Source organism: Streptomyces thermoviolaceus (genome assembly GCF_045209695.1).
Taxonomy (GTDB): Bacteria; Actinomycetota; Actinomycetes; order Streptomycetales; family Streptomycetaceae; genus Streptomyces; species Streptomyces thermoviolaceus.
Map to the genome: position 1 here is coordinate 113209 of NZ_CP109280.1, position 920520 is coordinate 1033728.

General features: G+C 72.9%; 781 protein-coding genes, 3 tRNA genes, 27 pseudogenes and 1 riboswitch (2 of these 812 cut by a window edge). Of the genes and pseudogenes, 373 read left to right on the forward strand and 438 right to left on the reverse strand.

Features of this window, described 5'->3' with window-relative positions:
• Positions 1 to 734, forward strand: the 3' portion of a protein-coding gene (locus OG899_RS00555) for an RNA polymerase sigma-70 factor (RefSeq protein ID WP_168132137.1). 208 nt of this gene lie to the left of the window's left edge; the window shows 734 of its 942 coding nt (coding positions 209-942); the start codon falls outside the window, past its left edge; it ends in the stop codon at positions 732 to 734.
• Positions 735 to 881: 147 nt separating this feature from the next.
• Positions 882 to 2078 carry an NAD(P)/FAD-dependent oxidoreductase gene (locus tag OG899_RS00560; RefSeq protein ID WP_125497275.1) on the forward strand — a complete coding sequence of 399 codons (1197 nt, stop codon included), beginning with the start codon at positions 882 to 884 and terminating at the stop codon, positions 2076 to 2078.
• A gap of 166 nt (positions 2079 to 2244) precedes the next feature.
• Here OG899_RS00560 and OG899_RS00565 read toward each other — a convergent pair whose 3' ends face one another.
• A complete protein-coding gene (locus OG899_RS00565; protein ID WP_168132136.1) occupies positions 2245 to 3093 on the reverse strand; it encodes a TetR/AcrR family transcriptional regulator in 849 nt (282 codons plus the stop codon).
• A 303-nt stretch (positions 3094 to 3396) separates the two neighbouring features.
• Between OG899_RS00565 and OG899_RS00570 the strand changes: the two genes are divergently transcribed.
• Positions 3397 to 5109, forward strand: coding sequence for an MFS transporter (locus OG899_RS00570; RefSeq protein WP_168132135.1), 1713 nt, complete (start codon positions 3397 to 3399; stop codon positions 5107 to 5109).
• 48 nt (positions 5110 to 5157) lie between these two features.
• Here the strand turns inward: OG899_RS00570 and OG899_RS00575 are convergent, their stop codons facing one another.
• Positions 5158 to 7620, reverse strand: a complete 2463-nt coding sequence (locus OG899_RS00575) for a SpoIIE family protein phosphatase (protein ID WP_168132134.1) — start codon at positions 7618 to 7620, stop codon at positions 5158 to 5160.
• The gene (locus OG899_RS00580; protein ID WP_229814428.1) at positions 7610 to 8398 is read right to left on the reverse strand and encodes a TetR/AcrR family transcriptional regulator; all 789 of its coding nucleotides are present in this window, start codon (positions 8396 to 8398) and stop codon (positions 7610 to 7612) included. The genes OG899_RS00575 and OG899_RS00580 overlap by 11 nt, the downstream gene beginning before the upstream one ends.
• A gap of 454 nt (positions 8399 to 8852) precedes the next feature.
• Here OG899_RS00580 and OG899_RS00585 point away from each other — a divergent pair, with 454 nt between their 5' ends.
• On the forward strand, positions 8853 to 9425 hold the full coding sequence (locus tag OG899_RS00585; protein ID WP_229814309.1) for a hypothetical protein: 573 nt from the start codon (positions 8853 to 8855) through the stop codon (positions 9423 to 9425).
• A gap of 171 nt (positions 9426 to 9596) precedes the next feature.
• Complete coding sequence (locus OG899_RS00590; protein ID WP_125497292.1) at positions 9597 to 10244, forward strand: HAD family phosphatase; 648 nt, start codon at positions 9597 to 9599, stop codon at positions 10242 to 10244.
• A gap of 51 nt (positions 10245 to 10295) precedes the next feature.
• Here the strand turns inward: OG899_RS00590 and OG899_RS00595 are convergent, their stop codons facing one another.
• The gene (locus OG899_RS00595) at positions 10296 to 13220 is read right to left on the reverse strand and encodes an ABC transporter substrate-binding protein (protein WP_125497293.1); all 2925 of its coding nucleotides are present in this window, start codon (positions 13218 to 13220) and stop codon (positions 10296 to 10298) included.
• Positions 13221 to 13346: 126 nt separating this feature from the next.
• Entirely contained in the window at positions 13347 to 13859 is a 513-nt protein-coding gene (gene msrA, locus OG899_RS00600; RefSeq protein ID WP_125497294.1) for a peptide-methionine (S)-S-oxide reductase MsrA, read from the reverse strand.
• 346 nt (positions 13860 to 14205) lie between these two features.
• Here msrA and OG899_RS00605 point away from each other — a divergent pair, with 346 nt between their 5' ends.
• Positions 14206 to 14664 carry a nuclear transport factor 2 family protein gene (locus tag OG899_RS00605; protein WP_125497295.1) on the forward strand — a complete coding sequence of 153 codons (459 nt, stop codon included), beginning with the start codon at positions 14206 to 14208 and terminating at the stop codon, positions 14662 to 14664.
• 118 nt (positions 14665 to 14782) lie between these two features.
• Here the strand turns inward: OG899_RS00605 and OG899_RS00610 are convergent, their stop codons facing one another.
• Positions 14783 to 15211, reverse strand: coding sequence for a hypothetical protein (locus tag OG899_RS00610; protein WP_206345787.1), 429 nt, complete (start codon positions 15209 to 15211; stop codon positions 14783 to 14785).
• A 64-nt stretch (positions 15212 to 15275) separates the two neighbouring features.
• Here OG899_RS00610 and OG899_RS00615 point away from each other — a divergent pair, with 64 nt between their 5' ends.
• The 6 genes from OG899_RS00615 (at position 15276) to OG899_RS00640 (ending at position 25573) form a co-directional block, all read left to right on the forward strand.
• The gene (locus OG899_RS00615) at positions 15276 to 15770 is read left to right on the forward strand and encodes a nucleotide exchange factor GrpE (protein ID WP_229814311.1); all 495 of its coding nucleotides are present in this window, start codon (positions 15276 to 15278) and stop codon (positions 15768 to 15770) included.
• A 65-nt stretch (positions 15771 to 15835) separates the two neighbouring features.
• The gene (locus OG899_RS00620; protein WP_125497297.1) at positions 15836 to 17407 is read left to right on the forward strand and encodes an Hsp70 family protein; all 1572 of its coding nucleotides are present in this window, start codon (positions 15836 to 15838) and stop codon (positions 17405 to 17407) included.
• Positions 17408 to 17479: 72 nt separating this feature from the next.
• Complete coding sequence (locus OG899_RS00625) at positions 17480 to 20152, forward strand: hypothetical protein (RefSeq protein ID WP_189428325.1); 2673 nt, start codon at positions 17480 to 17482, stop codon at positions 20150 to 20152.
• Between the two features lie 61 nt (positions 20153 to 20213).
• Positions 20214 to 21308 carry a TRAFAC clade GTPase domain-containing protein gene (locus tag OG899_RS00630; RefSeq protein ID WP_229814429.1) on the forward strand — a complete coding sequence of 365 codons (1095 nt, stop codon included), beginning with the start codon at positions 20214 to 20216 and terminating at the stop codon, positions 21306 to 21308.
• Positions 21309 to 21498: 190 nt separating this feature from the next.
• Complete coding sequence (locus OG899_RS00635) at positions 21499 to 23295, forward strand: hypothetical protein (RefSeq protein WP_168132131.1); 1797 nt, start codon at positions 21499 to 21501, stop codon at positions 23293 to 23295.
• Positions 23296 to 23299: 4 nt separating this feature from the next.
• A complete protein-coding gene (locus OG899_RS00640) occupies positions 23300 to 25573 on the forward strand; it encodes a hypothetical protein (protein ID WP_406310856.1) in 2274 nt (757 codons plus the stop codon).
• Between the two features lie 34 nt (positions 25574 to 25607).
• Here OG899_RS00640 and OG899_RS00645 read toward each other — a convergent pair whose 3' ends face one another.
• Positions 25608 to 28322: an NACHT domain-containing protein gene (locus OG899_RS00645; protein WP_406310857.1), complete on the reverse strand. Its 2715-nt coding sequence runs from the start codon at positions 28320 to 28322 to the stop codon at positions 25608 to 25610.
• A 332-nt stretch (positions 28323 to 28654) separates the two neighbouring features.
• Between OG899_RS00645 and OG899_RS00650 the strand changes: the two genes are divergently transcribed.
• The 6 genes from OG899_RS00650 to OG899_RS00675 all read left to right on the forward strand — a co-directional run bounded on the left by OG899_RS00650 (position 28655) and on the right by OG899_RS00675 (position 35159).
• Positions 28655 to 29083, forward strand: a complete 429-nt coding sequence (locus tag OG899_RS00650; RefSeq protein WP_125497302.1) for a MarR family winged helix-turn-helix transcriptional regulator — start codon at positions 28655 to 28657, stop codon at positions 29081 to 29083.
• Positions 29080 to 30534 (forward strand): MFS transporter, encoded by a 1455-nt coding sequence (locus OG899_RS00655; protein ID WP_406310858.1) that lies wholly within the window; start codon positions 29080 to 29082, stop codon positions 30532 to 30534. The genes OG899_RS00650 and OG899_RS00655 overlap by 4 nt, the downstream gene beginning before the upstream one ends.
• A gap of 221 nt (positions 30535 to 30755) precedes the next feature.
• Positions 30756 to 31163, forward strand: coding sequence for a MarR family winged helix-turn-helix transcriptional regulator (locus tag OG899_RS00660; protein ID WP_229814431.1), 408 nt, complete (start codon positions 30756 to 30758; stop codon positions 31161 to 31163).
• 167 nt (positions 31164 to 31330) lie between these two features.
• Positions 31331 to 32587: an MFS transporter gene (locus OG899_RS00665; RefSeq protein ID WP_229814443.1), complete on the forward strand. Its 1257-nt coding sequence runs from the start codon at positions 31331 to 31333 to the stop codon at positions 32585 to 32587.
• Between the two features lie 480 nt (positions 32588 to 33067).
• A complete protein-coding gene (locus OG899_RS00670) occupies positions 33068 to 33604 on the forward strand; it encodes a hypothetical protein (RefSeq protein WP_229814432.1) in 537 nt (178 codons plus the stop codon).
• A gap of 319 nt (positions 33605 to 33923) precedes the next feature.
• On the forward strand, positions 33924 to 35159 hold the full coding sequence (locus OG899_RS00675) for an MFS transporter (protein WP_229814433.1): 1236 nt from the start codon (positions 33924 to 33926) through the stop codon (positions 35157 to 35159).
• Positions 35160 to 35692: 533 nt separating this feature from the next.
• On the opposite strand, the pseudogene OG899_RS00680 reads toward OG899_RS00675, so the two are convergent.
• Positions 35693 to 36511 (reverse strand): annotated as a pseudogene (locus OG899_RS00680) (glycoside hydrolase family 64 protein); the annotation flags it as partial.
• A 575-nt stretch (positions 36512 to 37086) separates the two neighbouring features.
• Between OG899_RS00680 and OG899_RS00685 the strand changes: the two are divergent.
• The 4 genes from OG899_RS00685 (at position 37087) to OG899_RS00700 (ending at position 40689) form a co-directional block, all read left to right on the forward strand.
• Positions 37087 to 38220: a lectin gene (locus OG899_RS00685; protein WP_168132418.1), complete on the forward strand. Its 1134-nt coding sequence runs from the start codon at positions 37087 to 37089 to the stop codon at positions 38218 to 38220.
• Between the two features lie 584 nt (positions 38221 to 38804).
• The gene (locus OG899_RS00690; protein WP_125497312.1) at positions 38805 to 38990 is read left to right on the forward strand and encodes a hypothetical protein; all 186 of its coding nucleotides are present in this window, start codon (positions 38805 to 38807) and stop codon (positions 38988 to 38990) included.
• Positions 38991 to 39208: 218 nt separating this feature from the next.
• The gene (locus tag OG899_RS00695) at positions 39209 to 39922 is read left to right on the forward strand and encodes a chitinase (RefSeq protein WP_125497347.1); all 714 of its coding nucleotides are present in this window, start codon (positions 39209 to 39211) and stop codon (positions 39920 to 39922) included.
• A 296-nt stretch (positions 39923 to 40218) separates the two neighbouring features.
• Entirely contained in the window at positions 40219 to 40689 is a 471-nt protein-coding gene (locus tag OG899_RS00700; RefSeq protein WP_206345965.1) for a GNAT family N-acetyltransferase, read from the forward strand.
• Positions 40690 to 40885: 196 nt separating this feature from the next.
• On the opposite strand, the gene OG899_RS00705 is transcribed toward OG899_RS00700, so the two are convergent.
• Entirely contained in the window at positions 40886 to 44104 is a 3219-nt protein-coding gene (locus OG899_RS00705) for a TIM-barrel domain-containing protein (RefSeq protein WP_125497349.1), read from the reverse strand.
• A gap of 286 nt (positions 44105 to 44390) precedes the next feature.
• Positions 44391 to 44999, reverse strand: coding sequence for a TetR/AcrR family transcriptional regulator (locus tag OG899_RS00710; protein ID WP_168132419.1), 609 nt, complete (start codon positions 44997 to 44999; stop codon positions 44391 to 44393).
• 179 nt (positions 45000 to 45178) lie between these two features.
• Here OG899_RS00710 and OG899_RS00715 point away from each other — a divergent pair, with 179 nt between their 5' ends.
• From OG899_RS00715 to OG899_RS00735, 5 genes and pseudogenes are all read left to right on the forward strand, one after another.
• Entirely contained in the window at positions 45179 to 45889 is a 711-nt protein-coding gene (locus OG899_RS00715) for an SDR family oxidoreductase (RefSeq protein WP_125497314.1), read from the forward strand.
• Positions 45890 to 46112: 223 nt separating this feature from the next.
• Complete coding sequence (locus tag OG899_RS00720) at positions 46113 to 47690, forward strand: APC family permease (RefSeq protein ID WP_125497350.1); 1578 nt, start codon at positions 46113 to 46115, stop codon at positions 47688 to 47690.
• 372 nt (positions 47691 to 48062) lie between these two features.
• A complete protein-coding gene (locus OG899_RS00725) occupies positions 48063 to 48653 on the forward strand; it encodes a hypothetical protein (protein ID WP_189343404.1) in 591 nt (196 codons plus the stop codon).
• A gap of 286 nt (positions 48654 to 48939) precedes the next feature.
• Positions 48940 to 49677: a PepSY domain-containing protein gene (locus OG899_RS00730; protein ID WP_406310859.1), complete on the forward strand. Its 738-nt coding sequence runs from the start codon at positions 48940 to 48942 to the stop codon at positions 49675 to 49677.
• 96 nt (positions 49678 to 49773) lie between these two features.
• Positions 49774 to 50348: pseudogene (locus OG899_RS00735) on the forward strand (hypothetical protein).
• Positions 50349 to 50403: 55 nt separating this feature from the next.
• On the opposite strand, the gene OG899_RS00740 reads toward OG899_RS00735, so the two are convergent.
• Positions 50404 to 53571 (reverse strand): glycoside hydrolase family 2 TIM barrel-domain containing protein, encoded by a 3168-nt coding sequence (locus OG899_RS00740; RefSeq protein ID WP_406310860.1) that lies wholly within the window; start codon positions 53569 to 53571, stop codon positions 50404 to 50406.
• 390 nt (positions 53572 to 53961) lie between these two features.
• Between OG899_RS00740 and OG899_RS00745 the strand changes: the two genes are divergently transcribed.
• The 3 genes from OG899_RS00745 to OG899_RS00755 all read left to right on the forward strand — a co-directional run bounded on the left by OG899_RS00745 (position 53962) and on the right by OG899_RS00755 (position 58705).
• The gene (locus OG899_RS00745; RefSeq protein WP_125497317.1) at positions 53962 to 55851 is read left to right on the forward strand and encodes an ATP-binding cassette domain-containing protein; all 1890 of its coding nucleotides are present in this window, start codon (positions 53962 to 53964) and stop codon (positions 55849 to 55851) included.
• Positions 55852 to 56128: 277 nt separating this feature from the next.
• Positions 56129 to 57139 carry a bile acid:sodium symporter family protein gene (locus OG899_RS00750; protein ID WP_125497318.1) on the forward strand — a complete coding sequence of 337 codons (1011 nt, stop codon included), beginning with the start codon at positions 56129 to 56131 and terminating at the stop codon, positions 57137 to 57139.
• A gap of 360 nt (positions 57140 to 57499) precedes the next feature.
• Positions 57500 to 58705, forward strand: coding sequence for a cytochrome P450 (locus tag OG899_RS00755; RefSeq protein WP_125497319.1), 1206 nt, complete (start codon positions 57500 to 57502; stop codon positions 58703 to 58705).
• Positions 58706 to 58796: 91 nt separating this feature from the next.
• Here OG899_RS00755 and OG899_RS00760 read toward each other — a convergent pair whose 3' ends face one another.
• The gene (locus tag OG899_RS00760) at positions 58797 to 59999 is read right to left on the reverse strand and encodes a CapA family protein (protein WP_168132427.1); all 1203 of its coding nucleotides are present in this window, start codon (positions 59997 to 59999) and stop codon (positions 58797 to 58799) included.
• A gap of 492 nt (positions 60000 to 60491) precedes the next feature.
• On the opposite strand from OG899_RS00760, the gene OG899_RS00765 reads away from it, so the two are divergent.
• Positions 60492 to 61118, forward strand: a complete 627-nt coding sequence (locus OG899_RS00765) for a CAP domain-containing protein (RefSeq protein WP_189427649.1) — start codon at positions 60492 to 60494, stop codon at positions 61116 to 61118.
• Positions 61119 to 61301: 183 nt separating this feature from the next.
• Here the strand turns inward: OG899_RS00765 and OG899_RS00770 are convergent, their stop codons facing one another.
• Entirely contained in the window at positions 61302 to 62249 is a 948-nt protein-coding gene (locus OG899_RS00770) for a MurR/RpiR family transcriptional regulator (RefSeq protein ID WP_168132421.1), read from the reverse strand.
• 282 nt (positions 62250 to 62531) lie between these two features.
• Between OG899_RS00770 and OG899_RS00775 the strand changes: the two genes are divergently transcribed.
• From OG899_RS00775 to OG899_RS00785, 3 genes are all read left to right on the forward strand, one after another.
• Positions 62532 to 64091: a sodium:solute symporter gene (locus tag OG899_RS00775; protein ID WP_125497322.1), complete on the forward strand. Its 1560-nt coding sequence runs from the start codon at positions 62532 to 62534 to the stop codon at positions 64089 to 64091.
• 78 nt (positions 64092 to 64169) lie between these two features.
• Complete coding sequence (locus tag OG899_RS00780) at positions 64170 to 65348, forward strand: anhydro-N-acetylmuramic acid kinase (RefSeq protein ID WP_168132422.1); 1179 nt, start codon at positions 64170 to 64172, stop codon at positions 65346 to 65348.
• A 100-nt stretch (positions 65349 to 65448) separates the two neighbouring features.
• Entirely contained in the window at positions 65449 to 66336 is an 888-nt protein-coding gene (locus OG899_RS00785; protein WP_168132423.1) for an endonuclease/exonuclease/phosphatase family protein, read from the forward strand.
• Between the two features lie 78 nt (positions 66337 to 66414).
• Here OG899_RS00785 and OG899_RS00790 read toward each other — a convergent pair whose 3' ends face one another.
• Together OG899_RS00790 and OG899_RS00795 are read right to left on the reverse strand one after the other, a co-directional pair.
• Entirely contained in the window at positions 66415 to 67200 is a 786-nt protein-coding gene (locus OG899_RS00790) for a class F sortase (protein ID WP_168132424.1), read from the reverse strand.
• Between the two features lie 161 nt (positions 67201 to 67361).
• Complete coding sequence (locus OG899_RS00795; protein ID WP_125497326.1) at positions 67362 to 68027, reverse strand: hypothetical protein; 666 nt, start codon at positions 68025 to 68027, stop codon at positions 67362 to 67364.
• 576 nt (positions 68028 to 68603) lie between these two features.
• On the opposite strand from OG899_RS00795, the gene OG899_RS00800 reads away from it, so the two are divergent.
• Positions 68604 to 69065: a hypothetical protein gene (locus OG899_RS00800; RefSeq protein WP_125497327.1), complete on the forward strand. Its 462-nt coding sequence runs from the start codon at positions 68604 to 68606 to the stop codon at positions 69063 to 69065.
• A 564-nt stretch (positions 69066 to 69629) separates the two neighbouring features.
• On the opposite strand, the gene grpE is transcribed toward OG899_RS00800, so the two are convergent.
• The 3 genes from grpE to OG899_RS00815 form a co-directional block, all read right to left on the reverse strand.
• Positions 69630 to 70217, reverse strand: coding sequence for a nucleotide exchange factor GrpE (gene grpE / locus OG899_RS00805; protein ID WP_125497328.1), 588 nt, complete (start codon positions 70215 to 70217; stop codon positions 69630 to 69632).
• A gap of 2 nt (positions 70218 to 70219) precedes the next feature.
• A complete protein-coding gene (dnaK, locus tag OG899_RS00810; protein WP_189343405.1) occupies positions 70220 to 72094 on the reverse strand; it encodes a molecular chaperone DnaK in 1875 nt (624 codons plus the stop codon).
• Positions 72095 to 72529: 435 nt separating this feature from the next.
• Positions 72530 to 73315, reverse strand: a complete 786-nt coding sequence (locus OG899_RS00815; RefSeq protein WP_125497330.1) for a polysaccharide lyase family 7 protein — start codon at positions 73313 to 73315, stop codon at positions 72530 to 72532.
• 501 nt (positions 73316 to 73816) lie between these two features.
• On the opposite strand from OG899_RS00815, the gene OG899_RS00820 reads away from it, so the two are divergent.
• From OG899_RS00820 to OG899_RS00855, 8 genes are all read left to right on the forward strand, one after another.
• A complete protein-coding gene (locus OG899_RS00820) occupies positions 73817 to 73945 on the forward strand; it encodes a hypothetical protein (protein ID WP_268249200.1) in 129 nt (42 codons plus the stop codon).
• A gap of 101 nt (positions 73946 to 74046) precedes the next feature.
• Positions 74047 to 75384 carry a dicarboxylate/amino acid:cation symporter gene (locus tag OG899_RS00825; protein ID WP_125497331.1) on the forward strand — a complete coding sequence of 446 codons (1338 nt, stop codon included), beginning with the start codon at positions 74047 to 74049 and terminating at the stop codon, positions 75382 to 75384.
• A 160-nt stretch (positions 75385 to 75544) separates the two neighbouring features.
• The gene (locus tag OG899_RS00830; RefSeq protein WP_406311187.1) at positions 75545 to 76237 is read left to right on the forward strand and encodes a TetR/AcrR family transcriptional regulator; all 693 of its coding nucleotides are present in this window, start codon (positions 75545 to 75547) and stop codon (positions 76235 to 76237) included.
• 178 nt (positions 76238 to 76415) lie between these two features.
• Positions 76416 to 77969: an MDR family MFS transporter gene (locus tag OG899_RS00835; RefSeq protein WP_356850132.1), complete on the forward strand. Its 1554-nt coding sequence runs from the start codon at positions 76416 to 76418 to the stop codon at positions 77967 to 77969.
• A gap of 379 nt (positions 77970 to 78348) precedes the next feature.
• A complete protein-coding gene (locus OG899_RS00840) occupies positions 78349 to 79323 on the forward strand; it encodes a thiopeptide-type bacteriocin biosynthesis protein (protein WP_206346003.1) in 975 nt (324 codons plus the stop codon).
• Between the two features lie 2 nt (positions 79324 to 79325).
• Positions 79326 to 81962, forward strand: a complete 2637-nt coding sequence (locus OG899_RS00845; RefSeq protein WP_356850124.1) for a lantibiotic dehydratase — start codon at positions 79326 to 79328, stop codon at positions 81960 to 81962.
• A 22-nt stretch (positions 81963 to 81984) separates the two neighbouring features.
• A complete protein-coding gene (locus OG899_RS00850) occupies positions 81985 to 82137 on the forward strand; it encodes a hypothetical protein (RefSeq protein ID WP_168132482.1) in 153 nt (50 codons plus the stop codon).
• Positions 82138 to 82210: 73 nt separating this feature from the next.
• Positions 82211 to 83410: a lanthionine synthetase LanC family protein gene (locus OG899_RS00855; RefSeq protein WP_406310861.1), complete on the forward strand. Its 1200-nt coding sequence runs from the start codon at positions 82211 to 82213 to the stop codon at positions 83408 to 83410.
• 13 nt (positions 83411 to 83423) lie between these two features.
• Here the strand turns inward: OG899_RS00855 and OG899_RS00860 are convergent, their stop codons facing one another.
• From OG899_RS00860 to OG899_RS00880, 5 genes are all read right to left on the reverse strand, one after another.
• A complete protein-coding gene (locus OG899_RS00860; RefSeq protein WP_125497335.1) occupies positions 83424 to 84029 on the reverse strand; it encodes a TetR/AcrR family transcriptional regulator in 606 nt (201 codons plus the stop codon).
• 106 nt (positions 84030 to 84135) lie between these two features.
• A complete protein-coding gene (locus OG899_RS00865; RefSeq protein WP_125497336.1) occupies positions 84136 to 84414 on the reverse strand; it encodes a ferredoxin in 279 nt (92 codons plus the stop codon).
• A complete protein-coding gene (locus OG899_RS00870; RefSeq protein WP_406310862.1) occupies positions 84411 to 85616 on the reverse strand; it encodes a cytochrome P450 in 1206 nt (401 codons plus the stop codon). Before OG899_RS00870 ends, OG899_RS00865 begins: the two co-directional genes overlap by 4 nt.
• A 261-nt stretch (positions 85617 to 85877) precedes the next feature.
• Entirely contained in the window at positions 85878 to 87344 is a 1467-nt protein-coding gene (locus tag OG899_RS00875; protein WP_229813792.1) for an MFS transporter, read from the reverse strand.
• A gap of 546 nt (positions 87345 to 87890) precedes the next feature.
• Positions 87891 to 88442: a LysM peptidoglycan-binding domain-containing protein gene (locus OG899_RS00880; RefSeq protein WP_168131016.1), complete on the reverse strand. Its 552-nt coding sequence runs from the start codon at positions 88440 to 88442 to the stop codon at positions 87891 to 87893.
• Positions 88443 to 88751: 309 nt separating this feature from the next.
• On the opposite strand from OG899_RS00880, the gene OG899_RS00885 reads away from it, so the two are divergent.
• Together OG899_RS00885 and OG899_RS00890 are read left to right on the forward strand one after the other, a co-directional pair.
• Positions 88752 to 91079 (forward strand): GH92 family glycosyl hydrolase, encoded by a 2328-nt coding sequence (locus OG899_RS00885; RefSeq protein WP_168131015.1) that lies wholly within the window; start codon positions 88752 to 88754, stop codon positions 91077 to 91079.
• A gap of 74 nt (positions 91080 to 91153) precedes the next feature.
• Entirely contained in the window at positions 91154 to 91369 is a 216-nt protein-coding gene (locus OG899_RS00890; protein WP_125497341.1) for a hypothetical protein, read from the forward strand.
• Between the two features lie 100 nt (positions 91370 to 91469).
• On the opposite strand, the gene OG899_RS00895 is transcribed toward OG899_RS00890, so the two are convergent.
• Both OG899_RS00895 and OG899_RS00900 read right to left on the reverse strand, forming a co-directional pair.
• Entirely contained in the window at positions 91470 to 91763 is a 294-nt protein-coding gene (locus OG899_RS00895) for a hypothetical protein (protein ID WP_406311202.1), read from the reverse strand.
• 199 nt (positions 91764 to 91962) lie between these two features.
• Positions 91963 to 92373, reverse strand: a pseudogene (locus OG899_RS00900) (hypothetical protein); the annotation flags it as partial.
• Positions 92374 to 92718: 345 nt separating this feature from the next.
• Between OG899_RS00900 and OG899_RS00905 the strand changes: the two are divergent.
• On the forward strand, positions 92719 to 93303 hold the full coding sequence (locus OG899_RS00905) for a TerD family protein (protein ID WP_189427657.1): 585 nt from the start codon (positions 92719 to 92721) through the stop codon (positions 93301 to 93303).
• A gap of 254 nt (positions 93304 to 93557) precedes the next feature.
• Here OG899_RS00905 and snpA read toward each other — a convergent pair whose 3' ends face one another.
• On the reverse strand, positions 93558 to 94226 hold the full coding sequence (gene snpA, locus OG899_RS00910; RefSeq protein ID WP_125497344.1) for a snapalysin: 669 nt from the start codon (positions 94224 to 94226) through the stop codon (positions 93558 to 93560).
• Positions 94227 to 94492: 266 nt separating this feature from the next.
• Between snpA and OG899_RS00915 the strand changes: the two are divergent.
• Positions 94493 to 95476 (forward strand): annotated as a pseudogene (locus OG899_RS00915) (LysR substrate-binding domain-containing protein); the annotation flags it as partial.
• A 359-nt stretch (positions 95477 to 95835) separates the two neighbouring features.
• On the opposite strand, the gene OG899_RS00920 reads toward OG899_RS00915, so the two are convergent.
• On the reverse strand, positions 95836 to 96918 hold the full coding sequence (locus OG899_RS00920) for an ABC transporter permease (RefSeq protein WP_229813747.1): 1083 nt from the start codon (positions 96916 to 96918) through the stop codon (positions 95836 to 95838).
• A gap of 239 nt (positions 96919 to 97157) precedes the next feature.
• Here OG899_RS00920 and OG899_RS00925 point away from each other — a divergent pair, with 239 nt between their 5' ends.
• Positions 97158 to 98588, forward strand: a complete 1431-nt coding sequence (locus tag OG899_RS00925) for an amino acid permease (RefSeq protein ID WP_189427659.1) — start codon at positions 97158 to 97160, stop codon at positions 98586 to 98588.
• A 25-nt stretch (positions 98589 to 98613) separates the two neighbouring features.
• Here the strand turns inward: OG899_RS00925 and OG899_RS00930 are convergent, their stop codons facing one another.
• Both OG899_RS00930 and OG899_RS00935 read right to left on the reverse strand, forming a co-directional pair.
• Positions 98614 to 99441 (reverse strand): alpha/beta fold hydrolase, encoded by an 828-nt coding sequence (locus tag OG899_RS00930; RefSeq protein ID WP_125498287.1) that lies wholly within the window; start codon positions 99439 to 99441, stop codon positions 98614 to 98616.
• Positions 99442 to 99615: 174 nt separating this feature from the next.
• Positions 99616 to 102990, reverse strand: a complete 3375-nt coding sequence (locus OG899_RS00935; RefSeq protein WP_125498286.1) for a pyruvate carboxylase — start codon at positions 102988 to 102990, stop codon at positions 99616 to 99618.
• A 275-nt stretch (positions 102991 to 103265) separates the two neighbouring features.
• On the opposite strand from OG899_RS00935, the gene OG899_RS00940 reads away from it, so the two are divergent.
• From OG899_RS00940 to OG899_RS00955, 4 genes are all read left to right on the forward strand, one after another.
• Entirely contained in the window at positions 103266 to 104060 is a 795-nt protein-coding gene (locus OG899_RS00940) for a polysaccharide deacetylase family protein (protein ID WP_189427660.1), read from the forward strand.
• 82 nt (positions 104061 to 104142) lie between these two features.
• Entirely contained in the window at positions 104143 to 104298 is a 156-nt protein-coding gene (locus OG899_RS00945; protein WP_168131010.1) for a DUF6131 family protein, read from the forward strand.
• A gap of 209 nt (positions 104299 to 104507) precedes the next feature.
• Positions 104508 to 104996: an ATP-binding protein gene (locus OG899_RS00950; protein WP_125498284.1), complete on the forward strand. Its 489-nt coding sequence runs from the start codon at positions 104508 to 104510 to the stop codon at positions 104994 to 104996.
• Positions 104997 to 105106: 110 nt separating this feature from the next.
• A complete protein-coding gene (locus OG899_RS00955) occupies positions 105107 to 105301 on the forward strand; it encodes an antitoxin (protein WP_125498283.1) in 195 nt (64 codons plus the stop codon).
• A gap of 117 nt (positions 105302 to 105418) precedes the next feature.
• Here OG899_RS00955 and OG899_RS00960 read toward each other — a convergent pair whose 3' ends face one another.
• Positions 105419 to 106213, reverse strand: coding sequence for an SAM-dependent methyltransferase (locus OG899_RS00960; protein ID WP_125498282.1), 795 nt, complete (start codon positions 106211 to 106213; stop codon positions 105419 to 105421).
• Positions 106214 to 106991: 778 nt separating this feature from the next.
• Here OG899_RS00960 and OG899_RS00965 point away from each other — a divergent pair.
• From OG899_RS00965 to OG899_RS00975, 3 genes are all read left to right on the forward strand, one after another.
• Positions 106992 to 107471 (forward strand): SPW repeat protein, encoded by a 480-nt coding sequence (locus OG899_RS00965; RefSeq protein WP_185867857.1) that lies wholly within the window; start codon positions 106992 to 106994, stop codon positions 107469 to 107471.
• Positions 107472 to 107998: 527 nt separating this feature from the next.
• Entirely contained in the window at positions 107999 to 108787 is a 789-nt protein-coding gene (locus OG899_RS00970) for a ribonuclease BN (protein WP_189427704.1), read from the forward strand.
• Between the two features lie 240 nt (positions 108788 to 109027).
• A complete protein-coding gene (locus OG899_RS00975) occupies positions 109028 to 109960 on the forward strand; it encodes a DMT family transporter (RefSeq protein ID WP_125498281.1) in 933 nt (310 codons plus the stop codon).
• A 39-nt stretch (positions 109961 to 109999) separates the two neighbouring features.
• Here OG899_RS00975 and OG899_RS00980 read toward each other — a convergent pair whose 3' ends face one another.
• The 5 genes from OG899_RS00980 to OG899_RS01000 all read right to left on the reverse strand — a co-directional run bounded on the left by OG899_RS00980 (position 110000) and on the right by OG899_RS01000 (position 113069).
• The gene (locus tag OG899_RS00980) at positions 110000 to 110575 is read right to left on the reverse strand and encodes a hypothetical protein (RefSeq protein WP_189427661.1); all 576 of its coding nucleotides are present in this window, start codon (positions 110573 to 110575) and stop codon (positions 110000 to 110002) included.
• Between the two features lie 170 nt (positions 110576 to 110745).
• Positions 110746 to 110934 (reverse strand): hypothetical protein, encoded by a 189-nt coding sequence (locus OG899_RS00985; protein ID WP_125498279.1) that lies wholly within the window; start codon positions 110932 to 110934, stop codon positions 110746 to 110748.
• A 233-nt stretch (positions 110935 to 111167) separates the two neighbouring features.
• The gene (locus OG899_RS00990) at positions 111168 to 111374 is read right to left on the reverse strand and encodes a hypothetical protein (RefSeq protein WP_125498278.1); all 207 of its coding nucleotides are present in this window, start codon (positions 111372 to 111374) and stop codon (positions 111168 to 111170) included.
• Between the two features lie 67 nt (positions 111375 to 111441).
• A complete protein-coding gene (locus OG899_RS00995) occupies positions 111442 to 112527 on the reverse strand; it encodes a hydrogenase expression protein HypE (protein WP_125498277.1) in 1086 nt (361 codons plus the stop codon).
• A complete protein-coding gene (locus OG899_RS01000; protein WP_125498276.1) occupies positions 112524 to 113069 on the reverse strand; it encodes a hemerythrin domain-containing protein in 546 nt (181 codons plus the stop codon). Before OG899_RS01000 ends, OG899_RS00995 begins: the two co-directional genes overlap by 4 nt.
• A 382-nt stretch (positions 113070 to 113451) precedes the next feature.
• Here OG899_RS01000 and OG899_RS01005 point away from each other — a divergent pair, with 382 nt between their 5' ends.
• The 4 genes from OG899_RS01005 (at position 113452) to OG899_RS01020 (ending at position 120214) form a co-directional block, all read left to right on the forward strand.
• Positions 113452 to 113892, forward strand: coding sequence for an SPW repeat protein (locus OG899_RS01005; RefSeq protein ID WP_125498275.1), 441 nt, complete (start codon positions 113452 to 113454; stop codon positions 113890 to 113892).
• A gap of 196 nt (positions 113893 to 114088) precedes the next feature.
• Positions 114089 to 115543 (forward strand): glyceraldehyde-3-phosphate dehydrogenase, encoded by a 1455-nt coding sequence (locus tag OG899_RS01010; protein WP_125498274.1) that lies wholly within the window; start codon positions 114089 to 114091, stop codon positions 115541 to 115543.
• A 266-nt stretch (positions 115544 to 115809) separates the two neighbouring features.
• Positions 115810 to 118593 carry a SpoIIE family protein phosphatase/ATP-binding protein gene (locus OG899_RS01015; protein ID WP_168131009.1) on the forward strand — a complete coding sequence of 928 codons (2784 nt, stop codon included), beginning with the start codon at positions 115810 to 115812 and terminating at the stop codon, positions 118591 to 118593.
• Positions 118594 to 118879: 286 nt separating this feature from the next.
• Complete coding sequence (locus tag OG899_RS01020) at positions 118880 to 120214, forward strand: lipase family protein (RefSeq protein WP_125498272.1); 1335 nt, start codon at positions 118880 to 118882, stop codon at positions 120212 to 120214.
• A 132-nt stretch (positions 120215 to 120346) separates the two neighbouring features.
• Here the strand turns inward: OG899_RS01020 and OG899_RS01025 are convergent, their stop codons facing one another.
• The 3 genes from OG899_RS01025 to OG899_RS01035 all read right to left on the reverse strand — a co-directional run bounded on the left by OG899_RS01025 (position 120347) and on the right by OG899_RS01035 (position 124888).
• A complete protein-coding gene (locus OG899_RS01025; RefSeq protein WP_125498271.1) occupies positions 120347 to 122188 on the reverse strand; it encodes a phospholipase C in 1842 nt (613 codons plus the stop codon).
• 169 nt (positions 122189 to 122357) lie between these two features.
• Positions 122358 to 123674: an iron uptake transporter deferrochelatase/peroxidase subunit gene (gene efeB, locus OG899_RS01030; RefSeq protein ID WP_268245734.1), complete on the reverse strand. Its 1317-nt coding sequence runs from the start codon at positions 123672 to 123674 to the stop codon at positions 122358 to 122360.
• Complete coding sequence (locus OG899_RS01035; RefSeq protein WP_168131008.1) at positions 123671 to 124888, reverse strand: EfeM/EfeO family lipoprotein; 1218 nt, start codon at positions 124886 to 124888, stop codon at positions 123671 to 123673. Before OG899_RS01035 ends, efeB begins: the two co-directional genes overlap by 4 nt.
• 360 nt (positions 124889 to 125248) lie before the next feature.
• On the opposite strand from OG899_RS01035, the gene OG899_RS01040 reads away from it, so the two are divergent.
• The 6 genes from OG899_RS01040 to OG899_RS01065 are packed head-to-tail and all read left to right on the forward strand — an operon-like array spanning position 125249 to position 130678.
• The gene (locus tag OG899_RS01040; protein WP_125498268.1) at positions 125249 to 126850 is read left to right on the forward strand and encodes an ATP-binding protein; all 1602 of its coding nucleotides are present in this window, start codon (positions 125249 to 125251) and stop codon (positions 126848 to 126850) included.
• Complete coding sequence (locus OG899_RS01045) at positions 126847 to 127254, forward strand: roadblock/LC7 domain-containing protein (protein WP_125498267.1); 408 nt, start codon at positions 126847 to 126849, stop codon at positions 127252 to 127254. Before OG899_RS01040 ends, OG899_RS01045 begins: the two co-directional genes overlap by 4 nt.
• On the forward strand, positions 127251 to 127598 hold the full coding sequence (locus OG899_RS01050) for a DUF742 domain-containing protein (protein ID WP_125498266.1): 348 nt from the start codon (positions 127251 to 127253) through the stop codon (positions 127596 to 127598). The genes OG899_RS01045 and OG899_RS01050 overlap by 4 nt, the downstream gene beginning before the upstream one ends.
• Complete coding sequence (locus OG899_RS01055; protein ID WP_373296023.1) at positions 127579 to 128205, forward strand: ATP/GTP-binding protein; 627 nt, start codon at positions 127579 to 127581, stop codon at positions 128203 to 128205. The genes OG899_RS01050 and OG899_RS01055 overlap by 20 nt, the downstream gene beginning before the upstream one ends.
• Positions 128202 to 129419 carry a cytochrome P450 gene (locus OG899_RS01060; RefSeq protein ID WP_125498265.1) on the forward strand — a complete coding sequence of 406 codons (1218 nt, stop codon included), beginning with the start codon at positions 128202 to 128204 and terminating at the stop codon, positions 129417 to 129419. The genes OG899_RS01055 and OG899_RS01060 overlap by 4 nt, the downstream gene beginning before the upstream one ends.
• Positions 129420 to 129421: 2 nt before the next feature.
• Positions 129422 to 130678: a cytochrome P450 gene (locus tag OG899_RS01065; protein WP_168131007.1), complete on the forward strand. Its 1257-nt coding sequence runs from the start codon at positions 129422 to 129424 to the stop codon at positions 130676 to 130678.
• A gap of 234 nt (positions 130679 to 130912) precedes the next feature.
• Here OG899_RS01065 and OG899_RS01070 read toward each other — a convergent pair whose 3' ends face one another.
• Positions 130913 to 131134 (reverse strand): hypothetical protein, encoded by a 222-nt coding sequence (locus OG899_RS01070; protein ID WP_125498263.1) that lies wholly within the window; start codon positions 131132 to 131134, stop codon positions 130913 to 130915.
• A 362-nt stretch (positions 131135 to 131496) separates the two neighbouring features.
• Here OG899_RS01070 and OG899_RS01075 point away from each other — a divergent pair, with 362 nt between their 5' ends.
• From OG899_RS01075 to OG899_RS01085, 3 genes are all read left to right on the forward strand, one after another.
• Positions 131497 to 133272: an FUSC family protein gene (locus OG899_RS01075; protein ID WP_125498262.1), complete on the forward strand. Its 1776-nt coding sequence runs from the start codon at positions 131497 to 131499 to the stop codon at positions 133270 to 133272.
• Positions 133273 to 133279: 7 nt separating this feature from the next.
• Entirely contained in the window at positions 133280 to 134185 is a 906-nt protein-coding gene (locus OG899_RS01080; RefSeq protein WP_168131006.1) for a LysR family transcriptional regulator, read from the forward strand.
• A 414-nt stretch (positions 134186 to 134599) separates the two neighbouring features.
• A complete protein-coding gene (locus OG899_RS01085) occupies positions 134600 to 135700 on the forward strand; it encodes a PP2C family protein-serine/threonine phosphatase (protein WP_185867856.1) in 1101 nt (366 codons plus the stop codon).
• A gap of 37 nt (positions 135701 to 135737) precedes the next feature.
• Here OG899_RS01085 and OG899_RS01090 read toward each other — a convergent pair whose 3' ends face one another.
• The 3 genes from OG899_RS01090 to OG899_RS01100 all read right to left on the reverse strand — a co-directional run bounded on the left by OG899_RS01090 (position 135738) and on the right by OG899_RS01100 (position 139054).
• On the reverse strand, positions 135738 to 137360 hold the full coding sequence (locus tag OG899_RS01090) for an NAD(P)/FAD-dependent oxidoreductase (protein ID WP_168131005.1): 1623 nt from the start codon (positions 137358 to 137360) through the stop codon (positions 135738 to 135740).
• Positions 137353 to 137853, reverse strand: coding sequence for an SRPBCC family protein (locus tag OG899_RS01095; protein ID WP_125498259.1), 501 nt, complete (start codon positions 137851 to 137853; stop codon positions 137353 to 137355). Before OG899_RS01095 ends, OG899_RS01090 begins: the two co-directional genes overlap by 8 nt.
• A gap of 115 nt (positions 137854 to 137968) precedes the next feature.
• Positions 137969 to 139054, reverse strand: a complete 1086-nt coding sequence (locus OG899_RS01100; protein ID WP_125498291.1) for an NAD(+)/NADH kinase — start codon at positions 139052 to 139054, stop codon at positions 137969 to 137971.
• Positions 139055 to 139306: 252 nt separating this feature from the next.
• Between OG899_RS01100 and OG899_RS01105 the strand changes: the two genes are divergently transcribed.
• Positions 139307 to 140518, forward strand: coding sequence for a carbohydrate-binding protein (locus OG899_RS01105; protein ID WP_189343407.1), 1212 nt, complete (start codon positions 139307 to 139309; stop codon positions 140516 to 140518).
• A 269-nt stretch (positions 140519 to 140787) separates the two neighbouring features.
• Positions 140788 to 142161 carry a PP2C family protein-serine/threonine phosphatase gene (locus OG899_RS01110; RefSeq protein ID WP_125498257.1) on the forward strand — a complete coding sequence of 458 codons (1374 nt, stop codon included), beginning with the start codon at positions 140788 to 140790 and terminating at the stop codon, positions 142159 to 142161.
• A gap of 78 nt (positions 142162 to 142239) precedes the next feature.
• On the opposite strand, the gene OG899_RS01115 is transcribed toward OG899_RS01110, so the two are convergent.
• Together OG899_RS01115 and OG899_RS01120 are read right to left on the reverse strand one after the other, a co-directional pair.
• Complete coding sequence (locus OG899_RS01115; RefSeq protein ID WP_168131004.1) at positions 142240 to 143136, reverse strand: MBL fold metallo-hydrolase; 897 nt, start codon at positions 143134 to 143136, stop codon at positions 142240 to 142242.
• A gap of 155 nt (positions 143137 to 143291) precedes the next feature.
• On the reverse strand, positions 143292 to 144236 hold the full coding sequence (locus tag OG899_RS01120; protein ID WP_168131003.1) for an NmrA family NAD(P)-binding protein: 945 nt from the start codon (positions 144234 to 144236) through the stop codon (positions 143292 to 143294).
• A 164-nt stretch (positions 144237 to 144400) separates the two neighbouring features.
• Between OG899_RS01120 and OG899_RS01125 the strand changes: the two genes are divergently transcribed.
• Positions 144401 to 145246, forward strand: coding sequence for a helix-turn-helix transcriptional regulator (locus tag OG899_RS01125; protein WP_229813749.1), 846 nt, complete (start codon positions 144401 to 144403; stop codon positions 145244 to 145246).
• 94 nt (positions 145247 to 145340) lie between these two features.
• Here OG899_RS01125 and OG899_RS01130 read toward each other — a convergent pair whose 3' ends face one another.
• The gene (locus OG899_RS01130) at positions 145341 to 146435 is read right to left on the reverse strand and encodes a YihY/virulence factor BrkB family protein (protein WP_406310863.1); all 1095 of its coding nucleotides are present in this window, start codon (positions 146433 to 146435) and stop codon (positions 145341 to 145343) included.
• A 113-nt stretch (positions 146436 to 146548) separates the two neighbouring features.
• Entirely contained in the window at positions 146549 to 147037 is a 489-nt protein-coding gene (locus tag OG899_RS01135) for an MSMEG_6728 family protein (RefSeq protein ID WP_125498252.1), read from the reverse strand.
• A 250-nt stretch (positions 147038 to 147287) separates the two neighbouring features.
• Between OG899_RS01135 and OG899_RS01140 the strand changes: the two genes are divergently transcribed.
• Genes OG899_RS01140 through hypA form a run of 5 tightly spaced genes read left to right on the forward strand, consistent with a single transcriptional unit; the run spans position 147288 to position 152234 of the window.
• The gene (locus OG899_RS01140; protein ID WP_229813751.1) at positions 147288 to 148865 is read left to right on the forward strand and encodes a hypothetical protein; all 1578 of its coding nucleotides are present in this window, start codon (positions 147288 to 147290) and stop codon (positions 148863 to 148865) included.
• Between the two features lie 13 nt (positions 148866 to 148878).
• Positions 148879 to 150675, forward strand: coding sequence for a nickel-dependent hydrogenase large subunit (locus tag OG899_RS01145; protein ID WP_125498251.1), 1797 nt, complete (start codon positions 148879 to 148881; stop codon positions 150673 to 150675).
• Positions 150665 to 151261: a NifU family protein gene (locus OG899_RS01150; RefSeq protein WP_168131002.1), complete on the forward strand. Its 597-nt coding sequence runs from the start codon at positions 150665 to 150667 to the stop codon at positions 151259 to 151261. Before OG899_RS01145 ends, OG899_RS01150 begins: the two co-directional genes overlap by 11 nt.
• Positions 151258 to 151854: a DUF5947 family protein gene (locus OG899_RS01155; protein ID WP_125498249.1), complete on the forward strand. Its 597-nt coding sequence runs from the start codon at positions 151258 to 151260 to the stop codon at positions 151852 to 151854. The genes OG899_RS01150 and OG899_RS01155 overlap by 4 nt, the downstream gene beginning before the upstream one ends.
• A gap of 26 nt (positions 151855 to 151880) precedes the next feature.
• Positions 151881 to 152234: a hydrogenase maturation nickel metallochaperone HypA gene (hypA, locus tag OG899_RS01160; RefSeq protein ID WP_125498248.1), complete on the forward strand. Its 354-nt coding sequence runs from the start codon at positions 151881 to 151883 to the stop codon at positions 152232 to 152234.
• Between the two features lie 65 nt (positions 152235 to 152299).
• On the opposite strand, the gene hypE is transcribed toward hypA, so the two are convergent.
• From hypE to OG899_RS01200, 8 genes are all read right to left on the reverse strand, one after another.
• On the reverse strand, positions 152300 to 153382 hold the full coding sequence (gene hypE / locus OG899_RS01165) for a hydrogenase expression/formation protein HypE (protein WP_308427027.1): 1083 nt from the start codon (positions 153380 to 153382) through the stop codon (positions 152300 to 152302).
• Complete coding sequence (gene hypD / locus OG899_RS01170; RefSeq protein ID WP_125498246.1) at positions 153375 to 154553, reverse strand: hydrogenase formation protein HypD; 1179 nt, start codon at positions 154551 to 154553, stop codon at positions 153375 to 153377. The genes hypE and hypD overlap by 8 nt, the downstream gene beginning before the upstream one ends.
• Entirely contained in the window at positions 154550 to 154840 is a 291-nt protein-coding gene (locus OG899_RS01175) for a HypC/HybG/HupF family hydrogenase formation chaperone (RefSeq protein ID WP_125498245.1), read from the reverse strand. The genes hypD and OG899_RS01175 overlap by 4 nt, the downstream gene beginning before the upstream one ends.
• A gap of 3 nt (positions 154841 to 154843) precedes the next feature.
• Entirely contained in the window at positions 154844 to 157240 is a 2397-nt protein-coding gene (gene hypF, locus OG899_RS01180) for a carbamoyltransferase HypF (RefSeq protein ID WP_168131000.1), read from the reverse strand.
• Entirely contained in the window at positions 157237 to 158034 is a 798-nt protein-coding gene (gene hypB, locus OG899_RS01185) for a hydrogenase nickel incorporation protein HypB (protein WP_168130999.1), read from the reverse strand. Before hypB ends, hypF begins: the two co-directional genes overlap by 4 nt.
• An 8-nt stretch (positions 158035 to 158042) precedes the next feature.
• Complete coding sequence (locus tag OG899_RS01190) at positions 158043 to 158702, reverse strand: hydrogenase maturation protease (RefSeq protein WP_125500555.1); 660 nt, start codon at positions 158700 to 158702, stop codon at positions 158043 to 158045.
• Positions 158699 to 159079, reverse strand: coding sequence for a hypothetical protein (locus OG899_RS01195; protein WP_125500556.1), 381 nt, complete (start codon positions 159077 to 159079; stop codon positions 158699 to 158701). Before OG899_RS01195 ends, OG899_RS01190 begins: the two co-directional genes overlap by 4 nt.
• Positions 159080 to 159146: 67 nt before the next feature.
• Positions 159147 to 159515, reverse strand: coding sequence for a low affinity iron permease family protein (locus OG899_RS01200; protein WP_125500557.1), 369 nt, complete (start codon positions 159513 to 159515; stop codon positions 159147 to 159149).
• Positions 159516 to 159592: 77 nt separating this feature from the next.
• Here OG899_RS01200 and OG899_RS01205 point away from each other — a divergent pair, with 77 nt between their 5' ends.
• On the forward strand, positions 159593 to 159982 hold the full coding sequence (locus OG899_RS01205) for a transglycosylase family protein (RefSeq protein WP_168130998.1): 390 nt from the start codon (positions 159593 to 159595) through the stop codon (positions 159980 to 159982).
• 28 nt (positions 159983 to 160010) lie between these two features.
• Here the strand turns inward: OG899_RS01205 and OG899_RS01210 are convergent, their stop codons facing one another.
• The 3 genes from OG899_RS01210 to OG899_RS01220 all read right to left on the reverse strand — a co-directional run bounded on the left by OG899_RS01210 (position 160011) and on the right by OG899_RS01220 (position 164193).
• Complete coding sequence (locus OG899_RS01210; protein ID WP_125500559.1) at positions 160011 to 160892, reverse strand: diacylglycerol kinase family protein; 882 nt, start codon at positions 160890 to 160892, stop codon at positions 160011 to 160013.
• A 277-nt stretch (positions 160893 to 161169) separates the two neighbouring features.
• On the reverse strand, positions 161170 to 161694 hold the full coding sequence (locus tag OG899_RS01215) for a hypothetical protein (RefSeq protein WP_125500560.1): 525 nt from the start codon (positions 161692 to 161694) through the stop codon (positions 161170 to 161172).
• A gap of 222 nt (positions 161695 to 161916) precedes the next feature.
• Entirely contained in the window at positions 161917 to 164193 is a 2277-nt protein-coding gene (locus tag OG899_RS01220; protein ID WP_125500561.1) for a catalase, read from the reverse strand.
• A 410-nt stretch (positions 164194 to 164603) separates the two neighbouring features.
• On the opposite strand from OG899_RS01220, the gene OG899_RS01225 reads away from it, so the two are divergent.
• From OG899_RS01225 to OG899_RS01235, 3 genes and pseudogenes are all read left to right on the forward strand, one after another.
• The gene (locus OG899_RS01225; protein WP_125500562.1) at positions 164604 to 165068 is read left to right on the forward strand and encodes a low molecular weight protein-tyrosine-phosphatase; all 465 of its coding nucleotides are present in this window, start codon (positions 164604 to 164606) and stop codon (positions 165066 to 165068) included.
• Complete coding sequence (locus OG899_RS01230; protein WP_189427663.1) at positions 165065 to 165952, forward strand: fructosamine kinase family protein; 888 nt, start codon at positions 165065 to 165067, stop codon at positions 165950 to 165952. Before OG899_RS01225 ends, OG899_RS01230 begins: the two co-directional genes overlap by 4 nt.
• A gap of 95 nt (positions 165953 to 166047) precedes the next feature.
• Positions 166048 to 166420 (forward strand): annotated as a pseudogene (locus tag OG899_RS01235) (histidine kinase); the annotation flags it as partial.
• Positions 166421 to 166637: 217 nt separating this feature from the next.
• Here OG899_RS01235 and OG899_RS01240 read toward each other — a convergent pair.
• Together OG899_RS01240 and OG899_RS01245 are read right to left on the reverse strand one after the other, a co-directional pair.
• Positions 166638 to 166874, reverse strand: coding sequence for a hypothetical protein (locus OG899_RS01240; RefSeq protein WP_125500564.1), 237 nt, complete (start codon positions 166872 to 166874; stop codon positions 166638 to 166640).
• A 78-nt stretch (positions 166875 to 166952) separates the two neighbouring features.
• Positions 166953 to 168794 carry a glycoside hydrolase family 15 protein gene (locus OG899_RS01245; protein ID WP_168130995.1) on the reverse strand — a complete coding sequence of 614 codons (1842 nt, stop codon included), beginning with the start codon at positions 168792 to 168794 and terminating at the stop codon, positions 166953 to 166955.
• A 256-nt stretch (positions 168795 to 169050) separates the two neighbouring features.
• Between OG899_RS01245 and OG899_RS01250 the strand changes: the two genes are divergently transcribed.
• Positions 169051 to 169254: a hypothetical protein gene (locus OG899_RS01250; protein ID WP_125500566.1), complete on the forward strand. Its 204-nt coding sequence runs from the start codon at positions 169051 to 169053 to the stop codon at positions 169252 to 169254.
• Between the two features lie 168 nt (positions 169255 to 169422).
• Here the strand turns inward: OG899_RS01250 and OG899_RS01255 are convergent, their stop codons facing one another.
• The 3 genes from OG899_RS01255 to OG899_RS01265 form a co-directional block, all read right to left on the reverse strand.
• Entirely contained in the window at positions 169423 to 169932 is a 510-nt protein-coding gene (locus OG899_RS01255) for a DUF5709 domain-containing protein (RefSeq protein ID WP_168130994.1), read from the reverse strand.
• A gap of 194 nt (positions 169933 to 170126) precedes the next feature.
• Complete coding sequence (locus OG899_RS01260) at positions 170127 to 171083, reverse strand: lysylphosphatidylglycerol synthase domain-containing protein (RefSeq protein WP_125498296.1); 957 nt, start codon at positions 171081 to 171083, stop codon at positions 170127 to 170129.
• Positions 171080 to 172651, reverse strand: coding sequence for a hypothetical protein (locus OG899_RS01265; protein ID WP_229813756.1), 1572 nt, complete (start codon positions 172649 to 172651; stop codon positions 171080 to 171082). The genes OG899_RS01260 and OG899_RS01265 overlap by 4 nt, the downstream gene beginning before the upstream one ends.
• Before the next feature lie 222 nt (positions 172652 to 172873).
• Between OG899_RS01265 and OG899_RS01270 the strand changes: the two genes are divergently transcribed.
• The gene (locus tag OG899_RS01270; protein WP_125498297.1) at positions 172874 to 173257 is read left to right on the forward strand and encodes a BlaI/MecI/CopY family transcriptional regulator; all 384 of its coding nucleotides are present in this window, start codon (positions 172874 to 172876) and stop codon (positions 173255 to 173257) included.
• 159 nt (positions 173258 to 173416) lie between these two features.
• On the opposite strand, the gene OG899_RS01275 is transcribed toward OG899_RS01270, so the two are convergent.
• Positions 173417 to 175774: a glycoside hydrolase family 65 protein gene (locus tag OG899_RS01275; RefSeq protein ID WP_189427664.1), complete on the reverse strand. Its 2358-nt coding sequence runs from the start codon at positions 175772 to 175774 to the stop codon at positions 173417 to 173419.
• Positions 175771 to 176523 carry an HAD family phosphatase gene (locus tag OG899_RS01280; protein ID WP_125498299.1) on the reverse strand — a complete coding sequence of 251 codons (753 nt, stop codon included), beginning with the start codon at positions 176521 to 176523 and terminating at the stop codon, positions 175771 to 175773. Before OG899_RS01280 ends, OG899_RS01275 begins: the two co-directional genes overlap by 4 nt.
• A 199-nt stretch (positions 176524 to 176722) precedes the next feature.
• Here OG899_RS01280 and OG899_RS01285 point away from each other — a divergent pair, with 199 nt between their 5' ends.
• The 4 genes from OG899_RS01285 to OG899_RS01300 all read left to right on the forward strand — a co-directional run bounded on the left by OG899_RS01285 (position 176723) and on the right by OG899_RS01300 (position 181804).
• Complete coding sequence (locus OG899_RS01285) at positions 176723 to 177445, forward strand: nucleoside/nucleotide kinase family protein (RefSeq protein ID WP_125498300.1); 723 nt, start codon at positions 176723 to 176725, stop codon at positions 177443 to 177445.
• 152 nt (positions 177446 to 177597) lie between these two features.
• Positions 177598 to 178521, forward strand: a complete 924-nt coding sequence (locus OG899_RS01290; protein ID WP_168131031.1) for a MurR/RpiR family transcriptional regulator — start codon at positions 177598 to 177600, stop codon at positions 178519 to 178521.
• Positions 178522 to 178898: 377 nt separating this feature from the next.
• Positions 178899 to 179273, forward strand: a complete 375-nt coding sequence (locus OG899_RS01295; RefSeq protein ID WP_168130993.1) for a hypothetical protein — start codon at positions 178899 to 178901, stop codon at positions 179271 to 179273.
• Between the two features lie 95 nt (positions 179274 to 179368).
• Positions 179369 to 181804 (forward strand): SpoIIE family protein phosphatase, encoded by a 2436-nt coding sequence (locus OG899_RS01300; protein ID WP_373296024.1) that lies wholly within the window; start codon positions 179369 to 179371, stop codon positions 181802 to 181804.
• Positions 181805 to 181938: 134 nt separating this feature from the next.
• Here OG899_RS01300 and OG899_RS01305 read toward each other — a convergent pair whose 3' ends face one another.
• From OG899_RS01305 to OG899_RS01315, 3 genes are all read right to left on the reverse strand, one after another.
• A complete protein-coding gene (locus OG899_RS01305) occupies positions 181939 to 183333 on the reverse strand; it encodes an MFS transporter (RefSeq protein ID WP_229814436.1) in 1395 nt (464 codons plus the stop codon).
• Between the two features lie 77 nt (positions 183334 to 183410).
• A complete protein-coding gene (locus OG899_RS01310; protein WP_125498303.1) occupies positions 183411 to 183872 on the reverse strand; it encodes a hotdog fold thioesterase in 462 nt (153 codons plus the stop codon).
• Complete coding sequence (locus OG899_RS01315) at positions 183869 to 184264, reverse strand: hypothetical protein (RefSeq protein ID WP_185867859.1); 396 nt, start codon at positions 184262 to 184264, stop codon at positions 183869 to 183871. The genes OG899_RS01310 and OG899_RS01315 overlap by 4 nt, the downstream gene beginning before the upstream one ends.
• Positions 184265 to 184367: 103 nt before the next feature.
• Here OG899_RS01315 and OG899_RS01320 point away from each other — a divergent pair, with 103 nt between their 5' ends.
• The 6 genes from OG899_RS01320 (at position 184368) to OG899_RS01345 (ending at position 188080) form a co-directional block, all read left to right on the forward strand.
• Entirely contained in the window at positions 184368 to 184883 is a 516-nt protein-coding gene (locus OG899_RS01320) for a hypothetical protein (protein ID WP_125498304.1), read from the forward strand.
• Between the two features lie 87 nt (positions 184884 to 184970).
• A complete protein-coding gene (locus tag OG899_RS01325; protein WP_168130989.1) occupies positions 184971 to 185282 on the forward strand; it encodes an acyl carrier protein in 312 nt (103 codons plus the stop codon).
• On the forward strand, positions 185179 to 186174 hold the full coding sequence (locus tag OG899_RS01330; RefSeq protein ID WP_189427665.1) for an AMP-binding protein: 996 nt from the start codon (positions 185179 to 185181) through the stop codon (positions 186172 to 186174). The genes OG899_RS01325 and OG899_RS01330 overlap by 104 nt, the downstream gene beginning before the upstream one ends.
• 63 nt (positions 186175 to 186237) lie before the next feature.
• Positions 186238 to 186765 carry a SigE family RNA polymerase sigma factor gene (locus OG899_RS01335; protein ID WP_229813758.1) on the forward strand — a complete coding sequence of 176 codons (528 nt, stop codon included), beginning with the start codon at positions 186238 to 186240 and terminating at the stop codon, positions 186763 to 186765.
• The gene (locus tag OG899_RS01340; RefSeq protein ID WP_406310864.1) at positions 186762 to 187046 is read left to right on the forward strand and encodes a hypothetical protein; all 285 of its coding nucleotides are present in this window, start codon (positions 186762 to 186764) and stop codon (positions 187044 to 187046) included. Before OG899_RS01335 ends, OG899_RS01340 begins: the two co-directional genes overlap by 4 nt.
• A gap of 620 nt (positions 187047 to 187666) precedes the next feature.
• A complete protein-coding gene (locus OG899_RS01345; RefSeq protein ID WP_125498307.1) occupies positions 187667 to 188080 on the forward strand; it encodes a Zn-ribbon domain-containing OB-fold protein in 414 nt (137 codons plus the stop codon).
• Positions 188081 to 188148: 68 nt separating this feature from the next.
• Here OG899_RS01345 and OG899_RS01350 read toward each other — a convergent pair whose 3' ends face one another.
• The 5 genes from OG899_RS01350 to OG899_RS01370 all read right to left on the reverse strand — a co-directional run bounded on the left by OG899_RS01350 (position 188149) and on the right by OG899_RS01370 (position 193351).
• Positions 188149 to 189450, reverse strand: coding sequence for a glycosyltransferase 87 family protein (locus OG899_RS01350; protein WP_229813760.1), 1302 nt, complete (start codon positions 189448 to 189450; stop codon positions 188149 to 188151).
• Positions 189451 to 189982: 532 nt separating this feature from the next.
• The gene (locus tag OG899_RS01355; protein ID WP_125498309.1) at positions 189983 to 190168 is read right to left on the reverse strand and encodes a hypothetical protein; all 186 of its coding nucleotides are present in this window, start codon (positions 190166 to 190168) and stop codon (positions 189983 to 189985) included.
• Between the two features lie 449 nt (positions 190169 to 190617).
• Positions 190618 to 191247, reverse strand: a complete 630-nt coding sequence (locus OG899_RS01360; protein WP_125498310.1) for an MBL fold metallo-hydrolase — start codon at positions 191245 to 191247, stop codon at positions 190618 to 190620.
• Positions 191247 to 192332, reverse strand: coding sequence for an S-(hydroxymethyl)mycothiol dehydrogenase (locus OG899_RS01365; RefSeq protein WP_125498311.1), 1086 nt, complete (start codon positions 192330 to 192332; stop codon positions 191247 to 191249). The genes OG899_RS01360 and OG899_RS01365 overlap by 1 nt, the downstream gene beginning before the upstream one ends.
• 110 nt (positions 192333 to 192442) lie before the next feature.
• Positions 192443 to 193351, reverse strand: coding sequence for an AraC family transcriptional regulator (locus tag OG899_RS01370; protein WP_125498312.1), 909 nt, complete (start codon positions 193349 to 193351; stop codon positions 192443 to 192445).
• A 117-nt stretch (positions 193352 to 193468) separates the two neighbouring features.
• On the opposite strand from OG899_RS01370, the gene OG899_RS01375 reads away from it, so the two are divergent.
• The 4 genes from OG899_RS01375 (at position 193469) to OG899_RS01390 (ending at position 196527) form a co-directional block, all read left to right on the forward strand.
• Positions 193469 to 194059 carry a non-oxidative hydroxyarylic acid decarboxylases subunit B gene (locus tag OG899_RS01375; RefSeq protein ID WP_125498313.1) on the forward strand — a complete coding sequence of 197 codons (591 nt, stop codon included), beginning with the start codon at positions 193469 to 193471 and terminating at the stop codon, positions 194057 to 194059.
• Between the two features lie 105 nt (positions 194060 to 194164).
• Positions 194165 to 195589, forward strand: coding sequence for a non-oxidative hydroxyarylic acid decarboxylases subunit C (locus OG899_RS01380; RefSeq protein ID WP_125498314.1), 1425 nt, complete (start codon positions 194165 to 194167; stop codon positions 195587 to 195589).
• Positions 195590 to 195629: 40 nt separating this feature from the next.
• Positions 195630 to 195875, forward strand: coding sequence for a non-oxidative hydroxyarylic acid decarboxylases subunit D (locus OG899_RS01385; protein ID WP_125498315.1), 246 nt, complete (start codon positions 195630 to 195632; stop codon positions 195873 to 195875).
• 382 nt (positions 195876 to 196257) lie between these two features.
• The gene (locus OG899_RS01390) at positions 196258 to 196527 is read left to right on the forward strand and encodes a hypothetical protein (RefSeq protein ID WP_125498316.1); all 270 of its coding nucleotides are present in this window, start codon (positions 196258 to 196260) and stop codon (positions 196525 to 196527) included.
• A gap of 130 nt (positions 196528 to 196657) precedes the next feature.
• Here OG899_RS01390 and OG899_RS01395 read toward each other — a convergent pair whose 3' ends face one another.
• A complete protein-coding gene (locus tag OG899_RS01395) occupies positions 196658 to 198172 on the reverse strand; it encodes a sodium:solute symporter family protein (protein WP_168130984.1) in 1515 nt (504 codons plus the stop codon).
• Between the two features lie 479 nt (positions 198173 to 198651).
• On the opposite strand from OG899_RS01395, the gene OG899_RS01400 reads away from it, so the two are divergent.
• The 7 genes from OG899_RS01400 to OG899_RS01430 are packed head-to-tail and all read left to right on the forward strand — an operon-like array spanning position 198652 to position 206370.
• Positions 198652 to 199155: a (2Fe-2S)-binding protein gene (locus tag OG899_RS01400; protein WP_125498318.1), complete on the forward strand. Its 504-nt coding sequence runs from the start codon at positions 198652 to 198654 to the stop codon at positions 199153 to 199155.
• Positions 199152 to 201527, forward strand: a complete 2376-nt coding sequence (locus OG899_RS01405) for a xanthine dehydrogenase family protein molybdopterin-binding subunit (protein ID WP_406310865.1) — start codon at positions 199152 to 199154, stop codon at positions 201525 to 201527. Before OG899_RS01400 ends, OG899_RS01405 begins: the two co-directional genes overlap by 4 nt.
• The gene (locus OG899_RS01410; RefSeq protein WP_168130982.1) at positions 201524 to 202378 is read left to right on the forward strand and encodes a xanthine dehydrogenase family protein subunit M; all 855 of its coding nucleotides are present in this window, start codon (positions 201524 to 201526) and stop codon (positions 202376 to 202378) included. The genes OG899_RS01405 and OG899_RS01410 overlap by 4 nt, the downstream gene beginning before the upstream one ends.
• A 33-nt stretch (positions 202379 to 202411) precedes the next feature.
• Positions 202412 to 203269 carry a MoxR family ATPase gene (locus OG899_RS01415; RefSeq protein WP_125498342.1) on the forward strand — a complete coding sequence of 286 codons (858 nt, stop codon included), beginning with the start codon at positions 202412 to 202414 and terminating at the stop codon, positions 203267 to 203269.
• Positions 203266 to 204474 carry a vWA domain-containing protein gene (locus OG899_RS01420; protein WP_406310866.1) on the forward strand — a complete coding sequence of 403 codons (1209 nt, stop codon included), beginning with the start codon at positions 203266 to 203268 and terminating at the stop codon, positions 204472 to 204474. The genes OG899_RS01415 and OG899_RS01420 overlap by 4 nt, the downstream gene beginning before the upstream one ends.
• The gene (locus tag OG899_RS01425; RefSeq protein WP_125498322.1) at positions 204467 to 205573 is read left to right on the forward strand and encodes an XdhC family protein; all 1107 of its coding nucleotides are present in this window, start codon (positions 204467 to 204469) and stop codon (positions 205571 to 205573) included. Before OG899_RS01420 ends, OG899_RS01425 begins: the two co-directional genes overlap by 8 nt.
• Positions 205574 to 205617: 44 nt before the next feature.
• Positions 205618 to 206370 (forward strand): SRPBCC family protein, encoded by a 753-nt coding sequence (locus tag OG899_RS01430; protein WP_125498323.1) that lies wholly within the window; start codon positions 205618 to 205620, stop codon positions 206368 to 206370.
• Between the two features lie 345 nt (positions 206371 to 206715).
• Here the strand turns inward: OG899_RS01430 and OG899_RS01435 are convergent, their stop codons facing one another.
• From OG899_RS01435 to sigJ, 4 genes are all read right to left on the reverse strand, one after another.
• Entirely contained in the window at positions 206716 to 207225 is a 510-nt protein-coding gene (locus OG899_RS01435) for a metallophosphoesterase (RefSeq protein ID WP_125498343.1), read from the reverse strand.
• A 147-nt stretch (positions 207226 to 207372) separates the two neighbouring features.
• A complete protein-coding gene (locus OG899_RS01440) occupies positions 207373 to 207840 on the reverse strand; it encodes a cupin domain-containing protein (RefSeq protein WP_229813762.1) in 468 nt (155 codons plus the stop codon).
• Entirely contained in the window at positions 207837 to 208769 is a 933-nt protein-coding gene (locus OG899_RS01445; protein WP_185867861.1) for an NADP-dependent oxidoreductase, read from the reverse strand. Before OG899_RS01445 ends, OG899_RS01440 begins: the two co-directional genes overlap by 4 nt.
• Positions 208770 to 208972: 203 nt before the next feature.
• On the reverse strand, positions 208973 to 209869 hold the full coding sequence (gene sigJ / locus OG899_RS01450) for an RNA polymerase sigma factor SigJ (RefSeq protein ID WP_406310867.1): 897 nt from the start codon (positions 209867 to 209869) through the stop codon (positions 208973 to 208975).
• A 133-nt stretch (positions 209870 to 210002) separates the two neighbouring features.
• Here sigJ and OG899_RS01455 point away from each other — a divergent pair, with 133 nt between their 5' ends.
• Positions 210003 to 210464 carry a MarR family winged helix-turn-helix transcriptional regulator gene (locus OG899_RS01455; protein WP_125498325.1) on the forward strand — a complete coding sequence of 154 codons (462 nt, stop codon included), beginning with the start codon at positions 210003 to 210005 and terminating at the stop codon, positions 210462 to 210464.
• A 56-nt stretch (positions 210465 to 210520) separates the two neighbouring features.
• Positions 210521 to 211105, forward strand: a complete 585-nt coding sequence (locus OG899_RS01460) for a hydrolase (RefSeq protein WP_189427669.1) — start codon at positions 210521 to 210523, stop codon at positions 211103 to 211105.
• Between the two features lie 224 nt (positions 211106 to 211329).
• Here OG899_RS01460 and OG899_RS01465 read toward each other — a convergent pair whose 3' ends face one another.
• Positions 211330 to 211695 carry a DUF6479 family protein gene (locus OG899_RS01465; protein WP_125498327.1) on the reverse strand — a complete coding sequence of 122 codons (366 nt, stop codon included), beginning with the start codon at positions 211693 to 211695 and terminating at the stop codon, positions 211330 to 211332.
• A gap of 119 nt (positions 211696 to 211814) precedes the next feature.
• Positions 211815 to 212150, reverse strand: coding sequence for a hypothetical protein (locus OG899_RS01470; RefSeq protein ID WP_125498328.1), 336 nt, complete (start codon positions 212148 to 212150; stop codon positions 211815 to 211817).
• 789 nt (positions 212151 to 212939) lie between these two features.
• Here OG899_RS01470 and OG899_RS01475 point away from each other — a divergent pair.
• From OG899_RS01475 to OG899_RS01505, 7 genes are all read left to right on the forward strand, one after another.
• Complete coding sequence (locus OG899_RS01475; RefSeq protein ID WP_125498329.1) at positions 212940 to 213155, forward strand: type A2 lantipeptide; 216 nt, start codon at positions 212940 to 212942, stop codon at positions 213153 to 213155.
• A 132-nt stretch (positions 213156 to 213287) separates the two neighbouring features.
• Complete coding sequence (locus OG899_RS01480; protein ID WP_406310868.1) at positions 213288 to 214094, forward strand: HlyD family efflux transporter periplasmic adaptor subunit; 807 nt, start codon at positions 213288 to 213290, stop codon at positions 214092 to 214094.
• 22 nt (positions 214095 to 214116) lie between these two features.
• Positions 214117 to 216351, forward strand: coding sequence for an NHLP family bacteriocin export ABC transporter peptidase/permease/ATPase subunit (locus OG899_RS01485; protein WP_125498331.1), 2235 nt, complete (start codon positions 214117 to 214119; stop codon positions 216349 to 216351).
• Position 216352: 1 nt separating this feature from the next.
• The gene (locus OG899_RS01490) at positions 216353 to 219169 is read left to right on the forward strand and encodes an NHLP bacteriocin export ABC transporter permease/ATPase subunit (RefSeq protein WP_168130979.1); all 2817 of its coding nucleotides are present in this window, start codon (positions 216353 to 216355) and stop codon (positions 219167 to 219169) included.
• A 70-nt stretch (positions 219170 to 219239) separates the two neighbouring features.
• Complete coding sequence (locus tag OG899_RS01495) at positions 219240 to 220262, forward strand: iron-containing redox enzyme family protein (protein WP_125498333.1); 1023 nt, start codon at positions 219240 to 219242, stop codon at positions 220260 to 220262.
• Between the two features lie 54 nt (positions 220263 to 220316).
• Entirely contained in the window at positions 220317 to 220967 is a 651-nt protein-coding gene (locus tag OG899_RS01500) for a HemK2/MTQ2 family protein methyltransferase (protein ID WP_229813764.1), read from the forward strand.
• Positions 220948 to 221184, forward strand: a complete 237-nt coding sequence (locus OG899_RS01505; protein ID WP_125498334.1) for a CDGSH iron-sulfur domain-containing protein — start codon at positions 220948 to 220950, stop codon at positions 221182 to 221184. Before OG899_RS01500 ends, OG899_RS01505 begins: the two co-directional genes overlap by 20 nt.
• Before the next feature lie 283 nt (positions 221185 to 221467).
• Here the strand turns inward: OG899_RS01505 and OG899_RS01510 are convergent, their stop codons facing one another.
• Positions 221468 to 221890, reverse strand: a complete 423-nt coding sequence (locus OG899_RS01510; RefSeq protein ID WP_168130978.1) for a subtilase-type protease inhibitor — start codon at positions 221888 to 221890, stop codon at positions 221468 to 221470.
• A gap of 342 nt (positions 221891 to 222232) precedes the next feature.
• Between OG899_RS01510 and OG899_RS01515 the strand changes: the two genes are divergently transcribed.
• Entirely contained in the window at positions 222233 to 223402 is a 1170-nt protein-coding gene (locus OG899_RS01515) for a lactate 2-monooxygenase (RefSeq protein WP_125498336.1), read from the forward strand.
• A gap of 154 nt (positions 223403 to 223556) precedes the next feature.
• Here the strand turns inward: OG899_RS01515 and OG899_RS01520 are convergent, their stop codons facing one another.
• From OG899_RS01520 to OG899_RS01530, 3 genes are all read right to left on the reverse strand, one after another.
• Positions 223557 to 223934, reverse strand: coding sequence for a toxin Doc (locus OG899_RS01520; protein WP_125498337.1), 378 nt, complete (start codon positions 223932 to 223934; stop codon positions 223557 to 223559).
• Between the two features lie 3 nt (positions 223935 to 223937).
• Entirely contained in the window at positions 223938 to 224183 is a 246-nt protein-coding gene (locus tag OG899_RS01525; RefSeq protein ID WP_125498338.1) for a hypothetical protein, read from the reverse strand.
• Positions 224184 to 224391: 208 nt separating this feature from the next.
• Positions 224392 to 227493, reverse strand: a complete 3102-nt coding sequence (locus tag OG899_RS01530) for a glycoside hydrolase family 2 TIM barrel-domain containing protein (protein WP_125498339.1) — start codon at positions 227491 to 227493, stop codon at positions 224392 to 224394.
• A gap of 262 nt (positions 227494 to 227755) precedes the next feature.
• On the opposite strand from OG899_RS01530, the gene OG899_RS01535 reads away from it, so the two are divergent.
• Positions 227756 to 230134, forward strand: a complete 2379-nt coding sequence (locus OG899_RS01535; protein WP_168130977.1) for a SpoIIE family protein phosphatase — start codon at positions 227756 to 227758, stop codon at positions 230132 to 230134.
• 8 nt (positions 230135 to 230142) lie between these two features.
• Here OG899_RS01535 and OG899_RS01540 read toward each other — a convergent pair whose 3' ends face one another.
• A complete protein-coding gene (locus OG899_RS01540; RefSeq protein WP_125497682.1) occupies positions 230143 to 230739 on the reverse strand; it encodes an RNA polymerase sigma factor in 597 nt (198 codons plus the stop codon).
• Here OG899_RS01540 and OG899_RS01545 point away from each other — a divergent pair.
• The 3 genes from OG899_RS01545 to OG899_RS01555 all read left to right on the forward strand — a co-directional run bounded on the left by OG899_RS01545 (position 230738) and on the right by OG899_RS01555 (position 234381).
• Positions 230738 to 232108, forward strand: a complete 1371-nt coding sequence (locus OG899_RS01545) for a serine/threonine-protein kinase (protein ID WP_125497683.1) — start codon at positions 230738 to 230740, stop codon at positions 232106 to 232108. The two genes, OG899_RS01540 and OG899_RS01545, sit on opposite strands and share 2 nt — an antisense overlap.
• A gap of 195 nt (positions 232109 to 232303) precedes the next feature.
• Entirely contained in the window at positions 232304 to 233038 is a 735-nt protein-coding gene (locus OG899_RS01550) for a DUF4232 domain-containing protein (RefSeq protein WP_125497684.1), read from the forward strand.
• A gap of 92 nt (positions 233039 to 233130) precedes the next feature.
• A complete protein-coding gene (locus tag OG899_RS01555) occupies positions 233131 to 234381 on the forward strand; it encodes an SLC13 family permease (RefSeq protein ID WP_125497685.1) in 1251 nt (416 codons plus the stop codon).
• A gap of 90 nt (positions 234382 to 234471) precedes the next feature.
• On the opposite strand, the gene OG899_RS01560 is transcribed toward OG899_RS01555, so the two are convergent.
• A complete protein-coding gene (locus OG899_RS01560) occupies positions 234472 to 234729 on the reverse strand; it encodes a hypothetical protein (RefSeq protein WP_168130976.1) in 258 nt (85 codons plus the stop codon).
• A gap of 446 nt (positions 234730 to 235175) precedes the next feature.
• Between OG899_RS01560 and OG899_RS01565 the strand changes: the two genes are divergently transcribed.
• Positions 235176 to 235778, forward strand: coding sequence for a universal stress protein (locus OG899_RS01565; protein ID WP_189427673.1), 603 nt, complete (start codon positions 235176 to 235178; stop codon positions 235776 to 235778).
• Positions 235779 to 235852: 74 nt separating this feature from the next.
• On the opposite strand, the gene OG899_RS01570 is transcribed toward OG899_RS01565, so the two are convergent.
• Positions 235853 to 236821, reverse strand: a complete 969-nt coding sequence (locus tag OG899_RS01570; RefSeq protein ID WP_125497688.1) for an aldo/keto reductase — start codon at positions 236819 to 236821, stop codon at positions 235853 to 235855.
• Between the two features lie 112 nt (positions 236822 to 236933).
• A complete protein-coding gene (locus OG899_RS01575) occupies positions 236934 to 237614 on the reverse strand; it encodes an FMN-dependent NADH-azoreductase (protein ID WP_406311188.1) in 681 nt (226 codons plus the stop codon).
• A gap of 70 nt (positions 237615 to 237684) precedes the next feature.
• Between OG899_RS01575 and OG899_RS01580 the strand changes: the two genes are divergently transcribed.
• Positions 237685 to 238587, forward strand: a complete 903-nt coding sequence (locus OG899_RS01580; RefSeq protein ID WP_185867835.1) for a sigma-70 family RNA polymerase sigma factor — start codon at positions 237685 to 237687, stop codon at positions 238585 to 238587.
• A gap of 16 nt (positions 238588 to 238603) precedes the next feature.
• On the opposite strand, the gene OG899_RS01585 is transcribed toward OG899_RS01580, so the two are convergent.
• Together OG899_RS01585 and OG899_RS01590 are read right to left on the reverse strand one after the other, a co-directional pair.
• On the reverse strand, positions 238604 to 238801 hold the full coding sequence (locus tag OG899_RS01585) for a ferredoxin (protein ID WP_125497689.1): 198 nt from the start codon (positions 238799 to 238801) through the stop codon (positions 238604 to 238606).
• A 13-nt stretch (positions 238802 to 238814) separates the two neighbouring features.
• The gene (locus OG899_RS01590) at positions 238815 to 240074 is read right to left on the reverse strand and encodes a cytochrome P450 (RefSeq protein WP_406310869.1); all 1260 of its coding nucleotides are present in this window, start codon (positions 240072 to 240074) and stop codon (positions 238815 to 238817) included.
• Positions 240075 to 240455: 381 nt separating this feature from the next.
• Between OG899_RS01590 and OG899_RS01595 the strand changes: the two genes are divergently transcribed.
• The 6 genes from OG899_RS01595 to OG899_RS01620 all read left to right on the forward strand — a co-directional run bounded on the left by OG899_RS01595 (position 240456) and on the right by OG899_RS01620 (position 245968).
• Positions 240456 to 240908 carry a nitroreductase family deazaflavin-dependent oxidoreductase gene (locus OG899_RS01595; protein ID WP_125497691.1) on the forward strand — a complete coding sequence of 151 codons (453 nt, stop codon included), beginning with the start codon at positions 240456 to 240458 and terminating at the stop codon, positions 240906 to 240908.
• Between the two features lie 412 nt (positions 240909 to 241320).
• Positions 241321 to 242340 (forward strand): glutathione S-transferase family protein, encoded by a 1020-nt coding sequence (locus tag OG899_RS01600; RefSeq protein WP_125497692.1) that lies wholly within the window; start codon positions 241321 to 241323, stop codon positions 242338 to 242340.
• A 97-nt stretch (positions 242341 to 242437) separates the two neighbouring features.
• A complete protein-coding gene (locus OG899_RS01605) occupies positions 242438 to 242737 on the forward strand; it encodes a DUF4235 domain-containing protein (protein ID WP_125497693.1) in 300 nt (99 codons plus the stop codon).
• A 179-nt stretch (positions 242738 to 242916) separates the two neighbouring features.
• On the forward strand, positions 242917 to 243867 hold the full coding sequence (locus OG899_RS01610) for an NADP-dependent oxidoreductase (protein WP_125497694.1): 951 nt from the start codon (positions 242917 to 242919) through the stop codon (positions 243865 to 243867).
• Between the two features lie 182 nt (positions 243868 to 244049).
• On the forward strand, positions 244050 to 244430 hold the full coding sequence (locus tag OG899_RS01615) for an STAS domain-containing protein (RefSeq protein WP_125497695.1): 381 nt from the start codon (positions 244050 to 244052) through the stop codon (positions 244428 to 244430).
• 284 nt (positions 244431 to 244714) lie between these two features.
• Positions 244715 to 245968, forward strand: coding sequence for a lectin (locus OG899_RS01620; RefSeq protein WP_406310870.1), 1254 nt, complete (start codon positions 244715 to 244717; stop codon positions 245966 to 245968).
• A 168-nt stretch (positions 245969 to 246136) separates the two neighbouring features.
• Here OG899_RS01620 and OG899_RS01625 read toward each other — a convergent pair whose 3' ends face one another.
• Positions 246137 to 246376: a hypothetical protein gene (locus OG899_RS01625; protein ID WP_125497697.1), complete on the reverse strand. Its 240-nt coding sequence runs from the start codon at positions 246374 to 246376 to the stop codon at positions 246137 to 246139.
• Between the two features lie 473 nt (positions 246377 to 246849).
• Between OG899_RS01625 and OG899_RS01630 the strand changes: the two genes are divergently transcribed.
• The 3 genes from OG899_RS01630 (at position 246850) to OG899_RS01640 (ending at position 250042) form a co-directional block, all read left to right on the forward strand.
• On the forward strand, positions 246850 to 247887 hold the full coding sequence (locus OG899_RS01630) for a PHP domain-containing protein (RefSeq protein WP_406310871.1): 1038 nt from the start codon (positions 246850 to 246852) through the stop codon (positions 247885 to 247887).
• A gap of 232 nt (positions 247888 to 248119) precedes the next feature.
• The gene (locus OG899_RS01635) at positions 248120 to 248776 is read left to right on the forward strand and encodes an HAD family hydrolase (RefSeq protein ID WP_125497698.1); all 657 of its coding nucleotides are present in this window, start codon (positions 248120 to 248122) and stop codon (positions 248774 to 248776) included.
• Positions 248777 to 249010: 234 nt separating this feature from the next.
• Positions 249011 to 250042: an SDR family oxidoreductase gene (locus OG899_RS01640; protein ID WP_168130973.1), complete on the forward strand. Its 1032-nt coding sequence runs from the start codon at positions 249011 to 249013 to the stop codon at positions 250040 to 250042.
• Between the two features lie 147 nt (positions 250043 to 250189).
• Here the strand turns inward: OG899_RS01640 and OG899_RS01645 are convergent, their stop codons facing one another.
• The 3 genes from OG899_RS01645 to OG899_RS01655 all read right to left on the reverse strand — a co-directional run bounded on the left by OG899_RS01645 (position 250190) and on the right by OG899_RS01655 (position 251899).
• Positions 250190 to 250477: a hypothetical protein gene (locus OG899_RS01645; RefSeq protein ID WP_125497700.1), complete on the reverse strand. Its 288-nt coding sequence runs from the start codon at positions 250475 to 250477 to the stop codon at positions 250190 to 250192.
• Positions 250478 to 250613: 136 nt separating this feature from the next.
• Positions 250614 to 251366, reverse strand: coding sequence for a DUF6624 domain-containing protein (locus tag OG899_RS01650; protein ID WP_308431431.1), 753 nt, complete (start codon positions 251364 to 251366; stop codon positions 250614 to 250616).
• Positions 251363 to 251899: an ATP-binding protein gene (locus OG899_RS01655; protein ID WP_168130972.1), complete on the reverse strand. Its 537-nt coding sequence runs from the start codon at positions 251897 to 251899 to the stop codon at positions 251363 to 251365. Before OG899_RS01655 ends, OG899_RS01650 begins: the two co-directional genes overlap by 4 nt.
• 250 nt (positions 251900 to 252149) lie before the next feature.
• Between OG899_RS01655 and OG899_RS01660 the strand changes: the two genes are divergently transcribed.
• From OG899_RS01660 to OG899_RS01670, 3 genes are all read left to right on the forward strand, one after another.
• Positions 252150 to 253016, forward strand: a complete 867-nt coding sequence (locus OG899_RS01660; protein WP_229813768.1) for a helix-turn-helix transcriptional regulator — start codon at positions 252150 to 252152, stop codon at positions 253014 to 253016.
• 3 nt (positions 253017 to 253019) lie between these two features.
• On the forward strand, positions 253020 to 253274 hold the full coding sequence (locus OG899_RS01665; RefSeq protein ID WP_125497702.1) for a DUF397 domain-containing protein: 255 nt from the start codon (positions 253020 to 253022) through the stop codon (positions 253272 to 253274).
• Between the two features lie 315 nt (positions 253275 to 253589).
• Positions 253590 to 254399 carry an SAM-dependent methyltransferase gene (locus OG899_RS01670; RefSeq protein WP_125497703.1) on the forward strand — a complete coding sequence of 270 codons (810 nt, stop codon included), beginning with the start codon at positions 253590 to 253592 and terminating at the stop codon, positions 254397 to 254399.
• An 18-nt stretch (positions 254400 to 254417) separates the two neighbouring features.
• Here OG899_RS01670 and OG899_RS01675 read toward each other — a convergent pair whose 3' ends face one another.
• On the reverse strand, positions 254418 to 255725 hold the full coding sequence (locus OG899_RS01675) for an ROK family transcriptional regulator (RefSeq protein ID WP_125497704.1): 1308 nt from the start codon (positions 255723 to 255725) through the stop codon (positions 254418 to 254420).
• A gap of 340 nt (positions 255726 to 256065) precedes the next feature.
• Between OG899_RS01675 and OG899_RS01680 the strand changes: the two genes are divergently transcribed.
• On the forward strand, positions 256066 to 256560 hold the full coding sequence (locus OG899_RS01680; RefSeq protein ID WP_125497705.1) for an FBP domain-containing protein: 495 nt from the start codon (positions 256066 to 256068) through the stop codon (positions 256558 to 256560).
• A 116-nt stretch (positions 256561 to 256676) separates the two neighbouring features.
• Positions 256677 to 257900, forward strand: a complete 1224-nt coding sequence (locus OG899_RS01685; RefSeq protein WP_168130971.1) for an aromatic acid exporter family protein — start codon at positions 256677 to 256679, stop codon at positions 257898 to 257900.
• Positions 257901 to 257966: 66 nt separating this feature from the next.
• Here OG899_RS01685 and OG899_RS01690 read toward each other — a convergent pair whose 3' ends face one another.
• Together OG899_RS01690 and OG899_RS01695 are read right to left on the reverse strand one after the other, a co-directional pair.
• The gene (locus tag OG899_RS01690) at positions 257967 to 258692 is read right to left on the reverse strand and encodes a DUF2470 domain-containing protein (protein WP_168130970.1); all 726 of its coding nucleotides are present in this window, start codon (positions 258690 to 258692) and stop codon (positions 257967 to 257969) included.
• A gap of 452 nt (positions 258693 to 259144) precedes the next feature.
• Entirely contained in the window at positions 259145 to 260446 is a 1302-nt protein-coding gene (locus OG899_RS01695) for an alpha/beta fold hydrolase (protein WP_125497708.1), read from the reverse strand.
• A 427-nt stretch (positions 260447 to 260873) separates the two neighbouring features.
• On the opposite strand from OG899_RS01695, the gene OG899_RS01700 reads away from it, so the two are divergent.
• Genes OG899_RS01700 through OG899_RS01710 form a run of 3 tightly spaced genes read left to right on the forward strand, consistent with a single transcriptional unit; the run spans position 260874 to position 263793 of the window.
• A complete protein-coding gene (locus tag OG899_RS01700) occupies positions 260874 to 261629 on the forward strand; it encodes a (Fe-S)-binding protein (RefSeq protein WP_125497710.1) in 756 nt (251 codons plus the stop codon).
• A complete protein-coding gene (locus tag OG899_RS01705; RefSeq protein WP_373296671.1) occupies positions 261626 to 263137 on the forward strand; it encodes a LutB/LldF family L-lactate oxidation iron-sulfur protein in 1512 nt (503 codons plus the stop codon). Before OG899_RS01700 ends, OG899_RS01705 begins: the two co-directional genes overlap by 4 nt.
• Positions 263134 to 263793: a lactate utilization protein C gene (locus tag OG899_RS01710; RefSeq protein WP_125497711.1), complete on the forward strand. Its 660-nt coding sequence runs from the start codon at positions 263134 to 263136 to the stop codon at positions 263791 to 263793. The genes OG899_RS01705 and OG899_RS01710 overlap by 4 nt, the downstream gene beginning before the upstream one ends.
• A 137-nt stretch (positions 263794 to 263930) precedes the next feature.
• On the opposite strand, the gene OG899_RS01715 is transcribed toward OG899_RS01710, so the two are convergent.
• The 3 genes from OG899_RS01715 to OG899_RS01725 form a co-directional block, all read right to left on the reverse strand.
• Positions 263931 to 264293, reverse strand: coding sequence for a cupin domain-containing protein (locus OG899_RS01715; RefSeq protein ID WP_125497712.1), 363 nt, complete (start codon positions 264291 to 264293; stop codon positions 263931 to 263933).
• Between the two features lie 457 nt (positions 264294 to 264750).
• The gene (locus tag OG899_RS01720) at positions 264751 to 265773 is read right to left on the reverse strand and encodes an SDR family oxidoreductase (RefSeq protein ID WP_125497713.1); all 1023 of its coding nucleotides are present in this window, start codon (positions 265771 to 265773) and stop codon (positions 264751 to 264753) included.
• A gap of 84 nt (positions 265774 to 265857) precedes the next feature.
• On the reverse strand, positions 265858 to 267681 hold the full coding sequence (locus OG899_RS01725) for a thiamine pyrophosphate-requiring protein (RefSeq protein ID WP_125497714.1): 1824 nt from the start codon (positions 267679 to 267681) through the stop codon (positions 265858 to 265860).
• A 313-nt stretch (positions 267682 to 267994) separates the two neighbouring features.
• Here OG899_RS01725 and OG899_RS01730 point away from each other — a divergent pair, with 313 nt between their 5' ends.
• Entirely contained in the window at positions 267995 to 268954 is a 960-nt protein-coding gene (locus OG899_RS01730; RefSeq protein ID WP_189343408.1) for a Rieske (2Fe-2S) protein, read from the forward strand.
• A gap of 754 nt (positions 268955 to 269708) precedes the next feature.
• Positions 269709 to 270017 carry a hypothetical protein gene (locus tag OG899_RS01735; protein WP_125497752.1) on the forward strand — a complete coding sequence of 103 codons (309 nt, stop codon included), beginning with the start codon at positions 269709 to 269711 and terminating at the stop codon, positions 270015 to 270017.
• Between the two features lie 209 nt (positions 270018 to 270226).
• On the opposite strand, the gene OG899_RS01740 is transcribed toward OG899_RS01735, so the two are convergent.
• The 6 genes from OG899_RS01740 to OG899_RS01765 form a co-directional block, all read right to left on the reverse strand.
• Positions 270227 to 270583 carry a zf-HC2 domain-containing protein gene (locus OG899_RS01740; protein ID WP_125497715.1) on the reverse strand — a complete coding sequence of 119 codons (357 nt, stop codon included), beginning with the start codon at positions 270581 to 270583 and terminating at the stop codon, positions 270227 to 270229.
• A gap of 484 nt (positions 270584 to 271067) precedes the next feature.
• A complete protein-coding gene (locus OG899_RS01745) occupies positions 271068 to 271763 on the reverse strand; it encodes a response regulator transcription factor (RefSeq protein WP_125497716.1) in 696 nt (231 codons plus the stop codon).
• Positions 271735 to 273003: a sensor histidine kinase gene (locus OG899_RS01750; RefSeq protein WP_125497717.1), complete on the reverse strand. Its 1269-nt coding sequence runs from the start codon at positions 273001 to 273003 to the stop codon at positions 271735 to 271737. The genes OG899_RS01745 and OG899_RS01750 overlap by 29 nt, the downstream gene beginning before the upstream one ends.
• 121 nt (positions 273004 to 273124) lie before the next feature.
• Positions 273125 to 273847: an FAD binding domain-containing protein gene (locus OG899_RS01755; protein ID WP_168130969.1), complete on the reverse strand. Its 723-nt coding sequence runs from the start codon at positions 273845 to 273847 to the stop codon at positions 273125 to 273127.
• A gap of 232 nt (positions 273848 to 274079) precedes the next feature.
• Positions 274080 to 275033 carry a serine hydrolase gene (locus tag OG899_RS01760; RefSeq protein WP_168130968.1) on the reverse strand — a complete coding sequence of 318 codons (954 nt, stop codon included), beginning with the start codon at positions 275031 to 275033 and terminating at the stop codon, positions 274080 to 274082.
• Positions 275030 to 275995: a LysR family transcriptional regulator gene (locus OG899_RS01765; RefSeq protein WP_125497720.1), complete on the reverse strand. Its 966-nt coding sequence runs from the start codon at positions 275993 to 275995 to the stop codon at positions 275030 to 275032. Before OG899_RS01765 ends, OG899_RS01760 begins: the two co-directional genes overlap by 4 nt.
• A gap of 140 nt (positions 275996 to 276135) precedes the next feature.
• On the opposite strand from OG899_RS01765, the gene bla reads away from it, so the two are divergent.
• Entirely contained in the window at positions 276136 to 277050 is a 915-nt protein-coding gene (gene bla, locus OG899_RS01770; RefSeq protein ID WP_168130967.1) for a class A beta-lactamase, read from the forward strand.
• A 569-nt stretch (positions 277051 to 277619) separates the two neighbouring features.
• Complete coding sequence (locus OG899_RS01775) at positions 277620 to 277829, forward strand: type A2 lantipeptide (RefSeq protein ID WP_185867837.1); 210 nt, start codon at positions 277620 to 277622, stop codon at positions 277827 to 277829.
• On the opposite strand, the gene OG899_RS01780 is transcribed toward OG899_RS01775, so the two are convergent.
• Together OG899_RS01780 and OG899_RS01785 are read right to left on the reverse strand one after the other, a co-directional pair.
• Positions 277799 to 278254: a 5-carboxymethyl-2-hydroxymuconate Delta-isomerase gene (locus OG899_RS01780; protein ID WP_125497722.1), complete on the reverse strand. Its 456-nt coding sequence runs from the start codon at positions 278252 to 278254 to the stop codon at positions 277799 to 277801. The genes OG899_RS01775 and OG899_RS01780 overlap by 31 nt on opposite strands.
• A 287-nt stretch (positions 278255 to 278541) precedes the next feature.
• Complete coding sequence (locus OG899_RS01785) at positions 278542 to 279972, reverse strand: NAD(P)/FAD-dependent oxidoreductase (RefSeq protein WP_168130966.1); 1431 nt, start codon at positions 279970 to 279972, stop codon at positions 278542 to 278544.
• 143 nt (positions 279973 to 280115) lie between these two features.
• Between OG899_RS01785 and trxA the strand changes: the two genes are divergently transcribed.
• Complete coding sequence (gene trxA, locus OG899_RS01790; RefSeq protein ID WP_125497724.1) at positions 280116 to 280508, forward strand: thioredoxin; 393 nt, start codon at positions 280116 to 280118, stop codon at positions 280506 to 280508.
• Between the two features lie 267 nt (positions 280509 to 280775).
• Here trxA and OG899_RS01795 read toward each other — a convergent pair whose 3' ends face one another.
• On the reverse strand, positions 280776 to 281441 hold the full coding sequence (locus tag OG899_RS01795; protein WP_229813770.1) for a TetR/AcrR family transcriptional regulator: 666 nt from the start codon (positions 281439 to 281441) through the stop codon (positions 280776 to 280778).
• A 118-nt stretch (positions 281442 to 281559) separates the two neighbouring features.
• Between OG899_RS01795 and OG899_RS01800 the strand changes: the two genes are divergently transcribed.
• A complete protein-coding gene (locus OG899_RS01800; RefSeq protein ID WP_125497726.1) occupies positions 281560 to 282123 on the forward strand; it encodes an NAD(P)H-dependent oxidoreductase in 564 nt (187 codons plus the stop codon).
• 161 nt (positions 282124 to 282284) lie between these two features.
• Here OG899_RS01800 and OG899_RS01805 read toward each other — a convergent pair whose 3' ends face one another.
• On the reverse strand, positions 282285 to 282722 hold the full coding sequence (locus OG899_RS01805; protein ID WP_168130965.1) for a hypothetical protein: 438 nt from the start codon (positions 282720 to 282722) through the stop codon (positions 282285 to 282287).
• A gap of 231 nt (positions 282723 to 282953) precedes the next feature.
• Between OG899_RS01805 and OG899_RS01810 the strand changes: the two genes are divergently transcribed.
• The 7 genes from OG899_RS01810 (at position 282954) to OG899_RS01840 (ending at position 289269) form a co-directional block, all read left to right on the forward strand.
• Positions 282954 to 283370 carry a hypothetical protein gene (locus OG899_RS01810; RefSeq protein ID WP_125497728.1) on the forward strand — a complete coding sequence of 139 codons (417 nt, stop codon included), beginning with the start codon at positions 282954 to 282956 and terminating at the stop codon, positions 283368 to 283370.
• A 98-nt stretch (positions 283371 to 283468) separates the two neighbouring features.
• On the forward strand, positions 283469 to 283915 hold the full coding sequence (locus OG899_RS01815; RefSeq protein ID WP_168130964.1) for a type II toxin-antitoxin system PemK/MazF family toxin: 447 nt from the start codon (positions 283469 to 283471) through the stop codon (positions 283913 to 283915).
• A 346-nt stretch (positions 283916 to 284261) separates the two neighbouring features.
• Positions 284262 to 285656 (forward strand): ergothioneine biosynthesis glutamate--cysteine ligase EgtA, encoded by a 1395-nt coding sequence (gene egtA, locus OG899_RS01820; RefSeq protein WP_125497730.1) that lies wholly within the window; start codon positions 284262 to 284264, stop codon positions 285654 to 285656.
• Positions 285653 to 286984, forward strand: a complete 1332-nt coding sequence (gene egtB / locus OG899_RS01825; protein WP_125497731.1) for an ergothioneine biosynthesis protein EgtB — start codon at positions 285653 to 285655, stop codon at positions 286982 to 286984. The genes egtA and egtB overlap by 4 nt, the downstream gene beginning before the upstream one ends.
• 129 nt (positions 286985 to 287113) lie before the next feature.
• Entirely contained in the window at positions 287114 to 287902 is a 789-nt protein-coding gene (gene egtC, locus OG899_RS01830; protein WP_406310872.1) for an ergothioneine biosynthesis protein EgtC, read from the forward strand.
• Entirely contained in the window at positions 287899 to 288861 is a 963-nt protein-coding gene (gene egtD / locus OG899_RS01835; protein ID WP_125497733.1) for an L-histidine N(alpha)-methyltransferase, read from the forward strand. The genes egtC and egtD overlap by 4 nt, the downstream gene beginning before the upstream one ends.
• Positions 288862 to 289053: 192 nt before the next feature.
• Complete coding sequence (locus OG899_RS01840; RefSeq protein WP_125497734.1) at positions 289054 to 289269, forward strand: dodecin; 216 nt, start codon at positions 289054 to 289056, stop codon at positions 289267 to 289269.
• 70 nt (positions 289270 to 289339) lie between these two features.
• Here the strand turns inward: OG899_RS01840 and OG899_RS01845 are convergent, their stop codons facing one another.
• Complete coding sequence (locus tag OG899_RS01845; RefSeq protein WP_125497735.1) at positions 289340 to 289831, reverse strand: hypothetical protein; 492 nt, start codon at positions 289829 to 289831, stop codon at positions 289340 to 289342.
• A 136-nt stretch (positions 289832 to 289967) separates the two neighbouring features.
• Between OG899_RS01845 and OG899_RS01850 the strand changes: the two genes are divergently transcribed.
• A complete protein-coding gene (locus OG899_RS01850; protein WP_125497736.1) occupies positions 289968 to 290201 on the forward strand; it encodes a hypothetical protein in 234 nt (77 codons plus the stop codon).
• Positions 290202 to 290356: 155 nt separating this feature from the next.
• Here the strand turns inward: OG899_RS01850 and OG899_RS01855 are convergent, their stop codons facing one another.
• Positions 290357 to 290983 (reverse strand): TetR/AcrR family transcriptional regulator, encoded by a 627-nt coding sequence (locus OG899_RS01855; protein ID WP_125497737.1) that lies wholly within the window; start codon positions 290981 to 290983, stop codon positions 290357 to 290359.
• 217 nt (positions 290984 to 291200) lie between these two features.
• On the opposite strand from OG899_RS01855, the gene OG899_RS01860 reads away from it, so the two are divergent.
• The gene (locus OG899_RS01860; protein WP_168130963.1) at positions 291201 to 292337 is read left to right on the forward strand and encodes an NAD(P)/FAD-dependent oxidoreductase; all 1137 of its coding nucleotides are present in this window, start codon (positions 291201 to 291203) and stop codon (positions 292335 to 292337) included.
• 126 nt (positions 292338 to 292463) lie between these two features.
• Here OG899_RS01860 and OG899_RS01865 read toward each other — a convergent pair whose 3' ends face one another.
• The 4 genes from OG899_RS01865 to OG899_RS01880 form a co-directional block, all read right to left on the reverse strand.
• Positions 292464 to 293708: a ThuA domain-containing protein gene (locus tag OG899_RS01865; RefSeq protein WP_125497739.1), complete on the reverse strand. Its 1245-nt coding sequence runs from the start codon at positions 293706 to 293708 to the stop codon at positions 292464 to 292466.
• Between the two features lie 365 nt (positions 293709 to 294073).
• Positions 294074 to 294823, reverse strand: coding sequence for a succinate dehydrogenase/fumarate reductase iron-sulfur subunit (locus OG899_RS01870; RefSeq protein WP_125497740.1), 750 nt, complete (start codon positions 294821 to 294823; stop codon positions 294074 to 294076).
• Positions 294820 to 296769: a fumarate reductase/succinate dehydrogenase flavoprotein subunit gene (locus tag OG899_RS01875; protein ID WP_125497741.1), complete on the reverse strand. Its 1950-nt coding sequence runs from the start codon at positions 296767 to 296769 to the stop codon at positions 294820 to 294822. The genes OG899_RS01870 and OG899_RS01875 overlap by 4 nt, the downstream gene beginning before the upstream one ends.
• Before the next feature lies 1 nt (position 296770).
• The gene (locus OG899_RS01880) at positions 296771 to 297442 is read right to left on the reverse strand and encodes a succinate dehydrogenase (RefSeq protein ID WP_125497753.1); all 672 of its coding nucleotides are present in this window, start codon (positions 297440 to 297442) and stop codon (positions 296771 to 296773) included.
• A 130-nt stretch (positions 297443 to 297572) separates the two neighbouring features.
• Between OG899_RS01880 and OG899_RS01885 the strand changes: the two genes are divergently transcribed.
• A complete protein-coding gene (locus OG899_RS01885; RefSeq protein WP_125497742.1) occupies positions 297573 to 298460 on the forward strand; it encodes a LysR family transcriptional regulator in 888 nt (295 codons plus the stop codon).
• A 24-nt stretch (positions 298461 to 298484) separates the two neighbouring features.
• On the opposite strand, the gene OG899_RS01890 is transcribed toward OG899_RS01885, so the two are convergent.
• Together OG899_RS01890 and OG899_RS01895 are read right to left on the reverse strand one after the other, a co-directional pair.
• Positions 298485 to 300623, reverse strand: coding sequence for a bifunctional diguanylate cyclase/phosphodiesterase (locus OG899_RS01890; protein WP_125497743.1), 2139 nt, complete (start codon positions 300621 to 300623; stop codon positions 298485 to 298487).
• Positions 300624 to 300712: 89 nt separating this feature from the next.
• A pseudogene (locus OG899_RS01895) lies at positions 300713 to 301516 on the reverse strand (SAM-dependent methyltransferase); the annotation flags it as partial.
• 925 nt (positions 301517 to 302441) lie between these two features.
• Between OG899_RS01895 and OG899_RS01900 the strand changes: the two are divergent.
• From OG899_RS01900 to OG899_RS01910, 3 genes are all read left to right on the forward strand, one after another.
• A complete protein-coding gene (locus tag OG899_RS01900) occupies positions 302442 to 302570 on the forward strand; it encodes a hypothetical protein (RefSeq protein WP_268245737.1) in 129 nt (42 codons plus the stop codon).
• 16 nt (positions 302571 to 302586) lie between these two features.
• Positions 302587 to 303351 carry a DUF4239 domain-containing protein gene (locus OG899_RS01905; RefSeq protein ID WP_168130961.1) on the forward strand — a complete coding sequence of 255 codons (765 nt, stop codon included), beginning with the start codon at positions 302587 to 302589 and terminating at the stop codon, positions 303349 to 303351.
• A gap of 218 nt (positions 303352 to 303569) precedes the next feature.
• Positions 303570 to 303941, forward strand: a complete 372-nt coding sequence (locus OG899_RS01910; RefSeq protein ID WP_125500329.1) for a hypothetical protein — start codon at positions 303570 to 303572, stop codon at positions 303939 to 303941.
• Between the two features lie 247 nt (positions 303942 to 304188).
• Here OG899_RS01910 and OG899_RS01915 read toward each other — a convergent pair whose 3' ends face one another.
• Positions 304189 to 304449, reverse strand: a complete 261-nt coding sequence (locus OG899_RS01915; RefSeq protein WP_229813772.1) for a hypothetical protein — start codon at positions 304447 to 304449, stop codon at positions 304189 to 304191.
• A 270-nt stretch (positions 304450 to 304719) separates the two neighbouring features.
• Between OG899_RS01915 and OG899_RS01920 the strand changes: the two genes are divergently transcribed.
• From OG899_RS01920 to OG899_RS01930, 3 genes are all read left to right on the forward strand, one after another.
• Positions 304720 to 305403 carry a class F sortase gene (locus OG899_RS01920; protein WP_125500328.1) on the forward strand — a complete coding sequence of 228 codons (684 nt, stop codon included), beginning with the start codon at positions 304720 to 304722 and terminating at the stop codon, positions 305401 to 305403.
• 116 nt (positions 305404 to 305519) lie between these two features.
• A complete protein-coding gene (locus OG899_RS01925; protein ID WP_125500327.1) occupies positions 305520 to 305999 on the forward strand; it encodes a universal stress protein in 480 nt (159 codons plus the stop codon).
• A 140-nt stretch (positions 306000 to 306139) separates the two neighbouring features.
• A complete protein-coding gene (locus OG899_RS01930; protein WP_168130960.1) occupies positions 306140 to 307567 on the forward strand; it encodes an amino acid permease in 1428 nt (475 codons plus the stop codon).
• 12 nt (positions 307568 to 307579) lie between these two features.
• Here OG899_RS01930 and OG899_RS01935 read toward each other — a convergent pair whose 3' ends face one another.
• Positions 307580 to 307822 carry a hypothetical protein gene (locus OG899_RS01935; RefSeq protein WP_125500325.1) on the reverse strand — a complete coding sequence of 81 codons (243 nt, stop codon included), beginning with the start codon at positions 307820 to 307822 and terminating at the stop codon, positions 307580 to 307582.
• 252 nt (positions 307823 to 308074) lie between these two features.
• Between OG899_RS01935 and OG899_RS01940 the strand changes: the two genes are divergently transcribed.
• The 4 genes and pseudogenes from OG899_RS01940 to OG899_RS01955 form a co-directional block, all read left to right on the forward strand.
• Positions 308075 to 308623, forward strand: a complete 549-nt coding sequence (locus tag OG899_RS01940; protein WP_125500324.1) for a sigma-70 family RNA polymerase sigma factor — start codon at positions 308075 to 308077, stop codon at positions 308621 to 308623.
• Between the two features lie 146 nt (positions 308624 to 308769).
• A complete protein-coding gene (locus OG899_RS01945) occupies positions 308770 to 309285 on the forward strand; it encodes a hypothetical protein (RefSeq protein WP_125500323.1) in 516 nt (171 codons plus the stop codon).
• 159 nt (positions 309286 to 309444) lie between these two features.
• Positions 309445 to 310092 (forward strand): zf-HC2 domain-containing protein, encoded by a 648-nt coding sequence (locus OG899_RS01950; RefSeq protein ID WP_168130959.1) that lies wholly within the window; start codon positions 309445 to 309447, stop codon positions 310090 to 310092.
• A gap of 132 nt (positions 310093 to 310224) precedes the next feature.
• Positions 310225 to 310314, forward strand: a pseudogene (locus OG899_RS01955) (diadenosine tetraphosphate hydrolase); the annotation flags it as partial.
• A gap of 135 nt (positions 310315 to 310449) precedes the next feature.
• Here OG899_RS01955 and OG899_RS01960 read toward each other — a convergent pair.
• Positions 310450 to 311313: an Fpg/Nei family DNA glycosylase gene (locus OG899_RS01960; protein WP_168130958.1), complete on the reverse strand. Its 864-nt coding sequence runs from the start codon at positions 311311 to 311313 to the stop codon at positions 310450 to 310452.
• 184 nt (positions 311314 to 311497) lie between these two features.
• Positions 311498 to 313594, reverse strand: a complete 2097-nt coding sequence (locus OG899_RS01965; protein ID WP_189427679.1) for a SpoIIE family protein phosphatase — start codon at positions 313592 to 313594, stop codon at positions 311498 to 311500.
• 61 nt (positions 313595 to 313655) lie between these two features.
• On the opposite strand from OG899_RS01965, the gene OG899_RS01970 reads away from it, so the two are divergent.
• The gene (locus OG899_RS01970; RefSeq protein WP_168130957.1) at positions 313656 to 315077 is read left to right on the forward strand and encodes a lipase maturation factor family protein; all 1422 of its coding nucleotides are present in this window, start codon (positions 313656 to 313658) and stop codon (positions 315075 to 315077) included.
• A 76-nt stretch (positions 315078 to 315153) separates the two neighbouring features.
• Here the strand turns inward: OG899_RS01970 and OG899_RS01975 are convergent, their stop codons facing one another.
• The 7 genes from OG899_RS01975 to OG899_RS02005 all read right to left on the reverse strand — a co-directional run bounded on the left by OG899_RS01975 (position 315154) and on the right by OG899_RS02005 (position 325351).
• Positions 315154 to 315534, reverse strand: coding sequence for an SH3 domain-containing protein (locus tag OG899_RS01975; protein WP_125500318.1), 381 nt, complete (start codon positions 315532 to 315534; stop codon positions 315154 to 315156).
• 286 nt (positions 315535 to 315820) lie between these two features.
• Positions 315821 to 318841 (reverse strand): glycoside hydrolase family 38 C-terminal domain-containing protein, encoded by a 3021-nt coding sequence (locus OG899_RS01980; RefSeq protein ID WP_168130956.1) that lies wholly within the window; start codon positions 318839 to 318841, stop codon positions 315821 to 315823.
• Between the two features lie 61 nt (positions 318842 to 318902).
• Positions 318903 to 320924, reverse strand: a complete 2022-nt coding sequence (locus tag OG899_RS01985) for an endo-beta-N-acetylglucosaminidase (protein ID WP_168130955.1) — start codon at positions 320922 to 320924, stop codon at positions 318903 to 318905.
• Positions 320921 to 322177, reverse strand: a complete 1257-nt coding sequence (locus tag OG899_RS01990) for a cellulase family glycosylhydrolase (protein WP_125500476.1) — start codon at positions 322175 to 322177, stop codon at positions 320921 to 320923. Before OG899_RS01990 ends, OG899_RS01985 begins: the two co-directional genes overlap by 4 nt.
• A 31-nt stretch (positions 322178 to 322208) precedes the next feature.
• The gene (locus OG899_RS01995) at positions 322209 to 323111 is read right to left on the reverse strand and encodes a carbohydrate ABC transporter permease (RefSeq protein ID WP_125500477.1); all 903 of its coding nucleotides are present in this window, start codon (positions 323109 to 323111) and stop codon (positions 322209 to 322211) included.
• Positions 323108 to 324052, reverse strand: a complete 945-nt coding sequence (locus tag OG899_RS02000; protein ID WP_125500478.1) for a carbohydrate ABC transporter permease — start codon at positions 324050 to 324052, stop codon at positions 323108 to 323110. The genes OG899_RS01995 and OG899_RS02000 overlap by 4 nt, the downstream gene beginning before the upstream one ends.
• Before the next feature lie 6 nt (positions 324053 to 324058).
• A complete protein-coding gene (locus OG899_RS02005; protein ID WP_189343409.1) occupies positions 324059 to 325351 on the reverse strand; it encodes an ABC transporter substrate-binding protein in 1293 nt (430 codons plus the stop codon).
• A 216-nt stretch (positions 325352 to 325567) separates the two neighbouring features.
• On the opposite strand from OG899_RS02005, the gene OG899_RS02010 reads away from it, so the two are divergent.
• Complete coding sequence (locus OG899_RS02010; protein WP_125500480.1) at positions 325568 to 326614, forward strand: LacI family DNA-binding transcriptional regulator; 1047 nt, start codon at positions 325568 to 325570, stop codon at positions 326612 to 326614.
• A 69-nt stretch (positions 326615 to 326683) separates the two neighbouring features.
• Here the strand turns inward: OG899_RS02010 and OG899_RS02015 are convergent, their stop codons facing one another.
• Positions 326684 to 327277, reverse strand: coding sequence for a TetR/AcrR family transcriptional regulator (locus OG899_RS02015; protein WP_168130953.1), 594 nt, complete (start codon positions 327275 to 327277; stop codon positions 326684 to 326686).
• 378 nt (positions 327278 to 327655) lie between these two features.
• On the opposite strand from OG899_RS02015, the gene OG899_RS02020 reads away from it, so the two are divergent.
• Positions 327656 to 328012 carry a DoxX family protein gene (locus OG899_RS02020; protein ID WP_168130952.1) on the forward strand — a complete coding sequence of 119 codons (357 nt, stop codon included), beginning with the start codon at positions 327656 to 327658 and terminating at the stop codon, positions 328010 to 328012.
• 40 nt (positions 328013 to 328052) lie between these two features.
• Here OG899_RS02020 and OG899_RS02025 read toward each other — a convergent pair whose 3' ends face one another.
• From OG899_RS02025 to OG899_RS02060, 8 genes are all read right to left on the reverse strand, one after another.
• Positions 328053 to 328538: a GNAT family N-acetyltransferase gene (locus tag OG899_RS02025; RefSeq protein ID WP_125500488.1), complete on the reverse strand. Its 486-nt coding sequence runs from the start codon at positions 328536 to 328538 to the stop codon at positions 328053 to 328055.
• A gap of 66 nt (positions 328539 to 328604) precedes the next feature.
• Positions 328605 to 328778 (reverse strand): hypothetical protein, encoded by a 174-nt coding sequence (locus OG899_RS02030; RefSeq protein WP_125500483.1) that lies wholly within the window; start codon positions 328776 to 328778, stop codon positions 328605 to 328607.
• Between the two features lie 503 nt (positions 328779 to 329281).
• On the reverse strand, positions 329282 to 330757 hold the full coding sequence (locus OG899_RS02035; protein WP_125500484.1) for an SDR family NAD(P)-dependent oxidoreductase: 1476 nt from the start codon (positions 330755 to 330757) through the stop codon (positions 329282 to 329284).
• A gap of 130 nt (positions 330758 to 330887) precedes the next feature.
• The gene (locus tag OG899_RS02040) at positions 330888 to 332249 is read right to left on the reverse strand and encodes a wax ester/triacylglycerol synthase family O-acyltransferase (RefSeq protein WP_125500485.1); all 1362 of its coding nucleotides are present in this window, start codon (positions 332247 to 332249) and stop codon (positions 330888 to 330890) included.
• 431 nt (positions 332250 to 332680) lie between these two features.
• Positions 332681 to 335296, reverse strand: a complete 2616-nt coding sequence (locus OG899_RS02045) for a PA14 domain-containing protein (RefSeq protein ID WP_168130951.1) — start codon at positions 335294 to 335296, stop codon at positions 332681 to 332683.
• Between the two features lie 279 nt (positions 335297 to 335575).
• The gene (locus tag OG899_RS02050) at positions 335576 to 336352 is read right to left on the reverse strand and encodes a (2Fe-2S)-binding protein (protein WP_125500487.1); all 777 of its coding nucleotides are present in this window, start codon (positions 336350 to 336352) and stop codon (positions 335576 to 335578) included.
• Between the two features lie 305 nt (positions 336353 to 336657).
• On the reverse strand, positions 336658 to 337779 hold the full coding sequence (locus tag OG899_RS02055) for an epoxide hydrolase family protein (protein ID WP_189427682.1): 1122 nt from the start codon (positions 337777 to 337779) through the stop codon (positions 336658 to 336660).
• 363 nt (positions 337780 to 338142) lie between these two features.
• The gene (locus OG899_RS02060) at positions 338143 to 339411 is read right to left on the reverse strand and encodes a transglycosylase family protein (RefSeq protein WP_168130949.1); all 1269 of its coding nucleotides are present in this window, start codon (positions 339409 to 339411) and stop codon (positions 338143 to 338145) included.
• A gap of 568 nt (positions 339412 to 339979) precedes the next feature.
• Here OG899_RS02060 and gndA point away from each other — a divergent pair.
• Both gndA and OG899_RS02070 read left to right on the forward strand, forming a co-directional pair.
• Positions 339980 to 341419 (forward strand): NADP-dependent phosphogluconate dehydrogenase, encoded by a 1440-nt coding sequence (gene gndA, locus OG899_RS02065; protein ID WP_125499012.1) that lies wholly within the window; start codon positions 339980 to 339982, stop codon positions 341417 to 341419.
• Between the two features lie 1124 nt (positions 341420 to 342543).
• Complete coding sequence (locus tag OG899_RS02070; protein ID WP_125499010.1) at positions 342544 to 343275, forward strand: response regulator transcription factor; 732 nt, start codon at positions 342544 to 342546, stop codon at positions 343273 to 343275.
• On the opposite strand, the gene OG899_RS02075 is transcribed toward OG899_RS02070, so the two are convergent.
• Genes OG899_RS02075 through OG899_RS02085 form a run of 3 tightly spaced genes read right to left on the reverse strand, consistent with a single transcriptional unit; the run spans position 343268 to position 345934 of the window.
• On the reverse strand, positions 343268 to 344455 hold the full coding sequence (locus tag OG899_RS02075; RefSeq protein WP_125499009.1) for a beta-ketoacyl synthase N-terminal-like domain-containing protein: 1188 nt from the start codon (positions 344453 to 344455) through the stop codon (positions 343268 to 343270). The two genes, OG899_RS02070 and OG899_RS02075, sit on opposite strands and share 8 nt — an antisense overlap.
• Positions 344452 to 345675, reverse strand: coding sequence for a beta-ketoacyl-[acyl-carrier-protein] synthase family protein (locus OG899_RS02080; RefSeq protein ID WP_406310873.1), 1224 nt, complete (start codon positions 345673 to 345675; stop codon positions 344452 to 344454). The genes OG899_RS02075 and OG899_RS02080 overlap by 4 nt, the downstream gene beginning before the upstream one ends.
• Complete coding sequence (locus tag OG899_RS02085; protein WP_125499007.1) at positions 345668 to 345934, reverse strand: acyl carrier protein; 267 nt, start codon at positions 345932 to 345934, stop codon at positions 345668 to 345670. The genes OG899_RS02080 and OG899_RS02085 overlap by 8 nt, the downstream gene beginning before the upstream one ends.
• Positions 345935 to 346270: 336 nt before the next feature.
• Here OG899_RS02085 and OG899_RS02090 point away from each other — a divergent pair, with 336 nt between their 5' ends.
• The 5 genes from OG899_RS02090 (at position 346271) to OG899_RS02110 (ending at position 350761) form a co-directional block, all read left to right on the forward strand.
• Positions 346271 to 347308, forward strand: coding sequence for a ketoacyl-ACP synthase III family protein (locus tag OG899_RS02090; RefSeq protein WP_125499006.1), 1038 nt, complete (start codon positions 346271 to 346273; stop codon positions 347306 to 347308).
• Positions 347309 to 347717: 409 nt separating this feature from the next.
• The gene (locus tag OG899_RS02095) at positions 347718 to 348746 is read left to right on the forward strand and encodes an AfsA-related hotdog domain-containing protein (RefSeq protein ID WP_125499005.1); all 1029 of its coding nucleotides are present in this window, start codon (positions 347718 to 347720) and stop codon (positions 348744 to 348746) included.
• Complete coding sequence (locus tag OG899_RS02100) at positions 348743 to 349399, forward strand: HAD family phosphatase (RefSeq protein ID WP_125499004.1); 657 nt, start codon at positions 348743 to 348745, stop codon at positions 349397 to 349399. The genes OG899_RS02095 and OG899_RS02100 overlap by 4 nt, the downstream gene beginning before the upstream one ends.
• Positions 349400 to 349459: 60 nt before the next feature.
• Positions 349460 to 350164 carry a 3-oxoacyl-ACP reductase FabG gene (gene fabG, locus OG899_RS02105; RefSeq protein WP_125499003.1) on the forward strand — a complete coding sequence of 235 codons (705 nt, stop codon included), beginning with the start codon at positions 349460 to 349462 and terminating at the stop codon, positions 350162 to 350164.
• A gap of 132 nt (positions 350165 to 350296) precedes the next feature.
• Positions 350297 to 350761, forward strand: a complete 465-nt coding sequence (locus OG899_RS02110) for an ester cyclase (RefSeq protein ID WP_206345049.1) — start codon at positions 350297 to 350299, stop codon at positions 350759 to 350761.
• A gap of 165 nt (positions 350762 to 350926) precedes the next feature.
• On the opposite strand, the gene OG899_RS02115 is transcribed toward OG899_RS02110, so the two are convergent.
• On the reverse strand, positions 350927 to 351511 hold the full coding sequence (locus OG899_RS02115; RefSeq protein ID WP_125499002.1) for a TetR family transcriptional regulator: 585 nt from the start codon (positions 351509 to 351511) through the stop codon (positions 350927 to 350929).
• A gap of 166 nt (positions 351512 to 351677) precedes the next feature.
• Between OG899_RS02115 and OG899_RS02120 the strand changes: the two genes are divergently transcribed.
• The 8 genes from OG899_RS02120 (at position 351678) to OG899_RS02155 (ending at position 361005) form a co-directional block, all read left to right on the forward strand.
• Positions 351678 to 352961, forward strand: a complete 1284-nt coding sequence (locus OG899_RS02120; protein WP_356848628.1) for an alpha/beta hydrolase — start codon at positions 351678 to 351680, stop codon at positions 352959 to 352961.
• A gap of 94 nt (positions 352962 to 353055) precedes the next feature.
• Complete coding sequence (locus OG899_RS02125; protein WP_406310874.1) at positions 353056 to 354639, forward strand: MFS transporter; 1584 nt, start codon at positions 353056 to 353058, stop codon at positions 354637 to 354639.
• 370 nt (positions 354640 to 355009) lie between these two features.
• A complete protein-coding gene (locus OG899_RS02130; RefSeq protein ID WP_168130945.1) occupies positions 355010 to 355846 on the forward strand; it encodes an AfsR/SARP family transcriptional regulator in 837 nt (278 codons plus the stop codon).
• 146 nt (positions 355847 to 355992) lie between these two features.
• Positions 355993 to 357066 carry an SMP-30/gluconolactonase/LRE family protein gene (locus OG899_RS02135; RefSeq protein ID WP_185867901.1) on the forward strand — a complete coding sequence of 358 codons (1074 nt, stop codon included), beginning with the start codon at positions 355993 to 355995 and terminating at the stop codon, positions 357064 to 357066.
• Positions 357067 to 357141: 75 nt separating this feature from the next.
• On the forward strand, positions 357142 to 358122 hold the full coding sequence (locus OG899_RS02140) for an aldo/keto reductase (protein WP_168130943.1): 981 nt from the start codon (positions 357142 to 357144) through the stop codon (positions 358120 to 358122).
• Between the two features lie 23 nt (positions 358123 to 358145).
• On the forward strand, positions 358146 to 358790 hold the full coding sequence (locus OG899_RS02145) for an NAD(P)H-binding protein (RefSeq protein WP_125498996.1): 645 nt from the start codon (positions 358146 to 358148) through the stop codon (positions 358788 to 358790).
• 227 nt (positions 358791 to 359017) lie between these two features.
• A complete protein-coding gene (locus OG899_RS02150; RefSeq protein ID WP_168131023.1) occupies positions 359018 to 359683 on the forward strand; it encodes a response regulator transcription factor in 666 nt (221 codons plus the stop codon).
• The gene (locus OG899_RS02155) at positions 359680 to 361005 is read left to right on the forward strand and encodes a sensor histidine kinase KdpD (RefSeq protein WP_229813778.1); all 1326 of its coding nucleotides are present in this window, start codon (positions 359680 to 359682) and stop codon (positions 361003 to 361005) included. Before OG899_RS02150 ends, OG899_RS02155 begins: the two co-directional genes overlap by 4 nt.
• Here OG899_RS02155 and hutH read toward each other — a convergent pair.
• Positions 360911 to 362422 carry a histidine ammonia-lyase gene (gene hutH, locus OG899_RS02160; protein ID WP_168130942.1) on the reverse strand — a complete coding sequence of 504 codons (1512 nt, stop codon included), beginning with the start codon at positions 362420 to 362422 and terminating at the stop codon, positions 360911 to 360913. The genes OG899_RS02155 and hutH overlap by 95 nt on opposite strands.
• Before the next feature lie 62 nt (positions 362423 to 362484).
• On the opposite strand from hutH, the gene OG899_RS02165 reads away from it, so the two are divergent.
• The 4 genes from OG899_RS02165 to OG899_RS02180 are packed head-to-tail and all read left to right on the forward strand — an operon-like array spanning position 362485 to position 367755.
• Positions 362485 to 364059: an FAD-dependent oxidoreductase gene (locus OG899_RS02165; RefSeq protein WP_168130941.1), complete on the forward strand. Its 1575-nt coding sequence runs from the start codon at positions 362485 to 362487 to the stop codon at positions 364057 to 364059.
• Positions 364056 to 365129 carry an alpha-hydroxy acid oxidase gene (locus OG899_RS02170; RefSeq protein WP_168130940.1) on the forward strand — a complete coding sequence of 358 codons (1074 nt, stop codon included), beginning with the start codon at positions 364056 to 364058 and terminating at the stop codon, positions 365127 to 365129. The genes OG899_RS02165 and OG899_RS02170 overlap by 4 nt, the downstream gene beginning before the upstream one ends.
• The gene (locus OG899_RS02175) at positions 365123 to 366490 is read left to right on the forward strand and encodes a cytochrome P450 (RefSeq protein ID WP_168130939.1); all 1368 of its coding nucleotides are present in this window, start codon (positions 365123 to 365125) and stop codon (positions 366488 to 366490) included. Before OG899_RS02170 ends, OG899_RS02175 begins: the two co-directional genes overlap by 7 nt.
• Positions 366487 to 367755: a cation:proton antiporter gene (locus OG899_RS02180; RefSeq protein WP_168130938.1), complete on the forward strand. Its 1269-nt coding sequence runs from the start codon at positions 366487 to 366489 to the stop codon at positions 367753 to 367755. The genes OG899_RS02175 and OG899_RS02180 overlap by 4 nt, the downstream gene beginning before the upstream one ends.
• An 81-nt stretch (positions 367756 to 367836) precedes the next feature.
• On the opposite strand, the gene OG899_RS02185 is transcribed toward OG899_RS02180, so the two are convergent.
• A complete protein-coding gene (locus OG899_RS02185) occupies positions 367837 to 369288 on the reverse strand; it encodes a class I adenylate-forming enzyme family protein (protein ID WP_168130937.1) in 1452 nt (483 codons plus the stop codon).
• Entirely contained in the window at positions 369281 to 370825 is a 1545-nt protein-coding gene (locus OG899_RS02190) for an NAD(P)-binding domain-containing protein (protein ID WP_168130936.1), read from the reverse strand. Before OG899_RS02190 ends, OG899_RS02185 begins: the two co-directional genes overlap by 8 nt.
• A 143-nt stretch (positions 370826 to 370968) precedes the next feature.
• Between OG899_RS02190 and OG899_RS02195 the strand changes: the two genes are divergently transcribed.
• The 6 genes and pseudogenes from OG899_RS02195 to OG899_RS02220 all read left to right on the forward strand — a co-directional run bounded on the left by OG899_RS02195 (position 370969) and on the right by OG899_RS02220 (position 377005).
• A complete protein-coding gene (locus OG899_RS02195; protein WP_229813782.1) occupies positions 370969 to 371427 on the forward strand; it encodes a MarR family winged helix-turn-helix transcriptional regulator in 459 nt (152 codons plus the stop codon).
• A 127-nt stretch (positions 371428 to 371554) separates the two neighbouring features.
• Positions 371555 to 372751 (forward strand): annotated as a pseudogene (locus OG899_RS02200) (MFS transporter); the annotation flags it as partial.
• A gap of 210 nt (positions 372752 to 372961) precedes the next feature.
• Positions 372962 to 373984 (forward strand): RNA polymerase sigma factor RpoD/SigA, encoded by a 1023-nt coding sequence (locus OG899_RS02205; RefSeq protein ID WP_125498994.1) that lies wholly within the window; start codon positions 372962 to 372964, stop codon positions 373982 to 373984.
• Positions 373985 to 374491: 507 nt separating this feature from the next.
• Positions 374492 to 375619, forward strand: coding sequence for an ABC transporter permease (locus OG899_RS02210; RefSeq protein WP_168130935.1), 1128 nt, complete (start codon positions 374492 to 374494; stop codon positions 375617 to 375619).
• Positions 375616 to 376332, forward strand: coding sequence for an ABC transporter ATP-binding protein (locus OG899_RS02215; RefSeq protein WP_125498992.1), 717 nt, complete (start codon positions 375616 to 375618; stop codon positions 376330 to 376332). The genes OG899_RS02210 and OG899_RS02215 overlap by 4 nt, the downstream gene beginning before the upstream one ends.
• A gap of 61 nt (positions 376333 to 376393) precedes the next feature.
• A complete protein-coding gene (locus OG899_RS02220) occupies positions 376394 to 377005 on the forward strand; it encodes a TetR/AcrR family transcriptional regulator (protein WP_125498991.1) in 612 nt (203 codons plus the stop codon).
• A 134-nt stretch (positions 377006 to 377139) separates the two neighbouring features.
• Here the strand turns inward: OG899_RS02220 and OG899_RS02225 are convergent, their stop codons facing one another.
• On the reverse strand, positions 377140 to 378369 hold the full coding sequence (locus OG899_RS02225; RefSeq protein ID WP_168130934.1) for a hypothetical protein: 1230 nt from the start codon (positions 378367 to 378369) through the stop codon (positions 377140 to 377142).
• A 1031-nt stretch (positions 378370 to 379400) separates the two neighbouring features.
• On the opposite strand from OG899_RS02225, the gene OG899_RS02230 reads away from it, so the two are divergent.
• A complete protein-coding gene (locus tag OG899_RS02230; protein WP_168130933.1) occupies positions 379401 to 380405 on the forward strand; it encodes a Gfo/Idh/MocA family oxidoreductase in 1005 nt (334 codons plus the stop codon).
• A gap of 146 nt (positions 380406 to 380551) precedes the next feature.
• Here the strand turns inward: OG899_RS02230 and OG899_RS02235 are convergent, their stop codons facing one another.
• The 4 genes from OG899_RS02235 to OG899_RS02250 are packed head-to-tail and all read right to left on the reverse strand — an operon-like array spanning position 380552 to position 384461.
• Positions 380552 to 381454, reverse strand: a complete 903-nt coding sequence (locus OG899_RS02235) for a sugar phosphate isomerase/epimerase (protein ID WP_125498988.1) — start codon at positions 381452 to 381454, stop codon at positions 380552 to 380554.
• 1 nt (position 381455) lies between these two features.
• Positions 381456 to 382364: an ATP-binding cassette domain-containing protein gene (locus OG899_RS02240; RefSeq protein WP_125498987.1), complete on the reverse strand. Its 909-nt coding sequence runs from the start codon at positions 382362 to 382364 to the stop codon at positions 381456 to 381458.
• Between the two features lie 7 nt (positions 382365 to 382371).
• On the reverse strand, positions 382372 to 383448 hold the full coding sequence (locus tag OG899_RS02245; RefSeq protein ID WP_373296674.1) for an ABC transporter permease: 1077 nt from the start codon (positions 383446 to 383448) through the stop codon (positions 382372 to 382374).
• Positions 383448 to 384461 carry a sugar ABC transporter substrate-binding protein gene (locus tag OG899_RS02250; RefSeq protein ID WP_168130932.1) on the reverse strand — a complete coding sequence of 338 codons (1014 nt, stop codon included), beginning with the start codon at positions 384459 to 384461 and terminating at the stop codon, positions 383448 to 383450. Before OG899_RS02250 ends, OG899_RS02245 begins: the two co-directional genes overlap by 1 nt.
• A gap of 249 nt (positions 384462 to 384710) precedes the next feature.
• Here OG899_RS02250 and iolC point away from each other — a divergent pair, with 249 nt between their 5' ends.
• The 4 genes from iolC to iolD all read left to right on the forward strand — a co-directional run bounded on the left by iolC (position 384711) and on the right by iolD (position 389476).
• A complete protein-coding gene (gene iolC / locus OG899_RS02255) occupies positions 384711 to 385673 on the forward strand; it encodes a 5-dehydro-2-deoxygluconokinase (RefSeq protein ID WP_168130931.1) in 963 nt (320 codons plus the stop codon).
• 51 nt (positions 385674 to 385724) lie between these two features.
• Positions 385725 to 386603, forward strand: coding sequence for a deoxyribose-phosphate aldolase (locus OG899_RS02260; RefSeq protein ID WP_168130930.1), 879 nt, complete (start codon positions 385725 to 385727; stop codon positions 386601 to 386603).
• Positions 386604 to 386682: 79 nt separating this feature from the next.
• Positions 386683 to 387576, forward strand: a complete 894-nt coding sequence (iolB, locus tag OG899_RS02265; protein ID WP_168130929.1) for a 5-deoxy-glucuronate isomerase — start codon at positions 386683 to 386685, stop codon at positions 387574 to 387576.
• A 7-nt stretch (positions 387577 to 387583) separates the two neighbouring features.
• Complete coding sequence (iolD, locus tag OG899_RS02270; RefSeq protein WP_168130928.1) at positions 387584 to 389476, forward strand: 3D-(3,5/4)-trihydroxycyclohexane-1,2-dione acylhydrolase (decyclizing); 1893 nt, start codon at positions 387584 to 387586, stop codon at positions 389474 to 389476.
• Positions 389477 to 389793: 317 nt separating this feature from the next.
• Here iolD and OG899_RS02275 read toward each other — a convergent pair.
• Positions 389794 to 389867, reverse strand: a tRNA-Pro gene (locus tag OG899_RS02275).
• Positions 389868 to 389970: 103 nt separating this feature from the next.
• Between OG899_RS02275 and OG899_RS02280 the strand changes: the two genes are divergently transcribed.
• Both OG899_RS02280 and cobF read left to right on the forward strand, forming a co-directional pair.
• Positions 389971 to 390624 (forward strand): DUF309 domain-containing protein, encoded by a 654-nt coding sequence (locus tag OG899_RS02280; RefSeq protein WP_168130927.1) that lies wholly within the window; start codon positions 389971 to 389973, stop codon positions 390622 to 390624.
• A gap of 141 nt (positions 390625 to 390765) precedes the next feature.
• Entirely contained in the window at positions 390766 to 391539 is a 774-nt protein-coding gene (gene cobF, locus OG899_RS02285; protein ID WP_125498979.1) for a precorrin-6A synthase (deacetylating), read from the forward strand.
• Between the two features lie 94 nt (positions 391540 to 391633).
• On the opposite strand, the gene OG899_RS02290 is transcribed toward cobF, so the two are convergent.
• The 3 genes from OG899_RS02290 to OG899_RS02300 form a co-directional block, all read right to left on the reverse strand.
• On the reverse strand, positions 391634 to 392380 hold the full coding sequence (locus tag OG899_RS02290) for a cobalt-precorrin-6A reductase (RefSeq protein WP_168130926.1): 747 nt from the start codon (positions 392378 to 392380) through the stop codon (positions 391634 to 391636).
• 150 nt (positions 392381 to 392530) lie between these two features.
• A complete protein-coding gene (locus OG899_RS02295) occupies positions 392531 to 393352 on the reverse strand; it encodes a polysaccharide deacetylase family protein (protein WP_168131020.1) in 822 nt (273 codons plus the stop codon).
• Between the two features lie 450 nt (positions 393353 to 393802).
• Positions 393803 to 394651 carry an SDR family oxidoreductase gene (locus OG899_RS02300; protein ID WP_125499738.1) on the reverse strand — a complete coding sequence of 283 codons (849 nt, stop codon included), beginning with the start codon at positions 394649 to 394651 and terminating at the stop codon, positions 393803 to 393805.
• A 219-nt stretch (positions 394652 to 394870) separates the two neighbouring features.
• Here OG899_RS02300 and OG899_RS02305 point away from each other — a divergent pair, with 219 nt between their 5' ends.
• Positions 394871 to 396112 (forward strand): MGDG synthase family glycosyltransferase, encoded by a 1242-nt coding sequence (locus tag OG899_RS02305; protein WP_406310875.1) that lies wholly within the window; start codon positions 394871 to 394873, stop codon positions 396110 to 396112.
• Between the two features lie 45 nt (positions 396113 to 396157).
• Here the strand turns inward: OG899_RS02305 and OG899_RS02310 are convergent, their stop codons facing one another.
• Positions 396158 to 396640, reverse strand: coding sequence for an RpiB/LacA/LacB family sugar-phosphate isomerase (locus OG899_RS02310; RefSeq protein ID WP_168130924.1), 483 nt, complete (start codon positions 396638 to 396640; stop codon positions 396158 to 396160).
• A gap of 99 nt (positions 396641 to 396739) precedes the next feature.
• Complete coding sequence (locus OG899_RS02315) at positions 396740 to 397846, reverse strand: serine/threonine-protein kinase (RefSeq protein ID WP_189427692.1); 1107 nt, start codon at positions 397844 to 397846, stop codon at positions 396740 to 396742.
• Between the two features lie 252 nt (positions 397847 to 398098).
• On the opposite strand from OG899_RS02315, the gene OG899_RS02320 reads away from it, so the two are divergent.
• Complete coding sequence (locus OG899_RS02320; protein WP_168130922.1) at positions 398099 to 398275, forward strand: hypothetical protein; 177 nt, start codon at positions 398099 to 398101, stop codon at positions 398273 to 398275.
• Between the two features lie 317 nt (positions 398276 to 398592).
• On the opposite strand, the gene OG899_RS02325 is transcribed toward OG899_RS02320, so the two are convergent.
• From OG899_RS02325 to OG899_RS02340, 4 genes and pseudogenes are all read right to left on the reverse strand, one after another.
• Positions 398593 to 399462 (reverse strand): AraC family transcriptional regulator, encoded by an 870-nt coding sequence (locus tag OG899_RS02325; protein ID WP_125499742.1) that lies wholly within the window; start codon positions 399460 to 399462, stop codon positions 398593 to 398595.
• A 175-nt stretch (positions 399463 to 399637) separates the two neighbouring features.
• Positions 399638 to 400534: pseudogene (locus OG899_RS02330) on the reverse strand (sulfite exporter TauE/SafE family protein); the annotation flags it as partial.
• A 146-nt stretch (positions 400535 to 400680) separates the two neighbouring features.
• Positions 400681 to 402192, reverse strand: coding sequence for a long-chain fatty acid--CoA ligase (locus OG899_RS02335; protein WP_125499743.1), 1512 nt, complete (start codon positions 402190 to 402192; stop codon positions 400681 to 400683).
• Positions 402193 to 402321: 129 nt separating this feature from the next.
• The gene (locus tag OG899_RS02340) at positions 402322 to 403509 is read right to left on the reverse strand and encodes an acetyl-CoA C-acyltransferase (RefSeq protein WP_125499744.1); all 1188 of its coding nucleotides are present in this window, start codon (positions 403507 to 403509) and stop codon (positions 402322 to 402324) included.
• 137 nt (positions 403510 to 403646) lie between these two features.
• On the opposite strand from OG899_RS02340, the gene OG899_RS02345 reads away from it, so the two are divergent.
• Positions 403647 to 404465, forward strand: coding sequence for an alpha/beta fold hydrolase (locus OG899_RS02345; protein ID WP_125499745.1), 819 nt, complete (start codon positions 403647 to 403649; stop codon positions 404463 to 404465).
• A gap of 432 nt (positions 404466 to 404897) precedes the next feature.
• Positions 404898 to 405380, forward strand: coding sequence for a Dps family protein (locus OG899_RS02350; RefSeq protein ID WP_125499746.1), 483 nt, complete (start codon positions 404898 to 404900; stop codon positions 405378 to 405380).
• Positions 405381 to 405385: 5 nt separating this feature from the next.
• On the opposite strand, the gene OG899_RS02355 is transcribed toward OG899_RS02350, so the two are convergent.
• Positions 405386 to 406267, reverse strand: a complete 882-nt coding sequence (locus OG899_RS02355) for a Cof-type HAD-IIB family hydrolase (RefSeq protein WP_189427693.1) — start codon at positions 406265 to 406267, stop codon at positions 405386 to 405388.
• A 382-nt stretch (positions 406268 to 406649) separates the two neighbouring features.
• On the opposite strand from OG899_RS02355, the gene OG899_RS02360 reads away from it, so the two are divergent.
• From OG899_RS02360 to OG899_RS02375, 4 genes are all read left to right on the forward strand, one after another.
• On the forward strand, positions 406650 to 407465 hold the full coding sequence (locus OG899_RS02360) for an SAM-dependent methyltransferase (RefSeq protein ID WP_229813786.1): 816 nt from the start codon (positions 406650 to 406652) through the stop codon (positions 407463 to 407465).
• 146 nt (positions 407466 to 407611) lie between these two features.
• Positions 407612 to 409012 carry a glutamine synthetase family protein gene (locus tag OG899_RS02365; protein WP_125499749.1) on the forward strand — a complete coding sequence of 467 codons (1401 nt, stop codon included), beginning with the start codon at positions 407612 to 407614 and terminating at the stop codon, positions 409010 to 409012.
• Entirely contained in the window at positions 409012 to 410214 is a 1203-nt protein-coding gene (locus OG899_RS02370; RefSeq protein ID WP_125499750.1) for an amidohydrolase family protein, read from the forward strand. Before OG899_RS02365 ends, OG899_RS02370 begins: the two co-directional genes overlap by 1 nt.
• A gap of 63 nt (positions 410215 to 410277) precedes the next feature.
• Positions 410278 to 410805 (forward strand): NUDIX hydrolase family protein, encoded by a 528-nt coding sequence (locus tag OG899_RS02375; protein ID WP_168131019.1) that lies wholly within the window; start codon positions 410278 to 410280, stop codon positions 410803 to 410805.
• 76 nt (positions 410806 to 410881) lie between these two features.
• Here the strand turns inward: OG899_RS02375 and OG899_RS02380 are convergent, their stop codons facing one another.
• Positions 410882 to 412669, reverse strand: a complete 1788-nt coding sequence (locus OG899_RS02380; RefSeq protein WP_189427695.1) for an L-lactate permease — start codon at positions 412667 to 412669, stop codon at positions 410882 to 410884.
• A gap of 823 nt (positions 412670 to 413492) precedes the next feature.
• Positions 413493 to 413566 (reverse strand) — tRNA-Pro (locus OG899_RS02385).
• Positions 413567 to 413739: 173 nt separating this feature from the next.
• Here OG899_RS02385 and OG899_RS02390 point away from each other — a divergent pair.
• Positions 413740 to 414456, forward strand: a complete 717-nt coding sequence (locus OG899_RS02390; RefSeq protein ID WP_125499753.1) for a transketolase — start codon at positions 413740 to 413742, stop codon at positions 414454 to 414456.
• Between the two features lie 92 nt (positions 414457 to 414548).
• Positions 414549 to 415463 (forward strand): transketolase family protein, encoded by a 915-nt coding sequence (locus OG899_RS02395; protein WP_125499754.1) that lies wholly within the window; start codon positions 414549 to 414551, stop codon positions 415461 to 415463.
• Here OG899_RS02395 and OG899_RS02400 read toward each other — a convergent pair.
• The 9 genes from OG899_RS02400 to OG899_RS02440 all read right to left on the reverse strand — a co-directional run bounded on the left by OG899_RS02400 (position 415428) and on the right by OG899_RS02440 (position 425032).
• Positions 415428 to 416789 carry an MFS transporter gene (locus OG899_RS02400; protein ID WP_168130916.1) on the reverse strand — a complete coding sequence of 454 codons (1362 nt, stop codon included), beginning with the start codon at positions 416787 to 416789 and terminating at the stop codon, positions 415428 to 415430. The two genes, OG899_RS02395 and OG899_RS02400, sit on opposite strands and share 36 nt — an antisense overlap.
• 209 nt (positions 416790 to 416998) lie before the next feature.
• A complete protein-coding gene (locus tag OG899_RS02405; protein ID WP_168130915.1) occupies positions 416999 to 417904 on the reverse strand; it encodes a LysR family transcriptional regulator in 906 nt (301 codons plus the stop codon).
• 102 nt (positions 417905 to 418006) lie between these two features.
• Entirely contained in the window at positions 418007 to 419200 is a 1194-nt protein-coding gene (locus OG899_RS02410; RefSeq protein ID WP_125499756.1) for a glycine C-acetyltransferase, read from the reverse strand.
• 50 nt (positions 419201 to 419250) lie between these two features.
• Positions 419251 to 420279 (reverse strand): L-threonine 3-dehydrogenase, encoded by a 1029-nt coding sequence (tdh, locus tag OG899_RS02415; protein WP_125499757.1) that lies wholly within the window; start codon positions 420277 to 420279, stop codon positions 419251 to 419253.
• A gap of 199 nt (positions 420280 to 420478) precedes the next feature.
• Positions 420479 to 421081 carry a GAF domain-containing protein gene (locus OG899_RS02420; RefSeq protein ID WP_125499758.1) on the reverse strand — a complete coding sequence of 201 codons (603 nt, stop codon included), beginning with the start codon at positions 421079 to 421081 and terminating at the stop codon, positions 420479 to 420481.
• Between the two features lie 114 nt (positions 421082 to 421195).
• Positions 421196 to 421825, reverse strand: coding sequence for an ATP/GTP-binding protein (locus OG899_RS02425; protein ID WP_168130914.1), 630 nt, complete (start codon positions 421823 to 421825; stop codon positions 421196 to 421198).
• Positions 421803 to 422180: a DUF742 domain-containing protein gene (locus OG899_RS02430; protein ID WP_125499760.1), complete on the reverse strand. Its 378-nt coding sequence runs from the start codon at positions 422178 to 422180 to the stop codon at positions 421803 to 421805. Before OG899_RS02430 ends, OG899_RS02425 begins: the two co-directional genes overlap by 23 nt.
• On the reverse strand, positions 422177 to 422608 hold the full coding sequence (locus OG899_RS02435; protein ID WP_125499761.1) for a roadblock/LC7 domain-containing protein: 432 nt from the start codon (positions 422606 to 422608) through the stop codon (positions 422177 to 422179). Before OG899_RS02435 ends, OG899_RS02430 begins: the two co-directional genes overlap by 4 nt.
• Before the next feature lie 96 nt (positions 422609 to 422704).
• Positions 422705 to 425032 (reverse strand): ATP-binding protein, encoded by a 2328-nt coding sequence (locus tag OG899_RS02440; RefSeq protein WP_168130913.1) that lies wholly within the window; start codon positions 425030 to 425032, stop codon positions 422705 to 422707.
• A 357-nt stretch (positions 425033 to 425389) separates the two neighbouring features.
• On the opposite strand from OG899_RS02440, the gene OG899_RS02445 reads away from it, so the two are divergent.
• The gene (locus OG899_RS02445) at positions 425390 to 425746 is read left to right on the forward strand and encodes a PRC-barrel domain-containing protein (RefSeq protein WP_125500244.1); all 357 of its coding nucleotides are present in this window, start codon (positions 425390 to 425392) and stop codon (positions 425744 to 425746) included.
• Between the two features lie 87 nt (positions 425747 to 425833).
• Here OG899_RS02445 and OG899_RS02450 read toward each other — a convergent pair whose 3' ends face one another.
• A complete protein-coding gene (locus tag OG899_RS02450; protein ID WP_125500243.1) occupies positions 425834 to 426391 on the reverse strand; it encodes a DoxX family protein in 558 nt (185 codons plus the stop codon).
• Positions 426392 to 426770: 379 nt separating this feature from the next.
• On the opposite strand from OG899_RS02450, the gene OG899_RS02455 reads away from it, so the two are divergent.
• Positions 426771 to 427229, forward strand: a complete 459-nt coding sequence (locus OG899_RS02455) for a GreA/GreB family elongation factor (protein WP_125500242.1) — start codon at positions 426771 to 426773, stop codon at positions 427227 to 427229.
• A gap of 47 nt (positions 427230 to 427276) precedes the next feature.
• On the opposite strand, the gene OG899_RS02460 is transcribed toward OG899_RS02455, so the two are convergent.
• Together OG899_RS02460 and OG899_RS02465 are read right to left on the reverse strand one after the other, a co-directional pair.
• Positions 427277 to 428038, reverse strand: coding sequence for an IclR family transcriptional regulator (locus OG899_RS02460; protein ID WP_229813788.1), 762 nt, complete (start codon positions 428036 to 428038; stop codon positions 427277 to 427279).
• 151 nt (positions 428039 to 428189) lie between these two features.
• Entirely contained in the window at positions 428190 to 429509 is a 1320-nt protein-coding gene (locus tag OG899_RS02465) for an MFS transporter (protein ID WP_125500241.1), read from the reverse strand.
• A 74-nt stretch (positions 429510 to 429583) separates the two neighbouring features.
• Between OG899_RS02465 and OG899_RS02470 the strand changes: the two genes are divergently transcribed.
• Entirely contained in the window at positions 429584 to 430534 is a 951-nt protein-coding gene (locus OG899_RS02470) for a 2-hydroxyacid dehydrogenase (RefSeq protein WP_125500240.1), read from the forward strand.
• A gap of 577 nt (positions 430535 to 431111) precedes the next feature.
• Here the strand turns inward: OG899_RS02470 and OG899_RS02475 are convergent.
• On the reverse strand, positions 431112 to 432299 hold the full coding sequence (locus tag OG899_RS02475) for an MBL fold metallo-hydrolase (protein ID WP_373296026.1): 1188 nt from the start codon (positions 432297 to 432299) through the stop codon (positions 431112 to 431114).
• A 122-nt stretch (positions 432300 to 432421) separates the two neighbouring features.
• Positions 432422 to 433207 (reverse strand): SGNH/GDSL hydrolase family protein, encoded by a 786-nt coding sequence (locus OG899_RS02480; RefSeq protein ID WP_125500728.1) that lies wholly within the window; start codon positions 433205 to 433207, stop codon positions 432422 to 432424.
• Positions 433208 to 433445: 238 nt separating this feature from the next.
• On the opposite strand from OG899_RS02480, the gene OG899_RS02485 reads away from it, so the two are divergent.
• Positions 433446 to 434243: a tyrosine-protein phosphatase gene (locus OG899_RS02485; RefSeq protein WP_125500727.1), complete on the forward strand. Its 798-nt coding sequence runs from the start codon at positions 433446 to 433448 to the stop codon at positions 434241 to 434243.
• Positions 434244 to 434268: 25 nt separating this feature from the next.
• Here the strand turns inward: OG899_RS02485 and OG899_RS02490 are convergent, their stop codons facing one another.
• From OG899_RS02490 to OG899_RS02580, 19 genes are all read right to left on the reverse strand, one after another.
• Complete coding sequence (locus OG899_RS02490) at positions 434269 to 434388, reverse strand: DUF6126 family protein (protein WP_125500726.1); 120 nt, start codon at positions 434386 to 434388, stop codon at positions 434269 to 434271.
• Complete coding sequence (locus tag OG899_RS02495; protein WP_406310876.1) at positions 434385 to 435008, reverse strand: helix-turn-helix domain-containing protein; 624 nt, start codon at positions 435006 to 435008, stop codon at positions 434385 to 434387. Before OG899_RS02495 ends, OG899_RS02490 begins: the two co-directional genes overlap by 4 nt.
• A gap of 85 nt (positions 435009 to 435093) precedes the next feature.
• A complete protein-coding gene (locus tag OG899_RS02500; protein ID WP_168130911.1) occupies positions 435094 to 436476 on the reverse strand; it encodes an aspartate aminotransferase family protein in 1383 nt (460 codons plus the stop codon).
• Complete coding sequence (gene dxs, locus OG899_RS02505) at positions 436473 to 438425, reverse strand: 1-deoxy-D-xylulose-5-phosphate synthase (RefSeq protein WP_168130910.1); 1953 nt, start codon at positions 438423 to 438425, stop codon at positions 436473 to 436475. Before dxs ends, OG899_RS02500 begins: the two co-directional genes overlap by 4 nt.
• A gap of 30 nt (positions 438426 to 438455) precedes the next feature.
• Positions 438456 to 439625 carry a flavodoxin-dependent (E)-4-hydroxy-3-methylbut-2-enyl-diphosphate synthase gene (ispG, locus tag OG899_RS02510; protein WP_406310877.1) on the reverse strand — a complete coding sequence of 390 codons (1170 nt, stop codon included), beginning with the start codon at positions 439623 to 439625 and terminating at the stop codon, positions 438456 to 438458.
• Between the two features lie 4 nt (positions 439626 to 439629).
• Positions 439630 to 440652: an adenosyl-hopene transferase HpnH gene (hpnH, locus tag OG899_RS02515; protein ID WP_125497496.1), complete on the reverse strand. Its 1023-nt coding sequence runs from the start codon at positions 440650 to 440652 to the stop codon at positions 439630 to 439632.
• Between the two features lie 5 nt (positions 440653 to 440657).
• A complete protein-coding gene (locus OG899_RS02520; protein WP_125497497.1) occupies positions 440658 to 441299 on the reverse strand; it encodes a 1-hydroxy-2-methyl-2-butenyl 4-diphosphate reductase in 642 nt (213 codons plus the stop codon).
• Complete coding sequence (gene shc, locus OG899_RS02525) at positions 441299 to 443326, reverse strand: squalene--hopene cyclase (RefSeq protein ID WP_125497498.1); 2028 nt, start codon at positions 443324 to 443326, stop codon at positions 441299 to 441301. Before shc ends, OG899_RS02520 begins: the two co-directional genes overlap by 1 nt.
• Positions 443327 to 443440: 114 nt before the next feature.
• Positions 443441 to 444577: a polyprenyl synthetase family protein gene (locus OG899_RS02530; RefSeq protein WP_125497499.1), complete on the reverse strand. Its 1137-nt coding sequence runs from the start codon at positions 444575 to 444577 to the stop codon at positions 443441 to 443443.
• Positions 444577 to 446088, reverse strand: coding sequence for a hydroxysqualene dehydroxylase HpnE (gene hpnE, locus OG899_RS02535; RefSeq protein WP_168132095.1), 1512 nt, complete (start codon positions 446086 to 446088; stop codon positions 444577 to 444579). Before hpnE ends, OG899_RS02530 begins: the two co-directional genes overlap by 1 nt.
• A gap of 136 nt (positions 446089 to 446224) precedes the next feature.
• Positions 446225 to 447178, reverse strand: coding sequence for a presqualene diphosphate synthase HpnD (gene hpnD, locus OG899_RS02540; RefSeq protein ID WP_168132096.1), 954 nt, complete (start codon positions 447176 to 447178; stop codon positions 446225 to 446227).
• Positions 447175 to 448071, reverse strand: coding sequence for a squalene synthase HpnC (gene hpnC, locus OG899_RS02545; RefSeq protein ID WP_125497502.1), 897 nt, complete (start codon positions 448069 to 448071; stop codon positions 447175 to 447177). Before hpnC ends, hpnD begins: the two co-directional genes overlap by 4 nt.
• Before the next feature lie 390 nt (positions 448072 to 448461).
• A complete protein-coding gene (locus tag OG899_RS02550; protein WP_168132097.1) occupies positions 448462 to 449265 on the reverse strand; it encodes an ABC transporter ATP-binding protein in 804 nt (267 codons plus the stop codon).
• Positions 449258 to 450187 (reverse strand): ABC transporter permease, encoded by a 930-nt coding sequence (locus OG899_RS02555; RefSeq protein ID WP_125497504.1) that lies wholly within the window; start codon positions 450185 to 450187, stop codon positions 449258 to 449260. Before OG899_RS02555 ends, OG899_RS02550 begins: the two co-directional genes overlap by 8 nt.
• Before the next feature lie 96 nt (positions 450188 to 450283).
• Positions 450284 to 451156, reverse strand: a complete 873-nt coding sequence (locus OG899_RS02560; RefSeq protein ID WP_125497554.1) for a glycosyltransferase family 2 protein — start codon at positions 451154 to 451156, stop codon at positions 450284 to 450286.
• Positions 451157 to 451164: 8 nt separating this feature from the next.
• The gene (locus OG899_RS02565) at positions 451165 to 451944 is read right to left on the reverse strand and encodes a CDP-alcohol phosphatidyltransferase family protein (protein ID WP_125497505.1); all 780 of its coding nucleotides are present in this window, start codon (positions 451942 to 451944) and stop codon (positions 451165 to 451167) included.
• Positions 451922 to 452983, reverse strand: coding sequence for an iron-containing alcohol dehydrogenase family protein (locus OG899_RS02570; protein ID WP_125497506.1), 1062 nt, complete (start codon positions 452981 to 452983; stop codon positions 451922 to 451924). The genes OG899_RS02565 and OG899_RS02570 overlap by 23 nt, the downstream gene beginning before the upstream one ends.
• Positions 452971 to 453723 carry a sugar phosphate nucleotidyltransferase gene (locus OG899_RS02575; RefSeq protein ID WP_125497507.1) on the reverse strand — a complete coding sequence of 251 codons (753 nt, stop codon included), beginning with the start codon at positions 453721 to 453723 and terminating at the stop codon, positions 452971 to 452973. The genes OG899_RS02570 and OG899_RS02575 overlap by 13 nt, the downstream gene beginning before the upstream one ends.
• The gene (locus OG899_RS02580) at positions 453720 to 455570 is read right to left on the reverse strand and encodes a DUF5941 domain-containing protein (RefSeq protein ID WP_125497508.1); all 1851 of its coding nucleotides are present in this window, start codon (positions 455568 to 455570) and stop codon (positions 453720 to 453722) included. The genes OG899_RS02575 and OG899_RS02580 overlap by 4 nt, the downstream gene beginning before the upstream one ends.
• 468 nt (positions 455571 to 456038) lie before the next feature.
• Between OG899_RS02580 and OG899_RS02585 the strand changes: the two genes are divergently transcribed.
• The gene (locus OG899_RS02585; protein WP_125497509.1) at positions 456039 to 456971 is read left to right on the forward strand and encodes a cation diffusion facilitator family transporter; all 933 of its coding nucleotides are present in this window, start codon (positions 456039 to 456041) and stop codon (positions 456969 to 456971) included.
• A 223-nt stretch (positions 456972 to 457194) separates the two neighbouring features.
• Complete coding sequence (idi, locus tag OG899_RS02590) at positions 457195 to 457788, forward strand: isopentenyl-diphosphate Delta-isomerase (protein ID WP_125497510.1); 594 nt, start codon at positions 457195 to 457197, stop codon at positions 457786 to 457788.
• A gap of 104 nt (positions 457789 to 457892) precedes the next feature.
• Here the strand turns inward: idi and OG899_RS02595 are convergent, their stop codons facing one another.
• The 8 genes from OG899_RS02595 to OG899_RS02630 all read right to left on the reverse strand — a co-directional run bounded on the left by OG899_RS02595 (position 457893) and on the right by OG899_RS02630 (position 466128).
• Positions 457893 to 458396, reverse strand: coding sequence for an ATP-binding protein (locus OG899_RS02595; RefSeq protein ID WP_125497555.1), 504 nt, complete (start codon positions 458394 to 458396; stop codon positions 457893 to 457895).
• A 308-nt stretch (positions 458397 to 458704) separates the two neighbouring features.
• Positions 458705 to 459346 (reverse strand): HD domain-containing protein, encoded by a 642-nt coding sequence (locus OG899_RS02600; protein WP_168132098.1) that lies wholly within the window; start codon positions 459344 to 459346, stop codon positions 458705 to 458707.
• A gap of 228 nt (positions 459347 to 459574) precedes the next feature.
• Complete coding sequence (locus OG899_RS02605) at positions 459575 to 460876, reverse strand: MFS transporter (protein ID WP_125497511.1); 1302 nt, start codon at positions 460874 to 460876, stop codon at positions 459575 to 459577.
• A 39-nt stretch (positions 460877 to 460915) separates the two neighbouring features.
• Positions 460916 to 462379 (reverse strand): MmgE/PrpD family protein, encoded by a 1464-nt coding sequence (locus OG899_RS02610; RefSeq protein WP_168132099.1) that lies wholly within the window; start codon positions 462377 to 462379, stop codon positions 460916 to 460918.
• Positions 462379 to 463206 (reverse strand): cyclase family protein, encoded by an 828-nt coding sequence (locus tag OG899_RS02615; protein WP_125497513.1) that lies wholly within the window; start codon positions 463204 to 463206, stop codon positions 462379 to 462381. Before OG899_RS02615 ends, OG899_RS02610 begins: the two co-directional genes overlap by 1 nt.
• A 50-nt stretch (positions 463207 to 463256) precedes the next feature.
• On the reverse strand, positions 463257 to 464087 hold the full coding sequence (locus tag OG899_RS02620) for a CoA ester lyase (RefSeq protein ID WP_168132100.1): 831 nt from the start codon (positions 464085 to 464087) through the stop codon (positions 463257 to 463259).
• Positions 464084 to 465301, reverse strand: a complete 1218-nt coding sequence (locus OG899_RS02625) for a CaiB/BaiF CoA-transferase family protein (RefSeq protein WP_125497515.1) — start codon at positions 465299 to 465301, stop codon at positions 464084 to 464086. Before OG899_RS02625 ends, OG899_RS02620 begins: the two co-directional genes overlap by 4 nt.
• Positions 465298 to 466128: an IclR family transcriptional regulator gene (locus tag OG899_RS02630; RefSeq protein WP_125497516.1), complete on the reverse strand. Its 831-nt coding sequence runs from the start codon at positions 466126 to 466128 to the stop codon at positions 465298 to 465300. The genes OG899_RS02625 and OG899_RS02630 overlap by 4 nt, the downstream gene beginning before the upstream one ends.
• 245 nt (positions 466129 to 466373) lie before the next feature.
• Here OG899_RS02630 and OG899_RS02635 point away from each other — a divergent pair, with 245 nt between their 5' ends.
• From OG899_RS02635 to OG899_RS02660, 6 genes are all read left to right on the forward strand, one after another.
• Entirely contained in the window at positions 466374 to 467819 is a 1446-nt protein-coding gene (locus tag OG899_RS02635; RefSeq protein WP_125497517.1) for an MmgE/PrpD family protein, read from the forward strand.
• On the forward strand, positions 467816 to 468451 hold the full coding sequence (locus tag OG899_RS02640) for an aspartate/glutamate racemase family protein (protein ID WP_168132101.1): 636 nt from the start codon (positions 467816 to 467818) through the stop codon (positions 468449 to 468451). Before OG899_RS02635 ends, OG899_RS02640 begins: the two co-directional genes overlap by 4 nt.
• On the forward strand, positions 468448 to 469857 hold the full coding sequence (locus OG899_RS02645) for an FAD-binding protein (RefSeq protein ID WP_168132102.1): 1410 nt from the start codon (positions 468448 to 468450) through the stop codon (positions 469855 to 469857). Before OG899_RS02640 ends, OG899_RS02645 begins: the two co-directional genes overlap by 4 nt.
• A complete protein-coding gene (locus OG899_RS02650; protein ID WP_125497520.1) occupies positions 469854 to 471320 on the forward strand; it encodes a dihydroorotase family protein in 1467 nt (488 codons plus the stop codon). The genes OG899_RS02645 and OG899_RS02650 overlap by 4 nt, the downstream gene beginning before the upstream one ends.
• A gap of 323 nt (positions 471321 to 471643) precedes the next feature.
• Entirely contained in the window at positions 471644 to 473794 is a 2151-nt protein-coding gene (locus OG899_RS02655) for a SpoIIE family protein phosphatase (RefSeq protein ID WP_406310878.1), read from the forward strand.
• Positions 473795 to 474116: 322 nt separating this feature from the next.
• Positions 474117 to 474404 carry a hypothetical protein gene (locus OG899_RS02660; protein WP_125497521.1) on the forward strand — a complete coding sequence of 96 codons (288 nt, stop codon included), beginning with the start codon at positions 474117 to 474119 and terminating at the stop codon, positions 474402 to 474404.
• 131 nt (positions 474405 to 474535) lie between these two features.
• Here OG899_RS02660 and OG899_RS02665 read toward each other — a convergent pair whose 3' ends face one another.
• Positions 474536 to 475177 (reverse strand): hypothetical protein, encoded by a 642-nt coding sequence (locus OG899_RS02665; protein ID WP_229814353.1) that lies wholly within the window; start codon positions 475175 to 475177, stop codon positions 474536 to 474538.
• Positions 475178 to 475370: 193 nt separating this feature from the next.
• Here OG899_RS02665 and OG899_RS02670 point away from each other — a divergent pair, with 193 nt between their 5' ends.
• A complete protein-coding gene (locus tag OG899_RS02670; protein WP_406310879.1) occupies positions 475371 to 475919 on the forward strand; it encodes a DUF1214 domain-containing protein in 549 nt (182 codons plus the stop codon).
• A 67-nt stretch (positions 475920 to 475986) separates the two neighbouring features.
• Here the strand turns inward: OG899_RS02670 and OG899_RS02675 are convergent, their stop codons facing one another.
• Positions 475987 to 476694 carry a FadR/GntR family transcriptional regulator gene (locus OG899_RS02675; protein ID WP_125497523.1) on the reverse strand — a complete coding sequence of 236 codons (708 nt, stop codon included), beginning with the start codon at positions 476692 to 476694 and terminating at the stop codon, positions 475987 to 475989.
• 148 nt (positions 476695 to 476842) lie between these two features.
• Here OG899_RS02675 and OG899_RS02680 point away from each other — a divergent pair, with 148 nt between their 5' ends.
• The 5 genes from OG899_RS02680 (at position 476843) to OG899_RS02700 (ending at position 483073) form a co-directional block, all read left to right on the forward strand.
• On the forward strand, positions 476843 to 478072 hold the full coding sequence (locus tag OG899_RS02680) for a CaiB/BaiF CoA-transferase family protein (protein WP_125497524.1): 1230 nt from the start codon (positions 476843 to 476845) through the stop codon (positions 478070 to 478072).
• On the forward strand, positions 478069 to 478839 hold the full coding sequence (locus OG899_RS02685) for an enoyl-CoA hydratase/isomerase family protein (protein ID WP_251505777.1): 771 nt from the start codon (positions 478069 to 478071) through the stop codon (positions 478837 to 478839). The genes OG899_RS02680 and OG899_RS02685 overlap by 4 nt, the downstream gene beginning before the upstream one ends.
• A gap of 124 nt (positions 478840 to 478963) precedes the next feature.
• The gene (locus OG899_RS02690) at positions 478964 to 480274 is read left to right on the forward strand and encodes an MFS transporter (protein ID WP_125497526.1); all 1311 of its coding nucleotides are present in this window, start codon (positions 478964 to 478966) and stop codon (positions 480272 to 480274) included.
• Between the two features lie 9 nt (positions 480275 to 480283).
• A complete protein-coding gene (locus OG899_RS02695) occupies positions 480284 to 480472 on the forward strand; it encodes a hypothetical protein (RefSeq protein WP_125497527.1) in 189 nt (62 codons plus the stop codon).
• A gap of 237 nt (positions 480473 to 480709) precedes the next feature.
• Positions 480710 to 483073: a Tex family protein gene (locus OG899_RS02700; RefSeq protein ID WP_406310880.1), complete on the forward strand. Its 2364-nt coding sequence runs from the start codon at positions 480710 to 480712 to the stop codon at positions 483071 to 483073.
• A gap of 271 nt (positions 483074 to 483344) precedes the next feature.
• On the opposite strand, the gene OG899_RS02705 is transcribed toward OG899_RS02700, so the two are convergent.
• Both OG899_RS02705 and OG899_RS02710 read right to left on the reverse strand, forming a co-directional pair.
• The gene (locus tag OG899_RS02705; protein ID WP_125497529.1) at positions 483345 to 483557 is read right to left on the reverse strand and encodes a hypothetical protein; all 213 of its coding nucleotides are present in this window, start codon (positions 483555 to 483557) and stop codon (positions 483345 to 483347) included.
• 291 nt (positions 483558 to 483848) lie between these two features.
• A complete protein-coding gene (locus OG899_RS02710) occupies positions 483849 to 485732 on the reverse strand; it encodes a Xaa-Pro dipeptidyl-peptidase (RefSeq protein ID WP_356850103.1) in 1884 nt (627 codons plus the stop codon).
• 202 nt (positions 485733 to 485934) lie between these two features.
• Between OG899_RS02710 and OG899_RS02715 the strand changes: the two genes are divergently transcribed.
• Positions 485935 to 487428: a M1 family metallopeptidase gene (locus OG899_RS02715; protein WP_189428392.1), complete on the forward strand. Its 1494-nt coding sequence runs from the start codon at positions 485935 to 485937 to the stop codon at positions 487426 to 487428.
• A gap of 91 nt (positions 487429 to 487519) precedes the next feature.
• Here the strand turns inward: OG899_RS02715 and OG899_RS02720 are convergent, their stop codons facing one another.
• Entirely contained in the window at positions 487520 to 488983 is a 1464-nt protein-coding gene (locus tag OG899_RS02720) for an amino acid permease (protein ID WP_125497532.1), read from the reverse strand.
• Positions 488984 to 489198: 215 nt separating this feature from the next.
• Here OG899_RS02720 and OG899_RS02725 point away from each other — a divergent pair, with 215 nt between their 5' ends.
• Positions 489199 to 489981, forward strand: a complete 783-nt coding sequence (locus tag OG899_RS02725) for a MerR family transcriptional regulator (RefSeq protein WP_125497533.1) — start codon at positions 489199 to 489201, stop codon at positions 489979 to 489981.
• A 27-nt stretch (positions 489982 to 490008) separates the two neighbouring features.
• On the opposite strand, the gene OG899_RS02730 is transcribed toward OG899_RS02725, so the two are convergent.
• The 5 genes and pseudogenes from OG899_RS02730 to OG899_RS02750 all read right to left on the reverse strand — a co-directional run bounded on the left by OG899_RS02730 (position 490009) and on the right by OG899_RS02750 (position 496373).
• Positions 490009 to 492189: a 3-hydroxyacyl-CoA dehydrogenase NAD-binding domain-containing protein gene (locus tag OG899_RS02730; protein ID WP_406310881.1), complete on the reverse strand. Its 2181-nt coding sequence runs from the start codon at positions 492187 to 492189 to the stop codon at positions 490009 to 490011.
• 46 nt (positions 492190 to 492235) lie between these two features.
• Positions 492236 to 493450 carry an acetyl-CoA C-acetyltransferase gene (locus tag OG899_RS02735; protein WP_125497535.1) on the reverse strand — a complete coding sequence of 405 codons (1215 nt, stop codon included), beginning with the start codon at positions 493448 to 493450 and terminating at the stop codon, positions 492236 to 492238.
• Positions 493451 to 493535: 85 nt separating this feature from the next.
• Complete coding sequence (locus OG899_RS02740) at positions 493536 to 494675, reverse strand: CaiB/BaiF CoA-transferase family protein (RefSeq protein WP_168132112.1); 1140 nt, start codon at positions 494673 to 494675, stop codon at positions 493536 to 493538.
• 512 nt (positions 494676 to 495187) lie between these two features.
• Complete coding sequence (locus tag OG899_RS02745; protein ID WP_125497537.1) at positions 495188 to 495898, reverse strand: endonuclease V; 711 nt, start codon at positions 495896 to 495898, stop codon at positions 495188 to 495190.
• A 140-nt stretch (positions 495899 to 496038) separates the two neighbouring features.
• Positions 496039 to 496373: pseudogene (locus tag OG899_RS02750) on the reverse strand (plasmid stabilization protein).
• Between the two features lie 275 nt (positions 496374 to 496648).
• Here OG899_RS02750 and OG899_RS02755 point away from each other — a divergent pair.
• The gene (locus OG899_RS02755; RefSeq protein WP_406310882.1) at positions 496649 to 497083 is read left to right on the forward strand and encodes an SsgA family sporulation/cell division regulator; all 435 of its coding nucleotides are present in this window, start codon (positions 496649 to 496651) and stop codon (positions 497081 to 497083) included.
• Between the two features lie 366 nt (positions 497084 to 497449).
• Here the strand turns inward: OG899_RS02755 and OG899_RS02760 are convergent, their stop codons facing one another.
• From OG899_RS02760 to OG899_RS02770, 3 genes are all read right to left on the reverse strand, one after another.
• Entirely contained in the window at positions 497450 to 497701 is a 252-nt protein-coding gene (locus OG899_RS02760; protein ID WP_125497539.1) for a WhiB family transcriptional regulator, read from the reverse strand.
• 534 nt (positions 497702 to 498235) lie between these two features.
• The gene (locus OG899_RS02765) at positions 498236 to 499276 is read right to left on the reverse strand and encodes a LacI family DNA-binding transcriptional regulator (protein ID WP_125497540.1); all 1041 of its coding nucleotides are present in this window, start codon (positions 499274 to 499276) and stop codon (positions 498236 to 498238) included.
• Positions 499277 to 499363: 87 nt separating this feature from the next.
• Positions 499364 to 500329 carry a multicopper oxidase domain-containing protein gene (locus OG899_RS02770; protein WP_125497541.1) on the reverse strand — a complete coding sequence of 322 codons (966 nt, stop codon included), beginning with the start codon at positions 500327 to 500329 and terminating at the stop codon, positions 499364 to 499366.
• A gap of 199 nt (positions 500330 to 500528) precedes the next feature.
• On the opposite strand from OG899_RS02770, the gene OG899_RS02775 reads away from it, so the two are divergent.
• A complete protein-coding gene (locus OG899_RS02775; protein WP_125497542.1) occupies positions 500529 to 503015 on the forward strand; it encodes a ThuA domain-containing protein in 2487 nt (828 codons plus the stop codon).
• Positions 503012 to 505210 carry an OmpL47-type beta-barrel domain-containing protein gene (locus OG899_RS02780; RefSeq protein WP_406310883.1) on the forward strand — a complete coding sequence of 733 codons (2199 nt, stop codon included), beginning with the start codon at positions 503012 to 503014 and terminating at the stop codon, positions 505208 to 505210. Before OG899_RS02775 ends, OG899_RS02780 begins: the two co-directional genes overlap by 4 nt.
• 34 nt (positions 505211 to 505244) lie before the next feature.
• Here OG899_RS02780 and ligD read toward each other — a convergent pair whose 3' ends face one another.
• Complete coding sequence (ligD, locus tag OG899_RS02785) at positions 505245 to 506276, reverse strand: non-homologous end-joining DNA ligase (RefSeq protein ID WP_125497543.1); 1032 nt, start codon at positions 506274 to 506276, stop codon at positions 505245 to 505247.
• 74 nt (positions 506277 to 506350) lie between these two features.
• Between ligD and OG899_RS02790 the strand changes: the two genes are divergently transcribed.
• Positions 506351 to 507424 (forward strand): ATP-dependent DNA ligase, encoded by a 1074-nt coding sequence (locus tag OG899_RS02790; protein ID WP_406310884.1) that lies wholly within the window; start codon positions 506351 to 506353, stop codon positions 507422 to 507424.
• 16 nt (positions 507425 to 507440) lie between these two features.
• Here OG899_RS02790 and OG899_RS02795 read toward each other — a convergent pair whose 3' ends face one another.
• Positions 507441 to 508631 carry a zinc-dependent alcohol dehydrogenase gene (locus OG899_RS02795; RefSeq protein ID WP_406310885.1) on the reverse strand — a complete coding sequence of 397 codons (1191 nt, stop codon included), beginning with the start codon at positions 508629 to 508631 and terminating at the stop codon, positions 507441 to 507443.
• A 100-nt stretch (positions 508632 to 508731) separates the two neighbouring features.
• Positions 508732 to 509196, reverse strand: a complete 465-nt coding sequence (locus tag OG899_RS02800) for a MarR family winged helix-turn-helix transcriptional regulator (RefSeq protein WP_125497546.1) — start codon at positions 509194 to 509196, stop codon at positions 508732 to 508734.
• A gap of 239 nt (positions 509197 to 509435) precedes the next feature.
• Between OG899_RS02800 and OG899_RS02805 the strand changes: the two genes are divergently transcribed.
• From OG899_RS02805 to pcaD, 7 genes are read left to right on the forward strand one after another with little or no spacing between them, the layout of a single operon-like run.
• Positions 509436 to 510218, forward strand: a complete 783-nt coding sequence (locus tag OG899_RS02805) for a CoA transferase subunit A (RefSeq protein WP_125497558.1) — start codon at positions 509436 to 509438, stop codon at positions 510216 to 510218.
• Positions 510218 to 510865, forward strand: a complete 648-nt coding sequence (locus OG899_RS02810) for a CoA transferase subunit B (protein WP_125497547.1) — start codon at positions 510218 to 510220, stop codon at positions 510863 to 510865. Before OG899_RS02805 ends, OG899_RS02810 begins: the two co-directional genes overlap by 1 nt.
• The gene (locus OG899_RS02815; protein ID WP_125497548.1) at positions 510862 to 512064 is read left to right on the forward strand and encodes a thiolase family protein; all 1203 of its coding nucleotides are present in this window, start codon (positions 510862 to 510864) and stop codon (positions 512062 to 512064) included. Before OG899_RS02810 ends, OG899_RS02815 begins: the two co-directional genes overlap by 4 nt.
• A gap of 20 nt (positions 512065 to 512084) precedes the next feature.
• The gene (gene pcaH, locus OG899_RS02820; protein WP_406310886.1) at positions 512085 to 512858 is read left to right on the forward strand and encodes a protocatechuate 3,4-dioxygenase subunit beta; all 774 of its coding nucleotides are present in this window, start codon (positions 512085 to 512087) and stop codon (positions 512856 to 512858) included.
• 6 nt (positions 512859 to 512864) lie between these two features.
• Positions 512865 to 513470: a protocatechuate 3,4-dioxygenase subunit alpha gene (gene pcaG / locus OG899_RS02825; protein ID WP_125497550.1), complete on the forward strand. Its 606-nt coding sequence runs from the start codon at positions 512865 to 512867 to the stop codon at positions 513468 to 513470.
• Positions 513467 to 514816, forward strand: a complete 1350-nt coding sequence (gene pcaB / locus OG899_RS02830) for a 3-carboxy-cis,cis-muconate cycloisomerase (protein ID WP_125497551.1) — start codon at positions 513467 to 513469, stop codon at positions 514814 to 514816. Before pcaG ends, pcaB begins: the two co-directional genes overlap by 4 nt.
• Complete coding sequence (gene pcaD / locus OG899_RS02835) at positions 514813 to 515928, forward strand: 3-oxoadipate enol-lactonase (protein WP_189428386.1); 1116 nt, start codon at positions 514813 to 514815, stop codon at positions 515926 to 515928. Before pcaB ends, pcaD begins: the two co-directional genes overlap by 4 nt.
• A gap of 76 nt (positions 515929 to 516004) precedes the next feature.
• Here the strand turns inward: pcaD and OG899_RS02840 are convergent, their stop codons facing one another.
• Positions 516005 to 518674: an AAA family ATPase gene (locus OG899_RS02840; protein WP_125497553.1), complete on the reverse strand. Its 2670-nt coding sequence runs from the start codon at positions 518672 to 518674 to the stop codon at positions 516005 to 516007.
• 248 nt (positions 518675 to 518922) lie between these two features.
• On the opposite strand from OG899_RS02840, the pseudogene OG899_RS02845 reads away from it, so the two are divergent.
• Positions 518923 to 519084: pseudogene (locus OG899_RS02845) on the forward strand (DUF2510 domain-containing protein); the annotation flags it as partial.
• Between the two features lie 1472 nt (positions 519085 to 520556).
• On the opposite strand, the gene OG899_RS02850 reads toward OG899_RS02845, so the two are convergent.
• The gene (locus OG899_RS02850) at positions 520557 to 521174 is read right to left on the reverse strand and encodes a TetR/AcrR family transcriptional regulator (RefSeq protein ID WP_168132118.1); all 618 of its coding nucleotides are present in this window, start codon (positions 521172 to 521174) and stop codon (positions 520557 to 520559) included.
• A 223-nt stretch (positions 521175 to 521397) separates the two neighbouring features.
• Here OG899_RS02850 and OG899_RS02855 point away from each other — a divergent pair, with 223 nt between their 5' ends.
• Entirely contained in the window at positions 521398 to 522195 is a 798-nt protein-coding gene (locus tag OG899_RS02855) for a phosphatase PAP2 family protein (RefSeq protein ID WP_125500030.1), read from the forward strand.
• A complete protein-coding gene (locus tag OG899_RS02860; RefSeq protein ID WP_229814349.1) occupies positions 522192 to 523274 on the forward strand; it encodes a hypothetical protein in 1083 nt (360 codons plus the stop codon). The genes OG899_RS02855 and OG899_RS02860 overlap by 4 nt, the downstream gene beginning before the upstream one ends.
• A 95-nt stretch (positions 523275 to 523369) precedes the next feature.
• Here the strand turns inward: OG899_RS02860 and OG899_RS02865 are convergent, their stop codons facing one another.
• A complete protein-coding gene (locus tag OG899_RS02865) occupies positions 523370 to 524344 on the reverse strand; it encodes a phospholipid scramblase-related protein (RefSeq protein WP_168132119.1) in 975 nt (324 codons plus the stop codon).
• Between the two features lie 53 nt (positions 524345 to 524397).
• Entirely contained in the window at positions 524398 to 526455 is a 2058-nt protein-coding gene (locus OG899_RS02870; RefSeq protein ID WP_406310887.1) for a phosphocholine-specific phospholipase C, read from the reverse strand.
• Positions 526456 to 526625: 170 nt separating this feature from the next.
• Here OG899_RS02870 and OG899_RS02875 point away from each other — a divergent pair, with 170 nt between their 5' ends.
• Positions 526626 to 527912, forward strand: coding sequence for an MFS transporter (locus OG899_RS02875; protein ID WP_125500028.1), 1287 nt, complete (start codon positions 526626 to 526628; stop codon positions 527910 to 527912).
• A 51-nt stretch (positions 527913 to 527963) separates the two neighbouring features.
• On the opposite strand, the gene OG899_RS02880 is transcribed toward OG899_RS02875, so the two are convergent.
• The 10 genes from OG899_RS02880 to OG899_RS02925 form a co-directional block, all read right to left on the reverse strand.
• Positions 527964 to 530153: a discoidin domain-containing protein gene (locus tag OG899_RS02880; protein WP_189428382.1), complete on the reverse strand. Its 2190-nt coding sequence runs from the start codon at positions 530151 to 530153 to the stop codon at positions 527964 to 527966.
• Positions 530154 to 530223: 70 nt separating this feature from the next.
• Positions 530224 to 531822, reverse strand: a complete 1599-nt coding sequence (locus tag OG899_RS02885) for an alpha-amylase family glycosyl hydrolase (RefSeq protein WP_168132122.1) — start codon at positions 531820 to 531822, stop codon at positions 530224 to 530226.
• Between the two features lie 68 nt (positions 531823 to 531890).
• Positions 531891 to 532766 (reverse strand): carbohydrate ABC transporter permease, encoded by an 876-nt coding sequence (locus tag OG899_RS02890; protein WP_125500025.1) that lies wholly within the window; start codon positions 532764 to 532766, stop codon positions 531891 to 531893.
• Positions 532763 to 533725, reverse strand: a complete 963-nt coding sequence (locus OG899_RS02895) for a carbohydrate ABC transporter permease (protein ID WP_406310888.1) — start codon at positions 533723 to 533725, stop codon at positions 532763 to 532765. Before OG899_RS02895 ends, OG899_RS02890 begins: the two co-directional genes overlap by 4 nt.
• A 5-nt stretch (positions 533726 to 533730) precedes the next feature.
• On the reverse strand, positions 533731 to 535080 hold the full coding sequence (locus tag OG899_RS02900) for an ABC transporter substrate-binding protein (protein ID WP_125500023.1): 1350 nt from the start codon (positions 535078 to 535080) through the stop codon (positions 533731 to 533733).
• A gap of 131 nt (positions 535081 to 535211) precedes the next feature.
• Entirely contained in the window at positions 535212 to 536213 is a 1002-nt protein-coding gene (locus tag OG899_RS02905; RefSeq protein WP_185867950.1) for a LacI family DNA-binding transcriptional regulator, read from the reverse strand.
• A 57-nt stretch (positions 536214 to 536270) separates the two neighbouring features.
• Complete coding sequence (locus OG899_RS02910; protein ID WP_125500022.1) at positions 536271 to 537089, reverse strand: ABC transporter permease; 819 nt, start codon at positions 537087 to 537089, stop codon at positions 536271 to 536273.
• Positions 537090 to 537129: 40 nt separating this feature from the next.
• Positions 537130 to 537975 carry an ABC transporter permease gene (locus OG899_RS02915; RefSeq protein WP_206345783.1) on the reverse strand — a complete coding sequence of 282 codons (846 nt, stop codon included), beginning with the start codon at positions 537973 to 537975 and terminating at the stop codon, positions 537130 to 537132.
• Between the two features lie 75 nt (positions 537976 to 538050).
• Entirely contained in the window at positions 538051 to 539250 is a 1200-nt protein-coding gene (locus OG899_RS02920) for an ABC transporter substrate-binding protein (protein ID WP_125500020.1), read from the reverse strand.
• Positions 539251 to 539278: 28 nt separating this feature from the next.
• Positions 539279 to 540313 carry an ABC transporter ATP-binding protein gene (locus OG899_RS02925; protein ID WP_168132124.1) on the reverse strand — a complete coding sequence of 345 codons (1035 nt, stop codon included), beginning with the start codon at positions 540311 to 540313 and terminating at the stop codon, positions 539279 to 539281.
• A 245-nt stretch (positions 540314 to 540558) separates the two neighbouring features.
• Between OG899_RS02925 and OG899_RS02930 the strand changes: the two genes are divergently transcribed.
• Positions 540559 to 541041: a hypothetical protein gene (locus OG899_RS02930; RefSeq protein WP_168132125.1), complete on the forward strand. Its 483-nt coding sequence runs from the start codon at positions 540559 to 540561 to the stop codon at positions 541039 to 541041.
• A 17-nt stretch (positions 541042 to 541058) separates the two neighbouring features.
• On the opposite strand, the gene OG899_RS02935 is transcribed toward OG899_RS02930, so the two are convergent.
• Entirely contained in the window at positions 541059 to 541733 is a 675-nt protein-coding gene (locus OG899_RS02935) for a hypothetical protein (protein WP_185867949.1), read from the reverse strand.
• Positions 541734 to 541958: 225 nt separating this feature from the next.
• Between OG899_RS02935 and OG899_RS02940 the strand changes: the two genes are divergently transcribed.
• The 3 genes from OG899_RS02940 to OG899_RS02950 all read left to right on the forward strand — a co-directional run bounded on the left by OG899_RS02940 (position 541959) and on the right by OG899_RS02950 (position 543581).
• Positions 541959 to 542609: a helix-turn-helix transcriptional regulator gene (locus tag OG899_RS02940; protein ID WP_125500016.1), complete on the forward strand. Its 651-nt coding sequence runs from the start codon at positions 541959 to 541961 to the stop codon at positions 542607 to 542609.
• A 40-nt stretch (positions 542610 to 542649) separates the two neighbouring features.
• Positions 542650 to 543219: a toxin-antitoxin system, toxin component gene (locus tag OG899_RS02945; RefSeq protein WP_125500032.1), complete on the forward strand. Its 570-nt coding sequence runs from the start codon at positions 542650 to 542652 to the stop codon at positions 543217 to 543219.
• Positions 543220 to 543350: 131 nt separating this feature from the next.
• Complete coding sequence (locus OG899_RS02950; RefSeq protein ID WP_406310889.1) at positions 543351 to 543581, forward strand: hypothetical protein; 231 nt, start codon at positions 543351 to 543353, stop codon at positions 543579 to 543581.
• Between the two features lie 44 nt (positions 543582 to 543625).
• On the opposite strand, the gene OG899_RS02955 is transcribed toward OG899_RS02950, so the two are convergent.
• The 3 genes from OG899_RS02955 to OG899_RS02965 form a co-directional block, all read right to left on the reverse strand.
• A complete protein-coding gene (locus OG899_RS02955; protein WP_125500014.1) occupies positions 543626 to 544306 on the reverse strand; it encodes a 4'-phosphopantetheinyl transferase in 681 nt (226 codons plus the stop codon).
• Entirely contained in the window at positions 544296 to 545162 is an 867-nt protein-coding gene (locus tag OG899_RS02960; protein WP_125500013.1) for a metallophosphoesterase, read from the reverse strand. The genes OG899_RS02955 and OG899_RS02960 overlap by 11 nt, the downstream gene beginning before the upstream one ends.
• 602 nt (positions 545163 to 545764) lie before the next feature.
• Positions 545765 to 547108, reverse strand: a complete 1344-nt coding sequence (locus OG899_RS02965) for a 6-phospho-beta-glucosidase (protein ID WP_168132261.1) — start codon at positions 547106 to 547108, stop codon at positions 545765 to 545767.
• Between the two features lie 395 nt (positions 547109 to 547503).
• Here OG899_RS02965 and OG899_RS02970 point away from each other — a divergent pair, with 395 nt between their 5' ends.
• Both OG899_RS02970 and OG899_RS02975 read left to right on the forward strand, forming a co-directional pair.
• Positions 547504 to 548346: a hypothetical protein gene (locus tag OG899_RS02970; RefSeq protein ID WP_356847476.1), complete on the forward strand. Its 843-nt coding sequence runs from the start codon at positions 547504 to 547506 to the stop codon at positions 548344 to 548346.
• 273 nt (positions 548347 to 548619) lie between these two features.
• The gene (locus OG899_RS02975; RefSeq protein ID WP_125498433.1) at positions 548620 to 550029 is read left to right on the forward strand and encodes a glycoside hydrolase family 16 protein; all 1410 of its coding nucleotides are present in this window, start codon (positions 548620 to 548622) and stop codon (positions 550027 to 550029) included.
• A 198-nt stretch (positions 550030 to 550227) separates the two neighbouring features.
• On the opposite strand, the gene OG899_RS02980 is transcribed toward OG899_RS02975, so the two are convergent.
• Positions 550228 to 551145: a helix-turn-helix domain-containing protein gene (locus OG899_RS02980; protein ID WP_406310890.1), complete on the reverse strand. Its 918-nt coding sequence runs from the start codon at positions 551143 to 551145 to the stop codon at positions 550228 to 550230.
• A 166-nt stretch (positions 551146 to 551311) separates the two neighbouring features.
• Here OG899_RS02980 and tkt point away from each other — a divergent pair, with 166 nt between their 5' ends.
• The 7 genes from tkt (at position 551312) to OG899_RS03015 (ending at position 560329) form a co-directional block, all read left to right on the forward strand.
• Positions 551312 to 553387, forward strand: coding sequence for a transketolase (gene tkt, locus OG899_RS02985; RefSeq protein WP_406310891.1), 2076 nt, complete (start codon positions 551312 to 551314; stop codon positions 553385 to 553387).
• Between the two features lie 19 nt (positions 553388 to 553406).
• Positions 553407 to 554576 carry a transaldolase gene (gene tal / locus OG899_RS02990; RefSeq protein ID WP_125498436.1) on the forward strand — a complete coding sequence of 390 codons (1170 nt, stop codon included), beginning with the start codon at positions 553407 to 553409 and terminating at the stop codon, positions 554574 to 554576.
• Between the two features lie 89 nt (positions 554577 to 554665).
• Positions 554666 to 556270 carry a glucose-6-phosphate dehydrogenase gene (zwf, locus tag OG899_RS02995; protein ID WP_125498468.1) on the forward strand — a complete coding sequence of 535 codons (1605 nt, stop codon included), beginning with the start codon at positions 554666 to 554668 and terminating at the stop codon, positions 556268 to 556270.
• The gene (gene opcA, locus OG899_RS03000; RefSeq protein WP_125498437.1) at positions 556267 to 557193 is read left to right on the forward strand and encodes a glucose-6-phosphate dehydrogenase assembly protein OpcA; all 927 of its coding nucleotides are present in this window, start codon (positions 556267 to 556269) and stop codon (positions 557191 to 557193) included. The genes zwf and opcA overlap by 4 nt, the downstream gene beginning before the upstream one ends.
• Position 557194: 1 nt before the next feature.
• On the forward strand, positions 557195 to 558835 hold the full coding sequence (gene pgi, locus OG899_RS03005; protein ID WP_125498438.1) for a glucose-6-phosphate isomerase: 1641 nt from the start codon (positions 557195 to 557197) through the stop codon (positions 558833 to 558835).
• Between the two features lie 15 nt (positions 558836 to 558850).
• Positions 558851 to 559729, forward strand: a complete 879-nt coding sequence (gene gnd / locus OG899_RS03010; protein ID WP_125498469.1) for a phosphogluconate dehydrogenase (NAD(+)-dependent, decarboxylating) — start codon at positions 558851 to 558853, stop codon at positions 559727 to 559729.
• Between the two features lie 6 nt (positions 559730 to 559735).
• Positions 559736 to 560329, forward strand: coding sequence for a histidine phosphatase family protein (locus tag OG899_RS03015; protein ID WP_125498439.1), 594 nt, complete (start codon positions 559736 to 559738; stop codon positions 560327 to 560329).
• Between the two features lie 112 nt (positions 560330 to 560441).
• Here the strand turns inward: OG899_RS03015 and OG899_RS03020 are convergent, their stop codons facing one another.
• The gene (locus OG899_RS03020) at positions 560442 to 560909 is read right to left on the reverse strand and encodes a PPOX class F420-dependent oxidoreductase (RefSeq protein ID WP_125498440.1); all 468 of its coding nucleotides are present in this window, start codon (positions 560907 to 560909) and stop codon (positions 560442 to 560444) included.
• Positions 560910 to 561275: 366 nt separating this feature from the next.
• On the opposite strand from OG899_RS03020, the gene OG899_RS03025 reads away from it, so the two are divergent.
• The gene (locus tag OG899_RS03025) at positions 561276 to 562097 is read left to right on the forward strand and encodes an SAM-dependent methyltransferase (protein ID WP_125498441.1); all 822 of its coding nucleotides are present in this window, start codon (positions 561276 to 561278) and stop codon (positions 562095 to 562097) included.
• Between the two features lie 63 nt (positions 562098 to 562160).
• Here OG899_RS03025 and OG899_RS03030 read toward each other — a convergent pair whose 3' ends face one another.
• From OG899_RS03030 to OG899_RS03045, 4 genes are read right to left on the reverse strand one after another with little or no spacing between them, the layout of a single operon-like run.
• A complete protein-coding gene (locus OG899_RS03030) occupies positions 562161 to 563519 on the reverse strand; it encodes a GH1 family beta-glucosidase (RefSeq protein ID WP_125498442.1) in 1359 nt (452 codons plus the stop codon).
• A gap of 44 nt (positions 563520 to 563563) precedes the next feature.
• A complete protein-coding gene (locus OG899_RS03035; RefSeq protein WP_125498443.1) occupies positions 563564 to 564427 on the reverse strand; it encodes a carbohydrate ABC transporter permease in 864 nt (287 codons plus the stop codon).
• Positions 564420 to 565418, reverse strand: a complete 999-nt coding sequence (locus tag OG899_RS03040; RefSeq protein ID WP_406310892.1) for a carbohydrate ABC transporter permease — start codon at positions 565416 to 565418, stop codon at positions 564420 to 564422. The genes OG899_RS03035 and OG899_RS03040 overlap by 8 nt, the downstream gene beginning before the upstream one ends.
• Before the next feature lie 5 nt (positions 565419 to 565423).
• Complete coding sequence (locus tag OG899_RS03045) at positions 565424 to 566740, reverse strand: ABC transporter substrate-binding protein (RefSeq protein ID WP_168132257.1); 1317 nt, start codon at positions 566738 to 566740, stop codon at positions 565424 to 565426.
• Between the two features lie 479 nt (positions 566741 to 567219).
• Here OG899_RS03045 and OG899_RS03050 point away from each other — a divergent pair, with 479 nt between their 5' ends.
• Positions 567220 to 569070, forward strand: a complete 1851-nt coding sequence (locus OG899_RS03050; RefSeq protein ID WP_406310893.1) for a coagulation factor 5/8 type domain-containing protein — start codon at positions 567220 to 567222, stop codon at positions 569068 to 569070.
• 54 nt (positions 569071 to 569124) lie between these two features.
• Here OG899_RS03050 and OG899_RS03055 read toward each other — a convergent pair whose 3' ends face one another.
• A complete protein-coding gene (locus OG899_RS03055) occupies positions 569125 to 569652 on the reverse strand; it encodes a hypothetical protein (protein ID WP_406310894.1) in 528 nt (175 codons plus the stop codon).
• A 134-nt stretch (positions 569653 to 569786) separates the two neighbouring features.
• Positions 569787 to 571013, reverse strand: a complete 1227-nt coding sequence (locus tag OG899_RS03060; RefSeq protein WP_189428093.1) for a DNA sulfur modification protein DndB — start codon at positions 571011 to 571013, stop codon at positions 569787 to 569789.
• 274 nt (positions 571014 to 571287) lie between these two features.
• On the opposite strand from OG899_RS03060, the gene OG899_RS03065 reads away from it, so the two are divergent.
• The 4 genes from OG899_RS03065 to OG899_RS03080 all read left to right on the forward strand — a co-directional run bounded on the left by OG899_RS03065 (position 571288) and on the right by OG899_RS03080 (position 580020).
• Positions 571288 to 573483 carry an N-6 DNA methylase gene (locus tag OG899_RS03065; protein WP_189428094.1) on the forward strand — a complete coding sequence of 732 codons (2196 nt, stop codon included), beginning with the start codon at positions 571288 to 571290 and terminating at the stop codon, positions 573481 to 573483.
• A gap of 104 nt (positions 573484 to 573587) precedes the next feature.
• Positions 573588 to 575579 carry a class I SAM-dependent DNA methyltransferase gene (locus OG899_RS03070; protein ID WP_251506232.1) on the forward strand — a complete coding sequence of 664 codons (1992 nt, stop codon included), beginning with the start codon at positions 573588 to 573590 and terminating at the stop codon, positions 575577 to 575579.
• Between the two features lie 80 nt (positions 575580 to 575659).
• Entirely contained in the window at positions 575660 to 576844 is a 1185-nt protein-coding gene (locus OG899_RS03075; protein ID WP_406310895.1) for a restriction endonuclease subunit S, read from the forward strand.
• Positions 576841 to 580020, forward strand: coding sequence for a type I restriction endonuclease subunit R (locus OG899_RS03080; RefSeq protein WP_406310896.1), 3180 nt, complete (start codon positions 576841 to 576843; stop codon positions 580018 to 580020). The genes OG899_RS03075 and OG899_RS03080 overlap by 4 nt, the downstream gene beginning before the upstream one ends.
• A gap of 61 nt (positions 580021 to 580081) precedes the next feature.
• Here the strand turns inward: OG899_RS03080 and OG899_RS03085 are convergent, their stop codons facing one another.
• The 3 genes from OG899_RS03085 to OG899_RS03095 are packed head-to-tail and all read right to left on the reverse strand — an operon-like array spanning position 580082 to position 581379.
• Complete coding sequence (locus OG899_RS03085; RefSeq protein WP_373296064.1) at positions 580082 to 580312, reverse strand: DUF397 domain-containing protein; 231 nt, start codon at positions 580310 to 580312, stop codon at positions 580082 to 580084.
• Between the two features lie 9 nt (positions 580313 to 580321).
• Positions 580322 to 580528: a DUF397 domain-containing protein gene (locus OG899_RS03090; RefSeq protein ID WP_189428099.1), complete on the reverse strand. Its 207-nt coding sequence runs from the start codon at positions 580526 to 580528 to the stop codon at positions 580322 to 580324.
• Entirely contained in the window at positions 580525 to 581379 is an 855-nt protein-coding gene (locus tag OG899_RS03095; protein WP_189428100.1) for a helix-turn-helix transcriptional regulator, read from the reverse strand. Before OG899_RS03095 ends, OG899_RS03090 begins: the two co-directional genes overlap by 4 nt.
• Positions 581380 to 581498: 119 nt before the next feature.
• Here OG899_RS03095 and OG899_RS03100 point away from each other — a divergent pair, with 119 nt between their 5' ends.
• Complete coding sequence (locus OG899_RS03100) at positions 581499 to 581942, forward strand: ATP-binding protein (RefSeq protein ID WP_229814166.1); 444 nt, start codon at positions 581499 to 581501, stop codon at positions 581940 to 581942.
• Positions 581943 to 581967: 25 nt separating this feature from the next.
• Here OG899_RS03100 and OG899_RS03105 read toward each other — a convergent pair whose 3' ends face one another.
• Positions 581968 to 583773: an adenylyl cyclase gene (locus tag OG899_RS03105; RefSeq protein ID WP_229814168.1), complete on the reverse strand. Its 1806-nt coding sequence runs from the start codon at positions 583771 to 583773 to the stop codon at positions 581968 to 581970.
• A gap of 374 nt (positions 583774 to 584147) precedes the next feature.
• On the opposite strand from OG899_RS03105, the gene OG899_RS03110 reads away from it, so the two are divergent.
• The 4 genes from OG899_RS03110 to OG899_RS03125 all read left to right on the forward strand — a co-directional run bounded on the left by OG899_RS03110 (position 584148) and on the right by OG899_RS03125 (position 591609).
• Positions 584148 to 585767, forward strand: a complete 1620-nt coding sequence (locus OG899_RS03110; RefSeq protein WP_189428101.1) for a serine/threonine-protein kinase — start codon at positions 584148 to 584150, stop codon at positions 585765 to 585767.
• Positions 585768 to 585907: 140 nt separating this feature from the next.
• Complete coding sequence (locus OG899_RS03115; protein WP_229814170.1) at positions 585908 to 588031, forward strand: AIPR family protein; 2124 nt, start codon at positions 585908 to 585910, stop codon at positions 588029 to 588031.
• A gap of 82 nt (positions 588032 to 588113) precedes the next feature.
• Positions 588114 to 590261 carry a UvrD-helicase domain-containing protein gene (locus OG899_RS03120; RefSeq protein ID WP_189428103.1) on the forward strand — a complete coding sequence of 716 codons (2148 nt, stop codon included), beginning with the start codon at positions 588114 to 588116 and terminating at the stop codon, positions 590259 to 590261.
• 433 nt (positions 590262 to 590694) lie between these two features.
• Positions 590695 to 591609 (forward strand): YceI family protein, encoded by a 915-nt coding sequence (locus tag OG899_RS03125; protein ID WP_125498447.1) that lies wholly within the window; start codon positions 590695 to 590697, stop codon positions 591607 to 591609.
• 147 nt (positions 591610 to 591756) lie between these two features.
• On the opposite strand, the gene OG899_RS03130 is transcribed toward OG899_RS03125, so the two are convergent.
• Both OG899_RS03130 and OG899_RS03135 read right to left on the reverse strand, forming a co-directional pair.
• The gene (locus tag OG899_RS03130; RefSeq protein ID WP_125498448.1) at positions 591757 to 592089 is read right to left on the reverse strand and encodes a helix-turn-helix transcriptional regulator; all 333 of its coding nucleotides are present in this window, start codon (positions 592087 to 592089) and stop codon (positions 591757 to 591759) included.
• A gap of 70 nt (positions 592090 to 592159) precedes the next feature.
• Positions 592160 to 592576 (reverse strand): annotated as a pseudogene (locus OG899_RS03135) (MFS transporter); the annotation flags it as partial.
• Between the two features lie 647 nt (positions 592577 to 593223).
• Between OG899_RS03135 and OG899_RS03140 the strand changes: the two are divergent.
• Together OG899_RS03140 and OG899_RS03145 are read left to right on the forward strand one after the other, a co-directional pair.
• Positions 593224 to 594420: a cytochrome P450 gene (locus OG899_RS03140; protein WP_125498449.1), complete on the forward strand. Its 1197-nt coding sequence runs from the start codon at positions 593224 to 593226 to the stop codon at positions 594418 to 594420.
• A gap of 660 nt (positions 594421 to 595080) precedes the next feature.
• Entirely contained in the window at positions 595081 to 597123 is a 2043-nt protein-coding gene (locus tag OG899_RS03145; protein ID WP_406310897.1) for an alkaline phosphatase family protein, read from the forward strand.
• Between the two features lie 84 nt (positions 597124 to 597207).
• Here OG899_RS03145 and OG899_RS03150 read toward each other — a convergent pair whose 3' ends face one another.
• Both OG899_RS03150 and OG899_RS03155 read right to left on the reverse strand, forming a co-directional pair.
• Positions 597208 to 599592, reverse strand: coding sequence for a glycoside hydrolase family 65 protein (locus OG899_RS03150; protein WP_168132255.1), 2385 nt, complete (start codon positions 599590 to 599592; stop codon positions 597208 to 597210).
• 8 nt (positions 599593 to 599600) lie between these two features.
• Positions 599601 to 600467 carry a universal stress protein gene (locus OG899_RS03155; protein ID WP_189428104.1) on the reverse strand — a complete coding sequence of 289 codons (867 nt, stop codon included), beginning with the start codon at positions 600465 to 600467 and terminating at the stop codon, positions 599601 to 599603.
• A 232-nt stretch (positions 600468 to 600699) separates the two neighbouring features.
• Here OG899_RS03155 and OG899_RS03160 point away from each other — a divergent pair, with 232 nt between their 5' ends.
• Both OG899_RS03160 and OG899_RS03165 read left to right on the forward strand, forming a co-directional pair.
• A complete protein-coding gene (locus OG899_RS03160; RefSeq protein ID WP_189428105.1) occupies positions 600700 to 603387 on the forward strand; it encodes a GNAT family N-acetyltransferase in 2688 nt (895 codons plus the stop codon).
• Positions 603388 to 603570: 183 nt separating this feature from the next.
• Entirely contained in the window at positions 603571 to 604038 is a 468-nt protein-coding gene (locus OG899_RS03165) for a Crp/Fnr family transcriptional regulator (protein ID WP_251506209.1), read from the forward strand.
• Positions 604039 to 604161: 123 nt separating this feature from the next.
• Here OG899_RS03165 and OG899_RS03170 read toward each other — a convergent pair whose 3' ends face one another.
• Both OG899_RS03170 and OG899_RS03175 read right to left on the reverse strand, forming a co-directional pair.
• Positions 604162 to 604590 carry a pyridoxamine 5'-phosphate oxidase family protein gene (locus OG899_RS03170; protein WP_125498455.1) on the reverse strand — a complete coding sequence of 143 codons (429 nt, stop codon included), beginning with the start codon at positions 604588 to 604590 and terminating at the stop codon, positions 604162 to 604164.
• Between the two features lie 228 nt (positions 604591 to 604818).
• Positions 604819 to 604968 (reverse strand): hypothetical protein, encoded by a 150-nt coding sequence (locus tag OG899_RS03175; RefSeq protein WP_168132253.1) that lies wholly within the window; start codon positions 604966 to 604968, stop codon positions 604819 to 604821.
• Between the two features lie 328 nt (positions 604969 to 605296).
• Here OG899_RS03175 and OG899_RS03180 point away from each other — a divergent pair, with 328 nt between their 5' ends.
• The gene (locus OG899_RS03180; RefSeq protein ID WP_125498470.1) at positions 605297 to 605968 is read left to right on the forward strand and encodes a CBS domain-containing protein; all 672 of its coding nucleotides are present in this window, start codon (positions 605297 to 605299) and stop codon (positions 605966 to 605968) included.
• A gap of 47 nt (positions 605969 to 606015) precedes the next feature.
• On the opposite strand, the gene OG899_RS03185 is transcribed toward OG899_RS03180, so the two are convergent.
• Positions 606016 to 606744: a CBS domain-containing protein gene (locus tag OG899_RS03185; protein WP_125498456.1), complete on the reverse strand. Its 729-nt coding sequence runs from the start codon at positions 606742 to 606744 to the stop codon at positions 606016 to 606018.
• Positions 606745 to 607239: 495 nt separating this feature from the next.
• Between OG899_RS03185 and OG899_RS03190 the strand changes: the two genes are divergently transcribed.
• Positions 607240 to 607695, forward strand: coding sequence for a universal stress protein (locus OG899_RS03190; protein WP_406310898.1), 456 nt, complete (start codon positions 607240 to 607242; stop codon positions 607693 to 607695).
• Between the two features lie 112 nt (positions 607696 to 607807).
• On the opposite strand, the gene OG899_RS03195 is transcribed toward OG899_RS03190, so the two are convergent.
• The 7 genes from OG899_RS03195 to OG899_RS03225 all read right to left on the reverse strand — a co-directional run bounded on the left by OG899_RS03195 (position 607808) and on the right by OG899_RS03225 (position 615547).
• A complete protein-coding gene (locus tag OG899_RS03195; RefSeq protein WP_125498458.1) occupies positions 607808 to 608695 on the reverse strand; it encodes a pyridoxamine 5'-phosphate oxidase family protein in 888 nt (295 codons plus the stop codon).
• Between the two features lie 114 nt (positions 608696 to 608809).
• Positions 608810 to 610576 carry a GAF domain-containing sensor histidine kinase gene (locus OG899_RS03200; RefSeq protein ID WP_125498459.1) on the reverse strand — a complete coding sequence of 589 codons (1767 nt, stop codon included), beginning with the start codon at positions 610574 to 610576 and terminating at the stop codon, positions 608810 to 608812.
• Positions 610577 to 610830: 254 nt separating this feature from the next.
• Positions 610831 to 611484 (reverse strand): response regulator transcription factor, encoded by a 654-nt coding sequence (locus tag OG899_RS03205; RefSeq protein ID WP_125498471.1) that lies wholly within the window; start codon positions 611482 to 611484, stop codon positions 610831 to 610833.
• A gap of 248 nt (positions 611485 to 611732) precedes the next feature.
• On the reverse strand, positions 611733 to 612386 hold the full coding sequence (locus OG899_RS03210) for a CBS domain-containing protein (protein WP_125498460.1): 654 nt from the start codon (positions 612384 to 612386) through the stop codon (positions 611733 to 611735).
• Positions 612387 to 612539: 153 nt separating this feature from the next.
• Positions 612540 to 612962, reverse strand: coding sequence for an Hsp20/alpha crystallin family protein (locus OG899_RS03215; protein ID WP_406310899.1), 423 nt, complete (start codon positions 612960 to 612962; stop codon positions 612540 to 612542).
• A gap of 208 nt (positions 612963 to 613170) precedes the next feature.
• Positions 613171 to 614505 carry a PP2C family protein-serine/threonine phosphatase gene (locus tag OG899_RS03220; RefSeq protein WP_168132251.1) on the reverse strand — a complete coding sequence of 445 codons (1335 nt, stop codon included), beginning with the start codon at positions 614503 to 614505 and terminating at the stop codon, positions 613171 to 613173.
• A gap of 166 nt (positions 614506 to 614671) precedes the next feature.
• Positions 614672 to 615547, reverse strand: coding sequence for an SDR family NAD(P)-dependent oxidoreductase (locus OG899_RS03225; RefSeq protein ID WP_125498462.1), 876 nt, complete (start codon positions 615545 to 615547; stop codon positions 614672 to 614674).
• A 70-nt stretch (positions 615548 to 615617) separates the two neighbouring features.
• Here OG899_RS03225 and OG899_RS03230 point away from each other — a divergent pair, with 70 nt between their 5' ends.
• Entirely contained in the window at positions 615618 to 616361 is a 744-nt protein-coding gene (locus OG899_RS03230; protein WP_125498463.1) for a TetR/AcrR family transcriptional regulator, read from the forward strand.
• A 164-nt stretch (positions 616362 to 616525) separates the two neighbouring features.
• Positions 616526 to 616840 carry a hypothetical protein gene (locus tag OG899_RS03235; RefSeq protein WP_125498464.1) on the forward strand — a complete coding sequence of 105 codons (315 nt, stop codon included), beginning with the start codon at positions 616526 to 616528 and terminating at the stop codon, positions 616838 to 616840.
• Positions 616841 to 616885: 45 nt separating this feature from the next.
• Here the strand turns inward: OG899_RS03235 and OG899_RS03240 are convergent, their stop codons facing one another.
• Positions 616886 to 617677 (reverse strand): sugar isomerase domain-containing protein, encoded by a 792-nt coding sequence (locus tag OG899_RS03240; protein ID WP_125498465.1) that lies wholly within the window; start codon positions 617675 to 617677, stop codon positions 616886 to 616888.
• Between the two features lie 184 nt (positions 617678 to 617861).
• Here OG899_RS03240 and OG899_RS03245 point away from each other — a divergent pair, with 184 nt between their 5' ends.
• Positions 617862 to 618902 carry an N-acetylglucosamine kinase gene (locus tag OG899_RS03245; protein ID WP_168132248.1) on the forward strand — a complete coding sequence of 347 codons (1041 nt, stop codon included), beginning with the start codon at positions 617862 to 617864 and terminating at the stop codon, positions 618900 to 618902.
• A 28-nt stretch (positions 618903 to 618930) separates the two neighbouring features.
• Here the strand turns inward: OG899_RS03245 and OG899_RS03250 are convergent, their stop codons facing one another.
• The 3 genes from OG899_RS03250 to OG899_RS03260 form a co-directional block, all read right to left on the reverse strand.
• Positions 618931 to 619326: an SDR family NAD(P)-dependent oxidoreductase gene (locus OG899_RS03250; RefSeq protein WP_308431470.1), complete on the reverse strand. Its 396-nt coding sequence runs from the start codon at positions 619324 to 619326 to the stop codon at positions 618931 to 618933.
• A 124-nt stretch (positions 619327 to 619450) separates the two neighbouring features.
• Entirely contained in the window at positions 619451 to 620812 is a 1362-nt protein-coding gene (locus OG899_RS03255; protein ID WP_168132247.1) for an amidohydrolase family protein, read from the reverse strand.
• Positions 620813 to 620869: 57 nt separating this feature from the next.
• On the reverse strand, positions 620870 to 621751 hold the full coding sequence (locus OG899_RS03260) for an oxaloacetate decarboxylase (RefSeq protein WP_168132246.1): 882 nt from the start codon (positions 621749 to 621751) through the stop codon (positions 620870 to 620872).
• A gap of 265 nt (positions 621752 to 622016) precedes the next feature.
• Here OG899_RS03260 and OG899_RS03265 point away from each other — a divergent pair, with 265 nt between their 5' ends.
• Entirely contained in the window at positions 622017 to 622487 is a 471-nt protein-coding gene (locus OG899_RS03265; protein ID WP_125500760.1) for a helix-turn-helix domain-containing protein, read from the forward strand.
• Between the two features lie 252 nt (positions 622488 to 622739).
• On the opposite strand, the gene OG899_RS03270 is transcribed toward OG899_RS03265, so the two are convergent.
• From OG899_RS03270 to OG899_RS03280, 3 genes are all read right to left on the reverse strand, one after another.
• Entirely contained in the window at positions 622740 to 623198 is a 459-nt protein-coding gene (locus tag OG899_RS03270) for an aconitase X swivel domain-containing protein (RefSeq protein ID WP_206345869.1), read from the reverse strand.
• Between the two features lie 202 nt (positions 623199 to 623400).
• Entirely contained in the window at positions 623401 to 624075 is a 675-nt protein-coding gene (locus OG899_RS03275; protein ID WP_229814171.1) for a hypothetical protein, read from the reverse strand.
• Complete coding sequence (locus OG899_RS03280) at positions 624075 to 624416, reverse strand: LysR family transcriptional regulator (protein WP_229814172.1); 342 nt, start codon at positions 624414 to 624416, stop codon at positions 624075 to 624077. The genes OG899_RS03275 and OG899_RS03280 overlap by 1 nt, the downstream gene beginning before the upstream one ends.
• 770 nt (positions 624417 to 625186) lie before the next feature.
• Between OG899_RS03280 and OG899_RS03285 the strand changes: the two genes are divergently transcribed.
• Positions 625187 to 626506 carry an MFS transporter gene (locus OG899_RS03285; protein ID WP_125500759.1) on the forward strand — a complete coding sequence of 440 codons (1320 nt, stop codon included), beginning with the start codon at positions 625187 to 625189 and terminating at the stop codon, positions 626504 to 626506.
• 66 nt (positions 626507 to 626572) lie between these two features.
• Here the strand turns inward: OG899_RS03285 and OG899_RS03290 are convergent, their stop codons facing one another.
• Complete coding sequence (locus tag OG899_RS03290) at positions 626573 to 626764, reverse strand: hypothetical protein (RefSeq protein WP_194548402.1); 192 nt, start codon at positions 626762 to 626764, stop codon at positions 626573 to 626575.
• Positions 626765 to 626830: 66 nt separating this feature from the next.
• Between OG899_RS03290 and OG899_RS03295 the strand changes: the two genes are divergently transcribed.
• Positions 626831 to 627409: an AraC family transcriptional regulator gene (locus OG899_RS03295; protein ID WP_373296066.1), complete on the forward strand. Its 579-nt coding sequence runs from the start codon at positions 626831 to 626833 to the stop codon at positions 627407 to 627409.
• A 72-nt stretch (positions 627410 to 627481) separates the two neighbouring features.
• Here the strand turns inward: OG899_RS03295 and panD are convergent, their stop codons facing one another.
• Positions 627482 to 627901 (reverse strand): aspartate 1-decarboxylase, encoded by a 420-nt coding sequence (panD, locus tag OG899_RS03300; RefSeq protein ID WP_125500758.1) that lies wholly within the window; start codon positions 627899 to 627901, stop codon positions 627482 to 627484.
• Between the two features lie 324 nt (positions 627902 to 628225).
• Here panD and OG899_RS03305 point away from each other — a divergent pair, with 324 nt between their 5' ends.
• The 5 genes from OG899_RS03305 (at position 628226) to OG899_RS03325 (ending at position 631524) form a co-directional block, all read left to right on the forward strand.
• A complete protein-coding gene (locus OG899_RS03305; protein ID WP_229814174.1) occupies positions 628226 to 628489 on the forward strand; it encodes a hypothetical protein in 264 nt (87 codons plus the stop codon).
• Between the two features lie 502 nt (positions 628490 to 628991).
• Entirely contained in the window at positions 628992 to 629282 is a 291-nt protein-coding gene (locus tag OG899_RS03310) for a hypothetical protein (protein ID WP_229814178.1), read from the forward strand.
• A gap of 397 nt (positions 629283 to 629679) precedes the next feature.
• Positions 629680 to 629910, forward strand: a complete 231-nt coding sequence (locus OG899_RS03315; protein ID WP_125500348.1) for a hypothetical protein — start codon at positions 629680 to 629682, stop codon at positions 629908 to 629910.
• A gap of 115 nt (positions 629911 to 630025) precedes the next feature.
• On the forward strand, positions 630026 to 631255 hold the full coding sequence (locus OG899_RS03320) for a cytochrome P450 (protein ID WP_125500349.1): 1230 nt from the start codon (positions 630026 to 630028) through the stop codon (positions 631253 to 631255).
• 74 nt (positions 631256 to 631329) lie between these two features.
• The gene (locus OG899_RS03325) at positions 631330 to 631524 is read left to right on the forward strand and encodes a ferredoxin (RefSeq protein WP_125500350.1); all 195 of its coding nucleotides are present in this window, start codon (positions 631330 to 631332) and stop codon (positions 631522 to 631524) included.
• Between the two features lie 294 nt (positions 631525 to 631818).
• On the opposite strand, the gene OG899_RS03330 is transcribed toward OG899_RS03325, so the two are convergent.
• Both OG899_RS03330 and OG899_RS03335 read right to left on the reverse strand, forming a co-directional pair.
• Positions 631819 to 633231 (reverse strand): sugar porter family MFS transporter, encoded by a 1413-nt coding sequence (locus tag OG899_RS03330; protein ID WP_189428107.1) that lies wholly within the window; start codon positions 633229 to 633231, stop codon positions 631819 to 631821.
• Positions 633224 to 634075: a phytanoyl-CoA dioxygenase family protein gene (locus OG899_RS03335; protein WP_168132328.1), complete on the reverse strand. Its 852-nt coding sequence runs from the start codon at positions 634073 to 634075 to the stop codon at positions 633224 to 633226. The genes OG899_RS03330 and OG899_RS03335 overlap by 8 nt, the downstream gene beginning before the upstream one ends.
• 126 nt (positions 634076 to 634201) lie before the next feature.
• Between OG899_RS03335 and OG899_RS03340 the strand changes: the two genes are divergently transcribed.
• On the forward strand, positions 634202 to 635218 hold the full coding sequence (locus OG899_RS03340) for a LacI family DNA-binding transcriptional regulator (protein ID WP_125500352.1): 1017 nt from the start codon (positions 634202 to 634204) through the stop codon (positions 635216 to 635218).
• A gap of 270 nt (positions 635219 to 635488) precedes the next feature.
• Here the strand turns inward: OG899_RS03340 and OG899_RS03345 are convergent, their stop codons facing one another.
• From OG899_RS03345 to OG899_RS03370, 6 genes are all read right to left on the reverse strand, one after another.
• Positions 635489 to 635932 (reverse strand): hypothetical protein, encoded by a 444-nt coding sequence (locus OG899_RS03345; RefSeq protein WP_125500353.1) that lies wholly within the window; start codon positions 635930 to 635932, stop codon positions 635489 to 635491.
• An 11-nt stretch (positions 635933 to 635943) separates the two neighbouring features.
• Positions 635944 to 636231 (reverse strand): hypothetical protein, encoded by a 288-nt coding sequence (locus OG899_RS03350; protein ID WP_125500354.1) that lies wholly within the window; start codon positions 636229 to 636231, stop codon positions 635944 to 635946.
• 35 nt (positions 636232 to 636266) lie between these two features.
• Positions 636267 to 637862, reverse strand: coding sequence for a caspase, EACC1-associated type (locus OG899_RS03355; protein ID WP_168132313.1), 1596 nt, complete (start codon positions 637860 to 637862; stop codon positions 636267 to 636269).
• Entirely contained in the window at positions 637855 to 638193 is a 339-nt protein-coding gene (locus OG899_RS03360; RefSeq protein ID WP_229814180.1) for an effector-associated constant component EACC1, read from the reverse strand. The genes OG899_RS03355 and OG899_RS03360 overlap by 8 nt, the downstream gene beginning before the upstream one ends.
• A gap of 353 nt (positions 638194 to 638546) precedes the next feature.
• Complete coding sequence (locus OG899_RS03365) at positions 638547 to 638753, reverse strand: hypothetical protein (RefSeq protein ID WP_125500356.1); 207 nt, start codon at positions 638751 to 638753, stop codon at positions 638547 to 638549.
• A 406-nt stretch (positions 638754 to 639159) separates the two neighbouring features.
• Positions 639160 to 639243 (reverse strand) — tRNA-Leu (locus tag OG899_RS03370).
• A gap of 465 nt (positions 639244 to 639708) precedes the next feature.
• On the opposite strand from OG899_RS03370, the pseudogene OG899_RS03375 reads away from it, so the two are divergent.
• Positions 639709 to 640239 (forward strand): annotated as a pseudogene (locus tag OG899_RS03375) (thiamine pyrophosphate-binding protein); the annotation flags it as partial.
• 76 nt (positions 640240 to 640315) lie between these two features.
• Here OG899_RS03375 and OG899_RS03380 read toward each other — a convergent pair.
• The 16 genes from OG899_RS03380 to OG899_RS03455 all read right to left on the reverse strand — a co-directional run bounded on the left by OG899_RS03380 (position 640316) and on the right by OG899_RS03455 (position 660336).
• On the reverse strand, positions 640316 to 641467 hold the full coding sequence (locus tag OG899_RS03380) for a sugar phosphate isomerase/epimerase (RefSeq protein WP_125500357.1): 1152 nt from the start codon (positions 641465 to 641467) through the stop codon (positions 640316 to 640318).
• Positions 641464 to 642873, reverse strand: a complete 1410-nt coding sequence (locus OG899_RS03385; protein ID WP_125500358.1) for a nucleotide pyrophosphatase/phosphodiesterase family protein — start codon at positions 642871 to 642873, stop codon at positions 641464 to 641466. Before OG899_RS03385 ends, OG899_RS03380 begins: the two co-directional genes overlap by 4 nt.
• Entirely contained in the window at positions 642870 to 644039 is a 1170-nt protein-coding gene (gene eboE, locus OG899_RS03390) for a metabolite traffic protein EboE (protein WP_168132314.1), read from the reverse strand. Before eboE ends, OG899_RS03385 begins: the two co-directional genes overlap by 4 nt.
• Positions 644040 to 644042: 3 nt before the next feature.
• Entirely contained in the window at positions 644043 to 644891 is an 849-nt protein-coding gene (locus OG899_RS03395) for a TatD family hydrolase (RefSeq protein ID WP_125500360.1), read from the reverse strand.
• Positions 644891 to 645661: an EboA domain-containing protein gene (locus tag OG899_RS03400; protein WP_168132315.1), complete on the reverse strand. Its 771-nt coding sequence runs from the start codon at positions 645659 to 645661 to the stop codon at positions 644891 to 644893. The genes OG899_RS03395 and OG899_RS03400 overlap by 1 nt, the downstream gene beginning before the upstream one ends.
• Positions 645658 to 646653 carry a sugar phosphate isomerase/epimerase gene (locus OG899_RS03405; protein ID WP_168132316.1) on the reverse strand — a complete coding sequence of 332 codons (996 nt, stop codon included), beginning with the start codon at positions 646651 to 646653 and terminating at the stop codon, positions 645658 to 645660. The genes OG899_RS03400 and OG899_RS03405 overlap by 4 nt, the downstream gene beginning before the upstream one ends.
• Complete coding sequence (locus OG899_RS03410) at positions 646650 to 647594, reverse strand: SCO3242 family prenyltransferase (protein WP_168132317.1); 945 nt, start codon at positions 647592 to 647594, stop codon at positions 646650 to 646652. The genes OG899_RS03405 and OG899_RS03410 overlap by 4 nt, the downstream gene beginning before the upstream one ends.
• Positions 647594 to 648739 (reverse strand): inositol-3-phosphate synthase, encoded by a 1146-nt coding sequence (locus OG899_RS03415; protein WP_125498561.1) that lies wholly within the window; start codon positions 648737 to 648739, stop codon positions 647594 to 647596. Before OG899_RS03415 ends, OG899_RS03410 begins: the two co-directional genes overlap by 1 nt.
• 135 nt (positions 648740 to 648874) lie before the next feature.
• Positions 648875 to 650224: a ThuA domain-containing protein gene (locus OG899_RS03420; RefSeq protein ID WP_229814182.1), complete on the reverse strand. Its 1350-nt coding sequence runs from the start codon at positions 650222 to 650224 to the stop codon at positions 648875 to 648877.
• Between the two features lie 13 nt (positions 650225 to 650237).
• Positions 650238 to 652754, reverse strand: a complete 2517-nt coding sequence (locus OG899_RS03425; RefSeq protein WP_373296067.1) for a PQQ-dependent sugar dehydrogenase — start codon at positions 652752 to 652754, stop codon at positions 650238 to 650240.
• 111 nt (positions 652755 to 652865) lie between these two features.
• A complete protein-coding gene (locus OG899_RS03430) occupies positions 652866 to 653864 on the reverse strand; it encodes a sugar phosphate isomerase/epimerase (RefSeq protein WP_125498563.1) in 999 nt (332 codons plus the stop codon).
• Positions 653865 to 653879: 15 nt separating this feature from the next.
• The gene (locus tag OG899_RS03435; RefSeq protein ID WP_125498564.1) at positions 653880 to 655097 is read right to left on the reverse strand and encodes a Gfo/Idh/MocA family protein; all 1218 of its coding nucleotides are present in this window, start codon (positions 655095 to 655097) and stop codon (positions 653880 to 653882) included.
• A gap of 91 nt (positions 655098 to 655188) precedes the next feature.
• Positions 655189 to 656229, reverse strand: coding sequence for a substrate-binding domain-containing protein (locus tag OG899_RS03440; protein ID WP_125498565.1), 1041 nt, complete (start codon positions 656227 to 656229; stop codon positions 655189 to 655191).
• Between the two features lie 17 nt (positions 656230 to 656246).
• A complete protein-coding gene (locus OG899_RS03445) occupies positions 656247 to 657266 on the reverse strand; it encodes an ABC transporter permease (protein WP_125498566.1) in 1020 nt (339 codons plus the stop codon).
• Positions 657263 to 658807 carry a sugar ABC transporter ATP-binding protein gene (locus OG899_RS03450; RefSeq protein WP_125498567.1) on the reverse strand — a complete coding sequence of 515 codons (1545 nt, stop codon included), beginning with the start codon at positions 658805 to 658807 and terminating at the stop codon, positions 657263 to 657265. Before OG899_RS03450 ends, OG899_RS03445 begins: the two co-directional genes overlap by 4 nt.
• Before the next feature lie 347 nt (positions 658808 to 659154).
• Positions 659155 to 660336, reverse strand: coding sequence for an ROK family transcriptional regulator (locus OG899_RS03455; RefSeq protein WP_168132320.1), 1182 nt, complete (start codon positions 660334 to 660336; stop codon positions 659155 to 659157).
• 404 nt (positions 660337 to 660740) lie between these two features.
• On the opposite strand from OG899_RS03455, the gene OG899_RS03460 reads away from it, so the two are divergent.
• Positions 660741 to 661169 (forward strand): nucleotidyltransferase domain-containing protein, encoded by a 429-nt coding sequence (locus tag OG899_RS03460; RefSeq protein WP_189428109.1) that lies wholly within the window; start codon positions 660741 to 660743, stop codon positions 661167 to 661169.
• 133 nt (positions 661170 to 661302) lie between these two features.
• On the opposite strand, the pseudogene OG899_RS03465 reads toward OG899_RS03460, so the two are convergent.
• The 3 genes and pseudogenes from OG899_RS03465 to OG899_RS03475 form a co-directional block, all read right to left on the reverse strand.
• Positions 661303 to 661982: pseudogene (locus OG899_RS03465) on the reverse strand (GntR family transcriptional regulator).
• A 352-nt stretch (positions 661983 to 662334) separates the two neighbouring features.
• The gene (locus OG899_RS03470; RefSeq protein WP_260604120.1) at positions 662335 to 662463 is read right to left on the reverse strand and encodes a hypothetical protein; all 129 of its coding nucleotides are present in this window, start codon (positions 662461 to 662463) and stop codon (positions 662335 to 662337) included.
• Complete coding sequence (locus OG899_RS03475) at positions 662438 to 663763, reverse strand: OFA family MFS transporter (protein ID WP_125498572.1); 1326 nt, start codon at positions 663761 to 663763, stop codon at positions 662438 to 662440. The genes OG899_RS03470 and OG899_RS03475 overlap by 26 nt, the downstream gene beginning before the upstream one ends.
• A 101-nt stretch (positions 663764 to 663864) precedes the next feature.
• Between OG899_RS03475 and OG899_RS03480 the strand changes: the two are divergent.
• The 3 genes and pseudogenes from OG899_RS03480 to OG899_RS03490 all read left to right on the forward strand — a co-directional run.
• Positions 663865 to 664077 (forward strand): annotated as a pseudogene (locus OG899_RS03480) (Fe-S-binding domain-containing protein); the annotation flags it as partial.
• A 7-nt stretch (positions 664078 to 664084) separates the two neighbouring features.
• Positions 664085 to 664930: a formate dehydrogenase accessory sulfurtransferase FdhD gene (gene fdhD / locus OG899_RS03485; protein WP_125498573.1), complete on the forward strand. Its 846-nt coding sequence runs from the start codon at positions 664085 to 664087 to the stop codon at positions 664928 to 664930.
• 165 nt (positions 664931 to 665095) lie between these two features.
• A pseudogene (locus OG899_RS03490) lies at positions 665096 to 666014 on the forward strand (zinc-binding alcohol dehydrogenase family protein).
• A gap of 31 nt (positions 666015 to 666045) precedes the next feature.
• Here the strand turns inward: OG899_RS03490 and OG899_RS03495 are convergent.
• Entirely contained in the window at positions 666046 to 667053 is a 1008-nt protein-coding gene (locus OG899_RS03495; protein ID WP_189428139.1) for a bile acid:sodium symporter family protein, read from the reverse strand.
• A gap of 192 nt (positions 667054 to 667245) precedes the next feature.
• Here OG899_RS03495 and OG899_RS03500 point away from each other — a divergent pair, with 192 nt between their 5' ends.
• From OG899_RS03500 to OG899_RS03515, 4 genes are all read left to right on the forward strand, one after another.
• Positions 667246 to 668154 (forward strand): LysR substrate-binding domain-containing protein, encoded by a 909-nt coding sequence (locus OG899_RS03500; RefSeq protein ID WP_125498598.1) that lies wholly within the window; start codon positions 667246 to 667248, stop codon positions 668152 to 668154.
• A gap of 255 nt (positions 668155 to 668409) precedes the next feature.
• Positions 668410 to 670236 (forward strand): long-chain fatty acid--CoA ligase, encoded by a 1827-nt coding sequence (locus tag OG899_RS03505; protein WP_189428111.1) that lies wholly within the window; start codon positions 668410 to 668412, stop codon positions 670234 to 670236.
• A 178-nt stretch (positions 670237 to 670414) separates the two neighbouring features.
• The gene (locus OG899_RS03510) at positions 670415 to 671206 is read left to right on the forward strand and encodes an aldo/keto reductase (protein ID WP_185867879.1); all 792 of its coding nucleotides are present in this window, start codon (positions 670415 to 670417) and stop codon (positions 671204 to 671206) included.
• Positions 671207 to 671329: 123 nt separating this feature from the next.
• Positions 671330 to 672010, forward strand: coding sequence for a glycoside hydrolase family 75 protein (locus OG899_RS03515; protein ID WP_168132323.1), 681 nt, complete (start codon positions 671330 to 671332; stop codon positions 672008 to 672010).
• A 64-nt stretch (positions 672011 to 672074) separates the two neighbouring features.
• Here OG899_RS03515 and OG899_RS03520 read toward each other — a convergent pair whose 3' ends face one another.
• Positions 672075 to 673034: a class I SAM-dependent methyltransferase gene (locus OG899_RS03520; protein ID WP_168132324.1), complete on the reverse strand. Its 960-nt coding sequence runs from the start codon at positions 673032 to 673034 to the stop codon at positions 672075 to 672077.
• A 347-nt stretch (positions 673035 to 673381) separates the two neighbouring features.
• Positions 673382 to 674722, reverse strand: a complete 1341-nt coding sequence (locus tag OG899_RS03525) for a glycoside hydrolase family 6 protein (RefSeq protein WP_373296069.1) — start codon at positions 674720 to 674722, stop codon at positions 673382 to 673384.
• A 600-nt stretch (positions 674723 to 675322) separates the two neighbouring features.
• Here OG899_RS03525 and OG899_RS03530 point away from each other — a divergent pair.
• A complete protein-coding gene (locus OG899_RS03530) occupies positions 675323 to 678244 on the forward strand; it encodes a glycoside hydrolase family 48 protein (RefSeq protein WP_189428112.1) in 2922 nt (973 codons plus the stop codon).
• A gap of 74 nt (positions 678245 to 678318) precedes the next feature.
• On the opposite strand, the gene OG899_RS03535 is transcribed toward OG899_RS03530, so the two are convergent.
• From OG899_RS03535 to OG899_RS03545, 3 genes are all read right to left on the reverse strand, one after another.
• Entirely contained in the window at positions 678319 to 679068 is a 750-nt protein-coding gene (locus OG899_RS03535) for a class I SAM-dependent methyltransferase (protein WP_356848998.1), read from the reverse strand.
• A 28-nt stretch (positions 679069 to 679096) separates the two neighbouring features.
• On the reverse strand, positions 679097 to 679402 hold the full coding sequence (locus OG899_RS03540; protein ID WP_125498580.1) for a 4a-hydroxytetrahydrobiopterin dehydratase: 306 nt from the start codon (positions 679400 to 679402) through the stop codon (positions 679097 to 679099).
• A gap of 116 nt (positions 679403 to 679518) precedes the next feature.
• Complete coding sequence (locus OG899_RS03545) at positions 679519 to 680619, reverse strand: ADP-ribosylglycohydrolase family protein (protein ID WP_125498581.1); 1101 nt, start codon at positions 680617 to 680619, stop codon at positions 679519 to 679521.
• Positions 680620 to 680804: 185 nt separating this feature from the next.
• Here OG899_RS03545 and OG899_RS03550 point away from each other — a divergent pair, with 185 nt between their 5' ends.
• Positions 680805 to 681668: a DUF5753 domain-containing protein gene (locus tag OG899_RS03550; protein WP_125498582.1), complete on the forward strand. Its 864-nt coding sequence runs from the start codon at positions 680805 to 680807 to the stop codon at positions 681666 to 681668.
• Positions 681669 to 681711: 43 nt separating this feature from the next.
• On the opposite strand, the gene dnaK (OG899_RS03555) is transcribed toward OG899_RS03550, so the two are convergent.
• The 4 genes from dnaK (OG899_RS03555) to OG899_RS03570 all read right to left on the reverse strand — a co-directional run bounded on the left by dnaK (OG899_RS03555) (position 681712) and on the right by OG899_RS03570 (position 687091).
• On the reverse strand, positions 681712 to 683613 hold the full coding sequence (gene dnaK, locus OG899_RS03555) for a molecular chaperone DnaK (RefSeq protein ID WP_406310900.1): 1902 nt from the start codon (positions 683611 to 683613) through the stop codon (positions 681712 to 681714).
• Between the two features lie 182 nt (positions 683614 to 683795).
• Positions 683796 to 684221, reverse strand: coding sequence for an OsmC family protein (locus OG899_RS03560; RefSeq protein ID WP_125498584.1), 426 nt, complete (start codon positions 684219 to 684221; stop codon positions 683796 to 683798).
• A 190-nt stretch (positions 684222 to 684411) separates the two neighbouring features.
• Positions 684412 to 686487 (reverse strand): alkaline phosphatase family protein, encoded by a 2076-nt coding sequence (locus OG899_RS03565; protein ID WP_189343467.1) that lies wholly within the window; start codon positions 686485 to 686487, stop codon positions 684412 to 684414.
• Positions 686488 to 686653: 166 nt separating this feature from the next.
• Complete coding sequence (locus tag OG899_RS03570) at positions 686654 to 687091, reverse strand: hypothetical protein (RefSeq protein ID WP_125498586.1); 438 nt, start codon at positions 687089 to 687091, stop codon at positions 686654 to 686656.
• A 162-nt stretch (positions 687092 to 687253) separates the two neighbouring features.
• On the opposite strand from OG899_RS03570, the gene OG899_RS03575 reads away from it, so the two are divergent.
• Together OG899_RS03575 and OG899_RS03580 are read left to right on the forward strand one after the other, a co-directional pair.
• Positions 687254 to 688024 carry an MBL fold metallo-hydrolase gene (locus OG899_RS03575; RefSeq protein WP_185867876.1) on the forward strand — a complete coding sequence of 257 codons (771 nt, stop codon included), beginning with the start codon at positions 687254 to 687256 and terminating at the stop codon, positions 688022 to 688024.
• A complete protein-coding gene (locus OG899_RS03580; RefSeq protein ID WP_168131802.1) occupies positions 688021 to 688662 on the forward strand; it encodes a DedA family protein in 642 nt (213 codons plus the stop codon). The genes OG899_RS03575 and OG899_RS03580 overlap by 4 nt, the downstream gene beginning before the upstream one ends.
• A 118-nt stretch (positions 688663 to 688780) precedes the next feature.
• On the opposite strand, the gene OG899_RS03585 is transcribed toward OG899_RS03580, so the two are convergent.
• The 3 genes from OG899_RS03585 to OG899_RS03595 form a co-directional block, all read right to left on the reverse strand.
• Positions 688781 to 689851, reverse strand: coding sequence for an MBL fold metallo-hydrolase (locus tag OG899_RS03585; RefSeq protein ID WP_125498587.1), 1071 nt, complete (start codon positions 689849 to 689851; stop codon positions 688781 to 688783).
• Positions 689848 to 691122 carry an aminotransferase class I/II-fold pyridoxal phosphate-dependent enzyme gene (locus OG899_RS03590; protein WP_189428114.1) on the reverse strand — a complete coding sequence of 425 codons (1275 nt, stop codon included), beginning with the start codon at positions 691120 to 691122 and terminating at the stop codon, positions 689848 to 689850. Before OG899_RS03590 ends, OG899_RS03585 begins: the two co-directional genes overlap by 4 nt.
• A 149-nt stretch (positions 691123 to 691271) precedes the next feature.
• Positions 691272 to 692159: a hypothetical protein gene (locus tag OG899_RS03595; RefSeq protein ID WP_189428115.1), complete on the reverse strand. Its 888-nt coding sequence runs from the start codon at positions 692157 to 692159 to the stop codon at positions 691272 to 691274.
• A gap of 289 nt (positions 692160 to 692448) precedes the next feature.
• On the opposite strand from OG899_RS03595, the gene OG899_RS03600 reads away from it, so the two are divergent.
• Positions 692449 to 692862 (forward strand): DUF2795 domain-containing protein, encoded by a 414-nt coding sequence (locus tag OG899_RS03600; protein ID WP_125498590.1) that lies wholly within the window; start codon positions 692449 to 692451, stop codon positions 692860 to 692862.
• A 76-nt stretch (positions 692863 to 692938) separates the two neighbouring features.
• On the forward strand, positions 692939 to 693478 hold the full coding sequence (locus OG899_RS03605) for a type 1 glutamine amidotransferase domain-containing protein (RefSeq protein ID WP_125498591.1): 540 nt from the start codon (positions 692939 to 692941) through the stop codon (positions 693476 to 693478).
• 41 nt (positions 693479 to 693519) lie between these two features.
• Here OG899_RS03605 and OG899_RS03610 read toward each other — a convergent pair whose 3' ends face one another.
• The 3 genes and pseudogenes from OG899_RS03610 to OG899_RS03620 all read right to left on the reverse strand — a co-directional run.
• Complete coding sequence (locus OG899_RS03610) at positions 693520 to 693798, reverse strand: DUF6158 family protein (protein ID WP_125498592.1); 279 nt, start codon at positions 693796 to 693798, stop codon at positions 693520 to 693522.
• A 143-nt stretch (positions 693799 to 693941) separates the two neighbouring features.
• The gene (locus OG899_RS03615) at positions 693942 to 694307 is read right to left on the reverse strand and encodes a histidine phosphatase family protein (RefSeq protein WP_373296068.1); all 366 of its coding nucleotides are present in this window, start codon (positions 694305 to 694307) and stop codon (positions 693942 to 693944) included.
• Positions 694301 to 694540: pseudogene (locus OG899_RS03620) on the reverse strand (histidine phosphatase family protein); the annotation flags it as partial. The pseudogene OG899_RS03620 and the gene OG899_RS03615, both read right to left, overlap by 7 nt.
• Before the next feature lie 209 nt (positions 694541 to 694749).
• Here OG899_RS03620 and OG899_RS03625 point away from each other — a divergent pair.
• Both OG899_RS03625 and OG899_RS03630 read left to right on the forward strand, forming a co-directional pair.
• The gene (locus OG899_RS03625; protein ID WP_189428116.1) at positions 694750 to 696240 is read left to right on the forward strand and encodes a bifunctional phosphatase PAP2/diacylglycerol kinase family protein; all 1491 of its coding nucleotides are present in this window, start codon (positions 694750 to 694752) and stop codon (positions 696238 to 696240) included.
• A gap of 142 nt (positions 696241 to 696382) precedes the next feature.
• Entirely contained in the window at positions 696383 to 697204 is an 822-nt protein-coding gene (locus tag OG899_RS03630) for a class I SAM-dependent methyltransferase (protein ID WP_125498594.1), read from the forward strand.
• Positions 697205 to 697310: 106 nt separating this feature from the next.
• Here OG899_RS03630 and OG899_RS03635 read toward each other — a convergent pair whose 3' ends face one another.
• The 13 genes and pseudogenes from OG899_RS03635 to OG899_RS03695 form a co-directional block, all read right to left on the reverse strand.
• Positions 697311 to 697598, reverse strand: coding sequence for a gas vesicle protein K (locus tag OG899_RS03635; protein WP_125498595.1), 288 nt, complete (start codon positions 697596 to 697598; stop codon positions 697311 to 697313).
• A 74-nt stretch (positions 697599 to 697672) separates the two neighbouring features.
• Positions 697673 to 697849 (reverse strand): annotated as a pseudogene (locus OG899_RS03640) (gas vesicle protein); the annotation flags it as partial.
• Positions 697846 to 698622, reverse strand: coding sequence for a GvpL/GvpF family gas vesicle protein (locus OG899_RS03645; protein ID WP_125498825.1), 777 nt, complete (start codon positions 698620 to 698622; stop codon positions 697846 to 697848). The gene OG899_RS03645 and the pseudogene OG899_RS03640, both read right to left, overlap by 4 nt.
• Complete coding sequence (locus tag OG899_RS03650; protein WP_125498824.1) at positions 698619 to 698987, reverse strand: gas vesicle protein; 369 nt, start codon at positions 698985 to 698987, stop codon at positions 698619 to 698621. The genes OG899_RS03645 and OG899_RS03650 overlap by 4 nt, the downstream gene beginning before the upstream one ends.
• Entirely contained in the window at positions 698984 to 700279 is a 1296-nt protein-coding gene (locus OG899_RS03655) for an SRPBCC family protein (RefSeq protein ID WP_125498823.1), read from the reverse strand. The genes OG899_RS03650 and OG899_RS03655 overlap by 4 nt, the downstream gene beginning before the upstream one ends.
• Positions 700276 to 701013, reverse strand: coding sequence for a hypothetical protein (locus tag OG899_RS03660; protein WP_125498822.1), 738 nt, complete (start codon positions 701011 to 701013; stop codon positions 700276 to 700278). The genes OG899_RS03655 and OG899_RS03660 overlap by 4 nt, the downstream gene beginning before the upstream one ends.
• Positions 701010 to 701273: a gas vesicle protein GvpG gene (locus OG899_RS03665; RefSeq protein WP_125498821.1), complete on the reverse strand. Its 264-nt coding sequence runs from the start codon at positions 701271 to 701273 to the stop codon at positions 701010 to 701012. The genes OG899_RS03660 and OG899_RS03665 overlap by 4 nt, the downstream gene beginning before the upstream one ends.
• Positions 701274 to 701276: 3 nt before the next feature.
• Positions 701277 to 702047, reverse strand: a complete 771-nt coding sequence (locus OG899_RS03670; protein WP_125498820.1) for a GvpL/GvpF family gas vesicle protein — start codon at positions 702045 to 702047, stop codon at positions 701277 to 701279.
• Positions 702044 to 702475 (reverse strand): gas vesicle structural protein GvpA, encoded by a 432-nt coding sequence (locus OG899_RS03675; protein WP_168131798.1) that lies wholly within the window; start codon positions 702473 to 702475, stop codon positions 702044 to 702046. The genes OG899_RS03670 and OG899_RS03675 overlap by 4 nt, the downstream gene beginning before the upstream one ends.
• A gap of 140 nt (positions 702476 to 702615) precedes the next feature.
• A complete protein-coding gene (locus OG899_RS03680; protein WP_125498818.1) occupies positions 702616 to 702990 on the reverse strand; it encodes a gas vesicle protein in 375 nt (124 codons plus the stop codon).
• A 118-nt stretch (positions 702991 to 703108) separates the two neighbouring features.
• Positions 703109 to 705997: a SpoIIE family protein phosphatase gene (locus OG899_RS03685; RefSeq protein WP_189428117.1), complete on the reverse strand. Its 2889-nt coding sequence runs from the start codon at positions 705995 to 705997 to the stop codon at positions 703109 to 703111.
• Positions 705998 to 706139: 142 nt separating this feature from the next.
• The gene (locus OG899_RS03690) at positions 706140 to 707987 is read right to left on the reverse strand and encodes a transketolase (protein ID WP_189428118.1); all 1848 of its coding nucleotides are present in this window, start codon (positions 707985 to 707987) and stop codon (positions 706140 to 706142) included.
• Positions 707984 to 709429, reverse strand: a complete 1446-nt coding sequence (locus tag OG899_RS03695; protein WP_189428119.1) for an NAD(P)/FAD-dependent oxidoreductase — start codon at positions 709427 to 709429, stop codon at positions 707984 to 707986. The genes OG899_RS03690 and OG899_RS03695 overlap by 4 nt, the downstream gene beginning before the upstream one ends.
• Positions 709430 to 710401: 972 nt before the next feature.
• On the opposite strand from OG899_RS03695, the gene OG899_RS03700 reads away from it, so the two are divergent.
• Entirely contained in the window at positions 710402 to 710962 is a 561-nt protein-coding gene (locus tag OG899_RS03700; RefSeq protein WP_168131795.1) for a hypothetical protein, read from the forward strand.
• Between the two features lie 169 nt (positions 710963 to 711131).
• Here OG899_RS03700 and OG899_RS03705 read toward each other — a convergent pair whose 3' ends face one another.
• The 11 genes from OG899_RS03705 to OG899_RS03755 form a co-directional block, all read right to left on the reverse strand.
• Positions 711132 to 711722: a GNAT family N-acetyltransferase gene (locus OG899_RS03705; RefSeq protein WP_189428120.1), complete on the reverse strand. Its 591-nt coding sequence runs from the start codon at positions 711720 to 711722 to the stop codon at positions 711132 to 711134.
• Positions 711723 to 711855: 133 nt separating this feature from the next.
• Positions 711856 to 713646, reverse strand: coding sequence for a CocE/NonD family hydrolase (locus OG899_RS03710; RefSeq protein WP_125498812.1), 1791 nt, complete (start codon positions 713644 to 713646; stop codon positions 711856 to 711858).
• Positions 713647 to 713834: 188 nt separating this feature from the next.
• Positions 713835 to 714761 (reverse strand): LD-carboxypeptidase, encoded by a 927-nt coding sequence (locus tag OG899_RS03715; protein WP_189428121.1) that lies wholly within the window; start codon positions 714759 to 714761, stop codon positions 713835 to 713837.
• Positions 714758 to 716719: an LpqB family beta-propeller domain-containing protein gene (locus OG899_RS03720; protein WP_168131792.1), complete on the reverse strand. Its 1962-nt coding sequence runs from the start codon at positions 716717 to 716719 to the stop codon at positions 714758 to 714760. Before OG899_RS03720 ends, OG899_RS03715 begins: the two co-directional genes overlap by 4 nt.
• Positions 716720 to 716742: 23 nt before the next feature.
• Positions 716743 to 718047 (reverse strand): M20/M25/M40 family metallo-hydrolase, encoded by a 1305-nt coding sequence (locus OG899_RS03725; RefSeq protein ID WP_168131791.1) that lies wholly within the window; start codon positions 718045 to 718047, stop codon positions 716743 to 716745.
• Positions 718040 to 718873: a M55 family metallopeptidase gene (locus tag OG899_RS03730; protein WP_125498808.1), complete on the reverse strand. Its 834-nt coding sequence runs from the start codon at positions 718871 to 718873 to the stop codon at positions 718040 to 718042. Before OG899_RS03730 ends, OG899_RS03725 begins: the two co-directional genes overlap by 8 nt.
• A 69-nt stretch (positions 718874 to 718942) precedes the next feature.
• Positions 718943 to 720373 carry a glutamate decarboxylase gene (locus OG899_RS03735; protein WP_168131790.1) on the reverse strand — a complete coding sequence of 477 codons (1431 nt, stop codon included), beginning with the start codon at positions 720371 to 720373 and terminating at the stop codon, positions 718943 to 718945.
• A 128-nt stretch (positions 720374 to 720501) separates the two neighbouring features.
• Entirely contained in the window at positions 720502 to 721635 is a 1134-nt protein-coding gene (locus OG899_RS03740) for a glycosyltransferase (protein ID WP_168131789.1), read from the reverse strand.
• On the reverse strand, positions 721632 to 724505 hold the full coding sequence (locus tag OG899_RS03745; RefSeq protein ID WP_125498805.1) for a bifunctional glycosyltransferase family 2 protein/CDP-glycerol:glycerophosphate glycerophosphotransferase: 2874 nt from the start codon (positions 724503 to 724505) through the stop codon (positions 721632 to 721634). Before OG899_RS03745 ends, OG899_RS03740 begins: the two co-directional genes overlap by 4 nt.
• Before the next feature lie 293 nt (positions 724506 to 724798).
• A complete protein-coding gene (locus OG899_RS03750; protein WP_125498804.1) occupies positions 724799 to 727219 on the reverse strand; it encodes an MFS transporter in 2421 nt (806 codons plus the stop codon).
• Positions 727220 to 727395: 176 nt separating this feature from the next.
• Positions 727396 to 727839: an SRPBCC family protein gene (locus OG899_RS03755; RefSeq protein ID WP_189428124.1), complete on the reverse strand. Its 444-nt coding sequence runs from the start codon at positions 727837 to 727839 to the stop codon at positions 727396 to 727398.
• A 168-nt stretch (positions 727840 to 728007) separates the two neighbouring features.
• On the opposite strand from OG899_RS03755, the pseudogene OG899_RS03760 reads away from it, so the two are divergent.
• A pseudogene (locus OG899_RS03760) lies at positions 728008 to 728311 on the forward strand (hypothetical protein); the annotation flags it as partial.
• A gap of 393 nt (positions 728312 to 728704) precedes the next feature.
• Complete coding sequence (locus OG899_RS03765; protein ID WP_189428125.1) at positions 728705 to 730345, forward strand: alpha/beta hydrolase; 1641 nt, start codon at positions 728705 to 728707, stop codon at positions 730343 to 730345.
• Between the two features lie 686 nt (positions 730346 to 731031).
• On the opposite strand, the gene OG899_RS03770 is transcribed toward OG899_RS03765, so the two are convergent.
• Positions 731032 to 731667 (reverse strand): hypothetical protein, encoded by a 636-nt coding sequence (locus tag OG899_RS03770; protein WP_125498801.1) that lies wholly within the window; start codon positions 731665 to 731667, stop codon positions 731032 to 731034.
• A gap of 92 nt (positions 731668 to 731759) precedes the next feature.
• A complete protein-coding gene (locus OG899_RS03775) occupies positions 731760 to 732335 on the reverse strand; it encodes an adenylosuccinate lyase (protein ID WP_406310901.1) in 576 nt (191 codons plus the stop codon).
• A 402-nt stretch (positions 732336 to 732737) separates the two neighbouring features.
• Between OG899_RS03775 and OG899_RS03780 the strand changes: the two genes are divergently transcribed.
• The 9 genes from OG899_RS03780 (at position 732738) to pssA (ending at position 743927) form a co-directional block, all read left to right on the forward strand.
• Positions 732738 to 734543, forward strand: a complete 1806-nt coding sequence (locus tag OG899_RS03780; protein WP_125498799.1) for a 3-hydroxyacyl-CoA dehydrogenase family protein — start codon at positions 732738 to 732740, stop codon at positions 734541 to 734543.
• A 169-nt stretch (positions 734544 to 734712) separates the two neighbouring features.
• Positions 734713 to 735624, forward strand: a complete 912-nt coding sequence (locus OG899_RS03785; RefSeq protein WP_229814184.1) for a TetR family transcriptional regulator — start codon at positions 734713 to 734715, stop codon at positions 735622 to 735624.
• A gap of 494 nt (positions 735625 to 736118) precedes the next feature.
• Positions 736119 to 737456, forward strand: a complete 1338-nt coding sequence (gene ccrA, locus OG899_RS03790; RefSeq protein ID WP_185867889.1) for a crotonyl-CoA carboxylase/reductase — start codon at positions 736119 to 736121, stop codon at positions 737454 to 737456.
• A gap of 9 nt (positions 737457 to 737465) precedes the next feature.
• Positions 737466 to 739514, forward strand: coding sequence for a protein meaA (locus tag OG899_RS03795; RefSeq protein ID WP_125498796.1), 2049 nt, complete (start codon positions 737466 to 737468; stop codon positions 739512 to 739514).
• Positions 739511 to 740530, forward strand: a complete 1020-nt coding sequence (locus OG899_RS03800) for a CoA ester lyase (RefSeq protein WP_229814186.1) — start codon at positions 739511 to 739513, stop codon at positions 740528 to 740530. Before OG899_RS03795 ends, OG899_RS03800 begins: the two co-directional genes overlap by 4 nt.
• A 6-nt stretch (positions 740531 to 740536) precedes the next feature.
• Entirely contained in the window at positions 740537 to 741049 is a 513-nt protein-coding gene (locus OG899_RS03805) for a MaoC family dehydratase (RefSeq protein ID WP_125498793.1), read from the forward strand.
• Between the two features lie 3 nt (positions 741050 to 741052).
• Positions 741053 to 742258: an acyl-CoA dehydrogenase family protein gene (locus tag OG899_RS03810; RefSeq protein ID WP_125498791.1), complete on the forward strand. Its 1206-nt coding sequence runs from the start codon at positions 741053 to 741055 to the stop codon at positions 742256 to 742258.
• Positions 742259 to 742429: 171 nt separating this feature from the next.
• Positions 742430 to 743086, forward strand: a complete 657-nt coding sequence (locus OG899_RS03815; protein WP_125498790.1) for a phosphatidylserine decarboxylase — start codon at positions 742430 to 742432, stop codon at positions 743084 to 743086.
• Positions 743087 to 743108: 22 nt separating this feature from the next.
• Positions 743109 to 743927 (forward strand): CDP-diacylglycerol--serine O-phosphatidyltransferase, encoded by an 819-nt coding sequence (pssA, locus tag OG899_RS03820; protein WP_125498826.1) that lies wholly within the window; start codon positions 743109 to 743111, stop codon positions 743925 to 743927.
• A gap of 119 nt (positions 743928 to 744046) precedes the next feature.
• On the opposite strand, the gene OG899_RS03825 is transcribed toward pssA, so the two are convergent.
• Positions 744047 to 745210, reverse strand: coding sequence for a glycerate kinase (locus tag OG899_RS03825; protein ID WP_168131785.1), 1164 nt, complete (start codon positions 745208 to 745210; stop codon positions 744047 to 744049).
• Between the two features lie 238 nt (positions 745211 to 745448).
• Between OG899_RS03825 and OG899_RS03830 the strand changes: the two genes are divergently transcribed.
• From OG899_RS03830 to OG899_RS03860, 7 genes are all read left to right on the forward strand, one after another.
• Positions 745449 to 746552 carry an ADP-ribosylglycohydrolase family protein gene (locus tag OG899_RS03830; protein ID WP_168131784.1) on the forward strand — a complete coding sequence of 368 codons (1104 nt, stop codon included), beginning with the start codon at positions 745449 to 745451 and terminating at the stop codon, positions 746550 to 746552.
• On the forward strand, positions 746549 to 747049 hold the full coding sequence (locus OG899_RS03835) for an NUDIX hydrolase (RefSeq protein ID WP_125498786.1): 501 nt from the start codon (positions 746549 to 746551) through the stop codon (positions 747047 to 747049). Before OG899_RS03830 ends, OG899_RS03835 begins: the two co-directional genes overlap by 4 nt.
• A gap of 297 nt (positions 747050 to 747346) precedes the next feature.
• Positions 747347 to 748315 carry a hypothetical protein gene (locus OG899_RS03840; protein WP_125500719.1) on the forward strand — a complete coding sequence of 323 codons (969 nt, stop codon included), beginning with the start codon at positions 747347 to 747349 and terminating at the stop codon, positions 748313 to 748315.
• 107 nt (positions 748316 to 748422) lie between these two features.
• On the forward strand, positions 748423 to 750390 hold the full coding sequence (locus tag OG899_RS03845) for a hypothetical protein (protein WP_168131783.1): 1968 nt from the start codon (positions 748423 to 748425) through the stop codon (positions 750388 to 750390).
• 2 nt (positions 750391 to 750392) lie between these two features.
• Positions 750393 to 751379 carry a MoxR family ATPase gene (locus tag OG899_RS03850; RefSeq protein ID WP_125500721.1) on the forward strand — a complete coding sequence of 329 codons (987 nt, stop codon included), beginning with the start codon at positions 750393 to 750395 and terminating at the stop codon, positions 751377 to 751379.
• Positions 751372 to 753177: an SAV_2336 N-terminal domain-related protein gene (locus tag OG899_RS03855; RefSeq protein ID WP_229814502.1), complete on the forward strand. Its 1806-nt coding sequence runs from the start codon at positions 751372 to 751374 to the stop codon at positions 753175 to 753177. The genes OG899_RS03850 and OG899_RS03855 overlap by 8 nt, the downstream gene beginning before the upstream one ends.
• Before the next feature lie 11 nt (positions 753178 to 753188).
• Positions 753189 to 753689 (forward strand): tetratricopeptide repeat protein, encoded by a 501-nt coding sequence (locus OG899_RS03860; RefSeq protein WP_373296698.1) that lies wholly within the window; start codon positions 753189 to 753191, stop codon positions 753687 to 753689.
• Between the two features lie 553 nt (positions 753690 to 754242).
• Here OG899_RS03860 and OG899_RS03865 read toward each other — a convergent pair.
• From OG899_RS03865 to OG899_RS03885, 5 genes and pseudogenes are all read right to left on the reverse strand, one after another.
• Positions 754243 to 754684 (reverse strand): annotated as a pseudogene (locus OG899_RS03865) (methylated-DNA--[protein]-cysteine S-methyltransferase); the annotation flags it as partial.
• Between the two features lie 22 nt (positions 754685 to 754706).
• Positions 754707 to 756215 carry an AlkA N-terminal domain-containing protein gene (locus OG899_RS03870; RefSeq protein ID WP_406310902.1) on the reverse strand — a complete coding sequence of 503 codons (1509 nt, stop codon included), beginning with the start codon at positions 756213 to 756215 and terminating at the stop codon, positions 754707 to 754709.
• A gap of 192 nt (positions 756216 to 756407) precedes the next feature.
• The gene (locus tag OG899_RS03875) at positions 756408 to 756950 is read right to left on the reverse strand and encodes an O-acetyl-ADP-ribose deacetylase (protein ID WP_125498556.1); all 543 of its coding nucleotides are present in this window, start codon (positions 756948 to 756950) and stop codon (positions 756408 to 756410) included.
• Complete coding sequence (locus OG899_RS03880; RefSeq protein WP_406310903.1) at positions 756947 to 758356, reverse strand: phytoene desaturase family protein; 1410 nt, start codon at positions 758354 to 758356, stop codon at positions 756947 to 756949. The genes OG899_RS03875 and OG899_RS03880 overlap by 4 nt, the downstream gene beginning before the upstream one ends.
• A 324-nt stretch (positions 758357 to 758680) precedes the next feature.
• Positions 758681 to 760507: a gamma-glutamyltransferase family protein gene (locus OG899_RS03885; RefSeq protein WP_125498554.1), complete on the reverse strand. Its 1827-nt coding sequence runs from the start codon at positions 760505 to 760507 to the stop codon at positions 758681 to 758683.
• A 509-nt stretch (positions 760508 to 761016) separates the two neighbouring features.
• Here OG899_RS03885 and OG899_RS03890 point away from each other — a divergent pair.
• From OG899_RS03890 to OG899_RS03900, 3 genes are all read left to right on the forward strand, one after another.
• Positions 761017 to 761946 (forward strand): alpha/beta fold hydrolase, encoded by a 930-nt coding sequence (locus OG899_RS03890; RefSeq protein ID WP_189428448.1) that lies wholly within the window; start codon positions 761017 to 761019, stop codon positions 761944 to 761946.
• Positions 761947 to 762049: 103 nt separating this feature from the next.
• Positions 762050 to 763114, forward strand: a complete 1065-nt coding sequence (locus OG899_RS03895; protein ID WP_125498552.1) for a biotin/lipoate A/B protein ligase family protein — start codon at positions 762050 to 762052, stop codon at positions 763112 to 763114.
• Between the two features lie 234 nt (positions 763115 to 763348).
• Complete coding sequence (locus tag OG899_RS03900; protein ID WP_125498551.1) at positions 763349 to 764053, forward strand: DUF3558 domain-containing protein; 705 nt, start codon at positions 763349 to 763351, stop codon at positions 764051 to 764053.
• A gap of 29 nt (positions 764054 to 764082) precedes the next feature.
• Here OG899_RS03900 and OG899_RS03905 read toward each other — a convergent pair whose 3' ends face one another.
• The 7 genes from OG899_RS03905 to OG899_RS03935 form a co-directional block, all read right to left on the reverse strand.
• Positions 764083 to 765630 (reverse strand): NCS1 family nucleobase:cation symporter-1, encoded by a 1548-nt coding sequence (locus OG899_RS03905; RefSeq protein ID WP_189428449.1) that lies wholly within the window; start codon positions 765628 to 765630, stop codon positions 764083 to 764085.
• A 25-nt stretch (positions 765631 to 765655) separates the two neighbouring features.
• A complete protein-coding gene (locus OG899_RS03910; RefSeq protein WP_189428450.1) occupies positions 765656 to 766681 on the reverse strand; it encodes a TIGR03842 family LLM class F420-dependent oxidoreductase in 1026 nt (341 codons plus the stop codon).
• An 11-nt stretch (positions 766682 to 766692) separates the two neighbouring features.
• Complete coding sequence (hydA, locus tag OG899_RS03915; RefSeq protein ID WP_189428451.1) at positions 766693 to 768096, reverse strand: dihydropyrimidinase; 1404 nt, start codon at positions 768094 to 768096, stop codon at positions 766693 to 766695.
• Positions 768097 to 768145: 49 nt separating this feature from the next.
• A complete protein-coding gene (locus tag OG899_RS03920) occupies positions 768146 to 768988 on the reverse strand; it encodes a nitrilase-related carbon-nitrogen hydrolase (protein ID WP_125498547.1) in 843 nt (280 codons plus the stop codon).
• Positions 768989 to 769110: 122 nt separating this feature from the next.
• Complete coding sequence (locus OG899_RS03925; protein WP_125498546.1) at positions 769111 to 770850, reverse strand: PucR family transcriptional regulator; 1740 nt, start codon at positions 770848 to 770850, stop codon at positions 769111 to 769113.
• Between the two features lie 45 nt (positions 770851 to 770895).
• The gene (locus tag OG899_RS03930) at positions 770896 to 772179 is read right to left on the reverse strand and encodes an aspartate aminotransferase family protein (protein WP_125498545.1); all 1284 of its coding nucleotides are present in this window, start codon (positions 772177 to 772179) and stop codon (positions 770896 to 770898) included.
• A 155-nt stretch (positions 772180 to 772334) separates the two neighbouring features.
• On the reverse strand, positions 772335 to 772586 hold the full coding sequence (locus tag OG899_RS03935; RefSeq protein WP_125498544.1) for a helix-turn-helix domain-containing protein: 252 nt from the start codon (positions 772584 to 772586) through the stop codon (positions 772335 to 772337).
• Between the two features lie 52 nt (positions 772587 to 772638).
• Between OG899_RS03935 and map the strand changes: the two genes are divergently transcribed.
• Both map and OG899_RS03945 read left to right on the forward strand, forming a co-directional pair.
• Complete coding sequence (gene map / locus OG899_RS03940) at positions 772639 to 773406, forward strand: type I methionyl aminopeptidase (protein WP_125498543.1); 768 nt, start codon at positions 772639 to 772641, stop codon at positions 773404 to 773406.
• A gap of 210 nt (positions 773407 to 773616) precedes the next feature.
• Positions 773617 to 776166 (forward strand): ATP-dependent Clp protease ATP-binding subunit, encoded by a 2550-nt coding sequence (locus OG899_RS03945; protein WP_125498542.1) that lies wholly within the window; start codon positions 773617 to 773619, stop codon positions 776164 to 776166.
• A gap of 87 nt (positions 776167 to 776253) precedes the next feature.
• Here OG899_RS03945 and ggt read toward each other — a convergent pair whose 3' ends face one another.
• From ggt to OG899_RS03975, 6 genes and pseudogenes are all read right to left on the reverse strand, one after another.
• Complete coding sequence (ggt, locus tag OG899_RS03950; protein WP_168131781.1) at positions 776254 to 778065, reverse strand: gamma-glutamyltransferase; 1812 nt, start codon at positions 778063 to 778065, stop codon at positions 776254 to 776256.
• Between the two features lie 818 nt (positions 778066 to 778883).
• Complete coding sequence (locus OG899_RS03955) at positions 778884 to 779663, reverse strand: exodeoxyribonuclease III (protein ID WP_125498540.1); 780 nt, start codon at positions 779661 to 779663, stop codon at positions 778884 to 778886.
• A gap of 97 nt (positions 779664 to 779760) precedes the next feature.
• Positions 779761 to 780396, reverse strand: a complete 636-nt coding sequence (locus tag OG899_RS03960; protein ID WP_125498539.1) for an MBL fold metallo-hydrolase — start codon at positions 780394 to 780396, stop codon at positions 779761 to 779763.
• A 220-nt stretch (positions 780397 to 780616) separates the two neighbouring features.
• Complete coding sequence (locus OG899_RS03965) at positions 780617 to 781939, reverse strand: alpha/beta fold hydrolase (protein ID WP_125498538.1); 1323 nt, start codon at positions 781937 to 781939, stop codon at positions 780617 to 780619.
• Positions 781940 to 782632: 693 nt separating this feature from the next.
• Positions 782633 to 783733, reverse strand: a complete 1101-nt coding sequence (locus tag OG899_RS03970; protein ID WP_125498536.1) for an IS110 family transposase — start codon at positions 783731 to 783733, stop codon at positions 782633 to 782635.
• A gap of 550 nt (positions 783734 to 784283) precedes the next feature.
• Positions 784284 to 784451, reverse strand: a pseudogene (locus tag OG899_RS03975) (MerR family transcriptional regulator); the annotation flags it as partial.
• A gap of 46 nt (positions 784452 to 784497) precedes the next feature.
• On the opposite strand from OG899_RS03975, the gene OG899_RS03980 reads away from it, so the two are divergent.
• Entirely contained in the window at positions 784498 to 784935 is a 438-nt protein-coding gene (locus tag OG899_RS03980; RefSeq protein ID WP_206345580.1) for a hypothetical protein, read from the forward strand.
• Positions 784936 to 784987: 52 nt separating this feature from the next.
• Here the strand turns inward: OG899_RS03980 and OG899_RS03985 are convergent, their stop codons facing one another.
• The 5 genes from OG899_RS03985 to OG899_RS04005 all read right to left on the reverse strand — a co-directional run bounded on the left by OG899_RS03985 (position 784988) and on the right by OG899_RS04005 (position 789089).
• A complete protein-coding gene (locus OG899_RS03985; RefSeq protein WP_125498535.1) occupies positions 784988 to 785677 on the reverse strand; it encodes a (2Fe-2S)-binding protein in 690 nt (229 codons plus the stop codon).
• On the reverse strand, positions 785674 to 786504 hold the full coding sequence (locus OG899_RS03990; protein ID WP_125498534.1) for an ABC transporter ATP-binding protein: 831 nt from the start codon (positions 786502 to 786504) through the stop codon (positions 785674 to 785676). Before OG899_RS03990 ends, OG899_RS03985 begins: the two co-directional genes overlap by 4 nt.
• Positions 786501 to 787535, reverse strand: coding sequence for an iron ABC transporter permease (locus OG899_RS03995; protein ID WP_125498559.1), 1035 nt, complete (start codon positions 787533 to 787535; stop codon positions 786501 to 786503). Before OG899_RS03995 ends, OG899_RS03990 begins: the two co-directional genes overlap by 4 nt.
• A 131-nt stretch (positions 787536 to 787666) precedes the next feature.
• Positions 787667 to 788656: an ABC transporter substrate-binding protein gene (locus OG899_RS04000; protein ID WP_125498533.1), complete on the reverse strand. Its 990-nt coding sequence runs from the start codon at positions 788654 to 788656 to the stop codon at positions 787667 to 787669.
• Between the two features lie 91 nt (positions 788657 to 788747).
• On the reverse strand, positions 788748 to 789089 hold the full coding sequence (locus tag OG899_RS04005) for a (2Fe-2S) ferredoxin domain-containing protein (RefSeq protein WP_185867873.1): 342 nt from the start codon (positions 789087 to 789089) through the stop codon (positions 788748 to 788750).
• A gap of 136 nt (positions 789090 to 789225) precedes the next feature.
• A riboswitch (cobalamin riboswitch) is annotated at positions 789226 to 789353 on the reverse strand.
• Between the two features lie 165 nt (positions 789354 to 789518).
• Here OG899_RS04005 and OG899_RS04010 point away from each other — a divergent pair.
• The 4 genes from OG899_RS04010 (at position 789519) to OG899_RS04025 (ending at position 794833) form a co-directional block, all read left to right on the forward strand.
• Positions 789519 to 790055, forward strand: coding sequence for a GNAT family N-acetyltransferase (locus OG899_RS04010; protein ID WP_125498532.1), 537 nt, complete (start codon positions 789519 to 789521; stop codon positions 790053 to 790055).
• Between the two features lie 88 nt (positions 790056 to 790143).
• Entirely contained in the window at positions 790144 to 791652 is a 1509-nt protein-coding gene (locus OG899_RS04015; RefSeq protein ID WP_125498531.1) for an ABC transporter substrate-binding protein, read from the forward strand.
• A 5-nt stretch (positions 791653 to 791657) separates the two neighbouring features.
• Entirely contained in the window at positions 791658 to 793538 is a 1881-nt protein-coding gene (locus OG899_RS04020; protein ID WP_168131777.1) for an ABC transporter permease subunit, read from the forward strand.
• Positions 793535 to 794833 (forward strand): MFS transporter, encoded by a 1299-nt coding sequence (locus tag OG899_RS04025; RefSeq protein ID WP_125498529.1) that lies wholly within the window; start codon positions 793535 to 793537, stop codon positions 794831 to 794833. The genes OG899_RS04020 and OG899_RS04025 overlap by 4 nt, the downstream gene beginning before the upstream one ends.
• A gap of 229 nt (positions 794834 to 795062) precedes the next feature.
• Here the strand turns inward: OG899_RS04025 and OG899_RS04030 are convergent, their stop codons facing one another.
• The 4 genes from OG899_RS04030 to OG899_RS04045 form a co-directional block, all read right to left on the reverse strand.
• Positions 795063 to 795815: a DUF1775 domain-containing protein gene (locus tag OG899_RS04030; RefSeq protein ID WP_189428453.1), complete on the reverse strand. Its 753-nt coding sequence runs from the start codon at positions 795813 to 795815 to the stop codon at positions 795063 to 795065.
• Positions 795816 to 795902: 87 nt separating this feature from the next.
• Entirely contained in the window at positions 795903 to 796127 is a 225-nt protein-coding gene (locus OG899_RS04035) for a heavy-metal-associated domain-containing protein (RefSeq protein ID WP_125498527.1), read from the reverse strand.
• Between the two features lie 143 nt (positions 796128 to 796270).
• A complete protein-coding gene (locus OG899_RS04040; RefSeq protein WP_168131775.1) occupies positions 796271 to 796888 on the reverse strand; it encodes a sigma-70 family RNA polymerase sigma factor in 618 nt (205 codons plus the stop codon).
• 197 nt (positions 796889 to 797085) lie between these two features.
• Entirely contained in the window at positions 797086 to 797820 is a 735-nt protein-coding gene (locus OG899_RS04045; RefSeq protein ID WP_125498525.1) for a hypothetical protein, read from the reverse strand.
• Positions 797821 to 798080: 260 nt separating this feature from the next.
• Here OG899_RS04045 and OG899_RS04050 point away from each other — a divergent pair, with 260 nt between their 5' ends.
• Together OG899_RS04050 and OG899_RS04055 are read left to right on the forward strand one after the other, a co-directional pair.
• A complete protein-coding gene (locus OG899_RS04050) occupies positions 798081 to 799223 on the forward strand; it encodes an MFS transporter (protein WP_229814399.1) in 1143 nt (380 codons plus the stop codon).
• Positions 799220 to 800137: a sugar ABC transporter permease gene (locus tag OG899_RS04055; RefSeq protein ID WP_308427082.1), complete on the forward strand. Its 918-nt coding sequence runs from the start codon at positions 799220 to 799222 to the stop codon at positions 800135 to 800137. Before OG899_RS04050 ends, OG899_RS04055 begins: the two co-directional genes overlap by 4 nt.
• Before the next feature lie 313 nt (positions 800138 to 800450).
• Here OG899_RS04055 and OG899_RS04060 read toward each other — a convergent pair whose 3' ends face one another.
• Positions 800451 to 801623 carry an acyl-CoA dehydrogenase family protein gene (locus tag OG899_RS04060; protein ID WP_125498523.1) on the reverse strand — a complete coding sequence of 391 codons (1173 nt, stop codon included), beginning with the start codon at positions 801621 to 801623 and terminating at the stop codon, positions 800451 to 800453.
• A gap of 124 nt (positions 801624 to 801747) precedes the next feature.
• Here OG899_RS04060 and OG899_RS04065 point away from each other — a divergent pair, with 124 nt between their 5' ends.
• Together OG899_RS04065 and OG899_RS04070 are read left to right on the forward strand one after the other, a co-directional pair.
• Positions 801748 to 803490 carry a CoA transferase gene (locus tag OG899_RS04065; protein WP_168131774.1) on the forward strand — a complete coding sequence of 581 codons (1743 nt, stop codon included), beginning with the start codon at positions 801748 to 801750 and terminating at the stop codon, positions 803488 to 803490.
• Entirely contained in the window at positions 803487 to 805154 is a 1668-nt protein-coding gene (locus tag OG899_RS04070) for a class I adenylate-forming enzyme family protein (protein ID WP_125498521.1), read from the forward strand. Before OG899_RS04065 ends, OG899_RS04070 begins: the two co-directional genes overlap by 4 nt.
• Before the next feature lie 74 nt (positions 805155 to 805228).
• On the opposite strand, the gene OG899_RS04075 is transcribed toward OG899_RS04070, so the two are convergent.
• The 9 genes from OG899_RS04075 to OG899_RS04115 all read right to left on the reverse strand — a co-directional run bounded on the left by OG899_RS04075 (position 805229) and on the right by OG899_RS04115 (position 814279).
• On the reverse strand, positions 805229 to 806062 hold the full coding sequence (locus OG899_RS04075; RefSeq protein WP_125498520.1) for a metal ABC transporter solute-binding protein, Zn/Mn family: 834 nt from the start codon (positions 806060 to 806062) through the stop codon (positions 805229 to 805231).
• Complete coding sequence (locus OG899_RS04080) at positions 806011 to 806889, reverse strand: metal ABC transporter permease (RefSeq protein WP_125498519.1); 879 nt, start codon at positions 806887 to 806889, stop codon at positions 806011 to 806013. Before OG899_RS04080 ends, OG899_RS04075 begins: the two co-directional genes overlap by 52 nt.
• Positions 806886 to 807521: an ATP-binding cassette domain-containing protein gene (locus OG899_RS04085; RefSeq protein WP_168131773.1), complete on the reverse strand. Its 636-nt coding sequence runs from the start codon at positions 807519 to 807521 to the stop codon at positions 806886 to 806888. The genes OG899_RS04080 and OG899_RS04085 overlap by 4 nt, the downstream gene beginning before the upstream one ends.
• Positions 807522 to 808179: 658 nt before the next feature.
• On the reverse strand, positions 808180 to 808395 hold the full coding sequence (locus OG899_RS04090; protein WP_125498518.1) for a hypothetical protein: 216 nt from the start codon (positions 808393 to 808395) through the stop codon (positions 808180 to 808182).
• A 506-nt stretch (positions 808396 to 808901) separates the two neighbouring features.
• Positions 808902 to 809486, reverse strand: coding sequence for a copper chaperone PCu(A)C (locus OG899_RS04095; protein WP_168131772.1), 585 nt, complete (start codon positions 809484 to 809486; stop codon positions 808902 to 808904).
• A complete protein-coding gene (locus OG899_RS04100) occupies positions 809483 to 811756 on the reverse strand; it encodes a cation-translocating P-type ATPase (protein WP_125500395.1) in 2274 nt (757 codons plus the stop codon). Before OG899_RS04100 ends, OG899_RS04095 begins: the two co-directional genes overlap by 4 nt.
• Entirely contained in the window at positions 811756 to 812019 is a 264-nt protein-coding gene (locus OG899_RS04105) for a hypothetical protein (protein ID WP_125500396.1), read from the reverse strand. Before OG899_RS04105 ends, OG899_RS04100 begins: the two co-directional genes overlap by 1 nt.
• A gap of 143 nt (positions 812020 to 812162) precedes the next feature.
• Positions 812163 to 812954 carry a TauD/TfdA family dioxygenase gene (locus tag OG899_RS04110; RefSeq protein ID WP_168131771.1) on the reverse strand — a complete coding sequence of 264 codons (792 nt, stop codon included), beginning with the start codon at positions 812952 to 812954 and terminating at the stop codon, positions 812163 to 812165.
• 17 nt (positions 812955 to 812971) lie between these two features.
• Positions 812972 to 814279, reverse strand: a complete 1308-nt coding sequence (locus OG899_RS04115) for an MFS transporter (protein ID WP_125500398.1) — start codon at positions 814277 to 814279, stop codon at positions 812972 to 812974.
• A 313-nt stretch (positions 814280 to 814592) separates the two neighbouring features.
• Between OG899_RS04115 and OG899_RS04120 the strand changes: the two genes are divergently transcribed.
• From OG899_RS04120 to OG899_RS04135, 4 genes and pseudogenes are all read left to right on the forward strand, one after another.
• Positions 814593 to 815612 carry an ABC transporter substrate-binding protein gene (locus OG899_RS04120; RefSeq protein WP_168131770.1) on the forward strand — a complete coding sequence of 340 codons (1020 nt, stop codon included), beginning with the start codon at positions 814593 to 814595 and terminating at the stop codon, positions 815610 to 815612.
• Between the two features lie 109 nt (positions 815613 to 815721).
• Positions 815722 to 816741, forward strand: coding sequence for an iron ABC transporter permease (locus tag OG899_RS04125; RefSeq protein ID WP_229814401.1), 1020 nt, complete (start codon positions 815722 to 815724; stop codon positions 816739 to 816741).
• Entirely contained in the window at positions 816738 to 817565 is an 828-nt protein-coding gene (locus OG899_RS04130; protein WP_125500401.1) for an ABC transporter ATP-binding protein, read from the forward strand. Before OG899_RS04125 ends, OG899_RS04130 begins: the two co-directional genes overlap by 4 nt.
• Before the next feature lie 89 nt (positions 817566 to 817654).
• Positions 817655 to 817940: pseudogene (locus OG899_RS04135) on the forward strand (transposase); the annotation flags it as partial.
• A 211-nt stretch (positions 817941 to 818151) separates the two neighbouring features.
• Here OG899_RS04135 and OG899_RS04140 read toward each other — a convergent pair.
• The 3 genes and pseudogenes from OG899_RS04140 to OG899_RS04150 form a co-directional block, all read right to left on the reverse strand.
• Positions 818152 to 819009 (reverse strand): class I SAM-dependent methyltransferase, encoded by an 858-nt coding sequence (locus OG899_RS04140; protein WP_189343464.1) that lies wholly within the window; start codon positions 819007 to 819009, stop codon positions 818152 to 818154.
• A gap of 68 nt (positions 819010 to 819077) precedes the next feature.
• On the reverse strand, positions 819078 to 819371 hold the full coding sequence (locus OG899_RS04145; RefSeq protein ID WP_125500403.1) for a hypothetical protein: 294 nt from the start codon (positions 819369 to 819371) through the stop codon (positions 819078 to 819080).
• Positions 819372 to 821439: 2068 nt separating this feature from the next.
• Positions 821440 to 821924 (reverse strand): annotated as a pseudogene (locus tag OG899_RS04150) (PaaI family thioesterase); the annotation flags it as partial.
• A gap of 87 nt (positions 821925 to 822011) precedes the next feature.
• Here OG899_RS04150 and OG899_RS04155 point away from each other — a divergent pair.
• The gene (locus tag OG899_RS04155) at positions 822012 to 822638 is read left to right on the forward strand and encodes a helix-turn-helix domain-containing protein (protein ID WP_168131769.1); all 627 of its coding nucleotides are present in this window, start codon (positions 822012 to 822014) and stop codon (positions 822636 to 822638) included.
• 100 nt (positions 822639 to 822738) lie between these two features.
• On the opposite strand, the pseudogene OG899_RS04160 reads toward OG899_RS04155, so the two are convergent.
• The 9 genes and pseudogenes from OG899_RS04160 to OG899_RS04200 form a co-directional block, all read right to left on the reverse strand.
• A pseudogene (locus tag OG899_RS04160) lies at positions 822739 to 822861 on the reverse strand (transposase); the annotation flags it as partial.
• A gap of 52 nt (positions 822862 to 822913) precedes the next feature.
• Positions 822914 to 823498 (reverse strand): NADPH-dependent FMN reductase, encoded by a 585-nt coding sequence (locus OG899_RS04165; RefSeq protein WP_125500404.1) that lies wholly within the window; start codon positions 823496 to 823498, stop codon positions 822914 to 822916.
• Between the two features lie 166 nt (positions 823499 to 823664).
• Complete coding sequence (locus tag OG899_RS04170; RefSeq protein WP_125500405.1) at positions 823665 to 825125, reverse strand: aldehyde dehydrogenase family protein; 1461 nt, start codon at positions 825123 to 825125, stop codon at positions 823665 to 823667.
• Between the two features lie 82 nt (positions 825126 to 825207).
• A complete protein-coding gene (locus OG899_RS04175) occupies positions 825208 to 826179 on the reverse strand; it encodes a zinc-binding alcohol dehydrogenase family protein (RefSeq protein ID WP_168131768.1) in 972 nt (323 codons plus the stop codon).
• A gap of 87 nt (positions 826180 to 826266) precedes the next feature.
• The gene (locus tag OG899_RS04180) at positions 826267 to 826908 is read right to left on the reverse strand and encodes a nuclear transport factor 2 family protein (RefSeq protein WP_125500856.1); all 642 of its coding nucleotides are present in this window, start codon (positions 826906 to 826908) and stop codon (positions 826267 to 826269) included.
• 35 nt (positions 826909 to 826943) lie between these two features.
• Positions 826944 to 828011 carry an MBL fold metallo-hydrolase gene (locus tag OG899_RS04185; RefSeq protein ID WP_125500857.1) on the reverse strand — a complete coding sequence of 356 codons (1068 nt, stop codon included), beginning with the start codon at positions 828009 to 828011 and terminating at the stop codon, positions 826944 to 826946.
• 317 nt (positions 828012 to 828328) lie between these two features.
• Positions 828329 to 829435 carry an NAD(P)-dependent alcohol dehydrogenase gene (locus tag OG899_RS04190; RefSeq protein WP_277348360.1) on the reverse strand — a complete coding sequence of 369 codons (1107 nt, stop codon included), beginning with the start codon at positions 829433 to 829435 and terminating at the stop codon, positions 828329 to 828331.
• 1814 nt (positions 829436 to 831249) lie between these two features.
• Complete coding sequence (locus tag OG899_RS04195; RefSeq protein ID WP_168131767.1) at positions 831250 to 832032, reverse strand: FadR/GntR family transcriptional regulator; 783 nt, start codon at positions 832030 to 832032, stop codon at positions 831250 to 831252.
• A 639-nt stretch (positions 832033 to 832671) separates the two neighbouring features.
• On the reverse strand, positions 832672 to 833163 hold the full coding sequence (locus OG899_RS04200) for a helix-turn-helix domain-containing protein (RefSeq protein WP_125500792.1): 492 nt from the start codon (positions 833161 to 833163) through the stop codon (positions 832672 to 832674).
• A 72-nt stretch (positions 833164 to 833235) separates the two neighbouring features.
• On the opposite strand from OG899_RS04200, the gene OG899_RS04205 reads away from it, so the two are divergent.
• Complete coding sequence (locus tag OG899_RS04205; RefSeq protein WP_168131766.1) at positions 833236 to 833922, forward strand: MFS transporter; 687 nt, start codon at positions 833236 to 833238, stop codon at positions 833920 to 833922.
• Between the two features lie 211 nt (positions 833923 to 834133).
• The gene (locus OG899_RS04210; RefSeq protein WP_125500790.1) at positions 834134 to 834337 is read left to right on the forward strand and encodes a hypothetical protein; all 204 of its coding nucleotides are present in this window, start codon (positions 834134 to 834136) and stop codon (positions 834335 to 834337) included.
• Here OG899_RS04210 and OG899_RS04215 read toward each other — a convergent pair.
• The 14 genes from OG899_RS04215 to OG899_RS04280 all read right to left on the reverse strand — a co-directional run bounded on the left by OG899_RS04215 (position 834330) and on the right by OG899_RS04280 (position 849363).
• Positions 834330 to 835397: an MBL fold metallo-hydrolase gene (locus OG899_RS04215; RefSeq protein WP_406310904.1), complete on the reverse strand. Its 1068-nt coding sequence runs from the start codon at positions 835395 to 835397 to the stop codon at positions 834330 to 834332. The genes OG899_RS04210 and OG899_RS04215 overlap by 8 nt on opposite strands.
• 67 nt (positions 835398 to 835464) lie before the next feature.
• Positions 835465 to 836565 (reverse strand): phosphoenolpyruvate carboxylase, encoded by a 1101-nt coding sequence (locus OG899_RS04220; protein ID WP_406310905.1) that lies wholly within the window; start codon positions 836563 to 836565, stop codon positions 835465 to 835467.
• A gap of 23 nt (positions 836566 to 836588) precedes the next feature.
• Positions 836589 to 837446 carry a DUF6282 family protein gene (locus OG899_RS04225; RefSeq protein ID WP_168132279.1) on the reverse strand — a complete coding sequence of 286 codons (858 nt, stop codon included), beginning with the start codon at positions 837444 to 837446 and terminating at the stop codon, positions 836589 to 836591.
• Positions 837439 to 839289 carry an isocitrate/isopropylmalate family dehydrogenase gene (locus OG899_RS04230; RefSeq protein WP_206345877.1) on the reverse strand — a complete coding sequence of 617 codons (1851 nt, stop codon included), beginning with the start codon at positions 839287 to 839289 and terminating at the stop codon, positions 837439 to 837441. The genes OG899_RS04225 and OG899_RS04230 overlap by 8 nt, the downstream gene beginning before the upstream one ends.
• Positions 839286 to 840065: an alpha/beta hydrolase gene (locus tag OG899_RS04235; RefSeq protein WP_125499943.1), complete on the reverse strand. Its 780-nt coding sequence runs from the start codon at positions 840063 to 840065 to the stop codon at positions 839286 to 839288. The genes OG899_RS04230 and OG899_RS04235 overlap by 4 nt, the downstream gene beginning before the upstream one ends.
• Positions 840062 to 840994: a 3-hydroxy-3-methylglutaryl-CoA lyase gene (locus OG899_RS04240; RefSeq protein ID WP_125499942.1), complete on the reverse strand. Its 933-nt coding sequence runs from the start codon at positions 840992 to 840994 to the stop codon at positions 840062 to 840064. The genes OG899_RS04235 and OG899_RS04240 overlap by 4 nt, the downstream gene beginning before the upstream one ends.
• Before the next feature lie 32 nt (positions 840995 to 841026).
• Complete coding sequence (locus tag OG899_RS04245) at positions 841027 to 842463, reverse strand: FAD-binding protein (RefSeq protein WP_168132278.1); 1437 nt, start codon at positions 842461 to 842463, stop codon at positions 841027 to 841029.
• A gap of 28 nt (positions 842464 to 842491) precedes the next feature.
• On the reverse strand, positions 842492 to 843082 hold the full coding sequence (locus OG899_RS04250) for a YciI family protein (protein WP_125499940.1): 591 nt from the start codon (positions 843080 to 843082) through the stop codon (positions 842492 to 842494).
• 102 nt (positions 843083 to 843184) lie between these two features.
• A complete protein-coding gene (locus tag OG899_RS04255; RefSeq protein WP_206345876.1) occupies positions 843185 to 844165 on the reverse strand; it encodes a nitronate monooxygenase family protein in 981 nt (326 codons plus the stop codon).
• A gap of 381 nt (positions 844166 to 844546) precedes the next feature.
• Complete coding sequence (locus OG899_RS04260) at positions 844547 to 845515, reverse strand: LysR family transcriptional regulator (protein ID WP_168132277.1); 969 nt, start codon at positions 845513 to 845515, stop codon at positions 844547 to 844549.
• A gap of 181 nt (positions 845516 to 845696) precedes the next feature.
• Positions 845697 to 846317 (reverse strand): TetR/AcrR family transcriptional regulator, encoded by a 621-nt coding sequence (locus OG899_RS04265; RefSeq protein ID WP_168132276.1) that lies wholly within the window; start codon positions 846315 to 846317, stop codon positions 845697 to 845699.
• Between the two features lie 80 nt (positions 846318 to 846397).
• Positions 846398 to 847117: an HAD family phosphatase gene (locus OG899_RS04270; protein ID WP_125499936.1), complete on the reverse strand. Its 720-nt coding sequence runs from the start codon at positions 847115 to 847117 to the stop codon at positions 846398 to 846400.
• A 3-nt stretch (positions 847118 to 847120) separates the two neighbouring features.
• On the reverse strand, positions 847121 to 848230 hold the full coding sequence (locus tag OG899_RS04275; RefSeq protein WP_125499935.1) for an oxidoreductase: 1110 nt from the start codon (positions 848228 to 848230) through the stop codon (positions 847121 to 847123).
• Entirely contained in the window at positions 848224 to 849363 is a 1140-nt protein-coding gene (locus tag OG899_RS04280; RefSeq protein WP_240955946.1) for a ScbA/BarX family gamma-butyrolactone biosynthesis protein, read from the reverse strand. Before OG899_RS04280 ends, OG899_RS04275 begins: the two co-directional genes overlap by 7 nt.
• An 80-nt stretch (positions 849364 to 849443) precedes the next feature.
• Between OG899_RS04280 and OG899_RS04285 the strand changes: the two genes are divergently transcribed.
• A complete protein-coding gene (locus OG899_RS04285) occupies positions 849444 to 850097 on the forward strand; it encodes a ScbR family autoregulator-binding transcription factor (protein ID WP_125499933.1) in 654 nt (217 codons plus the stop codon).
• A gap of 115 nt (positions 850098 to 850212) precedes the next feature.
• On the opposite strand, the gene OG899_RS04290 is transcribed toward OG899_RS04285, so the two are convergent.
• Entirely contained in the window at positions 850213 to 851469 is a 1257-nt protein-coding gene (locus OG899_RS04290) for an MFS transporter (RefSeq protein ID WP_125499932.1), read from the reverse strand.
• A 101-nt stretch (positions 851470 to 851570) separates the two neighbouring features.
• Here OG899_RS04290 and OG899_RS04295 point away from each other — a divergent pair, with 101 nt between their 5' ends.
• The 9 genes from OG899_RS04295 (at position 851571) to OG899_RS04335 (ending at position 861798) form a co-directional block, all read left to right on the forward strand.
• Positions 851571 to 851990 (forward strand): helix-turn-helix transcriptional regulator, encoded by a 420-nt coding sequence (locus tag OG899_RS04295; RefSeq protein ID WP_125499931.1) that lies wholly within the window; start codon positions 851571 to 851573, stop codon positions 851988 to 851990.
• 392 nt (positions 851991 to 852382) lie between these two features.
• The gene (locus OG899_RS04300) at positions 852383 to 852847 is read left to right on the forward strand and encodes a MarR family winged helix-turn-helix transcriptional regulator (RefSeq protein ID WP_125499930.1); all 465 of its coding nucleotides are present in this window, start codon (positions 852383 to 852385) and stop codon (positions 852845 to 852847) included.
• A gap of 485 nt (positions 852848 to 853332) precedes the next feature.
• A complete protein-coding gene (locus OG899_RS04305; RefSeq protein WP_125499929.1) occupies positions 853333 to 853518 on the forward strand; it encodes a hypothetical protein in 186 nt (61 codons plus the stop codon).
• 101 nt (positions 853519 to 853619) lie between these two features.
• A complete protein-coding gene (locus OG899_RS04310) occupies positions 853620 to 854363 on the forward strand; it encodes a hypothetical protein (RefSeq protein ID WP_125499928.1) in 744 nt (247 codons plus the stop codon).
• On the forward strand, positions 854360 to 855259 hold the full coding sequence (locus OG899_RS04315) for a DUF692 family multinuclear iron-containing protein (RefSeq protein ID WP_125499927.1): 900 nt from the start codon (positions 854360 to 854362) through the stop codon (positions 855257 to 855259). Before OG899_RS04310 ends, OG899_RS04315 begins: the two co-directional genes overlap by 4 nt.
• Positions 855256 to 858399, forward strand: coding sequence for a carbamoyltransferase C-terminal domain-containing protein (locus OG899_RS04320; RefSeq protein WP_168132274.1), 3144 nt, complete (start codon positions 855256 to 855258; stop codon positions 858397 to 858399). Before OG899_RS04315 ends, OG899_RS04320 begins: the two co-directional genes overlap by 4 nt.
• Positions 858392 to 859669: a YcaO-like family protein gene (locus tag OG899_RS04325; RefSeq protein WP_406310906.1), complete on the forward strand. Its 1278-nt coding sequence runs from the start codon at positions 858392 to 858394 to the stop codon at positions 859667 to 859669. The genes OG899_RS04320 and OG899_RS04325 overlap by 8 nt, the downstream gene beginning before the upstream one ends.
• On the forward strand, positions 859641 to 860423 hold the full coding sequence (locus tag OG899_RS04330; protein WP_168132272.1) for a TfuA-like protein: 783 nt from the start codon (positions 859641 to 859643) through the stop codon (positions 860421 to 860423). Before OG899_RS04325 ends, OG899_RS04330 begins: the two co-directional genes overlap by 29 nt.
• Positions 860424 to 860478: 55 nt before the next feature.
• The gene (locus OG899_RS04335) at positions 860479 to 861798 is read left to right on the forward strand and encodes an MFS transporter (protein ID WP_125499923.1); all 1320 of its coding nucleotides are present in this window, start codon (positions 860479 to 860481) and stop codon (positions 861796 to 861798) included.
• On the opposite strand, the gene OG899_RS04340 is transcribed toward OG899_RS04335, so the two are convergent.
• From OG899_RS04340 to OG899_RS04385, 10 genes are all read right to left on the reverse strand, one after another.
• On the reverse strand, positions 861731 to 862291 hold the full coding sequence (locus tag OG899_RS04340) for a GNAT family N-acetyltransferase (RefSeq protein WP_406310907.1): 561 nt from the start codon (positions 862289 to 862291) through the stop codon (positions 861731 to 861733). The genes OG899_RS04335 and OG899_RS04340 overlap by 68 nt on opposite strands.
• A 4-nt stretch (positions 862292 to 862295) precedes the next feature.
• Positions 862296 to 863669 (reverse strand): JmjC domain-containing protein, encoded by a 1374-nt coding sequence (locus tag OG899_RS04345; protein WP_406310908.1) that lies wholly within the window; start codon positions 863667 to 863669, stop codon positions 862296 to 862298.
• 168 nt (positions 863670 to 863837) lie between these two features.
• Positions 863838 to 866183 (reverse strand): SWIM zinc finger family protein, encoded by a 2346-nt coding sequence (locus OG899_RS04350; RefSeq protein ID WP_406310909.1) that lies wholly within the window; start codon positions 866181 to 866183, stop codon positions 863838 to 863840.
• Positions 866183 to 869095, reverse strand: a complete 2913-nt coding sequence (locus tag OG899_RS04355) for a DEAD/DEAH box helicase (RefSeq protein WP_189427910.1) — start codon at positions 869093 to 869095, stop codon at positions 866183 to 866185. The genes OG899_RS04350 and OG899_RS04355 overlap by 1 nt, the downstream gene beginning before the upstream one ends.
• A 192-nt stretch (positions 869096 to 869287) precedes the next feature.
• Positions 869288 to 869872, reverse strand: a complete 585-nt coding sequence (locus OG899_RS04360; RefSeq protein ID WP_125496010.1) for a sugar kinase — start codon at positions 869870 to 869872, stop codon at positions 869288 to 869290.
• The gene (locus OG899_RS04365; RefSeq protein WP_125496009.1) at positions 869869 to 871017 is read right to left on the reverse strand and encodes an ROK family glucokinase; all 1149 of its coding nucleotides are present in this window, start codon (positions 871015 to 871017) and stop codon (positions 869869 to 869871) included. The genes OG899_RS04360 and OG899_RS04365 overlap by 4 nt, the downstream gene beginning before the upstream one ends.
• A gap of 290 nt (positions 871018 to 871307) precedes the next feature.
• Positions 871308 to 872075 carry an ATP-binding cassette domain-containing protein gene (locus OG899_RS04370; protein ID WP_125496027.1) on the reverse strand — a complete coding sequence of 256 codons (768 nt, stop codon included), beginning with the start codon at positions 872073 to 872075 and terminating at the stop codon, positions 871308 to 871310.
• A gap of 95 nt (positions 872076 to 872170) precedes the next feature.
• Positions 872171 to 873238 (reverse strand): ABC transporter permease, encoded by a 1068-nt coding sequence (locus OG899_RS04375; protein WP_125496008.1) that lies wholly within the window; start codon positions 873236 to 873238, stop codon positions 872171 to 872173.
• Positions 873235 to 874239: a sugar ABC transporter substrate-binding protein gene (locus tag OG899_RS04380; RefSeq protein ID WP_125496007.1), complete on the reverse strand. Its 1005-nt coding sequence runs from the start codon at positions 874237 to 874239 to the stop codon at positions 873235 to 873237. The genes OG899_RS04375 and OG899_RS04380 overlap by 4 nt, the downstream gene beginning before the upstream one ends.
• A 385-nt stretch (positions 874240 to 874624) precedes the next feature.
• Positions 874625 to 875362 carry a GntR family transcriptional regulator gene (locus tag OG899_RS04385; RefSeq protein ID WP_185867764.1) on the reverse strand — a complete coding sequence of 246 codons (738 nt, stop codon included), beginning with the start codon at positions 875360 to 875362 and terminating at the stop codon, positions 874625 to 874627.
• A gap of 128 nt (positions 875363 to 875490) precedes the next feature.
• Between OG899_RS04385 and OG899_RS04390 the strand changes: the two genes are divergently transcribed.
• Together OG899_RS04390 and OG899_RS04395 are read left to right on the forward strand one after the other, a co-directional pair.
• Positions 875491 to 876513 carry a Gfo/Idh/MocA family oxidoreductase gene (locus OG899_RS04390; RefSeq protein ID WP_125496006.1) on the forward strand — a complete coding sequence of 341 codons (1023 nt, stop codon included), beginning with the start codon at positions 875491 to 875493 and terminating at the stop codon, positions 876511 to 876513.
• Between the two features lie 101 nt (positions 876514 to 876614).
• Positions 876615 to 877580, forward strand: coding sequence for an NADPH:quinone reductase (locus OG899_RS04395; RefSeq protein WP_406310910.1), 966 nt, complete (start codon positions 876615 to 876617; stop codon positions 877578 to 877580).
• Positions 877581 to 877704: 124 nt separating this feature from the next.
• On the opposite strand, the gene OG899_RS04400 is transcribed toward OG899_RS04395, so the two are convergent.
• The 4 genes and pseudogenes from OG899_RS04400 to allB all read right to left on the reverse strand — a co-directional run bounded on the left by OG899_RS04400 (position 877705) and on the right by allB (position 881649).
• On the reverse strand, positions 877705 to 878100 hold the full coding sequence (locus OG899_RS04400) for a ribonuclease domain-containing protein (protein WP_125496004.1): 396 nt from the start codon (positions 878098 to 878100) through the stop codon (positions 877705 to 877707).
• 125 nt (positions 878101 to 878225) lie between these two features.
• Positions 878226 to 879045 (reverse strand): annotated as a pseudogene (locus tag OG899_RS04405) (AIM24 family protein).
• Positions 879046 to 879124: 79 nt separating this feature from the next.
• Positions 879125 to 880240, reverse strand: a complete 1116-nt coding sequence (gene alc / locus OG899_RS04410; RefSeq protein WP_125496003.1) for an allantoicase — start codon at positions 880238 to 880240, stop codon at positions 879125 to 879127.
• Positions 880241 to 880245: 5 nt separating this feature from the next.
• Positions 880246 to 881649, reverse strand: coding sequence for an allantoinase AllB (allB, locus tag OG899_RS04415; protein ID WP_125496002.1), 1404 nt, complete (start codon positions 881647 to 881649; stop codon positions 880246 to 880248).
• Between the two features lie 329 nt (positions 881650 to 881978).
• Between allB and OG899_RS04420 the strand changes: the two genes are divergently transcribed.
• Positions 881979 to 882779 carry an IclR family transcriptional regulator gene (locus OG899_RS04420; protein WP_125496001.1) on the forward strand — a complete coding sequence of 267 codons (801 nt, stop codon included), beginning with the start codon at positions 881979 to 881981 and terminating at the stop codon, positions 882777 to 882779.
• 30 nt (positions 882780 to 882809) lie between these two features.
• Here OG899_RS04420 and OG899_RS04425 read toward each other — a convergent pair whose 3' ends face one another.
• On the reverse strand, positions 882810 to 883124 hold the full coding sequence (locus OG899_RS04425) for a DUF5955 family protein (protein ID WP_125496000.1): 315 nt from the start codon (positions 883122 to 883124) through the stop codon (positions 882810 to 882812).
• 144 nt (positions 883125 to 883268) lie between these two features.
• Between OG899_RS04425 and OG899_RS04430 the strand changes: the two genes are divergently transcribed.
• Positions 883269 to 883907 carry an NTP transferase domain-containing protein gene (locus OG899_RS04430; RefSeq protein WP_168132268.1) on the forward strand — a complete coding sequence of 213 codons (639 nt, stop codon included), beginning with the start codon at positions 883269 to 883271 and terminating at the stop codon, positions 883905 to 883907.
• A 266-nt stretch (positions 883908 to 884173) separates the two neighbouring features.
• Positions 884174 to 885799, forward strand: a complete 1626-nt coding sequence (aceB, locus tag OG899_RS04435) for a malate synthase A (RefSeq protein WP_168132267.1) — start codon at positions 884174 to 884176, stop codon at positions 885797 to 885799.
• A gap of 38 nt (positions 885800 to 885837) precedes the next feature.
• Here aceB and OG899_RS04440 read toward each other — a convergent pair whose 3' ends face one another.
• Positions 885838 to 886752 carry a HipA family kinase gene (locus OG899_RS04440; RefSeq protein WP_168132266.1) on the reverse strand — a complete coding sequence of 305 codons (915 nt, stop codon included), beginning with the start codon at positions 886750 to 886752 and terminating at the stop codon, positions 885838 to 885840.
• A 318-nt stretch (positions 886753 to 887070) separates the two neighbouring features.
• Positions 887071 to 887499 (reverse strand): ester cyclase, encoded by a 429-nt coding sequence (locus OG899_RS04445; RefSeq protein ID WP_168132265.1) that lies wholly within the window; start codon positions 887497 to 887499, stop codon positions 887071 to 887073.
• A 102-nt stretch (positions 887500 to 887601) separates the two neighbouring features.
• Between OG899_RS04445 and OG899_RS04450 the strand changes: the two genes are divergently transcribed.
• On the forward strand, positions 887602 to 888219 hold the full coding sequence (locus OG899_RS04450; RefSeq protein WP_125495995.1) for a TetR/AcrR family transcriptional regulator: 618 nt from the start codon (positions 887602 to 887604) through the stop codon (positions 888217 to 888219).
• 49 nt (positions 888220 to 888268) lie between these two features.
• On the opposite strand, the gene OG899_RS04455 is transcribed toward OG899_RS04450, so the two are convergent.
• Together OG899_RS04455 and OG899_RS04460 are read right to left on the reverse strand one after the other, a co-directional pair.
• Entirely contained in the window at positions 888269 to 889258 is a 990-nt protein-coding gene (locus OG899_RS04455) for a DMT family transporter (RefSeq protein WP_125495994.1), read from the reverse strand.
• Positions 889259 to 889933: 675 nt separating this feature from the next.
• Complete coding sequence (locus OG899_RS04460; protein WP_125496025.1) at positions 889934 to 891418, reverse strand: IucA/IucC family siderophore biosynthesis protein; 1485 nt, start codon at positions 891416 to 891418, stop codon at positions 889934 to 889936.
• 135 nt (positions 891419 to 891553) lie between these two features.
• Here OG899_RS04460 and OG899_RS04465 point away from each other — a divergent pair, with 135 nt between their 5' ends.
• From OG899_RS04465 to OG899_RS04475, 3 genes are read left to right on the forward strand one after another with little or no spacing between them, the layout of a single operon-like run.
• Positions 891554 to 893095 (forward strand): IucA/IucC family protein, encoded by a 1542-nt coding sequence (locus OG899_RS04465; protein WP_125495993.1) that lies wholly within the window; start codon positions 891554 to 891556, stop codon positions 893093 to 893095.
• Between the two features lie 9 nt (positions 893096 to 893104).
• Entirely contained in the window at positions 893105 to 894373 is a 1269-nt protein-coding gene (locus tag OG899_RS04470; RefSeq protein WP_168132264.1) for a VWA domain-containing protein, read from the forward strand.
• Positions 894373 to 895167, forward strand: a complete 795-nt coding sequence (locus OG899_RS04475) for a hypothetical protein (protein ID WP_125495991.1) — start codon at positions 894373 to 894375, stop codon at positions 895165 to 895167. Before OG899_RS04470 ends, OG899_RS04475 begins: the two co-directional genes overlap by 1 nt.
• Before the next feature lie 64 nt (positions 895168 to 895231).
• On the opposite strand, the gene OG899_RS04480 is transcribed toward OG899_RS04475, so the two are convergent.
• Positions 895232 to 895873: a winged helix-turn-helix transcriptional regulator gene (locus tag OG899_RS04480; RefSeq protein ID WP_125495990.1), complete on the reverse strand. Its 642-nt coding sequence runs from the start codon at positions 895871 to 895873 to the stop codon at positions 895232 to 895234.
• Between the two features lie 82 nt (positions 895874 to 895955).
• On the opposite strand from OG899_RS04480, the gene OG899_RS04485 reads away from it, so the two are divergent.
• From OG899_RS04485 to OG899_RS04500, 4 genes are all read left to right on the forward strand, one after another.
• The gene (locus OG899_RS04485) at positions 895956 to 897164 is read left to right on the forward strand and encodes a pyridoxal phosphate-dependent aminotransferase (protein WP_168132263.1); all 1209 of its coding nucleotides are present in this window, start codon (positions 895956 to 895958) and stop codon (positions 897162 to 897164) included.
• A 290-nt stretch (positions 897165 to 897454) separates the two neighbouring features.
• Positions 897455 to 898060 carry a histidine phosphatase family protein gene (locus tag OG899_RS04490; protein ID WP_125495988.1) on the forward strand — a complete coding sequence of 202 codons (606 nt, stop codon included), beginning with the start codon at positions 897455 to 897457 and terminating at the stop codon, positions 898058 to 898060.
• Positions 898061 to 898175: 115 nt separating this feature from the next.
• Complete coding sequence (locus tag OG899_RS04495) at positions 898176 to 898802, forward strand: hypothetical protein (RefSeq protein WP_125495987.1); 627 nt, start codon at positions 898176 to 898178, stop codon at positions 898800 to 898802.
• 59 nt (positions 898803 to 898861) lie between these two features.
• On the forward strand, positions 898862 to 899293 hold the full coding sequence (locus OG899_RS04500; RefSeq protein ID WP_125495986.1) for a thioesterase family protein: 432 nt from the start codon (positions 898862 to 898864) through the stop codon (positions 899291 to 899293).
• 78 nt (positions 899294 to 899371) lie between these two features.
• Here the strand turns inward: OG899_RS04500 and OG899_RS04505 are convergent, their stop codons facing one another.
• The 4 genes and pseudogenes from OG899_RS04505 to OG899_RS04520 form a co-directional block, all read right to left on the reverse strand.
• Positions 899372 to 900757: an 8-oxoguanine deaminase gene (locus tag OG899_RS04505; RefSeq protein WP_125495985.1), complete on the reverse strand. Its 1386-nt coding sequence runs from the start codon at positions 900755 to 900757 to the stop codon at positions 899372 to 899374.
• A 104-nt stretch (positions 900758 to 900861) separates the two neighbouring features.
• Complete coding sequence (pucL, locus tag OG899_RS04510; RefSeq protein ID WP_125495984.1) at positions 900862 to 901779, reverse strand: factor-independent urate hydroxylase; 918 nt, start codon at positions 901777 to 901779, stop codon at positions 900862 to 900864.
• An 8-nt stretch (positions 901780 to 901787) separates the two neighbouring features.
• Positions 901788 to 902696: a 2-oxo-4-hydroxy-4-carboxy-5-ureidoimidazoline decarboxylase gene (gene uraD, locus OG899_RS04515; RefSeq protein WP_125495983.1), complete on the reverse strand. Its 909-nt coding sequence runs from the start codon at positions 902694 to 902696 to the stop codon at positions 901788 to 901790.
• A gap of 196 nt (positions 902697 to 902892) precedes the next feature.
• Positions 902893 to 903060, reverse strand: a pseudogene (locus OG899_RS04520) (helix-turn-helix domain-containing protein); the annotation flags it as partial.
• A gap of 245 nt (positions 903061 to 903305) precedes the next feature.
• On the opposite strand from OG899_RS04520, the gene OG899_RS04525 reads away from it, so the two are divergent.
• The 3 genes from OG899_RS04525 to OG899_RS04535 all read left to right on the forward strand — a co-directional run bounded on the left by OG899_RS04525 (position 903306) and on the right by OG899_RS04535 (position 904936).
• Entirely contained in the window at positions 903306 to 903533 is a 228-nt protein-coding gene (locus OG899_RS04525; protein ID WP_125495981.1) for a hypothetical protein, read from the forward strand.
• Between the two features lie 354 nt (positions 903534 to 903887).
• Positions 903888 to 904298, forward strand: coding sequence for a VOC family protein (locus OG899_RS04530; protein ID WP_125495980.1), 411 nt, complete (start codon positions 903888 to 903890; stop codon positions 904296 to 904298).
• Positions 904299 to 904330: 32 nt separating this feature from the next.
• Entirely contained in the window at positions 904331 to 904936 is a 606-nt protein-coding gene (locus OG899_RS04535; RefSeq protein ID WP_168130897.1) for a helix-turn-helix transcriptional regulator, read from the forward strand.
• 506 nt (positions 904937 to 905442) lie between these two features.
• On the opposite strand, the gene OG899_RS04540 is transcribed toward OG899_RS04535, so the two are convergent.
• The 3 genes from OG899_RS04540 to OG899_RS04550 form a co-directional block, all read right to left on the reverse strand.
• Positions 905443 to 905637, reverse strand: coding sequence for a LysR family transcriptional regulator (locus tag OG899_RS04540; protein ID WP_168130896.1), 195 nt, complete (start codon positions 905635 to 905637; stop codon positions 905443 to 905445).
• A 288-nt stretch (positions 905638 to 905925) separates the two neighbouring features.
• Positions 905926 to 907563, reverse strand: coding sequence for an AMP-binding protein (locus OG899_RS04545; RefSeq protein ID WP_308431445.1), 1638 nt, complete (start codon positions 907561 to 907563; stop codon positions 905926 to 905928).
• A complete protein-coding gene (locus OG899_RS04550; RefSeq protein WP_168130895.1) occupies positions 907560 to 909236 on the reverse strand; it encodes an AMP-binding protein in 1677 nt (558 codons plus the stop codon). Before OG899_RS04550 ends, OG899_RS04545 begins: the two co-directional genes overlap by 4 nt.
• A 131-nt stretch (positions 909237 to 909367) precedes the next feature.
• Between OG899_RS04550 and OG899_RS04555 the strand changes: the two genes are divergently transcribed.
• The 3 genes from OG899_RS04555 to OG899_RS04565 all read left to right on the forward strand — a co-directional run bounded on the left by OG899_RS04555 (position 909368) and on the right by OG899_RS04565 (position 914394).
• Positions 909368 to 910204, forward strand: coding sequence for a LuxR C-terminal-related transcriptional regulator (locus tag OG899_RS04555; protein ID WP_125495976.1), 837 nt, complete (start codon positions 909368 to 909370; stop codon positions 910202 to 910204).
• A gap of 228 nt (positions 910205 to 910432) precedes the next feature.
• Positions 910433 to 913261, forward strand: coding sequence for an AAA family ATPase (locus OG899_RS04560; RefSeq protein ID WP_125495975.1), 2829 nt, complete (start codon positions 910433 to 910435; stop codon positions 913259 to 913261).
• A gap of 314 nt (positions 913262 to 913575) precedes the next feature.
• The gene (locus tag OG899_RS04565) at positions 913576 to 914394 is read left to right on the forward strand and encodes a trypsin-like serine protease (RefSeq protein WP_125495974.1); all 819 of its coding nucleotides are present in this window, start codon (positions 913576 to 913578) and stop codon (positions 914392 to 914394) included.
• 94 nt (positions 914395 to 914488) lie between these two features.
• Here the strand turns inward: OG899_RS04565 and OG899_RS04570 are convergent, their stop codons facing one another.
• Together OG899_RS04570 and OG899_RS04575 are read right to left on the reverse strand one after the other, a co-directional pair.
• Positions 914489 to 914914 carry a CBS domain-containing protein gene (locus tag OG899_RS04570; RefSeq protein WP_125495973.1) on the reverse strand — a complete coding sequence of 142 codons (426 nt, stop codon included), beginning with the start codon at positions 914912 to 914914 and terminating at the stop codon, positions 914489 to 914491.
• Between the two features lie 206 nt (positions 914915 to 915120).
• Entirely contained in the window at positions 915121 to 915582 is a 462-nt protein-coding gene (locus tag OG899_RS04575) for a TIGR03668 family PPOX class F420-dependent oxidoreductase (protein ID WP_125496023.1), read from the reverse strand.
• 305 nt (positions 915583 to 915887) lie between these two features.
• Here OG899_RS04575 and OG899_RS04580 point away from each other — a divergent pair, with 305 nt between their 5' ends.
• The 3 genes and pseudogenes from OG899_RS04580 (at position 915888) to OG899_RS04590 (ending at position 918061) form a co-directional block, all read left to right on the forward strand.
• Positions 915888 to 916628, forward strand: coding sequence for an MgtC/SapB family protein (locus OG899_RS04580; RefSeq protein WP_125495972.1), 741 nt, complete (start codon positions 915888 to 915890; stop codon positions 916626 to 916628).
• 118 nt (positions 916629 to 916746) lie between these two features.
• Positions 916747 to 917646, forward strand: a pseudogene (locus OG899_RS04585) (polysaccharide pyruvyl transferase family protein); the annotation flags it as partial.
• Positions 917647 to 917746: 100 nt separating this feature from the next.
• Positions 917747 to 918061, forward strand: a complete 315-nt coding sequence (locus OG899_RS04590; protein ID WP_125495970.1) for a DUF3040 domain-containing protein — start codon at positions 917747 to 917749, stop codon at positions 918059 to 918061.
• Positions 918062 to 918140: 79 nt separating this feature from the next.
• Here the strand turns inward: OG899_RS04590 and OG899_RS04595 are convergent, their stop codons facing one another.
• The 3 genes in view from OG899_RS04595 to OG899_RS04605 are tightly spaced (at most 19 nt apart) and all read right to left on the reverse strand, a layout consistent with a single transcriptional unit that may run on beyond the window.
• Positions 918141 to 919037, reverse strand: coding sequence for a glycosyltransferase family 2 protein (locus tag OG899_RS04595; protein ID WP_125495969.1), 897 nt, complete (start codon positions 919035 to 919037; stop codon positions 918141 to 918143).
• Complete coding sequence (locus OG899_RS04600) at positions 919034 to 919939, reverse strand: glycosyltransferase family 2 protein (protein ID WP_125495968.1); 906 nt, start codon at positions 919937 to 919939, stop codon at positions 919034 to 919036. Before OG899_RS04600 ends, OG899_RS04595 begins: the two co-directional genes overlap by 4 nt.
• A gap of 19 nt (positions 919940 to 919958) precedes the next feature.
• Positions 919959 to 920520 carry the 3' portion of a glycosyltransferase family 9 protein gene (locus tag OG899_RS04605; RefSeq protein WP_168130893.1) on the reverse strand. It continues 452 nt past the right edge of the window, so 562 of the gene's 1014 nt are visible here — the last part of the coding sequence; its start codon lies off the right edge, out of view — the gene reads right to left on this strand; it ends in the stop codon at positions 919959 to 919961.

Genomic DNA, 920520 nt, shown 5'->3' on the forward strand with positions numbered 1-920520 from the left:
TCGCCTCGGCCCGGGCACGACGCGAGACGTATGTGGGCCAGTGGCTGCCGGAACCGCTGCTCGCCGGTGACCCGCTGCTCGGCCCGGCCGAGACCGCCGAGCAGCGCGAATCGGTCTCGTACGCGGTGCTCGCCCTGCTGGAGCGGCTGTCCCCCAACGAGCGGGCGGTGTATGTGCTGCGGGAGGCCTTCGGCTGTCCGCACCGCGAGATCGCCGAGATCCTCGGCATCACCGAGGCCGCCTGCCAGCAGATCTTTCACCGGGCCAAGAAGCACGTCGCCGACGGCAGGGCCCGCGTGGAGGTCGACGAGGCCGCCGCCCGGCGGATCGTCGAGGAGTTCCTCGAGGCCGCCGCCGGCGGCCGGACCGAGCCGTTGGTGCGGTTGCTCACCCAGGACGCGGTGTCCGTGGCTGACGGAGGCGGGAAGGTCCCGGCGCGCGCCAAGGCGGTCGAGGGGGCCCTGGCGGTCGCGAAGTTCCTGCGGGGCCTGTTCAGGCCCAGCGCCGCCAAGCGTGCCCTGGCCGGCGGGTCGCCGCGGATCCACGCCGCGATCGCGAACGGCGGCCCGGCGGTGGTGGCGGTCCTCGACGGGCGGGTCGTGGGGGTGCTCTGCCTGGAGGTCACCGCCGACGGCATCGCCGGGCTCCGCACTCAGTTCAACCCCGACAAGCTCGGGCGTGCGTCCCGGCAGTGGGCGGTCACCGGCCACGGCGAGCCACTGCTCACCCTCTAGCGACCCCGACCCGATGTGCCCCACCCGTCCACTGCCGCAATGTGACCTGATGCACACTCCACTGCTGTCAGGAAACGGTCCGTCATCCGGTTCAAGGGGCGAACCAGTTCGCAGAGCAGTCACACCGTGCGAGACGGGAGTCAGCACATGCAGCACCGCATCGTCGTTCTCGGTGCCGGATACGCCGGGGCCCTCGCTGCCGGACATCTGGCCGGGCGTCTGCGCCCCGAGGACGTGTCCGTCACCCTCGTCGACGCCGAACCGGACTTCGTCGAGCGGATCCGGCTGCACGAGGTGGCGGCGGGCCGGCCGCTCCGGCCGCGGCCGTATCAGGAGATGTTCGCGGGCACGGGCGTCGATCTGCGCACCGCCCGGGTCACCGGCGTGGACGTGGACCGCAGGAGCGTCACCGTCGACACGGCCGACGGAACCGAGGAACTGGGGTACGACACCCTGGTGTACGCGCTCGGCAGCGGCTGGGACGACCAGGGCGTGCCCGGAGTCGCCGAGCACGCCCATCAGATCGCCGACCGTGCCGGCGCGCTCCGGCTTCGCGACCGCCTGGCCCGTGCGGAGGCGGGCCTTCCCGTGGTCGTGGTCGGCGCCGGCCTCTCCGGCCTGGAGTGCGCGGCCGAGATCGCCGAGGCCCGCCCCGATCTGCGGGTGGCTCTCGCCACCCGCGGGGGTCTCGGCCACTGGCTGTCGGACAAGGGCCGCAGGCATCTGCGGCAGGTCTTCGACCGGCTCGGCGTCACCGTGCACGAGCACACCGATGTCACCGGCGTCGAGGCCGACCGCGTCCTCACCGCCGACGGCACGTCCATCGCGGCCGCGGTCACCGTGTGGGCCACCGGCTTCGCCGTCCACCCGATCGCGAAGGCCACCCCCCTCGAGGTCGCCGACACCGGGCAGATCGTCGTCGACCGGACCATGCGCTCGGTGTCGCACCCGGAGGTGTACGCGGTCGGCGACGCGGCCTGGGCGCCGGGGCCCGGCGACAAGCCGCTGCGCATGTCCTGCGCCTCCGGTCTGCCCACCGCGTGGCAGGCCGCCGAGGCCATCGCGGCCCGCCTGACCGGTGCGACGCCCCCGAAGGTGCCGCTGCGCTATGTCCAGCAGTGCGTCTCGCTGGGCCGCACGGACGGTCTGATCCAGTTCGTCACCGCCGACGACCGTGCCGTTCCGGCGGTGCTGACCGGACGGCTCGCCGCCGGCTACAAGGAGCTGATCTGCAAGAGCGCCGCCTGGGCCGTGACCCACCCGCGGATGCTGCGCCGGCGTCGTCGGCCCGCCGTGCGGGAGCTGCGGCACCGGGCGGAGCCGACGGGCTCGTCGGCGCTCTGAGATCGGGCGAGCCGGGGGCTCCGGCACCTCGCGGACGGGGTACCGGTCGCAGAAAGGCCCTCGGCTCCCTTCGGACACCCTGCCCCGGGGCGCGGGGCGCCCGTCGTCGCGTACGGGTTCTTCCCTCGGCCTCGGCGGGCCCGCGGACGAGATGCGTGCGGGCCCGTCAGGCCGTGTCGTTCCGGTCGTCCTCTCCCCTGCCGTTCTCTCCGCCCTTGATGCCCTTTCCGCCCTTGCTGCGCTCGTCCGGCAGATAGCTCGCCAGGCCGCGCAGGATGATCTCCAGGCCGATGTCGAATCTCTCGTCGGAGGAGTCGGTGATCATCAGCCCGGCCAGGGAGCGCAGATGGGGGAAGTCCTCGGCGGGCAGGGACGCCAGGTAGTTCCGCATCCGTTCGGCCATGTCGCGCCCGTCGCCGGACGCGCCCCCGGCGGAACCGTCGCCGCCGTGGGCGGTCATCCGGTCCTGCCACAGGCTCTCCTCCAGGACGAACCCGTCGATGTAGGTGCAGATGATGTCGCCGGCCTCGGCCGCGATGCGGTCGGGAAGTCCGGCGGCGCGGAAAATGGCGAGGACGCCCTCCACGTGCGGCAGCAGTTCGGCGGTGAACGGGGCGTGGGCCATGGAGATCCTGGCCATGTCCCGGTGCTCCCTCAGGCGCCGGCGCCCGAAGTGCGCGTACTCCCGGACCTGCTCCTGCCAGCGCTCCGGGTCGGGTGCCGGCATCGTGAAGCCGTCGAAGAGCCGCGTGTACATCAGCTCCACCAGTTCGTCCTTGGAACTGACGTGGGCGTACAGGGCGGAGACGGTGACCTGCAGAACGGACGCGACCCGGCGCATCGTCAGCCCGTCGTAGCCCTCCCGGTCCAGCACGGTGAAGGCGGCGTCGACGATCCGGTCCCGGGTCAGCGCCGGCCGCGCAGCAGCGCCGGAGGTACGCGCCGGGCGGGTGCGGTTCCAGGGGGACGGCGGAGGGACGGGCGGGGTGTCGGGGTCGGCGGCCGCATCGGTCATGGGCTCAGTCTAGGGCGCGGGAGAACAGTGTTCACCGCTGGCCGGGGAGCCGACGGGAACGCGATACGCGATATAGCTTGATGCGACCCCCACCCTTACGCTATATCTTGATGAACAGCGTTCTCCAGCTGAGCAGCGTTCTGTTACGGTGAACACCGTTCTCCCGGTGTCGTGGGCCACCCGTGCCCATCGGATCGCCGTGTCCGCAACCGGGGAGCGGGCGCGTCACCAGGCCCGTCCGTCCCGTCGTGCCCGCGGTTCACGACCGCGGCGACGCGACCTTCGACGCATCAGGAGTTGCCGATGTCCACCACCGGTGTCGCGTCCGTCGAGGCGCCCACCGACGCCCCGGCGCCGTATCGCTGGCGCTGGCCCGCGCTCTTCGTGATCCTCGCCGCCGAGGTGATGGATCTGCTCGACGCGATGGTCACGACCATCGCCGGCCCGTCCATGCGGGCCGACCTCGGCGGCGGCGCCGCCACTCTGCAGTGGCTCACCGCCGCGTACACCCTGTCCATGGCCGTCGGACTGGTCACCGGCGGCCGGCTCGGGGACATCCACGGCCGCCGCACCATGTTCCTGGTCGGCGCCGCGGGCTTCACCGTCGGTTCGCTGCTGTGCGCGGTGTCCGTCACGCCCGGGATGCTGATCACCGCCCGCGTCCTGCAGGGAGTGTTCGGCGCGGTGATGCTGCCTCAGGGCCTCGGCATGATCAAGGAGATGTTCCCGCCGCAGGAGTCGCAGAAGGCCTTCGGCATGTTCGGCCCGGTCATGGGGCTGTCCGCGGTGTGCGGCCCGGTCCTGGCCGGCTGGCTCGTCGACGCCGACTTCTTCGGCACCGGCTGGCGCATGATCTTCCTGATCAACCTGCCGCTGGGCGCCGCGGCCGTGCTCGGTGCGCTGCGCTTCCTGCCGAGGACCCGTTCCGGCAGCGCTCCCCGCCTGGACATCCCCGGCATGCTGCTGGTCTCGCTGGCCGCGCTGCTCGTCATCTTCCCGCTGGTCCAGGGCCGCGAGTACGACTGGCCCTGGTGGACGTTCGCGATGATGGCCGCCTCGCTCGTCGTCTTCGTGCTCTTCGGCCGGTACGAGTCGCGCCGCAGTGCGGCCGGCCACGACCCGCTGGTCGTGCCGAGCCTGTTCCGCAAGCGCGGCTTCGTCGGCGGTCTGGTCCTCGGGCTGGTCTTCTTCTCGACCATGCAGGGCTTCATGCTGGTCTTCACCCTCTACACCCAGATCGGCCTCGGCTACGCGCCGCTGAAGGCGGGGCTGGTCATGGTGCCCTGGTCGGGCGGCATGATCGTCGGCTTCGGGATCGCGCAGGGCGTGGCCCGGTTCGGACGGGCCGTGCTGCAGGCGGGCACGCTCGTCATGGCGCTCGGCGTGTTCGGGGTGTGGCTGACCCTCCAGACGGCCGGCAGCGGCGTCGGCCCGTGGCACTTCGTGCCGTCGCTGCTCGTCGCCGGCATCGGGATGGGCCTGCTCATGGCCCCGTTCTTCGACATCGTGCTCGCCGCCGTCGATCCGCACGAGACCGGGTCGGCGTCCGGCACCATGACGGCGATCCAGCAGCTCGGCGGCGCGTTCGGCGTGGCCCTGCTCGGCACCGTGTTCTTCGGTCTGCTGGGCGGCGGCATCGCCACCGCCGTCGACCACCGTGCGGACGATCTGCGGGCCCAGCTGTCCGCCGCGCACGTGGCCCCGGCCGTCCAGGACCGTGTGATCGCCGATCTGCGTGCCTGCGCCTCGGACCGGGCGACGGCCAAGGACCCCGCGGCGACCGTGCCGTCCTGCGCGCGCCTGCAGCGGGACACGCGGTCCGCCGTGACGTCCCCTGAGGCCGCCGCGCGGATACCCGGTGCGCTGGAGGCCACCGTGTCATCCGCCTTCCGCGGCGGTTTCGGGTCCGTGATGAAGACGGTGCTGTGGATCGTCGACGGCATGCTCGTGGTGACCTTCCTGCTGGCGTTCCTCCTGCCGCGCCACGCACGTCCCGAGGAGACGCCCGGGCACTGAGGCAGGGCCCAAGGGCCCGGGCCGCCGGCGGGCCGGGCGGCGCGGGCCTCAGGCCTGTGCAGGGGTCAGCTCCTGCTCGGCCCAGACGACCTTGCCCTCGGCCGTGGTGCGGGTGCCGTGACGGCGCGACAGCCGGGCGACGAGGAACAGTCCCCGGCCGCCCTCGTCGGTGGCACGGGCGTGCCGCAGACGCGGGATGCTGTCGCTGGCGTCGAAGACCTCGCAGGCCAGGACACGGTGACGGATCAGCCGCAGGGTGATCGGTCCCGCACCGTGCCGGACGGCGTTGGTGACCAGTTCGCTGACGATGAGTTCGGTGGTGGGCGCCAGGTGCTCCAGACCCCAGCCGGCCAGCAGGCTCTGGGTGAGCGCCCGGGCTTGGCCGACGACGGCCGGGTCCCGGGCCAGACTCCAGGTGGCGACCTCGCCCGGGTCGAGGGCGTGCGTCCGGGCCAGCAGCAGCGTGGCGTCGTCGGACGGCGCCGGGGCCGGCACGGTGTCGAACACGGAGGCGCACAGCGCGTCCACGGAGCAGCCCGGCTGCGCCACCGCATCTCCCAGGCGGCGCATCCCTTCCTCGATGTCCGCGCCGCGTTCCTCGACGAGCCCGTCGGTGTACAGGGCGAGGACGCTGCCCTCGGGCAGTTCCAGCTGCACGGCCTCGTAGCTGGCCATGCCCACGCCGAGCGGCAGGCCGGTGGGCAGCCGGGGGATGGTGACGTCGCCGTCCGGTGAGACGATCACGGGCGGAGGATGCCCGGCCGTCGCCATGGTGCAGCTCCGGTTCACCGGGTCGTAGACGGCGTACAGGCAGGTGGCGCCGAGGACGCTTCCGGTCAGGGCGTTCGCCTCGAGGTCCTCGTCGCTGAGGCGGGAGATCGTCTCGTCGAGCCTGGTCAGCAGCTCGTCGGGGGGCAGGTCCATGGTGGCGAGCGTGTGCACCGCGGTACGGAGTCTGCCCATCGCCGCCGCCGCGTGGATGCCGTGTCCGACCACGTCGCCGACGACCAGGGCGACCCGGGCGGCCGACAGCGGGACGACGTCGTACCAGTCACCGCCGACCCCGTCCTCCCGGTCCGCCGGCAGATATCGGCACGCCACGTCGACGGCGGCTCCGCCCTGGAGACGATGCGGCAGCAGATCGCGCTGGAGCGCCAGGGCCGTGGCACGTTCCCGGACGTACTGGCGGGCGTTGTCCAGGGCCAGCGCGGCGCGGGAGACGAGTTCCTGGGCGAAGAGCAGATCGTCCGCCTCGAACGGCGTGGGGTCGGCGCTGCGCACGAAGACGGCCACGCCCAGGACGGCGCCGCGGGCGTGGATCGGCACGACCATCAGGGAGTGCATCCCGTGGCGGCGGACCTTCTCCGCCCGCTTCGCGTCCTGGGCGAGCCATCCCCCGGGCGAGGTGTCCAGCACGGGTTCCAGATAGGGGGTGCCGGTGGTGAGGACAGCGCTGAACGGTGAGGACTCACGGACGAAGACATGTTCCCCGCGGGCCCACAGGGACTCCGGTGCACCGTCGTGGACCGACGCGAGACCGGCGCGCCGGAAGGCCGGTGTGCTCCCGCCCGCCGCGCCGAAGGGCACCGGGAGTTCCTCGCCGAGCCGTATCTCCTCGGCCAGGTCGACGGTGACGTAGTCCGCGAGCGACGGCACGGCGAAGTCGGCCAGTTCCTGCCCGGTCCGCATCACGTCCAGGGTGCTGCCGATCCTCGTGCTGGACTCGGTGAGGACGGCCAGCCGCTCCCGCGCCCGTTCACGGTCCGTCACGTCCAGACTCATGGTGCACACGCCCGAGGGACGGCCCTCGCCGTCGTCGAGGCGGAAGAACGAGATCGAGTAGGTGCGTTCCCGGTGCGGGTGACCCGGGTCGCTGCGCCGGAACTCGTGGTCGACCACCGGGACACCGTGGGCGAGGACCTGCCGCTGCGCGGCCTCGACCCGCTCGCCCTGCTCACCGGGCAGCACCTCGGAGACGCGGCGGCCGAGCCGCTGCTCCCGGGAGATGCCGTCGTGCACGGCCAGGGCGTCGTTCGCCCAGATGCAGCGCAGCTGCGCGTCGCGAAGACAGATGCCGATGGGGGCGCCCGACAGCAGCGACTCCACGTCCAGGCCGCCCACCGGTGAGGGCCGGGCTCCTGCGGGGGCCGCGCAGACGAGCCACTGTCGCTTTCCGTCGGCACGGGCCAGCGGCCGTACGCACAGGGTCAGGTCCACCGGGTCACGGTCACGGCGGCGGACCCCCGCGACGCCCGACCAGCCGTTCTCGGTGCGGCAGCGCCGGGCCTGTGCCGCCGCCCGCCGGCCCGCCTGCGCCGGCACCAGCATCTCCACGGCTCCCCTGCCGACCACGTCCTGGGCGGTGAATCCTGTGAGGCTCTGGGCGGCGCCGGTCCAGCCGATCACCGTGCCCTCGTCGTCGAGGACGGCGACGGCCGCACCGGCCGACCGGCCCGCTCCGTCGTCGTCCGCGACCGCCGCACCGGGCGTCGTCCTGTCGTCATGCGTCATCACGGCCGTCCCTTTCCACCGGATGGTCCGTTCTGCGGTCCGTCGCGGCCGCCGTGCCGGCCGAGTCGGCGTCGTCCGCGTCGGCGAGGCGATCGAGCCAGTCGGTCAGCAGCGTGCTCTCCGACCGGGTCAGCACCGTGGTGCCGCTGATGCGCAGGGCCTCGCGCAGGGCCGCGGCCCGGCCCGCCACGCCGGATCGTGCGTCGGCCGCGTCGTCGCCGTCGACGGTGAGGGTGAGGGTGCGCAGCACATGCTCGAAGGCCGCCGCCGGCAGGTCCGGATCCCGCTCGTGCGGCGGCAGGGCGATCAGCGACAGCACGGCTCCGACGCCGTTGGCGTGCAGCAGCCATGTCGCGCGGTCCACGCTCATCCGCAGTCGGCCGGCGGCCGCGATGCGGGCGACGTTCCGGCGCAGCATGCCCATGGTCTCCGCCCCTGCCTCGGCGAACCCGCGGCGCCGGCCCTCCCCGAACATCAGGATGTAGCAGGCCGGACGGGACAGGCCGAAGCCGACGTGGAGATCCCAGGAGCGGCGCAGGTCGGCGACGGGGTCGTCGGTCTCCTCGAGCGCCTGTTTGCCGGCGAGGTACTGCGCGAAGCCGTGGGCGGCGAGTGCGTCGAGCAGACCGGCCTTGTCGCCGAACAGGCGGTAGAGCGTCGGCGGCTGGATTCCTGCGGCAGCGCTGACGGCCCGCGTGGACAGCGCCGTACGTCCCTCGCGGTTCAGCAGCTCCGCCGCGGCGTCCAGGACGCGCTCCCGCGTGCGTACAGCTCGCACCACATCGACACATTAGCACTGTTAGCTGAATGTTCTATATCAATGATTGCATCGATGGATTTCTCCGGACGAAAGGGGCTCGACCACAGGCAGGCGCCGACCTGTACGGCCGAGGCGCACCAAGGTGGCAACGAAGCACATGGCGAGCCATTCAGCAAGCACCGACACGCCGAATTCGGGCGGACCCTCACGACCGCGAAGAGTGACGCGACACGAAAAGATCACTATTCCGGACTAATAGTCATTCAATCATCCTGACTGTTGCCTCACTTGACGTGTCATCAGGTCGGCCGACGGGCCGCGAACGGCACCCTTCTGTACCCCGTTCGGCCCCGTACACCTTCTGACCGTTTCCGCTCGATATGACAGCAATTGCGGTGATCAGTACGTTCGATCATGCGTCGGCCGACACAGCCGATCACTCTCTGAGTCCGAGACAGGAGCAGAAGCGACCATGATCATGAAGCGTTCCCACGCGATCACCGCGGGTATCGCGGCCGCCGCGGCGCTGACCGCGACCGGCATCACCTACGCCACGGCCGCCCCCGTCCCCGAGGCGGCCCCGGCCGTGCAGGCGGCCCCGGCCCCCGCGCCCGCCCAGGCCCCCGCGCCCGCGCAGGCCCCCATGGGCGGTGACAACGGCAACAACAGCAAGGGCAACGAGGGCAACGACCACGACGACTACGACCACGACAAGGGTGGCCACCACCGCGACAAGAAGCACGACGAGGGGTGGATCCACATCAACGAGCGGTCGTACTCGGCGCACCCGACCGGCTGCGTCACCGTCGTGAGCGGACTGGGGTCGAAGACCTTCAACATCCGCAACGACAGCCGCAAGACCGTCGAGGTGTTCCGCGGCGCCACCTGCGACAACGGTGCCCCCATCGCCACCGTCGGCCCGCACAGCACCAGCAACGGCGTCGACCCCGGCTGCTTCAAGGGCGTCAAGGTCAAGGACGGCGTGGTGGCCAGCTTCCGGATCGTCCACCGTCACGACCACGGGGGTGGCAAGGGCGACTACTGAGCCGTCCACGACACCTGGGCACCGCCCCGGGTGACGCAGGACCCCGGCCAGCCGTAATCGGGCCGGGGCTCCACCCCGAGGCAAGGCACCGGACCCCGGCCCTGTACCAGCGGGCCGGGGTCCGGTGTACTGTGCGCCGACACATGGGAGCGGACGAGCACCGGAGGGCACGTGGGCGAGGCCTGCGTCGTACTGGACGTCGGAGGCGTGCTGGAGATCACGGCGCCGACGGGGTGGGAGGCACGCTGGGAGAAGCGGCTCGGCCTGCCGCCGGGCACCGTGGACGAGCGGCTGGACGACGTGTGGCGCGCCGGCGCCGTCGGCCGCATGGGCGAGCAGGAGGTCCGCGAGCAGGTGGCCGCCCGCCTGGGGCTGGACGCACCCCAGGCCGAGGCGTTCCTGGACGATCTGTGGACCGAGTACCTGGGTACGGCGAACGAGGAGCTCATCGCCTACGTGCGCGGCCTGCGGGGACGGTGCGGGCTGGGCATCCTCAGCAACAGCTTCGTCGGTGCGCGGGAGCGGGAGGCGGCGGCGTACGGCTTCGACCAGCTGGTCGATCATGTCGACCACATCGTCTACTCGCACGAGATCGGGGTCGGCAAACCGGACCCGCGCGCGTTCCGGGCGGCGTGCGACGCGCTGGGCGCGGCCCCTGAGGACTGTCTGTTCATCGACGACGCCGCCCCCAACGTGGAGGCCGCCCGGGCACTGGGCATGCAGGCGCATCTGTTCCGGGACAACGCCGCCACGATCGCCCGGATCGCCGCGCATCTGGACGCCGGGCCCGTGCCCGAGGGGCCTGTCCCGGTCGGCTGACGCAGCGTCCGCCCGCCCGCGCCCGCGGCCGGGAACCGGCGGGCGGACACCTCAGTCCAGGCGGCACACCGTGTGCGGGTCGGCCCCCTTCGGCCCGGGCGGTGCGGTGAGCCGTTCCTCGCTGCCGGCCGGACGGCCGCACACGCTCTCCGACCGCACCGTGCCGTCCCGGTAGGTCACCCGCGTGATCTCGTAGCCGTGGCCGCGCTGGTCGGCGTACGGGCGGCTGCCGGCGAAGCTGACCGTCCCGACCGGCAGGTTGGGGTTGGGGCGCCAGCGCAGGTCGGCCCAGGTCTCCGCGGCGGACTGCGGCCGGTCCCCGTTCTTCGCGGCGCGGTAGAGCACCGCCGTGGCGCTGTAGGACATCGCCGTCTGCCCGCTGGAGAACATCGGGTCGCTCCAGGGGCGGGCCGGGTCGGTGAACGCCGGGGTCGGTGAGCCGACGGGCAGCAGAGCGGTGAGCGTGCGCTGCGCGTCCTCGTAGAAGCCGCGGGTCGCGGCGAGGTCCATCGGTGCGAGCGAGAAGTGATAGAGGGTCAGCTGCTCGGGGATCCGCAGGGTCTCCCCCTCGTCGTAGGCGCCCTTGGTGAGGTCGTCGCCGGTGAACACCGTGATGGGACGGCCGGAGCAGCCGGGCGTGGAGCCGAGCTGGGCCATGAGGTTGGGCACGTCGTCGACCCGGCCCGCGAAGTACACCGCCCGGGGCACCGGCTCGCTGGAGCAGATGGTGCCGACGGGCTCGGTGAGTTCCGGTTCCCCCTGTGCGCTGAGCCGGTAGCTGCGGGCCGGGGCGAGGGTGAAGCCCGCCTCGGCGAGCATGCGCCGACCGACCCTGGCCTGCTCGGTGGTGTACAGGTCCTTCTCGCTGCCGACGGACCGGGACAGCACCACCGCGTGCGCACCGGGCTCGCGGGCGGCCAGCTGCCGGGCCAGGACCAGCAGCGCGTCCGCCTCCTCCTCGTCGGTGGCGGCCAGGCCGAACCAGTTCGACAGCCGGCGCGCCAGATGGCTGCCGGAGTTCGTGGTGCTCACCACGGGCAGACCGGCCCTCTTGAGGATCCGGGCCGCCTGCTCGGTCTCCGTGGTGTCCCGGCCCATGCCGACCACCCCCACCACCGACCGGTCGTGCCGGGCCAGGTCGGCGATGTGCCGGGCCATGGGCAGCACGTGCAGCATGTTCTCACCGGCGTTCGCGATCACCACTTTTATCTTGGTGGGCTGGTCGGTGATCACGTTGGTGTAGTGCTGGTAGAGATACACGCCCGTGATCTCCTCCAGCCCCTTGCGGGTGCCGGCCGGGTCGGCCGCGGTGACGGGGCCGGCGTAGACGATCGTGACGTGCGGGTCCTGCGGTCCGATCGCCGCGTTCTCCGCCCTGATGGCCTCCTCGACGGTCTCGAAGGTGACGTCCTTGCCGATGCCGAACAGGCTCAGCCGGTTGCCCTTCGCCAGCCGGACGTCGCCGGTGGCCACCCCGATGCACTCGCCGTCCAGGCGCTCGGAGTCGGTGTTGACGCCCAGCAGCCGGCCCTGGCAGTACTCCTGGGCCAGCCGGTGGTTGCCGAGGAAGCCGGCGCCCAGGACGAGGGCCAGGATCACGATCAGGCAGGGCCGGGACCACAGCAGCCAGGCGGCCGTGCGGCGGATCCGGGTGGTGGTGTGCTGCACGGAGTGACGGTGCAGCAGTTCCTCGGTGGACAGCGGTATGCGCAGGATCCACGGCGAGGAGGCGGCCCGGCCCGGGGACTGGCCGATGTTCAGGCCGGTCACCCAGCGCTGGTACCGGGCGTCCGCGTTGGGGTTCTGCTCCTCGTCACCGGGGGCGATGCCCGGATCCGTCCCGGTTCCCCGGGGGCGCAGGCGCTCATGGGCCGGGACGGCGGCCAGGACCAGCAGCGGGTCGACCTCGCTGCGCCGGCTGCGCACGTCGCTGATGGCGCGGAGCAGCAGCAGGCCGCCGTTGTCCTCGGTGGCGCGCGGCAGGTACACCACGGGCGGCACGGTGCGTTTGCGCCGGCGCATGTCGAGGGTGTGCGGCCGGAAGTTCTGCCGCAGGTCCTCCAGGAGCGCCAGCACCCGCAGTTCCACGTGGAACTGGCGGGCCGTCGGGTCGCCCGCCTGTGCGGCGGCCACCTGCTGGGCCACCGCGAAGGCCCGGCCGCGGATGGTCTCCCAGGACTTCGCCGGCCGCCAGCGGGACCAGTCCGCGGCCTCCGGGCGCTCGCTGAGCGGAGCCAGGAAGGTCGTGGTGGCGAACCACCGGCTGGCCCGGCGCAGCCACAGCAGCGGCGGCGCGCTCCGCGCCAGCAGATGCCCCACACCGAACGCCACCAGGGCGAGGACGCCTCCCCACACGGCCGTGCGCCAGCCGCCCTCGCCCAGCAGCACGCTCAGGCAGGCGATGAACACCGCCCCGGCGAAACCGGAGGGGTTCATCACGGCCCCTGCCGTGTCCAGCAGGGCCGAGGTGCGCCGGCCGCCGGTGCCGTCCGTGCCGCCGGCGGGCCGCCAGCGCAGTTCGGCCAGCCGGCGCATCAGCCGCTCCCGGCGCTGCGGGGCCGTCCAGACCGTCGGCTCCTCCGGCCCGACCTCCGGGGCGGCCTGCTCGATGGCCCGCAGCAGCCGCGAGCACGGGAAGGAGAAGGGCTTGTACTGCGACTGCCGGTGGTTGTCCCAGGGGTGCTCGCACAGCTGGCGCACCATGCCGATCGCCGAGGAGTAGGCGTCCGGTCCGTCGCCGCCGTCGAGCCGCATGGCGAGCAGTCCGCGGGGCAGCTGGCTCTGGCGGACGAAGTCCACCACCCTGGCCACATGGCTGTCCAGCACGCCCGAGGGGTCCTGCTCCTCGGCCTGGAGCACCACCAGCGGGGTCACCGGCGGATTGCGGCGGAATCCGTCGATGAGCCGCCTCATCAGATCGAAGACCGTGTCCGCCGCCTCCAGCCCGGCGCTTCCGGTCCACACCTGTCTGCCCATCCGCTCCGCCCCCCGTGGCATCCGCCGGATCGAACCTGCCGCGCTCGATGGGGATACCCATACAGGAGCGGCGCCGCACCACGGAAGTGATGTGCACTTCCGCGGCGGACGCCGCCGCTGCCGGGGTCAGGACGCCGCGCGCTTGGGCAGCACCCAGTTCGGACGCGGGAAGTGGCAGGTGTACCCGTCCGGGTAACGCTGCAGGTAGTCCTGGTGCTCGGGCTCGGCCTCCCAGAACGGTCCGGCCGGCACGACCTCGGTGACCACCGGTCCCGGCCACAGGCCCGACGCGTTCACGTCGGCGATGGTGTCCTCGGCGATGCGCCGCTGCTCCTCGTCGAGGTAGAAGATCGCCGAGCGGTAGCTGGAGCCGATGTCGTTGCCCTGACGGTTCTTCGTCGTGGGGTCGTGGATCTGGAAGAAGAACTCCAGGATGGTGCGGTAGTCGGTCACGGCGGGGTCGTAGACGATCTCGACCGACTCGGCGTGCCCGTCGTGCCGCAGGTAGGTGGGGTGGGAGATCTCCCCACCGCTGTAGCCGACGCGGGTGGACACCACGCCGGGCAGCTTCCTGATCAGCTCCTGCATTCCCCAGAAGCATCCGCCCGCCAGCAGGGCCTTGCGTACGTCGTTGGTCATCTGCCTCACCTTCTCTGCGAGCCAGCCAACGTTCTCCACGGCCGTTCTGTTCCCGGGGCCCCGGCCGGTACTCCCGGTGGCGCTCCGCGGCGGCCCGCGCACCGGCGGGAACCGGTCACGCTCCTCCGGCCCGGCAGGCCGTGTCCGCCCTCGGCCCGGGGCATCGAGACGGTCCGCGGCCCCGGCCCGGGGCGAGGCCCCGGGCCGCGGGTGAGCCGGCGCCGTCGCCGCCGCGTCCCGCTCGGGTGCGCCGGGGGATGCCGTCGCCTACCGTGGCCCACGGCACCGCCGTCCCCTCACGTCTCTTCTTCTGTTCTTCCGTTCTTCTCCTGTCGAGGAGGCCACCGTGACCGACCGGCCGCCCCTGCCCCCGTTCACCCGTGACACCGCCGCGCAGAAGGTCCAGGCCGCCGAGGACGCCTGGAACACACGGGATCCCGAGAAGGTCGCGCTCGCCTACTCGGAGGACTCCGTCTGGCGCAACCGTGACCTGTTCCTCACCGGCCGCGCCGAGATCGTCGCCTTCCTCACCGACAAGTGGCGGCGCGAGCTGGACTACGCGCTGCGCAAGGAGCTGTGGGCCTTCGACGACGACCGCATCGCGGTGCGGTTCCAGTACGAGTGGCACGACACCGACGGGCAGTGGTGGCGGTCGTACGGCAACGAGCTGTGGGAGTTCGACCGCCACGGCCTGATGACGCGGCGCGAGGCGAGCATCAACGACGTGCCCATCGCCGAGCACGAGCGCCGCATCCACGGCCCGCGCCCCGCCGGCGAACGGGGCCGTCCCCTCCCGCTGCGCTGAGGTACGGCGGGGCTGCCACGAGGCCCGTCCGGGCGGAGAGCACGGTGCGCGACGCCGTGCCCCACCGGGCGCGGCGCGGCCGCGTCCCGCGCTTTCGGCCTCTCGGCCTTTCCGCCTGCTAGCCGCCGAAGTTGAGGGAGCCGTGGATGTCCCGTGCCTGGACGACGTTCGTCTGGGTGCCGCCGGAGACGGTGTTGTGCACGTCGCCCCGGCCGGTGGTCTCCTCGCGGGCGGCCTCCGCCTGCCGGCGCCACAGCTGGAGGGCCTCGGCGAACGCCGGGTCCTGCCGGGCACGCCGGGCCAGCACCTCGGCCAGCTCACGGGCCCGCCGCGCGTCGTCGCTCGCCTCGTCCAGCGCCCGCCACTGCTCCTCGCCCTCGGGCGTGAGGTCCTCGCCGTCCGCGGCGGCAGCCCGGGAGCGGCGGCGCACCAGGTCCCGCAGGGACGTCCACAGCTGCTGGCCCGCGGCGCTCGCGGCACCGCCGGCCAGCGTCATGAGCAGTTCGGGTGCGATCGGGTCCACGGCCACCCCCGTGTGTCGGCGCATGCGTCGGAACCCGAGAGTAACGCTTCGCTGACGCGGAGCACCCGACTGGGCTAGTGTGATTCTCGTGACGGATCGTGCCGAAGCCTGCGCGCTGGCCAACGAGTTCACGGCGGCCCTCGCCCGCCAGCAGGAGCTCGCCCTGCGCCGCGAGGAGATCGTCACCCGGCTGCACGAGGAGGTCGAGCGGCTGCGGCGGGGCGAGACGCAGACGGCGCTGGACCTCGTGCGCCACTCGCTGATCCGGCTGCACGACCGGATCCTGCGTCAGGCCGAGCAGGTGAACGGGCCGTTGGAGGCCGAGCAGGTGCGGGAGCTGCTGACCGCGCTGGCCGACGAGGCGGCGGACGCCGTGGCCGGGACGGGCGTGGAGCGGGAGGTGCCGGAGCCGGGCGAGCGGTTCGACCGGGAGCGGCACCGTCCGGTGGGCCGGGTCCGTGCCGCGGCGCCGGAGGAGGACCTGACGGTGGCCCAGGTGGTGGCGGCCGGGTTCGTGCAGGGGGACCGGGTGGTGCGCAAGGCCGAGGTGGTGGTCGCCCGGTGGGACGCGGAGGCGGGCTGAGGCCTCGGCGCGCGCCCGCGGACGGCGCGGGGCGAGCGGACGACGACGGACGGGGGTGAGGCCGCATGGCCGTGTACGGAATCGATCTCGGGACCACCTACTCGTGCATCGCACGGCTCGACGAGGTGGGGCGGCCGACGGTGCTGCGCAATCTCGAAGGGGAGGACACCACGCCGTCGGTCGTCTACTTCGAGAGCGCCGACAGCGTCGTCGTCGGGCAGAGCGCCAAGGACGCCACCGTCCTCGATCCCGACCACGTGGTGCAGCTGATCAAACGGGACATGGGCGAGTCGGTGCCGCGGGACTTCCACGGGCGCAGCTACACCCCGGAGGAGATCTCCGCCCGGATCCTGCGCAAGCTGGCCGACGACGCGCAGATCACCGGCGGCGAGCCCGTGCGGGACGTGGTGATCACGGTACCCGCGTACTTCGGGCTGGCCGAACGCGACGCCACCAGGAAGGCCGGGGAGATCGCCGGACTGCGCGTGCTGGACGTGGTGGCCGAGCCCATCGCGGCGGCCCTGGACTACGGGGCCCTGGACGGCGGAGAGGACCGTCCCGACCGGGCGCTGCTCGTCTACGACCTGGGAGGCGGCACCTTCGACACCACCGTGCTGACCCTGCGCGGGCGCGACCTGAGCGTGCTGTGCACCGACGGCGCCAAGGAGCTGGGCGGCAGCGACATCGACGACCGGGTGGTGCTCCACCTGGTGGAGCGGTTCCGGCAGCGTTTTCCCGACGCCGGTGACCCGCTGTCCGACCCGCAGTCGGAGACCCAGCTGCGCAAGGACGCCGAGGAGGCGAAGAAGGCGCTGTCCTTCCGGGAGCGCTACACGGTGCGGGTCATGCACCAGGGCCTGGTGGAGCCGGTGGAGCTGACCCGCTCGCTGCTGACGGACCTCTCCCGCGATCTGCTCGACCGCACCCTGGACATCACCCGCCGCACCCTCGACCTCGCGGCGGAACGCGGCGTGACCCGTTTCGACGACGTGCTGCTGGTGGGCGGCGCGACCAAGATGCCGGCCGTCGCGGAGGCCCTGCGCAGCGAGTTCGGGTTCGCGCCGCGGCTGCACAACCCGGACCTGGCGGTGGCCCGCGGTGCCGCGCTGTACGCCCGGGACCGGGCCGCCCGGCTCGTCGCCGACGGCGAACTGCCCGCCGATCAGGTCCCTCAGCTGCCCGACGGTCTGACCCACCGGCCCTACGAGATCACCACGGTCGCCTCCCGCGGCTACGGCATCAAGGTCACCGACCCGGACACCGAGCGGATGTACGTCACCCATCTCGTGCACGCCAACGACGTGCTGCCCGCCTCCGTGACCGACGACTTCCACACGCTGCGCGCCGGGCAGCGGCGGGTGCTGATCGAGGTGATGGAGCAGGCGGGCGCGGTGGAGTCGGAGGAGGTGGAGCACAACACGGTCGTGGCCCACGGCACGCTGCGGATCCCGCCGGACAAGCCGGCCCGCTGGCCGTTCCAGTGCGTGTTCACCCTCGACACCTCCGGGCTGCTCACGGTCGTGGCCACCGAACGGGAGACCGGCGAGCAGATCGAGATCTCCGTGCAGATCGGCGGTCTCACCCAGGAGGCGGTCGACGAGGCACGGGTCGCCATGACACGCCAGCGCATCAGCTGACCGGGGCACCGGCGGGCACGGGGGACACGGGCGACCGACGGACGACGGACAGGGAACGGGGGTGAGCGGGCCGTGGCGTTCGACGAGGCGCGCTACCGACGCGAGGTGCTCGACGCCGGCCTGCCCGTGCCGGAGGACCTCCGCATCCGCTACCAGCTGCCGCCGGACCTGGACCCGGACGGGATCGCCGACGTCGTGACGGCGGTGCGCGCCTGCTGGCGCCGCCACCGTACCCGGCTGAAGTACCGCCCGGTCGTCGAGGAACTCGAGGCCGGGTACCTGCTGCACGCCCCCCTGCTCAGGGCCGCCGCCGACGGCGACACCGCACCGCTGCGGGAGGCCCTCGGCACCCAGGAGCAGCGCTCCCGCGCGGAGCGGGAACGGCTGCACGACGCGCTGCTGGAGGCGGCGGGCGGACTCGGTCTGCTCGCCGAGACCACCGCCTGGGACCTGGCCACCGCCCACGGGGTCGGCCCGGAGCAGGTGCGGCGGATGCTGCCGGACCTCGGGCTGCGCATCGCCGACCCCGACCGGCTGCCGCGCACCCCGCCGCATCCCGCCTACGGCCGCTGCGCCGGCCATCTCCAGGTGCTGCGGCTGCGCCACCTCGCCGACTTCCTCGCCACCGGCACGCCCGGCGGCCGTGCCGACGGGCCGGTCCGGGTTTTCGGCGGCCCCGGCGGCGGTCCTGCCGCCCCGGCGGACGAGGCCGGCGTCCAGGCGGCCGCCCGCCGCTGGGCCCGGCTGCCGCACGGTGCCGCGCACACCGCCGCGCAGGCCGTGGTCGCCGCCGTCCGTGTCGTGCTGTCCGAGCAGGGTGAGGCGGGGCTCGCCCAGGCGCTGCTGTACGACCTGGCCGAGCCGTTGCGGCGCCGCCGCGCCGCCCGCGCCACGCCCGCCACGCTGCTCGACCATGCGCTCAGGGAGCTGTCGGTGGCCGAGGAGGACGCCCGCCGGCTGGTGTTCGCGGTGCTGCACGAGACGGACGAGGACCCGGCGGTGCGGCGGCTGCGGCAGCTGGCCGCGGACGGCCGGCTGGCGGAGGCGGCGTCCGTCGCGGACCGGGTGCCCGAGGACATGCTGCCCGAGGAGGCACGCGAGCTGGCCGGGCATGTCCGCGCCCGGCTGGCCGAGGCCCGTGCGCTGGTGGAGCAGGCCCGTCGGCTGCCGTCGGCGGCCTCCGACCGGGCGTGGGAGCTGCTGGAGCGGGCCGAGGAGACGGTCCGCGACCTGCCGGAGGCGGACGCGGTGCGCCGCGCGCTGCCCGTGCCGCCCGCCACCGGCGTCACCGCCGACGCGGACGGCACCGGCGTCACCGTCCGCTGGCAGCCCTCCCCGGCCACCACGGGCAGCCCCGAGCACATCCTGCTGCGCACCGCGTCACGTCCGCCGCGCGACGCCGGCGACGCCGCCGCGACCCGGATCGCGCTGCCGTCGGCGCACGCCACCTCGTGCACGGATCCGACGCCGCCGCCGTGCGTCCCGCTGTACTACGCCGTCGTGGTCCGCCGGGCCGCGGAACCCGGCAGTCCGTACTCCCCGCCGGCGGTGTGCGGACCCGTCGTGCACCTGCCGGAGGTGTCCGCGGTGCGCGTGACCGCCGGGGACGGCGAGGTCCGGGCCGGCTGGACCTGTCCCGCGCCGGCCCGCACGGTGGAGGTCCACCGGGTGGGGCCCGACGGCACCGAGACCCCGGTCCCGGCCCGCCGCGACGGGTTCACCGAGCGCGGGCTCGACAACGGCACGGCCTACCGGTACCGCATCCGCGCCGTGTACGACGCCGTGGCCGGCACCGGCGGCGACGGCCCGGTGCGCACCGCGGGCGTGTGGCACACCGTCACGCCGCTGACCGCGCCGGAACCCGTGGCGCGGCTGGAGCTCGAACCGGTGCCCGGGGCACCGGGCACCCTGCGCGCCCGCTGCCCCGAGCCGGCCTTGGGGGTGGTGCGGCTGTACGGCTTCGACGGCCCGCCTCCGTGGCCGGCCGGCACCCGGCTGCGCCTCGCCGAGCTGCCCGCGCGGCCGCTGCCGACCCGCCGGGAACCCGACGGCCGGCGGGTGGGCCCGCTGTCCCGGCCCACGGTGGTGCTCGCCGTCACCCAGGCCGGAGAGCACTGCGTGGTCGGCGCACACGCGCTCGCCTGTCCGCACCCCCTGGGGCCGCTGGTGCTCTCCCGGCACGGCGGGCCCGGGGCGACCGCCGTGTTCGACTGGCCGTCGGGTGCCGGGGAGGAGGCCGAGGTGGTCTGGCGTGTTCCCGGCACCGACGGCACCGGGCGCCGCGTGATCACCCGGGCGGGCTACCGCGCCGAGGGAGGGGTGCGGCTGCCGGTGCCGGACGGCGCCGCGGTCGAGGCGGAGGTACGGCCGGTGGTGACGGTGGGCGGGCTGCGCGCCCACGGCCCGGTGGCACGTGCCGCGCTGCCCGCCCGTGCCGAGGCCGCCTACCGGATCGTCCGGAGCGGGCTGCCCGGCCGGCGCACGGTCACCGCCGTGTTCACCGCGCCCGCGGACACGCACGCCCGGCGGCTGCTGCTGGTGCGCTCGCACGGACCGGTGTGGCCGCTGGAACCGGGCGACGGGGAGATCCTCGCGCAGGCCGCCGACGTCACCCTCGGACCCGGCCACGACGTGCGGCTGTCCGTACGGCTGGGACGCGGACCGGGCCGGTGGCTGCGGTGTTTCGCCGAGGGCGACGGCCTGGTGCTGCGCGACCCGCCGCACTCGACGCTCCTGGCCCGCTGAGATCGGCGGGTCACCGGGGCGGCACATCGACGCTGGACGACGGGGAAGGGAGGGCGATGCGGTGAGACGGCCCGGGCGGCGCACCTGGGTGTGCCCGCACTGTTTCCGGCGCATCGGCCGTGACCGGCTCGCCTTTCGATGCCCGACTCCGGGCTGCGACGGCCGCGGCCTGTCCCGGGCCGACCCGCTCGCCGCCACCGCGGTGTGCGCCGGCTGCGGCCGCGCCACGACCCGGGTGTGCTGCACCGTGTGCGGCGACCGCCTGCCCGAGGGGTATCTGCGCACGCCGGGCCGGTTCGTCGCGCTGGCCGGACCGGTCGGGTCGGGCAAGAGCACCTACATCGGGGTCCTGGTGCACGAGTTGCTGCACACCCTGGGCGCCGAGCTGGGCGCCGCCCTGGTGCCCTGCGACGACGACACCATGGCGGACTACCACGAACGCTACGAGCGGCATCTGTACGGGGCGCAGCGCACCGTGCCCAAGACCGCCGAGCACGACGGCGGGCGGCCCCTGGTCCACCGGCTGTCCCGGACCCGGCGCGGCCGCTGGGGGCGGCGCCGGGACGAGGTGCTGACGCTGGTGTTCCTCGACACCGCGGGCGAGCACTTCGCCTCCCAGGAGCGGCTGGAGACCGAGCTGCGCTATCTCGCCGCCGCCGATGCGGTGATCGTCCTGGTGGATCCGCTGGACCTGCCGGGCGCCCCGGTGCACGGCCCGGGCGGTGCCCCCGGCCGCTCGGGCGAGGTGCTGGTCCGGGTCCTGAACCATCTGCGCAGCGTCCACGGCATCGGCGGCGCGGACCGGCTGCGTCTTCCGGTGGCGGTCGCGGTGACCAAGGCCGATCTGCTGTGGCCGCACCTGCCGGACACCTCGGCGCTGCACCGCACCCGGCGGCCCGGTCCGGTGTTCGACGCGGAGGACCGTCTCGCGGTCCACACCGAGCTGCGGGCGCTGTTGCGGCGTTGGCAGGAGGACCAGCTCGCCCTGCGGCTGGAGCAGCTGTGCGCCGATCACCAGTTGTTCGCGGTGTCCACGCTCGGCACCGCGCCGCAGGCGGGCGGCGCCCTCGGCCACGGCGGTCTGGTGCGACCGCACCGCGTGGAGGACCCGCTGCTGTGGCTGCTGCACCGGTTCGGGGCCTTGGACCGGGGGTGAAGGCCGCCCGGACACACTGCATGTCGGTCCGCTGCCGCGGCGACCGGCGCCCGACGCCCCTGCTGCGGACGGCACCGCGGCCGGACGGCCCGAGCCCACGGCACAGGCCCGCCCCACGGCACAGGCCCGGTCCACGGCCCGGAGGAGACGGCACAGAAGAGACGGCACAGAGGAGAAAGGACGCAGCGGTATGGCCGGACAGGCCCACTACACCTCGGCCCCGCCGGGCGTCAGCGGCCGGTACGGCGGGTTCCGGTTCACTGCCGTCTCCCCGGCGGCCCGGCCCGCCCTGGAGATGCTGCGCCCGCTGACCGCCGGCACCGCACCGCCCGGCGCCGAGGGGCCCGGCGACTTCCCCGCCGTCCTCGCCTACGACCGGCCCACCGAGGACCGGGCGGTGTGGACCCTGACCCGGTTCACCGGGCGGGACTACAGCGGCCGTTCCGGCAACCGCTTCTGCCATGTCCTGGTCGCCGCCCCCGCCGAGCTGACCGGGCTGCGCCCCGTCGACCTGTGGGACAGTCCCCACTGGGCCGCCGTGCCCGCCGCCGACGACGGCCACGACCTGCCCGACCTCGCCCGGCTCGAGCCCGGCCGGACCGTCGGACCGGACCGGGTGAGCCGCCTGCTGCAGGTCTCGGGCGAGCCCGGCGCACGGCTGCTGGAGCGGCTGCTGGCCGAGACGCTGCGGGCGCTGGCCGGGGAGGGCCCCGGCGTCACCCTGGTCTCCGAGGACCCGTCGCGGGTCCTCGACTGGATCACCGCCGTCTGCTACGCCCTGCCCGCCGGGCTCGCCGCCCGTCTGACGTTCACGACGTACACGGCCCGCCCCCAGGACGAGCGGCGGCACCTGGCCGGCACCCTGCCGCAGACCGCCGGCCGTGCCCGCGGCCCCGTCCTGCCCCTCGGCCCGGCCTGTGGCACCGCCCGGGCCGGCGGTCTCCCGCCTGCCGCCGTCGCGCCGGCGTGTCCCGCTGCCCGCTTCCTCGCCCGGGCCTGGGCGGACGGCGACCTCGACGCGCTGGACACGGCCGCCGACCTGTGGGAGGCGGCGCCCCGCGACGGGACCTCGGCCGAGGCCGCCGCGGAGGGGGTGCGCGGGCTGCGGGCCGCCTGCGCGCTGCTCGACGCCGGCCCTGCGCGGGAACCGGAGGACCGTCCGGCCGGCCCGGACGGCACCGCAGACGATGCCGACTGCCGTGCCGGTGGTGAGGTGCCGTCCTGGCTGGACCGTTTCGCGGCGGCGGGCCGCACGCTGCCGGAGTCCGCGCAGCGACGGCTGGCCGGCCGCGCCGTCCCGTTCGGTCTGCCGGTCGCCGTGCGGCTCGCCTCGCTCGCCCCGGCGGTGCGGGAGCAGGTGCGGCAGGAGGTCGAGGCGGCCCTGGCGGACGGAGCCGTCACGTCCGCCGCGCCCGGCGACGGCGAGCCGGGCGGGAAGGACGGACGGCTGACCGGGTTCGTCCGGGCGTTGACGGGCTTGCGGCTGCCGGACGTGCGGGTGCGTCCCGAGGCGGTGCGGGACGCTGCGGCCCGGCACCTGCTCCGGCCCGCCGGCCACGGGGCACCGGCTCCCCTCGGTGACGTGCGGGCCGCGCTCGACGCGCTGCCCGAGCCGTACCGGGGGGCTGTTGTCGCCGGTCTGCTGGCCGCCCTGGAGGACTCGCCGGACCTGCGGGCCGCCGCGCTCGACGCGCAGCTGTGCGCCTTCCTCGCGGACGAGGGGCTCGATCCGTTGCGCGAGGACGGCGACACGCGGCGGGAGGCGGACCCGCTCGCGGCCGCCCCGCGCACGGCCCTGCACGTGCTGCGCCGTGCCGCCGGACCGGACCCCGCCCGCGCCGCCCGGCGCGTCCTGCGCCTGTACCGGGCGGGCCTGCTGACGGAGACCGAGACGTACGACGCGGTGCGCGAACTGGCGTGCGCCGACGTGCCGCAGCGGGCCTCGCGCCTGCCGTGGCGGCGCGGCGGGGCACGCGGGAAGGAGTGAGGCCGTGGGCAACCCCGTCGTTGCGCTCCTGCAGGCCGCCCTGTTGTCGGTGACGGTCGCCGGGTACAGCCTGGCGGTCACCCTGCCCCGCATGCTGGCGGCCGGTGCGCGAGGGGTGTGGCGGGTCTTCGGTGCGGCACCGGCCGCCCGGGCCCCGGGCGGCGAACCGGCCCGTCCCGTGTACGCGGTGGTCACCGCGCCGCGTGACCTCGCCTCCGCCTGGCGCGAGACGCTGGCCGAGCAGAGCCGGCTGCTGGAGGAGCCGGAGCGGTTCCTGATCGGCCGGCTGCGCCGGGCGAACGGTGCCACGGACAGGCGCGACGGCCTCGGCCCGGCGGGCGTGGTGCTGTATCCGGTGCTGGTCGCCTCCCTGGTCGTCGTCATCCTGGTCACGGCGGCGCTGTGCCTGGTCCCGGTGCTGTCCGCGCTGCTGGTGTGGGGGCTGGGCTGCGCGGTGTGGGTGCCGTGGTGGGCGCTGTGGGCGACCGTGGCACGGGTGGAGCAGGCCCTGTTCCGGCGGCCGGCGCCGTGCCCGTATCCCGACTGCGGCCGTACCGTCCGCCGTCCGGTGGTGCTCTGCCCGTCCTGTGGCGCCCGGCACCGCCGTCTGCTGCCCGGCCGCCACGGCGCCCTCGTCCACCGCTGCCGGTGCGGCGCGCGCCTGCCGGCCGTGGGCCGGCCGAGGCACGGGACGGTGTGCTGCCCGTCCTGCTCGCGCGCCGTGCCCGCCGGGTACGACAGGGCGCGGGTGGTGGTCGTGGCCGGTGGTGCGGACGGCGTACGGGAGGCGGTGCACCGGCGGGTGCTGACCGCCCTGGGCGCGCCGGACGACGCCCAGCCGCCGCTGGTGCGGGGCACGGACCGGCCCCTGCTGCTCTTCGCCCCGCCGCACGACGCCTACGACAGCCAGGAGGCCGTGGGCCGTCTGGACGTGCTGCGCCATGCCGACGGGCTGCTGCTCGTGGTGGGGGATCCAGCCGTCCACCACGCCGACGTCCGGGCCGTGCAGCGGGTCCTGAACGCGCTGGCGGCCCTGCCCGCCCGCCGCCGACCGCGGCGTGCGGCCCTGCTGTACCCGTCGGCGCCGCCCGGCGAGGACAGCGCCGTGCGCCGACGGCTCGCGCAGGACGGGGGCGGCCATCTGCTGCGGGCCGTCGAGGCGAGCGGTGCCCGGGTGCGGTGCGTCGGCGGTGCGGACGACGCGGCGGGCCTGGCCGGCACGGTGCGGTGGCTGGCCGGGGCCGACCGGGGGCCGGCGCCGGACGGGCATCTGACCGCTCCCGTGCCCGCCCGTGAGCCCGGCCGGCCTGCCGGGTGGCGGCACCGGCTCGGCCGCGGGGTGCTGCTGAGCGTGCACGCCGGCGGCGCACTGGTGCTGCCGATGCTCCTGGTGGCGCTGGAGGCACGCGTGCTGCCGCCGCACGCGCTGTTCGGCGCCGCCGGCGCCTACGACGCCTGGCGTCACCCGTTGACCGCCACCGTGCACCAGGTGGACATCCTCGCCACCACCACGCGGGACTGGCCCCGGCTGATGGCCAGTCATTCCGCTCCCGGACATCCGCCGTCGTCGGTCCTGCCCGGACACGACGGGTACTGGTCCGTCGAGGGCGCGCCCGGTCCGGACAACTGGCTGCGCATCGATCTCGGCCTTCCGCTGCCCCTGAGCGAGGTCTCCTACGACTTCGTGCCGGACAGTGTGCCGGCGCCGCACGGGTCGCTGCTGTGGTCGCCCGGCTCTCTCACCGCGCAGCGCGGCAGCCGTGTCTACCACCCTCCCGTCTCCCCGGAGGAGCGCACACGGCGCGTCGGCGACGGCTTCTTCCCCGAGGCGTACGGCTGGGACGTCCCCATCCCCGACAGCGCCGGCCCGCTCGACGCCCTCCGGATCGGCCTGGGCGGTTTTGCCACGGACACGGCCTACGAGGAGCAGTTGCGGCTGCGCGAGGTCCACGTCCGGTGGACCACCTCCGACGCGCTGCGGCTGCACCCGGAGGACCGGGGCCGGCTGCGCGTCGAGAACACCACCGGCCGCGACCTCGCCCTCGACGTCCAGCCGCTCACGCTCCCCGAGGGCGTGCGCGCCGGCCTGGTGGATCCTCCGCCCCGCGTCCTGCCGGCGCGGAGCTCGACGGTGATCCGCTGGCGTCTGACCGGGGTGCCGTCCACCGGACGTGTTCCGGTGGCCTACGCGGTCGCCGCCAGCGAGGACGGGCACACGGTCACCGCCCGCTGTCTGGGACTGGTCGACGGGGCCGGCCGGACGCAGTCGCTGTGCTGAGCCGGCCGCCGCGGGGACGGGGTGCGGCGGGGGCTCAGCCGGTGCCGGCGGGCCGCCAGCGCTCTTGGGCGAAGTCGGCGAGGGCGGCGGCGAGCTGCGGGTCCACGTCGTCCGTCAGCCCCAGCGCCAGCACGTGGTACCAGCCGCCGCCCAGCCGGAGACGGCGGCCGGGCACCGGCGCCCCGTCGCGCAGGCGCACCTGCAGGGAGTAGGTGGGGGTCTGCAGGCCGTGCAGGGAGACCCGGCGTACCGCGATCTGTGTCACGTCCGTCCAGGCGTAGTGGGCGTGCAACCGTCCGAAGCGGCCGCGCACGGCCTGACGGGTGAGTTCGAGCTCCCACCGCCGGCTCGGCATCGCCAGGCCCAGCAGGCAGAGCAGGATCCCGAGGACGGGGAAGAACAGCAGGGAGACCCAGCCGGTGGCTTCGCGCCACTGCCCGGTCACGGAGAACCGGACGGCGGTCATCACGGTCAGGCTGGCGATCACCGGCCAGTGGGCCATGGGCACCCGCCGTGAGCGGCCCCGCACCAGGAAGCGGTCGGCGGTGCGCTCGACGTGCATGCCGCGGAAGACCGAGGGCTCCTGACGGGTGCTCAGGACCGTCTCACCGCTTCTGCGGTCCGTGCCGTCCGCGCTCTGTGGCCGCCCTCGCCCGCCGGAGGTCTGCGCACGGGCGGCGGCCGGAGCCGGCTGCGGCGGACGGCCCTCGTCCACGGCAGAGGGCGAGCGGCCCGCGAGGTGGTCCTGGAGCCGGCGGTTGCGGAACCGGTAGGTGCCGCCGGAGCGCTGCAGCAGACCGGCCGTGCGGGCGTCCTCCAGGAACGTCATCAGCGACCACGGCACCCGTCCGGTCGTCGCGAGCGTCGCCTTGGCCAGCAGCCAGCGGCTCGACGGGCTGACCAGGAACAGGGCCGCCGACGCCCCCAGCCAGGCGATGAAACCCGGCCACAGGCCGTCCCCGCCGCTCAGCTCGTAGAACGCCGCGGTCCCCAGGCCGATGAGCGGGGCCACCAGGGTGACGGTGGCCAGCAGCGCCGACCGTTCGCCGCGCAGCAGCTCCGTGGGGGTGGCCGCGTCCAGGGCGTCGGCGGGAGCGGCGACCACCACCATCATGACGGCGGGCAGCAGCATGCCCACCGCCAGCAGCACCAGCACGGCATCGTGGCCGCCGAACGCGTACAGCGCCAGCAGCAGCACGGCCACCGCCGGGACGCCGTTGAGCACGGCCAGACGGGCCAGCGGGCCGACGCGGGAGTGCCGTTCGGCGGCGCGCAGCGCCGCGATGAACAGCAGCGGGTTGGCGGTGCGGCGCGGCTGGGCGAGCCGGTGGCCGAAGTAGTGTTCGGCCGCCCATCGGGCCACGGTCGCGTAGACGACCCCGCCCAGCACCGTCGACCGCACGCTCATCTCCCCGAGAAGGCTGTCGGCCGCGTATCCGGCCGACACCAGGTCGATCAGCAGGGACACGACGATGCCGGCGGCGATCAGCGCGGGCAGCGCCAGCAGGCGCGGCAGCGGCGCCTGCGACAGGCGCCACCAGGCCAGTTCGGACTCGCCTCGGCGGCTCAGCTGCCGGGCCAGGAAGGCCAGCCAGACCCTGGCCCGCTGCGGGTCCCAGGGGCGCGGCGGGTGCAGCCGGCCGTCGTCGGGAGGCAGGCGGGGGAACGCCGCGGGCACGATCCGGTCCAGCAGATGCGTCTCGACGGATCTGCGGTCGGGGAAACGGCCGTCCACCAGTTCGCGCGGGTCGGCGGGGGCGGCGGCGTACGTCTGCCGGACCAGCCACACCATCAGTGGGCTGCTCAGCGCCTGGGCCAGGGGCCCGGACGGCTCGTCGGTCAGCGCACGGACCAGCGGTGCCCAGGCGTCCGCGCGGCCCGTGTGCCGGGCCACCTGATCCAGGTAGCGGGCCACGTCCCGGGGCCGCAGCGGCAGCGACTCGATCACCGTGGCGTTCTCCAGGGCGTGGCCGGACGCGCTCAGTGCCTCGTAGGCGTCGGTGCGGGAGACGAGCACGGCGTCGCCGTCCGTGCCGAGCCCCTCGGCCAGGGCGTCGAGGACCTCCGCGCGGCGTGGTGCGGGCAGTTCGTCCAGTCCGTCCAGGACCGGCAGCACCCGACGCCGCCGCACCAGCAGCCCGGCCGGGTGTTCTCCGTCGACGAACGGCAGCCCGGGGTGGTCGAGCCGCAGCCTCTCCTCCAGCCAGGCGGCCAGCGACAGCCGCCGGGTGTCCCAGGACTCCAAGGACAGCAGCAGCGGAACGGGCGTGTCCGGCTGCGCCGGGTTCCGCGGCTCGGTGCCGTGGCCCTGCCGTGACGCGATGCCGAGTTTGCGGGCGAGGAGGTCCAGGGTGAGCAGCACGGCGAGGACCGTCTTGCCGGAGCCGCCGCTGCCGAGGACCACGAGCCGGCGATGCGGCAGGCCGAGGAAGGTGTCCGCCAGGGAGCTGCCGGTGTCCGCCCACAGGGACTGCCCCGTCGAGGGCACCCGAGCGCTCGGCGTCCACCGCACCGGCAGCGGCGCCGGACGGGCCATCCGCCAGGCGTCCGCCTCGGCCCGCCACTGGCCGAGCAGGCTGAGCGCCAGCCGCCGTTCGGCGGCCGCCTGCGGGTCCTCCGGCTCCGGCGCACGCAGCGTCAGGTTCAGGTCGCCGTGCAGCACCCCGACCTGGATCAGATGATCCGCCGTGCTGTTGACGACGGTGTTGCTGATGGACGGCTGCGCACCGCCCGCGTCCCGATCGCTCATACCCCGAGCCCCCCGTGCCGACCGGCCCCACTGTACTGAGCTGACGCCCCGTTGGTTCCCCGTTCGGCGGACACGGACACCGCGGGCCGTGCGCGTTCTCCGGGCGGACGGGGCCCGGTCCCGGCGGCCGGCCCGACGAGGGCACCGGTCGGCACGGCGGGGTCACCGATCGACCCGACCGGCTCACCGGCTCTCCGGGCCGGGACGACCGGCACACCGGCGGGCACGACCGGCACACCGGCCGGTCCGGCCGTCTCGGCCGACTGTCCTTGCCGAGGCAGAATCGACAGGCAAACTTGGCAGTTTTCCTGTCGAACTCCTAGGCTGGAGGCATGGACACACCCGATCGTTCACGGTCGGCGGAGGAGCTGATGGCCGTGGTGTCCCAGCTCAACCGCCGGATGCGGGCCGCCTCCCCGCAGGGCTCCCTGTCTCCGTCGCAGCGCATCGTGCTGGGCCGTCTGCACGACGGTCCCGCCACGACCGCGGCGCTCGCCCGCGCCGAGCAGGTGCGCCCGCAGTCGATGCGGGTGACCCTGGCCGCGCTGGAGGAGTCCGGCCTGGTCGAGCGCAGCCCGCATCCGACCGACGGCCGTCAGGTCGTCTTCTCGCTCACCGAGTCCGGGCGACGGCGGCTGACGGAGCTGCGGCAGGCCAAGGAGACCTGGCTGGCGGACGCCATCGCGACCCGGCTGGACACCGACGAGCAGCGTGTTCTGGCGCAGGCGGTCGAGCTGATGAAGCGGCTGGTGCAGTCGTGACCCGGACCGGTTCCGCCTCCTCCGTCACACCCGCCGGGGCGCCGCGGCGCGGGCGGGCGCCGGCCGGTGCCGCGCGCGAGGACGGGTTCGGGCCGCGACTGATCACCCCGTTGCTGCTCGGTTCGGTCCTCAATCCGGTCAACTCCACGATGATCGCCACCGCGCTGGCGTCCATCGGTGCCGATCTGCACGTCGGCGCGGCGCAGACGGCGTGGCTGGTGGCCTGTCTGTATCTGGCGAGCGCCGTCGGCCAGCCCGCCATGGGACGGATGGTCGATCTGTTCGGGCCGCGACGGGTCTTCCTGGCCGGGCTGGTGCTGGTCTGCGCGGCGGGCCTGGTCGGCACGCTCCTGCCGTCCCTGGGCTGGCTGATCGTCTCCCGGGTGCTGCTGGGCCTCGGCACCTCGGCCGCGTATCCGGCGGCGATGGCGCTGCTGCGGGCGGAGTCCCGGCGTCTGGGACGGGAGACTCCGCGTCCCGTGCTCGGCCTGCTGTCGCTGGCCGGGCTGTCCAGCGCGGCGGTCGGGCCGGTGCTCGGCGGACTGCTGTCGTCCACCCTGGGCTGGCGGGCCATCTTCGCGGTGAACGTCCCCCTGGCGTCGGCCGCGCTGGTCCTGGCGGTGCGGTGGCTGCCGGCCGACGACCGGAGGCACGACGGCGACGACGCGCACCGGGAGACGGCGAGGAGCACGGACGGGCACGGGGAACACCGGACGAGCCGGGCCGCGTCGCTCGACCCGCTGGGCCTCGTGCTGTTCACCGCGACCCTGGTGACGCTGATGCTGTTCCTGATGCACCTGGACCGGCCCGAGTGGTGGCTGCTGCCGCCGGCCGCCGTCCTGGGCGGGGCACTGGTGTGGTGGGAACGGCACCGCCGAGCCCCCTTCATCGACGTGCGCATGCTGATGCGCAACCGCGCGCTCGCGACCACGTATCTCCGGCACGGCATGACCTACCTGGTCATCTACTGCGTGATGTACGGCTATGCGCAGTGGCTGGAGGACGCGCACGGCCTGTCGTCCTTCACCGCGGGACTCGTGATGCTGCCGATGTCGGTGGCGGCGGCCGTCTGCTCGCTGCTGGGGGCGCGGACGAAGGGCGTACGGGCGCCGCTGACCGTGGCCGCCGTGCTGCTCGCCGCGGGCAGCGGGCTGCTGCTGCTCACCGGTCACCGCACCCCGATGGCCGTGCTGCTGCCGGCCGCCGTGCTGTTCGGGCTGCCGCAGGGACTGGCGTCCACCGGCAACCAGGCCGCCGTCTACGCCCAGGCGCCCCACGGCGGCATGGGCGCCGCGGCCGGCCTGCAGCGGACCTCGCAGTATCTCGGCGCCATCACCGCCGCCGGCCTGCACCGCCTGGCCGCCGTCACCGCCGTACTGGGCGTGGGCCTGATCCTGCTGACCGTCGCGGACCCCGCTCTGCGGAGCAGGACCGCACACCGCCGCCGCTGAACGCCCCGCGCCTGCCGAACCCGGGCATTCGTGACAGTGCTTGTACAAGCACTTGTACAAGTGCTGTTACGATTTCGGGATGACCGATCGCCAGGATCACCCCGATCTCATCGATCAACCGGATCGACCCGATCGCACCGGAGCCGCCGACCCCACGCAGGAGAGCCTCTGGCGGCCGCTGCGGCTGCTCCAGGCGGCCATGGACGCCGACATCGCCCGGCTTGTACGCCGAGCGGCAGATCGAGGGCCTCAAACCCAGCTGGGTCATGGAGCTGCTGCGCTTGCACGCCCGCGGCCCCATGACCATCCGGGAACTGGCCGAGTCGGTCCAGCGCACGCACTCGGCCCTCAGTCAGAAGGTGGCGGCGATACGCGCGGCCGGCTGGGTGGAGACCGTCCCCGGTGACGACGCACGCACCAAGCAGGTGCGGCTCACCGACAAGGCCCGCCGGGTGGCCGGACGGCTGGCGGCGGAGTGGCGGGCGACCGAGGCGGCCCTGGCCGACCTCGAGGCGGAACTCCCCTACCCGCTGACCCGGGTCGTCGCCGACATCGAGCAGGCACTCGCACGCAAGAGCTTCCACGACCGGATCGCCGAGAAGCTGGCGCACGATCAGACATGGCAGTGAACGGGCAGACCGGGCCCGGCGCCCCGGACGGAGGCGAGCGCACGGACGCCCAACCGACGGGCACCCGGCCGGAAGGCGTACGGCCGACGGACACCCGGCCGGAGAGCGCCCGGCCGAAGGACGCACGACGGACGGAGCCGGAAAGCACCTGGCCGAAGGGCGTCCGGCTGCGCAACGCCCTGCTCGACGTGACACCGCTGCGGTCGTCGCCGGTGTTCCGGCGGCTGTGGATCGGGACGTCCCTGTCGGGGGTGGGCGGCCGGCTGACCCTGGTGGCCGTGACGTTCCAGGTGTGGGAGAGCACCGGAAGCCCCGTGTGGGCCGGCGCGGTCGGCCTGGCGCAGGCGGTGCCGCTCGTCGTGCTCGGGCTGTTCGCCGGGGTGCTCGCGGACCGTGCGGAGCGGCGGCGACTCGCGCTCGTCACCACCGCCGGGCAGGCCGGGTGCGTGCTGCTGCTCGCCGTGCAGGCGTCGGTGCTGCCGCTGCCCGCCGCCGGAGTGCTCGTGCTGGTCTTCGTCCAGTCCTGCTTCGTCGCCGCCGGCGGGCCGGTCCTGCGCACCCTCGTCCCGCGCCTGTTGCCCCCGGATCAGCGGGCGGCCGGACTCGCCCTGCAACAAGTCTCCTTCCAGGGCTCGATGCTGGCCGGACCCGCCCTCGGCGGGCTGATCTGCGGGTGGCTGGGGGCCGGCGGTTGCTACCTGATCGACGCCGTCACGTTCGCCGCGGCCCTGTACGGCCTGCGCGGCCTGCCGCGTATGCAGCCCGGGCAGGAGCCCGCACGCCCCGGCCTGCGCGGAGTGCGCGACGGCCTTGCGTTCCTGGTGCGGACACCGGTGATCCGCGGAGCGCTGCTGACCGACCTGGCCGCCACCGTCCTGACCATGCCGGTCGGCCTGTTCCCCGTGGTCAACGCGGAGCGGTTCGGCGGCGATCCGCGCACGCTCGGCCTGTTCCTCACCTCCCTCGCCGTCGGCGGTGTGGCCGCGTCGGCACTGTCGGGCACCTTCACGCGACGCGCCCGCCCGGGCACGGCCATGCTCACGGGGGCCGCCGTCTGGGGCGCCGCCATGGTGCTGTTCGGCCTGACCTCCGGCCGGTGGACGTCGCTGGCCTGCCTCGTCCTCGCCGGCGCCGCGGACACCGTCTCGGTCGTCTCCCGCGGCGCCCTCGTCCAGACGCACACCCCCGACGACCTGCTGGGCCGGGTCGGCGCCGCCGACCAGATCGTCGGGCGGGCCGGTCCCGACCTCGGCAACCTGCGCGCCGGGCTCGTCGCCGACACCACCTCCACGGCCGTGGCCCTGGTGACCGGTGGCCTGCTCTGCCTCGGCGCGGTGGCGCTGGTGGGCGCCACCACCGCGGACCTGCGCCGGTCCCCCGGCCGGTCCCCCGCCGCGCGGACCGACGCACCGGCCGGCCCCTGAGGAGGGACTCCCGGGCGCCCCGGGGGCCCGCGCCCATCTCCTCCGCACTTCTCCCGCCGCAGCTCTCCCACGCCCTCGGCGGACGCGCGCACCGCCCCGCCCGCCCCGGCCACCGGCACACACGCACCCGTCTCGATCCCCTTCGACCACCCGCCTCGTGACCCCTTGATCGACGAATGTCAAGCAGCGACGCGCCGTCGGTTCTGCACCAGCTGACGGTGCATGGGGTGAACGCATGTCAGGAGATCACCTTGTCAGGCTAATTGTCGGTCAATCACACGGCGAACAGACATTTTTGACGGTTCATCAGATCAGCGCTCGACGGCAGTTCCGGCCCACACATCCCCCGATCGGCCCCCGCCGACAGCCCTTCCGATTCGCCCGAAATGACAGCTTCGAAGCGGTGTGAGTACGTTCATCACGCGTCGGCTGCGACAGCCGAGCTCTCCGACTCGAGACAGGAGACACAGTGCCATGATCATGACCCGTTCCCACGCGATCACCGCGGGCATCGCGGCCGCCGCGGCACTGACCGCGACCGGCATCACCTACGCGACGGCCGCCCCCTCGCCCCAGTCGGCCCCGGCTGCCGCCGCCCAGCAGGCGCCCGTCCAGGCCCCCCTGGGTGGTGACAACGGCAACAGCAACAACAACAGCAAGGGCAACGAGGGCAGGGACCACGACGACCACGACAAGGGTCACAAGAAGCACCGCAAGCACCACGACGAGGGCTGGATCCACATCAACGAGCGGTCCTACTCCGCTCACCCGAGCGGCTGCGTCACCGTCATCAGCGGACTGGGGTCGAAGACCTTCAACATCCGCAACGACAGCCGCAGGACCGTCGAGGTGTTCCGCGGCGCCACCTGCGACAACGGCGCCCCCATCGCCACCGTCGGCCCGCACAGCACCAGCAACGGCGTCGAGCCCGGCAAGTCCCACTCCGTCAAGGTCAAGGACGGCGTCATCGCCAGCTTCCGCGTCGTCCACCACCACCACGGCAAGGACGACCACTGATCGCAGCAGCCGAGTTCGCCGTCGCACTACGAGAGACACGGTGTCCCCGGCCCGCCGTAATCGGGCCGGGGCACCGCGGACAGACGCAGAACACGGAATCCCGGCCCGCCGTAATCGGGCCGGGCTTCTGTGCTGACCCCGGCCGGCGGCGCCCCTGCCGGGGGGCTCGCGTCCGGCCACGGGCCGCAGCGCCCGTGCGCCTGCGTTGCCATGGTAGAACCGGACACCCGACGCGGCGAGCCTGCCTGGAACCGTCCGTATCGCGGACGGACTGCGTACACCCGGAAGAGTGACGGGTCCGGGGCGCTTATAGACAGGTGTGACGCACTTCCAGGACACCGATACCTCTTCCTCGGCGCTGGACAGCGCCGACACGGCGCCCGGTGGGGGCCCGTCGGGCCGGCTGGTCGGCCTGCTCGCGGCCGCCTGCGGCCTCACCGTCGCCAATCTGTACTACGCGCAGCCCCTGCTGTCCTCGCTGCGCGGCTCCTTCGGCATCGACGCGGTCACCGCGGGAGCCCTGATCACCATCACCCAGCTGGGGTACGCGGCCGGCATGGTGCTGCTGGTCCCGCTCGGCGACCGGATGGGCAAACGCCGGCTGGTCGCCGTCCTGCTGGCCGTGACCACGGCGGCGCTGGCGGTGTCCGCCACCGCCCCGGTCTTCCCCGTGCTGCTGGGGGCGGCGCTGGTGGTCGGGCTGACCTCGGTGGTGGCGCAGATACTCGTGCCGCTCGCGGCCGACCTCGCACCCGAGCAGGCGCGGGGCCGGATCGTCGGGCGGGTGATGAGCGGACTGCTGGTCGGCATCCTGCTGTCGCGGACCGTGGGCAGCCTGGTCGCCGAGGCCGCCGGCTGGCGGGTGGTGTATCTGGCCTCCGCGGCGCTCATGGCCGTTCTGGCCGTGGTGCTGCGTCTCGCCCTGCCCGAGCGCGCCCCCACCACCGACATCCCCTACGGCAGACTGCTGGCCTCCACCGCGCGGCTGCTGCGGGAACACGCCGCGCTGCGCCGCCGGGCGCTGTACCAGGCGGCGATGTTCGGCGCGTTCAGCGCCTTCTGGACCACGGTGTCGTATCTGCTGACCGGCCCCGGCTACCACTACTCGGAGCTGGGCATCGGTCTGTTCGCGCTGGTCGGGGCGGCCGGCGCGGCCGTCGCACCGCTCGCCGGGCGCTGGGCCGACCACGGCTGGGGCCGGGCGGCCACGGGGGCCGCGTTCGCCGTGGGCGCCGCCGCGTTCGCGGTGGGGGGATTCGGCCGGCACAGCGTGCTGCTGCTCGGTGCGGCGGCCGTACTGCTGGACATGGCCGTGCAGACCAGCATGATCGTCGGCCAGCACACCATCTACCGGCTCGACGCCGCCGCCCGCTCCCGGCTCAACAGCGCCTACATCGCGGTCTTCTTCATCGGCGGCGCCCTCGGCTCCCAGCTCGGCTCCTTCGCCTATCACGCGGGCGGCTGGACGGCCCTGTCCGTGCTCGGTGCCGCGCTGCCCGTCCTGGGCCTGCTGGGCTGGCTCACGGAGCGCAGGTCCACGGCACCGGCCGTGTGAGCTTCCCGTGCCCGTCGGTAAGCACCACCCGGGTGCGGGCCGGCGGCACGCTTTCGTCCGGTGCACTCTTGTCCAGGTGACGGCGCCCCGGGATGCGGCGCCGCCCAGGGTGCGCGGACACACCTGCGGCGACCGGCACACCGTCGCCGCCGCCCCCGCGCCATCGCCCTGAGCGGAAGCGCCGGCCCTGGTCACCGGCGTGTTCCGGCAGAGCCGCTTCCCGGCCCGGGCGCGTACCCGGTGCTCCGCTCACCGTTCGGCACACCTGGCGGCCAGGTGTGCACTGGACACCCGGCCGACGCGGCGCACGTGTGCACCTCCCGCACCACAGCGGGGGACGGCAGGCCGCTCATGTGACACACGTGGTGACCGGCGCACGGCCGGCTCCGGCGGGGCGTGTGCACACCTGACCGGCCGCCGTCGCCGGGCGTCTCCCGGCACACGGCAGCGGGGCGAGCCCGGACGGATGCGTCCGGGCTCGCCCCGCTCGTCGCCATGGCCGTGCACCGGCAGCCGGGCACGGCCGGAAGGCATCAGAAGCCGACAGCGACCAGCAGCCACTCCGGGTTGTCGTGCGACACGTAGGAGGACTGGTCCGCCACGTCGTCGTAGGGGAAGCCGTAGGCGAGGCCGTTCAGGGCGTTGTCGTGCCAGAACTTGGCGTAGTGGTTCGCCGGCTCGGCCGAGTAGAACTGCGCCGGGTCGTGCTGCTGGTCCGCCGGCAGCGTCGCCACGTGCCGGTTCAGGGCCGCGCACCGCTCGGCGTCACCGGCCAGCGAGCCGGCGCAGCTGAAGATGTCGGCGGTCGACGCGTTCACGCCGACGGACTGGGCGTAGGCCGTGAAGTAGTCGGCGTTGGCACCGCCGGGGCGGAAGCTCGGGTCAGCGGCCGGCGCGATGATCCGGTAGGGCGCCTGCGACTGGGCCAGCACCTTGAACGGCTCCGGCACGGAGTCGACGAAACGCTGGAAGGTGGTGGCGCGGTCCTCGGTGAACAGCTGACGGCTGTCGCCCACCTCCACGTCGTAGCCGTCCCTGGTGTGCAGACGCATCGCGAGCGGCAGGCCGTAGGCGTCCACCCGCGTGGTGTTCCCGTTGAACCGGTTGTCGCCGACGGTGAACTCGATGAAGTCGTAGTACGGGCCGTCGGGGGACCCGAGGTGGAAGTACATGCGGCCCGAGGAGTTCACCGGCATGTCGAGGTAGGGCTGCTCCGCGATGGAGTGCGTCTCCCCGTTGAACGTCCAGTACACCTGGTCGTCGGGGTACGCACCGTTCGTGCGGTTGAGCACCTTCACCTGCAGCACGTTCTGCGCGGGCGGGATGTCGGAGGTGTCGCCCCAGAAGTCGTCGGTGATGAGTCCGCCGCTCGCCGCCGGGCCGTCGGCCCGTGCGGGTGCCTGCGTCAGGGTGAAGAGGCAGGCGGCGAGTGCGAGCACCAGGGCGAGAGCGGTGCGGGTGCGGACGGTGCCGGTCGGGTGTGCAGGCGCCGACATGTGGGGGGTGGTCGCCATGCGGTCTCCAGTACGAAAGGCCCGTGAGGGACGCGGAAAGGCGGGAAAACCGGGGGTCGGAGAGCGCTCTCAGGACGTTTGTACCGCCACCTCACGCACCCGTCAACAACTGAACACATTCTCAAGGGAGTTGCACGCCTTTCGTCGCCTCGCTTCCCGCCACGTACGGGACATGCGGCACATGTCGTGCCACATCCGGCGGTTCACGGTCGGTGCACCCCTTCGGCTCCTGCACGGGGCGGGACGTCAGAAAGCTTTGATCTTTTACGTCTTGACGCTGCTGGTCCAGACCTTTTGGTTCCGGGACGGCAGCGCGCCCTCCCCCAGCCAGCGACCTGGTCGCCGTTGTCGCGCGGGCGCGCCGTCATCCCGTCAACCCTTTTCCATACCTGAAAGAGTGTGAACCTCCAGCCATGGTCGGACACTCTCCGCACCGCTCGACCCTCGTGAAGAGCGGTCTGGCGGCGACCGTGCTCGCCCTGTCGGCGGCCCTGATGACCGCCGCTCCGGCTCAGGCCGCCACCGGCTCCATCACCGGCCTGGACGGCAAGTGCCTCGATGTCGCGGGCGCCGACTCCGCCAACGGCACCCCCGTGCAGATCTACGACTGCAACGGCACCAACGCCCAGCAGTGGACCGTCGGCTCCGACGGCACCATCCGCGCCCTCGGCAAGTGCCTCGACATCGTCGACCGCTCCACCGCCGACGGCGCCAAGGTGCAATTGTGGGACTGCACCGGCGGCGCCAACCAGAAGTGGGTCGTCACCGCGGCCCACGACATCGTCAACCCCGCCGCCGACAAGTGCCTCGACGTCACCGACCGCAACAGCGCCAACGGCACCCGCGTGCAGATCTGGACCTGCACCGGCGGCTCCAACCAGAAGTGGAACGCACCGGCCACCGGCGGCGGCAGCACTCCGGCACCCTCGGGCTTCGTGGTCTCCGAGGCCCAGTTCAACCAGATGTTCCCGAACCGGAACCCGTTCTACACCTACCAGGGTCTGGTCCAGGCGCTGAGCGCGTTCCCGGGCTTCGCCAACACCGGCGACGACACGACGAAGAAGCAGGAGGCCGCCGCCTTCCTGGCCAACGTCAACCACGAGACCGGCGGCCTGCAGTACGTGGTCGAGCTGAACACCGCCAACTACCCGACCTACTGCGACTGGGGTCAGTCGTACGGCTGCCCGGCGGGTCAGGCCGCCTACTACGGCCGCGGCCCCATCCAGCTGAGCTGGAACTACAACTACAAGGCCGCGGGTGACGCGATCGGCGTGGACCTGCTGAACAACCCCTGGCTGGTCGAGAACGACCCGGCGATCGCCTGGAAGACCGGCCTGTGGTTCTGGAACACCCAGTCCGGCGCCGGCACCATGACCCCGCACAACGCCATGGTGAACCACGTCGGCTTCGGCGAGACCATCCGCTCCATCAACGGCTCGCTGGAGTGCAACGGCCGGAACCAGGCACAGGTGCAGAGCCGCGTCGACGCCTACCAGCGCTTCACCTCCATCCTCGGGGTGAGCCCGGGCGGCAACCTGTACTGCTGATCCGCTTCTGAACAGCGACACCGCGTGTGCCCATGGCGGACAACGCCGTGGGCGCACGTGCTGTTTCCGTCGCCGGCGCCGGGGACGCATCACCGGGCTGTGTCCCCTCGCGCGGACAGCCGCCCTGGTGCGAGCGACGCCGGACAAGGGTTCCGGCGCCGGCCTGTGGGGGGAGGTCGGCATGAGGTCTCCAGTACCGGAAGGGCCTGTGGGGGACAGGGTGCACAACGGCTGAGAGCGCTCTCACGTTGTTCTACCGCCACCGCCCGCAGCCGTCAACAACTGAACGCGGACATGCACCGCGCCCTCATCTCTCGTCACCCATCGGCCCGCCGTAAACGTGAGGAAGCGCACATGTGTGCCGCTTCCCGGTGATCGACGGCCGGCACCGCCCCTTCATCCAGTGCACCGGATGCCGCGTCAAATCCCGGGCTGAATTCATCCCTTGACGCCAGTGGTGCAGACCTTTAGGTTCCCAACCGACAGCGCCACCTGCCTCAGTCGCGGCTTCGTCGCCGTCGTCCGGTGGGCGCGCCGTCGTCCTTGCCCCCCACCCCCCACTGAAAGAGTGTGAACCCCCCACCATGGCAGGACACTCTTCGACCCGCTCGGCCACCGTGACGAGTGGTTTAGCAGCGACCGTGCTCGCCATACCCGCGACCCTGACGACCGCCTCCCCCGTTCAGGGCGTCCGTGGCGGCATCACCGGCCTCGCCGAGGAGTGCCCCGGCATCACGGGGATCACCAGTGCCGACGGCACTTCTGTGTAGTCCCGGACCGACATCGATCCGGACGACGGCCACGACGCCGTGGCCGCGCCGGAGTTGGGCCGACCCAGGCACCAGGCCGGTGATGTCCTCCGGCCTGCTCTTCCTCTCATCAAGGAGCGATCGTGACTGCTTCCACCACCCGTCAGCGGATCTCCGCCCGACGCCTCGGTCTGCGCCGGGCGACGCTCGGTGTCGCGACGGCCGGTCTTGTCGCCGCCATGTTCACCGCCGCGCCGGCCCAGGCCGCCACCGGCCCCGTCGCCGGCAGCACGCACGTGAGCGCGTCGGCCGCCGGCAGCGACACGATCCAGGCCAACTTCGTGGTCTCCGAAGCCCAGTTCAACCAGATGTTCCCGAACCGGAACCCGTTCTACACCTACCAGGGTCTGGTCGACGCGCTCAGCGCCTTCCCGGGCTTCGCCAACACCGGTGACGACACGACGAAGAAGCAGGAGGCCGCCGCCTTCCTGGCCAACGTCAACCACGAGACCGGCGGCCTGCAGTACGTGGTCGAGCAGAACACCGCCAACTACCCGGCGTACTGCGACTGGAGCCAGCCGTACGGCTGCCCGGCCGGCCAGGACGCCTACTACGGCCGCGGCCCCATCCAGCTGAGCTGGAACTTCAACTACAAGGCCGCGGGTGACGCGATCGGCGTGGACCTGCTGAACAACCCCTGGCTGGTCGAGAACGACCCGGCGATCGCCTGGAAGACCGGCCTGTGGTACTGGAACACCCAGTCCGGCCCGGGCACCATGACGCCCCACGACGCCATGGTGAACCACGCCGGTTTCGGCCAGACCATCCGCTCCATCAACGGTTCCCTGGAGTGCGACGGCCGGAACCCGGCGCAGGTGCAGAGCCGCGTCGACGCCTACCAGCGCTTCACCTCCATCCTCGGGGTGGCCCCGGGCGACAACCTGTACTGCTGAGGTCTCTCGGCATCCGGTACCACGTGTGCCCACGGCGGGAGGAGGCCGTGGGCACACGTGCTGACGCGTGTCCCGCGCCGGCACACCCACGTGACCGCGGGACACGCAACGGCGGTGTGCACCCTTCCGCACGGTGCCCGGCGGGCGGCGACGCCCCGGACGAGCCCGCAATCCGGCGGTCGCCGCACCCCGGCGGATACGCTGAGGCACCGTCCGCTCCGGCGTCCGCGGACGCATGCGCCCGCACCCGCACGGGCCGGCGTCCGCACGGCGCCCGGCGGAGGAGGAGGTGTGGCATGAGTTCTCCAGGCGTGCACCTGCGCGAGGTCACGGCCGGCAACCGGGACGCCGTGCGCGCCCTCCGTGTCCGGCGCGACCAGCGGCGGTTCGTCGCCTCCGTGTCCGAGTCGCTCGAGGACGCCGCCGAGCAGCCCCAGGCCCGTCCCTGGTACCGCGCCGTGTATCAGGGCGAGGAGCCGGTCGGCTTCGTGATGCTGATGTGGCGTCCCCCCGACGGCCCGTTCCGGGAACGGCATTTCTTGTGGCGCTTCCTGATCGACCGGCGGTACCAGAGACGCGGGATCGGCCGTCAGGCCCTCACCCGGGTCGCCGACCTGGTGCGGGCGGACGGCGCCACGGAGCTGCTGACCAGTTACGAGCCCGGTGACGGCGAGCCGTTGCCGTTCTACCGTGCGCTCGGCTTCGAGGCCACCGGGCAGATCTGGGACGGGGAGATCGTGCTGCGACTGGCTCTGCCCGCTCGGTGAATCCCCCGGCACCCCTCCGCGGCACCGCGCCGGCCCCTCCCCCGGCCGGCTCTCCGGCCGCGTCCGCGACGCATCCGATGACGGCCGCACGCTGCCGCCGCGCCCTGTGCCACGGCACGGCAGCGGCCGTCCGCGCGCCGGGCGTCCGACACGCCGGTGCGCGGACGGCCGCCCGAGGTGCGGCCGCTGCACCCGCCTACCGCCAGGTGACGGTGACCGGCCGGTGCACGGTGTGCCGGGGCAGGCTGATCGTGAGGGTTCTGCTCGCCCGGTCCCAGTGCCAGTCGGCCCGGGTGAGCCGGACGCCGGTGGCGGACACCTCGGTCGGGGCGTGGTCCGTGCCCAGCAGGGACAACGTCCACCGGCGGTCCTTCACCTGGCCGGGGAAGGAGCCGTGCACCGCGTCGACGGTCACCGTGTGGCGGGAGCCGTCGCGGGTGTGGCGGACGGTCGTCGTGGCGCTGTGGCCCGGCCCCGTGCCGGTGCCGTCGTCCTCGTAGAGCCGGTACGAGCCGGACGCCCCGGTGGCCACGGTCAGGGTGACGTCGGTCAGCGGCGCCTTGTCGTGGGCCGCGACGTCATGGGTGCGGGTGGGCAGGATGCCGCCGTCCTTGACGAACACGGGCATGGTGTCCAGTCCGGTGGTGACTTCCCGGGTGGTGCCGCCCTGGTAGGTCGTGCCGGTGAACCAGTCGGTCCACCGGCCGGGCGGGAACCACACCGTGGTGGTCGCGGTCGTCCCCGGTGAGGTGACCGGGGCGACCAGGACGTCGGGCCCGTACAGGTACTCGCTGTCGGCGGTGGCGTAGGCCTGCTCCTCCTCCGGGTACTCCAGGTAGGTGGCACGGACGATCGGCACACCGGTGCGGTGCGCCTCCTCGGCCAGGGTGTAGGTGTAGGGCACCAGGTTCTCGCGGAGGTTGAGGAAGCGGTCCGCCGAGGCTCGGGCCTCGGTGCCGTACTGCCAGGGCAGCCGGTCGCTGTGGTTGCTGTGCAGGCGGTCGATCGGCTGGAAGGTGCCGAACTGCACCCAGCGGGCGTACAGGTCGTCGGGCAGCTTGTACGTGGTGCGGGTCTGTCCGCCGTCGGTCCAGGTCTCCGAACCGGGCAGTCCCGTCGTGTCGTTGTGGCCGCCGATGTCGTGCGTGACGGCGACCATCCCGGTCGCCGCGGACTCACCCGGCGTGTAGCCGACCTCCAGCTTCAGGGTGCCCCAGGTGGAGGAGGTGTCGCCGGTGAAGTGCACGGTGGTGCGTTTGTCCGCCCACGGCCCGGTCGGCACCGCCTGCTGGCCGCTGTAGCCGCCCGCCTGGAGCGAGCCGTAGGCGCGGGAGAGGACGAAGCCGCGGCCGAGGCGCCGGCCGGTCATCGTGGCGTACTGCTGGTTGATCCACGCGTCCGGGGTGACCCCGGGCAGGGACGACTGCGAGGAGTCGCAGCACCAGTCCAGCCACCAGAAGTCGTTGCCCTGGTCGTCCATGGTCCGGTGCAGGTCCAGGTAGGCCCTGAGCTGGTCGGGGTCGCCGAAGTCGAAGGTGTGGCAGTTGTCCTCCACCGAGGCGCCGGGCGCGCACCCGCCCTTGGTGAGCTTGCCCTTGGCCGTGGCCTGGGCCCGGGGGAACTGGGGGTCGGAGGCGAGGATGCTGGGGTGCACGTTGAGCGTGTTGTGCAGTCCCTGAGCGGCCGACCAGTCGAAGAAGCCCTTCGGGTCGGGGAACCGGTTCCGGTCGATCTCCCAGCCGCTCCAGTTGTTGACGGCCTTGTAGTCGGTGTCGGTCACCAGCACGTCCAGCGGGACGCCTTCGGCGCGGAAGGCCGGGAGGACGGTGTCGCGGTAGTCGGCCGCGGTGCGGTCGATGTACTCCGAGTACCACACGCCGTACGCCCAGGGCGGCAGCAGCGCCGGGGGCCCGGTGAGGGTGGCCAGGTCGGCGAGGGCCTGTTCGTAGTCGTGTCCGTAGGCGAAGACATAGCCGTCCTGGTAGGGCTCGCCGCCGTGCGCGGGGCGCGGTGTCACCTGCTGCGTCGCGGGGTCGTAGAGCGCGGACGGGGTGTCGTCCAGCAGATACCAGCCGTCCTTGTGGAGCAGGCCGGGGGTGGTCACCGGGGCGGGTCCGGTGCCGGTGACGCCGTCCAGGCCGCGGCGGTAGCCGCCGAGGGCGAGGTGCGGCTGCGGGGCCGGGGCTCCGGTGGCGGTGACGGACACGGTGTCGAGGTTGACGTGGCAGCTCGTCTCCTCGGGGCAGCCGAGGGTGATGTCGTCGTCTCCTGCGGTCAGCGTCACCGGCACGGCGGCGGTCCGCCAGTCGTCCCAGTTCTCGGTCGCCGGCAGGGTGAGGGTCGTGGTGCCGGCACCGGTGGACACCGAGGCGGTGCGGGTCCGGTGCAGGCCGTCGCCGCCGGTGCCGTTGGCGTAGCGCACCCGCAGGGTGTAGACGCCGTCGGCCGGCACCCCGACCAGGTGGGTGGTCACGCTCGATCCCTGGTTCAGCTCGGCGACGAAGCCGTCACCGGCGTAGCCGGTGTGGTCGGTGGCGCTGCTCGCGGTGCCGGTGATCCGTCCGTCCTCCGCCTCGCAGCTCGTGCCGACGGCACAGCCGGTGATCGCGGCGGTGTCGGCCGGCGGGTACGGGTCGCCGGGGTGCACCAGGGCGAGGCTGTCGAGGTTGACGTTGCCGCTGTCCGAGGCGGTGCGGGTGAGCGTGAGCGTGTGGGGGCCCGCGCCGAGCCGGACGGGTGCGGTGGCGAGTTTCCAGGTGTCCCAGCTTCCCGTGGCCGGCAGGGTCAGCGTCGTGGGCTCCGCACCGTCGACCGTCAGGGTCAGGGTGCGGGTCTCGTTCCTGCCGTCCCCGCCGAGGGCATTGGCGTACCGCACGGCGACGTCGTAGGCGCCGTCGTGGGTGACATCGATGTCAGCGGAGACGGAGCTGCCGGTGCCCGTGAAGCCGGCGGCGAATCCGGTGCCGGTGTGGCCGGTGTGGTCGGCGGCCGCGGACACGCCGTCGAGCCGGAGCTTCTCCGCCTCGCACAGGGTGCCGGGCCGGCAGATCAGCCGGTGCCAGGGCGCGGCGGTGACCGGGGCGTCGCCCGCGGTGAGCTTCACCGAGAGGTTGCCGGCGTCGAACGGTCCGGAGCCGACCCGGTAGCGCAGGGTCATCGCGCTCGTCGTGATGGTGAGCCAGCCCCCGCTGGTGCGGGCGGTGTAGGGGGTCGGGGCGAAGTCGTCGCGGCCGATCGCGTTGAAGGTAGGGGCGTCGGTGAAGGCGCGGTCGCCCGCGTACTCGGTGCGGACGAGGGTCGGGGAGAGGATCTGGAAGCGGGCGTCACCGGAGGTGACAACAGGGATGCGGGGGTGTCGGCCCTCGTCGTGGGCCGATGCGGGCGGCGCGCCGGGCGACACGGCGGTGACGGCCATGCCCAGGGCGGCAGTGACCGACCACCGCCGCAGGAGCCGCCACCGTCGTCTGGAAGTGCGTCTCACGACCAACTCCGTTCCGGGTCTGCCGACGCGGTCCGGTCGCGCCGGCGGGGACAGGACCCTGTGCAGCGTGGTGAGTTGAGCGTGAGCATCACAACACGGCGATGACCGCTGTGTACATGACCATGACGACGGCCGGTGCGGCACGGCCGTCCTGCCGGCGGTGACCGGACCGCGGCGGAACGCTCGGCACGGCAACCGCCGCCCGGTGCCGGCCGGCCGGCTACCGGCCCGCGCAGGCCGCGTCGATGAGCGCGGCCGCGGTGCTGAGGGCCAGCCCGTCCAGGCGGTCGACGCCCGTGCCGGCCCGGGTCGCGGCGCCGTCGAAGACCAGGGCGAGCCGACGGGCGAGAAGCTCCGGGTCCGCGGCACCGGCGCGTTCCGCCTCGGCGCGGAGGAACGCCAGCGTCTCGGCCTTGTACCGCAACGCCACGACACTGGCCGGATGCCCGAGGTCCTTGAGCTCCACGAGCGTCGACACATGGGGGCAGCCGCAGTACCCGGGGTCCTGGGCGGCCTCCTCGAGGCGCCGGAACACGTACAGCATCCGCTCGCGCGGCGAGCCGGGGGCGTCCGGCGGCGGGAGCAGGAACGCGCTCACCGCCCGTGCCCGGCGTTCCAGCGCGGCGGCGATGATCGCGTCCTTGCTGTCGAACAGCTGGTACATGGACCGCTTCGAGACACCGGCCGCCCGGCAGAGGGCGTCCGTGCCGACCCCGACGCCTTCCCGCTCGAACAGCTCGGCCGCCGCGTCGAGCAGCCGTTCGCGTGGCGACGCCTTGGCGGACGCCACCTCGGATGCGCTGCCGGACACGGCCTTCACTGTCGTCATGGGTGGAGCATAGCGCGCCGACTCGACACGGGAAACCGATCGGTTTACGCTCGCAGCACGAGGAAACCGATCGGTTTCCATCCTGTGCGGCATGCCCTCATGCCGCTCCCGGGCCGGTGCCGCACGCCGGACCGGCGCTGCGGCGCGATTCCCGCCCGTTCCACGGAAGAAGGCAACTCATGAACATCAACGGCTCCGTCGCCCTGGTCACCGGCGCCAACCGAGGTCTCGGCGACCGGTTCGTCCGCGCCCTGCTCCAGGCGGGTGCGCGCAAGGTCTACGCGGCGGCCCGTGACCCCCGCCGCATCCGCGTCCGGGCAGAAGGAGTGGTGCCGATCGCACTGGACATCACCGATCCGGCCGCCGTGCGCTCCGCGGCCGAGCAGGCCCCGGACGTCACCCTGCTCGTCAACAACGCGGGCTCGTTCTCCGGCGGCCCGGTGCTCGACGGGGACCTCGACGCCTTCCGCACCGACTTCGAGACCCATGTGCTCGGCACCCTCGCCGTCAGCCGCGCCTTCGCACCCGTGCTCGCCCGCAACGGCGGCGGCGCGATCCTCAATGTGCTCTCCGTGCTGTCCTGGTTGACGCTGCCTCACGCCGCCGCGTACTGCGCGGCCAAGTCCGCCGCATGGTCCGTCACCAATGCGCTGCGCCTGCGCCTGGCCGATCAGGGCACCCAGGTCAGCGCGCTCCATGTCGGCTACATGGACACCGACATGACCGCCGAGCTCGACCAGCCGAAGTCGGACCCCGCCGACATCGCCCGGATCGCCCTGGAGGGCCTCGACCAGGGGCTGTACGAGATCGTCGCCGACGCCGGCAGCCGACGGGTGCTCGGCGACCTGTCCGCGGGTGTGGAGGCGCTGTATCCGCAGCTGGCGCACTGACCGCCGCCGGCGCCGGCCGGTCCGCCTTTCGGGGGGCCGCGGGTTCATCCTGCGACCCTCGCCGTCCCACACTTCGGCGCACACGCCGTCCTCTCATCGCTCCTCGCTACCCTCTTCGGGCGCGCGTTCGACACGGTCCGCCGGACGGTGGGCGCGCGCCCGAGCCCGAGCACGAGTACGAGGAGGCGGCACGGTGCCGCAGGGGCAGACAGCCGACCCGGAGATGATTCCGTCGGCACGGACACAGGAACGCCGGCTCCGCCGCGACCTGGGCTTCTGGGGACTGACGGCGATCGCCTTCTCCAACATCGTCGGCTCGGGATGGCTGTTCGCCGCGATGTACGCCGCTCGAACGGCGGGCCCGGCCTCGCTGCTGTCCTGGGTGGGCGCGGGGCTGCTGTGCATGCTGGTGGCCCTGGTGATGATCGAGCTGGGTGCGTCCCGGCCGGAGGGCGGCGGCACGGTGCGCTGGCCGCTGTACGCCTCGGGACGCCTGGTCGGCACGGTGATCGGCTGGTCGGTGCTGCTGTCGGTGGGCGGCACCGCGGCGGAGATCAGCGCGATCATGCAGTATGCCGCGCACTACCTGCCCGGCCTGTACCGGGACGGCTCGCTGACGATCAGCGGCCTGGGGGTGGCGGCGACGCTGAGCATCGTGCTGACGGCGCTGAACTGGTTCGCGGTACGGCTGTTCGCGCGGCTGAACAACCTGCTGACCGTGTTCAAGATCGCGGTGCCGCTGCTCACGGTGGTGGCGCTGCTGGTGTCCGGGTGGGACAGCAGCCGGCTGACCGACCACGGCGGGTTCGCCCCCTACGGATACGCGGCCTGCCTGTCGGCGCTGGCCGGCGGCGGCATCGTGTACTCGGTGAACGGGTTCCAGGCACCGCTGGACTTCTCCGGCGAGACGAGGAACCCGCGGCGCACCGTGCCCGCCGCGGTGCTGGTCGGGATCGGTCTGGCCGTCTTGATGTACCTGGCGCTGCAGGTGGCGTTCCTGTTCGCGGTGCCCGACAGTGCACTGACGCACGGCTGGCAGGGCGTGAACTTCGACTCGCCGTTCGGGCAGCTGGCCCTGGTGCTCAACCTGCACTGGCTGTCGACGCTGCTGTACGCGGACGCCGTCGTCTCGCCGGGCGGCTCGGCCTACGTCGGGGTCGCGCTGGACGCCCGGCACACCTACGCGCTGGCGAAGAACGGCACGCTGCCGCGCTTCTTCATGGCGGTGGAGCAGCGCTCGGGCATTCCGCGCCGGGCCCTGGTGCTGAACCTCGCGGTGATCCTGGTGTTCCTGCTGCCCTTCGGCGGCTGGCAGGACATCGTGAGTGTCATGGGGGACATGTATCTGCTCACCTACGCGGCCTGCGCGGTTGCGGCCGCGGTGTTCCTGACGGCCCCGGGCGGCCGCACCGCCGGGTGGGTGCCGGGCCTGCGCTGGACGGCTCCCGTGGCGTTCGTGGTGTCCGCCGAGTTCGTGTACTGGTCGGGGTGGCGCGACCTGCGGCTGGCGCTGCCGCTGGTCCTGGCGGGCCTGCTGGTGTTCCTCGCCATGCACCGCAGCACCGGGACGGGCCGGCCGCTCACCGCGGAACTGGCCACGGGCGCATGGCTGGTGGTGTTCCTCGCGGTGCTCACGCTGCTGTCCTGGCTCGGCTCCTTCGGCGGCTCGGGACGGCTCCCGGCGCCCTGGGACTCCCTGACGGTGGCGGTCTTCGGGATCGCGGTCTACTTCTGGGCGGTACGCTCGGGCGTCCGCGTCCAGGCGGTGAGGACACACACGGACAGCCTCGCCCAGGGCTGAGGTCCTGCTCCGCCGGGCCGCGCACACACGCAGCCGAGGACGTGTGCGCGGCCCGGCCGCGTCTGCGCGCTGACAGCGCATCAGCCGCCGCACGGATGCGAGAACACATCCGCGAGCGGACGAGCCGAGCGGCCGTCCGCCGTCACCCTGCCGAACCAAAACACCCTCAGGTTTGCGTGCGCGGCGCACACCTGATGTCTCATCAGCGATTTCATGGGTGCCGTACGGCGCAGAGTGCCCCGATCGGCCCGCCGGGGCAGCCCGTCCAGATCCGCCCGGAATGACAGGTGTGGGGGGTCTGAGTACGTTCGGTCACACGCCGGCCGTCACCGCCGGCACCGCACCGACTCCGGGAGCAGGTAAGGCAGCGCCATGTTCACGAACCGTTCCTATGTGTTCAACACGAGCGTCGCGACGGCGGCGGCCCTGACCGCGGCCGGCATCACCTTCGCCGCGACCACCCCCGCCCACGACGCCCGGATGACCCCGACCGCCGTCCGCCGGGCTCCCGCGCAGGCACCCCAGGGCGGAGACTCCGCCTCGAGGAACGACCCCGGCGAGGACGGCGGCCGGGACGGCGACGGCGACGCCCACCACGGCGGGGACGGCCGGCGGGACCGGCACGACGACCACGACGAGGGCTGGGTCCACATCAACGAGCGGTCCTACTACGCCCACCCCGCCGGCTGCATCACCGTGATCAGCGGCCTGGGGGCCACGAGCCTGAACATCACCAACGACAGCCGCCGCACCGTCGAGATCTACCGCGGCGTGACCTGCGACGGCGGCGCCCCGATCGCCACCGTCGGCCCCCGCAGCTCCACCAACGGCATCGTCCCCGGGCCCACCGACGGCATCTACGTCAAGGACGGCATCGCGGGCAGCTTCCGCGTCGTCGACGACGAGTACGACGCCTACGACTACCACCACGACGGCACGGACCGGGGCGACGACGACCTCTGACCGCCGCACCCCGTGACCGCCACGACCCGCGAACCACCACGCACCGCGCGCCGACCGCGCACCCCGTGGAGACATGCCCCGGCCCGCCGTAATCCGGCCGGCGCCCCTCCCGTTCGTGCACGCCCGGCACCGTACCCGGCGGCTCACCGGCCCGGCGGACGGCGCGACCGCGTGCCGACCACGGCCGCCCCGGAACCGCCGCCGGTCTCGGCGCACTCCTCACATGGCCGAAGACACCGGCCCGCCGCGACGGGCTGCGGGCATTGCGGTGACTTACTGTATGCGCATGACCACAAGGAGACACCAATCCGTCAGGTGGCGCAGCCGTCCGTCGGTCTCCCGAGCCCTCGGCGCGTTGTGCGCCGTGGCCGCGGCGGGCGGACTGCTCACCGGCTGCGGCGGAAACGACACGGGCGACTCCACCACGGCGTCCCCCTCGGCCGAGCCCGCGCAGGCCCAGGCGACCTCCCCGTCGCCGACCGATGCCTCGCCCGCCTCCCCCACGGCCGCCTCGCCCTCGCCGAGCGAGAGCCGGCTCACCGAGGACCAGGCCGAGCGCAAGGAGATCGTGCCCAAGGTCAAGGTCGGCTGGGACAAGGCCCTGGACACCACCGTGCAGAAGGTGCCCGACGCCAAGCCGGTCGCCGTCGAACTGGACGGGCCGGCCGACAAGCCCGCCTGGAAGGTCGAGGTGGCGGACGCCGACGGCACCGCCCGCACCGTCCGGGTCGACGCGGTCACCGGCACGGCCGACGAGGCCCGCACCGACAGCGACCAGGACCCCGACGACAAGCGGGAGCTGGCCGACCTGCTGAAGAAGGCCACCGTCACCCCGCAGCAGGCGGTGCAGACCGCCACCGACAGGACCAAGGGCACCGTCACGGCCGTCGAACTCGGCGACACCGACCAGGGCTCACCCAAGTGGTCCGTCGACGTGGTCACGACCGACAACTGGAACAAGACCACGTACGACATCGACGCCACCAACCGGAAGATCCTCAGGGAACACGTGGACCGGGACTGAGGACCGAGGACCAGGGCCGAGGCCCTGGACGAGTCCGGCCGGTCCTACGTCCTTCGCCCGTTGCGTCGCTGGGGCGGCCTCTCTGCCGTGCCCGTCGTGGATACGACAGGCACCCTCGACGAGGCGCTCCAGCGACTCCACCGCTGCGGCCCCGAGCGGCTCGGCCGGCTGAGCAACCACGCCCCGACGGCCGTGGAAGCCCTCGTCACCCATGGGCACGCGCGCTCCGTCCACCGCTGGATCGACCGGTGCGCCCCCGAACTGGAGGAGTTCCCGTCCGGCACGCGGCCGGTCACGGCCGCCGACTGGCGCGAGGTGCTGGGGGACGAGCGCCGGGTGGCGGCCACGGCGAGGCGATCACGCTGGTCCACGCGGCCACCACGCCCAACGCCGTGCTGCGCACCCTGCCCGCGCTCCCCCGGACCCTGTGGATGCCGAGCCTGCGGGCCGCGTGGACGGCGTCCGCCGCGGTGACCGCGACGTACGCGCCCGATGCCCCGGTCGCCTGCCGCGCACCGGTCGGCCTGTCCGCCGACGAGGTCTTCGCACGGGCCCTGCGCCACGGCGCCGAGCACGTCCAGAAGTTCACCGACACCGCCCTCGACGTCGGCGACGGGCAGGCGCCGGCGGCGGCACTGCGCTGCATGGAGCTGAGCGAACCGCTGACCTGAGCCGTCCGGCCCCGGACGCCTTCCCCGGGACCGGACGGCTTCCCGTGGCTCCCGGTCAGGCGGACGCCGGGCGCAGCCGGTAGGCGTAGGTGTAGGTCCGGCCGGAGTGCAGCAGGTACGGCTCCAGCGGGGCCGCTCCCCAGGAGTTGATCCCGCCGACCCCCGTCTGACGGTGGTTGACCAGCAGGATCGTCTCGTCGCGCCGGGTGAGCTGGTGCGGGTGCCGGGGGCCGTCCAGGTCGAACGGCGTGTAGTGCAGGACGCTGGTCTCCAGCAGCTCCTCGCCGTCGGCGGGATCGGCGATCACCGTCAGGCCCTGTCCGGACCGGTCCGTCACCGACAGGCGCCGCACGTCCGTCTGGTTGCCGGTCTGCTGGGGACGCACATAGGGCGCGACCTGCTGGTCGACGGTGGAGCGCCAGCGTCCCACGAAGGCGGAGGCCTTGCGGTCCTGGTAGTTCTCGTGCGGGCCGCGGCCGAACCAGTCGAGCCGTTCGTGTCCCGACGGCACGGTCAGCAGTGCGCCGACCATCGGCAGATCGGGCAGCCCGGCCGGGGCGTCGAGGGTGTGCCGTACCCGTATCTCGCCGTCGGCCCGGACCCGGAACACCGTGTGCCACGTGGCGGTCGCCGGCGCGGTGGGCAGGGTGCAGGCGACCTCGATCACCACCTCGCCGGCCGCCGGCTGTGCGGTGCGCACGGACGTCACCGTCCGCCGGGATCCCGCGTCGCGCCAGGTGGCGGCCGTCTTTAGGACATCGCGGCCGATGTCGTTGTCGGTGGGTCCGCGCCAGAAGTTCGGCACCGGCCCCTCGGCGAGCACCTGCTGTCCCTTGACGGTGTAGGTGGTGAGCGTGCCGGTGGTCTTGGACAGCACCACCTCCACGTCCCGGCCGCTCACCTGTACCTCGGTGTCCGTCTCGGTCAGGTGCAGGCTGCCGCGGACGGGGGTGTCCACGGGTGCCGGGGTGTGCCAGTCGAGCGGCAGTTGCTCGGCGGCGACCTCGTGTCCGGCGTCCGCCCAGGAGGTGTCCTCGCGCAGCCGGAAGGACAGATTCAGGAAGTACTCGGCACCGGGCTCGAGGGACGCGGGCCGGCGGTAGGGGATGCGCAGCGTGCCGTCCTCGCCGGGTGCCACCGACGGGGACGGCAGGGTGCCGTGCTGGATCTCCTCGCCGTCCCGGGTCAGCGTCCAGTGGACCGTGTAGGCGTCCAGGCCGCTGAACATGTGCTTGTTGCGGACCGTGACGGTGCCGCCCGAGGCGCCGGTGAGGTCGCCGGCCGTGACACCCACCGGCTGGTAGCACTTCTTGACCTCGATCAGTCCGGGGTGGACCGAGCGGTCCGCGGCGACCAGGCCGTTGCAGCAGAAGTTGCCGTCGGTGGGGTAGCCGTCGTGCCAGTCGCCGCCGTAGGAGAGATACGTGTGCCGCGCGTCGCCCGGCACCGGCAGCCGGACGGCCTGGTCGGCCCAGTCCCAGACGAAGGCGCCGTGCAGGTTGGGGTACTTCTCGAAGACGTCCCAGTACTCCTTGAGGTTGCCGCCGCTGTTGCCCATGGAGTGGTTGTACTCGCACAGCATGAACGGGGTCGGTGCGCCCGACCTGCCGTAGGCCTCCACACCGGCCGGGCTGGTGTACATCTCGCTGTGCAGGTCGGCGACGGCGTTCATGCCCTCGTAGTGCACGGGCCGGGAGGCGTCACGGGCGTGCACCCAGTCCGCCATGGCCTGGAAGTTGCTGCCCTGGCCCGCCTCGTTGCCCAGCGACCAGACGACGACGCACGGGTGGTTCTTGTCCCGCTCGACCATCGAGCGCAGCCGGTCCACACAGGCGTCGGTCCACTCCGGCAGCGACCCGGGCACGGTGTCGCGGACGCCGTGCGTCTCCAGGTTGGTCTCGTCGATGACGTACAGCCCGTACTCGTCGCACAGCTCCAGCCAGCGCGGGTGGTTGGGGTAGTGCGAGGTGCGCACGGCGTTGATGTTGTGCTGCTTCATCAGGCGGATGTCCTGGATCATCCGCTGCTCGTCGAGGGCCTGGCCGCGTTCGGGGTCGGTCTCGTGGCGGTTGGTGCCGCGGAACATCACCGGCCGGCCGTTGACGGTGAACTTCCCCGGCCCGTACTCGACCTGACGGAAGCCGACCCGTGTGCTGTGCAGATCGGTGGTCCGGCCGTGTGCGTCGGTGAGGGCCAGCACAAGGGTGTACAGAGCGGGGTCCTCGGCGGACCACAGGGCGGGGCGGCGCACAGCGCCGCGGAGCGTCACCGAACCGTCGCCGGCGTCGTCCGACAGGTGCAGCACCCGGTGGCCGCGGGCGTCGAACAGCTCCGCGGTGACACGGTGACCGGCGGTGCCCGCGCCGGCCCGGTCCCGCAGGGTGACGTCGACGGCGAGGACGGCGTCGCGGTAGGCGTCGTCCAGCTCGGTGTGCACGAACAGGTCGTGCACATGCACCTGCGGCACGGAGTACAGATAGACGTCCCGGAAGATCCCGGACAGGTCGATCATGTCCTGGTCCTCCAGCCAGCTGCCGTCGGACCAGCGGTGCACCTCCACGGCCAGGGTGTTGGTGCCCGGCCGCAGGTGGGGCGTGATGTCGAACTCGGCGGGGGTGTAGCTGTCCTCGCTGTAGCCGACCTGCTCGCCGTTGACCCAGACGAAGAACGCCGACTTCACGCCCTGGAACGACAGCAGCGTGCGCCGTCCCGCCCAGCCGGCGGGCACGGTGAAGGTGCGGCGGTAGCTGCCGACGGGATTGAAGTCGTGCGGCACCTCGGGCGGATCGGGTGTCTCGTAGCCGATCCACGGATAGGAGATGTTCAGGTAGATCGGCTCCGGGTAGCCCTCGATCTCCCAGTTGGACGGCACCGGGATGCGGTCCCATCCGCTGTCGTCGTAGTCCGGTCGCTCGAAGCCGACGGGCCGCTGGTCGGCGTTGCGGGACCAGTGGAAGCGCCAGCTGCCGTCGAGACTGCGGTAGTAGGGCGAGTCCTGGAACCGGTGCCGCAGAGCCTGTTCCCGGTTTCCGTAGGGCACCAGCCGGGCCCGGGCCGGCTCGCGCCCCACCTGGAAGACGCGCGGAGCGGCGTCCCAGGGCTCGCCCTGCGCGGCCGCGAACGCCCGCTTCCGGGCGCAGAAGGCAGCCCAGCCGGCCAGTGCGCCGGCGGTCAGCACCGTACGACGGCGCGGTCGGTGAGGAAGGGTTCTCTCTGCACTCATACGCGGCTCCGAACGTAAGGCATCAAGAACCGTCAGCATCGAACGAAGTCCCCCACACCACAAGGGCGCTGACCGTGCATCGTGTCGCGGCCGCCTCTTGACACCGGCGGTTGCGGGCGGATTTCGCACGCGCCTTCGGTGTGCGCCGAGGCGCGCACCGCACCGCGCCGTTCGCCCCACCTCCTCCGCCACCTCCGCATCGACCAGCGGCGTTTCGGACACCGGCCGTTCCGTCACCGGGGCCTGAGCACGGGCTCGTCTCGCCGGACCCCTTGGAACCGCGGGCTTCCGGCACGTCCGGAATCGAGCGCGTTCGATTCCCCGGCCGGGTCGTTGAGCCGTGCACCGCCGAGCCGTTCCGGCACGGCCCGACCCCAGGGAGGAACCCGGATGACCGTCACCGACACCCCGTCCACACACGGCGCCACGCCACCCCCTCCACCGCCCGCCACCATCTCCTACGAGGGCGAGTTCGGCAGGAACCCGCTGGCCGAGGCCGGTTTCGGCGCGATGTGCCGACGGCTGCCGGGCGTGCTCGGGCACACCCTGCGGATGGCCTGGGCGGTGGACCGGACCGCTGTGGTCCTGCTGCTGGTCTGCCAGCTGCTGACCGGCGCCGCGGCCGCCGTCGTGCTCGCCTTCACCGCACGCGCCCTGCACCACGTGCTCGGCACGGGGAGCGTGACCGAACGCCTGCACGGCGCCTTGCCGGCGCTGGTCGTGGTGGCGGTCGCGGCCGGCACGGGCCGGGTCGGCGGCGCCCTGGCCGCGTACGCCGACGGCCGGATCACGCCACGGCTGATGACCGAGGCCGACATCGCGCTGGTGACCGCGGTGTGCCGGGTGGAGTCCGCCGCGTACGGCGAGGCCGGGTTCGCCGACCGGCAGGAGGCGGCGGAGGTCGGTGCCACCCGGACCCGGTTCATGGTGCAGGACGCGCAGCGGTTCCTGGCCGCCGCGATCCGGATGGTCACCGCCGGCGGTGTGATCACGGCACTGCACTGGACGATGCTGCCGCTGCTCCTGCTGGCGGTGCTCCCGGCCGGCGTGGGCGCGGTGCTGAGCGCGCGCGTCGACTACGAGACCCACTACCTGACCATCGCCGACCGCAACGTCCGCTCCATGATGCGCTGGTGGGCGACGTACTCACGGTTCGGGGACGAGGTGCGCGCCAACGGCATGACCGGGTACCTCGTCTACTGGTACCGCGCCCTGTCCGACCGCATCGACCGGCGTGCGCTGAGCGCCGCACCACGGGTGCTGCGCATCTCCCTGGCCACCAGCGCCCTGGGCGGGCTGTTCCTGCTGGGCACCTGGGGGCTGCTGGCGTGGCTGGCCGCCACGGGCCGGGTCGCGCTGCCGGTGGCGGCGACCGCCGTGGTCGCCGTGCAGACCACGCTGGCGGCGCTGGGGCAGTTCGTCCTGCACGGCGCCGCCCTGTTCCACACCTCGCTGTATCTGGCGGACATGCGGTCCTTCCTCGACCAGGCCGCCGAGCGCGCACCCCGGCGGGGCCCCGCGACCGTGCCGGAACGGGTCGACGAGATCCGGCTCGAGGACGTGGTCTACCGGTACCCGGGCAGGGAGCAGCCGGCGGTCGACGGGGTCTCGCTGACCCTGCGCCGCGGCGAGATCCTGGCCGTCGTCGGGGAGAACGGCTCGGGCAAGTCGACCCTGGTCAAGCTGATCACGGGGATCCTGCTCGCGGACCGGGGCCGGGTGCTGTGGGACGGGATCGATCTGGCCGGCGCCGATCCCGACGCGGTGTGGAAACGCACCGCGCTGGTGCCGCAGAACTACGCCCGCTGGCCGCTGCGCGCCCGGGAGAACGTCACCCTGGGACAGCCGAGGACGTTCGACGACGCACCGGTGTGGCAGGCCGTGGACGCGGTCGGTCTGCGGGAGACGATCGAGGGGCTGCCGAAGCAGCTCGACACCCTGCTGGCCAAGGAGTGGTGGGGCGGTGCCGAGCTGTCCGGCGGCCAGTGGCAGCGCCTGGCGTGCGCCCGCGCACTGTACCGTCGCACTCCGCTGCTCGTCCTCGACGAGCCGACCTCGCAGATGGACCCGCGGGGCGAGCACCGGATCCTGTTGGAGATCAAACGCATCGCCGCCGAGCGCATGACGATCGTGATCACCCACCAGCTGCAGAACACCAGGCTGGCCGACCGGATCGTCGTCCTGCGCAACGGCCGGGTGGCCGAGCAGGGCACGTACGAGGAACTGGCCGCCGCCGGCGGTCTGTTCGCGGAGCTGCTCTCCCTGTCCGAGGACCGGTGAGGACCGTGCACCGCGGCGGTCGGCGGTGTGGCGTGCGCTGACACGGCGTGGCAGCGCGCCGTCCTGACACCCGGGCGCAGGGCGGCGCGCCACCGGCCGCGGACGGGAGGTGTCGGCGGTGCGGGTGGCTGCCCGAGGGCGTCGTCCGGCGACCTTTCCCATCGAATGCCCGAATCACTCACATATGCGGAAGAAGCGGGAAACCCCCAGGTGAGTCGCGGACCGGATCGCGAGACGGTTTTGCCCCGGCCACTTACCTGTTATTTACATGCTGCTCATGCAGAACTCCGACACCCCGACCCGGACCGGCGGCACGACCGCGCCCGCCGGCGGCCCCACCCCCGCGGACCGTGCCGCCCGCCGCGCGGTCACGGTCTTCCCCGTCCTCGTCATCGCCGCCGGCCTCATCGGGCTGCTCTCCCCCACCACCTTCTCCGGGTACGGCCCCGACGTCCCCTACCTGCTGGGGGTGGTCATGTTCTGCATGGGGCTCACCATGTCCCTGGAGGACTTCAGGGGCGTGGCCCGCCGGCCCTGGGTGGTGCTGCTCGGCCTGGCGGCACACTATGTGATCATGCCGGGGCTCGGGTGGCTGATCGCCCATGTGCTGCACCTGTCCCCCGCGCTCGCGGCCGGTGTCATCCTGGTGGGCTGCGCGCCGAGCGGTACGGCGTCCAACGTCGTCACCTACCTCGCGCGCGGTGACGTCGCGCTGAGCGTGTCCGTCGCCACCGTCTCCACCGTCCTCGCTCCGCTGCTGACCCCGCCGCTGACGCTGCTGCTGGCGGGCGAGTATCTGCCCGTCGACGCCGGTTCGATGGTGACCGACATCCTCAAGACCGTGCTGCTGCCGGTCGCCGCGGGGCTCGTGGTGCGCCTGGTCGCGGGACGCTGGGTGTCCCGGGTGCTGGGCGCGATGCCGTGGCTGTCGTCGCTGGCGATCGCCGCGATCGTCGCCGTGGTCGTCGCGGGCAGCGCGGACGCCCTGAAGTCCGCCGCGCTCACCGTGCTGGCGGCGGTGGTGCTGCACAACGGCTGCGGGCTGGCCCTCGGCTACGGCTGCGGCCGGCTCAGCCGGCTGGGGCGGCCCGCCTCCCGCGCGATGGCCTTCGAGGTCGGCATGCAGAACTCGGGGCTGGCCGCCTCGCTCGCCACCGCGCACTTCAGCCCGATGGCCGCCCTGCCCGCCGCCGTGTTCTCCGTGTGGCACAACATCTCCGGTGCGCTCGTCGCCGCGTGGATGGCACGGCGCCCGGCCGCCCCGTCGGGCACCGTCGCAGGACGGTGACCCCGGGCCCCGGTGCGGCCGGGGCCGCACATCCGGCGCCGGCCGTCGGCCGGGCTCCCCGTTCGTCCGCAGCTTGTAGCCCAGTCGGCTGGCGGTGACGGTGCCGCTCACCGGTTCGCGCGGCCGTCCGTGCTTCCATCGCGGCAGGAGGCGGGAAGGACCGGGCGGAGCCGCGACGACTCGTGCGCTCCGCGCAACGCCTCCCGGCGGCGTGTGCCGCCCGCCACGTCCGTGGTGGGCGCTCGCGCCGTGTTCTTCGTCCACTGCCGGGCCGTCGGCGCTGTCGTCGGGCCGGCGCGGAGCCTTCCGCCGGGCTCCGGACGCCACCCATGCCGTAGCGATGGCCCGAGGAGTCGGCTGATGACCGGGAACGACGAGGCGATCACCTGTCCGTTCGACTTCAGCGATGCCCTGGAGTTCGATCCCGTGCTCGCGGATCTGATGGAGCGCGACGGGCCCGTCCGCATCCGTCTGCCCTACGGTGACGCCGATGCCTGGCTGTTCACCGGTTTCGACGCCGTCAAGCAGGTCACCACCGACCAGCGGCTGAGCCGGGCGGCCATCGTGGGTCACGACTACCCGCGGATGACGGCGGAGCCCATCGTCTCCCGCGAGTCGATCAATGTGATGGACCCGCCGCACAGCACCCGGGTGCGGCACCTGGCCTCGCAGGCCTTCACCCAGCAGCATGTCGACGCCCTGCGGCCGCGCATCGTCCGTCTCGCGGACCGGTTGCTGGACGAGATGGACCAGCAGGGCCCGCCCGCCGACCTCGTGCGGCATCTGTCGGACCCGCTGCCCCAGCACACCGTCCTCGACCTGCTCGGCATCGAGCGGCAGGAGTGGCCCCGCATCCAGGAGTCGGTGCGGCAGCTGCTGGTCGTCGACCCCGGTCACCAGCAGACCGCGGCGACGGCGAAGGCCGATCTGACGGCGTACTTCGGCAAGCTGGTCGAGCAGCGCCGGCACTCCCCCGGCGACGACCTGATCAGCACGATGGCCGCGGCCCGCGACGGCAAGGAGCAGCTCGACGACAGGGAACTCGCGGTCATGGCGCTGACGGTGGCGCTCAGCGGCCAGGACACCGCCACCTGCCAGATCAGCAACATCGCCTATCTGCTGCTGACCCGGCCGGAGCTGCTGGAGCACGTGCGCAGCCGGCCGGAGTCGCTGACCGAGGTGCTGCACGAGCTGCTGCGCTGGATCCCGTTCCGCAAGGGCGTCGGCATCCCCCGGCTGGCGCTCGAAGACCTGGAACTGGACGGCGTGCACATCCGGAAGGGCGACTTCGTGCACGTGTCCTACCTGGCGGCCAACCGGGACCCGGAACGCTACCCGAACCCGCACGCCGTCGACCTGGAGCGGCCCGTCAGCCCGCACATGACGTTCGGCTGGGGCGGTCATCGGTGCATCGCGATGCCGTTGGCGATGGCGGAGCTGGAAGTGGCCATCGGACGACTGGTGGAGCGGTTCCCCGGCCTGCGGCTGGCCGTGCCGGCGCAGGACATCCGCTGGGACACGAAGACCATCCGGCGCTTCCCTCTTCAGCTGCCGGTGACCTGGTGATCCGGCGCGGCGGCGGGTCCGCTCGTCCACGGTGAGGTCCTGCGCCGGGCAGCCCGTCGGCCCACCCGTCGTTTTCCCGCTCATGGTGCGCTCAGCGCGGGCTGCGGCGCGGTGCGGCCGTGGCCCGCTGGTCCGCCCGCCGCCCGGGGCGCCGGTCCCGGTCGTGCTGCGGGTCGCCCGGCTCACGGGCCGCGGGCACGGCGAGCATCTCACCGTCGGGCCCGGTCGTCAGGGTCAGGCCCTTGCCGGTCCGGTCGAGCAGCGCACCGAGCCAGGCACGGTCCGCCCCGCCGGCCGGCTCCAGCCGCATGCGGCGGGCCCGCAGTGTCTCCACCCGCAGCCGCAGCAGCCGCCCGGTGCCGGCCCGAAGCGTGGGGAACCAGGCCGGGCGCAGGTCGTCGCGGAACTCCTCGTAGCCCGAGATGCCCTCGTAGTCGTCGACGAAGTCGCCGCAGCCGTACAGGATCAGGCGGTCCCGGTACACCTCGACGGGGCGGGGGTGGTGCGAGGAGTGCCCGTGGACGAGGTCGACGCCGCCGTCGACGAGCCGGCGGGCGAACCGGGTCTGCTCGGCGGGCACGCCGAAGCCCCAGTTGGTGCCCCAGTGGACGGACACGGCCACCAGGTCTCCGGGGCGTCGGGTCCGTCGTACGCGCTCGAGGAGTGCGGCAGCCGCCTCGGGGGTGAGTGCGGGGACACGCGCGACACCGGGCCGGTCCGGCGTCGCCGCCCAGCTCGGCGGTATGCCGCTGGAGGCCGTACCGACGGCGAACACCAGCAGGCGGGCGCCGTCCGGCAGCGGGCACACCGCGGGGGCGTGGGCCTCGTCGGCGGTGCGGCCCGCCCCCGCGGTGCGCAGACCGGCGGCGTGCAGCACGTCGAGCGTCTCCAGCAGCCCGGGGCGGCCGAAGTCCAGCACATGGTTGTTGGCGAGGACGCACACGTCGGGCCGGACGGCGGTGAGGGCGGGCAGGTTGTCCGGGTGCATCCGGTAGTGGATCCCCTTGCCCGGGGCGAAGGTGTCGCACCGGGTCACGGAGGTCTCCAGGTTCACGATGCGCGTCTGCGGGGCGACGTCGTCCAGGACGCGCAGAGCGTCTCCCCAGGGATACGACGGCGGTACGGGTGCCGGTATCGGGCCGCTCGCCGCCTCCGCGAGCGCGACGTACCGACGTGCGTCGCGCACCCAGCCCTCCCGCAGCGCCGGGTCACCGGGGTGGCCGAGGATCTGGTCCACGCCGCGCCCGAGCATCACGTCGCCGCACAGGAACAGGGTGACCTCGTCACCGGTCATGGTGTCACCGTAGTACGCGCCGACGTCGCCCGGCGGCGTCCGCTCGGGGCCGCCGAGGCGGAACGTGCCCAGCCGGGCGACTTCCGGGCTGCGTGACATCCGTCACACCTGGCGTACGTCTACGAGTGCGGGTAGTAGGCGCCGCTCCGCTGACATACGCGATTTTGTCCGGCTTGACACGGGGATCCGGGATGCCCGATGTCGTCGGGCATCGCCCGTCCCGCCGCGGTCCCGCATTGTCCCTGTACGGCCGGGTGCTGACGGGACAACAGCAGCGGCGGGTTCCGCACCGGCCGCTCCGGGGTGACGACGTGCCGACGGCCCGGGCCCGGCAGGCCTACGGCCGCGGGTAGTACGAAGGTGTGTTGCCAGGTGTGGCAGGGCCTTCACACAATGAGGCACCGCATCACATTTCCGCAGCTCAGGGGCGATGTGTGCGTGAAGGACGCCCGTGCGACGGGCGCTCGGCGGCCACCTAGTGAGGTCTTGTACATGGCAACGCACCGAAAGAACCGGCAGCACCGGCGGGTGGCCATCGCGGTACTCGCGATGGCCGGCGTGGGCATACCCTCCGCCGCCATGGCCTGTGTCGACGGGCCGGACGGCGGCACATCTGCGAAGCACCGTGCGGCGGCACACATGTGGGCGGACGACGCCCGCACCCGGGACGGCTCCGGCGGCGCCGCACCCGCCGCGGACACCTCCGCCGCCCCCGCCGCCACGACGACTCCCGCGCCCCCGGAGGACGACGCGATCGCCCAGGTCGTGGACCTGGTCAACGCCGAGCGCGCCAAGGCCGGGTGCTCGCCGGTGACCCTGGAGGCGCGGCTGACCCGGGCGGCGCAGGCGCACAGCGAGGACATGGCGGCCCATCAGAACATGTCGCACACCGGCTCCGACGGCTCCTCCCCGGGCGACCGGATCACCCGGGCCGGCTACGACTGGCGGGCCTACGGCGAGAACGTCGCCTACGGCTACGCCACGCCCGAGCAGGTCATGGACGGCTGGATGAACAGCCCCGGCCACCGGGCGAACATTCTCGACTGCGACTACCAGGAGATCGGTGTCGGGCACGCGCAGCCCGGCGACTACTGGACGCAGGACTTCGCCGCCCGCTGACGTCCTGCCTGCGTCACGGCACCCTCCTGCCGGGCCCGGGTCCGCGTGGACGTACGCCGCATGTCACCGGTGTGCGCCTGCCGCGCGGCCCGGGCCCGCGCCGTGTCCGGCCGGCGCACTCGAAGCCCCGCCCCGTGTCCCGGGTGTGTGACAGGTGTCCGTCCCGGCGCGGACGACCGGTGCTCAGGTGCCCGTGGGGGGCGCCGAGGGCAGGCGGCGGGTGCCCCGGCCGTGGATCGCGCCCCAGGTGCCGTTGATGGCCTCGGTGGCGTGGTCGTAGGAACGCTGCGCCACCCCGACGAACAGGCAGTCCACGACGGCGAGTTGGGCGATGCGGCTGGCGGTGGCGCCGGAGCGGTAGGGGGTTTCGTGCGCGGCGGTGGTCAGCAGCAGATCGGCGCACTCGGCGATCGGGGACCGCGCGAAGTTGGTCAGGGCGATCGTCGTCGCGCCGCGCCCGGCGGCGACCTGGAGGGGCTCGACGGTGTCGGCGGTGGCACCCGAGTGGGAGATGCCTATCGCCACGTCCGCGGAACCGAGCAGCGCGGCGGCGGTGAGCGCGGCGTGCACATCGGTCCAGATGAACGCCATCAGGCCGATGCGGTGCAGTTTCTGGTGCAGGTCCTGGCCGACGAAACCGCTCGCGCCCATGCCGAAGATGTCGATCCTGCGGGCCCCGGCCACCGCGTCCACGGCACGGCGCAGGGTGGCGACGTCGAGCCCGGCGCCGGTGTCCTGCAGCGACCGGGTCTCGTTGTAGACGATCTTCTCGACCACCTGCTCCAGCGAATCGGTGGCGCTGATGTCGGTGCTGATCGGGGGCCGGTCGCCGCGCAGGGCGTGCTCGCGGGCGGCGGCTCCGGCCAGGGCCAGCCTGAGCTGCGGGTAGTTGGTCAGTCCGACGGTGCGGCAGAACCGCATCACGGTGGTCACCGACGTACGGGCGCGGGCGGCCAGCGCGCTGATGGACAGCAGCGCGGCCTGCGCGGGGTCGCCCAGCACGGCCTCGGCCACGCGCCGCTCGGCGGGCGCCAGGGAGGGCAGCGCGGTACGGATGTCCCCCAGGAGGTCGGCCGGTGCGGGGGCGTCGGCCGGCTCCGCCGGGTCGGGGGAGGTGCTCGTGCGGGCCATGGCGGGTCCTCCGTGCGGGGCGGGGTGATGTGCGGTCCGGGTGGTGCGACGGGCGGTCGTGCGTCGCGCCCACGACGACGCGTCAAAAAATAACGCACAACAATGGTGGTCCGTTACTTATTGACATCCCCGGTCGGCTGTTTCGATACTCGACCCGCACCTGAACCACCGTTCACCGCGACACCGCTTCCTTCTGCGGCGTCGCGGTCCTCTCCCGTGGTGTCCGTGTCACCTGCCCCGGCGTCCTCGTCGTCGCAGCCGTCCGTCTAGGAGCAAGCCCCCGTGCGCCATCTCGACCTCGTAGTGATCCTCCTCTATCTGATCGGGACGGCCTGGCTCGGCCTGCGCCTGTCCGGACGGCAGAGATCGGCCAAGGAGTACTTCGTCGGCGAAGGGCAGATGCCCTGGTGGACGGTGTGCTTCTCGGTCGTGGCCACCGAGACCAGCGTGCTCACCGTGATCAGCGTGCCCGGCGGCGCCTACGGTTCGCAGGCGTTCGGCAACGTCGAGCTGGCGCTGGGCTATGTGATCGGCCGTGTGGTGGTGGCCGCGCTGCTCATCCCGTTGTACAAGCGCGGCGGGTTCGTCAGCGCCTACGAGTACCTCGGCGACCGGTTCGGGCTGCGGCTGCAGGGCCTGGCGTCCGTCACGTTCGTCGTCACCCGGCTGCTCGCCGAGGGTGTGCGGCTGTTCGCCTCCGCCATCCCGATCAAGCTGCTGCTGGACGAGCTGGGCGTGGACGCGAGCTACCGCACGATCATCGTGGTGATCACCGCCGTGACGGTGCTGTACACCTACCTCGGCGGCATCAAGGCGGTCATCTGGACCGACGCCCTGCAGATGCTGCTCTACCTCGGCGGCGCGGTGCTGGCCATCGCGGTGCTGTCCGGACACGTGGGCACCCAGGGCTTCAGCGACGCCCTGCACAGCGGCCACTTCAAGGTCTTCGACACCGACTTCTCCCTCAGCCACGTGCTGACCAGCTCCTTCGCGATGCCCACCGCGATCCTCGGCGGCGCGGTCTTCGCGATGGCCAGCCACGGCTCCGACCAGCTGATCGTCCAGCGGATCCTGTCCACCCGCAGCCTGCGCGACAGCCAGAAGGCGATGATCGGCTCGGGCGTCTTCATCACCGTGCAGTTCGCCGCCTTCTCGCTGGTGGGTGTGCTGCTGTGGGCGTACAACAACGGCCGGTCCTTCAGCGACCTGGGGCTGCACAGCAGCGACGACCTCTACCCGGACTTCATCCTGCACGGCCTGCCCGTCGGCATCTCCGGCCTGCTGGTGGCCGGCATCCTCGGCGCCGCGATGGGCTCGCTGTCCTCGGCGCTGAACTCCATGTCCAACTCCACCGTCTCCGACCTGATGCGCAGCTTCTTCAAGCGCACTCCCGGCGAGGAGACCATGCTGAAACTGGCCCGGGCGACGACGCTGGTGTGGGCGGTGCTGATGGCGGTCTTCGCCTGTGCCTTCAGCAGCAGCACCGGCAATGTGTACCTCACCGGTCTGGCGATCGCCGGCTACACCTACGGCGCCCTGCTCGGCGCGTTCCTGCTGGGCCGTGTCGTCAAGCGGGCCAACGAGACGGACGCGCTGGTGTCCTTCGTGGTGACCGTGGCGGTGATGACGTACATCGTCCGCGGGGTGAAGATCGACACGGTGGTCGCGGGCTCGACGGTGCAGGCCGGCATCGCCGCGCAGTGGCTGGTGCCGATCGGGGTGGTCCTCACCCTGGTGGTGGGCGGTGTGATGAGCCTGTTCCACCGGCCGCCGCAGCGGGACGGCGACGGTGTGCGGGACGCGGTCGAGAAGGCGGCGACGCCCAGTGCTCCGTCCCTGTGAGCCCGCGGGGGCCGGGATCGCACCCCGGCCCCTTCGTCGCCGTCCGTCCTCCACTCCGTCCGCCCTCGGGGAGCGAGCATGCGTGTGATCGGCCTGATGTCCGGCACGTCCTACGACGCCATCGAAGCCGCGGCAGCCGACCTGGTCCTGGACGGCGAGGAGCTGGTGATGACCCCGCTCGGTGCCCGCAGCCTGCCCTGGTCCGAGGAGCTGCGCGGGGCCATCGGTGCGGTCCTGCCGCCCGCCGCCACGACCACCGAGGCGCTGTGCCGGCTGGACACCCGCATCGGCCAGGCCTTCGCCGACGCCGCGGTACGGGCCGTCGAGGAGCTGGGCGGCGGCACCGCCGACCTGGTGGTCTCGCACGGGCAGACCGTGCACCACTGGGCGGAGGACGGGCAGGTCCACGGCACCCTGCAGATCGGGCAGCCGGCCTGGATCGCCGAGGCGACCGGCCTGCCCGTGGTGAGCGACCTGCGCAGCCGTGACGTGGCCGCGGGCGGCCAGGGCGCCCCGCTGGTCAGCATCGTGGACACGCTGCTGCTGCACGGGCGGCCGGGGGTGAGCGCCGCGCTGAACCTCGGCGGCATCGCCAACGTCACCGTCGTCCCGCCCGGCGGCGATCCCGTCGCCTTCGACACCGGCCCCGCCAACGCGCTCGTCGACGCCGCGGTACGGCACTTCAGCGGGGGCGCCCGCCACTTCGACGAGGACGGGCGCGCAGCGGCCCGCGGACGCGTCCACCAGGGCCTGCTGGACCGGCTCCTGGCCGAGCCGTACTACGCGCGGCCGGCGCCGAAGACCACCGGCAAGGAGCTGTTCCGCCTGGACCACGTGCTGGACGCACTGGCCGTGGTGCCGGTGCCCGACCCCGACGACGTGCTGGCCACACTGACCCGGTTGACCGCCGTGACCGTCGCCGACGCCTGCCGGGCGTACGGCGTGACCGAGCTGGTCGCCTCCGGCGGCGGCACCCGCAATCCGGTGATGATGCGGATGATCGGCGAGGAACTGCCGGGCGTCCGTGTCGTGCCGAGCGACCGCCTGGGTCTGTTGTCCGCGGCGAAGGAGGCCCTGGCGTTCGCCGTGCTGGGCTTCCTGACGGTGCACGGGCTGCCCGCGACGGTGCCGTCGTGCACCGGGGCGCGCCGTGCCGCAGTGCTGGGCAGCATCACGCCCGGCGCCGGCCCGCTGCGGCTGCCGGAGCCGGCGGCCGTCGCCCCGGCACGGCTGCGCATCGCCTCCGGGCAGGGCTGACCGTCCACCGGCCCGGCACACCGCACGTCCCGCCCGACCGGTCCGGGCCCGCCTCACCTGTCCTGCCCGGACCGCACCGCCCCGTTGTGAGGAGGACCGTGTGACACGCAGGACAAGCAGGTCTGTGTTCCGGGCCGTGGCCGCCGGCGTGCTGGCCGCGGCGGCCGCGCTCGGTGCCGTGAGGCCCGCCGTCGCCCAGGACGGCTCCCCGGCCGGTGGCCCGGCGGGGGCACCCGCGGTGCCGCTGCGGGTGGCCACCTACAACATCCGTGCCGGAGCCGGCGAGGACGGCGTGTTCGACCTGGACCGCACCGCGCGGGCCATCCGGAGCCTGGACGCCGATGTGGTCGGCCTGCAGGAGGTCGATGCGCACTGGGCGGAGCGCAGCGGCTTCGCCGACGAGGCCCGCGAGCTGGCCGCGCGCCTGCACATGCGGTACTTCTTCGCGCCGATCTACGATCTGCCGCCGGATGCGGGGCACACCGAGCGGCGGCAGTTCGGGGTGGCGGTGCTCAGCCGTCTGCCGGTGCTCGGCGCCGAGAACCATGAGATCACCCGGCTGTCCACCCAGGAGCCCGACCCGGTGCCCGCGCCGGCGCCGGGTTTCGCCGAGGTGACGGTCAGGGCCCGGGGGACGGTGGTGCACGTCTACTCGACCCACCTGGACTACCGCTCCGATCCGTCCGTGCGGCGGGCGCAGGTCGACGACATGCTGGGCGTCCTGGCCGCCGACCGGGGCCCGAAGGTGCTGCTCGGGGACTTCAACGCCGAGCCGGGCGCCCCGGAGCTGGCGAAACTGTGGGGGCCGCTCGCCGACGCCGCCCCGAAGGCCGGTCCGACCTATCCGGCGTCCGCCCCGGTCACACGGATCGACGTCGTCGCCGTCTCCCCCGATGTGCGCGTCGCCTCGGCCCGCGTGGCCGACGTCACCGCCTCGGACCACCGTCCGGTCGTGGCCGACCTGCGGCTGCGCCACCGGGCCGGGTGACACCACCCGCCCGGCCGCGGGGAGAGCCGGCCGACCGCCCGGGGCGGCGCCGCGGCGCCGCCCGGGACGGGGGCGGTCTCAGGCCCGGGCGGTCGAGTCCAGGTGTGCGAAGACGACGATGTTGTCCCGGTAGTCCTGGCGGGCCTTGTCGAAGGTGCCGCCGCAGGTGATCAGGCGCAGCTCGGGCGACGGTGTGTCGCCGTAGACGAGGTCGTCGGGGAAGTCGGACTTGCTGAACACTTCCACGGCGTCGACCTCGAACCGGGCCACGACACCGTCGGCGCGGGCGATGTCCACCTCGTCGCCCGGTTTGAGCGTGGGCAGTTCGACGAACACCGCGGGGCCGGTCTTGGTGTCGATGTGGCCCACGACGACGGAGGCGCCGCGCTCGCCGGGTGCGGGCCCGCCCTGGTACCAGCCGACCAGGTTCTTGTCGTTCTCCGGCGGCGGGTTCAGCCGGCCGGTGGTGTCGAGGGAGAGCTTGGTGAACGGCGCGTCCACGCCGATCTTCGGGATCGAGATGCGTGTCGGCTCGGACCGGGGCAGCGCATCGTCGTCGGGTGCGGCGCCGGTGGCCGGCGCGGGCCGGCCGGGGCCGGCGGTGGCGGACGGAGCCGCGGACGGCGCGGATGGTGCGGACGGTGCGGTGGCCTGCTCGGTGGGCGTCGGCGCCTGCCGGGAGGCGAGGGACGCCGGCCTGCCCGACGGGTGCACCTGGGTCACCGGGCTGCTGTCCAGCGAGTTGTGGATGAGGACGATCCCCAGTCCGACCGCGGCCGCGGGGAACAGCAGGCGCAGCCTGCCGCGACGCCGGCCGGACACGGTCCCGCGCTGTTCCGTCTGGGGCGGACGGTGGGAGGCCATGGACGGTGCCTTTCGTGAGAGGTGGTGCGTGCCCCCGCTCGGCGGGGGCCGGAGCGCCGCTGCCGCGGCCGGCCGACCGCCCGGCACGGGTCCGCTCGGGGCGGACCGTCCCGGCGCGGGGCGCACACCGCGGCAGCGAGGCGACGGCTGCTGAGACCGGCTCAGGCGGCAGGGGCGCCCGACGCCCGGCGGCGCCGCAGCATCCAGGCCCCGGTGCCGAGACCGCCGGCCACCAGCGCGGCGCCCAGCGCCATGGTGTCGCGGGACTGGGCGAGTCCGCCGCCGCCGGCGTGGACGCCGCCGTGCGGCTTGCCGCCGTGACGCCCACCGCCGTGGTCGTCGTCGCCCTTCGACCAGCCGCCGTCGTCGTGGCCGCCTCGGCCGCCCCGGTCGCTGTCGCCGTGGCCGCCGCGGCCGCCCCGGCCGCCGTCCTCGTCGCCGTAGCTCGTGGCCTTCAGCGCGAGGAATCCGCCGCCGGCGTGGACGCCGCCGTGCGGCTTGCCGCCGTGACGGCCGCCGTGGCCGTGGTCGCCGTGACGGCCACCGCCGTAGCCGCCGCGACCGCCGTCGTCGTCACGATCGCCGTAGTCGTCGCCACCGCGACCACCGCGGCCGCCCTCGTCGTCACCACGGCCGTAGCCACCGCGACCGCCGTGGTCGCCGTGGCCGCCGTAGTCGTCCGAGTGGTCGCCGTGGGAGGCGGCGGCCTGCGGGGCCGCCTGGGACGTCCAGGGTGAGGTCAGGTCCGCGGCACCGGCAGCGGGTGCGGCGAACGCCACGGCGGCCGCCACCGCCGCGGACGTGAAGAGAGTACGGGTGAAACGCATGGGTGTTCCTTCCGTCGCGACTACGAGAGCCGACACCGCGTCCCGGTGTCCGAGGACACGGGGCCGACGTGATCACCATCAGCGCGTTGCGGGGCCCGCACCATCGGAGCGTCGCAAACGGATGAACTGACGCCGTTTTCGTACCTCCGGGCGGGGGACACCGAGGGCGTGGCGCGCGACCGGATGCCGGGGAGCGATCCGGCGGTGTGCTAAAGACGCCGGGCGTCGCCGGCGGGTGTGGGCGACGGCAGGTCCGGCACCCCGGCGGCGCGGCCCGCGAGCCGGGCGGTCCACCGCAGAGCCCGGACCTGGCGGCACGCCAAGTGATGCGTGTTGCGGGCGCTTTGACACCGAGAAGGTGCCTCGGGGCGGGCCGTCGGGCCGTGCGGTTCCTCCGACGCGTGGCTCCGGCGGGCCGCGGGGCCGACACCCCGTCAGTCCTGACAGGGTGTCGAGGGGCGGCCGGTCACCTGAACGGCAGTGACGGGTGTGCGCGGCCCGCCGGGCGGGGGTGTGCTGGAGGAGACACCTCGCTCCCCCCGTACGCCGCAGCCGTCTGAGGGTCCCATGGCACGTATGCGTATCACCGCGGACCGGCTCGTCGTCCGCCTGAGCTGGTGGGAGAAGGCTGCCGCACGGCGGTGGCGGGTGAGTGTGCCGCTGAGCGCGGTGCGCCGGGTGGTGGTGGAACCGGACTGGTGGCGCGCCCTGCGCGGGTGCCGTGCGGGCGGGGTGGAGATCCCCGGTGTGGCGTGTGCCGGCGAGCGGAGGCACCAGGCCGGGCGGGACTTCGTGGCAGTGCGGCCGGGCCGGCCCGTGGTGTGCGCCGAACTGTGGCAGGGCTCGGCGTTCCTGCTCCTCGCCGTCTCCGCCCGTGACGTCCGCCGGGCCGAGGGCGTGGCCGCCGCGCTGCGCCGGGCCGCCCCGAGGCTCGACACCTCCACACCGTGCCGGCAACCGCTGCCCGTGCCGGAGGAGTCCGAGCAGCCGGTGGAACCGCAGGGCTCGGAGGGGCCGCCGTCGCCGGACGCGCCCTGACGGATCGCCACACCGGCACACGGACGACGGCGGCCCGGTCGCTCCCGGGCGGCCCGGGCGCTGTGCGCCGCGTCGTGGGCCGACGCAGCCTGGCACGGTCTGCATCTCTCGCACGGTGGGAGCCGGGCACGGCCTGAACCGGGCCGTCCCGGTGCCGGGCCCGGGACGTCGGACCCGGGCGGGTGGGTGTCACCGCGCGCACCCGACGTCCAGCACCTCGACCACGTCACCGTGCGCGCTGTGGACCAGCCGACACCATGGGCCGAGGGCGGCGGACGGATCCGTGGGGACGTCGGGATCCTTCGTCACGGCGTCGACGAGCCCGATGATCTCTCGTGCACGGTGCCCGGACCGTGCAGGGTGTCCGGGACGTCGAACGACACCGGGGCGGCCCGTGGGCACGGTCCGATGCCCACGGCACCCCCGGGGGCGGTCGGAGCGCACCGGCGAGGCCGTCGTCGCCACGCCGGGTCCGGGCTCGTCCGGCGGGACCACGGCCGCCGGTGCGCCGGGCGACCCGCAGGCGCACGGTCGGCCCGTGGGCCGCCCGCGTCCGAGGTGCGGCTACGGCAGCATCCGGCGGTCGTCGCCGCCGCCCACCAGCCCGGTGGGCTCCTCCACCGGGGCCGGCGGGCGGCCGTCGTCCGCGGTCTGGGGACGGCCGTCGTCCGACACCCCGGGCGGGCTGCCCTCCTCCGGCGGCGGCCCGGTGACCTCGACGTGGGCCGGGCGCAGCAGCTGGTCGCCGAGCCGGTAGCCGCGGCGCAGGATCCGCGTGCACACCAGCCGGCCGGCGTCCGGGCTGATGTGCTGGGTGACCGCGTCGTGGCGGGCCGGGTCGAAGGGTTCGCCCTGCTCGCCCACCGGTTGCAGCCCCAGGGCGCCGAGCTGGGTGTGCAGAGTGTCTTTGATGTCCTTCAGACCCGGCGTCAGGGGCTCGTGTGCGCAGGTGCGGTCGACGGCGTCGAGGACGGGCAGCAGCGTGCGCAGGACGTTGGCCACCGCGATCTCGCGCACGGCCAGACGGTCGCGGCGCACACGTTTGCGGTAGTTGTCGTACTCGGCCTTCACCCGCTGCAGATCGGCCGTGCGCTCCTTCAGCAGCCGCTCCAGCCGGGCCGGGTCCGTCGTCCGCTGCCGGTCGTCGTCCATGATCAGCCCGCCTCCGGCTTGTCGTCGTCGACGATCTCCGCGTCCACCACCTCGTCGTCGCCCGCGCCGCCGGTCTTGCCGCCGCCCGTCGAGGACCCGGCCGTGCCGCCCGCGGGCTGCTGCTCGGCGCGTGCCCGGTCGTACAGGGCGGTGCCGATCTTCTGCGCCGCCTGCGCCGCCCGGGTCATGGCCTGCTGGACGGCGGCGGTGTCCTCGCCCTTGAGCTTCTCCTTCAGTTCGGCCAGCGCGCTCTCGGTCTCGTTCTTGGCGTCGGCCGGGATCTTGTCGGCGTTGTCCTGGATGAGCTTCTCCGTCTGGTAGACGAGCTGTTCGGCCTGGTTGCGGGTCTCGGCAGCCTCGCGGCGCCTGCGGTCCTCCTCGGCGTGCTGCTCGGCCTCCCGGATCATCCGGTCGATGTCCTCCTTGGGCAGTGCCGAGCCGCCGGTGACCGTCATCTTCTGTTCCTTGCCGGTGCCGAGGTCCTTGGCGGAGACGTGCATGATGCCGTTGGCGTCGATGTCGAAGGTGACCTCGATCTGCGGCACCCCGCGCGGCGCGGGCGGAATACCCGTCAACTCGAAGCTGCCGAGCTTCTTGTTGTACGCCGCGATCTCGCGTTCGCCCTGGTAGACCTGCACGGTCACGGACGGCTGGTTGTCGGCCGCGGTGCTGAAGATCTCCGAGCGTTTCGTCGGGATCGTGGTGTTGCGCTCGATCAGCTTGGTCATGATGCCGCCCTTGGTCTCGATGCCCAGGGACAGCGGGGTGACGTCCAGCAGCAGCACGTCCTTGACCTCGCCCTTGAGGACACCGGCCTGCAGGGCGGCGCCGACGGCGACCACCTCGTCGGGGTTGACGCCCTTGTGCGGGTCCTTGCCGGTCAGCTCGCGCACCAGGTCGGTGACCGCGGGCATCCGGGTCGAGCCGCCGACGAGGATCACATGGTCGATGTCCTTCAGCTCGACCCCGGCGTCCTCGACCGCCTGGTGGAACGGCTTCTTGCACCGCTCCAGCAGATCCGCGGTCAGCTGCTGGAACTGGGCCCGGGTGAGCTTCTCGTCCAGGTGCAGCGGTCCCTCGCTGGAGGCGGTGATGTACGGCAGGTTGATCGAGGTCTCGGTGGCCGAGGACAGCTCGATCTTGGCCTTCTCCGCGGCCTCGCGCAGACGCTGCACGGCCATCTTGTCCTTCGACAGGTCCACCCCGTAGTGGTTCTTGAACTGCTTCACGAGGTGGTCGACGATCCGCTGGTCCCAGTCGTCGCCGCCGAGGTGGGTGTCGCCGTTGGTGGCCTTGACCTCGATGACGCCCTCGCCCATCTCCAGCAGGGACACATCGAAGGTGCCGCCGCCGAGGTCGAAGACGAGGACGGTCTGGTCGTTCTCCTTGTCCAGGCCGTAGGCGAGCGCGGCGGCCGTGGGCTCGTTGATGATCCGCAGCACGTTCAGGCCCGCGATCTCGCCGGCCTCCTTGGTCGCCTGCCGCTGGGTGTCGTCGAAGTACGCGGGCACGGTGATCACGGCGTCGGTGACGTCCTCGCCGAGATAGGCCTCCGCGTCCCGCTTCAGCTTCTGCAGCACCCGGGCGGAGATCTCCTGGGGCCGGTACCGCTTGCCGTCGATGTCGCCGTGCTCGGGGAAGCGCCAGTCGTGGTCGCCCATGTGGCGTTTGACGGAGCGGGCGGTGCGCTCGACGTTCGTCACGGCCTGCCGTTTGGCGACCTCGCCGACCAGCACCTCGCCGTTCTTGGAGAAGGCCACCACCGACGGGGTGGTCCGCGCGCCCTCCGTGTTGGTGATGACGGTGGGTTCTCCGCCTTCGAGTACCGATACCACCGAGTTCGTCGTACCGAGATCGATGCCGACCGCACGCGCCATCTGGGCTCCTCCTCGTCTTCTCCACCGCGTCTCACCGGCCGAGCTGCGGTTTTCGACCAGGTTGCCTACAAGCCTGAATAAAACTTGAGTGCCCTCTTGTCAAGTATGGTCCGAGGGCGGGCGGGAACGACGGGTCCGTCGGGGCACACGGAGAGGCGGGGGTCGTCATGACGCCGGGGGGCGAGCTGCGCGGAGAGGCGAGCGCACGGTCGGGCGCACGCCGGACACACGAGACGGCGAGCAGGCCGGGCGGCACCCCGCAGGGGATACACCGTCGGACCTGCTCGCCGTGTCTCGTCCAGGCGGGCGCACCGCGGGGCACTGCGCCGCGCGACCGCCGCACGGGCCGTCCGGCCGCCCGGCACCGGAGGTGCGCCCACGCCGGGCGCCGCCCCGCCGACTCCGGCTCGTCCGGCCGGCGCGGGCGGCGTCCCGTCAGGAGGAGTGCGAGACGGTCAGGCCGTAGAAGGCCACCCGGGCACCGTTGGTGGTGCTGTCCGAGGAGGACTGGTTGTAGGAACCGGCCTTGAAGTACTGCTTGTACTGCTTGAAGGAGTCGGCGATCGGGTAGTGCGTGGTGCTGCCGTTGACGGTGATGTCCAGGGTGTTGCCGTTCGAGACGGCGATGGTGTAGCTCCAGGTCTTGCCCTTGGAGACATGTCCGACCGTGTGCAGCGTCTGGCCGCCCGCCGGGGAGTTCTCGGTGCCGACGACGATGTCGCCGTTGGCGTGGTAGTACAGCTCCACCAGCGGCTTGGTGGAGGTGCCGCCGGAGCCGAGGTGGATCTGCCCCACGCACACGTTGGAGGTCACGGAGACCACCCGCAGGGTGGCGCTGAGCCGGTGGTTGCCGGACAGCGACCAGTCGGCGGCACTGCCGTCGCGGTTCATCTCCCGCAGCTCCGAGCGCGCGTACTTGGAGTTGGGGGTGGTCACGCCCTTCTCCGGCGCCCAGAACGTCATCGCACCGTCCCGGGTGTCGGTGTAGAAGTAGTCGTCCTGGTAGCCGTTGGGGCCCTGCAGACGGGACGACGGGATGGTGGTCGGGTGGCCGGGAGAGCCGACCGGCTCCTGCAGCTCCCAGACGGACAGGTCGAAGTTGCCGCCCGGGGCGACGTGCGGGTCCGCCGCCTGTGCGGTGCCCGCACCGAAGAGGGCCAGCGTGCCGGCGAGCGCCAGGGCCGCGGTCGCGGACGTCCGGAATCGCTGGACAGGCGTCATGGGGAGGTCCTTCCACTGAGAACATGAGCATGACTCGGACCGCCGGACCGCATGCCCCCGTGTTCAGCATGCTGAACGATAGACATCCACTTGGACCCGTCGGCGATCCGTGAACTTAAAGGTCTGAACCAAGCACGTCAAGACCGGGCCGGGCAGGGCACGCGGCACCCCGACCCTCAGGGTCCGCGACCGAATGTTTTCGGCCATCCCTGCGGCGCACTCCGGCGGGCACGACCGAAGCGATCGGGCCGCCGTCGCATCGCATCCCGGCGCACCCGGAGCCCGGTTCACGACGCCGCACCGTCCCGCATCGGCGCACGTCGCACATGCGCCCCACCGTGCACGCCCGAGCGGCGCCCGCAGCTCACCGGCCCGCCGGACGGCCGCACCCGTGGGCACGCGGACTCCGGTGCACGGCCGGAGCGGCGTCCGGCGGGCGGCCGGAGAAAGGCCAAACCTTCGCTTTGATGTTCTCAAAGTACAAGTGTTAACGTTTCCGCCATGAAGACAGCAGATGCGAACCGCGTCGGCGCGCTGTGTCGCGCCCGCCGCGACGCCACGGGTGTGCAGCTCGTGGCACGCCTGCATGTCGATCTCTGCCGCTGCATGTCCGCGGCTTGTCACGTCTGAGTGCGCATTCCTCGATGCAGCGGCGCCGTTGACTCCTCACGGTCGCCGCTCTGGTATGTCCCGCCTCACCTCTTCCCGCGCTTCCCACTGGAGTTGCGTCCGTGTCCTCGAACACCACTGAGTCCAAGCCCGCCACGGCAAGACGCCGGATACCCGTGCCCTTTTGGGCCCAGGTCCTGCTGGGCCTCGTCGTCGGCCTGGTGCTCGGCTTCGTCGCCCGCACCTACGACGTCTCCTGGCTCGCCACCACGCTCGACAAGGTCGGCGGCATCTTCGTCCAGCTGCTGAAGCTGGCCGTGGCCCCGCTGGTCTTCTTCGCGATCATGGTGTCCATCACCAATCTGCGGAAGGTCAACAACGCGGCGCGCCTGGCCGGCCGCACCCTGATGTGGTTCATGATCACCTCGCTGATCGCGGTGGTCATCGGCCTCGTCATCGGCCTGGTGTCGAACCCGGGTTCGGGCTCCGACCTCACCCCGGCCGACGGCGCCAAGCCGGAGCACGCCGGCAGCTGGCTGGACTTCCTCACCGGGATCATCCCGACCGACGTCGTCACGCCGTTCACCGAGCTGAACGTGCTGCAGATCGTCTTCATGGCCGTCGTCGCCGGCGTCGCCGTGCTGAAGATCGGCCCGAAGGCCCAGCCGCTGCTGTCCCTGTCCGAGACCGTCCTGGAGCTGCTGCAGAAGGCCCTGTGGTGGGTGATCCTGCTCGCGCCGATCGGCTCGGCGGGCCTGATCGGCCGGGCCATCGTGCAGTACGGCTGGGACCTGCTCGGCAACTACGCCACGTTCACCGTCGACATCTACGTCGGCTGCCTGCTGGTCCTGTTCGGCGTCTACCCGCTGCTGCTGGCCACCGTCGGCAAGCTGAACCCGCTGCAGTTCTTCAAGGGCGCCTGGCCGGCGATCCAGCTGGCCTTCGTCTCCCGCTCCTCGGTGGGCACCATGCCGGTCACCCAGCAGTCCGCGATCCGCCTGGGCGTCCCGCTCGACTACGCCTCCTTCGCGGTGCCGTTCGGCGCGACCACGAAGATGGACGGCTGCGCCGCGATCTACCCGGCCATCTCCGCGATCTTCGTCAGCCAGATCTTCGACGTGCCTCTCGGCGTGAAGGAGTACGTGCTCATCGCCTTCGTCTCGGTCATCGGCTCGGCCGCCACCGCCGGCCTGACCGGCGCGACCGTGATGCTGACGCTGACCCTGTCCACGCTGGGCCTGCCCATGGAGGGCGTGGGTCTGCTGCTGGCGATCGACCCGATCCTGGACATGATGCGCACCGCCACCAACGTGGCGGGCCAGGCCCTCGTCCCGGTCATCGTCTCCGCCCGGGAGAAGATCCTGGACCGCACGAAGTACGACACCGTCACGGCCTCCCCCGTCGAGGAGGACGAGACCGTCCGCAGCGAGCCGCAGCCGGCCGCGACCGTCGCCGGCTGACCACCGCCGCACCGCACCCCCGCACCGCCCCGCCGGTCGCTCTCCGGCGGGGCGGTGCGCTGTGCGGGGACGGTACCGCGCGCTTGCGGGCACCGGCCGGGGCCGCCCCCGGCACCGGACGAAGACCCCGATTTTTGCACACCGTGCATGTTTGCATAAGATGCGCGTCATGTCGGAGAGGGAATCCGCTCGGGGTGGGCTGCGTGAGCGGAAGAAGCAGGCGACCCGTGCCGCTCTGGCCGAGGCCGCGGTGCGGCTGGCCGCCAAGCACGGAGTGGAGAAGGTGACCGTCGAGGCCATCAGCGCCGAGGCGGGCGTGTCGCCCCGAACCTTCTTCAACTACTTCGCGTCGCGGGACGACGCGTTCCTGATCCTGGACGCGGACGCGGCCGAGCGGATCAGGCTCGCGGTGCTCGACGCACCCGCCGAACTCACTCCGCTCCACGCCGTGCGGGACGCCCTCGCCGACGAGCTGGCGGAGGCCGAGCAGCAGCACGAGCTGTGGGCGCTGCACGCCAAGGTGCTGCGTACCGCCCCGGACCTGCTGGTGCGCAGTCTCGCGGCCCATGTCGCGGACGAGACCCGGCTCGCCGAGGCCGTCGCCCGGCGGCTGTCCCCCGGATCCGGCGGCCCCGAGGCGGCCGCGGGGACCGGGGCGGGCCCGAAGGACGCCGAGGAACGGCGCAAGGCACTGGACCTCTACCCCCGTCTGGTGGCCGCGGTCGCGACCACCGCGGTGCGGGTCAGCGTCGAGCACTGGTCCTCCCGTCCCGAAGAGGGATCCTTCGCCGACGTCTTCCGGCGGGTGTTCGACCTCCTCGCTGCGGGGCTGCCGGCTCCGGCGCACGTCTGATGCCCGTCCGCCCCTCCTGCCCTGCCGACCAGGCCGCCCGTGTCACGGGCGGCCCACCGACCTTCCTGACCTGTCGACCTTCCGTGACTTGGCCGAGAGAGCTGCCGTGACCTCACCACCTGCGCCCGAGCAGGCGCCCTCCTCCATACCGCCGGCGTCCGAGCAGGCGCCCACCTCCATGTCCGACCGCCAGATCATCCAGGCGATGTCCGGTCTGATGGCCGGCATGTTCGTGGCGATCCTCGCGGGCACCGTGGTGTCCAACGCCCTGCCCACGATCATCGCCGACCTGGGTGCCAGCCAGTCCGCCTACACCTGGGTGGTCACCGCGGAGCTGCTCGCCATGACGGCGACGGTGCCGCTGTGGGGCAAGCTGTCGGACCTGTACAACAAGAAGCTGCTGCTGCAGCTGTCGCTCAGCATGTTCGTCGTCGGCTCGCTGCTGGCGGGCTTTTCGCACGGCGTCGGGCTGCTGATCTTCAGCCGGGTCGTGCAGGGCATCGGCGCGGGCGGTCTGACCGCGCTCGCCCAGGTCGTCATGGCCGCGGTCATCCCGCCGCGCCGGCTGGGCAAGTACGCCGGCATGTTCGGTGCCGTCTTCGCGGTCGGCACGGTGGCCGGTCCGCTGGTCGGCGGTGTCCTCGTCGACACCTCCTGGCTGGGCTGGCGCTGGTGCTTCTTCATCGGCGTGCCGTTCGCGCTGCTGGCCATCGTGCTGCTGCAGCGCACGCTGCGGCTGCCCACCGTCCGGCGCGAGGTGCACATCGACTTCCTCGGTGCCTTCCTCATCGTGGCGGGCGTGTGCGCGCTGCTGATCTGGGTGTCGCTGGCCGGCAACCAGTTCGACTGGGCGTCCTGGCAGACCGCCGCGCTCACCGTGGCCGGTGTGCTGCTGCTCGCCGCCGCCGTGGTCGTGGAGTCCCGCACCCCCGAACCGGTCATCCCGCTGGACATCTTCCGCAACCGGACCGTCACCCTGACCACCGTCGCCAGCCTCCTGGTCGGTGTGGCCATGTTCGGCGGCACGGTGTTCCTCTCCCAGTACTTCCAGATCTCGCTGGGCAAGTCGCCGACCGTGGCGGGTCTGATGAGCCTGCCGATGATCCTCGGCCTGCTGGTGTCCTCCACCGTCGTCGGCCAGGTGATCAGCAGGACCGGCACGTGGAAGGTCTACCTGGTGGCGGGCGCCGTCGTCATGACCGCGGGTCTGGCGCTGCTGTCCACCATCGACGCCGACACCTCCTTCGGCCTGCTGAGCGTGTTCATGGCGGTGCTCGGCGTCGGCGTCGGCATGCTGATGCAGAACCTGGTCCTGGCGGCGCAGAACGACGTCCCCGCCGCCGAGCTGGGTGCCGCCACCTCCGTGCTGTCCTTCTTCCGCAGCATGGGCGGCACCATCGGCACCAGCGTCCTGGGCGCCATCCTCGCCCACCGGGTCACCACCGAGATGACCAAGGGCCTGAAGGCGGCGGGCATCCCCACGTCCACCCAGGCGGGCTCGGGCGACGGGGGCGGTGTGCCCGACGTCAAGTCGCTGCCCGCGCCGCTCCGGGCGATCGTGGAGCACGCCTACGGCATCGCCACGGCCGACCTGTTCCTCATCGCCACGCCCTTCGCACTGCTCGCCCTCGTGGCGGTGGTGTTCATCAAGGAGAAGCCGCTGAAGACCACCAGCGGCATGGAGCGGCTGGCCCAGGAGGCCGACGCGGCTCCGCCCGCTCCGACGGGCTGACCGGAGGAGCGGGACGACGGTTCCCCGGCGAAGGGGCGGTGCGACGGCACCGCCCCTTTCGCATGCGCGCCGTCCCTGTCGCGCGTGCTCCGTCCGGAACGGTCGTGTGCGGCGGGGGCGTGCGTGCGTTCCGCCCGGGCCGGTCGTGTGCGGCGGGGGTGTGCACGTGCCCGTCCGGACGGCCCCGGCGACAGGCGGCACGCGGGTGCCACCGGCGTACCGTCAAAGGACCGGCGCGTGGACCGGCGGTGCGCCCGGCGCGGCATACCGTCCGCGCACACCTGCCGATCATATGACCATTGCGTCGGGCGCTTTGGGAGCCGCGCGCCGAGGACATCACAGGGGTGTTCCCCCATGTCCCCGGCGAGGAGGCCCCCTGATGCGGGTCGAGCGCTTACTGGCCGACTGTCTGGACGACGCACGCACCGAGCCGCTCGGCAGTGTCCCCCTGACGGCACAGGACGACGGCTACCCGGCGGCTCGCCGGCTCTTCCTGGCGGCCGGTCTGGAGGCGCTGCGCGCCCACGCCCGGCAGGACGGCTGGGTCCAGCTCGACGTGCCCTGCCCGGCCCCCCGCCCGGAACGCCGACTCTACGAGCGACTCCTCGGCACGGCGGAGGAGTTGCTGGCGTCCGGGCGGGCCGGTGACTTCTTCTTCATGCACAAGCCCCCGGGGCTGCGCATCCGCTTCCGCGCGGCGGATCGCTCCCGTGTTCCGGAGCTGTGCGAGGTGCTGCTCGGCCGGCTGGCTCCCCCGCGGCACGGGCCCGCCTGGGAGCGGCCCGTGCCGCGGGTGTACGAGCCGGAGACGTATCTGTTCGGCGGCCCGCGCGCGATGTCTTTCGTGCACACGCTGTTCACCGCCGACTCCCTCGCCTGGCTGCGGGTGCACACCGCCGCGGCCGGTGAACCGGCGCCGCCCGCCTGGCGGGTGTCGCTGATGCTGCTGCGCGCGGTGTGCGACGCGCTGGGCGTCGTCGGCTGGGAGCACCGCGGTGTCTGGCAGGCGGTACGGGAGGAGACCGGACGCGGGCTGTCGCGCGGACTGCACTCACCGGACCTGCGGCGGGCCGCCGCCGGCATCCGCCGCTACTGGGAGTCCGGCCGCGAGGACCGGCTCGACGCGCTGCCGAAGGCCTGGCGGGACGTCATGGAGGAGCACCTGCGGGCGGTGGAGTCGGCCGCCCGGCAGTGGCACACCGGCTGCTTCGCCTCCGGCGAGGCCACGTTGGGCCCGCGCCGGGCCGCCGCCCGCCATGCGGTCTTCCACTGGAACCGGGGCGGGCTGTCCACGGCACGCCAGTGCCTGCTCACCGAGGCGCTCGCCGCCGACGGTCACCAGGAGGTGGGCTGAGCATGGCGCACCTGCCGGCACAGACACGTGTCTGGTCGGAGACGGCGCTGGGTGCCACGGCACTGCTGCGGGTCGGCGGGCTGCCCGCGACGGCCTGGACCGCCGGCGGCGCCGTCCAGCTGTTCGACGCCGCCGCCCGGCTCGCCGACGACACCGGACGGCTGGCCGCGCGGGCGCGGGCACTGGCCGCCCGGCTGGGCACCGAGGTGGTGCCGGACCCGCGGCTGGACGCCGCCGGCCGCGGCGCCGTGCTCGCCCTGCGGCGCCGGCTGCACGCGGGCGCTCCGCCCCGGGACGCGGACTGTGCGCTGCTGCGGAACTCTGCCGCCGTGCCCCGGGATCTCGTGGCGCAGGCCCATGCCCTGCGGCGGGAGGCCGGGGCGGTGCGGGCCGCCGAGGACGACCTGCGGGAGGCGCTCGCCGCCGAACGGCACCGGGTGGCCGAGCAGGTGTGGCGCACGGCCCGCTCCAGCCCCGTGCTGCGCGCGTTCCTGGACAGCGCCGCTCCCGGTCTGGCCGAGGACGTCGCGCGGCGGCTCGCCTCGGGCGCGTCCTGGTCGGACAAGAGCCTGCGCAAACGGGCCGCGTTCCTGTGGCGGATCGTGGGCCGGGCCGCGGCGAAGACGACACCGCGCGGCTGGGCGGGCCAGATCGCCGCGGTCCCGGTGGTCTGCGAGCCGGGCGGGTGTCCGTCGCTGCTCGCACCCGGCACGGCCCTGGGGGCGCTCGCCGCCCTGACGGTGGAGAACGTGCACCTGGTCAGGGCGCGGACGGCCCTGCCCGACCTGCGCACCGCCGCCCCGGAGACCGTGCTGGCGCCGGCGCCCCTGCACTTCACCGAACCCCCCGGGGAGCGGACCGGCGACGCACCCGGGCAGCTGCGCTGCTATGCCGTCGACCCCCGGGTCCCCAACCGGCTCCGGCAGGTGGTCCTGCGCCGCACCGCCGTGCTGGAGGCGGTGCTGGCCGAGCTCGCGGACGGCCCGCGCTCCCTCGGTGACCTGGAACAGGCGCTGCCGGCCCGCACCGCGCGGACCGGTCGGCCCGTGCCGACGCCCGCCGTGGTGCGGGGGTTCCTGCAGCACCTGCACTCGCTGGGCGTGGTGCAGATCTGCCGGGCGCCCCGGCAGCACCGCAGCGGCTGGCTCCCGGCCGACGCGGTCGCCCGCACCGGCCCACTGCCGCGGGAGCCCGAGGACGCCGGGGCGGGCCTGTGGTTCCTGGACTCCTACCGCCGTGCCGGCCGCGACGCGGCCGTGTCCGGGCGGGCCGTCGACCGGGTCGCCCGCGGACTGCGGATCGCGGCCCGCGTCGCCGCCCTGCGCGCCACCGACGACGTGACCGGATCCCCGTGGACGCAACCGGAGTTCGCGGAGGTGACGGACCGTCCCCGTCCCGTCGGGGAGATCCTCGCCGCCCGGCTCGCCGCCGGTGCCCCGCCGCCCGCGCGGCGCCGCTACACCGGCTGGGCGCCCGCCCGGGACCCTGCCGGGGGATACGCGCGGCTGCTGGACCATCTGGACGCGGCCGCCCGGGCCGGCGCGGCGAGCGTCGATCTCGACGACGATCTGCTGGACGCGCTGGGCGCACCGCGCGCCGGTGTGCTGCCGCCCTGGCCGCTCGACTGCCTGCTGCGCCCGCTGCCCTGCCCCGGCGGACGCGGCCCGGTGGCGGTGCTGGAGACCGCCTCGCCGGCCGGGGTGCTCGACGCACGGTTCGCCGACGGGCTGCGCACGCTGTACGGCGGGTACGGCAACAGCGACGCCTACCGCGCCTTCCTCGCCGCCGTCGAGCGCCGCACCGGGGTCCGCTTCGTCGACCTGCTGGTGCCGCCGCTGACCGAGCGGTCCGCCAACGCGGTGCGCCGTCCGGTGACCACCGGCTGGTGGACCGGTGACCCGGATCCGACGCCGTACTACGGCAGTTCCGGCCGGCAGGCGCGTCATCTGCCGCTGGACCGCATCACGCTGCGGCGCGGCAACGGCCGGATCGTCGCGGAGGCCGACGGCCGGCGCATCGTGCCCGTCCATCACGCCACCCGCTCCCCCGTCCCGCCCTACGACACCCTGGTCCGGCTGCTGCTCGCCGCGAGCCATCCGGCGGCCTCCTGGGTCGTCCGGCTGGACGCGCTGGACGGGGCGCTGCCCGAGCGGGACCGGCTGCCGCGGCTGACCGCGGGCGGCGAGCTGGTCCTCGCCCCGGCCACCTGGCGCATCGGCCGCGACCGGCTGTGGCGGCCGGACGACGACCTGCTCGCCAAGGTGCGCACCCTGGCCGTGCTGCGCCGCGCGACCGACCTGCCCCGGTACGTCTTCGCCCGGACCGCGCCCGGCGGCAAACCGGTTCCGGTGGACCTGGCCTCGGTGACCGCGATCCCCCTGATCGAGCGGCTGTGCGCCCGGGAGGCGGGCGGGGCGCTGCTGGTGGAGGAGATGCTGCCGGCCCCCGAGGACCTGCTGGTGCGCGACCCGCTGCACGGCGGCGCGGCGGTCGCCGCCCAACTGCTGCTCCGGCTCCCGCACGACGTCGGCGCGGACCGTCTCGCCGCGGCCGCCGCCGACGCCCTGATGCGGGACGGCCGGATCGACGTCCCCGGCCCGCCCGCGGGGCGGCCCGCCGGGGCGGCCCACACCCGATGACCGGAAGGGAAAGGGAGACGAGATGCCCACCAACGAACTGACCGAACTGGACACCCTGATCAGCGACCTGGAGGAGCGGATCACGGACGAGGACCTGCCGTCGGCCTCCGCCTACAGCGAGGGCTGCAGCGGCCTGTGCACGATCATCATCTGCAACACGGTCATCGTCTGCTGACCGCCGCTCAGGAGCCGCCCGCGCCCGCGGGCGGCTCCGCCGCCTCCCGTCACGCTCTTCGTGAGGAACCCCCATGGTCCAGGAACCGGCCGCACCGGCCTCCCCGCTCGCCGGCGTGCACGGCCTCGCCGTACGGTACTTGCGTCAGTGGACGGTGTCCCCCGCGGACCGGGGGCACCTGTGCGACCCGGGGATCCCCGTCCTGGCCCACGTGGTGGCCGACGACCGGGCGGCGCCCGCCGCCGTGGCCGCGTGGGCCCGCACCGCAGGCCGCGGACCGTCCCGTCCCGCCCTGTACGACGGGGGTCTGGCCGGCACCCTGGTCGGCCTGCGCCTCGGCACCCGCGTCCACCCCGCGCTGCGGCCGGTGGCGGACCGGCTCCGGGCCCTTCTGGCCGGACGCGCCCCTCGGTACCGCACACGGGCCGTCACCTTTCCCGACTACGACCTGATCTGCGGTCCTGCCGGGACGCTGCTCGCTTTGTGCACCGGAGAGCCTGCGGACCGGTCGGTGGCCGCCCGGCTGCGCCCGCTGGCCGCGCATCTGGCGCTGCTGTGCGACGAGGACGAGCTGCCCCGGCTGCGGACGGGGCACTACCAGGACCACCCCTATCTGGCGTGGGTGCACGGGCGCGTCAACACCGGGATGGGACACGGCGTGGCCGGTGTCGTCGCCGCGCTCACCGCCGCCGTGCGCCGTTGCGGCGCGGACCCGGAACTCGCCGGCGAGCTGGCCGCCGCGCTGGACCGTGCCCGGTACTGGCTGGTGCGCCAGGCCTACGACGACGCACGGGGCATCCGCACCTGGCCCGGCGCCTGCCTGGACGGTGCGCCGCCGCCGCAGGCCCATCCCCGTCAGGCCTGGTGCTACGGCACCCCGGGCGTGGCCTGGGCGCTGTGGGACGCCGCCGACGCCCTCGGTGACGCGGCCGGTGCGCGCTGGGCCGCGTCCGCCTTCACCACGCTCGCCGAGCACTACGACGTGGACTTCCATCTGTACGGCGACTCCCCCGCCGACCGGCTCGGCCTGTGTCACGGTGCCGCGGGGGTGCTGGCCGTCGCCGACGCCTTCGACCGGCATGCGCATCTGCCGGCCGCCGCGGCGCTGAAACGGCGCCTGGTCAGGTATCTGACGGCCCGACTGCCCCGGCCGGAGGACGAGGAGGGCTGGACGGCGGATCTGCTGACGGGACTGCCGGGGGTGTTCGCCGCGCTGCTGACCGCCGTGCACGGCGGGCCGCGCACCTGGCTGCCGTGTCTGGGGCTGCGCTGACCCTGACGCGGTGTCAGCGCGAGGTGCGGTGCCGGGCGGCGTCGACCAGGGCGCGCAGGCAGTCCATGAACGGGGCGTGCAGGGCGGCGGCGTTCTCCTGGCACAGGACGGCCGCGAAGTACTGGCTGAGCGCGGCGCCGACGGCGGCGCCGACCACGGCGTTGAGCGGGTGGCCGGCGGGCAGGCCGGTGGCCGCGGCGAGGGCGGGGCCGGTGACCCGCACGGACTCCTCGATCTGGCTGCTGCCGTGCGCCTTCAGCGCGGGGTTGGCGTCGTACATGGCGGTGAGCAGCGCGAGCAGTTCCGGGTCCAGGGCCTCGGCCTCGCCGCGCAGCCAGGTGTCGACGCAGTCGAGGAACCCGGCCCCGGGACGGCTGCGGAAGACGGCGGTGAGCCGGGAGGCGATCTCGTCGGGCACGGACAGCGCGATGTCGTGCTTGGACGGGAAGTACAGCGAGACGGTCCGGGGGGCGACATCGGCCGCGGCGGCGATGTCGGCGATGGTGGTGCCGTCGTAGCCGCGTTCGGCGAACAGCCGCATGCCGGCCCGTCGGATGGCCTCCCGGCGTCTGGCCTTGCTGCGTTCGCGGTGGCTCGTGCTCGTCGTCTGGCCGGTCATGGCCGTAGCGTAGTGGGGGCCGCCGCGGGCGGGACCCACGGTGCCGGACCGGCGAGGGGAGGGCGGAGCGTCTCCCCTCGCACGGTCCGTGCCGCGCGTCACGCCGTCATGCCTCGGGAGCGATCAGGGCGCCGGTGTCGCGGTGGGTGACCCGGATGGCTTCCAGGGGGCAGGACTCGGCGGCGTCCACCACACGGTCCTCGGGCGGGACGTACTCGGCCGTGGGGTGCGAGACGCCGTCGCGGACCTGGAAGCGGTCGGGCGCGACGCCGGCGCAGATGCCGGTTCCCATGCAGGTCCCGGTGTCGACCCGCACCCGCCAGATCTCCGTCCGCGTGCCGGGGGCGGGCACGGCCCCGGCAGTCTCCCGGTCCGCGCCGCTCATGCCGCCGCCTCCCAGGTGATGAGCATCTTCTCCAGGCCCCGCACACCGGAGCCCGCCTTCCACACCAGGTCCTCCTCGGTGCCCGCCAGACGCAGTCCGGGCAGGCGGCGCAGCAGGGTGCTCAGCGCCACCTGCAGTTCCATCCGGGCGAGCTGGGCGCCCAGGCAGTGGTGCGGGCCGTGCCCGAATCCGACGTGCGCGGCCTCCTTGCGGGTCAGGTCCAGCCGCTCGGGGCAGGTGAACACGGCGGTGTCGCGGTTGGCCGCGGCGGTGGAGACGACGACCGGTTCGCCGGCGTGCACCACTCCGCCGCTCAGCTCGACGTCCTCGACGGCGTAGCGGGCGGTGGAGGCGCTGCCCAGCGGCACGAACCGCATGAGTTCCTCCACGGCCTGCGGGACGAGTCCCAGGTCGGCGCGGAGCCGGGCGAGTTCCTCGGGGTGCTCCAGCAGCGTGTGGACGAAGTTGGGGATCTGGCTGGCGGTGGTCTCGTGGCCGGCGACCAGCACGCCGACGCCCATGGCCACCAGTTCGTCCTCGGTGAGCCGGTCCTGTTCGTCGCGCGCGGCGACCATCACGCCGAGCAGGTCGTCCTGCGGGTGCTTGCGGCGTTCGGCGACGAGGCCCGCCATGTAGCGGGACAGCTCGTCGGCGCAGCGGTCGATCTCCTCGGGGCTGAAGCGGGTGGTCGACAGCAGCGCGTCCGACCAGTGGCGGAAGCGCGCCCGGTCCTCGAACGGCACCCCGAGCAGCTCGCAGATCACCGTCACCGGCAGCGGCAGGGCGAAGGCGCTCACCAGGTCCGCGGGCGGCCCCTGGGCGATCATCTCGTCGACGAGCCGGTCGGCGATCTCCTGGGCGCGGACCCTGAGCTGCTCCACGCGGCGGGCGGTGAACGCCTTGGCGACCACGCGGCGCAGCCGGGTGTGCTCGGGCGGGTCGAACTCCATGATGTTGCCCGGAAGTCCCCGGTGGTACCGGGTGCGCGGCTCGTCCCGGCGCACGGCCTCGGCCCGGCTGAACCGGGGGTCGCCGAGCACGGTCTTGACGTCCTCGTACCGGGTGACCAGCCAGCCCGGCTCGCCGTGCGGCAGCTTGACCGGGCACAGCGGCTCCTTCTCCCGGACCTGCTCGAGCCGCGGATCGATGCGCAGTTCGTCGGGCTCGCTGAACGGGAAGGGGTGAGGGTCGGTGATGGTCATGAGGGGCTGCCTCTCGTGGGGGAACCATCTGCTCTCAGGGCCGTCGCGCCGATCGACCCGGAGTGACCGGCTGCCACCCGGATCATCATGTTTCGTCCGTGTTCGTCGTCCCTGCTTGCCACCGTAAGCAATCTTGCAGTCGGCTGCAATATTGCTTTCGGCCGCATGGAATCGGTGGTTGCGCGCCATTCCGCGCCTGGGAGTCGGGGCGTCGCATCCCGAGGGACGCGCCCCCCGTGACGGCATGGCACACCTGTCCGGCTACCCCGTCCGGCCCGTCTTGACGGTGGCCCGGTACAGCGCCTCGGCGGTCGTCAGGAACTCGCGCCGTTCCTCCGCGGACCCCACCATCGGCCGGGAGCCGCGCAGCGGCACCTGTGCGCTCTCCGGCAGGAACTTCACGGTCACCAGCCCGATCAGCCCGGCCGCCATGAGGTAGAAGGCGGGCATCAGGTCGTTGCCGGTCGCCTCCACCAGTGCGGCGGTGGCCAGCGGGGTGGTGCCGCCGAAGGCGGCGACCGAGATGTTGAAGCCGATCCCCATGGCGGCGTACCGCACGGCGGTGGGGAAGAGCGCGGGCAGGGTGGCGGCGCTGGGGGCCGCGAAGCAGGCCAGCAGCGTGGACAGGAGCAGCACACCGGCCACCGGCGCCCAGAAGCCGGGCGTCTTGATCAGTTCGAACGCCGGCACGGACAGCACGATCATCGCGGCCGCCGCGACCCCGTAGACGGAGCGTCGGCCGACGCGGTCGCTGAGGCGGCCGATGAACGTGATCAGCAGCACGATCCACACCATGCCCAGCAGCACCAGCAGGTCGGCGAAGTCGCTGGAGCGGTGCAGGGTCTCCGTCTGGTACGTGGGCAGGTAGCCGGTGACCATGTAGTTGGTGACGTTGTACAGCAGCACGATGCCCATGCAGATGAGCAGCTCCGGCCAGTGGCCCCGGACGATGGTCCGGAACTCGCTGCCCACGGACTTCTGGGCCAGGCTCTTCTCGTGCTCGTCGAGCTGCTGCTGGAAGGCGGGCGACTCCTCCAGTTTCAGGCGCATGTACAGGCCGATGACGCCGAGGGGGCCGGCGATCAGGAACGGCACACGCCAGCCCCAGGCGAGCATCTGGTCGTCGCCGAGCAGCACATGGAGCAGTGTGACCAGGGCGGAGCCCAGCGCGTAGCCGACGAACGTGCCGAAGTCCAGCCAGCTGGACAGAAAGCCGCGGCGGCGGTCGGGCGAGTACTCGGCGACGAAGGTGGTGGCACCCCCGTACTCACCGCCGGTGGAGAAGCCCTGCACCATGCGGGCCAGCAGCAGCAGAAGCGGCGCGGCGATGCCGATGGTGCCATAGCCGGGGATGACGCCGATGGCGAAGGTGCCCAGGGCCATCATGATCATCGTGGTGGCGAGCACCTTCTGCCGGCCGATGCGGTCGCCGAGCGGGCCGAAGACCAGCCCGCCCAGGGGCCGCACCACGAACGCCGCGGCGAAGGTGGCGAAGGAGGAGATCACCTGCACACCGGGGGAGGCACCGGGGAAGAACACCTTGCCGATGACGGCGGCGAGGTAGCTGTAGACGCCGAAGTCGAACCACTCCATGCAGTTGCCCAGCGCCGAGGCGCCGACCGCGCGCTTGAGCAGCGGGGGCTCGACGACATGCACGTCCTCCGTGCGCAGGACGCTCTTGCGGCGCCGCAGGCGCAGGGTCAGCTCCTCGCGGACCTGTCGCGGCATGCGGGCCAATGCGTCCCGCAGCCGTTCCGCGCCGGAGCCGGCCGGACCCTCAGGTGTCACGTCCACGAGCGCCACCCTGTCTCGCGTGTCCGACTTGTACGATGTCGCCGCCGGAGCGGACATACGTCCTGCTGCCGGAGCGGCGGCCGCCCCGTGGTGCGCCCGCGGAACACCGGCAGGTGTGCCGGCCCGGGGCCGGGGCGGGACACCGGGTACCCGATGCTGCGGTGTTTCCGCCCGCCGGGGAGGCGAGGCCACGGGACCGCGGCCGCGGCGGCCGCGACCGCGGTCCGGCCGGCGCGCGCGGTGCCGGTGCGGCGGGTCCGCCGGTGCGGTGTGCCCGCCGGCACGGACCGCCGGCGCCTGTGGCCGCCGCGCGGACCGTTCCGCACTCCCCGCCCCGCCGGGCCGGCCGTCCTTGTCTCTGGCCTGCCGCTGCCCGTTCGCACGGTTGCCGGTTCGTCCCGCCGCCGGTTGCGCCTCCGGTGGCACCTCCGCCAGGCCCGGCGGACGGCCTGCGCCGGGGCGGATCCGGGTCCGCCGCCGTCAGGTGCAGGCGCCGGGGATCCGCAGGCGCACGTCCGGGAACACCAGCTGTCCGCCGTCGCTCGCGGCGAGACCGTGGGCGCGGGCCGCCGCCTCGATCGCCGCACGGTTCGCCTCGTACAGCTCGCGCCACCGGCCGCCGTCGCCCAGCAGCCGGTCGGCGAGGTCCCAGAGGGTGTCCCCCGCCGCGACCCGGCTGTCGCACGCCCGCTCCTGCGGGGGCTCGGCCGGCGGCTGCACCAGCGGGGGCACCGGTGAGCCGGTCGACGGCGGTTCGCTCGACTGCGGAGCGGGTGGTGCGACCGGCGCGGCGGACGAGGCGGATGCCGTGGGCGTGGCGTGCGAAGACGGCGGGAGGACGGAGGTGACCGGAGGGTAGGGCGGTTGCACCAGCGGGGGCACCGGGCCGCTGGGGGCGGCCGGCGGTTCCACGAGCGGCGGGACGGACGGCGGTGAGGAGTCGGCGCGATCCGGCGCCGCCGCGAGCGCGGGGACGCTCGTCACCAGAACCAGGGAACCGGTGGCCAGTCCGGCGGCCACCGCCGTGGCCACACGTGCTCCCGGGCGCACCACCCGGGTGCCCGGACGTATGCGGGACGGCCGCGCCTTGCGCGAGGGGATCCGGCGCACATTCCACCTCCGGCGGTGTCGCAGCGAGACGAGTCACTCACTGGTGACGCTACGTGCCCCTGTCGGGTGACGTCCCCCGGGCGTAGCCCGATCGGGCGCCTCGCCCGCACCGGAGGACCGCCCGCGTCCCCGGTCTTGACGAGTACACGCTCAGGCTCGAAGAATGGCCCGCGGCCGCTTTCTGACAACGTTGTCCGAATCGCATCTGTCCTCGGGGAGGGGCTGACGCCCATGAGATGGACCCCACGCCTGCGGAGCGGAGGGACGGTCGCCGCGGCCGTCGCCCTGCTCGCCGCCGCTCTCGCCGCGCCCGCCGCCCACGCGGCCGACGCCCGGGAGGACAGGCTCACCGATCTCGTCAATCCGTTCATCGGCACGCAGAACGAAGGCAACACCTACCCCGGTGCGGCGGTGCCGTTCGGCATGGTGCAGTTCTCCCCGGACACCGGGCACAACACCGGGTACGACTACTCCCAGGACCACATCCGTGGTTTCTCCCTCGTCCATCTGTCCGGTGTGGGCTGCGGACTGGGCGGCGACCTGCCCGTCCTGCCGACCACCGGCGACGTCACGGAGACGGACTACGCCCGGTACGCCGCCGCCTTCAGCCACGACGACGAGCAGGCGAGCCCCGGCTACTACGCGGTGGGACTCGACAGCGGCATCAAGGCCGAGCTGACCGCGACCGCCCGCACCGGTGTGCAGCGCTACACCTTCCCCGCCACCGACAAGGCCAACGTGCTGCTGAACGCCGCGCAGTCACTGCACCGGACGGTGTCCTCCGAGGTGGAGGTGCTCGACGACCGCACGGTGCGCACCGCCGTCACCGGCCGCGGTTTCTGCCAGGACACCGAGCCGTACACCGTGTACACGATCACCCGGTTCGACCGGCCGTTCACCGCCTACGGCACCTGGAGCGGCTCCACCGTCACGCCGGGCGCGAAGACCGGCACGGGCGGCGCCTACCTCCGCTTCGAAACCACCGAGGACCGTACCGTCGAGGCGACGACGGCCCTGTCGTACGTGGACGCGCACGGCGCGGCCGTCAACCTGCGTGCGGAGGGCGGCCGTTCCTTCGACGCGGTGCGCGAGGCGGCCCGGCGCGCCTGGGAGGACCGTCTCGACGACGTCCGGGTGCAGGGCGGCAGCGAGACCCTGCGCCGCACCTTCTACTCCTCGCTGTACCGCTCGTTCCTGGCGCCGAACATCGGCAGCGACGCCGACGGCCGCTACACCGGCTGGGACCAGAAGATCCACCACGCCCAGGGCTTCACGTACTACCAGAACTGGTCGCTGTGGGACACCTACCGCACCCAGTCGCAGTTGCTGTCGCTGCTCGCGCCGCGCGAGGCCCGCGACATGGCCATCTCGGTCGTCAAGATCTCCGAGGAGAGCGGCTGGCTGCCCAAGTGGGGCTACGGCACGGTCGAGACGAACATCATGACCGGTGACCCGGTCACCCCGTTCCTGACCAACGCCTACCAGCAGGGGCTGCTCAAGGGCTGGGAGGAGCGGGCCTACCGGGCCCTGAAGAAGAACGCCGACGGTGTGCCGCCCGCCGACTCCCCGGCCGTGGGCCGCGAGGCCAACAAGGAGTACCTCGCGAACGGCTACGCGCCCTACATCAAGGGCCGTCCGCACGCCAAGCCCGGCGACTCCGACTACGACCACGGCGCCTCCGCGACCCTGGAGTACGCCCTGGCGGACGCCATGCTGGCCCAGATGGCCCGCGACCTGGGCCACGACGAGGACGCGGCACGCTACGCGGCCCGCGCGCAGAACTACCGCAGCGTCTTCGACGCCTCCACCGGCTTCTTCCGGGCACGTGACGCCTCGGGCGCCTTCACCGGACCGGCCGACCCGGCGCAGAGCGAGGGCTTCCACGAGGGCACGGCCTGGCAGTACCAGTGGCTGGTGCCGCAGGACCTGCCCGGCATGATCTCCCTGATCGGCGGCACACAGGCGGCCAACGACCGCCTGGACTCCTTCTTCGCCTACGACCAGCTGCTGCGGGACCCGGCGAGGACGGCCCGCGAGGTGTGGGTGAACGGCCCGTACGACTACTACAACGCCGACAAGTACAACCCGCAGAACGAACCGGACCTGATCGCCCCGTACACCTATCTGTCCACCGGGCAGCCGTGGAAGACCACGGACGTGGTGCACGCCGCGCTCACCCTGTTCACGGACACCCCGACCGGCATGACCGGCAACGACGACCTGGGCACGATGTCCGCCTGGAACGTGCTGTCGTCGATCGGGATCTTCCCGGTGCAGCCCGGCTACGCCACCTGGGGTCTGTCCACCCCGGTCTTCGACCGGGTCGACCTCCGGCTCGACCGGCGCCACTACCCGCGCGGCTCGCTGACGATCACGGCGCCCGGCACCTCGGACGCCCGCCGCTACATCCAGTCGGCGTCGGTCGACGGCACCGCGTACGGCCGCACCTATCTGACCACGGACGATCTGCGCCGGACGCGGACGCTGGCGTTCACCGTCGGCACCGAGCCGTCCGACTGGGGCACCGGCCCGCAGGCCGCTCCCCCGGCGCTGCGCTGACCCGGGACGGTCGGCGCGCGGCAGGGAGGGTACCCGTCGGGGACCGTCGTCGCCGTGCGACCGAGGAGGCGAAGATGCCCATCGACACCGTCGAACGGTTCCTGGCGGCCCTCCCCCCGCCCGACCGGGAACGCATCCGGAAGCTGCCGCACGCCGAGCAGCAAGGGCTCGCCGAGGCGTGGGAAGCGGAGCTGCGGGAGGACATCGACCTGGACGTGCTCAGCGAACTGTCCCCGCCCGCGGCCGAGCACGAGGCGGCCGCACGGGTGCTGCACCGCCGGCCGGTCTAGGGTCGGCCCTCTCCCGGACGGGCCGGGCGGCGTCGTACGGCTGTCTGCCGTCGGCGCCGCCCGGCCCGTTCTCGCGCCGCGGGCGGTGAGCACCGCCCGGTCATGCGCGGGCGGCCGAGGCGACGGCCGCCCGCGCCGTCCGCTCCACCGCCGCGACGCCCTCGTCCATCGTGGCGCTGCCGTCCGACAGGACGGCGACCAGGTAGCGGTGCCCGCCCGCGGTGACGCGTCCGACGCTGTTGACGTCCCACAGACCGGTGGTGCTGCGTCGCAGCCAGCCGTTCTTCAAGGCCGTCGCGGAGCCCGGCAGCGCCGTCGCGGAGCCCGGCAGCGCCGTCGCCGAGCCCGACGCCGCCGAGACGCCCCAGGTCTGCTCCGGTGCGACCCGGCTCATCAGGGTCCGGATGTAGCGGCGGGAGCCGGGGTGCAGGGCGGGGGCGCCGCCGCCCGGCGCCCGGTCGTCGAAGACGGCGCGCAGCAGGCGGATCTGGTCGGACGCCGTGGTGCGTCAGCCCCCACCTGCGCCCGGGTCCGCCCTCGGTGGCGCGCAGGCCCAGACGCCGGTTGGCCGCCTCCAGGCCCGGGGCACCGCCGATGCGGCGCCACAGGACGTTCGCGGCGGCGTTGTCGCTGTGCTCGATCATGGGCTCGGCCAGGGACCGTTCCCGCGCGGTGAGCGGGCGTCCGGCGTCCTGGGCGCGCAGCAGCAACGCCGCGAGGATGTCGAGCTTGACGATGCTGGCGGTGTCGTAGGGGGTGTCGTCGCCACGGACGAGGGGTTCCCGCGTGTCGCCGTCGAGATCGAGGACGGCCGCGGTGACCCGGGGTGTGCCGTGCGGGTGCGCGGTCGCGGCGGCGGCCCGGGGTGTGCCCGGGTCGGCGGCCGCCGGCGGGGCCTGCAGCGCGCCGAGGAGGACGAGGGCGGCGGTCAGCAGTACGCCGGCGCAGGCGGCGGGGCGCCGCGCCACGGACTGCACGGGCGCCGGGGTGGACGGATACGGCATGGCGGACAGCCCTCGCGGGGGGGGGGAGACGTCACGGGCAGTGGAGATGAACGTAGACAAACCATGCGCAGCGCGATGTGACGTCCGTCATGGAAAGCTCGTGTCCGCCGGGATTGTGACGAGTGCAACAGCACCGGGCGGTGTGCACCCGGAGCCGCTCGGGCGCGCCCGCGTGCCGGGCCGTTGCGCGGGCGGCGGCGCGGTGAGGGCACCGCCGACCGCCGGCACCCGTCGTCGAGGTCCCTGTCGCCGGGCGGGTTCCCGCACGGCTCCCGGCCCGCGGCGAAGTCGCCCGCATCGCGGCGCACTTTGCCTACCGGGGCCGCTCACCCCGATGATCGAGCCATGATTGTGCTCACGAAGGAAGACGGCCCCGCCGACCTGGACGGTGTCACCCACATGTCGATCGGGGTCGCCTGGGACCCCACCTCCGGGGCCAGCGGCGGAGTGATGGGGCTGCTCCGCCGGAAGGCCGGTACGGACCTCGACCTCATCGCGATCGCCCTGCGGGACTCGGAGCCGGTGCGGCTGGCCGGCCTGGACTCGCTGGACCCGATGGGCAACGGCTCGCTGGTGCACAGCGGTGACAACCAGACGGGCCGGGGCGACGGCGACGACGAGACCGTGACGGTCGAATTCGCCCGCATCCCGCCGCAGATCACCTCGATCGTGTTCATCGCCGCCGCCTTCAAGAAGGGAAGTTCCTTCCAGAAGGCACGCAACATCAGCTTCAAGGTGTACGACGCGACGGGGGGCGAGGCCGAGCAGGTCGCCGAGATCTGGCCCAGCATGCTCACCCAGGACAACGCCTGCGCCGTGGCCAAGGCCGTGCGGGTGGGCGACAGTTGGAAGCTTCAGGTGATCAACGAGACGGGGAAGGTCAAGCAGGGCGACGAACGGGCCCTGATGCGGTTCGCCGTCAGCATGTGATCCCCCGCGGATCACCGTGGCGGCCGGTGCTCCCCGCGTGACAGCGGCGCCACGGTGATCCGCTCCGGGCGTGTCCGCCGGAGTGCGGTGCGGCGGGACGGCCGGGCGATGCCGGCTCCCGTCGCGGTCCTGCCACGGGCGCGGCCCGGTCCGCCGGCCAGGCCGCATGCCCGCGTCCGCGTGCCGCCGCAGCCGTCACGGAGGGGTCGAGCCCCGCCCGTGCGGCTTCAGCGGCATGCGTTCACCCGGCTCGGTCAGCGCACGTGGTTGACCTTCTGCAGGGCCTTGGCGAAGCCGTTGGCCCACAGCTGCTCGACCTTGGCCCGCTCGGTGGCGTTCGGGTAGCGGTTGGTGCAGGACGGGCCGGGGCCGCCGCCCGACATCAGCTCGCTGCACGGACCCTCGTAGTGGTCGGGCAGGCCGAGCACGTGACCGGTCTCGTGGGCGACGACGCGGATGGAGTCGTACTGCTGGTTCTGCGCGTAGTCCAGGAAGATGTAGCCGCGGCCGTGGCCGTCGGTCGACGCGTAGGAGCCGCGCGAGTCGCTGCCCTCGTAGTAGGCGAAGTCCCCGGTGCCCGAGGTGGCCTGGAGCTTGACGTTGGAGACGGAGCTGTTCCAGATGGAGGCGGCGCTCGCTATCTGCGAGGCGAAGCTCGGCGCCTGGGAGGCGTTGTAGTAGACGGTCACCGACTTCAGGCTCGGGTTCGCGGCCTGCTTCTCGGCGACCGACTTCAGCACGGCCTCGAAGAAGGCGTTGTTCCCGGTGACGCTCTCACCGGTGCCGGCGTGGGGGGCGTAGGCGGCACGGGTGGTGTCGGGGGCGGCGGCTGCCGGGGTCGCGGTGCCCAGTGCGGCACTCGCCAGACCGAGACCGAGCGCAAGGGCGAGAAGTCTCTTGGCGCTCGTGCGGGAGGACTGCATGGATTCTCCTACTCGTCCTAGGGCCTGTCGTCCGGGTCGTGCCGGGCGCGCGGGCACTCGGGCACCGCGTGCCGCTCCGGCCGGTCCGCACGAAGAACCCCAGTGGGGGTCGAACGATCGGTCAGGGACGAGTCTGGATCAGGTGCAGCCCCCGGCGGATGATGGCACCTGGGGACAGCATCGTGCTATCACCCGTCAACCGGTGGGGCTCATGGTGAGAATGAGCATCTGGTGCACCGCACCGGGCGCCGCCTACCCTCCCCACCATGGAGCTGGAGGTCAGACACCTTCGGGTGCTGTGCGCAATCGCCGACTCCGGCAGCCTGCACCGGGCGGCTCGCCAGCTGGGCCTGGCGCAGCCGTCGTTGAGCGCGCAGCTGCGGCGCATCGAGCATCTGCTCGGCGCCGAGCTGTTCGTGCGTTCGCGCACCGGCTGCCGTCCCACCCCGCTGGGTCACGCGGTCCTCAGTCGCGCCCGGCCGCTGGTCACGGAGTTCGCCGCGATCGTCTCCGAGACCCGGGCGGCCGCCGCACGTGCCGCCGGCGGCTGTCATCCGCGCATCGGTGCCACCGCGAGCCGGGCCATCCCGGGCTGGCTGCGCCGGCTGCGGGCCGCGGCGCCCGGCAGCGAACCCACGCTCCAGATGGACGTCTCCGCCAACGCCCTGCTGCGCATGGTCGCCGAGGGCCGGATCGACCTGGCGTTCGTGCACGAGGTCGAGGGCAGTCCGCTGCGGGTGCCGCCCGGCCTGCGCCTGCGGGTGCTCGTCGAGCGGGAACCGCAGTTCGTCACGCTCGCCGCGGACCATCCGGCCGCCGCGCGGCGCGAGATACGGCTGGCCGACCTGGCCGGTGAGCGGTGGATGATCGACTCCACGGTCGACGGCGAATGGGACGCGCTGTCCCGGGCACTGCGGTCGGCGGGGGTGGAGCCGGAGATGCTGCACGGCGACTATCTGACCGCGTATTCGCTGGCCGCGATGGGTGAGGTGGTGACGGTCAGCCAACCCACCGCGCAGCCGCGGCCCGATCTGGCCGTCCGGCCGCTGCACGGCGATCCGATCGGGGTGCGGCTGCTGCTCGCGGCCCGCACGGAGGTCGAACTCGACCGCGCCTTCGGCCCGTTGGAGGAGGCCTACTGGGAAGTGGCCCGCCAGTCCCCGGTCTACCAGCAGTGGCTCGAGGACCGGCGGACGGAACCGGACCCGGAACGGGAGCGGGACGGTGCCCGGGCGGACGAGGCCGGCCCGGTCCCGGAGGACGGGGCGCTGCGGAGAGCCGGCCGCGCGGGGGCGGCCCGGGGATCCGGCCCCCTGCGTCAGGCCGTCCGCCGTGCGGGCCCCGCGGCGGTGCCGGCGGCGGTTCCGGCCGACGGGCCCGGTGGAGTGCCTCGGAAGACGGCCGCGGTGCCGGGTGCCGGATCGGGCCGTGCGGCGCCCGCGCTGCCGGCGGCCCGTCGGGCGTCGTGAGCGTCGGCGGGGCCGACGGTACGTCCGGTCCCGCCGGTGTCCGTCACCCGGCCGCCGTCTTGGACCGCCGTGCGGTGCTGTCGGCGGGCGCGGTCCGCCGGCCCGGAGGGTGCGGTCCGCCGGCCCGGAGGGTGCGGTGGTCACGCCGGGGACTGCGGCGCCGATTCGGTGCGGCCGCCGGGGTGGCGGTGCCGCCAGATCCAGAAGACGGCGCAGGAGACGACCGTCCAGCCCGCCAGGACCAGGAACGGGAAGGCATGCTGATGGCCGGCGAAGTACACGGCGGTGTGCTGGGCGTTCACCGAGGCGCCCGGCGGCAGCCAGCGGCCGATCGTGCCGAGGGGGGAGGGCAGCAGCGGCCAGGAGACGGCACCGCCGGAGGAGGGGTTGCCGAGCAGCACCATCAGGCCCCACGTGGGCAGCATGGCCCAGCGCCCGATGAGGGTGTTGAACATGGTGAAGACCATGCCGGAGGTGAACATGGTCAGCGCCAGGATCAGCCAGGACTCCACGAACGGCAGCCGGAGCGCGCCCAGCAGCCAGTCCACCACCGCCGCGATCACGAAGCCGCCGAGCAGGGAGTAGGCGAGGGTGAAGGCGATGCGTTCGGCCGGGTTCAGGTCCCGGGCGTGCACGCTGAGCTGGATGGCGCCGACGAATCCGACGACCACCGCGGCGAGCGAGATGTAGAAGATCGCCAGTCCGCGGGGGTCGCCACGCTGCAGCGGCTTGAGATCGCGGACGGTGACGCGCACCCCGGCAGCCGGGCCGACCTGCTGCGCCGCTTCCTGGAGCACCTGCGCGACGGAAGCGCCCGAGGCACTGGAGAGGTGGAGCGTGATCGTGTTCCCCGTGGCCTCCACGTCCAGGACGGCGAAGATCCGCTGCTCGTCCACGGCGGCCTCGGCCGCGCGGAGACTGTCGTAGGGGTGCAGCTTGAGGGAGGCGTCCAGCGCCTTCTCCATGCCGGCGACGAAGCGCCGCGCCGGCTCGCGGTCCCAGGCGCCGACGACCGCGGTGGGGACGGAGCGCGGGGTGGGGTCGGCCATGGCGTAGGTGTAGGAGCCGGCGAAGACTCCGGCCGCGGCGGAGATGATCAGCAGCAGCACGGCCGCCGGCAGGAAGGGCGACTGCCGGAAGGCGTTCCAGCACGTGGAGAGGGTGCGCGGGCGACGGCGTTCCTTCGCGGACGGCACCGGCTTCCCGGTCGGCATGTCGGACATGTCGCTCACGCTAGATCATCCGGCGGGCCTTTCCCCGGGCGAAACTCCCCCGGCGGCACCCCGCACGGCGGCTCCGCAGAATTCCCGGCCGGGACCGTGCGGCGGCGCACTTTTTACGGATCGCCGCACCCCCCGGCGGACGATTCCAGGCGAGTTGCCGCGCCCTTCGGCGATGCCGGACCATGGGGCACGGTCCGGCGATCCCGGGCATCAGTTCGAAGAGAGGCAGCACCACCCCCATGCACGTCCCCGGAACCGCCCCGCAGTCGGCTCCGGCCCCGCAGGAGACCTCCCCCTCCGGCTCCCCGGCCGCTTCCCCGGACCACCCCGCCCCGGCCGCCCCCGACAGTCGGCACGCCCGCCGTTTCGGGCTGCCCGTCGCGACCGCGCTGGTCATGGGCAACATCATCGGCGGCGGCATCTTCCTGCTTCCGGCCTCCGTCGCACCGTACGGCACGGTCAGCCTGCTCGCCTTCGGTGTGCTGACCGTCGGCGCCATCGCCCTCGCCCTGGTGTTCGGCCGGCTCGCCGAGCGCACCCCGCTCACCGGCGGCCCGTACGTGTACGCGCGTGAGGCCTTCGGCGACTTCGCGGGCTTCCTCGCCGCCTGGGCGTACTGGATCACCACCTGGGTGTCCAACGCCGCGCTGGCCGTCGCCGCCGTCGGATATCTGGACGTGCTGATCCCGGTGAACCAGCACTGGTGGACGGCGTGCCTGGCCGCGCTGGTCCTGGGGTGGCTGCCCGCGCTCGCCAACTTCGCCGGCACCCGGTACGTCGGCGCCGTGCAGCTGGTGTCCACGGTGCTGAAGTTCCTGCCGCTGCTGCTGGTCGCCGTCGGCGGGCTGTTCTTCTTCGACGCGCGCAACCTGGGCCCGTTCAACCCCGGCGGCGGCAGTCCCGTCGGCGCGGTGTCCGCCTCCGCCGCCATCCTGCTCTTCTCCTACCTGGGCGTGGAGTCCGCCGCGGTCAGCGCCGGAGAGGTGAAGAACCCGCGCCGCAACGTCGGCCGCGCCACCGTGATCGGCACCGCCGGTGCGGCCCTGGTGTACCTGCTGGGCACGGTGTCGGTGTTCGGTACGGTGGCCCACGACCGGCTGGTGGAGTCGACCGCGCCGTTCTCCGACGCCGTGAACGCCATGTTCGGCGGCAGCTGGGGCGGCTGGGCCGTCGCGCTGGCCGCGCTGATCTCGATGACCGGGTGCCTCAACGGCTGGACCCTGCTGAGCGCGCAGACCCCCTACGCGGCCGCGCAGGACGGTCTGTTCCCGGCGGTGTTCGCCCGCAAGAGGCGCGGTGTGCCGACCGTCGGGGTCGCCGTCACCGTCGTCCTGGCCTCCCTGCTGACCGTGTACAACTACGCCTCCGGCTCGGGGAAGGTCTTCGAGGTGCTGGTGCTGATCACCACGTTCACCGCGACCGTGCCGTATCTGCTGGCCACCGCCGCGCAGATCTTCCACCTGGTCTCCGGGCGCCGTGACCGGGTGGACGGGCGGCGGCTGGTCCGCGACGCCGTGGTCGCGGTGATCGCCGCCGCGTTCTCGCTGTGGCTGGTCGCGGGCGCCGGTTATGCGGCGGTGTACCAGGGTGTGCTGTTCCTGTTCGCGGGTGTGCTGGTGTACGCGGTGATGGCGGCCCGGAAGCGGGCGTCGGCCCCGGCCGGCGACTGAGCGGCCCCGTCGGCGGCTCCGCGGGTCACCGGCGGAGGAACTCCAGCAGGTCGGCGGTGAAGCGCTGCTTGTGGCCGTCGACCAGGGCGAGGCCGTGGCTGCCGCCCTCGTACACCGTCAGCTCCGCGCCGGCGATCAGCTCCACGGCCTTGCGGGCGGTGGCGTCGATCGGCACCACCTGGTCGTCGTCGCCGTGCACGATCAGGGTGGGCACGTCGAACTTGCTCAGGTCGTCGTGGAAGCGGGTGGCGGCGAAGGCGTCCACGCAGGCGACGCCGCCCTCGATGGTCTCCTGCATGGCCATGGCCCAGAAGGCGTCCTTGTTGCCCTGGGTGACCGGGCTGCCGGGGCGGCCGGCGGAGAAGAAGGTCTCGGCGATGTCCTTCCAGAACTGCGAGCGCTCCCGCAGGATGCCCGCCTTGATGTCGTCGAAGACGCTCTGCGGCACCCCTTCGGGGTTGTCCGGGCCCTGCAGCATCAGCGGGGTGATGGCGGACAGCAGCACGACCGAGCGGACCCGTCCGGTGCCGTGCCGGCCGATGTACCGGGCGACCTCGCCACCGCCCATGGAGTGCGCCACCAGGGTGACGTCCCGCAGGTCGAGGTGGTCGAGCAGGTCGGCGAGATCGTCGGCGAAGGTGTCGAAGTCGTAGCCGTCCCAGACCGGGGCGGAGCGGCCGTGCCCGCGCCGGTCGTGGGCGATGGCCCGGTGTCCGGCGTCCGCCACCGCCTTGAGCTGGTCCTGCCAGGCGTCGCCGTTGAGGGGCCAGCCGTGGGAGAACACGACGGGCCTGCCCCGCCCCCAGTCCTTGTAGAAGATCTCCACTCCGTCGCGGGTGGTGCACACGGGCATGGTCGTCACCTCTCGTCCAGCCGGGGAAGTCACCCGTCCGGCCCTGCGGCACGGCGGCGGACACCGCGCACCGGCGGGCACGTCCGCGCCCGACCGGGCCTTCATCCATCGTCTCCGCCGCGCCGCGTCCCGCAATCCGGCCGCCCGCGCCGGCACCGTCCCCGGGCGACCGGGTCAGGACACCTCGACGAGCAGATCGCCGCCCTCCACCTGCTGGACGGGGCCGATGGCGAGCCGGGTCACCCGGCCGGCCCTGGGGGCGGTGATGGCGGCCTCCATCTTCATCGCCTCGATGGTGGCCACGGTCGCCCCGGCCTCCACCTCGTCGCCCTCGGCGACGGCGAGCGTCACCACGCCCGAGAAGGGCGCCGCCACATGCCTCGGGTCGGACCGGTCGGCCTTCTCGGTGACAGGGACGTCGCGGGCGGCGGCCCGGTCCCGCACCTGGATCGGGCGCAGCTGCCCGTTCAGGGTGGCCATCACGGTGCGCATGCCGCGCTCGTCGGCCTCGCCGACGGCCTGCAGCTCGATCAGCAGCCGCACGCCCGGTTCCAGGTCGACGGCGTACTCCGTGGCCGGGCGCAGCCCGTAGAAGAAGGACTTCGTGTCCAGCACGCCGGTGTCGCCGAAGGTGCGGCGGTGTTCCTCGAACTCGCGGGTCGGCCCGGGGAACAGCAGCCGGTTCAGGGTGGCGCGGCGGGACTTCTCCAGTCCCCTGCGGTCCTCCTCGCTCAGCTGCCGCACCGGCTTGGCGGGGGCGCGGCCCTCGAGCGCCTTGGTGCGGAACGGTTCGGGCCAGCCGCCGGGCGGGGTGCCCAGCTCGCCGCGCAGGAAGCCGACGACGGAGTCGGGGATGTCGAACCGGCCGGGGTCCTGTTCGAACTCCGCGGGGTCCACGCCGGCGCCGACCAGGTGCAGCGCCAGGTCGCCGACCACCTTGGAGGTCGGGGTGACCTTGATCAGCCGGCCGAGGATGCGGTCGGCGGCGGCGTACATCGCCTCGATCTCCTCGAACCGGTCGCCGAGGCCGAGGGCGACGGCCTGGGTGCGCAGATTGGACAGCTGGCCGCCGGGGATCTCGTGGTGGTAGACGCGTCCGGTGGGCGAGGCCAGGCCGGCCTCGAACGGGGCGTAGATCTTGCGGACGGCCTCCCAGTACGGTTCCAGGTCGCCGACGGCCGTCAGGTCCAGGCCGGTGGGCCGCTCGCCGTGGTCGGTGGCGGCGACCAGCGCGGACAGGGACGGCTGGGAGGTGGTTCCGGCCATGGAGGCGACCGCGCCGTCCACGGCGTCCACGCCCGCCTGGGCGGCGGCGAGGCAGGTGGCGAGCTGGCCGCCCGCGGTGTCGTGGGTGTGCAGGTGGACGGGCAGGTCGAACTCGCGGCGCAGCGCGGAGACCAGTCGGACCGCGGCGGGGGCGCGCAGCAGGCCCGCCATGTCCTTGACGGCCAGGACGTGGGCGCCGGCGGTGACGATCCGTTCGGCCAGGCGCAGGTAGTAGTCCAGGGTGTAGAGGCGTTCGCCGGGGTCGGACAGGTCGCCGGTGTAGCACAGGGCGACCTCGGCGACCGCGGTGCCGGTGGCGAGCACGGCGTCGATGGCGGGGCGCATCTGCTCGACGTCGTTGAGCGCGTCGAAGATGCGGAAGATGTCGATGCCGGTGGCCGCGGCCTCCTGCACGAAGGCGTCGGTGACCTCGGTGGGGTACGGGGTGTAGCCGACGGTGTTGCGGCCGCGCAGCAGCATCTGCAGGCAGATGTTGGGCACCGCCTCGCGCAGCGCGGCGAGCCGTTCCCAGGGGTCCTCGGCGAGGAAGCGCAGGGCGACGTCGTAGGTGGCGCCGCCCCAGCACTCCAGGGACAGCAGCTGGGGCAGGGTACGGGCGACGAGCGGGGCGACGGTCAGCAGGTCCTTGGTGCGCACCCGGGTGGCCAGCAGCGACTGGTGGGCGTCGCGGAAGGTGGTGTCGGTCACGGCCAGCGAGGTCGACTCCCGCAGGTGGCGCGCGAAGGCCTCGGGGCCGTCGGCGAGCAGGCGGGTGCGGGAGCCGGCGGGGATCTCCCCGTCGGGCAGCGGGGGCAGCTTGGTGACGGGGTCGGCGGTCGTGGGGCGTTCGCCGTACGGCTTGTTGACGGTGACGTCGGCCAGGTAGGTGAGCAGCTTGGTGCCGCGGTCGGCGGAGGAGCGGGCGGTCAGCAGGTGCGGGCGCTGCTCGATGAACGACGTCGTCACCCGCCCGGCCTGGAAGTCGGGGTCGTCGAGGACGGCCTGCAGGAACGGGATGTTGGTGGCCACGCCCCGGATGCGGAACTCGGCGACCGCGCGGCGGGCCCGGCGGATCACGGTCGGGAAGTCCCGGCCGCGGCAGGTGAGTTTGACGAGCAGGGAGTCGAAGTGCGCGCTGATCTCGGTGCCCGCGTGGGTGGTGCCGCCGTCCAGGCGGATGCCGGAGCCGCCCGGTGAGCGGTAGGCGCTGATCCGGCCGGTGTCGGGGCGGAAGCCGTTGGCGGGGTCCTCGGTGGTGATACGGCACTGCAGGGCCGCGCCGCGCAGCCGTACCGTGTCCTGGGACAGTCCGAGGTCGGCCAGTGACTCCCCGGCGGCGATGCGGAGCTGAGCCTGCACCAGGTCGACGTCGGTGACCTCCTCGGTCACGGTGTGCTCGACCTGGATGCGCGGGTTCATCTCGATGAAGACGTGGTGGCCGTCGCGGTCGACCAGGAACTCCACCGTGCCGGCGTTGCGGTAGCCGATGGCGCGGGCGAAGCGCACCGCGTCCGCGCAGATCCGCTCCCGCAGCGCCGGGTCGAGGTGGGGCGCCGGGGCCATCTCGACGACCTTCTGATGGCGGCGCTGCACCGAGCAGTCCCGTTCGAACAGGTGGATGACGTCGCCGTGGTGGTCGGCGAGGATCTGCACCTCGATGTGGCGCGGCTCGACCACCGCCTTCTCCAGGAAGACGGTGGGGTCGCCGAAGGCGGAGGCCGCTTCCCGGGAGGCGGCCTCGACGGCCTCCGGCAGCTGGGCGGGGTCCTCCACCCGCCGCATGCCGCGGCCGCCTCCCCCGGCCACGGCCTTGACGAACACCGGGAAGCCGATCTCCTCGGCGGCCCGCACCAGTTCCGCGACGTCGGTGGAGGGCGCCGAGGAGCCCAGCACCGGCACCCCCGCCTCCCTGGCGGCCGCCACCGCGCGGGCCTTGTTGCCCGTCAGTTCCAGCACGGAGGCGTCCGGGCCGACGAAGGTGATGCCCTCCCGGGCGCAGGCGCGCGCCAGCCGAGGGTTCTCCGACAGAAAGCCGTAGCCCGGGTAGACGGCGTCGGCACCGGCTCTGAGCGCGGCGCGGACGATCTCGTCCACGGACAGATAGGCCCGTACCGGATGCCCGGGCTCGCCGATCTCGTAGGCCTCGTCGGCCTTGAGCCTGTGCAGGGAGTTGCGGTCCTCGTAGGGGAAGACGGCAACGGTGCGCGCGCCCAGTTCGTAGCCGGCACGGAATGCGCGGATCGCGATCTCGCCGCGGTTGGCGACCAGTACCTTGCGGAACATCGTGGATCCCTTCGGCCTGCCCGGTGACGGAAGACCATGGTGTCGGCGTCGCCGACGCGACGCCAGGTGAGCGCGCCGCCCGTCCGGCCGTGTCCCGGCCGCCCGTGGCCAGGTGAACCGGGCCACTCGTCCCGGTGACCACCGGCGAGCCCCGCTGCCGCGTGGTCGTCCGTCCCCTCGAAATGTCCCTGATTGGTAACAGCCGGATCCCGGACGGCTGTTCGATCGTCTTGCTCTGTGCAAGATCCACACGAACGACGAGGAGCAGTGCGGACATGGTGCGGCATGGGGGCGGACGCGGCTGGCGCGGCCGGGTGCTCGCGGCGACCCTGGGGGTGGCGGTGCTGGCGACCACGGCCTCGGTGTGGACCGCACAGGCGCATCCGGGGCGTCAAGTGCACGCGGAGCCGACAGCCCGGCCTTCCTCGACGGCAGCGGGGGCGCCGGGGGCGGCGCCCGCCGCCGTGCCGAGGAGCATCGTGCACGCCTCCGACCAGGGCGCCCGCGGTGTCAACATCACCATCGACGACGGGCCGGACCCGGTGTGGACCCCGCAGGTGCTGCAGGTGCTGCGGGACAACGGCGTCAAGGCCACGTTCTGCATGGTGGGCCCGCAGGCGCAGGCGCACCCGGACCTGGTGAAGGCGGTCGTGGCGGACGGGCACCGGCTGTGCGACCACAGCGTCGCGCACGACACGGGCATGGACCACAAGGCGGAGTCGTATCAGCGGCAGCAGATCCTGGACGCCGAGCAGATGATCATCGAAGCGTCCGGGGGTGTGCGCCCCGTGTACTACCGGGCGCCGGGCGGCGCGTTCACCCCGTACAGCCGCGAGGTGGCCGCCTCCCACGGCATGCGGCCGCTGGGCTGGAACGTGGACTCCAAGGATTTCGAACGTCCGGGCACGGCCGCCATCGTCGCCACGGTGAAGCAGGAGGTGGCCAACGGGCCGACGATCCTGTTCCACGACGCGGGGGGCGACCGCTCGCAGACCGTCGAGGCGCTGCGCCAGGTCCTGCCCTGGCTGAAGCAGCAGGGGTACACGTTCGGTTTCCCCGTGGTGCGCTGAGCGTGACCGGCGCGGCGCCGGGGGTTTCACCGGGGCCGATCAGGTGACCCGGAGGGTGCACCATCCCGAACCGGAGGCGGTCATGATCCTCCTTGGCGTCATCCTTCTCGTCGTCGGTCTCGTCACCGGCATCTCCATTCTGTGGACGATCGGCATCATCCTGGCGGTGATCGGCGCCATCCTGTGGCTGCTGGGCGCCACGGGACATGCGGTGGCCGGCCACCGGCACTTCTGGTGACCGGCTGCTTCGGCGGCCGGTCGGCACCCGATACCGGGCCGTGAGGCCCGACGGCACCGAGCCCCGTGCACCCTCGTGGTGCGCGGGGCTCGCCCGTGTGCCGACCCGGTGTGCTCCGTACGGGCGCCCGCGGTGCCTGCTGTTCTCCGGGACGGGTAGCCGCAGCAACGGAAGACACATGAGGCACCGTGACTCATCGAGGCGATCACATGTCCGTCCCGCTCAGGTGTCCGGGGCCGGACGGGTGGGACCGGCACGGCAGGACGCCCGCCGCGCTGCGCTGGGACGCCCGCTGGCGCAGTGGCGGGATCAGTGCCGCCGAGGCCCGCGCGGCGGTCGGCCGCTTCCTGGAACGGGTCCGCGCCACCGGCCGCGTCGCCGTGCCCGAGCGCCTGGCGCAGGACGCGCAGCTGGTGGTCGGCGAACTGATCACGAACGTGGTGCAGCACGCCCCCGGCCTGTGCGGCCTGGGGGTGGAGGTGCGGCCGGACAGCGGCCAGGTGGAGATCAGCGTGTGGGACACCTCGCCGGTGCCGCCGACCCGGCGGCCGCCCGACGGCCGGCGGGTCGGCGGTCACGGCATGGAGATCGTCGGGGCGGTCTGCCGGGCGGTCACGGTGACGGCTCTGCCCTCGTCCGGCAAGCGGGTCACGGCCTGCCTGGCGCCGCGGGCGCCCGGTCCGACGGACGCCGGCTGACCGGTCGGGCCCGCGCCGGCCCTGCCCCGACGGGGCCGGACGGGCTGCGGATGCGGCGCCCGCGAGGGTCGGAGATGCTGAGAGGGAACCACGCCGCGAAGGAGTGCGCGATGAGCATGATGGACAGGCTCAAGAGCATGCTGCGGGGGCACGAGCAACAGACCGACAAGGCCGTCGACAAGGGCGGTGACTACATCGACGACCGCACCCAGGGCAAGTACGGCAGCCAGGTCGACAAGGGCCAGGAGCGCATGCGTCAGGAGCTGCGCGACCAGGACCGCGGACCCGACCAGCCCCCGCGGTGACGGCGCGGCCCGCGGCACGTTCCGCGGGCCGCAACCGGTCCCCGGCACGCACCACGGGCCGCGGTGGCGCATCAGGGGCACGTGTCGCACATGGTCCGACGCGCCCCGGGGCACGCGTCAGGGAACGCGGGCGACGCCGGCGTAGACGCCGCAGTCCTCGCTGCGCGGCGCGGGCTCGGACTTGGCCCACTCGGTGGCCGTGACCAGGCCGGGTTCGACCAGTTCCAGTCCCTCGAAGAACCGCGCGACCTCCTCGCGGGACCGGAAGGCCAGCGGGATGCCGCCCTTGGCGTATTCGTCGGCGACCTGCTGCGACAGCTCCGGGTACAGGTCGCTGGAGGCGTGCGACAGCACCAGGTGGCTGCCCGACGGCAGCACACTCACCAGCTCGCGGACGATGCCGTGGGCGTTCTGCTCGTCGGTGATGAAGTGCATCAGCGCGATCAGGGACAGCGCGACGGGACGGGAGAAGTCGAGCACCTTCCGGGCGTGCTCGACGATCTCCTCCGGGCGCCGCACATCGGCCTGGATGTAGTCCGTGGCGCCCTCGGGGTGGCTCACCAGCAGCGCCTCGGCGTGGCGCAGCACGATCGGGTCGTTGTCCGTGTAGACCACCCGGGCCGTGGGCACGATGCGCTGGACGATCTGGTGCAGGTTCGGCTCGGTCGGGATGCCGGTGCCGATGTCCAGGAACTGGTCGATGCCCTGGGAGGCGAGCCAGGCCACCGCACGGTGCATGAAGTCGCGGTTCTGCCGTGCGCCGTCGCGCGCCTCGGGCGGCAGTTTGCGGCCGACCGCCTCGTCCACGGGATAGTTGTCCTTGCCCCCGAGCAGCCAGTCGTAGACGCGAGCCGGATGGGCACGGCTGGTGTCGATGGGCGTGGACGAAAGGTCGGGTGTGCCGGTCGCCATGGCGTACTCCAACGTACGAGTGCATCGAGTGGATCGAGCAAGGCAAATCGATCTCTGCAGTCTCGCACATCATCTGCCGTTCCAGTAAGCACAGTTGGCGATCTCCACAGCACGTCGGGGACGTGATCCGGCCGATCCGGGCCGGCGCGTGCGCGGTCGCCCGCGATGCCGGTGCACCTGGCCGCCGGGCCGCTCCGTACGCACTCCCCCGCCGGGCGGGCCGGCGGGTCCGGTCCGGCGCCGGCATGCGGGCCGGGTCACCCGTGAGACGGACCGTGCGCACCAGCCGGGAAGCCGGCATGAAGCGGGACGCGAGCCCGCGGCCGCCCCGGGGACTGCTCGTTCCGCTCGGCCCGGACGTTCCGCGGGTGCGGCTGCCGCACGGCGAGTCCGCAGGCGACGGCCGACGAACCGGCCGGCACCGCCGAACCGGACGTCTGCATCGTCGACATCGTCGACGACGTCGCGCTTCCGGCCGGAGCACGGTGACGCCGTCGCCGCCGGGCTGGAACGCCGCCGGGGGCGCAGGCGGCACAACCCGCAGACCCGTGCGGATGTGCTGCTGCGTCACACCGAGGTTTCGCGCGGTGGACGCTGCTGGGGCTGCGGTACCTGTCCCTCGGCACGGAGGCGCTGGACGCCGGGGGCCTGGATCCGTTCCGCAAGGAGTGCATACCGGAAGGAACTCGGAAGAACCCACATAAAGAGCGCATAAGTCACCCACGTGGGGGAATCCTGGAGGTGCAAAGCAACCCCTTGCGGAGAGGAGACGACAGCAATGTCGTATCCACATCGCTCCAACGACGTGGGCACTGGCACCCAGCATCCGGACATGATGGGTTCGCACCCCGAGATGACGGAGATGCGGGACCGTCTCGAGCGGACCGCCTCCAGCGGGCCGGCGGTCGTCCTCGAGGGCCTGATCCTGCTGACCGGCCTCTACGCCGCGATCTCCCCCTGGGTGGTGCACTTCGCGGGCCAGCCCTTCATCACCGTCAACAACCTGATCGTCGGTATCACCGTCGGCCTGATCGGCCTCGGTCTCGCCCTGGCTCCGGAGCGCATGTTCCGGCTGGCATGGATGCTCGTCCCCCTCGGCATCTGGCTGTTCATCTCGCCGTGGGTGGTGACCGCGACGCACAGCGCACGGGCAGGCATCGTCTGGAACAACTGCTGGGTGGGTGCAGTGACCGCGCTGCTGGGCCTGGCGGCCATGGGTATGACCATCGGCAGGTCGCACAAGGGCCAGCGGCGGTGACCCGTCGCGGCGTCCCCCGCTGAGCACCCCGGCGGCACACCGCGCACCTGTCCCGGTGTCCGCCGCCCGGTGCCCCCGTTCAGGTGTTCTCCCGAGGAGGTCGTGATTCCTTCCGCGACCCGGTCCCGGCGCCGCCGGCGACCGGGTCCGCCTCTGTCCTGCGGCCGGTGGCGTCCGTAGCGGCGCCGCGCGGCCCACGGCCGGCGGCCTCCGCCGTCCCGCCCGGCACGTCCTGTGCACCGCGCCAGATCCTGTGCACCGTGCCCGTCTCCTCTCCCACGGCCCGGAGCAGCGTGCGTGCCGCGACGCCGCCGGCCGTGCGGTGATCGCGGGGCGTGCGGCGGCGCCGGAGTCGGCGCAAGCTGGATTGCGGAAGAGCGAACGGCCGGGCGGGTCGCCGAGCACCAGGATCCGAGGAGCGGCGGGATGACCGGTGAGGCCACCAGGATGCCTCCCGCGGGCCGTGTCGGGCGCCCGGGTGCGGGACGGCGGACGTGAGACGGCACCTGCCGCGCCTCGGACAGCGGATGCGCCGCCTGGAGCGCCGACTGGCCGCGCTCGTCCTCGTCCGGCGCGGCCGTGACCTGGAGCTGATGCACCGGGCCTTGGGGTTCGCCACGCTGTCCCTGGTCACCCTTGCGCCGCTGCTGATCGTGGTGGCCGCCGTCGCCCCGCTCGGCGAGGGCGGCTTCGCCTACTGGCTGGTGGACGGCATGGGGTTGTCGGGACGGTCCGCCCAGGTGCTCACCGACATCATCAGTCCCCCGGTGCGGGTGGTCAGCACCACCAGCGCATGGGGCGGTGTCCTGGTCGCCGTGTTCGGGGTGTCCTTCGCGGGCAGCGTCCAGAACGGCTACGAGCGGATCTGGGGACTGCCGCCCGGTCCGTGGCACCGGGTGTGGCGGCAGGCGACCTGGCTGGCCGGGCTGACGGCCTACCTGTACCAGGAGGTGATCAGCCGCTACCAGTTCGACGGCTGGGAACGGGTCACGGTGTCCGCGGGCACCGGTGTGCTGTTCTTCTGGTGGGGTCAGCACTTCCTGCTGGGCGGGCAGATCCGCTGGCGTCATCTGCTGCCGGGTGCGATCGCCACCATGGTCGGGCTGGGCGGCCTGCGGGTGTTCTCCACCCTGGTGTTCACCCCGCTCATCGTGGACAACGCGCTGAGCTACGGGGCGGTCGGGATCGTGCTCGTGGTGGAGTCCTGGCTCACCGGGGTCGGTTTCGTCGTCTACGGAGGCGCGATGTTCGGACGCTGGTTCTGCGAGCATCACTGGATCCCCCATGTACCTCATCACGTACCTCATCGGCGCTGACACCGGCGCACACGGTGCGGCGTGGGCGTGTGGCGGCAGTGCAGCGGGGATACTCCGAAACGTCCCGTCCGTCCGGACCCGGGGACCGGCCGCGCCGCCGGCCGCCTCGCCCCGGGGTTCCCCGTCGCCGCCGAGGTCACCGACCGTGTCAACTGCGCGCTCCGGCTTCTGCTCCCTCGACGCACGACCGGCCGCGACGCCGTCCGCCGGCAGCGCGGCCTCGTGCCGGGGCGTGCCCAGGTGAACGCCCCGACCGTCGTCCTGGCCCTGCTCGCGGCGCTGAGCAACGCCGCGGCCTCCGTGCTGCAGCGGCGGGCCGCCGCCGACGAGACCGGTGGTGAGGAGGGCACCCGGGTGCGGCAGGCGGTGCGGTGGCTGGTCCATGTGCTGCGGCGGCCCTACTGGCTGGCCGGTGCGGCGATGCTGGCACTGTCCACCGTGCTGCAGGCGGCCGCACTGGCGGTGGGCAGCCTGGCGCTGGTGCAGCCGCTGATGGCCAGCGAGCTGCTGTTCACCCTGGCGGTGGGCAGCCTGGTCTTCCGGCGCCGCCCGGACGGCCGTACCTGGGCGGCGTTCGCCTCCCTCGCCGTGGGTCTGTCCCTCTTCCTGGGCGCGGCCGCTCCGTCCGAGGGCACGGACACCGCCGAGCCGGAGGTGTGGCTCGCAGTGGGTGTGGCGCTGCTGGTGCTGGTGACGGCGGTGCTGATGGCGTCCCGGCTGGTGCGGGGCGCTCCGCGGGCGGGGCTGCTGGGGCTGGCGTCCGCGGTGTCGTTCGCCGCGACGGCGGCGCTGATGAAGGAGAGCGTGGGACGCCTGGAGCAGGGCGTCACCGTGCTGCTGTCCGACTGGCCGCTGTACGCGACCCTGGCGGCCGGGGGGCTGGCGTTCCTGCTGCTGCAGCTGGCGCTGCTCGCGGGCAGCCTGACCGCCTCGCAGCCGGCCCTGACCCTGGGCGACGCGCTCACCAGCGTGGCGCTGGGCTGGGTGCTGTACCAGGAGTACATCGGGCTGGGCGTACGGCTGCTGCCCGAGGCGATCGGCGTGGCCCTCATCGGTGCCGGCAGCATCGGTCTGGCGGCGGCCACGAGCGCCGACGGCTCCTGGGACAGCGCCCCGGGGCGGCGCGGCGGTTCGGGACCCGGGGCCGAGCGCTCCGCCTCGCAGCGGTCCTGATCGCTGCGGCCTCGGCGCCTGCCGGGCCTCGGCGGGCCGTCAGTCGCCGGGCGAGGTGCCCGCGGCCGCCGTTCCGGTGTCCCGGTGGTCCGGGTCCCGGTCACGGGACGGACCGGGAGGATGCGCGGGAACGGGGTGCACCGGATCGAGGGCGGCCGGGCCCCAGAAATCCGCGGTCCCGTCGGCATCCGAGGCCCCGTCGGTGTCGGGGTCGGCGTCCGGCGTGGTGCGGTCGTCGGCGTCCTGGTCCGCGGCTGGTGCCGGGGCCCGGTCGCCGGCGTCCTGATCCACGAAAGGTGCCGGGGTAGCGGTGTCCCCGGTCAGGGTCAGGACGAGTCCGCCGCTGCACCGGGAGGTGAGGTTGAACAGGGCGGCGCACAGCGTCGCGGCCACCGGGACGGCGACGACCGCGCAGGTCGCCAGCGGCGGCACCCACTCCGGGGACGGCCAGAGTTCCTTGTGCAGCAGGCCCTGCAGCGCCCACAGGGGCGGCAGGGTGACGGCGACGCAGATCAGCATGCCCAGCGTCGCCGCGAAACTCACCGCCAGCACCGACCACGTACCGGTCCGGGTCATGCGTATGCGGGCGTCCGCTTGCTCCCCGCTCGGGGCCATGTTCTCTCCCTGCGCTCGGTCCTGCGCTCGGCCCTCCCCCTGGGCGGCCGGTGCCGTGCCGTCCGCACCACGGCTCGGAGGCGGACGGCACGGCGGGGGCCTCGCCGCCACGGATGCGGTCGTGCGGTGAAGGCCGTGTCGTGACGACGGCCGTGCCGTGACGACGGTCCTCAGGTCCGGCGGCGGGGACCGGGGCCCAGGCCGACCATCCGCCAGATGCGCACCTCGCGCACGATCCCGGGGATCTCCTTCGCCAGCAGGGCGAGCACCGCCCCGCCGGTCACGGCGAGCTGTGCCGCCAGCACACGCCGGGCCGTGACACCCGTTCCTTCCCTCTTCCTGCGTCTCGTCGCCCTCATCGCTCGCTCCACCCGCTCGTGCCGCTGCTCGTGGTCTCGGACTCGTGCCGCTCGTGCTCGTCGTCGTGTTCGCCGCGGTCGCGGTCGTTGCTGTCGCCGTCGCCACGGTCATCACCGTCGCCACGGTCGCCGCCGTCACCGCCGTCGCGTTCGTCGCCGTCGGCGCCGTGGCGTTCGTCGCCGTCGGCGCCGTCACGGTCGTTGCCGTCGCCGCCGGTGCCCCGGCGGGTCGGTCACCCCGGGGAGATGTTCGGCATGATCTTCGAGATCGCGTCGTGCTTCTTCCAGTGGATGCCCGTGGACCTGCGGGCGTCGGCCGTGCCGTCCGGGTGGTGTCCCGGCTGGGCCGTGCGGGGACCGGCGTTGCCCTGGGTCTGTCCGGGGACGTGGCTCGGGGTGTCGGGCCTGACGTGCGCCCTGCCGACTCTGATCCTGCTCATGATCCGCTCCTTGCCGTGGCGGGCCCCGGGGCGTGTCGGCGGGCACGGCCCGGGACCGGCCGCTGGGTCAGGGACGCCAGTGCGGGTCGTAGCCGGTGGTCAGCTCCGGCCCGTTGTGGTGCCACTTGGGTTCCTTGTTGACGGCCATGCTGGTGATGCCGCGCAGGCGCCGGATGACGGCGCCGTACGGCTTGATGAGCGTGGTCGACACGCTGCCGCCCGTCGGCTCGTCCATGAACGGCATGAAGGCGTCGGGGAAGCTCGGCATGGTGCAGCCGATGCAGATCCCGCCGACGTTCGGGCAGCCGCCGATACCGGCCATCCAGCCGCGCTTGGGCACGTTGCAGTTGACCACCGGCCCCCAGCAGCCCACCTTCACCAGGCACTTCGGAGAGTTGTAGTCCTTGGCGAAGTCGGCCTGCTCGTAGTAGGCGGCCCGGTCGCACCCCTCGTGCACCGTCTTCCCGAACAGCCACTGCGGGCGCAGCATGTCGTCCAGCGGCGGCGGGGGCGCCGAACCCGCGGCGTGGTACAGCAGCCAGGTGAGGGTCTCCATGAAGTTCTCGGGCTGGATCGGGCAGCCGGGCACGTTGATCACCGGCAGGGCGGCCTGGGACCGGAAGTCCCAGCCGAGGTAGTCGGCCAGGCCCATGCAGCCGGTGGGGTTGCCGGCCATCGCGTGGATGCCGCCGTAGGTGGCGCAGGTGCCGACCGCGACCACCGCCCACGCCTTCGGCGCGAGACGATCGATCCACCAGTTGAGGGTGAGCGGTTCGCCGGTGTCCGGGTCGTTGCCGAACGAGGTCCAGTAGCCGCCGTCCTCGATGATGTTCTGGTTGGGCACGGAACCCTCGATGACGAGGACGAACGGGGACAGCTCGCCGCGGGCCGCCGCCCGGAAGGGGACGAGGTAGTCCTCGCCGCCCAGGCTGGGCGAGAGCACCTTGTTGTACAGGTGCACCTTGGGCAGTCCGGGGACCAGCCCCTGCACGACGTCCTCGATGGCCGGCTGGCCCGAGGCCGTCATGGACACCGTGTCGCCGTCGCAGCTCATGCCCTCGGAGATCCAGAGGATGTGGATCTCGTCGAAGCCGGCTCTGTCCTCGGCCGCCGAGGCCTCCTGGGTCGCTTCGAGGGTGCTGTCCACGCTCATGTGCTCGGCCTCCCCTGGAGACGGTCGCGGAGTCGGTCGTAGGCGGCGGCCACCGGGCCGAGCAGGGTCAGCCCGGGGGGACGGTCCGGGGCTCCCGGGTGCGGCCGGGTCGGTGCCGACTGCTTCGCCTGTGTCAGCAGCCGCCCGAGCCGGTCCAGGTCCTCCTGGCGGACGTGGTCGCGCACCTCGGGCACCAGCTCGTCCTCGTCCCTGCGGATGTGCTGCTCGACGGCGCCCCTGAGCCGGCGGACGAGGTCGGCCTCGCGGGTCGCGCCGGCGGGCAGCTTGTCGAGGTCGTGCAGCAGCTTCTTGACGGCCGTGTGCCCGGCGAGATGCTCGTCGGCCCGCCGGGCGCCGTCCGGAAGGGCCTTGCGGACCATCGGGTAGAACATCATCTCCTCGAGCGCGGCGTGCCGGGACAGCTCGCGGATCATCAGCTCGACCACACCGCGACGCTGTGTGTCGCTGGCCGCGGCGTGGTAGTCGCGGAACAGTTGCTCCACCATCCGGTGGTCGTGCTGCAACAGCTCGATGGCGTCCATCGCACCTTTCCTCGAGGAGGGTGGGTCCGCCCCCGCACCAGGCTGGCACCGCCCGCCGGGGAGCGCGCGCCGAGCGGGACAGTGGGGTGAACGGCCCGGTGGCGGGCGCGACGGACATGCCGGGCGTCGTCCGCGGCGGCCCTGCCGCGTTTGCCGCTCCCCCGCGGTGGCACCCGGTTCGGCGGCGCGCCCCGGCCGCCCGCCCGGCGGGAACGTCGGCACCGACGGGGACGCGAACGACACCACGGGCGAGGGACCACCGCACAGGCGATGCGGGACACCGGGTCACAGCGGGGAACCCGGGACGCGCCCCCGGAAGAACCGCGGGCGCGAGACCGGCGCAGTGGACACCACACTTTTCGACCGAGAGGAGACGGCGGCGATGTCGTATTCGCAGCACTCCACCGACATGGGCACCCATCCCGAGATGCACGAGATGCGCGAGCGTCTGGAACGCGCGGGGTCCAGCGGACAGGGAATAGCACTGGAAGGCCTGACCGCGCTGACCGGCCTCTACGCCGCGATCTCACCCTGGGTCGTGCACTTCTCCGGACAGCCGAACATCACGGTGAACAACCTGATCATCGGGGTCACCATCGGCCTGCTCGGGCTCGGCATGGCCCTGGCACCGCAGCGGATGATGCGCTTGGGCTGGCTGCTCGTGCCGCTCGGCATCTGGCTGATCATCTCGCCCTGGGTCGTGACCGTCACGCACTCGGCGCGCGCGGGGATCATCTGGAACAACGTCGTGCTCGGCCTGATCGTGACCGCGATGGGACTCGCCGCCATGGGGCTGACGGTCGCCCGGCGCCCGCGCCACTGAGCAGGCAGGCCGCCGCACACAGGCGGCGTCCCCGGCGCCGGCTTGAGCGCGGCGCCGGCCGACGGCGGGCCGTCACCGCGCAAGCCGCGCGGTGACGGCCCGCCGTCGTGTCCGGGGCGATCTTCGACACAGTCCGGATCGATCGACAGGGCGCGTGCTTATCATATGAGCGCCCCCTAGCTCGAAAGATGGATCCGTGACTGTCAACGACGACTCGTTCACCAACTGGAAGCACCGCGAGGAGATCGCGGAGTCGATGATCCCGATGATCGGGAAGCTGCACCGGGAGCGGGACGTGACCGTCCTGCTGCACAGCCGCTCCCTGGTGAACAAGTCGGTGGTGAGCATCCTCAAGACCCATCGCTTCGCCCGGCAGATCGCGGGCGAGGAGCTGTCGGTCACCGAGACCCTGCCCTTCCTCCAGGCCCTCACCACCCTCGATCTGGGCCCGTCCCAGATCGACATCGGCATGCTGGCGGCGATGTACAAGACCGACGACCGCGGCCTGTCCGTGGCGGACTTCACCGCCGAGGCCGTCGCGGGAGCCACCGGCGCCAACAAGATCGAGGGCCGTCAGGGGCGCGACGTCGTCCTGTACGGTTTCGGCCGCATCGGCCGGCTCCTGGCCCGCCTGCTCATCGAGAAGGCCGGCTCGGGCAACGGCCTGCGGCTGCGCGCCATCGTCGTCCGCGGCGGCGGCGACCGGGCCGGCGCAGACCTCGTCAAGCGCGCCTCGCTGCTGCGCCGCGACTCCATCCACGGCCAGTTCCAGGGCACGATCACCGTCGACGAGGCGAACAGCACGATCGTCGCCAACGGCAACGCGATCAAGGTGATCTACGCCGACGACCCGTCCCAGGTCGACTACACGGCGTACGGCATCGAGGACGCCATCCTCATCGACAACACCGGCAAGTGGCGGGACCGCGCGGGCCTGTCGCAGCACCTGCGCCCCGGCATCGACAAGGTGGTGCTGACCGCGCCGGGCAAGGGCGACGTGCCGAACATCGTGCACGGCGTCAACCACGACACGATCAAGCCGGAGGAGCGGATCCTGTCCTGCGCCTCGTGCACCACCAACGCCATCGTCCCGCCGCTGAAGGCGATGGACGACGAGTTCGGCGTCCGGCGCGGCCATGTGGAGACCGTCCACTCGTTCACCAACGACCAGAACCTGCTGGACAACTACCACAAGTCCGACCGCCGCGGCCGCAGCGCGCCGCTGAACATGGTCATCACCGAGACCGGTGCGGCCTCCGCGGTCGCCAAGGCGCTGCCCGGCCTGAAGGCGCGGATCACCGGCAGCTCGATCCGCGTGCCCGTGCCGGACGTGTCGATCGCGATCCTCAATCTGCAGCTGGCACGGGAGACCACCCGCGAAGAGGTGCTCGACCACCTCCGCCAGGTCTCGCTGACCTCGCCGCTGAAGCGGCAGATCGACTTCATCAGCGCGCCCGACGCGGTCTCCAGCGACTTCATCGGCTCGCGCCACGCCTCGATCGTGGACGCCGGGGCCACCAAGGTGGACGGCGACAACGCGATCCTCTACCTGTGGTACGACAACGAGTTCGGCTACTCGTGCCAGGTCATCCGTGTCGTCCAGTACGTCTCGGGGGTGGAGTACCCGACGTTCCCGGCACCGGCGGCCTGACCGCAGCGCCCTGGACGGCCGGTTCCGCGACGGGCGGAGCCGGCCGTTCGGCGTGCTGCCCGGACGCACCCCGGGACACCGGCCCGCCGCGGCCCGCGCGGAGCAAGCCGCTGCCGCCCGGCTTCGGGCTGCGCCGCTGTCCGGCGCCGCCACGGCCGGTGCGGCACGCCGGCGCCGGATAGCGGCGCAGCCGGGCGGGTACCCGAGCCGTGCAGTCGGTCCCATCGGTCGCCCGTCCTCGGCGGGCCGTGTGCAGAACTGGGAGCATGCTCGGACGATTCCGCGGATCCCGGTCCCAGGCGGCGCCGCCGCCCGGAGACCGGCGGTCGGCCGGTCCGTCCACCGCCGCGCGGACACGGCGGCACGCCGGACACCGCCGCCGCACGCTCCCGGGCCCCGGCACGCTGGCCGCACAGGTGTTCCTGCTGCAGGTGGTCGTGATCCTGCTGCTGGTGGCCGCGGCGACCAGCGCTCTGGTGCTGCAGGCCCGGCACGACGCCGAGACCAACGCGCGGCAGCGGTCCCTGGCCACCGCGCAGACGCTCGCGCACGCCCCCGGTACGGCGGCGGCCCTGCGCTCGTCCGATCCGACACCGCTGCTGCAGGCGGCGACGGTGCGCGCCAAGGACGGCGCGGACCTCGACTTCGTCGCCGTGCTGAACACCGCGGGGACACGGGTGGCCGACAGCGCGCCGGACCGCGTCGGCACCCGGGCCCGGGACGTCGGCCGGGCCCTGGCGGGCGAGACCTTCACCGACCTCCACCGCGGCGAGCCGACCGAGGCGGTGCGTGCGGTGGTGCCCGTCACGGACCGGAACGGGCGGGTGGTCGGCGTCGTCCAGGCCGGCATCCGGGTGGGCACCCTCGGGCATCTGCTGGACCGGCAGGTGCCCATGATGGTGGGCGGGGCGACACTCGCTCTGGCGCTGGCGACCGGCGGCACCGCCCTGGTCAGCCGGCGGCTGCGGCGTCAGACCCACGGCCTGGACCCGGCCGAGATGACCCGGATGTACGAGCACCACGACGCGGTGCTGCACGCGGTCCGCGAGGGCGTGCTGATCGTCGGCGCCGACGGGCGGCTGCTGCTCGCCAACGACGAGGCGCGCCGGCTGCTGGATCTGCCGCCGGACGCCGACCGGCGGCACGTCACCGAACTCGACCTGGGGCCCCGGCTGACCCGGCTGCTGGTGGCCGGCGAGATCGCCTCCGACCAGGTGTGCCCGGCCAAGGACCGGCTGCTGGCGGTCAACACCCGGCGGACCGCGCCGTACCGGGGCGCGCCGGGCCTGGTGGCCAGCTTCCGGGACACCACCGAGCTGCAGCGGCTCTCCGGCCGGGCGGAGGTGGCCCGGGGCCGGCTGACCCTGCTGTACGAGGCCGGGGTGCGCATCGGCACCTCGCTGGACGTGCGGCACACCGCCGAGGAGCTCGCCGAGGTGGCGGTGCCCCGGCTGGCGGACGTGGTGACCGTGGAGTTGCTGGAGGCCGTGCTGGAGGGCGAGGAGCCCACGGGGGCCGTGCACCGGATGCGGCGCACGGCCGTGCGCGGAGCCCTGCCGGACACCCCGCTGCAGCCGGTCGGCGAACAGATCCGGTTCGTGGTGGCCGACACGCCGATGGCGGCGGCGCTGCGGCGCGGCAAGGCCGTGCTGGTGCCGGATCTGCACCGGGCGGAGGACTGGCGGGCGCACGACCCCGAAGGGGCGCGCCGGGTGCTTCGGTCGGGGATCCATTCGCTGATCACGGTGCCGCTGCGGGCGCGCGGCGTGGTGCTCGGCATGGTCAGCTTCTGGCGGGGCGGCGGCACGCCGCGGTTCGAGGAGGAGGACGTCGCGGTCGCCGAGGAACTGGGGGCGCGGGCGGCCGTCGCGATCGACAACGCGCGCCGGTACGCCCGGGAGCACGAGATGGCGGTGACGCTGCAGCGCAGTCTGCTGCCGCAGGACCTCCCGGAGCAGGACGCGCTTGAGGTGGCCTGGCGGTATCTGCCGGCCCAGTCGGGGGTGGGCGGGGACTGGTTCGACGTGATCCCGCTGCCCGGGTTCCGGGTGGCGCTGGTCGTGGGCGACGTGGTGGGGCACGGGCTGCACGCCGCGGTCACCATGGGCCGGCTGCGCACGGCCGTGCTGAACTTCTCCTCGCTGGACCTGCCGCCGGAGGAGCTGCTGGGGCACCTGGACGAGATGGTGGGGCGCATGGACGTCCTCGGCGGCGGGGACGTCGAGGGCTCCCTGGTGACGGGGGCGACCTGCCTGTACGCGATCTACGACCCGGTGAGCGGCTGCTGCACCGTGGCGCGGGCCGGGCATGTGGCGCCGGTGGTGGTGGATCCCGAGGGCCAGGTGGCCCTCCCCGATCTTCCGCTGTCGCCGCCGCTCGGCGTGGGCGGGCAGCCGTTCGAGGCGGGCGAGCTGACCCTTCAGGAGGGCAGCCGGCTGGTGCTGTTCACCGACGGCCTGGTCGAGGACCGCAGACGGGACATCGACGAGGGACTGCGGATGCTCGCCGACGCGGTGGCGGGCTCCGACCGCACGCCGGAGGAGACCTGCCGGGCGCTGATGGAGACGTTGCTGCCGGGCCGGCCCAGCGACGACGTGGCCCTGCTGGTCGCGCGGACCCGGCTGCTGGCGGCGGACCATGTCGCGTCGTGGGACGTGCCGTTCGACGCGGCGGCGGTCTCCCGGGTGCGCGCGGAGGTGAACCGGCGGCTGGAGCAATGGCAGCTGCAGGACTCCCTGTTCGCCGCCGAACTGATCCTCAGCGAGCTGCTGACCAACGCCATCCGCTACGGCGCGCCGCCGGTGCGGGTGCGGCTGCTGCTGGGCCGCACCCTGGTGTGCGAGGTGTCCGACGGCAGCAACACCTCGCCGCGGCCACGGCAGGCGACGACCACCGACGAGGGCGGGCGCGGCCTGTTCCTGGTGTCGCAGTTCGCCGAACGGTGGGGCACCCGGTACGCGGCCCACGACAAGGTGATCTGGGCGGAGCTGAACCCTGGCGGGGTCACGGAGCCCGATCCGACGGCGCTGCTGGACCAGCTGGCCTGGTGAGCCGCGCCTCCCGAAGGCACCCCGGTCCGGGGCGCAGGGGCTGGACCACATCCCCCACCTGACGCACACTCATATTACCGAATCGTAACCTCCTGGATACTTACCGGCGGTAACAGGGGCTGGGTACGGTCTCTTCCGTCATGGCCCACCGGCACGAGGCAGCCGGTGGACGCACCTGCCGCCCCGTGCCCTTCTGTCCTGTCCTCGTGCCCGGACCGGCCCGAACGCCGCCCGAGGGCGACGAGGGCTTCGTCACTCCTGTCCCGCCGATCCAGGAGGTCCCGCCATGCCCGTGCGCAGACGTCTGCTCGCCGCAGCGCTCACCGCCCTGTCGTGTCTCGGCGTCCAGGCGCTCGCGGCGACCGCCGCCGAGGCGTCCACCGCCTCCGCGTCCGTGGTCTCCCGAGGCGTCACCATCCCGGAGTTCTACGATCCGCCCGCCGAACTCCCCGCCGCCGACGGCACCCTGATCCGCAGTGAGCCGCTGCGGCTCGCGCTGTGGCTGCCCTCGCTCCACGGCCCGCTGCCGGGCCGCGCCACCCGGCTGATGTACAAGTCGACCGACGCGAACGGCGAACCCGTCGCGGTCACCGGCGCCTACATCGAGCCGACCGCCCGCTGGAAGGGATCCGGGCCGCGTCCCCTGGTCGTCGTGGCACCGGGCACCATGGGCCAGGGCGACCAGTGCGCGGCCTCCCTGGGCCTGGAACATCCGATCACCCTCAACGGGAAGACGGTGTCGGTGGGGTACGAGGACCTGTCGATCTACCGGCTGCTGGCCCGGGGCACCGCGGTCGTGGTCACCGACTACGTGGGCCTGGGCGCCACGGACCGGCTGCACACCTACGTCAACCGCGTCGACGAGGCCCATGCCGTCCTCGACGCGGCCCGCGCCGCCCGCTCCGTCGAGGGTGCCTCGGTCACCGCCGACTCGCCGGTGGGGCTGTTCGGCTACAGCCAGGGCGGCGGCGCCACCGCGGCGGCCGCCGAACTGCAGCCCCAGTACGCCCCGGACGTCCGCCTCGCCGGCACCTACGCGGGCGCACCGCCCGCCGACCTCACGAAGGTCACCGAGGGCATCGACGGCACCGAGCTGACGGGTGCGCTGGGCTGGTCGCTCAACGGCTTCCTGCAGAGCGACCCGGAGCTGCGGCCCATCGCCGAGGCCCACCTGAACGCCGCCGGGAAGGACGCCCTGGCCGACCTGTCGACCATGTGCGTGGGCGACGCGATCCTGCGCTACGGCTACGCCAAGAGCAGCAAGTGGACGACCGACGGGCAGACCCTGAGCGAGATCATCGGCTCCACCCCGCAGCTGCAGGAGTTCCTGGACACCCAGCGCATCGGCCGGCTCCGCCCGGCCGGTCCGGTCCGGGTCGCCACCGGTACCCAGGACGACCTCGTACCGCACGGGCAGGCCCGGCAGCTCGCCGTCGACTGGTGCGCCCAGGGGGCCGACGTGGTCTACGAACCCGTCGTCCTGCCGGACGTGATCAGCCCGCTGCTCAACCACTTCGGGCCGCTGCTGACCGACCAGGGCGCGGCCGTCGACTGGCTCACCGACCGCCTGGCCGGCAAGCCGGCCGCCTCCACCTGCGCGACGCTGCCGTCGCGGCCCTGACGGCGCCCCCGCACGACGAGGGGCCGCCCCGCTCCGGGCGGGACGGCCCCTTGTGTCCTCCCTCTCCTCCCCCGGCGTCCGCCGGCCGGGACCGGACAGCGCGTCAGGAGGAGCGAGCCGTGTGATGGGAACTCAGGCGGTGCCCCGGGCGCGGCGCCGCAGGGTCAGGTACGTGCCGGTGGCCCCGACGGCCAGCACTCCGCCCACGGCGAGTCCGACCGGCACGGCCGGGAAGGCGGAGGACTCGGTGACGGCGGCCGTGTTCCGCATGTCCGGGCCCGGGGTGATGCTGGTGGCCACCGGGCGCACCGGCCGGATCGGGCCCACGGACTTGACCGATCCGTCCATGTTGAGCAGCACCTGCTTGTTGTTGGGGTGCCGGAAGTCGAACAGCCCGGTCAGCGGTCCCGCGGTGGCGTCGAAGGAGTGGTCGCCGATGCGGCCGGTGTGCCAGTTGTCCTCGATGAAACGCAGGATCGAGGCCTGGTCGGTCTGCGTGTGGTCGACCTTGTTGACCTTGCTGTACGGGGAGATGACCAGCAGCGGCTGGCGGGTGCCGGGTCCGCAGCGGTCCAGGTAGCCGCCGGCCGGCTTCGGTCCCTGCCGGCAGGCCGGGCTGTCGGTGGCCTTGCCGTTGGAGCCGATCGAGGTGTCGGTCGAGCCGTTGCGCACCTTCGCGTAGGCGTGGTCGTACCAGCCGTCGGAGTCGTCGTAGGCGATGACGATCGCGGTGGACTTCCACTGCGGCGAGCTCTGGATCGCGTTGATCTGCTCGACCAGGAAGTGCTGTTCGTCGATCGGGTCGGAGTAGCCGGCGTGGCCGTCCTGGTAGGCGGGCGCCTTGACGAAGCTGACGGCCGGGAGCTTGCCCGCCTTGAGCGCCGCGTGGAAGTCGGTCAGGTCGTAGTTGTGGTTGGCCTGCCCGTCGTGGCCGATCTCGTCGACGCTCTTCGGCGGCAGGTGGTGCGGGTTGGCCGTCGACTTGTAGTAGGCGAACGGGTTGTGGTGCGGGCTGTAGTCGACGACCTCGGCGCCGCCGACATTGGCGTGGGCGGTCTCGCACTTGGCGTACTCGCCCTTCTTGCCGCTCCACGCGGTGGAGGGCCGGAAGCCGCCCTGGAACCAGCCCCAGCTGACGTGCTTGGCGTTGAGCAGGTCACCGATGTTGCGGCCGGTCATCACGGCCAGCGCGCTGCCGCTGGTGTGGTTGTTGCCGGAGCAGTCGTCGAAGGCCGGGTCCGGGTCGTTGATCATCGTCCCCACACCGTGCTCGTCGGGGGACTGGACCACGTACGGGTCGGGGGTCGCGGTCTGCTTCGGGTTCTCGGTGCCGGAGTCCGGGTCGACGGAGATGATGCCGTGCGTCTGACCGGAGATCAGGTTGATGGCACCGGGGGTGGACGGGCCGTAGTTGGAGCTGAAGGAACGGTCGCTCATCGCGTAGTGCTGAGCGTAGTTCCACATGGCGGTGACGGTGTTGCCGTCGTAGTAGTCCATCACCAGGCCCGGCTCGCCGAACAGGCCGCCGCTGCACTTGTCGACCTCGGTGTTCTGCACGAACCGGTCGGCCTTGCCCCCGTTGTAGGCGTACTGCTCGGGGCCGTAGGAGTGGTTCTGGTCGCAGGTGACGGCCTGGTCCGGGCCGAGGCGCTTGGGCGGGTACTGGTTCGGGTTGTTCTCCAGCAGCCCGGCGTTGGCGAGGGTGTCGATGTCCTTCGGAGTGTTCTTCGCCGCGGTGAAGGGTGTGCCGTCGGTGTTCGCGGCCTTCGGGTAGGTGGCGAAGTAGTGGTCGAAGGAGATGTTCTCGTCGAACAGGACGACGAGGTGCTCGATCGGTGTGGCCGTGCGCGGCTGTCCCTCTCCGGCGGACGCGGCGGCCCAGCCGGGCGCGCTGCCGCCCAGCACGGCGAGTGCCGCGGCGCCGGCCAGCGCCCCGAGACTCCGTATCGTTGCTCGTCTTCTCCTGCTGGCCATGTCTGTCACCCTCCGGGCAGGATCGTTGCGAACGGACCGGGACGCTCCGCCGGTTCGGCGGTGCGACGGCTGAGCCATGATGACGTGCGGGTGAACGCCGGGGAAAGAGGACGCGCGACAAAGTCCGATCTTGTAGTGACCACATGGGTCACCTCCGTGCCCGTCTCGGTCAGCTCAGCAGCGCGCGCCCGTACCAGTCGGTCTCGTCCCGGACTCCGGGCAGGGCGAAGAAGTAGCCGCCGCCGAACGGCGAGATGTAGTCGGTGAGCGGCTCGCCCTCCAGCCGCCGCTGCACGGTCTCGAACTGGCGCGCGAGGTCCTGCTGATAGCAGCAGAACAGCAGCCCCATGTCGAGGTTGCCGTTGGCGTCCAGCCCCCGGTCGTAGTTGTAGGCGCGGCGCAGGATGCGCTGGTCGTCGGTGGCGGCGGTGCGCGGGTTGGCCAGGCGGATGTGCGCGTCCAGCGGGATCACGTCGCCCTTGGGGTCGGCGGCGTAGTGCGGGGTGTCCTCCTCGAGGTTCCCGTCCAGCGGGGCGCCGGACTCCCGGGCGCGGCCGATCATCCGTTCCTGCTCGGTGAGCGAGACCCGGTCCCAGAACTCCACCAGCATGCGGATCACCCGGACGACCTGGTAGCTGCCGCCGGCCGTCCACTGCGGCTCGTCCGCGCCGGCGCCCACCCACACCAGGCGGTTCATCTCGCGGACGTTTCCCGGGTCCGGGTTGGCGGTGCCGTCCTTGAAGCCGAGCAGGTTGCGCGGGGTGCCCGAGGGCCTCGGCGGGCTGGTGAAGCCGTCCAGGCGCCAGCGGACCTGGGCGGCACCGCGGGTGTGCCGGGCGATGTCGCGCAGCGCGTGCAGCACCGTGTCCTGCTCGTCGGCGTGCAGCTGCAGGCTGAGGTCGCCGTGGCACCACTCGGGCCGCAGATCGTCGTCGGGGAAGGACGGCATGGTCGTCAGGCGGCGCGGCCGGCGTGGAGCCAGCCCGTACCGCTCGTCGAACAGGGAGGCGCCGACGCCCACCGTCACGGCCAGCGCCCCGGAGGGCAGCCGGCCGCCGAGCAGGCCGGAGTCGGGGGGCGGCCCGGTGATGCCGACCGGTTCGGGCGTGCCTCCCGAGGTGAGGAAGCGTGCCCGGTCGGTGAGCGTGCGCATCAGGTCGGTCAGTTCGGCCCGGGTGTCCACGGTGACGTCCAGGGCGACGAACGCGCAGGTGCGGCGCGGGAGCGCGGTGATCGACCACTGGTGGGGGCCGTGGAAGGGAGGCAGAGGCGCGCCGGCCGCGCCGAAGGTGCCCGCGGCCCGTGCGGTGGCCCCGTCGGCGGGGGCGGCGGCCCCGCCCGCGGCGACGGAGGCTCCCGCGAGGGCGGCGCCGCGCAGGAAGCGCCGCCGTCCCAGTGCCGCCGCATCCTGCCGCGTGCCGCCGGGTGTCCGCCGCCGCCCGTTCGGTCGCCCGGTGTCCTCCGGTTCCCGTCCCGGCGCCTTCACGCCACCCTCCTCGGGTCGCACAGCGTGGCCACGGAGGCCAGGCGTTCCACCAGGTCCCCGAAGACGGCGTCGACCTTCTCGCGCTGGGCACGGGTCAGCCGGCCGAGCGGGGTCCACCGGTCACCGTGGTGGAAGCCGTCCACGACGTGCTCGGCCCGGTCCAGTTGCCGCTGCAGGTCCGCGTGACCGGCGTAGCGGGTGGTGAGCAGCGGGCGCAGCCGGGACAGCACGGCACGGGTGCCGTCGAGGTTGGCGCGGGCGGTGGCGAGACTGGTGCCGCTGCCGTAGTCGGTGCGTCCGGTCAGCTCGAACTGCACGGTGTTCTCCAGGATCTCGTGGGCGCGCAGGCCCAGTTGGGCCGGGTCCATCCGGGCCTGGGCCCAGTCGTCGCGCAGGGTGGTCAGGGCGGTGACGAGCGCGGCGGCCGGGGCCTTCAGGCTCCGGGTGCTCTCGCCGTGCCACAGCCCGTACTCGATGCGGTGGAAGCCGGTGAAGTCCGGATCGTGCACGCCGCCGGGCAGTCCGGCGTCGGTGCCGTTGATCACGCCGTCCGCGTCGCCGAAGGCGTCGTAGGCCGCTCCCAGCCGCTCGTACTGCAGGTGGGCCGGCAGCCAGGCGGCACGGGCCGCGTCCGCGTCGCCGCGGTCGACGGCCTGCTGGAGCCGGACGGCCCGTGCCACCGCCTCGTCGAGTCCGTCGGCCACCCAGCGCTGGTAGTCGAGGGCGGGCGGGATCAGGTCGTGGGCGGTGACGGGCGGGGCGGCCGGCCCGCTCCGGCCGCGGTCGATGCGGACCGTGGGGCCGGTGGCCGCGTCGACGTCCTCCGGCAGGCAGCGGAAGCGGTAGGTGCCCTTGCCCAGGCGGACGGTGAGCGGGCGGGTGGTGCCGGGGCCGATGTCCTCCACCTCGCCGTAGACCGCGCCGCTCGCGGCGTCCTCCAGGAACACCTCGGCGGCCCGGTGGAAGGTGTTGTGCAGGTCGAAGACCTGCAGGCCGGGCTCGGGCGCGTCCCAGCCGCGGCCGCACCGGCCCGGCGAGACCTCGACGGTGGTGTGCGGCAGCCCGTCGGCGCCCACGTCCGCCGTCCCCGGGGTGCGCGCGGTGCGGCCGTGGGCGAGCCCCAGTGCCAGTGCCCCGGCCAGGACCAGGACCACCGCCAGCGCGAGCACGGCCCGCCCCCTCGGCGAGCGCAGCCCCCGGCCGGTCGACTGCATGCGGATTCCTCCCCCGGTAGGGCACCGATGATCACGACATGGTAGGCAACAGCCCTGCCCGTGGACAGAGATGAGCGAACCGAGAGACCGCGGACCCCGCCGAAGCCGGGCAGGCGGGGACCACCGGCCGTCGGAACGGGGCCTGTCGACCGCTGAGGACGACGCCCGTCGACCGCCGAGATCGACAGATTGCGAACAGATCTTTACCAATAAGATCGCCAAGGCTCGTATAGTGACCGACAGTTGACCACCACCTACGCATCCATAGCCACACCTATCGCACACCCCAGCCAGGACCTGCCCACGGACAGACCGAGGGCCGCCCTCCCGCGAGCGGCGGCCCGCCCGAGGACCCGATTGATGACCGCCCCCACGCCTCGCGGCGAGCGCCCAGCCCTCCGTACGCTGCTCCCCCTGCCCTTCCTGACGGCCGTCGTGGCCTTCGCCGCGGCCGCGGTGCTGGTCACCACGGCACCGGAAGCCGCCCGCACCCGGCTCGCCTGGGGCACCGGCTGCGGAGCCGTGGTGCTGGTGATCGCCGTGTTCGCGGCGGTACGGGCGGCACGGACCGCGCGGATCGCCCGGCAGCGGCTGGAGTCGACGCGTCAGGAGACCGACCGCCTGCGCCAGGAGAACGCGCGGCTGACCACCCAGACGCACCGCGAGCGGCAGCAGCTGACGGACGAACTCGCCCGGCAGCGCGCCGAGTACGCCCAGTCGCTGGCCCAGGACAAGGCCCGGCTGGAGGAGGAGAGCGCCCGCGAGCTGCGCCACCTCACCGAGGAGAACGCCCGTCTGACCGAGGAGCTGAAGCAGGCCCGGCGGGCCCGTGACGCCGCGGTCTCCGCGACCGCCAGCGTGGCCGGCCGGATGCAGGCGCTGACCACCGCCATGCTCGCCGACCTGCGGGCCATGGAGGAGCGCCACTCCGACGAGCAGGTCCTGGCGGACCTGCTGCACCTGGACCACCGCACCGCGCAGGCCGGCCGGCTGGCCGACTCCATCGCGGTGCTCACCGGCGCCCGTTCGGGCCGCCGCTGGGCGCGGCCGATCCCGATGGAGTCGATCCTGCGCGGCGCCATGGGCCGGATCGGCGCCTACCGCCGGGTGCGGGTGCACGCCACCAGCGAGGCCGCCGTGGCCGGGCACGCCGCCGAGGGCGTGATGCACGCGCTGGCCGAGATCCTCGACAACGCCACGAACTTCTCGCCGCCGACCTCCGAGGTGCACGTCTACGTCGAGGAGGTCCCCGCCGGCGTCATCGTGTCCGTGGAGGACAGCGGCCTGGTCATGGGCGAGGTCCAGCTGCGCCGTGCCGAACGGGCCGTCTCCGGCGAGATCGACAGCATCGGCGGTCTGACCGGCACCCGGCTCGGACTCGCCGTCGTGGGCCGTCTGGCCCGCAGGTACGGCCTGAAGGTGTCCTTCCGGCCGTCCGCACGGGGCGGCACCGGGGTGCTGGTCCTGCTCCCGCAGGAGATTCTCACCTCGCCCGCCTCCCCCTCCTCCGTGCCGGCGCAGCCGTCCCGTACGACCCCCAAGGAGGAGCAGCGGGACACCCGCGCCGCCGAGGCTCCGCGGCAGGAACGGTCGGCTCCCGCTCCCGCTCCGGAGCCGGTGCACGAGAGCCCGCCGGACGACTCCGACGCCGACACGACCGAGCGCGTGGCGGGCCTGCCGCGGCGGCGCCGCGGCCGCACGCTGGCCGAGGCCGAACGCGCCCGCGCCGCCGCCCGCTCCTCCGCGCCGCGCCCGGCGTCCGGCCCCCAGGACGCGAAGACCCGCGTCGCGCGCTTCAGCAGCTTCCGCAAGGCCGTGCGCGCGAGCGACCCCGAGCAGCCGGCACCGCCCGGCGCGCCCGACGGACGGTCGGCGCCCGAGAGCGACGCCGCTCCCCCGGCCGACGCGGCCCCCACCACCTCCCACCCCAACGCGCATCCGGAAGGCGACACCACTTCATGACCGGCCAGACCACCGCCGACGACAAGCTCACCTGGCTCCTGCAGGGCCTGTTGGAGCGGACCCCGGGGACCCGGCACGCGCTCGTGCTGTCCCGCGACGGACTGAAGCTGTGCCGCACCCCCGAGCTGACGGTCGACCAGGCCGACCAGCTCGCCGCGATCGCCGCCGGCATCCAGTCGCTGTCCCACGGCGCCTCCGCCGAGTTCGGCGACGGCAGCGGCGGCGTGCGCTCGGCGATGACCGAGTTCTACGGCGGCGTGCTGTTCATCGTGGAGGCCGGTGAGGGCGCGCACCTCGCCGTGATCACCGACGAGGACGCGGACGCCGGACTCGTGGGGCACAACATGAGCGAGTTGGTCGAGCAGCTGGGCGAGCACCTGACCGCTCAGCCCCGGACGTCATGAGCCGGCCGGGCAGGGACGACGCCCCGGATCGTCTGTACACGATCACCGGCGGGCGTACCAGCACGGGCCCCGACGACCCCTTCGACCTGGTGACCCTGGTCGTCGCGGAGTCGGACCCGGTGCCGGGCATGCAGTCCGAGCACGCCGCGATCCTGCGCATGACCCGTTTCCCCACGGCCGTGGTGGAGATCTCCGCCGAGCTGCGTCTGCCGGTGAGCATCACCAAGGTGCTGCTGTGCGACCTGCTGGCGGCGGGCCGGGTCAGTGCCCGGCATCCGCGTGCGGCAGCCGTTTACGACCCCGACATCCTGGAGCAGGTGCTCGTTGGACTCCGCAATCTCTGAGACGCGCACCCCACTGGGTGCCCAGGCAGACAACGGCCTGAAGATCGTGGTCGTGGGCGGCTTCGGCGTCGGCAAGACCACGATGGTCCGCTCGGTCAGCGAGATCCGTCCCCTCAACACCGAGGAGACGATGACGCAGGCGGGCGAGCATGTGGACGACCTCACCGGTGTCCGCGGCAAGACCGCCACGACCGTGGCCTTCGACTTCGGCCGTATCACGCTGGACGCGCACAATGTGCTGTATCTGTTCGGCGCGCCCGGCCAGGAACGGTTCTGGTTCCTGTGGGACCGGCTGTTCTCCGGCACGCTCGGCGCGGTCGTGCTGGTGGACACGCGTCGCATCGACGACTCGTGGTACGCCATCGACCGCCTGGAGCACCACGGCACGCCGTTCATCGTGGCCTGCAACGACTTCGGCGGCCCCCGGTACAGCCACGACGAGGTCCGCGAGGCCCTCGATCTCGACCCCCGGGTGCCGCTGGTGGACTGCGACGCACGCTCACGCGAGTCCTGCAAGCAGGTCCTCATCACGCTCGTCGAGCACCTGAAGAACCAGTACACCGGTCAGGCCGCGCAGTCGGCCCTGCCCCCACAGGAGTTGGTGTGATCCCTGACGCCGTTCCGCTCAGCGGCCCGGAGTTCCAGAGCGATCCCGGCCGCGTGTACCGCGAGATGCGGCGTACGCACGGCCCGGTCGTCCCGGTGCTGCTCGACGGCGGCATCCCGGCCTGGCTGGTGCTGGGCTACCGCGAACTGCACCAGGTCTCCGGTGACCCGGTGCTGTTCAGCCGCGATTCCGACCTGTGGAACCAATGGGAGAACATCCCCGAGGACTGGCCGCTGCTGCCGATGATCGGCCACAAGCAGCCGTCCATCCTGTACACGGTCGGCGAGCGGCACCGGGAGCGCGCGGCGATGCTCTCCGAGGCGCTGGAGGCGGTGGACCCGACCGAACTGCGGTGGCACGCCGAGCGGTTCGCCGACGAGCTGATCGACGCGGTGTGCTCCCGGGGCGAGGCCGACCTGATCGGCGAGTACGCGATGCTGCTGCCGGTGCGGGTGCTGGCCCGGCTGTACGGGTTCTCCGACGAGGAGGGCCCGGCTCTGGTCACCGCCCTGAACGACATGATCGACGGCCGTGAACGGGCGCTGGACGGCCAGGCGTACCTGGCCAGATCCATGGCGGAGCTGATCGCCGCGCGCACGGCGCAGCCGGAGGACGACGTGGCCTCGCGGCTGGTCGCCGGCAACCGCGGGTTCACCGACCGGGAGCTGGCCGAGGACCTGATGGTGATGATGGCGGCCGGCCATCAGCCCACCGCGGACTGGATCGGCAACTCGCTGCGCCTGATGCTCACCGACGACCGTTTCGCCGCGTCCATGTTCGGCGGCCGCAACAGCATCGCCGAGGCCATGAACGAGGTGCTGTGGGAGGACACCCCCACGCAGAACGTCGCCGGGCGCTGGGCGTCCCGGGACACCCAGCTCGGCGGCCGGCACATCCACGCCGGCGACATGCTGGTGCTCGGCCTGCAGGGCGCCAATTCCGACCCGCAGGTGCGCACCCACGGTTCGGCGCTGACCGGTGGCAACAGCGCCCACTTCTCCTTCGGCCACGGCGAGCACCGCTGCCCCTTCCCCGCTCAGGAGATCGCCGAGGTGATCGCGCGGAAGGGCATCGAGGTGGTGCTGGACCGGCTGCCGGACATCGATCTGGCGGTGCCCGCCGAAGCCCTCACCCGCCGTCCCTCGCCCTGGCTGCGAGGGCTGACCGAGTTGCCCGTACGGTTCACCGCGACCCCTGCCCTGAAAGGCGGCTGACGATGACAACCGGCACCACAGGCACCACCGGCACGACCATCAGCGACGACACCTCCCGCATCGTCCTCGATCCCTTCGTGACCGATCTGAACGGCGAGAGCGCCCGGCTGCGCGCGGCCGGTCCGCTCGCCGCGGTCGAACTGCCGGGCGGTGTCCCGGTGTGGGCGGTCACCCATCACGCCGAGGCCAAGGCGCTGCTGACCGACCCCCGGCTCGTGAAGGACATCAACGTCTGGACGGCGTGGCAGCGCGGCGAGATACCGGGCGACTGGCCGCTGATCGGTCTGGCCAACCCGGGCCCGTCGATGCTCACCGTGGACGGCGCCGAGCACCGTCGGCTGCGCACACTGGTCGCGCAGGCGCTCACCCCGCGCCGGGTCGAGCACATGCGCGGACGGATCGAGCAGCTCACCGCCGAGCTGCTGGACGCCCTGCCGCTGGATCAGGACGTGGTCGATCTGAAGGCGGAGTTCGCCTATCCGCTGCCGATGTACGTCATCGCGGATCTGATGGGCATCGACACGTCGCTGCTGCCCCGGCTGAAGGTGCTGTTCGACAAGTTCTTCTCCACCCAGACGCCGCCGGAGGAGGTCGGCGCGACGCTGGAGGAGCTGGCACAGCTGATGAGCGACACGGTCGCCGCGAAGCGGCGGTCGCCTGGTGACGATCTTACCAGCGCACTGATCGCGGCCTCCGAGAACGGCGACCAGCTCACCGACGAGGAGATCGTCTCCACGCTGCAGCTGCTGGTCGCGGCCGGCCACGAGACGACCATCTCGCTGATCGTCAACGCGGTGGTCAATCTCTCCACGCACCCCGAGCAGCGTGCGCTGGTGCTCTCCGGACAGGCCGAGTGGTCCGCGGTGATCGAGGAGACGCTGCGGTGGTCCGCGCCCACCTCGCACGTGCTGTTCCGGTTCGCGACCGAGGACGTCCCGGTCGGCGACCGCGTCATCCCGAAGGGCGACGCGCTGATCGTCTCCTACGGGGCGATCGGCCGCGACGAGCAGGCGCACGGACCGTCCGCGGGCGTCTTCGACATCACCCGGGAGACGAAGAACCGTCACATCTCCTTCGGCCACGGGCCGCACGTCTGCCCGGGCGCCGCGCTGTCCCGTCTGGAGGCCGGTGTCGCGCTGCCCGCGCTGTACGCCCGCTTCCCGCAGCTCGACCTGGCGGTGCCCGCGAGCGAGCTGCGCAACAAGCCGGTGGTCACCCAGAACGACCTGTACGAGCTGCCGGTGCGCCTGCGGCCGTAGGGCCGCCGTGCGGAGCCGTGCTCCTGTGGCCGCAGCACCGCCTCGGGGAGCGGTGAGACTGCGGTCGTAGCACCGCGTCACGACACGGTGCGCCTGGAGCGGCAGCGCCATTTCCCCGGACGACACGCGGTGCCCGGTGTCCCGTTGCCTTGCGGGCGCCGGGCACCGCGTGTGCGTGGGGGCGTCGGGCAGGGGCCGAGCCGTGCGCGCCCCCGGTCGCCGTATCGCTCCTGCTCAGCCTCGGCCGCGGGACAGGCCGTGCGGGGGGACCACGGTGGGTGCGGCGTCGTCGTGGGCCGGGCCGGTGGCGGTGGTCGCCGGGTTGTTGTCCCCCGCCGCCGTGCCGCCGTCCTCCGCCGCCCGGGACGGCTGCAGCGGGCCGAGCAGCAGACCTCCGCCCAGGGCCAGCACGGCCACCACCTGCCGCCCGCCGATACGTCCCACATGACCGGACAAACGTCCACCTCCCTGTCGCGTCGCACCGGGCGGTCGTGCCCGGCACAGGGAGGCTGACAGATCCGGCGTCCGGGCATCCGCAGGTCGTCCACGACCCCCACGGACGGGGGACTGACGTGCATCCGGTTGACGAACAGGTGTGCCGTTCCCGATGCACCGCACCGGGCGAATCACCGCGTTCCGGCCATCCCGTGCGCTCCGCCGCATCCGGTGGAGCGCGCGAAGCAGCAGGTCAGGGCCCACTCATGCACCGTATGCATGGAAACGTTCCCCATCCGGCATTGGACGCATGCGTCGGATTGATCAACCCTGGAAGGGAACGCAACTTCCCCGTTCCCTCACCCAAGGAGTCCGATCCGTCGATGAAGGCATCGCGTGGTCCTCTGGCGGCAGTGAGCGGCATCGCGCCGAGCCCGGCGTCGTGCGCCGCTGCCGCGCGGGGAGCCGTCGCCCTGGCCGTCCCTCTCCTGCTCGGTGTGTGGACCGGGGCCGTGGTGCCCTCCGTGGTCGCGGGCATCGGTGCCCTGTGGGGCGTCGGCCAGGACGGCTTCGATCCCTACCACCACCGGGTGCGGCGGCTGGGCGGCATGGGTCTGTGCGCCGCGGCCGGTCTGCTCGCCGGTGAGCTGGCACTGCGCAGCGGGCACCCGGCGGCCGTGACCGTCTGTCTGGTCGCCGCCGCCCTGGTGGCCGGGGCCGTCGGCCTGCGCGGCCGCATCGGCGCCGTGTGCGGCATGCATCTGCTGCTCGGCGTCACCGTCGGCGGCGGCATCCCGATGCCGGGCCCGTGGTGGCACGCCCCGCTCGCGCTGCTCGCCGGAGTGCTCCTGGTCGTCGTGCTGTCCGCGGCCCCGTGGCTGTGGCGGCGCCACGACGTCGAGCGGGCCGCCGTGCTCGCCGTGTACCGGGCGGCCGCCGCGGCCCTGTCGGCGGCCGGAACCCCGGCGGCCGAGGACGCCCGGCGCCGCCTGACCGCGGCGCTCGACCACGCCCACCACGTGATGGACCGGCATCTGACCCACGACGGCCGGGAGCAGCCGGAGCGGGCGGCCCTGCGCGAGGCCTTCGACACGGCCGTCCGGCTGGGCGAGGTGACCTCGGCCCTGCTGTGGGAGGGCCGGCCGCTGCCGGCGCGCGCGATTGAGGTGCCCGCGCTGCTGGCCGCGCGGCTGCTGCCGGCCGCGGGACGCCGGGCCGGACGCGCCGACGCCGGCCTGCCCGCGCCGGCCGACGCGCGGGCGGTGCCGGGCCCCGAACCGGACACCCCGGGCCTGCGGGCGCTCGCCGCCCTGGCGGCCCGGGCCGACCGGGCACCGTCGCCCGCGCTGCCCGCCCGGCTGCCGACGGCTCCCCGGCACGGCCGCGCCGCCCGGGTGCGCTACTCCCTGCTGCTCGCGCTGTGCGTCCTGCTCGCCCAGGTGTGCGCCGAGGTGCTGCACGAGCCGCGCGGCTACTGGCTGCCGATGACGGTGGCCTTCGTCTACCAGCCGGACTTCGGGCCCGTGGCCCGGCGGGCGCTGCACCGCGTGGTCGGCACGGTCGTCGGGGTGGCCGCTCTGGGCACGGTGGCCCTGCTGACCCAGAACACCTACGCGCTGATCGGCGCGGTGGCCGCCTTCGCCGCGCTGATGGCCGTCGGCGTCCGCCGGCACTACGCGCTGGCCACGACCGGCCTGACCGCGATCGTGCTGGTCCTGGTGGATCTGCTCGGCGACCACCGGCAGCTGTACGGGCCGCGGATCCTGGACACCGCGCTGGCCTGTGCGATCGTCCTGGTGGCGCATCTCGTGCTGTGGCCCCGGTCCGCGGCGCAGCGGGCCGTCGCGCTCACCGAGGCCGCGGTGGGCGCCGCGCAGCGCTACGGCCGGCTGGCCGACGAGGTTCCGCCGGCCCAGCGGCACGCGCTGCGCCGCACCGCCTACCACCTGCTCGCCGAGGCACGGCGGGCGGTGGACCACGCCCGGGGCGAACCGGGCCGCCGCGGACGCGACCTTCCGTCGCTGCAGGAGCTGGCGGAGGCCGTGACCACGGCGGAACGGCTGTGCGACGCCGTCAGCGCCCGCACCGTCGCGGCCCGGCCCGTCGTCCGCCCTCACCCGGTCCCCCGGTGCGCGCCGTTCGGGCCGGTGGCAGGATGATCCGGCGATGGATCTTCAGGTGCTGCGTTCCTTCCAGGCGGTGGCCGAGGGCCTGACGGTCACCGAGGCCGCCGCCGAGGCCCGTGTCACCCAGCCCGCTCTGTCCCGGGCGCTGCGCCGGCTGGAGCAGGAGGTCGGCGCGGAACTGCTGCAGCGCGTCGGCCGGGTGCTGTGCCTGACCCCGGCGGGGCGGGTGTTCAAGGAGTACGTCGACGCCGCCCTGGACAGCTACGACCGGGGGCGTCGGGCGGTGGCCGAGGCCGTCCACCCGGACACGGGCCTGGTGTCCCTGGCCTTTCTGCACACCCTGGGCACCTGGCTGGTGCCCCGGCTGGTGACCGGGTTCCGCGAGGAGTTCCCCGGCGTCCGTTTCGAGCTGTACCAGCACGGCGAGCAGGGCCTGGTCCGGCATCTGCTGGACGGCACCGCGGAACTGATGATCACCAGCGGTGACCCGGAGCACCCGCTGATCACCTGGCGGCGGCTGCTGGTCGAACCGCTGTGGCTGGCCGTGCCGGTCCGGCACCGTCTGGCCCGGCGCGACCGGGTCCGTCTGGCCGAGGTCGCCGACGAGCCGTTCATCCTGCTCAAATCGGGCTACGGGCTGCGCAGCATCACCGAGTCGCTGTGCCGTGAGGCGGGATTCGGGCCGCGGGTCGCCTTCGAGGGCGAGGAGGTGCAGACCCTGCGCGGCCTGGTCGCGGCGGGGCTGGGCGTGTCGCTGATCCCCTCGTCGCCGGACACGGCCGCCACCCCGGACTTCCCGATCCGCTATCTGGAGCTGACCGATGTGCGCGGCGCCCGGGACATCGGGATCGCCTGGCTGACCGGGCGTGCCCTGCCGCCGGCGTCCCGCAGGTTCATCGGCCACGCGCTGCGGGCCACGGCAAAGGTGGCGGACGGCCGGCGGTGAGCGGGGCGGGCCGCGCGCCGCGCCGGGGTCGGGGCGGCCGGCGACACGGGCGCCCGGGCCCGTCGGCCGTGACCGGACGTGTGTCACCCGTTCGGCCCCACCGCCTCGCCGTGCGGGCTGACATGCCGTTGCCTGGAGCAATGGGGCACTGCACGCGGCCGGGCGCCGCAGGCTGGTGGTCTTGACCAAGCCGTCGGGAGCTGTTGTGAACAGGCCGCCTGAGTCTTTCCCGCCCGAGTCCTTCCGTGACGACGCCCGACCGGGCCCGGGCCGTACACCCGGGGTCCGGCCGGGACCGCCCGTGCCCGCCGCCCGGCCGCGACGCCTGCGGCCCGGACCGTGCCGGAGCGTGCGGTGAGGCTGCCCGGGCGGGGCGGCGCCGGCCGGGCACGGGCGCGCGACGACCGGCATGCGATGCCCGCACCTCCGGCCCGGCTGCGCTGGCTGCCGTTCGCGTATCTGGTCGCGGTGCTCGCCCTGGAACCGCTCACCCCGGTGGACTGGCCGGTGAGCTTTCTGCTGATCGCCCTGCCGCTGGTCGCCGCCTACGCCTACGGTCCGCTCGGCGTCGCCGTCCTGACGGCGCTGGCGATCGTCTTCGAGGGGGTGCTGGCGGGGACGCCGTGCTGCGCGGGGCGTCCGGTGGCGTATCTGTGGGACCGGCACTATGTGGCCAACTACCTGTGCACCGGGCTCGTGGGTGTGCTCGGCGGTCTCCTGGCCGTGCACCGGCTGCGCCGGGAGCGCACCCTCGCCACGGTCCGCAGCGTCGCCGAGACCGCGCAGCGGGTGCTGCTGCGTCCGGTGCCGCGCCGGCTGCGGCAGGTGTCCGTGGAGACGCTGTACGTGTCCGCGGCGGCCGAGGCCCGCATCGGCGGCGACCTGTACGAGGTGATGTCCACGGAGTACGGCGTGCGGCTGCTCGTCGGGGACGTGCGCGGCAAGGGCCTGGTCGCCGTGGAGACCGCCGCGGCGATGCTGGGCTCCTTCCGGGAGGCGGCGTACGAGGAGCCCGACCTGATCGCCCTGGCCCGGCGCATGGAGCGCAGCATGAGCCGCCACGCCGCCCAGCTGCCCAGCGACGAGGCGGCCGAACGCTTCGTCACCGCGGTCTTCGCCGAGATCCCCGACCAGGAGCCGGTGGTGCGCCTGGTCAACTGCGGGCATCCTCCGCCGCTGCTGATCCGCAAGGGCGGGGCGACCGAGCCGCTGCACGGCGACCCGGCACCGCCCATCAATCTGGGCTCCCTGACCGGCGACGGCTACGAGCTGCAGGTCGAGCCCTTCCACCCGGGCGACCAGCTGCTGCTGTACACCGACGGGGTCACCGAGACCCGTGACGCCGACGGCTGCTTCTACCCGCTGGCCGAGCGGGTCGCGCCGTGGGCCGGGCTGCCGCCCCGGCAGCTGCTGGACCGTCTGCACGAGGACCTCGTCGCCTACAGCGCCGGGCGGCTCGACGACGACATCGCGGCGCTCGTCGCCCACCGGCTGCCCGGGCCGGGCCACGTCTGAGGCCCGTGCTCCGCCGTCCTCCCCCGGCTCGGCGTGATCAGCCGGCCTGCCGTCCGTCCCGGCGGTCGCGGCTGCGCGCGCACCCCGCGCCGGTCCAGGTCCGGCGCATCCGGTGCCGCAGGGCGGCGCGGGCGGCGTTGGCGCCCGGCGCGCCGTGCACGCCGCCGCCCGGGTGCGCCCCGGCGGACGCCAGGAACAGGCCGGCCACGGGCGTCGCGGGGCGCCCGGTGCCGGGCATCGGGCGGAACACGGCCTGCTGGTGCAGGGCGGTGGTGCCGCCGTTGACGGCACCGGCGTCCAGGTTGCGGTCGAGCGACTGCAGCGTGGGCGGGGCGAGGACCCGGCGGGCGCGGACGACGGCGCGGAAGCCGGGGGCGAACCGCTCGACCTGGCGTTCCACCCGGTCCGCCATGATCTCCTGTTCCCGGGTGTCCCAGACGCCGGTCAGCCCTTGCCCGCCCGCGTCGTCGGTGACCTCGCGCGGTACGTGAGTGTAGGCCCAGGCGGACTCGGTGCCGAGCGGGGAGCGGGTGGCGTCGGTGGTGGTCATCTGGCCGAACAGCGCGAACGGCCGGTCGGGCACCTGCCGCATCGCGATCTGGGCGGCGAACCGGGTCAGCTCGTCCACACCGTCGGCCAGGTGGACGGTGCCCGCGCCCACGACGCTCTCGGCGGCCCAGGGGACCGGCCCGTCCAGCGCCCAGTCCACCTTGAAGGTGGCGAAGTCCCACTGGAAGCGGTGCAGGTCGGAAAGCAGCCGGGCGGGCAGGTGCTCGGCGCCGACGAGCCGGCCGTACAGCACCGGCACGGCGACGTCGGCGAGGACGGCGTGCCGCGCGGGGACCTCCTCGCCGTCGGCGGTCAGCACGCCCACGGCGCGGCCGGAGCGGACGAGGATGCGTGTCACGGGCCGTCGGCAGCGCAGCACACCGCCGCGGGCCCGCAGCCGTGCGGCGAGGGCGGCGGTGAGGGCGCCGGCCCCGCCGACCGGGACGGGGAAACCGCAGGTCTGGCCGAGCATGGACATCAGCCAGCCGAATCCGCCGCTGATCGCGGACTCCGGGGCCAGGTCGGCGTGGAGCGCGTTGCCGGCCAGCAGCAGCCTGCCGCCCTCGCCGCGGAACTCCTCCTCGCCCAGCCGGCGCACCGGCAGCAGCAGGGTGCGGGCCAGCCGCAGCCCGCCCGCGGCGCGCACACGGGCGGCGAGCCGCAGGGCGGGCCCCACCGGCGGGAACGGGCCGAGCAGCGCGTCGGTCAGCTCGGTGCCCACGTGCTGCCACATCCGGTGCAGGCGCCGCCAGGCGTCGCCGTCGCCGGCGGCGAAGGCGTCCAGCGAGGCGGCGGTGACGTCGACGCTCCGGTCGAGGACGGCGCACCGGCCGTCGGTCAGCGGGTGCGCCAGCACGTGCGGGGCGTGGGTCCAGCGCAGGCCGTGCTCCGCCAGGTTCAGGCGGGCGATGACCGGGGAGGCGGCCGCGAACGGGTAGAAGGAGCTGAACAGGTCGTTGACGAAGGCGGGATCCACGCCGCGGTCGTGGCGGACCGCGCCGCCCGGCTCGGGCTGCTCCTCCAGGACCTCCACGGTCCAGCCCGCGTCGGCCAGCAGGTTCGCGGCGACCAGGCCGTTGGGGCCGGCCCCGACGACCACCGCGTCAGGCATGCGCCGCCCCCGGCCCGGTGGGCGGTGCGGATCCGGAGCCGGCCGCCGGGTCCTGGGCTCCGGCGTCCCGCTCGCAGCAGCGGGCGAGCCGGGCGAGCATGGCGCGGTGCCGGAGCTGGATCAGTGCCTCGACGCCCGCGTTGTGCAGCAGGCCGCCGGCACCCTGCAGCGGGTGTTCGTCGACGAGCACCAGGCAGTGCTCGCCCCACGAGCGCAGTTCCAGCGCGATCCGTGCCGTGCCGAGGAAACCCGCCTTGGCCTCCAGTTCGAGCACGGAGCCCGCCACGCAGCGGCGGACGACGGTCCGGTCGGTCAGGCTCACCGGGCCCAGGCGCACCTGGAACTCGAGTGTCGCGCCCACGGCGGGCCACTGTCCGCGCACCGGTGTGGTGGAGGAGGTGCCCACGACCCACTCCCCGTAGCGGGTGCCGTCCGCGAGGACGTTCCACACCGTCTCGGGAGAGGCCTTGATCAGGCGGTGCCGGACTGCCACTCGTGCCTCCGCGGGGTCGCTGCCGACGTGTGCCGTCGCCGAGTGCCCCGCCCGGCACCCCGCCAACCGTGCACGCCCGGCACGCCGTCCCGCCGGCGGGTGGGCGTGGGGCGGGTCAGGGGCTCTGGTCCGTGCGGGACTGCGGCGGGGCGGTCGGCATCGGCGGCAGGGCGAGGTGGGCGAGGTCGTGCGGCGGCGGGGTGGACACCGGCCACAGGGGTGCCTGGGTGCCGTCGGCGACCGCGGCCGGGGCGTCGGTGAGGTTCATGCGGTCGCGCAGACGGCCGTAGAAGTCCATCGGGCCGAGCCGGACGGCGCGCAGCCGGCGCGGCGCGGCGTACACGCCGATCCAGTCGCCCGGGTCGAGCACGCCGCGCAGCTGGCCGTCGATGCTGACGGCGGCCTGTCCGGAGTGCTGCAGGACGCGCAGGGCGACGGGTTCGTCGGGGGCGGTCACGACCGAGCGGTCGAAGGTCATGTGCGGGGCGACGGGGGTGAAGACAAGGGCGTCGGCGCGCGGGGAGACCACGGGGCCGCCGGCGGCGAAGCTGTAGGCGGTCGAGCCTGTCGGGGTGGCGACCAGCAGCGCGTCGGCGGAGTAGGAGGCCAGCAGCCGTCCGGCGATGTAGACCGCGGCCGACACCTGCCGGTCGCGGGCGAGTTTCTCCACGACGACGTCGTTGAGGGCGGTGACGTTCAGGGCGACGCCCCAGTCCCCGCCGGCGGTGCAGTCGGTGCGCACCCGGGGCGGGGGCAGCATGGGCCGGCGGCCGTAGCGCATGAGTTCCCCGACGTCGGGGGGCACGTCCAGGCGGCGGGAGGCGCGCAGGGTGAGCAGCATGCGGCTCTCGATGTGCATCCGGTCCTCGGCGACGGCGTCCAGCGCGGTGCGCACCGCGGCGGCGGGCACCTCGGTGAGGAACCCGACCCGGCCCAGGTCGACGCCGAGGACCAGGGCGTCGTGTTCGGCGGCCAGCCGGGCGCCGCGCAGGAAGGTTCCGTCGCCGCCGAGGGTGACGATGAGGTCGGGGTCGCCGGCGGCCTCGACCTCCGCGTGGGCGTGGCGGCGACCGTCCCGCCACACGTCGATGTCGGCGCAGGGCACGTCGTGCCCGGCGGCCCATGCACGCACCACGTCCGCGGCGGCCACGGCCGCGCTCCGTCCCTCGTGCACGACCAGGCCGATACGGCGCACCGTCACATCCGTCTCCGAGTCGGCTCGCAGTGTCAAACGGACCCGGCGACATCCTCGCCGCACCGTCCGTCCGGGGCGGGCAACGCCACGCCGCCGCCTGGGACGCGACGCCGCCGTGTCCGCCGGGCACGGACCCACCGGGTGAAGAACTCGTATGGTCCAGTCCAAAAAGACGCCTCTGGTCCAGACCACTCTATTGACGTGCACTCATCACGATCGGGAGGCTGGGTCTCTCCCCGACCCCACTGGAGGCACGCAGTGAGACGTCTTCGCGCCTGGCTGGGCGCGGCCGCCGCCGTCGGACTGACCGCCGCCGCGACCACCGCCCTGACCGCCCCGAGCGCCTCGGGCGCCACCGCCCGGCTGAGCGACCGCTGGTACGCCGCCGCCCCGTATCTGATGCCGCTGGACAACGACCCGCCGGACGCCGCCGCCCTCATGGACGCCACCGGCCTGAAATCCTTCCAGCTCGCCTTCGTGCTGGCACCCGACGGCGGGGGCTGCACCCCGACCTGGGGCGGCAAGAACCCCGTCTCCTCCGACACGGCCGTCGCGTCCGTCATCGACACCGTCCGTGCCAAGGGCGGCGACGTCTCGGTCTCCATCGGCGGCTACGGCGGCACCAAGCTCGGCCAGGCCTGCGCCGACCCGGCCGCCACGGCCGCCGCCTACCAGCAGGTCATCACCAAGTACGACCTGCACGCCATCGACTTCGACCTGGAGGAGCCGGAGTACGAGGACGCGGCGGCCGTCCACAACGAGATCGGCGCCGCGAAGATCCTGCAGCAGAACAACCCGGACCTGTACGTGTCGGTCACCACGGCCGGCACGGCCGACGGCACCGGCTGGTTCGACAAGCAGATGCTGCTGGAGGCGAAGTCCCAGGGCTTCACCCCGGACAACTTCTCCATCATGCCGTTCGACGGCGGCTTCGACGGCGGTGCGGCCTCCCAGATCGACGCGCTGACCGACTTCCACCAGATCCTGCAGTCCACCTTCGGCTGGGACGAGGCCACCGCCTGGGCCCACGAGGGCTTCTCCGGGATGAACGGTCGCAGCGACACCGGGGAGTACTTCACCCAGGACGACTTCCGCACCGTGCTGGACTTCGCCACCGGCCACCACATGGACCGCTTCACCTTCTGGTCGCTCAACCGCGACCGCCAGTGCTCCCCGCCGGACAACGGCGGCCGCACCTCCGGCACCTGCTCCAGCGTTCCGCAGGACTCCTGGGACTTCGCGACGTTCTCGGTGACCTTCGCCGGGGCCACCCCGCCCAGCACGACGCCCACCGACCCCACACCGCCCGCCGGCACCGAGTGCAAGCCGGCCTGGGACCCGGCCACCGCCTGCACCGGCGGCAGCGAGGTGTCCTACGACGGGCACAACTGGAAGGCCAAGTGGTGGACCCAGAACGAGACCCCCGGTGCCTCGCAGTGGGGTCCGTGGGAGGACGAGGGCGCCTGCTGAGGCGCCTGCCCGGTCCCCTCGCGACCGGGCCCTGACACCGGCCGGGGCAGGCATCGGTGCGCCCCGGCCGGACGGCTCGGAGCCGGTTCCGCCAGGGACCAGTGCGGAACGGAACCGGCCATGATCAGTCTTGGCCGCCTCGCCCCGCTGCCGCAAGCGGCCGATCGTGTTGTCCGGCGGGGAGCCGGCCCCGTCCGGACCGCTTAGGGTGACCCTGTGGGGGGTGCGGCGGTACGCCGGGTTTTCCGAGCCGGCGGGAGGTGCCTGGCATGTCGGACGAACCGCGGGGGCCGGGGCCGCACGAGACGGCGACGGACCGGCACGAGACGACGAGGGACACGCACGGCACACCCCCACCGAACGTGTCCCTGGAGCAGCTCAGCGCCCAGGTCGAGCATCTGGCCCGGGGGCAGCGCAGGCTGCACCGCCTGCTGGACGCGGTGCTGGCCATCACCGCGGACATGGACACCCCGACCGTGCTGCGGCACATCGTGAACGCGGCGCACGATCTGCTGGCCACCCGCTACAGCGCCCTCGCGGTGCTCGGGGAGGACGGACAGATCACCGACCTGCACACGGTGGGCGTGGACGAGGAGCGGCTGCTGGCCGCCACCGGGCTGCCCCAGCGGCACGGGCTGCTGGCCGCCCTGCTGGCTGCCACCGGGCCGGTACGGATCCCCGACATCCTCTCCGACCCGCGCTCGGTCGGTTTCCCGGACGAACATCCGGTGATGACCACGCTGCTCGGGGTGCCCCTGACGGTGCGCGGCACCGTGTACGGCACGCTGTACGTCGCCGACAAGGAGGACGGAACGCCGTTCACCTCCGACGACGAGACCCTGCTGGCCGCCCTGGCCAGCGCGGCCGGTGTGAGCATCGAGAACTCCCGGCTGTACGAACGGCTCACACGGGCCACCGAGCAGTTCCAGCGCCGACTGCTCCCCGCGCTGCCCGACCTGAGGCCGCTCGAGGTGCAGGCCCGCTACCAGCCGGCCTCGGAGCTGCCCCGGCTCGGCGGGGACTGGTACGACGTGGTGCCGCTGCCGGACGGGGCCGTCTTCGTGGTCGTCGGCGACGTCACCGGCCACGACGTGGAGGCGGCCCCGTTGATGGGGCAGATCCGCAACATGCTGCGGGCCCTGGCCATCGACCGGTGCGGGCCGCCCGGCCGGCTCGTGGACCGGCTGGACCGGGCCCTGACGCCGTCAGACGTCACCATGGCGGCCACGCTGGTGGCGGGCCGCATCGAGCGGAGCCCGGACGGCGGGTACGGCCTGTGCTGGACGAACGCCGGGCACCCTCCTCCGCTGCTTCTCACCGAGGACGGCACCGCCCGCAGCCTCTCCGTCGCCCCGCACGGCATCCCGGTCGGCGTGGACCCCGCTTTCTCCCGCCCCGACCACACCCACCCGCTGCCCCCGGCGAGCACCCTGCTGCTGTTCACCGACGGCCTGATCGAGCGCCGCGGCCAGGACATCGACGCCGGGCTGGAGAAGCTGGCCGCGTGCGCCGCCCCGCTCGCCACGGCCCCGTTGGAGGAGCTGTGCGACGCGCTGATGCCCCGGCAGCAGACGTACGACGACGACGTCGTCCTGCTGGCGCTGCGCGTCCCGGGCACCCCCGGTGCCGGCAGGACACCCTGATCGGCCGGGACGGCCGACGGACCGGGGCGGCGCACCCCGGCTCGGTCTCGCACACGACGGGGCCCGGTCCGTTCGAGCTCAGTCGGGCAGGTTAAGGGGCTTGAAGTGGACGGGTGCCCATCCGTAGCCCTCCCCGGTGCGCCGCAGGCGGCCCAGACCGGGGAAGGGCAGATGGGAAGCGGCGACCCACCATCCGCCGGCGGCGGCATCACGGAGAAGCCTGGCACGTGCCTCCACCGCGCGAGGCTCGTCGCTGTCGATGGCGATCGACACGTGCGGGCACGGCAGTTGGACGGTGTGACTGTGGACGGTGTCCCCCCAGAACAGGACCGGCCGGCCGTCCCCGGTGAAGAGGTAACCGCTGTGACCGGCGGTGTGACCCTGCTGATCGAGGGCGCGCACGCCCGGCACCGCGTCGAGGGTGTCGAACGCGTCGAGCCGGCCCGAGGTCCGGTAGGGCTTCACAGCGGCCGCCGCGGCCTCGTGGATCTGCTTCTGCACGCCTTCCGCCTGCGCCGTCAGCTTCTCGTCGAGCCAGTGGTCGACTTCGGCACGTGCGACGTGGACGGTGGCCCGGGGGTAGACGGGCTCGCCGTCGTCGGTGACCAGACCGCCGCTGTGGTCGGGGTGGAGATGGGTGATCAGGATGTGCTCGCTGTCCTCCGCCGCGACCCCGGCGGCGGACAGCGCCTCGGGCAGGTGACCGGTGTGGGGGCCGAGCGTGCTGCCGCTGCCGGCGTCGACGAGGACGCGCCGACCGCCGTCCTCGACGAGGAAGGCGATGACGGCCGTATGGAGGTCGCCCTCCTCCGGGAGGCAGGCGTCGGCCAGGCGGCGGCGGATCTCGCTCTGCGGTGCACCGTGCAGGTCCTCGGCGAGGACGGGGACGAATCCGTCGTACAGGGCGGTGATCAGGAGGCCTCCGAGGCGGAACCTCTGGAAACCGGGAGCCTGACCGGGTGACGTGCCGGACAAAATGGATCGTTTCCCTTCGTGGGGTACGGATGAGCGTGGGGTACGGATGAGATCGGGTCGGACGGGCGAGGACGGTGCGTGACGCGGTCACGTCCGCCGACGCGGTGACGCCGAGGGCATGTGCCGTCCGTCCGCTCTCGACAGCGGGTGGACGATCAGGCGGTGGCGGTGTCGAGGAACTCCTCGAGGGTGGTCGAGGTGGTGATCGCCCGGTCGGCGTCCAGCAGCCTGATGCGCCCCTGCGCCACGTCCAGCGTCATGTCGACGATCCCGTCGGCCATGTGGTGGCTGAAGCCCGCCTCGAGCAACGAGGCCCGCACGGCCTCGGGAGAGCGGAGAACGTACCGGGCGTCGTCGACTCCGACCGCGGCCCCGATCAACCGGGTGGCCTCCTGCAGGGTCCGGTGTGCGGGCCCGGCCACCTCCACCGGGCCGGGGGTGAACTCACGGTCACCGCGCAGGAATTCCGCCGCGACCCGCCCGATGTCCGCGGTGGCGATCATCGGCAGCGGAAGATCGGGGGGAACGAGGCCGCCGGTGGTGCCGGTGGCCTTGATGGACGCGATGTCGGGGCGCAGGTTCTCCATGAACGATCCCGCCCGCAGATGGACCGCCGGGACGCCGGTGGAGTCGATGGTCTCCTCCAGCCTCCTCAGCCCCCACACCGGCCCTCGAGCACCGGAGTAGTTGGCTCCCCAGCCGCTGAGGGTCACCACACGGCGCAGCGAGCCCTGCCGGTGGGCGGCCCGCACCGCCCGCGCCTGCGCGGCGCTCACGGCCCGCTGGTAGGCGGGGAAGTCCGTGCTGCCCGGCATGACGCCCGGCGCCATCATGACGAACGCGCCGGTGGCCCCTTCCATGGCCTCGGTGAGCCCCTCCGCGTCGTCGAGGGGGCTGACGTGCGTGCGGGCGCCGAGGTCGGCCCAGGGCCGGAGCCGCTCGCGGTCGCGCCCGACGGCCACGACCGCCGATCCGCTCTCCAGCAGGGCCCGGACCACGGCGGAGCCGGTGTCGCTGGTGGCCGCGGTGACGACGAAGAGGTCCGAGCCGGCCCCGACGGGCCGAGCGGAGGTGTCGCGGGACGAGTATCTGGTGTGCATACCCCCACGGTCGGACAGGACCCGTCGGCCGACCAGACCATGCCGTGGACACCCGACGGCGGCCGGCGGTGCTCGGACCGCCTCGGCAGGCCGCTGGTCCGGTGACGCCTGGGGGGCCATGCCGTGGACAGGCACCGCGGCACAGGAGCTGGAACACTCGAGGTGTGAAGAGCACCTGGTCGTCATCGACGGAACTCGGGGCGTTCCTGCGCAGCCGACGCGCAGCGCTCAGCCCCGAGGAGACAGGCATGTCCTCCTGCGGGCAGCGCAGAGTACCCGGCCTGAGACGAGAGGAACTGGCTTTTCTCGCCGGTATCAGCGTCACCTACTACACGCGCCTGGAGCGTGGCGAGAGCCACCAGGTGTCCGACTCGGTCCTCGACTCGCTGGCGAGCGTCTTCAAACTGACCCCGGACGAGCGGGCCTACCTGGTCCGGCTGGCCCGGCCGACCCGGACAGGCAGCCGCGAGGGCGAGCCGGAACAGCTGCGGCCCGCGGTACAGGCACTCATCGACTCCGCCGGCGGCCAGGCGGCGATCGTCGTCGGCCGGCGTGCGGACGTCCTGGGCGGCAACCGGCTCGGCTTCGCCCTGTGGGGTCTGCGGGCGCCGGATTCCGCCTCGGACGAGCCCCGGCCGAACATCGCCCTCATCACGTTCCTCGATCCGTCGGCTCGGGACCTCTTCCCGGACTGGGAGTCACAGGCCAGGGACATCTCCGCCTACCTGCGCCATGCCGCCGCCCATCACCCCGACGACCAGGAACTGCACGCACTGATCGGTGAGCTGAGCGTGCACAGCCCCGAGTTCGCGACGATCTGGTCCGATCACCCGGTGAGCGACTGCCTGTCCTCACAGCGCGAGTACCGCCATCCCCGCGTCGGCACCATGGTCCTGAACGAGGAGGTGGTGCGCCTGACCGACTCCCCCGGGGTGCGCATCATCTTCAGCGGTGCCGATGAGGGCACCCCGTCCGCCGAGCGGCTGCGCCTGCTGGCCACGCTCACCTGAGCACGCCGCTGCCCGGGACCGCCCGACGCGACGACCGGCTCGGCCTCCTCGCTCGCCGGCGCCGGGCTCCTTCGGCGCCCCGTGCATGATCACCCTAGGCTCTGCCGTCCCCGTCGGGGTGTTCCCCGGTGTCCTCGTGCGGGTGCTCGCCGGCGTCGGCGTGCGGGTGCTCCCGGGTGTCGGCGTGCGGGTGCTCCCGGGTGTCGGCGTGCGGCGGCGGGTCGAAGTGGACGGTGATCTTCTCGAAGCCCTTGAAGGACTCCGTGGTCGCGTACGACCGGTAGGCCCGCTGGTCGCCCGCGCTGAGGTGGACCCGGTCCGTGAACGGGCTGAGCAGGCTGCGCGGCCACAGCCTCATCCAGCGCACCGCGGTGATCTCCGCGGTGACCAGGTAGATCAGCGCGCCGAGGTACAGCCAGGCCAGCAGGCCGAGCACGATGCCGAACAGGCCGTAGGTGGCCGTGGCACCGCGCAGCACATGGCCGACGTAGTACGTGCCGCCCCACAGCACCAGCTGCCAGGCGCACGCCCCGGCCAGGGCCGCCCCGTACGTCGTGCGCAGCGGCAGCCTGCGGCGGATCAGCACCCGGTAGCTGGCCATCAGCAGGGCGGCGTTGATCAGCACGGCCCCGATCACTGCGGCCACGCGCACCCCGACGGCCAGCCGGGCGCCGAACAGCCCGACCGCCGACTCCGCCGCCGTGGACAGCACCGTGGTGACGCACAGGCCCAGCGCCAGCAGCGAAAGGAACTTCAGTCCCTTGACACGTGAGCGCAGCGGGTCCGGGCGGGCGTGCCGGGGCACGGCGAAGATCTTGTTCAGCGCGTGCTGGGCTGCCTGGGCGACGTTCAGCGCACCGTACAGGCTGCCGGCCACACCCACCGCCACGGCGAAGGGGCTGCCGTGGAAGGAACGGATGTTGTGCACGATCTGGTCGCCGATCACCGGGAACTCCCGCAACGCCGAGTTCAGCAGCGCCTGCTGCACCTCGGGGTTGCCGTTGAGCACCGAGCTGAGCACCGCGACCAGGAAGAGCAGCAACGGGAACAGTGCGAGGAAGCCGTAGTAGGTCAGCAGGGCGGCCAGGTAGGCGGCCTGGTCGTCGTAGAACTTGTAGGCCACGGCCAGCGGGAGCCCGGCCCAGCGGTGCCGTCGCTGGTACGTGTCCAGCCGGGCCAGCACGTCCATGCGCTCTCCCACACCATCGGCGGTGACGCGGCCCGCACCCGCCGTCACCCTTTTCCAGGTGCCCTGACCGGGGGCATGCATGCGACGCGGGAGGTGTCACGGGCCGGTGGGGGTCATGCGCCCTCCGGGGGCGGCTCCGGGTCGCGGTCGGACCGGGGCCAGACGTAGGGCAGGTCGTCCGGCACGTCCGGGAACAGCGGGCGGTACCGCTCGGGGTCCTTGCGCACCAGCGCCGAGCGGTGGCTGAGGTGCACGGCGTCGTCGCCCAGCCAGGGCGGCAGCTCTCCGGCGGCGGCCAGCTGCTGCTGGTCGCGGACGGGGTGGCCGGGGCGGTGCGCGGCGAGACCGGCGACGAGCGAGGCCGCGCAGGTGTCCTGGTGGCCCTGGTCCCGCCACACCCGGCACACCTCCAGCCCGTAGCGCACCAGCGCCTCCTCGTAGCCGATCCACATGCGGACCGCCGGGTGCCGGCGCCAGCCGTAGCCGGGCACCGTCAGACCGCGCAGCACCTGCAACGCCTCGACCCGCTGTTTGCCGAGTCTGCGGCGGTCGAGCACCTGCGCGCACTCGGTGAAGCCGGGGTAGGGCAGGAAGGTCTGCATGACACCGTCCGCGCGTTCGCCGGGGCGGGCCGGGCGCGTGTGCCGCCGGCCTGCTCGCAGGTGTGCCGGGCCGGCCGCCGTGTCCGCGGCGCCGGTCCGGGTGTTCTTACCTCAGTCTGCCGCCGGCCGGCATCCCGCGCGTGCGGAACGTGCCCCGGACGGTCGACAACTGCGCGCCGCTCGGGGGCGGCGGCGCGTGGAAGACACGCCGGGGTGGAAGGGATGGCGCACACCCAACCGAGGAGGCCGGATGCCCGATGCCGTGGCCGCGCGGAGCGCTGCCCGCGCCGTCGCCGTGGACGCCCCCGAGCCGCCCGCCGACGGCCCGTCCCCCGGGCCGCTCGCCGACCGGCTGAGCGCGGTGGCGGACGCCGTCCTGTACGAGGGCTATCTGCTCTATCCCTATCGCCGCTCCTCGCCGAAGAACCGGGTGCGGTGGCAGTTCGGGGTGCTGCTGCCCCGGGCCTGGGTGGAACGCGACGGTCCCGTCGCACCGGGTGTGTCCGGCTCCGCGGACTCCTGGTACCAGCGCACCGAGTGCCTGCTGCGGGCCGGCCGGGACGACGCCGTCGTGACGGTCCGGGTGCGCTACCTGCAGATGCAGCACAAGCAGGTGGAGCAGGCCCTGCCCGGCGGCTTCCGCCCGGTCGACTCGCTGCACACCGCGGACGGGGTCCGTCATCTCACCTTCGACGAGGCGGTGCCGCGCGAGACCCGGCTCACCGTCGCGTTGGGCGACCTGCTGCGCCGGGAGCTGACGGCGGAGGCGGGCGCGGCGGCCGGGGAGGAGACCGAGGACCTGCCGGCGGGCGCCGGGCGTGTGGTGCGCAGCCGCCTGCAGGTCCACGCCCGTGTCACGCTGACGGCACAGCGGCTCGGCACGGACCTGGTCCGGCTGCGGGTGCGGACCGAGAACACCGGGCGGTGCCCCGATCCGTCGGTTCCGCGCGACCGGGCGCTGCGGCAGGCGCTGATCGCCACGCACACCCTGATCACCGGCAGCGCTGTGCGGTTCGTGTCGCTGATCGACCCGCCGGCCGGGCTGGCGAAGGCGGCGGCCGGCTGCCGCAACGAGTTCACCTTCCCGGTCCTGGGCGGCGACCCGGACGTGGGCCCGGGCGGTGACGGGCAGGCCGCTCCGGCCGTGCTGTCCGCGCCGATCCTGCTGCCGGACCATCCGCAGGTGGCGCCGGAGAGCCCCGGCGATCTGCACGACGCCGCGGAGATCGACGAGATCCTGACTCTGCGCACCATGCTGCTGACCGACGAGGAGAAGGCCGAGGCCCGGGCCACGGACCCGCGGGCCGCCGAGATCCTGGACCGGGTGGACACCATGCCCGCCGAGGTCCTGGCCCGGCTGCACGGTGCCATCCGCTCGCTCGCACCCGCCGCGGGCGAGACCCCCGGCACCTCGCGCGATGCCGCCCCTGCCGGCCCACCCGAGCGGCCCGCCTGGTGGCAGGAGGACGCCGCCGGGCCGTCCCCCGCGACGGACACCGTGCTCGTCGACGGGGTGCGGGTGGGCCGCGGCAGCCGGGTCCGGCTGCGTCCCCGGCGGGGCGCGGACGCCCAGGACATGTTCCTGGCCGGCCGCACCGCCCACGTCGCCGGAGTGTTCCGCGACGTGGACGACGGCGTGCAGGTGGCCGTCACGGTGGACGACGACCCGGCGGCGGAGCTGCACACCTGGTACGGCCGGTTCCACTACTTCCGCCCGGACGAGCTGGAGCCCGCCGAGCCGTCTCCGTCGCCGGCCCCGACCCCGGACGGCGACGCACCCACCCGCACGACGACTCCCCCGACCCCATTCCCGGACCACGGACAGTGAGGCAGTACCGACCATGACCGCCACCGAAGCACGCCCGGCCGCACGCAAACCTCCGCAGATCGTGGACATGTCCTGGGACCCGATCACGCGGATCATCGGCAACCTGGGCATCTACACCAAGATCGACTTCGCCAACCGGGAAGTGATCGACTGCCGTTCCACGTCGTCCCTCTTCCGCGGCTACTCGGTGTTCATGAAGGGCAAGGACCCGCGGGACGCCGGGTTCATCACCTCCCGGATCTGCGGGATCTGCGGCGACAACCACACCACGTGCTCGCACTACGCCCAGCAGATGGCGTACGGCATCAAACCCCCGCCGCTGGCCGAGCTGATCACCAACCTCGGCGAGGCCGCGGAGTACATGTTCGACCACACGATCTTCCAGGACAACCTGGTGTTCGTGGACTTCTGCGAGGCCATGGTCAAGGCCACCAACCCGGGGGTGCTGGCCCGCGCCGAGCGCACCGAGGCCTCCCGCGGCCACATCCACGGCTATCGGACGATCGCCGACATCATGCGCGCCTTCAACCCGTTCGAGGGCGAGGTCTACAAGCAGGCGCTGAAGGTCTCGCGGGTGACCCGGGAGATGTTCTGCCTGATGGAGGGCCGCCATGTGCATCCCTCCACGCTGTATCCGGGCGGCGTGGGCACCATGCCGCAGCCCACCACGTTCACCGACTACCTCTCCCGCATGCTGCGCGTGCTGGACTTCATCAAGCAGGCCGTGGCGCTCAACGACGACGTCTTCGATTTCTTCTACGAGGCGCTGCCCGGGTACGAGGAGGTCGGCCGCCGCCGGATCCTGCTGGGCTGCTGGGGCTCCTTCCAGAACCAGAACACCTGCGACTACCGGTACGAGACGATGAACGAGTGGGGCAAGGACATGTATGTCACCCCCGGCATCGTCGTCGACGGCGAACTGGTCACCAACAACCTGGTCGACATCAACCTCGGGCTGCGGATCCTGCTGGGCTCGTCCTTCTACGAGGACTGGGTGAACGAGGAGCCGTTCGTCACCCACGACCCGCTGGGCAACCCGGTCGACATGCGGCACCCGTGGAACCAGACCACCCTGCCGGTGCCGCAGAAACGCGACTTCGAGGGCAACTACAGCTGGGTGATGAGCCCCCGCTGGTACGACGCGCGCACCGGCGACCACCTCGCCCTGGACACCGGCGGCGGCCCCCTCGCCCGGCTGTGGACCACCGCGCTGAGCAACCTGGTCGACACCCCGTACGTCAAGGCCACCGGCCGCAGTGTGCGCATCATGCTGCCCAAGAGCGAGAAGCTGCCGGAGATGACCCTGGAGTGGCACATCCCCCGGTGGTCCAACACCCTCGAACGCGACCGGGCCCGGCCGTACTTCGTCGCCTACGCGGCGGCGATGGCCTTCCAGTTCCTCGAGGAGGCCATGCAGCTGGTGCGGGCCGGGGACACCCGGGTGTTCGAGAACTTCGAGGTGCCGGAGGAGGCGATCGGCTGCGGCTTCCACGAGGCCGTCCGCGGGGTGCTCTCGCACCACCTGGTGATCAAGGACAAGAAGATCGCCAACTACCACCCGTACCCGCCGACCCCGTGGAACGCCAGCCCCCGCGACCACTACGGCACCCCCGGTCCCTACGAGGACGCCGTCCAGGGCCAGCCGATCTTCGAGGAGAACGGGCCCGACGACTTCAAGGGCGTCGACATCATGCGCACCGTCCGCAGCTTCGACCCCTGTCTGCCGTGCGGCGTGCACATGTACATGGGCAACGGCCGGACGCTCACCACCACCCACTCCCCCACCTACGGAGCGGGCCATGGCGGCTGAGACCGCGCCGGCCCCGGTGCGGCTGGCGGACGCCGACGTGGAGGCGCGGCTCGCCCGCATCGACGACCTGCTGGAGACGCTCGAGTCGGCGCCGGGCCCGACGGTGCGCGGCGCCGTGGAGGCGGTGCGGCTGCTGACCGAGGTCTACGGCGAGGCGCTGGCCCGGGTGCTCGAGTACGCGGACGCGCCGATGCGGCGGCGTATGGCGGAGGACGAGCTGCTGGAGCATCTGCTGGTGCTGCACGCCGTGCACCCGGACCCGGTCGAGGTGCGGGCGGCCCGCGCGGTCGAACGGCTGCGTCCCGCGGTGCGGGCGAGCGGCGGCGACGTGGAGCTCGCCGCCGTGGACGGCGAGGTGGCGCGGGTGCGGGTGCGCTCGGGCGGCGGGTGCGGGGCCGGCTGCGGCGGCGGTGGGGCGGATGTGGCGGGCGCGGTGCGCGAGGCCGTGCTGGCCGCCGCGCCCGAGCTGGCGGACGTCGAGACGGTGCCCGAGCAGCCGGCCGGGCGGGCGGCGCCCGCCTTCGTGCCGCTGGAGGCCCTGGCGCGGCGCGGCCCGGACGTTTTGGGTGTGCGGGAGGCGGGGTGAGCGCGCAGGGGGCGCTGGCCCGGCTGATCCGTTCCTCGGCCGCCCGGTCGGCGCCGGCCGCGCGGGAGGTGTGCGAGCTGTGCGCGGCCCCGGTGCCCGAGGAGCACCGGCACCTGTACGAGCTGAGCGAGCGCCAGGTGCGGTGCGCCTGTGATGCCTGCGCGGTGCTGTTCGCCGGTGACGGTGCGGGCGGCGGGGCGTTCCGGCTGGTGCCCCGGCGCCGGGTGCGGCTCGGCCGGGTGGACACCGCACCGCTCGGGGTGCCGGTCGGTCTGGCGTTCTTCGTGCCGCACACCGACGGCACGGTCACCGCTCAGGGGCCGAGCCCGGCCGGGGCCATGCGCTGGGAGGTGGACGCGCGGGTCTGGCGGCAAGCGGCCGAGCGGTGTCCGGAACTGGCCACGCTGCAACCGGAGGTGGAGGCGCTGCTGGTGAACACCGTACGGGGCATGGACCACCACTGGATCGTCCCCGTGGACGACTGCTTCCGGCTGGTGGCGCTGGTCCGGCGGGAGTGGCGCGGGCTGTCCGGCGGCGGCCGGGTGTGGCCGGCCGTGGAGGAGTTCTTCGCCGGCCTCACCGAACGCAGCTGACGATCCGAGGAGAGGACGGGCCGCAGGTGCACGAGTTGTCGGTCGCGACCGCGATCGTGGAGCGGGCCGGGGAACTCGCCCGGGCCCAGGGCACGGACGCCGTCGGGGAGGTGCGGGTCCGGGTGGGCGAGCTGTCCGGGGTCGTGCCCGAGGCGCTGGACTTCGCCTTCGAGGTGGCCCGGCAGGGCACCGTCCTGGACAGGGCCCGGCTCGTGGTCGAGCACGTGACCGCTCGGGCGTGGTGCGGGCCGTGCGGGGAGACGTTCCCGGTGGGCATGCCGCCGTTCTTCTGGTGCCCGCGCTGCGACCGGCCCTCGCAGGAGCTGCGCTGCGGGCGGGAGTTGGAGATCGTCGCGGTCGAAGCGGGGGCGCCTGGCTGAGCCCTGCCGCGAGTGCGCCGGCGGCCCCGCGGGAGGCGTGTGCCGCGCGGGGCCGTCGAGGCGGGTCAGCAGATGCGCGGCAGCTGCTCCCCGAGCGGCAGGTCCACCACCCGGGTGCCGCCCAGGCCGGTGGCCACGACCACCATGCCGGGGTGCTCGGCGACGCACTCGCCGACGATCGCGGCGCCGCTGCCCTGCGGGTGGGCCCGCATCGCCGCGAGCACGGCGTCGGCGTGGGCGGGCGGCACGAAGGCGACGAGCCGGCCCTCGTTGGCCACGTACAGCGGGTCGAGGCCCAGGAATCCGCAGGCGCTCGCGACGGCCTCCGGGACGGGCAGCGACCGCTCCCACAGCTTGACCCCGGTGCCGGAGGCGCGGGCGATCTCGTTCAGGGAGGCGGCGAGCCCGCCCCGGGTCGGGTCGCGCAGCACATGGATGTCCCGGGTGACGGCGAGCATGGCGGCCACCAGGTCGGCCAGCGGCGCGGTGTCGCTGGTGACCTCGGCGCCGAACTCCAGGCCCTCGCGCACGCTCAGCACGGCGATGCCGTGCAGTCCGATGGGTCCGCTGACGATGACGGCGTCGCCGGGGCGGGCCCGCTGCGGGCGGATGTCGACGCCCTCGGGGACGAGGCCGATGCCGGCGGTGGTGACGTACACGCCGTCGCCGTGCCCGGACTCCACGACCTTGGTGTCGCCGGTGACGACGGTGACCCCGGCGGCCTCGGCGGCGGCGCCCATGGCCTGGGCGACGCGGTCCACCACGGCCAGTTCGGTGCCCTCCTCCAGGACGAAGGCGGCCGACAGGAAGGCGGGCCGCGCGCCGCTCATGGCGAGGTCGTTGACGGTGCCGTTGACCGCGAGGTCGCCGAGGCTGCCGCCGGGGAAGAACAGCGGCCGCACGACGTGGGAGTCGGTGGAGAAGGCCAGGCGGGCACCGCCGAGGTGGAGCACCGCCGAGTCGCCCATGCCGGCCAGGACGGGGTTGCCGTAGGCCGCCGCGAACACGTCGTGGACCAGCTCGGCGGACAGGGCGCCGCCTCCGCCGTGTCCCATGACCACGACCGGCTGGTCGCGGATCGGGGCGGGGCAGGTCCAGTTCGCCGGGTCGACGGGGGTGCCGGTCTGCGGAGATGCGAGATCAGCCAACGGGGTTCATCTCCTCCTGCGCGGTGCGCGCGCCCTGCGGGACGGGGGTGTCCGCGGGCGCCGGGGCGCCCTGCGGGGGCCGGCCGTTCATCCGGCGGTACAGGTAGTAGGCCGCGCAGGCTCCCTCGCTGGAGACCATGGTGGCGCCGAGCGGGGTGCGCGGGGTGCAGGTGGTGCCGAACGCGGCGCACTCGGTGGGTTTGATCATGCCTTGGAGCACCTCGCCGGCCCGGCAGACGGCGGGTTCCTCGGTGCGGATGCCGTCGACGTCGAAGCGGTGCGCGGCGTCGAACGCCCGGTACTCCTCGGTCAGTCGCCAGCCGCTGGCGGGGATGGGGCCGATGCCGCGCCAGGTGCGGTCGGCGACCTCGAAGACCTCCTCGATCATGCGGCGGGCGGCGGGGTTGCCCTGCTCGCGCACGGCCCGGGCGTAGGCGTTCTCCACCCGGTGCTCGCCGCGTTCCAGCTGGTGCACGGCGCGGCGGATGCCCTCCAGGACGTCGAGCGGTTCGAAACCGGTGACGACGATGGGCACCCGGTGCCGCTCGGCCAGCTCCGGGTACTCGGCGGTGCCCATCACGCTGCACACGTGGCCTGCGGCGAGGAACCCCTGCACCCGGCAGCCGGGGGCGGTCATGATGGCCTCGATCGCCGGAGGCACCCGCACATGGGACACCAGCAGGCTGAAGTTGGTCAGGCCCAGGCGGCGGGCCTGGTGCACGGCCATGGCGTTGGCCGGGGCGGTGGTCTCGAAGCCGATGGCGAAGAACACCACCTGACGGTCCGGGTGTCTGCGGGCGAGGTCGAGGGCGTCGAGCGGCGAGTACACCACGCGGACGTCGCCGCCCTCGCTCTTGACCCGGAACAGGTCGCGGCCCGTGCCGGGCACCCGCAGCATGTCGCCGAAGGAGCAGAAGATCACCTCGGGGCGGGAGGCGATCTCCAGGGCCTTGTCGATGACCTCCAGCGGTGTCACGCACACCGGGCACCCCGGGCCGTGGATCAACTCCACCTCGTCGGGAAGGAGTTGGTCGATGCCGTGGCGGATGATGGAGTGGGTCTGGCCGCCGCACACCTCCATCAGCGCCCAGGGCCGGGTGACGGTGGCGCGGATCTCGTCGAGCAGCCGACGGGCCAGCTTCGGGTCGTTGAACTCGTCGATGTACTTCACCGGGCCTCACTTCCGCTCTCCTGCCGAGCCGCCTGCTGCCATGCGTCGCCGAACTCCTCCTGGAGCAGACCGAGTTGCTCGAACAGTTCCAGGGACGCCCGCGCCGAGGCCTCGTCCAGGCGCTGCAGGGCGAAGCCGACGTGGACGATGACGTACTCGCCCACCCGGACGTCGGGCAGGTATTCCAGGCACGCCTGTTTGCGCACCCCGCCGAAGTCGATCAGGCCGGTGAGCGGGTCGGCACGGTGGTCGATGGACACGACCTTGCCGGGCACTGCCAAGCACATGGGTCACTCCGTTGCGTCGCTGTCGGGAACCGTCCTCGGGCCGCGGGGCCGGTCGGGGGCGAACCGGTGGGCCGCCACCATGAGCTGTCCCAGCGCCAGTCCGCCGTCGTTCGGCGGCACCTCGCCGTGGCACAGGACGACGAAGCCGTCCCGGGCCAGCAGGGCGGTGCACTCCTGTTCCAGCAGGCCGTTGGCGAAGACCCCGCCGGTGAGGGCGACCGTGGTCAGGCCGGTCGCGGTGCGGGCACGCCGGCAGATCTCGGCGACGGCCCGGGCCACGCCCCGGTGGAAGCGGGCGGCGAGGACGGGCGCGGGGACGCCGCGCCGCAGGTCGGTCTGCAGGGCGCACAGCACGGGTGCGGGGTCGCAGTCCAGCAGGCCCGCCCGGTCGGTGATGGCGAAGGGGTACGCCGCCGAGTCCGCCTGCCACGCCTGTGCGGCCGCCGCCTGGAGTTCCAGCGCGGCCTGCGCCTCGTAGCCCGCCCGGTGGCACACCCCGGCGAGGGAGGCCACGGCGTCGAAGAGCCTGCCCATGCTGGAGGTGGGCACGCAGGCCACGTCGCGTTCCAGCTGGCGCCTCAGCAGGGACAGTTCGCCTGTCGTGCAGGCGGCGACGCTGGGCAGGTCCTCCGCCCAGGGCAGGTGTGCGGCCCACAGCCGGGCCAGGGCGAGGCGGCAGGGGTTGGCCACGCCGGCGTCGCCGCCGGGCAGCGGGGCCGGGGCGAGGCGGGCGAAGCGCCGGTGGCCGGTGTAGTCGGCGATGAGCACCTCGCCGCCCCAGACGGTGCCGTCGTCGCCGTATCCGGTGCCGTCGAAGGCGACACCGATGACCGGTGCGGTGCCGTCCAGGCCGTGTTCGGCCATCGCGGAGGCGATGTGTGCGTGGTGGTGCTGGACCAGCACGGGGGTCCGCGCGGGCAGGCCGGCCGCGCGGCGGCGCGCCCAGCGGGCCGAGTGGTAGCCGGGGTGCCGGTCGGCGGCGACGGTCTCGGGGGCCACACGGGTGAGGGTCAGCAGGTGCTGTTCGGCCCGTCGGGCGGCGTCCAGGCCGCCGAGGTCGGCCAGGTCGCCGATGTGCGGGCCGAACCAGGCCCGGTCGCCGTCGGCGGCGCACAGGGCGTGCTTCAGGTCGCCGCCGACCGCGAGAGTCGGCCGCACCGGCACGGGCAGGGTGAGCGGGCGGGGCACGAAGCCGCGGGAGCGGCGCAGCACCTGGGTGGTGCCGTCGGGGCGGACACGGAGCACCGAGTCGTCGCAGGGGCAGGCGATGGGCCGGTCGTGGGCGAGGAAGGCGTCGGCGATGCCGGACAGCCGGGTCAGGGCCTCCTCGTCGTCGGTGACGATGGGTTCGCCGGAGCGGTTGCCGCTGGTCATCACGAGCAGCCGGGGGCCGGGCGGGTCGCCGGGCAGCCCGAACAGCAAGGTGTGCACGGGGGTGTAGGGCAGCAGGACGCCCACGTGCGGGCTGCCGGGGCACACCGCGTCGGCGGGGCGGGGGCCGGCGCCCGGGGTGCGCGGGCTCAGCAGGACGATGGGCCGCACCGGTGAGGTGAGGGCGGCGCGTTCGTGCGCGGTGAGGTGGGCGATCGACTCGACGGTGGCCAGGTCCGGGCACATCACGGCGAAGGCCTTGCCACCGCGTTCCTTGCGGGCGCGCAGCCTGGTGACGGCGCGGTCGTCGGTGGCGTCGCAGGCCAGGTGGTAGCCGCCCAGGCCCTTGACGGCGACGATCCGTCCGGCGGCCAGCAGGGCACGGGCCGCCGCGAGGGCGTCCGCGTCCCGGGCGGGGCGGACGTCGCTGCCGGGGGCGGGGACCAGGCGCAGCCGGGGCCCGCAGTCGGGGCAGGCGACGGGCTGGGCGTGGAAGCGGCGGTCGGCGGGGTCGGTGTACTCGCGGGCGCAGGCCGGGCAGAGGGGGAAGCCGGCCATGGTGGTGGCCGCGCGGTCGTAGGGCAGGGCGGTGGCGATGGTGAACCGGGGCCCGCAGTGGGTGCAGGTGATGAAGGGGTGCCGGTGGCGGCGGTTGCCGGGATCGGCCAGCTCGCGCAGGCAGTCGGCGCAGGTCGCGGTGTCCGGCGGCAGCTGGGTGCGGCCGGCGGAGGAGGTGCTGGGCCGGATGGTGAACGGCTCCGGGGTGCCGGTGGGGGGCAGGTCCTCGGTGCCGATCGCGGTGAGGGTGGCCAGCGGCGGCGGCTGCCGGGCCAGCAGCTCGCAGAACCGGTCGACGTCGTCCGCCGGTCCCTCGACCTCGATGAGCACGCCGTCGGCGGTGTTGCCGACGAAACCGGCCAGGGCGAGGTCGGCGGCGAGCCGGTGCACGTACGGCCGGAAGCCGACACCCTGCACCGTGCCGCGCACGGTGAGCCGGCGGCGCACACGTCCGGTGGCGGGGGCGGTCACGGGGCGGAGGCCGGCTGCGGACGGGTGTGCGGGGCGTGGTCGGGTGTGCCGGCCGGGGCGTCGGCGGCCGACGGCTCGGGGGCATGGCCGTGGTTGTGGCTGTGGGGGTGCGGGGCGAGGGGCGGGCGGTGGGCCGGGCCCGACGCGCGGGCGGCGAGGACGCGGTCCAGGAGGGTGTCGACGCCGTCGCCGGTGCGGGCGCAGGTGCGGACGGTCTCCACCCCCGGATTGACCCGCTGCACGTTGGCCCGGAACGTGTCCTCGTCGAAGCCGGCCGCGGCGGCGAGGTCGGTCTTGGTGGCGACGACGAGGTGGGCCGAGCCGAAGGCGGTGGGGTACTTCAGAGGTTTGTCCTCGCCCTCGGTGACCGCCATGAGCACGATGCGCAGGGTTTCGCCGAGGTCGTAGGAGGCGGGGCAGACCAGGTTGCCGACGTTCTCCACGAACAGCACGGCGGTGTCCTCGGGCAGCCATCCGGTGAGGTGGCCGCGCAGCTGGCGGGCCTCCAGGTGGCACAGTCCGTCGGTGAGCACCTGGCGCACGGGTGCGCCGGAGCGGGCCAGCCGGGTCGCGTCGTTCTCGGTGGCCAGGTCGGCGGTGAGCGCGGCCACCGGCACACCCCGTTCGACCGCGCGGGCCAGGACGCGGCCGAGGAGTTCGGTCTTGCCGCTGCCCGGGCTGGACAGCAGGTTGACCACGGCCACGCCGCGGCCGTCGAGTTCGGCGCGCAGGGCGCGGGCGAGATCGTCGTTGTGGGCGAGCACCGCCTGCTTGACGTCGGCGGACCGGCACATGGCTCTCCTCAGGGCGGGTTCGGCACGCTGGAGCGCGGCGGGCGGGCACGGCCCGCCGGGGGATGTGCTGCGGGCGGGGTGTCCCGTCGATCCTGCGCCCGGCCCGCGACCGGGGGCGGCAGCGCAGCCGTGCCGGGCGGCCCGGATTCGTCCGGGCGGCCCAACGACGGGGTGGCGGCGGGGTCGGCGAGCAGGACGGGGACCAGGGTGTGCAGCGCCTCGACGGCGTGGCCGACGGCCCGGCGGACCGGGGCGCTCAGTTCGGGCGCGATGTCCTCGTCGCCGCGCGGCAGGGTGTGGGGTTCGCAGGCGAGGACGAGAACCCGGGGCAGCGGGCCGTCACCGAGGTGGGCGGCCAGGGCGAGCACCCGGGCCGGGTCCATGCCGTGGGCCTCGGGCGGCACCGCGTGGGTGTCGTCGGGGGGTTCGGCCTCGATCAGGGACAGGGTGCCGGGCCGGTGGCCGCGCGGGGCGGCGTCGACGAGGACGGCGGTGTCGTAGCCGTCCAGCAGGGTGTAGGCGAGGTCGAGGCCGCGGATGCCGAAGTCCTCCGTGCGCACCTCGGGCGGCAGCGGGCGGGCGGCCAGGGCCTTGAGCACTTCGGGGCCGAAGGCGTCGTCGCCGAGGAAGATGTTGCCGACGCCCGCGACCAGCAGCCGGGCGGTCACCGGGTGCTCCCGGCGAGCGGGGCGGGGGCCGGGGGGCGGGCCGGACCGCAGCTGCCGGAGAGACCGGCCGACCGGCGCAAGGTCTCGGCGGTGAACGACCGGGCGCGGACCGGCAGGAGACGGTCCACCAGGCCGAGGGTCTGCGCGGTGGCGGCACCGACCGGCAGGGCCTCGGTGGTGCGCGGCACGGCCTCGACGCTCTGCGGCCGGGGTGTGAAGTCTCCCGCGGCGTGCCGCTCGACGGCCAGCGAGGCGGCGGTGACGTCGGTGCCGTGCGGGGCGCGGGCGACGTCCACCCGGTGCCCGCGGTCGGGGAGTTCGGCGTACCCACGCCGGGTGGGGCTGTTGAACGCGCTCGCGACGAGCAGGATGTCCATGACGCGGCATGCTGTCCCGCTTCCCGGGACAGGCGAAGGACGCCCGGCCGGGGGTCGCCCGCCGGTGTCAGGTCTCCTCCTCCATCCGGATCGAACGGCGCAGGTCCTCGAAGGCGGGGCTGTGGTCGTCCTTGTTCATCTCCGCCAGCGCCCGGGCGAGGGCGTCGAGTTTGCGCTGGACGGCATGCTCGGCGCGCATCTCGGAGTTCTTCAGCAGCGCGAGCAGCAGCAGGGTCACGGCGCTCATGGACCCTCCTGCCGCCAGCCCCAGCTCCACGCCCAGGTGTGCCACGTGGGCGGCGACGAAGAAGCCGACGACCAGCAGGCACAGCAGGAAGAACACCGGGGAGCTGGTGAAGTTCGAGGCGTACTCGGCGAACTGCTCGAACCGGCCGCGTCGGGGGCCGCCGCGGTGTGCGGGGCTCTTGAACGTCATGCACGAGCTGTACCCGGTGTGCGGCGCACGGCGCGCCGCAGCCTCACTTTGCGTTCATATGATGTAACAGTCTGCTCATGATTCAGCAGCAGAGCATCGACAGCGCCTCCGTCGGTCGTGACGGGGCATCGGACCACCACCTGCGCCGTCGTGGCCTGCGGGGAGCCCTGCTGGCCGCGGCGACCACCGCCGTGCTGGCCGGCGGGCCCACGGCCGCGGCCGCGCAGCCGTCCGCCGCCCATGAACCCGACTGGGACGCCATCGCCGCCTGCGAGTCCAGCGGCAACTGGCACGCGAACACCGGCAACGGCTACTACGGCGGGCTGCAGTTCCGTCAGTCCAGCTGGGTCCTGGCCGGCGGCCTGAAGTACGCGGCGCGCGCGGACCTGGCCACCCGACGGCAGCAGATCGCCATCGCCCGCAACCTGGCCCGCATCCAGGGCATGTCCGCCTGGGCCTGCGCCTGACGGCCGGCCAGGTCGCCGCGGACGGACGTCAGTAGAGCATCCGCAGCGCACCCGGCAGCACCCGGGCCGTGACCGGCAGGACGGCGTCGACCTCGCCGTCGGCGCCCCAGGGCACGGCCCGGTCGGCCTCGATCCGGACCGTGCGGCCGCGCAGCACCCGCACCTCGGGCCGCGCCAGGTGCCGGCCGGTCTTCAGCTCGTTCATCAGCGCGAAGAACAGCCGGCGCGGCGCGGCGGCGATCAGCACCACGTCGAGCATCCCGTCGTCGACGCGGGCGCCGGGGGCGATCATCCGGCCGGATCCGTAGTAGGCGGAGTTGGCGGCCACGACGGTGTATCCGCGGTGACGGTGCACGGTGCCGTCGACGGTGATCCGGTAGGCGGCGTGCCGCCAGCCGGCCACCGCCCGCAGCCCGCCCGCGTAGTACGAGGCCGCGCCGCGCAGCAGCCGGGCGCGGTTGGCGTACCGGTTGGCGAGCGCGTCGACGCCCGCGTAGACGCTGCCCAGGACCACGGTCCGGGGCGTGCCGTCGCGCCGCACCTCGATGGTGTCCACCGCTTTCGGCTCGTGCCGCAGCAGGATGCGGGCCAGCGCGGACGGCTCGGCGGGCAGTCCCAGGGCGCGGGCGAGGTCGTTGCCGCGCCCGGCGGGGACGAGCCCGAGGACGGTGCCGGTGCCGCTGAGCGCCCCGCCGATCCCGCCGGCGATGCCGTCCCCGCCCACGGCCAGGACGATGCGGCCGCGGTCGCCGGCCCGGCGGGCGAGGTCCTGGGCGTGGGCGAGGCTGCGGCTGTGCACGGTCTCCAGCGCGGCGCCCGCCTGCCGCAGCAGGCGGCCCACCCGCTGCAGCGCGCCGGCCCCCGTGGCCGCGCCCGCCGTGGGATTGACGATGGCGGTGAACTGTCGCAACGGCGCGTCTCCCGGGCGGCACGGACGTGGGCGGGCAGCGGTAGGCCGGGCGGGCGCAGGCTGGGTGCACGAAGAGGACGCGCCCTGGCCGCACGGCCGTTGCACTGTCGCAGACGAGAGCGGTTCACCACAAGATCGCGGGAAGATCGGACCGTGCGGTGTTCCGTACGGTGACCGCTCCGGCGCTCCCCTGCGGCCCGGGGCACCCGGGCGCCACGGAGGGCCACGGAGGTGTGTCCTCGTGCCGGCCGGGGGTGCCGGTGTCCCGGCCTCGCGCTCAGGCCGCCAGGGAGGTGCCCGGGGTGAGGTGCTCGAGCAGCTCGGCGCGGTGCAGGGAGGCGACGGGCGCCGTCAGGTCGGGGTGGCGCAGCAGGGCTGCGGCACGGGCCTCGCGCTCGTCCGGGCCGAGCAGACGCCGGAACTCGACGAACCGGGCGGCCGGGTGGCCGCTGTCGGTGAGCGCGGCCACCGCCCGCTCGGCCAGGTCGGGCTCGGTGAGCAGGCAGACCGCCCAGCTGGCGACGGTCTCGTCCACCCAGGTGCGCCAGGCGTACGCCTGAGGGTCCTGCTCGATGCCGTCGGCGCCGGTGATCCAGTCGAGCCGGGCGGATCCGCCGGCGCCCGCCATGCCGACCAGGGCGGCGTCCATGGCCGTCGGGTAGCGCAGCCAGGCCGCGGCCGTCACCGCCTGGCGGGCCTGGACCTCGCACAGCGCGGACGCGAGCGCCCCGCCGGTGGCGGGGTACGCGCCGGTCAGCCATCGGGTGGTCGCGGCGATCAGGGGAGAGAGGTCTTCGAGCACTGCCGAGCCGTTCGGACGGTCCCCGCGTTCCCCGGTCCGCGGCGGTGCGGACACCCGGGTGCGGGGCGACGGATTCACAAGGACGTCCGCCACGGTAGTCCGCACCCCGGGCTCGGCAGTGTGGCCCGGACCTCTTCCGGAAGGTGGCTTTTGCCACATGCGCCCCGAAGGTCGCTTCGGGGGGCGTCGGCGAGAGGTCCGGGAGGAGGGGCGGGGCGCCGGTCAGACCCCGGCGGGGAAGCGGTCCCAGACGCGGTGGGCCGCCAGCAGCCCCACGACCTGCTCCAGGGTGGCGGTGCCGCTGTCCCCGACGATCACTCCGGGGGCGTCGACGGGGACACCGGCCGCCTCCAGCGCGGCCTCGGCACCCTTCCAGGCGCCGATGGCCTTGCCGTGCCGGAAGGCCTCCGACAGCAGCAGGCTCACCCTCGGGTCCTGGCTCGCCTGCCCGACGGACGGCAGCGGCGACTTCGCGTCCCGGGCACCGTAGGCGTCGGCGCCCACGCCCGGTGCGCCGGCGAGCAGGACGGCGTCGAACTCCACCGACCGCGCGGTGGCGTAGGTGCGCTGCACGGTCAGTGCGTCGGCGCCGTCGCCGAGGGTGCCGCCGGCGGGCGAGACGACGAGGGGCACCATGCCGCCCGCGAGCACCGCCTCCCGGACCGCCCGCACCCCGTCCAGGTCGCCGTCCGGCCCGGTGACGATGCCGATGACCCGCCCGTCGGTGGGCCAGGTCCGGCCGACCTGCGACAGGGCCGGACTGGGCTGGACGTCGGCGAGCGGCACAGTGGGATCGGGCGCCGGCAGGCCGAGGCCCTCGGCGACCCGCGCGCACAGCTCGCCGTCGATGTTGGCGAGCACCTGCAGGGCGCGTTCCTTGACGGCCTGCTCGTAGCACTTGCCGAGTTCGAAGGTGTAGGCGCCGATGATGTGCTCGCGCTCCACCGGGCTCATGCTGAGCCAGAACCGGCGGGGCTGGCTGAAGTGGTCCTGGAAGGACTCCGGGGCCGCGCGGACCTTGGTGGCCTCCGGCACCCGTACCGGCGTCTCGACGAAGGCGCCGTGCGCCCCGTCCGCGGTGAACGGGCAGCCGCCGTCCAGGGAGTTGGGACGGTAGGGCGCCACCCCGCGGTGCACCGCGGTCTGATGGAAGCTGTCCCGCAGCATGTCGTTGACCGGCGCGTGCGGGCGGTTGATGGGGATCTGCGGGAAGTTGGGGCCGCCCAGGCGGGTGATCTGGGTGTCCAGGTAGGAGAACAGGCGCCCGGCGAGCAGCGGGTCGTCGGTGATGTCGATGCCGGGGACGAGATGGCCGACGTGGAAGGCGACCTGCTCGGTCTCGGCGAAGAAGTTCGACGGGTTGCGGTCGAGGACGAGGCGCCCGACGGGCTGCACGGGGGCCAGTTCCTCGGGGACGATGTTGGTCGGGTCCAGCAGGTCGATGCCCTCGAAGGTCTGCTCGGGGGTGTCGGGGAAGGTCTGGATGCCCAGCTCCCACTCGGGATACGCGCCGGCCTCGATGGCGTCGGCCAGGTCCCGGCGGTGGAAGTCGGGGTCGACGCCGCTGAGGATCTGTGCCTCCTCCCACACCAGGGAGTGCACGCCCAGCTTCGGCTTCCAGTGGAACTTCACCAGGGTGGTGCCGCCCTCGGCGTCGACCAGCCGGAAGGTGTGCACGCCGAAGCCCTCCATGGTCCGGAAGGAGCGCGGGATGCCCCGGTCGGACATGTTCCACAGGGTGTGGTGGGTGGCCTCGGTGTGCAGGGTGACGAAGTCCCAGAACGTGTCGTGGGCGCTCTGCGCCTGCGGGATCTCCCGGTCGGGATGGGGTTTGCCCGCGTGGATCACGTCGGGGAACTTGATGGCGTCCTGGATGAAGAAGACCGGGATGTTGTTGCCGACCAGGTCGAAGACGCCCTCGCTGGTGTAGAACTTCGTCGCGAACCCCCGGGTGTCGCGCACGGTGTCGGCCGAGCCGCGCGATCCCAGCACCGTGGAGAACCGCACGAAGACCGGTGTCTCGACGTCCTTGGCGAGGAAGGCCGCCTTGGTGATCGAGGCCGCCGTGCCGTAGCTCGTGAAGACGCCGTGCGCCGCGGCGCCGCGGGCGTGGACCACGCGCTCGGGGATGCGCTCGTGGTCGAAGTGCATGACCTTCTCGCGCAGGTGGTGGTCCTGCAGCAGGACGGGTCCACGAGGGCCTGCCTTGAGGGAGTGGTCGGTGTCGTACAGCCGTGTCCCCTGCGCGGTGGTCAGGTACTCCCCGCCCTGGGCCACCGCCGCCCGGTCCGCTCCCGTTTCCTGCCCGGTGGGCGAGACGGTGGCCGGGCCGGACTGGTCCGGCTTCGGCGGCCACGGCTGCGTGGGCTCCGTCGGCTCGGCGACGGACGGCGAGCGGGACCCCGGCTTGCCCGGGATGCCGTCCTCCGGCCCGTTGCCGCCGTGCGGCGCGCCGTCGGCTCGCTGGGCTGCCTGCTCGATGCGGTCGGTGTCGCTCATCGCTGCTGCTCCTCGGCTGATGGCCGCGTGCGGTGCGCCGCGCCACGGCCTCGTGCTGTCCGGTTGCGGTCGTGTTCCGTCCGCCGCCCGCCGTCCGGCCCGCGGCCGGGCGTGCTCCATGGGCACGTGCGCGGGGCCGGTCGGGGCGGCTCTCGGCGCCGAGTGCCCCGCGGTGCCGGTACCGATGCGGGCGGAACCCGGGGGTGTCGTCGCTCTCGTACGGGGTCCGCGGGGGCGCGTGGCCGTCGTGTGCGCCGACGCGAACGCGACCGCGGCCGACGCGCTGCCCGGGAAGCCGGCTCGCCGCCGCCGAGCCGAACTCCCCGCCGTGGATCCGGCTCGCCGTCGAGGAGCCGTCGGCCGCTCGGGGTCCGGTGTCCGGGCGGTGGCGCACCCCCTACCCTGGGGCCGTGCACATCTGTTTCGTCTGCAGCGGGAACATCTGCCGGTCGCCGTCCGCGGCCCTGGTCTTCGGCGCGCATCTGCGCCGGGCGGGGCTGGCGGAGGAGGTACGGGTCACCAGCGCCGGGATCGGCCCCTGGCACGTCGGGGAGCCCATCGACGAGCGGGCCGCCGAGGTGCTGGCCCGGCACGGCTACCCCGTCGAGCACGTCGCCGCGCAGGTGGGCGACGACCATCTGGACGCCGACCTGCTCCTGGCCATGGACCGCGGTCACGAGAAGGCCCTGCGCCGCCTCGTCGACGACCCGTCCCGGGTGCGGATGCTGCGCTCCTTCGACCCGGAGGCCACCGGCGACCTGGACGTGCCCGACCCTTACTACGGCGGTCCCGAGGGGTTCGAGGAGGTACTGGGCATGATCGAGGCCGCGGTGCCCGGCCTGCTCGCCTGGGTCCGCGAGCAGCTGCCGTCGTGAGCGCGGGCCGGTCCGGCGACGCCCCGGCCGTCCCGTCCACCCCGCAGGCCGCGGCCTCCCGCTTCACCGGGCGGACCGTGACCGCGTCGCGCCCGCTGACCGGGACGCTCACCGAGGTGTCCCTGGACGACGGCCGCGTGGTCGTGGTCAAGCGCGGCGACCGGCCGGACGCCCTGCGCGCGGAGGCCGCGGGCCTGCGCTGGCTGGCCGACGCCGGAACGGTGCGCGTCCCCCGGGTCCACGGGCACGACGGGCGCTGGCTGGTGACCGACCGCGTCCCGGACGGCCGTCCGGGCGAGCGGGCCGCGCTGCGGTTCGGCCGTGACCTCGCCGCGCTGCACCTGTCCGGGGCGCCCGCCTTCGGTTCTCCGCCTCCGGGCGGATGCGAGGACGCGTACATCGGGCTCGCCCCGATGCGCAACGCCACCGGCGACGACTGGCCCCGCTGGTACGCGGAGCACCGGGTGCTGCCCTATCTGCGCCGCGCCGTCGACGACGGTGTGCTGCGCCCCGGCGAGGCGGCCGTGATCGAGGACGTCCTGGAGCGGCTGCCCGAGCTGGCCGGGCCCGCCGAACCGCCCGCGCGGCTGCACGGCGACCTGTGGAACGGCAACGTCCTGTGGGGTGCGGACGGGCAGGTCCACTTGATCGATCCGGCCGCGCACGGCGGTCACCGGGAGACCGACCTGGCCATGCTCCGTCTCTTCGGCTGCCCGCATCTCCAGCGGGTGCTGGACGGCTACCGGGAGGTCTCGCCCCTGGCCGACGGCTGGCAGGAGCGGATCGGACTGCACCAGCTGTTCCCGCTGCTGGTGCACGCGGTGCTGTTCGGACGCGGGTACGCCGAGCAGGCGCTCGCGGCGGCCCGCACCGCCCTGCGCTGACCGCCGGCCGCCCGGGGCGACCCGCTGGGACCCGCGGCCGTGCCGCCGGGCGGATGCGGCCGCCCTCGCCGTACCGACCCGGGCGGGGCGGACAGGGCGGCCTGGCCGAGCGGCAGCTGCCCGTCGTCCTGACGGCGGACGGCGCCGGACCGGCGCCGGCCACGGCGGGCACCGCGCTGGTCGGCAGACGGCTGATGCGCCGGACCCACGGGCTGGGCCGGGCGAGATGACCCGCAGGGACGAGCACCACGACGCGGTGCAGCACTCGGTGCGGGAGGTGTGATCATCGTCGGCGCCGACGGCGAACCCGTCCTCGCCGACGACGAGGCGCACCGCCTGCTCGGCCTGCCCCAGGACGCCGAACGGCGCCGGGTGTCCGCCCTCGGACTGGATCCGGAGATCGCCGGTCTGCCGGTCTCGGGACGCATCGCGACGGACGAGGTCCATCTGGTCGGCGACCGGCTGCTGGGCGGCCCACCGAGACGGAGCTTCCCCTGCCGTGACATGCAAGCGGGCGGCCGGCACGTACATGGCACGTGTGCGGGCGGCCGGTATCCGCGTGACCCGTGCGCGGGCAGCGACACGTGTCCGCGTACGGGCGGCCGGGCGGGAGAAGGCCCGGGACCTGTGCTCTGTGGCGGGTCCCGGGCCTCGGACTGCGGCTGTCAGGTGTGCGGGTGAGCCGTCAGGCTGCGCCCAGCCGGGTGCTCAGCAGCGCCTTGCCGAGTTCGGCACCCTTGCGGCTGTCGGCCTGGGCCTTGAGGAACAGCTCCGTCAGTTCGTTGTCGCCGTCCCGTTCCGCGTCCTGGATGTACTGCTCGAGGCGGAGCGCGTTGCTCAGACAGGACTCCACGTACCAGATGAGGTTGTAGTCCTTGTCCCGTGTGCCGGTGACGTCACCGGTCTCGGCACTGATCGTCATACGGGCCTCCTGCTCGCTGTGGGCCTGCGTCGTGGACCGCCCGCCGGGTACCCCGGGCCCGCGTCGGCACACGCCGCCTCAGCCCAGGGCGCGGTCGAGGTTGTAGGCGGCGCTGATCAGGGACAGGTGGGTGAAGGCCTGCGGGAAGTTGCCCTGCTGTTCGCCGGTGCGGCCGATCTCCTCGGCGTACAGGCCGAGATGGTTGGCGTAGGTGAGCATCTTCTCGAAGGCGAGCCGCGCCTCGTCGAGACGGCCGGCCCGGGTGAGGGCCTCCACGTACCAGAACGAGCAGATGGAGAACGTCCCCTCGTCGCCGTGCAGCCCGTCGGGGCTGGCGCTCGGGTCGTAGCGGTAGACGAGGGAGTCGGAGACCAGGTCCTCGGTGAGCGCGTCGAGGGTGGACAGCCACTTGGGGTCGGTGGGGGCGATGAACTTCGCCAGCGGCATCATCAGCACGGCGGCGTCCAGCACCTCCCCGCCCTCGTACTGCACGAACGCCTGCCGCCGCTCCGACCAGCCGCGTTCCATGATGCGGCAGTAGATCGCGTCCCGGGTCTGTCGCCAGTACGGCAGGTCGGCGGGCAGTCCCCGGTGGTTGGCGAGCCGGATGGCACGTTCGATGGCGACCCAGCACATCAGCCGTGAGTACAGAAAGTTCTTCCGGCCGCCTCGGGTCTCCCACACCCCTTCGTCGGGCTGGTCCCAGTTCTCGCACACCCAGCGCACCAGCCGGGACACGTCGTTCCACTCGTCGCTGGAGATCGGGTGCGCCCACTTGTCGTAGAGGTAGATGGAGTCGATGAGGGCGCCGTAGATGTCGAGCTGGAGCTGGTCGGCGGCGGCGTTGCCGACGCGGACGGGGGCCGAACCGTGGTGGCCGGTCAGGTGGGTCAGTTCCCGCTCGGGCAGGTCGGTGCGGCCGTCGATGCCGTACATGATCTGCAAGGGGCCGTCGGCCTTGCCGTCGCCCGGGCTGATGTGCTCGGTGACGAAACGCATGAACGCCTCGGCCTCTCCGCTGAAGCCGAGCCGCAGCAGCGCGTAGACGGCGAACGCGGCGTCCCGCACCCACACGTAGCGGTAGTCCCAGTTGCGCTCGCCGCCGATGCGTTCCGGCAGGCTGGTGGTGGGGGCGGCGACGATGGCGCCGGTGGGTGCGTAGGTCAGCAGCTTCAGGGTCAGCGCGGATCGGTGCACCATCTCCCGCCACCGGCCCCGGTAACGGGACTGTGCGAGCCACCGCCGCCAGTAGGCCACGGTGGCGTTGAACTGGGCCTCGGCCTCCAGGTGGGGGCACCGGCGCGGCGCCACGTCGCCGCCGACCTGGTCCAGGGCGAAGACGGCCGAGTCCCCCTCGGACAGTTTGAAGTCCGTGCGCACGTCCGGCCCTTCGATCTCCAGGGGGACGGTGGACGTGAGAGCGAGGGACAGCGAGGGCGACTCGAACAGGACCCCGCAGCCGTCGCCGCGGACGGTGTGCGCATCGGCGGCGTAGTGGAACCGGGGGGCGATCCTCGCCCGGAAGGACAGGGTGCCGCGCACGCACAGCACCCGGCGGATGAGCCGGTGCCGGTCGGCCTCCCCCGGGATGCCCGTGGCGCCGGCCACCGGCATGAAGTCCTGCACCTCCCCGGCGCCTTCCTCGGTGTAGAACCGGGTGATCAGCACATTGGTGTCGGGGAAGTAGAACTGCTTGGTGCGCAATGTGTCGGTCGCGGCGAGTTCGAAGCAGCCTCCGTGGTCGGCGTCCAGGATGGACGCGAAGACGCTCGGGGCGTCGAAGGCCGGGGGGCAGTACCAGTCGATCGTGCCGTCGCTGCCGACCAGGGCGACGGTGCGCAGGTCGCCGATGAGGCCGTGTTCGGCGATCGGCACATGCCGGCCGCCGTGGAAGGGCGGCGGGGTCGGGGATCCGGCCATCGTGGCCTCCCTGTGCGTCGGGTTCCTCCAGCTTATGACGCCGGGCATCCACGCGGCCGTGGTCGCGCGGGCCTGCGGGGGCAGGCTCGAAAGCCCGCGGCGACGCGGGGTGCGGGCGGCCGGTGGGGGCTTTGCCGGCCGTTCCGGATGCAGTCGGCGGCGCGGCGGGCAATGGTGGGAGAAGGTTCCGGTCCCGCGACACGGTCGGCGCAGTCCGGAACCGGGCGGGGACCCGGCCCCGGAGCGAGGAGGACACATGTCGACATCACGACCCGAAGCATCCCGCAGGTCCGGGGGGTGCACCCCGGACGAGGTGCTCCACGCCCGCACCGGCGACGACGTCTCACCCGAGGACGTCGTGCTGGCCGCGGGCCGGGACGTCACGCCGCAGAACCTGGAGTGGGCCAAGCGCAAGATCGAGAAAGAGGGTCCGGCTGCCCTGGACAAGCTGCTGCCGTAGATCAGGCCCGCACACCTGCGGGCGCCGAACGCCCTAGGGGCGGGCCCGGGTCGTCGACCGGCACCCGCCCCTCCTGCTCGTCCGCCGTGTCTTTCCCCTCCTGTCGCGCCTGTGTTCTTCTGCCGGGGCTCTGTCCGTCCTGCGTTCTGGCGGGGTCGTCCTGCGCCGTCACCGCTCGCCCGGTTCCTCCGGCATCTCGCCCGGTTCCTCCGGGAGCGTGCCGTCGTCCTCCACGATGTGCACGGCGGCCTCCTCCGCTCCGGCCGCCCCCGCGTCGATGCCGGCGTCCGACGCCACCTCCTCGGCGGTGATGTCGGCATGCGTGCCCTCGTCCGGTGCGACCAGCCGACCGGCCCGCGGTCCGCCGGCCTGGGGGTCGACCGGCTCGCCCTCGCCGCCGGGCAGGTCGCCGACCGCGTCGCCCTCCGGTTCCGTCACCTCGGGCTGTTCCCGGGCCAGGCGCCGGTCCAGGCTCTCGCCCGTGTGCTGTTCGGCGGCGGTGGTGCCGTAGTCGTCGACGCCGAGCGGTCTCTCCGGCGGGGAGTACCCCTCGTCGAGGATGTCGTCCAGGGTCGGCTCGTCCACCGCGTCCTGCAGGTCCAGCGGCGATGCGTCCTCCTGCTCCTCGTTGCTCCCGGTGGGCTGGTAGGCGTCGTCCGCCATCGGATCGGTGCTCACGGGTGCCTCCCTCTCGGCGGCGTGCGTGCGGGTCGTGATCCGCGTTTCCCGCAGGGACCGCCCCAATCCCCCCGCCGCCCGATCCCCCCGCCGGGATCCGGCTTCCCCGCCGGCCGCCGCATGCGGTCCGGCCGACGGGCGGGCGCGGATCCGTGCGGGCCGGCCGGGCGCGGATCCGTGCGGGGCCGGCCGTCTCACACCGCTCTGCGGCGGATCAGGAAGCCGAGGACGACGAGGCCGGGCAGGAGCGGGGCCCACACGGTCAGCAGACGGTAGCCCAGGACGGCCGAGGCGGCGGCCGAGCCGGGGGCGCCCGCGGTGGTGAGGGCGAAGGCGAGCGCGGCGTCCAGGGAGCCGAGACCGCCGGGGGTGGGCAGCAGGGCGGCGGCACTGCTCGCGGCGAGGTAGAGGAGCGCCACCCGCAGCGGGGGCACCGGCAGCCCGACCGCCTGCCCGACGGCGACCACCACCAGCGCGTGCGCCGTGGCGAAGGCCAGCGACCCGCCCCACAGAGCGGCCGCGCGGCACGGCCGGGTGTGCACGGCCCGGATGTCGGCGAGCACCGAGCCCAGCGCACGCCCGCACCGTGCCCGCAGCGGTCCGCGCAGCAGCACCGTCGCGAGCAGGACGAGGACCGGCAGCGCGGCCAGGGCGGCCAGGGCCGGTGTGGACACGGGCGGGAGGCGGAGCAGGCCGGGGCAGGCGACGGCGAGCGCGGCGATCAGGATGGTGCGGGTGAGGGCGCCGGCGGCGGCCTTGACCGCCAGTGCGCTCGCCGAACGGGCCGCGGACAGTCCGCACCGCATCAGGAACCGGAGGTTGACCGCGCCCGCACCGAGACCCGCGGGCAGGACATGGTTGGCGGCCGAGGCGGCGAACTGGGCCGCGATCAGCCGGCCACGGGGCAGCCGCTCGGCCACCGCACCCTGCTGGGCGAGCGCCGCGCACATCCAGGTGGCGACGGCGGCCGCGGCCCCGGCCAGCAGCCACCTCTGATCGGCGCCGGCGAGCTGGCCGGCGCCGTCCTGCAGCACCGGCCAGTGCCGCCGGCCGAGCCAGGCGGCACACAGCAGCACCACGCACAGGGCCGCGGTCTGCCACCGGTTCCGGCGGCGCAGGACGGTGGCGGCGGCCGCCAGCGGCGAGGTCATGTGTCACGGTCCTTCGGCACCGGGACGGCTCCGGCGGCGCCGGTGACCGGGGTGCCCGGACGCTCCGCGGAGGCGGACGCGGCGCCCGGTGCGGCCGAGGGGGCGACGTACAGGCGCAGATCGCCGAACCGGTGGACGGCCCAGGTGCGGGCGTACGCCGGCGGCGAGCCGTGGCCGGCGACGAGGGCCGCGGTCGGCATGCGCCGGGCGGCCTGCGCGATGCCCGCCGCGGTGGCGTTGGTGTTGGGGCCGGCGGTGGCGGCGGAACGGCAGCCGGCGTAGAACGCGATCGGCAGGGCGTTGTCACCGGTGAGCAGGCAGGGCGGGCGTACCCCGAGCCGGTGCAGCCGATCCGCGGTGCGATCCCATTCCCGGTGGGCGGCGGTGGTGCGGGAGACGGTGTGCGCGAGGACCGCGTACTGGACCACGAGGTGGGCGGCGACGGCGAGGACGACCAGGCTCGGCACGACGGGGCGCCACCGTCCGCGGGGCGTGCGCACCAGGTGCAGCAGCGCGTCGGCGACCGGGAGGACCAGCAGCGCGTAGGCGGGCAGCAGGAAGCGGGGCGCGGCGTAGCCGATGAGGAACAGGTAGGGGAAGGCAGCGGTGACGGCGCAGGCCGCCGCGAGCGCGCTGGGCGTGGTGCGCCGCTCGCGCCGGGCGACGACGAGGCCCAGCAGGGCGAGCAGCGGCAGCGCGAACCACCAGACGGTGACCGCGGGGTGGGGCGGGGCGCCGGTGCAGGGCCGGCACAGGGTCCGGCCGCCGAGGCTGCGCAGCTGGTCCGCCACGGCGAGGTTCCAGCCCAGTCCGCCCTGGACGGCCGAGCCGTCGGACAGCCGGCGCAGCAGCCCGCCGTAGCCGACATAGGCCTCGATCACCCACTCGGCACTGCCGGCGGCCAGGCCGGCGAGGAGGGCGACGAGGAGCGGGTGCCGACGGCGCGGCAGGGCGAGCACGAGCAGCGGCAGCACCACCCACACCGCGTCCATGGGCCGCATCAGGGCCATGAAGGCGGCCGTGCCGGCCAGGCCGTACCGTGCGGCCCGGTCGTGCCGGTCCGCGCGGGCGCGCAGGAAGCAGCCGGCGCAGGCCAGGGCGCCGACGGCGACCCAGTAGTTGGGCATGGCCTGAGGGCCGTAGAACAGCGTCACCCACAAAGTGGCGAACAGGACGCCGGCGAAGGCGAGGACGCGGACGGGGAAGAAGGCCCGCCACACGCGCAGCGCCAGGTACAGGGCGAGGCCGGAGAGCACCGCGAGGTAGACGCGCAGCAGGGCGGTCGAGGAGGACCAGGAGGCGACGGGGGCCACCAGCAGCGAGATGCCGCGGGCGCGGGGGGCGCTGAAGTAGGCGGCGGGTGCGTGGGCGGAGACCTGGCTGACGTAGACGGTCTCGTCCCAGCCGAGGCCCATCCCGGGGCGGACGAGCAGCAGTTGGGCGAGGGTGAAGGCGGCGGCCACCGCCGCGAGGGGGATGTCGTCGCGTCGCCGGAGCACACGGCCGGCTCGCGGCACGGGTCCGGGCCGCCGGCTCCCGGCGAGTACGGCGTGCGCACCGTCGGCCATCTCCACCCCTCCCCTACGCACTGTAGGGTATCCGGCTGCTCGGTCCGCGGACCGGCACAGGAGCCGGGCACGGCACCAGCGGGTCGCCGGGAGGGCATCCGGGCAGGGCCTGCCGGTGCTCGCCCCGGGACGAACCAGGCACAACGTACCCCGCGTCGGGGTGCGGTGCCGAGTGGGCTGCGCCGGACGCCGGACTGTTCACGCACGGCAAAGGGTGAGGGCATGGCTGGTGGAGAGCCACATGACAGACCGGGACGGCGCGGCCCGGGTGAGCTGGAGAACGACATCCTCGCGACGCTGTGGGCGGCCCGGCGGCCGCTGACCCCGGCCGAGGTCCAGGTGCGGCTCGGCGGCGGACTGGCCTACAACACCGTGCACACCGTTCTCGGCCGGCTGTGCGGCAAGGGGCTGGTGCTGCGCGAGGCGGACGGGCGGCGCGGCGCGTACCGCCCCGCGAAGAACGCGGCCGAGGTGACCGCCCAGGCCATGCACGACGCCCTGGGACGCGGTCCCGATCCGGTGGCCGCGCTGCGGCAGTTCGTCGTCCGCCTGACCCCCGAACAGGAACGCGTGCTGCGCGACCTGCTCACCGGCGACGCGGCGTGACGGCGAGCGCGGCGCCGGTGCGTGCACCGCGCCGCCCGGCACGGTACCGGTGCGTGTCGGCGAGCGCGGCGCCGGTGGGTGACGGCGGCACGGCACGCCGGTGCCTGAGGGCAGGCAGAGGAGGCGGCACGTCCACGCGTGCGGGGGCGGCCCGGCCGGTCAGCGTTTCCGGCCGCGGTCGGCCTGGGGGCGGCGGTGCAGCGGCTGTTCCAGGGGCGGCAGATGCGGCTGCGACGGCACCGGGCGGGACACGGGTGCACCGGGTTTCAGCTCGGCCTCCTCGCCGTGGTGACGGACCGTCATCGGCGCCCCGGACAGCAGCGTGTAGGAGGCCTGTTCCTGGGTGATCTCCACGGCCAGCCGGCGTCCGCGGAACAGCAGACGGAAGGCGAGGCGGCTGAACCGCTCCGGCAGCCGCGGGGAGAACTCCAGCACGGTCCCCGAGCGCCGGGCACCGCCGAACCCGGCCACCAGTGCCAGCCAGGTCCCGGCCAGCGAGGCGATGTGCAGCCCGTCGCGGGTGTTGTGCTCCAGGTCCTCCAGGTCCATCAGGGCCGCCTCGGCCGTGTAGTCGTAGGCGAGCCGCAGATGGCCGGTCTGCGCGGCGATCACCGCCTGGATGCACGCCGACAGGGAGGAGTCCCGCACCGTCAGCGCCTCGTAGTAGGCGAAGTTCCGGGCGATCTGCTCCTCGTCGAACTCGTGACCGCAGGTGTACAGGGCCAGCACCAGGTCGGCCTGTTTGACCACCTGTTTGCGGTACAGGTCGAAGTAGGGGAAGTGCAGCAGCAGCGGGTACTGGTCGGCGCGGGTGCGGGCGAAGTCCCAGCGCTGGTAGCGGGTGAAGCCCTCGCTCTGCTCGTGCACCTTCAGTTCGGGGTTGTACGGGATGTTCATGGCCTCTGCGGCGTCCCGCCAGGAGGCGCTCTCCTCGTCGTCGGCGCCGAATCGCTTCGCCTCCTCCGGGTACCGCTCGACGGCCTCGGCGGCGGCCAGCAGGTTCCCGCGGGCCATCAGGTTGGTGTACACGTTGTCGTCCGCGATGGCGCTGTACTCGTCGGGGCCGGTGACACCGTCGATGTGGAAGGTGCCGCGGTGGTCGTGGTGGCCGAGCGAGCGCCACAGCCGGGCCGTCTCCACCAGCACCTCGAGCCCGGTGTCGCGGGCGAACTCCTCGTCCCCGGTGGCGGCGACATAGCGCACCAGGGCGTGCGCGATGTCGGCGTCGACGTGGAAGGCCGCCGTGCCGGCGGGCCAGTACGCCGAGCCCTCCCGGCCGTCGATGGTGCGCCAGGGGAAGGCGGCGCCGCGCAGCCCCAGCTGGGCGGCGCGTTCCCGGGCCGCGGGCAGCGTGTTCTGCCGCCAGCGCAGCGCCTCGGCCACGGCCTCGGGCGCCGTATAGGTCAGGACGGGCAGCACGAACATCTCGGTGTCCCAGAAGGCGTGCCCGTCGTAGCCGGAGCCGGTCAGTCCCTTGGCCGGGATCGCCCGTTCCTCGGCGCGGGCGCCGGCCTGCAGCACATGGAACAGGCCGAACCGGACGGCCTGCTGGATCTCCTCGTCGCCGTCCACCTCGACGTCCGCGCGCGCCCAGAAGTCGTCCAGGCACGCGCGCTGTTCCTGCGCCAGGCCCTCCCAGCCGTCCAGCGCGGCGGCCGCCAGGGCGGCGTCCACCTGGTCGCTCATCGCCGGCAGCGAGCGGGTGCCGGACCAGCCGTGCGCGACGAGCTTCTCCACCCGCAGCACCTGTCCCGACCGCAGCACGGAGGCGACGGTCAGCCGGGCCAGGTCGGGGTGGCTCTCGCTCGCGGTGGTGATGTGCTGCGGGCCGGTGACGACATGGTCGGCGGCGACCGCGACCCGCAGGCCGCTGCGGCGGGTGCGGTGCACCAGACGCAGCCGGTGACCTGAGGCGAAGTTCTCCTCCGGCTCCAGCGGGGACTGCAGGGCGAGCGCGGCGCGCGGGTCGCCGCCGGACTCGGGCAGCTGCTCGTTGGCGACGAGTTCGGACTGCACGACGATGCGGACGTGGCAGCCGACGGGCTCCACCTCGTAGGCCACCGCGCCGATGGACCGCTGGGTGAGGGAGATCATCCGGGTGGAGCGGACCTTGACCCGGGTCCCTGCGGGCGAGCACCACTCGCAGGTCCGCTCCAGCACCCCGCGGCGCAGGTCGAGGACGCGCTCGTGGGACAGCAGCCGCCCGTAGCGCAGGTCGAACGGCTCGTCGTCGACCAGCAGCCGCAGCACCTTGCCGTTGGTGACGTTGATGACGGTCTGCCCGGACTCCGGGTAGCCGTAGCCGGCCTCGGCGTACGGCAGGGGGTGCAGCTCGTACACCCCGTTGAGGTAGGAGCCCGGCAGGCCGTGCGGTTCACCCTCGTCGAGGTTGCCGCGCCAGCCCACGTGGCCGTTGGACAGCGCGAACACCGACTCGCTCTGGGCGAGCACGTCCAGGCTCAGCTCGGTCTCGCGCACGCTCCACGGATCGACGGCGTACGAGCGGTGGGTGATCATGCTGTGCCTCCCTGGTCGCCGAGGAGTTCTGCGAGGTCGTCGACGACGATGTCGGCGCCGTGCCGGTACAGGGCGTCGCGCTGCCCGGTGCGGTCCACTCCGACGACGTATCCGAACCGGCCCGAGCGGCCGGCCTCCATCCCGGCCAGCGCGTCCTCGAACACCGCCGCCCGGTCCGCGTCGACGCCGAGGTCGTGCGCGGCGGCCAGGAACGTGTCCGGGTGCGGCTTGCCGGGCAGCCCGCGCTCGCGGGCGACGACACCGTCGACGCGGACGTCGAAGAGGTGCTCGGCGCCGATCGAGCGGAGCACCTCGACGGTGTTGGCGCTGGAGGAGACGATCGCCGTCCTCAGCCCCGCCGCGCGCACCGCGTCGATGAAGCGCAGGGTGCCCTCGTAGGCCTCCACGCCGCCGGCGCGGATCTTCCGCAGGACCAGCTCGTTCTTCCGGTTGCCCACCCCGGCCACCGTCGCGGCGTCCGGCGGGTCGTCGGGGGTGCCCTCGGGCAGCTCGATGCCGCGGGAGGCGAGGAAGGTGCGCACCCCGTCGGCGCGGGGCCGGCCGTCGACGTACCGGTCGTAGTCCGCGACCTGGTCGAAGGGGCGGTATCCCGGGCCTTCCCGCTCCCGCAGGAAGGCGTCGAAGGTCTCCTTCCAGGCGGCCGCGTGCACGGCGGCCGTCTTGGTGACCACCCCGTCGAGGTCGAAGAGGCAGGCGAGGATCTTGCCGGGCAGACCGAGTCGTGTCATACAGGCCGCGTTTCCCGGATCGCGGAGTTCACCGGCATCGTGACGGAGTTCCCCGGGATCGTCGGCGTCTCCGGGCGTCCTCCCGGCGTCCTCCCGGCGTCCTCCCGGCGTTCCTCCCGGCGTCCTCCCGGCCCCTCCACCGCTTCCGTCGCCGCGGAACCGGTTCGGCCGGGTGACCGAGGGTGACACACTGGGGCGCGTGCCGCTGACCTTCGACGATCTTCTCCGCCGTGCCCGGTCCCTCGTCCGCGACGGCCACCGCGCCGTGCTCGGCGTCGCGGGCAGCCCCGGCGCGGGCAAGTCCACCCTGGCCGAACAGCTCGTACGGGCCCTGAACGGCGACGGGGAGCCGTGGGCCGCCCATGTCCCGATGGACGGCTTCCACCTGGCCGACGCCGAACTGGCCCGCCTGGGGCGACTGGACCGCAAGGGGGCGCCGGACACCTTCGACGCGGCGGGCTACGCGGCGCTGCTGCGGCGTCTGCACGAGGAGTACCGGGCGGACGGCAGCGGCGAGACCGTCTACGCGCCCGGGTTCGAGCGCGTGCTGGAACAGCCGCTGGCGGGCGCCGTGCCCGTGCCGCCGGCGATCCGGCTGGTGGTGACGGAGGGCAACTACCTGCTGCTCGGCACCGGCGCCTGGGCCCGGGTGCGCCCGCAGCTGGACGAGGTGTGGTTCTGCGAGCTGGACGAGGACGAGCGGATCCGCCGGCTGATCGCCCGGCACGAGCGGTTCGGCAAGGACCACGAGGCGGCCGTCGCCTGGGTCCTGGGGCCCGACCAGCGCAACGCGGAGCTGGTGGCGGCGACCCGCGGCCGCGCCGACCTGGTCGTCCCCGCCTCGGCGTTGCCGTCCCGCCCCACCGAGGAGCACCTCGCCTCGAACCGCCCCGCCTCGGGCCACCCCGCCGGCGCGGGCTGAGACCTGCGCCGGGAACGTGCGGCCGGTCGGGCGAGGGGGTGCCACCGGCGCCGGCCGGGGCCTGCGACCGGCTGGAAGACGTCGCATGCGCCCTGGCGGCGACGGCCGGTGAGCTATGTTGAAACGCTGTGGGAGACAAGTCAGGCGCCTCGGTGCCCTCGCCGCAGCAGGCTCGCGCGCAGGCGTCCGCCATCACCGCGCACCGGCCTGCCGCACCGGCCGAGCCCGCCCCCGCGTCCCAGCTGAGAGCGCTCTTCGACCGGCCCCGGCTGTCTCCCGGGCACCGCCGCATCGCCCAGTACCTGATCGAGAACATCACCGAGGCGGCCTTTTTGTCGATCACCGAGCTGGCCGACCGGGTCGGGGTCAGCCAGCCGTCGGTGACCCGGTTCGCCGGCGCGGTCGGCTTCAGCGGCTACCCCGCCCTGCGGGAGAAGTTGCAGTCCATCGCCCTGCGCACCCTCGCGGGCGACACCGAGGCGGCCGAGGCGGAGCGGGTCAACGAGCTGCAGGCGGCGGTCGACGCCGAGATCGAGAACCTGGAGAACCTGCGCCGCGACTTCGCCGACCCGCAGCGGGTGATCACCGTCGGGCGCGAGCTGTCCCGCTCGGCGCCGCTCACCGTGCTCGGGCTGCGCATCTCGGTGTCGCTGGCCGAGTACTTCGCCTACGCGGCGCGGCGCATCCACCCGGACGTGCGGCTGGTGACCCGCGGCGGCAGTGTCGCCTACGACGCGCTGCTGCAGGCCCGCGAGGCCGGCGGCACCTGGGTGCTGGCCTTCTCCATGCCCCGGCACGCTCAGGAGACGCTGTCCGCCCTCCGGGTCGCCCGCAGTGCCGGGCTCAAGGTCGCGCTGATCACCGATCTGGCCCTGGGCCCCGTGGCCGACGAGGCCGAGGTGACCTTCGCGACCGGCACCGGGTCCCGCCTGGTCTTCGACTCCTACGCCGCACCCGGCGTGGTGTGCGCCGCCCTGCTGCAGGCCATGACCGACGCCGACCCGGAGCGGACCCAGGCCCGGCTGGAGGAGTACGAGCAGCTCGCCGAACGGCACCAGTTCTTCCTGAAGGACTGAGCGGGCACCGCGACGGTTTCCGTCGTCGAACGCCTTCCGTCGTCCCGCCGGGCAGGGCGTCCCAGCGCACCGCTCGGCACGGTGGTACACCCTGCACGCACCCTGCGCACCCGGATCGGACCGGGCCGGAGCGCGACCGACGTGCCCCACCTCTCACCGGATCCGCACATGAAAGTTTTCATGCACCTTGCCAAGTGAACGGCATATATAAATACTGCTCTCGGATCTCGGCCCCGACCCCTCAGGGCCGGCTCCACGGGGCGTTCCGGCCGGGCAGCACCCGCGCCGACGCTCCCCGGCGGACCCGGCCGCCCCCTGGGCCGGGGCCGCCGCCTGGCCGGACGGCCACGCCAGGACGCACACCGGAAGCGACGATCATGCCTGTGACCACCCCGCGCCTCAGCCCGGACTGGCCCTGCCAGGTCAAGCCGCCGGGCAGCTACGACTGGCAGCGTTCGGCGACCAGGTGGCTGCGCGAACTGGTGCCCGCACGCTACGGCGGCTACCCCGCACTGGTGCGCCACCCCGTGCTGCTGGCCCGCCACGCCCAGCTGCAGGTCCAGCAGGAGATCCGTGTGGCCCGCACGGCTCTGCAGACCGCGCGCACGGACCTGCCCGGCCTGGGCATGCCCGAGTCCGTCATCGAGCACACGATCAAGCTGTACGCGGCGGAACTGGCTCAGCTGCAGCACATCGCCCGCAGCGTGCGGGCGGTCACCCGGGCCCTGGTGGAGCACGGCACCACCCGCTGAGACCCACCGCGCACCGGACCCCGGCGCGTCCCCGTTTCGCATATTCGCTCCGCCATTGGTGTGATCTGACCGCCCGTGTGTGCGATGCTCGTCCCGTGACGAGCGAACGGAGTTCCTCCTCGGCGTCGGGCGACACGGTCCCCGATCTGGCGGAGCTGGCCGGGGTGGTGGCCAGACAGCGGGCCGAGATGGACCGGCTGCAGGAGCAGGCGGCCACCTCCACCGTGGTGGAACGCGCCAAGGGCGCTCTGATGGCGCTCACCGGCTGCACCCCCGAGGCCGCCCACGAGGAACTGGTCCAGCGGGCCAAGACCGCGCGTCACACCCTGGTGGAGGAGTGCTGGATCACCCTCGGCAACCTGGTCCCGCCGCCGGAGCGGTCCCCCTCCCCGGCGACCGCCGCACCGGCCTCCGGCCCGGACGGCACCGGTACGGTCGGTCACCGGCCGGCTCCCGGCGCGGCACCGGCACCGGCGTCCGACGGGGACGACAACGGCGATGCGGCCGCCCTGGCCCTGCTCGGGCGGGCACTGGTCCATGTCGGCAGCCCTCAGGATCTGGCCCGCTGTGTGCAGGAGCACCTGGCGGGACCTGTCGGAGCGGACGCGGTGCTGCTGTACCAGCTGCTGCCGGGCGGAGGACTGGACCTGATCGGCCATGCCGGCATCGACGAGACACTCGCGCACCAGTGGCATCACATACCGCCGCTCAGCGATGTCGCCGCGTTCGAGGCCCTGGAGTCCCACGAGCCGCGCTGGCTGGAGGGTCTCGTCCGGGACGGCAAGCGGTACCTGCTGATGAACTCCCCCGGACGGCACTGGTCGTCCCGGGCCTGGCTGCCCATGCTCGGCGACGGCCGGAGCGACGTGGCCATGGGGGTGCTGCGCACCCGCGGCGGGCCGTTCGACCGGCGCTCCCGCGCACTGCTGCGCGGCGCCGCACGCTTGTGCGCCGGCCGGCTGCGCGCCCTGGACACGCGTCCCGAGCGGGTCACGGGCGCGCCGGAGGAGGTCCGTACGCTGTTCTCCGGTCTGCCCGTGCCCACCGCGCTACTGACCCCGCTGCGCTCCCCCGCGGGCGAGGTGGACGACTACCGCGTCGACGCCGCCACCCCGCAGACCGTCGACGTGCTGGGGCGCAGCGGCCCCGACCTGGTCGGGCGGCGCGCCCTGGAATGCTGGCCCACGCTGGCGGAGGAGCCGCTGTGGCAGGGCCTGCAGGGCACCCTCGACGAGGGCGTTCCGTTCGAGAGCGAGCCGTACGCGCAGCAGGAGGTCGCCGCCGGCGGCCGGGAGCTGTCCCTGTACTCGGTGCGGGCCTCGCGAGCCGGCGAGGGGCTGCTGGTGACCTGGCTGCGCCAGGAGTCCTCGGACCGCCAGGTGCAGCGTCTGGCGGACGTGCAGCGCCTCGGGCGCCTCGGCTGGGCCACCTGGAACCTGGTCACCCATGAGGCCGCCTGGTCCTCGCAGGTGTACGAGCTGTGCGACCGCTCCCCCGAGCAGGGCCCGATGCGTGTCGAGGAGCTGGCCCGCCTCCCCGTGTCCGACGACGCGCCGGCGCTGGCCCGCGCGGTGCGCGCACTGCTCGACCACGGCGAGCCCTTCAGCGTGCTGTTCCGCAAGAAGTCCGCCTCCGGCCTGCGGCATCTGCGCATCGTCGCGGAAGCCGTCCGCGACGCCGACGGCACCCCGGTGCAGGTCCACGGCTTCGTGCAGGACCTGACCGCGCAGCGCAACGCGGAACTGGCCCTGCGGGAGAGCGAGCGGGCGATCGCGGCGCAGCAGGGCGTCCTGCACGTCGAGCGGATGCTGGCGGGACGGCTGCAGCACGCGCTGCTGCCGATGCCGCGCCGGCCGTTGCGGCTGGCCGGGCTGCGGGTCGACCTCGCCTACCTGCCCGCCCAGTCGGGCGTCCACGTCGGCGGTGACTGGTTCAGCGCGATCGACCTGCCGAACGGCGACGCCCTGTTCGTGGTCGGCGACGTCGCCGGGCACGGTCTGGACGCGGTGGCCACGATGGCCCAGCTCCGGTTCACCGCCAAGGGCATGATCCTCACCGGTTCCTCGCTGACCGACGCGCTGGACCGGCTGAACACGCTGCTGCTGCACTCCCTGGACACCAGGGGCACGGCCACCCTCGTCCTGGCTCATCACCAGCCCGCCGAACGGCGGCTGGTCTGGGCGCAGGCGGGACACCTGCCGCCGCTGTTGCTGAGAGAAGGCCGTCCCCGCTATCTGAAGCGTCCGCTGGGCATGCTGCTGGGCGCGACCGAGGAGCCGCTGTACGAGGAGGCGGAGTGCCGGCTGGAGCCCGGTGACCGGCTGCTGCTGTTCACCGACGGGCTGGTGGAACGGCCCGGCGAGGGCATCGAGACGGGCCTGGCACGGCTGGCCGAGACCGTGGCCGAGCACCACCGCACGGACGCGGCCGGCTCCCTCGACCCCCTGCTCACCGCCATGCTGCGCGGCGAACGCCGTGACGACGTGTGCGTGCTGGACATCCGGGTGCCGCGGGAGACGGCTTGCCTGTGATACACGGCGGATACGCGATCGTCACCGCGCACGGGCCACCGTGATCACCCGGTGCCGGCAGCACGGGGAGAACGACACGGTGGCCCGGCGGGTTCATATACGAACAGGCGAACGAACGGACGGAGAATCCCGTCTCACGCCTCGGCGGTCTTCTCCTGAGCGGCGATCCGCCGGAAGACCCCCATCATGCCCATCACGACCAGCACCATCGCCAGGCACACGGAGGTGGCCGCCACCATCGCGGCCGGGTAGCCGGTACCCGGCCGCTCGTCCCCCGCGACGGCGAAGAACACCGCGCCGACGGCCGCGACTCCGGCCGAACTCGCGAACTGCTGCGCCGTGGTCAGCGCACCCGACGCCATGCCCGCCTTCTGCGGCGGCACGCGCAGCAGGGCCGCGCCGATCAGCGAGGGCAGGACGACACCGTTGCCGAGGCCGACCAGGCACAGGCAGCCACAGATCCAGGCGACCTCGGTGTCCGCGCCGGCCGCCTGCACCCGCAGCAGCAGCGCCAGCAGCCCCAGGGCGATCACCGCCGAGCCCCCGATCAGAGCGTTCATGCCGTAACGGGCCGTCAGGCGCTTGCCCACCATCGACGACACCATGTAGCTCGCCCCCATCGGCGTGAACGTCAGACCGGCTCCGACGGGGCCGAGCGAAAGGCCGCCCTGGAGCAGCAGCGTCAGCGTGAAGATGAAGCTGCCGAAGTAGATGTAGAAGGCCGCGCTCGCGATGATGCCGGCCCGGAACGACGAACCGTGGAACAGCGTCAGGTCGAGCACGGGGGAGCCGCCGCGCGTCCCCAGCGCCCGTTCCCACCACAGGGTCAGCGCGCCGAACAGCACACCACCCGCCATGGACAGCCAGGTCCACACCGGCCAGCTTGAGGAGTGACCGAGCGCCAGCGGCACCAGGAGCAGGGCGAGGGCGGCACTGAGGCCGACCGCGCCCACCGGGTCGAGGCCGGCGCCCCGGCCGGAGTGCGCCGGGGGCAGCACCCGCGGGGCGCACAGCGCGACCAGCGTGCACACCGGCACGTTCACCAGAAAGATGACGCGCCAGCCCAGTCCCGCGATGTCGGCGTCGAGCAGCAGCCCGCCGAAGAGCTGCCCGGCGATCGAGCCGATGCCCGCCGTCACGCCGTAGGCGGCGATGGCCCGGGGCCGCTCCGCCGGGGCGAACGTCGCCGTGATGGTCGCCAGCACCTGGGGCGCCATCAGCGCCGCGGTCAGCCCCTGGAGCAGCCGGGCCGCGATGAGCTGCCCCGGGCTCACGGCGATGCCGCACAGCAGCGAGGCGAGGCCGAACCCGGCCATACCGATCGTGAACAGCCGCCGGTGGCCGTACAGGTCACCGAGCCGGCCGCCGGTGACCATGCCGCTGGCGAGGGCGAACGCATATCCGCCTACGATGAGTTCCAGGGCCGTGGCACCGGCCCCGAGGTCGCTCCGTAACGACGGTGCCGCCACGTTCACGACGAAGAAGTCGAACTGGGTGACGAAGGTGCCTGCCAGCAGAACGGTGAGCATGGCCGCGGTGGAGGCCCTGCGCGGTGACGTCCCGTCGCCCGAGTGGGTGTGCGCGCGGGTGGATGGAGCCGCTTCGGTCATCTTTTCCCTCGTTGCCTGCGCTGAGCGGTGTTGGGGGCGACGGTGATCCGCGCGGTGCACGTACGCCGGCCCGCCTCATCGGTGATCACCAGATCGTACGAGGCAAGGGTCGGCCCGAGGGCCAAAGCGGTCGCCACCGCGGTCACCACACCGCTGCGCACCGGCCGGTGGTGCGTGGCGTTGACGTCGCCCCCGAGGGCGATGTGGCCACCGCCCGCGTGCATGGCCGCGCCGATGGACCCGAGGGTCTCGGCGAGCACCACGGACGCGCCCCCGTGCAGCATGCCGTACAACTGCTTGTTGCCGTTCACCGGCATGGTGGCGACGAGCCGTTCGGGCGACGCCTCGATCAGCTCGATGCCCATGCGCGCGGCGAGGGTCTCGGGGCCGCCGGGCCGGGTGATCCACGCCGACAGGTCGGCGCTCTCGTCCGGCCCGGCGGCAAAGGACCGGGTCATCGGGCCGCCGCTGCCTTCGTCTCGGTGGCGAACCGGCCGGTGGCCTCGGCCGTGTACGCGTCGAGGTCCGCGTACCTCTCCCGCAGCTTCCGCTTGAGCACCTTGCCGGTAGGTCCGGTCGGGATGGCGGCCTCGTCGAGGGCCGTCTCCAGCAGCGCCAGCGGCGGCTGGCCGGCTTCGCGCAGCGCCGCGTTGGCCCGTGCCAGCAGCTCCGCCGGGTCCGCGTCGGCAGGCGCCCGGACCACCGCCACCGGCACCTGGACCCCCGCACGCCCTCCCGCGGCCACCGCGCAGTCCGCCGCCTCCGGCAGGGCGAGCAGCAGGATCTCCTCCATCAGCACCGAGTAGCCGGGGCCCTCGGGGGTGTGGATCGTGTCCACCGCGCGGTCCACATGGAAGAAGTCCTCGCCCTTCCGATAGGCGAGATCGCCCGACAGCCAGTAACCGGCCAGCTTGCTGCGGTAGTACGTGTCGGCGTCGTTCCAGTACCCAGGGATGACGGACTTGCTGCGCAGCCCGAACAGGCCGACCTCGCCGTCGGCGGCGCCCGTTGACGAGCAGCGGTATCGCGCCGATCCGGGCCAGCGCCGCCAGATGGACCTGGTCGTCGAAGGAGTCCTCGATGCAGACCGCGACCCGGTCGCTGCGCCGCACTCCGCGGTCCCAGGAGAACGACGCCCGGGACTCGGCCAGTTCGTCGAGCTGCCGCAGATTGAATTCCGACTGCGCCACACCGTCGACATTCATGACCGGGCGATCGGCCACAAGGCAGGTCAGATCCGGATGCGGACTGAATTCGAGCGCCTTTCTCCACGCATTCCCGCCGCCCACGGACGTGTCTTCGTAAGTACGCCGGCGGGCGTCCTGATCGAGCATGGATCGCGTCGTGAGCGGCATGTTCACCTGACCTTGGTCGGGTGCAGGGATACGCGCGGCGAGGGGGCGCGCCACGTCGGTGACGACGGTAGACGCCGACACGTGACGGACGTAACTACTCGAACGAGCAGGTGAGTCGACGGGCTGCCTACTCGTTCGCGCGGTGTGCGGGCACCACATGCCGGGCTAGCTTCTCGGACATCGGCAGAAGGGAATGTGCCAGTGACCGCGCAGAGGAACCTCGCAAGCGAAAAGCTACGCGAGATCGTGGCGACAGTTCTGGAACTGGAACCGTCCGAAGTGGGCGAGTCCGACCCCTGGGTGGATGAACTCGGCATGACGTCCCTGGAAAAGCTCGAGGCCATCACGCGCATCCAGGAGGCCTTCGGTACCCCCCCTGACACCGCAGCAGGCGGCGGCGATCGGCTCGGTGGCCGACGCGCTCGCCGTCCTCGCCCCGGCGGACCCCGCGGCCGGGCAGGTCGACCTGGCCGGGCGTCTGGTGCGGAACCGGATCGACGCCGGAGAGGGTGACCGGACGGCCTACATCGACCCTGACGTGGGCCGGGTGTCCTACACCGGGCTGTACGCGGCGACCCGTGACTACGCCGCCGCGCTGCGTGCGACGGGCGTCCGGCCCGGGGAGCGCGGCGTGGTGATCGCCGGGGACTCCGTGGCCACGGTGGCGGCGGTCCTCGGTCACTGGTGGCTCGGTTCCGTGCCGGTCGTGGTGAGCCCGCTCCTCGACGACGCGGACATCGCCTTCGCGGTCGAGGACTGCGGGGCCCGCGTGGTGCACGTCGACGGCTCCGACGCCAAGCGCGCCGCCCTGCATGGAACGCTCGCGCACCTCATGCGCCTCGACGGCGAGGACACCCGCCGCAGGATGTCGGAAGGCCGCGCGCCCGCCGACGACGTTCCGCCGCCGCACACCGGGCCCGCCGACGCCGAGGCCCTCGTGCAGTACACCTCCGGCAGCACCGGCACCCCCAAGGGCGTACGGCACTCGGCGGCCGGTCTGCTGGCCATGGTCGACGGCTTCGGCGGCGTCCTGGGACTGCGCCCCGACGACACGCTGCTGACCACCGCCCGTCTCTCCTTCGGCTACGGCTTCGGCAACGCGGTGCTCCGCGTCCTCGCACGCCACCGGGCGGCCAGCCAGTGGCACCCTGCTGACCGTCGTGGACGGCTTCGACTCCGTGGTGACCCTCGGTTCCGGAACCGGGCGGCTCTCGCTCTACACCGCCCTGGTCGCACTCGCCCTCAACCTGGCCGTGGCCGTGCTCCTCACCCCGGTCCTGGACCGCCTGGGCGTGGTCCGCGGCCCCGACGCGCTCGCACCCGGCGACCCCGTGGCGCGGCGCGGCTCCCGCTTCGCCTTTCGCATCGACTGACCCTTCGAGCCGCGGTGAATCAGGAGGAGTAGCGGATGAACCCCACCGGACCACTCACCCGAGCCGATCACCGCGGGGAAGCGGAGGAGGAGGCGGTGTCCGCGCACACCGCCGCGGTCGCGCCGGACACCGACCGGGACACCGCGGTCGCCGCCCTGTTCGAGACCCACCACGCCGGTCTGCTCCGCGTGGCCGTCCTGCTCGGCGCCGGGCCCGACGCGGAGGATGTGGTGGCCGAGGCCTTCTACCAGCTCCAGCGCCGCTGGGGACGGATACGGGACAAGGACGCCGCCGTCGGCTACCTGCGCGGGGTGATCCTCAACCTGACCCGGATGCGTTTCCGCCATCTGCGCGTGGTGCGCCGGCACGCCCAGCAGAACGTGGAGTTCGCCGAGGACTCGGCCGAACAACACGCCTTACTGCGCGACGAACACCGGCACGTGGTCAGCGCGTTGCGTACTCTGCCGACCCGGCAGCACCAGGTGCTCGTGCTGCGATACTGGCTGGATCTCAGCGAAGCGGAGATCGCCCGGACCATGGGCATCTCCCAAGGTGCCGTGAAATCCCACGCATCCAGAGGCATGGCGAAACTCAGCAGCATCCTGAAGGGAGCCGAGACATGAACGGGGGTACGGAAGAACGGTTGCGGTCGGCTCTCGCCAGGCTCGCGGACACGGTCCAGGAGTCACCGGACGCCTACCAACGGGCGCGCCGGCAGTGGCGCCGCCGGGACCTGCGGCGCCGCGCCCTCACCGCGGCGATCGTGCTGGTCATGGTCGTCATCGCGTGCGGCGTCGGCATCTGGGCCCTGCCCGGCGCCTCCCCGGCCCGGCACGTCATCTTCGACGGCGACCCGCGGGACCCCGCGCAGGACCGCAGCATCTACCCGCCCGGGTCCCCCTGAGGGCACCCGCGCCCAGCCGCGTCGGCCCGTCGCGACACCGGTGGGCCGACGACCAGGTCGGCGGCTCAGGTGAGCGAGGCCGTCGCGTGAACGTGTGCTCTTCCGGCTCAGCCGCGCCGCCCCCCCTCGAACGATCACCGCCATGCCTCCACAGCGCGGTCCGACACCCGCGTCCGACAGCCGGTTCGTCACCCGATCGGGAGCCCTGCACACCTGCCCGCCCTGTGGGTGCCGCGCCCATAGCCCCTGCCGTCGCACACCGCATCGCCCGATCACCTGCCCGCCACCCACATCCCTGCCACCGCTCCCCCGCCCCGTGCCCACCTCCCTCCCGGTGCGCTGCCGGTGAGGTGCACGCGACGGGCGGCCCCCCGGTCGCCCGTCCCCTTCCTGCTCGACGGCCGTGCGGGCCGGGGCCGCCCCATGCCCGCTCGACGGCCGTGCCCGGCCCGGGGGCGCCCCCGGGCCGGGCACGCCGGAGGGTACGCAGTGCCTTTACCGGCGGCACTCAGTGCCATAATCTGATGGTGTGCACGGTGGCGCCGTCGTACCGCGCACACCCGTACGCGGGTGCTCCGCCGCGTGCGGGATCTCCGGCTCAGCGCAGGGAGTTGACCAGCGTGTACCACCTGTCAGGAAATGTCGCTCGTCCGGCGGCCGGCTCCGCGACCGGCCTGCTGGAGTCCGAGGCCCGCGACACGGAGGCCTTGTACTTCCAGCGCTGCACCTGGTGCGGTACGGCCATGTACCACCGGCTGCTGTGTCCGGTGTGCCGGGGCAGCGACCTGCGTACCGAGCGCAGCGAGGGCCTCGGCACGGTCCGCCACTCCACCGTGGTGCACCGCAACTCCCCGGCCGCGCGCAATGTGTCCCTGATCGAGATGAACGAGGGCTTCGTGGTCCGCGGCCGGGTCATGGGCCCGCCCATCGGCATCCACGGCGGTGACCGGGTGCGGCTGACCACGGCGAAGGACCCGGTGCGGGGCGAGCCGGTCTTCCAGCTCGTCGACGACCCGTCCCCGGCCCGGAACTGACCCGGGCCGCCCTGCCCGGCCGGCGCGGGTCAGGGCAGCGGCGAACGGTCCGGTGCACGGTGCGGGCGTCAGGCGGCGGGGACGGCGAGGCGTCGCCGGCCGCCGGCGGCGCGGGCCAGCGCCAGGAGGGTGAGCACGGCGCAGACGGCGTAGACCGTGCCGGGCCAGGCGAGCAGCGCCGGATAGGGATCGTGCCGCGACAAGCCGTCCTCGACCCCGGTCAGCCGCGGCACCAGGCGGGTCACGGTGACCAGGGCCCACAGGGCGAGGGTGACACGGCTGAGCGTGTACCCCCGACCCGGCCCGTGGGCCAGCCAGATCATGGCGGGCACACACCAGATCCAGTGGTGCCCCCAGGAGATGGGGCACATCAGCAGCCCGTACAGCTCCACGGCGACCAGGGCACCGAGCGCATCGCTCCGACGTACACAGGAGCACAACGCCCAGGCAGCGGCGAGCGTCACCCCGGCGAGCGCCGCCCACCACAGCGGTGAGGCGATGACGTCCGGGCCGAGCAGCCGGGTCAGGGCCCCGCGCAGGGACTGGTTGCGCATCGTCCAGACCGGACCCACGCGGTGCGTGTCGACGACCAGCTCCGTCCAGTAGCGCACCGACTCGTGCGGGGCGACGCACCAGGCCAGCACCACGGTCGCGATCCCCGTGCCGACGGCCCACACCGCCGCCCGCCACTGCCGGGTGACCAGCAGATACAGACCGGCGACGGCCGGGGTCAGTTTGACCGAGGACGCCAGTCCCACCGCCGTACCCCGCGCCGCCGCGCCGCGGCACAGCGCGAGACCGCCCAGGACGGCCGCGCCCAGCAGCAGATTGACCTGCCCCTGGTCGAGGGTGTGGCGCACGGGCGCCGTCCACAGCCCGGCGGCGGCCCACAGCAGGGCCAGGTCCCGGGTGCGCCCGCCGGGGCGCGGGGTGAGCAGCCCGAGGGCGCCCGCCGCGAGGACGACCAGGGCGGCGATCGACAGCATCTGCCACAGGGCGAGCAGCACCGTCCAGGGCAGCGGGGACAGCGGCAGGAACAGCAGGGCCGCGAACGGCGGATAGGTGAACGGCAGGACGGGGATCGGCGGCTTGGTGTGGAGCGCGTAGTCGTACAGTCCGCCGGTGAGCACATGCGGTGCGCCCTCACGGTAGACCCGCAGGTCCAGGGGCGTCGGCGGGTGGACGGCGAGGACGAGGACGTGCAGCGCCAGAGAGCCGGCGAAGACCCAGCCGGCGTGCCCGGTGAGCCACGCGACGCACCGGCGCCCTCGATCCAGGGCCGCTCCGACCGGATCGGCCCCACTCGCGGCACCGGTCCCTTGCTCGACTCGTCGGCGCTCGTCCGCGGCGCCCGCTCCCTCCGCCCTCACGCGCCCGCAGCCTAGCCCGCCGGACGCGGCCCCGGGGTCCGTCGAACGGGCGATACAGAAGAGCCGGGCCTTGACGGAAACGGGCGGCGGGACCCGAGACGGCGCACGGTGGACGTGCCATCGCGTGTGGGGAGTGCCGTCGCGAGAGGCGGACGCCCGCGGGAGAAGTGGCGCCCCGGAGAGGCGCACACCCGCGGGAGAAGTGGCGCCCCGGAGAGGCGGACGCCTGCGCCGCGGCGGGCGACCGGGCGACGGTCCGGCCATGGACGGACGACGCGACGAACGGAACGAGCGGCGGATGCCGTGCGAGAACGGCAACAGCCCCCGCCAGGCCGCAGGAGCGGGCCTCGCCCGGGGGTGGTGCGGGCGGACGACGTGGACCGCGTCCGCTACGGGGCCCGGCCGGGCCGTCGCGCGGGCCGGGCCGGTGTGTCGGAGCACGGGCAGGCCAGGGGCCCGGTGCGAGCCGACCTGAGACCGGTGCGGGCCGGCCGCGTGCACGACGGAGACGCGACGGGCCCCTCGGCGGGACCTACGCGGCCCGGCCCGAGTGCCATGCGGCCGCGGCCCACTCCATGACCAGGCGCTGGTACTGCTCACGCTGCTCGGTGGTGAGCCTTCCGCCCGCCCGGCGCCACAGGGCGCGGATCTCCTCGTTGACCTCCGCGGCCGATCGCTCGGAGGCGGGTTCAACAGTGATGGACATGCTGTGAAGCATATGCCGGTCGGCGTGAAGACGGCGTGAGTAAGTAGGAGTGATTCGGGCATATCGGACCGTGGTGCTCATCACGTCAACGCCGCGCCGCCTACGGGCAGTTGGCGACCGACCACGGGGGCGGGGCGGAGGAGGGCAGTGCGGTGACAAGCATCACGTGGGACGGCCCGGTGGCGGCAGCGGGCCGTCCCGGCCCGCTACGGCCGGCGCACGGCGGCCGACAGCCGGCGGCGGCAGCTGTGCCCGTGGACCGGTCGCCCACGAGGCCGCACCCCGTCCACCAGCGTCACCGTGCGCCAGGGCCGCCCTCCACCGGGGCCACGAACCGCCCTGGGCCCTCGCCACCCCTGGTGCCGCCACGGGCCGGCCCTCGGCCGCCGAACCGAAGGGCACCGACCACCGCGGGCGGGCAGCGCCGCGCCGCCCGCCTGCGGTGGTCGCGGGCGTTCCGCTCAGTGCCCGCGGGCGATCCACTCGTCGAGGTGGGGTGCCTCGTCACCGATGGTGGTGGAGTCGCCGTGGCCGGTGAGCACCCGTGTCTCGGGCGGCAGCGTCAGCAGGCGCTCGCGCACGGACTCGATGATCGTCGGGAAGTGGGAGTAGGAGCGGCCGGTGGCGCCGGGGCCGCCCTGGAAGAGGGTGTCGCCGGTGAAGACGGCGCCGAGAGCGGGGTCGTACAGGCACACCGCGCCCGGGGCGTGCCCCGGGGTGTGGATCACCCGCAGGTCGGCACCCGCCGCCTCGATGACCTGACCGTCGGTCAGATGCTCGTCCGGATCCCGGTGCGGGTGGGTCATCTTCCACAGCGGCAGGTCGTCGGGGTGCAGCCAGATGCGCGCACCGGTCCGGTCGGCGAGCGCGGGTGCGGCGTTGACGTGGTCGTTGTGGGCGTGGGTGCACACGATCGCGGTGAGCCGGCGGTCGCCGACCGCGGCGGCGATCGCGTCGGCGTCATGGGCGGCGTCGATGACGATCACCTCGTGGTCGTCGCCGACGAGCCACACGTTGTTGTCCACGTCCCAGGTGCCGCCGTCGAGGGTGAACTGCCCGGAGGTGACGAGGCGTTCGATGCGGGCGGTCATCACAGCACCACCACCGAGCGCAGCACGTCGCCGCGGTGCATCCGCTCGAACGCCTTTTCCACCTCGTCCAGCTGGATGGTCTCGGTGACGAACTTCTCCAGCGGCAGCCGTCCCTGCCGGTGCAGGTCGATGAGCATCGGGAAGTCGCGGGAGGGCAGGCAGTCGCCGTACCAGGAGGACTTGAGCGCGCCGCCGCGTCCGAAGACGTCCAGCAGGGGCAGCTCCAGTGTCATCTCCGGGGTCGGCACGCCCACCAGGACGACGGTGCCGGCCAGGTCGCGGGCGTAGAAGGCCTGCTTGTAGGTCTCGGGGCGGCCCACGGCCTCGATGACCACGTCGGCGCCGAAACCGCCGGTCAGTTCGCGGACGGCCTCGACCGGGTCGGTGGTGCGGGAGTTGACGGTGTGGGTGGCGCCCATGGTGCGGGCGATGTCGAGTTTCCGGTCGTCGACGTCGACCGCGATGATCTTGGCGGCGCCGGCCAGGCGGGCACCGGCGATCGCCGCGTCCCCGACGCCGCCGCAGCCGATCACGGCGACCGAGTCGCCGCGGGTGACGTTGCCGGTGTTGATGGCGGCGCCGATGCCGGCCATCACGCCGCATCCCAGCAGCCCGGCCACGGCCGGGGAGACGGACGGGTCGACCTTGGTGCACTGCCCGGCGGCGACCAGGGTCTTCTCGGCGAACGCGCCGATACCGAGGGCGGCCGACAGTTCGGTGCCGTCGGTGAGGGTCATCTTCTGCCGGGCGTTGTGGGTGTCGAAGCAGTACCAGGGCCGGCCCCGCAGACAGGCGCGGCACTGGCCGCACACCGCACGCCAGTTGAGGATCACGAAGTCGCCGGGGGCGACGTCGGTGACCCCGTCCCCGACCGACTCCACCACGCCGGCGGCCTCATGGCCCAGCAGGAAGGGGAACTCGTCGGTGATGCCGCCCTGTTTGTAGTGCAGGTCGGTGTGGCAGACCCCGCAGGCCTGGACCCGCACCACGGCTTCTCCCGGCCCGGGGTCCGGCACCACGATCGTCTCGACCCGCACGGGCTCGTTCTTGCCGGGTGCGATCACGCCGCGCACGTTCTGCGCCATGAGGAGGTCCTTTCCCTCGGCCGTTGTCCGTTCCCGACACTACGCCGCAACTGATCGGTAAGGGGACGGATCGGCACGCAAAGATCGCGGAAGGAGCGCGGCGGCCGGTCTCAGCGGGTCGTGCCGCGGGCCCGGGCCCGGAACGCCGCCGGGGTCTCGCCGGTGCGGCGGCGGAAGAAGCGTGCGAACACGGTGGCGTCCGGGAAGCCGAGCCGGTCGCCGACGGCCGCGGCGGGCAGGTCGGTGTGCCACAGCAGCCTGCGGGCCTCCAGCAGGACGCGGTCGTCGATGAAGCTCTTGGCGCCGGTGCCGACGGCCGCGCGGGTGGCCCGGGTGAGGGTGCGCACGCTGTAGCCGAGGGCGCGGGCGTAGTCCTCGACGCGGTGGGTGCGGGTGAAGTCCCGCTCCACGGCGCGCTGGAAACGGCGGAACGCCTCGCTTCCGCTGCCGGCGGCGCGCTCCGCGCCCCGGGCGTGGGTCAGGCGCAGCACCAGGACGGACAGCAGGTGCCGTACGACGTCGATGTGCACGGTCAGCGGCAGGCCGGTCAGCTGCCGGTACTCGGCCTCCAGCAGGTCCAGCGCCCTGCGCAGGGCCTGCGCGTCCGGCCCGGTGGGGGTCAGCGGAGCCCGCCACACCGGCTGGTCGACCCGTGCCGCCTCGGCGGTGGCGGGGGTGAGGAAGCCGGGGGTGAACAGCACGACGGTGGCCTCGGCGGCGTTCAGGTCGGAGTCGTACTGGTGGACCTGTCCGGGGCGCACCCACAGCCAGTCGCCCGCCCGCAGTTCGTGGGCGCTGAAGTCGAGCGAGCAGCGCAGGGTGCCGCGGCGGACGGCGATCAGCTCGTGGAAGGCGGGCCGTTTGGCCGCGTACACATCGAGTCCGTGGCTGCGGGCCCGTGCCTGCAGTCCGGGCAGGTCGAGCACCTCGGCCCCGGGCGGGGCTCCGGCGGCGGCACGGTAGGGGATCCGGGTGACGTCGGCCCGCTCCGCACGGCCCCGGTGTCCGTTTCTGTCCATGGCGTGTCTCCACGATACGCCGTTGCGCTCCGGATTCGCTCCTAACGTCGGATGGGTAAGGGCACGGGTGACCGAAACGGTCGGCACGTGCCGCTTCCGGCGGAAGGATGACCAACCGTGCGACTCATCGTGGGCATGACCGGCGCGACAGGCGCCGTGTTCGGTGTCCGGCTGCTGCAGATGCTGGCCGAGCTGCCGGAGGTGGAGACCCACCTGGTGCTCAGCCGGTGGGCGCGCGCCACGATCGAGCTGGAGACCGGCCTGTCGGTCGCGGACGTCACCGCGCTCGCCGATGTCTCCTACGCCCCCGAGGACCAGGGGGCGGCCATCTCCTCGGGTTCGTTCCGCACGGACGGCATGGTGATCGTGCCCTGCTCGATGAAGACCCTGGCGGGCATCCGCGCCGGGTACGCCGACGGGCTGGTGGGACGGGCCGCCGACGTGGTGCTCAAGGAGCGGCGCCGGCTGGTCCTGGTGCCGCGCGAGACACCGCTGAGCGAGATCCACCTGGAGAACATGCTGTCCCTGACCCGCATGGGCGTGCAGGTGGTGCCGCCGATGCCCGCGTTCTACAACCACCCGCAGTCGGTGGACGACCTCGTCGACCACATCGTGACCCGGATCCTGGACCAGTTCGACCTGCCGGCCCCGGCGGCCCGCCGCTGGGAGGGCATGCGCGCCGCCCGCACGCTGCGGCCCGCGGGCTGATCCCCGCCCCCGCCGCACCGCCGACCACCGGGATCGGGCGGTCGCCCACCGCCCTTCCCCCGGCCCGTACCACGAGACATCACTCGGCACCGAAAGGCAGACCCCATGCCGTACGACGATCTGCGCGGCTTCCTCACCGCGCTCGAGGACGCCGGTCAACTGCTGCGCATCACCGACGAGGTGCAGCCCGAGCCGGACATCGCGGCCGCCGCGAACGCCGCGCCGCGACTCGGGGACGCGGCGCCCGCGCTGTACTTCGACAACGTGCGCGGCTTCACCAGCGCCCGTATCGCCATGAACGTGCACGGTTCCTGGGCCAACCACGCCCTGGCCCTCGGTCTGCCCAAGGAGACGCCGGCCAAGGAGCAGGTGGCCGAGTTCATCCGCCGCTGGGACGACTTCCCGGTCGCCCCCGAGTGGCGCGAGGACCCGCCGTGGGCACAGAACACCCTGGAGGGCGACGACGTCGACATCTTCGAGGTGCTGCCGCTGATCCGGCTCAACGACGGAGACGGCGGCTTCTACATCGACAAGGCCGCGGTCGTCTCCAAGGACCCCGACGACCCGGAGAACTCCGGCAAGCAGAACGTCGGCGTCTACCGCATCGAGGTCAAGGGCAAGCGCAAGCTCGCCCTGCAGCCGGTGCCCATGCACGACATCGCCCTGCATCTGCGCACCGCCGAGGAGCGCGGCGAGGACCTGCCGGTCGCGATCACGCTCGGCAACGACCCGGTGATCAGCATCGCCGCGTCCACGCCGATGAAGTACGAGGAGAACGAGTACGAACTGGCCGGTGCGCTGCGCGGCGCGCCCGCCCCGATCAGCCGGGCCCCGCTGACCGGCCTGCCGGTGCCGTGGGGTGCGGAGGTCGTGATCGAGGGTGTGATCGAGGGCCGCAAACGGGAGATCGAGGGTCCCTTCGGCGAGTTCACCGGCCATTACTCCGGCGGCCGCAGCATGCCGGTGATCCGCATCGACCGGATCTCCTACCGCACCGACCCCGTCTTCGAGCACCTCTACCTCGGCATGCCGTGGACGGAGTGCGACTACCTGATCGCCGCGAACACCGCGGTGCCGCTGTACAAGCAGCTCAAGGCCGACTTCCCGGAGGTGCAGGCGGTCAACGCCTCCTACACCCACGGCCTGGTGGTCATCGTGTCCACGAAGAAGCGGTACGGCGGCTTCGCCAAGGCGGTCGGGCTGCGGGTGCTGACCACGCCGCACGGACTGGGCTACGCCACCACGGTGATCGTGGTGGACGAGGACGTGGACCCGTTCAACCTGCCGCAGGTGATGTGGGCGCTGTCCACCAAGATGAACCCGGCCGGCGACCTGATCCGGATCCCGAACCTGCCCGTGGTCGAGCTGGCTCCGCAGGCCCAGACCCCCGGTGTGGTCGACAAGCTGGTCATCGACGCGACGACCCCGGTCGGAGCCGACCGACGCGGCAACTACGGCACCCCGGTGCACGACCTGCCGGAGACGGCCGAGTGGCTCGCCCGGCTGCAGGCCCTGGCCGCGCGCCGCTGACCGCCGACGCCCCGACGAGCCACGCTTCAAGGAGATCACCATGTCCGCTGCCCCGACCGTCTGCCCGCGCTGCGCCCACGACGGCATCGAGCACGTGCACTCCTCGCCCGTGCCCGGTGTGTGGGAGGTGCTGCAGTGCGGGCGCTGCCTGTACATGTGGCGCACCAGCGAGCCCGCCCGGCGCACCGACCGCGACGCCTACCCTGCCGGTTTCCGGATGACCGCGGAGGACATCGCCGCGGCCACCGAGGTGCCCGCGGTGCCGCCGCTGCGGCCCACCGCCTGACCGGCAGGTCCGCCGCTCCCCTCGCGGTGCCCGTCCGCCCTTCGTGGTGACGCCCGCAGCCGGACGCCCCCATCCCTGACACCCCGTGCCGGCGACCGGTGCGGGGGCGTCCGGCTGCTGCGTTTGCCGGGGCCGCCGCGGCGCCGCACGCTCGGAGGAGCTGGTGAGGCACGTTCCGCCGGCGGGTCCGCTCGGCCGGGCCGCCGGCCGGTGAGGAGGCGCCCATGGGAACCGCGACGGGTTTCGTCGCCGGCCCCGGCACGCGCGCCCCGCTGCGGGGTGCCGGGGAGCGCGCGGCGTCCGCCCTGCCACCGCCGTCGCCGCCGTCGGCACGGGCTTGTGGAGCCCGCCGGGACCGCGCCGGGACGATCACGGTCCGGGCATGGCACGCGTAGGCAGACGGGGCGCGCGGTTCCAGGTCAGCTCCCGGCTCACCTGGACCTTCTCCGCGCGTGCCGGGGTGGGCGGGGCGCACTCGGCCGGGCCGCGCCGCGCACAGGCCGCCGGTGCCGTGCTCCGTCCGTCGGCCGCGGCCGTGGTGCGCGCGCTGCTGCGGGCGGCCCTGCCGCACCGACGTGTCCCGGTCGCGGGGTTCCGCGGCGGGCGGCGGGCCGGGGTGGTCCGTGCGGTCCGGGGGCGCGCCCGGCGCTGAGCCCGCCGGGCCCGGGCCCGCCGGCCGTCACCGTGCGGCGCCCGCACAGGGTCGCTGGTCGCTCTCGTGCCGGTGGTTCTCCATGCGGCCTGCGCCGTCGGCGCTCTGCGCGGCCCGTGCCGCCGGCGTCCTAGGCGGGCCGTTCGGTCACCGGGAGTGCCGCCGTGCCGGGCGCCGGGTCCGGGCGGGAGACGGCCCGGACCACCGCGTCGGCGCGCTCGTCCGCCTCCGGCCACAGCAGGCCGAGGCCGGCGTAGACCACGAGCGAGGTGACCAGCGGGGTGACGACGACGGCGGTCTGGGAGGCGCCGTCGATGCCGTACGTGACGAGGAAGTACCCGGCGAGGCCGAGCGCCCAGGACGTGAGGGCGGCCCGGGGCCCGCAGCGCCGGAAGGCGGGCAGCAGCCCGAGCAGCATGGGGATGGAGATCGGACCCATCACGGCCGCGACCATGCCGACGATGATCCCGAGGACGCCGCCGAAGTGGTCGGCCTCGATGGCGACGATCATGGACACGGTGATGAACAGGACCGTGAACACGCGGGCCGCCCGCAGGCCGCGCTCGGTGCCGGCGTCACGGAAGGAGGGCAGCACCGCGGGCAGGATGTCCCGGGTGACCACGGCCGAGATGGCGTTGGCGTCCGAGGAGGCCATGGCCATGGTGTGGGAGAACATGCCGGCCAGGGTGAGGCCGACCAGACCGGCGGGCAGATAGGACTGCGCCATCAGCGCATAGGTCTGCTCCGGATCGGCGATGTGCGGCATGAGCACGGGCGCGGCGACCGCGGGCAGCAGCAGCACGGCCGGCCAGACCAGGTACAGCCCGGCCGACAGCGCCGCCGAGCGGCGGGCGGCGCGCGGGGAGTCCGTGGCCATGTAGCGCTGGGCCAGGTTCCACATGCCGCCGTTGTACTCGAAGAGCTTCGCCACGATGTACGCGGTGAGAAAGCCTGCCGTGTAGGGGCCGACGAGCGGGTCGGTGTGCCCGGAGGGCAGCCGGTGCCACAGGGTGCCGAGGGAGGAGATCCCGCCGAGCCGGTCGAGGACGACCCACATCATGGACAGCGCCGCCAGGCCCTGGATGACGAACTGGCCGAACTCCGTCAGGGCGTCCGCCCACAGGCCGCCGACCGTGCAGTACAGCAGGGTGACGATGCCGGTCAGCAGGATGCCGTGGGTCATCGACATGCCGGTGAAGACCTTCAGCAGCACGGCCACCGAGGCCCACTTCGCGGCGACGTCGAACACCTTCAGCAGGGCGCCGCTCCACGCGAGGGCCTGCTGGGTGGGGACGTTGTAGCGGCGGGCGAGGTACTCCAGCGGGGAGGCGACCTCGAAGCGCCGGCGCAACCGGTTCCAGCGGGGCGCGAACAGCCAGGCGCCGACAGCGGTGCCCAGGGCGAGCGGCAGGAACGCCCAGACGTAGACGGTGATGCCGTAGGTGTAGGCGACCGCGGCGTAGGCGACGAAGACGGCGGCGCTGTAGCCGGACATGTGGTGCGAGATGCCGGTCAGCCACCAGGGCATCGTGCCGCCGCCGGTGAAGTAGTCGGAGACGTCGGCGACGCGCCGGTGCGACCACAGGCCGATGAGCAGCATGATCAGGAAGTAGGCGCCGACGGCGGCCCAGTCGAGCCAGTGCATGGGGGACCTTCTTCTCGCGGAGCGGGGAGGCGAGTCGACAGATCCGCCGGCCAGACCGAAAGTTTCGATTCCGTGATCCGCCGAGCGCGACGACCGCACCCCCAAGGTGATCACATACATGAACATGCATCAGAAATACGAATGATGCGTGGGAATCTAAGGGCGCGCGCTCACCAGGGTCAAGGGGTGCGCACCCAGGAAGACGCCGAGTCGCACCAGGGCGCGAACACACCCGCCCCCCGTCGACACCGACACCGAAACTTTCGGAAGGCCACCGCGCCGGTCACGCTGCTGGACGCGGCGCCGCCTCCGACGGACCGTCACCGGCGCCCCGTCCGGACCGCCCTACGCACCACGGAGGAATCCCGGACAGTTCCCGTCGCACCACTCGCCCTGCCCGGGGCCCGGCCATAGAGTGACGTACACCACGCTGGTCGCTGAACTCCCTCACACATGCCGATACGGTCCCTGGAGGGCACATGACCCATATCTCGGTCACGGTGGACGGCACGACGTACGAGGACGACGTGGAACCACGCCTGCTGCTGGTCCACTACCTGCGGGATCGGCTCGGCCTGACCGGCACCCCGGTCGGCTGCGACACCTCCAACTGCGGGGCGTGCACGGTCGAGATGGACGGCGCGAGCGTCAAGAGCTGCACGGTGCTGGCCGTCCAGGCCGACGGGAGCGAGGTGACCACGGTGCAGGGGCTGGCACGCGACGGCGTGTGGACACCGTTGCAGCGGGCCTTCCACGAGCACCACGCGCTGCAGTGCGGCTACTGCACCCCCGGGATGATCATGGCCGCCCGTGACCTGCTGCGGGAGAACCCGCACCCCACCGCCGAGGAGGTGCGCGCCGGACTGGAGGGCAACCTGTGCCGCTGCACGGGCTACCAGAACATCGTCCGGGCCGTCCTCGCCGCCGCGGAGGAGTCCGCGGCCCCGGCTCCGGCCGCACCGGCCCGGGAGGTGACGGCATGACCGACCAGGCCGTCGAGCGCGAGGTCGGCCGGGCCCGGCTGCGCAAGGAGGACGCCCGGCTGGTCACCGGCCAGACGCTGTGGACGGACAACATCACCGTCCCCGGACTGCTGCACCTGGCGTTCCTGCGCAGCCCCATGGCGCACGCCCGCATCGAGCGCATCGACGTCTCCCCCGCCCTGAGGCGGCCCGGCGTGGTCGCCGCGTTCAGCGGCCGCGACCTCGCCGACGGACTCGGCTCGCTGCCGTGCGCCTGGCCGGTCACCGAGGACATGGTGCTGCCCGACCACCCGCCGCTCGCCGTCGACGAGGTGCGGCACGCGGGCGACCCGGTGGCGGTCGTGGTGGCCCGCGACCGCTACGCCGCCGCGGACGCGCTGGAGGCGATCGAGGTCGACTACGAGCCGCTGCCGCCGGTGATGGACCTCGAGGCGGCCCTCGCCGAGGACGCCCCGCTCGTCCACGCCGCCGAGGGCACCAACCGCGCCTATGTGTGGCCGTTCACGGCCGGCGAGGACTACGAGACGGTCCGGCAGCGGGCGGACGTCGTCCTCACCCGCCGCTACGAGCAGCAGCGGCTCATCCCGAACGCGATGGAGCCCCGCGCGGTCGTCGTCACCCCGCTGGCCGCCTCCGGGGAGTACACGGTGTACTCGGCGACGCAGATCCCGCACATCCTGCGGGTGATGCTGTCGACGGTCACCGGTGTGCCCGAGCACAAGCTGCGGGTGGTGGCCCCGGACGTGGGCGGCGGTTTCGGCTCCAAGCTCCAGGTGTACGGCGAGGAGGCCGTCGCCCTGGCCGTGGCGCGGAAGCTGGGCCGCCCGGTGAAGTGGACCGAGTCCCGCTCCGAGGGGTATCTGGCCACCCACCACGGCCGCGGCATGATCCAGGACATCGAGATCGCCGCGACCCGCGAGGGAAGGCTGCTCGGCCTGAAGGTGGACCTGCTCGCCGACATGGGCGCCTATCTGATGCTGGTCACGCCGGGTGTGCCGATCCTGGGGGCGTTCATGTACCCGGCGATCTACAAGATGGACTCCTACGCCTTCACCTGCACCGGCGTGTTCACCACGAAGACCCCCACCGACGCCTACCGCGGCGCCGGGCGCCCGGAGGCCACCTACGCCATCGAGCGGATCATGGACGAGCTGGCCGCGGAACTCGGGCTCGACCCGGTGGAGCTGCGGCGCCGCAACTGGATCCGGCACGAGGAGTTCCCCTACACCTCGATCGCGGGCCTGACCTACGACAGCGGCAACTACGAGGCGGCCACCGACAAGGCGCTCGCCCTGTTCAACTACGACGAGCTGCGCGCCGAGCAACACAAGCGGATCGAGCGCGGCGACCGGGTGCTGCTCGGCATCGGCGTGTCGACGTACACCGAGATGTGCGGACTCGCCCCGAGCCGGGTGCTGCGGGACCTGCGGTACTCGGCCGGCGGCTGGGAGGCGGCGAGCATCCGCATGCTGCCCACCGGGAAGGTCGAGGTGGTCACCGGCACCAGCCCGCACGGGCAGGGGCATGTGACCTGCTGGAGCCAGATCGCCGCGGATGTGCTCGGGGTGCCGTTCGAGGACGTCGAGGTGGTGCACGGCGACACCCAGGCGGCCCCGCAGGGCATGGACACCTACGGTTCGCGGTCGCTGGTCGTCGGCGGCGCGGCGGTGCACCGGGCGGCGCAGAAGGTGGTGGACAAGGCGCGCAAGGTCGCCGCCCATCTGCTGGAGGCGAGCGAGGACGACCTGGAGTTCAAGGGCGGCGTGTTCTCGGTGAAGGGCTCCCCGGAGGCCCGCAAGACCATCCAGGAGGTCGCCTTCGCCACCTTCACCTCGCACGACGTGCCCGACGGCATGGAACCCACCCTGAACGCCGAACACGTGCTGGACCCGGAGAACTTCTCCTACCCGCACGGCACCCATCTGTGCGCGGTGGAGGTGGACACCGAGACCGGTCACACCCGGATCCGTTCCTATGTGTGCGTCGACGACGTGGGCCGGGTGGTCAACCCGATGATCGTGGAGGGGCAGGTGCACGGCGGACTCGCCCAGGGCATCGCGCAGGCCCTGTACGAGGAGGCGGTGTACGACGCCGAGGGCAACCTGGTGTCCGGCACGATGGCGGACTATCTGGTGCCGTCGGCCGCCGACCTGCCCGAGTTCGTCACCGACCGCACGGAGACCCCCGCGACGTCCAACCCGCTGGGCGTCAAGGGCGTCGGGGAGGCCGGCACCATCGCCTCCACCCCGGCGGTCGTCAACGCGATCGTCGACGCGCTGCGCCCGCTCGGGGTGCACGACGTGCGGATGCCGTGCACACCGGAACGGGTCTGGCAGGCGATCCGCGCCGCGCGGAAGGAGGCCGCGGCATGATTCCCCCCGCGTTCGACTACGTACGTCCAGCCGGCCTGGACGAGGCCGTGCGCGCCCTCGCCGACGCCGGGGAGGACGCCAAGGTGCTGGCCGGCGGGCAGAGCCTGCTGCCGCTGCTCAGGCTGCGGCTGGCCTTCCCGGACGTGGTGGTGGACATCGGCCGGATCCCCGGGCTGCGCGGGGTGCGCGAGGAGGACGACTGCCTCGTCATCGGCGCGCTGACCACCCATCACGAGGTGATGCGCGACCCGCTGGTGCGGCGGCACGCCGGTCTGCTGGCGCAGGCCACCGCCACCGTCGCGGACCCCGCCGTCCGGCACCGGGGCACCCTCGGCGGCTCCCTGGTGCACGCCGACCCGGCCGGCGACCTGCCCGCGGTGGCCCTGGCGCTGGACGCTCAGATGGTGGCCGTGGGGCCGGGCGGACGGCGCACCGTCCCGGCCGACGCGTTCTTCGCGGACTATCTGCAGTCCACCCTCGCCCCGGACGAGCTGCTGGTGGAGATCCGGGTGCCGAAACGGGAGGGCTGGGGCTTCCGGTACGAGAAGTTCCACCGGGTCGCCCAGTCCTGGGCGATGGTCGGGGTGGCGGCGCTGGTGCGGCGGGAGAACGGGCAGGTCGCCGAGGCGCGGATCGGGCTGACCAACATGGGCGCGACACCGCTGCGGGCCACGGCCGCGCAGGAGGCGCTCGGCGGCGCCGGGGACGCGGAGGCGGTGGCGCGTGCGGCCCGGCTCGCGGCCGAGGGGACCCGGCCGTCGCAGGACGCCTCCGCCTCGCCCGAGTACCGGGCGCATCTGGCGCGGGTGCTGACCGAGCGGGCGGTGCTCGCCGCCGCCGGAATGGGGTGAGCGCCGATCATCGGTGTGGACAGCCCCGCACAGATGCGGGCCCGCCTGGAGGAGACCGGTTACCTCGTCGACGACGGGCTGGCGGTGGCGTGCTTCCTGGCGCTGAAGCTGCACCGGCCGGTGTTCTGCGAGGGCGACGCGGGCGTGGGCAAGACCGCGCTCGCCTCCGCCCTCGCCGAGGCGCTCGGCGCCCCGCTGATCCGGCTGCAGTGCCACGAGGGCATCGACGCCTCCCAGGCCCTGTACGAGTGGGACTTCCCGCGGCAGCTGCTGCATCTGCGGGCCGCCGAGGCGGCCGGGGTGCGGGACGCCGACCGCCTGGAGCAGGAACTGTACGACCGCAGGTTCCTGCTCGCCCGGCCGCTGCTGCGGGCGCTGCAGACCTGGCCGTCGGTGCTGCTGGTGGACGAGATCGACCGTGCCGACGACGAGTTCGAGGCGTTCCTGCTGGAGGTGCTGTCGGAGTTCCAGGTGACCGTGCCCGAGCTGGGCACGCTGCGGGCCGAGGAGCCGCCGGTGGTGGTGCTCACCTCCAACCGCACCCGGGAGGTGCACGACGCGCTGAAGCGGCGCTGCCTGTACCACTGGTTCGACCATCCGGACTTCGCCCGGGAGCTGGCCATCGTGCGGCGCCGACTGCCCGAGGTGTCGGCACGGCTGGCCGAGCAGGTCACCACGCTGGTGCAGGCGCTGCGCGGCCAGGGCCTGCTCAAGCCGCCGGGCGTGGCCGAGACCCTCGACTGGGCCCGTGCCCTCGACGCGCTGGGCGCGAGCGAGGTGGACGCCGAGCTGGCGGTGGCCACGCTGGGCGCGGTGCTGAAGTACCGGGAGGACACCGACCGGGCACGGGCGCTCGATTTCGCGGCCGTCCTCGCGGGGCGGGCGACATGAGCGGCGCGGCGGCCCCCGGTGGTACGGCGGGCGCGGACGGACAGCTCCGTGCCGATGCGGTGCTGCTCGGGTTCGCGCGGGCGCTGCGCGCGGCCGGGGTGGACGCCGGAGCCGAGCGGACGCAGGCGTTCCTGCGGGCGGTGGACGCGCTGCGGCCCGGCGTGCGCGGCGACGTGTACTGGGCGGGACGGCTGACGCTGTGCGGGGACCGGGACGATCTGGACCGCTACGAGCGGGTGTTCGCCGCGTACTTCGACGCCGCCGCCCCGCCGCGCCGCCCGCCGCGCCGGCCCGCTCCCCCGGCCCGGCTGCGGCCCGTGGTGCGCGAGGTGCCCGCCGGGGCGCGTCCGGGCGAGGCGGACCGTGAGCGGCAGGGGCCGCCCGTCGCCTCGCTCGCCAGCTCCGCGGAGGTGCTGCGGCACCGCGACGTGGCGACGCTGGACGCCGCCGAACGTGCGCGGCTGAACCGGCTGCTGGCGGCGTTCTCCCTGCGCGGCTGCTCACGGCGCAGCGCACGCCGGCGGCCGGCCCGGCGCGGCGCCGTCGATCCGCACCGCACGGTACGGGAGATGCTGCGCCACGGCGGCGAGTCGGCCCTGCTGCGGCGGCACGCCCGGGTGGACCGGCCCCGGCGGGTGGTGCTCCTCGTCGACGTCAGCGGCTCCATGGGGCCGTACGCGGACGCGCTGCTGCGGTTCGCGCACGCGGCGGTCAGGGGGCGGCGCACCGAGGTGTTCACCATCGGCACCCGGCTGACCCGGGTGACCCGGGAGCTGTCCCACCGGGACCCGGACCTGGCGATGGCCGCCGTCGCCGAGGCGGTGCCGGACTGGCGGGGCGGCACCCGGTTGGGCGAGCTGCTGCGCGCGTTCCTCGACCGGTTCGGGCAGCGCGGCATGGCGCGGGGCGCGGTGGTGGTGCTGCTGTCGGACGGCTGGGAGCGGGGCGACCCGGCGCTGCTGGCCGAGCAGATGCGCCGCCTGCACCGGCTGGCGCACCGGGTGGTGTGGGCCAACCCGCGCAAGGCGCGGCCCGGTTACGCGCCGCTGGTCGCGGGCATGGCGGCGGCGCTGCCGAGCGTGGACGCCTTCGTCGAGGGTCACAGTCTGGCGGCGCTGGAGCGTCTGGCGGCGGTGGTGCGGGGCGCGGACGCCGGGCCGCCCCCGGCCCGCACGGCCGACGGGAAAGGAGCGGAGTGTGCGTGACATCCTCCCGGTGCTGGAGCGCTGGTACGCCGCGCGTGTGCCGTTCGGTCTGGCCACCGTCGTCTCGGTGAGCCGCAGCGCCCCGCGCGATCCCGGTGCGGCGATGGCGGTCGGCCCGGACGACGAGGTGGTGGGCAGTGTCTCCGGGGGATGCGTGGAAGGAGCCGTGTTCGAGCTGGCCCGGCAGGTGGTGGCCGACGGCGAGGCACGGGTGGAGACCTTCGGCTACAGCGACGAGGACGCGTTCGCGGTGGGGCTGACCTGCGGCGGCGAGATCTCTGTGCTGGTACGGCCGGTGACACCGGAGTCGGATCCCGCCCTCGGTGCGGTGGCGGCGTCGGTGGCCTCCGGGGAGCCGGTGACCGTGGCCACCGTCGTCGACGGGCCCGCACCGCGCGGGGCGGTGCTGGCGGTGTGGCCGCGGACGGTGGCGGGCAGCCTCGGCACCACCGGGCTGGACGCGGCGGTCACCGCGGACGCCCGCGGCGAGCTGGCGCTCGGCTCGACGGGGCTGCGGCACTACGGGCCGCGCGGTGAGCGCCGCGAGGACTCCGTCACCGTGTTCGTGCAGTCCTTCGCCCCGCCGCCGCGCATGCTGGTCTTCGGCGCGATCGACTACGCCGCCGCGGTGGCGCGGATCGGGTCGTTCCTCGGCTACCGGGTCACGGTGTGCGACGCCCGTGGGGTGTTCGCCACCCCGAAGCGGTTTCCGGACGGGGTGGAGGTGGTGGTCGACTGGCCGCACCGCTATCTGCACGGCACGGACACCGACGAACGCACCGTGATCTGCGTGCTCACCCACGATCCGAAGTTCGACGTACCGCTGCTGCAGGAGGCGCTCGGCCGGCCGGCCGCCTACATCGGGGCGATGGGCAGCCGGCGCACCCACCACGAGAGGCTGGAGCGGCTGCGGGAGGCCGGGGTGCCCGAGGAGGAGCTGGCCCGGCTGCGGTCCCCGATCGGCCTCGATCTGGGGGCCCGGACCCCTCAGGAGGTGGCCGTGTCCATCGCGGCGGAGATCATCGCGCTGCGCTGGGGCGGCACCGGGGCGCCCCTGACCGCGACCACCGGGACCATCCACGCAGGCGGTTCGGCCTGAGCATTCCGCCACCACCGGTTCCGCCCGAGTGCCAGGAGGAAGTCATGGAGCTGCGCCACGAGTTCACCGTTCCCGTCCCGGTCGACGAGGCCTGGCGGGCCCTGCTCGACATCGAGGGCATCGCGCCATGTCTGCCGGGTGCCACCGTGGAGGAGTACGACGGCAAGACCGTGACCGGTTCGGTGAAGGTGAAACTGGGCCCGGTCACCGTCTCCTACAAGGGCACGGCGGTCTTCGAGGAGCTGGACGAGGCGGCGCACCGGCTGGTGCTGACGGCCGGCGGCCGGGAGACCCGCGGTCAGGGCACGGCACGGGCCACGGTCACCGGCACGCTGACGGAGCGCGGGACGGGCACCGCGGTGACGGTCGTGACGGATCTGACCGTCACCGGCCGTCCCGCGCAGTTCGGGCGGGGTGTGCTGGCCGAGGTCGGCGACCGGCTGGTGGGGCAGTTCGCCGACTGCCTGGCCCGGCGGCTGGCCGGTCCGCCCGCGCAGGCCCCGCAGCAGACCGGTGGCGAGGAGACCGGCCCCGAGGAGCCAGGTCGCGAAGAGCCCGGTCACGCGCCGGAGCCCGTGGCCGACCGCCCGGAGAAGCCCGCCGGGCAGCCGGCGTCGGGCGCGGACGCCGCCGCGCGCACCCCGGCGGGCACCGGAGGGACGTACGAGGAGACCGAACCGCTGGATCTTCTCGGTGCCGCCGGCGTCCCGGTGGCCAAACGTGCCGCGGTGGCGGCCGGGGCCGTCGTGGCGGTGGCGCTGCTGGTGGTGTGGGTGCGTCGGCTTCGGCGCAGGTGAGGCGGACCATGGCCCGCACATTCGGCTCATCCGGAATTCGGGCGATTCAGGTGCATAAGGTCGTGCATCAGGGGTAAGCGAGCAGCGACGGACGAGGCGGCACGTACGCCTCAGCCCGCACATGTGCGGCACATTCCTGAGCGGAAGGAGGTCCGTGACAGCGCACAGTCGCAGTCACCGGGCCGATTCCGCTGACGGAGCGGCCCGGTTCTCGCCGAGAAGTCGCACACGAGAAAGGGAAGAGTGACCCCGGGGCGGCCCTGAGAGAGCGGGCCGCCCCCCCCGTATGTGTGCCGCACCGGTTCTCGCGGCGGGCCTCGGCCCGCAGAGGGGTGACGGGGGCCGTCAGCGCGCGGATCGTGGCGGCAGCCGGTGCAGTTCGACCTCGGTGAGACGGCCGTCGGCGACGGTTGCGGTCATGTAGGTGCAGTACGGCTGGCGGCGGCGGTCGGTGGGCGAGCCGGGGTTGAGCAGTCGCAGCCCGCCGGGAGCGACGCTGTCCCACGGGATGTGGCTGTGCCCGAACACCAGGACGTCCAGGTCCGGGAAGCGGGTCCCGCAGCGCGCCTCGCGGCCCCGGGCGGGCCCGGTCTCGTGGACGACCCCGAAGTGCAGCCCGCCGAGTTCCGCGCGGGCGACCTCGGGCAGCCGGGCGCGCAGCTCGGGACCGTCGTTGTTGCCGTGGACGCCGATCAGTCTGCGGCTGCGCTGCTCGAGCAGATCGAGCGTGGCCACGTCCACCCAGTCGCCGGCGTGGACGACGACATCGGCCCGCGGCAGTTCGGCCAGCAGCTGCGCGGGCAGCTGCTGGGCACGCTTGGGCAGATGGGTGTCGGACATCAGCAGCAGCGAGATACCCATGGCTTCACGCTAGGGGTGCGGGCCCGGGACGTCCCGCCGACCGCCCGCGCGCCCGGCACACCCGTCGCCGCACCCGGCCGGCGTCCGCCGGACCGCGCACGGGGATCGTGCCGGACCGCGGCCGCCGGCTGCGAGGCGTCGTCAGGGCTGCGGGTCGTCGGTCTTGAGCGGGGCACCGGTGTCGGAGACGAAGACGACCAGGAGCCTGGCCGGCTCGGTCCGGCTGGTGTTCTCCGTCAGGACGTGGTGGGCGCCCGGTTTCTCGACCCAGTTCTGCCCCTGGTGGTACGTGCGCACGGACTCGCCCTCGAGCCCGCTGCGCACGGTGCCGTGCAGGACGTAGGCGTAGACGAACGCCGTGCCGTGGCGGTGCGGCTTCGCACGCGCCCCGGGCGGGAAGTCGACGACCGCCGAGGTGAACGTCTTGCCCTCCACGTTCGGCAGGGCCTGCTGGAGCAGGGGCTCGAGGGTTTCGCTGGGCTGCTGCGTCGCCTCGGCCGCGGTGAGCGTCTGGGCGTGGGCCGGCTGCTCAGGGGCGGAGCAGCCGGTCGTGGCCGCGCTCAGAGCGGCGACGGCCAGCAGGCCGCCGGCGATCCGCACTCCGATCACGATCGGTCTCCGGTTCGGTCTTCCGCGATGCGGATGATCGTCTTGCCGGGGGTGCGCTCGGTGAAGGCGACGGGCGCCTCGGCGAGCGGCCGGACGGCACCGACGACGGGTGTGAGCCGACCGTCCCTGACCCGCTGGGCGAGGTCGGCGAGCCGGGCGCGGTCGGGTTCCACGACGAAGAAGACGGCCCGGCCGTCCTCGGGCCGGACCCTGGGCGGCTCGGCGATGGTGACGAGGGTGCCGCCGGCCCGTACCAGGGCCGCGGAACGGTCGAGGATCTCCCCGCCGATCACGTCGAACACGAGGTCGACCTCGCCGGTGTCCTGGAGCTTCTCGGTCTCCAGGTCGAGGAAGGTGTGCACACCGAGGGCGAGCGCCCGCTCCCGGTCCTTGGCCCGGCCGGTGCCGATGACGCGGGCGCCGGCCTCACGGGCGAGCTGGACCGCGAGCGAGCCGACGCCGCCGGCGGCACCGTGGATCAGGACGGTCTGGCCGGCGGTGAGACGACCGTGGTCGAACAGCCCCTGCCAGGCGGTCAGCCCGGAGATCGGCAGTGCGGCGGCCACGGTGTGGTCGATGTCCGCCGGGAGCGGCGCGAGGTTGCGGGCCTCCACCGCGACGTATTCGGCGAGTGTGCCGTTGCGGGCCCAGTCGGTCAGGCCGAACACCCGCTGTCCGATGCTCAGGCCGGTGGTCCCGTAGCCCAGCCCGACGACGACACCCGACACTTCGTGGCCGGGCACGCTCGGCGTCCGGTCACGGCCGGCCCGGTCGGTCCAGGTACCGGGCCAGTCCAGCTCGCCCGGGGTGAAGCCCGCGGCGTGCACCCGCACGACGACGTCGTTCTCGGCCGCGTGGGGGTAGGGCAGGTCGGTCAGGGACAGTCCGGCCGTGCCGGCGTCACGGTCGTGCACCGTGATGGCTTGCATGACAGCTCCTCACTGAGCAGGCGGCGGCGACGTACGCTCATCCCGCGCACCGCCGCAGATACAGCGTTGCGTGACCGGGAGCACACAGCAAGTGAGGTATGCCGTCCGGGCATGACCGGTCCCACCTGCCGGCACGCGTTCCCCCGCCGCCCTCCTTCGGGTTCTCACCAGGGAGACGAGGCAGCCCCGGCAGGTGTGACAGCTCAGAGGTGCTGAAGTTTCTCCGGGTTGACGACCCTGCGGTACGCGGTGATCAGACCCTCGGTGATCTGCACCGTGTCGACGGAGTAGACCCGGCCCTCCCGGTGGAAGACGAGGGCGAGTTCGCCGCCGACCTCGGCGAGGTCGATCCGGTCCGGGCGCCACTGGCGTCCCACGCGCACCATGACCTCGGCGACCCGCTCGCCGCCGTGGATGAGCTTGCGGGCCGCGGGGATCCGGCCGCCGCCGTCGGTGACATAGACGACGTCCGGATGCAGCAGCCGGACCAGGCCGGCCAGGTCGCCGGCCTCGTAGGCGGCGCGGAAGGCGGCCAGCACCCGTTCGCGCTCGGCCTTGGGTGCCTGCGGTGCGGACTGCTTCGCCCGGGCCACCCGCCGCCGCGCCCGGGAGGCGAGCTGCCGGGCCGCCGGCGCCGACACGCCCAGCACCTGCGCGATCCGCGCGAACTGCAGGCCGAAGACGTCGTGCAGCACGAAGGCCACCCGCTCCGGCGGGCTCAGCTCCTCCATGATCAGCAGCATGGCCGAGGTGACGGACTCGTCCACGAGCACCGGCTCGGCGGCGTCCGGGCCCGTCAGCAGCGGCTCCGGCAGCCACGGCCCGACGTAGGCCTCCCGGCGGACACGGGCGCTGCGGAGGATGTCGTAGCACCGCCGCGCCGCCACCGTGAGCCAGGCCCGCAGATCATCGATCTGTCGCAGATCCGCGCCGGCCGCGCGCAGCCACACGTCCTGGGTGACGTCCTCGGCGTCCGCCACGCTGCCCAGCAGCCGGTAGGCCGCACCGAAGACCGCCGGGCGGTAGGTCTCCCACCCGGCCCCGAGCCTGTCCTGCTGCCCCGACGGCCCGGGCGGCCCGGACGTGTGACCGTTGTCCATCCCGACGCACACTCCTCCTTCGTGCGGGCCCAGCGTAACCACCTGGACACGTGCATCGGCCACCGGGAAAAGAACAGGCAAACTGTTCAGTCGCACCTGGACAGTCTCTCTTCACATCCCTAGGGTGGCGGGCATGGACCGGAAGCCCGAGGAGGTGTCCGGAGACATCTCCGTCTCCGCCGCGCAGGCCGCCCGCGACCTGCGGGTGACCGTCAGCCGGCTGCGCCGCCGGATCCGTGAGGTCGCCCGCGATGACGACCTCACCCCGCCGCAGGTGTCGGCGCTCACCCTGGTCGGCAAGCACGGAGCGGCCACGGCCAGCGCCCTGGCCTCGGCGGAGGGGGTCCGCCCGCAGTCGATGGCCGCCACGCTCGCGGCCCTGGAACAGCAGGGACTCGTCCGGCGGAGCCCCGACCCGAGCGACGGACGGCGTCAGCTGGTGACGCTCACCGACAGCGGCCGCCGGCGTCTGGAGGGCGACCGGCAGGTCCGTGAGGAGTGGCTGGCCCGCACCCTGCAGGACCGGTACACCGAGGCGGAGCGGCGCACCCTGCTGGAGGCGTTCGCCCTGCTCGAACGGCTCACGCGGCCCTGACACCCGAGGCACCTTCCGCGTCCGCACCCGCACATCTTCGAAAGGCCCGAACGTCCATGGCACTGACCACCCTCGACCCGCGTACCGCTCTCGTCGTGATCGACCTGCAGGCGGGCATCGTCGGCGCCCCCACCGCCCCCTACCCGGGGTCGGACGTGGTCGCCCGCACGGTGGAGCTGGCCGACGCCTTCCGCGCCCGCGACCTGCCCGTGGTGCTGGTCCGGGTGTCCTTCTCCCCCGACTTCTCGGACGTGCCACCGGGCCGCACCGAGGCGGCCACCTCCGGCGGCAGCCGCCCCGAGGGCTGGGACGTCATCGTGCCCGAGCTGGCCGGGCACCCGGAGGACATCGTCGTCACCAAGCACAACTGGGGTGCCTTCCACGGCACCGACCTCGATGTGCAGCTGCGCCGGCGCGGGGTGACGCAGATCGTGCTGACCGGCATCGCCACCAGCATCGGTGTGGAGTCCACCGCCCGGGCGGCGTACGAGCACGGCTACCACGTCACGCTGGCCACCGACGCCATGACCGACCTGGACGGGGACGCGCACGCCAACAGCCTGACGTGGATCTTCCCGCGCCTGGGCGAGACCGGCACCACCCAGGAGATCCTGCAGCTGCTGGCCAAGACCCACGGCTGACCGGCGGACACACGACGAGCCGGGGCCCGGCGCGCTCTGCGCCGGGCCCCGGTCGTTCCGTCGTCCTCGACGGTGCCCGTCCGATCCGACTCCGAGGACGGCCGCCCGGTCACCGCCTTCCGGGCCCGTCCCGTCCGTGCACGCCTTGGCGTGCACGCCCTCCGTGCACGTCGTCCGGGTGTCGTTCGCCCCGGTCCTTGGACATCGAGACGTGCGACGGGCGGTCACCCGCCGCCGGAGCCGCCGCTGCCGAAGGAGCCGCTGGAGCCGGAGTCCCAGCGCGGGCGGCTCTGGTCGTCGCTGCGCCGGGTGCCGGAGGAGAGTTCGTGCGGCGTCAGACGCCGGCCGGTCTCCTCGGCGTCGGGCACCTCGTTCGGTTCGCGCTGCTGCCGGGTCTCACGGACCGGACCGGAGGGGGGCGTCTTCGGCTGCCCGCTGTGCCGCGGGGTGACCGATTCGCGCTGCATCACGGTGATGCCGAAGCGGAAGGCCCAGATCAGCAGACCGACGACGACGAGGCCGCCGATCACGACCAGAGCGATCCCGGCGCCCGATCCGGCGGCGACTGTCTGATATCCGGTGGTGTCCATGCGCGCCGGGTACCCGCCGGGCGGCCACGGATGCCACCCGGTCTCCTCCGGTCTCCGGCCCGCGGGACGGGACGGCCGGCGGGCCGGGCCGGTCCGGTTCCTCGCACCGGCGGTGCCGTTCAGTCTCCTGCCCGGTCCGCGGCAGCACCGCCCTCCGTGCCCGCACCACCGTCCGCACCCTCGCCGGGACCGGCGGACCGGGCGGCCCGTGCCACCTCCTCCTCGACCTCGGTGCGGGGCCGTCGCTCGGCGCTCGCGTACTCGCCGAGCGCCGCCTGGAGATCGCGGGCGAGGTCGCGCCAGGCCCGCCAGGCCGTCTCGTACGTCTCGCTCTGCAGCCCGGTCCACCGCTCCTGCGCGGGCGGACCGTAGGTACGCCGGAGCTGCTCGACCCGGGTGTGCGCCTCGTCCGCCGCTCGTTGCAACGCCACCAGCTCTTCGAAGGTGTGTGACACAGCCAAGGACCCTAAGCACCGCGGCACGCACGGCCTCCGCGACCTGCCGTGACCGCCGCCCGGCACACACCCGTGTGGGGCAGTGCGACGGGGGCCGTGTGCAGGCGGGCCCGCCACCTCCGGCCGCGGCGACGGGCCCGGCCCAACCGACAGCGACCGCCGTGGCCAGCACCCCGCGCCCCTGGGTGGGCACGAGACACCGTTCCTGTGCCCGTCGTGTGCAGATCGCGCACACCCGGCACGGATGCCGTGCCGCGCCGCACGGGCCGGCACGCCCCGCACGAGCCGGGCACCGAGAGCCCCGCCCCGGAACACCACCGAACGGACACGGACGGTGATCGTCCAGATACCGATCGCTCCTCTTCCCCGGGTTTCACGAAGCGGAAATCCGGCTCCAGTGAATCTGCACAGCGGCCACCCAACCGACCCACCTCCGTCGGGGGATCTGCACATCCGAAGCGGCTCACGCATGTTACCGGCGCGTCACTTCGACCGGCACACGCCCCGGCAAGAGTGCGGGCGCGCACATGCGGTGACGCATGTGAAGAAGTGGCCGACGAGTCGTGCCCAGGTGTGCACGCACAACGCTGCAGTGTCTGCAAGTTCCCTGGCAGGAGGCGTCGTTGGGTGGAAGTGACGGGCCGTTGCGTGCTTACATCCATCGCACCGCGGGGCCCGCCGGCCATCCGGTCCAACGGGTGTCCGGGCCCGTGGGTCACGGCCGTACCCGCCTTTCGGGCGAGGGCCGTTCCCTCTTGTTGTCAGTCCAATAGGAAGGGAAGTTCTGCCATGAACTCCACCCCCCAGGTCGAGACCGCTGAGATCTCCGACGCCGAGCTCGACAACGTGGCCGGCGGCCTGACCGTGGACGCCCTGGGCACCGTCACCCAGCTGGTGGACGGCGTCGCCCCGGTCACCGGCCTGGTCGACGGCGTCGTCGACACCGTCGAGGGCGTGACCGGCCTGAACACCGCCCCGGTCACCAACCTGGTCGCCGGTCTCTGACGGCACCACGTACGCGTGAGTCCCGGAGCCGCTCGCCGGTTCCGGGACTCACCGGTGCCGTGACACACCCCCGACATGCCGTGGCCGCACCCGCGGCCGCGCACCCCTTCTTCCGCAGGTGAGACAAGTTCCGTGCAGTTCCGTCAGCAGGCCCTCGCCAAGCTGAACGCACCCGAGGAGCTGGACCTTCCGGTGCGGCTCGCCCGGCCGCAGGGCTGGCTGGTGCTGTGTGTGACGCTGGTCGCCGTGGCCGCCGCCTGTGTGTGGGCCGTGGCCGGCTCGGTCACCTCCACCGTCACCGCGCAGGCCGTCCTCACCCACAGGCAGGGCAGCTATGTGCTGCAGAGCCCGGTGGCCGGTCAGGTCACCGCCGTCCACGCCGAAACGGGCCGGCGGCTGCCCGCGGACGCACCCGTCATCACGGTGCGCACCGCACAGGGCGAGTCGGTCGTCAGGACCGTGGCCGCGGGCCGGATCACCGCGCTCGCCGCCACCATCGGGCAGATCGTCTCCGTCGGTGCGAACGTGGCCGCGGTGGAGAAGGTCGCCCACACCTCCGACCCGCTGTACGCGACCGTGTACGTCCCCGCGCAGCAGGCCGCCGGCATCACCGAGGGCAGCGCCGTGGACCTGACCGTCTCCTCGGTGCCGGCCGACCGGTACGGCGTGCTGCGCGGCCATGTGAAGTCGGTCGACCGGTCCGCCCAGTCGGCCCAGCAGATCGCCGCCTTCCTCGGGGACAGCCAGCTGGGTGAGCAGTTCACCCGACGGGGCCGCCCGGTGGCCGTCCTCGTCCGGCTGGACACCGCGCGCGACACCGAGAGCGGCTACCGCTGGTCCACCGACGGCGGCCCGCCGTTCCGGCTTCAGTCCATGACCCTGGCCACGGCCTCGATCCGCCTGGCCGACCAGCATCCCGTCGACTGGCTGCTGCCCTGAGCACGGAGCAGAACACACCCGCATGACCACCACTGAGGACACCCGCGGCCGCCGCGCCGCCCGGTCCCGGCGCCCGGTGCGCCCGGCCAAGGGCCTCCCGGGCCGCCGCCGCACCGTGCGCACCCCCACGGTGCTGCAGATGGAGGCCGTGGAATGCGGCGCCGCCTCGCTCGCGATGGTCCTCGGCCACTACGGCCGGCACGTCCCGCTGGAGGAGCTGCGCATCGCCTGCGGCGTCTCCCGGGACGGCTCGCGCGCGAGCAACCTGCTGAAGGCGGCCCGCAGTTACGGGCTGACCGCCAAGGGCATGCAGATGGACACCGCCGCCCTCGCCGAGGTGCGGGCGCCGGCCATCCTGTTCTGGGAGTTCAACCACTACGTCGTCTACGACGGCATGGGCCGCCGGCTGGGCCGGCGCGGGGTGTACGTCAACGACCCGGGCAAGGGCCGCCGTTTCGTGCCCATGGAGGAGTTCGACACCTCGTTCACCGGTGTGGTGCTGGTGATGGAACCGGGCGAGAACTTCACCCGGGGCGGGCGCAGGCCGGGCGTCCTCGGTGCCCTGCCGGCCCGGCTGCGCGGCACCGCCGGGGCGTTGCCGGCCGCGGTGCTGGCGAGCCTGCTGCTGGTGGCGGTGGGCGCGGCGGTGCCGGCGCTGAGCCGCACCTGGATCGACACATATCTCATCGGCGGGCAGACCTCGCTGCTGGGTGTGCTGTTCGCGTCCATGGCCGCGTGTGTGGTGCTGACGGTCGTGCTGACCTGGCTTCAGCAGGCGAATCTGCTGCACGGCCGGATCGTGTCCTCCACCTTGGGCAGCGCCCGTTTCCTGCGGCATCTGCTGCGGCTGCCGGTGACGTTCTTCGCCCAGCGCAGCCCGGCCGACCTGGTGCAGCGACTGCAGTCCAACGACCAGGTGGCGGAGACGCTGGCCCGCGACGTGGCGGCGGCCGGGGTGGACGCGGTGGTCGTGGTGCTGTACGCGGTGCTGCTGTACGCCTACGACCCTCAGCTGACGTTCGTCGGCATCGGTGTCGCGCTGCTGAACGTGGTGGCGATGCGAGTCGTGGTGCGGCTGCGGGCGAACCGGACGGCGAAGCTGCGGGCGGACACCGCGCGGCTGACCAACACCGCCTACACCGGGCTGCAGTCGATCGAGACGCTGAAGGCCACCGGCGGCGAGGACGGCTACTTCCGCACCTGGGCCGGGCAGCACGCCATCACCCTGGAGGAGCAGCAGCGGCTCGGGGTGCCCGGCGCCTGGCTGGGCGTGGTCGCGCCGACGCTGGCCACGGTCAACAACGCGCTGATCCTGTGGATCGGCGGGATGCGGGCGGTGGAAGGACACATCTCGGTGGGCCTGCTGGTGGCCTTCCAGGCGCTGGTGGCCCGGTTCACCGCGCCGCTGACCCGGCTCAACGGTGTCGCGGGCCGCATCCAGGACTTCGCGGCGGACGTGGCCCGGCTGAAGGACGTGGAGAACTTCGGTGCCGACCCGCTGTACACCCGGCCCGCCACCGGCGAGTCCACCCGGCGGCTGCACGGCCATGTGGAGCTGCGGAACATCAGCTTCGGCTACAGCCCCCTGGACAAACCGCTGCTGAGCGGGTTCGACCTGCGGGTGGGTCCGGGGCAGCAGGTGGCGCTGGTGGGCGGCTCGGGCAGCGGCAAGTCGACGGTGTCGCGGCTGATCTCCGGGCTGTACACCCCGTGGGACGGTGTGATCCGCATCGACGGTCAGCGGCTGGAGGACATCCCGCGGGGCACGCTGGCCGCCTCGGTGTCCTTCGTGGACCAGGAGGTGTTCCTCTTCGAGGGCACGGTCCGCGACAACGTGGCGCTGTGGGATCCGTCGATCCCGGACGACGCCGTGGTGGAGGCGCTGCGCGACGCCGCCCTGTACGACGTGGTGATGCGCCGTCCCGGCGGCATCCACAGCCGGGTCGAGCAGGACGGCCGGAACTTCTCCGGCGGGCAGCGGCAGCGGCTGGAGATCGCGCGGGCGCTGGTGCGCCGGCCGAGCGTGCTCGTCCTGGACGAGGTGACCAGCGCGCTGGACGCGGAGACGGAGCAGGTCGTCATGGACAACCTGCGGCGGCGGGGCTGCGCCTGTGTGGTGATCGCACACCGGCTGTCCACGGTACGCGACAGCGACGAGATCGTGGTGCTGCAGCACGGCACGGTCGTCGAACGCGGACGGCACGAGGAGCTGCTGGCGCTCGGCGGCGCCTACGCGGCGCTGGTCAGGGAGCGGTGAGATGACGACCGTGGAAGACGGCGACCTGGTTCTCGGTGCGCTCGCGTCGGTGGGCACCCCGGTGGACTGCGCCGGCCTGAACCGGCTGGACCTGGAGGGCCCGCAGGTGCTGTGGCTGGTCGCGGCGGGCGCGGTGGACCTGTTCGCGGTGGACGCGGCCGAGCAGGGGCACTGGCACCACCTGGGCCGCCTGCAGGCGGGCTCGTTGCTGCTCGGCCCGGTCTCCGGCCCCCGGCACACCCTGGTGGCGCGTCCGCTGCGCGACAGCGTGGTGCACCGGATCGGGCTGCGGGAGCTGTACCAGCCGGCGACCACGCAGACCTGGTCGTACGACGAGTGGGGCAACCCGCAGTACGTGCCGCCCGCGAGCAGTCCGCTGGAGCACGCGCTGGCGCTGGGCGTGGGCCGCAGCATGTCCGTGCTGTTCCAGGCGCCCACCGCGCAGGACCGCACCACCCCGCCCGGCGACGACGACGTGTTCTGGATGCAGGTGCCGCCCGGCAGTGTGCAGTACGGGGCGCTGTACGGCGCCGACACGGCCGGGGACCTGCTGATGGACCCGGGTGTCTGGCAGGGCATGGTCGACCAGCAGTACCGGCTGCTGACCGCGCTGGACCGGTGGATCGAGGAGCTGGAGCGGGCCCACGAGACCCGGGCGGCGGCCGGTGTCAAGGCCGGTGAGGCGGTCCGCGCCGAGGCCGACCGGACGCTGCTGGCCTCCATCGGGCGGTCCTCCGGCCGGCGGATCACGGCCGCGGACGCCGACGCCACGTACGCGGCCTGCGTCCGGGTGGCCCGGGCCGCCGGGATCACCCTGGCGGACCCGCCGCAGACGGGCACGGTGAGCGACCGGCTGGACCCGGTGGAGCGCATCGCCCTGGCCTCCCGGGTGCGCACCCGGGCCGTGCGGCTGCGGGGCCGCTGGTGGCGGGAGAACGCCGGCCCGCTGGTGGGTCGGAGGGCGCTGTCGGGGGCGCCGGTGGCGCTGCTGTGGCGGCGCGGCGGCTACATCGCCGTCCATCCGGCGACCGGGCGGGAGACCCCGGTGGGCAAGGGGAACGCCGGGGAGTTCGAGGACCGGGCGGTGATGTTCTACCGCCCGCTGCCCGACCGGCCCCTGTCCCGCCTGGGGCTGTTGCGTTTCTCGCTGCGCGGCAGCACCAGCGACCTGGTGAACCTGCTGATCGCCGGGCTGGTGACGGTGGTGGTCGGGGCGCTGGTGCCGGTCGCGACGGGCAAGGTGCTCGGCCAGTACGTGCAGCGGGCGCAGACCGGGCCGATCACCCAGGTGTGTGTGGCGGTGATGGCCGGCGGCGTGGTGGCGGCGGCGTTCATGCTGTTGCAGAACCTGACGGTGCTGCGGGTCGAGGGACGGATCGAGGCGGCGCTGCAACCGGCCGTATGGGACAGGTTGCTGCGGCTGCCGACGGCGTTCTTCGCCCGGCGGTCCACCGGTGAGCTGGCGAGCGCCGCCATGGGCATCAGCGCAATCCGCCGGCTGCTGGCGGGGCTGGCCCCGACGGTCGCGCAGTCGGTGACCGTGGGCGTGGTGAACCTGGTGCTGCTGTTCTGGTACAGCGCCTCCATGGCGCTGGCGGCGCTCGGCATGCTGACGGTGATCGCGGCGGTGTTCCTGGCGCTCGGGCTGTGGCAGGTGCGCTGGCAGCGCCGTCTGGTGGTGCTCACCAACAAGCTGAACAACCAGGCGTTCCAGACGCTGCGCGGGCTGCCGAAGCTGCGGGTGGCGGCCGCCGAGAACTACGCGTACGCGGCGTGGGCCGAGCAGTTCGCCCGCAGCCGTGAACTGCAGCAGAAGGTGGGCCGGATCAAGAACCTGACCGCGGTGCTCGGCGCGGTGTACCTGCCGGTGTGCACGCTGGTGATGTTCATGCTGCTGGCCGGGCCGGCCCGCGGCACGATGTCGGCGGCGGCGTTCCTGACCTTCAACACGTCGGTGACGATGCTGCTGACCTCGGTGACGCAGCTGACCGGTGCGTTCGTCTCGGCGGTGGCGGCGCTGCCGCTGTTCGAGCAGATCCGGCCGGTGCTCGACGCCAGACCGGAGGTGCGCACGGGCAGCACCCTGCCGGGTCCGCTGTCCGGGGCGATCGAGGCGCGGCGGCTGTCGTTCCGGTACACCGACGACGGACCGCTGGTCCTCGACGACGTGTCGTTCCAGGTGAAGCCGGGCGAGTTCGTGGCGATCGTCGGGCCCAGCGGCTGCGGCAAGTCGACGCTGCTGCGTCTGCTGATCGGGTTCGACCGGCCGTTGTCGGGGAGCGTGCTGTACGACGGCCAGGACCTGGCGGCGCTGGACCAGTCGGCGGTGCGCCGGCAGTGCGGGGTGGTGCTGCAGCACGCCCAGCCGCTGAACGGGTCGATCCTGGACGTCATCCGCGGCACCGAGCCGTGCTCGCCGGAGGAGGCGATGGCCGCGGCCGAGATGGCGGGGCTCGCGGAGGACATCCGGCGCATGCCGATGGGCCTGCACACCATCGTCTCCGGCGGGTCGTCGATCTCCGGCGGTCAGCGTCAGCGGCTGATGATCGCGCAGGCGCTGGTGCGCCGGCCACGCATCCTGTTCCTGGACGAGGCGACCAGCGCCCTGGACAACGACACCCAGCGCACGGTCATCGACAGCACCCGCAAGCTGAACGCCACCCGCATCGTCATCGCGCACCGTCTGTCGACGGTGCTGGACGCCGACCGGGTGATCGTGATGGAGGAGGGGCGGATCACCGAGCAGGGCACCCCGGCCGAGCTGCTGGCGGACACCGGCGGCAGGCTGCACGAGCTGGTCCGCCGCCAGATGGCCTGAGCACGCCCCGGGCGGCCCGGTGGCGGCACGCCGGAGGATCGGGGCGGCGGTGTGCGGGTACCCGCAGGCCATGACCGACGAGTGCCGAGGACCCGAACTGCCCGCGGCCCGGGGGCCGCTGTCCGCCGCCGTCCTGGCGTATCTGCGCGACGGCGGTGCGCTGCCGCCCGCCGAGGCCGCCGCCCAGGCCCCGCCGTACGGCGACGACCTGCAGCTCGCCCTCTACCTGTGCTACGAGCTGCACTACCGCGGCTTCGCCGGTGTCCCCGCCGACCGGGAGTGGGACCCCGGGCTGCTGCGGCTGCGGGCCGCGCTGGAGCAGCGTTTCCTCGCCGCCCTGCGCGCCGACGCACCCGTGCACGGCAGCCTGGACGACGCGCTCGCCGCGCTGCTGGTGGAGCCGGTGCACGGCACCGGTGTGTCGCACTGGCTGCGGGACGAGGGCGAGCTGTGGCATCTGCGCGAGTACGCCGCCCAGCGCTCCCTGTACCACCTGAAGGAGGCCGACCCGCACGCCTGGGTGCTGCCCCGGTTGTGGGGCCGGGCGAAGGCGGCGATGGCGGCGGTGGAGTTCGACGAGTTCGGCGGCGGGCGCGGCGACCGGGTCCACGCCCGGCTGTTCGCCGACCTGATGGCCGACCTCGGCCTGGACACCACCTACGGCCGCTATCTGGACGCGGCCTGCGCCGAGGCGCTGGCGGTGGTGAACATGATGTCGCTGTTCGGGCTGCACCGGGCCCTGCGCGGCGCGCTGGTGGGCCATTTCGCCGCGGTGGAGATCACCTCCTCCCCCGGCTCGCGTCGGCTGGCGGAGGCGATGCGCCGCACGGGCGCGGGCGCGGCCGCGGAGTTCTTCTACGACGAGCACGTGGAGGCCGACGCGGTGCACGAGCAGGTGGTGCGCCACGAGGTGATCGCCGGGCTGCTGCAGCAGGAGCCGCACCTGGCGGCGGACGTGACGTTCGGCATCGACGCGACGGGGCATCTGGAGGACCGGTTCGGCGAACGGCTGCTCGAGGCCTGGCGCGCGGGCCGCTCGTCGTTGCGCACACCGTACGGCCCGCCCGCGCCGGCACCGGCGGCGGTGTCCTGAGTGCCGTCGTCGCCGTCCCGGGTAGTGCGCCGGATCGGGGGTACTCGCGAGGGGGTGAGCCAACTGTTGCTTCCCGGTGTGTACGCACCGCAGGACGACACCGCGCTGCTGGCGCAGGTGCTGGCGGGCGAGACGCTGCGGCCCGGTGCGCGGGTGCTCGACGTGGGCACCGGCAGCGGAGCCCTGGCGCTGGCCGCCGCGCGGCGCGGTGCCCAGGTGACGGCCGTCGACGTCTCCCGCCGGGCGGTGTGGACCACCCGGCTGAACGCCTGGCGGGAGCGGGTGCCCGTGCACGCCGTGCGCGGGAACCTGTTCGACCCGGTGCGGGACCTGTCCTTCGAGCTGATCCTGGCCAATCCGCCGTACGTCCCGGCGCCCGGCACCGGCTCCGGGCACGGCCGCTCCCGCGCCTGGGACGCCGGGTGCGACGGCAGACACGTGCTGGACCGGATCTGCCGGCAGGCACCGGGGCTGCTGCGCCCCGGGGGTGTGCTGCTCCTGGTGCACTCCGTGCTCAGCGGCCCGGACCGCACCCTGGAGCTGCTGCGCGCCTCGGGTGCGAAGGCGAGCGTGGTGCGGCGCCGGTGGATCGGTTTCGGTCCGGTGCTGCGCGCCCGGCAGGAGTGGTTGCGCGAGCGGGGCCTGCTGGATGCGTCCGACGACAAGGAAGAGCTGGTGGTCGTCCGTGCCGAACGTCCCTGCTGACCCGCCGTGTCACACCCGTGCCGGCCCGCCCTGCCGGCTGCGGGTGCAGCGCCGCGGGCCGCTGCTCGTCGACGGCCCCGTCGAGGTGGAGCTGGAGGACGGCACCACCGTCCGCTCCGACCGGTTCCGGGTCGCGCTGTGCACGTGCCGGCGCAGCCGGCGCTACCCCTGGTGCGACACCAGCCACCGCGAGCGGGTCCGGGACCCTTCGCCGTGAGGGCACACGTGTCCCGGGATGCATAGGTGTCCCTGGATGCACGCATGTTCCGACATGCACAGGTGTCCCCGAGGTGCACGCGTGTGCGCGGCGCGCCCGTGTGACGGACACCTCCAGGTGGTGGACCAGGGGCGCCGGGCGGCCCCACTCCGCCCGGCTCGCCCCTGGTGAGGGATCGTCACCCGTTCCCGGACCGGACCCCGCGCTCCCCAGCCGCGGGTCCCTGCCGTGCCCGTGCCGCGGTGGCACGGGGCACGCCGGGACGGCGCACGATCCCGGCTCGTCAGAACGCGAGGACGCCGTGTGCGGCCGCGTTCTTCAGGCATGCGTTGGCGAAGGTGCGCTCCTGGGCGACGCGTTCGCCCTGCCAGACACCCTGCGCGGTGACCACCACCGGGCGGTAGTCCTTGGCGCACACCACGTCGCGCCCTGTGGCCAGAGCCGTCAGGTCGCCGTCGACGGCGCGCAGTTCCCGGCACGCCCGCGCCGCGTCGGGGTGGGTGCCGAAGGGCTTCGGTGCGCAGACCAGGGTGACGGCGCGCTCGGGAGCGGTGGTGGCCGCGCGCTCGCCGTGGCCGACGGTGAGCACCAGCGCCGAGGGCGCGTACAGAGAGGCGGGGGCGGCGAGTGCGGGCCCGGCGAGAGGTCCGCAGACGGCGGTGGCCGTCAGGCCGAGAGCTGCCGCCCGGCGCGTGCTGGTCCGCATCGGGTGTGCTTCCTTCCGCAGGTCGTGACGGAAACGGCCGGCTCCGGCAGAGGTGGTGCCGGAGGGGCGAGCGGGAGTCTGCCGACTCCGCCGCGGAAACTCACGTCGCACCCACAGGTTTCAGTAACCTTGCGTATTGAACCAGTGGCGTGATGTCACATCGGGCGGGCGCCGTCATCACCGGATCTTGAACCTGCGGGGCGCCGGATCCGGCCGGATGTATGCGTTCTCCCCGCTCGGCAATCGGCCTGAAACATTCCGCTTCCCGGCGGGCCGCTCTCCCCCTACTGGCCAGTATGGTTCGGGGCGGCACTGCAACGGCGAGCGTCGGGAGACACCTGCATGGGCAAGCACTGGGCGGACTTCCAGTACGAGATCTACCTGAACGGCATGACGGGTGCGGTGCCGCGGCTGCCCACGGACCTGTCCCGGCTGGAGGAACTGACCGAGCGGCGGCTCGGCCCCGGTCCGGTGGGATACGTCGCGGGCAGCGCCGGCGACGGCAGCACGGCGCGTGCCAACCGGGCGGCCCTGGACCGCCGTCGCATCGTGCCGCGCATGCTCCGGGACGTGCACGACCGCGATCTGTCGGTCACGGTGCTGGGCCGTGCGCTGCCCGCGCCGCTGGCGCTCGCGCCGGTCGGTGTGCTGTCGATCCTGCACCCGGACGCGGAGTGCGCCGCCGCACGGGCCGCGGCGGCGCAGGGGGTGCCGTACGTGCTGTCCTCGGCGTCCAGCACGCCGATGGAGCAGGTGGCCGAGGCCATGGGCGACGCCGAACGCTGGTTCCAGCTGTACTGGGCGAAGGACCGCGAGGTGACCCGCAGTTTTCTGCAGCGGGCGAAGGCGGCCGGGTTCTCCGTCCTCGTGGTCACCCTGGACACGCCGCTGCTGGCGTGGCGGCCGCGCGATCTGGACCAGGCGTATCTGCCGTTCCTGCACGGAGTGGGCACCGCCAACTACTTCACCGACCCGGCCTTCCGGGCGGGCCTGGCCAAGCCGGTGCACGAGGACCTGAACGCGGCCGTGCTGCACTTCGTCGGCATGTTCGCCGATCCCGGCAAGACGTGGCCGGACCTGGCGTTCCTGCGCGAGCAGTGGGACGGCCCGATCGTGCTGAAGGGCGTGCTGCACCCGGACGACGCCCGCCTGGCCGCCGACGCCGGGGTGGACGGCGTGGTGGTGTCCAACCACGGCGGCCGCCAGGTCGCCGGGGCCGTCGGCGCCGCCGACGCCCTGCCGGGGGTGGTGGAGGCGGTCGGTGACCGGCTGACCGTGCTGTTCGACAGCGGGGTGCGCACCGGCGACGACGTGTTCAAGGCGCTGGCCCTGGGCGCGCGGGCGGTGCTGCTGGGCCGGCCGTACGCCTACGGGCTCGCCCTGGACGGGCAGGCGGGTGTCGAGCACGTCATCCGCTGTCTGCTGGCGGAGTTCGACCTGACCATGGCGCTCGCCGGTCACGCCACCCCGGCCACGCCGAGCCCCGGCGATCTCGTCGAGGACCCGGCCTGACCGATACCACGCCTGCCGCGGCCCGTCCCGTGCGCGCACCGCACGGCGAGCGGGTCGCGGCGGCCCGACCCGGCGGTCGGTCCCGGCGGTCCAGCGGACGCGGACACCGGCGCGGCAGGGCGCGCCGGTGCGTACCGGCGGCGGACGGCGCGGGTCAGATCTGCCAGGACCGCAGCCGGTCGGCGGCGCCGTAGACGTCGATCTTGCCGTTCATCAGATCGCGGGCCAGGTCGACCAGGGCGCCGTAGGGCGGGTCGATCCCGGCGTCGCTGATGAACATGTACGCCACGGCCGTGGCGCAGGCGAACCGGGCGTTGGCGAAGGGCAACGGTCGCAGCGCGACCAGGGTGTGCAGCAGGGCGGCGGCGCGCCAGGCGGGGTCGGAGTCCACGCCCAGGCGCGGCGGGTCCACGCGGTGCCGCGCGACGGCGGCCACCAGCGCGGAGAAGTCGTCGATCGCGGGCTGCTCCGGCAGAACCTCCTCGTGGCGCTGGAGCAGCCAGGGCACGTCGATGTGGATGACGGCGGTCATCGGTCAGGCGGCTCGTCCCTCGCCCCGGGTGGGCGGCTCGTCGTCGGGGAACGCTGCGGCGAATTCGTCGGCGTGCGCCCGGAAGAACCGGCGGAAGACCTCCGCCCCCTCCTGCAGCGCGCGGTGCCGGGCTATGTCCGCCGCGGCCGCCTCCCGCACGAGCGCCTTCATCGACGTACCGCGCTCCTTGGCGATCTGCCGCAGATCCTCCAGTTCGCGGTCACTGAACTCCACATTGAGCGCCGGCATGCGGCACACCGTAGCGCCTGCGGTACTCGCCCGTAAATGCCCGCAGGTCAGCGGGGGCGTGCGGCGGTACCGACCGGGGCGGGCAAAGCCCGTGTCCCCACCTGGCACGGCGGCGGCACGAGCCATGCCCCAGCACGGCACAGGCACGGGGCGGTCGCCGTCCGGGAGGATGCGGCCGCCCGGACGGCGGACGGCGCAGTGGCGGCCCTCAGACCTCCAGTCTGCTGATGCGCACCGCTCCCTCGGGCCGGCCCGGGGCGCTGCTGGTGAGGGTGAGGCGGATCCGGGAGCCGCGCACCGGGTGAAAGGTGATCACGGTCGGGTCGTCGGAGGCGGTGGCCCAGTCCGTTCTCGCCCCCGTGACCGGTGTCCAGCGGTGGCCGTTCCACACCGTGACCTCGACGGCGGCGGGCCGCGTGTGCGTGGCGTCGACGGTGAAGGAGACGGCCACCCGGTCCAGGGTGCGCGTCCGGCCGAAGTCGAGCGAGACCCAGTCCTCGGCCCGGGCTCCGTCGAAGGCCGGCAGCAGGGCGGTGGCCGCCTTGACGAAGGCGTTGGACCAGCCGGTGGCCGGGTCGCCGTCGATCATGGCGGCGGGCAGGGTGTCGGGGCGGCCGGAGTAGCCGGCGTCCGCGCGGGGGTAGGCGGGCGGCTCGGGGTGGTCCGGCCGGAACGTCGGGGCGGGGGTGCTCACGAGCGTGGGGGCGTCGGTGGTGTGCACGGTGACCGTGCCGGTGCGCAGCCCGGCGCTCCGCGCGGTCACCTTCAAGGTGCCCGCCCGGGTGCCGGCGCGGACGACGGCGAGCGCCTTGCCGTGGAAGGCGGTGCGGGTGCTCGCCTGGTAGCGTTCGGCGCTCTCCTGGCGGCCGTTGTCGACGCCGGCCAGGGAACCACCGGTGACGTCGAAGCGGAGCAGGTGGTCGGCGTCCGGGACGACCGTGCCGCGGTCGTCGACCACCTCGGCGGTGACGAACAGCAGCGAGTGGCCGTCCGCGGGCAGCGAGGTCCGGTCGGCGGTGAGCCGTACGGCGTGCGGCTCGCCCGCGGTGCGCAGCACGTCGGTGGCCACGATCTTCCCGTCGCGCCGTGCCACCGCCTTCAGTTCGCCCGGCCGGTACGGAACCTTCCAGGTCAGGTGGAGCCGGCCGGCGCTGCCGTTGGGGCTGGTGTAGCTGCCGGGCCAGGGGCCGCCGGTGACGGTCTTGTCGTCGCCGGTGGCCTCGGTGGTCTCCAGGTAGGTGCGGCCGTCGAGAGTCCGCTTGACGTCGAACGTCCTGGTGCCGAGGGAGCGGCCGTCGAGGAAAAGCTCCACGGACTCGACGTTGGAGTACGCCCGGACCTCGACGACGTCGCCCTCGGTGTGGTTCCAGGTCATGGGGACCAGATGGACCATGGGCTCGCTGGTCCACTGGCTCCGGAACAGGTAGTAGGTGTCCTTGGGGAAGCCGGCCGTGTCGACGGCGCCGAAGAAGGACGCCTTGACCGGGAACACGTCGTACGGGGTGGGTTCGCCGATGTAGTCGATGCCGGACCACAGGAACTGCCCGGCGAACCACCTGCGGTCGCGGTCCTTCTTCAGGCTGTACTCGCCGCTCATGGTCCAGGAGGCGAGGTTGTTGTCGTAGGAGGAGGTGGCCCGCCGGCCCGGGGTGTGGTTCTCGCCGGTGTTGAGGTGCTCCGGCTCCTGGTAGGTGCCGCGGGTGGAGGTCGCCGAGGACGACTCGGACTCGAAGAGGAACAGGTGCGGGTAGGCGGCGTGCAGGGCGTCGACCGAGGCGGCGGTGTTGTAGTTCAATCCCAGTCCGTCGAGCTTGGCGAGCATCAGGTCGGCCGGGGAGCCCTTGGCCGGCAGACTGCGGTACTTGTCGGAGCCGATGACGACCGGCCGGGTGTCGTCCGCCGCCCTGACGGCCGCGATGATCCGGTCGGCCATGGCCAGGCCCTCGGTGCTGGTGGAGTCGGGTATCTCGTTGCCGATGGACCACAGCACGACGGCGGGCGAGTTGCGGGCCGCGCGGACCATCTCGGTGGCGTCCCGCTCGCACCACTCGTCGAAGAAACGGCCGTAGTCGTAGGGGTTCTTGCCGGTGCGCCAGCAGTCGAAGGCCTCGACCATCATCACGATGCCGAGTTCCTCGCACAGCTCGACGAGCTGCGGGGCGGGCGGGTTGTGGGCGGTGCGCAGGGCGTTGACGCCCATGGACTTCATCAGGGTCAGCTGCCGGCGCAGCGCGTCGGTGTGGACGGCGGCGCCGAGCGGCCCCTGGTCGTGGTGGAGGTTGACACCCTTGATCTTGGTGGGCACGCCGTTGAGGAAGAAGCCCTCGTCCGGGTCGAAGCGGACGGTGCGGATGCCGAAGACGGTGTCCACGGTGTCGGTGGTGCGGCCGTCGGCGCGCAGGTCGGTGCGGAGGGTGTAGCGGTGCGGGGCGTCGGTGTCCCACCGGCGGGGGCGGGGGACGGTCACCTCGTGCTCCTCAGCGGCCTGGCCGTGGGCGCCGACCGTGACGGTGGACGTGGTCCGGGCGACCGTACGACCGTCCGGGCCGAGCACGGTGGAGGCGACCTCGACCCGGGCCGGGGTGCCGGAGTCGTTGGCGACCTCGGTGCGCACGCGGACCACGGCCCGCTCCTCGGTGACCTGCGGGGTGGTGACGTACGTGCCCCAGCGGGCCACGTGCACCGGGTCGGTGACGATCAGGCGGGCCTCGCGGTGGATGCCGCTGCCCGAGTACCAGCGGCTGCTGGGCAGCTGGTTGCGGACCTCGATGGCGAGCACGTTCTCGGTGGAGCCGTCGGTGTGCACCAGGTCGGTCAGGTCGACGGCGAAGCCGGTGTAGCCGTAGGGGTGGCGGCCCGCCTCGGTGCCGTTGCAGTGGACGCGGCAGTCCATGTAGACGCCGTCGAACTCCACCGAGATCCGCTTGCCGGCGCAGGAGGGCGGCAGGGTGAAGGAGAGCCGGTACCAGCCGAGACCGCCGGGCAGGAAGCCCGTGCCGCCACTGGTGCCGTGCTCGGTGGTGGGGGTCTGCTCGATGCTCCAGTCGTGCGGGACGGCCACCTGCCGCCATCCGGAGTCGTCAAGGGCGGGGTCGGCGGCGTCGGAGTACGCACCGGCGGGGTCGGAGATGCCGCCGGGGTCGACCAGCGCGAAGCGCCAGCCGTCGCGCAGCGGGACCGTGCGGCGGCCGGGGAGGCGGCCCGTGGTGTCGGCGGCCTCGGCGGCCAGGGCCGAGGGACCGCCGAGCAGCACGCCCGCCGCCGGGGTCGCCGTACCCGCGATCAGGACCGATCTGCGCGTGATCGCCATGCCGGTGCTCCTTCGTTCCCCCCAGGGGATCGGAAACGATCAGAATGCATCGAGACCGGACAGAGTCTGACGTGTGCACGCCGGAAATCGTCAAGAGTGCCGCGCGGTGTTCCCCCTGGAACGCCGGGCCACGACGGCGGCCGGCCGGGATCCGGGACCGCACGGGTCCGGCGCCGCACCACGCCTCCAGCCACTACGCTGGAGGACGGGTGACCCACCTGATCGCCGTGATCACGGTGAGTGTGCACGATGGAGCGGCCACATGAGACCGGCGTATCCGTTCGACGAGGGGGCCACGGCGCGTGCGGTCGTCGACGAGCACGGAGTCCTCGTCGAGTGGAACGAGGGCGCCCGTCGGCTGCTCGGCTGGGCGCCGGAGGAGGTCGTCTCCCGGCCCGCCGCACAGCTCCTGGCGGACGGGACCCGGGCGGAGCCGCCCGGCGGGCGGCGCTGGTCCGGCACACTCCCCCTGCGCCACCGCGACGGACACGCCGTGCCGGTGTGGCTGCTGGCCCACCGGCAGGACGCCGGGGACCGGGCCGGTGACTGGTTCGTCGTCTCCCCGCTGCGCGAGGACGACACCCGCACCGACGACGACCCGCTCGCCCGGGCCGAGCTGGTGCAGGCCCCGTGCGCGATCGCGATCTGCGACGACCGCCTGCGTCTGCACACCGTCAACGACGCCATGGCCCGGATCCTCGGCGCCCCGGGCGAACAGCTGCGCGGTCTGCGCCTGCCCGAGATCGGCGGACGGCCGGACGCCACCGACGACATCGAGCGGCACATGCTCCAGGTGCTGCACACCGGCCGCGGCACGGACGTGCACACCGACCGGCGGGGCGCCGACGGCAGGACGGTCTCCTGGCTGGTCCGCCTGTCCCCGGTCACCGACGACGCCGGACGGGTGCGCGGGGTGTGCGTCGCCGTCCACGACTTCACCGACCAGTACCGGGCCCGGCAGCGGCTGCAACTGGTCAACGAGGCCAGCGTGCGCATCGGCACCACGCTGGACGTGACCCGCACGGCCCAGGAACTCGCCGACGTCTGCGTGCCCGCCCTCGCCGACTTCGTCAGCGTGCAGCTGGTGGACCCGCCCGAGCCCGGTGGCGAGCTGCCCATCGGACCGCCGCACACGCCGGTCACGCTGCGCCGGGTCGCCCACCGCTCGGTCCGGCCCTACGCACCCGAGACCCTGGTCGACATCGGCGACAGCGAGGTCTACCCGGCCGCCTCGCCGCAGGCGGTGGCCCTGCTGACCGGTCAGGCGATCGTGGTGGCCAGAACGTCCGACGAGATGGAGAAGTGGTACGCCTGGGACCCGGAACGCCTGGAGCGGATCCGGCAGCTGGGCATCCACTCCACGATGTCGGTGCCGATCCGGGCCCGCGGTGTCGTGCTCGGCGTGGCCGTCTTCACCCGGTACGAGCAGGCCGCCGCCTTCACCGCCGACGACGTGCTGCTCGCCGAGGACGTCACGGCCCGCGCCGCCGTCTGCATCGACAACGCCCGCCGCTACTCCCGCGAGCGGGAGACCGCCCTCGCCCTGCAGCGCAGCCTGCTGCCGCGCACCCTGCCGCGCACGGCCGCCGTGGAGGCGGCCTCCCGGTACCTGCCGGCCGCCCGTTCCCGGATGGGCGGCGACTGGTTCGACGTGATCCCGCTGTCCGGGATGCGGGTCGCCCTCGTCGTCGGCGACGTCCTCGGCCACGGAGTGCAGGCCTCGGCGACCATGGGCCGGCTGCGCACCGCCGTGCGCACCCTCGCCGACATCGACCTCGCCCCGGAGGAACTGCTCACCCACCTCGACGACGTGGTCATGCGGATGTCGGCGGAGGCGGGCGGCGAGGGCCGGCCCGGCGAGGTCGGCGCGACCTGCCTGTACGCGGTGTACGACCCGGTCTCGCGCCGCTGCTCGCTCGCCCGCGCCGGCCACCCCTCCCCCGTGCTCGTCCCGCCCGACGGCCCCCCGCGCGTGATCGACCTGCCCGCCGGTCCCCCGCTGGGCCTGGGCGGGCTGCCGTTCGAGGCGGTGGAGATGCACCTGCCGGAGGGCAGCGTGCTGTCCTTCTACACCGACGGCCTGATCGAGAACCGCGGCCGCACCGCCGAGACCGGACGCCGGCTGCTGTGCACGGCGCTGGCCGAACCGACGTCGGGGCTGGAAGAGACCTGCGACCGGGTGCTGCAGACCCTGCTGCCGGCGGTCGGCTCCAGCGACGACGCCGCCCTGCTGCTGGCCCGCACCCGGGGCCTGGCCGCCTCCCAGGTGGCGACCTGGGACATCCCCTCCGACCCCGCGCTGGTCGCCCCGGTCCGCGGCCAGGCCCTGGACCAGCTGGACGCCTGGGGGCTCAGCTCGGTGGCGTCCACCGCCGAACTGGTGGTCAGCGAGCTGGTCACCAACGCCATCCGCTACGGCACCCCGCCGATCCGGCTGCGCCTCATCCACGACGACACCCACCTGATCTGCGAGGTGTCCGACACCAGCAGCACCGCCCCGCACCTGCGGCGGGCCAAGACCTGGGACGAGGGCGGCCGCGGGCTGCTGCTGGTCGCCCAGCTCACCCAGCGCTGGGGCAGCCGGCACACCGCGGACGGCAAGACCATCTGGGCGGAGCTGAACCTGTGGGAGGGAGACTGACCCCGCCCTCAGGCACCCGCCAGCCAGGGCCTGACCTGACGCCGGGCCTGGTGCAGCCGCGACTTGAAGGTGCCCAGCGGGACCCCCGCCCGTTCGGCGGCCTCGGCGTACTCCAGCTGGCAGATGTCCCGGTACACCAGCGGCGCCACCAGATGCGGATGCTCCCGCTCCAGCCGCTCCAGCGCCTCCAGCAGATCCACCCGGGAGCCCGCGATGACACTGGTGGTGCGCGGGTCGATGTGCTGGGCGGGCTCGATCGTGGCGGGCTGCTCGGCGGCGCGCCGGCGCAGCTCCCGGTACTTCTGCCGGCAGCAGTTGGCGACGACCGTGTACAGCCAGGTGGAGAAGCGGCTGCGGCCCTGGAAGCCGGTGATGTTCCGGGAGAGCGCCAGCAGCACGTCCTGCGCGGCCTCCTCGGCGTCCTCCCGGCACGGCAGGAAACGTCCGCAGCGCCGCACCACCTCGGGGCGGATCAGGGTGAGCAGTTCCGCCAGCGCGGCACCGTCACCGGCGGCGGACCGCCGGGCCAGGTCCTCGGTCAGCACCGCATCCGGCACGGCAGGCCCCCTCGGGAGTAGATCTCTGAGCAGGCATGATAGTCCCATGCACTCAGCCCAGCGGATCGGCCGCTACCGGATCGAGCGGTGCCTCGGCACCGGTGCCTTCGGCACGGTCTGGCTGGCCCGGGACGACGACCTCGACGCCCAGGTGGCCGTGAAGGTCCTCGCCGAGAACTGGGCGCACCGCCTGGACGTGCGGGAACGGTTCCTGTCCGAGGCGCGGATGCTGCGCAGGGCCGGCTCCCCCCGGGTGGTGCAGGTGTACGACATCGGGGAGCTGCCCGACGGCCGGCCGTACTTCGTCATGGAGTACGCCGACGCCGGCACCCTCGCCGACCTGGTCGCCGACGGTCCGCTGCCGGTGCCGGAGGCGCTGCGGCTGACCGCGCTGGCGGCGCGCGGCGCCCACGCCCTGCACGAGGCGGGCATCGTGCACCGCGACGTCAAGCCGAGCAACGTCCTGCTGAGCACCGCGCCGGACGGCACCCGGCGGGTGCTGCTCGCCGACCTGGGGCTCGCCAAGAGCCTGGCCGAGGCCTCCGGGCTGACCCTGGCGGCGGGATCGGCCGGGTACCGGCCGCCGGAGCAGGCGAGCCCGGGCAGCGGCATCGACGCCCGGGCCGACGTCTACAGCCTGGGCGCGGTCGGGTACGAGCTGATCACCGGTGTGGTGCCGGCCGAGCCGGGCGACGTGGTGCCGCCCCGGCGGCTGCGGCCCGGCCTGGACGCCGCCGTGGAGCGGGCGCTGCTGCGCGCGCTCGAGGCCGACCGGGCGAAACGCTGGCCGGACGCCGGGGCGTTCGCGGACGCACTGGAGCAGCTGGCCGGGGCCGATTCGGGCCGGCCGCGGCGCCGCGGCCGGGTCCGGCTGCTCGCCGCGGCGGCCGCGGTGACGGTGCTCGGCGTCGGTGGGACGGGGCTGGCGCTGGCGCTGCGGCCCGGTCCGGCTCCGCAGGTGCGGGTCGCGGACGCCAGCGGGCGGATCACGGTGCACGTCCCGGCCGACTGGGCGCGGCAGCTGCGGGACTCCGGCTGGGACCCGGGGGTGCTGGGCCTGCCCGCCGGGCACGAGCCGGCGCTCGCCGTCGCCGACGACCTGTCCCGCTGGCAGGATCCCTCGTCCGACGTGGACGGGGTCTTCGTCGGGCTGAGCGCGAGGGGCGACGTCAGGGCGCGGGTGGACGCCGTCTCCCACACCGGCTGCCACTACGACGGCGAGCGTTCCTGGACCGGCGAGCGGTTCAGGGGCGTCGTCCGGTCCTGGAGCCGCTGCACCGGCGGCGGCAGGATCACCGAGTCCGCGCTGGTCCCGGCGGCCGCCTCGGCGAGCCGGGACCAGGTGTACGTGCAGATCCGCAGGCACGGCGGTGCCGACGCGACCGACCGTGTGCTCGCCGCCCTGCGGGTGAGCTGACCCCGTACGGGTGACCTGCGTCGGGCCCGGAAACGGGAAGAGATGCCCGTGACAGGCCGCGGACGGAGCGGGCGAGAAAAAATCCCGCGCGAGCCGCGAACTTCCCGCCCGGTGCGCGCATCAGAACCCGGTGACGGCGCCACCGGGCGCCGGACGCACGCACCGCGTGCGACGAACTCTGCAGGAGCGTGGAACATGGCATACACCTTCCCGTCCCGTCACCGCACCCTCGCGCTGGCGAGCGCGGGCGCACTGACCGTGCTGGGCCTGCTGTCGGCCTGCGGCACCGGCAGCGACACCGTCAGCTCGCCGCAGAAGGTGCCGGGCGCCGCCGCGCCCGCGACCGGTGACGCGACGAACGGCGACACCCCGCCCGGCGCGGCCTCCGGGGCGAGCACCCCGGCCGACGACAGCGCCGCGCGCCCGGACGGGAGCAGCGGGAGCACCGGCTCCGCCCCGTCCGCGCACTCCTCCGGCACCAGGGCCGCCCCCCAGGGCACGTCCGCGGGCAGCACCCGCTGCCACACCTCCGAGCTGCGGGCCACGGTCGGCCGGAACGACCCGGGCGCCGGGCAGGAGAACTTCCCGCTGGTCCTCACCAACGTCTCCAGCCGCACCTGCACGGTGCGCGGCTACCCGGGTGCCGCGTTCGTGGACGCCTCCGGCAAGCAGCTCGGGCCGGACCCGAAGCGTTCCCCGGGGTCGCCCTCGACCGTGACGCTGCAACCGCACGAGAGCGCCTGGGCGGGCCTGACCTTCGCCAACCCCGAGGTCAGCGAGGCGCGGGCGGCGACCCCGGCCACGCTGGTGGTGACCCCGCCGGACGAGCGGGACCCGCTGCGGGTGCGCTGGACGGCCGGGCCGGTCCCGGTCGGCGGCAACGCCTCCTCGGTGTATGTGACGGTCCTGCGCCCCGGCACCGGTCCGTGACGGACCCCGGTGCCCGGCCACCGGCGCGGACCTGGTACGTCCGTCTGCTTTGATGATCGGGCACCGTCGACCGTGTCCGAAGGATCCGAGCCCTGAACAGCCCTTACCCGCAGACTCTGTCCGTCGTCCTGCTCGTCGCGGTCCTGGTGTGGGCCGTGGTGCGGCCCTTCGGCCTGCCGGAGGCCGTCATGGCGGTTCCGGCGGCCGCCGTGGCCGTGGCGACCGGGGTGGTCTCGCCGGAGCACGCACGAGCCGAGGCCGAACGGCTCGGGCCGGTGGTCGGGTTTCTGGCCGCCGTGCTGGTCATCGCGCACTTCTGCGCCGAGGAAGGGCTGTTCCGGGCCTGCGGGGCGTGGACGGCCCGGTGGGCGCGCGGGCGGCCGTCACGGCTGCTGACCGCGGTGTTCGCGCTCGCCTCGGTGATCACGGCGGTGCTCAGCCTGGACGCCACGGTCGTGCTGCTCACGCCGGTGGTGTTCGCCACTGCCGCACACTCCGGCGTGCGCCCCAAGCCACATGTGTACGCCTGCACCCACCTGTCGAACACCGCGTCGCTGCTGCTGCCCGTGTCCAATCTGACGAATCTGCTGGCGTTCACGGCGAGCGGCCTGAGCTTCACCCGGTTCGCGGCGCTGATGGCGCTGCCCTGGCTGGTGGCGATCGGCGCGGAGTACCTGGTCTTCCGGCGTTTCTTCGCGCACGATCTCGCGGTGGCGGCGCCCGCTCCGGCCACCGGCGAGCCGCCCGCGCTGCCGCTGTTCGCGCTGGTCACGGTGGTGTGCACACTGGCCGGGTTCGTGGTCGCCTCGCTGGTGGGGGTGGACCCGGCGTGGGCGGCGCTGGCCGGGGCCCTGGCGCTGGCGGGGCGGGCGCTGGTGCGTCGGCGGGCCACGCCGCTGACGGTGGTGCGGGCGGCGGCGCCCGCGTTCCTGGTGTTCGTCCTGGCGCTCGGGATCGTGGTGCGCGCGGTGGTCGACCACGGGCTCGGCGACGCCCTCGGCCACGTCCTGCCCGGCGGCACGTCGCCCGCGGCGCTGCTGGCGACCGCCGCGATCGCCGCCGTCCTGGCCAACCTGATCAACAACCTGCCCGCGGTGCTGGTCCTGCTGCCGCTGGCCGCCCCGGCCGGTCCGGGCGCCGTGCTCGCGGTGCTGCTGGGCGTCAACATCGGCCCGAACCTGACCTACGCCGGGTCGTTGGCGACCCTGCTGTGGCGCAGGATCGTCCACCAGCACGAGCACCGGGTGGACCTGAGGGAGTTCACCCGTCTGGGTCTGCTGGCCGTGCCGGCGGCGCTCGTGCCCGCGGTGTTGGCCCTGTGGGGGTCGCTGCACATTTTCTGATCGTGCTGTTCTTCGGTGCTCCTGCCGCGGATCGTGATCTTGCCGATGGGGGGTGCCCCGTTTCGGTGCGCGCGTCTGTGTGAGCGGTGGTCAGCGCGGCAGGTCGTGGCTCAGGAGCGAGTGACCGCAGGATCCGCGCCGACACCTCCCTTCGTGGCCCCCTTGCAGGAAGTGGGGGCACGGGCACGCCAGGCAGTGGAAATCTCCCTGATCGTTCCATCCGCTCCTGGTCAGCCGTTCCCGAGCCGTGGCCTGCCGGGTGCGAACCTGGTCCTCGATCGAGCTGAAGTCGGCCTCGTTCGCTTCGAAGGCTCGCCTTAGGGCATCGGTGATCTCCTGCTGCTTCATGACGTCTCCTCGTGACACGGCAGATGCCTTCTCCCCCCTGCCTCCACCCTGGCGCGGTCCCGCAGCCCTCGCACATCAGCCACCGAACGCGGGCCGGCACGGATCGGCCACGCACACGACCGGGTGGACATGGCGGGTGGACATGGGCGGGTCGCTCAGCAGCTGCTGCATGATGAAGCAGCCGTCACCGCACGGCAGGACGTCCTCAGCGATGCCCGGATGCCGCGGTCCGCGCGGAGATCGCCCGCCGCACGAGAACCGTGGTGCACGGGACCGCGCACCGGTCGGAGCCGCAAGCGTTCCCCGCGAGGTCGTACGACACCGGAGAGCCGGCCCGGCGCCCCGGCACACGCTCGGGGCGGACGACGGGACGTCACGGACGCGGTCTCGCCGCGGCCGCGCCGCCCACGGGTGTGCGCGGTGAGGGTCGTGAAGGGAGCCGCCGTATGCGGGTGATCGCCTGGCTCGTCGAGGGCACCTGGCCGGCCTGTGTGGACGCCGTGCGCGCCCATGCCCCGCGGTCCGCGGAGGTGGTGCTGCTGCACGTCAGCGAGGAGGAGATGCCGGCGCTGGCGCACGGGGCGTTCGCCGGGCTGCTCGGCCGCGGGCATCCCCGCCGGCCGCGCCCGCCCGGGGACTGGGGCTGCGACCCGGGTGAGCAGGTGGCGGCCCTGGGCGGTGCCTCGGCGGGCGAGCTGCTGGAGGCGGCCGCCGCCCGGCTGGGGCGCCCGTGCACCCGGGTGGAGCAAACCGGGCGGCCCGAGCGGGAGGTGGTGGCGGCCGCCGAGGGCGCCGGTCTGCTGGTGCTGGCCCGCGACGGGGACCGCGCCCGGCTGGGGCCGCGCAGTCTCGGGCCGGCGGCGCGTTTCGTCGTCGACCATGCGCCGTGCCCGGTACTGCTGGTGTGGCCGGCGACGGCCCCCGGCCTGACGACGCTGCCCCCGCCCCCGCCGGAGGGGCCGCCGCCGGACGGACCGCCTCCGGTCGGGCCGCCGTTCGGCGGGCCCCGGCCGCCGGGCCCGCCCCCGCCGCCTCCGGGACGGCGGTGAGACGGCCCGCGCGCCGGGGCCGCCGGCGGTTCACGAGCCGGCCCGCGCGGTGCCGGCGGTCCGGGCGGGCGTCATCAGTGGCCGCTGACCGCGTGCGGCACGTAGGGCTCCTCCAGCTGCTCGATCTCCTCGTCGGTGAGCCGCAGCTCCAGCGCCGCCACCGCGTCCTCGAGATGGCCGGGCTTGGACGCGCCGACGATCGGGGCGGTCACCGTGTCCTGGTGCAGCAGCCAGGCCAGGGCCACCTGGGCCCGCGGGACGCCGCGCTCCTGGGCGATACGGGAGACCGCCTCGACGATGACACGGTCGCTGTCCTGGTAGAGCCGGCTGCCGAACTCGTCCGTGGTGCTGCGGCCGGTCTCGGTCCCCCAGTCACGGGTGAGGCGGCCACGCGCCAGCGGGCTCCAGGGCAGCACACCGACCCCCTGGTCCTCGCACAGCGGGAGCATCTCCCGCTCCTCCTCGCGGTAGAGCAGGTTGTAGTGGTTCTGCATGGACACGAACCGGGTCCAGCCGCCCAGCTCCGCGGTGTACTGCGCCTTGGAGAACTGCCAGGCGTACATGGAGCTGGCCCCGATGTAGCGCGCCTTGCCCGCCTTGACGACGTCGTGCAGCGCCTCCATCGTCTCCTCGATCGGCGTGTGCGGGTCCCAGCGGTGGATCTGGTACAGGTCGACGTAGTCGGTGCCGAGGCGGCGCAGGCTGTTGTCGATCTCGGTCATGATCGCCTTGCGGGACAGGCCGCCGCCGTTGGGCCCGGGCCGCATCCGGCCGTGCACCTTGGTGGCGAGAACGATCTCGTCGCGGCGGGCGAAGTCGCGCAGCGCCCGGCCGACGATCTCCTCGCTGGTGCCGTCGGAGTAGACGTTGGCCGTGTCGAAGAAGTTGATCCCGGCCTCCAACGCCTGCCGGATCAGCGGCCGGGAGGCATCCTCGTCCAAGGTCCACTCGTGCGCGCCGCGGTCGGGGACGCCGTAGGTCATGCAGCCCAGGCAGATCCGCGACACGTCCAGGCCGGTCGAACCGAGTTTCACATACTGCATCGATGGTGCTCCTGCCTCGAAGTGGTTGCCCGGCCGAGCGTATTCCCTCACGGATCGTCATGGACGGCCGCAACGGTGCCGGATGCGTGCGCCGCACCGCCGGCAGGCCGGGTCACTCGGCGGCGGCCAGGGCGGTCACCTGGGCGCGGGCCCGGTCGAGCGAGCGGGCCGCTCGCTCCTCGAGCCCGGCGAGGTGCGGCAGGACGTCGGCGCGGGTCAGTTCGGCGGCGACGACGTGCAGGCGCTCCGGTGCCACCCCCAGGTTGCCGAAGTACGCCTTCAGGTACGGCGTCTGGAAGTCGAAGGACGCGCGCGGGGTGCCGGGCCCGTAGGCCCCGCCGCGGGCCATGACCAGGACGACGCGGGTCGCGCGCAGCACGCTCTGACCGGTGTCCGGGTCGGTGAACGCCCCGGGGAACGTCACCCGGTCGATCCACGCCTTCAGCGCGGCGGGCACCGAGAAGTTGTACATCGGCACGCCGAGCAGCACGGTGTGGGCGGAGCGCAGCTCCTCGATCAGCGGCAGCGTCAGCTCCCATTCGCGCCGCTCGGCGGGACCGTCCAGGAGAGCGGGGACCTTCTCCGGGGGCACGAGTCCTTCGCGTTCCACGCGGCGTCCCAGAGCGGTGTAGGCCGCCGTCAGCGGCGGCACCGGGTCGGCGGCGAGGTCGCGGTGGCGGCAGACGGCCGTGCCGTCGTGCACGGCGCGCCAGGCGGTGACGAAACGCCGGGTGAGCCGGCGGCTCACCGAGTCGGCCACCGGGTCGGCACTGGAGTCGATGTGCAGCAGCATCATCACGGGTCACCTCGCTCGTACGAATTCCGACGAAAGGGTGACGGAGCACGGAACGGAAAGGTGACCGATGGGTGCGGTGACGGACGAGGAGGAGCTGGCCCGGCGGTTCGAGGAGCGGCGCGGCCGGCTGCGGGCGATCGCGTACCGGATGCTGGGCTCGGCGGGCGAGGCCGAGGACGCGGTGCAGGAGACCTGGCTGCGGCTCGGCCGCACCGGGGGCGACGGCATCGGCCGTCTCGACGGCTGGCTGACCACGGTGGTCTCCCGGGTCTGCCTGGACATGCTGCGGGCACGTGCCGCGCGCCGGGAGGAGACCTACGGACACGACGTGCCGCAGCGGGCGGACGAGGGTGCGGGGGCCGTGCCCGAGGAGGAGGTGCTGCTCGCCGACTCGGTGGGGGTGGCGCTGCTGGTCGTCCTGGACCGGCTCAGCCCGCCGGAGCGGGTGGCCTTCGTGCTGCACGACCTGTTCGCGGTGCCCTTCGACCGGATCGCCGCCGTCCTGGACCGCTCGCTGCCGGCCGCGAAGAAGCTGGCCAGCCGGGCCCGGGGCAAGGTGCGCGGGGCGCCCGCGGTGCCGGGCGCCGAGCTGGGGCGGCAGCGTGCGGTGGTCGAGGCGTTCCTGACCGCCGCGCGCGGTGGCGACCTGTCCGCGCTGCTGGACGTCCTGGCCCCCGATGTGGTGCGCCGGGCCGATCCGGTGGTGCTGCCGCCCGGGGTGCCGGCGGAGCTGCGCGGTGCCCGGGACGTGGCCCGCGGCACGGTCGCCCTGCGAGAGCGGGCGCGGTTCGCCGCGCCCGCGCTGGTCGACGGGGGTGTCGGGGCCGTGGTGGCGCCGGCCGGCCGGCTGCTGTGCGTGCTGCGGATCGCCGTGCACGACGGCCGGGTGCAGTCCTACGAGGTGGTCGCGGATCCCAAGCGGCTGCGGGGCCTGCACCTGGCGGTGCTCGACCTTCCGGCGGGCGCCTGAGGCACTGGCGCGGACCTCACCGGTCCGCCGGGGTCACCGTGATCGCGCCGACGGGGCAGGCCCGCGCGGCCTCGCGGACCAGGGGCCCGTCGTCGTTCCCGTGTCCGGGCAGCAGGGTGCTGAGGCCGTCGTCGTCCTGGGTGAACACCTGCGGGGCGGTCAGCGCGCACTGGCCGGCGCCGATGCAGCGGTCCTTGTCGATGTCGATGGGCATGGCGGCGTGCCTCTCACCAGGTCACGGGGAGTTCCAGCATCCCCTGGATGGTGTCTCCGGGTTTGAAGGGGATCGTCTCGGGCTCGGCGGCGAGCCGGAGCGCGGGCAGCCGGCGGAAGAGGGTGCTCAGGGCGATCTCCAGCTCGGTGCGGGCGAGGTTCTGGCCCAGGCACTGGTGGATGCCGAAACCGAAGGCGAGATGGTGGCGGGCAGGACGGTGGAAGTCGAGGGAGTCGGGGTCCTCGTAGACCGTCTCGTCGCGGTTGACGACCGAGGTGGAGACGAGCACGCCCTCGCCGGCCCGGATGACCGTCCCGTCCACCTCGATGTCCTCGGTGGCCACCCGCAGCAGCCCGTCCGCGATGGACAGCATGCGCATCAGCTCCTCCACGGCCGCCGGCCACAGCGCGGGGTCGGCGCGCAGCTCGGCCAGCCGGTCGGGATGCTGCAGCAGGGTGAAGGTGCCCAGCGAGATCATGTTGGCGGTCGTCTCGTGCCCGGCGACGAGCAGGATGAGGGCGAGCCCGATCAGCTCCTTGCGGTCGAGTTCGCCGGCGCGCAGCTGGTTGCGCACCAGCTCGTCCAGGACGCCGTCGCCGCTCTCCCCGTTCTGCTTGCGGTCGATCAGGTCGCCCAGGTAGGCCTCCAGGTGTTCGCGGGCGGCCTGGGTGTCGGCGGCGGTCGGGCCGCGCAGCAGCATCCGGGACTGTGCCTCGAAGAACTCGTGGTCGGCGTAGGGGACGCCGAGCAGCGCGCAGATCACCATGGAGGGCACGGGCAGCGCGAACGCTGGGACGAGGTCCGCGGGGGCACCGCGGTCGGTCATCCGGTCCAGCAGGCCGTCGACGATGCGCTGGATGTCGGGCCGGAGCGCGACGGCGCGTTTGAGGGTGAAGCTGGGGACCAGCATGCGCCGCTGGGTGCGGTGCTGCGGGTCGTCGACGCCGAGCAGGGCGGTGGTGCGGTCCCGTACGGCCGCGAATCGCGGCGTGGTCATCGGGAAGCCCTCGCGGGTGCGGTCGGTGGACAGGCGCGGGTCGGCGAGCAGGGCGCGGGCGGCGGTGTGCCCGGTGACCATCCAGACCGGCCGGCCGTCGTAGAGGGTGACACGGGTGAGCGGGCGGGCGGTGCGCAGGGGGTCGTAGCCGGTGGGCGGGTGGTACGGACAGGTGCGGTCCTGCGGGAACGCGACCGGCTCCACCGGTGCCGCGCCGGAGGGTGCGCCGGCCGGCGAGGATGCGCTGGTGGGCGGTGCGGTGGTGGAGTCCGGCATGTCAGACCTCGCAGACGTCAGGGTGCGTCGAGCCGGTGTTCATGAGATGCCCCGGGGCATCCATCGTGCGACGCGGCATCCGGCCAGAACCGGCGCTGGAGGAGATATGGCTAGGAATCGACTCTTCCGCATCGTAGTCCGGCTGCTCCGGCGCGGCTCGGGACGACGGGATCCGGCCAGGTCCCCGGCACGGCAGGCGGTCGGCGCCGTTCCGCCCGCCGCTGTGCGGCGCTCGCCCGGGCGGCACTCGCCGTGCGACGGACGGCGGTCCACGGGGCGCACCGGTGGCGCTCCGAGCGAGGGCAGAGGTGAAATCGACAGGGCACCGCTGTTGTCGCCGGCGCACCGTCGGTGAGGCACCACGACGAGAGGACGGACGCCATGCCCCTCGAAGGCGAGTACGAACCCAGCCCGCAGGAATGGGTCCGCAAGCACGTGGAGGTGTACGAGGGTTCGGGCGGCACCAAGGGCACCACGCTGCCGGACACCGACTATCCGGTCGTCGTGCTGACCACGCGGGGTGCGCGCAGCGGGAAGCTGCGCAAGACGCCGGTGATGCGCGTGGAGCACGACGGGCGGTACGCGGTGGTGGCGTCCCTGGGCGGTGCGCCCCAGCACCCGCTGTGGTATTTCAACCTCAAGGCCGACCCCCGGGCCGAGCTGCAGGACGGTCCGGTCAAGCAGGACGTGCGGGCCCGTGAGGTGACCGGCGAGGAGAAGGCCGAGTGGTGGGAGCGGGCGGTGGCCGCCTACCCGCCGTACGCCGAGTACCAGCAGAAGACGTCGCGGGAGATCCCGGTGCTGGTGCTGGACCCGGTGCCGGAGGGGCACTGAAGCGGCCGTGCGGCCGTCAGCGGCAGGGCGCTGACGGCCGTCGGCGGGCGACGGTCCGCCGGGCGACGGTCCGCCACCGTGACGGCGTCCGCCCCGGCCGCCCCCGGCCCGGCGGCCCGGCCGCACCGGTCCCCCGGCGCATCCGTCCGGGTCCTTCGCGACCTCCGTCCGGGGACGATCCGGGCCGGACAGGCATGGGATGCCCGCAGTCGGGGCACGCACAGGTCAGGCCCCGCCGCGCTCCCCCGTCGCGGCGGGGCTTCACCCTGCCGCCCGGGTTGCCGGCGCCGTCCGGGCCGCGGCTGCCACCGCGTCCGCGGCCGGCCGGGCCTGTGACCGTGTCGGTACGCCGTGCGGACGGCGGGATTCGGGGAACGTGTCCCCGCAGGACCCTACGGCGGAAGGACGAGGCATGAGCGACGGCGCCGACGGCAACCGCTCCCTGGGGCACACACCGTTCAAGCGGTCCCGCAGCCACTTCGCGGACCGGATCACCGCCGACGGCCGGGACGGCTGGCCGGTGGAACCCGGCCGGTACCGGCTGGTGGTGAGCCGTGCCTGTCCGTGGGCGAGCCGGTCGCTGATCTCGCGGCGGCTGCTCGGGCTGGAGGACGCCCTGTCGCTGGCCGTGGCCGACCCGATCCAGGACGACCGCAGCTGGCGTTTCACCCTGGACCCCGGCGGACGCGACCCGGTGCTCGGGATCCGCTACCTCAGCGAGGCCTACGACCGGCGGGAGACGGGCTACCCCGGCGGAGTGAGCGTGCCGGCGATCGTGGACATCCCCAGCGGTGCCCTGGTGACCAACGACTACCAGCAGATCACGCTGGACTTCGCCACCGAGTGGACGGCCCTGCACCGGCCCGGCGCCCCCGACCTCTACCCGCAGCAGCGCCGCGACGAGATCGACACGGTGATGGCCGAGGTGTACGAGGACGTCAACAACGGGGTGTACCGGGCGGGGTTCGCCACCGGTCAGAAGGAGTACGAGGAGGCGTGCGAGGGCGTGTTCCGGCGGCTGGAGCTGCTGGCGGACCGGCTCGCCCGGCAGCGCTACCTGGTCGGCGACACCATCACCGAGGCGGACATCCGGCTGTTCACGACACTGGTCCGTTTCGACGCCGTGTATCACGGACACTTCAAGTGCAACAAGTGGAAACTCGCGGAGCACCCGGTGCTGTGGGCGTACGCCCGGGATCTGTACCAGACACCCGGTTTCGGCGACACGGTCGACTTCGACCACATCAAGCGCCACTACTACCAGGTGCACACCGGCATCAACCCGACCGGCATCGTGCCGCTGGGCCCCGACCTGACCGGCTGGCTGGCGCCGCACCACCGGGAGGAGCTGGGCGGCCGTCCCTTCGGCGACGGGACACCTCCGGGCCCGGTGCGTCCCGAGGAGGAGGTGCCGCCGCAGGGCAGGCCCTGAGAAACCGGACGCCGCAGGGCAGGCCCTGATCCGACGGCGCTCCTGGCTCGTCCCGGCCCGCTGACGCGCCCGACGCGTGACGCGCAAGGAGACACAGGTGGCCAAGAAGAAGCGCAAGTTCCCCGTCGCCTACCAGCCGATCGGCTATGCGCTGGGCTGGGCCGGCGGAACACTGGCCGGGAAGGCGTTCCGGACCACGTGGAAGGTCCTCAGGCACGAGGACGACGCGCCGGACGCCCTGGACCGGGACCGCCGCTGGGGTGAGATCCTGCTGGCCTCGGCGGTGCAGGGGGCGATCTTCGCCGTGGTGCGCAGTGCCGTGGACCGGGCGGGCGCCCGGGCCGTCGAGCGGACGACCGGGGTGTGGCCGGCCAAGGCACGAGGCGGCCGTGCCTGAACGGCCGGGGCCCCGAACATGCGGGGCGATCCGTGCCGCAGCCGACCGGGCTGCGGCACGGCACCGTCCTGCCCGGTCGGCCGGTCCTTCCTGCCGGTCGCCCCGGCGGTCACCCCAGGGGACACCGGACGGGCGGGCCGCCGTTGTCGCCGTGAGTGCAGGCAGGCAGGCTTGATCACATGAGTGAGATCACGACGATGCGGGCCGTCGGGCAGGACGTGCTCGGCGGTCCCGAGGTGCTCCGGCTGATCGAGGTGGAGCGGCCGGTGCCGCGGCCCAACGAGGTGCTGGTGCGGGTGCGGGCGGCCGGGGTCAACCCCACCGACTGGAAGCACCGCGCCACCGGAGCCTTCCTCGGCGAGCCGCCGTTCGTGCTGGGCTGGGACGTCTCCGGCGTGGTCGAGGAGACCGGGCTCGGTGTGGCCCTGTTCCAGCCCGGCGACGAGGTCTTCGGCATGCTGCCGTATCCGTTCGGCCACGGCTCGCACGCCGAGTACGTGATCGCACCGGCGCGAGCCCTGGTGCCCAAGCCGGCCGCGCTCGACCATGTCCAGGCGGGCGCGCTGCCGCTGGTCTCGCTGACCGCCTGGCAGGCCCTGGTCGAGCACGCGGACCTGCGCGCCGGGCAGCGGGTGCTCATCCACGCGGCGGCCGGCGGGGTGGGCCATGCGGCCGTGCAGATCGCCACGGCGCGCGGTGCGTACGTCATCGGCACCGCGAGCGCCGGCAAGCACGACTTCCTGCGCGGCATCGGTGTGGACGAGCCCGTCGACTACCGCACGACCGATGTCACCGAGGCCGTGCGGGACGTGGACGTGGTGCTGGACACCCTGGGCGGCGACACCTCGGTGCGTTCGCTGCGCACGCTGCGGCCGGGCGGCGTGCTGGTGTCGATCCTGCCGGTGGGTGACAGGACGCTGGACGAGGAGGCCGACCGGCTGGGGGTCCGGGTGGTGCGGATGCTCGTCGACGCCGATCAGTACGGGATGCGGGCGATCGCCGAGCTGGTGGAGTCGGGCAAGCTGCGGCCCACGATCGCCGGAACGTTCCCGCTGGCCGAGGCCGCCAAGGCGCACGAACTGGGCGAGACCGGCCGTACCACCGGCAAACTGGTGCTCGTCATGGACTGACCGGTGGAGTGACCGGCGGGGTGTCCGATGGAGTGACCGGAACTGACAGCAACCCGATGACATATGTCAATCGAAGATGCTGCAATTCACTCCAACGGGGGTAGGTTGCCGGGCAAGGGCAGGGGGCGCTCACCGGGGTCCTCCGCCCTCCCCGACCCGACCCGGTGGGAGGCGATGCCGTCGTGCCGCAGGATTCCGCGCCGCTCACCCGGCACGTACGGGTCCACCGGGACCGCGGCTGCACCGTACTGACGCTGAGCGGCGAGATCGACATCGCCGCGGCGGAGGAGATCGGTCCGTGCCTGGACCGCGCGACCGACCGGTCCGGGGCACGGGTGGTGATCGACCTGAGCGAGGTCGACTTCTTCGACTGCTCCGGACTGCGCCTGCTCTACCGGGCCCGCGGCCGGCTGCTGGAGCGGGGCGGCGAGCTGCGCCTGGTGTGCACGGACCCGCTGACGCTGCGCATCCTGAAGGCCACCGGTCTGGCTCGGCTGACCCCTGTGCAGCCGACGCTTCAGGCCGCACTGTCCCAGCCCGGCACGGGTACCGACCCCGGGTGACCTCGCAGGATGTGTCACCGGCGGATTGTCCCGCCGGTCGCCCCCTGCGCACCGGGCAGCACCTCCCCCGCCCCGCCGTCCCGGCGGCTCCCGGGTGGGCGCCGCTCACGCCCGTCGGCACGAGCGGCGCCGATCGCCGTTCCGCACAGCCGCTTCTCCCGCTGCGGTCTGGACCAAGGACTTGACGGGCCCTTACTTCACTTCTTAAATCAAGAACCGTCACATCCACCCCCCATCATGGTTTGGCGTGCCCCTGTCAGGGCCGCCGTACGGAAGGGAACGCCGTGGCCGGCCCACGCCTTCTCCGCAGATGTCTGCTCACCGCCCTGTCCGCCGTCCTCGCCGGGTCGGCTCTGGCCGCACCCGCCCAGGCGGCGGCACCGACGAGCAGCACCTCCTCCGCCGCCGCGGAGGTGACAACGTTCTCCGACACCTTCGACGGGCCCGCGGGCTCGCCCGTCGACAGCTCCAAGTGGCAGATGGAGACCGGGGACAACGTCAACAACCACGAGCGGCAGTACTACACCTCGGGCACGAACAACGCGGCCCTGGACGGCCAGGGGCACCTGGTCATCACCGCCAAGCGCGAGAACCCCGGCAACTACCAGTGCTGGTACGGCACGTGCCAGTACACCTCGGCCCGGCTGAACACCTCCGGGAAGTTCGCCGCGCAGTACGGCCACGTCGAGGCCCGGATGAAGGTTCCGCGGGGCCAGGGCATGTGGCCGGCGTTCTGGATGCTGGGCACCGACATCGGTGACGTCGGCTGGCCGAACTCCGGCGAGATCGACATCATGGAGAACGTCGGCTACGAGCCGTCCACGGTGCACGGCACCATCCACGGCCCGGGCTACTCCGGCTCCGGCGGCATCGGCGCCCCCTACTCCCTGCCGGGCGGTCAGGCGTTCGCCGACGACTTCCACACCTTCGCCGTCGACTGGGCCCCGGACTCCATCACCTGGTCGGTGGACGGCAACGTCTACCAGCGCCGCACCCCGGCCGACCTGGGCGGCAAGACCTGGGTGTTCAACAAGCCGTTCTTCCTCATCCTGAACCTCGCGGTGGGCGGCGACTGGCCCGGCGACCCGGACGGCTCCACCTCCTTCCCGCAGCAGCTGGTGGTCGACTCGGTCTCCGTCACCACGAGCAACACGGCCACCGGCACGGCGATCCGCGGCCTGGCCGGCAAGTGTGTGGACGTGGCCGCGGCGAACTCCGCCAACGGCACCCAGGTCCAGCTCTACGACTGCAACGGCACCGCCGCCCAGCAGTGGACGGTCGGCTCCGACGGCACCATCCGCGCCCTGGGCAAGTGCCTGGACGTGGAGGACAACGGCACCGCGGACGGCACCCCCGTCCAGCTGTGGGACTGCACCGGCGGCCCGAACCAGAAGTGGGTCGTCACCGACGCGCACGACATCGTCAACCCGCAGGCGGACAAGTGCCTCGACGTGAAGGACAACGACTCCGCCAACGGCACTCCGCTGCAGATCTGGAGCTGCAGCGGCAACGCCAACCAGAAGTGGACGGTCGGCTGAGCCTTCCGTCCGGGACACGGCACGGCCTCGGGGACCCGGCGCTCACGGTTCCCGAGGCCGTGCTCGTGCATGCGCCGCCCGGCGGCGTCCGGCCCTCCCGCCGCGACACCGCCTCGGCGTGCCGGCCACGGACGCAGGCGCTGCGCACACGCGCGAGCGACGGCGCACCTACCGGCGAGGCGTCCAGGTGAACTTGTCGCCGCCCACCCAGCGCACGGTGTCCGGGTCGTCCAGGTCGTGCACCGGGACACCGAACGCGGCGGCGACCTCCAGAACGTCGGTGACGGTCCTGGCCTCCCCCACCACCTGACCGTCGATCTCCACGATGCGGAACGGCGGATCGCCCGGATACACCCCGGACACCTTGATCCGCGGCCGGGAGATGCGAGGGCTGGCGCTTTCGGTCATGTCTTCCACCCTAGGACGTTTTGTCCGATACCTCCGGTCCGAGGTGCGGTGCCGGCGCCGGTCCGGGGTACCGCGCCGGCACCGACGGGAGCGGCGGGCGGCGGCAGGCCCGGCCGGGCCCTCGCCACCGGGGACCGGGCGAGTGTGTTCACGGACGCCGCCACTCGTCGCCGGTCAGGTCCACGTCCGGCGCCCGGCGCACCTCGGCGAGGCCGAGGTCGAGGAAGGGCGCCGACGTCCGTGCCCGCCGCGGCCGGCCGGACGGCGGTGGCGCGGCCGATGCCGGCGTCGGAGCCGGTGACGACGGCCATGGTGACGGCCGGGGGTGAGGTGCCGGACATGCTGGTCGCCTCCTCACAGCGGGCGGTGCTCCGGACGGGGCACCGCAGTACCCGGGGGTGTGCCGGACAAACCCGTGCCGCCGTGCGGTGCGCCCCGCCCGGACCGGGGCCACCCTGGTGGTGGAGGTGGCCATGGACCCCGTCGAGGCACTGGACCGGATCGCGTTCCTGCTGGAGCGGTGCCAGGCGCCGACGTATCGCGTGCGGGCCTTCCGCACGGCCTCGCGGGTGCTGTCCGCGCTGCCCGCCGGCGAGGTCGCCGAGCGTGCCGCGGCCGGGACCCTTCAGTCCCTGAAGGGTGTCGGACCGCGGACCGCCGAGGTGGTGCGGGAGGCGGTGGCCGGACAGGTGCCGGGGTACCTGCGCAGGCTCCAGGACGAGGCGGGCGGCCCGGCGACCGGCGCCGGGGCACGGCTGCGGGCGCTGCTGCGCGGCGACTGTCATCTGCACTCCGACTGGTCCGACGGCGGCAGCCCGATCGAGGAGATGGGCCGGGCCGCCGCGGACCTCGGCCACGAGTGGGCGGTGCTGACCGACCACTCGCCCCGGCTGACCGTGGCCCACGGGCTGTCCCCCGACCGGCTGCGCGAGCAGCTGCGGACGGTGGCGGAGCTGAACGAGACCTGGGCGCCGTTCCGGCTGCTGACCGGCATCGAGTGCGACATCCTTCCCGACGGTTCCCTCGACCAGGAACCGGAGCTGCTGGAGCGCCTCGACGTCGTCGTGGTGTCGGTGCACTCCCAGCTCCGCATGGACGCCCGGTCGATGACCCGTCGCATGGTGGCCGCCGTGCGCAACCCGCACGCGGACGTGCTGGGCCACTGCACCGGTCGGCTGCTGACCGGGCGGGGACGGCCGGAGTCCGTCTTCGACGCGGACGAGGTGTTCGCCGCGTGCGCCGAGACCGGCACCGCCTTGGAGATCAACAGTCGTCCCGAGCGCCTCGACCCGCCCCGGCGGCTGCTGCGGCGCGCCGTGGAGGCGGGGGTGCTGTTGGCCGTGGACACCGACGCGCACGCACCCGGCCAGCTGGACTGGCAGATGGGCGGTTGCGCCCGCGCCGAGGAGTGCGGGGTGCCGCCCGCCCGGGTGGTGACCACGTGGTCCGTGGACGACCTGCTGGCCTGGGCCGCCGAGCGCCGTCTGCCGGCCGGCGTGGCCGGCACCTGACGTGGTACCCGGCCGCACACCCCCGGGCGAACGGCGGCGGGTGACGGGCTGTGCGGACGGAGTCGCCGGACGTGCAGGTCCGCGCAGTGTCGCCGGACAGTTCGCCGGGCTCGCGGGTGCGGACGGTGTCGCCGGGCTCGCAGCGTGCCGGACAGCAGGAACCCGGCGTGCGGGTCGCCGGGCAGCAGGAACCCTACGTGTGGGTCGCCGGGCAGCAGAGAGGACGACGCCGATGGACCGTGCCGCCGTGTTCGACGTCGACGGAACCCTCGTCGACACCAACCACCTCCACGTGGTCACCTGGTGGGAGGCCTTCCGGCAGGCGGGCCACCGGGTGCCGATGCACGCCATCCACCGGGCCGTCGGCCTGGGCTCGGCCGATCTGATCGCCCGTCTGCTCGGCGAGGACCGCGACACCGGTGAGGACGCCCGGATCGGTGCGGCCCACACCACGCTGTACGCGCAGTACTTCGACCGGCTGCCCGCCTTCGCCGGCGCGGGGCGGCTGCTGCGCCGTCTGCACCAGGAGGGCTGGACGGTGGTCCTGGCCACCTCGGCGAGCGGTCCGGAGCTGCGCGCGCTGCGCCGCGCCCTCGACGCCGACGACGCCGTGGACGCCACCGCCTCCTCCGACGACGTGCGGCAGGGCAAGCCGGCGCCGGAACCGGTGGAACGCGCCCTGGAGTTGGCCGGGGTGCCTGCCGCGCGTGCGGTGTTCGTGGGCGACACGGTGTGGGACATGCGGGCCGGCGCCGCGGCCGGCGTGCGCTGTGTGGGGCTGCTGTGCGGCGGCATCCCGCGGGCCGATCTGACGGCGGCGGGCGCGGAAGAGGTGTACGACGATCCCGCGCACCTGCTGGCCGAGCTGGCGGACAGCGCGCTCGCCTGAACAGGGCCGTCGCCCCTCTGCGCGGTACGCGGCCGGGGACACCCTTCGGTACGCGGCCGCGCTCGCCGACGGCGGCTTCGCCCACAGGGCTCCGGTCGCGGTCCGCGCCGCCGCATCCCTCGGTGGCGCGGGCGGAAGCGTCCGCGGGGTGCGGCGGTCATGCGGCCGGGTGGATCCGGCGGTGCGGGGGTACTCGGGGGTGCGTCCGTCCGCCCTGCCGAGAGGAGACCCAAGGTGAGCAGTGCACCGGGCAACAGGGTCGTCGTCACGGGTGCCACCGGCAACGTCGGGACCAGTGTCGTCCGCCTCCTGTCCGAGGACCCGGACATCGGCACCGTCCGGGGCCTGGCCCGCCGGGTCCCCGACTGGTCGCCGCCCAAGACGGAGTGGTCCGCGGTCGACATCGCCTCGGAGGAGACCTCGCTCGCCGGTCAGTTCGCGGGCGCCGACGCCGTGATCCATCTGGCCTGGGCCTTCCAGCCCACGCACGATCCGGCGGCGACCTGGCGCACCAATGTCCTCGGCAGCATCCGGGTGTTCGAGGCGGTGGCCGCCGCCCGGGTGCCGACGTTGGTGCACGCCTCGTCCATCGGTGCCTACTCGCCGGGACCGAAGGACCGTCCGGTGGACGAGTCCTGGCCGACCCACGGCTGGCCGGACGCCGCCTACACCCGGGAGAAGGCCTACCTGGAGCGGGCCCTGGACATCTTCGAGCGGGACCACCCGGACATCAGGGTGGTGCGGTTGCGTCCCGGGTTCCTGTTCAAACGGGAGGCCGCGAGCGAGCAGCGGCGCATCTTCGGCGGCCGCCTCCTGCCGGGGCCGCTGGCGCGGCCCGAGCTGCTGCCGTTCCTGCCCGACATCCCCGGACTGCGGGTGCAGGCCCTGCACACCGACGACGGGGCCCGGGCCGTTCAGCTGGCGCTGCGGCACGAGGTGCACGGTGCCTTCAACCTGGCCGCCGACCCGCCGCTGGACGCCCGGGTGCTCGGCGAGCTGCTGGGCGTCCAGCGCCGGGTCCACCTGCCGCGCGGTGCCGCGCGCGGGGCGATCGCCGCCGCATGGGGGCTGCATCTGCTGCCCGCGTCGCCGCATCTGTTCGACGCGCTGCTGCGCCTCCCGCTGCTGGACTGCACCCGGGCGCACACGGAGCTGGGCTGGCAACCACGGCACACGGCGATCGAAGCCGTTCAGGAACTCCTCGACGGTCTGCACCACGGCGACGGTGCGGCCACCGAGCCGCTGCGCGGCCGCAAGGTCGGTTGACCCGGATCGCGGCGGCCACCGGGGAGCCGCCCGGAAGCACCGCCCGCCCCGGGGCGGCCGTCCGGACCGGGTGCGGGAGCACGACGACACCCGCCCGTTGCTCGATGCTCCGAGGCACCGGGCCGCCGTCGCTCGGTGCCGCCGTCGTCAGCCGGGCGACTCGTCCGGTGCCGGGTGGTCGGGGTTGACCGTGGCGGCCCGCGGTGCGCCGCGGCGCCCGGCGCCCGCCTCGTCCGTGTCGGGCAGCGACTCGTCCGGGACGGGTCCGCCCCGGTCGCCCGGGCGGCCTGACGTGGCTTCGGTGCCGCCCGCTCGGCGCGTGCGCGCCTCGGCGGCGTCCCAGGGGTCCTCGTCCGGGCGGGCCTGCTGGTCGGGCATGTCCCGGGGGACGGGCGCGCGCCTCGTTCCGGGTGTGTCCCGGGGGTGCTCGGGCATGGCCTGCTCCCTTCCCGCCGCACGGCGTGCTGGGCCGAGGCGCGGGTACCGCCCCGGTGACCGGCGACGAGGCGCGGGTACCGCCCCGGTGACCGGCGAAACCAGCCGTCCGGCCGCGCCCGGCCGGGCCGGGTGCTCAGCGGTGCAGCCGCAGCGCCCGCATCTGCTCCTCGAGCGGGCCGAGTCCCACGTCCTGGCGCCGCTCGTCGACCGTCTCCGGGCATCGGATCGGGTAGGGGCGCAGGGTGACGGGGTCGACGCGGGTCCCGTAGTACTGCGGTTCGCCCAGGTCCACGGCGCAGTGGTCGGCGATGTAGGCGAAGTGGACGGCGGGGACGCGGCCGTCCGCGGTGGCCTGTTCGATCAGATCCCGGCAGTGCAGCCGGAACGTCAGGTCGGGGGCGTGCAGCAGGATCATCAGCGCCGCGGTCGACGCGGCCGGACCCACGACGTCGACGGCGGGCCAGCCGTACCGCCGCACGATCGCCTCCAGGGCCGCGGCGTTGTCCCGGCGGCACTCGGCGAGGCGGCGGCGGAATGCGGGGGTGGGGCGGGTGCCGGCCGCGCGCGTCGCCTGCCGGTCCAGCCGGGCCCGGCGCATCAGCTCGTCCGCCACGGCGGGGCCGGACCTCTCGCCGGGGCCGGCGGCCTGTGCCGGTCCGGGGGACCACACCTGTCCAGGGGACTCCTCGTCGTCGTCCGGGCGCACGGCACCGGTCGGCCGGTCGCCGGTGTCCGACTGCTCGGCCTCCGTGGCACGGCTCCGGGGTGCCGGGGCGGCCGCGGAGGCCGTCGTCGGCCGCCGCCCGGTGAGCGTGCCCTGTGCGGCGGCCCGGGTTCCGGTTGCTGGGTTCGGGCAGGCCAGGGCCGGTCCGGGGAGCGCGGTCATCGCGTCCTCCCTTCCCGCAGCACGAACCACACCCTCTTCCCGCGGCAGCCGGCCTCGGGCGGGGACATGCCCCAGTCGTCGGCGAGCGCGTCCACGATGGCCAGTCCCCGTCCGCTCTCCGCGGCGGTGCCGGCGGTGCGGCGCTGCGGCAGGACGGGCGAGGAGTCCGCCACCGTCACCCTCAGGGTGCCGTCGCTCCATTCCACCGTGAGGGTGATGCTGTCGCGCGGACCGTCACTGGCGTGGGTGACAGCGTTGGCGAACAGTTCGTCCATGGCCAGCACCGCGGTGTCGCACCGGTCCGCCGACAACGGCAGCCGGACCAGCTGCGCGGTGACGAGCCGCCTGAGGGCCGACGCCCAGGAGGGGTCCGCAGGCACCGTGATCCGAAGACGCACCGGCTCGGGCGTCGCTCTGGCCGTACCGACGACCGTGTCGTATCCGTGGGGCTCGGGCGGCCCGATCAGAACGGCCGGCGCTCGGCCGGCCGGGCCGCCCTCGGCGTTCGGCTGTCCAGCGGTCACGGTGGTCATCCAGATATCGCCTCGCAGTCCCGTGCATGCGGTGGGAACACCGCAAGCGGCGGGCCGTCGGTTCCCCGCCGGTGCCCGCGGTGAGCCCGGAGACAGGGCCCGTGCGGCGGCCCCCCGGATCACTATGATGTGATACACACTCAGCTCGCAACTGGCGTTCTGATAATTTCAGGAAGACTCACATCACCCTGCCGTTGTCGCCGGGAGCATGGCACACTGCCGCTGTGGCAGCCGTTCCGGGAGGTCAGGAGTGAGCGAGAACCGCTCTGGCGGCACCGCGCCCACCGTCCTGCGGATGGTCCTCGGCAAACGCCTGCGGCAGCTGCGGGAACAGGCCGGACTGTCGTTCGAGGAAGCGGCGCGGGCCCTGGGCGTGACGTCGCTGACCGTCCGCCGCATGGAGAAGGCCGAGGTCGGCCTGCGCATCGCGTATGTGAAGGAACTGCTGCGCACCTACGGAGCGGCGGCCGAGGAGATCGACGACTTCGTCGACATGGCCCGCGAGGCCAACAAGCCCGGCTGGTGGTACTCGTACCGGGATGTGCTGCCCGAGTGGTTCAAGGCGTACGTGAGCCTGGAGAGCGAGGCCAGCGTCATCCGCCTGTACGAACCGCATTATGTGCCCGGCCTGTTGCAGACCCGGGAGTACGCCGCCGCGCTGTTCCGGATCGGTTTCCCCAACGAGTCCGAGGAGGAGATCGCCCGCCGCGTGGATCTGCGGATGCGGCGTCAGGACCTGCTGAGCAAACCGAACGCCCCGGTGATGTGGGCCATCGTGGACGAGACGGTGCTGCGCCGTCCCGTCGGCGGCGCCGAGGTGATGCGGGCGCAGATGGACCGCATGATCGAGGCGCTGGAGATACCGACGGTGCGGATCCAGGTCATGCGGTTCTCCGCGGGTGCCCACCCGGGAGCGTACGGCCCCTTCCACCATTTCCGGTTCGGCTTCTCCGAACTGCCCGACATCGTCTACACGGAGAACCTGGCGGGCTCGGTCTACTACGACCGGCCCGAGGACGTCGTCACCTACCTGGAGGTCCTGGACCGGATGTCCGTGCAGGCGGAGCCGGTCAGCCGGACCAAGGACATCCTGGACGAGCTGCGTAAGGAGTTGTGATCCATGGCCACTGCGTCCTTCGACGACACCGTCCGCAACGGCATGCCGGCCGGTGGACTCGGCACCGAGGGCTGGCACAAGCCCTGGAGCGGGACCAACGGCGGCTCCTGCGTGGAGGCGAAGCGGCTGCCCGACGGCAGGGTGGCGGTGCGTCAGTCCACGGACCCGGACGGCCCGGCGCTGATCTTCACCCGTGAGGAGATGGCGACGTTCCTCAGGGGCGCCAAGGCGGGTCTGGCGGACTTCCTGGTCGACTGACCGCCGCAGGAACACCGGGTGCCCGTCCGGCGGGCCGGGCGCCCGCGGCGCACGCCGCCGGGGACGGCCGGGCCGTCGCCCGCACCGACCAGGGCCGGACCGCTTCCGGGCCGCGACCGAACCGTGCCCGGGCCGCGGACCGGCCCGACCCCGCGGGACCGTCCGCGCGCACCTCCCGCCGCGCGGACGGTCCCGCCCCCCGTCCCGGCCGCCGGACACCGCCGCTCCGCCCGCCGTCGTCAACTCACCTTTCGCAGCCACGCGTTGACGGTAAGTTGCCTTCCGACCGCGTGATGCACGGCAGAGAGGTCCACCATGGCAGAAGGCCAGCTCACCCCACACCAGGAAGCGCTGTCCAAGATCGACACAACGGTGCCGCACTCGGCCCGCATCTGGAACTACTGGATGGGCGGCAAGGACAACTACGAGGTCGACCGGATCGCGGGCGACGCCTACCGCGCGCACGCCCCCGCCATCGAGACGATGGCCCGCACCTCCCGCCAGTACCTGATCCGTGCCGTGACCTTCGTCGCCCGCGATCTCGGCATCCGCCAGTTCCTCGACATCGGCACCGGGCTGCCCACCTACGACAACACCCACCAGGTCGCCCAGCGCATCGCCCCCGAGTCCCGCATCGTCTACGTCGACAACGATCCGCTGGTGCTCCGTCACGCCCAGGCGCTGCTGACCAGCACGCCCGAGGGCGTCACCGAGTACATCGACGCGGACCTGCACGAGCCCGAACGCATCCTGGAGCAGGCCTCCGCGACGCTGGACTTCGGCCGGCCGGTGGCGCTGATGCTCATGGGCATCCTCGGGCACATCCAGGACTACGAGGAGGCGAGGTCGATCGTCCGCCGCCTCCGGGCCGCCCTGCCGCCGGGCAGCTGCTTCGTCCACTACGACGGCACGGACACCGACGAGGCGCTCAAGCAGGCCCAGCAGGGCTACGACGACACCGGCGCCGTGCCGTACGTGCTGCGCAGCCCCGAGCAGCTGGCCGCCTTCTACGAAGGTCTGGAGCTGGTCGAGCCGGGCATCGTCTCCTGCCCGCTGTGGCGCCCGGAGCCCGGCACCACGCCCGAGCCCACCCACATCCACGGCGGTGTGGCCCTCAAGCGGTGACCGGCCCCCACCCCGTGGCTATGCCCGGCGTTCGGCCAGCGCCTCCTGCCAGGCCGGGCGGCGCGCGGGCGGTTCCGGTTCGGGCCGGCGGCCGCCGCGGGCGAAGAAGTCGGCCAGCGGCAGGATCGCGGCGCCCACGGTGACGGCGTCCGGGCCGAGCCGGCCGAGGTCCACGGTCACCTTGCGCACGGGGTGGCGCAGCGCGTACGCGGCGGTGTGCCGGCGGACCGCGGGCAGGAAGCGGGCTCCGAGCTGCAGGCCGGCCCAGCCGCCGATGAGGATCCGCTCCGGCTGGAAGAGATTGATCAGGTCGGACAGCCCGGCCCCCAGGTACTCGGCGGTCTCCTCCAGCACCCCGAGGGCCACCGGGTCGGCCGGGGTGCCGTCCGGCGGGCAGGCCGCGGACAGCAGGGCGGACAGCGCGGTCTCCTCGTCGGCGTCCGCCGGCGGCCGTCCGCCCGCCTCCCGCCAGCGGGCCAGCAGCGACTCCGCTCCTGCGTAGGCCTCCAGGCAGCCGAGGGCTCCGCACCGGCAGCGGCGCCCGCGGACCCGTACCGTCAGGTGTCCCCACTCCACGGCCCGGCCGCGGTCCACCTCCGGGGTGACCACGCAGGCGCCGACACCGGAGCCGAGGAGCACCACGACCGCGTTGCCCGCCCCGCGCCCGGCACCGAACCACATCTCGGCCTGGCCCAGCGTCCGGGCGCCGTTGTCGATGAAGTACGGCACGCTGCCGGGCAGCGGGGACGCCTCGCGCAGCAGGCTCTCCAGGGGTACCGCGTCCCAGCCGATGGTCTGCCCGTGCACGACCGCACCCCGGTCCTCGGTGCACTCGACGATGCCGGGGACGCCGATGCCGACGCCGAGCAGCCGCTCGGGCTCCAGGCCTGCCTCGGACAGCACCTCGGCGATGCCGTCCCGGATGTGCCCGGCGATCACCTCGACGTCGTAGCGCTGGGCGGCGTGCCCCGGCCGCTGAGGCGCCAGCGGACGGTCGGCACGGGCCAGCTCGGTCAGCGTGAGGTCGAACAGTTCGACACGGACCCGTGTCTCGCCGACGTCCACGCCGATCATGTGCCCGCTTCCCGGGGCGACCCGCAGCAGGGTGCGCGGCCGGCCGCCGTCCGAGCCGACGCTGCCGGCCTCCTCGACCAGCCCGTCGGCGATCAGTTCGGCCACGACATTGCTGACCGAGCCGGAGCTGAGGCCGGTCGCCGGGCCGAGCTCGAAGCGGCTGAGGGGTCCGTCGAAGTACAGCCGTTGCAGCACGGCCGTCCGGTTGCCCCGCCTGAGATCGCGCACCGTGCGCCCGTTCCGCCCCGCCATGTGGCCCCCTTTGTCCAGAACTCGGCCCGAGCTGCAACATACCGCCACGAGACACCGCGACGCGACTTTCTCTTCCTCTTATTCAACGTAATGAATTAAGTCTCTTTCTCTCCTCGCCTCTCCTCCCGTTTCCGCCCCGCCCCTGCGCACCGGAGCCCGGCGCACCGCGGCCCGGCACCGCGGCCCGGCACCGCGGCCCGGCACCGCGCTCGACACCGGGCCCGCGCCGGTCACGGAAATCCGGTGGAGACCGCACCTCCTGCCCTGCCTATCCTAGGGAAGCACCTAAAACCTTTAGGCATCGTGCCGTGCGCACGGGCCACGACGTCGGGAGCCACCCATGAGGCCACTCGCCGAGGCGGAGATCCGCAGCTCGTTCGTCAACTGTTCCAAGGGCGAGGCCAAGCGGCTGTTCGTCCCCCGGGACCTGTCCGAGCGCCCGTGGGACGACCTGGACTTCCTCGGCTGGCGGGACCCGGGCGCCCCGGACCGCAGCTATGTGGTCACCGAGCGGGACGGCCGCCTGGTGGGCGTGGCCCTGCGGCTGCCGTCCTCCCAGCGCGGTGTGCTGCACAGCAGCATGTGCTCGGTGTGCCTGACCACCCACCGCGGCGACGGCGTCGCGCTGATGACCGCCCGCAAGGCGGGCGCGGCCGGACGCGAGGGCCATTCGGTCGGCGCGTACCTCTGCGCCGACCTGGCCTGTTCGCTGTACGTCCGCGGCCGGAAGCTGCCCGTGGGGGGCGGCCGCCTGCAGGAGAGCCTGACCCTGCAGGAGCAGATCGACCGGACGCGCGGCAACCTGGCGGCATTCCTCGACAAGCTGTCCGCGTGACGGCAGCCCGCCGGCCACCCGGGCCCGGCCGGCCTCGCCACGGCGGCACGGCCCAGAGTCCGGCCTGAAGGGCGACAGGACGTTCGGCTCCTCCTCGAACGGGGAAGATCGCACCAATGCGAGATCTACGGCAGTGGCCGGCGTCGTTGGTACGACTGCTGCGCCGCCACCGCGATCCCGTCGTCGTCCAGGCACTGCGGTCGACGGTCGCGGCGACGGTGGCGTATGTGATCGCCAAGCGGCTCAGCCCGGAGCCGGCACCGCTGACCGCGCCGCTGACGGCGCTGCTGGTCGTCCAGGTCACTCTCTTCGCCACGCTGAAGACGAGCATCCGCCGGGTGAACTCGGTGCTGGCGGGCGTGCTCGTGGCGATCGCCTTCTCGCAACTGGTGGGTCTGACGTGGTGGAGCCTGGCCCTGGTGATCCTGGCCGGACTCGGCGTCGGGCATCTGGTGCGGGTGGACGAGTTCGTGGCGGAGGTGGCGATCAGCGCCATGCTGGTGCTGGGGGTCACCAGCGTCGGCAGCACGGCCTGGGCGCGCATCGTGGAGACGGTGATCGGCGCGGTGGTCGGCATGGGCTGCAATCTGCTGCTGGCTCCCCCGGTGTGGACCGAGGAGGCCGGTGAGTCGATCGAGGGGCTGGCGCGCCGGATGCGCCGGCTGATGCTGCACATGGGCGAGGAGGCCGCCGAGGGCGTCTCGGTGGCGCGCGCGGCGGCCCGGCTGCACGAGGCACGCCGGCTGGACCACGCCATCGCCGACGTGGACGCGGCCCTGCGGCAGGCCGAGGACAGCCTGCGGCTGAACCCGCGGGTGCGCGAGGGGCTGCTGACCCGGGTGGTGCTGCGCACCGGGCTGGACACCCTGGAGATCTGCACGGTCGTGCTGCGGGTGCTGTCGCGCACCTTCACCGATCTGGCCAAGCAGCGCGCGCCGCAGCCGCTGTTCTCCCCGCAGACCGCGCCGCTGGTCCGGCAGTTGCTGTCGGAGATCTCCGACGCCGTGGTCAGCTACGCGGTGCTGGTGACCACCGACGTACGGCTGAGCGCCGAGTCGGCCGAGGAGCGGCTGGCCGCCGAGCTGCGGCAGGCCTCGGCCACCCGGGACAAGCTGGCCCGGCTGCTGTGGCAGGAGGCGCAGCAGGACACCGGCCACTGGCAGCTGCTGGGGGCGGTGCTGACCGAGGTGAACCGCATTCTGGACGAGATGGACATCGAGCACCGGTCCAACCGGCTGCTGGAGGAGCTGGACCGGCTCACCCGGCAGCGCCGCGAGCGGATGCCGCGCCTGGCCCGGATCGCGGAACGGCTGGGGGTGCCGGCGCGCGGCCCCCGGTGAGACGCGCCGTGCGGTGGGCCGCCCCGCCGTGCACCGGAGCCGGTGCACGGCGGGGCGGCACCGTCGTCACCCCTCGCCGTCCGGCTGCTGCCGCCGCAGGGCGCGCGGGCAGGTCTCGGCGCTCGCCTGGGACAGCAGCACGTGCATGCGTTCGGCGAGTGCGGAGACGTCGTCGGCGGGTGCGTGGAAGGGGAGGCGTACGTCGCCGTCGGTGCGGGGCCGCTCGATGCGCAGGGTCAGGCCGTGCCGGTCCACCGCGAGGGGACGGACACGGACCGCGCCGTGCAGGCTGTCGGCGCGGACGAGCCGGGTGAGGCGGTCCACCGCGTCCTGGTGGCAGTCGGCGAGGTGGGTGAGCAGCCGGGCCTCCGCACCGGCCAGCGGGTCGGGTGCGGCGCCGGCGAACTCGTCGGGGTCGACCACGACCGTGCCCGAGGGCCGGCGCAGCACGACGCGCAGCGGCCGGAAGACGAGATGGTCCTCCCCCGGCGCGAACCGTCCGGCGAGCCACAACCGGGCGCGGATGCGTCGGCGCACGGGGACGGGTGCCACGTCGGCGAACTCCAGCACGGCGGGCAGCTCGCCCCGTGGCGCGCAGGTCACGGTGGCGTTCAGCCGGCCGTCCTCGGGCACCCGCAGGAGCACCCGTCCGTCCTCGGCCACGGTGTGCGCTCCGACGACGTCCTCCCGGCCGCCGGCGGCGGTCACGGCACAGGAGAAGGCGGTGGCGAGCACCGATCGCGCCTGCTGTGCCACGGACGGCATCGCGGCCCACGACTGGCTGTCATCCATCCCGGAACCTCCTCTAAGGTAAGGCTTGCCTAAGCTACCCGGGATCGCGGCGGGCGCCAACCGGCGGGGGCCGTCGTCCGGGGGCATACCGGGGGCGTACGGATGCGGGCGGGCGGGCCGGACCGCGGTGCGCGGCACCGTCGCTCGAGTCCGGCACGTCGGCAGAGCACGGGCGCACGGGGCACCGCCTGTCTCGCGGCCCGGGGCACGGCCCCGCACACGGGCCGCCGGGGCGCGCCGCGGTGGACCGGGCCGCGCCCCGGTCCCAGGGCACCGGCCGGCGGGACGGCGGGCGGACGGCGATCCGTGACGGTCAGGTCTCGTCGCGACCGGAAAGCGGCCCCGGACCGGACAGGGGCCAGGTCCCGGAGCAGGGGTCGTGCCCCGTCCCAGGGGCCAGGTCCCGGAGCAGGGTCGGATCCCGGCCCGGCAGTCGACCCCGGCGGACGGAGTCAGACCTCGTCGCGCACCAGGGCGAGCAGTCGGTCCAGCACACGGGGACCGCCGGCCCGGACGCCGTCGTGCTCGAACTCGTCGGTGACCCAGGTGCGCAGGCCGCGGATCGCGCGGGCGGTCCGCAGCGCGTGGGCGGTGTCGACGTACATGTCGTCGTGGTAGACGGCCGCGGCGGCCGGGACCTCGTTGGCGGCGAGCCGGTCCCGGTCGTACAGGGGCCGCCAGTCGGTGCGGGCGGCGAGCAGCTCGGCCGTCTCGCGCAGCGGGCGCAGCGCCGGGTCGCAGTCGAACATCCACGGGTGCACCGACTCGCCGGTGAACAGCACCGGCTCGTCGCCCGCCAGCGCCTTCGCGGCGTCGAACCGGGGGAACTCCGCGCGCACCCGTTCGGCCGACCAGGCGGTGGGCCGGGCGTCCTGGGCGTAGATGGCCTCGTGGACCAGGGCGTACAGGGGGTGGGCGGCGTACGACAGCTGGCCGAGGACCTGTTCCTGGAAGGCGTCGGACAGGGCGGGGCCCGCCGGGGTGTGCACGAAGGCGTTCTCCAGCAGGAAGTGCAGGCGGTGGCTGCCGTCGCCGGTGCCCAGCATGATGCCGAGGGACTGGAAGGCCTCGACGGTCAGGCGGTAGCCGTTGGGCAGGACGACGTCATGGGTGAGCAGGTGGTCGGCGATGCGGCGGACGCGTTCGACGTCCTGCGGGTAGCGGGCGTAGTGGGCGGCGACCTTGCGTTCGATGCGCGGGTAGGCGGCGCGGTAGACGTCGTCGGCGTGGGCGTCGAGGGAGGGCAGCCCGCCGGTGATCAGCGCGGCGGCGAGTCCCTCGGGGTGGACGGAGAGGTAGTGCACCGTGCAGAAGCCGCCGAAGCTCTGGCCGAGGACCGTCCAGGGGGCGCCGCCGGTCAGGCGGGGGCGGATGGCCTCGCAGTCGCGGACGATGGAATCGGCGCGGAAGTGCGTGAGGTAGTCGGCCTGTTCGGCCGGTCCTCCGCGCAGCGGGAGGGTCTGGCGGTTGGCGGGGGTGGAGCGGCCGGTGCCGCGCTGGTCCAGCAGCAGCACCCGGAACTCCTGCAGGGCCCGGCCGAGCCAGGCCTGTCTGCCGATGAAACGGTTCGCCCCGAAGCCGGGCCCGCCCTGCAGGTACAGCAGCCACGGCAGGTCCTGGTCCGCCTTGTCGCTCGCGACGACCTCCCGGGCGTACAGCTCGATGGTCTCCCCCGCCGGGTCGTCGTGGTCGAGCGGCACGGTGAAGGTGTGATCGGTGAGGACGACGCCGGGCTGGCGGTAGGTGACAGTCAAGGGATCTCCCCGGGGCGCAGGTTCTACGGCCGCGACCCAGTTCAGCACACATTCCTGCGGCGACGGACCGAAGGGGGCCGCCTTCTTCCCGTGCGCCCTCGGGTCAGCGGCCCGCGCACCCTCGGGGCAGCGCCCGGCAGGGTGGAACCGCGCACCACCGGCTCCGGCTGGAGCACCACGCGGCGGTGCTCGTGCCGGCCCGCGGTGCCCGTGGGCGCCTCGGTCTCCTCCAGCAGCCGGGTCCCGTCCACGGCCGTTCGAGCGGTACGCGCCGCGCGGGGACACCGCCGTGTGGCGGCGGCCGAGGACCGGCTCGCCGCCCGGCAGGGGTGGGTGAGCGCCCGCCACGCCGTGCCGCGCATTCTGCCGGTGCCTTCCGTGCCTGGCTAGGCTTCCCGTATTCGACGAGCGAGAACAAGGAGCCGCGATGCGTGTCGCGCTTTTTCTGACGTGCGTCAACGACACGCTGTACCCGGACACCGGGCGCGCCGTGGTGAAGTTGCTGACCAGGCTGGGTGTGGAGGTGGACTTCCCGCTGGGCCAGACGTGCTGCGGGCAGGCGCACTACAACACCGGGTACCGGCACGAGGCCGAGCCGCTGGCCCGGCGGTTCGCCGAGGTGTTCCGGGACTACGAGGCGATCGTGACGCCGTCCGGGTCGTGCGGGGCGATGGTGCGGGAGTTGTATCCCCGCATGGGTGAACGGGCGCGCTCCGAGGGCCGGGGCGACACCCTGACGCGGACGCTGGCGCCGGTGGTGCCGAAGACGTACGAGCTGACGGAGTTCCTGATCGATGTGCTGGGGGTGACGGACGTCGGGGCGTACTACCCGCACCGGGTGACCTATCACCCCACCTGCCACGGGTTGCGCTCGCTGGGCCTCGGGGACCGGCCGCGGCGGCTGCTCGAGGCGGTGAAGGGGCTGGAGCTGGTGGAGCTTCCGGGTGCGGAGGAGTGCTGCGGGTTCGGCGGCACCTTCTCGGTGAAGAACCCGGACGTCTCGACGGCGATGGGTGTGGACAAGGTGCGCAACGCGGCGTCGACCGGTGCCGAGGTGCTGTGCGCGGCCGACAACTCCTGTCTGATGCACATCGGCGGAACGATGACCCGGCTGGGCACCGGCATGCGGCCGGTGCACATCGCGGAGATCCTGGCGAGCACCGAGGAGGACCCGGCCGCATGAGCACCACCGATCTGGGCATGCCCGCACTGCCGCGGCCCGGCGACCCGGCGTTCCCGTCGTTCCCTCGAGCGGCGCACGCGGCGGTGCGCGACACGACGCTGCGCGGCAACCTGCGGTACGCCACGCACACCATCCGCGCCAAGCGGGCCAAGGCGGTCACGGAGGTGTCCGACTGGGCGGAGCTGCGCGAGGCGGGACGGCGGATCAAGGATCACACGTTGCGCCATCTGGACCGCTATCTGGTGCGGGTGGAGGAGGCGGTGACGGCGGCGGGCGGCACCGTGCACTGGGCGGCGGACGCCGCCGAGGCCAACCGGATCGTGGCCGACCTGGTGAAGGCGACCGGCGAGCGGGAGGTCGTCAAGGTCAAGTCGATGGCCACGCAGGAGATCGGGCTGAACGAGGCGCTCGAGGCCGAGGGCATCCGGGCGTACGAGACCGATCTGGCCGAGCTGATCGTGCAGTTGGGCAAGGACCGGCCCTCGCACATCCTGGTCCCGGCGATCCACCGCAACCGCGGGGAGATCCGGGACATCTTCCGCTCCGAGATGGGTGCGTGGGGCCGCCCTGCCCCCGAGGGGCTGACCGACACACCCGCGGAACTCGCCGAGGCGGCCCGGCTGCATCTGCGGGAGAAGTTCCTGCGCGCCAAGGTCGGCATCTCGGGTGCCAACTTCGTGGTCGCCGAGACCGGCACGCTGGTGGTCGTGGAGTCCGAGGGCAACGGGCGCATGTGCCTGACCCTGCCGGAGACGCTGATCTCGGTGGTCGGCATCGAGAAGATCGTGCCGACCTGGCGGGACCTCGAGGTGTTCCTGCAGACCCTGCCCCGTTCCTCCACGGCCGAGCGGATGAACCCGTACACCTCGATGTGGACGGGCACCGCCGACGACGACGGCCCCCGCACCTTCCACCTGGTGCTCCTGGACAACGGCCGCACCGACACCCTCGCCGACCAGGTGGGCCGTCAGGCGCTGCGCTGCATCCGCTGCTCGGCCTGTCTGAACGTGTGCCCGGTGTACGAGCGGGCCGGCGGGCACGCCTACGGCTCGGTGTATCCCGGCCCGATCGGCGCGATCCTCAGCCCGCAGCTGCGGGGCACGGCCTCGGCCATCGACGCCTCGCTGCCGTACGCGTCGTCGCTGTGCGGCGCGTGCTACGAGGTGTGCCCGGTCGCCATCGACATCCCCGAGGTGCTGGTGCATCTGCGGGAGCGGGTCGCCGAGGGCGGAACGGCGACCCGCGGCGGCAACAAGGTGGTGCTGCGCCCCGCGAAGGGCCATGTGGCCGAGCGGGCGGCGATGCGGGCGGCGCGCTGGGCGTTCGCCCATCCGGGTGCGCTGGCCGCCGGGCAGCGGCTCGCCTCGCGCACCCGGCGGTTCCATCCCCGTGCCCTGCCGGGTCCCGGCCGGGCCTGGAGCGCGGGCCGGGATCTGCCCGCGGTGCCCGCGGAGTCGTTCCGTGACTGGTGGCAGCGCACCCGCGGCGGAAAGGACGAGGCGAAGTGAGCAGCAGGGAGCGGATCCTGGGCCGGGTGCGGCGCGCGCTGGCGGACGTGCCGCCGGACGACACCCCGTACGAGGAGGCCGTGCCCCGCCCCTATCTGCGGCGGCACGGGGACCGCGACGTCGCCGCGACGGTGGACCTGCTGGCGGCCAACCTGGCGGACTACCGTGCCGTCGTGCACCGCAGCGACACCGCCGGGCTGCCCGCGCTGATCGCCCGTCTGCTGGCGCATCGGGGGTCGGCGAGCGTGCTCGTCCCGACCGGGCTCGACCCGGCGTGGCTGGCGGACACGGACCCGGGCATCACACGGGTGGAGGACCGGGCGGAGAGCACGCCGGGCGAACTCGACCGTGTCGACAGCGTGGTCACCGGCTGCGCGGTGGCGATCGCCGAGACCGGCACGATCGTCCTGGACGGTTCCCCCGACCAGGGCCGCCGTCGCATCACCCTGATCCCCGACCACCACGTCTGCGTGGTGCGCGTACCGGACCAGGTGGTGTCCTCCGTGCCGGAGGCCCTGGAACGCCTGATCCCGACCCGTCCGCTGACCTGGATCTCCGGCCCGTCCGCGACCAGCGACATCGAGCTGGACCGCGTGGAGGGCGTCCACGGGCCGCGCACCCTCGAGGTCGTGCTGGCCGAGGACGGCACCGGCTGACCCGCGAAAACGGAAGGTGACGTCACTCCGGCCGGGCCGCGCAGGGTGGAGCGCGGCACACCCACCCTGTTCTGCCCGAGGTCCAGCACCGCGGTGTCCCCGGCCGAAGTGCGCGCGTCCGTGCCGTGCTCCGCTCCTCACTCACGGGGTCGTGCGTACTCGTTGGCCATGGTCCCGGCGAAGTCGTACACGACGACCTGTTCGTCGCCCACGACCCAGGCGTCGTGTCCGGGCGAGCAGACGAAGACGTCGCCGGGGCCGATCTCCGCCTCCGCGCCGTCCTCCATGGCGAGGCGCATCCGCCCCTGGACGACGAACCCGGTGTGGTGGACCCGGCAGTTCGGGGTGCCGGCGATCGACGCGACCGACTCCGACCAGCGCCAGCCCGGTTCGAACGTGCCGATCGCGAAGTCCAGTCCGCTCAGGTGCACCGCTTCGAGGTGGCCGCGGGGGAAGTCGCGCCGCTCGTCCGGCTTGTCGACCGTCTTGACTTCCAGCATGACGGTGTTCTCCTTCCGGCCGTGATGGCTGCGGCCGGGACCGGGTCTCCGTCTGCGGGCGGGTGGCACGCGAAGCGGCGGGGGCCTGGCCCCGCTCCTTCATGGTCTCCCCGGGTACCTGCGGCGGCCATTCGGGCGTGTCGCTTCGGCCGGTGTGCACGGCTGGCAGGAGCCGGCCTCGGACGCCCGGCCGGCCGATCCGCACGGGCCGGAGGCCGGGCACCGGTCGGCCCGATCCCCACGGGCCGGATCCAGGCGGGCCGGACGTACGACGAGGTGCCCCACCGTGCCGGGAACCGGGCTGCCGGACCGCCGGCGCTGCGCGCGCCGGGCCCCGGCGCGCCGGTGGGGGTCCGGGTCCACTCGCCGCGGGACTTTGTGTGCGGGCGACCACGGTGCGGGTCGCGCGGCCGCCGGTGGTGCCCAGCGGCGTCCCGGCGCCGGTCGGGTGTGTCCCTCAGGCGCCGGACGTGCGGCTGCGCCGGCCCAGGACGGCCTTGGCCGTCGCGGCGGCGCCTGCGGCCGCGGCGAGCGCGGAGGACACACCCAGGGGGTGGCGGGCCAGGGCCGCCTCCAGGGAACGGTCGTGTGCCCGGTCGTCGAAGATCCCGTGGGCCCCGTGATCGGCGCCCTCCGCCCGGTCCGCCGGTTCGAACAGGTTGCTGACCCCGCTGGGCGGCCTGAGATCGGTCTGCTGGGAGTCGTAGCCGCTACGGGCCAGGTAGCGGTCGAGCAGGGCCGGGAAGAACCGGTTGGCCCAGATGGTGGCCGCCGTGCTACCGCCGAGGTAGTACTGCTTGCGCCGGGGGTGGTCGGCGGCGTGCACGACGCCGCGAGCGGCGACCTCCGGCTGGTAGACCGGCGGCACGGGCTGCGGGTGCCGGGGCAGGCGCGAGCGTACCCAGGAGAACTGCGGCGTGTTGACGGCGGGCATCTGGACCACCGTCACCCGCACATGGCTGCCGCGGTGCAGCAACTCGGTGCGCAGCGCGGAGGTGAAGCCGTTGATGGCGTGCTTGGCACCGCAGTACGCCGATTGCAAGGGGACGGACCGCTCGCCGAGCGCCGAACCCACCTGGACGACGGTGCCCCGGTCGCGCGGCAGCATCCGCCGCAGCGCCGCCCGGGTGCCGTTGACGAAGCCGAGATACGTCACCTGTGTGACCCGGTCGTACTCCTCGGCGGTGATCTCGTCGAAGGGTGCGAAAACGCTGCTGAAGGCGCAGTTGATCCACACGTCGATCGGTCCGAAGACCTGCTCGGCAGCGTCCGCGGCGGCCTCGACCTGCCCGGCGTCGGCGGTGTCGGTGATCCGGACCAGGGGGCGTCCGCCGAGGGCCCGGACCTCCTGCGCGGCGGCCTCCAGTCCGGCCCGGCCTCGGGCGAGCAGGACGACGTCCGCGCCGCGTCCGCCGTACAGGCGGGCGGTCGCGCGGCCGATGCCGGCGCTGGCGCCGGTGATGACGACGGTCTCGGCCATGACGGTGGGCTCCTCACTCGGTGGCGCCGGCCACCGGGTCCGGACTGACGAGGAGGACGGCGCTCGCCTGCGGCAGCGGGTGGTTCACCGGCCGCCTGCCTCTCGGCGGTGGTCCGCGCGGTGGCGGCTGCCGGGCAGGAATTCCTGCACCTTGGCCTTGAATCCCTGGCGGACCATGGCGGCCCGGTCGCTGTCGCCCTTGAGGACGGATGTGGCCGCGGCCTCGATCTGGCCGAGGGTGGCGTGCGGCGGGACGGGCGGCACCGCCGGGTCGGTGACGAAATCCAGCACGCAGGGTGTGTCGCTGCTCAGCGCCGTCTCCCAGGCTCCGCGCACGTCCTGCGGATCGTCGATCCTCAGGCCGTTCAGACCGAGGGAGCGGGCGAAGCCGGCGTAGTCGACGTCGGGGAGGGACTGGGAGGGCAGGAACTGCGGGGCACCGGTCATGGCGCGCATCTCCCAGGTGACCTGGTTGAGGTCCCGGTTGTTCAGGACGGCCACGACCATCCGCGGGTCCTGCCACTCACGCCAGTACTTGTGGACGGTGATCAGCTCGGCCAGGCCGTTCATCTGCATCGCGCCGTCGCCGACCAGTGCGATCACCGGCCGGCCGGGGTGGGCGAACTTGGCGCCGATCACGTACGGGACACCGGGTCCCATGGTGGCGAGGGTGCCGGACAGCGAGCCCCGCATGGCGCCGCGCAGTCTCAGGTGGCGGGCGTACCAGTTGGCCGCGGAGCCGGAGTCGGCGGCGATGACGACGTTCTCGGGCAGCAGGTCGTTCAGGGCGTGCACCACGTGCTCGGGGTTGACCGGGTCGGCGTCGACGGCGGCGCGCCGTTCCATGACCTCCCACCAGCGCGAGACACCCTGCTCGATCTTCTGCCGCCAGCCGCGGTCCGTGACCGGTGTCAGCAGCGGCAGCAGCCGCCGGAGGGTCTCGCGGGCGTCGCCGACGAGATTGACCTCGAACGGATACCGCAGGCCGACCATGTGCGGGTCGATGTCGATCTGCACCGCCCGTGCGCTGCCGAACTCCGGCAGGAACTGCGTGTACGGGAAGGAGGAGCCGACGACGAGGAGGGTGTCGCAGCCGGTCATCAGCTCGTAGGAGGGCCGGGTGCCGAGCAGGCCGATGGCACCCGTGACATAGGGCAGGTCGTCGTCGAGGGCGTCCTTGCCGAGCAGTGCCTTGGCGACACCCGCGCCGAGCCGTTCGGCGACCTCCATGACCTCCTCGCGGGCCCCGCGGGCACCCTGTCCGACGAGGATCGCGACCTTCTCTCCGGCATTGAGCACCTCGGCGGCGCGGGCGAGTTCCTCGTCGGCGGGCACCGGCGCGTAGTGCGGCATGCCCAGGCTGGAGGGAACCATCTTGAAGGCGTGCCCGGGCGGCGTGTAGTCGAGTTCCTGCACATCGGCGGGGATGATCACGGCGCACACCGTGCGGCGGGCCAGGGCGGTGCGCAGGGCGCGGTCCAGCACATTGGGGAGCTGTTCGGGGACGGTGACCATCTCGACGAAGTCGGAGGCGACGTCCTTGTACAGGCTCAGCAGGTCGACCTCCTGCTGGTAGGAGCCGCCCATGGCGCTGCGGTCGGTCTGCCCGACGATCGCGACGACCGGCACATGGTCGAGCTTGGCGTCGTACAGCCCGTTGAGCAGGTGGATGGCGCCGGGCCCGGAGGTCGCGGTGCACACACCCACCCGGCCGGAGAACTTGGCGTAGCCGACCGCTTCGAAGGCGGCCATCTCCTCGTGCCGCGCCTGGACGAACCGGGGGTCGTCGCCGGCCCGTCCCCAGGCGGCGAGCAACCCGTTGATGCCGTCGCCGGGGTAGCCGAAGACATGCTCCACCCCCCAGGTGCGCAGCCGTTCGAGGACATGGTCGGAAACCTTCGTGGACATGGTCGCTGCACCTTCCGGGACCGGTGGGATCAACGGGGTCGGCGGGTCGGCTGGGCGGGTGTGATGCCGGCCGCCCGGGTCGCTCACCGGGGCAGGTTCCCGTCGAGGCCGGGGGCAAGCACTGCGGACGGCCGCACGGTGCGGCGGCAGGTGCCGCGCACGGCTCGTCGGCCGGTGCTGCGCGGGGGTTTTGGTTCCGTGTGCGGGGCCGTCTGTTCCGTGTGCGGGGCCGTCTGTTCCGTGTGCGCCGTCTGTTCCATGTGCGAGGCCGTCTGTCCGTTTGCCGTGCGCCCGGCTGGGGACTCAGCCGACCATGAGGACCACACCGAGCCGCCCCCTCGTGCGGCAGAACCGCATCGTGTGGCTGCTGGACCGTCTGGAGCGCGAGCCGCGGGCCGACGCGGTGATCGAGGCGCTCCGCAAGGGGATCCGGCGCCTGCCGCTGGGCGACAGGCGGGACCTGTTGCACGGCAGGTGGCTGGGACACCCGGTGCATCCGCTGATGGTGCAGGTGCCGGTCGGCAGCTGGCTGTCGGCAGCGGTACTGGACCTGTACCCGGGGCGTTCCCGTGGCGCGGGTGTGCTGGTCGGCGTCGGCCTGGCCTCCGCCGCTCCGGCCGCGCTCACGGGCTGGGTCGACTGGGCGGACCTGCACCGGGAACAGCAGCGGGTCGGACTGGTGCACGCCCTGGCCAACTCGGCCGCCGTCGGCCTGTACGCCGCCTCGCTGACCTGCCGTGTCCGGGGACGGCGTGCGGCGGGACGCGCCTACGGTTTCCTCGGGCTGACGGCGGTCGCGGCCGGCGGGTTGCTGGGCGGTCATCTGGCCTACCGCCAGGCGTCCGGGGCGAACCACGCCGAGGAGGTCCCGCACGTCGTCACCGAGGGCTGGCACCGGGTCGGACCCATGGCGGACTTCCCGGTCGGCGAGCCCGTGCGGCGCAGCGTGAACGACCTCCCGGTCCTGATCGTCCGGGAGTCCGGCGGGGCCGTGCACGCCCTCGCCGAGCGATGCAGCCACCTCGCCGGCCCCCTCGCCGAAGGCACGGTGAGCGACGGATGTGTCCGGTGCCCCTGGCACGGCAGTGTCTTCCGGCTCTCCGACGGCTGGAACGTCCGCGGCCCGGCCACCGCACCCCAGCCGGCCTTCGACACCCGAGTCACCGACGACGGGCAGGTCGAGATACGTCTGCGCCGGCCGCACAGCAACGGGCAGGCGTCGCACGGCCGACACGCGCGGCCCGCGGCGAGGTCCGGCCACGGCCGTCCGTGAGCGGGAAGCGGCGAAGGCCGGGCACGGGGATCCGCAGAGGTCCCTGCCGGTGTCCGCGAGGTGCCGAAGGGCGCGCGTGGAGGGCGTGCGACCGTACGGCCCGCGCACCGTGCCACCGCCGGCACACGTGTGCGTGCCGGCCGTGGGGTGCGGGTGAGTGTCGGCCGTGGCGGGTACCCGACGCACCATGTTCACACGTGCACTGTGGCAGGGACTGCTCGCCGGGATTGCCGGAGGAGTCGTGATGGTGCTCAGCGAGAAGATCGAGCAGGCCGTCACCGGCCGGCCCGATTCGCATGTGCCCGCGCGGGTGCTCCAGCGGCTGACCGGCCTGCCCGAGCACCCCGGTGCCCAGCCGACGGCGGTCAACTGGGCCATGCACTACGGCCAGGGCGCCCTGCTCGGCGTCCTGCGGTCCGTGATGGCCCACTCCGGGCTGCGCGGACCGATCGCCTCGGCCGCGTTCACCGTCGTCCGCGTCACCAACGACCAGATCCTGGAGAACGCGACCGGCGTCGGTGCCCCGCCCGGCACCTGGCCGCGTCGGGACCTCGTCGTGGATCTGCTGCACAAGAGCGTGTACGCCTTCACCACCGGTGCGGTGGCCGACGCGTTGGCGGCCCGCGGCGGTTTCGGCCCCGGGCAGCGGCACGCCGCCGTCCGCCCCGGCCGTCACGCCGATGCCGCTCCCTGCCCCGCTCCCAGGCGGAGGGAAGGGGGAACCGACGGTGACCGGTACGGCTGGTGCCGCGCCATGACGCGCGGCAAGCGGTACGCGGTGGCCTCCTCCGGGCAGTGGACCGACGAGGAGGACGGTCGGCGGCGGCTGCCGGCCGGTGAGGTCCATGCCTGGGAACCCGGCCGGAACGAGACCGTGTGCGGGCTGTCGCTCAGCCGCTCGCAGCTCGGACGGTTCCCGCACGTCGGCTGGCCCGACGTGCTCCCGGAGTCCGGTGGCGCGGCCGACCGTGTGCGCCGGGTGTGCCGGCGTTGTGCCGTTGTGGCCGGGCGACGCGGAGCGGACGCGCGCCCGCGATGGCACCGGGTCGACCCCCGGCCGTGAGCCGTTCCGGGCCGCGCGCCGACGCTCCCCACGCCTGTGCCGACGGCGACGCCGCGTGACCGCCCGCCGTTGCGTCGGGAGCGACTTCGGCGGGCGGTACGGCGGGCGCGGTGTGCGGTGGTGGGCGGTGCGTGCGGGGCGGTGGATGCCACCGCACACCGCGGTACCGGGCCGGGCGCTGCTGCACTCCGCGCTGTGGGGCGGTGTGGTCACCGGACGTACGCGAGCCTGCTGACCCACTGGGAGAGCGTGAGGGAGGAGACCAGGCTGCCGCCCCGGCCCGCACCGTTCCCGCAGTGTCGCCGACGGGGGATGCGGGGGCGTGCGACCGGGCCGGAGTGCCGTCCGTTCGTCTCGCCGGCCAGCGCGGCGCGCAGCGTGGACAGGTGGGCCGCCACGGCGGCGAGGCAGTCGTGCTCGTCGCGGCAGGCGGCGCACAGGGCGAGGTGGGCGCTGACCGGGGCGGCCTCCTCCGGCGCGAGCACGTTCAGCGCGTGTCCCGCCAGCAGGTCGTGGACCGTGCGGCACTCCGTGGTGGTCTGCAGGGGGGTGACGGAGGTGGTCATGTCGGCGTCCCTTCTGCGCGGGGCCACCGCCCGGAGCGGGCGAGAGCCGGCGACGCACGTGTGCCACGCCGCGTCGTCCGCAGCCGTGGACCGGTCTGTGCGGGCGGGGCCCGGCACCGGATCCGGTGCGAGGCTCCGACCGTGCTCCCAGCTTGGCCCAGGACGGGGGCGTCGCGCGTCGTCCCCGCGCAGCGTTCCCGGGCTACTGCGGTCGTGGTACCCGGCGCCGTGCGCTACGACCGGGACGGGCCCCGCCGGGTACACCCGGACAGGACCGCGCGTGCGGCTGGACGGGGGCCGCGCGTCCGCGCAGACGGGCGGGACCGCACGTGCACACGGACGGATGACCGCGCGCGTGCGCACGAACGGGCGGCGACCTGCCGTGTCCCGGCACACCGGCGGCCGTCGGACCGACCGACGGCTGATCGCTCAGGGTGTTCGGGTCGAGGTGCGCACGTCAGGGTGTTCCGGTCGAGGTGTGCGGTCAGGGTGTGCGGGACGGTGTGACCGGTTCCTGCGCCGCGCTGACCAGGCCGCACTGGTAGGCGATGACCACGAGCTGGGCCCTGTCCCGGGCGCCGAGTTTGGCCATGGCGCGGTTGACGTGGGTCTTCGCGGTCAGCGGACTGACGAAGAGCCGTTCGGCGATCTCGTCGTTGGACAGGCCCAGCGCGACCAGGCGCATCACGTCGCGTTCCCTCGGGGTCAGGCACTCGAGCCGTTCGTGCACGGCGGCCGTGCACGGCTCGGGCTGGGCGAGGAAGCGGGTGATCAGCGCCCGGGTGGCGCGCGGGGACAGCAGCGCCTCGCCCTCGGCGACCGTCCGCACCGCGTCCAGCAGCTCCCCGGGGCTGGCGCCCTTGCCGAGGAAGCCGCTCGCCCCGGCCCGCAGCGCCTCGGCGACGTACTCGTCGTCCTCGAAGGTGGTCAGGATGAGCACCTTCACCCCGGCGAGGTCCTCGTCCTCGCTGATCATCCGGGTGGCGGCGAGCCCGTCCAGCTCCGGCATCCGGATGTCCATCAGGATGACGTCCGGGTGGCGTTCCTTCGCCAGTTCCACCGCCTCGCGGCCGTCGGACGCCTCGCCCACGGTCTCCATGCCCTCGGTGGAGTCGAACAGCATCTTGAACGTGCCCCGGAGCAGGGCCTGGTCATCGGCGAGCAGCACGCGCACGGTCATGGTCGTCCTCTTTCGGCGATGTGCGGGACTCGGGGCCGTGCCACTGCGGCTCGTCCGGGCCGGTGCCGGGCCGCAGCGGCAGCTCGGCGGTCACCGTGAAACCGCCGCCGGGGCGGGCCCGCGTGGTGAGCCGTCCGCCGACGCTGGCGGCCCGCTCGCGCATGCCGATCAGCCCGTGCCCGGTGCCCGGCTGCGGCTCGTGCCGCTCGGCCCGCCCGTCGTCCTCCACGGTGATCGTCAGCCACTCGGGGCGATAGTGCAGGGTCAGCCGGGCGTGGTCCGCGCCGGCGTGTTTGCGCACGTTGGTCAGGGCCTCCTGGATGATGCGGTACGCGGCCAGGCCCACGGCCGGGGTCGGTGTCCGTTCGGTTCCGTGCACCGTGTGGGTCACGACCAGTCCGACCCGTTCGAACGAGGTCAGCAGGGCCGGTACCTGGGCCAGCCCCGGGATGGGGTCCCGGGGCGCCTCCGGGTCGTCGGACTGCCGCAACAGCCCGACGGTGACCCGGAGTTCGTCCAGCGCCGACCGGCTCGTCTCCCGGATGTCCTTCAGCGCGGCGAGGATCTGCTCGGGCCGCTGGTCCACCAGGTGGACGGCGACCCCGGCCTGAGCGTTGATCAGGGCGATGTGGTGGGCGACCACGTCGTGCAGTTCGCGGGCGATGCGCACCCGTTCGGCGGCGACCCGCTGCCGGGCCTCCTCCTCCCGGGTGCGTTCGGCGTGCTCCGCGCGTTCCTCGACGGCGGCCACATAGGCCCGGCGGGAGCGCACGCCGTCGCCGACGGCGGCGGGCAGTGCCGTCCAGGCGAGCATCGCCGCGTTGTCCGGGGACAGCCAGGAGCCGGAGTCGAAGGCCACGGCGGCCCCGACGAGCACGGCGGCCGATCCGGCGGCCGCGGTCCAGGCGGTGCGCCGGTCGGTCGCCGCGGCCACGGTGTAGACGGACACGATGACGGGGCTGGTCACCAGGGGGCTCTCGCGGACTCCGAGCGCCTGGAACATCACCCCGCAGCCGACGGCGACCAGCAGGACGCCGCACGGGTGCCGGCGGCGCCACAGCAGGGACGCGCAGCCGATCCCGGCGACGACGACCGCGGCCCACCGCACCTCGAAGCGGTGCTCGTGCGGGACCACCGAGGCGGCCAGGACGGACAGGACGAAGAGCACGAGCGAACTCAGCACGTCCCGGCGGCCGGCCCGTGCCCGCGCCGCGCGCCGCGAACCGCTGATCACTGCCATGGGACCACCGTAGGGTCCGGAGCCGATCCGCGCCGTCCAGCGACGGCGGCGGCGGTTCCTCCGGGTGACCGCGGCGCGCCTGGCCCGGTGACCCGCACTGCGCCCGGCCGGCCCGTGCGGGTCAGCGGTCGCCGGGGCGGCCGAGCAGCCCGGCGATCTGGTCTCCGGCGATCCGCCAGGCCTCGACGGGGGCGTCGCGGAGTTCGGTGGCCCGCAGCGCGTCGAGGGTGTGGAGGACGTCGGGGCCGCACCGGACGCTCGTGCTGATGACGTCGTAGCCGTCGCGGACGGCGATGCGCAGCCGCAGCCGCCCCTCGTCCTCGGCGTGCAGGGCGGAGGCGACGACCAGCGGCGGCGGGCCGCCCGGGTCGCCGGGCAGTTTGCGGTAGGCGCTGGCGACGGGGGCGGGCCAGCGCAGGGAGAGCAGCAGCGGCCCCTTGGCCACGACCTCGGCCAGGTCGGTTGCGTGCACGCCGTCCGTGCCGAGGACGGTCGCACGGGCGTCGAGGACGAGTGCCGCGGGCAGCAGGCAGCGCAGGGCGCTGCCGACGAGGTTGCCGCCGACGGTCGCGGCCCGGCGCACCGCCCCGGTGCCGACGCCGGCCGCGGCGAGGCGCAGCACCTGCGGCACCCGCTCGTCGACCCGGTGCAGCACGACGGCCGCGCCCAGTTCCTGCGGGCCCAGGACGTTGGCCTCGGGCACATGGCGCAGCGACATCGCCTGGTCGGGGAAGCCGTCCCGCAGCCAGGTGCCCCACACCAGGGTGGCGCCGCCGACCGGGACGGCTCCCTCGAGGAGGCACTGCCGGGCTTCGGACACGGACGTGGGCAGACGCAGCAGCACGGCAACCGACCTTTCCTCGCAGGAAGTCCGGGCGGTGGGCAGGGCGTGGTGCGCCGTCTGCCCGCCGGCACGGCGCATTCTGCTCGCACACCGGGGGGCGCATGGAGGGCGCATGCCGGCTCGTGCGGGGGGCCGCGCCGTCTGTCCGCTCCGGCGTGTGCCCGTGCGTGAGCGGCCGGCCAGGACCGTGGCGCGCCGGTGCGCGACGCGCCCCCGGTGCCGCGGCCGGCCGTCACCGGCCGCGCAGCACCGTGAACGCCTGCCGGGCGGCGGCCGCGATGGCGGCGTCGATGTCCGGGGCGAGCGCGGCGCGGCGGTCGGAGCGGGTGAGCGCGGCCATGGCCACCCGGTGGCCGGAGTCGGCCTCGACGACGCCGATGTCGTGCCGCAGATGCAGGAACGTGCCGGTCTTGCCGCTCACCCGGATCGTGTCCGTGCGCAGGTCGCCGGCCAGGCGGTGGGTGAAGACCTGTGCGGCCATCAGCCGGCGCAGCTCGGCGGTCGCGGCGGGCCGGGCGATCTCGTCCTGCCACACCCGCTGCAGCAGGTCGACGAGGCCCCGGGCGGTTCCCGCGTTGGCGTGGGCGGGGTCCAGGGTCTCCACGGTGTGCCGGCCCGACGCCTCGTCGCGGACGGCGAGTTCGAGGGCGAGGGTGAAGTCGTCGCCGGACACGCCGGCGGCGCACTCGTACATGCGCTGCATCCGGTGCCGCACCCGGATGTCCGTGCAGCCCCATTCCCGCAGCCGGGCGTCGGTCTCCTCGGGCGGGACGAGGTCGAACAGCGCGTCGGCGGCGGCGTTGTCGCTCACCGCGAGCATCAGGGCGAGCAGGTCGCCGACGGCCACGGTCGCCGGGTGCCGGAACGCCGCGAGCCCGGTGGAGCCGACGCTGCTGGTGGCGGGGTCGACGGTCACCGGCTGTGCCGCGTCGAGCAGGCCGGCCGCGATCCGGTCGAGGACGACGAGGGCGAACGGAACCTTGACCACCGAGGCCAGGGGCACCGGGTCGTCGATGTCGAAGCCGAGCTGTTCGCCGGTGTCGAGGCGGCGGGCGAGGAAGGAGCCGCGCATGCCGAGCGCCGCCCAGTCGGCGGCGATGGCCTCGGCGGTGCGCAGCAGGGTGCCGTCACCGGCGACGAGGCGGGGGCGCGGGGCCTCGGGTCGGCCGGTGTGCTGTGCGGTCATCCCAGGGCCGCCAGCCGTGCGCGGGGGTCCTCGGGCGGGTTCGCCGCCCCTGGGGTGTGCGGCACGGCCCCGACGGACGCGGCCAGCGCGCCGGACAGCCAGCCGGGAACGGGCGCGACGGCGGCCTGCCCGCGGGCCGCGCGGACGGCGTAGCCGCGGTGCAGCGTCTCGTCGAACAGCGGCGCCCAGACGGCTCCGTGGCGTGCGGCGAACGGTTCGGTGCACAGCAGCAGGGTCCGCCCGGCGAGGGTCTCCGCGAGGGCCTGGGCCGTCGAGGCGGCCGGGCGGAACAGGCTCTCGGGGAGTCCGGCCCGTGCCGCCGTTCGGGCCAGGCGGTCCTGGGTGGCGGGGAGTTGGTCCTCGGGCAGGGTGAGCACGGGCCGGGCGTGCCGCGGGGCGCGGCTGCCGCGGCGGGGGCGCAGGTCCTCCAGGTGGACCGGGACGCCGGCCGGGGTGGGGGTGTCCGGTGGCGCGGGTGGTGCACCGGCCAGGCCGAGCGGGGTGCGCAGCGGGGCGTTCTCCGGTTCGCACCGCACCAGTGCGCAGGCGAGCGAGCCGTCGTCCAGGCCGGCCGCCCGCTCCCGGGGCGGCAGTTCGCGCACGGCGAGGGTGATGCCGTGCTCGGCGCCGGTCCGGATGGCCCGGGCCAGCGCCGCGGGGTCGCAGTCCGCGGGGACGCCGACGGTCCGCGCCGCCGAGCGCTGTGCGGCACCCGCGGCCCGCCGCAGCCGCTGGACGCCGTCCAGCACGTCCTGTGCGTACGGCAGCAGGGACAGACCGAACGCGGTGGTGGTCACCTGTCGGCGGGAGCGGTCGAAGAGCTGGCCACCGAGATGGTGTTCGAGCGTCTTGATGCGCCGGCTGAGCAGCGGCTGGGCGATGCCGAGCCGGTCGGCCGCGCGGGAGAAGTTCGCCTCGTCGACGACCGCGACGTAGGCCTCCAGGTGTGCCAGCAGGTCCATCCCGCACTCATATCAATGTGTTATGGGACGGTCAATGTTTCCTCTTGGACATCGGGGCGCCGGGGCTGGTTCTCTGTCTGCCGTCGCAGCCGGCCCGACACGACCGATTCCCGTCCCACGGACCCTGGGAGCCCTCTGTCATGACCAGCCCTGTTTCCCCGGCCCGGCGCCGCCTGCTCAAGGCGGGCCTCGTCGCCTCGGCCGCCGTGCTCGCCCCGGTCGTCTCCTCCTCCGCGGCGTCGGGGGCGCCCGGCCGGCGGCAGGAGGCCGCGGACCGGCTCGGCGCCCTGGAGGACCGCTACGGCGCCCGGCTCGGTGTGCACGCCCGCAACGTCCGCACCGGGCAGGTCGTCGCGCACCGGGCCGACGAGGTGTTCGCGATGTGCTCGGTCTTCAAGACGTTCGCCGCCGCGGCCGTCCTGGCCGACCAGGACCGCTGCACCCCGCTGGACCGGCTCGTCGCCTACCCGCCGGCGGATCTGCTGCCGAACTCGCCGCGCACCGAGGAGCACGTCGACACCGGGATGACGGTGGACGACCTGTGCGCGGCGGCCATCCGATACAGCGACAACACCGCCGGCAATCTGCTGCTGCGTCAGATCGGCGGCCCGGCGGGGCTGACGCGGTTCTTCCGTTCGCTCGGCGACCGGGTGAGCCGGCTCGACCGCTGGGAGCCCGACCTGAACACCGCCGTGCCCGGCGACCCGCGCGACACCACCACCCCGCAGGCCCTGGGCCGTCTGCTGGAGCGGCTGACCCTCGGTGACGCGCTGGCCGCCGCGGACCGTGCCCGGCTGGTGGACTGGATGAAGGGCAACACGACCGGCGACGGGCGGATCCGGGCCGGAGTGCCGGAGGGCTGGACCGTCGCGGACAAGACCGGCACCGGCTCCTACGCCAGCGCCCACGACGTGGGCGTCGCCTGGACCACCCGGAGCACGCCTGTCGTCCTGGTGGTGCTGTCGTCCAAGGAGACCGCCGACGCGCCGGTGGACGAGGCGCTGCTCGCCGACGCGGCACGTGTCGTCGCCGACGTCCTGGCACCGGGCGAATGACCGGCCCGGCGGCCCCGCGCCCCGGGCGGTGCGGGGCCGCCGGCCGGCGGGCACGTCGGGCGGCCGTGAGCCGGTACGTCGGGCGGGGCACCTCAGGCGGCGGGCAGCTGCGGGACGGCCGCGCGGCTGTGACCTGCATCCCCGGCAGGCGCCTGTGGGATATCTGCACAACGCATACGCATTCGGTGCTCTGCATACGCGAGTTCACCACCGAACAGCGCCCGCGGCGGCACATCCGGCGGGCGTCGGGCCGCACACCCGGGTCGACGGCGGCCGGGTTATGAAGAAGCTGCCACCGACGCGTGATCGTTTCCGCACGGATGCGCACACGGTGACCACTCGGCCACCGTGCGGCAGTCGTCCCGTGGTTGGAAGCCCGTGGCGCACCGTGTTTTGATCACAGGCACCGCCCGAGCATCCGACCGGCCCGCAAGGGCCCGGTCACGCCTGCGGCGGCCGCGGTCCCGCAGGTCTGCGCCCGACGGGTCCGCCCGGTGCGACCGGTGACGGGTCACCGCCCCACCACGGGTCCGCCTTCTGTGATCCACGATGTGAAGGGAAGTCTCCTCATGAACTCCGCCTCCCGGATCGAGACCGCCGAGCTCTCGGACGCCGAGCTGGACAACGTCGCCGGCGGCCTGGACGTGCAGGCCGGCATCGGCGTCAACGTGATCGCCGACATCGAGATCGACCGCACCGGCATCCACATCCAGGCGGGCGCCGGCGCGTACGCCGGTGTGAACGTCGGTCAGCTCCCGCAGACCGGCGTCGGCCTCTGATCCGACCCGGCACACCTGGTGCGGCCGCCGTCCTGCCCGGCGCGCGGCCGCCCGTCGGGCAGCAAGGACCGTGCCGTCGGGGTCAGCCGGTAGGAGTCGGCCAGATCCCGTACCTCCACGGAGACGAACGCCCTCTCGGCCCGGTCGGCCGGCAGGTGTCTGCGGATCAGCGCCATGACCCCGTCGGACAGGCGGGCCTTCAACGCCTCGGACCGGCCCGGCATGAGGCCGATCTCCGCATGCACGAACACGGCCGCCTCGTCGGGATCGTTGCCGATGTAGGTCTCGGCCGGCCGGAAGAAGGTCTTGCACACTCCCGTCGAACCGGTCTCCGACAGCACCAGCGGGTGAAGTTCTTTGATCAGGGCATCCCGGTCGAAAGCATCGGCCAGCTGCGCGGAGTAGTCGATGGTGAGGTGCGGCATGAGAAACCTTTCGGGGATCTAGTTTTCTCAGGCAACTATTCTCACCCCGAGGCGCCCGGGCACCGGCCCGGGGTCGACCGCCCCCTGCACCGCGCGAGCACGGACCCGACGGCCGCCTCCCACGGCGCGGCAGGACACCCTCTCCCCGCACACCCTGCGCACACACTCCGCACCTCCGCGTGCCGCTTCCGCACACCCCCGTACGGCCGCACAAGACGACGGCCGCTGCTCCCGTCGCTCCGCACACTCACCCGCCGGCCCGCCGGCCCGTCGGCCCGCCCGGCCCGTCACCCCCGGTACGCCTCCAGCAGCCGCAGCCACACCTCGCTGATCGTCGGGAACGACGGGACCGCGTGCCACAGCCGGTCCACGGGAACCCGGCCGGCCACGGCGACGGTCGCCGAGTGCAGCAGCTCGCCCACCCCCGGTCCGACGAAGGTGACGCCGCGCAGGATGCCCTCGTCCAGATCGACGACCATGCGGGCCCGGCCGCGGTAGCCGTCGCCGTACAGCTGGGCACCGGCGACCGAGGTCAGATCCACGTCGACGGCACGCACCCGGTGGCCGGCGCGTTCGGCCTCCGCGAGGGACAGGCCGACGGACGCGGCCTCCGGGTCGGTGAAGACGACCTGCGGGACGGCGTGGTGGTCGGCGGTGGCCGTGTGCGGCCCCCAGGGGTCGGACGGCGGCAGGGCGCGGCCCGCCGCGCGCGCCCCGATGACGTCGCCGGCGATCCGGGCCTGGTACTTGCCCTGGTGGGTGAGCAGGGCACGGTGGTTGACGTCACCACAGGCGTACAGCCAGTCGGTGCCGTCGACCCGCAGGGTGTCGTCCACCGTCAGCCAGGAGCCCGGTTCCAGTCCGACGGTCTCCAGGCCGATGTCGTCGGTGCGCGGGGCGCGCCCGGTGGCGAAGAGGATCTCGTCGGCCTCCAGGCGGTCGCCCGCATCGGTGACGGCCACGACGGTGCCGTTCTCCCGGCCGACCGACGTCACCGAGGTGCCGGTGCGGATGTCGGCGCCCGCCTCGGTGAGCGCCTCGGCGACCAGTTCCCCGGCGAAGGGTTCCATGCGAGGCAGCAGTCCGGTGCCGCGCACCAGGACGGTGACCCGGGAGCCGAGGGCCTGGAAGACGGTGGCCATCTCGGCGGCGACCACGCCTCCGCCGACCACGAGCAGCCGGCCGGGCACCTCCTGGGCGCTGGTGGCCTCGCGGCTGGTCCACGGCCCAACGTCGTCCAGGCCGGGCAGCTCGGGCAGCCGGGCCCGGGTGCCGGTGCACACGGCGACCGCGTGCCGTGCGGTCAGGGTGGTGACCGTGCCGTCCGCCGCGGTGACCGTGACCGAGCGCTCGCCGGCCAGCCGTCCGTGACCGCGGTACAGGTCGGCGCCGATGCTCTCCACCCAGGCGACCTGGCCGTCGTCGTGCCAGTGGGAGGCGTACTCGTCACGGCGGGCGAGGACCGCGGCGGCGTCCAGCGGTCCGCGCACCGCCTGGCCCAGCCCGGGCACGCGACGCGCCTCGGCACGTGCGACGACGGGGCGCAGCAGCGCCTTGCTGGGCATGCACGCCCAGTAGGAGCACTCGCCCCCGACCCGCTCGCTCTCCACGAGCGCGGTGGACAGCCCGGCCGCGCGGGTGCGGTCCGCCACGTTCTCCCCCACGGGTCCGGCGCCCAGCACCACGACGTCGTACGCGATGGTTTCCGATTCCGTCATGGGGTCAGTCTGGTGCGAGGTGTGCGCGGTGGCCACACGGGGCACGCGCACGGAATAGCCGTGCCGCCGGCCGTGTTGCCGCCCACGGCTTCGTCATTCCGACAGGCCCCGGATGGCCCCGGACAGAAATGAGGGAACGCGCCATGACCAGCACCGTGGAGCTCACGAAGGAGAACTTCGACCGGACGGTCACGGAGAACGACTTCGTGCTCATCGACTTCTGGGCGTCCTGGTGCGGTCCGTGCCGTTCCTTCGCCCCGGTGTACGAGAAGGCGGCTCAGGACAACCCGGATCTGGTGTTCGGCAAGGTGGACACCGAGGCACAGCCGGAACTGGCGGCCGCCTTCGGCATCCAGTCCATCCCCACGCTGATGATCGTCCGTGACCGGGTGGCCGTGTTCGCGCAGCCGGGCGCGCTGCCCGAGGCCGCGCTCGCCGATGTGATCGCGCAGGCACGCAACTTGGACATGGACGAGGTGCGCAAGGCGGTCGCCGAGCAGCAGGCGCAGGCCGAGCAGCAGGGTCAGGACCGGTAGGGCCGTCTCCTCCGGCGCGTCTTCGCCGCGCGAAGCCGCCGCGCACCGGCCGTACGGCGCAGGGGCCCCTTTCGTCCCACGGAGGGGGCCCGTCGTGCGTCCGGGCACGCGCTCGGGCCCGTGCGGGCGGCAGCCGCTCCCACGGCGGGCGAGCGGCGGGGAGACGCCGGGACGTACGGCGCAGGGACGGGACGGCTGCGTCGCACGGACGGACCGGCCTGTCGCTCGCCGGGCGCCTCGGGCGGGCCTGAGCCGCCCGGGTCGTCGTCAGGCGGGCTGCCGAGCGGCGGTCACGCGGGCGACCAGGTCGTACCACCCGTCCTGGATCCGTTGCATCGGCATCTTGCGCTGCCGGGTCAAGTGGTGGATGAGCGCGGGGTCCAGATAGCTCATCAGCGTCTGGGCGAGGAGTTCGCAGTCCGCGTCCGGGACCGCCTGGCGCAGCAGCATGAGCACATGGCCGTAGCGGACCCGGCGAGGGGGGATGAGGAAGCGGCGGTCGGGATACGGCTCGGCCGCGAGCTGCAGGTCGAGGTCGTCGGCGGCCCGGCGCAGCGCGGCACAGCCGAAGGCCCGCAGCCGCTCCACCGGCGGGGCGCCGGGCCCGAGCGGTGGGGGACCGCTCAGGAAGGCGGCCTGGAACTTCTTCTCCTCGTGATCCAGCAGTGCCATCAGCAGGCCGGTGCGGTCGCCGAACCGGCGGAAGACGGTGCCCTTGCCCACCTTCGCGGCCGCCGCGACGGCCTCCATGGTGACCCCGGCCGCACCGTGCTCCGCGACCAGGCGGGCGGCCGCCTCGAGCAATCGGGCACGATTGCGAGCGGCGTCCGCACGCAGGCAGGGCCCGTCGGCTCCGGCGCCGAACGGGACCAGCACCTGCGTTCCGTCCAGCGGTTCCTCGGGCTGGGGGCCAGGCGGCAGCGCTGTGGACATGTCCACAGCGTAAAGCATCCCGGGCCGAACTGGACCGTGGTCCGCTTCATCTGGTAGAAAATTAAACGGACCTCGGTCCGGATCGTAACGGCACTGTTTCAGCCTCTGGGAGTTCCTCATGTCTGTTCGCATTCTTGCGCTCGTCGGCAGCCTGCGCTCCGGCTCGCACAACCGCCAGCTGGCCGAGGCCGCCGGCAAGCTCGCCCCCGAGGGTGTCGAGGTGGACGTGTACGAGGGCCTGGGCGAGGTTCCCTTCTACAACGAGGACATCGACGTCGAGGGCAGCGTGCCGGCCGCCGCCGCCCAGCTGCGTGACCACGCCGGCCGGGCCGACGCCCTGCTGCTGTTCTCCCCGGAGTACAACGGCACCATCCCGGCCGTGCTGAAGAACGCCATCGACTGGCTGTCCCGCCCGTACGGCGCGGGTGCCATCGCGGGCAAGCCCGTCGCCGTCATCGGCACCGCGGCCGGCCAGTACGGCGGCGTGTGGGCGCAGGACGACACCCGCAAGGCCGCGGGCATCGCCGGCGGCAAGGTGATCGAGGACGTCAAGCTGGCCATCCCGGGCTCCGTGACCCGCTTCGCCGAGACCCACCCGGCCGACGACGCCGAGGTCGCCGCCCAGCTGACCGAGGTCGTCGCCTGTCTGCAGGGCTACGCCACCGGGGCCGCGGCCGCCTGAGCCGCTCCTGCCGCCCGGTCCGGCCGGGCCCTTGGAGCGACCGGCCAGGGGCCGGAGCCGTCGACGTACGGCTCCGGCCCCTGCCGCTGTCCGGCGGCCGGAGAGACGTGCACGGCGGCCACCCGGACGAGCGGGCCGCGCACCCCCCGCGCGGCGCCGGGTCAGACCGTGAGCAGGCAGACCCCCAGGGCGATGAGCACGGCCGCCTTGGCCACCTCCAGGGCCACGTACACCAGATGCGCCCGCGAGCGCGGGCCCTCGCCGCCGTCCTGACCGGTCAGGACGCGGTCGGAGCGCCGGTTGAGCCAGGGACGGACCGCGGCGAGCTGGGCCAGCAGCACGGCGACCGCGCCCGCCGTCGGGCCGAGCACGCGGGCCGGTGCGTCGCCGACCGCGACCGCGACGACCACCACGCAGGCCAGGACCGCCTCCACCGCGTTCAGCGCCCGGAAGACCAGGCGGCCGATGCCCAGGCCGATCGGCACGGTCACCCCCGGGGCGCGGAACTTCAGCGGGGCCTCCAGGAAGGAGATGCCCAGGACCATGCCGAGCCAGACGAAGGTGACCGCGCCCGCCGTCGCGGCCGCCGCGGCGCTCATCGCCGCACCGCCTCGCCACCGGACGCCTCAGGACCGTGTGCGGCGAGCCGGCCGCACAGGACGGGCACCTGCGACCGCACCGAGTGCCGACGAGCCCTGCCTCGCATGGGGACCACGCCCCTTCACCCCTTCCCGCCTGCGGTGACGGTGCGCACCTCGCGCATGGAACAATCGCCCAGAAGCATAAAGACCGCGAAGACCCTTCAGGGACGAGAAGACGAGGTGTGCCCCATGACGTCGCCCGCCGCAGGCGGCACCGGGCAGGCCGGGTCCGGGCCGGCACGACCGCGCGTCCTGTGCGACGCCCACGCGCTCGCCGGCGACCCGCCGGTGCCGGCCGGTGTGCTGTGGAAACTCCAGGAGGAGGGGCGTCAGCTCGACGCCAACCTCGTGCGGATCGCACCGGGCGGGCGCATCGCGACGCACTGCGAGCCGGACCTCGACGTGCTGCTGTACGTCGTCGCGGGCGGTGGCGTCCTCGGCGCCGGCACGCAGGGCGAGCCGCACCGGCTCACCGAGGGCGCGACGGTGTGGCTGCCGCACGGCTCCACGCGCAGCATCAGCGCGGGCGAGGACGGACTGACGTGTCTGACGGTGCACCGGCGCCGGCCCGGCATGCAGATCCGCCCGCGGGGCGTCACCCCCTGACCTGCGACGCACCCTGCTGTGAACCACCGTGCGTTAAGCGCCAGTTGACGCCACGCCCGGCGTCCGCGCGGAAGATCGCACACCGTAGGGTGTCCCCCGTGACTGCCTTCGACGACGACGCGATACCGGGCCGTTACGGCCCCACCGCCACCACCGAGGCCGACCCCCGTCAGGTGGGCCGCGTGCGCACCGAGTACGCGCCCGCGCACGACGGCGACCCCGACCCCGGGGAGATCGTCTGGACGTGGGTGCCGTTCGAGGAGAACGACGGGCGGGGCAAGGACCGCCCCGTGCTGGTGGTGGCCCGGGAGGCCGAGGGGACGCTGCTGGCCGTCCAGCTGTCCAGCAAGGCCCACAACGGGGACCGTGCGTGGGTGCCGCTCGGCAGCGGCCCGTGGGACCGGTCGGGCCGCGACTCGTGGGTGAACGTCGACCGGGTGCTGCGGCTGCACGAGGAGGGCATGCGGAGCGAGGCGTGCGCGCTGGACCGGATGCGGTTCAACTCGGTGGTCCACCGGCTGCGGGAACGCTACGGCTGGACCTGACTCCTGCATGCGGGTGCACGGCGCCTCCCCCGTGGGGCGCCGTGCACGTGACAGGACCGGCCGGAGTCGTGCACCCGGACGCGCACCCGCCCACGGCCGTGCACGCATCGTGAGTCACGCCGCACACTTCGTGCAACCTTTTTCCGGTCCCGACCGCACCGGCGAAGCCGCAGGTGAGAGCCGTGCGATCTCGGCACACATCGCGCATCCGCGAATTTCGGGGCACGATGTTCCCGTTGCGCACCCTTGTGCGAATCGACCCCAGGGGTTTGGGTGGGACGGAGCGCCCGTCGCTGCCCGCTCCCCGCGGGGCCGGCGACATGGGGAATACCGAAAGGATCCCGACATGTCCGATGCGCGAGACGTGGGGGCGGGCGGGTGCAGCCCGCCCTTCACCGCCCTGACCGAGCCCGAGGTCGAGGCGCTGGTCCGGGGCATCTGCTTCAAGACCGGCCCGCCGCGCACCGTCGGGGTCGAAGTGGAGTGGCTGGTCCACGAGGCGCACACCCCGTGGCTCCCGGTCACCCGGGAACGTCTCGAGGCGGCCTACGCCGCCCTGCGATGCGTGCCGCTGGCGTCGGCGCTCACCGTCGAACCGGGCGGGCAGCTGGAGCTGAGTTCGCCGCCCGCCGGCAGCCTGATGGAGTGTCTCTCCGTCGTCCGTGCCGATCTCGCCGCGGTCCGCGCCGTCCTGGCCGGCCAGGATCTGTGCCTCGTCGGCCTGGGGCACGATCCCTGGCACACCCCGCGCCGGTTTCTCAGGGAGCGCCGGTACAACGCCCTGGAGGCCTGCCTGGACCGCAGCGGACCGGCCGGCCGGCACATGATGTGCACCTCCGCCTCGGTGCAGGTGTGCCTGGACGCCGGCCACGAGGAACCCGGCCCGCTGGGACATGTGCGGCGTTGGTGGCTCGCGCACCAGCTCGGCCCGGTCCTGGTGGCCGCGTTCGCCAACTCCCCGCTGCTCGGGCACCGGCCCACCGGCTGGCTGTCCACGCGGCAGCTGCTGTGGGCACAGATAGGCCCCGGCCGGGCGGGCGCTCCCCCGCTCGGCGACGACCCCCGCGCCGCCTGGGCCCGGCATGTGCTGGACGCCCCGGTGATGTGCGTACGACGCGACGACGGGCCGTGGGAGGTGCCCGAGGCCCTGCACTTCCGGCACTGGGTCCGCTCCGGCCTGCCGCGGCCGCCCACCCGGGAGGACCTCGACTACCACCTCACCACGCTGTTCCCGCCGGTCAGGCCGCGCGGCCACCTGGAGCTGCGGATGATCGACGCGCAGCCCGGTGACGACGGGTGGATGGTGCCGCTCGCGGTGACGACGGCCCTGTTCGACGACCCGCAGGCGGCGGAGACCGCGTACCGGGCCGTCGCGCCGCTCACCGAGCGCAGCCTGGGCCTGCCCGCCCCGCACAATCCGCTGTGGACGGCGGCCGCCCGCTCCGGGCTCGCCGACCCCGGGCTGCGGGAGGCGGCCGTCACCTGCTTCGCCGCCGCCCTTCGGGCGCTGCCCCGCCTGGGGGCGGACACCGAGGTGACGGACGCCGTCGCCGGCTTCCAGGACCGCTATGTGCGGCGCGGCCGCTCTCCCGCCCACGACCTGCTCGACCGGATCCACGGCGGCACGGAACCGGCCCGCATCGCACCCGGCCCCGCCCGGCCGGGCGGTCGCCGGCTCCGCACACCCCTGACGTCCGCCGGGCGGACACCCACCGTGCACGGGAAGGACGAGACGGCATGACCGAGACCGCACCCGACACCCTGACCGACGCCGAAGCGCTGCGTGAGAGGGCGTGGAGTGCGCTGACCGCGGCTCGTGCCCGGACCACGCTGCTGACCACCTGCGTGGACGAGCCGGACCTGGTCGCGCAGCACTCGCCGTTGATGTCCCCGCTGGTGTGGGACCTGGCCCACATCGGCAACCAGGAGGAGCAGTGGCTGCTGCGTGCGGCCGGCGGCCAGGACCCCCTCCGTCCGGAGATCGACAGCCTCTACGACGCCTTCGAACACCCCCGGGCCGAACGCCCGAAACTCCCGCTCCTGTCGCCCGTCGAGGCCCGCCGCTACACCGCCGAGGTCCGCGCCCGCGCCACCGGCGTCCTGGAGACCGCCGACCTGACCGGCCCCCGTCTGACCCGCGCCGCCTTCGCCTTCGGCATGATCGCCCAGCACGAACAGCAGCACGACGAGACCATGCTCGTCACCCACCAGCTGCGCAGCGGCCCGCCCGCCCTGTCCGCACCCGACCCCGCCCCCGCACCCCCGTACCGCGGGCCCGCCGAAGTCCTCGTCCCCGGCGGGGAGTTCACCATGGGCACGTCCACCGAACCCTGGGCCCTGGACAACGAACGCCCCGCCCACACCCGCCACGTCCCCGCCTTCTTCCTCGACACCACGCCCGTCACCAACGCCGCCTACCAGGCCTTCATCGACGACGGCGGCTACCGGGACCCCCGCTGGTGGACCCCCGAAGGCTGGGCCCACATCCAGCGCCACGCCATCACCGCCCCGCTCTTCTGGCACCGCGAGGGCCGGCAGTGGCTGCGCCGCCGCTTCGGCGTCACCGAACCCGTGCCCCCCGACGAACCCGTCCTGCACGTGTGCTGGTACGAAGCCGACGCCTACGCCCGCTGGGCCGGACGCCGACTGCCCACCGAAGCCGAATGGGAGAAGGCCGCCCGCCACGACCCCTCGACCGGCCGCTCCCGCCGCTACCCCTGGGGTGACGCCGACCCCACACCCGCCCACGCCAACCTCGGCCAGCGGCATCTGCGCCCCGCCCCCGCCGGCAGCCACCCCGCCGGCCAGTCCCCTCTCGGCATCCACCAGCTCATCGGCGACGTATGGGAGTGGACCGCCAGCGACTTCCTGCCCTACCCCGGCTTCCGGGCCTACCCCTACAGGGAGTACTCCGAGGTGTTCTTCGGCCCGGAATACAAGGTGCTGCGCGGTGGTTCCTTCGCCGTGGACCCGGTGGCCTGCCGAGGCACCTTCCGCAACTGGGACTACCCCGTCCGGCGGCAGATCTTCTGCGGATTCCGCACCGCCCGCACGGCGGAGGACTCCTGATGCCGACGCCCCCGGCGGGCCGCGGTCGGCGGCGTCACCGCACGTCCCGCCCGGCGGCGCGCCTGCGCCCCGGGCGCTGCCGCCGCCCGCGGCGGGTGGTACCCGTGTCATGAGAGGCAGGATGGTCCGATGTGCCGTCACCTCGCTCACCTAGGGCCCGAGGCGCCGCTCGGCCGGCTGCTGGTGGACCCGCCGCACAGCCTGTACCGGCAGTCCTGGGCGCCCCGCCACCAGCGGTACGGGACGGTCAACGCCGACGGCTTCGGAATCGGCTGGTACGCCGCCGGCGACCCGGTGCCGGCCCGCTACTGCCGGGCCGGGCCGATCTGGGCCGACCTGTCGTTCGCCGACCTGGCACGGGTGGTGCGCACCACGGCGCTGCTCGCCGCGGTGCGCGACGCCACCATGGCCGGGGCGGACGCCGAGGCCGCGGCGGCACCGTTCGCCGCGGACCGGTGGCTGTTCAGCCACAACGGCGCCGTCCCCGGCTGGCCCGCCTCGCTGGCCGGCCCGGCCCGCACCCTGCCGCCCGAGGATGTGCTGTCCCTGCAGGCCACGACCGACTCGGCGCTGGTGTGGGCACTGGTGCTGGCCCGGCTGCGCGGCGGCGACACCGGTGCGCAGGCCCTCGCCGACACCGTGCTGGAGGTGGCCGCGGCCGCCCCGGGTGCCCGGCTCAATCTGCTGCTCACCGACGGCGACACCATCACGGCGACCGCCTGGGGCGACAGTCTGTGGTACCACGCCGCACCGGGCCGTGTGACCGTGGCCTCCGAACCGTACGACGACGATCCGCTGTGGCGTCAGGTCCCCGACGGCACCCTGGTCGTGGCGAACCGCGCGGACGTCCTGCTCACCCCTTTGAAGGACCTCACCGAGGACCTGGCCCCCCGCACGTCAGAGGAGCCCCGCAGTTGAGCCCGTTCCGCATCACCCGCACCCTGCCCGAGGACGCCGTGGCCGCCGCCCTCCGCTCCGACGTCCGCGACGGCCTGACCCGCACCCCCAAGACGCTCCCGCCCAAGTGGTTCTACGACGCCCACGGCAGCGAGCTGTTCGAGCGGATCACCGAGCTGCCCGAGTACTACCCGACCCGTGCCGAACGCGAGATCCTTCAGGACCGTGCCGGTGAGATCGCCACACTTCTGCCCGCCCGCACCCTGGTGGAACTGGGCTCGGGGTCCTCGGAGAAGACCCGCCTGCTGCTGGACGCGCTGACCGGCCTGCACACGTATGTCCCCGTCGACGTCAGCGAGAGCGCGCTGCGCCAGGCCGGGCAGGCACTCGCCGTCGAGCGGCCCTCCCTGCGGGTGCACGCACTGATCGCCGACTTCACCGCCGGTCTGGTGCTGCCGGACACCCCCGGCCCGCGGTTGCTGGCGTTCCTCGGCGGCACCATCGGCAACCTGCTGCCCGACGAGCGAGCCCGGTTCCTCACCGCCATGCGCTCCCTGCTCACCGCCGGGGACGCGCTGCTGCTCGGCACCGACCTGGTCAAGGACCCGGAGGTACTGGTGCGCGCCTACGACGACGCGGCGGGGGTGACCGCCGCGTTCGACAAGAACGTCCTGACCGTCATCGACCGCGAGCTGGGCGCCGACTTCGACCCGGACGCCTTCGACCATGTGGCGCTGTGGGACGCCGACGAGGAACGGATCGAGATGCGGCTGCGCTCGCGCACCACACAGACGGTGAAGGTGCCCGCCCTGGACCTGACGGTGGACTTCGCCGCCGGCGAGGAGCTGCGCACCGAGGTGTCCGCGAAGTTCCGGCGGGAGAAGGTCACCGGCGAGCTGACCGCGGCCGGTTTCGCGCCGGTGGGGTGGTGGACGGACGCGGCGGGACGCTTCGCGGTGTCGCTGAGCGTGGTGCGGTGAACCGTCCGGCGCGGGCCGCCACCGGCGGCCGGAACCACGGCCCGCGCCGGGGCACACCCGACCAGGGCGGAACTCCGCTCACGGTGCGCACATCTCGCGCTCCGGCCCGTCGTGCGGCACGGTGGAGTGACGTGGGCCACACCCGCGTGCGCCCCGCATGTGTTCGATGTGTCGTCCGCGAGAGGAGCACCCATGAGCAACCATGTGTACCGGGTCACCGAGATCGTCGGCAGTTCGCACCAGGGTGTCGACGACGCCATCCGCAACGCCATCGCCCGCGCCTCGCAGACGTTGCGCAACCTGGACTGGTTCGAGGTGACCCAGGTCAGAGGCCAGATCGAGAACGGGCAGATCGAGCACTACCAGGTGGGCCTGAAGGTCGGTTTCCGGATCGAGGACGCCGGCTGAGCGAGGGCCTCGGGCTCCACGCACCCGCGGGCCGGACCGGCACCCGGAGCGATCCGCTGCCGCGCCCGCCTCAGGTCCGGCCCCGCCGCTCCTGGGCGTCCCGCAGTTCCGAGGACGCGGTGACCCACCGGGCGCGCAGCACACGGAACCCCGCGCGTTCGGCGTCGTCGCACACCAGCTCGTCGTCGTCCACCAGAACACGTATCTCCCGGGTGCGGGCCAGTCGGCGCAGGATGTCCAGCTTGGTGCGACGGGCGGGCCTGCGGTCGTGGTCGGGACGCATGTGCAGGGCACCATCGGGCAGGCCGTGGGCGGCGAGCCAGTCGAGGGTGTCGCGGCGGCAGCGTTCGGGGCGCCCGGTGAGGTAGACGATCGCGCACTCGCGCGCGCTGTCCCGGGCCAGCCGCACCCCCTCGGGCACCGGCGGGTCCGCGGGTGCGGCGGCGAAGAAGCCGTCCCAGTCCCGGGGCCGCCGCTGCAGGAAGTGCTGCCGGTGGGCGGTGTCGGCGAGGGTGTTGTCCAGGTCGAACACGGCCAGGGGCCGCCGGTCGGTGTCGTTCACGGCGCCCACCCTAGGGCCTTCCGCCCGGATCGGCCCGGCCGCGAGGTGCGGTGCCCGGACCACAGGCCCCGGAGTCCTTCGCTTGCTCGTGCGGTGTCCGGATGCGTATGCGGCCCTGGCGCCCGATGCTGGGTACATGTCCGGAACACTGCCGGTGACCGTGCATCCGCCGTCTCCGACGGGCGGCCGACGCGTGCGGGTCAACGGCGAGATCCTGGGGCTGGCCTACAGCCTCGCGGACGTCGCCGAGTTCCTGCGCCGGGCCGGACTGGAGGTGGACAGCACGGAGGTGGCGGTCTCCCCGCTCATCGACTGGCGCGGGGTCGGGCCGGAGTACTGGGGACCCGAGCCGGAGGACACCGGGCCGTGAGCCGCCTCCGGCACCTCGGCACCTGACAGCTCCGGCGCCACTCCCCCCGCAGGATGTCCGCGGCGTCCGGCAGTTCGACGACTTGAGCCGGGGCACCTCGCGTCCATGACGGCCTGCTCCATGGCGCCGACCGGACCCGGTGCCCTCGCCGGCACTCAGGTGTTCTTCCCCGTGAGCGCCTCCCACCCCTGTTCCAGCAGGTCGAAGGCCCGGGTCACGGCCTCGCGGGGGTTGTCGTGCCCGTGCACGGCACGAGGGGCCTCCAGGGCGAAGTGCGCCAGGGCCCGGCAGGCGGGGTCGTCCGCGGGCAGGCCGCTCACCTCGGCGATCACCTCGGCGAGGGCGTCGGTGTGGCGCAGCCACATCTTCTGGCCGTAGTCCCGCAACGCGGGCGTGGTGGCCACCAGCTCGGCGAAGGCGGCGAAGCGGTCGTCCCCGCCGGCAGCGACCAGACGGCTGGACAGGGCGTGGTCGCGCAGCGCGGCCGGGACGGACTGCCCCGCCGGGCGGTTGCGGACGGCGTCCAGCAGACGCTGCTCCTGGTCGGCGTCCTCGTCGAAGACGAGGGCCTCCTTGACCGGGAAGTGCTTGAACAACGTGGTGGTGGACACGTCGGCGGCATCGGCGATCTCCCGGATGCCGACGGCGTCGTAGCCGCGCTCCAGGAACAGACGCAGGGCGGCGTCGGCGATGGCACGGCGGGTGGCGGCCTTCTTGCGTTCGCGGCGCCCCACCGGCGCGGCAGCGGAGTCCGGCGAGGTGCCGGGGGTCGTTGCGGTCATGCCCCTCACTCTAAGCCCAGGTTGACCGACTAAAAAAGTTGAGCTGTTGCACTTATTGAGTCGGTGTGCTTTTCTGGGGCCGCGGCCCGGGCACTCCCGCCCGGTCGGCCGCCGTGAGGTTGTTTCCTTCTCGTCTCTTCCGGCCGGTTCCTGTCACCGCCGCCGGTTTCGACGCCCACGCCATCGACCCCTGACACCGCACGGACGGAGCCCTGTCATGCCCCTCTCTTCTTCGCCCCGTATCGCGATCGTCGGCGCCGGTCCCGGCGGTCTGACCTGTGCCCGCATCCTCCAGCGGCACGGCATCGCCGCCACCGTCTACGACCGCGACGCCGGCCCCCACACCCGCAACCAGGGCGGCACCCTCGACCTGCACGCCGACAACGGCCAGATCGCGCTGCGCGAGGCCGGGCTCCTCGAGGAGTTCTTCGAACTGGCCCGCCCCGAGGGGCAGGAGATGCGCCAGCTGAACGCGTCCGGCGCCGTGCTGTTCCACCACGTTCCCGAGCCCGGCGAGCAGTTCAAGCCGGAGATCGACCGCGGCCGGCTGCGCGATCTGCTGCTCGGCTCGCTGAAACCGGGAACCGTCCGCTGGGGACACACCCTCACGGCCGTGACCGGCCCGTCCGAAGGTCCTCGTCGGCTGCACTTCTCCGACGGCACCAGCGTCGAGTGCGACCTCGTCATCGGTGCCGACGGCGCCTGGTCCCGGGTCCGCCGCGCCCTGACCGACACCGCACCCCGCTACACCGGCATCACGTTTCTGGAGGCCTGGTTCCACGACGTCACCGCCCGCCACCCCGAGGTCGCCGACCTCGTCGGCCAGGGCAGCGCCGCCGCGGCCGACGGCCGACGCGGCATGTTCGCCCAGCGCAACGGCGGCGACCACATCCGCGTCTACCTCATCCAGCGCGCCCCCGCCGACTGGATCACGGCGGCGGGCCTCGCCCCTGAGGACACCGACCGGATCCGCGCCCTTCTGCTGGAGCGCTACCGCGACTGGTCACCCCGTCTGCGGCAGCTGATCACCGACAACGACGGCCCCTACCACGACCGTCCGATCTTCGCCCTGCCCGCCGGTCACACCTGGCAGCACAGCCCCAGCGTCACCCTGCTCGGCGACGCCGCCCACCTCATGCCCCCGCTCGGCGTCGGCGTCAACCTCGCCCTGCTCGACGCCTGCGACCTCGCTCTCGCCCTCGCCCGCCACGACGGCGTCGACAAGGCCGTCCGCGCCTACGAGGACACCATGCTGCCCCGCTCGACCGAACTGGCCCTCCGCCTCGACGGCGCCGCCGACGATCTGATCTCCACCGACCTGCCCGACTTCGCCACCAGCGGGCAGCAGTCCTGAGCACCTGAGGGGGCTCACCGCGTACGGCGGTGAGCCCCCTCAGGTGCCGCGAAACGACCCGTGCCCGGTGACAGCGGTCCTTCCCAGGGCAACTGTCACCACAGCACCCGGCCGGACGGGACACGTTCAGGACGGCAGCGTCCAGCTCTGGTTGGCGGCTCCGGTGCAGGACCAGATCTGCAGACGGGTGCCGTTGGCCGAGCTCGGGCCGGTGGCGTCCAGGCACTTGCCCGACTGCGGGTTGACCAGTGAGCCGTTCGGTCCGGGCTGCCAGACCTGCGAGCCGGTGCCGTTGCAGGTGTAGAGCTGCACCTCGGTGCCGTCGGCGGTGCCGGCGCCCGTCACGTCCATGCACTTGCCGAGCGCGGTGAGGGTTCCGGTGCTGCCCACGGTCCAGTTCTGCGCATCGGTGCCGTTGCAGTCGTACAGCTGGACGGCCGTGCCGTCGGCGGTGCCGGCGCCGGCGACGTCGACGCACTTGCCGCCGTAGCCGCGGATGGGACCGGTGCGGGTCTCGGGCGGGGTGACCGAGCCGGGCTGCCCGGCGGCCCACTTGATCTCCTGCAGCAGCAGCCTGTTCTGCTCGGCGCCGGCGAAGGTGGAGGACAGGGCGGTGTTCGTGGAGTAGTCCATCGCGTTGTGCCCGAAGTTGTTGTAGACCATCCGGTAGTTCCGGTTGGACCACACGATCGGGTAGTAGCCGCCGTACCACGTCTGGTACGGATCGGTGCCGACCGGGAAGGTGGACGGGTCGAGCGAGGCCAGGATGTCGATGTCCGGGTTCTGCCGCAGGTCGTTCTGCCAGCTGTACCACTCGCTGACCGAGGACGTGAAAGTGGCGGGCAGGTCGGCGGTCGCCGGGTGGCCGGCGTCCTCGACGCGCAGGGTCTCGGCGGTCGGCCCCCAGGTGTTGCTCTTGAACGTGCCGGTGCCGAGGAAGGTGTTGTGGTACCAGGGCCAGTCGCTCGAGTCGTCGTTGAAGGCCGAGACGTGGAAGCCGACGAAGCCTCCGCCGTTGTCCATGTACGTCCGGAAGGCGGACTGCTGGGCGGCGGTGTGCGGGTAGTCGTCGAGGAACATCACGACCTGGTAGTCGGCCAGGTCCGCCGCGTTGAGCTTGTTCCAGTCGGTGGTGGCGGTGTAGGTGAAGCCGTTCTCGGCGCCCGCCTGCGGGAACCACGCGTTGGCCTCGTGGTCGAAGCTGATGTGCGCCGCGTCGTAGGTGCCGTTGTAGAAGGCGATCACCTTGAACGGCGCGGCGGCCCGGGCCGACTGGGCGGGGACGACCCCGGCGACACCCAGGACCACGGCCACCAGGGCGAGCAGTCTGAACAGGACGCGACGACGGGGGACATGCGTGGGACGGGACATCACGGCAGGGACCTTCCTCGGTGCAGCCGTGCCCTGCCGCACTGCAGCACAGGGCGATGCCCGGGAGCGTACATGTCAGGCTTGGTCTAGGCCAACCCGTCGGTGGACGCCCATCGCCGCCCTGTCGACCCGGAGGCAGGAATCGCGCACGGAGTCCACCTCCCTTGCCTGCGAGAGTCGTTGCAGTATTGCGGCGGCAACCGGGAGCACGAAGAACGCCGGGACGGTGTGCGGCGTGTCCGCATCCGCACGCACCGGGGTACGGCGGCGATCCTGCCGCGGACAAGCGAAGCGGGACCGGGTCATGAGCACCACATCCCGGTCCCGCCCGTCCGCCCCCTCGGCGAACGACTTGTCGGCCGCGCCTACCGCTTGGCGACCTTCCGGGTCGCGCGCAGCCACTCCTTGTTCATCTGGGTGATGGAGGTGAGCGGAATGCCCTTGGGGCAGGCGGTGGCGCACTCTCCGGTCAGGGTGCAGCCGCCGAAGCCCTCGGCGTCCATCTGGGCCACCATGTCCAGCACGCGGGTCTCGCGCTCGGGCGCGCCCTGCGGCAGGACGTTGAGGTGGTTGATCTTGGCGGAGGTGAACAGCATCGCCGCGCCGTTGGGGCAGGCGGCGACGCAGGCGCCGCAGCCGATGCACTCGGCGTGCTCGAAGGCGTAGTCGGCGTCCGCCTTGGGCACGGGCGTGGCGTGCGCCTCGGGCGCGGATCCGGTGGGGGCGGTGATGTAGCCGCCGGCCTGGATGATCCGGTCGAAGGCCGAGCGGTCCACCACCAGGTCCTTCACCACCGGGAACGCCGCGGCGCGCCACGGTTCGATGTCGATGGTGTCGCCGTCCTTGAAGGAGCGCATGTGCAACTGGCAGGTGGTGGTGCGCTCCGGGCCGTGCGGCTCGCCGTTGATGACGAGCGAGCACGCGCCGCAGATGCCCTCGCGGCAGTCGTGGTCGAAGGCGACGGGTTCCTCGCCGGAGAGGATGAGCTGTTCGTTGAGGACGTCCAGCATCTCCAGGAAGGACATGTCGGGCGAGATGCCGTCCACCTCGTAGGTGGACATGGCGCCGTCGGCGTCGGCGTTCTTCTGGCGCCAGACGCGCAGGGTGAGCTTCATGCGTAGCTCCGCTGGGTGGGGTGGACGTACTCGAAGACCAGGTCTTCCTTGTGCAGGACGGGGGCCCGGCCGGTGCCGGTGAACTCCCAGGCCGCCGCGTAGGAGAACTCGTCGTCCTTGCGGGCGGCCTCGCCGTCGGGGGTCTGGGACTCCTCGCGGAAGTGACCGCCGCAGGACTCGGTGCGGTGCAGGGCGTCCAGGCACATCAGCTCGGCCAGTTCCAGGTAGTCGACGATGCGGTTGGCCTTCTCCAGGGACTGGTTCAGCTCCTCGCCGCTGCCGGGCACCTTGATGCGCTGCCAGAACTCCTCGCGGATCTGCGGGATGCGCTCCAGGGCCTTGCGCAGGCCCTGTTCGTTGCGGGCCATGCCGCAGTACTCCCACATCAGTTCGCCGAGTTCGCGGTGGAAGGAGTCGGGTGTGCGGTCGCCGTCGGCCGCCAGCAGCCGGGCGAGCCGGTCCTCGGTCTCGGCGAGCACCTCCCGCACCACCGGGTGGTCGGGGCGGACCTCCTCGTTGTGCGGGTGGCGGGCGAGGTAGTCGTTGATGGTGGCCGGCAGGACGAAGTAGCCGTCGGCCAGGCCCTGCATCAGCGCGGAGGCGCCGAGCCGGTTGGCGCCGTGATCGGAGAAGTTGGCCTCGCCGATCGCGAACAGGCCGGGGATGGTGGTCTGCAGGTCGTAGTCGACCCACAGACCGCCCATCGTGTAGTGCACGGCCGGGTAGATCCGCATGGGAACCTCGTAGGGGTTCTCCGCGGTGATCCGCTCGTACATGTCGAAGAGGTTGCCGTACTTCTCCTCGACCTTCTTGCGGCCCATGCGCTTGATGGCGTCCGCGAAGTCCAGGTACACGCCCTGGCCGCCGGGTCCGACGCCGCGGCCCTCGTCGCACACGTTCTTCGCGGCGCGGGAGGCGATGTCGCGGGGCACCAGGTTGCCGAAGGACGGGTAGATGCGTTCGAGGTAGTAGTCGCGCTCGTCCTCGGGGATCTCGTTCGGCGGGCGGGTGTCGCCCTTGGCCTTGGGCACCCAGATCCGGCCGTCGTTGCGCAGCGACTCGCTCATCAGCGTCAGCTTGGACTGGTGGTCGCCGGTGCGCGGGATGCAGGTCGGGTGGATCTGTGTGAAGCAGGGGTTGGCGAAGTACGCGCCGCGCCGGTGCGCCCGCCAGATGGCGGTCGCGTTGGAGTTCATCGCGTTGGTCGACAGGTAGAAGACGTTGCCGTAGCCGCCGGAGGCGAGGACCACGGCGTCCGCGAAGTACGTGGAGATCTTCCCGGTGATCAGGTCACGGGCGACGATGCCGCGGGCCCGCCCGTCGACGACGATCAGGTCGAGCATCTCGGTGCGCGGGTGCATCTCGACGTTGCCGGCGGCGATCTGCCGGGACAGCGCCTGGTAGGCGCCGAGCAGGAGCTGCTGGCCCGTCTGGCCGCGGGCGTAGAAGGTACGGGAGACCTGGACGCCGCCGAAGGAACGGGTGTCGAGCAGGCCGCCGTACTCGCGGGCGAAGGGCACGCCCTGGGCCACGCACTGGTCGATGATCTCCACGGAGATCTGGGCGAGGCGGTGGACGTTGGACTCCCGGGAGCGGAAGTCGCCGCCCTTGACGGTGTCGTAGAACAGCCGGTGGATCGAGTCGCCGTCGTTGCGGTAGTTCTTGGCGGCGTTGATGCCGCCCTGCGCGGCGATGGAGTGGGCACGGCGCGGGGAGTCCTGGTAGCAGAACTGGATGACGTGGTAGCCCTGCTCGGCCAGGGTGGCTCCGGCGGAGCCGCCGGCCAGACCGGTGCCGACGATGATCACGGTCTTCTTGCGCCGGTTGGCGGGGTTGACCAGCTTGGCCTCGAAGCGGCGCTTGTCCCAGCGCTCGTGGATGGGCCCGGAGGGCGCCTTGGTGTCGGCGATCGGCTCGCCGGTCGTGTAGTCGGCGTAGGAGGTCATGTCAGCTCACCACTCCGGTCATCACGCCCACGGGGACGGCGATGAAACCGACCGTGAGCAGCAGTGCGAGGACGTTGGCGACGGTCTTCAGGGCGACGTCGCGCCTGCGGCTGCCGACGCCGAGGGTCTGGGCGGCGCTCCAGAAGCCGTGCCGGATGTGCAGGCCGAGCGCCAGCATGGCGACGATGTAGATGACGTTGCCGTACCAGGTGGAGAAGGTGTCCACGACGTTCTGGTACGGGTGGCCCTCCTGGAAACCGCCGGAGTGCACGGTGCCGGTGGTCAGGTCGAGAATGTGCCAGACGATGAACAGCCCGAGGATGACCCCGCCCCACCGCATGGTGCGGGTGGCGTAGCTGGCACGCGGCCGGGAGTGCACGTACTTGGCCGGGCGGGCCTTGATGTCGCGGCGGCTGAGCTGGTAGGCGGAGACGGCGTGGGCGACCACGGCGACGACCAGCACCACGCGGATGACCCACAGCGTCCACTCGTAGTGCATGAACGGCTCGCCGATGGTGCGCAGCCAGTGGGCGTAGTGGTTGAAGTCGCCGGCCCCGAAGAAGATCTTCAGGTTCCCGTACATGTGGACGATCAGGTACAGCAGCATGATCAGTCCACTGACCGCCATCACGGTCTTCTTGCCGACGGTCGAATGCCACACGGTCCGTGCCATGGACGGCCGTCGGTCCGTCCGCGTTGCCAGAGCCATGGCATGACGTTAGGACCGCCACCGCTCATCGGTCCAAGACATGGTGCAGCTCGATTCGATAGGCATCGCCTATGCGAGGAGGTACCGTGGCGGTGTGCAGTTCCAGCAGCTCCAGTACTTCGTGGCGGTGGCCGAGACCCGGCACTTCACCCGGGCCGCGGAACGGGTCCATGTCGCGCAGCCGTCGCTGTCGCAGCAGATCAAGGCGCTGGAGCGGGAGCTGGGCGCGGACCTGTTCCTGCGTGCCCGGGGCAACATCACGCTCACCGACGCCGGGGAGGCGCTGCTGCCGCTGGCCCGGCGGATCCTGGCCGACGCGGACACCGCCCGGCACGAGGTGCAGGAGCTGGTGCAGCTGCGCCGGGGCCGGGTGCGGCTGGGTGCCACCCCGAGCCTGTGCACCGGTCTGCTGCCGGACGTGCTGCGCGCCTTCCACGACCGCTATCCCGGCATCCGGCTGCTCGTCGAGGAGGGCGGCTCGCACGACCTGGTGCGGGAGCTGGCCCGCGGTGCCCTGGACCTGGCCCTGGTGGTGCTGCCGCTGCCCAGCCCCTCCCCCGCGCTGACCACGGTGGAGCTGCTGCGCGAGGACCTGGTGGTGGTCTCCTCGCCGGAGGCTCCCGTACCCGGCGGGCCGGGGCGGCGCTCGGTGCGCATCGCCGATCTGAAGGGCGAGCGGCTGGTGATGTTCCGGCACGGCTACGACCTGCGGGAGCTGACGGTGGCCGCGTGCCGCGCCGAGGGCTTCGAACCGGAGTTCGCGGTGGAGGGCGGCGAGATGGACGCCGTGCTGGGGTTCGTCCGGGCGGGGCTGGGCGTGGCGGTCGTGCCGCGCATGGTGGCCACCCGCTCCGGGGCCGGGCTGCGGGTCACCCCGTTGGCCCGCCCGGGTCTGCACCGGACGATCGCGCTCGCCCACCGCAGCGACGTGGACCCGCCACGCGCCGCCCGGGAGCTGCAGCGGATGCTGCTGGAGCGGTGAGCCGGGCGGGGCGCGGCCGGGCGGTCAGCGCCTGGTGTCCGCGAGGGCCAGTTCGTGCAGGCGGTCCGGCGGGCCGGGGCGGGCGTAGTACCAGCCCTGGGCGGTGTCGCAACCGAGCAGGCGCAGCTGTTCTGCCTGGGCGCCGGTCTCCACGCCCTCGACGGTGACCGCGAGATCCAGGCTGTGGGCGAGCGCGACGATCCCCTCGACGATCTTCAGATCCACCGGGTCGGCGGGAAAGCGCTGCATGCTCTGGGTGAAGGAGCGGTCCAGCTTGAGCGCGCTCACCGGCAGCCTGCGCAGATTGGCCAGGTTGGAGTAGCCGGTGCCGAAGTCGTCCAGGGCGATGTCCACACCCATCTCGGCCAGCCGGTGCAGGGGTTCGAGCACCTCGTCCTCCGCGCCGATCAGCGCCGACTCGGTGACCTCCAGGCACAGCGCGTCCGGCGCCACGCCCGCGTGCTCCAGGATCTCGACGGTGTCCTGCACCAGGCCGGGGTGGCGCAGCTGGCAGGGCGAGAGGTTGACGTTGATGCGCAGCGGCGTCGCCGTGTCCCCGCCGTGCCTCTCCCGCCACTCGCGGGCCTGCCGCACCGACTGCTCCAGCACCCAGCGTCCCAGCGGCACGATCAGCCCGGTGTGCTCGGCGAGCGGGATGAACCGGTCGGGTCCGAGCACCCCGTGCTGCGGGTGCAGCCAGCGCACCAGCGCCTCCGCGCCGCGCACGCTGCCGTCGCCGAGGTGGACCAGCGGCTGGTACTCGATGAAGAACTCGCCTCGGTCCAGGGCGGCCGGCAGCGCCGTGGTCAGGCCGTGCCGGGTGATGACGCGGGCGTCGGCCTCCGGGTCGGCCCGCTCGAACCGGTTGCCGCCGGCCGACTTGGCCCGGTACATGGTGATGTCCGCGCTGCGCAGCACCTCCGCCGCGCTGCGCTCGCCGACCTTGCCCTCGACCACGCCGATGCTGCCCCGCACGGTCAGCTCCCGCCCGTCGATGCGGACGGGTGTGCCGAGCGCGTTCATGATGCGCAGGGCGAGGTCCTCGACCTGGCGCCGGCTGTCGGCGGCGGTGGTCAGCGCCACGAACTCGTCGCCGCCGAGCCGGGCGACCATCTCGCCGGGCGCGGTCACACAGGACTGCAGCCGGTCGGCGACCTCCACCAGCAGCCGGTCGCCGGCCGCGTGGCCGAGGCTGTCGTTGATGGTCTTGAAGCCGTCCAGGTCCAGATAGCACAGGCCGAAGCGATGGCCCTCGCCGGCGTTCAGCGCCTTGTCCAGGCGTTCGAAGAACAGGGTGCGGTTGGGCAGCCCGGTCAGCGCGTCGTGGGTGGCCTCGTAGCGCAGCCGCAGGTTCAGCAGCCGCCGCTCGGTGGTGTCCTCCATCAGCGCCAGCTGGTACTGGGGGGTGCCGTCGGCGTCGCGCAGCAGCGAGACGGTGAGGTTGGTCCACAGCACGGTGCCGTCGGGCCGGGAGAAGGCCTTCTCCACGCGGTAGTGGTCGCGTTCGCCGCGCACCAGCTCCTCGTACAGCCGCCAGATGTGCGGGGCGTCCTCGGGGTGCACCCACTCCCTGACGTTGCGTCCGCGCAGGTTCTGCTCGCTGCCGAACATGCGCAGCAGCGCCCCGTTGTACTGCAGGACGTTGCCGTCCAGGTCGGCGATGCCGATGCCTATGGCCGCGCCCTCGAACACCGCACGGAACCGGGCCTCGCTGGCGTGCAGGGCCTGGGCGACCACGCCCTGGGCGCGCAGCGCGGCCTGCGCGATGGCCTCCTGCTCGGCGAGGGTGCGCCGGCGCAGCGCCCGCGCGAACCCGGCGGCCATGGCGTGCTGCAGCCGCGCGCAGCGGGCGCGCAGGGTCTCCTGGTCACCGCCCTCGCCGCAGTAGAGCACCAGGTAGGCGTCGAGGCAGTCCAGGGAACGGCTGAGCACCTCGGGCGCGGTGCAGTGGGCCTCGACCAGTGCGGCACCGACCGCCTCGCCCTCGGTCGCGTCGAACCTCCCGGCCCGCAGGGCCTCGCTCAGCCGGCGTGCCAGCGGCAGGAGTTGCTCCTCGAACTCGGCGCGGGTCAGCGACGTGGAGGTCACCGGGAACACCGCACGGCTCCAGATCGTCGCCAGCCGGCGCAGCCTGTCCTCCGCCCCCTGAGGCTGTGCCGTCACGCTGTGCGCCCGTTCCGCCGGGTGCGGGGCATCGGTGTCCCGGCCGCCCCCGCCGCGTGCCGCCGGCCGGCCGTCGCGCGGGCGCCGAGGCGCCCCACGCCGGCGAACCCCGCGAAGGCGTACGGATCCTCGTCCTCCGGCGCGGTCTCCGGGCGCCACAGCGCCATCGGCACCAGTCCGGGTTCCACCATGTCGTACCCCTCGAAGAACCGCGCGATCTCCTCGCGCGTACGCATGATCAGCGGGTTGCGGATGTCGTGGTAGACGTCGACCGCGCCCAGGCTGCGCTCCTGCGGCAGCGGGATCCCCTCGTAGGAGGCGTGCGTGAGGATCAGCAGGCTGCCGGGCGCGAGCGCGTCGCGCAGCTCGGCCACCGCACCCTGGGGGTCGTCCGAGTCGTCCACGAAGTGCAGTATGGCAACCAGAAGCAGCGCCACTGGGCGATTCAGGTCGAGCAGCCGTTGCACCTGGGGGCTCGCGAGGATTTCACGGGGCTCGCGCAGATCGGCTGCGACGACGTCCGCGTCCTCGTTGCCGGCCAGGACGGCCTGGCTGTGGGTGACCGCCACCGGATCGTGGTCGACGTAGACGACGCGGCTGCCGGGGCGGGCCCCCTGCGCGACCTCGTGGACGTTGCCGAAGGTGGGGATGCCGGAGCCGATGTCCAGGAACTGGGTGATGCCCTCGGCCAGGGCGAAGCGCACGGCACGCCGCATGAACGCCCTGTTCGCCTGCATGATCTTCGGCAGTCCCGGCAGGAACTCCATGGCCCTGCGGGCGGCTTGCCGGTCGACCTCGAAGTTGTGCGAACCGCCCAGATAGTAGTCGTAGATCCGAGCGACGCTCGGCACCGAGATGTCGATGCTGCGCGGCGCCCAGGCGGGACGCTCCATCTGCTCTCCACAACGTAGGCGATTCGGTGTTCGAGCCGAGGCTACTGACCGAGTGCTCAACGGGCGAGACCAAACCGGAAATTGACCATCCGTTATCGGTTGCCACCTGCGAGCACGCGCCGTGGACGCCGTCCGCATCGCGGCGGATTGCGCCGATGTGCGGCCCGCGGGCGCGCCCGTGAAGGCCGCGGGCCGCACCCGGATCCGACCCTCCCGCCACGGCGTCCTCGAGGCGCCCGTCTCCGCTCCCGCGCGCGCCGCCCGCGGCCACCGGCCTGCACCACCCGGCCGGGACGCGGGCACGCGCGCACGGGTCACCGTCCGGCCTCCCGGCCGCCGGGCAAACCTGCGCGGCCGGTGTTTCGCTCCTTCGGGCCAATCGCCGTCCGGCGCGGCGTGCGGAAACGGGGCCCTGCCGAGGATCTCGCTCGTGCAACGACCGAAACTCACCCGGCGACGCCTTCTGCTGCGGGTGGCCGCCCCCACGGCCCTGGCGTGGGCCTGCGCAGGTGCCGGGGCGGCACCGGCCGCGGCGGACGCCTGCGCCTGGGCCCGGACGGGGCCGGACGGCGCGGCGGCGGTGTCGGTGGCCGGCAGCGGCCGGTGGCCGTCCCTCCCGCCGTGCGGGGAGGCGACGCCGACGTCTCGACCGCCGAGTCCGACCCCCACTCCGGCACCGACGCCGCCTCCCGTCCCGACCCCCACGCCCACGCCGGAGCCTCCCGCGCCGCCTCCGCCTCCGCCGTCTCCGTCGCCCCGGCCCACCGCGCGGCCCGAGCCGCCGGAGCCGAGGCCCACGCCCACGCCCGTGCGGCCGAGGCCGGCCCCGCCGGCCCGGGTGACCGCCGCTGCCCCACCCGCTCCGGAGCCGCCCGCCGAACCGGCGCCGTCCCCCACGCCGCGCCCTGGTCCCTCGGTGCGGCCGGTGGCCTACCCGCGTCACCATGCGGCGCCGCACCGCCGCGCACCGCACCGGGCGCTGTCCCCGGTCACCTACGTCCTGCTGGTCGCGGTGCCCGCGCTGGCCGCCGTGGCCGCGCTGCGCCCGCGCTGATCCTTCGGAGGAATTCGTGCCCGAATGGCTGGTTCTCGTCCTTGCGATGGTCGCCGCCTGTGCCGTGGTGGTGGTCATCACCCTGGTACGGCACCGCACGGCCTCCGCGAACGACGACCCCAGTGAAACCCCCGATGTCATCGAGTACATGACGATGTGGATCGGGGTGGTGTACGCCATCGTGCTCGGCCTGGCCATCGCGGGCGTCTGGGAGGCCCGCGTCGCCGCCCAGGACCATGTCCAGGCGGAGGCGCAGGCCCTGCACGAGATCTCCGAACGCGTCCGGGTCTACCCGCCCGCCGTCCGCGACCGTGTCCGGGCCGATGTCGACGCCTATGCCGGACACGTCGTCGGCACCGAGTGGAGAACGATGACGGAGCACGGCCGGGTCACCGAGGAGGGCGACCGGCTCCTGCGGCGTGTCCGCGCCGACGTCACCGACTACCAGCCGGCGTCCGACTTCGAGGCCCAGGCCTACCAGCCGCTGCTCGATCAGGTGACCGCGGCGGACCAGGCCCGCGCGGCGCGTGCGGACTCCACCGGGCCGACCATGCCGGGCGTGGTGTGGTTCGGCCTGATCACCGGAGCCGTCGTCACCATCGGGATGGTGTTCGCCCTGCAGATCAGGCGCACGACACGGGAACTGGTGCTGGCCGGCCTGTTCTCGGCGCTGATCGCGTTCCTGCTCTTCCTCATCTGGGACTTCGACGTGCCCTACGCCAGGGGGATGTCGGAGCCGACGGGTCCCTTCCTGGACCTCTTCCCGCACCTGAAGAGCTGACGTCCCGCCGGATCCGGTGCAGGAAGCCGACACCTGCTCAGGTCCGTCCCCCGCCCGCACGCACGCGTCCCCTGTGCGGCCCACACCGTTGCCCCGTTCGCCCGGCAGCGATCGCGTGATCCGGCGCGCCTTCCTAGCGTTTCGATCATCGAGGTGCATGTCCGGCGCACGCGGAAGAAGTCCGCAGCTGCGCCTCGGGGACCCGGAGGATATTCGTCATGCGCGTCATACACGTCGTTTCCGCCGCACTGCTGAGCATCGGCGCCCTCACCCTCTCCGCACCCACCGCCGTCGCGAGCGGGGGCGCGGTCCAGGCCTACGGCGGCGGAGATCATTACGGCGGCGGATACGACGGCGGGGGCGGCCGCTCCCACGGCGGCGGAGGCTACGGAGACGACGAAGGGGGCCGGGGCGGTCACGGCTCGGGCCGGCCGGAGCACTACCGGCACGGCGTCCACGCGGGCGGGGGCGGCACCGTGGGCGGCTTCGATCTGAAGGAGGTCGGCCTGGGCAGCGCGCTCATCGCGGGCTCGCTCGGTGCCGCCTACCGCCTCGCACGCCGCCGCCCCGGCGAGGAGGGCGTCGCCTGAGCGGCCCGGCCGGCGGACAGGCACACGCGTCGCCCCGGGCTTTCCCGGTCCGGGGCGACGCGTGTGTCCGGGGCGACGTGTGGGTCCGGTGACCGTGAGTCCGACAGCGCCACGTGTGTCCGCCCGCCGGTGCCCGGGGCTTCCCCGGCGGCGCATGTGTCTCCGCCTCCGGCGGTCTCCCCTCCGGCGGCACGCATCCTCCCGACCGCGCGCGTCCGTGCCCCGGCACGTGTGACCTCCCCGGCCGTCAGGTGCGCCGGCCGGAACGGCCCCGCCACCAGAGCAGGCCGCCCGAGACGACGCCCGCCGCGAGCAACCCGCCGCCGATGGCCAGGTCCGCGTCGGTGGCGCCACCGGTTCTCGCGCCGTCGGCCGCGAGGGCCGGCGCGAGCACGGGCCGGTGGACGGGCGAGGAGCCGGTGACCTGTGCGGCGGCCGCCGGGGCGGCCGGGCCGAGCACGGCGACGACGGCGATCAGGACCGCCGCGGGAGTGGGTGCAGTACGCATGCGTGTGCCTCCGTGGAAGGTGCCCCGGGGCCCCGTCCCCGGTCGGTCGGCGAGAAAGCACCTCCCGGACACACCCTCGGACGTCCCGCCCGCCGGCGCATGCCGGACCTCGCCGTTCGGGGCTCGTCCTGCCCGGTGAGCCCGTCGCCCACCGGGCAGGACACCGCCACCCGTTCGTCCGCCGCCCCGTCGCCGGTGCGGTCCGCGGACCCTAGCGTGAACCGTGTGCACGTCGGCGGGGCGGGGTCCCGCCGCGAGAGGGGATGGCGGATGGCTGCGAGCGAGCGGACCGGCCGTGCCGGGCAGGAGGCAGGGGGGCGAAGCGGCAGGCGCACCCCGTGGGGCGTGATCGCGCTGGTCCTGCTGGCCGGGCTCGCCCTCGTCCGAGGCGGCTCGGGGCAGTACGACACCGGCCCGCCGCAGCCCGCGCGGGCGGCCGCGCCGGGAGCCGCGCACGGCAGCACACCGAGCGCACCGGCCGCACGGCAGGGGCCGCTGCCGCGTTCGGTGCCCGTGCGGGTGACGATCCCCGCGATCCTGGTGGACGCGCCCGTGATCCCCGTCGGGGTGGACGAGGACGGCGCGGTGGCGGCACCGCCGCCGCAGGACGCGAACCTCGCCGGCTGGTTCGAGCGCGCGGTCACCCCCGGGGAACAGGGCACCGCGGTGGTCGTCGGCCACGTGGACAACTCCCGCGGGCCGGCGGTGTTCTACGCACTCGGCGCGCTCGAGCCGGGCAACCACGTCGAGATCCGCCGCGAGGACGGCCGCACGGCCGTCTTCGAGGTGTACGACGTGCAGGTGGTCGCCAAGAAGAACTTCCCCGGCGAACGGGTCTACGGTGCCACGGGCAGCCCCGAGCTGCGGGTCATCACCTGCGGCGGCCGGTACACCGAGCAGTCCGGGTACGAGAGCAACGTGGTGGTCTTCGCCCGTCTGACCGATGTGCGGTGATCCGACCGGCAGCCGGCGGGCGTCCGGCGCCCGGACCGCCGGTCCGGGCCGGTCAGGGCCGGTCAGGGCCGGTCCGGGGGGTGGCGCCGCGCCGGTGTTTCGATAGCCTCGCGAGTGTGACGGAACAGCACCAGGAGCACGAGCGGCAGGAGCACCGGTTCGAGCGGGGAACCGACGGGCCGAAGGTCATCGTGGCCGGTGTGGACGGCTCGGACTCCTCCATGCGGGCCGCCGCCTACGCGGCCGGCCTGGCACGGCGGCAGGGTGCTCTGCTGGCGCTGGTGTACGTCCAGCCGGTCATGGCGGCGGGCGCGGCGCTCGGTGCCCCGGTGGCCGGGACGACCGACGAGATCGCCGAGGAGCTGGTGCGGTACGTCCGGCAGGCCGCCGAGCGGGTGAAGGGCATCTTCGACGTCCGCTGGGAGTTCCACACCTTCCAGGGCGACCCGTACAACGGGTTGGTGCAGGCCGCCTGCGAGCTGACGGCGGACGCGGTGGTGGTGGGTGCCTCGGAGCGGGCCGGCCACCGGATCATCGGCTCGGTGGCGGTCCGCCTGGTGAAGTCGGGGCGCTGGCCGGTGACGGTGGTGCCGTAGCCGCTGCCGCCGGGGCCGGGCGGCCGTGGGTTCGTGGCGGCCGGTGCGGAGCCGGGCGTGCGTGGTGTCTTCCGTCCCCGGTGACGGTGGGTCATGATGATCCGCCGTCAGCCGTTGCCGTCGGCGAAGAGGTGAGGCGCATGGCCGGGCTCCGCATGGGTGAGGGCATTCTCCGCCGGAAGCCCATCGAGCACATCGAGGAGACGGAAGCCGCCGAGGGGCCACGGCTGGAGCGGTCGCTCGGGTTGTGGCAACTCACGGCGATCGGTGTGGGCGGCATCATCGGCGCGGGCATCTTCACGCTCGCCGGCACGGTGGCCAACGGCACCGCGGGCCCGGCCGTGCTCGTGTCGTTCCTGATCGCGGGGGTGGCCAGTGCCGCCGCCGCGCTGTCGTACGCGGAGTTCGCGGGGCTGATCCCGAAGGCGGGTTCGGCCTACACCTACGGCTATGCGGTGCTCGGCGAGTTCGCGGGCTGGTTCATCGGCTGGGACCTGCTGCTGGAGTACACGGCGATCGTCGCGGTGGTGGCGATCGGCATCTCCGGGTACTTCGGCTTCCTGATCGAGGACATGGGCGCGCACCTGCCCGCTTGGATGCTGGGCGCGCCGGGGACCGGGTCCGGGCACACGGTGGATCTGTTCGCGGCGCTGCTCTGTCTGCTGATCGCCTGGCTGCTGAATTTGGGCATCCGCAACGCGGCCCGGTTCGAGACGGCGGTGGTGGCCCTGAAGGTCCTGCTGGTGCTGGTGGTGATCGGGGTGGGTGTGTTCCACATCGACACCGCCCACTACCACCCGTTCTTCCCCTACGGGGTGGGCGGGGCGTTCACCGGCGCGGCCACCGTGTTCTTCGCCGTCTTCGGCTACGACGCGATGTCGACGGCGGCCGAGGAGTCCAAGGACGCACAGCGGCACATGCCGAAGGCGATCGTGTACTCGCTGGCGATCGCGATGGTGCTCTACGCGGCGGCCTGCCTGGTGCTGACCGGGATGCAGAAGTACCAGGACATCGACAAGGAGAGCGGGTTCTCGACCGCGTTCAAGTCGGTGGGGCTGGACCGGCTGGCGGACGTGATCGCGGTGGGTGCGATCATCGGCATCCTCACCGTGATGTTCACCTTCATGCTGGGCGTGACCCGGGTGTGGTTCGCCATGTCGCGGGACGGGCTGCTGCCGAGGTGGTTCGCCAAGACGCATCCCACGCGGCACGTGCCGACGCGGGTCACCTCGATCGTCGGGGTGGCCTCGGCGCTCATCGCGGGGTTCCTGCCGATCGGGGAGGCGGCCGAGCTGACCAACATCGGCATTCTGCTGGCTTTCGTGGTGGTGTGCACGGCGGTGATCGTGCTGCGCTACCGGCAGCCGGACCTGCCGCGGAGTTTCCGCACGCCGTTGATGCCGTTCGTGCCCGCGCTGGGCGTGGTCTTCTCCCTGTGGCTGATCACGTTCCTGCGGTGGCAGACATGGGTGCGGTTCGCCGTGTGGTTCCTCATCGGGTGCGTGATCTACTTCGGCTACTCGTACAAGCGGTCGGTGCTGGCCCGGCAGGAGCGGAAGGGCGACTGACCCGGCGGGGCGTCAGGCTGCGCCGGAGAGACCGGTGTCCACCCGCCGCGGTGCCGGGTCCGCTGCCGCCCGCTGCGGTGCCGGAGGCTCCGCCTCCCGGTGCACACCTGCCGGTGCCGCTCCCGGCCGGACCGTGGCCGGCGACGACGGTGCGGGGGCGGTGTGCTGCTGTTCACGGTGCGCGGCCTGGCAGGCGGCGGCCGCGGCGAGCAGGCCGGTGAGGACCAGGGACACCAGGTGTCTGCGTGCGAACATCGGTTCACCCCACTGCGATCGAGCGCCCGAGCGGTCATATCGACAGACAAGATCCGTCAGATGCATGGGTACGAAGTCGGCCGCCGTCGCAAACGGACCCGGCGCCGCCGTTGACCCGGCCGGGTGAGGCACCGGGTCCGCAGCGGGTCCGGAACCGTTCGTCGCACCGTTCACCGTTCACCATCGACCGTCCGTCGCACAGCGGCGTGCGCACCCTGTCCCTGCGGCGGCCCGCTGCGCTGCCATACAGCCATGACGGCCGGAACCGTACTGCCCAGCTCGACCACCACCGCGGAAGACGAACTCGCCGCCCTGCAGCGCGAGCACGGCCGCCCGCTGTTCGCCCTGCTGCTCCGCCTGTGCGACGGCGACCGGCAGCGCGCCGAGGATCTGCTCCAGGAGACCCTCGTGCGGGCCTGGCAGCATCCCGAGGCTCTGCGCGCCGACTCCTTCTCCTCCGTCAGACCCTGGCTGCTGACGGTGGCGCGCCGGCTCGCCATCGACGCGCGCCGGGCCCGGCAGGCCCGCCCGCCGGAGGTCGGCGACGCGGCCCTGGAGAGCGCCCGGGTGATCGCCGACCACGCCGAGCGGTCCGCCGCGACGCTCGATGTGCGCCGCGCTGTGCAGACCCTCACACCGCAGCACCGTGACGTCCTGGTGCTGGTGTACTTCCACGGTGCCAGTGTGGCGGAAGCCGCCGAAACCCTGGGCATTCCGCCCGGTACCGTGAAGTCCCGCGCGTACTACGCGCTGCGCGCGCTGCGCCGCGTGCTCCCGGGCTACGCGCCCGACGTGCGATGAAACCAGCCGCACGGCAAAGTCCTGGCAAAGCGCCTTGCCGCGAAGGGCCGTCGAGTAATCGGCTGTTCTCGTCCGTGTGCCGGGGGGACCCGTCCCGGGAGCCGGGACCGGGTGCGCGCGCACGCACCGGAGGAAGGCAGAAAGGGATGCTGCACAGAGGTCACGAGAGCACCGGCGACGGGGACGGTGGCGAACCGGCCGTTCCCATGGCCTGGTTCTGCGCCGAGTACATCGCCGACGAGCTGCTGCGCACCGGCGATCTGATGCCGCCGTCGTCCGTGGAGTACCGCGCGGGCCGGGACGCGCTGGCACTGACCGTCTTCCTGTCCGGCACCGGCGAGGAGCTGTCGGGTCTTCAGATGGTCTCCCGGTTGCCGACCTGGCTCTCCCTGACCGCGTACGACCAGGGGTGGCAGGACTGGGTGCGCGAGCGGCTGGACAGCCTCACGGCCGACGCGGAGGCGAGCGGCGTCCGCTCGCCGGATCTGGCGCTCGCCCGGGCCGCCTGGCGGTGGCTGGAGGAGACCGAGCTGCTGGCGGCCGACCTGGACGCGGTGCCGGGCCACGCCGGCACGGCGGACGAGGACGACGGCCCGAAGGTCTGGACGCCGGCCTGGCAGCTGGGGCTTCCGCTGGGGCATCTCGCCATCCACCTGTTCTAGCCGTCCCTCTGTTCCACAGGCTCCTCTTCGCGGTCACCTCCTTGCGGTCACCGTCTCCTCGTGGGCGCCGTCTGTCCTGGGCGCCGCCCTGAGTGATCCGATCCCGCACTGCGTACCGGTGGGTGCAGAAGGCACCCCCACCCCTGACGAGGACGCGGCATGAGGTCCCTGGAACGGCATCACGACGCCGGCGCGTACGCACTCGGCCTGCTGGACGCGGCGGACACCTTCCGCTTCGAGGACCACCTCGGGCGTTGTCCCCGCTGCGCGGCCGCCGTGACCGGGTTCCGGCCCACCACCCGGCAGCTGCTGCTCTACCGCCGGGCCACACCGCACGGGGTCGACCCGGTGACCCGGCCCGGTCCCCCGCTGCTGGAGCGCCTGGCGGCGGAGGTGACGCGGCACCGGAAGGCCGGGCGGCGCCGGGCGCTGTACGGCCTGGGCGCAGCCGTGGTGCTCGCCGTGGGCGCACCCGCGGGCGCCGTCGCCGGGCACCACAGCCGGGCCGTGGTCGTCACGGCGCACGGTGCCGGAGGGGGCCTGCGGGCCGAGGTCCGGGCCGCCCCCGCACGCTGGGGCAGCGAGGTGCGCCTGCGGCTGCGCGACACGGCGGGACCGTACACGTGCCGACTGGTCGCGGTGGGCCGCGACGGCTCCCGGCAGACGGTGGCCGGCTGGCGGGTGCCCGCGCACGGCACCCGGCCCCTCGGCGTCACGGGTGCCACGGCCCTGCACCCCGCCCAGATCGCCCGCTTCGAGGTGCGCACCGCCGCCGGCCGACGCCTGCTCGCACTCGTCCCGCGCTGAGCGCCGCCCGCGATCGCCGCGGACGGACGGCTGCCGGGCCCTGCCGGGGGCCGGCCTCGCGGCGGCCGGGAGCCGGTCGTGACCGCGCCCGGACGCGCTCCGGAGCCATGACCTGACCGGCGGACGGACCGGATCGGGGCTGCGCTGCGGGGCGGGAACCCGACCGTGCTGCGGCGGCTCGCGTCGGCCTTCGCGGTGATCGGCGACGTGCGGTTCCTGCCGGTCGCGTCCCGCAGCGCGTCGTGCCGCGGACCGCGCCGGTACGACGAGGCGCCCCGCCTGGACGGCTCCTGGGCGGGACGGAGTGACGGTCCGGGCGGACGGTCCCGCGTCACGGCCGCCGCCCGGGCCCCACCGTCACTTCAGCAGGCGTGACAGTCTGCGGTCCGCCAGCGGTCTGCCGCCCGTCTGGCAGGTCGGGCAGTACTGCAGCGAGGAGTCGCTGAACGACACCTCACGGATGGTGTCGCCGCACACCGGGCAGGGCTCGCCGGTGCGGCCGTGCACCCTCAGACCGCTCTTCTTCTCCGCCTTCAGCCGGCCCGCCGCCACCCCGCGGGCCCGTTCGACCGCCTCGGTGAGCGTGCCGCGCAGCGCCGTGTACAGCCGTTCGACCTCGTCGCGCGTCAGGGAGGCCGTCGGCTTGAACGGGGACATGCGCGCCGCGTGCAGGATCTCGTCGCTGTAGGCGTTGCCCACGCCCGCGATCAGGCTCTGGTCGCGCAGCGCCCCCTTGAGCTGCCGGCGCTGCCCGGACAGCAGGCCGGCCAGGCGCTCGGCGTCGAAGTCGGCGGCCAGCGGGTCGGGGCCGAGGCGGGCCACGCCCGGGACCTCCTGCGGGTCGTGCACGACGTACACCGCCAGACGCCTCTGGGTGCCGGCCTCGGTCAGGTCGAACCCCGCGCCGGTCGCCAGGGCGACGCGCAGCGCCAGCGGGCCCCGGCCCGGGCGGGGCACGCCGTCGGGCAGCCGGTCCCGCCACTGCAGCCAGCCCGCCCGGGCGAGGTGGACCACCAGACGGGGGCCGCCGTCGGTGGCCAGGTCCAGGAACTTGCCGTACCGGTGCACCGCGCTCACGCCGCGGCCCTCGAGCGCGGTGACGGGCGGGTCGTAGGTCTTCAGGACGCTGACCGCGACGGGCAGCACCCGCACGATCTCCTGTCCGGTCAGGTTCTCGCTCAGGAAGTCCTTGAGCGCTTCCACCTCGGGCAGCTCCGGCATGCCTCCAGGGTGCCACCGGGCACCGGCAGTGCCGGGCGGCGCGCGGGCGGCGCTCCCTCGCGCTCCGAGCGGTCCCTCGCACCCCGAGCGGTCCCTCGCACTCCGAGCGGTCCCTCGCGCTCCGGGGACCGCGCGGCGGGCCGGGCACCTGCGGTCCGACGCGGCTGCTCGGGCTCCGGGCGCCTCACCCGGGCTCGGGCACCACGAACTCGCTCCACAGGCACTTGCCGCTGCCCCGCGCCTGCACGCCCCAGCCGTCGGCGAGGTGGTCCACCAGCAGCAGGCCGCGCCCGGACACGCCCTGCTCCCCCGCCGGTCGGTCCGCACGGCGGCGCGGCAGGGCGCTGGAGGGGTCCTCGACCTCCACCCGCAGCCGCCGGCCGGGCCCGCTGAGCATCCGCAGGGTGACCACGGCGGGTCCCTCGGTGTGCTGGAGAGCGTTGGTGATCAGTTCATCGGCGACGAGTTCGATGTCGTCGGCGCGCATGCCGGCGCCCAGGGAACGGGCCCCGGCGCGGATCGCGTGACGGGCCAGGACCAGCGCCTCGGGGTCGTTCGGGGGCACGTGCTGCCGGACCAGTGCCACGGGCTGCCGCTCGGCCAGGGCGCGGCGGCGCAGGATCAGCAGGGCCACGTCGTCGTCCCCGCCGCGCAGCTCGGACATGCCGATCAGCTCGTCCGCGAGCGCCTCGACGTCGTCGGGGCCGGACGCCACGGACGCGCACACCGAGGACACGCCGTCGTCGAGATCGGCGCCGGGCCGCTCGACCAGGCCGTCGGTGCACAGGATCAGCGTCTGCCCGGGGTCCAGCTCCATGGTGCACACCGGATAGTTCAGGCCGCCGAACTCCGCGGACAGCCCGAGCGGCAGGCCGCCGTCGACGGCGACACGGCGGCAGCCGGCGTCGTCGCGCACCAGCGGGTCGATGTGCCCGGCGCGGACCATCTGCACGACGCCGGTGGACAGGTCGGCCTCGGCGTACAGGCAGGTCGCGAAGCGGTCGGTGTCGAGTTCGTGCAGGAAGACGGAGGCGCGGGCCATCACGGTGGCCGGGGTGTGGCCCTCTGCGGCGTAGGCGCGCAGCACGATGCGCAGCTGGCCCATGACGGTGGCGGCGTGCGTGTCGTGGCCCTGGACGTCGCCGATGACGGCGCCGACCCGGGTGCCGGATCCGCCGCCGGGCAACGGCACCAGGTCGTACCAGTCGCCGCCGACGTCCCGGCCGGATGTGCCGCCGTCGTATCCGGAGCGGTAGCGCACGGCGACGTCGGCGCCGGGCAGGCCGGGGATGGTGCGCGGCAGCATGGCCCGCTGCAGGCTCCGCGCGAGGTCCTTGTCCTGCTCGTAGAGCACGGCCCGCTGCAGGCTCTGCGCGATGCTGCTGCCCAGGGCGACGAGGATGTCGCGTTCCTCGGGGGGGAAGCCGCGTCGGTCGCTGTAGAGCAGGCCCATGGCACCGATCGGGCGGGCCTGGGCGATCAGCGGCAGATAGGCGGCCGAGGTGATGTCCAGGTCCGCGAGGTGCGGCCACAGCACGGGGTAGCGTGCGGCGAACTCCTCCGGTGACTCGATGAAGCACGGGCTGAGGGTGCGCACCGCCTCGCTCATCGGGTACGGCTCGTCGATGCGGGTGAGGCGGGTGCCGGGCACCGAGGCGCCCTCGGGGCCCTCGGCGACCAGCCGGATGCGGCCGGCCTCCACCAGTCCGAGGATCAGGCTGGTGGAGCCGAAGCGGGTCAGGCCGTGGGTGTCGCGGACGATGTCGATGACGTCCTGCACGGTGCGCGCGTGGGCGAGGGCGGCGGTGGTCGACTGCACGACGTTGGTCTGTTCGCGGCGCACGGCCCGCTCGCGCAGACTCGCGCTGTCGTCGAGTTCGTCGGTGGCGTCGCGGACGATGCCGAGGATCCTGCGGGGGCGGCCGTCGGCGTCACGGGCGATGTGTCCCTGGGCACGGATCCAGGTCAGGGAGCCGTCACGGCGGCGTATGCGCAGGTAGGTGCCGTAGTGCTCGCTGGTGCCCTTCACGGCCTGGGCGACCAGGGCGTCCAGGCGGGTGCTCTCGCTGCCGGGGACGCGGGCGGCCAGGCTCTCGGGGCGGCCGTCGTACTCCTGCGGGGTGAGGTCGAAGATCCGGTGGGCCTGGGCGTCCATGGTGAGCAGACCGGTGTCCAGGTCCCAGTCGAAGCTGCCCATGCCGTTGAGCGCGAGGATCGGATCGGGGTGGGCGGGCCGGCCCTCCGGGAGTGCCCGAGCGCGTGCCGCCCCCTGTTCGGCCATGGGGCCACCTTGCCAGGGTTTGCCCGATTCTTCGAGTGGACAGCCGGGTAGCCGGAGGTCCGTGGACTGGTTCACCGTGCCCGATTACGCGATGAGCCGGCTGGTCTTCCAGCGGGGGCTGGCCGCACTGTATCTGGTGGCGTTCCTGACGGCGGCCCTGCAGTTCCGGGCGCTGCTGGGAGAGCGGGGGATGCTGCCGGCCGCCCGGTTCGTGCGGCGGGTGCCGTTCCGGCGGGCGCCGAGCCTGTTCCACCTGCACTGCTCGGACCGTTTCTTCGCGGCGGTCGCCTGGGGCGGGTGCGCGGTGTCGGCGGCGCTGCTGGCCGGGCTGCACGACCTGCTGCCGCTGTGGGGCTCCCTGCTGCTGTGGCTGGTGCCCTGGGCGCTGTACCTGTCGATCGTCAACGTCGGGCAGACCTGGTACGGCTTCGGCTGGGAGTCGCTGCTGCTGGAGACCGGGTTTCTCGCCGTGTTCCTCGGCAACGACGAGGTGGCGCCGCCGGTGCTGGTGCTGTTCCCGCTGCGCTGGATCCTGTTCCGGGTGGAGTTCGGCGCGGGCCTGATCAAGATCCGCGGGGACGCGTGCTGGCGGAAGCTGACCTGCCTGCACCACCACCACGAGACCCAGCCGATGCCGGGGCCGCTGAGCTGGTTCTTCCACCGTCTGCCGGGCCCGCTGCACAAGGTCGAGGTGGCCGCCAACCACGTCACCCAGCTCGTCGTGCCGTTCCTGCTGTTCACGCCGCAGCCCGTCGCCACGGCCGCGGCCTCACTGATGATCCTCACCCAGCTGTGGCTGGTGCTGTCGGGGAACTTCGCCTGGCTGAACTGGCTCACCGTCGTGCTCGCGCTGTCGGCGGTGCGCTTCCCCGGGCCCGCGTCGTCCGCGGCTCCGGCACCGCTGTGGTACGTGGTGGTGGTGTCGGCGGTCGCGCTGCTGATCGTAGTCCTCAGCTGTCGGCCGGTGCTGAACCTGGTCTCCCGCCGCCAGGTGATGAACCGCTCCTTCGACCCGCTGCACCTGGTGAACACCTACGGTGCCTTCGGCAGCGTCAGCCGGGTGCGCTACGAGGTGGTCGTCGAGGGCACCTGGGACGACAGCCCGGGTGAGGACGCCGACTGGCGGGCGTACGAGTTCCGCGGCAAGCCGGGTGATCCCCGGCGCTGGCCTCGCCAGTTCGCGCCCTACCATCTGCGGCTGGACTGGCTGATGTGGTTCGTCGCGCTGTCCCCGGCGTACGCGGGTGCCTGGTTCGGCGTGCTGATCGAACGCCTGTTGGAGGGTGATCGTGCCACGTTGCGGCTGCTGCGGCGCTCCCCGTTCCCGCCGGAGCGGCCACCGCGCTGGGTGCGCGCCCGTCTGTTCCGCTACCGCTACACCACCTGGCGGGAGCTGCGGCGGACCGGCGCCTGCTGGCATCGCACCTACGTACGGGACTTTCTGCCGCCGGTCCGGCTGGAGGAGGCCTCCCGCAGCGTCTGACCGGGCCGGTGCGCAGCCCGGTCGGACGCTGCGGGAGGCCGGGCCACGGCGCGTCTCGTGGCCCGGCCGGCGCGGGTCAGCAGCGGGGCACGTAGTTCTGGACGCGCCCGGTGCTCAGGTAGTAGTCGCTGACGTAGCGGGGGCCCGACGCCGTGTAGAGGCCGGCCCAGATGTTGTAGCCGTTGACGGAGGTGCCGGTCGTCCAGCAGTCCACCTCCACCTTCGTCCCGTTGGGCAGGACGTACAGGGTGGTGGAGCTGGTGCTGGGCTTGGTGTGGACCTTCAGCCCGCTGGGTGCCTTCTGCACGTAGGCGCACCAGGCCTGCGGGTCGCTGCCGAAGGATCCGCAGCGGAAGGCGTCCGCGGAGGCGGTCGGCGCCATCACCATCCCGGTGGCGAACAGCGCGGCGGCGCTCGCGGCGACGACGGACGCGGACGTCCAGCGCGTACGTCTCATGTGGTTCCCCCTGTGGTCTGCAGACCGTCCGCCGCCCCCCGGCGACGTACGGCGCGGTCATGAACACTTAAAAGGTAGGTAATCTCCGCCGGACGGCGCCTCCTCCCGAAGTAGGACACGCCGGTAAACCTGCGCGGTACTCCCCCATACGGCCCAACCGGGGGCACGCCGGCCGTCGCAGGGCCCGGCGGGGTACGGCCGCGGCACCGGTCGGCAGGGGCGGCGTGCCGCCGCCTGCCGTCCGTCCCCGGCGCCGAACGGCCGCACCCGTGCCGCAGGGCGCCTGTCAGGCGCGCCGCAGCCGCAGGGTCGTCAGCTCGAACGGCCGCAGGGCGAGAGCGATCCGGTCGCCGTCGCGGGACGGTGCCGGCGCGTCGGCGAGGGGACGCTCCAGCAGATCGGTCACCGTGACGTCGGCGACGTCGAAGCCGGCGGTCAGTGTCGCGCGGACCCGCCCGCCGTGGGCCTCGTGGAAGCGGACCACCACGTCGCCGCTGCCGTCGTCGGCGAGTTTGACGGCGGTGACGACGACGGCGTCGTGGTCGACGGCGACCAGCGGCGCCACCTCGCCCGCGCCGGTGGTGTGCCGCTCGGGCAGGTTGATCCGCCATCCCTCGCGCACCGCGTCGCCGATGCCCGCGCCCGGCACCAGGGCGTGCCGGAAGCGGTGGACGCCCTGGTCGGTCTCGGGGTCGGGGAACCGCGGGGCGCGCAGCAGGGACACCCGCACGGTCGTGGTGGTGCCGCGGTCGCCGTCGGTGCGGACGGTCCGTGTCACGTCGTGGCCGTAGGTGGAGTCGTTGACCACGGCCACGCCCCAGCCGGGCTCCTCCAGGTGCACGAAGCGGTGGTTGCACGCCTCGAACTTGGCCGCCTCCCAGGAGGTGTTGGTGTGGGTGGGCCGGAACACGTGCCCGAACTGGGTTTCGGAGGCGTATCGTTCGGCGTGCACGTCCAGCGGGAAGGCCAGCTTGAGGAACTTCTCCGTCTCGTGCCAGTCGACCTCGGTGTCCAGCACCAGCCGCCGCTCGCCCGCCGGCAGGGTGAGCACCTGGGTGACCCGGGAGGCGCCGAAGGCCCTGACGACCCGCACCGAGGCGCCGTCCTCGCCGGGGGTGACGGACTCGGCGTCGGTGAGGTCGGTGACCGTGTGACGGTAGAACGCGTCGACGTCCCAGGCGTCCCACTGGTTGGGGAAGTCCTGGTGCAGCTGGAGGAGGTTGGCGGCCCGGCCGGGGGCGATGGTCTCGCGGTCGGCCTTCAGGTCGTAGGCGGAGACCACCAGGCCGCGGTCGTCGATCTCGACGCGCAGCAGGCCGTTGTCGAGGACGTGCCCGCCGCCCTCGCGCGCGGTCAGCGTCGTGGTGCCCTCGGTGCGCGGGGTGGCCGCGCCGCCGGCCGGCACACCCGACCGCTGGTGCGGGGCCGCGTTGAACAGCAGCGGTGTGGTGCCCTCGCCGGCGAGCGCCCGCTGGGCGGCCTCGATGATCCCGTTCAGCTCCTCGGCGATGCGCCGGTAGGTCGCCCTGGCCTCGCGGTGCACCCAGGCGATGGAGGAGCCGGGCAGGATGTCGTGGAACTGGTGCAGCAGCACGGTCTTCCAGATGCGGTCCAGTTCCTGGTACGGGTAGGGGAAGCCGGTGCGCACGGCGGCCGTGGCCGCCCACAGTTCGGCCTCGCGCAGCAGGTGTTCGCTGCGCCGGTTGCCCTGCTTGGTCTGGGCCTGGCTGGTCAGGGTGGCGCGGTGCAGCTCCAGGTACAGCTCGCCCACCCACACCGACGGCTCGGGGTATTCCGCCTCGGCCTTGTCGAAGAACGCGGCCGGGGTCTCCCACGCCACCCGTGCGGAGCCCTCCAGGTCGCGCAGCCGGGCGGCCTTGGCGACCATCTCGCGGGTGGTGCCGCCGCCGCCGTCGCCCCAGCCGGTGGGTGCCAGGGAGTGCCGGGCGACGCCCTTGTCCTTGAAGTTGCGGACCGCGTGGGCGATCTCGCTGCCCTTCATGGAGCAGTTGTAGGTGTCGACGGGCGGGAAGTGCGTGAAGATCCGGGTGCCGTCGATGCCTTCCCACAGGAATGTGTGGTGGGGGAAGGTGTTGGTCTGCGACCAGGAGATCTTCTGGGTGAGCAGCCGCTTGGAGCCGGCCGCTTTGATGATCTGCGGCAGGCCGGCGGCGAAACCGAAGGTGTCCGGCAGCCAGGCCTCGTCGTTCTCGATGCCGAACTCGTCGAGGAAGAAGCGTTTGCCGTGCACGAACTGCCGGGCCATCGCCTCCGAGCCGGGCATGTTGGTGTCGGACTCCACCCACATCCCGCCGGCCGGGACGAACCGACCGTCCGCGACGGCCTTCTTCACCTTCGTCCACACCTCGGGCCGGTGCTCCTTGATCCATGCCCACTGCTGCGCCTGCGACATGGCGAAGACGAACTCCGGTTCGTCCTCCAGCAGCGCGGTCATGTTCGAGGCGGTCCTGGCCACCTTGCGCACCGTCTCCCGCAGCGGCCACAGCCAGGCGGAGTCGATGTGCGCGTGTCCGACGGCGCTGATGCGGTGGGCGGAGGGCTCGGCGGGTGCGGCCAGCACCCGGGTGAGGCAGGAACGCGCCCGCGCGGCGGTGCCGTTCACGTCCTGCAGGTCCACGGCGTCCAGGGCCCGGTCCACCGCGCGCAGGATCTCGTGGCGGCGCGGGGAGTCGGCGGGCAGCTCGGCCATCAGCTCGCCGAGCACCTCCAGGTCCATCACCAGCTGCCACACGGTCTCGTCGAACACCGCGAGATCCATGCGGGTGAGCGTGTACTGGGGCTCGCTGCCGGCGGTCTCCTTGTCGCCGAGCCGGGTGGGCAGGAAGGGGTGGTAGTCGAGGATGACGGGGTTGGAGGCGGCCTCGATGTGCAGGCGCACCTCCTCCCCGCCGGCGACGGGCGACCCGATCCGCACCCACTGGTTGCGCGGGTTGAGGCCCTTCACGGGTGTGCCGTCGGGGCGGTAGACGAGGCCCTCGCACTGGAAGCCGGGCATGTTCTCGTCGAAACCGAGGTCGAGCAGGGCCTCCACGGTCCTGCCGGCCCACTCCTTCGGCACGGTGCCGGTCACCCGGAACCAGCTGGTGCCCCAGGGGGCGCCCCAGCGGGCTCCCACCTCGATCGGTTCCGGTGCGGCGGCCAGCCCTTCGGCCACCGGCACGGGTTCGCCGGGCGCGTGCCACACCGCGACCTCGAGCGGGACGGATGCGGGATATACGGCGGGACGGATGCGCTCGTCGAGGACGCGCTTGAGGCGGGCTTCGACCAGGCGGCGGTCGTCATGCATGCGGGGTGCTCCGTAGGTGGTGCGTCAGCAGGTCGGGACGGTGGTTCAGGTCGGTGGTCGGTCACCAGGGGTGGGTGACGGCCGCGGGGGCCGACGAGGTGTACGACTCCCCCACCGCGCGGACTTCGAACCGTACGCCCCGCTCGCCCGGTGCGGGTGTCAGGCCGGTGACGAAGAACGCGCGCTGGCAGGTGCCGCCGAGGAAGCGGCGGGTGCCGTCGGGCAGCACCCGGTGCAGGGTGTAGTGGCGTACGGCGCCCGGTGCCCGGTTCCAGGCGAGCCGCAGATCACCGCCGTCGGCGGCGGTGACCCGCAGCCCGGTGGGGGCGGCCGGGCGGGTGGGGCGGTCGTGGACGGCGAGGCCCCCGAGCCGCCAGCGCACCGGTGTGCCGTCGCCGGTGGCGGTGAGCCGGATCCCGAGGGCGTGCACGGTCGCTCCCGCCAGGTCCGCGAGGCGGACGGTGGAGGTGTGCCAGCCGTCCCCGGTGACGGCCGGCACCGGCAGATACGTGTAGGGCGGTGCCGCCCCGGCCGCCGCGGGCTCGGCGGTGGCCACGGCCAGCTCGACGCGGACGGCGCCCGCGTCCGTGCGGTGGGTCAGTTCGACCACGGTGTCCGGGCCGACCGGCAGCCGGGGCGCGTACAGGTCCACCTCGGCCGGCCGGTCGAGGGCGCCGGCCACGAGGAGGCTGCTGCCGCCGTGCCAGGCGTCGGCGAAGTCGAAACCGACCGCGGGCCGCGCACCGTCGGTGCGAACCGTCCAGCGGCGCGAGGGCATCCGGTCCTGCAGGCCGAGGTGGTGCCACGGGCTGTCGGAGGTGACCTCGCCTTGCTCGTACCAGCGCAGGCCGTGCCCGGTGTTGAACACGGTGGCGAACGGCAGTGCGGTGACCGTGGACCGGTCCGCCACCGACACCGCGGGCGCCCGCCAGCCGTCGCTCGTGTCCGGGCGGGAGGGGTCGAGGGAGCGGCCGGTCCAGAACCGGTCGTCGGCGGCGTGGAACTCCTCGGGGGTGTGGCCGTCGGGCAGATGACTGCGGGTCCACTCGGGCCGGTACAGGCCGATGGAGGTGGTGTGCGGACGGTCGGCGGGCACGATCGCGTCCCAGTCCACGGGGGTGTTCCAGCCGCCGGACTCCACGTCGACGCCGGCCCACAGCTCGTAGCGGCTGCGGCCCAGGCGTTCGGCCAGGTCCCCGGAGGAGGCGAGCGTGTCCGCGGTCCAGCGGAAGTCGACGAACATGTCGTCGGCGGCCTCGAACAGCGCCTGGTTGTGCTCGTCCAGGGCGCCCTGCCAGCCGACCGTTCCGTTCACGGTCATCGCGTCGTACCAGGTCACCCGCTGTCCGCGGGCGGCGGCGAGCCGGCGCAGCTCGCGCACGAAGCTCAGCATGGCGGCGCCGAGGGCGCTGTCGCCGCCGCCGGTCTCGGCGTTGACGAACCAGCCGTCGAAGCCGTACGCGGTCGCCACGGCGACCAGTTGCGCGGCGAGCGGGTGGTGCCCGGAGGCGTCCTGCCGCACCAGGTCCCACGTCCACCGCAGCTGTCCGCCGTAGGCGGCGGGCGGCAGGAAGACGGTGCCGAGGACGGGGACGCCGTGCCGGTGCGCGGCGTCCACGACGGGCGCGTTCGGGGCGAGGACGAGGCCCTCGCCCGAGGAGCCGCCCCAGAACACCAGCTCGTCGAGGTAGGCCCAGTGGGTCAGGGCGTAGAAGTCGGCGGTGGGGGCGCCCTGGGAGGGGTTGCCGGAGGTGGGGGCGAAGGAGACCAGGGCCTGGATGCGGGCCTGTCCGGCGCGGGCGGTGGGGTTGACCGGGGTGGGGGTGAAGCGGCGGGCGAGGGGGACCGTGGCGGCGTTGAAGGGGAGGTCGGGGTCGGTGTCCGGGCTCCAGGACGCCAGCGACCGCCAGGTGACGCCGGGTGCGGGATCGCCGTCGGGCAGGGAGTCGGGGAACCAGTAGGAGGCGTACGGCTGGAGGGCGGCCGTCGCTCTCGGGGCGGCGGTGGCCGGGCGGGTGGTCAGGGCGGGCAGCAGCGCGGCCGCGGTGCCGGCGCGCAGGACGGTGCGGCGGGTGGGTTTCACGCGCGGGTGCCTCCTGACGGTGTGCCGAGTACCTGGTCGGGGGTGACGACGTCGGTGAGGCCGCGGGCGGCGAGGTGGCCGGGGTCGTCGGCCCGGGTGTCGAGGACGGTGGTGGGGCGGGCGCCGTCGGCGGTCAGCCGGAAGAACGCCTCGAAGACGTCGCCGCCGGGCGCACAGCGGGAACGGGATGCCGGGTCGGCGGGGACGACGAGGGCCGTGGTGCGCGGGGCCGGGTCGTAGGTGTGGTCGCGGGCCAGGGCGGCCAGGGTGTGCGCGATGTCCTTGGGGCGGCGGTCGTTGGTGAGCAGGCCGAGGGTGTACTCCAGCTCGGGGAAGTCGGCCAGGTCGCGGGAGACGTCGTGGGAACACCACCAGGTGATGCCCCACAGGTCCGGGCAGTCCAGGGCGGCCGCGACGGTGGCCGAGGCGAACGCGGGGGCGTGCTCGGCGGGGATCAGGGGTGCGGGGGCGCCGACCTCCTGCAGCCAGACGGGGCGGTGCGGGTCGTCCGCCCAGGCCTTGCTCAGCTCGATCAGGTAGGCGGCGTGGTGCTCGGTGGGCACGGAGGCGCGTCCGTGGCGCTGGGCGGTGCCGTTGAACACCCAGGAGTGCACGGCGGTCAGGGCGCCGTGGCGGGCGGCCTGGGCGGGGGTGAACGGCATGTCGTCCTGGTACCAGGTGGCGTCGTACTCGGCGTGCAGGTGTGTCCGGCCGGGTGCGCCCTGCTCGCAGGCGGCGAGCATGCGCTCCAGCCAGGCGTCGATCTGGTCGGAGGTGGCCCGGTCGGGGTCGGGGTGGGGGCCGGCGGAGAACTGGTTGATCTCGTTGCCGAGGGTCATGCCGAGGAAGTTGGGCCGGTCGGCGAGGGCGGCGGCGAGGGTGTGCAGATAGGCGGCCTGCCCGTCGAGGATCTCCGGGTCGGTGAACAGGTTGCGCCGGTGCCAGGTGCGGGTCCAGGCGGGCAGGTAGTCGAAGCTGGACAGGTGTCCTTGCAGGCCGTCGACGTTGACGTCGAGGCCGCGTTCGGCGGCGGCGTCGACGAGCTGCACGAGCTGGTCGACGGCGCGGGGGCGGATCAGGGCGCGGTCGGGCTGGAAGTACGGCCACAGCGCGAAGACCCGGACGTGGTCCAGGCCGAGCGCGGCGATGGAGTCGAGGTCGGCGCGCACGGCGTCGAGGTCGAAGTCGAGCCAGTGGTGGAACCACCCGTGGCTCGGGGTGTAGTTGGCGCCGAAGCGCACGGTGGAAGGCATGGGCGAGGTCCTCGGTGTCGGGTGGTGGGGGTCAGCCCTTGACGGCGCCTTCGCCCACGCCGCGGAAGAAGTACCGCTGCAGGCAGGCGAACAGGACGATGAGCGGCGCGACGGCGATGATCGTTCCGGCGGCGACGAGGCGTTCGTCGTTCGCGAAGGTGCCGTGGAGGTAGTTCAGGCCGATGGTCAGGGTGAACTCGGACGGGTCGCTGAGCACGATGAGCGGCCACAGGAAGTCGTCCCAGGCGCCCATGAAGGCGAAGATCGCGACGACGGCGAGGGTGCCCTTGACCGACGGCAGGGCGATCCTGAGGAAGCGCTGCCAGACGTTGGCGCCGTCGACCCAGGCGGCCTCCTCGATCTCGTAGGGCAGGTTGCGGAAGGCGTTGCGCATCAGCAGCACGTTCATGGCGGCGACGCTGCCGGGCAGGACGACCCCGACGAGCGTGTTGTTCAGGCCGAGTTCGCGCATGGTGGTGAACTGGGCGATGATGATCGACTCGGCGGGCACCAGCATCGCCAGGACGAAGACCAGGGTGGCGGCCCGCCGTCCGCGGTAGCGCGGCCGGGCCAGGGCGTAGCCGGCGAGAGCGGAACCGACGCAGTTGGTGACGACGTTGGCGGCGGCCACCTTCAGCGAGTTCAGGGCGTAGTCCCACACGGGGATGGTGTCGGCGACCCGTGCGTAGTTGTGCAGGGTGGGGTGGCTCGGGAGGAACCTCGGCGGGGAGCTGAAGATGTCCTCGGTGGGGCCCTTGAGCGAGGTGGACAGCTGCCACAGGAAGGGGCCGACGGTCAGCGCGAGGACGGCCAGCAGCAGCACATAGCGCAGCAGGAGTTCCCAGGTACGGATGCGGCGGCCGTGCTCGTCGGTGAGGCGGGGCCGGCGCGCGGGCGTCGCCGGGGTGCGCGGGGTGTTCTCGGTGCGGCTCACACGTCCTCCCGGCGGTCGGCACGCAGGACGAGCAGCATGAGGACCACGGTGACGGCGAAGACGACGAGGGAGACGGCGGAGGCGTAGCCGACCCGGCCGGTCAGTCCGGTGCCGGTGCGCTGCACCAGCATCACCAGGGTGGTGTCCTCACCGGCCGGTCCGCCGTCGGGTCCGGCCAGCAGGTACACCTCGGAGAACACCTTGAAGGCGGCGACCGAGGACAACGCGGCGACCAGGACCATGGTGGAGCGGACGGCGGGCACGGTGACGGTGAGGAAGCGGCGCACGGGGCCCGCGCCGTCCACGGCGGCGGCCTCGTGCAGCTCGCGCGGCACGTTGGCGAGGGCGGCGAGATAGATGATCATGTAGTAGCCCAGGCCCTTCCAGACCGTCACGGCCATGGCGCTCAGCAGGAGCAGCCACTGGTCGCTGAGGAAGCCGATCCGTCCCACGCCGACGGTCTGGAGCAGCGAGTTCACCAGGCCGCGGTCGTCCAGCAGCCACACCCAGATCAGTCCGACCACGACGATCGAGGCGACGACCGGGGTGTAGAAGGCGGACCGGAAGAAGGTGATGCCGGGGATGTTCTTCTGCACCAGCAGGGCGAGCAGCAGCGGCAGCACGACGAGGGCCGGGACGGTGCCGGCGACGTAGAGGACGCTGTTGCGCAGGCCGGTCCAGAACATGTCGTCGTGCAGCAGCTCACGGAAGTTGGCGAGCCCGACGAAGTGTCCCGGCACCAGGGTGCGGCGGTCGGTGAAGGCGTCGATCACCGTGGAGACGAACGGGTACAGCACGAAGACGGCGGTGACCAGCAGTCCGGGGGCGGCGAACAGCCAGGGGCTGGTGGGCAGGTGGCGGCGGACCCGGCGGGCCGGGCGTGCGGTGTGCCGCCCGGCCGGACGCGGCGGGTGCGTCCGCGAGACGGTCGAGAGGGCCATGGTGGGTCATCCCTGCTGCTTCAGAAGCCGGTCACAGGCCTTGACAGCGTTGTCGAGCGCCGCCTTGGGGCTCTCCTTGCCCTGCAGCGCCTTGGCGACCTCGTTGCGCAGGACGGTCTTCATCTGGTCGCTGAACAGGACGGGTGTGTAGTTGACGGCCGTCTTCAAGGACTTGGCGGCGGCGACCCGGACGCGGGTGACGTCGGTGCCGTCCTCCTTCGTGAAGTACGGGTCGTCGAGCGAGCCGGCGGTGGAGGGGAAGATGGCGACCTTCTTGGCGAACGCCATCTGGTTCTCGGCGTCGGTGACGAAGTGCGCGAAGGCGATCGCGGCCGGGGTGTGCCGGGTGGTGGCGTTCACCATCAGGCCCATCACGTACATGTTGACGTGGCCGGTGTTGCTGATCTGGTCGGTGATGCCGATGTTCTTGTACAGGCTCGGCGCCTGCTTCTTGAAGTTCTCCAGGTCGAGCGCGCTGCCGGGATTCATGGCGACGGCGCCGGTGAGGAACTTCTTGCCGGTGGACTCCGGGGTGGCGGTCAGGGCCTGCGGGTCGAGGGCCTTGGCGTCGTACAGCTGCTTGTACTTGGTGAGCAGTTCGACACCCTTGGCGTCGTTGAAGGTGAAGGCCGTGCCGTCCTCGTTCATCAGCGAGGCGCCGTAGCGGCCGAAGTCCTCGATGGTGGGGACGTTGCCGAGGGTGGCGACCCTGCCGTTGCTCTGCTTCGCCATCCGCAGGGCGTCGGCGAAGAGTTCGTCGTAGGTCGTCGGCGGCTCGTCCGGGTCGAGACCGGCCTCTTCGAACAGCGCCTTGTTGTAGAACATCGGCCCGGTGTTCAGGTACCAGGGGAAGGCGTAGGTGCCGGGCAGGCCGGGTATCCGCTGGCCGTCCCAGGCGCCGGGCAGGTACTCCTTCTTGTACTGCGCCGCCGTCTTGTCCAGGTCCGTCGCCAGGCCCGCCTTGGCGAGCGGGGCGAGCAGGTCCGGGGAGACGTTGACCACGTCGGGCAGGGTGCCGGCGGCCGCGTCCGCGCTGATCTTGTCGGCGTACCCCTCGGCCGGCTGGTCCACCCACTTCACATGGGTGCCCGGGTACTTCTTCTCGAAGTCCGCGATCAGGCCCTCGAAGTAGTCCTTGTAGTTGGCACGCAGATTCCAGGTCTGGAAGGTGATGTCGCCCTCGATCCTGCCGGAGGCGTCTGCCGAGCCGCCGCCGTCGCCCCCGGAACCGCAGGCGCTCAGCGGCAGGACGAAGGCGGTGAGGGCGAGGGCGGTGAGGGTTCTGCGGGACATGGGCACGGTGACACGGCTCCCTTGCGGTGTCGGCGGCGGGGTGTCGGAAAGGACCATGCACGCCGTGCGAGAGAAAAGTCAATGCATTCGCGGGAGGAAAGGCCGCGGATCCACATCTACGCAGGTCAGACCGGTAAGCCGGAACACTTGTCAAGCTGACTAATGCGCTTTAGGGTTGGGACACTCAAGCGCTTTAGCGATCGCCACCGAGAAAGGGGGATCATGCCGGCCAAGCGCTCACCGGCACGCCGGCCGACCATGAAGGACATCGCGCGCCGCGCCGGTGTCTCCGAGAGCGCTGTCTCCTTCGCCCTCAACGGCCGGCCGGGCGTCTCGGAGGTCACCCGCGAGCGGGTGCGCCGGGTCGCCGAGCAGCTGGGCTGGCGGCCCAGCACGGCCGCTCGCGCGCTGTCGGGTGAGGGCGCGGCCACGATCGGTTTCGTCCTGGCCCGGCCGGCGCACACCCTCGGGGTGGACTCGTTCCTCCTCCAGCTCATCTCCGGCATCCAGGAGGTGCTGGCGGAACGTCACCTGGGTCTGCTGTTCCAGGTGGTGGAGGACATCGCCGACGAGTGCGCGGTCTACCGCAGATGGTGGGCCGAACACCGGGTGGACGGCGTGCTCGTGGTGGACCCGAGGACCGAGGACCCGCGTCCGGCGCTGCTGGACGAGCTGGACCTGCCCGCCGTGGTGATCGGCGGCGCGCCCGACGAGCGGCATCCGCACCTGTCCACGGTGTGGGCGGACGACGCGGGCGCGATGGCCTCGGTGGTGGAGCGGCTGTACGGGCTCGGCCACCGGCGCATCACGCACATCGCGGGCCTGGCCGGTCTCGCCCACACCCAGCGCCGCATCCGCACCCTGCGGGCCGAGGCCGAGCGGCGCGGGCTGACCGGAGTGGAATCGGTGACCACCGACTACTCCGACGCGGAGGGCGCCGCCGTCACCCGCCGGGTGCTGTCCTCCCCCGCTCCCCCGACGGCCCTGATCTACGACAACGACGTGATGGCCCTCGCCGGTGTCGCCGCCGCCACGGAGCTGGGTTTCTCCGTGCCGGCGGATGTGTCGGTGGTGTCCTGGGAGGACTCGGCGCTGTGCCGGATGGTGAAGCCGTGGCTGTCGGCGCTGTCCCGGGACAGTGCGGAGTTCGGCCGCACCGCCGCCCGCGAGCTGACGGCCCTGCTGGACGGCGGCCCGGCCCGCACGGTACGGGTGCCGGTGCCGCGGCTGACCGAACGGGAGAGCACGGGTCCGGCCCGGCCGGCGTGACGGCCCCGGAGTGCTTGTGGCGGAGTGACGCCCCGCCGGAGATGCGGCGGGACCGCCGCGGACGCGGCGTCAGCTGCCGCTGCGGGAGGGCTGCCCCGCCTGCTCGCCGAGCATGAGAGGAACGATCCGGTCGCGGATCTCCTGGGCGGTGGGCGGGCGGGCGTGCAGCAGCAGATGCAGGATGATCAGCGCGGGGCCGACGTCGGCGCGTTGCTCCAAATCCGGTACGTCCCCCACGACGCGGCGCAGCCGGTCGCGGTGCCCCTGACGCAGCGGGACCAGCTTCGCCTCCCGTACGGCCTCGGCCAGCTGGGGGTCGCTGTCGGTGAGCACGGACGCCAGGAGCGGCTTGCCGCGTTCCGCCAGGGCCTCGGCCAGCGCGTCGAGCCCGGCCAGAAGATCGGCCATGGGGTCGTCGGTCCGCGGCACGTCCAGGTCCGTGACGGCGCCGCGCAGCGCCTCCAGCACCAGCGTGTTCTTGTCGGGCCAGCGACGGTAGAGGGCGCCCAGGCCGACGCCGGCGCGTCGCGCCACATCGGCGACCCGGAGTCCCGCATAGCCCCGCTCCTCCAGCAGGGTGCGGGTGGCGCGCAGGGCGGCCTCGCCGACGGCGGGATCGAAGGGGCGTCCGCGGGGTTTCGTCGCAGCCTCCGTGTCTCCCATGCGGGGAATCTTAACGGAAACCTTGATTTCCGCCATACGGAGCCTTATAACGGAAATCGACACTTCTGTAATGCGATCTCCGGGCCCGTCGTGGCCCGTGACGCCCGGCCGGCCCGCCGGGTGCATCGGGGGAAACCGCAGCTCACCGGACGGCGCGCTCCGTCACCGGTGTCGCCCGATCTCGGGCGCTGCGGGCCGTTCGGCGCACTCGGCGCCGGCGTCCCGCCGGGCCGCGGCTTTCCCGTGAGACCGCCGACACCTGCACGCCCCTGGTCCCGAACTGCCGTATCCGCGCCGTCGGGGCCGTGCTCGCCGTGGACGGCGGCCCGACCGCCTCCGCGCCGTGATCTTCGTCGTTCCGTGAAGGAGGCGGTTGCCGTGCACTACACCTTCGTCGGCCTGTCCATCGGACTGGCGGCGCTCTTCGTCATCACCGGCTCGGCCAAGCTTCTGCGCGCCCCGTGGACGCTGGCCGCCGCACGCCGTCTCGGCTACTCGGTGAACGCCTTCCGCGTCATCGGCGCCCTGGAGATGGCCGCCGTGGTGGGCCTGTTGGCGGGTCTGCTGTGGGCGCCGCTCGGCATCGCGGCGGCCGTCGGGCTGGTGGCGCTGCTCGTCGGCGCCGTCGTCGCCCACCGCCGCGCCGGGGACCCGGTGCGGGCCGCGGTCCCCCCGGCCTGGCTGGCCCTCGCCTCCGCGGCGGCCGTGGTGACGGGCCTGCTGTCCCTGTCCTGACGTGGCGACGGCGCCCGCCCCGGACGCCGCGCCGAGGGGGCTATGCGAGGTCCTTGTACATGATGTGCAGGCCGACCGGGCCGTGACGGGGATGGTCGTAGGCGCGCGGCACCGTGCCGAGGATCCGGAAACCGAGCGAAGTCCACAGCGCCACGGCCGGGTTGGTCTCCACGACGGCGTTGAAGACCATCGCGCGGTAGCCGTCGGCCCGCGCGGTGTCGAGGACGTGCTCGGCGAGGGCACGGCCGACGCCCCGGCCGCTGCGGTCGGGGTCCACCATGAAGCCCGCGTTGGCGATGCGGGCCGCGGGGCCACCGTAGTTGGGCTTCAGATACGCGGTGCCGAGGACCGCTCCGGTGTCGTCCTCGGCGACGAAGACCCGCTTGCCGGGCCCCGTCCACAGAACCCGGGCGTCCTCCTCGGAGGTGTCCGGGTCCCAGGTGTAGGTCTCTGCGGCGGCCACGATGCGGTGCCAGATGGGCCAGATGCGCGGCCAGTCCTCGTCGGTGGCCTGTCTGATCAGCACGTTCGGCATGGGCGCGAGTGTGGCACGCCCATGCCGTCACCGGTTGCGGAGGGTGCCTCCGCAGGGTCAGTCGACGCTCTGCAGGATGTGCGGTTCGGCGAGATCGTCCTCGTAGCCTGCCAGACGGATGGGGGCGGAGCGGGCCCACACGTCGAGGCTGCCGAGTTCACCGGGCCGACGGCCCGGGCGCTCAGTGGTCTCCTTGGGACGCTGGTCGTGCTTCGTCTTCTCCGGTGTCACCGCGCACTCCTCATGTGTCGGTCACCCTCGGGGCGCTCGCCGCCAGTCGTCTTCGCGGCGCCTGGCGTCCGTTGGGGGTCGGATCGGCTGCTGGTCGGACGCGGTGGCGCCGGCGACTGGGGCGAACAGGCCGTTGTGCACCGGCTCTCCCCGGGACGGACCACGGGTGTGGATGGGAACCCTGCGCTGCTGTCCGTCCTCCCCAGATTAACCAAATGAGCGCGGCCGCGCTCGATAGCGCTGCGAAGAGTAGGTAACTATCTGGAGTCGGAACAGCACAGAAGGGTCGATCCACCCTGAATGTCACCGCAGTTGCGGCACGCTTTCACCCGTTCGGCGGACACGGCCTCGGTTCCGGGCCGCAGACCGCACGGTCGACCCGCTGCCGGGCGGCCCGGAACCTCACACAGACTCACGCGCCCGGGCCCGCCGCGGCCATGTTCGTGTGCGGGCACCCGGCGCCTTTGTAGCCGCGCCGACGCGTGCGGTCCCCTGCCGGGCGGTCACCACTTGCCGGGCGCGTAGTCCTTCAGGAAGACGCCGTACAGGTCCTCACCGGCCTCGCCGCGCACGATCGGGTCGTACACCCGGGCCGCGCCGTCGACCAGGTCCAGCGGTGCGTGGAACCCGGCCTCGGCGAGGCGCACCTTGTCCGGGTGCGGACGCTCGTCGGTGATCCAGCCGGTGTCGACCGCCGTCATCAGGATGCGGTCCTTGTCGAACATCTCCTGGGCGCTGGTGCGCGTCAGCATGTTCAGGGCGGCCTTGGCCATGTTCGTGTGCGGATGGCCGGCGCCCTTGTAGCCTCGCCCGAAGACACCCTCCATGGCGGAGACGTTCACGATGTACTTGCGGCGGGCCGGGGAGGCGGCCATCGCCGCGCGCAGCCGGCTGATGAGGATGAACGGCGCCGTGGAGTTGCACAGCTGCACCTCCAGCAGCTCCACGGGCGTGACCTCCTCCACCGTCTGCACCCAGCTGTTCGTGTCGTGCAGGTCGGGCACCAGGCCGCCGGCGTCGACGGCGGTGCCGGCCTCGATCCGCTCCAGGGCGGCGGAACCGGACACCAGGGCCAGCTCGGTGACGTCCTGGGCGCTGAGCGCGCCGGAGGCGGCACCCGGCAGCGCGGCGATCGCACCGGAGTTGAAGGTGCCGATGACCTCGGACGCGGGCAGCTCACCGGCGGGCAGCGGCGCCGACTCGGCGGCGACCAGTTCGCTGTAGGCCTGCGGGGAGCGCCGCACGGTCTGGGCGGCATTGTTGATCAGGATGTCGAGCGGGCCCTCGGCGGCGACGGAGTCGGCGAGGGCGACCACCTGGGCGGGGTCGCGCAGATCGATGCCGACGATCTTCAGCCGGTGGATCCACTCGTCGCTGTCGGGCTGGGCCTTGAAGCGGCGGACGGCGTCGTTGGGGAACCGCGTGGTGATCGTGGTGTGGGCGCCGTCGCGCAGCAGCCGGAGCGCGATGTACATGCCGATCTTGGCGCGGCCGCCGGTGAGCAGGGCACGCCGGCCGGTCAGGTCGGTGCGGGCGTCCCGCTTGGCGTGGTTCTCGGCGGCGCACGTCGGGCACAGCTGGTGGTAGAAGTAGTCGACCTCGACGTAGCGGGTCTTGCAGATGTAGCAGGAGCGGGGACGCTGGAGTATCCCCGCGATCTTCCCCGGCTCGACCCGGGAGGACGGCAGGAGCCCCGCGGTCTCGTCGTCGATGCGCCGGGCGGAGCCGGTCGCGGTGGCCTCGGTGACCGCCCGGTCGTGCGCGGTCTTGGCGGCGCGGCGTTCCTGGCGGCGGCGCTGCTTGACCATCCGGTACAGGTGCGAGGTCGCCCGGCGCACGGTGATGGCGTCGGGGTGGTCGATCTCCAGCCGGTCCAGTTCCTTGATGACGTCCAGGCACACGGCGAGGCGCTCGGGATCGATGCCGGGCCCGTACGCCACCTCGTCCGTGGCCGCCGAACCGTCGTCTGTCACCGTCATCGCGCTGCCGTTTCCCCTGCTCGTCGCCGCGGCGCTCCCTTCGCGCACGCTGTCGAGCGGGGAATTTTACGGCAGCGCCACGGCGTCGCGCCAAACGCGCGTGGGCCCGGGGCCCGTGCCCGCCGGCTGCTCAGGGGCCGCAGACGGTGATCAGTGTCTCGGTCTCCTCGTGGAAGGCGTGGGCGAGCCGGGCCAGGTCGGGGACGGCCTTGCCGTCGACGACGAGCCCGTAGTGGACCCGGCCGCGGTAGGTGGAGACGGCGACGGCCAGGGACTGGCCGCGGGCCAGCGGGGCGAAGGGGTAGACCTCGGTGAGGGGGTGACCGCCGAGCCTCAGGCCGAAGCCGGGCAGCGGCACGCTGGTGACCAGGATGTCGAACCACAGGCGGGCGGCCTGGCCGACGAGGGGTCCGCCCAGCCGGTAGCCCAGGGCGGGCACGTGGTCGGCGAGCAGGGCGACCGCGCCGGCGCCGCGGTGGGGGCCGGCGTCCTTGTTGCGGTCCATGGCGGTGCGCACGGCGGTCAGGCGGCGCACCGGGTCGGCGACGCCGACGGGCAGTTCCATCAGGTAGCCGGAGAGCCGGTTGCTCTGCGGGTGGGCGGTGCGCGGACGGCGCCGGGCGACCGGGATCAGGGCACGCGGCGCGACCTTGTCGATGCGTTCGCCGCGCTCCTCCAGCCAGCGGCGCAGGGCGCCGGCGACCAGGGCGATCAGGACGTCGTTGACGGTGCCGCCGACGGCCTTGCGGATCAGGTGCACGTCGTCGAGATCGAGGACGACGCCGGCGGTGCGGCGGGTCCCGGTGGGTTCCGCGGTGAGCGCGGGGGTGGGCCGGGTGGCCAGGGTGGAGCGGGCGACGCAGGCGCCGATGTCGAGGGCGCGTCCGACGTCGGACAGGGCGCCGCGCAGCTTCCCCGGCAGCTTGCGCACGTCGGGCAGCAGCCCGCGGGACGGCTCGGCGGGCCGGGGTCGGCGTTCGGGCAGGTCGACGGGGTCCAGGACGGCGGCGGCGAGGGTGAGGGCATGCAGACCGTCGGCGAGGGCGTGGTGGAACTTGAACAGCACCGCGAAGCGGACGCCGTCCTCGCCGGGCAGCACATGGGCTTCCCACGGCGGGCGGTTGCGCTCCAGGGGCCGCTGCATGAGGCGGCCGGCCACGGCGTGGAAGTCGGTGACGGGGGCGTGCAGCCGGACATGGTCGAGCGGGTCGAAGCGCGGGTCCGGTTCACGGGTCGCGCCGCCGAACGGGAGCGGTCGGCGCAGGCCGTGCACGAGCGGCCGCCGCAGGTCCAGGGGGCGCCACACGTCGCGGATGCGCATGCGCAGCCCGGGCACGGCCGCTGCCCGGGCGGCGAGCAGGTCGGCCGCATGCGCCCCGGCGGTGGGCGACCGGCCCTCGAAGACGCCGAGCGCGCCGAGGTGCATGGGGTGGTCGGCGGACTCGATGTTCCAGAACGCCAGATCGAGGGGAGCGAGCAGGTCAGCGGTCAAGGGCTTGCCTCGCATCGACGGGGATGAACCTGAAGTCAACCGCGCGCACCGGATTACGTTCAAGTACGATCAGGCTACGCTCAGTTAGCTACAGATTAAGTGCCGGACCGGGCAGGGAGCGGGAGCCGAGGTCACTTCGGCACCGGTGGCGCACCGCCCGCGGCCGGGCGGCCGTCCCCGGGTCTCTGCCGCACCACGTCCAGCCCCCGTGAAGGGACGCACCGGCCCCCTGCGTACGGACGCACCGGCCGGCGCGCCTCTCCGGCCGGTGCGTGGTGCCGTACGCCGTGGATGCGCCGGCGGGGCGGTGACTGCGGATGCCGGTCACCGCCCCGCCGGGCGGCAGGCGGGCGCCCCGCCGGAGCGCCGGGGTCCGCCCGTGCGGGCGCCGGGCTCACCGGGCGTCGCCCGCCGGACGCGGATGCGACGGGTCAGACGGCCGGGCAGCCGGCGGGTGTGGCGCGCGAGGCGTCGCGGATCAGCGCCTGCTGGGCGGCCCGTACCCGGTCGACGTCCGGCTTGAGCACCGCACGGTCGTAGGTGAGCAGACCGTTCAGCTCGCCCTCCACGTCGCTGATCTGGGTGTAGACCGCGCCGTTGCTGCCGCGGCACACCAGTGCCCGCACCTCGTCCAGCTTGGCCAGGTAGTCGTCGGTGTAGGTCGCCGGGTCGACGTCGACGTAGCTCTGCTGCACCGACCAGGCGTGTCCGGGCACCGCCAGGCCCAGTCCGCCGTACTCGCCGCTGACCAGGGCGCGCTTGCCGTCCGGGTGCGGCGGCAGGGCGGGCGAGGGGTAGCCGTGCTCGTCGAGGATGTCGCCGGCGCCGCCGTCGTTGCCCAGGTTGATGCCGGACATGCCGTTGATCAGCCGACTCGGGTCCCAGCTCTTGGCCTGCTGGGCGATGCGGGCCTCGTCGTACTGGCCCCAGCCCTCGTTGAAGGTGACCCACATGACGACCGACGGGCTGCTGATGTGCTCGTCGATGATCTCCTTCATCTCCCGCTCGAACTCGGCCCGGGCCGCGGCGGACGGGGTGACGCCCGCGGTCGTCGACGGGATGTCCTGCCAGACCAGCAGGCCCAGCCGGTCGGCCCAGTAGAACCAGCGGTCCGGCTCGATCTTGATGTGCTTGCGCACGGCGTTGAAGCCGAGCTGCTTGTGCACCTTCAGGTCGTAGGCCAGCGCCTCGTCCGTGGGCGCGGTGTACAGGCCGTCGGGCCAGAAGCCCTGGTCCAGGGTGGCCATCATGAAGACGGGCTCGCCGTTGAGGAGGGTGCGCGGCACGCCGTTCACGTTCTCCACGGCGACGGAGCGCATGCCGAAGTAGCTGCCGACCTCGTCGGCGCCCACACGGACCTTCAGGGTGTACAGGAAGGGGTCGTCCGGCGACCACAGGTGCGGATCGCGGATCGTCAGGGTCAGCGGGCCACCGGTGCGGCCGCGGACCGTGGCCGCCTTCCGCTTGCCGTCGTACGCCGTCGCCGTGACCGGGAGGCCGTCGCGGACGCCCTGGACCTCGATGCTCAGCGTGCCGTGCGCGACGTCCGGGACGAGCTCGAGGGAGCCCACGTGGTCGGGGGCGACCGGCTCCATCCACACCGTCTGCCAGATGCCCGAGGTGGGCGTGTACCAGATGCCGCTCGGGTCCAGGCGCTGTTTGCCCAGCGGCGGGTTCTCGCCGTCCGCGGCGTCGGTCGGGTCGTGGACACCGACGATCAGCTCCTGGGTGCGGCCGGGCACGAGCGCGTCGGTGATGTCGGCGCTGAACTTGTCGTAGCCGCCCTGGTGTTCGGCCACCTTGGTGCCGTTGACGTAGACCTCGGCCTTCCAGTCCACCGCGCCGAAGTTCAGCTGCAGCCGCTTGCCGTGGCCGATCCTCCAGTCGGCCGGGACGGTGAAGGTGCGCCGGTACCACATGCGGTCCTCGTGCCGTTCGATCCCGGAGAGCTGGGACTCCACCGGGTACGGGACCAGGATCCGCTCGGGCAGGTTCCTGCCCACCGGCGGCTGCTCACCGGCCTCGGCGGCGGCGAACTGCCAGCGGCCGTTGAGGTTCTGCCACTGGGTGCGGGTCAGCTGCGGGCGCGGGTACTCCGGCAGGGCGTTGTCCGGGCCCACCTGGTCGGCCCACCGGGTGCGCAGCTCGTAGGTGGAGCGGTTGGGGCCGCTGCTGAAGAAGGCGCCGACCGGGTGACCGTCGGCGGAGGCGAGACCGCCCTGGCCGTCGTAGCGCACGTCGGCGGTGCCGCGGGCGGTGCCGGTCTTGTTGCCGACCACCGGCTCCTTCAGCTCCACCAGCACGGCACGCGGGTCGCCGGCGTCCGGGCGTGCGTCGCCCAGCGGCCAGGTGGCGCCGCCGATCACCGCGTTCAGGTGGTCGGTGAGGGAGGCGGGCGGGGCGGCGAGCTTCTGCGCGAAGTCGAGCTTCAGGGTACGGCCGTCGCCGAGGACGGTGGCCGCGATGGCACCGTCGTAGGCGTAGCCCTCGGGCAGCAGGAACGCCGACTGCGGGACGGGTTCCTTGGTGCCGCCCGGCTCGGTCCAGCGCACGTGCAGGTTCGAGCCCCCGTAGTGCTCGAAGTACTCGACCTTGATGTCGTAGGCCCGGCCGGCGGTCAGCTCCACCGGGGCGGAGGTCTGCTCCACGTCCCAGTCGTCGACCCAGTGGTCGATGACCAGCGAGCCGCCCACCCAGAGGCGGAAGCCGTTGTCGGCGGAGACGGAGAAGGTGTGGGCGCCGGTCTTCTCGGGCACGAGCCGGCCGGTCCAGCGGACGCTGACGTCGTCGGACTGCCCGGTGGTGGCGGCCAGGCGCGGTTCGAGGTCGTCGAAGTCGAGGGAGGGGTCGAAGGCCGTGGCCTTCAGCTCGTGGAAGTCGAAGGCGCCGGGGGCGGACTGGGTGTAGTACTCGCCCTTCAGCCCGTGCACCTCCACGGGGTCGTCGGCGAGGTCGGCACCGGCGGCGGGTGCCGAGGTGAAGGCGGCGAGACCGAGCGCTCCGGCGAGCAGCAGCGCCAGCCGGTCTCTGAGACGAGTCGTGCGCACGCATCCTCCTGGAGGGAAGGAAACTGGCGGCTTGTGTGCCTGCCCGGTTGCGGGTTTGTTCGTTCCGGTGTGAAACAACGTTGTCATGGGCAGCACAGGGATGACAGCACGGATTCGGGCGCGCGTCCAGGGAACTGACGAAAGCGGGGGGTTGCGGGGTGGCCGGTGATACGGACCGGGATGCCTGAGGCGGGCGTGCCGCGCACCCCTGGGGACACGTCGGCCCGCGCCGCGTGCCGCTGCGAGGCGTGAGGGAGCCGGGCGTGAGGGAGCCGGGCGTCAGGGAGCCGGCGTGCGCGCGGGGCGGGGGAGGCAGCAGTCCCCGCAGTACCCGCCTGCGGGGATCCGGTAGTACAGGCAGCAGCTGCGCCGCCGGAACCCGGTGAGGGAGCCGGGCGCGGCGAAGGTGCCGGTACCGGCGAGCAACGGGTGGGCGAGGATCTCTGCCGCCAGCACGCGGACGCGCTCGGCGGTGTCCGGGCGCCCTTGCTCGCTCGCCCGGCCGACGAGCTGCCGCGCCGCTCCCACCAGGGCCGAGGCGGCGTTGCCCCACAGCAGGCCGGACGCCGGCCGGTACCGGGCGCGCACGGCCGCGTTCAGCGGTTCCAGGTGGCCGTGCAGGACCGCCTCGGCCACGGCCTCCGCGTTCCCGTCCGCTCCGGGGCGCACCACGGTGAGCCACAGGTCGCCGGGGGCGCTGCCGGCCGGGTCCCAGCGCAGCAGCCGCGGATCGAGGTCGGGCAGCCGCCCGTACCGGACCGCGCAGCCCAGCGCGACCGACCACAGCCGGGCCGCGAGCGCCTGCTGCGCCACCGATGCGGCCACCCGCACCTCGGGGGCGGCCAGAGCGTCGGCCACCCGGCGGACCCGGTCGGCGAGGGCGTCCCGGGACCCGGCCGGCGGGACGGCGTACGCCTCGGCGAGCGTGGGCAGCGGTGCGCCGGGCGGGGCACCCGTGCGCAGCACGAAGAACCCGCCGAGGAAACGCAGCGCGGCGAGCCCGGGGTCGAGTGCGGAGGCAGCGGGGGCGGAGGGCCGGTCGTCGTCGAGATCCACGGGAGCAGTGGTATCAGGCGGGCACCGGGCGGGGTGCGGTGGCCCTGCGGCAGGCGGGGTTCCGTGCGGCGACTGTGCGCCGGGTGGGGTGCGGGCGACGGTCGTGCGCCGGGCGGGGCGCGGGCGAGGCGCGTGCGCCGACCGCGCTCGGGCGGGGTGGGAAGTCCAGGGCAACGGACCGAGCGCATCCGCCGCTTCGGCGCACGCTCCCCCACGCACTCGACCGCACTCGACGCTCGGCACCCGGCCTGCGGGGCGCAGCCCGGACAGTCACCGGACACCGGACAGTCAGCGGGGCCGGACAGTCAACGGAACAGGCGGAAGAACCCGCGCACCTGTTCGACCAGCGACTCCGGCTGCTCCAGCGCGGCGAAGTGGCCGCCCCGCGGCAACTGCTCGTACCAGCGCAGGTCGGTGAACCGCAGCTCGGCCTCCCGCCTGGACGGGCGGGTGATGTCGCGCGGGTAGACCGACAGCCCGGACGGCGCGGTCACCTTGTCCCGGAAACCGGCGAAGCTCTCCCAGTACAGGCGCGCCGACGACGTGGCCGACGCGGTGAACCAGTAGACCGAGATCTGGTCGAGGATCGTCTGCCGCGACAACGCGTCCTCGGGATGGCCGTCGTTGTCCGTCCACGCCCAGAACTTCTCGGCGATCCAGGCGGCCTGCCCCGCCGGGGAGTCGGTGAGGCCGTAACCGAGCGTCTGCGGCCGGGTCGCCTGGATCGCCGAATAGCCCCGGCCGGTGCGCTGCATCTCCTTCTCGGCCTGGCGGTTCGCCAGCTCCGCCGGCGTCGGGTCGTCGAACGCGCCCGCCGCCACGGAGCCCATGTTCACGTGCACGCCGGCGACCCGCTCGGGCGCCACCTCGCCCAGCGCCGCGGACACCGCCGAACCCCAGTCGCCGCCCTGCGCGCCGTACCGCTCGTACCCCAGCGACACCATCAGCGTGTCCCAGGCGCGCGCGATGCGCCTGACGCCCCACCCGGTCGTCGACGGCTTGTCGCTCCAGCCGTATCCGGGCAGCGACGGCGCGACCACGTGGAACGCGTCCGCCGGGTCGCCGCCGTGTGCGCGCGGGTCGGTCAGCGGTCCGAGGATCTCCAGGAACTCGAGCACCGAGCCCGGCCATCCATGCGTGATCACGAGTGGGAACGCGTCCGGCTCCGGCGAGCGTACGTGCAGGAAGTGGATGCCCAGCCCGTCGATCGTGTCGCGATACTGCGGGAACGCGTTCAGCCGATCGGCGAACCCGAAGTCGTAGTCCTCGGCCCAGCTGCGGCACAGCTCCTGCGCGTACGCCAGCGGCACACCCTGTGACCAGTCGTCCACCGGCTCGCGCTCGGGCCACCGTGTCCGTCGCAATCGTTCGCGCAGGTCCGCGATCTCGGCTTCGGTGATGCTGACCTGGAACGGCTCGGCGGACATGGCAGGCTCCTCTCTGGTCGGGGCGTCATCGGATCGGGTGTGGCCCGGGTGCCCACCGGGACGGCCTGGACGCCGGCGAACAGCACCGGCACCTGCCTCCGCCGGGCCGGGCGGCCGACCGGCAGCCGGCCGCCCGGCGGAACAGTGAGCGGTGAGCGGTGTTCGCGGGCATGCTGCTGTCGCAGGCCGCATACCGCAGCGTCGGGCCGACGGCCCCGCCGACGGCCCCGCCGGCGACGCTGACGGTGGTCGGCCCGGCCCTCGGTCACCGGTCCGACCCGCTGTCCGCACCCTCGTGCGCCGGGGGCCGGTCCACGAGGGTGCCGGCCCCCGACCGCCGCCCGCTGGGTCCGCGCAGCCGCGTCAGAGCCTGACGCCGCCGGCCCGGAGGTAGGCCACCGGGTCGATGTCCGTGCCGAACCCGGGCCCGGTGCGCACCTCGAAGTGCAGATGCGGGCCGGTCACGTTGCCGGTGGCACCCGAGCGGCCGATGCGCCGGCCGGCACCGACCGTCTGCCCGGCCTTCACCGAGATCGCCGACAGATGCCCGTACTGGCTGTACCGGCCGTCCTCGTGCCGGATCACCACCTGGTAGCCGTAGGCACCGCCCCAGCCCGCGCTGACCACGCGCCCGGCGGCGACGGCCTGCACGGGGGTGCCGGTGGGCACCTCGAAGTCCACACCGGTGTGGTAGCCCTTGGACCAGTGGGCGCCGGCGGCCCGGTACCCCGTGCCGATCGTGGCCCGCACGGGCGCGGCGAGCCGGTGCGCGGTGGTGGAGCGGGAGCTGCGCGACGAGGACGTCGCCTTGCGGGTGTCCGTCGCGCGCTCGGCGGTGGTGCCGGACGTGCTCGTGCCGGAGGTGCCCTTGGTGCTGTGCCCGGCGCCCGACGACCGCTCGGTTCCCTTCGTGGTCCCGGACGCCCGCTTGCCTCCCGTGGTCCGCGTGGTCTCCAGCGACAGCCGCTGGCCGGGCAGGATGAGATCCGGGTCGTCGCCGACCGTGGCACGGTTGGCCTCGTACAGTCGCTGCCAGCCGCCGCGCACCCGCTGCTCCTCGGCGATCCCGGAGAGCGTGTCGCCGCGGACCACCGTGTACATCTCGGTCCGGCCGGCCCGCGACTGCGGCGTGGTCTGCGGCTTGACGTCGTGCGTGTCACGCACGGTCGCCGCCTCGGACCCGGAGGCGGTGGGCTTCTCCTGTCGTACGACCCTGGCGGTCCCGCCGTCGGGGTGCACGTCGGGTGCCGGGCCGCCTCGGGTCAGGCCGGCGCGCCGCGAGCACACCGGCCAGGCACCGGGTCCCTGCGCGTCGAGCACCTTCTCCGCGACGGCGATCTGCTGCTCGCGGGTGGCCAGGTCCGCCCGCGATGCGTACTTGGTGCCGCCGAACGCCTTCCAGGTGGACAGGCTGAACTGCAGACCGCCGTAATACCCGTTGCCGGTGTTGATGTGCCAGTTCCCGCCCGATTCACAGGCGGCGACCTTGTTCCAGGTGGCGGCGTCGGCCGCGTGGGCGACGTCCGCGCCGACGAGCGGCAGCGCGATCCCGGCGCCGCCGGCGGTGACGGTGAGCGAGACGCGGTTGATCCTGTTCGGCTGGTACCGGCGGTGCCGGCCGCGTGCGGCCATGTCGTCGAGCCCCCCTTGCCGTGTGTCAGGAGAGGCCAAAAGCTATTCGCCGTGAAAAGGCCGTGACAAGAGCGCACCAGGTCGCTTCACCGCATCAAGCGGCCGCCGTCGACGGCTTGTTGCACGGACCGGCGCACCGGGGAGGCCGACGCACCCACCCGGCCGCGGGCCGCGTCCGGAGGCACGGAGCCGCGGAGCCGGAGCACGCGCCGGGGAGCCGACCGCGACGGATGTGCGGCGACCGCATCGGCGCGTCACGATGGTCGCAGCCGGTCTCGCGACGGACCATGGGTGACCGCGGGCTGGCACGGACGACGACCGGGGAACGCCGGAGGCATCCGGAGACCGGAACCACCGGAGATCTCCGAAGGCAGGAGCCACCGGAGGGCTCCGGAAGGAGGACAGCCGACTGCCCGGCAGGCTCGGCAGGCCCGAAAGCGGCCGGCTGCCCCGCCGGCTGCGAGGGCGGACGGCCGCCACGGACGACGACCGGAGGGGGGCAGCCGGAGGGCGGCAGCAGCCGGGACGGCCGGCGAAGACCGGCACGGACGACTGAGGAGCGAGCGGTATGAGCACGACAGCCCAGATCGGCGTCACGGGGCTCGCGGTCATGGGCCGCAATCTGGCCCGCAACTTCGCACGCAACGGCTACACCGTGGCCCTGCACAACCGCACCGCGCAGCGCACGCACGACCTGGTGGAGCAGTTCGGTCACGAGGGCGACTTCGTGCCCACGGAGAAGCCCGAGGACTTCGTGGCGGCGCTGGAGCGTCCGCGCCGTCTGATGATCATGGTGAAGGCGGGGGAGCCGACCGACGCGGTGATCGAGGAGTTCGCCCCGCTGCTGGAACCGGGTGACATGATCATCGACGGCGGCAATGCCCACTTCGCCGACACCCGGCGCCGCGAGCGGAAGCTGCGCGAGCGGGGCATCCACTTCGTCGGCACCGGCATCTCCGGCGGCGAGGAGGGCGCGCTGCACGGCCCGAGCATCATGCCGGGCGGCTCGGCGGAGTCGTACGCCTCGCTCGGCCCGATGCTGGAGAAGATCTCGGCGAAGGCGAAGGACGGATCGCCCTGCGTCACCCACGTCGGCCCGGACGGCGCGGGGCACTTCGTGAAGATGGTGCACAACGGCATCGAGTACGCCGACATGCAACTGATCGGCGAGGCCTACCAGCTGCTGCGCGAGGTGGGCGGCTGCTCCCCCGCGCAGATCGCGGAGATCTTCCGCACCTGGAACACCGGCCGGCTCGACTCGTACCTCATCGAGATCACCGCCGAGGTGCTCTCCCATGTGGACGCCGCGACGGGCCGGCCGTTCGTGGACGTGGTGGCGGACCAGGCCGAGCAGAAGGGCACCGGTCGCTGGACCGTGCAGATCGCCCTCGACCTGGGGGTGCCTGTGTCCGGCATCGCGGAGGCGGTGTTCGCGCGCTCGCTGTCCGGCCACGCTGACCTGCGCCGGGCCTCCCGGGGCCTGGCGGGACCGAAGGCGTCGCCGCTGCCGGAGTCCGAGGCAGGGGCCTTCGCGGACCGGGTGGAGCAGGCGCTGTACGCGTCGAAGATCGTGTCGTACACCCAGGGCTTCCACGAGATCGCGGCGGGCAGCGCCGAGTACGGCTGGGACATCGACCTCGGTGCGGTCTCCGCGATCTGGCGGGCCGGCTGCATCATCCGCGCGGCCTTCCTGGACCGTATCCGTGCCGCCTACGACGCCCGGCCGGACCTGCCCAGCCTGTTGTCCGACGACACCTTCGCCCAGGAGATCGCGGCGGCCCAGGACGACTGGCGGGAGGTCCTCGTCGCCGCGACCCGCCAGGGCGTGCCCGCGCCCGGCTTCGCCGCGGCCCTCGCCTACTACGACGCACTGCGCGCCGAGCGCCTGCCGGCCGCGCTCACCCAGGGCCAGCGGGACTTCTTCGGCGCGCACACCTACCGACGGGTGGACCGAGAGGGGTCCTTCCACACGCTGTGGGGCGGGGACCGGTCGGAGGTCACGGCGTAGGCCGTGTCTCCCGGCCGCCCCGCCCGACGGACGTCGGACAACAGCTGCGCAGGGCCGTTCCGGCCCGCTCCCTGTGCTTCTCCCCGCCTCACGTCAGCGGCGGCCCCGGCTCGGGGTCGGGCACCGGTTCCGGCCCCGGCGGGATCGGCGACGGCGACGGCTCGGGCGGCGGCCCGGGATGCGGGGGCGCCGGAGGCGGTGCGGGCGGCGGAGGCGGTTCCGGGGCGGGGGGCGGCTCCGGCGGCGGCACCGGATGCGGGCGCGGCGGCGGATGCTCGGGGTCCGGTCCCGGCGTGGGCGACGGCGACACCGGGTCGGGATACGGATCGGTCATGGCGTCCTCCGGCCAGTCGGTCGGCAACGGCGTGGGACTACTGCCCCGCCTACCCGGAGCCCGCGCCGCCAGTCACCCGACGGCAGGACGGCGGGGAGCCGGGTGGGTGCACCCGCCGCCCTCATGGAAGCGGACACGGAGACACGCCCCGTAGCACGGCTGCCCGGCGGGCCTGCGATTGGCCGACAGGACACCGGTGGGTACGACCGCCGCGTCACGGCCCGCGCCAGCGGAGCCGGGCGTGGCCGCCCTGGCCCCGCCCCTGCCGACGTGCGGCGCAGCCGGTCGGACCGCACCCGCAGACGCCCGCCCGAGGCATGAGGCAAGGTGATCTATGTCACCTCACATTGACAGACCAGGTGGCGCATTCGCTACCTTCCGAGGGTCTTGTCATGAGGGTCGGTCCCGGTGCCGGACTGCCTGAACTCCAAGGAGTCTCATGCATGTCCGGCCGAGCGCTGACCGCCTGGCACCGAGCGGGCGCCGGACCGTCACGAGCGGCGGGACGGCATCGCACCCTCACGCTCTTCCACACTCGGACGACTCCCGACGGCACGGCCCGGATCCGGCCTTCCCGGGCCGGCCTCGCACGATGCTGACAAGGGTGTCGGCCGCATCGTCGAGCCCCCCACGACATGGCTGCCCGCCCCGCGGGCGCCGATCCGTCTCCCACGGCGGAGCGGGGCAACGATGATCTGCCACTTACGGGGGGTGAGCGGCCGGATCATGGCTGCCGTGTGGGCGTCCGCTCCTCCTGAGACGTCGGACCGCAACCAACGGGGGATCTTGTATGGCACCGCCAACGATGCGTGTCGTCATAGCGGACGACCACAGTCTGGTCCGTGACGCACTCGGTGAACTCCTCATCAAGCAGGCGAGGTTGACGGTCGTCGGGCATGCGGCCTCCTGTGCCGAGGCAGTCCGGGCCGTGCGTGCGCTGCAGCCGGACTTCGTCCTGCTCAGCCTGCGTATGACGGGACGGTACGGCAGCGAGACGATCCGGAGGATCCGGCAGGCGGGCCCCGCCACGCAGGTACTGGTGCTGTCGGTCCGCTGTCCCCACGAGATCGAGAAACTGCTGGCGTCCGGGGCCGGTGCGTGCCTGCACCAGGACGTCGGCCGGGGCGAGCTGCTGCGCACGATCGACGCCTTGCGCACCGGCCGGCCTGCCGCCGCAGCACCGTGTCCGGACGGCCCGCGTCCGGCCGGGTCGCCGTCCCCGCCGCTGTCAACCTCGGACTTCTCGTTACGGGAGCGCGAAGTGCTCGGCTGCGTGGCCCTGGCGATGAGCAACCGTCAGATCGCCGCGGCCCTCGGCGTCACCGAAGGCACGGTGAAACGGCACCTGCACAACGCCTACCGCAAGCTCGGTGCCGTCTCCCGGGTCGACGCCGTCAACAAGGCGGTCGCGGCCTGCCTGATCCCGGTCCGGCCGCCGCTGCCCCCAGCGGAGGCCGGCCGTACGGCCACGGTCCTCGCCGCGGCGGTACGGCCGGCCGGGCCGGGACCGGCGCTCAGCTGACCGCCGGCGGTCTGCGCAGCAGCGCCGCCGCCACCGAGCCGTCGGCGCCGACGGCGGTCACCAGACCCCAGCGGGCCCGACCGGGCACCGCCTCCTGTTCCCAGAAACCCAGGAGAGCGGCCAGCTGAAGGGCCGCGCCCGCGCTGTGCGTCTCCCCCAGCACGTCCTGCGCCCGCAGCACCACGGGACGGCAGCCGTCCAGGGCCCGACCGCGGCCGCGCGCCTCGACGGCCGACCAGCCCCGCAGCGCGGTGGCGCCGGCCGACACGACCTCCACCTGGTCCGGTGTGACGCCGCCGGCGGCCAGGGCATCGGTCACACAGCGGGCCAACGCCTCGGCGACCGCGGCGGGTCCGTCCTCGGGCGGGGCGAAGCCGGTCTCGCAGGCGTGCAGTTCCGCCACCGTCCGGTGGGCGGCGGTGGTGCCGCGTTCCAGGACGAACACGGCGCCGCCCTCGCCGACCGGGTGCCCGGCGGGCAGTCCGGCCCGGTGCCACGCCCAGGCTCCCTGCGGGCTCAGCTCCTCCATGGACCCGGCCAGCACACGGCCGGCCTGCCCGGTGAGCACGGCGTTGCGCGCGTACCGCAGGGCCGACAGACCGGAGATCCGGCCGCCGGCCAGGGAGGCGTTGACCCCGGTGAAACCGTGGCGCATCGCGACCTGGCCGGCGGCATGGTTGAGCAGGATGCCCGGGAACAGCGCCGGGCTGACCAGGTAGGGCCGCTCCTGCTCGTAGGTGTCGCGGAAGAACTCACCGATCGCGCGGGCGCTGCCGGTGCTGGTGCCCAGGACCACCCCGGTGGTGGACCGCTGCTCCTCGGGCACCGGCTCCGGCAGGCTGCGCAGGGCCAGCTCGCAGGCGGTCATGCCCAGCACGGCCGTGCGGCTGAGACTGCTCAGGCCCTTGTGTCCGAGATGCTCTCGCGGGTCGAAGTCCGGCACGGGCAGCCGGCGCAGCGGCGGCAGCGCCTCGCCGGGCGGCGCTCCGCCGGGCTCGGTGGTCCCGCTCTCCCCGGACGGGAGTGTCCCGGTGCGCAAGGCCTCGCCCAGCACCTTCCCTCCGATGCCGGCCGGGCTCAGCACCCCGTAGCCGGTGATGATCACGGCGGTGGACGCGGTCCGGTGCGTCGCCGGCGCGGTGTCCGTGGTCACGGTATCCGTGACTGCGGCGTCCGTCATTGCGCACTCCCCAGGATGACGATGGCGTTGTTGCCGCCGAAGGCGAAGCCGTGATTCTCCACGATGCGGGGCTGCGCCTCCCGGGCCTCGCGGGCGACGCAGTCGACGCCGGGTCCGAGCGCGGGGTCCGGGGTCCGGACCGTCGCGGTGGGCGGGAGGAAGCCCTCGTGGAGAGCGGCGCAACAGGCGATGGCCCCGAAACCGCTGGCCGCCCCCATGGTGTGTCCCAGCATCGATTTGATGCTGCTGATCGGAGGGATGCGGTCGCCGAACACCTCGCGGACCGCGGCCACTTCGGTCGTGTCGTTGGCCCGTGTGCCGGTGCCGTGCGCACAGATGTAGTCGATCTCGTCGGGTGTGACCCCGGCGTTCTTCTGAGCGCGACGGATGCACTCGGCGATGCCTGCGCGGTCCGGCTGCGTCGGGTGTCTGGCGTCGCAGGTGAGGGCGTATCCCAGCACCTCGGCGTAGACGCGGGCTCCGCGTGCCCGGGCGCTGTCCCAGGACTCCAGGACCAGGGCGACACCGCCCTCGCCGGTGAGGATGCCGGCCCGTGCCTCGTCGAACGGGCGGCAGGCGTCGGGGGCGACGGCGCCCAGACGGTGGAAACCGGCGTGGGTGACACGGTTCACCGCGTCGGCGCCGCCCACCACCATCACATCGGCGCAGCCGCTGCGGATCTGGTCGAAGCCGTAGCCGAGGGCGTAGTTGCTCGCCGCACACGCCGTGCCGAACGTCTGCGCCTCGCCCCGCAGCCGCAGCTCGGTGTTGACGGCCGCCGCGATCCGGTCGGCCGGGGCCTGTGCGATCAGGCCGGGGTCGAGGTCGGCCAGGCCGCGCTCGAGCCACTGCTCGGTCAGGTCCTGGAAGACCCGGGCCTCACCGTTGGTGGTGCCCATGGCACTGCCCGCCCGGCGGGCGGACAGCTCGGCCGTGTCCCATCCGGCGTCCCGCACCGCCAGACGGGCGGCCGCGGCGGCGAACTGGCTGCTGCGCCCCCACTGCCGCGGGTCGAGGCGTTCCAGATGGTCCTCCGGCACGAAGTCGTGGACCTCACCAGCCTGCGTGTGGTCGAACCCCGAGGCGTCGAAGGACCGGATCGGCGAGATGCCGCTGCGGGCAGCCCGCAGCGAGTCGATGAACCCCCGGGCACCGATGCCCAGGCTGCTCACCGCGCCGAGTCCGGTCACCACGACGCGGTGCGCCGTCGCGTCAGACACCCGCGGCCTCCGAGGACGGCAGGTGACGGGCGACCAGGTCGTAGGCGGTCCTCAGGTCCACCAGCTCGGTCATCTCTTCCTGCGCTATCCGGATGCCGAGCCGGCGCTCGAAGCGGGAGACGATCTCGATGACCATCAGGGAGTCGGCTCCGAGGTCCTCCAGGCTCTTGTCCTCGGCGATCTCGTCGGCCGGGACCTCCAGGACGTCGGCGACGATCTGCCGGACCTGGGTGCGCAGGGCGGGCGTGAGGTCGGACATGGCAGTGCTTTCCCTTCTCTGCGAATCTGCGGATCCGCGGATCTATCTGCAGATCGGCGGAACCGCGGATATCTGCGGACGCAAGCGCGATGCGGACATAGGAGCGCGACGACGACCCGGAAACGGTTCCGTTCATTTCCGTCGCCCTCGCCGAGCATGCTGCCACGACGACGACAGCCCGCCTACAGAAGTCCGGCCGCTGCGATCCGTATTCCATTCCGGTTTTATGCGGCGTCCATTTCCATCCAGGTTTGATGCGCCGTCGACGTCCCCTCCGGAGAATGCGGGACGTCGGGACGGTGGCGTCCGGCTGTCGAGGTGAAGGGGCTTGCACCGATGAGACCGCACACACCCGTGGGTATCGTCTCGGCCGCTCTGTGGCTTCCCCACGGACGCGACACGGCCGCCGACGCGGTGGCCGAGGGCCGGCTGGAGGCACGGGTGGCACGCGACCTGGGACACCGTCACCTGCCCGTGGCCGAGGACGTGTCCGCTCCCGACATGGCGGTGCGCGCCGCGTCCGAGGCCCTGGGCCGGTCGGAGGCGGTCGCCGGCGACCTCGCCCTGTTGTGCCACGCGTGGATGTACTACCAGGGGCACGACCTGTGGTCCCCGCCTCACTACATCGCCGACCAGCTGGGCGCGCACGCCGCCCTGCCGGTCGGTGTGCGGCAGATCTGCAACGGCGGAGCGGCCGCCCTGGAACTGGCCGTGGGGCGGATGTCCCTGGAGACCGGCGTGCGGTACGCCCTGGTGACCACCGCGGACCGGTTCGTCCCGCCGGGCTTCGACCGCTGGCGCAGCGACTACGGCGCCGCCTACGGGGACGCGGGCACGGCGGTCCTGCTGCGGCAGCCCGCCGCCGCCTCGGATGCGCTCCTGCTGCGCTCCCTGCACAGCGCGGCGGCACCGCAGCTGGAGGGCATGCACCGGGGGAACGACCCCTTCGCGCGGCTGCCCAGGGACGTCTCCCCGGTCGTCGACATGCGCCGCACCAAGCGGACCTACCTCAGGGAACACGGGACGGACGACTTCCAGAAGATCAACCGCGACATGATCCGGCACGTCCTGCGGCGGGCGTTGCAGGACGCCGGGGTGCGCCCGGACGATCCGCGCATCCGCCTGGCCGTGCTGCCCCGGCTCGGCGCCAAGGTGCTGAACGCCGACTGGATTCCGGTCCTGAGCGCGCTGCTGCCCGTCCCCATGGCCGACTGGGGGACGGACACCGGTCATCTGGGCACCGGGGACCTGGCGGCCGGTCTGCACGACGTGCTGCACGGGGAGGTCCTGCGGCCCGGCGAGATCGCCGTGCTGCTGAACGCCGGCGCGGGCTTCACCTGGACGTGCGCGGTCGTGGAGGCCACACGTCGCTGAGCGACGGCCGCGCGGACCGCGTGGCGGCGAGCGAGGGCCGAGAGAGGCCCGCCCGGGTTTCCGGGCGGGCCTCTCGGCGTGCCTCGTGGGACACGACGAGCACGCCGAGGGGATCCACCGCTGCTGTCACGGTGGTCCCGTCGGCGGGCCGCCTGCCGTTTGTTCATTTCCACCGGTGTCGTGGACGGACGTCCCTTCCCGGTCCTTTTTCAGAATTCTCCGTGCTGATCCGCGGGACGCTGCGCCCGTGCGACGGGTGAAGGAAAAAGCAGGTACCGGGAAAGCGGCCGCACACCGCCGGTGCCACGGGCAGCAGACGACCCCGAACCGGCTTTTCACGCCTTCTTTATACGCCTTTCATGCGCGCCCCGGAGCATCGTGCCGGCACCGAAACACAAGGAGTTCCGACATGACGGCAGCCACCGAAGTCGCCGAGAACGCGGTGACACCGGATCCTCCACCGCCGCCCGCAGCGGGCGATGCCGGGCTGGAGTTCGCGCGCACCGTCGACCGACGGCTGGTGCACCGCGCCGCGGTGAGCGAGGTACTCGTCACCGACCTGCGGCGCGACGGCGACGCGTTTCTGGCCGGGGCTCAGCTTCCGCTCTCGCACGGCTACTTCGGCGACCATCTGCGCCGGCCGGCCACGTTCGATTTCCTGCTCCTGCTGGAGGCCGCCCGGCAGGCGTGCACGGCCGCCGGACACCTGTACTACGGGGTGTCCCGCGACACCGTCCATCTCGTCAACGGTCTCTCGGTCCGCATCACGGACCAGGACGCCCTCGAGGCCGGGACCCGGCCCGGCGAACTGGTCCTGGCGGGCAGCGCCGTGCGCGACGAGGGCACGGACGCACGGCTGCGCGGGCTGCGCTTCGACGTGACCGCGAGCCTGGCCGGACGGCAGGCCGCCCGGATCGGCATCGACACCAGCACCGTGGTGGACGAGGACTACCGCAGACTCCGCTTCTTCCAGCGCCGGTCCGCTCCCCCGGTCACCGAGGACCTGGACACCACCGCGACCGGACGGCCCGCGGACCCCGCCGCCGTGGGGCGGGCCAATCCGCTCAACGTCGTGCTGGGCGAACCGGAGCACGCAGCGGGCGGCACCTTGTCCGCACCGGTCGAGCCGCGGTGGGAGAACCGCAGCCTGTTCGACCACACCTACGACCACATCCCGGCCATGGTGCTGGTGGAGGCGGCGCGGCAGCTGACCCATCTGGCGGGCGTGCCCGTTGCCGCGCCCGTGACCGCGTGCACGGCGCGCTTCACGCGCTTCGTCGAACTGGACAGTTCCGTCACGGTGACGACCAGGACGGCCCGGCCCGGCGCCGCCGGGCCGGCACCGGACGGCCTGCTCGTGGAGTTCTGGCAGAACGGGGCGACGGTGGCCGAGACGGATCTGCGGTTCGGCCCCGCGGCCGGCGAGGAGGAGGCATGACCGCGACGCCCGTCGTCCGAGCGGTGTGGAGCGACTTCGGAGGCGTACTGACCCCACCCATCGATCGTGACCTGCAGGCCTTCTGCGACCGTGAGGGACTGCCCGCCGCCGCGTTCCGGGCAGCGATGGCCGAGGTGGCCCGGCCCTTCGGCGCGGACGTGATGGCCCCGCTGGACACTCCGCTGCTCAGCGAGGAGGAGTGGGCCCGGCGCATGGCGGACGTCCTGGCCCGGGACGCCGGGGTGAAGGCCGACCTGTCCGGCTTCGGCGAGCGATGGTTCCGGGGTCGGCAGACCAACGACGCGTGGCTGCGTTTCCTGCGCGAGCTGCACGACGCGGGTGTGTTCGTCGGCATGCTGTCCAACATGCCCCCGGCCTGGGACCGGCAATGGCGCCGCATGATCGACCCTGCGGGCCTCTTCGATGCGCTGGTCCTGTCCTTCGAGGTCGGCTGCCGCAAACCCGAGCGGCGGATCTTCGAGATCGCCGCGGAGGCCGCAGGGGTACCGGCAGAGGCCTGCGTGCTGATCGACGACTCCGCGGCCAACTGCGCGGGCGCCGAGGAAGCCGGCTGGCAGGCCGTCCACTTCACCGGCGCCGAGCAGGCGGCGGCGCGGCTGCGTCCGCTGCTGACCGCGCCGTCCGATGCCTAGACCGGTTCGCCGCTCGACCGGACCGCCTTGCCTCAGCTGTCCCGACCACAGGAGACCACCGTGTCGAAAACCGTTCTGATCACCGGCGGCAACCGGGGGATCGGGCTCGCCGTCGCGCGCGCGTTCAGCGCGGGCGGCGACAAGGTCGCCGTCACCCACCGCACCGGGGAACCGCCCGAGGGGCTCTTCGGCGTGCGCTGCGACGTCACCGACCCCGGCTCCGCCGAGCGCGCCGTGTCCGAGGTGGAGGCGCAGTACGGCCCCGTCGAGGTGCTCGTCGCGAATGCCGGCATCACCCGGGACGGACTGGCCCCGGTGATGCGTGACGACGACTTCGAGGATGTGCTGCAGACCAACCTGGTGGGAGCGTTCCGCATGGCCCGCCTGGTCGCCCGGTCGATGATCAGCGCGCGGCGGGGCCGGATCGTCTTCATGTCGTCCGTCATGGGCTTTCTCGGCTCACCCGGCCAGACCAACTACGCCGCGTCGAAGTCCGGACTGCTGGGGCTGACCCGCTCGCTCGCCTGGGAGCTGGGGTCGCGCGGCATCACCGTCAACATGGTCACCCCCGGCCTCATCGAGACCGACATGATCCGCCACGTCACCGACAAGCGGCGGGAGCAGCTGCTCGGCCAGACGCCGCTGCGCCGGACCGGCACCCCTGAGGAGGTCGCCGAGGTCGTCCGGTTCTTGGCGAGCGACGGCGCCTCGTACGTCACCGGGGCCGTCGTTCCCGTCGGAGGCGGCCTCGCCATGGGCCAGTAGCGCAGCGGTCCGCCGCAGCACACCGCGCGCCCCACGTACCGCACCACCGCACCCCTGACCGACGAACAACGACGAACAACGACGAACAACGGCGAAGAACGCCGAACAGCGACGAACGACAAGGAGCAACTCGTGACGACCCACGCCCTGACCGACGAGGACGTCCGCAAGATCGCCGTGGACATGGGGCTGATCTTCAACGACGGGGACGAGGAGGCCGCGCACCGGCTCGTCGCCGAGGACTTCATCGACTGGGAGGCCCCGGAGGGCTCGCCCCGCGGGCCGGAGGCCTACGCCAACACCGCCCGTTGGATGCGCGGTGTCTGGGAGGACGCACGCTGGGAGATCGTCGACTCCTTCGCCAAGGGCGACAAGGCGGCCCTGCGGGTGATCTTCACGGGCCGGCAGGTCAAGGACTTCATGGGGATCCCCGCGACCGGCAAGCGGGTCCGGGTCCAGCACATCCACCTCTACCGGATCGCCGACGGCAAGGTCGTCGAGCACTGGGCGGTCCGGGACGACCTGGAGCTGATGCGTCAGCTCGGCGCCTGGGACAAGCCGTTGGAGGGCGCGCCCAAGCCCGCGCCGCGCGCCTGATCCGGCGTCCCCGTCGCGTCTTCCCCTCACACGTGTGGGCGGTACCGCTCCGGTGCCGCCCACACGGCGTTGCCGCACGCCGACCAAGGGCGTGCCCGGTCCGCGGATCCGCGCAGGCAGTGCGCGGCAACCCGGGAATTCCCGGTGGGCGACGGCCCGGTCCGCTCACCGCTTCAGCGGACCCACACCTCTCAGGAGTGTGTCCACGACGGCCGCGGCGAGCGTGTCCGGGTCGAGGCCGCTGGCCGCACGTTCCTGGATCGCCTGCTCGATCAGCGCGTGGTACACGCGCTGCGCCCACGGCAGGTCCGCGCCGGGCCGCAGCAGCTCGGCGTCGCGGGCGCGTTCGAGCAGCCTCATGCCCTTGGCGAAGATGCGCTCGTGCGCGGCGATGGCCTCGGGGTCGCGCAGCTGGGGCTGGTGGACGGCGAACCGCCAGCTGCTCTTGACCTCGATGACGTTCGCGGTGACCTGGTGGAGCGCCACCATGGGCGGTGCGGTCTCCGGCCGTCCCGCGTCGATGGCCTCCTCGACCTGCCGGAAGGCGTGCGAGGCCAGCGCGTCGAGCAGGGCCTCGCGGGAGACGAACCGCCGGTGCACGGTGGTGCGGGCCACGCCCGCGGCGGCCGCGATCTGGGCCAGGCTCGCAGCGGGGTCGTCGCTCAGCACGCGCTCCGCGGTCTCCAGAATCAGCCGGACCGTGCGTTCGGAGTCCGCACGCAGTGGCCGCTGACTTGTGGTGTCCGGCACGGTTCCCGCCTTTCTGCCCGGCTCTCGGCGTCTACCGACTTTATCAACGCACATCCGAGTAGCAAGTACTGGCCTACTTGCAACATGATGTTGCATCTTCGTCGATCTCGGCTACAGTCATGTACCGACTACTGATGGAGTTGCAACCAGCAAGGAGTGTCGTCTCGTGACACAGGGCCAGCAGGACTGGATGGAGACGTACGAGTTCCACGACGGGGTCACCGCGAGCGGCCCCGCTGAGCTGCAGAAGGTCGGCGTCCTGAAGATCGGCCGGCCCGACGCCCGGCGCGTGCTGGTGTGGGTGGGCGGCCGCGAGGGCGGCGCCGCGGTCTTCCGGCACACCGCGCGCTGCCTGGCCAAGGCCGCCGACGACCTCCAGGTGTGGGCGGTCGACCGCCGCGAGCAGAACCTCGCGGATCTCTCCGGCTTCTCCCGCAGCCCCGAGGAGGCCACCGAGTACTACTTGGGCGGCCGGTACCGGGCCAGTGACTCCAAGGACCACCTGTACGCGGCGCAGTGGGGTCTCGCCGTGCTCGTGGAGGACCTGCGGCGCGTGATCCTGGCGGCCTGTGACGGCGGGCGCCGCGAGGTCGTTCTCGGCGGTGTGTCCGTGGGCGCGACCGCCGCGCTGTCCTACGCCGCCTGGGACTTCGACGGCACTCCCGGCCACCGCGACCTGGCGGGCCTGGCCGTCGTCGACGGCGGGGTGCACAACGCCTTCGAGGGCGCCGGTCTGAAGTTCGACCTGCCGCTGGCCGCCGCCGAGGGCTGGCTCGCGCAGATCGAGCAGGGAGCGGTCTTCGAGGACTACACCAGCACCACGGTCGGTCTGGGCACCCGGCCCGAGGACGCCGCTGTCTGGTTCCAGCTGGCGGCTCAGCACGCCCTGGCGGACCCTGACGCCCCGGCTGTGCTCGCCGACCGGCTGCCCGAGGCGGTCCGCACCGACCGCAAGCTGACCAACGCGGGCCTGCTGGGCTGGCTGGTCGACGCCGAGCGCGCCCACCCTTCGTTCTCGGTGCGGGCCGGCACGCTGGAGGACAGCGGCGCCTGGAAGGACGGCGGCCCCACCAGCCTGGCCACCATCGCCGAGGCGTTCGCCGGACCGCAGCCCGGCGCCTGGCTGTGGTACACGCTCAACCGTGTGCTGCTCGACTACGTCGCGGCGCTGCCCTTCACCGAGACCGACGTCACCCGCCGGCTCGGCCTCCGGCTGGCCCACACCAGCGGCATCGACGTCCCGCTGTACGCCTTCCAGTCGGGCCTGACCAACGGCACCACCGGACAGGCGGCCGCCTCGGTCGCCGCCGGCAGCCGGATCCCCGAACTGGCGCTGTACTCCGACACGGCGCTGACCCACCAGGACGTGGTGTACGCCCGCTGGGAGGACAACCGCTTCCTGCAGACCCTGTCGCAGTGGCTGCGCACTCTCCCGGCTCGCGACCGCTGACCGGTCCGTGTGCCCGGGCGGCGGAACCCGTCCCGGCGGTTTCGCCGCCCGGCCGTCCCCCTCCCCGTCTCACCTCGGAAGGAGCAGCAGTCCGATGACTGCCGTCACCGCCCGTGAAGCACCTCCACGGGCCGGCCTCACCCTCTTCGCCCTGTGCCTGGCCGTCTTCATCGTTCCCTACGGCCTGAGCAGCCCTCCGGTCGCCCTGCCGGCGATCGGCCGCGACCTGGACGCCGGCGTCGTTCCCCTCCAGTGGGTGGTCAACTCCTACAACGTGATGGCCGCCAGCTGCATGATGGCCGCCGGCTCCATCGCCGACCGCATCGGCCGCAAGCGGGTCTTCGCCTTCGGTGTCGCCCTGTACGGCGTCTCGTCGCTGATCGGCGCGCTCGCCCCGCACGTCGTCGTTCTCGACGTGGCGCGCGGTGTCTCGGGTGTGGCCGCTGCCTGCATCATGACCGCCGGTGTGTCGGTCATGGCCAACATGTACGAAGGCGCCGCCCGGACCAAGGCGTTCGCCTTCGTCGGGGTCACCATCGGCGCGGGTCTCGCGCTGGGTCCGACGACCTCCGGCCTGCTGTCGTCCGCGCTCGGCTGGCGTTCGGTGTTCTGGATCCACGTCGTCATCACCGCGCTGTCCCTGGCCGGCTTCCGTCTCGTGCAAGAGTCGAAGGACCCGGACGCCAACTCCGTCGACTGGCCCGGCACGGTCACCTTCACCGTCGGCCTGTTCCTGTTCACCCTCGGCGTCATCGAAGGGCCCCAGTGGGGCTGGGCCAGCCCGCAGGTGCTGGGGCTCTTCCTCGGCTGCGTGGTGTTCCTGGCCGCCTTCGTCGCGGTGGAGCGGCGCCAGCGCATGCCGATGTTCGACCTGAGCCTGTTCCGGGAGCCCCGCTTCCTGGCCGTCAACCTGCTGGCCACCGCGGTCTCCTTCGGCTTCGTCGGCCTGATGGTCCTGCTGCCGTCCTACCTCGTCGGCGCCAACGGGCAGAGCGACGGCACGGCGGGCCTGACCATGCTGCTGCTGACCGTTCCGGTCCTGCTCTTCCCGCTCGTCGCCGGGCGTCTGGTGCAGGCCGGGGTCGGCATGCGCGTCGTCCTCAGCTCCAGCCTGATGCTGGTGGCCGCCGGCTGCGCCTGGCTGACGGTGGTTCACCCGGGCATCGGCCTGCTCGGCCTGGCCGGACCACTGATCGTGGTCGGCACCGGCATCGGCCTGATCTACGGCCTGATGGACGGCGCCGCGGTGAGCACCGTCCCGCCCGCCAAGGTCGGCATGGCCAGCGGCATGTTCAACACCATCCGGCTCGCCAGCGAGGCCGTCGCCGTGGCGGGCATGGTGGCCGCCCTGGTCTCCCTCGTCCAGAGCCGGATCGGGGACGGGCTGTCCCGCTTCACCGCCGGGACCGCTCTGCGCACCCGTGAGGTCGCCGACAGCGTCACCAGCGGCGACGTCGACGGCCCGGTCCGGCAAGCGGCCGCCGGCCTGCGCGCCGAGTTCGCGGACTTCCTCCGCACCGGGTACACCGAGGGCTTCCGCATCGTCCTGTGGTGCGCCGCTGCCATCTGCGTAGTCAGCGCCGTGGTCCTGCACCGCATCCTCACCGACCGTCCGGGCGACGCCGACCCGGACACGAAGGAGGGCGAGCGCACCGAGGCCCCCGCAACGGCGGGGTAGCGCGGTCCGGGGCCGTACCGGGGCGGACGCCTGCGGTACGGCGGCCAGGACCCGTCGCTGCAGCGGCCTTCGCCCCTGACCGAGGGCCGGTGCCGACGGCGGGGCCGGCTCCTTCCTCACGGGTCCGCCGTCCGGTGCACGGCGGCCGGACGTCGGACCCGCCCGCTCCCGTGGATTTCGCTCTCGCTTCCCGTGCCCAGCGATACATCCGCACCGTACAGCAGACGGAAAGAACACACAGAATCACGAAGTCGACACAGTGAAGAATCCCCTCGCGAATCAACCTTCGTTGTAATCCCTTGATAGCGCCCGGCGCATGTGTGAGCCTCGAACACACGATGCCGGAGTAAGCGCGAACTCAAGGATCACAATGCTACGGTTCAACATCATCGGGCCGCTGAATCTCACCTGGAATTCCGAGACGATCACCGTGCCACGAGGCCCGAAAGTCCGCCAGTTGCTGACCCTTCTGACGCTCCGGCCCGGATCGGTGGTGTCGCACGGAACACTGGTGGACGAACTATGGGGGAAGGAGCCACCGAAAACAGCGCTCTCAACGGTACGAACACACGTGTACCACCTGCGCAAATCGCTGCGCGAGGCGCTCGGCGAGAGAACGGCGCACGATCCGATCGAGACCTGGTCGACCGGGTATGTGCTGCGCGCGCTGCCGGAACAGGTGGACACCGAGGTCTTCCAGCAGCTCGCCCGCCAGGGAGAGGCTCTGCTCAACCGTGGCGAGCTGGTGGAGGGTGCGCGGCTGATCCGGCAGGCCCTCGCGCTGTGGCGCGGAGACCCACTGACCGATGTGACCCGCGGTCCGGTGCTCACCCAGCACGTGCGGCATCTCGAGGAGCTGCACATGCGCACCCTCCAGTTGCGCATAGACGCCGATATGCGCATGGGCCTGCACTGTCAGATCGCAGCCGAATTGAAAAGACTGGTGGCCTGTCATCCGCTCAATGAATGGCTGCATGGACAGCTCATCACCGCTTTGTACCGCAGCGGACGGCGGGCCGACGCTCTGCATGCTTATCACGACATGCGGAATCTGCTCAGGGAAGAACTCGGGCTCGACCCCTCGACGGAACTCCAGAACCTGTATCAGGCGATCCTGTCGGACAAAGCAGGGAACCACAGTTTCGTGGAATCCCCGGCCGCCCCCGTGAACCGGCTGTTCTCCGGACCCGTCGATCGCGCGTCCTGACCTCCGTCGGCGGATTTCCCCGCCCGGATGAATTCCTGCTCCCTCTGCCCGCCCGCGGCGGCCGATTCTCGTCAGAACGGCGCATGCGGCCATCGTCCCGGGGCCCCGGCCCCTTTCCCCGGCTCCTACACCGAAAAGGCACTGCCATGACCAGACGAATCCGACGCCTGCACCGCGCACTCGTGCCCGCCGCCCTCGCCCTCGCCACGCTCCTGATGCCCTCCACGGCAGTCGCCGGCCCCGTGACGCCTCACACGGCCGGCGCCGGGGCAGCGACGGCCCACGCGGCGCTGCCGGATCTGATCACCGGATCCGGACAGGCCATCCACCCCGAGGGCGTCGTCTGGGACCCGACGCGCTCGGCCTTCCTGATCGGCTCCATCCGGTACGGCACCGTGTCGGTGGTCGGCGGCGACGGCACACCCCGCACCCTGATCGACGACCCCGAGCTGATAGCGACCGGCGGGATCCGCGTCGACGTTCCGCGCAACCGTCTTCTCGTCACCTACGACGACGTCTACGCGGGCCCCGACGCCCTGCTCAGCGTCGGCTCCACGCCCGAGACCCGTGGACGTCACGCCGGACTGGCCGTCTACGACCTGCGGACCGGGAAGCTGAAGCGACGTATCGACCTCGGCGCGGCGCCCGGTCTGCATCTCGCCAACGACATCGCCCTGGACCCGCGTGGCAACGCCTACGTCACGGACTCCTTCTCCGGCCACATCTTCAAGGTCACCCCCGAGGGCCGGGCGTCGACGTTCCTCTACGACCCGGCGCTGGACGCCGGAGCGGACGAGAACGGCCTGCCCAACGTCGGTGTCAACGGCATCGTGTACCACCCCGACGGCTACCTGCTCGTGGTGCGCTACGACACGGGGGCGCTCTTCCGTGTCCCGCTGGACAGGCCGGACGACGTCCGTGAGGTCGACCTGGAGCAGCGCATCCCCGGCGCGGACGGCATGGCCCTCGCCTCGGACGGCACCCTGTGGGCGGCGACGAACACCATCCGCTCCGACGGCATCGACGGGGTCTTCCGGCTCGCCTCGGACGACGGGTGGAACACCGGCCGCACCGTGAGCGTCCAGGAGTCGCCGGAGGCGGCACCCACCACGGTGGCCGTCACCCCGTCCGGCGACTACGTGCTCAGCAGCAACCTCAACGTCCTGTTCGGAAGCGGCGGCGCGCAGACCCGGGACGGCTTCGTGCTGCGCCGCTACTGAGCGCGGGCATCTGTCCGCGGCAGGAACTTCCGCGCAACAACACGGGATCATCCGCACAGGAACACGGGAGAGCACATGGAACGCCGATTCCTCGCCGGTCTGGAGGTGTCCGCACTCGGCCTCGGCTGCATGGGCATGAGCGACCACTACGGTGTGCCTGACGACCGGGAGTCCCTGGCCACGATCCGGCGTGCCCTGGACAGCGGCGTGACGTTGCTGGACACCGCCGACATGTACGGCCCGTTCACCAACGAACGCCTCGTCGGGAAGGCCGTGGCCGGCCGCCGGCACGAGGTCGTCATCGCCACCAAGTTCGGTATCGAACGACTGCCGGACGGCACGGTCAAGGGCGTCAACGGCCGCCCCGAGTACGTGCGGGCCGCCTGTGACGCCTCGCTGCTCCGGCTGGGCGTCGACCACATCGACCTGTACTACCAGCACCGGGTCGACCCGACGGTGCCCGTGGAGGAGACCTGGGGCGCTCTGTCCGAACTGGTCGCGGCCGGCAAGGTGCGGCATCTCGGTATCTCCGAGGCGGCGCCCGGCACAGTGCGCCGGGCGCACACCGTCCACCCGGTCACCGCGGGACAGTACGAGTACTCGCTGTTCACCCGCGACATCGAGGACTCGCTGCTGCCCACCCTGCGGGAACTCGGCATCGGGCTGGTGGCCTACAGCCCGATGGGCCGGGGTCTGCTCACCGGCCGCATCACGGACACCACAGCGCTGCCGTCCCATGACGTACGGCACCTGTCCCCGCGGTTCAGCCGCAAGAACCTGGACAGAAATCTCCGGCTCGTGGACGCACTGCGCGGGCTGGCCGCCGGCCTCGGGGTGACGGCCGCCCAGCTGGCTCTGGCGTGGCTGCTGGCCCGAGGCAGCGACATCGTCCCGATCCCCGGCACCAAGCGGCGCACCTACCTCGACGAGAACCTCGGCGCGCTGACGGTGGGCCTGACGGCCGATCAGCTGGCCGTGATCGAGGCGGCCGTACCGGCCGCGGTCGTGGCGGGTGAACGGTACGACCCGCCCCGTATGGCCACCGTCGGCATCTGACAACCCACAACCAGGAGAGGCACATGCACATCACCGTTTTGGGAGCCACCGGCAACACCGGCCGGCGTGTCGTCAGGCAGCTGCTGGAGGAGGGGCACACGGTCCGCGCGGCGGTGCGTGATGCCGCGCGGGCGGAGAAGCTGCTGGGCGAGGGCGTCGCGATCGCCGCCGTGGACCTCGCGGCGCCCGGCGCCGCCCTGGGCGACGCGTTCGCCGGCACGGATGCCGTGATCAACACGGCGGCCACCCGCAGCATGGACCGGAGGCAGGCCGAGCTCATCGACCACCAGGGCATCGTCGCCGCCGTCGACGCGGCGGTGGCCGCCGGGGTGCGGCGCTGGGTGCAGCTGTCGATGTGGGGCACCGCCGACCCCAGCCGGCTGCCCGGGTACCTGCGCGCCACCGGCCACGCCAAGCTCGCCGCGGACACGCATCTGGAGAAGTCGGAGCTGGAGTGGACGATCGTCCGGCCGCCCTGGCTGAACGACAGTGCCCCCGCGGGCCGCGTCACCGTGGGCGACGAGGTCGAGGAGGGGTCGCTGAGCCGTGAGGACCTGGCGACCGTGCTGGTCTCCTCACTGCGGCATCCGGCCACCGTCCGCCGCGCCTTCGAGGTGACCGGCGGCGGCCGTCCGATCGCCGACGCCCTGGACTCACTGGGCTCCTGACCCCGCTCCCCGGCCCCGGGTGTGCCTCGGCAGCATCACGTCACGAGGCGCACTCGGGGTCGGCGGCTCCTCACGGACAGGTGTGCCCTGGCCTGATCCCGTCGGTCCGCGGCCGTCTCGGCACAGCCCCTGCCCTGAGCGGCTCCGGTTCCGGAACTCCCGCATGCCGCAGAGGCGTTGACAGGCGCGAGAAACGCGGCGAGGGAGGCACAGTGACGCAGGAGCACATGCGGGATCCCTGGCGGTTACTGCTGGTGGAGGACGACCGGGAGCTGGTCGGGATGCTCAGCGAGGTCCTGCGGGACGAGGGGTACGCGGTGGACGTCGCGACCGACGGGCAGCGGGGACTGCACCTCGGGCTCACCCGCACGTACGACGTGCTCGTCATCGACCGGCGGCTGCCCGTGCTGGACGGTCTGGATCTGCTGCGCCGGCTGCGGTCCCGTCCGGTGCGCTCACCCGTGCTGTTGCTGACCGGCATGGGCAGCGTGCCGGACCGGGTGGACGGGCTGGACGCGGGTGCCGACGACTATCTGGCCAAACCCTTCGACCTGGACGAACTCACCGCCCGGCTCCGGGCGTTGTGCCGACGCTCGCTGGACGTCAGCGAGGTGCTGCGGATCGGTTCCGGCCGGCTGGACGTATCGCGCCGGGAGGTGGTGCTCGAGGACGGCGAGCGTGTCTCCCTGGCCGCGCGGGAGTTCGAGCTGCTGTGGGCGCTGGCCACCCGGCCCGACGCGGTGTACTCGCGGGCGGAGCTGCGCCGTACGGTCTTCGACGAGGCGCACGCCCCGTCGATCGTCGACACGTATGTGTACTACCTGCGCCGCAAGCTCGGCCGCAAGGCGGTGCGGACGGTGCGCGGGGTCGGCTACCGGCTGGGGTCGCTGTGAGAGGGCCGCGCCGCAGCGAGGAGGAGCTGGTGGTGCGCCGGGCCCGGTGGCGGATCGTGTGGACCACCGGTGCCGTCATCACCCTGCTGATCGTGCTCGTCGGCGCCGTCGCCTACCTGGTGACGGCACGGGCGCAGGACGAGCAGGTGCGCCGCGAGGTGCGGTTCGGTGCCGCGCACGCGGACCTGTCGCGGCCGCCCGGGTGCATGTGGCTGTACGGGCCGGGTGCGCCCGTGCTGCCGAACGCGCCCGTCGGGTTCCCGTTGGAGGGCGATCTGCGGCGGGTGCGGTCGACCGGTGAGCCGGTGGAGCGTTCGGTGCGCCGCGGGGACACCACCTATCTGGTGCGCACGCAGGTGCGCGACAACGGGGACGTGGTGCAGGCCGTGTTCGATCTGCGGTTCCAGCTCGCCGACCGCGGTCACCTGCTGTCGGCGCTGGTGCTGGCCGAGGCGGTGGGGCTGGTCGCCACCGCCGTCACCGGTCTGGTGCTCGGGTACCGGGCGGTGGCTCCGCTGGCCGAGGCGCTGGCCCGGCAGCGGCGGTTCGTCGCCGACGCCAGCCACGAGCTGCGCACGCCGATCACCCAGCTGCACACCCGGGCGCAGGTGCTGGCGCGCCGGGCGGCGGCCGACGGGCTGCCGGCGGCGCACCGCGACGGTCTGCGCCTGCTGGTGACCTCCCTGGGCCGGCTCGGCGAGGTGCTGGACGATCTGCTGTCGTCGGCGGTGCTCGCGGCGGGTCCGGCGTGGCGGGCGAGACGACGGGTGGACCTGGTGGACCTGGTGCGGTCGGCGGCGGCCGAGGAGGAGGAGCGGGTCCGGGAGCGCGGGCTGACCGTCCGGGTGGACGGCCCGCCGTTCCCGCTGTGGGTCGACGGGGTCGCGTCCGCCTTGCGCCGGGCGGTCGGGGAACTGCTGGCGAACGCCATCGCGCACACCCCGCGCGGCGGGCGGATCGACCTGGTGCTGTCCCGTGCGGACGGCTCGGCGGTGCTGACGGTCGCGGACACCGGAAGCGGCTTCGCCCGCGGGGAGGCCGAGGGGCTGTTCCGCCGCTTCCACCGGGGCGGTGACGGCCGGTTCGGGCTGGGGCTGGCGCTGCTGCGGGAGGTCGTCACCGACCATGGCGGCACGGTGACGGCGGACGGGCGGCCGGGGCACGGGGCACGGTTCACCCTGCGGCTGCCGCTGAGCCCGCCGTCGGAGCAGGCCGCGAACGGTGCGTTCAGGGCAGTGCGCGGTCGGCGAGCAGTCGTGCCGCTGTCCGGACGTCTGCGTCCAGCGGCCGGTCCGGGTCGACCGGGTCGATGGCGGCGCTGAGGGCGTCGAGGAGGTCCGCGCAGCGGGGTGCGGTGGGCCGGCGGGCGCCGACGTGGACGGCCTGGCGCAGGCCGAGGGCGAGGGACCCGCACAGCAGGCCGAGCAGCTCGGCCATGTCGTGGGCGCGCAGGGCGGCCTGGGTGCCGAAGGGGACGACGTCCTGGTTGTGCAGGTTGGTCGGCAGGCTCTGCATGGCGGCGGGGGTCGCGTTGCGGCGGATCTCGGCGACGAAGGCGGTGGTCGCCAGCTGCACGCCCTGCAGGCCGTGCTGGACGCCGGGCCGGGTGGCGAGCAGGGGCGGCAGGCCACCGTTGCGGTGCGGGTCGACCAGCAGGTCGAGCTGGCGTTCGGCGAGGTTGCCGAGCTGGGCGGTGACACAGGCGAGCAGGTCGGCGGCGAACGCCGCGGGCTGCCCGAAGAAGTTGCCGCCGTGCACCACCTTCCCCTCGCCCGCCGTGCCGGGGAAGAACAGCGGGTTGTCGCTGATCTGGGCCAGGTCGGCGGCGACCACCGTGTCGACGTACCGCAACGCGTCCTCGGCGGCGCCGAGCAGCTGCGGGGAGCAGCGGATGCTGTACGGCTCCTGCAGCGGGCGTGTCCCGGACGGCTCGGTGCCCTCCAGCCACTGCCGCATGCGGGCGGCGGTGCCGCCGGCGCCGGGGTGGGCGTAGGCACGCATCAGGTCGGCGTCGAGGAAGCCGGTGTCGCAGCCGAGGAGGTCGGCGAGCAGGCAGGTCAGGGCGGTCAGGGAGCGGTGGGCGGTGCGGACGGCGTCGTGGGCGAGGGCGAGGGCCGCGGTGGTGACGGAGGTGCCGTTGACGAGGGCGAGGGCGTCGCGGCCGTCCAGGGCGAGGGGGCGCAGTCCGGTGGCGGCGAGGGCCTCGGCCGCGGGCATGCGGCGGCCGTCGGCGTAGGCGTGGCCGCGGCCGCGCAGCGCCTGGGTGGCGTAGGCGAGCGGGATGAGGTCGCCGCTGGCGCCGACGGAGCCGTAGCGGGGGACGGCGGGGGTGAACGTGGTGGCGAACATCTCCGCGAGCCGTTCGACGACGTCGGCACGGACCCCGGACACACCCTGGGCGAGGGACCGGGCACGTATCAGCAGGGCGGCGCGCACGACGCCGGGCGGCAGGTCGGGGCCCTGGCCGGCGCCGAGGTGGGCGAGGGTGTTGTCGCACTGGTCGGCCTCGTCGGCCCGCCCGGCGTAGCCGACGAGGGCGCCGAAACCGGTGGTGGCGCCGTAGATGGGCCGCTGCGGGCCGGTGCCGTCGCCGTCGCGCAGGGTGCGGAAGACGCGGTGCCCTTGCGCCAGCCGGGCGCGGGAGGCGTCGTCCACGGTGACGGTCAGCAGGCCGGCCGCGCGGCGCAGGACGGCGGGGTCGAGGGGGTCGGAGAGCGAGACGGTGTCCGTGGTCAGCACGTGTCTCACGGTAGGCGTGCAATCTCAGAGCGCTTTGAGATGTGCTGGCTAGGTTCCGGGCCATGGCCTACGACTACGTGATCATCGGAGCGGGGCCGGCGGGCCTTCAGCTCGCCGCCTTCCTGGAACGCGACGGTGCGGACTATGTGGTGCTGGAACGCGGCAGCACTCCGGGCACGTTCTTCACCCGGTTCCCCCGGCACCGCACCCTCATCTCGATCAACAAGGTGCACACGGGGTACGACGATCCGGAGCTGCGGCTGCGGATGGACTGGAACTCGCTGCTGAGCGACGATCCGGAGCTGCTGTTCACCCGGTACAGCCGGCGCTACTTCCCGCCGGCCGACGACATGGTCCGGTATCTGCGGGACTTCGCCGAACGCACCGGGGTGCGGGTGCGGTACGGCACGGAGGTGACACGTGTCTCGCGCGACGAGGGCGGGTTCACCGTGACCGACGCCTCCGGGGGGACCTGGCGGGCACGGCGCGTGGTGGTGGCGACGGGGGTGCCGCTGCCGAACCTGCCGGACATCCCCGGCATCGAACTGGCCGAACGCTACGACACGTTCGACACCGACCCGGAGTCCTTCACCGACCAGCGGGTGCTGGTGATCGGGCGGGGCAACTCCGCGTTCGAGACCGCCGACAGTCTGATGGAACACGCGGCCGTCATCCATCTCGTCGGCTCCGGTTCGCTGCGCCTGGCCTGGCAGACGCACTACGTGGGGCATCTGCGGGCGGTGAACAACAACTTCCTGGACACCTATCAGCTCAAGTCGCAGAACGCGCTGCTGGACGGGCGGGTGCTGGAGATCCGGCGGGACGGGGACGGCTTCCGTGTGCCGGTGGCCTTCGAACGGGCCGACGAGGTGGTGAAGGACCTGCGCTACGACCGGGTGATCGTCGCGACCGGGTTCCGGTTCGACGCGTCGGTGTTCGACGGCAGCTGCACGCCCGAGACCGTGGTCGACGGCCGGTTCCCCGCCGTGACTCCCGTCGGGGAGTCGGTGAACGTGCCGGAGCTGTACTTCGCCGGAACCTTGACGCAGGGCCGTGACTTCAAGAAGTCCACCACGGGTTTCGTGCACGGGTTCCGTTACACGGTCCGCGCCCTGCACCGGGAGCTGCGCCGGCGTCACCACGGCGAGCCGTGGCCGGTGGTGGAGCTGGGCGGGGACCTCGAGGCGGCGGTCGATCGCGTCATCACGCGGGTCAACCGGTCCTCGGCGCTGTGGCAGCAGTTCGCCGTCCTCGGGGACGTGCTGCTGCTCGCCCCGGACGGCACGATGCGCTATGCCGAGGAGGTCCCGGTCGCCCAGGTGCCGAAGGCGGTCCGCGCCGGGCATTTCGGCCCGGTGGCCGCGCATGCGGTGATCACCCTGGAGTACGGGGCCGACCACGACCGGGTGGACCCGTTCGACGTGGCGGCGGCCCGTCCCGCGCAGCAGGACGCCTCGGGGCTGGACAGCCGCTATCTGCATCCGGTGGTGCGCTGGTACCGCGACGGCCGGGAGACCGGCGAGCACCACCTGCGGGAGAACCTGGAGAACCAGTGGGACAGCGAGGACGTCCACCGGGCTCCGCTGCGCGCGTTCCTCGCCGACCGGTGCGGCCCGACGGCCGCGGTGGCGTCGTGACGGCGCTGCACACCCTGCGGGAGACGGCACGCCGGACCGTGGACCCGGTGTACTGGGACTTCGTGGCGGGCGGCGCCGGCGAGGAACGGGTCCTGGCCGACAACGAGCGCGCCTTCGACCGGTACGCGCTGCTGCCGCGGGTGCTGCGCGGCGCCGCGCGGCGGGACATACGTGTCGACCTGCCGGGTGCGCCCGCGGCGGGTCCGGTGCTGGTCGCGCCGACCGCGTTCCACCGGCTGATGCATCCGGACGGAGAGCGGGCCACGGCGCGGGCCGCGGCGGCGGAGGGCGCCGTCCTGGTGACGGGGACCGCCGCGACCGTCCCGGTCGGCGAGGTGGTCGCGGCGGCCCGTGAGATTGCGGCCGGTGCGGCGGTGTGGTTCCAGCTGACCCTGCATCCGCGCCGGGAGGTCACCGAGGCGCTGGTGCGACGCGCGGAGGACGCCGGGTGCACGGCGCTGGTGGTGACTGTGGACGCACCGGTGTTCGGGCGGCGTCCCCGGGATCTGCGCAACGGGTTCACGGATCTGCCGCCGGGCTACGCCGCGGAGAACATGCGGGACCTGCCCGGTGCCCCGCCGGGCGGCCTCACCGACATCCCCATGTCCCCGGCGATCTCCTGGCAGGACTTCGACGCGCTGCGGGCGGTGACCGCGCTGCCCGTGCTGGTGAAAGGGGTGCTGTACCCGGCGGACGCGTCGCTGGCCGTCGCGCACGGGGCGGCCGGTGTCGTCGTCTCCAACCACGGCGGCCGCCAGTGCGACACCGTGCCGGCCGCCGTGGACTGCCTGCCGGCCATCGCCGAGGCGGTGGCGGGCCGGGTGCCGGTGCTGCTCGACGGCGGGGTGCGCCGCGGCGGCGACGTGGCCGTGGCGCTCGCGCTGGGCGCGGCCGCGGTCGGGGTGGGCCGTCCCGTGCTGTGGGGGTTGGCCGCCGACGGCGAGGCCGGGGTGCGCCGGGTCCTGGCGGAGCTGCGCGACGACTACGCGCACACGCTGACGCTGTGCGGGGGTGCCCGTAACGCCGATCTGACACGGGACATGGTGGTCCGAAGGAGCGGAACATGGTGAGCGGCGCACGGGAAGCGGACACGTGGTGGCTGCCGCGCGCCGTGGTGGCGCTGCGGATGCGCATCTTCGAGAAGGTGAACGGCGACCGGGCGCTGACGCTGCCCAACGCGATGTGGGGGCGGGAGGTGTTCGAGCGGGTGTACGCCCATCCGGCCGCCGGCGGCCGCAGCGCCGGGGCGGGGCTGTCCGATCTGTTCTGGTACTGGCTGTCGCCGGGACCGGAGGTGCACCAGGAGCATCTGGAGGCCGGCCCGCGCTACGACGAGGTGGCCGCGACGACCCGGCGGATCCTCGCCGGGAGTTCGGCCGGTCTCGCGGCGGCGGCGACCCGCGCGGTCGCGGGCGTCCTGGACGCGCTGCCCGCGGACCGGATCAGCCTGGTGCGGCTGCGCGACCTGGTGATGCCGGCCTGGGCGGAGTTCTGCTACGGGCTGGTGTTCCGCGAGCCGTGCCCGCCGCACGTGCGGAGGCTGATCGTCGCGCATGCCAGGGACGTCATCGACGCCCTGAAGTGCACCTCGCTGCGTCATCCGCGGCGCAGGGCGCGGCTGACGGCCTATCTGCGCGAGCGGGTGACGGCCGGGGACGTGCCGCACCGGCTGCCGGCGTCGCTGTCGGTGCAGGAGCAGGTGTTCTATCTGCAGGGCACGTTCTTCAACACGGCCGTCGTGCAGCTCTCCGAGGCCACCGCGCACCTGCTGCTGGCCCTGGCCCGCCACCCGGAGGTGCAGCGGCGGGTCGCCCAGCACCCGGACGACGACCGGTATCTGAGCCACGTGCTGGACGAGACGATGCGTCTGTACCCGCTGTTCGGGATCGCGCACCGCATCACCACGGACGACATCCCGCTCGACGAGACCACCACGCTGCCGGCCGGATCGGTGGTGTGTTTCAGCTACCCGGACTACCACGCCGGCGGCTACGAGCGACCGGAGGTGTTCGACCCGGACCGCTGGGAGTCGCTGTCCGCCCGGGACGTCCCGCACATCCCGTTCGGGGTGGCGGCCAACCGCCCGTGCCCGGCGTGGCGGCTGTCGCCGCTGGTGCTGCGGGCCGCCGTGCGGGAGGTGCTGCGGCGCTTCCGGCTGGACTCGACGGTCTCGCACACCCGGTCCATCCCGCACCGGGCACCGTGTCTGCTGATCCCGCGCCGTCTGGAGCCCGGAGCGCGTCTGGCGCCGCTGCGCACCTTTCTGCGGGTGCGCGACGGTGTGGAGGACGTCACCCGGGGGGTGCGGCAGCTGGTGCTCGGCACGGTGATGGTGCTGCACGCCCGCCGGCAGCGACTCGCCACACGGTACTTCGCCCAGTTCCCGCCCGACCGGTGCCCGGTCGCCCACACCGCAGGAGGCCATGGATGACGCCCGCGGAACTGTCCCCCAGGTTCTTCCTCGCCGTGGTGGTGGTCCTGGCCGTCTGCCGGCTGGTGGTGATGCTGGTCCGGCGGCTGGGGCAGCCGCCCGTGGTCGGGGAGATGCTCGCGGGTGTGGTGCTGGGGCCGTCGGTGCTCGGCGCCCTGCTGCCGGACGTGGAGGCGGGTCTGTTCCCCCAGGAGGTGCGGCCAGTCCTGTACGTGGTCGGGCAGATCGGCCTCGTGGTGTTCATGTTCCACGTGGGCTGGGAGTTCCGGGTGGACCGGCTGCGGGGTGTGGCCCGGCCGGCCGGGCTGGTGTCCCTGGCCGGGATGCTGGTGCCGGTGGCGCTGGGGGCGGCGCTGATCGCCGCCGTCGGGCCGCGGACCGGCACCCTGGCGCCGGGTGTGTCGCTGCTGGTGTCGGCGCTGTTCGTGGGCGTGGCGCTGGCGGTGACGGCGTTCCCGATGCTCGCCCGGATCATCGCCGAACGGGGCCTGACCGGGACCCGGTTCGGGTCGCTGGCGCTCGGTGCGGGCGCGGTGGACGACGCGGCGGCGTGGATCCTGCTCGCGGGGGTGTTCAGCATCTCCGGGGGCAGCGCGGATCTGGTGACGCTGGCCGTGGCCGGCGCCCTGGGGCTCGTCGCGGTGCTGGCGGTGGTGACACGTCTGCGCGGCCGCACCGTGCGGCTCACCGACCGCGTGGCGCCCGAGAGCCTGCTGCCGGTGCTGCTCGGTGCGCTGTTCCTGGTGGCCTGGTACACCGACGAGATCGGGCTGTACGCGGTGTTCGGCGCGTTCAGTCTCGGGCTGGTCTTCCCGCGGTCGCAGCGGCTGGACCACGCGGTGGAGACGCTCAGGCCGGTCGGCACGGTGTTCCTGCCGCTGTTCTTCACCTACTCGGGACTGAACACCGACTTCGCCCTGCTGGGCTCCGGGCCGGTGCTGCTGCTCACCCTGGGCTGCGTGCTGGTGGCCGTGGTGGGGAAGTTCGGCGCGTGCTGGCTGGCCGCGCGGCTGACCGGGGAGCCGTCGGCGGTGGCGCTGCGGGTGGGGGCGCTGATGAACGCGCGGGGGCTGATGCAGCTCATCGCGCTGAATCTGGGCCTGGCGGCGGGCATCGTGACGCAGGCGCTGTTCAGCGCCCTGGTCGTGGTCGCCGTCGTCACCACCGTGATGACCGCGCCGCTGCTGGCGTGGCTGGACCGGCGGGAGCGGGCACGGGGCAGCCGCCCGCCCCGGCCGGCGGCGGTGCCGTCCCCGGCCGGGTGAACAGCCGCCGGAACACCGGCGGGCTCCGCCGGCGCACCAGGTGTGTGCCGGCGGAGCCCGTGACACGTGTGCGGCGAGCGGCTACCCCCTGGCCGCCAGGGCCCGTTTGTCGGGTTTCCCCGCGGGGGTGAGCGGCACCTCGTCGATCAGGGTGAGCCGGGCCGGGGCGGTGGCCTCGCCCAGCTCGGCCGCCACCAGGGCGCGCAGCTCCTGCAGACGCGGGGTGCGGCCCGGCCGGGGCACCACGTAGGCGTGGACGGCCTCGCCGGTCGTGTCGTCGGGGACGGCGACGACGTACGCCTCCGCCACCGCGGGGTGGGCGGCCAGCACCCGCTCGACGGGGCCGGCGTAGTGCACCTGGGCGTTGACGATGACGACGTCGCGGGCCCGCCCGGTCAGCCAGAGCCGGCCCTGGTCGTCGAGGTGGCCGATGTCCCGGGTGCGGACCCAGCCGTCGGTGAACACCTCGGCGCTCAGGGCGGGTTCGTTCCAGTAGCCGCAGCCCTGGGAGGGGGTGCGGACGAAGAGCTCGCCGTCCGTGCCCGGCGGCACCGGCCGCCCCTCCGCGTCGCGGACCTCCACGTCGACCGGGGGGACGCCCAGCGAGCCGGGTTCGTCGTACGGGGTGGCCATGGAGATCATGCCGGTCTCCGTCTGACCGTACCCGTGGAAGACGACCGGCCCGAGGACCTCGGCGGCCTCGCGCAGCCGGGCGGGGCCGATCGGCGAACCGGAGACCATCAGAGCGCGCAGCGAGCCCAGGTCCACGGGACGCTCCCGCACGCGTGCGACGAGCTTGTTCAGGCGGGCCACGGTGATGACGCTGCCGGTGGCCCGGTGACGCACCAGGCTGTCGGGGAAGGCCGGGTTCTCGGCGGTGACGAGGGTGCCGCCGGCGGCGAGGGCGAGCAGTCCGTACTCCATCACGACCTGGCTGGCCAGGGTGCCGAAGACGAGGAACCGCTCCAGGCGCGGGGCGAGTTCGCGGACGGCGGGCGGCCAGCGGTCGGGGTGGAGCGTCCAGGCCGCGGTCATCGCCGCGTAGGTCTGGGCGCACGCCTTGGGCCGTCCGGTGCTGCCGCTGGTGTGGATGAGCCGGGCGACGTCCTGCGGGCGGCCCGAGATCTGCGGGCGGCGGCCGTCGTCCTCGGCGGCGAGCAGGCCGTCGAGGGCCAGGACCGTGCCGCCGGGTGCGCCGGTGGCCGTGCCGTCGGGCCGGTCGGTGACACGGAAGGCGGTGCCGGCGAGCAGATGCCGGCGCTGGCCCTCCGTGAGTCCCGGCCGCAGCCCGACGACACGGGCACCCACCGCGTGGGCGGCGAGGACGGCGGCGAACGCCTCGGGGTGGACGCCGAGCAGCAGCGCGACCCCGTCGCCGGGGCGCACGCCGTGGCGGCGCAGGCCGCTGGTCACCCGCCGGACCTGCGCGAGCAGGTGGGCTCCGGTGACGACCCGGTCGCCGTGCTCGAAGACGGGGCGGTCGCCCGCCGCCTCGAGCAGGTCGAGCACGGCGCCGGGGAACTGCTCAGCCAAGGCAGGCCCTCACGAACGCGGCGAGCGGCCGGCGGTGGACGGACGGGATGTCCCAGTCGTTCTCCAGGTTCTCCGCCAGATGGTGGGTGCCGGCGAGGGCGCCGTCGCGGTAGTGGCGCACCACGGGGTGGAGGTAGACGGAGTCCTCGGCGTGTTCGGCGTCGTTCTCGCGGACGCGGGGCACGGTGACGTCGAACGGGTCGGCGTGGTCGTGGCCGGGGCCGTACTCCAGGTCGATGACGAACCGGTGGGCGGCGGGGCCGAGTCCGCCGTCGGTGACGTAGTCCAGGGGGACCTCCTCCTGGTACAGGGCGTGGTCGTCGTGGACGGTGACGACGTCGCCGAGGTAGCCGAACTGCTGCCACAGGCCGGAGGAGCGGTTGACGCGCTCGACGAGGGCATCGGCGACGGCCTCGGGATCGGCGGGCAGGGTGCGGGACGGCCAGGGCGTGGCGTGGTGGCGGGCGCCCAGGATGCGGTGCAGGGCGCGGGCGCCGTAGCGGAAGCCGTGGATGAAGCCGTTGGTGGAACGTTTGAAGTCGCGTTGCTGGGTGAGGGTGCCGGCGAAGTACAGGCCGGGGACGTTCACCGACTCGTAGGCGGAGGTCTGGGCGGGGAACCGGTCGTCGATGACGAGGTCGGGCCGGCAGTCGGCGTCGAACAGCGAGGCGTCGAAGCGGAATCCGGTGCACACCACGACCCGGTCGTAGTGGAGTTCGCGGAGCCGCTCGGTGGTGCGGGCGTAGCGGAACAGCACCCGGTAGCCGCCGCCGGCCCGCCGTTCGATGCGCTCGACGGTGCCGTCCAGGACGGCGTTCTGCGATTTGAGCTGGTAGCTGTCGAGGAAGTTGTTGTTCACCGCGCGCAGATGGCCCACGAAGTGGGTCGTCCAGGCCATCTTCACCGAGTGCGGTCCGGCGACGTGGATGACGGCGGCCTTCTCCATGAGGGAGTCCGCGGTCTCGAACGCGGAGTTGCCCTTGCCGAGGACGAGCACCCGCTGGTTGGTGAAGGAGGCGGGGTCGGTGTCGAAGTCGGCGTACTGCTCGGTGTGTTCGATGCCGGGGATGGCGGGGATGTTCGGCAGACCGAGGCCGGTGGCGACGACGAGACGCCGGGCGCGCCAGGTCCGGTCCGTGTCGTCGTGCACCGAGAAACCGTCGCCGTCGCGGCGGACGCGGGTGACCCGGACGCCGTACTCGGCGCGCACACCGCTGCGCCGGGCGAAGTCGCCGAGGTAGCGCACCAGGTCGTCGGCGTGGGGGAAGTACCGCTCGCTGTAGCGGGTGAAGAGCAGGTCGGGGTCGTCGGTGAGCAGGGAGTTCCAGTCCATGCGGAGGGCCAGCTCCGGGTCCTTGTACCCGGTGTTGACCTTGTTGATCGATATCAGCCGCCGGTGCCGGGGGAAGCGGGTGAAGAACGTTCCCGGTCCGCTCCCCCGCTCCAGGACGAGGTAGTCGCGTCCGTCGCGCTCGAGGAGAGCGGCGAGCTGCAGTCCGGCCGGTCCGGCTCCGATGATGAGGTAGTCGCGCACCATGGGGCGGACGTTAACGGCCGCGGATCAGAGGTCTTTGAGATTGCGGCCCCGGCATCGGTGTCCTGCGCGGGTGCGGGCGGGTGTGCTCGTTTCGTGACCGGCCGGGTCTTGGTTCCGCACCGCACCAGGTGCATCATGCACTTATGCATAAGCGGGTTATGGACACCGGCTCCCCGGAGACCTCCGGCGAGGACCTGATCATCGCCGTGGAGCAGATGGTCCGGTACGTCCGGCAGAGCGCGACGACCGGCGGACTGAGCATCGCGGCCAACGCGGCCCTCGGACGGCTGAGCCGGGAGGGCCCTCAGCGGCTGACCGAGCTGGCCCGGGCGGAGAACGTCTCCCAGCCCAACATGACGCAGCTGGTCACGCGGATGGAGCGGGCCGGTCTGGTCCGGCGGGTAGCCGACCGCACCGACGGCCGCGGAGTGCTGGTGGAGGTCACCGACACCGGCCTGGAACTGTTCCTGCAGCGGCGTGCCGAGCGCGCCGAGGCACTGGAACGCCTCATCGCGGAGCTGTCCGAGCCGGAACAGCGCGCGGTGCGCATCGCCCTGCCGGCACTGGCCCGCGTGATCCGGGAGCACCGGGAGCGTCCCTGAGCCCGCCGCACACGCCGCCGGGCGCGTCCTCGAGCCCGCAGACACACCCTCGCCGTCCCCGTCGCCGCACATGTGCCGGGCGCGAGTCGCCGCACGTGTGCCGCTACCCGAGTGGAGAGAAGCGGTCATGAGCACACCGCACGGTAAGAGTTCCAGTCCGTTCCGGCAGCCGAAGGCCGTGTGGGCCGTGGCCTTCGCCTGCGTGATCTCGTTCATGGGCATCGGTTTGGTCGACCCGATCCTGCCGGCGCTCGCGGAGAACCTGCACGCCTCGCCCAGCCAGGTCTCCCTGCTGTTCAGCAGCTATCTGATAGTCACCGCGGTCGCGATGCTGATCGTCGGCTGGTTCTCCAGCCGGTTCGGGGCCAAACGCACCCTGGCCATCGGCCTGACCGTCATCGTCGTGTTCTCCGCGCTGGCGGGGTCCACCGGCTCCATCGACGGCATCGTCGGCTTCCGCGCCGGCTGGGGCCTGGGCAACGCCCTGTTCATCGCCACCTCCCTGGCGGTGATCGTCGCCTCCGCCAGCGGCGGCTTCGGCGGCGCGATCGTCCTCTACGAGACCGCCCTCGGCCTGGGCATCGCCGTCGGCCCCCTGCTGGGCGGTGAGCTGGGCGCCATCAGCTGGCGCGGCCCGTTCTTCGGTGTCGCCGTGCTCATGGCCGTCGCGCTGGTCGCCACCCTCGCCTTCGTGCCGCCGCTGCCCAGACCGGAGCGCCGCACCTCGCCGCTGGCGCCGCTGCGGGCGCTGCGCCACCGCGGCCTGCTGACCATGGGCATCATGGCCCTGCTGTACAACTGGGGCTTCTTCACGATGCTCGGCTACGCCCCCTACCCGATGGAGCTGGACGCGCACCAGCTCGGCCTGGTCTTCACCGGCTGGGGCCTGCTGGTGGCCGCCTTCAGCGTCGTGTTCGCCCCGCGGCTGCAGGACCGTTTCGGCACGGCGAAGGTCCTGTACGCCAACCTGCTGGGCCTGAGCATCGTCATGGCGGTCATCGCCGCCGGGGTCACCACGCCCACCGTGGTCATCGTGGCGGTCATCGTCAGCGGCGCCTTCATCGGCATCAACAACACCCTCACCACCCAGGCCGTCATGCTCGTCTCCCCGGTCGAGCGCCCGGTGGCCTCCTCCGCCTACGGCTTCCTGCGGTTCATCGGCGGCGGCCTCGCCCCGTACGTGGCGGGCGAACTGGCCGACGCCACCGACCTGAGCGTGCCGTTCTACCTGGGTGCCGCCACCTTCCTCCTCGCCATCCCCGTGCTCGCCAGCGGCCACCGGCTGCTCGCCCGCGCCGAGGCGGGAACCGCCGAGGACGAGTCCGCTCCGGCACCCGGGGCCGCCGACAGCCCGGCCGCGACCGACGCCCGCAGGTGATCGCCGCCCGCAGACCGTGACCGTGCCGCCGTCGTCGTCCGGGACAGCCGCCGCGCCCGGACGACGGCGGCACGTCCGGCATGACGCCGAGGGGCCCGGGTACCCGTTGCAGCTCGCAAGGACAGCGGAGTAGTGCAACGGGACGGAGGACGGCCGATGTGCGCACGTGCACGCGCACGCGACGCGACGGATGTGCGGGAGACCCGTCGTGCCGCCGAACGCTCCGCACGCCCCCGCAGCCGCGCCCCGGAGCCCGGCGACGAGGCGGATCTGCTCGGCCAGTATCTGCGGCAGATCTCCGCGACGCCGCTGCTGGACGCCCAGGACGAGGTGCGGCTGGCCCAGCGCATCGAGGCCGGGGTGCGCGCCGCCGAGGAGCTGGAGCGGGCCGAGGCCGAGGGCCGCCGGCTCGACGAGCGGCACCGCCGGGACCTGGAGGCCGCCGTGCACGACGGCGAGCACGCCAAGGACCACATGATCCGGGCCAACCTGCGGCTCGTGGTGTCGATCGCCAAACGCCACGCCCATCGCGGTCTGCCCCTGCTCGATGTGATCCAGGAGGGCAACTGCGGGCTGATCCGGGCCATCGAGAAGTTCGACTACACCAAGGGCTTCAAGTTCTCCACGTATGCGACCTGGTGGATCCGCCAGGCCATCGAGCGGGGCCTGGCCCAGCACGCCCGCACGGTGCGGCTGCCCAGCCATGTCGTGGAGCAGTTGCAGAAACTCGCGAAGGTGGAACGCCGGCTGCAGCTGCGCCTCGACCACGAGCCCAGCGACGAGGAGGTCGCCCGGGAGAGCGGGCTGAAACCCGAGCGGGTCGCCTGGCTGCGCCGGGTGGGCCGGCACGCGGTCAGCCTCGACACACCCGTCGACGACACCGGCGAGACCGTCGTCGGGGATCTCATTCCGGCCACCGATGTGCTGCAGGCGCCCGAGATCGCCGAGTACCGGGCCCTCGCCGAGGAGCTGCGCGACGCCCTGGGCACCCTCGGCCCCCGCGAGGCCATGATCCTCAGCCTGCGCTACGGGCTGCACGACGGACAGCCCCGCACCCTGCAACAGGTGGCCGACCAGGTCGGCCTGACCCGGGAACGCGTGCGCCAGCTGGAGAAGCAGTCGCTGGCCCACCTGCGGGCACCGGAACGCGGCGAACGCCTGCTGGACTGGGCGAGCTGACCGGCCGGGTGTGCCGTCCCGTGGGCGCCCCGGAGGACGTGCCGGAGCGCCCGCGACCGGCTGAACACCACGAACACCCCGGCACGACACCGGTCCGCATCCACGTGCGGGCAGGATCCTTGTGGCCGATGCTCCACGAGACCCGTGCTCTCCCGACGCCACGGTCCCGCGAGAAGGAGCTGCGTGCAACGGCGCGCTCGCCGATGCCCGCGCCGGGACAGCAGATCTCTCGGCCCGCTTTGAAGCCGTGAGCACCAGCTCGGTGACCAGTCCTCCCTGAGCGGTCCGGCCGGTCGGCGGAGACGGTACCGGCCTCCGGCGAAGCCGGGCCGCGCCCGCGCATGGACCGACCGGCGTGGGGATCCGGCCGACTGGCGCGACAAGGGTGCCGACAGGCGCGTCGGCAACTTCCGATAAGATGCCGACGCCCACGTCGTCAAGTTACGGCAAAGAGGCGGCGTGGCCTGTCCGTCGTGTCCCCACTTCCTTCCTCGCTCGGAGAGCTCCGTGTTCCTTGCCCTACGCGATCTGCGCTTCGCCCGCGGTCGCTTCGCCCTGATGGGCGCGGTGGTCGCGCTCATCGGCGTCCTCGGTGTCCTCCTGTCCGGGCTCGCCTCCGGTCTGGCGGACGCCGGCATATCCGGGCTGCGCGCGCTGCCCATCACCCACATGGCCTTCGACGAGAAGGCGACCAGCGAGCAGTTCTCCCGCTCGACCGTGGAGCAGGAGGACTGGCAGGCCTGGGCCCAGGCCCCGGGAGTGGAGCGCGCGGAGCCGTTCGGGAACACCCTGGTCAATGCCCAGGTGACGCAGGGCGCCAAGAAGGGGGAGCAGGTCAACCTCGCCGTCTTCGGCATGGCACCGGACTCCCCTCTGGCACCCAGCCCCAGCAAGGGTGAGGGCCTGAAGGACGGCAGTGCGGGCATCGTGATCACCCGGGAGATCGCCGACCTGGGTGTGGAGATCGGCGATGTGCTCACCGCGGACAAGAGCGAGGTGCGGCTGAAGGTCGTGGGACTGGTCGACGAGACCGTCTCCTACGGACACATCGGCGTCGTCTACGCGAACCTCGACACGTGGCGGCATCTGCACTACGGCCTGCCCGGCGACCTGCCCGAGGCCGCGAGCCGGCAGGCCACGGCCGTGGCCCTGACCCTGAAGCCGGACGCCGATGTCACCGCGGTGGAGAAGGCGACCGGGACCCGGGCCGAGACCAAGGAGGCCACGTTCGACGCCTCCCCCGGCTACGAGGCCGAGTCGAGCACCATGGCTCTGATCAAGGGCTTCCTCTACGTCATCTCCGCCCTGGTCGTCGGCGCGTTCTTCACCGTCTGGACCGTGCAGCGCAAACCCGAGATCGCCCTGCTGAAGGCACTGGGCGCCCCCACCGGGTACATCCTGCGCGACGCGCTCGCCCAGGTCGTCGCCGTGCTGGTCGTCGCCACGGCCGTCGGCACCGCCGTCGGCCTGGCCCTGGGCAGCGCGATGATCGGCAAGGCACCCTTCTCCCTCTCCGCCCCGGCCGTCGCCACCTCCTCCGGCCTCCTCGTCGTCCTCGGGACCGTGGGCGCCGTCGTAGCCGTCCGCCGCATCACTGCCGTCGACCCCCTGACCGCTCTGGGAGCTGCCCGATGACCACATCCGCCACCGACCACCAGGCCGCCGCGGACACCGAACGCTCCGGCGGGCTGCGCCTGGACGACGTCACCCTCGTCATCGGTGACGGCGACACCGCCGTCACCGCCCTCGACCACGTCGGCCTGACCGTCGCCCCCGGTGAGTTCGTCGCCGTCGTCGGCCCCTCCGGGTCCGGCAAGTCCAGCCTGCTCGCCGTCGCCGGCGGCCTGCAGCGGCCCACCTCGGGCACCGTGCGCATCGCCGGCACGGAGCTGACCGCCCTGTCGGACAAGGAACGCACCGCCGCCCGCCGTCGCCACATCGGCTTCGTCTTCCAGCAGTCGAACCTGCTGGCCTCCCTCACCGTCAGGGAACAGCTGCTGCTGCCCCTGCACATCGACGGACGCCTCGACGCCGCGGCGCGCACCCGCGCGGACGAACTCATCGAGGCAGTCGGGCTGACCCACCGCGCGGGCTCCCGTCCGCACCAGCTGTCGGGCGGCGAGCGCCAGCGCGCGGGCCTCGCCCGCGCCCTGATGACCTCCCCCGACGTCCTGCTGGTGGACGAGCCCACCTCGGCGCTGGACCGGGTGCGCTCGGCCGAGGCGGTGCGGCTGATCGCCGAGCAGACCCATGAGCGTGGAACGGCCACGGTCATGGTCACTCACGACACGGCGATAATGGACGCCGCCGACCGGGTGTACGAGATGGTCGACGGCCGCCTGTCCTGACCGGGCCGTCGGCCGACACCGCATTCCCGGCCCCGTCCACCCCTCCAGGAGTCCGCCCCGCATGCCGAAGATCAACGCCTCCACCGTCGCCGAGCACCGTGCCCAGCAACGCGAGGCGCTGATCGCGGCGGCGATCGACATCCTGGTCGACGAGGGCGCCGCCGCCGTCACACCCGCGGCGGTCGGCGCCCGCGTGGGCCTGGCCCGCTCCAGCGTCTACCAGTACTTCGACTCCTCCGCAGCCCTCCTGGCCACCATCACGGAGGAAGCCTTCCGGCGCTCCAACGAGGCACTCGCCCGCGCCGTGGCCGCGGCGAACGGCCCACTGGAACGCGTCGAGGCGTTCTTCGCGGAAAGCCTCCGCCTGGGCGCCGAAGGCGCACACCGGCCCGCCGTCGCCCTCATGGACGCCGGCCTTCCTCCGGCCTGCCGGCAGCGGCTGACGGAACTCCACCTGGAACAGGTCGAGCCGTTCCGCGCCGCCGTCCGGGAGCTCGGCGTCCCCGAGCCCGCGCTCACGGCCGACCTGATCGCCGGAATGCTGCACACCGCCTTGACCGCCGTCGAGAACGGCACCCCCCTCGACGCGGTCACACAGCGCACCCTCGCACTCGTGCGCCGCTGCCTCACCCCGGCCGCCGGCACCGCCCGCTCACCGGAGGAAGGCACCTGAAGCCCGCTCTGCCGAAGCACCTCGGCGCCGCGGCCCCAGCAGCGCACCCGGCGCCGGGCGGGCACTCCGGCCGACGGTCGCCCGCCCCTCCCTCTCTGCCCCGCGTTCGCGCCTGAAGTCCCGGTGTTCTGCGCCTACAGCAGGTTCATGTCCGTGACGTCGCGGTAGCGGAGCACCACCCCGACACCGTCCGTCAGCAGCGTCTCGTCGGGCGGGAGGACGACCAGTTCCGCTCCGGTGCGCACGGTGGCGTACAGCAGGGCGGAGGCGGCCGGCTGCGGCTGGGCGTCGGTCATGCCCAGGGACGCCGCCTCGTCGCCGGTCAGGGCGATCCGCCCCGACCGCTGGTCGAACCACAGGTGTTCGGGAAGCTTCAGGGGTGTGCTGAGCAGGACGGCCTGGGCCTGGCGGCGTCGCAGGGCCCGTACGACGGCGGCGGTGCCCTCCGACCGGCTCCGGTGCCGGGCGCGCTGGGTGAAGAAGACGTCCACGAACCGCTCGTCCTCCCTGCTCAATCCCCCGTCGAGCACCTGGGCGAGGTGGGACTCGGCGAGGGCACGCCGGGCGGGGCAGCCGTGCGCGGCGACACCGTCACCGGTGTCCGTCCCACCGCACGCGTGGGTCCCGGTGGCATCACCGGCGTCCATCACATGGGGGACGTCGGGGCCGTGTTCGTCGCAGTCGATGAGGGTGAGGCTGTTGCGGAGGTGGATCGGCAGACGGTCGATCAGGGCGTCCGCCAGGCGGGGCGCGCCGTCGTCCCGGCACACCACGACGACCTCGGCGTGCCGGCCGTCGGCCAGGTCCACCAGATCGCAGGCGACCTGTGCGGCCTCGTGCGGCCAGTCCCGCACCGGCAACCGGCGGGTCAGCCGCTGCCCCGGAGCGAGACGGCCGGCGGGCCACCGCCCGGCCTCGCCTGCCACGTGCACCTCCCCGGCGCCGTCCGGGCGGCCGTCGGTGCCGGCCGCGGCGGCGGGGTCGCCGCGGGTGAGGACGACGGCCAGGTAGGGGATGTCGGGTGCGTGGGCGAGGGCGACCGGCAGCAGGTCGGCCAGCGCGCCGAACCGGGCGGTGTCGTGCTCGGGCGGGTCGGGGAGTCCGACGGTGAGGGCGAGGTGTCCGTGCGTGGCGAAGAGTGCCTGCCCATGACGTCCGGGGATGTCGCGGTCCGTGCCGACCGCCGCGTCCAGGGCTTTGAGCGTGGCCTCGTCCGCCCCCTGGGTGCGCAGCGTCGTCCGCAGGTGCCGCCAGCGCCGTGCGATCGCCCGGTCCGGGTCCTCGCCGTCCCTGGAGGTGTCCATCAGGACGCCGGCCCAGGGACCGGGTGCGCCGGTGACGGGTTCCAGGAACGACAGCTTCATCGTGCCCCTCGGGTCCCCTCGTGCCCCGCTCGTCGGCGCCCCGGGTACCCGGCAGATGCGGACGCCAATCGTGGGCGCGCCGCCGCCGGGCGTGCGGAGGGTGCGTGCGGGCAAGTCGGCCGACGGGCGGTGTCGTCGCGGGCCGCCCCCGCGGTGTGCGCAGCGCGACGAGGCCGATGAAGACGGCCGAGACGACACCGGCCAGGGCGAAGGCGCTGAAGCCCCGCTCGCCGTGGTCCGCGGCGAGCAGCTGTCCGCCCGGCCACGGGCCGAAGACGGCTCCGCAGCGGCCCATGCCGGAGGTGAAGCCGACGGCGGTGGCACGGATGACCGGGGCGGAGGGGATGGAGACGGTCGCGCAGATCAGGGTCCGGGCGCTGTTGCGGAACACGCCGGTGAGGAGGACGAGCAGGAAGGTCGCGCGAGCGGCATGCGCACGCCGAGCAGGCGGGGCGGGCAGATCGGTGACCGGGCACCGAGGGCACCCCGCCCCGTTCCGTGCGCCGGCCGCCGGAACGGCACGGCTCGGGCGGGGAGCGTTCGCGGGGTGGGGCCGTGGCCGGACACCCGAGGTCCGCTCGGCTCGCCGGTGCCGGCGTCGGCCGGGCGGGCGGGCATGGCGCACGGGCCGGTCCGGGACCCCATACCTGTCCATACCTGTCGGGAGACCGGCGCGGATCGGCTGAAGGATTTGTGCTGAAGCGTTTTTCAGGTGCCTTCGCCGGTTGTCCGAGAGGGTTTGTCAGGACAAGAATGGCGGCAGCGTGTGGCGTTCGTGACCGACCGAAAGGACGCCGATGTCCGTCGTCTTCTCCCACCGTGACGTCCGACTGTCCGGGCAGGACGGCGACCCCGACGCCCGTCGCACCGCCCTCGTGTGTGGCCGGCGTCCCTCGGCCGTTCCCGTGTCCTTGCGCCGGTGACCGTCGGCACACCCCGACGGCACACCCGTGACCGCACACCGACGCCGCACGCCCCGGACCGTTCCCCTCGCACGTCCTGTCGGCCAACGCACATCGGAGCTGCCGTTCATGCGTATCGCGATTCTCGGCCTCGGCCGTATCGGCGCCTTCCACGCCGAGACCCTGTCCCGTCTGGACACCGTCGAGTCACTGCTGGTCTCCGACCCCTCCGGGCGCGCCGCCGCGGCCGCCGCCGAGCGGTTCGGAGCCGAGGTCGCGGCCTCTCCCGAGGCCGTGTTCGCCGCCGGGGTGGACGGGATCGTGGTGGCCGCCGCGACCGACGCCCACCCGGAGCTGATCCTCGCCGCCGTCGAGGCGGGCATCCCGGTGTTCTGCGAGAAACCGGTGGCCCGCACGATGGAGCAAGGGGTGAAGGTGTTCCACGCCGTCCAGGACCGGGGTGTGCCGGTGCAGATCGGCTACCAACGCCGTTTCGACGCGGGTTTCGCCGCCGCGCGGGCCGCGGTGCGCTCCGGCGCGCTGGGCACCCTGCACACCGTGCGCTCCACCACCCTGGATCCGGAACCGCCGCCCGCGGCGTACATCGCGGCCTCCGGCGGCATCTTCCGGGACTGCGCGGTGCACGACTTCGACATCATCCGCTGGGTGACGGGCCGTGAGGTCACCGAGGTGTATGCGACCGGCGGCAACCGTGGCGCTGCCTACATCGAGGACGCCGGGGACGCCGACACCACCGGTGCGGTGCTCACCCTGGACGACGGCACGATCGCGGTGGTGTCCAACTCCCGGCACAACGGCCGGGGTTACGACGTCCGGATGGAGCTGCACGGCTTCACCGACTCGCTCGCGGTGGGCCTGGACGACCAGCTGCCGCTGCGCTCGGCCGAGCCCGGGGTGTCCTTCCCCGCGGGCACGCCGCACACGTTCTTCATGGACCGGTTCGCCGACGCCTACCGGGCCGAACTCGTCGCGTTCACCGAGGTGGTGGCGGGCGGCAGGCCCTCGCCCTGCACCGTCGAGGACGCCCTGGAGGCGGGTTGGATCGCCGAGGCGTGCACCCGGTCGCTGCACGAGCACCGGCCGGTGCGGGTGGAGGACGTACGGACGGTCTGAATCGCGGCGAGGGGCCGGTCCCGCCCGTCACGGCGGGACCGGCCCCCTTGCTGTACGACGGCAGGGCGCGGATGCAGCCCCCTTGCCGAGCGGCGGGACGGCAGGACACGGCACAAAGACACGGCCCCTGCCGCGCCGCGTCGTCCTCACACCCCGCAGGACCGCAGGAACCTGCGGGTGCGGACGGCGATCGGCAGAGGTTTGTCCGGCGGGCAGGGATACATGTCCTGCTCGACGATCGCGAACAGGTCCACACCCAGCTTCTGCGCCGCCTGCAGCACCGGTTCCAGCGCCGGCACACCCGTGGGCGGCTCGCACATCACGCCGCGCCGCACCGCCGGCCCGAACGCCACCTGGTTCGCCACCACGTCGGCGAGGATGTCCGGGTCGACCTGCTTCAGGTGCAGGTAGCCGATGCGTTCGCCGTAGGTCTCGATGAGTTCGACGCTGTCGCCGCCGCAGTAGGCGTAGTGCCCGGTGTCCAGGCAGAGACCGACCAGGGCGGGGTCGGTGGCGTCCAGGAAGCGTTCGACGTGGGCCCGGGTGTCGAGGTGGGTGTCGGCGTGCGGGTGGACGACGATGTCAAGGCCGTAGGTGTCCTTCACCTGGCGGCCCAGGCGTTCCATGCCCCGGGTCAGGTGGGTCCACTGCTCGCTCGTCAGCTCCGGGGGTTCCAGGATCTCGGCGGTCTTGTCGTCGCGCCAGAAGGAGGGGATGACGACGAGATGCCGGGCGCCCATGGCCTGGGTGAGAGCGGCGACCTGACGCACATGGTCCCAGGTGGAGTCCCACACGTCGGGGCCGCGGTGCAGTGCGGTGAAGACGGTGCCGGCGGAGACCCGCAGATTGCGCTTGTCCAGTTCGCCGGTGAGGCGGGCGGGGTCGGTGGGCAGGTAGCCGTAGGGGCCGAGTTCGATCCAGGAGTAGCCGGCCTCGGCGACCTCGTCGAGGAAGCGGTGCCAGGGCACCTGCTGCGGGTCGTCGGGGAACCACACACCCCAGGAGTCGGGGGCCGAGCCGACCCGGATGCGGTCCAGCACCTCAGTCATGTCATCCGTTCCCTTCCGAGGGGTCCGGCCGGGAGCCGGGGGCCGGTGCGTCGGGCAGCTCCTCGACGTCGACGCCGCGGACCTGGGCCAGTTCGTGCTTGAGCGCGGCGAGTTCGGCGCCGCCCGCCATGTGGTCGGTCAGCTCTTCCAGGGTGACCTCGCTGCGTGCGGCGGACAGCTCCACGGTGCCCAGGCGCAGCACGGTGAAGTGGTCGCCGACCATGTAGGCGTGGTGGGGGTTGTGGGTGATGAAGATGACGCCGAGGCCGCGGTCGCGTGCGGCGGCGATGTACTTCAGCACCACCCCGGACTGTTTGACGCCGAGCGCGGCGGTGGGCTCGTCCAGGATGAGCACGCGGGCGCCGAAGTGCACGGCGCGGGCGATGGCCACGCACTGGCGCTGACCGCCGGAGAGGGTGCCCACGGGCTGTTCGAGGTCGTCCAGGACGATGCCCATGGCGCGCAGTTCCTCGTCCGCGGTCTTCTTCATCCGGGCGATGTCCAGACGGCGGAAGGGCCAGGGCCCCTTGGTGAGTTCCGAGCCGAGGAAGAAGTTGCGCCACACCGGCATCAGCGGCACGGTCGCCAGGTCCTGGTAGACGGCGGCGATGCCCCGGTCCAGGGCCTCGCGCGGGCCGGCGAACCGTACGGGTGTGCCGTCGACCAGGAACTCGCCCTCGGTGTGCTGATGCAGCCCGGAGATGATCTTGATGAGGGTGGATTTGCCGGCGCCGTTGTCGCCGAGCACGCAGGTGACCCGGCCGGCGTGCACGGCGAGGTCGACGCCGTGCAGGGCGCGGACGGTGCCGTAGGACTTGCCGGCGCCGCGCAGCTCGACCAGTGGCCGTTCGTCCCCGGCCGGGGTGTCGGTGAGGACGGCGCCGTGGGGTGCCGCGTTGTCGGTGGTCATGGGGGTGTCACCTCCGGGTCGCCGTGCGGTGGACCCACAGATTGATCAGGACGGCGCCGAGCAGCATCACGCCGAGGAACGCCTTGAACCAGTCGGGGTTCCAGCCGGCGTAGACGATGCCCTGGTTGACCATGCCGAACATGAAGGCGCCGAAGACGGGTCCGATGGCGGAGCCGTAGCCGCCGGTGAGCAGGCAGCCGCCGATGACGGCGGCGGCGATGTAGATGAGTTCGTTGCCCACACCCTCGCCGGACTGGACGGTGTTGAAGGAGAACAGCTGGTGCATGCCGACGAACCAGGCCCCGAAGCCGACCAGCATGAACAGGGAGATCTTGGTGAAGGTGACGGGCACACCCACGGCGCGGGCGCTGTCCTTGTCGCCGCCGACCGCGAAGATCCAGTTGCCGTACTTGGTGCGCAGCAGCACCCAGGTGGCCAGGGCGGCGAACACCAGCCACCACACCACGGTGATCTTCACCTGGACCCCGCCGATGTCGAACGAGGAGGCGAAGAGGGCCTTGGCCTGGTCGAAGCCGTCCATGTCGCTGATGTCGTCGGTGGCGACGTTGCCGGTGACCAGCTTGGTGACGGCCAGGTTGACACCTTGCAGGATGAGGAAGGTGCCGAGGGTGACGAGGAAGCTCGGCAGCCCGGTCCTGACCAGCATCCAGCCGTTGAACGCGCCGATGGCGAGCGACACCGCCAGGGAGACGATCACGCCGGTCCACACGTTCAGGGTGAGCTGGTAGCTGAGCATGGCGGCGGTCAGTGCGGAGGTGATGACCGCGACACCGGCGGACAGGTCGAACTCGCCGCCGATCATCAGCAGGGCCACCGGCAGGGCCATGATGCCGATGGTGGACGACTGGTAGAGGACCGTCGCCATGGAACCGCCCTGGCGGACCGTGGGCGCGACGGCCAGGAAGAAGACCAGCACGGCGAGGGCGCCGAGGAACACCCCGACCTCCGGGCGGGCGAGGAGCCGGCGCAGCGGGGAGCGCCGTACGGTGCGGCCCGCCTGCTGCCTCTCTCCGGGGGCCGGTCCGGTACCCGCCGCGGGCGCGGCCTGGTGGGTCATGTCGATCACCGGGTGCCCTTCGCGGCGAACGAGGCGACCTTGTCGACGTTGGACCTGTCGACGAAGGCGGGGCCGGTGAGCACCGGCTCGACACCGCCGCCGCTGTAGTTGCCGTTGTTCTTGTACAGCCACAGGGAGTCGACGGCCAGGTAGCCCTGCAGGTAGGGCTGCTGGTCGACGGCGAACTCGATGTCGCCCTTCTGAATGGCTCCCGTCAGGTCCTTGTTCAGGTCGAAGGTGGCGACCTTCGCCTCGCTGCCGGCGTCCGCCACCGACTGCACCGCGGTCAGCGCGAACGGCGCGCCGAGGGTGACCACGTGGTCGATGCCGCCGTCCTGCTTGAGCTTGGCGGTGATGGTCGACTTCACCGACGGCATGTCGGTGCCGTTGACGTAGAGGATCTCGGTGGTGCCCTTGAACGTCTTCCTCACCCCGTCGCAGCGCTGGGTCAGGCCGACGTTGCCCTGTTCGTGGATGACGCAGACGGCCTTCTCGGCGCCGACGTCGTTCAGTCGGTTCCCGAGCGCCTCACCCGCCACGCTCTCGTCCTGCCCGAAGAACTCCAGCAGCCCGAGTTCCTTCCAGTCGGCGAGGCCGGAGTTCAGGCCCACGACGGGTATGCCGGCGGCGACCGCCTTGCCGACCACGGCCTTGAGGGCGTCGGGTTTGGCGAGGGTGACGGCGATGCCGTCGACCTTCTGGTCGATGGCGTTCTGCACGAAATTGGCCTGGTTGGCGGCGTTGGGGTCGGCGGAGTAGACGAGTTTGATGTTGTCCTTGGCGGCGGCGGCCTCGGCGCCCTTGCGGACGATGTCCCAGAAGGTGTCGCCGGGTGCCTGGTGGGTGACCAGCGCCACCGTCATCCGGGGGGTGTTCGCCCTGCCGGCGGAGGCGGCGGAGGCGCTCTCCTCGGCCTTCTTGCCGCCGGAGCTGCTGGAGCAGCCGGCGAGGGTCAGGGCCACGGCGGCGGCCAGAGCGACGGCGGGGGCGAGTCGGCGGGAGCGAAAAGTGCGGTCCATCGTTCCGGCACCTCACTGTGCGACGAGGGGAGGTCTCCGGGATCCAAACCCTTGCCCGAGCCCGCTGTCAATACTTTGTCCTGACATCTCTTCATGCCCTTCCCGGGCCGCAGGTCCGAATGTCAGTACAAAACATTGACAGTGTGCCGTGCGGCGTCCTACACCTGGGAGGCGGCAGGCACCGGGGCTCGCGTCTCCACCGTGGCAGGGCTCCCGGGGTCGTGCACCCGAGCCCAGCGAGGAGCGTCCATGCCCGAGTCCGTCCCGTCCTTCGACCTGATCACGATGGGCCGTATCGGAGTCGATCTCTACCCCCTCCAGTCCGGTGTACCCCTGGAGCAGGTGGAGTCCTTCGGCAAGTTCCTCGGGGGTTCGGCCGCCAATGTGGCGGTGGCCGCCGCACGGCTCGGCCGGCGCAGCGCCGTCGTCACCCGCACCGGGGCGGATCCCTTCGGCACGTATCTGCACCGGGCGCTGCGCGAGTTCGGTGTGGACGACCGCTGGGTGACACCGGTGGACGCCCACCCCACCCCGATCACCTTCTGCGAGATCTTCCCGCCGGACGACTTCCCCTTGTACTTCTACCGGCGGCCCAAGGCCCCCGATCTGGAGATCCGCGCGGACGAACTCGACCTGGCCGCGATCCGCTCCGCCCGCATCTTCTGGATGACCGGCACCGGACTGAGCGAGGAGCCCAGCAGGTCGGCCACGCTCGCCGCGCTCGAGGCCCGCGCCAAGGCCGGCATCACCGTCTTCGACCTGGACTGGCGCCCGATGTTCTGGTCCGCCCCGGAGGCCGCCCGCCCGCACTACACCGAGGCGCTGCGGCACGCCACCGTGGCCGTCGGCAACCTCGCCGAGTGCGAGATCGCCACCGGTGTGCGCGAGCCCGCCGCCTGCGCCGAGGCGCTGTTGGCGGCCGGTGTCGAGCTGGCCGTGGTCAAGCAGGGGCCCAAGGGCGTCCTGGCGGTGCACCGCGACGGCACCCGGGCCGAGGTGCCGCCGGTGCCGGTCGAGGTGGTCAACGGTCTCGGCGCGGGCGACGCCTTCGGCGGCGCGCTGTGCCACGGCCTGCTCGCCGGGTGGGGCCTGGCGGCGACGATGCGGTACGCCAACGCCGCCGGTGCCCTGGTCGCCTCCCGTCTGGCCTGCTCCTCCGCCATGCCCACCCCGGCGGAGGTCGAGGACCTGCTGGCCCGTGCCGTCGCCTGACGGGACCCGTCCCGCCACCACCGCAGCCGTCCCGCTGAACGGAGCCCTCCTGTGAGCGTCAGCATCCGCGATCTCACCGCGATCCGCGCCCGGCACCCCGAGGCGGTCGCCGAGGCCGCCGCCCGCCGGATACGCCGCCCGCTGCTCGGCGACAGCGGCCGCCTGATGATCGTCGCCGCCGATCATCCCGCACGCGGTGCCCTGCGCGTGGGCGACCGGGAGCTGGCCATGGCCGACCGCGCGGACCTGCTGAACCGGTTGTGCGTGGCCCTGTCCCGGCCCGGCGTGGACGGGGTGCTGGCCACCGCCGACATATTGGAGGACCTGCTGCTGCTCGGGGTGCTCGACGGCAAGGTGGTCATGGGCTCCATGAACCGCGGCGGCCTGGCCGGGGCGTCGTTCGAGATGGACGACCGGTTCACCGGGCACCGCGCCCGCGACCTGGCCCGGCTCCGTTTCGACGCCGGCAAGCTGCTGCTGCGCATCGACTACGACGACCCGGGCTCGCTGGCCACCCTGGAGGCGTCGGCCCGCGCCGTCGACGAGATGGCCGAGGCGGGCCTGCCGGTGTTCGTGGAGCCGTTCATCTGCCGCCGCCTGGGCGGGAGGGTGGTCAACGACCTGTCCGCCGAGGCGGTCACCCGGGCCATCGCGATCGCCTCGGGCCTGGGCGGCACCTCCGCCTACACCTGGCTGAAGCTTCCGGTCACCGCGGACCCGGACGACATGGCCGACGTCCTGCGGACCTCCACGCTGCCGACCGTGCTGCTCGGCGGCGAGGTCGGCGGCGACCAGAAGGCGGCCTACGCGCGCTGGCGTTCGGCGCTGCGGCTGCCCACCGTGCAGGGCCTGGTGGTGGGCCGTTCCCTGCTCTATCCGGCCGAGGGCAGTGTCGAGCAGGCGGTCGACACCGCCGTGAGCCTGCTGTGAGCGGCAGCCGGGCCCGCCGGACCGTACCCGGTGAGGAGCACTCCCCCGTGACCGAGCCCGCCGATCTGGAGGCTTCGCGATGACCAGCCCGTACCACCTCCCCGCCGGCAAGGCAGCCGACGGCCCCTACACCGTGCACGTCAGCCCGGAGACAGCCGGGTGGGGCCACTCCCACCTGCGCGTCCTCGACCTGCCGGCCGGCGGCTCGCACACCTTCGACACCCGGGACAGCGAGTGGATCGTGCTGCCGCTCGCCGGTGCCTGCACGGCGACCGTCGACGACGACTCCGGCGCTCACACCTTCGACCTCGCCGGCCGCACCGGTGTGTTCGACGCGGTCAGCGACTTCGCGTACGTCCCCCGGGACGCCCGGGCGACCGTGTCGTCCGCCGCCGGCGGCCGGTTCGCCCTCACCGGCGCCCGCTGCACCCGACGCCTGCCCGCCCGCTACGGGCCGGCCTCCGGGGTGCCCGTGGAGCTGCGCGGCACCGGCAGCTGCTCCCGCCAGGTGAACAACTTCGCCGCGGCCGACGTGTTCGAGTGCGACAGGCTGATCGCCGTCGAGGTGATCACTCCGGGCGGCAACTGGTCGTCGTTCCCGCCGCACAAGCACGACGAGCACCGGGCGGGCGAGGAGTCGGTCCTGGAGGAGATCTACTACTTCGAGTTCGCCGCCCACGACGGCGTCCCCGGCCTCGGCTACCAGCGGGTGTCGCCGTCCGGGCAGGGCCGGAACACCGACGTGCTGGCCGAGGTGCGCGACGGCGACGTCGTTCTCGTCCCCGACGGCTGGCACGGCCCGTCGATGGCGGTGCCCGGCCACCACATGTACTACCTGAACGTCATGGCGGGCCCGGACCCCGAGCGGGCCTGGCTGATCAGCGACCATCCCGACCATGCCTGGATCCGCGGCACCTGGCCCGCCCGGCCCGTCGACGCCCGCCTGCCCCTGTACACCGCCCCGTCCTCGTGAGGTAGCGATGAGCGAGCCGAGCACGACTCAGAACACGGCGACGATCCGGCTGACCGTCGCCCAGGCCCTCGTGCGGTTTCTCGCCGCCCAGTACACCGAACGGGACGGGGAACGGCAGCGGCTGATCGCCGGCACCTGGGGCGTCTTCGGTCACGGCAACGTCGCCGGCCTCGGTCAGGCACTGGTCGAGTACGCCGACGTCATGCCCTTCCACCAGGGCCGCAACGAGCAGGCGATGGTGCACGCGGCCGTCGGCTTCGCCCGGCAGCGCGGCCGGCTGGCCACACAAGCGGTGACCACCTCCATCGGCCCGGGCGCCACCAACCTGGTCACCGGCGCCGCGCTCGCCACCATCAACCGCCTGCCGGTGCTGCTGCTGCCCGGCGACTACTTCGCCGCGCACACCGCCGACCCGTTGCTGCAGCAGCTGGAGCACCCGACGCAGGCGGACGTGTCGGTCAACGACGCGCTGCGCCCGGTCTCCCGCTGGTTCGACCGGATCACCCGCCCCGAGGCCCTGATCCCCGCCGCGCTGCAGGCGATGCGGGTGCTGACCGACCCGGCGGAGACCGGCGCGGTCACCCTCGCCCTGCCGCAGGACGTGCAGGCGGAGGCGTTCGACTGGCCGGAGGAGTTCTTCGCCGAACGGGTGTGGCACATCCGGCGCCCCGCCCCCGACCCGGCCGAGCTCGCCACGGCCGCCGACGCGATCCGGGCGGCACGGCGTCCGCTGATCGTGGCGGGCGGCGGCGTCCACCACAGCGCGGCCGAGGAGGCCCTGGCGGCCCTGGCGGACGCCACCGGCATCCCGGTCGCCTCCACCCAGGCCGGCAAGGGCTCGCTGCGCCACGACCACCCGGCCGACGTCGGCGGCATCGGCCACACCGGCACCGCGGTCGCCGACCACCTGGCCCGCACCGCCGACCTGATCATCGGCGTGGGCACCCGTTACACCGACTTCACCACGGCCTCCGGCACCCTGTTCCAGCACCCTCACGTCCGCTTCGTCAATCTCAACATCACCGCGTTCGACGCGCACAAACTGGCCGCCGCCACGGTCGTCTGCGACGCCCGCACCGGCCTGACCGCACTGCGCGAGGCCCTGGCCGGACACCGCGTGGCGGACGCCTACGCCGCCGAGTACCGCGACGGCAAGCAGCGCTGGGAGGAGGTCGTCGAGGCCGCCCTGCGCGCGCCGGACGACAGCGCCCAGCCGACCCAGACCCAGGTGATCGGCGCCCTGGACGAGGTGGTCGGCGACGAGGACGTGGTGATCAACGCGGCCGGCTCCCTCCCCGGCGACCTGCACAAACTGTGGCGGGCCCGCTCCCCGCGCCAGTACCACCTGGAGTACGGCTACTCCTGCATGGGCTACGAGATCCCCGCCGCCATCGGCGTCCAGCAGGCCGCCCCCGGCACCCCGGTGTGGGCCCTGGTCGGCGACGGCACCTACCTGATGATGCCGACGGAGATCGTCACCGCCGTGCAGGAGGGCCTGCCGATCACCGTGGTCCTGCTGCAGAACCACGGGTACGCCTCCATCGGCGGCCTGTCGGAGTCGGTCGGCGCCGAACGCTTCGGCACCGCCTACCGCTACCGCGCCGCCGACGGCAGCTTCACCGGTGACCCGCTCCCGGTCGACCTCACCGCCAACGCGGCCAGCCTCGGCATGGACGTGCTGCGCGCCAAGACCGTGGGCGAGCTGCGCGCGGCGCTGCGCACGGCCCGCGGGGCCGACCGGCCGACGTGCGTGTACGTCGAGACGGACCCCACGCCGACCGCTCCCCCGGCCGAGGCCTGGTGGGACGTCCCGGTGGCCGGCACCTCCACCCGCGAGGCGGCGATCCGGGCCCGCGAGACCTATGTGCGCGAGGCGGCGGCGCGGCGGCGGCATCTGTGAGGGTGCGTTTCGTCGGGGGGCCGGTCCGCCGTGGCGGAGCAGCATCGGCGCGGCGGCCGCCCGGCGTCCGCGCACGGCACCACGCTGCCGTGCCCCCGTACCGAGGCGCGGTGCCGGCCTCCGGTCGGTCACTGCCGCGGGGCGTTCAGCAGGTCCTCGGGCAGACGGGCCGGCCGGACACGCATCTGCCGGCCGTGCCCGACGGTGGCGAGCGCGGCCGCGGCGGCGGTTCCCGACCGGCAGCGGGGTGCGCTCGCCCAGCCCGCAACACGAGAAGGGTCTTCGCGGACCGCTGTCCACGAAGACCCTTCGTGCTGTCGGGACGACAGGATTTGAACCTGCGACCCCTTGACCCCCAGTCAAGTGCGCTACCAAGCTGCGCCACGTCCCGATGCGCTCACCGGCGGTCACCCGCCCGAACGCGCGAAGGTCACTTTACCGCACTCGGCGGGCTGGGCCGAAGGGGGCGCGGGAGACCGGGGGACAATCGGCGTATGAGCAGCACATCCTCCGGCCGTCCGGCCGACGAGCGGAACGAGGACCACCGGGACGACCCGGGCACGGGCCGGGAGGGACTGAGCCGGACGGACCGCGACCGGGACCGGGACCGGGACCGGGACCGAGCCCAGGACCGGGACCGGGACCGGGACCATGAAGGGCGGGCGCGCAACGCCCGGCCGCGCGACGGGCTGGGGCGCCCGCTGCCCTACGGCGCCGAGGGCGTGCCCCGGCAGCCGGAGGGTGTCGTGCGCACCCCGGACGAGACCGTCGCCGAGGCGCAGGCTCTGCTGGACGCCGGCCGGCCGTTCCACGCCCACGAGGTCTTCGAGGACGCCTGGAAGTCCGGGCCCGGATCGGAGCGGATCCTGTGGCGCGGGCTGGCCCAGCTCGCGGTCGGGCTGACGCACGCGGCGCGCGGCAACGCCACCGGAGGCGCCCGGCTGCTGAGGCGCGGCGCGGGCGCGGTGCGGGAGTGGGTGGCGGAGACCGGGGTGCGGCGCCCGCACGGCATGGACACGGCCGGCCTGGTGGCGTGGGCCCGGGACCTGGCGGAGCTGGTGGAGAGCCGTGGCGCGGCGCGACCGGTGGACGCGGCGGAGCACGCGCCCCGGCTGCGGGGCGAGGCGGCGGCTCCGGGGAGTGCCTGAGGTCCGCCGGGCCTGCGGACGGGGCATGCACCGTACCGTCGGGGTCGGTGCGCGGGCCCGGCCGTCCCGGTCGAAGCGGCGCCGGTGGCGGCGGTGGCGACCGGTGGCGGCGGTGTCGGTGCGGTACGGCAGACTCGGGGTGTGCGAAAGATCCATGTCATCGGCATCGGTGCGGGCGACCCCGAGCAGCTGACCCTGCAGGCGGTCAGGGCGCTGCGCGAGACGGACGTGTTCTTCGTCCTGGACAAAGGCGAGGTGAAGGCGGACCTCGTGCAGCTGCGCCGGGACATCCTGCGGACGCACGTGCCGGAGGGGACGTACCGGGTGGTGGAGGCGCGGGACCCGGAACGGGACCGGTCGGCGGGCGGCGCCGCCTACTCCCCCGCCGTCGGTGACTGGCGCAGCGCCCGCGCGGACATCTACGAGCGGCTGATCGCCGAGGAGCTGGGCGAGGACGAGCGCGGCGCGTTCCTGGTGTGGGGCGATCCGGCGTTGTACGACAGCACGCTCGGGATCCTGGAGGAGGTGCTGGCGCGGGGGGCGGTCGCCTTCGACCACGACGTCATACCGGGCATCAGCAGCGTCTCGGCTCTGGCCGCCCGGCACCGTACGGGGCTGAACCGGGTGGCCCGTCCGGTGCAGATCACCACCGGCCGCAGGCTCGCGGAGGGGTTCCCGGAGGGCGTGGACGACGTGGTGGTGATGCTGGACGCCCACCAGGCCTTCCGGGCGTACGCCGACCAGGACATCGACATCTACTGGGGTGCGTACCTCGGCACCCCGGACGAGATCCTGGACTCCGGTCCTCTCGCCGAGGCCGGTCCGCGCATCGAGCGGCTGCGCGCCGAGGCCCGGGCGCGCAAGGGCTGGATCATGGACACCTACCTGCTGCGCCGGCGGCGGCCGGAGCAGTGAGGGACTGCAGGCCGCAGGGCTGACGGGGCGGGGAGGCGGGGCTGTGTCGCGCCCTGCCGGGCGGTGCCGGGTCCGCCCGGGCGGAGCGGAGTCCTCACTGTGCGGGCAGGTCCAGCAGCGCCAGGGCCGACGGCACGTCCGGGACCGCGCTCACGCCGTCCGGCAGCGGTGGCCGGCGTACGACGACGACCGGCAGGCCGAGGTGGCGCGCGGCGGTGAGTTTGGCGGCCGTCGCGGTGCCGCCGCTGTCCTTGGTGACCAGCACGTCGATGCGGTGTTCCCGCAGCAGGGCCGTCTCCTCGGGCACGGTGAACGGTCCGCGGGCCAGCAGCGCCGTCAGGCGGGGCGGCATCGGCGGTTGGGGCGGTTCCACGGAGCGCAGCACGAAGTGCAGGTCCGTCAGGTGGGCGTAGGCGGCGAGGCCCAGCCGTCCGGTGGTGAGGAACACCCGGCGGCCCAGTTCCGGCAGCAGGCCGGCCGCGGCGGTCTGGGAGGCCACCAGGTGCCAGCGGTCGCCGGGGCCCGGCTGCCAGCCGGGGCGGCGCAGCACCACCAGAGGGATCCCGGTGGCCCGGGTGGCCTCGGCCGCGTTGCGGGTGACCGAGCGGGCGAAGGGATGGGTGGCGTCGACGACGGCGGTGACGTGGTGGTCCCGTATCCAGGCCGCCATGCCGTCCGCTCCGCCGAAGCCGCCGATGCGCACCCGACCCGCGAGGGCGCCCGGCCGGCTCACCCGGCCGGCCAGCGAGCTGGTCACCCGGACGCCGGGGTGCGCCGCGAGTGCCGCGGCCAGTTCGCGTGCCTCGGTGGTGCCGCCGAGGACCAGGACGTGCGCAGGCATGCCGCCGAGCCTACGGGGCAGTGGCGGAGGTCCGGCGGCGGGGAGGGGCAGGGGCGGCGCTGATCGGTGACGGGGGGAGGCAGGGGCGGCGCCGGTCGGTGACGGGGAGAGGCAGGGGCGGCGCCGGTCGGTGACGGGGAGGGGGCGGGGTCAGTGCCGGCCTGCGGCGGGCCGTCGGGGGGCTCGCGGTGCGGTCCGGCGGGCGGTGTGTCGCGCGCAGTCCGCCCGTGCGCCCTCGGGGTGTCCCGTGTCGTGCCCGCCGACCGCGTGGTCCGCCAGGGTGCCGACCTCCCACCCCGCGTCCCGGCAGCCGACGACCAGGGCGGGCAGGGCGCCGAGGGCGGCACGCCAGCAGCCGGGGGCCGAAGCGCGGTCCGAGTCGTGCAGGAGGATCGTGCCGCCGCCTCTGAGGTCCACGCTCACGGTGGCCCGCACGGTGGCGGGGGTGGCGTCCGCGGTCCAGTCCCGCCCCCAGGCCGTCCACAGCACCGGACGCAGGCCCAGGCGCCGTCCCGCCGCCCAGCGGCCGCCGGTCAGGATGCCGTAGGGCGGGCGGTACCACAGCGGTCGACGGCCCGTGATGTCCCGCACCGCGCGGGCGGCGCGCGCGATCTCCGCCAGGTCGCGGGCGGGTGCCGGGAGCCAGGGGCGGCTGTGGGTCCAGCCGTGCACGGCGAGTTCGTGTCCGCGCCGGGCGATGTCACCGGTCAGCTCGGGGAACCGGGCGGCATGCTCCCCCAGGACGAAGAAGGTGGCGCGGACGCCCAGCCGGTCGAGTGCGTCCAGGAAGTACGGCGTGGAGCGCGGGTCGGGGCCGTCGTCGAAGGTGAGCGCCACATGGTCGGGGCGGCCCAGCCCGGCCAGGCGCGGGAAGCACAGCGCGCGCAGCCGCGGCAGCCAGGTGGCGGCCGGCGCGATGTGGGCCGCGGCGACGGCGGCGGCCGGCGCGAGCGCCGCCGCCACAGGAGGCATCACTGCCCTGCCCTTGCCCTGTTGTCCCACTGGGTCCCTCCTTCTCGGCTGGGGCCGTCGGTCGGCTGCCGACGCGGTCGCGGCGGTGCGCCCCAGGTACCGCGCGGGGGCGGCGCGTCGGCGACCGCCGGTCTGCGCTCCTGGGTCCGGGACCGCGCCGGGCGGGACGGTTCCGTGTCGTCCGTGTGCGGTGGGGCGCCGGCCGGGGAGCATGCGGCACGTCGTGGGCAGGTGTTCCCCGGGCGGCACCGGGCCGAGCCCTCGCCGGGTCGGGTGTCCCTGCGGGGGTGACGGCACAAGGGCGGTGGCCGACCGCCGGACGAGTGGACGGTCCCGCGTCCGGCCGTCCGCCGTTCGGGGGTCGCGACGGACGGGGCACTCGGTGTCCGGTGGACGGGGACGGTCCGTGTCCGGTGGACGGTGCGTGGCCCGTGCACCGTCCGGGCCGGGTCAGCCGAAGCGGGCGGCCAGGCGGCGGTACAGCGCGGGGGCGAGGGCTCTGACCCGGCCCGGCACCCGGGTCCAGCCGGGAACGTACACCTCGTCGCGGCCGTGGGCGACCGCCTCCCACACCGCGTCCGCGACCCGGCCGGCCGGCACGGGTTTCGGCCGGGACCGCCGGTAGGGCACCCCGCGGCGTTCGAAGAACGGTGTGTCCACCACGCCGGGCACCACATGGCTGATGCCGACGCCGGTGCCGCGCAGCTCGTAGCGCACGGCGTCGGCGAAGGTGGCCAGGGCGGCCTTCGCGGCCGAGTAGACCGCCTCGTCGCGCACGCCGACCGTGCCCGCCAGGGAGCCGATGATGACGACCCGTCCGGATCCCTGTCGGACCATGTGGGGCAGCAGCTGCCGCACCAGGTGGACGGTGGCGCGCACATTGACGTCGAGCACCTCGTCGATCGCGGGGTGCGGCATCGTGCTGAACGGCCCCGCCCAGCCGATGCCCGCGCCGGCCACCAGCAGGTCGACCTGCCCGACGCTGTCCAGGGCGAACTCGGCCAGGCGCCGCTCGGCTCCCGGGCCGCACAGGTCCGCCGGATAGACGACGGCCGAGGTCTGGTGGGCGACTTCCTCCAGGCGGGCGCGGTCCCGGCCGTTGAGGACGAGCCGCCAGCCGCCCTCCGCGGCGAGCCGTCGGGCGACGGCGGCGCCGATCCCGGAGGAGGCGCCGGTCACCAGGGCACCCCCGCCGGTCACCGTGCCGTCGGCCGCGCGGTGGCGCGCCGTGCTCGGCGTCGCGGGTGCCTCGAGCGGCGTCCCGGGGCCGGACCGGACGCTGGAGGGGGCTTGAGTCATCGGGAAGCACCTCTGTCTCGACGGATACGGGGGCTGCCGCTGCGGCCCCGGCGGTCCGGGAACTTTGTGCCGGGGGGTGAAGTATCCCGGCGGCCGGGCCCGAAACGCGGGAGGGGCCGGGGCGTGCCCGTCCGTTTGACTGCGGTGGGTGAGGGTTACTCACTACCAGTGTCGTCCGAATCGCTGTCACCGCCACCCCTGCCTTCCGCTCGCGTGGGTGTGAACACACCCGTGCCCGACCCGCGGGCGCGGTCGCACGCCCCCGCCTCCGACGCACCCGGAGCACACGGTGCGCGCGCGCCGGAGCACCCGGCGCCGTCCACGGCGCGTGCGCCCGCTGCCGGGGCCGGGCCGGGTGCCGCCGAGGCCGAACGGCTGCTCGTGCTGAGTGCGAGCATGGGCGCCGGCCACGACACGGTGGCGGCGGAGCTGGCGCGCCGGGCGCGCGCGGCGGGCGGACAGGCGCACGTCGTCGATGTGCTCCGGTTGCTGCCCTGGGGCCTGGGGAGCGGACTGCGCGGCTTCTACCAGGGCGCCGTACGCCACTGCCCCTGGGTGTACGCCGGGATCTACGACTTCTTCCTGCGGCCCGGCCCCTCCCCCCGTCCGAGCGGTACTCCGCTGGCGCGGCTGGCGGCGGGGCCGCTGATGGAGCTGGTGCGCCGTACGCGGGCCGATGTGGTGGTGTCCGTCTTCCATCTGGCCGCGCAGCTCACCGGGCATCTGCGCGAGCGCGGGGTGCTTCGGGTGCCCGGTGCGGTGGTGATCGTGGACTTCGCGGTGCACCGCCAGTGGCTGCATCCGGGCAACGACCTGCATCTGTGTCTGACGGAGGAGACGGCCCGTCGGGTCGCGCGGGATCTGGGCCGTCCGGCGGAGGCGACGGGCCCGGTGGTCGCGCCGGAGTTCTTCACCGACGGACCGACGACGCCCGAGTGGCGGCGCCGCCTGGAGCAGGCGGCGCCGGGACGGCCGGCGGTGCTGGTCTCCGCGGGCGCCTGGGGTGCCGGGGAGCGGCTGCCCCGCACCGCGCGGCTGCTGGCCGCGCACGGCTATGCGCCGGTGGTGCTGTGCGGGCGCAACGAGCGGCTGCGGCGCGCGCTGTCCGGTGTTCCGGGGGTGCTCACGCCCGGCTGGGTGACGGACATGCCGGGGCTGCTGCACGCGTGCGCCGCCCTGGTGGACAACGCGGCCGGGCAGACCGCGGTCCAGGCGCTGGCCGCCGGGCTGCCGGTGGTGGCCCATCGGCCGCTGCCGGGCCACGGCGCGGAGGGTGTCCGCCGTATGGCGGCGCTCGGGGTGTCCGAGTTCGCCGCGGACGAGGCCGCGCTGCTGGACGCGCTGGACCGGCTCACCCGGCCGGGTCCGGAGCGGGAGCGCCGGATCGCGGCGGGGCGTGCGCTGTTCCGTGCGGATGCGCTGGCACGTCTGGTGCGGGCCGAGGCGGTACCCCGGACGTGAGCGGTGCGCCGACGGCGCCGGTGACGCGGCGGCCCGGCCCTGGTCTCAGCGGTCGCCGTCGGCCGCCGTCACGGGTGCCGTGCGGCCGGCGGTGTCGAGGCGTCGGAGCCGTTCGACGTTCTCCCGGTCCTCGGGGTCCGTGCTCGGGCCGGCGGCGAACCAGGCGTCGAGGATCTCGGTCAGCAGCGGCTCGGAGGTCAGACGCAGCCCGAGGGCGAGGACGTTGGCGTCGTTCCAGCGACGTGCGCCCTCGGCGGTGTACGCGTCGGTGCACAGGGCCGCCCGGACGCCGGGCACCTTGTTCGCGGCGATGGAGGCGCCCGTGCCGGTCCAGCAGCACACCACGGCCTGGTCGCTGCGGCCCTCGGCGACGTCGCGGGCGGCGGCCTCGGAGCACGCCGCCCACTGCGGGTCGTCCCCGGGCCGCAGCGCGCCGTGGGTGACCACCTCGTGCCCGCGTTCGCGCAGTCGGGCGACCAGGGCGCGCGCCACGGGTTCGTCCATGTCGGAGGAGACGGAGATCCGCATGCCCGCAGGGTACGTCAGCGGGGCCGGTCGGTCGCACCCCCTGTGGACGACCCACGTCGGGCACCCGGGTGGGGCCGGACGGTGGACGGGGACGGGGGATCAGAACAGGTTCATGCCGACCAGCAGGGCGCCGACGAACAGCAGCGCGCCGGCCAGGACGGCGAGGAGACGGCGGTGGCGGCGCAGCGGTCCGGCCAGGGCGGGACGGCGCGCCGGGACGCGGTGCACGGTGGTGTTCCAGCCGGTGTCCAGGACGGGCGGCGCCGGCGGGTCGACGACACCGGCCGCGGCGCCCGCGAGCGGTGCGGCCGCCGCGCCGTGGTGCAGGGCCGGCCGGGCGGCCGCGTAGGGTTCCAGCACCTGGCCGGGCTGCTCCGGGGGCAGGGGTTCCGCGGTGCCGCGCCAGGCGCCGCCGCGGAACCAGTCGGCGACCTGACGGGCCGTGGGACGCTCCTCGGGCCGCTTGGCGAGCATGCTCAGCAGGTAGTTCTCGAAGGCCGGCGGCAGGGCGGCGCCGCGCTGGTTGGGCGGCACGGGCGCGGAGTCGACGTGCTGGTACAGCAGGGCGGTGGCGGTGTCCGACTCGAACGGGGGTCTGCCGACGGCCAGTTGGTAGAGCACGCAGCCCAGGGAGTAGATGTCGGAGGCGGGGGTGGCGGGCGTGCCGATGGCCCGTTCGGGCGCGAGGTAGAGCCCGGTGCCGACGATCTGCCCGGTGGTGGTGAGTCCGGCGGAGGGGTCGTCGACGAAGCGCGCGATGCCGAAGTCGCCTATGCGCACGGTGCCGTCGTGGTCGCTGAGCAGATTCCCGGGTTTGATGTCCCGGTGCACGATGCCCTGCGCGTGCGCCGCCGCCAGGCCCTCGCCGGCCTGCTGGGCGACCTGGGCCAGGCGTTCCGGCGTCAGTGGTCCGCCGGCGGCCAGTTCACCGGCGAGGCTGCCGCCGTCGACCAGTTCCATGACCAAAAAGCAGCGGCCCTGCCAGGTGCCGAAGTCGAGGGTGCCCACCACGTTCGGGTGGTTCAGCCGTGCGGAGGTCTGCGCCTCCATCCGGAAGCGGGCCTCCGCCGAGGCGTCGGCCACATCGCTCAGCAGCAGCTTGACCGCGACCGGCCGGCCGAGGACTTCGTCCTGGGCCCGCCAGACCTCGCCCATCCCGCCCCGCCCGATGACCGTGTGCAGCCGGTACCGATCCGCCACCAGCACCCGTAGACCGCCTCAATCCCAGAAGAGTCCCACCCTCACAGCGCGCCCATCTTAACGATCACTTGGCGTGTCACCGACCACTGTCCGGCGCTGCGCCCGCCGTCCCGGCCCGGCCTTCCGAACGCACCCGGAGGCGGCTCGGGATCCTTACGAGTGAAAAGCAGAAGGTCGGTCTTCGTACCAATATGTAGAACTGATCACGTATGTCATGGTCGCCCTACCCACTGATCACACGGGAGAGGAAGGACGATCTTGGACCCACTGAGCTGGCTGTTCATCCCGCTGCTGACCGGACTCGTGGCGAGCCTGTGGAACTGCTGTTCCGGCAGGACACGACGCGCCGACGTCTGGTCGGACGTCCAGCGCTACGACCAGGTCCGCGAGGCTCTGGGCCGCGCGGTCGCCTCGGTCGCGGCGCCGACGGCGTAGACGGCGCAGACAGCCTCTGAGGGGTTCCTCGCCCCGGCGAGGGCCTTTCGTTCCGATCAGGTGGATCAGGCCGGACCGACCGGGCCGGACCGGGAGCACACGCACCCGCACCCCTGGCACCGCACGTCCGGCCTGATCCACGGGGCGGAACCAGTGGCAGTGGCACGGTCCGGCGCACCGTGCGTCTCTCCGGCCCCGGTCGTCCGTCGAGCCACCGGGACAACAGCGGTACGCAGCAGTCCGTACCGCTGAGGGACCGGCACTCCGATGTGGCCCGCGTGAGAAAGATCACCCGCCGCAGGGCGGGCTCGCCGGGCTCAGACCGGTTCGACGGGCAGCCACAGCTCGCAGGTCGCGGTACGGAAATCGGCAGCACGGTCGAGGACCGAGACGATCGACGGGCCGGGCCGCAGGCGCCAGGGGTTGGAGGGGAACCAGTCGGTCGCGGTCGCCGCCCAGGCCGTCTGGAGAGCCTGCGGATGCGGTCCGGAGGTACGGAAGACCGCCCACCTGCCGGGCGGGACCTCGATGACGTCGAGATCGTCGGGGACGGGCGCGTCACGGCTGACGGCGACACCGTGCAGGTAGGTCAGTTCGGTGCCCTCCTCGGCCTCGGGGTCGACATCGTGGCTGACCTGCAGCAGGCCGGCCGGTTCGGTGTCGCCGAGGGCTTTGAGCCGGGTGTGCTCCTCGGGCGGCAGGGCTTCGATGTGCCGCTGAATGTGCGGGTTGACGCCCCGGTGGACGAGCGGGACCCGGGCGGCGTGTCCGATGAGACGGAACGCGGGACGGTCGGCGATACGGGCGTCCATGGCGGTGCTCCCTTCCACGGTCAGGCGGAATCTGAGCTGCGGTTGTGTGCGCAGGGGGCCTCCGTCGCGGCGCACGTCGCGCGGGGCCGCGCCGTGCACGGCACGGAACGCCCGCCCGAACGCCTCGGTGGAGCCGTAGCCGTACCGGACGGCGATGCTCAGCAGATCGCGCTCGCCCCGGACGACGTCCGCCGCGGCGACCGTCATACGGCGCCGACGGACGTACTCCGACAGCGGCATGCCGGCCAGCGACGAGAACATGCGGCGCAGGTGGTACTCGGTCGTACCGCTCGCCGCGGCCAGGGCCCGTACGTCGGGTTCCTCGTCGAGGTGCTCGTCGACGAGGCCGACCAGCCGGTTCAGTGCCGCGATCACACAGGCCTCCTTCCGCGTCCGAGCCTGGCACAGGGCGGCCCGCTGCCACCCGACCGTGGAGAACCGATCCGATCAGGCGGGGCCCGAGCGACCCGCCCCCCCCTTGTCGAACCCTGAAGCACCGGCCGCCCCGGCCGACATCCGGCGAACCTCGCTGGTGGTCACGGCGCTGGCCCAGCAGCAGCTGCGGGCCGCCCACGACCGTCGCCGCCGCCACCAGGTGCTCGAACAGCCGCCGGCTGATGCGGCACCGCCCATCCGCCGATCAGCGCGCCGGGGACGACCACCACCAGGGCCGCGCTCAGCAGGAGCGAGCGGCCGTCGATCAGGCCGAGTCCCGCGCTGAACGGCACCTTGGAGACGTTCTTCTTCGACGACCAGGAAGAAGAAGGCCGAGGTGCCCAGGAAGCCGAGCTTCCGGAAGCCTGCCGACAGCAGTTGCATCACAACGTCACCGGACCGCCCGCGTTGGTGACCATGGTGGTGAAGCCGCCGTGGACGCCGTGGGAGCGGGCCTTGAAGCGGCCGGCACGGGTGGCGACCGTGTCCTGGTCGTCGTCGTCGTTCCTGTCGCTCGTGTCGTTCTTGCCGCGCTCGTCGTTCCCGTTGCCTCTGTCGCTTGCCGCGCTCGTCGTTCCCGTTGCTCGTGTCGTTCTGCCGCGCCGGTCGTCGCTCTTGTCGTTCCCGCGTCCGGCCGTCCGCCGCCGTATCACGGTGACAGCCGGAATCAGCAGCAGGATCACACCGGTGGCGGACCGCATCACGGCGTTCGTCGGCCCAGGTCGAGAACAGAATCCCGGCCACCACGCAGACCGCGACCGCCGGGAACAACCGCCACAACGTGGGCCAGTGGGCGTGCCGCCGGCAGGTGAGGACGGCCGGCACGTCACCGGCGATGAGCACCGGCAGCAGCACGCCGGTGGAGGCGCGGGCGGGCAGGACGGCGGCGAAGATCGCGAGGCTGACCGTGTCGGCCCCGCTGACCGCGGTCTTGGAGAAGCCGACCAGCAGGGCCGCACGGGCGAGCACGGCGAAGCCCATCCGCTGAGGTGCCTTGGGTGATCGTGTCCATGCGGACACCGATGCCAGATGCGGACGGGCCCGCGGCGGCAGGGCCGTCTCGTCCGGTGACCGCTCGCCGGGGACGGGCGGTCACCGGACGGCACGCGGCAGCCGTCGCCGCGCCCGACTGCGGCCTCACGCGGGCGGGGCCGCGTCTCAGGCGCCCGCGTACCGGGCCCGCAGTTCCCGCTTGAGCACCTTCATGCTGGGGCCGAGCGGCAGCGCGTCGGTGATCTCCACGCGGCGCGGGTACTTGTGCCGGCCCAGCCGCTCCTTGGACCAGGCGACGATCTCGTCCGGGGCCACGTCGGTGCCGGGTGCGGGGACGACGACCGCGCACACCTCCTCGCCGTGCAGATCGTCGGGCACGCCGATGACGGCGACCTGGGCGATGGCGGGGTGGCGCAGCAGCACCTCCTCGACCTCGCGCGGGTAGACGTTGTAGCCGCCGCGGATGACGACGTCCTTCTTGCGGTCGACGATCCGGATGAAGCCCTCGTCGTCCTTGGTGCCCAGGTCGCCGGTGCGGAACCAGCCGTCGACCAGGGCCTCGGCGGTGGCCTCGGGGCGGCCGAGGTAGCCGGAGAAGACGTTGTGGCCGCGCACGACCACCTCGCCGAGCTCGCCGGGGGCCAGCAGTTCGATCCGGTCCTCGGTCTCGGCGCGGGCGATCTCCACGTCCACGCCCCACAGCGGGTGGCCGACGGTGCCGGGTTTGACGCCGAACACCGGCTGGTTCACGGCCGCCGCGGGGGACGTCTCCGACAGGCCGTACCCCTCGTGGATCTTCGCGCCGAAGGCCGCCTCGAAACGTTCCAGCACGGCCACCGGCAGGGAGGCGCCGCCGGAGACGCACACCCGCAGCTCGGGCAGCACCTCGGCCTCCTGTGCGGCGGCGGCCAGCGCCACGAACATCGTCGGCACGCCGTGGAAGGTGTTCACGCCCTCCTTCACCATCAGCTCGATGGCACGGGCGGCGTCGAAGCGGGGCAGCAGCACGAGGGTCGCCCCGGCCCGCCAGGTGGAGTTCAGCGAGACCGTCTGCCCGAAGGCGTGGAAGAGCGGCAGCGCGCCGAGCGCGATGTCGTCGGGGCGGACGTCGTTGGCGTCGAAGGCGCTGACGGTCGCGTTCATCACCAGGTTGAAGTGGCTGAGCACGGCACCCTTGGGGACGCCGGTGGTGCCGCTGGTGTAGAAGACGACGGCCGGGTCGTCGGCGTCGCGGGTGACGTAGGACGGCAGCGGTTCGGCGTCGGCGGCGAGCCTGTCGAACTCCTCGCCGAGGGTGACGACGTCGACGCCCACCGCCCGGGCGGCGGCGGTGCCCGTGTCGGCCTGCGCCGGGTGGCACAGCAGCAGTCGGGCACCGCTGTCCTTCAGGACGTGCTCCACCTCGGGCTCCGACAGCAGCAGGTGGACGGGGACGACGACCGCGCCGGCGGCGGCGATCGCGTAGTACGCCACCGGGAACTCGGCGGTGTTGGGGGCCATCAGCGCGACCCGGTCTCCGGGCCGCACCCCGCGCTCGACCAGCGCGCCGGCCCGGGCGCGGGCCCGCTGCCAGACCTCGGCGAAGCTGAGCCGCACAGCGCCCTCGACGAGGGCGGTCTTGTGCGGGCGGCGACGGGCGTTCTCGGCGAGGACGGCGGCGACGGAGAGGGTGGCCATGCGGAGATTTCCTTCGGGTGCGGCTTCGTTGCTGCGGTGACGGAAGTGGTCTGCGCCGGGAGCGGTGTGCGCCGGGCAAGCGGGTCTGCGCTGCGGGCCGCGCGCCCCGGGCGGCGGCCCGCGCGGTCCTCAGGCCCGCTCGACCAGGACGGTGCTGCCCTGCCCGACGCCCACGCACATGGTGGCCAGGCCCCGGGCCGCGCCGGTGCGGCGCATGCGGTGCAGCAGGGTGGTGAGGATGCGGGCGCCGGAGCAGCCGAGCGGATGACCGAGGGCGATGGCGCCGCCGGTGGGGTTGACCAGCTCCTCGTCGAGGCCGAGCTGGTCGACGCAGGCGAGCGTCTGGGCGGCGAAGGCCTCGTTGAGCTCGGCCTCCTCGATGTCGTCGATGTCCCAGCCGGCACGGGCGAGCGCCTTGCGGGTCGCGGGGACCGGCCCGATGCCCATCACGTCGGGGTGGACGCCCGCGGAGGCACCGGCGACATAGCGGCCCAGGGACTCGAGGCCCAGCTCGTGCAGGGCGTCCTCGCTGACCAGGAGGAGGCCGGCGGCGCCGTCGTTCATCGGCGAGGCGTTCCCCGCGGTGACCGTGCCGCCGTCCCGGAAGACCGGCTTGAGGCGGGCGAGTTTGTCGAGGGAGGTGTCCTCGCGGATGCACTCGTCGCGGTCGACGACCACGCCGTCGGGCCGCTCGACGGGCAGCAGTTCGGCGTCGAAGAGGCCGTCCTTGGCGGCCCGGGCGGCCAGGCGGTGGCTGCGCAGCGCGAACGCGTCCTGGCGTTCGCGGGCGATGCCGTACCGGGCGGCGACCTCCTCGGCGGTCTCACCCATGGACAGCAGGCCGTGCAGCTCCTTCATGGCCGGGTTGACCAGGCGCCAGCCGAGCCGGGTGTCGAAGGTCTGCATGCCGCGCGGCAGGGCCTCGTCGGGGCGGGGCAGGACGAACGGGGCGCGGCTCATCGACTCCGATCCGCCCGCGAGCACGATGTCCGCCTCGCCGGCGGCGATGGTGCGGGCGGCGGTGGTGACGGCCTCCAGGCCGGAGGCGCACAGCCGGTTCACGGTGGCGCCGGGCACGGTCTCCGGCAGACCGGCGAGCAGGGCGGCCATCCGGGCGACGTTGCGGTTGTCCTCGCCGGCCTGGTTGGCGGCGCCCCAGTAGATGTCGTCGATGCGGGCGGGGTCCAGCGCGGGCACGTCGGCGACCAGGGCCCGGACGACGGCCGCGGCCAGGTCGTCGGGGCGCACGCCGGACAGGGCTCCGCGCAGCTTGCCGATGGGGGTGCGGCGGGCGGCCGCGAAGTGGACGGGACGCACGACGAGACTCCTCCGGGACAGGGCCCGCGCGAGGCCGGCACCGACATTAACTACCACTGCTAGTTTTGGACTATAGACCGGGGATCACTCCCCTGGGAAGATCCCCGTGCCGAGCACTGCCGACGCCGGAGGTGGAGATGGCCGAGACCCGCGAACACACCCTGACCGGCACCCGGGGTGCCCTCTGCGTCCACGAGTGGCCGCGCGACGAGCCCCGGTACCTCGCGCTGCTGGTGCACGGCTACGGCGAGCACGCCGGGCGGTACGCCCAGGTGGCCGGCGTGCTCGGGGCGCACGGCGCCGCCGTGTTCGCGCCGGACCACGTCGGCCACGGCCGCTCGGCGGGCGAACGGGTGGTCGTCGAGGACTTCGAGGACGTGGTGAGCGACGTGCACGCGGCGGCGGACCTCGCCCGCGCCGCGCACCCCGGGCTGCCGCTCGTCATGATCGGGCACTCCATGGGCGGGCTGATCGCCGCCCGCTACGCCCAGCGATACGGCTCCGAGCTGACCGCGCTGGTGCTGTCCGGACCGGTCATCGGGGAGTGGGAGCTGCCGGGCCGACTGCTCTCCCTGCCGGAGATCCCCGACACGCCGATCAGCCCGGCGGCGCTGTCCCGCGACCCGGAGGTGGGCGCGGCCTACGCGGCGGACCCGCTGGTGTGGCACGGCCCGATGAAGCGGCCGACGGTCGAGGCGTTCGCGCGGACCCTGCGGACCGTCGACGAGGGCGGCGACGTGGGGGCACTGCCCGTGCTGTGGCTGCACGGCGACGACGACCGACTGGTGCCGCTGCCCGGCAGCCGGACCGGTGTCGAACGGCTCACCGGCGGCGCGGACGGTGACCTGACCGTGCGGATCTACCCGGGCGCCCGCCACGAGGTGTTCGCGGAAACCGACCGGGACGAGGTGTTCGCGGACCTGACGGCGTTCCTGGACCGGGTGGTGCCGCACTGAGACTCCGGTGGCACCGGTCGCCGGTGACACCCCGCGGCTGCCCTAGGCCCGCATCGGCGGCGACCGACGGCGTCGGCCGCCGCACCAGTGGTGCCTCCGGCGCGTCGTCCGGCGGGCTTCCTCTCGTGATCCGGCCGGTCTCCGCGCGTCGTCCGGCGGGCTTCCGCTCGTGATCCGGCCGGTCTCCGCGCGTCGTCCGGCGGGCTTCCTCTCGTGATCCGGCGGGCTTCCGCTCGTCATTCGGCGGGCTTCCGCTCGTGATCCGATGGGCCACCGCCGGCGGTCCGACGGCCTCCTCGCGGCTCCCGCCGACCTCGGCCCGTTGTTTGCGGTGCCGAGGCCGGGGCACCCGCGCCTGCACGGGGCCGGTGCGTGAAGGCGCCCGGACGGGTGCATCACGGCCCCGGACGACCGCAGAAGGAGAACCACCGTATGTCTGTCGTGAAGAGCACGATTCCCGACTCGGCGCTCCACGTCACCGGAGACGCGTTGCAGAGCACCCTGGTGGAGCTTCTGGGACTGTCGCTGATCGGCAAGCAGGCGCACTGGAACATCGTCGGACCACGGTTCCGCTCCATCCACCTGCAGCTCGACGAGCTGGTGTCGACGGCCCGCTCCTTCGCCGACACGGTCGCGGAACGTTCCGCCGCGCTCGGTCTGCCTCCCGACGGCCGCCCTGAGACGATCGCCTCGCGGTTCACCCTGCCCGGCCCGAAGGACGGCTGGGTGCGCGACGCGGACGTCGTCCAGATCATGGTGGACGCCCTGGGGTCCGCCATCACACGGCTGCGCGAGCGCATCGAGGCCACCGAGAAGCCGGACCCGGTCACCCAGGACCTGCTGATCACGATCACCGCGGAGCTGGAGAAGCAGCGCTGGATGTTCGCCGCGGAGAACGTCTCCGGCGAGGGCTGACCGGGTCAGCCGCGCGGCGGCGGCAGACGCAGCAGCCGGGCGATGGTCCGCAGAACCCCGTTGTCGTTGTTCGACGGGGCGCGGTGACGGGCCCGGCGGGCGACCTCCGGGTGCGCGTTGGCCATGGCGAACGACCACTCGGCGGCGTCCAGCATCCCGAGGTCGTTGAGATAGTCGCCGAACACGAGGGTCTGGGCGGGGGTGATGCCCAGCGCCTGCTGGAGCCGGCGCACCGCCGCACCCTTGTCGGCGGTGCTGTTCATCACGTCCACCCAGTGCTCGCCGGAGACGACGACCCGGTGGGTGGCGGTGAAGGGAGCGAGCGCGGGTGCGGTGGCCGCCTCGACGGAACCGAAGTCGAACACGGCGACCTTGATGACGTCGTCGTCGACGGCGGCGACGTCCTCGACGAGGCGGTGCCGCACGTAGAACTTGCGCACCTCGGCCAGGAACGGCTCGTCGCTCCGCTCGATGTAGGCGGAGCGCTTGCCGCAGACGACGACGCCCACGTCCTGACCGCGCGCGGCCAGCTGCCGCACCGAGGTCACCAGCCGCACCACGTCCGCCGCGGGCAGCGGGTCCGCGCTCAGTTCCGCGCCGTCCCGGACGACGTACGCGCCGTTCTCGGCGATGAACACCATGCCCTTCTCCGCGCCGGCGAACTGTTCGGCGAGCGTGGCGTACTGCCGGCCGCTCGCCGGGCTGAACACCACCCCGCGCTCGCGCAGCTGCGCGAGGACGGGCCACAGCCCCTCGGGCATCCGCTTGGCGTCGTCGAGCAGGGTGCCGTCCATGTCGGTCACGATCAGGCGTATGTCGACGGGCCCGGTCGGCAGGGCGGGACGGTCGTCCTCGGTGGCGGGCGAAGATGCGCAGGTGCTGGGCATGCGTGGTTCTCGGTACTGCTCTCGGTGCGGGGCGCGACGGGCGCGCCCGGTGGACGGTGCGGTGCCGGGCCGCGAGCGGCCCGGCACCGGCCTTCGAGCCAAACACGGCGCACCCGATGGGAGCAAACGCGCCCCCAAGGCGCCCTTCGTCCGCGTGCGTCCCCGCGGCGGGGCGCGTGCACGCCTGCGGCGGGGGCGCGCGCGTGCCTGTGGAGGGGCGCGTGCACGCCTGCTCCGGCACCGGATCGGCCGATTCTCCGGACAGGGTGATCACCGCGCGGCACAATGGCCCGCGGAGTACCGGGCAGGCCACCGGAGTACCGGGAAGGCGCCCACGGCCCCGACAGACCGCCCACGGCCCCGACAGACCAGGAGTGCACTCGTGCGCGACAGCCACGCCCCGACGTCGGACGCCCCGCCGGAGATCGACACCGGTGTGGCGCACAACGCGCGTGTGTGGAACCACTGGCTGGGCGGCAAGGACGCCTACGACGTCGACCGGCAGGTCGGCGACCAGGTCGCCGGGATGTTCCCGGTGATCCGCGACGTCGCCCGGGCCGACCGCGCGTTCCTCGGGCGGGCGGTGCGCCACCTGGCCGGTGAGCGCGGGGTGCGGCAGTTCCTCGACATCGGCACCGGGCTGCCCACCGCGGACAACACCCATGAGACGGCCCAGCGGATCGCCCCCGAGGCACGGATCGTGTACGTCGACAACGACCCGATCGTCCTCGCCCACGCCCGCGCCCTGCTGACCGGCACGCCGCAGGGCGCCACCGCCTACGTCGACGCCGATGTGCACGACCCGGAACGCATCCTCGAACGTGCCGCGGAGACGCTGGACTTCGGCCGCCCGGTGGCCGTGATGATGCTGGGCATCCTGAACTTCGTGCTGGACACCGGCACGGCCCGGGACATCGTGCGCCGGATCATGGCCGCGGTGCCCTCGGGCAGCTTTCTGACGCTGACCCACCCGACGTTCGACGCCGACGTCGGCGGCGAGGGCAATGCCGCGGCCATGGCCTTCTGGAACGAGCATGCCGTGCCCCCGATCACCGCCCGGTCGCGCGCCGAGATCGCGTCGTTCCTCGACGGCCTGGACCTGGTCGAGCCCGGCCTGGTGCCGTGTTCGCAGTGGCGCCCCGACGCGGGCACGCCCGCCGCGGTGCCGCAGTACGGCGCGGTGGCCGTGAAACCCTGACCGCCCGTGCGACCCTGACCGGGGCGGCACGGCCCCGACGGGTGCGGCGACCGGATCCGGGCGGACCGGCCGAGGACTCCGGCGCGTCGGCCCAGGTCCCGAGCCCGCCCACGGGCGGCGGCCTGTCCGACCAGCAGGAGAGACCTATGGCGACTCTCGTGGATCCCGTGCCCGGCGGCCGTCCCGGCGAGGTGGAGCGGGCCGGTGCGCTCGCTGCCGAGCTGGCCGAGCACGGCGTGCACGGGATCGTGCTGTCCTCTGTCGACACCGCCGGGATCAGCCGGGTCAAGGCCGTTCCCGTGGCGAAACTGTCCGCGGCGGCGGCCTGGGGCGTGGGCATGTCCCCCGTGTTCGACACCTTCCTCTCCGACGACTCGGTCGTCACCACCGATGTGCTCGGCTCCCCCGACGGCGACCTCAGGCTCTACCCGGACCTCGACGAGCTGACCGTGCTGGCCGGGCAGCCCGGCTGGGCCTGGGCGCCGGTGGACCGGATCACCCAGGACGGCGAGCCGCACCCCGGCTGCACCCGCACCTTCCTGCGCCGGGTCGTCACCGGCGCCGAACGGCGCCACCGCATCACCTTCAAGGCGGCCGTCGAGATCGAGTGGACGGTCGGCCGGGACACCCCGGACGGCTCCTTCGAGCCGGCGGTCGCGGGCCCGGCCTACGGTGCCGTCCGGCAGGTGGAACTGAGCGACTGCACCGCCGATCTGCTGGCGGCCCTGGCCGCGCAGGGCGTGGACGTCGACCAGATCCACCCCGAGTACGCGCCCGGGCAGTTCGAGATCTCCGTCGGCGCCCTCGATCCGGTGGCGGCGGCCGACCGGAGCGTGCTGGTACGCCAGACCGTGCGGGCCGTGGCCCGGCGGCACGGCCTGCGGGTGTCCTTCGCCCCGGCCGTCGTCGCCGACTCGGTCGGCAACGGCGGTCATCTGCATCTGTCGGCCTGGCGCGACGGCACCAATCTGCACTCCGGCGGCACCGGCCGGTACGGGATGACCCCGGAGGCCGAGTCCTTCGCCGCGGGGGTGCTGGCCCATCTGCCCGCGCTGACGGCGGTGACCGCGCCGAGTCCGGCGAGCCGGCTGCGGATGCGGCCGTCCCGCTGGGCGGGCGTGTTCACCGCGTGGGGGCGCGAGACCCGGGAGGCGGCGCTGCGGGTGGTCACCGGAACCCTGGGCGAGCGCGACCGCGCCGCCAACCTGGAGGTCAAACCGGTCGACCTGGCCGCCAACCCGTATCTGGCGCTGGGCTGTGTCATCGCCGCCGGCCTGGACGGTGTGGAGTCCGCGGCACGGCTGCCGGAGGAGACCACCGGGGACCCGGCGCACCTCGACCCGGCCGTGGCCGACGCCCGGGGCGTGCGGCGTCTGCCGGCGAGCCTGGCCGAAGCGGTGTCCGCGTTCCGCGCGGACGGTGTACTGCGCGACGCCCTCGGCCCGGTGCTGGCCGACGCGGTGACCGCCGTGCGCGAGGGGGAGATCGCGGCCGTCGGCGGGCTGGACGACGCCCAGGTGGCGGCCGCCTACCGCTGGAGGTACTGATGGGCGATGCAGCCGGGCCCGTCCGGGACGCACTCGACGCGCTCGGCCTGGTGGACCACCACTGCCACGGGATCGTCACCAGCGGACTGGACCGGCAGGGTTGCGAGTCCCTGCTCACCGAGGGCGAGGCATGGCCGGGCAGCGACATCTCGCTGTTCGACACCCCGGCCGGGGTGGCCGTGCGACGGTACTGCGCCCCGGTCCTGGGCCTGCCCCGGCACGCTCCGCCCGAGGAGTATCTGGCGCGGCGCGCGGAGCTGGGAGGTCGGGAGGCGAGCCGGCGTCTGCTGGCCGCCGCCGGCGTCTCGGCCGTCTGCGTGGACACCGGCTACGCGGCCGATCGGCTGACCGGGCCGGCCGAGCTGGCCGAGCTGGCCGCCCGGCCGGGGGTGCGCTCGGCGGCGTACGAGGTGGTCCGGCTGGAGAGTGTCGCCGAGGCCGTCGTGGCGCGGGGCGTGGAGCCGGACGAGTACGCCGCCGCGGTGGAGACGGCGGTACGGCAGGCCGTGGACCGGCCCGGGGTGGTCGCGGTGAAGTCCGTGGCCGCCTACCGCACCGGCTTCGCTCTGGACCCGGCGCGCCCGGCCGAGGAGGAGGTGACCCGGGCGGCGGCCGCCTGGCTCGCCGGGGCCGGCACGGACGACGGCCGTCGTCTGGCCGATCCGGTGCTGGTCCGGCATCTGCTGTGGACGGCCGTCGAAGTGGGCCTGCCGCTGCAGCTGCACACCGGCTTCGGCGACACCGATCTGCGGCTGCACCGCACCGACCCCGCCCTGCTGACCGACTGGCTGCACCGGACGGCCGGCACCGTCCCGGTGATGCTGCTGCACTGCTGGCCCCACCAGCGGCAGGCCGCGTATCTCGCGGCCGTCTTCGAGCAGGTGTACCTGGACGTCGGGCTGGCCCTGCACCACGTCGGTCCGGCCCGCGCCGGCGCCGTCCTCGCCGAGGCCCTGGAGATCACCCCGTTCCGCAAACTGCTGTACAGCTCCGACGCGTTCGGGCTGGCCGAGTTCCACCATCTGGGCGCGGTCGCCTTCCGCCGGGGCCTGGCGGATCTGCTGCAGCAGCGCGTGGACGCCGACGACCTGAGCCTGCCGGACGCGTTGCGGATCGCCCGCTGGACGGGCCGTGACAACGCCCTGCGGGTGTACCGACTGCCCGACCCGGACGACCCCGGCGACCTCCCCGGAGAGCGGTGACGATCTCGTCGGGAGACCTCCCCCGACGCCCGACCCTGAAAGTATGATCAAGCGATGTCTGACATGACCGAGACCACACCCGGCTGGCTGACCGTCGACGAGCTGGAGGCGGCACGCGCCCGCATGCCGATCCTGTACGTCGAGGCCGTGCCGGTGCGTGTCGACGACAACGGCGAAGTGACCAGCATCGGTCTGCTGCTGCGCATCGGGCCGGACGGTACGGTCAGCCGGACCCTGGTCTCCGGCCGGGTGCTGCACCACGAGCGGGTCCGGGACGCCCTGCTGCGTCACCTGGAGAAGGACCTCGGGCCGGTCGCACTGCCCCGGGTGCCGACCTCGCTGCAGCCGTTCACCGTCGCCGAGTACTTCCCGACGGCCGGGATCACCCCGTTCCACGACCCGCGTCAGCACGCCGTGTCGCTCGCCTACATCGTCCCGGTCGCCGGCGACTGCCGGCCCCGCCAGGACGCCCTGGATCTGGTCTGGTTCAGCCCGCAGGAGGCGCTCTCCCCGGCGGTGCAGAGCGAGATGCCCGGCGGGCACGGGGTGCTGCTCAAGCAGGCGATGGCCCACGTGGGGCACGTGTACTGAAGGCGCGACGGCCGGGACCGGGCTCCGGCGCGGTGCCGGAGCCCGGGTCGTGTCCCGGCGCCGCCGCGGCCCCGGGTCAGCGCCCGCCGGCCGGGGTGTCCACGACCATCCAGTCCAGGACCGGAGTGCTCTGCAGGTACACCAGTGCGCACATGAAGAGCATGAAGACCACGCTCCACACGACGACCCGGCGGAACAGGATGCCCTCGCGGCCCTCGTAGCCGACGGCGGCCGCGGCGATGGCCAGGTTCTGCGGGGAGATCATCTTGCCGAGCACGCCCCCGGAGGAGTTCGCCGCGGCCATCAGGACGGGTGACAGGCCCGCCTGATGGGCGGCGGTGATCTGCAGGGCGCCGAACAGCGAGTTGGACGAGGTGTCGGATCCGGTGACGGCGACCCCCAGCCAGCCGAGGATCGGCGAGAGGAAGGCGAAGGCACCTCCGGCGCCGGCCACCCACAGGCCCAGCGTGGCGGTCTGACCGGACTCGTTCATGAGGTAGCCGAGACCCAGCACCAGCATCACGGTGAGCACCGTGAACTTCAGCTGGTTCAGGGTGTGTCCGTAGGCGCGCAGGGCCCGGCGCGGGCCGATGCCGAGCAGGACCGTGCTGATCAGCCCGGCCACCAGCAGCAGGGTGCCGGCCGCCGACAGGTAGTTGAGCCTGAAGGTGGTGGCCACCGGGTCGCCGTTCGCGGTGGTGATGTGCAGTCCAGGCCAGGTGACGATCTGCGTGACCGCCTCCAGGCCGGTGCCGCTCTCGCCGGGCCCGGCCGGGGCCTTCCCGGTGATCGCCGGGACCCGGGTGGCCAGCACGAAGACCACGATGACGGCCAGGTAGGGCGCGTACGCACGGAAGACGTCCAGCGGTGCGTCGCGCAGGGGGCGGGCGGCGACGGCGACGGCTCGTGCGGGGGCCGGTTCTCCTGCGTCCTCGGATCCCGAGCCGCCGGACACCCCCGGCCGGCCGGCCGATCCGGCACCGGGCTCGACACCGGCGTCGGGCCGGGCCTGGCCCGCGTCGCCCTCCTGGTAGGGCTCCGCGGCGTGCCAGACCCGGGTGAACGCCAGGACCGCCAGCGCGGAGGCGAGCGCGGCGACGATGTCGGCGAGCGGCACCGACCAGAAGTTCGAGGACAGGTACTGGAAGACGGCGAAGGACACCCCGCACACCAGGGCCGGTGGCCAGGTCTGCCGCAGGCCGCGGCGGCCGTCGACGATGAACACCAGGGCCAGCGGCACGAACACCGCCAGGACGGGCGTCTGGCGGCCGACCATCGCGCCGAGGTCCTCCACGGACAGGCCGGTGACGCCCGCGAGGGTGGTGATCGGCACCGCGATGGCACCGAACGCCACGGGCGCGGTGTTGGCGACCAGCGCGACGGCGGCGGCCTTGAGCGGCCTGAAGCCCAGAGCGATCAGCATGACCGAACTCATCGCGACGGGCGTGCCGAAACCGGCCAGCGCCTCCATGAGCGCACCGAAGCAGAAGGCGATGATGATGGCCTGCACCCGCTGGTCGTCGCTGATCGAGGCGAACGACCGGCGCAGCACGTCGAAGTGCCCGGTGGCGACGGTGAGGTTGTACACCCAGATCGCGTTGATGACGATCCACATGATCGGGAAGAAGCCGAACGCGGCGCCCAGCAGCCCGCTGTTGAGCGCGTCGCCGACCGGCATCCGGTACGCGGCGACCGCGACCACCACGGCGACGGCGAAGGCGATCAGCGAGGCGAGCCACGCTTTCATGCGCACCACGCCGAGCAGCACGAAAAGGGTGAGCAGCGGAAGGATCGCGACGGCGGACGACAGCCAGAGCGAGTCGGCCACCGGACTGGGGTCCTGCTGATGGCTGGCCAGGATCATGATGCAGCCTTTCCCTGCGGCACCGGCCGCACCGGGCGGCGCCCTGGTGTGCAACGGTGGTGGCCGGTCGGACGGCGTGCGCGACGGCGGCGCCGGGGACGTCGGGCGAGGGCCGCATCCTCATGCCGTGGCAGGCAGCGCGAGGCCGTGTGCTGGGGCGTGGGCGGCGGGCCCCCTTCTCCGCCGCCGGGCGGGCGGCGGCCAGCATCGGTCACGTCACCCCGGTTCGGCGGTCCTGGGGTCGCCCGGCCCGGCCGTCGGGCGGGCGCGCCCCGGCACGGGGCCGACGGCACGGCAGCGGGTCGCCGGACGACCAGGTGGTCGCCGCCTGCGGCAGGGCGGGGCCGGTGCCGGGACGGGACCCGGGCGCGGGGTACCTGTGCGGTCCGACAGTGGTGCGACAGCCGGGCGGCGGCCGCTGGCCGGAGGCAGCAGCCGGGGCACCTCGCCGGTCCCCGCCGCCGCGGCGCCGGACCGTCCGGCGCCCGGCCTGCGGGCGGCGCACGGCGCCACGGTCTCGGCGCACGGTGACGCGTCGTCTCATGCGGGCACTCCGGGTACGGGCCGCCATGGCCGGGTCCACCGCTCGGCAGGCACCGGCCGGATGCCGGAAGGATGCAGTGGTGTCATGGCTGGGTCAAGAGAGGGCGCGCTCTTCGGTGCGGGGCGCCTTCCGCGAGGGCGCGGGTGGGGCGTGTCCCGGGTTCCGCCGGGCGAAGCAGCCGAGTGCTCGAACCGCAGGAGCGGGCGACCGGCCCCGGACATGGCCGAGGGCCGGTCCCGGACATCTCCGGAACCGGCCCTGACCTGCGACTGTCACCAGTCGGGACGACAGGATTTGAACCTGCGACCCCTTGACCCCCAGTCAAGTGCGCTACCAAGCTGCGCCACGTCCCGTTGCCCGTGTGACCTGGGGTTTCCCCGCTCCCACGTGCAGGAACACCATACCGCACTCGGCTCGGTGCTCGCGCATCTCGCCTCCTCCTCCCGGTGTGACCGGGAGGCCTCCTCCCGGTGTGCGCGGGAGGCGCATTTGACCTCAAGTCCACTTGAGGTCGCAGAGTGTCGGCATGACGACCACCGACACACTGGGACGTACCAACGGGTCCTGCGGATACGCCGACCTGCCCCGGCTGATGGGCCTGATGACCGGCGACGAGAAGCACGGCCCGGCCGCCACCTCCACCCTGGACGTGCTCTGGGTGCTCTACGACCGCGTGCTGCGGATCGATCCCGGGCGGCCGGACGACCCGGAGCGGGACCGGTTCCTGCTGTCCAAGGGACACGGGCCGATGGCGTACTACGCGGTGCTCGCCGCGAAGGGTTTCCTGCCGGTCGACTGGCTGCCGGGCTTCGGCTCCTACGACTCGCCGCTCGGTCACCATCCCGACCGCACGCTGATCCCGGGCGTCGAGATCAGCAGCGGGTCCCTGGGGCACGGGCTGCCCATCGCCGTGGGCACCGCGCTCGGGCTGCGCGCCCAGGGGCTGCACCGGCCCCGGGTGTGGGTGCTGATCGGGGACGCCGAGCTGGACGAGGGCAGCAACCACGAGGCGATCGCGTTCGCCGGGCCCGCCGGGCTGGAGCGGCTGCACACCGTCGTGGTCGACAACGCCTCCGCCAGCCATGCCCGGCCCGGCGGCATCGCGGCCCGCTTCGAGGCGGCCGGCTGGTCGACGACGACCGTCGACGGCCGTGACCACGAGGCCCTCCACGCCGCCTTCACCGCCGCGCATCCGGGCAGGCCGCACGTGGTGGTGGCCCGGGTCGAACCGAAGGACGCCTGAACACCCGCCGCCTCTCCCCCGTTCTCCCGCTCACGTCCCCCTGTTCTCCCGCTCACGACACACAGCCCGCTCACGACGGAAAGAGTCAGTCGATGGACACCATGCGTGACCGCCTCGCCCCCACCCTCACCCGGCTGCTCCAGGAGGATCCACGGGTCGCGGTCGTCCTCGCCGAGATCGGCAAGGACGGCTTCGCCGACGCCCTGCGTCAGTACCCCGACCGGGTGATCAACGTCGGCATCCGGGAACAGCTGCTGGTCGGCGCCGCCGCGGGGATGGCGCTGACCGGGCTGCGGCCCGTGGTGCACACCTTCGCCAGTTTCCTCGTCGAGCGCCCCTTCGAGCAGGTCAAACTCGACTTCGGGCATCAGGGCGTGGGTGCGGTGCTGGTGAGCGCCGCCGCCTCCTACGACTGGCCGGCGGGCGGCTACACCCACATGGCGCCGGGGGACGTGGCGCTGCTGGACACCCTGGACGGCTGGACCGTGCACGTGCCCGGGCACCCGGACGAGGCCGAGACCCTGCTGCGGCACGCGGTGGCCGCGGGCGACGACACGGTGTACGTGCGGCTGTCCCTGCAGTCCAACGCCCAGGCACGGCAGGTGGACGGGGAGCGTTTCCTGACCGTGCGGGAGGGCCGGAGCGGGGTCGTGGTCGCCGTGGGTCCCCTGCTCGACGCGGTGCTCGAGGCCACCGAGGGCCTCGACGCCACCGTGCTGTACGCGACGACGGTACGGCCCTTCGACGGCGAGGCGCTGCGCCGGGCCACCCGGGCGGGCGGGACCGACGTCGTCCTGGTCGAGCCGTACCTGGCCGGCACGTCGACGGCGGCGGCGAACGACGCGCTGGCGGACGTGCCGCACCGGGTGCTCGGTCTCGGGGTGGGCCGCGCGGAGCTGCGGCGGTACGGGACCGTGGAGCAGCACACCGCCGCGCACGGCCTGGACGCCGCCTCGCTGCGGCAGCGGATCTCAGGCTTCTTCCAGCAGGGCGCCGCCGGGTCGTGAGCGGGGCCTGCCTGGTGCGTCCGCCCGCACCAGGCCGCGTATCGCGGGCACCGACAGCAGCGCGGTCGGCACCACCAGGCTGATCGCCGCGGCCGCCAGCAGCGTGCGGTCCGCGCCGAGCAGCGCCGCGGAGGGTCCGGCGAGGGCCTGGCCGACGGGCATCATGGCCAGGGAGCCCGCGACGTCGTAGGCGTGGATGCGGTTGAGGACGTCCGGCGGGACCTGGGTCTGCACGCTGGTCGCCCACATCACGCCCCAGAAGGCCTGTCCCGCCCCGGCCACGGCGGCACCCGCGGCCATCACCCAGACGCCGGTACCGGCCCCGACACCGGCCGGGAAGCAGGCGAAGGCGAACAGGGCGAACGCGCCGGCCCGGAGCATCCGGCGGGGCCGCAGCCTCAGGGCGAGGAAGCCGCCGACGACGGTTCCGGCGCCGAGCGCGGAGTTGACCAGTCCGTAGGCGCGCGGGCCGTGCTGCCGGACCACCTCCGTGGCCACCAGCGGGACGGTGGGCCCCCACGCGGCGACCATGTACAGGCACCACACGGCGATGACGGCCCACAGCCAGGTCCGCGACCAAAACTCCCGCCAGCCCTCGGCGAGATCCCCCCGGAATGTGCTCGCGCCCGGCGCGACCGGGGAGCCACCGGGTCGTGCCGGGGGCAGCCGGAGCAGCAGCAGGCACAGGGCGCTGAGCCCGTAGGTGGCGGCGTGGGCAGCGAAGACACCGCCGGGCGAGACGAGCCCGACGAGCACACCGGCGACGGCGGGTCCCACGAGCTGGGCCGAGGACTCCGCGATGCGTATCGCCCCGTTGGCCGCCTGGACGTCGGCGGCGAGCCGGGGCACCGTGCCGGCCACTCCGGGCTGGAACACCGCGCTCGCCACGCCGTTGGTGAAACCGATCGCGCAGATCTGCCACAGCACCACGTGCCCGGAGAAGAACAGCACCGCGGCCACGGACTGGGTGCCCAGCCGGGCCAGATCGGCGCCGATCATCAGGGTGCGGGTGGAGAAGCGGTCGGCGACGACCCCGCCGAGGACGACGAGCCCGGCGAAGGAGGCGGCCGCGGACGCCATGGCGAGGCCGACCGCGCCCGCGCCGTAGCCGTGCTGCAGCAGGCCCGCGGCGAGCGCGACGGGCAGCATGGTGTCGCCGAGCCGGGCGATCGCGCGGGCGGCGAGGAACAGGGCCACATTCCGCGACCACAGGGACGCGGGCCGTGTCGTGTCCGCCGCCACGGTGCGCCCGGCGTTCGTGGGCGTGCCGCTGTGCGGTCCCCGCGCCGCATCGCCCGGTGCCGGTTGCGCCGGCCTGTCGGCCATCTCCCCGCCCCCTCCCCTGCCGGACCGATCCCCCGCTGTCCGCCGTGCGCGGGGCGGCCGGCACGGCTGTACGCCGGCTGCGCCCACGTCATCGGATCATGCCACGGCCCACCGACAACGCCCCCGGGCGTGCACGGCCTGCCGTGGCCGGGGGGTGACGGGACGGGGTGCGCGGCGACGGCGGCCTGCGGGGAGGACGCGCCGTGCCGCTAGGTCCCCGGGGCCGCCTCCCCGAGGGCCTCCAGCACGGGTTTGATCAGCGGGTGCTCCTCGGCGCCCCGGCGCACCGCGGCGAAGACCCGGCGCGTGGGCGCCACACCGTCGACGGGGCGCACCACCACGCCCGCGAGGTCCATGCCGCGCAGCGCGGAACGCGGCACCAGCGCCACCCCGGCGTCGGCGGCGGCGAGGGCCACCACCGCACGGAAGTCGTCCGAGGAATGCTCGAGGCGGGGCTGGAAGCCGGCGATCTCGCAGGCCAGGACGACCACGTCGTGGCAGGGGTTGCCGGGGTAGGGGCCGATCCAGCAGTCCTTGGCCAGTTCGGCGAGCGGCACCTCGGCGGCGTCCGCCATGCGGTGGGTGACCGGCACCACCGCGTCGAAGGGCTCGGCGTACAGCGGGACGTGGGTCAGGCGGGGGTCGTCCGCGGGCGGCGCACCCCGGTACTCGACGGCCACCGCGACGTCGACCTGCCGGTCGAGCACCATCGGCAGGCTGGCATCTCCCTCGGCGTCCTGGACGCGGATGCGGATGCCCGGTGCCGTGCGGGCCAGGCGGGCCACCGCGGGCGCGACGACCTCGGCGATGCCGGTGGCGAACGCGGCCACCGTCACCGTGCCCGCCTGTCCCGCGCCGTAGGCCGCGAGTTCGGCCTCGGCCCGCTCCAGCTGGGCCAGGACGGCGTTGGTGTGGTTGAGCAGGATCTCCCCGGCCGGGGTGAGCCGTACGCCCTTGGCGCTGCGTTCGAACAGGCGGTGGCCGGTCTCCTGCTCCAGGGCCGCCAGCTGCTGGGAGACGGCGGACGGGGTGAGGTAGAGCGCGGCGGCCGCTGCGGTGACCGTACGGTGATCGGCCACCGCACGGAGGATGTGCAACCGCCGCGCTTCGATCATGCCCCCATTATCACAGGGCGTCGGTGCTGGTCAGACTCCTGCTCCGACGCCCGTCCGGGAGCGCGGCCCGACGCGTGCTCCCGGGCGGGCAACGGTTTTCGGTCAGGCGTCCAGGGCGGCGCGGGCGGCGACGAAGGCGTCCACCGCGCGGTTGACGTCGTCCGTGGAGTGCGCGGCCGACAGCTGCACGCGGATGCGGGCCTGACCCTGCGGCACCACCGGGTAGGAGAAGCCGATCACGTACACGCCGCGCTCCAGCAGCAGCTCGGCCATGCGGCCGGCGCGGGCCGCGTCGCCGATCATCACCGGGGTGATGGGGTGGTCGCCGGGGAGGATGTCGAAGCCCTCCTCGGTCATGCGGCGGCGGAACAGGGCGGTGTTGGCGGCGAGCTTGTCCCGCAGGTCGCCGGCCGACTCCAGCAGGTCGAGCACCCGCAGGGAGGCCGCGGCGATCACCGGGGCGAGGGTGTTGGAGAACAGGTAGGGGCGGGAGCGCTGGCGCAGCAGGGCGACGATCTCGGCGCGGGCGGCGACGTAGCCGCCGGAGGCGCCGCCGAGCGCCTTGCCGAGGGTGCCGGTGACGATGTCGACGCGGTCCATGACGCCGTGCAGCTCGGGGGTGCCGCGGCCGCCGGGGCCGACGAAGCCGACGGCATGGGAGTCGTCGACCATGACCATGGCGTCGTAGCGGTCGGCGAGGTCGCAGATCTCGCGCAGCGGTGCGACATAGCCGTCCATGGAGAACACACCGTCGGTGACGATCAGCCGGCGCCGGGCGTCGGAGGCCTCCTTCAGCTTGGCCTCCAGGTCCGCGAGGTCGCGGTTGGCGTAGCGGTAGCGGCGGGCCTTGGACAGGCGGATGCCGTCGATGATGGAGGCGTGGTTGAGGGCGTCGGAGATGACCGCGTCCCGGTCGTCGAGCAGCGTCTCGAACACGCCGCCGTTGGCGTCGAAGCAGGAGGAGTACAGGATGGTGTCCTCCTGGCCGAGGAACGCCGACAGGCGCGCCTCCAGCTTCTTGTGGACCTCCTGGGTGCCGCAGATGAAGCGCACGGAGGCCATGCCGTAGCCCCAGCGGTCCAGGGCCTCGTGGGCGGCGGCGACGACCTCCGGGTGGTCGGCGAGGCCGAGGTAGTTGTTGGCGCAGAAGTTGAGGACCTCACCGGGGCGGCCGCCCGAGGTCACGTTGACGGTCGCGGACTGCGGGGTGCCGATGACGCGCTCGGGCTTGTGCAGGCCGGCGGCGCGGATCTCGTCGAGGGTGGCGCGCAGGTCGTCGCGCACGGAGTCGAACATCGCTGGGCTCCTTGAGGTGCTGGCGGGGGCTGGCGGTGGGCAGATCCGGGTCAGGCGGTCCAGTCGAGGACGACCTTGCCGCCCTTGCCGCTCGCGGCGTCCGCGAACGCCGCCTCGAAGTCGCGGTAGCCGTACCGGCCGGTGATCACCGGGGCGAGGTCGAGGCCGCCCTCCAGCAGCACCGACATCGCGTACCAGGTCTCGAACATCTCGCGGCCGTAGATGCCCTTGAGGGTGATCATCGAGGTGACGATGCGGGCCCAGTCGACCGGGAACTCCTCGGAGGGCAGGCCGAGCATGGCGATCCGGCCGCCGTTCGTCATGTTCGCGATCATGTCGCGCAGGGCCTCGGGCCGGCCGGACATCTCCAGGCCGATGTCGAAGCCCTCCCGCAAGCCGAGTTCGCGCTGACCGTCGGCGATGGTCGCCCCGGCGACGTTCAGGGCGAGGCTGACGCCGATCTTGCGGGCCAGCTCCAGGCGTTCCTCGCTGACGTCGGTGATGACGACGTGGCGGGCGCCCGCGTGCCGGGCGACGGCCGCGGCCATCAGGCCGATCGGCCCGGCGCCGGTGATCAGGACGTCCTCGCCGACCAGCGGGAAGGACAGCGCGGTGTGCACGGCGTTGCCGAACGGGTCGAAGATCGCGGCGATGTCGAGGTCGACGGGGACACGGTGCACCCAGACGTTGCCGGCGGGCAGGGCGACGTACTCGGCGAACGCGCCGTCGCGGCCCACGCCGAGGCCGACGGTGGCCCGGCACAGGTGGCGGCGTCCGGCCAGGCAGTTGCGGCACTTGCCGCACACCAGGTGGCCCTCGCCGCTGACCAGGTCGCCGGTCGTGACGTCGGTGACGTCGCGGCCGACCTCGACGACCTCGCCGACGAACTCGTGCCCGACCACCAGCGGGGTGCGGATCGCCTGCTGGGCCCAGCCGTCCCAGGCCCGGATGTGCAGGTCGGTGCCGCAGATACCGGTCCGCAGGACCTTGATGAGGACGTCACCGGGTCCGATGGTGGGCTCGGGCACGTCGGCCAGCCACAGCCCGGGCTCCGCCTTCTGCTTGACCAGCGCCTTCAACGCTACGGCTCCTGTGGTTCGGCCCCGGCGCGGTGTCCGGGCATGCCGAAGGGACCCGTGTCCGGGGTGAGGAGTGGAATCGCACAGCAATCTGCCGCACGGCAGGCGCCCAGGTCCATCGAGGTTTTCTTAAACACGGGCACAGCTTTGCTTCACGCGCTGCCGCACCCGCCGCGACACGCCGTGCGCGGCCGTGGGTTCACGGGCCCGGCCAGTGTTCGAGCCGTCGGGTCAGGTCGGCGGCCGCGGCCTTGATGATCCGGAGCCCTTCCCGGCCCCAGGGCCGTGGCGTGACATCGACGACGCACACGGTGCCCAGCACCGTCCCGGTGCCGTCGATGAGCGGGGCGCCGAGGTAGGAGCGGATGCCGAACGCGTCGACGATCGCGTTGCCCGCGAACCGCGGGTAGTCGCGGACGTCCTCCAGCACCAGCGCCTTGCGCCGGGCCACCACGTGGGGGCAGAAGCCGTGGTCGCGGGCGAGGCGCCGGCCCAGCTCGCGCCGGGTCACCGAGGGGTCCCGGTCCTCGGCCGGGGTGGTGGGGGCGGGCGTGTCGACGTCGAGCACGTCCCGGTCCGGGCGGTGCAGTCCGGCGTAGAACTGCTCGTGCGGGCCGGGGAGGTTGACCATCGCGTACGGGGCGCGGGTGCGGGCGGCGAGCCGGTCGGCGAACGCGTCGAGGGCGGGCTCGGGGCGCTCCCCCAGGCCGAGTGCGCGCAGCCGCTCGATGCGGGCGGGTGCCTCCCGGTCCTGCGGGGTGAGCAGCAGCCGGCCGACCGGGCGCGGCGGGTCGTAGCTCATCACCGGGCTCCGGTGCCGTGCCGCCCGGGGACGGGCAGCGGCCTGCGGCGCCGCTTCGGGTGGGACGGCTTCGGATGGGACATGGAGGGACTCCGTCGGGGATCGGGGACAGCGTCAGGCGCCGCGGCCGGATACGGCGGCGGGCTCGGGGGCGTGGGCGATGAGGTGCCGGACGAGGGCCAGCAGGGCCTGGACGCCGGAGGCGGCCCGGCGCGCGTCGCAGCTGATCACGGGGATCTCCGGGGCGAGGTCGAGGGCGTCCCGCACCTCCTCGGGGTCGTAGCGGTGGGCGCCGTCGAACTCGTTGAGGGCGACGACGAAGGGCAGACCGCGCTGTTCGAAGTAGTCGACGGCCGCGAAGCAGTCCTCCAGGCGGCGGGTGTCGGCGAGGAGCACCGCGCCGAGCGCGCCCTCGGACAGCTCGTCCCACAGGAACCAGAACCGCTCCTGCCCGGGGGTGCCGAACAGGTAGAGCACATGCCGGGTGTCGAGGGTGATGCGGCCGAAGTCCATGGCGACCGTGGTCGCGCTCTTGCTCTCGACGCCGTCGAGGCTGTCCGTGCCCTCGCTGACGGTGGTCAGCAGCTCCTCGGTGCTGAGCGGGGCGATCTCGCTGACGGCACCGACGAACGTCGTCTTGCCCACGCCGAACCCGCCCGAGACCAGGATCTTCAGCGCGGTCGGGAAGGGGGCGCCGCGGCCGGTGGGGCCGCCGGCGCGGTCAGAGCTGTCGTCGTAGTCCATCGAGCACTGCCTCCAGGAGAGCCCGGTCGGTGGAGTGGTGGTCGTGGGCGACAGGTTTCGTGGTCAGCGCCCCGCAGTCGAGGAGGTCGGCGAGCAGGACCTTGGTCACCGCCACGGGCAGCCTGAGGTGGGCGGCCACCTCGGCCACCGTCACCGGGGCGCGGCACAGGTCGAGCGCCTGCCCGTGCTCGGGACCGAGGTAGCCCAGAGGGGTCCTGCCGGTGGTCATCACCTGCGACATCAGGTCCAGGGCGACGCTCGGTTCGGTGCGGCCGTTGCTGACCGTGAAGGGACGCACCAGCCGTCCGGCCGCGTCGTCGAGCCAGGGTGCGTCGCCGGCTGCCGCGGCGCTCAAGGCCGCAGCGCCGGGGGTTCGGCGGTCTGCTGGCGGGGCGCGGTCACCAGGTAGGGGCGCACGCTCTTGACGAGCATCGCCATCTCGTACCCCAGGACCGCCGCGTCGGCCTCGCGTCCGGCGAGCACGGCCAGGCAGGTGCCGGACCCGGCGGTGGTGACGAACAGCAGGTTCGTGTCGAGTTCGACGACGACCTGCCGGACGTCGCCGCCGTTCCCGAAGCGGACGCCGGCGCTGCGGCCGAGGGAGTACAGACCGGAGGCCAGGGCGGCCATGTGGTCGGCGCTGTCGGGGGCGAGCCCGTGGACGGCTTTCACCAGCCCGTCGCAGGACAGCAGGACCGCGCTGGTGGTGTGCGGGACACGCTGCACGAGGCCGCTCATCAGCCAGTCGAGGTCACCGCGGCTGGTCGGCGCGTCGGTCGGCATGCTGCATCGACTCCTTGGGGTACGGGGGTTCCGGTTTCGTGGTCGTCCGGTCGGGTTCTGTGGTCGCCGGCCCGGTTCTCGCATCGCCCGGCCGGGTCATCCGGCCGGGGTGTGTCCGTCGTGGCCGGCCGGTCCGGCGGGGGCGGGCGCGATGTCCGGCACGTCGTCGCGTCCGCGGGCCGCGCCGTGGTCGTACGCCCCGGGCGCACCGGGGGCGTATGCGCCGGGCGTGGCGTCGTGCGGGCTGGGAGCGTGCACGCCGGGCGTGGTGTCGTCGTGCGGGCCGCGGGCGCCGTCGGCGGGGGCGTCCGGCGCACCGCCGCGCACGCCCGGCACGGCAGGCGGTGCAGCGGCCCGGGTGCCGCCGGCCCCGGCGGGCGGGGCGGGCAGGACGCCTGCCGGCGTGCCCGGTGTTCCCGTGGCGGCGGCGCGCCCGGGCCCGGGCACCGGGACGAGCGTCGCGGGGCCGTTCCCGGCCGGCGTGTCCACCGGCCCGGGCGCGGACGGTCCCAGGTCGTACGGCCGCTGGTCGTACGGCCCCTGGTCCGTGCCCGGGCCGTCCTGGTGCTGCCGGGCCTCGGCGAGTCCGACGCCGCGCCGGAACTCGGCCATCAGACCGGGGTCGTGCGAGGGCGTGTCGTCGCCGTGCCGGCGGGGTGCCGGGCCGCTCCGCAGCTGCGGCGCCAGGTGGTGCCGGGCGCGGCGCCGGGGCAGCGGGGGTTTCACCTCGGTACCGGGCACGCTGCCGTCGCGCGGGGCGGGCAGGACGCCTTCGCGTCCGGCCGCGCCCGCCGGGTCCCCGGGGCGGGGGCCGGGCACCTCCCGTGCCGGGGCGGGCCGTCGGCTGCCGGAGTCGCGCCGGGACGGGGGCGCGGGGGCGACGGACGGCGACGGTGCCGTGGCAGCGGCCGGAGCGTCGACGGGTCCTGCGGGAGTGCCGGCGGATGCGGCGGGTGTGCCGACGGCCGTTCCCGGCGCACCGGGCCCGCCGGGGCCGCCCTGACCGGTGGCGGCCGCGGTGGCCGGGGCGGCCTCGGCTGCCCGGCCGTGCCCGGCCGACGCCGTCGGCGGGACGTCCGCCGCGGGTGCGGCGGTGTCCGACTCCGCCCCGTACGGCTGCGGTACGCCCGCACCGTACGGCTCCGATGCTTCCGCCCCCGCCCCGTAGGACTCCGGTACGTCCGCACCGTACGGCTCCGTTACGTCCGGATCCGCGCCGAGCAGGGTCCGTGGCAGCACGAGGACGGCCTGCACGCCGCCGTAGATGTTGGTCTGCAGGCGCACGGTGATGCCGTGCCGCCGGGCCAGCTGGGACACCACGTACAGGCCGATCCGGCCGTCCGCGAGCAGGCCGGCGACGTCGACCTGGTCGGGGTCGGCCAGCAGCTCGTTCATCCGCACCTGCTCGGCGACCGGCATGCCCAGGCCCCGGTCCTCGACCTCCACGGCGAGCCCGGCGGTGACGTGGTTCGCCCGCAGCAGGACCTCGGTGTGCGGGGCGGAGAACACCGTGGCGTTCTCGACGAGTTCGGCCAGCAGGTGGATGACGTCGGCGACGGCGTGACCGCGCAGCCGGCCGTCGACCGGCGGGACGAGCCGGACCCGGGAGTACTGCTCGACCTCGGCGATGGCGGAACGCAGCACCTCGGTCATGGGGACGGGGTTGCTCCACTGGCGGCGGGAGACGGCACCGCCCAGGACGGCGAGGTTCTCCGCGTGGCGGCGGATCCGGGTGGCGAGGTGGTCGACGTGGAAGAGGCCCTTGAGCAGCTCGGGGTCCTCGATCTCGTTCTCCAGCTCGTCGAGGAGGGAGATCTCGCGGTGCACCAGGGACTGCAGGCGCCGGGCGAGATCGACGAAGACCTCCAGCTTCTGTTCGCTGCCCGCCCGGCCGGAGAGCCGGCCGGCCTCGACCACGGCGGCGACGGCGCCGTCGTGGGCGCGGGCGAGGTCGTCGGCGAGCAGGTGGAAGGCGTCGGTGCGAGCGGGCGGCTCGCCGCGCCGCGGGGTCGGGGGCGGCTCCTCGCCGTGCCGCAACGCCTCCAGCACGGCGGTCAGTTCGGCCTGGCGGCGTGCCGTGTCCGCGCGCAGGGCGGCGAGCCGTTCACGCACGGAGCGGGTGGCGCGGCGGGCGGCGAGGGCGGCGGTCAGCAGGGCGGCGAGCGTCATCGCCGCGGCCCCGGCGAGCACCGCCCACAGCACGGCCGGGGGGCGCTGGCCGGTGGAGCGCAGGGTGTCCAGCGTGTACAGCACGGCGGCGCCGGCGCCGAGGGCGATCACGGCGGCCGGCAGCACGGCCAGCGGGAGCAGCCGGGGCCGTATGCGGGCCGGGGGCTGCGACGGGGCGGGCCGGGCGGCCGGTCGGCCGTGCCGTCCGCCCTCACGGCGGTCTGCGCGCAAGGCCGGTGCGCGGAGGTGTGGCATCTGCTCCTCGTACGGGTCCGTCGGGCCTGTGGCCCACGCGGCGGGGCGTGAGCGGGCAGGCGCCATCGCTGTGCCGGCCGACGGGCCGCTGATGCGGCACAGTGTCGCCCGACGGCCACTCACCGTAGTCACGTGCGCGCCCGGTGCGACGGGCAGTTGGAAAAATCCCCCGCGGATCGTCCTGCTCTGGTATGAGGGGTCGCACGGCTGAGCGACGCGGGGTCGGGGCGCGTCCGGCCGGGTGTCCGGCCGGGTGTCCGACCGCACGGCCGTCCGGGGGGCACGAGGCGCGCCGCACGATGAACTCCGGGGTGCCGGGGAACACGGGTGAAGAGTCCCTTGCACAGGAGGTCAGCGATGTTCGAGGCGGACGACATCCGGGAATGGCGCGGACACGATGTCGTCGACGCGGACGGCAACAAGATCGGCACCCTGGAGTCCGTCTATGTCGACACCACGACGGACGAGCCCAGCTTCGCGACGGTCACGATGGGCCTGCCCACCCGGCGCCGTCTGGTGTTCGTCCCGCTCGCCGGTGCCACCGTCGGCCCGGGTTACCTGCGGGTGGCCCACACGAAGAAGGTGATCAAGCAGGCGCCGTGGATCGACACCGACGGTGTGCTGGCCGCCGCGCAGGAGCCTGCCGTCTTCGCCCACTACGAGCTGGAGTACCGGCCCGGTGTCGGAGGTGAGCGGCGCCTGGCCCGGCGCTGACCGGCGGCCGCGCCGGCCGTCCGCTCACCGCGGACTCACGGGCCGTCCGGGCGCCGCGGACTCACGGGCCGTCCGGGCGCCGAGGGCTCACACCTCGCCCGTGTCCTCGGTCTGCGTCTGGGCGGCGGTCTCCGCCTTGGCGGCCAGGGTGCGCTCCCGGCGGCCCACGACGGCGACCGCGGCCGCCGCGCTCGCCGCGAACGCGAGCGCGACCATGGCGGGGCTGTCCAGGCGGTTGCGGGTGAGGTGGTCCACCGAGTACCGGCCCGCGCCGGACAGACCGAGCGCGGCGGCCACGAGCCCGAGGTAGGCGGGGTACTCGTAGCCGCCCTGGGTCGCGAAGAATCCGGCGGGCCGGTGGACCGCCACCGCCCCGGCCATGGCGCCCGCGGCCGCGGCGCCCGCGGCCGGTGTGGCGGCTCCGAGCGCGAGCAGCAGTCCGCCGCCCGCCTCCCCGAGGCCCGCCGCGACGGCACTGGGCCGGCCGGGACGGAAGCCCATGGCCTCCATCGCCTGCGCGGTGCCCTTGATGCCCGAGCCGCCGAACCAGCCGAAGAGTTTCTGCGCGCCGTGCGCGAAGAGCACACCGCCGGTGCCGACCCGCAGGGCCAGCAGTCCGAGATCCTTGCGGTGGAGCCGCACCATGGGGACGTCCTCACACTCCGTCGGGAATCAGCACTGGGGGCGCTTGCCGTGGTTCGCGGGGTGGTTGCGGCGGCCCTTCTTCTTGCGGCGTCGCTTCGACGACATGAGAACCTCCCGTTGTTCGGGCGCCGTTGAGAGCGGTGTCGTCACGGTGTTCGGGTTCGCTCGCGTCTTGTCCGCATCCTTCCACAAGGCGCCCGGGCGCGCTATCCCGCCTCGTCCACACCGCCCGGCGCCCGCACGGCGGCCGCGGCGTCGCCCGGTCGTGGCGCAGCGCGCGGTCGTGGCGCCGCACTGCGGCCACTACCCTGTAAGCGGGGGCCCGCCCGGGTGACCGCCGTCGCCCGGCCGTCCACCCGATCGTCCGGGGAGAGCACGCATGACCGGTGAACCCGCCCCGATCAGCGCCGAGGCCCGCAAGGCCCTCGAACGGGAACTCGCCGAGCTGCGCGCCGAGCGCGACGCGGTGGCGGCGACCCTGCGTGACGAGGACGCCCAGGGAGACACCGCCGACCAGGCCGACGAGCTGCAGCGCGTCGCCGATCTGCAACGTCTGGACCGGCGCATCGGAGACATCGACGCCCGGCTGCGTCAGGCGGGCGACGCGGGTCCGCCGCCCACCGACGTCATCGGCATCGGCACCACGGCCACGGTGCGCTTCGACGACGGCACCGTGCAGACGGTGCAGCTGGGCGAGGTCGCCGAACTGGACGGGACGACGCTGGTCACCGCCGCGAGCCCGCTGGGCCGCGCCCTGCTCGGCCATCGTGTCGGCGACCTGATCGGCTACGACGCCCCGGGCGGACACACCACGGTGCAGGTGCTGTCGCTGAGCTGACCCGGACACGGGAGCGCGGTGCGGGGTGTCCGGCCGCCCCGTGGGTGTCAGGGCGCCCGGTGTGCGGCTGTGTCGTCCACGCAGGCGCGCAGTGCGGGCACGTGGGCGCGCAGTTGGGCGGCGTCGGTGAGGATGACGGTGGCCGCCAGCGAGATGGCCAGGGGCGGGGTGCCGGCGGGGCCGGGCGGCAGGGCCGCGGCGATGGACCGGACCCCTATCTCGTTCTCCTCGTCGACCTCGGCCCAGCCGCGGGCGCGCACCTCGTCGAGTTCGGCGCGCAGCCGGTCCGGGTCGGTGATCGTGCGGGAGGTGACCGCGGGGAGCGGCCCGGACAGCAGCGCCTCGCGTTCCTCCTCGGGCAGTCCGGCGACCAGGGCCTTGCCGAGGGAGGTCGCGTGCCAGGGGTTGCGGGTGCCCTCGGCGCTGCGCAGCTGCAGGTGCTGGGTGCCTTGCACGGAGAGCACGAGGAGCACGTCGGAGCCGCTGAGGATGCCCGCGATGACCGGCAGTCCGGTGCGGGCGGCCAGCCGGCGCATCGGCTCGGCGGCGGCCGAGTAGCCGGCCGGGGAGCGCTGGAATCCGCGGGCGAGTTCGAGGACGCGGGCGCCGAGGGCGTAGCGGCGGGTGTCCTCGTCGTAGGTGGCGAACCGCTCCTCGACCAGGCGGCCGAGCAGGCGGTGGGCGCTGCTGACGGGCAGGCGGGCGGCGCGGGCGGCGGCGCTCACGCCGAGGCCGGCGGGGTGCTCGGCCAGCACGGTCAGCAGCCGCAGTCCCCGGCCCAGCATGTCGTCGCCGGATGGTGTGGTCACCGTGTGCGCCTTTCGTCCTGTCCTCGAGCGTCCTGCTCCCGAGCGTCGGGTCCTCGGGGTGTCGCCGCGGACCGTCCGGCGCGGTGCCGGACGGTGCGGAGAGGCGCGGCGGGCGCCGTCCGCGGCCGTGCGGTCGCCGCCGCGCCGACGATCACGGTACCCGGGCGGGACGGGCGGCCGCCGGTTCGGGGACGGCCAGGGTCAGTCCGGCCGAGAGCAGGGCGCACGCGGCCATGAAGCCGAAGGCGCCCGCGTCGCCCAGCGGGGTGCCGCGCACCCAGCCGACCAGGTAGGTGCCGGCGAACGAGCCGAGCGCGCCGAGGGAGTTGACGAGGGCGATCGCGGCACCGGCGATGCCGGGCGGGGCGAGGCTGGTGACGAAGGCGAAGTACGGGCCGTAGGGCGCGTACAGGCACAGACCGGCGACCGTGAGCAGGGCGAGGGCGAGGGGGAAGTGGTCGCCGGCGGCGTAGGAGGCGGCCAGGGCGAGGCCGCCGCAGGCGAGCCACGGCCACACGGCCCTGCGGCGCCGTCCGCTGCGGTCGGACAGTCGGGAGTTGAGCAGCATGGCCGCGGCGGCGCAGGCGTACGGGACGGCGGTGAGCAGTCCCGTGGCGCCGATGCCCTCGCCGGAGCCCTTCTTGATGATGGCGGGCAGCCAGAAGACGAACCCGTACATGCCGAAGGACCAGAAGAAGTACTGGGCGGCCATGGTGAGCACCGCCGGGGAGCGCAGCACACGCCCGTACCGTTCGCGCAGGGTGCCGGTCACCGGCGGTGCGGCGGCCTTCTCCGCGGCCAGGTCGGCGCGCAGGCGGGCGAGTTCGTGCTCGGGAAGGCGGCCGTACTGCTCGGGGCGGTCCTTGATCAGCCACAGGCAGGCCAGGCCCCACAGGACGGAGGGGATGCCCTCGGCGACGAACATCACGCGCCAGTCGGAGACCGACACCAGCCAGCCGGAGACGGCCGACAGCCACATCACGGTGACCGGGTTGCCGAGGATGAGCAGGGTGTTGGCGCGTCCGCGCTCGCCGCGGGTGAACCAGCGGCCGAGCAGCATGACCATCGAGGGCAGCACGGCGCCCTCGACGACGCCGAGCGCGAAGCGCACCGCGATCAGCTGGCCGGGGCTGCTGAGCAGGCCCTGGGCGACGGCGAGCAGTCCCCAGGCGACGGTGGACCAGGCGACGAGCCTGCGGGCGCTGCGCTGCTCGGCGTACAGGGTGCCGGGGATCTGGAAGAAGAAGTAGCCGAGGAAGAACGACGCGGCGATCAGCGAATCGGCGCTCGTGGACAGCCCCAGGTCGTCGGCCATGCCGCCGGCGGAGGCGATCGCGTAGTTGGACTTGTCGAGGTAGGCGAGCGAGTACGTGACGAACGCGACCGGCATCAGGTAGCGGGCACGCACGGACGTGAAGAGCCCGGCCCGCTCCGGCGCGGCGGCTGCGGTGGCGGGTGACGTCACTGTCATCCCAGACCCCCTGTTTTCCGTGTGATGGAAAGTGTTTCACTGGACGGAAAGCACGGTACGAGAAGGAGAGTCCGTTGAGCAGTGCCGTTCATCACACTGCAACCGGTGTCCTGCTGCCCTGGGACGGTCTGGACCGGCGGTACGGCCCCTGGCCGGAGGGTGTCCAGGTGCACGTCTGGGACGGTACGACCCCGGACGGCGAACCCGCCGACGAGGTCCTGGCCCAGGTCGGCCTGTGGGTCATGCCCTACGCGGTGCCGGACGCCGCTCGCCTTCTGCCGCGCCTGCCCCGGCTGCGGGCGGTGCAGTCGCTGAGCGCCGGTGTCGAGAAGCTGCTGCCGCTGCTGCCCGCGGGGGTGGCGCTGCACAACGGGCGGGGTCTGCACGACGCCTCCACCGCCGAGCACGCGCTCGGCCTGATCCTCGCCGCGCAGCGCGATCTGCCGCAGTGGGTGGCCGACCAGGCGGACGGGCGGTGGGAGCCGCACTTCACCCGCTCCCTCGCCGACTGCCGGGTGACGATCGTCGGCTACGGCTCCATCGGAGCCGCGCTGGAGCGCCGCCTGCTCGCCTGCGAGGCGCAGGTGGTCCGCGTCGCCCGGCGGGCCCGGCCCGAGCAGGACGTCCACGCGGTGAGCGACCTGCCCGGGCTGCTGCCGGACACCGACATCGTGGTGCTCGTGCTGCCCGAGAACGCGAGCACGGCCGGCCTGTTCGGCGCCGCGGAACTGGCCGCGCTGCCGGACGGGGCGCTGGTCGTCAACGTCGGGCGCGGCCGCACGCTGGACACCGAGGCCCTGCTCGCGCACACCTCCACGGGCCGGCTGCGCGCGGCCCTGGACGTCACCGACCCCGAACCCCTGCCCGCCGACCATCCCCTGCGCCGCTGCCCGGGGGTGCTGATCACCCCGCATGTGGCCGGCGGGTCCGCTGCGTTCCGTCCGCGGGCGGAGCGGCTGATCGTCGAGCAGGTCCGCCGGTTCGCGGACGGCCGCGAGCTGCTGCATCCCTTCCCGCGCGACTGACCGCCGGCGGGCATGCCACGACTCCTGGTCCGCGCCGGTGTCCTGACGCTCCTTGGGCGCGAACCGCTCGGTGCGCAGGGCGCCGGCCGGCCAGGCGGCACAGCGCTCCTCGACCGCCTCGAGCATCCCTTCCGGCCCGCAGCTGTAGACCAGGGTGTCCGGGCGCGGGCTGCCGAGCAGGGCGTCCAGGTCCGGCAGTCCGTGGGTGTCCTGCGGCACCAGCCGGACCCGCTCGCCGTAGACGGAGCGCAGCTCGGCGTGGAAGGCCATGGCGGCCGGGCTGCGCCCGCCGTGGACCAGTTCCCAGTCGGGCGCCCTGCCGTTCGGCCTCGGCGAGCATGGGGATCAGCGGGGTGATGCCGATGCCGCCCGCGAGGAACAGAGAGCGGGGCGAGGGGGCGAAGGCGACGGTGTTGGGCGGGCCGTGCACCCGGACCGGGGCGCCGGGTCCTCGGGGAGTTCGGTCCCCGGTGCCTTCTCCACGGCGGCCCCGTCCTTCCCGGTCACGTCCGGGGGCGGCGGCAGCAGCCGGGTGAGGCGGGCGAGGGAGGGGTTCACCGGGGTGCTCCGGGCCGGGTCACCGCTCCCCCGCGAGGCCCGGGCCGCCGCCGCTCGTCGTGGACGCGGCCCCGGTCTGCCCGGGGCGGCGCCACGGACGGGCGAGCGGAGCGGACACCGCCCGCCACCACGGCTCGGCAGGCAGCTTCCCCGCGGGCTCGAACGGCTCGCCGGGCCGGGGGAACGCCGCTGCCTGGCCCGCCTGCTCGGCCGCGTCCTTCGTCCACTCCCCCGGCTCGGCCCAGGGGTGCGGGGCGAGGTCGAAGGTGCCCCAGTGGATGGGCAGCAGCACGCCGTGCGGCCGGCCGCCCTGCAGGTCGAGATGGGCGCGCAGGCCCTCCTGGGGTGTCATGTGGATGTCGGGCCAGAACTCGGAGTACGCACCGATCTGGATCATCGTCGCGTCGAACGGGCCGTGGGCGGCGCCGATGTCCCTGAAGCCCTCGAAGTAGCCGGTGTCGCCGCTGTGGTAGACGCGGTGCCGCTCGCCGGTGACGACCCAGGACGCCCACAGGGTGTGCTGGGGGTTGCGCAGGCCGCGGCCGCAGAAGTGGCGGGCCGGGGTGGCGGTGAGGGTGAGCGGACCGACCCGGGTGTCCTCGTGCCAGTCCAGTTCGCGCAGGCGGTCGGTGGGCACGCCCCAGTGTTCCAGGTGGGCGCCGACACCGAGCGGGACCGCGAAGAGGGTGTCGGTGCCGGCCAGCGCCTTGATGGTGGGCGTGTCCAGGTGGTCGTAGTGATCGTGGGAGATCACGACCACGTCGACCGGGCCGAGGGCGGCGAGCGGCAGGGGCACCGGGTGCATGCGGCGCGGGCCGGCGAACGGCACCGGGGAGCAGCGTTCGCCCCACACCGGGTCGAACAGCACCCGCCGGCCGTCGATCTCGGCGAGGACGCTGGAGTGTCCCAGCCAGGTCAGCCTCAGTCCGGTGGGGGCGGGACGGGCCAGATCGGCGACCGTGGTGGCGTGCACGGGCACGGTCCCCCGGGGTCGGCGGCGGCGCCGCTGTTCGCCGTCGAGGTAGGCCCGGGCCAGCTCCCGTCGCGGCGGCGTGGTCCTCGACGGGCCGTCGGGGTTGCGGAAGGCACCGTCGGCGAAGTGAGGCGACCGGCGGATGCGTGCCGCGCGCTCCCCGCGCGGCTGTGCGCCCATGGCCTCGATCCTCAGCGTGCCGAGACCCGGGCCGAGGAAGTCAACTCCCGCCACAGTACCTCCCGTTGAAGTCGGTCGAAGAGATCATTATGGCGGGCGGCGTCGGCACCGGACGGCGGGCCCCGCCCCGGCTCGGGCGTCCGTCGCCGGGGCGGGCCGCGGTCGTCGCGCGGGGATCAGGCCACCGAGGCGATCCGGCTCTTGATCTCCTCCGGGGAGAGGGTGCCCTTGGGCCGCACATGGTCGCCGGAGGACTCGCCGCGCAGCCGGCGGCCGATCCACGGGACCAGGTGTTCGCGGGCCCACTGGACGTCGTCGCGGCGGACCGCCAGGGTGCCGCGCGGCGGCAGCGGCGGCCACGGCTGCTCCGGGTCGGCCGGCACGTCCAGACCGAGGACCTGGCCGGCCCGCAGCGCCACCCGGGTGTGCCCCTCGGGCGAGAGATGCAGACGGTCCTCGCTCCAGGCCCGTCGGTCCTGGACGGACTTCAGCGACCACAGGTCGAGCACCGGGCAGCCGTAGCGGTCGGCGACGGCCCGCACATGCCCGTTGTAGGTGGCGATCTTGCCGCGCAGGTGCTTGAGCACGGGCACGCCTCGGGTGTCGAAGCCGGTGGTGACCATCACCGTGCCGGCCGCGGAGGCCAGGCGGGCGACGGCCTTCTCGAAGCGTTCGGCCACGTCGTCCGGGTCGCTGCCCGGGCGGAGGATGTCGTTGCCGCCCGCGCAGAACGACACCAGATCGGGGGCGAGTTCGACGGCCCGCGGCACCTGGTCCGCCACGATCTGATCGAGCAGCTTGCCCCGCACGGCGAGGTTGGTGTACTGGAAGTCGCCCTCGGGCCTGAGGTCGGCGAGCAGGACGGCCAGGCGGTCGGCCCAGCCGACGAACGCTCCGTCGGGGCCGGGGTCACCGACCCCCTCGGTGAAGCTGTCGCCCACCGCCACGTACGACCCGATCACTGATCCGCTGTCATTCTTCGAATCGTCTGCCACGTCCGCCCATGATTCACCCTCGAATGTGACCTACGCGACCGTAGGAAGGGGTTGACGGGCGGTGAGATAAGCCACGTCGGACGACGGTGTCCGCGGGAATACGTCAGAGGGTTCCGCATCCTCGTGGCCGTCGCGGGCATGCCGTATGGTCGAGGGCGCGCCCGCCGGCGAGCCGCGGTGGCGGGGCGGAGAGGAAGGAGTCCTCGTGACGCAGCAGATCCCGTCGACCGAGCCGAAGCTGGCCGGAGTGCGCAACTTCCGGGACGTGGGCGGGCTGCCGACCGAGGACGGACGACAGGTGCGCCACGGCGTGCTGTTCCGCAGCGGCCACCTGGCCCATGCCACGCCCGAGGACGTGGCGTTCCTGTCCTCCCTCGGCCTGCACACCGTCTTCGACTTCCGCAACGCGGCGGACCGGAAGCTGGACGGACTCGACGTGGAGCTGCCCGGGGTGCGCCATGTGAACCTGCCGCTGAGCGATCCGGCGGACGGAGCGGAGTTCTGGCGGCTGGTCCGCGACGGCGACCTGGACCAGCTGCGGTCGATCCTGGACGACGGCAAGGGCGTGGCCCGCATGGTCGCCTCCTACCGCGCGATGGTCACCGAGCGCACCGCGGAGCACTCCCAGGTGCTGCACGCGCTCGCCGACGACAGCGTCCCTGCCCTGCTGCACTGCGCCGCGGGCAAGGACCGCGCCGGCCTGGCGATCGCGGTGACCCTGCTCGCGCTGGGCGTGGAGCGGGACGCGATCGTCGCCGACTATCTGGCCTCCGGCGCCCGGCACCGCCGCTACCGGGTGCGGCGCAGCCGCACCGACGCCTCGGCGTACTCGCCCGAGGTGATGGAACTGCTGGATCCGCTGTTCGACGCCCGGGCCGAGTATCTGACGGCCGCGTTCGAGATCATCGAGGAGACCTGGGGCGGCGTGGACGCGTATCTGGAGCGGGGGCTGCGGCTCGCCCCCGCGACCCGGCAGCGGCTGCGCGAGCGGCTGCTGGACTGATCGGCGAGGCTCCCTGGGAGTTCGGCTACTTGGCGCCGACCTCGAACAGCAGCCAGATGAAGGCGGCGAAGAGGTGGCCGACGGCGATGTAGATGATGAGCCGGACCCACAGCCCGCGCGGGAACTTGTCCTCCAGGTTGCTCATGGCGTGCCTCCGGTGTGCGGGCCCAGGCAGAGCGTGGCCGTCGGGCTCTGCAGCAGGGTGTGGACGAAAAGGAGCTCCAGCCCGTCCGGATCCTCGGCCGCGATGCGGTGCGGGGTCAGCGAGTCGAAGTGCGCGCTGTCGCCGGGCCCGAGCAGGTGCGTGGTGTCGCCGAGACTCAGCCGCAGCCGGCCGCGCAGCACGTACAGCCACTCCTCGCCGGGGTGCACGCGGACGATGTCGCCCTGGGAGCCGTGCGGCACGTGGACGCGCAGCGCCTGCATGCCACGCCCGGGGGAACCCGCCTGCCAGTACGTCCAGCCGCCGGCCCGGGTGGCCTCCATCTTCGTGGCGCGGACCACGGCGTCACGGTCGGGCGCCCGCTCGCCCAGCAGCTCGGAGACGGTCGTACCGTAGGTACGGGCGAGCGCGAGCAGCACCGGCAGCGAGGGCTGGCGGTGCCCGGTCTCCAGGCGGGAGAGGTGAGCGGGCGACAGCCCGGCGGCGCGGGCCGCGGCCTCCAGGGTGAGAGAGGCACGGCGGCGCAGCGCGCGCAGCTGGGACGCCATGGCGGGCAGGCCGGCGGCCGTCCCCGCCGAGGCGTCGGACTCGGGGGAGCTCATACGTCCATTCAGCAGGGAGCTTGCCCTGAGGGCAAATTTTTTGCCCTCAGGGCAAACCCCGGCCGGTTCCGCCGGACGGCAGGCCCTACCGGTCGGCGACCGCCTGCTTGACCAGCGTCTTGCCGAAGTCCCACATCAGGCCGCCGTTGTGCGCGTCGTCCATCACGGCGGTGAAGGCGTCCACGAAGCGGTCCACCTCGCGCTCGCCGATGATCAGCGGCGGGATCAGCTTGATCACTTCCAGGTGGTCGCCGGAGACCTGGGTGAGGATCCGGTGCCGCTGCAGCAGGGGCACGACCACCATCTGGGCGAACAGGCCCTTGCGGGCGGCCTGCAGCATGATCCAGCGGCTGCGCAGCTTCAGCGACTTCGGGCGCCCGAACTCGATGCCGATCATCAGGCCGCGGCCGCGGACGTCGGCGAGCAGCTCGTACCTGTCGATCAGTGCCGTGAGCCGGGACTTGAGCATCTCGCCGGTCGCCCGGGCGTTGGCCACGATCTGCTCGTTCTCCATGACGGACAGCACCGCGAGTCCGGCCGCCATCGCCTGCGCGTTGGAGCCGAAGCTCGCCGAGTGCACCAGCACCCGGTCCATGGAGGAGTAGACCTTCTTGAAGATCCAGTCCTTGCCGAGGGTGGCGCTGACCGGCACATATCCGCCGGACAGCGCCTTGGCGACGCACACCAGGTCGGGCTCGACGCCGTCCTCGTGCTGGTAGGCGTAGAAGTCGCCGGTGCGGCCGAGGCCGGTCTGCACCTCGTCCGCGATGAGCAGCGCCTTGTGCCGGTGGAGCAGCTCCTGGGCGGAGCGCAGGTAACCGGGCGGTGCCTCGTGCACGCCCTTGCCCTGGATCGGCTCGACGATCAGGGCGGCGACGTCGCCCTTCTTCAGCTCGCGTTCGAGCGCGTCCAGGTCGCCGAGCGGGACGGCGGTGTCGGGCAGCAGCGGGCCGAAGCCGTCGCGGAAGCCCTGCTCGCCGAGGACCGACAGCGAGCCGGTGGTCAGGCCGTGGAAGGAGTGCTCGCAGTACAGCACGCGCGGCTTGCCGGTGGCGCGGCGGGCGAACTTCAGCGCGGTCTCCACCGCCTCGGTGCCGCTGTTGCCGAAGAACACCCGGTCCAGGTGCGGGCTGTGGGTCAGCAGCCGCTCGGCCAGCAGGCCGGGCAGCGGCGCGCAGTCGAAGCGGGTCAGGTCCGGCAGCTGGGCGTCCAGCACGTCGTGCAGCGCCTTGCGGACGACCGGGTGGTGCCGGCCGAGGCCCATGACGCCGAACCCGGCGAGCATGTCCAGGTAGTCGTTGCCGTCGGCGTCCCAGAAGTAGGCGCCCTCGCCCCGCTCGTACACCTTGTCGAAGCCGATGGTGTGCAGCATGCGGGGCAGCTGGTGGTTCAGATGCCGGGCGTGCAGCTCGTACCGCTCGGCGCCCCGTTCGGCCAGCAGGGCACCGAGGTCGAACTCCGTGGTCATTCAGTTTTCTCCTTGACTGCCGTGACGGTCCGGGCGGCCTGCTGCGCCGGAACCGTACCGGCCTGCTTGACGTCGGCCGCGTCCCTGACGGCCAGGGCGGCGCTGATCCGGCCGGCGATGTCCACGGGGGTCAGGCCGATGTCGGCCAGCACCTCGGACCGCTTGGCGTGCGGCAGGAACTGCTCGGGGATGCCGAACCGCCGCACGGGGACGTCCACGTCGGCGTCGCCGAGCGCCAGGGCCACCGCGGAACCCACACCGGCGGAGCGGCTGTTGTCCTCCACGACGGCCACCAGGCGGTGCTCGGCGGCCAGACCCGGCAGCGCCGGGTCGACGGGCTTGACCCAGCGCGGGTCGACGACCGTGCAGCCCAGTCCCCTGGCCTCGAGCAGTTCGGCGGCCTGCAGGCACACCGGCGCCATCACGCCGACGGCCACCAGCAGCACCTCGGGCCGCTTTGCGCGGTGCAGCACGTCCATGCCGCCGACGCGGCCGACGGCCGGGACGTCCGGGCCGACGGTCTCCTTCGGGAAACGCACCAGGGTGGGGGCGTCGTCCACCGCGACCGCCTCGCGCAGCTGGGCGCGCAGCTGGCTCGCGTCGCGCGGCGCGGCGATCCGCAGGCCCGGCACGACCTGCAGCACGGACATGTCCCACATGCCGTTGTGGGACGGCCCGTCGGTGCCGGTCACGCCCGCGCGGTCGAGCACGAAGGTGACCCCGCAGCGGTGCAGGGCCACGTCCATGAGCACCTGGTCGAAGGCGCGGTTGAGGAAGGTGGCGTAGACGGCGACCACCGGGTGCAGGCCGCCGGTGGCCAGACCGGCCGCGGAGACCGCGGCATGCTGCTCGGCGATGCCGACGTCCCACACCCGCTCCGGGAAGCGCTCGGCGAACGCGCCGAGGCCCACCGGGTGCAGCATGGCGGCGGTGATCGCCACCACGTCCTCGCGTTCCTCGCCGATGCGCACCATCTCGTCGCCGAACACGCTGGTCCACGACGGACCCGGGGCCGGGGACAACGGCTCGCAGGTGCGGGGGTCCATCGCACCGACGGTGTGGAAGTGGTCCTCCTCGTGGGCGAGGGCGGGCTCGTAGCCGCGGCCCTTCTCGGTCAGGCAGTGCACCAGGACCGGGCCGTGGAAGCGCTTGGCGCGGCGCAGCGCCGACTCCAGGGCGCCGATGTCGTGTCCGTCGATCGGGCCGACGTACTTCAGGCCCAGGTCCTCGAACATGCCCTGCGGGGCGATGAAGTCCTTCAGCCCCTTCTTCGCGCCGTGCAGGGTGTCGTAGAGGGCCTGGCCGACGACCGGGGTGCGCTCGAGGAGTTCCTTGGTGCGGGCGAGGAACTTCTCGTAGCCGTCGGTGGTGCGCAGCGTGGCCAGGTGGTTGGCGAGGCCGCCGATGGTGGGCGCGTAGGAGCGCTCGTTGTCGTTGACGACGATGATCAGCGGCCGGTCCTTGGCGGCCGCGATGTTGTTCAGCGCCTCCCAGGCCATGCCGCCGGTGAGCGCGCCGTCGCCGATGACGGCGACGACGTGCCCCGTCCCGCCCGTCACGTCACGCGCCTTGGCGAGCCCGTCGGCCCAGCCCAGCGCGGTGGAGGCGTGGCTGTTCTCGATGATGTCGTGCTCGGACTCCTCCCGCGACGGGTAGCCGGACAGGCCGCCCTTGCCGCGCAGTTTGGAGAAGTCCTGACGACCGGTCAGGAGTTTGTGGACGTAACTCTGATGGCCGGTGTCCCACAGGATCCGGTCCGCCGGCGACTCGAAGACCCGGTGCAGTGCGATGGTGAGTTCCACCACCCCCAGATTGGGCCCGAGGTGTCCGCCTGTCCTGGCGACCGCGTGCACCAGGAAGTGACGTATCTCGTCGGACAGTTCACCGAGTTCCGTCTCGGACAGCGCCTTCAGGTCGCGCGGTCCCCGGATGCTCTCCAGAATGGTCACGCTGGGCCCCCTCTCGGATCGTTCTGCGTCTCAGTGCACGGTCACTGTCGGTGTCCCGGTGACGCCGGGGGCACCTGCCGTCCCACCCTCCTGTTCCGCGGCGATCTTCATGGCCTCCTCGATCAGGGTCTCCACGATCTTCGACTCCGGCACGGTCTTGATGACCTCGCCCTTCACGAAGATCTGCCCCTTGCCGTTGCCCGAGGCCACACCCAGGTCCGCCTCACGTGCCTCACCCGGACCGTTGACCACACAGCCCATCACCGCGACCCGCAGCGGCACCTCCATGCCCGTCAGACCCGCGGTGACCTCCTCGGCCAGCTTGTACACATCCACCTGCGCACGCCCGCACGACGGACACGACACGATCTCCAGACCCCGCTGCCGCAGCCCCAGCGACTGCAGGATCTGCAGACCCACCTTCACCTCCTCCACCGGAGGAGCCGACAGCGACACCCGGATCGTGTCCCCGATCCCCTGCGACAGCAGCGCACCGAACGCCACCGCCGACTTGATCGTCCCCTGGAACGCCGGACCCGCCTCCGTCACCCCAAGGTGCAGCGGATAGTCACACGCCTCCGCCAGCTGCCGGTACGCCTCGATCATCACCACCGGATCGTTGTGCTTGACCGAGATCTTGATGTCCCGGAAGCCGTGCTCCTCGAACAGCGACGCCTCCCACAGCGCGGACTCCACCAGCGCCTCCGGCGTCGCCTTGCCGTACTTCTGCAGCAGCCGCTTGTCCAGCGACCCCGCGTTCACCCCGATCCGGATCGGCGTCCCGTGGTCCTTCGCCGCCTTCGCGATCTCCTTGACCTGATCGTCGAACTTCTTGATGTTCCCCGGATTCACCCGGACCGCGGCACACCCCGCCTCGATCGCCGCGAACACGTACTTCGGCTGGAAATGGATGTCCGCGATCACCGGGATCTGCGACTTCTTCGCGATCACCGGCAGCGCCTCGGCGTCGTCCTGCGTCGGGCACGCCACCCGCACGATCTGGCACCCGGCCGCCGTCAGCTCCGCGATCTGCTGCAACGTCGCACCCACGTCCGACGTCCGCGTCGTCGTCATCGACTGCACCGACACCGGCGCATCCCCGCCCACCGCGACCGGCCCGACATGGATCTGCCGGCTCTTGCGCCGCTCGGCGATCGGCCGGGCCGGTACCTCGGGGACGCCCAGAGGAATGGCGGTCATGGCCTCAGCTCCGGTTCCCGGAGACGGTCTCGCGCATGGCGCGCAGGGACTCCTTCAGCGATCCCATGGTCGCCATCACGGCGGTGGGCTCGTAGCCGCAGTGGGCCATGCAGTTGTCGCAGCGCGGGTCCTTGCCGCGGCCGTACTTGTCCCAGTCGGTCTTCTCGATGAGTTCCCGGTAGGTGGGGACGTAGCCGTCGCTCATCAGGTAGCAGGGACGCTGCCAGCCGAAGAGCGAGTAGTTCGGGATCGCCCACGCGGTGCACGGGAAGTCCAGCTTCCCCTCGAGGAAGTCGAGGAACAGCGGCGAGTGGTTGAGCCGCCAGCGCTTGCGGTTGCCACCTGCGAAGGCCTTCCGGAACAGCTCCCGGGTCTGGCTGACCCCGAGGAAGTGGTCCTGGTCGGGAGCCTTCTCGTAGGCGTAGGCCGGCGAGATCATCATCTCGTCCACCTTCAGCTCGTCGTTGAGGAAGTTCAGGACGTCGATGACGGTCTGCGGGGTGTCGGTGTTGAAGAAGGTGGAGTTGGTGGTGACCCGGAAGCCGCGCCGCTTGGCCTCCTTGATGGCCGCCACGGCCTCGTCGAACACGCCTTCCTTGGCGACGGACTTGTCGTGCCGCTCGCGCAGGCCGTCGATGTGCACGGTGAAGGCGAAGTAGGGCGAGGGCTTGAACTTGTCCATCTTCTTGCGCAGCAGCATCGCGTTGGTGCACAGGAAGACGTACTTCCGCTTGGCCACCAGCTGGCGCACGATCTCGTCGATCTGAGGGTGCATCAGCGGCTCGCCGCCGGCGATGGACACCATGGGCGCACCGGACTCCAGCACCGCGCCGACGGCCTGGGCGACCGGCATGCGCTGCTTGAGCACCCCGGCGGGATGCTGGATCTTGCCGCAGCCCTCACACTTCAGGTTGCAGGCGAAGAGCGGCTCCAGCTCCACGATGAGCGGGAACTTGTCCCGCTTGCGGAGCTTCTGCTCGGCCATATACGTCGCGACCTTGATGGACTGGCGCAGTGGCATGGCCATCTGGCTCACCTCCTGGGGAGCAGCACATTACGGTGCCATTCGAAAAAAGTCGGTAGTACAGAACGAAGAACGCGGAAAGCCGATATTCCACCGCGCAGTGTGCCGATGCGGACGAGCTCGTGTTCCGGAGCGTCCACCACGACCCGTACGGCCGCGACCGGGCGCGGCTGCTCCCGCACGGCGCTCAGCAGCGTGGCCGCCGACTCCATGTCCACCGCGATCGCGCCGGTGGCACGCAGGTCGGCCCTCTCCTCGCCGCGCACGACATGGTCGGAGCCGGTCAGCGGCCCGGTGTGGACCGTGCGCCCGGGCAGGGCGCGGGCCAGCTCCTTGACGAGCAGGTCGGTGCCGGTGCACGCCACGGTTCCGCGCGGGTCCCGGGTCTCCTCGGCGACCACCAGGTCGCCGGGGTGCATGCCGGGCGCGAGTCCCGCGCAGAACCCCGTGGCCAGCACCGCGGCACCGGCCAGCGCCGGGTCGGCCAGGGCCCGGGTGACGGAGCGCTCCGCCGCCCTGGGCCCCATTCCCGTGCGCAGGACGGCCACCGGCCCGCCGGCACCGCTCCGGTCGCCGGTGCGCAGGGCGACGTGCTCGATGCCGAGCGCACAGGCGATCAGCAGCGGTGCCTGAGCGGGCTGTGTGCTCATCAGTTCCCCTCGACCTCGGCCGGGGAGCGCTCGGCGGTGACGGCCTTGCCCACGACGGGCTCGCCGTTGACGTAACGGCCGAGCGCGGTCAGCGGGAAGACCTGGCGGTACAGGTGGTAGTTGATGGAGAAGTCCCACGGGAAGCCGGTGCCGGTGAAGTACGGCTCGTCCCAGGAGCCGTCCTCCCGCTGGGTGGACGCCAGCCACTCGATGCCGCGCTCGACGGCCTTCGAGTCCTTCTCCCCGGCCGCCAGCAGCGCCATCAGGGCCCACGCGGTCTGCGAGGCGGTCGAGGCGCCCTTGCCGGCCCACTCCTTGGAGTACTTGTAGGAGCGCAGGTCCTCGCCCCAGCCGCCGTCGTCGTTCTGGACGGACTCCAGCCAGGCCACCGCACGGCGGATCGCCGGGTGGGAGCCGGGCAGACCGGCGGCGATCAGGGCGGGCACCACCGAGCCGGTGCCGTAGATGTAGTTCACGCCCCAGCGTCCGAACCACGCACCGCTCGGCTCCTGCTCGGACAGCAGCCAGTCGATGCCGCGGCGGGTGCGCGGGTCGTGGGCGAGGCCCTCGTAGGCGAGCATTTCCACCACGTGGGCGGTGACGTCCGCGGACGGCGGGTCGATGACCTCGCCGAAGTCGCAGAACGGCAGCCGGTTGGGGAACGGGCTGGTGTTGTCGACGTCGAAGGCGCCCCAGGCCCCGTTCTTCGACTGCATGCCGAGGTTCCAGCGCACACCGCGCCCGACGGCCTTGTCCACCCGCTCCGGGTCGGGGTGCCTGACCCGGCGCAGCGCCAGGATGACCTCGGCGGTGTCGTCGATGTCGGGGTAGTTGTCGTTGTGGAACTCGAACGCCCAGCCGCCCGGGGGCAGCGTGGGCCGGCGCACCGCCCAGTCGCCGGGACGCACGACCTGCTCGCCGAGCATCCAGTCGGCGGCCTTGACCAATTGCGGGTGGTCGGCGGGCACACCGGCATCGGCCAGCGCGATGGTGGCCAGGCAGGTGTCCCACACCGGCGACTGGCAGGCCTCGATCATGCGGGCACCGTCCTCGCGCCAGACGGCGAAGCGGTCCAGCGACTCCAGGCCGGCGCGCATCACCGGGTGGTCCAGGTCGTAGCCCAGCAGGTGCAGCGCGATGATCGAGTACACCGCGGGCGGCTGGATGCCGCCCCAGCAGCCGTCGTTCTCCTGCCGCTCGATGATCCAGCGGGCCGCGGAGTTGATCGCGGCGCGGCGCAGCCGCTTCGGCGCCACCTTGCGGAAGGCGTGCAGGGCCTTGTCGATGCGCTGGAAGGCGCCGTCCCAGCTGAGGGCCGGCGCGAAGGGCCGGGGCGGGTTGGGCACGGCCGGGTCGGTGTGCAGCTCGTCCAGCGGGAACGGGGCGGGACGCACCGGACGCTTCGCCGACACGATGGTCAGCGGCACGATGGTCTGCCGGGCCCAGCACCCGAAGTCGTAGATGTTCAGCGGCATCCACGTCGGGAAGTAGATGAGCTCGGGCGGCAGTTCGGGCAGGTCCTCCCACTTCCACCAGCCGAACAGGGCCAGCCAGATCCGGGTGAAGACGCGGGTGGCGGCGATGCCGCCCTGCTCGCGGATCCACGCGGAGGCCTTGGCCATGTGCGGGGCGTCGGGCTCGTCGCCGGCCAGGCGCAGCGCCACATAGGCCTCGACGGTGGTGGACAGGTCGCCGGGGCCGCCCCAGAACGTGGCCCAGGTGCCGTCCTCGCGCTGCTCACCGCGGATGAACAGGGCGGCGGCGTGCGTGGTCTTCTCGTCCAGGATGCCGAGGAACTGACGCAGCAGCAGGTCCTCGGCGTCCATCGTCACGTTGGTCTCGAGGTCGCCCTTCCACCAGCCCTCGCTGTCCTGCTTGGACAGCAGATACTCGGTGGCGCGTCGGACGGCCTGGGCGGCGGCTCGGCGTACCCCCGCCGCCTCGGGGGTGGAGGGTTCGGTTTCGCTGGCCGAGGCAGCGTCGGACGGCAGGGCCGTCCCGGTGCTTGCGTCGGTCGTCGCTGTCATGGCTTCCCCTTCGTGCAGTCGTACACGTCGTGCTGCTGTGGGTCCGCCGTCGGCCGTGGTCCGGCATGGTCCGGATCCGGCCGGCGACTGCGCGAGGCTGTCAATGGATAGTGATCATCTCTTTCGTACGACGACGAAGTCGGCGAGCGCCGTGAACGCGTCCCGTACCTCGTCGGGCATCGTCACGGCGTCGAGTGCTTCGATGGCGATGGTGTGCTGGCGGCGTGCCTCCTCGGCCGTCCACTCGCGGCCGCCGGCCTCCTCGATGAGGGCGGCGCGGGCCGCGAACTCCTCCTCGGAGAAGTTGTCGAAGTCGCTGCTCTTGGCGTCGGCGGCCAGCATCTCGCCGAGACGTTCGGAGGCGGGGCCGCCGGCCGCCAGGGCGGCCACGACCGGCAGGGACTTCTTGCGCTGGCGCAGATCGCTCCAGGTCTGCTTGCCGGTGGCGTCCGGGTCGCCCCAGATGCCCAGCAGGTCGTCGACGGCCTGGAAGGCCAGGCCGAGGTGGTGGCCGTACGTCTCCAGCGCATCGGCGGTGGCGTCGTCCGCGCCGCCGAGCACGGCGCCGATGGAGCTGGCGCAGGCGAGCAGGGCACCGGTCTTGTTGCCCTCCATCTCCAGGCACTCCTCGACGCTGACCCGGTCGCGGTGCTCGTAGGAGATGTCCTGCGCCTGACCGTCGATCAGGGCGCGGGTGGCGCGGGTGAGCCGGCGGGTGGCGCGGCCGGCCTCGACCGTGCCGAGTTCCAGCAGGACCTCGTTGGCGAGGGCGAACAGGGCGTCGCCGACCAGGATGGCCTGGGCGGGTCCGTGCACCTTCCACACCGTGTCGCGGTGCCGGCGCTGCTCGTCGCCGTCCATGAGGTCGTCGTGCAGCAGCGAGAAGTTGTGCACGAGTTCGACGGCCACCGCTCCGGGCACGCCGGTGGCGGGGTCGGCGCCGGTGACCTCGGCGGAGAGCACGGCCAGGGCCGGCCGGACGGCCTTGCCGCCGTCCCCGTGCGCCGGGTTGCCGGCCGCGTCGATCCAGCCGAAGTGGTAGGCGGCGACGGTGTCCATGGGCGGGGCCAGCCGGTCGACGGCCGCCCTGAGGACGGGCGTGGCCAGGGTCCGGCCGCGCTCCAACAGCGCGGTCACGTCCACCGCGGTCCTTCGAGCGGGCGCCGAGGCCGGGGGCACAGTGGGCACAGTCTCTCCTCTTGTCGCGGTGCCGGGGGTGCGGGAACCCGTCACGGGCTGCTGGTCGGACATCACCGGGTCCCTCCTCGCACGAATGCTCCGGTCACGCCCGGCCGACGGCCGGGGAGCCGGGGAAGGTCCCCCGTCGCGGGGCCCGGTGACGCCTCGTCGAAGGCGAAGAGGCGGCTCGGACGGGGTCGGCCCAGGGCGCTGAGCGCGGCGTCCGCCGCGCTGACACCGCTGCGGACGGCACCCTCCATGGTCGCGGGCCACCCGGTGGCGGTCCACGCTCCGGCCAGGTACAGGCCGGGGACCTTGGTGCGGGCGCCGGGCCGCAGCCGCCCCACGCCGGGGGACGGGGCGAACGTCGCCGTACGCTCCCGGGTGACGAAGAAGTCCCGGACCCGGGCGTCACGCGCCAGGGGCAGCAGCCGCCGCAGCTCGGGAAGGTAGCGCTCGCGCAGTTCGGCGACAGGCGTGTCGATCTCCTGGTGCGCCGCCGACTGGGACAGCGCCAGGTACTGACCGTCCTTCAGCCCCGAGGCATGAGTACGGTCGAAGATCCATTGTACCGGGGTGCCGATGGCGGCCACGAAGGGCCGGGACAGCACTGTGCGGTCGAGGACGACGTGGACGTTCAGGATGGGCGCGGTGTCGATGTCCAGCAGCCGCTCCGGGGCCTCCAGGGCGCCCGCCGGCAGCAGGGCGTGGGCCTCGCGCTGGGGCACGGCGAGGACGACCGCGTCGGCCTCCAGGCTCCGTCCGGGAACCTGGACGCTCCACCGCCCGTTCTCCTTCTTGGAGACGGAGGTGACACGTGTACGGACCTCGATGCTCACACCCGCGGAGTCGAGCGCCTTGCGGGCCAGACGGTCGTGCAGTTCGCCCAGCGGGACGCGGGCCCAGCCGATGTCGGCCGCGCCCGGGTCGGACAGCAGACCGGTCTTGAACACCATCGCGGCCAGCCCCAGTGAGACGTCGGAGGCGGTCGCGTTGAGGGTGGCGACCCCCACGAGGTCCCACAGTGCCTCGACGGCACGCGCCGACTGGCCGTGCGCGGCCAGCCATTCGCCGAAGTTCCGCTCGTCCAGGGCGGGGTCGGCGGGGTCGAGGGCCTGGAGCGCGAGTGCGGCCCGGCCCACGCGTGCGCGGTCGGCGAGGGAGAGGTGCGGGTAGGTGGCCAGGCTGCGCCCGAGATGCAGGGGTACCGGCAGGGCGTCGCGCCGGATCCTGCCGAGTCTGCGTCCCTCGGGACGGGCGGCGTCGAGCACGGGCACGTCGAGCCGGTCCTGCAGCGGGGCCAGGTCCGTGCCGCCGATGCGGTCGAGGAACCACCGGTAGGCGGTGCAGCAGCGCAGGTAGACGTGTTGTCCGTTGTCGACGGTGAGGTCGCCGCGCCGGAAGGAGAAGGCGAGGCCGCCCAGGCGGGGCCGTCCCTCCAGCAGGGTCACGCGTACTCCGGCGTCCGCGAGCGAGAGCGCGGCGGTCAGGCCGGCCAGTCCGCCGCCGACCACGACCGCGTGTCGTGCCGGGCGGTCCGCCTCCGCGGTGGGCACCCCGTCCGGTCGGATGCCGTCGGTCATCGTGCGCCCTCCCCTGTGCGTCCGCCGCGGTGGGCGGGACTGCCCCGGCCGACCGCCATCGTGAGGGACGCGCTGTGCCGCCGCGGGGTTGTCCGCCCGCGGCCGCCCGCGGGCGGTGTCGTCGTCGGATCAACCGTCACACGCGCCTCCTGACGGCCTGCTGTCGGCTCACGTTCCGGGCGTCCAGGCCGGACAGGCCGCGCACGGCGACGTAGGCCTTCTCCGGGCCGGGCAGCGAGACCCGGCCGCGCAGCACGGCCTCGGGATCGCGGGCGATGCGGTCCAGCAGACGGCGGTAGATGCCGGCCATCGCGGCCACGCAGGCGCCGCTGCGCCGGTCGAGCATGGGCAGCAGCTGGTAGCCCTCGGCGAACAGCGCCCGGGCCCGCCGCACCTCGAACTGGACCAGCCCGGCGAAGTCGGATCCCTCCGGGGGCCGGGGCCCCTGGAAGCCGGCGGAGCAGCCGAACTTGGCCAGATCCTCGGAGGGCAGGTAGGTACGGCCGCCCAGGGCGTCCTCGCGGACGTCGCGCAGGATGTTGGTCAGCTGCAGGGCGAGCCCCAGGGTGTCCGCGTACTCAGGGGCGCGTTCGGCGTCACGTGCGCCGGGCTCGGTGCCGAACACGCCGAGGGAGAGCCGTCCGATGGCCCCGGCCACGCAGCGGCAGTAGACCTTCAGGTCGTCCCAGGTCTCGTAGGTCTCGCCGCGCACGTCCATCAGCACGCCGTCGATCAGCTCGTCCAGACCGCCGAGCGGGATGGGGAAGTGCCGGGCGGCGTGCGCGAGGGCGACGGCCACGGGGTCGGTGTCGTCCTCCTCCACCGCGCCCTCACGGATGCGGGCGAGCAGCGCCCGGGTGTCCTGGAGCTTGGCGATCTTCACCTCGTCCGCCAGCGAGCCGTCGCCGATGTCGTCGACCCGCCGGGAGAACGCGTACAGCGCCGACATCGCACGGCGCTTGGGCGTCGGCAGCAGCCGGATGCCGTACGCGAAGTTGCGGGCCTGCTGCCCGGTGACGGCCTCGCAGTAGCTGTAGGCGGCGAGTACCGGTGCGGACACGTGCTGTTCCGACTCCACGGCCCGGATCACCCCTCTCCTCGCAGAGTCACGCCCACCTCGCGCAGCAACTGGACCTTGCCTGGCTTGGGCGGGCCGGGAAGTACGTCGTATTCGGCGGCGGCGATCGCGTCGATGGCCGCCCTTCCCCCCGCCACGAACCCTGCGAGCAGCAGCTTCAGTCTGCCGTGGACGCTACCCACCAGGGGGGCGCCTTCATTCAGCAGGTCGCGGGCGCGTTGCGCTTCGAACGCAACCAGTGCGCGCACCGACGCGCTCGCGGTGGGCGTGGCGAGATCCGTCTCCTGGACGTGGAAGCGTTTCATGTCCTCGGCGGGCAGATAGATGCGGTCGCGGCCGAGGTCTTCCGCGACGTCCTGCAGGTGTTCGACGATCTGCAGCGCGGTGCAGATCGCGTCGGACCGGCGGATCCGTTCGGGGGTCGAGGTTCCGGTGACGGCGAGGACGAGGCGGCCGACCGGGTTGGCGGACAGCTCGCAGTAGGCGAGGAGGTCGTCCCAGGTCTCGTACCGGCTGACGAGCTGGTCCTGCCGGTTGGCGGCGATCAGGCCGAGGAACGGCTGAGGGGTCAGCCCGCACCGCCGCACGGTCGGCTGCAGCCGGCGCAGCAGCGGGTGGCGCGGGGTGCCGTCGAAGACCCGGCGCAGATCGGCCTCGAGGGCGTCGAGCATCACCAGCCGGTCGCCGGCCCGGTCGGACGGGACCCCGAGCAGCCGGGCGTCGGTGCCGCCGGGGGCCAGGTCGCCGTCGCCGATGTCGTCGACGAGGCGCGCGTAGCCGTAGACGGCCATGAGATCGTCACGCCAGGCGCGGGGCAGGAAGAACGGCGCCACGGGGAAGTTCTCGCCCGCGGCCTTGTCGAGGGTGGCGCGTTCCGCATCGCGCGCCGTCGCAGTCGGGGTCATCGTCCGCTGCCCGGGGCGAGGACGGCACATGCTGCGTTGAGCTGGGGAGTTTCCGTAGCCATTGCCGTCACATCTCCCGTTCTACACTGCCGACCCGATACACACTGTTTCGGACACGCCGCCCAGCGGTCCGCGGGGCGCCCTGGCGCAGAGTGTCGCGCATTATCTCCCCACTTGCCGTTTTCCGGGACCGGACCAGCTTACGCTGTACAACGCAGCCGTTTTCCGGGGGGTGTCCTGCACATCACAACAACACACTGCCCCCTTTCAAGATTCCTTGACTTCCCGACACGTTTGCCTATGGTGACCTATCCGTTACGAAGACGCGGGGCCCCACCGGTACACGTGTCCGGTGGGGCCCCGGGCGGCGAGGCGGGCCGCTGCCTGCGGCTACCTGTTGGTGAACTTCTCGTACTCCTTGAGGACCTCGTCGGTGGGGCCGTCCATGCGCAGCTCCCCGCGCTCCAGCCACAGCACACGGTTGCAGGTGTCGCGGATCGACTTGTTGTTGTGGCTGACGAGGAACACGGTGCCCGCCTGCTTGCGCAGCTCGCGGATGCGGGCCTCGGAGCGCTTCTGGAAGGCGCGGTCGCCGGTTGCCAGCGCCTCGTCGATCATCAGCACGTCGTGGTCCTTGGCGGCGGCGATGGAGAACCGCAGCCGGGCGGCCATGCCGGAGGAGTAGGTCCGCATCGGCAGGGAGATGAAGTCGCCCTTGTCGTTGATGCCGGAGAAGTCGACGATCTCCTGGTAGCGGGCCTTGATCTCCTCGCGGGACATGCCCATGGCCAGACCGCCGAGGATGACGTTCCGCTCGCCGGTCAGGTCGTTCATCAGCGCGGCGTTCACCCCGAGCAGGGAAGGCTGCCCGTCCGTGTACACCTTGCCCTTCTCGGCCGGCAGCAGGCCCGCGATGGCCCGCAGCAGGGTCGACTTGCCGGAGCCGTTGGAGCCGATCAGGCCGATCGCCTCGCCGCGGTAGGCCACGAAGGACACCCCGCGCACGGCGTGGACCTTGCGCACCCCGCGCGCCGCGTCACTCGAGCCCCGCCGGAGGATCCGGCTGAGGGCGGCGGTGGCGCTGCCCTTGCCGCCGGCGGCGCCGTTGACGCGGTAGACGATGTGCAGATCGTCGGCGATGACGGTGGGGGTCCGCTCCCCGCCGCCGCCCTGGCGGGAGTCGTTCTCATCCACGGCCGTACCTCTCCTCCGCCTTCCAGAAGTACACGAAGCCGCCGACGAAGATCACCAGGGCCCAGCCCAGGGCCACGGCCCACACGTGCGGGGGCAGATGCTCGCGGCCGTAGCCGTCCAGCAGGGCGAACCGCACCAGGTCCATGTAGACCGCGGCGGGGTTCACCTGCAGCAGGCGGACCAGCCACTCCGGCTTGTCGGCGAGCATCTCGTTGATGGAGAACATCACCCCGGAGGCGTACATCCAGGTACGCATCACGAAGGGCATCAGCTGGGCCAGGTCCGGGGTCCTGGCGCCCAGCCGGGCCATGATCAGCGCCAGGCCGGAGTTGAACAGGAACTGCAGCACCAGCGCCGGGACGATCAGCACCCACGACAGGCGCGGGAAGCTGCCGAAGCCGACCGCGACGACGAACACCACGATCATCGAGAACAGCAGCTGCTGGAGCTGCTGCAGCGCGAACGAGATCGGCAGGGAGGCCCGGGGGAAGTGCAGCGCCCGCACCAGGCCGAGGTTGCCCGAGATGGCGCGCACACCGGCCATGACGGAGCTCTGGGTGAAGGTGAACACGAACACACCCGTCACCAGGAACGGGACGTAGGTGCTGCGGTCCAGTCCTCGGTCGGCCTTGAGGATGACGCCGAAGATGAAGTAGTACACCGCCGCGTTGAGCAGGGGCGTGACCACCTGCCAGAGCTGGCCCAGCTTGGCCTGGCTGTACTGGGCGGTCAGTTTCGCCTGGGAGAAGGCCAGGATGAAGTGGCGCCGCCCCCACAGCTGACGTACGTACTCCTTGAGCGGGGGCCGGGCACCGCTGACGGCCAGCCCGTACTTGGCGGCGAGCCGGGCCGCGTCGAGCCCCTCGTCGGGCGGCGGTGCCGCGCCGAGGGCGACGCCGCCGTCATGCCTTGTCTCACTCACAAGTGGATACTTTCGTCTTGATGCGCAAGCCTGTGCGACTGTACGGGCATGCCACGAGCGCCGGCCGGGCGGCCGGGCGCTCCGGGAACGAGCTTGTCAGATCACCGGCGGTCGGCCCAGCCGGGTGAGCCGCCACACCGTACGCCACTTCATGGGGCGGCGTGGCCCGCAGGGTGTCGTCCAGCCCTCCTTGAAACCGCCGAACCAGGCCTTCAGGGCGGGACGCGAGGGCCGGCGGAGCAGTGTGAGCAGCAGCCAGACCCCCAGGTAGACGGGGACGAGCACGGCCGGCAGGTTGCGCCGGGCCAGCCAGACCCGGTTGCGGGCGACCATGCGGTGGTAGACCGCGTGCCGCGAGGGCGCGGTCGTGGGATGGTGCAGCACCATGTCGGCCCGGTAGTCGATCATCCAGCCCGCGTCCAGGGCGCGCCAGGCGAGGTCGGTCTCCTCGTGCGCGTAGAAGAAGTCGCCGGGCAGGGTGCCGACCTCGGCGAAGACCTTCGTGCGCACGGCGTTCGCGCCACCGAGGAAGGTGGTGACCCGCGAGGAGCGCATCGGATCCGAGGCGCGCAGCCGCGGCACGTGACGGCGCTGGGTGAGGCCGGTGTCCGGGTCGGCGATGCGGAAGCTGATGATCCCGAGCCGGTCGTCCTCGGCGAAGGCCTTCCGGCACAGCTCGGCGGTGTCGGTGCGGGCGAGCAGGCCGTCGTCGTCGAGGAACAGCAGGACGTCGACGTCCCGGCCGGCCGGTCCGAAGGCCTCGATGCCGACGTTGCGGCCGCCGGGGATGCCCAGGTTCTCGGGCAGCTCGATGGTGCGGACGCCCTCGGGGACCTCCGGCACGGGCGCGCCGTTGCCGACGACGACCACCTCGATCGGGTCGCCCTCCTGCTCGGCCACCGACTTCAGCAGGGCACGCAGCTCGTCGGGACGGTTGCCCATGGTGATGACGACCGCGCCGACCTTCATGGCCCCGCTCACCGCAGCCTGCTGGAGGCGAGGACGGACACCAGGTGCAGCAGCGTCTGCAGCAGCGCGATCGCGGCGAGCACCGCGGTGCCGAGCCTGGTGAAGAACAGATCGCCCCGGACCTGGTCGACGACGGCGAGGACCAGGATCAGCAGCGAGGCCTCGATGCCGAGGATCAGCCGGTGGAACTTCAGCGCGGCGGCGGCGCGCCGGGCCAGGGCCACCTTGGACGAGCGCGGCTCGGCGGCGGCCTCCTTCACCGGCGGCAGCCCGGCCTGGTGGCGGGCGACGCCGACCAGATCGGTCTCGGCCTTGATCAGGATCGCGCCGAGCGCGGCCAGCGTGCCGAGGAAGGCCCACACCCAGTGGGTCCGTCCGGGCCCCCACAGGTCGGCGGCGCGCAGGCCGAGGCCGACCAGCACGGCGGCGTCCGTCAGATAGGCCCCGACCCGGTCGAGGTAGACCCCGTTGAGGGAGAACTGCTGCTTCCAGCGGGCCACTTCCCCGTCGACGCAGTCCAGCAGCAGGTACAGCTGGACAGCGACCACGCCGAGCACCGCGCCGGGGATCCCGGGCACGAGCAGGGCCGGGGCGGCCAGCACGCCGAACAGGGTCATCAGGTAGGTGAGCTGGTTGGGCGTGACCCTGGTGCCCACCAGAAGGCGGCTGACGCGCAAGGACACCTCGCGCATGTACAGGCGTCCCGCCCAGTGCTCCCCGCTGCGCCGGTCCTTGACCCCGGCGGGGTGGACGACCGGTCTCAGTTCAGCTACCGATGGCCTTGACATAGTCGGCGTAGATGTCCTTGATCTGCTCGGTCGTGAGGTCGAGGTGTTCGAGAATCGTGTAGCGGCCGGGCCGGGTCTCGGGAGCGAACTCCACGACCCGGACGAACTCCTCGGCGCTGAAGCCGATCTCCTCCGGCAGCACCGGCAGCCCGTGCCGGCGCAGTACCCCGGCGATCAGGGCCGACTGCTCGTGGGCCCCGCGCAGGTGCATGGCGAAGGCCGCGCCGAGGCCCACCTGCTCGCCATGGCTCGCGGCCCGCTGCGGGTACAGCAGGTCGAAGGAGTGGCTGATCTCGTGGCAGGCACCGGAGGAGGGGCGGGAGTCGCCGGAGATGGACATCGCGATGCCGGTGAGGACCAGCGCCTCGGCGAGCACCTGCAGGAAGTCCTGGTCGGCGATGCCACCGGGGTGTCGCAGCACGGCCTCGCCGGCCTGGCGGGCCATGGCCGCGGCCAGGCCGTCGACCTTCTCTCCGTTGACGCGCTGGGACAGCTCCCAGTCGGCGATCGCGGAGATGTTCGACACCACGTCGCCGATGCCCGAGCGCACGAAGCGCGCCGGGGCCTGACGGATCACGTCCAGGTCGATGACCACCGCGATCGGGTTCGGCACCCCGTAGGAGCCGCGCCCCGCGTCGTTGTCCAGGGTGGCCACCGGGGAGCACAGGCCGTCGTGGGCCAGGTTGGTGGGCACGGCCACCAAGGGGAGCCCGACCCGCGCTGCGGCGAACTTGGCACAGTCGATGATCTTGCCACCGCCCAGGCCGACGACGGCGTCGTAACGGCCGGACTTGATCTGCCCGGCCAGCCGCACCGCGTCGTCGAGGGTGCCGCCGCCCACCTCGTACCAGCTCGCGCCCGGCAGCGAGGGAGCGATCCGCTCCCGCAGCCGGGCCCCGGAGCCGCCGCTGACCGCGACGGCCAGCCGCCCGGACTGCGACACGCGTTCGTCGGCGAGGACGCTCGCGAGGTCGTTCAGAGCGCCCGCGCGGATGTCGACGGCGACCGGGGAGGGGATGAGGCGGGTCAGTACCGGCACGCGATCTCCCGGCCTTTGGCGAGGTCGTCGTGGTTGTCGATCTCCACCCACTCGACGTCGCCGATCGGCGCCACGTCGATCGTGAAGCCGCGGTCGACCAGCTCCTGGTAGCCGTCCTCGTAGTACAGCTGCGGGTCGCGCTCGAAGGTGGCCTTCAGCGCGTCGGCCAGATCCGCGGCCGCCTCGCCCTCGATCAGGGTGACGCCGATGTACTCGCCGGTGGCCTGTGCCGGGTCCATCAGCTTGGTGATCCTCCGGACGCCCTTGCCGGGCTCGGCGACGACCTTCATCTCCTCGTCGGCGAGCTGCTTGACGGTGTCCAGCGCGAGGATGATCTTCTTGCCGTCGCCGCGGGCGGCCAGCAGGGTCTTCTCGACGGAGACCGGGTGGACGGTGTCGCCGTTGGCGAGGAGGACGCCCTCCTTCAGCACGTCGCGGCCGCACCACAGGGAGTAGGCGTTGTTCCACTCCTCGGCCTTGTCGTTGTCGATCAGCGTGAGCTTCAGGCCGTACTTCTTCTCCAGCGCGTCCTTGCGCTCGTACACGGCCTCCTTGCGGTAGCCCACGATGATCGCGGCCTCGGTCAGGCCGACCTCGGCGAAGTTGCCGAGGGTCAGGTCGAGGACGGTGAGGCCGTCCTCCGCGCCCTCGGGCCCCACCGGCACCAGCGCCTTGGGCAGGGTGTCGGTGTAGGGGCGCAGGCGCCGTCCGGCACCAGCCGCCAGCACGAGGCCGATCATGCGGGTTCTCCTTCGTCGTGTACGGCGGGCTCGCCCCTCAGGTGAGAGACCACCCAGAAGCGGATGCTCTCGGCGAGCACCAGCACGGCCACGAGCACGGCGAGCGCCGTGAGCGCGACCTTGAACTGAACAGCGGTGAGCAGTGCGGCGAGCACCGCCACGAGCAGCGTCCGGCCCTCCTGACCGCCGATCGCGCGCACCAGGCCGGCAGGCGGTGCCCCGGCGCTGCCCCGGATGCGGTACACCGTGTCGTAGTGATGGTAGGCGACGGCCGCCACCAGCCCGTAGGCCGCCGGAAGCGCACCGTGCACGCCGGCGTGGGCGGCGAGCGCCAGGATCGTGCCGTACTCGGCGGCGCGGAAGAACGGCGGGACCAGCCAGTCCAGTGCGCCCTTGAGCGGGCGGGCGACGGCGAGCGCCGAGGTGACGACGTGGACCAGCGCGCCGGCGACGACCCAGCGGCTGCCGAAGCCGGCCAGCGCGGCGGGCACGACGACGGCGAGGCCGCCGAGCAGGGCGAGGGCGGGGGCGGCGATGCCGGGCAGGCGGCGGGCGGGCCCGCGCACGATCCGCGCCAGGACCTCGGCGAGCGGTCCCCGGTCGGCGAGGTCGGCCAGCGCCCGTGCGGCGCGGTCGGTGCGGGTGGCCTTGCGGGTGACCGAGCGCAGCAGCCGGCCCGCCGTGGTGTAGGCGGCGGCTATGGCGCAGCCGACGAGCAGCACGCAGAAGGTGATGCGCGGGGTGGTGGCCGCGGTGAACACGGCGATCAGCGCCCAGCGCTCACCGATGGGCAGGACGATCATCCGGCGCGCCCACACGGTCCAGCCGACGCTGTCGAGCCGGTCGGACAGGGCGGCGGTGGGGCTGGTGTTGGCGGTGGCGTCGTGGTTGGACTCGTTGAAGGAGAAGTCGACCACGTGCCGGCAGGTCTGCAGGACCATGGCGCCCAGGGCGAGGGCCCACACGTCGTCGCCGCCCCGGGCGGCGCCGAGGGCGAGGCCGGCGTAGTAGGCGTACTCCTTGGCGCGGTCGAAGGTGGCGTCCAGCCAGGCGCCGAGCGTGGAGTACTGCAGCGAGTAGCGGGCGAGCTGCCCGTCGGTGCAGTCGAGGACGAACGAGGCGATCAGCAGCACGCCGGCGGCGACGAAACCGCCGCGGGTGCCGGTGGCGGCGCAGGCGGCCGCCACGAGCGCGGTGAGCAGGGAGGCCGTGGTGACCTGGTTGGGGGTCAGGCCGCGGCGGGCGCACCAGCGGGCGATGTAGCGCGAGTAGGGGCTGATGCAGAACGTGGTGAAGAAGCCGTCGCGGGCCTTGACCGCCGACTTCAGCCGGATCGCCTCGTCGTCGACGGCGGCCACGGCCTGCCGTGCCTCGTTGCGCTCCTGCGGGTCGGTGGGGACGACGGCGACCAGGCTGCCCAGCTCGGGGCGGTGCACCTCGGCGCCGTCCGCCTCCAGCTCGGCGGCGATGCGGTCGGCCAGGCAGCCGGCCGTGGTGGTGGCACCGCCCTGCCCGGCCGCGAGGCCGGGTGAGGTCCCGGTGCCGGCGGAGGTCTCGCGGGCCATCGCCCGGGTGAGCACCTGCCGGCCGGCCTTCTGCGCGGTCACCGCGCCGGGCACGGCGGCCAGCGGGAAACGGGGGTCGGTCAGGCCCAGCCGCAGGGCGTGCAGGTGACCGACGAATGCGGCGTCGACGACGGCGACGCGCTGGTCACCGGGCACCTGGGCGAGCAGGGTCTCGGCCTCGGCGGCGTCCGCGGCCCGGCGCACGTCGAAGCCCAGGGACCGCAGATCGTCCTCGATCGACGATCCGGGGACCGGCTGGCCGGTGAGGATGGCGGTCGACAACCGTACTCACTCCCTGGTGACGACGCCTGACGCGTCGGTCATGTGCATGGTGGGCTGCCGCCTGCCACGAGCGCCCGGCGGCATGTCGGCAGAGGCTATCGGATGCCGGGACGTCCGCGTTCACCGCCCGTCCGCGAGCCGGCCGCCCCCGCCGCAGCCTGCGCCGCGATCATCATGGGTGATCGGAGCGCCGGGCCACAAACTACGGATCAGATCCGAACATTCCCCGCATACGACCGTTCCGGCCGTGCCGGGCGGTCCGGGCGCCGACGGTCCGCCGGAGTCCGGCCGGCCACGCCACGGGCGGTGGGCGCGGCGTGCGCCTCTCCTGTCCCGCACGGCCCTGACCTGCGCTTCGTTTCCGCAGGTCAGAAGATATGACAACGGTGTTCAGTGCCGCGTTGCCCGATCCCGTGCCCCCGTAGTTCACTGTGACTCCGGCGAAAGCACAGGAGGGCGGTCGGACACATGGGGGCCGGTCACGACCACGGGCACGCGCACGGTCTGCACGGCACCGCTGCGGCGGCACACCGCGGCACGCTGCGTGCCGCGCTGGTGATCACCCTCTGCGTGATGGCGGCGGAGATCGCGGGCGGTGTGCTCGCGGACTCGCTCGCTCTGGTCGCGGACGCCGCCCACATGGCCACGGACGCTCTCGGCCTCGGCATGGCGCTGCTGGCCATCCACTTCGCGAACCGTCCGGCGACCCGCAACCGCACCTTCGGCTACGCCCGGGCCGAGATCCTGGCCGCGCTGGCCAACTGTCTGCTGCTGCTCGGTGTCGGCGGGTACGTCCTGTTCGAGGCCGTCGAGCGGTTCCTCTCCCCGGCCGGCACCGACGGTGCGCTGATGATCTGGTTCGGTCTGGCCGGCCTGGTGGCGAACTCGGTGTCGCTGTCGCTGCTGATGCGCGGCCAGCGGGAGAGCCTGAATGTGCGCGGGGCCTTTCTGGAGGTGGCCTCGGACGCCCTCGGTTCGCTGGCGGTGATGGTCTCGGCGGCGGTGATCCTGCTCACCGGCTGGCAGGCCGCCGACCCGGCCGCCTCGCTCGCGATCGCCCTGCTGATCGTCCCGCGCACGGTCAAGCTGCTGCGTGAGACCCTGGACGTGCTGCTGGAGGCGGCCCCGAAGAACGTCGACATGGCCGCGGTCCGGGCGCACATGCTGGCCCTGGACGGGGTAGAGGACGTGCACGACCTGCACGTGTGGACCATCACCTCGGGGCTTCCGGTACTGTCCGCCCACGTCGTCGTCAGCTCGGAGGTGCTCAGCGCCGTCGGCCACGAGAAGCTGCTGCACGAGCTGCAGGACTGCCTGCGCGGCCACTTCGACGTGGAGCACTGCACGTTCCAGCTGGAGCCCGGCGGGCATGCCGAGCACGAGGCGGGTCTGTGCCACTGAGGCGCACACCCGGCCGAGCCCGCCGGCGCCCCGGAAGGGGACCCGGAGGGTTCCTCCGCAACCGCATCGGGCACGATCGGCTACCGGGTCCCTTCACGCGGCACCCGGCCGGCGACGGCCGCCGCCCACGGTTGTGGGGGACATGCGGTGCGCCGACAAGCGCCAGGAGTGCCGGATTCGTACGGCAGACTTGGGGGCTCGAGGACCGATGCGAAGGATGGGTATGCCGATCACACCTGCCACCGCGACGCACAGCTCGTCGAACGGGACCGCGGACGCGATTTTGCTCGAACTCGTCGACGAGGACGGCGTGACGATCGGCACCGCGGAGAAGCTCGCCGCCCATCAGCCGCCGGGCCGCCTGCACCGGGCCTTCTCGGTGTTCCTCTTCGACGACCAGGGACGGCTGCTGCTGCAACAGCGCGCGCTCGGCAAGTACCACTCCCCCGGTGTGTGGTCCAACACCTGCTGCGGCCACCCCTACCCCGGTGAGGCGCCGTTCGCGGCAGCGGCCCGGCGCACCTACGAGGAGCTGGGGATCTCGCCGGCGCTGCTGCGCGAGGCCGGCACGGTGCGCTACAACCACCCCGATCCGCTGTCGGGCCTGGTGGAGCAGGAGTACAACCACCTGTTCGTCGGTCTGGTGCGCGCCCCGCTGCGCCCGGACCCGGACGAGGTCGGCGACACCGCCTTCGTGACCCCCGAGGAGCTGGCCGAGCGGCACGCCCGGGACGCGTTCTCGTCGTGGTTCATGACCGTGCTGGACGCCGCCCGGCCGACGATCCGTGAGCTGACGGGCACCGCCGCGGGCTGGTGAGCCCCGGCCGGCTGCCGTCCCGGGCCGCCGGTGCGCGCGACCGGGACGGGCGCCCCCGTGCCGCGACGGACGCAGCGCCCGGCACACGGACGGGCCCGCGCCCGCTAGCGGCCGGGCTCGATCGGCACAGCCGCCCAGATCACCTTGCCGCCGCTCGCCGTGTGCTCGACACCGCACACTCCGCCCGCCTCCCGGGCGATCTCCTGGACCAGCAGCAGGCCGCGGCCCCCGGTGCGCCCGTGGTCGGTGTGCAGGGCACTGGGCCGGTAGGGGTGGTCGTCCTCCACCGAGACCCGCAGCCACTCGGGGCCGACGGCGACCTCCACGGCGAGCATCGGCGACAGCAGCGCCGCGTGCCGTACGGCGTTGGTGACCAGCTCGGAGACGATCAGTAGCAGTCCGTGGACCAGGTCCTCGCAGACGGGCACGCCCTGGCGCCGCAGCAGGTCGCGCACGGCGTGCCGGGCCTGCGGGACGGAGGCGTCGACGGCGGGCGCGGTGAAGCGCCACACCCCCTCGTAGGGTGCCGCCTCGGGAGGCCGGGCACCGGGTGGGGTCGCCGTGCCTCCCGGCGGACGCGGGCCGCCGTGGCACCCGTGGTCGTCCATGCTCCAGTCGCCGTCCTCGCGCTCGGTAGTCGCCACACGTCGAGTCTTGGTACCGCAGCGCTCGGTTCCCAGGACTGACCACAAGTGCACGGGTTTCCTGCACGTGCCGATCGTTGCTGTGCATCCGGCACCCGGGTGTGACCGTTGCTGCCCGGTCCGCACCGCTTGGGCACCACGCAGCGTCCTCGCTCTCCTCGGCCGCCCACCCCGGCGACGACGACGGAAGGAGCCGGTGCGGCGACGGGGCGTGACGGCCGGCGGCCGGGACGACGGCAGCAGCACCACGACGCTCGGGACGCCGTGCCGGGTCAGGTGGGCCAGGGGGCGTTCAGGACCCGCTCGACCATGCTGGTGCGGCGGAATCCGGGGACGTAGTGCTCCAGCACGTCCGCATCGACCGTGCCATAGGTGGTGTCGGGGCGGTGCCGGAGCCCCTCGACGAACAGGCGCAGGAACCGCTGTTTGAAGTCGTCGCCGCGCGGGTGGGCCGCGACGATCTCGTCCACCCGGTCGCGGTCCAGCTCGTCCAGGCGCAGGCCGACCGCGTCGGTGAGGACGCCGGCGTTCAACGCCGCCGTCTCCGGGCCCAGGCGGGCGGGGATCCCCGGCGTGGTGTGCAGCGCAACGGCCGACCAGACCACCTCGGCGGCCTTCTCCGGGAAGCCGTGTTCGAGCAGGAAAGATCGTGCGTGGTCGGCGCCGTCGAGCTCGAAGCGCTGGGCAGTGGCGGAGAAGGGAGCGGAAAGTCCCGTGTCGTGGAACATCGCCGCCACGTAGAGCAGCTCGGCATCCGGCGTGAGGCCGAGGGCTCGCGCGTGCAGAGACGCGAACAGGAAGACGCGTCGGGAGTGGTGGTACAGCAGCGTGTCGCCCGTCTCCTGCAGGAAGCAGGCGGCCTGTGTCGCGGCCGCGGTGTCCGGGAGGTCCACTCCCGCGATGGTCTCGCTCATGACGCCCGTGCTCTCCCTGGGCCCGTGGGAAGCGCCGGGACGTGCGCTCCCCCTGTCCACGGTGTGGCCCGGCGGCGTGCCGCGCCACCCGGCCGGGCCGCCGCGCAGGACGGAAAGCCGTGCGGGCGTGTGCCGGCAGGACGCAGGGCGCGGGGGGTGAGACGGCGGAGCCCGCCCGGGAGGCCCGCGTGCGACGGGGCGCCCGGGCGGGCGGCGGATCGCTCGGTCTCAGCTCGCCACCAGGTCGGGCCTGCCGCCCGCCGCGGTGTCCAGCGGGCGCCGGTCCCGCTTGGGCAGGACCAGCATCGACCCGGCGCCGATCACCGCCAGGGCGCTCATCACGACGAAGCCGCTGGAGAAGCTGCCGGTGGAGGAGACGATGAAGCCCATGACGGACGGCGCGACGATGCCGGACAGGGCGAACGCCGCGTCGGCGAACCCGGCCGCGACACCGGGCTGCGCGGGCACCGCGTCGATGGCCGCGACCCACCAGATGCCGCCGGTGATGAAGCCCAGGCCGACCCCGACCGAGATGAACGTGACCGAGACCGTCAGCGACGGCGCCACCACGATCGGGACGAGGGAGGCGCCGGAGAGCAGCAGGGCCACGCCCATGATGGTCAGCCGGGAGCGGGGACTGGCGGTGCGGGCGAAGACCCGGTCGGTGATCACACCGCCGAGGAGCGCGCCCACCACGCCGGCCGCCCACGGTGCCACGGTGAACAGGCCGACGGCGGTGATGCTCAGGTCGTACTCCGAGGACAGGTAGTCGGGCAGCCAGTACATGAAGCCCCAGAACATGAAGCCCCAGGCGAAGTAGCCGACCGCGATGATCCACAGATTGCGGTTGGTGAGCACGGGACGCCAGTGCACCCGCCCCTTGGAGGAACGTTCCTCTTCCAGCTGGCCCGCAGCGATGTGCGCGCGTTCCCACTCCGACACCCGGCTGTGTTCCTCGGGTGTGTTCCGCAGCAGCACCCAGGCGGCGGCGAACCACAGCGCGCCGAGCACGGCCAGCACCCAGAACATGCCGCGCCAGCCCACACCCGCGATCAGCTGTGTCACCAGCGGACCGCCGATCAGCAGCGAGCCGGCCACGGCGACCCCGCCGACCATGGCGAGCGCGACCCCGCGTTCCTTCTGCGGCAGCCAGCGGCTGACGGTGCGGGTCGCCGCCGGGAAACCCGGGCCCTCACCGGCGCCGAGGATCACCCGGGTCACGAACAGCCCGATGAACGAGCCGGAGACCGGGGTCACCGCGGTGACCACCGACCAGAGGGCCACACCCACCAGCAGGATGCGCCGCGCGCCGTAGCGGTCCACCAGCGGTCCCGCGCAGAACGCGAACACCATGTAGCCGACGGAGAACGCGCTGCTGATCAAACCGTACTGGGACTTGCTGATGCCGAAGGCCTCGGAGAGCGGGTCCACGGCGTAGCTGACCGCGCTGCGGTCGATGTAGTTGATGACGATGAGGGCGACGATCAGTCCGAGTGTCAGCCACCGGACGTGGGAACGCGAGGATCTCATGGGTTCACCTCGGGAAGGGGATGGGGAGTCGGCGACGGCTCAGGTGCCGTCCGCCACCGCGGACAGGGCGCGGGTCAGCTCCGCGGTGTCCGGGGCCGTTGCGATGTGCCATACCGTGTCGGCCAGTGCTCTGACAGCCCGCTCGTCACCCGTGCCGAGGGTGTTGGCGTAGAACTTCGCGGTGAGTTCCGTGGCGTCCAGAGGGTTTTCGGGGCTTCCCCTGTTCACCATGACCCGTTCGGTCACGGTGGTGCCGTCGTCCAGTTCCGCGGTGAGGACGGCCGGGAACTGGTGCGGGAAGACGGCGGTGCACTCCTCGTCCGCGACGCAGGTCACGCGTGCGGCGAGGGCCAGGCGGGCGGGGTCGGCCGCCGCCTCGTCGGTGAAGTCCTCGTGGAACACACCGAGTCCGTGGCCCGGCTCCCCCGGCCGGGCCAGCAGTCCGGCGGCCACCGTGTAGGGGCCGCTGAACGCCGCGTGGTAGCCCGAGCGCGGGCGGGCCTTCTCGGCCGGCGGCTCCGCGATGGTGCGCAGCACGGGTGCCGGGACGCCCAGGGTCAGCCGCGCGATGCGCTCGGGGTCGACCCCGCGGGCGCGCAGCCGCATGGCCGCGTCCACGCCCGCGTGGGTGAAGTGGTTGCAGGGATAGGGCTTGATGAACAGCCGGGACAGCTCCCAGCGTTCGCCGAGCTGCTGCGTCGTCTCGGCGACGACGGTGTCCGCGTCGAAGCGGTCGCCGCAGAACGCCTGGAAGAAACCGAAGCGGCCCTCCAGGACGGTGGGCGGGCCGGTCAGCCCGAGCCGGGCCATGTCCGCGGCGACGACACCGGCGTGGGCGGCCCAGCCGCAGTGCACACGTTTGACGGTGCCTCCGGTGCGGTTGGCCTCGATGATGCCGGACCCCATGCTCGCGGCGATGCCGATGGCGGAGCAGATGCCGTCGGCGTCCAGGCCGCGCAGCATGGCCGCGGCGACGGCCGCGCCGATCGCCCCGCAGATCGCGGTGGCGTGCAGACCGCGCTCGAAGAACACCGAGTTGCCGAGGTCCGCGTCGTACTGGGCCATGCCGAGCCGGCAGGTGACCTCGATGCCGACGGCGCCGGCGGCCAGCAGCTGCGCGCCGCTCGCGCCGACGGCCTCGGCGGTGGCGAGCGCGGCGGGCAGTACGGACGCCGACGGGTGCAGGACGGACGGCAGGTGGGTGTCGTCGAAGTCCAGGCTGTGCGCGAGGGTGCCGTTGACCAGGGCCGCCGACGGGGCGGGCAGCCGGGTGGCGGACCCGATGACGGTGGCGGCGGGTGTGCCGCCCCATTCCTCGGTCAGGTCCCGCACGGCGGCGCCGGGCCGCTGGGACAGGGCGGCGAGGCTGTTGCCGATCAGGTCCAGCAGATGGCCGGTGACCTTCTCGCGCAGCTCGTCGGGCAGGCCGGTGTCCCGGACGGACACGGCGAACGCGGCGAGCTGCCGGGCTGCGGTCGGCTGGGGAGTGGAGGCGGCGGTCATCACGCCACCACCGCGATCGGGCGGATCGGGGAGCCGGTGCCGCCGACGATCCGCAAGGGGGCGACGACGAACAGGAACTCGTGCACACCGGCGGCGGCGAGGTCCTCGAGCGCCAGGTGTTCCATGATGTAGATGCCGTGGTCGACCAGGAGCAGCCGGTGCACCGGCAGCACGCTGTGCCCGGCGCCCGGAGGTATCTGTTCGCAGGCGGTGGTGTCGCAGCCGACGGCGCGCACCCCGCGTTCGGCGAGCCAGGCACCCGCGTCCTCGGTGATGCCGGGGACACCGGACTCCTTGCCCAGGTAGGCGACCGGGTCGTCGAAGTGGCGGGCCCAGCCGGTGCGGACCACGGCGACGTCGCCCCGGCGCGGCTCGGCGCCGCCCAGTTCGGCCGCCTTCTCGAGGTCGGCCGCGGTCACCCCGTAGCCGCCGGGAAGGGTGTCGGTGCCCCGGGCCGCGGCCACGTCGAGCAGCACGCCGCGGGTCACCATCGCGGGGGTGTGTTCGGCGCCGTGCGCGGAGAAGGAACCGCCGGCCTGTGCCTCGGCCGCGTCGACGCCGCCGTGCAGCAGGCCGTTGTGGCTGACGTGGGACAGGGCGTCGATGTGGGTGCCGACGTGGCCGCCGGTGATGATCACCTCGTTGGCGGCGGATCCGCCGTCGGGGCGGACCATGTCGCCGTGCCGACGGGCCAGGGTCATGCGGAAGCCGGGGTGGTTGGGCGAGCACGGCATGCCGGTGAACAGCGGCTGGCCGAGTTCGATGATGCGGGGGTCGCTCGGCAGTGCGGCGAGCAGCGGGTCGGAGGTGTGCGGGACGGACGTCATGACCTGCCTTGCCTGGATGTGGTGGGGGTGTGGGCGGGAAACCGGTGGTGTCAGCCAGCGAGGTCGAGCACCCAGCGGGCGCGGGCCACGACCGCGGGGTCGACGAACCGGCCGCGGTCGTCGAGCCAGGCGGCGCTGCCCGTGTCCTCGGCGCGGCGCAGCGAGTCGAGGAGCCGGCGGGCGTCCTCGACCTGTGCGGGGCCCGGGGTGAAGGCGGCGTTGACCGGGGGGATCTGCCGGGGGTGGACGACGGACCGGCCGAAGAAGCCGTACGCCTGTCCGTGCCGGGTGTCGGCGGTGAGGCCGTCGACGTCGGCGACGTCGGTCCACACGCTCTGCACGGGGCCGGGGAGGCCGGCGGCCCGGGAGGCGTTGACGATGCGGGCGCGGGCCCAGTCGAGGGCGCCGGGGTCGTTCACCCGCAGGTCGGCGGCGAGGTCGGCCTCGCCCAGCGAGAGCAGGGCGACCTGGGGTGCGGCGGTGGCCAGAGTGAAGGCGTGTTCCACTCCGAGGGCCGTCTCGAGAAGCAGGTGCAGCGGGGCGTCGACGTGGTCGAGCACCGACCGGATCTCCTCGGGGCTCTCGCACTTGGGCAGCCGCAGTCCCTGCACGGGGGTGCCGGCGAGGGCGTCGAGGTCGGCGCGGCCTTCCGGGGTGCGGACCTGGTTGACACGTATCCACAGGGGTTTGGGCCAGGTGGCGGTCACGGCCTCGACGGCGTGGGCGCGGGCCTCGTCCTTGCGGCCGGCGGGGACGGAGTCCTCCAGGTCGAGGACGACGGCGTCGGCGTCGCCCGCCATCGCCTTGGCGAGCAGGTCGGGACGGGTCGCGGGCACGTACAGCCAGGACCGTGCGGCGCCGGCCGCCCGCGGGGTGGTCATACGATGCCCCGTTCGGCCAGGGCGGCCAGCTCGTCGGCGCTCACGCCGTAGCGGCCGAGCACCTCCGCGGTGTCGCGGCCCTTGCGCGGGCCGGGCCAGCGGACGGCTCCGGGGGTGTCGCTGAGACGGAAGGGCACGTTCTGGAACCGGATGGTGCCGAGTTCCTCGTCCTCCACCGTGGTGATGGTCTCCAGGGCCTGGAACTGCGGGTCCTCGAAGATGTCGCGCATGTCGTAGATGGGCGCGACGGCGGCCTGGGCCTCCTCGAAGGCGGCGACGACCTCGCTGCGGGTGCGTTCGGCGATCCAGGAGCCGACCGCCTCGTCCAGTTCGTCCGCGTGACGGGCGCGTTCGGCGCCGGAGGCGAACCAGGGTTCGTCCACGTACTCGGGGTGCCCGACCAGGCGCATGACGCGTTCCGCGATGGACTGGGCGCTGGTGGAGACGGCCACCCAACTGCCGTCCTTGGTGCGGTAGATGTTGCGCGGGGCGTTGTTCACGGACCGGTTGCCGGTGCGCGGCTGGAGCTCGCCGAGCTGGTCGTAGGCGATGGCCTGCGGACCGAGCAGCGTGATCATCGGCTCGATGATGGCCAGGTCGAGCACCTGTCCGCGGCCGGTGCGCTCGCGGGCGTGCAGTGCGGTCATGATGCCGAAGGCGGCGGTGAGCGCGGAGATGCCGTCCGCGAGCCCGAAGGGCGGCAGGGTGGGCGGTCCGTCGGGCTGGCCGGTGATGGCGGCGAAGCCGCTCATGGCCTCGGCCAGGGTGCCGAATCCGGGCCGCTGGGCGTACGGGCCCCTCTGGCCGAATCCGGTGACGCGGGCGAGGACGAGACGGGGGTTGATCTCGGAGAGCGTGTCGTAGCCCAGGCCCCAGCGTTCCAGGGTGCCCGGGCGGAAGTTCTCGATGACGACGTCCGCGTCCGCGACCATGCGGCGGAAGATGTCCTGGCCCTCGGGGCTGCCCAGGTAGAGGGTGACGGCCTTCTTGTTGCGGGAGAGCATCTTCCACCACAGGCCGACGCCGTCCTTGCTCGCCCCGTGGCTGCGCACCGGATCGCCCTTGGGGTGCTCGATCTTGGTGACGTCGGCGCCGAAGTCGGCGAGCAGGGTGGCCGCGAGGGGCCCGGCGAAGAGAGTGGCGATGTCCAGCACCTTGATGCCGGCGAGCGCCGCGCCGGGGGTGTCCGGGACAGCGGGTGGGGTGTCGGTCATGGGGATCCTTCCGTTGGCGCGTGCGGGGAGGCCTGGGCGGCGGACGCGCCCGTGCCGGGGCCGTCGCCGGTCCAGCCGAGGGCGGCGGAGATCTCCCGCGCCGCCGCGACCACGCCGGGTGCGCAGGAGCTGACGAACTGCGGGGTGAAGCGGGAGCGCGGGCCGCACACGGACACCGAGCCGAGGACGTCGCCGTCCAGCCCGAACACCGGGGAGGCGACGGAGCCGGCGTCCGCCTGGCGCTCGCCCTGCGAGCTGGCGTAGCCGAGTTCCCTGATCTCCTTCAGTTCGGCGCGGAGCGCGTCGGGGTCGGTGCGCGTGCTGTCGGTCAGTGCGGTCAGGCCGGCGGTGAGGATCTGCTCGCGCCGCTCCTCGGGCAGGAACGCGAGGATGCACTTGCCCGAGGAGCCCGCGTGCAGCGGGAACCTGCGCCCGAGATCCACGGTCATCTTCACCTCGTGGGTGCTGACGATCTGGTCGATGTAGGCGCGTCCGCCGGGCACGAGCGCGGTGAGGGTCACCGTCTCCCGGGTCTGCTCGTGCAGCCGGCGGAGGGTGTCCGCGGCCACGGCCCGCAGGTCCAGCTCACGCAGGGCGCGGGCGCCGAGGGCCGCGGCGGTGGGGCCGAGACGGTACAGCCGGGTCTCCTGGTCCAGCGCCACCATGCCGCGGGCGACGAGGGTCTGCAGGATGCGGTGCACCACGGCCTTGCTCAGGCCGAGTTCACGGGCGATCTGCGAGACGCCGAGTTCGTCGGGTCCGTCGGTGAACAGCAGCAGGACGTCGATGACGCGGCCTGCGGTCTCGGTTCCGGGTTGAGTCGTCATGGGCCCATTCTCACCTGCCCGTTGCCTGGCGGCCGGGGGCCTCTCCGCGAGCGATCACATCTTCCGTACCGCTCAATGGAACAACAGAGAAGCATCGCTCCTCAGCCAGGTCAAGGTCCCTTCCCCAGTGATTTCTAGGTTTCTTGGCGTTTACACGGAAGGTATTGACGGGTTCTGCTCGGCACTGAAAGCATGTTTGCGTCACAGTGTTCCGCTGAGTGGAACACTCGGAGGGAGGTGGACACGTGCCCCCCGGCCGGTCCCGTACACGACCCGACCCAGCCTTCGACCCTCAGCGCGAGGCCGCGCGACGCACCGAAGAACTCGCCCACTGGGCCTGGACGTCGTCCTGGCCCGAGGTCCCCGGCGCCGTTCGCGAGCGCCTCTCGCTCGTCCTGTTCGACACCCTCGCCGTCACCGTGGCCGGTGCCCGCACCGAAGGACAGCGGCGCATCCGTGCCGCCTGGCCCGTCCCGCCGGGCGACGCGCCGGTCCTCGGCACGACCCTGCGCACCCAGCCCGACGCCGCCGCCTACCTCAACGCGACGGCCCTGGTGTGCTGCGAACTCGACGAGGGCTGCGCATACGCCAGGGGCCACCCGGCGGCCCACGCCTTCCCGGCGATCCTGGCCCTGGCCGCCACGCTGAACAGCACGGGCGCCGCCACGGCGCGCGCCCTGCTCGCCGGCTACGAGGTGGCCGCGCGCTTCGGCCGCGCCACCGCGCTCGCCCCCGGCGTCCATCCGCACGGCACCTGGGGCGCGACCGGCGCCGCCGCCGGCTGCGCGCTGCTGCTCGGCCTGGACGCCCACCAGGTGGCGGCGGCCGTCGACACCGCCGCGGGCCTCGCGGTGGCCGGGCACTTCGACTCGGCGCTCGACGGACACCGGGTGCGCGACGCCTGGGTGGGCGCCGCCGCCCTGTCCGGCCTCGCCGCGGCCCGGCTGGCGGCCGCGGGCGCCGTCCGCACCACCGGCACGGCCGCCCTGTCGCTGGGCACCCTGCTCGGCCGCTTCGACGCCGCCGCGCTCGTCGACGGGCTGGGCGAGGACTGGCAGATCACCCACAACTACTTCAAACGGCACGCCTCGTGCTCGTACACCCACCCCGCCGCCGACCTGGCCCTCGACCTGCGCACCGCCCGCCACCTGGACCGGCTGCGGCCCGCCGAGGTGACCGACGCGGTGCGCGAGATCCGGGTGGACACGCACGCCCTGGCCGCGCCGCTCGACCGCCGGCGCTGGGACGGATCGCTGGGCGCGATGTTCTCCGTCCCCTACGCGGTGGCCGCCGCGTTGCTGGACGGGGCCGTCACCCCCGCCACCGCCGAGGCCACCGAGGCCGAGCGGCCCGAGCTGTTCGCCCTGGCCGCGAAGGTCTCCGTCGCGGAGGACCCGGCGCTGACCGCACGGCTGCCGCACGAACGCGCCACCCGGCTCACCGCCGTCCTCGCCGGCGGCGAGCGCGTGGAGCTGTCCGCGCCGCACCCCGTGGGCGACAGCAGCCACCATCCGTTCACGACCCGCACGCTGCAGGCCGTCCTCACCGGCCTGCTCGGCGACGACACCCTGACCGACCAGCTGCGGCGGGCCGCGGACCGTCTGCCCGACACCGACGGCGCGGGACCGCTGCTGCGGGGCCTCGCCGCCCTGACCGCCGCCCCGGCGGCGAGCCGTGGAGGCACCCGATGAAGATCTTTTCCGTCACCCCGGTCCACGTCGACGCGGAGGAGCTGGCCCGGCGCCGCGCCCGCTACCGGCGGCTGGCCCCGCCAGGGGTGGACGTCGTCCTGGAGGACGGCGGCCCGCAGGTGCCCGCGCAGCTGCGGACCCGGCAGGACGTGGACGTCTCCACCGCCGGTGTGGTCGCCGCGCTGGCCCGGGCAGCCGACGAGGGCTTCGCGGCGTACCTGCCGGACTGCGTGCTGGACCCCGGGGTCCCCGTGACGCCGGACGGTGCCGCCGTCCCGACCGTCGGCATGCTCCGCCTGACCGCGGCCCACCTCGCGGCCACCGGACGCCGCTTCGGCGCCGTCACCCGCAACCGCGCCATCGCCGACGCGCTGGCCGGACGCATCGAGGGCTACGGACTCACAGCCTGGTTCGCGGGTGTCACCGTGCTGGACCTGGACTTCGAGGCCATCGCCGACACCCGGCGCTGGAACCGGGCCGTCCGCGACGCCCTCGACGACTTCGCGGCCCGCGGCGTGACCGCGGTGATCAACGGCTGTTCGGCCGTGGACACCGACGCGCCGCACCCCGTGGAGCTCGTCGACCCGGCCGCCTGTGCCCTGCGGCTGCTGGCGGCGGGAGCGCGGTCGTGAGCGGCGACGCGCAGGAGGCGGCGGTCGACCTGGTCGTGGCGGGTGCCGGCGGCGGCCTGGCGGGCGCGCTCCGGGCGGCGCAGGCCGGGCTGAGCGTCCTCGTGGTGGACCCGGACGAGCAGTTCCTGCGCGGCAACAACACCTCCATGTCCACCGCGATGGTGCCCGGCGCGGGGTCGCGCTGGCAGCGGGAGGCGGGAATCGAGGACAGCCCCGAACGCTTCGTCGCCGACATCGCCGCCAAGACCCACGGCACCGCGGACCCCGCGCTCGCCGCGGCCCTGGCACGGATCAGCGCGCCGCTGGTGGAGTGGCTGGCCGACGAGGCGGGCCTGCCGCTGAGCCTCGTCACCGACTTCGCCTACCCGGGCCACTCGGTGCACCGGCTGCACACCGTGGAGGGGCGGCACGGGTCCACGCTGCTGCGCCACCTGTACGACCGGGTGCGCTCCGCGCCCGGGATCGACCTCCTGGTGCCCGCCCGGCTCATCGACGTCGAACGGGGCGCCGGCGGCGAGGTGACGGGCGCGGTCGTCGAGGACCCGGGCGGCCACCGGGAGACGATCCCCACCCGGGCCGTGCTGCTGGCCACCAACGGCTACGGCGCCGACCGCGAGCTGGTGGCCCGGCATCTGCCCGAGATCGCCGCCGCCGACTACCACGGCGGCCAGTTCTCCCGCGGCGACGGACTGCGGATCGGCCTGCGGCACGGCGCGCGCGCCGCCTACCTGGACGCCTACCAGGGGCACGCGGCGCTGGCCCGGCGGTCGCGCACCCTCGTCGGCTGGGCCACGATCATGCACGGCGCGATCATGGTCGACCGCGACGGGCGGCGCTTCGGCGACGAGACCACCGGCTACTCCGAGTACGCCGCGGCTCTCGCGGCCCGTCCGGAGGCCCGCGGCTGGATCGTCCTGGACCGGCGCATCCACGACCTGTGCCTGCCGTTCACCGACTTCCGCCAGACCGTGGACGCCGGGGCCCTGGTGTGGGCCGACGACCTCGACACCCTCGCCCGGCGGACCGGCTGCGACCCGGCGGCGCTGAAGGAGTCGATCGCCGGGCAAGCGGCGCAGGCCGGCGGGTCCGCGGACCGGGACGCCTTCGGCCGGACCTTCTTCGAGGAGCCGCTGCGCGCCCCGTACGCGGCGGTCGAGGTGATCCCCGCGCTGTTCCACACCCAGGGCGGCCTCGCGGTGGACGGCGACGCCCGCGTCCTGACCGAGGACGGATCACCGGTCCCCGGGCTCTTCGCGTCGGGCGGCGCGGCACACGGCATCTCGGGACACGGGGCCGGCGGCTACCTCGCGGGCAACGGCCTGCTTCCAGCACTCGGACTGGCCTGGCAGGCGGCGACGGCCCTGTCCCATACTCACACCCACGCAGAGAGGCACGAGCACTCATGACCGAACTGGACCTGCTGATCAAGAACGTGCGGCTGGTCAAGCACGACGCACCCGACATCCCCACCACGGACATCGGCATCAAGGACGGCGTGTTCCACCGCATCGCCTGGGACATCCCGGCCGAGCAGGCCCGTGAGGTCGTCGACGGCAAGGGACTGCTGGCCTTCCCCGGCGTGGTCGACGCCCACCAGCACTGGGGCATCTACAACCCGCTGTCCGACGACACCGCGACGGAGAGCCGTGCCTGCGCCCAGGGCGGCGTGACCACGGCGCTGACATACATGCGCACCGGCCAGTACTACATGAACCGGGGCGGCAGCTACGACGAGGTGTTCCCGCTGGTCCTCGAGAACGCCGAGGGGCGCTCCCACGTCGACTACGCCTTCCATCTCGCGCCGATGCAGAAGTCGCACATCGCCGAGATACCCGAGCTGATCGCGCGCTTCGGCGTCACCTCGTTCAAGGTGTTCATGTTCTACGGCAGCCACGGCCTGCACGGCCGGTCGGCGGACCAGAACTCCTTCCTGATGATCCCGCCGGGCGAGCGGTACGACCTGGCGCACTTCGAGTTCGTGATGCGCGGCGTGCAGGCGGCGCGCGAGGCGTACCCGGAGCTGGCGGACTCCATCTCGCTGTCGCTGCACTGCGAGACCGCGGAGATCATGACGGCCTACACCCGGCTGGTGGAGGAGGAGGGCAAGCTCGACGGCCTCGCCGCGTACAGCGCCTCCCGCCCGCCCCACTCGGAGGGTCTGGCCGTCACCATCGCCAGCTACCTCGCCGCGGAGACGCAGCTGCCCAACATCAACCTGCTGCACCTGTCCTCGCGCAAGGCCGTCGAGGCGGCCATGCTCATGGCAAAAACGTTTCCGCAGGTCGACTTCCGACGCGAGGTCACCATCGGCCACCTGCTGGCGAACATCGAGACCGCGTCCGGCATCGGCGGCAAGGTCAACCCGCCGCTGCGTCCCCAGGACGACGTGGACGCGCTGTGGGAACACCTGGTGGCCGGGAACGTCAGCTGGGTGGTCAGCGACCACGCGTGCTGCAAGCAGGAGACGAAGTTCGGCGACCCCGCCGACGACGTGTTCCAGGCCAAGTCGGGCTTCGGCGGCACCGAGTATCTGCTGCCGGGCCTGGTGGGCGCCGCGCCCGCGCACGGGCTGCCGCTGCAGAAGGTCGCGGAGCTGACCGCCTGGGCCCCGGCCCGGCGCTTCGGCCTGCCCACCAAGGGCGCCATCGCGGAGGGCTACGACGCGGACCTGGCGCTCGTCGACCCGTCGCGGTCCTGGACGGTGGAGGCCGCGGACTCGGAGTCGGCGCAGGAGTACTCGCCGTTGCAGGGCCTGGAGATCGGCGCCCGGGTGGAGTCGACGTTCCTGCGCGGCCGGCCGGTCTTCGCGGACGGCAAGGTGGTCGGCGAGCCGCAGGGCCGCTACCTGTCGCGCCCGACCACGCGCTGAGGCGCCGGACGCCGCCGCGCGGCCGCATCCCCGCCCGGGGTCGCCGTGCGGCGGCGTCGGCTCCACGCACTCGCCCGCCCGCCCGGACGGCCGGCCGCCGACGGCGGCGAACGCCCCGCGCCGGACCGCACGCCGAGCCGTGCACCGCGCCGTGCACCGGGCCCGTGCGCCGGAGCGGCCGCACTCCGACGACCGCACCCGCGACATGCACAAAAGGTACTATTTGGGTCAATCAGGGCTGATGCCCCGGGAGCACCGGTCACCGGACCGGTCGTACCCCTCCTGCCGCGGCATCACCAGGCGGTGCGAGAGGCGGGCATGTCGTGGCCGGGGATCAACAAGAGACCGCACCGCTGGACGCGGAGACCGCGCCACGGGACGGTGCACATGCCCTGGACCGCGAGGTGGGCCGACTGGCCCGGGCCGTGACCGCGCATGTGGTCGCTGCCTACCTGGACGTCCCGGAGCAGCGGGTCATCGGGATGACCACCGTGACCGGAGTGCCCACCAGGATCGCGCGGCCCTGGTCGCGGGTGGCGCGGGCGGCACCGGTCCCGGTGGCGGAGGCCGTGCGCACCCGCCGCCCGGTGTGGGTGGGCTCGCATCAGGAACTGGCGGACCGCTTTCCCCGCACAGCGCTGGCCTTCCGCTACCCGGCTGCCCTGTACGTGTCGCCCATGGTCGACGGCGGCACCTGCTGGGGGGTGGTGCTGTTGCTGTGGCCCGGCACCCGCCCGCCCGTGCTCGGCCCGGACGAGGAAAGCGTCATCGTCTCCGCCTGCCGACGCATGGCACGGGTGCTGAGAGCCTGTGCCGCCCGGGGTGAACCGGTACGGCCGCGGCCCGAACCACTGGCCCTCGATCCGCTGCCGTCACCGGGCGCGGATCCGGCGGTCGACGTCGTCGAGCGCCTGCCCGGCGCGGTGTGCGGCCTCGATCTCGACGGACGTGTGACCTTCGTCGACGCCGGCACCTGCGCGCCGCTGTGCATCGGCCGCGAGGAACTGCTGGGGCGGCGCCCCTGGGAGGTGCTGCCCTGGCTGGACGACCCCGCGAACGAGAACGCGTACCTGTCCGCGCTCTTCAGCCGTCTTCCCGCACGTTTCAGCGCCCGCAGTCCGGACGGCCGGTGGCTGACCTTCGTCCTGTACGCCGACGGCCGGGGCATCACGCTGCGCATCCTGCCCGAGGACCTGCCGCGCAAGGAGCGGGAGGTGGAGGTCGCGCAGGCCTCCCCCGCCGGGGCGCCCGTCCGGGCCGGCACGCTGTTCCATCTGCTGCACATGACCTCGGCACTGACCGAAGCACTCAGCCTCAAGGAGGTCACCGACTCCCTCTCCGAGCAGATGATGCCCGTCCTCGGCGCCCAGGGGTTCGCGCTGCTGACCGCCGAGGAGGGCCGGCTCCACGTGCTGGGCTCGCGCGGCTTTCCCCCCGAGATGCCCGCGTACTTCGAGAACCTGCCGATGGCCACCCGCACCGAGGGGGTGCGCACCATCGAGACCGGCACCGCCTCGTTCCACTCCGACAGCGCCGAGCTGCGGCGCGCCTATCCCGACGTGGAGCGGTACGGGGACGTCGCCGCGCTCGCCTACCTGCCGCTCACGGTCTCCGGCCGCACGATCGGCTGCTGCGTCCTCGGCTACGACCGGCAACGCCCCTTCGCACCCGAGGAACGCGCCGAACTCACCTCCCTCGCCGGGGTGGTCGCCCAGGCGCTGGAACGCGCACGCCTCTACGACGCCAACGCCCGGGCGGCACGCGACCTGCAGGCCGGGCTGCTGCCGCGGACCCTGCCGCGGCTGGACGGCCTGCGCGTCGAGGCCCACTACCAGCCGGCACTCACCGTGCTCGACGTGGGCGGCGACTTCTACGACGTGATCCGGCTCGACGAGTCCACGGCGGCCGCCGTGATCGGCGACGTGCAGGGGCACAGCGTGCCGGCGGCCGCGCTGATGGGACAGCTGCGCACCGCCCTGCACAGCCACGCCCAGGGCGGCGCCTCCCCCCACGTGGTCCTCGCCCACGTCAACCGGCTGCTGGACGACCTGGACACCGATCTGTTCGCCAGCTGCGTCTACGCGCACATCGACCTGCGGCACCGGCACGCACGGCTGGCCCTGGCCGGTCATCCGCCACCGATCCTGCGCCACCCCGACGGCCGGACGACGGTGCTGCGGCTGCCACCCGGTCTGCTGCTGGGCGTCGAGCCGGACGCACGGTTCCACACCACCGAGATCGCGCTGCCGCCCGGCAGCCTGCTCGCCCTGTACACCGACGGCCTGGTGGAACGGCCCGGGATCGATCTGGACAAGGCCGTCGGCGACCTCGCCGAGCGCATCGCCGAGGCGGCGTCCGACCCGCTGCACCTGCTGCCCACCCGGCTGCTGCGCTCGGCGGGCGGGCCGCACGAGCCGGGCGCCAACAGCGACGACATCGCCCTGCTGCTGCTCCAGACCGAGGAGCACCGGTGAGGGACTGAAGCCGCCGTGCTGCCGGGCCGCGGACGCGGCCGTGCGGCACAGGCGCGGGGTCTTCGGGCGCTCCGTGCCGCACAGGGTGCGCGATGTTCCCCGCGGTTCCTCGCGGTGCCTCACATCGCCGGTGCCGTCACTCACATCGCCGGTGCCGTCGCGCCGTGACACGCTGAAGACGTACATGGACACGCTGAAGACGTACATGCGTGACACCCCGAGAACGTACGCACGCGCGACATCACGGAAACATGCGCACACGTGACACTCCGAGCACGACGCACACCGGCTCCCGCTGCGGGCACGACACAGGGAGCACCTCATGACGACACCGGCCGACGACCTGCGGACCCTGGCTCACGAGGCATACGTGTACCTGTATCCGCTGGTGACGATGGACGTCACGCGTGAGATGCGGGTGAGCAGACCGGCCGGTTCCGCGCCGGGAGCCGGGCCGCCGAACCGGTTCCACCACCTGCGCGCGTTCCCTGCGGCGGACTTCCGTGCCGTGGTGCGCCCTGGCGATGCTCGACATGCGGAAACTTCAACTGCGGCAGCAGTATTGGGAGCTCATAAACGTTCAGCTGTCGGGCTCATCTCCCCGGACTGAACCAGCAGGTGTTGGGGCCGGGATGCGGGTCGATGTCGACAGGAAGAAGTTGGCGTAAGCCATAGAGGTGAAATGGTTGGAGCTTTACATATAATCTACGGCCCGAGTTCCCCTCCTAGATTTGACGTAGGTTACAACTGGCTGGTCAGGTCGGGACCACGCCCGTCGGTAACCTCAGGATCAGCTACTCCGTACCCCTCCGCTCTTCCGAAGTACGTTGCCTCCCCCGGCTCTGCGGCGACTCCCAGCATATCGTCGAGCTCTTTGAGGGCCGCTGCGAGACGGGGAGCATTCCGACGCTGAACGCCAGGATGCGGATTTCCTCGAAAGTCATAGGGGCCCCAAATGTCATGATGAAGGGCAATCTCAGCCGAGAGACCGAAAGGCTCAGGGGAAACCGTCAGTTCCACGAGTCGGTATTCGCGACGTCGCGTACCGTCCTCATCGAGCCAGATTCCGGTACCTGCCACTAGGACGTCACCCGCTACGGCATCAGGGAAACTAACCGGACGCATCTCCTGGATACGCTTAAGAACCTGATCATCGTCAATCGGCGTCAGGAGTTGCAGGCGAGTCCCCGCTGGAGCGCCTCCTGTTCCAGGGATGAACCATGGCCATTGCAGATTCTGCGGCTCAAGCAGGTCATACTTTCGTAGGACCGTGACCATATGTGCAGCTGCCTTGAGTGCTGATTGCAGTCCTGGCGGGGCGTATTCATCCAAGTCCCAGAACCAGGAAGCGCACTCTCGTGGTGCACGCATCAACATAGACATGCAATACCTCCTTACGGGTGCATTCGGCCGTCAGCTGGGATTGTGATGAAGCCACCCTCGAACCTCAGCACGAGGGTGGCTTCGGTCAGCTCAGCGCGAGAATATATGCGCTGTGGAAGCTCTTCTGTAAGGACGGTCTTCGTGTCGTGAATATCCAGGATTGCTACCTTCCGACCGTCAATGACTCCCTCAGTTGCTTCGCGGCAATTTCCTTCGTTGCACTGTTGAGTCCTCGGACGTCGTCGAGGCGCAGCAGCGGATGCTCGCCGCCCGCAGCCGCCTGGGGCGGCGCGTCAACGGCTGGTCCATGGTGACCGAGGGCATCGGCGTGTACGGCGACGACTGCCTCCGGCGGGCGGTCGTCACCATGATCGGGCTGGGCGCCGACGTGCCCGAGGACGCGGTGTACCCGGTGCTCGTGGCGGACGCGGACGGGGCTGTGCCGACCGGTGCGCACGACCACGTGCTCCACTTCGACGCCGGTGCGCTGCCGCCGGTGGGCGCCTTCCGGTCGGTCACCCTGTACGACGAGGACGGGTTCCCGGTCCCGAACGAGCTGGACCGCTGCTGCCTCGGCGACCGCGACCGGCCGCGGCGCAACACCGACGGCTCCCTCGACATCGTCCTCGCCCGCACCCGGCCCGCCACCGGCCCCGACACGAACTGGCCTCCGGCCCCTGACTGCCCGCTCGCCCGCTCGGCGTCACCCTGCGCCTGTACGCACCCCATGCCGACCTCCTGACCGGCGTATGGGAACCGCCCTGCGTCCGCACGGCGTGACGGGCACGGCCCGCCGTGCGGGGCCGCGGTCAGCCCAGCGCCTCGGCCTGCCAGTCCAGCAGCTTGACGTGTCCGACGGTCACCACGTGGTGGTGCATGGCGCGGGCCGCGGCCTCGGGGTCGCGGGAACGGATGGCCTCCGCGATGGCCCGGTGCTGGTCGAGGGACCGGGCCGGCCGGCCGGGCTGACGCAGCGATTCCTCGCGGCTCTCGGCGATGGGCAGGGCGATCTCGGCCATGAACGCCGCGAGCAGGGGGCTGTGTCCGGCTGCGGTGACCGCGGCGTGGAAGCGTTTGTCCTGGGAGACGCCGAGTTCGCCGCGATCGACGGCCTCGGCCATGGCGGCCAGCGCGGCGTCGATCTCCGCGAGGTCCTCCTCGGTGCGGCGGGTCGCGGCGAGGAAGGCGAGCTTGGTCTCCAGCGCGTCCCGGGCGTCCAGCACGTCGGGGAGCCGGCGCCGCCGGTCGATCATGGTCTCCAGCGGTTCGGTCTCCAGCCGGTCCCGCAGCAGATAGGTGCCGCCGCCGTGCCGTACCTCGACCAGACCCTGCACCTCCAGCGCGACGATCGCCTGCCGGACGGAGGTGCGGCTGACGCCCAGCCGGTCCGCGAGATCACGCTCCGGGGGCAGCCGGTCCCCCGCGTGCAGATGCTCGTGCTGCACGTACTCCCGCAGCCTGTCGACCACCTGCTCGTACAGACGCGGGCGGGTGAGCGGACGCAGCGACTCCGTCACGACGCAGTTCCTTTCCCCGGCCGATCCCACCCCGACGCCGGCCTTGACATCGGTTCGAACCCGTCGAACACTCTAGCTCACGGTCCAATGGTCCAGTGGTCCATCCACTCGGTCACCTGGCGCCCGCTCCAGAAGGGACCCCGCAGGCATGACTTCGCCCGACACACCGGTTCCCGGGGGCACCCCCGCCCCCGGCGCCCTCTGCGGAATCCGCGTCCTCGACCTGACTCGCATCCTCTCCGGCCCCCTCGCGACCATGGTGCTCGCGGACCTCGGCGCCGACGTCGTCAAGGTGGAGGACACCAAGGACGGCGACGACACCCGCCAGTGGGGGCCGCCGTTCCAGGGCGGCGAGGCCGCCTACTTCCTCGCCGCCAACCGCAACAAACGCGGGGTGAGCGTCGACCTCAAATCGGCGCGGGGACGCGAGTTCGTGCTCCGTCTCGCCGACCGCGCCGATGTGCTGGTGGAGAACTTCCGGCCCGGCACCGCCGCCCGCCTGGGCCTCGGCTACGAGGAGCTCTCCGCCCGCAATCCCCGCCTGGTGTACGCATCGATCTCCGGCTACGGCCAGACCGGCCCCTGGGCCTCGCGCCCCGGGTACGACGCGATCGCCCAGGCCCTCAGCGGCATGATGAGCATCACCGGCGAAGCCGGTGGCGCACCGGTGCGCCCCGGGGTGGCCACCGCCGACATCGGCGCCGGGATGTGGGCGGTCATCGGCATCCTCGCCGCGCTGCACGCCCGCGAGGTCACCGGCCGCGGCCAGCACGTGGACGTCTCGCTGCTGGACGGGCAGCTCGCCTGGCTGACGTATGTGGCCGGCGGATACTTCGCCACCGGCACCGTCCCCGGGCCGCACGGCTCGGCCCACCCGACGATCGTCCCCTACCAGGCTCTGACCACCGCGGACGGCCATCTGCTGGTCGCCGCCGGCAACGACAGGCTGTGGCGGCGCTTCGCCGAGGTGCTCGGGCAGCCCGCCCTCGCCGACGACCCGCGGTTCGTCACCAACCCCGACCGGGTCCGCCACCGCGACGCCCTGATCCCGCTGCTGGAGGCGGCCCTCGCCCGGCGCTCCAGCGCCGAGTGGGCCGAGGCGCTCGAGGCCGCCGGGGTGCCGTGCGCGCCGATCAGCACCGTGGACGAGGCGCTGGACAGCCCGCAGGCACGCGCCCGCGGCATGGTGACCACCCTGCCCCATCCCACGGCCGGCGAGCTGCGCACGCTCGGCTCGCCGCTCAAACTCAGCGCCACCCCGCCCCGGATCCGCACCGCTCCCCCGCTGCTCGGCCAGCACACCGACGACGTCCTGGCCGAAGCCGGCTACAGCGCCCGCGAGATCGAGGAACTGCACGCGATCGGAGCCGTCCGGTGACCGGCACGACGGGCGCGGTCGGCGTGACGCGCGACGGTGCCGTCGCGACGGTGCGGGTCGGGACCGGGCGCCGCGCCAACGCCCTGACGCGCCGTGACTGGATCGCCGTGGCCACCGTGTTCGAGGAGCTGGCCCGCGATCGAGGGCTCGGCGCGGTGATTCTCACCGGGGCGGGCGACACCTTCTTCAGCGCGGGCTCCGACATGCGCGAGTGGCTGTGCGCCGAGCCCGCCGAGATCGACGCCTCGTTCGCCGCGATGGAGAGCGCCCTCACCGCGATCGAACGCGTCCCCGTCCCCGTCGTCGCCCGGGTCCGCGGCACCGCGGCCGGGGCGGGCTGCCAACTCGCCTGCGCCTGCGACCTGCGCGTCGTCGCCGACGACGCCACGCTCGGCATGCCCGTGGCCCGTTGGGGCATCCTCGTGCCGCCCGCCTTCGCCGCACGGATCGCCCTGCTCACCGGCCCCGCCGTGGCCCGCGACCTGCTGTTCACGGGACGGCTGGTGGACGGCCGCGAGGCGGTGCGGCTCGGCCTGGCGAGCAGTCATGTCCCCGCGGCCGACCTGGACGACGCCGTCGCCGCTCTCGTCGCCGCGATCACGGCCCATCCGCCGGCGGCGATCCGTGCGGCCAAACGCTCGGTGGACGCGCTGCTCGCCCCGGTCCGCGAGCGCCTCGCCGCGGCTCCTGCCGGACCTGCCGCGGACTACGCGAGCATGCAGGAAGGACTCGCCGCGTTCCTCTCCGGGGTCACCCGCGCCGGCTGATCCGCCGGCCCACGTCCCGGTTCTCCCACCCCGTTCCTTCCACCCCGTTCTCCTCCACCCGGTTCTCCCCCGCCCCCGTCATCCGTCGTCACCCCCAGGTCGACAGAGCCGAATCGAGGTCACCGTGACGATCGACCGTCCCCCGACGGAAGCCGCCGACGCCGACGCACCCCCACGCCTCACCCCGGCCCAGCGCCGGGCCTTCTGGGGGTCCTTCAGCGGCTGGGCCATGGACGGCTTCAACTGGACCGTCTTCGGACTGGTCCTGGCCCCCACCATGACCGAGCTGCTGCCCCGCGCCGGCATCGCCGCCACGGCCGACAACATCGGCTGGTACGGGCAGATCAGCGCGGCACTCTTCCTGCTGGGCTGGGGCTGCTCCGCCGTCTGGGGCCCGCTCGCCGACCGCTTCGGCCGCAAACCCACCATGATGGCCTCGATCCTGATGTACGGCGTCTTCACCGCCCTGGCCGGCGTCGCCACCGACCTGTGGCAGTGGAACGCCTTCCGCTTCCTGGCCGCCATCGGCGTGGGCGGCGAGTGGGCCATGGCGGGCACCCTGCTGTCGGAGGTCATGCCCGAGCGGGTGCGCGAACGGTTCGGCGGCCTGATGCACTCGGCCGCCTACGTCGGGGTGCTGGCCGTCTCGATCATCTATCTCGCGTTCGGGCCCGAACTCGGCTGGCGCGGCCTGTTCCTCATCGGCGGTCTGCCCGCGCTCGCCGTCTTCGTGTTGCGCCGCAGCACCCCGGAACCCGACCGATGGAAGGACACCGCGCAGCTGGCCGCGCAACGGTCCTTCTGGCAGCCGGTCGTGGAGATCCTCACGCCGCCCTACCGCGGCCGCACCCTGGGCAATCTGCTGCTCCTCGTGGTGTGCGTGATCGGCCTGTGGGCCGGGTCGACCTATGTCCCGACCGCCATGACCGAACTGGCCGAGCGGGCCGGCGAGAGCCACGACGCCACGGTCCGCCTGGCCGGCCTGTCGTCGATGACGGTGGCGCTGTTCACGATCCTGGGCTGCTTCGCGGTGCCCCGCCTGGTCGCACGCCTGGGCCGCCGGGGCGCGCTCGCCCTGCTCTACGGCTTCATGATCGTCGGGACGGTCGGTGCGTACGGGGTGGCCTACCCGCTGTCCTCCATCGGCCTGACCTTCGTCTTCCTGCCCCTGCTCGGGTTCGGCGGGGCCACCTTCGCGGTCTTCACCATCTGGCTGCCCGAGCAGTACCCGACGCGGATGCGGGCCACCGCGTTCGCCTTCACCACCACGTTCTCCCGCTGGGTCGCGGCCGCGGGCACCTTCCTCATCGGTTACGGCATCCACGCCGCCGGTTCGCTCACCCTGCCCCTGACCCTGACCACCGTCGTCTTCGTCGTCGGCATCGGCCTGGTCCGCCTGGCCCCGGAGACCCGCGGACAGGCTCTGCCCGACTGACGCCCCACGGTGGAACTCGCCGCGTTCGCCCGGGTGCGGCGCCCGGTGACGGTCCCCGACCCGCGGATGTCCGCGGACCTGGTGGTGCACGCCGACGGCCACCGCATCGTGCGGCTGGTCGGGCAGAACCCCGGGCCGGTCACGGTCCGTCCTGTCGCCGAGGGCACCCCGCACCCGTCGGCGGCGGGGCACCGGTGACCGAGATCCCGCTGGAGCCGTACGACCGAGATGCCGCTGGAGCCGTACGGGGTCGCGGCGCCCGAACTGCGCTGAGCCGTGCCGCGGCGGGCCCGGCCGCCCGCCGAACGCGCCGGGGCCCGCGGCGGGCGGCCGGGGACACGCTCCGCCCCGCCGGGGCCCGCCCTGTCCCCGGATCGGCGGTCGCTCCTGCCACAATTGCCGCGCAACCCGAAGCGGAGAAGGCGGTACGGCAACGTGACGACACCCGAGTCCCTTGCTGCAGGGTCCATCGAGAGCAGGATCGCCGAGGAGCTCGGCGTGCGGGAGCGGCAGGTCAGGGCCGCCGTGGAGCTGCTGGACGGCGGTTCGACGGTGCCCTTCATCGCCCGCTACCGCAAGGAAGCCACGGAGATGCTCGACGACGCGCAGCTGCGCACGATCGAGGAGCGGCTGCGCTATCTGCGGGAGCTGGAGGACCGCCGGACGGCGATCCTGGAGTCGGTGCGCGAGCAGGGCAAGCTCACCGAGGAGCTGGAGGCGCGGATCCGGGGCGCCGAGACCAAGGCACGGCTGGAGGACATCTACCTGCCGTACAAGCCCAAGCGGCGCACCAAGGCGCAGATCGCCAGGGAGGCCGGTCTGGAGCCGCTGGCCGACCGGCTGCTCGCCGACCCGGGGCTGGAGCCGAAGGAGACCGCGGCCGCGTTCGCCGACCCGGACAAGGGCGTGGCGGATGCGCAGGCGGCGCTGGACGGGGCGCGGGCGATCCTCACCGAGCGGTTCTCCGAGGACGCCGACCTGATCGGCGAGCTGCGCGAACGCATGTGGGTGCGGGGCCGGCTGGTTGCGAAGGTACGGGAGGGCAAGGAGGAGTCCGGCGCCAAGTTCGCCGACTACTTCGACTTCGCCGAGCCGTTCACCGAGCTGCCCTCGCACCGGATCCTGGCGATGCTGCGCGGGGAGAAGGAGGAGGTGCTGGACCTCGTCCTGGAGCCGGAGGAGCCGGGCGACGGTCCGTCGTCGTACGAGTCCCTCGTGGCCCGCCGGTTCGGGATCGCCGACCGCGGCCGGCCCGCGGACGCCTGGCTGCTGGACACGGTCCGCTGGGCCTGGCGCACCCGCATCCTCGTCCACCTCGGCATCGATCTGCGGCTGCGGCTGCGCACGGCCGCCGAGGACGAGGCGGTGAAGGTGTTCGCGGCGAACCTGCGCGATCTTCTGCTGGCCGCCCCGGCCGGCACCCGCGCCACGCTCGGCCTGGACCCGGGGTTCCGTACGGGCGTGAAGGTGGCCGTGGTGGACGCCACCGGCAAGGTGGTGGCCACGGACGTCATCCATCCGCACGTCCCCGCCAACCGCTGGGACGAGGCGATCGCCAAGCTGGCCGGGCTCGCGAAACAGCACGCGGTCGAGCTGGTCGCGATCGGCAACGGCACCGCGTCCCGGGAGACCGACAAGCTGGTCGGCGAACTGATCGCCCGGCACCCGGAGCTGAAATTGACCAAGGTGATGGTGTCGGAGGCCGGCGCCTCGGTGTACTCGGCCTCCGAGTACGCCTCGCGGGAGCTGCCCGATCTGGACGTCTCGCTGCGCGGCGCCGTCTCCATCGCCCGCCGGCTGCAGGACCCGCTGGCGGAACTGGTGAAGATCGACCCGAAGTCGATCGGGGTCGGCCAGTACCAGCACGACCTGTCCGAGGTGAAGCTGTCCCGTTCGCTGGACGCGGTGGTCGAGGACTGTGTGAACGGCGTCGGCGTGGACGTCAACACGGCGTCGGTGCCGCTGCTCGCCCGGGTCTCCGGCATCACGCCCTCGCTCGCCGAGAACATCGTGGCGCACCGGGACGCCAACGGGCCGTTCACCTCCCGTGCGCAGCTGAGGAAGGTGCCCCGGCTGGGCCCGAAGGCGTTCGAGCAGTGCGCGGGCTTCCTGCGGATCCGCGGCGGCGACGACCCGCTGGACGCCTCCAGCGTCCACCCGGAGGCGTACCCGGTGGTGCGGCGCATGGTGAAGACCACCGGCCAGGACGTGGCGTCGCTGATCGGCAACACGGCGGTGCTGCGGTCGCTGAGGCCGGCCGACTTCGTGGACGACACCTTCGGTCTGCCGACGGTCACCGACATCCTCAAGGAGCTGGAGAAGCCGGGACGCGACCCGCGGCCGGCCTTCCGGACGGCGGCGTTCAAGGAGGGCGTGGAGACGATCTCCGACCTGTCGGCGGGGATGATCCTGGAGGGCGTGGTGACGAACGTGGCGGCCTTCGGCGCGTTCGTGGACGTCGGTGTCCACCAGGACGGTCTGGTCCATGTGTCGGCGATGTCGCGGACGTTCGTGAAGGACCCGCGGGACGTGGTCAAGCCGGGCGACATCGTGAAGGTGAAGGTGCTCGACGTCGACATCCCGCGCAAGCGGATCTCGCTGACGCTGCGTCTGGACGACGAGGCGGGCCCGCAGGCCCGGCAGGGCGGCGGCGAGCAGCGGCGGCGCGGCGGCCGTCCGCCGCAGCAGCGCCAGGGCCGGGGCGGCGGGACGCGTCAGGCGTCCGCCCCGGTCAACAGCGCGATGGCGGACGCGCTGCGGCGCGCGGGCCTGCTCGGCTCGGACTCCGGCCGGCGCTGAGCGTGCCGCACGGCCCGCGGCCCGGCACGGGCGACGGCCCCGCGCCGGGCCGTGCGGCGGACATGCCGGCGGCCCGAGCCCGTCTCCCCGGCGGGGGTGCACCGGGCGGCACGGCCGGGCGGCCGACGTGTCGTGACGTCAGGACGTCGTGGCGCTCCACGTCGTGGCGTCCTGACGTCGTGACGAAGCGGTGCGCAGGGTGGCGTGCACCGGGGAACGGCCCGCACGCGGCGGCCGTTCGGCGCCCCCGCGGCACCAGCGTGGCCGTCGGTCAGCGCGGGTGCGGGCCGGGCGGCAGCGCCGAGGCGGACCGCTGGCCCTGACCGGCGGCCGGGGCCTCGGCCTGGAGGGCGCTCGACGGCTGCCCGGTGCGCATCACCTGGTCCAGCTCCCTGCGTATGGTCGAGGCGGCGTCCCGGACCCGGGCGGGCACATCGCCTCGTTCGGCCACGAGCTGGTGGTAGATGGGGGCGTCTTTGAACATGGACTACCAGGCCTTTCGGTCGGGGGGTCTGGCTCCTCGGAGCAACGGTTGCCGAGTCTAGGACCCGCGCTCCCCCGCTTCGGTGGCCGGTACACCCATGAGGGGGTACGCCTCTTGACGACCGGTCACCTCAGGTGCTGAGGTACGCCCTCGCCCCTCGCCCGAGGCACTCCCCCGGCACGGTCCGCGCCGGCGCCGTGCCGACGCGGACCGCGGACCGTGTCCGGAACGTCCCGTCCGCCGCGCGACGTCGCGGACACGGCCTGGTGCCGGACCGGTGTGCGCCGCCGTTCAGGACGTGGCCCGTACGAAGGCCGCCGGACCGCCCACCAGCGGGAGCCGGGCCGAGGTGCGGGCGAGGTCCAGGGTGAGCGTCGGGGTGGTGGACGGCGGATCGATCAGGCCCTTGTCGGTGCCGGCCACGATCAGCGCCAGCCGGTGTCCCGCGGGCACGACATGGTCGGTGGCCGCCAGGTCCACGGTGAGGCGGTAGGCCCGGCCCGGGGTGAGCGGGACGCCGTGGGTCGGGGAGGCGTGGTGGCCGAGGTCGGCCCAGCCGCGGCTGACGACGGTGGCGTCCACCCGGGTCGTCTTCGCCTCGGTCTCCAGGTAGCAGGCGCTGTCGCCCGCCGTGCTCGCGCCCCAGCAGGTGCGGTCGGTGAGGGTGGTGATGCCCTCCGCGGCGTCGGCGTAGTCGCGGATGGTGTCCGGGCCGAGGTCCACGAGGACGGCGGACAGGTGGGCCGTCGTGGTGCTGGGCGTCGCGGTGACGGTGACCTGGGACGAGCCGGACAGCCGCAGGTCCCGGGTGAGGCGCGGGGTGACGAAGGAGACCTTCTCCGGCGACGGTGTGGTGGCCCGCGCCGCCCAGTCGGTCTCGCTCAGCGCCGGGTCGTCGGTGAAGGTCTCGGTGCCGCGGGAGGCCTTCGGGCCGAGGGCGCCGACACCGGCCTGCGGACCGGGGGCGGGGTGCAGCGTGACCGCCGAGGTGTCGCGCGGCGGCCAGACGCGGGAGGTGACCCACTGGCCGGGATGGCGTTCGATGTCGGCCATCGGTTCGCGGTCGATGCCGTTGTCGTAGCCGAGCAGTTCGTGGTCGAACCAGCGGTGCAGGGTGTCCACCCAGGCGCCGCGCCGGTAGTCGAAGGGGTCGACGTGGCCGGTCTGGGACAGCCAGATCTTGCGCCGCACCTGGTGTTTCGCCAGGGCGTCCCACCACTGCCCGAGGTGCTTGGTGCGCACGTTGAGGTCCTGCATGCCGTGCACGAGGAAGACGCTCGCGCGGACCTTGGCGGCGTCGCGGACGTAGTCGCGGGCGGTCCACAGCGCCGTCCAGTCGCCGGTGCGGGGTGCGCCGTCGACGAGCTGCTGCTGGACGGCCGCGCAGTGGGCGCGGGCGGTGTCGCTCTCCACGGCGTCGGCCAGCCGGTCGGGGCCGGAGCCGTAGAGGGGTGCGCCCTGCTGGAAGTAGTAGTCGTACCAGGAGGAGATCGCACTGATCGGGACGATGGTCTTCAGGCCCTCGACGCCGGTGGCGGCGACGCCGTTGGCGATGGTTCCGTCCCAGCTCTTGCCGATCATGCCGGTGGTGCCGTCGGTCCAGGTGGCCCGGACGGGGGTGCCGCCGGTGCGGGCGGTGTAGGCGCGGGCGCGGCCGCCCAGCCAGTCGACGACCGCTTTCGCCGACCGGATGTCGTAGCGTCCGCCGACGTCGACGCAGCCGTCGGACCGGTTGGTGCCGGCCAGGTCCACGGCGACGAAGGCGTAGCCGCGGGGCACGAAGTAGTTGTCGTAGTACAGCGGCATCCCCACGACGTGGCCGTCCGCGTCGTAGGTCTTGGTCTGGTTCTCGTTGCCGCGCCCGCAGCAGGAGTAGTACGGGCTGGCTTCCAGGATCACCGGCACTGTCCGGCCCTGTCGGGCGGGCTCGCGGGGCCGGACGATGTCGGCGGCGACGCGGTCGGTCCTGCCGTCGCCGTCACCGTCGAGTCCGGTGTCGACCCAGACGGTCTCGCGTACGGCGTCCGCATAGGAGTAGACGGGCCGGCTCTCGCGCGGGGAGGAACCGGCGGACGGGGCGGCGTGGGCCGCGGGACCGAGCACAGCGGCGGCCAGAGCGGCGGCGACCGCCACGACGGACGACCGTGAGATGGTCATGCGCATGCTAGTCGGCATGGGCGAAGACGGTACCGGGCCCGACTGCCGCGCAGAAGGGTGCGGCTGACGTGTCGTCGGACGTGCGACGCCCCATGAGGCGCCGGACGTCTCGTTCATGACGGCCGGATGGCGATCACATGACAAATGCGGGCATGGACACGACCACGCCGGCGGATCTTTCCTAGGCTCTCGGCAACGCACCCGACGACTTGGAGCTGACGTGCACCGCAGATTCACCGTGCCGGGCGCCGTGGCCGCGGCCTCGCTGCTGCTGGCGATCCCGGCATCGGCCGCGAGCTTCTCCCCCGGCGCACCGGGCATCGGCGACCCGTACTACCCGTACTACGGCAACGGCGGCTACGACGTCTCCCACTACGACCTGCGCCTGACGTACCAGCCCGCCACCGACGAGCTGTCGGGCACGGCGACGATCTCGGCGCGCACCACGCAGGACCTGTCCAGCTTCGACCTGGACTTCCTGCTGGACGTCGACGAGGTGCGGGTCAACGGAGTGACGGCGCGCTTCACCACCTCCGGGGAGCACGAACTGGTGGTCACGCCCCGGCAGCCGCTGGCCGAGGACACGCCGGTCACGGTGGTCGTCCGCTACCACGGGGTGCCGTCCACCAAGAGCGCGTACGGCTTCACCACCTGGCACCGCACCCCGGACGGCGCGGTCGCGGCGGACGAGCCGGAGTCCGCCTGGTGGTGGTTCCCGAGCAACGACCACCCGGGCGACAAGGCCACCTTCGACGTGTCGGTGGCGGTCCCGGACGGCACCCAGGCCATCTCCAACGGCACCCTGGTGTCGACCAGCTCGCAGCTGGGCTGGACCCGCTACAACTGGCGGCAGAACAAGCCGCAGGCGACCTATCTGACCACGCTCGCGCTGGGCCGGTTCGACATCACGACCGGCACCTCCGAGGGCGGCGTGCCGGTGATCAACGCCTACAGCAAGGACCTCGGCGACAACGACGGTGCGGCGCGGGCGAGCGTGGAGCGCACCGGGGAGCTGGTGGACTGGCTCAGCGGCTACTTCGGGCCGTACCCGTTCGACTCGGCCGGCGGCTATGTGCCGAACACGACCACGGGGTACGCGCTGGAGACCCAGACCCGGGTGTACTACAGCCCGGCGCAGTTCGCCAACGGCTCGAACACCTCGGTGGTGGTGCACGAGCTGGCCCACCAGTGGTACGGGGACAGCGTCTCCGTCAAGGGCTGGAAGGACATCTGGATCAACGAGGGCTTCGCCCGCTACGCGCAGTGGCTGTGGTCGGAGCACGAGGGCGAGGGCACGACGCAGCAGCTGGCGGACTACGTCTACGCCTCGCACCCCGCCGACGACCCCTTCTGGACGGTGAAGCCGGGCGACCCCGGCGCCGACCACCAGTTCGAAGCCGCGGTCTACGACCGGGGTGCCCTGGCGATCCAGGCGCTGCGCAACGAGATCGGCGACACGGCGTTCTTCCGGCTGCTGAAGGGCTGGCCGCAGCAGCACGCCTACGGCAACGCCTCCGTGGCCGACTTCGTAACGTACGCCGAGCAGGTCTCGGGCAAGCCGCTGGCCGCGCTGTTCGACACCTGGCTGTTCCAGCCGGTCAAGCCGGCCGCCCCGGCGGCCCGTGCGGCGTCCTTCGCCGCCTCGCCGGCCGGCGTCGAGCAGCCGCGGTCCTGGAAGAAGATCGAGGCCACGAACGACGTGCACGGCCGGTGACCACACGACCGCGCGGCCGGGGCGCCCTGAGCGCCTCCGGCCGCGCGGCCCGGAACCGTGACAATCCCCCCGGATGATGTGCGAGCGGCGGCTACTTCACCGGCTCGTCGGTGGTCTGCTCCCCCTGCAGGACCCGGCGGCGGACACCGAACCAGCCGGCCACCAGCAGCACCGCGATCAGCGGGATCAGCATCACGGTCTTGCGGCCGACCTCGGGGTCGTTCCACATCAGGCCGACGCAGGCCAGCAGGAACGCGATCGTGACGATCTCCGTGAACGGGCTGCCGGGCAGGCGGAAGTGCGGACGGGTGACCAGACCCGCCCTGGCGCGGCGGACGAAGATCATGTGGCAGATCATGATGATCACCCAGGTGCTGACGATGCCGAGGGAGGCGACGTTCAGCACGATCTCGAAGGCCTCGCTGGGCACCAGGTAGTTCAGCCCGACGCCGAGCACGCAGATCCCGCAGGTCAGCAGGATGCCGCCGTAGGGGACCTGGCTGCGGCTCATCACGCGGGTGAACTTCGGCGCCGAGCCGGCCATCGCCATGGAGCGCAGGATGCGGCCGGTGGAGTACAGGCCGGAGTTCAGCGAGGACATCGCGGCGGTGAGGACGACGAGGTTCATCACGTCGCCGGCCGCCGGGACACCGATCTTGGACAGGACGGTGACGAACGGGCTCTCGTCGGCCGAGTACACCGAGCCGGGCAGCAGCAGGGCCAGCAGCACGACGGAGCCGACGTAGAACAGGCCCACCCGCCACATGATCGAGTTCACGGCGCGCGGGACGACCTTCTCCGGCTCGGCGGTCTCGCCGGCGGCGACACCGACCAGCTCCAGGGCGGCGTAGGCGAAGATCACGCCCTGCATGACGAGGATGACCGGCATCACACCGTGCGGCAGGAAGCCGCCGTGGTCGGCGATCACGCTCAGGCCGGGGGTGTAGCCGTCCACCTCGTGCCGCGTGACCAGCAGGAAGATGCTGATCAGCATGAACGCGACGAGCGTGACGACCTTGACGATGGAGAACCAGAACTCCATCTCGCCGAAGATCTTCACCGAGATCAGGTTCACGGTGAGCACGATCGCCAGGGCGATCAGTGCCAGCAGCCACTGCGGGAGCGGCGAGAAGAAGCTCCAGTAGTGCGCGTACAGCGCGACCGCGGTGATGTCGGCGATGCCGGTCGTGGACCAGTTCAGGAAGTACATCCAGCCGGCGACGTAGGCGCCCTTCTCGCCGAGGAACTCGCGCGCGTACGACACGAAGGACCCGGACGACGGGCGGTACAGGACGAGCTCACCGAGCGCGCGGACCACGAAGAACGCGAACACGCCGCAGATGAGGTAGGCCAGCGCCAGCGCCGGGCCCGCGTTGTGCAGCCGGCCGCCGGCGCCCAGGAAGAGGCCGGTGCCGATCGCGCCGCCGATCGCGATCATGTTGATGTGGCGGTGCTTGAGGTCCTTGCTGTACCCGGCGTCGCCCGCGTCTGCGGGTGCGGCGGTCGTCGGTGCTTGTTCGACGACCTGTGCCGTGTGCACGGATTCCTTGCTCACGGGTGGATCTACTCTCTGGTGCGCCGAGCGGATGAGCCCGGGTGCCGTACGGTTCCGGCCCGCACCAGCTCACGCGGTACAGACCAGAGCAGCAACTTCCCAGAGAGATCACCTTTCATGCGATGGTGCATCTCACACAGCGGAACTTCTCACATGATCAGCGCATCTCGGCCACCGGCTTTCACACTCCCGGTGAGACAGCGATACTGCTGCACATGACGACGCCCGACGCCGCCGAGCCGGCTTATACGGTCGACGAGCTGGCCGCCCGGGCCGGCGTCACCGTGCGCACCGTGCGCTTCTACAGCAGCCGGGGCCTGCTGCCGCCGCCCGTGCTGGGCCCCCGCCGGGTGGGCCGCTACGGGGAGGAGCACCTGGCCCGGCTGGATCTGATCGGGCAGATGCAGCGGCAGGGCATGACGCTCGCCGCGATCGAGCGGCATCTGCGGCAGCTCCCGCCCGACCTGAGCCCGCGCGAGCTGGCCGTGCAGCGGGCGGTGGTCGCCTCCTGGGCGCCGGAGACCGAGGAGACGCTCGACCGCCGGGAGCTGCGGCGGCGGGCCGGGCGCCCGCTGAGCGACGAGGACCTGAGGCGGCTGGCGGCGATGGGCGTGCTGGCACGGGTGGCGGACGGCGACCGGGAGGACCGGGACGAGGACGCCGCGGACCCGGGTGAGCAGGCCGATCGCACCGGTGGCGCCCCCGAGGAGCGCTACCGGGTCGACACCGGGCTGCTGCGGCTCGGTGTCGAGCTGCTCGACGTGCCGCTGTCGCAGCAGACGGTGCTGGCCGCCCGGTCGGTGCTCACCGAGCACTCCCGGGCGGCCGCACACGAACTGTCCGAGCTGCTGCGCACCGCGGTCGCCGGCCGCGGCACCGAGGACGTCCGGTCGCTGTCCGCCCATATGCACCCGCTGGTGGTGCAGGCGCTGCTCACCACGTTCCAGCGGTCCCTGCGGCAGGAACTGCGGGCGTGGCTGCACAGCGCCGGCGGATGACCCGGCGCCCGGGAGCGCCGGGGCACCTCAGCGGGCGTCGGTGAACGTCTCCCCTCGTTCCGCCTTCTCCACCAGCAGCGCGGGGGGCGTGAACCGCTCGCCGTAGCGCTCGGCGAGCTGCCGGGCGCGGGCGACGAAGCCGCGCGGGCCGCCCGGGTAGCCGTTGATGTACTGCAGCACGCCGCCGGTCCAGCCGGGGAAGCCGATGCCGAGGATCGAGCCGACGTTGGCGTCCGCGACGGAGGTGAGCACGCCTTCCTGCAGGAGCCGGACGGTGTCCAGCGCCTCGGAGAACAGCATGCGCTCCTGCATGTCCTCGAACGGGATCCGGTGGTCCGGCTCGGTGAAGTGCTCGCGCAGGCCCGGCCACAGGCGCAGGCGCGTGCCGTTCTCGTCGTAGTCGTAGAAGCCGGCGCCGCCGCTGCGGCCGGTGCGGCCGAACTCGTCGACCATGCGGTCGAGGACCGCCTCGGCCGGGTGCGGCCTCCAGGTGCCGTCGGCCTCCTCGACGGCCTGCCGGGTCTCGTCGCGGATCTTCCGGGGCAGGGTGAGGGTGAGGTCGTCCATCAGGGCGAGCACCTTGGCCGGGTAGCCGGCCTGGGCGGCCGCCTGCTCGACGGAGGCCGGCTCGATGCCCTCGCCGACCATGGCGACGCCCTCGTTGAGGAAGTGGCCGATGACCCGGGAGGTGAAGAAGCCGCGGGAGTCGTTGACCACGATCGGGGTCTTGTCGATCTGCCGGACCAGGTCGAAGGCGCGGGCCAGGGCCTCCTCGCCGGTGCGCTCGCCCTTGACGATCTCGACCAGCGGCATCTTGTCGACGGGCGAGAAGAAGTGCAGCCCGATGAAGTCGTCCTGGCGCTGCACGCCCTCGGCCAGGGCGGTGATGGGCAAGGTGGAGGTGTTGGAGCACAGCAGGGCGTCGGGCGCCACGGCCTGCTCGGCCTCCTGGAAGACCTTCCGCTTGAGCCCGGGGTCCTCGAAGACCGCCTCGATCACCGCGTCGCAGCCGGCGAGGTCGGCGATCTCGGCGGTGGGCGTGATCCGGGCCAGCAGCGCGTCCGCCTTCTCCCGGGTGGTGCGGCCCTTGGCGACGGCCTTGGCGCACAGCTTCTCGGAGTACTGCTTGCCCTTGACCGCGGCCTCGAGCGAGACGTCCTTGAGGACCACCTCGATGCCGGCGCGGGCGCAGGCGTAGGCGATGCCGGCGCCCATCATCCCGGCGCCGAGGACGGCGACCTTGCGGACCCGGCGGGGTTCGACGCCCTGCGGCCGGCCGGCCCCGGAGTTCACGGCCTGCAGGTCGAAGAAGAACGCCTGGATCATGTTCTTCGCGGTCTGACCGGTGGCCAGCTCCACGAAGTAGCGGGACTCGACGACCTGTGCGGTCTCGAAGTCGACCTGGGCGCCCTCGACGGCGGCGGCCAGGATGGCGCGGGGTGCCGGGTAGGGGGCGCCGTTCGTCTGCTTGCGCAGATTGGCCGGGAAGGCGGGCAGGTCGGCGGCGAGCTTCGGGTGCGACGGGGTGCCGCCGGGGATCTTGTACCCGGGGCGGTCCCAGGGCTGCTGCGACGTGGGGTGGGCGTCGATGAAGGCGCGGGCCCGGGCGATCATGTCCTCGGGGGTGTCCGCCACCTCGTCGACCAGGCCGTTGTCCAGGGCTCGGCGCGGGCTGTACCGGGTGCCCTGGAGCAGCACCTTCAGCAGGGCGTCGGTGATGCCGAGCAGCCGGACGGTACGCACCACGCCGCCGCCTCCGGGCAGCAGGCCGAGGGTGACCTCCGGGCAGCCGATCCTGGAGCCGGGGGCGTCCAGGGCGATGCGGTGGTGGCAGGCGAGCGCGATCTCGTAGCCGCCGCCGAGGGCGGCGCCGTTGATCGCGGCGACGACGGGCTTGCCGAGGGTCTCGATGCGGCGCAGGTTCCGCTTCAGGGCCAGGCCGCCGTCGAGGAGGTCCTGCGCGTCGTCGGGGGTGACCCGGACGAGTTCACGCAGGTCGCCGCCGGCGAAGAACGTCTTCTTGGCGGAGGTGACGATGACGCCGCGGATGGTGTCCTTCTCGGCCTCCAGACGGTCGGCGACCGCGGCGAGCGAGTCCCGGAACGCCTGGTTCATGGTGTTGGCGGACTGGTTCGGGTCGTCCAGGACGAGGGTGACGACGCCGGTGTCGTCCTGCTCCCAGCGGATGGTGGTGGGCTCAGTGCTCATGGAAGGTGCTCCGTGATGGTCCGGGGGTGATCCGTCGGGAGAGGTGTCAGAGGCGTTCGACGACGGTGGCGATGCCCATGCCGCCGCCGACGCACAGCGTGACGAGGCCGTAGTGCTTGTCCTGGCGTTCGAGTTCGTCGACCAGGGTGCCCAGCAGCATCGCCCCGGTGGCGCCGAGCGGGTGGCCGAGCGCGATGGCGCCGCCGTTGACGTTGACCTTGTCCAGGCTCAGGCCCATCTCCTTGACGAAGCGCAGCACGACCGCGGCGAACGCCTCGTTGATCTCGACCAGGTCGATGTCGTCGATGGTCAGGCCGGCCTTGGCGAGCGCCTTGCGGCTGGCGGGGGCGGGGCCGGTGAGCATGATGGTCGGCTCGGAGCCGGAGACGGCGGCGGAGACGATCCGGGCGCGCGGGGTCAGCCCGTGGCGTTCGCCGGCCTCCTTGGAGCCGATGGCGACGAGGGCGGCGCCGTCGACGATGCCGGAGGAGTTGCCCGCGTGGTGGACGTGGTCGATCTTCTCCACCCAGTGGTACTTCTGCAGCGCGACGGCGTCGAAGCCGCCCAGTTCGCCGATGTCCGCGAAGGACGGCTTGAGCTTGGCCAGCGTGTCGGCGGTGGTGCCGGGCCGCAGGTGCTCGTCGCGGTCGAGGACGACCAGGCCGTTGCGGTCCCTGACCGGGATCACGGAGCGGTCGAAGCGGCCCTCCTTCCAGGCGGCGGCGGCACGCTCCTGGGACAGGGCCGCGTACTCGTCGACGTCCCGGCGGGAGAAGCCCTCGATCGTGGCGATCAGGTCGGCGCCGATGCCCTGGGGGACGAAGCCGACGGCGAGGTTGGTCATCGGGTCGTTGAACCAGGCGCCGCCGTCGGAGGCCATCGGCACCCGGGACATCGACTCGACCCCGCCGGCCAGCACCAGGTCCTCCCAGCCGGAGCGGATCTTGGCGGCGGCCAGGTTCACGGCTTCGAGACCCGAGGCGCAGAAGCGGTTCTCCTGCACGCCGGCCACCGTGTCGGGCAGGCCCGCGGCGATCGCGGCGATGCGGGCGATGTCGGAGCCCTGGTCGCCGACCGGGCTGACGACGCCGAGGACGATGTCGTCGACGGCGGCCGGGTCCAGGCCGGGCAGGCGGCGCCGGATCTCGTGGATGAGGCCGACGACCAGGTCGACGGGTTTGGTGCCGTGCAGGGAGCCGTTGGCCTTGCCGCGCCCGCGCGGGGTGCGGATGGCGTCGTACACATACGCTTCGGTGCTCACGTCAGTGGGCCTTTCGACATCGGGTTGGACGGTCCCGGGCGGACCGGGCGGACGGGAGGTGCACAACGGGGCGGTGCCGGCCGGGTCAGGCGTCGTCCTGCAGCAGGGCGGGCAGGTCCCAGTCGCGGGCCACCGCCGCGGTGCCGTCGCCCGGGCGGGCGGGTGCACTGCGCACCGCGGTGGGGGTGGCGGAGAAGCGGGGTGCGGGGGCCGGCTGGGTGAGGCCGGCGTGGTCGGTGAAGGTGCCGCGGGCCGCGAGGTGGGGGTGGTGCGGGGCCTGGCGCAGCGACAGCACCGGCGCGACGCAGGCGTCGGAGGACTCGAACACCTCCGTCCACTCCTTCTGGGTACGGGTGGCGAAGCGGGCGGCGACCGCCTCGCGCAGGTCGTCCCAGCGGGCCGGGTCGGTGTGGGCCCCGGCGTGCTCGGACAGGCCGAGCAGGCGCAGGAACTCGTCGTGGAACCGCGGCTCCAGCGCGCCGACCGCCATGTACGCCCCGTCCGAGGTCCGGTAGGTGCCGTAGTAGGGACAGCCGCCGTCCAGCAGATTGACGCCGCGGCGGTCCTGCCAGGCGCCGGCCGCGAGCATGGCGTGGATCATCGTGGACAGGTGGGCGGTGCCGTCGACGATGGCGGCGTCCACCACCTGGCCGGTGCCGGTCTCGCGTGCGTGGTGCAGTGCGGCGAGGACCCCGACGACGAGGTAGAGGGCGCCGCCCGCGTAGTCGCCGAGGAGGTTGGCGGGCACCGCCGGGGGCTGGTCCGGGGCGCCGATCATGCCGAGGGTGCCGGTGACGGCGATGTAGGCGATGTCGTGTCCGGCGCGCGGGGCGAGCGGCCCGTGTTGACCCCAGCCGGTCATCCGGCCGTAGACCAGGCGGGGGTTGCGTGCGTGGCAGGCCTCGGGTCCGACGCCGAGCCGTTCGGCGACACCGGGCCGGTAGCCCTCGACGAGGATGTCGGCGCGGGCGGCGAGATCGAGGACGCGGGCGGGGCCGTCGGCCGCCTTCAGATCGACGATCACCGACCGTTTGTTGCGGTTGGTCAGGTCGCGGGCGGGGTCGATGCCCAGCGGGGTGCCGCCGGGGCGGTCGACGCGGACCACGTCGGCGCCCAGGTCGGCGAGGAGCATCGCGGCGAACGGGCCGGGGCCGATGCCGGCCAGCTCGACCACGCGCACACCGGTGAGCGGACCGTGCCGCCCCTGCGTCGGTGCCGTTGCCATGGAGCCCCCTTGCTCGCCGTGACGGTGACCGCTGCGGCCCGCGCGGTCGCCGTGGCCGGTCGTGACCGTCCCGGCCGCCCTGCTCGGCGCGGGCGGCCGTGGCCGCGGCGCCGCCGTGCCCGGTGTCCGCTGCTCCGGAGCGGCACCGGATCACTGTGACACCATCGCTGTCACACTGCTGATGCTAGGAATGCGGCCGACTCCGCACAAGCCCTGAGCGAGCAAGCGCTTAGCCAGCTTCCGTTCCTGGTCGTCTCGGTCGTTCCCTGCTGGGTCGTTCCCTGCTCGGCCGGTGTCGTACCGCGCACCCGGCGGACCGGCCCGCCCCCTCACGCTAGCCGCGGCCCGACGCGGCGGCGCGCAGTGCGGTCCGTCGGAGCGAGGCACGCGCGCGGAGTGCGGGACACCGAGCATCCCGGACCGGCCGACGGCGGGCGCGGGGCACGCCGGGTGCCCCGGACCGACCGGCCGGCGGCTGCTGCGCGGGACGCACCGCCGAGGACCACGGCGGCTCAGTCGGCGGGGCGCCCCGCCGCCGTGGCCTCGCGCAGGGCCCGCCGGCACAGCGCGTCGGCCCTGCGGGTGGTCTCCGGCAGACGGTAGGACGGGGTCAGGGCGAGGACGTGGGCGCAGGCGTTGTCCAGCGACACCCGGTGGCCGACGGAGACGAACACCGGCTTGACCCCGTCCCGGGTGCGCAGCGCGCGACCGACCTCGTCGGTGCCCGCCCGCAGCGGCGTGGAACTGCCGCGCGTCGGTGCGGGATCCGTGCAGGAGAAGGTGAACGGGTTCTTGGCGACGCCGATCGTCGGCAGTCCGGTCAGCACCCCCAGATGGCTGGCGAGTCCGAACCGGCGCGGATGCGCCAGCCCGTAGCCGTCGCAGACGACCAGGCCGGGCGGACGATCCAGGGCGTCCAGCGCGGCGCACACGGCCGGCAGCTCCCGGAAGGCCAGCAGACCCGGCACGTACGGGAAGGCGATCCGGCCGACGGCGGTGGACTCGGCCACGACGCGCAGGGTCGCCGCGTCCAGCACCACGGCCGCCGCCGCGACGAGGTCGCGCTCGTCGTCGTAGGCGACGTCCACCCCGGTGACGTGGCCGGTGCCCGGCTTCGGCCCCGTCTCGTCCAGCACCACCCGGGCGCGCAGCGCGTCCTGCACGGCGCGCGCCTCCTCCTCGGTCGTGGGCCAGCCCGCCGGAACGCCTGCGATCGTCGTCATGGTGCCCCGAGCCTATGACGCCCCCGCGGCCGGCGGAAACCCGGTGCCGCACCCCGCCGCCCCGTGCGCACCGATCCGCTCACACGCAGCGGGACGCGCGGGTGCCGCGCGCGCCCCCGCCCGCCGGCCGGCACCGGCGGTCAGCCCTTGCCCAGGGCCTGCCGCAGCTGCTCCTCGTTCATCTCCGAACGGCCGTGGATGTCCCGCCGCCTGGCCTCCTCGTGGAGCTGGTGGCAGGTCTGCCCCTCCGCGCTCCGGCCGGACCGCTGCCCGCCCCGCTGAGCGGGGGACGGCTCGCGGGCCGAGAAGCGGCTCGCGGTCTTCGACTCGCCCGAGCGGGCGCGCTCCTTGTTCACCGGGCGGGCCGCGATCTCCTTGGCGCGCTCGGTGCTCTCCCCCAATCCCGCGCGCTGCGCTGGATGTGCTCGTGCTGACGCTCCCGTTCGGGGCTGGACCCGCGTGGCCTACCGTTCACTTCCTCTCCGTCGAGAACCGGATACCCGCATCCCGGAACACTTCGCCTCCTCCGCCACCCGCGCCTCCCTGCGGAGCCGGTCGCTCCGACAGCGCCCGGCATGAAGGCGGTGACACAGGTCACCCGCTTCCCGGGTGCACGGACGGATCGGTTCCGGCGTCTTCCCCCATGCCCGGCCTCGTCCGCCCGGACGCCCCGCCGTCGTGCGCCGTCCACAGCACGCACATCGGTGTCGTCCGTCGCACGCCCGCCATCCGTCGCAAGGGAGCAAGGCGTTGTCCACCGTGATAGAGCAGCCCGTTCAGACCCGCCTGGTCGCCGCCGCGCCGCAGATGTCCCGCATCACCGCCACCCTGCGCTACGACCCGTGCGACCCGTTCGCCGTCCGCATGACCTTCCCGGCACCGGCCACGCTCGACGGGGTGGAGGTCTGCTGGACCTTCGCCCGGGAGCTGCTGACCGCGGGTCTGGACCAGCCCGAGGGCGACGGCGACGTACGGGTGCGCCCGTACGGCTACGGTCGCACCGTCATGGAGTTCCGCGCTCCCGAGGGCACCGCCGTGGTGCACGTCGACACGGGCGAGCTGCGCCTGTTCCTGCGGGCCACGAACGCGCTGGTGCCCGCCGGCCGGGAGCATCTGCGGCTCGACCTGGACGAGGATCTGGCCCGGCTGATGGGCGACGACGGGCAGCAGGACCACACCTCCTGACGACGGCCGGCGGAACGAACCTCCTGATGACGGCCGACAGGCGCGCACGTCTCGATCGCGCCGGGCGCGACGACCGCCCGCGTTCCCGCTGCCCCGGCCCGAGGGGTCGCCTGCGGCACCGGCACGACGACGCTGCTGCGCACCGTCGCCGGTGAACTGCCCCCGCTGGCGGGCGAGGCGGCGTTCCGGGGCGCCCGCGCCGACCGGACGGCGGCGCCCCTGTCCGGCGGGGAGCGCTTCCCGCCGGCTGCTGCCGGAGGACGGGACGGTGAGGGTGACCAGCGGCAAAGCCGTCGCCGGCCCGGTGCAGCCGTGCGACGGCCCGGCCCGCACCGTCCGTCCGCCCGCGGCCGCCGCGGCGCGCGATCAGCGCGTCCTCAGGCGCCGCAGGGCGAGGCGTTCCTTCTCGGACAGCCCACCCCAGACGCCGAAGCGCTCGTCGTGGGTGAGCGCGTACTCCAGACAGGCCGGACGGGCCTCGCACATGCCGCAGATGCGCTTCGCCTCGCGCACGGAGCTGCCCGGCTCGGGGAAGAAGAAGTCGGCTCCGGTCTGCGCGCACAGGGCCTGGGCCTGCCAGGTGGGCACGGTCGGCGGGGTGACTGTCGTGGTCTGCATGCACAAGAGCGTGCCGGGCGGCGCACGACAAACGATGAACGCCCGATCAACGTGGCCGCCCCGCCGTCGTCGCGGCCGCCCCGCCGTCCTCGCGGCCGCACGCCCGGCGGGCCCGCCCCGACCGTACCGCCGCTCGGCCGCCCCGGACTGCTGCCGCTCCTCGAGGGTCGAGCAGCGGGGAGTATCCGGGGCGGCCGACGGCTCGACGCAGCATACGCGTGCGCCGGCCTCCCTCAGCGAACCCACGAAGTGCTTGTGCTGCTGCGCCGGCCGTGTCCTCGCCTTGTCACGCGTGACGGAGGACCGGCAGACGTACGCCCGCGCCTCCAGCTCGCGCAGTGTCGGGCTCCCGTTCCGCTCAGCGACCCGCCTCGGGCTCCGCATGCAGCCAGTGGCGCCGAACCGTCTGGTCGAGTCGGCGTCAATTCCACGTGGGAGTGCACGAACCGTGTGGTCACGTCGTCGGACCCGCCCTCGCCGCGCTGCGGTTGCCGCCGTCCTGCACACCGCGGGCGCAGCCGGTGCAGCCCGGGGCTACGCCGACGCCCGCCGTACCAGCGTCGTGGTCGTGACGATGCTGCGCGGCGCGCCGTCCTCGGTGTCCGGGTCCGGACGGTTGCGGTCGAGGCGGCGCAGCAGCAGGCGGGCCATCAGCAGGCCCATGTGCTCGATGTCCTGACGCACGGTCGTCAGCGGCGGGTCCGTCTGCTCGGCGACGGGCAGCATGTCGTCGAAGCCGGCCACGGCGACGTCCTCGGGCACCCGCAGTCCGCGTTCGCGCAGGACCCGCAGGGCGCCGGAGGCGGACAGGTCGTTCGCGGCGAACACCGCGTCCAGGTCGGGGCAGCGGTCCAGCAGAGCGCGCATGGCGCGCTCGCCGCCGGCCGGGGTGAAGTCGCCCGGCTCGATCAGCGCGGGGTCGGCCTTCGGCAGGACGTCCTTGTAGCCCTCCAGGCGGTCGACCGCCGAGGTCTGGTCGAGCGGCCCGGTGATGTGGGCGATCCTGCGGCGGCCGAGGGAGACCAGGTGCTCCACCGCCGTGCGGGCGCCACCGCGGTTGTCGCTGTCGACGTACAGGGCGCCCTCGTCGTCCTCGCCCCAGCCGGGGCGTCCGCCGAACACCGTCGGCACCCCGGCGTTGCGGATCAGTCCGGGCAGCGGGTCGTCCAGGTGCAGGGAGAAGACGAGGGCGCCGTCGACATGGTTGCCGGCGAGATAGCGGGCGACGCGGGCGTGGTCGCCCCGGCCCTCCGTCAGCAGCAGCACCAGCTGGCAGTCGTGGGCGGTCAGCTCCTTGCCGATGCCGCGCAGCTGCAGCGCGAAGAAGGGGTCGGCGAAGATCCGGGTCTCCGGTTCGGCGATGACCACGGCGACGGCGTCGTGCCGCCGGGTCACCAGGGAACGGGCCGCCTGATTGGGCACGTACCCGAGTTCCTCCACGGCCTGGCGGACCCGGGCGGCAAGGGATTCCCTCACCCCCTGCGCCCCGTTGACCACCCGGGACACCGTGGCCCTCGACACCCCCGCCCGGGCGGCCACGGCCTCCAGGGTGGGACGTGGCGCCATCTCGGTCACTCCAGCACTCCTCACCTGCGACGACGCAGGTCAGGATAAACCGGTCCGGGCGTCTGTTCGGATGCGCCCGCGGGCGCGTCGCGCAGGTCAGTCCGGGTCCGGCCGGTACCCCGGGATCGTGCCGTCCGGCTTCTTCACCAGGAACAGTCCCGCCATGCCCATGTCGGCGTGGCTCTGCACATGGCAGTGGTACATCCATGCGCCCGCTCCGACGCCCTCCCCCGCGAGCACCTGGAAACCGAAGGAGTCCGCGGGGCCGACGATCTTGGTGTCGATGATGCGGCTGGGGTCGTCGGGGCCGGTGAGGAGCCCGGTGCGGTTGTCGGCCCAGCGGTGACCGTGCAGATGGAACGTGTGGTAGTACTCGCCGTGCGTGATCATCACGAACTCGACGCGGTCGCCCACCGTGGCCTCGAAGTCGGGGCCGGTGTGCGGTTCCTGGTTGTTGACCGTCATGTCGTTGAAGACGATCGTGTGCGTGGCGTCCGGCAGGATGTCGCCCTTGCGGCGCACGATCACCGGCCCGTACAGGCCCTTGCGGATGCCTCCGGTGCCGTGATCGGTGCCGACCACGTGGTCGTGGTAGTGCCAGTAGCCCGCGCTGCCGGGGCGCCAGGTGCCGTCCGCGCGGCGACCGGGAGCGTGGGTGCGCCAGGTGTAGGTGCGGGTGCCGCCCGGCTCCACATGACTGCTGCTCATCCGGGTGCCGTCGCTGGTGATCTCGTAGTCCAGGCCGTGCACATGCAGACTCACGGCGACGTCCATGGTGTTGACGAGTTCGATGTGCAGCGTGTCGCCCTCGTTCAGCTCGATCAGCGGGCCCGGGACCGTGGCCTTGCCCCGGGCGAGGCCGTACCCCATGCGGCCGTCGGCGAGTTGCTCCGCGTAGAGCGTGAGATGTCTGACCTCGCCGCCGGCCGGTGCGGTGCGCAGTGAGGTCGCGGCAGCGGGTGCCGTGCTCGCCGCGCGGGCGACGGCGTCCGGCGCCAGGGACAGTGAGGTCGCGGCGACCGCGCCGCCCAGAACCCTCCGGTGGAACGCGCGTCTGTCCATACGGAACTCCTCGGCGGGGACGGGACCGGTGGGACGTGTGCCGGGACGTGCCTGTGAGGATCCTGTGCGACGGTAGCCGCCCGGCCCGCGTTTATCCACACCCAGGACAAAGTTCGTCGCATTGCGGTCATAGGTATTGGCGGTCCACGCAAAGGGGCCTAGCTTTCTTGGCGCTGTCGCCGTCACCGAGGAGGTGCCCATGCACTTACGAGGGTTGAGCGCACGAAGCACACACAGACGCCGCTGGGCGGCCGTCGTGGCGGCCGGAGCGGTCGCGGCCGGGCTGCTCGCGGCCCCCGCCGCCAGCGCCCGCCCGGATCCGGGCACGGCGCCGACAACGATGTCGATCGCCTCGCCGCCGGGCGGCTCCACCGTCCGGGTGCTGATCTTCTACGGTTCGGCCGCGGCCGGGGAGGAGTCCCCGGTGGTCGACGCCGGCATCGCGGCGATCGAGCAGATCGGCCGCTCGGGTCCGGCCGGGCAACGCTTCGAGGTCGAGGCGACCGACGACGCCTCCGTGTTCACCGACGCCACCAAGCTCGGCCGCTACAACACGGTGGTCTTCCTCACCGGCGGCGGCGATGTGCTGACCCCGGAACAGGAGGCGGGCCTGGAGGCGTACATGGAGGCGGGCGGCGGTTTCGTCGGCATCCACGACGCGGCCCGCGCCGAGCCCTACTCGGACTGGTTCACCGGGCTGATCGGCGCCCGCCCCGCCCCGGACAGCCCGACGGCGGTGCAGCGCGCGACCGTCGAGGTCGGTGACCGGCAGCACCCGGCGACCCGCGAACTCCCGCTGGAGTGGAAGCGCCTGGACCAGTGGCCGAACTGGGTGAAGAACCCCTCCGGCGACGTGCACACCGTGGCCCGGGTGCGCGAGTCGACCTACCGGCCCGGGGCGAGCGCCAACGGCTGGGACCACCCGATCAGCTGGTGCCGGGACTACGACGGCGGACGGTCCTTCTACACCGGCATGGGCGGCACGGTCTCCTCGTACGACGAGACGGACTTCCGCGCCCATCTGCGCGGGGCACTGCTGTGGACCACCCGGCTGGTGCAGGCCGACTGCAAGGCCACGATCGCCGCGAACTACAAGGCCGAGCGGCTCACCGAGCCCAACCAGCCCGGGCAGAACGACCAGATCGGCGAACCGCACGGCCTGGTCGTCGCGCCCGACGGGCGGGTGCTGTACATCGGGCGCGGCGGCGCCGACGCCTCCCGGCCGGTCGTCACCGACTGGAACGACCCGGACGTCGGCAAGGGCAAGGGCCAGATCCACGTCTGGGACCCGAAGACCGGGAAGGTGACCCTGGCCGGGGAGCTGACGGTCTTCGGCAACAAGGGCGGCGGCGACGAGCTGACCAAGGTCGAGGAGGGCCTGCTCGGCATCGAACTGGACCCGCGCTTCGAGGAGAACGGCTGGGTGTATCTGCACTACACCCCGCACTCCGGCCTGAACCGGGACACGCACATGGCCGAGCGCCGCGTCTCCCGCTTCACCCTCGACCTCGCCACGAACAAGCTGGACCTGAGCAGCGAGAAGGTGCTGCTGAAGTGGCCGGTGCAGGTGCACAGCTGCTGCCACGCCGGCGGCGGGATGGCCTGGGACTCGCAGGACAACCTGTACATCGCCACCGGTGACAACAACTCCAGCGGCTTCAGCGACGGTTACTCCGGCAACAACCCGGAGCCGAACTACAAGGGCGTGTCCTTCGCCGACGCCCGTCGCACCGCCGGCAACACCAACAACCTCAACGGCAAGATCCTGCGCATCCACCCCGAGCCCGACGGGACGTACACCATCCCCGAGGGCAATCTGTTCACGGGCAAGGAGACCGACGAGGGCGGCGGCAAGACCCGGGGCGAGATCTATGTGATGGGGGTGCGCAACCCCGCGCGCATCTTCGTCGACAGGACCACCGACATCCTCTACGCCGGCTGGGTCGGTCCGGACGCCACCGAGCCGTCCCCGGTGTGGGGGCCCGCCAAGTACGACACGTTCGCCGTGATCACCAAGGCGAGCAACCGGGGCTGGCCGTACTGCATGGGCGACAAGCAGCCCTACCGGGACCGCAACCTGCCCGATCCGTCCCAGCCGCTGGGCTGGTACGACTGCGACCACCCGAAGAACGAGTCCCCGAACAACGACGGCCTGGTCGACCTGCCGCCGGTCACCGGCAACAACATCTGGTACTCCCCGCAGGGCGGCGGCCCGGACTATCCGCGCGACGCCGACGGCGTCCCCTCCTACCGGCAGGAGGAGGCCACCTACCGGCTGCCGTGGCTCAAGGGCGGCGGGCAGGCCGCGATGAACGGGCCGGTCTACCGGTACGACGCGGCCAGCAGCAGCGCGGTGAGGTGGCCGTCGTACTGGGACGGCAAGTGGTTCGTCGGCGACTTCTACGACGGCGACCAGCCCCGCGACGCGGTGCTCATGGACCCGAAGACCCAAGGGGACGGCGGACTTCCGGTGCACGCCGAGTCGCTGAAGCGGATCGTGCCGGTCGGCGACGACGGCATCAAGAACCTCATGGACTGGAAGTTCGGTCCGGACGGCGCGCTGTACGTGCTCGACTACGGCCGCGGCTTCTTCACCTCCGACGACAAGTCGGCGCTGTGGCGCGTCACCTACACCGGCGGCGGACCGACACCGCCCGCCGACCAGCTGGCGAGGGGGACGACGTGAGACCTCGGCGCAGACTGCTCACGGCCCTGGTGGCCGTGCTGCTCCTGGCGCTCGGGCTGCAGACCGCACCCGCCGCGGGGCAGCCCCGCCCGCAGACCCGGGCCGCCCAGGTGCTGACCTGGACGGCCGGGGACGACATCACGCAGTACACCTCGGCTCCGGCGACCGCGGTGGCCGGGGAGGCGACGATCGTCTTCGAGAACAGCGAGGCCACCGGCAACACCACCGGCATGCCGCACACGCTGACCTTCGTCACCTCCGACCCGGAGTACAACAACGACGTCCAGCTCAACATCCTCGCCAACCCCTATGACGACCAGGGCGGCCGGCACACCGCGCAGGTGACCCTCACCCCGGGCCGCTACCTGTACCACTGCACGATCCCCGGCCACACACAGATGCAGGGCGTGCTGGTCGTCACCGAGCCCGGCGGCTCCGACACCACGGCGCCCGAGGTGTCGGCCGAGGTGTCGGGCACCACCGACGACCAGGGCGCGTACGTGGGGTCGGCGCGTGTGACCCTCACCGCCACCGACGAGGGCGGCTCGGGGGTGGACCGGATCGAGTACGCGCTCGACGACGACGTCTGGCAGCCGTACACCGCGCCCGTGGTCGTCGACCGGGTCGGCGCGCACACCCTGCTCTACCGGGCCTGGGACGCGGCGGGCAACGTGTCTCAGGAGAAGCAGGTGGAGTTCACCGTCGTCGCGCCGCCGTCCGACGACACCACCCCGCCCGAGACCTCGGCGACCGTCACCGGCGAGCAGGACGACGACGGCGCCTACCTCGGCATGGCGACGGTGACCGTCTCGGCCTCGGACACCGGCTCGGGCGTCAACAGCATCGAGTACGCACTCGACGACGGCGCCTGGCAGCCGTACACCGCGCCGGTGATGGTGCACCAGGAGGGCGCGCACATCGTGCGGTACCGCGCCACCGACAAGGCCGGCAATGTCTCGGCGGAGAAGCAGGTGGAGTTCACCGTCGTCGCGCCGCCCGTGCAGGACACCACCCCGCCGGTGACCGGGGTGAGCGTCGAGGGCACCCGGAACTCCGATCGCGCCTACATCGGCCGCGCCACGGTCACGGTGACCGCCACCGACGACGAGGGCGGCTCGGGTGTGGAGCGCATCGAGTACTCCCTGGACGGCGGCCCGTATCTGGCCTACACCGCGCCCGTGGTCGTCGACCGGGTGGGGGCGCACACCCTCGCCTACCGGGCCACCGACAAGGCGGGCAACACCTCCGAGCCGCTGACGGTGAGCTTCACCGTGGTGGCGGGCGGCGGGGTCCCGGCGCCGAACTGCCCCGAGTGGGACGAGCGGCTCACGGTGGTCGTGGGCACGGTCGACTCGGGTGTGCCCAACCGGGTCACGAACAACCGGTGCCGGATCAACGAGCTGATCGAGGACGAGAAGGAGTGGACGTCCCAGGCGCTGTTCCTCAAGCACGTGGACACGGTCCTGGACGGGCTGCTCGCCGAGGGCGTCGTCGACCGGCGTGAGGCGCGGGCCATCACCGACGCGGCCCGCCGGTCGGGCATCGGCAAGCCGGGGCAGAACACCGGCTACCGCACGATCTTCGACGGCACCGAGGAGTCCTTCGCCCGCTGGGAACACGTCGGCGGCGGTTCCTTCTCCCTCGGCCCCGACGGGTCGATCACCAGCGGGACGGAGAAGGACGGCCTGGGCATGCTGTGGTTCCCGCAGCGCACGTGGGGCGATTTCTCGCTGCGCCTGCAGTGGCGGGACGACGCGCCGGGTGACGGCAACGCCAACTCCGGGGTGCTCGTGCGGTTCCCGTGGGTCCACGACCACCCGCTGGAGTCCCGTCCGGAGTGGGTGGCCATCGAGTACGGGCACGAGGTGCAGGTGTTCGACCAACCCGACGGGGACCTGTACAAGACCGGCTCGATCTACGGTTTCGACCGGGTGGGTCTGGCCGGGGCCGGGGTCACCCCGAAGGGCACGTGGAACGACTACGAGATCCGTGTGGTGGGCCAGCACTACGAGGTGTACCGCAACGGCGCGCTGATCAACGAGTTCGACAACATCGGCGGCCAGGAGTTCTACCCGCCCCGTGAGGACGACCCGGGGACGGACGGGCGACGCTACGCCGCCGGTTACATCGGACTGCAGGTGCACAGCACGAGCGATGTGGTCTCCTTCCGGAACATCCGGATCAAGGAGCTGTGACACCGCTCGCGGGCACGGCGGGGTCCGGTCGTCGTCAGGCGGCCGGACCCTCCTTCTTGCCCGCCTTGGCCCGGCTGGGCTGCACCCGCTTGGGCTCGCCGGGCATCTTCGGGTACTCCGGCGGGTAGGGCAGGTCGCTCAGGCCGTGGTCGCGTTCGTCCCGCGCGGCCAGTTCCAGCAGGGGCTCCAGCGAATAGGCGTGGTCGTCCATGCCGGCGTGCACGTCGCCGAGTTCGGCGAACCGGACCGGCATGGTGGCGAGGTCGAAGTCCTCGGGGCGGGCCACGCCGACCTCCTCCCAGCGCAGGGGCGCCGAGACGGGTGCGTGCGGGCGGGGGCGCACCGAGTAGGCGGAGGCGATGGTGCGGTCCCGGGCGGTCTGGTTGTAGTCGAGGAAGATCCGGGCGCCGCGTTCCTCCTTCCACCACTTGATCGTCACCTGGTCCGGCATCCGGCGCTCCAGCTCCCGGCCGAGCGCGATGGCGGCGCGCCGCACCTGGGTGAAGGTCCAGCGCGGTTCGATGGGCACGAACACGTGCAGGCCGCGCCCGCCGGAGGTCTTGGGCCAGCCCCGCAGTCCCCCGAACTCGTCGAGGACAGCCCGCAGTTCGTGGGCGGCCCGGGCGGCGTCCCGGTAGTCGGTGCCGGGCTGCGGGTCGAGGTCGATGCGCAGCTCGTCGGGGTGGTCGACGTCGTCGCGCCGCACCGGCCAGGGGTGGAAGGTGAGGGTGCCGTACTGGGCGGCCCACACCACGGCGGCCTCCTCGGTGGGGCACATCTCGTCGGCGCTGCGGCCGCTGGGGAAGGTGATGTGGGCGGTGGGGATCCAGTCGGGCATGCCCTTGGGGGCGCGTTTCTGGAAGAACCACTCGCCGGTGATGCCGTCCGGGTAGCGTTCCAGGGTGGTGGGGCGGTCGCGCAGGGCCCGCAGGATGCCGGGGGCGACGGCCTGGTAGTAGCGGGCGACGTCCAGCTTGGTGTAGCCGCGCTCGGGGAAGAACACCTTGTCCGGGCTGGACAGCCGGACCGTCCGGCCGCCCACCTGAAGTTCCACCGCATCGCCCATGCGTGCCACGGTAGGCGTCCCCCGCACACCTCGCACACCGGGCGCCCCGCCGGGTGTGCGCGCACAATCGCAGCATGGACCTGCCGGTGATGCCGCCCGTGAAGCCGATGCTCGCCAAGGCGGTGGCGCGCATCCCGCCCGGCATGCAGTACGAGGCGAAGTGGGACGGGTTCCGGTCGATCGTGTTCCGTGACGGCGACGAGGTGGAGCTGGGCAGCCGTACCGGCAAGCCGCTGACCCGGTACTTCCCGGAGCTGGTGGCGGCGCTGAAGGAGCGGGTGCCGCCGCGGTGCGTGCTGGACGGGGAGATCGTGATCGCCCGGGAGGGCCGGCTGGACTTCGACGCGCTGACCGAGCGGATCCATCCCGCGGACTCCCGGGTGCGGACGCTGGCGGCGCGGACCCCGGCCTCGTTCGTGGCGTTCGACCTGCTGGCGCTCGAGGACGAGGCACTGCTCGAGGTGCCGCTCACCGACCGGCGGATGCTGCTGGAGCGGGCGCTGCGCGATGTGACGGCCCCGGTGCACGTGGCGCCGGCGACGACGGACATCGAGGTGGCCCGGCGGTGGTTCGAGCAGTACGAGGGCGCGGGGCTGGACGGGGTGATCGCCAAACCGCCGACCGTGCGCTACCTGCCGGACCAGCGGGCCATGTTCAAGATCAAGCACGAGCGCACGGCGGACGTGGTGGTCGCCGGGTACCGGCTGCACAAGAGCGGCCCGGTGGTCGGCTCGCTGCTGCTCGGCCTGTACGACGAGGACGGCCGGCTGCAGCACGTGGGGGTGTCCGCCGCCTTCTCGACGAAGAAGCGGGCCGAGCTGATCGAGGAGCTGCGGCCGCTGGTGATGGAGGACGTGGCCGGGCATCCGTGGGCGGCGTGGTCCGACGAGGCCGCGCACGCCTCGGCGCGGCTGCCGGGCGCACCGAGCCGCTGGTCGGGCGGCAAGGATCTGTCGTGGGTGCCGCTCAGGCCCGAGCGGGTGGCCGAGGTGGCCTACGACCACATGGAGAAGGGGCAACGGTTCCGGCACACGGCACGCTTCCGCCGCTGGCGTCCGGACCGTACCGCGGACAGCTGCACCTACGCCCAGCTGCAGGAGCCGGTCCACTACGACCTCGCGGAGATCCTCGGCTCCCCGGCGCCGTGAGGGCCGGGGCAGGGTCTCAGGGGGTGAAGAGCACCTTGATCGCGCCGTCCTGCTTGCGCTGGAACATCTCGTAGGCGTGCGGGGCGTCGGCCAGCGGCACGTGGTGGGTGGCGAACTCGTCCACGCCGAGCGGGTCGGCGTCCGTCAGGTAGGGCAGGATCTCGTCGGTCCAGCGGCGGACGTTGGCCTGGCCCATCCGGATCTGCAGCTGCTTGTCGAACATGGTGAGCATCGGCAGCGGGTCGGCCGAGCCGCCGTAGACGCCGGACAGGGAGATGGTGCCGCCGCGGCGGACCAGCTCGATGGCCAGGTGGAAGGCGGCGAGCCGGTCGACGGTGAAGCGTTCGGCGAGCGGGCCGCTGAGCGTGCGCGGCAACACGGCCGCGGCCTGCTGCACCAGGCGGGCGACGGCACTGCCGTGGGCCTCGGTGCCGACCGCGTCGATCACGGCGTCGGGGCCGCGTCCGTCGGTCTCGTCGCGGATCGCGGCGACGAGGTCCTTCTCGTGGTCGAAGCCGCGCAGGTCGAAGGTGTGCACGCCGTCGCGGCGGGCGCGGGCCAGCCGTTCGGGGACCAGGTCGACGCCGAAGACCCGCTCGGCGCCGCGGGCGAGGGCGACCCGGCAGGCCATGGCGCCGATCGGGCCGAGCCCCAGCACGGCGACGGTGCCGCCACGCGGCACGTCGGCGTAGGCGACGGCCTGCCAGGCGGTGGGCAGCACGTCGGAGAGGTAGACGAAACGGTCGTCGGCCGGGCCGTGGGGCACCTTGATCGGGCCGTAGTGGGCCTGCGGCACCCTCAGGTACTCGGCCTGGGCGCCGGGGACGGCGCCGTACAGCCGGGTGTAGCCGAACAGGGCGGCGCCCATGCCCTCGCTGGTGACCTGGGTGGTCTCGCACTGGGTCGGCAGCCCGGCCGCGCACATGAAGCAGCGGCCGCAGGCGATCTGGAACGGGACGACCACCCGGTCGCCGGGCTTGAGGTCCGGCACCTCCGAGCCGACCTCCTCCACGATGCCCATCGGTTCGTGGCCGAGGATGTCGCCGGGCGTCATGAACGGGGTGAGGACCTCGTACAGGTGCAGGTCGGAACCGCACAGGCCGGTGGAGGTGATCCGGATGACGGCGTCCGTGGGCTCCTGGATCTTCGGATCGGGGACGTCCTCGACCCGTACGTCCCGCTTGCCTTGCCAGGTGACTGCCTTCATCGTCTCGCGCCCCTTCGCTCGCGCTCCGTCCTTCGCAGGCGGCCGGGTACCCGGGCGCCCGCCGGCGAACCGCGGCGGGCCGGCGCGCGGCGCCCGCCGGTCAGCCAGCAGCGGTGCCGGGCTCGGCCGGGTGGCGCAGATGCTCGGCGGCGTCCGCGACCCGGCGGATCAGCTCGATGAACTGGGTGCGTTCCTCGGCGCTGAGCGGGCTGAGGAACACCTGGTTCATCCGGGCGGTGCGGACGGTGAGCCGGCGGTGGGTGCGCTCGCCCTCGTCGGTGACCCGCAGCAGGAAGCGGCGGCCGTCCTGCGGGTCGCGGACCTTGTCCAGCAGGCCGCGGCGGTCCAGGCGGCCGATCACCTCCGCGGTGGTGGACCGGTCGAGGCCGACCCGCTCCCCCACCGTGCGCTGGTCGAGCCCGGGCTCGGCGACCAGCACGTTGAGGACCGCGAACTGCGGTGAGGTGATCTCCTCGGAGACCATCGTGGTCCACAGCAGGTAGTGGGCCTGCTGCAGCCGCCGGGCCAGGTGCCCGGGGTGGGTCGTGAGGTCCACCGCGGCCATGTGCGCTCCTCGCGTGAGTGGGTCGCTGCGCCGTGACGTCAGGGCGTTTTCGTACGTGCACTGAACAATACAGGCCCGAGCGTTTCGCCATCCGCCTCACAGCACAAGGAGACTTCCTGTATCTGCGGCACCTATTGACTGGTCGGCCGCCCGGTGGCAGCGTGTGGGCACCTCACGAAAATACTCAGTGCCCTGACTATCTGGCGCTGGGACGCTCGGTGGAGATGAGGCTTGTGTCGATGGACAAGGTGGTCCCCACGGCGGCGGAGGCGGTGGCCGACGTCCCGGACGGCGCCTCGCTGGCGGTGGGCGGTTTCGGGCTGAGCGGCGTACCGAACGTGCTGATCCAGGCGCTGTACGAGCGCGGGGTCGGCGGCCTGTCGGTGGTGTCGAACAACTGCGGTGCGATGGAGTCCGGGCTGGCGGTGCTGCTGGCGGCGGGGCGGATCGCCCGGGTGACCGGCTCCTACATCGGGGCGAACAAGGAGTTCGCCCGCCAGTACCTGGCCGGTGAGCTGGAGGTGGAGCTGATCCCGCAGGGCACGCTGGCCGAGCGGCTGCGCGCCGGCGGTGCGGGCATCCCCGCCTTCTACACCCCGGCCGGTGTGGGCACCCAGGTCGCCGAGGGCGGGCTGCCCTGGCGCTACGACGGCAACGGCGGCGTCGCCGTGGCCTCGCCGCCCAAGGAGGTCCGCGTGTTCGACGGCGTGGAGTACGTGCTGGAGCGCGCCATCCGCACCGACTTCGCGCTGGTGCGCGCGGCCAAGGGCGACCGGCACGGCAATCTGGTCTTCAACAAGTCCTCCCGCAACTTCAACCCGCTGGCGGCGATGGCCGGCACGGTGACCATCGCCGAGGTGGAGGAGCTGGTCGAGCCCGGCGAGATCGACCCGGACGCGGTGCACCTGCCGGGCGTCTTCGTGCAGCGCGTGGTCGCGCTGACGCCCGAGCAGGCGGCGGACAAGAAGATCGAGAAGCGGACGGTGTCCACCCCCGCCGCGCACAGGACGGAGAGCCACTGATGGCCTGGACGCGTGAGGAGATGGCCGCCCGAGCGGCTCGCGAGCTGCGGGACGGCCAGTACGTCAACCTCGGCATCGGTCTGCCGACGCTGATCCCGAACCATCTGCCGCCCGGGGTGGAGGTCGTCCTCGAGTCGGAGAACGGCATCCTGGGCACCGGCCCCTACCCCACCGAGGACGCCGTCGACCCGGACCTGATCAACGCGGGCAAGGAGACCGTCACGGTCCTGCCGGGCGCCTCCTTCTTCGACTCGGCGCTGTCCTTCGCCATGATCCGCGGCGGCCACATCGACGTCGCCGTGCTCGGCGCGATGCAGGTCTCCGCCTCCGGCGACCTGGCCAACTGGGCGGTCCCCGGCAAGATGATCACCGGGATCGGCGGTGCGATGGACCTGGTGCACGGCGCCCGCACCGTCATCGTGGTCATGACGCACACCGCCAAGGACGGCTCCCCCAAGATCCTGAAGGAGTGCACGCTGCCGCTGACCGGGAAGCGTTGCGTGAACCGGATCGTCACCGACCTCGGTGTCCTGGACGTCACCGCCGACGGGCTGGAACTGGTGGAGACCGCACCGGGCGTCACGGCCGAGGAGATCACCGCCCGGACCGACGCCCCGGTCCGCGTCCCGCACAAGGAGCAGGCATGAAGGACGTCTACCTGGTCGACGCCGTCCGCACCCCGTTCGGCAGGTACAACGGTGCCCTGGCGGGCGTACGCCCCGACGACCTGGCCGCCCACACCATCGGCGCGCTGCTGGAGCGCACGCCCGCGCTGGACCCGGCCCGCATCGACGACGTCTACGTCGGCAACGCCAACGGCGCCGGGGAGGAGAACCGCAACGTCGCCCGGATGGCCGCGCTGCTCGCCGGCCTGCCCACCTCCGTGCCGGGCGTGACCGTGAACCGGCTGTGCGCCTCCGGCCTGGAGGCCGTGGTCCAGGCGGCCCGTGCCATCGCCGTCGGCGACGCCTCGATCGCGCTGGCCGGCGGCGTGGAGTCCATGACCCGCGCCCCCTACGTCCTGCCCAAGAGCGACAAGGCCTTCCCGGCCGGTCACGCCGAGCTGTACTCCACCACGCTCGGCTGGCGCATGGTCAACCCGCGGATGAACCCGGAGTGGACGATCCCGCTCGGCGAGTCGGCCGAGCTGATCGCCGAGAAGCACGGCATCGGCCGGGAGCAGCAGGACGAGTTCGCCCTGGACAGCCACCGCAAGGCGGTCGCGGCCCGGGAGGCGGGCCTGTTCGACGTGGAGCTGGCCCCGGTGACGGTGTCGCGACGCAAGGGCGAGACGGTCTCCTTCGCCGCCGACGAGTGCGTCCGTCCCGACACCTCCCTGGAGGCTCTGGCCCGGCTCAAGCCGTCCTTCCGCACCGAGAACGGCACGGTCACCGCGGGCAACGCCTCCCCGCTCAACGACGGCGCCGCCGCCCTGCTCCTCACCGACGAGGAGGGGCTGAAGGCCACCGGCCGGGAGCCGCTGGCCCGCATCGCGGCGACCGGTGTGTCCGCCACCGACCCGCAGTACTTCGGTCTCGCCCCCGTCGAGGCCGTCGAGCGGGCCCTGGCCAAGGCCGGCCGGACCTTCGCGGACCTGGACGTGCTGGAGCTGAACGAGGCGTTCGCCGCGCAGGTGCTCGGCTGCCTGGCCGAGTGGCCCGAGTTCGACCCGGCGATCCTCAACCCGCAGGGCGGCGCCATCGCCCTCGGCCACCCGCTGGGCGCCTCCGGTGCTCGCCTCGCCGGCACCGTCGCCCACCAGCTGGCCCGCAAGGGGTCCGGCACCGGTGTCGCCACCCTCTGCATCGGCGTCGGCCAGGGCCTCGCCCTGGTCCTGGAACGCTAAGGAAGCGTCAGGTATCCGTCATGACTCTCACCCAGCACGACATCGACCAGGAGATCGCGGCCGAGCGCGCCGCCTACGCCGAGCGTGTCGCCCAGGGCGCACCGGTGGAGCACCACCCGCGGCGCGACTACGCCCCCTACCGCTCCTCCGTCCTGCGCCACCCGAAGCAGCCGCTGGTCGCCATCGACGTCCGCGAGGACCCGGAACTGGTCGAGCTGTCCTCGCCGGCCTTCGGCGAGCGGGACATCACCGAGATCGACAACGACCTGACACGGCAGCACACCGGGGAGCCGATCGGCGAACGGATCACCGTCTCCGGGCGGCTGCTCGACCGTGACGGGCGGCCGGTGCGCGGCCAGCTCATCGAGATCTGGCAGGCCAACGCCGCGGGCCGCTACGCCCACCAGCGGGAACAGCACGACGCCCCGCTGGACCCGAACTTCACCGGGGTCGGCCGCACCCTGACCGACGACGAGGGCCGCTACCACTTCACCACCATCCAGCCCGGCCCCTACCCGTGGCGCAACCACCTCAACGCCTGGCGGCCCGCGCACATCCACTTCTCCGTCTTCGGCACGGCCTTCACCCAGCGGCTCGTGACGCAGATGTACTTCCCCAACGACCCGCTCTTTCCGTACGACCCGATCCTGCAGTCCGTCACGGACGACGCCGCCCGGCAGCGGCTGGTCGCCACCTACGACCACAGCCTGTCGGTGCCGGAGTTCTCCCTCGGCTACCGCTGGGACATCGTGCTGGACGGCCCGAACGCCACCTGGATGGAAGAAGGACGCTGACCCGCCATGACGACCACCGACACGAGCCGCCCGGGCACCGTGCCGCCCACCCCGTCGCAGACGGTGGGCCCCTTCTACGGCTACGCGCTGCCGTTCCGCGGCGGTGAGGACGTCGCCCCGCTCGGCCACCCGGACACCGTGACCGTGCACGGGTACGTCACCGACGGCGAGGGCAGACCGCTGCCGGACGCCCTGCTGGAGGTGTGGGGTCCCGCCCCGGACGGCACGCTCCCCGCCGTCGACGGCTCGATGCGACGCGATCCGGCCACCGGGGCCGTCCTGGGCCGCAACGGCGTGGAGTTCACCGGTTTCGGGCGCGTCCAGACCGACGCCGACGGCCACTGGTACGTGCGCACCCTGCGCCCCGGCGCCCGCGGCGGCAACGCCCCCTACCTGAGCGTGTGCGTGTTCGCGCGCGGTCTGTTGCACCACCTGTTCACCCGGATCTACGTCCCGGGCGACGACGCCGCCCTGGCCGGCGACCCGCTGCTGAGCCGGCTGGAGGACGAGCGACGCGCCACGCTGATCGCCGCCGAGGAGAGCGTCGGCACGTACCGTTTCGACATCCGCCTTCAGGGCGAGGGCGAGACGGTCTTCCTGGAGTTCCGGTGACACACCCCGCATCCTCGACCGCCGGGGCCGGCCTGCTGGGCCCCGGCTGGGCCGGCTCGGCCGCCGCGGCCGCCACGAGCGACCACGCCTTCCTGGCCGCGCTGCTGGACGCCGAGGCCGCCCTGACCCGGGCGCAGGCCGCGCTCGGTCTCGCCCCGCGACAGGCCGCCGAGGCGGTGACCCGGGCGGCCGCAGCGGACCGGTTCGACGCGGCCGCGCTCGCCGAACGGGCCCGTGCCGGCGGCAACCCGGTGATCCCGCTGGTCGCGGACCTGACGCAGGCGGCCGGCCCGGAGCACGGTCCGTATGTGCACCGAGGCGCCACCAGCCAGGACATCCTGGACACGGCGCTGATGCTGATGGCCGCGCGCACCCTGGACGTGATCCTGGCCGACCTGGCGCGCACGGAGGCCGCCCTGGCCCGGCTGGCCGCCGCCCACCGCGACACGGTGATGCCCGGCCGGACGCTCACCCAGCACGCCGTGCCGACCACGTTCGGTCTGAAGGCGGCCGGATGGCGCTCCCTGGTCCTGGACGCCCGGGACCGCGTCGAGCGCGTCCGCCGGTCGCTGCCCGCGCAGCTCGGCGGGGCCGCCGGCACCCTGGCGGCGTTCTCCGCCTACGGCACTCAGGACGCGACCGCGCTTCCCGAGGCCTACGCCCGCGAACTGGGCCTGGCCGCCCCCCTGCTGCCCTGGCACACCCTGCGCACCCCCGTCGCCGACCTCGCCGGCTGCCTGGCCTTCACCGCCGGCGCGCTGGGCCGCACGGCGGTGGACGTGCTCACCCTGGCCCGCACGGAGATCGCCGAGCTGGCGGAGGGCAGCGGCGGCGGCTCCTCGGCGATGCCGCACAAGGCGAACCCGGTGCGCGCCACGCTGATCGCGGCGGCGGCCCGGCGTGCCCCGCAGCTCGCGGCCACGCTGTACGCGTCGATGCCGGCGGAGGACGAGCGTCCGGCGGGCGCCTGGCACGCCGAGTGGGAGCCGCTGCGCGATCTGCTGCGGCTCGTCGGCGGCGCCGCCCGAGACGCGGCCGAGCTGGCCGAGGGGCTGCGGGTGGACGCGGACGCGATGCGCGCCCACCTGGACCTCACCCACGGGCTGATCGTCTCCGAGCGGCTCTCGGCCGAGCTGGCGCCGTTGCTCGGGCGGGCCCGTGCCACACAGCTGCTCACCGACCTGGCCCGCCGCAGCCACCGCGAGGGCCGCAGCCTCGGCGAGCTGCTCGCCGAGCAGCCGGAGCTGGCGGACCGCGACGACGTGGACCTGGCCGAGCTGACCGACCCCGCCCGCTACACCGGATCCGCCGGGCCCCTCACCGACCGTGCTCTGGAGCGACGTTGACACTGCACCACCTCGAAGAAGGCTCCGCCTCGGCTCCCCCGCTGCTGCTCGGGCCGTCGCTGGGCACCTCGCTCGCCCTGTGGGACGAGGTCGCGCCCGAACTGGCCGTCTCCCACCGGGTCGTGCGCTGGGACCTGCCCGGGCACGGCGCCTCGGCGGCGGACCTGGTCACCGCCGGCGCGACCGTCGCCGACCTGGCGGGGCTCGTCCTGGACCTCGCCGACTGCCTCGGCATCGAGCGGTTCGCGTACGCGGGCGTGTCGCTGGGCGGCGCGGTGGGCCTGCACCTGGCCGTGCACCATCCCGAGCGGGTGACCTCGCTGGCGGTGCTGTGCTCCTCGGCCGACTTCGGCGGCGCCCGGGCCTGGCAGGACCGGGCCGCGCGGGTGCGCCGCGAGGGCCTCGAGTGGCTGGTGGAGAGCGCGAACGACCGCTGGTTCGCCGGTGATGTCACCGTGCCCCGGCTGGTGGACGACCACCGAAAGGCCGACCCGGAGGCGTACGCCGCGTGCTGCGACGCGCTGGCCGCCTTCGACCTGACCGACCGGCTCACCGACATCACGGCCCCCACCCTGCTGGTCGCGGGCCGCGAGGACCCGGCGACCCCGCCCGCGCACCTGCGGCGGATCGCCGACGCGGTCCCGGACTCGACCCTCGTGGAGATCCCCGGCGCCTCGCACCTGGCGCCCGCGCAGTGCCCGGAGGCGGTGCTGGCGGCCCTGCGCACCCATCTGGACGGCGCGCCCCGGCGCGGGATGCGGGTGCGGCGCGAGGTGCTGGGCGATGCGCACGTGGACCGCGCCCAGGCCCGGCAGACCCCGTTCACGGCCCGGTTCCAGGACTTCATCTCCCGGTACGCCTGGGGGGAGATCTGGACCGACGACACGCTGACCCGGCGCGAGCGCAGCATGATCACGCTGACGGCGCTGGTGGCGCACGGCCACCTGGACGAGCTGGCGATGCATGTGCGGGCGGCCCGCCGCAACGGGCTGACGCACGAGGAGATCGGCGCGGTGCTGCTGCAGAGCGCCGTGTACTGCGGGGTTCCGGCCGCGAATGCGGCGTTCGCGGTGGCGCAGCGGGTGCTCGCGGAGGAGCCCGGGCAGGGGTGACCGCTCCGGCCGGCGACGCCGGCACGCCGGCGGTCCGGCGGGTGGCCCGGGGGGGTGCCGCGGGTGTCGCCGCGGCTCAGCCGCGCACGGTCTGCAGCATGCGGTCCGCCTGGGCCACGAGCCCGTCCGCGCCGCAGGAGCGCGCCAGTTCCCGGCCTCGGTCGAGTTCCTCCACCGAGCCGGAGAGGATGCCCAACTCCACGCGGGCAGCGGCGTGTTCGTACCGGCACGGGGAGGTCTCCAGACGGGCCGCGGCCCGGGCGGCCAGGCGGACGGCGCGCTCCCCCGTCTCCAGGGCGGCGGCGCACCGCAGCGCCTCCCCGACGGCGGTGTCGGTGCCGAAGCGTTCGGCGTGGCGGCGGACCCGGGCGGCCAGCGCGGCGGCGCGGTCCGGGTCCACGCCGGCCAGGGCCCGGGCGAGGTCGGCCGCCCACGGCACCAGGACCGGGTTGTGGTGGCCGCGGACGGCGGCGGCCTGCCCGGCGGCCTCGAGTTCCGCCACGCCCTCCTCGGTGCGGCCCGCGGCGAGCAGCAGCCGACCGCGGATGCAGCGCGGGTCGGGCATGACGATGGTGGACGGGTAGGGCGGGACGAAGTCGTGGCGTTCGGCGGTCTCCCAGGCCTCGTCCACCTGGCCGCGGGCCAGCAGCGTGTCGACCAGGCTGCAGGTGGCGGTCCAGTACAGCGGCAGGCCGCGGCCGACGCGTTCGGCGATCCGCAGCGACCGGCGCAGGGATTCCTCGGCCTGCGCCAGCCGGCCCCGTCTGCGGTGGGCGAGCCCGACGTAGGCGTGGGCGAGGGCGAGGTGGCCGCCGCTCCAGCCGGCCCGTTCGTAGGCGTGCACGCCCTCCTGGTAGAGGGCCTCCGCACGGTCGAGGCGGTCGCAGTAGGTGTAGGTGCCGGCGAGCATCAGCAGCAGTTCGATGCCCCACTCGGTGTCGGTCCAGCCGAGTCCGGGGGCGAGGCGGCCGTCGACCAGGGCGCGGTCGCACAGTTCGACGACCTCTTCGGCGTTCTCGCCGCGGGTCATGGCGTCGAAGCCGCGCAGGATCAGCAGGGCGCGTTCGGAGTTGTCCCGGCCGGTGCAGGCCGCCGCGAGCGCGGCGAGCCGCTCGCGGCGGTCGCGGGTGACCGCCTCGCCGGCGTGCAGGCCCTCCCACATGTACTGCACGGCGTGCAGCCTGAGGCGGGTGGGGCCGGGTTCGTGCCGGGCGGCCTCGAGCTGGACGGTGCGGACGGCCTCGCGGAGCTGGTTGTTGTGCAGCAGCGCCTGGGACAGCCGCCGGACGGCGTCCACGCGGGTGTCGTCGTCGAGTCCGGGCATGCTGAGGGCGGCCTTGAGGTGCTCGACGGTGGTGGCGGGGGCGGTCAGCAGGGTGGCGCAGCCCAGTTCGTACAGCACCTGTGCGTGCACCTCGGGCGGAGGCGGCTCTTCGAGGGCGCGTTCGAGGCAACGGCGGGCCGCGTCGGGGGCGCCCACGGCGAGGTGTTCGCGGGCGGCCCGGCGCAGCTGCTCGACGAGTTCCCCGTCGGCCTCCGGGTGCACCTTCAGCAGGTGGCGGGAGGCCGCGGCGGCGCCGAGCCCGGCGTCGGTGACGAGCTGGGCGGCGATGCCGTGCATGGCGGTGCGCAGCGCGTCGGGGATGGAGTCGTAGACGGCGGTGGCGATCAGCGGGTGGACGAACTCCAGCTCGTCCCCGCCGCACGCGGTGACCGGGTCGGTCTCGCGCAGGATGCGGGCCTCGCGCAGCTGCTGGATGCTGCGCAGCGCGTCCTCGCGGGGCATGGTGGCCAGCCGGGCGGCGAGGTCCACCCCCATGCCGGGGCCGAGGACGGCGACGGCCCAGGCGAACCGGGTGGCGTCGACGCCGAGATCCTCCAGGCGGGCGATGACGCCGCCGCCCCGGGCGGAGCCGCCCAGCGCGCGCAGATCGCCGGCCCGGGCCTCCACGGGCTGCAGGTCGCTGTCGCGGACCTTGGCGAGCAGTTCGACGGTGTCGTACGGGTTGCCGCCGGTGACCGCCCACACCTCGCGGCAGAACGGCGCGTCGGCGTGCGCCCCGAGCGCGGCGCGGGTGAGGCCGGCGGTGGCCTCGGGCGACAGGGCGGTCAGGGTGCGCACACCCGCGGCGGCGGCGACCCGGTCGAGCAGGACGGCACCGGTGCCCTCCGCCTCGCCGGGCCGCCGGGTCACCACCATCAGCGCGGACAGCTCCGCCAGGCGTCCGGAGAGCGCGGCGAGCCAGCGCAGCGTCTCCTCGTCGGCCCAGTGGGCGTCGTCGATCAGCAGCACCAGCGGCCACTCGCGTCCGGCGAGCCGGCTCACGGCGGCGACCAGGCCGTCGCACACGCCCTGCGGATCCGGGTGCCGGGCGGAGGGCTCGGCTATGCCGAGGGCGGGGCCGGCGATGCCGTACCAGTCGCCGAGATAGTCGCGGATCTCCTCCGGGTGCAGACGGACGAGCGCGGGCTGGAGCAGCTGCCGGACGACGTGGAAGGGCACGGAGCGCAGGAACTCGCCGCCACGGGCCGACCAGACGGTGCAGCCGCGCCGTTCGGCGATGCGCCGGGCCTCGGCCAGCAGGGCGGTCTTGCCCAGTCCCGCCTCGCCCTCGAACATCAGCAGTCCCCCGGAGGAGGACCGGTCGGCGCACAGCGAGTCCACCGCGTGCAGGACGGCGGTGATCTCCTCGTCGCGCTCCCACAGGGAAGCCGAGGCGGCCGCGTCCGGCCGTTCCCGCGTCATCCCGCTACCTCCCCTAGTCGCCCGGACGACGTACGGGTGCCGAGCGTAGTCTCCCGCCGGCCGGGACGCAGGAAGGTCGCGGTACCGCTTGCCGTGACGGGTGACGTTCGGGTAAGGACGGCGACAGGGCGGCCCGGTGACCTGGGCCGGGCCCGCAGAGGCAGTCAACGGGACTTTTCCGTACGGCAGTTGACGCCGGTCAGGGGTCCTCTCATCGGTCTTTCACCGACGCCTCATACGGTGGGGTCATGACGCAGGTGACTCCTCCCGGGTGGTACCCCGACCCCGGGCAGACAAGTGACGGTCCCGCCACCGAGCGCTGGTGGGACGGCAAGGCGTGGACGGAGCGGATCCGCCCGGCCGGGGCGGCCTCGGCAGGGGGTCCGCAGGCGCAGCCGCAGGACGGTCCGGCGGACACCGGGGCCCGGGGCGGCGACGGGGAAGCGGACGCGGCCGGGCAGCCGCAGGGCGGGCGGCGCGACGAAGCCGGGCAGGCGGCCCGGCAGTCCGGCGAAGCCCAGGATCCGGCCGAGGAGGCCGCCGGGGATCCGACCGAGAAGACCACCGAGGCTCCGGCCGAGAAGACCGCCGCGCAGGTCGGCGACGGCGCCGCGACGCAGGGCGCGCCCGCGGCCCCGGACCGGGCCGGCGAAGGCGCCGGCGAGGCCTCCTCCCCCGCGCCGGGGCAGCCTCCGGCACCTCACCCCACCCCGCCGGCGCCCCAGAGCCCTCCGGCCACCCCCGGCCCCTACGGATCACCCGGGCCGTACGGTGGGCCGGGGCCGTACGGCGGGCCCGCCCCCTACGGGCAGCCGGGACCGTACGCCCAGCCCAACCCCTACGCCCAGCCCTCCGGCTACGGACAGCCCGGGCAGCCGGGGCACATGGGGCAGCCCGCGTCCCCGGCGTACCCGGGCTACCCGCCGTACGGTGCGCAGCCCGCCCCGGCAGTGCGCGGTCCGCGGCGCGGGCTGCGCACCGGGGTGGCCGTCGCGGCGGCCGCCGCGGTGCTGGCGAGCATAGGTGTGGGGGTGTACGTGCTCAGCCAGGACGACGGCGGCAGCAGCAACCGGGCGGGGGCGCACCGCAGTTCCGGCGGCTCCGGGGACCGGGAGGGCTCCGGCGGACCGGACGGGCCGTTCGGCGGCCCGCACCGGGACGGCGGCGGGGACGACGACGGGGGTCCCGGCGGGAGCGCCGAACCGCCCAAGATACGCAGTGGTTCGGTCTCCGACCCGCTCAGCGGCATCAGCCTGCCCATCCCGGAGGGGTGGTACGGCCAGCAGATTCCTCTGTCGGGGGCGACGGTCAACTCCGAGGAGTCCTACGCGTGCCCCGGTGACGCCTCCCTCAACTGCGTCAAGGGGGGCGCCACCTCCGCTCCCGCGGTGCTGCTGGACACGCCGGGCGACACCCCCGAGGAGGTCGCCAAGGCCGACATCGAGACGAACGCCGAGCAGTCCTACGGCAAGGCCTACGGCGGGATCGCCTCGCACCAGGTGCTGGCCTCCGAGCCGGTCTCGGTGGCCGGGGAGCAGGGCTACATGGTGCGTTGGAAGGCGAACACCAGGAAGGGCTCGGACGGGTACGTCGAATCGCTGGCCTTCCGGGCACCCGGCACCGGACGGATGGTCGTCGTCCGCTTCGGTGTCGACGTGGACCAGGGGACGTCCGTGATCGACGAGATCACCGCAGGCATCAAGAGGTCCTCGGGCGGCGGCTCCGGCAAGAGCGTCTGACCGGCCGGCGGACACGTGCCGGCCGGGTGGGGTGCCCCTCCGCTCCAGAGGAACCCCACCCGGCCGGGGTGCGCGCCGCCCCCGTCCCCACGGTGCGGCGCGAGCAGGTCACCGTCCAGTCATCCCGTGGACGGCGACCTGGGTCATGGTGCGAGCCCGAGCGCGGGCAGCACGCAGGCCTCCACGAACCGGACCATGTAGTCCGGGTCGGCGTACTCCCCCTCCAGCAGCGGCCGGATGCGCAGAACGCCGAAGATCTGCGCCGGCACATGCTCCAGCGCCGGATTGTCGGGGGCGACCTCGCCGCGCTCGACTGCGCGGCGCAGCATCTCCCGCAACGCGTCGACCTCCGGCTCCACCAGCGCCTCGCGCAGCGCCTTCTTCAGCTCCGCGTCCTGCAGGATGGCGTTGCCCAGAGCCTGCAGCAGCCGGGTGTCCTTGCCGGACCACTCGCCCGCGGCCCGCGCGACCTGCCGCAGGTCCCCGGCGAGCGAGCCGGTGTCGATCCCGGCGAACCGGGTGCGGCGGCTGGCCCGCAGCGCGGCCACCACGAACTGCGGTTTGCTCCGCCACTGCCGGTACAGCGTCGACTTGCTGCACCGGGTGCTGGCGGCGACCCCTTCCATGGTCACGGCCTCGTATCCGCTCTCGCGGATCTGGTCGAGCACGGCGTCGAAGAACTCCCGCTCGCGCTCGGGGGTGATCTTGGAGCGACGCGAGGCGACAGCCGTCTCCGGTCCGTCCGCGGCCTGCGACGCCATCGCTCTGCTCCTCGCTCGAGGGTCTCCGTCCCCACGCCGGCGCCGTCCTGGGCGACGCGTACCGGGAGATCCGTGGATCGATACGTCAGTGTACCGGTACTCGACCGTATCGGTACACTTCCGTATCGGTACGCTGCCGTATCGATGCCGTGGGGACGGACACACCGCCCTGCCCCGCACCGCGGCACCACGCACCCGCACACCGCCAGCGAGGGGACCGGGCATGACGTCGACAACCGAGGGGGCCGAGGCCGAGCCCAGCAGGCCGGCACGGCCCCGGGTCGTACGCGAGCTGCTGCTCGTCGCGGGGCTGTTCCTCCTCTACAAGGCCGCGCGCCAGCTGGCCGCGGACCACACGGCGGAGGCGTTCCGCAACGCCCACCGGGTGTGGCACGCCGAGCGAGCCGTCCATCTGCTGGACGAGGCCGCGGTGCAGTCCCTGCTGCTGCACGGCGACACCCTCATACGTGCGGCCAACACCTACTACGCGACGGTGCATTTCCCGGCCACCGCGGGCCTGCTGATCTGGCTGTACGTCAAGCGCCCCGCGCACTACGTGTGGACCCGCCGTGTCCTGGCCACGCTGACCGGCGCGGCGCTGGTGCTGCACCTGACCTTTCCGCTCGCCCCGCCGCGCATGCTCGGCGAGGCGCACCTGATCGACACCGGGCACGTCTACGGGCCGTCGGTGTACGGGCCGCCGGCCACCGACCATCTGTCCAACCAGTACGCGGCCATGCCGTCGCTGCACTTCGGCTGGGCGGTGATGGTGGCCGTCGCGCTGGTCGTCGCCACCCGTTCGCGATGGCGGTGGCTGTGGCTGCTGCACCCCCTGATCACCCTGCTGGTGATCGTCGGCACCGCCAATCACTACTGGCTCGACGCCTTCGCCGCCGCCGCGCTGCTCGCCCTCGGTCTGGCCGTGGTCCCGCGGCCGCACCCGCGGCCGGCGATCCCGGGCCCGCGCCGCGAGACCGCCGTGGACGGCGAGACGGCCGGTCTGGTGGGGGCCTCGCGGTGAGCGCCGTGCTGATCGCCGTCGTGCTGTCCCTGGTCTCGGCCGTGGCCTACGCGGCCGCCGCCGTCTGCCAGGAACGGCTCGCCGCACGGGCCGGAGGGACCGGCACGCTGCGGCTGCTGCGCTCGGGCGCCTGGTGGTGGTCCGTGGTGCTGAACGGCTCGGGGGCCCTGCTGCACGTGGTGGCCCTCAAGTACGGTCCGCTCACCGTGGTGCAGCCGCTGGGAGCGCTCACCCTGGTGGCGGCGGTGCCCCTGGGCGCGCTCACGGCGGGACGGCGGGTGGCCGCGGTCGAGTGGCGGGGCACGGTGTGCACGCTCGCCGGGCTGGCCGCCCTGCTGGTCGCGGCGGCCGGACCGGCGCCCCGGCAGGTGCTGGGTCCCGGTCAGGCGCTGGCCGTCGCGGGTGCCACGGCCGCCCTCATCGGGGTGCTGTCCCGGCCCGGGGCGCGCCCGGGTCTGCGGCACGCCACCGCGTCGGGGGTCGCCTCGGGGGTGGCCTCCGCCCTCACCCAGACCGTGACCGTGGCCGCGACGGACCACACCGGGCCGCTGCTGAGCGCCCGGGTGATCGTCGTCACGCTGCTGGTGGCGGTGTTCGCGGCGGGCGGGCTGCTGCTGTCGCAGACCGCCTACCGAGGAGGGCTGGGCGCGCCGCTGGCGGTGGTGACGCTCGCCAACCCGGTGGCAGCGGCGGTGATAGGGATCACCCTGCTCGGCCAGGGCCTGCAGGGCGGAGCGCTCGGCGTGGTGCTCGCCCTGGCGGGCGCGGCACTCGCCTCCTGGGGCGTCGTGGACCTGTCCCGGGCACCCCGGCCCGGCGCGCCCTCGGGTCCCACCCGGCCCGAACCGAGCCGTCCGACCGCACCCGGCACCGTCGAGTCCGACGGCCGGGACGGCGGCCCGGACACCGGGACGCGAGGCGGCGGCACCGGGCGTCCCGTGACCACGTGGCGGCCCCGGCAGGAGCAGGCCGCACCACCGGCGCCACGGGGGCCGGGCCTGCGCCCGCCCGGGGGCCCGGCCGCAGCGGCCGCCGGCCTGCCCGGCCCGTCCGGATCCTGTCCGGCCCGGACCACCTGAGCACCATCCGGGCCGCGTCCTGCGCGCGCCCGCGGAGCTGGCCGCGGGCCTCGCTGTGCGCACCCGCGGACCTGGCGGCGGGCCCGCCGGTCCGCTCAGCCCAGGCCGCGCGAGTCCTGCTTCAGTGCGGTGTCGACGGTCAGTGCCGTCGCCACCACCAGGCTCAGCAGCGGCTCGGGCAGCTGGTAGTGGATCTGCAGGACGTAGTTGTCGGCGGTGGTGAACAGCGTCTTGGCCAGGCCCTCCCAGGTCTTGGTGATCCGGGCGACCTCGTGGTCGGCGTGGTCGACGACGGCGAAGTTCCAGGCGCGCCAGTTCTCCGCCTTGATCGCGCCGACCTGCGTGCCGCCCGCGACCATCGCGAAGTTGATCTTGCCGAAGACGTTCTGCTGGACGATCTCGCCGACCTGCGAGCCGTCCGGGCGGGAGACGATCACCCGCGACTTCAGCAGCTTCGCCGGCCGGGTGAGCACCAGCTGCGGCTGCCCGTGGGCGTCGCGGATCTCCAGCCGGTGCGTCATGAACTGGTCCAGGCTGGAGACGAACCGCAACGCCTTCTTCATCGCGCTCTGCCCGACCTCGGTGACCGAGCCGATCTGCCGGCCGTTCTGGTCGAAGACGCTGTACTCGTTGGTCAGCTCGATCAGCTTGGCCTTCTGGTTCACCACGAGCACCGGCTCGGTGAACAGGGTGCCGCCGCCGGGGCCGCCGGCGGTGACCCCCGCCTGCTGCCGCACCTGGTGCTGCACCCGCGGGTCCACGGCGGCGGGCTGGGCAGGAGGCTGCGACGGCATCTGCGGGGCGGACGGTTGCTGCACCTGCGGCGGCACCTGCGCGGCCGGCGGCTGTTGCTGCGCCTGCTGCGGTGCCTGCGCGGCCGGCGGCTGTTGCTGCGCCTGCTGCGGTGCCTGCGCGGCGGGCGGCTGTTGCTGCGCCTGCTGCGCCAGGTGGGCCCGAGGGTCGGCATGGGTGTGCCCGGTCCACTGGGTGCCGTCCCAGTACCGCAGCGTCCCGGCCGCTCCGTGCGGATCGGGGTACCAGCCTGCAGGTGTGTTCGAATGCGTGGTCACCGGGGCACACTACCGCGAGCCGGCCGGGAAGCAACCGCTTCCCGGCGGTGGCCTCACTCCACGGCGATGGCCGGATCGCTCACGCCCGGCTGCCCGTTCTGCACATGTCCGGCGAACCGCCGCAGGAAACCGGTGTCCGACGGCGCGGTCACGGACAGGTCGTACCAGCGCCGGCTCGCGGCGAGGTCGAAGCGGCGTCGCACGGTGTCGCCCGGCCGCACCCGCACCACGTACCTCCGCCCCTTGTGGTAGCCGTCGGACACGGTCAACGACACCGCTTTCGTGCCCGGGTTGGTGAAGGTCAGCTCGACGTCCGCGCCGGTGTGGCGCGCGGTGACCTCCCATCCCGCATCCCCCGCCCGGCCCCGGAAGGCGCGCAGAAAGCCGTCCGGGCCGTGCACGGTCAGGTCGTGCGCGCCGCCGGAGTCCGCCGCGTCCCAGGTGCCGGAGACGGTGGTGCCGGCCGCGGTGGTGTAGGTCCACGGCCCGTCGTCACGGTTGCCGGAGGTGACCAGGAAGGCCGCCCCGGCGTGCGGTCCGGAGGAGAAGGTCAGCGTGAGCGTTCCGGCCGCCGGGTCCGCCCAGGCGTCCACGAAGGGTGCGTACTTCAGCGGGCGGGTGGGACGCTGTCCGCGCTCCTGCCGGGGCAGCACGCCGCGGGCGGGCGGGGCGGGCACGTAATCGGGGTGGCGGTCGCGGTCCGGCGGCCGGTATCCGGCGGTGTCGGGCAGCGGCACCGGCCGGACGTCCGGCCGGGAGAAGTCGAAGGCGGAGGTCAGATCGCCGCAGACGGCACGCCGCCACGGCGAGATGTTCGGCTCGTGCACCCCGAAACGGCGCTCCATGAACCGGATGACCGAGGTGTGGTCGAAGGTCTCGGAGCAGACGTAGCCGCCCTTGCTCCACGGGGAGACGACCAGCATCGGCACCCGCGGCCCGAGCCCGTAGGGCCCGGCGACATGCGTGCCGTCGCCCGGGAACACGTCCGCTCCGACCTCGGCCGTGGACGCGCCCTGCGCGGCGGAGGCGGGCGGGAACGGCGGCACGACGTGGTCGAAGAAGCCGTCGTTCTCGTCGTGGGTGAGGAACAGGACCGTCCTGGCCCACACCTCGGGCACAGCGGTCAGCGCGTCGAGGACCTGGGAGACGTACCAGGCACCGTAGTTCGCGGGCCAGTTGGGGTGCTCGGTGAAGGCCTCGGGGGCGACGATCCAGGCCACCTGCGGCAGCTCGCCGTTCTTCACGTCGGCGCGGAGGCGGTCGAAGAGGCCCTCGCCGGTGCGGGCGTCGGTGCCGGTGCGGGCCTTGTCGTACAGTGCGTCGCCGGGCCGGGCGGTGCGGTACTGGTCGAAGTAGAGCAGGGAGTTGTCTCCGTAGGTGCCGCGGTAGGCGTCCTCGATCCAGCCCCAGCCGCCGGCCGCGTCGAGGCCGTCGCCGACGTCCTGGTAGATCTTCCACGTCACCCCGGCTCGCTCCAGGCGCTCGGGATACGTCGTCCAGCTGTACCCCTTCTCGTCGTTGCCGAGGACCGGACCGCCGCCCATGCCGTCGTTGCCGACGCAGCCGGACCACAGGTAGTAGCGGTTGGGGTCGGTGGAGCCCGGGAACGAGCAGTGGTAGGCGTCGCAGACGGTGAAGGCGTCCGCCAGGGCGTGGTGGAACGGTATGTCGTCGCGGGTCAGGTAGGCCATGGTCGTGGTGCCCTTGGCGGGCACCCACCGGTCGTGCCGGCCGCCGTTCAGAGCGGCCTGGGTGTCGTTCCAGCCGTGCGGCAGGTCCTGGACGAACGCCAGGCCGAGATCGTCGGCGTCCGGACGGAACGGCAGGATCTCCCTGCCCGCCTCGTCCTTCTGGTGCCAGACCGGCTTGCCGCCGGGCAGGGTGACCGGGCGCGGGTCGCCGAAGCCGCGGACGCCGCGCAGGGTGCCGAAGTAGTGGTCGAAGGAGCGGTTCTCCTGCATGAGGACGACGATGTGCTCCACGTCCTCGATCGACCCGGTGCGATGGTGGGCGGGCAGTGCGGCGGCCCTGTGGACACTGGCGGACAGCGCGGTGAAGGCCGTGGTGGCGCCGGCGTTCTGCAGAAAGCGGCGCCGGTCGACGTCGGGCATGGGCGGCGGACCTTCCGTACGGCAGCGGCATCCGGCCGCTGGACGACTCGTTGCTGGGCGAGGCGAGTGTTCCAAGCGGAGGCAACGGACGAGAAGGGCTCGATGGCGCGCATGTGAACACCTGGTCACGTGAGGTGTGCGGATCCGGCCAGGTGGGGAAGCTCGCGTGCATGGCACAGACACGGACGACGACACGCCCGGGGACCAGACGTCCCGTGCGGCAGCTGTTGGCGGCATCGGTGGGCAATGCCGTCGAATGGTACGACTGGTACGCGTACACCTTCCTGGCCGCCTACATCGCCGACGCCGTCTTCCCCAAAGGCACCGGCGACTCCCTGGTACCGCTGCTGTCGACGTTCGCCGTGTTCGCCGTGGGCTTCTTCATGCGACCCCTGGGCGGGCTGGTCATGGGCGCGGTCGCCGACCGGCGCGGCCGCCGGGCCGCGCTGACGGTCACCATCCTGCTGATGAGCGCCAGCAGCCTGCTGGTGGGCCTGACCCCCACCTACGCCTCGGCGGGGGTGGTCGCGCCCGTGGTGCTGGTCCTGGCGCGGCTGCTGCAGGGTCTGTCGGTGGGCGGCGAGTTCGCGGCCTCCACCACCTTCCTGGTGGAGTCGGCGGGGCCGGGCCGGCGCGGGCTGTTCTCCAGCTTCCAGTACGTGTCCACGACCGCGGGACAGCTGGTGGCGTCGGGGATCGCGACGCTGCTCGTCGACACCCTCGACGAGCGCACCATGGACGGCTGGGGCTGGCGGGTGCCGTTCTGGTTCGGCGGGCTGCTCAGCCTGGTCGGCTTCTGGATCCGGCGCGGCGCCGAGGAGACCCGCAGCGAGGAGCAGCGGCAGGCACCGCGCCCCGGCCTGCTGGAGGCGCTGCGCCGGCACCCGCGTGCCTCGGCGCTGATCGTGGGCATCACCGCGGGCGGCACCATCGCCTACTACACCTGGACCTCGTACCTGCCGACGTACGCGGAGCTGAACGCGGACGTCAGCAGGTCGGACGCGCTGCTGGCGGGCACGGTGTCGCTGGCGTTCTTCGGGCTGCTGCAGCCGGTCGGCGGGCTGATCTCGGACCGTCTCGGGCGCCGTCCGCTGCTGCTCTTCTTCGGCCTGGGCTTCGCGCTGCTGTGCGTGCCGCTGCTGCACGCGCTCGACGGCTCCTTCGGGGTGCTGCTGCTGGTGCAGCTGGCGGGCATGGTCCTGCTGACCGGGTTCACCTCGATCAGCGCGGCCGTCAACGCCGAGGTGTTCCCGCCCCGGGTGCGCGCGGCCGGCATCGGCTTCCCCTACTCCCTGGCCGTCGCCCTGTTCGGCGGGACGGCGCCGTACGTGGGCACGCTGTTCAAGCAGTGGGGGCACGCAGGGCTGTTCCCGTGGTACGTCGCCGTGCTGTGCCTGCTGTCGTCGCTGGTGTATCTGCGGCTGCCGGAGACCGCCCACCGGGAGCTGGCCCGCTGACGACGCGCGGGCGCGGCCCCGGTGGGACGGCCGTGCGGGTACGGCTGCGGGTCAGGCCGTCGCGTACACCTCCACCTCGCCGAGCTGGCCGGCCGGCCAGCCGGTGTTGGCGCTCACGGTCAGCCGCAGCAGGCGCAGGCTGGTGTCACCCGGCAGGTTCACCGTGACGGTGTTGCCCGTGGCCGGGTCGAACCGGTGGTCCTGCGGGCCGACCACGGTGGAGAAGGAGGACCCGTCGGTGCTGGCGAGGACGGCGATGGTCTGGGTGCGGGCACCCCAGTCGGGCGACGGCGGCAGCTTCAGCACCAGCCGGCGCACCGTCTGCGGCGCGCCGAGGTCGACCGTCAGCGACTGCGGGAAGGCGTTGTTGGCGGACTCCCAGTAGGTGGTGGCATCGCCGTCGACCGCCTTGTCCGGGGTGTAGACGTCCTGGGAGCCGGTGGCGGTGGCCGGCCTTCCCTGGGCGAGGTTGCGGTTCGGGTCGGGTTCCACGTCGCCCTGGCCGGGCTGCGGCCAGCTGGAGCAGTCCGACCAGGTGGTGTCCCAGCCGGAGTTGCCGCCGCCGTCGGTGACGGTGAAGCTGCCCGAGCCGGTCGGGAACGGGCAGTTGTAGATGCCGGCCGCGCCGGTGCCGGTGGCGGTGACGTTGCGGAAGGTGGCCTCGCCGGGTACCTCGGCCTGGACGACGACGGTGCCGGTGTTCCGCACGGTGGCGCCGTCGACGGTGACGTTCTTCACGGCGTGGCCCTGACCGCCGCCGGAGACGAACTCGAAGGCGCTGTACGGGCTGTCGGTGATCGTGGTGTCGGTGATGCGGACCTGGGCCTCGATGGCGCTGTCGTAGGAGTCGACGCGCAGCGCACCCATCGGGTGACCCCAGTTGGGGTTGAGCGCGCCGGTGCGCACCAGGGTGTTGCCGTCGACGGTGATGGTGCCGGACAGCGGGTGGAAGGGCTCGGCGAACTTCTGGTTGGAGATCGCGATGCCGCTGCCCAGCGCGTTGGTGTCGGAGATCAGGTTGCCCTTGACGGTGATGTCGGTGCCGCCGTAGATCGCGATGCCGTTGGCGAGGTTGGGCTGGGTGATCGTGTTGTTCTCGAAGGTGCAGTCGGTGTCCGGGGCGTACAGGGACCACATGGCGAGGGCGTCGTCGCCCTGGTTGCGCAGGAAGTTGTTGCGGACCGTGACGTTCTTGGCGGTGCCGTTGAGGTTGAGGCCGTCGGCGGTGGTGTCGAGGATGCGGTTGTTCTCCACGACGAGGTTGTCGTTGGTGCCGGTCAGCCACAGACCGACCTTGACGTGCTGGATCCACATGCCGGACACCGAGGAGTCCGGGCCGAGCGAGCCGTTGACGAAGTTGTCCGGGCTGGAGTCGACGCGTTCGGTCACCTCGCCGATGACCGCGAAGTCCTTGAGGTGGACGTGGCCGGCGGAGTCGGTCTGGTCGATGAAGTGGGAGCTGTGCACGACCGAGTACCAGCTGCCCGCGCCCTGCAGGGTGACGTTCTGCACGCCGCCGAGGGGCCCGGTGACCCGGTAGTCGCCCGGCGGGATCCACACCGTGCCGCCCTGGGCGGCGGCGATGGCGTCGCGGAAGGCCTGGGTGGAGTCGCCCTGGCCGGTGGGGTCGGCGCCCTTGTCGGTGACGGAAACCGAGCCGGCGGGCTGCCCGGCCGCGGCCGCCACCTGCTCGAAGTCGGCGACGTCCACGGTGACCTGCACGTCGGTCGCCTGCAGGGTGACGGTGTCACCGGCCTGGACGTCACGGCCCAGCAGCAGCCGGGCGTTGTCGTAGAAGTGGTGGGTCGTGGAGCCGGGGATCCAGCCGGTGTCGATGTAGGAGTACGTGGAGGTGACGGTCAGGCTGCGGTCGAGCTTCGTGCCGTTGACGTAGACGTCGAGGGTGCCCGACTGGCCGTCGGGGACGCTGTAGGCGACGGTGAGGGCGTTGGCGGCGCGGGGCACGGTGAACTCCACCCGCTGTCCGGCCTCCAGCCGGACCGCCTGGCGCCCGGAGGCCTCCGAGGCGAGGGTGCCCTGGGTGTAGTCGGGTCCGATCGTGGTGCCGGTGGTGGTGGCGGACTCGGCCTCGACCGAGGTGAACGGCAGGTCCGCGCCCGCGGTCACGGCCTGGGCGGCCGGCGCGCCCAGCGCGACGAGCGTGCCCGCCGCGAGCGCGACGGCCGCACCGATGGCGGACAGCCGGCGGCGGGCGGCGAGGGTTCCGGTGGTGCCGTGCATGTGCCGATCCCTTCGTGTGGGGGTTGCGGGGACAGCGGTGTGAAAGGAGGCGCGGTCGGGCGGCGTTCCCTCAGGGGCGCAGCCAGACCGCCGTGTCCTGCGGGAGGCGGCCGTGGTCGTCGAGGGGGCCGCTGGCCAGCAGGAGTCCTGAGTGGTCGGGCAGCTCGGCGGGCTCGGCCGCGAGGTTCACCACACAGGTGACCTCGGTGCCGCGGGTGAACGCCAGGACGCCCTCGGGCGCCGGCAGCCAGGCGAGCGGGGCGTCGCCGACGCCGCGGCGCAGGCGGACGGCCCGGCGGTAGAGGGTGAGCATGGAGTCCGGGTCGTCCGTCTGCCGGTCGACGGCGTAGGCCGCCCAGCCCTCCGGCTGCGGCAGCCAGGGTTCCTCGCGGGAGCCGAAACCGGCGTACGGGGCGTCGCCGTTCCACGGCAGCGGCACCCGGCAGCCATCCCGGCCGGGGTCGGTGCCGCCGGAGCGGAAGTGCATGGGGTCCTCGATGCGGTCGAGGGGGATGTCGGCCTCCGGCAGCCCGAGTTCCTCTCCCTGGTAGACGTAGACCGCGCCGGGCAGGGCCAGCGACAGCAGGGCGGCCGCGCGGGCCCGCCGGGTGCCCAGGTCCAGGTCGGTGGGGGTGCCGAAGGATTTGGCGGCGAAGTCGAAGCCGGTGTCGGCGCGACCGTAGCGGGTGACGGTGCGGGTGATGTCGTGGTTGCACAGCACCCAGGTGGCGGGGGCGCCGACGGGGGCGTGTTCGGCGAGGGTGCTGTCGATGACAGCCCGCAGTCGCCGTGCGTCCCAGGGACAGGTCATGAAGGCGAAGTTGAACGCGGTGTGCAGTTCGTCGGGGCGCAGATAGCGGGCGAAGCGCTCGCTGTCGGGCAGCCACACCTCGCCGACGAACACCGCGCCGTACTCGTCGGCGACGCGGCGCCAGGAGCGGTAGATGTCGTGGAGTTCGTCGCGGTCGAGGTACGGGTGCGGGCCCTGGCCCTCGGTGACGTCGGGCAGACGGGGGTCCTTGGCGAGCAGGGCGGCGGAGTCGATGCGGACGCCGGCGACGCCGCGCTCGAACCAGAACCGCAGGATGTCCTCGTGCTCCTGCCGCACGGCCGGGTGGTCCCAGTTCAGGTCGGGCTGCTCGGGTGCGAACAGGTGCAGGTACCAGCTGCCGTCCTCCAGGCGCGTCCAGGCCGGGCCGCCGAACTCCGACGTCCAGTTGTTCGGGGGGAGTTCGCCGTGGGCGCCGCGTCCGGGCCGGAAGTGGAACAGCTCCCGCTCGGGGCCTCCGGCGCGGGCGGCGCGGAACCAGGGGTGCTGGTCGGAGACGTGGTTGGGGACGATGTCGACGATGGTGCGGATGCCCATCTCGCGTGCCTCGGCGATGAGTTTCTCCGCCTCGGCGAGGGTGCCGAAGGCGGGGTGGACGGCGCGGTAGTCGGCGACGTCGTAGCCGCCGTCCTTCATCGGGGAGACGTACCACGGGTTGAACCACAGGGCGTCCACGCCGAGTTCGGCGAGGTACGGCAACCGGGAGCGGACACCCGCCAGGTCGCCGGTGCCGTCCCCGTCGCCGTCGGCGAAGCTGCGGACGTACACCTGGTAGATGACGGCGGAGCGCCACCAGGCGTCGTCCGTCCGGCCGCTCGGTGCTTGGGTGGGCTGTCCCACGGTTGCGGTTGCCTTTCTGTCTCGGGTCCGAAGTGCCTGCGGCCGCCGCCGGCCGGGCGGGCCGCGGGTCAGCCTTTGACGCTGCCCGCGCCGATCCCGGCGATGATGTGCCGCTGGAAGACGAGGAACAGCGCCACCACCGGAATGCTGGCGATCACCATGGCGGCGACGAGCACGGTCAGCGGGATGTTCTGCGACAGCTGGACCAGGGCCACGCTGATGGGCTGCTTGTCGGTGTCGGAGAAGACCATCAGCGGCCACAGGAAGTCCTGCCAGACACCGACCAGCGCGAAGATCGACACCACGCCGAGCACGGGCCGGGACATCGGCAGCACGATCGACCACAGGATGCGCAGTTTTCCCGCGCCGTCGATCTCGGCGGCCTCCAGCACGTCCCGCGGGATCTGGTCGAAGAACCGCTTGAGCAGGTACAGGTTGAAGGCGTTGGCGGCGGCGGGCAGCCAGATCGCCAGCGGGTCGTTGAGCAGGCTGGTGTGGATCAGCGGCAGGTCGGCGACGGTCAGGTATGTCGGGACGACCAGGGCCTGGGCGGGGACCATCAGGGTGGCGAGGATGCCGCCGAGGACCACCCTGCCGAAGAGAGGTCTCAGCTTGGACAGGGCGTAGGCGGCGGCCGTGCACAGCACCAGCTGGCAGGCCCAGGCACCGGCCGCCTGCACCGCGGTGTTCCACAGGTGCTGCGGCAGCTGCATCAGGTCCCAGGCGTCGGTGTAGGCGCTGGTGTGCCAGTGACGGGGCACCAGGGTCGGCGGGGTCTCGGCCACCTCGCTGGGCGACTTCAGCGCGCCGGTGACCATCCAGTAGACGGGGAAGAGGAAGGCGAGGGCGAACAGCAGCACCGTGACGGTGAAGACGGTCCAGTACACCGCCTTGCCGCGGGGGCGGGCCAGGGCCGCCGGGGAGATCAGGGTGCGGGTGCTCATGCGTCCTCCTGGCCGGAGCCGGACCGGGTCAGCCGCAGATACAGGGCGGAGAACAGCGCGAGCAGCACGAGCAGCATCACGCTCAGCGCGCAGGCACCGCCGAAGTCGTTGTAGAGGAAGGCGTATTTGTAGATGAGGTAGAGCACGGTGACGGTGGCGTTCTCCGGGCCGCCGCCGGTGATGACGAACGGTTCGGTGAACACCTGCATGGTGGCGATGATCTGCAGCAGCATCAGCATCAGGATCACGAACCGGGTCTGCGGGACCGTGACGTGCCGGATGCGCTGCAGCAGGTTCGCGCCGTCCAGTTCGGCTGCCTCGTACAGCTCGCCGGGGATGGACTGCAGGGCGGCCAGGTAGATCAGGACGGTGCCGCCCATGTTGGCCCAGGTGGCGACGAGCACCAGGGAGACCAGGGCGGTGTCGGTGCCGTTGGTCCACTGGGAGGTGGGCAGGTGCAGGGCGCGCAGCACCTCGTTGGCGAGGCCGGCGCCCGGGTCGTAGAACCACTTCCACAGCAGGGCGCTGACCACGGGCGGGATCATCACCGGCAGGTAGACCACGACCCGGAAGAAGGCCTTGGCGTGCCGCAGTTCGTTCAGGACCAGCGCGAGCAGGAACGGGATGGCGAAGCCGATGAGCAGCGCCAGCACGGTGAAGGTGAGGGTGTTGCGCCAGGCGGCGCCGAACTCGGGGTCGTGCAGGACGCGGGTGAAGTTGGCGGTGCCGACCCACTGGGGCGGGTTGCCGGGGGTGTACTTCTGGAAGGCGATCACAATGGCGCGGATCGCCGGGTACCAGGAGAACAGGGCGAAGCAGATCAGGCCGCCCAGCAGGAAGGCCCAGGCGCGGGCCTGCTCGGCGAGACGGCGGCGCGCGGCCCCGGCCGGGGGCGGCGCCGGGTGCGGGTGGCCGGCGGCCGCCCGGGTGGGGCGCCGCTCGGCCGTCTTCGTCGTCATGGCCGTCAGCTCCGGGCCAGGATGCCGTCGATCTTGCCGGACGCGTCCTTGAGGAGCTTGTCGATGTCCGCGTCCTTCTTGGTCAGCACGGCGGAGACCACGCCGTCGAGGACGGAGTAGATCTGCTGGGCGTGCGGCGGCTCCACCTTCAGCCGCAGCGTGCCGTTGCCCTCCAGGAAGGCCCGGTAGTTCTCCACCGGGACGTTGGCGTTGGCCTTCTTGATCTGCTGGTCCTTCGCGTCGGCGGCGCCGGTGAACAGGCGGGGCTCGGGCAGGCCCACGGGTGCGTCGTGCTTCTTGGCGCGTGCGTAGTCGCCGAGGAAACCCTGGCCGGGGGTGAGGAACATGTGGTCGAGCCACTTCAGTCCGGCGCGGATCTGGGCGGGTGTGTTCTTCTTGTTGAACATGTAGCCGTCACCGCCGATGAGGGTGGCCTTGCCGCCGGGCATCGGGGCGAGGGCGAGGTCCTTGTAGTTGCCGCCCTTCTCCTTGACCAGGATGGGGATGTTGTCGGGGGCGGCGAGATACATGCCGAGCTTGCCCGAGCCCATCATCAGCTGCACGTCGTTGATGACGAGCAGCTGCTTGCTGCCCATGGAGTCGTCCTTCCAGCGCATGTCGTACAGGTTCTGCAGGACGGCGCGGCCCTGGGGGGTGTCGATGGTGGCCTTCTTGCCGTCGGGGCTGACCACGTCGCCGCCCTGGGAGTACAGCTCGGCGGTGAAGTGCCAGCCGCCCTGATTCTGGGCGCTGTAGTCGGCGTAGCCGACGACGCCGTTGCCGAGCGCGGCGATCTTCTTCGCGTCGGCCCGGACCTCCTCCCAGGTCGTCGGCGGCTTGTCGGGGTCGAGTCCGGCCTGGGCGAACAGCTTCTTGTTGTAGATGAGCCCCATCGAGTAGCCGGTGCGCGGGATGCCGTAGATCTTGCCGTCGACGGTGTAGATGTCGCGCAGCTGCTTCTGGATGGTGGGGTAGCTCTTCAGTTCCTTGATGTAGGGGGTGAGGTCGGCGGCCTGGCCGGTGTCGACGACGTGCCGCACGTCGGTGAAGTAGGTGTAGAAGACGTTCTCCATCTGGCCGCCGGCGAGTTTGGCGTCGAACGTCTTGGGGTCCTGGCACGGGAAGGCGTCGTGGGCCTCCACCTGGATGTCCGGGTTCTGCCGGGCGAAGGAGGCCAGGTCCTCCTCGAAGAACCGGCGGTCGAGCTTGGCGCTCCTGGGCGGTTCGCAGTTGACCGTGATGCGGGTCTTGCCGCTCGCGGAGTCGTCGTCGCCGGACGCGCAGGACGTCAGGGTGAGGGCGAGGGAACAGACGCCGATCACGGCGACGGCATGACGAAACCCGGTGCTTCTCATCGGTGGACCCCTCTGGACAACAGCGGTGGGCGCCGCACACTCAAGCACCGGGAGCCGGGCTGCGCAAGATATCGCGCGGAACACGAAAGAAATTGACAAGATGTTGGATCTTCAGGACGGCAGCGCGTACCTCAGGCGCGAGGTGCTTGCGCCGTGGATCCCCGGACCACCAGCTCGGGCTCGAACAGCAGCTCGTCGGCGGGGACGGGACTGCCGCCGATCTGAGCGTGCAACAGCTCCACGGCCGCCTTGCCCATCGACTCGATCGGCTGGCGGACCGTGGTCAGCGGCGGCTCCGTGCAGTTCATCAGCGCCGAGTCGTCGTAGCCGACGACCGAGATCTGCGCCGGCACGTCCAGCCCGCGCCGCCGGGCGGCACGCACCACCCCGAGCGCGAGCGGGTCGCTGGCGCAGATGAAGCCGGTGACCCCCCGGTCGATCAGCCGGGTCGCGGCGGCGTGACCGCCCTCGATGGAGAAGATGGCCCGCGCGACGAAGTCGTCGGGCAGGGCGTCCCCGGCCAGGGCGCGCGCGGCGGCCAGCTTGCGGGCCGAGGGCACGTGGTCGCCGGGGCCGAGGACCAGGCCGATCCGCTCGTGCCCGAGGGAGACGAGGTGGCGCCAGGCCTGCTCGACGGCGACCGCGTCGTCGCAGGAGACGCACGGGAAGCCCAGGCGGGCGATGCCGGCGTTGATCAGCACGACGGGGATGTTGCGGTCGGCCAGCAGCCGGTAGTGGTCGTGCGGGGCGTCCGCCTGCGCGTACAGCCCGCCGGCGAAGACGACCCCGGAGACCTGCTGCTGGAGCAGCAGTTCCACGTAGTCCGCCTCGGAGACGCCGCCCTTGGTCTGGGTGCACAGCACCGGGGTCAGGCCGAGCTGGGCCAGGGCGCCGCCGATGACCTCGGCGAAGGCCGGGAAGATCGGGTTCTGCAGCTCGGGCAGGACCAGGCCGACCAGGCGGGCGCGTTCCCCGCGCAGCTGCGTGGGCCGCTCGTAGCCGAGGACGTCCAGCGCGGAGAGCACCGCCTGCCGGGTGGTCTCGGAGACCCCGGGCTTGTTGTTGAGCACCCGGCTGACCGTGGCCTCGCTGACCCCGACCTTCTTCGCCACGTCCGCAAGTCTTCGCGTCATGCCCGCAAGGCTAGCGCAAGCTACGCAAATTCTTGCGGAGCCGGTCGGCGTGCGCTGTCATCGGACACGGCTGCCGGACGCCGTGTCCGCCGACAACCGCTGGGCCAGATGGACCGGCAGCACCGACAGCAGCACCAGCACGACCGCGACCACGCTGACCACGGGCGCCTGCTGCGGCCGGGTCATGTTCTCGAAGATCCAGATCGGCAGGGTCTCCACGCCCGGCCCGGCGGTGAAGGTGGTCACCACGATCTCGTCGAAGGACAGCGCGAACGCCAGCAGCCCGCCCGCGAACAGCGCCGAGCGCACCAGCGGGAAGGTGACGTCGACGAAGGCGCGGAAGGTGTGCGCGCCCAGGTCCATCGCCGCCTCCTCGTAGGAGCCGGAGGTCCGGCGCAGCCGCGCGACGACGTTGTTGAACACCACCACGATGCAGAAGGTGGCGTGGCCGACGACCACGGTGAACAGACCGAGGCCCACCCCGAGCGGCTGGAGCACCGTGGCGAAGGCGGAGTTGAGGGCGATGCCGGTGACGATGCCGGGCAGCGCGATGGGCAGGACCACCACGAAGGAGACGGTGTCGCGCCCGAAGAAGCGGTACCGGGCGACCGCGAAGGCGATGAGCGTGCCCAGCACCAGGGCGATCGCGGTGGCGCCCAGGCCGGCCTTCACCGAGGTCCACAACGCGCCGCGGGCACCGGAGTTGTGCCAGGCCTGCTGCCACCAGTGCCCGGTCAGGCCGGGCGGCGGCCAGCCGGCGCTGCGGTCGGGGTTGAACGAGTTGACGAGGACCAGCAGCAGCGGGATGTAGATCACCGCGAAGCCGACGAGGGCGGCGACGCCGAGGGCGATGCGCGTGCCGCGGGAGAGCTGCATGACTCACGACCCTCCTTGGGACGGGGAACGGCGAGGGCGGTCACAGGCCGCTGAGCGCACCGGTGCGGCGCAGCGCCAGCAGATAGAGCACGATGACGACGACGGGGACCAGGCCGAGGGCGGCGGCCATGGGCAGGTTCAGCTCGATGTTGGAGTACACGAGGTTGCCGATGAGCTGGGTCTTGCCGCCGACGATCTGCACCGTGATGTAGTCGCCGAGGCTGAGCGAGAAGGTGAAGACGGAACCCGCCGCGACGGACGGCAGCACCAGGGGCAGCACGACGGACCGGAACGTGCGCGCGGGCCGCGCACCGAGATCGGCGGAGGCCTCCAGCAGGCCCGCCGGCAGCTGCGCCAGCGCGGTGTGGACCGGCAGGATCATGTACGGCAGCCACAGGTACGTCAGCGTCAGCACCGCCGCCGGCAGCCCGAACCCGGGGCCGTCCAGCCCGAAGGGCCGCAGCATCCAGTCCGCGAGGCCGCCCTCGGACAGGATCAGCCGCCAGGCGTACACCTTGACCAGATAGCTCGCCCACAGCGGGGTGAGGACGGCCACCACCAGCAGCGGGCGCCACCGGCGCGGTGCCACCCGGGCGGTGAAGAACGCCAGCGGGAAGCCGATCACCGCGCACAGCACGGTGACGGCGAGCGCGACGCCGACGCTGCGCACGATCACCTCGCGGTAGACCGGAGTGGTCAGCACCGCACGGAGGTTGTCGGTGGACCACACCCTGACGACCTGCGAGGTGAAGGAGTTCGTCGTCCAGAACGCGGAGACGAACAGCATGGCGAGCGAGCCGAGGTAGAGCACGGCCAGCCACAGCAGCGGTGCGGTCAGCAGCAGCGCCAGCCGCAGGCGCGGGCGGCGGTGCAGCGCGCCGGCCAGCCGCCCGAGGGTGCCCTGCGGGCGCTTCCGGGCGGCCGGCGCGGCAGGCGGTGCCGGGGCGGCGGCGGTCACGGCTCAGCCCTTGATCTCGGTCCAGGCCTGCACCCACTTCGCGTACGGGACGCACGTGACGTCGGTGCGTCCGTCCAGGCACTGCTCGACCGGTGTGTTCCAGAAGGCGATCCGCTTCCAGTAGGCGGTGTCGGCGGCGTGATAGGTGGTGCAGAAGTCCTTGTCGCTGGTCTGCTCGCAGGCCTTGGCGTTGGCGGGTGCCTCGCCGAAGTACTCGGCGACCTGCGCGTTGACCTTCGGGGAGACGATCCAGTTCAGCCACTTGTAGGCGCAGGTGGGGTGCTTGGCCTTGGACGAGACCATCCAGGTGTCCGACCAGCCGGTGGAGCCCTCCTCGGGCACGAACGCCTTGACCTCGGCGCCCTCGGAGGCGGCGAGGTTGGCGATGACCTGCCAGGTCGTGCCGATCACGGAGTCGCCGCTCTTGAAGGCGGAGACCTCCTTGAGGTAGTCGCTCCAGTACTCCCCCACGTTCTTGTTCTGCTCCTTGAGCAGATCCACGGCGGCGTCGAACTGCTTCTGGTCCAGCGCGTAGGGGTCCTTGATCTTCAGCTCGGGACGGTGCGCCTTGAGGTACAGGGCGGCGTCGGCGATGTAGATGGGCGAGTCGTACGCGGTCACATGGCCCTTGTAGGCGGAGGCGCCGTCGAAGACCGCCGACCAGGAGGTGGGAGCGGGTGTCACCTTCTCGGTGTCGTACATCAGCAGGTTGGCGCCGCGGCCGTGCGGGATGCCGTAGGCCTTGCCGTCGACGCTGTTCCACGGCTGCATCTTCAGATCGGGGAAGATGTCCTGGTAGTTGGGCACCAGGTCGGTGTTGACCGGGGCGGCGTCGCCGGAGGCGATCAGGCGCAGGGAGGCGTCGCCGGAGGCGGACACGGCGTCGTACTCGCCGGTCTTCATCAGTTTGACCATCTCGTCGGAGCTGGCCGCGACCTTGGAGCGGACCTGGCAGCCGGTCTGCTTCTCGAAGTCGCTGACCCAGTCGGCGTCGGGGTCGTTGGAGCCGTCCTCGACGTAGCCGGCCCAGGCGATCAGATCGACCTCGCCCTCGGGCTTGCCGAGGTGGGACGGGGCCTTCAGGTCGGGCGGGTTGAGGCCGGTGGCCGAGGACTCGCCGTCACCGCCGGAGGACCCGCAGGCGGTGACGGCGAGGAACAGGGTGGCGGCGAGGGCCGCCTGAACGGTTCGGACGAGGCGCACGGCAGGACTCCCTGACAACGAAAGCGGTTCAGCGGGCGTCGGGTACCTGGACGGTGTGGCGGCGGTGCCAGGCGAGGCGTACCCGGGCACCCCGGAAGGCGGCGACGTCCTCGGCGGAGGTGGTGAGGTTCTGCTGGAGGGCGGTGAGGCGTCCGCCGGCGTCGAGGTCGACGAGGAAACGGGTGGCGTCGCCGAGATAGACCACCTCGGCGACGGTGCCGGTGGCGGTGACCTGCCCGGGCTCGTCGGCGGCGGACTCGTGCAGCACCCGGATCTTCTCCGGGCGGACGCTGTGGACGCCGTCTTCGCCCAGGATGCGCCGGGCGGCCTCGCCGCGCAGCAGGTTGGAGGTGCCGACGAAGGAGGCGACGAAGGAGGTGGCGGGGCGTTCGTAGATCTCGGCGGGTGTGCCCACCTGTTCGAGGCGGCCCTGCCGGAAGACGGCGATCCGGTCGCTCATCGCCAGCGCCTCCTGCTGGTCGTGGGTGACGAAGACGAAGGTGATGCCGACCTCGCGCTGCAGGGCCTTGAGTTCCAGCTGCATCTGCTCGCGCAGCTGTGCGTCCAGGGCACCGAGGGGTTCGTCGAGCAGCAGCACCCGGGGGCGGCCGACCAGAGCCCGGGCGAGGGCGACCCTTTGACGCTGGCCGCCGGAGAGCTGTGCGGGACGTCTGGTGCCGTAGCCCTCCAGGCGGACCCGGGCGAGCGCCGCGCGGGCCTGCCGCAGCCGCTCGGTCTTGGGCACCTTGCGGATCTTCAGGGCGTAGGCGACGTTCTGCTCCACCGTCATGTGCGGGAAGAGGGCGTAGTCCTGGAAGACGGTGTGGACGTCGCGTTCGAAGGGGGCGAGGCGGGTGACGTCCTGCCCGGCGAGTTCGATCCGTCCCTCGGTGGGCGTCTCGAAACCGGCGATCAGCCGCAGCACCGTGGTCTTGCCCGAGCCGGAGGGGCCGAGCATGGAGAAGAACTCGCCGTCGCGCACGGCCAGGTCGACACCGTCGACGGCGACCGTCTCCCCGAACGTCTTGCGCAGGCCCTGAAGCCGGACCGCCATTCCCTCCATGCGGGAACCCTTCTGGCGCTCATGGACGTCGGACGGAAACATATGAAGTCAGATGTCACAGCTCAAGACCGCCTCCGGGGACAGCTCGAGTCGGCGGCCGAGGTGGTGGCCGTGAGGCAGCGCGACGCGGACGGCCGTGCGCCGGGCGGCGTGGGCACGGACGGGGGCGGTGACACGTCCGGGACGGCCGCCGGGGCGACAGGGGTCGGTCGAGGCTTGACCGGGGCGCGCACGATGGTGTTCGCGTGGCTGGATCCGGGGCGGTCGGCGTACCCGGACGACACGCACTGGACTGGTTCGCCGAGCCCCGCGCCACGGGGCGGCGCGCCCTGTCGGGCCCGTACGTCGGCTGTCTGTGCTCCGACACCTACAGCCTCACGCTGTCGGAACCCGTCCGGTGCGCGGGCCGCTTCGCCGGGGTGGCCGCGGCCGGGGTGTGCCTGCGCGACGTCGAGGCCCCCTCGCGCTGCCGCTGCCGCGGGCGCTGCCCGCCCCCGCGCATCTGGTTCAGCGCCCGGGCCCGGGTCGCCGCCTCCGCCGACCCGGCGCACCTGACCGGGTCCCTCACCCGCGGTCCCGACTTCGCGGCGGTGCTGCGCACGGCCCGGACGGCCACCTGGGCAGGCCTGACGCTGGTGCCCTGCGCGGGGCTGCCGCTGGTGCTCGTGCTGGACGAACGGCACCCCCGCGCAGGGCACGGGACGAGCACGACGCCGTCGGCGACCTGAACGCCGACGGTGCCGGCTCAGGCCTCGGGTGCGGGCACCACGCGAAGGTGCCCCGCACTCCGGCGTACCCGCCGGGGCCCGCGCGCGGGCGTGTCGGTGCGCCGCGCGGCACGCGGGACGAGGGTGATCCGGGTGTAGCCGAGGTCCCGCAGCGTCTGCGGTGTCTCCTCGACGACCCGGCAGTCGGTGACGCCGCGCCGCGGATCGGGGTGGACCAGCGGCCGGACGGCGCCGTCGGACACGGCGGCCCGGGCACCGGCCACCCGCAGCCAGTGCGGCACGCCCTGCCGGTAGGCGGCGTCCATGATCGGGTCCTGGGCGATGTCCCGGCGCAGGGCCTGCAGCGCGTGGTCGGGACCGCAGCGGTCGAGGGCGGCCGCGAACTGGGCGAGCATCGGCAGGCACCAGCGTGTCTCGTGGTCGGGGCCGAGGACGGTGGCCGCCTCGGGGTGGAAGAGGACGAACCGCAGGAAGTTGTCGTCCGGCATGGCCGTCGGGTGCGGGCCCAGGTGCCGGAAGAGCGCGGTGAAGGCGCTGTTGCTCAGGACCACGTCCCAGCTGTGGTCGACGACGAAGGAGGGAAAGGAGACGGCCTCCAGCAGTGCGGCGTAGTCCTGCAGATAGGCCTGCGCCTCGGATCGGACGGGAACGGACCGCGGCGCCGGCCGCTGCCCTCCTGACTGAAATGCCATCGGGAGGTCACCCCTCTTGCCTCTGCGGCCTTCACGCGGCGCCCCGATCCTGCTGGCCGGAGACGAGTTGTGTCAACTATCGTGGCATTCCAGGACGGTTGACGGCCGGAATGGGCCACAGTTGTGGCGAGACCTGGATGTGGGTTCGAGCAACGGGCTACTCTCCGGGAGGTTCACGGCGCCCCGCCCTGTGAGAAGCCTGTGAGAGACATAGGAGATCTGTCGGTGACCGATGGCATCGAAGATCCGGGCACCTCGGTGTCGCCTGTGCTGACGGCGGTCGTCGCACGCGTCACCGCGCTCGCCGACCGGCTCGGCGTGCCCCACGCGGAGGTCTTCGACGTCGGCCGCCTGTCCGTGGCCAGCGGCGTGCCCGAGCCCGTGGTGCGGGCCCTGCTCAGCGGCCGGCCCGCGGGCGAGCCGGACGTGCAGGCACGCTTCCTGCAACGCCTGGACCTGCTGCGCCGCACCCGGCTCAAGCCCAACGGACGGCGCTACACCCAGCAGGAGATCGCCGACGGCGCCGGCATGTCGCGGCAGCAGGCGGGCGCGCTCATCAACGGCGACCGGCGCCCCACCATGGAGCACTGCGACGCCATCCAGCGCTTCTTCCGTGTGCACGCCGGTTTCCTGACCGCCGAGGACCCCGAGGCGCTGGCGGGCGCCCTGCAGCAGACCGAGCAGGAGCTGCTGCAGCGACTGGCCGAGCGCGAGGCGGCCGCGGCCGCCGACGACCCGCTGGAGCGGCTGCTGCAGAACCACGGGGTGCGGTCGATCGCCTGGCGTGCCGCGCAGCTGCCCACCGATCGGCACCGGGACAAGGTGGCCGAGTGGCTGGACATGCTTCTGGAGAGCGTGAAGCGGCCCGAGTCGTGACGCCGTGAAGCTGGGGAGGACCGTGGGCATCGACAGGCGGATGCGGCGGCTGTGCGGCGAACTGGTCGCCGAGCTGACGCTGCCGAAGCCGGCCCCGCCGGACGACCTGTACGCCGCGCTGTGCACGGCCATGAGCAGACGCCGCGGACGACCGGTGACCTTCCGCACGGCCGCCTTTCCGCCCGGCACCGCCAGCGGACTGTGGCTCGACATGGAGGAGCAGGACCTCGTCCTGGTCGAGCAACGCACGGCCCCCGACCACCAGTTGGTGATTCTCGGGCACGAACTGTGGCACATGCAGGCCGGTCACGGCGGCCGCCATGTCGAGGGCGCCGCCGTCGCCGCCCGCCTGCTCGACGAGGGCGCCGATCTCCCGGCGACGGTGCAGAAGGTGGCCGCGCGCAGCGGTTTCGAGCGCACGGAGGAAGAGGAGGCCGAGCACTTCGGCCTGCTGCTGGCCAGCAAGTGCCGTCCCTGGCTGGCCTCTTCCTCACTGCGCCGCCCGGTGCGGCGGGACCGCCTCGTGGGCCGGATCGAGGCGTCGCTGGGCTATCTGGGCCGCCGCATGGAGGTGGACGGGGAGCGTCCCGGGCCGCGCCCGTCGGACTGAACGGGCGACACCGGCTCGGCGCCGGGGCGTTGTCAGTGCCGGACGGCAAGCTGGTGGGCACGCACGGTTCCGCGAACGGCCGGGACCGGGCGGGCCGACCGCAGTGAGCCGACTTCCGGGGAGAGAGTCCGATGCCGACCGCCGTCCTGACCTACCACGAACGCGCCGCCGTCCAGGCCTACGTCCGGCTGCTGCGCACCGTCCAGGCCCGCCTCGGTGCTCCCCCGGCCGCCGACGGCCCGCCTGCTCTCCTCCCGCCGTCCGTCCTCGCCGATGCCGAACGAGCCCTGCGGCGCGCCGGGTTGAACGGCACCGAGGCGGAGTTCTTCCGGCTGGTCCGTGACTGGTGCGGTGAGGCGTGACGTAGGCCCGGGCCGGCTGCACAACGGGCTGCGGGTGCACGGAATCACGGATGCGGGACCGTCACCGCGGTCACCACGTGGCCCTCGCCGACGGCCCAGCGGCCCTCGAACCAGCCCTGCCTGCGGCCGCCCAGCACCGGTCCGGGGACCGTCAGCCGGGCCCGGAGCGTGCCGGTGCGCCAGGTGCCGGGAGCGGGGACGAGGTCGATGTCCGCTCCGGAGAAGTCGAGCCATGCCCCGGTCAGCGGGAACCACGCCTTGTAGACGGACTCCTTCGCACTGAACAGCAGCCGGTCCCAGTGGACGGCGGGCCGCCGCTCGACGAGCCGGGACAGCCGGCGGGCCTCCTCGGGCAGGGCGATGGCGTCGAGCACCCCCTCCGGCAGCGGACCGTGGGGTTCGGCGTCGATGCCGAGCGAGGCCAGGTCCGTGGTGCGGACCAGGGCGGCGGCGCGGTAGCCGTCGCAGTGGGTCATGCTGCCGGTCAGCCCCTCGGGCCAGCCGGGCGCACCCCGCTCCCCCGGCAGCACCGGCTGCGGCGGCACCCCGAGCTTCTCCATGGCGCGCCGGGCGCAGGCCCGCACCGCGGCGAACTCGCGCCGCCGTTTGGCGACGGCCCGCGCCACGACCGCCTCCTCCTGCGGGTACAACGCCGCCTCGGCGGCCGTGTCGTCCCCGTACGTCTCCACGGCCACCACCGTGTCGGGAAGCAGTTCAGGCAGCACGGTCACCGTCCTCGGCCGGCAGGATGCGGCGCGGTCCGCCCGGCGGCTGGGGCCGCTTGCGCCACTCGCGGGGGTAGCCCAGGGAGACCTCCTCGAAGCGGACTCCGTCCTGGCGGGTGCTGCGCGGGATGTGCAGATGACCGTAGACCATGGCCGCCACCCGGAACCGGCGGTGCCAGTCGTCGGTCAGCCGGGTCCCGCACCACAGGGCGAACTGCGGGTAGCGCAGGATGTCGGTGGGGTGCCGGTGCAGCGGATAGTGGTTGACGAGCACCGTGGGCAGGCCGTCGGGCAGGGCGGCAAGCCGGCGTTCCGTCTCGGCGACCCGGGCCCGGCACCATGCCGCCCGGCTCGGGTACGGGTCGGGATGCAGCAGGAACTCGTCGGTGCAGACGACACCGGTGCGGTGCGCGTGGGCCAGGCCCTCCTCCTCGGTGGCGCAGCCCTCGGGCAGGAAGGTGTAGTCGTACAGCAGGAACAGCGGGGCCACGGCCACCGGCCCGCCGGGTCCCTCCCACACCGGGTACGGGTCCTCGGGGGTGACCACCCCCAGGTCCCGGCACAGCGCCACCAGGTACTCGTAACGGGCGACGCCCCGGAGGGTGACGGTGTCCCGCGGGTGGGTCCACAGTTCGTGGTTGCCCGGCACCCACAGCACCTTGCGGAAGCGCCCGGCCAGCAACTGCAGGGCCCAGCGGATGTCGGCCACGGTCTCGGCGACGTCCCCGGCCACGATCAGCCAGTCGTCGTCCGTGGCGGGCATCATCCGCTCGACCAGCGCGCGGTTGTCGTCGTAGCCGACATGCAGGTCGCTGACGGCCAGCAGCCGCCCGGTCCCGCCGGCCGTTCCCGTCACCCTGCGCTCCTTGTCCGTGTCCGTGGTCGTGTACCTGGCCGTGTACCTGGTCGTGTCCTTGTGCGTGTCCGTGTCCGTGTGCGCTGTCCCGGTGCGTGGGGTGCCGCTGTGGTCGCTCACATCACGTCCGTACCACTGTCGCCACGAGACCACACGGGGACGACGGGAGGCAACCGTTCCGGGGGCGTCGGGGGTGGCCCACCTTCATGCGTGTCACACCCACATCGATACGTGGCGATCTGTACGAATTCGCGCACATCCGTGTCGGACGTCCACGGCCGTCGGTGGAGATTTTTTTCTCCCGAGGGTGTATCAGGCACAGGTCTCGCGGCTCTCATGCGTGGGGAAGCGCACAACGGGGGTGCCGACCGGGGGGGAACACGGGGGAACACGGGGGAACACGGGGGAACACGGGGGAGCACGGGGGAGCACGGGGGGCGGGGCGTTCGGCCGCTTCGCGCTGCGGCGGCCGAACGCCCCGGCGCGCCGCCGCACGGCACGCACCGCACGGCCTCGCTCCAGCAGGTCCCCGGAGCCTGGCCCGCAGCACCGCCGGCTCGCACGGCGCGCGGGCGGGGCAGGGCCCCGAACCGTTCAGGGCATCACGCCTGGCGCAGATACGCCAGCCCCGGATGCACCTCGAGGTATCCCGCCATCAGCCTCCGGGCCACGCTCACCGAGTCGACCAGCGGGTGCAGGGCGAAGGCCTTCACCGCTGCCGCGCGGGAGCCCGTCTCCGCGGCGGTCAGCACCTCGCGCTCGACCGCCTTGACCGCGCGGACCAGTCCGGCGGCGTGACCGGGCAGCGGGTCGGCCGCCACCGGGTGCGCCCCGTCGGCGTCGACCATGCAGGGCACCTCGATCACGGCGTCGGCGTCCAGCTCGGACAGGGTGGTGCGGTTGCGGACGTTGAGGATGAGCGTGGTCCGCTCGTCGCGGGCGATGGCCCGCATCAGCGCGAGCGCCACCTTCTCGTAGCCGCCGGAGAGGTCGTCGGCCTCCCGCTCCCCCGCGCCGGCCGTCTCACGGTTCTCGGCCATGTAGGTAACCTCGCGTTCGGCGCGGGTGCGGTTCCAGGCGTCCAGCGCGGAGACGTCCGGCCTGCTCGCCTCCGCGTAGAACCGGGCCTGCTGGTCGCGCAGGAAGGCACCGCGGGTCTTCTCGGCCTGCTGGTAGGCGCGGACGGTCTCGCGGTTGAAGTAGTAGTAGTGCAGGTACTCGTTGGGGACGGCACCCAGCGACTGGAGCCACTCGACGCCGAACAGCCTGCCCTCCTCGAAGGAGCCGAGCAGGTCAGGGTCGGCGAGCAGGCGCGGCAGCAGGTCCCGTCCGGCGACGCGCAACCCGCGCACCCAGCCGAGGTGGTTCAGCCCGACGTAGTCGATCCAGGCCCGCTTCGGATCCACGCCGAGGACTCGGGCGATGCGGCGGCCGAGGCCGACCGGTGAGTCGCAGATGCCGATCACGCGCTCGCCGAGGTGACGGGACATCGCCTCGGTGACCAGTCCGGCCGGGTTGGTGAAGTTGATGACCCAGGCGTCGGGGGCGAGACGGGCCACGCGGCGGGCGATGTCGACGGCGACCGGGACGGTGCGCAGACCGTAGGCGATGCCGCCCGCGCCGACCGTCTCCTGGCCCAGCACGCCCTCGGCGAGCGCGACCCGCTCGTCGGCGGCCCGGCCCTCCAGGCCGCCCACGCGGATCGCGGAGAACACGAAGTCGGCGCCGCGCAGCGCCTCGTCGAGGTCGGTGACGCTCCGTACGGCGGGTGCGTCGGGCACCCCGGCGGCCTGCTCGCTCAGCACCCGGCCGATCGCGGCCAGCCGGCCGGCGTCCAGGTCGTGCAGGACGACCTCGGTGACGCGTCCCTCGGAACGGTCCGCCAGCAACGCCCCGTACACCAGCGGCACCCGGAAACCGCCGCCGCCCAGAATCGTCAGCCTCACCCTCGCACCTTTCCGAGTTCCCGCCGCGTCCGTCCGGCCGGGCGCCCTCACGGCCCTCGCCCGGTCCGCACCGGCACCCTCCGCACCCTACCGATCCGCCGCGGTCGGTCGCCTGCTCGGACCTCGCCGCCTTCGCACGGACGTCGTGCCGGTTCCTTCTCCGGCGGGCCGTGCCGCCGTTCTCCTCCCGGCCCCGTCGTCGAGTCGCTCGCCGCGGACAGGCCGTCGCACTCTGACACTCCGTCACGTTCGTGCCGTCCCGCGTTCCGCCGCTCGTCACCGGCGGCCGAAAGAATCCGGCCGTCCCGTCTCGCACGACGCGTCACCCGGTGACCCGACCGCCCGCGCCGTGATTCGATGCGAACCCCCATGACCTCCACGACGACAGGAACCCGATGAGACGTCAACTGCTCGCCATCGCCGCGCTGTCGGCCGCCGTCGCTCTGGGCACCGCCACCTCCGCGGTGGCCGCCGAACCGGTGTGGCAGGAGACCGGCACGGCATACGTCGACTCACTGGGCGGCGGCCAGGGGCTGGCCAGCCGGGCGGACGGCTCGCTGCTGCACCGGGGACCCGCCTCCATCCCCCTGGACCTGCGCCTCAAGGGCTGGAACCACATCGGCGACCCGGACATCGCCGAGGACCATGTCTTCGACGCCTACCAGGGCGCGGACTCGGCGACGTCCAAGATGTTCGCGGTCACCACTCCGGACGGGAAGCGGTACGAGTACGTCCACCAGCTCGACGCGGGCGAGAAGGTGAACAACTCCTTCGCCGCCGTCTCGCCGGACGGCCAGTGGCTGGTGTCGGGCGAGTGGGGCGACCAGGACCGGCTCCAGGTCTTCCCCGCTCCCCTGCTCAACCCGGCCACCCCGAGGACCGGCGGCGACCTGCCGCAGGCCCCGCAGATCACCCTGGACAGGCCCGTGCGGGACGTCCAGGGCTGCGACTTCGTCACCGACACCCGGCTGCTGTGCGCCTCCGACGACGGCTCGAAGGAGCTGTTCCCCGAGGACCGGCCGCTGTTGCAGGTGGACCTGACGCACCGGCTGGACGGCACGCCGGTCACCGGGCACGTCACCAGTCTGTTCGCCCTGCCGCAGCGCAGCGCGTGCAGCGGGACGTACGAGGCGGAGGGCGTGGACTACGACACCACGACCGGCACACTGCGGGTCGAGGTCGTCCCGCCGGGCGTGTGCAAGATCGCGACGACCGTCTACTCGTACCAGCAGCGGTAGGTCGCATACCGGCGGCAGCGCTCTCGTCCCTCGCCGCACCGGCCGAGGGACGAGGGTGCCGTGGTCCTCACGGCCGGGCCGGGGCGGCAACACGCCGGGGACATCCGGGAGATCTCCGCCTTCACCGGATGAACTCCCCGGCGGGCGGCGGAGTTTCCTCGCTTCACCTCTTGACGCCGCGGGCGCCGGAGAGCACATTGGCCAGGCACACTGTGTGAGAGCGCTCTCAGACGCCCCCGTCTTCCACCCCCACCCTCTGAGAGGCACCCAGCCATGAGTGTTCCTCGCGGCGCACGCGCCGGCCACAGACGTCGCTCCCTCAGACGGGGACTGCTCGCGGTCGTCGCCGCGCTCGGTCTCGCGACCGGAGCCACCGCCGTCACCGCACCGTCCGCCGTCGCCTCGGCGCCGACCCCGCCGTCGGGCTGGAGCCAGGTCTTCCTGGACGACTTCGACGGCCCGGCCGGCTCCGGCGTCGACACGTCGGTCTGGCAGTACGACATCGGTACCTCCTACCCGGGCGGCGCCGCCAACTGGGGTACCGGTGAGATCGAGACGATGACGTCGTCCACCGAGAACGTCTCCCTGGACGGCAACGGCAATCTGCTCATCACGCCCCGCCGGGACGCCTCCGGCAACTGGACGTCGGGGCGCATCGAGACCGTCCGTTCCGACTTCCAGCCCCCGTCCGGCGGCACGCTGCGCGTCGAGGCGCGGATCCAGATGCCGAACGTCACCGGTGCGGCCGCCAAGGGCTACTGGCCCGCGTTCTGGATGCTGGGCTCGCCCTTCCGCGGCAACTACTGGAACTGGCCGGGCATCGGCGAGCTGGACATCATGGAGAACGTCCAGGGCCTGAACACGGTCTGGGCCACGATGCACTGCGGCACCAACCCCGGCGGCCCGTGCAAGGAGACGGAGGGCATCGGCGGTTCGACCGCCTGCCCCGGTTCCACCTGCCAGTCCGGCTTCCACACCTACGCGCTGGAGTGGGACCGGTCCACCAGCCCGGAGCAGATGCGCTTCTCGGTCGACGGTGTCACCTACCACACCGTCAGGGCCGACCAGATGGACGCGACGACCTGGGCGAACGCCACCCAGCACGGCTACTTCCTCATCCTGAACGTCGCCATGGGCGGCGGCTTCCCGGACGCCTTCGGCGGCGGCCCGGACGGCGGCACCGAGCCCGGCCATCCGATGGTCGTGGACTATGTGCGGGTGCTGCAGTCCGGCGGCGGCGGGGGCGACACCACTCCCCCGCCCACCGGGAACCGTGACGCCTACAGCCCGATCCAGGCCGAGTCCTACGACGCCCAGAGCGGGGTGCTGACCGAGGCCACCACGGACACCGACGGCGGCCAGAACCTCGGTTCCCTGGCGAACGGCGACTGGGCCCTGTACAAGGGCGTGACCTTCGGGTCGACGGCGGCCACCCAGTTCGTCGCCCGGGTCGCGAGCGGCGCCCCGACCGGGGTCAGCGGACTGGTCGAGGTCCGCCTGGACGACCGGAACAATCCGCCCATCGGCAGCTTCGCGGTGGGCAACACCGGCGGCTGGCAGTCCTGGCAGACGATCCCGGCGAACATCTCCCCGGTGACCGGCACCCACGACGTGTATCTCACCTTCACCAGCGGCCAGCCGTCCGACTTCGTGAACGTCAACTGGTTCCGCTTCGACCACTGAGCCACCGCGAAGCCACCGGGAAGCGGTTCCGCGGCAGCGACTGAGCCGCCGCGACCGGTTCCGCTCCGGCCGCCGCCTCACCGCGACCGCTTCCGCCGCGGCCACCGAGGCGCCTCGCGCACCGGGCCCCGCCTTCGGGCGGGGCCCTTCGTCGTGCCCGTCGCGCCCGTCGCGCCCGGCGGACGGCGTGCCGGGCGCTCAGCGCATCTCGGCGCGGAAGGCCACCGGGGTCTGGCCGGTGCGCAGCTGGAAGAACTTGGAGAAGTTGGCAGCGTCGGGGAAGCCGACGGCGGCACCGACCCGGCCGATGGGCAGATCGGTGTGCGCGAGCAGGCGCTTGGCCTCCAGCACGACCCGTTTGTCGATGAACGCCTTGGGGGTCTCGCCGGTGGCGGCGCGCACCGCGCGGACCAGGGTGCGGCGGGAGTAGCCGAGCGCTTCGGCGTAGGCGCTGACGCTGTGGTTGGTGGTGAAGCCCTTCTCCACCGCGTCGCGGAACAGGGTGAAGGTGGTGTCCTGGTGCCGCCGTTCCTCCTGGGCGGAGCTGGTGGCCAGGTGGGACAGCCGGACCAGGAACGCGGTGAGCGAGTGGCGCAGCACCGTGGTGTGCAGGTTCAGCGGGAGCGTCTCGGTGTCCTCGTACTCGCGGCGCAGCTGGTCCAGGGCGGCCTGCAGGGCGGAGCGCTGGGCCGGGTCGGGGTGGAGCAGGGGCGGCAGGTCGTAGCGGTACAGGCCGGTGGCCTCGACCGTGGCCCGGGGCAGGAAGCCGGGCTGCATGGTCAGGACGGTTCCGCGGTACTCGTCGGGGCGGGAGAAGCGATGGACCTGTCCGGGGCGGATCCACAGCACATCGCCCGCCGCGGCCTCGTACTCGGCGAAGTCGATCATGTGCCGCACGGGGCCCTCGCTGAACAGCATGACCACGTGGAAGTCGATGCGGTGGACTCGGTGCAGCGGTGCCTCGGCGTGCCAGGTGTGGTCCCTTCCCATGGGACCCACCTGCAGTCCTACGCCGGCGAGGCTCAGGTCGACCGGGAAGCGGAACGTTCTGATCTGGTCGCCTGCGTCGTCCTCGCTCTCGGCGTCCGCCCTACCCTGGGTGATTACGTCCGTCATGTCCCTCTCGCACCGTCTCGTCCACCCAACGGGTGGGTGTATCCGTCGCAGGCTGTCCCACTTTCACAACAGGCTGACACGCGGAGACCTACCGGTTCAAAAGTCAGACTTTTAGGTTCGAAGACGAACGGCAGCATTCCCTCCTTCCTGCGAGGACTTCTTGAAGATGAGCGAGCACACAACCGAGCGCTTCGAGTGGACGGACCTCGACCGGCGTGCCGTGGACACCGCCCGTCTGCTGGCGGCCGACGCCGTGCAGAAGGTGGGCAACGGCCACCCCGGCACGGCGATGAGCCTGGCCCCGGCCGCGTACACGCTGTTCCAGAAGGTGATGCGGCACGACCCGGCGGACCCGGAGTGGACCGGCCGCGACCGCTTCGTCCTCTCCCCGGGCCACACCTCGCTGACCCTGTACACCCAGCTGTACCTGGCCGGCTACGAACTGGAGCTGGACGACCTCAAGGCGTTCCGCACCTGGGGTTCGAAGACCCCCGGTCACCCCGAGTACGGGCACACCGCGGGCGTGGAGACCACGACCGGGCCGCTGGGCCAGGGCGTGGCGATGGCGGTGGGCATGGCCATGGCCGCCCGCTACGAGCGCGGCCTGTTCGACCCGGACGCCCCGGCGGGCACCTCGCCGTTCGACCACACGATCTGGGCGATCGTCTCCGACGGCGACCTGGAGGAGGGCGTCTCCGCGGAGGCGTCCTCGCTGGCCGGGCACCAGAAGCTCGGCAACCTGGTCTTCCTGTACGACGACAACCACATCTCCATCGAGGGCGACACCGCCACCGCCTTCTCCGAGGACGTCCTGGCCCGCTACGCGGCCTACGGCTGGCACACCCAGCGCATCGAGCCGGCCGAGAACGGCGACATCGACGTGCACGCCCTGTACCGGGCGCTGCAGGCCGCGAAGGCCGAGACGGAACGGCCGTCGATCATCGCGATGCGCACGATCATCGCCTGGCCCGCCCCCAACGCGCAGAACACCGAGGCCGCCCACGGCTCCGCGCTCGGCGAGGAGGAGGTCGCCGCCACCAAGCGCGTCCTCGGCTTCGACCCCGAGCGGACCTTCCAGGTGGAGGACGAGGTCCTCGCCCACACCCGCAAGGCCCTGGACCGCGGTGCCGAGGCACACGCCGCCTGGGACAAGCGGCTCGCCGAGTGGCGCGACGCCCAGCCCGAGCGCGCCGCCCTGCTGGACCGCATCCTGGCCGGGAAGCTGCCCGACGGCTGGGAGGACGCCGTCCCGGTGTTCGAGGAGGGCAAGTCGGTCGCCACCCGTGCCGCCTCCGGCAAGGTGCTGCAGGCCCTCGGCGCGGTGATCCCCGAGCTGTGGGGCGGCTCCGCCGACCTGGCCGGCTCGAACAACACCACCATCGACAAGAACTCCTCCTTCCTGCCGAAGGGCAACCCGCTGCCCGGCGCCGACCCCTACGGGCGCACCGTCCACTTCGGCATCCGCGAGTTCTCCATGGCCGCGGAGATGAACGGCATCGCGCTGCACGGCAACACCCGCATCTACGGCGGCACCTTCCTGGTGTTCTCCGACTACATGCGCAACGCGGTGCGGCTGTCGGCCCTGATGCAGCTGCCGGTGACGTACGTGTGGACGCACGACTCCATCGGCCTGGGCGAGGACGGCCCCACCCACCAGCCGGTGGAGCACCTGGCCTCGCTGCGCGCCATCCCGGGCCTGAACGTCGTCCGCCCGGCCGACGCCAACGAGACCGCGATCGCCTGGATCGAGATCCTCAAGCGGCACTCCACCCACCCGGCCCCGCACGGCCTGGCACTGACCCGGCAGGGTGTGCCGACGTACGCGCCGAACCCGGACGCGGCCCGGGGCGGGTACGTGCTGCGGGAGTCCTCCACGCCGGAGCCGGACGTGATCCTCATCGCCACCGGTTCCGAGGTGCAGCTCGCCGTGGCCGCCCGGGACCTGCTGGAGGCCGAGGGCGTCGGCACCCGGGTGGTGTCCATGCCGTCCGTGGAGTGGTTCGAGGAGCAGCCGCGGGAGTACCGCGAGAAGGTGCTGCCGCCGTCGGTGCGGGCCCGGGTCGCCGTGGAGGCCGGCATCGGGCTGCCCTGGTACCGCTACGTGGGCGACGCCGGCCGGATCGTGTCCCTGGAGCACTTCGGTGCCTCGGCCGACGCCAAGACTCTCTTCACCGAGTTCGGCTTCACCCCCGAGAACGTCGCCGCCGCGGCCCGCGCATCCCTGGCCGCCGCGCGCGCCTGATTCCGCACACACAAGAAAGATGATCACTGTGACCGAAGCAACCACGACCGCCGGAGCGCTGGGGCGCCTGGCCGACCAGGGCGTGTCGATCTGGCTGGACGACCTCTCCCGCCGCCGCATCGACTCGGGCAACCTCGCCGAGCTGGTCGAGACGAAGCACGTCGTGGGTGTGACCACCAACCCGTCGATCTTCCAGGCCGCCATCGGCTCCGGCGAGGGCTACGAGGAGCAGCTCGCCGACCTGGCGGTGCGCGGGGTCACGGTCGACGAGGCCGTCCGCATGATGACCACCGCCGATGTGCGCGCCGCCGCGGACGTGCTGCGCCCGGTGTACGAGGCGAGCGGCGGCACGGACGGCCGGGTGTCCATCGAGGTGGACCCGCGTCTGGCGCACGACACCGTGGCCACGATCGCCGAGGCCAAGCAGCTGGCCTGGCTGGTGGACCGCCCCAACGTCATGATCAAGATCCCGGCCACCCGGGCGGGCCTGCCGGCCATCACCGAGGTGCTGGCGGCGGGTATCAGTGTCAACGTGACGCTGATCTTCTCCCTGGAGCGCTACCGCGAGGTGATGGACGCCTACCTCGCCGGCCTGGAGAAGGCGCGCGCGGCCGGCCTGGACCTGTCCGGCATCCACTCCGTGGCCTCGTTCTTCGTCTCCCGGGTCGACACCGAGATCGACAAGCGGCTGACCGCGCTCGGCACCGAGGAGGCCCTGGCGATCAAGGGCCGGGCGGCGCTGGCGAACGCCCGGCTGGCCTACGAGGCGTACGAGCAGGTGTTCGGTTCTGTGAACGGTGGGACGGCGCCCGGTGAGCGGTTCGCGCGGCTCGCGGCGGCCGGCGCCCGTCCGCAGCGCCCGCTGTGGGCGTCGACCGGCGTGAAGGATCCCGCCTACAAGGACACCCTGTACGTGGACGGGCTGGTCGCGCCCGGCACGGTGAACACCATGCCGGAAGCCACGCTGAACGCCACCGCCGACCACGGTGAGATCACCGGGGACACGGTGACCGGCGGCTACGAGCAGGCCCGCACCGACCTGGCGGCTCTCGAGCGGCTGGGGATCTCCTACGACGAGGTCGTCCAGCAGCTGGAGGACGAAGGCCTCGCCAAGTTCGACAAGGCCTGGCAGGACCTGCTGGACGCGGTCACGAAGGCCATGGACAGCAAGGGAGTTGACGCGGAATGAGCAACAAGCCCGAACGGGCGGCGCAGGACGCGGCCGCCGGCCCGTCCCCGGACGCCGCCGTGGGCTCCGAGGAGCCGAGCCCCAAGGCCATGCAGGCCTCGACGCAGGCGCACAAGAAGGCCGAGGCCGCTGCCGCGTCCGCCGAGGTCCGGGTGCCGGTGGCTCCGGCCGCCGGCTGGGTGAATCCGCTGCGCGACCCCTCCGACCGCCGGCTGCCGCGCATCGCGGGGCCGTCGGGCCTGGTGATCTTCGGTGTCACCGGTGACCTGTCCCGCAAGAAGCTGATGCCGGCCGTGTACGACCTGGCGAACCGGGGTCTGCTGCCGCCGGGCTTCTCCCTGGTCGGCTTCGCGCGCCGCGACTGGGAGAACCAGGACTTCGCCCAGGTGGTGTACGAGGCGGTCAAGGAGCACGCCCGTACGCCGTTCCGCGAGGAGGTCTGGCAGCAGCTGAGCGAGGGCATGCGGTTCGTGCCCGGCGACTTCGACGACGACACCGCGTTCAAGCAGCTCAAGGACGCTGTCGAGGAGCTGGACGCCTCCCGCGGCACGGGCGGCAACTTCGCCTTCTACCTGTCGGTGCCGCCGCGCTTCTTCCCCAAGGTCGTGCAGCAGCTGAAGAAGCACGGCCTGGCGCAGGCCCCGGAGGGCTCCTGGCGGCGCGCGGTCATCGAGAAGCCGTTCGGTCACGACCTGGCCAGCGCCCGCGAGCTGAACCGGATCGTGCACGAGGTGTTCGACCCGGAGCAGGTCTTCCGCATCGACCACTACCTGGGCAAGGAGACCGTCCAGAACATCCTGGCGCTGCGCTTCGCCAACCAGATGTTCGAGCCGGTGTGGAACCGGTCGTACGTCGACCATGTGCAGATCACCATGGCCGAGGACATCGGCATCGGCGGCCGGGCCGGCTACTACGACGGCATCGGCGCCGCCCGGGACGTGATCCAGAACCACCTGCTGCAGCTGATGGCGCTCACCGCGATGGAGGAGCCCATCGCCTTCGACGCCGAGGCGCTGCTGACCGAGAAGCTGAAGGTGCTCAAGTCGGTGCGGCTGCCGCAGGACCTGGGCGCCCACACGGTGCGCGCCCAGTACGCCGAGGGCTGGCAGGGCGGCGAGAAGGTCCCCGGCTATCTGCAGGAGACGGGGATCGACCCGGCGTCCCGGACCGACACCTACGCGGCGATCAAGCTGGAGATCGACAACCGCCGCTGGGCGGGTGTGCCGTTCTACCTGCGCACCGGCAAGCGGCTCGGCCGCCGGGTCACCGAGATCGCGGTGGTGTTCAAGCGGGCACCGCACTCCCCGTTCGACTCCACCTCCACCGAGGAGCTGGGCGAGAACGCGGTCGTCATCCGCGTCCAGCCGGACGAGGGCATGACGGTCCGCTTCGGCTCCAAGGTGCCGGGCACCTCGATGGAGATCCGGGACGTGACGATGGACTTCGCCTACGGCGAGTCCTTCACCGAGTCCAGCCCGGAGGCGTACGAGCGCCTGATCCTGGACGTCCTGCTGGGTGACGCCAACCTGTTCCCGCGTCACCAGGAAGTGGAAGAGTCCTGGAAGATCCTCGACCCGATCGAGCGGTTCTGGGACGCCAACGGCCGTCCCGCCCGGTACGCGGCCGGGACGTGGGGTCCGCGGGAAGCCGACGAGATGCTCGCACGAGACGGACGGAGCTGGCGCAGGCCATGAAGATCGACCTCACCGACACCACGGCAAGCAAGATCAACAAGGCGCTGGTCGAGGGCCGCCGCGCCATCGGCACCCCCGCCGTGGGCATGGTCCTGACCCTCGTCATCGTCACCGACGAGGAGAACGCCTACGACTCGATCAAGGCGGCCCAGGACGCCTCGCACGAGCACCCCTCCCGCACCCTGGTGGTGATCAAGCGGCAGGCGCGCACCCTGCGGGACCGCACCCACTCGCGGCTGGACGCGGAGGTGCTGGTCGGATCGGAGGCCGGCACCGGCGAGACGGTCGTGCTGCGCACCTACGGCGACGTCTCCGAGCACGCCGACTCGGTGGTGCTGCCGCTGCTGCTGCCGGACGCGCCGGTCGTCGTCTGGTGGCCGGTGGACGCCCCCGACAACCCGTCCGAGGACCCGCTGGGCGCCCTGGCCCAGCGCCGCATCACCGACCTGTACGCCTACGAGCACCCGCTTCAGGTCCTGCAGACCCGGGCCCGCACCTACGCCCCCGGCGACACCGACCTGGCCTGGACCCGGCTGACGCTGTGGCGGTCCACCCTGGCCGCCGCGCTCGACCAGGCCCGGATGGAGGTGACCTCCGCGGCCGTGGAGGCCGAGCCGGACAACCCCAGTGCGGAACTGCTGGCCCGCTGGCTGGAGGCGCGCCTGCACGTCTCGGTCGACCGGCGGCCCAGCCCGGGCCCGTTCGTGACCGCCGTGCGCCTGGGCACCGCGGCCGGCGAGATCGTCGTCGACCGGCCCGCCGGCCCGCTGGCGACCCTGACCCTGCCGGGGCAGCCCTCGCGTACGCTCGCGCTGAAGGTGCGCCCCACCTCCGAACTCATCGCCGAGGAGCTGCGCCGCCTCGACGCCGACGAGATGTATGCCGTCGCCCTGCGCGGCGAGCCCGTCAAGGAGACCGTCTGACATGTCCGACACCCCCAAGCTCACCCAGCGGCCGGAGTGGATCGCGCTGGAGGAGCACCGCTCCCGGCCGCAGCCGCACCTGCGTGAGCTGTTCGCGGCGGACCCCTCCCGCGCCGAGCGCTACACGGTGCGCGTCGGCGACCTGTACATCGACTACTCCAAGAACCTGGTCACCGACGAGACCCTGCGGCTGCTGCGCGATCTGGCCGCGGCGACCGACGTGTTCGGCCTGCGGGACGCGATGTTCCGCGGCGAGAAGATCAACATCACCGAGAACCGGGCCGTGCTGCACACCGCGCTGCGCGCCCCGCGGGACGCGGTGATCGAGGTCGACGGCGAGAACGTCGTGCCCAAGGTGCACGCCGTGCTGGACAAGATGAGCGACTTCGCGCAGCGGGTGCGGTCCGGCGAGTGGACCGGCCACACCGGCAAGCGCATCAAGAACGTCGTCAACATCGGCATCGGCGGCTCCGACCTGGGACCGGCCATGGCCTACGAGGCGCTGCGGGCCTTCACCGACCGGGATCTGACGGTGCGGTTCGTCTCCAACGTCGACGGCGCCGACCTGCACGAGGCCACCCGTGACCTGGACCCGGCCGAGACGCTGTTCATCGTGGCGTCGAAGACCTTCACCACGATCGAGACGATCACCAACGCCACCTCGGCGCGGTCCTGGCTGCTGGCCGGGCTCGGCGGCGACGAGGCGGCCGTGGCGAAGCACTTCGTGGCCCTGTCGACGAACGCGGAGAAGGTCACCGAGTTCGGCATCGACACCGCGAACATGTTCGAGTTCTGGGACTGGGTCGGCGGCCGCTACTCGTACGACTCCGCCATCGGCCTGTCCCTGATGATCGCCATCGGTCCGGACCGTTTCCGGGAGATGCTCGACGGCTTCCGTCTGGTCGACGAGCACTTCCGCACCGCTCCCGCCGAGGCCAACGCACCGCTGATCCTGGGTCTGCTGGGCATCTGGTACGGCAACTTCCACGACGCCCAGACCCACGCGGTGCTCCCCTACAGCCACTACCTGTCGCGGTTCACCGCCTATCTGCAGCAGCTGGACATGGAGTCCAACGGCAAGTCCGTGCAGCGCGAGGGCGACCCGGTTCAGTGGCAGACCGGTCCGGTCGTGTGGGGCACGCCGGGCACCAACGGCCAGCACGCCTACTACCAGCTCATCCACCAGGGCACCAAGCTGATCCCGGCGGACTTCATCGGGTTCGCGCGCCCCGTGGCCGAGCTGAGCGACACCCTCAAAGCGCAGCACGACCTGCTCATGGCGAACTTCTTCGCCCAGACGCAGGCGCTCGCCTTCGGCAAGTCCGCCGAGGAGGTGCGGGCCGAGGGGGTCGCCGAGGAGCAGGTGACGCACCGCACCTTCCACGGCAACCACCCCACCACCACGATCCTGGCGACCGAGCTGACCCCGTCGGTGCTCGGCCAGCTGATCGCGCTGTACGAGCACAAGGTGTTCGTCCAGGGCGCCGTCTGGAACATCGACTCCTTCGACCAGTGGGGTGTCGAACTGGGCAAGGTCCTGGCCAAGCGCGTCGAGCCCGCCCTCACCGAGGGCGCCGAGGTGCCCGGCCTGGATCCCTCCACCGCCGCCCTCGTGGCCGCCTACCGCACCCTGAGGAAGTGAGCTGACATGGCAGCGATGCAGATGGGCCTGATCGGCCTGGGCAAGATGGGCGGCAACATGCGCACCCGTCTGCGCAACGCCGGCCACACCGTCATCGGCTACGACCGCAATCCCGAACTGAGCGACGTGCCCAGCATGGTGGACCTGGTCGACCAGCTCGACCAGCCCCGCGTGGTGTGGGTCATGGTCCCGGCCGGCGGCCCCACCCAGCACGTCATCGACCAGCTGTCCACCCTGCTCAAGCCCGGCGACCTCGTCGTGGACGGCGGCAACTCCCGCTGGACCGACGACGTCAAGCACGCCAAGCAGCTGCACGCCCGCGGCATCGGCTTCGTCGACGCGGGTGTCTCCGGCGGCGTGTGGGGCCTGGAGAACGGCTACGCGCTCATGGTGGGCGGCGACAAGGAGCACGTCGAGCGGCTCCAGCCCATCTTCGACGCGCTCAAGCCGGAGGGCCCCTACGGCTTCGTCCACGCCGGCAAGGTCGGCGCGGGCCACTTCGCGAAGATGGTCCACAACGGCATCGAGTACGCGATGATGCAGGCCTACGCCGAGGGCTGGGAGCTGCTGGAGAAGGTCGACAGCGTCGACAACGTCCGGGAGATCTTCCGCTCCTGGCAGCGCGGCACCGTCATCCGCTCCTGGCTGCTCGACCTCGCGGTCAACGCCCTCGACGAGGACGAGCACCTGGAGAAGCTGCGCGGTTACGCGGAGGACTCCGGCGAGGGCCGGTGGACCGTGGAGGCCGCCATCGAGAACGCCGTGCCGCTGCCCGCGATCACCGCCTCGCTGTTCGCGCGCTTCTCCTCCCGCCAGGAGGACTCGCCGCAGATGAAGATGGTCGCGGCCCTGCGCAACCAGTTCGGCGGCCACGCGGTCGAGAAGAAGGGCTGACCGGCCATGGGGGACGTGCTGCTGGTCCGCCACGGCGAGACGCGGTGGAGCCTGTCGGGCCAGCACACCAGCTACACCGACCTTCCGTTGACCCCGCACGGCGAGGAACAGGCCAAGTCGCTCGCTCCCCTGCTGTCGCGGCGCACCTTCGCCGCGGTGCGCACCAGTCCGCTCGCGCGGGCGGTGCGCACCGCGGAGCTGGCGGGTCTGTCCGGCGCGGTGCCGGACGAGGATCTGCACGAGTGGGACTACGGCGGCTACGAAGGTGTGAGCACGGCCGACATCCACCGGGACCGGCCCGGCTGGGACCTGTGGACCGACGGGGTGCCGCCCGGGCCCGAGGGGCATCCGGGCGAGTCGGCCGAGCAGGTCGGGCGGCGCGCCGACCGGGTGCTCGCCCGGGTCCGCGCGGATCTCGCCCGGGGCGACGGCGATGTGGTCCTGGTGGCCCACGCCCACTTCCTGCGGGTGCTCACCGCCCGCTGGCTGGGCCTGCCCCCGGTCGAGGGGCGGCTGTTCCGGCTGGAGACGGGCACGGTCAGCCGGCTGTCCACGGAGCACGACCGGCCGGTGATCGCGGAGTGGAACACCCGTCCGTAGCCCTGTTCCCGACCGGTTCCCGCGGCCCGGATCACCACGGCGGTGGTCCGGGCCGCGGCGTGCCGGTGCCGCGTCGCCGTGCGGCGGCCGGCCACGGCCGGAGCGGACGGGGTCAGCTGTGCTCGCCGGGCACGTGCGTGATGCCGTACACCCGGTCGACGTGCAGCCGCAGCACGAGGCGCCGTTCGCGGACCTGGGCGGCGCGGAAGTCGTCCCAGTCCGGGTGCTCGCCGAGCGCGGCTCGGTAGAGGCCGATCAGTTCCTCCACCGTCGCGTCGTGCGGGTCCGCCGCGACCGGGGTCAGCTCGGCGGTGCCCTCGGCGACCGTGTAGGCGCGCCGGTCGGCGGAGGTGACGTGGTAGGAGGCGCGGGGGTCGCGGCGCACATTGCGGGTCTTGGCGCGGTCGTCGGTGACGGAGATCCGGATGACGCGCCGCTGAGGGTCGAAGACGTGGACGACGTTCGACAGCTGGGGCCGGCCGTCCTTCTTGAGGGTGACCAGCACGCCGTCGTGCCCCTGGGCGAGGAGGGCGAGCAGGGCGTCGTCGGACGCGGAGGCCGAAGATGTGTCCTGGGTCATACCGTCGTCAACCGGAACGCCGTGCGCGCCCATTCCCGGCCCGTCCCCGGTCCGCGGCGCCCTCTCCGACCGGCCGCCCAGGATCGCCGGGGCCGCGTGCCCCGACGGTTCAACTCCCGGAAAACACAAGGCTGTCGCTCTCGACGGCCGACGTCCATTACGGTGATCTCCGGCCCATGTGCCGCTGCCCAGCCGTCGCGTCCGGCGCCCACAGCGCCCCGAGGAGGTCCCGTGCCGAGCGCCCCCGCCGAGCCCCGGGCCACCGGTGCCCCGGGCCGGGCCGTGCGCCGCTCCGGGCGGGCCGCCCGCGGCTCGGCAGCCTGTCACGCTCTCACCACAGTGGACACAGGACGGAGCCAGGCATCCATGACCTCCCCCGGCAGCGGCGGCAGCCGCATCCGCCCCGACGGCATCGACACGACCAGGCCGCACCCGGCCCGTATGTACGACTACTTCCTCGGTGGGAAGGACAACTACGAGGTCGACCAGGTGGCGGCCGAGAAGGTCATCGCCAAGGCCCCCGAGGTGCGGGAGGGGGTGCGGGCCAACCGGGACTTCCTGCTCCGCGCGGTGCGGCATGTGGTCGGCGAGTACGGCATCCGGCAGATCCTCGACGTGGGCACGGGCCTGCCGACGGAGCCCAACGTCCACCAGGTCGCGCACGCGATCGCCCCCGAGACCCGGGTCGTCTACGTCGACAACGACCCGATCGTCAGCACGCACTCGATGGCGCTGCTGGACGGCACGGACCACACCTCCGTGGTCCTGGCGGATCTGCGGCAGCCACAGGAGCTGCTCGCTCATCCGGAGGTGCGCCGGCTCATCGACTTCGACCGACCGGTGGCGCTGCTGCTGGTCGCGGTGGTGCACTTCCTCGCCGACTCCGACGACCCGGACGGCATCGTCGCCACGCTGCGCGACGCCCTGCCCGCCGGGTCCTGCCTGGTGCTGTCGCACGGCACGGGTGATGTCCACGAGGACGGACGCGCGGACGCGGCCGCCGTCTACAACGAGGCGACCGCCCCCTTGGTCCTCCGCTCCCACGAGCGGATCACACAGTTCTTCGGTGACTTCACGCTGGTGGACCCGGGCCTGGTCCCGGTGACCCACTGGCGGCCCGAGGTGCCGCTGCGGCCCGACGCCCCGGCGATCGGGATGTACGGCGGGGTGGCCCGCAAGGCCGGCTGAGGCCGGCCGGCTGGTGCCCCGGTGGGCGCGGGAGTTCCCGCCGCCGCGCCCACCGGGGAGTCCTCAGGCGGCCGGTGCGGTCGCCTCCCGGTGTGCGCGCACGATCTCCGCGTACCGGTGACCGCTGCCCTTGACGGTGCGGGTCTGGGTGGCGTAGTCGACGTGGACCAGGCCGAACCGCTTGTCGTAGCCGTACGCCCACTCGAAGTTGTCCAGCAGGGACCAGGCGAAGTAGCCGGCCAGCGGAGCGCCCTGGCGGACGGCCGAGGCGCAGGCGGCGACGTGCTGCTCCAGGTAGTGCCGGCGTTCGGGGTCGTCGATCGTGCCGTCGGGGCGGACGGTGTCCGTGAACGCCGAGCCGTTCTCGGTGACGTACAGCTTGCGGGCGCCGTACTCGCGGGCCAGGCGCAGCAGCAGGGTCTCGATGCCGGTGGCGTCGATCTCCCAGTCCATCGCGGTGCGGGGCACGCCCTCGCGGCGCACGGCGCGGGCGCGGGGAGCGGGGCCGTCGGGGTCGTCGGCGATGCAGGCCGGGAAGTAGTAGTTGAGGCCGAGCCAGTCCAGGGGTGCGGCGATGGTGTCCAGGTCGCCGGGCCGCTCGGGCAGGTCGACGCCGTACACCTCGCGCATGTCGGCGGGGAAGCCCCGGCCGTGCACCGGGTCCAGCCACCAGCGGTTGACGTGCCCGTCCTGCCGGCGGGCCGCCGCCACGTCCTCGGGACGGTCGGTGGCGGGACGGACCGGGGAGAGGTTGACGACGAGCCCCACCTCGGCGTCGGGGACGGCGGCGCGGATCGCCTGGACGCCCAGGCCGTGCCCGAGCAGCAGGTGGTAGGAGGCGCGGACGGCGGCGGTCAGGTCGGTCAGACCGGGGGCCATCTTGCCCTCCAGGTGGCCGATCCAGGCCGAGCACAGCGGCTCGTTGAGGGTGGCCCAGTGGGTCACCCGGTCGCCGAGGCGCTCGGCGACGACCGAGGCGTAGTGCGCGAACGCCTCCGCGGTGGCGCGTTCCGGCCAGCCGCCCCGGTCCTGCAGCACCTGCGGCAGGTCCCAGTGGTAGAGGGTGACGAACGGGGTGATGCCGGCGTCCAGCAGGGCGTCGATCAGCCGGTCGTAGAAGTCCAGCCCCTTGGCGTTGACCTGGCCGTCGCCGTCGGGCAGGACCCGCGGCCAGGCGACGGACAGCCGGTAGGCGTTGGTGCCGAGGCGGCGCATCAGGTCGACGTCCTCGCGCCAGCGGTGGTAGTGGTCGCAGGCGACGTCGCCGGTGTCGCCGTTGTCGGTCTTGCCGGGGGTGTGGGAGAAGGTGTCCCAGATGGACGGCGAGCGGCCGTCCTCGGCGACGGCACCCTCGATCTGGTAGGCGGAGGTTGCCGTGCCCCACAGGAAGTCGTGCGGGAACGCGGCGAGGTCGATGGTCACGAAGGTCCCTTCACATGTCGTGGCGGAGGCGGGCCCCTCGCCGGTCACTTCACGGCTCCCGCCGTCAGTCCGGCGACGAGGTAGCGCTGCAGCAGCAGGAAGCCGGCGACCACGGGCACGCTGACGACCAGCGAGGCGGCCATGATCTGGTTCCAGTAGACGTCGTTGAGGGTGGAGTAGCCCTGCAGGCCGACGGCGAGCGTCCGGGTGGTGTCGTTGGTCATGACGGAGGCGAAGAGCACCTCGCCCCAGGCGGTCATGAACGCGTAGACGGCGACGGCGACGATGCCGGGGATCGCGGCCGGCACGACCACCCGGAACAGGGCGCCGAGCGGTCCGCAGCCGTCCACGAGGGCGGCCTCGTCCAGGTCGCGCGGCACCGAGTCGAAGTAGCCGATCAGCATCCAGATGGAGAACGGCAGGGTGAAGGTGAGATACGTCAGGATGAGCCCGCCGCGGGAGCCGAACAGGGCGATGCCGGTGGCGTTGCCGATGTTGACGTACAGCAGGAACAGGGGCAGCAGGAAGAGGATGCCCGGGAACATCTGGGTGGACAGCACGGTGACGGTGAACACCCGTTTGCCGCGGAAGGAGTAGCGGCTGACCGCGTAGGAGGCGAACACCGCGACGACCACCGAGCCGGCCGTGGCCGCGCCCGCCACGATCAGCGAGTTCACGAAGTACTGGGCGAGCGGGACCGTGGACCAGATGTCGATGTACGGGCGGATCGTCAGCCCGCTGGGCAGCCAGCGGAACGTGCCCGACACGTCCTGCAGGGGTTTGAGCGAGCTGGACACCATCACGTACACCGGCACCAGGACGAAGCCGGAGAGCAGAGTGAGGAAGATCCGCCGGGTCCACAGGAAGGAACGTGGCGGCGCCATCGGCGAGCGGTAGGTGTCAGACATCGGCACTCCTGCGTCCGCGTGAGGTGACGGCCAGGTACACGCCCGTGACGACCAGCAGGAACAGCAGCAACAGCACGGACATCGCCGAGCCGGTGCCGAAGTCCCAGCTGACGAAGGACGCCTGGTAGATGTGGACCGAGATCAGGTCCGCGGCCTGCGGCGCGGCCTTGCCGAACATCACGTACGGGGTGTTGAAGTCGTTGAACGTCCACAGGAACAGCACCAGGACGAGGACCTGGTTGACCGGGCGCAGCGACGGCAGGGTGATCTGGCGGATCTGCTGCCACATCCCGGCGCCGTCCAGGGCGGCCGCCTCGTACAGCTCGCGGGGGATGTTCTGCAGGCCGGCCATGACGATGAGGAAGGCGAACGGCCAGCCCTTCCACACCGACACCGTCAGCAGCGCCCAGAAGCTGTTGTCGCCGATCAGCCAGAACGACGGCTCGTCGGTCAGGTGCAGCTGGTCGTGCAGGACGTGGTTCACCAGGCCGTTGTCGTGCTGGAACATGAACACCCAGGTGATGACGGCCGCGTAGACCGGCAGCGCGTAGGGCACCAGGAACAGGGTGCGCAGCAGGCCGCGGCCGCGGAAGCCGTCCTGCAGGCAGATCGCGGCGGCGGTGCCGATCAGCCAGCACAGGGCGACCGACAGCAGGGTGAAGCCGACGGTGACGACGAAGGAGTGCAGGAGGGCCTCGCCGACCGGGGCGTCGAAGTCCACCGCGATGCGGTAGTTGTCGAAGCCCGACCAGGGTGCGGCGGTCCAGTTGCGGATGTAGAACTGCGTGATCTCCTTCAGGCTCATCACCGCGCCGATCACCATCGGCACCAGGTGGACCAGCAGTTCCAGGACGAGCGCGGGCAGGAGCAGCAGATACGGCAGCCAGGCGCGCCCGGCCCGCCCGGGGCGGCCGGGCCGCCCACGGCGCGGGCCGGCCGCCCCGGAGGACTTCTGTATGGCCGGCAGGCCGGCGTCCACGGTGGTCGTCATGGTGTTCACTTCGCCGGCATCTGCTGCTGAGCCTTGAGGAGCTTCGCCTTGACCGACTCGGTGGTCACCGCGCGGCCGGCGGCGGCGTCGGCGAACAGCTCCTTCACGGCCGTTCCGACGGTCGTCTCGAACTGCGACTCGGACGGCACCTGGGGCAGCGCGGCGGCGCTGGTCGCCAGGGTGTTCTTCAGCACGGCGGTCTCCGGGGTGTTGAACGCGGGGTCCGCCTGCGCGCTCTTGACCGGCGGAATGGAGCTGAACGCCTTGTTGAGGATCTTCTGCTCCTCGTCGCTGGTCAGGAACTTCACGAACTGCTTGGCGCCGTCCAGGTTGTGGGTGTTGTTGAAGACGGCGACGTTGACGCCGGCGACCATGGAGTTGATCCGGGTGCCGGATCCCGGGGTGCCGGACTGCACGGGCACCGGCGCGACCCCGTAGTCGTCCGGGTTCATGCCCTGGGACTTGAGGTTGGCGGAGGCCGTCTGCCACAGCAGCATGGCGGTGCGGCCCTTGGCGAAGTCGCTCACCGACTGGTTCTGCGCGTACTCGGCGTTGCCCGGCGGGACGACCTTGTCCTCGGCCATCAGGTCGACGTACTGCTTGACCGCCGCGACCACCTTGTCGGAGGTGAAGTCGGGCTTGCCGTCGGCGGTGAAGAAGTCGGCGCCGTGCTGCTTGGCGAAGACGAAGACGTGGTGGACGTTCTCGTTGAGGCTGGCGCCCTCGGCGCCGAGCGCCTGCTTGCCCTGGGCCTGGATCTTCTTGCCGTCGGCGATCAGCTCGGCCCAGGTGGCCGGCGGCTCGGAGATGCCCGCCTCGGCGAAGATCTTCTTGTTGTAGTAGAGCCCGTACGCCATGGAGTACAGCGGGACGGCGGCCGGGTCCTTGCCCGGGGCGCCGGTGGAGCCGAGCGCGGAGTCGACGAAGCGGTCCTTGCCGCCGATCGCGGCGAAGTTCTTCTCGTCCCACGGCAGCAGCGCGCCGGTGGCCTGCAGCGAGGCGCTCCAGGTGTTGCCGATGTTGAGCACGTCCGGTCCCTGGCCGGAGGTGGTGGCGGTGAGGATCCGGTTCAGCAGGTCGTTCCAGGGCACCACCTCCAGCTTCACCTTGATCCCGGTCTGCTTCTCGAACTTGTCGAGTTCGGGCTGCAGGACCTTCTTGTCGATCTCGATGCCGGCGCCCTGGTTGGAGGCCCAGTACGTCAGGGTCTTGGGCGAGTCGTTCGACCCGCCGCCCGTCGGCGTCCCGCCCCCGCAGGCCGAAACCGTCAGGGCGAGAGACAGGGTGACGGCGCCTACGGCCGCGGCTCGGATGCTGCGCATGGCTCCTGGTGTCCCTTTCCGGGAGTCGAGAACCCTGAGGGGCGACCGGCGTCGACGCGACTTCGCTCCCCGTTCGACTTCCTAAGCCGCCTCATGGCTTAATTTAGGACGTGAGTTAAACCCGGCCGGATGGGTCCGTCAAGGGATCCGGCAACGACATCCGCGCACCGGGGCGGCCCGACGGGACGCCGCGCCCCGCCCCACGGCCCCCGCATCCACCCCTTGACCAGCGGCAAACGCCCCAGCTCCGCACATTGCAACGGTTGGATATCGACGCCGCCCGACGGCCCCCTGGGCACCGTCACGCCCGAAGAAGCGTGCCTGTCCGGCCAGTTGACGAACCCCCCGTCACCCCGCGCACCAGACACCGACTGCGTCGCACCCCTTGACGCTCCGTTCACCCACGTGAAGCATTCACCCGCGAGAGAGCGCTCTCGGATCCCCCCATCGTTCACTTCCTGAAGACCAGGAGAGCCGCCATGTCCTCCGACTCCCCCACACCCGGCCGCACCGACGGCTCCGCCGGCCGCCCCATGCCGCCCGGCGCCCTCGGCCGACGGGCCGTCCTGGCCTCCGCCGCGGCCGCTCCCCTGCTGGCGGGCCTGACGGCCGCACCGGCATCCGCGCAGGACGACGCCGCCCGCGGCACCGCGCGCACCACCGCCCGCACCGGCACCCGCGCCCTGCAGGGCGGCGGCGACCTCGGCCCCAACGTGTACGTCTTCGACCCGTCCACGCCCGACATCCAGGCCACACTGGACGACATCTTCCGCCGCCAGGAGTCGGACCAGTTCGGCACCGGCCGTTACGCCCTGCTGTTCAAACCCGGCACCTACCAGGGGCTGAACGCCCAGATCGGCTTCTACACCTCCATCGCCGGCCTCGGCCTGTCCCCCGACGACACCACCATCAACGGCGACGTCACGGTGGACGCGGGCTGGTTCGACGGCAACGCCACCCAGAACTTCTGGCGTTCGGCGGAGAACCTGGCCCTGGTCCCGGTCAGCGGCAGCAACCGCTGGGCCGTCGCCCAGGCCGCCCCGTTCCGCCGCATGCATGTGCGCGGCGACCTGAATCTCGCCCCCTCCGGCTACGGCTGGGCCAGCGGCGGCTACGTCGCCGACAGCCGCATCGACGGCCAGGTCACCCCGTACTCCCAGCAGCAGTGGTACACCCGCGACAGCGCGGTCGGCGGCTGGAGCAACGGCGTGTGGAACATGGTGTTCTCCGGCGTCGAGGGCGCCCCCGCGCAGGGCTTCCCCGACCCGCCGTACACCACGCTCGACACCACCCCCGTCTCCCGTGAGAAGCCGTTCCTCCACCTCGACGGCGACGAGTTCCGCGTGTTCCTGCCGGAGAAGCGGACCGACGCCCGGGGTGTGTCCTGGGGCAACGGAACCCCGCGCGGCACCTCGCTGCCGCTCACGCAGTTCTACGTCGCCCAGCCCGGCGTGACGGCCGCGACCCTCAACCAGGCACTGGAGCAGGGCCTGCACCTGCTGCTCACCCCGGGCGTCTACCACGTGGACGAGCCCATCCGGATCGACCGCGCGGGCACCGTCGTGCTCGGCCTGGGCTATGCCACCATCGTCCCGGACAACGGCACCACCGCGGTCCGGGTCGCCGACGTGGACGGCGTCCGCCTCGCCGGCTTCCTCATCGACGCCGGCCCGGTCAACTCCGAGACGCTGCTGGAGGTCGGCCCCCAGGGCGCCTCCCAGGACCACTCGGCCGACCCGATCACGGTGCAGGACGTCTTCGTCCGCATCGGCGGCGCGGGCGCCGGCAAGGCCACCACCAGCATGGTGATCAACAGCCGGCACACCATCGTCGACCACACCTGGGTGTGGCGCGCCGACCACGGCACGGGCGTCGGCTGGGACACCAACCGCGCCGACTACGGCGTCGTCGTCAACGGCGACGACGTGCTGTGCACCGGCCTGTTCGTCGAGCACTTCAACAAGTACGACGTGCAGTGGAACGGCGAACGCGGCCGCACGATCTTCTTCCAGAACGAGAAGGCCTACGACGCCCCGAACCAGGCGGCCGTCCAGGACGGCTCGGTCCGCGGCTACGCGGCCTACAAGGTCGGCGACGCCGTCACCGAGCACGAGGGCTGGGGCCTGGGCAGCTACTGCTACTACAACGTCGACCCGACCATCGTCCAGGACCACGGCTTCGCCGCCCCGAACCGCCCGGGCGTGACGTTCCACGACCTGCTCGTGGTCTCCCTCAGCGGCAACGGCCAGTTCGCCCACGTCATCAACGACACCGGCGCCCCGACCTCGGGCACGGACACGGTGCCGTCGACCGTGGTGTCGTATCCGTGAGGGGTGGCCCTTCCCCCGGAGGGAAGGGCCACACTTCTCGCGAGCCCCGGCGGCTCAGCCCACCTTCTTCCACTCCTGGCACCGGTTGGTCTTGAAGTACTCGCCCTGGTGCAGGGTCACGCGCCCAGGTCCCTGGAGGTTGTTGTTGGCGATGATGGAGCCGAACTCGCCGCTGGCGTCCTTGGCGCGCTCCCAGTAGCAGCCGAATCCGCCCTCGGGCCCGGCCGTCCGGTAGGTCCCGGCCTCGATGTCCTCGCCGACGACGTACTCCCCCTCGCCCGAGAAGTGGTCCGCCGGGCCCTCCTTCTTGTCCTTGCCGGTGCTGTCGCCTGTCGTCTCGGTGACGGTCACCGTCGGCCGGGGCCCGGCCTCGGTGTCGTCCGTCGCTTTCGTTCCGGCGTCGGCCGAGCTGCCGTTGCTGCCGATGCCGACGCCGAGGGCCAGGGAGATCAGGGCGACCGCTCCGTACTGCAGCCACCGCTTGCGACTGCGCGGAGGCCGGCCGGGGCCGGTGGGTGTGCCGGGCCCGAGGGGGCCGTTCGGTCCGTGGCCGGACTGCGGTCGGGGTGTGCGCATGGTCATGAACGTGCTCCGTTTCAGTGGTGTGGAGTGCGGGATACGTGGTGCCCGGAGTGACGGGCCGACCCGTCGTCGTGCGGGGACGCCTGGGGGCGGCACGGGTGGCGCCTTCGCGGTGCGGTGGGTCCGCGGGCCGGTCACAGCCCCCGGATGCGGCGGCCGTTCTCGGTGGCCGGGTAGAGGATCGCGTCGGCCACACGGCCTCCGGAGTCCTTCACCCCACCGCTGAAGTTGAGCCGCCCCGAAGAGCCGGTCTTGGCGGCGACGCCGTCCCAGTAGGCCGCCTGCCGCTCCCAGCGGATGCCCGCGAGCATCTGGTCCAGTTCCTCGGTGCTGATGCGGGACGCCGGGTCGCTCCACGGCAGGGTGTGATGGACGGCGATGCCGAGGCCGGCGAGGACCGCGGGGGCCGTGATGGCGCTGCGGCGCGCGAAGTGGGGGAAGTGCTCGGAGACGAGCCGGGCCAGGACCGGGACGACCAGGGTCTCGGCCTCCTCCGGCCGGACGCCGGCGGGCAGTTCGTCCTCGTACACCGACTCCGCCGACCGTGCGAGTCCGCTGCGACCGAAGAGGGCGGTCACCACGAGGGAGCGCAGCGCGGACAGGGTGACCACCTCGCGGTCCGATGCGGACACCTGTCGCTTGCTGGAGTTGACCAGCCGGGCGAACGGCACGCACCGGCCGTCGACGTCCACCTTGACGGAGTCCGCGACCAGGTGTGCGAGGCGGGTTCCGAAGTCCCGCTGGTCCATGGACATGGCGAGGTTCTTCGCGACGGCCACGCCCTGCACGTTGCGGTCGTAGAAGATCTGCCGGGCGTCCGACGGGGCCAGGTCGATGTAGAGCTCGAACGGCACGCGCACCCGGGCGAGTTCCGGATACGTCAGCCCGTAGGGCTCCGGGTCGTCGTACAGGTCGTGCCAGGCGGTGGTCTGGGTCTCGCCGTCTATGGCGATCACCAGGGTGCCGGGCGTGATCGTCAGCGTGCGCAGGCCGGTGCCCGGCACGAGTTCGTCGCCGATCGCGCTCAGCGGGCCGGCGTGCCACAGAGTGATGGGCGGCGTGGACCAGGCCGCGCCCAGCTCGCCCTTCAGCCCGGCCGCGATGTACTCGGCGTACGGCCCGACGTTCTTCCCCTTCTGCGACGACTTCAACGTCCGCTGCACGGTCGCCCGCAGCTCGGCGTGCCGGCGCACGAGCCCGGAGGCCGTCTTGAGCCGCCGCGGATCCTCCTCCGTGCGAGGCGACGGCACGAGCTGGACGAGTGTGGGAACGGACATCGTCCCGATCACGGCGTCGTCGCGGAACGGCATGACGGTGAGCTGGGTTCCTTCGACGACGCCGGTCGGCATGGTGAGGCGCATGGTCTCCCCCCGGAGTTCTGTGAGCAGGAGTTGTGTGAGCAGCAGTTCTGCGAGCAGGCGGGTTCGATGCCCGCCGGGACGAGGAGCTTTGGGTGTCACGGCGGCACGCCAGGGCGGCAGCAGCCGACACCGCACGAAGGCCTTGTCGGCAGGCACTGCGACTGGAAACGGAAACAGATAAGCACAGCCGTGAAAGCGTCGTCAATCACGTTGAGGCGCTTGACAGGCGCTGTAGGTTGTTGACGTTCACTTCCAAGACACCAGGACCGTGCCCATGCCACAGCCATCCGCGCAGGTGACCGCTGCCGAGATCTCCCGTATCGCCGGAGTCACTCGTGCAACGGTCAGCAACTGGCGTCGTCGGCACCCCGACTTCCCGGCGCCGTCCGGCGGCACGGACAGCAGCCCGCTGTACGACCTCCAGGCCGTCCGTGCCTGGCTCGCGTCCCGCGGACACGCATCGGCGGCCAGCCCGCCGGAGGAACTCAGGACGACCCTCCGTCTCCACGCGCCGGGCGGCACCTCCGGCACCGGCACCGCGGATCTGCTGCTGCTCACCCTGGCCGCCGCACGCCGGCCGGCCGAGGAGCTCACCATCACGGAACAGCTGCCGGACACCGACCTGGCGGCCCGGGCGGAGCGCGACGTCGCCGCCTTGCCCGACGCCGTACCCGGCGCGCACGACGTCCACTTCCGGCCGGCCGACGCGCCCGTGCTCCGCGCGCTGTACGCCTGTGTCCGGGACGCGGGGGGCCGTGCCGCGGCCGACGTCCTGGCGGAGCGGGACCTGGAGGACAGTGCCGCGAGCGGTACCTACCGCACGCCGGCACCTCTCGCCGACCTGCTGGCCCAGCTGCTCCCGGGCACCCCGTCACGTGTCCTGGACCCGGCCTGCGGCAGCGGCACCCTGCTGGCGGCCGCAGCCCGCCGGGGCGCCGGAGAGTTGTACGGGCAGGACATGCTGCCGGTACAGGTCCGCCGCAGTGCGGTGGAGCTGATGCTCACGGCGCCGGAGGCCACGGTCACCGTGCGCGCCGCCGACAGCCTCCGCGCGGACGCGTTTCCTGATCTGTTCGCGGACGCGGTGCTGTGCAACCCGCCGTACGGCGTGCGGGACTGGGGCCACGACGAGCTGGCCTACGACCCGCGGTGGGCGTACGGCGTCCCCGCCCGCGCCGAGTCCGAGCTGGCCTGGGTGCAGCACGCTCTCTCCCATGTCACACCGGGCGGTCATGCGGTCCTGCTGTTGCCGCCGGCCACGGCGAGCCGCTCCTCGGGCCGGCGCATCCGCACCGAGCTGGTCCGCAGCGGTGCGCTGCGCGCGGTGATCGCCCTCCCGACCGGGGCCTCGGTGCCACTCCACATCGGGCTGCAGATCTGGATTCTGCAGCGCCCGGAACCCGGCGGCCCGGAACGCCGGTCCGTGCTGTTCGTGGACACGGCGGCGTCGGCGTCCGAGCCGACGGGCCCTGCCGGTACGGCCGCCACGACACGGACGCGCGGCAGCAGCCGTTCCGCCTCGGTGGACTGGGCCGTGATCAGCCGGCGGGCGCTGAGGGCATGGCAGGCATTCACGAAGGACCCGGAAACTTTCGAGGGCGAGCCCGGGGTGGCACGCGCGGTCACAGTGGTCGATCTGCTGGACGACGTGGTGGACCTCGCCCCGGCCCGTCTCGTACGGGCGTCGCGGGCCGAGGTGGACCCGGCGGCGCTCGCCGCGAAGGCCGAGGCGGCACGGCAGGACCTGGTGACCACCGCGAAGGCCCTCGGCCGCGCCGCCGGCTACGACGACTGGAGCGCGGCCGGCGACTCCGCGCGCCAGTGGCGTACGGCCACGGTGGCGGACCTGGCCCGCGGAGGTGCGCTCAGCGTGCTGCGCACCGGACCCGAGAGCGGGCGCGGGCGCACGGACGACCGTGCCGGCGAGGCGGCGCCGGTCGCCGGCCGGCCGGTCCTCACCGCGTCGGATATCGCCGACGGGGTGGCAGCGACCGGGAGCGAGGCCGACCTGCATGCGGAGGCCGCGCCCGTGATCGCGGCCGGCGACGTGCTCGTGCGGGCGGTGCCCGGCGGCCACGGCCCGATGGCCCGGGTCGCCGGCGAGGAGGAAAGCGGGGCGCTGCTCGGCCTCCACATCCACCTCTTCCGCCCGGACCCGGCGCGCCTGGACGCATGGTTCCTCGCCGGGTTCCTCGGCGCGGAGGAGAACATCGCGGGCGCATCGACGGGCAGCACGGTGCGCACGGTGAACCCCGGCCGACTGCGCGTCCCCCTGCTGCCGCTGCAGGAGCAGCGGCGGTACGGGGAGGCGTTCCGGCGGGTGCACGCACTGCGCGCGGAAGCGCAGCGCGCGACACGGCTGGCGGAGCAGACGGCCCGGCTGCTGGCCGGCGGCCTCACCGGCGGCCAGCTGCTCCCGACGGGGGAGCCGGCAGCAGGTGACACCGAGGGTGACGTTTCACCCCGCTAGACACACGGCCTCCGCACATAGACCACAATCGGCAGACCGTCCCCGTCGGCGCACTGACCGGGACGGTGGGGTTTGGGACATTCAGGAAGGATCCGGGGATCCCATTGGACAGCAGTAAGCACACGGAGTTGGCGAACCACGCGTGGTCCGTCGCCGATCTCCTGCGGGGGGACTACAAGCAGTCCGAGTACGGCAAGGTCATCCTGCCGTTCACGGTGCTGCGGCGCCTGGAATGCGTGCTGGAACCGACCCGCGAGAAGGTCGCCGAGATCGCGGACCAGTACAAGGACGGCGACATCGACCCGGACCGCTTCCTGCGCCGGGCCTCGGGCCACTCCTTCTACAACCGGTCCCGTCTCACCCTGAAGAAGATCGCCGCGGACCCGCAGAACGCGGCGAAAAACCTCCAGAGGTACGTGGGGGCGTTCTCGGACAACGCGCGGGCCGTGCTGGACCGCTTCGAGTTCGCCCAGCAGGTCAGACGGCTGGACGGCGCGGGACTGCTCTACCAGGTCATCGGCAAGTTCACCGACCTGGACCTGCGCCCCGAGGTCGTGCCCAACCACAACATGGGCTACATCTTCGAGGAGCTGATCCGCCGCTTCGCGGAGCAGTCGAACGAGACGGCCGGTGAGCACTTCACACCGCGCGAGGTCATCCGGCTGATGGTGCAGCTCCTGGTCGCCCCGGACGGCGACGCGCTGCACCTCCCGGGTGTGGTGCGCACGGTCCTCGACCCGGCCTGCGGCACCGGCGGCATGCTCTCGGCGATGGACGACCTCATCAAGGAGCTGAACCCGGACGCCACCGTGGAGGTGTTCGGGCAGGAGCTGAACCCGGAGTCCTGGGCGATCTGCCGGTCCGACCTCATGATCAAGGGGCAGAACCCGGAGAACATCGCCTTCGGCAACTCCTTCTCCGACGACGGACACGCCCGCAAGACCTTCGACTACATGCTGGCCAACCCGCCGTTCGGCGTGGACTGGAAGAAGGTCAAGGACGAGGTCGAGCACGAGCACAAGACGCTCGGCGACGCCGGCCGTTTCGGCGCGGGCCTGCCGCGCATCAACGACGGTTCCCTGCTGTTCCTCCAGCACATGATCTCGAAGATGAAGCCGGTCGACGTCAACGGCGGGGGCGGCTCGCGCATCGCCATCGTCTTCAACGGCTCGCCGCTCTTCACCGGCGCCGCCGGCTCCGGCGAATCGGAGATCCGCCGCTGGATCCTGGAGAACGACTGGCTGGAGGGCATCGTCGCCCTGCCGGACCAGCTCTTCTACAACACCGGCATCTCGACGTACTTCTGGATCCTGACGAACAGGAAGAGCCCGGACCACAAGGGCAAGGTCGTGCTGCTGGACGCGCGCGACCAGTGGCAGAAGATGCGCAAGTCGCTGGGCGACAAGCGTAAAGAGCTGGGCCAGGAGCACATCGCCACGGTGGTCAAGCTCTACGGCGAGGCCCTGGCCGTAGCGGGTGACCCCGAGCACCCGCTGCACAGCAAGGTGAAGGTCTTCCGGAACGAGGACTTCGGCTACCAGCGGATCACGGTCGAGCGCCCGCTGAAGCTGCGGTTCGAGATCACGGAGGAGACGCTGGCGGCGCTGGAAAAGTCCAAGGCGATCCAGAAGCTGCCGCAGGCCCCGCTTCTGGCGGACGCCTTCAAGTCCCTGACGGGTACAAGCTGGAGCACCAAGCAGGAGGCCTGGCTCGCACTGAAGGACGCGGTGGTCCAGGCCGGCGGGACCTGGCCCACGGGGGCGTCGTTCAACAAGGCGCTGCGAGAGGTCGTCGGCGTCCGCGACCCGGAGGGCGAGGTGCAACTCGTCAAGGGCGAGCCGGAGCCGGACCCGGAGCTCCGGGACTACGAGAACGTGCCGCTGGACGAGGACGTCGAGGAGTACCTGAAGCGGGAGGTCCACCCGCACGTGCCGGACGCGTGGATCGATCACAGCAAGACGAAGATCGGGTACGAGATTCCGTTCACGCGGCACTTTTATGTGTACAAGCCGCCGCGGCCACTCGCGGAGATCGACGCGGAGTTGAAGGCGTTGGAGGCGGAGATTCAGGGGCTGTTGGGGGAGGTTACGGAATGAGGCGCACAACAACTGTGCGTAGCGCCGCTGACGTCACTCTAGGGCGTCAGCGCACACCGCAGCACGACTTCGGATCTCACATGGTTCCCTATTTGCGAGCCGCCAACGTGAAAGATGGGGTTCTTGACCTGACGGATGTCAAGTCAATGAACTTCACCCCCGCGGAACAGCAACTTTTCTCCCTCCGCGCTGGCGACGTCCTTGTCACCGAAGGAAGCGGCAGCCTAAGATCCGTAGGTGCCTCGGCGGTATGGCAGGGAGAAATCGACGGAGTCGTTTGTTTCCAAAACACCCTCCTGAGGATGCGACCTCGCGCGGGCACCACTGACGGACGTTTCCTCGCATGGTGGACCCGATCAGCTTTCGCGAGTGGACTCTTTGCTTCTATTGCGACGGGCGCAAACATCTATCACATCAGCGCTGAGCGCGTCCGGGCATTGCCTATCGAGCTTCCCCCCTTGGAGGAGCAGCGCCGCATCGCCGACTTCCTCGATGCCGAGACCGCCCGAATTGATGAGTTGACCCGTCTACAGGGCCTTGTGATGGACAAGCTCGACGAACGGGAAAGAGCACAACTAGACTCAATGATCGACGACCTCGTGGGGCAGTGGGGGACCGTCCCTCTTAGACGATTCCTTCGCGGTGTCGATCAGGGAACAAGTCCCCAAGCCGAAGCCTCTCCTGCTGACCCCCATGAATGGGGTGTCCTTAAGGTCAGCTGTCTACGCCCGGGGCGGTTCTTCCCGGGCGAGAACAAGCGTCTTCCTCTCGACCTGGAACCCGACGTCAGGCACGAGGTACGGGAAGGGGACCTTCTGATCACCCGAGCGAACACACCGCAGCTCGTCGGTTCGGCCGCGGTCGTACCCCGGACTCGGGGAAAGCTCCTCCTCTCGGACAAGATTTTCCGGGTGCGCCTCGACCAGCGCGTCACCGCAGCATTCGTAGCGACGGTGGCACGTGGAAGCAGGATTCGTGACCTGTGCGCCGCATCCTCGAACGGAGCCTCTCAGTCCATGGCCAACATCCGTTTTGATGAGGTCAAAGCCTGGCCCCTCCCAGACGCGCCCCTCGACGCGCAGCACGATCTGGTCCGGCGCGTCGACCGGCAACGTTCGGTCGTGGATGGTCTTCGCTCCAAGATCAAACAGCAGGCTCAACTACTCACTGAACGCCGCCAGTCCCTCATCACCGCCGCCGTAACCGGTCAGTTCGACGTCACCACCGCCAGTGGCCGCAACGTAACCGAAGGAGTCGCCGTATGAGCCCCGTGCACGACGAGTCCGCTTTCGGGTCTCACATCGTTGCCGCCCTCTGCGAGCGGGGCTGGCGGGAGGCGAATCCCGAGGACTACCAGCCCGAACTCGGGCTCGACACCAACGAGCTCTACGACTTTATCCGCGAGACCCAGCCCGACGAGTGGAACGAACTGCTCACCGTTTACGGCGGCGACCCCAACGAAGCTCAGCGCGGTTTCGCGCGGCGCCTCGACCGGGCCATCGCCGAGGACGGGTTACTCGCGGTGCTCCGGAACGGCGTGAAGGACCGCGGGGTCCGTATCCACGTCGCCTACTTCAAGCCGAACCTGATCTCGGCCGACTCGGTCCTCGACGGCTACCGCGCCAACCGCCTCACCGTCGTCCGCGAACTCCCCTACGCCACCAAGCAGACCGACCGGGGCCACCGTCTCGACCTCACCCTGTTCCTCAACGGCATCCCGGTCGCCACGGCCGAGCTGAAGAATCCGCTCACCGGGCAGGGTGTCGAGCAGGCCAAGGAGCAGTACCGGACCGACCGCGACCCGACCGAGCTGATCTTCACGCGTCGTGTCATCGCGAACTTTGCCGTCGACCCGGACCTCGTCTTCGTCGCCACGCAACTGCGCGGGAAAAGAACCCAGTTCCTGCCCTTCAACACCGGGTCGAATGGACCCGGCCAGCTCGGCGGAGCCGGCAACCCGCCGGCCACCCCCGGCGCCTACGCCACTTCCTACCTCTGGGAGGAGGTCTGGCAGCGGGACAACTGGCTGGATCTCCTTCAGCGTTTCGTGCACCAGCAGAAGCGCAAGACGCCCGGCGGCGGCACCACCAAGTCGACGATCTTCCCCCGCTTCCACCAGTGGGATGTGGTGCGCAAGCTGACCGCGCACGCGGCCACGCACGGCGCCGGCCACAACTACCTGATCATGGCGTCCGCGGGCTCCGGCAAGTCGAACACCATCGGCTGGCTCAGCCACCGCCTGAGCGACCTGCACGCCGACACCAACCCGAGCGCCCTCGACCCGGAAGCCGTCGCCGACCGCCGCATCACCCCTGGCGAGCCGGTCTTCGACAAGGTCATCGTCATCACCGACCGCCGCAACCTGGACGCTCAGCTCCGGGAGACCGTCGGCAGCTTCTCGCAGACGGACGGCCTGGTGGTCAAGGTCGACGAGAAGCACGGCGCCAAGAGCGAGCAGCTCGCCCGTGCCCTCTCCCGGGACACCGGGAAGATCGTCACGGTCACCCTGCACTCGTTCCCTGCGCTGCTCGACTACATGAAGCGCAACCCCACCGAGATCCAGGGCAGCCGCTTCGCCATCATCGTGGACGAGGCGCACTCCTCCCAGTCCGGGGACGCCGCCACCGCCGTGAAGTCCGCGCTGCGCGATCTCGGTCTGGACGCGGACTCCGACGACGAAGGCGCGACCACGGTCACCGTGGACGACAAGCTGAAGGCGAAGGCCATCGAGCGCTCGCGCGCCGCGAACCTCTCCTACTTCGCCTTCACCGCCACACCCAAGGCGAAGACGCTCGAACTCTTCGGCACGGAATGCACGGAGAACGGCAAGACCGTTTACCGTCCCTTCCACACCTACTCGATGCGCCAGGCCATCGAGGAAGGCTTCATCCTCGACCCGCTGCGCAACTACGTCACCTACAAGACCTACTGGAAGCTGGTGAACCAGAACCCGGACGAGAAGGAGGTCGACCCCTCCAGGGCGAACTCTCTCCTCGCCCGGTTCGCGCTCACCCACGAGCACACCGTCTCCCAGCACGCCCAGGTGATCGTCGAGCACTTCGTCACTCACACCCGCGGCCGGCTGGGCGGTCGCGCCAAGGCTATGGTGGTCACGGCCTCCCGCCTCTCGGCGGTGCAGATGGCCCGCGCCATCCGCAGTTACATCAAGGACCGCGACTACCACATCAAGTACCCGGACCTGGGTGTGCTCGTCGCCTTCTCCGGGCCCCTCACCATCGACGGCGAGGAGACCACCGAGAGCAAGGAGAACGGCGGTCTTCCCGAGAGCGCACTGCCCAAGGCCTTCGCCTACACCCGTGCCGACGACAAAGCCGTCAAGGCCGGCGGCAAGGGGCAGCAGGAGTACCGGATCCTGGTCGTCGCCGTGAAGTACCAGACCGGGTTCGATCAGCCGCTTCTGACGACGATGTACGTCAACAAGAAGTTGACCGGTATCTCCGCCGTGCAGACGCTCTCCCGGCTCAACCGCACCGCGGAACGCAAGTCTCAGGCCGACCTGGCTGTGCTGGACTTCGTCAACGAGGCCGAGGACATCCAGGACGCCTTCCGCCCGTACTTCGAGGAGGCGCACACCCTGCCCTCCGACCCCAACCTCCTCTACACGGCCCAGAGCCGCGTCATGTCCGCCCCGGTCATCTCCGAGCAGGACATGGACGAGTTCGTCGCCGCGTACTTCGAAGCAGAGGAGAAGGCCGGCGGCTCCCAGTCCAAGTGGGAGAAGCTGCACGCCGAGCTGTACCGGCTCCTGTCCCCCGCCGTCACCCGCTTCACTCACCTGCTGGAAAGCGAGGACGAGGACGACGTGGAGACCGCCGAGGACTTCCGGGCCAATCTCCACGACTACGTCCGCAAGTACGGCTTCCTCGCGCAGATCGTCCCGTACCACGACCCCGAGCTGGAACGGCTGTACCTCTACGGGCGCTACCTCCTCAACCGGCTGCCGCGCCGCGCGGACGGTGGCGTCGACATAGGAGAGATCGACCTCAGTCACCTGCGCCTCGAGAAGACCGGCGAGCACGATGTGTCTCTCCGGCCCGAGGGCTCCGCCGAGCTGAAGGGCTTCGGTGACGGGGTGGGCGGCGCCAAGGACGCCGAGAAGTCACTGCTGTCGAAACTGATCGAGCAGTTCAACGCCAAGTTCGGCACGGACTTCAGGGACGAGGACGTCCTCCCGGCCTTCAACGCCACGAAGGAGGACCCGAAGGTCCGGGCCGCCGCACTCGTCAACGACGAGACAAACTTCGGCATCGTCTGGGACAAGAAGTTCGAGGAGAACATGATGGACCATGTCTCCACGATCGCGACGCTCGGCAAGCGGTACTTCGGCACGGACCGCGACTTCAAGTCCAGTCTCGACCGCAGCGCCCGCCGCGCGGCCTGGCGGATGATCCGCCGGGAGGAGGGACTGGAGGACATCTGAGCCGGTCGGGGCCCGGTAAGACGTGCGCGCACCGGGCCCCGGCACCTCCCAGCGGATCAGCTCATCGTCCTGCGGCCATCCGCACGAAGCCGGCCCACGCTGCGTAGCCGAAGGACAACTCGGCCTCTGCCGGCCGTTTCGAATCCCGGACGTGGACAACGTCCGCTACGGCAGCTACTTCCACGCATTCACCACCGCCACCGGTGCTGTAGCTGCTCTTGAACCAGGCGGCTTCTGGCACGCCATGCGCGACGCGGACGCTCATGGTCTCCCCGAGAATGTCTCGACACATAGTGAGGACTCAGCGTCCTGCGGCCATCCGCACGAAGCCGGTCCAGGCTGCGGGCCCGAAGGACAGCCTGGCTTCCGTGGGTCGCTTGGAATCACGGACCCATACGGCTCCGCCCGTCTCGGCGACCTCGATGCACTCGCCGCCCTCGCCGCTGCTGTAGCTGCTCTTGAACCAGGCCGACTCAGGGATGGTCGGCTCGCTCACGCTGTGGGTCATGTCTCTCCCAGGAGTCCTTCGACGAAGGTCAGCGACGCACACGGGGTCAGGGCCTGAGCCCTCAAAATGCCGTACTGTTCCTCAGCGTCCCGAACCCCCGCACGTTCGGTGTAGAGGCGACTGGTCCGTTGCACCTCCACATACGCCATCCTCCGCCCGTCCCGCTTCTCGATCAAGGTGAACGGTCCAGCCAATCCGCAATGCTCCGTCACGTCGGTAGGCATGATCTGGATCTCTACGTTCCTCCGCTGGCCGTGCAGCAGGATTGCTTCCAGCTGTCCCTTGAGCACCAGCCGGCCCCCGATCGGCCTCCGCAGCACCGACTCCTCGATGACGAAGCTCAGCGTGGGCAGTGGGCGCCGGGAGAAGATCTCCTGCCTCGCCAGCCGCGCGTTCACCCGCTGCTCCACCGTCTCCTCGTCGAGGAGCGGACGCCGCATCGTGAACACGGCCCTCGCGTAGTCCTCGGTCTGCAGCAGCCCTGGCACAGCCAGTGCTCCGTACACGTGAAGAGTGACCGCCTCGGCTTCCAGGCGTGCCATGTCGCGGAAGAAGGCCGGGTACTGCGCCCGCCCTACCTCATCCTTCAGCGCGATCAGCACACCCCCGGCGTTCAGCACCTCGTCCGCCCGCTCGATGAACCGAGGTTGCGGGATGCGTCTGCCCTGCTCGATGGAGGCCACCGTCTCCGCCGAGTACCCCATCCTCCTGCCGAACTCGGCGCGGTCCAGGCCTGCCCTGATCCGCAGCAGCTTCAACTGCCGTCCGAAGGCGACCACGACTCCGGTCCCCGGATCGTCGTCCGGTCGCCGCCTCGGCTGGTTCCCCACCTCGTCGTCCCGCACGGTCATCGCTCGCGCCTCTCCCCACGCGTACCGCTACGTACAGCGCGCACACGCCCGCGGACGAAGCCGCTGCGTCAGCGCGTCACCGCTGGTCACGGTACGCCACGAACCGCCACTGTGAGTGCATGACCGCAACTCCATCACCCCTGACGGTGCACCGGTTCGCGATGCGCTTCAGTTCCACTCCGCGCGGTGCCCGCCTCGCGCGGCACCTGTGCGCTCACCGGCTGGACGTGTGGGGTGTCCCGTACGGCACCGACGCGCACGAATCCGTCGTCCTCGTCGTCGCCGAGCTGTGCGCCAACGCCGTCCGCCACGGACGAGTGGCAGGGCGGGACTTCCATGTCCTGCTCACCCTTGCCCCGGCCGCCCGCACCGTCCGGATCGAGGTCACCGACACCCGCGGTGAACGCCTCCCCTGCCCGTCCGCCGCCGGCACCTCGGCGGGCGAGGTGCGCGACGGCGGGCGGGGTCTTCTGCTCGTCGAGGCCCTGGCCGACCGCTGGGGCTTCGGCCCCAGGGCCGACAGCGGGCCCGGCAAGACGGTATGGGCGGAGTGCGTGGTGTGAACGGCGGCGCCAGGTACGGCAGGCCTCAGACCATGGCCACGCCGTTCGCGTACGACTTCATGGTGTAGGTGCCGAAGCCGTTCGCGACAGGGTCGCCCGCGTTGTTGATGCAGTGCAGGATGCCGCCGCCGCCCGCGTCGTTGAGGCAGACGGTCATCAGCGAGGTGAAGACGACACCCGGGGTGTCGGGGACCTCGTAGGCGCGGTCGGTGTAGATGTTCGCGTGGAGGTTGAAGAAGGCGTAGCTGCCCAGGCCCCAGGCGTGGTGCTCGGTGACCTCGTCGGCGACCTTGTAGGCGGCGAAGCCGTTGGTGTCGCCGTGCCTCCAGGCCGACTGCGTCGGCACGTCGTAGGGGTGCTCGTTCTGGAAGAAGTAGGTGCGGCCCTGGTTGCCGTTCCAGAGCACCTCGTAGTTCTGGTGGTGCTCGACGAACAGGCCGTAGGCGGTGACCCGGTCGCCGTTGACGAGGAAGCCGGTGCCTGCGGGGTTGACGGACCAGCCGACCGTGCCGTCGAGGCCGTGGTCGGCGCGCCAGGCCCACACGTGGTCGGCGATCACGTCGTTGCTGTCGATCTGGATGCTGACGTCGGTGCCGCCGGGCAGGGCGCCGCCGATGCGCGGGAAGATGTCGAAGAGCACCGTGGGCCGCTCCGCGTGGCTGGTGCCGGTCCTGCCGTCGCCGACCCGCAGCAGGACGGGAGAGTGGGCGGAGGCTGCTTCGAGGATCACACCGGCCACGGTGACGTCGTCGATGTCGTCGACCTCGATCAGGGAGGTGCCCTGCACGGCCTGGAGGGTGGCCAGGCCGAGGCCGAGCACGACGGTGCCGGGCCGGGACACCCGCAGCGGTTCGGACAGCGGGTAGATGCCCGGGGTGAGGAGGAGGTGCTTGCCGTCGGCGAGCGCGGCGTTGAGGGTCGCGGCGGAGTCGCCCGGCTGCGCCACGTGGAACTCGGTCAGCGGGATGCTCTGCCCGGCGGCCGGTCCGCCGGCCCAGGTGGTGCCGGTGGTGTCGCGGCGCAGTGCGGGCACGAACACCTGGTAGGCGCCTTGGCCGTCGACGGTCAGGAACGGCTTCTCCCGGATGACGGGGGTGCAATCGACGGCCGTGTAGGGCGGGTTCGGGAAGGACGTGGCGGGGGCGCCCTGGACGCCGACGAAGACCATGTTCCAGTTGGAGCCGGCCCAGCGGCCGATGGTGTCGTTGCGGGAGATCCACTGCTGCTGCGAGCCGGAGTCGATCTGGCCGTCCACCACGCTGTCGGCCAGGTAGCCGCCGCTCGACCAGCCGTTGCCGGGCGGGCTCGGCATGAGGATCATGTCGCCCTTCACATGGACGCGGCGCATCGGTCCGGCCTGGGCGACGGCCCAGCGCTCCAGCCCGTCCGGCGGCACGATGGTCAGGTTCTCGGCGGCCCGCCAGAAGTTCTGGGTGGCGTTGCCGTCGAACCACTGAGCGTCGACGGTCACATGACCGTGGATGACGACGTCCTCGGGGCTCGCGCCGAGTCCGAGCACATGGGTGTAGAAGCCGACGTTGACGTCGACGTTGTACGTGCCGGGCCGGAACGCCAGGGCGTAGCGCTCGGTGCCGAACTGGTTGGACTGCTGGACGGCGAACACGTCGTCGATCTGCTTCTGGATCGCCGCGTCGCCCATGGACGGGTCGAAGACCAGGACGTTGGGTCCCAGGTCGGCCGCGCCGAGCGCTGCGGTGCCACGGCTGGTGTGGGGCGACGCGACGGCGGAGCCTGCGGTGGCACCGACCAGCGACGCCACAGCGGCAGCGGCCGCCGCCCCGCGGAGCAGGGCACGACGAGAGGGGTTCACGGACACGGCTCTCCCTGAGCATGGTGGGGCATACAGGACCGCGGCTGGTCCTCAACCGCGGGAGAGCGCTCTCGGCCGAGGAGTGAATCATTGTCAGTCTGCAAGCGTCAATAGGTCTGGACCATTACCGGATCATTCACAGGTTCGGCTGTTGCGGGCCAGGGGGTCCTTCTGGTGATCACCTGTATCAGCCGACCTGCGCGCTCGGCGGCGCAGGCGGTCAGGGCGAAGGCCTTGCCAGGTGTCCCGTGGCGGTCGTTGCTGCCCTGCCCTGCCTTGCTGGACGCGGGAATCCGGCACCCGCGAAACTGATTCCCGGTACAACGAAAGACCAGGACCACTTCGGTCATGTGACGGGCGGGGCGGGGAAGCAGGTGCCGGACGTTCGACGGATCGCGGGACGCTACGAGCTGCTGGAGCAGGTGAACCACGGCGGCATGGGAGAAGTGTGGCGGGGGTACGACGCCGTACTGGACCGGCCGGTGGCCGTGAAGCTGATCCGTCCGCAGGCCGTGACGTCCCCGGTCCTGGCGGAGGAGTTCGAGAAGCGGTTCCGGCGCGAGGCGCGGATCACCGCGCGCATCCAGCACCCGGGTGTGCCCCAGGTGTACGACGCGGTGCTGGACGAGTCGTACGAGCAGCTGTTCCTGGTGATGGAGCTGGTCGACGGCATGCCGCTGACCGCGTATGTGCACCCGGAGCGGCCCCTGCCGGTCGGCTGGGCGGTGGCGGTGGCGGCGCAGATCGCGACCGTGCTGTCGTACGCCCACGACGTGCCGGTCGTGCACCGTGATCTGAAGCCGAGCAACATCCTGGTCGCCCGGGACGGCACGGTGAAGGTGCTGGACTTCGGGATCGCGGCCATCCTGCGGACGGACGTGACGAAACTGACGGCGACCGGAAGTCCGATCGGCACCCACCAGTACATGGCCCCGGAACAGGTACGCGGCAGTCGTGTGACGCCCCGCACGGACCTGTACGCCCTCGGCTGCATTCTGCACGAACTGCTCTGCGGACAGCCGCTGTTCAGCGGCGACAGCGAGTTCCAGCTGATGATGCAGCACGTCAACGCCGCGCCTCCACCTCTGCGGCAGCTGCGTGCCGATGTGCCGGAGCAGCTGGAGGCACTCGTCCTGCATCTGCTGCGGAAGGCACCCGAGGCGCGTCCTGCGGACGTGCAGGAGGTGTACGAGCGGTTGCTGCCGTTTCTGCCGGGGCCCGGCGACGCGTCCGTGCCCGGGGCAGCGGGGCCCGCCGGAGCACCCGACCCCACGGGTGTCTTCCGCCGGCCCTACGCGCCGCGCTCACGCGCCGGTGCCACGGGCGGACGTCCCGCAACGGTTGCTCCTGCCCCCGCCGTGCCTGTCGCCCTCCCGGAGGCCGAGCGGGAGGAGCTGCGCGAACGGATCCGCGAGGTCCATGCGCACTATCGCGCGCTGATGGAGGAGGAACGGTACGCGCAGGCCGCGGAGGTGGCGGGCGAGATGGTCGAGCCCGCGGCGCGTGCCCTGGGATCGGACAACAAGGTGGTTCTGGGTCTGCGCATGCGCCGGGCGGTCAGCCGTCAGCTGGCCGGGGACCACAGGGCCGCGCTGCCCGAGTTCGAGGCGCTCGCGGACGCGTACGCGCGCGTCAACGGCCCGGGCAGCCAGGAGGCCCTGGACAGCCGGGCCCAGGCGGCCCGCTGCCGTGGCGAGCTGGGCCAGGTGACGGAGGCGCTCGCCGGGCTGCGCGGTGTTCTCGAGGTGGTGCGTGCGGTCGACGGCGATGTCAGCGAGAACGCCGTCGAATTGCGCCGCGACATCGGCATGCTGCTCCTGGCACAGGGGCGGTCCGTGGATGCGTTCGACGTCCTGGAACCGCTGCATGCGGATCTGTGCATGGTGTTCGGCCCGGACGACGAACTGGCGGCCGAGGTGGCCGAGACCCTGGCCATGATTCGGCTGGATCTCGACGGCACGCGACCTGATTCCACCGCTCCCCGGCACCAGTGAGGACAACACGCTCGCTGCTCGGAGAAATCGTGGAATGATCACGCAGGGTGGGGCGGCGTTGTTGCGCCCACATGCTGCACTGCGCAGGTGGAGGGGACAGGAGCATGAGCGCGAAAAGGGCCGGGGATGCGGTGCCGAGTGTGACCACGCAGGTCCGGCAGGTCAGCGGAGCGCTGACGAAGGTGTACGGCAATCTGCTGGAGACCGGGGATCTGGAGGGTCTGCCTCCCCACCAGCAGGAGCCTCGACTGCTGTCCCGGGCGCTCACCGCACAGGCGGTGCGGATCGTGACAGGGTTCAGTCCTCAGGATGCGGCTCGTACCGTCATCGACGGCCATGCCGACCAAGGGATCGACGCCATCGCCGTGGTGGACGGCCCCGACCCGCACATCTACCTGGTGCAGGCGAAGTGGAGCCCCGAGGGGAAAGCGGCGGCCGACCGCAAGGCGGTCCTGGAACTCTTCGCCGGTCTGCGTCTCATCGACGACGAGGACTTCGCGCCGTTCAACCCGCGAGGGCGTCAGCTGGCCGAGTACGCCAAGACCGTCATGGACCGAGGTCCCGTGCCGGTGACTCAGGTCATCGTGCTGATGCGACCGGAGGAGCCGGGGCCCGGTTTCATGGACGCCCTGGTCAACGGTGAGAAGGAGTTCAACCGCTACGGCGATGTCCTCGATCACCGGATCATTCTCGCGCCCGAGGTGTGGGCTTCCGTCCGGCAGGACCTCAACCCGAAACCGGTCGAGCTCACCACCACGCTGTTCCCTTGGTTCGCGATCAGTTCCCCGTACGAGTCCTACCAGGGTGTCGTGTCCGCCGAGGAAGTGGCCGAATGGGCCGCGAGCGGCTCTGACCTGTTCAATCTGAACATCCGCAACCCGCTCGGCCGGACCCCGATCAACAACGCGCTCATCGAGACGCTCACCGAGGAGCCGTCGTACTTCTGGTACTTCAACAACGGCATCACCGTGCTGTGCGACTCGGTCGAGAAGGCGCAGCAGAACAGGCGCGCCCCGCAGCACTATCCGCTGACGCTCACCCTGCACAACGCCAGCGTGGTGAACGGTGCCCAGACCGTTCGGTCCGTGGCCGAGGCGCTCGCGTCGGACGACGGGGCGGCGCAGGCTCAGATCGGCGTGCGCATCATCGTGACGGGTGCGGCCGAGGACTTCGCCAGGAAAACGACGCAGGCCACGAACCGTCAGAACAGCGTGGTCGCCCGCGATTTCATCGCACTCGACCCGGTCCAGGCGGCGATCGTCGAGGAGATGCGCGCCGAACTCGGACTGGAATACAGCGTGCGGCGCAGCGAGCTGGAGCCGCCCGAGGAGACCGGTTGTTCCGTGGTCGAGGCGGCCTGTGCGCTTGCCTGCGCCCACAACGACGTCCAGTACGCGGCGCGCATGGGCGTCACCCTCGATGTGCTGTGGGAGAGGGGTTCTCAGGGCATCTACGATGTCCTGTTCCGTCCCCAGCCCGGCGTGTACCTGCTGTGGAACGCGGTGCAGGTCCTGCGTGAGGTCCGCCGTTCCCTGTACAAGCTGCGCAGCCGCTACGAAGGGCGCGGCGCGGCTCTGACCGAGCACGGGGGCTATCTGATCACCCACCTTGTGTTCCGGCTGCTGGACACCGAGGCGATCGACGAGCCGGATCCCGACCTGAGGTGGTGCAAGGAGGCCACCCGGAAGACCGGCGACCTCGTCAAGCAGCTGCTGCCCGTCGTCGCCGCGTCGATCGACGAGCTGTTCACCGAGCGTTCCCAGATCCGCGCCGTGTGCGCGGACGTCACACGATGCCGCGAGCTGTCCGAGCATGTCCTCGGCATCATCAGGGACGGCAGATCCGCCAAGACCCAGGACAAGTACCGGCGTGCGCAGCTGCAACGCAAGCGTCGTCGCCCCAACGCGGTCACGGTACTCGTCGACAAGCAGGTCCTCGGCGACGGAGAGCCGCTCACCCTCAAGGCCGGCTACCCGCTGGAGGAGGAGGCGCTGCGGGACTGGCTGGCCGAGGACGAACGCCGTGCCCGGGCCACCTGGGTCAACCATCGCACCAAACCGCTTCTGTGGGCGGCCGATGGCCGTCAGTACTCGCCCTCGGGCCTGATCAGCCGCATGTGGGAGCTGGCGGAGTGGGAGAGGCGCCCTGTGGCGAACCAGGGGACGGCCCGGTGGGCGGTCGCCACCGGCGAGACCCTCGCGGAGCTGGCATGGCGTGTTCTCAACGAACTGGAGGAGTCCGCCGAGGAGGAACCCGTCAGCTGAGGCGCAGTACCCGATCGCGAGCTGCTCCGCAGAAGACACTCGACACACCTCGGCTCCACTCCGTCGGAAAAGGAACCACCTCATGCCGAAGCTGGCCTTCGACATCGGCTTCTTCACCGAGCTGCCCAAACTCCAGCCTCCGGTCAGGAAGGGCGTGCTAGACGCCTGGGACAAGTTCGACCGGCTCACGCTCGATCAGCTCTTCAAGGATCCGGGACTGAAGCTGGAGAGCCTGGAGAACGCGCGGGACAAGCAGATCCGGACCATCCGCGTCGACCGGTTCTGGCGCGGAGTGGTGCTCGCTCCGCCGTCCGGTGACACCTTCGTGCTGCTCCGGGTGATGCAGCACGACAAGGCCATCGCTTGGGCGAAGAAGCAGAAGTCCAGCGTCAACCAGGTGACGCGCACCGTCGAGATCCGGGACGCCGCCACCCTGGAGGAGATCACGCCGGCCTACGAAAGGGCGGCCGAGGCCTCGCCGAGGGAGCGGCTGTTCGCGAAGTTCTCCGACGGAGACCTCAAGGCGCTCGGCATCGACGACGAGACGCTGCGGCAGGCCCGGTCGCTCGTGGACAAGGAGCAACTCGAGGTCTTCGCGCCGCTGCTGCCGCAGGACCAGCGTGAGGTGCTGGAGTTCCTCGCGGAGGGCTACTCGGTCGAGGAGGTGTGGCAGGAGATCGTCGCGCCCGCCCTGCACTCCTCCCCGCAGCCGGTGGATCCGCAGGACTACGACACGGCGATCCAGCACTCCCGGGCGCGGATCGCCGTGGTCACCGCGTCGGAGGAGCTGCAGGACATCCTGGAGAAGCCGTTCGCGGCCTGGCGTATCTTCCTGCATCCCTCCCAGCGCAAGGTGGCCTACCGGCCGTCCTACGCGGGGCCGGCCCAGGTCACGGGAGGGCCGGGCACCGGAAAGACCGTCGTCGCGCTGCACCGGGTCAAGCACCTGCTGGGGTATCTGCGCGACGGGGACCGCATCCTGCTCACGACCTACACCAATGCACTCGTCGACGCTCTCCGGGCGGGCCTCGACATGCTGGTGGACGATCCCGATCTGCGTGCTCGGGTGGACATCTCGACGGTGGACGGCTTCGCCAGTCGCGTGATCTCCGAGATCCCGGGTGCAAAGGGTCTGCGGCCGCTGACACAGAGCGAGGAGGAGAGCCGCTGGGCGAAGGCGGCGCAGAGGACGGGTTTCACCGGCAGCCCGCAGTTCCTCGCACAGGAGTACCGGCACGTGGTCCTGGCGCAGGACATCAGGACGCAGGCCGAGTACGCGGCGGCGGAGCGGCGTGGTCGCGGCAGTCGGCTGTCCGCGAGCGAGCGGCCCCTGGTGTGGCGGACGGTGGAGCAGTTCACCGCCGATCTGGCCGCGGAGGGTGCCCGCACCTGGCTGCAGACGTGTGTGGAGGCGGCGCGTCTGCTGGAGGAGAAGGGGCCGCGGTACCGGCATGTCGTGGTGGACGAGGCGCAGGACCTGCACCCGGCGCAGTGGCGTCTGCTGCGCGCCGCCGTTCCCGCCCGCCCGGACGACCTTTTCATCGCCGGTGATCCGCATCAGCGGATCTACGACTCGAAGGTGTCGCTGAAGTCGCTCGGCATCAAGGTGACCGGGCGCTCGGTGAAACTGCGCAAGAACTACCGCAGCACGCAGGAGATACTGCGCTGGTCCACGGCACTGCTCCTCGGCCGTCCCATAGCCCAGCTGGAGGACGAGAACCGCAACGACACGCTTCTCGGCTATCGCTCGGCGCTGCGCGGGGAGGGACCCACGGTGCATGCCGCGGCGAACGAGGAAGCGGAGCTGGACGCTCTGGTGTCCCAGGTGCGGGCCTGGATGGACGCGGGTGTCGGCACCGGGGAGATCGGCGTGAGCGCCCGGTTCAACAAAACCTGCGCCAAGGCGGTGTCCCGGCTCACGGCGGCGGGCATCCCCGCTGCTCCGCTGCGATCCGCCGACGCCGCCGCGGACACGGCGGCGGTCCGGGTCGGCACGATGCACTCGTTCAAAGGTCTGGAGTTCCGCTGCGTCGCCGTCGTCGGCGTGAACGACGGCGCCCTGCCGTTCCCGAAGGCGGTGACATCGGCCGAGCTGGACGCGAAGCAGCACGAGACCGACATGATGGCCGAACGCTGCCTGCTCTTCGTCGCATGCACCCGGGCACGCGACAGCCTGTATGTCTCGTATGCGGGCAAGCCGAGCCCGTTTCTGGTGGAGGCGGGTGTGTGACAAGGGCCCTGTGAACCCGTCCGCGGCCTGACACACCTGGCCGTACACAGACCAGCTGGGTCCTACCCGGGGCTGCCGTCCCGGCTGCGAAAGGCCCAGCACGACACCCTCCCGTGTGGACGGCGTGACGGGAAGGAGAAAGGTGTGTGAACACCGCCGACTGCCCTGTGTCGCCGGAGCCCGGCATCGCGACGCAGTCCCGAGACCGCGTCGTGGCATGTGAGCACGGGCTTGCAGGGCGACCGAGCCGGTGTCCGGATACCACCGCATGCCGCATCCCGTGACGAGTGGCAGCCACACACTTGTTTTATGATCATCAAAAGTTGATCTCATCGCACTTGCAACCAGTGGCGGATGGGCCTCTGGCGATCGCCCGCGCCGACGACCGTGCGGGCCTCGCGGTACTGGTACGTGCACAAGAAGGGTGAAGAGCATGGCCCTAGGACTGCTCCGACGTCGACGTTCCCGCAGTTCATCCACTGCCGGCTCAGGCCTGGCGGTGCCGCTGCCGGCCGGCGCCGGCGCTTTCTCCTGCGAGGTCGTCGATCCCATGGGGCAGCCCATGGGCAGCGCCGAGATCACCGTGACCGCGCTGGCCAACCAGCGTGTCGTGGCCCGCGGCACCACCGACCCGTTCGGTCTGTTCACGGTGACGCTGCCGCCCGGCTCCTACAGCGTGCGGGCCTCGGCCGAGGGGCTGACGCCGACCCGCCAGAACGTCGACATCACGGCCGGGGTCGCCCTGCCGCCGACGCGTCTGTCGCTGCTGCCGGCCCGTCAGCTGGAGCTGCCCACGCCGGGTACCTGGTTGTTCGACCCGCCGCACACCGCGATCCGGTTCATCGCCAAGCACGTGGGCATGGCACACGTCCACGGCCGGTTCACCCGGTTCGACGGCGGCATCCGCATCGCACCGGACATGGCGGACTCGCAGGTGTCGGTGCGCATCGACGCCGCCAGCATCGACACGGGCAACAAGACCCGCGACAACCATCTGCGTTCCGCGGACTTCCTCGACGTCGAGCGCTACCCGTACATCGACTTCTCCAGCACCCGGTTCGTGTACCACGGCGGTCAGAAGTGGACGCTGCACGGGACGCTCACCATGCACGGCGTGAGCCGTTCCGTGGGTCTGGACACGACGTATCTCGGCACGGTCAACGGCGGCTACGGGGAGGAGCTGCGCTGCGCCGCGCTGGCGAAGACCGAGCTGCACCGTGAGGACTTCACCCTCAACTGGCGCTCCATGCTGGCCCGCGGCATCGCGGTGGTCGGACCGACCGTGCAGCTGGAGCTGGACGTGCAGGCGATGTACCGCACCCCGGAGACCCCCACGCCGCCGGAGTAGACGGCACGCGCAGAACGAACAGACGGCCCCGGACCTGTCCGGTGCGGACGGGTCCGGGGCCGTCGGCATGTCTCGTCACCGTGCCGAGCAGGGGTGTCCACGGGGCACGGAGGCCTGGGTTCCAGGAGCACCCGTGTCCGGGCGTCCTCAGACCGTGGAGAGGGTGCGCTCCGGGGCGGGCGCGGTGACCTGCACGGCGTCCAGCAGGCCCGGGAATCTGGCCTCCAGGTCCTCACGGCGCAGGGTGATCACCCGCGTCGTGCCGCGGACCTCGGTGTGCATGATGCCGGACTCGCGCAACACCTTGAGGTGGTGCGAGAGGGTCGACTTCGCGATGGGGTAGTCGAGCTGGCCGCAGACCCGTGGCCCCTGTTCGTGCATGACCCGGGCGATGTCACGGCGGATCGGGTCGCTCAGGGCGTGCAGCACCTTGTCCAGAGAGATCTCGTCCCGGTCCGGGTGGTAGAGCGCGGTGCGCATGCGCGACCTCCTCGTCGGTGTCGGTCCGTGCCCCGTTCCCCGGTGGGCGTGCCCGGGACATTGTCCATGGTCACAACGTTAGAACATGGTGAGGGTGCCCGGCGGCCGGACCTCCGCCGTCTCCCGGGCACCGGACCGTCGTGCGGTGTGCGCCACGGGCCGGCGACATGCCCGCGCACTGCGCGATGGACAGGCCCGCCGTGGCGAAGCCCATGGTCCGCACGATCTGCTCCGGCCGCACCAGGACCGGGATGGACGCCCAGATCTGCGGGGAGACGAACGCGGCGCTCACACCGGCCAGGAACCGGTACAGAATCATCGTCCACAGGCCCTGGGCGAAGCCGCGGAGCACGGTCGTCACGATGAATTCGCTCAGCCCGGCGAGCAGCACGCCGCGCCGGTCACGCCCGTCGGACAGCGGGCCGGCGACGAGCGTGAACAGCGCATAGCCGAGCGCGTAGGCACTGACCATCCAGCCCGAGGCCTCGGAGGAGAGCGTCGAAGGTGCGGGCCAGGGCCGGCAGCAGCGGCGCGACCAGGAAGGTGTCGGTGCCGATGACGAACATCGTGGCGAAGTCGAGGAGGGAGACGGTCCGCGCCGAGGGGGCGGGACGGTTCCCGGCCGACGGCGTGGCGGCTGTGGACGCCGGGCTGAGGCTGGTCACCGCGCATCACCACCCGGCTGCACACGGGCGGTCCGTCGGGAGCTCGTGCGGCCGGCTGTGTGCCGGTGGGCGTGGGGGCGCGGCGCCTGTTCCCGGGGCGACGCGTACGGGGGGTGAGGGCTCATCGGCCGGCTCCTGACTCGGTGGACCGCCTTTACTCATTGTTCGTGAAACATCGAATGAAGGCGCTCGGCATGCTGGCAGCGGGCAGCTGACGGTGCACCAGTTCCATGGAAGAAGCCGCATCGTGCGACAGGGACTCCACGAGTCGATCGGTGTCCGCCGCCCCGCCGTCGGTGTCCGGATCCGGACGGCACCATCGACGTGGTGCGGGCACGGACCGCAGGCCGGCGGCCCGTGAAGGAGCGCACGCCGGTCCGTACCGGCCACGAGGTTCGGCCGAATGCTTTCTTCGTCCGGCCTCCTCCCGCTGCTAGCGTCGAGCTGGTCGGGAGACGAGGAGCAGGCGATGGCGGCAGCCGAAGTGATCGATCTGGTTGCGTTGGGCGAGGACTTCGTCCGCAATCCCTACCCGGTGTACGCCGCGCTGCGCGAGCGCGGTCCCGTGCACAAGGTGCGGATCCCGGAGGGCACGGAGGCCTGGCTCGTCGTCGGGTACGAGGCCGGGCGGGCCATGCTGACCGACCCGAGGCTGTCGAAGCAGTGGAAGAACGCCTCGGAGACCATGCCCATCTCCAGTCCGGCCGCGGGGCCGCACATGCTCAACACCGACCCGCCGGACCACGGGCGGCTGCGGAAGCTGGTGGCCCGTGAGTTCACGGCGCGCCGGGTCGAGCAGCTCGGGCCCCGGGTGCAGGAGATCACCGACGAGCTGCTGGACGCCATGGCGGCCCTGCCGGAACCGCGGACGGATCTCGTCGACGCGTTCTCGTTCCCGTTGCCGATCTCGGTGATCTGCGAGCTGCTCGGCGTGCCGATGCTGGATCGTGCCGCCTTCCGGGCCTGGACGGCCACCATCCTCACCGATCCCGATCCGCAGGCGCGGTACGCGGCGACGGAGAAGACGGCCGCCTATCTGTCCGATCTGCTGGAGGACAAACGGCACTCCCCCGGCCCGGACCTGATGAGCGCGCTGATCCGCACCAGTGACGAGGACGGCGACCGGCTGTCCCCGGACGAACTGCGCGGCACCGCCTGGCTGCTGCTGGTCGCGGGGCACGAGACCACGGTCAATCTGATCTCCAACGGGGTGCTGGCCCTGCTGACGCACCCCGACCAGCTCGCCGCGCTGCGTGCGGACATGAGCCTCATCGACAACGCGGTGGAGGAGATGCTGCGGTGGGACGGACCGGTGGAGACGCCGACGTTCCGGTTCACCACGGAGCCGATCGAGATCGGTGACACGGTGATCCCCGGCGGGGGTGAGCTGGTGCTGGTCGCGCTGGCGGACGGCAACCACGATCCGGCGCGGTTCGACGACCCCGACCGTTTCGACATCCGGCGGGCCACCGGCGGCCACCTCGCCTTCGGCCACGGCATCCACTACTGCTTGGGCGCGCCGCTGGCCCGTCTGGAGGCACGGATCGCGATCCGCTCCCTGCTGGAGCGCTTCCCGGATCTCGCGCTCGACGCCCATCCGGCCGCGCTGACCTGGCGCACCGGCATGCTCATCCGAGGCCCGCACCGGCTGCCGGTGCGGTGGTAGCGACCGTCCGGGTCCGACGGCATCTCCGGTGCGTCCGGGGCCGACGACACCTCCGGTGCGTCCGGGGCCGGCCCTGCCTCCGGTGACCGCGTCGTCCGGTGCTTCGTCACCGGACGACGGATCCTGCCCGGCCCCGGGCGGGGGAAGACCTCGCGGCCTCGTCGTGCCCGGGCACACGCGCACGGCGGGAACGGCTTCGGCGCGGCGGCTCGGCTTGCGTCGACACCACGGCCGGTGGTGCGTCCGCGCCGGCCGTGCCGGGGTGTGGTGTCACCGGGTGCGGGGCGGGTGGGTGGTGGTGCGGCCGTGGACACCGCGGCCGCGGTGTCGCCGGGATGTCCCGGACCACTGGTCGGCGCACACGTTTCCGCTGGTGGTCACGCGCCGTTCACCCCTGCCGTTCTTACTGGTTCGCGGCATGCGCCGTGGGTGTCCTGTCCTTCCTCGAAGGCGGCGTCCGTGGTGTATGTCCGCTCGTCGCGGGCGCGGCCCGCCGGCCGGCCGCGTCCGGTGGCCGGCGCATCGGCTGCGTCGTGGCCGGTCGTCGCACGGTCATGCGGTGGGGGCGGTCCTCGCCGACGTGTGCACCCGCCGTCGTCGCCCGGCCGCGTCCCCGCTCCGACGAGTCATCACCCACCTGTCGCACAGAGAGGTACAGCGATGACGTCCACCGACACCGACACCCCGTCCGCCGAGGCCCCGCGCACGGAACGCGGCGTCACCCGGCGAAGAGCGCTGCGGACCGCCGCGGGCGCCCTCGGCGCGCTGGCCGTGGGCTCCCTCGCCGAGGTGGGCGGAGCCGGCGAGGCGCAGGCCGCAGAGCAGGCGCTGCCCGAGGGGTATCGCGGGAACATGTCCGACCTGAAGCACGTGGTCGTCCTGATGCAGGAGAACCGCTCCTTCGACCACTATCTCGGCCAGCTGCCCGGCGCACGCGGCCACCACGACAAGCAGGTGCTCCGGTTCCAGGACGGCACCGACGTCTTCCAGCAGCGCGCCGCCGACGGCACCATCGTGACCCCCGCGGCGTCCACCGACACCTGGAGCGACGACCACAGCTTCTACGGCGCCAACGAGGGCCGCTGGAACACCTGGGTGAAGGACAAGGGCGAGAAGTGCATGTGGTACTACACACCCGATCACATGCCGTGGATGTACTCGCTCGCCGCCCAGTACACCGTGTGCGACATGAACTTCTGCTCGCTGCACGGGCCGACCATCCCGAACCGCTACTACCTGATGACCGGCACCGCGAACGGCGAGACCTCCAACGCCGGTCAGAACGACTACTCGCGGACCTGGCCGACCGTGCCCGAGCAGCTGGAGCAGGCCGGCATCAACTGGCGCGTGTACTGCGACAACAGCGGCAACGGCGTCGGCGGCAGCCTGCAGAGCGGCTTCATCGGCGAGTACGGCTGCAATGTCACCAACAGCTTCAAGGCGTTCGACCCGCGGATCGCGAGCGAGGAGGACCTCGCCCCGGGCACCGGCAGGATCTGGAAGGCCAACTCCTTCATCTACTCGGGCGCGACCACCCCGAACGACGACTCCGAGGAGAACCTCGACGCGGTGCTGCGGGACCTGATCGCGGCCTGCGCGCCGGGTGCCGAGCACCCGCTGCCGGAGGTGTCCTGGGTTGTCATGCCCGCGGCATGGAGTGAACACCCGAACTTCGACACCGTCCACGGCGAACGCTACATGGACAAGGTGCTCCGGATCCTGCAGAGCAACGAGGAGATCTGGAACCACACCCTGGTGATCATCACCTACGACGAGAACGACGGGAAGTTCGACCATGTGCTGCCGCCGCGCCCCGAGCCGGGCACACCCGGCGAGTTCTCCGGCAGCACGCCCCTCGGTTTCGGCCCGCGGGTGCCGATGCTGCTGGTGTCGCCGTGGACGCGCGGCGGCCATGTCGTGTCGGAGGTGTTCGACCACACCTCCATCGTGCGGTTCCTGGAGACCTGGGCCGCCTATCTCGGCAAGCCGTTCACCTGCCCGAACATCACCGACTGGCGCCGCTCCATCGCCGGTGACCTGACCAGCGCGCTCGACTTCGCCCACCCGCGTCCGGGCCGCGTGGAGATCGCCGACCCGGTCGACGGCACCCCGCCGACGTTCCCGCCGGGCGGGCTGACGCCGCGCGGGCTGTCGTTCCACCCGCACGCCACGCTCGTCGAGGACCGCACCGCCGGCACGGTGACCGCGTCGATGACGCTGACCGGCGGGCCGGAGGGCAAGGCGGTGAGCCTTCAGGTGTTCCCGGACAAGTACCGGGAGTTCTCCAACACCCCGTTCACCGTCTCCGCGTCCCGGCCGCGCCGGTACACCTGGGACACCACGGAGACCGACGGCAGGTACGCCTTCTCCATCTACGGGCCCGACGGTTTCCTGCGTTCCTTCGCCGGGCGGCTCACCCCGGCCGGCGAGACCGACACGGCGATCCCGGTCGTCGACGTCGACCTCGTCACCGGACGCCGCCCCACGGTGCGCTTCATCCTGCGCAACGCCGGCCGGCGGCCCGTCCACTACACCCTCACGGCGAACGACTACGCCGGCGGCACCCGCCGGTACACGGTGCCCGGCGGCACGTCGGCGGTCGTGGACTGGCCGACCGAGCACGGCTACTACGACGTGGTGCTCACCGACGGCTCCGGTGCCGGCTGGACGCAGCGGTACGCCGGGCGCGTGGCGACCGTCTGAGCCTCTCGGCGGGCCGGGGGCGGTCGCCGTCCCCGGCCCGCCGCCCTGTGCGGACCCGATACGGCGTGCCGGGTGCGTGCCGGCTCAGTCGGGCAGCACCAGGCTGCACTTCTCGCCCGGCTGGACGTGCACGGTGCCGTCCGGCAGCCGGACCTCGATCGGCGCGCGGCCGGAGGGCGGCACCGCGATCTCCAGCCGGCCGTGCTCCAGCCGCAGCCCGACCCCCCAGTGGCCCCGGTAGCGCAGGCGGAAGCCGTAGGAGGACAGCTCCGGCAGCGGTACGGGGTCGAGCCAGATCGCGCCGTCGCGGGTCTCCAGGCCGGTCAGACCGCGCTGCACCAGGTCGAGGGTGCCCGCCATGGCGCCCAGGTGGATGCCTTCGCCGGTGGTTCCGCCCTGCAGGTCGGCGATGTCGCCGCGCAGGGCCTCCTGCACGAACGACCAGGCCTCCGCGCGGCGGGCGCGGGTCAGGATCCAGCCGTGCACCAGGCCGCTGAGCGTGGAGCCGTGGCTGGTGCGGGCCAGGTAGTAGTCGACGCAGCGCTGCCAGAGCTCCTCGTCGACCGGCCGGCCCAGGCGGCGGAACAGCGCCTGGAGTTCGGCCGGGGAGAACAGATAGCCGAGCATCAGCAGGTCCGCCTGCTTGGACGCCTTGTAGCGGTTGGGGGTGTCGCCCTCCGCCTCCAGGATGCGGTCCAGCCGGCGGATGTCGCCGTAGCGTGTGCGGTATCCCGCCCAGTCGAGTTCCTCCAGCTCGCCGTAGCCGTCGAACTGGCTGATGACGCCGTCGTGGGTGGGCACGTACAGGGTGCGGGACACCTCCTCCCACCGCAGCGGCTCGTCGTCGTCCATCTCCAGCCGTTCCACGAGTTCGCTTCTGCGGGGCTCGGGCAGGGCGCGGAGGGTGTCCAGGGTCCGGGCCAGCACCCAGGCGGCGGTGACGTTGGTGTAGGTGTTGTCGTCCAGGCCGGGCCGCTCGGCACCGGGGTAGGCGTCGTGGTACTCGTCGGGGCCGACGACGCCCCGGATGCGGTACCGCCCCAGGTGGGGGTCCCAGGTGGCGGAGTCGGCCCAGAAACGGGCGATCTGCACGAGCATCTCGGCGCCCTGGGTCTGCAGGAACTCGGTGTCGCCGCTCGCCTCGCAGTACTGCCAGATGTTGTAGGCGATGGCCGAGCCGACATGCCGCTGCAGGTGGGTGTGGTCCGGAAGCCAGCGCCCGGAGCGCGGGTTGAGGTGCAGGCGCTGGGTCTCCTCGCGGCCGTCGCTGCCGCTCTGCCACGGGTACATCGCGCCGCGCCGCCCCAGCGCGCGGGCCGCGGCGCAGGCCGCGCCCAGACGCCGGTGCCGGTACTGCAGCAGGGCGCGGGACACCTCGGGCAGATGCAGGTTCAGATACGGCAGGACGAACAGCTCGTCCCAGAACACGTGCCCGCGGTAGGCCTCCCCGTGCAGGCCGCGGGCCGGGACCCCGACGTCCAGGTCGGCGGTGTTGGGCGACAGGGTCTGCAGGACGTGGAACAGGTGCAGGTGCAGGATGCGGCCGGGTTCCCCGGGGACGTCGATGCGGGCCCGGCGCCACAGCCCGTCCCAGGCCGCCCGGTGGGCCGTCAGCAGGTCGTCGAAGTGCGGCGCGACCAGCACCCGGTCGGTCGCGGCGCGCAGCGGGTCGCTGATGGCCGGGTCGTGGGAGGTGTGCAGGGCCACGATCTTGTCGAGGGTGACGGGGCGGTCGGCCAGGAGACGCAGGTGCACCGTCTGGATCGCCTGCTGCTGCTCGTGCCGGGTGTGGACGAGGGCGTCGCCGTGGGCGGTCAGCCGGGAGGCCACGCCGATGCCGATCTCGGAGGTGCGGGTGCGGCAGTGCAGCCAGACCGTGCCGGGGGCGAGGGTGCCGGTGTCCACGTCGGTGAGGTGCCGGCCGTCCAGGTCCCGGTACCGGGGCACGCCGGCGTTGGTCACACCGCCGTCGATCGCCGCCTCCACCTCGAGGTCCACCGGGCCGCCCCGAACGGTGAGTTCGGTGCGCAGGGCGGCCAGGTACGGGTCGGCCATGTGCACGATGCGCAGCTGGCGGACCATGAGGGTGTGTCCGTCGCCGAGGTCGTAGCCGGTGCGGCGTTCCAGCACCCCCGCCTCCAGGTGCAGGGTCTGCCGGTGGCCGAGCACGGTGGAGGTGTCGGGGGTGAGCCAGGAGCCGCCGGGCCGGCGGAAGCGCACCGGCAGCCAGTTGGGCAGGTTGACCAGGTCCTCGTTCTCCACCTGGCGGTCTGCGACGCGGGAGACGAGCCGGTTGTAGCAGCCGGCGACGTAGGTGCCGGGGTAGTGCACGTCGTCCGCGGCGCACTCGGGCAGCGCACCGCGGGTGGCGAAGCGGCCGTTGCCGAGGGTGCACAGCGCCTCCCGCAGCCGCTCCTGCGCGGGGTCGTACCCGTCGTACTCCCATGTCCCGGCCGTGATCGACGTCATCGGAGCTGTCATACCACCCGGTGCGGCACGACGGCGACCGGGCACTGCGCGTGGTGGAGCAGTGCGCGGACGGTGCGGCCCAGCTGGAGGCCGGGGTGTCCGGTCGCACGGCGGGCCGGCACGATCACCAGATCGGCGGCGGCCGAACGGTCCACGAGCACCCGGTGCGCCGGGCCCTCGACGGTCGTGGCCCGCACCCGCACCGAGGGGTGCTCGGACTGGGCCTCGTGCAGCAGCTCGTCGAGCACGGCGGCGTCTGCGTGTGGTCCCGCGCGCGGCGGCGTCCCGTGTGTGCCGGGGGATCCGGCGGTGCGGTGCCCGGCGCGGACGACGTCGAGGACGCAGTCGCGCAGCTCGGCCTCGCACAGCGCGAAACGCACCGCCTCACCGCAGGTCGCGGGGCCGCCGGCGCCGAGCAGGATCCGTTCGTGGCGGCCGGCGAGGCCCGCGGGGTCGCCGCGGACCACGATCACCGGGCACCTCGCCCGGGCCGCCAGGGCCCGGCTCACCGAGCCGACGAGCAGGTGTCTCGGTCCACCGCGCCCGCGGCTGCCCGTGACGAGGACACAGGCGCCGGCACTCGCGTGCACCAGGGCCGACACCGGGTCCTCGGGGAGGAGGCTCGTGCACACCTTCACGTCCGCGTCGCGCCGCCGGGCCCGTTCCGTCGCCGTGCCGAGCACCTGCTGGGCCATCAGCCGTTCGGCGGGCGGCTCGGTGCCCGCCCGGGGCACGGCGCCCTCGTAGCGCTCCCACAGGGAGGCGTGCACCAGCCGCAGCGGCAGGCCGCGCCGGGCGGCCTCGTCCACCGCCCAGTCGACCGCGGTCAGGGCGGGACCCGATCCGTCCACACCCACCACGACAGGCAGCTGCATGTCCACCGCCACCTTCTTCGAGCGCTGCCGCGCGGCAGGACCTGTCGTCCGGACCGGGCCCCGGCGCGGCAGGACGTCCGTCCATCTCACCGTCGCATCACACGTGTCCCGGCGCGAGGGCGCGCCGGCCCCGGTCCGGGACGTTCGGCCCGGTCCGCGGCCCACTCGGCCTCTGGGACGGCACCCCGGTCCACCGGAGGGTGGAGAGGACGACCGGGAGGGAGACCGAGCGATGACCACGACCGGGCCGGCGTGCGTGCACGCCCTGCTGGCCGACGGCACCACGATCCGCATCCGGTGCCCGGTCACGGGCGACCGTGCGGCGGTGCGGCGGCTGTACGAGGAGATGTCGGACGAGAACCTGCGGCTGCGGTTCTTCTCGCTCAGCCGTTCTTCCGCACGGCAGGCCGCCGAGCGGGTGGCCGGACCGCCGCGTCCCGGCTGCGGAGCACTGGTGGCCGAGCACGGCGGCCGTCTGATCGGTGTCGCCGAGTACGAGGCGGGCCCGGACCAGGGGACGGCGGAGGTCGCGCTGGCGGTGGCCGACGACTGGCACCACCGGGGCGTGGCCACGCTGCTGCTGGAGCACCTCGCGGACATCGCCCGCCGAGCGGGCATCACCGCGTTCACCGCCGACGCCCTGGCGGAGAACGTCGAGGTGCTGCGGGTCTTCCGAGATCTGGGCCTGCGGATCAGGCGCCGCTTCGACGGACCCGAGGTGCACTGCGTGGTGGAGCTGACCGAGGACGAGACGTATGTGCGTGCGGTGGACACCCGGGACCGGCTCGCGGCCATCGCGAGCCTGAAGCCGCTGCTGCGGCCCCAGGCCGTGGTGGTGATCGGGGCCGGCCGCAGCCCGGGCTCGGTCGGGCGGGCGATCCTGCGCAACATCGTCACCGGCTCCTTCGCCGGGCGGGTCTTCGTCGTGCATCCGTCGGCCGGTGTGATCGCCGGGGTGCGGGCCTGCCCGTCCGTGGCCGCGCTGCCGCAGGTACCGGATCTGGCGGTGGTCGCCGTGCCCGCGGCGGCGGTCGCGCGGGTGGCCGAGGAGTGCGGGGCGGCCGGTGTGCGCGGTCTGCTCGTCGTCTCCTCCGGACTCGACGCCCGCCAGGGGGCGGCCCTGCTGGACGCGTGCCGCCGGCACGACATGCGGCTGGTCGGCCCGAACTGCCTGGGCCTGGCCAACACCGAGGACGCAGTCCGCCTGGACGCCACCTTCGCCGCCCGGCATCCGGGGCCGGGCACCGCGGGTGTGGCGGTGCAGTCCGGCGGGGTGGGGATCGCGCTGCTGGACGGGCTGGCCCGCCTCGGCATCGGCGTGTCCAGCTTCGTCTCGCTCGGCGACAAGTACGACGTCAGCGGCAACGACATGCTGCGCTGGTGGGAGGCGGACGGACACACCGGACTGGTGCTGCTGCACCTGGAGTCCTTCGGCAACCCGCGTGCCTTCTCCCGCACCGCCCGCCGGGTGGCGCGCACCCTGCCGGTCCTGACCGTGGACGCCGGACGGTCCGAGGCGGGACGCCGGGCCGCGGCCTCCCACACGGCGGCGGCCGCGACCCCCACCATGACCCGGCAGGCGCTGTTCACGCAGGCCGGCGTCACCGCGACCCGCACGATCGGCGAACTCCTCGATGCGGCCGCCCTGATGCACTGCCAGCCGCTGCCGGCCGGGCCGAAGGTGGCGGTCGTCAGCAACGCCGGCGGTGCGGGCGTCCTGGCCGCCGACGCGTGCGCGGAGGCGGGGCTGAGCGTGCCGGTGCTGCCCGCCGACCTGGTGCACGGGCTGACCGCGCTGCTGCCCGAGGGCGCGACCGCCGCCAACCCCGTGGATGCGACCGCGGCGGTCGGCGAGGACCGTCTGCGGGCCTGCGTGGAGCTGCTGGTGCAGTACGGAGCCGTCGACGCCGTCCTGGTGACCCTGGTCCCGACCGCAGTGGCCGCGGCGACCGGTGAGGACCTGGTGCGGGCGGTGACCGGCATCCCCCGGCCGCAGCTGCGGCCCACGGTCGTGGTGCTGCCCGCACAGGCGGCCCGCGTGGAGCTGCTCGGCACCGAGGCCGACGGCCGGGTGCCCGCCTACGGTGACGCGCAGGACGCCGCGCGTGCCCTGGCGCACGCCGCCACCCGGGCCCGGTGGCTGGCCGAGCCGCCCGGCAGCGTGCCGCGGCTGACGGGGGTGGACACGGCGCGGGCGCGGCGGATCGTCACCCGGTTCCTCGACGGCCGTTCGGAGGGTGCCTGGCTCGACCCGCACACCGTCTCCGACCTCCTCGGCTGCTACGCCGTCCCGCAGATCCCCTGGGCCTGGGCCCGCGGCGAGGACGAGGCGGTCGCCGCCGCCGAACGGCTGGCCGGTCCCGGCGGCCGGGTGGTGATGAAGGCGTACTGGCCGGGGCTGGTGCACAAGAGCGAGCAGCACGCCCTCCACCTCGGCCTGCAGGGCGCGGACCAGGTCAGAGAGGCCCACCGGGATCTGGTGGCGCGGTTCGGGGACCGTCTGACCGGTGTGGTGCTGCAGCCGCTCGCCGAACGCGGCACCGAGCTGTTCGCCGGCGTCGTCCAGGACGAAGTGTTCGGCCCGCTGGTGCTCTTCGGCCTCGGCGGCACCGCCACCGACGTCCTCGCCGACCACGCCGGCCGGCTCGCCCCGCTCACCGACCGCACCGCGCGCGAACTGCTCACCGCTCCCCGCTGCTCCCCGCTGCTCTTCGGTCACGCGGGCGCCCCGGCCGCGGATCTCGACGCCCTGGAACAGCTGCTGCACCGGATCTCCCGGATGGCCTGCGACCTGCCGCAGCTCGCCGAGGCCGACCTCAACCCGCTGCTCGCCGGCCCCGACGGTGTGATGGCGCTCGACGTCCGGGTGCGCCTCGAACCGCGTCGGCCCTGCGACCCGTATCTGCGGCGCCTGCGCTGAGCGCGGACCGAGGGCCGAAGGGTCCTGGTCCGAGGCCGGGCGGCCGGTGGTGGTCCGGCGCGCTCGGGCACAGTCTGGAAACAGTCCGCCCCACGGTTCGTGGGGTCGCCAGCCGAGCGCACGGGCGGCGCGGCCGACGGCATCCCGGCCTCGACGGCACCGACGACGAAGGAGCGCACGACGATGACGACCTCCTCCCCCACCCTGACGGCGGCCCTGTCGCCCCAGCACCGTGCCCGGCTGATGTCCCTCGCCCACGACGTCGCCTTCGAGGCGGGCACACGCCTGTTCGACGAGGGTCGGCACGCCGACCGCTTCTGGATCATCAAGACCGGCACGGTCGCCCTCGACCTGCATGTCCCCGGCCGCCGCGCCGCCGTGATCGAGTGTCTGGGCCACGGCGACCTGCTCGGCTGGTCCTGGCACTTCCCGCCGCATCTGTGGCATCTGGGCGCCGAGGCCGCCAGCCCGGTGCGGGCCCACGAGTTCGACGCGGTGACCGTGCGGACGCTGTGCGACGAGGATCCGCTGTTCGGCCGTGCCGTCGCCGTCTGGGTGGGCCAGGTGGTCGCCCAGCGGCTCCACGCGGCCCGGGTCCGCCTCCTCGACCTGTACGCCCCGTACGGGAGCGGCTGCGGGGAAGGTCTGTAGCGGCTGCTGCCGTACGGCCTGGGGGACGCGCCTGCGCGGCCTGTGGCAGCCGCCCGTGCGGGGAGGCCCTCGGGATCCCTCGGGTCTGTGGCGCGCGGGGAAGCCTTCCGGGCCTGCACGCCCCTACAGGCCGTACAGGCTGCGTCCGCCGGCCAGTGCGCGGCCGGTGATCAGTTCCGGCTCGATGCGGATGACGACCTCTTCGGGCCACGGCACCCAGGAGCACGGCACCTTGCCGGCCAGACGACGCCGGTGCGCGAGGTCGGTGATCACGGAAGCGGTGCCGGTGACCACGACGCTCCATCCGGAGTGCGCGGCCGCGTCGACCTCGTCGGCCTCCAGGGCGACGACCGCACCGTCGACGGCCCGGGCCAGCTCGGAGGCGGCCGAGGTGCGGACGAGCACGGCGGCGTCGTCGTCCAGGGCGAAGTTCACCGGGAGCACCGCGGGCAGGGCGTGGCGCGTGTGGACGATGCGGCCCACCGGAGCCGTGGCCAGCAGCTCCAGGCACTCGCGTCGTTCGAGTTCGCGAAAACCGTCGTTGCGATACATCAGCCGGTCGTCCTTCTGCCGCGCCGGCCTTCCGGCCGTGATGCCCGGTGGGCGGCCGGTCCGCCGCCCCGCCTCACAGACTCAGCGTGCCCGGCTGTCCGCGGACGGACATGGGCCCTTCGGCCCCGGGAGCCCGCCGACCGGGGCCATCCGCGGCTCGGTCACCTGCTCACCTTCGCCGGACGGCGGGGGACGGTCCGGCGTCCCACGGCTCCGCGGGGCTCGGGGTCACGACGTGGGGTGGTCCGGCTCGTCGCCGTCGACCCGGTAGGTCCTGGTCCACGTGGCTCCGCACCGGCAGCGGGAGTACTCGACGAGTTCGCCGTCCTCGGAGACGCTCAGCCCCTTGCTGAGCCGTACATGCACATGTGCACCCATGAAACCGTTCCTCCGATGTCCGGAAAGGCTCGATTGTGCCACCTGGGCCTCCCGGCGGCCATGACGCGGCCCACATGCGGCGGAACGTTTACGGGTGCGCACGCACAGCGGGTCGGACATCGCGCCGAGCGATGCCCGGGACGTCGCGGGCACGGCCCGGGTTGGGCCCTACGTCCCGTACGGCGGGGACGAACGGCGGCCTCGGCGGCACGGCCGCCCCCAGGCGCCGGGTGCGTGCGACGGTCACGCTGGAGGAGTGGCCGGGTGTCCGGTGTGCCGAGCCGGACGGCACACCGGACCGGCCGCGGGACCGCAGGAGGAGACCATGCTGCAGCACCGAACGGTCGGAGACCTCATGACCCACGGTGTCGTCCGCGTCCGGCGGGACACCCCTTTCAAGCAGATCGTCCGCACCCTGGCCGACCACGACGTGACCGCCGTCCCGGTCGTCGACGATCTCGGTCACCCCGTCGGCGTCGTCTCGGAGGCGGACCTGCTGCGCACGGTGGCCGGCCGTCCCGACCCGGCCGGGCTCCTCCCCCAGCTGCCGCCCGACGAGCTGGAGGCGGGACTGGAGCGGGCCACGGCCAGGGAACTCATGACGGTTCCGCCGGTGTGCGCCCGGCCGGAGTGGAGTGTCGTCGAGGCCGCGCGCACCATGGACGAGGCCAAGGTGAAGCGTCTGTGCGTGATCGACGAGACCGGGGTCCTGACCGGCGTCGTCAGCCGCGGCGACCTGCTGCGGATCTTCCTGCGCCGGGACGAGGCGATCCGTGAGGAGATCACCCGGGACGTCCTGGTGGGCACCCTGGGCCTGGCGCCGGCCGACCTCACGGTCTCGGTGACGGACGGCCGGGTCGCCCTCGCCGGGACCGTGGAGGACGAGAGTCTGGTGCCGGTGATCGAGCGCCTGTGCCTCGGGGTGGACGGCGTCGTCTCGGTCACCTCGGACGTCACCGTCCGCGCCGACACCCCGAGCGACGCGCCCGGACCGCGCTGACCTCTCCGCGGCCGGTCCCACGACAAGTGGTTCGCGCGAGATGCGGTTCAGGCGCGGTGCAGCCAGTCGTCCAGCACGCTCTGCCGGGCGCCGTCGTCGAACCGTGGGTCGGTGTCGTCGATCCGGTGGCTGAGGTTGTCGACGACGTCGACCACGCCGTCGATCTGCCGGGCCATCGACACCGCGATCTCGGCGTCGCTCCTCCGCTCCAGGCTGCCCTCCAGGGTGACCACACCCCCGGCCACCGAGACCGTGACACTGCCCGGCGGCACACGCAGGGCGTTCACGCACACCTCGCGGATGACCTCCTCGCGGATCTCGTCGTCGGGCCGGAGGAACACCCGCAGCAGATCCCACCGGGTGACGATGCCGACGAGCCGGTCCTCCTCGTCGATCACCGGCAGTCGCTCGACCTGTCGCTCGGCCATGGTCCGGGCGGCTTCGACGATGGTGTCGTCGGCGTGCACGGTGACGGGTGGCTGCGACATGAGCTGTCCGGCGGTGCGGGCCTTGGCCTTGACGGCCTGGCGCCGGGCGGTCATCGTCAGCAGGGCACGGAAGTGCCGGCCCGGCTCCCGGGGCTCCGCCGCAAGCACCTGGCGGGTCATCAGGTCGGCTTCCGAGACGACGCCGATGACGTGGTCGTCCTCGTCCACCACCGGCAGGCCGCTGATCCGGTGGTCGGCGAGCATGCGCGCCACCTCTTTGAACGGGGTGCCGTACTCGGCCCGGACGACGTCCTGCGTCATCACCGAACCGATCTTGTTGTGCTTCATGTCCGCTCGCTCCTCACCCCGGCCGGCACCAGGGGCAGCTGTCCGGATCCGCCGCCCCCTTCGCAGTTCGAGCATCCCGCGGCGCGCCCCGGAAACCCATGGGCTGTCCGGGGCGCGGCGGGGGCCGGTCGGCCCTGTATCCCTCGAACGCCCTGCGCCCGCGGGGGTGGCGGCAGCTCCGTATCGGCCTCAGGGCCCCGCCCGGGTCGTTGCGACGCCCTCGCGGCGCGGGCCGGCACCAGGGCGTCCAGCAGGCGGGTCTTCCTGGTGACGGGGACCGGGCCGCAGGCATGCCGCCGGGGAGGCACCAGGCTCAGGAACAGTCCGATCACGGCGAACGCCTGACGATCGCCGGAGGCTGAGGCAGGGACGCATCTCGCGGACGGTGTGCGTCAGCTGCCGTCTCCTTCCTCCCGGGCGTGGGGCCCGGCTGGCAGGGTCGGGTCGGGAGCGGCAGCGTGGAGTGAGGAACAGCGACGCCGAAGCGAGGTGGGCATGCAGACCAGTGGAGCCGAGCCGCGGGTGGTCGTGGGTGTGGACGGTTCGCCGTCGTCGTATGCCGCGCTGCGCTGGGCGGTGCGGTACGCGGAGCTGGTGGGCGGGGTGATCGAGGCGGTGTCCGCCTGGGACACCCCGTCGGACGTCGGCTGGGCCGGACCGGCGGTCGATCCGGACTTCGATCTCGAGCAGGCCCGGGAGCGCTTCACGGAGGCGCTGAACACCGTGTTCGCCGAGGGGCAGCGGCCGGCCGGTCTGCGGGAGCATCTCGTGGAGGGCGACCCGTCCGAGGTGCTGATCCGGGCCTCGCAACGGGCGGACGTCCTCGTGGTGGGCAGCCGGGGGCGGGGCGGTTTCGCCCGGGCGATGCTGGGCTCGGTCAGTCAGCGGTGCGCCCAGCACGCGGCGTGCCCGGTGGTCGTGGTCCGCCAGGAGCACGATCCGGCCCACTGACTCGCGTCCCGCGACCGCGCTGCACCGGTGCCGTGCCGGTGGCCGCGCATACGTCGACGCGTGTTCGTATGTCGGCGGGTGTGCGTCCGTCGGCAGGTGTTCCGGCGGGTGGTCATCCGTCGGCAGGTGTGATGCGCCGTCCGGTCAGCCGCGTGGGCCGCACCCGCACCCAGAGCTCTCGGGTGCCGCCCGCCCACGGTCCGGAGTGGGCCTGCCGGTGCAGCCGGTCGGCCGTCTCCGGGTCGTCGACGCCCTCGGCACGCCCCACCACGAGCACGCTCCAGCCCCGGCTCATCACCTCGTCGACGCGGTCGACCTCGAAGGCGACCTCGCGGCCCGCGGCCGCAGCGGGTGCCGCATCGGGCGCGGTGCGGAAGCAGACGTCGCCGTCCACCATCTCGTAGTTGACCGGGAACGCGGCCGGCCCGTCCGGTCCGGTGAAGGCGATGCGTCCCACGCCGTGCGTGGACAGCAGCGCCCGGCACTCGTCCTCGCCGAGGTCGGTCAGACGGGGGTGCAGCAGGGCCGTTCCCTGTCCGGGAGGCAGGTCCTCGTCGCAGCCGCGCAGGGTGTTGAGGCTGGTGTCCAGCGCGTCGGCCAGGCGCAGCACGGTGGCGATGCCCGGCTCGGAAGGCCGCTGTTCGAGATAGGCGAGATACTGCGGCGACATCCGGGCACGCGCGGCCGCCTCCTCCAGGCTGAGACCTCTGCGCCGACGGGCTTCGGCCACACGTCGTCCGAAGTCGCCCGGGTGCCCCGTCCGCGCGGCGGCGGGTGCGGACGGTGCCGGTTCGGGTGACGGGGGCCGTTCGTGCACCAGGTGCTGGACATGTGCGTCCGGTCCGGGGAAGACGAGGGTGACCTCGCCCGTGTCCGACCAGCGCACGTCGTACGGGGGTGTGCCGTCGTCGTGGTGCAGACCGACGATCTCGCCGTCACGCCGGGTCACCCCGGTGGCCGGGCTCTCCACGACCAGTCGGTCCCCTAGCTGAGCGTGCATGGCATGCCCTCCCTCCGGGACGTGTTCTCAGCATCGCCCCGATCCGGCACCGACACCAATGGGCCCGAGGTCCCTGACGGCACACCTGGCGAGGTCCCGGAACGGCACACCAGGTCACGGGGCGGCCGTACGGCCGGCGGGCGGGCGGTGGGCGGCGGCGCCGAGGGGTGCACGCCACACCAGGACCGTCCCTCCGCCTGCGGGTGTGCCGATCTCCAGGGAGCCGCCGAGACCGCGGGCCCGTTCGGCCATGTTGGCCAGGCCGCTGCGGCGGCCCCGGGGCGGGATGCCGACGCCGTCGTCGGTGACCGTGAGGCACACCTGCTCGCCGTCGGTCTCCAGCACGACCTCGGCGTGCTGTGCGCGGGCGTGCCGGGCGATGTTGGTCAGGGCTTCGCACAGCACGGCGATCACATGGTCGGCGACCTCTTTCGGCACATGTGTGTCCAGCAGGCCCTCCATGCGCACGGCAGGTGCGAAGCCGAGCACGGGTGTGGCCTCGCCGATCGCCCGGACCGCGCGCGCCCTGAGTCCCGGGGCCGCCTCGTCGTGCGTGCGCAGGCCCAGGATGGTCGACCTGATGATCTTGATGGTTTCGTCCAGGTCGTCCACGGCCCGCAGCACCCGTTCCTTGGCTTCCGGGTGCTCGACGAGGCGGCCGGCGCTCTGCAGGGTCATCCCGGTGGCGAACAGCCGTTGGATGGCCAGGTCGTGCAGGTCCCGGGCGATGCGGTCGCGGTCCTCCCACACCGCGACCCGTTCGGTGTCCTGGCGGCGCTCGGCCAGCTCCATGGCGAGTGCGGCCTGTGCGGCGAAACTCTTGAGCCGGTCCAGTTCACGGGCGGAGAAGTCGTCGGCGCCGGTCTGCCGGGCCAGCAGGACGACTCCTCGGATGTGGGCACCGGATCCGATGGGGAGCGCCACCGCCGGGCCGAGGCCGGCGAACCGCGCCGGACGGGCGGTCACCCGAGGATCGTGCTCGATGTCCGGGCTGATCACGGGTGCGCCCTCGGCGAAGGCATGCCCGGTCAGGGTGCCGCCCATGGGCAGGACCAGGCCGCGGTGGGCTTCCGCGTGCCGGCCCATGGCGACGTCCACGCTGAGCGTGTCCGTGTTCGGCACGGGTGTCGACATCACCGCCAGGGCCGCGCCGGTGATCTCCCGTGCGCGTTGCGCGATCAGTGCGAGGACCTCCGCCTCGGCGGCGCCCGACATGAGGCTGTGGGTGATCTCCGCGTTGGCCTGCAGCCAGCGCTCCCGCAGCCGGGACTCCTCGTACAGGCGGGCGTTGTCGATCGCCACGCCCGCCGCGACCGCCAGCGTGGACAGGATCGACTCGTCCTCCTCGTCGAACTCGCCCCCGCCCCGTTTCTCCGTCAGGTAGAGGTTGCCGAACACCTCGTTGCGCACCCGGATCGGGACGCCGAGGAAGCTGTGCATCGGGGGATGGTGCGGCGGGAAGCCGTACGACGACGGGTGCTCGGCCAGGTTCGGGATGCGCAGCGGCTCGGGGTGGCGGATCAGCAGCCCCAGGATGCCGTGGCCCTCCGGGTACCGGCCGATCTGCGCGATGGTCTCCTCGGACACCCCGACCGTGTGGAACGCCGACAGCCGTCGGCCGTCGGGGCCGATCACACCCAGGGCAGCGTACTCGGCGTCCACCAGGACGGCGGCGGCCTCCACGATCCGCCGCAGCACCTGCGGCAGCTGCAACTCGCGGCCGACGGAGAGCACCGCCTCCAGCAGATGGTGCACCCGGTCCCGGGTGCAGCGGGCGGCGTCCAGGCGTGCCTGGAGTTGCTCCAGCAGCTCGTCCAGCCGCAGCTGGGGCAGCTGCACCCGGGCCGTCCCGGCCTCGCCGAACTCCTCGGAACCTCCCACCGGTGTGCCTCCCAGCCCCCGATGTGGCGTTCTTCTGCCACCGTAAGGGGTGCGGCACCGGACGGCACGGGCACCCGGCCCGGGCCTCACGGCGCCGGGCGCCCACGGTGACGCAGGGACCGGTCGGCGCCGGGGCACCCGCGGTGACGCAGGGACCGGTCGGCGCCGGGGCACCCGCGGTGACGCAGGGACCGGCCGCGCGCACCGCGGGATCGCGCACGAACGAGGCACCGGCCCCGGGAAGAGCCGGTCCGTCAACGGGTGTCGCCCTTCAGCCGGTCGCGGGCCTCGGTGGCGATGACGGCGGCCTGGATGCGCCGTTCCACCCCGAGTTTGGCCAGCAGCCGGGAGATGTGGTTCTTGACCGTCTTCTCCGCCAGGTACAGGCGCTGGCCGATCTGGCGGTTGGTGAGGCCCTCGCCGATCAGGGCGAGGATCTCCCGCTCACGGTCGGTGAGGCCGGGCAACGCGTCCGGCGGCTCCTGGGGTCCGCCGCCGCGCAGCCGGGCCATCAGTTTCGTGGTGGCGCTGGGGTCCAGCAGCGACTGCCCGCCGGCGACGGTGCGCACCGCCGCGACCAGATCGGAACCGCGGATCTGTTTGAGCACATAGCCGGCCGCACCGGCCATGATCGAGTCCAGCAGGGCGTCCTCGTCGTCGAACGAGGTCAGCATCAGACAGGCCAGGTCCGGCAGGCGGGAGCGCAGTTCCCGGCACACGCTCACCCCGTCCCCGTCGGGCAGGCGCACGTCCAGCACCGCCACGTCGGGACGCAGCGCGGGCACCCGGGCCAGCGCCTGCTCGGCGGTGGCGGCCTCGCCGACCACCTCGATGTCCGGTTCGTCGTCCAGCAGGTCGTGCACGCCCCGCCGCACCACCTCGTGGTCGTCGAGGAGGAAGACCCGGATCGGGGCGCCGAGCCCGGCCGCGTCGTGCGGCGTGGGTGCCGTCCTGTGCTCCGCCTTGCTGGGCCACACGGCTGCTCCTTCCTTCGTGCGCCGCGCCGACGCTGCGCCTCGTGCACGCGCCTGCGCTTCCCTCGTGTGCGCCGCGCCGGCGCTTTCCCTCGTGTGGGCCGTGCCTGCGCGGTCCGGCGCCTTTCGCGGACGTGCCGTTGCGGGTCTGTGTTCTTCTGAACGTGCGCCGCGGGGCTCGTTCACCGGCGTCCGTTCCGCGACGCGTGCGGCGATGCCGGTGTGCCGCCGTCGTGGTCCGTGGTGTCGTCCCGGTCGAAGCCGAGCCGGGTGACCACCTCCACCACGCCGTCGACGCAGTCGCACAGCCGCACCAGGATCGGGATCAGGCTCTTGCGCGGGACGGTGCCGCTGAGGGTGACCCGTCCGTCGGCGACCTCGACGGTCAGCGCGGACGGCGGCAGGCCCAGCGTCCGTACGATGACGTCCTCCAGGATCTCCTCCTGGATCGCGCGGTCCCTGCGCAGGAACAGCTGCACCAGGTCGCTGCGGCTGATCACCCCGATGAGCCGACCGTCGCCGTCCACCACGGGAAGCCGCTTGACCTTGTGGTGTTCCATCGTCCGCGCGGCCCGCACGGCATGCCAGCCGGGCTCGGCGACGACGGCGGGGCTCGTCATCAGGTCCTGGGCGCTGCTTCCGGTGCCGCTTCCCGTCTGTTTGCGCAGCAGGTCCGCCTCGGACACCACGCCGACCGGACGTTCCTCGTCGTCGATCACGGGAACGGCCGTGATCTGGTACTCGTCGAGGATGCGGGCGATCTCCTTGAACGGGGTGCCCGGCCGCACACTCACGGCGGTGGGTGTCATCAGATCGCCCACGCTGCGCTGCCTCATCGCCCCAACGCCTTTCCCGGTTGCCCGTCACCGGTGCGTCGGCCGGGCGGGCGCGCCAGGGGGCGGGGCCGCCGCCCGGCGCGCCGCGCTGCCGCCGCGTACGGTGCACCCGGCGGCCGGGGGACGGCCGGCGGTGCACCGCGGTGACGGATGTCATCCACCGTGCCGGACCTCGATGTGCTTCTCCTCGGTCCGCTCACGTCCCATGCCCACGCTGACGGTGAGCATGCCGTCGGTGTAGTCGGCGGTGACGTCGTCCTCGTCGGCTCCCGGTGGCAGGGTCACGGTGCGGCTCATGGAGCCGTAGCGGATCTCGCTGCGGTGCTTGTCCACGTCGCGTTCGGTGCGTTCGGCCCTGATGGTCAGGGTGCCCTCGCTGAGGACGACGTCGATGTCGTCGGGCGAGACACCCGGCAGCTCCGCCCGTACGACGTACCGGCCGTCCTCCGTGTACTCCTCCATCCGCACCGAGTACAGGTCGCCCAGGGAGGGCATGCCGAACCGGGCGGGGAAGGCCTCGAACCACTCGGGGATCTCCGGGAAGGAGAACCTCTGGCGTCGTGCGAGTGTGCCCATCGTTCTCTCCTCCTGTGGGTGTTCACATGTCACGTACGGGGTGGTGACGCGCGGGCGGCGGCGTGGGCGTCACGGCCTCCGCCGGCACACCCGGTGCACCGGCACACCCCAGTGCACCGCGCGCACACCGGATCCGGTGGGGCCGGACAGCCCCGCATGCGGGTTCCGAGGGTCCCCGCTCCCCCGTCCCGGCCGTCTCCGGGTCGGCTCAGTGCGCCACGCGGACGGCGAGCAGGGCGACGTCGTCGTGGAAGGTTCCCTGACGCTGGGCGAGGAGGGCATCGCAGAGTCCTTCCAGGGGCGCGGTCGCACAGCGGGCCGCGGTGTCGGCCACCTGTCTCATGCCGTCGTCGTAGCTGTGGCCGCGTTCCTCGATGAGTCCGTCGGTGTGCAGCAGCACGGTGGCGCCGCAGGGCAGGGGGTGGCGGTGGTCCGGGCGGGTGAGTTCGGGGCTGACGCCGAGGGGCGGCCCGGCCTCGGCCGTCAGGTAGCGGGCCCGGTTGTCCGGGGTGATCAGCAGGGGAGGCAGGTGTCCCGCGCTGCACCAGTGCAGGAATCTGCCTTCGCCGCTGTCGGCGGGTTCGATGCGGGCGACCAGGGCGGTGGCCATCGGTGCGTCGTGGAGGTGGTGCAGGAGCGCGTCCAGCCGGTGCAGGACGCGGCTGGGCGGCTGCCCCTCGGCGTAGGCGATGACGCGGATCATGTTGCTGATCCGGCTCATGACGGTGGCGGCCTCGATGCCGTGGCCCATGACGTCGCCGACCATCACGCACGGCACCTTGTCCGGCAGGCAGATCACGTCGTACCAGTCGCCGCCGACCCGGGGGGCCTCGGTGGAGGGCTGGTAGCGGGCCTGGAACGCCAGACCCGGCAGCGAGGCCAGATCGGGCAGCAGACGGCGCTGGAAGTCCTCCGTCGCCTGCCGCAGCCGTTGGACGAGACGGGCGTTCTCGATGGCGACGCCGGCGGCGCTGGCCAGCGCGACGAGGTATTCCTGGTCCTCGTCGGTGAAGGCCTCGTCGCCCTCCTTGTCCGCCAGGTAGAGGTTGCCGTACACGGTGTCCCGGACGCGGATGGGCACCCCGAGCAGGGTGCTCATCCGGGGATGTCCCTCCGGGAAGCCGCTCGCCCGCGGGTGGGCCGCCAGGTTGTCCACCCGGAGGGGTTCGGGGTGGCGGATCAGCTCGCCCAGCAGCCCGGCCCCGTGCGGCAGCTTGCCCTTGTCCCGTACGTCGCCGTCACCGAAACCGGAGGCGATGAGCTGGACGAACGCCCCCGTCTCGTCCAGGACACCGAGGGCGGCGTAGCGTGCCCGGCCGAGCTGCCGGGCCGTGTCGACGATGGTGTGCAGCACGACGTCCACGTCCAGGGCGCTGCTGATGCTGACGACGGCGTCGAGCAGCTGGCGCATCCGGCTGTGCGCGTGCGCGAGCTGCCGGAGCCCGGCCTGGATCTGGTCGAGGTCCCTTTCCCCCAGGGGCGGGATGAGGGGGCTGCGTCGCGAAGGATCGTCGGGTGTGCCCCTGAGCTGTCCCTGCACCATGGCACCCCCTGCTGGTCTGCTGCCGACGGGCGCTCGCACTGCCGGGTACCCCGCCTGCGCGTGATGCACGTCCTGCTCCGGCCCCGTCGCCCGCCGGTGTCCGGGCGTCACCGGCGACCGGCGGGGCCGCGGAACCGGCGCGGCGGGCGCTGGTGCGGGTGCCGGGTCAGCTGTCGCCGTGCTCGGGCGGGAGGTCGACGGGGTAGGGCTCGCCGAAGTCGGCCGACCGGCTGACCTTCTCCCAGGCGGTGGCCTCGGCGAGCTGTCGGCGGGAGTACTCCAGGGCCATGGTCACCGCGTTCACCCCCAGCAGCAGATGGGACGGCACCCGGCCGCGCCGGACGGTCCGCACGATGATCTCGGCGGCGCGCTCGGGGTCGCCGGCCGCCCCGTCCGAACTCTGTCGCACCCGGCGGTTCAACTCACCGACGGTCTCCTCGTACGCGTCGGGGATCGTGTGGACCGTCATGGAGGCACCGGCCCAGTCCGTGGCGAAGCCGCTCGGTTCGACGACCATGACCCGCACACCGAACGGTGCGGTCTCCGCGGCGAGCACCCGGCTGAAGCCGTCGACGGCGAACTTGGCCGCCTGGTAGGACGCGATGCCCGGGGATCCGCCGACGCGCCCGCCGACCGAGGAGATCTGCACGACCGTGCCGCCGCCCTGGCGGCGCAGGACGGGCAGCGCCGCCTTGGTGACGTGGTGGACACCCCAGAAGTTCGTCTCGAACTGGGTGCGGACGTCGTCGTCGTCCGCGGTCTCGATGGGCGACACATTGGCGTATCCCGCGTTGTTCACGAGCACGTCGATGCGTCCGTAGCGGCCGACGGCCGCCTCGACGGCCCGCCGGGCCGCCTCGGGGCGGGTGACGTCCAGCGCGAGCGGATGCACGCGGTCGCCGTACTTCTCCTGTACATCGGCGAGGGCTTCCGGGCGGCGGGCGGTGGCGACGACGCGATCCCCGGCCTCCAGCGCGGCGACGACCAGCGCACGGCCGAGGCCGCGCGACGAACCGGTGATGAACCAGACCTGTTGACTCATACCCCTAGTGCAACACCGTTCTCTTATTTACGCAACACCGTTCCCTTAAAGCCTTCCTATGATGTGGCCCATGACTTCGCCTGCCTTCCAGCGTGCGCGCAGCGCCGAGGCCAAACAGGCTCGAGAAGCGGCGATCCTGGACGCGGCCCGCACGCTCGGCCGCAGTCGCGGGGTCCGGGACGTCACCCTCACGGACATCGCCGCGGCCGTGGGCATGCACAAGTCCGCCCTGCTGCGCTATTTCGAGACCAGGGAGCAGATCTTCCTGAAGCTGACCGCGGAAGGCTGGCAGGAATGGTCGGCGCACCTGCGCGCCGAGCTGGAGACGCGCAGCCACACCACCGCCCAGGAGGTCGCCGCGCTGATCGCCGCCGGCCTGGCGGCGCGACCGCTGTTCTGCGATCTGCTGGCACAGGCCCCCATGAACCTCGAACGCAATGTGTCGGCCGAGACGGTCCGCTCGTTCAAACTCGTCACCCTCGACGAGATCGCTCTGATCGGCACCGAGCTGCGTCGGCTGCTGGGACTGTCCGAGACGCAGACGGTCGACCTGATCGCCACGGCGACGAGCCTGGCCGGGGCGCTGTGGCAGATGGCCACCCCCGGTCCGCGGCTGCGGGAGCTGTACCGGAGCGATCCGCGCCTCGCCCACGCCGTCGTGGAGCTGGAGCCCCGCCTGCGCCGGGTCCTGACCGCCTACCTCACCGGTCTCGAAGCGGGCTCGCCCACGGCCGCCGAGGTCTCCCCTGCCGCACCGGAGCCCACCACGACCGGGGCGGCGGGCAGCGGGCAGGGGGCCGCAAGCCCGGCGTAGTCGCGCGGCCGGCCACAAGCCCGGCGCACGGCCGCAAGCCCGGCGCAGTCGCCCCGCACCGTCGCGCCACCGGTCGTCCTGAGCGGGCGCCGCCGGTCGTCCCCAGCCGACGTCGGCCACCTGCGACGACCCGGGTGAGATCGCACGGGTGACATCATCCCTGCATGAGCAGTGATGTGAGCGACGTGGACGACGTGGACGACGTGGACGTAAGCGCTCTGGCCATCAATGTCACGATTCCGGAGGCACTGCGCTGGAACGACACCCGGCGCGGCGAGGCCTTCACGCTGACCACACTCAACGTCCGGCTTCTTCCGGACGGCCACCTCGCCGTGAAGGCCTACGGCAAGCCGGTGGCAGGCGGCCGGGGCGCCTACGTCTCGTTCCCTGTCCCCGACACCCCCGAACTGGCCGCCCTGGTGGCGCAAGCCGCCACCCGTGCCGGAGAGTTGTGGACCGCCCATCGCGGGCTCGGCTGATCTCCCGGCCCACGGCGACCACGACGGGCGCTGCCCGCCAAGATGTCAGGAACCGCGCCGGATCCGGCCGGCGTAACGCGCCTCCAGCGCCTTGTTGTGCTCGTCGCCGCCGGGCACGTTGGCCGAGAGATACACGGGCGGGGTGATGCCGTCCTCGATCAGCAGACGGACCGTCTCCGCGGTGACCATCTGGGCCAGCAGGGCTGCGGTGATCGTGGAGACGGCACAGACCGAACCGCCGGAGGGCAGCGGCAGCAGCGCGTCACCGAAGGGTGCGCCGTTGTCGAGGACGACGTCCGCGACATCGCTCAGGCGCCGACCCGAGGGATGACGCGGGGTGGCACGGGCGGTGTGCTGGAGGCTGGTGACGGCGATCAGCGGGTGCCCGTGCTCCTTGACCAGCCGGGCCATTTCGACGACGCACCCGTTGATGCCGGAGTTGGACGCGATCACGAACACGTCCTGCGGGTGCGGTGCGGCGAGTGCGTACAGCCGGTGCGCGATCTCGGGGTCGCGCTCCAGCAGGGGGTCGTCGAGCGTGTCGGCGGGTGCGTCGCCGTACAGGACGAGGTCCCTGATGGCGACCTTGTTGGTGGGCACGAGTCCGCCGGCGCGCCCGGCGAACTCGGTGGCCAGCGACTCCGAGTGCCCGGTGCCGAACGCCTGCACCACACCGTCGTCGGCGAGCGCGGCCGCGATCAGCCGGGCCGCCGCGCGCACGGCACCCGTCTGTGTGGTGACCACGCGGTCGACGACGTCCTTGGCCGCGGCGAGGAACCCCTGACTGTCCGGCACGCCCACTCCTTCGGCTCGCTGCAGAAGGCCCTGTCCCCTCATCCGAGGAAGGCCTGTCCCTTCTTCGCCTCTTCGTCGCTCGACTCTGCGCAGGGCGGGCGGGGTACGTCAATGGACCGGACCTGCGGCGGGCAGACGGTGGAGGGGAGAAACATCATGACCTCGGACCACGCGGTGTGTTCGGGCGGTCCGGGGCGTCCGGCGCCCTTTCCGGGAGGGAGACACCGTGGCGACGAGCGGGTATCGGCGAGCGGCGGAGGCGACGGCTCGGGCCGTTGTCGTCGGCATCGACGCGGGCGGCACCCGTACCCGCGCCGCGGTGGCCCGGGCGGCGGCGGACGGCGGGCCGCCGCTGCGCACCGGCGTGTCCGGGCCGGGCAACGCCCTGTCCGTCCCGTTCGACGTGCTGACCTCCCACCTGCGGCAGGCGGTCGCCGCCGCGACGCCGCCCTCGCTGCGGCCCCGCGTCCGCGCGGTGGCCGCGGGGCTGGCCGGCTGTTCCGCACTGCCCGGCAACGCCGGTGCCGCGCACGCGCGTTCGGCGCTGCGGGCGGCCCTCGCCGAGCTGGGCATACGGCCCGAGGTCGTCGCGGTGTCCAGCGACACCGAGATCGCTCTCGCGGGCGCCCCGGGCAGTCCCGGCGACGGCCTGGTGCTGATCGCGGGAACCGGCGCCGTGGCCGCCCGGATCACCGGCGGGATCACCGCGGCCACCGCCGACGGCAACGGCTGGCTGCTCGGCGACAGCGGGAGCGGCTTCTGGCTCGGGCGCGAGGCGGTGCGCAGCGCGCTCGCCTCCCTCGACGGGCGCGGCGCCCCCACGGCCCTGACCCCGGCCGTCCTCGCGCACTACCTCGGCGAGACCGCCGCACAGGACGAGCCGGCGACACCGACCGCAGCGCAGCGCATGCGCGACCGGCTGGTGCAGGCGGTGCACGAACGGCCTGTTCCGGACCTGGCCCACCTGGCGCCGTTGGTGGCGCGGACGGCGGACAACGGCGACCCGGTCGCCCGGCGACTGCTGTCGGACGCGGCCGAGCACCTGGTCGGCACGCTGGACGCGCTCCAGCCCCGTCCCGGGGAGACCCTGGTGACCACCGGGGGTCTGCTCGGTCCCGGCGGGGCACTGCTCGGCCCGCTGACCCGACGGCTCGCCCCGCGGGACCTGCGCCCGGTGCCGATGCCGGACGGCCTCGCGGGAGCGGTGGCCCTGGCTCGGCGGGCACTTGATGGGACCGGCCGACCGTGCGGGTGTTCGGCCGACTGACCGCGCCGCCCGCCCGTGTCACACCCCCTCACCGGCCACGGTGCTCCCCCGGAGCACTACACCGTCTTCGTCGTGCCGCCGTCGGTGACGAGGTCGGCGACGGTGATGTTGGCGGCCTGGTCGGAGAGCAGATGGACCCGACGGCCGACCTGACGGCCGCGGTAGCCTCGTGCGGGACGCCGAGGTCCGTGGTGACGGCGACCGCGCCCGTCTCGTGCACCTCGGGTGTGACGGTGCGGGAGATACCCGCGACACGGGCGCCCTCGGCGGTCAAGGCGGTGACGGTCGCCAGTCCGATGCCCCGGCTCGCCCCGGTGACGATGCCGGTCTCGGCGGACAGGTGGATGTGCCTGCCCCCTCCGAGGGGCGGTGCCGGCTCGTGCCGCCGGACCGCACCGCCGCGCTGCGTGCGGTCCGGCGGCACGAGCCGGGTGGGCTTCGGTGGATGACGAGTCAGGGGCGTTCCGGCGGATGCCGCAGCGACACCGCCGGCGGACCGGACTGCGTCGGGGAGGTTGCTGCACGGATGCGGGAGGCCGGTGGTCCGGTCAGGCCGTCGCCTCCGTGATCCTGTCGCGCAGCCGGTCGCGGTCGACGGTGCGGCCGGCGATCACCAGCGACGAGATCCTGCGGGTGTTGCGGATGTCGTCCCGGGGGTCGGCGTCCAGGATCACAAGGTCCGCGCGGCGTCCCGGTTCCAGGAGCCCGCGGTCGTCGAGGCCCAGCAGGTGCGCGGAGCGCCGGGTGGCGAACTCGATGGCCTGCAGCGCGGGGATGCCGGCCTCCACCAGGGCCTGCAGTTCGCGGTGCTCGGCCATGCCGGGCAGCTGTGCGAAGACACCGGTGTCGGGAGAGAAGACCAGCCGTACGCCGGCGGCGTGCAGGGTGGCCACGGTGCGCTGCAACCGGGCATACGTCCGGCTCGTGTCGAACAGCGGCTCGTGCTCCCGTTCGTCGAGGCGGGCACGGAAGGCGGCGATGGTCTTCTCGGGCAGCACCTCGTGCAGGATCGGCTCGTCGAGCCAGTCCGTGGTGGCCGGGCCCTGCACGCTCATCGAGGTGAACACGGCGACGTCACGGTCGAGCAGACGCCGGATCAGCTCGTCGTCGGGTTCGGGGTCGCGCGGCATGTGCGCGAGGATGTCCGCGCCGGCGTCCAGGGCGGTCCTGGCGTCGTCGGCGGTGTAGATGTGTGCCGCGGCCTTCAGTCCGTGGCGGTGCGCCTCGTCCACGATCGCCGCGGCGGTCCGCGGGCTCAGCTTGGCGGCGGTACCGCCGCGGTCGTCGATCCAGAACTTCACCGCGTCCACGTGCCGGGCGGCGAGGGCGGCGACGTGCGCGCGGGCGTCCTCCGGTCCGGTCGCCGGGTGCACGGCGTCCACGGCGAAGAAGGGGGCGCCGCTGCCGGCGTCCGCGGTGGGTGCCGCGACGATGCCGGCCCCGGCGGTGAGGAGCGTGGCCAGGTCGGGGTCGTCGAGACGGCCGGCACGCTGATCGTCGCGCAGGCCGATCTCGATGTCCCGCAGATCGGTGCCCAGCGACTGGAAGGTGCTGACGCCGAAGTACAGGGAGCGGCGGAGGTGGTCGACGACGTTGTCGCGGGAGTAGTGGCGCGGGTCGCTGACGGTGCCGCGCATGTAGCCGAGGTGCCCGTGCGGGTTGACGAGGGCCGGCATGATCGTCTTCCCGTGGACCGGGACGACGGTTCCGGCGCCCTCGGGCGCACCGGTCTCGGACTCGCCTGCTTCGCGGGCCGGTGCGATGTGCGCGATCCGGCCGTCCCGGACGGTGAGGATCGCGTTCTCCAGGACGGTGTGTCCGTCGCCGGTGATCACGCGGGCGCCGACGTAGGTGGTGACGTCGTCCGCTGTGCGGCCGGACGGGACAGGTGTGGTGCGGTCGGGGGACACGGCATGCTCCTGAGCGAGGTGGGGGCGGAGGGAGGCGGGGTGGACGAGGGACAGGGCTCAGGCGTACCGGGAGGCGCGGGCCTCGTACTCGGCATAGCCCATGAACGACTCGAAGGTGCGCTGGTCGAGGACGAGGTCGCCGAGGCCCTCGATCTCGGCGCCGGACGCGAGCGCGTCCAGGGTGTCGGCGACGCCCTTGGCGGCGGCGCCGACCAGGCTGTACCACAGCAGCAGCACGTCCGCGCCCGCGTCGGCGTACTCGGCCAGGGTGCTGCCCGGCCTGCTGCCGTCCGGTGCGTCGTACAGGTCGGCCGCGACGACGACCGGCGCTTCGATGCGCGACCGCACCTTCTTCAGGTCGGCGGCGGGGATCTTCGGCGCGAACACCAGGTCGGCCCCGGCGGCGACGTAGCGGCGCAGCCGGGCCACCGCCTCCTCCAGGTCCCCGTAGATCCACGCGGCGTCCGTGCGGGCGATGATCAGGAAGTTCGGGTCGTCACGGGCGTCCAGTGCCGCGCGGATGCGGTTGGCCATCCGGTCGGCGTCCAGCAGTCCGGCGGGCCGTGAGGTGTGCTTGCCGCCGAGGTTGTCCTCGATGTGGATGCCGGTCGTGCCGGCGGCCTCGAAGGCCCTCACGGTGCGCCAGATGTTGGCGTCCTCGTAGAAACCTTTCTCGGCGTCCGCCAGGACGGGCAGGCTGGTGGCGTCGACGATGCGGCGGGCGGCGTCGGTCAGTTCGGTGAGGGTGATCAGGCCGACGTCGGGCAGCCCTTGAAGGCCGGCTGCCGCGGCGAAGCTGCCGAGGTAGGTCGCGGGGAAACCGGCGCGCTCCACCAGGTGGGCGCTGAGCGCGTCGTACGCCCCGGGGAGCAGCAGCGGCTTCGAGGAGGCGAGCAGGCCTTTGAAGGCCACACGCCGCTGCGCGGCGGATACAGGCATGGGTCACGTTCCTTGATCGTGTCGGGCCGGTGGACGGCAGCAGGGGCAGGGGTGGGAACAGGAGCGACGCACAGTCGCACCGACGCGTCGCCCGTGCCAGGCGACAGGTTTCCGGGACGGGTCCGGTCCGGTTCGGGTGGTCAGGTCGGGTGGTGTCCGAGGAACCGGCGCGGCACGGCAACCGACACCCGGACCCAGCTGAGTACTTAATTGCAATCTAGACCGCTGGGTTTCATCGCGCAACCCATCCGGTAGACTCGGCTGCATGGCCAAGACGCTGGGCAAGGATGCGACCTGTTCCATCGCCCGAGCCCTCGAAGTGCTCGGCGACACCTGGACCGTGTTGATCATCCGAGAGGCGCTGATCGCCGGTTCGACACGCTTCCAGGAGTTCCGCGACGCCCTCGGCATCGCTCCGAACATCCTGTCCCGGCGGCTGGAAACCCTGGTGGAGCAGGGCATCTTCGAACGCCGCGCCTATCGCGAGCCGGGCGAGCGGAGCCGGTACGAGTACGTGCTCAGCGATGCCGGCCGCGGGCTGAACGTGGTGATCGCGGCGCTGGCGGACTGGGGGCGCACGTACCGGCCGCAGAGCGACGGCACCTCTCCCACGTTCAGTCGCGCCGACGACGGCACCGTGGCGGAACTCGCCTTCGTCACGGAGGAAGGCGGCCGGATCGCTCCGGCCCGGCTCGTGGCACGCCGCACGGAGGACGCCCGGCTCCGGGCCTCGTGAGCGGAACGGCGCGGCGGTGCGCCATGCCGTGGGCGCCCGCCCGGGTGCTCGGGCAGCCGTGGGGACGCGCGGGCGGCGTGCCCGGTCGGCGCGGGCGCTTCTCCTCGCGCGGCCGTGCGGCGCCGGGGATGCCCCTTCGGACATCCGGTCCTCGAGCGTCGAGGCCGTGCCCCGCACCGCACGCGAACGGCACATCACACACAGCACACCACGTGGTGAGGGGCCCGGCGAACCGGACTCCTCACCACGTGGTCATGTCGTCCGGCGTGCGACGGTCAGGTCCGCGACACGTCCGTGCACGATCACCAGCCCGGTGTCGCCGTCGGCCTCCACCCGGTCACCGGTCTCGATGCCGGCCACCGGGTCGTCGTCGAAGTGGGTTACCGTGGGGACGCGGGTGACGATCGCGCCGAGGGCGGCCTTGGTGGTCAGGTGGGTGAAGACCATCGCCAGCGGCGCGGTGCCCATCAGGCGGGTCGCCTGGAAGAAACCGGACCGGCCGGAGGAGCCCTTCGCCCCCGGGAAGACCAGCACCTTGCCGGTGAAGCAGACACCGCAGAGTTCGTGCCGGCGCTCGATGATGGCGCCGGTGGCCGGGTCGATGCCGCCCCAGCCGGAATTGGTCTCGCGGGAGACCAGGGCCTCGCCCTCGACGCGGCCCGGTACGATGCCACGGCCGCGGAACACCAACTGCCGGGACTGCCGAGCCACGCCGATTCGATGGTCGCGGAAAGTCCGCCTCTTCCGCACCGACCGCACAGACATCCGCGTCGCGTTCATGAGCGGCCGAGGACGCAGGCTTGGTGACGGTACGGACTTTGAGGCCTGTCAATGCATGGGAATGCGGGTCAATGTAAAGAGGGAAGTATCTCCCGGAAGGCGTCGGCGGATGGACAATCCAGCTGGCCGGACATCAATGCGATTGATGTCCGCAGGTCACAGCGGGCTCACGGGAAGGGGGTTCACAGCGTGGCCGCCGCTTCCAGCGGAGTCTCGCGCAGCCATTGGCGGGCCGGATCCCGGTCACGGTCCGCGCGGTGCGGCTCCACAGCTTTTCGGTGATGGGCTCCGGACTGCCCGGGCGGGGAAGTACGGCACGTTCCATCGGCCCCGCGACACGCCGGGCGAGGCGTTCTTGCGGCAGGGCGACACGGTCGGTGCCGGCCATGAGATGCGGCACTGCCTGACAGCTTTTCGCCCTCACTCTGATGTCCGGCTCTCTTCCGAACAGGGCGAGTTGCCGCGTCGTCGGGGCCGCCGTCATGGGCCCCGGATCAGGATGGAAAGATGCCACCCAGTCCATGTGCGCCATGTCGGACTGGCTCAGCGAGCCCCGGATCGTGTACGGGCGGGTCGCGTCCAGCACGCACACCCAGCGCTCGGTGAACAGATCCACCGATCTCAGCCCCGGCACCTCGAACCGGCTCACGGGCGGCGCGATCATCCCGTCGATGAACCGCACGGTCTCCGCGGTCTCCGTGGTGAAAGCCTCCCGCACCAGACGTATGGGCGTCTCGCCCCGTGGCGCCTGCCGCGCCAGCGCCTTCGACAGGGACACCCCGAGCACCAAGACGGTGCAGTCCGCCATCAGGTGTAGTCCGCCATCAGCAGTGTGAACTGCCGACGGGAGGTCGCCGGACCGAACCGGGGGTCGGTGGCGAACAGGCGCTCCACCGCCGCGCACACCGTCTCCACCTGATCGGCCAGCTGCATCGCCGGCGGCGACAGGACGTACCCATTCTGGCCGCGGACGAACAGATCGTCCCCGAAGTGCCGCCGCAGCCGGGCGAGCGCGACGCTGGCCACGGGCTGCGTCACCCCGATCCGTGCCGCCGCTCGCGTCACGTTCCGCTCCGGCAGCAGCTCCCGCAGAGCCACCAGCAGGTTCAGGTCCAGATTCGCCAGCTGGATGGAAGAGTGCCGTGTCACGGGCGGACCATGACCGCCTGCGACCCTTTGCGCCGTTCAGCCTGAGCACCGCAGCGGTGGCGCCGGGCGGGCGGCGGGCGGCCAGTTCGGTTCACCGCAGGTGGGGCCTTGTACGGCCGCGTGATACCTGTACCGCCTCGTGGCGCCTTGTGGGCCATCACCTGCCGCGTGCGGCGACACCGTGCCCCCGCGGCACCGGCCGCCGCCGCGCGGACGCATTCCGAGTGGCTCCCCCGGCGGTGAAGATCGTTTCGACGCTTCGTCCGACGACCTCCGGAAAACCAAAATGACGTGCCCCGGTCAATCAGGTGCTTTGATCATGCACATACTTCATGTTGCCGATCATCGACAATCACCGCGGCCACAGGCGACACTCCGACGAACACCGCGCTTTTCCGCGGTTTCTGAAATGCCGTCCACTGAACACCGGCACTCTCGAGCACCTGACCGGCCCGCTTTATGATCTTGTAGGATGAGCCGCCACCCGCGATGAGGCTGGGCCTGGAAGGCGCTGGACACGGCGTCCCCGGGCGGGGGAGGCGTGCCTCCGTGTGCTGAAGGGGGTCGCGGGCGGCGCCCTGAAGACAGGGGGCGGGTCCGTGCACGCCCACGGCGAGCCCGCGACCTGTGCACCACGCAGTTCGAACCGGAGTCCCTGTGCAGGTCTGTCATGCCCGCAACTGGAATGCGGACGGCGGTCTCCTCCGTGTCAGCGGCGGGCTACGCCTTCACCGTCCGTCCCTGCCCCGCCCCGTGAAAGCCCCCGTGTCATGACCGTTTCCTTGTACGAGGCCCAGCCGGCCGGGCGGCACGCCGCCGCCCCGGAGGGCGGGCTGCTGCGGCGGGTCTACGCACCCCGTGCCTGTGACGCGCTCGCCTACTCCATGGCGACCTACGCCATGCCGCTCGTCGTGCTGGCCTCCACCGGCTCGGCGTCCCTGACGGGGCTGGCCTTCGCGCTGGAGTGGATACCCCGGGTGGCCGCGTTCGGCGTCGCCGGCGCCCTGGTCGACCGCAGCGGCGCGGCCATCGTGTGCTTCCTCGCCTCGCTGACGCGGGCCGTGCTGGTGGCCGGCGCGGCGGTGGCGCTCGTCCTGGTACCGCCGGGCACCCTCGCGACCGTTCTCGTCATGGTGCTGGCGGCCGTGACCGGGGCGCTGACGCAGTTCAGCTTCATCGCCAACGAAGCCGTCGGCGCCATCGCCAGCCGCCACAGCGACGGGCCCACCCACAAGGTGCAGTCGGTGCTGATCGGCATCGACCAGACGGCCACCCTCATCGGCCCGGCCCTGGGCGGTGTCCTGCTGCTCATCGGCCCGACATGGATGCTGGCATGCCTGAGCCTGCTGTCCTTCCTGTCCGCCGGACTGGCCCTGCAGACCCCGTCGACTCCCCTGCGCGGCACCCGCCAGGGGGCCTCGCGTCCGGGCGGCGGCCTGCGGGAAGGCTGGCAGACCCTGCGGTCCCTGCCACCCCTGCGGCGGCTGGTGGCCGGCCTCGCCTGCTCCAACCTCATGCTGGGGCTGCTGCAGTCGGCCAGCCCCGTCCTCGTCGAGCACCGTTTCGGGCGGTCCCCGGCCGCCGCCGGCGTCCTGTGGTCGGTGACCGCGGCCGCCACCCTCGTCGCGGTCGCCTGTTGCCGGGCCGCCCTCGACCGGCTCGGCCTGTGGGGGGTCGGCATCATCAGCTCCACCGTCGCGGCAGCGGCCTGCCTCGCCGTGTCCGAGGCCCCGTCCTACTCGGGCTACACGGCCCTGGTGTCCCTGTTCGTGGCCGCCGACGGAGGCCTGACCATCGTCCTGCGCACCGTGCGCTCCCAGGTCATCCCGCCCGCGGCCTTCGGCACGACCCTGTCCCTGACCATCCTGCTGCTCCTGCTGCCCTACCCCCTGGCCGGCATCGTCCTCGCCGTCACCCCGGCCGACCACCTCACCGACGCCCTGCGAGCCTGCGCCGTGCTGCAGGCGGTGGCCCTGCTCGTCACGTTCCTCCGGCTGCGCAACGACCCGGCCCTCCAGCGGGTGCCCCAGGGGCTTGAGGCGGCCGGGCGGGAGACGGGTGAGGAGGTGCCGGAGGGGGCGGGGCGTTAGGGCCCCATCGCCTGCGGACGCGAGCGTCACGACGCACGGACGAACGAAACTCGCCGACCCCGAGGTCTATCCGGCCTCGGGGTCTTCTGTCTTGACCGCACCCGGTTCACCGACGACGCCTTCCACAAGCACCCGGAGATCATTCCGGAACCGGCGAAGACGTTCACGCTCGGACGGGTCGGCGAACCGGACGACGTCGGCGCCGTCGTCGCCATGCTCGTCTCCGACGAGGGACAGGTGGATCACCGGACAGGACATCGAGGTCTCCGGCGGCCAGAACCTCCGACCAGGGCGGGTTCCGCACGGGTGCGCAGATGCTCCAGCGTGCGCAGGTACTACGCCATCGTCCGCCTGCTGCGTCTGCTGGACCGCCCCTCCGGCCGCAAGATCCTCGCCCCGCTGGTCAAGAAGGAGATCCTGGGGCTCCTGCTGCGCGGCGTGCAAGGAGCCATGATCCGGCAGCTCGGCCCCGCCGACAGCACGCTCGCCCACATCAGCCGCGCCGCCCAGTGGATCCGGGAGCACCATGCGGACAGCTCGAGAGCACCATGCGGACAGCTTCCGCGTCGAGGATCTCGCCCGGCCAGCCGGCATGAGCGCCTCCACCTTTCGCCGCGACTTCGCGACCGTGACCGGAGCCCCATCCAGTTCCAGAAGCACGTGCGCCTGCAGGAGGCACGGCTGCTGCTCGCCGGCCGCCCCTCCGACAACACGGGCGCCGGCCATGCGGAGGGGTACCACAGCCCTTCCCAGTTCAGCTGCGAGTACCGCCGCATGTTCCGCGTGGCCCCCAGCCAGGACTCCACCCGGCTGAGGGCCCTGCGCACGGCGTCCGCGCTTGCTTTCCCTGACGCTGAACGGGACATGTCGGCGGACTGGGGGATGGCGTCGGTTCCCGGATGACGCGTCTACCCGAACTGGCATGACGCGTCTACCCGAACTGGCATGACGCGTCTACCGACCGGTACGGACGGGTCAGGCCGAGACAGCCTGCGGGCTGCGCTCCTGGTCACTGCCCGGCACCGGTGCGGACGCATCGTCCCCCAGGGCGACGATCCGGTTGGCGGCATCCACGTGCACGACCCGCGGCTTCAGCGCTCGCGCCTCGGCATCGGTGACCTGGGCGTAGCTGATGACGATGACCAGGTCCCCGGGGTGCACGAGGTGGGCGGCGGCTCCGTTGATGCCGATGACCCCCGATCCTCGCTCGCCCTCGATGACGTACGTCTCCAGCCGGGCACCGTTGGTGATGTCGACGATGTGCACCAGCTCCCCGGGCAACAGGTCGGCCGCGTCCATCAGATCCGCGTCGATGGTGACGGACCCGACGTAGTGCAGGTCGGCCTGGGTGACGGTGGCGCGGTGGATCTTCGACTTGAACATGGTTCGCAACATCGGAGCACACTCCTGCAAGTAGGCTCCCTGCCTGCGGCTGCAGGTCAAGGGCTGTGCTTGCACCCTACGACGAGTCGCGCGTCGGCCCTCTTCCCGGGGCACGCGCAGCTGGGACAGGCCTTAGGGCGCCCCCATCGCGGTTGGGCGCCGCCAGCCTACGCAAGGAGCTTCCGACGTCATCGTGATCGTCGCCACAGTGCGGGCGGCGTGCTGGGGCGGGCACCATCAACTCGACCCCTATGGTGCGCTGGTGACGAAGTGTGGCGGGCTCACTGGACGGGGCGAGCGGCCGTTGTCCACGATGGCCACATCATCAACGTCGCCGTGCCGGTCATCGGCAGGAAGCGGTCGACCTCGCTCACCGGCATCCAGTGGATGACCGACGGGCGCGCCCTGGTGTTCGCCGAGGTGCTGCTCACCCGGGGGTGCACCGGGCGACCAGTGGCACAACCGGCGGGTCTTCTGCATGGGCGTTGCGGTGTTCACGGTGTCGTCGGCCGCGTGCGCACTCGCGCCGAACGCCGCCGTCCTGCTGGTGGCCCCCTGCTGGAGGGCCTCGGCGCCGCGCTGATCGTGCCGGGTTCGTAGGCCCTCGGACTGTGGGGCTCGACGGCTGGCATCGTCAGCGGTCGCGCTGCTGATCTCGACGCTCAACGAGGCCGGACGCCGCGGCTGGGCCGACCCGGCTGTCCTGACGCCGGCCTGGGACTTGCGGACGCGGCGTTCGCAGTGCTTGAGCGATTCGTCCGCTCCCCCGTCGTCCCGCTGAGCCTGCTGATCTCGCGCGCTGAACGGCTGAGCCGTCTTCGGCTCTCTGCTCAACCTCGGTTCCCATGGCATGGTGTTCGCCGCGAGCCTGGACCTCCAGCATCAGCGGAAGCCCGTTGACCACCGGCCTTGCGCTGTTCCCGGCACTGGCGACGACAATGTTCATCGCCTCGGCCCTGTCCGATCGGCTGAGCCGGCGCACCGGGGACCGGCCACTGGTGGTCTCCGGCCTGCTCCTGGCCTTCCAGGGCGACTCCCGTATCCGCTGCTGGCGGCGGGCTTTGGCACGTCCTACGCGCTGACCGGTTCGACCGCCACGGGGATGGGTTCGGCACACGCGGGCCGCTCAGCGGAGGTCTCCGCCTTCTCCGACACCACCTGGCAGATCAACAGAGCCACGGGCGTCGCCCTCGGCGGCAGCCTGCTCGCCGCAGCAACCGCCTACGGCACCGTCCTGCGCACCGCCATGGCCGCTTTCGCCCTCGCCTACCCCACCACGTCGGGGCTGGCCTGGGTGTGCGTGCCGGGGAGGGTGGAGCGGGGACAGCCGGTCGGACCCGGCCGTCGGCCGACGCATCGGCACCGCCCGCTTACCAGCGAGGCCCTCGTTTGACCGAAAGCGCCGCAATACGCCCAGGCGTTGCAGTTCCACGATGTGCTCGGCCGCGCGTCGCGGTGCTTCTCCCCCCCGTCACCAGGACTCCGGCCTCGATGGTGCGCCGGACCGCGGACTCGGTCAGGTCGGCACTGCCGAGAAAGAGGGTGCGACGGTCGGCGACCGCCAGCTTGGCGTGCTGGCGTGAGCGCACGGCCACCGCCAGTGGCTTGCCCCGCTTGCAATGGTGGACGAACACCGCCTCGTGCGGTGCTCTGGGGAGCAGCTGACGAAGGCGAACTCACTGGAATCGATGGGGCCATCTCGTCACCCCGCACACCTGCCTTCCCGACCGTGCCTCCGTCGCCGTGCATGATGATGGATCGGCCGGTTTTCGCCATCGGGAGGAGCTGGGGTGACGGACGGCTTCGAGCGCCGCAAGCAGAGCCGGTGGGGCGAAGGGGCCGCGCTGCGGGACGAGATCCTGGACGCCGCCGCCGGGGCGGGAGCCGATCGGATGGCGCGGCTGCTGTGGTCGTCGGTGTACGGCATGGTGGCGACGTCGGTGACGGTGCCGTTCGCGGCCGACCCGCAGCGGCTGGAGGAGAGGGCGGAGGATCCGCTCGGTCTCGCCCCGGCCAGGTGATCGAAAACTGGCCGGAAGCGGTAGGACCGTCCGCCGCTCTCCACTGACATCGTTGCCCTAGGCACCTAACGGTGTGAGGAAAGAGCCGACGGCGACTCCCCCCACGGAGGCAGGCATGACCGAGACACTGCCGGACACCTCAGCTCGACTCCCGGAACACCCGATGCCCAGGGCAGCCGGCTGCCCGTTCGATCCGCCGCCGGCGCTGCGGGAGCTGCAGTCCAGCCGCCCGATCTCCCGAGTGCGCATCTGGGACGGCACCACCCCGTGGCTGATCACGCGCTACGACCATGTGCGCGCCCTGCTCGGCGACCCGCGGGTGAGCGCCGACGCGACCCGCAGCGGCTATCCGCACCGGAACGCCGCGATGCTGGCGCGGGAGCAGGACCAGCGCACGTTCCTCACGATGGACGACCCGGAGCACGCCCGGCTGCGCCGGATGGTGACCGGACCGTTCGCCATCAGGAAGATGGAGCAGCTGCGGCCCGACGTCCAGCAGATCGTCGACGACCTGATCGACGAGATGCTCGCCGGCCCGAACCCCACCGACCTGGTCACGGCGTTCGCGCTCCCCGTGCCGAGCCTGGTCATCTGCCGGCTGCTCGGGGTGCCCTACCGGGACCACGACCTGTTCCAGCGCAACACTCAGGTGATCGTCCGCCGCACGTCCACCCCGGACGAGGTGGCGGAAGCCACCCGGACGCTCACCGACTACCTCGACGAACTGCTCACGGTCAAGCGGAAGAAGCCCGAGGACGACCTGCTGTCCAAGCTCGCCACCGAACGCGTGGAGACGGGCGAGATGACACAGCGCGAGGCCGCCCGCATGGGTGTGCTGCTGCTCGGCGCCGGTCATGAGACCACCGCGAACATGATCACGCTGGGCACCGTCGCTCTGCTGCAGCACCCCGAGCAGCTCGCGCTGCTCCGCGAGTCCCAGGACCCCGCCGTCGCCGCGCGGGCCGTCGAGGAGCTGCTGCGCTACCTCACCATCACGCACTCCGGGCGGCGCCGCGTGGCCACGGCGGACATCGAGATCGACGGCCGGACCATCCGTGCCGGCGAGGGGATCATCCTGGCGACCGACATCGCCAACCGGGATCCGGAACCTTTCCCCGACCCCGACCGGCTCGACATCACCCGCGACGCGCGCCGCCACGTCGCCTTCGGCTACGGCGTGCACCAGTGCCTCGGCCAGCCTCTGGCCCGCGTCGAACTGCAGGTCGTCTACAGCACCCTGTACCGCCGCATCCCCACCCTGGCCCTGGCGACGGACGTCGACGAGCTGCAGTTCAAGCACGACGGTCTCGTCTACGGCGTCTACGAGCTTCCCGTCACCTGGTGACTTCCCCACCGGTGATCCCCCACCAGCAACTCCACCGGCATCTTCCCCACTCACAGCGGAAAACGAGGCACCTCATGCACGTGCACATCGACCAGCCGAAGTGTGTCGCCTCCGGCCAGTGCGTCCTGATGGCCCCGGAGGTATTCGACCAGGACGACGACGGCATCGTCGAGCTGCTCTCCGACCGTCCCGGCCCCGAGCACCACGACGGGGTCCGGGAAGCCGCCGCGGTCTGCCCGGCCGCCGCGATCCGACTGGAGGAGGGATGACGGTCGCTCCCCCGGTACGTCTTCGGTGATCACGGTACGTCTCCGGTGGTCACGGGCCTCGACCACCTGGCCGACCCGTGCGTCGAGGCGACCGGCCACCGCGGGGGTCAGGGCTCCGTGAGCCGACGGCGACGTGCCGCACCCGTCCCGGTCCCGCTTGTCGCCCGACCTCAGTCGCGACACGACCGGGGCGCGGCCCCTGAGCGGTCCGGCCTGCGCCGGAACCGGGACGCGTGCGGGCCGGCCTCCGCTCTCGCGAGAGACGGGGGCCGGCCCGTGGGACCGGGTGAGGGGTCAGGGCGTCGCAGCGAGGTTGCGGCGCAGTGAGCCCGGTGCCCGCAGTGCGCGTTCGATGTCCTCCAACGGCCGGTTGCGGGTCTCGGGTACCTTCAGCGCCACGAAGACGATGCAGAGCACGTTCAGGGCGGCGTAGAGGAAGAAGGTGCCCGCCCGGCCGACCGCGTTGATCGTGCTGAGTGCGGTGACGGCGATCAGGAGGTCGAACCCCCAGACGCACAGGGTCGCGAGGCTGGTCGCAGGCCCGCGTACGCCGAGGGGGAGGATCTCCGGGGCGATCAGCCACACCACGGACTGCATGCCGATGCCGTTGCACAGGATGTACACGAACAGCGCGATGATCACGGTCCAGTGCTGTGCGGGTGAGCCGTCCATGAGGAAGGCGAGCCCCAGGACGGCCATGGCCAGCCCCGACAGCGGCATGAACCACAGCATGGTCCTGCGGCGGCCGATGGCGTCCACCGCGATGGCCCCGGTGATGCCCGCGACGACGAGCATGGCTCCGATGCCGATGCCGGTGACCAGCGCGACCGACTCCCCGAAGCCGGCGTCGGACAGGATCGTCGGGGCGTAGTAGACGATCGCGTTGATGCCGGTCAGCTGGGAGAACGCGGCCACCCCGAGCGCGACGACCAGGGCGGGGCGCAGCCAGGGCTGCAGCAGAGCGCGGCTGTCCTGCCGGGGTGTCGACGCGGCGACGTCGCGGATGGCGGCGATCTCGCCGGCGATGTCGGTGCCCTGGGGGCGCAGCCGGCGCAGTACCGCGTGGGCCTCGCCGGTCTCGCCGCGCTCGACCAGCCAGCGTGGGCTCTCCGGCAGTCTGGTCATGCCGATCGCCAGGACGACGGCCGGGACGACGGCCAGGCCGAACATCACCCGCCATCCGCCGCTGCCGGCCAGCAGCCAGCCCGCCAGGTAGGCGATCAGCTGGCCGATGGCGACCATCAGCTGGAACAGCACCATGAGCCGGCCGCGGATGGCGGGCGGCGCGACCTCGGCGATGTACACCGGCACCATGTTCGAGGCCCCGCCCACGGCCAGACCGAGCACGAGGCGTGCCGCGATCAGCGTGCCGGTGTCGGGGGCCGCGGCGGCGCCCAGTGCGCCCACGGCGAAGATCACAGCGACCCAGAGCACCACCCGGCGCCTGCCGAGGCGCCCGGCGAGCCGCCCGGAGACCAGGGCGCCGATCATCGCTCCGACGAGGATGACGCTGACGACGATCTCCTGCCCTCGCGAGGACAGGTGCAGGTCCTGGCGGAGGTACAGCAGTGCGCCGGAGATGATGCCGGTGTCGTAGCCGAAGAGCAGGCCGCCCAGGGCGGACACGGCGGCCACCGCGTACACCTGGGCCGGCGTGCGGACGCGGCCGCGCTCCCGGGCCGGGGCGACCGCGGTGCCCTCAGGCATCGCCCATGACCAGACCCTCGATGGTGTGCTTCTGCGTGACGGGCTTCAGCTCGTCCACCACCGGGCAGTCCAGGTGCCTGCGCACGCGCTCGGGCAGGGACTCCCAGAAGGCGCGGGTGACGGCCGTGTCGTGCCGGTCGGCGTTGTTCGCCTCCGGGCCGTCGACGCCGAGGACGAGCACGGGGCGGGACTTGGTGGACTCGTTCTTCGTGCCGCGGTGGATGGCCAGTGCGGTGCGGCAGGATATGTCGCCGCGCTGCGGGTATTTACGCACGGCGAGCTTCTCGTAGCGGGCGTAGTGCGACTTCGGCGGGAACATGTCGTGCGCGAACTCCGGGCTGTCGTCCCACTGGGTGCCCGGCGCGATCTCGAAGGGCCCCATGTCCTCCTCAGTGTCCACACCGGTCACGTTGAACGCCAGCGACGTCAGGCGGCGCTCGCGCCGGGTCTCCTCGGGCATGGGGAAGTCACGGTGCCAGGGCTGGTTGACCGCGCCTTCCAGGGGGACGTCGAAACCCAGTTCCACGATGCGGTAGTCCGGCCCGAGCACCGCGGTGCACAGCGAGCGCACCCAGGGGTGGTCCACCAGATCCACGAAGCCCCTGAGCTGTTCGGGATGGATCTCGACGTAGTAGCGGTTCGGGCCGCGCCCCACGGCGCCGTCGGGACGGGCCATGGCCTCGGCGAAGGCCTTCTCGATGTCCTCGCGGAGCCGGTCGGCCCACTCGGGTGTGAAGGCCCCCTTCCGGGCCGTGATGCCGTCGGTGTACAGGGCCTCCACGTCTGCGGTCACGTCGACGTCCAGCTGGGCCGGCGAGACACCGGGATAGGCGTGCGTGGTCATGTGCGCCTCCTTGCGCCGTTGGCTGTCGGCGGCCATGTTGCAACGTTGCATTCAGCGTTGCAAGACCCGCGCAGAACATTCCTCCGGTCTTTGTCCGCCGCCTGGTGACGTGCCAGGATGGCCACCGTGAGTAGTCGCCTGAAAGATGTCGCAGCCCTGGCCGGGGTGTCGATACGCACCGTCTCCAACGTCGTCAGCGGTTCCGGGTCCGTCGCCGAGGAGACACGGGCCCGCGTCCAGGCGGCCCTGGACGAGCTCGGCTACCGCCCCAACCTGGCCGCCCGCAATCTGCGGGCCGGCCGCACCGGCCTGATCGGTCTGGTCATCCCCGAGCTGCACTCGCCGTACTTCGGCGAACTCGCCGGCCTGCTCGTCGAGGCCGCGCAGCAACGCTCGTGGACGGTCGTCATCGACCAGACCTTCGGCGACGGCGAGGCCGAGCGGCGACTGCTGGAGGGCACGGGCGGGCGGGTGGTCGACGGGCTCATCATCAGCCCGTGGTCGCTGCGCCCGGACGAGCTGACCGCCCGCGCCCGCGACATCCCGGTGGTCCTCCTGGGCGAGCAGCGCGCGCCCGGACTGGCGGACCGCGTGGCCGTCGACAACGTTCTCGCGGCCGACGAGGCCACCACTCACCTGCTCGACACCGGACGACGGCGCATCGCCGCGATCGGTCTGCAACCCCATCTGCACAACGACACCGCCCGCCAGCGGCTGGAGGGGTACCACCGCGCGCTGCGGCGCGCCGGGCTGACGCCCGACGAGGCACTGCAACGCCCGGTGCGGGCGCTGCACCGCGAGGACGGCGCCCGGGCGATGACCGAGCTGCTGGACTCCGGCGCGCGGCCCGACGCGGTCTTCGCCTTCACCGACGAACTCGCCCTCGGCGCGCTCCATGTGGCCCACGCACGCGGCCTGCGCGTCCCCGAGGACCTGGCCGTGGTCGGCTTCGACGGCATCGAGGACGGCCGTTACGCGTATCCGCCGCTGACCACCGTCGTGCCCGACAAGAAGCAGATCGCCGCACGCGCCCTGCAGTGCCTGGCGGACCGCATCTACAGCCCCGCCGCATCGGTGCCGCCCTCGGACATCGTGGTGCCGCACCGGCTCGAGGTCCGCGACAGCAGCCGTCCGGCTGGATGAGCCGTACGGCCGGGAGCCGTGCGACGGGGATCCGTACCGCCGGGCAGGGTCCCGGCCGGTACGGATCCGGTCGAGCCGGCCGCCGGACCGCCGGTGCGAGCGCCGGTGTCGGCGGCTCCCGGTTGCGGGCGCGGCGTCGATCCGGCGGTGGGCGCACCGAACCGCTGCACCTCGAGCTGTTCGATGCCGACGGAGCGCGAGGAGACATGCGCTCGACGGCACCCGCGTCCGGGGCGGCCGGGGCTCCGCCCGCCCCGGCCGGGCACCGCGTCACCCCTGGTTGAGCTTCTTGTGGAGCTGCTCGGCCGCGGCGAGGACGCTGTCGACGTTGTCGACGACGTACGGCTCCCTGTCTCTGATGTGCCGTACGATCGCCGCGCCCGCCGTCGACACGGCGGCGGGAGGCACGGGGACGGTGGCGAACAGCTGCGGTTTTCCGTAGATGTAGCGGACGATCTCCTCGATGACGAACTCGTTGACCGGCCGCCGCTCCTTCCGCTGCGAGGCGGCGACCTCGTCGCTGAACGCCGCGAGTTCCTCGGCCGTGCACTCCGCGCCGAGGCGCGGAGTGACGAGCACGGCGACCACCGTCATGAGGAAGCCGTTGAAGAACTTCCTGTCGCTCGGTGACAGGGCCTCGTTCAGTGCCTTGGCCCGGGGATCCTTGAGGATCAGGCACCTGACCTGGTCGATGAACCGTGGTTCCACGGACATGGGGGTGCCTCCTACGCGACGTGGGTGAAGTTCACGAGGACGGAGAGCAGGGCCTCCTCGAACGAGTCGAACTGGCCGAAGGCGTCCTCCGGGTAGACCGCGGCGGGCCGCACGACGGCGAAGGCGTGCCACACCCCCAGGTAGTGGTCGACGTGGCCGACGTAGGAGGTCTGTTGGCCGTTCTCGCGGACGACGTGCACGGTCGCCTCGCCGGTGCGCGGGTCGGGCTGCCCCTGGAGCGAGTAGCCGTGCCGCTCGAGGGATGTACGGATTCTCTTGCCGACTTTCGGGATCTCCACATTGCCCCTAACGCTGTCGGATGCTGCGGTTCGGTTCACTGCTTGCCCCGGCGGAGTTTCTCGGCGTGGGCGCGGAGATTCCCCGGGCCGATCTCCTGGTAGTAGCGGCGTGCCTCGAGTGTGACGGATGCCCTGGGGGGCCTGCGGTACATGAAGTCGGTGATGAGGACGTGCTGGTCGGCCTCCTTGAGGGTCGACCACTCGCCGTAGTCGCCGCCGGTGGCGGTGATCAGGACGTTGTGGCACTGGGCGATGGCCAGTTGCTGGTCACCGTTCCACTCCCGGTCCAGCCACTGGTGGAACAGCAGCCTGGCCGTGAGATCGGCGACGGTGAAGCCGGCCGGGGGCCGCGGTCCGGGCTGCTGCGGCCCGCCGACGGGCTGCCCGGCGTCGGGCGGCTCCTCCTCCCCAGGGTCGTCTTTCTGCTCGTCCTCCCCGGGCCGTCCGTCCGTGACGAGGCCGAGGCGGATGCGCTGTTCCAGCCCCGCCAGCCGTTCGTGCGCCGCGGAGTTGTTCCGTTGTGCGGCGAGGCCGTACCAGTACAGGGCCCTGTCCAGGTCCTTGTACTGCTCCTCGTAGAGCTGCCCGAGATGCATCGGGCCGACCGGATCCCCGGCCTCGGCGGCCTTCGTGTACCAGTACGTCGCCTGCAGGAGCGCCCGGCCGTCGACGGGCCCCGGCTCGATGCCCTGCATCCGCGCCTGGACCCGGCCCTCGGCGATCTGCCCGAGCCGGTTCATCGCCTGCGTGTGCCCTGCCTCGGCCGCCGCCCGGTACCTCGCCTCGATCAGATGCAGCCGCTCGATGCCCTCCTCGGTCTCCCACCGGTACGCCTCGCGGAACATGGCGTCGGGGTCGGTGCCGGGTTCGGGCGGGGAGGCCGGGGCGTTGTTGTGCGCGAACACCCAGGCCGCCGCGTCATCCGCGATGCGGCGGTGCGGTTCCGGTTTTCCGTCCTCCACGAGGCGGTCGGCGACCACGCCGTAGATGTGGTCGAGGGTGAGGCCGGGCGGTGCGCCGCCGACCCCTTCGCGCACGGTCTCCACGAACGCCTTGGTGAAGCAGGTCTGCGCGTCGGCGGCCGTGTCCTCCAGCTCGTACCAGGACATCTCGAAGGCGCTGCTGCTCATCAGCAGGTACGTACCGGAGATCGGGGGCAGGCGGGTGGCGGAGAGGTGGCCGAACTCCTTCGCGGCGAGGCCCGAGTAGCAGCAGTCGAGCACCGCGATCTTGACCGTGGCCGGGCTGTGGTGGAACGCCTCGCGTACCGTCTCGAACAGCAGCCCGGTGATGGCGGGGTACGGTGCCTCGATCTTGGTGTCGCCCACGGTGAGGCAGAGCCGCTCGCGGTGGTCGTAGATGCCGTGTCCGACGTAGTAGAAGAACGCGACGTCCGTGGCCGCCATCAGTGCGTCGGTGACCTCGACGCAGGTCGTGCCGAGGGTGGGACGGTTGGCGATCTCCACGACGGACTCCCGGGGCCACGGCCCGCACACCGGGTCCAGGAGCAGGTCCCGCATCCGTGTGAAGCTGCGTTCGACCGCGGGGGCCTTGGAGAATCCCTCGCACTCCCAGGTGCCCATGAGGACCGCACGCGACCGGGAGTAGTCGCGGCTCGCCAGGTCAGTCATCGCCGAGCAGCCGTTCCGCGAGCTCGGCGATCCTTTCCGGATCCGGGTGATTGTTCAGGTCGATCTTCACGGACCGGTCGCCGCGGGTGAGTTCGATGCTCAGGGACGACCGCCGGGACCGGACGAACGTCGGCAGCGTCCGGATCGCCACGGTGAGCACGGCGGCGGAGGGCACGAACAGCTGCAGTGTCTCGACGACACCGAGGCGGCCCTCGGCCGCGGCGGAGCGCTGCCTGCGGACGGTGAGGTCCGGGAGCCTGCCGAGGTGGCGGGACAGGGGTCCGATCTCGGCCGGCTCCGAGACCGTCATGGTGACGTCGTACGGTGTCACGGCAGCCTCCGTGGTGGTTCCTGGTTCCTGCCGGGCGAACGTTCCGGGCACGAGGCCGGCATGTCGACTGCCCTTTCGGTAGCGGGGCGGGGCGGGACGCGTGGGCGTTGCTGACGAGGCGTGCGTCCTACGGGCGGGACGTCCGCGGACGGTGTCCGGCGTCCGCGCGGCGGCACGCGATGCCGGTTCCGGGGAAGGACCGAGCCGGTCGCCCCGGTGCGCGTCCGGTCCGCCCCCTGGTCCCCGCACGCGCGGCCGTCGTACGTCGCCTGGACGGCGACGAGAGGTACTGGACGTTCTGCCGGCGGGCCGCTGCCGTCACGCGGTCCGCCGGCGGAACGTCTCCCGGTCCGCTACCGGGGGTCCCGTGTGTAGTAGAGGGTGATGTCCTCCGGGGCGTGCAGGCGCGTGTCCGTGCCGTCCAGGGTCACCAGGCAGACCCATCCGGGCGGGGCGGAACCGGGCTGCGTGAGCAGGAAGGGACCGTCGCCGTTGACCCCCCAGACGGTGCTGCCGACGCCCACGGTGTGCCCGTCCTTCGTACGATAACTAGACGTCATGTAGCAGTCCTATCACTGTGCGTGTCGCCGCACGAGCCCTTTCGCGGAACTTCGACAATCCTGGTCACGGCGGCGACGCTCTCCGTACGGCACGTCGGAAGCAACGCATCACGAGGAAGGGCGGCCGGGGTCCTGCGGCGGCCGTTTCTGCGCGTTGCGAGCGCATGATCAGGTGCCGGCAGGTACGGGGCGCAAGCCGCGTACCCCTTCGCCGCGGTGACGGGACGATGTCGGGGATGCTCGGCGAGCAGTGCGTGCGGCAGGCCCTCCACCGTGGCCGGTGTCGTGGCCCCGCGACCCGGGGGATCACTATCAGCTGAGCCCAGGGGATCACCATCAGCCGCAAGAACGCGACGAGGACCGCGACCGTCAGGTCGAGGCCCTCATTGCTTGTCGTTCTGGCGAGTGTCCGAGGGGGGACTTGAACCCCCACGCCCTATACGGGCACTAGCACCTCAAGCTAGCGCGTCTGCCATTCCGCCACCCGGACTTGGGTCTGTCGCCTTTCGGGGCGCTCCCCGCGGCGACAGGGACAACCATACCAAGCTTTCGCAGTGCCTTTCACCTGCGTATCCGTCTCCGCCGGGGGGTGGCGGCCGACCGGCGGCGCCCCCTGGGCGGTGTCACGCTCGGCGCACATGTCGGCACGTGGTGTACGCGGCGAGGGCGACCTCCTCCGGCCCCGTCACGCCTCCCCCAGGCGCGACGTCGTCTCCGCGACAGGCGCTCGGCCGGATCCGTGCGCCATCACCAACCCGGGCCACGGGCACGTAGAAGATTCCACACGCCTCCTGGACACCACTCACGCGATGCGGGATCACAGGCGCCATACAGTTCGTCGACTGTATGCATCCGCGTTCTGCCTCAGGCACCACCCCTCGCACGGCGAACCGATCACGAAGGGACGGGACTTCGCCATGCCCGACGACGCCCAGGACGCCCAGGACCTGAGGACCTGATCTCCGGTGGCCACCTGGTGGCCACGGCACTCCAGGCCGAGGGGGTCGACCGCATCTACACGTCGTGCGGCGGCCACATCGTCGACATCCACGACGGCTGCGTCGACGAGGACATCGAGGTGGTCGACGTCCGTCACGAGCAGGTCGCCGCGCATGCCGCCGACGGAAACGCGCGCATCACCGGCAAGTCCGGGTGCGCGGTGGTCACCGCCGGTCCCGGGTTCACGGACGCGGTCGCCGGTGTGGCCAACGCGTTCCGGGCGGAGTCGCCGATGCTGCTGATCGGCGGTCGAGCGCACACCCGGCACAAGATGGGGTCGCTGCAGGACCTGCCTCACGTGGACATGATGACGCCGATCACCGAGTTCGCGGCGACGGTTCCGGTCACCTCCCGGGTGGCCGACATGGTGTCGATGGCGTTCCGTGCGTGCCACCACGGGGCGCCGGGGCCCTCGTGCCTGGAGATACCGCGGGATGTGATCGACGCGAAGGTGCCCGCGAGCACGGCGCGTGTGCCGACGGCCGGCTGAGACGACCGGTGCCATGTGAGGGGGCCCTGTCCGCGGGTGCGGACAGGGCCCCCTCACGCGCGCGCTGCCTGCGCTACTTGCGGCGGCGCAGGGCGGCCAGGTTGCGGTAGCCGATCCGCGCGTACTCCAGTGACTGGCCCGGGTCGGTGCTGCTGGGCGCGTTGTCCTGCTCGACCATCGGATTGTGGTAGGTGCGGTGGCCGACGCGGGTGAAGAACGTGGTGTAGTCGATCACGCCGGTGCCGAACGGGACCATCTCGTAGCCCTGCCCGTTGGTGGTGTCGACCACGCCGTCCTTGGCGTGGAAGAGCGGGTAGCGCTTGGTGTGGCGGGCGACCAGGCCCGCCGGGTCGAAGATGTTCTCCCGCACGGAGCCGTCGTGGGCGGTGTAGGTGCGGAACTTGTACTGGGCCACGTGCGCCCAGTAGATGTCCATCTCCAGCCACACCAGGTGAGGGTCGGTGACGGTCAGGAAGTACTCCAGTCGGCGGATGCCGGAGCTGCGGGTGGGCCGCCCCTGGTCGTCCAGCGGGCCGCCGTCGAGCAGGAAGCTGTACGCGGCGTCGTGGTTGTGGGTGTACAGCTTGATGCCGGCACGGCGGGCGATCTCACCGAGGGTGTTCCACTTGTCGGCGGCCACGTCCCAGTCGCTGCGGTAGGGGCTGTCGGTGGGGTCGGCGCCGGTGCCCATGTGGTCCATGCCGAGGATGTTCGCGATCTCCAGATGCCTCTTGTAGGTGTCGAGGTCCTCTCTGGACAGTGGCCAGGACGGCGGGATGAAGCCGTGGTTGCCCTGGGCGCGCAGCCCGTTGTCGTCCAGCCAGCGGCGCAGCAGCCTGGCTCCCTTGACGTTCTCCAGGTCGGCGCCGCCGGGGGCGTTGGGGTGCTGGGCGTAGCCGGCGAACTCCACCTGCCGGTAGCCGAACCGGGCCAGCTGCTCGAACACGGCGCGGAAACCGGAGGGCAGAGGGGTGGACAGCGGGTCGCGTCCGGTGGCGTCGCGGACGGTGTAGAGGATGATGCCGCGTTTGTCGGCGGGGACGAGGGTCTGCCCCTTGCCGTGGCCGGTGGAGGAGGGTGCGGCCTGCACGGGGCTCGCGCCGAAGACAGGGGCGGCGATCGCACCGGCGGCGGCCGCGGTGCAGGTGCTCAGGAAACGGCGGCGGTCGATGCCGAGGCTGCGGCGCAGCCGCTCGTCGTGGTCGGTGCCGTGGAAGTCGTTCACGGTGTCCTCTCTCCTGTTGTGGCGTCGGGTGTGCCGAGACCGGCGAGACGGAGCAGCAGGGACTTCACATCGGTGGCCGCGATCCGGTCACCGACGGCGTGGGGGGTGGAGCTGAGGAGGAGCGGGCCGTCGTCGTCGCTCGCGGGCAGCCGGCCGTGGCTGCCGCGCACGGGGGACGGGTCCAGCGGGACGACCGCCATGCGGTAGCGCAGCCCGAGCTTCTTGCGGGCCAGGGCGGAGGCCGCGCGGAGTTTGACGTAGGGGTCGAGCGGGTCCATGAACAGCTCGGCCGGGTCGTAGCCGGGTTTGCGGTGGATCTCCACCATGCGGGCGAAGTCGGGGGCGCGGGCGTCGTCGAGCCAGTAGTAGTAGGTGAACCAGGCATCGGGTTCGGCGACGGCCACGAGGTCGCCCGCGCGCGGGTGGTCGAGGTGGTGGGCCTTCTTGCCGGTGTCGTCGAGGAGCCGGTCGATGCCGGGCAGGCCGTCGAGGGCGTCCCGGGCGGCGTCCAGGTCCTGCGGGCGGCGCACGTACACGTGGGCGATCTGGTGGTCGGCGACGGCGAAGGCACGCGAGGTGGTGGGGTCCAGGTATTCCATGCCGTCCTGGGTGTGCACCTGGAGCAGGCCGGCGCGGCGCAGGGCGCGGTTGATGTCGACGGGCCGCTCGGCGCGGGTGATGCCGTACTCCGACAGGGCGACGACGGTGCGGCCTTCGGCGCGGGCGTCGTCCAGCAGCGGGGCGAGGACGGCGTCCAGTTCGGCGGCGGCGCGGTGCGAGCGGGGGTCGTCGGGGCCGTAGCGCTGCAGGTCGTAGTCGAGGTGGGGCAGGTAGGCCAGGGTGAGGTCCGGGTTGCGGGTGGCGAGCACATGGCGGGTGGCGTCGGTGATCCACTGCGAGGAGGCGATCCCGGCGCCCGGGCCCCAGTAGCTGAACAGCGGGAACGTCCCGAATTTCGAGGTGAGTTCGTCGTGCAGGGCGGGGGGCCGGGTGTAGCAGTCGGGTTCCTTGCGGCCGTCGGCGTGGTAGACGGGCCGGGGGGTGACGGTCCAGTCGGTGTCGGCGCCCATGGCGTACCACCAGCAGATGTTGGCGACCGTGTAGCCGGGGTGGGCGCGGCGGGCGGCGTCCCAGATCTTGTCGCCGGCGACGAGCCGGTTGTGCTGCCGCCACAGCAGCACCTCGCCGAGGTCGCGGAAGTACCAGCCGTTGCCCACGATGCCGTGTTCGGCGGGGGTGGTGCCGGTGAGGAAGGTGGACTGCACCGAGCAGGTCACCGCGGGGAGCACGGGGTCCAGCGGGGCCTGCGAGCCGGACGCGGCGAGCGCGGACAGGTGGGGCATGTGCCGCAGCAGCCGCGGGGTGAGACCGACGACGTCGAGGACGAGCAGCGGGGTGGGGCTCATGGCAGTTCCTTCAGGCCGAGTCCGGTCAACAGGTCGCGGGCAAGGATGAGTTCGGCGGCGATGCCCTCGGTGAGCTGGGTGCGGCCGCGGGGCCGCAGCGCGGGCGGGAGGGCCTGCCAGGTGTAGGTCTCCACCTCCAGGTGGTGCGTGAGCGGATGTTCGCCGCCGACCAGCCGGGTCAGCGCGGCCCGCAGCACGGGCAAGGTGGAGGTGAGAGGCTGGGCGGGGTCGGCGTGCAGGGGGACGTGGAAGTGGGCGCGCCACGGTGCGGTGTCCGGCAGGCGGGTGCCGGCGAGGGCCTGACCGAGGTCGTCGGTGCCGGCGAGGCCGTCCGGGGTGAGGGTGCGGGTCTGGTGCAGGAAGCGGGGTTCGTCGAAGGCGGCGAGGGCCGCGCGGACCTCGGGACGGTCGGGGTGCTCGGCGTGCAGGGCGGCCGACAGCTGGGCCTTGACGACGGGGATCCCGGCGTCGGTGAGGGTGTCCAGCGCGGCGTCCGGGTCCTCGAAGGAGGTCGCCAGGTGGCAGGTGTCCACGCACACCCCGATGCGGTCGTGGCCGATCGCGGTGAGCGGGGCGACGGCGTCGCCGGTGGTCTCCACCACGCAGCCGGGTTCGGGTTCCAGGGCGATGCGCACCGAGCGGCCGGTGAGGTCCTGCAGCGCGTCGAGGCGTTCGCCGAGGGTGCGCAGCGCGGCGTGCGCGGTGCGGGCGCGGTCGTCGTCGTACGCGGTGCGCCAGGCCAGCGGCAGGGTGGAGACGGTGCCGTCGCTGACGTCGTCGGGCAGCAGGCCGGCCAGGACGCGGGCGAGGGAGGTGGTGTGTTCCAGGCGTTCGGGGTCGGCCCAGTCGGGCCGGTAGACGCGGTACTTGACCTCGCCGGCGCCGAAGCCCTGGTAGGGGAAGCCGTTGAGGGTGACGACCTCCAGGCCGCGCCGGTCGAGTGCGGCGCGCAAAGTGCGCAGCGCGGCCGGGTCGGCGGCCAGGGTGCGGGCGGCGTCACGGGCGAGCCACAGGCCGATGCCGAGCCGGTCGCGGCCCAGGCGGCGGCGGACCGGCTCGCAGTGGTCGCGCAGCTGGGCGAGGACGCCGTCGAGGGTCTCCGCGGGGTGGACGTTGGTGCAGTAGGCGAGGTGGACGATCGAGCCGTCGGGGTGTTTGAACCGCATGGCTCACTCCCCGCCGCGCAGCACGGAGTTGCCCTCGTGCGTGCCGCCCGGCGGGGTGACGTTCAGGTCCAGGCGTCCGCTCAGGCCGTAGAAGGCGACCGGGTTGCGCCACAGCACCAGGTCGACGGTGTCCTCGTCGAAACCCTCGGCCAGCATCAGGTCGGCCACCTTGCGGGTCTTGAGCGGGTCGCTCCTTCCCCAGTCGGCGGCCGAGTTCACCAGCACCCGCTCGGGCCCGTAGGTGCGCAGCAGGGCGACCATGCGGGCCTCGTCCATCTTGGTGTCGGGGTAGACGGAGAAACCGAGCCAGCAGCCAAACTCCTTGGCCTCCTTGACGGTGGTCTCGTTGAGGTGGTCGACCAGGACGCGGTCCTCGGGCAGCGCGGACTCGCGGACCACGTCCAGGGTGCGGCGCAGTCCGGCGAGCTTGTCGCGGTGCGGGGTGTGCACCAGCGCGGGCAGGCCGTGGTCGGCGGCGAGCTGCAGCTGGGCGGCGAGCGCCGTGTCCTCGGCGGGGGTCATCGCGTCGTAGCCGATCTCGCCGACCGCGACGACCCGGTCCTTGAGCAGGTAGCGGGGCAGTTCGTCGAGGACGGGCCGGCAGCGCGGGTCGTTGGCCTCCTTGGGGTTGAGTGCGAGGGTGCAGTGGTGGGCGATGCCGTACTGGGCGGCGCGGAAGGGTTCCCAGCCCAGCAGGGAGTCGAAGTAGTCGTAGAAGGAGGCGGGCGAGGTCCGGGGCTGGCCGAGCCAGAACGCCGGTTCGACCAGGGCGCGCACTCCGGCGGCGTACATGGCCTCGTAGTCGTCGGTGGTCCGCGACGTCATGTGGATGTGGGGGTCGAAGATGCGCATCAGGCCTCCTTGCCGTGGGGACGGGTGCCGTGGGCGCGGTCGGTGCCGGGGACGGGGTCGGTGCCGTGGGCGCGGTCGGTGCCGGGGACGGGGTCGGTGCCGTGCGGCGGGGTGGCGGTGGCCAGGGCCAGGACGCGGTGCAGGCCCTCCGGGACACTGCGGCCGGCCGCGGTGCGTTCGGCGGCGTAGTCGGCGAGCATGCGGGCGAGTTCCGCGTCTTCGGCGGCGCGGTGCTCCAGGCCGGCCACGGTGTCCACGGGCACCCCGGTGAACAGGCACTTGAGCACGGCATGCCGCCAGGCGTGGGCGGGCAGGTGCCGGGCGGCGTACGGGCCGACGGCGGCGGCGAGCAGCCGGGTGTCGTTGGTGCGCAGGGCGTCCTCGACGAGCGGCAGGGCGTCGGGGCCGGTCACCAGGTGGGGCAGGGCGTGCAGCACGGCGCGGCGTTCGTCGGCGGTGCCGTGGTGGTAGACGCGGGTGAGGGCGTCGGTTCCGGCGCGGGCCGCGTGCAGGATCAGGACGCGGGCGGCGTCGGCGTGGTGGCTGCCCACGCGGCGGCCGGCCTCGGCCAGGCGCAGCTCCCACACCGGGATCGGCCGGTCCGTTCCGTCGTCGCCGGCGGCCTCCTGCAGGGCCTGGTGCAGCCAGGCGCGGGCGGCGCCGTCCAGGTCCGCCTCCAGTCGGGTGCGGATCGCGTCGAGCGCGTCCGGCGTGGTGGTCGGCGGGACGGTGCCGGAGGGGGCGGGGGTGGTGTGCGGGGGGTGGGTCATCGCGTGCTCCCTTCGCGGGGTTCGCGGATGGCGGACGCGGTGGGGGGTGCGGGCGCGGCCGGGGGCGCCGCGCGGCCGGTGGGTGCGGGGGCTGCCGGGTGTGCGGGGGTGCCGGAGCGGGTGGGTGTGCCCGGTGCGGCGGCGCGCAGGAAGGGCAGGGAGTCGGCCGCGTACCGTGGGCCGGCGTGGGAGTGGCGGGGCAGTTCCACGACGGTCAGGCCCTGGTAGCCGGCCTCGGCCAGGGCCTCCAGCACGGGCGGGAAGTCGATCTCGCCCTCCCCGAACGGAAGGTGCTCGTGGACGCCGCGGCGCATGTCCTCGATCTGCACATGTTTCAGCCAGGGCGCGGCCCGGCGCACGCAGTCGGCGGGCGGGAGCGGCTCCAGGCACTGGCAGTGCCCGATGTCCAGGGTCAGGCCCAGGTGGTCCGGGTCGCCCAGGGTGCGGCGCAGCCGGTCGAAGTCGTCCAGGGTGGCCAGCAGGTGCCCGGGTTCGGGCTCCACGGCCAACGGCACCCCCGCGGCCGCGGCGGCGTCCAGGACCGGGGTCAGGGACTCGGCCAGCCGCTTCCAGGCGGTGTCCTCGTCGGTGCCGGGCACAAGGACGCCGCTGAAGCAGTGCACGGCGTGGGCTCCGAGGTCGGCGGCCACCTGCACGGCCCGCAGCAGCAGGTCGATGCGGCGGGCGCGGTCGTCGGGGTCGGCGTCCAGGAGGGTGGGGCCGTGTTTGCGGCGCGGGTCGAGCACGTAACGGGCGCCTGTCTCCACCGTCACCTGGAGTCCGAGGGCCTGGAGGCGGTGCGCCACCCGGCGGGTCCGGGCCGCCAGGAGGGGTGCGAGCGGGTCCAGGTGCATGTGGTCGAGCGTCAGGCCCACGCCGTCGTAGCCCAGGTCGGCCAGCAGGGCGAGGGCGTCGTCCAGGCGGAGGTCGGCCAGGCCGTTGGTGCCGTAGCCGAACCGCAGGGGCGTGCCGCCCGTCTCGGGTGGGGTCATGTGACACTCACCTTCCTCGCGAACCGGCGGGCGAGCGGGGCCAGGGCCGCGGTGAACGCCGCGGTGGCCGGGGCTCCGGCGCGGGCGGCCAGCGCGGCCTGCAACGGGATGGTGGCGCGGATGCCGCCGCCCACGGCCCGCTGGGTGAGCGGCGGGGAGGGGTTGAGGGCGGCGTGCAGGCAGGGCCGGGCCCAGGCGGCGGTGTAGGCGGCGGCCAGCAGGGTCGGCAGGGCGCGCCGCGCGGCCGGTGGTCGGCGGTGTGCGGGGCGCGGGTGGCGGGTGAGCAGGCCGCCGAGGGCGCCGGTGGCCGCCAGCGCCGCCAGGGGCGCGGCCGGGGAGCCGCCCGTGGTCTCGTGGCGGGAGACCGCCGTGACGGCCAGGGTGTGGGCGCCGAGGAGGGCGGCCGAGGGCAGGGCGGTGCGGGCGCGGCCGGTGGTGGCGGCCGCGCCCAGCAGCAGGTCGAGGCCGCGGGCCGCCGCCATGGCGAGGGGGCCGGCCGCCGTGTGTTTCAGGGCCAGGTCGTACGCCCACACGGTGGCGGCGAGCGAGGCGGCGACCGCCGCGGCGGGGCAGCCCGCGCGGCCGGCCAGGGCCACACCGGTCGCGGTGAGCGCACCGGCCGCGGTGAGGGCCGCGGCGGGACGGACACGGCCGGAGGGCAGCGGGCGGTGCGGGCGCTCCTCGGCGTCCACGGCGCGGTCGGCCCAGTCGTTGAGGACCATGCCCGCCTCGTACAGGCAGGCGGAGGAGCACACGGCGAGCAGGGTGCGGGAGGTGAGGCGGCCGTGGGCGGCCGCGGCACCGGACAGGGCGTCGCCGGGGACGGTGAACAGCGCGGGCAGTCGCAGCAGTTCGGCCCAGGCGCGCAGGGTGCCGCCGAGTCCGGCCGGCCTGTGGGTGGGCGGGCCGGCGGGCCGGGTGTGCGGTGTGCCGGCCGGCATCACCGCTCCTCCCCCGCCGGTGCGTCGTCGGTGCGCAGCCGGGCCGCGAGGCGGAGCAGCGCGGCGTACTGGTCCGTCAGGTCCGCCGGTCCGTCGCCCATCGGGTCCTTGAAGTAGAAGCCCAGGTCGCCGAGGGGGCCGGACAGGCCGGCCTCGTGGGCGCGGGCGGTGAGCCGCACCAGATCCAGCACCAGGGGTGCGGCGAGCGCGGAGTCGACGCCCTGCCAGATGGTCTGCAGCACCATGCGGGTGCCGAGGAAGCCGTCGAAGGCGATGTGGTCCCAGGCGGTCTTGAACTCGCCGAGCGCGGGGACGTCGTCGATGTGCACCTCGCCCTCGGGGGTGTGGCCGAGGGTCTCGGTGAGCACGCGTTCCTTGCCGGCGTTCTTGGCGGCGGCCGCGGCCGGGTCGGCGAGGGCGGCTCCGTCGCCGCCGCCCAGCAGGTTGGTGCCCGACCAGGCACGGACGGCGAGGGCGCGCTGCCGGAACATCGGGCCGAGCACCGAGCGCAGCAGGGTCTGCCCGGTCTTGCCGTCGCGGCCGGCGTACGGCAGGCCGCTCTCGGTGGCGAGCGGGGCAAGCGCCGGGTGGTGCAGGCCGGTGGACGGGGTGAAGTTGACGTAGGGGCAGCCGGCGCGCAGGGCGGCCGCCGCGTACAGCGAGCTGGGGGGCAGGTCGGTGCCCTGGGGTGCGGGTTCCGTGGAGGCGACGTTGACCACCACGGTGCGGGCGGCGCCGGTGCGGCGGGTGAAGTCCTGGATGTCGGCAGCGAAGGCGGCGATCAGCTCCTCGGGTTCCCTGCGGTCGCCGGCGACGGGGCCGCCGGGCCTGATCTCCCGGTCGGCGGCGGCGAGTTCGGCGGCGACGGCGGTGGTCAGACCGTGCGGGAGCACACCGGCGGCGGTCAGTTCCTCGGCGCGTTTGGGCAGCGGACAGTGTGCGGTGTCGTGCCCGCCGAAGACGAGCGAGGACAGCGCGGGCAGCCCGCTGCCGGAGAAGGCGGACGTCTCGGTGAGCATGCCCGTGGGCGGGTGCAGCCCGGCGGCGAGGGCGGCGCACCCGGCGACGACGGTCGTGGCCACGGAGCCGCGTGCGCCGATCAGCCAGACGCCGACGGGAGCGCGGGGTGGGAGGGACGCGGACATGGGCAGCCTCCTGTCAGACGCGGAGCCGGAGCAGAGCCCCCGGAAGGAGCCGGAGGGCCCCGGAGCAAACCGGAGGAAGTCGGAGGGGAAGGGGTGACGGCGGGCGGGGGTCCGGCGTCCCCCGCCCGCCGTCGCTCAGCGGCCCTGCGACGCGCCGGTCGCGGGCAGTTCCTTGATCCGGACGTTGCGGAAGGAGACCTGGTCGTCGGCCGAGTGGTTCTGGATGCCGATGTGGCCGTCGGTCAGGCTCCGGGCCGGATCGGTGTTGGTGAAATCGTTGATCAGGACGCCGTTGAGCCACACGCGCAGGCGTTCGCCCTCCACGCGGATCTCAAAGGTGTTCCACTCCCCCGGCGGGTTCAGCGCGCGGTCGCGCTCGCGCAGGTCGGCGGACTGGAAACCGTAGACGGAGCCCGTGGTCTTCTCGGGCACGTCGGTGGCGTCGATCTGGATCTCGTAGCCGTTGTCGACGGCCGACCACGGGTCGTCGGAGGGCGGGAAGCCCACGAACACCCCCGAGTTGTCGTCGCCGGCCGTCTTCCAGTCGAGTTTGAGCGAGTAGGAGGAGAATCCGGAGGCGGCGTACCAGAGCAGGCCCATGCCGCCCTCGGAGGTGAGGGTGCCGTCCTCGGAGAGGGTGAAGGAGCCGGGACCCGCCTGCTGCCAGCCGGCCAGCGAGGCGGCGGTGCCGTCGAAGAGGGCGCGGTAGCCGTTCTCCGGGCGGCAGTCCGCCTGCGCGTCGCCGATGGCGTACCGGATGCCGCCGAGCAGGTGTGCCCGGAAGGCGGGGTCGGCGTAGGACTCCTTGGTGTGGCCGAGCCCGGTGTAGAAGGAGCGGCCGCCCTGGTAGTCCTGGCACCAGGCGATCGGGTGGTCGCCGTTCATGGTGCCGCCGGTGTACGAGGACTCGTCCAGCGAGGCCAGCACATGCGCGCGGGTGCGCGGGTTCGAGCGGTAGTCGTACCACTCGTCCGTGCGGTCCCAGGTGGGCGCCAGGTGTGCGGTGGCCGGGTGGGCGCGGTCCTCGATGTCGACGCGGGCCTGCTGGATCTGCGGGTGGGACTGGAAGTAGGCGCCGACGAGGCCGCCGTAGAACGCCCAGTCGTACTCGGTGTCGGCGGCGGCGTGGACGCCGACGTAGCCGCCGCCGTGCCGGATGTACTGCTCGAAGGCCCGCTGTTGGGCGGCATCGAGGACGTCGCCCGTGGTGGACAGGAACACCACCGCCCGGTAGCGGCGCAGGTTCGCCGGGGTGAAGGCCTTCGCGTCCTCGGTGGCGTCGACGGCGAAGCCGCCCGCGTCACCGAGTTCTTTCACCGCGGCGATGCCGTCGGGGATCGAGTCGTGCCGGAAGCCGGCGGTCTTGGAGAACACCAGCACCCGCTTGCCGTCCGCCGGGTGCGCGGAGGCCGGGAGTGCGGCACCGCCGAGCAGCAGGGCCGCCGCGGCGGCCAGGGTGGCCGTGCGTCGGATCGGGCGGTTCACGGTTCGCCTCCTCTCAGCCGGTGGTGAAGGTGAAGTCGTCCAGGTGGAACAAGGTGTCACCGCTGCCGCCCTTGAACACCAGGTACAGCGTGGTGGTGCCCTTCGGGGCACGGGACAGGGAGGCGGTGACGTCCTGGTAGGTGTCCCAGCCGCCGGTCGCCGGGACGGTCGCCTTGCCCAGCAGGGTGCCCTTCGCCGAGCCGGCGCGGACCTCGAGCGTGCCGCCCTGGCCGGCGGAGGAGACCCGTGCGGTGATCGTCGTGGCGTTCTTCAGGACGTAGGGCGTGAAGGAGATCCAGTCGCCGTCGGAGATGTCACCGACGGTCTTGCCGCCGTGCGCGGCGCTCTGGTCCAGCACGGTCACACCCGAGGAGTCGCCGAAGTGCTCGGCCTGGCGGTGCCGGGGCTGGGTGACATGGGTGGTGTGCGTGGTCAGCGGTGCCTGGCCGCCGCCTCCGTTGTCGGTGTACTGGGCGTCGAACACGCCGAAGATGTTGGCGTTCTCGTCGTGTCCGCCGTCGTTGCTGGTCTGGATGGTGCCGGAGCAGCCCTGGGCGGAGGTCAGCGGGTGGCCGTGGCTGTCGTGGCCGAGGACGAAGGTGACGGTGACCTTGGAGCAGTCGATGTTCTTCCCATCCTCGGGGTCGGTGACCTTCACCTTGAACGGCACGGCGTCACCGAAGTCGAACAGCTGCCCGTCCTCCGGGAGTTGCAGGGTGACCGTGGGAGCGGTGTTGCCGACGACGACCTGGACGCCGGCGCTGCCGGTGCGCCCGGAGGGATCGGTGACGGTCAGGGTCGCGGTGTAGGTGCCGTTGCTGCGGTAGGTGTGCTTGGGGTTCGCGGCCGTGGAGGTGGTTCCGTCACCGAAGTCCCAGTGGTAGGTGAGGGCGTCGCCGTCCTGGTCGCTGGTGCCGGCCGAGGAGAAGGAGACCTTCAGCGGGGCCTTGCCGCTGGTGCGGTCGGCGGCGGCCTGCGCGACCGGGGAGTGGCCGTCGGTGGCGTTCTCGATCCGGTACAGGGCGGAGTTCTCGTCACCGCCGAACCAGCTCAGGCCGTAGTCGAGGACGTACAGGGCGCCGTCCGGGCCGAACGCCATGTCCATCACCTGGGTGCCGGACCAGGGGAAGGGGTTGATGGACTGCACGGTGCCGTCGTCGTCGGTGACGATCCGCTTGATCCACTGGCGTCCGAACTCCCCGGCGAAGAAGTCACCGTCGTAGGACTCGGGGAACTTCACCGGCGAGTCCAGCTCCGGGTCGTAGTGGTAGACCGGGCCGCCCATGGGGGACTCGGAGCCGTCGCCGAACTCGGGCACGGACGGGCCGTCGTAGGGGATCCAGGCGGGCTGGGCGGGCGGCAGGTCGGTCAGGCCGGTGTTGTGCGGGGAGTCGTTCTTCGGGGCGTCGCAGTCGAAGGGCTCCCCGCTGGTTCCGGTCGCGAAGTCGTAGTCGACGTAGGCCTCGTTGGCGCCGACGCAGTACGGCCAGCCGAAGTTGCCGGGACCGGTGACGCGGGCGAACTCGACCTGTCCGGCCGGGCCGCGCTTCGGGTCGGCCGCGCCGGCGTCGGGGCCGTAGTCGCCGACGTAGAGGATGCCGGTCTCCTTGTCGACGCTGAACCGGAACGGGTTGCGGAAGCCCATCGCGTAGATCTCGGGACGGGTCTTCGGGGTGCCGGGCGGGAACAGGTTGCCGTCCGGGATGGAGTAGGAGCCGTCCTCGTTGACCTTGATCCGCAGGATCTTGCCGCGCAGGTCGTTGGTGTTGCCGGCGGTGCGCTGGGCGTCGAAGGCCGGGTTGCGGTCGCTGCGCTCGTCGATGGGGGTGAAGCCGTCCGACTGGAACGGGTTGGAGTCGTCGCCGGTCGACAGGTACAGGTTGCCGTCCGCGTCGAAGTCGATGTCGCCGCCGACGTGGCAGCAGATGCCGCGGGAGGTCGGGACGTCGAGGATCTTCGTCTCGCTGGCCAGGTCCAAGGTGCCGTCCGTCTTCAGCACGAAGCGGGACAGGCGGTTGACGCCGTCGAAGGGGGCGAAGTCCTCGGCGGTGCCGGTCTCGGGGGCGTCCCCGGCGGGGGTGTCCAGCGGCGGTGCGTAGTACAGGTAGATGTACCGGTTGGTGGCGAAGTCCGGGTCGACGCCGACGCCCTGCAGGCCTTCCTCGTCGTGGGAGTAGACGTCGAGCTTGCCGGCGACCTCGGTGTTGCCGGCGGCGTCGGTCAGGCGCAGGGTGCCGTCGCGCGAGGTGTGCAGGACCGAGCGGTCCGGCAGCACGGCCAGCGACATGGGTTCGCCGACCTCCGCGGCCCCCTTGGCGAGGGTGACCTGCTGGAAGTCCTCGGCGGCCGCGGTCGCCGCGGTGCCGGGAGTGCCGGAGGCGCCGGCCTGCGGGGCGGTCAGCGTCAGGGTGGTGCCGGCCAGCAGTGCGGCACTGGCCAGGGCGAGCGCGGTACGCAGGGGCGTGCGGCGCCGGCGGCCGCCGGGTATGCCGGTTCTGCCGGTTCTCATGGTGCGGTCTGTCCCGTGCACGTGTGCCTCCCAGGCGGGGGTTGTCGTACGGGCGGGTGCTTGCGCCGGGATGCGCCGTCATCCCGGAGACGGTGGCCGGGATGCGCCGTCATCCCGGAGACATGGGGATGGTCAGTTGCCGAAGGCCGCGTCGAACGAGGCCGACGGCGGGTCGAAGTCGTAGGCCTTCAGGCGCCGCAGTGCCTCGGGGGCGCCCTGCAGCCGGTCCATGCCCGCGTCCTCCCACTCCACGGACACCGGGCCCCGGTAGTCGATGGAGCGCAGCATGCGGAACACGTCCTCCCAGGGGACGTCGCCGTGCCCGGCGGAGACGAAGTCCCATCCGCGGCGGGGGTCTCCCCAGGGCAGGTGGGAGCCGAGCCGGCCGTTGCGGCCGTCCAGCCGTTTGCGGGCCTCCTTGCAGTCCACGTGGTAGATCCGGTCGCGGAAGTCCCACAGGAAACCGACCGGGTCGAGGTCCTGCCACACGAAGTGGGAGGGGTCGAAGTTCAGCCCGAACGCGGGACGGCGGTCCACCGCGTCCAGGGCGCGCTGGGTGGTCCAGTAGTCGTAGGCGATCTCGCTGGGGTGGACCTCGTGGGCGAAGCGCACGCCTTCGGCGTCGAAGACGTCGAGGATGGGGTTCCAGCGGGCGGCGAAGTCCTCGTAGCCGCGGTCGATCATCCGCTCGGGGACCGGCGGGAACATGGCGACGAGGTGCCAGATCGCCGAGCCGGTGAAACCGATGACGGTGTCGACGCCGAACGCGGCGGCGGCCCGTGCGGTGTCCTTCATCCGGGCGGCGGCCCGCTGCCGCACACCCTCGGGGTCGCCGTCGCCCCACACGTCGGCGGGCAGGATCCCCTGGTGGCGTTCGTCGATCACGGCGTCGCAGACGGCCTGACCGACCAGGTGGTTGGAGACGGCCCAGCACTTCAGGCCGTACTTGTCCAGCAGTTCGTGGCGGGAGGTGAGGTAGGCAGGGTCCGCGAGGGCCTTGTCCACCTCGAAGTGGTCGCCCCAGCAGGCGAGTTCGAGGCCGTCGTAGCCGAAGTCGCGGGCCAGCCGGCACACCTCTTCCAGCGGCAGATCGGCCCACTGGCCGGTGAACAGCGTGAACGGGCGCGGCATGGGTGGGTGCCTCCTTCAGGCGGCGACAGGGGTGTACAGGGAGTTCTTCGCGGCGCTCTCCTCCACGGCCGCGAGCACCCGCTGCACCTGCAGACCGTCCGCGAAGGACGGTTCGGGCCGGGTGCCCTCGGCCACGGCGTGGACGAGGTCGCGGGCCTGGTGGACGAAGGTGTGCTCGTAGCCGAGGCCGTGGCCGGGCGGCCACCAGGCGTGCAGGTAGGGGTGGTCGGGTTCGGTGACCAGGATGCGGCGGAACCCGGCGCCGCCGGCCGGCTCGGTGCCGTCGTGGAACCACAGCTCGTTGAGACGTTCCAGGTCGAAGGCGAGCGAGCCGCGGTCGCCGTTGAGTTCGATGCGCAGCGCGTTCTTGCGGCCGGTGGCGTAGCGGGTGGCCTCGAAGGAGGCCAGCGCGCCGGAGGTGAAACGGCCGGTGAACAGCGCGGCGTCGTCGACGGTGACCTCCCCGGTGGCGGGCGCGGATCCCGCGGGCTGCGCGGACAGGCCGCTGGTGGCGCCGGCCGGCAGGGGCCGCTGCCGTACGAAGGTCTCGGTGAGCGCGGACACCCCGGCCAGGCGTTCACCCGCGAGGTACTGGGCGAGGTCCACGATGTGCGCGCCGAGGTCGCCGAGCGAGCCGGACCCGGCGCGTTCCTTGCGCAGCCGCCAGGTCAGCGGGAACGCCGGGTCGACCAGCCAGTCCTGCAGATACGACACCCGCACGTGCCGCAGGGTGCCGAGCCGGCCCTCGGCGATCATGCGCCGGGCCAGCGCGGTGGCGGGCACCCTGCGGTAGTTGAACCCGACCATCGCGACCTGCCCGCGCTCGGCGGCCTCCTCCGCGGCCCGGGCCATCGCCTCGGCCTCGGCGACGGTGTTCGCCAGAGGTTTCTCGCACAGCACGTGTTTGCCGGCGGCGAGCGCGGCCAGCGCGATCTCGGCATGACTGTCGCCGGGGGTGCAGATGTCCACCAGGTCGATGTCGTCCCGGGCGACCAGGGCGCGCCAGTCGGTCTCGGCACCGGCCCAGCCCAGCCGGTCCGCGGCGGTGCGCACCGCGTCCGCGTCCCGGCCGCAGATCGCGGTGAGCTCCGGGCGAAGGGGCAGGTCGAAGACGCGGCCCACGGTGCGCCAGCCCTGGGAGTGGGCGGCACCCATGAAGGCGTATCCGACCATGCCGATGCGCAGCGGCGGCGTGTCGGCCTCGGCCGGGTCCGGGTGCTGCGGCTGTTCCATACAGGTGTCTCCTCGTCCTCGGATGGTGGCGCCGTGCAGGGTGCGGGTTTCTCGGATGGTGGCGCCGTGAGGGGTGCGGGGCGGATGCGGGTCAGCGGAAACCGGTGGGCATGTAGGTGTCGACGTTGGTCTTGTCGACGACGGCCGAGTACAGGGTGATCGAGGCGGGGATCTCGAACTCGGCGAGGCCGCCGATGCCTTTGCCCTGGCCGAGCGCGCGGGCCAGGTCGATGGCGGAGGCCGCCATGGTCGGCGGGTACAGCACGGTCGCCTTCAGCACGCTGTCGTCGCGTTCGATGGCCTGGAACGCGGACAGCGCGCCGGCACCGCCGACCATCAGGAAGTCGTCGCGGCCGGCCTGTTCGATGGCACGCAGCGCGCCCACGCCCTGGTCGTCGTCGTGGTTCCACAGCGCGTCGAACTCGGGCTGTGCCTGGAGCAGTTGGGCCATCTTGGCCTGGCCGGACTCGACGGTGAAGTCGGCGGCCTGGCGGGCCACCTTCTTGATGTTGGGGTAGTTCTTCAGGGCGTCGTCGAACCCCTGGGTGCGCTGCCGGGTGAGTTCCAGGTTGTCCAGTCCGGCGAGTTCGACGACGCGGGCGTTCGGCTTGTCCTTGAGTTTCTCGCCGATGTAGTGCCCGGCGTTCAGACCCATGCCGTAGTTGTCGCCGCCGATCCAGCAGCGGTAGGCCTGCGGGGTGTTGAACACCCGGTCGAGGTTGACCACGGGGATGCCGGCGCGCATCGCCTTCAGGCCGACCTGGGTGAGCGCCTTGCCGTCGGCGGGCAGCACCACCAGCACGTCGACCTTCTTGTTGATCAGGGTTTCGATCTGGCCGATCTGGGTGGCGGTGTCGTTGGAGCCCTCGGTGATCTCCAGGGTGACGTCGGAGTACTTCTCGGCGCGGCTCTTGGCGTTGTCGTTGATGGCGTTGAGCCAGCCGTGGTCGGCCTGGGGGCCGGCGAAGCCGATGGTGACGTGTTTGCCGGGTGTGTCGGACGCGGCCGGCTGGGCACTGCCGGCCTGCTTGCCGTCCGACGGTTCGTTGCTGGTGCACCCGGCGAGGAGGGCACCGGCGGAGACGGCGGCCGTCCCGAACAGCAGCCCTCTGCGGCTGGTCAGTGGTGACATGGTGGTGGACCCCTTCCTCAGGTGGTGCTCGCGGTACGGCGCTGGACCAGCACGGCGGCGACGATGATGGCGCCCTTGGCGATCTGCTGGGCGTCGGTCGGCAGGTTGTTCAGGGCGAAGATGTCGGTGATCGTGGTGAAGATCAGCACGCCCAGCACGGAGCCGGTGATGGTGCCGCGTCCGCCGCTGAGGAGCGTGCCGCCGATGATCGCGGCCGCGATGGCGTCGAGTTCGTACAGGTTGCCGTTGGTGTTCTGGCCGGAGCCGGACAGGACGATCAGCAGGAAGGCCGCGATGCCGCAGCACAGCCCGGACAGCAGGTACAGGTACAGACGTTGGCGGCGCACGTCGATCCCGGCGAGGCGGGCGGCCTCCGGGTTGCCGCCGACGGCGACGGTGCGGCGGCCGAAGGTGGTCCGGTTCAGCACCAGCCAGCCGATGACCGTGACGACCGCGAACACCAGCACCAGCGGCGGGATGCCGAGCACGTAGGCGTCGCGTTCGCCGAGGCGGAGGACGGAGTCGACGGTGACGACCTGGGTGCGGCCGCCGGTGATCCGCAGGGCCAGGCCGCGCGCCGAGGCCAGCATGGCGAGGGTGGCGATGAACGGCACCATGCCGCCGTAGGCGATGAGCACCCCGTTGACCAGGCCGCAGCCGAGTCCGACGAGCACCGAGGTGAACAGGATGCCGCCGAAGCCGTACTCCTGGGTGGCCACCGTGGTCGCCCACACCGAGGCCAGGGCGACGATCGCGCCGACGGACAGATCGATGCCGCCGGCGGTGATCACGAAGGTCATGCCGACGGTGACGACCCCGATGACGGACGCCTGGGTGAGCACCAGTTGCAGGTTGCGGGTGTCGAGGAACTCGTCGGGTTTCGTCACGCCGCCGATGACGATCAGCGCGGCGAGCACCCCGAGCAGGGAGAGGGTGCGCACATCGGCGCGGGCGGCCAGCGAGCGCCAGGCGGGCGGCCGGCCGGCGGTCGCGGTCTTGTCGGTGCCGCCCCGAGGCGGCGACACGGGCTGTGTCATGACGCCGGGCTCCCTTCACTGGCCACGGGGTGTGCGTTCATCACGAGGTCGAGCACCCGGTGCTCGTCGAGGTCGGTGGCGGGCGCGGTGTGCACGACGTGCCCCTCGCGCAGCACCAGCACCCGGTCGGCCAGGCCCAGCACCTCGGGCACCTCGCTGGAGACCAGCAGCACCGCGAGGCCCTCGTCGGCCAGCCGGCGGACGACCGCGTACAGTTCGGCGCGCGCGCCCACGTCGACACCTCGGGTGGGTTCGTCCAGCAGCAGCACCTTGCAGCCGCGCAGCAGCCAGCGGGCCAGGACGGCCTTCTGCTGGTTGCCGCCGGACAGGGTGCGCACCGGCACCGAGGGGTCGTCGGGCCGCAGGGACAACTCCCGCACGGCGGCCCGTGCCGCGCGGCGTTCGGCGTTCCGGTCGATCCAGCCCGCCCGCGCGAACCGGGACAGGGAGGAGACGGAGACGTTGCGGGTGACGGACTCCAGCATCAGCAGGGCCTGCGCCTTGCGTTCCTCCGGGGCGAGCCCGAGCCCGGCCCGCACCGCCGCCCGCACGCTCCCGGGGCGCACCGGCCGCCCATCGACGAGGACCTCACCGGCCGTCGGCCGCCGCGCCCCGTAGACGGTCTCCAGGATCTCGGACCGCCCGGAGCCGACGAGCCCGGCGAGCCCGACGATCTCCCCGGCCCGCACCTCGAGGTCCAGTGGCGCGAACTCGCCCGCGCGGGTCAGCCCGCGCACCTCGAGCACCGGGGGCCGCTCGGCGGCAGGGGAGGCGGCGGGCCGCTCGGGGAACACGTACTCGACGGTGCGCCCCGTCATCAACGCCACCAGATCCCGCGTGGGGGTGGTCTTCGCCGGCAGGCCGCGCGCGACCGCCCGGCCGTCCTTGAGCACGGTGACCCGGTCGCCGATGCGGCGGATCTCCTCCAGCCGGTGGGAGATGTAGACGACGGCGACACCGTCGGCGGTGAGCGAGGCGACGATACGGAAGAGGTTGTCGACCTCCTCCGGGTCGAGCGCGGCGGACGGCTCGTCCATGACGATGAGCCGCACGTCGTGGGAGAGCGCGCGGGCCATGGACACGATCTGCTGCTGCGCCGCGGACAGCCGGCCCACCGGTCGCGCCGGGTCGATCTCCGGATGCCCGAGCCGGGCCAGCAGCTCCGCGGTGGCAGCGCGGGCGGCCCGGCGGCGGACGACGAACCCTGCCGCGGTGGGTTCGTGGCCCAGGTGCACGTTCTCGGCCACCGACAGATGCTCCACCAGGTCGAGTTCCTGGTAGATGGTGGCGATGCCCAGGCGCATCGCGGCGATCGGCGAGCGCAGGGTGACGGGGTCGCCGCGCCAGCGCACGGTGCCGGTGTCGGGCTGGTGGGCGCCGGCGAGGATCTTGATGAGGGTGGACTTGCCGGCCCCGTTCTGGCCGAGCAGGCAGTGCACCTCACCGGCCTGGACGTCGAGGTCGACGCCGTCGAGCGCCCGGACGCCGGGAAAGGACTTGGTGATGCCGGACATGCTGAGCAGCGGTGGTTCGGGTGCCATGCGGTTCCCTTGGAGGCGTACGGCCGTTTTCAGGCAGGGCGGGGCTCGGTGCGGTGCGAGCGGTCACGGTGCCGGCGTGCGGGACCGGACGGGACCGGACGGGGTGGAGCCTGGCGGTGCTGGACTGAGCGGGACCGAACGGGTGGAGCCTGGCGGTGCTGTGCTGAGCTGAGCTGTGCTGAGCGGAGCCGGACTCGGGTGGCCGGGCCGGGTGCCCTCGGACGGCGGCGCCCGGTCACGGACGGGGTGCTGCTGTGCGGTGGGACGGTGCGGTGTTACGCGAGTGACACGGTGCGGTGCTGCATGGGTGACACGGTGTCGTGCTCCACGGGTGACACGGTGCGGTGCTACGCGGGTGAGAACAGGTGGTCGCTGATGAGCCGGGCCGCGCCGATCACGCCGGCGTTGGGGCCCAACTCACCCAGGACGATGGGCAGATTCCCGGTCGCCAACGGCAGCGACTGGCGGTAGACCTGGGTGCGGATCGCGGCGAGCAGGGTGTGCCCGAGTCCGGTGACCCCGCCACCGATCACCACCAGGCCGGGGTTGAAGAACGACACCAGGCCGGCGATGACCTGACCGGTGCGGGTGCCGCCCTCCCGTATCAGGTCGATCGCGGTGGCGTCGCCCGCGGCGGCCGCGGCGGCGACGTCGACGGAGGTGAGGGTGCCGTTCGTCGCCAGCCGGGAGGCGAGTTCGGCGGACCGGCCCTCCTCGGCCGCCTCCAGCGCGTCGCGGGCGAGCGCCGCGCCGCTGAAGTGGGCCTCCAGACAGCCCCGGTTGCCGCAGGCGCACGGACGTCCCCCGGGCACGGCCTGGATGTGCCCGATGTCGCCCGCGCTGCCCGTCGTCCCGCGGTGCACCTCACCGCCGACGACGATGCCGCAGCCGATGCCGGTACCGATCTTGACGCACAGGAAGTCGCCCACGGAGCGGGCGACGCCCGCGTGCATCTCCCCCATCGCCATCAGGTTCACGTCGTTGTCGACCATGACCGGGCAGCCCAGTTCCTGGCTGAGGGCCTCCCGGACCGGGAACCCGTCCCAGCCCGGCATGATCGGCGGCGCCACCGGGACGCCCTCGGGGAAGCGGACGGGTCCGGGGACGCCGATGCCGGCGCCGTCGAACCCCTCCGCGAGCCCGGAGGCCCGCAGCTTCGCGGCCATGGACAGCACCTGCTCGAAGACCGCGACCGGTCCCTCGCGGACGTCCATGGGCTGGCTGAGGTGACCCAGCACCTCCAGTTCGGCGTTGGTGACGGCGACGTCGACGGAGGTCGCGCCGATGTCCACGCCCAGGAAACGCAAGGTGGGCGCGAGCCGCACGTTGTGGGAGCGGCGCCCGCCGCGCGAGGCGGCGAGCCCGTCGGCGACGACCAGCCCCGTCTCCAGGAGCCGGTCGACCTCCACGGCCAGTTTCGACCGCGACAGGTCCACCCGGTCGCCGAGCTGTGCGCGGGAGCTGGGCCCCGAGTCACGCAGCAGCTTCAGCAGTCGGGCCTGATGCGCGTTGGCGGGTCGTGCGGTCATGCGTCTCACGTGCCCCTCCCCGCCTCGAATCGGCCGTCCGTTCCGGGCTTTTGAGAGGAACGTAGCAGCGACCGCCGAAGCTGAGAAGAAGCTGTGCAGCAATTGGCGCCGACTTTTTCCACTCAGAGGACAAAGGGTGGGGTGGGGGGGTGACCGACCTCGACGGGCGCTTGGCCCGGGGCGTGGTGCAGGACGATCAGCCGTTCCTCTCCGCCGACTGCTGTCCGCCCGTGCTGGGCGTGAGTCTGCGGCTCGCCCGCCGGCAAGGGCATGGTGGAAGCCGTGACGGTGCCCGCCTCGACGGACACGGAACTTCCCGGCCGCTCCATCCAGAGCCTGACCGCAGCCGGGCGGGCCCGGCGACAACCGATGTCCCACCGCCGGTCTGGAGAGAAGAGGAGAGCATGAGCGCCCGAAGGCACCAAGAGGTCGCCGCGCTGCTCGACCGGGCCGTGGCATGGGCAAGTGCCCGGCCCGATGTGGCGGGACTGTTGCTCGTCGGCTCCTGGGCCGCAGACGCCGCACGCGAGGACTCCGACGTCGATCTGGTGCTGCTCACCGACGACCCGTCACTGTACGACGCGCAAGCCCTGGCGGGCGAACGGGTCCTCGGAACCTTCGTCACCACCCGTCGCTGGGGCCCCGTCACGGAGTGGCGGTTCGTCAGGGAGTCCGGGCTGGAGGTCGAGCTCTGCGTCGGACACCGGGACTGGGCCGGCACCTCCCCCGTGGACCCGGGCACCCGGCGGGTCGTCTCCGACGGAGCGCGCTCGCTGTACGACCCGCGGGGCCTGATCGCCGCCGTCATCGACGCGTGCGCGGGCCAGGCCTGAAGTCATGGCTCGGGTGGCTGTGACTCCCACGTTCGGCGGTGGCCCTCAGGACGGACCCTCTTCCACTGTCCGGTGAGTGCTTCCCGGTGTCTGCGACCCGTGCACGCGGGGACGAACCAGCGAACGCCGAGGTTCAGGACGATGCCGCCCGCTCGTGATACGAGGTGCGCGTGTGCTCCAGGTGTTCGCGCATCAGTCGGGTGGCGCGTTCCTCGTCGTGGTCGGCGATGGCGGCGATCAACGCACGGTGTTCGATCCAGGACTGGGCACCACGCCGGCGGGCCACGGGTGTGTGGTACCAGCGCACCCGGCGGTCGACCTGCGCGGCGAGTCCCGCCAGGACGGTGTTGCCGGCCAGCTCCATGATCGTGGCGTGGAAGCGGGCGTTCAGCGCGACGGCGGCGTCCACGTCGTCGGAGGCGACGGCCCGCTTCCCCTCGGCGCACAGCTCTTCCAGCGCGGCGACACCGTCGGCGTCCGCATGAACGGCGGCCAGCCGCGCGGCCTCGGCCTCCAGCAGGGTTCGGACCGTCAGCAGCTGGTCGGCCTCCTCCTCCGTGGGCTCGTGCGCGAACGCACCCTGGGCGGGCCACAGATCGACCCGGCCCTCGGTGTTGAGCCGCTGCAGCGCCTCCCGCACCGGCTGCCGGGAGACGCCGAGGTGACCGGCGAGTTCGCTCTCCACGAGGTGCTGACCCGGCCGCAGCGCACGCGTGATGACGAGTTCCAGAAGCGTCTGGTAGACGCGTTCCCTCAGCGGCCCCGGGCGTTCGAGCCGGGGCACCGCCCCTGCGGCAGTCCTGTCGACGACATCGCGGTCCCTTCTCGGCCGGGGCCGTGCACAGTGGAGACGGAGGCCGGAAGACGCTCAGCGGTCACCGGAGCCGACGCCGCCCCACACGGTCCCGCACCCCGGCGCGGTCCGGTGCAGCACGTCAGGTCGCGGTCGCTCCAGTGTCGACTGTTCTTCGTCCGCAGTCTACGGCGCACGGCCCCGCCGACGGCTGCTGCAGCCACCTCACCACCGCACGGATGAGCGTCGCGGTCGGCCGGGGTATCCCGGGGCCGACCGCGACGGGAGCCTGCCGCGGACAGCGTCCGACGGCGGCGGAAGATGTCAGGGCCAGGTGGGCGTCTCGGGTCGTGAGGTCGATGCCCACAGCAGTCATCCGGTGAACAACTGCCGTGCCTTCAGCACCAGTTCGTACACCCCATAGGCCAGCGGTGCCCCGACCCACACCCAGGACAGGACGATCAGGCCCTTGCGGTCAGGCGGGTTGTTCGCGGCGGCCATCGGCCACCTCCTTCGCTGCGGTGACGTGGTGGCGGGGGTGGACGGGCCGGACCAGTTCGTTGGCGATGAAGCCGACGACGAGCAGGCCGATCATGATGTCGAACGACAGGCCGTACAGGGACGCACCCTGCGATCCCGCCTTCTCCTGGTGGTCGGCGATCCAGTTGACGATCAGCGGTCCGAGGACGCCCGCGGTGGACCAGGCGGTGAGCAGGCGGCCGTGGATGGCGCCGACCTGGTAGGTGCCGAAGAGATCCTTCAGGTAGGCGGGGATGGTCGCGAAGCCGCCGCCGTAGAAGGAGAGGATCACCAGCGCGCACAGGACGAACAGCGCCTTGGAGTCGTCGCCGAACAGGGCGATCAGCAGGTACATCAGGGCGCCGACGCCGAGGTAGAGGCGGTAGACGTTCTTGCGTCCGATCAGGTCGGAGGCCGAGGACCAGCCCAGGCGGCCCGCCATGTTGGCCGCCGACAGCAGGGCGACGAAGCCCGCGGCGGCGGAGGCCGACACCGGGGCCGAGGTGTGCGCGAAGAAGTCCGTGATCATCGGTGCGGCCTTCTCCAGAATGCCGATGCCGGCGGTGACGTTCATGCAGAGCACGAGCCACAGCAGCCAGAACTGCGGGGTGCGTACGGCGCTGCGGGCGGAGACCTGCACGCCCTCCGGGACGGCCGGCCGGTCCCCTCGGGGCGCTGCGGTGCGTGGCACACGGACGAGGAGCACGCCCAGCGTCATGAAGACGGCGTAGGTGAGTCCGTGCACGAGGAAGGCGAGCGCGATGCCGGAGGAGCCGGTGCCGAAGCTGTCGAGCATCTGGGCGGACCAGGGGGAGGCGATCAGCGCGCCGCCGCCGAAGCCCATGATGGCGATCCCGGTGGCCATGCCGGGCCGGTCGGGGAACCACTTGATCAGGGTGGAGACCGGCGAGATGTAGCCGATGCCGAGGCCGGTGCCGCCGACGAAGCCGTAGCCGAGGACGATCAGCCAGTACTGCTCGGTCACCGCGCCGAGCGCGGAGAGCAGGAAGCCGGAGGAGAAGCAGATCAGCGCGACGGTCATGGCCCAGCGGGGTCCGTTGCGCTCCACGAGGGTGCCGCCGAACGCGGCGGACAGGCCCAGCATCACGATGGCGAGCTGGAAGGGCAGCGCGCTCTGGGTGCCGCTGAGGTGCAGGGCGGACTCCAGCGGGGGTTTGAACACGCTCCAGGCGTAGGCCTGGCCGATGGAGAGATGGACGGACAGAGCAGCCGGCGGGACCAGCCAGCGGCTCCATCCCGCGGGTGCCACAGGAGGACTCATGGGCGAAAGATAGGGACCGGGACTGTCGTCTGAGAACCCTCTCGACACTCCCGTCACGGCGTGTTCCGGGCTGTGCACGGACCCTTGTCGGGGCGCTTTGGTTCGACATGCGGGCGGCGGGCATCTGGGACCACTCCCGGCAGACGCGGACGACCACGGTGTGCCTCTCCTGCGGGTTCGGCCGCACGCTCACCCTGCACGTGCAGGACAATGAGATCGTCAAGGTCACCTCGCCGCACGACAACCCGGTGACCCATGGCAACCTCTGTATCAAGGGCCGTTTCGGCTACCAGCACCTACAGAACCGGGACTGATCAGACCATGGGACGAGTCACGGAACGACGCAAGGTGATCCGCATCCGCGACGGGGCCGTCTCGTCCCGGCCGGACACCCTGGTGGCCGAGGAACCGCTGGAGATACGGCTGAACGGCAAGCCGCTCGCCATCACCATGCGCACCCCGGGGGACGACTTCGCGCTGGCCGCGGGGTTCCTGGTCAGCGAGGGCGTGCTGGGCTCCGCCGCCGATCTGGTGAACATCGTCTACTGCGCGGGCGCGACGGTGGACGGTTCCAACACCTACAACGTGGTCGACGTGACGACCGCGCCGGGTGTGCGCCTGCCCGACTTCACCCTCGAACGCAACGTCTACACCACCTCCTCCTGCGGGCTGTGCGGCAAGGCGTCGCTGGACGCGGTGCGCACCACGGCCCGCTGGCCGATCGCGGACACCCCGCAGCTGCGGGTCGACCCCGGTCTGCTCGCGCGCCTGCCCGACCGGCTGCGCGCCGCCCAGCGGGTCTTCGACCGCACCGGCGGCCTGCACGCGGCGGCCCTGTTCGGTGAGGACGGGGAGCTGCTGGACATCCGCGAGGACGTGGGCCGGCACAACGCGGTCGACAAGCTGATCGGCCGGGCCCTGCAGAACGGGCGGCTGCCGCTGTCCCGGACGATCCTGCTGGTGTCCGGCCGGGCCTCCTTCGAACTGGCCCAGAAGGCCGTGATGGCCGGCATCCCGATGCTGGCCGCGGTGTCGGCGCCGTCGTCGCTGGCCGTGGACCTGGCCGCGGAGACGGGTCTGACCCTGGTGGGCTTCCTGCGGGGCAACTCGATGAACGTGTACACGGGCCACGAGCGCGTGCTGACGGAGGCCGCCGCGCACAGCTGAGCCAGGGTTTCGGCGCAGCCGCGGAAAAGCGTTCGCCCTCCCCCTCCGTGCCGGGCCAGGTTCCGGCGCACGGAATCGGCGGGGACGCCCCCGCGATCCGCTGATCGTCGGGGGACATCCCGCGATCCGACACGTTCCGATGTCCGCGACCGAACGGGAGGCGCGATGCGACGCGTGCGATACGGCACGACCGGCGGCCCGCTGTTCCTGGAGGAGGCACCCGTGCCCGAGCCGGGTCCCGGCGAGCTGTTGGTGCGCTGCGAGGCCGTCGGGGTCACGTGACCCGTGGTGCGCAAGGTGACCGAGGCCGCCGAGCCGATACCGCTCGGCGGGGAGGTGGCCGGTGAGGTGGTGCGCGTCGGCGCGGACCTGCGGGGCTTCCGGGCCGGTGACCGGGTGACCGGGCTGTGCTTCGGGCACGGGTACGCGGACTACGCGGTGCTGCAGCAGGCCATGGCCTCGCCCATACCCGCCGGCGCCTCGGCGGTCGACGCGGTCGCCCTGGTGCGCAGCGGTCTGGTCGCCCTCGGTGTGCTTCAGGCCGCGCGGCCGGAGAAGGGCGAGGCGGTGCTGGTGACGGCGGCCGCGAGCGGCGTGGGCCACCTGGCGGTGCAGCTCGCCCGGGCGCGGGGCGCGGGTCGGGTGGTGGGCGCGGTGTCGGATGCGGCCAAGGCGGACTTCGTGCGCGCGCTGGGCGCGGACGCCGTCGTCCGCTACGGCGACGACGGCTGGGGGGACCCGGTCGACTGCGTCCTGGACGGGGTCGGCGGCGACCTGCTCACCCCGGCGGTCGCCGCGCTCGCACCGGGCGGGCGGCTGGTGGCGTTCAGCTCGGGCGGCGGGACGATCCGGGCGTACGACCCTGCTGGTGGGCGGCAGGTCGGTGATCGGCTTCCAGATGGCGCGGATCGCGCGGGAACGGCCCGGGCTGTACGAGCGGTGGCGGCAGGAGCTGTGGCGGCTGTTCGAACAGGGCGCGGTGCGGCCCGTGGTGCACGGGGAGTTCGCGCTCGAGGACGCGACGGCGGCGCACGAGGCGATCGTGTCGCGGAGCAACCGCGGCAAGGTGGTGCTGCGCCCCTGACCGGGGCGTCGGCGCCGTCCGCCGGGTGCCGTCAGCGGTCGCGACTCGCCGCGGCCGCCGGCGGGCGGGCGGCGGGGGCACCGGTCTCCTCGCGGACCTCGGGGTCGCGGGCGCGGCGCTTGGCGATCACCGCGCACACCATGAGCTGCATCTGGTGGAAGAGCATCAGCGGCAGCACGGCCAGCGAGGCGTGCACGCCGAACAGCACGCCGGCCATGGGCAGGCCGGAGGCCAGGGACTTCTTGGAGCCGGCGAACTGGATGGCGATGCGGTCCTCCCGGCCGAAGCCCAGCGCCTTGGCTCCGTACCAGGTCAGCAGCAGCATCACCGCGAGCAGGACGGCCTCCACCACCAGCAGCCCGCCCAGACGCAGCGGGCTGACCTGGTGCCAGATGCCGCGCACGACGCCCTCGCTGAACGCGGTGTAGACCACGAGCAGGATCGAGCAGCGGTCGACCAGGCCGAGGACCTTCTTGTGCCGGATGATGAAGCCGCCCAGCCAGCGGCGCAGCACCTGGCCGGCGAGGAACGGCACGAGCAGCTGCAGCACGATCTCGGTGAGCGAGTGCGCGGAGAAGCCGCCGCCGCCGCTGCCGAGCAGGGTGGCGGCCAGCAGCGGGGTGACGACGATGCCGACGAGGGAGGAGAAGGAGCCGGCGCAGATCGCGGCGGGCACGTTGCCGCGGGCGATGGAGGTGAAGGCGATCGAGGACTGGATGGTGGAGGGGACCAGGGTGAGGAAGAGCAGGCCCTGGTAGAGCGGCTGGTCCAGCAGGACGGGGACCAGACCGCGGGCGGCGGTGCCCAGCAGCGGGAAGATCACGAAGGTGCAGGCGAGCACGGTGACGTGCAGCCGCCAGTGCCGCAGCCCGTCCAGTGCCTCCCGGGTGGACAGCCGGGCGCCGTAGAGGAAGAACAGGAAGGCGATCGCCGCGGTGGACGCCCAGGAGACGGCGTCGGCGGCCGTGTCGCGGGCCGGCAGCAGCGCCGCGAGACCCACCGTCGCGAGCAGCAGCACGATGTACGGGTCGATCGGCATCCAGCTCGGCCAGGCCAGGCGTTTCACGGTGCTCCACTTGCTCGGCTTGCACGGAAGGGAACGCATGTCACAGCCCTGTCGCGAGCCCACGGGTCCCCGCTCCATGGTGCCTCCCGGGGCGGTGATCGGGAATCCGGCATACCGCTCTCACTGTCATCATGTCCCGTGATGAGCACGGGTAGGCTGGCCGGTATGTACGACCCCGCGCAGCTGCGCACCTTCCTGGCCGTGGCGCAGACGCTCAGCTTCACCCAGGCCGCGCGGCGGCTCGGGCTGCGCCAGTCGACCGTGAGCCAGCATGTGCGCCGCCTGGAGAGGGCCACCGGGCGGCTGCTGTTCACCCGCGACACCCACTCGGTGGAGCTGACCGAGGACGGGGAGGCCATGCTGGGGTTCGCCCGCCGCATCCTCGAGGTGCACGAGCAGGCGGCGGCGTTCTTCACCGGCACCCGGGTGCGCGGACGACTGCGCTTCGGCGCCTCGGAGGACTTCGTACTGACCCGGCTGCCGGAGATCCTGGAGGGCTTCCGCTCCGAGCATCCCGAGGTCGATCTGGAGCTGACGGTGGAGCTGTCGGGCACGCTGCACGAACAGCTGGCCGCCGGGAAGCTGGACCTGGTGCTGGCCAAGCGGCGGCCGCAGGACCCGCGCGGTGAGCCGGTGTGGCGCGACCGGCTGGTGTGGATCGGCACGGAACGGCTCCGTCTGGACCCCGACCGGCCGGTGCCGCTGATCGTCTATCCGCCGCCCGGGATCACGCGGGCGCTCGCGCTGCAGGCGCTGGAGCGGCAGGGGCGGCCGTGGCGCATCGTGTGCACCAGCGGCAGCCTCAACGGCCTGGTCGCCGCCGCGCGCGCCGGGCTGGGGGTGATGGCGCACTCGCGCGGGATGATCCCGCCGGGCCTGGTGCGGGTGCCGGAGCGGGCCGGACTGCCGGAGCTGGGGCACGTGGACTTCGTCCTGGTGCACGGTCGGCACCGGCCCTCCGCGCAGCCGGCGGCCGACGCGCTGGCCGCGGCGATCCTGGCGGGCGGCGAACGGCTGCATCGGGGGCAGGCCACGGCTCGACGCTGGCCGGAAACCGCCGGGCGCACCGTCTGACCGCGGCACCGCGGGGCGGTGACGGTCCGGTCGGACACCACCCTGTGTCAGCACGTCGTACAGATTCGGTGGAGATTACGACACCGAAACCTACCGAACCGTGAGGATTTCTGTCCGGCCCTTCCCTTTCTGGGCGTTTTTCCCCGACGCTGACCTGTGCGGCCGAGGACTGTCCGATTCCGGCCCCCCTCCCGGCCCGGCCTGCTGTGAGGTAGCTTTCACGGCGCTGTGCGGAACATCACAAGGGAGCGGGGTTTGCGGGAGTTCACCAGCCCTCCGTTGGCTCTGGCACCGCCGGTGGGCGGTCTGGCCGATGTCGTCTTCCAGCATGCCCACGAGGACCCCCGGCGCGTCGCGCTCGGCCGCAAGGACGCGGACGGGACGTGGCGCGATGTGACCGCCGCCGAGTTCCGTGACGAGGTCCTCGCCCTCGCCAAGGGTCTGCTCGCCCAGGGCGTCCGGTACGGCGACCGCGTCGCGATCATGTCCCGTACCCGCTACGAGTGGACCCTGTTCGACTTCGCGCTGTGGACCATCGGCGCCCAGGTGGTTCCGGTCTACCCCACCTCCTCGGCCGAGCAGTGCTTCTGGATGCTGCACGACGCCGAGGTGTCGGCGGCGGTCGTGGAGCACGAGGACCATGCGATGACCATCGCCACGGTCATCGACCGGCTCCCGAAGCTGCGCCGGCTGTGGCAGCTGGACGCAGGCTGCGTGCAGGAGCTGTACGAGGCGGGTGCGACGGTGGACGACGAGGTGGTGCACCGGCACCGGCAGGCGGTCACCCCGGATGCGGTCGCCACCGTCATCTACACCTCCGGCACCACCGGCCGCCCCAAGGGCTGTGTCCTGACGCACGGCAACTTCATGTACGAGGCGGACACGGTCATCGCACGCTGGGAGCCGGTGTTCCGCTCCAAGAAGGGCGAGGAGGCGTCGACCCTGCTGTTCCTGCCGCTCGCCCATGTCTTCGGCCGGATGGTGGAGGTCGCCGCGATCCGCGGCAAGGTCCGCTTCGGTCACCAGCCGCAGCTCAGTGCCTCGGCGCTGCTGCCCGACCTGCAGGCCTTCAAGCCGACGTTCATCCTGGCGGTGCCGTACATCTTCGAGAAGGTGTTCAACGCCGCCCGCCGCAAGGCCGAGCGGGAGGGCAGACAGGGACCGTTCGAGAAGGCCGTCGACGTCGCGGTGCGGTACGCGGACGCGGTGGAGGCCAAGGCGTGGGGCATCGGCCCGGGCCCCTCGGCCGGTCTGCGCATGCAGCACCAGCTGTTCGACAAGCTCGTCTACTCCAAGGTGCGCGCGGCCATGGGCGGCCGGATCCGCAACGCCATGTCCGGCGGTTCGGCGATGGACCGCAGGCTCGGCCTGTTCTTCGCGGGTGCCGGGGTGCAGATCTACGAGGGATACGGGCTGACCGAGTCCACCGCGGCGGCCACCGCCAACCCGCCCGAACGCACCCGTTACGGCACGGTGGGCCGGCCCATCCCCGGGGTCACCGTGCGCATCGCCGACGACGGCGAGGTGTGGCTGCGCGGCGGCAACGTCTTCCAGGGATATCTGAACAACCCCAAGGCCACCGACGAGACCGTGCACGACGGCTGGCTGGCCACCGGCGACCTCGGCACCCTGGACGAGGACGGCTACCTGACCATCACCGGCCGCAAGAAGGAGATCCTGGTGACCTCCGGCGGCAAGAGCGTGTCGCCGGGCGTGCTGGAGGAGCGGGTCCGCGAGCATCCGCTCGTCGCGCAGTGCATCGTCGTCGGCAACGACCGCCCGTACATCGCGGCGCTGGTCACCCTGGACCACGAGGCCGTCGAGCACTGGCTGACGATGCGGGGCAAACCGAAGATGGACCCGGCCCGGCTGGTGCGCGACCCGGATCTGGAGACCGAGGTGCGGCGCGCGGTGGTCGCCGCCAACACGCTGGTCTCGCAGGCCGAGTCGATCCGTACCTTCCGTATCCTCGCCCAGCCGTTCACCGAGGAGCACGGCCTGCTGACCCCGTCGCTGAAGCTGAAGCGCAAGGCGATCGAGCAGGCCTACGCCCGGGAGGTGGAGGCGCTGTACCGCACGTGATTCGACGGGGGTCGAAAGATCCTGTGCGGAAGTGCGAAGATCGACAGAGCACGGTCGACGACCAGGACAGCGACAGCTTCGTGATCGCGCACCGTGCGAGTATCACGCACGACAACCGAAGGATCGACCACTCGTGACCCATCAGGTCCCCACGATCACACTCAACAACGGCGTCGAGATGCCCCAGCTGGGCTTCGGTGTCTGGCAGGTGCCGGACGACGAGGCGGAGCGCACCGTGGTCACCGCGCTGGAGGCCGGCTACCGCAGCATCGACACGGCCGCCATCTACGGCAACGAGGCCGGCACCGGCCGGGCCATCGCCGCCTCCGGCCTGCCCCGCGAGGACATCTTCGTCACCACCAAGCTCTGGAACTCCGAGCAGGGCTACGACTCCACGCTGCGTGCCTTCGACGCCTCGCTGGCCAAGCTCGGCCTGGACTACGTGGACCTGTACCTGATCCACTGGCCGCTGCCGGCCAAGGACCGTTACATCGACACCTACAAGGCGTTCGAGAAGCTGTACGCCGACGGCCGCATCAAGGCCATCGGTGTGTCCAACTTCCTTCCCGAGCACCTGCAGCGGCTGATCTCCGAGACGTCGGTGGTGCCGGCCGTCAACCAGATCGAGCTGCACCCGCACCTGCAGCAGGAGGCCGCCCGCAAGGCCCACGCCGAGCGGGGCATCGCCACCGAGGCCTGGTCGCCGCTGGGCCAGGGCAAGGGCCTGCTGGAGGTCCCGGCGATCGTGGCGATCGCGCAGAAGCACGGCCGGACCCCGGCCCAGGTGGTGCTGCGCTGGCACCTCCAGCTGGGCAACATCGTGATCCCGAAGTCCGTGACGCCGTCCCGCATCAAGGAGAACATCGAGGTGTTCGACTTCAGCCTGGACGACGAGGACCTCGCGGCCATCGCGGCACTGAACGAGGACCGGCGCCTGGGCCCGGACCCCGCGGTGTTCGACGGGGAGTGACGTCCGCCGGTCGTGGGCCGGTCCGCACGGACCGGCCCGCACCTACTCCTTGACGCGAACATGACATGCTCGCCATCGTACGGCCTTCAGGAAGGAAACTTTCCTGACAGAAGGGCCCCCACCGTGCGCAGACGGACTCTGCCCCTCACCGCAGCCGCCGGCGCCGCCCTGCTCGCCGCCGGTCCCCTCCCCACGACCGCCTCCGCCTCCGTCCGCGAGGGTTCGGTCGACGCCGCCGAACTCCTCGCCAAGGTCTCCTCGTGCCGGCAGATCTCCTCGGGTCTGTACAGGACGGACGAGGAGGCCACGGCCACCGTCCCCGTGTGCGGCACGGACGACGTGGTGTTCCGGAAGGCCGACATGGACATCGACTGCGACGGGCAGCGCACCGCCGCCTGCAACGAGAACCGCGACCCCTGGTACCAGGACGACACCGCCTTCCACCAGTCGGACGGCAGGCCGCTGAACGCCGAGACCCTGCCCTATGTCGTCGTGCCGAGCGCCAGCGGCATCTGGGACCACACGTCCGCCGGCATCAAGGGCGGCGGCGTGGTCGCCGTCATCCACCACGGCCAGGTCGAGTACGCCGTCGTCGGCGACACCGGGCCCACCTCGATCATCGGCGAGGCCTCCTGCGCCACCGCCCAGGCCCTCGGCATCGACCCCGATCCGGCGACCGGCGGGGCGGAGTCGGGCGTGACGTACGTCCTGTTCAAGAACAGCCAGGTCTCCCCCATCGAGAGCCACAGCGCCGCGGTCGCGCTGGGTGAGAGGCTCGCCCGGCGGTTCGTCGACGGCGACTGAGACGCCGCCGGGTGCTCCCCTCCGGCCGGTTCGGCGGGGAGCACTCGGCACGTCGGCGTGCGCCTCACGACTCGGCAGTGTCCCGGACCCGGACGGCCGTGTACACCGTGTGCGCCTTCAGGACGAAGACGTCCCGTCTGCGGTGCACACCCGCCTCGTCGTCCGGGTCCAGCAACCGGTCCAGGACGGCCCGGTCCTCCGGCAGCAGGTCGTCGGCCAGTCCCTCGCGCAGCCGGGCGAGACGGGCCGCGACGAAGGCGCGGGTGTCGGCGGAGACCGGTGCGGGCAGGTCCAGCAGGAAACTGCGGGTGCCCGTCGGCCGGAGTCCGGCGGCCGCCAGCAGCGCCGGCCAGTCCTCGGCCTCGGCGACGGAGCCCGGCAGGTCCGCGCGCATCCGGGTGAACCACTGCTCGTGCAGCGCGTCGAGCCGTGCCTGCAGACCGGGGCGGCCGATGCCGATGTCCCGCGGCAGGAAACGAGCGGGCAGGCCGCCCTCCAGCAGGGCCAGGGTGCCGCCCGGTGCCAGGTGCCGGGCGAACGCGGTCAGGGCGGCGCGCTGGTCGCCCAGGTGGTGCAGGCTGTTGCCGCACCACAGCAGACCGGCCGGGCGGTCCAGTGCGGACAGCGCGTCCGGGAGCAGACCGGTCACCGTGGTCAAGCGGTCGGCGTGGCCGAACCGGGCGGCGCGCTCGCGGGCGCGTTCCAGCAGCGGGGCCGAGCCGTCCACCGCCACGACGCGGGCTCCGGGGAAGCGCTCGGCGAACAGGCACGTGATCACACCCGGACCGCTGCCGGCGTCGACGATCAGGCCCGGGTTGCCCGCCTGTTCCGCCAGCCACGCCGTCACCTGCCGATACAGAGGTGTGAACACCTCGGCCTCGGACTCCAGCAGCGGGCCCATCACGGCCCAGTCGACGTCGGTTCCGTCGTGGTGTGCGTGACCGTCGTGGCCTTCCGCCGCGGCGGCGGTACGGGAAGGGTGGTCGTGCGGGCTCGGGCGGTGCTCTGGGTGATCCGGCGTCATGGGCCCTGGGTGTTCCGGCGTCATGGTGTGCGACCTCCTGTCGGTGCGTTCAGCATGCGACGGCGCACCGCGGTGTGGCCAGTCGTGCCGCGGGGACGGCGAGAGGCCGGAGGGCGGCGTCGTGTGCGCGGCCTTCGACGACGTCGGCCGTGCCCGCCGGGGGACGCGGTGGGGCACGGCGCCGCCGGGCACAGCGACGGCTGTGCCCGGCGGCGGGTGTGCGTGCGGCGGCCGGGCGGGTGCCCGGCGCGGCACGCGGTCCGCCGGGGCCGGCCCGGTGAGTGACGGGGGCAGGACGCTCCGGGCCGCCCGCCCCGGCGGATCACCTCGAAGGACGCCTCACCGGGTCAGGACAGCGGCGGGTAGGCGTTCTGCATCAGCTCCCGGAACTGGGCGGAGAACCATTGCCCGGACAGCGGTGCGTCGGGCAGCGCACCCGAGGGGTTGTACCCGTTGCGGGCGTTGCCCTGGTACGAGGGGTCGCACATCTGGTCGAAGCCCTTGCCCTCGTCGTTGTCGACGGGGGCGCTGTTGCCGTCGGACTCCCCCGGCGGCTTGATCCAGGTGTAGGCGTCGATCCCGGACGCGGGTGCGGCGGTGGGCCGTTCGCCGAGGCCGGCGCCGCTCTGGTTGCACCAGTTGCCGACGTGGACGCGCCGGTCGATGCGGCTGCCGTCGACATAGGCGTCGACGCTGGTCTGCGGGCCGGGACCGGACGGCCGGTCGGAGCCGCCCCAGCCATTGCGGGAGGTGTCGATGATGACGCCGATGTCCGAGTTGAACCCGGCCGCGACGGCCTCGTTGCGCAGCGCCTGGGCGTAGGACTGCTCGTCCACGTACTGGTTCCAGTCGACCCACTTCGACTGGCGCACCGTCTGGCCGTTCACCGTGTCGGAGACCGTGAAGTACGGCTCCACGGTGGGGCTGTAGTTGGCGGTGTTGACGGCGAAGCCGGCCACGTCGTCGACGCTGGCGCCGTTGCTGGTGGCGACCTTGTAGAACTCCTGCACGGAGGGGCCGAGGTTGGTGTCCCAGCCGAGCCAGCCGTGGTGGGCGGCGTCGATGTAGTTGTAGACGTTCGGGATGGCACCGAGCTTGCTCAGGGCGTAGCTGACGCCCTTCTCGTAGTTGCCGTTGGCCTTCATGGTGGTGCAGGCCTCGGTGGTGGTGTCGGTACCGCCCGCGTTGGTGACCAGGTTGGGCAGTGAGTCGGGCTCGATGACCGTGACGATGCGCAGGCCCTCGTACTTGGAGTCGGACAGGATGTCCGCGATGGGGTCGATGTACTCGCTCTTGTACCGGTCGAGCTCGTCCGGGCCCAGCTCGCCGTTGGAGGCCAGGGCGGCGCAGTCGCGGCCGGGCAGGTCGTAGATGACCAGCTGGACGACCAGTTCGCCGGAGCCCTTCTGCTGCAGGGCCTCGTCGAGGTGCTCGCGCAGGCCCATCTTGCCGTCGACGCCCTCGATGGTGGCGATGCGGTCGAGCCAGACCGCGGTGGGCTGGTCGGCGACGCGGTCGCCGCCCGGTTCGGACGCCGCCAGCGCGGACCACTCGGGGTTGACGTACATCGTGGCGCCGACGTAGGGGTTGTCGACCCGGGCCGTGGGAGCGGCGGGGCCGGCGCTGGCGGGCCCGGCGGCGAGCGCCAGGGTCATGCTGCCGGCCGCCAGGGTCAGGGCGGCGAGCATCGCTGTTCTGCTGCGGCTCATGAGTGGGGTGTACCTCCATGGGTGACTTCGGGTGGGCACGTACGCGGCCGAGGGCGCGCAGGCGCTCGGGCACCCCGGCGTCATACGTGTGAGGTGGAACGGCACGGCCGCACGACCGGCGCAGGGCCGGCGGAGCGGTCCCGGGTGCTCCGGGGCGGCTCGGGCGGGACGGTTCCGGGCCGCCGAAGGGCCGTGCGTGACAGACCGTCGGCCGCGCGGGCGGGCCGCGCCGGCCGGCGGATCAAAGCCGTGAACGTGGGGGGTGTCGCATGGGGGGACTCCTCGTGGGCCGGGCACACCGCCACGGATGCGCCCACTGTTGGAATCGCTCCCACCGGTGCGAGTGAAGGTAGCGTCAAGTCACGGAGAAGAACAGAGGGTCGGCAAAGTTCGGGTTCACTTTCCGTCAACGCGGCGCGTCAGCGCGGGGGCGAATGTTTTCGCTTCCTTCATCTACTTGACGGTGCCCTGACAGGTACGCACTATGGGAGCGCTCCCACCGGTCATGGCTTGTCGTTGCTCGTTGTTCGCACCGCTTCCCCCGCTTCCTCCACTCCGAGCCGCAAGGAGGGACCAGCAGTGCACCCCCTTCACCGACACAGACGCCGTCTCGTGCGCAGGCTGTGCACCGCCCTGACGGCCCTGGCCCTGCCCGCGACGATGCTGGCGGCGGGCGCGACCACCGCCCACGCGGCGGCGCCGCAGTGCAGCGTGGACTACCGGACGGACGACTGGGGCTCCGGCTTCACCGCGGAGCTGACCTTGACCAACCGCGGCACCGACCCCATCGACGGCTGGACCCTGACCTACTCCTACGACGGCGACCAGAAACTGACCAACGGCTGGAACGGCGTCTGGTCGCAGTCGGGGCGCACGATCACGGTGCAGAACGCCTCGTACAACGCCGTGATCGGCGCGGGCGCCGCGGTGACGCTCGGCGCGCAGTTCACCTACAGCGGCACCAACACCGATCCCACCGACTTCGCCGTCAACGGCACCGCCTGCATCGGCGCCCACCAGCCGCCGATCGCCGTGCTCACCAGTCCCGCCCCGGGCGCCACCTACACCCAGGGCGAAACGGTGCCGCTGGAGGCGACCGCGGCGGCGGCCGACGACGCGACCATCACCAAGGTCGAGTTCTACGACGACACCACCCTGCTCGGCACCGACACCACCGCGCCGTACACCCTGTCCGCCTCCTCCCTGGCGGTGGGCAGCCACTCCCTGACGGCGAAGGCGTACGACAGCCTCGGCGCCTCCGCGGAGTCCGCGCCGGTCGGCATCACCGTCGCCGAGGGTCCCGCGGTGGTCGCCTCGCCGGCCCGGCTCGGCATCCGGCAGGGAACCTCGGGCACGTTCGAGGTGACGCTGTCGAAGCAGCCGAGCGAGGACGTGACGGTGACCGTCACCCGCACCGAGGGCAACGAGGGCCTGTCCGTGACCGACGGCTCCACGCTCACCTTCACCTCCGACGACTGGGACACCCCGCAGAAGGTCACCGTCACCGCGGACGACTCCGGGACCGGCACGGCCACCTTCACCGCCTCGGCTCCCGGTTACGCGAAGGCCACGGTGACCGTGACCGAACTGGCCGCGTCCAAGGAGTACGACGCCCGTTTCCTGGAGCTGTACAACAAGATCACCGACCCGGCCAACGGCTACTTCTCGCCCGAGGGCATCCCCTACCACGCGGTGGAGACCCTGATCGTGGAGGCACCCGACCACGGGCACGAGACGACCTCGGAGGCCTGGAGCTACCTGCTGTGGCTGCAGGCGATGTACGGCAAGGTCACGGGTGACTGGTCGCAGTTCAACGACGCGTGGGCGCTCATGGAGAAGTACATGATCCCCACCCACGCCGACCAGCCGACCAACTCCTTCTACGACGCCTCGAAACCGGCCACCTACGCCCCCGAGCTGGACACCCCGGACCAGTACCCGGCCCAGATGGACGGGTCGGTCCCGGTGGGCTCCGACCCGATCGCGGCCGAGCTGAAGTCCGCCTACGGCACGGACGACGTCTACGGCATGCACTGGATCGAGGACGTGGACAACGTCTACGGCTACGGCAACACCCCGGGCGGCACCTGCGAGGGCGGACCGACGCAGCAGGGACCGTCGTACCTGAACACCTTCCAGCGCGGCCCGCAGGAGTCCGTGTGGGAGACCGTGCCCCAGCCGACCTGCGACAACTTCACCTACGGCGGGAAGAACGGCTACCTCGACCTGTTCACCGGCGACTCCTCCTACGCCAAGCAGTGGAAGTACACCGACGCCCCGGACGCCGACGCGCGGGCCGTGCAGGCCGCGTACTGGGCCGACGTGTGGGCCAAGGAGCAGGGCAAGGGCAGCGAGGTCGCCGACACCGTCGCCAAGGCGGCGAAGATGGGCGACTACCTGCGCTACGCGATGTACGACAAGTACTTCAAGAAGATCGGCAACTGCACCGGTGCCTCCTCCTGCCCGGCCGGCACCGGCAAGGACGCCTCGCACTACCTGCTCTCCTGGTACTACGCCTGGGGCGGCGCCACGGACCCGAACGCCGGCTGGGCCTGGCGCATCGGCTCCAGCCACGTCCACGGCGGCTACCAGAACCCGCTGGCGGCCTACGCGCTCAGCTCCTACCCCGACCTGAAGCCGAAGTCGGCGACGGGCGCCGAGGACTGGGCCACGTCGCTGAAGCGGCAGCTGGAGTTCTACCGGTGGCTGCAGTCCGCCGAGGGCGCCATCGCGGGCGGCGCCACCAACAGCTGGCAGGGCCGCTACGCCTCCCCGCCGTCCGGCACGTCCACCTTCTACGGCATGTACTACGACGAGGCGCCGGTCTACCACGACCCGCCGTCCAACCAGTGGTTCGGCTTCCAGGCCTGGTCGATGGAGCGCGTCGCCGAGTACTACCAGCAGACCGGGGACACCCAGGCGAAGGAGGTGCTGGACAAGTGGGTCGAGTGGGCGCTGTCCGAGACCACGCTCAACCCGGACGGCAGCTTCCTGATCCCCTCCACGCTCACCTGGTCCGGACAGCCGGACACCTGGAACTCGTCCTCGCCCGGTGACAACAGCTCGCTGCACGTCACCGTCGCCGACTACACCGACGACGTCGGCGTGGCCGCCGCGTACGCCAGGACGCTGACCTACTACGCCGCCCGGTCGGGCGACGAGCAGGCCAAGGCCACGGCCAAGGCGCTGCTGGACGGCATGTGGGACAACGACCAGGACGCCCTGGGCATCGCGGTGCCGGAGACCCGGGCCGACTACAGCCGCTTCGCCGACCCCGTGTACGTGCCCAGCGGCTGGACCGGCACCATGCCGAACGGCGACCGGATCGACTCCTCGTCGACCTTCCTGTCCATCCGGTCGTTCTACCAGGACGACCCGGCGTGGTCGACGGTGGAGTCCTACCTCGAGGGCGGGGCGGCGCCCGTCTTCACCTACCACCGGTTCTGGGCCCAGGCGGACATCGCCCTGGCCATGGGATCGTACGCGGAGCTTCTCGAATAGGCCCCCGCTGCTCCGCGTCGCGCGACGGGCGGACCCGGTTCGGTCCCGGGTCCGCCCGTTCGGCGTGCCCGGGCTCAGTCCCGGGGCGGCTTGCGGAACGCCCGCAGCGCGAACACCGGGTCGGGGCGGGGGCGTTCCTGGTCGGGCAGGGCCGCGAGCCGGGCGGCGAAGGTCTCGGCGGCGGCGCTGCCCGGGGGCAGCGTGACGAACCAGCCGCGGCGCAGGTCGGTGATGGTGCGGCGGGGGCTGCGGCCCTGGCCGACGCCCCGGAAGCGGGCCTGTCCTGCCGGGAGCAGACCGTGCGCTGCGGCGTGCGCGGCGACGAGGTCCGCGGCGTCCCGGGCGGGGCTGGGCGGCCGGTCGGCGAGGACGGCGTCGATGTCGCTGCCGACGTTGTGGGAGGCGGCCTTGTCGACGGTCGTGACATAGACGCCGCCGGGGCGGAGCACCCGGGCGCATTCGGCGACGACGGCCCGGGCGTCGGCATCGGTGGGCGCCAGATGCAGCAGCCAGACGCTGACGACGGCGTCGAACCGTTCGTCCGCGAAGGGCAGTCGGCGGCCGTCGGCGCGGACCACGGCGCCGGGGAGCCGGGCCGCGGCCCGGCGGACCATCGCGGCCGAGCGGTCCACCCCGGTCACCCGGACGTCCGGCCGGGCCTCGGCGAGCCGACGGGTGACGATGCCGGTGCCGCAGCCGACGTCCGCCAGCCGGCGGCACCCTCCGGGCAGCAGACCGAGGACGGCCGCTGCCGCCGCGGCGGCCCGTGGCTCGCCGCCGCGTAACGCGTCGTACTGTTCGGCTTCCTGGTCGTAGTCCAGCACGTGGCGTCTCCCCCCTCGCCAGGTCGTCTCAGGTCGCCTGGTGACTTGCTGCCAGATCCTGGATGCGTCGGGCCAGCTGGAAGTCCTTGTCGGTGACGGCGCCGCCCACGCTGTGGGTGTGCACGCTCACCGAGACGGTGGTGTAACCGAGCGTCAGGTCGGAGTGGTGGTTCAGTTCCTCCTGGACCTGCGCGATGTGCACCACCATCGCGGTCGCCGCGAGGTGCGAGCCGAGCCGGAAGGTGCGGGTGAGCCGGTCGTCCGCCAGGGACCAGCCGGGCAGATCGGCCAGCCGGGTCTCGATCTCCTCCCGCGACAGCGGTTCGACGGCCATCCGCACTCCCTTCGCCGGCTCCGGTGCGACGTTCAGACTGCCACAGGAGAGCCGGTGCGTCGCCGCCCGCGACACGCGGCGCGGGCGGCGGGCGACATGATCCGGACCACCGCGGGTCAGCGGGGTCCGCAGACCGCGGCCAGGTCGTCGGCGACGGCGGCGATGGTGGTACGGCCCTCGACGCGCTGCACCCAGGCGTGCGGCAGGCCGTGGTCGCCGTGGCGGGCACCGAGGATGTTGCCGCAGATGGACCCGGTGGAGTCGCTGTCGCCCGAGTGGTTGACCGACAGCAGCAGGGCACGCTCGACACTGTCCTCGACGAGGGCGGCGTAGACGCCGATGGCCAGGGCCTCCTCGGCGACCCAGCCGGCGCCGAGCTGCTGCAGCCGCTCCGCGCTCGGGCTGCCCTGGTCGGCCAGATCCAGCGCCTGGTGCAGTGCGGCGGTGGTCTCCTCGTGGTTCGGGTGGCGGGCCAGCAGGCGCAGGGAGCGCAGCACCGCGCCCTCGACCGACTCCCCCTCCAGCAGGCACGCGATGATCGCGGCCAGGGCGCCGGCGGCGTAGTAGCCGGTGGGGTGACCGTGGGTCATCTGGGCGCAGCGGGCGGCGGCGTCGAAGGCGTCCTCGCATCCGGCGCCGGTGAGGCCGAACGGCGCCGACCGCATCACCGCCCCGCAGCCCTTGGAGTCGGGGTTGATGGGGCCGGGCGGGCCGAAGGCGGCCGCCGGGTCGGGCACGAAGTCCAGGCCCAGCCCGGACATGCAGGCGTTGCCCGGGGCGCGCCGCGCGTACAGCCAGGCCTCGTCGACCAGGCCGCCGCGGGGGCCGGTGTACGAGCCGTTGGCGGGGCCGATCTCCACGACCTCCGGGCCGCGGTGGTCCTGGGTGGCGAGCCAGCGTTCGTAGGCCCAGCGGATCAGCCGGAAGCCGTCCACGCCGAGGCGCTTGCCCGGCTGCTGTTCGTGGGCCTGCCGGACGCCCTCCGCGGTGAACAGGGTCATCTGCGTGTCGTCGCTGATCAGGCCGACGGCGCCGGTGGTGGTGGGCACCAGACCGGTGACGCCGCGCGCGCCGTGCGCGGCCCGGATGCCGTCCAGGGCGCTGAACTCGACCGGATAGCCGAGGGCGTCCCCGACGGCCCCGCCCAGCAGGCAGCCGCGCACTCTCGCGCGATACACCGCCGTCGCCTCCCAGGACGGCCTCCACGGCTCGTTCATGCGCCCTCCTCAAGTGCCGGGATCTCGGTCGTGGACCATTCTCGCGGCCGGGACGGCGTCGTCGTCCACCGGCCCCACGGACCGGACGGTGCCGCGCCATTGTCGTGCGCGCGGCTGTCGCGACGGCGGCCGGCGTGTCACACTGCTCCGCGTTGTCCGAAGCCACGTGCGGGAAGGGGCGTGACGTGAGTGAGCGGCGGCCCGCGCCGACCGTGGGCCAGGTGGTGCTCGGCAGACGGCTGCAGGAACTGCGGGAGGCGGCAGGCCTGACCCGTGAGCAGGCCGCGCGGGCGCTGCGGGTGGCCGCGGCGACGGTGCGGCGCATGGAGCTGGCCGAGGTGGCGCTGAAAATACCGTACGTCCAGGTGCTGCTGGCCACGTACAACGTGGACGAGAAGGAGGCCGAGGCGTTCGTCCGGCTCGCCGAGGAGGCCAACGAGCCCGGCTGGTGGCAGCGTTACCACGACGTGCTGCCGGAGTGGTTCAGCCTGTACGTGAGCCTGGAGGGCGCGGCGCGGATGATCCGCTCCTACGAGCCGCACTTCGTGCCCGGACTGCTGCAGACCGAGGACTACGCGCGGGCCGTGCTGGAGACGGGGACGGTGGGGCAGACCGGCCGGGAGGCCATCGAGCGGCATGTGGCACTGCGCATGGACCGGCAGCGGCTGCTGGAGCGCGAGGACGCCCCGCACCTGTGGGTGATCATCGAGGAGACGGTGCTGCGGCGGCCGGTGAGCGACCGCGCCGGGGTGATGCGCGATCAGCTGGACAAGCTGCTGGAGTACACCGAGCGGGACCGGGTGACGGTGCAGGTCGCCGAGTTCGCCGCCGGGCCGCACCCGGGCACGTATGCGCCGTTCTCGCTGTTCCGGTTCGCCGAGCCGGAGCTGCCGGACCTGGTCTACACCGAGTATCTGACGGGTGCGCTGTATCTGGACTCCCGCAAGGAGGTCTCCGCGCATCTGGAGGTCCTCGACCACATGACGGCGCGTGCGGCGTCCGCCGAGCGGACCCGCAAGCTGCTGCGCGAGATCCGCGAACAGTACTGACACCGCACCCGAGGCGGAGCCGGTGCCGAAGCGGCCCGTGGTGTCAGGCGGCGCCGCCCTGGCCGCCCTGGCCGCCCTGCCGGTCGTCGTCGACGATCTCCGCGTCGACCACGCCTTCGTCCTCCGGTGCGTCGGTGCGCGTGCCGTCCTCCGCTCGCCCCTGGGTGTCCCCGGCCGGCCGTTCCTGCTGGGCCTGGGCGTAGATCGCCTGGCCCATCTTCTGGCTGACGGCGGCGAGCCGGTCGACGGCGGTGCGCAGGGCGGTGACGTCGGTGTCGCCCTTCTGCTCCAGCAGCCGCTTGACCTCGGCGGCGGCCGCCTCCACCTCGTTCCTGGTGTCCTGCGGGATGCGGTCGGTGTTGTCCCGCAGGAAGTGCTCGGTGGTGTAGACGAGCTGTTCGGCCTGGTTGCGGGTCTCGGCGGCCTCGCGGCGCCTGCGGTCCTCCTCGGCGTACTGCTCGGCCTCCCGCATCATGCGGTCGATGTCCTCCTTGGGCAGTGCCGAGCCGCCGGTGACCGTCATCTTCTGTTCCTTGCCGGTGCCGAGGTCCTTGGCGGAGACGTGCATGATGCCGTTGGCGTCGATGTCGAAGGTGACCTCGATCTGCGGCACGCCGCGCGGCGCGGGCGGCAGGCCGGTGAGGTCGAAGACGCCGAGCTTCTTGTTGTACGCGGCGATCTCGCGTTCGCCCTGGTAGACCTGGATGCCGACGGAGGGCTGGTTGTCCTCGGCGGTGGTGAAGATCTCCGAGCGTTTCGTCGGGATCGTGGTGTTGCGCTCGATCAGCTTGGTCATGATGCCGCCCTTGGTCTCGATGCCCAGGGACAGCGGGGTGACGTCCAGCAGCAGCACGTCCTTGACGTCGCCGCGCAGCACCCCGGCCTGCAGGGCGGCGCCGACGGCGACCACCTCGTCGGGGTTGACGCCCTTGTGCGGGTCCTTGCCGGTCAGCTCGCGCACCAGGTCGGTGACCGCGGGCATCCGGGTCGAGCCGCCGACGAGGATCACATGGTCGATGTCCTTCAGCTCGACCCCGGCGTCCTTGACGGCCTGGTGGAACGGCTTCTTGCAGCGCTCCAGCAGATCCGCGGTCAGCTGCTGGAACTGGGCGCGGGTGAGCTTCTCGTCCAGGTGCAGCGGGCCTTCGGGGGAGGCGGTGATGTACGGCAGGTTGATCGAGGTCTCGGTGGCCGAGGACAGCTCGATCTTGGCCTTCTCGGCGGCCTCGCGCAGGCGTTGCAGCGCCATCTTGTCCTTGGACAGGTCCACGCCGTACTGGCCCTGGAACCGCTTGACCAGGTGGTCGACGAGGTGCTGGTCCCAGTCGTCGCCGCCGAGGTGGGTGTCGCCGTTGGTGGCCTTGACCTCGATGACGCCCTCGCCCATCTCCAGCAGGGACACATCGAAGGTGCCGCCGCCGAGGTCGAAGACCAGGACGGTCTGGTCGTTCTCCTTGTCCAGACCGTAGGCGAGCGCGGCGGCCGTGGGCTCGTTGATGATCCGCAGCACCTTCAGGCCCGCGATCTCGCCGGCCTCCTTGGTCGCCTGCCGCTGGGTGTCGTCGAAGTACGCGGGCACGGTGATCACGGCGTCGGTGACGTCCTCACCGAGATAGGCCTCCGCGTCCCGCTTCAGCTTCTGCAGCACCCGGGCCGACAGTTCCTGCGCCCGGTAGCGGGTGCCGTCGATGTCGCCCTGCTCGGGGAAGCGCCAGTTCGGGTCGCCCATGTGGCGTTTGACGGAGCGGGCGGTGCGCTCGACGTTCGTCACGGCCTGCCGTTTGGCGACCTCGCCGACCAGGACCTCGCCGCTCTTGGCGAAGGCCACCACCGACGGGGTGGTCCGCGCGCCCTCGGCGTTGGCGATGACGGTGGGCTCCCCGCCCTCCAGCACGGCGACCACCGAGTTCGTGGTGCCCAGATCGATCCCGACCGCGCGTGCCATCGTCGTCCCCTTTCCGCCTCCGACGCCTTGCCCCGCACGCCGGATCGGACGGGCGGGGGTCGTCGCAGGGCCGGGTACCCCGCCGGCCGGGAAGGATGATGCCGCGCCGGGCACGGGGCGCGGCGCGGCATCGGGGAGCCGTCGGCGGCCGGCGGGCCCTGCGTGCGGCCGGGCGGGCCGTCTCAGGCGAGCTTGGCGTCCAGGGTGATCCTGGTGCCGGCCAGGGCCTGGCTGACCGGGCAGTTCTTCTTGGCCTCCTCGGCAGCGGCGACGAACGCGTCGTTGTCGAGGCCGGGGACGGTGCCCTCCACGGTGAGGTGGATGCCGGTGATGCCCTCGCCGGGCTGAAAGGTGACGTCGGCCTTCGTCTGCAGCCTGGTGGGCGGCGTGCCGGCGGTGGTCAGGCCGTTCGACAGCGCCATGGAGAAGCAGCTGGAGTGGGCGGCGGCGATCAGCTCCTCGGGGCTGGTCCTGCCGTTCGCCTGCTCGGCGCGCGACGGCCACGACACCGGCTGCTCACCGATACCGGAGGAGTCGAAGGTGACGACGCCGCTGCCCTGGAGCAGGTTGCCTTCCCAGACGGTGTGCGCGGTGCGCGTGGTTGCCACGGTGTGTTTCCTGCCTTTCGCCTAGGGGCCCGATGCCCGGGCTTGTGGGGCACATCCGATCACATCCCGGCGGTCGGTTCCCGAACGTCCGGGGCGGGCCGCCGCACGGGGACCGGAAAGGCGGACACGGGGACCGGGAGAGGGCGGATGCCGGGACACAGGTGGCGGATGCCGCGTGCGGCACCGGTCGTCAGGCCGCCTGCTCCTCCTCCGCCTGAGGCCCGTGCCCCGGTGCGGCCGGGCGGACGTCCCGCACGGGCTGCGCGGGCACGGGCACCTGCGGGCCGGCGGCCTCGCGCAGCCAGCGGCGCAGCACCCGGTGGATCTGTTCGGCGCCGACGAGTTCGGTGCCGTCCTCGGTCGGCGGGGAGAAGGCCAGCGGGGCCAGCAGGAACGGACGGGACTGCGCGCCGCCGAGGCCGCCGTGGGAGCCGATCTGATCCTCGAAGGCCAGCACCTCGCCGTCCGCCGGGTCGTAGAAGGAGTTGACCATGATGTCGGCGGTGTGCGGGAAGGAGTGGGTGCGGCGCACGGCGTCGGCGGCGCCGGGTCCGAACACGGCGAGCGGACCGGGGTCGTCGTCCAGCCGGTCCAGGGGGATCTCCACCCCGTGCGCGCCGAGCACCACGCCGCCGTGCCGTTCGCTGCGCACCAGCAGGAAGCCGATGCCGGGGTGGTTGGCGAGCGTGGGCAGCAGCGCCGGGTAGCGGGCGTCGATCTCCTCGCGGGTCATGCGGTACGGCACGTCCGGGAAGGACACCAGGCCCAGGTTGCCACTGGCCAGCACGACGGGCTCGCTGCGGCGGGAGTGCCGCGGGGGCGTGCCGTGCTCCTCCACCGGCCGGCGCAGCGCGGCACGGACGGCGGCGCGGGCCTCGGCGCCGCTGCGGGTCCGTCCGGCCCGGCGCGGCACATGCAGCCCGCAGCCGGCCCGGACCAGGTCGCCGAGGGTGAGGCCGTAGCGGGCGTGGAAGGTCTCGCCGGGGCTCTGGCCGTGGTCGGAGAGCACCACGATCCGGTACGGGCGGGGGGCGTGCTCGGCGACCTTCTCGATCAGCGCCAGCGCCCGGTCCAGGCGCTGCAGCACCTTGGCCGCGTCCCGGCTGTGCGGCCCGGAGTGGTGGGCCACCTCGTCGTAGGCGACGAGGTCGGCGTAGACGACGGTGCGCCCGGCGAGCAGGTCGCCCATCACGGCGGCCACCACCACGTCCCGTTCGACGACCGTGGCGAAGGCGCGCACCAGGGGGTACAGGCCGCCGCGGGAGACCCGCGGGCGCTGCTTGCGGATGCGGGCGCGCAGGGACTGTCCGATCTCGCGGACGACCTCGGCGACGAACGACAGGGCGGTGCGCACCGCGTTGGCCGGGTCGCAGAAGTACGCGAAGTAGCCGGCCCGGGAGCGGGTGCCCGGGCCGCGCCGGGCGGACACCGACAGCACCAGCGCGGACTCGGCGGCGCCGCCGCTGAACAGGTTGCCGCGGCTGGCGCCGTCCACGGCGAGCAGTCCCTCGTGGCCGGTGCGGGCGACGGCGCGGCGCTGCAGCTGCACGGCGCTGGCGGGCCGGTTGCAGACCATCACCTCGCCGGTGTCCTTCTCGTACCAGCGGAAGGCGGGCACGTCGTGGTTGGTGCCGTGCAGGATGCCGAGCTGGCTGGCGCCGGTCTGGCTGGACCAGTCGGTGCGCCAGGCGGTGAGCCGGTGCGTGGCCGGTGCGGCCGGCTCCCCCTGGCCGCTGCCCAGCCAGCGCGCCACGGTCGGCATCAGCCCCCGTCCGACGGCGTCCCGCAGCACGTCGTGTCCGACGCCGTCGAGCTGGACGACGACGGTGCCGGGCGTGGTGGGACAGGCCGGACGCCGGCCGCGGCGGCGGACGGCGAGCCGGTGCAGCCGCCGCCGGTACGCCTCGTCGTCGCGCACCGCGAGGGCACCGCCGGTGGCGGAGGCGACCGCGGACATCGCCGCGGCCACGATCATCGCGGTCTGCGGGGCGGCCTGCGGCTCGCCCGAGGGGCTGATGCGCAGGGCGAGCAGCAGCAGGGAGCCGTTGAGGAAGAACACCAGCAGTCCGAGGACCAGCGCCGGCACGAGCAGCAGCAGCCGCACCAGCAGCGGCCACACCACGACCGAGAGCACACCGAAGGCGCCCGCGCCGAGCGCGGCGGTGATCGCGACGGTGGTGGCGCTGTCGCCGTCGGCGGACTGCAGCCGGAAGTCCGGGAGGATCCCTGCGAGCACGAGCATGGTGAGGGTGGAGACGGCCCACACCGCGACGCTCCGACCGATCTGACCGGCGGCCCGCCGCCACCTTCCGTCCCGCACTCCAGTACACCTCACGTCCCGGCCCGGACCGTCGCACGGGCCTGCTCCAGCTTGTCATATCGACGAAAAGCGGGGCCCGGTCCGTGGCCGCCGTCGCCGTGCGGGCCGACGGCTACCGCCCGTCGTAGCCGGCGGTCGGCAGGGACAGGCGGCGGTGGACGCGGGCCTTCATCTGCGCGTCGTAGGACGGTTCGTCCGCGCCGACGGTCTCGACCCGGACCCCGCGCCGGGCGCACTCGGCGGTGAAGTCCTCCACGGAGGCCACGGCCCGCTCCAGGACCCGTCTGCTGGGCGCGACGAACACGTCGACGCCGGGCCGCACACCGTCCCACAGCGCACCGTGGTCGCAGGGCAGCCCGTGCAGCAGCAGCTCGCGGGCGACGACATAACCCCGCTCGGCGGCCCAGCGGGCGCACATCGCGTGCTGGCCTCGGGAGTCCACCAGGAACGGGTCCTCGTGCAGCTTCTCCAGCGGGGTCAGGGTGGCGATGGCGGTGACGCGCACCGCCGTCCCGGCGGCACCGCCCCGGGCCTGGCGCACTTCTCCCATGGCGTTCCCCTCACCTCCGGGTCCGCGGCCGTCTCCGCGGTGTCCCGCCCGTCGCACGGCCCGCCCTCCGGGCGGACGGCGCGGCGTCACGGACACGGCCCGGCCGCAGACCCTACCGCTGCCCGTAGGCTCAGGGGGAGTCGCGCGAAGGAGGCGAAGAAGGTGCCGGTGGAGATCACCTGGTGGGGTCACGCCACGTGCACGATCGTGGATTCGGACGTCCGTGTGCTGACCGACCCGCTGTTCGTCCGCCGGCTGGCGCATCTGCGGCGCCGTCGGGGGGCCGTGCCGCCGCCGGCCGCCTGGCGGGCGGACGTCACGCTCGTCTCCCACCTGCACGCGGACCATCTGCACGTCCCGTCGCTGGCGCGGCTCGAGACGGGCGGCCGGCTGCTGGTGCCGCGCGGTGCGCTGCGGGCGGTGCCGGGGCTGCGCCGGCTCGGGCTGGACGTCACCGAGGTGGTGCCCGGGGACCGGGTGCGGATCGGGGAGATCGCGGTGCGGGTGGTGCCCGCCCGGCACGACGGGCGACGGCTGCCGCTCGGCCCGCACCGCTCCCCCGCGCTGGGCTATGTGGTCGAGGGCCGGGCCCGTACGTACTTCGCCGGGGACACGGGGCTGTTCGACACGATGGCTGAGGAGGTCGGGCCGGTCGACGCGGCGCTGCTGCCGGTGGGCGGCTGGGGACCGTATCTGGGCGAGGGCCACATGGACGCGGGCCGGGCCGCGCAGGCCCTGGCGCGTCTGGCGCCGCGCATCGCGGTTCCGGTGCACTACGGCACGTTCTGGCCGATCGGGATGGACGCGGTGCGCCCCCACGAGTTCCATGCGCCGGGCGAGGAGTTCGTGCGCCAGGCGGCGCTGCGCGCGCCCGGGGTGGCGGTGCACCGGCTCGGGCACGGGGAGAGCCTGCGGCTGGAGGTCGCCCGGTGATACGGCTCACCGCCGCCGTGACGACGGTGGTCCCGCCGGAGTCCACCCAGCAGGCGGTGGGGTATCCGTCGCTGTTCCTGCTGGTGCTGATCGGGGCGCTGGTGCCGGTGGTGCCCACGGGGGCGCTGGTCAGCTCGGCCGCGGTGGTGGCGGCGCACCAGACGGCGCCGTTCGCTTCGGCCCTGGTGTTCGTCACCGCGTCGCTGGCCGCGTTCTGCGGGGACGCCGCACTGTACTGGCTGGGGCGGCGGGGCATCGGGTCGAAGAACGGCTCACGCTGGCTGGAGGCGATCCGTTCGCGGGCCCCGGAGGACCGGCTGGCCCAGGCCCAGCAGAAGCTGGCCGAGCACGGCGTGGCCGTGCTGGTGCTGTCCCGGCTCGTCCCGGCCGGCCGGATCCCGGTGATGCTGGCCTGCCTGCTGGCACGGTGGCCGCTGCGCCGGTTCTGCCGGGGCGATCTGCCCGCCTGCCTGGCCTGGGCGCTGACCTATCAGCTGATCGGACTGCTCGGCGGGGCGCTGTTCCCCGAACCGTGGGAGGGCGTGGCCGCTGCGGTGCTGCTGACCGTGCTGGTGAGCGCGGTGCCCTCGCTCTGGCGGCGGCTGCGCCGCTCGGTGCCGGCCCAGCGCTCCCGCTGACCGGGCCGGCGCCGTCCGCCGCGCCGGGAGCGGACGGCGCCGGCCGCCTCCGCTCGGAGCGGGCGCGACCGGTCGTTCCGGTGCGACCGGTCGCACCGGCGTGAACGGGCGGGCGCGGTCACCGCAGGACGCGGGAGCCGCCCACCGGCAGGTCCCACAGGTCCTCGCGGGGCAGGCCCGCCTTCTCCCAGGCGGCGCGGACCCGGGTGAGCGGCTCCAGCACCGGTTCCGCGGAGAGGATGAACGTGCCCCAGTGCATGGGGGCCATGCGGCGGGCGCCGAGGTCCTGGGCGGCCTGTACGGCCTCCTCCGGGTCGCAGTGGACGTCCCGCAGCCACCAGCGCGGGTCGTAGGCGCCGATCGGCAGCAGCGCGAGGTCGATGCCGGGGTAGCGGCTGCCGATGCGGGAGAACCAGTGGCCGTAGCCGGTGTCGCCGGCGAAGTACACCCGCTGCCCGTCGGGCGCGGTGAACACCCAGCCGCCCCACAGGCTGCGGCAGGTGTCGGTGAGGGTGCGCTTGGACCAGTGGTGGGCGGGGACGAAGTCGATGCGGACCCCGGACAGCTCGGCCGCCTCCCACCAGTCCAGCTCCGTGACGCAGGTGAAGTGCCGGCGGTGGAACCAGCGTCCGAGTCCGGCCGGCACGAACACCGGGGTGTCGCGCGGCAGCCGGCGCAGTGTGGGGGCGTCCAGGTGGTCGTAGTGGTTGTGGCTGATGACGACCGCGTCGACGGGCGGCAACGCCTCCCAGGCGACGCCGACCGGGGTCATCCGGGCCGGGGTGCCGAGGATGCGCCGGGACCACACCGGGTCGGTGAGCACCGTCAGCCCGCCGATGCGCACCACCCAGCTGGCGTGCCCGGCCCAGGTGACGGCGACGGTCCGCGCGTCCACCTCGGGCAGCGGGCCGGGCTCGTAGGGCAGCAGGGGGATGTCCGCCAGGCCCGCCTTGTCGGGGCGGACCGCGCCCTCGCGGGCGAACCGGGCGAAGGCCTTCAGGCCGGGCAGCGGGGCGGTGAGCCGGTCGTGGAAGCTGCGCGGCCACACCCGCCGCTCTCCCAGCGGCCGGGGCGCGGCCGGCGGCGGCGCGTACGCGGACGGCGGGGCGAGCGTGACGGAGGCCGCCGGGCGGCCGGTGGACCGGCTGGGGGTCGGGGACGTCGTGGTCGGCTCGGACTGCTGCGTCATCGAGGAGGCTCCCATCGCTGAGCGTCGTCACGGAGATCGCCGAAGACGGACCTCAAGGAGATCAACGCGCGCCGTACGGGCGGCAGTTCCAGCGGCTGTGGGCAGCGGAGGGCTTCCGCGCGCTCCTGGTCCGTGCCGCCGAGCAGGTCCGCCGTGGACAGCCGCACGCGCAGCGCCCCGAGGTCGTCGCCGAAGCGGTGGCCGCCGGGCACGGGCACGCCCATCCGGGCACCGAGGAAGTCCTCGAGTTCCTGGGCGTCGCTGACGCCTCGGGTGGCGAGGGCCGCGCGGAACGGGCCGAGGTCGGCGTAGAGGTGACGGCCGGCCCGCGGCGGCCGGGCCAGGGCGCCCGCGCCGGTCACCACGGCGTGCACGGCGCGCGCCAGGCGCGCATGCAGGCGCACTGCGGCGGCCACCCGTGCGGTGACGGGGTCGGGTTCGTCCAGGGCACGCACCGCGGCCGCGGCCACCGGGTCGGCGATGCGGGCGTCCAGTGCGGTGAGCACGTCCAGCACCCGGGCGTGCAGCACGCCGCCGGCCGCGCCGGCCGGGAACCGGGCGATCGCGGCGGGCCAGCCGGCGGGCAGGTAGGCGCCGGCGAGGTCGGTGACGACGGTGACCCGCTCGGGCAGCATCTCGGCCGGGGAGACGACGACCGTCTCGTGCGGCGCGTGCACGGTGTCCCGCCAGGTCTCGTCGCTGAGCAGGTGCAGGCCCTCGCCCGCGGCGGCCTCGACGGTCTCGTGCAGCACCTCCGGCGGGGCGACGGTGCCGGTGGGGTCGTCGGCGACGGACACCATCAGCAGCCGCGGGTCGCCGCCCTCCGCGCGCACCCGGCGGACGGTCTCCAGCAGGGCGTACGGATCGGGGACGCCTCCGCACTCGGCGGGCGTGGGCACCGTGAAGGCGGGCCGGCCCAGCAGGCGCGCGGAGGGCAGCCACCAGGCGGCGCAGGGGCGGGGCACGAGCACGTCGCCGCCGAGTGCGGCGGCCACGGCGAGCAGCAGCATCGGGGCGCCGGGGGCGGCAGCCACCCGGCCGGGCGAGGAGGGCAGCCCGCGCCGCCGCCAGTAGCCGCAGGCCGCGTCCCGCAGGGCGGGGTCCGCACCGAGGACGGCGCCCGCCGGTGCCCGGCGGGTCCGGCCCGCCGCCGCGGTGAGCGCCGCGGACAGCTCCGGCAGCACGGGGAGCCCCTCGTCGGGCAGCGCCGAGGGCCCGTAGCGGACCGGGCCGCGGCCCTCGCCGCGGTCCTCCGGGTCCACAGGCCGCATGGTGTCCTCCGCGCAGTCCTCGGTGCCGGTACGGCGCCGGCCGTGTCCTGGCCCAGCAAGTACCCAGCCGGGACGGCCGGCATGGCTGTCCGGCCGGGTCGCGAAGACCACACGGGGCGACGGGACCATCGCCGGGTCGCTTCCCGCCGTCAGCTCTCCGCCCGCCTGCGCGGCCAGGCCCGGTGGATCGCCGCGCCGGCCGCGGCGGTGATCAGCGCACCGCCGCAGGCGAGTGCGGCCCAGGACGGTGCGAAGGCGCCGCCCGCGCCGGCCGCCACCCCGTGCTGCAGCGCGGAGTGCCCGTCGACCGGGCCCCCGTCCGCCGAGTGCCCACTCACCGAGCTGCCCGCCGGATCGCGCTCCTTGCCGACGGTGCCGCGGCCCGGGTCGTCGGGGGTGCGCGGCGGCAGCGGGGCCGGGGTGCTGGTGCCGCCGCCCGGGAGCCGGGTGAGCGGGTCGCGGTAGGGCAGCCCGGAATCCTGGTTGCCGGACGGTGTGCGCACCGGGCCGTAGGGGGCGCCGGTGTCCTGGCCGGGCGGCACCGGGGGCAGCATCTCTCCGAGCATCGGGTCGAGCGCCGGAGCCCACCCCGGCGCGTAGCCGGGGTTGTACCCCGGGGCGTACGCGGGCACGTATCCGAGCGGGAGTCCCGTGGCGGAGCTCCTGTCGTAGGCGGAGGCGTACGGCTCCCAGGCGTACGGCCGGCCGTGGTCCGCGCCCGTCGTGCCCCAGGCCGGGTCGGCCGCTCCCTGCGCCGGCCCGGGGGCGGGCAGCGTCCGCCGATGTTCCGCGCCGAACGCGCCGGTCCCGTCGGAACCGGCGGAACCGGCGGAACCGGCGAGACCGGCGAGACCGGCAGGATCCGCGTAAGAGGCCGGACCGGCGTAAGAGGCGGGACCGGCCGCGTACTCCTGCGGCAGCGCCCCGGACTGCGGCCGTCCGGGGGCCGGCTGGGCGGCCCACGCCGACCCGGCGGGCCCTCCTATGGCGAGGGCGAGGACGGCGACGGACAGGGCGCGGTGGACGGCAGGGCGCATGGCTGCACTCTCCTCGGGCCGGCGAACGGCTTGCGGACGGCACGGCGGTCGTGCCGGTGCCCCGGGGCCCACCGCCGGACATGGCCGGCCGGCCCCGGCGAAGGGCTCCAGAGCCCATCACAGCCCGCGGCCCGGCCGGCCGCGCGTGGCCGGGCCCCATTCGCGGTACCCCGGCGGCCTGTCGGGTGACGGCGGCGTGCGCCCCGCGTTCCGCACCCGGCGGTGCGGAGCCGGTGTCGGCTCGGTCTGCACGGGTACGCGGGGGCCACCCCGGAGATCTGGAGGAGACATGCAGCGAGGCAGTGACCGGCTGAGTGTCCACCGTGACGAGGTGATGAAGCACGAACTGCAGGGGCTGCTCAGGTCCGGGCATCCCACCCGGACCGAGGAGTGGCACGACCCCGAGCCGTCCGCCGAGGACGACCCGGAGATCTGGTCCGGGCCGGTGATGCCGGGCACCTCCCGGGCCTCCCTGGAGACGGTGCGCCTGGAACTCGCGAGGTATCTGGGCCGCAGCGCCTTCCCCGCCCAGCCCGGCCCACTGGTGCGGCTGCTGCGCCGCAGGAACGCTCCGGACGCGCTGGTGGAGGCGCTGGAACGGCTGCCCCGCACGGCGCGGTACGCCAATGTCCAGGAGCTGGCCCGCGAGCTGACCCGCGGCGGACGGCCGGTCGCCCGGCAGGAAGCGGGCGAGCGGCCGTGAACGGGCGGTGCACCCGGCACGGGGGGGGACGCAGCACGGGTGGGACACAACGAGCACACACGAGGGACGTGAATCCATGCGTATCGCATTCCTGGCCGCCCCCGAAGGCGTGGAGCAGGTCGAGCTGACCGAGCCGTGGAAGGCCGTGCAGGACGCCGGGCACGAGCCGGTGCTGGTGTCGACCGAGCCCGGCGAGATCCAGGCGTTCGACCACCTGGACAAGGCCGACACCTTCCCGGTGGACGAGGTCGTCTCCGACACCTCCGCTGACTCCTTCGGAGCGCTGGTGCTGCCCGGCGGCGTGGCCAACCCGGACTTTTTGCGACTGGACGAGAAGGCCGTGGGTTTCGTCCGCGACTTCTTCGACCAGGGCCGTCCCGTGGCCGCGATCTGTCACGCGGCATGGACGCTGGTGGAGGCGGACGTGGTACGGGACCGGGTGCTGACGTCATGGCCGAGTCTGCGGACCGACGTCCGCAACGCGGGCGGCACCTGGGTCGACGAGCAGGTGCACGTCTGCGACTCGGGCCCCAACACCCTGATCACCAGCCGGAAACCGGCCGACCTGGGCGCGTTCTGCGCGACGTTGCTCGAGGCCGTGGGGCAGGCGGACTGAGCCGCCGCGCGCCGCGCCGCATCCGGGCGGCGCGGCGCACCTCAGCCGCGGGGAGTCGCCGACTCCCCGCAGCTGCGTTCCCGGGCTCCCTCACGGGTGCGGCCCGCGGCCACCGGCCGGCGCGGATTGCGGCGCAGATACTCGCCTTCGAGCTGCGCCATGCGCTCGTTGTGGACCCGCAGCGCGTCGTTCGAGCCGTACAGCAGGGTGTCGTGGCGCGTGCGGTGGATGGTCTCCAGCTCTCGCATCAGCTGCTGGTCGTCCAGCCGGGACGGGTCGACTCCGCTCATGGTGGTGCCCCGCTCGTCGTGTTCGGTCATGGCCCACGGGTACCCGCCTCGCGGGCAGAACCACCGGCCGCCTTCCGGGAGGGCGCCGTGGACCGTCCCCCGGGTGCCGGGCGCCGCGGGGCCGCTCCGGGTTCAGCGGGTCCCCGTCGTCGGCTCTCAGCGGTCATCGGCTCTCAGCGGTCCGCATCGCCGGCTTCAGCGGTCCGCGTCGTAGCGGCCTGCCCGGCCGGGCCGCCCTCCCGTGCGGGTGCCACGACCGCACCGGCCCAGGACAGGGCCGTGAAGCCGTCGTCGGGTGAGCCGTCGAGCACGACCACTCCGGTGTTGCGCAGCGGGTGGGCGGCGGCGAAGTGCGCATCGAGGTCGTGTGCGCGCACGGTGGCCCACAGCCGGACCGCCGGCCCGTGGCTGACCATGGCGACGGTCCCGGCGCCGCTGCGGGCGGCCTCGGCGACGACCGTGTCGAAGCGGGCGAGCACCTGGCGGCCGCTCTCGCCGTCGGCTCCGGGCATCCGCAGCCGGAAGGTCGCAGGCCGCATAGGCCAGGACGGTGCGCAAGTACCGGCGGCCGCGCTCGGGAGTCGCCCGGCTCGCCCTCCAGGTCGCCTGCACGTGTCTCGCGGATGCCGTCGCGGACGATCACGTCGAGTCCGCGGGCGGCGGCGAGCGGGGCGGCGGTGAGCCGGGCGCGCAGCAGGGTGGAGGCGTGGACCGCCTCGATGTCCTCGTCGGCGAGCGCCTCGGGCAGGGCCGCGGCCTGCCGCTCCCCCAGGGGGGTCGGGGCCGGTCCGGGGCGGTGGTGTCAAGGCGGGAGAGCACGTTGGGCGGTGTCTCGCCTTCGCGGATCAGGACGAGGCGCACGGGCGGGCCCTTCCGTGCGGGGACAGCTCAGGGCCGCTGCGTGTGCCCGGCCGCGCGCCACGTCGGGCGCCACCGGCGATCCGCACGCAGGAAACGGCCACTTCAGGGTAACGGTGCTGTATGAACCCGGACATCGATCTCACCGCACCGCGGGCCGGCCTGCGCAGCTTGCTGCGCGGGCTGCCGGCGCTGGACCACCGCCTGTTCGCCACCGCGGCCGGGCGCCACTGGCCGGCCGCCGGGCCGGTGCTGCCCCGGCTGAGCCGCGCCGCCGACCACGGTGTGCTGTGGGGTGCCGCGGCGGCCGCGATCGCGGCCACGCGCACCCCGCGGGCCCGCCGAGCCGCGGTGCGCGGCCTGGCCTCCCTGGCGCTGGCCTCGCTGACCGTCAACACGCTCGGCAAACGGTCGGTGCGCCGCCCACGGCCGGCCCTGGACGGGGTGCCGGTCGTGCGACGGCTGGGCCGGCAGCCCGTCACCACGTCGTTCCCGTCCGGTCACGCCGCCTCCGCGGCGGCCTTCGCCACCGGCGTCGCCCTGGAGTCCCCGGCCTGGGGAGCGGCGGTGGCGCCGCTCGCGCTGTCCGTGGCGGTCTCGCGGGTGTACACCGGCGTGCACTTCCCGAGCGATGTGCTGGCCGGCGCGGCCCTCGGTGCCGGCGCCGCCCTCGTCCTGCGGAGCCTGGTGCCCACGCGTGCCCAGCTGACCCCGCCCGCGCGGCCGCGGGCCCAGCTGCCGGCGCTGCCCGGGGGCGAGGGCCTGGTGCTGGTGGCCAACTACGGCTCGGGCACCTCCGAGCGCGTCCGGGCACTGCGGGACGCGTTGCCGCAGGCCGAGGTCGTCGAGTGCGAACCGCAGGACGTGGCGGCCGAGCTGGAGAAGGCGGCCGGCCGGGCCCGGGTGCTGGGGGTGTGCGGGGGCGACGGCACGGTGAACACCGCCGCGGAGACCGCGCTCCGCCACGACCTGCCGCTCGCGGTGCTGCCGGGCGGCACGCTGAACCACTTCGCCTACGACCTGGGCGTGGAGGACGAACGGGACCTGAGCGAGGCCCTGGAACGGGGCGAGGGCGTCAGGGTGGACGTCGGCCGGTTCCTCTCCGGCGACCGTCGAGGGGTGTTCCTCAACACCTTCAGCCTGGGGGTGTATCCCGAGCTGGTGCGCGAGCGCGAGCGCTGGGCGCACCGCATCGGCGGCTGGCCGGCCGGAGTGCTGGCGGCGGTGCGGGTGCTGCGCGCGGACCGTCATCCGCTGCAGGCGGAGTTCCGGGGGAGGCGTCGGCCGCTGTGGATGCTGTTCGCGGGCAACGGCACCTACCACCGGATGGGGCTCGCACCGGGCCGGCGGATCGATCTGTCCGACGGGATGCTGGACGTGCGGGTGGTGCCCGGGGGACGCCTGCCGGCCCTGCGGCTGCTGTCCGCGGCGGTCGCCGGCCCGCTGACCCGCTCCCCCGTCCACACCGCGGTGCATGTGACCCGGCTGCGCCTGACCGGCCTGACGCCCGACACGCTGCTGGCCTACGACGGTGAGGTCGCGCAGGCGGGCCGCGAGGTGCTGCTGGAGAAGCTGCCCCGGGCCCTGCGGGTGTACCGGCCGCTGTCCGGCTGACACCTCCACGAGCCCACCCCAGGGTCCACTGGGCGAGACGGGGGATCTCATGATGCGGTTGTCCCGGCTACGGTGATGCCTGCGTCCCGGGGCGCCGTTCCCGCCGGACGAGAGGACGAGGGGCGACGAGAAGGGGTAAGCCATGCCGAAAGCGCGGGAGACCGCCGTCTACACCCACGGACACCACGCGTCGGTACTGCGCTCGCACACCTGGCGCACCGCGGCGAACTCGGCGGCCTACCTCATCGGCGCACTCGAACCCCGCATGAGCATCCTGGACGTCGGCTGCGGCCCGGGCACGATCACCGCCGACCTCGCGGAACTGGTGCCCGACGGGCACGTCACCGGCGTGGACCGCGCTCCCGGCGTCCTGGAGCGGGCGCGGGCGACGGCCGATGCGCGAGGGCTGACGAACGTGGACTTCGCGGTGGCGGACGTGCACGCGCTGGACCACCCGGACGACACGTTCGACGTCGTGCACGCCCACCAGGTGCTCCAGCACGTGGGCGACCCGGTGGGCGCGCTCGAGGAGATGATGCGGGTGACCCGGCCGGGTGGGATCGTCGCCGTCCGGGACGCCGACTACGCGGCGATGACCTGGTACCCCGAGGTCGAGGGGCTGGACGACTGGCGGGATCTGTACCGCCGGGTGGCGCGCGCCAACGGCGGGGAACCGGACGCGGGTCGCCGGCTGCTGTCCTGGGCGCGGGCGGCGGGTTTCCGGGACATCACCGCGACGTCCAGTACGTGGACCTACGCCACCGAAGCCGAACGGACGTGGTGGAGCGAGCTGTGGGCCGAGCGAACCCTGGCGCCGGCGTACGCCGAGCGGGCGGTCGGCGGTGGGCACGCCACCGAGGAGCAGCTGCACGCCGTGTCACGGGCCTGGCGGGAGTGGGGAGCGCAGCCGGACGGCTGGTTCGCGGTGCTGAGCGGCGAGATCCTGTGCCGCAAGCCGTCCTGACCCCGGCTCGTCCGGCTCGGCATCCGCCCCGCCCCGCCCGCCGGCGGACCGGTCGCCCGGTGGTCGTACCCGGGGCAGTCGTTCCGGGGTGTCGTTCCCGAAGCAGTCATTCCCTGGGCAGCAAAGGCCCCAGCGGTCCGAGGTCCAGGTTGAGGTCCTCGGGCCGCAGTCCGTAGCGGTCGCGCAGCTCGGCCATGCGGTCCTCCAGCAGCATCAGGGTCAGGCCGATCCGCTCCTCCTGCTCCTCGGTGAGGTCTCCCACGTCGAACCGGCGCAGCGCCTGCCGTTCCATCAGCTGACGCAGCAGCTCGACGACGGTCAGCACGAGTTTGACCAGGTCGCGTTCGACCGTGTCGGGCTCGAGTTCCAGGTGTTTGCGGGGGCGGGGGGTCACGGCGGCTCCTCGGTCCGGGGGTCGTCCGGGGCCGCGGCGGTCCCGGGGGCGGCCCGGGGGACGGTCCGGGGGATCTCGAAGGGGGACGGCACCTGTTCGTTGACCGAGCTGATCAGGGCGTTGAGGTCGATGCGCACGAGGTCGACGTCCGCGATCCGCAGGGTGATGTCCCCGGTGATGACGACTCCTCCGGCCAGCAGCCGGTCCAGCAGGTCCACCAGGGCGACCTCACGGCGTTCGACGATCGTCATGCCTCCTCACCCGGAAGATCCCCCACGAACGAGTACGCCGCCCAGGGCCCGGTGAGCTCCACGCGCAGCCCCGCGGCGTCGTCCCGCATCCGGTCCACGACCTCCACGAACTCCTCGGACCGTGCCCGGGGCACCAGGTAGGCGGCGTTGAGCACGTTGTGGCCGGCGGCCCCGGACAGCGCGGCGGACTGCGGCGCGTGCAGCCGGGACTCCTCGGCGAGCGCGGAGAGTTTGTCGTGCAGCCGGCCGGCGAAGGCCTCGGCCTGCTGCCACAGGTCCTCGTGCGCCCGGGTCTGCTGCCGCCGCTGCCGCAGATAGTCCCGGCCGGACGTGGGTTTCGGGGCGGGTGCCGCCGCGGCGGCCGCGTGCGCGGGTTCGGCCCCCAGGTACACCTTCACTCCCCACTCCACACGTCCCTGCAGCCGCTCCAGGGTGCGACGGATGTGGTCCTCCCACGCCTGGATCATGCAGCGGACGGCGCTGTCGTCGCGGAAGACGGTGGCCAGGCGCAACGGCATCGGCGTGGTGACCATGGTGAGCGCGTCGATCACCCCGTGGTGGGCGCGTGCGGTCGCCGCGAGCCAGTCCAGGTCCTCCAGGTGGGCGCGCAGCGGCTCCTCGGCGAAGTCGCGGGCGGGCACCTCGCTGACGACGGCGATCAGTCCGTGGTGGGCCAGTTGCTTGACCGGCGCGCCTGCCACCCCCGTCAGCTGCGCCTGCAGGGGTGCGCCGAGAGGACGGCACACGGCGTAGACGTAGCGCAGTCCCGTCATGGTCCCTCCTTCGGGGACGTACGGCCGCCACGGGTCGTGCCCTGGTCCAGCGTGCCCTGCTCCAGTTCCTCCAGGCGTGCCAGCCGCTCCCGCAACTCGGCGTTCTCCCGGGCGAGTTCGTCACGGCGGGCACGGGAGGAGAGCGCGGGGTCGCTCTCCCACCAGTCGATGCCCATCTCCTTGGCCTTGTCGACCGAGGCGATGACGAGCCGGAGCTTGATGGTGAGCAGTTCGATGTCGAGCAGGTTGATCCGGATGTCGCCGGCGATCACCAGTCCCTTGTCCAGGACGCGCTCCAGGATGTCGGCGAGGCTGGCGCCGCTGCTGGGGCCGTACGGTTCGGGCAGCCTGCTCGGCGTCGTCATCGGCGGCCCCCGCCCCGGGTCTGCTCGTAGTCCTCGGCGTCCTCGTCGCCCTCGTCCTCGGGGTACTCCTCGAAGGACTCTCCGCGCCGGACCCGCGGCTCGCCGCCCGCGTCCTCCTCCCCCTGCTCCTCGTCGTAGTCGTCCTCGTCGTCCTCGTACGGCTCCTCCTCGTCCTCGTCCTCGTAGGGCTCTTCGCCGTCGTCCTCGTAGGGTTCCTCTTCTCCCTCGGGCTCTTCCTCGTCGTCCTCGTAGGATTCCTCCTCGCCCTCGGGCTCTTCCTCGTCCGCCGCCTGCTGTTCCTCCTCGTCCTCGCCGGCGGGTTCCTGCTCGTCCTCGTCGTGGGCGGCCTCGTCCTCGCCTTCCTCCTCGGACTGCTCGGCGCGTTCCTCCTCGGCGACGGCGTCCTCGTGGCTGCGGACCACCTCGCTGTCGCGGATCTCGCCGCGCCAGCCGTCCTCCACCTCTCCCTTGAGAGTGATGAAGCGGGCGAAGTGCTTCAGGTCCAGCCGGACGCGGCGGCCCTGGGCCCGCCAGATGTTGCCGGTCTTCTCGAAGAAACCGCTCGGGTAGTACTCCATGACGAGGAGCACCCGGGTGAGGTTCTTCTCCAGCGAGTGGAAGGACACGACACCTTTGGTGGTGCCCTTGGCACCTTCCGACGTCCACTGGATGCGGTAGTCGGGGATCTGCTCGGTGGTGGTGGCCTTCCAGCTGCGGCTGGACAGGAAGATCTTCGCCTGCCAGTCGGAGTGTGTGTCGTCGGCGCGGCTGGCGCTCTTCACGCCGTGGGCGAAGGTGCTGAAGTCCTGGAACCTGGTCCACTGGTCGTAGGCGGTGCGCACGGGCACGCCGACGTCGATGGACTCGATGATGACGACGGGTTTGCTGCCGGCGGCGCCCTTGCTCTTGCCCCCGCCTTTGCCGCCACCGATGTTCTTGAACGCGCCCATGACACTGTCCTTCGCCCGCGAGGCACCCAGCTCCAGCACGGAGCGCACCGGGGACTTGCCCTCGGCCAGTTTGCGGCCGGCGTCGAGGGCGAGCTTGCCGAAGCCGGGGCTGTTGCCCTCGGCTATGTCGGTGAGCTTTCCGGTGGCCGTGCCGAGCTTGCGGCCGAAGCCCGCCAGCAGGCGCTCGGCCTGGGCGGCGAGGTAGTCCTGCGCCTCGGTCTTGAGCCGGTCGGTGGCCTCGCTGTGCGCCAGTGCGGTCAGCGGGTTGTCCTTGGCGGCGTCGGTCGCGGAACCCGCCGTCCGGCCTGCCGCGGAAGCCGCCGACTTGAAGGTCTCGGTCATCGCTCACCGCCACCCTTCGACAGCCGGTCCCGGGCGGCCGCGCCGCCCGCCGCGGTGGTCTTCTTCGCGGCCGTGTCGGTGCTCCGGGCCGTGGCCTTCGCCGACGGCGTCCTGCGGGCCGATGTCCCGCGGGCGGCCCGGGACGCCGCCTGCTTCGCGGACTTCTCGGTCCGCCGTCCCGACGGAGTCTTCTCGGCCGCCTGCCGCGGAGCGCGGCGAGCTTTCGGTGCCGCGGAGCGCTCGGGACGCCGGGACTGCTCCGGCTCCTGCCGCTCGGGCTTGCCCCCGGCCGTGCTCTCGTCCTCGGCCTCGCGGCCCTCCCGGTCCTCGTACTCGTCCTCGTACTCGTCCTCGTGCGCCGTGCCGCGCTCCTCGTCGCGGTCCTGGTCCTCGGCGCCCTCACCGCCCTTGCCGGGCGCCGTGCCCGATGTCTGCTCACGCAGCCGCGCGGTGCGCTCGTGCAGCCGGTCGGCGAATGCGGTGACACGCCGCTCGACCAGGGCGCCGGTGGCCGCCTTCCCTGCACCGCCCAGATCCTGGCGGAGTTGATCGCCGATCTGGGCGACCTGCGGGTTGTCTTTCAGCTGCCGGGTGAGGTCCGCGACCGTGCGCGGGCTCAGATTCAGTTTCCTGCCCGCGATCATGCTGCCCACCGCGACGGCCAGCTTCAGTTTCCGGGTGCGTCCCAGCAGGTAGCCGGCCCCGACCGCGAGGCCCAGTGCCGTCCGGTTCATCGTGCCGTCCCCTCACCTGTCCCCGCGCCGCCGTGCATGCCGACCTCCAGCCGGTCCAGCAGCTCGTCCTCCTGGCGGTCGAACTCCTCCTCGGTGATCTCTCCCGCCTCCAGGCGCTGCTCCAGCTGCGCGAGTTCCTTGCGTACGGCGGCCGGGTCGTAGTAGATGCGCTCCGCCTCGCGCAGGACCTGGCGGATCGCCCAGGCGCTGCCGCGCACCGGGGCGAGCGGCAGCAGCAGCACTTCCGAGATCAGTCCCATGGCTCACCCCGCTCCCGCGTCGGCCCCCGCCGCCGTGCCCGCCGGCTCGGCCGGGCCGGGCTCGACGAAGCTGTAGGGCGGCAGCGGCCCGTTGACGCGCAATTCCAGATGGGGCAGGTCCTTGCGGGCCTGCTCGACGGACTCCAGGAACCGTGCCGCCTCGTCCCGGGGCACCAGGAACGAGACGTTGGCGAGCCAGCCGGTCGACTCCGGGCCGGTGCTCACCGCGGCCGCCCCGCCCTCCAGAGCGCTCACCACCAGCTTCGCGTCCTCGGCCTCGTGGGCCTTGACGGCGGCCGCGACCATCTCACCGAGCCGGATCTTGGCCTCGTAGCCGGCCCCGCCCGCCTGCCGCTGGGCCAGGGCCAGGGCGCGGACATCGGAGTTCTCGGCCATCACGCGATGGAGCACGGCATCCTCCACGTGGTGGGCCTTCACGTTGTACTCGACCATGCCGTCCAGGGCTCCCAGGCGCTCCCGGTAGTGCGCGGCTCGTTCGGTGAGCACCCCGACGACGGTGTCGTCGTCGGGCGCGACGCTGCCGAAACGCAGCGGGAGCACACACCCCGCGGCCCCGATCTCGCTGAGCACGTTCTGGTGGGCGAGCAGGTCCCTGCGCTTGGGGCGCAGTCCCTCGGGTGCGTCGCTGACCACGGCCGCGAGGTCGTCGGCCCGCAGCACACGGACGGGCCGCGACGGGTTGCCCACCCCGGTCATGCCCTCGGGCGGCGCGGGGTGCGAGGCGGCCATGATGCCGTAGACGTACGTGCTCACTCCGGCTCCTCCTTCCGCCGCGCCGAAGTGGCCCTGCGCGGCCGTTGCCGAGGCTCGGTCTCCTCCGCGCTCTCGGCACGTGCCTGCTTGAACGCGTCCGACACGGTCTGGGCGGCTCCGGAGAGCGCACCCTTGGACTTGCCGCGCGCACCGGACTCGGTGATCTCACCGACCAGGTCGGGCAGGCCGGGGGCCTTGCGGGGGCCGGCCTCCAGATCCAGCCGGTTGCAGGCTTCGGCGAAGCGCAGATACGTGTCGACGCTGGCGACGACGACCCGTATGTCGATCTTCAGGATCTCGATGCCGACCAGCGACACCCGCACGAAGGCGTCGATCACCAGTCCCCTGTCGAGAACGAGTTCCAGGACGTCGTACAGGCCGCTGCTGCCGCCTGTGCCGCCGGACGTCTGGGCCGGGACCACGCTCATCCGACCGCGCCTCCTTACTGTCTCGGTCCGGTGTGCAGACGGGTCACTGGCTCGCGCGTCGTGCGGGTCTCTTCCGTGCCGCGCCCGGTGGGTGTTGCGTGTGCGGGTCGTTTCCTGTGGACGGGGTGCCTGGTGCCCGCCTAGCGGCGGGCGTCGGCTCGGCCGCGTTCGTAGCGGCGCACGCGCCGGTATCCGGTGAGCAGGCCCTCGGCGTCGAGTTCGACCTCGTAGCTCGCCATCAGGCTCATGGTGTCGGGAACCCGGGCGAGTTCGAGGACCTCGGCCTGCAGGGACCAGCCGTCCGGCGTCCGCTCGAAGGAGCTGACGGTCTCCACGGGCATGCCGGTCAGTTCGGCCAGCTGCTCCCGGGCCTCGCGCAACACCTGCGCGGGGCTCGTCCGGGGCTGCGACGTCCTGTCCCGGCCGTCGTCGTGCGCCTCCCGCGGCCTGCGGGAGGAACGTGTCCCGTGGGGAGCTTCCGGCTCGGACGTGTGGTTGTTCGGTGTGTGCGACATGGCCACCTCTTGCCCTTCGGGTGGCCACCGGGTCGCCACGTCAAACCTCCGCCGTGTTCCGTTCCCGTGCCGGTCCCGGGCGACGCCCGGACACCGCCCGGGACGTGTGCACGGGCGATCAGGCGAACGGACCGTCGGCCAGGGCGGACAGCAATGTGTCGGCCGACACGCCCGCCCGGTCCCCGATGGCCTGCTCCGTCCAGATGCACTTCCCGGTCGCGGTGTACCGCGTGCCCCAGCGCCGGGAGAGGGCGGCGACCAGCTGCAGGCCCCGGCCGCCCTCGTCCAGTGCGGACGCCCGGCGGATCCGGGGTGTGGTCAGGCTGCCGTCGGACACCTCGCAGATCAAGGTGCTGTCGCGCAGCAGCCGCAGGCCGACCGGGCCCTTCGCATGCCGGGCGACATTGCCGACGAGTTCGCTGACCAGCAGTTCGGTCGTGGTGACCAGGTCGCTCAGGCCCCACCTCTCCAGCTGTTCGCCGACCAGTCGGCGGGCCTCGCCCGCCGCCTGCGGTTCCGCGCGCAGCGGCCATGCGGCGATGGCGTCGGCGGGCACCCGGTGGACCCGGGCGAGCAGCACCGCCGCGTCGTCGGACGTCTGCTGCCGGGCCGGCAGCAGACCGGCGACCACCTTCTCGCACAGGGTGTCGAGGTCGCCGAGGTGGCCGCCCTCGCCGAGCAGCTGCGCCAGGCGGCTCATCCCGGTGTCGATGTCGCACCGGCTCGACTCGACCAGTCCGTCGGTGTACAGCACCAGCAGACTGCCGTCGGGGACGGTCACCTCGGTGGTCTCGAAGGGCGGGTCGGCGGCGCCGAGCGGCGGGTCGGACGGCAGGTCGGGGAAGCGGACGGTGCCGTCCGGGCCGACCACGGCCGGCGGCGGGTGTCCCGCGCAGGCGAACACGCACCGGCCGGTGACCGGGTCGTACACCGCGTACAGCATGGTCGCGTACGAGTCGTCGCCGAGGCCCGCCACGACCTCGTTGAGGTGTTCCAGGACCTCGTCGGGGGCCAGTTCCAGGCCGGCGAGGGTGTGCACCGCGGTGCGCAGCCGCCCCATGGCCGCGGCCTGGGCCAGGCCGTGCCCCATGACGTCACCGATGACGAGCGCGATCCGGTGGCTGGAGAGCGGGATCAGGTCGTACCAGTCCCCGCCCACGTCCATGCCCTGTCCGGCGGGCTGGTAGCAGACCGCGGTGGAGCAGTACGGCACCGTCGGCAGTTCCTGAGGAAGCAGGCCGCGTTGCAGTTCCTGGGCCCGCAGGTGCTCCGCGTCGAAGAGCCTGGCCCGCTCCAGCGCCTGGGCGATCAGACCGCTGAGCGCCACCATGAGGGTGCGCTCCTCCCGGGTGAAACGGCGCGGGCGGGCGAAGGCGAGCGCACACACCCCGACCGGCTGGTCGGAGGCGATCAGCGGGAGGAACGCCCAGGCCTCCTTGTCACCCAGGTTTCCGAGATAGGCGGACTGCGGGTAGCGGGAGAGGTATTCCTCCGGGGTGGAGAAGAACTGCGGTGTCCGGCTGCGCAGGACGTTGGCGGTCGCGTTGGTCGCCGACAGGGGGATGGTGGCGACCAGGTCGAGGAAGTCCTGCGTGTAGCCCGCGCTGCCGACGATACGGACCTGGTCGTCCTCGATGACCTGCATGACGAGTCCGGCCGCGCCGAACATGGGCAGCACATGCCGGGCGACGGCGTCCACCACGCCCTGGGTGCCGATGGCCTCGGCGAGCGCCGCCGTCAGCTCCGAGGTGCGGGCGGCCCGCAGGGCTTCGGCGCGTTCGGCCGCCTTGCGTTCCCGTTTGTCGTGGACGTCGGTGAAGAAGAAGGCCATGCCGTCGGAGAGCGGCACCAGCCGCAGCCGGTACCAGCGGCCGTCCACGGGCCCCTTGACGTCCACGTCGGCCGGTGTGGCGGTGTCGGCCACCCGCCGGCACATCTCGCGCAGGCCGACCGGGAGCGGCAGCCGTCCGGTGGCGGGCAGATCCCACAGGACGCGGCCGACGATGTCCTTCGCCGCACCCAGCATGGCGTCCGCCGCCGTGTTGACGAAGGTGATCCGCCACCCGCGGTCGACCACGAGGAACCCGTCGCTCATGTGGCGCATGGCGTGGCTGATCCGCTCGCGTGCGCTCCGGGATTCGGTGACGTCGCAGAGGGTGCCGACGAACGTCACCGGTTCCTCCGGTGCCCCGGGTTTCACCCGGCCGCGGACCCGGACCCAGCGGCAGGCGCCGTCCGGCCGGCACAGCCGGTGCTCGTGGATGAACAGCGAACCGGTGCGGATGGCCCGCGCGCCCTCGGAGGCCAGCGTCGACCGGTCGTCGACATGGATCAGGCGCGTCCAGGTCTCCAGCCGGCCGTCGAAGCAGTCGTCGTCGATACCGAGGACGGCCAGGGCCTGTTCGTCCAGGACGAGCCGGTTGGTCGCGGGGGTGCATTCCCAGCAGCCGACCCCGACGGCCTGCAGCGCCTCCGGGGTGGTCGACCCGGCCGCCCGGCGGGTCTGCGACAGCGGGGTCGTCGCGGTGAAGGCCCGGCGTACGTCGACGGCCGCCCGGGCGGCTGCCGACTCCAGGAGCGCCCACTGCTCGGCACCGGGCTGCCGGGCGCCCTGCAGGAGCACGGCGAGGGCGCCCTTGGGCCCGTCCGGCTCGGCGGTGCCGGGGAGCGGGACGACCGCCACCCCCACGGCGGGCCAGATGCCGTCGGCGGCACCGTCCGCGGCGGCCGGGGCGGGCAGCCAGGCGCGGGCGCCCTGGGCTCCTTCGAACACGGTGCGGCCGTGCGGGCAGATCTCGTTGTTGGTGAGGTACCGCAGCGACCGGGCGTGGTCCGGGGACAGCCCGGTGCTGGACACCAGGTGCAGGCCGTCCGGGCTGCCGGCCTGTACGTACACCAGCCCTGCCACCCCGCGCAGATCGCCGACGACCTGTGCGAGACCGGCTCGCAACGACTCGGCCGGATCCAGATCGTCGGCACGACGACGGATGGGCGGGACCCCGCTCATAGCACGCAGTCTACCGATGTCTTGCCGGATATATCCCTTTTGCCCCGTCGGCCGCTTGCACCTGCGGCCACGCCGATCCGGCGCGCCACCGGCCGGGCGGCGCGCCGGCCGGTGGCCCGTCGTGCGGCAGCCCCGGGCACGGTCACGGCACCACGGCCTGTTCCACCAGCAGCCGTGCGGTCGCGGCGATCGACTCGGCGTCGATGCCCGCGGCGTGCAGCTGTTCGGCGGGCGTGGCCGAACCGGGCATCGTCCGGACGGCGAGCCGCACCAGACGCGGCACCGGCCGCCCGTCGCCGAAGGCCTGGGAGACCGCGTCCCCGAGACCGCCCTCCGCCCGGTGGTCCTCCACCGTGAGCAGGCAGCCGGTGTCCTCGGCGGCCCGGTGCAGCGTGGCCCGGTCCACGGGTTGGACCGAGTACAGGTCGACGACACGGACGGGGATGCCCTCGGCGCTCAGGGCGTCGGCGGCAACCAGCGCCTCGTGCAGGGTGATGCCCGCGGCGACGACGGTCAGCCGGTCGTGGTCGCCGGCACGGAGCACCTTGCTGCCGCCGACCGGGAACTCCTCGTCCGGGCCGTAGATCACCGGTGTGGCGCCGCGCGAGGTGCGCAGATAGCAGATGCCGTCGAGCTCGGCCGTCGTGGCGACCAGCCGGGCGGTCTGGTTGGCGTCGCAGGGGTAGAGGACCGTGCTGCCGTGCACGGCCCGCAGCATCGCCAGATCCTCCAGCCCCATCTGACTCGGGCCGTCCTGGCCGATCGCCACGCCCGCGTGGGAGCCGTTGAGGTTGAGGCCGGAGCCGCTGACGGACGCCATGCGGATGAAGTCGTGGGCGCGGGTGAGGAACGCGGCGAACGTGGAGGCGTACGGCACCCAGCCGCGCGCCGCGAACCCGACCGCTGCGGCGATCATCTGCTGTTCGGCGATGTAGCACTCGAAGAAGCGGTCCGGGTGTTCCTTGGCGAACAGCTCGGAGCGGGTGGAGTCGCCCACCTCGCCGTCCAGGACCACCACGTCACCGCGTGCGGTGCCCAGTGCGGCCAGCGCCCGGCCGTAGGCGTCGCGGGTGGCGACCTGCTCGCCGGTGTCCCAGCGGGGCAGGGTCACGGTGCCCGTGCCGGCGGGGTGCGCGGGGCGGGCGGGCGGCGGCTCGTGCACCCGCACGCGGAGGTCCCGCACGCCGCCGAGTTCCTCGATCGCCTCGTCGGCGTTCTTCAGCGGCTTGCCGTGCAGCCCCTCGCGGTCCTCGGTGTCGTGCACGCCTTTGCCCTTCAGGGTGCGGGCGATGATCGCGGTGGGCTGTCCGACGGTGGAGACGGCCTCGCTCATGGCCCGGTCGATCGCGTCCGTGTCGTGCCCGTCGATCTCCACGGTGTGCCAGTCGAAGGCGCGGAAGCGACGGGCGTAGGCGTCCAGGTCGTGGCCGTGCCGGGTGGGACCGCGCTGCCCGAGCCGGTTCACGTCCACGAGCACGATCAGGTTGTCCAGGTGTTCGTACCCGGCGTGCTCGGCGGCCTCCCAGACGGACCCTTCGGCCATCTCGCTGTCGCCGCACAGCACCCACACCCGGTAGCCGGTGTGCTCCAGGCGTTTGCCGGCCAGGGCGATGCCGACACCGACGGGCAGCCCTTGACCGAGCGACCCGGTGGCGGTCTCCACCCAGGGCAGCCGCTGCGGCGTGGGGTGCCCCTCCAGCCGGCTGCCGAGGGTGCGGAAGCTCAGCAGCTCCTCGTCGTCGATGGCGCCGGCCGCCTTGTACGCCGCGTACAGCAGAGGGGAGGCGTGTCCCTTGGACAGCACGAAGCGGTCGTTGCCGGGGTGGTCGGGCCGGTCGAAGTCGTAGCGCAGATGACGGGCGAGCAGCACGGCCATCAGGTCGGCGGCGGACATGGAGGACGTCGGGTGACCGGAGCCGGCCGCCGCGGCGGCCCGTACGCTGTCCACGCGCAACTGCTGGCCGAGTTCGTGGAGTTCGGCGGTGTTCATGGGTCTCCTTCCGCGGGGATGTCCGCACGCCGGACCGGACCCGGCGCCGGGTGGGCCGCGCGCGGGCCCCGGCCCGGTTCCTCCGTCGGCGGGTGTGCCGGCCGGTGCGAGGCAGGCCCGGGCGAGGCACCGGAGGGGCGGCCCGGGGTGCGCGCCAGCTCCGGGGACGCCGTGTCCAGCGGCACCGAGGCGGACCGGACGAGCCCCAACTGCACGGCCTGGCGCGGCAGGACGCTGTCCAGCAGCCAGTCGGCGGCGACCCGCACACGGTTGCCGGGCATGGCCGCCAGGTGGTAACCGCGGGTGACCGCTCCGGCGACCGGGCCGGACAGCGGCACACCGAAGGGGTTGGCGGCGGCCAGTGCCCCGCCGAGGTCGACCACGAACCCCAGGTCCCGGTGCCGGTAGGGGCGGCGTTCGCCGACGCCCAGCGAGGCAGCCACGTTGACCGCAGCGGTCCGGCCCTGCCGCCAGGCGTGCTGGGCGGTCATCGGGGTGTACTGCCCCGGACGGTTCAGGTCGGGCACGGCGGCCGCGTCACCGCAGGCGAACACCTCCGGCCGCCCCGGCACCTGCAGATACGGGTCGACGACGAGGCGTCCGCGCTCCAGGGGGTGCCCGGTGCTCTCCACCAGCGGGTCGGGCCGCACACCCACGCACCACACCAGCGTCCGGGTCGGCAGGAACTCGCCGTCCGTCAGCAGCACGCCGTCGTGCAGGGCCTCCTTCACGGAGGTGCCCATGCGCACCTCCACGCCGCGCTGCCGCAGCGCCCGGTCGGCGGTGCGCGACAGCCGCTCGTCCATCTCGGGCAGCACCCGGCCGGCGATGTCCAGCAGCAGCCAGCGCGGCCGCATGCCCCGGCGCAGCGGATGGCCGCGCACCTGGGCGTCGGTGTACATCTTGCCGTGCGCGGCCACCTCGGTGCCGGTGTATCCGGCGCCCACCACGACGAACGTGCAGCGTGCGGCACACCGGTCGGGGTCCTCCTCGGCGGTGGCCAGCTCCATCTGGCGGGTGACGTGATCGCGCAGGTACAGCGCCTCGGGCAGCCCGCGGAAGCCGTGCGCGTGCTCGGCGACCCCGGGGATCGGCAGCAGTTTGTTGACGCTGCCGACGGCCAGCACCAGCCGGTCGTAGGCGAGGGTGCCCTCGTCGCCTTCCGGGTCGGTGAAGTGCACGGTCCGCGCGTCCATGTCGAGGCCGTGGGCCTCGCCGAGGACGAGCCGCACCCCGGGCAGGGTGCCGGTGAGGGAGACGGCGACCCGGCGCGGTTCCAGGATGCCGACGGCGACCTGGGGCAGCAGCGGCAGGTACAGGAAGTAGTCGGTCGGGTTGAGCAGCGTGATGTCGGCCTTGTTCCGGCTCATCCGGGCCAGCGTCCGGGCCGTGCGGTAGCCGGCGAACCCGGCACCGACGATCACGATGCGCGGTCCACTCACGGGGCGCCTCCGACACGTTCGCGTACCTGGTGCGATGCTTCCGCGTCCCCCGCGCCGCCCCTGCCAAACCTGCCGCGGCCGTCGCGGTGACGCCCGAGGGCGGGTTCCGGGTCGGTGCGGGCATCACCGGTGCCGGTGCGGCACGCGGCGAGCACGTCGCGGGGAACCACCGGCCGCCGGCGCGGATGCGAGTAAGGTGCGGCTCGTGTGCGGACCGTCCCGTCGCCGGCACGGTGCGGGCCGAGCGGTGACCGGTGGGCGTTCAGGTGCGACATCGAGGCGGTGGCCAGGCCGCGGGTGAGGCAGCCAGGGTTGCGGTGGATCGTGTCGATGGCGTCGTCGATCCCGCTCCGCCATGCACACATGCGACCGTCGCCACGATGTACGGGCCGGTGGACATCGGTGATGGTGGACCCGCGCACACGCCGCAGTCAGCGGATGGGGCTACGGCACCCCGTCAACCGTCCGTGCGATTGATCCGGTGTGTTCCGGCACCGCCCCGCAGATCTGCGTGCCACCGGAGTACCGGTCCTACATCCCTCGGATCCGCCGCAGCACCCAGGAGCCGCTCGACGCCCTGATCGCTGCCGGAGTCACCCCGCCCGAGCGTATGGAAATCCTGTCGCCCTCAGTGAAACTCACCCCGGGTGTCTGGCGGCCGCACTGGGCGCTCCCCGCCCTGCACCAGCAAGCCCGGTACCACACGGCCGCCGATGTCATGGCGATGTCGGCTGTCGAGGGAACCGCGGCGCAGCACGGAAAGCAGGCCTGCACAGGCCCGTCCGCTCCCGAGCACGTGTGGGCCACGGCGGTCGCAGGCGACAAGGACGAGGTACGCCAGGCGACCGATCCCGGCTATGGGAACCGGTGGGTCCTGTCCTCGACAAGCCGGTGCAGCAGCAGTCCGCCTGGTTCACCCCGGCAGGTCCTCGAACACGCCTGCACGGTGCGGGGGGCGCAGTGAGACTCCATGTGGCGGCCGTGCGGAAGTGGTGGACCGCAGCGGGAGCGATCGTCCTGATGGCGGTGGTGTGCCAGCTGTCGGGAAGGAGCAGGAGCGAGCTGCCCGCTCTCAACGGCAGCGGCGTGGCCCCCTTGGCCTACTTCACTCCCCTGCTGGTGTCTTCCACGGTCCTGTACTGCCTCGGCCGACGCGCCGAACACATCGAACGGACCGCTGTGGTTGCTGTCGCCGTCCTCGACACGGCATGCATGACGTCCGTCTTCACTCTGTGTCTGGCAGCGGGCTGCATCACGGGTTTCGACACCGCCCGCAACACGATGCTGCTGACCTGCATCGGTCTGCTGATCGCCCAGGTGAGCAACACCGCATCAGGTAGCAGCGCCGGCATGATGCTGCTGATCGCCGGCGTCGTCGCGGGGCGGGGCCCGGCAGGAAGCCATGCCTGGTGGGCGGTTCCCCTGTACCCGTCGGACAGTGTCCCTGCGTGGGCCTTGACGGCAGTGTTGCCGGCCGCCACAGGCATCCGTTCTGCGACAGCCCACGGGAAGCCATGGCCCCCGGAGCCATGAGCCGGCCCCGCGTCGGCACATGGTGTGTCACGACGAGTACGGCGTGGAGGTCGCCGGCGACGTCGAGCTGTTCGATGCCCACCACAAGCGCCTCCGTCGGTGCCGGCCGTCCGGCCGGGATGCCGGCACCACGGACGACCCGACGGGCCCATCGCTTCGCGGACACGACCTAGCGGCCATCGGTGCCGCCCGTGCGCGGTGGGCCGGGACGGCCGGATCGGCGCATCTCGGCGGTGAGGGCCCAGCGTTCGTGGTCGCGCCAGGCGCCGGCGACGTACAGCATCTGCGGCGAGTAGCCCTCCAGCCGGAAGCCGCAGGAGCGGGCGAGTCCGATGGAGGCGGCGTTGCCCGGCTGGACGTTGATCTCCAGCCGGTGCAGTCCCATGGGGCCGAAGGCGTGATCGACGACCAGGTTCAGGCCCTCTTTCATCAGGCCGCGCCCGGCGGCGTGCGCGAAGGCGCCGTAGCCGAGGGCGCCGCACTGGAAGGCGCCGTGGACGATGTTGTTGATGTTGATGAATCCGGCGATGTCCCCGCCGGTCTTCTCACAGACCAGGAATCCGGCCTTGGCCGGGTCGTCGATCAGCCGTCCCGCATAGGCGGCGTACGCCTCGGCGGTGTCCGGCGGGAACAGCCAGGGCTGGTGCAGGCCCTTGCTCTCCCGCACCCGTGCGGTGAACTCCTCCCCGTCCTCCAGCGTGAAGGGGCGGATGCCCACGCGGGGACCTTCGGCCAGCCAGCGAGCTGTGGTGTGCGCCATGTCCCGACTGTAGATCCGTCCGCGGCCCCGGGGCCGGTTCCGGGACGTCCCGCCCGCTCGGCCGACGGACGGAGGCCGACCGGGCGGACGACGCGACGTCCCGGCGATGCCCCGGTCCCGGTGGGCGCCCCGTTCAGTCGTGCGCGTCGGGCACCACGGGCAGGCGCAGCACTCCGGTGTCGCCCGGTGCGCTGACGACCGTGACCTGCTTGATCCCGCGGTTGCCGGCGTAGGCGTCGTCACTGGCCGCGATCACGAACCGCAGCCGGTGGCCCTGCTCCCAGCGGTGCACGATGCCCGGCAGGCTCACCGTGAAGCGTCGGGTGACGTCGGGCACGCGGACCGGGGCGACCAGACGGTGCACCAGGGTCTGGGTGCCGTCCGGTGCCACGTCGTACAGCTTGGCGAACAGGACCAGCTTGTCGGCGGCGTCGGAGGACCGCTGGGTGCGCTCGGCCTTCGGCGACACCACCTTCAGCGTGGCCTGGGGCGCGCCGACGACGTCCATCGACTGTTCGAGCGGTTCGCTGGTCCAGGCGAGATACGTGCCCTTGGTGTCGCGCGGCGCGGGGTCGGGCAGGCCGATGACGCCGGCCAGCGAGCTTTCCGAATGGCTGGTGGGGATCAGCCAGTTGGTGTAGCTGCGGCTGCCGCGGGCGACCTTGCTGCGGTCGTCGACGAGTTCGGCGTCGCCGGAGAGGTACAGCGTCCGGTTGAGGGCGGGCACCTGGTCGGCGGTGGCGTAGGTGTGGTCGGGGTCGTCGATCCAGTCGCGGTAGTAGGCGAAGTCCGGGCCGGTGTCGGTGGTGGTCCGGCCGTGCAGGTAGCGGTCGAACCAGGCGAGGATGCGGCGGCCGACGTAGCTGGTCTCGAGGTTGCCCTCGCTCATGTTCAGCTCGCCCGACGCGGGGTCGGTGAGGCCGCCGCTGTGCCCCCAGGACTGCCAGATCATCTTGGTCTCGGTGCCCTGGGCCTTGAGCGTGCGGTAGGTGGCGGTGGCCTCGTTGAGGTTGAACAGGCTGTCGGCCTGGCCCTGGATCAGCAGGGTCGGGGCCTTCACCTTGTCCAGGTACGACACCGGGGAGACGCTGTGGGCGTAGGACAGCAGCCGCCGGGTGGCGTCGGCCGGGTAGCGGCCGGAGTTGAGGGTGCGGACGGTCTCGCAGGCCTGCGTGGTGAAGTGCAGACAGGTCAGCGAGTTGAAGCGGGAGGGGTCCAGGGCGGGCTGGGTCAGCGGCTGGCTCTCGCCGATGAGGTAGAAGCCGTTGGTCCACTGCCACTTGAACACGCCGGGCACGTCGCCGGCGCCGACGGCGTTGTTCGGGTCGAGGGAGTACGCCAGGTCGTGCCAGGTGATCATCGGGACGAGCGCGTCGACCCGGTGGTCCACGGAGGCCGTGGCGAGCTGGATGGCGCCGCCGTAGGAGCCGCCGATCATGCCGACGCGCGGGTCGCCGGCGGCGTCGAGGGTGACGTAGTCGGCGCGGGTGCCGTCGTCGGCGGTGCGGGTGCCGGCCAGGAAGTCGACGAGTGCGGAGGCCGCCTGGCCGTCGATGCGCGGGTCGTCGAGGGAGACCAGGCAGCCGGACTTGCCGAAGCCGAGGCCGGAGTAGACGAGGGTGACGTAGCCCCGCTGGGCGAAGGCCCTGCCGATGGCGCTGGTGGAGCCGTCGTCCTTGCTGCCGCCGAAGCCGTTGGTGGCCAGGACCGCGGGCGCGCGGTGGTCGCGGTCGGCACCGGCGGGCCGGTACAGGTCGGCGTCGACGGTGCAGGTCCGGTCGCCGGCGGGGACGGTGAACCTCAGGGCGGTGACGTCGTACTGGCCGGTGGCGGCCGCGGGCTGGGCGAGCACGAGGGGTGCGGTGAGCAGTGCACCGAGGGCGAGCGAGGTTGCGGCACGGGATCTGAACGCACGACGGGACACAGCACCTCCACACCGAGGACCATCCGACCTACCGACTGGTAGGTACCGGCCGCTTCATGCTGTGGCAGGTGCGGGGCGGGGTCAATCGGCGTGCAGGAGGTTGTTTGACGGACGTTCAGTGAGGACGGCCGGTGCAGCGCGTCCGGGCGCGGCGGAGCCGGTGGCCCGCCGCGCCCGGACGGGCACGTTCAGCGCAGCGCCGGACGGTCCAGCGTCAGGACGCCCTCGTCCGCGTCGAGTTCGGCGGCGACGCCGAAGGGGATGGTCAGTGCGCCCGGGCAGTGCCCGAAGCCGAACTGCTCGGCCACCGGCACGCCGAGCCCGCCGATCCGGTCGGCGAGCAGCGCGCGGACCTCGTCGTAGCCGCTGCCGCAGTCCTCCCAGGAGCCGAGCAGGATGCCGCGCACCTCGGTGAGCCAGCCGGCCCGCAGCAGCTGGGTGAGATACCGGTCCAGACGGTAGGTGTCCTCCCCCACGTCCTCCAGGCACAGCAGCCCGCCGGCCGCGGAGGGCCGGCCGTGCGGGGTGCCGAGGTCGGCGGCCAGCAGGGCCAGGCAACCGCCGAGGGTGACGCCGCGGGCCCGGCCCGGGACCAGGGCGGTGCTCCCGGAGGCGATGGTGGTGACCGTCTCGGGTGCGAACAGGGTGGCTCTGAGGTGGTCCTGTGCTCGGGCGTTCTTCACGAAGTCGACGCCCGCGGCCATCGGGCCGTGCAGGGTGACCAGGCCCAGGCGGACGGCGAACGCCTCGTGGAGTGCGGTGATGTCGCTGAAGCCGACGAACACCTTCGGCCCGGCCGCCCGCATGGCCTCCCAGTCGAGCAGGTCCACCATGCGCTGGACGCCGTAGCCGCCGCGGGCGCACAGCACGGCGTCCACCGTGGGGTCGCACCAGGCTTGCTGCAGATCGGCGGCCCGGTCGGCGTCGGTCCCGGCCAGATAGTCGAACGTGGGGTGCCGGTCGAGGACGTGCGGGGCGACCACCGGGTCCAGGTCCCAGCCGCGCAGCACGTCCAGGCCGGCCTGGAGCCGCTCCTCGGGGACGGGTCCGCTGGGGGCGACGACGGCCACGCGGGCGCCGGGGGCCAGCCGGGCGGGGCGCAGGAGTTCCTTCACGTGTGCAGCTCCAGGGTCGGGACGCCGGCGACGTCCAGGCCGAACACCTGGGCGTACAGGGAGAGTTCCGCCTCCAGGGCACGCACCAGGGTGTCGGCGCGGCGGAATCCGTGGCCCTCGCCCTCGAAGGTGAGGTAGGCGTGCGGCACCTCGCGTTGCTCGATGCGTCGCAGGAACCGCTCGCACTGCACCGGCGGGCAGATCACGTCGTCCAGGCCCTGCAGCAGCAGGAACGGCGCGGTGATGCGGTCGGCGTGCTCGGCGGGCGAGCGTTCGGCGTACCGTTCGGGGACCTCGGCGAGCGGCCCGACCAGCGACTCCAGGTACCGGGACTCGAAGTCGTGGGTCTCGCCGGTGGCCCAGGAGGTCAGGTCGAGGATCGGGTACAGGATGGTGCCGCAGGCGTAGACGTCGGTGCGGGTCAGGGAGGCGGCGGTGGTCCAGCCGCCGGCGCTGCCGCCGCGGATGGCCAGCCGGTTCCGGTCGGCGGTGCCCTCCTCGGCGAGCGCGAGAGCGACGGCCGCGCAGTCCTCGACGTCGACGACGCCCCACTGTTCGCGCAGCCGGTTGCGGTACTGCCGGCCGTATCCGGTGGACCCGCCGTAGTTCACCTCGGCGACCCCGATGCCGCGGGAGGTGAAGTAGGCGATCTCGGTGTCCAGCACCAGCGGGGAGCGGCCGGTGGGGCCTCCGTGCGCCCACACCACGTACGGGGGCCGTTCGTCCTCGGGTGCGGTGCAGTCCGGGTTGCGCGGCGGATGGATGTGGGCGTGCACCTCGCGTCCGCCGGGGCCGGTGAAGGTGCGCACCTGCGGTTCGGGGTAGTAGGCGGGGTCGACCGGGTCGCGGTGGGCGCAGCCGATCACCCGGGCGTGGCCGGTGCGGGTGTCGAGCTCGACGACCTCCCAGGAACTGCGGGGGCTCGCGCCGACCGACACGACGCGGTCGCCGTGCGCGGTGAGCGTGGCGTCGAACTCGGTCCACGGGCCCGCCGCGTCGGCCACCTGGCCGGTGAGCGGGTCGAGTATGCCCAGGCGCAGGGAGCCGTGACCGTGCAGCACGGCGATCAGGCCGCACTCCAGCGGGGCGAACCAGCGCTGGCCGAGTTTCCACAGCGGCCCGGCGAACTCCTCCTCGCCGCCGCACAGTCGCTCGCCGTCGCGGTACAGGTGCCACCAGCCGTCGCGGTCGCTCGCGTACAGCAGGGCGCCGTCGGCCGCCCAGTCGGCCTGGGCGACGGACTCCTCGGGGCCGCCGGCGACGGTGCGGGGCGCGACGAGGCGACCCTGGTCGTCGACGTCGGCGACCACCAGCTCGGTGCCGTCCCAGGACATCCGCGGGTGGTCCCAGGCCAGCCAGGCGGCGCGCCGTCCGTCGGGCGACAGGCGGGGCCCGGTGACGAACCGGTGCCGTTCGGCGGTCAGTTCGCGGACGGCCGTGCGGTCCTCGGCGGCCGAGCCGTCCAACGGCACGGCGGCCGCGACGCGGCGCACGTCCGAGGGGCCGGGGCCGGTGAACTCCTCCAGCACGCACCACACTTCGCCGCGGTCGGGCAGGATCTGCGGCTCGGCCCAGCGCAGTCCGCCGCCCACCGCGGAGACGGGGGTGAGGGGACGGGGGTCGCCGCCGGGCTGCCAGCGGTACAGCCGCTGGTCGGCGAAGTTCACGAAGACCAGCAGCGGCGCGCCGTCCTGGAGGGTGCCGGCCCAGGGGCGGCCGCCGTACTCGATGACGCGGCTGCGCACGTTCCACGGCGCCGGCAGCACGGACTCCTCGGTGCCGTCGGTGCGGCGTCGCACCAGGGCCCGTCGGCCGCCCTCGGCGGGCCGTGGTTCGGTCCACCACACCTCGTCGCCGACGAAACCGGCGTACTCCGGCCGGCCGTCGTGCGCGGCCGCGAGCGCCGCGTCGATCGGCGAGGGCCAGGAACCGTACGGCAGGGTCTGTACGTCCGACATGTGCTCACGCTCTCCCGGATTGCTCAGGCCGACCGCAGGAAGCGGTCGAGGACACGGACACCGAACTGCAGCCCCTCCACGGGGACGCGCTCGTCCACGCCGTGGAACAGGTGGTGGTAGTCGAATCCCTCGGGCAGCTTCAGCGGCGAGAAACCGTAGCCGGTGATGCCGAGCCGGGAGAACTGCTTGGCGTCGGTGCCGCCCGCCATGCAGTACGGCACCACATGTCCCTCCGGCGCGAACTCCCGCACCGCGGCCCGCATCGCGGCGAAGGTCGGCGAGTCCACGGGCGCGGACAGCGCCACCTCGTGGTGCTCGAACTCCCAGTCCACCCCGGGGCCGGTGAGCCGGTCCAGGGTGGTGCGGAACTCCTCCTCGCCACCGGGCAGATAGCGTCCGTCGACGCAGGCGACGGCCTCCCCCGGAATGACGTTGACCTTGTAACCGGCGTCGAACATGGTCGGGTTGGCGCTGTTGCGCACGGTGGCCTCGACCAGGGACGCGGCCGGGCCCAGCTTGTCCAGCAGGGCGTCCACGTTCTCCAGGTCGGGTTCGATGCCGTAGAGGCCGGCCAGTTCGGTCAGGGCGGCGCGGACGGTGGGGGTGAGCCGCAGCGGCCAGTCGTGGGCGCCGATCCGGGCGACGGCGGCGGCGAGACGGGTGACCGCATTGTCCTTGTTGACGCGCGAGCCGTGGCCGGCGCGGCCGCGCGCGGTCAGCTTCAGCCAGGCGGTGCCGCGTTCACCGGCGGCGACGGGATAGATCTGGCGTCCGAGGCCGTCGTGGAAGGTGTACGCGCCGGACTCGCCGATGGCCTCGGTGCAGCCCTCGAACAGCTCCGCGTGCCGGTCGGCGAGGAACCCGGAGCCGTCCTCGGCGCTGGCCTCCTCGTCCGCGGTGAACGCGATCACCACGTCCCGGCGCGGCCGGAGTCCCTGCCGGGCCCAGCCACGGACCACGGCGAGGATCATCGCGTCCATGTTCTTCATGTCGACCGCGCCCCGGCCCCACACCACGCCGTCGCGGACCTCCCCGGAGAACGGGTGCACGCTCCAGTCCTCCGCCTGCGCGGGCACCACGTCCAGATGACCGTGGACCAGCAGGGCGGGCGCACGCGGCTCGCGGCCCTCCACCCGGGCGACGACGTTGGTCCGGCCCGGGGTGCGTTCCAGCAGCAGCGGCTCCAGACCGGCGCCGGACAGCTGCTCGGCGGCGTACTCGGCGGCCGGGCGTTCGCGGCAGTCGCCTCCGCCCCGGTTGGTGGTGTCGATCCGGATCAGGTCGGAGGTGAAGGTCACGACCTCCTCCAGCGCCTGCGCGTCAGCCATACTGCTCCTCCACAGCGGCGGAGGCGATCGTGGTGACCGCCTTGAAGGTACGGATGCCCTCGTACATGGTGGGGCTGGTGTAGGACACCTTCCGCTCCCCGGTGCGGGCCACACCCGGCACCACGGTGGCGGCCATCGCCAGGTGTTCGGCGTCGAACTCCACGGCGACGGTGAACGGACCGCTCTCGGCGGGTTCGTGCCGCACCGCCAGCGAGGCCGCCTTCGCGGCGGCGGCACGGATGTCGGCGGCGGTGCGCGCCGGGGTGCGGCACACGGCCGCGTACCGCGACACATGGTCCTTCACCGCCACCTTCAGCGCCTCGGGCGCATACCCGAGCGCGTCCTCGCAGGCCACGTCGTCACCGGTGACCAGCACCACGGGCACGCCGAACTCGGCCACCACATGGGCGTTGAGCAGTCCCTCGCTGGCCCGTACACCGTTCAGCCACACCCCGGTGATGGAGTTGGCGAGATAGGTGTGCGCCAGGACGCCCTCCATGCCCGCGCCCGCGTGGTAGCCGATGAACGCGACGCCGTCGACGTCGCCGTGCTGCACCCCCTCGACCATGGACAGCGCCTTGTGCCGCCCGGTGAGCATCTGCGCCCGCTCGTCCAGCTCCTCCAGCAGCAGGTTGCGCATGGTCCAGTGGGCCTCGTTGATGAGGACCTCGTCGGCACCGCCGTCGAAGAAACCCAGCACGGCGGCGTTGACGTCCGAGGTGAACATCGACCGGCACCGCTCCCACTGCGGCGTCCCGGGCAGCACGTCCGCCGGCCAGGTGACCCCGGTGGCGCCCTCCATGTCGGCGCTGATGAGGATCTTCATGCTGCGCCACGTTACGCGCCGGGCGGGCGCTCCGCCATGATCTGCCGCGACTGCTTTCGCGCACTTCGCTCAGGCGTGCACGCCGCGGCGCACCTTCTTCGGCTCCGTGCCGTGGGAGAAACCGGCGCAGTCGGCGGCGCTGTGGCGCGGTGCGCGCTGGTCCTCGAGCCGGGGCAGGACGCGGCGCAGGTCGTCGAGGAGCAGGTCGGCCAGGTCGTGGCTGAACCCGTTGCGGACCACGATGCGCAGCACGGCCAGGTCGGTGCGGTTCTCCGGGAAGGTGTACGCGGGCACCAGCCAGCCGCGTTCGCGCAGCGCGGCGGAGACGTCGAAGACGCTGAAGCGGTCGATGTCCTGCCGCACCCGGAAGGCGAACACCGGCAGCTCGCTGCCGTCGGTGATCAGCTCGAACGGGCCCAGCTCCGCGATCTTCGCGGCCAGCCGGGTGGCGACGTCACGGCAGGTCTGCTGCACCCGCCGGTAGCCCTCGAAGCCCAGGCGCAGGAACGTGTAGTACTGGGCGACGACCTGGGCGCCGGGGCGGGAGAAGTTCAGCGCGAAGGTCGGCATGTCGCCGCCGAGGTAGTTGACGTGGAAGACCAGATCCTCGGGGAGGGCGTCCTGGTCGCGCCACAGGGCCCAGCCCACCCCGGGCATGACGAGCCCGTACTTGTGCCCCGAGGTGTTGATGGAGGCGACCCGCGGCAGGCGGAAGTCCCAGACGAGGTCCGGGTCGAGGAAGGGGGCGATCATTCCGCCGGAGGCGGCGTCGACGTGGACGGGGATGTCCAGGCCGGTGCGGGCCTGGAGGTCGTCCAGGGCCGCGGCGATGCCGGCGACGGGCTCGTAGCTGCCGTCGAAGGTGGAGCCGAGCACCGCGACCACCCCGATGGTGTTCTCGTCGCACAGCTCGACGGCCTTGTCGGGGGTGAGGTGGTACCGGTCGCCCTCCATCGGCACATAGCGCGGCTCGACCTCGAAGTAGTCGGCGAACTTCTCCCAGCAGATCTGCACATTGACGCCCATGACCAGATTGGGCCGGGCGGTGGACGCGCCCTCGGCGCGGCGGCGGTGCTGCCAGCGCCGTTTGAGGGCCAGTCCACCGAGCATCGCCGCCTCGCTGGATCCGGTGGTCGAGCAGCCGATCACGTGCCGCGGGTCCTCGGCGTGCCACAGCCGGGCGAGCATGTGGACGCAGCGGGACTCGAGTTCCGCGGTCTGCGGATACTCGTCCTTGTCGATCATGTTCTTCTCGGCGCACTCGTCCATCAGCCGCCGGGCCTGGGGTTCGGCCCAGGTGGAGACGAAGGTGGCGAGGTTCTGCCGGGCGTTGCCGTCGAGCATCAGCTCGTCGTGGACGATCTGGTAGGCGGTGTCCGGCTCCATCTGCCGCTCGGGCAGCGCGTACCGGGGCACCGTCAGGGGCTCCCGGCTGAAGATCGGGTTGATCTGCAGGTCCCGGCTGTGGCCGTGCCGTTCGCGAGGGTGCCTGACCGTCATGCGTACCGCCTCCGGCGTGTCGTCGCGGGTCGGGGATCGGTGTCACGTCCGTACGTGGGTCCCCCCGGCGGGCGGCCGACGCGCCCTGCGGGCGCCCGGCGCGGGCGCCCGCCCCCTCCCCGGTCCGCTCAGCGTTCCAGGAAGTCGAACAGCTCCTCCCAGCGGCGGGTGATGGTCTCCGGGTCGAAGCGGCGCACGGTGTGCAGCGCCCGTTCGCCGAAGGTGTCCCGCAGGTGCTGGTCCGACATCAGCCGGACCAGGTGACGGGCGAGTTCCATGGTGTTGCCGGGCCGGGCCAGCAGCCCGTCCTCCTCGTGGGTGATGATCTCCCGGACGCCGGGCGCGCAGTCGAACGCCACGCACGGCACCCCGCAGGCCATGGCCTCGAGCAGGGACAGCGGGAAGCCCTCGCCGCGGGAGGACTGGACGAAGAGGGAACTGGCGCGCAGCGCGCCGGGGACGTCGTCGGTCTGCCCGGCGAAGTCCACCGAGTCCTGAAGGCCCAGGTCGGCGCACTGCTGCTGCAGCTGCTGCTCGGCCGGTCCGCTGCCGTGGATGCGCAGGGTCCAGCCGGGCTGCCGGGGCGCCACCTCGGCCCAGGCGTCCAGCAGCATGTCGACGCCCTTCTCGTGGGAGAGCCGCCCGATGCTCGCCACCACCTTCTCCGAGCGCGGCGAGGGGGTGTCGGGCAGGAACGGCAGCGGGTTGGGCAAGAAGTCCACGTTGGTCAGGCCTTCGCCCACCCAGTGGTCGGCGTCCTCCTGGGTGAGGGCCAGCAACCGGTCGACGGGAGCGAAGTACTTCTTCACCCGCTGGAAACGGGAAGACTTGCGGCAGGTGTCGAAGGACTCGTGGGTCATGCCGATGACCGGGTGTCCGGCGGTGTCCGCGAGCGCCACCCACTCCATCGCCCACACCTGCGGCACGATGATCATGGCGCCGGGCCGGGCGGCGCGGAAGAGCTCGGTGAGCCGGGCGGCGGCCTTGCGCATATGGGCCTCGTGGCGGCGCACGGCGGGGTCGGCGGAGCCCAGCAGACGGCGCGGCCGGGGCCGGCTCGGCGGACGGCGGGCGTAGAGGGTCTCGGTGCGGAAGGGGGGCCGCTCCCCGAGGTCCATGGGGTGGTGGGGCGGGGCGATGCCGACGACGGTGACCCGGTGGCCGCGCTCGGCCAGCAGGGTGGCCAGCTGGATCTGCCAGCGGCCCACGCCGCCGAGTTCGTTGACCTCGTTGGCCACGAGGAAGATGTCGCGCTGGGTCATCGGGCCCCTCCCGCGGCGGAGAAGAAGCGGTCCACGATCCGCGCGGCGGCGTCGCCGCGGTCGTACTCGCCGTACTTGTCCACGAACTCCTTCAGCCGTGCCTCGTAGGTCGTGCGCAGCGCCCCGAGGTCCTCCACGGCCGCGTAGAACTCCTCCGGGGTGCGCGGGACGGGGCCCGGCGCCTCGGCGAGCAGGTCGAAGTAGGTGCCCCGGCTGTCCTGGGCGTAGTCCTCCCAGTCGTGCGCGAAGAACACGATCGGGCGGTGCAGCAGGGCGTAGTCGAACATCACCGAGGAATAGTCGGTGATCAGGGCGTCCGCGAGCAGCATGAGCGGGGTGATGTCCGGCTCGCGGCTGACGTCGAGCACCCGTCCGGCCACCGACGGGGGCAGGGTGAGCCGGTTCAGGTAGTGGGCGCGGACCAGGAGCGTGTACCGGTCGCCGAAGCGTTCGGCGAACTCCTCGATGTCGAAGGGGAACACGAAGTCGCTGACGCGGCCGTCACGGCCGGTGCGGAAGGTGGGCGCGTACAGCAGCACCTGCCGGCCGGGCTCCAGGCCGAGACGTTCGGCCAGCCGCCGCACCTCGGGGTCGTCGGTGCCCTGCGCGGCGCGGACCAGGGCGTCGTTGCGCGGGTAGCCGGTGCGCAGCAGCTTGTCCTCGGGGATGCGGTAGGCGCGGGCGAGGGTGCGCACGTCGTGCTCGCTGCGCACCACGAAGTGGTCGAAGCGGTCCAACGCCCGCTGGTAGGTGCGCTGTTCGGCCTCGGACAGCATCCGGGTGCCGGGCTCGTCGAAGCCCATCCGCTTCAGCGCGGAGCCGTGCCAGGTCTGGATGTACGTGGTCTCCGGGCGCTTGCTCAGACGCAGCGGGAAACCCTGGTTGTCGATCCAGAACTCGGCCTGCGCCAGCGCCCTGAGGTAGCTCCAGGACCAGCGGCGCACCAGCTGCACGTCCTCGGGGAAACCCTCGGGACGGTCACCGGCGTAGGACCAGATCGCGGTGACGGGTGTGCCGCGGCGGCGCAGTTCCTCGTAGATGGCGCGGGGGCTGTCGCTGTACTGCTTGCCGAGGTGGCTCTCGAAGACGACGGTGCCCTTGCGGACGGGCAGCCGGGTCAGCAGGTGCTCGTAGACCTGGAGCTTGCGGGTGCCGGAGTTCAGCTCGCGGCGCAGGGAGCGCAGGCTGCGGTAGGCGCTCTTGGCGGCACGGGCGGGACGGCTGTGCAGATTGCGTTCCACGGCGGCGCGGCCGGCGCGGGCGAGCTGCCCGTGCTGGGCGAGCCGGAAGGCGAGGTGCCCCTTGGCGGACACCTCGGCGTGCAGCCGGTCGGCCATGAGCCGGGTCAGCCGCGGCCGCACGGGCACGTCCGCGACGCCTTCGAGGGTGACGTCGCCGACGGTGAGACGGCTGGTGGTGCGCTTGCCGTCGGCCGTCAGGTGCAGCCGGACGTCCCACACGTCGTCCACGATGCCGAGCGGGCGGAGCCTGCGGCCCAGCGGCACCTCGGCCCGCCAGGCGATGTGGTCGCCCCGGTGGCGCGGGGCGGGCACGGGGAAGCGGAAGGTCTGCAGGCTGCGCCGGCGGGCGCGGAACTCCAGCTCGGCGGTGAGCTTCGCGTCCGGGGCGATGACGCCCAGCGGATTGACGACCTCCCCGGCGAGGACCACGTCGGCGCCGCGCACCGTGTACGCGGTGAGCCGGTTGCGCAGGAACATCTGGTGCAGCTGCTTGGCGTGGTAGCCGAGGGAGGTGACGTCGAGGACGGCGCGCATCTCCGGGTCGTCGAGGTGGCGGTCGGTCCAGTAGATCCGGCCGTCCCGCTCGGCCAGCGGCGCGGAGATCTTGTTCCGGTTGATCAGGGTGTCGACGGCCGGCATCAAACCGTCCCAGTCCTCGCGCAGCAGCAGCTGGGCGCAGATGGCGTGGACGCGGTCCAGCTCGGCGTAGGCGGCGTCGGAGAAGGTCTGGACGTAGGGCCGTGCCAGCCCGGCGAAGCGGTGCCGGTAGTCGTCGTCGAGGAACGGCAGTTCCCGCAGGTAGAGCACGAGGTCGTGCTTGAGGAACTTGATGTCCTTGCGCAGCTTCAGCTCGTCCTCGCCGCGCTCCTTCAGCAGGGCGTCGATCCGGCGGTGGATCTCCACCCGGTCGGCGAAGTTGCGGATCTCACCGCGCCGGTTGCTGATCGACTTGTTCGCGGTCTTCTGGACGACGTTCCAGAAGTAGACGGTGTGCGGGATGAGGGTGATGCGCTCGGCGGCCAGGTAGGCCTGGGCGGAGAAGAGCAGGTCCTCGTAGTGGATGCCCCGGGGGAAGGTCAGCTCGTTGTCGAGGAGGAACGAGCGCCGGTAGCACTTGTTGGTCGACAGGGTGTCGAAGACGAACAGGTCCGGCAGCTCGGCGACGGAGTCCAGGGTGCGGGTGGAGCGGTACAGCCAGGGGTACCACGGGACCCGTTTGCCGTGCCGGCTGTCGGTGTGGACGCGGACGCACAGGCCGGAGACGAGGTCGGCGCCGGTGCGGTCGGCGGCCTCGACCATGTTGCGGCAGGCGTTCGCCTCCAGGGTGTCATCGCTGTCGAGGAACATCACGTACCGGCCGCGGGCGACCTTGACGCCCTGGTTGCGGGGTTCCCCGCAGCCGCCGCTGTTCTCCGGCAGGCGGATGGCGCGGACCTTGCCGGGGTGCTGCGCGGCGAGCGTCTGGGCGACCTCGTAGGAGCGGTCCGTGGAGCAGTCGTCGGCGATGATCACCTCGACGTTGCGGAGACTTTGTCCGAGCACGGAACCGACCGCCGTCGGGAGTCTGTCCTCGTCGTTGTAGACGATGACGACGACACTGACGTCCGGTTCGGGCGGGACGCTCGACACGGCAACCTCTCGTCTCAGTCCGTGGGTGCGGCGGGCTGGGCGTAACCCTACAGGTTGTAGGGTCGGCCGCCGTCCCTGAACCCCACCCAAACTACGTCAATGTGACAATAAGCCGCGCCGTGACACGCATGGCGCCTCGCCCGCCGCGGTTCGGGCGCGGGGGGCGGGCCGGGGTGTGCAGGACGGTGCGGGCCGGTCCGGTACCCGCGGGCGGCCGTCCTCCCCCGGCATCCTGCACCACCGGTCCGCGCGGCCGTCCGGCGGGGCACGGCCGCCCGCCCCGCCGGAGGCGGTCAGTCCTCGTGGCCGAGCTGGAGGTCCCGTTCCGTGCGGCCGCCGCCCGCCACCTGGAGCACCGTGGCGACCGGCGGGTAGCCGGCCGCGATCACGGTGTACTCGCCGGAGGACAGGTCCACGAACCGGAACGTTCCGTCGGGGCCGGTGGTGAGGGTGTCGACGACGTTGCCGGCCGCGTCGAGCAGCGTCACCCGGGCGTCCTCGACGGGCCGTCCGCCGCTCGCCCGCACGGTGCCGCGCAGCACGGCGCCGCCCGCCAGCTCGATGTCCTGCCGGGTCTCCCGCGAGGCCTGCACGGTGACCGGGAGCGCGGCCGGGCGGAAGGCGGGCGCGCTGGCGGCGAGCGTGTACTCGCCGGCGACCAGCTCGGTGATGACGTAGCCGCCCTCGCGGCCGCTGCGGGTGGTGGCCACGACCTCGCCGTGGACGTTGGTCAGGGTGACGGTGGCGTCCCGCACGGGGGTCCCGTCGGCGGTGCACACGGTGCCGGCGAGGCGTCCGGCGCCGCCGAGGACGACGTCGAGTTCCACGGGGCGTTCCCCGACGGTCACGGACACCGCCTGCGGTTGGTGCCCGCCGGCCGCCGCGATCAGGACGTAGGAGCCGGAGCCCGGCGTGGACAGCGCGTACCGGCCGTCGTCGCCGCTCGCGCCGCGCCCGATCTGCTGCCCGGCGACGTCGATGAGGGTGAGCGCCGCGCGCGGGACGACGCTCCCGTCCGCATGCCGCACCGTGCCGCACACGGGCACGCCGGCCGGGTAGGGCGAACGGGCCTGCGGTACGGCCGCGTCGATCGGGGCGGTCTCCGTGTCGTGGGCGGGTGCTGCGGCGGGGGTGTTGTGGGACACCAGAGGTTTCTCCTTGAGGAAGAAGGCGATGAGCAGGCCGAGGACGAGCACCGGCACCAGGTAGAGGAAGATGCGCGGCATGGCGTCGGCGTACGCCTGGATGTAGGCGTCGCGCACGGCCGGGGGCAGGGCGTACACCACCTGCGGGGTGATCGACTCGGGGTCGGGCAGGCCGGCTCCCGCGCGCGCAGGGAGGCGGTCGTGCAGGGCGTCGGTGAGCCGGTCGGCGAACAGGGTGCCGAAGACGGCGGCTCCGACGCTGCCTCCGATCTGCCGGAAGTAGTTGTTGGCGCTGGTGGCCGTGCCGAGGTCGGCGGGGCGCACCGAGTTCTGCACGGCGAGCACCAGCACCGGCATGACCAGGCCGATGCCGGCGCCGAGCACGGCCATCCACACGCTGTACGCCAGCCGCGAGGTGTCGGCCTCGAGACGGGAGAGCAGCCACATGCCGACGGCGGAGACGGCGCTGCCCAGCACCGGATAGATCCGGTAGCGGCCGGTGTGGCTGATGAGCTGGCCGGAGAGGATCGACGCGCCGACCACGCCGCCCGTCATGGGCAGCATCAGCAGCCCGGACTCGGTGGCCGAGGCGCCGTCCACCATCTGCAGAAAGGTGGGCAGATAGCTGGCCGCGCCGAACAGCGCCACGCCGACGACCAGGCCGACCAGGCCGCTGATGGTGAACACCGAGTCCCGGAACAGGTGCAACGGGATGATCGGTTCGGCGGCGAAGCGTTCGGCGAGGAGGAACAACGCGATCGCCACGACCGCTCCGGCACCGAGCCCGAGGACGACGCCGGAGCTCCAGGCGTACTCGGTGCCGCCCCAGCTGGTCAGCAGCACCAGGCAGGTGGAGGCGGCGGCCAGCAGCGTGGCGCCCAGGACGTCGAAGCGCCCCCGGGCCCGCACGGGGGGCAGTTTCAGCACCAGAGCGACGACGACGAGGGTGACCAGTCCGAAGGGCACGTTGATGTAGAAGCACCAGCGCCAGGACAGGTGGTCGGTGAAGTAGCCGCCGAGCAGGGGACCGGCGACGGAGGCGAGGCCGAAGGCGGCGCCGATCAGCCCCATGAAGCGGCCCCGCTCCCGGGGCGGCACGATGTCCGCGATGATCGCCTGGACGCCGATCATCAGCCCGCCCGCGCCGATGCCCTGCACGGCCCGGAAGGCGATCATCTGGTCCATCGTCCGCGCCCGTCCGGCCAGCAGGGAGCCGACGATGAAGACGAGGATGGAGAACTGGAAGACGCCCTTGCGGCCGATCTGGTCGCCGAGCTTGCCGTAGACGGGCAGCAGCACGGTGGAGGTGAGCAGGTAGGAGGTGATCGCCCAGGACATCTTGTCCAGGCCGTGCAGCTCGCCGACCACCTTGGGCAGCGCGGTGGCGACGATCATCTGGTCCAGGGCGGCCAGGAGCAGGGCGAGCATCAGCCCGAAGAAGACCAGCCGCACCCGCCGGGGGCTGAGCGGCGGAACGGACTGCGGGGCGGCGTCGGCCGAGGCCGGTGCGCCGTCCGTCCGCGACGGCGCCGCGACCGGTTCGTCCTGCACCAGACCGATACCGCCCACCTGCACACCTCTCCCTCGTCGTGCCTGTGCCGCGCGGCTTCGCGCGTACTGCGACAACTACGAGTGGGCACGCGGAGTTACGGCACAGGGCAGAGCCACGGGGAGATCACTCGAATCGGTGAGCCCTCAACCCGGGTGAGAACGAAGCGAGTTGGGCCGCCAGGGGAGGACGGCGCCTACTTCTCGACCTCGGCGGCGAGCTTGGCCAGCATCGCGTCGTAGATCCGGGACAGCCCCTTGGGGGCGAATGTCCTTTCGAAGAAGCCGCCGATGCCGCCGGCGCCCTTCCAGGTGGTGGTGACCGTGACCCGGGACCGTCCCTCACCGGCCGGGGTGACGCGCCAGGTGGTGACCAGGGAGGAGTTGCGGTCCTTCTCGACCAGCTCCCCGTCGATGGGCTCGCTGACCTCCATCAGGCAGTCGCGGACCCGCTTGCTGGTGGCCTGGAGCTTCCAGTGCACGACGGTGCCCTCGCCGTCCCCGCCCTCGCGCACCTCGTACTCGCTGAACTGCTCGGGCAGCACCCGCTCACGGGTGCCGCGATAGTCGGCGACCGCGTCGAACACCGTCTCCGCGTCCGCCGCCACGATGCGCTCGGTGACGGCCTCGACCTGCGCCATGGTTCCTCCCAGGACATCCGATCTCGGGGTGCGCTCCAGCCAACCACCCCGCCGCGCGACCTCCAAATCGGCGTCCGGCGACCGACCGACGGCGCACCGGACCCGGCCGTCCCCGGCCGCGGACGGCCACCCGCCCCATCATGGGAACGTTCGTTCTATTCCGGCTCCATTCCTCCCGAGGAGGCGTCATGCACTGGGACAACCTGCGGGATCACCTTCCACAAGATCCAGGCCCGCGCGGTCCTCAACCGGGTGCCGGGCGCCTCCCGTATGCCGTTCGAGTGGACGGTCAACCCCTACCGGGGCTGCACCCCCGCCTGCGTCTACTGCTTCGCGCCGCAAGACGCACAGCTACCTGGACCTCGCCATCGGCATCGGTTTCGGCACCCAGATCGTGGTCAAGGTGAACGCGCCGGAGGTGCTGCGCCGCCAGCTGGCCTCGCCCCGCCGACAGGGCGAGCACATCGCGATGCAAGCAGTGCGGCCACATTGCCCCTGTTGTGACATCGCGCTGCGGGCGCAGAGGGCCTTCGCGGCATCCGGCCGGCCGTACCGGACCCAGGCCACACCGGACCAGGCCACACCGGACCGGACCGCACCGCCCGGGCCCGCACCGCCCGGGCCCGCATCGCCCGGGCCCGCTGGGCACCGCCCGTCCACGGGTGTCTCTGGCACGCCCTTGACCGCCCCCCTCACGCACGGCCCCGGAGCACGCTGCCGGTGACGCCCGCCTCGTTCGGAGGCATCCGACACCCCGATCGGGTCAACCATCGCCACCACGCACCGACGCACCCGCCCTTTCCGGAACGAAGCGGCGAAGATCGCAGATCACGCATTTCGTCGCCTCCCCGTCCTGGAGGGCTCCATGAGAAGACGCGCTGCCGCGCTGTGCGGCGCCGTCGTCGTGGCCGGCTGCGTCACCGCCGCACCCGCCGACGCCACCTCGCCGCGGACCGCGGCCTCCGCACCCGTCGCACCCGTCGCCCCGGTCGCTCCGGTCACGTGGCAGAAGTGCGGCACCAAGCAGCATCCCACCCTGCAGTGCGGGACCGTGCGGGTGCCGCTCGACCACGCGCGTCCCTCCGGGAAGCAGATCACCCTGGCGCTCACCCGCGTCCCGCACACCGCGCGCACGTTCCAGGGGCCACTGCTGGTCAACCCCGGCGGCCCCGGGGGCAGCGGGCGCATGCTCGCCGGGTTCGTCGCCTCCTCGCTGCCCGAGTCCGTCGCCGCCCAGTACGACGTGATCGGGTTCGACCCTCGGGGTGTGGGCCAGAGCGAGCCCGCGCTGGACTGCGTGCCGGACCACTTCGCACCGGTGCGCCCGGCCTCCGTGCCCGCGACCCCCGCGGTGGAGCAGGCCAACCTCGCGCGCGCCCGGTCCTTCGCCACCTCCTGCGGCCGCAAGTACGCCGATCTGCTGCCGCACCTCACCACCGTCGACGCCGCCCGGGACCTCGACGTCGTCCGGCGCGCCCTCGGTGCCCCGCGCCTGTCCTACTTCGGCTACTCCTACGGCACCTACCTCGGCGCGGTGTACGCCAAGCTGTTCCCTAAGCGGGTGCGCCGGATGGTGCTGGACTCCGTCGTCGACCCGACCGGCGTCTGGTACCACGACAACCTGCGCCAGGACCTCTCCTTCGACGACCGGCACCGCGCCTTCATGGCGTGGATCGCCAGACACGACGCGGTCTACCGGCTCGGGACCGACCCGGCGCGGGTCGAGGCGAAGTGGCTCGCGATGCGGGAAGCACTGGCCCGCAAGCCCGCGGGCGGCACGGTCGGCGCCGCCGAACTCGAGGACACCTTCATCCCGGCCGGCTACTACGACGGCTACTGGCCCCGCCTGGCCGAGGCGTTCGCGGCCTACGCCAACGACGGCCGAGCCGAGCCTCTGGTCGAGGCGTTCCAGGACCTCGGGGCGGCCGACTCCTCCAGCGGCAACGGCTACAGCATCTACACCTCGGTGCAGTGCGGCGACATCGCCTGGCCGCGCGACTGGCAGCGCTGGCGCCGGGACACCTGGGCGGTGTACCGCAAGGCACCGTTCATGGCCTGGAACAACACCTGGTACAACGCACCGTGCGCCTTCTGGCCGTCCTCCCCCAAGCACCGCCCGCTGAACGTCGCCAACACCGAGCTGCCCCCGGTGCTGCTGTTCCAGGCGACCGGCGACGCGGCTACTCCCTACGAGGGCGCCGTGACCCTGCACCGGCTGTTGGCCCACTCCAGCCTGGTCGTCGAGCAGGGCGGCGGCAACCACGGTGTGACGCTCAGCGGCAACTCCTGCCTGGACAAGCACTTGAGCGCCTATCTGACCGACGGCACGGTACCGCGCGGCCGCGCCGGGGCGGCGGACGCGGTGTGCGAGCGGACACCGGAACCGAAGCCGGAGAAGGCGGACGACAAGAAGGGCGCCGCTGCCGCCGGTTCACCCGGGGACCCCCGCGCCAACGGCACCTCGCGGGGGTCGCTGCTGCACCGGTTGGTCGGCTTCCGCGGCTGACAGCGCGGCTGGCAGGGGAGTCGGGCCGCGCGATGCCGACACCGCCGGACGCACTGCGCGGGCGCGTCCGGCGCGGCTTGTCGTACCGGCGTGCCCCTACACAGCAGTGTCGCGGCAACGGTAGTCTGGCTGGCTTCGAACCCTGGATCCCCGCGCAATGACTACTCGGTGCAATCGAACCGTTTCGTCTGCCGAGACACAAAATCGTTGAGCCATTGCTGAAGCTTGCGGTGGCCGCCGCGGAATGCTCAACACGATCACCGTAGAAGTACACGTCGAACGGCATGTATCCAGTGCGTTCACTGCATGCCACCTTCACCAAGGCGCGATCATTACCGATAATGGCCTCACCCGGGAACCCGACGTCTCGCTTCATCGCGTTCTCATAGTGCGGATCTGCGTCGCCCAGCCCCTCAGGCGCTTCATCACGACGAAAGGTTCATACCGATGACGGTTTTTCCGTCTACCTTCAAGACACGGACGGCTCCCGGCCGTGACTGCAGAGGCGTATGACCTTGTTCGAATGCCGCCTCCATCCTGGGACGAGGTCATCAATCCAGCAGGCAATGCAGGCCTGCCCTTGCTGCAGCCGGTCAAGAACGACACTGCCGCTGCACACAGCACCACTGTCGCATCCCACGCCATGCGCTGCTTCATCAGTGACTTTTCAGCACATGCCGGCAGTCCTATTCTTCGGGCGGCATTGCGGGGGTCAGACCCGAACTCTTCAGACAGGAGAGCTGTTGAGCCAGCCTGTAGGCTATGTCATTGACCAGCCGCATGTTTCCCTCTTGATAAATGAGCCCACGAGGCGGCCAATAAGAGTAGCTGGTTTTAATGATCGGAGCCTTTCCTTCCACCTCACCATCCCGGACACACTTGAAGAATATATCCGCCCCGAGATCGGATGCCTCCGCACGCAATCCCGCCTTGTAGTGCGAGTTACCCTTCAGCCTCCTGTCCTTGGGCGGCGGCATCTCCTGCAGGACTTCGAAGGTTATGCCGATCCTCTGCGCGTTGATGACGTTGTGAGGTTCTATGCGGCACAGCAGGTGCCGTTTCGCAGATGCCTTGCCGTCGAGTTCGTCCGACAAAGTGGCCGGCAGTTCGAACCTGCTGGTGTTCACCGTACTCGTGAAATCCTTGGTGTCGGCGACACTCTCCAGAGCTTGCGCCGACTGCTCCGAGATCCCCCCACACACCTGCCGCGCCGATCGCTTGTCGGGGTCGTCCCCCTTGCTGCATCCTGCGCTCAACGCAAGTGCGGCGGCGACAAGAACCCCGAAGCTCGCCCTCAGATGTGTGACCCGCGTTTTCTGCATGTTCCCATCTTTGCGTAGGCGGGGGGACGCACGTGGCGCCCCCCCCTGTTTTACGACGAATTGCCGCGTCATGTATCTGTTCGCGACGCTCGTCACCGCTGCCGCGGAATGCGCGCCAGTGCCCGGGCCGCCGCCTCCGCGAGGGCGGGGTGGGCCAGAGCATCGTGCAGCACCGGGCGGGCCCGTGCGTCGCCCAGGGTGCCCAGGCCCTCCACGCAGGCCAACGCCACCCGGTGGTAGGGGTCGTGGGGGCGCAGCCGGCGTCGGAGCGTGGTGATCAGGGCGGGCACGGACTCGGGGGCGCGGAGTCGGACCAGCAGCCGTACCGGCTCCAGCGCGTAGGCGACGCGGAGTTCGTTGGTGGCCAGGGCGGCGGCCGCGCGGGCGGTGCGCGGGTCGGCCAGGCGGGCCAGGGCGTAGGCGGCCGAGGCACAGCGCTGGGCGTCGCGATGGTTGAGCAGCAGCACCAGTGACTCGAAGGCCCGGCGGTCGCCCGCCACCCCCAGCCGGACGGCGGCCAGTTCCCTGGCCCACAGCGGCTGCCCGGGGGCCGTGAGCACGTCGGCCAGCTCGTCCGGGTCGTCGGTGGCCGCCAGGCGTTCGCAGGCGGCCGACCCGCCCGACTCCCGGTGTGCGCGTTCCGTGAGTAGTCGCAACTCCTCGTCCACGACGCCAGCCTAGGGATGTGACGGCGGCCTCGGGGACGATTCCGGCAGGGGGGTGGCGCGCTCATTACTCGCCAGTTAAGCTCATACGAGCGAGCTACCCCGCTCGTATCGCTCGTGGCGGTTTGGTGACGCAGCCGCCGCGAGCACGTCGGCCCTGCGCATCCGGGCATGCTCGGATGCCGCAGGGGCCGTGAGTACGACCCGGCTTCGGGACAGAGCCGGTCGGTTTCCCGCCGTGCCCGTGGCGTGTGCTCGCCCGCGGGCTTCGGCACCGGGTGTGTGGCCGCCTGCGCGGCCCGGACACATTCGGATCTCTTCGCACATCTTTTCCGCCGCACCGGTATGCCGCCGGGCGTACCGGGGCGTGCTCGTCGTCGTCACCCTCATTCCTGGAGTCCCGCGATGGCCACTCCCCCTACCGACACCTCTCTGTCCCCCCTGAAGACCGTCGCCGTGGTCGGCCTGGGCACCATGGGCACCGGCATCGCCGAGGTCCTGGCCAAGGCCGGCCGCACGGTCGTTGGCATCGACGTCAGCGAGACGGCGGCCGCCCGGTGCGTCGCCGCGCTGGAGTCCTCGACCGCCCGGGCGGTCGAGCGCGGCCGGCTGACCGAGTCCGAGCGCGCCGAGGCCCTGGCCCGGGTGCGTACCTCCACCTCGCTGGCCGACGCGGCCGACGCCGACCTGGTGATCGAGGTGGCGCCGGAGTCGTACGAGCTCAAGCAGCAGATCTTCCGGGAGCTGGACGGCATCGTGCGGCCGGAGACGATCCTGGCGACCGGCACCAACGCGCTGTCCGTGACCCGGCTCGCCGCCGACTCCGCCCGGCCCGAACGCGTCCTGGGCATGCACTTCTTCAACCCCGCGCCCGCGATGAAGCTCGTCGAGATCGTCTCCTCGGTGCTCACCGCCCCGCAGGCCGTCGCCGCGGTCACGGACCTGGCCGTGGAGCTGGGCAAGGAGCCGGTCTCGGTCGGCGACCGGCCGGGGTTCGTCGCCGACGGGCTGCTGTTCGGCTACCTCAACCAAGCCGCCGCGATGTACGAGGCGAAGTACGCCTCCCGGGAGGACATCGACGCCGCGATGCGGCTGGGCTGCGGTCTGCCGATGGGCCCGCTGGCGCTGCTGGACCTGATCGGCATCGACACCGCGCGCACCGTCCTGGAGGCGATGTACGAGGCCTCGCGCGACCGGCTGCACGCGCCGGCGCCGATCCTGCGGCAGCTGAGCGAGGCGGGTCTGACCGGCCGGAAGGCGGGCTGCGGCTTCTACACCTACGAGGCGCCCGGCAGCGGCACCGTGGTGCCCGACGCGCTGACCCCGCGCGACGGCGGCAGCCTGGGTGCGGGTCGCCCGGTCCGCTCGGTCGGTGTGGCCGGCTCGGGCACCATGGCCTGCGGCATCGCGGAGGTGTTCGCCAAGGCCGGGTTCGAGGTGGTGCTGGCCGCGCGCAGCCCGGAGAAGGCCGAGGCCGCGAAGGGGCGTGTCGGCAGGTCGCTGTCGCGCTCGGTGGACAAGGGGCGGCTGACCGCCGAGGCCGCCGCGCAGGCGCTGGACAGGATCACGGCGACCGGCAGTTACGACGACTTCGCCGACGTGGACCTCGTCGTGGAGGCCGTCGCCGAGGACCTGGCGGTCAAGCAGCACCTGTTCGGGGTGCTGGACAAGGTGTGCAAGCCGGGCGCGGTGCTGGCCACCACGACCTCCTCGCTGTCCGTGGTCGCCTGCGCCCGTGCCACCACGCGGCCGCAGGACGTGATCGGCATGCACTTCTTCAACCCGGCGCCCGCGATGAAGCTGGTCGAGGTGGTGCGCACGGTGCTCACCGCGGACGACGTCCACGCCACGGTGCGCGAGGTCTGCGCGAAGATCAAGAAGCATCCGGTGGACTGCGGCGACCGGGCCGGTTTCATCGTCAACGCGCTGCTGTTCCCGTACCTGAACAACGCGGTGAAGATGGTCCAGGAGCACTACGCGTCGCTGGACGACATCGACGCGGCGATGAAGCTCGGCGGCGGCTACCCGATGGGGCCCTTCGAGTTGCTGGACGTGGTCGGCCTGGACGTGTCGCTGGCCATCGAGAAGGTGCTCCACCAGGAGTTCCGCGACCCCGGGCTGGCCCCGGCGCCGCTGCTGGAGCATCTGGTGGCCGCGGGCTGCCTCGGCCGCAAGACGGGCCGCGGCTTCCGCGAATATGCCCGGCGCTGACCGGGGTGAGGAGCGGGCCCGGGCGCGGCACGGACCGGCACGGGAGTGGGGCGGACCGGCACGGGAGTGGGGCGGCCTGCTGGATCCGGCACCGGCCGCCCCGCCCGTCAGCGGCGCAAGCGGAGCCGGACCCGCACAAAAGGCCGCCCGCATGGAGTACGTTCGGGGCATGCCCCAGCCCGCCATGTCCTCACGCACCCCCGCCTCGCCCGACGCACCGGAGAGCACCGCAGGCTCCCGAGCGGCCGCCCAGCGGCTGAAGATGCGCCGGGAGCTGGCCGCCGCCGCGATGGAGCTGTTCGCGACGAAGGGCTACGAGGCGACCACGGTGGACGAGATCGCCGCGGCGGCCGGGGTCGCCCGCCGCACCTTCTTCCGTCACTTCCGCAGCAAGGAAGAGGCGATCTTCCCCGATCACGACGACACCCTGGTCCGCGTCGAGGCGGTGCTGAACGCGGCCGCCGCGCACGAGCACCCGCTGGACACGGTGTGCCGCGGCATCAAGGAAGTGATGAAGATGTACGCGGCGCGGCCGGACATCTCGGTCGCCCGGTACAAGCTCACCCGCGAGGTGCCCACGCTGCGGGAGGCGGAGATCGCCTCGGTGTCCCGCTACGAGCGGCTGTTCACGCGCTATCTGCTGGGCCACTTCGACGAGCACGCCCACGCCGACGACGCCAACGACGACCCGCTGCTGGCGGAGGTCGCCGCCTCGGCGGTGGTCACCGCGCACAACCATGTGCTGCGCCGCTGGCTGCGCGCGGGCGGCCAGGGCGATCTGGAGGCGCAGCTGGACCACGCCTTCGCCATCGTGCGCAAGACGTTCGGCACCGGGATCAGCGCCGGCCGCAAGGGCGAGGCGGCGTCCCGGTCGTCGGGGACGTCCGACACCTCGTCCGACACGCCGTCCAGCGCCTCGTCCGGCGCGTCGGACGCGTCCGCCCCCTCCGACGGCTCCTCGGACGCGCCCGCCGTGACGGCCTCCCGGAAGGGGGAGGTGCTGGTCGCGGTGGCCCGCACCGACGCCCCGCTGGAGGAGGTCATGCGGACCATCGAGGAGGCACTCGGCAAGGAGCGCTGAGCGCCGCGGCAGCCGGGCCGACGAGTACGGCCGGCCCAGGCGCCGATACGGCACCACAGGACGACACCAGCACAGGAAGCGGCCGCCCCGCCGACCGGGGCGGCCGCTTCCGCATGTCCGGGCGGCTCTGTTCGACCCCCTTCGGGTGGTTCTGCCCCGCAGCGCACCCCGCCATCGATCGATCATCGCTCATCTGTTACGTAAAGATTTCGTATGAGCGCAATTTCTGGCACTGAGTGCCTTGTCAGCTGACACGCGGTGTCATACGTTGGGGGTGTCCGGGCGGACCGGCAGCGGTGACCAGCCGTGTGCCGGCTGTCCCGGCGGGGCCGTCGGTCCCGCACGCCCGGACGCCTGCGTCACAGGCACTTCTCGCGCCACAAAGCGCTGCCACGTACCACCGGCCGCACCGACGGCTTCCCGACCCCAGCAGCACCGACGTATCCCCCGCGCCCCTCCTCGGGGCGCTCGACGCCGGAGGCACCACCGTGACCGTGAAGGACATCCTGGACGCGATCCAGTCGCCGGACGCCACGTCCGCCGACTTCGCCGCCCTGCCGCTCCCCGAGTCGTACCGCGCGATCACCGTGCACAAGGACGAGACGGAGATGTTCGCGGGCATGGCGACCCGCGAGAAGGACCCGCGCAAGTCGCTGCACCTGGAGGAGGTCCCGCTGCCCGAACTGGGCCCGGGCGAGGCCCTCGTGGCCGTCATGGCCTCCTCGGTCAACTACAACACCGTCTGGTCGTCCATCTTCGAGCCGATGCCGACCTTCTCCTTCCTGGAGCGCTACGGCCGCACCAGCGAGCTGGCCCGGCGGCACGACCTGCCGTACCACATCGTCGGCTCCGACCTCGCCGGCGTCGTCCTGCGCACCGGCCCCGGCGTCAACGCCTGGAAGCCCGGCGACGAGGTGGTCGCGCACTGCCTGTCCGTGGAACTGGAGTCCTCCGACGGCCACAACGACACCCTGCTCGACCCCGAGCAGCGCATCTGGGGCTTCGAGACCAACTTCGGCGGCCTGGCGGAGATAGCGCTGGTCAAGTCCAACCAGCTGATGCCCAAGCCGCGCCACCTGACCTGGGAGGAGGCCGCCGCCCCGGGCCTGGTCAACTCCACCGCCTACCGCCAGCTGGTCTCCCGCAACGGCGCCGGCATGAAGCAGGGCGACAACGTCCTGATCTGGGGTGCCAGCGGCGGCCTCGGCTCGTACGCCACCCAGCTCGCCCTCGCCGGCGGCGCCACCCCGATCTGCGTGGTCTCCAGCGAGCAGAAGGCCGAGATCTGCCGGAGCATGGGCGCCGAACTCATCATCGACCGCCGCGCCGAGGACTACCGGTTCTGGAAGGACGAGCACACCCAGGACCCCAAGGAGTGGAAGCGCTTCGGCAAGCGGATCCGCGAACTGACCGGCGGCGAGGACGTCGACATCGTCTTCGAGCACCCCGGACGCGAGACCTTCGGCGCCTCCGTCTACGTCACCCGCAAGGGCGGCACCATCGTCACCTGCGCCTCCACCTCCGGCTACCAGCACGAGTACGACAACCGCTACCTGTGGATGTCGCTCAAGCGGATCATCGGCTCCCACTTCGCCAACTACCGCGAGGCCTGGGAGGCCAACCGGCTCATCGCCAAGGGGAAGATCCACCCGACGCTGTCGAAGGTGTACCCCCTGCAGGACACCGGACAGGCCGCGTACGACGTCCACCGCAACCTGCACCAGGGCAAGGTCGGCGTCCTCTGCCTCGCCCCCGAGGAGGGCCTGGGCGTGCGCGACCCCGAGATGCGCGCCCAGCACCTCGACGCCATCAACCGCTTCCGGAACATCTGAGAGGCGCACATGAGCGAGCGTGACACCGCCGCGCAGGGGCGGGGCAAGGACCGGCCGTGGCTCATGCGGACCTATGCCGGCCACTCCACGGCCGAGGCGTCCAACGCGCTGTACCGGCGCAACCTCGCCAAGGGGCAGACCGGTCTGTCGGTGGCCTTCGACCTGCCCACCCAGACCGGCTACGACCCCGACCACGTCCTCGCGCGCGGCGAGGTCGGCCGGGTCGGGGTGCCGGTCGCACACCTGGGCGACATGCGCAAGCTGTTCCAGGACATCCCGTTGGAGCGGATGAACACCTCGATGACCATCAACGCCACGGCCATGTGGCTGCTGGCGCTGTACCAGGTCGTCGCCGAGGAGCAGGGCGCCGACATCAGCGCGCTGCAGGGGACCACCCAGAACGACATCGTCAAGGAGTACCTGTCCCGGGGCACCCATGTGTTCCCGCCCGGTCCGTCGATGCGCCTGACCACCGATCTGATCGCGTACACGGTCACGCACATGCCGAAGTGGAACCCGATCAACATCTGCAGCTACCACCTGCAGGAGGCCGGTGCCACGCCGGTGCAGGAGATCGCCTACGCGATGTCCACGGCGATCGCCGTGCTGGACGCGGTGCGCGACTCCGGCCAGGTGCCGCAGGAGCGCATGGGCGACGTCGTCGGCCGGATCTCCTTCTTCGTCAACGCCGGGGTCCGGTTCATCGAGGAGATGTGCAAGATGCGCGCCTTCGGCCGCATCTGGGACCGCATCACCCGCGAGCGGTACGGCATCGAGAACCCCCGGCACCGCCGCTTCCGCTACGGCGTCCAGGTCAACTCGCTCGGCCTGACGGAGGCTCAGCCGGAGAACAACGTCCAGCGGATCGTGCTGGAGATGCTGGCCGTCACCCTGTCCAAGGACGCCCGCGCCCGCGCCGTGCAGCTGCCCGCCTGGAACGAGGCCCTCGGTCTGCCCCGGCCCTGGGACCAGCAGTGGTCGCTGCGCATCCAGCAGGTCCTCGCCTACGAGTCCGACCTGCTGGAGTACGACGACATCTTCGAGGGCTCGAAGGTGATCGAGGCCAAGGTGGACGAGCTGGTGGAGGCGGCGCTCGCCGAGATCGACCACATCCAGCGGATGGGCGGTGCGCTGGCCGCCGTGGAGTCCGGGTATCTCAAGTCCCAGCTGGTCGCCTCGCACGCCGAGCGCCGGGCCCGGATCGAGTCCGGCCAGGACAAGATCGTCGGGGTGAACGTCTTCCAGGAGACCGAGCCCAGCCCCCTCACCGCCGACCTGGACACCGCGATCCAGACCGTCGACCCCGACGTGGAGGCCCGGGTGGTGCGGTGCCTGCGGCAGTGGCGCGACACCCGCTACCAGCCGCCGTACAACCACCCGCGGGCGAGCAAGGCGCTGGAGCGGCTGAAGGAGGCCGCGCAGGGCACGGAGAACCTCATGGAGGCCACCCTGGAGTGCGCCCGGGCCGGCGTCACCACCGGCGAGTGGGCGGGGGCGCTGCGCGAGGTGTTCGGCGAGTACCGCGCGCCGACAGGTGTGTCGTCCGCGCCCGTGGCCGTCACCGCCGAGGAGGGCACACGCCTGGCCGATGTGCGCCGCAAGGTGGAGCTGACCGCCCGTGACCTGGGTGTGGGCAAGCTGCGCTTCCTGGTGGGCAAGCCCGGCCTGGACGGGCACTCCAACGGCGCCGAGCAGATCGCGGTGCGCGCCCGCGACGCCGGGTTCGAGGTGGTCTACCAGGGCATCCGGCTGACACCGGAACAGATCGTGGACGCCGCCCTCGCCGAGGACGTGCACGCGGTCGGCCTGTCCGTCCTCTCCGGCTCGCACGCCCGGCTGGTGCCGGAGGTGCTGCAGCGCCTCCGTGTGGCCGGTGCCACAGATATACCGGTGATCGCCGGTGGCATCATCCCCAGCGGTGACGCCGACGCGCTGCGCGAGGCCGGAGTGGCCGCCGTCTTCACCCCGAAGGACTTCGACATCACCGGCATCATCGGCCGCATCGTCGACGAGATCAGGACCGCGAACAAGCTCGACCCCCTGGAGGTTGCCGCATGACCCTCTCCGCCGACCGTCCGTCCGGCTGCCCGCAGCCCGGGACGACGTCCCCGCAGCGCGACGCCACCCGGCTGCGTCCGCGGCGCTCCTGCCTCGCGGTCCCCGGGAGCAACCCCCGCTTCCTGGAGAAGGCCCAGGGCCTGCCCGCCGACCAGGTGTTCCTGGACCTGGAGGACGCGTGTGCCCCGCTGGCCAAGCCGGAGGCGCGGCACACCATCGTGAAGTTCCTCAACGAGGGCGACTGGACGGGCAAGACCAGGGTGGTCCGGGTCAACGACTGGACGACCGAGTGGACCTACCGGGACGTCGTCACCGTCGTCGAGGGCGCCGGCCAGAACCTGGACTGCATCATGCTGCCGAAGGTGCAGGACGCCCACCAGGTCGTCGCGCTCGACATGCTGCTGACGCAGATCGAGAAGACCATGGGCTTCGAGGTGGGCCGTATCGGCATCGAGGCGCAGATCGAGAACGCCCGGGGCCTGAACAACGTCAACGAGATCGCCGCGGCCAGCCCGCGCCTGGAGACGATCATCTTCGGCCCGGCCGACTTCATGGCGTCGATCAACATGAAGTCCCTCGTGGTGGGCGAACAGCCGCCCGGTTACCCGGCGGACGCCTACCACTACATCCTGATGAAGATCCTCATGGCCGCCCGGGCCAACGACCTGCAGGCCATCGACGGCCCCTACCTGCAGATCCGCAACGTGGACGGCTTCCGTGAGGTCGCGCAGCGCTCCGCCGCGCTCGGGTTCGACGGCAAGTGGGTGCTCCACCCGGGTCAGGTCGAGGCCGCCAACGAGGTGTTCTCGCCGTCCCAGGAGGACTACGACCACGCCGAGCTGATCCTGGACGCGTACGCGTACTACACGTCCGAGGCGGGCGGCAAGAAGGGGTCGGCCATGCTCGGCGACGAGATGATCGACGAGGCCAGCCGCAAGATGGCCCTGGTCATCGCGGGCAAGGGACGCGCCGCCGGCATGAAGCGCACCAGCACGTTCGAGATCCCGGAGGACTGAAGCGGCATGCAGTTCGGACGCACCTACGAGGAGTTCGAGGTCGGCGCGACGTACAAGCACTGGCCGGGCAAGACGGTCACGGAGTACGACGACCATCTGTTCTGTCTGCTGACCATGAACCACCACCCGCTCCACCTGGACGCCCACTACGCCGGGGAGACCACGGACTTCGGCAAGAACGTGGTGGTGGGGAACTACGTGTACTCGCTGCTGCTCGGCATGAGCGTGCCGGACGTGTCCGGCAAGGCGATCGCGAACCTGGAGATCGAGTCGCTCAAGCACGTGGCGCCCACCTTCCACGGCGACACCATCTACGGCGAGACGACCGTGCTGGACAAGTGGCCGTCGAAGTCGAAGAACGACCGCGGCATCGTCCACGTGGAGACCCGGGGCTACAAGCAGGACGGCACCCTGGTGTGCGTCTTCCGCCGCAAGGTCATGGTGCCGACCCAGACGTACATCAAGGAGCGGGGCGGGGAGCAGCCGGCCCGCCCGGAGCCGAAGCAGCAGGAGAAGTGAGCCATGGCCCGTCTCGCCCAGACGCCCGGTCTGACGGACGTCCAGCAGGAGATCGTCTCCACCGTCCGTGACTTTGTCGACAAGGAGATCATCCCGGTCGCGACCGAGCTGGAGCACCGCGACGAGTACCCGCAGCAGATCGTGGACGGCCTGAAGGAGCTGGGCCTGTTCGGTCTGATGATCCCCGAGGAGTACGGGGGTCTGGGCGAGTCCCTGCTGACCTACGCGCTGTGCGTGGAGGAGATCGCCCGCGGCTGGATGTCGGTGTCCGGCATCATCAACACCCACTTCATCGTTGCCTACATGCTCAAGCAGCACGGCACGCAGGAACAGAAGGACTACTTCCTGCCGAAGATGGCGGCCGGTGAGATCCGCGGCGCGTTCTCGATGTCGGAGCCGTCGCTGGGCTCGGACGTGTCCGCGATCACCTCCAAGGCGGTGAAGGACGGCGACGAGTACGTCCTGACCGGCCAGAAGATGTGGCTGACCAACGGCGGCACCTCCTCCCTGGTGGCCGTGCTCGTCCGCACCGACGAGGGGCACCCCGAGGGCACACCGCCCCACAGGTCCATGACGACCTTCCTGGTGGAGAAGGAGCCCGGGTTCGGCGAGGTGCGCCCCGGCCTGACCATCCCCGGCAAGATCGACAAGATGGGCTACAAGGGGGTCGACACCACCGAGCTGATCATGGACGGGCTGCGGGTGCCGGCCGACCGCGTGCTCGGCGGCACCACCGGCCGCGGCTTCTACCACATGATGGACGGCGTCGAGGTGGGCCGGGTGAACGTGGCGGCCCGCGGCTGCGGCGTCGCCCTGCGCGCCTTCGAACTGGGTGTGCAGTACGCCCAGCAGCGGCACACCTTCGGCAAGCCCATCGCCCAGCACCAGGCCATCCAGTTCAAACTGGCGGAGATGGCCACCAAGGTGGAGGCCGCGCACTCCATGATGGTCAACGCCGCCCGGAAGAAGGATTCCGGCCAGCGCAACGACCTGGAGGCCGGCATGGCGAAGTACCTGGCCGCCGAGTACTGCAAGGAGGTCGTGGAGGACGCGTTCCGCATCCACGGCGGCTACGGCTTCTCCAAGGAGTACGAGATCGAGCGCCTCTACCGGGAGGCGCCGATGCTGCTCATCGGTGAAGGCACCGCCGAGATCCAGAAAATGATCATCGGTCGCCGCCTCCTCGAGGAATACCGGATCCAGGGCTGATTGTCCGTGTACGGGGTGTTTTCTTCGAGAAGAAGATCACACCCCGTCAGCGGTTTCAGGCGGCCGACTCGACTTCCCGGCTTACCCAGTTGCGGCGCCGAACCGCTACGATCGCGGAAAGCCGCCGTCCCCCGTCGAAAGCGCGGCATTCATCCGCTACGAAGGTCATCCATGCCCCACAGCCAAACCTCTGCACCTCGCGACAGCCTGGCCGGCGTACGCCTCGCGCGCGGAGCATCGCCGTGGCTTCTGCCGACCGTCGCCACCGCAGCCGTGAGCCTGGTACGCGCCCGCCGCTCGGGCGCGGCCAAGGCGCTCGCCGTCCCCGCCACCGCGCTCGCCGCGGGGATGCTGTGGTTCTTCCGCGACCCCGAGCGCGAGATCGGCCAAGGCCGGGTCATCTCGCCCGCCGACGGCGTGGTGCAGAGCATCATGCCGTGGAAGGACGGCCGCACCCGTGTCGCGATCTTCATGAGCCCGCTGAACGTCCACGTCAACCGGGCCCCGCTGGCCGGCACGGTCACCTCGGTCGAGCACATCCCCGGCGGATTCGTTCCTGCTTTCAACAAGGAGAGCGAGAACAACGAGCGCGTCGTCTGGCACTTCGACACCGAACTCGGTGACATCGAGATGGTCCAGATCGCCGGCGCGGTGGCCCGCCGGATCGTTCCCTACGTCCCGTCGGGCACCAAGGTCGAGCAGGGCGAGCGCATCGGCCTGATCCGCTTCGGCTCGCGGGTCGACCTGTACCTGCCGGAAGGTGTGGACGTGGCCGTCGAGGTCGGCCAGAAGACCGTGGCTGGGGTGACGCGCCTTGACCGTGATTGACCCCGACACCCAGACCGGCTGGGTGCCCGAGGCCGACGAGGCGGACGACGAGGAGGAGATGCCCCTGTCGCTGCGCCTGTCGATAGCGGACACCCTCACCCTCGGCAACGCCACGTGCGGCTTCATGGCGGTGTACTTCACCACCACCGGCATCCTGATCCCGCATCTGGCCGGCCACGACACCGGCGGCATGGCCCGGCACAGCGCCGCGACGGCGGTCATCCTGATGCTGTGCGCGGCCGTGTTCGACCTGTTCGACGGCCTGGTCGCCCGCAAGCTGCGCTCCTCCCCCATGGGCGCGGAGCTGGACAACCTCTCCGACCTGATCAGCTTCGGCCTGGCCCCGGCGTACTTCGTGCTGGTGTACGGCATGGTCGCCGACGACGCCCATCAGCGGGTGGCCGCGCTCGGCGCGGTCGTGGTGCTGCTGGCGGTGGTGCTCCGGCTCGCCAGGTTCTCCTGCGTGACGATGAAGGACGGCATGTTCCAGGGCATGCCCTCGCCGTTCGGAGCGCTCACGGTCGTGTCGATCGTGCTGCTCGAACTGCCCTTCGTGGCCACGCTGCTGGCGATCCTGGGCACGGCCTGGCTGATGGTCAGCCGGGTCGAGTACCCCAAGCCGCGGGGCCGGCTCGCGGGGGCGATGCTCTCCTGGATCGTGCTGTCCATGGGGCTGCTCGCCGCCTGGGCCTTCGACGCCCCGAGCGGCCAGCTGCTGCTGCAGACCGGCTGCGCGCTGCAGCTGGTCATGGGCGCGGTGATCCCGCTGTTCGCCACGGCCCGCCGGGTGAACAACTTCCGCGACAACCGGCGCGAGGCCCGCGCGGCCCAGCTGCCGTGACCCGCGCACACACCTGACGGCGTCCGCCGGCCTCTTCGACGACGGACGACAGGGGCCCGGAACCACGACGGTTCCGGGCCCCTTCCGCGTCCACGCGGGCCTGCGCCCGCCTGCCGGCCTCAGGAAGCCTCCGGCCGCAGAAAGTCGCGCGCGATCCGCTCGGCCACCCGCTCCAGGATCGGCCCGGCCTCGGCGATGCACCGCGCCACGTCCGGCTCCTCCTCCGTCAGCGCGTACGCCCGCCGGATCCCGGCCCCGCGCAGGGCCTGCGGCGTCAGCGCCAGCCGCCCGCACACCGCGACGACGTCCCGGCCCGCGGCCCGCGCCGCCGCGGCGACCCCGGCCGGCGCCTTGCCGTGCAGCGTCTGCTCGTCCAGCGACCCCTCACCGGTGATCACCAACGAGCACCGCTGCAGCGCCGACGCGAAACCCAGCACCTCCAGCATGATCTCGATCCCCGCCCGGAACCGGGCCCCCAGCAGCAGCGCCCCGTACCCGATCCCCCCGGCCGCCCCGGCACCCGGCGAGACCGCGTACCGGGCCGCCCGGGGCCCCACCGCCTCCTCCAGCACCGTCACATAGTGCGTGAGCGCCGTGTCCAGGCGTCCCACGTCGTCCGGCGAGGCGCCTTTCTGCGGGCCGTACACCGCCGGGGCGCCCTTCGGCCCGGTCAGCGGGTTGTCGACGTCACCGGCGAGGATCAGCTCCACCGAGTCCAGCCGGGCATCGAGGCCGGACAGGTCGGCGTGCGCGAGACCGCCCAGTCCCCCGCCGCCGGGCGGCACCGGTGTGCCGTCCGCGGTGAGGAACCGTGCGCCCAGCGCCGCGAGCATGCCCGCCCCGCCGTCGGTGGTCGCGCTGCCGCCGACCCCGAAGACGATCGTGGTCGCGCCCGCGTCCAGCGCGGCCCGCAGCAGCTCGCCGGAGCCGTACGTGGACGCCGTCAACGGCGCGAGGACCCCCGCGGGCAGCCGCCGCAGTCCGCTGGCCTGCGCCATCTCCACGACCGCCGTGCTGCCGCGCAGTGCGAACGCGGCCGTCACCTGCTCGCCGAGCGGACCGGCGACCCGCACCTCGCGCCGCTCGAACCCGGCCGCGACCGCCGCGTCCACCGTCCCGTCGCCGCCGTCGGCCACGGGCAGCGCCTCGACACGCACCTCGGGGACGACGCGGCGCAGGCCCGCCGTGACGTGCTCGGCGACCTCGACCGCCGTCAGCGACCCCTTGAACTTGTCCGCGGCCACCAGCACCCCGTGCCCAGCATCCACCGCAGCGTCCGCCACCTCGCCATCCCCTTGCTCTCCGGGCCCCGCGCATCAGGGGCAGCCATCGCGCCGCCGGCGACCCTAGCCCGCGGCCGCCCCCACCGCCATGCCCCGACCAGCCCCAGCACCCTGCCTCCTTCGCGCCGCTGCCGTGCCCCGCCCGCCCCGGAACCGAGGCCGCCCGCCGCTATAGGCACCGCGAGGTCCGGGCGCCGCACACGCGGGACAGCGCAGGAAAACCGGGTACACCGCTGCTATGGACGCTGTCGGGACACGGCCCCAGCCCGTGCTCAGCCGGACGGACCTCGCCGACCGGGTGCTCGGCGGCTGGCTGGGCCGGATCGCGGGCAACATGCTCGGCAAGCCGGTCGAGCAGGGCGACCGGTGGACCCGCGAGCGCATCGACCGCTATCTGCGGCGCTCAAACGCCCTGCCGCTCACCGACTACCTGCCCGCGCCGGGCGCGTCCGGCACCGGCCCCGACCTGCCCGACCTGCGCCCCGAGTGGCCTCGGTGCGTGCGCGGCCGGATCCACGGCAGCTGCCGCGACGACGACATCGACTACACGATCCTCGGCCTGCACCTGCTGCGGACCCACGGCTTCGCGTTCACCACCGAGCAGGTCGGCACCCTGTGGCTGCTGCACCTGCCCTACCTGCAGACGTTCACCGCCGAACGCGCCGCCTACCGCAATCTGGCCAACGGCCTCAAACCGCCCCTGACGGCCACCTACGACAACCCCTACCAGGAGTGGATCGGCGCCCTGATCCGCGCCGACATCCACGGCTGGACCAGCCCCGGCGACCCGAGCCGCGCCGCAGCCCTGGCCCGCCGCGACGCCGTGCTGTCCCACACCGGCAACGGCGTGTACGGCGCGATGTGGGCGGCGGCCCTGATCGCCGCCGCGTTCACCGCACCCGACGTGCGCACCGCGATCGAGACGGCGCTCACCGTCGTCCCGGCGAGCAGCCGCCTGGCCCGCACCGTGCGCCGGGTGGTCACCCTGCACGAGGCGGGCGTGGCCTGGGAGGACACCCTCACCACGCTCGCGCAGGAGACCGCCGGCCTCGGCTGGCTGCACATCGTCCCGAACGCCGCCGTCCTCACCGCCGGCGTGCTCCACGGCGACGGCGACTTCACCCGGACGATCACCCTGACCGTCCGCGGCGGCCTGGACACCGACTCCAACGGCGCCACCGCCGGCTCGGTGGCCGGGGTGCTCACCGGCGCCGGGGCCATCCCCGCCCAGTGGACCGAACCCCTGCGGGACACGGTGCGCAGCGCGGTCTTCGGCTTCGACGGCGCCCGCATCAGCGAGCTCGCCGAGCGCACCCTGGAACTGGCTACCCTTCCAGGATGACCACTGCAGAGCCCCAGGACTACGCCACCTACATCGCCGGCCTGCCCCGCGTCCTGGCCGGCGCCGCCATGCTCTTCCGGGACGCCCGGGGACGGGTGCTGCTCGTCGATCCCAACTACCGGGACGGCTGGACACTGCCCGGCGGCACCGTCGAGTCGGACGACGGCGAGACCCCGCGCCAGGGCGCGCGCCGCGAGACCCTCGAGGAGATCGGCCTGGACCGCGAACCGGGCCGTCTGCTGGCCGTCGACTGGGTCCACGGCACCGGCCGCCCGCCGCTGGTGGCCTACCTCTACGACGGCGGCGTGCTCACCGAGGACGACCTGAAGGCGATCCGCCTGCAGGAGGAGGAGCTCCTGTCCTGGCGCCTGGTCCCCCGCGAGGACCTCCTCGCCCACCTGCCGGACCCCGTGGGCCACCGCGTCCTGGCCGCCCTGGAGATGCTGGACGCCGGCACGGGCACGGCCGAGCTGGAGGACGGGCGCCGGGTGGGGTGACGCCGGGGGCGGGCGGGTGAGGGGGGGTGTCGCCACCGGCGGTGCGGTGCTGTCAGGGTCACGAAGACAGCGCCCGTCGCGACAGTGCGGGGACGCTTCGGACACGCGGCGCAACACCCGATCGACGAGGCACGAGTCCTGTGCGGCAGCGGCACTCCTGTCCACGGTCGACAGTGGGCCGGGCATGGGCGGGAGTCTGCCGCGCGGTGCCACCGCACCCCTGAGTTCTGCCACCGTGCCTGTCCACAGGCACTCAGGCAGGCACAATGCTCTTTGTCAGGATGGAGGAGGGGCATCATGACAAAGGAGAAGCCGCAGCTGCTGTTCATCCACGGCATCGGCGGGCTCCGGGACAGTACTGCTGAGAGACGCGACTGGCTACGGGCGCTCGCGAGGGGCCTACGGGACGCCGACCTGAGCGACCACATCTCCGCCCTGACACAGGGATGGTTGGCCGACGTCACGTTCGCCAACTACAGCGACCTGTTCAACCGCCGGGGAGTCCAAGGCTCCGCGTCTTTGGACCTGGACGACGAACACGACACTCGCTTCCTGGCGGATCTCCTCGACTCGGTGCTGGACGGGCTGGCGGAGCAGCTGTCGGTGGAGAGCAGCCCTCACGACGCCCGCATCATCCGTGACGCACGCTTCCAACTCGACGCCGCGATCGAGGGCCGGCAGGCCCAAGGGCCGGGAAACTTCGGACGGCGGCTGATCGGCGTGACGACGACCCTGTTGCGACTGCCCGGCATCTGCCGGGCTGCGCAGTGGCTGACCGGCTTGGAGCTGCTGTCCGAGCTGTCCCAGGTCGGCCGCTACCTCAACCGCACAGGCTCCAAAGCGGAACTGGGAGCCGCGATCCGCAGCCGTGTACTCCACGGCCTGGATCCTGGTCGGCCGCTCGTGGTGGTGTCGCACAGCCTGGGCACGGTGGTCGCCTACGAGGCGCTTCACGAGTACGAGGGAACGGTGCCCCTCTGGGTGACGTTGGGTTCACCCCTGGCTCTGGGAGCGGTGGTGCTGGACCGTCTGGTCCCGCGCCCCGGACGGTGCCCGGAGAACGTGGCCGCCTGGCGCAACTTCTGGGACCGCGACGACATCGTCGTCGGCCGGCCGCATCTGGCGGACTGGTTCCGTCCCAGCACGAGTGGTGTCAAGGTCGTGACAGAGCGCGTCGACTCACGCGGACCCTGGACGCACACCGCCACGAAGTACTTGGAACACGGCGCTGTCGCCCGCCCCGTGGTCGAGGCCCTTCGGTCATGACGATGGCGACAACCCCGCCCCGCCACGTCCTGGTTGTGGCTGCCCAGTGTGGGGATGCCAGGCTGGTAGGCCTGGAGGACACAGCGCGAGCCCTGCATGAGGTCCTCGTGGACCCGGACCTGGGAGCCTGCCTGGACCGGGGGGAGCACTCCTTGCTGATCGGCGACGATCTGGGCAAGAGCCGGGTTCACGAGGCTGTGGAGCGCGCCGCCGACGCCGCACGGCGCGACGGCGGCGTTCTCGTGCTTGCCCTGCTTGGTCATGGTCAGGGCGCCGAGGGTGCGCCACTGCACTTCGTCACATCCGGGACGAGGAACTCGGAGCCGCTGACCAACGTCAACGTCCCGTCCCTGCTGGGTGACCTCTGTAATCACCCTGGCCTCGCAGGGCTGATCGTCATCGTCGACACCTGCCTCGCGGGAGGAGCGATTCCGTCGACGTCGCACCTCACCGCGGGAGTACGGGCAGGCAATGTGCGGCTCTCCTTGCTCTTCGGAGCCTCGGCGAAAGAACCGGCGTACGACCTGCAACTGAGCAGACATCTCATCCGGCTGATCCGAGACGGTGTGCCGGACGCCGGGAAATTCTTGAAGGTGGACGACCACTTGATGAAACGGCTCCGTGAACAGATCAGCGGCCAGCTGCCGGGACGCTATGAATTCGACGGTGCCGCCCGGTACGGTGAGGAGATCTGGCTGGCTCGCAACCGTGCTGTCTCAGCCGTGCACGATCTCGGACCGATCTCGATCAAGGTGATCAATGACGCCGCCAGGCGCCACGAAAGCGGCCTGCGGTTCCAAACGGAGGAAGAATTCGTCGCATGGACGGAGGAGCATCTCGACACGACACCTGCCGCCCTTCCGTACACCGCTCGCCGGTTGCTGGAGGTGAGGGACGAACTTGAGGTCGGCCGCAAGACACTGAACGTCATGGACAGGATCTTCGGTCCATCGCTCACCGAAGACGACCTGCGGCTTGCCGGAATGCTCTCGGGTCTGCCACTGGATCTACTGAGCGGCGACAACCCGGTCGACTTGCGGCTGCTGGTCGAGTACTGCACCCATTACGGAAGATCTGCCACGGGAGAATACCGGGCACTGGCCCACTTGGCCGCAGCACTGACCCACGTGACGCGACAGTTCGACACGCCGCCGGAGGACCTAGCGGCGTGGGCACATAATCTGCGTCTCAACCCGGCGTTCAACAGCCGATTGCACGAACTGAATCAGCATCCTCACGCCGACAGAACCCCGCGACTGATCCTGGTGCTGGAGGACGACGGAGGCGAAAGCATCGTCCGCGTGGACGCATGGCTGCTGTACGGTCGTGCGGTCATCACCAGTCGGCGCTTCCCCTGCGGCTCCGGGGAGCGCGGGTTCACGACGGCTCTGGCCGATGCCGTGGCGTGGTCGCGCCCTCGGGCCAACATCGCGAAAAGGCCGTTGACCAGCATCGACGTGGCCGAGCCAACCCTCACACTGCTGGAGAACCCACCCGAGGAGCAAGCCTTCCGCAAGAAGACGGCACTGGGTGTCCAGTACACGGTCACCACACGTTGGTCGGGGCTGCTCACACCCCCTTACGGAACCACGGTCGACGACATGCTCCAGGTCGGCGAACACTTGTTGGCTCACTTGAACGACACCGACGGCTGCTCCGGCCCCCACTGGCTCAGCCCGGACCAGTTGAGGACCGTCGAGCACGTACAGGAGCACCTGAGCAACCACGGTTTGGGGCAACAGGTATGGGCCGTTCCCTCTCTTCCGGAGTCGGACTGGGTTGTCATCGCGCAGGAACTGCTCGAGCACACCCCTGCTTTGATCTGGCCGCGGGGCAAGGGGCTCAGCGACGAACAGAGAGCCAAGAGGTCCGTTGCCAGGTACTGGCGGTCCCTGCCCCAGCAAGTCGCGGAGGCCTACCGGCAGAACAGGAAGGGGTCCTTGAGCCATGACGACGACCTGGCACCCCTCGCCGCCGTGAGAGCCGCTTGGCATGACAGGGACTGGCAGGCGTTCTGTCGGCGCCGGGCGCACAGGGTTCTGAGCGCACCTGAAGAGGTCACGTACAAGGAGTGAGCATGAGCTGGACCCCGTACTACCGCGGCACGGGAGTTCCCCCGGAGAACCGTGACGACCGGTCCGTGCTGCCGCTTCCTCCCCCATGGCGTTCCTCCACGGGCCGGCGGACGACCGACCCGAGCAGGGACCCTGCCCGCACCTATCGCCCGGCCCCTGGACTCGTCGACGCTGTGAACGCGGCCCTGCACCTGCGCCGCCCCCTGCTGCTGACGGGCCGCGCCGGTTCCGGGAAGTCCACCGTCATCCGACAGATCGCCGCCGAACTGGAACTCGGTGAGGTGCTGCATTGGCACATCACCTCGCGCAGCACCCTCGCCGACGCGCTCTACCGCTACGACGCTCTGGGCCGTATCCACGCGCACAACCTGCGCGCGGCCAACGGCCAGACGCCGGCCAGCGACACGGAGTACGAGGACGACATCGGTGATTTCGTGCAGCTCGGCCCCTTGGGTACGGCGCTTCTCCCGGGCACGCGTCCCCGTGCGCTGTTGATCGACGAGATCGACAAGAGTGATCTCGACCTGCCAAGCGACCTCCTCGACGTTCTGGAACGGGGCAGTTTCGAGATTCCCGAACTGGCCCGGCATCCCAAACGCGAGATCGAGGTGCGCACCGCCGACAAGGACGGCAAGCACACCATCAAGGATGGCTGGGTGCAGTGCACGGAATTCCCGGTCATCGTCCTGACGAGCAACGGCGAACGCGATTTCCCCGCTCCTTTCCTTCGCCGCTGCGTCCGCTTCGACATGCCACCCCTCTCCGAAGAGAATCTCAAGGAGATCGTCGCCGCTCACCTCGGCGACATCTCGGACGAAACCACCGATTCCCTCCTGAAGGCGTTTCTCGAGAGGCTGAACGACAACGATCACGTCGCCATCGATCAACTCCTCAACGCCGTCTACCTGCTGCGTGGCGACCAGGTGACAGACAGCGACCAGCGGCGACATCTGAAGGCAATGCTGCTGCAGGGGCTGGGACGTGGCTGAGGACTCCGCCGCCCTTCTGGCGAAGCTCGCTCGGGCCGCCGCCGACGACATCGACCTCGAGGGACTCCTCGACGCGGTGCTCCTCGCCGCGGTGCGGCCGCCCGCGGAACAGGACGCGGACGGTTCCGCCTCCGCCGGGGGCACGGACGACACGGCGCAGCACCAGAAGGACACAGCCGCGTCCGCACACGGCGACCGGCGGCTGGACGGTACGCGGGCGATCGGCTCCTCCCGTGAGCCGGCCGCCTCGGTATGGTTGAAGGAACAAGGCACCGACCGTGTCCCGGGAAAGCAAGTGAGCATGGGCCGTGCCACTGCCCTGCCTCATGCCCAGGACATCGGCCGTGCGCTGAGGCCGTTTCGCCGGCCGTGGCTCTCCGGTGTTCGTCGTCGCCTCGACGTCGACGCCACCGTCGAGCACTACACCCTGACCGGGATGCTCATCCCCCAACTCGCTCCGGCGCCGGAACCATGGCTGGAGGCGATCGTCGTCCTCGACCGCGGCACCGCCATGGCGGTGTGGGACGAAACAGTTCGCGCCTTTGTCAAGCTGCTGCGTGCCCTGGCAGCCTTCCGCGACGTCCGTGTCTGGCACCTCGAGCATGCGTCCGACGGGTCCATTCTCCGCGACCATCACGGGCGTTGTGTGCCCATGGACCCGGACGCCGCCCAGCCCCCGCCGGCGCGCCGTCTTCTTCTCGTCGTCTCCGATTGTGCGGCGCCGGCCTGGCGGCAGGAGGCCCTGTGGCGCACCCTGCACACCTGGAGCCGCACCGCCCCGGTGGCACTGATCAATCCCCTGCCCAAGCGGCTGTGGCAGCGCTCCGGCCTCGATCTTCCGCGCACCATCGCGACCGCGCCCAAGCCTGCCTCACCCGGCCGTCTGCTCGCGTACCGCCGCCCACGTCTTCTCCGTGAGAGCGTGGGGACGAAACCGTGGCTGGCCCTGCCGGTCCTGGAACTGGCCCCGGACCAGGTCCTCGCGTGGGCACGCACACTGATGCGCACAGACCCGAACGGCTGCGAGGCCGTCCTCGTCCCGGCCACCGGACGACCGCCTGTGCGTCGCCTCCACCGAGGGCCGGCCCGGCAGAACCCCACACCCGTCGATGAGCAGGTACGGGCTCGCGCGGAGGCTTTCGCCGACGACCGTGAGTCCAACGCCGTGCGCCTCGCTGTCGCGGCCGCCCCGCTCGGTTCCTTCACCCTGCCGGTCCTTGACGTGCTCCGCGAACGCTTGGTCCCCGAAGCCACGCTGGCGGACACCGCCGAGTTCCTCACCGCCACCCCCCGCCCGTCCGCCGACACGCTCTACCGCTTCCATCCCGCGGCAGCCGACTACCTGACCAACCTGCTCACCCGAGACCAACTCTGGGAAACGCATTTCGCGCTCAGCGACCACCTCGCCGCCCACCTTCAAGTCCCGCACGGGATCCCGGTGGTGTTCTACTCGCCCGATGCCGAGGACCGGAGACCATGCCCACGACCAGACGAGGGTCCTCTACCGACCTCACGACCCCATCGGCAGAGACCTCGCCGACGCCACAGCGCAGCACTGCCTCCACGGCCGCCGAAATGCGGGACACCCAAGCCTCTGAGGTCTATGCCACTTTGGCCCGACTGTTCCGCTCGCTTCTTGCCAAGGCCTCGGAAGCCCATGCGTTCCGTCCGGACGAGCCGGGGCAGCAGGAGGCACTGGAGGATGTCGTTGGCGCGGGCCAGCAGGACAAGCGTGGTGAGCCTGCGGAACAGGACGATGAAACCGACCTCACCGATGGAGGCCGGCGGGCGGGGCTGACGCAGTCGTCCATCCCCCGGCTGGAGCAGGTACTGGCCGACCGTGAGCGGTCCTTGGGCTCTGATCACCCCGACACCCTCGCCAGCCGCGACAACCTCGCCAACGCCCTGCATGACATGGGCCGACACCAGGAGGCCGCCGACCTCCACCAGCGCAACCTCACCGACTACGAACGCATCCTCGGCCCCGACCACCCCGACACCCTCACCAGCCGCAACAACCTCGCCAACGCCCTGCATGACATGGGCCGACACCAGGAGGCCGCCGACCTCCACCAGCGCAACCTCACCGACCGCGAACGCATCCTCGGCCCCGACCACCCCGACACCCTCACCAGCCGCAACAACCTCGCCCTCGCCCTGCATGACATGGGCCGACACCAGGCGGCCGCCGACCTCCACCAACGCAACCTCACCGACCGCGAACGCATCCTCGGCCCCGACCACCCCGACACCCTCACCAGCCGCAACAACCTCGCACGGGTTCAGGCCGCCGCTGCCCGAACCAGATAACGCTTCTGGCGCAGGCGCCGCCCCCACGGCGTCTGAGACTCCACCGTGTCTACGCGCAGATGGCTTGAGGCAGGCACAGCCTGTCCACCCTGTTCGTCCTGGAGGACCAGCACCGGGTGGCATGAGAATTTGACGGCCGGGCAGGCTAGCAGGGCTGCGGTCCGCCCGCCGTCGGGTGTCCGGCCCAAGGTCGAAGCCTCATGACCGACATGGCCGACGCCTCGAGGAAAGCATCACACCGATGACCAGCTCTCCCCACATGGGGGACGACCGCGGCTGCCTCCGCGTGGCGCTCACCATACCGCTCGTCCTGCTCACCCTCCTTGCGGCGTGCTTCTGCTGTCCCGCGCTGGCCCTCTGGCCGGGCGGGCCGGGACGTCGAGGCGTACACCGGCATCGATGCGTCGTGCCTGCTCACCATCGGGGCGGCCGGCGCTGCGACGGCGCTCCGGGTGCTGCCCTCGGTGCGCCGGGTCATGCGCTGGTGCTGGGTGGCGCCGACACGGTTGCTCCAGGGATCGCGGTGGTGCGCTGGACGACGGGAGGTTGCACCGACGACCGTCCCCCGCTCGAAGTCAAGCAGTTGCTGCTCGCGGTTTGGTCCACCGCCGTAGTCGGTGAGGCTGCCGTCGGAGCCGACGACGCGGTGGCTGGGAACGATGATGCCGAAGAGGTTGCGTCCGCCGGCAGGCCGACCGCGCGGGAGGCGGTGGGGGCGCCGAGATCAGCGCCGAGGTGGCCGTGGTGCGGGTCTCGCCGTAGGGGGGTGCGCAGCAGGTCCCGGACACGGCGTCGGACCGGGCTTGCGTGCAGCCGCAGTTGGAGGGTGGGCTCCGTCAGCTCGTCGGAGGAATGGGCGGCGAGCTGCTTCACCTGCCCGAACGGGGTGTCGTCGCGGGCGCCACGGTGTCCTGTGCGGGGCGGTGGCGTGGGTCGGTCAGGTACGGGCCGCGCAGGACGCCGTTGTCAGCGACGAGGGTGAGCGGGCCGCAGGGGCGTCGGCGGCAGTGCGCTGCCTCACGAACGAGGCTGTGCGGGGAGGTGGTTGACGGGGTGGCTGCTGGTGGCCCACAGGTACTGGACCGCATAGGCCCGCCACGGGCGCCAGGCCTCGGCGCGGGCGGTGAGTGCGGCCGGGGTGGTGGGGAGGCCGCAGGTGCGGGCGGCGCGGCGGACACCGAGGTCGGTGGCGGGGAAGGCGTCGGGGTCGCCGAGGGCGCGCAGGGCGATGACGTCGGCGGTCCAGGTGCCGAGGCCGGGCAGCTTCAGGAGGCGGGCGCGGGTGTCCTGCCAGTCGCTGTCGACGCCCAGGCGGAGGGTGCCGTCGGCGAGGTGGCGGACCAGGGTGGTGAAGGTGGTGCGGCGGGTGCGGGGCATGGCCAGGGAGGCAGGGTCGAGGGCGGCCAGGGCCTCGACGGTGGGGAACAGGTGGGTGAGGCCGCCCTCGGGGTCGTCGATCCGGTCGCCGTGGGCGGTGACCAGGCGGGCGGTGTGGGTGCGGGCGGCGGCCGTGGACACCTGTTGGCCCAGCACCGCGCGCAGTGCGAACTCGGTCTCGTCGACCGTGCGGGGCACGCGCCGGCCGGGTGCCTCGTCCACCAGGGGTGCGAGGACCGGGTCGGCGCGCAGCCGGTCGTCGACGGCGACCGGGTCGGCGTCCAGGTCGAGCAGGCGCCGGCAGCGGGCGAGAGCGACGGGCAGGTCGCGCAGGTCGCCGAGGGTGAGGCGGCAGGCGATGTGGTCGGGGTGCGGGGTGAGCGCGACGATGCCGTGGCCGTGGGGCAGGCGCAGGGTGCGGCGGTAGGCGCCGTCCCGCCATTCCTCGACGCCGGGCACGGCGGTCGCGGCGAGGTGGCCGAAGAGGTTGTCGGGGGTGAGCGGGGCGCGGAAGGGGAGGCGGAGGGTGAGGGTCTGGGGTGGCGTGGGTGAGGTGGCGGGGTGCCGTGGCGATGGGGTGCGGGAGGTGCGCAGGGCGGTCGGGGGGAGGGCGGAGACGTCGCGGACGGTGTCGGTGAGAGCGCGGACGGAGGTGAAGCCGGCGGCGACGGCGATGTCGGCCAGCGGCAGGGTGGTGGTCTCGATCAGCAGCCGGGCGGTCCGGGTGCGCCGGGCGCGGGCGAGGGCGAGCGGACCGGCGCCGAGTTCGGCCGACAGCCGCCGCTCGATCTGGTGGGGGGTGCGGCCGAGGCGGGCGGCCAGGCCGGGCACGCCCTCGCGGTCCACGACGCCGTCGGCGATCAGTCGCACGGCGCGGGCGACGAGGTCGTCGCGGTGGTTCCACTGCGGGGAGCCGGGGGTGGTGTCGGGGCGGCAGCGCGTGCACGCCCGGAAGCCGGCCTGTCGGCAGGCTGCGGCGCTGGGGTGGAAGAGCAGGTGCTGCGGCTGGGGAGGGACCGTGGGGCAGCTGGGCCGGCAGTAGGTGCCTGTGATGAGGACGGCGGTGAAGAACCAGCCGTCGAAGCGGGCGTCCTTGGACCCCACGGCGCGCAGGCAGCGCTCCCGGTCGGTGTGCATCCCGTGGTGCATGTGTCCAGCGTGGTCCGCCGGGGGCTGCGCGTCTGGCGGGAATCCGACAGGGACGTGGCGAGTGCCGGCGGGTGCTGGGAGGTCGCGGATCGTGCGGGGTGCTGTGCGGGCACGGGGGCTCGCCTTGAACCTCCAGGGTGGATCGCCTCGGCCCCGGGGTGAGGCAGGGCGCCCCGGGGTGAGGCAGTGCGGTCAGCGGGCGTCGGTGAGCCCCTCCCCGGTCCCGGCGGCGAACGCGGCGAACGCGGCGTGAGCGGCGGCGTCGAAGAGGACGAAGCGGATCTCCTCGACCCGGGTGTCGGTGGCCCGCGCCGTCGACATCGCGATCCGGGCGGCGTCCGGCAGCGGCCAGCGGTAGACGCCGGTGGAGATCGCCGGGAAGGCGACGGTGCGGGCGCCCAGCTCGTCGGCGACGCGGAGGGATTCCCGGTAGCAGGAGGCGAGCAGGTGTGAGCGGTCCTCGGTGGCGGACCACACGGGTCCCACGGTGTGGATCACCCAGCGGGCGTCCAGGTCTCCCGCCGTGGTGACGACGGCCTGCCCGGTGGGCAGTCCCTTGACGTACCGGGTGGCGCGCAGGGCGCGGCATTCCTCGAGGATCGCGGGTCCGCCGCGGCGGTGGATGGCGCCGTCCACTCCCCCGCCGCCGAGCAGCGAGGAGTTGGCGGCGTTGACGATCGCGTCGGCGCGCTGCCGGGTGATGTCGCCCTGGACGAGTCGGATGGTCGCGGTCATGTCCGGCGGAGCCTCCTCCAGACGGCCTTCGCGGCGTTGTGCCCGGACATGCCGTGCACGCCGGGTCCGGGCGGGGTGGCGGACGAGCAGAGGAAGACGGCGGGGTGCGGGGTGCGGTACGGGAACAGCGACAGCCGGGGCCGCAGCAGGGCCTGGAGGCCGCTGACCGCGCCGGTGGCGATGTCGCCGCCGACGTAGTTGGCGTTGCGGGCGGCGAGCTGGGCCGGGCCCGCGGTGGCGCGGGCCAGGACGCGGTCGTGGAATCCGGGGGCGTAGCGCTCCAGTTGGCGTTCGATGGCCTCGGTGAGGTCGCCGTCCCAGCCGTGGGGGACGTGGCCGTAGACCCAGAAGACGTGTTTGCCCTCGGGGGCGCGGGTGGGGTCGACGACGCTGGGCTGGACGGTGATGAGGAAGGGGCGGTCGGGGGCACGGCCCTCGCGGGAGGCGGCGCGGAGGGCGGCGCCGATCTCGTGGCTGTCGGCACCGATCTGCACGGTGCCGGCGCGCCGCGGTGCCTCGGCCGTCCAGGGGACCGGTCCGTCCAGCGCGTAGTCGATCTTGAAGACGCCGGGGCCGTACCGGTAGCCGTCGTAGTGGCGGCCGAGGCCGGCGATGCGGGCGAGGGCGGTGGGCGAGGTGTCGAAGACGTAGGCCCGGGCGGGCGGCAGGTCGTCGAGGCGTTTGACCTCGAAGTCGGTGTGCACGGCGCCGCCGAGGTCCTTCAGGTAGGCGGCGAGCGCGTCGGAGAGGGACTGGGAGCCGCCGCGGGCCAGGGGCCAGCCGCGGGCGTGTGCGGCCAGCGCGAAGACCAGGCCGACGGCGCCCGTGGCGAAGCCGCCGAGGGGTGCCATGACATGCGCGACGAGGCCGGCGAAGAGGGTCCGGGCCCGTTCCCCGGTGAAGCGGCGCATCAGCCAGGTGGACGGGGGCAGGCCCGTCAGACCGAACCGGGCGAGGGTGACCGGGTCGCGGGGCAGCGCGGTCAGCGGCAGCGACATGAAGTCCCGTACCAGCGTGTCCCAGCGGGGCAGGAACGGCTCGACCAGTCTGCGGTAGGCACCGGCGTCGCGCGGCCCGAAGGACGCGGCGGTCTCGGCCACGGACCGGGCCAGCACGGCCGCGGTGCCGTCCGGGAAGGGGTGCGCCATGGGCAGCTCGGGGTGCAGCCACTGAAGGCCGTAGCGGTCCAGGGGCAGGGCGCGGAACGCGGGCGAGCTGACCGCGAGCGGGTGGGCCGCCGCGCACGGGTCGTGGCGGAAGCCGGGCAGGGTCAGCTCCTCGGTGCGGGCCCCGCCGCCGACCGTGCCGCGTGCCTCGAACAGGGCCACGGTGAAGCCGCGGCGGGCCAGTTCCACGGCGGCGGTCAGCCCGTTCGGCCCCGCCCCCACCACGACCGCATCGAGCATCGACGGCACCTGCGGACCCCTTCTCAGCCGATGGTCACCGGGCCGTGTCCCCCGGCGTTCCGTCTGCCGTCCTCCCGGCGGACGGCGTGACGTCGGACGACGTGACGTCACGGACACGGCTTCGGGGTCAGGATATGCGCGGCGGCCGTGGCCCGGCGGGCGAGCGTCGACGGTTCGACCGGGCGAGGGTTCACCGCCCGGACGGATGATCGCTCGCCGTCCGGCCGAGCGAGGGATCGCCGTCCCGCCGGACGGTGGTCCGCCGCCCGCGCGACGGCGGACCATCGTCCGGCGGCGTAGCCCTGCGTGCCGCGGGCGGAGTGTTCACCGTCCGACGGCGTAGCCCTGCATGCCGCGCGGGTTGGCGGCGGCCGACAGCACGCCGGTGCGCGGGTCGCGGGCGACCGCGCACAGCCGGCCCTCCGACCACGGTTCGCCGACGGTGACGTCGTGGCCGCGGCGGCGCAGCTCGGCCACGACGGCCGGGGCGAAGCGGGACTCGACGGTGACGCTGCCCGGACGCATGCCGCGCGGGTAGAACGAGCCCGGGAAGGCGTCGTTGTGCCAGTTGGGGGCGTCGATGGCGCCCTGCAGGTCGAGGCCGCCGCGGACGGACTCGCGCAGCGCGACGGCGAGGAAGAAGTGCACCTGCCACTGGTCCTGCTGGTCGCCGCCGGGGGTGCCGAAGGCCATCACGGGCTCGCCGTCGCGCAGGGCGATCGACGGGGTGAGGGTGGTGCGCGGGCGGCGGCCGGGGGTGAGCGCGTTGGGCAGGCCCTCCTCCAGCCAGGTCATCTGCAGCCGGGTGCCCAGCGGGAACCCCAGTTCGGGCACGACCGGGTTGGACTGCAGCCAACCACCGCTGGGCGTGGCGGCGATCATGTTGCCCCAACGGTCGACGACGTCGATGTGGCAGGTGTCGCCGCAGGTGGCGCCGTCCGCGCCGACCTCGGGCTCGCCCGGCACCGGGGAGGCCGGGGACGTGGCGACGGTGGGCTCGCCGACGCCGAGGGCGTCGTAGGCGCCCGGGTCGGCGGCGCTGCGGTGTGCGTGCGCGCTCAGCCGGGGGCTGCGTCCGCCGGGGCTGCCGGGGCGCAGCTCGTAGGAGGCCTTGTCCCCGATCAGGGTGCGCCGCTCGGCGTTGTACGGCTCGGACAGCAGGTCGGCCAGCGGGACCTCGGCGGCGTCCCCGTACCAGGCCTCGCGGTCGGCCATGGCGAGTTTGCAGCCCTCGACGAGCAGGTGGACGTAGTCGGCGGACCCGTACGGCGGCAGCTCGGGCGGCAGCAGGGCGAGCTGCTGCAGGAACACCGGGCCCTGGCTCCAGGGGCCGGCCTTGCACACGGTCCAGCCGTTCCAGTCGTAGGTGACCGGTGTCTCGTAGGTGGCGGACCAGCCGGCGAGGTCGTCGGCGGTGAGCGTGCCGGTGTGGTGCTCGCCGCTGGTGTCCAGGGTGGGTCGCTGCGCCTGCCGGACGAGGGCCTCGGCGATGAAGCCGCGGCGCCACACCTCGCGGGCCGCCTCGATCCGTGCCTCCCGGTCGCCGGCGCCCTCGGTCTGGGCGAGCAGCCGCTTCCAGGTGGCGGCCAGCCGCGGGTTGCGGAACAGCTCGCCGGGGCGCGGCGGACGGCCGCCGGGCAGATAGACCTCGGCCGAGGAGGTCCACTCGGTCTCGAACAGCTCCCTGACCGTCTCGACGGTCTGCCCGACCCGCTCGACGGGCGCGTGCCCGTGCTCGGCGTAGCCGATGGCGTACTTCAGCACGTCGGCGAGGTCCTTGGTGCCGTGGTCGCGCAGCAGGAGCATCCAGGCGTCGAAGGCGCCGGGGACGGCGGCGGCGAGCGGTCCGGTGCCCGGGACCAGGTCCAGTCCGAGCCCCCGGTAGTGCGCGACGCTCGCACCGGCCGGGGCCACGCCCTGCCCGCACAGCACCCGCACCTCGCCGCCGGCCGGGGCGAGCAGGATGGGCACCTCGCCGGCGGGGCCGTTCAGATGGGGTTCGACGACGTGCAGCACGAAGGCCCCGGCCACGGCCGCGTCGTAGGCGTTGCCGCCGTCCTCGAGCACGGCCATCGCCGTCTGCGAGGCCAGCCAGTGGGTGGAGGAGACCATGCCGAAGGTGCCCTGCAAGGTCGGACGGGTGGTGAACATACGGCTCTCACCTCACTGTTCGCGCACGCCGGTGGCGCGCATCGGCCGGGTGGCGGGCAGGTTGTGCGACCACCGGCGTCCGGCTGACGTCCTGTCGTCCACGGGCCGTCGGAGCGGTGCGTGGCGTCCCGCTCTCCCTTCCTCCGCGCCGTCGCGCCACCGCGCCGTCGCGCCACCGCGTCGTCCGCTCCTTGACCGTCCGGTCGGTCTGGTGCCCTGTCCGGCGAGCAGGCTACCGGCCCGCCGGGGATCGTCGTAGAGCGCGAGGCGGGTCGGCGGATCCGGCCGGGCGTGTCCGTGGGGGCTCGAAGGTGGTTCGCGCGGATCGGGGACCGGGACGCTGCCGGACGAAGGCGGATGAGGCCGAAGCTGTGCCGGATCAGGGGGAACGGGGCGGGAGCCGGGCGGAAAGCAGGCGGCAGAAGGCGGCAACCGGCAGGGGTCGGGCCCCCGGTCACGTGCGTCGAAAACCTCCGCTCCGGTCAGGTCGACCGGCCTAGCATGCGGATATGAATGATCATCAGATCCAGGAGCCGGAGCGTCTCGGCCGGACGGTGCTGCCCGGCGGGCGGGCGCTGGGGTGGGCGGAGTGGGGTCCCGAGGACGGGGTCCCGGTGCTGCTGTGCCCGGGCGCGGCCACCAGCCGGCGGCTGGGGCTGGGCGTGGGCAGGCCCGGCCGGGACGGCGGGCTCGGCGACGACCCGGTCGCCGGGCTCGGCATCCGGCTGATCTGCCTGGACCGCCCGGGACTGGGGGTGTCCGATCCCGCACCCGAGGGCACGCTGACCGACTTCGCTCAGGACGTGCGGCATCTGGTGGCCGAGCGCCGACTGCGGGATCCCGCGGTGATCGGGTTCTCGCAGGGTGCGCCGTTCGCGCTGGCCTGTGCGTGGGCGGGAGCGGTACGGGCGGCCGCCGTGGTGTCCGGCAGCGACGAGCTGGCCCACCCGGGCCTCGCGGGCATGCTCGCTGCGGACGTGCGGGCCATGGTCGAGGCGGTGGCCACCGACCCGCGGGGCGCCGAGGCCGACATCGCGGACAGGGCCGATCCGGACGTCCTGTGCGACCTGGTGGTGCGGCTGAGCGGGGAGACGGACCGCCGGTTCTACACCGCGCCGGGGTTCGCGCGACCGTTCCGCCGGGCGGTGCGGGAGGGGTTCGCCCAGGGGCCGGGCGGCTACGCGCACGACGTCGTGCTGACGATGAGCCGCTGGCCGTTCGATCCGGCGGAGATCACGGTGCCGGTCGATCTGTGGTACGGCGCGCGGGACACCAGTCCCGTGCACTCCCCCGATCTCGGTGCGTCGCTGGCCCGGCGGATCGGCACGGCGCGCCGGCACGTGGTGCCCGACGCGGGCGGGGCGCTGCTGTGGACGCACGCCCGGGCCGTCCTCACCGCGCTCCTGGAACGCCGCGGGCACGCCCTCGCCGGCGGGTGAGCCCCCGGTCTCCCGCGGCGTGCACGGGGTCACAGCCCGAGCGGAAACAGCACGGGCCCGGGCGGTGTTGATCCCTGACGGCAGCGACGAAAGGCCCACAACAGTGCACGGTGAGTACAAGGTGCCCGGCGGCAAACTGGTCGTCGTGGACGTGGAGGTCGAGGACGGCGTGCTGCGGCACGTCCGGGTGGCCGGGGACTTCTTCCTCGAGCCGGACGAGGCGCTGGACGCGGTGAACAGCGCCTTGGAGGGCGCCCCGGCGGACACCGACGCCGCGGGGCTGGCCGCGCGGATCGACGCGGCGCTCCCGCCGGGCACGGTGATGTACGGGCTGACCTCGCAGGGCGTGGGCACGGCGGTGCGGCGTGCGCTGGCTCAGGCCACCGACTGGACGGACTACGACTGGCAGCTGATCCACGAGGCTCCGCAGCCGCCCGCGCTGCACATGGCGCTGGACGAGGTGCTGACCGCCGAGGTGGCGGCGGGCCGGCGGCCGCCGACGCTGCGGGTGTGGGAGTGGGCCGCGCCCGCCGTGGTGATCGGCAGTTTCCAGTCGCTGCGCAACGAGGTGGATCTCGACGCGGCCGCCCGGCACGGGATCACCGTGGTCCGGCGCATCTCCGGCGGCGGCGCCATGTTCGTCGAGGCCGGGAACACCATCACCTATTCGCTGTCGGTGCCCGCGCCGCTGGTGACCGGGCTGTCGTTCGCCGACTCCTACCGTTACCTGGACGACTGGGTGCTGTCCGCGCTGGGCGACATGGGCATCAAGGCCTGGTACCAGCCGCTGAACGACATCGCCACCGAGGCCGGCAAGATCGCCGGTGCGGCGCAGAAGCGCATGGTCGGCACGGACGGCGGTCCCGGTGCGGTCCTGCACCATGTGACGATGTCCTACGACATCGACGCCGACAAGATGCTCGAGGTGCTGCGCATCGGCCGGGAGAAGATGTCCGACAAGGGCACGCGGTCCGCCCGCAAGCGCGTGGACCCGCTGCGGCGCCAGACCGGCCTGCCGCGCGAGCGTGTGATCGAGAACATGATCGAGTCGTTCCGGGCCCGGTACGGCCTGACCACCGGCCGGATCACCCCGCAGGAGCTGGCCCGGGCCGAGGAGCTGGCGGCCACCAAGTACAGCAGCGAGGAGTGGACGGCGCGCGTGCCGTGACGGGCGGCGCGGACATCCGGGACAGCCGGCCGGGACACGCGCGGAGGCGGCACAAGCGGACGGACGGGGCAGCCGGGTACGGTTCACCCCGGCACCGCGCCGGTGGTCGAGGAGTCGGCTCTTTCGCAGCACGGATACTCGTGTGAGACTGTCGTCCCGTCCGCAGCGCGCGGACGGCGGGCCGTGTCCGGACACGGCCCTGGACCTTGTCCGTCCCCACACGAGAAGTACGCCGTGCGTGATCTTCCCTTGCCGCTCGCGCTGACCGCGCGGCTCAGCCCGGTCCTCGTCATCGCCTGTGCGGGCTGGGCGCTCACGTCCGGACCGTTCGCCGCGCCCTCCACGGAGCACCATGCCGCCGGGCAGCAGGCCGGCCACACCGGTACCAAGTCCTCCTCCGGGTCCGCGCCGTCCTCGTCGTCGTCCGCCCCGTCAAAGACCGCGCCGGCGATGACGTACACCTCCGCCCCGGCGCCGTGCACGGCGATCCCGGAGAAGACGATCACGTCGCTGGTGCCGAAGGCGAAGACGGCGGGCAAGGAGATCCCGTCGACCGACAGCGAACTGCGCCGCACCTGCTCCTGGAACGCGCTCGACGGCTACGACTACCGATGGCTCGACGTGTCGTTCGAGATCATGCGGTCCGAACAGGCGGCGCGCACCTCGTACCAGCAGCGCACCGAGGAGAAGGACGGCGGAGGCGCGGTGCCCGGGCTCGGGGACGCCGCGTACTCCCACGTCGGGTTGAGCACCGAGGACAAGCAGCAGTCCCGGGAGGGCATGGTCCTGGTGCGGGTCGCCAACGCGCTGGTGGTCGTCAACTACAGCGGCAGCGACTTCGATTCGGGCAAGGCACCGGCGACCGACGAGATCAACAAGGGGGCCATCCAGGCGGCGCGGGCCGCGGTGACCACGCTGGAGGGCAGCCGGCCGAGCTGACCGGCTGCCCCGGGCGGGCCGCCCATGCGTCAGGTCGCGGGGGCCTGCTCCATTTCCTGCTCCCGCTTGTGCGGTGCGACCGCCGTCAGCAGCAGGTACACCACCAGCGAGGTGGCCAGGCCGACCGCCCAGCCGTAGTCGGCGAGCGGTTCGAGCGCCGGGACGGGCCGGCCGTCGATGATCGGATGGAAGTCCGCGCCGCCGACGGCGAGCACGCCTCCCACCACGAAGGCCACCACCGCGCTCGCGTTCCAGCCGCCCGAGTACCAGTAGCGTCCGCCGCGGCGGTAGAGGTCGCCGAGGACCAGCCGGGTGCGGCGCACGATCCAGTAGTCGGCGACGAGGATGCCGGCGACCGTGCCGAGCAGCCCGCCGACCAGACCGAGCCAGGTGAAGATGTAGCCCTGCGGGTCGGCGTACAGCTTCCACGGGCAGATCACCACCGCGAGCACGGCGGTGATCAGCGCGCCCGCGCGGAAGCCGACCTTGCGCGGTGCGACGTTGGAGAAGTCGAACGCCGGGGAGACCAGGTTGGCGGCGATGTTCACCGACAAGGTGGCCACCAGCACGGTCACCAGCGCGTACAGCAGACCGACGACGTTGTCGGTGCGGGCGGCGAGCTGCACCGGGTCCCACACGGGGGTGCCGTACACGGCCTGGGAGCCGGAAGTGACCAGTACGGACAGGAAGGCGAACAGGGTCATGGTGGTGGGCAGGCCGAGGGCCTGGCCCCGCCGCTGGGCGCGCTGACTGCGGCCGTAGCGGGTGAAGTCGGGGATGTTCAGCGACAGCGTGGACCAGAAGCCGATCATCCCCATCAGCGAGGGGGCGAACAGCGTCCAGAAGTGGGTTCCCCAGCCCAGTCTGGACGGCTGGTCGAACAGCGGGCCGAGGCCGCCGGCCTTGCTGCTCATCCACCACAGCATCACGAACGCGCCGATGAGCACGAACGGGGCCGCCCAGTTCTCGAACCGGCGGATGGTCTCCATGCCGCGGTAGATGATGGCGACCTGGAGCAGCCAGAAGATCGCGAACGACAGCCACATGGTCCACGCGTGGCCACCGATCTTCGTGGCGTCGGACCAGCCGTCGCCGATCAGTTTCCCGGCGAGGAAATAGATGGCCTCGCCGCCGATCCAGGTCTGGATGCCGAACCAGCCGCAGGCCACCAGTGCCCGCACCACGGCGGGCAGGTTGGCGCCGCGCACCCCGAAGGAGGCGCGGGCGAACACGGGGAAGGGGATGCCGTACTTGGGTCCCGCGTGCCCGGTGAGCAGCATCGGCACCAGCACGATCACATTGGCCAGGGCGATGGTGAACACCGCCTGTTTCCAGTCCATGCCGACGGCGATCAGGCCGGAGGCGAGGGTCCAGGAGGCCGTGTTGTGGGCCATGCCGACCCACAGGGCGCAGAAGTTGTAGGTGGTCCAGGTACGCCGTTCGACGGGGACCGGCAGCAGGTCCGCGTTGGCGTAGGGGCCGCTGGGCGGTGGAGATCCGGGGGCGATCTCCACGCGCCCGTCGGGGAGGGTCACCTGGGATGGGGGTGCTATGCCCCAGGGAGCGGTGTCGGTCATGGGCAGCCCAATCGGATGGCGCCAGTCATCTGGCGTTGACGACGGGAATGACCTCGCGGCCGTACGCGTCGATCACGGCTTCCTGCGCGTCGTGCATGTCGTACACGGCGAACTGGTCCACGCCCAGCTCGCGCAGCGCGTTCAGCTTCTCGATGTGCTTCTCGACCGGCCCGATCAGGCAGAACCGGTCGACGATCTCGTCGGGCACGAACGCCGTGTCCGGGTTGCCGGCGCGTCCGTGGTGGGCGTAGTCGTAGCCCTGGCGGGCCTTGATGTAGTCGGTCAGGGCGGTGGGGACCGCGTCGGAATCGTCGCCGTAGCGGGCGACCAGGTCGGCGACGTGGTTGCCGACCATGCCGCCGAACCAGCGGCACTGCTCGCGGGCGTGGGCGAGGGCCTCGGGCGAGTCGTCGGCGGTGACGTAGGCGGGGGCGGCGACGCACACGGTCACCTCGGCCGGGTCGCGTCCGGCCGCCGCGGCCGCGTCCCGGACCGCCTTGACCATGTACTCGGTCAGGTACAGGTCGGCGAGCTGGAGGATGAAGCCGTCGGCCTCCTCGCCGGCCATCTTCAGTGCCTTGGGTCCGTAGGCGGCCATCCACACCGGCAGGTGTGCGCCGGGTCGGACCCAGGGGAACTTCACCACGGTGCCGCCGCCGAGGTCGGCCTCCTGGCCGGAGGCCAGCGCCCGGATGACCTTCATGGCCTCGCTGATCCGGGCGAGGGTGTTCGGTTTGCGTCCGGCCACGCGCATCGCGGAGTCGCCGCGGCCGATGCCGCACACGGTCCGGTTGCCGAACATGTCGTTGAGGGTGGCGAAGGTGGAGGCGGTCACCTCCCAGGTGCGGGTGCTGGGGTTGGTCACCATCGGGCCGACGGTGAGGTGTTCGGTCTGCGCGAGGATCTGACTGTAGATGACGAACGGTTCCTGCCACAGCACGGCGGAGTCGAAGGTCCAGCCGTAGCGGAAGCCGTTGCGTTCGGCGCGCCGCATCAGCTCGACGACGCGCGAGGCCGGAGGGTCGGTCTGCAGGACGAGTCCGAAGTCCATGGGCGCCGCTCCTAGGAGAGGTACTGGCAGGTCGAGCGCGGGGTGTAGACACCGTGGCCGGCGCGTCCGGTGTACTCCCGCTCGGTGATGACGAACTCGCCGCGCGAGAGCACGGTCTCGACGCGGCCGGTGACACGCCGGCCCTCGTAGGCCGAGTAGTCGACGTTCATGTGGTGGGTGGCCGCGGACATGACCTGCTCGGCGTGCGGGTCGTAGATCACCACGTCGGCGTCGGCGCCCGGCGCGATGGTGCCCTTCTTCGGGTACAGGCCGAACATCCGCGCCGGGGCGGCGCAGGCGATCTCGATCCAGCGGCGGCGTGAGATGTGCCCGTCCACGACGGCCTGGTGGAGCAGGTCCATGCGGTTCTCCACGCCCGGCATCCCGTTGGGGATCTTGGAGAAGTCGCCGCGGCCCAGCTCCTTCTGCCCGGTGAAGCAGAAGGGACAGTGGTCGGTGGAGACCACCTGGAGGTCGTCGGAGCGCAGCCCCCGCCACAGGGCCTCCTGGTGGTCCCGGGGGCGCAGAGGTGTGCTGCACACGTATTTCGCGCCCTCGAAGTCCGGCTCGGCGAGGTTGTCGGTGGACAGGAACAGGTACTGCGGGCAGGTCTCGCCGAAGACGTTCACCCCCTCGTCGCGGGCCCGGGTCAGCTCGGCGACCGCCTCGCGGGCCGAGACGTGCACGATGTACAGGGGTGCGCCGGCGACCTGGGCGAGCCGGATGGCGCGGTGGGTGGCCTCCGCCTCCAGCAGGGCCTTGCGCACCTCGCCGTGGTAGCGGGGGTCGGTCTCGCCGCGGGCGAGGGCCTGTTCGACCAGGACGTCGATCGCGATGCCGTTCTCGGCGTGCATCATGATCAGTCCGCCGTTGTCGGCGGCGCGCTGCATGGCGCGCAGGAGCTGGCCGTCGTCGCTGTAGAACACCCCGGGGTAGGCCATGAACTGTTTGAAGGAGGTCACCCCCTCCTCCACCAGCAGGTCCATCTCCTTCAGCGTCTCGTCGTTCACATCCGAGACGATCATGTGGAAGGCGTAGTCGATGGCGCAGTTGCCCTCGGCCTTCGCATGCCAGGCGTCCAGGCCCTCGCGCAGACTCCGGCCGACGCTCTGGATGGCGAAGTCGACGATGGTGGTGGTGCCGCCCCATGCGGCGGCCCGGGTTCCGGTGGTGAAGGTGTCGGAGGCGTAGGTGCCGCCGAAGGGCATCTCCATGTGGGTGTGTCCGTCGACGCCGCCCGGGATGACGTACTTCCCGGTGGCGTCGACGGTCCGTTCGGCCGTGAACGCCTCGGCGGCCGGGGTGTGGGAGGCGGCGAGTGCGGCGATCCGGCCGTCCTCGATGAGGATGTCGGCGTACATCTCCTCCGCGGCGGTGATGACGAGACCGCCGCGGATGACGGTGCGACTGCTCATGGTCCCTCCTGCCTGGTCACGGATCCGGTGTCGGCGGTCGCGGATCCGGTCACGGCGCGGTCAGCGGCGTGTAGGCACCGGGGGCGCGGTCGCGGTAGAACTGCCAGCGGTCGCGGACCGTGCGCAGCTTGGACATGTCCAGGTCGCGGACGACGAGTTCGGTCTCCTTGTCGCTGGCCGGTTCGCCGACGAACTGCGCCTCGGGGTCGACGAAGTAGGAGGTGCCGTAGAACTCGTTGTCACCGTGTTCCTCGACGCCGACCCGGTTGATGGCGCCGACGAAGTACTCGTTGGCGACGGCCGCGGCGGGCTGCTCCAGCTGCCACAGGTAGCCCGACAGGCCGCGGGAGGTGGCCGAGGGGTTGAACACCAGCTCGGCACCGGCCAGGCCCAGGGCGCGCCAGCCCTCGGGGAAGTGGCGGTCGTAGCAGATGTAGACGCCGATCTTGCCGACGGCGGTGTCGAAGACGGGCCAGCCGCTGTTGCCGGGGCGGAAGTAGAACTTCTCCCAGAATCCCTTCACCTGCGGGATGTGGGTCTTGCGGTACTTGCCGAGGTAGGTGCCGTCGGCGTCGACGACGGCCGCGGTGTTGTACAGGACGCCGGGCTGTTCCTCCTCGTACATCGGCAGCACCAGGACGATGCCCAGTTCCCGGGCGAGGTCCTGGAAGCGGCGGACGGTGGGACCTTCGGGGATCTGCTCGGCGTACTCGTAGAACGCGGGGTCCTGCACCTGGCAGAAGTACGGTCCGTAGAACAGCTCCTGGAAGCACAGGACCTGGGCGCCCTGGGCGGCCGCGTCCCGTACTGCCTGTTCATGGACCTGGATCATGGATTCCTTGTCGCCGGTCCAGGCCGTCTGGAAGAGCGCGGCGCGGATCACTCGGCTCATGGGGACCTCCGCTCGTCGAGGGTGCGAAGCGGTGCTTGGGGTGTGTCGGTGAGCGTAGGAAGGCGGGCGAGCGGGTTTGAGATGCACCGTGTCACATTCGCGGGGTGCGGCGTGTCACGGTGTCACTGCTGCTGTGCGTCGTGCGCGAGCAGGGCGATGTGGACGGAGGCGGCCTGTTCGAAGTCGTCGAGGTCGACGCCGAGGCGGGTCTGTATGGCTTCCAGGCGGCGGTAGAGCGCCGGGCGGGAGACGTGGTGGAGCTGGGCGGTGCGGGACTTGTTGCGGCCGGTGGCCAGGTAGGTGCGCAGCACGTCCAGCAGCTCGGTGTCGGTGCCGCACAGCAGCCCGTCGAGCTCCCGCTCGGCGAAGGCCTGCAGCTGCGGGTCGTCGCGCAGCAGCCGGACCAGGCCGCGCAGATGGACGTCCTTCAGCCGGACGACGGCCGGGAGGTCGAGCGCGCGGGCGGAGCCGGCCACGGCGTCGGCGACGTGCCGGGCCTCGCGCAGCCCGTCGGGCACGTCGTCCCAGCAGGTGAGCGGTGCGGAGGCGGCCACGACGGCGTCCTGCTGCCCGGGCTCGGCACGCAGCCGGGTCGCGAGATGGCAGGTGAGGGTGTCGGCGTCCTGGTCGCAGGCGAGGCTGAGCAGCACCGCGGCGTGTCCGTCGCCGAGGTCGGCGACCAGTCCGGGCAGACCCAGCAGCCTGAGCAGCCGGTCCAGCCGGGAGGCGTCGCCGCCGCGGACGGCCAGGGGCACATAGGTGCGGCGGCCCACCGGCAGCCCGGCCGCCCGGGCCCGGGGCAGCAGCTGCCGGGCGGGGACGACACCGCCGACGAGGTCGGCGAGCAGGCTCTGCGCGGACTGTTCCTCCCAGGAGCCGGCGGCGTCGTCGAGCAGGCGGTGCAGGACCAGGGCCTCGGCGCCCCGGTCGGCCAGCAGCCGTCCGGTGGCGGTGTCCCCGCGGTACCCGCACAGCACCAGCCGGCCCCACCGCTGCCCTCGTCCGCCCAGTTCGGCACGGATCCAGCCGTCCGTCTCGCCGCCCGTCCCCGTGCCGGTGGGGCCCGGGTGGTGTCCCCAGGCCTGCCGGGCGATGCGTTCCCAGTCGCGCAGCACGTCGTCCACCGCGGACCGCTCCCCCGCCGTGGCCAGCACCCGGTGGGCGAGGTTGGTGAGCACGACGGGGCATCCGGCGTGCTGGGCGATCTCGTCCAGCAGGGCCTGCAGCGGCGCCCCGGCGGTGATCAGCGCGGTCAGCGTGGTGCGGACGGACTCGGAGAGGCTGACCGAGGCGTACTTGCGTTTCACCAGCCGGGCCTGGACCTCCTCGGTCAGCTCGGCGAACGGGAACGGCCGGTGCAGCACGACCAGCGGCAGCCCGCACCGTTCGGCGGCCCGGCGCATCGCCTCCGGCGGCCGGGGAAAGGCGCGCCCCAGACCGAGGACGACGGCCGCGGCCTCGGCGCGGTGCAGGGAGCGGATGTACTCGGCCTGTTTCTCCTCGTCGCCGGCGAGCAGCACCCCGGTGGTGAGGACCATCTCGCCGCCGCTGAGCATCACGCCGACGTCCGCCGCCTCGGCGACGTGCACCCAGCGCACCGGCCGGTCCAGCTGGGCGGCTGCGGCCACCACCTCCGGTTCCCCGGCGAGCACCCGTTCCAGGGCGAGCACCTGCCGGACGGACAGCGGCTGCTCGGGCGAGGGCCGGTCTGCCGGGTCCAGGCGGGGCACCGCGGACGGCTGCCACGGCGGCCGGGACGGGGAGCCCGGTGCGGACCAGGCGGCTGCCCGCAGGGGTTTCGGACCGGTCGGGGGCCGGAGGGGATCGCGGTGGGTGAGGTGTCGGTCCGAGGCGGTGGTCATGTGCGACGCCCCCTTGATCGGGCTGTTGGTGCTCGGCCGCGCTCCTCAGCTGACGGCGTGCAGCGCGCGTTCGAGGATCGCGGCGCCTTCCTCCGCCTCCGCCACGGTCAGCGACAGCGGAGGGGCGATGCGCAGGGCGCTGGTGTCGTGGCCGCCGCCCTTGCCGATGAGCAGGCCGCCGTCCCGGGCCGCCTCCAGCACCGCGTTCGCGGCCTGCGGGTCGGCCTCGTCGGTACCCGGCCTGGCCAGTTCGACGCCGATCATCAGGCCGCGTCCGCGGACCTCCCGCACGGCGGGCACCTTCGCGGCGACGGCCCTCAGTCGTTCGATGAGCAGCCCGCCCACCCGCCGGGCGTTGCCCTGCAGGTCGTGTTCGAGCAGGTAGGTGAGGTTGGCCAGGCCGGCGGCCATGGTGACCTGGGTGCCGCCGAAGGTGGAGATGCTGTTGGCGTCCAGGCAGTTCATGATCTCCGCGCGGGCGACGACACCGCCGACGGACATGCCGTTGCCGAGGCCCTTGGCGAAGGTGAGGATGTCCGGTGGTCCGTTGCGCCCGTGGGCCTGCCAGCCCCAGAAGTGGTCGCCGGTGCGTCCCCAGCCGGTCTGCACCTCGTCGCTGATCCACAGGATGCCGTGCTCGGCGAGCACCTCGCGGAAGGCGGCGTACAGGCCGTCGGGCGGGGAGGTGAAGCCGCCGACGCCCTGGATGGGTTCGGCGATCAGCGCGGCGGGCGGGCGGGTGTGGCCGAGCAGGTCCTTCAGGTCGGCGACGCATGCCTCGACGAAGCGGTCGTCGTCGAGGTGGGCGAAGGGGCCACGGGTGCGCACACCGCCGTGCACGTACAGGGTCTGCAGCGGGGACAACGAGGTCGGGGACCAGCCGCGGTTGCCGGTGATGCCGACCGTGCTGAAGGACCGGCCGTGGTAGCTGTTGCGCATGGCCAGGACGGTGTTGCTGCGCCGGTAGGTGGTGGCCAGCAGCAGCGCGGTGTCGTTGGCCTCGGTCCCGGAGGTGGTGAAGAACACCCGGGCGTCGGGGATGCCGCTGAGCCGGGCGATCCGCTCGGCCAGCTCCACCATCGGCCGGTTGAGGTAGAGGGTGGAGGAGTGGATGATCCGCCCGGCCTGCTCGCTGACCGCCTTGGTGACCTCGGGCAGCGCGTGCGCGGTCATGGTGGTGAGGATGCCACCGAAGAAGTCCAGGTAGCGCCGGCCGTGGGCGTCCCAGACGTAGCGGCCCTCGCCGTGGGTGATCTCCAGCGGGTCCTCGTAGTAGAGCGCCAGCCAGTCGGGCAGGACGGCACGGTGCCGGTCGTACAGATCGCTCACCAGCTGCTCCTTCGACGTGCCTCAGACAGCTGTCTCCTTCAGGGCCCGGAGGCAACGAACGTAAGCCCGCACGACAGGCTTGCCAAGACCATCGTCGTAAAGCCGCTGGGTCGATCATGTTTCGCACTCCGACGGGCGAGCGCCGGCCGGTGTGCTCAGACCTGCGCGGGTTCGCAGAGTCCCGCCAGCTCGTCGAGGGACAGTTCGAGGACGTGGGCCAGGGCGGCGACGGTGAAGAACGCGGGGGTCGGGGCGCGCCCGGTCTCGATCTTCCGCAGGGTCTCCACCGAGATGCCGGCCTCGGCGGCGATCCGGGTCATGCTGCGCTCGCCGCGCGCCGCGCGCAGCAGCCGCCCGAGCCGCTCGCCGCGTTCGCGCTCTTCCGGGGTGAGGGGATTGCGTACCACGTCTGCCAGTCTAGCCGCCTACCGTTATTCTCATGCCGGTATAGTAATTGGCATGGTGGAACTGAAGACCGATACCGCGATCGACGCCATGCACGAGGCCGGACAGGTCGTCGCCCGGGTGCTCACCGCGCTGAGCAAGGCGGCGGACGTGGGCGTCTCCCTGCTGGAGCTGGACGGGCTCGCCCGCGACCTGCTCCGCGAGGAGGGCGCGACCTCGCCCTTCCTCGGCTACCGTCCGTCCTTCGCCCCGACCCCGTTCCCCGCCGTGCTGATCACCTCGGTGAACGACGCGATCGTCCACGGCATCCCCACCCGCTACCGGCTGCGCGACGGCGATCTGCTCTCCCTGGACTTCGGTGCCGAGCTGAACGGCTGGGTCGGGGACTCGGCGCTCAGCATGATCGTCGGCCGGCCGCGCCCGGCGGACGTGCGGCTGATCGAGACCGCCGAGCGGGCGCTGGCCGCGGGCATCGAGGCGGCCGTCGTCGGCAACCGCATCGGGGACATCGCCCACGCCGTCGGCACCGTGTGCCGGGAGGCGGGCTACGGCATCCCGGACGGCTTCGGAGGGCACGGCGTGGGCCGCCGCATGCACGAGGACCCGTCCGTGCCGAACGAGGGCCGCCCCGGACGCGGGATGCGGCTGCGGGCCGGCATGGTCCTGGCGATCGAACCCATGGTGATCGCCGGCGGCACCGACGGCTACCACGCCGCCGGGGACGGCTGGACCCTGCGCACCGATGACGGCTCGCGCGCGGCCCACGTGGAACACACCGTGGCGATCACGGAAGCAGGGCCGCGCGTCCTCACCCAGCGGTAGCCCACCGGGAGTGCGCGGGCCGCCGCCCCACCGCACACACCTCCGCTTCCGCCACCCCCCTGCATCGGCCCGACGCCGTCGCCGCACGACCGCCTTCCCTGGCCGTACGCGCCCCGGGTGCCCCGGGCAGCCGTCCGTGTCATCGTGGCATGAGCGCGGCTCGACCGGTTACCCGTCGAAAGCCAGTCGTCAGCGAAGGAACGGACAGCGATGACCAGCGGCTTCATCGGACCGGAGGGTGACCCCTTCGGCGACTTCTTCGCCCGCTTCTTCGGCGGATCGCGTCCCGGTCCCCGGCACGTCGACATCGGCAGGCTGCTCAGCCAGCCCGCCCGGGAACTGGTCCGGGGCGCGGCGCAGTACGCCGCCGACCACGGCAGCCGGGACCTGGACACCGAGCACCTGCTGCGGGCCGCGCTCGCCGCCGAGCCGACCCGCAGCCTGCTCAGCCGCGCGGGCGCGGACCCCGACTCCCTCGCTGCGCAGATCGACGAACGCTCCGGCCCCGCCCAGCACCCGCCCGGCCAGGGCCCGCCGCCGACCTCGCTGTCGCTGACCCCGGCGGTCAAACGTGCGCTGCTCGACGCGCACGACATGGCGCGGGCCAGCGGGGCCGGTTACATCGGCCCGGAACACGTGCTCAGCGCGCTGGCCGCCAACCCCGACTCGGCCGCCGGGCACATCCTGCACGCGGCCCGGTTCGCCGCCTCCACCCTGCCGCCGGAGCCCACGGAGAGCACCACGCAGACCCGGCCCGAGCGGCAGCGGTCCACCGGCACACCCACCCTCGACACATACGGGCGCGATCTGACCGACCTGGCCCGGCAGGGACGCATCGACCCGGTGATCGGGCGCGACGAGGAGATCGAGCAGACCATCGAGGTGCTCTCCCGGCGCGGCAAGAACAACCCGGTGCTCATCGGCGACGCGGGTGTGGGCAAGACCGCCGTCGTCGAGGGCCTCGCCCAGCGCATCGCCGACGGCGACGTGCCCGACGTGCTGCACGGCCGCCGGGTCGTCGCCCTCGACCTGACCGGGGTGGTCGCGGGCACCCGCTACCGGGGCGACTTCGAGGAACGGCTCAACACCATCGTCACCGAGGTCCGCACCCACTCCGACCAGCTGATCGTGTTCATCGACGAACTGCACACCGTGGTCGGGGCCGGCGGGGGCGGCGAAGGCGGGGCGATGGACGCCGGCAACATCCTCAAACCCGCCCTGGCCCGCGGCGAGCTGCACATCGTGGGCGCCACCACGCTGGAGGAGTTCCGGCGGATCGAGAAGGACGCGGCGCTGGCCCGGCGGTTCCAGCCGATCCTGGTGCCCGAGCCGTCCGTGCCGGACACCCTGGAGATCCTGCGCGGACTGCGCGACCGGTACGAGGCGCACCACCAGGTCCGCTACAGCGACGAGGCGCTGGTGGCCGCGGTCGAGCTGTCCGACCGGTATCTCACCGACCGGCGCCTGCCCGACAAGGCCATCGACCTGATCGACCAGGCGGGCGCCCGGGTCAAGCTGCGGGCGCGCACCAAGGGCACCGATGTACGGGCCATGGAGCGCGAGGTCGAACAGCTCACCCTGGACAAGGACCAGGCGGTCGCGGACGAGCAGTACGAGCAGGCGACCCGGCTGCGCGACCGCATCACCGAGCTGAAGCAGCGCATCGCCGAGGCCGACCGGGACAGCGAGGCGGACGAGGGCCGGCATCTGGAGGTCATCGCGGAGGACATCGCCGAGGTGGTGTCCCGCCGGACCGGCATCCCCGTCAGCAGCCTCACCCAGGAGGAGAAGGAACGCCTGCTGAGGCTGGAGGAGCATCTGCACCAGCGGGTGGTGGGCCAGGAGGAGGCCATCGCCGTGGTCTCCGACGCGGTGCTGCGCTCCCGCGCGGGACTGGCCAGCCCGGACAAGCCGATCGGCAGTTTCCTGTTCCTCGGGCCGACCGGCGTGGGCAAGACGGAGCTGGCCCGGGCGCTGGCCGAGGCGTTGTTCGGCAGCGACGACCGCATGGTCCGCCTGGACATGAGCGAGTACCAGGAACGGCACACCGTCAGCCGGCTGGTGGGCGCCCCGCCCGGCTACGTCGGCCACGAGGAGGCCGGTCAGCTCACCGAGGTCGTGCGCCGGCACCCGTACTCGCTGCTGCTGCTCGACGAGGTGGAGAAGGCGCACCCGGACGTCTTCAACGTGCTGCTGCAGGTGCTCGACGACGGGCGGCTGACCGACTCCCAGGGCCGCACCGTGGACTTCACCAACACCGTCATCGTGATGACCAGCAACCTCGGTTCGGAGGCCGTCACCCGGCGCGGGGCGGGCATCGGTTTCGGTCCGGGCGATGCGGAGGCGGACGACCAGGCGCGGCGCGAGCGGATCCTGCGCCCGCTGCGGGAGCACTTCCGACCCGAGTTCCTCAACCGCATCGACGAGATCGTCGTCTTCCGGCAGCTCAGCGGCGAGGAGCTGCGGCGCGTCACCGACCTGCTGCTCGAACGCACCCGACGACTGCTGCACGCGCAGAACGTGACGGTGGAGTTCACCGACGCCGCCGTGGACTGGCTGGCGCGGCGCGGGTACGAACCCGAGTACGGTGCCCGGCCGCTGCGCCGCACCATCCAGCGGGAGGTCGACAACCAGCTGTCACGGCTGCTGCTGGACGGCCGGATCGGCGCGGGCAGCCGGGTCACGGTCGATGTGGCCGACGGCCGGCTGGTGTTCGGCGGCACCGACGACCGGGAGCCCACGGCGGCACCGGTGGAGTGACGTCACGGCGACGGGGCCCGCCTTCCCTCGCCTGTGGCCTCGGGAAGGCGGGCCCCGTCGGGCGTCGTCGCGGGCTTGCTCGTCCGCTCACCGGGACGAGCGGACCACCATGGCCGAACCGCCGCCGCGCCGCACCTTCTCGGCTGCCGCCAGCCAGCGGCCGTCGGGCAGGCGCTGGACGCCGGTCGCGGCGCCGATCTCCGGGTTGAGCTTGAAGGAGTGGCCGAGGGCCTCCAGCTGCTTCGCCGGCTTGCTGTCGTACAGGGCGGGTTCGAGTTCGGTCTGGGCCGCGTTGCGCTGGCTGGCGCGGGGTGCGGCGATCGCGTCGACCAGCGGCTGATGCCGGTCGACGAACTCGGTGAGGGTCTGCAGCACCGTGGTGATGATGGTGGCGCCGCCGGGCGAGCCCAGGGCCACCACCGGGCGCTGGTGCCGGTCGAGCACGATCGTCGGGGCGATCGACGAGCGGGGCCGCTTGCCGGGGCCGGGCAGGTTGGGGTCGTGCACGGCCGGGTCGGCCGGGGCGAAGGAGAAGTCGGTCAGCTCGTTGTTGAGCAGGAAGCCGCGGCCGGGGACGGTGATGCCGCTGCCGCCGGTCTGCTCGATCGTCAGCGTGTAGGCGACGACGTTGCCCCAGCGGTCGGCGACCGTCAGATGGGTGGTGCTCTGGCCCTCGTAGGTGGTGGGTGCCGCCGTGCCGCCCTGTCCGCACGCGGCCGGACGGCGCGGGTCACCGGGCGGGAGCGGGCTGGTGAGCACCGCGTCGTCCTTGATCAGGCAGGCGCGGGAGTCGGCGAACTTCTGCGACAGCAGTCCCTTCGTGGGCACGTCCTCGAAGGCGGGGTCGCCCACCCAGCGGCCGCGGTCGGCGAACGCGATACGGCTCGCCTCGATGAAGCGGTGCAGGTACTGCACCTCGCTCGCCTTGGACAGGTCGGTCTTCTCCAGGATGTTGAGCGCCTCGCCGACCGTGGTGCCGCCGGAGGAGGACGGTGCGATGGAGTAGACGTTCAGACCGCGGTAGGTGGTCCGGGTGGGTGCCTGGAGCTTCGCGCGGTAGGCCGCGAGGTCCTTCTCGGTCAGGTCGCCGGGGCGGGCCTTCCAGCCGGAGGCCGGGTCGACCGGCGGGTGGTTCACCGTCTTGACGATCTCCCGGCCGAGTTCGCCGTGGTAGATGGCGTTCACGCCTTTGCGGGCCAGCTCCTGGTAGGTGCGGGCCAGGTCGGGGTTTCTGAAGGTGGAGCCGACGACGGGCAGTTTGCCGTTCGGCAGGAACAGCTTGGCGGTGTCCGGGAAGTACCGGAAGCGGGTCTCGTTGTCGGCGGTCTGCTGCCGGAAGGTCTCGTCGACGGTGAAACCGTCGCGGGCGAGTCGCTCGGCCGGCCTCAGCACCGTGGCCAGACGCTTGGTCCCCCACTCGTCCAGGGCCTTCTGCCAGGTGGCCGGGGTGCCGGGGGTGCCGACGCTCAGGCCGCTGCTGACCGCCTCGTCGAAGGAGAGCGGCTCGCCGTTCTCCGTGAACAGGTCCTTGTCCGCGGTCAGGGGCGCCGTCTCGCGGCCGTCGATGGTGTGGACGGTGCGGGTGCGGGCGTCGTAGTAGACGAAGTAGCCGCCTCCGCCGATGCCGGCCGAGTACGGCTCGGTGACGCCGAGCGCGGCGGCGGTGGCGACGGCCGCGTCCACGGCATTGCCACCCTGCTTCAGCACCTCTATGCCGGCCGCCGAGGCGTCGGCGTCGACGCTGGCCACGGCGCCGCCGTAGCCGACGGCCACGGGCGTCTTCGGGGGCGTTCCCGTTCCGCCGCGGGCGTGCGCGGTCGGCGGCGCGGCCGCCCCCACCGACACCACGGCGGCCGTGACCGCCAGGAACGCCAGTTTCCGCGCGACAGGGGGACGCATCCGCACCTCCACGGTCGAGTCTGCTCGGTCGGCTGACCGTCCGCGCAGCTTAATTCATCGCCATGGCCCCGTCATGGGCACGGCGAACGCGCCTGTTCGGGTGAGGGTGTGCGCCCAACTCCTTTGCGCCACTCGGGTGATGGCGACCGGCCGGGACACGCCCGGCGGGATCGGCGCGCCTCCGCGGCCGCCCGCGGCACAGGGGGCTTCCGGTCCGCGTCCGGCGGACGCTCGCGGCCGGGCGGACGCCGGCGTCGGACCGTCGCCCCGGCCGGCCGGGCCTGCCACCGCACCGGCGGCTCGTGCGCTCCGCCGCGCGGGGTGAACGCGCCGGACACCGGGTCGGACGGGACCGCAACCGGGGCGGATGCGGCCGCACTCGTCGCGGACGGGCCCCGCCAGGAGCGCCCGCCGGACGCGGACCGCCGTGGACGTGCACGGAAGCGAGCACATCCCGCCCGGCGCGCAGCTGACCTTCTCCTCGGCCGCGGAAGTCCCCGGTGTCCCGGGCCGCTTCCGCCGCGCGAGCAGTGATCTTCGGCTGCCGCCGGCCGGGTATGGCTCTGTGGACCGCTGCCCCTGCCGCGGTCGCGAACTGCCCATCGTAGTCGAGGGCATGGAGGGGAAAGACCGCCGGGCCGCGCCCCGGCCCCAAGCCCCGTGCACCGGGCGGCCGTTGGGCGCCGGCCGCTCGGATCCGCGCGATCTCGGCGTACGGCTGGGACAGTTCGGGCACCCCGGCGGGGAGGTGCCGGCAAGCCCCGGCCCCGTGCGGCGCCTGCCCACGCGGGGAAGCCCACGGGCCCGGCGCGAGCGGCTCAGACGTCCAGGTCGACCACCACGGGGGCGTGGTCCGAGGCGCCCTTGCCCTTGCGCTCCTCACGGTCGACGTAGGCGTCGGTGACCGCCTTGGCGAAGGGCTCGTTGCCGTACACCAGGTCGATGCGCATGCCGCGGTTCTTGGGGAAGCACAGCTGCCGGTAGTCCCAGTACGTGAACGGCTTGTCGTACTTCAGGGGGCGCGGCACGACGTCGGTCAGGCCGGTCTCGCGCAGGGACGCCAGCGCGGCCCGCTCGGCCGGTGTGACATGCGTGGCCCCCTCGAAAGCCGCCGGGTCGTAGACGTCGTCGTCGGTGGGCGCGACGTTGTAGTCGCCCAGGACGGCGAACGGGCGGCTGCCGGCGGCGTCGCCCGCCACGGCGGCCTTGAGTGCCTCGAACCACTGCAGCTTGTAGGCGTAGTGCGGGTGCTCCACCTCACGCCCGTTGGGCACGTACACCGACCAGACGCGCACCGGACCGCAGGTGGCGGAGATGGCTCGCGGTTCGGTCACGCCCTCGTAGCCGGGGTCGCCGGGCAGGCCCTTGACCACGTCCTGCAGGCCCACGCGGGAGAGCACGGCCACGCCGTTCCACCGGCCGGTGGCGTGCACCGCCGCCTCGTAGCCGGCCTCGCGCAGCTGGTCGAACGGGAACTGCTCCTCGGCGACCTTGGCCTCCTGCAGGCACAGCACGTCGGGCCCGCTGCTCTCCAGCCAGGCCAGCAGCCTCGGCAGGCGGGCGGTGATCGAGTTCACGTTCCAGGTCGCGATGCGCATGTTTCCCAACCTACCGGGTGTTCCCCGACCCACCGGGCGGGACCGACAACGCCTCCCGCGCGGCCCGCGGCACCCGCCCGTGGCCGGCTGCCGGTCGTCAGATCTCGTCCGAGGCGCCCGGCGCGAGCCGCAGGTGCTCGGCGCCGCCCAGGTTGCCGATGTGGGTGTCGTAGACCGGGCGCGCCAGATCGGCGAGCAGCGCGTCGTGCACGTCGTACGCCCGCTGCGGCCCGACCTCGCGGACGTAGTCGATGACCTCGGCGACCTTGCTCCAGGGGGCCATGACGGGCAGCATCAGCGTCTCGACCGGCTGGTCCGGGACGGTGAACGCGTCGCCGGGGTGGAAGAGCCTGCCGCCGTCGACGAGGTAGCCGACGTTGGTGATGCGCGGGATGTCCGGGTGGATCACCGCGTGCAGCTCGCCGTGCACCTGCACGTCGAACCCGGCGGCCGTGAAGGTGTCGCCGTGCCCGACGGTGTGCACCCGCCCCGGGAACGCGGCCGAGATCTGTTCCGCGACCGACCTCAGGGTCCAGATCTGGGCCGCCGCGTTGGCCTCCATGGCGGCCCGCAGCCGGCCCTCGTGGAAGTGGTCGAAGTGCTCGTGCGTGATCAGAATGGCGTCCGCGCCGACGGCCGCGTCCTCCTCGCTGAGGCCGCCCGGGTCGATGACGAGGGTGCGGCCCTCCTTCTCCAGGCGGACGCAGGCGTGGGACATCTTCGTGAGCTTCATGGGCCCATCTTGCCCTGCGGGGCAGTCGGTGTGATCTTCCCCGGCGGGCGCGGGCGCTGGGGTGCCTGTCTCGTGGGGCGTTGCGGCCCGTCCGGGGCCGGGCTCGGCGACGGGAGGGACGGCGCCGGATGCCCGGCCGCACGACGTGGCCACGGATCGTGGGCGGCGGGCGTGACCGGCGGGGCCGAGGGCCGCGCGCCCGCCGGTCGGTCCTCCGCGTTCACTCCGACGGGGTCGTCTCCTCCTCGATGACCTTCTGGGCCACCCGGAAGGCACGGCCCGCGACCGGCATGCCGCAGTAGACGGCCGTCTGCATCAGCACTTCCTTGATCTCGTCCGGGGTCAGCCCGATCCGCAGGGCGGCCCGGGTGTGGGCGGCCAGCTCCTCCAGGTGGCCGCCCGCGGCCAGTGCGGTCAGGGCCACGCAGCTGCGGGTGCGCCGGTCCAGGGCGGGCCGCTGCCAGATCTCGCCCCAGGTGGTGCGGGTGAGCAGGTGCTGGAAGTCCTGCGAGAAGGCGTCGGCCTGCTCCAGCTCCCGGTCGACGTGCGCGTCGCCCAGCACCTCCCGGCGGATCTTGAGGCCGGTGTCGTAGACGTCCGGCTGCTCGACGGCGTAGGGCTGCGCCTGGGCGGGCGCTATTTCGGCGACCGGTGCGGCGGGCATGGCCGCCGCGGTGACGGCCGGGGCGGGCTTGACCGGGGCGGGCTTGGCCGGCGCGGCGGCGACCACCGCCACCTGGCCGGTGCCGGGGTCGAAGACGGGCTGCCAGGCGGTGGAGAAGTGCCGCACCAGCAGGTCGGTGACGGCGGCGGGCTGCTCCACCGGGACCAGATGGGACGCGGTGGGCACCACGGCGAGACGGGCGTCGGGGATGCCGGCGACCAGGGTGCGGGCCTCGGCGGGGCCGGTGACCTGGTCGTCGGAGCCGACCAGGACGAGCGTGGGCACGCCGACGCGGCCCAGTTCGGCCCGCACGTCGAAGGCGGCCAGCGCTTCGCAGGCGGCGATGTAGCAGCCGGGGTCCGTGGTGCGCACCATCTGCACGGCCCAGTCGGTGATCGCGGGCTGGGCGGCGGCGAACGCGGGGGTGAACCAGCGGTCCGGGGAGGTGCGGGCGAGGGGGTCGAGGCCGTTCGTCCGGACGACCACGCCGCGCTGGCGCCACTCGTCCGCCGTGCCGAAGCGGGGCGAGGCGGCGATCAGGGCCAGGGAGGCCAGGCGCTCGGGGTGACGCAGGGCCAGCTCGATGCCGACCGCACCGCCGAGCGCGCAGCCGGCGTAGGCGAAGCGCTGCACGCCCAGAGCGTCGAGCGTGGCGAGCAGCCGGGCGGTCAGCTCGGCGACCGAGGAGGCCGGATAGGCGGGGGCACCGCCGTGGCCCGGCAGGTCGAACCGCAGGACCCGCCACTGCTGGGCGAGTTCGGGGACCTGACGGTCCCACATGTGCCATGTGGTACCCAGTGAGGGACCCAGGATCAGGACCGGAGCGTCTTCTGGCCCGTCAAAGCGGTATTGCAGGGTGTTCGGGGGTGTCTCACTCACGCCCCAGACCCTCTCACGTCTCACGGTCTCCTATCCTGGCTACAAGCGGTTCGGACTCGCCTCAGCCGCGCTTCGATCTCTACGCCACCAATACCCCGGACTGGAGTGGCACACGGGCGGCGGGCACTTCCGCGATTCCGAACCCTTCTGGATCTCCGTCGGCGCGGACGTCCCTGGCGGTTACACCCAGCAGGAAAGGTGTCACCACGTGGAGCCAAGGCGAGTGAAACGCACCTAAGAAGGCTGGGAGAGCTACCTCCATCGCCCGGGAGGAGCGTGCCGATGGTTCATGCAGGGCGGAGGGTGCCTGTGGTCATCACCCACGGGCGGCCGGGACGCAGCGTGCCTTGGCATGCTCGGATGGCCCCGGCTCGTCTACCAGTCCGCCACGGGACGGAATGCTTGTGCATCCGAGGTCCGGGCAAGCAAGGAGGCACTGACAACGCACGCCAGGAATACATGAACTCCTCTCCCAACGAGTGCAATCGCAAAGTATGCGCACCCTGGAAGCGTCACAGGAACACGGACCGCATGAAGCGCCAGCCGCATCGTGCGCGCCAGCGCAGCCGATCTCAGACGAAGCCGCACCGGAGCGCTCCGATGACTTCGTCGTCTCACGGCTCGACTCAAAGTCCCGTCAGGACGGACCCCAGCGGGGCCTCGCCGTATCACTCGCCTATCACACGACTGCCCCTATAACGAGGGTTGCGACTGCACAGGTCTGACCAGGTGGAAGACCTCCCGGGCCGCGTAGCGCTTGAGGCTTCGGACTATCTCGCGTCGGGTCTTGCCCTCCTTGCTGCGGCGTTCGTAATAGTCCTGGGTGCGCGGGTCGACGCGCAGGCGGGTCTGCACGATCCGGTGCAGGGCCGCGTTCGCTTGGCGGTCGCCGCCGCGGTTGAGGCGACGGTACTGCCGGCAGCCCGAGGAACGCTCGACTGGGCTGACCCCGCACAGCGCCGCGAACGACGCCTCACTGCCCAGGCGTTCCGGGTTGTCTCCCACCGTGATCAGCAAAGTGACGGCCGTGTCCGGACCAATGCCCACCACCTCGAGCAGCTGCGGATTGTGGCGCTCCACCAGCCGGGTCAGGCGGCCTTCCAGGTCCTGGATCTCTTCGCTGAGCTGCCTGATGCGCCGGGCCAGGAGACCCAGGGTGACGTGGGTGGCCTGAAGCACCGCCCCCTCGCCGGCCTCGTGGTTCAGGCTGTCGTCGACAAGCCTTGCGCAGGTGCGGAACAGCTCTGCGTTGCCCAGCCCCGCCAGTTCCTCCCTCAGCTGCGGATCGGCGCGGATGAGGACGGCCTTGAGTTGGTTGATCGCCTGCGTGCGGGCCTTGACCGCCGAGTCCTTGGCCAGTTTGTACATCCGGGCGATCTCCACTGGCCCGTCGCCCGTCTTGGCCTGGGCGCGCGCCCGCCCGCTCAGCACCGCCCGGGCCGCGTTCTCGGCATCAAGCGGGTCCGACTTGCCGCGCCGACGGCGGTCAGCCCGGTCGAACCGGTTCACATCGAAAACGTCCACGCCCTGGGCCAGCAGGTAGCGGGACAGGGCCGCCCCGAAGGAACCGGTTCCTTCCACTCCCGCCCGGCGCACCGTACCGGACCCCCTGGCCCACCCCAGCAGGTCTCGGTATCCAGCCGCGGTGGCCGGGAACTCCTCGGTGCCGATGACTTCCCCCACCAGGGAGAGCACAGCGGCCACATGGGCATCGCGGTGCGTGTCCACTCCCAGGATCACCTCTCCCGCCGGCCGACGCCGACGAGGACGCGAAGCGGAGGACGTGCCGGTCATGCTCGTTCCCTTTCAGGCCGACGACTTGTCCCGTAGCTGGCAACGGGCTGTGTGGACGGTCAGAATCGTGATGACGCCTTTCCGGCAAGCCCCTATCGAGACACGTCCATCAGCCCGAGACCAACAGCGCGCTGTCCCCTGGCCGGCGGTCGACACAGTGTGATCAGGACACCTCGGTCAGAGATCTCAGGAGTCAGACCCCACCGCAGGACAGGCACCCACCTACTGTTCTCCGCCCAACCGGCTTGCAGCCACGTCAGCCCGCTCGTTCGAGCGAATGGACTCGAAGCACCGATCGCCTGTCAACAGAACTGGCACCATGCCGCCGTCGTACTTCACTGCGAGTCGAAGGCGGACAGTTGGGGACTGTCAAACGAGCCGGTGTAACTGGGGTTGTTCGAGTTACTGACGGGCTGCGGAGAGGCGGCCGTCGAAGGTGATGTCGAAGGCGTTCAGCGCGGTCTTCCAGCGCATGGTCCAGCGGGCTTGTCCCTTGCTCGAGTTCGGGCAACTTGCGTGTAGCCATGTCCCGCCACTGACGGGTTGCGGATGGCGTGGTGTCTTCGGCCAGCAGTTGCGTGATCTCGGCGAGGGTGAAGCCCGCCCGCTGCGCCATCTTTATCAGGGCGACCCGGCGGATGGTGGTCGCGGGCCATACCCGACGCCCGCCTCCGCGACGCGCGCCGGGCAGCAGACCGTGCTCCTCCCAATAGCGCAGTGCCGCCGCACCGTGACGCCTGCTGCCCGGCCCCTACCGTTCACTGTTGGCCGACCGCACCTTTCGGCGGCTGATGCCGGTCTTCGCGTTGTCCGACCTGGGCGACGGCATGACCGTCGTCGCGGTGGCGTGGCTTGCGCTCGAACTGGTCCCGGACGGCGGCCAAGGCGCGCTGGCGGGCATCGCTGTCGCCGCCTATGTCCTGCCCGGCGCGCTGGGCGCCCTGGTTCTGGGCAGGTGGATGCGCCGGCTGTCCGCGCGACGGCTCCTGGTTACCGACTCCACGCTACGGGCCGTACTGCTGGGGGCGGTCCCGTTCGCACACATGGCGGGGCTGCTCACCCCGGCCGTGTATGTCGGGCTCCTGGGCGCCTCCTCGCTGCTGCACGCCTGGGGCAAGGCCGGAAAGCACGCACTCTTCGCCCCTTTGCTCCTCGAAGACCAGCGCCTGGCGGCCAACAGCGTGATCAGCACCAGCCTCTAAGGCGCGGCGCCTTAGCCGGCCGCCTCCCTCTGGTGCCCGGCCGTCGGCTGAGTCATCGGGCCAGGCAGCAGTCTCCGCATTTCGTGCCCACCGGAGTGCGGTAGAAGAGGTAGCAGCTGCGGCGGCGGAAGCTGAGGTCGGGCGCGGTGAAGTGGCCGGTGCCATCCAGGCATCCGGTGGCCAGGAGGTCGGTGGTGAGTTCGGTGAGCGGGTGGCGCAAGTCCGGGCGTGCCGCCAGGAGCACCTGGGCTGTCCCGGCCAGTGCGGAGGCGGCGTTTCCGTCCAGGAGGCGGGGGGAGATCTTGACGCGGAGCCCGGCGGCCATCGCGTCCAGGTGCTGCTCGACCACCAACTCGTACAACACCTTGGGGAGGTGCGGGATTCGGTCGGCGTACCAGCCGGTGGGGGCGGGCAGCCGCAGCGCGGGTCCCTCGTCGGCCCGGTGCAGCCGGGCCAGGTCGGGGACGATGCCGTGGAAGAGCGTGCAGGCGAGGACCGGGGACCACAGGCGTGCGGCGTGTCCGAGCTGCGCGATGGAGACGCCGATGCGCGTCTCGCGGGTGCCGTACCGGTCGGCGACGGCCTCTGCGAGGTCGGTGAAGCCTCGGGCGTAGGTGTCGGTGACCGGATGCCAGCCCTGGTCCGGTCCGCCCACGGCGAGGGTGAAGAATCCTCCGAGAGCCGCCACGTCCTCCAGGGCTGCGGTGACTGCCTCGGCGGGCGCGCGAGCGGGTGCGGTCATGTCTGCGCCACTCCCTGTCGCTGTCCGGTCAGGTCGTGGCCGGTGAGCAGCGTCACCTGGGGCAGGCCGGTGCGGGGATGCTCGGTGACGTCCGCCTCGACGCGGTAGACGTCGGCCAGCAGGGCGGGGGTGAGGACGTCCCGTGGTGCGCCGTGGGCGACCACACGTCCGGCCTGCATCACGCTGAGGCGGTCGCAGAACGACGCGGCGAGGTTGAGGTCGTGCAACGCGACGACGGCCGTGACTCCGAGGCGGCGGACGAGACGGAGTGCGTCGAGCTGGTGGCGCAGGTCGAGGTGGTTGGTCGGCTCGTCCAGCACCATCGTTCCGGCCCGCTGAGCGAGTGCGCGGGCGATCAGGACGCGCTGCTTCTCCCCGCCGGACAACCGGTCGAAGGGTGCGCCGGCCAGGTCGGCGACGTCCAGTTCCGTCAGGGCGGCCGTGACGATGGCGCGGTCATCGGCGTCGTCGCCCGCGAAGGGGCGCTTGTGCGGGGTGCGGCCCATGGCCACCACCTCGTACACGGTGAGGTCGAAGTCCCCGGCGTGCTCCTGCAGGACGGCCGCCAGGTGCCGGGCCAGGCGCTTGCCGGGCATCCGCCAGACGTCCGTCCCGTCCAGCAGCACGCGGCCCGACGTGGGGCGCAGTGCCCGGTAGACGGTGCGCAGGAGGGTTGACTTGCCGGCGCCGTTCGGGCCGACGAGCCCGACGACCTCTCCGGCGGACACCGTCAGGGAGACCTGGTCGACCAGCGGTCTGCCGTCGACGAGCACCGACACGTCGTCGATGTCCAAGGTTCCGGGTGCCGCTTCCGCGTGTCCGGTCATCGTGCCCTCCTGCGCATCAGCCAGAGGAAGAACGGGCCGCCGACCAGGGCGGTGAGGATGCCGACGGGGATCTCCTCGGGGCTCATGAGGGTGCGCGCGGCCAGGTCGGCGGCGATCAGGAAGGCCGCGCCGAGCAGCGCAGCGGCCGGGAGTGCTCGGCGGTGGTCGGCGCCGACCAGGAGCCGTACGACGTGCGGCAGGATCAGACCGACGAAGCCGATCTGGCCGCTGACCGCGACGATCGTGCCGATCATCAGCGCGACCAGGGTGAACAGTGCGGCACGGAAGCGGTGGACGTCCAGGCCGAGGGCTGCTGCGGCCTCCTCCCCGGCGAGCAGCAGGTTCAGCGGACGGCTCACGCCAAGCAGGACGGCCGTGCCGAGCAGGACCGCCGCGGCCGGGATCCACACCACCGTCCAAGTGGTGCCGGCCAGTCCGCCGAGCATCCAGCGCAGCGCCGACTGCGTCTTGTGGGGGTCGTTGGAAGTGACCACGAGGAAACTCGCCACCGCCGACAGCACCTCGGCCATCGCCACGCCCGCCAGGACCAGCCGCACGGTGGTCATCCGTCCGCCGGAGCGAGCCAGGAAGTACACCGCGACCAGGGCCGCCAGAGCGCCGCAGAACGCCGCCAGCGGCAGCGAGAAGGCTCCGAACAGCGTCACGTTGAGGACCAGGACCAGCACGGCGCCGACGCTCGCGCCCGACGACACTCCCAGCAGCATCGGGTCGGCGAGCGGGTTGCGGACCAGGGCCTGCAACGCCATTCCCGCCACCGACAGTCCGGCTCCCACCACCGCGCACAGCAGCACCCGGGGCAGCCGGACGTCGGTGACGATCGTCTCCCGCACCGGGGGCCACGTCGCATCGGCCAGGGCCGGGTGGAGGTGGTGGAGCAGGATGCCCCACACCTCCCCGGCCGGGATCGTGACCGAACCGGCCGCGATCCCGAAGGTCGCCGCCACCGCCACCAGGGCGGCGAGACCGGCCAGCACCAGGGCGTAGGGGAGCCTGCGGCGGCCGGGCACCACGGCCTGCGCGGGCTTGGGCCCGGCTCCGGGGGAGTTCTTGCCGACGGCCTCGGCGGGTGCCGGCACCTTGCCCGCCCCGGCCTTCCCGGCGACGGCGTCTCGGCCAGCGGCGGTCGGCTCGGTCACGCCGGTCACCGGAAGCGGTCCGGGTGGAGCTGACGGGCCAGCGACTGCACGGCCGCGGGCACCCGTACTCCCACGACGGTGGAGGACAGCGGCAGCACCGCGAACCGGCGGTTCTTGATGGCGGGTACGTCCTTCAGCGCCGGGTTGGCGAGCAGGAACTCCTTCTTCTGCGCCACGGTCTGGTCGCCGTAGTCGTAGATGACGACGACTTCGGGCGCCCGCTCGGCCACCTGCTCGAACGACACGTCGCCGAACGGCTTGTCGAGGTCGGCGAAGAGGTTGACCCCTCCGGCCCGCTCGATCATGTCGTTGCCGATGCCCGCGCCGCCCGCGGTGAAGGCGGTCTTGTCGCCGCTGTCGTAGACGAACAGCTTCACCGGCTCAACGCCGTCGAGTTTCTCGTCCACCTCGTCCAAGGTGGCGTGCAGCCGCCCGATCTGCCGCTCGGCCCGCTCCGGGACGCCGAAGACCTTGGCGACCTCGCGGATCTCCCGGTCCATCAAGGGCATCGTCACCGGCCCGGACGGGCACTCCTCGATGTTGAGGCGGGTGTTGATACCGGCCTTGATGAAGGCGTCACGGGAGCGGCCCTCCTTCTCGTCGAAGGCGGAGGACCAGCCGCCGTAGACGAAGTCGGGCTCGGCCGCCAACAGCGTCTCGTACGACGGGTACTCCTTCGACAGCACCTTGACCTTGCCGTAGGCGGCCCGGTACTCGGGGAGGATCTCGTCGTCGAGGTAGCCGGTGCCGACCATCGACTTCTCCAGGCCGAGCGCCAGCATCACCTCCGTCGCGTGCTGGTTCAGCGACACCGCGCGCTGCGGCGGGCGGTGAAACGTCGTCTTCACCCCGCAGTTGGACACGGTGACCGGGAAGCCCTTCGGGGCCGGGCCCTCGGTACCACCGGCTTGGTCCTGGGCGCTTGTGCCGCAACCGGAGATCAGCAGAGCTGTGGCCATGGCCAGCAGGGGGGACAGTGGGCGTTTGCCCGTCATGGGAATGTTCCTCTCCTACGGGTGTTACGGCTCGTACAGGTGTTACGGCTCGTACGGGTGTCGCTGGTGATCGGCGCGCAGGCTGCCGGTCTCAGGAGGCCGCGCGGCGCCGAGGCGGGGTGAAGGCGTAGAGGTCGAGAATCTCGGGCCGGGGAGCGATGCCGGGGCCGCCCGCGCTCACCCAGGCGGCGATGTCCTCGGTCGCGGCCGGGTCGTTGACCAGGCCCAGCCAGACCGGCCGCGCCCCGGCGGCCCGTCCGGCGGCGGAAGGCTGCACGACGATGACGTTGGCCTGGTCGCACACGTCGAGACAGGCGGAGACGCGTACGGGAGCGGCCTCACGCAGGCGCGCGGTTTGCACTGTGTGATCCACCCCGGTCACCTTGGGGCTGCCGCAGCAGCAGTCCCGGCACACGACGATCCGGCACGGCACCGGATCGGCTGATCCTGTGCCAACCGAACCTCTGCCCACCGGGGTCTCGTACGCCCCCTCGGCCGGCCTCACGGGCATGCCGAACCACCCTCCTCCGGGGAAATCCGCCCCGGGTACGTCGAGGAGGCGACCGCGTGAGTCTCCTGGCTCTCGGGTCGAAGCTCGTCCCGGCCTTCCCACCCGTCCTGGGGCAGTGGCCTGTTCGGGATCCGCTCGCCGATCACAGTGGCGGGACCGCGCCGGATTCACACCGGCTTCCTCGTTCCGCCGTCGCCTTGTCGCCGAGCATTATCGCATCTGAGACACCGCGCGTCATCAGGGCGGAACCCAGGGGTGGTTACGCACGGCCCGAGTCACAGGGCACCGGCCTCGCCGCCGGACTCCTGGCGGCGGCCACCGAAGACCCGCCGGATGGCATATCATTCGCAGATGCAGGAATACCGCATCAGGACAGCCACGGCCGCCGACCTCGAGGAGGCGCGGGCCGTGATGCTCGACACCGTCTACCGCGACTTCGGGACCGGCTACGTGCCACGCTGGCACGCGGACATCATCGATCTGCAGTCGTTCTACGTCGTCCCACCCCGGCACACCCTGCTGGTCGCGGTGGACGAGCAGGACGGGACGGTGGCCGCCACGGCCGCGCTCGACGGGCGGGGACCGGCGCATCCGCCGAACCCGCGGTGGCTGGCCGAGCGGTACCCGTCGGGTGAGACCGCGCAGCTCAGGCGGGTGTACACGCGCCCGGAGCACCGGCGGCGCGGGCTGGCCCGGCAACTGGTGGACAGGCTGCTGGACTTCGCGCGGGCGGACGGCGGCTACCGGTCGGTGTACTTGCACACGTACCCGCACTCGCCCGGCGCGATGGGTCTGTGGCAGACGCTCGGCAAGGTCGTCTGCGACGAGAGGGAGGACGCGCCCGGCGGCGGCAGTGGCGTCGTCCACTTTGAGATCCCTCTTGTTTAAACGAAAACCATTTTCGTAAGATGCCGGTCGATGTAGGCCGAAACACCCGTACGGGAACGTCCGGCCCTGGAAAGACAGAACGAAGACCATGAGATCTTCCCGCCGTCGGCTGATAGCCGGCCTGCTGCTCGCCCCCTTGCTCTCCGGCTGCTTCGCCGCCAGCGACGACGACTCGTCCTCGGACTCCTCCGGCTCGGGTGAGGGCGGGCGCCTGCGTGTGGCGCTCGCCTTCCAGCCGACGGAGAACTACTCACCGTACGGCGGCCAGGACTCCTTCATCCTGTCCCGGCTGGGTGTGAGCGAGGGGCTGGCCCGGCTGGACGCCAACGGCACCGCGGTCCCCGCGCTCGCCGAGTCGTGGAGCAGCGAACAGGGCGGCAAGAGCTGGGTGTTCACGCTGCGGGATGCCAAGTTCCAGGACGGCAGTAAGGTCACCGCGAAGGCCGTCGCCGCCGCGCTCACCCACGCCGCCGCGGCCGACCCGGCGCCGCCCGCGATCTCCGATGTGAAGCTGACCGCCGAGGCCGTGGGCGACGACCAGGTGAAGGTCGGCGCAGGCGAGGCCGACCCGATGCTGCCGCTGCGGCTGACCAACCCCAGCCTCGCGGTGTTCTCCCCCAAGGCGTATGGCAAGGACGGCAAGGTGAACCCGGTCGGCACTGCCACCGGCCCCTTCGAACTCACCAAGACCACCGGGGACACGGCGGCCGCCTTGGACCGCTACGACGACTACTGGGGCGGGCGCGCCCAGGCTTCCGGCATCGACGTGAAGTTCGTCTCGGACGGCACCGCCCGCGCCAACGCCCTGCGCACCGGGGACGTGGACATCGCCGAGGCTCTGCCCGTCGCGCAGGTCGCCTCCCTGGACAAAGACACCGTCCACGAGATCAACACCGCGCGGAACAGCAGCCTGTTCCTCAACACCCAAAAGGGCGTCTTCACCGACGCGGGGCTGCGGGCCGCCGCGCGCGAGGCGATCGACACCTCCGCCGTCGCCAAGGGCGTGTACGACGGGTACGCCGAGCCCGCCAAGGGGCTGTTCGGCCCCGCGCTGACCTGGGCGGCCGGCAAACGGTCCGAGCCGACCGGGCGAGCCAAGGCCACCGACCCCAAGGGCAAGAGCATCACCATCGCCACCTACGACGACCGGCCCGAACTGCCCGAGACCGCCCAGGTGCTCCAACAGCAGCTCCAGAAGGCCGGGTTCAAGGTGAAGCTGGAAGTGCGCACCTACGCGCGCCTCGAAAGCGACCTGCTGGCCAAGAAGTTCGACGCCGCCATCTCCACCCGCAACATGATGCTCGACACCGGCGACCCGGTCACCGTCCTGGCCAGCGACTACACCTGCGACGGCAGCTACAACCTGTCGTTCCTGTGCGACAAGAAGGTCGACAAGCTGGTCGCCGACGCCCAGGCCGAGTCCGACCCGGGCAAGCGTCAGGACGCCGCGATGAAGGCGGAGGCCGCGATCCTCGGCACCGACGCGGTGGTCCCCCTGGCGCACCTGAAGGCCATCGTGGGTATCGGTACGTCCGTCGAGGGCGGCGTACTCGACCCGTACGAGCGGCAGCTCGTCGGCACCGGGACCCGGCGCTGAACCCCATGGCCAGGCCCCTTTCCGCCGCCCTGCGCGCGCTCGCGCGGGGCGGCGGCCTCACGCTGCTGTGGCGGGCCCTGCTGACGGGTGGGCTGGTGTGCGCGATCGGCCTGCTGCCGTGGCTGTCGCGCACCGACCCGGCGCTGACCGTGCTCAAGGCCCGCTCGGCGGAGCGCGACCCCACTCCCGAGACGCTGCGGGCCATCCGCGACGAACTCGGCCTGGGTGACGGCCCGTTGGCGCTGCTCGGCCGCTGGCTGGGCGGTCTGCTGCGGGGGGACGCGGGCCGGTCCTGGGTGTCGGACACCGAGGTGCTGCCCGCCACAGTCCAGGCCCTCGGTGTGTCCCTGCTGCTGATGGCGGGGGCCGTCCTGGTCGCCCTGGCCACGGTCGCGGTGGTGTGCGCCCGCACCCTGTGGCTCGGCTCGCGGCGCCGCCTCGGCACAGGCGGCCCGGGCGGTACCGGGTCGGCGGTGCTGGCCGCGCTGCCGGAGTTCCTCATCGCCTCCGTACTGGCCTCCGTCGTCGGCGTGCAGCTGGGCTGGCTGCCCGCCCTGGGCTGGTACGGCCCCCAGTGGATGATCCTTCCCGCCCTCGCCCTCGGCCTGCCCGCCGGAGCCCTCCTCGGGCGGATGCTGGACGACCTGCTGCCCGCCGCGTTCGCCGAGCCCTGGGCGCTGGCCGCCGCCGCGCGCGGAATACCGCCCGGTTCCGTGGCCCGGCAGACGCTGCGCCGCTGCGTGCCCGGACTGCTGCCCAATCTGGGACTGTTCGTGGTCGGCCTGACCGGCGGCGCCGTTGCCATCGAGCAGATCTTCGACATCCCGGGCTTGGGCCGGCTCACCCTGCGTGCCGCGCTCGCCCAGGACCTGCCCGTCCTGCAGACCGGCACGCTCGCGCTCGTCGCGCTCGCGGCAGCAGCCGCTCTGCTGGCCCGGCTGGGAGTGCGGTGGCTGATCGGGCCCGCTCTGCGCGACGGCGCCCTGCACTCCCTGCACCGGCCGACCCCGCCCGCCCCGCGCGTCGTACCTCTCGTCTACGCGCTGGTGCTCGCCACGGTCATCGGCCTCGGCCTGCCCCGCGACCCGCTTGCCCTGGACACCACCGCCAAACTCCAAGTCCCCTCCGCCGCACACCCCTTCGGCACCGACGCGCTCGGCCGTGACGTCCTCGCCCGCGTCGCGCACGGCGCGCTCGACACCCTCGGCATCGCCCTCGCGGTGAGCGCCGCAGCCCTGCTGACCGGCGTCCTGCTGGGCCTGTTGCCCCGCCTGTCCGGACCCCTGGTCGACACCGTCAACGCGGTCCCACCCGTCCTGGCCGCCCTCCTCGTCACCGGCATCGCGGGCAGCGGCCCCTGGACCCCCGCCCTCGCGGTCGCCGTCGTCGCCTGGTCCCCGCTGGCCACCCACACCTCCTCCCTCCTGCGGCAGGAGCGCGCCACCCTTCACCTGACCGCGACCCGCGCCCTCGGCGCCGACCGCTGGTACCTGATCTGGCACGAACTGCTCCCCGCCGTCCTGCCACCCGTCGTCCGCCACGCCCTCCTCCGGCTGCCCGGCATCGCCCTGAGCCTCGCCGCCCTGGGCTTCCTCGGCCTCGGCTCCCAGCCCCCCTCTCCCGAGTGGGGCCTGCTGCTGGCCGAGAACCAGCCGTACGTCGAACGCGCCCCCTGGGCCGTCCTCGCCCCCGCCGCCGTCCTCGCCCTCCTCGGCGCGCTCGCTGTGACCTCAGCGGGCGGAGTGCGTCTGCCCCGGCTGAAGCCGCAACGTCCGCCGAGCACACGGCCCGGCCCTCCCGCCACGCGGGTGACGCCGGGCACGCAGCCGCCGCGCGCTGACGCCACTCTCACCGCCGTATCCGCCTCCCCCGCAGAAACCCCATGACCGACCTGCTCTCCCGCATACGCCCCCGCCGATCGGCCGCGAAGTCCCCCCGCGAGCGGACATGGAAGCACCTGTCCCCGCTGCTGCGGCTGCTGATCCTCACCCAACTCGCTTTCAACATCGGCTTCTACGCCGTCCTGCCGTTCCTCGCCGCACACCTCGGCACCGCCATCGGCATGGCCGGCTGGATGGTCGGCTTCGTCCTCGGCCTCAGAACCTTCAGCCAGCAGGGCCTCTTCGTCGTCGGCGGCTCGCTCGTCGACCGCTACGGCGTACGCCCCATAGTCCTGGTCGGGTGCGTGCTGCGCATCGCCGGGTTCGCCTGGCTCGGGTACGCGGAGCAGACCTGGGCGGTGATCGGCGCGGTGCTGCTGATCGGGTTCGCCGCCGCGCTGTTCTCACCGGCGGTGGAGTCCGAAGTGGCCCGGCAGGCGGTGATCTGGGAAGAAGAGGGCCACGGTTCACGCACCCGGGTGCTGGCCCTGCTCAGCGCGGCCGGACAGGCCGGTGCCTTCGTCGGCCCGCTGCTCGGCGCCCTGCTCCTCGCCGTGGACTTCCGCACCGCCTGCCTCGCCGGGGCCGCCGTCTTCGTCCTCGTCCTGGCCGGGCACATCCGGCTGATGCCACAGCACATCCCCGGCCGGATCCGCACCCGGCAGCGGGGCGGGGCCCGCGCGCTGCTACGCAACCGCCCCTTCCTCGCCCTGTGCTGCGCCTACGGCACCTACCTGCTCGCCTACAACCAGCTCTACCTCGCCCTCCCCGACGAGGTACAGCGCGCGACCGGCTCCCAGGCGGCCCTGTCCTGGCTCTTCGCCCTGTCCTCCCTGCTGGTCGTCTGCGCCCAAATGCCCGTCACGCGTTGGGCCGGCGACCGGCTCGACCTGCGCCGCTCCATGGCATGGGGGCTGCTGCTCATCGCGGCCGGCTTCGCCGTCGTCGCCGCGGCCCGGCCCGCCGAGTGGACGGGCATCGCGGGGCTGCTGCCCGCCGCCGGGTACGTCGTCCTGCTCACCCTCGGCCAGATGCTGGTCGTCCCGGCCGCCCGCGCCTGGGTCCCCGACCTCGCCGAGGACGGCCGACTCGGCCTCTACACCGGCGCCCTGTCCTCCGTCTCCGGCCTGATCGTCCTCCTCGGCAGCTCCGCCACCGGCTCCCTCCTCGACCTCGGCCTCCCGGCCGCCGTCCCATGGCTGATCCTCGCCGCTGTACCCGCCCTGGCGGTGGCACTGCTGCCCCACCGCCCGGGAAAAGCCGAGAGCGCCGCAGGAGCAGGCGCGGCGCCGGAGCGCTGACGCCTACCGCCCACTCGGAGCTTCGTCACCGCCATCACAAGGCGCCCCGCACAGAGGACCTCCCCTGGCCAGGCCGCGGCCCGGCTCGCGTTGCCCTGCTCCCGCATGAGCTGGGACCGCATCCCGGCACCGGGGGGCCGCGGCGTAGGCGCCGCCCGCCGGAGAGCAGGCCGCGCCGGTCCCTTCGGGTGCCGCAGGGGCCGGCGCAACCCTCTGTCTCGCTCCGGTCTCAGGCAGTCCCGCTCCGGCGGCTCCGAAGCCACCATGTTCCGCCGCCGAGGACGATGACGGCCGCTCCGATGCCGAGGAGCACGGCAAGCGGCACGCCGCCGTCTCCGTCCGTGTCGTCCGCGACGGCCTCCCCCGACTCCTCGGACGTCCCGGCCGACGGCTCACCCGAGGCGGTGTCGGGCGAGGGGGCGGCCGTGGTGGGCTCCTGCGTGGGGCTGGGACTGACGGGCTTCGCACCCGGTGCGGCAGGCTTCAGCTGCAGAACGGGCGCGGGGTTCCCGTGACCGTGGCCGTGGTCGTCCTCGGCGTTGTCCTCCAGTTCGATCCAGCGGTCCACCCGGCCGTCGCTGTAGCTCTGCAGGGTCTTGAAGACAAGCTCCTTCGCATCGGGCAACTGCCGCACGACGACGACGTACTCGGCGTCCTCACCCACAGCGAGCTTCGGCCCCGAGACGGTGTAACCCGGGCTGGTGGGAGCGAGCTTCCAGTCCTCGGGGCCTTCCTTGTAGGTGATGTCGTCCGCGGTGATGCCGTCGGGGAGGACCACCTCCAGCTTGGTGATGCCCGCGGAGCTCGACTCCGAGGCGGCGGAGAAGGTCAGCGCGACGTTCTGGTCGAGAGCCCGGGCGCCCTCCGCCTCGACCTCGGCGTGGGCTGCGGCCGGTCCCGCGGTGGCGACAGTGACCGCGAGCGTGACCGCGGTGAGGGCGCCGAGCCGGCGCAGGCTACGTACCAAGGTCGGGCGATGCACGGGGAACTCCCTCGTTCTTGTGGTGTGGGGGCTGCATTCAAGCGCAGGGCAGGCCCTGCGGCCAGGGCGATGCCGTCGGCCGACGGCTCAGGCCACAGTGCTTCGCATGGATTCCGTCACCTCGTAGCCCGCCTCGACGATCGCCGCTCGCACGGCGTCGGCGTCGACCGACTCCCCGCGTACGGTCACCAGGCCCGCCGGGACGTCGACATCGACGTCGGTGACGCCGGGTACTTCCACCACTTCTTCGGTGATGCTCGCCGCGCAGTGGCCGCAGCTCATGCCGGACACGGTGTAGGTCTGCTCAGCCATGGAGGGTGCTCCTGCTCTTCTGTTTGCCGTATTTGTCGTGTTGCCGTGTTGATCGTGCAGGTCTGGCCCGTCCACGAGGCGGTGGAACGAGCCGGGTTGCTGCCGCCCGGAGCATGGTCCGGACGGCAGCAATGTGGGGCCGGTCAGGCCGCGGCGGCCGCCGGTGTGCCGCGCTCGGCGTCGTCGAGCCACTCGATCAACGAGGTGCGCGCACGGGCGACCCGTGAGCGCACCGTGCCGACGGGGCAGTCACTGACCCCGGCCGCCTCCGCGTAGGGCAGCCCGACCAGCTGGGTGAGGACGAATGCCTCGCGGCGGTCGTCCGGAAGCGCGTCCAGCAGCTCGGCGAGGGCGATGCCGTCGTCGAAGCCGGGCAGACCGCGCGGCTGGACCCGCTCGGCGGCCGACTGCCAGTCGTCGGTGTCCGACAGGCGGGGACGGGAGGTGGTGTAGCGGACGCTGTCGATCACCGCGCGGCGGGCGATGGACAGCAGCCAGGTACGGGCCGAGGAGCGTCCCTCGAACCGGTGCAGGCTGCCCAGTGCCCGCAGAAAGGTGTCCTGGGTCAGGTCGTCGGCGCTCTGGGGGTCGGCGCCGAGGAACGTCACGTAGCGGCGGACGTCCCGCTGCAGGGCGCGGACGAAGAGGTCGACGGCGTCGGGGTCGCCGCCGCGGGCGGCGAGTGCCAAGGCCGTGATCGACTCGTCCTTGGACTCCTCTCTCGATTTGTCGTGTGCTGAAGACAACGCAGGGGTGATCACCTGGTGTCTCTCCTTCTCGGGGATCCAGGAAAACCGGTGTACGGGCCTGCGCGCGCGGATCAGCGGGCGGCACGGCGCACACCGTGAAGGGATGGAGCCGGGCACGGGAGTGCGCGGCCGATGCCCGAGGCCGCGAGGTGACGGCTCCGCCATACACCGACGGACGTCACCGAATTGCCTCGGGAAACCAGCTGTCGTCAGGCGACAGCGGTCCCCGTGGGCGGTCCCCGATAGCTGATCGCGTGGGTGAGAAGGAGCTGCCGCAGTACGCGTTCCGGACGTCCCCTGCGGACCCGGACGCGTGGCCGGTGCGGCGGCGCGGGCGGCCGGAGGATCAGGCGCAGTGGTGCGACGAGCCAGCCGGCGAGCGCCCGCAGGATGCGGAAGGCGGCGCGTTCGCCGTGGGCGAGCCACAGGCCGCACAGCAGCGCGGCCAGCAGGTGGGCGGCGAGCATGCCGGTCGAGGACATGCCGCCCATCCCCTGGTGCAGGGAGTGGGCGGCACCCATGTGGTCCATCGACCCCATGGAGTGCATGGCACCCATCCCGTGGTCCATGGAGCCCATGGACGCCGACATGGCGTCATGCGCCGCTCCCGGTCCCGGCGGCGCATCGCACAGCAGGTAGCCCAGCCACTGCCGGCCGAGGGACGTGCTGTCGGACGTCTGTGGGTGTACGAGCGCCTGGGCGAGCGAGAACGACGCGTGGAGTGCGGCCTGGGCGGCGACCGTGACGGCGCCGACGAGGACCGGTCCGCGTTCCCGGTCGGCCAGCCGCAAGGCCATGCCGCCGGTCGCAGCCGCTCCCGCGGCCAGGGCCCACCAGGGCACCGCAGTCTCCGACATCATGACGTGGCCCAGGGAGGTGAGCAGCACGCAGACGGCCGCGAACACAGCGGCCCTCAGCGTGCGACAACACCACCCAGCAGTCATGGCGGCCTCATCCTCGCAGTCCGGGTTTCACGCGTCTCGGGAGGGTACGGAAACGTCCCTGGTGTCCGACTCAATCCAGCCGCTGTGATCCACGCCACATCAGGCGGCGGGAACTCGTGGGTCGTTCCTCCCGACTCCTGCCGAGGACCCGGGAAATACCGCCGGGATGGAGCAGGGGTTGGGGAGGGGCGCCGGTGGCGGCGGAGCAGAGTGAGATCCGGACGCCGGCGGAAAGCGGCCCCGAGCGGGGGACCACGGCCATGACCGCGCTGCTGACGTGTGCCATGGCCTTCTCGATGATGCAGTTGTTCCTGCTCGGTGCCCTGGGCCCGCGGCTCGTGGACGACCTGGATGTGTCGCCGACCGTGCTGGGCCTGACCACGACCGTCGGCTTCGGCGCCGCCGCCGTGCTCTCGCCGGTCGGAGGGCGCGTGGTGGACCGGGTCGGCCCGCGCCGCTGCCTGGTCGCGCTGCTGCTGGTGTCCGCGCTGGCCCTGGCACTCATCGGGTCCGCCCCGGGGACGGGGTTCTTGATGGCGGCGGTCGCGCTGGGCGGCCTGCCGCAGGCACTGGCCAACCCCGCCACGAACAAGACGATCCTCGCGGCCGTTCCCGCCGACCGCCGGGGCTCGGTGACCGGGACGAAGCAGTCGGGCGTACAGCTGGGCGCGTTCGCCGCCGGGCTGCCGCTGGCCGCGCTGGCCGGGGCCGTCGGCTGGCGGGGCGCGGTGTGGACGGCCGCCGCGACGGCCGTGGTGGCCGCGGTGTGGGCGGCGCGTGCGCTGCCCGCCGACCCGCCCCCGAAGTACGCGCCCGCCTCCTGGATCCCCCGGGGGACCATCGCCTGGCTGGCCGTCTTCTCGCTGCTGCTGGGCTGCGGCATCGCCTCCGTGAACACCTACCTCGCCCTGTACGGCGTGCGCAGGCTGGACCTCGGCCCGACGGCGGCCGCCGCCCTGGTGGCGGTGCTGGGCGTCGCGGGGATCGCCGGACGGGTGGGCTGGTCCAAGGTCGCCGGGCAGCCCGGGCGCGCGCTGTGGCTGCCGGGCGGACTGGCGGCCGGAGCGGTGGGGGCTGCGCTGCTGCTCGCGGCTTCTGCGTACGCGCATCCGCTGGCGTGGGTCGCTGCGGTGGCTGTGGGCGTCTTCGCCGTGGCCGCGAACGCGGTCTCGATGGTGCTGGTGATGCAGCGTGCGGCGCCCGGCCGGGCCGGTCAGGACTCGGCGCTGGTCTCGGCCGGCTTCTTCGCCGGGTTCGCGATCGGTCCACCACTGTTCGGCCTGCTGGCCGCCGCCGGGCACTACGCGACGGGGTGGCTGCTGGTCGCCGGTGAGTTCGCGGGCGCGGGCGTGGTGGCGCTGGTTTGGGCGGTGCGGGAGCGGCGATCGGCCGTACGGCGATGAGCGCGGCCGATGCGGCCAAGGGCCGAACGGGCACGACCGCCAGCATCCCCGACTGGGCCGGCCCCGCGCTGGAGTCCGTCCTCGGCCGGGTGGCTGTCACCCGGACGGAAGTCGGCGACCGCTTCCCGCTGTTCGCGGACCCTGACACAGGCCGGTGGACGACGACCGGGAGGGGCTCGTGGACGGGCGGCTTCTGGGCGGGGCTGTTGTGGCTCCACGCCCGCTACACGCGGAGAGTGTCCGATCGCGAGGCCGCGGCACGCTCCACAGACCGGCTCACGGAATGGGTTGACGCCGACACGGCCACCCGTGGACTGATCTTCTGGTACGGCACTGCCCTCGCCGACACCCCTGAGGCCGCCGCTCTACGCGTGCGCGCGGCCCACGCCTGCCGGGACGCCTACGATCCCGAACTCGGACTCGTTCCTTGGGGCGCTGCGTTCGGCGGGCCCCGTCTCCTGGCCCGGGTGGACGGCGTGCCCGGCACGGTCCCGCTGCTGGCCTCGGTCGACCCTCAGGCGGCCCGATCCCATCTGTACTGTCACCTCGAACTCTGTCTGAGCAAGGGCCCGTTCTGCTGGACCTGGCAGTACGAGCCGCCTGTCGGCTGGGCACCCTGCGACGCTCCGCCGCCCGGCTGGAGCCGAGGCCGCGCCTGGCTGCTGCTGGCAGTCGCCGAGGCCGCGCACCGTCTCGACGGCGACGATCTCGCGGAGGCCGCAAGGCGGTTGCTCCCCGCGCCAGTTGTGCCGCCGGCCGATGAGGCACACCTCGACAGCCCTCCCGACACCTCCTCCGCCGCCGTCACCGCGGTGGCCCTGCTCAAGCTCGGCCACCGCGAGCAGGCCCTCGCACTGCTGCACGAACTGGTCAGCACCCATGTCACGGCGGACGGCCGTCTCCTGAACGGCTGATACGACCTCGCTGCCGGAACGGCGACACGACACGAACTGGTCTGGGGTGACTTCTTCCTCGCGTACGCGCTCGCCGCGCTCACGGGTCTCGTCGACGCGCACGACGCGTAGGTCCACGCCAAGCCACGTCCGCCAAAGCGGTGGAACTCGGTCGTTGCCCCGAACGACCACTGGTACGCGGGCGGTTCACCAGCCGTACCTCGGTTCCGAAGGCCACGCGGGCCGGACGACTCTCACCTGTCGACCACGGCAGCCCACGAGCAGCGACCGCGGGCTGCCGTGGTCGACAGGGAGAACGTCCTGACGGCACACCTTAGGTGGTGCGCAGGACCCGCCGTGCGACTGACGTGATGTGCAGTTCGTCCGGGCCGTCGAGGATCCGGGCCGCCCTGCCGGTGCGGAACAGGGCAGGCAGCGCGGTGTCCGGGCCGAGGCCCGCGGCTCCGTGCACCTGGATCGCAGCGTCGGCCACCTGCTGAAGGGTGCGGGCGGCTGCCACCTTGGCCAGACCCACCTCCACGTGGGCGTCGAGTCCCGCGTCCAGGCGGGCCACGGCCTCGTACACGAGTGGACGGGTCGTCCGCAGGGCGAGCAGCGACTCGAAAACGTGGCGCTGAACGAGCTGGAGGTCGCCGAGCGGGCCTCTCGAGCGGGTACGGGTCATCGCGCGCTCGCGCATCAGGTCGAAGGCCCGCGCTGCCTGCCCAAGCCAGCGCAGGCAGCGCAGGGTCCGGCCGAGTTGGAGCCGTTCGCCCGCGACGGCCAGGGCCTTGCCGCGCTCGCCGATGAGGTGGTCGCCGTCGACCACGACCTGGTCCAGGGCGATCTCCCACTGCCCGCTCGCCCCGAACACCGGCAGTGCCCGCACCACGCGGAAGCCGGGCGAGCCGGACGGGACGAGAAGCAGCGACAGCCCGTCACGGTCCACCGGTTCACCGTCGGTGCGGGCGAGCACCGTGACCAGGTGGGCGTCGGCCGCCCCACTGGTGAACCACTTCCGCCCGCTCACCCGCCAGGTCCCGTCCTCTCCGGGCACGGCGCGAGTGGCCGTGAGGAAGGGATCCGTACCCGGTGTGTCCGGCTCGGTCATCGCATAGCAGGCCCGCATGTCCCCGGCGACCAGGCGCTCGGCGTATCGGTCACGGACGCCGGAGCTGCCGTGGCGCCACAGCATCAGTGTGTCGAGCAGGGGTGCCGAGCCGAGGGCGGCCGGTCCGTGGTTGCTGGCTCCCTCGGCCTCGGCGACATGGGCGTACGAGCGCAGTGGCAGCCCCTGGCCGCCGAGTTCCGTGGGAAGCGGGAGCGCCCACAGCCCCTCGGTCCTGGCCTCTTCCTGTAGTTGCCGCAGGGTGGCGGCGGCTTCGGGGCCGCCGGCGTCCAGCACTGGCTCGTGGGGCACCACCCGGTCGCGTACGAAGGCAGCGACGAGATCTCTCAACTCCACTGTGTCCGCCGGGCATTGCGGCGCCCCGGTGATGTCCTGCATACGGATTTCTCCTCAATTTCTCGACAGCCGCGGGAACCCCGGACGCCGACCGTCCGACTCCCTCTCCGTGGAACTGGTCGGAGGCGATCGCCCCCGGGTTCCCGCGCGTCAGGAAAGGAGAGGCATGGCAACTCCAGCCACACCGGCCATCGCGCGGACGGCCGGACCGCTCGACGGACTCCGCTTTGAGGGTTCGGGTCCGCCGGGCGCGGCGGACGCCCTGGTCGCGGAGCATCTACGACTGCTCGGCGCCCGGACCGACGGCGGCTCGGGAGGACGGTTCACCATCACCGGGCGCGACATGGGCGAGGTCAGCGCCGGCACCACCTGGGGTGAGACGGCAACCGACGAAGCCACCGCCCAAGCGGCCATCGGCATCATGGCGGTGCACGGCCGTCGCGACGGCACCCCGCGCGGTCTCGCCGTCGACTACGCCGCCACCGCCACCGGTGTCCTCGCCGTGCAGGGCATGCTGGCCGGACTGCTGGCGCGGGCGCGCGGGGGCAGGCACATCACGCAGGTCGAGGTGAGCGCCGAGCGGGCCGGTCTGCTCACCGTCTCCCAGTACCTGGCCGCCGCCGGGGCCGAGGAGGGCGAGGCAGCCGAACTCGCGCCAGGTGGGCCGCCGTTCACCTCGGCCGACGGAACCGTCTTCGAGTTGGAGACGCTCGACCCGGGGGTGTGGGCGGCGTTCTGGCGCGCCCTCGACGCTCCCGAGAAGGCGATACGCCGGGGGTGGCGGCCCTTCCAGTTCCGGTACGCCACCGCCTGCGCGCCCTTCCCCCAGGTGCTGCACGAGGCTGTGCGGGCGAGCACCTGGGAGCGGATCCGGCACTCCGCCGAATCATCCGGCGCTGATGTGTGCCCGCTGCACTCGCTCGCCGAGCGGGCGGCCGAGTACGACGGGGCGGCGCCCTGGAAGCTGACCCCGTACGACGCCACGTACTCCCCCGCAAGGGCCACCACCGGCGACCTGCCCCTCGCCGGATTCACCGTCCTGGAAGCCGGCCGCCGCATCCAGGCCCCGCTCGCCGCCCACGTCCTGGGCCTGCTGGGCGCGGAGGTGATCCGGATCGAGCCGCCGGGCGGCGACCCCTTGCGCGGCATGCCGCCCGCCTGTTCAGGCGTCTCGGCGCGGTGGCTCGCGCTGAACCGGGGCAAAAAGGCCGTCGAGGTGGACATCAAGTCCCCCTCCGACCGGGAGCGGCTGCGCGAGATGGCCGCCGGTGCGGATGTGTTCCTGCACAACTGGGCGCCGGGCAAGGCCGCCCAGCTCGGCCTCGACCACGAGGACCTGGCCGCGGCCAACCCCGCGCTCGTCTACGCGTACACCAGCGGCTGGGCAGGCCGACTGGCCGACGCCCCCATGGGCACCGACTTCATGGTCCAGGCCCGCACCGGGGTTGGCGAGGCCGTACGGCCCGCCGACGAGGCTCCCGCGCCGTCCCTGATGACGCTGCTGGACGTCCTCGGCGGACTCCTCGGGGCCGAGGCGGTCCTCGCGGGCCTGCTGCTGCGCGAGCGCACGACGCACGGCGTGTGCGTGGATTCATCCCTGCTCGGTGCCGCCGACGTGCTCACCGCTCCCGCTCGGGCCCGGGCCGCGCAAGGACTCGACCCGCGCCGGCCGGCGGGGTTCCGCCGCCCGTTGCGCACCGCCGACGGCTGGATCGCCCTCGCCGACCACTCCGCGATCCCGTACGACGTGAGCGAACTGCCCACAGATCAGGCGCTGGAGCGGCTGCGCGACCGCGGCCTGGCCGCCGTCCCGGTCGTCACCGACCTCGCCGATCTCCTCGCCTCCGGTTCGATCAGCTGTGACGCACACGGCGCGCCCGCCGTCCCGACCCCCTGGAGCTTCGCATGACCGTGGACCTGCACGACCTGCTGCCCGCCGAGCTGCGCCGCGCCTGGGCCCTCGACGGCACCTGCCCCGACCTCGACCTGTACAGCCTCTACCGTGCCCGCCAGATCGCCGACCTGCACCGCACCGCGGTCCTCGACGCCAAGGGCAAGCTCTGTTACACGGCCCTGGACCGCAAGGTGCGATGTCTGGCCGCCGGGCTGTCCGGGCTCGGCATACGCCCCGGTGACGTGGTCGGCATACAACTCCCCAACGGCCGCAACGCCGTCATCGCCGACCTCGCCCTCGCCGCCTTGGGCGCCATCGCCCTGCCCTTCCCGGTCGGCCGCGGCGAGCGCGAGGCGGCCTCGCTGCTGCGCAGAGCCGAGGCGGTCGCCGTCATCGCCCCCACCGAGCACCGCGGCAACCACCACGCCGCCGACCTGCTCCCGCTGACCAGTGAGCTGCCCGCCCTGCGCACCGTGATCGCCGCCGGACCCGGTACAGCCCCGGACGGCACCGTCGCCTTCTCCGCCCTGCTGCGCACCGACCCGAAGTCCTTCACCGCGGCCCGCCCCGACCCCGACTCCGCCGCGCGCATCCTGGTCTCCTCCGGCTCCGAGGCGGAGCCGAAGATGGTGGCGTACTCGCACAACGCCCTCGCCGGGGGACGCGGCAACTTCCTCGCCTCCCTCATCCCTGACCACCAACCGCCACGTTGCCTCTTCCTCGTCCCGCTCGCCTCCGCCTTCGGTAGCAACGGCACCTCCGTCGCCCTCGCCCGGCACGGCGGCACGCTCATCCTGCTCGACCACTTCACCCCCGAAGCGGCCCTGGACGCGCTCGCCGAGCATGAGCCGACCCACGTCCTGGGCGTGCCGACCATGATCCGGATGATGCTGGACCGGATCGCGGAGGGACACCAGCCGGCGTTCACTCCCCCGACAGCCGTCATCGTCGGCGGCTCACCGCTGGACGAGGCCACGGCAGAGGAAGCCCGGCGCGTCTTCGGCTGCCCGGTCGTGAACCTCTACGGCTCCGCCGACGGCGTCAACTGCCACACCGGACTGGGCGACCAGCCCCTGCGCGGGGAAGGGCCGGGCATCCTCGCGGGTCACCCGGACCCGCGCGTCGCCGACATACGCATAGCCGTCCCCGGCACACCCGACCTGCAGGAGGCGCCGAAGGGCTCCGTCGGGGAGATCGTCGCCCGCGGCCCGATGACCCCGCTGTGCTACGTCGCCGCCCCCGCCCTCGACGCCCGCTACCGCACCGCCGACGGCTGGGTACGCACCGGCGACCTCGGCCTCATCGAGGAGGACGGGAACCTGCGGATCGTGGGCCGTCTGAAGGACGTAGTCATCCGGGGCGGCGCCAACATCAGCCCGGCCGAGGTGGAGATCGAACTCGCCACGCACCCGCTCGTCCGGGACGTGGTGTGCGTCGGTGTGCCGGATCCGCTGATGGGTGAGCGGCTGGCGGCCTGCGTCGTACCGCGGGGCGAGGCGCCCACGCTGGAGGAGCTGTCCGCTCATCTGGACGCGCGGGGCCTGGAGCGACGCAAGCACCCCGAACGGCTGCTGATCGTCGATCAGTTGCCGCTGACCCCGGCGGGCAAGCCGGACCGGGCACTGCTGCGGGAGCGGTGCTCCGCGCAGGTGTCGGAGTCTCTGGCGCAGGCCGGCTGACCCGTACCAGACGTGGGAGGGGCGCCCGGGAATCTCCCGGGCGCCCCGCACTCGTATCAGTAAGAGCCCCTTGCTTACGAGGCCATCGCCTTCTTGATCGTCTCCGCCGCGTTCTTGTAGACCGCCAGCAGGTCCAGGTCCTTGCCCGGATAGTTGACGATCTCCACCTGCTTCGCCCCCGAGTCCGGCAGCACCTCGCCGGTCGTCATGTGCACGTTGTCGAAGACATACGCAGGCTTCTTCTTAGCCAGGTCGGACAGCTGCTTGGCCGTCACGGCCTCAGGACCGTACGAGCCGGCCACCCGCACGCCCGTCATCTTCGCCGACCACACGGAGAAGACCTGCGCGACGACGGACGGGGCCTTGCCGTCCGGCCACGCGTCCTTCAGCTCCTTCTGCAACGTGCCGTACTCGCTCTTGAAGGACGTGTTCCACCTCGCGGCGGCATCCTCCGTGCCGAACATCTTGCCCAGCCGGGTGACTTCGGCGCTCGCCTTGTCGGCGTCGTTGTCGAGGTTGACCTCGACCAACTTCGCGTCCGACCCAACGGCCTCCTTGATCTGCGCCGCATACGGCTCGAACGGGGCGTAGAGCACGAAGTCCGCGTCCGCGACCGCCGCGAGGTCGGACGGCTTGGGGTCGTAGTCCGGGGCGTGCTGCGCGGACGACGGGACGATGACCTTCACGTCCTCGGCGCCGGCGGCCTTGGCGAAGGCGCCCTCCCAGGTGGTGGTGGCCACGACTACAGGGGCGTCACCGTTCTTCTTTCCACTCCTGCTCGTGTCCGCGCTGCCGGCGGAGTCGGCCTTGTCGGAGCCGCAGGCGGTGGCGGTCAGGACGAGCGCCGTGCTCAGGCTCAGTGCGAGGACGGAAGGGACACGGGCGATGCGGACGCGGATGCGCGCCATGAGCTGATTCTCCGTTCGGGAATGAGATGGACGGCCAGGACCACAACGCCGGCCGTCAGGACGAGCACGGGCCCGGGCGGCCAGTCGAGCTTCAGCGCGACGAGGAACCCGGTGAGGTTCACGACGACACCGATGCCGACCGCCCAGGCGGTGATGGACTTCAGGGACGTGCCCAGCCGCCTCGCGGCCAGCGCCGGCAGCAGAGTCAGCGCGTCGACGAGCAGCGCACCGGTCAGTTTGAGAGCCCCGGCCACAGACACCGCGACCAGGACGAGCAGCAGAAGGGTCAGCAGGTCGACGCGCACCCCGGAAGAGAGGGCGAGTTCCCGGTCGTAGAGCAGGAGGGCGAGGTCACGGCGGCGCCACCAGAACAGAGCCGGTACGACGACGGCGAGCGCGCCCAGCAGCCACAGATCGGCCGTGCCCACGGACAGGATCGAACCCCACAGCAACGCGAACGCACCCTGCGCGTTGACCCCGGACACCGCCAGGACCAGCAGCGCGGCGGCGATCGCCAGACTCATCAACAGGCCCATCGCCCCGGACAGCCCGTCCGGTGTACGCGCGAGGGGCGCGACCCCGGCCCCGGCGAGGGCGCAGGCGACCAACGCGCACAGCATCGGATCCAGCCCGGTCAGCAGCCCGATCGCGATGCCCAGCAGCGCGACGTGCATCATCGCGAACCGCACCGGCATGATGTCCAGCCCGACGATCACGACGCCGATCACGGGCAGGCCGATCGCCGCCAACAGCAAGGCGGCACCAGCTCGTTGGACGGGCATGAGCTGGAGGAGCTGTCCGAGATCGGCGGCGGCAAGGCTGTTCACCGGACCTCCCTCAGCCGGCCGGCGGCCATCTCCAGCACCCGGTCGCAGCGGTCGGCCAGCGCCCGGTCGTGCGTAACGACCACAACCGTCACCGGCAGGGACAACAGGACATCGGCCGCCTCCTCCTGCCCGGCGAAGTCGAGGGCCGCGGTGGGCTCGTCCGCCAGCAGCACCCCCGCCCCAGCGGCCACACAACCCACCGCACGGGCCAGATACATGCGCTGCAACTGCCCCCCGGACAGCGTGTGCAGCGGCCGTTCGGTCAACGCCCCGACACCCAGCTTCTCCGCCGCCTCCAAGGCTTCCGCCTGTGCCCCGCTGCTGGCCAGCAACTCATCCGCCAGCAGCGGGAAACGGCCCACCGCCGGCTTCTGCGGAATCCAGGCACACGCCCGGCGCCGCCACGCCCACTCGGCCGCCGTACCCGTGCCCCGACCGCCGACCAGGATCCGCCCGCCTGCCTGGCGGTGCAGGCCCAGCACCGCGCGGATCAGCGTGGTCTTGCCCGACCCGTTCGTGCCGGTCAGCGCGACCCGCTCGCCCGCCTCGATGTCGAGGTCCACACCGCGTACGGCCTCGACGCGGCCGTGTCGGCAGGCGACTTCACGCATCCGCACATCCAGACCGTCCATCCCACCTCCTGCTCGCTCCCCAAGAGGAGTCGGAGCGGGAGGGCATTGAGTTCCCGGCCGGCCGGCACATTCACAACACCGTGTGGAGATGACCTCCCGGCGGGCTTCCACCGGCCGGGCGACTCGGAGATTTCCGCAGCTACTCCGGGTAGGGGGCGGGTCGGTGAGCGGAACGTCTCGCCCACGCTCCGGCACGGCCCGGTCGGTGCACCGGTCTCGGGCCGGACACCGCCCTCTCCACCAGTAGGTACAGCAGCCCGCTCAGCGCCAGCCCCGCAGCGGCACCGGCCAGGGCGCCGGGGGCACCGCCGACGACAAAACCGAGCCAGCCGTATCCGCCGGCCAGCACGGCAAGGGTGGCTGCGGTAAGAGGCGACGCTCCGCCGAACCGCATGCGGGCGGGTACCGTCCTCGCGGTCCTCGACGCGCCCGGTTCCCAGGGCCGCACCGGGTGCCCTCCGCTCCTGGGACCGCGCGTACCACCCGTCATGTGACCGTCCCTCTCCCCCGCTTCGGTCCGCACCGATACGCCGTCCACCCGTGCCGACACGGGCCTCGGAGGAGTCCTTCCCCCGAGTCCGCGCGCCGGAACCGGCCGCCGTGCCGGCACGGACCGGACCGGAACGAGAGTCGGGCCGTGGTCGTCGCCGCGACTCTGTCAGGCGGTGGCTACGCCGTCCAGCTTCCCGGACTTGGCGTTTTCGACCAGCGACGAGAACTGGTCGGCACTCATCTGCACGCGCTGTCCGAAGTCGTCGGTGAGGACCACGCGACGCTCGGCGGAGGCGGTGGGGTCGATGAACAGTTGCGGGCAGCCGCAGTTGTAGTTCCCGCAGAAGGCCGCCACCGAGGTCAGGCCGTCGATGTCGTTCATCGTTCACGACCTTTCGTGCTGTGTGATTCCCAGGGAGTTGGTGGCCCCACCGCGGGGTCTCCCGGGCCGACTCATGAGTGGATTCCTCTCGGCGGTGAGCTCGCGTCCTCCACGTCCGTTTACTGCCCGTCACGCCTGCCGGGACTCGGTGGGATGAAGACGATCTCCACGCGGTACTAGGGCGGACGTACGCCACCTGCTCCAGTGGTCGGAGGGAACTCGCTTCTGGTCCCCGCCGCTTGAACCCGATGCCGTTGCCCTCGCTCTGAGCTCTGGGCCCTTCCTGCCGGGCGCACCGGGTACTGGCGCCGACGGCGCACCGCTCGCTCCTTCGTCCTCAGGGTGATGCCTCTCCGCCTGCCCGCTGGGTCACGGCCTGTGCGCACAGCACGCCGCACCCCGCAGGCACTTCCAGATCTGCGCCGATTCGACCGGGTCAGGGCGTCGCGGTCTGCCCCGAGGTGCTGACGGCCGTACGGTCGTAGCGCAGCCCTGAGTGCGCACGGTCACCGCCACTCCGCGCCGGGGCGGATCACCACCACCGACGTCTTGATCGGTCCGCTGCGTTCGAAGTGCAGCGTGAACGGTACGAGGTCGAACTCGCGCCACCTGTCCTTCGCCCGCACGGTCACGTCGAGGCCGGTCGGGGACATGTCGAGCGTGTCGCCGGCCGGAACGGCGGCCGACTCCACCGTCTGCCCGTACGCGGACGCGCCGCCCGTCATGCGGTGCCGGCTGAGCACGGCCTCGCCCGTGATGGCGGGGGACGTCACCTTCAGCAACCGGTCGTTCGCGCCCCCGGAGTTGGTGATCCGGAAGAACGCGGCGGTGTCCCGGGTGTCGCCGTACGGCAGGAAGACGCGTCCACTGGTGACCGCGATCCGCGCCGGGCTGCCCGCGTTGCCGGTAGAGGTCCACGTGGTCAGGGCACCCAGGGCGACGCAGCAGGCGGCGACGGGGGCGAGCGCGGCAAGGAGGCCGTCGGTGAGCCGGCGGCGGGTCGGGCGCCAGGAGTGCTGCCCGGTCGGTGCGGCCTGCTCCGTCTGCTTGTTCTGCCCTGCCTGGGTGGTCTGTGCGGTCTGTGCGGTCATCGCGTACGTCTCCGGTCGGGCGAGGGCCGCCAGGCGCGCAGCCGCAGGCTGTTGCCGACCACGAGCAGCGAACTCACCGACATCGCCGCCGCGGCCAGCATCGGGTTGAGCAGGCCCACCATGGCGAGCGGCACGGTGACGGCGTTGTAGCCGAAGGCCCACACGAGGTTGGCGCGGATCGTGCCCAGGGTGCGCCGGGCGAGGAGGACCGCGTCCCCGAGCGCTTCGATGTCGCCGCGTACGAGGGTCACGTCGGCGGCCCCGATGGCCGCGTCGGTGCCGCTTCCCATGGCGATGCCGAGGTCGGCGCCGGCGAGGGCCGCAGCGTCGTTGACGCCGTCGCCGACGACCGCGACCCGGCGGCCCTCCTCCCGCAGCCGCCGTACGAGGTCGGCCTTGTCCTCGGGTGTGCGGCGGGCGTGCACCTCCTCGATGCGCAGCGAGGCGGCGACGGCGCGGGCCGGTGCCTCCCGGTCGCCGGTGGCGAGCACCGGTTCGATGCCGAGGCGCCGCAGCCGGTCCACGGCCCGGTAGCTGCCGGGGCGTACGACGTCACCGACCTCGATCAGCGCCTGTGGCACGCCGTCCACGCGGACCAGGACGGACGTGTGCGCGGCGGCCTCCGCGGCGGGGAGCGCGTCCGCCAGCGCGGCGGGCAGCTCGTCGTCCGGTGCGACGACCTCGACCAGTCGGCCCTCGACCCGGCCGTGCACGCCACGGCCCGCCGTGGCGGTGAAGTCGCCCACCTCCGGCAGCGGGTCCTTCCCGGGCAGGTTCCGGGCGGCATACGCGACGATCGCCCGGCCGAGCGGATGCTCCGAGCCCCGCTCCACCGCTGCGGCCAGCCGCAGCGCCTCCTCACCGCCGAGACCGCCCGGCACTGCCGTGACCCGGGCGACGGTCATGTGCCCGGAGGTGAGAGTGCCCGTCTTGTCGAGGACGACGGTGTCGAGGTGCTGGAGTGCCTCCAGCGCCTGCGGTCCCTTGACCAGGACACCGAGCTGGGCGCCCCGGCCGGTGGCTGCCATGAGTGCGGTCGGGGTGGCCAGGCCCAGCGCGCAGGGGCAGGCCACGACCAGCACGGCCACGCACGCGGTGATCGCCGCCTGGGGGTCGGCCCCGGCGCCGAGCCAGAAGCCCAGCACGGTCACCGCGAGCGTCAGCACCACCGGCACGAACACCCCGGCCACGGAGTCGGCCAGCCGCTGCGCCTTCGCCTTGCCGGCCTGCGCCTCGGTCACCAGCCGCGTGATGCGGGCGAGCTGGGTGTCGGCGCCGACGGCGGTGGCCCGGACGAGCAGCAGCCCGCCGGAGTTCACGGCCCCGCCCGCCACCGCCGATCCGGGCCCGACCTCGACCGGCTCGCTCTCCCCGGTGATCAGGGAGAGATCCACGGCCGAACTGCCCTCGGTCACCTGGCCGTCGGTGGCGACGCGCTCGCCCGGGCGGACGACGAACACCTGCCCGACCGTCAGCTCCTCTATGGGAATGCGCCGTTCTCTACCGCCCTCGCGTACTGCCACCTCCTTGGCGGCGAGGTTGGCGAGCGAGCGCAGGGCCGCCCCGGTCCCGTGCCGGGCCCGCGCCTCCAGATACCGCCCCGTCAGCACGAACAGCGGCACGCCGACGGCCGCTTCCAGATAGACATGCGCCATGCCGTCCGAGGCGGAGGGCAGCAGGCTGAAGGGCATCCGCATCCCGGGCTCGCCCGCACCTCCGAGGAAGAGGGCGTACGCCGACCAGGAGAAGGACGCCGCCACACCCAGCGATACCAGGGTGTCCATGGTCGCCGTGGAGTGCCGCAGTCCGCGCGCCGCCCGGACGTGGAACGGCCACGCGCTCCACACGGCGACCGGCGCGGCGAGCACTAAACACAACCACTGCCAGTTACGGAACTGCCACGCGGGCACCATGGACAGCACGAGCACCGGAACCGAGAGCAGCGCCGTGATGAGCAGCCGTTCCCGCTCCTGGCGGGTTCCCTCCGGCTTCTCCTCGGCTTCGTCCGCACGCCCGCGCGACCTGGACGGCTCGGCCGGCTCGGGCAGGGCTGCGGTGTACCCGGCCTGTTCGACCGACGCGACGAGTTCCTCCGGGCTGACGTGCGGTGGATGGCTCACGCGGGCGCGCCCGGTGGTCAGGTTGACCGTCGCGCTCACGCCCTCCAGCTTGGCCAGCTTCTTCTCCACCCGCCGCACGCAGGCCGCGCAGGTCATGCCGCCCACGGTCAGGTCGGTGGTGAGCACCGGGGGCGCGGGGTCCGTGGTCATCAGCCGCCGCTCCCGTGGTCCATGCCGCCCATGTCGCCCATGTCGTGCGTATCGCCCCGGTCCGTGTCTCCGTCCCGGCCGGCGTCGCCGCCCGTGCCGGAGCGGTGCATGCCGGGTGCGACCGGTCCGGCGGCGGCGCCGACGGCGTACGACACCGTGAAGACCAGGGCGAGCAGCAGCAGAAAGCCACACAGGGCGGGCGGCGGCACGAGTCTGCGCAGCCCAGCGCCCGCCCCTGGGGAAGGCTTGCGGGGTTCTTTCATGACCGGCCTCCTGACACGCGTCGGACGTCCCGGAGAGCGGTCCTCCCGCCGGCCTCCTCGCGCCGTACCGGCTAAAGGAGTCGGGGTCGGTACGGAGTGGGTTCCCGCACGTTCCCGTGACGTACGTCACGCAGCATCGGCTTTCAGTAGGCGTCGGCCGTGCGCAGGGTCAGGATGCGGACGGTGCGCTCGCCGCTGTGCGCATCCCGGCCGTGCCAGCAGCGGTAGTTGTCGAGGACGAGGATGTCGCCCTCGGCGAGCCGGAAGCGTGGCAGTGACGGTTCGAGGCCGTGGACGGCTTCGTGGAAGCGGGCCAGCATGGCGCGTACGTGCTCGGTGTCCGGGTCGCGGTGCAGTGGTGCGGCACCGTCGGTACGGCGGACAATGCGCCGGCCGGTGCGGGTGTACTCGACGTGCCGGCCGACACGCGGGGTGGCGGGCAGCCCGCGCAGACCCGCCCACTCGCCGTACAGGTCGACATCGGTGCCGGTGAGGAAGTCCAGCAGGGCAGGGTCGGTTGCCGCGAGGCCGTCGACGAAGCCGTACGCGTCGACCGCGAAGGAGTCGCCTCCGCAGGGAGCGGGCCGAACGCACTGGATCAGGACGTGGTCCTCGTCGGGGTCACGCCGCCTTTCGGGGACGCCGCCGATGTCGACGACGAGGTCGAAGCTGTCGGCGTGCAGGTGGACGGGACCGGCGTCGCGCGAGGTGCGCACGCGGTGTGGGTACAGCCGGCGCAGGCGGCTCCCGAGGGTGTGGGCCGCGGCGACGACGATGGCGTCGGCGGTGTTCTCGTAGCCGGTGAGGACGACAGCTCCGTCCCGCGCCAGGAGTGCACGGGCCTCCTGCTCTCGTCCGCCGGGGACCCGGGCGGGGACAACGCCCGGGGACGTGAGGGAAGTCGGCGGACGGCCGGTGTGGCTGAGTGAATGCATGGCCCGAGACTGTCGCATCAGGTGGCGCTCTCGGTCTTCCGCTCAGCTCCCGGCGCCCCCTCGGGCCGGCGGGAGAAATGGCGGGCGCTGGGTACGAGCGCGGCGACGGCCGGCGCTGCGAAGCAGGTCAGAGCGCAGACCGCGAGGACAGCCTGGGTACCGAAAGCGTCGATGGCGGGGGCGATGAGGGCGAGCCCGACCGGGGCGAGTCCGTAGGAGAGCAGGAAGTCCAGGGAGGAGACCCGGGCCAGCTTGTCCGGTGCGACCTCGCGCTGGGTGGCGGTGAACCAGGGCACGTTGAACAGCTCGATACCGATCCCGGCGACGGCGTAGGCGGCCATCACCACGATCGGGTGGACAGGGAACATCAGGCTGAGCGGGGCGAATCCGTAAGCGGCGAGGCCCGTCAGGGCGGTCCAGCCCGCCGAGCGGGGGCGCCAGCGGGCGATGAGCAGGGCCGCGGCCAGTGCTCCGGCGGTGTAGGCGGTCATCGCGCCCGCGAGCACCACTTCGGTGCCGTACTCATCGCGGCTGACCAGGGGCAGGGCGACACCGGTCGCGGAGTAGCCGGTGGCTATGACGGCCGTCAGCGCGCCCAGGCCGGCGAGGAACCACGGGTGCCTGCGGGCTTCGCGGATGCCGTCGGCGAACTCGGTCAAAAAGGCGACCCATCCGGGGCGTTCGACGGAGGGAGCGTCCTTGGCGCCCGTGCCGGCACGTGCACCCGGTCCGGGTACGAGTGCGGCGACGAGCCACAGCAACCCGATGCCCAGCAGCAGCGCCCGGATATCGAGGAACACGGCGAGCAGGGCGGCCAGCGAAGGCCCCACGAGGGTGTTGACCCGGACCGCCAACGTCATGGCGGCGTTGGCCTGCTGCCTGCGCTCGGGGTCGACGACCTCGGCGGTCAGGGCCTGGAACGCGGGCCGGCAGGCGCCCTGCCCCGCACCGGCCACGGCGGCGGCCACCGCCATGAGCAGGACCGAACGGCCCAGCCCGGCGGCGATCACCGGGGCCGCGACCCCGGCGGCCAGTCCCGCCCACAGCACGACACCCCGGCGGGAGTGCCGGTCGGCCAGTACTCCTGCGACGGGCACCGCGGCGAGGAAGCCCGCGGTGCGGGCGGCAAGCAGGAGGCCGAGGTCGGTGGCCGTGAGCGTGCGGTCGAGTACCGCGAGCCCGAGCACGAACGGCAGGGCCCAGGTGGCCAGCCCCGACGCCGTGGCGCCCGACCAGAGCCGCAGGAAGGCGATGTCGAGAAGGATCGGCCGCTGTTTTCCGGAAAGCGACTCGGAGTCTGTGGTCGGTGCGGGTGGGGTCGGCACGTCGTGACGCTCCTGTCGTTCGTGAGGCTGGTCGGTTCGTTCGTGGTCCAGGCCGAACCGGCCGCGAGGGCGGACCGCGGTCCCGCTGGGCCGGCTGGGCCGGCTGGGCCGGCTGGGCCGGCTGGGCCGACTGCCAACCATCCGCGTGTTCCGGGCTGTTGGCAGCCGACAGCGCATGGGGGACTGCCGGAGCCCACTGCCGCGTCGACTCCGAGGTCTAGATTAATGAAAACCATTATCGGTAGAGTAGCCCTCGGCTCACCCGCGCTCTGCACATGACCGAAATCCCACGCCCTTCCAGACCGGAGGATTCATGCGCCACCCCGCACGCCTCGGCGTCGCTCTGGCCGCACTCGCTCTCACAGCAGTCAGCTGCTCCTCGTCGAGGGAGTCCTCCGGTGACCGCTCCGCGGAGAAGGCGGCCTCCCGGACGACGACCGTGACGAGCTGCGGCCGGAAGCTGTCCTTCGACGAACCGCCGAAGCGCGCCGTCACCCTGGACCAGTCCGCCACGGAGACGCTGCTGGAACTCGGACTCGCGGACCACATGGCCGGAACCGCCAACCTGAAGACGAAGATCGCCAAGGAGTACCAGGACGCCTACGCAAAGGTGCCGGTCCTCAGCCCCAAGATCCTCACGGGCGAACAACTCCGCGCCGCCACCCCCGACCTCGTCGTGGCCTCCTTCGACGACCTCTACGCCAAGGACCGGGTCGGCACCCGCGAAGAACTCGCCGAGCTCGACCTGCCCTCCTACGTGAGCGCCGTGGAGTGCCCGAAACAGAACGCCCCGGACAAGACCCCGTTCGACCTCCTCTTCGACGACTACACGAACTACGGCAAGATCTTCGACGCCGAGGACAGAGCGGAGAAACTGGTCGACGAGCAGCGGGCCGTGGTCGACAAGGCGGCCGAGACCGCCGAGCAGGTCGAGGGCGAACCGACCGTCGTCTGGTTCTACTCCGTCTACAACGGACTGCCGTACGTCGCCGGCAAGGGCGGACTGCCCAGCGAGATGAGCAGGCTCGTAGGCGCGAAGAACGCGTTCGACGATGTCGATGAGGAATGGCCGGAGGTCTCCTGGGAGCAGATCGCCGACCGCGACCCCGATTTCATCGTGATCGGCGACCTGTCCGAGCGCGGAGCTCCCGGCGACAGCGCCGAGGAGAAGCTCAAGATGATGCGCGAGGACGCGGTGGTGTCCAAGCTGACCGCCGTCCAGAAGAACCGGATCATCGAGGTGCCCGGCATCGAGATGGACCCCTCGGTGCGCACCACGCACACGCTGAGGCTGCTGATCGAGGGCATGAAAGACCTCGGATATGCCCGCTAGCGCGAACGCTCCGTCCAGCGTGCCACGCCCGGTGGACCTGCTGCATCCAGCGGCCCGAGACCGCGGGCACGCGGCCCCCTCCGCGGAACCGCCGCCCGCGCCGCCGGCCTTGAGCCCCTCCGGACTGTCGCAGGCGGCGCTGCTCCTGATCGGGACGGTGCTGCTGGCCGGGTCGCTGGCGGTGTCGGTACGGATCGGTGTGGCCGACGTCGGCTACACCGATCTGGCACGTGTGGTGGGCCCCCGGCTCGGCCTCGACATCGAACCGCTGCCCCGCCTGGTCGACTCTCTCATCTGGGACCTGCGCGTCCCGCGCGTGCTGATGGCGGCACTGGTCGGTGCCTCGCTCGCGGCGTGCGGGGCCGTGCTGCAGGCCGTCACCCGCAACGCGCTGGCCGACCCCTATCTGCTGGGCATATCGTCAGGGGCGTCCACCGGGGCCGTTGCCGTGGTCGTGCTCGGCGTGGGCGCGGGCGCGATCGGGGTGACCGGCGGGGCGTTCGCGGGCGCGCTGCTGTCGTTCGGTCTGCTGCTGCTTCTGTTGCGGCGCACCGGTCTCGACTCGGCACGGATCGTGCTGACGGGCGTGATCGTGGCGGAGCTCTTCATGGCCCTGACCGCTCTGGTCCTCACCGCGTCCGGGGACGCGGACTCCATCCGTGCGATCACCCACTGGCTGCTGGGCTCGATGGCCTCGACCCGCTGGGACTCGGTGGTCATCTGCGCGGTGGTCAGCGCGGTGGGACTCGTGGTGTTCCGGCTGCACTCCACCGCTCTCGACGCCTTCGCCTTCGGCACCGACACGGCCGCATCGTTGGGCATCGACGTCCGGGCCGTACGGCGCGTGCTGCTGGTCGTGACCGCGGTGATGACCGCCGTGGCGGTCGCCTCCGTCGGCGCGATCGGTTTCGTCGGCCTCATCGTGCCGCACGGGGTCCGCTTCGTCGTCGGACCATTGCACCGTTCCCTGCTGCCGTTCTCCGCGCTCGTGGGCGCGATCTTCCTCGTGTGGACGGACGCGCTGGCCCGTGTCGCCTTCTCACCCCAGGAGGTCCCGGTCGGAGTGTTCACCGCCCTGCTCGGCGTACCGCTCTTCCTGCTGGTCATGCGCAAGCGAGGTGAACTGTGAGGATCGCCGCCGAACAGCTGAGCTGGTCGGTACCCGGCCGGACGATCGTCGACGACGTCACTTTGGACATCACCCCCGGGGAGACGGTCGGCCTGATCGGCCCCAACGGCTCCGGCAAGTCCTCCCTGCTGCGCTGCCTGGCCGGCCTGCGTGCCCCGACGGCAGGGACAGTGCTGTACGACGGCGAGCCGATCCACGACTGGGACACACGCCGGATCGCCCGGCACGTCGCCTTCGTCGAACAGGCCACCGACACCGACAGCGACCTGCGCGTCGCCGATGTCGTCGGCCTCGGCCGCACCCCCTTCCGGGACCGCTGGCGCGGCCCCGACGCCACCGACCGGGCCGTCATCGCAGCCGCCCTGGCCCGGCTCGGGCTCACCGAACTCGCCAGCCGGCACTGGAAGTCACTCTCCGGCGGGGAACGCCAGCGCACCCACATCGCCCGCGCGCTCGCCCAGCGACCCTGGTGCATCCTGCTCGACGAGCCGACCAACCACCTCGACATCAAGCACCAACTGGAGCTGATGGCCCTGCTGGCCGGCACCGACCAGACGGTGCTGGTCGCCCTGCACGACCTGTCCCTGGCCGCCCGCTACTGCGACCGGCTGCTCCTCATGCACCAAGGACAGCTGATCGCCGCAGGACCGCCCGCGGACGTACTGACCCCGGCCCGGCTGGCCGACGTCTTCGAGGTCGACGCCGACATCGGCCTCGACTGCCTCGGCAACCTCGCGGTCTCCTACCGCGGCACCGCACCACAGGACTGCCCCGACCGCCCGCGCGCGACCGTCGAGCCCTCCCAGCACCCGCTAAAGAGGTGAATGCCGACACCGGGTAGGCGGCGGAGCGTTTGCCGCCAGTGTCCGCTCAGCGGCTCTGGTTTCGACTACACCTGCGAGGCGGCCAGCAAGGGCGCGGAAAGCCTTTCCCCGCCGCCCATCTCACCTCCTACGCCGGAATCGCCCCGGCCACGAAGCCGTCGGGCACCTCGATCCGCGGTGAACACGCACCCCGAGGCGGAAACCGGCAGCTCAAACGGGCGATATTTCTGTCCGCCTTCGCCTGTATGAACGCCGACCCGGCCTCCCGCGCCTGCATACGACAAGCAACGCGCCCTCGGCCAGACCCGCACCCAGGTCCTCATCCGACTCGCCCGCCAACGCATCAGAAACCCCTACGCGGGCCGGCGAACATGACCGCCGTACTCGTCACGACGTGCGGATCGCGTCGTCCTCGACAGTCGTCTCCGTGCTGGCCTTCTGCTGCCGGTACGACGTCGCGACCGCGGTCGCACCCGTCACCTTGAGCCGATCAGCCCGCCGCAAGCTGATCCGTAAGCGTGTGGCACCCTCTGGCGACGTGCTCGGCCACAACTCTCCAACATCGCCGGGGCGAGCGGCCCGGCTGTCACGGCATCAGGGCGATCAGCACCCGCTCCTCGAGGTCCTGCCACACGACGTCGACCTCGGCGAAGCCCGCCTCGCGGAGCGCGGCCTCGTGATAGCCGATGCCCGGGGAGGCCCACTCGTTCTTGGCGCCCTCCGCCCAGATCCCGCGTCGGGCGTCGACGGCCTCGCTCAAGGCGGGCACGGACTCCGCGCTCTTCCACCAGGTCTCCCAGTCCTCGGCGCCGCGGGCCAGCGCGGCGGACTGGCGGCGGGCGTTGACGGCGACGGAGGCCGCCTTGATCCGCTTGTTCCGCGGGCCGGCCGGGAGGTAGTCGGCGTTGATCAGCACGCCACCGGGCTTGAGCAGGGTCGCGGCGGCGCGGTACACCGCGACCAGCTCCGGCGGGCCCAGCCAGTGCAGCGCGGTGCTGGACAGGACCGCGTCGAAGGTGCCCGGCTTGCCGTCCTCGTCGAGGGCGGTGACCCAGTCGGGGGTTCGCAGGTCGGTCCGGACCCAGCGCAGCCGACCGCCGTGGTCCCCGCAAGCGCCCTGCCCGATCGTCAAATCCGTCAGAGGGCCGCTCGCGACCCGCGCACGCCACAACTCCACCAAGAGGGAGAGGACATCGAGATTGGCGGGGAGGGCCAGGACTACGTGTGGCCGCTCAGAGCCCTCCGCTCGCCGCAGCGCCAAGAGGTCCTGACGCAGAACGACCACCGGGTCCCCGGTGACACCCAGTGGACCCCACTCCCGCACGTGCGGGCCGGCCCCGGACAGGAAGCGCTGGACGACCGGGTACCCCTCGTCACCCCGGCCCTCCACCGACACGGCCAGCACCGTGGCTTGCGGGGAGACACGCAGCAACTCGTCGATCACAGCGCCCCGAACACCCGGGGTATTGCCGGTGACCACACTCAACAGACCCTTGGACATGTGATCTTCCGTCAGTTGAGGTGGGCGACCTGCCGCGGCGCCGGAGCAGCAAGCAGAGACTCGGCAAGACTGCCGTCGTCCGGCATTCCGGCTTGCAGCCACGCGGCGACCGCCTCCGCGTCGGCCCGGGTCGCGATCGGGCCGAGACGCACCACCACCCCGAGGGGACGGCGGTCCGCCGCACACGGCTGCACAGCGGCGTACAGTCCGCGGCCGGCACGGCAGTTCAGAAACCGGTCCAAGCACCCGGTGGAGATCATGACGCCGTGGGAGCAGGCACGGACAGCCCGGCGCAGCACGTCCATGACGTGACCGTCGGCGGCCTCACGGCAAGCGGCACAAACAACCAGGGTGAAGGGACTGTTCTCGGGGTCGCGTGCGGTGGGATCCATGCGTGCGTTCCTTCCTCGCCCTCCGTGCGTGCCGCGGCCGTCCTTGGCTGCCGGCGTCGGGCCCGCCGCTCGGGCCCTTCGCATGCGGGCGTAGCTCCCGGCAGTGGCTTGCGAGCAGGTCTTGTGGGCGGGCTGGGTGATGCGGCCCTACTTGAGAGCAGGATGCTCACATCGACATGCGCAAGCTAACAGAAAGCGAAAACGATTTTCAATAAGGCGGGTCGGAGCACCTGCCGACCCGCCGTCCCATACGACAGCAGAAGGGCCGCACCACGCACCGCCAGGACCAGGCCAGTGGGGATGAACAGACCATGAGAAAGCGCGATGCCGAGGGCCAGGGAGGCCAAGGGAACCGCCCGGGGCGGTTGCGTCGGCCCCTGAGAGCGAACCGCACCTCGTCCTCATCGTGTTCGTCATCCGTGGGCTCGCCCACCTGCACTTCCGCAACGAGCGCTGGATCGGTCGGCGCCAGGACAGCTCGCAACAGCAGCGAAGCGGCCGACGGCCATTCCAGCGATCACCAGGCCACCAGCGCGGTGATCAGGAACGGCAGCGGCATGGTGTCTCCAGCGATCTTCAGATCGCGCCCATCAACGAGATGATCACCACGACCTCGGGGACATGCTCGGCCACCACGCGGTCATTCACCGGATCGATCACGGCAGCGGCAGAAGCAGCGGATACACGCCGATGCCGCACAGCAGGAAGACCAGTGATAGCGACAGCGGTCGTCCGGCCAGGACCCGAGGCAGAACGTCCGCAGCAACGCTTCGATCCCCAGCCAGGCGAGCAGCTCGGCGAAGGCCGGGTCGGTCATGAAAAGCGAATGGTGAACCCAAGACTCCGAGAGCGGCACGGTCGTGCATGTCCGTCGACGGAACGACCCAGCCCAGCCGACGCACGAAATGGGCCAGCCCACCGATGCCATGGCCTTTGCCCAAGAGGAGACCGGTGATGATCGCCCAGGGCAGCGGCTGGCGCAGGGCATCGCCGAGCGCGCCGCTGAGAGCCGCCCTCTGGCACCGCCTGTACGGCCTGACCGAACACGCCCGCGCCGCCTGACGGACACCCCTAGACCACTCGCCTGGCTGCCGTCCAGCGCCGGGCCCGCAGTCCGTGCAACATCGGAGAGTGGCAGTGCCGCAGAAGCCTCCAGAGGCGTTGGGCTTTGCAGAGGTGAAGGCGACGACCTGGTTGGTCGTGAAGAGTTTCCGGATCGGATGCTGTGCGTCGGCCGTAAGACGCGTGCCGTCGCCGCGTCCTAGCCTCGGGTGCTCGAGAGAGGAGACCCGAACGCAACGGCGCTCACGGCGGACACTGAAACCCACCTACTCAGAAGCCCGCCGGGCCGCACCTGCGGGGCTTCTCGTCGCACTCCGCTCTCACACGCTTATCACCGACTGCGTCGACTCCTCCGGACCAGAATGCCCTGACCTGGCATTACGCGCTTATCTTGGACTGGCCTGGACGCCCGCGGACGGTCTCTACAACCTGTGCCAGGTGGTGCCCAGTGAGGGACCGAGGATCACGACCGGAGCGTCTTCAGGCCCGTCAAAGCGGTACTGCAGCGTTTCGATCTTGGCTTCGCTCACGGGTATACACCTTCATCTGTCACGGTCTGTCAACGCCCCCTGCGAGACCTCCCCATGCCTCCGGCCGGAAGCAGGCCCGCCACATCCGGCTTCACGTACCACTTCTTCGTCGTCTTCACGTTCGTGTGCCCGGCCCCGTTGAGCGGGCGGTCGGCACCCCCTGATGGCGAGGTACGTGAGGCAAGACGCCCGAGCATCGTACAGACGGACTCCACGAGGCCGTCGGCGTGCGTGATCTTGAAGGCGTGCGGCGCAGTTGACGGACGGTCGGCCCGGCTGTGTGCGGCGTGGCGCACGCACGGACGAGGGGCCGTCCGGAACCGTTGTGGTCCGGGCGGCCCCTCGGGCGGGCGCGGACCGCGGCGCCCGGCGGGATCCGGTCGGTGCTGCGGGACCGGGAAGAGCATGCAGCTGCTGGTGGCGTGGGCGAGCAGGCGGTCCGCTGAGTCGAGCAGGTCCGCCTGCGCGAGGGCGGTGCGGCGCCCGGAGTCGAGGACGGTGCCGACCGCGCGGACCTCGCCGGTGTCGGCGGCGACCGGCCGCAGGAACTTCACCGTCAGGTCGAGCGAGGTGTACCCCGTGCCCTGCGGGAGCAGGGACCGCACGGCACAGCCGGCCGCCGCGTCCAGGAGCGTGGCGTGGACGCCTCCGTGGACGCTGCCGATGGCCTTGTAGTGCTCCGCGCCCGGAACCAGCGCGACGGCCACCCGGCCGGGCTCGGCCTCCTCCAGGGTGAAGCCGAGGGCGGCGGCGATGGGCGGGACGGGCAGCCGTCCGGTCAGCATCCCGCGGACGAGGTCCAGTTCGCTGTGCCGGGGACGGCGTCGGCCAGGACCGCGGGGTCTTCCCTGTCGAAAGTCCGTGACCTGCGCATACCCGCCCCCTGCAGGTCTGACTACATCATGCGGAGCCAGGTCCGCCGGCATCTGGCTGTCAAGAGCGACCAGCCTAGGATGAGGGCATGGGCTGGCTGGAGACGAGCACCGAGAACCGCACGGTCCAGCGGACGCCGAACCTGGTCGGCGAGAAGTGGTCGCTGCTGCTCGTCCGGGACGCCATGAACGGCGTCCGGAGCTTCGACGACTTCCGTCGGCACATCGGGCTCTCCGAGGCCGTCCTGGCGGACCGGCTGCGCACGCTGGTGGCCGCGGGGATCCTGGAGACCGTCGCCTACCGGGAGCCGGGCAGCCGGCCCCGGCACGAGTACCGGCCCACGCCCGAGGGTTGGGACCTGCGGCCCGCCATGATCGCGCTCAAGCAGCGGGGTGACCGCTGCACCGCGGACCCCGGGGGCCCGCCGCTGGAGGTCCGTCACGCCGGCGGCGGGTCCCTGCGTGCGGTGATCGTGTGCGACGAGGACCATGGACCGCTGACCCCGCAGCAGGCCCGCACCCGCCCCGGCCCCTCGGCCCGCCCCCGAGTCCGACCGGCGCCCCCGAGGTCCGACCGGCCCGCTTGGCGGGCGGGCGGCAGCGGTGTCGGCTGCGCGGTGGTTCTCGGTGGTCAGTCCGCCGCGGGAACGTCCGAGGGCATGGTCGTCCGGTCCGGCGGCCGGGGCCCCGGTGACGGGGCCCCGGCGGCGTGCTGACGGCACGGACGAGGGTGGAGTCCACCGCGACGACCCGGTCGAGGTCTCCTTCCGTGTCGGCCTGGGAGAGCAGAGCGGTCGGGGCCTTCTCCCGGGTGCCGTCGGCGGCCCGCTTCCGCAGCCGGTTGTGGACGCCGTTCCACGAGCCGTAGCGCTCGGGCAGGTCCGTCCACGGTGTGCCGGTGCGGTCCTCGAAGGCGATCGCGTCGATCACCTGCCGGTGATCAGGCCACCGCCAGGCGGCGGTGTGTACGCCGACAGGTGCGGGTGGACGGTCAGTGTGTCTCCGGCCGTGGTGTGCGCAGGGGGCGGAGGACCGCCTCGACGCGGGTGAGTTCGTCGAGCATGAGGGTGGCTGCCTCGCGCATGACGTCGTTGGGAACGATGGTCTTGCCGTCGTCGAGGAAGGTGTGGACGAAGGGGATGGAGATCGCCTCGTTGACGGGCACCATCTTGAGGGCGGTGACCACCTGTTTGATCATCTGGGCGGCGCGGGTGCCGGCGGAGACGCCACCGTAGCTGGCCAGGCCGACGGGCTTGTACTGCCATTCGTTGTACAGGTAGTCGAGGGCGTTCTTCAGCTCGGCGTTGTAGCCGTAGTTGTATTCGGGCATGACGAAGACGAAGGCGTCGGCCTCGGCGACCTTCTTGCTCCAGTCACGGGTGTGCTGGTGGACGTACTGGCCCAGTCGTGGGTGGTGGGGTTCGTTCATGAAGGGCAGGTCGAGCTCTGCCAGGTCGACGAGTTCGATGTCGTCGAAGCCGTTGTGTGCGCGGGCTTCCGACTCGACCCATCGGGCGACGGGCAGGCCGACGCGTCCCGGCCGGGTGCTGGCGACGATGATCTTCAGGTGTGTCATGTTCTTCCTGACGGTTGTGTGTGCTGCGCTGTGCGTGCAGGGGGGTGGTGGCGCCCCGTGGCGGTGCCGGGCGGTACCCCGGCCGGGTCAGGGCTGAGCGGCGCGGGGGCGAGGTGTGCTGTGCGGGCCACGGCCCGGCGGGGTGTGCCGCCGGGCCGGGCGGCGGTCAGCGCTCGATGGTGCCGGGGCGCAGGGCGATGTGCTTGTACTCGGTGAAGTCCTCCAGGGCGGCGAAGCCGTTGAGGCGGCCCTGGCCGCTGTGCTTGTAGCCGCCTTCTTCGAACTCGTCGTAGATGGTGGCCCAGTCGTTGATCCAGACGGTGCCGGCTTCGAGTTCGCGGGCGACGCGCAGGGGCTGGTCGACGTCGCGGCTCCAGACGCTGGCGGCCAGGCCGTAGACGCTGTCGTTGGCGAGGGTGACGGCTTCGGTCTCGGTGTCGAAGACCTGCAGGGTCAGGACGGGGCCGAAGACTTCCTCCTGGACGATGTCGAGCGTGGGGTCGGTGACTTCGAGGAGGGTGGGGCGGTAGAAGGCGCCGTCGGCGAGGGGGCCGTCGGTGACGGGGCCGCCGCGGACGATGGGGCGGGCGCCGGCGGCGATCGCCTTCTCGACGAGGGTGTCGACCCGGGTGACGTTGGCCCGGTCGATGAGGGGGCCCATGTCGCTGGTGGGATCGGCGGCGGGGCCGGGCTTGACGGCGCGCAGGCGCTGGGCGAGCTGGTCGCGGACCTGGTCGGCGAGGGAGCGGTGTACGAGCAGGCGGCTTCCGGTCATGCAGAACTGGCCGGCGAAGGTGGTCAGGGCCTTCTCCACGACGGGGAGCGCCTGGGTGAGGTCGGCGGACTCGAAGAGGATGACGGGGGTCTTGCCGCCGAGTTCGAGGCCGAACCGCTTGAGGTGGGCGGCGCCGGCGGCGGAGATGGCCTTTCCGGTGGCGGTGCTGCCGGTGAAGCTGATGGCGGGGACGTCGGGTGAGTCGATCAGGGCGGCTGCGGCGTCACGGTCGGCGGTGAGCATGTTCAGGACGCCGGGTGCCAGACCGTCGGTCTGGGTGATGATCTCGGTGAACAGGTGGTTGATCTGGGCGGTCTGTTCGGGGAGCTTGACCACGGCGGTGCAGCCGGCCGCGAGGGCAGGGGCCAGGGAGCGGATGGTCAGGATGACCGGGGAGTTCCAGGGAGTGATGACGCCGGCGACGCCGAGGGGTTCGCGGACGACCATGGAGTAGCTGCCGGGGCGTACTTCGGCGGCGCGGCCGTGGTCGCTGAGGGCGAGGGCGGCGTTGTAACGCAGTTTGGGGGCGACCATGTCGATCTCGAGAGCGGCTTCGGCCTTGATCTTGCCGTTGTCGAGGGCGAGGAGGTCGATGAGGTCGTCGCGGCGTTCCTCGATGCGGTCGGCCATGGCGTTGAGGACGGCGGCGCGCAGCCTGCGGTCGTGGCGCCAGGAGGTGGTGCGGAAGGCGCGGTGAGCGGCGGCGATGGCCTGTTCGACCTGGCCGCGGGTGGCCTTGGCGTAGGTGCCGATGTGGGTGCCGGTGGCGGGGTCGTAGCTGTCGTCGTGGATGGGAGAGTCCGTCCAGGTGCCGTCGATCCAGTTCTGGGCGTGGGTGGTGGGGTGGGGCATGGTGTGTTCCGTACAGGGTGAGTGGGTGATGGGTGGGGTCGCGCCGGGGCGCGGGGTGGGGTACCGGGCCCCGGGGCGGGGGTCAGGGGGTGAGGACGATCTTGGTGCCGGGGGTGCCGTCGACGACGGCCTGGTAGGCGGCGGAGGCCTCATCCAGGGGGAAGGTGGTGGTCCTGGGAGGTGTCAGGGCGCCGGTGTCGAAGCCGCGGCGCAGGATGTCCAGGATGTCGGCGGCCTTCGCCAGGGGCAGGTTCAGGGTGTTGACGCCGTGGAGGGTGCGGTCGTTGCGGTAGAAGTCGAGGACGTCGACGGTGGCGGTGGGGGTGAGGGCGCTGGCGATGACGGCGGCGCGGCCGCCGGGGCGCAGCGTGGTGAGGGCGGGGTCGAGCAGGGGGCCGCCGACGGTGTCGAGGACGGCGTCGACGCCGGTGCCGTCGGTGGCGCGCAGGACGGCCTGGGTCAGGTCGTGAGTGGTGGTGTCGATGGTGACGTCGGCGGTGAGGTCGTCGGCCGGGCGCCGGTCGGCGGCGATGACGGTGGCGCCGTGCCAGTGGGCGATGTCGGTGGCGGCACGGGCGACGGCTCCGGAGGCGCCGGTGACCAGGAGGGTCTCGCCGGCGTGGAGGTCGATGCGGTCGACGAGGGCGAGCCAGGCCACGGTGTGGGTGAGTCCGACGGCGGCTGCCTCGGCGAAGGTGAGAGAGGCGGGTTTGGGGCGGACGGTGTCCTCGGGGACGAGGAGGTAGTCGGCCTGGGCGCCGTCGTGGGTGACGGCCAGTCCTCCGCTGGTGCCCCAGACCTCCAGGCCGCGCAGGTGGTCGGGACCGTCGGTGACGACGCCGGCGTAGTCGCGGCCTGCCGTGCGGGGCAGGGGGCTTGCGGGGCGGTGGACGGCCGAGGTGACCTTGCCGGCCAGGTTGGCGAGGTCGACGGGGTTGACGGTGGCGGCGCGCACCTGGACCAGGACGGTGCCGGGGGTGCGGCGGGGGGTGGGGATGTCCTGGACGGTGAGGGCGTCGGGTCCTCCGTGGGCGGTGATGCGGACCGCGCGCATGGTGGGTGCCTTTCCGTGGGGGTGGGGGTGGGGGCCGGGGCCGTGCGGGGCACGGCCCCGGCCGGTGCGTGTGGGGATGGGGGTGGATTATGTCCAGTGGTCGAGGCTGTCGGCGGTGCCGTCGAGCCAGGCCCGGCCGAGGGCGTAGAGGGCGTCGGTGCGCGGGCCGGTGGTGCCGGGCATGTCGGTCTTGACGGCGTAGCCGAGCCGGGTCTGCAGGTAGGCCAGGTGGCGGTAGCCGACCGGGAAGCGGGCGAGCAGCTCCGGGTCCAGGTCGGGCCAGATGCCGGGGGTGACGGGGTCGAGGCGGTCGCGTTCGTAGATGGGCTGGCGCAGGACCATGCCCCAGCGGCCGTCGCGCTTGGCGAAGAAGTCGTAGAACCGGCCCGTGCAGACGACGTCGCACGTGACGCCGTCGACGTCGGCGCGTTGGGCGATGGTCATCTTCGTCTGGGCGACGGCTCGGTCGCCGGCGACGTCGATGGTGGTGCCGCCGTGGGAGTGCAGGATGCTCACGCCGCGCTCCCAGCCGTCCTTCGAGGCGGCGATGAAGTCGTCGGCGCTGCCCTGCTGCCAGGTGGCCAGGACGCGGGCACCGGGGTGGAAGACGGTGCGGAAGCGGTCCCAGTCGCCGGCGTCGCGCCACAGGATCCAGTTGTCGATCAGGGCGCGGATGGCGGCGGTGTCGGCATCGGTGCCGCCGGCCGGGGTGGTTGTGGTGGTGGTCATGATGGTGCTCGGGTGTCGTTCGGTGTGCGGGCGGGTCAGATGAAGAACTTGTCGCTGCTGGGGGTGCCGTCGCGCCGCATGTAGCCGTTGTGGGTCCGTTCCAGGCGGGTCTTCTCGAGCATCGCGTAGGCGTTGTGCTTGGTCAGGACGTCGGCGCCGTTGAGGCGCTCCTCCCAGCGCTGGCCGTTGGAGGTGGTGCGCTCCAGGACCTTCTTGGTGACGTAGTTGACCAGGGCCGCGAAGTAGTTCTCCTCCACGGCGCGGAAGGCGGCCTTGTAGGGGCCGTCCATGCCGGCGTGGAAGTACTCCATGGGGATGGTCTCGAGGGCTTCGCGGGAGTAGCGGACCAGGTCGTCGATGTACTCGACGCCTTCCTCGACGTCGGCGCGGTTGCCCAGGCGGGAGACGTGGCCGCTGACGACGGTGTCGAAGTCGTACTCGAGGACCTGGTGGTGGGCCTGTTCCCAGCCGGCGAGGTTCTCGGAGGAGTCGCAGTCGCGGAAGGTGACCCAGGCGGGGCTGGCGATGTCGATGGCGCCGAGGACCTTCTGGCGGGGCAGGTAGGTGAAGATGTTGCCCTCGGTGTGGTTCTGACCCTTGTAGGACAGCTCGATGGGGACGCCGCCGACCTCGAGGGTGGCGTCGGTGGCGAAGGTCTCCGTGGGCAGGGGCCGGTAGGGGTCGGGGAAGCGGGCGAGCAGCTCGCGGGTGCGCTCGTGCGCGACGATGGTGATGTCGGGGCCGAACATGGAGGCGGCGCCGATGTGGTCCGCGTGCCAGTGGCTGTAGATGAGGTGGGTGACCGGCTCGCTGGTGACGGATTCGATGGCCGCCAGGAGGCGTTCGCCGATGGCGGGCGGTGCGTCGAGGACGACGACGCCGGATCCGGTGACGACGAACATGCAGTCGTACCAGCCGACGGAGACCCAGTAGACGCCGTCGCGGATCTCGGAGACGTGGTAGCCCTTCTCGAGGCGGTCACGGGTGAAGAGGATGCCGTGGGAGCGCTCGGGCGGGGGTGCGAAGTCGGTGAGCTTGACGAAGCTGGCGCCCTTGGGACCGAGGTCGTCCACGAGCCAGGCGGGCTTGGTGTTGTCCGTCATCTGTGTGGTCTTTCTTGGTGTGTTGGGGTTGGGTTGGTGGTTGCCGACCGCTCAAGGCGGCCGGGGTCTTGGGGGCCCGTTGTCCGGGGCTGCCCTCCGAGGGGGCGGGCCCCGGGGGGCCGGGGCTGCGGCCGGCGGCCTGTCGGCCGGCCGAGGGCCGGGGGTGCCGTGGCCGCGGGCGGGTGCCTGGGCGCAGCGGTGTCCCGGAGGGGGCCGGAAGCGCCGAGGGTGCGGGCCGGGGGCCGGGCCCAGAGTTCCGGTTCCGGTCTCGGGGTCTCGGGGTCCGGTGGTTCCGGTCCCCCGGGCCGGGGGCGGGGTCAGTTCATGAGGAGGACGGGCTTGATGACCTCACCGCCGGCGGCGTCGGCGAAGGCCTGGTTGATGTCGGCGAAGTCGTAGGTGCGCACCAGGCGGTCCACGGGGAACTTGCCCGCGCGGTAGAGGTCGACCAGCTGCGGGATGAAGATCTGCGGGACGGAGTCGCCCTGGGCGATGCCGCGCAGCCGACGGCCGCCGTTGAGGAGGCGGTTCATGTCGATGGGGGCGGTGGTGCCGGCCGGGGCTCCGCCGATGAGGGCGGCCGTTCCCATGGGGCGCAGGTGGTCGACGGCGAGGGCGAGCATACGGGGCTGGGCGGTGATCTCGAGGATGTAGTGGTATCCGTCGGGGCGGATCTGCCGCAGCCGCGTGTCGGTGTCCTCGGTGGACGCGTTGACGGTGTGGGTGGCGCCGAGTTCCTCGGCCAGGGCCAGGCGGGAGGGGTTGATGTCGACCGCGACGATGGTGGTGGCGCCCACGGCCTTGGCGGCCATCACGGCGGCCAGGCCGACCGCTCCGGTGCCCAGGACGACCAGGGACTCGCCGGCGCCGACCTCGAGGGAGTTCATCACGGCGCCGGCACCGGTCTGCATGCCGCAGCCGAGCGGGCCGGCCAGTTCCAGCGGCATGTCGTCGGGGAGGCGCACGGTGTTGCGTTCGGTGGCCAGGGCGTAGCGGGCGAAGGAGGACTGGCCGAAGAAGTGGCCGTGGACGCCGTCGCCGTAGGCGTTGCTGCCGTCCTGACGGGAGGCGCCGAAGGCCAGTTCGAAGCCGTGGGTGCAGTTGGCGGGGAACCCGGCGCGGCAGGCGTCGCAGCGTCCGCAGGAGGGGAAGGTCATCGCGACGTGGTCGCCGGGTGCCAGGTCCTTCACGGCTGAGCCGACCTGTTCGACGATGCCGGCGCCTTCGTGGCCGAGGATCACGGGCATCGGGATGGGGTAGTCCTGGTTGCGGCTGTGGGCGTCGGTCTGGCAGACGCCGGTCGCCACGACGCGGACCAGGACCTCGTCGGCGCGGGGCTCTTCGAGGGGGACCGTCCTGATGCGGAAGGGGTCGCCTTTCGCCTCGACGACGGCTGCTTCGACGGTCATGGGTGCAGACGGCATGGTCGTGCTTCTTTCGCGGGTTCGTCCCTCCCGCTTCCCCCGGGGGCGGGTTCGCTCCGCAGGGACGGGCGAGGGGGTGGGTGGTCGTGTGCTCGGGTGTGAAGGAGAAGAAGGGGAGGGTGTGATCTGGGGGTGGGGGTTGGGTGGTGAGTTCGGGTCGGGGGTCGGGTTAGGCGGGTGTGCCGCTGTGGCCGGGGGCGGGAGGGGTGCCGGCGGCCCGGCGCGGGATGCCAAGGCACCCATCGCGGTGTGCCGGGCGGGGGTGCGGGGGCTGGTTGCGCCGGGTGTGCGCACCGGCCTGGGGTGCTGGTCGGCAGGTTCTCCCGCTGGTTCTTCCAGGCCGGGATCGTGTCCTGAACCGGATGACCGCCTCGCCCAGGGGCTGCCCGGACGCCGCGCCGTCCCCTGGGGGCGAGCGGGGAGGTGCCCGCCCTGGTGTGGGGCGGTCACGGCCCGCCGGGCGTGGCGGCCGTCACGGGTGCCCTGTGTGTGCACACGTGGGCGGCTGCCGGCCGACGGCGCGGTGCCGGGTTCCCGCCGCGCGACGGTGCGGGAGCCGAACCGGGTGTGCCTGGGGCGCCGGGGTGACCGGAAGCCGGCCGAGTCGCGGTCAGTGCTCCTGCGGCCTTTCTCACGGACACCTGAGGACTCCTTCTCCCGGGGCCTCTGCCCCTTCCTCTGCGGTGGGAGCGGTCCCGGGGCCTGGGCGGTGGGGCGTGCGCTGCCCGGTGGGGCGGCGGTCTGCCGGCGGTCCGGCCGTCAGCGGTCCGGCCGTCAGCGGTCCGGCCGTCAGCGGTCCGGCCGTCAGCGGTCCGGTCGGGGTGCGCCCGGGCTGGTGTGCCGTTGGTGATCCAGGTCATGTTCCGGCCTTCGCGTCTCCAGGGGGTGGCGGCCCTGTGCCGGGCCGCCGCCCCCTCCTCCATCCGGCTAAGCGGCTTAGCCAATTTATCGGACAAGTGGCATAGCCAATTCCGGGCCGCAGGTATTCCGCCCACCCCCTTGCTTTTGTGTGATCCGCGTCACGAGTGCAGGGGAGGCGGGAAGGCCCTGCAGGGAGGCGGCTGTACGGCGGGCGGACAGCAGCGATCAGTGCAGCGGGAGCACGAGGGGCCGGGGACCGCGGCCCCCGGCCCGGGGAAGAGGGTCACGGGCAGACGGGCGGGGCGCGCACAGACAAGGGCAGGTGGGCGGGGCGGTCGAGAGCCGAGCGCACCGCTCCGCCGGGGACACACACCCGTGCCAGGGCTGCGGTGCGTGCTGTGACGGTTTCGTTCCCGCCCGGCGCGGGACGGCGCCGGCCCGTGTCGCGCCCCCTCGTCCGTGTTTCTCCGCTGCGTCCGCACCCAACTCCCGGACCGCGTCCGCCAGCACGCCCCCTTGGGCCGTTCCGGCGGTTCCACGCCTCCTGGCGGGGACGGCCCGAGAGGTCCGCGCCCTGGAACCTGAGGGCATCTCCCCCTCGCGCACGACCCCCTGCCGTCGCCCGTTCTGCCGTACGAGGAGCGGGACAGCCGGCGAGCAGAGGAGTGTCCGGGCGCCGTGGGCGGCTGAGGCGGCATCCGTCCGTCCGAGGCACGGCCAGGGCGCAGCCGGGGCACGGGCGGGGCGGACCGGGACCGCGGTGAGACGTTCTGCCGCTTCCGCCTGTCAGGGGATCGGGCGTACCCGGAAAAGGGGGCGGGCAGCGAGGACGCTGTCACCGGCTGCTGCGGACGTGTGAGCCCGCGCTGCCCGGCAGCGGGGAACCGTCCCCTCTCCCCTGCCGGCGAGGGATACGGCGGCGCCGGCCCGCGCACATGCGGGCGCACGGCGGGTTACAGGCCGCGATCCCAGCCGGGCAGGTGCAGGTCCATGTGCTCCAGCAGCGCACGCTGGTGGGCGATCGCGGCACGCTCGAACTCCCGGCGCCGGCCCTGCGCCAGCGCCTGCGCCATCGGCTCGTGCAAAGCGATCTGCTCCTCGAACCCTTCGCCCGTCAGCCAGCTCGGCGCCTGCTCCTCGGCCACCCACCGCTCGTACGCCTTCTCCACCAGCGCGGTGTGCATGCTGGAGAACAGGCTCGTCAGGAACCTGTTGCCGGCCAGGCGCACGACCTCGACATGGAACACGGACTCGGCCGCGATCCACTCCGCCGCACTCCCCCGCGCCCGCCGCAGCCCCTCCAGTGCCCGCTCCAGCGGCTCAAGGTCCCCGGCCCGGTGCGCGATCGCCTGCCGCCCCGCCGCCAGCTCCAGCAGGAACCGCAGATGCGCCGCCTCCCCGGTCGAATCCGGCTCCAGACGCAGCATCAGCTCAATGCTCGCGTCCACCATGCTCGCCGGTCGGCGCAGCACGTACGCGCCGGAACCCGGCCGGATCGTCACCAGCCCCTGCACCGCCAGCGACCGCAACGCCTGGCTGACCGTCGGACGGGAACTGCCCACCAGCTCCGCCAGCCGCCGCTCACTGGGCAGCCGCTCCCCCTCAGCCAGACCCTCATCCACGATGTAGGAGCGGATCTGCTCCGCGACCCGGTCCGCAACCCGGGACACCGGCTCGATGCGGAACGCCCCGCCGCCCTGTCGCGCACTCTCCGATCGGCGCCCCGGCACTGCCATCGCCACTGTGCTCCTACCAGCCGCAACCCGACCTGTCACACCCGCACCCTTACGCACCGAGCGCGGCCATCCGGCCATGATAAACACCGCCGGACCGCACGCCGCGAGCACCCCGAGACCCCACAGCCACCCCTCACCCCGAGCCCCGGCACCAGGCACCCCCTCACCCCGAGCCCCGGCACCAGGCACCCCCTCACCCCACCCGGCTCACCGCACACACCCCACCCGGCTCACCGCACACGCCAGCACACCGTGCATGTCCCAGGCGATCCGGGACCACCCCTGCGCCCACGCCCGTGCAGGTCCGCCAACCGGCCCGCGTTCCAAGTACCCCGGCCCGGCCCCGACCCGGCCGGAAAACACACCACCGCGCGCGGCCCGCCCGCTCAAGACCCCATCTCCGGAGGCGACAGCAGAGCACATACCCCCGAGAGCCCGAGAGCCACAGCCCCCAGACGCCAGAAGAAGCCGACCACACGCCCGACACACACGCATCCAGCCCCGGCAACCGTCCCAGCCGCGGCCTCAGCCGGCTTCCCGACAGCCGCCCCCGAGACCGCGTCCTGAGCGGTGCGGCGGGGGAGGCGCCCTGGGTCACCGCGAGCGGTCCCGCCCCGCGCCGCCGGCCGCCTTGCGCGATCAGGAGGCGTCCGGCTCGAGACGCAGCAGTCCGGGACCGGCGTCGAGGTACGACTCCCCGAACGGCACCTCGTGCCCCTCCTCGCACCGCAGCACGGCGCGCACCTCGCCACCGCACCGCTTGTACCGGGCGACGACCGGCCGCCCCTGCTCGCCGGCGACCCAGGTGTCGCCCCACTGCCGCAGTGCCGTGAGCACGGGCAGGAAGTCCCGCCCCTTGTCGGTCAGCTGATAGGCGTACCGCGTCCGCTGGCCGGGCTCGCGGTAGGGGACGCGCTCCAGCAGTCCGGCGGCGGTGAGTTCCTTCAGCCGCGCGGCGGTGGCGGGTTCGCCGATGCCGACGCGCCGGGCGAAGTCGTCGAAGCGGCGGGTGCCCGGGAACGCCTCGCGCAGGATCAGCATCGCCGTTCTGGTGCCGACGATCTCCAGGGTCCGGGCGATGGAGCAGTCGGCCATGGACCAGGTGTCCCGCTCCGCCCGCAGATCGCTCATCGCCGCCGTCCTCCCGCTCCCACCTGACGTGCCTCGACCGATGGCAGCGGGTCGGCGTCGTTCAGCGCCGTGATGTTCGTCGCGGCCGTCTCCCTGTTCGGCTTCACCGGCGTGTCCATCCTGTCGGTGCTCTTCCACGAACGGGTCCAGCGTCTGTCCGCCCTGGACGTGGGAGGGCGCCTGCTGGCCCTGTTCGGCACGTACGTCGTCGTCGCCTACGCGGCCGGACGGCTGATCCGCCGCACCGGCTTCATACTCCCGCTGACGCTGGGCTTCGTCCTCGGGGCTGCCGCCACCGCCGGACTCGCCACCATGGGACCCGGCACGCCGTACTCCCACGTGTGGTGGCTGTACGCCCTCTTCGGCGCCGCGAGCAGGATGGTGGCCACGGCGGCCCTGGTCAGCGTCTCCCATGAACGCGCCGGCATGGCCTCGGGAGCGGTCAACGCCTTCCGCCAGGTCGGCACCGTCACCGGCTCGTCCCTGCTCGGCGCCCTCCTCGCCGGCCGGCTCCCGTCGCAACTGCCGGACCGGCTCGAGGCCCACGGCGTGCCCAGGGCGGCCTGGCCCGCGGTCGAGCACGCCGTCTTCTCCGGCAGGAGCGACGGCGCGGCCCCGCCGAACGTGACGGCCGCGGTCGGCGACGCCTTCACCTTTGGAGTGCACACGGGCATGGCCGTCATCGCGGTCGTGCTCCTGTGCGCGGCGCCGGCCTCCGCACTGCTGGTGCGCAACCGACCGCGTCTGGGCGCCGCCTGACGACGCGGAGGCCACACCTCCGGTGCGGTGCGGTGCTGTGCTGTGCGGTGCGGGCAGCCGCGCCGCACCGAGGGTGTGCGGTCGGCGCACACCGTGTGCGCGCCCCGGCACACGTGTGCCTCGGGCGCACCGTGGCACACATGTCGCAGGCGCCCGGCGCCGCCCGCCACCGGCTCACCAGCGGCGATGCCGCATCAACCCCGCCGCGGCCATGTGCGCACTCGCCGGTGCCCTCGTCGGCCGGGACCACGACGGACGGCGGATCTGGCACCGGGCGCTGGCCGCCGTGGACGTGGACGAGGACACGGCCGCGGAGCTGGAGACCGTGGCCCGGCGGGCGGCCCGGCGGGTGCGCGGCAGTGCGTGCCCGGGGGCGGTGGAGCGGACGTGCGGGTGCCCGGCCGGCGTCAGGTGAGACGGACCGGGTGGGGCAGCAGGGCGCGGGCCGGAACCGGATGCCAGCGGGCGGTGCCGGTCGCGTCCCGTGCGACGCGGCCGAAGGCCTGGTCGCCGAAGTGAAAGGCGAACGCGAGTGTCCGGGGTGCGGTCAGCGAGGCGAGGAGGGTGCGGCGTGCCTGCAGGACGACGTCGACGTCGGTGTCGGGCCCGGAGGGCCAGTCGGGGCGGGTGATCTGGGCCGGGGTGTGGAAGGCGTCGCCGAAGACCAGGATGCGCCGTCCGCCGGTGGCCGAGATGACGTAGGTGGTGTGTCCCGGGCTGTGGCCCGGCGTGATCAGCGCCCGGACGCCGGGCCAGATCTCGTCGCCGTCGTCGAACCGGTGCACCACACGGGACAGCGGCACCATGAACTCGTCCCAGGACGGGGCCCCGACGGTGACCTCGCGGCGCCAGAACGGCCCCCATTCCCGGTCGGCGACGAGGTAGTCGGCGCGCGGGAAGGCGGGACGCGTGGCCTGGTGGTCGTCGCGGAGAAAGCCGATACCGGTGTGGTCGGTGTGCAGGTGGGTGAAGGCCACCGTGTCGATGGACCGCTCCGGCACCTTCAGTGCCCGCAGGGTGCGCAGCAGGGCGCCACCGCGCGCGATGCCGAGCGAGGGGTCCAGGACGTTGCCGCCGAGGCCGACGTCGATGAGCAGGCGGCGTCTGCCGCGTTCGACGAGCAGCCCCCCGGCGGATGCGGCGATGCGTCCCGACGGTGTCAGGTCTCCGGGGTGCTCGCGCCAGTGGTCGGCCGGTACGGCCGGGAGGAAACCGGCGGGGTCCAGTTCCATGGCCGCGTCGACGACGTAGGTGAGCCGTACGTCCCCCACGGTCAGGGTGCGGACGGCCGACTGGACGTTGAGGGCCCCGGTGCGGGGCCGACGGTGCGTCGGTCCGGGCGGGTGCGGGTCGTCGGCCCGGCCGTGGGCCGAGGCCGCGGCGGCGAGCACTCCGGTGGTCGCCGTGGCGGTGGCCAGGGCCGCGCGCAGTGTGGCGCGGCGTGAGAGCTTCGGGTGATCGGTTCGGTCGGTCATGGGGCTCCGTGTCGGTACCTGCCGGGGCGGGTGGCCCCGGGGGCGCGGGTGTGCAGGGGGGTGGTGGTCAGCCGGTGTTGCGGAGGCCGGCGGCGACGCCGTTGACGGTGAGCAGCAGGGCGCGGGAGAGCAGCGGGTCGGGGTCCTGGCCGGCGGCTGCGGCGTCGCGCTGTCGCTTGAGCAGGGCGACCTGGAGGTAGGAGATCGGGTCCAGGTAGGCGTCGCGGATGGCGAAGGTCTGCTTCAGCACCGGCTGGTGGTCGAGGAGTTCGCGCTCGCCTTGGAGGGAGGCGGGGAGTTCCTCGGTGGCGCCGGTGTAGCGGATGGAGTTGGACAGGAATCCGCGCAGCTCGTCGATCATGTCGAGCGCGTCGTTGATGCCGTGTTCGTGCTGGAGGATCAGCACGTCCCAGGTGACCTCGGGGGTCACGTTGGGGTTGCCGTCGCGGTCGCCGCCGATCCAGGTGCCGAAGGTGAGCGGGCGGGTGTCGTCCGGGAGGGTGATGCCGATGCGTTCGAGTTCGGCGGTGAGGTCCTCCAGGACGTCGCCGACCGCCTCGGCGTGGAGTTCGTCCAGGTAGTAGACGGCGTTGCGGGCCTCGTCGGTGGGTTCCGGACGGACCACGCGCAGCTCGTCGGTCTGCCAGACCAGGTCGATGTTCTCCGCCAGGCGACGGTCCAGGCGACGCCGGTCGGAGGCGACGACCGGGGTCTCCAGCAGCGCCGCGATCCGGCGCAGCTTGTTCAGCACCGAGCGGCGGGCGGCCTCGGTGGGGTGGGCGGTGAACACCGGGCGGACGTTCAGGTTCCGCACGGTCTGGCGGAGGTGCTCGGGGTCGGCGTCCTTCAGCCGGTCCACGGTGCGGGCGAGCTGGCCGCCCTCGGCGGCGCGGCGGGCGCGCAGCTCGCGGCCGCGGTGGACCTGTTCGGTGACGTTGGCCAGGTGGAAGTAGGTGGAGAAGGCGCGCACCAGCTTGGCCGCGGTCTCCAGTTCGGTGCCGCGCAGCAGTTCGGCGGCGGCTTCGCCGTCCTCCCGGGTGAGTCGGCGGACCTTCTCCACCAGGTCGAGGAGTTCGGGACCTTCCTGCCGGACCAGGGTCTCCCCGAGGAGGTCCCCCAGCCGGCGGATGTCGGCGCGCAGAGCGTCGTTCTCGATCGGGACGTTCACGCGTCCTCCCTGGGACAGCGGTTTCAGGGCGACAACAGCCCCGCGGGGTTGAGTCCGGTGACGGCACGCACCTGATGCGCGGTCAGCCCGGCGTGCTCGAACCAGTCCCGGCTGAGCCGCAGCCACTCCCCCGGCTCCGGCTGGTCCGGCTGGCCGAGGTCCGAGCTGAACACCGTGCGGGGGTGCGCACGGACCAGTGCACCGAGGTGGCGGGCGTCGCGGTGGCCCAGCAGCAGCGTCAGTGCCGTGAACTCGACGTACAGGCCGGGCACGTCGGCCAGCTGGGAGACGTCCTCGACGGTGAGGCCGGACATCGGGTGCGTGGCATGGGTCAGCAGGAGCCGGGGCAGGCCGAGGCGCACGGCCTCGTCGACCAGGCGCAGCGTCTCCTCCCGGTCGCAGTGCCCGGTCGCCACGGCGACCGGCAGGTCCTTGGCGGCCACGAGCACCTCCCGGACCGCGCGGCGCAGCCGGCCGGGAGCCTCCAGGACCCGTGCGGTGCGCCAGCGGTCCACCTCCAGCATGGGGTGGAACGGCTCCCGGCGCAGCGCGGACCGGTGCCCGGAGGCGACCATGGTCGGCAGGTGGACGAGCAGCCGGGCCGGGCTGTCCGGGCCGTGGGCGTAGACCGCCTGCTCCACGACCCGGGGGTGCACGCCGCCCGCCACCTCGTTGAGGACGACGGCACCGGAGACGGGCAGCCCCTCCTGACGGGCCTCCCAGGCGCTCGCCGCGGTGGACGCCAAGTGGCTCTTGACGACCGCCCAGCCGTCGAGGCCGGCGTAGGCCCGGCCGGCGCCGCCGACGGTCAGACGGCGCCGGTACAGGTCGGGGCCCGCGTGGTAGTGCACGTCCACCACCTGCCGGGCGAGGTCACGCACGGCCGGCGGCCCGTGCCGGGCCCTCCCACGGCCGGGCGTAGCCGTAGGTGCGGCGGGCCTCGTCCAGACGCATGCCGCCGGCCACGGCCTCGGCGATGGCCGCCTCGGTCCCCTCGACGCGTTCGGCGCGTTCGGCGACCTCGGCGGCGCGCTCGGCGGGCACCACGAGAACGCCGTTGTCGTCGGCGACCACGATGTCGCCGGGCCGCACGGTGACGCCGCCGATGGTGATCGGCTGCCCGGTGGCGGCCAGTTCCACCCGGTTCTTGCCGCTGACCATCGTCGTGCCGGTGCTGAACAGCGGGTATCCCGCCGCGCGGATCTCGGCGATGTCGCGGGCCGATCCGTGCAGCGCGGTGCCGCGCACTCCCCGGCGCTGCGCCACGGCGGTCAGCAGCGACCCCCAGTTGGTGCAGGTGGTGCTGCCGCCGTTGTCGATGACGACGAACGAGCCGGCGGGCACCTCGTCCAGGTAGTCGGCGGCGTTGCGGAACCGCCGCGTGCCGCCCTGCACCGGCCGGTACCCGACCGTGAAGGCCCGGCCGGCCGCCCGGGCGCCCGGCACACGGGCGGTGATGCCGGTGAGGACGCCGGGGATGCCGAGGCTGTCCAGGGCGTCGGAGATCGACGCGGTGTCCAGGGCCGCCAGACGGTCCACCACGTCCAGGGGCACCTCGGCCGTGTCCGCCGCGGCACCGGCCGTCCCTTGCCCGGCGGGGGCGGTCGTCGCCGCCTGGGTGCCGCCGGACAGTGCGCGGGCCACCGCGCGGGCCGCCTGCCGGGTGCCGGCGGTGCCGCCCAGGTCGTAGGTGACGGCGGTGCGGGCCCGGACGACCGTGCGCACGGCGGAGCGCAGGTCCTCGCCCGGTACGGCCAGCCCGAGATGGTCCAGCATCTGGGCGACGGTGAGCAGCATCGCCATGGGGTTGGCCTTGTCCTGTCCCGCCATGCCGGGGGCACTGCCGTGCACCGGCTCGAAGTAGCTTCCGCGGTCGCCGATGTTGCCGCTGGGTGCGAGCCCCAGTCCGCCCATCACACCGGCACCGAGGTCGGAGAGGATGTCGCCGAACATGTTCTCGGCGACGAGCACGCCGAACCGTTCCGGCCTGCGCACCATCCACAGGGCCACGGCGTCGACGTTGAGGATCTCGGTCTCGATGTCCGGGTGGTCCCGGGCGATGAGTTCCAGGCGTTCCCTGAGGTGGTTGCCGCTGTGGCGCAGCACCATGGGTTTGTCCACGAGGGTGAGCCGGTGGTGGCCGTGCTTCTCGGCGTAGGCGAACCCGAAGCGCAGCAGCCGGTCGATGCCGAACCGGGTCTGCAGTCGGAGGGTGACGCTGGTGGCGTCGGGGCCCGAGGCCTGGGCGTTGGGATGGTGGCGTACCGCGTCCCACAGCGCGCCCTGAAGGCCGTGGACGTCGATGCCGGCGTACAGGCCTTCGGTGTTCTCCCGGATGACGGTGAAGTCGAAGCGGCCGTCCTTCAGGTCGGTGACGGGCCGGATGTTGGCGTACAGGCCGAGGCGCTGACGGAGCTGGACGACGGGGGACACGTAGGTCAGGCCGGTGCCCCGCAGGGACGGCGCGAGTTCGGCCTCCGCCTCGCGCAGCGGCTTGCTGGTGACGGCGCCGAGCAGACAGGTGTCGGTCTCCGCCAGGAGTTTCCAGGTGCGCTGCGGCACCGGGTCGCCCTCCTGCCGCCAGCACTCCCAGCCGATCTCCCCGAACCGGAAGTCCAGGGGGAGGCCGAGCTGGTCGACGACGTCTAGCGCGGCGGACACGACCTCGGGCCCGATGCCGTCGCCCGGGAGGACGGCGACGCTCTTGGTCTCGGTCGGCTTCATATCAGTCCCTTCTGCCGCAGCAGGGCCGCGACGAGCGCGGACACCGCTGCCGGCTGTTCGGCGTGGGGGCGCATGCCGGCCCCGGCGACGACGTGCACCCGGTGGTGCGGCGCGGCGGCGGTGTGCCGCAGGGCGACCAGCTGGGAGCGGCCACCGACGACCTGGAGCAGCGGGCCGGGATGGGCCCGGACGGCCGCGGAGACGTCGATCCCGCACAGCAGCCGCAGTCCCCGGGACAGGCGGCGGGCGGCCTGCGGGCCGTCACCGGCGGGTGCCGGGGCGGCGGCCGGGCCGGGAGTGGGGGTGCCCGCGGGCTGCACCCGCCGGTGCAGCAGGCCGAGGGCCGCCTCGGTGCGGCCCGCGGCGGCCAGGTCGGCGATCTCGGTGAGCCGCCGCTCCAGGACGGCGTCGGTCCGGGCCGGGCCGGAGACGAGCAGGACGGCGGTGGCCGGGTCGACGTGGGGCAGCAGTGCCTGGGCGACCGCGCCGCCCAGCGCGTTCCCGCACAGCACGTCCACCGGCCCGAAGGCGGGCAGCAGGTCGCGCCAGCGGGCGGCGAGCCGGGCCAGCGTGGGTGTCGTCGCGTCGCACAGGGCCAGCGTGTCGACCACGGTCACCCGCACTCCGGCCCGGTTCAGGCTCCGCACGACCGGGGTGAAGAACGCTCCTTCGTCCCAGTGGGGGGTGACCGGTGCGAAGACCAGGGCGCGGGCCGTGCCGACGGCGGTGGACGGTGGGTACACCGCCGTCGGCACGGCCGGGCGGGTGTCGGTCACCGGACGCCGGCGAGAACACGGGCGGTGGCGAGGGCCTCGTCGTGGCCGCCGAGCAGGTCCTTGCGGTGTTCCACGGACAGGTCGTAGCGGCCCAGCACCAGGTCGGGCAGCGGCAGCGAGGGCCTGCCCTCCGGTATCTCGGCCAGCAGCAGGTCGGCCAGCTCCAGCAGGGGGGCCAGGTCGAGACGGGCGGAGACCTCGGGATCCGTCCGGTCCAGGTGGGCCAGCCACTGTTCGGCGATGAGGTTGCCCGGGCCCTTGCCCATGCCCTGGATCGAGGAGTCCATCCATGTCGCGCCGGCCTCGACGGCGCTGATGGCGTTCGCCAGGGCGAGCCCGAGGTTGTTGTGCGCGTGCAGGCCCACCGCGCCCCCGGTGACCGACCGGGTCAGGGTCGTCAGGTCGGTGGTGTCCACCGGGGAGAGGCTGCCGTTGGAGTCGGCCAGGTATACGAACTCGGCTCCGGCGTCGGTGGCGGCGGTGGCCACCTCGACGATGTCCCTGCCCGGCCACTGGGTGATCCGGGCGAAGTTCACCCCGACCGTGAAACCGAGGTCCTTGGCCTGGCGGACGTACTCCAGTCCGGTCTCGTAGCCCTTGGCGGGCAGGATGATGCGGACGAGACGGGCTCCGGCCGCGTACATGGCGGGCAGGTCGTCGCGCGTGATGTTCTTCGGGTGGAGAATCATCGCGACATGCTCCGGGCCGATCTGTCGGGCCATGGCCGCGATGTAGTCGTCGTCGCCGCGGCCGGTCAGCCCCAGGTCGGGTATCGGGGCGAACGACCCCTTCCGGTAGGCGATCTCGACCCAGTCGAAGCCGGCCGCGACGCTCAGCTTCGCGTGCTTGCGGGCGTAGTCCAGCGGGAAGGCGAATCCGTTGCGGTAGCCGCCGTCGCGGAGGGTGACGTCGATGTTGACGATGCTCATGCGTCCTCCTGCAGAACTGACGTGGGGTGGGATCAGGCCGGCCGCAGGGTGGCGGCCGCGTGGTGGGCGGCGCGCCGGCCGAAGATCAGCGAGCGCAGTACGGATGTGGCCGGCGGGTACGCGTGGTAGAAGAGCCCGGTGGCCTCACCTGCGGCGTACAGGCCGGGGATGGCGGTGCCGGAGGGGGTGACGACGCGGGCGTCCAAGTCGGTGCGTATGCCGCCGTAGGTGAAGCAGATGGCGGCGGTCACCGGCACACCGATGAACGGCGGGGTGTCCAGGGGGGTCGCCCAGTTGGACTTCGGCGGGGTCAGGCCCACGGTGCTCTTGCCGTCGAAGCGGGTCGGGTCGAACGGGCCGGGGCCGACGGCCGCGTTGAACTCGGCGACGGTCTTCTGCAGGCCCTCGGGGTCGACGCCGAGTTTCCCGGCGAGCTCCTCCAGGGTGTCGGCCTGCTCCGGCGGGACGTCGCTGAGCAGGGAGTTCATGATGCCGGGGATGGCGAGGGTCTTGGCGTCGGCGATCCAGTACGCCTCCTGGTCCTGGTTCTTCCAGATCTCGTAGCCGATGTGCTCGAAGGTGTTGTCCCAGGTGTCCCGGCCCTCGTCGAAGAAGCGCTCCATGCGGCCGTTGACGAAGATGCCGCCGGCGAAGCCGTAGAGCACCGCGTCGGCCTTCCGGGTGCGGCGGTCGACCGGCTCGGCGTGGATGCCGTCGAACTGACCGGCCGTGTCCGCGCCGAGCTCCAGGGCCATGCGCAGGGCGTCGCCGCGGTTGTGGGCCACGCCGGGGGCGATGAGCGGCAGGTCGCAGGCCCGGTCGCCGAGGTAGCGGGTGAGCATCTCGGGGTTCCCCTCGAAGCCGCCGCAGGCGAGGACCACCGCACGGCCGGCGATCCGCTCGGTGCGGCCGTCGGCGCCGCGCACCACGAGGCCGTCGACGACTCCGTCCTCGGTCGTGGTCAGGTGCAGCGCCTCGGTCCGGTAGCGGATGTCGACGCGGGGGTCGTTCTCCAGGGCGGTGCCGAGGCGTTCGACGATGGACGCGCCGCCGCCGCGGGGGCTCGCGGGCGGTGTCATGGACGGGGTGCCCTCGATGAAGGTGTGCGGCAGCGGGAAGTCGTCGAAGGCGATCTCGACGCCGTGCCGTTCGACGAACGCCAGGGTCTGCGGTGTGTCCTGCTGCACGGTGCGGCAGTAGTCGACGTCGGCCAGGCCGCCGGAGACCCGGCTGACGTGCTCGGGCCAGTCGGAGTCCAGTTCCCGGTTCCGGTCGATGCGCAAAAAGGCGCCGGTCCAGCGGGTGGCGCCGCCGCGTTCCTCGCGGGTGGAGCGTTCGAGGATCGCGATCCGGGCGGGGCGCTGCCAGTCCTGTGTGGCCTCGGCGAAGGACAGAGCGGCCGACAGGCCGGCTGCCCCGAATCCGACGACGACGAGGTCGTACGGGGCCGGCGCGGGTGGAGTGGTCATGGGGCTCTCCTCGTGGGTCGGGTGCGGGTCAGCGGTCGGGCGTGATGACCCGACTGGTGCGGTACAGGCGGTACTTGGCGCCGGTCGTGGTGCGGGCGAAGTGCTCGTAGCGCCGGACGAAACCGGGGTCGTCGAAGATGGCCCGGAAACGTTTCTCGTCCGCCCAGGCCGCGAAGTTCACCACGGCGTCGCCGTCGACGGAGCTGAGCAGGCGTGAGCCGCGGAAGCCGTCCGCCGTGGCGGCGACGTGCCGCACCGCCTCGGCCAGGGCGTCGACGGTGGCCGGTGCGTCCTCGGTGGTGGCCACGTTGATCAGGACCACGCTGTCGTCCGGTTCCGCCGCGGTGATGACACCGGGGCTGGCGGTGCGCGCCTCGAAGGGGATGCATTCGTAGGAGGCGATGCCCAGCCGGTGCCACGGGTCCGTCTCGATCAGTTCGCGCACGGTGGCCTCGTCGAGGTCGGCGGTGACGACGACGGCCCCGCCGTCCGCCCGGGGGCCGGCGAGCAGGATGCGGCCGCGGTCGGCGTGGTCGCGCAGCCAGGCCTTGTGCTCGGCCATGTGGGCGCTGACGATGTCGCGGGGCTTGAGGTAGGTGAGCAGCAGAACGTGGATCACGGGCTCTCCGGTGGGGGCGTGGGCACAGGGCCGGTGGGGTGCTGAGCTGGGGCCGGATCGGGCCGGGCAGGGGCTGGATCGGGTGTTGGCACGACGGCCGGTTCAGGGTGTGACGCGGGTGGCGAGACGGCGCAGGACGTCCTCGGCCTCGGTGACCGTCCGGTGCACCACGTCGGCGGCCGGGCGCACGTCCCTGACGAGGTCGAGAACCTCTCCCGCGAACAGGGCCCGCTGGGAGGTGTCGTCACGGGCCACCGCGGCGGTCCACCGGGGCTCGATCTCGGCGCGGCGCGCCGCCAGTTCCGCGTCGCGTCCGGTCCACTCGCGGGTGAAGTCGTTGCTCACCGAACGCGCCTGGTACACCTCGTCCCAGGGGATGCCGCGCACCACGTCGAAGGCACGGGTGTTGACGGTGTCGGTGGCCGACGCGGACACGAGGGTCTTCTTGAAACCTTCGGTGGCCAGGGACTCCTCGGTGAGGGCGAAGCGGGTGCCCATCATCACCCCGTCGGCGCCCAGGGCGAGCGCGGCCGCCAGGCCCCGCCCGTCGGCGAATCCGCCCGCGGCGACCACCGGTACGGCGCCCTCGACGGCGTCCAGCACGGCCGGCACGAGCGGCAGCGTGGCCAGCGTCTTGTGGTGACCGCCGGCCTCGGCGCCCTGGGCCACCAGCACGGAGGCCCCGGCCTCGACGGCGACCACGGCCTGCTCGGTGTCGTGCACCTGCACCACCACATGGGCGCCGCTCGCCGCCGCGGACGACACATAGCGCCGGATCTGGTCGAAGTCGCCGAAGGACAGGGCGACGACCGGCGGCGCGTAGCCGAGGACCTTGTCCCACAGTCCGGGGCGCTGGTCGAAGGTGAACATGACGCAGCCGGCGCCCCAGACGCCGCCGTCCTGCGCGGCCCGGGCCATGTGTTCGTCGATGAAGGCCGCGTCGCCGTAGCTCACGCCGACGAGGCCCAGGCCGCCCGCCCGGGTGACGGCGGTCGCGAGCCGGGCTCCGGCCACCGAGCCCATCGGTGCGCAGATCACCGGGTGGTCGATTCCCAGCAGCTCTGTGAGCTTGGTCGAGATCACATTTCTCCTTCGGTTTTCGGCACGGGCGGTTTCGGTTTTCGGCACGGGCGGCCCCATGACGGTTCTCGGCAGGGGCGACCCAGGACCCAGGACGGAATCGGTGAGACGGACAGGGGGTTTCATCCGGCGATGCGGTCCCCGCGTTGTCCGGTTCACGAGACTAGGTTCGGCCGGACGACGGCGTCCAAGACGTAAAACGCGTAGGTGCCATACGGCGGAACCTATGGCAGGCGACGCACATGAAGAAGCGGCCCGGAATTCGTGATTCCGGGCCGCTGGGAAAGGCGTTCGAGGGACCGAATGCGAACGACCGCTGTGGGATCGAAGACGTACGCCCGCTGGGGATCGGATACGAACGACAGATGCGCGACGCCGAGCGGATCAGCCCGACCACGGCCAGTCGCGCTGCGCGGCGGCGCGACGCAGGGCACGGGCCGGGCGGCTGCCGGCGAGTGCGGTCACGGCGAGTCGTTCCCGCGGCGGCCGGCGCGTGGGCAGCGGCTGCCACCGCAGCTGCGCCGCTCCCTGTACCGCGCGCCGGGGCCTGAGGCCCACCAGGTCGGCGGTCGTCTGCAGGGCGTGGACGAACAGGGCGTGCTGGTCCTGATCCATGGGGAACAGCTCCGCACGCCAGCCGAGGGCGGCGAGCTGGGCGGGGACGGAGTCGGCGTATCCGGGCGCGCAGCCGTCGTCGTACCACAGCAGCCGCTGACCGGCGAGGTCGTCCCAGTCCAGGCGGTCCCGGCCGGCCAGGGGATGTCCGGCGTGCAGGACGATGCCGAGCGGCTCGTCCCACACCACCGCCCGCACCAGGCCGGTGGTGGGCATCGGCAGCCGGACGATGCCGAAGGCGATCTCTCCGTACTGGAGCAGGTCCCGCTGGTCGGCCGCGTCGACCGCGCTCATGGGCAGCCGCGGTCCGGGCTGTGCGGCGTCCTGCTCGGTGAACTGTCCGGCCAGACCGGTCTGCACCTCCGTGAGCACCTCGGCCGGTACTCCCCCGCAGACACCGACCGGCCAGGTGCGCGGTGTGGGTGCGGCCGCCGCGATGGCGGAGCGCAGTTGCCCGGGAATTCCCTGGACTTCCCGGAGGAATGCACGGCCGCTCGACGTGAGCTGGACCCCGCGGGAACTCCGGATGAACAGCGGTGCGCCGATACGCCGTTCCAGGCGTCTGATCTGCTGACTGAGGCTCGGTTGCGATATCCGCAATTCCTGGGCGGCCGCGGAGACCGTGCCGGCCCGGACCACGGTGAGGAAATACCGCAGGTGCCGCATGTCGAAGTCGTCGACGTGTTCGGCGTGTACGGCGGCGGATCTCAGATCGTCATGGTCCTCCGTGTCGCGCACGGCCTCACCGCGGTCCGTGCGTCTGCGGGCCGGTGGCCTCTCCGGCTCCCGGAGGGCGCTGTCCCGGGCGTCTCCCCGAGAGCGCCGCGGCGACCCCGATCCGGCCTCACCGTCGGGCGGAGCGGATCCCTTCAGCGACCGGGGCGGTGTCAGCATGACGATACCTCCGAGAAGGAATGTTTCATGGATGGCCTGTGGCACTGAACGTGTGCGGCCGCGCCGGTGCGCCGGAGAGCGCGTCGAGGAGCAGGCGCCACTCGGCCGGCCAGGCGAGCGCTTCCCCGCGGCCCTGCTGATCGGGCGGAAGATGCAGCACCCCGTTCATCACCGCCAGCAGCAGCCCGGCGACGAGCTCGGGCCGATGCTGCGGCAGGTCGCCCTCCTGCTGGGCGCGCCGGACGAGGTCCTCCAGGATGCGGTGCACGTCCCGCAGCAGGTCCGGCGCGCTGCGCGTCAGGTCCGGGCAGTCGCTGGACAGCCGCAGGGCCGCCCGCAGCCGCACGTCCTCGCGCACCCGCTCGAACAGCCCCACGCCCAGGGACTCCAGTGCCGCCCGGGCCCTGACGACCTGCGCACCCCCGGCCGGCACCAGTTCCTGCCAGACTCCCTGGCACTGCCTCAACAGGGCGGCGGCGAGGGCGGCCTTGGACGAGAAGTGGCCGTAGAGTGCTCCCTTCGTCATGCCGGTCCGCCGGGCCACCGCGTCGAGTGTGGCCTTGTCGTAGCCTCGGACGGCGAACTCCTCGGCGGCGGCGTCGAGGACCTTGTCCCTGGTGCGCCGGGCACGCTCCTGCTTGACCATGCGGATGCCCTCCGATCTTGAGAGGGCACAAACATACCCACGCGTAGGTTTCCTGTGACGAGAGGGAAATCGGCCCGACATCACTGGTTCACCCCGGCTGGAACGTGGTGGTCACCGGTGGCCATCAGCGGTCCGGGCCGGGCGCTCAGGACGGGCCATCCGCACCGCCGGGCCTCCCGGCGCAGCGCGGGCGAGCCGCCCACCACCACCGCGTTCCCGACCGACCGGAGCATCTGCAGATCGCTGTCGTGGTCGCCGTAGGCGTAACACCGTGCGGCGGGCACGCCCCGCCCGGCCAGCACGGCGGCGACGGCCTCGGCCTTGAAACGGCCGATCATGGGGCGGTCCACCTCCCCCGTCAGCACTCCGTCCTCGGACACGAGCTGCCGTGTGCAGCACACCTCGTCGGCGCCGACGTCCTCGGCCACACGCTCCACCACGGGACGCAGCGAGCCGGAGACCAGCACCACCTCGTGCCCCGCACGCCGATGCCGGCGCACGGCCTCGAGTCCCGCGGCGACGAAGGCGTCCGGCCGCCGGCGGTACGTGTCGTACCAGCGATGGGTCGCCGCCCGGACCACGTGGGCCGGCACTCCCGCGAAACGCCGGTAGTACGCGCGGTTGAGCGCGCACCGGTCGGCGCCGGCCGTGCGCAGCTCGCCGTCCCGGTCGCCGGTGGCACCGGCGCCCTGCCACACCGTGCGCCAGTGGCGCCAGAAGCTCACCATGCTCTTGTCAGCGAGCAGCGTCTCGTCGACGTCGAAGAACGCCACGGGCCGGTGGTCCGGCCGCACACCCATGGGTCACACCTCCGGGGTCAGGACGGCCTCGGCGTAGGCCCGGGCCGCCGCGTCGGTGTCGAGGGTGCCGTGCGAGGCGAGGGTCGTCGCGTCCCGCCAGGCCCGCTGCAGCACACTGCCCGGCGTGTGCGCCCGCAGGCCGGAGGCGCGGAAGAGCGAGTCCACCGCCTCCCGGCACAGGGTCGCCGCCGTCGCCGCGTCCCGGCGATTCTCGGCCACGGTGAGCGCCGTGATCTCGCCACGGTCCGCGCGGGCGGCCGCGCCGTCCAGCAGCAGCCCGGCGGCGTGGATCCGGGCCGAGGCCTCGGCCAGCACCGTGTGCGTCGCCGGGTGACGGGCCGGGGCGCCGGCCCGTTCGGCCGTCCAGGCGCGCAGGGCGCCGCGGGCGATGCCGAGCGCGGGCGCGGCGAAGATCAGGGCGGCGACCATGGGGAACGGGACGGTGTGGCAGCGTGCCGCGCCGGGCTGCGGACGCAGCAGCGTCTGCAGCGGCACCGAGCGATGCTCCGGCACCCGTACACCCTCGGCCCTGACCGTGTTGCTCCCGGTGCCCCGCAGCCCGCAGGCGTCCCAGGTGTCCTCGACGGTCAGCTCCGAGCGCGGCACGGCGAAGATCCGGTGCTCTCTGCCCGAGGGGGCCGGCACCCAGGAGGCGAGCAGGACCCAGTCGGCGTGGTCGACGCCGCTGGCGGGCCGCCAGGTGCCGTCCAGCCGCCATCCGTCGCGCTCCTTCACCGCCCGCCCCTGCGGCGGGACGACGGCGGCCGCGATCCGCCGGTCGGGTCCGCCGGCCCAGATCTCGCGCCGCCCGTCCGGCGGGAGATAGGCGGCGAGCCGGCCGTGCGCGGCGAACAGCGCGGCGCACCAGGCCGTCGACGCACATGCTTCCGCCACCGTCGCCGTGGCCGTCACCAAGGGGCCGAACTCGCCCGCTGCACCGCCCTGTTCGCGGGGGACGAAGTGTCGCGGGAAGCCGGCCCGGGTGAGCGCCGCGGCGACCTCGGGGGTGAGCCGGCCCGCCTGCTCGGCGGCCGACGCGTCGCGGCGCGCGGCGGCGAGCAGGTCCCCGTCGGCGGGATCGAGCGTGCGCGGTGCGCGCTGTGCCGTCAGCATGTCGCCTCCTTCCCGTCGCGCCCGGTGTCGCCGAGCGCCGGGTGCCGCACCCGGGCGTGCGCCAGTTCGCGGCCGTCCTGCAGCGCCCTCAGAAGGACGGTTCCGGGCGTGTCGTCCTCGCCGTCGGCGGGCTGCGCGGTCAGGAGCACCGGAGCGTCCAGCTCGCCGAACGACGTGAACGCCACGGACAGCAGCGACGGGTGCCGCGGCACGGACCCGTGCGCCGCGGGTGTGCCGTGCGCGAGGACGGTGGACATCTGCCGGAAGGCCTCGACGAGGGCCATGCCCGGTATGTGGTCCGAGGGATGGTCGAACAGCACGGGATGCCCGGGATCCAGCCGCAGCCACCACTGGCCGGGGTGAGCCGGTGCGGCGGCGAGCAACACGTCGCGGTCGAGCCGGTGGCCGACGCGGGACGGCACCAGGGGCACGGCGTCACCGTGCACCGTCTCCGCGCCCACCGCGGTCGAGGTCCGGTTCCTCAACCGCGCGTAGCGGTCAGGGTCGAGAACGGCCCAGCGCACCCGGGCCCGACCCAGCCGACGGCCCGCCATCTCCACCACGGATTGCATGCACATGTCAACTTTTCGTCCCTCTCGCCTGCGTACCTGCGCCTCCACGGCGACGGGCGGCAGTTCCGCGGACAGCCCCGGCAGCGGCGCGCCGAGGTCCACGGTGAGCTCGTGCATCACGAACGGATGACCGTACGGCACGCCGTAGAAGCGGTGGGACACATGGATGGCCGCCTGCCGCACCGTCTCGGCCAGCAGGACGGGATCGCAGACCCCGCCGCCCAGATGACCGAGGTAATGATCCCGGCGCCACAGCGGGGTGACACGGAAGCGGTCGTCGCCCACGCGGTCCACGGCGGACAGCAGGACTTCGTCGCCGGAAGCCTTGTGCACCGATGCACGAGGCACAGGCGAGCCGGACGCCGCCCTCCGCCCGGTGCGGCAGGACTCGGCCGACCCCGGCAGAATCTTGGTCAACGACGATCCGACGTGCACGTTTCCCCCTCCAGCTCGTCGCTTCGGTCCAACGGCACCCGCTAGTGTCCGTGCGCGAAGGGACGCGTCGACAGCGAGGAATATACCTTCGGGAAGGTTTATTGCCGAGGGGTATTTTTTCGCCATCACGACCGAGGACACGCCACACGGTCTCGACGAGCCGCCTCCCTCACCCGTGAGACACCGCCGTCCGCAGGGAGCAGACCATGCCGGAAGCACGCCCCGCCATCCCCGTGTTCACCCAGAAGAAGATCGTGACCAGAAGAGGTCCGCACCCCAAGCAGGACCGCTCCGCACGCACCAGGCAGCTGGTCCTGGCGGCGGCGGCCGAGCTGTTCGCCCGTCAGGGATTCCGTCGCACGTCCATCCAGGCGGTGGCGGACCGGGTGCGGATGACCAAGGGAGCGGTCTACTTCCACTACCCCAGCAAGGAGGCGCTCGCGGTGGCCGTGGTGGAGGAGCACTACGCACGCTGGCCCCGCCTGCTGGAGGAGGTATCGGCGGAGGGTTTCGGCCCCATGGACACCGTGGTGCACCTGCTGGCCCGCGCGGCGCGCGCCTTCCGGGACGACAGCGTCGTGCAGGCGGGCGCGCGCCTGCAGATAGAGCGCCCGCAGATCGACGCCGAACTGCCCACGCCGTACGTGGACTGGACGGACCTGCTGACGTCGCTGCTGACCTCCGCTCACGAGGCGGGCGAACTGCGCCGGGAGGTGACGCCTGAGGCCGCGGCCCGGTCGCTGGTCGCCGCCTTCTTCGGCGCGCAGCACATCTCGGACGTGCTGCACGGCAGGACGGACGTCGTCGAGCGCTGGGCGGAGGTCGGCGGGCTGCTGTACCACGCCATCCGCGCCCGGTGAGCCGCACCGCCGCGCGGACACCGGCCGCGCGGTCCTGACCTTCGCCGCACGACGCGCCGGTGCGCCGCGGCCCGCGAACGGGCGGCGGCGCACCGGACGCCGGGTGTGCGGCGGGTCAGGCGGGTTCGGGCACCCGGCGGCGCGTGGCGAGGACGACGACGCCGCCGAGCACGGCGAGGGTGAGCAGGGTGGCGCCGAAGACGGTGGCCCCGGAGGTCAGGCCGATGGCGTCGCTGAGGTAGCCGGCGCAGACGGGCAGCAGCCCGGCGGGGACGTAACCGCCCACGTTCAGGGCCGCGTTGGCCTCGGCGAGACGCTGGGGCGGCACCGTGGAGTTGAGCAGGGACAGGCCACCGAGCTGGCCCATGCCCTGGCCGGCGCCGGCCAGCAGGGCGGCGGCGACGAGGACGGGCACGGACGAGGTGTGCACGGCGGTGATCAGCGCGGCCATCGCCAGGGTGGTCGCGCCCGCACCGGTGAGCAGGATGGTGCGGCGCCGCAGCTTCTGCACCGCGAACTGCACGCCGGTGGCGGCCAGGAACATCACGAACGCCATGGCGCCGGAGACGATGCGGCTGGTGGTGTCGAGCAGGCCGGACAGCAGCGAGGGGCCGAGCGACAGCACGAACGAGGTGGCGGTGATGCCGGGCGCGAAGACGGCGATGCCGAGGGCGAGATGCAGGCCGTTGCCGCGGGGGACGCGCGGCACCCGGATCCAGGCGCCGGACCGGGCGGGGGTCTCCGGGCGGCGCAGGGGCATGCGCACCACGGCGAGCACGGCCGTGAGCAGCAGGGCGGCCTCGACGACGAAGACGGTGACGGTGGGGCCGGGCAGGGTCTCGGAGAGGATTCCGGCCAGCAGCGGGCCGAGGCCGGCGCCGAACACCATGGCGCAGGAGGCGAGGAGCGCGGCGAGGCGTTTGCGGTCGGGGCCGGCGACGTCGGTGACGGCGGCCATGCCGGCGGAGACGACGGCACCCACGGCGATGCCGGTGAACAGGCGGGCCACGATCAGCGCGGCGACGCTGGTGGCGGTGGCGAAGATGGCGCAGGCGGCCAGGGCGAGGACGAGGGCGGGCAGCAGAACGGGTTTGCGTCCCTTCCGGTCGGAGACGACACCCGAGACGAGCAGGGAGCCGAGCAGGCCGGCGATGTAGGCGGCGAAGATCACGGTCAGCGTGCCCTTGGAGAAGCCGATGTCTCGCTGCCACAGCACATACAGCGGGGTCGCCGCGTTGGACAGCACGAACACCGCGGTCACCGGCCAGGCGGCCGGCCACACCCACCAGGCGGGTGCCGCCGGGGCCGCGCTCCGGGCCTGCTGATCGGGCTGCGGGGGTGCCGTCGTGGGGGTGGTTCCGCTTTCGGGCATGGCTGTTCCTCCGGTTCGTCCGGCGAGCAGTACGACTTTACTCGAACTTAGCGCACGGTACGATAGAACTCGTACAGGATCCGGACGACGGAGTAGGACCCATGACCCCGACCGCGCACACCTCGACGCGCCCGCAGCCGCCGGAACCCGCCGGCCTGCCCGACCCGCTGCCCGAACCGGCACGGGAGGACCTGCGCCTGGAGACCGTGCTCGGCGCGCTGAGCGACCCGCTGCGGCTGTTCATCGTCCGCAAACTCCTGCTGGAGCGTGAGGCCTTCGACCACCCGTGCGGCTGGTTCGGCATCGACCGCCCCAAGTCCTCCCTCACCCACCACTTCAAGGCCCTGCGCGAGGCCGGCGTCATCCGGCAACGCCAGTACGGCCTGGAACGACGCAGTCACGTGCGCACCGACGACCTCGACGCCCGCTTCCCCGGGCTGCTGGACCTCGTGGCCGCCTGGACCCCCGCCGACCCGGACTTTCCGCCCAGGACCCGCAAGGGCGGCACCCGCGCTTCCTGAAGCTGCCGGGCGGATCGGGTGACGACGGGAGAGGAGCCGTCGTGAGACGGGGTCGACGGGATACAGGGGCGGCGGAAAGGGGCCGGCGCCCGACGAGCCGCCGGACGAGGCACACGCACCCGGCCGCACACACGGCCACACACACGACGGCGCACACCTGCGCGACCGCGACGCGGGCGCACGGCCCGAAGCGGCCCGTGCGGTGCGGCGGTGCGGCGGTGCGGCGGTGCGGCGGTGTGCGTACCCCGGCAGCGGCGGGGAAGGAGCAGTGCCGTGCCGACCCACGCGACCTCCGCGCCTCACCGGTCACGAACATCCGCACTCGCACAGGGACGGGCATTTCTTGCGCCTGCACGCGGTTATGGTGAGCAGCGCACCGAGGGGAGACCGACATGTCGACCGACGACCACGCCGAAGCCTTCGACGAGTTCGACCAGTGGCGTCGGCTCACACTGATGGTCGGGCAGCTCAACCAGGCGCTGGAGAAGACGCTCGCACGCGAGTACCGGGTCTCCCTGCCCGAGACACTGGTGCTGGCCGAGCTGCGGCACAGCCCTGAACACGCGGCACGGTTGCAGGAGTTGGCCGCCCGCGTCGGACTGGACCAGTCGTCCATGAGCCGGCTCGTCACCCGGCTGGAACACAAGGGCCTCGCGGCCCGGGCCACCTGCCAGCACGACCGCCGCGGCGTCTACTGCATGCTCACACCCGAGGGCGCCGAACGCGGCGAGCAGGCCGAGGCCCGCTGCCGGGCCGAGCTGTCGAAACTCCTCCGGATCGCCTCGTTCGACGACCGCTGGGCCCCGCTGGTGGCGAGCTTCCGGTTCGGTGCCGCCGCGGAATCCGCTGCGGCCTGACTCCCCCAGACGCTCCCCGGCTTTCGTCCATGCCGGCGATGCGACCGGCACATCGTCTGCCACCTCCAGCGGTTCCACCCTGACACGGCACGTCGGACGGGCCTGGTTGCCCCGCCTCCCTGCTCGCGACCCACTGCGCCTGACACTCGGGGGCAGGGCGAGCCGCCCTTCACCTCAGGCTGGCGGCGTGCGCGCGCCCGCAGCAAGGATGGCGTGAAACAGCTGGTTTGAAACAGCCGCGCACCGAGATGCGAGCCATTCTGCGTACAAGGCAGCAAACAGGGGCAGCGCCGGAAAAGAGAATTCTCAAACCCCAACAGCAGGTGACATACGTCACGTGCAGCTCTCCTGTGCAGATTGCTGGATGTGTGATCACCTGATCCGCGCCGACTCGAGTGCCGTGGAACGGACACTCGCGGTCGGCATCCCGGAGCTGGTCGACCGACGGAAATACCGTCGGTCATTTCTGCGAAAGGGAGAGGTTCATGTCCGACAACACCGCTGCGGTGCTGTCCGCCATCGACAGCGACAAGGCGCTGCGTTCGGCGGTCATCCGGCACCTCGCCACGACCCACGCCCACGAATTCGTCGGCCCGCTGCGCGCCGAGTTCCGCGGCAACGACGACATCGCCCTGGCGTCGGTCAACTCCAACAAGGAGTGGCAGGAGTAACACCTGGTCCGGCCGGGTCTCGTCAGGGATCCGGCCGGTTCTTCCGACAGGACATCCCTCGACCGAACGGCGGTAGGTTCTTGCGCACCCTTTCTTCCGGCGTGACGCAGGCACTCCTGTTGCGCGACGACACAGAGGCCCGCACGGAGTTGCTGCTCCGCCTGCTGTACTCCAAGAGCTCCGCGGACGTGGTCGCCGATGCGCTGAAAGATCCCTCCGACACGATATGCGAAGCAACGGCGTCCGTTCTTTCCACCATCGATTTCCACGCCCTGGAGGTCGAGCGAAGCGCCCGTCTGCGCAATCTGTGCCGTCATCTGCAACGCACGTGCCCGCCTCTGTGGGAATGCGTCGAAGCGGAAAAGATCACTCCGCTCGTCGAGGCCTACGCGGACTCCGATGCCTTCTGGCAGAGCGCCGGTCGCACCCTGTTCGAGAATTTCTGTCTGTTCGCCCACAGGACCGTCGCCGGGCAGTCCCAGCTGCTCGCGGACGTCTTTCAGCTGTTCGGCCTCGTGAGCCGCTTCTCCGCCCCCGAGTTGATCGCGCCTCCCGAGGACGTGTGTGCCTGCACGACCGGTATTCCGGGTGAGGGCATGGATCTGGCGAAGGCCGCTTTCTCCCCCTGGGACGACGGTGGACTGGTCCCCCCGCATGTCCCGGACGCCCTCCAGACCGAGTCGTTCCGCTCTGCCTGGCGCCTCGTGGACGAGCGCGGGCGGCTGCCGCGCTCCCTCGAGCCCGACGCCCTCGGTGACCCCGGTGACTACCAGATCGTTGTCGCCGCCTTCCCCGGCCGCAAGGTGTCCGCCGCGGCCCTTCCGCTCTCAGGCAGGTGCGCATGACGAAAGAAAACAAGGCCCCCGTCGGCCTGCTCGGCTTCGGACTCGACTGGCAGTACCGCGACAGCTACCCGCAGAAGATGCCGGACCTGTGCGCCCGGTACGCCGGCCGGCTCAGCCATCTGTCCTGTGTCTCGCTGCCCAGCGCCGCCGACGCACAGACCTTCATGGACGAGTGCGCCGGCGACCTGCCCGTGGTGCACCACCTGCCGGGCGTGGCACCCGCAGCGCCCGGCGGCCCCAACATGGAGCTGTTCACCCGCCTCGAGGCGGTCAGTGACGTGCTGGGTGCCGTGTGGACCTGTGAGGACATCGGCCTGTGGTCGATCGGCCCGTACCCGCTGCCGTACTTCACCCCTCCGCTCTTCGAGCGCGAGGTCGCCGACCATGTCGTGGACGGCATACGCCGCATGCAGGAGGTCAGCCGTTACCCCTTCGTGCCGGAGATCCCGTCCTGCACCCTCGCCGTGGGCCGTATGAGCCTCGGCGAGTTCTTCCATCGCGTCACCGACGGCGCCGACTGCGACCTGCTGCTGGACGTCGCGCATGTCTTCTCGTACGCCGTCGCCGTGCGACAGCCCTACGAGGACGTGCTCCGCTCGCTTCCGCTGGACCGGGTGGTGGAGATCCATGTGGCGGGGGGTTACATCGACCCCACCTTCGACAACCGGTACCTGGACACACACAGCCACGCCGTGACCCCCGCCGTCATCGACCTGCTCCAGGAGGCGGTCGCCCACGCGCCGCGGCTGCGCGCCGTCACCTACGAGATCGGGGTGGGCCTCGGGGCCGACGAGCTGGACAGCGACTTCGAGCGCATCGAGAACCTGCTGGCGGAGGTCGGGTGGACGCCGTCCATCTCCCGTCCGTCCGGCCTGGCCACGGCAGGTACCGCATGACACACGCACAGCAGCCCGCCTCGCCGCCGTGGTCCGTACTGAGCCCGGAACCCGACCGCGGCGCCGGGCTCGGGGAAGGCGTACGTGTCCTGGTCGTCTCGGACGGCACTCCCGCGCCCGACGGCGGCGGGATGCCCGACGCGCACACGGAGCGGGTCGCCGGACTGTGCCGGCAGCTGGCCGGCCGGGCGGAGATCGGTTACGCCTCGGCCGCACGGCTGAGGGCCCGCAGCCTCGCCGCCGACCTGCGGGCGATGGTCACGGCGGACGGCGGCTGGGACATCGTGGCCATGCCGTGGTCGTCGCCCGAGCGCGACGCCGAACGGCTCAAGGTGCGGCGGGCCTTCGAGGAGGTGGCCCGAAACCCGGACATGCCGCTGTTCGTCGCCGCTGCCGGGCACGACGGACCGGGACGGCTCAGGTTCCCCGCCTCCTGTCCCTCCGTGCTCGCCGTCGGGGTCGGCTCCGACGACGGCGGACCGGCGGCCTACTGCGGCACGGACGGCCTGGGCCGCAAGCCTCAGCTGCTGGTCCCGGACGCCCGCTACGCCACCCGCTGCGCGGCCGGCCCCGCTCCCATGCGCGGCACCTCCGCCGCCGTCGGCATCGTCGCCGGACTCGCCGCCGGACTCGCGAAGCGGCTGGGGAGCGACGGACGCCGGGTTCCCTCGCCGCTGCTGCGTGCCGCGCTGCTGGCCTCCGCCGGGCCGGACGGGATGCTGGTGGGCACGCCGCTTCTGCGGCAGCCGGGGACCGGTGCCGCAGAACCGTTCTGCTTCGAGCTGCCCGGCGCAGCCGCCCGGCTGCGGCTGCGCCTGCGAGCCGGCGCGGACACCGTTCGGATCGCAGCCGTCGCCGCGGGCGCGGACGAGGTCGTCAGCGGGGACACCACCCCGTTGTGGCTTCCGCGCGCCGCCGGACTCTCCGTGACATGGGCGGCGGACGGCACGATCCGGCGGACCAACGGCGCCGGGTGGCTGGTGCTCGATGTCGCGCCCGGCGCCGGGCGCGACACGGTGATCACCCTGGAGTGCCCGGATCCGGTCACCGCCTATGTCGCCGTCGGCGGCGCCGAGGCCGTGGACCGGATCGACCCTCGCCTCGAGAAGACCGGCGAGCCCGGCGTGACCGCTCCGGCGGGGCGGGCCGGCAGCGGCCGACCCGTCGTCCTCGGCCTGTCGGCCAGCCATGACGCCTCCGCCTGCCTGCTGCGCGACGGCAGCCCGCAGGTCGCCGTGCAGCAGGAGCGGGTCACCCGCCGGAAACACGACGGAGTCGGCCACCTCTCCTCCCGTGCGGCCGCCGACTACTGTCTCACCTCGGCCGGCCTGACCGCCGACGACGTGGACGTCTTCGCCTTCAACGCACAACCGCTGCTGCCTGGTTACGTGGGGCTGTCGGTGCCGTCCGCGGCGCAGTCGTTCGACCTGTTCGACCCGTTCGACGCGCGCACCGTCTACGTCTCGCACCACCTCGCCCACGCCTTCTCCGCGTTCTGGGGCTCGCCCTTCGAGGAGGCCGTGGTCGTCGTCTGCGACGGCTCCGGAGGCTCGGTGCTCGGCACGGACGACCTGCTGGTGGATGGTCCCGGACTGCGGGAGTACCTCGCGCGGGGGCCCGAGGACCGGCTGCCGCGCATCCACGTCTTCTCCGTCTACCACTTCGACCGGGACGGCTACCGGCTGCTGTTCCGCGAGTGCGCCGACTCCTTCAACGTCCGCGTCGGCTCCTCCTCGATCGGCGAGACCTATGCGGCCGTGAGCCAGTACGTCTTCGGCGACTGGCAGGAGGGCAGCGGCAAGCTGATGGGCCTCGCCCCCTGGGGGAAGGCCCGCAACGCCGGCCCCAGCCTGCTGGAGCCCGGCCCGAACGGCCTGCCCCGCTTCCGCAGCGACTGGAAGGACGCCTACCGCGCCCCCGGCTCCGGCGGCCCGATGGACCACGCCGATCTCGCGGCCCGGATCCAGGCCGACCTCGAAGAGGCACTGGTGGCTCGCATGCGGTACGCCATGTCTCTGGTGCCCGGCTGCCGCGACCTCGCCTACGCGGGCGGCGTCGCGCTCAACTCCGTGGCCAACGACCGCATCGCCCGAGACAGCGGAGCCGACCGCTTCTTCGTGTTCCCGGCGGCGAGCGACGCCGGGGTCTCCCTGGGCGCCGCCGCAGCCGCGCACTACCGGCTCACCGGCTCGACCCGGCGCCGGCAGGCACCCTACGACGACTACCTGGGACACCCGTACACCCAGGACGACCACGACGCGGCCATCGGGCTGGTCAGCGACCGGGTGGTCACCGAACCGCTGGAGCTGGAGGCCGTGGCGGACCGGATCGCCGCGGGCGACGTCGTCGGCTGGTTCCAGGGCGGATCGGAGTTCGGGCCACGCGCCCTGGGCCACCGGTCGGTCCTCGCCGACGCAAGGAGCCGTGACACCTGGGACTTCATCAACGCGCACATCAAGTTCCGGGAGGACTTCCGCCCACTGGCGCCCATCGTGCCCGAGGAGGTCGCCGCCGAGTACTTCGACCTCGACGAGCCCTCTCCGCACATGCTGCGGGTGGTCCCGGTCCGCGAGAAGTACCGTGAGCAGCTCGCTGCCATAACCCACGTCGACGGCACCGCCCGGGTGCAGACCGTCTCGCGCGACATGAACCCGCGCATCCACGAACTGCTCCATCTCGTCGGCGCACGCACCGGTTTCCCCGTCCTGGTGAACACCTCGCTCAACCGCCGTGGCGAGCCCATGATCGAAACGCCCGGCCAGGCACTCGACATGCTGTTGGGCACGCGGCTGAGCGCCCTGGTGCTGGGCGACCGTGTGGTCCGTCGCGCCCCGGAGAACGAGGCACCGCTCACCCTGCGCTCCCGGCTCGTCCTCGCCCCCGGCGTGCGGCTGCGGTGGGAGCAGGACTGCGCGGGCAGCCGTCTGTGGATCACCGGCGGCGCCGAACCGGCCGGACTCGAGCTGCCGAGGTGGGCGTTCGACACCCTGTCCCGGGCCGAGCCCGACCGTGCCCTCGGCGACTACCTGCCGGACTGCCTGGTCTCCGCACGGGTCGGCACCGACACGGCGCTGGCCTTCCTGACCGCGCTCCGTGCCCGCTGCCTGCTGGTGGTCACCCGGGAGGCAGTACATGACTGACCTGGACGACCGTATGACCGACCTGGACGACACGCCGCGCATGCACGCTCTGGCGTGGCTGGAGAACACGACCGACGACACCACCATGCTGCCGTGCGGCACCTCGCACCGGTCGGTGCCTGCGGCCGATGCCGTCGCCACGGTGTGGCCGCTGCGCCACCGCCTCGGCATCAGCCGCGTCACGGACCTCACCCCGCTCGACGTCGTGGGCATCCCTGTCTTCAGTGTGACCCGGCCTCAGGCCCGCACCGGGCAGATCACTCTCTGCCAGGGAAAGGGCAACACACCTGTGGAAGCCCTCGCCTCCGCGCTGTTCGAGGCGGTGGAGCGGCACTGCGGTTCCCTGGCCCGCCCCACACTGACGGCCCGGCCGACCGAGCTGAGGGCCGCCGGCCGCACCCACCTGACCGCGGCGGACCTGGGCCTGACCGATCCTGTGCCCGATCAGCCGATCGAGTGGATCCAGGGCCGGGACAGCAGGACCGGCAGCACCGTTCTGCTGCCCGCCGCCGAGGTGATCTTCCCGTACACCGCGCCGCCCGGCTGTCTGCGACCGGTACGCCCGAGCACCACGGGCCTGGCCTCCGGCGCCACGCTGAGCGAGGCGGTGCTGCATGCGCTGTACGAGGTCGTCGAACGCGACGCCACCTCGCGGTACCTGCACGGCGGGCCGGGCCGGCTGGTCGCTCTCGACACGGTGACCGGATCCGCCGAGACGGAACTGCTGCGCAAGTACGCCAGGGCCGAGATCGACACGGTCGTCATCGACCTCACCCACACCACTGTGCTGCCCACGTTCGCGGTGTTCCTCTCCGACCCGGGCGCCGCCCAGGCCCACCTGGCGGTGTCCGGTTTCGGTACGCACCCCGACGCGGGCGTCGCCCTGCGCCGCGCCCTGACGGAGGCCGCGCAGGCCCGTGCCACCGCCATCCAGGGCAGCCGGGAGGACCTCGACCGCGTCGCCGAGATCTACCGCGCCGACCCCGCCGAGCAGCGAGCTGCGTTCCTGCACCGCGCCCTGCAGGCGAAGGCGGAAGGCGTCACCGACATGAGCACGCTCCCCGCCCTGCCGCCGCGGTCGACGCGCGACACACTGCGGCACGTGGCCGCGCTGCTGGAAGAAGGCGGCTACGACCGGGTCGTGCACACCGATCTGACCGTCCCGGAACTCGGTCTGCCCGTCGCCCATGTGGCGGTGCCGGGCATGGTCGACTCCGTCGTGGAACCCCTCAGGAGCCATCGTGTGGCCCATCAGCACGTCCAGGCCTAGGCCCATCGTCTTCGGCGCGGCGTCGGTGCGTCCCCTCGACCCCGCGCTGCTGGCGGCGGTCGACCTGCGGCCTCCGGTCCGGCGCGGGGACCTGCTTCCGTTGCTGGACGGCGGTCCCGGCACCGTGGTCCTCGTCGACGGACTGTTCGGCGGCACGATGGCCGTGACCCCGACGGAGTGCCGTCAGCTGCTCGACGCCGGCTGGACGGTGGTCGGCTGCTCCAGCATGGGCGCCCTGCGCGCCGCCGACCTGTGGCCGCTCGGGGCGATCGGCATCGGTGACATCTTCACGCTGTACCGGCTGGGCACGCTGACCTCCGACGCGGACGTCGCCGTCGCCCTGGACCCGGACGACGGCCATCGGGAAGTGACCGTGTGCACGGTGCATGTCCGGGCCGTGCTCGCGGCCGCCGTCGAGGCGGGTCTCATCGCTCCCGCCCAGCGGTCCCGGCTCGCCCGTGCCGCCGAGGGCATCCACTGGTCCCAGCGGTCCTGGACGGCGTGCCGGGCGGTGTGGAGCGAGCTGGGAGTCGCCCCCACGGTGCTCTCCTCGCTTCTACGTCTCGGGAGGGAACCCCGGCTGCACCCCAAGGTGCGCGATGCGGAGACCTGCCTGCGCGCTGTCCTGGCCGGCGACTGGCTCGGCGACGGGGCCACGGACACACGCCGCTGTCCGGCCTGCCAGGAACCGCTGACGGCAGGAATGCTGTTCTGTTCCGTCTGCGTCTCCGAGGCGCACGAGACCTGCCTGTGAGGATCACCCGCGGCACGGCGGTCCGGTACGAAGGCCATGAAGGGAACCACCAGGAATGCTGACGTCGATGGCCCGCCGGCTCGGGCTGCGCACCACCGGGCCGGCCGAGCGGAGGCTGCTGACGACCGTCGCGATCGATGCGACGGGCGGTGGCCTGTTCCTGGCCGGCGCGACACTGTTCTACTCGCGTGTGGCCGGGCTGTCCGACGCGCAGATCGGCATCGGACTGTCCGTGCTGGGCATCGTCGCCCTCGCCGCGACCGTTCCCAACGGCCTCCTGGTCGACCGGATCGGTCCCCGGCATGCGCTCGTCGTGCTGCATGTGTGGCGCGGGGTGTGGTGCTGTGCTCTGGCCTTCGTGCACTCGTTCTGGCAGTTCGTGACGGTGCTGGTGCTGCTGGGGCTGGCGGAGCACGCCGGAATGCCGGCTCTTCAGGCGTACGTGGGTTCCGCGTTCGGTGACGCCGAACGCGTCGGTGTCATGGCCCGTGTGCAGGTGCTGAAGAACGCCGGTTTCCTGGTGGGCGCCCTGCTGGCGGCGGTCGCCGTGGGAAGCGGCACGGACGCCGGGTACCGGGCACTGCTGCTGGGCGACGGGGTGTCGTTCTTCGTGGCCTCCGTGCTGATGACGACCGTACGCAACGTCTCGGCCGTCCGCGGCAGGAGCGTGCGGCGTTCAGCGCTCGGTCCGTTGAGGAACGCCAAGTTCGCTCTGCTGACCTGCTGCAACGGCATACTTCAGCTGAATCTGTCGGTGCTGGTGATCGGTATGCCGCTGTGGGTGTCCCGAGCCACCGAGGCGCCTGCGGCCGTCGCCCCCCTGCTGATCGCGATCAACACCGTGATCGCCATCTTGCTGCAGGTACCGCTCAGCGCGGGAGCCGAGACCGTTCCGGGTGCCGGCCGCCACATGCTCCGGGCGGCACTGTCCTTCGCCCTGATGTGCGGAACGCTGATTGCCGCCTCCTGGGCTCCGTCCGCTCTGGCCGCGGCGCTGATGGTGATGTCCGTCGTCCTGCACACGCTGGGCGAGATCTGGCACTCCTCCGGTGGCTGGGGGCTCCAGTTCGCGCTGTCCCCCGATGCGGAGCGCGGCAACTACGCCGCCGCCTACAGCCTGGGGCCTACCGCGGAGGGAATGGTCGGACCGTCGCTGATCGCCGGCGGAGTGGTGGCCGCGGGTTCCGTCGGCTGGGCGGCTCTGGCTCTGCTCTTCCTGGCCGCCGGTCTGGGCGCCCGGTCCGTGGCCCGTCGAGCGGTGCCGCGGACCGCCGCGTACGCTGCGCCCGTGGGCGCCACCGCAGAGGTCAGCTCGCCGGCGGACCGTCGTGCAGAACCCGCTGGAACAGACGATGATCCCGCCATTCCCCGTTGATGTGCAGATAGCGCGGAGCCATGCCGATCGGTTCGAAACCGTTCTTCCGCAAGACGCGCTGTGACGGGGCGTTGTCGAGAAGCGTGGTGGCCTCGATGCGGTGCAGGCCGATGGTGTCGCGGGCCGCGCGGCACACACTCGCCACAGCCGCGCTGGCCAGTCCGCGGTTCTGCCGGTCGGCGGCCACCCAGTACCCCAGGTAGGCACTGCAGAAGGGGCCGAAGGCCATTCCGGAGAGCGTGATCGTGCCGACGATGGTGCCGTCGCTGTCGAGCACCCAGGGCACCGCACGCCGTTCCGAGAGCTGCCGCAATTGCTCGCCGATGCGCTCGGCCTGACCCTCGACGGTGAAAAAACTGTCCGGGCGGCGCGGTTCCCACGGAGCCAGATACTCCCGGTTCGCCACATATGCGGAATGCAATGCTTCTGCATCCTCGGGCGTAACGAGCCGCAACCGGACACCGTCGGACAGTACCTCAGGAGAAACAATCACTCGGTCACTCTAGCGCGTGCAGCAGATGCGCATCGACCAGCGCTTGGCACAGCTCCAGCCGCTCCGGTTCGTCCAACGCGAAGGAAAGCTCCTCGGGCGTGAACTCCGAGCGCCCCGCGACGAACCGCATCACTTTCTCGTAGGAATCGGGCATACTCACCGAGCGGCGCCCCAGAACCGCGTAGATGCGCCGGGTCGCGGGCTGTGCGAAGAGCGCGCACGGCACAGTTTTCCGCCGCCGCAGCCGCGTCGTGTCCAGGACACCGAGAACACCGAGCGCGGAATCCGTCTCGAAAGCTCCGGGAATTCTGTCCGTGAGCTGCGCCAGGAAGGTCTGCAGATGTGCGGAGCGCACTTGTTCGGGCTCCTGGCGGGCGAACGCCGCCCGGGCTTCTGTCAGGAAGCGTTCGGCCGCCTCGTGCAGCACGCTGCCGTCGTGCAGCCAGCCCACGGGCAGCTCGGCGTCCAGGAGTTCCGCAGGAAGGCTGTCCTCGACGAGCCGGGACAGCGTCGTCCGCAGCACCTCGCGCCAGGAGTTGGACTCGATGCTGATGGTGACGTGCCCCGACCGGGCGCTCAGGGTGTTCGCGCGATGCGGAGTCCCCTTCGGGAGATACAGCACGTCGCCGGGGCGCAGCAGCAGTTCACGGGTCTCATCGGGGTCGTCGCTCGCGTGGCCGTTGTGCCGCTCCCACGGCGTCGCTCCCACGTGCCACTGTTTCTCACCGAACGCCTGAAGCACGAAGACATCGTGCGGATCGGTGTGCAGCCCGAATCCCTGAGACGAGACCGGCGTGAGATAGATGTTCGCCCGGCAGCGGCGGCCCAGGGCGAGTTCGAGAGACCGGCAGAACTCGGTCAGCGGCGGGTGGTACCAGTGCGCCGACTGGAGGATGAGAGTGGCTCCGCCACGCACGGCGGCCGTGACCTCCGCGGCACTCGCGACGCCCCGGGTCAGCATCTCCAGAAGAAGCTCGTTCTCCGTCATCTCGTGGTCGACGGGCCGCGGATAGATCTCCCGCATCGATCTGAGATAGGCCTGCCGCGGGAGAATCTCGCCGTGCCGCACGAGACGTATCATGTCGGAACGCAGCAGGGGCTGATCGGTGAGCAGTCGGTCGATGTCCTGCACACTGATGAGATCGCTGGCCGGTACACCACCACGGGTGACATGCACCCGCTTTCCCCAGATGTCGGCCGTGAATTCCTTTTCGTCACCGATACAGCGGCGAAGTGCCGCCGAATCGACCGGCAGCATTCGAGCGGCCTGACCGGCTTTCTCGTCATCGTGAATCGGAACCAATGGCTCCTGCCGACCGCTCAGTGCCGCGGTGTTGATGATTCGGACCCTCGGCGGCTTTCGATCACTGGTGATCATGCCGCAACCGTACCGTGGCTCGGTAATGCACACCAGACCCCGTGACACGCCATTTCCCTTTGTCGTGTCGCCGATGGAAAGGCGCATAACACGTCCGATTCCGTCGGTGCGCCTGTCCGCGAGCCCTGCGCTGCCGGAGGTCCGTGCACCAGGGAACGCCCTCTCCTGTCAGGAGTGCTCGGTTGCCGGCACACCCGTCAGCGCGCCGACCGGATCGGTGTCCGGGGTGCCGCGGGGCCACCAGTCCTCGCGGCCCGGTTCGGAGTCGTAGGCGTACCACAGGCCGGTGCGGCCCAGGCGGAGCTGACGGTGGCCCAGGGGGTGGGTGAGCCGGTTGCGCCAGGGCCGGAAGGCGGGCAGGCCGGCGGCCAGCAGCAGCGGGCGGGCCCGGTCGAAACGGCCGGCCGGCGGGTCCCAGGGTTCCTCGAGGACGGCGAGTGCGTCCGCGCCGCCCTGCCGCCAGGCGGCCACCGCGCGGGCCAGCTCGGCGGTGTCGCGTCCGGTGGCGGAGGCGAGCGCGGCGTACAGGGAGCGGGTGGCGGCGGTCAGCCCGGAGCCGGGCCTGGCCGCCGCGAGGCGCACCGCGTCCTGCCACAGCGTCAGTCCGCCCACCGGGTCCCGGCCGGTGGTGAGCAGAGCGTGGGCGCGGGCGGCGGCGTCGGTCGCCAGCTGGTCCAGGGCGAGCGGGTCGGGGCCGCCCGGAGCCGCCGGGTAGGCCGGGGGCGGCCCGGGGTGCGTGGGCGGGGGCAGGGGTGCGGGCAGGGGCGGGAGCGGGCGGCGGTGTGCGAGGACCTGGGAGGCGCGCACGCCCGGCAGCAAATCCGGCCCTCGCTCGTCGGCGCGGGCCGCGCGGGTGGCGTTCAGCCGGGACAGCGCGTCCAGCAGTTCTCGCTCGCCCCGGCCGCGGAGCAGCAGCAGGGCGAACGGGTCGGTGTCGAGCACGCGTGCGGTCTGGTAGCACAGGGCGGCGGCGTGCTTGCACGGTCGGCCGCGGTCGGGGCAGCTGCAGTGGGCGTCCAGGTCGCCGGGTCCGGGCAGCAGCGGTACGCCGCAGTCGGCGAGAAAGCGCGGCAGCTCCTTGTCGAGCAGCGCGGCGATATGCGCGGGGCGCTCGGCGGCGCTGCGCAGAAAGCGGTCCCAGTCCTCGTCGTCCAGAGTGGGCAGGCGCACCTCGGCCCGGTAGGGGCGCGGGCGGCTGCCCTGGACGTAGGCCAGGACCGACCCGGGGGTGACGGTGATCGCGTCGACCCGGCCCTGTTCCGCGTAGCCGCGCCCGCGGGCCAGGCGCGCCGTGTCGAGGGCGCCCTTCTCCAATGCGGTGAGCCACGCCTGGCCCCACCAGGTCTCGGCGAAGGAGGCGCGGTCCGGTCCGGCGGGCGGCAGGGCCGGGAAGGTGCGCCGGTGTTCGTTGTCCCGGTGCGGGGTGGCCATGGTGCGGGGAAGCCGGGGCGCGGCGGCCCCGGGGGACGGGCCGGCCGGGGCGGGCGCGGACACGGGCCGGGGGCCGGGTGCGTCCGGTGGCTGGTGCGGGGTGGTGCCGTGGTCCGGATGGGCGGCGGAGGGCGTGTTGCCGGGAGAGGGGTGCTCGGCTTCGGCGTCGGTGGGTGGCGCGAAGGTGCCGGCGAGCAGCTGCCTCACCTCGTCGGCGCGGGAGGCGGCGTGCTGGGCCGGGGCGTGCCGGGCAGGTGCGGGGTGCTCCGCGGGGGCGCCTGTCTCCGGGGCGGCGGAGGCTGCGGTGGTGGCCGTGCGGGAGGCGGTGACCGGCGGCGGGGTGGAGAGGTGCTCGGAGGTGTGCGGCCCGGCGGCACGGGTGCGGGGCGGGTCCTCCAGTGCCGCACGGCGGGCCAGGGCGGCGCGCAGGGCCGCTCGGGCCGCGTCGGCGGGACGGGGCGGGGCGGACCGGTCCGGGAGGGCGTGGTCGTCGGCGGGCGGGGCCGGGTCGGCCGCCGACGGCTCGTCGGACGAAGTGGCGGTGGCAGGTCGCGCGGGGTTGCCGGAAGGAGTGGCGGTGGCGGGTCGTGCGGGGGCGTCGGAAGGGGTGGAGGTGCCACACGGCGTGGGCTCACCGGAAGAGGTGGGCGTGGCGGGATGCGCAGGCTCGTCCGGGGACGGAGCGGCATCGTCAACGCTGTGCGCGGCTGCGCGGGAGGACGTGAGGTCGCCGGAGTGTGCGACATCGCCGGTGTCCCGAGGTCCGTGCGGGCGCTCGGGGTGTTCCTGTTCCTCGGAGGCGGTCTCCTCCGGGAAGGTGCCTCGGGTGGACGTCGACGGGGCCGGCGTGTCGGGGCCGGTGTCCTCCTCGGTCGGGCGGGCGGCCGCGCGTCGGGCCGCCAGTGCTTCGCGGAGGGCGGCACGGGCGGCGTCGGCCGGGCGGTGGCCGGTGGATGCCGGCTGGTCCGGGCCGGGCGTGCGGGGCGCCGGCCGGGGGGTGTCCTCGGTCGCCGTGGCGCGGGTCTGCTGCCGCCGGGCGGCACGCAGGGCGCGCCGGGCGGCGTCGGCGGGGCGGGACTCCATCAGGCCTCCCTTCGCAGTGCGACCAGGTCGGCCAGCTCGCGGTCGGTAAGTTCGGTGAGGGCCGACTCGCCGGTGCCGAGGATCGCGTCGGCCAGGGCCCGTTTGGCGTCCAGCATCTCGGCGATGCGGTCCTCGACGGTGCCCTCGGTGATCAGGCGGTGCACCTGGACGGGCTGGGTCTGGCCGATGCGGTAGGCGCGGTCGGTGGCCTGCTCCTCGACCGCCGGGTTCCACCAGCGGTCGATGTGGACCACATGGCCGGCGCGGGTGAGGTTGAGTCCGGTGCCGGCGGCCTTCAGGGACAGCACCAGCACCGGGGTGGCCCCGCTCTGGAAGCGGTCCACCAGGCGTTCGCGCTCCGGGACGGGGGTGCCGCCGTGGAGGAGGCCGGCGGGGACGGCGCGGGCGGCGAGGTGGGCGGTGATCAGGCGGGCCATGCCGACGTACTGGGTGAAGACCAGGGCCGAGTTCTCCTCGGCGAGCACGGTGTCGAGCAGCTCGTCCAGCAGGGCGAGCTTGCCGGAGCGGGCCGCGAGACGGCCGCCGGTGCGGGCGGCGTGGCCGGCAGGCGGGTTCTGCGGGTCTTCCTTGAGGTAGAGGGCCGGGTGGTCGCAGATCTGTTTGAGGCTGGTCAGGAGTTTGAGCACCAGGCCGCGGCGGGCCATGCCCCCGGCCGCTGCGATGGCGCGCATCGACTCGCGCACCACCGCCTCGTACAGCGCGGCCTGCTCCCGGGTGAGCGGGACCGGGTGGTCGGTGACGGTCTTGGGCGGCAGCTCGGGGGCGATGCCGGGGTCGGACTTCCGGCGGCGCAGCAGGAAGGGGCGCACCAGGCGGGCGAGGCGCTCGGTGGCCTCCTGGTCCTCGCCCTGTTCGACGGCGCGGGCGTGCCGGGCGCGGAAGGACTTCAGCGGGCCCAGCAGGCCGGGGGTGGTCCAGTCGAGCAGGGCCCACAGTTCGGAGAGGTTGTTCTCCACGGGGGTGCCGGTGAGGGCCACGCGGGCCGGGGTGGGGATGGTGCGCAGGGCTTTCGCGGTGGCCGAGGCGGGGTTCTTGACGTGCTGGGCCTCGTCCGCGACGACCATGCCCCAGGGCTGCGCGGCGAGGTCGCCGGCGGCGGAGCGCAGGGTGCCGTAGGTGGTGAGGACGAAACCGCCGTCGAGACCGTCCAGGGTGCGGGCGGGGCCGTGGAAGCGGCGGACGGGGACGCCGGGCGCGAAGCGGTGGATCTCCCGTTGCCAGTTGCCGAGCAGGGAGGCCGGGCAGACGACGAGGGTGGGTTCGGGGCGGGCCCGTTTCAGGTGCAGGGCGATGACGGTGACGGTCTTGCCGAGGCCCATGTCGTCGGCGAGGCAGCCGCCGAGGCCGAGGGAGGTCATGAGGTCGAGCCAGGCCAGGCCGCGCAGCTGGTAGTCGCGCAAGGTGGCGTTCAGGCCCGGGGGCGGTTCGGCGGGCCGGACGCCTGCGGTGATGCGGTCCCGCAGGGCCGCGAGGGCACCGGCCGGGACCGCTTCGACGGTCTCGCCGTCGACCTCGGCAGTGCCGGTGAGAGCGACGGAGAGGGCCTGCACCGGGTCGAGCAGACCGAGGTGACGTGCGCGGGCCTTGCGCACCAGGGCCGGGTCGACGAGCACCCAGCGGTCCCGCAGCCGGACGACCGGCCGGTGGGCCTCGGCGAGCGCGTCCATCTCGGCCTCGGTGAGCGGGTCGTCGCCGAGCGCGAGCTGCCAGCGGAACTGCAGCAGTTCCTCGCTCTGCAGGAAGCCGGTGCCGTCGGCGGCGGAGCCGGGGGCGGGCCGGACCACGGCGGTGGCGGTGAGGTCATGGGCCAGTTCGCGCGGCCAGTGCACGGCGATGCCGGCGGCCGCCAGTCCGGTGGCGGCGGGTCCGAGCAAGTCGCTCACCTCGTCCTCGGACAGGGCGAGCACATCGGGTGTCTCCTGGTCGGCGAGGCGGTCCAGGGGCGGCCAGACGCGGGCGGCGCGCCGCACCGCCAGGGCGGTGTCCACCCGGGCGCGGGGGCCGAACGCCGGGTCGGCCGTCCCCGCCCACAGGTCGGCTGCGTCGGTCACGAGCGTGGGGTCGGCGAGACTGTGCACCTGCACGATCGCCGCGCCCGCCGGGCGGGTGCCGGCATCGGGGCCGGGGTCGGCGTCGAACAGGTCGTGGGGCGCGAGGTCGAGCCGGAGGGAGATGCGCACGCCGGCGTCGGTGCCGGCGGCGATCTCGGCGGCCCAGTCACGGGCGGCGGGCAGGTGCTGGGGGTGCCGGCCGGCGAAGGGGGCGCCGCAGGCGTGCGGCGCGGCGGGGGTGCGGGGCAGGGTGTCGGCGACGGCGTCGAGGAAGGCCCGCAGCAGCGCCACCGGTTCGGGCAGCAGGAGCGGGCCGGGGCCCGGCAGGGGCACCGCGTGGCCTTCCGGCGGGAGGGCGGCGGCGATCGCTCTGAGGTGGGCGACGTCGTCGGGGTCGAGGGGGCCGGCGCGCCAGGCGTCGTGACCGCCGGGGGTCAGGCCGGGCAGCAGCTTGCCGCGGGCGACGAGCTGGAGGGCGTGCAGGGCGGCCGCGCCCCAGGCGGCGGTGGCGGGGTGGGCCGCCGGATCGTGCCGGGCGCGCACGAGGTGGGGCAGGGCCTGCTGCAGCGGCAGGGTCAGGGCGGGGACGGTGCGGCGGCGGACGCTCCGGCCGTGCGGGCGGACGACGGTGAGGTCCGTGCGCCGCGGTGCGTCGTCCGGGTCGGCCGTGCCGGTGCCGGGGGGTGCGGGCGGGCCGTCCTCGGGCCACACCCCGGTGTCGGGGTCCCACAGGGCGATGCGGCCGCGGCGGGGCAGCGAGGCGGGGAGGAAGACGGCGGCCAGCCGCACGGACACGGCGTGCCCGGTCCGGTCCGCCTCGGTCGCGGTCGGCTCGCTCATGCGCCTGTCACCTCCGATCGCCGTTCGCATCAGCCGTCCCCGACTGTACGGGCGGGGTCTGACAATCGGCCGTCCGGCGCCGGGGCGCGGCCGCCGCGGCCCTGCTCCGGCAGCGTCGTGGGACCGCAGCCGCGTCAGGGCTCGGCCCCGCTAGCGTCGTGGGACCGCCGCCGCGTCAGGGCTCGGCTCCGCTCAGGGCACGGTGCGGGAGACGACGTACACCATGGGCAGGACCGGGTCGGAGAGGTCGACCATGACGTCCTGGGTGGGCGCGGGGTTCTTCTGGCGGTGGGTGAGGCCCCACCAGTCGCCGGAGTCCCCGAACGTCCAGCCGGACACCTGCCGGTCGCGGGCGTCGATGGTGACGGCACCCTTCTTCAGGTCCGCGCGGCCCATGCCGAGGGCGTCGAGGAAGGTGTCGAGGCCTGCCTGGGTGGTGCGGAACTGCACGTAGAGACGGCTGGTCTTCCAGTTGTTCGTCTCGTAGGAGGCGACGCGGTCGGCCGGGTGCGGTATCGGCACCTGGTACAGGCGCTGCTGGACCTTGGCCGGGTAGGTCGGGGTGAGGCCGGTCGCCGCGTACTTCTGCTCCTTGTCCTTGCCGCTGTCGCGGCTCTGGTCGGCGGAGATCACCAGGTAGCCGGCCGGGACACCGATCAGCAGCACGATGATCAGCAGTGTGAGCGCGCGGCGGCGGATGCGGTGCCGTCGGTCCTCGGCCGGCTGTGGTGGCGGATCGTCGGGAGGCGCCGCCTGGCGGGGCAGCGACATCGTCACAGTGCCTCCCGGGCCGCCCGCCGTGCCTCGGCGTACCGCTCGTAGCGCTCGTAGCGCTCCACCCGGCGTCGCTTGGCGCGCCGGAAGCGGCGGGCGACCAGCCGGGCGAGGTCGGCGGCGCCGACCATGCCGGCCTCCGGACCGAGCTGGGCGCGCACGATGCGCGCCTCGGGGCGGTAGCCCCGGCCGGTCAGCTGGCGTTTGAAGGCGTCCCGTGCGGGACCGATGAGCAGGTCGTCGGCCGCGGAGACCCCGCCGCCGATGACGAAGCAGGACGGGTCGAGGGCGGCGGCCAGATTGGCGATGCCGACGCCGAGCCACTGGCCGATGTCCTGGAGCAGCTCGACGCACATGGCGTCGCCCTCGCGGGCCAGCTCGGTGATCATCGGGCCGGTGATGTCGGAGACGCTGCCCTTGACGTGCTCGATGATGCCGTAGGCGACCGGGGACTCGGCGGCCGCCAGCTCGCGGGCCTCGCGCACCAGGGCGTTGCCGGAGCTGTACTGCTCCCAGCAGCCGCGGTTGCCGCACGGGCAGCGGTGCCCGCCGGGCACGACCTGCATGTGCCCGAACTCGCCGGCCACCCCGTACTTGCCGCGCTTGACCTGCCCGTCCTCCAGGATGGCCCCGCCGATGCCGGTGCCCAGGGTGATCATGACGAGGTGGTCCTCGCCGCGACCGGCGCCGAAGCGCCACTCGGCCCAGGCGGCGGCGTTGGCGTCGTTGTCGACCAGCACGGGCACCGACAACCGCTCGGAGAGGCGGTCGCGCAGCGGCTCGTTGCGCCAGGACAGGTGGGGGGCGAACAGCACGCGGTTGCGGTCGGCGTCGACCCAGCCGGCTGCGCCGATGCCGACGGCGTGCACGTCGTGCCGGTCGGACAGGTCCAGGACCAGCTCCACGATGGTGTCCTCGACGACCTTGGGGCTCTTGGACTTGTCCGGGGTCTCGGTGCGCAGCTTTTCCAGGATGTTGCCGTCGGCGTCGACGACGCCCGCCATCACCTTGGTGCCGCCGATGTCGATGCCCACCGTCGGCACTCTGGGTGCGGTCAGGTGGGAGCGGCGTTCACGGGTGCCGACCGTGCGCAGCACGGGGGCGCGCCGGGAGCCGATGGGGGCGGTGAAGTCGCGGTAGGTGCTCATCGGCCCCGATTCTGCCGCACGTCCGGTGAGCGTGCCGTATGGGCCACCGGTGCAGCCGGGGACGGCCGGGGTTCGTGTGAGGGAGCGCACGGGTACACGAGGGCGCCGTACGGGCGCGCCTCCGCACGGGGCGCGCCGGCGTACGGTGGGGCGCTTCTCTTGCGGCTCCCCCTGCGCGGCGCACGCACGCCTGCACAGCGAGGCGTGCGTGCGCCGTCCACGCCCGGTCAGCGTGCGTGCGCCGTCCGCGCCCGGTGACCGGGCGTGGACGGCGCGGACGGTGCACGGGGTCAGGAGGTGGACTTCTCCAGCTCGTGCCGCAGGTCGTCGAGCTCGCTGCCGCCGGCCATCTGCCGGGTCAGCTCCTCCAGGGTGATCTCGTCGCGGGTGTGGTGGCCGACCATCGTGCCTCGCTTGAGCAGCACGAACCGGTCGCCGACGAGGTGGGCGTGGTGCGGGTTGTGCGTGATGAGCACCACACCGAGGCCCTGGTCGCGGGCGGCCGCGACGTACTTGAGCACCATGCCCGACTGCTTGACGCCGAGCGCGGCGGTGGGCTCGTCCAGGACCAGCACCTTGGCGCCGAAGTACACGGCCCGGGCGATGGCCACGCACTGGCGTTCACCGCCGGAGAGGGTGCCGATGGGCTGGTCGACGTCGCGCAGGTCGATGCCCATGCGCAGCAGCTGCTCGCGCGTGGTGCGGCGCATCAGGTCGACGTCCAGGCGCTTGAAGGGGCCGCGGCCCCTGCGGGGCTCGGAGCCGAGGAAGAAGTTCCGCCACACCGGCATCAGACCGACGACGGCCAGGTCCTGGTAGACGGTGGCGATGCCCCGGTCCAGGGCGTCGCGCGGGGAGGTCAGCCGGGTCTCCTCGCCCTCGATGCGCAGCGTCCCGCCGTCGTGCTGGTGCAGTCCGGCGATCATCTTGATCAGGGTGGACTTGCCGGCGCCGTTGTCGCCCAGGACACAGGTGATCTCACCGGCGTGCACCTCGAGGGAGACACCCTGAAGGGCGCGGACGGTGCCGTAGTGCTTGCTGACGTCGCGCAGCTCCACGAGCGGTGTGCGCGCAGCGGCCTCGTCGGCCTGCCGGGTGCCGGCTGCGGCCTGTTCGGCGCCGGCCGAGGTCTGTGTCACTTTCTGCTCGCCTGTCACTTGGTGCTCGCCTCCGCACGTCGGCGGACCCAGGTGTTGAGCAGGGTCGCGAGGAGCAGCATCGCCCCGAGGAAGAACTTGAACCAGTCCGGGTTCCACTCGGCGAAGACGATGCCCTTGCTGGTCATGCCGAACAGCAGGGCGCCGATCGCCGAGCCGACGGCGCTGCCGTAGCCGCCGGTGATCAGGCAGCCGCCGATGACGGCGGCGATGATGTAGATCAGCTCGTTGCCGACGCCCTCGCCGGACTGCACCGCGTCGAAGGAGAACAGCAGGTGCTGGCCGGAGATCCAGGCGCCCAGGGCCACGCCCATGTACAGGCCGATCTTGGTCCGGGTGACCGGCACGCCGACGGCCCGTGCGGCGTCCTGGTTGCCGCCGACGGCGAAGATCCAGTTGCCGGGGCGGGTGCGCAGCAGGATCCAGGAGGCGAGGACGACCAGCGCCAGCCACCACAGGATGGTGATCTTGAAGTCGACGCCGCCGACGGTGAGGGTGGAGGCGAAGACGGCGTGCGCGGAGGGGAAGCCCTCCATGTCGCCGATGGTCTTGGTGGAGACGGTGCCGTCGATCAGCTTGGTGAAGCCGAGGTTCATGCCGGTGAGCATCAGGAAGGTGCCCAGCGTGATGATGAAGCTGGGCAGCTTGGTGCGGGTGAGCATGAAGCCGTTGAAGGCGCCGATGGCGAGGGTGACCAGCAGGGACACGCCGACGCCGACCCAGACGTTGGCGGTCATCTGGTAGCTGAACATCGACGAGATCAGCGCGGAGGAGGTCACCAGCACGCCCGCGGACAGGTCGAACTCGCCGCCGATCATCAGCAGGGCGACCGGGACGGCCATGATGCCGATGGTCGAGGACGCGTACAGGACGGTGCTCAGGCTGGTGGGGCGCAGGAAGCCGTCGGCGACGAAGGCGAAGAAGACGAAGACGGCGATCGCGCCGACGACCGAGCCCAGCTCGGGCCGCGCGAGCAGTTTCCGCAGCGGCGACCTCGGCAGAATCCTTTCGTCGGTGGTGCTCCCGGACGAGGTGTCCGGCGTCTCGGCGGTGGTCGCGGTCATCGGGTGCCCCGCTTCGTGTACTCCTCCAGTGCGGCCGCCTGGTCCTTGGTGACGATCTGCGGGCCGGTGAGCACGGGCTTGCCGCCGCCGAGGGCGTCGGCGTTGTACTTGTACAGCCACAGCAGGTCGACGGCCTCGTAGCCCTGCAGATACGGCTGCTGGTCGACGGCGAAGCCGAGGGTGCCGTTCTTCAGCCCGGCGGCGACCGACGCGTTGAGGTCGAAGGTGTCGATCTCGGCCTTGCTGCCCGCGTCCTTCTTCGCCTTCACGGCCGTGTCCGCGTAGGGCGCGCCGAGGGTGACCACGGCGTCCACGGACCGGTCGGCCTGCAGCTTGGCCTCGATCGCGGACTGCACGTCGGGCATGTTGGTGCCGTTGACGTAGAGGTTCTCGACCGTGCCGGTGAAAGTCTTGGCCACACCGGCGCAGCGCTGCTCGTGGCCGACGTTGCCCTGTTCGTGCAGCACGCACAGGGCCTTCTTCCTGCCGCGCTTGCTCAGCTCCTCCCCCACGGCCTCGCCGGCCACGGTCTCGTCCTGGCCGATGTGGGTGAGCGCACCGAAGGCCTTGGACTCGGCCGACCCGGAGTTGACCGTGATCACCGGGATGCCGGCCTTCTCGGCGCGGAGGACGGCGGCCTTGAGCGCGTCGGGCTTGGCGAGGCTGACGATGATGCCGTCGACCTTCTTGTCCACCGCGGCGTCGACGAGCTGGGCCTGCTGCTGGGCCTCGTCGTCGTGCGAGTACAGGAAGTTGATGTTGTCCTTGCGCGCGGCCTGCCGGGCACCGTTCTGGACGATGTCCCAGAAGGTGTCGCCGTCACCGGAGTGCGTGATCATCGCAAAGGTCCAGCGGGGCGTGTTCACCGCCGCCCCGCCCTGGGCCGTCGCGGCCTTGCGGGCGTCCTCCGCCCGTTTGCCGCCGGTGCTGCTGCACCCCGCGAGGGACAACGACAGTGCCCCCGCCAGCGCGATGCCTACCCAGGTTGGAAACCGTGCCACGAGGCCGTGCCCTTCTTGCCGTTCTTGCTGCGTGCTTCGGACGTACAGACGGGGCCGATGACCACCTCATCAGCCCCGAACGTCTCATTATCGAACACCAGCACAGGACGGCGGCCCGCCGGGGAGGGCCGCGCGACGGCTTGTCCGGACATCGTGACCAGCCCGGAGCGTGCGGCGCGGGCGCGGAGGGCGGCGGGTGAGGACCGGCGCGGGGCCGGCCGAGGCCCGGCGCGGGGCGGGTGAGGACCGGCGCGGGGGACGCTGCCGGGACGGTCGGAGCGTCGGTCCGAGCCGCCGGTCCGAGCGCGTCGTGGCGGCGCGCGCTCCGGCCACCGGCAGCGGGCCAGGAGCGCTCCGTCCGGGCCCGTCCCGGGTCAGCCCGAAATCAGCTCCGTACCAGCAGCTGGAACTCGAAGGAGTAGCGGGACGGCCGGTAGATGTGGCTGCCGAACTCCACCGCGCGTCCGGTGTCGTCGAAGGTGACGCGCTCCATGGTGAGCAGGGGGGCGCCTTCCTTCTCGTCCAGCCGGTCCGCCTCGGCGTCGGTGGCGGCGCGGGCACCGATGGACTGGCGGGCGCTGTGCAGGGTGATCCCCGCCGACCGCATCAGCCGGTACAGGCCGGTGGCCTGCAGCTTGCCGGTCTCCAGGTCGAGCAGGCCGAGCGGCAGGTGGTTGACCAGGTATGCGATGGGCTCGCCGTGCGCCAGCCGCAGCCGTTCGATGCGGTGGACGTCGGCGCCCTCGCCCACCCCGAGGGCGGCGGCGACCTCGGCGGAGGCCGCGACGAGCGTGTTGACCAGGACGGTGGTGGCCGGACGCTGCCCGGCCGCCTCCAGGTCGTCGTAGAGGCTGCTCAGTTCCAGCGGGCGCTTGACCCTGCTGTGCACGACCTGGGTGCCCACGCCGCGCCGGCGCACCAGCAGCCCCTTGTCGACGAGCGACTGGATGGCCTGGCGGACGGTGGGCCGGGACAGTCCCAGCCGCGCGGCCAGCTCGATCTCGTTGCCCAGCAGGCTGCCCGGGGTGAGGGCTCCGCGTTCGATCGCGGCCTCGAGCTGCTGCGCCAGCTGGAAGTAGAGTGGCACCGGCGAGTTCCGGTCCACTCGCAACTCCAGAGACACCATGGGGTCCGCTTCTGCTTTGGGCACGGTGTGAGCCTAGCCGGGTGACCGGTTGACGGGAAGTCGTAACGTCCGATTGTCCGGACATGCCGTTTGACATGGACGGGCTCCGCACGCACTTTGTTGACATGCGCATTGGGGTCATCGGTACGGGCCGCATCGGCACCCTGCACGCGAGAACGCTCAGCCGTCACAGCGGGGTCGGCTCGCTCATCCTCACCGACGCCGACCCGGAGCGAGCGCGACAGCTGGCCCACCGGCTCGGCGAGACCGCGGCACCCGGGGTGGACGAGGTCTTCACCTGGGGCGTGGACGCGGTGGTGATCACCGCGGCGACCTCGGCGCACGCCGATCTCATCGCCCGGGCGGCCCGGTTCGGGCTGCCCGTCTTCTGCGAGAAGCCCATCGCGCTCGACCTGCCGGGCACCCTGGCCGCGCTCGCCGAGGTGGAGGCGGCGGGCACGATCCTGCAGATGGGATTCCAGCGCCGGTTCGACGCCGGGTACGCCGGCGCCCGGCAGGCCGTGCGCTCGGGACGCCTCGGCCGGCTGCACACGGTCCGCGCGCTGACCTGCGACCAGGCGCCGCCCCCCGCGGAGTGGCTGCCGCTGTCGGGCGGGCTGTTCCGGGACACGCTGATCCACGACTTCGACATCCTGCGCTGGGTGACCGGCCGCGAGGTGGTGCACGTCTACGCGGCCGGCTCCGCGGCGGGTCCGGCGATGTTCCGCGACGCCGGCGACGTCGACACCGGCGCGGCCCTGCTCACCCTCGACGACGGCACGCTCGCCACGGCCACCGCGACCCGGGTCAACGGCGCCGGTTACGACGTGCGCATGGAACTCGCCGGCGAGCGGGACACCGTGGTGGTCGGCCTCGACGACCGCACCCCGATCGCCTCCGTGGAACCGACCGGCCCGCCGGCGGCGGACAAGCCGTGGCCGGGGTTCCTGGAGCGCTTCGGCCCGGCCTACGAGGCGGAGCTGTCCGCGTTCGTCGAGGTCGTGCGCGGGGAGCGGCCCAACCCGTGCGACGGCCGCGAGGCCCTGCAGGCCCTGCGCATCGCCGAGGCCTGCGAGATCTCCCGCCGTGAGCACCGGCCGGTGGCCCTGGCGGAGATCCCGGGCGGTTTCGCGGCCGGGACACGGTGAGGAGCCGCGGCACCCGGACGGCGCGGGGTGTCCTGCTGCCCGCCGGGGGGGGACGCGTGCCCCGCTGCGCCCGTCCCCGTCCGCTGGGACAATCAACGGTCATGCGTGCCGCGTACATCGAGGAGCCGGGCCCGGCCGATGTGATCCGCTGGGGCGAGCTGCCCGATCCGGTGCCCGGACCCGGTGAGGTCCTGGTGGACGTGCTGGCGGTCGCGGTGAACCCGGTGGACACGCTGGTCCGCTCCGGCCGGTTCCCGACGCCGCTGCCGTTCCCGTTCGTCGTCGGACGCGACCTGGTCGGCACGGTGGCCTCGGCCGGGTCGGGGTTCGCGGCGGGCGAGACGGTGTGGTGCAACAGCCTGGGCCACGAGGGCCGGCAGGGGGCGACCGCCGAGCGGGCGGTGGTGCCCGCCGACCGGCTCTACCGGCTTCCGGACGGGGTGGGCCCCGAGGAGGCGGTGGCCGTGCTGCATCCGGCCGCCACGGCTTGTCTTGCGCTGTTCCGGCACGGCGGCCTGCGGCCGGGCGAGACGGTGCTGGTCGGTGGTGCGGCGGGCAATGTGGGCAGCGCTCTGGTGGAGTTCGCCGTGCGCGCGGGGGCCCGCGTGCTGGGCACTGCGGCGCCCCGGGACCACGACCATGTGCGGTCGCTGGGCGCGGCCGAGGTCGTGGACTACCGCGCCGAGCATCTCGCCGAGCGCCTGGCGGCCCTGGCTCCCGACGGGATCGACGTCCACGTCGACACCTCCGGGCACAACGATCTGCGCACCGCGGTGGCGCTGCTGGCCCGCCGGGGCCGCATCGTGCTGCTGGCCGCGTTCGCGGACGAGCCGGTGCTGCCGGTGGGCCCGCTGTATGTGAAGGAGGGTTCGGTGCGCGGCTTCGCCCTCTCGCATGCGACGGCCGGTGAACTGGCCGAGGCGGCGCAGCGGATCAACCGGCTGCTCGCCGAGGGCGGTCTGCGTCCGCGCGCGGTGGAGTACGCGCCGATGAGCGCGGCGGCCGAGGCGCACCACCGCATGGAGCGCGGCGAGCTGCACGGACGCCGGATCGTCCTGCTGCCCTGACCGCGGCCGGGACGCGTGCTGCCGCTGCTCGCCCCGCGGCCGCGTGTACGGCGGGTGGGGGGTCCGCGGGGCGAGCGGCCTGTGCGGCGCCGGCCGGGGAACCGTCAGGCGCCGTCCGTGCGGATCAGCAGCCGAAGTCGATCAGGTCGAACGTCTCGTAGTGATCCGCGGTGTAGTAGTCCTCCTGGTACTTCTCGCCGGTGACGATGCGCCGGGCACCGCGGGTCTGCGAGCCGGGGGTGATGACCGTGTACTCGTGGTAGTAGCCGGTCTGCTGCTGCGGCAGCACGCCCTCGCGGTTCTGGAAGACCGTGCCGTCCTGCTCGAAGGGGAACGGGCCGCCCTGTTCGATCAGATCGAGGGTGTCGTACGCCTCAGCAGGAAGGTCGCTGTAGCAGATGTGACCGACCGAGGCCACGGCGGCGTTGGCCGGACCGGCGGTGACGGTGCCGCCCACGAGGAGGGCGGACAGCAGGGCGCCCGCGGCGCCGAGACGCGTGAGCTGTGGGGGGAATCGCATGGACCCATGATGACGCGCGTAGAGCATGGCATGTCAACGACAACTTCGTGGAGTTTTCCGGGACAAGCGGTGAAGCGACGGCGATGACGATCGTCCGTCGCGCGCCCCGGACGGCCCCGCGAGGGTCAGCCGACGCGCGTGGAGAACAGCCCTCCCGTCGGCCCCTGCTTGTCGCCGCCCTGGTCCTTCTTCAGGGCGTTGGCCAGGCTTTCGAGGGTGAGGGACTGCAGGACGACCCGGCCGTCGCCCTCCAGGGTGGCCAGGGACAGTCCCTCGCCGCCGAAGACGGCGTTCATGATGCCCTGGCGGTCGAGCCCGCCGACGCGCTGGACGCCGTAGCGGATGCCCTCCTCGAAGGCGACCACGCAGCCGGTGTCGACCTCGATGCGGCCGCCGAAGTCGGCCGGGTTGAGGTCGATGAAGGTGCCGGCGCCCGCGATGATCACCGTGCCGTGGCCGGTGAACGTCTCCAGGACGAAGCCCTCGCCGCCGCTCGTGCCGGTGCGGCCGCCGGTGAAGGCGATGCCGAAGTCGACGGTGGACTCGGCCGCCACGAAGGCGTCCTTCTCCGCGAACCAGGCGCGGGTGCCGTCCAGCTCCAGGGCGCGCATCTCGCCGGGCAGCACGCCCGCGAAGCCCACGGTGCCCTTGCCGCCCTGGGCGGTGAAGTACGGGAACGCCGGCGACTCGCCCGTAGGGACGCGCCGGCCGACCTGCATGGCCGTGCCCATGGCCTGGCACAGCAGTCCGCCCACGCCGCCCTGGCCGCCCTCGCCCGAGGTCTGCCGGTCACTGCCGGACGGCCCGGACAGCCGGGTCTCCATGGTCACGTTCGCGCCTCCTGAACAGAAACTCGCCGGCCTCGCAGTAGACGGTCTGGCCGACCTGCAGCTGGACGACCGCCATCCGCATGGCGTTGCCGACGATGTTCTGGTGAAGGGGCACGCCCGGAAACAACGCCGGACCGGTCCGGGAAGTTCCGGCGCGGGGCCGGTGCCCGCGAGGCTTTGGGGGGTGCGGGTGGTCAGCCGCTCGACTCCCGGTGGCGGGCCGCCAGGCGTGCCGCGCCCGCCTCGGTCGGCGACCCGTACAGGCGCAGCCGGGAGATGCCGCCGTCGGGGAGGACGTCCAGGCGGGCGTGGGTGGCGACGGCGGGCGACGGCAGTACGAAGCGGTGGTCGGTGTCGGGTTGCAGGCGGGTCGGCGGCAGGATCTCGCGCCACGCGCCGTCCGCGCCGTCCTTGACCGACACCGACGCCCAGCCCGCGCTGTTGCCCCGCAGGCAGGCGGTGTCGATGCAGACGGCACGGATCTCGGACTGGGCGGCCAGCCGGTACCGGATCCAGTCGTGGCCCCGGTCGCGGCGGCGTCGGGTCTCCCAGCCCTCGTCCATGGTGCGGGAGCGGCCCGGCAGGATGGTGTGGACGGCCGGCGCGTAGAAGACGTCGGAGGCGTCCTCGACGACGCCGCCGTTCTCCAGGGCGACCAGGTCGAAGGTGCCCAGCACCGCCAGCCACGCCGGGTCCGGCACGACCTCGCCGTGCACCCGCAGCCGGGCGATGCCTCCGTCGGGGTACTGCGTGAGCCGCACATGGGTCACGCGCTGCTGCACGTCCACGGCGAAGCCGTTGGCCGCGTGGCCGCCCACCGGGGTGCGGGGGACGAGGGTCGTCCACGTCACGTCGTCGGCGAGGAGGTCCTTTGGGGAGGGCGCGCCGTCGACGCAGGTGCCCTCGACGCGGACGGCCTGCGGATGGTTGCCGCGGAAGTGCGCGGTGTCGACGACGACGCCGTGCACGACGCCCGGGGCGCCCAGGCGGATCAGCGCCCAGTCGTGGTCGTCCTCGGCGGGCCAGGGATGCTCGGCGGACACCCCGCGCCGGCGGCGGGTCTCCCAGCCGTCCATGATCTTGCCCTTGGGCCCGAAGGTGTCGGGGTCGAAGCGGGCGGGGCCGGGCAGCAGCAGATTCTCGCGCGCGGCGAAGAACTCGTCGGCGGCGGCCATCACCGTGGCTCCGAGCCGCCGGTCGGCGAGGTCGGCGTACCGGGTGAAGGGGAAGTCGGCGGTGCGGTAGTCCGCGTACGGGTCGCCGCCGGTGTAGGGGTGCGCGTCGCCGGTGAACCGGGCAGGTGCCGTCACGGTGATCAGCCCTTCCTGTCCGCGGTCGGCCGCGGTGCGCGGGACGGCTCGCCGGGTACGGCGGGGGCGGCCCGGTGGGGCCGGGTGAGCAGGCGGCCCTTCGGCCCGGTGAAGGCGCCGTCGGCGTAGACGGGCTCGCCGCGCAGCCAGGTGGACTTCACCACGCCGTACAGGGTCCGGCCCGCGTACGGGGTCACGGGGTGGCGGTGCTGGAGGCGGGCCGGGTCGACGGTGAAGGTCTGCTCCGGGGCGAGCACGGCGAAGTCGGCGTCGCGTCCGGGCTCGACGGCGCCCTTGCGGTCCAGCGAGACGAGGGCCGCGGTGTGCCGGGACATCCAGCGGGCCACGTCGTGCAGGGCGAACCCGCGGGCGCGGGCGGCGGTCCACACGGCGGGCAGGCTCAGCTGGAGGGAGGAGATGCCGCCCCAGGCGGTGCCGAAGTCGGCGGTCTTCAGCTCGGCGGGGCAGGGCGAGTGGTCGGTGACCACGCAGTCGAGGGTGCCGTCGGCGAGGGCCTGCCAGAGCGCGTCCTGGTTCGCGGCCTCGCGGACGGGCGGGCAGCACTTGAACGCGGTGGCGCCGTCCGGGACCTCTTCGGCGCTCAGCGTCAGATAGTGCGGGCAGGTCTCGGCGGTGATCCGCACTCCTGCGGCGCGGGCCGCGGCGAGCAGCGGCAGCGCGCCGGCGGAGGACAGATGCAGCACATGCACGCGCGCGTCCAGCCGTCCCGCCTCGGCGATCAGGGCGGCGACGGCGGCGTCCTCGGCCTCGGGCGGCCGCGAGGCGAGGAAGCCGGCGTAGGCCGCGCCGTCCGGGTGCGGGGCGGCGGCCAGGCGGTGCGGGTCCTCGGCGTGCACGATCAGCAGGGCGCCGAAGCCGGCCGCCTCCGCGAGCGCGGCCGCGAGACGGTCCCGGGTCAGGTGGGGGAACTCGGCCACGCCCGAGGGCGACAGGAACGCCTTGAAACCGAAGACGCCGGCGTCGTGCAGCGGCCGCAGCTGTGCGAGGTTGCCGGGCACGGCGCCGCCCCAGAAACCGACGTCGACGTGCACCGTGCCGCGGGCCGCGTCCTGCTTGGTCCGCAGGTGCTCCACCGTGGTGGTGGGCGGCAGCGAGTTGAGCGGCATGTCGATCAGCGTGGTGATGCCGCCGGCCGCCGCCGCGCGCGTGGCGGTGCCGAAACCCTCCCACGTCGTGCGGCCCGGCTCGTCGATGTGCACATGGGTGTCGACGAGTCCGGGCAGCAGGGCGTCGTCGCCGAGGTCGACCAGGCGTGCACCGGCCGGTACCGGGGCGTCGTGCGGCAGGACGGCCGTGATGGTGCCGTGGGCGACCGCGACCGAGGCGGCGCGTGTCCCCTCGGGCGTGACGACACGTGTGGAGCGCAGCATCAGTGGTGCGCCGGACACCCGGACCTCGCCTTCCGCCGCCCGCGGCGAGCGGAGCACCTGCCCCGCGCACACCCACCGGACGGGTCTCGGACGCAGGGGCACATGCACACCGCCCGGCGGGCACACACCCGTGGACCGGACTTCAACGTTTCGTCGAAGGAGTCTTCACCGCGCCCCGAGGCCCGTCAAGACAACTCCGCGGTGGCGTGGCGACCGGGCCCCGATGCCTGGAATCTTCCGCTGAACGGAGTCGTGATTTCGGCAGACAGAACGTGCTTTCTACCGGACGGGTTTCGGCCGCCTCCCCGCTAGAGTTGGCTCCCTGCCAGCCCCGAAAGGAACGCGCCGTGCCGACGTCCAGCGCCAGGACCCATGACTCCGCCAGGCCCTCCTCCAGCGGCGGAGTGCAGTCACTGGAGCGCGCCTTCGCTCTGCTCGAGCGGATGGCGGACGCGGGCGGTGAGGTCGGTCTGAGCGAGCTGGCCTCGGCGAGCGGGCTGCCGCTGCCCACCATCCACCGTCTGATGCGCACGCTCGTGGCCTGCGGGTACGCCCGTCAGCAGCCCAACCGGCGGTATGCGCTCGGCCCCCGGCTGATCCGGTTGGGCGAGTCCGCCTCCCGGCTGCTGGGCACCTGGGCCCGCCCGTATCTGGCCCGGCTGGTCGACGAGACCGGCGAGACGGCGAACATGGCGCTGCTCGACGGCGACGACGTCGTGTATGTCGCCCAGGTGCCCTCGCGGCACTCGATGCGGATGTTCACCGAGGTGGGCCGGCGGGTGCTGCCGCACTCCACGGGTGTGGGCAAGGCGCTGCTGGCCCGTTTTCCCGACGACGAGGTGCGTGCCCTGCTGGCCCGGACCGGCATGCCCCCGGTCACGGAGAAGACCATCACCTCTCCGGACGTCTTCCTCGCGGCACTGGCCCAGGTGCGCCGGCAGGGCTTCGCCATGGACGACAACGAGCAGGAGATAGGGGTGCGCTGCCTGGCGGTGACCATCCCCGACTCCCCCACGGCCGCCGCGATCTCCATCTCCGGGCCGGCGGGCCGGGTCACGGAGGCGGCGACGGCACACATCGTGCCGGTGCTGCAGCAGGTGGCGAAGGAACTCTCCCGGGCCCTGGACGGCTCGGGCACCACAGCCTGAGCGGCGACCGTCACGGAACACGGGCCGGGGCTACGGGCGCGGCGGCTCGCCGAACAGGTCCACCGCGGCCCGCACCTGTGCCAGGCCGGGGGCGAGGGCGCTGACCGACCCTATGGACCCGGCGATCAGCAGCAGGGAGCGGCGCAGCCGCCGGATCTCGGGCGTGCCGTCGTCCGCCATCGCGGCGAGGGCGGCCAGCTCGTCCTCGGCTATGGCACGATCGGGAAACTCCAGCGGATGCAGGGCGAGTTCCCTGCGCAGCCGGGACACCGCGGTGCGCAGTCCCGTCACCCTGGGATCCTCGTCGCTGCCGGTCACCGGCGCTTGTTCCACGCTCCGCAACACAGCCCTCCCCCTCGCACAGCATCGTGCGCAGTTGCCGGATGCGGGCCAGTAAACGACAACCCGGGCCGGGCGCGCCAGCATCCGGGCGGAAATTCAGTCCGTCGAGGACACCCGCCGCGACGAAACGTCAGGTATGCAGGAGCCATGACACCCACACATCGGCCGCGTCGGGAGGTCGCCGGCCTGGTCCTGGCGGCCGGCGGCGGGCGGCGGCTCGGCGGACGGCCCAAGGCCCTGCTCGTCCACCGGGGCCGGCTACTGGTGGAGCACGCGGTGGAGATCCTGCGGGCGGCCGGGTGCACCCGGGTGCACGTGGTGCTCGGCGCGGGGGCCGACCAGGTGCGGCGGCGGGCCCGGCTGGGGGGATGCGTCCTGGTGGACAACCCCGGCTGGGAGCAGGGCATGGGGTCCTCGCTGCGGGCGGGGCTGGACTCGCTGTCCGGCACCGGCGCGCGGGCGGCGCTGGTGTCGCTGGTGGACCAGCCGGGCATCGGGGCCGAGGCGACGGCCCGGGTGCTGGCGGCGTACCGGGACGCGTCGTCGCTGGTGGCGGCGGCGTACGACGGCGTGCGCGGGCATCCCGTGCTGTTCGGCGCCGCGCACTGGGCGGGCGTCGCGGCGAGCGCGACGGGCGACCGCGGGGCGCGCGCCTACCTGAAAGCGCACCAGGATGCGCTCACACTGGTCGAGTGCGCAGACGTGGCGCAGGCGTACGACATCGACACCGAGGAGGACCTGCGGCACCTCGGGGACCCGGCGGCGCCGGGCCCCGGCGACCGTTGAGGCCGGCGATGTCCGGGGTCGGCAACCGTTGAGGACCGGCGAGCGACCGTTGATGTTCCGGCATGGGAAAACTACGATCCACCCACCGGAACACCGGCCTTCCTGTCCGCGCTGCCCCCGGACGGCCGGTCCCGCACCGGCGGCCGGTCCCGTGCCGTCCCTCGCGGGGTCGCCGTCCTCGCGAGGTGCGCCGTCCTCGCGGGGTGCGCTGCTCCCATCCGTTCGCCCCGGGCACCCGGTGCCACCGCCGAAGGAAGTGACAGCTGATGTCCGCATCCGCGTCGTCCCCGCTGACCGTCGTCGACGCCCGGCCGCTGCCCCGGCAGGAGGAGGTCCTCACCGACGCGGCACTCGCGTTCGTGGCGGAGCTGCACCGGCGGTTCACCCCGCGCCGCGACGCGCTGCTGGCCCGTCGGGCCGAGCGCCGCGCCGAGATCGCCCGCACCGCGACGATCGGTTTCCTGCCCGAGACGGCCGCGATCCGCGCGGACGACTCCTGGCAGGTGGCCCCCGCGCCCGCCGCCCTGAACGACCGCCGGGTGGAGATCACCGGTCCCGTCGACCGCAAGATGACCGTCAACGCCCTCAACTCGGGTGCCAAGGTCTGGCTCGCCGACTTCGAGGACGCCCTCTCGCCCACCTGGGAGAACGTCGTCCTCGGCCAGCTGAACCTGATCGACGCCTTCGAGCGGACCATCGACTTCACCGACCCGCTGTCCGGCAAGGCGTACGCGCTGCGCCCTCCGGAGGAGCTGGCCACGGTGGTGGTACGGCCCCGCGGCTGGCATCTGGACGAACGTCACCTCGTCGACGCCGACGGCCGTCCGGTGCCCGGCGCCCTGGTCGACTTCGGCCTGTACTTCTTCCACAACGCCCGGCGCCTGCTCGACCGCGGCCAGGGACCGTACTTCTATCTGCCGAAGACGGAGTCCCACCTGGAGGCGCGGCTGTGGAACGAGATCTTCGTCTTCGCCCAGGACCGCCTCGGCATCCCGCAGGGCTCCGTCCGCGCCACCGTCCTGATCGAGACGATCACGGCCGCGTTCGAGATGGAGGAGATCCTCTGGGAGCTGCGCGACCACGCCTCCGGCCTGAACGCCGGTCGCTGGGACTATCTGTTCTCCCTGGTGAAGACCTTCCGTGACTGCGGGGAGAAGTACGTCCTGCCGGACCGCAACGCGGTGACCATGACGGCCCCGTTCATGCGGGCGTACACCGAACTGCTGGTGCGGACCTGTCACAAGCGCGGGGCGCACGCGATCGGCGGCATGGCGGCGTTCATCCCCTCCCGCAGGGATCCCGAGGTCAACCGGGTCGCCCTCGAGAAGGTCCGCGCCGACAAGGACCGCGAGGCGAGGGACGGTTTCGACGGCTCCTGGGTCGCCCACCCCGACCTGGTGCCGGTCGCCCTGGAGTCCTTCGACAGGGTGCTCGGCGACAGGCCGCACCAGAAGGACCGGCTGCGCGAGGACGTGAAGGTCACGGCCGAGGACCTGCTCGCCGTGGACAGCCTGGACGCGAAGCCCACCCGCGCCGGCCTGGTCAACGCCGTCCAGGTCGGCATCCGCTACATCGAGTCCTGGCTGCGGGGCCAGGGCGCGGCGGCCGTCTTCCATCTGATGGAGGACGCGGCCACCGCGGAGATCTCCCGCTCCCAGATCTGGCAGTGGATCGACGCCGGAGTGGTCCTCGACACCGGTGAGCGCGTCACCGCCGATCTCGTCCGCGCGATCGCCGCCCAGGAACTGGAGACCATCCGCGACGAGACCGGCGCCGAGGCCTTCGCCGCCGGCCACTGGCAGCAGGCGCACGACCTGCTGCTGCGGGTCGCCCTCGACGAGCACTTCGCCGACTTCCTCACCCTGCCCGCGTATCAGCTGCTGAGGGGCTGACCGGTCCGCGAAGCCCGGGCGGCCTCTCCCGGCTCCGGTCAGCCGAGGTGGGCCGACCAGTCCTGCTGTGCGGACGGCCTGCCGTGCAGGTCGGGGACGTGTTTGAGCCAGTCCGGCCGGCCCTGCTGGATGCGGGCCGCGCGGCGGGCCTCCTCGGCGGCCAGCTCCTCCCGGCTGGGGAAACAGGTGGGCAGCCAGGCCGCGGACGCCCGCACCCGCGCGGCCAGGTAGTCGACGTAGGCCTCGCGGACCTGCTGCGGGCCGTCGAAGCCGGGCTCGCCCGCCAGCCAGGCGTCCGGGACCTCGGCCAGCACCTCGCCGAGCAGCTCCCTGGTCACCTTGGGCGCCAGCTCCGCGTCGGCCGCCCGCACATCGGGCCCGTAGTGCCCCAGGGCGTGGTGCCTGAGGTCGTAGGCCTTCTCCGGATCGGAGGTGTCCCAGCGGTGGTGGAAGACGAGCGCGGCACCGTGGTCGATCAGCCACAGCCGCGGCGGCACGGTGCCGAAGGTGGGCCAGATCATCAGGTTGGAGCTGTGCACCGTGCGGTCCACGTTCGCGGTCAGCGCGTCCAGCCAGACGATCCGGCCGGCCTCCAGCGGATCCACCACCAGGTCCCGGGCGGTGACCGGGGTGAAGTCCCGTGCGCCCGGCAGGAAGTCCATGCCGAGGTTCACCCCGCGGCTGGCGTTCAGCAGGTCCCGCACCTCCTGGTGGGGTTCGCTCGCGCCCAGCTCCGGGTCGAAGTGCACCAGCACCAGCTCCGGGAAGCGCAGGCCGAGGGCGCGGGCCAGCTCGCCCACGACCACCTCGGCGACCAGCGCCTTGCGTCCCTGCGCGGACCCGGTGAACTTGACGACATAGGTGCCCAGGTCGTCGGCCTCGACGACGCCGGGGACGGAGCCGCCGGAGTGCAGCGGGGCCAGATAGCGGGTCGCGGTGACCTCTCTCAGCATCGCCTTGTGCTCCGTCGCGCCGTACGTACCGGGGCCCCTGCCCGCGCGAGGCCGTCCGGGCCGACGCCCCCGGCGCACCGTGGGACCCATCCGGCGGTTCCGGCTGCCATGTGTGTCTCCCTGCCTTTCCCGCGGACCGGAGGGCGGGGCGGCCACGGCGTCCGGCCTGCGGAACACGAAGTGACCATAGTAGTCCGCCGCGCCACGAGTCCGGGCCGGACCGGACCGCCGGGCTCGCACCCGCCGCCGCGGCGGCACTCCGCGTCCGGCCGCACGGCTCCGGCAACGGCGCGGGCCGCTGCGGGCGGGGCGGCCGGGTCAGTCCGTCGCGGCCGTCGTGCCGGTCAGGCGCCGGTACAGCTCGAAGCTCGCGCGTTCCACCCAGTTGTGCAGCAGCTTGCCGTCCTCGCGCACCGCCCAGACGGCGGTGCCGGTGAAGGAGATCGGCCGCCCGTCGGGCTCGGTGCCCATCACGCCGTTGTTCCGGCCGTGCACCAGCCAGCGGGAGCAGACCCGGCTGCCGTCCTCGTTCTGGAAGGTCTCGATCGGCTCCAGCCTGAAGTCGTGCACCTGGTCCAGGAAGGCCCTGATCCAGGCCTTGAAGTTCTCCCGGCCCTCGACGCGCTCACCGGCGTTGGTGATGACGAAGTCCTCGACGACGAAGTCGTCGGCCTTGTCCGGGTCGTGCGCGTTCCACACCTGGTCCCAGAACGCCTCCACGATCTCGACGGAGTTGTTGTACGGCATGTCGTCCTCTCTGCTCGGATACGGCCGGTTTCGCACCGGCACCGGACCACCATACATACATGTATGTATGCGCGGTCGTTGCCGACCAACATACACGTATGTATGGTCGGGGGTGTGGAACGCTCCTCCGACACCAAGGACCGCCTGATCGAAGGCACCCGGCAGCTGCTGTGGGACCGCGGCTATGTGGGCACCAGCCCCACGGCCATCCTGCGCCGCTCGGGTGTGGGCCAGGGCAGCATGTACCACCACTTCCGCGGCAAGTCCGATCTGGTGCTGGCCGCCGAGCGTCGCAGCGCGGAGCTGATGCAGGCGCAGGTGCGCGAGGTGTTCTCGGGTGAGGGCACCGGACTGCAGCGGATCGTCGCCTACCTGCTGCTGCAGCGCGACGTGCTGCGCGGATGCAGCGTCGGCCGGCTGGCGGGCGACCCGGAGATCGTCGCCGACGACGAGCTGCGCGCACCGGTCCGGGAGACCTTCGCAGTCCTGAACCGCTGCCTGTCCGAGGCCGTCGCCGAGGCGCAGGCGGCGGGCGAGCTGGATGCGCGGCTGCGCCCGGAGGAGACCGCCGCCGCCCTGGCCGCTGTCATCCAGGGCGGTTATGCGCTGGCCCGGGCGGAGCAGTCCACCGAGCCCTTCGACCGGGCGATCCACGGCGCTCTGGATCTGCTCGGCGTCCCGGCGGACGACCGGGTTCCGGTCGGCGCCCGGTCGTCCTGACGAACGTCCCGGGCCGGCGGCGCGCCCTCCCGGCCGGCCCGGCGAGCGGTCAGCGGTCGTCCACCGGGACCGGAACGGTGGCGGACCGGCGGCGCGCCCACGGCACGCGTCCGTCCGTCACAGCGACCACCGCCCCGGCCAGCAGGACGACCGTGCCGATGTCCTGGAGGGGAGTGAAGGACTCGCCCAGGACGAGGACGGACGAGGCCACTCCGAACACGGGCACCGTGAACATCAGCATCGTGGCCGTCGACGGACCGACACTGCCCAGGCCCCGGTAGTAGAAGACGTAGGCGACGGCGGTCGGTCCCACGGCCAGGCAGGCGAGGGTCAGCCAGGTGCCCGTGGGGACGTCGCTCCACCTCAGCGACGCCATGGACGGAACGGCGAGCAGGATCAGCGCCACGGCTCCGGCGCAGGTGCCGTAGGCGGTCGCGCGCACATGGTCCATCCCGCCGAGCAGCTTCTTCGAGGCGATGCTGTACACCGCCCAGCAGGCCGACCCGGCGAGGAAGACCAGGTCTCCGGTCAGCCGGCTCCCGTCGAGGCCCGTGCCGTCGTCGGCACCGAGGAGGAAGATTGCCGCACCGGCCAGGCCGAGGCCCAGTCCGGCGACCCGTGCGGCGGACGCGCGCTCCTGACGTGTCACCAGCAGGACGGCCGTGGTGAGCACCGGGCTGAGCACGGGGACCAGGATCGTTCCGTCGACCGACGGTGCGAGCGCCAGCCCCCAGAAGAAGAACACGTTGTAGCCGAACACGCCCACCAGGCCGACGAGGCCCGCACGGACGGCCTCGCGCCACGAGAAGGCCGGGCGCTCGCGCGACGCGCGACGTGTGACCGCGAGGACCACGAGCAGGACGAGCGCTCCACCACCGAACCGGAAGGCCGCCGCCGTCTGGTGCGGCATCTGCCCGACGACCGCTTTGGAACCGGTGAAAGCGGTTCCGAACAGGACCATCGTCACCAGCAGATGGAAGTGGGCGTGGATCAGGTGCGGCCGGGCCGGGGCCTGCGGCGCACCGCTGGACGGTGTCATGGCTGGAAGATCCTCGTCGGACGGGGGCGGGTCACCGGACGGGGCCGTCGATCGTGTCCCCGGGGTGCGTCCGGGCACCCGGGCGGCACGTGGCCGGTATGTCTCCTCGGCGGGCGAGGCTTGTGCGGGTGCGGGGCGTCCTCAGAGGACCAGCGACGGCCGCGTCGGGCCGCGCCACGGCTTTCGGGTCGTGGGGAAGATGGTGTGCCACGCCGGGACGGCAGGTCTTGTACGTTCTTTGCCTGTGCGGTCCGCTGACCCGTGTACGCCCTTGCGGTCCGCTGACCCGTGTACGCCCTTGCGGTCCGCTGACCCGTGTACGCCCTTGCGGTCCGCGGGCCTGTGTACGCCGCCGAGTGTCCGACGCCGTGTGCCCGAAGCGGTGGGTGTGACGTCCGAGGTGTGCGTCGGCGGAGGAGTGTGCCGACGGCCGGCCATGGCGTGTGCCCGTTGTCCGCCGCGTGTGCGGCCTGTCTTCGCCGCGTGTGCGGCTCGTCATCCGCCGGTGGTGTGCGCATCTGCCTCGTCGTGCACGGTCGCGCGTGTGTCCCTCACCGTCGCCGGGCGGGATCCTCCTGCCGGACGGAGCCCCGGGTGCGCGGCTCGGGGGCGCTCGCCGAGCGGGTCGCGCGCAGCGCTTCCGGAAGCTCGTGCCGGTCCGCCCGGCACGTCCCCTCAGCTTCTCGCCAGCGGGTTCGGCAGCGGGCGGTAGCGGGCGTCGGCGCCGTCCGCGCCGGTCCAGCGCAGCAGCAGGTTGGTCTTGCCGGGCAGGGTCGGCGCGGTGAGCAGGGCGGGGATCTCCGGCAGGTCGTGGCGGGCGAGTTCGCGGCGGACGGCGGGCCACGGGTCGAGTCCGGGGCGGCGTTCGGTCAGGGCGGCGGCGATCTCGCCGAGGTGGTTGACGATCAGGCAGTACACCAGCCGTTCCCAGCCGGCCGCACGGGGCACGTCGGAGAGGAGTTTCACGCCCTCGGCGTCCCGGAACAGCGCCTGCACGGGCCGGCCCGAGGCGTCCACCGCGACCAGCGAGTTCTGCAGATGGGCCTCCAGGACGACGCCGTGGCGGGCGAAGACTCCCAGCACCGGCGGCACCACGTGCCGCAGATAGGCCGCCCACCAGCGAGCGGCATCGGGGACGCGGTCCAGCGGGTGGCCGTCGCCCGTCTCGGCCAGGGCGGCGGCCAGCAGCGGGGTCGCGCCGGGCAGCAGGTGCCGGGCGAGCCCGTCGCGGACGACGACGGCGAGTTCCTCGAAGGCGAAGGACGCCGTGCGGTAGCCGCGGTCGCTGAGCCAGGCCGCCGGGCCGCCGAGCGCGGCGAAGGCCCGGGTCACGGCCGCGTCGGTGCGGCGCAGCCGGAGCAGGTCGTGCCGCCACAGCCGCCGGATGTCGTTGGTGATGCGCACGTCCAGGCTGAACTTGAGGAACAGGTCGTGGCCGGGCGCGTGCACGGTGCGGATCGCGGCGGTGGGCCACACCTCGAAGGAGGTGGTGCCCAGGCGCAGCAGACGGCCGTCGGAGAAGGGGCCGGCCAGGTCGCGGCCGACCAGGTCCAGCTGCCAGGGGTGGGCGGGCAGCAGCCGGTAGCCGGGCGGTGCCTGGCCGAGCGCGTCGAGCGCGGAGGTGTCGCCCTCCTCCACCACCAGGTCCGCGCGCACCCCGAGCAGCACCAGCTTGAACCGGGCGTGCGCCTCGGGGGCGTAGGGCAGCCAGGAGGCGACGGGTCCGCCACCGCGTGCCTTGGGGGCCGGGTGGCAGGGGTGGCCGGTGAGCAGCGACTGCTCGGAACGCAGATAAATGTCGTCCGGGGGTGCCGCCCTCTCGCGGGCGGTGAGCAGCGCGGCCACCGCGTCGCGGCTGTCGAGCATCTCGGCGGGCAGTTCGTCGTTGGACAGGCCGGTGTGCCGGCGCATCTCCTCGGCCACGAGTTTGACCAGTTCCGTGTGGTCGATGCGCCGCCAGCGGCCCGCCGTGAGCACCTCGGGCCGCTCCGGGCGTCGCCCGCCGTGCACGCGCAGCAGCCGGCCGAGTCCGGGCAGCCGGTAGATACGGTGGCCCTCCGGGTCCGGCAGGGCCTCCGCGACCTCGCGGATCAGGCAGTTGAGCAAGGGCGCGGCGGCGTACGCGTCGGCGCGCTCCGCGACGTCGTGGCCGGGCGGCATCAGGTCCACGCGTTCCCCTTCGTCGGCCTCGGATCCGCACCGCTGCACCGGGGTGCGCCCGCGGTGGAAGAGCGACCAGTATGTCTACCCGGGGGGCGTCGCCATGACGCCCGCGTGGCAGCAAGGAGGCCGACCGTGCACCGTCCCCGGACCGCCGAGGCGGCCGTCGGCGAGGAGCTGGCGGCCGTGCGTCCTGGTCTTCTCCCACGCTACGCAGCCGAGCTGCCCGGTGCGCGGGCGTCGGTGCTGACCCGGTTGTGGCGGGGGCTGGTCCATGAGCCGCTGCCGTGGATCACGGCCCGGGAGCGGGTCCGCGACGGCCTGGTGCTGCGGCTCGGCGACGGCCGCACCCTGTCGGGGCCGCCCTCGGACCCGTACGCGACGTCGGCAGCGGTCACCGAGGTGCGGCTCGACGGCACGGCGTACGACGACCCGGCGCGGCTGATCACCGTGCTGTCCGTGCCGCACGGCGACGCGTTCGCCGCGGAACTGGAGCACTGTGTCGCGTCCCTCGCGCTGTCGCGGGCGGACCAGCCGGACGGGGACGCCGGGGAGGAGCCGGCGGCCGACTGGGAGTGGGAGCAGCGGGTGGTCGACGGGCACCCCTACCACCCCGCCTGCCGTTCCCGGCCCGGGTTCTCGGTGGCCGAGCAGCTGGCGTACGGCCCGGAGCACCGGCCCGTGGTCCGGCTGGGCCTGCTGCCGGTGCCGGCCCGGGAGTGCCTGGTGACCGGGGAGTGGCCGGAGCACCTGCGTGACGGGGAGCGGCTGCTGGTGCCGGTGCATCCGTGGCAGGCCCAGCATGTGCTGGCGCGTCCCGCGACCGCCGGTGTGCTGCCCGCGCATCCGCTGATGTCGCTGCGCACGCTGGCCCTGCCGGACGGCGGCCCGCATGTCAAGACGGCGCTGTCGGCCCGGTTGACGTCGTCGGTGCGGGACATCTCGGTCGGTTCGGTGGCGGCGGCGCAGACCCTGTCGGCGTTCACGGCCGAGCTGGCGGCCCGCACCGACGGGCTGCTGCACATCACCCGCACCCTCGGCGCGGTCACGGCCCACTCCCCCGATCTGGCCGCGGTGTGGCGGGAGTCGCCGCAGGTGTACGCGGGGCCCGGCGAGCAGGTCGTGCCGGTGGCCGCCCTCGCCCGGACGGGGCTGCCCCGCTCGCCCGGCTGGCTCACGGCGTTCACCCGGCTCGCGCTGACGGCCGGGCTGCGGATGCTGCAGCTGGGGGTGGCCCTGGAGGCGCACGGGCAGAACCTGCTGGTCGTGCTGTCCGAGACGGGGACGCCGAGGCGGCTGGTGTACCGGGACGTCGCCGACGTCCGGGTCAGCCCCGCCCGGCTGGCCCGGCACGGCATCCCGGTGCCGGACCTGCCGGCCCGCAACCTGACGGACGACCCGGTGGCCTTGCGGCGGAAACTGTTCGGTTCACTGGTGGCGGGCGCCCTGGCGAGCACGGCCGGTTCGGCGCCCGCCCTGGCCGCTGCGCTGGAACCGGTTCTGCGAGACCTTCCGGACGACGGCGACGGCTCGGCTCTGCGTCATGCCCCGCTCCCCGCCAAGGCACTGACGCTGATGCGACTGTCACCGGACAGGCCGGGTGATCAATGGACGTCCCTGGCACATCCGCTGACCGACGATCAGCTCGTTTTGATGCCGGACCCCGCCGATCAATAAGATCCGCCGATGATCACAAGAAAACGGCTGGCGGCGGGAGTCTGTGCTCTGCTCGCCGCCCTGACGGCCGGGTTGGCCTTCCCTGCCGGTGCGGTCGCCGACGAGGAACCGGACGGCAAGCCCGCTCCGAAGGTCGAGCTGGTCCTGGACGTCAGCGGATCCATGCGCACACGGGACATCGACGGCGGGTCGCGGATGGCCGCGGCCAAGCAGGCGTTCAACGAGGTGCTGGACGCCACGCCGAAGGAGGTCCAGCTCGGCATCCGCACCCTCGGCGCCAACTACCCGGGCGACGACCGGCTCACCGGCTGCAAGGACACCGAACTGCTGTACCCCGTGGGTCCCTTGGACCGCACCGAGGCCAAGACGGCGGTGGCCACGCTGGTGCCGACCGGCTGGACCCCGATCGGCCCGGCGCTGCAGAAGGCGGCCGCCGACCTGAAGGGCGGCGACGGCACCCGCCGTATCGTGCTGATCAGCGACGGCGAGGACACCTGTCAGCCCCTGGACCCGTGCGAGGTGGCCCGCGAGATCGCGGCCCAGGGCATCGGCCTGACCATCGACACCCTCGGCCTGGTGCCGGACGCGAAGACCCGCGACCAGCTCAGCTGCATCGCGGACGCGACCGGCGGCACCTACACCTCCGTGCGGCACAAGAAGGAACTGACCGACCGAGTCGGCCAGTTGGTCGACCGGGCCGCCGACCCGGTGGTGACGCCGGTGGCCACGCAGGGCGCCACCGAGTGCTCCAAGGCCCCCGAGCTGACCTCCGGCCTGTACACCGACCGTCAGGAGTTCGGGCAGCAGCGCTGGTACCGGGTGCAGGTCGAGCCGGGGCAGGAGCTGCGCGCCTCGGTGAGCGTGGCCGACGACCGGGCGGTGCGGCCGGACTACGGCGTGCTGCTGCGGGCGGTGACCGTGCACGGCCGGGAGATCGTGCGCGGTGAGGCGGCCGGCACCGGCCGCACCGACATGATCTCCACGGGTCTGCGTTACCCGCGGCCGGAGAGCGACGACGACAACGCGTCTGCGGAGACGGTGTGCCTGCAGGTCACCAACTCCTTCACGGCGGCCCCCGGGGTGAAGACCACGCCGGGTCTGCCGTTGGAGCTGACCGTCGACGTGGTGGACGGGCCGGACCGGGCCTCGGACGTGGCGGCCTTCGGGCTGGGCCGGGGCTGGTGGCTGCTCGGCGTGCTCGTGGTGGTCGGCTTCCTGGCCGGACTGGTGTGGGGCTGGCTGTCGCGCTGGCGGATCGCTGTGTGGAGGACGAACTGATGCGTGCGATACGAGCGTTGGGCGCGGCCCTGCTGATGCTGGGGCTCTCGGCCGCACCCGCGGCCGCGGACACCCCCACCGCGAGCCCGTCCGGTGACAGCTCGGCACCGACCCAGGCGGGCACGTCGTTCCGGACCGCCACGGAGATCGAACAGGGGCAGCGGGCCACCGCGAACGGCTCCACCGGCGACTACCTCTACTGGTCGTTCCCGGCCGACGCCGGGCAGCGTCCCACCGTGCACGCGACGGTGAAGCTGCCCGAGCAGCACACCACGCAGACCTGGCAGGTGGACGTCTACGACGGCCTGCGGCGCCGCCAGGCCTGCCAGTGGGGCGCCCAGACACGCACCGTGGGCGCGGAGGCGGCCTCCGTGGACCTGACGTGTGTACTGCGCACGGTCCGTGCCTGGTCGGAGCCGTGGGCGAACGATCCGCTGCCCGGCACGTACTACATCCGGCTCACCGTCGTCTCGCTCAGCAACGCCGACCTGGGTCTGCCGGTCGACGCCGCGGTGCAGGTGGACTCCAAGGACATCGGCGGTGCGGCGGCCGTGGACGGTTCGCTGGCCGAGCCCCTGGTGCCGGGGATCGCCGTCACCGCGAAGAAGGACGACGACGACCGCGGCGCCGTGCTGTCGGACATCGAACCGGACGGCGGCTGGGCGTCGGGCTGGTGGTCGGACCGGTGGGTGTGGACGGGGATCGGCGCGATCCTGGCCGCACTCGCGGGCATCGGCGGCTATGCGCTGACCCGCGGCTCGGGGCGACCCTCGCACGTGCCGCCGGGCGTCTGACGCCGGCGCGAACCGCAGCAGGAGGAACGCGAGGCCCGTACCCCGCCGGGGTGCGGGCCTTGTGTCATCCGGCGTCCCGCAGGGCCTTGGCCAGGCTGCCGTCCCCGCTGACGGTGGCACCGCCCTGCCGCAGCACCGCCGCCAGATCCGTCTCCCCGCGGGCCAGTGCCGTGCGGGCGGCGGCGTCGAGCACCAGCCGGGCGTCGGGTTCGGCGGGCGCCGGCCCGTCGCCGTACACGGGTGCGTCCTCGCCGGCACCGACGTACACGTGGAACACGCCTTCCTCGACGCACACTTCGACCACGCCCGTGCCCTCCACCCCGCGCAGGGCACGCAGCAGCGGCAGCGCGAACCAGTGCGCCCGCACCGCGTCCGTGGGCCGCGGCTCGCCCAGCTCCGCCTGTCCCCACTCCCCCAGCGCCTGCAGCACCGGCAGCAACGACCTTCCGCGCGCGGTCAGTTCGTAGACGTAGGCGGCACCGGGCGGCGGCAGCCTGCGCCGGCCGGCCAGTCCGTCCCGTTCCATGTCCCTCAGCCGGGAGGCGAGGACGTCGGTGCTCACCCCCGGCAGGTCGGCGTGCAGGTCGGTGTAACGGCGGGGCCCGGCCAGCAGTTCACGGACGATCAGCAGGGTCCAGCGGTCGCCCACCAGGTCGAGCGCGCGGGCGGCGGAGCAGTACTGGTCGTAGCTTCGGCGAGGTGACATGCGACGCAGTCTAGACACGTTGTTGGACTTTCCAAGCGCCTACTTGGTAAAACCAAGCAACACAACTCTCCGGGAGGGGCGCATGGAGTTCCGGCAGTCGAACAAGCTCAACGGGGTCTGTTACGAGATCCGCGGCCCGGTGATCGAGCAGGCCAATGCGCTGGAGGAGGCGGGCCACAGCGTGCTCCGCCTGAACACGGGCAACCCGGCGCTGTTCGGCTTCGAGGCGCCCGAGGAGATCGTGCAGGACATGATCCGGATGCTGCGGCAGGCCCACGGCTACACCGACGCGCGCGGCATCCTCCCCGCCCGTCGTGCGGTCGCCCAGCGCTACCAGACCCTCGGCCTGGACGTCGGCGTCGACGACGTCTACCTGGGCAACGGTGTCTCGGAGCTGGTGTCGATGGCGGTGCAGGCCCTGGTGGAGGACGGCGACGAGATCCTGATCCCCGCCCCCGACTACCCGCTGTGGACGGCGGTGACCACCCTCGCGGGCGGCAAGGCGGTCCACTACCGGTGCGACGAGCAGGCCGACTGGACCCCGGACCTGGCCGACATGGCCGCGAAGATCACCGACCGCACCAAGGCCGTCGTGATCATCAACCCGAACAACCCGACCGGCGCCGTCTACCCCAAGGAGGTCCTGGAGGGCATCCTCGACCTCGCCCGCCGGCACCACCTGATGGTGTTCGCCGACGAGATCTACGACCAGATCGTCTACGACGACGCCGTGCACCACTCGGCCGCCGCGCTCGCCCCGGACCTGGTCGTCCTCACCTTCTGCGGCCTGTCGAAGACGTACCGCGTGGCCGGATTCCGCTCCGGCTGGTTGGTGGTGACCGGTCCGAAGCAGCACGCGCGCGACTACCTGGAGGGCCTGACCATGCTGGCCTCCATGCGCCTGTGCCCCAACGCGCCCGCGCAGTACGCCGTCCAGGCCGCGCTCGGCGGCCGCCAGTCCATCCGTGAGCTGACCGCGCCCGGCGGCCGGCTGCGCGAGCAGCGCGACACCGCCTGGCGGAAGCTGAACGAGATCCCCGGCGTGTCCTGCGTCAAACCCCAGGGCGCCCTGTACGCCTTCGCCCGCCTGGACCCGAAGGTCCACCGGATCCACGACGACGAGAAGTTCGTGCTGGACCTGCTGCTGCGCGAGAAGATCCAGGTCGTCCAGGGCACCGGCTTCAACTGGCCGGAACCCGATCACTTCCGCATCCTCACCCTGCCGCACGCGGACGTGCTGGAGGCGGCGATCGGCCGGATCGGGCGGTTCCTGAGCGGGTACCGGCAGTAGCCGACGGCAACCGGTGGGTCCGCCGCCGGGTACGGACCGGCCCGGCACGGCGCTCGCGTACGGAATCCCGCGGGGCGGCCGAGGCCGGCCACAGGGCTTTTCGCCTGGATCGGCCCGGCCGCGCGGCGCGGTGCCTCTCGGACGACCCGAGCGGGGTCCGGTGCGTGCAGCCGCACGGCGGAGGAGGGGGTCGACGCGGAGCGTCGGCGAGTGACGGCGACGCGGCAGATGAGCGTGCCGGACCCCGCGACGCCGGGATGATCCGAACGACAGGCCCTAGCCTGAGCGGCATGGCTGATCTCATTCTCGTCCGGCACGGGGAGACCGAGTGGTCGCGGTCCGGGCGGCACACCGGCCGGACGGACGTTCCGCTGACCGAGCGCGGGCGCGATCAGGCGCGGCGCCTCGCGCCCGCGCTGCGGCAGCTGCGGGTGGCGGCGGCGTTCGCCAGTCCCCTGCAGCGGGCGCAGGAGACCGCCGAGCTGATCGGGCTGACCGGCGTGCGGACCGACCCGGACCTGCAGGAGTGGGACTACGGCGGCTACGAAGGCGTGACCACCGCGCGGATCCTGCGGGAGCGGCCGCACTGGTTCCTCTTCACCGACGGGGTGGTGCCGGGGCCGGCGGACCGTCCCGGGGAGAGCCCGGAGCAGGTCGGGGCGCGCGCCGACCGGATGCTGGCCAAGGTCGAGGCCGAGGCGGCGGGCGCCGGCGCGGAGGAGGTGGTGGTGCTGGTGTCGCACGGGCACTTCCTGCGGGTGCTCACCGCCCGCCGGCTCGGGCTGCCGGCGTCCTCCGGCGCGCTGTTCCAGCTGGGCACCGGGACGCTGTGCCGGCTGGGCACCGAGCACGGCCGGCCGGTGATCGCCGAGTGGAATGTCAGACCCCCGGCCTAGCCTGCTCCTCAGCAGGCCATGTCCGTGACGTCGTGTCGTCCGAGGCGGCGGACGGGACGCACGCGGACACGTTCCGGGTGCCGGCGCCGCCGGCAGCCGTCGGAAGGAGCACGCCGTGACCCGACCGCCGACCGCCGCACAACGACGTCTCATCGACGCCGCCGACCCGGTGACCGGGCGGCTGCGCGGAACGCCGGCGCAGCTCGCCGCGCTGGTGAAGCGGGGCCTGGCGTTCCGGCATCCGCGGCCGCCGCACGACCACTTCCTCACCCCGGCCGGGCACCGGATACGCGAGCAGGAGCCCGCGGCGCCGCCGGATCCGGCTCCCGCGCAACCGGAGCCCGGCGTGTTCACCGCGCGCACCGGCGACGCGGCAGAGCCGGTGCAGGACGAGGCGGTGCGGGCGCGGGAGGTGCGCAGCGCCTGGCAGGGGCTGCTGGAGCTGCGCCGGATGACCAACCCGGACGGGGCGGCCGAGCGGCCCTGCGGCTGGGAGCGGTCGCATCTGGTGCAGGCCGCGGCGCTGGCCCTGGAGGCGGCCGGGCACCGTCCGGCCGGGCCGGACGCCGACGGCTACCGGGTGCGGGCAACCGCGCAGCCGGAGGCGGTCGCGGTGTACGGGCCGCGGGCGGCGCTGCGGGCGTGGGCGGACACGCTGGAGCGGGCCGGATGGCAGGCCGGGGAGTACACCGAGCCCAGGACCCGCATCAGGTATGTGCTGGCGTCCCCACGGCGTGTGTGAGCGTGCGCGAGGTGCGTGCCAGGATCGGTGGGCAGTGCGAGGACGTTGAAGGGAGAGGCATGAGCGAGCCGTTCTCGGTGCGGGTGACCGTCCGCGGATACGAGACCGACGTCCAGGGCCATCTCAACCAGGCCGTGTACCTCAGCTACGCGGAGCACGCCCGCTGGTCGCTGATGCAGGCGGCCGGGATCGGCCAGGCCGACCTGCGCGAGCATCAGGTGGGCCCGGTCGTCCTGGAGACCACCATCCGCTACCGGCGGGAGCTGCTCGCGGGGGACGAGGTGGACGTCAGCTGCGCCTTCACATGGGGCGACGGCAAGACGTTCCGGATCGCGCAGACGATGCGCAAGGCCGACGGCACCGTGGCCGCCGACCTCACCGCGGTGTGCGGTCTGATGGACCTGAAGGCCCGGAAGCTGCTGCCCGACCCGCAGGGGCGGCTGAAGGAACTCGCCGCCGATCCGGCCCTGTTGGGGATCCCGGGCGGGTGACGTCACATGGCGCCCCGCTGTCCGGCGAGGTGGCCGGAGAGCGGGGCGAGCGGGTCGGCCCCCGGCGGCGACGACAGGTCAGTCCCCGGCGGCGATCCGGGCCAGACGCCGGGCCTCCTCGCGGGTGGCGCGGGCGACGGCGTCCTCGTCGACGGTGAGCAGCCGGCCGTCTTCAACGATCTGACGGCCGCCCACGAAGGAGGCGGTGACCGGGGCCGGGGCCCCGAAGACCAGTGCGGTCACCGGGTCGGCGATGGAGGCGTGGGCGAGGGTGTCCATCCGCCACAGCACGACATCGGCCAGCTTGCCCGGCTCCAGCGAGCCGATCTGCCCGGCCCGCCCGAGGACCCGGGCGCCGCCGTGGGTGGCCATGCGCAGCACCTGACGGGCGTTCAGCGCTTTCTCGCGGTGGGCGCCGAGGCGGTTGACGAGCAAGGCGTTGCGCAGCTCGGTGTGCAGTTCGCCGGACTCGTTCGAGGCGGTGCCGTCCACGCCGAGGCCGACCGGGACACCCGCGCTCAGCAGGTCGGGGACCCGTGCGATGCCCGCGGCCAGCCGGGCGTTGGAGGACGGGCAGTGCGCGACCCCGGTGCCGGTGCGGGCGAACGCCGCGATGTCGGCGTCGGACATGTGCACGCAGTGCGCCATCCAGACGTCCTCGCCGAGCCACCCGGTGGACGCGAAGTAGTCGGTGGGGCGCATCCCGAACTTCTCCCGGCAGTACTGCTCCTCCTCCGCGGTCTCCGAGCCGTGGGTGTGCAGCCGCACACCGAGCCGGCGGGCCAGCTCGGCGCTCTCGCGCAGCAGGTCGGTGGAGACGGAGAACGGGGAGCAGGGGGCGACGGCCACCTGGGTCATGGCGTCGAAGGAGGCGTCGTGGTGGGCGGTGACGGTCTCCTCGGTGGCGGCGAGGGCACCGTCCAGGCTCTCCACGGCGAAGTCGGGAGGCAGGCCGCCGTCCTTCTCGCCCCGGTCCATCGAGCCGCGGGCGAGCGTGAAGCGCAGGCCCGTCTCCCGGGCGGCCCGGACGATCGCGCCGGACAGGTCGCCGCAGCCGCGCGGATAGACGTAGTGGTGATCCATCGTGGTGGTGACGCCGCCCTTGGCCAGCACCGCCAGTGATCCCTGCGCCGCGCGGTGGCACATCCGCTCGTCGAGGCGCGCCCACAGCGGATACAGCGCGACCAGCCAGTCGAACAGGTTGTGGTCGGTGGCCAGGCCCCGGGTGAGCCACTGGTAGAAGTGGTGATGGGTGTTGACCAGGCCGGGTGTGGCCAGATGGCCGCGGGCGTCGATCCGCCGGACGACATGGTCGAGGTCCGCGGGTGCCGGGCCGGCGCCGACGGACTCGATCCGGTGGCCGGCGAGGACGAGATGGCCGACGGCGTGCTCGGTGTCGTCGGCGTCCACGGTCGCGATCGCGCAGTTGTCGATGACGATGCGCTGGATCTCCGGTGCTGCCATGGCGCTCCCTGGGTCGGTCCGGTGGCGGCCGGGGACAGGACGTGTCCGCACGGGCCGTGCCACGGTGCGTGCTTCGGTCGGACCGGCCGGGCGGGCGGTCCGCGTCAGAGGTTGGTCAGATCGGCCGGGATGAGCTGGTCGGCGCCGTCGCGCAGCACGGTGGCCTCGATGAGGCCGTAGGGCCGGTCGGCGGCGTGGTACACGGCGCCGTCGGCGGCGTCGTTGGTGAGGCCGAAGGGCGACAGGTCCGAGCGGAAGTGGTGCTGGTTGGGCATCGAGAAACGGATCTCGTCGATCCCGTCGCAGGACTCCAGCACCCGAACGCCCATCGCGAAGAGGGTCTGCTGCAGCGAGTACGAATAGGTCTCGGCGAACGCCCGCAGCGCGTGAGTGCGCACCCTTCGGTAGGAGCGGTCCCAGTCGGGGGCGGGTGCGCCGGTGCCGTCCCAGGTGTGCCGCCACCAGGTGGAGACGGTGGTGGCGAGGATGCGGTCACGGTCCTCCTCCAGGGTGGTGTACTCGTCCCTGAGAAAGCCCCAGAACTCGGAGCCGGTGGAGTTCAGCACCGTCAGGTCCTTCAGACCGGACAGGACCTGGACGCTGTGGCCGTCGTAGGTGATCTGTGCGCGGCGGATCTCCTGGCCCCTGCGGACGAAGGAGTGACCGGTGGCGGGTGTGCCGTCGGGGGTGTCGATCCGGTCCCAGGCGTACTCCTCGATGCGGATGCGGGCCCGGTGGATCGGCGCGGTGTCGTCCACGAAGTGGCGGGCGAGCCGGATGCCGAAGTCCTCGGCGCTGTCGATGCCGAACCGCTTGGCGAAGGCGTACACCGTGTTCTTGGTGGTGTCGGTGGGCAGGACGTTGGCGTTGGAACCGCTGCGGTGCACCTCCTCCATGTCGCCGGACAGGGCGACGGAGACGTTCAGGTCCTTGATGTGGTGGGTGTCGCCGTCACGTGTGATCTTGACGACGCGGTTCTCGGCCTTTCCGTACTGGTTCTGTCCCAGGACGCATCGGGTCATGGTGTCGGTCAGCTCCCTCGGTACACGGAGTAGCCGAACGGGGAGAGCAGCAGCGGTACGTGGTAGTGCTCGCCGGGCACCACCGCGAAGGCCACGGCGACCTCGGGGAAGAACGCGGGGCTGCCGCTCTCGCCGTCCTCGGGCGCGGGGGCGTCCCGCCGGGCCGCCGCGCGGGTGGTGGCGTAGGTCTCGGTGTCGAACACGAGCCGTGCGTGGGTGGTGCCCTCCGGCAGCGCCGGGAGGTCCCGGCACCGCCCGTCGGTGTCGGTGGCGGATCCGCCCAGCTCCTGCCAGCCGGCGGTACGTCCCGCGCGGGCGGCCAGGAGGACGGGGACACCCGCGGCGGGCCGGCCGAGGCCGGTGTCCAGGACATGGGTGGACACGGAGGCGGTTCTTCCGGTGCTCATGGTGCCCTCTTCGATCAGTCGCGCGAGCCGAACACGGTTGATCTTCCCCAGCTCGGTGCGGACGGTCCGCCACTCCTGCTCCGGCGTGTTGCGGAGCCGCTCGGCCGCCGCGTCGCGCATCTGCTCGCCGGTCAGCCCGGTGGCGCAGATCAGGAACACATGGCCGAACGTGCGCTCGTACGCCTGGTTGAGTGCGTGCATCTCCGCCTTGAGGTCCGCGGAGGCACGGGTCATGCCGCTCTGCTCACGGGCGGAGGCCGTCTCCCCCGGCCGCGGACGGCCGATCGGCGGATGCCCGGCCAACGCCTCCTCGAGGTCGTGCGTGGTCAGCGCGGCGAGGGCGGTGTCGGCGGCGGCGTACAGCTCCTCGGGTGCGGCGAAGGGCCGGGCGACGAGCACCCGATCGGCCCACGCCGTCGAGGCACAGATCCGCAGGAGGGCGGCGCGCGCCGCCGCGGGCGCGGAAGCGTTGAAGCGGGCGAGGCCCGACGGCAGGGATGTCGACGTCACGGCAGCCTCCGTGGCCTCGAACACGTGGTGTACGGAACACGTCGCGGACAGCTAACGCCTCCGCAGCGACCGCGTCAACGGTGTGTCGAGCATGTCCGGCACCGGGCGCAGCGATCGCGCCCCCCGGGCCGGCCGGCTCCTCCCCCTCGGCACCCGGCCGGTCCCCTCCGGCCGGCTCCCCGCGCCAGTCCCCGCGTCAGTTCTCCTTCTCGCGGTTGAGGCAGGTGTAGACGGTGAGGCGGCTGACGCCCAGGGCGCTCGCCACGGTCGCAACCCCGTGCCGTACGGCGGACGCGCCGCGCGCCTCCAGGGTGCGCACGATCCGCTGTTCGGCCTTGCGGTCCAGCTCGGCCGACGGCCTGCCCGACGTCCACGGCGTCCGGCGCGGCGCCCTCACCGGCCTCCCGTGCGTCCACCGTGTGGGCGGGCACCTCGTCCAGGGCGAAGGGTTCGGTCGTGGACTCCGGTTTCCGTCGCACGCGCTCAGCCTGACGCGCCGGCCGGTGCGCGGGCAGACGCGGCCGCCGCCGAGGCCCCGGGACCCGCCTCTTCGCGGTGCCCCGCAGCTTTCGGGGTGCGCGGCGGCGGCGGGCGCAGGAGGCTGAAGGCATGAACACCCGGCATCCGCACATCGTGGTGCACTCCCCGGCGCTGGACGGCTCCCGGCGGGTCACCGAGGGCGATGTCACCCTCGGGCTCGCGTCCCACCTGGACGACGTGATCGAGATCCTCCGGCATGCCGACCTGGACCGGTTCGAGGTGGAGGACAGCGACATCGTCGAGTGGCAGGGCGGCGGCCCGGAGGACTGGCCGGGCCTGTCGGACGACGACTGGTGAGCCGGACGCCGCCCGCGCCCTGCCGCGTCCCGTCGTCTACGGCACGGGACGTAGACCCCGTACGCCTTGCTCAAATCAACCTCTGAACCGGGCCCGCGGGGGATGGGCCGGCGCTGCGCGCGGGCACCCTCTTCCCCGAGGGCCCCGCCGGAACGGGGGCGGCGGGCGCCCTTGCCCCGAGGGACCCGCCGGCACGGGGGCGGCGGGCCCCTCGTTCTGTTTCCGCCCTGGACGCCTTGTTCTCCGCCTCCGGGCACCGGTCGGGCTCCGCCCCGCACACAATGCCCCGGACCGGAAGGAACCGGTCAGGATTCGAGAAGCGCGAACCACTGCACCGGACCTAGCCTGCTCGGCATGAAGCTCACCATTCACACCACCGTCCTCCCGCACGTCGACCCGGACGCCTCCCTCGCCTTCTACCGTGACGTCCTCGGTTTCGAGGTCCGCAGCGACGTCGGACAGGGCACGATGCGCTGGATCACCGTCGGCCCGCCCGGCCAGCCCGACGTCTCCCTGCTGCTGGCGCCACCCGCCGCCGACCCGGGCATCACCGAGGACGAGCGCCGTACCATCACCGAGATGATGGCCAAGGGCACCTACGGCTGGATCATGCTGGCCACCGAAGACCTGGACGAGGTCTTCGAGCAGGTGCAGGCGGGCGACACCGAGGTCGTCCAGGAGCCGACCGAGCAGCCGTACGGCGTCCGGGACTGTGCCTTCCGCGACCCGGCGGGCAACCTGGTGCGCATCCAGCAGCTGCGCTGACCGCGCCGACCGGAGGAAGGGGGCACAACCCCATGTGCCGGCCCGAGTGGCGGCGTGCGCAGGCCGAGGCGCAGCGCCTGGCCGATCTCGCCCGACTGCGCCGTGTCCGCGACCGGATCGACCGGGAGTTCGCGCAGCCGCTGAACGTGGAGGAGCTGGCCCGGGCTGTGCACATGTCCGCCGGACACCTCAGCCGGCAGTTCCGGGCCGCCTACGGCGAGTCGCCCTACGCCTACCTGATGACCCGGCGCATCGAGCGCGCGGCGGCGCTGCTGCGGCGCGGCGACCTCAGCGTCACCGAGGTGTGCCTCGCCGTCGGCTGTGCGTCGCTGGGGACGTTCACCACCCGCTTCACCGAACTGATCGGCATGCCGCCCGGCGCCTACCGGCGTCGCGCGGCCGCCCGGGCGGATTCGGCGGCGCGGACGGCGGACCTGGCGGACGCGTCGGACGCCCCGGATGCGGCGAACGCACCGCAGCCGGTGCGGGTGCCGGGGGAACGGGAGGCGACCGCGAGCGGCCGTCCCCCTGGAACGCGGGCCGGCGAGGACGCCGCCCCCGGGATCCTGGTGGACGGCATGCCGGCGTGTGTGGCGAAGCAGGTGACCCGGCCGGTCAGGAACCGCACCGTGCCGTGAGCGGCGGCCTCGGCGCGACCGGCCGCACCGGCGACGGCCGCCCCGGGTGCCGCCGCAAGCGCCGCCTGCCGGGTGCCGCACGGCGGGCAGGCGGCTCATGCGGCCGCTGTGCCTGCCCTCGCCGGTGCGGCCGGCGCGCGCCGCGTGGAGGAGCGCCTCCCCGAGCGTCGTCGCGTGCGGATGCGGGTTGGTGCGCGGATACACGCAGGACAGCGTGGCCCGGGGTGCTCCGGTCAGGGGCAGGTGGAGGACGTCGGGGTCGGGGTGCTGGGCCGCGTCGGCCGCCTCGTCGGGCAGTCCCGCCGTCCGGTCGTCGACCCGGACCGGCTGCACGATCACGTGGTGGCGTTGCTCCAGGTGTGCGAGGGCGCGCCGCCCCGGCCCGGTGGGGAAGCCCCACGCGTAGCCGAGACGCGGCGGGGCGTGGCTCTCGGGCGGCCGCAGGGCGGCCTCCAGGCATGGGAGCAGGATGCGCAGTTCGGCCTGCGGACGCCGGCCCTCGGCGGTCAGCCGTGGTGCCGGGTGCTGCGGTCCAGCAGCGAACGCCCCAGCGCTTCCTCCAGCCGGCGGATCTGCCGGCTGAGGGTGGGCCGTGACATGCCGAGGCGATCGGCGGCCCAGGTGACGTGCTGTTCCTCGGCGAGCGCGAGGAAGCACCGCAGGTGCTGAATGCCGATGTCCACGCAGGTGACAGGAGTCATTCCGCCCCCTGAGGGAGCATGCCGCCCCTCCCCGGCGTGTCGGCCTCTCGGTACGTGCGGGCGCGACCTGTGCCGGCGCCCCTGGCCAGGCAAGTACACGGTGCGAGGCGGCACGTGGGCCAATGCCGTGCGCGCAACAGAGACCGATCGCGCATCGTCACAGGTCGGAGGGGGCGTCGAGGACGCCTCTCGGGACGGCGGTGAGAGCAGACGTGTGGGCGGCCAGGGACGGGGAGGGCGGCAGGACGGGAACGTCCGCCGCCCTCCCCGCTCGGCTGCTCGTCCCCCTCAGGCCCTCGTCCCGAACCGCTCCCTCAGCTCGACCTTGCGCACCTTGCCGGACACGGTCATCGGGAAGGTGTCGAGGATCTCCAGCCGGCTGGGGATCTTGTAGTGGGCGAGGCGGCCCTCGCAGAAGGAGCGCAGCTCCTCCAGGGTGGGCGGGTCGGCCGGGTCCTGCGGGACGACGCAGGCGAGCACCTCCTCGCCCCAGGTGTCGTGCGGGACACCGACGACCTGCACGTCACGGATCTTCGGGTGGCCGTAGAGGTACTCCTCGATCTCGCGCGGGTAGATGTTCTCGCCGCCACGGATGATCATGTCCTTGATCCGGCCGACGATCTCCACATAGCCGTCCTCGCGCATCACCGCCAGGTCGCCGGTGTGCATCCAGCGGCCCGCGTCGACAACCTCGGCGGTCCTGTCCGGCTGCTCCCAGTAGCCGAGCATCACGCTGTAGCCGCGGGTGCACAGCTCACCTGCCGTGCCGCGGGGCTGGGTCACCCCGGTGACCGGATCGACGACCTTCACCTCCAGGTGCGGCAGGACGCGGCCGACGGTGCCCGTGCGGTGCTCCAGGTCGTCCTCCCTGCGGGTCTGCAGCGACACCGGGGAGGTCTCGGTCATGCCGTAGCAGATGGACACCTCGGCCATGTGCATCTCGGCGACCACCCGTTTCATCACCTCCACCGGGCAGGGCGAGCCCGCCATGATGCCGGTGCGCAGGGTGGACAGGTCGTAATCGGCGAAGCCGGGCAGGTTCAGCTCGGCGATGAACATGGTGGGCACCCCGTACAGGGAGGTGCAGCGCTCCTGCTGGACGGCCCGGAGGGTCGCGGCGGGGTCGAACGAGGGTGCCGGGACGACCATGCAGGCGCCGTGCGAGGTGGCCGCGAGGTTGCCCATCACCATGCCGAAACAGTGATAGAACGGGACAGGTATGCAGATCCTGTCCTGCTCGCTGTAGGCGAGCAACTCCCCCACGAAGTACCCGTTGTTGAGGATGTTGTGGTGGGAGAGGGTGGCCCCCTTGGGGAAGCCGGTGGTGCCCGAGGTGTACTGGATGTTGATGGGGTCGTCGCAGGACAACTGTGCGGCGCGGGCGCGCAGCTGACCGTCGTCGACCGAGTCGGCGCGGGCGAGCAGGGCGTCCCAGCTCGCATCACCGAAGTAGACGGTCCGCCGCAGCCGAGGGCAGGCGCCGCGCACCTGTTCCACCATCGCGCGGTAGTCGCTGGTCTTGTGGCGCTGCGAGGCGAACAGCAGGCTGACACCGGCCTGGTTCAGGACGTACTCCACCTCGTGGGTGCGGTACGCCGGGTTGATGTTCACCATGATCGCGCCGATGCGGGCGGTGGCGTACTGCACCAGCACCCACTCGGGGCAGTTGACCGCCCAGATCCCGACCCGGTCGCCCTTGGCGACCCCGCTCGCGAGGAGGGCGCGGGCCAGTCGGTCGACGTCCGCGGCGAACTCGGCATAGGTCCAGCGGCGTCCGGAAGCCACGTCGACCAGGGCCTCCCGGTCGGGCCAGGCGGCCACCGTCCGGTCCAGGTCGGCGCCGATGGTGTCGCCGAGCAGAGCGGTGGTGCCGGTGCCGTGCGCGTACGACAGCGCGGGCGCCTGGGTGCGCGGCAGCTCGCTCACCGGAAGTCCTCCTCACGGTACTCGTGGTCGGAGCCGGCGGCCGTGGCCTCGCGCAGTTCGATGCGGCGGATCTTGCCGGAGACGGTCTTGGGCAGGTCGCCGAACTCCAGACGGCGGATGCGCTTGTACGGGGCGAGGACCCGGCGGGAGTGCTCGAAGAGGATCTTGGCGGTGTCCGGGCCCGGCTCCCAGCCCTCGGCCAGCACGATGTACGCCTTCGGCACGGCCAGGCGCAGCTCGTCCGGGGCGGGCACCACGGCCGCCTCGGCCACCGCCTCGTGCTCCAGCAGCGCGCTCTCCAGCTCGAACGGGCTGATCTTGTAGTCGGAGGCCTTGAACACGTCGTCGGCGCGGCCGATGTAGGTGATGTAGCCGTCCTCGTCGCGGGAGCCGATGTCGCCGGTGCGGTAGTAGCCGCCCGCCATCGCCTCCGCGGTGCGGTCGGCGTCGCCGTGGTAGCCGGCCATCAGGCCGACGGGCCGCGCGGACAGGTCGAGCGCGATCTCGCCCTCGCGGGCGCCGGGGGCGCCGGTGACCGGGTCGAGCAGCTCGACGCGGTACCCCGGGCTGGGCCGGCCCATCGAGCCGGGCTTCAGGCGCTGGCCGGGGCTGTTGGAGATCTGCACGGCGGTCTCGGTCTGTCCGAAACCGTCCCGGATGGTCACCCCCCAGGCCCGGCGGACCTGGTCGATGACCTCCGGGTTGAGCGGTTCACCCGCGGCGACGGCCTCACGGGGCTTGGTGCGCAGCTGGGTCAGGTCGGCCTGGATGAGCATCCGCCACACCGTCGGCGGGGCGCAGAACGTGGTCACACCCGCCCGGTCCATCTCGGCCATCAGCCGGGAGGCGTCGAAACGTGTGTAGTTGTGGATGAAGACGGTCGCCTCGGCGTTCCACGGGGCGAACAGGTTGGACCAGGCGTGCTTGGCCCAGCCCGGCGAGGAGATGTTCAGGTGCACGTCGCCGGGTCGGAGGCCGATCCAGTACATGGTGGCCAGGTGCCCGATCGGGTACGACACATGGGTGTGCTCCACCAGCTTGGGGCGGGCGGTGGTGCCCGAGGTGAAGTACAGCATCAGCGGGTCGTCGGCGAGGGTGGGGCCGTCGGGGACGAACGCGGCGGACACGTCGTAGGCGTCCTCGTACCGCTGCCAGCCGTCCTCGTCGGGCAGGCCGCCGACGGCGATGCGGGTGTAGGCGCCGGGCACCTCGGCGAACTTGGCGGCGTCCTGGGTGCGCACGACGACATGCTTCACCCGGCCGCGCTCGACCCGGTCGCGCAGGTCGGCGGGGCCGAGCAGCGGGGTGGCGGGGATGACGACGGCGCGCAGTTTCATCGCGGCGAGCGCGGTCTCCCACAGCTCGGCCTGGTTGCCGAGCATGACCAGGATCCGGTCCTCGGCCGCGACGCCGCGCTCGCGCAGCCAGCCGGCGACGCGGTCGGAGCGCTCGGACATCTCCGCGAAGGACAGTCGGGTCTCGGTGCCGTCCTCCTCCACGATGTGCAGGGCGGTGCGGTCGTTGCCCTCGGCGATGACGTCGAACCAGTCCAGCGCCCAGTTGAACCGGTCGGGGCGGGGCCATCGGAAGCCGGCGCAGGCCGTGTCGTAGTCCTCGCGGTGTTCCAGCAGGAAATCCCGCGCCTGGCGGAACAGCTCCGTCGCTGTCGTCATGCGTCCTCCAAAGCCCTTCACATCCGGACCGTTGCCGGGCGGCTGCGTCACATCGTGTAATCCGTGATGCGGGTCTCACCACCCCCGAACGGGGGTGTGTGGGGGCGGGTCCGTGACGAAGGGGCGAGCAGGTGTCGGCGGAGGCGTCCGGGGCGGCGGAGATCAGGGGTGCGCTGGTGCGGCTGCGGCGGGCGACGGGACTGCCCGTCGCCTTCGGCGGCCTGGTGGAGCCGGGCCTGCCCGGGGTGCGGATCAGCGAGCTGAGCGGTACGGCCACACGCGCGCTGAGCGCGCTGGCGGTGACCGCGGGCAACGGGCTGGGCGGCAAGGCGGTGGCGCTGGCCCGTCCGTGCGCGGTGACGGACTACTCGCTGTCCCGGCAGATCAGCCACGAGTACGACGCGGCGGTGGCCGCGGAGGGGCTGCGCGCGGTGCTGGCCGTGCCGGTGGTGGTGCGGCGCCGGGTGCGCGGGGTGCTGTACGGGGCGCTGCGCGCGGCGCAGCCGCTGGGCGACCGTGCGCTGGCCGCGGCCGTGCAGGCCGCGCGGGACGTGGAACAGGCGTTCGTGGCGCGGGAGGAGGCGCGCGACCTGCTGGCCGCGGCGCGGACCGGGACGGCGCCGGGACGGCCGGCGAGCGCGGCCTGGGAGCAGGTCCGCGAGGCGCACGCGGCGCTGCGGGCCCTGGCCCCGCGGATCGCGGATCCCCAGCTGCGGGCCGAACTGCTGGACGCCTGCGGCCTGCTGACCGCCGCGGCCGCCCCGGCACAGCGGGTGAACCTGGCGCCGCGGGAGGTGGACGTGCTGGCCTGTGTGGCCTCCGGTGCGACCAACCGGGCCGCCGCGGCGCGCCTGGGGCTGCGTCCGGAGACCGTGAAGGCGTATCTGCGCTCGGCCATGCGGAAGCTGAACGCCCACACCCGCGGCGAGGCGGTGGTCGCGGCCCGCAGGGCCGGCGTGCTGCCGTAGGGGGCCCGGTCCGCTGCGGCGGCGGACCCGGGTGTGCGGGTTTGCATTTGGCGGGCGACGACGGAAATGGGTCCCTGCCCGGTCCGGTGTCGTGATTCCCGCCTCCCGTGCTCCGGCGCCGATTCCCGTGGTGTGCGAACCGTCACGGATTCCCTCGCTCCCCGACCGGACGGAATTCCGGGGCGCGGTGCCTAGAATTCAGTGCGGCCACGACACACGAGAGGAGCGGTGACCGTGCGACGGGACTTCATGGGCCCTGCGGGCTGCCGCTCCGACCTGGTCATAGGCCATGACGAGGCCGTCGCGGCGGCGCGGGAGCAGCTCGGCCGGGGCGGCAGTGTGCTGCTGCACGGGCCGGCCGGAATAGGAAAGTCGACCGTGCTGCGGGCATTGGCCGCGGAATGCGCCCCGTCGGCGCGTACCGTGTTGCGCTGTTCGGCGACCGAATCCGAATCGCACCTGCCGTTCCTGGCGCTGGCCGATCTCTTCGGGCTGGTGCTGGAAGAGGTCTCCGCAGAGCTGCCCGCCGCGCAGCGCACCGCGCTGGAGTCGGCGCTCACCGGCCGCGGCGAGTCCAGCCTGCGGCGCGACGGTCTGGCGCTGCGCCTGGCGGTGCTGTCCGTGCTGCGCGCCCTCGCCCGGAAGGGACCGGTCCTCGTCGTCGCCGACGACCTGCAGTGGCTGGACGCGGCCAGCGCCGAACTGCTGGGCTTCGCCGCCCGCCGGCTGGGCGACACACCCGTGCGGATGCTGTGCGCGATACGCACCGAGGACGAGAGCCACGACCGCTCCGTCGCGTTCGGCTTCGACCGTGCGGGCGGCCCCCCGTGCCCGCCCGACACCCTCCCGGTGCGGCTGCGCCCGCTGACCCGGACCCACATCTCCGCGCTGCTCGACCACCGCGGCTACCGGGACCTGCCCCGCTCCACCGTCCGGGACATCCACCGCACCAGCGGCGGCAACCCGCTGTTCGCCCTGGAGCTGGGCCGTGCCCTGGCCGAGAACCCGACCCCGCCGCGGCCCGGCGAGCCGCTGCCCGTGCCCACCTCGCTGCGTGCCCTGGTGCTCAGCCGGCTGCGGATGCTGCCGGACGAGGCCCGCCGCACCCTGCTCGTGGCGAGCGCCGGCGCCCGCCCCACCCTGGCGCTGCTGCGTGCCGCCGGGCGGGTGAACGCCGAGACGGAATGCGCCCGCGCCGCCGAACTGGGGTTGCTGGCCACCGAACCGGAAGGCCCGGCCGTGCGGTTCGCGCACCCGCTGATCTCGGCCGCGCTGTACGCGGAGGCCTCCGCGCAGGAACGCCGGGCCGCGCACGCCGCCCTGTCCACCGCCGCCGCCGACCCGATCGAACGGGCCCGCCACCTGGCGCTGGCCACCACCGGCACCGATCCCGAGGTGGCCGCCCGGCTCGCGGAGGCCGCCGCGCTCGCCCGGGACCGCGGGGCACCGTCGGTGGCCGCCTCCCTGGGGCTGCTCGCCGCCCGGCACACCCCCGCCGACGGCGACCCCGGGCCGGACGAGCGGCGACTGCTGGCCGCGGAGGACGCCATCACGGCCGGGGAGGTGGACCTCGCCCGGGACATCGCCCACGGGGTGCTCGCCCGGGCCACCGTGCCCGCCGAACGGGTGCGGGCGTGGATGGTGGTGATCGAGGCCGCCGGGCAGGCCCTCGGCGACGTGGACGCCGTCTTCCCGCAGGCCCTCGCCGACGCCGGCGACGACCCGCGGCTGCTCGCCCTGGTCCACTACCAGCTGGCCTGGCGGGGTCTGGTGGTGGCCGGCGACTTCGCCGAGGCACGCCGGGAGGCCGCGCACGCCGCCGAGCTGGCCGCGCGCGGCGAGGACCGCCGTACCGAGCTGATGGCGCTGGCGTTCCAGGCCTCCACCGAGACGCTGATGGGCCATCCGGACGCCGCCGCCACCATCGAACGGGCGATGAGGGAGCCTCAGGACCCGTACGTGGCCTGCCACCACAACGGCGTCGGCTCGGCCCGTTTCCGGTACCTGCTGATGAGCGACCGGCTCGCCGAGGCCCGGGCCACCATCACGGGGCTGCTGCGCGAGGTCAGACGGCGCGGCATGGTCGAGAGCGAGGTGCACTATCTGCGGTCGCTCGCCGAGACGGAACTGCGCGCCGGGCACTGCGGCCGGGCGCTGGACCTGGCCCGCGAGAGCCTGCGGCTGGCCCGGGACACCGGCATCGGCGAGGGCGCGTCCGCGATGCTGGCCTCGCTCGCCGAGGCCGACGGCGGCGACCCCGGCACGGCGTTGAAGCTGGCCGAGGAGGCGGTGCGGCTCGCCGAGGAGGACGGCGACCAGATGTACCTCTCGCGGGCCCTGGCCGCCCTGGGGCACGCCCACTTCGTGGCCGGTGACGCACCGGCGGCGGTGGCGGCGCTGCGCCGGGTGCGCAAGCTGGAGCGGGCGCTGGGCATCACCGACCCGGCGCGCGGCCGCTGGCACGGGGATCTGGCCGAGGCGCTGGTGCTCACCGGGGAGACCGAGGAGGCGCAGAAGGTCGTCGACACCGCCCGGGAGCAGGCCGCTCGGCTGGGCCGGCAGGGCATGCTGGCCGTGCTGGACCGGGCCGAGGCGCTGGTACGCGCGGCCCGCGGCGAAACCCGGGCGGCCGTCGCCCAGTTGACGGCGGGGCAGGACCGGCTCGCGGCCCTGGGCACCGGGCTGGAGGAGGCGCGGACCGCGTTCGCGCTGGCCCGGCTGCGCAGCGGCCGGCGGCCGGGGCCGACGTCGTACGACGAAGCGGCGCGGCTGTTCCGGCGGTGCCGCGCGCTGCCGTGGCTGCGTCAGGTGGAGGCCGCCGCGCTGGCCCGGCCGGCCCCGCCGGAGCGTCTGCCGGCGGCCCTGGACGAACTGGCGTCGATGGAACGGCAGGTGGCCGCGCTCGTCATCGAGGGCGCCACCAACCGGGAGATCGCGGCGCGCCTGTTCGTCAGCGTCAAGACCGTGGAGGCGACGCTGACCCGGGTCTACCGCAAGCTGGGGATCCGTTCGCGGGTCGACATCGTCCGATTGGCGGCGGCCCGGCGCGCGAAGTGAACGCGGCGCGGGTTGACTGACGGCGTGGATCCAGTGAGGGCCGCCGCCGGCGGACCCCGGACCGGCCGAGGTCTGCCCCGGCCGACCGGGGACCGGCCGGGGGCGGTCAGGGACGGCCGAGGCCATCCGACCGAGGGTTTTCCCTGCCCAACCCCCTAGGGGGTTCCCTCATTGGAGGCGTGCGGGGCGGCTCCTAGCCTGGAGAGCGTGCCGCTCGCCCGGGCACAGGACGTCCGTCCTCACGGCGCGGACATGCGTGTCCAGCTCCACCCCCACCCGTGCGACCCCCCACCGGCCAGCTCACGAGGAGACGCATGTTCGGCCTCACCCGTGCCCGTCGCAGGCGCGGCAGACGGACCGCCGCCGCCCTGACGGCGACCGCCGCGACCGTTCTGCTCGCCGCCCCCGCCGCAGCCGCGCATCCTCGCCCGGCCGGCGACGTTCCCCGGCCCGTCGTCGGCGGCACGCCGACCACCACCGACGCGTACCCGTTCATCACCCAGATCACCGACGCGGCCGGCAACCAGTTCTGCGGGGGAACCCTCGTGGCGGCCCGGAAGGTGGTGACCGCGGCGCACTGCGTGGCCGACGAGACCCCCGCGCAGCTGCGTGTGGTCGGGGGCCGCACCTATCTCGACGGCACCGACGGCACGGTGAGCGAGGTCAGCCGGATCTGGGTCGCCCCCGGCTTCACGGACCCCACGAGCGGCGACGACGTGGCGGTGCTGACGCTCACCACCGCGATGCCGTACACCCCGGCGCCCTATGTGGCCGCCGATGACACGGGCGTGTACGCGCCGGGCACCGTCGCCCGGGTGCTCGGCTGGGGAACCACCACGGAGAACGGCAGCGCCTCCAACCAGCTGCGCACCGCGACCGTGCCGGTGGTCGCCGACAGCGACTGCGCACGGGTGTACGGCTCGCACTTCGTGGCGAGCGACATGGTCTGCGCCGGATATCCCTCCGGCGGCGTGGACACCTGCCAGGGCGACAGCGGCGGTCCCCTGCTCGTCGGGGGCGTCCTGGCAGGGATCACTTCCTGGGGCAACGGCTGCGCGGCGGCGGGTCATCCGGGTGTGTACGCCCGGCTGACCACGTTCTCCTCCCAGGTCGCGGCGCAGGTCGCCGCCTGACCCCTCCCCGGGGACACAGGGCCCCGGGGACACAGACCGGGGGCGTTGCGGGCCGCCACGAGAGGCCCGCAACGCCCCCTTCCAACGGGTCCGGTCAGCGGTTGGGGTCGGCCTTGCTGATGTCGGCCAGCGCGGAGTGCGGGTCGTCGGTGGTGGCCAGGTCACCGAGGCTGACCATGCCGACCGGGCAGCCGCCGTGCTCGACGACGGGCAGCCGGCGCACCGCGTACTGGCGCATCAGCTCGGCGGCGTGGTCGGTGGTGTCGTCGAGGCTCAGGGTCACCACCGGGGGCCGGGTGCACACCTGTCCGGCCGTGGTGGTGTGCGGGTCGCTGCCGCCGGCCACGGCCCTGACCACGATGTCCCGGTCGGTCAGCACGCCGAACAGATCGCAGTCGTAGGACACCAGGACGTCGCCGACGTTCTGCTCGCGCATCACGCGGGCCGCACTCTCCAGCGTGGTCATCGGCTCGACGGCCACCGCACCGGGGTGCATCACGTCGCGTACTCGCCGGGTCATGGGGCACCTCCCGGGGCCGGGCTGGGCACGGGGACGCGGGACGACGTCCCTGACCGCCGCGTAGCCAGAACGGGCCGCGCCAAACCGGGGCCCGACGGGTCGCGCAGGCCGGGGGCCTACGGGTGTCGTGGGTCCGTGCGGGGCCGTACGGGTCGTGGGTCCGTGCGGGGCCGTACGGGTCGTGGGTCCGTGCGGGCCGGTGCCGTTCACCCGGCCGGGTGCGGGGCGGACGCCGGGTCGGCCTGCCATCCGGTCCAGTCGTGGACGGCGACCACGATCACCGGCCCGGCCGGCGGGTCGTCCCGGTACTGCGGGTACTTGGCCCGCAGCCGCACCAGCGCGGCCTCGTACTCCTCGCGGGTGGCCAGGTCCGGCGCGTCGGGCGGCACGATCCGGGCACCGCCGTCCGCGCGGACCCACCACAGGGTCGACCAGTCCTCGGCGTAGCCGTCGGCGAGCAGACACACGGCCGGGGTGACCTCGATGTTGTGCAGGCGCCGCAGCCGTGCGGTGCTCTTCGGTTTGCGGTCGACGGCCGTGACGACGTGGTCGGCGCCGTCCGTGGCGAACACGATCGGCACCAGGTGGGGGCAGCCCAGGTCGTCGACCGTGCCGAGCCGGGCCACCCGGGCGGCCGCGAAGCACCGCCGGGCCAGGGCGGGGTCCATCCGTGTCACGGTGCGGCTCCTCTCCTGCTGCGACCTGCTCACCGCCTGCGGACAGCCCCTGGTGCCCCACCTTGCGCACCGTCCGGTCCGGGCTGCCGCCGTGTGCGTCCGCCGGGGTGCCGCGCGCCTGCCCGGCGGCGTCCCGCGGCGGCTTCCGGGTACCCCCTCAGCTGTGGCCGGGTCACCCGCACCCGCGGGGCCTCGGCGCCAGCCCGCGGGGCCGGGGCGCACCCCGGTCGCCTCACGCCGCCGGCGTCGCGGGACGGCCGACGGACGGCGCACGAGCGAGCGGCGAAGGGAGACGCATGCCGTGGCTTGCGGTTCCGTTGTGGGACGTGACCCAGGGACAGGGCCCGCGGCAGCTGGCCGAGCTGGGGCTCGCGCTGCTGCTGTCGAGTCTGATCGGCCTGGAGCGGGAGGCGCAGCAGAAGAGCGCCGGACTGCGCACCCACACCCTGGTCGGCGTCGCCAGCGCTTTGATGATGGAGGTGTCGCAGCACGGCTTTCTGCAGGTGCTGCACCTGGACAACGTCTCCTTCGACCCCTCCCGCGTGGCCGCGCAGATCGTCTCCGGCATCGGCTTCATCGGCGGTGGCCTGATCTTCGTGCGCCGGGACGCGGTGCGCGGGCTGACCACCGCCGCGACCGTCTGGCTGACCTGCGCGGTCGGCATGGCCTGCGGCGGCGGGCTGCCGATCCTCGCCCTGGCGGTCACCGCACTGCACTTCCTGGTGGTCCGCGGTTACGCCCCGCTGTCCCGCCGGCTCAGCGCCGCCACCACCCCGGCGACGGTGGAGCTGCGTCTGACGTATCTGACCGGGCAGGCCCTGCTGCCGCAGCTGATGCAGCTGTGCACCCGGCGGGGTTTCCGCATCCTGGAGGTCAGAGCCGACCGGCTGCCCCGGCACGCCGGCGCGGCCGCCCAGGTGCTGCTGCGTCTGGAGGGCACCGCGGACGCCGGCCGGCTGGCCTCCGAGCTGTTCCAGGACGAGAACGTGCTCGACGTGCAGCTGCGCCTGGGCGAGGAGGAGGCCGGCGACGCCTGAGCCGGGTCCGAGGGGCTCCGTGTGTGCGGTGACCCTGGGGTGACGTGTGGCCCCTGGGGTGAGGTGTGACCTCGCGGTGAGGTGTGACCCGTGCGGCCGGCGGGCACCCGGGGGCACTGTGCACGGACAGGAGGATGCCGCACGGACACTGCTCACCGGGTGGTTCTCCTTCCCCGACGGGGAGGCGACCGCCGGTGACGTGCTGGCGCTGCACCGGGTGGAGGACGTGCTGCGGCGAGCGGGGCTGCCCTACGACATCGCCTGGAGCCCCGGGTTCCGGCCCCGCGCGCTGCACCTGGACGAGGTGATGCCCGAGCGGTACGGGCAGCTGGTGTTCGTGTGCGGTCCGCTGCACGGGCCGCAGGTCGAACGGCTGCACCGCCGGTTCGCGCACTGTCTGCGGGTCGCGGTGGGCACCTCGGTGATCGACCCGGACGATGCCGCCGTCACCGGCTTCCACCATGTCGTCGCCCGGGACGCGCCCGGCGCCGACCCCCGACCGGACCTGGCCGCCCGCGCGCCCGCGCTGCCCGCCCGGCCCGTGGCCGGGGTGATCCTCACGCACGGCCAGCACGAGTACGGCGCGGCGCGCCGGCACGACCACGTCGCCCGGGAGCTGACCGCCTGGCTGCGCGGCAAGGACTGCGCGCGGCTGGAGCTGGAGACCCGGCTGGACACCCGTGACTGGCGGCTGTGCGCCACACCCGCCCAGCTGCAGTCCGTCCTGACCCGGCTGGACCTCGTGGTCACCGACCGGCTGCACGGCATGGTGCTCGCCCTGCGCACCGGCACGCCCGCGCTGGCCGTGGACCCGGTGGCGGGCGGCGCCAAGGTGAGCGCACAGGCCCGCGCCTGCGGCTGGCCCGCCCTGGTGCCCGCCGAACGCCTCGGACGGGACGAGCTGGACCGCTGGTGGCGCTGGTGCCTGACCTCGGGCCGGGTCGCCGCCCGGCAGGTGTGCGAGGAGTTCACGGGCGCCCAGCAGGACGGCGCCGAGGAGCTGCTGCGGGCGCTGCGGCCGCCTGCGCACCGGTTAGCCCGCAGGGGGCACGGGCACCCGGACCCCGACGCGACAGGCAGCTCGGTCCCCGCGCGGACCGGTCCCCTGAGGAGCAACAGTGTCGACGAGCAGACTTCCCGAGCACGAACAGCGGATCCTGGACGAGATCGAACGCGCGCTCAGCCGTGACCGCCGGCTCGCCCGGCGGCTGCGTCCGCCGCGCCGGCGTCGCCCGGATGTGTCGAAGGTGGCGCAGTGGGTGCCGCGGCCCTGGACCGCGGTGCTGCTCGTGCTGGTCAGCGCCGCGCTGCTGGCGGCCGGCATCGTCACCGACGATCCGGGGGTGATCTGGGCGTTCGCGGTGCTGTGGGCACCGGCGTCGTTCGCCGTGCTCCGGCTGCTGTGCCGGTGGTCGTCCGCGCGCGGCGGCTGAGCACTCGGCCCGGTGGTGGCGGGCCGGTCGCGGGCGCGTTCTTCACCGGGCCCGCGGAACGCCGTGCCGCCGGTGCGGCTCACCCCGTGTAACGGCGGGCCTTCGAGGTGCGCTGGCTGTCCTCCAGCGCCCGCAGCCGTTCCTCCACGTTCGGGGGCAGCACGCGCCGCTCGCGCACGATCCACGGCCAGGCGGCGGCCGCCTCGGCGAACGCCGTCACGGAGACGGCATCGCGCGGCACCGTGCGGGCCAGGTGCAGGGTGCGGCGCAGGGCGGGCCGGACGGGTCTGCGCAGCCAGGTGAACCACAGGGTGTTGCGGATGCCGTCCCGGCGGCGCCGTGTGGAGTCCCGGACGACGCTCGGGCAGTGGTGGACCGTCAGCTCCTCGGCGTAGGCCAGCCACCAGCCGTCCGCGGCCAGGTCGGCGGCGAGCAGCTCCTCCTCGCCGCCGAGCCACAGCCGGGGATGGAAGCCGCCGGCCCGCCGGAACGCCTCGGTGCGCAGGACCGTCGCCGCGGCGAGGAAGGACCCGAGGGCCGGGCCGGGCAGCCAGGACGGGCCGGGGACGGGCGAGGTGCGCAGTTCCTCGACGATCGGGTCCTCGGTGCCGTCCGGTTCGACGACGATGCGGGCGGTGACCGCGCCGAGCGCGGGGTGACGGTCGAGCAGGTCGGCCGCCGCGGACAGGGAACCCGGCGCCCACCAGGAGTCGTCGTCGCAGAACGCCACGTACGGGCTGCGCACCCGGCGCACCGCGAGGTTGCGGCCCACGGCGCCGAGGTTGCGGCCGGGGCGCACCAGGCGGACCTGCGGGTGGCGCAGGGCGACGGCGGTGGAGGTGCCGTCGGTGGAGGCGTTGTCGGTGACGAACACCTCGGGCTGCTCGGGCAGTTCGGCGAGCCGGTCGAGGGTGCGCAGCAGTTCGGGGCGCCGGTTGTGGGTGATGACCACGACGGTGGTGCGGGGGTCGTTCATGGGGTTCCGTCCAGAAGGCGTTCACGTGCGGGGAGCGTTCGGGAGGTCTCGTCCAGCAGCCGGGCGGCACGTTCGAGGTGCGGGGGCAGAAGGCGGCGGGCGCGCAGGGCGTGCGGCAGGCGGGCGAGCGTCTCGCGCAGGGCCTGCCGGGCCGCCGGGTCGTGGCGGGCGTCGGCGGCCAGGGCGCCGGTGCGGGCCAGGGCGCACGGCAGAGGGCGGCGCAGCCAGGCGGTGAGGGCCTCGTTGCGGCGGACCCGGGCGGACCGGCCGGTGCGGGGTCCGGGCGCCGGATGGTGGTGGGCGATCACGTCCGGGCAGTGGGTGACGCCCCAGCCGCGGGCGGCCAGGTCGTAGGCGAGCAGGGTCTCCTCGGCGCCGAAGAACAGCAGCGGGTGGAAGCCGCCGGCGTCCAGGTAGGCGGTGCGGCGCACCACGGCGGCGCAGGCGAGGAAGCCGAGGATCTGCGTGCCGGGCAGGTCGCTGACGTGGCCGAGCGGGGAGTGCGCGAGCACCTCGTCGATCGGGTCCTCCCGCTCGTCGGGGCCGACGAGGGTGCGGGCGGCGAGCAGGCCGAGCCTCGGGTGCTCGTCGAAGTGGCGGGCGGCGGCGGCCAGGGCGCCGGGCGCCCACCAGGAGTCGTCGTCGCAGAACGCCACGTACGGGGTGTGCAGGGCGCGGACACCGTGGGTGCGGGCCACCGCTCCTCGGTTGGAGGGCAGGGCGAGGACCCGCACCTGCGGGAAGTCACGGGCGAGGAGGGTGCGGGTGTCGTCGGTGGAGGCGTTGTCGGCCACCACGACCGGCGGCCGTTCGGGCAGCGCCAGCAGATGCCGCAGGGTGACGGCGAGGCGGGCCGAGCGGTCGCGGGTGGCGATGACCACGCCGACGGGTGCGTCGTCCATGGCGTCCTCCGGGACGGGCTCAGCCCGGTGGTGCCGGGGACGCGGGGACCGGCGGTGCGGGGAGCGTGTCGAGGGCGGCCAGGACCTCGTCGGGACGGATCTTCAGCAGGGCCGGGTCGGGACGGCGGCCGTGCGGGTCGCCCTCCGGGCCGTGCCACAGGGCGAGGTGGCACGGGTCGCCGGCGGGCGGGCCCCAGCGGCGGGGGGCGACCGGGCCGCACAGGGTCACCGAGGGGGTGGCGTGGGCGACGGCGAGGTGGGCGATGCCGGTGTCGCCGCTGACGACGGCGCGGGCGCCGGCCACCAGCGCCGACAGGCGGGCGAAGGGCAGGCCGCCGCCGAAGACGTCCGTGTCGGGCAGACGGGCCCGCTGGGCGAGGTCGGCGACGAGGCCGTCCTCGTCCGCTCCCCCGGTGACCACGACCCGGTGGCCGCGGGCGCGCAGCTCCTCGGCGACGACGGCGAACCGTTCGACGGGCCAGCGGCGGGCCGGGGATCCGGCCCCGGGGTGCACCACGACCGCGCCGGGGGCCGGGCCGGGGCCGGCGGGACGGGGCAGCCGCAGGTCCGCGGGGTCGGCG

Coding starts and splice junctions, on each gene's coding strand:
- OG899_RS00560 (WP_125497275.1), top strand. CDS start 882: ATGCAGCACCGCATCGTCGTTCTCGGTGCCGGATACGCCGGGGCCCTC.
- OG899_RS00565 (WP_168132136.1), bottom strand. CDS start 3,093: ATGACCGATGCGGCCGCCGACCCCGACACCCCGCCCGTCCCTCCGCCG.
- OG899_RS00570 (WP_168132135.1), top strand. CDS start 3,397: ATGTCCACCACCGGTGTCGCGTCCGTCGAGGCGCCCACCGACGCCCCG.
- OG899_RS00575 (WP_168132134.1), bottom strand. CDS start 7,620: ATGACGCATGACGACAGGACGACGCCCGGTGCGGCGGTCGCGGACGAC.
- OG899_RS00585 (WP_229814309.1), top strand. CDS start 8,853: ATGATCATGAAGCGTTCCCACGCGATCACCGCGGGTATCGCGGCCGCC.
- OG899_RS00595 (WP_125497293.1), bottom strand. CDS start 13,220: ATGGGCAGACAGGTGTGGACCGGAAGCGCCGGGCTGGAGGCGGCGGAC.
- msrA (WP_125497294.1), bottom strand. CDS start 13,859: ATGACCAACGACGTACGCAAGGCCCTGCTGGCGGGCGGATGCTTCTGG.
- OG899_RS00610 (WP_206345787.1), bottom strand. CDS start 15,211: ATGCGCCGACACACGGGGGTGGCCGTGGACCCGATCGCACCCGAACTG.
- OG899_RS00620 (WP_125497297.1), top strand. CDS start 15,836: ATGGCCGTGTACGGAATCGATCTCGGGACCACCTACTCGTGCATCGCA.
- OG899_RS00635 (WP_168132131.1), top strand. CDS start 21,499: ATGGCCGGACAGGCCCACTACACCTCGGCCCCGCCGGGCGTCAGCGGC.
- OG899_RS00645 (WP_406310857.1), bottom strand. CDS start 28,322: ATGAGCGATCGGGACGCGGGCGGTGCGCAGCCGTCCATCAGCAACACC.
- OG899_RS00650 (WP_125497302.1), top strand. CDS start 28,655: ATGGACACACCCGATCGTTCACGGTCGGCGGAGGAGCTGATGGCCGTG.
- OG899_RS00670 (WP_229814432.1), top strand. CDS start 33,068: ATGACCCGTTCCCACGCGATCACCGCGGGCATCGCGGCCGCCGCGGCA.
- OG899_RS00685 (WP_168132418.1), top strand. CDS start 37,087: ATGGTCGGACACTCTCCGCACCGCTCGACCCTCGTGAAGAGCGGTCTG.
- OG899_RS00690 (WP_125497312.1), top strand. CDS start 38,805: ATGGCAGGACACTCTTCGACCCGCTCGGCCACCGTGACGAGTGGTTTA.
- OG899_RS00695 (WP_125497347.1), top strand. CDS start 39,209: ATGTTCACCGCCGCGCCGGCCCAGGCCGCCACCGGCCCCGTCGCCGGC.
- OG899_RS00700 (WP_206345965.1), top strand. CDS start 40,219: ATGAGTTCTCCAGGCGTGCACCTGCGCGAGGTCACGGCCGGCAACCGG.
- OG899_RS00705 (WP_125497349.1), bottom strand. CDS start 44,104: ATGGCCGTCACCGCCGTGTCGCCCGGCGCGCCGCCCGCATCGGCCCAC.
- OG899_RS00710 (WP_168132419.1), bottom strand. CDS start 44,999: ATGACGACAGTGAAGGCCGTGTCCGGCAGCGCATCCGAGGTGGCGTCC.
- OG899_RS00715 (WP_125497314.1), top strand. CDS start 45,179: ATGAACATCAACGGCTCCGTCGCCCTGGTCACCGGCGCCAACCGAGGT.
- OG899_RS00720 (WP_125497350.1), top strand. CDS start 46,113: ATGATTCCGTCGGCACGGACACAGGAACGCCGGCTCCGCCGCGACCTG.
- OG899_RS00725 (WP_189343404.1), top strand. CDS start 48,063: ATGTTCACGAACCGTTCCTATGTGTTCAACACGAGCGTCGCGACGGCG.
- OG899_RS00730 (WP_406310859.1), top strand. CDS start 48,940: ATGACCACAAGGAGACACCAATCCGTCAGGTGGCGCAGCCGTCCGTCG.
- OG899_RS00740 (WP_406310860.1), bottom strand. CDS start 53,571: ATGAGTGCAGAGAGAACCCTTCCTCACCGACCGCGCCGTCGTACGGTG.
- OG899_RS00745 (WP_125497317.1), top strand. CDS start 53,962: ATGACCGTCACCGACACCCCGTCCACACACGGCGCCACGCCACCCCCT.
- OG899_RS00750 (WP_125497318.1), top strand. CDS start 56,129: ATGCAGAACTCCGACACCCCGACCCGGACCGGCGGCACGACCGCGCCC.
- OG899_RS00755 (WP_125497319.1), top strand. CDS start 57,500: ATGACCGGGAACGACGAGGCGATCACCTGTCCGTTCGACTTCAGCGAT.
- OG899_RS00760 (WP_168132427.1), bottom strand. CDS start 59,999: ATGACCGGTGACGAGGTCACCCTGTTCCTGTGCGGCGACGTGATGCTC.
- OG899_RS00765 (WP_189427649.1), top strand. CDS start 60,492: ATGGCAACGCACCGAAAGAACCGGCAGCACCGGCGGGTGGCCATCGCG.
- OG899_RS00770 (WP_168132421.1), bottom strand. CDS start 62,249: ATGGCCCGCACGAGCACCTCCCCCGACCCGGCGGAGCCGGCCGACGCC.
- OG899_RS00780 (WP_168132422.1), top strand. CDS start 64,170: ATGCGTGTGATCGGCCTGATGTCCGGCACGTCCTACGACGCCATCGAA.
- OG899_RS00790 (WP_168132424.1), bottom strand. CDS start 67,200: ATGGCCTCCCACCGTCCGCCCCAGACGGAACAGCGCGGGACCGTGTCC.
- OG899_RS00795 (WP_125497326.1), bottom strand. CDS start 68,027: ATGCGTTTCACCCGTACTCTCTTCACGTCCGCGGCGGTGGCGGCCGCC.
- OG899_RS00800 (WP_125497327.1), top strand. CDS start 68,604: ATGCGTATCACCGCGGACCGGCTCGTCGTCCGCCTGAGCTGGTGGGAG.
- grpE (WP_125497328.1), bottom strand. CDS start 70,217: ATGGACGACGACCGGCAGCGGACGACGGACCCGGCCCGGCTGGAGCGG.
- dnaK (WP_189343405.1), bottom strand. CDS start 72,094: ATGGCGCGTGCGGTCGGCATCGATCTCGGTACGACGAACTCGGTGGTA.
- OG899_RS00815 (WP_125497330.1), bottom strand. CDS start 73,315: ATGACGCCTGTCCAGCGATTCCGGACGTCCGCGACCGCGGCCCTGGCG.
- OG899_RS00820 (WP_268249200.1), top strand. CDS start 73,817: ATGAAGACAGCAGATGCGAACCGCGTCGGCGCGCTGTGTCGCGCCCGC.
- OG899_RS00830 (WP_406311187.1), top strand. CDS start 75,545: ATGCGCGTCATGTCGGAGAGGGAATCCGCTCGGGGTGGGCTGCGTGAG.
- OG899_RS00835 (WP_356850132.1), top strand. CDS start 76,416: ATGTCCGACCGCCAGATCATCCAGGCGATGTCCGGTCTGATGGCCGGC.
- OG899_RS00840 (WP_206346003.1), top strand. CDS start 78,349: ATGCGGGTCGAGCGCTTACTGGCCGACTGTCTGGACGACGCACGCACC.
- OG899_RS00845 (WP_356850124.1), top strand. CDS start 79,326: ATGGCGCACCTGCCGGCACAGACACGTGTCTGGTCGGAGACGGCGCTG.
- OG899_RS00850 (WP_168132482.1), top strand. CDS start 81,985: ATGCCCACCAACGAACTGACCGAACTGGACACCCTGATCAGCGACCTG.
- OG899_RS00855 (WP_406310861.1), top strand. CDS start 82,211: ATGGTCCAGGAACCGGCCGCACCGGCCTCCCCGCTCGCCGGCGTGCAC.
- OG899_RS00860 (WP_125497335.1), bottom strand. CDS start 84,029: ATGACCGGCCAGACGACGAGCACGAGCCACCGCGAACGCAGCAAGGCC.
- OG899_RS00865 (WP_125497336.1), bottom strand. CDS start 84,414: ATGAGCGGCGCGGACCGGGAGACTGCCGGGGCCGTGCCCGCCCCCGGC.
- OG899_RS00870 (WP_406310862.1), bottom strand. CDS start 85,616: ATGACCATCACCGACCCTCACCCCTTCCCGTTCAGCGAGCCCGACGAA.
- OG899_RS00875 (WP_229813792.1), bottom strand. CDS start 87,344: ATGCCGCGACAGGTCCGCGAGGAGCTGACCCTGCGCCTGCGGCGCCGC.
- OG899_RS00885 (WP_168131015.1), top strand. CDS start 88,752: ATGAGATGGACCCCACGCCTGCGGAGCGGAGGGACGGTCGCCGCGGCC.
- OG899_RS00890 (WP_125497341.1), top strand. CDS start 91,154: ATGCCCATCGACACCGTCGAACGGTTCCTGGCGGCCCTCCCCCCGCCC.
- OG899_RS00895 (WP_406311202.1), bottom strand. CDS start 91,763: ATGAGCCGGGTCGCACCGGAGCAGACCTGGGGCGTCTCGGCGGCGTCG.
- OG899_RS00905 (WP_189427657.1), top strand. CDS start 92,719: ATGATTGTGCTCACGAAGGAAGACGGCCCCGCCGACCTGGACGGTGTC.
- snpA (WP_125497344.1), bottom strand. CDS start 94,226: ATGCAGTCCTCCCGCACGAGCGCCAAGAGACTTCTCGCCCTTGCGCTC.
- OG899_RS00920 (WP_229813747.1), bottom strand. CDS start 96,918: ATGTCCGACATGCCGACCGGGAAGCCGGTGCCGTCCGCGAAGGAACGC.
- OG899_RS00925 (WP_189427659.1), top strand. CDS start 97,158: ATGCACGTCCCCGGAACCGCCCCGCAGTCGGCTCCGGCCCCGCAGGAG.
- OG899_RS00930 (WP_125498287.1), bottom strand. CDS start 99,441: ATGCCCGTGTGCACCACCCGCGACGGAGTGGAGATCTTCTACAAGGAC.
- OG899_RS00935 (WP_125498286.1), bottom strand. CDS start 102,990: ATGTTCCGCAAGGTACTGGTCGCCAACCGCGGCGAGATCGCGATCCGC.
- OG899_RS00940 (WP_189427660.1), top strand. CDS start 103,266: ATGGTGCGGCATGGGGGCGGACGCGGCTGGCGCGGCCGGGTGCTCGCG.
- OG899_RS00945 (WP_168131010.1), top strand. CDS start 104,143: ATGATCCTCCTTGGCGTCATCCTTCTCGTCGTCGGTCTCGTCACCGGC.
- OG899_RS00950 (WP_125498284.1), top strand. CDS start 104,508: ATGTCCGTCCCGCTCAGGTGTCCGGGGCCGGACGGGTGGGACCGGCAC.
- OG899_RS00955 (WP_125498283.1), top strand. CDS start 105,107: ATGAGCATGATGGACAGGCTCAAGAGCATGCTGCGGGGGCACGAGCAA.
- OG899_RS00960 (WP_125498282.1), bottom strand. CDS start 106,213: ATGGCGACCGGCACACCCGACCTTTCGTCCACGCCCATCGACACCAGC.
- OG899_RS00965 (WP_185867857.1), top strand. CDS start 106,992: ATGTCGTATCCACATCGCTCCAACGACGTGGGCACTGGCACCCAGCAT.
- OG899_RS00970 (WP_189427704.1), top strand. CDS start 107,999: ATGCGCCGCCTGGAGCGCCGACTGGCCGCGCTCGTCCTCGTCCGGCGC.
- OG899_RS00980 (WP_189427661.1), bottom strand. CDS start 110,575: ATGGCCCCGAGCGGGGAGCAAGCGGACGCCCGCATACGCATGACCCGG.
- OG899_RS00985 (WP_125498279.1), bottom strand. CDS start 110,934: ATGAGGGCGACGAGACGCAGGAAGAGGGAAGGAACGGGTGTCACGGCC.
- OG899_RS00990 (WP_125498278.1), bottom strand. CDS start 111,374: ATGAGCAGGATCAGAGTCGGCAGGGCGCACGTCAGGCCCGACACCCCG.
- OG899_RS00995 (WP_125498277.1), bottom strand. CDS start 112,527: ATGAGCGTGGACAGCACCCTCGAAGCGACCCAGGAGGCCTCGGCGGCC.
- OG899_RS01000 (WP_125498276.1), bottom strand. CDS start 113,069: ATGGACGCCATCGAGCTGTTGCAGCACGACCACCGGATGGTGGAGCAA.
- OG899_RS01005 (WP_125498275.1), top strand. CDS start 113,452: ATGTCGTATTCGCAGCACTCCACCGACATGGGCACCCATCCCGAGATG.
- OG899_RS01015 (WP_168131009.1), top strand. CDS start 115,810: ATGCTCGGACGATTCCGCGGATCCCGGTCCCAGGCGGCGCCGCCGCCC.
- OG899_RS01020 (WP_125498272.1), top strand. CDS start 118,880: ATGCCCGTGCGCAGACGTCTGCTCGCCGCAGCGCTCACCGCCCTGTCG.
- OG899_RS01025 (WP_125498271.1), bottom strand. CDS start 122,188: ATGGCCAGCAGGAGAAGACGAGCAACGATACGGAGTCTCGGGGCGCTG.
- OG899_RS01035 (WP_168131008.1), bottom strand. CDS start 124,888: ATGCAGTCGACCGGCCGGGGGCTGCGCTCGCCGAGGGGGCGGGCCGTG.
- OG899_RS01040 (WP_125498268.1), top strand. CDS start 125,249: ATGACCGCCCCCACGCCTCGCGGCGAGCGCCCAGCCCTCCGTACGCTG.
- OG899_RS01045 (WP_125498267.1), top strand. CDS start 126,847: ATGACCGGCCAGACCACCGCCGACGACAAGCTCACCTGGCTCCTGCAG.
- OG899_RS01050 (WP_125498266.1), top strand. CDS start 127,251: ATGAGCCGGCCGGGCAGGGACGACGCCCCGGATCGTCTGTACACGATC.
- OG899_RS01065 (WP_168131007.1), top strand. CDS start 129,422: ATGACAACCGGCACCACAGGCACCACCGGCACGACCATCAGCGACGAC.
- OG899_RS01075 (WP_125498262.1), top strand. CDS start 131,497: ATGAAGGCATCGCGTGGTCCTCTGGCGGCAGTGAGCGGCATCGCGCCG.
- OG899_RS01080 (WP_168131006.1), top strand. CDS start 133,280: ATGGATCTTCAGGTGCTGCGTTCCTTCCAGGCGGTGGCCGAGGGCCTG.
- OG899_RS01085 (WP_185867856.1), top strand. CDS start 134,600: ATGCCCGCACCTCCGGCCCGGCTGCGCTGGCTGCCGTTCGCGTATCTG.
- OG899_RS01090 (WP_168131005.1), bottom strand. CDS start 137,360: ATGCCTGACGCGGTGGTCGTCGGGGCCGGCCCCAACGGCCTGGTCGCC.
- OG899_RS01110 (WP_125498257.1), top strand. CDS start 140,788: ATGTCGGACGAACCGCGGGGGCCGGGGCCGCACGAGACGGCGACGGAC.
- OG899_RS01120 (WP_168131003.1), bottom strand. CDS start 144,236: ATGCACACCAGATACTCGTCCCGCGACACCTCCGCTCGGCCCGTCGGG.
- OG899_RS01130 (WP_406310863.1), bottom strand. CDS start 146,435: ATGGACGTGCTGGCCCGGCTGGACACGTACCAGCGACGGCACCGCTGG.
- OG899_RS01135 (WP_125498252.1), bottom strand. CDS start 147,037: ATGCAGACCTTCCTGCCCTACCCCGGCTTCACCGAGTGCGCGCAGGTG.
- OG899_RS01140 (WP_229813751.1), top strand. CDS start 147,288: ATGCCCGATGCCGTGGCCGCGCGGAGCGCTGCCCGCGCCGTCGCCGTG.
- OG899_RS01145 (WP_125498251.1), top strand. CDS start 148,879: ATGACCGCCACCGAAGCACGCCCGGCCGCACGCAAACCTCCGCAGATC.
- OG899_RS01150 (WP_168131002.1), top strand. CDS start 150,665: ATGGCGGCTGAGACCGCGCCGGCCCCGGTGCGGCTGGCGGACGCCGAC.
- OG899_RS01175 (WP_125498245.1), bottom strand. CDS start 154,840: ATGTGCTTGGCAGTGCCCGGCAAGGTCGTGTCCATCGACCACCGTGCC.
- hypB (WP_168130999.1), bottom strand. CDS start 158,034: ATGTGCCGGTCCGCCGACGTCAAGCAGGCGGTGCTCGCCCACAACGAC.
- OG899_RS01195 (WP_125500556.1), bottom strand. CDS start 159,079: ATGGACATCCTGCTCGTCGCGAGCGCGTTCAACAGCCCCACCCGGCGT.
- OG899_RS01200 (WP_125500557.1), bottom strand. CDS start 159,515: ATGACGTTCAAGAGCCCCGCACACCGCGGCGGCCCCCGACGCGGCCGG.
- OG899_RS01205 (WP_168130998.1), top strand. CDS start 159,593: ATGATTCAGCAGCAGAGCATCGACAGCGCCTCCGTCGGTCGTGACGGG.
- OG899_RS01220 (WP_125500561.1), bottom strand. CDS start 164,193: ATGAGCGACACCGACCGCATCGAGCAGGCAGCCCAGCGAGCCGACGGC.
- OG899_RS01240 (WP_125500564.1), bottom strand. CDS start 166,874: ATGACGATCAGTGCCGAGACCGGTGACGTCACCGGCACACGGGACAAG.
- OG899_RS01245 (WP_168130995.1), bottom strand. CDS start 168,794: ATGGCCGGATCCCCGACCCCGCCGCCCTTCCACGGCGGCCGGCATGTG.
- OG899_RS01250 (WP_125500566.1), top strand. CDS start 169,051: ATGTCGACATCACGACCCGAAGCATCCCGCAGGTCCGGGGGGTGCACC.
- OG899_RS01260 (WP_125498296.1), bottom strand. CDS start 171,083: ATGACCTCGCCGCTGGCGGCCGCCGCCACCGTCCTGCGCCGCCGGAAC.
- OG899_RS01265 (WP_229813756.1), bottom strand. CDS start 172,651: ATGGCCGACGGTGCGCACGCCGTACTCGCCGGGAGCCGGCGGCCCGGA.
- OG899_RS01270 (WP_125498297.1), top strand. CDS start 172,874: ATGGCTGGTGGAGAGCCACATGACAGACCGGGACGGCGCGGCCCGGGT.
- OG899_RS01275 (WP_189427664.1), bottom strand. CDS start 175,774: ATGATCACCCACCGCTCGTACGCCGTCGATCCGTGGAGCGTGCGCGAG.
- OG899_RS01280 (WP_125498299.1), bottom strand. CDS start 176,523: ATGACACGACTCGGTCTGCCCGGCAAGATCCTCGCCTGCCTCTTCGAC.
- OG899_RS01295 (WP_168130993.1), top strand. CDS start 178,899: ATGCCTGTGACCACCCCGCGCCTCAGCCCGGACTGGCCCTGCCAGGTC.
- OG899_RS01305 (WP_229814436.1), bottom strand. CDS start 183,333: ATGCTCACCGTTCTGCTGGCAGGCACCTTCGTCACCCAGTTCGACTTC.
- OG899_RS01310 (WP_125498303.1), bottom strand. CDS start 183,872: ATGACCCGGTCCTTTGCCGCCGGGCCGGACGAGAGCGCCGACCTGTCG.
- OG899_RS01320 (WP_125498304.1), top strand. CDS start 184,368: ATGACGGACTTGCTGCGCAGCCCGAACAGGCCGACCTCGCCGTCGGCG.
- OG899_RS01340 (WP_406310864.1), top strand. CDS start 186,762: ATGAACGGGGGTACGGAAGAACGGTTGCGGTCGGCTCTCGCCAGGCTC.
- OG899_RS01355 (WP_125498309.1), bottom strand. CDS start 190,168: ATGCTTCACAGCATGTCCATCACTGTTGAACCCGCCTCCGAGCGATCG.
- OG899_RS01360 (WP_125498310.1), bottom strand. CDS start 191,247: ATGACCGCCCGCATCGAACGCCTCGTCACCTCCGGGCAGTTCACCCTC.
- OG899_RS01365 (WP_125498311.1), bottom strand. CDS start 192,332: ATGGCGCAGAACGTGCGCGGCGTGATCGCACCCGGCAAGAACGAGCCC.
- OG899_RS01370 (WP_125498312.1), bottom strand. CDS start 193,351: ATGGACAGAAACGGACACCGGGGCCGTGCGGAGCGGGCCGACGTCACC.
- OG899_RS01380 (WP_125498314.1), top strand. CDS start 194,165: ATGCCGTACGACGATCTGCGCGGCTTCCTCACCGCGCTCGAGGACGCC.
- OG899_RS01385 (WP_125498315.1), top strand. CDS start 195,630: ATGTCCGCTGCCCCGACCGTCTGCCCGCGCTGCGCCCACGACGGCATC.
- OG899_RS01390 (WP_125498316.1), top strand. CDS start 196,258: ATGGCACGCGTAGGCAGACGGGGCGCGCGGTTCCAGGTCAGCTCCCGG.
- OG899_RS01395 (WP_168130984.1), bottom strand. CDS start 198,172: ATGCACTGGCTCGACTGGGCCGCCGTCGGCGCCTACTTCCTGATCATG.
- OG899_RS01400 (WP_125498318.1), top strand. CDS start 198,652: ATGACCCATATCTCGGTCACGGTGGACGGCACGACGTACGAGGACGAC.
- OG899_RS01405 (WP_406310865.1), top strand. CDS start 199,152: ATGACCGACCAGGCCGTCGAGCGCGAGGTCGGCCGGGCCCGGCTGCGC.
- OG899_RS01410 (WP_168130982.1), top strand. CDS start 201,524: ATGATTCCCCCCGCGTTCGACTACGTACGTCCAGCCGGCCTGGACGAG.
- OG899_RS01415 (WP_125498342.1), top strand. CDS start 202,412: ATGCGGGCCCGCCTGGAGGAGACCGGTTACCTCGTCGACGACGGGCTG.
- OG899_RS01420 (WP_406310866.1), top strand. CDS start 203,266: ATGAGCGGCGCGGCGGCCCCCGGTGGTACGGCGGGCGCGGACGGACAG.
- OG899_RS01430 (WP_125498323.1), top strand. CDS start 205,618: ATGGAGCTGCGCCACGAGTTCACCGTTCCCGTCCCGGTCGACGAGGCC.
- OG899_RS01445 (WP_185867861.1), bottom strand. CDS start 208,769: ATGCAAGCCATCACGGTGCACGACCGTGACGCCGGCACGGCCGGACTG.
- sigJ (WP_406310867.1), bottom strand. CDS start 209,869: ATGGACAACGGTCACACGTCCGGGCCGCCCGGGCCGTCGGGGCAGCAG.
- OG899_RS01455 (WP_125498325.1), top strand. CDS start 210,003: ATGGACCGGAAGCCCGAGGAGGTGTCCGGAGACATCTCCGTCTCCGCC.
- OG899_RS01460 (WP_189427669.1), top strand. CDS start 210,521: ATGGCACTGACCACCCTCGACCCGCGTACCGCTCTCGTCGTGATCGAC.
- OG899_RS01465 (WP_125498327.1), bottom strand. CDS start 211,695: ATGGACACCACCGGATATCAGACAGTCGCCGCCGGATCGGGCGCCGGG.
- OG899_RS01475 (WP_125498329.1), top strand. CDS start 212,940: ATGAACTCCACCCCCCAGGTCGAGACCGCTGAGATCTCCGACGCCGAG.
- OG899_RS01485 (WP_125498331.1), top strand. CDS start 214,117: ATGACCACCACTGAGGACACCCGCGGCCGCCGCGCCGCCCGGTCCCGG.
- OG899_RS01490 (WP_168130979.1), top strand. CDS start 216,353: ATGACGACCGTGGAAGACGGCGACCTGGTTCTCGGTGCGCTCGCGTCG.
- OG899_RS01495 (WP_125498333.1), top strand. CDS start 219,240: ATGACCGACGAGTGCCGAGGACCCGAACTGCCCGCGGCCCGGGGGCCG.
- OG899_RS01510 (WP_168130978.1), bottom strand. CDS start 221,890: ATGCGGACCAGCACGCGCCGGGCGGCAGCTCTCGGCCTGACGGCCACC.
- OG899_RS01515 (WP_125498336.1), top strand. CDS start 222,233: ATGGGCAAGCACTGGGCGGACTTCCAGTACGAGATCTACCTGAACGGC.
- OG899_RS01520 (WP_125498337.1), bottom strand. CDS start 223,934: ATGACCGCCGTCATCCACATCGACGTGCCCTGGCTGCTCCAGCGCCAC.
- OG899_RS01525 (WP_125498338.1), bottom strand. CDS start 224,183: ATGCCGGCGCTCAATGTGGAGTTCAGTGACCGCGAACTGGAGGATCTG.
- OG899_RS01530 (WP_125498339.1), bottom strand. CDS start 227,493: ATGGCGATCACGCGCAGATCGGTCCTGATCGCGGGTACGGCGACCCCG.
- OG899_RS01535 (WP_168130977.1), top strand. CDS start 227,756: ATGAGACCGGCGTATCCGTTCGACGAGGGGGCCACGGCGCGTGCGGTC.
- OG899_RS01545 (WP_125497683.1), top strand. CDS start 230,738: ATGCACTCAGCCCAGCGGATCGGCCGCTACCGGATCGAGCGGTGCCTC.
- OG899_RS01540 (WP_125497682.1), bottom strand. CDS start 230,739: ATGGGACTATCATGCCTGCTCAGAGATCTACTCCCGAGGGGGCCTGCC.
- OG899_RS01550 (WP_125497684.1), top strand. CDS start 232,304: ATGGCATACACCTTCCCGTCCCGTCACCGCACCCTCGCGCTGGCGAGC.
- OG899_RS01560 (WP_168130976.1), bottom strand. CDS start 234,729: ATGAAGCAGCAGGAGATCACCGATGCCCTAAGGCGAGCCTTCGAAGCG.
- OG899_RS01565 (WP_189427673.1), top strand. CDS start 235,176: ATGCGGGTGATCGCCTGGCTCGTCGAGGGCACCTGGCCGGCCTGTGTG.
- OG899_RS01570 (WP_125497688.1), bottom strand. CDS start 236,821: ATGCAGTATGTGAAACTCGGTTCGACCGGCCTGGACGTGTCGCGGATC.
- OG899_RS01575 (WP_406311188.1), bottom strand. CDS start 237,614: ATGCTGCTGCACATCGACTCCAGTGCCGACCCGGTGGCCGACTCGGTG.
- OG899_RS01580 (WP_185867835.1), top strand. CDS start 237,685: ATGGGTGCGGTGACGGACGAGGAGGAGCTGGCCCGGCGGTTCGAGGAG.
- OG899_RS01585 (WP_125497689.1), bottom strand. CDS start 238,801: ATGCCCATCGACATCGACAAGGACCGCTGCATCGGCGCCGGCCAGTGC.
- OG899_RS01590 (WP_406310869.1), bottom strand. CDS start 240,074: ATGCCGGACTCCACCACCGCACCGCCCACCAGCGCATCCTCGCCGGCC.
- OG899_RS01595 (WP_125497691.1), top strand. CDS start 240,456: ATGCCCCTCGAAGGCGAGTACGAACCCAGCCCGCAGGAATGGGTCCGC.
- OG899_RS01600 (WP_125497692.1), top strand. CDS start 241,321: ATGAGCGACGGCGCCGACGGCAACCGCTCCCTGGGGCACACACCGTTC.
- OG899_RS01610 (WP_125497694.1), top strand. CDS start 242,917: ATGAGTGAGATCACGACGATGCGGGCCGTCGGGCAGGACGTGCTCGGC.
- OG899_RS01625 (WP_125497697.1), bottom strand. CDS start 246,376: ATGACCGAAAGCGCCAGCCCTCGCATCTCCCGGCCGCGGATCAAGGTG.
- OG899_RS01630 (WP_406310871.1), top strand. CDS start 246,850: ATGGACCCCGTCGAGGCACTGGACCGGATCGCGTTCCTGCTGGAGCGG.
- OG899_RS01635 (WP_125497698.1), top strand. CDS start 248,120: ATGGACCGTGCCGCCGTGTTCGACGTCGACGGAACCCTCGTCGACACC.
- OG899_RS01645 (WP_125497700.1), bottom strand. CDS start 250,477: ATGCCCGAGCACCCCCGGGACACACCCGGAACGAGGCGCGCGCCCGTC.
- OG899_RS01650 (WP_308431431.1), bottom strand. CDS start 251,366: ATGACCGCGCTCCCCGGACCGGCCCTGGCCTGCCCGAACCCAGCAACC.
- OG899_RS01655 (WP_168130972.1), bottom strand. CDS start 251,899: ATGACCACCGTGACCGCTGGACAGCCGAACGCCGAGGGCGGCCCGGCC.
- OG899_RS01665 (WP_125497702.1), top strand. CDS start 253,020: ATGGCCACTGCGTCCTTCGACGACACCGTCCGCAACGGCATGCCGGCC.
- OG899_RS01670 (WP_125497703.1), top strand. CDS start 253,590: ATGGCAGAAGGCCAGCTCACCCCACACCAGGAAGCGCTGTCCAAGATC.
- OG899_RS01675 (WP_125497704.1), bottom strand. CDS start 255,725: ATGGCGGGGCGGAACGGGCGCACGGTGCGCGATCTCAGGCGGGGCAAC.
- OG899_RS01680 (WP_125497705.1), top strand. CDS start 256,066: ATGAGGCCACTCGCCGAGGCGGAGATCCGCAGCTCGTTCGTCAACTGT.
- OG899_RS01685 (WP_168130971.1), top strand. CDS start 256,677: ATGCGAGATCTACGGCAGTGGCCGGCGTCGTTGGTACGACTGCTGCGC.
- OG899_RS01690 (WP_168130970.1), bottom strand. CDS start 258,692: ATGGATGACAGCCAGTCGTGGGCCGCGATGCCGTCCGTGGCACAGCAG.
- OG899_RS01700 (WP_125497710.1), top strand. CDS start 260,874: ATGCGTGTCGCGCTTTTTCTGACGTGCGTCAACGACACGCTGTACCCG.
- OG899_RS01705 (WP_373296671.1), top strand. CDS start 261,626: ATGAGCACCACCGATCTGGGCATGCCCGCACTGCCGCGGCCCGGCGAC.
- OG899_RS01715 (WP_125497712.1), bottom strand. CDS start 264,293: ATGCTGGAAGTCAAGACGGTCGACAAGCCGGACGAGCGGCGCGACTTC.
- OG899_RS01720 (WP_125497713.1), bottom strand. CDS start 265,773: ATGGCCGAGACCGTCGTCATCACCGGCGCCAGCGCCGGCATCGGCCGC.
- OG899_RS01725 (WP_125497714.1), bottom strand. CDS start 267,681: ATGTCCACGAAGGTTTCCGACCATGTCCTCGAACGGCTGCGCACCTGG.
- OG899_RS01730 (WP_189343408.1), top strand. CDS start 267,995: ATGAGGACCACACCGAGCCGCCCCCTCGTGCGGCAGAACCGCATCGTG.
- OG899_RS01735 (WP_125497752.1), top strand. CDS start 269,709: ATGACGCGCGGCAAGCGGTACGCGGTGGCCTCCTCCGGGCAGTGGACC.
- OG899_RS01740 (WP_125497715.1), bottom strand. CDS start 270,583: ATGACCACCTCCGTCACCCCCCTGCAGACCACCACGGAGTGCCGCACG.
- OG899_RS01745 (WP_125497716.1), bottom strand. CDS start 271,763: ATGACCGTGCGCGTGCTGCTCGCCGATGACCAGGCCCTGCTCCGGGGC.
- OG899_RS01750 (WP_125497717.1), bottom strand. CDS start 273,003: ATGGCAGTGATCAGCGGTTCGCGGCGCGCGGCGCGGGCACGGGCCGGC.
- OG899_RS01760 (WP_168130968.1), bottom strand. CDS start 275,033: ATGACCGCACAGCACACCGGCCGACCCGAGGCCCCGCGCCCCCGCCTC.
- OG899_RS01765 (WP_125497720.1), bottom strand. CDS start 275,995: ATGGACCTGCTGGCACACCTGGAGGCCTACGTCGCGGTCGTCGACGAG.
- bla (WP_168130967.1), top strand. CDS start 276,136: ATGACCAGCCCTGTTTCCCCGGCCCGGCGCCGCCTGCTCAAGGCGGGC.
- OG899_RS01775 (WP_185867837.1), top strand. CDS start 277,620: ATGAACTCCGCCTCCCGGATCGAGACCGCCGAGCTCTCGGACGCCGAG.
- OG899_RS01780 (WP_125497722.1), bottom strand. CDS start 278,254: ATGCCGCACCTCACCATCGACTACTCCGCGCAGCTGGCCGATGCTTTC.
- OG899_RS01785 (WP_168130966.1), bottom strand. CDS start 279,972: ATGACGGAATCGGAAACCATCGCGTACGACGTCGTGGTGCTGGGCGCC.
- trxA (WP_125497724.1), top strand. CDS start 280,116: ATGACCAGCACCGTGGAGCTCACGAAGGAGAACTTCGACCGGACGGTC.
- OG899_RS01795 (WP_229813770.1), bottom strand. CDS start 281,441: ATGTCCACAGCGCTGCCGCCTGGCCCCCAGCCCGAGGAACCGCTGGAC.
- OG899_RS01800 (WP_125497726.1), top strand. CDS start 281,560: ATGTCTGTTCGCATTCTTGCGCTCGTCGGCAGCCTGCGCTCCGGCTCG.
- OG899_RS01805 (WP_168130965.1), bottom strand. CDS start 282,722: ATGAGCGCCGCGGCGGCCGCGACGGCGGGCGCGGTCACCTTCGTCTGG.
- OG899_RS01810 (WP_125497728.1), top strand. CDS start 282,954: ATGACGTCGCCCGCCGCAGGCGGCACCGGGCAGGCCGGGTCCGGGCCG.
- egtA (WP_125497730.1), top strand. CDS start 284,262: ATGTCCGATGCGCGAGACGTGGGGGCGGGCGGGTGCAGCCCGCCCTTC.
- egtB (WP_125497731.1), top strand. CDS start 285,653: ATGACCGAGACCGCACCCGACACCCTGACCGACGCCGAAGCGCTGCGT.
- egtC (WP_406310872.1), top strand. CDS start 287,114: ATGTGCCGTCACCTCGCTCACCTAGGGCCCGAGGCGCCGCTCGGCCGG.
- OG899_RS01840 (WP_125497734.1), top strand. CDS start 289,054: ATGAGCAACCATGTGTACCGGGTCACCGAGATCGTCGGCAGTTCGCAC.
- OG899_RS01850 (WP_125497736.1), top strand. CDS start 289,968: ATGTCCGGAACACTGCCGGTGACCGTGCATCCGCCGTCTCCGACGGGC.
- OG899_RS01855 (WP_125497737.1), bottom strand. CDS start 290,983: ATGACCGCAACGACCCCCGGCACCTCGCCGGACTCCGCTGCCGCGCCG.
- OG899_RS01860 (WP_168130963.1), top strand. CDS start 291,201: ATGCCCCTCTCTTCTTCGCCCCGTATCGCGATCGTCGGCGCCGGTCCC.
- OG899_RS01865 (WP_125497739.1), bottom strand. CDS start 293,708: ATGTCCCGTCCCACGCATGTCCCCCGTCGTCGCGTCCTGTTCAGACTG.
- OG899_RS01870 (WP_125497740.1), bottom strand. CDS start 294,823: ATGAAGCTCACCCTGCGCGTCTGGCGCCAGAAGAACGCCGACGCCGAC.
- OG899_RS01875 (WP_125497741.1), bottom strand. CDS start 296,769: ATGACCTCCTACGCCGACTACACGACCGGCGAGCCGATCGCCGACACC.
- OG899_RS01880 (WP_125497753.1), bottom strand. CDS start 297,442: ATGGCACGGACCGTGTGGCATTCGACCGTCGGCAAGAAGACCGTGATG.
- OG899_RS01910 (WP_125500329.1), top strand. CDS start 303,570: ATGCGCGTCATACACGTCGTTTCCGCCGCACTGCTGAGCATCGGCGCC.
- OG899_RS01915 (WP_229813772.1), bottom strand. CDS start 304,449: ATGCGTACTGCACCCACTCCCGCGGCGGTCCTGATCGCCGTCGTCGCC.
- OG899_RS01920 (WP_125500328.1), top strand. CDS start 304,720: ATGGCTGCGAGCGAGCGGACCGGCCGTGCCGGGCAGGAGGCAGGGGGG.
- OG899_RS01930 (WP_168130960.1), top strand. CDS start 306,140: ATGGCCGGGCTCCGCATGGGTGAGGGCATTCTCCGCCGGAAGCCCATC.
- OG899_RS01935 (WP_125500325.1), bottom strand. CDS start 307,822: ATGTTCGCACGCAGACACCTGGTGTCCCTGGTCCTCACCGGCCTGCTC.
- OG899_RS01940 (WP_125500324.1), top strand. CDS start 308,075: ATGACGGCCGGAACCGTACTGCCCAGCTCGACCACCACCGCGGAAGAC.
- OG899_RS01945 (WP_125500323.1), top strand. CDS start 308,770: ATGCTGCACAGAGGTCACGAGAGCACCGGCGACGGGGACGGTGGCGAA.
- OG899_RS01950 (WP_168130959.1), top strand. CDS start 309,445: ATGAGGTCCCTGGAACGGCATCACGACGCCGGCGCGTACGCACTCGGC.
- OG899_RS01960 (WP_168130958.1), bottom strand. CDS start 311,313: ATGCCGGAGCTGCCCGAGGTGGAAGCGCTCAAGGACTTCCTGAGCGAG.
- OG899_RS01965 (WP_189427679.1), bottom strand. CDS start 313,594: ATGGCCGAACAGGGGGCGGCACGCGCTCGGGCACTCCCGGAGGGCCGG.
- OG899_RS01975 (WP_125500318.1), bottom strand. CDS start 315,534: ATGAGACGTACGCGCTGGACGTCCGCGTCCGTCGTCGCCGCGAGCGCC.
- OG899_RS01980 (WP_168130956.1), bottom strand. CDS start 318,841: ATGCATGACGACCGCCGCCTGGTCGAAGCCCGCCTCAAGCGCGTCCTC.
- OG899_RS01990 (WP_125500476.1), bottom strand. CDS start 322,177: ATGCCTTCCACCGTGCGCTTCGGCGCCAACTACACCCCGAGCCACGGG.
- OG899_RS02000 (WP_125500478.1), bottom strand. CDS start 324,052: ATGGCCCTCTCGACCGTCTCGCGGACGCACCCGCCGCGTCCGGCCGGG.
- OG899_RS02010 (WP_125500480.1), top strand. CDS start 325,568: ATGCCGGCCAAGCGCTCACCGGCACGCCGGCCGACCATGAAGGACATC.
- OG899_RS02015 (WP_168130953.1), bottom strand. CDS start 327,277: ATGGGAGACACGGAGGCTGCGACGAAACCCCGCGGACGCCCCTTCGAT.
- OG899_RS02035 (WP_125500484.1), bottom strand. CDS start 330,757: ATGACGGTGACAGACGACGGTTCGGCGGCCACGGACGAGGTGGCGTAC.
- OG899_RS02055 (WP_189427682.1), bottom strand. CDS start 337,779: ATGTCCGCCGAGCCGTTCCAGGTCAGCATCACCGAAGCCGAGATCGCG.
- OG899_RS02060 (WP_168130949.1), bottom strand. CDS start 339,411: ATGGCCGCACGCGGCCGGCACCGCCGGTACCAGCCGAACAGGATCAAC.
- gndA (WP_125499012.1), top strand. CDS start 339,980: ATGAGCACGACAGCCCAGATCGGCGTCACGGGGCTCGCGGTCATGGGC.
- OG899_RS02070 (WP_125499010.1), top strand. CDS start 342,544: ATGGCACCGCCAACGATGCGTGTCGTCATAGCGGACGACCACAGTCTG.
- OG899_RS02075 (WP_125499009.1), bottom strand. CDS start 344,455: ATGACGGACGCCGCAGTCACGGATACCGTGACCACGGACACCGCGCCG.
- OG899_RS02085 (WP_125499007.1), bottom strand. CDS start 345,934: ATGTCCGACCTCACGCCCGCCCTGCGCACCCAGGTCCGGCAGATCGTC.
- OG899_RS02090 (WP_125499006.1), top strand. CDS start 346,271: ATGAGACCGCACACACCCGTGGGTATCGTCTCGGCCGCTCTGTGGCTT.
- OG899_RS02095 (WP_125499005.1), top strand. CDS start 347,718: ATGACGGCAGCCACCGAAGTCGCCGAGAACGCGGTGACACCGGATCCT.
- OG899_RS02100 (WP_125499004.1), top strand. CDS start 348,743: ATGACCGCGACGCCCGTCGTCCGAGCGGTGTGGAGCGACTTCGGAGGC.
- OG899_RS02125 (WP_406310874.1), top strand. CDS start 353,056: ATGACTGCCGTCACCGCCCGTGAAGCACCTCCACGGGCCGGCCTCACC.
- OG899_RS02130 (WP_168130945.1), top strand. CDS start 355,010: ATGCTACGGTTCAACATCATCGGGCCGCTGAATCTCACCTGGAATTCC.
- OG899_RS02135 (WP_185867901.1), top strand. CDS start 355,993: ATGACCAGACGAATCCGACGCCTGCACCGCGCACTCGTGCCCGCCGCC.
- OG899_RS02140 (WP_168130943.1), top strand. CDS start 357,142: ATGGAACGCCGATTCCTCGCCGGTCTGGAGGTGTCCGCACTCGGCCTC.
- OG899_RS02145 (WP_125498996.1), top strand. CDS start 358,146: ATGCACATCACCGTTTTGGGAGCCACCGGCAACACCGGCCGGCGTGTC.
- OG899_RS02150 (WP_168131023.1), top strand. CDS start 359,018: ATGCGGGATCCCTGGCGGTTACTGCTGGTGGAGGACGACCGGGAGCTG.
- OG899_RS02165 (WP_168130941.1), top strand. CDS start 362,485: ATGGCCTACGACTACGTGATCATCGGAGCGGGGCCGGCGGGCCTTCAG.
- OG899_RS02175 (WP_168130939.1), top strand. CDS start 365,123: ATGGTGAGCGGCGCACGGGAAGCGGACACGTGGTGGCTGCCGCGCGCC.
- OG899_RS02180 (WP_168130938.1), top strand. CDS start 366,487: ATGACGCCCGCGGAACTGTCCCCCAGGTTCTTCCTCGCCGTGGTGGTG.
- OG899_RS02190 (WP_168130936.1), bottom strand. CDS start 370,825: ATGGTGCGCGACTACCTCATCATCGGAGCCGGACCGGCCGGACTGCAG.
- OG899_RS02195 (WP_229813782.1), top strand. CDS start 370,969: ATGCATAAGCGGGTTATGGACACCGGCTCCCCGGAGACCTCCGGCGAG.
- OG899_RS02205 (WP_125498994.1), top strand. CDS start 372,962: ATGTGCGCACGTGCACGCGCACGCGACGCGACGGATGTGCGGGAGACC.
- OG899_RS02215 (WP_125498992.1), top strand. CDS start 375,616: ATGACCACATCCGCCACCGACCACCAGGCCGCCGCGGACACCGAACGC.
- OG899_RS02220 (WP_125498991.1), top strand. CDS start 376,394: ATGCCGAAGATCAACGCCTCCACCGTCGCCGAGCACCGTGCCCAGCAA.
- OG899_RS02225 (WP_168130934.1), bottom strand. CDS start 378,369: ATGAAGCTGTCGTTCCTGGAACCCGTCACCGGCGCACCCGGTCCCTGG.
- OG899_RS02230 (WP_168130933.1), top strand. CDS start 379,401: ATGCGTATCGCGATTCTCGGCCTCGGCCGTATCGGCGCCTTCCACGCC.
- OG899_RS02235 (WP_125498988.1), bottom strand. CDS start 381,454: ATGACTGAGGTGCTGGACCGCATCCGGGTCGGCTCGGCCCCCGACTCC.
- OG899_RS02240 (WP_125498987.1), bottom strand. CDS start 382,364: ATGACCACCGACAACGCGGCACCCCACGGCGCCGTCCTCACCGACACC.
- OG899_RS02250 (WP_168130932.1), bottom strand. CDS start 384,461: ATGGACCGCACTTTTCGCTCCCGCCGACTCGCCCCCGCCGTCGCTCTG.
- iolC (WP_168130931.1), top strand. CDS start 384,711: ATGCCCGAGTCCGTCCCGTCCTTCGACCTGATCACGATGGGCCGTATC.
- iolB (WP_168130929.1), top strand. CDS start 386,683: ATGACCAGCCCGTACCACCTCCCCGCCGGCAAGGCAGCCGACGGCCCC.
- iolD (WP_168130928.1), top strand. CDS start 387,584: ATGAGCGAGCCGAGCACGACTCAGAACACGGCGACGATCCGGCTGACC.
- OG899_RS02280 (WP_168130927.1), top strand. CDS start 389,971: ATGAGCAGCACATCCTCCGGCCGTCCGGCCGACGAGCGGAACGAGGAC.
- OG899_RS02290 (WP_168130926.1), bottom strand. CDS start 392,380: ATGCCTGCGCACGTCCTGGTCCTCGGCGGCACCACCGAGGCACGCGAA.
- OG899_RS02295 (WP_168131020.1), bottom strand. CDS start 393,352: ATGCCTCCTGTGGCGGCGGCGCTCGCGCCGGCCGCCGCCGTCGCCGCG.
- OG899_RS02300 (WP_125499738.1), bottom strand. CDS start 394,651: ATGACTCAAGCCCCCTCCAGCGTCCGGTCCGGCCCCGGGACGCCGCTC.
- OG899_RS02310 (WP_168130924.1), bottom strand. CDS start 396,640: ATGCGGATCTCCGTCTCCTCCGACATGGACGAACCCGTGGCGCGCGCC.
- OG899_RS02335 (WP_125499743.1), bottom strand. CDS start 402,192: ATGGCCACCCTCTCCGTCGCCGCCGTCCTCGCCGAGAACGCCCGTCGC.
- OG899_RS02345 (WP_125499745.1), top strand. CDS start 403,647: ATGGCCGAGACCCGCGAACACACCCTGACCGGCACCCGGGGTGCCCTC.
- OG899_RS02350 (WP_125499746.1), top strand. CDS start 404,898: ATGTCTGTCGTGAAGAGCACGATTCCCGACTCGGCGCTCCACGTCACC.
- OG899_RS02355 (WP_189427693.1), bottom strand. CDS start 406,267: ATGCCCAGCACCTGCGCATCTTCGCCCGCCACCGAGGACGACCGTCCC.
- OG899_RS02365 (WP_125499749.1), top strand. CDS start 407,612: ATGGCGACTCTCGTGGATCCCGTGCCCGGCGGCCGTCCCGGCGAGGTG.
- OG899_RS02370 (WP_125499750.1), top strand. CDS start 409,012: ATGGGCGATGCAGCCGGGCCCGTCCGGGACGCACTCGACGCGCTCGGC.
- OG899_RS02375 (WP_168131019.1), top strand. CDS start 410,278: ATGACCGAGACCACACCCGGCTGGCTGACCGTCGACGAGCTGGAGGCG.
- OG899_RS02380 (WP_189427695.1), bottom strand. CDS start 412,669: ATGATCCTGGCCAGCCATCAGCAGGACCCCAGTCCGGTGGCCGACTCG.
- OG899_RS02390 (WP_125499753.1), top strand. CDS start 413,740: ATGACGACCACCGACACACTGGGACGTACCAACGGGTCCTGCGGATAC.
- OG899_RS02395 (WP_125499754.1), top strand. CDS start 414,549: ATGGACACCATGCGTGACCGCCTCGCCCCCACCCTCACCCGGCTGCTC.
- OG899_RS02400 (WP_168130916.1), bottom strand. CDS start 416,789: ATGGCCGACAGGCCGGCGCAACCGGCACCGGGCGATGCGGCGCGGGGA.
- OG899_RS02405 (WP_168130915.1), bottom strand. CDS start 417,904: ATGATCGAAGCGCGGCGGTTGCACATCCTCCGTGCGGTGGCCGATCAC.
- OG899_RS02410 (WP_125499756.1), bottom strand. CDS start 419,200: ATGTTCGACTCCGTGCGCGACGACCTGCGCGCCACCCTCGACGAGATC.
- OG899_RS02420 (WP_125499758.1), bottom strand. CDS start 421,081: ATGAGCTACGACCCGCCGCGCCCGGTCGGCCGGCTGCTGCTCACCCCG.
- OG899_RS02425 (WP_168130914.1), bottom strand. CDS start 421,825: ATGGACTACGACGACAGCTCTGACCGCGCCGGCGGCCCCACCGGCCGC.
- OG899_RS02435 (WP_125499761.1), bottom strand. CDS start 422,608: ATGCCGACCGACGCGCCGACCAGCCGCGGTGACCTCGACTGGCTGATG.
- OG899_RS02440 (WP_168130913.1), bottom strand. CDS start 425,032: ATGCCACACCTCCGCGCACCGGCCTTGCGCGCAGACCGCCGTGAGGGC.
- OG899_RS02445 (WP_125500244.1), top strand. CDS start 425,390: ATGTTCGAGGCGGACGACATCCGGGAATGGCGCGGACACGATGTCGTC.
- OG899_RS02450 (WP_125500243.1), bottom strand. CDS start 426,391: ATGGTGCGGCTCCACCGCAAGGATCTCGGACTGCTGGCCCTGCGGGTC.
- OG899_RS02455 (WP_125500242.1), top strand. CDS start 426,771: ATGACCGGTGAACCCGCCCCGATCAGCGCCGAGGCCCGCAAGGCCCTC.
- OG899_RS02465 (WP_125500241.1), bottom strand. CDS start 429,509: ATGACAGTGACGTCACCCGCCACCGCAGCCGCCGCGCCGGAGCGGGCC.
- OG899_RS02490 (WP_125500726.1), bottom strand. CDS start 434,388: ATGAGCAACCTGGAGGACAAGTTCCCGCGCGGGCTGTGGGTCCGGCTC.
- OG899_RS02495 (WP_406310876.1), bottom strand. CDS start 435,008: ATGAGCTCCCCCGAGTCCGACGCCTCGGCGGGGACGGCCGCCGGCCTG.
- OG899_RS02500 (WP_168130911.1), bottom strand. CDS start 436,476: ATGACCACGGAGTTCGACCTCGGTGCCCTGCTGGCCGAACGGGGCGCC.
- ispG (WP_406310877.1), bottom strand. CDS start 439,625: ATGACCGCCATTCCTCTGGGCGTCCCCGAGGTACCGGCCCGGCCGATC.
- hpnH (WP_125497496.1), bottom strand. CDS start 440,652: ATGGCCATGCCACTGCGCCAGTCCATCAAGGTCGCGACGTATATGGCC.
- OG899_RS02520 (WP_125497497.1), bottom strand. CDS start 441,299: ATGAGCACACAGCCCGCTCAGGCACCGCTGCTGATCGCCTGTGCGCTC.
- shc (WP_125497498.1), bottom strand. CDS start 443,326: ATGACAGCGACGACCGACGCAAGCACCGGGACGGCCCTGCCGTCCGAC.
- OG899_RS02530 (WP_125497499.1), bottom strand. CDS start 444,577: ATGTCCGACCAGCAGCCCGTGACGGGTTCCCGCACCCCCGGCACCGCG.
- hpnE (WP_168132095.1), bottom strand. CDS start 446,088: ATGACCGACGGCATCCGACCGGACGGGGTGCCCACCGCGGAGGCGGAC.
- hpnC (WP_125497502.1), bottom strand. CDS start 448,071: ATGACCCCGACTGCGACGGCGCGCGATGCGGAACGCGCCACCCTCGAC.
- OG899_RS02560 (WP_125497554.1), bottom strand. CDS start 451,156: ATGAAGGTCGGCGCGGTCGTCATCACCATGGGCAACCGTCCCGACGAG.
- OG899_RS02565 (WP_125497505.1), bottom strand. CDS start 451,944: ATGTCAAGGCCATCGGTAGCTGAACTGAGACCGGTCGTCCACCCCGCC.
- OG899_RS02575 (WP_125497507.1), bottom strand. CDS start 453,723: ATGATCGGCCTCGTGCTGGCGGCTGGTGCCGGACGGCGCCTGCGCCCC.
- OG899_RS02585 (WP_125497509.1), top strand. CDS start 456,039: ATGGGGGCCGGTCACGACCACGGGCACGCGCACGGTCTGCACGGCACC.
- idi (WP_125497510.1), top strand. CDS start 457,195: ATGCCGATCACACCTGCCACCGCGACGCACAGCTCGTCGAACGGGACC.
- OG899_RS02595 (WP_125497555.1), bottom strand. CDS start 458,396: ATGGACGACCACGGGTGCCACGGCGGCCCGCGTCCGCCGGGAGGCACG.
- OG899_RS02600 (WP_168132098.1), bottom strand. CDS start 459,346: ATGAGCGAGACCATCGCGGGAGTGGACCTCCCGGACACCGCGGCCGCG.
- OG899_RS02605 (WP_125497511.1), bottom strand. CDS start 460,876: ATGAGATCCTCGCGTTCCCACGTCCGGTGGCTGACACTCGGACTGATC.
- OG899_RS02610 (WP_168132099.1), bottom strand. CDS start 462,379: ATGACCGCCGCCTCCACTCCCCAGCCGACCGCAGCCCGGCAGCTCGCC.
- OG899_RS02615 (WP_125497513.1), bottom strand. CDS start 463,206: ATGACGTCCGTCCCGCACACCTCCGACCCGCTGCTCGCCGCACTGCCG.
- OG899_RS02620 (WP_168132100.1), bottom strand. CDS start 464,087: ATGACCACCCCGCGGGCGGCCGGCGCCGCACGGTCCTGGCTGTACGTG.
- OG899_RS02625 (WP_125497515.1), bottom strand. CDS start 465,301: ATGACCGACACCCCACCCGCTGTCCCGGACACCCCCGGCGCGGCGCTC.
- OG899_RS02630 (WP_125497516.1), bottom strand. CDS start 466,128: ATGACGACTCAACCCGGAACCGAGACCGCAGGCCGCGTCATCGACGTC.
- OG899_RS02640 (WP_168132101.1), top strand. CDS start 467,816: ATGAAGATCTTTTCCGTCACCCCGGTCCACGTCGACGCGGAGGAGCTG.
- OG899_RS02650 (WP_125497520.1), top strand. CDS start 469,854: ATGACCGAACTGGACCTGCTGATCAAGAACGTGCGGCTGGTCAAGCAC.
- OG899_RS02660 (WP_125497521.1), top strand. CDS start 474,117: ATGACGACACCGGCCGACGACCTGCGGACCCTGGCTCACGAGGCATAC.
- OG899_RS02665 (WP_229814353.1), bottom strand. CDS start 475,177: ATGTCTATGTTGATGCGTGCACCACGAGAGTGCGCTTCCTGGTTCTGG.
- OG899_RS02680 (WP_125497524.1), top strand. CDS start 476,843: ATGACTTCGCCCGACACACCGGTTCCCGGGGGCACCCCCGCCCCCGGC.
- OG899_RS02705 (WP_125497529.1), bottom strand. CDS start 483,557: ATGTTCAAAGACGCCCCCATCTACCACCAGCTCGTGGCCGAACGAGGC.
- OG899_RS02710 (WP_356850103.1), bottom strand. CDS start 485,732: ATGCCGACTAGCATGCGCATGACCATCTCACGGTCGTCCGTCGTGGCG.
- OG899_RS02725 (WP_125497533.1), top strand. CDS start 489,199: ATGACGACGCCCGACGCCGCCGAGCCGGCTTATACGGTCGACGAGCTG.
- OG899_RS02730 (WP_406310881.1), bottom strand. CDS start 492,189: ATGAGCACTGAGCCCACCACCATCCGCTGGGAGCAGGACGACACCGGC.
- OG899_RS02740 (WP_168132112.1), bottom strand. CDS start 494,675: ATGGCAACGGCACCGACGCAGGGGCGGCACGGTCCGCTCACCGGTGTG.
- OG899_RS02745 (WP_125497537.1), bottom strand. CDS start 495,898: ATGACGACGATCGCAGGCGTTCCGGCGGGCTGGCCCACGACCGAGGAG.
- OG899_RS02760 (WP_125497539.1), bottom strand. CDS start 497,701: ATGCAGACCACGACAGTCACCCCGCCGACCGTGCCCACCTGGCAGGCC.
- OG899_RS02770 (WP_125497541.1), bottom strand. CDS start 500,329: ATGGACAGACGCGCGTTCCACCGGAGGGTTCTGGGCGGCGCGGTCGCC.
- OG899_RS02775 (WP_125497542.1), top strand. CDS start 500,529: ATGCACTTACGAGGGTTGAGCGCACGAAGCACACACAGACGCCGCTGG.
- ligD (WP_125497543.1), bottom strand. CDS start 506,276: ATGGGCGATGCGGTGGAACTTCAGGTGGGCGGCCGGACGGTCCGGCTG.
- OG899_RS02790 (WP_406310884.1), top strand. CDS start 506,351: ATGGACCTGCCGGTGATGCCGCCCGTGAAGCCGATGCTCGCCAAGGCG.
- OG899_RS02795 (WP_406310885.1), bottom strand. CDS start 508,631: ATGAAGGCAGTCACCTGGCAAGGCAAGCGGGACGTACGGGTCGAGGAC.
- OG899_RS02800 (WP_125497546.1), bottom strand. CDS start 509,196: ATGGCCGCGGTGGACCTCACGACCCACCCCGGGCACCTGGCCCGGCGG.
- OG899_RS02805 (WP_125497558.1), top strand. CDS start 509,436: ATGGACAAGGTGGTCCCCACGGCGGCGGAGGCGGTGGCCGACGTCCCG.
- OG899_RS02810 (WP_125497547.1), top strand. CDS start 510,218: ATGGCCTGGACGCGTGAGGAGATGGCCGCCCGAGCGGCTCGCGAGCTG.
- OG899_RS02815 (WP_125497548.1), top strand. CDS start 510,862: ATGAAGGACGTCTACCTGGTCGACGCCGTCCGCACCCCGTTCGGCAGG.
- pcaH (WP_406310886.1), top strand. CDS start 512,085: ATGACTCTCACCCAGCACGACATCGACCAGGAGATCGCGGCCGAGCGC.
- pcaG (WP_125497550.1), top strand. CDS start 512,865: ATGACGACCACCGACACGAGCCGCCCGGGCACCGTGCCGCCCACCCCG.
- OG899_RS02840 (WP_125497553.1), bottom strand. CDS start 518,674: ATGACGCGGGAACGGCCGGACGCGGCCGCCTCGGCTTCCCTGTGGGAG.
- OG899_RS02850 (WP_168132118.1), bottom strand. CDS start 521,174: ATGGCGTCGCAGGCCGCGGACGGACCGGAGACGGCTGTCGCCTCGCGT.
- OG899_RS02855 (WP_125500030.1), top strand. CDS start 521,398: ATGACGTCGACAACCGAGGGGGCCGAGGCCGAGCCCAGCAGGCCGGCA.
- OG899_RS02870 (WP_406310887.1), bottom strand. CDS start 526,455: ATGCCCGACGTCGACCGGCGCCGCTTTCTGCAGAACGCCGGCGCCACC.
- OG899_RS02875 (WP_125500028.1), top strand. CDS start 526,626: ATGGCACAGACACGGACGACGACACGCCCGGGGACCAGACGTCCCGTG.
- OG899_RS02880 (WP_189428382.1), bottom strand. CDS start 530,153: ATGCACGGCACCACCGGAACCCTCGCCGCCCGCCGCCGGCTGTCCGCC.
- OG899_RS02890 (WP_125500025.1), bottom strand. CDS start 532,766: ATGAGCACCCGCACCCTGATCTCCCCGGCGGCCCTGGCCCGCCCCCGC.
- OG899_RS02895 (WP_406310888.1), bottom strand. CDS start 533,725: ATGACGACGAAGACGGCCGAGCGGCGCCCCACCCGGGCGGCCGCCGGC.
- OG899_RS02900 (WP_125500023.1), bottom strand. CDS start 535,080: ATGAGAAGCACCGGGTTTCGTCATGCCGTCGCCGTGATCGGCGTCTGT.
- OG899_RS02905 (WP_185867950.1), bottom strand. CDS start 536,213: ATGACGCGAAGACTTGCGGACGTGGCGAAGAAGGTCGGGGTCAGCGAG.
- OG899_RS02910 (WP_125500022.1), bottom strand. CDS start 537,089: ATGCAGCTCTCCCGCGGCACGCGCATCGCCCTCGGCGTCGCCGCCCTC.
- OG899_RS02925 (WP_168132124.1), bottom strand. CDS start 540,313: ATGGAGGGAATGGCGGTCCGGCTTCAGGGCCTGCGCAAGACGTTCGGG.
- OG899_RS02935 (WP_185867949.1), bottom strand. CDS start 541,733: ATGGCATTTCAGTCAGGAGGGCAGCGGCCGGCGCCGCGGTCCGTTCCC.
- OG899_RS02945 (WP_125500032.1), top strand. CDS start 542,650: ATGCGGCGGCTGTGCGGCGAACTGGTCGCCGAGCTGACGCTGCCGAAG.
- OG899_RS02950 (WP_406310889.1), top strand. CDS start 543,351: ATGCCGACCGCCGTCCTGACCTACCACGAACGCGCCGCCGTCCAGGCC.
- OG899_RS02970 (WP_356847476.1), top strand. CDS start 547,504: ATGAGACGTCAACTGCTCGCCATCGCCGCGCTGTCGGCCGCCGTCGCT.
- OG899_RS02975 (WP_125498433.1), top strand. CDS start 548,620: ATGAGTGTTCCTCGCGGCGCACGCGCCGGCCACAGACGTCGCTCCCTC.
- OG899_RS02980 (WP_406310890.1), bottom strand. CDS start 551,145: ATGACGGACGTAATCACCCAGGGTAGGGCGGACGCCGAGAGCGAGGAC.
- tkt (WP_406310891.1), top strand. CDS start 551,312: ATGAGCGAGCACACAACCGAGCGCTTCGAGTGGACGGACCTCGACCGG.
- tal (WP_125498436.1), top strand. CDS start 553,407: ATGATCACTGTGACCGAAGCAACCACGACCGCCGGAGCGCTGGGGCGC.
- zwf (WP_125498468.1), top strand. CDS start 554,666: ATGCAGGCCTCGACGCAGGCGCACAAGAAGGCCGAGGCCGCTGCCGCG.
- opcA (WP_125498437.1), top strand. CDS start 556,267: ATGAAGATCGACCTCACCGACACCACGGCAAGCAAGATCAACAAGGCG.
- pgi (WP_125498438.1), top strand. CDS start 557,195: ATGTCCGACACCCCCAAGCTCACCCAGCGGCCGGAGTGGATCGCGCTG.
- gnd (WP_125498469.1), top strand. CDS start 558,851: ATGCAGATGGGCCTGATCGGCCTGGGCAAGATGGGCGGCAACATGCGC.
- OG899_RS03015 (WP_125498439.1), top strand. CDS start 559,736: ATGGGGGACGTGCTGCTGGTCCGCCACGGCGAGACGCGGTGGAGCCTG.
- OG899_RS03020 (WP_125498440.1), bottom strand. CDS start 560,909: ATGACCCAGGACACATCTTCGGCCTCCGCGTCCGACGACGCCCTGCTC.
- OG899_RS03025 (WP_125498441.1), top strand. CDS start 561,276: ATGACCTCCCCCGGCAGCGGCGGCAGCCGCATCCGCCCCGACGGCATC.
- OG899_RS03035 (WP_125498443.1), bottom strand. CDS start 564,427: ATGTCTGACACCTACCGCTCGCCGATGGCGCCGCCACGTTCCTTCCTG.
- OG899_RS03040 (WP_406310892.1), bottom strand. CDS start 565,418: ATGACGACCACCGTGGACGCCGGCCTGCCGGCCATACAGAAGTCCTCC.
- OG899_RS03045 (WP_168132257.1), bottom strand. CDS start 566,740: ATGCGCAGCATCCGAGCCGCGGCCGTAGGCGCCGTCACCCTGTCTCTC.
- OG899_RS03050 (WP_406310893.1), top strand. CDS start 567,220: ATGTCCTCCGACTCCCCCACACCCGGCCGCACCGACGGCTCCGCCGGC.
- OG899_RS03055 (WP_406310894.1), bottom strand. CDS start 569,652: ATGACCATGCGCACACCCCGACCGCAGTCCGGCCACGGACCGAACGGC.
- OG899_RS03060 (WP_189428093.1), bottom strand. CDS start 571,013: ATGCGCCTCACCATGCCGACCGGCGTCGTCGAAGGAACCCAGCTCACC.
- OG899_RS03065 (WP_189428094.1), top strand. CDS start 571,288: ATGCCACAGCCATCCGCGCAGGTGACCGCTGCCGAGATCTCCCGTATC.
- OG899_RS03075 (WP_406310895.1), top strand. CDS start 575,660: ATGGTTCCCTATTTGCGAGCCGCCAACGTGAAAGATGGGGTTCTTGAC.
- OG899_RS03080 (WP_406310896.1), top strand. CDS start 576,841: ATGAGCCCCGTGCACGACGAGTCCGCTTTCGGGTCTCACATCGTTGCC.
- OG899_RS03085 (WP_373296064.1), bottom strand. CDS start 580,312: ATGTGTCGAGACATTCTCGGGGAGACCATGAGCGTCCGCGTCGCGCAT.
- OG899_RS03090 (WP_189428099.1), bottom strand. CDS start 580,528: ATGACCCACAGCGTGAGCGAGCCGACCATCCCTGAGTCGGCCTGGTTC.
- OG899_RS03095 (WP_189428100.1), bottom strand. CDS start 581,379: ATGACCGTGCGGGACGACGAGGTGGGGAACCAGCCGAGGCGGCGACCG.
- OG899_RS03100 (WP_229814166.1), top strand. CDS start 581,499: ATGACCGCAACTCCATCACCCCTGACGGTGCACCGGTTCGCGATGCGC.
- OG899_RS03120 (WP_189428103.1), top strand. CDS start 588,114: ATGCCGAAGCTGGCCTTCGACATCGGCTTCTTCACCGAGCTGCCCAAA.
- OG899_RS03125 (WP_125498447.1), top strand. CDS start 590,695: ATGGCCCTAGGACTGCTCCGACGTCGACGTTCCCGCAGTTCATCCACT.
- OG899_RS03130 (WP_125498448.1), bottom strand. CDS start 592,089: ATGCGCACCGCGCTCTACCACCCGGACCGGGACGAGATCTCTCTGGAC.
- OG899_RS03140 (WP_125498449.1), top strand. CDS start 593,224: ATGGCGGCAGCCGAAGTGATCGATCTGGTTGCGTTGGGCGAGGACTTC.
- OG899_RS03145 (WP_406310897.1), top strand. CDS start 595,081: ATGACGTCCACCGACACCGACACCCCGTCCGCCGAGGCCCCGCGCACG.
- OG899_RS03150 (WP_168132255.1), bottom strand. CDS start 599,592: ATGACGTCGATCACGGCCGGGACATGGGAGTACGACGGGTACGACCCC.
- OG899_RS03155 (WP_189428104.1), bottom strand. CDS start 600,467: ATGCAGCTGCCTGTCGTGGTGGGTGTGGACGGATCGGGTCCCGCCCTG.
- OG899_RS03160 (WP_189428105.1), top strand. CDS start 600,700: ATGACCACGACCGGGCCGGCGTGCGTGCACGCCCTGCTGGCCGACGGC.
- OG899_RS03165 (WP_251506209.1), top strand. CDS start 603,571: ATGACGACCTCCTCCCCCACCCTGACGGCGGCCCTGTCGCCCCAGCAC.
- OG899_RS03170 (WP_125498455.1), bottom strand. CDS start 604,590: ATGTATCGCAACGACGGTTTTCGCGAACTCGAACGACGCGAGTGCCTG.
- OG899_RS03175 (WP_168132253.1), bottom strand. CDS start 604,968: ATGGGTGCACATGTGCATGTACGGCTCAGCAAGGGGCTGAGCGTCTCC.
- OG899_RS03185 (WP_125498456.1), bottom strand. CDS start 606,744: ATGAAGCACAACAAGATCGGTTCGGTGATGACGCAGGACGTCGTCCGG.
- OG899_RS03190 (WP_406310898.1), top strand. CDS start 607,240: ATGCAGACCAGTGGAGCCGAGCCGCGGGTGGTCGTGGGTGTGGACGGT.
- OG899_RS03195 (WP_125498458.1), bottom strand. CDS start 608,695: ATGCACGCTCAGCTAGGGGACCGACTGGTCGTGGAGAGCCCGGCCACC.
- OG899_RS03210 (WP_125498460.1), bottom strand. CDS start 612,386: ATGAGGCAGCGCAGCGTGGGCGATCTGATGACACCCACCGCCGTGAGT.
- OG899_RS03215 (WP_406310899.1), bottom strand. CDS start 612,962: ATGGGCACACTCGCACGACGCCAGAGGTTCTCCTTCCCGGAGATCCCC.
- OG899_RS03220 (WP_168132251.1), bottom strand. CDS start 614,505: ATGGTGCAGGGACAGCTCAGGGGCACACCCGACGATCCTTCGCGACGC.
- OG899_RS03225 (WP_125498462.1), bottom strand. CDS start 615,547: ATGAGTCAACAGGTCTGGTTCATCACCGGTTCGTCGCGCGGCCTCGGC.
- OG899_RS03230 (WP_125498463.1), top strand. CDS start 615,618: ATGACTTCGCCTGCCTTCCAGCGTGCGCGCAGCGCCGAGGCCAAACAG.
- OG899_RS03235 (WP_125498464.1), top strand. CDS start 616,526: ATGAGCAGTGATGTGAGCGACGTGGACGACGTGGACGACGTGGACGTA.
- OG899_RS03240 (WP_125498465.1), bottom strand. CDS start 617,677: ATGAGGGGACAGGGCCTTCTGCAGCGAGCCGAAGGAGTGGGCGTGCCG.
- OG899_RS03260 (WP_168132246.1), bottom strand. CDS start 621,751: ATGCCTGTATCCGCCGCGCAGCGGCGTGTGGCCTTCAAAGGCCTGCTC.
- OG899_RS03265 (WP_125500760.1), top strand. CDS start 622,017: ATGGCCAAGACGCTGGGCAAGGATGCGACCTGTTCCATCGCCCGAGCC.
- OG899_RS03275 (WP_229814171.1), bottom strand. CDS start 624,075: ATGGCGGACTGCACCGTCTTGGTGCTCGGGGTGTCCCTGTCGAAGGCG.
- OG899_RS03285 (WP_125500759.1), top strand. CDS start 625,187: ATGACCGTTTCCTTGTACGAGGCCCAGCCGGCCGGGCGGCACGCCGCC.
- OG899_RS03290 (WP_194548402.1), bottom strand. CDS start 626,764: ATGTCCTGTCCGGTGATCCACCTGTCCCTCGTCGGAGACGAGCATGGC.
- panD (WP_125500758.1), bottom strand. CDS start 627,901: ATGTTGCGAACCATGTTCAAGTCGAAGATCCACCGCGCCACCGTCACC.
- OG899_RS03310 (WP_229814178.1), top strand. CDS start 628,992: ATGGGTTCGGCACACGCGGGCCGCTCAGCGGAGGTCTCCGCCTTCTCC.
- OG899_RS03320 (WP_125500349.1), top strand. CDS start 630,026: ATGACCGAGACACTGCCGGACACCTCAGCTCGACTCCCGGAACACCCG.
- OG899_RS03325 (WP_125500350.1), top strand. CDS start 631,330: ATGCACGTGCACATCGACCAGCCGAAGTGTGTCGCCTCCGGCCAGTGC.
- OG899_RS03330 (WP_189428107.1), bottom strand. CDS start 633,231: ATGCCTGAGGGCACCGCGGTCGCCCCGGCCCGGGAGCGCGGCCGCGTC.
- OG899_RS03335 (WP_168132328.1), bottom strand. CDS start 634,075: ATGACCACGCACGCCTATCCCGGTGTCTCGCCGGCCCAGCTGGACGTC.
- OG899_RS03345 (WP_125500353.1), bottom strand. CDS start 635,932: ATGTCCGTGGAACCACGGTTCATCGACCAGGTCAGGTGCCTGATCCTC.
- OG899_RS03355 (WP_168132313.1), bottom strand. CDS start 637,862: ATGACTGACCTGGCGAGCCGCGACTACTCCCGGTCGCGTGCGGTCCTC.
- OG899_RS03365 (WP_125500356.1), bottom strand. CDS start 638,753: ATGACGTCTAGTTATCGTACGAAGGACGGGCACACCGTGGGCGTCGGC.
- OG899_RS03385 (WP_125500358.1), bottom strand. CDS start 642,873: ATGAGCCCCACCCCGCTGCTCGTCCTCGACGTCGTCGGTCTCACCCCG.
- eboE (WP_168132314.1), bottom strand. CDS start 644,039: ATGCGGTTCAAACACCCCGACGGCTCGATCGTCCACCTCGCCTACTGC.
- OG899_RS03395 (WP_125500360.1), bottom strand. CDS start 644,891: ATGCGCATCTTCGACCCCCACATCCACATGACGTCGCGGACCACCGAC.
- OG899_RS03400 (WP_168132315.1), bottom strand. CDS start 645,661: ATGACCCACCCCCCGCACACCACCCCCGCCCCCTCCGGCACCGTCCCG.
- OG899_RS03405 (WP_168132316.1), bottom strand. CDS start 646,653: ATGACCCCACCCGAGACGGGCGGCACGCCCCTGCGGTTCGGCTACGGC.
- OG899_RS03410 (WP_168132317.1), bottom strand. CDS start 647,594: ATGCCGGCCGGCACACCGCACACCCGGCCCGCCGGCCCGCCCACCCAC.
- OG899_RS03415 (WP_125498561.1), bottom strand. CDS start 648,739: ATGTCCGCGTCCCTCCCACCCCGCGCTCCCGTCGGCGTCTGGCTGATC.
- OG899_RS03430 (WP_125498563.1), bottom strand. CDS start 653,864: ATGCCGCGCCCGTTCACGCTGTTCACCGGCCAGTGGGCCGATCTGCCG.
- OG899_RS03435 (WP_125498564.1), bottom strand. CDS start 655,097: ATGGAACAGCCGCAGCACCCGGACCCGGCCGAGGCCGACACGCCGCCG.
- OG899_RS03440 (WP_125498565.1), bottom strand. CDS start 656,229: ATGTCACCACTGACCAGCCGCAGAGGGCTGCTGTTCGGGACGGCCGCC.
- OG899_RS03445 (WP_125498566.1), bottom strand. CDS start 657,266: ATGACACAGCCCGTGTCGCCGCCTCGGGGCGGCACCGACAAGACCGCG.
- OG899_RS03450 (WP_125498567.1), bottom strand. CDS start 658,807: ATGGCACCCGAACCACCGCTGCTCAGCATGTCCGGCATCACCAAGTCC.
- OG899_RS03455 (WP_168132320.1), bottom strand. CDS start 660,336: ATGACCGCACGACCCGCCAACGCGCATCAGGCCCGACTGCTGAAGCTG.
- OG899_RS03460 (WP_189428109.1), top strand. CDS start 660,741: ATGAGCGCCCGAAGGCACCAAGAGGTCGCCGCGCTGCTCGACCGGGCC.
- OG899_RS03470 (WP_260604120.1), bottom strand. CDS start 662,463: ATGGCCGCCGCGAACAACCCGCCTGACCGCAAGGGCCTGATCGTCCTG.
- OG899_RS03475 (WP_125498572.1), bottom strand. CDS start 663,763: ATGAGTCCTCCTGTGGCACCCGCGGGATGGAGCCGCTGGCTGGTCCCG.
- fdhD (WP_125498573.1), top strand. CDS start 664,085: ATGGGACGAGTCACGGAACGACGCAAGGTGATCCGCATCCGCGACGGG.
- OG899_RS03495 (WP_189428139.1), bottom strand. CDS start 667,053: ATGCCGATCGACCCGTACATCGTGCTGCTGCTCGCGACGGTGGGTCTC.
- OG899_RS03500 (WP_125498598.1), top strand. CDS start 667,246: ATGTACGACCCCGCGCAGCTGCGCACCTTCCTGGCCGTGGCGCAGACG.
- OG899_RS03510 (WP_185867879.1), top strand. CDS start 670,415: ATGCCCCAGCTGGGCTTCGGTGTCTGGCAGGTGCCGGACGACGAGGCG.
- OG899_RS03520 (WP_168132324.1), bottom strand. CDS start 673,034: ATGACGCCGGATCACCCAGAGCACCGCCCGAGCCCGCACGACCACCCT.
- OG899_RS03525 (WP_373296069.1), bottom strand. CDS start 674,722: ATGCTCGCCGCCCTGACCCTGGCGGCCGGCAGCATGACCCTGGCGCTC.
- OG899_RS03540 (WP_125498580.1), bottom strand. CDS start 679,402: ATGGCCGTCGAACCGCTGTCGCGGGAGGAGATCGAGACCCGGCTGGCC.
- OG899_RS03545 (WP_125498581.1), bottom strand. CDS start 680,619: ATGAACGAGCCGTGGAGGCCGTCCTGGGAGGCGACGGCGGTGTATCGC.
- dnaK (WP_406310900.1), bottom strand. CDS start 683,613: ATGGCACGCGCGGTCGGGATCGATCTGGGCACCACGAACTCGGTGGTC.
- OG899_RS03570 (WP_125498586.1), bottom strand. CDS start 687,091: ATGGGAGAAGTGCGCCAGGCCCGGGGCGGTGCCGCCGGGACGGCGGTG.
- OG899_RS03585 (WP_125498587.1), bottom strand. CDS start 689,851: ATGACGCAGCAGTCCGAGCCGACCACGACGTCCCCGACCCCCAGCCGG.
- OG899_RS03590 (WP_189428114.1), bottom strand. CDS start 691,122: ATGCGGCCTGTGGACCCGGAGGACCGCGGCGAGGGCCGCGGCCCGGTC.
- OG899_RS03595 (WP_189428115.1), bottom strand. CDS start 692,159: ATGCGCCCTGCCGTCCACCGCGCCCTGTCCGTCGCCGTCCTCGCCCTC.
- OG899_RS03600 (WP_125498590.1), top strand. CDS start 692,449: ATGCAGCGAGGCAGTGACCGGCTGAGTGTCCACCGTGACGAGGTGATG.
- OG899_RS03605 (WP_125498591.1), top strand. CDS start 692,939: ATGCGTATCGCATTCCTGGCCGCCCCCGAAGGCGTGGAGCAGGTCGAG.
- OG899_RS03610 (WP_125498592.1), bottom strand. CDS start 693,798: ATGACCGAACACGACGAGCGGGGCACCACCATGAGCGGAGTCGACCCG.
- OG899_RS03615 (WP_373296068.1), bottom strand. CDS start 694,307: ATGCGGCCTGCGACCTTCCGGCTGCGGATGCCCGGAGCCGACGGCGAG.
- OG899_RS03625 (WP_189428116.1), top strand. CDS start 694,750: ATGAACCCGGACATCGATCTCACCGCACCGCGGGCCGGCCTGCGCAGC.
- OG899_RS03630 (WP_125498594.1), top strand. CDS start 696,383: ATGCCGAAAGCGCGGGAGACCGCCGTCTACACCCACGGACACCACGCG.
- OG899_RS03645 (WP_125498825.1), bottom strand. CDS start 698,622: ATGACGGGACTGCGCTACGTCTACGCCGTGTGCCGTCCTCTCGGCGCA.
- OG899_RS03650 (WP_125498824.1), bottom strand. CDS start 698,987: ATGACGACGCCGAGCAGGCTGCCCGAACCGTACGGCCCCAGCAGCGGC.
- OG899_RS03655 (WP_125498823.1), bottom strand. CDS start 700,279: ATGACCGAGACCTTCAAGTCGGCGGCTTCCGCGGCAGGCCGGACGGCG.
- OG899_RS03660 (WP_125498822.1), bottom strand. CDS start 701,013: ATGAACCGGACGGCACTGGGCCTCGCGGTCGGGGCCGGCTACCTGCTG.
- OG899_RS03665 (WP_125498821.1), bottom strand. CDS start 701,273: ATGGGACTGATCTCGGAAGTGCTGCTGCTGCCGCTCGCCCCGGTGCGC.
- OG899_RS03675 (WP_168131798.1), bottom strand. CDS start 702,475: ATGAGCGTGGTCCCGGCCCAGACGTCCGGCGGCACAGGCGGCAGCAGC.
- OG899_RS03680 (WP_125498818.1), bottom strand. CDS start 702,990: ATGTCGCACACACCGAACAACCACACGTCCGAGCCGGAAGCTCCCCAC.
- OG899_RS03685 (WP_189428117.1), bottom strand. CDS start 705,997: ATGAGCGGGGTCCCGCCCATCCGTCGTCGTGCCGACGATCTGGATCCG.
- OG899_RS03690 (WP_189428118.1), bottom strand. CDS start 707,987: ATGAACACCGCCGAACTCCACGAACTCGGCCAGCAGTTGCGCGTGGAC.
- OG899_RS03705 (WP_189428120.1), bottom strand. CDS start 711,722: ATGGCGCACACCACAGCTCGCTGGCTGGCCGAAGGTCCCCGCGTGGGC.
- OG899_RS03720 (WP_168131792.1), bottom strand. CDS start 716,719: ATGTCGGACGTACAGACCCTGCCGTACGGTTCCTGGCCCTCGCCGATC.
- OG899_RS03725 (WP_168131791.1), bottom strand. CDS start 718,047: ATGGCTGACGCGCAGGCGCTGGAGGAGGTCGTGACCTTCACCTCCGAC.
- OG899_RS03730 (WP_125498808.1), bottom strand. CDS start 718,873: ATGAAGATCCTCATCAGCGCCGACATGGAGGGCGCCACCGGGGTCACC.
- OG899_RS03735 (WP_168131790.1), bottom strand. CDS start 720,373: ATGACGGTCAGGCACCCTCGCGAACGGCACGGCCACAGCCGGGACCTG.
- OG899_RS03740 (WP_168131789.1), bottom strand. CDS start 721,635: ATGACCCAGCGCGACATCTTCCTCGTGGCCAACGAGGTCAACGAACTC.
- OG899_RS03755 (WP_189428124.1), bottom strand. CDS start 727,839: ATGGCGCAGGTCGAGGCCGTCACCGAGCGCATCGTGGCGGCGGACGCG.
- OG899_RS03765 (WP_189428125.1), top strand. CDS start 728,705: ATGAGAAGACGCGCTGCCGCGCTGTGCGGCGCCGTCGTCGTGGCCGGC.
- OG899_RS03770 (WP_125498801.1), bottom strand. CDS start 731,667: ATGCAGAAAACGCGGGTCACACATCTGAGGGCGAGCTTCGGGGTTCTT.
- OG899_RS03780 (WP_125498799.1), top strand. CDS start 732,738: ATGGCCACTCCCCCTACCGACACCTCTCTGTCCCCCCTGAAGACCGTC.
- OG899_RS03785 (WP_229814184.1), top strand. CDS start 734,713: ATGCCCCAGCCCGCCATGTCCTCACGCACCCCCGCCTCGCCCGACGCA.
- OG899_RS03795 (WP_125498796.1), top strand. CDS start 737,466: ATGAGCGAGCGTGACACCGCCGCGCAGGGGCGGGGCAAGGACCGGCCG.
- OG899_RS03800 (WP_229814186.1), top strand. CDS start 739,511: ATGACCCTCTCCGCCGACCGTCCGTCCGGCTGCCCGCAGCCCGGGACG.
- OG899_RS03805 (WP_125498793.1), top strand. CDS start 740,537: ATGCAGTTCGGACGCACCTACGAGGAGTTCGAGGTCGGCGCGACGTAC.
- OG899_RS03810 (WP_125498791.1), top strand. CDS start 741,053: ATGGCCCGTCTCGCCCAGACGCCCGGTCTGACGGACGTCCAGCAGGAG.
- OG899_RS03815 (WP_125498790.1), top strand. CDS start 742,430: ATGCCCCACAGCCAAACCTCTGCACCTCGCGACAGCCTGGCCGGCGTA.
- OG899_RS03830 (WP_168131784.1), top strand. CDS start 745,449: ATGGACGCTGTCGGGACACGGCCCCAGCCCGTGCTCAGCCGGACGGAC.
- OG899_RS03835 (WP_125498786.1), top strand. CDS start 746,549: ATGACCACTGCAGAGCCCCAGGACTACGCCACCTACATCGCCGGCCTG.
- OG899_RS03840 (WP_125500719.1), top strand. CDS start 747,347: ATGACAAAGGAGAAGCCGCAGCTGCTGTTCATCCACGGCATCGGCGGG.
- OG899_RS03850 (WP_125500721.1), top strand. CDS start 750,393: ATGAGCTGGACCCCGTACTACCGCGGCACGGGAGTTCCCCCGGAGAAC.
- OG899_RS03870 (WP_406310902.1), bottom strand. CDS start 756,215: ATGCACCACGGGATGCACACCGACCGGGAGCGCTGCCTGCGCGCCGTG.
- OG899_RS03875 (WP_125498556.1), bottom strand. CDS start 756,950: ATGACCGCGACCATCCGACTCGTCCAGGGCGACATCACCCGGCAGCGC.
- OG899_RS03880 (WP_406310903.1), bottom strand. CDS start 758,356: ATGCTCGATGCGGTCGTGGTGGGGGCGGGGCCGAACGGGCTGACCGCC.
- OG899_RS03885 (WP_125498554.1), bottom strand. CDS start 760,507: ATGTTCACCACCCGTCCGACCTTGCAGGGCACCTTCGGCATGGTCTCC.
- OG899_RS03890 (WP_189428448.1), top strand. CDS start 761,017: ATGAATGATCATCAGATCCAGGAGCCGGAGCGTCTCGGCCGGACGGTG.
- OG899_RS03905 (WP_189428449.1), bottom strand. CDS start 765,630: ATGACCGACACCGCTCCCTGGGGCATAGCACCCCCATCCCAGGTGACC.
- OG899_RS03910 (WP_189428450.1), bottom strand. CDS start 766,681: ATGGACTTCGGACTCGTCCTGCAGACCGACCCTCCGGCCTCGCGCGTC.
- hydA (WP_189428451.1), bottom strand. CDS start 768,096: ATGAGCAGTCGCACCGTCATCCGCGGCGGTCTCGTCATCACCGCCGCG.
- OG899_RS03920 (WP_125498547.1), bottom strand. CDS start 768,988: ATGAGCCGAGTGATCCGCGCCGCGCTCTTCCAGACGGCCTGGACCGGC.
- OG899_RS03925 (WP_125498546.1), bottom strand. CDS start 770,850: ATGACCACCGCCTCGGACCGACACCTCACCCACCGCGATCCCCTCCGG.
- map (WP_125498543.1), top strand. CDS start 772,639: ATGGTGGAACTGAAGACCGATACCGCGATCGACGCCATGCACGAGGCC.
- OG899_RS03945 (WP_125498542.1), top strand. CDS start 773,617: ATGACCAGCGGCTTCATCGGACCGGAGGGTGACCCCTTCGGCGACTTC.
- ggt (WP_168131781.1), bottom strand. CDS start 778,065: ATGCGTCCCCCTGTCGCGCGGAAACTGGCGTTCCTGGCGGTCACGGCC.
- OG899_RS03955 (WP_125498540.1), bottom strand. CDS start 779,663: ATGCGCATCGCGACCTGGAACGTGAACTCGATCACCGCCCGCCTGCCG.
- OG899_RS03960 (WP_125498539.1), bottom strand. CDS start 780,396: ATGAAGCTCACGAAGATGTCCCACGCCTGCGTCCGCCTGGAGAAGGAG.
- OG899_RS03970 (WP_125498536.1), bottom strand. CDS start 783,733: ATGACCGGCACGTCCTCCGCTTCGCGTCCTCGTCGGCGTCGGCCGGCG.
- OG899_RS03985 (WP_125498535.1), bottom strand. CDS start 785,677: ATGACCGCACCCGCTCGCGCGCCCGCCGAGGCAGTCACCGCAGCCCTG.
- OG899_RS03990 (WP_125498534.1), bottom strand. CDS start 786,504: ATGACCGGACACGCGGAAGCGGCACCCGGAACCTTGGACATCGACGAC.
- OG899_RS04000 (WP_125498533.1), bottom strand. CDS start 788,656: ATGACGGGCAAACGCCCACTGTCCCCCCTGCTGGCCATGGCCACAGCT.
- OG899_RS04010 (WP_125498532.1), top strand. CDS start 789,519: ATGCAGGAATACCGCATCAGGACAGCCACGGCCGCCGACCTCGAGGAG.
- OG899_RS04015 (WP_125498531.1), top strand. CDS start 790,144: ATGAGATCTTCCCGCCGTCGGCTGATAGCCGGCCTGCTGCTCGCCCCC.
- OG899_RS04020 (WP_168131777.1), top strand. CDS start 791,658: ATGGCCAGGCCCCTTTCCGCCGCCCTGCGCGCGCTCGCGCGGGGCGGC.
- OG899_RS04025 (WP_125498529.1), top strand. CDS start 793,535: ATGACCGACCTGCTCTCCCGCATACGCCCCCGCCGATCGGCCGCGAAG.
- OG899_RS04035 (WP_125498527.1), bottom strand. CDS start 796,127: ATGGCTGAGCAGACCTACACCGTGTCCGGCATGAGCTGCGGCCACTGC.
- OG899_RS04045 (WP_125498525.1), bottom strand. CDS start 797,820: ATGACTGCTGGGTGGTGTTGTCGCACGCTGAGGGCCGCTGTGTTCGCG.
- OG899_RS04050 (WP_229814399.1), top strand. CDS start 798,081: ATGACCGCGCTGCTGACGTGTGCCATGGCCTTCTCGATGATGCAGTTG.
- OG899_RS04055 (WP_308427082.1), top strand. CDS start 799,220: ATGAGCGCGGCCGATGCGGCCAAGGGCCGAACGGGCACGACCGCCAGC.
- OG899_RS04060 (WP_125498523.1), bottom strand. CDS start 801,623: ATGCAGGACATCACCGGGGCGCCGCAATGCCCGGCGGACACAGTGGAG.
- OG899_RS04065 (WP_168131774.1), top strand. CDS start 801,748: ATGGCAACTCCAGCCACACCGGCCATCGCGCGGACGGCCGGACCGCTC.
- OG899_RS04070 (WP_125498521.1), top strand. CDS start 803,487: ATGACCGTGGACCTGCACGACCTGCTGCCCGCCGAGCTGCGCCGCGCC.
- OG899_RS04075 (WP_125498520.1), bottom strand. CDS start 806,062: ATGGCGCGCATCCGCGTCCGCATCGCCCGTGTCCCTTCCGTCCTCGCA.
- OG899_RS04085 (WP_168131773.1), bottom strand. CDS start 807,521: ATGGACGGTCTGGATGTGCGGATGCGTGAAGTCGCCTGCCGACACGGC.
- OG899_RS04090 (WP_125498518.1), bottom strand. CDS start 808,395: ATGAACGACATCGACGGCCTGACCTCGGTGGCGGCCTTCTGCGGGAAC.
- OG899_RS04095 (WP_168131772.1), bottom strand. CDS start 809,486: ATGACCGCACAGACCGCACAGACCACCCAGGCAGGGCAGAACAAGCAG.
- OG899_RS04100 (WP_125500395.1), bottom strand. CDS start 811,756: ATGACCACGGACCCCGCGCCCCCGGTGCTCACCACCGACCTGACCGTG.
- OG899_RS04105 (WP_125500396.1), bottom strand. CDS start 812,019: ATGAAAGAACCCCGCAAGCCTTCCCCAGGGGCGGGCGCTGGGCTGCGC.
- OG899_RS04110 (WP_168131771.1), bottom strand. CDS start 812,954: ATGCATTCACTCAGCCACACCGGCCGTCCGCCGACTTCCCTCACGTCC.
- OG899_RS04120 (WP_168131770.1), top strand. CDS start 814,593: ATGCGCCACCCCGCACGCCTCGGCGTCGCTCTGGCCGCACTCGCTCTC.
- OG899_RS04145 (WP_125500403.1), bottom strand. CDS start 819,371: ATGGACGTGCTGCGCCGGGCTGTCCGTGCCTGCTCCCACGGCGTCATG.
- OG899_RS04155 (WP_168131769.1), top strand. CDS start 822,012: ATGGGCTGGCTGGAGACGAGCACCGAGAACCGCACGGTCCAGCGGACG.
- OG899_RS04165 (WP_125500404.1), bottom strand. CDS start 823,498: ATGACACACCTGAAGATCATCGTCGCCAGCACCCGGCCGGGACGCGTC.
- OG899_RS04170 (WP_125500405.1), bottom strand. CDS start 825,125: ATGCCCCACCCCACCACCCACGCCCAGAACTGGATCGACGGCACCTGG.
- OG899_RS04175 (WP_168131768.1), bottom strand. CDS start 826,179: ATGCGCGCGGTCCGCATCACCGCCCACGGAGGACCCGACGCCCTCACC.
- OG899_RS04180 (WP_125500856.1), bottom strand. CDS start 826,908: ATGACCACCACCACAACCACCCCGGCCGGCGGCACCGATGCCGACACC.
- OG899_RS04185 (WP_125500857.1), bottom strand. CDS start 828,011: ATGACGGACAACACCAAGCCCGCCTGGCTCGTGGACGACCTCGGTCCC.
- OG899_RS04190 (WP_277348360.1), bottom strand. CDS start 829,435: ATGCCGTCTGCACCCATGACCGTCGAAGCAGCCGTCGTCGAGGCGAAA.
- OG899_RS04195 (WP_168131767.1), bottom strand. CDS start 832,032: ATGGCAGTGCCGGGGCGCCGATCGGAGAGTGCGCGACAGGGCGGCGGG.
- OG899_RS04200 (WP_125500792.1), bottom strand. CDS start 833,163: ATGAGCGATCTGCGGGCGGAGCGGGACACCTGGTCCATGGCCGACTGC.
- OG899_RS04205 (WP_168131766.1), top strand. CDS start 833,236: ATGTTCGTCGCGGCCGTCTCCCTGTTCGGCTTCACCGGCGTGTCCATC.
- OG899_RS04210 (WP_125500790.1), top strand. CDS start 834,134: ATGTGCGCACTCGCCGGTGCCCTCGTCGGCCGGGACCACGACGGACGG.
- OG899_RS04215 (WP_406310904.1), bottom strand. CDS start 835,397: ATGACCGACCGAACCGATCACCCGAAGCTCTCACGCCGCGCCACACTG.
- OG899_RS04230 (WP_206345877.1), bottom strand. CDS start 839,289: ATGAAGCCGACCGAGACCAAGAGCGTCGCCGTCCTCCCGGGCGACGGC.
- OG899_RS04240 (WP_125499942.1), bottom strand. CDS start 840,994: ATGAGCATCGTCAACATCGACGTCACCCTCCGCGACGGCGGCTACCGC.
- OG899_RS04245 (WP_168132278.1), bottom strand. CDS start 842,463: ATGACCACTCCACCCGCGCCGGCCCCGTACGACCTCGTCGTCGTCGGA.
- OG899_RS04265 (WP_168132276.1), bottom strand. CDS start 846,317: ATGGTCAAGCAGGAGCGTGCCCGGCGCACCAGGGACAAGGTCCTCGAC.
- OG899_RS04270 (WP_125499936.1), bottom strand. CDS start 847,117: ATGGGTGTGCGGCCGGACCACCGGCCCGTGGCGTTCTTCGACGTCGAC.
- OG899_RS04275 (WP_125499935.1), bottom strand. CDS start 848,230: ATGCTGACGGCACAGCGCGCACCGCGCACGCTCGATCCCGCCGACGGG.
- OG899_RS04280 (WP_240955946.1), bottom strand. CDS start 849,363: ATGGCGAAAAAATACCCCTCGGCAATAAACCTTCCCGAAGGTATATTC.
- OG899_RS04285 (WP_125499933.1), top strand. CDS start 849,444: ATGCCGGAAGCACGCCCCGCCATCCCCGTGTTCACCCAGAAGAAGATC.
- OG899_RS04290 (WP_125499932.1), bottom strand. CDS start 851,469: ATGCCCGAAAGCGGAACCACCCCCACGACGGCACCCCCGCAGCCCGAT.
- OG899_RS04295 (WP_125499931.1), top strand. CDS start 851,571: ATGACCCCGACCGCGCACACCTCGACGCGCCCGCAGCCGCCGGAACCC.
- OG899_RS04300 (WP_125499930.1), top strand. CDS start 852,383: ATGTCGACCGACGACCACGCCGAAGCCTTCGACGAGTTCGACCAGTGG.
- OG899_RS04305 (WP_125499929.1), top strand. CDS start 853,333: ATGTCCGACAACACCGCTGCGGTGCTGTCCGCCATCGACAGCGACAAG.
- OG899_RS04315 (WP_125499927.1), top strand. CDS start 854,360: ATGACGAAAGAAAACAAGGCCCCCGTCGGCCTGCTCGGCTTCGGACTC.
- OG899_RS04320 (WP_168132274.1), top strand. CDS start 855,256: ATGACACACGCACAGCAGCCCGCCTCGCCGCCGTGGTCCGTACTGAGC.
- OG899_RS04325 (WP_406310906.1), top strand. CDS start 858,392: ATGACTGACCTGGACGACCGTATGACCGACCTGGACGACACGCCGCGC.
- OG899_RS04335 (WP_125499923.1), top strand. CDS start 860,479: ATGCTGACGTCGATGGCCCGCCGGCTCGGGCTGCGCACCACCGGGCCG.
- OG899_RS04345 (WP_406310908.1), bottom strand. CDS start 863,669: ATGATCACCAGTGATCGAAAGCCGCCGAGGGTCCGAATCATCAACACC.
- OG899_RS04350 (WP_406310909.1), bottom strand. CDS start 866,183: ATGGAGTCCCGCCCCGCCGACGCCGCCCGGCGCGCCCTGCGTGCCGCC.
- OG899_RS04355 (WP_189427910.1), bottom strand. CDS start 869,095: ATGAGCGAGCCGACCGCGACCGAGGCGGACCGGACCGGGCACGCCGTG.
- OG899_RS04365 (WP_125496009.1), bottom strand. CDS start 871,017: ATGAGCACCTACCGCGACTTCACCGCCCCCATCGGCTCCCGGCGCGCC.
- OG899_RS04375 (WP_125496008.1), bottom strand. CDS start 873,238: ATGACCGCGACCACCGCCGAGACGCCGGACACCTCGTCCGGGAGCACC.
- OG899_RS04390 (WP_125496006.1), top strand. CDS start 875,491: ATGCGCATTGGGGTCATCGGTACGGGCCGCATCGGCACCCTGCACGCG.
- OG899_RS04395 (WP_406310910.1), top strand. CDS start 876,615: ATGCGTGCCGCGTACATCGAGGAGCCGGGCCCGGCCGATGTGATCCGC.
- OG899_RS04400 (WP_125496004.1), bottom strand. CDS start 878,100: ATGCGATTCCCCCCACAGCTCACGCGTCTCGGCGCCGCGGGCGCCCTG.
- OG899_RS04430 (WP_168132268.1), top strand. CDS start 883,269: ATGACACCCACACATCGGCCGCGTCGGGAGGTCGCCGGCCTGGTCCTG.
- aceB (WP_168132267.1), top strand. CDS start 884,174: ATGTCCGCATCCGCGTCGTCCCCGCTGACCGTCGTCGACGCCCGGCCG.
- OG899_RS04440 (WP_168132266.1), bottom strand. CDS start 886,752: ATGCTGAGAGAGGTCACCGCGACCCGCTATCTGGCCCCGCTGCACTCC.
- OG899_RS04445 (WP_168132265.1), bottom strand. CDS start 887,499: ATGCCGTACAACAACTCCGTCGAGATCGTGGAGGCGTTCTGGGACCAG.
- OG899_RS04450 (WP_125495995.1), top strand. CDS start 887,602: ATGGTCGGGGGTGTGGAACGCTCCTCCGACACCAAGGACCGCCTGATC.
- OG899_RS04455 (WP_125495994.1), bottom strand. CDS start 889,258: ATGACACCGTCCAGCGGTGCGCCGCAGGCCCCGGCCCGGCCGCACCTG.
- OG899_RS04460 (WP_125496025.1), bottom strand. CDS start 891,418: ATGCCGCCCGGCCACGACGTCGCGGAGCGCGCCGACGCGTACGCCGCC.
- OG899_RS04470 (WP_168132264.1), top strand. CDS start 893,105: ATGATCACAAGAAAACGGCTGGCGGCGGGAGTCTGTGCTCTGCTCGCC.
- OG899_RS04475 (WP_125495991.1), top strand. CDS start 894,373: ATGCGTGCGATACGAGCGTTGGGCGCGGCCCTGCTGATGCTGGGGCTC.
- OG899_RS04480 (WP_125495990.1), bottom strand. CDS start 895,873: ATGTCACCTCGCCGAAGCTACGACCAGTACTGCTCCGCCGCCCGCGCG.
- OG899_RS04485 (WP_168132263.1), top strand. CDS start 895,956: ATGGAGTTCCGGCAGTCGAACAAGCTCAACGGGGTCTGTTACGAGATC.
- OG899_RS04490 (WP_125495988.1), top strand. CDS start 897,455: ATGGCTGATCTCATTCTCGTCCGGCACGGGGAGACCGAGTGGTCGCGG.
- OG899_RS04500 (WP_125495986.1), top strand. CDS start 898,862: ATGAGCGAGCCGTTCTCGGTGCGGGTGACCGTCCGCGGATACGAGACC.
- OG899_RS04505 (WP_125495985.1), bottom strand. CDS start 900,757: ATGGCAGCACCGGAGATCCAGCGCATCGTCATCGACAACTGCGCGATC.
- pucL (WP_125495984.1), bottom strand. CDS start 901,779: ATGACCCGATGCGTCCTGGGACAGAACCAGTACGGAAAGGCCGAGAAC.
- OG899_RS04525 (WP_125495981.1), top strand. CDS start 903,306: ATGAACACCCGGCATCCGCACATCGTGGTGCACTCCCCGGCGCTGGAC.
- OG899_RS04530 (WP_125495980.1), top strand. CDS start 903,888: ATGAAGCTCACCATTCACACCACCGTCCTCCCGCACGTCGACCCGGAC.
- OG899_RS04535 (WP_168130897.1), top strand. CDS start 904,331: ATGTGCCGGCCCGAGTGGCGGCGTGCGCAGGCCGAGGCGCAGCGCCTG.
- OG899_RS04540 (WP_168130896.1), bottom strand. CDS start 905,637: ATGACTCCTGTCACCTGCGTGGACATCGGCATTCAGCACCTGCGGTGC.
- OG899_RS04550 (WP_168130895.1), bottom strand. CDS start 909,236: ATGACGACAGCGACGGAGCTGTTCCGCCAGGCGCGGGATTTCCTGCTG.
- OG899_RS04565 (WP_125495974.1), top strand. CDS start 913,576: ATGTTCGGCCTCACCCGTGCCCGTCGCAGGCGCGGCAGACGGACCGCC.
- OG899_RS04570 (WP_125495973.1), bottom strand. CDS start 914,914: ATGACCCGGCGAGTACGCGACGTGATGCACCCCGGTGCGGTGGCCGTC.
- OG899_RS04575 (WP_125496023.1), bottom strand. CDS start 915,582: ATGGACCCCGCCCTGGCCCGGCGGTGCTTCGCGGCCGCCCGGGTGGCC.
- OG899_RS04580 (WP_125495972.1), top strand. CDS start 915,888: ATGCCGTGGCTTGCGGTTCCGTTGTGGGACGTGACCCAGGGACAGGGC.
- OG899_RS04595 (WP_125495969.1), bottom strand. CDS start 919,037: ATGAACGACCCCCGCACCACCGTCGTGGTCATCACCCACAACCGGCGC.
- OG899_RS04600 (WP_125495968.1), bottom strand. CDS start 919,939: ATGGACGACGCACCCGTCGGCGTGGTCATCGCCACCCGCGACCGCTCG.